The organism is Roseateles violae (assembly GCF_030410485.1).
Taxonomy (GTDB): domain Bacteria; phylum Pseudomonadota; class Gammaproteobacteria; order Burkholderiales; family Burkholderiaceae_C; genus Roseateles_D; species Roseateles_D violae.
In genome coordinates this window covers 1-910218 of sequence record NZ_JAUHHC010000002.1, presented here as the reverse complement: position 1 = coordinate 910218, position 910218 = coordinate 1, and the positions used below count along the sequence as shown (strand labels likewise).

Genomic DNA, 910218 nt, shown 5'->3' with positions numbered 1-910218 from the left:
GCTTCCGCCGCGACGGCATGCTGCACCCCTATCTGGAGCTGCCGCACACCTACCGCAACGCGATGATCGCGCGCATCAAGATCATGTGCGATCTGGACATCTCGGAGCGCCGCAAGCCGCAGGACGGCAAGATCAACTTCGCCCGCTTCTCCACCCAGCACAAGCTGGAGCTGCGCGTCGCGACGATCCCGACCAACAACGGCCTCGAGGACGTGGTGATGCGCATCCTGTCCTCCAGCCGGCCGATCCCGCTGGACCGCCTGGGTCTGTCCGAGGACAACCTCGCCAAGCTGAAGCAGGCGATCTCGCGCCCCTACGGCATGGTCTTGTGCGTGGGGCCGACCGGCTCCGGCAAGACGACCACCCTGCATTCGGCGCTCAGCCATATCAACACGCCCGAGCGCAAGATCTGGACCGCCGAGGACCCGGTCGAGATCACCCAGGCCGGCCTGCGCCAGGTGCAGGTCAACCCGAAGATCGACTGGACCTTCGCCAAGGCGCTGCGCGCCTTCCTGCGTGCCGACCCGGACGTGATCATGGTCGGCGAGATCCGCGACGAGGAGACGGCCGAGATCGCCGTCGAGGCCTCGCTGACCGGCCACCTGGTGCTGTCGACCCTGCACACCAACAGCGCTTCGGAGACGATCACGCGCCTGCTCGACATGGGCATGGACCCCTTCAACTTCGCCGACTCGCTGCTGGCCGTGGTCGCCCAGCGCCTGCTGCGCCGGCTGTGCACGAACTGCCGCGTCGCCGAGCCGCTGTCCGAAGCCGACCAGCAGGAATGGCTGGACGACTATCTGCACGTCTTCCCGGTCGACCAGCGGCCGGTGCGCCAGGCGGTGCTGGCCGAGTGGATCAGCCGTTATGGCGAGAACGGCCGGCTGATGCGCTATCGCTGCCCCGGCTGTGCGCAGTGCGAGCAGACCGGCTTCAAGGGCCGCGCCGGCCTGCACGAGCTGCTGCTGGTGTCCAAGGAACTGCGCCGGATGATCCAGACCGGCGCACGTGCCGAGGAGCTGCTGCACGCGGCGCTGGCCGAGGGCATGCGCTCGCTGCGCCAGGACGGCATCGTCAAGGTGCTGCAGGGCCTGACGACCATCGAGGAAGTCCGCGCCACCAGCAACGTCTGACCCTTCCCCCGGGGTGGCCTCAGGGCAAGCCCTCGATTGCCGAGCGCCGTGCTTGTCGGCGATAGTCGCCCGCAACCAGATCGCCCAGGGGGATGGATTCGATGGCTACTTCGCGGCAAGCGCCGGCGACGGCCGCCGTGCAGCGCCTGCTTGCCGACGCCCGGCACGCCGAGACGATCGCCGGCTCGCACGAACGCAGCGCCGCCTTCGGCCTGCTGCCGCAGACGGCGCCCGATCTGCACCGCCTGGGCCCCGCCCAGTTGCAGGAATTGCGCGAGCGCAATGCGCGGCTGTGCGCGCAGGCGCTGCCGGTGATGGAGATGCTGTACGAGCAGCTGACCCATGCGCAGAGCATGGTGCTGCTGACCGATGCCAGCGGCGTCGTGCTGCATGCGCTGGGCGATGCCGGCTTTCTGCAGCGCGCCCAGCAGGTGGCACTGGCGCCCGGCGCGTTGTGGGCCGAGGCCGACAAGGGCACCAACGCGGTCGGCACCGTGCTGATGACCGAGGCGCCGACCCTGGTCCACGGCCAGGAGCATTACCTGCGCGCGATGCAGTTCCTGACCTGCTCGGCCGCGCCGATCTTCGACCACAAGGGCGCGCTGCTGGGCGTCATCGACGTCTCCGGCGACCGCCGCTCCTATCACCCCCACACGCTGGCGCTGGCCGGCATGGCGGCGCGCCTGATCGAGAACCAGTGGTTCGCCGACCGCTTCCGCGCCGACCTGCGCCTGCACTTCCATTCCAGCGCCGCCGGCCTGGGCACCCTGCACGAGGGCGTGCTGGCGCTGGCCGAGGACGGCCGCGTGCTGGGCGCGAACCGCCGCGCGGCCGAGCTGCTGGCCCGCAGTGCGACCCAGCTCAAGCGCGAGAGCGTGCAAAGCCTGTTCGACCAGGGCCTGGCCCAGCTGATCGACGGCGCGCAGCAGCATCCCGAGCATGGCCTGGCCCTGCGGCATGCGCATGGCGAGTGGCAGGCCAAGCTGAGCCTGGGCTTATCCGGCCGCAGCGGCCGCAGCACGGTGGCGAGCGTACAGGCGCTGCCCGCCACGGAAGCGGACGGCGAGCCGCCGATCGTGCTGCCGCCGGCACCGCTGCGCGTCGACCAGAGTTCGGCGCTGCGCACCTTGCGCGAGGCCGAGTTGCGGGCGATCGAGGCGGCCGTGCGCGCCAGCGCAGGCAATCTGTCGCTGGCCGCGCGCCAACTAGGCATAGGCCGCAGCACGCTGTACCGCAAGCTGCGCGGCAGCGGCATCGGGGACATCGGCGACATCCGCAGCAGCGACGCGCCGGGCTGAGCCCGGCCGCCGGGCGGCGCGCCCGTATCATCGCGGCATGAATGCTCCGACCTGCTCCGCCACCGAACCGCGCCTGTCCTCGCTCTCGCATGGCGGCGGCTGCGGCTGCAAGATCGCCCCGGCCGTGCTGTCCGAGATCCTGCGCGCCAGCGGCGGCGCGGCGGCCGCCCTCCTCCCGCCGCAGCTGCTGGTGGGCATCGAGACGGCCGACGATGCCGCCGTCTACCAGCTCAACGAGGAGCAGGCCCTGGTCGCGACGACCGACTTCTTCATGCCCATTGTCGACGATCCCTACGACTTCGGCCGCATTGCCGCGACCAATGCGATCAGCGATGTCTACGCGATGGGGGGCAAGCCCATCCTCGCGCTGGCCCTGGTCGGCATGCCGGTCAAGGTGCTGAGCGCCGAGACGATAGGCCGCATCCTGGCCGGCGGCCAGGCCGTCTGCGCGGCGGCCGGCATTCCGATCGCCGGCGGACACACGATCGATTCGGTCGAGCCGATCTACGGCCTGGTCGCCCTGGGTTTGGTGCATCCCAAACGGATCAAGCGCAATGCCGATGCGCGGCCCGGCGACCTGCTGGTGCTGGGCAAGCCGCTGGGCGTCGGCATCCTGTCGGCGGCGCTGAAGAAGGAGCGGCTGGACGCCGCCGGCTATGCGCGGATGATCGCCTGCACGACCCAGCTGAACACGCCGGGGCCGGATCTTGCCGCCATCGACGGCGTGCATGCGCTGACCGACGTGACCGGCTTCGGCCTGGCCGGCCACGGCCTGGAACTGGCCCGCGGCGCCGGCGCCCGCGTGCACATCGACTGGGCCGCCGTGCCGCGCCTGGCCGGCGTGCGCGAACTGGCCGCCCAGGGCCTGGTCACCGGCGCCTCGGCGCGCAACTGGGATAGCTATGGCGCGCAAGTGCAGCTGCCGGCCGATTTCGCGCCCGAGGATCGCGCGCTGCTCAGCGATCCGCAGACCAGCGGCGGCCTGCTGGTCTCCTGCACGTCCGAGTCGCTGGATCAGGTGCTGGCCGTCTTCGCCCGCCACGGCTTTGCCGACGCGGCCGTGATCGGCCACATCGAGGCCGGGCCGGCCGAGCTGCTGCTCGCCTGATCAGGCTTTTTTCTTCTTCGCGCCGATCAGGCCCAGGGCCAGCGCCGTGCCGAACAGCACGATCGCGCAGCCCAGCGCCATCTGCGCATTGAAGATCTCGCCCAGGAAGACATAGCCCCACAGCACCGCAAAGACCGGGATCAGAAAGGTCACCGCGATCGTGTTGGTCGCGCCGATGCGCAGCATCAGCCGGAAGTAGAGGATGTAGGCGACCGCCGAGCACAGCAGCGCCAGCAGGGCGACGCCGCCCCAGGCCTGCAGGCTGGGCGGCTGGGCCGGCCACAGCAGCAGGGCCGGCGGCGCCAGCATCAGCGCGGCAAACAGCTGGCTGCCGGTGGCGACCGTCAGCGCGCCGACATGGCTCATGCGGCGCTTGATGTAGTTGGCCGCGATGCCGTAGCACAGCGCGGCGAGCAGGCAGGCGGCCAGCGCCCAGCCGCTGCCACCGGGCTTGAAGCTGGCCTTGTCCCAGGCCAGGAACAGCACGCCGGCAAAGCCCAGCGCCAGGCCCAGCATGCGCAGCGGGCTCAGGCGCTGGCTCAGCCACAGCCAGGCTACGATCGCCGTCCACAGCGGCGTCGTCGCGTTCAGGATGCTGGACAGGCCGGCCGTGATCGACAGTGCGGCGAAGCTGAACAGCACGAAGGGCAAGGCGCTGTTCAGCAGGCCGACGAAGAGCAGCGGCCGCCATTCGCGCCGCAGCTCGGCCAGGCCCTGGCGGGCGGCCAGCAGCGGCAGCAGGGCGAGGCTGGCGCCGGCGACGCGCAAGGCCGCCATCACGACCGGGCCGAACTCGTGCGCACCGAGGCGCATGAACAGAAAGGAGGCGCCCCAGATCGCGGCCAGGGTCAGCAATTCGCCAAGGTCAAACAGCTTCATTCTTGTAGTTCACGCCTTCCAGATTCAGCATCGCCTTCTTGCGCTGCAGGCCGCCGGCATAAGCGGTCAGTTCGCCGCCGGCGCCGAGCACGCGGTGGCAGGGTATCAAGATCGAGATCGGGTTGCGGCCCACCGCCGCGCCCAGCGCCCGCGCGGCCTGCGGCCGACCGAGCTGGCGCGCCAGGCCGCCATAGCTGGCGCTGCCGCCCGGCGCGATCGCCAGCAGGGCGCGCCAGACCTCGCGCTGGAAGGGCGTGCCCTGCGGATCGAGTTCGCGCAGCAAGTCCTGCGGTAGCGCATGGCCGGCGAAATAGCGCTGCAGCGCCCGCTCGAGCGCGGCAAACAGCGGATCGTCGGGCGCGGCCGGCGGCAGCTCCAGCCGGCCCGGATGGTGCTTCTGCCCGTCGAACCACAGGCCCGAGATGCCGCGCCGGCTGCGCGTTGCCGTCAACCAGCCCAGCGGCGTCGCGATCCGGTGCTGGGCGATATGGTGCTGGATCTTCATGCCGGGCTCCGCCAGAGTTGCAGCACCGCATAGCTGCGATAGGGCCGGTAGCGCTCGGCCGCCGCCTGGCAGGCCTGGGCCGACAGCGGCGCCGGCTGGCCCTGGCTCAGGCGCTGCCGCAGCACCACATCGCCGGGCGGGAAGGCATCGGGCCAGCTCCAGCCGCGCATCAGCATGTAGTGCGCGGTCCAGGGGCCGATGCCGGGCAGTTGCTCCAGCTCGGCCAGCGCCTCGGCCGTCGCGCCCTCGCCGCTCGCGTAGCGCAGCGTCGGCCAGGCGCGCGCCAGCGCGATCAGCGCCTCGGCACGGCGACCGATGATGCCCAGCTCGGCGATCGCCGCCGCCGGCGTCGCCGCGATCCGCTCGGGCAAGGGAAACAGACGGTCGACGCGGGGCAGCGCCTGCGCGGCGTCCAGCGGCTCGCCGAAGCGCTCGACAAAGCGCGCGCCCAGCGTGCGGGCCGCCGCGACGGTGATCTGCTGGCCCAGCACGGCGCGCACGGCCAGTTCGAAGCGGTCGGTGCAGCCTGGCAGGCGCAGGCCCGGCGTCGCCGCGGCCAGGCCGCCCAGCTGCTCGTCGACGGCCGCCGGCTCGGCGTCCAGATCGAGCCAGCGCCGCACGATGGGGATCAGGCTGGCCGTCGCGCCCCAGACGGCCGCGCAGGGCGAAAGCAGCACCAGCGACTTCGCGGCGTCGAAACGCGCGACGATGCGGCCGGCATGCCAGCGCCCGCCGTGCCGCACACGCAGGGTCCGGGTGACCGTGCGCTGCAACGGATCGACCTGCTCGATGCCGGGAATCGCGCGCGCGGCCAGGAACTGCAGCAGTGCATCCACCGCATAGGGCGGCCGGTAGGCCAGTCGCAGGGCCGGCTCGCCGCAGGCGGTCGCGATCGCCGGCGCCCCGCGGCGCAGCGACGAGGGCTGCAGCCGGTAATGCTCGGCAAAGGCCGCATTGAAGCGGCGCAGGCTGCCAAAGCCGGCCGCGGCGGCCACCTCGGTCATCGGCAAGGCGCTGTCGGCCAGCAACTGCTTGGCCAGCAGCAGGCGGCGGGTCTGCAGGTATTGCAGCGGCGTCACGCCATGCTCTGCGGCGAAGATGCGGCGCAGATGGCGGTCGGTGATGCCCAGCCGCGCGGCCAGGCCTTCCACCGATTCGATCTCGCCGCCGTCCAGCAGGGCCGCCGCCTGGCGGGCCAGGGTCTGGGATGCGTCCATCACGCTCCAGCGCGTGCCGGCCGCCGGCGCCAGTTCGGGTCGGCATTTCAGGCAGGGCCGGAAGCGAGCCGCCTCGGCCTGGGCCGCCGTCGCGAAGAAGCGGCAGTTGGCGGGCTTGGGCATGCGCACCCGGCAGACCGGCCGGCAGTAGACGCCGGTCGAGGTGACGCCGACGAACCAGCGGCCGTCGAAGCGCGCATCGCGGGCCAGCAGGGCCGGATAGCACTGGGCGACGTCAAGCAGGGGATCGGAGGGATGGGGCATGGACATGGCGGCCATCTTAGGTCGACGGCCGTTGGCGGGCCGGCCGTTTTCGGACATGTCCCAGCGCTTGAGCTCCGCTGGCAAACCCGCAGACCAATTAAGCCAACAGGACTTATATTGGTATTTGATTGGAATTATCGAGGCAGCGAGCGATGGAGCGACGGCAGTTTCTTGCTTGGGGTGCGGGCGGGTCTCTGGCGGCCTTGCTGGCCGGCTGTGGCGGCGGCGGTGGCGGCAGTGAGCCCATTCCGCCCTCGCCCGCTCCGGCCCCGCCGCCGGTGGCCGGCCCCGCGTCCGGCGCCTGGGACGCCCTGGCCGCGCGGCTGCAGGGTCGGCTCTTGCGGCCGGGCGAGGCCGATTTCGACCGCTATGCCCGCGTCGCCAATGCGCGCTACGACGCGGTGACACCGCTGGCCCTGCTGCGCTGCGCCGCCACGGCCGACGTCGTGACGGCCCTGGCCTTCGCGCGCGAGCAAAAGCTGCCCCTGGTGCCGCGCGGCGGCGGCCACGGCTACCTGGGCAACGGCACGATCGCCGGCGGCCTGGTGATCGACTGCGGGCCGCTGGACGGCGTGAGCCTGGACGGCACGATCGCCACCGTCGGTGCCGGCGCCAAGCTGGCCGATGTTTACGAAGCCCTGATCGCGCGCGGCCGCTGCATCGCTTCGGGCAGCTGCGTGACGGTCGGCATCGCCGGCATCACCCAGGGCGGCGGCTTCGGCATCGTCGACCGCGCCTATGGCCTCAGCTGCGACGCGCTGCTGTCGGCCCGGCTGGTGAGCGCCGATGGCCGGGAGCTGCTGTGCGATGCCGAGCACAACGCCGATCTGTTCTGGGCGCTGCGTGGCGGGGGCGGCGGCCAGTTCGGCATCGTCACCGAGTTCCGCTTCGCCACCCATGCAATCACGCCGCTGACGCGCTTTCGCGCGCAGTTCCCGCTCGGTGATCTGCCGGCCGTGCTGGACGCCTGGCAGCGTTGGCCGCAGCAGGGTCTGCCCGATGCGGTGTGGTCGCAGCTGGTCCTGTCGCCGAACGGTGTCTGTACGCTCTGGGGCGTCGCCGCCGGCACGCCGGAGCTGCTGGCGCCGCACTGGCCGCCGCTGCTGGAGCGCATCACCCGCACGCCGCTGACGCCGGCCTCGGTCGAGACCAGCGGCTATCGCGAGCTGATGCTGGGCGACTGCGCCGGGCTGAGCAGCGCCCAATGCCATCTGCCCAGCCAGCACGAGCAGGGGCGGCTGGCCCGGGTCGCGATGGCGGCCAGCTCGGACTTCTTCGACGCGCCGCTGCCGCCGGCCGGCATCGCGGCCCTGCAGGCGGCCGTGCAGGCGCGCGGCGGCCGCGCCGGCGCGGTGATCCTGAACCTGATGGGCGGCGCGATCGCGCGCGTCGCACCGGAGGCGACGGCCTTCCCGCACCGCGGCGCGCTGTTCAGTGCGCAGTACGTCGCCGAATACGCGCCCGGCACGGCGGCGGCGACGCTGGACGAGGCTGCCGTCTGGACGCATGGCCTGCGCGGCCAGATGGCCTCCTGGAGCAGCGGCCGCGCCTATGCGAACTACCTCGACGGCCTGATCGCCAATCCGGGCGAGGCCTACTGGGGCGCCAATCTGGCGCGGCTGCGGCAGATCAAGGCCGCGATCGATCCGGGCGGCCTCTTCAGGCCGGCGCAGGGCCTGTAGACACCCGCGCTCCTACATCGCCTTGAACAGATGGACATAGGCGCGGCTGACCGGCAGCTCGCGCGCATGGCCGCGGATGCGCACGAAGAGCCGGCTCGCCTCGTCGCGGCGCGTGCCGGCCAGATGGGCCAGATTGATCAGGGTCGAGCGGTGCACCTGCCAGAACTGCTCCGGGTCCAGCTGCGGCAGCAGCTCGATGATGGGTGTGCGGATCAGCTGCTCGCCCTCCCGGGTCTGCACCACCGTGTACTTGTCGTCGGCATGGAAGAACAGCACGTCCTCGATGGCGATCTGCTGCATCAGATCGCCCTGGGCCGCGCGCACCCAGCGCAGCCGCGGCGGCCGGGCGGACGCCGGCGTCTCGGCGCCCAGCAGGCGCTGCAGCGCGCCGGCCAGGCGCGCGTCGTCGCCCTGCGCCTGCCCGGCGCGGATCCGCTCGACGGTGCGCGCCAGGCGCTCGGTCTTCAAGGGCTTGAGCAGATAGTCCAGCGCCGCCTGCTCGAAGGCCTGCACCGCGTATTCGTCGTAGGCGGTGACGAAGACGACGCGGGTCGCGCCCTCGATGCCTTGCGCGACCTCCAGGCCGCTCAGGCCCGGCATCTGGATGTCCAGAAAGGCCAGCTCGGGCTGCAGCTCGGCGATGGCGGCGGCCGCCTCGACGCCGTTCCGGGCCATGGCGACGATCTCCAGCTCGGGCCAGAGCTGCGCCAGCTGGTCGCGCAGGTACTGGGCCAGATGGGGTTCGTCGTCGGCAATCAGGGCGCGGGTGCGGGTGCTCATCGTCATGATGCTTGGGCGGTGGCGTAAGGGATTTTCAGCAGCGCACGGGTGCCAGACGGCTGCAGCGCCTCGAGATGCAGGGAGGCCTGCTCCGCATAGCGGGTGGCCAGCCGGGCGCGGATGTTCTCCAGCGCCAGGCCGCTGCCGGGGCGGCGGCCGGCGCGGCGCGGCGCCGCCAGGCCCAGGCCGTCGTCGTCGATGCAGACCTGCAGCCGCCCGGCCTCCACCGTCGCCCTCAGCTGCACCCGGCCGCCCTCCAGCTTGGGCTCCAGCCCATGGTGGATGGCGTTCTCGATCAGCGGCTGTAGCAAGAGCGGCGGCAGCACGGCCGCGCGGGCGGCCGCATCGGCCTCGATGACGAAGCGCAGGCGCTCGCCCATGCGCGTCTGCAGCAGCTGCAGATAGCTTTCGGCCATGGCCAGCTCGGCACCGAGGCTGCTGTCCTCGACGCGCAGCTGGCCCAGGCTGGCGCGCAGATAGTCGGTGAAGGCCTCCAGCATCTGCTTGGCGCGCGGCGTGTCGTAGTCGATCAGGCTCTGCACATTGGCCAGGGTGTTGAACAGGAAATGCGGCTCGATCTGCGCCTGCAGCAGCTTCAATTGCGCCTCGGTCGCGCGCAGCTGCAGGTCCTGCTGGCGCCAGCGCATGCGCCACCACAGCCATTGCAGGCCGCTGACGAGCAGCGAGATCAGCAGGAACTGCAGCACCGCCCGCCCGTCGCCCAGCACCTGGGACCAGGCGTTCATTTGCCAGATGCGGTCGACCAGCAGCAGGCCGGACACCGCACCGGCGCTGACGCAGACCATCGCGATGCCGCCATGCAGCAGCGCCGCGCGCCAGTCGCGCCAGGCGGCCATTTTTTCGACCTGCGCGGCCGGCAGCGCCGCCTCGATCAGCCGGTAGGCCAGATGGAAGCAGACGGCGACGGCCTGGCCCAGCAGGGTGTTGGCCGGCGCCACCGTGTGCAGCCAGACGGCGCTGAACAGATTGTGGTTCTGCAGGCCGGCGCCCAGCGCCAGCGCCAGGCCGACCAGCAGGCCGCTGGCCAGGGTCACCGCTCCCTGCAGTGCCAGCGGCTCGCTGCGCTGCGGATTGAGCCGCCAATGGGCGCGCCAGGCCTTGCGGAATGAATGCCAGATGCTCATGCCGCCAGTGTAGGAAACGGCGCGGCCGCAGGGGCCGCCGGCGCGACCGATCGACAGCCGGGCCGACGGATCGACAGCGGCCGGCGGCCGCAGCCGCGGGGGTGCAAGGCCGATGCCTACAATCCGCGCTGTCCACCAATCGAACAACAGGGTTTTCATGCAAGTCCACGCATCCATTTTCAAGGCCTATGACATCCGCGGCGTCGTCGGCCAGACCTTGAACGAAGAGCTGGCCGAGCACCTGGGCCGCGCCTTCGGCACTGAGGCCAAGGCCCTGGGCGAGAAGGCCGTGGCCGTCGGCCGCGATGGCCGCCTGTCGGGCCCCGGCCTGGTCGCCGCGCTGATCCGCGGCCTGCGCTCGACCGGCCTGGACGTGGTCGACATCGGCGCGGTGACGACGCCCATGCTCTATTACGTCGCCGCCACACGCGGCCAGCACGGCTGCAACTCCGGCATCATGGTCACCGGCAGCCACAACCCCAAGGACTACAACGGCTTCAAGATGGTGCTGCAGGGCGCCGCCGTCTACGGCGAGCAGATCCAGGGCCTGCGTCGCCGCATCGAGGCCGAGGACTATGCCAAGGGCCGTGGCCGCGTCGCCAAGATGGACGTGACGGCCGAGTACACCCAGCGCATCGTCTCCGACTGCAAGCTGGCGCGCCCGATGAAGATCGTCGTCGACAGCGGCAACGGCATCCCAGGCGCCAGCGCCCCGGCCATCCTGCGCGCGCTGGGCTGCGAGGTGATCGACATCTTCTCCAAGGTCGACGGCGACTTCCCCAACCACCATCCGGACCCGAGCCGGCCCGAGAACCTCGAGGACCTGAAGCGCATCGTCCACGCCACCGGCGCCGAGCTGGGCCTGGCCTTCGACGGCGACGGCGACCGCCTGGGTATCGTCACCGCCGACGGCGAGATGATCATGCCGGACCGCCAGATCATGCTGCTGGCCGCCGACATCCTGAAGCGCAACAAGGGCGCCGAGATCATCTTTGACGTCAAGTGCACGCAACGCCTGGCCCCCTGGATCCGCAAGCATGGCGGCAAGCCGCTGATGTGGATGACCGGCCATTCGCTGGCCAAGGCCAAGCTGAAGGAAACCGGCGCGCCGCTGGCCGGCGAGCTCTCGGGCCATATCTTCTTCAGCGAGCGCTGGTACGGCTTCGACGACGCGATGTACACGGCCGGCCGCATGCTGGAGATCCTGTCGCGCGCCAAGGACCCGAGCGCCGTGCTGAAGGCGCTGCCGAACAGCTTCAACACGCCCGAGATCAACGTGCCCTGCGCGGAGGGCGAGCACCACGAGGTCGTCGCCAAGCTGAAGGCGCAGACGACGCTGGCCGACTTCCCCGGCGCCAAGGAGCTGATCACCATTGACGGCCTGCGCATCGAGTACCCCGACGGCTTCGGCCTGATCCGCCCGTCCAACACGACGCCGGTGCTGGTGCTGCGCTTCGAGGGCCACACGCCCGAGGCGCTGGCGCGCATCCAGCACGACGTGCTGGAACAGCTGAAGCGCATCAAGCCCGACGCCACCTTCGCGGCCGGCCATTGAAGCAAGGCCTGGCCCGCCTCGCCTATGGCGCGCTGCTGCGCCTGGCCACGCCGCTGTATCTCTTGCGGCTGTGGCGGCGCGGCGCGGCCGAGCCGCTGTACCGGCGCTTTCTGGGCGAGCGGCTGGGCTTGTACAAGGCGCCGGCGGGCGGCCAGGGCTGGCTCTGGATCCATGCGGTCTCGCTGGGCGAGACGCGCGCCGCCGCGGCGCTGATCGCCGAGCTGCGCCGGCTGCGGCCGGGCCTGCGACTGCTGCTGACGCACAGCACCGCCACCGGCCGCGAAACCGGCCTGGGCCTGCTCGAAGCCGGCGACGCGCAGGCCTGGCTGCCCTATGACACGCCGGGCGCGGTGCGGCGCTTCCTCGCCCATTGGAAGCCGGCGCTGGGCGTGCTGATGGAAACCGAGATCTGGCCGAATCTGCAGCAGGAGACGGCGCGCGCCGGCGTCCCCATGGTGCTGGCCAATGCGCGGCTGTCGGCGCGCAGCCAGCGCCGCGGCGAACGCTTCGCCGCGCTGCTGCGCCCGGCCGCGCAAAGCCTGGCGCTGGCGCTGGCGCAGACCGAGGCCGATGCGGCGCGCCTGCGCGCCAGCGGCGTTGCCGCCGTGCGGGTGGTCGGCAATCTGAAATACGACCTGCAGCCGGACGCGGCGCTGCTGGCGCGCGGCCAGGCCTGGCGCGAGCACCTGGGCCGGCCGGTGCTGCTGGCCGCAGTCACGCGCGAGGGCGAGGAGGCGCTGCTGCTGGAGGCCTGGCAGCAGCGGCCCGGCAGCGAGCGGCCGCTGCTGCTCGTCGTGCCGCGCCATCCACAGCGCTTCGACGAGGTCGCCGCGCTCTTGCAGGCGGCCGGCCTGCGCCTGGCGCGGCGCAGCCGCTGGCAGGATCTGCCCCCGGAGGAGGCGCTGGCGGCGGACGCCTGGCTGGGCGACTCGATGCGCGAGATGGCGCTGTACTACGGGCTGGCAGACGCGGCCCTGCTTGGCGGCAGCTTCGCGCCGCTGGGCGGCCAGAACCTGATCGAGGCGGCCGCCTGCGGCTGCCCGATCGTGATGGGCCCGCACACCTTCAATTTCGCCGAGGCGGCCGAGCTGGCAGAGGCGGCTGGGGCCGCGCTGCGCGTGCCCGATATGAGCGCCGGGCTGGACGAGGCGCTGGCGCTGTGCGCCCAGCCGGAGCGCCGCGCCGCGATCGCCGGCCGGGCGCAAGCCTTCGCCGCCGAGCATCGCGGCGCGGCCGCGCGAATGGCGCAGGCGATCCTGGCCCTCGTCCGCTGAAGGCGCGCCGGGTTTTCCCTTCGCCCGCGAGCCCGCTCGAGCTGGTTTTGCCGCGCTTGCCGGTGTGACAATCGCCGCAGACCGTTTGTTCCCGTGCCCTGCCCCCGCCCATGGATACCGTGCTGCTCGCCCAACTCTCGACCGCCCTGCCCGCGGCCCGCTCGCTCGAACAACTGACGCGCCCGCTGCTTGAAATGCTCAGCAAGGTCACCGGCCTGGAGTCGACCTATCTGACCATGATCGATTTCGAGGCCGATGTGCAGCACATCCTCTTCGCGCGCAACGCCGGCACGATGACGATCCCCGAGGGCCTGAGCGTCCCCTGGTCGGATACCTTGTGCAAGCGCGCGCTGGAAGAAGGCCGGATGGCAACCACCGACGTACCGGCCTGCTGGGGCGATTCGGATGCGGCGCGACAGCTGGGCATCCAGACCTATCTGAGCACGCCGGTGCGCGGCGAGCAGGACGAGCTGCTGGGCACGCTGTGCGCGGCCAGCGGCGAGTCGCGCGGCGTGGGCGGCGAGGCCGAGGCCGTGTTGCGCCTGTTCTCGCAGCTGATCGGCGACTTCATCGAGCGCGAGCGCCTGCTCGAGCGCCTGCGCCAGGCCAATGAGCAGCTGCTCGGCTATGCGCTGCTGGACACGCTGACCGGCCTGCCGAACCGCCGCGCACTGCTCGACGAGCTCAAGCGCCGCTTCAGCCAGGCGCGGCGCGAGGGCCGCAGCGTGCTGGTGGGCCTGATCGATCTGGACGGCTTCAAGAGCATCAACGACCGCTACGGCCATCACTGCGGCGATCTGTTTCTGCAAGAGCAGGCGGGCCGCCTGTCGGCCGTGCTGCGCGGCGGCGATGTGCTGGGGCGGCTGGGCGGCGACGAGTTCGTGCTGGTCAGCGGCGGCCCGGCGCTCGATGCCCAGGGCCTTGCCGGCGAGCTCGCCGGCAAGGCCGCCGCGGCGCTGCAGCGGCGCTGTGCGGAGGCCACGGTCGGCGAATTCCAGCTCGGCGAGCACCGGCTCGACTACGCCGGCGCCAGCATCGGCGTCGTCGCGCTGGCGCCTCGGCAGGTGCCCGATGTCGAGGCCGCGCTGACGCTGGCCGATGCGGCCATGTACGAGGTCAAGCGCCAGCGCCAGGCCCGCCGCTGAGTCCGCCTTATTTATCCGCGGCGCGCCGCGCCACCCAGTAGCAGGCGCCCTCGGCCCCGTAACGCTCGGCATGCGGCTCGCCATGGGCGAGCTCGAAGGCATCGCCGGGGCGCAGATGGCGCGTCCGGCCAGCGACGCTGAGCCACATCTCGCCGCGCACCAGCAGGGCCTGCAGCGCGAAGTCGTGCGTATGCTCATCGAGGACGGTCAGCGGCGGCCATTCGCGCGCCAGCACCTCGTCGAAGCCGGCGGCGCGTTTGGCGGCGGCGAACTGCTCGAAATCGGGAGGGCTCATCGGCGACTCCTGCGCGGGTGGCGACAGCCCAGCTTAGCCTCAGCCGCCCAGCAAGGCCATCAGTCCCGCCTCGTCCAGCACCTCGACGCCCAGCTCGCGCGCCTTGTCGAGCTTGGAGCCGGCCTCCTCGCCGGCGATCACATAGTGGGTCTTCTTCGACACCGAGCCGCTGACCTTGCCGCCGGCGTTCTCGATCAGTTCCTTGGCCGCATCGCGCGACAGGGTCGGCAAGGTGCCGGTCAGCACCAGGGTCTTGCCCAGCAGCGGGCGCGGGCCCTGATCGGCGTTGGCGCCGTCGTGCTCGTCCCAGTGCAGGCCGGCGGCCTTCAGCTGCTCCACCACTTCGACGTTGTGAGGCTGGGCAAAAAAGGTATGGATGCTCTCGGCAACGATGGGGCCGACGTCGCGCACCTCCAGCAACTCGGGCACGCTGGCCCGCATCAGCTTGTCGATGGACCCGAAATGCTTGGCCAGGTCCTTGGCGGTGGACTCGCCGACCTGGCGTATGCCCAGGCCGAACAGGAAACGCGCCAGCGTGGTCCTCTTGCTCTTCTCCAGCGCAGCGACGAGGTTCTGCGCGCTCTTCTCGGCCATGCGTTCCAGCGCGGCCAGCTTGGCCACGCCCAGCTTATAGAGGCCGGGCAGGCTTTGCACGATGCCGCCGTCGACCAACTGATCGACCAGCTTGTCACCCAGGCCCTCGATGTCCAGCGCGCGGCGGCCGGCAAAGTGCAGGATGGCCTGCTTGCGCTGCGCCGGGCAGGAGATGCCGCCGCTGCAACGATGGTCGATGCCGCCCTGCTCGCGCACGACCTCGCTGCCGCAGATCGGGCAGGCCCGGGGCATGCGGAAGTTCGGCACATAGGCGGGACGCGGCGTGTCCACCTTGCCCACGATTTCCGGGATCACGTCGCCGGCGCGGCGCACGATCACCTGGTCGCCGATGCGCACGCCCTTGCGGCGCAGCTCGAACAAGTTGTGCAGGGTCGCGTTCGACACCGTCGTGCCGCCCACGAAGACCGGCTCCAGCTTGGCCACCGGCGTCAGCTTGCCGGTGCGGCCGACCTGGATCTCGATGCCGTTCAGCCGGGTCAGTTGCTCCTGCGCCGGGTATTTGTGGGCGACCGCCCAGCGCGGCTCGCGGGTGACGAAGCCCAGCTGCTGCTGCAAGGCGCGGCTGTTGACCTTGTAGACGATGCCATCGATATCGAAGGGCAGCTCGTCGCGCTTGCTGCCCATCGCCTGGTGGAAGGCCACCAGGCCGGCGGCGCCCTGCACGACGGCACGGTCGGCCGACACCGGCAGGCCCATGGCGAGGAAGGCATCGAGCAGGCCGCTGTGCGTGGCCGGGATGTCCCAGCCCTGCACCTCGCCGAGGCCGTAGGCGAAGAAGCTCAGCGGCCGCTGGCGCACCAGGGCCGGGTCGAGCTGGCGCACCGCACCGGCGGCGGTATTGCGCGGATTGACGAAGGTCTTCTCGTTGGCGGCGCGCTGGCGCTCGTTGAGCGCCTCGAAATCGTCGCGCCGCATATAGACCTCGCCGCGCACCTCCAGCACCGGTGCCGTGACATCGACCAGGCGCAGCGGGACCTGGCCGATGGTGCGGATGTTCTGTGTGACGTCCTCGCCGGTCTCGCCATTACCGCGGGTGGCCGCCCGCACCAGCAGGCCGCGCTCGTAGCGCAGATTGATCGCCAGGCCATCGAACTTCAGCTCGGCCGCGTATTCGACCGGCGGCGCCTCGGCGGCCAGACCCAGTTCGCGGCGCACGCGGGCGTCGAAGTTCTCGGCGCCGCTGGCCTCGGTATCGGTCTCGGTGCGGATCGACAGCATGGGCACCGCATGCCGCACCGGCGTGAAGCCGGCCAGCACCTGGCCGATCACCCGCTGCGTCGGCGAATCGGGCGTCCGCAGCGCCGGCTGCGCCGCCTCGATCGCCTGCAGCTCCTGGAACAGCTTGTCGTACTCGGCATCGGGCAGGGTCGGCGCGTCCAGCACGTAGTACAGATGGGCGTGGTGGTTCAGCGTCGCGCGCAGCTCGGCGGCGCGCGCCGCCATCTCCTTGTTCTCGTCGATCTTTTCGCTCATGGGCCCGATTGTGGCCGAGCAGGGACAATGCCCGCATGTCTTCGTCCCCTGCATCCGCGCACCGCATTCCCTGGCTGGCCTATGCCTGCCTGGCCTCCAGCACCAGCTTGGTGGGCAGCTATGTCGGCCTGTCCAAGCTGCTGGTCGCCGTCTTCCCGGTCTTTCTGCTGGCCTGGCTGCGCTTCGGCATCGCCGCCGTTCTGATGGCCCCCTGGCTGAAACGCGAGGCCGATGAGGCGCCGCTGGACCGGCGCTCGCGCCGCCTGCTGTTCTGGGAATCCTTCCTCGGCAACTTCCTGTTCTCGATCTGCCTGCTTTACGGCCTGCGCCACAGCTCGGCCGTCGTTGCCGGCGTGATCCTGGCCGGCATCCCGGCCGCCGTTGCCCTGCTGAGCTGGCTGCTGCTGCGCGAGCGGATCGCGCCGCGCGTGCTGGCCGGCATCGCGCTGGGCGTTGCCGGCATTGCCCTGGTTGCCTTGGCCAAGGATGCCGGCAGCGCCAGCACCTCGCCGCTGGGCGCGCTGCTGCTGCTCGGCGCCGTGTTCTGCGAGGCCTGCTATGTGGTCATCGGCAAGAAGCTGACCGCCCATGTCGGCCCGAAGCGCATCAGCGCGCTGATCAATCTCTGGGGCCTGCTCCTGGTGACGCCGCTGGGCCTGTGGCAGGCCTTGAGCTATGACTTCACGCGGCCCGGCGTCTCGATCTGGGGCCTCCTGCTGTTCTATGCGGCCGCGGCCAGCATGATCACCGTCTGGCTGTGGATGAGCGGGCTGCGCCGCGTGCCGGCCGCGCGCGCCGGCGTCTTCATGGTCTTTCTGCCGCTGGCCACCGCGCTGATCGGCCTGCTGCTGGGCGAGCGCCCCAGCGCGATGCAGGCCTTGGCCTATGGCCTGGCGCTGGCCGGCGTCGTGCTGGCCACGCTGCCGCAGCGAACAAGCACCAGCCCGACATCGAGCGCCACATAGAGCGCAGGCATAGTGCTCCACCAAAAAGCTATGCCCCCGACCCGAACCCGTTCCCGACCCTGCCCCTAGGATCACGACCATGCTGCCCCCCGCCCTGAAACCCGAACGCCACTTGAGCGATGCCGAGGACCTGGCCCGCTGGCAGGCCTGGGTCGAGCCCTTTGCCGAGTTGCTGGGCGCGCCGGCCAGCGCGGCGCCGGCCCGGCTTGAGCAGGCCGGCGGCAGCTGTCTGATCTTCGCGCCGCATCCGGATGATGAATGCATCGTCGGCGCCCTGCCGCTGCGCCTGCGCCGGGAGGCCGGCTGGCAGATCACCAATGTGGCCGTCACCCTGGGCAGCAATCGGACCCGCCGCGCCGAGCGCTGGCAGGAGCTGGAGGCGGCGTGCGCGCTGCTGGGCTTCGCGAACATCCGCCTGCGCGAGGAGGGCTTCGAGGACCTGAAGCCGGACACGGCGACGCGCGAGCCGGCGCTGTGGCGCTCGCAGCTGGAGACGGTGGTCGAGCTGCTGCGCGAGCGCCGGCCGCAGCTGATCCTGCTGCCGCACAGCCATGACGGCAATGCCACCCATATCGGCGTGCACCGCCTGGTCTGCGAGGCGGTGGCCGCGGCGCGGTTGACGACGGTGCTGGCCGAGACCGAGTTCTGGAGCACCTTGGACACGCCCAACTGGATGGTCGAGACCTCGGTGGCCGACACGGCGCGCCTGGTGCAGGCCTTGTCCCGCCATCTCGGCGAGGTCGAGCGCAATCCTTATCACCTGCGCCTGCCGGCCTTTCTGGCCGACAGCGTGCGCCGCGGCGGCGAGCTGATCGCCGGCGCCGGCACGGCCGCGCCCGACTACGCGTTCGCGACCCTGTACCGCCTCAGCGCGATGCGCGACGGCGCGCTGGCGGCCGACCTGGCGGCCCGCTTGTGCCCGGCCGGCGAGAGCCTGCAAACGGCCTGGCTGGGCCTCTGAAAATTTCCCCCCTTTTGCTAGACGATCAGCATGAGCAACCTTCCCCATCCCCGCCATCTGCGCATCCACCAGTTCGCCGGCCTGCAGCGCGGCCCCAAGCTCTTGGTGACAGCCGCCGTCCATGGCAACGAGACCGCCGGCGTCGGCGGCATCACGCGCGTGATGGCCGAGCTCGACAGCGGCGAACTGCAGTTGCTGCGCGGCTCGGTGACCTTCATCCCGGTCGTCAACCCGCTGGCGCATCGGCTGGGCCGGCGCGAGGGCGAGCGCAATCTGAACCGCAATCTGCGCCCGCCGGTCGTGCCGCAGGACTTCGAGGACCGCATCGCCACCCAGCTCTGCCCGCAGCTGGCCGCCTGCGATGTGCTGCTGGACCTGCACAGCTTCCAGGGCCAGGGCAAGCCCTTCGCGATGCTGGGCCCGCGCAATAACGACGGCGATCTGGAACCGTTCGCATACGAGCTGGCCGAGGGGCGCCTGGCCGCCTGCGTCGGCACCGAGCGCATCGTCGAGGGCTGGCTGTCGACCTATGCGCTGGGCCTGCAGCGCCGTGCCGCCCGTGCCGGCGACGGCTCGCGCCAGGCGATGCTGCAGCAGGACCCGCATTACGGCGTCGGCACGACCGAGTACAAGCGCTCGCAGGGCGGCTACGGCATCACGCTGGAATGCGGCCAGCACCTGGACCCGGACGGCCCCGAGTTCGCCTACAAGGCCATCCTGCGCACGATGGTGCTCTTGGGCATGCTGGAGCCGGGCGTCGTCGAGCCGCGGCCGGCGACGAAGCCGGAACTCCTGCAGCTCTACGAGGTGATCGACCGCGAGCACGAGGGCGACAGCTTCGTGCGCGCCTGGGCCAGCTTCGATCCGGTCAGCAAGGGCCAGCAGATCGGCACCCGCGCCAACGGCGAGCCGGTGCTGGCGCCGGACGACGGCCGCATCGTCTTCCCGGCCTCGAATGCCCAGCCGGGCACCGAGTGGTTCTACCTGGCGCGGGCGAGCAACCGGCAGATCGTTTAAGGTGGCGGGATGAAGATCGATTTCGTCTCCGACGTTTCCTGTCCCTGGTGCATCATCGGCCTCAAGTCGCTGCAGCAGGCCCTCGCCCGGATGCCCGAGCTGCCGGTGAACCTGCACTTCCAGCCCTTCGAGCTGAACCCGCAGATGGAGCCGGAGGGCGAGGAGATCGAGGCGCATCTGACGCGCAAATACGGCTCGACGCTGCAGCAGCGCACGCAGATCCGCGAGGCGATCCGCCAGCGCGGCGAGGCCCTGGGCTTCACGTTCACGACCGGCGCGCGCGACCGCATCTACAACACCTTCGATGCGCACCGGCTCTTGCACTGGGCCGGCGAGCTCGATCCGGCCAAGCAGCTGGCGCTGAAACTGGCCCTGTTCGGCGCCTATTTCACCGAGGGCAAGAACCCGGGCGATCACGCGCTGCTGCTGGAGCGCGCCGTCGCCGTCGGCCTGCCCGAGGACGAGGCGCGTGCGCTGCTGGCCAGCGACCGCTATGCGGCCGAGGTGCGTGAGACCGAGAGCTTCTACCAGCGCGCGGGCATCCACTCGGTGCCGGCGGTCATCATCAACGACCAGCACCTGATCTCCGGCGGCCAGCCGCCCGAGGTCTTCGAGCAGGCGCTGCGCCAGATCGCCGCTGCCGCTGCCTGAGCCCGCTTGCGGCGACATCGTCTGATTTGGGGATAGCGCCCCGGCGGCGCCGGACTACGCTTGACGGCCGCCGCCCCAACCGCTGCGGCAGACAGGAGTCGCCGATGAACCCCGCCTCTTTGCTCGGACGCTGCGCCGCAGCGATCGCCCTGGCCGCGGCCAGCCTGTGCGCCGATGCGGCGACGCCCACCACCGGCACGCTGTTCTCGCTGCGCCAGCAGAACAGCGCCAATTCCGGCAATTTCGCCACCGGCGACATCATGGTCTGGGGCGCGCAGAATGTGCAACCGCCGCTGGACCAGCCGGGCGCCACGGTCTACGGCTACTCGGCCAACTGCCCCAGCGGCGCCGTCTGCGGCTCGCTGGCCAGCGACCCCGACTGGATCAAGCAACGCCTGTTCGAGCGCGACTGGAGCTTCTACCCGCACCAGTACTACGCCTCGCGCCCCTACGACGACAAGATGACCGGGCCCTGGAGCCTGATCCTGTCGACCAGCCCCACGTTCGCACCGGGCACCAACTCGGTGATCCAGACACCCTCCATCGGCGATGTGGCGGCCATGCCCTTCGTGCAGTCGATGACGATCAACGGCGCCGGCCTGACGCCGTCCATCAGCTGGGTCTCGCCGAACGCGCCACCGGCGTCCGTAAGCGAGATGCGGGTGCGCATCGTCGACAACAGCCATCCGGTGACCGTGGTGTCGCGCGTCGCCACCAATCCCGGCAGCTTCCAGCAGGGCGATCTGATCTACATCAGCGAGGCGCTCCCCAGCAACAACTACACGGTGCCGACCGGTCTGCTGCAATACGGCACGCATTACTCGATCGCGATCGAGCTGACCCACACGCGCGCCGATGGCACGCCGGTCTCGCGCTCCAGCTCCTACTTCGATTTCCTGCCCATCGATCCGAACACCCTGCCCGGCGGCGTCGGCAATATCCAGCTGCCGACCTTGACGCCGGTGCCGACGACCAGCGGCCTGCTGGGCGGTCCGCTGTACGGCTTCAATGTGGCCCATGTCTCGGCCAATAGCGTCACCTTCATCGACCCCATCGTCGCCACCGGCTTCAGCTACAAGACCGGCGCCGGCGACCCGAACTTCCGCAGCGTGCAGATCGCGAGCGAGGTCGGCGACGGCCTCTACGAGGTCTATGGCTGGGACGGCGCCAGCTGGATCCTGCTGCAGAGCGGGCTGGCCGCCGGCCAGGCCTTCGACTTCACCGCGCATGGCTATGCCGGCGGCGTCGACCGCTTCGAGGTACGCGGCATCGAGACCTCGGCCGAGCTGAACCCCTTCGAGGTGACCGCCTTTGTCACCGGCCTGACCTTCATGTCGGACGGCAGTTTCACCGGCACGATGCAGGCGATCACCGTCAACGTGCCGGAACCGGGCAGCGCCGCGCTGCTGCTGTGCGGTCTTGCCGCCCTCGCCGGCCGAATCCGCCGCCGCGCCTGAGCGCGGCCGGAATCCAGCCGGCTTTGCGTCACAATCTTTGTTTTTCGCCCGCCGCCGCTCGGCTCGAACGGCGGCGGCGGGCCGCTAGACGAGGATTGCATCGCAGTGTTCAAGAATTTGATGGTGTACCGCGTCGGCGCCGACTGGCAGCCGACGCTCGAACAGATCGAGGAAAGCCTGGCCAAGGCTCCGTTCCAGCCCTGCGGGGCCAGCGAAGCGCTGAGCCTGGGCTGGGTGCCGCCGCGCGGCGAGGAGCATGGGCTGCTGGTCGAGGCGGTCGATGGCCACTACCACCTGAAACTGCAGATCGAGCAGCGCGTGCTGCCCGGCTCGGTGGTCAAGGAGCGGGTCGACGAGATCGCCGCCCAGATCGAGGAACAGACCGGCCGCAAGCCGGGCAAGAAGGCGCTGAAGGACCTGAAGGAGCAGGCGACGCATGAGCTGCTGCCGCTGTGCTTCAAGAAGCGCAGCAGCGTCAAGGTCTGGATCGCGCCCGAGCAGCGCCTGATGATGATCGACGCCTCGAGCCCGGCCCGCGCCGAAGAGGTGGTCAGCCTGTTGATCAAGGCGCTGGACGGCCTTTCGCTGCATCTGGTGCAGAGCGCCGAGACGCCAGCCACCTGCATGGCCGCCTGGCTGATGGACGGTGTGCCGCCCGAGGGCTTCACGATCGACCGCGAATGCGAGCTGAAGAGCGAGGACGGCGAGAAATCGGTGGTCCGCTATGCCCGTCATGCGCTGGACATCGACGAGGTGCGCCAGCACCTGACCAGCGGCAAGCGCCCGACCCGGCTGGCGATGAGCTACAAGGACCGCGTGTCCTTCATGCTGACCGACACCCTGGCGATCAAGAAGGTCGCCTTCCTGGACCAGGTCTTCGAGGGCCATGACAAGCCGCAGAAGGACGAGGCCTTCGACGCCGACGCGGTGATCGCCACCGGCGAGCTGGCCGAGCTGATCCCGGCGCTGATCGAGGGCCTGGGCGGCGAACACGACTTCCTGGCCGCCGGCGCCGCCCTGGCGGCCACGCTGCCGGCGCCGGCCACCCTGGAGCCGAAGGCCTCCGCCGAGCCGGCGGCGCTGGAGACGGCGCCCTGGGACTAAGTCGCTGAGGCCGACGCGGCCGCTGCTGTGGCGGCGGCAGCGGCCTCGCGCAGCTTGTCCTTCTTGCTCTTGCGCCGGCCCTTGATGCCGCCGCTGGCCTGCGCCTCGCTGGCCACCTCGGTCGGCTCGAAGCCGGCAACCTGCTCGCGCGGCACGCGCCGGCCCTGGCGCTTCTCGATCAGGCGGAAATGCGCCTCGCTGTCGGCAGCGACGAAGCTGACGGCGACGCCGCTCGCGCCGGCGCGGCCGGTGCGGCCGATGCGGTGCGTGTACTCGGCCGCCGCGCGCGGCAGGTCGTAGTTGACGACGGCCGGCAGCTCCGGAATATCCAGGCCGCGCGCCGCCACATCGGTGGCGACCAGCACCTTGATCTCGCCGCTTTTCAGCGCCGCCAGTACCCGGGTCCGACCGCCCTGGCTGAGCTCGCCATGCAGGGCGGCCGCCTTGATGCCCTGGGCCCAGAGCTTGTCCGACACATGCTCGGTCGCATATTTGGTCGCGACAAAGACCAGCGCACGCTCCCAGCCCTCGCTTTGCAGCAGATGGCGCAGGAGCGGCGTGCGCCGGGCGCTGTCGACCTGGATCGCGCGCTCGGCGATCGCCTCGACGCGCAGCGGCTCCGGCGCGATCTCGATCCGCTGCGGCTCGCGCAACAGCCCCTCGGCCAGGGCCTGCACCCTGGCCGGGAAGGTCGCCGAGAAGAACAGGTTCTGCCGCTGCGCCGGCAGCAGCGCCAGGATGCGCTGCAGTTCCTCGGCAAAGCCCAGGTCCAGCAGGCGGTCGGCCTCGTCCAGCACCAGCAGCTCCAGCGCATCGAAGCGCAGCGCATTGTGATCGACCAGGTCCAGCAGGCGGCCCGGCGTCGCGACGATGAGGTCGCAGCCGCCGCGCAGGCCCATCAGCTGCGGATTGATGGACACGCCGCCGAAGGCGACGGCAATCTTCAGCCGCTCGGGCAGCGAGCGCGCCAGATCGCGCAGCACCTCGCCGGTCTGCACGGCCAGCTCGCGCGTCGGCGCCAGCACCAGCGCCTGCGGACGGCGCGGCTCGGGCCGCTTGCCGGTGACGAGGCGCTGCAGCAGCGGCAGGGCGAAGGCGGCCGTCTTGCCCGAGCCGGTCTGCGCCAGGCCCAGCACATCGTGGCCGGTCAGCACGGCGGGAATGGCGGCCGCCTGGATGGCGGTGGGGGCGTGATAGCCCTGCTCGCGCACCGCGCGGACCAGGGCGGGCGCGAGGCCCAGGCTTGCAAACGACATCGAAGGCCTCGGAAGTAGGCCGCGATTATCGGCCGTTCAGCCGAACAAGCCGGTCTGCTCGCCGACCGGCTGGCCGGCGGCACGCGCCTCGATGCGCAAGAGCCGCAGCTTGGTCTCGACGCCGCCATGGGCCGAGAAGCCGGTGCCCAGGCCGCCGCTGCCCATCACCCGGTGGCAGGGCACGATGGGCGCGAAGGGGTTGCTGCCCTCGGCCTGGCCGACCGCGCGCGCCGCGCCGGGCTGGCCCAGGCGTGCGGCCAGTTCGCCGTAGCTCAGGGTCTGGCCGACCGGGATGCGGCGGGTCAGCGCATGGACCTGGCGCTTGAATTCGGGCACGCCACTCTCGTCGAGCTCGACCGCCAGCAACTCGCCCGCGTCGGCCGTCTCGCCGGCCAGCAGCCGCCGCACCCCGGCGATCGCGCGCTGCACGGCCGGCGGCAGCTGGTCCGATTCGCGCGCCGTCGGGAAGCGCACCCGCATGCGGTCGCGCGTCGCACCGGCGCTCTCTTCCGGCAGCTGCGAGCCGACGATGGCGCCCTGCCCGCGCCAGGCAATGCCGCAGCAGCCCAGGGCGGTGTCGTAGCAGTGGAAGAAGACGGGCATCGGTTTCATGGTGGCGCGGCGCAGAAGCGCAGTCGCTGCTCGGGCGCGGCGCGCAGATGCGCCTTGAAATAGTAGCTCAGCAGGCCCAGCGTGCGCGGCTTGTCGGCCTCGGCGATCAGGCCATCCAGATCGCTCAGCCAGGCGGCCGCGCAGTCGGCCACCGGCCGATCGCCGGCCGCGCAGGCCAGCAGGCCGTCGAAGGCCCGTCGATAGCGGCGCAGACCGGCGCGGTCGAGCACCGGCCCATGGCCCGGCACCAGGCGCTCGAAGGGCTGTACCTCCAGGCGGCGCAGCGCCGCGCTCCAGGCCTCGGCGCAGGCGGTGTCGAGAAAGGGCACCGGAAGCGTGAGCAGATCGCCGGCGATCAGGGTGCCGCTGGCCTCGTCGAGCACCCAGACATCGCCGCCGCTGACGCCGCTCTCCAGCCCCAGGCGCAGCGCCCGGCCGGCCGGCGCGAGCGCCGACAGCGGCGCCTCGATGCGGCGATCGGGCAGCAGGGCCGCGCCCTGCGCCAGCAGGTCCAGGTCGATCCGCATCTGCGCGCGCGCGGCCTCGGGCGTCTTCCCATCGTCGACCAGGGCCTGCATCTGCCGGCGGGTTTGCGCCAGCCAGCCGGCCAGCGCGCGCTCGACCTCGGCGCTGGCGTAGACGAGCAGCCCCGGCTGCCGCTCGCGCAGCCAGGCATTGCCGCCCAGATGGTCCAGATGCCAGTGCGTGTTGACGACGGCCTTCAGATCGCCGGCCGTGAAGTCCAGCAGCTGCTGCGTATGCGCGCGGTGGCGGCCGCTGTCGATCAGCACCCAGCCCTCGCTGCCGCGCAGCAGCACGCTATTGCCGTCGGGCTGGCGGCCCGGCTCGAAATGGCCGCGCAGCAGGTAGACGCCGTCGGCGATCGCCTCGGGCGCGGCGCGCAGCGGCGGGCTCAGGCACAGCAGCAGGGAAAGCAGCAGCGAACGAAGCAGGTGGCGCATGGCGCCATCATCGTCGTGGCTGGCGACCCGGGCCAACCGCCGTGCGACGAAAGCGGCGGGGCCGGGGCTGAATCAGGCCGCCAGCGGGCGGGGCTCGGCCAGCTGCTCGAGCACCTCGCTGCGCGCGCGCGTGGCGATCGCGGCGACCTCGGCCGGCGCCAGGCCCTTCAGCTTGTGATCGGACCAGACCTGGCGCCAGCGGCGCGAACCGGCCTGGCCGTTCCACAGGCCCAGCGCATGGCGCATCGCCTGCGGCCAGGCCCGACCCTCGGCATGCAGACGGCTCAAATAGTCCAGCCACAGCGCCTCGACCTGCTCGCGGCTGTCCGCCGGGTCCGGCTGCCCAAAGAAGCGACGGTCCCAGTCGACCATCTGCCAGGGCTCGTGATAGGCCTGGCGGCCGACCATCACGCCGTCGACATGGCGCAGCTGTTCCTCGATCTCGTCGTCGTCCTTGACGCCGCCGTTGAGCACGATGATCAGCCGCGGGAACTCGCGCTTGAGCTGGTGCACCAGCTCATAGCGCAGCGGTGGGATCTCGCGGTTCTCCTTCGGCGACAGGCCCTGCAGCCAGGCATTGCGGGCATGGACGATGAAGACCTCGCAGCCGGCCTCGGCGATGCGGCCGACGAAGTCGCGCACGAAGTCATAACTCTCGATGCGGTCGATGCCGATGCGGTGCTTGATCGTGACCGGAATCGAGACCGCATCGCGCATCGCCTTGATGCCGTCCGCGACCAGCTCGGGCTCGGCCATCAGGCAGGCGCCGAAGGCGCCGCGCTGCACCCGCTCGCTGGGGCAGCCGCAGTTCAGATTGACCTCGTCATAGCCCCATTGCTCGGCCAGCTTCGCGCTGGCAGCCAGATCGGCCGGCTCCGAGCCGCCCAGCTGCAGGGCGACCGGATGCTCGTGGCCGCGGTTGAAGTCCAGATGGCGCGGCTTGTCGCCGTGCAAGAGCGCGCCGGTCGTCACCATCTCGGTATAAAGCCGGGTCTGGCGCGTCAGCAGGCGATGGAAGAAACGGCAATGGCGATCGGTCCAGTCGAGCATGGGCGCAACGGACAGCCGCCAGGGGTTATGGGAGGAGATCGCTGTGGGGCTGGGATTCGTCACCGTACGCCGTTTCTGTCATGCTGGGCGCGGATGTCGCGCGAATGGGCGGGCTCGCCCGGCGCCGCCGATGGGCAGCAGCGGAGCGAGCCGATCAGCAATTATCCCAAGAAGGGCCGCCGTCTGCCGGCCCGGGCCGGCTTCCGCCGGCATTGCGCGCTCAGTATTTGACGTCGCGGGCGTCCTTGCGGCCGTCCTGCTTGCTGTCGCGCTTGTCCTGACGGCAGGCGGCATTGCTCTTGTTGTTTTCCTGGCGGCAGTCGATCTTCTCGCTGCGCGAATCCTGGCGCGAGTCCTGCCGCACGTCGCGCGAATCGCGCCGCTCCTTGGCCTGCTCGGTCGCAGACGCGGGCAACGCACCGGCGGCCAGGGCCAGGCCCAGCAGGACGACACGCAAGGCAGAGATTTCGATCGAGATCATGATGCGCTCCTCTGGCGTCTGAAGACCGGGCCGATGGTTCGTGACAATCCTACTCCCGCGCTCGCAGGGCGCAAGGCCTGGCCCTTACCAGAAGCCCAGCAGCTTCCACCAGAGCAGGCCGACGCTGGCAAAGACCAGCAGCTCGAAGATGGCCATTACGAAGCCGACCCGCCACCACAGGCCCAGGGTCACGAAGCCGCTGCCGAAGATGATGGGCGAGGTGCCGGTCGCGTAATGGGTCAGCGTCATCATGATGGCCGAGGAGGCCGCCATCATCAGCAGGAAAGGCACCAGGTAGTCGGCCGGCACCAGATGCGCGCCGACGGTCAGGAAGGCCAGCATCATCGCGCTGATGTGCGCCGTCGTGCTGGCAAACAGGTAGTGCGAGAACAGGAAGACCAGCACCAGCACGGCGGCGGCCGCCGGCCAGCTCATGCCGCTGGCCTCGATGCTGCCGCGCAGGCCGTCCGAGAACCATTTGACGACGCCGGCTTGGTTCAGTTCGCCGGCCAGCATCACCAGCGCGCCGAACCAGATCAGCGTATCCCAGGCGCTTTTCTCGGACAGCACATCGTCCCAGTCGATGGTGCCGGTGATCAGGAGCGTGAACAGGCCCAGCGCGGCGACGACGGTCGGGTCCAGCGCATAGGCCTTGCCGAACAGAAAGGCCGGCAGGTCCGCCCACAGCAGCAAGAGCATCGCGAAGGTGCCCATCATCACCCACTCCTTGGGCTTGAGCGGGCCCATGGCGGCCAGCTCCTTGCGCGCAAAGGCGACGGCATCGGGCGTGTGCGTCACCTGCGGCTTGGCCAGCAGATAGACCAGCAGCGGCATCAGCGCCATGCAGACCAGGCCCGGCAGCAGCATGCACAGGGCCCAGGTGCCCCAGCTGAGCTGGAAGCTCTGGTTGGTGACCTTGGCGACATAGTCGACCACCAGCGGGTTCGGCGCCGTCGCGGTGATGAACATCGCCGAGCTGATCGGGTTGGCGTGGTAGTTGACCAGGGCCAGATAGGTGCCCACCTTGCCCTCGGTCTTCTGCTCGGGGTCGGAGCCGAAGGCATTGGCGATCGATTTCATGATCGGGTGCACGATGCCGCCGCCGCGCGCCGTGTTGCTGGGCGTGAACGGGGCCAGGATCAGCTCGCAGATGGCGAGGCCGTAGCCGATGCCGACCGTGCGCTTGCCCAGCAGCGAGATGAAGTAGAAGCCCAGCCGGCTGCCCAGGCCGGTCTTCTTCAGACCGCGCGAGATCAGCACCGAGATCACGATCAGCCAGATCAGCGGATTGGCGAAGCTGCCCAGCGTGTCGGCGATCGCCGCCTTGGACGAATTGGCCGTCACCTGGGTCAGTGCGGTGATCAGGATGGCCATCAGGGCCATCACGCCGATCGGCATCACCTTGAGGATGATGGCGACGATGGTGGTCAGGAAGATCGCCACCAGGCCCCAGGCCTTGGGCGTCAGGCCCTCGGGCACCGGCATCGCCCAGACGCCGAAGAGCACGGCCGTCGCGATCAGCGCCGGAATGATGCGGAACGGAACGGCGTCGCGGAAATAGCTCGCCATTCGGGTCACGGTCTGCAGCATGGTCTGCCCCCCAGCGGATCGATAAGGCAGTTTAGGCCGCAGCCACGCCGGATTTCCACCGCAGCGCAGCGCGGCCCGCGCAAATCGATGCGCCGAAGCGACGATCCGGCAAGGTCTGGCCCCGTTCGGGGCCGCTCGCTCAGCTCAGCTCAGCGCGCGCAGCGGATGCTGCTCGGGCGACCAGGGGCTGTCGAAGAAGGCCTGCACCATGGCCGGCGTCACGTCCTCGATGCGAGCGGGGTTCCAGCGCGGCGCATGGTCCTTGTCGACGGCCAGCGCGCGGATGCCCTCGACCGTCTCGCTCAGCGGCCCCGGGCGCAGATGGAAGCAGCGGTGGACCAGATCACGCTCCATGCGCAGATCCTCGGCCAGGCTGGCCATCCTGCGCGCGCGGCGCAGCTGTTCCAGCGTAACGGCCAGCATCAGCGGCGAGCGCTTCCGCAGCCCTGCATGGGTCTGGCGCGCCCAATCGTCGTCGGAGGCGGCCAGCGAGGCCATGATGGCCGGCAGATCGGCTTGGCCGAAATGCTGATCGATCTGGCGGCGCAGGCGCTGGTGGTCCGGCGCCGGCGCCAGGTCGACCCGCTCCATCACCGTCGCCACCACATGCTCGGCACTGCTCTGCTCGCCCTCGCGCAGCGCCGTCAGCAGCGCCGGCAGGTGCTCGCTGCGCACGAACACGTCTCCCAGGCCCAGTTCCAGCGCATCACCGGCGGCGATCGCCTGGCCGGTCAGCGCCAGCCATTCGCCGACATGGCCGGGGCACTGGCCGAGGAACCAGCCGCCGCCGACATCGGGGAAGAGGCCGATATTGGTCTCCGGCATCGCCAGCTTCGAATGCTCGGTCAGCACGCGCAGCTTGGCTCCCTGGCTGATGCCCATGCCGCCGCCCATGACGATGCCGTCCATCAGCGCGATATAGGGCTTGGGGTAATGGTGGATCAGGTGGTTGAGCGCGTATTCCTCGGTGAAGAAGGCCTCCAGCGACTCGTCGCCGGCCAGCGCCGCGCGATGGAAGAAGCGGATGTCGCCGCCGGCGCAGAAGGCCGGCGCCTTGCCCGGCCGTGCCGCGGCCAGCACCGCCACCGCCTGGATCTCCGGCATCTCGGCCCAGGCCCGCAGCAGGCTCGTCATGTCGCGGATCATCGCCAGCGACAGCGCGTTCAGCGTCTCCGGACGGTTCAGGGTGATCAGGCCCAGGCAGCCATTCACTTCGGCCTGGATCTGGCCATCGGCTTGCAATGCAGGAATCAGGGGCGGCTTCATGCCTCGCTCCGGGATGTTGATTGGGGGTTTGAAGAAGAGGACGCCGGGGAAACAGCGGCGCGGCCGGGAGCTCGCGGCCGGGTTTCGGCTCGCCAGGCCAGCCATTCATTGCCGGCCAGAGCCGCCAGCACCATAGCACCTCCCAGCAGGGCCGCGGAAGACGGGTCTTCCCCCGCCCCCAGCCAGGCCCAGAGCACGCCCAGCACGACCTCCAGCTGGCCCAGCAGCGCCAGCTCCGGCCCGGCCAGCACGCGCGACAGGCGCACGACCAAGAGGCAGGGCACGGCCAGCTGGAACACGCCCAGGCCGGCCAGCAGGCCAAGATCATGCGGCGAGGCCTGCAACGGCCAGGCCAGCGGCAGGGCCAGACCGGCCGAGATCAAGGCACCGATCAGCACGGCCAGCGGCATGTCGCCCGACTCGTCCTCGCCATGGCCGACATGCTGCAGCACGCACCAGTTGACCGCCGCTGCCAGCGGCACGCCCAGGGCGACCAGCACGCCAAGCAGGCCGCCCCCGGCGCCGAACTCATGGCCGAACATCCAGGCGATGCCGGCACTGGCGACGACGATGGCGATCCAGGTGCGCGCCGGCAGGGCGTGATGCAGGAACAGGCGCGAGAACAGCGCGGTCAGCAAGGGGCCCAGCGCCATCGTCACCAGCACATTGGCGACCTTGGTCATTGTCAGCGCCACCATGAAGGCGGTGAACATCACCGCCCAGCACAGGCCCGAGACCCAGACCAGGCGCGGCGCCCGGCGCAGCTGGCCCAGCAAGGCCGGCCCGCGCATCCAGCCCAGCGCCAGCACCAGGGCCAGCGCATTGAAGGCGCTGCGCCAGAAGGTGATCTCGAAACTGCGCGCCGCCTCCAGATGCCGCGTCACCACCCCCGCCGTGCTCCACAGCAGGGTGACAACAATCATCAGAACAACCGCGCGACGATGAGTCATGAATTCAGAGCGGCCCCAAAAGGGGCCGCGTCGTGAGTCTAGCTGGAGCCTCCCCCACGGAGGGAGGCGGAGCCCGGACTCAAACAGTCCTGAGGACTGTTTGTGCCTGGCGACGGCCAAGGCCTCTGGCCTTGGCTGGAGGGAGCGCGGCTCACTCGCGCAGCGAGCTCAAGCGCGCGACGCTCGCTTGCGTTCGTTCTCGCTCAGATGACGCTTGCGCAGACGCACGCTCTTCGGCGTGATCTCGACCAGCTCGTCGTCCTCGATGAACTCGACGCCGTATTCCAGGGTCAGGTCGATCGGCGGCGTGATCTTGATCGCGTCTTCCTTGCCGCTGACACGGAAGTTGGTTAGCTGCTTGGTGCGGGTCGCGTTGACGACCAGGTCGTTCTCGCGGCTGTGGATGCCGACGATCATGCCTTCATAGACCGGATCGTTGGGCTTGACGAACATGCGGCCGCGGTCGTCCAGCTTGCCCAGCGCATAGGTGAAGATCTCGCCGGCATCCATCGAGATCAAGACGCCGTTCTTGCGGCCGGCGATCTCGCCCTTGTGCGGCTCGTAGCCGTCGAAGATGTTCGAGATCAGGCCCGAACCGCGGGTCAGGTTCAGGAACTCGTTGCTGAAGCCGATCAGGCCGCGCGCCGGGATGCGGTATTCGAGGCGCACGCGGCCACGGCCGTCCGGTTCCATATTGACCAGCTCGCCCTTGCGCTCGCCCAGCGCCTGCATCACGCCGCCCTGGTGGGTTTCCTCCACGTCGGCCGTGACCAGTTCGATCGGCTCGTGCTTCTCGCCGTTGATGGTCTGGAACACCACGCGCGGCTTCGAGACGGCCAGCTCATAGCCCTCGCGGCGCATGTTTTCCAGGAGGATGGTCAGGTGCAGTTCGCCGCGGCCCATTACCTCGAAGATGCCGTCTTCCTCGGTCTCGGAAACGCGCAGCGCGACATTGCTCTGCAATTCCTTCTGCAGGCGGTCCCAGATCTGGCGGCTGGTCACGTACTTGCCTTCGCGGCCGGCCAGCGGCGATGTGTTGACGCAGAAGTTCATCGTCAAGGTCGGCTCGTCGACCTTCAGCATCGGCAGCGGGGCCGGGCTGGCCGGGCTGGTGACGGTGACGCCGATGCCGATCTCGTCCAGGCCGTTGATCAGCACGATGTCGCCCGGCTCGGCTTCCGGCGTCTGCACGCGATCCAGACCCTGGAAGGTCAGCACCTGGTTGACGCGGCCCTTGGTCGTGCGGCCGTCCGGGCCTTCCATCACGACCACGTCCATGCCGGGCTTCAGCGTGCCCTGGTTGATGCGGCCGACGCCGATGCGACCGACGAAGGTCGAGTAGTCCAGCGCCGAGATCTGCAGCTGCAGCGGCGCCGCCGGGTCACCGGCGTGCGAGGGCACATGCTTGAGCACGGTGTCGAACAGGGCCGACATATCGGGGCCCCACTGCTCGCCCGGTGCGCCCTCTTCCAGCGAGGTCCAGCCATTGATGCCCGAGGCGTAGACGACCGGGAAGTCCAGCTGCTCGTCGGTGGCGCCCAGCTTGTCGAACAGGTCGAAGGCGGCGTTGATGACGGCGTCGGGCTTGGCGCCCGGCTTGTCGACCTTGTTGACGACGACGATGGGCTTCAGACCCAGGGCCAGCGCCTTCTTGGTCACGAAGCGGGTCTGCGGCATCGGGCCTTCCTGCGCGTCGATCAGGAGCACGACGCCGTCGACCATCGACAGCGCGCGCTCGACCTCGCCGCCGAAGTCCGCGTGTCCGGGCGTGTCGACGATATTGATGTGGGTGCCTTGCCAGCTGACCGCGCAGTTCTTGGCCAGGATGGTGATGCCGCGCTCGCGCTCGATGGCATTGCTGTCCATCACCGTGTCGACGACCTTCTCGTGCTCGGCGAAGGTGCCGCTCTGACGCAGCAGCTGGTCGACCATCGTGGTCTTGCCATGGTCGACGTGGGCGATGATGGCGATATTGCGGATCTGTCGGTTGCTCATACGACTCTTTCTTTCATGAAACTCAGACGGCGCCCAAGAGGCTGTCGACCTCTTGCGGGCTCAGAAGACGGTCGGCGATCAGTTCGCCGGACTGGATGTGGGCGCTGCCCAGGAAGGCTTTCGGTTGCGGCCCGTAGACGCGGACATTGATCGCGTCCTGCGCCTGGACCCGCCGGCGCAGGCCGGTCAGGAAGCGCGCGGCCTCCTCGCCGTCCAGCGACAGCGAGGGCCAGTCGGCCAGCAGCGAGTCGGGGGGGTGAAGCAAGGCTTCACGCTCCTGTTCGCTCATGGCCGCCAGCGCGTCCAGGCTGATCGCCTGTTCGACCGTCAGCGGTCCCGATTTCGTGCGCCGCAGCGCGGCCAGCGAGGCGCCGCAGCCGAGCGCACGGCCGATATCCTCGGCCAGCGTGCGGATGTAGGTGCCCTTGCTGCAGGCCACGTCCAGCGTCAGCAGGCCATTCTCGAACGCGACGATGTCGGCGCGATGGATCGTCACCCGGCGCGAGGGGCGCTCGATGTGGATGCCGGCACGCGCGTACTCGTACAGCGGCCGGCCCTCGTGCTTCAGTGCCGAGTACATCGGCGGCACCTGCTCGATCTCGCCGATGAAGCGGGCAACGATGACCTCGATCTGCGCCCGCGTCGCGTTCGGTTCGCGGCGCTCCAGCACCTCGCCCTCGGCGTCGCCGGTGGTCGTCGTGATGCCCAGCTGCAGGGTGGCCAGATAGCCCTTGTCGGCATCGAGGCTGACCTGGCTGAACTTGGTGCCGGCGCCGAAGCACAGCGGCAAGAGGCCCGTCGCCAGCGGATCGAGCGTGCCGGTGTGGCCGGCCTTCTCGGCGCGCAGCAGCCATTTGGCCTTCTGCAAGGCATCGTTGCTGGACAGGCCCAGGGGCTTGTCCAGCAGCAGCACGCCGTGCACGGCACGGCGCTGGATGCGTTGACGGGCGGGCGCGTTCATCTCAGTCGTTGGGCTCTTCGTCGTCCAGCGCGCGCGTCGCGTTGGCCTTGGAGATCAGGGCGCTCATCTCGGCCGCGCGCTCGGTCGTGCGGTCGAAATGGAAATGCAGGCTGGGAACCGTGTGGATCTGCAGGCGCTTGAACAGGCCGTTGCGCAGGAAGCCGGCGGCCTCGTTCAGCGCCTCCTCGGTCTCCTGCGGATCGCCGATCAGCACCGAAAAGAAAACCTTGGCATGCGCATAGTCGGGCGTCACCTCGACCGCATTGATCGTCGGCATCCGCACGCGCGGATCCTTCAGCTCGCGGATCAGCTCGGCCAGATCGCGCTGGATCTGGTCGGCAACGCGGAAACCGCGGTTCGGGATGGCTCGTTTATGTCGCATCTTCATCAACTCCTGAAGTGGCGAACCCCGCCCAAGGGCGGGGTTTCCACCTAGCACGGCTTGGCGCTTACAGCGTGCGGGCGACTTCCTTGATCTCGAAGAACTCCAGCTGATCGCCCTCGGCAATGTCGTTGTAGTTCTTCAGCTTGATACCGCACTCGAAGCCTTCCTTGACTTCGCGGACGTCGTCCTTCATGCGGCGGACCGATTCGACCTCGCCGGTGTAGATGACCACGTTCTCGCGCAGCAGGCGGAAGCGCGCACCGCGGCGCACCAGGCCGGAGGTGACCATCGAACCGGCCACCGTGCCGATCTTGGAGGCGACGAACACGGTGCGGATCTCCGCCGTGCCCAGCGCCTCTTCCTTCTGCTCCGGCGCCAGCATGCCACCCATTGCCGCCTTCACCTCATCGACGGCGTCGTAGATGATGTTGTAGTAGCGCAGGTCGACGCCATTGCCCTCGGCCAGCTTGCGCGCACCGGCGTCGGCACGCACATTGAAGCCGATGATGATGGCCTTGGAGGCGATCGCCAGATTGACGTCGCTCTCGCTGATGCCACCGACCGCCGCGTGCACGATCTGCACCTTGACCTCGTCGGTCGACAGCTTGAGCAGTGAGGAAGCCAGCGCCTCCTGCGAGCCCTGCACGTCGGCCTTGATGATCAGCGGCAGGGTCTGCACATCGCCGGCGGCCATGTCGGAGAACATATTCTCCAGCTTGGCGGCCTGCTGCTTGGCCAGCTTGACGTCGCGGTACTTGCCCGAGCGGAAGGTCGCGATCTCGCGCGCCCGGCGCTCGTCGGCCAGCACCATGAACTCGTCGCCGGCCTGCGGCACCTCGGTCAGGCCCTGAATCTCGACCGGAATCGACGGGCCGGCCTCGTTGGTCGGCTTGCCGTCCTCATCCAGCATCGCGCGCACGCGACCATAGGTCGAACCGGCCAGCACGATGTCGCCACGCTTGAGCGTGCCGGTCTGCACCAGGATGGTCGCGACCGGGCCGCGGCCCTTGTCCAGCTTGGCTTCGATCACCAGACCCTTGGCCATCGAATCCTTGGCGGCCTTCAGCTCCAGCACCTCGGCCTGCAGCAGCACCTGCTCCAGCAGTTCGTCGACGCCCTGGCCGGTCTTGGACGAGACGCCGACGAAGGGCGCGTCGCCGCCGAACTCTTCCGGCACGACTTCTTCGGCCACCAGCTCGCTCTTGACGCGCTCGACGTTCGAGTCCGGCTTGTCGATCTTGGTCATGGCGACCACGATGGGCACGCCGGCCGCCTTCGCATGGGCGATCGCTTCCTTGGTCTGCGGCATCACGCCGTCGTCGGCCGCGCAGACCAGGATGACGATGTCGGTCGCCTTGGCGCCGCGGGCACGCATCTGCGTGAAGGCCGCGTGACCCGGGGTGTCCAGGAAGGTGATCATGCCGCGCGGCGTGTCGACGTGGTAGGCGCCGATGTGCTGCGTGATGCCGCCGGCCTCGCCCGCCGCCACACGGGCGCGGCGGATGTAGTCCAGCAGCGAGGTCTTGCCGTGGTCGACGTGACCCATGACGGTGACGACCGGTGCGCGCGGCAGCAGCTCGTGCTGATCGCCGGCGGCGCCCTCTTCCTCGAGGAAGGCGTCCGGATCGTCCAGCTTGGCGGCAAAGGCCTTGTGGCCCATTTCCTCGACGACGATCATCGCCGTCTCCTGGTCCAGCTGCTGGTTGATGGTGACCATCTGGCCCAGCTGCATCAGCTTCTTGATGACCTCGGAGGCCTTGACCGACATTTTGTGCGCGAGGTCGGCCACCGAGATCGTCTCGGGCACATGGACCTCCTGCACCTGCTGCTCGACCGGGGCCACGAAGGACGAGGGCGCGCCATTGCGGTCGTCGCGGCCGCGACGGCCACCGGCGCCACCGCGCGTCGGCGCCCGCCAGCCACCGGCCGACGAACGCGCACCCGGAGCGGCGGTCGCGCCGGGCTTGACGCCGCGCTTCTTCGCATCGTCGGCCCAGCTGGACGACAGCTTCTCGGACTTGACCGATTTCTTGTCGCCCGGCTTGGCCGTGGCGGCGGTCGTGGTGCCGGGCGCGCCCGGGGCACCGACCTTCTTGTGGATCGTGCCCTTGATGCCTTCCTTGGGCGTCTCGGCCGGCTTCGGCTCTTCCTTCTTGGCGACCATCACCGCCTTGGGCTTGTTCATCATCGCCCGGATGGCCGCAGCCTCGGCCTCGGCGGCCTTGCGGCGGCGCTCCAGGTCGACCTGCTTCTGCTTTTCCTCGGCGCCGACATCGACGGCCTTGACGACGCGCAGCGCCGGCTTCGGCGCTTCGGCCGGTGCAGCCGGGGCGGCCGCAGCCTCCACCGGCGCAGGTGCGACGGCGGCGGGCGGCGGCTCGACCGGGGCCGCTGCGGGGGCGGCGCGCTTGGCGGCGGCGGCCTTGTTCAGCGCGGCGGCTTCCTGGGCGGCGGCCTCGGCGGTCTGGCGCGGCTTGCTCGCCTTGGCGGCGGCCGCTTCCTCGGCGGCGCGGACGGCGGCCTCCTCGGCGGCACGCGCCTCGGCGGCCAGCTTCTCCTGGCGACGCTGTTCCTCGGCCTCGCGGGCGGCCCGCTCTGCTTCCTCACGCTCGCGCATGCGTGCGGCGAGCTCTTCTTCCTGACGGCGCAGCGCGTCGGCCTGGGCCTGGGCCTCGGCCTGGCGGCGTTGCAGCTCGGCCTCCTCGGCCGCGGCGGCGCTCGCCTCGTCGGCGGCGCTCGCGCCTTCCATCTTGACGAAGGTGCGCTTCTTGCGGACCTCGACCTGGATCGTGCGCGCCTTGCCGCTGGCATCGGCCTGCTTGATCTCGCTGGTCGACTTGCGGGTCAGCGTGATCTTCTTGCGCTCGGGGCTGCCGGTGCCATGCGCGGTGCGCAGGTAGTCCAGCAGGCGCTCCTTGTCGGCCTCGTTCAGCGCGTCCTCGGTGGACGCCTTCTTGACGCCCGCTGCTTGCAGCTGCTCAAGCAGCGTGCTCGCAGGCCTTTGCAGCTCTGCGGCGAACTGGGCGACGGTGGTCACAGCCATTGTTGAATCCTTAACTTATTTCGATGCTGGGCGGCGTGTCGGTCTCTGCTGGCGATCAGGCGGTGAACCAATGTTCACGGGCCTTCATGATCAGCGCACGGGCCGCGGCCTCGTCCATGCCGGCCAGTTCGACCAGTTCGTCGACGGCCAGATCGGCCAGATCGTCGCGGGTGTGGATGTCGCCGGCGGCCAGCTTGCCGACCAGCTCGGGGGTCATGCCGTCCAGATCGCGCAGGTCTTGCGAGACCTCCTCGACCTTCTCCTCGCGGGCGATCTCCATCGTCAGCAGCGCATCCTTGGCACGGGTGCGCAGCTCGTTGACGGTGTCCTCGTCGAAGGCCTCGATCTCCAGCATTTCCTGCATCGGCACATAGGCAACTTCTTCCAGGCTGGTGAAGCCCTCGGCGATCAGGATGTCGGCAACCTCGCCATCGACGTCGAGCTTCTCGACGAAGAGCTTGCGCACCGATTCCGATTCCTGCTCATGCTTGGCCGCCGATTCCTCGGCCGACATGATGTTGATGCGCCAGCCGGTCAGCTCCGAGGCCAGGCGCACGTTCTGGCCGCCGCGGCCGATCGCGATCGCGAGGTTCTCCTCGTCGACCACCACGTCCATCGCGTGGCGCTCTTCGTCGACGACGATGGACTGCACATTGGCCGGGGCCAGCGCGCCGATGACGAACTGGGCCGGGTCTTCCGACCACAGCACGATGTCCACGCGCTCGCCGGCCAGCTCATTGGTCACGCCGTTGACGCGCGAGCCGCGCACGCCGACGCAGGTGCCGATCGGGTCGACCCGCTTGTCATGGCTCAGCACGGCGATCTTGGCGCGGCTGCCGGCATCGCGGGCGCAGCTCTTGATCTCCAAGAGGCCCTGCTCGATCTCGGGCACTTCCTGGGCGAACAGCTCCTTCATGAACTCGGGCGAGGAGCGCGAGAGCATGATCTGCGGGCCGCGCTGGGTCGGGTCGATGCCCAGGATCACCGCGCGGACGCGATCGCCGGTGCGCAGGTTTTCCTTCGGAATCATCTCGCCGCGCTTCAGGCGGCCCTCGACGCGGCCGGACTCGGCAATGATGTCGCCCTTGTCCAGGCGCTTGACCGTGCCGACGAAGATCTTCTCGCCGCGCGACAGGAAGTCGTTCAGCAGCTGCTCGCGCTCGGCGTCGCGGATCTTCTGCAGGATCACCTGCTTGGCGGCCTGGGCGCCGATGCGGCCGATCGGCACCGACTCGACCGGTTCCTCGATATGGTCGTCGATCTCGATGTCCGCGATCTGCTCCTGCGCCTCGAACAGCAGGATTTCGGCATCGGGGATCTGCAGGCCGGCCTCGTTGGGCACGACATGCCAGCGGCGGAAGGTTTCGTACTCGCCGGAGTCACGATCCACGGAGACGCGGATGTCGGCCTCACCGCCATAAAGCTTCTTGGTGGCCGAGGCCAGCGCCGCTTCGACGGCACCGAACACGACATCGCGCTCCACGCTCTTCTCGCGCGAAATCGCGTCCACCAGCATCAACAGTTCGCGGTTCATTGATCTAGACCTCCGTGTACCTTGTCATCCGTTTTGCGCCCCAGGGCGGCAGCACCCGTTTTCTTCTTCGCTGCGCCACCCGATTTCTTCTTCGCCGGGGCCGGCTTCTTGCCGCTGTTGCGCCCCTTGAACGGGCTCACCGGCACCAGACGCGCCTCGCGAACCTCTTCAAGGGAAAAATCCATCGCCTGTTCGACCTCGCCATCGCCGAACACGATGCGCCAGCCCTGGCCCAGCTCGGCCGGCTGCGCGCTCAGCACGCCCTGGTATTTCTTGCGCCCCTGGAAGGGCTGCTTCAGGGTCAGCGCGACCTCCTGTCCGGCGAAGCGGACATAGTCGGCTTCCTTGCGCAGCGGACGGTCCATGCCCGGCGAGGAAACCTCCAGCCGTTCGTAGGGCACGTTCTCGACCTCCAGCACATACTGCAGCTGGCGCGTCACGCGCTCGCAGTCGTCGACATTGATCAGCTCGCCGGCCGCCGCCGCTTCCGGCAGCTTGTCGATGTACACGCGCAGCAATCCCGCGGCACTGCGTTCGCAGTCCACCAGTTCGTAACCGAGACCGGTCACGGTTGTCTCAACGGAAGCTTGCCAATTCATGCGTCGTGTATCTTTTCGGGTTCCGGCGGTTTCAATGCCTCGGGGCAAAAGTCGTTCAAGCAAAAAAAATGGGCTGGATGAATCCGCCCACCTCACTGACCGCGGCGTGCCGGTCTATGCGACCCGCCGCTGCGGCCTGCCTCCGAGTCCAGCGAGGAGCCCGTCAGCGAAGCAGGGATTGTACTATGCAAGCCTCATGCCGGCAAGCCGCCAGGCTTGTCAAGCGCCAAGCCCATGCCAAAATCCTGCCCTCTTTCAATGACAAGGAGCCAATATGGGTTTTCTCGCCGGCAAGCGACTGCTGATCACGGGTGTGCTGTCCAACCGCTCGATCGCGTATGGCATCGCCAAAGCCTGCCACCGCGAGGGCGCCGAGCTGGCCTTCAGCTACGTTGGTGAGCGCTTCAAGGAGCGCATCACCGAATTCGCCGCCGAATTCGGCTCCAATCTGGTGTTCGACTGCGATGTTGGCGACGATGCCCAGATCGAACGGCTGTTCGCACAACTGGGCGAAAGCTGGCCCGAATTCGATGGCTTCGTCCATTCGATCGGCTTTGCACCGCGCGAAGCGATCGCCGGCGACTTCCTCGACGGTCTCTCGCGCGAGAACTTCCGCATCGCCCACGACATCTCGGCCTACAGCTTCCCGGCCATGGCCAAGGCGGCCGCGCCGCGCCTGCGCGCCGGCGCCTCGCTGCTGACCCTGAGCTATCTGGGCGCCGATCGTTTCGTGCCGAACTACAACACCATGGGCCTGGCCAAGGCCTCGCTGGAAGCCAGCGTGCGCTACCTGGCCTATTCGCTGGGCAGCAAGGGCGTGCGCGTCAACGGCATCTCGGCCGGCCCGATCAAGACCCTGGCCGCCTCCGGCATCAAGGACTTCGGCAAGCTGCTGAGCGCCTTTGCGGCGACGACGCCGATCCGCCGCAATGTGACGATCGACGACGTCGGCAATACCGCCGCCTTCCTGTTCTCGGACCTGGCCGGCGGCATCAGCTCCGAAATCATCTATGTGGATGGCGGCTTCAGCCATGTCGCCCTGGCGGGCGAGGCCTGAGCGCCTGCCGGCACGATGAGAAACGGGGCCCGCGGGCCCCGTTTTTTTTATTGAGCGGGCCGCATTCAGCCTGCCACGCAGTCGACGAAATAGCGCGTGCGGCCGTCCTCGCCGGCCTCGGCCACCAGCCCATGCACATCGGTTGCGAAGCCCGGGAAGCGGACGTTGAACTCGCGCGTGAATTTCAGGTAGTCGACGATCTTCTTGTTGAAACGCTCGCCCGGGATCAGCAGCGGGATGCCCGGCGGGTACGGCGTCAAGAGCGAGGTCGTCACGCGGCCTTCCAGCTGGTCGATCTCGACGCGCTCGGTCTTGCGATGCGCGATGCAGGCATAGGCATCGCTGGGCTTCATCGCCGGCTCGAGATCGGACAGATAGACCTCGGTCGTCAGGCGGGCGATATCTCCCTGGGCATAGGCCTGGTGGATGCTCTGGCACAGATCGCGCAGGCCCATGCGCTCGTAGCGCGGCTGGGCGGCGCAGAACTCCGGCATGATGCGCCACAGCGGCGCGTTCTTGTCGTAGTCGTCCTTGAACTGCTGCAAGGCGGTCAGCAGTGTGTTCCAGCGGCCCTTGGTGATGCCGATGGTGAACATGATGAAAAAGGAATACAGCCCCGTCTTCTCGACGACGACGCCATGCTCGGCCAGGAACTTGGTGACGATGGACGCCGGGATGCCGGTGGCGGCGAACTTGCCGCTCATGTCCAGCCCCGGCGTGATGATGGTCGACTTGATCGGGTCCAGCATATTGAAGCCGGAGGCGATCGAGCCGAAGCCGTGCCACTTCTCGTTGGCCTTGAGCATCCAGTCGGCCGGCTTGCCGACGCCCTCTTCGACCAGCTTGTCCGGCCCCCAGACCTTGAACCACCAGTCCTTCTTGCCGTAGTCCTTCTCGACCTTGCGCATCGCGCGGCGGAAGTCCAGCGCTTCGGAGATGCTCTCCTCGACCAGGGCGGTACCGCCGGGCGGCTCCATCATCGCGGCGGCGACGTCGCAGCTGGCGATGATCGAGTATTGCGGGCTGGTCGAGGTGTGCATCAGGTACGCCTCGTTGAACAGATGCTTGTCCAGCTTGACGTTCTGGGAGTCCTGCACCAGCACCTGCGAGGCCTGGCTCAGGCCCGCCAGCAGCTTGTGCGTCGACTGCGTTGCATAGACCATCGCGGTCTTCGGGCGCGGCCGGTTCTTGCCCATCGCGTGGTAGGAACCGTAGAAGTTGTGGAAGGCCGCATGCGGCAGCCAGGCCTCGTCGAAATGCAAGGTGTCGATCCAGCCGTCGAGCTTGCTCTTGATCGTCTCGGTGTTGTAGAGCACGCCGTCGTAGGTCGACTGCGTCAGGGTCATGATGCGCGGCTTGACCTTCTTCGCGTCCACGCCCTTGAGCAGCGGGTTCTTGGCGATCTTCTTCTTGATCGTCTCGGGCGAGAACTCGCTCTCGGGAATCGGGCCGATGATGCCGTAGTGGTTGCGGGTCGGCGTCATGAACACCGGCACGGCGCCGGTCATGATGATCGAGTGCAGGATGGACTTGTGGCAGTTGCGGTCGACGACCACCACGTCGCCCGGCGCCACCGTGTGGTGCCAGACCATCTTGTTGCTGGTGCTGGTGCCGTTGGTAACGAAGAAGCAGTGGTCGGCATTGAAGATGCGCGCGGCATTCTTCTCCGAGGCGGCGACCGGACCGGTGTGGTCCAGCAGTTGGCCCAGTTCCTCGACGGCGTTGCAGACGTCGGCGCGCAGCATGTTCTCGCCGAAGAACTGGTGGAACATCTGGCCGACCGGGCTCTTCAGGAAGGCGACGCCGCCGGAGTGGCCGGGGCAGTGCCAGGAGTACGAGCCGTCCTGCGCATAGTCCATCAGCGCCTTGAAGAAGGGCGGCGCCAGGCCATCGAGGTAGCTCTTGGCCTCGCGGATGATGTGGCGGGCCACGAACTCCGGCGTGTCCTCGAACATATGGATGAAGCCATGCAGCTCGCGCAGCACGTCGTTGGGCAGGTGCTGCGAGGTGCGCGTCTCTCCATAGACATAGATCGGGATGTCGGCGTTCTTGAAGCGGATCTCTTCGATGAACTTGCGCAGCGACAGCACGGCCTGGTCTTCCTCGGGGCCGGGCGTGAACTCGTTGTCGTCGATCGACAGGATGAAGGCGCTGGCCCGGCTTTGCTGCTGGGCGAACTGGCTCAGATCGCCGTAGCTGGTGACGCCCAGCACCTCGAAGCCCTCTTTCTGGATCGCATCGGCGAGGGCGCGAATGCCCAGACCCGAGGTGTTCTCGGAGCGATAGTCCTCGTCGATGATGACGATGGGAAAGCGAAAACGAAGCATCGGCTAGCCTCCGGGGGCTGGGACATAGAAAAACGAAGGCGCGAAGTGTAGGGCCAAGCACCGCCGCAACAACGCCCGCCGCCCCGCTTTTTCGCACAAACGGCCCACACGGGGCAATAAATGGCGGCGCTACACTCGATTGACACAACTGCGGGGGTGCGATGAACTGGAATCCGGCCACCGCCTGGTGGATCGCCTGCGGCGCGCTGGTCGCCGTCGAGCTGGCCACCGGCAGCTTCTATCTGCTGATGCTGGCGCTGGGCTGCGCCGCGGCCGCCCTGGCCGCCCATCTGGGCGCCGAGGCAAGCGCGCAACTGCTCGCCGCCGCCCTCGTCGGCGGTGCGGCCGTCGTCCTCTGGCACCGCCGGCGCGGACGGCGCGCCGATGTCCTGCCGCCGACCGCCAATCCGGACGTCAATATGGACGTCGGGCAGGCGGTCAATGTCGAGCACTGGGCGCCGGACGGCTCGGCCAGCGTGCGCTACCGCGGCGCCGAATGGCGCGCCCGCTATCTCGGCGGCGACATGCCGCCGGCGGCCGGCCGCTATGTGATCCGCGCGGTCGAAGGCAGCTGCCTGCTGCTCGATCGCTGAGCGATCCCACAACAAACAACAAGGAGGAAATGAGTATGGAATTCGCGCTGGTCCTGCTGGTCATCGCCGTCGTCTTCATCGTGCAGTCGATCAAGGTCGTGCCGCAGCAGCATGCCTGGGTCGTTGAGCGCCTGGGCAAGTACCACGGCACGCTGACGCCGGGCCTGAACTTCCTGGTGCCCTTCGTCGACCGCCTGGCCTACAAGCATTCGCTGAAGGAGATCCCGCTGGACGTGCCCAGCCAGATCTGCATCACCAAGGACAACACCCAGCTGACCGTCGACGGCATCCTCTATTTCCAGGTCACCGACCCGATGCGCGCCAGCTACGGCGCCAGCAACTATGTGGTCGCGATCACCCAGCTGGCGCAGACGACCTTGCGCTCGGTGATCGGCCGAATGGAGCTCGACCGCACCTTCGAGGAGCGCGAGGCGATCAACAGCTCGGTCGTGCAGGCGCTCGACGAGGCGGCGCTCAACTGGGGCGTCAAGGTCCTGCGCTACGAGATCAAGGACCTGACCCCGCCGCCGGCCATCCTGCACAGCATGCAGGCGCAAATCACCGCCGAGCGGGAGAAGCGCGCGCTGATCGCGGCCTCCGAAGGCCGCCGCCAGGAACAGATCAATATCGCCACCGGCGAGCGCGAAGCCGCGATCGCCCGCTCCGAAGGCCAGAAGCAGGCCGAGATCAACAAGGCCCAGGGCGAGGCCGCGGCGATTACCGCCGTCGCCGAGGCCACCGCCGACGCGATCCGCAAGATCGCCGCGGCGATCGAGCAGCCCGGCGGCGGCCAGGCGGTGCAGCTGAAGGTCGCCGAAAAGGCGGTCGACGCCTTTGCCCAGCTGGCACAGAAGAACAACACGATGATCGTGCCGGGCAATATGAGCGAGGTCGCCGGCCTGGTCGGCTCGGCCATGGCCTTGATGAAAAGCAAGGCGGTCCAGCCGGGCTAGCCGCAATCTGCGCTATGATGTAAGGCTCCACGGAGCGGTGGATGAGTGGTTTAAGTCGCACGCCTGGAAAGCGTGTGTGGGTTAATAGCCCACCGCGGGTTCGAATCCCGCCTGCTCCGCCAGAACGAATGAAAACGGGCCCTCGCGGCCCGTTTTTCATTGCGGCGGCGACAGGTAGGACTGCTCCGACGCCAGCACGGGTGAAAGTCGACATTGCGCGCCCTGCCCGGCTTGCCTAAGCTTGTCTCGTCGGATCCCAAGTGGACAGCTTTGATGCAGACTCCGCCGTCCGGAGCCGACAGGGCCCAGTCGCCGCATGGCGCTGGGCCTTTCTACTGGGCGGACGGAAACGATCAAGGGCGGCTGCGGCCGCGCTCGCTCGGCGTACGGATGCTCAGTCCCAGTAAGCGCGCCGCTCGAAGGCCTCGTGCAGGCGCTGTTCGTAGGCGCGGTCGATCACCATCGCCTCCTCGTACTCGGGGCTGGCCTTGACCTGCTCGCGGCTGAGCTTGACGCAGACGCGGCTCTGGCTCCAGTCGATGCTGTCGATCCAGTCGGTGGCGATCAGCACCTTCCTGCCGCCGGGCCACCAGTTGCGGGTGTCGACCAGCAGATAGCTGATCGCCCAGGACTCGTCGTCGAAGATGAAGTCCTTCACATGGCCGATGCTGCCGTCGCTGGCCTCGATGTCGTAGCCGCTGACATGCTCGCTGCTGCGCAGATGGACGTCCTCCGGCGCGACCGCTTCCTCTTCGCGCGGCGGGTGCCGCGGCTCCCCGGGCAGCGCGGCCTCCGGCGGCGGCAGGATGGGGTAGCCGCCCATGGCCCAGAGGTCGACGCCGCCCCAGTAGTCCGGATAGGCGTAATAGCCCGCGTAATCGCGCTCATGGCGGCGCGAGACCGGCTGGTGGGTGTCGATGTCGGGGCTCAGCCGCACCTGCTCGCGCGTCAGCCTGACCTCGATCGGCGCGCCGGCCGCGGCCAGCGGCTGGCGGATCGCATAGGGCGAGATCAGCACCTTGCGCTCGGACAGCCAGCCACCGGTGTCGACGACCAGGTAGCGGATCACCCAGCGCTCGTCGTCGAAGTAGAACTCCTTGACGCTGCCGATGGCGCCGTCGCTGGCCGCGATCGTCGCGCCGTTGATCCGCTCGACCCGGTTCAGCATGGCTTGTTGTCACTTCGCTGCGGCGCCGGTCGCGGCTCAGATGTCGAGCCGGCTGACCTTGGTGCCGTCGATGCTGAGGTTGGCCATCAGCCCGGCGTTGGACAACACATAGCCGACCACCGGCTGCTTGCCGGTCTGCGTGTCGACGCCGGCATCGGCGCCAACCTTGATCAGGGTCACCGAGGCGTCGACGCCGGCCGTCCAGCCCTTGCTGGCGCGGAACTTGTCGAAGGACTCCTGGTTCATGAACAGCACATACATCGCCTTCGAGTCGGCGCCGGCGATCAGGCCGACCGAGGCCGCCGTGGTGCTGTAGTAGCCCTCGCTGCGGCCGGCCACGCGCAGGGCGCCCTGACCGTAAGAGCCGCCGATGCCCAGGCCCGCCGAGACGACGCCGGGGAAGACCAGCACGCCGACCGACCGCGCCACCATCTCGCGCGAGCCCGGCACCTGGTTGTAGAGCTTGCTCAGCGCCGCATCGACCGCGGCATCGATGCTGGCGCGCTTGGAGGCCGGATCGGCCGGCGCATTCGGGCCGGTGGTGGTGCAGCCGCTCACGCCGAGCAGGGCGGCGCAGGCCAGGATCAGCAGATTGCGCTTGTTTCGTTCGATCATCATGCTCGCTCCTCTGTTGCAGACGCGGCCATCATCGACAGGCCGGCAGCGCGGCGGCGTGGGTGCAGCGCGCGCGCCGCTGTAGGACAAGGCCTGTCATCCGCCTTCTTGCAGGAATTCGCTGACAGGGCCATTCGGCATTGGCCGACCCGGGCCCGTGCTGCGGCCGGCGAAGATCGCTCGCGGTGGCTTGCACAACGCCTTGAAACGAGATCACGGAGCCGCTTGCGGAACTGTCAACTCTGCGGTGTCAGGAGAGCTGACGGCAAGCCACCGCCCTCCCTCTTTTGACCGAACACCGCCGTGCTCTCAGGCGCGCGGCTGCGGCGCCGAGCAGTCGGACAGCCACTCGCGCAACTCGGTCGCCAGGATGCGGTGGCCGTCGGCCTCGGCGCGGCGTATCAGCGCGTAGACATTGTCCTTGTTGACATGCTCGTGGCCGAGGCCCTTGCGCAGCTGCTGGTAGACCTCTTCGGTCGAGGGGGTCGGGGTTGTCCTCATCGTGTGCTCCTCGCGGCGGTGCGCCGCGCGGCGCCCCGAGCAATCGGCATTCCCGGCTGCCGGCCGCAGCCAGGCCGCTCAATCGTCCATCAGTTGCAAGGGCTGCGGCAAGCTGCGGTCGGCCAGCTGCCAGTCGGCGATCAGGCGGGCCAACCGTTCCGGATCGGCCGGCTTGACCATATGGGCGCCGAAGCCGGCCTGGCGCGCCTTCAGCCGGTCGGCCGCCTGACCATAGCCGGTCAGCGCGATCAGCAAGGAGTCCGCCGTCGCCGGCAGCGCGCGCAGCCGCCGCGCGACCTCGTAGCCGTCGATCTGCGGCAGGCCGATGTCCAGCACCACCACCTGGGGCGCGAACTCGGCCGCGCAGGCCTGCGCCTGCATGCCGTCCCCGACCGCGCGCACCTGGTGGCCGGTCAGCTCCAGATAGCTGGCGATGGTCTCGGCGATGTCCGGGTTGTCGTCGACCACCAGCACCCGGCAGGCCGCCGCGGCGACCGGCACCGGGGCCGGCGCGGCCGGCGCCTGCGTCGGCGGCAGCGCGGCCGGCCGGGCCTCCACCGTGGCCGGCAGCATCACGCGGAACTCGGCGCCCTGCCCGCTGCCGGCGCTGGCGGCGCTGACCCGGCCCTGGTGCAGCTCGACCAGGCGCTGCACCAGGGTCAGGCCGACGCCGAGGCCGCCCTGGTTGCGGTCCAGCGCGCGCTTGCCCTGCTCGAACAGATCGAACACATGCGGCAGCAGCTCCGCATCTATGCCCAGGCCGTTGTCGCGCACGATCAGCTGCGCCTCGCCGCCGACGACGCTCAGCAGCAGCTCGATGCGGCCGCCCTCCTCGGTGTACTTGGCCGCGTTGTGCAGCAGGTTGGCGACGACCTGCGCCAGGCGCGCGAAATCGCCCTGCAGCCAGACCGGCTGGGCCGGCAGGCTCAGCTGCAGCTCGTGCCGGCGCTTGTCGATCAGGTCGCGCACCGTCTCGACGCCCTGCGCGACGACGGCGCAGAGATCGACCGTCTCGACGCGCAGCGCGATCTTGCCCTGGCTGATGCGGGCGACGTCGAGCAGTTCGTCGACCAGCCGCGACAGCTGGCGCAGCTGCCGCTCGGTCACGTCGGTGGCCCAGGCGACGCGCGCATCGGCCTCCGGGGTCAGCCGGCGTATCACCTCGACCGCATTGCGGATCGGTGCCAGCGGATTGCGCAGCTCGTGCGAGAGCATCGCGAGGAACTCGTCCTTGCGCTGGTTCGCCTCCAGCAGCCGCGCCTGCGCCTGGCGCCGCTCGACGATCTCGATCTGCAGATTGCGGTACAGGCGCGCATTCTCGAAGGCCATCGCCGCCCGGTTGGCCAGCTCTTCCAGCAATGACCAGTCCAGCCCCGGCCGCGGCCGCGCGATCACCAGCGCGCCCAGCGGCAGATTGCCGCTGAGGATGGGCAGCACCGTGTGCGCGCCAACGGTGAAGCGCGCCGACAGCAGCGCCGCGGCCTGCGCATCGCCGCCGGCAAACTGCTCCAGCTCGCCCAGCACCGCCTGCACCAGCTCGGGCAGTTCGGCCATCTCCTGCTCGCCGAACTCGCGCGGCTCGCCCGGCTCGTCCAGCAGCGCCGGCGGCGGCTCGGCCGCCGTGCAGCACAGCAGGCGATCCGGCGGCTGCTCGTCGGCGAACAGGCGCAGGCCCGCCTGGCCGGCCATCTCCGGCACGACCAGCTCCAGCAGACGCCGCATGCCGACGTCGGCCTCTAGCGAGCCGGCCAGCATCCGCGTCGCATGCGAGAGGAAGTTCGAGCGCCGCGTGTTCTCCTCGGCCGCCCGCTGCGCCGCCTCGGCGGCGGCCAGCGCGATGCGCTCCAGCGCCTGCGCGCGCAGCCGGCGCTGGGTGATGTGCAGCTCGACGAAGACCTTGACCTTGCTGCGCAGCACCTCGGGCACGACCGGGGACAGGATGTAGTCGACCGCGCCCAGCGAATAGCCCTGCGCCGTCTGCAGCTCGTCGGCATAGGCGGTGACGAAGATGATGGGCGTGTGCGCCGAGCGCCGGTAGCTGCGGATCAGCCGCGCCGTCTCCAGCCCGTCCATGCCGGGCATATTGACGTCCAGCAGGATCACCGCGAACTCCTGGCGCAGCACCTCGCGCAGCGCGTCGCCGCCCGAGCGGACGACGACCAGGTGCTGCCCCAGCTCCTCCAGAATCGTCTCGATGACCAGCAGCTTCTCGGGCAGGTCGTCGACGATCAGGATGCTGGCCTTTTCATCGGCCGAGCCATCCAGTTCACCGAAGCCGCTGTTCAGCGGCACAGCCAGCCTCGCAGCACGGCCAGCAGGTGGGTCGGATCGACCGGCTTGGCCAGGTAGTCCCAGGCGCCGGCCTCGATGCATTTCTGCCGGTCGCCCTTCATCGCCTTGGCCGTCACCGCCACCATCGGCAGCTCGCGGCCGCGCGGCAGCTTGCGGATCTCGCGCATCGTCGCCATGCCGTCCATCTCCGGCATCATGATGTCCATCAGCACCACGTCGATCGCCGGGTCGCTCTGCACCAGGCGGATCGCTTCACGGCCGTTGTCGGCCGAGACGATCACCATGCCCTGGTCGTCAAGCACGGTCGCCAGGGCGAAGATATTGCGCACATCGTCGTCGACGATCAGCGCCTTGCGCCCCTCCAGCGCACGCTGCGCGCCGTGGGTCGCCTCGACCGCATGGCGCTCGCGCTCGCTCATCGTCGCCGGATTGCGGTGCAGGGCGAAGGCCAGCTGGGCGATCAGGCGGTCCAGCGAGCCGGCATGGCGCAGGGAGAAGCCCTGCGGCGTGCGGGCCCACAAGCCCTCGGTCGCGGCCTTGCCGTTGTGCGGGCCGAACAGCACCACCGGCAGCTGGCAGACGCCGTCGCGCCGCTCCAGCATCTCGCGCACATCCTCGGGGCCGATCAGTGCGGCCTGCTCGTCGACGACCAGCGCGTCGGCCTCGGCCAGCGCGGCGCGGGCGTCCTCGACCCGGTCGACGACCAGCGGCTCGATATCGCCGTCCAGCGCCGCCAGCAGCTCGCCGCGCAGGGGCGTGTCCGCCATGGCGACCAGCAGGCGCTTGGCCGGCTGGTCCAGATAGCGACACAGCTCGCCGATCGCACGGTCGACCGCGTCCTTGGACTGCAGCGGCTTGGCCAGGAAGCCGATCGCGCCGGCCTGCAGCGCCCGCTCGCGCGAATCGTCGGTCGAGACGACCACGACCGGGATATGGCGCGTCGTCAGATCGGTCTTCAGCCGGTCGAGGATGCGCCAGCCCTGCATATCGGGCAGGAAGATGTCCAGGGTCAGCAGCGAGGGGTGGTACTCGCGCGCCATCGTCAGCGCGGCGGCGCCGGTCGTGCTGACCAGACCCTTCAGCCCGGCCTGGCGCGCGACGTCGAGCAGCACGCGGGCAAAGGCCAGATCGTTCTCGACGATCAGCAGCACCCGGTCGCCGGCCGAGATCTCGTCGCGGTCATCCTCGGCCACATTGGCGAAGATGCCGGAGTCGCCGCTGTCGGCGCCATTGGCCTCGCCGGCCAGCGGCGCGGGCTGCGGCAAGGGCGCGCTGGCGCGGCGCGGCGCGGCCGGCGCGACCGTCCGCGCGACGCTGCCCTCGGACTGAGCCTCGGCCACCGGCATCGTCGGCCCCTGGCTGCGCGGATAGCGCGCGCTGCGCAAGGGGTTGTAGCTCTGCGGCAGATAGAGGGTGAAGGTGGAGCCGCTGCCGGGCGCGCTGACCAAGCGGATCTCGCCGCCCAGCAGGCGCGCCAGCTCGCGGCTGATCGCCAGGCCGAGGCCGGTGCCGCCGTACTTGCGCGAGGTCGAGCCATCGGCCTGCTGGAAGGCCTCGAAGATGATCTGCTGCTTGTCCGGCGAGATGCCGATGCCGGTGTCGGCAACGGCGAAGGCGATCACCTGGCTCGCATGGTTCAGCTCCTCGTTGTCGGGCGACCAGCCGCCCTCGGCCTGCGAGATCGAGAACGAAACCTCGCCCTGGTGGGTGAACTTGAAGGCATTGGACAGCAGGTTCTTGATGATCTGTTGCAGGCGCTTGACGTCGGTGACCATGCTCTTGGGCAGAGGCTGGCGCACCTCGACGTTGAAGTCCACATGCTTGGATTCGGCGAAATGGCGGAAGCCCCGCTCGACCGAGCGCTGCACATCGTCCAGGCGCAGCTCGGACACATCGACGGCCACGGTGCCGGATTCGATCTTGGACAGGTCCAGGATGTCGTTGATCAGCATCAGCAGGTCGTTGCCGGAGGCGTGGATGGTCTTGGCGAACTCGACCTGCTTGGGCTGCAGATTGCCCTGCGGGTTCTTGCAGAGTTGATCGGACAGGATCAAGAGCGAATTCAGCGGCGTGCGCAGCTCGTGCGACATATTGGCCAGGAACTCGCTCTTGTACTTCGACGTCAGCGCCAGCTGCTCGGCCTTTTCTTCAAGGGCTTGCCGCGCCTGTTCCACCTCGGTGTTCTTGCGCTCGACCTCCTGGTTCTGGTGCGCCAGCAGGCGCGCCTTTTCCTGCAGCTCCTCATTGGTCTGCTGCAGCTCCTGCTGGCGGTTCTGCAGCTCCTGGGCCAGCGACTGCGACTGCGAGAGCAGGTCCTCGGTGCGCATGCTGGCCTCGATCGTGTTGATCACGATGCCGATCGATTCGGTCAGCTGGTCGAGGAAGGCCTGGTGCGAAGGGCTGAAGCGCTCCAGCGAGGCCAGCTCCAGCACGCCGCGCAGCTGGCCCTCGAACACCACCGGCAGCACCAGCACGTCCAGCGCCGCGTTCTCCGACAGGCCGGAGGCGATGCGGAAGGCCGCGCTGGGCACGTTGGACAGCAGGATCTTTTCCTTGTCCAGCGCGCACTGGCCTACCAGGCCCTGGCCGAGATCGATCTCCTTGCCGTGCATGCCCTGCCCGCCCGAGGCATAGCTGGCGAAGAGCTTGAGCTTCGGGCAATCGCCGGCGACACCGGCGCCGCGCAGCACATAGAACTCCGCCTGCTGCGCGCCGACCACCGGCGCCAGCTCCGACAGGATCAGCTGGCCGACGGTGACCAGGTCCTTCTGGCCCTGCAGCATGCGGCTGAACTTGGCCAAGTTGGTCTTCAGCCAGTCCTGCTCGGTGTTCTTCTGCGTCGTGTCCTTCAGGTTGCGGATCATCTCGTTGATCGTGTCCTTCAAGGACGCGACCTCGCCCTGGGTCTCGACCGTGATCGAGCGGGTCAGGTCGCCCTGGGTCACGGCCGTCGCCACCTCGGCGATCGCGCGCACCTGGGTCGTCAGGTTCGCCGCCAGCTCGTTGACGTTCTCGGTCAGGCCCTTCCAGGTGCCGGAGGCGCCCGGCACCTTGGCCTGGCCGCCCAGCTTGCCCTCGACGCCGACCTCGCGCGCGACGGTCGTCACCTGGTCGGCAAAGATCGCCAAGGTGTCGGTCATCGAGTTGATGGTGTCGGCCAGGGCTGCGATCTCGCCCTTGGCCTCCACCGTCAGCTTCTGCTTCAGGTCGCCATTGGCCACCGCGGTCACCACCTTGGCGATGCCTCGCACCTGGCCGGTCAGATTGCCGGCCATGAAGTTGACGTTGTCGGTCAGGTCCTTCCAGGTGCCGGAGACGCCGCGCACCGTCGCCTGGCCGCCCAGCCGCCCCTCGGTGCCGACCTCGCGCGCGACCCGCGTCACCTCGGCCGCGAAGGAGGACAGCTGGTCCACCATGGTGTTGATGGTTGCCTTCAGCTCGAGGATCTCGCCCTTCACGTCCACCGTGATCTTCTTGCTGAGGTCACCGGCCGCCACCGCCTTGGTGACGTCGGCGATATTGCGCACCTGCGAGGTCAGGTTCGAGGCCATCAGGTTCACGCTGTCGGTCAGATCCTTCCAGGTGCCGGCCACCCCCTGCACATCGGCCTGGCCGCCCAGCTTGCCTTCGGTGCCCACTTCCCGCGCCACGCGGGTCACCTCGGCGGCGAAGCTGCGCAGCTGGTCCACCATCGTGTTGATCGTGTTCTTCAGCTCCGAGATCTCGCCCTTGACGTCGACGGTGATCTTCTTGGACAGGTCGCCGGCCGCGACGGCCGTCGTCACCTCGGCGATATTGCGCACCTGCGAGGTCAGATTGCCGGCCATGAAGTTGACCGACTCGGTCAGGTCCTTCCAGGTGCCGGCCACGCCTTGCACATCGGCCTGGCCACCCAGCTTGCCCTCGGTGCCGACCTCGCGCGCGACCCGGGTCACCTCGGCCGCGAAGGAGGACAGCTGATCGACCATGGTGTTGATCGTCGCCTTCAGCTCGAGGATCTCGCCCTTCACGTCCACCGTGATCTTCTTGCTCAGGTCGCCGGCCGCCACCGCCTTGGTCACGTCGGCGATATTGCGCACCTGCGAGGTCAGGTTGCCGGCCATGAAGTTGACCGACTCGGTCAGATCCTTCCAGGTGCCGGCCACGCCCTGCACATCGGCCTGGCCGCCCAGCTTGCCCTCGGTGCCGACCTCGCGCGCCACGCGGGTCACCTCGGCCGCGAACGAGCGCAGCTGGTCGACCATCGTGTTGATCGTGTTCTTCAGCTCGGAGATCTCGCCCTTGACGTCGACGGTGATCTTCTTGGACAGGTCGCCGGCCGCGACGGCGGTCGTCACCTCGGCGATATTGCGCACCTGCGAGGTCAGATTGCCGGCCATGAAGTTGACCGACTCGGTCAGATCCTTCCAGGTGCCGGCCACGCCCTGCACATCGGCCTGGCCACCCAGCTTGCCCTCGGTGCCGACCTCGCGCGCGACCCGCGTCACCTCGGCCGCAAACGAGCGCAGCTGATCGACCATGGTGTTGATCGTCGCCTTCAGCTCGAGGATCTCGCCCTTGACGTCGACGGTGATCTTCTTCGACAGATCGCCGGCCGCCACCGCCTTCGTGACGTCGGCGATATTGCGGACCTGCGAGGTCAGATTGCCGGCCATCGAGTTGACCGAATCGGTCAGATCCTTCCAGGTGCCGGACACGCCGCGCACCTCGGCCTGGCCGCCCAGCCGCCCCTCGGTGCCGACCTCGCGCGCGACCCGGGTCACCTCGGCCGCGAAGGAGGACAGCTGATCGACCATGGTGTTGATCGTCGCCTTCAGCTCGAGGATCTCGCCCTTGACGTCGACGGTGATCTTCTTCGACAGGTCGCCGGCTGCGACGGCCTTGGTCACATCGGCGATATTGCGCACCTGCGAGGTCAGGTTCGAGGCCATCGAGTTGACCGAGTCGGTCAGGTCCTTCCAGGTGCCGGCCACACCCTGCACCTCGGCCTGGCCGCCGAGCTTGCCCTCGGTACCGACCTCGCGCGCGACGCGGGTCACCTCGGCCGCAAACGAGCGCAGCTGGTCGACCATGGTGTTGATCGTGTTCTTCAGCTCCGAGATCTCGCCCTTGACGTCGACGGTGATCTTCTTCGAGAGGTCGCCGGCCGCCACGGCCGTCGTCACCTCCGCAATGTTCCGCACCTGCGAGGTCAGATTGCCGGCCATGAAGTTGACCGACTCGGTGAGGTCCTTCCAGGTGCCGGCCACGCCCTGCACGTCGGCCTGGCCGCCCAGCTTGCCTTCCGTACCGACTTCACGCGCCACCCGCGTCACCTCGGCGGCGAACGAGCGCAGCTGGTCCACCATGGTGTTGACGGTGTTCTTCAGCTCGAGGATCTCGCCCTTGACGTCGACGGTGATCTTTTTCGACAGGTCGCCGGCCGCGACGGCCTTGGTCACGTCGGCAATGTTCCGGACCTGCGAGGTCAGATTGCCGGCCATCGAGTTGACCGAATCGGTCAGATCCTTCCAGGTGCCGGACACACCCTCCACCCGCGCCTGGCCGCCCAGCGAGCCCTCGGTGCCGACCTCGCGCGCCACCCGCGTCACCTCGGAGGCGAAGCTGCGCAGCTGGTCCACCATCGTGTTGATGGTGTTCTTCAGGGTCAGGAACTCGCCCTTGACGTCGACGTCGATCTTCTTCGACAGGTCGCCCTGGGCGACGGCGGTGGTCACGTCGGCGATATTGCGCACCTGGTCGGTCAGGTTGCCGGCCATCGAGTTGACCGAGTCGGTCAGGTCCTTCCAGGTGCCGGCCACGCCCTTGACCTTGGCCTGGCCACCGAGCTTGCCCTCGGTGCCGACCTCGCGCGCCACCCGCGTCACCTCGGCCGAGAAATTGCCGAGCTGCTCGACCATCTTGTTGATCGTCTTGGCCGTGCGCAGGAACTCGCCCTCCAGCGGCCGGCTCTCGACCTCCAGCGCCATGCTCTTGGTCAGGTCACCCTGGGCCACCGCGCCGATCACCCGCGCGACCTCGGAGGTCGGGTGGACCAGATCGTCGATCAGCGCATTGATGCAGTCGATCGAATCGCCCCAGAAGCCGCGCCGCTCGCTCAGCGAGGCGCGCTGCTTCAGCTTGCCCTCCTTGCCGACGACCTTGCGCAGCCTTGAGAGCTCCTCGGCCATCTCGGCGTTCTGCTCGACCACCTCGTTGAACACATCCGCCACCTTGCCGGCCACGCCGGTCCAGTGCAGCGGCAGCCTGGCGCTGGCATCGCCGCGGCGCAGCGCATTCAGCGCGTTCAACAAGGTGTTCAGCTGCTCGCTGGCAGCGGTCGAGGCAATAGCGTCGTCTAGAACTTTCATGCGGCTCACTCCGGCCTGGGGACCCGGGCATTGTGCTGGCCGACCCCGGGCCCTCCTCTGTAGGACAAAGCCGCGACTTGTAGGACAACGCCGCCTTTACATCGGCGTCTCGTCCGTCAGGAGGCGTGCTCCGACGGCGGCGATTCGCCGGCGCGCGCCAGCGCTGCCTCCAGTCTGACGATGGCCATGGCGGCCTCGCTTTGCAGCTGTTCGAGCGCCTGCAGGCATTCCTGCAGTTCGGTACCGCTCAGGCCTTCGGCAAGCCGGCCGCAGACCGCGTCGAAGAGGAGGTTCCAATCCTCCAGCAAGAAGTCTTGCTGACGCGTCACCATGGCAGGCCTCCTCGGCTGGGGATGGAGGAACCGGCGGGCGCCGCGGCATACTGCGCCGGGGCGTGGCGGCCCGGGCGAAGCAGGAATTGAGGAGATTGGACTTGCATGTGCGGGCAATTTAGCAAGCCCCGGTGCCGGCCAGAATGTCAAAAGACATGGGGATGAAGCAAGCAATGGCGATCCAGATTCCGTGCCGAGAATGTCCGCTGCGGCAGCTGCCGCTGTTCATCACCCACAGCGCCGAAGAGCTGGAACTGTTGCAGGCACTGAAGCAGCGCGAGCTGCGCCTGGCCGCCGGCGAGACGCTGATCCTCGAGGGCCAGACCGACACGCCGCTGTTCACCCTGCTGTCCGGCTGGGCCTTCCGCTTCAAGACACTCAGCGACGGGCGGCGCCAGATCCTCAACTTCCTGCTGGCCGGCGACTTCATCGGCGTGCAGCAGAAGATGGGCGATGCGGCCGCGCACGGCGTGACGACGCTGACCGACTCGCTGTTCTGCGTGTTCCAGCGCGACGCGCTGTGGGAGCTGCACCGGCGCTCGCCGGTGATGGGTTTCAACACGACCTGGCTGATCGCGCACGAAGAGTCCCTGGTCGACGACAGCCTGCTGTCGGTCGGCCGGCGCAGCGCCGAAGAGCGCATCGCCAGCCTGCTGATCCTGCTGTTCAAGCGCGCCGCCGCACTGCAGCTGGACGGCGGCGCCGCCGGCGTGCCCTTTCCTCTGACGCAGCAGCATATGGCCGACGCGCTGGGCCTGTCGCTGGTGCACACCAACAAGACCCTGCGCAAGCTGGAGAAGCGCGGTCTGCACGAGCTCAAGGACGGGCGCCTGTACCTGCGGGACGCCAGGGCGCTGACCCGGCTCGCCGATGTCTGGGGCGACGGCAAGCCGACGCCGCGCCCGCTGGTGTAGGACGGCAGGCCGCCGCCGTCGGGCGCTTGTCCCGCAACAGCGGGCCGGGGCCCGGCCGACACTGGTCGGCATCATGGCAAGCATCACCGTCCGCAAGGGCCAGGCGCCGCCGGAACTGACGCGCGAGCAGTTCGGCGAACGCTTCCGCCAGCGCTTCGACGACCCGGCCTATGACGGCGAGCGCGAATCCATCGCCCGGCTGGAGCAGATCGCCTGGCAGGCGATGAAGGAGGGCCGCAAGGCGCCGCGTACCCGTGCGGCCGGCGCCGGCTTTGCCGACCCCGGCTATGCGCTTTCGCTGGAATGGCTGCATACCCGCGCGCGCCTGCAAGAGGCGCAGCGGCGCTGGCAGGACAGGAGCGCGCCGGCGCGGGTGCTGCTGATCTGCGGCAGCGCGCGCAACGACGGCACCTGTCCCGGCGAGATCTCCAAGAGCTGGCGGCTGGCCCGCCTCTGCAGCGACATCGTCACCGGCCTCGGCGCCGAGGCCGATCTGCTCGACCTGAGCCTGCTGAGCTCCGAGTACGGCCGCAAGATCTATCCCTGCAAGGGCTGCGTCGCCACCGCGATGCCGCTGTGCCACTGGCCCTGCAGCTGCTATCCGAATCATGCGCTGGATCAGGTCGGCGACTGGATGGCCGAGATCTACGAGCGCTGGGTGGCGGCCCATGGCGTCATCATCGTCGCGCCGACCTACTGGTATCAGTCGCCCAGCGCGCTGAAGCTGATGATCGACCGCCTGGTCTGCGCCGACGGCGGCAATCCGGACCCGACCACGACCCATGGCAAGAAGCCCGAGGAGGCCAAGCGGCTGGAACAGCAGGGCTGGGGCTATCCCAAGCACCTGGCCGGCCGCGCCTACGGCCTGGTCGTGCACGGCGACGTCGGCGGCATGGAGTCGCAGCGCCGCAATCTGGCCGACTGGCTGGACTGGATGGGCCTGGTCGATGCCGGCAGCGCCGCTCGCATCGAGCGCAGCATTGGCTATTACGAGCCCTACTACGACAGCCACGCGGCGCTTGATCGCGACCCGGCGCTGCAGGACGAGGTGCGCAATGTCGCCCGCGCCGTTGTTGCCGCCATCGCCGACTTGCGCGCCGGCCTGCAGCCGCCGCGGCCCGAGCCGGTGCGGCAGAAATGAAGGGCCGCCCTGCGGCCGCCGGGCCATGGCGCGCTGTCCTACAAAGGCCCGCGCCATGCGCCGACGCCGCCGCCATCGCAGCCCCGCTAGAGTTGCCGCGCACATCAAGAGGTCCGACCATGCCCATCAGCCAGCCCCTGCGCCCCGACGCACGCCAAGCCTCCCACGCCGAGACCGGGGCGGCGCCGCAGCAGCGGCCACATGCGGTCGAGCGCCTGCTCGATGCGGCCCTGGCCACCGAGGCGGCCTGCCTGCTGCAATACCGCCGCCACCGCTTCGCGGCGGCGATCGAGCGCGCCAGCGGTGACTCCATGCCGGCCCCGCATTGGGCGGCGGCGCTGTAGACGGCGCGGCCCCCTGTAGGAAAACGCCGACAGCAATCCCCGCGCTTTGCGCACAAGCCGCAGCCTTCCGGCCTCAGCAGAATCAAGGCTCACCTGACCCCTGCATCAGATCCCGCTCGGGTCCGGAGGTCACGGCGAGAGCTTGCCGGACATTGCCGATGAATCTGTCCCTCGTCGATCACGCCCCTGCCGATTCCGCGGCACCCACCTGCTTCCTTGTCGAGGACAGCGTCGTCATCCGCGAAAACCTGATCGCCACCCTGGAGGAGATGACCGGCATTAGCGTCGTCGGCAGTGCCGAGGACGAATTCGGCGCGCTGCATTGGCTGAAGAGCAGCGGCCAAGCCTGCGATCTGATGATCATCGACATCTTCCTGAAGTCGGGCACCGGCCTGGAGGTGCTGGCCAGCGCCAAGGCGTTGCGGCCGGAGCTGAAGCTGGTCGTGCTGACCAATTACGCCACCGCCGAGATGCGCCGCCGCTGCCTGCTGCTCGGTGCCGACCGCGTCTTCGACAAGTCGGCCGAGCTCGAGGAGCTGCTGGCCTATTGCGACACCATCCCGGGCGGCAAGGCGCTGAGCACCGGAGATCCACCATGAAGCTGGCGGCGCTGACTGCGCGGCTGCAGCAGAGCGCCTTTGCCTTTCCGCTGGCCATCCTGGTCGCCGGCCTGATGCTGGCGATCAGCGAGACCGCCTACTACGGCGCCGACTCGCAGCTCTCGACCCTGGTCACCATGGGCCAGGCCCGTATGGAGCTGGTGCGGCTGGTCGCCCGCGTCACCGACGCCGAGGCCGGTCAGCGCGGCTATCTGCTGACCGGCCGGCCCGAGTATCTGGAGCCCTACCGCTTCGCCAGCGTCGACACGGTCGAGGGCCTGGAGACCCTGCGCAAGCTCTATGCGCGCCTGGGCCACCACGAGGCCGAGGCGCAGCGCCTGCGCATCGCCGCCTCGATCAACACCAAGCTGAGCGAGCTGGGCGAGGAGCTGCGCCTGTACGACGCCGGCCGCCAGGACTCGGTGCGCGAGCTGCTGCTGACCGATATCGGCCGCAACCATATGGACGCGATACGCGGCGATGCCGAGACGCTGCTGGCCAGCGAGAACCGCCATATCGCCGCCGGCATCGGCAATGTCTTTGACACCCTGCTGCTGAACCGCATCGGCGTCGCCGCGATGACGGCGATCAGCCTGTTGGTCGTCGCGATGTTCCTGCGCCAGGGCCGCCAGCTGGAGCGCGAGCGCAGCCAGCAGCAGCTGCTGCTGCAGGGCGAACGCGACCGGCTCGAGCAGGAGGTGCTGCGCCGCACGGCCGAGCTGACCGAGCTGGCGCGCCATCTGCAGACCGCCCGCGAGGACGAGCGCGCCCGGCTGGCGCGCGATCTGCACGACGAGCTTGGCGCGCTGCTGACCGCGGCCAAGCTGGACGTCGCGCGCATACGGCCGCGCTTGCAGCAGAGCTCGGAGCTGCAGCCGCGCTTGGCGCATCTCACCGAGACGCTGAACGCCGGCATCGCGCTGAAGCGCCGCATCATCGAGGACCTGCGCCCCTCGACCCTGGACCAGCTGGGACTGGCGCCGGCGCTGGAAATCCTCTGCCGCGAGTTTGGCACCCAGGCCGGCCTCACGGTGCGCACCGAGCTGAGCCCGGTGCCGCTGGCGCCCAGCAGCCAGCTGAGCGTGTTCCGCCTGGTGCAGGAGGCGCTGAACAATATCGCCAAGTACGCGCAGGCAAGCGAGGTGCGGGTCGGCCTGTCCAGCGAGGGCAACCGGGTGCGGGTCAGCGTCGCCGACAACGGACGCGGCTTCGATCCCCGCCAGATCGCGATCGCCACCCACGGCCTGCTGGGCATGCGCTTTCGCGTCGAGGCCGAACGCGGCGAGCTGCGCGTCGCCTCGACGCCGGGCAAGGGCACCTTGATCGAAGCCTGCCTGCCCAGCAGCGCGCCGCAGCCCGAGGCTGCAACGGCGACGAGCTAGCCGAGTTCGGCCCAGCCGCGCGGCAGCATCAGCTCGAAGCGCGTGCCGTGCCCCTGGGGCGAGCTGCCGATCAGGGAGCCGCCATGCGCGCGGGCGATGCGCTCGACGCCCTGCAGGCCGGGGCCGACCTGCGGCGCGGCGATGCCCTCGACGGTGCTGCCGGGGCCGAACAGATAGAGCGCCGCCGGCTCGGCCAGCACGCCGTCGAAGCCGATGCGCAGCAGCAGCGAGCGGCGCGTCGTGCCGTCCACCTCGACCCGGATCGGGCGGTCGCCGGCATGGGTGGCCGCCTGCAGCAGCAGGTGGTCGATCGCCTCGGCGACCAGACCGGCATCGAATTCGCCCTCGGTGTCGCCGGCACTGGCCAGGCTGGAAGGCGCCCACATCAGCGCCTCGTTGGCCGAGGCATGCAGGCGCTGCTGCGTCAGCCGGGACAGATCGCCCCGGGCCAGCCGCGGCCTCAGCTCGGTCTCGGGCAGCTGGGCCAGATTGACCAGATGATCGACCTGGCGGCGCAGCATCGTCGTGGCCGCCTTCATGCGCGCGCCGGCCTGCTTGAGGCTGGGCAGCTCGCTGCGCCGGATCAGCATCTCGGCATTCAGCATCAGCACCGTCAGCGGCTCGCGGATATCGTGCGACAGCGCCGCCAGCATCAGCGCATTGGTGCGGGCCAGCCGCTCGTAGGCGGCGATGCGCTCGGCCAGCTGCCGCCGCTGGCGGTAGAGATCGACAAAGACCTCGATCTTGCCGCGCAGCACGCGCGGATCGACCGGCTTGTAGAGGAAGTCCACCGCGCCGGCCTCGTAGCCGCGGAAGCTGCACTGTGGCTGCGGCGCACCCTCGGTCAGGAAGATGATGGGCACCAGGCGGGTACGCTCGGCGCCGCGCATCAGCTCGGCCAGGCGGTAGCCGTCCATTTCCGGCATCTGCACATCGAGCAGGGCCAGCGCCACCTCGTGGACCAGCAGCAGCTCCAGCGCCTGCGGGCCGGAGGCGGCCGTCAGCACCTGCAGCTCGGTGTCGGCCAGCATGTCCTGCATCGCCCGCAGATTCTGTTCATGGCCGTCGACGACCAGAATGCTGAGCTTGTTGTCCACGCGGGCCTTTACGAAAAAGTTGGGAGAAGCGGAGCAGCAAATTGTGCGCATTAGCGCGTCGTTTAGCTGTAGGCCGACGCCTACAGCGCAGCGCGGCCCCGGCCGCTGTCCGCGCCGCGGGGCGGGCCGGAAGATCTCGGGCATCCGAGAACAATACCGAGGAGCAAGCCATGTTCGATATCGCGACGGGCTCGATGCTGCTAATCGCACTGAGCGCCTTGCCCATTGCCGCCTTGAGCGGCTGGGTCTGGCACCAGGTGCTGCGCGCCGGCAGCGATGAGGAGGAGGTCGCGCCGGACGAGCGCCTGCTGAGCGCCATCGTCGGCCACCGGATGGCGGCGCAGCCGCCGCAAGGCCCCTGAACCGCGTGCAAGCGCGCCGCGCCGGGCGATGTCGGACAGCAGCCTCGTCTATGTCAGCGACGACATGCCCGGCATTCGCCGCGTCCGGCGCGGGCCCGGCTTCGCCTACCGCTCCAGCGAGGGGCAATGGCTGCGCGACGCGGCCGAGATCCAGCGCATCCGGCGCCTGGCGATCCCGCCGGCCTATTCAGAGGTCTGGATCTGTCCGCTGCCCAACGGCCATCTGCAGGCGACCGGCCGCGATGCGCGGGGCCGCAAGCAGTACCGCTACCACGCCGACTGGTCGGCCGCCCGGGACGCCGAGAAGTTCGACCGGCTGGCCGAGTTCGGCCGCGCGCTGCCGCACATCCGCGCCCGCGTCGCCCGCGACCTGCGTGCGCTGCGCGGCCGGCCGCTGCTGCCGCGCGAACTGGTGCTGGCGACCATCGTGCGCCTGCTGGACACGACCTTCGTGCGCGTCGGCAACGATGAGTACGCGCGTGGCAACGGCTCCTACGGCCTGACGACCCTGCGCAACCCGCATGCCAAGGTCGAGGCCGGGCGGCTGCGCCTGCGCTTTCGCGGCAAGAGCGGCGTCGAGCACGACGTCTCGGTGCAGGATCCGCGCCTGGCCCAGGTCGTGCGGCGCTGCCAGCATCTGCCCGGGCAGGAATTGTTCCAGTACCAGGACGAGGACGGTGCGGTCCACCGCGTCGGCTCGACCGACGTCAACAGCTATCTGAGCGAGGCAGCCGGCGCCCATTTCACCGCCAAGGACTTCCGCACCTGGCATGCCAGCGTGCTGGCGCTGGAGCTGGGCCGCCAGGCCTGCGCGGGCGGGGTTCAGCCCTTCCCGGCCAAGCAATTGCTGGCCGAGGTGGCCGCCGCGCTGCACAACACGCCGGCCGTCTGCCGCAAGGCCTATATTCATCCGCGCATCCTGGCGCTGTGGCAAGAGCTGGCCGCCGCCGCGCCCGGCGAGGCGCAGGCCCGGCTGTGCCAGGCCTTGCCCGCCGAGCCGCGACCCGGCGCGCGCCGGCCGGCGGCCGAGCAGCGCCTGCTTGCCTTCCTGGCCGGCAAGCGGCGGCGGCGGCGGCGCGACATGTAAATCAGCCCAGCGGCGGTTCGGCCCTTGCGCGCGCGGCGCGCCGATGGGCCATACTGGGCCCGCGCCGCAGGCGTTCGACGGGCGGCGGTCGTTGACATGCACAAGGAGCAATGCAAATGAGGAAGCCCTCTCCGTGGCTATTCGTCTTGCCGGCCCTGCTGGCCGGCACCGCGTTCGCCCAACAGATCGTCTATCCGGCCAAGGGCCAGTCCGCCGATCAGCAGAAGAGCGATGAATCGGCCTGCTACAACTGGGCCGTACAGAACACCGGTATCGACCCGTCCAAGCCGGCCGCGGCCGCCCCGCCGCCTCCGCCGACCACGGCCACCGGCACCCAGCCGGGCGCCGGCGTGCGCGGCGCGGCCCGCGGCGCCGTGGTGGGCGAGATCATTGCCGACGATGCCGGCGCCGGCGCGGCCGTCGGCGCGATCGCCGCGCGCGGCCAGAGCCGCCGCCAGAACGCCGCCGCGCAGCAGCAGGCCCAGCAGCAGACGGCCTCGGTCAACCAGCAGCAGCAGGCCACCTTCGCCAAGGCGCGCGCCGCCTGCCTGGAAGGTCGCGGCTACACCGTCAAGTAAAAGGCCCTAGACCAGCACCTCGACGCAGTGCGGGTGCCCCAGGAAATCCTGCGGGCTCGCGCTGCGCCCATAGGCGCCCGACTGGAAGACCACGGCCAGATCGCCGACCTCGGCCACCGGCAACTCCATCCGGTCGGCCAGCAGATCCAGCGGCGTGCACAGCGGGCCGACGACCGAGGCCGTCTCGCGCGCCACGCTGCCGGCCTTGTTGCCGATGGTGACCGGGTAGTTCTTGCGCAGCACCTGGCCGAAATTGCCCGAGGCCGACAGATGGTGGTTCAGCCCGCCGTCGGTGACCAGGTAGATCTGACCACGCGAGACCTTGCGGTCGACGATGCGGGTGACGTAGACGCCGGCTTCGCCGACCAGGTAGCGGCCCAGCTCGATCACCAGCCGCGCCTGTGGCAACTCGCGCGCGGCACGCTCGACCAGATCCTGCAGATTGGCGGCGATCGGCGCCAGATCCAGGCGCTGCTCGCCAGGGAAATACGGAATGCCGAAGCCGCCGCCGAGATTGAGGAACGCGACCGGTGCCGGCGCATGCTCGGCCAGGCGCAGGGCCAGTTCGTAGGACTTCCGCTGCGCCTCACAGATCGCCTCGGGCTTCAGGTTCTGCGAGCCGGCGAACAGATGGAAGCCCTCGAAGCCCAGGCCCAGGCGTCCGATCTGCTGCAGCAGCTCGGGCAGCTGCTCGGTGTCGACGCCGAACTGCTTGGGGCCGCCGCCCATCTTCATGCCCGAGCCCTTCAGTTCGAAGTCCGGATTGACGCGCACGGCGACGCGCGCCGGCAGGCCCAGGCGCTGCGAGGCCGCGGCCAGCACGGGGAGCTCGCGCGCCGATTCGACATTGACCAGCACGCCGGCGGCCACCGCCTGCGCCAGCTCGATATCGCGCTTGCCCGGACCGGCGAAGCTGATCTCGGCCGGATCGGCGCCGGCATCCAGCGCGATCTGCAACTCGCCGGCCGAGGCCACGTCGATGCCGTCGACCAGGCCGGCCACCAGGCCGACGACGGCCGGCATCGGATTGGCCTTCATCGCGTAGTGCAGCTGGATCTGCGCCGGCAGCGCCGCGCGCAGCGCGGCGACGCGCGCCTTCAGCAGGCCGCGGTCGTAGGCATAGAAGGGCGTGCGGCCGACGCGCTCGGCCAGATGACTCAGCTTCTGGCCGCCGACGACAAGTTCGCCGTCGCGCAGCGCGAACTGGGACATCGGGGCATGGACCGGCGCTTCGCGCTTGGTCGGGGGGCTGGATTCGCTCATCGTGGTAGTTCAGCTCAGCGGGTTGCGTTCGACCCAGGCGGTCGACAGCAGCTTGCGATCGATCTTGCCGTTTGGATTGCGCGGCAGCGGGCCGGCCTGGACCTCGATGCCGGCCGGCACCATATAGGCCGGCATGCGCTGGCGGCAGTCGGCCAGCAGCGCGGCGACGTCGAGCTCGGCGGCACCGGCCGGCGCCGTCGCGATCACCTGGATCGCCTGGCCCAGGGTCGGATGGTCGACGCCGAAGGCCACGCATTCGCCGACCCGCTTGCTCGCGTAGAGGATCTCCTCGACCTCGGTCGGGCTGACCCGGTAGCCCGAGGTCTTCATCATCTCGTCGCGCCGGCCGATGAAGTAGAGAAAGCCCTCCTCGTCCATACGCACCGTGTCGCCGGAGAAGACCGCGTACTCGGGCAGCATCAGGCCGCCTTCGCGCCCCGGTGAACCCGCAGGAAGGAGCTTGTAGCGCTCGGCCGTCTTCTCGGCATCGTTCCAGTAGCCCAGGCCGACCAGGGCGCCGCGGTGCACCAGCTCGCCCGGCTCATTGGGCGCGCAGGGGCTGCCGTCCTCGCGCAGCACCAGGATCTCGGCATTCGGGATCGCGCGGCCGATCGAATCGGGCCGGCGATCGACCTCGGCGGGCGGCAGATAGGTGGAGCGGAAGGCCTCGGTCAGGCCGTACATCAGGAACGGTTTGGCCGCCGGCACGCGCGCGCGCAGCGCGTCCAGCGTCTCGCGCGGCATGCGGCCGCCGGTGTTGGCGAAATAGCGCAGGCGCTCGTTGATGGCCGCCGGCCATGCCAGCTGGGTCAGCTGGATGTACAGCGGCGGCACCGCCGTGAGCCCGGTGACCTGCTCGCGCTCCAAGGCCTTCAGCACGTCGCGCGGCAGCAGGTAGTTCAAGAGCACGACGCGCGCGCCGCAGTGGAAGGCGGTGGTCAGCTGGCTGAAACCGGCGTCGAAGGACAGCGGCAGCGCGGCCAGCAGCGTGTCGTGCTCGTTGTTCTCGAGATAGCTGGCCACGCTCTTGGCGCCGGCCACCATATTGCGGTGCGACAGCACCACGCCCTTGGGCCGGCCGGTTGACCCAGAGGTGTAGAGGATGGCCGCCATATCGGTGTCGATGACGCGATGGCCGGCGCGCCGCGGCGCCTGCAGCAGTTCGCCCCAGCGGTGCAGCGCCAGCGCCGCCGGGGCCACGGCGGCGGCCGGCTCGTCGGTCAGCAGCACATGGCGAAGCGCCTCGCAGCCGCCCAGTTGTTCGGCCAGCAAGGCATAGCGGTCGGGCGAGGTGACCAGCACGCGCACATCGCAGTCGCGCAGGATGAAGCCGACCTGCTCGGGCTTGAGCAGCGGATTCAGCGGCACGAAGACGGCACCGGCCGCCGGCGCGCCGAAGCTGGCGATGACGGTCTCGAAGCGCTTTTCCAGATAGATGGCGACCCGCTCGCCGCGCTGGATGCCCAGCGCCATCAGCCCGCTGGCAAAGGCCTGGACGCCGGCGTCGAGTTCGGCGTAGCTGAGGCTGGCCTGGCCATGGCTCAGCGCCCGCTCGGCCGCACGCCATTCGGCCGCTCTGGAGATCAGTTCGTTCAGCTGGGTCGATTCGGGCATGCTCTTGGGGCCTTGGAGGGAAGCGGGCTGATCGAAAAAAGTATCGCACAGGCCCTGCGCTGCCCCGCTGCGGCGGCAACCCGGAACGAGCGGGGTAAACCATGCAGGAATACACCGATCTGAGGGGGAAGTGGCGGCCGGTCGCCCAGGCCCCTGCGGCTAAGATCGGCCCCTGTTGCGCAGGCCCTGTCGCCCGCGCCCGCAAGACAGCCAAGACACATGGACACCCAACAGCAAGTGCTACGAATCCTGGACGAGGTGCTGAGCCTGAATGGCCGCGCCAATGCGTTCGACCGCTCCACCCATCTGCTGGGCGCCATTCCCGAACTCGACTCGATGGCCGTCGTCAGCCTGATCACCAGCCTGGAAGAACAGCTGGGCCTCACCGTCGACGACGACGAGATTGACGGCGAGACCTTCGCCACCGTCGGCTCGCTGACCGATTTCGTGGCCGCCAAGCTGGCCGCCTGACGTCCCACCCGGCTGGCCGACCTTGACGCCGCGCCCCGAAGCCTTCTTCCTGCCCGTCGGCCCGGACGGTGACCAGCGCTTCTGCCTGTTCCACCGCGCGCATGGCCCGGCCCCGCGCGGCCGCGTCGTCTATGTTCACCCCTTCGCCGAGGAGATGAACAAATCGCGCCGCATGGCCGCGCTGCAATCGCGCGCACTGGCCGCGGCGGGTTTCAGCGTCCTGCAGATCGACCTGCTCGGCTGCGGGGACAGCAGCGGCGATTTCGGCGACGCCAGCTGGGCCGCCTGGGTCGCCGATGTGCGGCTGGCCTCCCGCTGGCTGCGCGAGCGCGATGCCGCCCATGCCGCCGCGCCGCCGTGGCTGTGGGGGCTGCGCGCCGGCTGCCTGCTGGCCGTCGAAGCAACGGATGGCCTCGACGAGCCCGTCAACTTCTGCTTCTGGCAGCCCGCCACGAGCGGCAAGCAGTTGCTGCAGCAGTTCCTGCGCATGCGCGTGGCCGCCGAGATGATGAGCGGTGCGGGCAAAGGTCTGATGGAGGATCTACGCCAGCAGTTGGCGACCGGCACGGCCCTCGAGATCGCCGGCTACCGCCTCGCACCGCGCCTGGCCGAGGGCTTGGAGCGCGCCCAGCTGCTGCCGCCGCCGGCGTCCCCCGACGGCCGCCTGGTCTGGCTGGAGCTGTCGACGCAGGCCGAGCCGCGCTTCAGCCCGGTCGCTGAACAGGCACAGGCCCGCTGGCGCGATGCTGGCTGGCAGCTCGACGCCCGCCTGATCAAGGGCCCAGCCTTCTGGCAGACGACCGAGATCGAGGAGGCGCCGGCCCTGTTGAGCGCGACCACGTCCGCGTTGCAGACGCGGGTGGAGCAGCCGGCATGAGCGGCTATGCCGAACGCGTGCTTTCTTTCGGCTGCGTTGGCCAAGCGCTGCAGGGCATAGTCAGCGAACCGCCAGCCGGCCGCCCGCGTTCCGGGCAAGCCGTGATCATCATCGTCGGCGGGCCGCAGTACCGCGCCGGCAGCCATCGGCAATTCGTGCTGTTGGCCCGTGCGCTGGCCGCGGCAGGCCATGTCGTGCTGCGATTCGACTATCGCGGCATGGGCGACAGCGAAGGACCGCAGCGGGACTTCCAGGCCGTCGATGCCGATGTGGCGGCAGCGATCGACGCGCTGCTGGCCGATGGGCCGGGGCTGCGCGGGCTTGCGCTATGGGGGCTTTGCGACGGAGCCTCGGCTGCCCTGCTCTATCTGCACGCGCGCGCCGACCCTCGCGTCACCGGTCTGTGCCTGCTCAATCCCTGGGTCCGCTCGGAAGCGAGCCTGGCGCGCACGCAGGTCCGCCACTACTACGGCCAGCGTCTGTTGCAGAAGGATTTCTGGCTGAAGTTCCTGCGCGGCGGCGTCGCGACGAAGGCGCTGCGCGAGCTGCTGGGCAATCTGCGCCTCGCCCGTGGCAGCAACACCGGGACGATGGCCGGCAGCAGCTACCAGCAGCGGATGCTCGAGGCCTGGAAGGACTTCGCCGGCCCAGTGCTGCTGCTGCTGAGCGGGGACGACTATGTCGCCAAGGAGTTCGTCGACCATGCGCTCACGCCGGCCTGGAGGCAATGCCTGAGTCGTCCGACACTGCGGCGGCATGAGCTGGCCGGTGTCGATCACACGTTCTCGAATGCGAGCGCCAGGCGACAGGTGGAGGAACTGACCTTGCAGTGGCTGGCGCAGGCTTGCACATGACGCAAGCGGCGGCCATCAGCGCCTACCACCATCCGGACGAGTTGCCGGCGTCGGCACGGGCCTTGTTCGACGAGGCGGAACGGCGCTACATCGAGCATGGCGTCTACTGGTATCGAACGCTGGTCGATGCGGTCTTCTCGGATCGCTCGCAGGTGTTCATCTATGTGCTGCAACGCCAGGGGCAGGTACGGCTGGTGCTGCCGATGCTGCTCAGCCGCCCGAAGAAAGGCTGGCGGGCCAGTTCGCTGAGCAATTACTACACGGCAATCTACGAGCCGCTGGCCAGTGATGCAGCCGGCGAGGCCGATGTCGCGGAACTGCTGGATCTCGTGCGCAAGCGCCACGCGCCGCTCGATTCGCTGCGCTTCTCCCCGATGGACCCGCAATCGCGCGGCTACCGGCTACTGCTCGAAGGGCTGCGCCAGGCCCATTTCTTTGCCTACGAGTATTTCTGCTTCGGCAACTGGTTCCAGCGCGTGGACGCCGACTGGGCCGCCTATCTGGCCACGCGCGAGGGCGCCGTGCGCAGCACAATCAAGCGGATGGGCAAGAAGTTCGCCGCCGCCGGCGGACGGCTGCAGCTGATCTGCGAGGGCCCGGAGCTGGAAACCGGCATCGCCGCCTACGAACAGGTCTACAGGGCCAGCTGGAAGACCGACGAGCCCTACCCGAACTTTGTCCGCGGCCTGATCCGCATGTGTGCCGAGCGGGGCTGGCTGCGATTGGGTGTTGCCTGGCTCGCGGAGCAGCCGATCGCCGCCCAGATCTGGATCGTCTCCAACGGCAAGGCCGACATCTACAAGCTGGCCTATCACGAGGACTTCAAGAGCTATGCGCCCGGCACCCTGCTGACCGCCATGCTGATGGAGCAGGCGATCGACCGCGATGGCATCGCCGAGATCGACTATCTGATCGGCGACGACGACTACAAGCGCGCCTGGATGGCCGAGCGTCGTGAACGCTGGGGCATCGTCGCGTACAACCCGCGTACGCGGCACGGGCTGCTTGGCCTCGGTCGGGAATCCATTGCCCGGCGCGTGAAGTACATGCTCGACAAACTTGGTTTTCGAAAGACCCATTCCCTGGCAAAGCGGGCCGTGCCCGCTCTGCCAACGCAAACGCCGCCATGAGCAGCCCTTTCTACAAATCAATCGGGCTCCCGATGGCGCATCTGACCACGCCGGCTGTTCTGCCCACTACAACGCAGGCCCTCATCAGTTTCTCCGCTTGCGGCCGTCCGCATAGGCTCGCCCGACGGTTTCAAACGCCTCGAATATCGGGCCATTTCTTTCGTCGACTCTGAGCGGATGATCCAGCACGTCATGTCCATGTTCACTACGCGCCCATTGCGTTCGAGTGCAAAGATCGCGCGCTGGAAACTCCAGTTAGCCACAGCCGCACGCTTCTTCACCGTTTTCGCAGTAACTAATTTATTGTCCTACTGTTATCTGCTGATCGCCGGCCGGCGCTTGGCCGCGGCCGAATTCGGCGTCTTCAATGCACTTTTGGGTGTCATCACGATTGGCGGTTTCCTCGCCAGTTCGCTGCAGGTCGCCGCGACGCAGATCGTCCGCCAGCGGCTGGACCGCGACACACTGCGCTACCTGCTGCGGATCGGCCTGCGCATGGCGCTGCTTGGCATGCTCGGCTTCGGCATCGCCGGCCTGCTGATCGGCCGGCATGTCCAAATCGAGCCGCTGCAGATCGGCCTGTGCGCGCTGACGCTGGCGCTGATGGTGTTCGGCAGCGCCAGCACCGGCGCCCTGGTCGGCAGCGGCAATGTGCAGTCGCAGGCCAGCCTGGCCTGCTGGGGAGCGCTGGCCCGCATCGGCCTGGGCTGGCCGCTGATGCTGCTGGGGCTCGGTGTCAGCGCCGCGATCGCCGGCTACGCCGCCAATTACGCGCTGATCTTCGTGCTTGCCTATCTGGGCTGCCGACGGGCCGCTTCGGGCGATGACGAGCGGCCGGTAGGCCACGCTCCGCTGCGCCTGGACCTGCGTTCGATGGCGGTCTTCGTGCTCGGCTTCGCGCCGTTCACGCTCGACCAGTTGCTGATCCAGTACCTGAACCCCGCCGTCGGCGGCGACTATGCCGCCGCCGCAACGATCGCCAAGCTGGTCTTCTTTGCCTCCTATCCAATCACGGCCCTGGCCTACCCGCGCTTTCTAGCCAAGCCGCCGGGCCCGCAACGGACGCGGGCGCTGGCCATGGCGGCGCTGGCCGTGCTCGGCACCGGCGGCCTGCTGACCCTGCTGATCGAAGCTTTCGCCGAGCCCTTGATCGCGCTCTTCTTCGGCGAGCGCTTCGGCGGCATCGCCCCACAACTGCGCCTGCTGGCACCGGCGGCACTGTGCTTCTCGCTGACGGCGCTGGGCCTGCATGCGCAGATCGCCTGGCGCGCCGGGGCCGGCCTCGCCGCCCCGCTGGTCGCGCTGCTGCTGGGCCTGCTGCTCTACCTGCTGCGCTCCTCTTCTCTGGATCTGATCGTCGGCAACCAGATGGCGACGCTGCTGCTGCAACTGCTGCTGGTCTGGACCCTGTTGTGGCTCAGCGTGCTGCGGCCGCAGCGCGCCGCCGGCCGCGATGCCGCGACGCCCTGAATTCGAGACGTTCAACATCAGCCCCGATTCACCATGCAAGCCAACCCGCAAGACGCCGCGATCGCCGTCGTGATTCCGAGCTACAAGGTGCGCGAGCATGTGCTCGGCGTCATCGCCGCCATCGGGCCGGAGGTCTCGGCTATCTACGTCGTCGACGACCGCTGCCCGCAGCAGTCGGGCGACCATGTCGCGGCCAACTGCAGCGATCCCCGCGTGCGCGTCCTCCGCAATGCAGAGAACCTAGGCGTCGGCGGCGCGGTGATGGCCGGCTATATGGCCGCGATCGCCGACGGGGCCGAGATCATCGTCAAGGTCGACGGCGACGGGCAGATGGATCCGACGCTGATTCCCTTGTTCGTCGCGCCGCTGCTGGCCGGCGAGGCCGACTATGCCAAGGGCAACCGCTTCTACGATCTCGAGAAGATCCGCGCGATGCCGCCGATGCGCCTCGTCGGCAATGCGGTGCTGTCGTTGATGGCCAAGCTGTCGACCGGCTACTGGAATCTGTTCGACCCGACCAACGGCTACACGGCCATCCATGCCGAGGTCGCGCGCCTGCTGCCGCTCGGCAAGATCAGCCACCGCTATTTCTTCGAGACCGACATCCTGTTCCGGCTCGGCACCTTGAAGGCCGTCGTCGTCGACGTCCCGATGGACGCACGCTATGCCGACGAGGTGAGCAATCTGAAGATCTCGAAGATCGTCGGCGAATTCCTCTTCAAGCACCTGCGCAACTGCCTGAAGCGAATTTTCTACAACTACTATCTGCGCGACCTATCGCTGGCCTCGCTGGAACTGCCGCTCGGCCTGCTGCTGCTAATGCTGGGTGGCGGCTTCGGCATCTATCACTGGGTGCAATCGGCCCACAGCGGCATCCCGACGCCGGCCGGCACCGTCATGCTGGCCGCATTGCCGGTGCTGATGGGGCTGCAGTTCGTGCTGGCCTTTCTTGGCCACGACATCGCCTCGGTGCCGCGGCGGCCGCGCCAGCTCGGCCGCCGGCTCAGGAACCGGCTGCTGCAGGGGCACACGCCCGCCGCGCAGCTGCCACCGCCGCAGGACTGAGCCGTCCCCGCTATTTCTGCTCGATCACTTCGAGGCCGAAATAGCCGGGAATCCTGACCCGCGGCAGCGGGCAAGCGACAGCAGCCGCGGCCCCAGTGCCGCCGCACAGCCCGGCAGGCGGAACAGCAGGGGATCGAGCAAGCGGAACCACAGCGGCTGCAGCTCGCGCGCAGCTGCCCGAAGCGCCGCCCGCCCATCAGCGACTCGTCGAAGGCGGGCAGATCCAGATACTCGCGCAGATGGGTGGCGTCGAGCACGCACTCACCATCGCGCCGACGGAAGTACCAGGCCCAGCGTTTCTTGTAGACGGTCGTGATGTAGGCCAGGCCGCCGGGCCGCAGCACGCGGGAGATCTCGTCCAGGTAGGCGGCTTCGTCGGGCACATGCTCCATCACCATCGCCGAGACGACGAAGTCCAGCGCGCCGTCGGCTATGCCGGGCACGGCGTCGGCTGGGCCGGCAATCGTCTCCACATGGGGAAGCGCCGTTTGACGCGCGCCAGCCGATCGGGCTGGAGGTCGATTGCGAAGACCCGCCGGGCAACGCCGATATGCCCACGCCGGTCGAGCAGCGCGAACAGCGGACCGTCGCCGCAGTCGAATCGCCATAGGCCAGCGGTCCTGGCGGAATGAAGCGGCCCAGCAGCGCGGGCAAGGTCTGCAGATCGAAATGCCTGGCCGTCTCGTTGTAGCGCTCGTCGGCCAGGCTGTCGCTCATGGTCAGGCGCCGCGCATGCGGCGGAACAGTCCGAGCGAGCGGTAGACGAGGACGATGCCGGCGCTCTTCAGCTTCTTGCGGAGCAGGATGGCCCGACGGCCGGCCGGCAGATGACGGCCGGCGATCGCCATGTCTTCGGCGAACTGCCTGTCGTACTGGGCGCCGCTCTTGCTGGTCTCGTACCAGCGAAAGCTTGCCAGTTGGTCCTCTAGATAGATCGGCGCGCCGCGCTTGGCCAGGCGCAGCCAGAACTCATAGTCGAAGGCCAGCTTCAGCGATTCGTCCAGATAGCCAATCTCCCCGTGGACCCGGCGCCGCCAGAACGTCGTCATCTGGCTGACATAGTTCTCGGTCAGCAGGTTCTCCAGCGAATGGCGCTGCGCTCGCGCATGCTTGTAACGGCTGATCCAGCGCCGGATCGGCCGATCGTCGGCGTCGATGATCTCGCAGCGCCCGTGCAGCCATTCGGCCTCGGGCCGGGCCGCAAAGGCCGCCGCCACCTTGGCCAGCGCACCGGGCGCCAGCACGTCGTCGCTGTTGACCCAGCCGACGATGTCGCCTCTGGCCGCTCGCAGGCCCTTGTTGATCGCATCGACCTGGCCCTTGTCCGGACCGCTGCTCCAGTGCAGCCGCCCCTCGTAGCGCCGCAGGATGTCCAGTGTGCCGTCGGTGCTGCCGCCATCGAGCACGCGGTACTCGAGCTCGAAGTCGCCCTGCTGCTCGAGCACGCTGCGCAGCGTGTTCTCTATAAATGGTGCCTGGTTAAAGGACGGCGTGACGATTGAAATGCGCGGCTTGGACAAAATCTACCTTATGGAAGAAACGATCGGCCACGACCAATTCGTGGCGGACGATTTTCACGAATATGCGGCTAGTTGAGCAGAGATCCGTAGTCTTCAATGACTTGCATCTTCCACGCCGATCGCAGAACATCCTTCGTCAACGCATCGATGTCGATGCACCTCCGGGAGGGCGCATGTCTACCGAGTCGGTCAGCTATACCCGTGAACTTCAACGCAAGGAGGGCATTTGGTGGAAACGCCTCATACCTGTCCAGTTGCCCTACCGCTGGAATCTCCAACGCCTGCGGCTCGGCTTTGTGCTGGATCTGGGCTGCGGCATCGGCAGAAACTTGCGCAATCTCGATGGCAACGGCGTCGGCGTAGATCATAACGACCAATCCGTTCAGACCAGCCGTCTTCGCGGCTATCGGGCCTTCACACCGGCCCAGTTCATGGAATCACCATATGCACGATGCGGAACCTTCGATTCCCTCTTGCTGTCGCATGTTGCTGAGCACATGCATGAGGACGAATGTATCGCCCTTTTGAACGAGTATCTTCCGTTCGTTCGCCCGAGTGGCCAAGTAGTATTAATTTGCCCGCAGGAAGCTGGCTACGCGAGCGACGCAACGCATGTGCAGTTCATGGACTTCGAGGCATTGACACGCAGCTTGGCAGCGCTAGGGATTAGCCCCGAGCGCAGCTACTCCTTTCCACTGCCGCGATCTTTCGGCCGCTTCTTCAAGTACAACGAGTTCGTAGCCGTCGGCAAAGTACCAGCCATGCTTAATAGTTCAGGGGCTAACTCCAAAGGGCGCTATGGATGAACTGCCTTGTAGTATTGCCCCCGCTTGACTTAAAGCGATGCGTCGGTCGCTCAACTCTCACTTCGAGGAGCTACGGCTTATAAAGCCCAGCGAGCAGCCCGAGTTTCTTGCCCGCCGACTCGAGCCTCAGCTTCAGAATGTCGCCGGCGATGTAATACAGCAGTTGCAGTTTGATGATGTGCATCCGCCGCGCGAGGCGCTCCGAGGTCTGCCATCCTCGTGTCCGCGCCTGATCGGCGGTCTCATGCCAGAGCGCGATTTCCTCTGTAAAGATGCGTAGGTTGCGCTCGGCCTCGGCGGTAGCCTGTTCCGAATGGCGGCGATAGCGATAGGCGACCTCGGGTATGCCGACCAGGCGTAAGCCCTGCATCAGGGCGCGCAGATAGAAGTCGACGTCAAGCACCATGCGCCAGCGCGCAGAGAAATCCAACGCCTCGAAGATCCTTCTCTTGTAGCAAAGCGTCGGGCACATGATGAAGTTGCCACGCAGCAGGCTGCTCACGCCGGCCTGCCCTTCCAGCACGAACGGCTCCCGCGCGGCCGGCAGCAGCCAGCGCTTTACATGGTCGCGGAACGAGAACATCGGCCGGCCCTTCGCATCGATGATGGCGGCCGCGCAGAACACGGCCGCCGCATCGGGCCAGCGCCGATGTGCGTCGACCATTTGGCGGGCATAGTGAGGCATCAACTCGTCATCGCCATGCAGCAGCGTGACGAGGGGCGTGCGCGCCAGCTGCACGCAGCGGTTCCAGTTCCCGGCAAGGCCAAGATTGCGTTCGTTACGAAGATACTCGATGCGGCCGTCGGCCAGCGATTCCACCAGCCGGCGGGCCTCGTCCGTCGGGCTGCAGTCGTCGACGACGATGGCGCGCCAGTCGCCGAAGTCCTGCGCGAGCAGGCTGGCCAGCGCGCGATCGAGGAAATCGACCTTGCCATAGAACGGAATCGCAAAAGTGATCTGGGGAGCGCTCACGAGTCTGGGCCTTGAATGAAGGGCAACGATGTGGGGAGCGGCCCGGGCTAGCAGCCCGACCAGAGCCGGCGGGTTAGCAGGCCCATCGCAGGCTTGTGCGCGAGCGCCGGGCGTTCGCAGCCATGCCATGAGGCCGCAGCCAGCATCAGCGCCAAGCTCGCGGACGTGGCAAAGAGCTGCGCGGCCGACAGCCCGGGCAGCAGGGCCAGCAACAGTTGCTGGACCGGAAAGCTGTAGATGTAGAGGCCGTAGGAATAGTCGCCGAGCCGGTTGAACTTGCGGACCCTCCCGCCCGGCACATGAGCGAGGTACAGGATCAGATAGGGCAGCGTCAGCAGATAGGAGAGGAGGAAGACACGCCCCCCGAGCAGGGCGCCCAGCCCGAGCAGGGCCAGGCCGCCGAACAGCAGCCGCGTGCTCAGCACAATACGAGCCCGCAGCAGATAAGCCGCGGCGCCACTGGCGAACATGCCGGCCAGCCAGACGAAGTGATTGCGCCAGACTCCGCCCTGCCCACCGTCCAACAGCGCATGCAACACGGCGGCGATGACGGCCAGCACGGCCGCCGCGGCCAGCCAGCGCTGCCGCCACCTGCGATTCAGCAGGCTCGCGCCCGCCCAGATGAGTGCCAGGCCGAGATACATCTTGATCTCGTAAGGCATCGACCAGAGCGAGCCGTTGACGGCGCCGTGGTAGGGATTGCTCTCGAACAGCCCCGGCAAGCGGAACTCGACGCCGCCGAGCAGCGTCGCGCATTTCAGCAGGTAGCGGTAGGTGCGCGGGTCGGCCAGGTATTGCGCCGCGCTCAGCGTGCTCATGCCGACGCCGAGCACGAAGACACACAGCAGCAGCATCAGCCACAGGCCCGGAAAGATCCGCAGCGCCCGCCCCCAAAAGAAGTCGACCAAGCTGTCGCGGCCGAGCAGACTGGCCGTGACCAGGAAGCCGCTGATGACGAAGAAAACGTCGACGGCGACGGTCCCGATTTCCATGCCCACCAGCCGCCACAGCGGGTCGGACCTGACCGTGCCGCTGCTCAGCACGAAACTGTGGCCCAAGACGACGGCGCCGGCGGCGATCAGGCGGATCAGATTGAAATTGTTGTCGCGCCCAGCCGCCAGTTCCGAAAGTCTCATGAGGCCCCACTCGAGCGATGACGAAGGTCGCCGCACAGACTGCTTCGGACGCCCCGGGCGATGATACGGAGAATTCTTCCCGGCCCTCGATGCGGCAACACCCTAAGCGCGGGGGCGGTGCCCAATTCGAGCGGGCCTTGGGCTATGCTCCGCGGGCCTCGCCCAGGCTGCAGGAGGAGCCGTCGGCAGCCCGATTCGCCCCGCGACGAAGAAGAAGCGATGGGCGACGAGGCTCTGCGGCCTCGTCACGGGACGCCGCGCTCCCGCCCGTCCGCCCGTGAATCGACTAGAGAATCCGACAAGCGCATGTCAAACACCGCGACGACACCGAACCAGCCCTCCCCCCATCTCGCTCAGTTGACCTCGGTCTGGGTCTTCGCAGCCGCCATGCTCTGCCTGGCCTGGACCGGTTTCATCGCCAGCGACGACAGCTACTATGCGCAGGCCGGCGCCGGCTGGGCGACGCACTTCCCATATGTCGGGCCGGACTTCGCGACCTCGCGCTATGTGATCGCGCTGCCGATCGGCCTGATGATCCGCCTGTTCGGCGAATCGGAGTTCAGCATCGTGCTGAGCACCTGTCTGTACCTGCTTTTGACGCTGACGCTGACGCTGCCGATGTTGTCGCGGCTGGTCGGCGCCGGCTTCGCGACGCTTACTTGCTGCTTGATGGCCAGCCTGCCGCTGCTGGCCACGCGGGCGACGATTCCGTCCGCCGATCTGCCCGAGCTGTTCTTCGTCGCCGCGGCGGTCTGGCTGTTCTGGCTGGCCACGCAGCGCGAACAACGCTTCGGCCTGCTGGTCGCGGCGGGGGCCAGCACCGCGCTGGCCTTCGGCGCGCATGAAGTCACCGGCGGCCTGATCATCGGCTTCCTCCTGCTCTTCCTGGCCGGCTACCGGATCCCGCGCGCCCAGTACTGGATCATGGCCATCGGATTCCTGGGCGCCATCGGCTTGGAATGCCTGTACTACTGGGCCGCGGCCGGCAATCCGCTCTACCGCCTGGCCATGCTGGCGCCGATCGCCGCCGGCGGTGCCGGCCTCGCCCCGCTCAACGGCGACCGGGTCAGAGTCGGCGTGTTCGAGCTGGCCCAGGGCGGCACGCTCCATGTGCATCAGGCGCTGGATCCCCTGCTGATGTTTTTGACCCATCACGATTTCAGCCTGCTCGGCTGGTTCAGCCTGCCCGCGCTGTGGTGGTGCTGCGTCACGCACCGCCGGGATATGAGCGCACCGCTGGTGGCCGCCCGCCTGTTCGCCGTGTTCGCCCTCGGCTGGTTCCTGTTCTCGGCCGTGTTGCTGCGCGACCTGGTCCTGTTGACGCGCTACTTCATGGTCGTGGCCTATCTGCTGGCCTTGATTGTCGCCATCTGGGCCCGCTTCGCGCTGTGGCCGGCGCGCAAGCCGCTGTTGCTCATCGCCGCCGCCCTGTTCCTCGCCGTTAATCTGCTGCTGATCAGCCTGGACGACAAGAATCCGCGCTTCGGCGAACGGATGCTCGTGGGCTATCTGGCCCAGTCGACGGGACCGCTGAGCGTTGATCCGGAGACGGCGCGGCGTGCGTACTACTTCTGCCGCTGGTCCGGCCAGGATTGCAGCCGCCTCGTCGTCGGCCCACCGCAAGGCGGCGCCCAGCAGTATTTTCACTACGCCGAGAATACGCGGCGCGGCTTCAACAAGTCGATCAAGAGCGACACCGAAGCGGGACGCTACAGCCCCCAGCCCGACTGGAAGATGCTCTGGAGCCGGCAGGAGGCCGACAAGCCGCTGACTGGCTTGGTGGATGCGCTGGGTCTGCAGCAACGGCTGCCGGCCTCGATCTACCGCAAGCTGGCGGGTCCAGGCCGCAAGGTCGTTGTCTATCAGTTGCCTTGACCCCTTGCGTCCCTGAAGCGCGCAGGGAAAATCAAGTAAGGTCGGCCTCGTCAATCCCACTGGCGCACGGCCTGACGGAAGATGACGATCACGCTCATGGATTGGGAAAGGCCTGCGTGCCCCTGGGCTTGTTCCTGCTCTGACAGGCCGGCAAGACAACGCTCCGAGAGTCGAAAATCAGATCCGCAAACGCTGGGACATTGGCATGGCAAAAAATATGTTCATTCAAATTGATATGCGCCGCCTGCTATCGCATTCGCTACAGGGCATGTTCCTCGGACTGGCGCTGTCGGGGCAACTCGCCCATGCAGCTACGGAAAACAAGGCGCCGGCTCCGCCCGGTTGCGGTCAATATCCAGTTAGTCACTACGGTCCATTCGATTATCGGACCGCGAATCAGGGGCGGCGCGATATTGTCGAGGACCATCATTTCACACCGCAGGTCGAGTCATTGCGCGCTGGCATGACAGGACCACCTGGCGGAGACATAAGCTACACATTGGGCGCCTTTCCCAATCATCCGCGCGCGATCGTCTCGATGATGCGTTTGTCGGAGAAGCTGAAGCAGGATCCGGTTTCGACAGCAGCAATGTCAGTGGAATGCTATTTCCTTCGGGGTATCCGCTTCGTGCCGGATGATCTTGTGTTTCGCATGCAATATGCGAATTTCTTGATCTCTCGAAATCGCACGCAAGAAGCGCTGAAGATTATTGATCAGGTGGTAGAAAAAGCGGAGGACAATGGATTCACCCATTTCAACGCAGGCATGCTGTATTTCGACATGAAGGAATATGGCAAGGCGCTCACCCAGGCGCACAGGGCCATGGAACTAGGTTTCCCGAGCCCGGAATTGCAAAAGCGGCTCAATTCCGTTGGCCGCTGGGTTAAGCCCGCGGTCGACGCCGCCTCGGCACCGGCCCAGCCCGACTCCGCCCCTTCCGACGCCTCCCAGTAACGCATGAGCGCCCTGCATCGCGTCAGCGTCGTCATACCCTGTTTCAACGCTGAGCCCTACATTGCCGCTACGCTGCGCTCCGTGCTGGGGCAGACCGGCGCCGAACTCGAGGTCATCGTCGTGGACGACGGTTCGACCGACGACTCGGTGGCACGCATCGAGCGCGAGTTCCCGCAGGTCAGGCTGATTCGCCGCGCCAACGCCGGTGTGGCCGCCGCCCGCAATGCCGGCATCGCAGCTGCGACCGGCGATTGGGTCGCGTTCTGCGATGCCGATGACATCTGGCTGCCCGGCAAGCTGAGCGCGCAGTTCGAGGCCATTGCAGCCTCTCAGGGATGCCGCATGAGCTACACCGCCTGGTACGTCTGGACCAGCGCCGAGCCGCAACCCGACCCTGCCCTGCTACAACATCTCGCGGCCGAGTCCGGCCAAGCGGCGAAGTGGACCGGTGCGACCGGCTGGCTGTACCCGGAACTGCTGCTGGATTGCGTCGTCTGGACCTCCACCGTGTTGGTGCAGCGCAGCCTGCTAGACGAGACAGGCGTCTTCGACACCGAGCTACGCATCGGCGAAGACTACGACCTATGGCTGCGTACCTCGCGCGTGACCTCCATCGAACGCGTCTCGCGCCCATTGGCGCTGTATCGCCAGCATCCGGCAAGCATCACGCGCAGCATGCCGAGCGACAACTATCGCGGCCGCGTGGTGCAGCGTGCGCTCGACGTCTGGGGCTTGGCCGGACCGGACGGCCGCCAAGCCGACGCAGCAGCGGTGCGCAACGGACTGGCGGGGAGCTGGAGCGAGTTTGCCTACGCCCAGCTGGAAGCCGGCCAGCGCCATGCCGCACGGCGCAGCGCGCGCGAGGCACTGCGCGTGCGGCCCGGCCACTGGCTCGGCTGGAAACTGTTGCTGCGTTCCTGGCTGCCCGACGCGAGGCGCAGCAGTTGAAGATCGGCCTTGTCGTCCGCTGCCTGGACGCGGCTGTGGCGCACAGGCAAATACCGGCCAAGCTTTGTCGGCCACCGCGCCTAGCGCCGTTTGCCAGTGCGCTCGATCACCTCGCGATAAACGGCGAAATGCGCTTCGACACTGCGGCGCCAGGAAAAACGCCGCGCCCAAGCGGCGCCCTCGGCCGCCCGCTCGGCGCGCGCGTGCGCCGGCAAGGCCAGCACCTCGCGCAATGACGCGAGCCAGCCATCGAAATCCTCCACTTCGTTCGTCCACGCCAGCGGGCCGACCAGGTCCACCAGGCTGCTGACCGGGCTGAAGAGCACCGGCGTGCCAGCCGCCTGGGCCTCGACGGCCGGGAAGCCGAAGCCCTCGTAGAGGGTCGGGTAGATCGCGGCCTGCGCGCCGCGATACAGCGAGACGAGCTCGCCGTCCTCCACGAAAGGCGCAAAGTGGACGCGGCTGCGCAGTGATTCGGGAATGCGATCCAGCGGCGCGGTGCCGGCGCCAAAGCCACAAGCCACGAGGTGCAGATCATCCCGGCCGCTGCGAGCGAGCAACTCCAATGCCCAGTCGAAGCGCTTGCGCGCCTGCGCCCCGCCCAGATAAAGCAGATAGGGCGAGTCGCCGAGGGCTTTGCGCAGCACGGCAGGCAAAGGCGCATGCAGATCGCCGAAGAAGTCGTCCGCAATGCCGTGCGGGATGACGGTCAGGCGGTCCGACAGGAAGGGCCAGCGCTGCGCGATATCGCGCCGGGATGACTCGCTGATCGTGATGACATGGGCACAGTGACGCAACGCCAGACGCTGTGTATTGTGCAGGTAACGATGATTCGGCATGCCCTGTCCGGCCTCGGCCCACAACACGGTGTCATGGATGGTGACGACGGACGGCACCGGCTGCCAGACCGGCAGCGTGTTTTCGGCGCCATGCAGCAGCTGGATGCCACCACGACGCAGGCGCAGCGGCAAGCCGAGTTGCTCCCAAAGGTGGAAGCGGTCGCCCCGGAAGTCGAACACCTCGGCCCGCCCCTGCAGACAGGCCGGCACGCGAAAGGGCTGCGACGGGTCGCCACCGAAGGCGGTCCAACGCACGCCGTCGCCAGCGCCGGTGTTCTTCAGCAGTTCCTGGACATAACGGCCCGTGCCGCGCAAATGCGGCGCGTTCAATGTGCGGGCAATAAGACCGATGCTCAGAGTCATGAGTAGGAAGCGGTTCGTGAACGCAGGTGTTCGGCCAGGCGCAGGGCTAGCGCAGCGATGGTGAGGCCGGTGTTGGCGATGCCACTGGCAGGAATCAGCGAGCCGTCGCACACATAAAGATTGGGCAAGCCATGCACGCGGCAATCCGCGTCGCAAACACCGCTTTCGGCTGCCTCCGACATCCGCGCGGTTCCGGAGTGATGGGCCCCGGTTCGCAGTTCATCCAGCCAGCCTGGGAATTCCCGGGAGCGCCGCGTCACCGGCGCGAGCCAGGCCAGCACATCGCGCACCGAATCGCCCAGGTCACGCTGGTAGTCCTGCGACAGTTGCCAGCGGCGCTTGAGAACCCCCTCCTCGCCCCAGATCGACAGCTCGGGGGCGGCAGGCATCTGGGCGCACATCAGCAGCGTGTAATTTCGGGTGGGAAGACGGATGCCAAATTTGAAGGACAGGATGTCCAGCACATCATCCCAATGCCGCAGCAGCTTCAAGTAATGCAGCGGGTTCCACGGGTTGCGTCGCAATTCGTTCAGGACGCTGCCCACTCGTTCGCGGCGGCTCTCGCGGTAATAGCTAGCCGCCGGCCTGAGCTGGAAGGACACATGCATACCGCCGCGCTTGACGACGAAGGGCAGGCGCAGATTTCCGTCGGTGCCGGGCACGCGATAGTTCCAAAGCCGATACAGCGGCACCGTCACCTCCACCTCGCCGACGAAGCCCATCGGATGGTCTTCGTAGTGGCAGCCCGCATGCCGCAGGCCCGGCAACGGCAGCCGCGCCGCAAGTTTCTGCAGCAGCGCCGGCGACCCCAGGCCGCCGGCTGCCAACACGAAGATGTCACCATCGATCTGCTTTTGCTGGCCGTCCTCCACGGCAGCGAGGCTGGCGATCGCGCCGGCGGCATTCGTTTGAAAATCGACGACATCACCCCGCACGATCTTGACCCGCCCCTCCAAGCCAAGCGACTTCCACACGTTGCGCGGCCACTGCGGGTAGTACAAGCCTTGCAGCAGCCCCTCGGGTACGCCCAGTTCGACATAGAGTCGACGCAGCGCTTCGATGGCCTCACGCACCTGCCCGATCTGTATGCCCGACAGCAGCGGGAAGGCTCGCTCGTAGAACGGGTCCAGCGCCGACTTGGGAAGCGGCCACTGCGTGGCGAAGATCTCCTCGTCGATCTCGATCAGCCCGTTGTGCCAGAGCTGCGTGGAGCCTCCGAGGCCGGTGCCGAAATGCGGCTCGGTGACCGCCGGGCGGCCGACGTCGACGACCGGATAACGCGGGTCGACGGGCTCGGTACCACGCTCGATGAGGGTGACATCGTGCGACTCCAGCAGCCCATGAGCCAGCATGCAACCACCCAGGCCGGCACCGACAATCACCACCCGCGGCTTCATCGATTGGGTTGCCCCTGGGACTGAAGCCAAGCGCGACTCAGCTCAAGGCCCTGCTCGAAATCCACACGCGGCGACCAGCCGAGCAGTCGCTTGGCCTTGTCGTTCGTGAAGGCAATCGGGAAGGTCTCGCGCAATACGCGACCCAGCGGCGGCCAGGGCGCTACCGGTGGCTGCCAGCCCCCCAGGCGCTTCAGCTTGCGCAGCAGCCGCGTCGACAGGCCTCCTATCGGCTCGGGCGGATGCTCGACCCAGTAACGCTTGGCTTCGGCCGCAGACATGTCATTGAAGCGCGGCGCCGGTTCCACCAACGCGGCAAAGCGGCGGATGAACTCGCCCCATGAGACGACACGGTCCGCGTTGATGAACATGGCCTGGCCCAAGGCCTCGTCGCGCCACAGCGCCGCGTCGATGGCGTCACAAACGTCATCGACATAGACCACATTGCAGATGCCCTGCCCGCCGTCGAACAGCGTCACCTCGCCCGCGCGCGCCTGCCTGATGACCTCGAGCTCGAAATGCCCACCCAGGCCATAGACGACGGTCGGCCGCAAGATGACGCCAGGCAGATCGCCGCGATCGATGGCCGCCTGGACGATCTCCTCCTGCTCGGCCTTGGCGTCGGAATAGTCGTTGCCATAACGGCCGATACGGGCCGTTTCCTCCCGTGCCGCCTCGGGTCCCGGAGCCGGGCCATGTACCGACATGGTGCTGATGTGGATGAAGCGGCTCAGCTTCTGCGCAATGGCGGCCTCGACAAGGCGACGGGTTGCTTCCGGCCCTCGACCAGCGAGCGCGAGATGGACGACCGCATCGCAGCCCCGCAGCGCCTTGGCAACCTGCCCTGACTGGAGCAGGTCGGCCTCGACGACCTGGTAGCCCCTGGCCCGCAGACCCGCCGCCCCAACCGCCCCGCGGGCCATGGCAACAAAGGACTGTTGCCCCTGCGCGGCCAGGCGCTCGCACAGGCGGCCGCCAATGTAGCCCGTTGCACCAGTAATCAGGCAGCGCGCGGGGCGCACGTTGGGGTTGCTCATTCGGGTTGAGACGAGAGAGTCCAGGGATGAAAGAGGGCCATGAGCCACGCCCCCACCGATGCCTTCGCGCCCCGCCCCCAACCACAGGGCCGACACGCGGACGACGCATCATAGGTGACAGGCAAGCCTGTTCAGGCCTGCTGACCCGCCGGGCTGGGGGGTAGCAACATCGCCAAGGTGCATGCTTGCCCGACATACAATAATTTATCGCCATGCCAGCCCGCGCCGCCATCATTCTCTGCACCTGGAATCGCGTGAGCCCGCTCTTCGAGCCTCGCAAGGGCAGGCGATCCGGTGGACTGACATATCAACATGGTCGACCGCATTCATGCGCGCTAGCCGCAGGGACATCAGAAGCATCAAGTGCAAGTCTTCGCCCTGCGCTGCGGTGACTGCTACGGGTGCTGCTGCCATTGGATCTGGATTCTCGCCAACGGTCGTGCCGACATTTTCAAGCTGACATTCAGGCCATCGAATCCCAAGCGACACCCTAGAGATGCAAGCACAAATCCTACCGCCCGACATGTCCTTCGCCTGCGGCGCGCCCCGTTTCCGCGCACCAGCCAGTAACGCCCTGCTTGCATGGCAGCAAGCCTACGCCGAACGGGGCGCCACCTGCGCCGCCGACGTAGGCGGCGAATTCGCAATCGCGCTCGAATTGCCCAGCGGAGGTAGCTACCTCGCCGTGGATCGTTTCGCTGTGCACAGCCTGTGCTACGCGGTGCACGATGGCCGCCTGCATTTCGCCACCCGGGCCGACGAACTGGCGCGCAGACTCGGCATCCGCGAGCTCGATACGCAGGCGATCTTCGACTACCTGTTCCACCACTGCATCCCGTCGCCGCGCACCATCTACGCGGGCATTCACCGACTGCCGCCTGCGCACTATGCTCTATTCGAGAACGGCCAACTGACCGTCGCGGCCTACTGGACGCCGCGCTTTTGCGAGCAGTCTTCGGCCGACTTCGGCTCGCTACGGGACGAGTTCCTCGGCATCCTGCGCAGCGCCGTGCAGGAACGCTTGAGTGCCGACGGCAAGACGGCCTGCTTCCTGAGCGGCGGCACCGACAGCTCCACCGTCTGCGGCCTGCTGCGCGAGGCGACGGACCGGCCGCCGGCCGGCTATTCCATCGGCTTCGAAGCCGAGGGTTATGACGAGATGGAATACGCGCGCATCGCGGCCAAGGCCTACGGCGCCGACCACCATGAGTACTACGTGACGCCGGCCGATCTCGTCAGGGCCATTCCCGATGTCGCGGCCCATTACGACCAGCCCTTCGGCAACTCCTCGGCCGTGCCGGCCTTCTACTGTGCCTCCAAGGCGCGCGCGGACGGCTACGCGCGCATGCTGGCTGGCGACGGTGGCGACGAACTGTTCGGCGGCAATGTGCGCTATGCCAAGGAGCGTGTCTTCCACGTCTATGGCCAGATCCCATCGTCGCTGCGCGCCGGCGTGCTGAATCCGCTGTTCGTGAACCCTGTGATCGGCAACATCCCGCTGCTGAAGAAGGGCACCAGCTATATCCGTCAGGCTCGCGTGCCCATGCCGGACCGCATGCAGAGCGCCAATCTGCTGGACCGCCTGGGCCCGGCCGAGGTGTTCACGCCCGCCTTTCTGGCCAGCGTAGACACCGCTGCGCCACGGCAGCACCAGCGCGCCACCTGGGCCGCCGGCCCGCGTGAGGCCAGCCTCGTCAACCAGATGCTGGCCTTCGATTGGCGCTACACGCTGGCCGAGAACGATCTGCCCAAGGTCGTTGGCACCGCGGGCTTGGCAGGCATGGAGGTCAGCTTCCCGCTGCTGGACACGAGGCTCTTGGACTTCTCCCTGAAGCTGCCAACCAGCTACAAGCTCAAGGGCCTGAAGCTGCGCTGGTTCTTCAAGGAGGCGTTGCGCGACTTCCTGCCGGACGAGATTCTGGCCAAGAAGAAGCATGGTTTCGGCCTGCCCTTCGGCCCCTGGGCCGTCAAGGACGCGGCACTGAACGCGCTGGCCGCGGAGTCGCTGCGTGGCGTGGCGGCGCGCGGCATCGTGCGGGCCGAATTCGTCGAGAATCTGCTGACCCGGCGCCTCAGGGAGCACGCCGGCTACTACGGCGAGATGGTCTGGATCCTGATGATGCTGGAGCAGTGGCTGCGCCGGCATGCGCCGGACTACCGGCTCGGCTGAACGACGGGCCGCGAGCTCAGGGCGAGCCGATAAGCGCCGCCTCCGGGTGGCCGACAAGGCGCAGCACCGCGGGTGCGATCCTGGCGGCCCCGTGCATGCTCAAATGGTTGTCGTCGAAGTAAAGGCTGTGGTCGCCGTTCAGCACCGCGCAGCGCGGCTGCCCGCAAAGCAGATCTTCGACGATTACTCGCTGCGCTTGCTTGCCATTGGCGAGCCTCCTTACCAGCGCCAGCGACGCGGCCTGCCGGGCCTCGTACTGTGCAGGCGTCTGCCCCTGTCCTTCCAGAGGCTCACCACGACGCCAGCGCAGGGCCAGCGCGGCCGGAATCGGGTAGTGGTAGGTCGGCACCGGATCCAGCAGCAGCACCTGCTTGCCCACCTCGCGCAGGCGCTTCACGCTCTCTGCCATGCCGGCCTCGAAGGCCTGGGCGTCAGGGGCGTTCAGATAGAACTCATAGCGCGCGGCCAGCAGCACGGTATCGACGCTCGCATCCTGGCGCAGGCGGTCGAGAAGCGCGCGGTTGACCGCGGCGCAGCGCGGTCGGCCTGGCGGCACATAGTTTAAAGCCGGGGGGCAACTGGAACCAGTCAGCTGCGCGATGCGGCGGCTGGAGGAGACCTGGTCGCCCAGCGCTCGGGCAATCTCCACGCCATGGCTGTCACCCCAGACGGCCAGCGTCTTCGTTCCAGTCTGGGGACCGAACAGGCAGCGGGCATCGTAGTCCAGCCAGCGGTTGCCGCTGGAATGGCAGCGCTTGCGATCGGCGCTGAAATCCTCGGCGCCGGCGCGCAGCACTGCATCGCGGCCCAGTTGTGCGGCGCGGTGGTCGGCCGCCGCCGTCAGCGCCCAGGCCGCGACCAAGCTGGCCACGACGGTCGACGCGCCGGCCGCCAGCATGACCGGCTGGGCCAGCTTGGACCGGCGCACCGGCGCCTCCACCCAGCGCAAGGAGGCCCAGGCCAGGGCCACGGACAGCGCCACCGCCAACGCCGCCTGCACCGGCGTGGGCTGGTCCAACAGGAGGTGACGCGTCAACACCAGCACCGGCCAGTGCCATAGATAGAGCGAAAAGGAATGCGCGCCTATCCAGCGCAAAGGCGAGATCGACAGCCAGCGCGTGGCGACCGCCCGCTTCGTGGCGCCCACCCAGATCAGCGCCGCCGTCGCCAGGCAGGGCCAGAGCGCCGCGGGGCCCGGGAAGGCGTGGTCCGCGCGCATCAGCAGCAGCGAGGCCAGGAGGGCGGCCAGGGCCGTCCAGCCCACCGCCTGGTCCACCCAGGGCGGACGCGTGACCGATGTTTCATCGCGGTTCATCCACCAGGCCAGGCCCGAGCCGATCATCAGTTCGAAGGTGCGTGCCGACGCGCCGAAGAAGGCCCATTCGGCGTCGTAGGGCATCAGCTTCAGGCACCAGGCCAGCGAAGCCAGGGCCACGGACATCAGCACGATGCCGATGCGTCGCCGCGCAAAGCGCCACAGCAGCGCGAGCAGCAGCGGAAAAACGATGTAGTACTGCTCCTCCACCGCCAGCGACCAGGTGTGCAGCAAGGGCTTCAGCTCGGCCGCGCCTTCGAAATAGCCGGTGGTGCGATAGAGCTCGACATTGGAGACGAACAGGCCCGTCGCACCGAGCAGCCGCGCGAACTCACGCAAGGGCTGCGGCTCCAGCAGCAGCAGGCAGGCCGGCGCGACGATGGCCAGCATCGCGAACAGCGCCGGAAAGATGCGCCGTATGCGCGCCGCATAGAAGGAGCCGATGCTGTAGCTGCCCGCGGCCAGGCGCTGCAGCAGCAGCGTCGTGATCAGATAGCCCGAGATCACGAAGAAGATGTCGACGCCGACGAAGCCGCCGGGCATCAGCGAGGGCCAGGCATGAAAGACCACGACCGGCCCGATGGCCAGGGCCCGAAGCCCCTCGATGTCGGGCCGAAACTTCATCCGCCGCGATCAGGCCAGCGCTTGCGCGAGCGCGGCGACAACTTGGTTCTGCTGCTCCTCGGTGAGGTCGGCACTCATCGGCAGGCTCATGACCCGCTGGGCCGCCGCGATGCTGTGCGGGCAATCCTCGGGCTTGCCGTACCTGGCATAGGCCGGTTGGTGATGCAGGGGCCGCGGGTAGTGCACTGCCGTTGGAACACCTGCGGCCTTGAGCCTTGCCTGCACGGCCTCGCGGTCGTCCACGAAGACGGTGTACTGGGCCCAGACGCAGTCGCGGTCGCTTCTGACCTCCAGCAGTTGCAGGCCCGGAATGCTGGCGCCGAGCTTGCGCTTGTAGGCCTCGCCCAGTTCCAGGCGGCGACGAATTTCCCAGTCGAAGCGGTCCAGCTTGCCCAGCACCACAGCGCATTGCAGCGTGTCCATGCGGCCGCCCACGCCCAGGCGGGTATGCAGGTAGCGCTGGCTCTGGCCGTGAGTACGAATCTCTCGACAGGCTTGGGAGAGCTTGTCGTCGTTCGTGAAGATGGCGCCGCCGTCGCCATAGCAACCCAGCGGCTTGCTGGGGAAGAAACTGGTGCAGCCGAAGGTGGAGAGATTGCAGCTCTTCTTGCCCTGGTACGAAGCACCGAAGCTCTGTGCGGCATCCTCGATGACGGCTAGGCCGTGCCGCTCGGCGATGGCGTTGATGGCGTCCATGTCGGCCACCTGGCCGTACAGGCTCACCGGCATGATCGCCTTGGTCCTGGCTGTGATGGCGGCCTCGACAAGCTTGGCGTCGATATTGGCCGTGCCGGGCTCAATATCCACGAAGACGGGCACGCTGCCGGCCAATACGATCATCTCGGCCGTCGCCGCAAAGGTGAAGGGGCTGGTGATGACCTCGTCACCCGGCTGCAGGTCCAGCGCCATCAGCGCGATGAGCAGCGCCTCGGTACCGCTGGCCACGCTGATGCAGTGCCTCGCGCCGGTGTAGCCGACCAAGGCCTCCTCCATCTCCTTGACTTCGGGGCCCAGAATGTACTGGCCATGGTCCAAGACCTTCTGGATGCGGGCGTTGATGTTGTCGCGCAGTGCCGCGTACTGGCTCTTGAGGTCGATGAAGTCCATCTTCAGGGTTCGATCAGTTGGAGTTGCTGGCCGGCGAGGCGATAGCAGTCACCGGTATGGGGGCAAACGGCTTCGACGGGCTGATCGCTGGCCACAGGCAGTTCGAGACGCTCGCCGAAGCGGCTCATCCAGCCGATCTGCCGGGCGGGCACGCCCACCATCAGCGCGAAGTCGGGCACGTCGCGGTTGATGACGGCGCCGGCGCCGACGAAGGCGAAGCGGCCGATGGTGGCGCCGCAGACGATGGTGGAGTTGGCGCCCAGCGTGGCCCCCCGCTTCACCAGCGTGCGGCGGTACTCGTCCTTGCGCGTGACGGCCGAGCGCGGGTTGTAGACATTGGTGAACACCATGCTGGGGCCGCAGAAGACATCGTCCTCCAGTGTCACGGCGTCATAGACCGAGACGTTGTTCTGGATCTTGACGTTGTCGCCGATGCTCACGTCGTTGCCGACATAGACATTCTGGCCGAAGGAGCACTTGGCACCAATGCGGGCGCCGGCGCTGATATGCACGAAGTGCCAGACGCGGCAGCCGTCGCCGAGCTGTGCACCTTCGTCGACGATTGCCGAGGCGTGGATGGTCGTCGCCATGTCAGTAGCTCAGCGGCAGGTTGACGCGACGGCCGTCGCGGGCGCTCATGTACAGCGCGATCAGCAGTTCCAGCGACTTCAGGCCCTCGCGGCCGTCGGTCTCGGGATGAGCCTCGCCGCGCAGCGTCTTGACGACGTTGTCGTAGTAAAGCGGGTGGCCAAAACCGTAGACCGAGGTGGTCTGGTAGCTGGCGTCCTTGGTGAGAGCGTCCATCTCGTGAGGGGCATCGAACTCCCAGTGCTGGATCTCGTTGACGGCCAGACCGCCGATGCGAACCGAGCCCTTTTCACCGAGGAGGGTGATCGAGCCTTCCATGTTCTTGGGGTAGGTCAGCATGCTGACGTTGACGGTGCCCATGGCGCCGTTGCGCCACTTCAGCGCCGCGACGCCGCTGTCCTCGACCTCGATGTTGCGGGCCAGCGTGCCGGTGTAGGCCATGACGCTTTCGACGGGGCCACAGATCCAGTCCAGCAGATCGACATAGTGGCTGGCCTGGTTCATGAAGGCGCCGCCGTCGAATTCCCAGGTGCCGCGCCATTCGGCGCTGTCGTAGTAGCTCTGGGGGCGGGTCCAGAAGACGTTGACCGCGATGTTGTACAGGCGGCCGAAGCGGCCCTCGGCAACGGCGCGCTTCAAGAGCTGCAGCGTGGGGTTGCGGCGGTTCTGCTTGACGACGAAGAGGCGCACGCCGGCGTCGTCGCAGGCCTTGACCATGGCCAGACCGTCCTGCCAGCGGGTGGCCATGGGCTTCTCGGTCATCACGTCGATACCTGCGCGAGCGACTTCGATAGCCTGGCGAGGATGCAGGCCGCTGGGGCTGGTCAGCACGACGCAGTCGATGCCGAGATCACCCTTGGCGGCCAGCAGCTCCGTCAGCGAGGTGAAGCTGCGGGCGCCGGTCCTGGCGACAGCCGCCGCCAGCGCGGTGGTGTCGGTGTCGCACACGGCCACCAGCTCGGCCCGCTCAGCGTGCCTCTTGATCGCCTCGATGTGGTTCTGGGCGATACGGCCGCAGCCGACGAGGGCGAATCGGACCAGGCGGTCCTGAACAGGCGTGCGCAGCAAGTTCATCACGAAACTCCAATCAACAAAATCAGGATCTGAGCGGACGGGTCACCATCCCCCACAGCCTCAGAAATACCGGGTCCAGCGTCAAGGGATGCCTTACCGCCAGCAGGCCGGAAATCCAGCTCGCAACGCACAGCAGCATGGCCGCGACGAAAACGGCAGCCGGCATCGGTGTGCCGCGGTCGAGTCCGTAATGCCAGGCCATCAGGGCGGGCGCCACGAGGCTGATCGCGGCGGCCGCCGCGCTGCGACCCAGATTGAGGCTCAACGCCCGCCAATTGTTCGGCATGAAGCGAGCCTTCAGCGCGTACAGCAGCGGCACCTGCAGCAACAGCGCCAGCAGCAGCGCGATCGCGCAGGCCAGCATCGACTTGAACCACAGCGCAGCCAGCACGATCATCATGGCGCGCAAGGGCTGCCAGAGGATTTCGACCTTGGTCAGCAGGTCGATGCGGCCGGCCGCCAGAGTCAAGGGGCCAATGAGATTGGCCGTGGCCGCCACCGCGCCGCACAGGCAATACCAGGGCACCAGTACCGTCGCCGCGTCCCATTGGCTGCCGAAGAGCAGGCGCAGGGTTTCCAGCGCATAGATGCTGACGAAGCCATAGAACGGCCAGGCGACCGCAGTGACATGGGTCACGCTCAGCAGATAGCTCGCCTCGAGATCCTCGCCCTCGCGAACCGTCTTCGCGTAGGCCGGAAAGGCGACGTTGCGGATGGCAGCCATCACGTCGCGATGGAAGAGCTGCATCAGGCCCTGGGCCTTGCTGATGATGGCCACTGGCTCGAAGCCCATCAGCTTGCCGACCGCCAGGTCGTTGACATCCATGGAAACCGAGGTGACGACGCCGGTCAGGGAACTCTGCGCCCCAAAGCTCAGCAGATGCCGCCAGACCTTGAGATTGGGCCGCAGTCCGGCACTCGCGGGGTGGGCGATCCTGGCGCCGACACAGTTGGCTGCATTGGTCAACACCGATCCAACGGCTAGGGCCATCACGCCCATACCCGCCCAGGCCATGACGATGCTAACCACGGCGCCCAGCGCAGCGCTGACGAGTCCGATGATGGCGAGCGCGCGGAAGGACATCTCGCGGCGCAGCAGCGCCATCGTCACCGTCGCGAAGGGCAGCAGCAGGAAATTGAGCGAGCAGACCCAGAGCGTGTCACGGACCGCCCGCTCCCGGTAGAAGTCCGCCACCCAGGGCGCCGAGATCGCCACCAGCAGGAACAGCAGGCCGCCGAGCAGTAACGACAGGCCATAAGCGGTGCGCAGCGAGTCTTCCTGCAACTCCTTTTCCTGGATCACGAAGCTCACGACGCCGAAGTCGCGCAACACCTGCGCGACACCGATCACGGCCAGGCTGACGGAGAACACACCCACCTGCGCCGGCGAAAGCAGACGGGCCAGAATCACATTGCTGCCCAGCGCAATGACGATGCCGAGCCAGCGCTCGATGAACGAGAACGCCAGCGCTCGGCGGACGCCCTTGCCGCTTTCGCTCACCGCCGGGTCACCCTATCGAGGATGCCGGCCAACTGCTTCGCCGTCGAGGCCCTCGTGTAGCTCGCCAGCCGCTCCGGACGCTGAGCCGAAAAGCCGGTCAGGCTCCGCCCCGCGCAAAGATCGGCCAGCACGGCCGTCGCCGACTCGACGTCATCCGGCATGATCTGCCGACCGCCGCCCGCATCGCCAATCACTCGCGCCACCTCGCTGTCCGGCAGCGTGGCGGCTAGGATGGGCCGGCCGCTGCCAAGGTACTCGAAGAGCTTGCCCGGCAGCGACGTCAGCGCATAAAAGCCTTGCGACACCGGCAGGAAAACCATGTCGGAGTCGGTCATCAGGCGCAGAGCGGTCGAGTGAGGGACGCGGCCATGCTCGCGTATCAGATCCTGCACGCCGTGCTTCGCAGCGGGACCGGGCTCGAACCCGGCCGTGTCGACCCTGAGTCGCTCGAGCCCGGGCACGCCGGCCTCCTTCAATCGCTGCACGGCAAGGTAGAGCAGATCGGGGCCGTAGCCGGGACGCCAGACACCGGTGTAGCTGACCCGCACCAGGCCGTCCCGCGGCGCCGGCGGCAGGTTGGCAAAGTCCTTGGGCTCGAAGCCATTGGTGATGCACTCGATGTCATCCCGCCCCGTGTCTTTCGTAAGCGCCGTCGCCAGGGTGGGCGTCACGGTGACCACGGCCGCCGCCTGGGCAGCCGCACGCTTCTCCAGGCGCGGGCTGAACCAGCGCTGCAGGCGGCTTTCCGTATCCCAGGCCACGGTCCCGCTCGGCCGCCATTGGTCGCGGTAGTCGAGGACGTACGGCAGACCGGTGCGCTCGGCGACATCGCGGGCCACCAGCAGCGAGGTCCAGGGCGAACCCGTCGCCAGGATCGCGTCGAACGGCGTCTCCCGGTGCGCTCGCAGCGCGGCCGCCACCGCCTCGCCACGCCACGAGGCTGCATCGTCAGGCACGGCCCCCCACATACGCTCCAGCCGCCAGGCCAAACCTTGAGCAACACGCTCGCGGTACTGGGTCGGCACAGGCGCGCTCAGCCGCCTGGCCCAGCGTTCGCTCGCATGGCCAGCTCTCAGCACGCGCGTTCCCGCCCGTACCTCGTCCAGCAAGCGGTCGTCCCTGTCCCTGGGCTTGGGCTCGGTGAGCGTCAGCACCGTGGGCCTCCAGCCATGGTCCGGCAGATGGTTAGCGAACTCGAGCGATCGCCGTGTTCCCGAATTCGCGAACGGCGGGTACATATAGGCGATGAAGAGCAGCGAACGCATCAGCCGAGCGCCGCCGCGATGCGCGCGGAAGCGCGGCCATCGCCATAGGGTTGCGCCTGCGCAGTTTCAGGCCGACCCGCACCGAGAACCGCCGCCTCGATGGACGGCCCGGACAGCCCGGGCACTAGCCGATTCCAGCCGAGGTCGACGGTCTCCACCCATTCCGTTTCTTCCCGCAGCGTGATGCAGGGGACCTGTAGGAAGAAGGCCTCCTTCTGTATGCCGCCTGAGTCGGTAATGACAACATCGGCGTGTTTCTGCAGGGCCAGCATCTCCAGGTAGCCAACCGGCTCCAGCACCTGGACCGCCCGCGTCAATCGCTCTAGCCAGCCCAGCGTGGCCAGCCGCTGGCGTGTGCGCGGGTGGATGGGCATGATCAGGGGCAGGCTGCCGGCAACGCGGCAAAGGCCGTCGACGATCGCCTCGAGATGTGCTTCGTCGTCGGTGTTCTCGGCGCGATGGATGGTGACAAGGCCATAGCGCTGCGGCAGGGCCACCGGCAATTCCACGTCCCCTCGGCTGAAGCGCAGGACGGCGTCGTGCATGACGTCGCCCACCTCGATGACGCACTCACTGGCAATACCCTCGGCTCGCAGATGGCCGCTCGCGATCACCGATGGCGTGAAGAGCCATCGGGAAATCCGGTCCGTCAGGATGCGGTTCACCTCCTCCGGCATCCGCATATTGAAGGAGCGTAGGCCGGCCTCCACGTGGGCGACCGGAATGTGCAGCTTCACCGCGGCCAGCGCACCGGCCAATGTGCTGTTGGTATCGCCATAGACCAGCACCAGGTCCGGCTTTTCTGTCAGCAGGCATTGCTCGATCGCCATCAACTGCCGGCCCGTCATCTCACCGTGCAAGCCGCCGCCAATCCCCAGGCTGTACCTGGGCTTGGGAATGTTCAAGGCCTGGAAGAAGACCTCGGACATGTTGTAGTCGTAGTGTTGCCCAGTATGGACCATCACTTCCTCATGGCCGAAGTCCTGCAGCGCAGCGCTGACGACCGCGGCCTTCACGAACTGCGGACGAGCGCCAAGCACCGAAACGATGCGTTTTGACATATCGAGACTCCCTCAGTAATTTGCTCGCGCCGCGGCACTGCGTGGATCGCCGCGGATCAGATTGTTGGCAAGCCGCATTCCGAACTTCAAACGGCCTCGGTCCCATGGCGTGAAGCGCGGGATCTGGAACGCATCGTCCCCGCGGCGCGCGACGGCCCAGTGCGTGGACACGGCGGCATCGAAGCCAAGCTCGCGAACGAGCCGTGGGTGCACATCCGGCAGGTAGTCCGTCCCAGGCTTGCCATTAGGGTAGGCGAACAGGCCGACTCGCTCGCCCAGCAGCGCCTGCAGCGCATCCCGGCTACGGGCCACCTCGTCGGCGGCGCGGTTAGCATCGAGCTTGGCGAGTATCGGATGGCTGACCGTATGCGCGCCGATCTGCATGCCGGCACGCCGCAGCGCCCTCACCTCCCCGCTGCTCATCATCAGGTCGTTGGGCGGGCTGACCTCGGCGCGCTCTGCAATGGCGTTCACACAGGCCAGACGCGACTCGGGCGGCAGGTATTTCACCCGCTCGATGAGGCGGCTCAGCGCCGTGCGACGGCCGATCATGTCACCCAGCGCATGCTGGCCGAGATCCTCACCAAGGGCGTCCTGCAGGCCGCTCAAATCAAGCTTCAGCTTGCCACTCAGGCGAACGGACTCGATCAGCGTGTCGTTCCACATGCGGCCGCCATCGAGAAAACCGGTGGCGATGAAGAAGGTCGCCGGCAGGCCATGACGCTGCAAGATAGGCAGTGCGACCGAGTAGTTGTCGGCATAGCCGTCGTCGAAGCTGATGCAGGCGGCACGGGCTGGCAGCGTGCCGGCGTTCAGCCGGACGACCGCCTCGTCGAGCGGCAGTACATTGAACCAGTCGGCCAGCCAGCCGCAGAGCGCATCGAAGCGGCGCGCGTCGACTTCGTCCGGGAACAGCGGATCGGGCGCAGGCAGGACGCGATGGAAGATCAGCACCGACAGGCGCGCGCCATCGCCGGCCGGTGACAGGGCCTGGAATAACGACCTCAGCACAAAACTCATTGCGGCCGGACCCTCGATTCCAAGGTCCCGACCTGCTTGCCGACATGTTCCAGCGGGACACTCGCCGCAACAGGCTCTTTGCCGTCCAGGATGCGACAGCCGAGCACGACGAGGATCAGGATGTTGTAGGGCAGGTCGTAGTAGGACAGGCTCAGAAACGCGCCTCCCACCGCGTAGCCCGCCAAGCTCACCTGGCACATCGCCCCGAGCGAGGAAAGCCACTGGGTTTGCGCTTTCTTCGCCCCCTGCACGCGCAGCCGCCCGGCCGAGAACCAGACGAAAGTCCACATCAGCACGAACAAAAACAGCCCGACAAAGCCTTGCTCGCCCAACACCATGAAATAGATGCTGTGGGCCGCGCGGCAGTCGGTCGGGATTGGCGAATAGATCGCACAGACATCGGACGCGGAAACCATGAAGCCGCCGCCGAACAGATTGGCCTTGGCGATATTGAAGGCCATCTTCCACGCATTGAGGCGCTGCATCGCGGAATCGTCCGCTTCATAGGTCTGGATCGTCGCCATCCGGTCCGACCAGGTGTCGGGCATGAAGACGACCAGCACACTGCCCAGCACCAGGAACAGCAGGCCCAACTGGAGCTTGTGGCCACCACGCCACCACATCACCAGCGTCATGGCCATGATCGCCAGCAAGGCTCCACGCGATTGGCTGCCCAGGGCCGCGATGGCACACAGCAGCATCGAGACCACCAGGCCGCGCCGGATCCATTTGGATGTCGTACTGAGTTGCAGGAAGCGCATCAGCGGGATCGTCATCACCAGCGCCAGGGCGATCTCGTTGTTGCCGAAGATATAGCTGCCCTCGGGGCCCCAGACCCGATAGCTGCCGCCGGTGAGCAGGGTGAAGAATCCGCCCTTGACGCCATAGAAACCGAGCGAGCCGACCAGCACCCAGGCCAGCGCCATGATGTGCTTGCGGCTGTGCAGCAGGACCAAGGCCACAAGAATCATGAAATCGATCTTCATGACCCGCTTCCACAGCGACAGGCTTTCGTCAAGGTGGAACGAGAACGGCAGGGTGATGCACATCCACAGCATGAACAGCATCAGCACGATGGTCTCGCGCGTCGTAAAGAACTGCCGCTTGTCTCGGGTCATCAGCAAGCCCAGCAGCGTGGCGATGGCCATGGTCGCGGCCACCGGCATGTCACCGAGCCGCCAGCTAAGCGCATGCGGGTTCATGATGCTGACCCAGGTCCAGCCGAGCACGCCGATCCAGGGGGAGCGAAGGCCCTGAAAGACCAGCCATAGCAGCGCCCCCAGCAGGACCACGTCACGCATAGTCCCTCCCCGCCAGCCGCCCGAACAAGGCCAGTTGTGCCTCGGTCGTGCTTTGCCAGCTGAAGCCCTCGGCATAGGCGCGCACCTGGGCGCGATCGGTGCCGGCCCGCAGCAGATCGACGATGGCGAGCGCAAACGCTTCGCCGCTGCGATCGGACACCAGCCGGCCGGCCATGTCATTGGCAACCACCTCGGGCGTGCCCCAGATGTCGGAGGCGACGACCGGCGTGCCGCAGGCCATCGCCTCCAGCAGCACATTGGCCCAGCCCTCGCGGCTCGAGGCAAGGATCAGCACATCGGCCGCGCTGTACCAGCGCAACAATTCGGTGTTCGGCAGCGCACCGGTCAGGCGCACATGGTCCTGCACGCCGAGCCGGCGCGCCTGTTCCAGCAGATTCGCGCGCTCGATGCCCTCGCCGATGATCAGCAACTGCGCCTGTGGATGTGTCGGCAGCAGCTGCGCCAAGGCGTCGATCGCGACGTGATGACCCTTGCGCTCGATCAGATAGCCGACCGACAACAGCAGCGGCGCACCGACCAGGCCCAGTTCCTCCCGCATCTGCTGCTGCGGCAGGGGCCGGAAGCGTTGCAGATCGACGCCGTTGCGCATCACATGCAGGCGCTCATCGGCCACACCCCAGCCGCGCAATACATCGACCAGGGCCGCGCAGACGCCGATCGAGGCCTGGGCCTTGGCGGCCGCCCACTGCATCATCCGTCGCGGCAAGCTGTATTGCGGGATCAGGTTCAGATCGGTGCCGCGCGCGGTGATCGTCAAGGGCTTTCCGAACCAGCGCGCCAGCAGCGCGGCGGCGACACCGTCCGGATAGTAGTAATGCGCGTCGATGACGTCGAAATCGTAGCCCTCGGCCAGCAGGCCGCGAATGGCCGGCACGCTGGCCAGCGCCATGCTCAGCGGGGCCATCGTCATGCCGACCTTGGGGGGCAATAGATAGCGGGGGTGCAGCACTTCGACGCCATTGCGCGTCTCGCGCCGTGGGGTGGCCGCCATCCGCGCATAGTCGCCCCAGCGCGGATGCGTGGACGGGAACCAGGGCACGGGCGCGACGACGCGGGTCTCGACCTCGCCGCTGGACAGCAGTTCGCGCAAACGCGTCTCGACGAAAATGCCATGCCCCGGACGCACGCTGCTTGGGTAGAGCGAGGAGAACAGCAGGGTCTTCAGCGGCCGCTTGCTCATCGCTGCAGCACCCCGGCGTAGGCCCGACGGTAATGCGCGACGCTGGCCGCCCAATTGCGCTCGGTTTCGACAAAGTGGCGGCCCGCCGCGCGCAGCACGGGCCAGCACTCGCGCTCGCTCAGCAATTTCAGCAGGGTGGACGCCAGCGCCTGCGCGTCACCCGCCTTGAACAGCATGCCGGTTTCGCCATGGCGGATCAGTTCGCGATGGCCGCCGACATCGGAGGCGACCAGCAAGCGCCCCTGCGCCATCGCCTCCAGCGGCTTCAGCGGCGTCACCAACTCGGTCAAGCGCATGGAATGACGCGGATAGGCCAACACATCGATCAGGTCGTAATAGCGGTTGACCTCGGCATGCGGCACCCGACCGGTGAAGACGATCTTGTCGGCCACGCCCAGACGCTGCGCCTGCGCCTTCAGCGCCTCATCCTGGGGCCCTCCCCCGACCAGCAGCACGCGCAGTTCGGGCCGCTCGCGCAGCAGCCGCGGCAGCGCCTCGATCAGCAGGTCCAGGCCTTCATAGGCGTAGAAGGAGCCGACGAAGCCGAGCACGATGGCGCCGTCCAGCCCCAGCCGCGTTTTCAGCACCGGATCAGCCACCCCGCCCGGCTCGAACGATTCGATGTCGACCGCGTTCGGAATCACGGTGACGCGCTGCTGCGGCAGGCCGCGCGCGACGATGTCGCCGCGCAGGCCTTCGCAGATGGTGAACACATGGTCAGCGGCGCGCAGCGCATGGGTCTCCATCCGGCGCGTCAGCCGGTAGCGCAGACTGCCCTCGGTGGTCGAGCCATGGTCGACAGCGGCATCCTCCCAGAACGCACGCACCTCGTAGACGACCGGGATGCCCAGCCGACGGCCGACACGCAAGGCCGGCAGGCCGTTGAGCACCGGCGAATGCGCATGCAGCAGATCGGGCTTCAACTGCTGCGCCACCTGCAGCAGCCGCGCTTCCAGCTGGCGCATCAGGCGCAGTTCGCCCAGGCCGGGAAGAGCGCTGGCGGAGCGTGGCGCCGGCGTCCGGAAGAAATGCCAGCCGTCCACCTCCTGCTCGAGCGCGTCGTCGGCCCGCTCCTTCAGGCCTTCGCCATGCTTGGGGCTGGTGAGGTGATAGGTCTGCCAGCCGAGTTTGCGTTGTTCCCGCAACAGGGACAGGGTCCGAAACGTATAGCCGCTGTGCAGGGGGATCGAGTGATCCAGGACATGGAGCACGCGCACGGTCATCGGAGCACCGCCAGTTCCTTTTCCTTGCCGGCCGCTACCGCTCGCGCATCGCCATCGACATCGCCGACAACACGGCGCAGGAAGGCGTCAAACATCAGCAGACTCCATAGCGGCGCGCTGTAGTCGCGCACGCCCGATTGGTGTGATTGGACCAGCTGCCGCAGATAGTCCGGATCGAAGATGCCGGTCTCGGCCAGCCGCGGGCCAAGAACCGCCTCGCGCACGCGCTCGCGCAGCGGCCCGCGGAACCAGCGCGCCAGCGGGACGGCAAAACCCATCTTGGGCCGGTACATGATGTCGCCCGGCAGGTGCGGCTCCATCGCCTTCTTCAACAGAAACTTGCTTTCGCCGCCGCGGATCTTCAGCGAGGACGGCAGGGTCGCCAGCCATTCGACCATCTCATGGTCCATCAGCGGCTCGCGCACCTCCAGCGAATGCGCCATGCTGGCGCGGTCGACCTTGGTGTTGATGTCGCCGACCAGATAGGTCTTCAGATCGATGTACTGAATCAGCGCCAGCGGGTCCTCGGTATCGGCCAGCGCCGCATGACGGTCGAAAACCTCGATCGCGTTGTAGCCGCCCAGCTGCGCCTTGAACGAGCGGCTGTACAGGCGGCTGCGATCCTCGTCGCGCAACAGCGACATGCTGTGGAAATAGGCCTCGACCGAATTGCGCGCCAGCGCCTGGAAGGTCGTCTTGGCGCGGAATACCCGCGGCGCCCAGTCGGCCTTCGGGTAGACCTGACCCAGCGCGCCAAACACCGGGCGGCGCATGCCCAGCGGCATCGCCGAGCGCATCTTCTCTTCCATCAGGTGCAGCTTGTAGCGGCGATAGCCGCCGAAGCTCTCGTCGCCGCCGTCGCCGGACAAGGCCACCGTCACATGCTTGCGCGCCAGCTGGCAGACGCGGTAGGTCGGGATCGCCGAGCTGTCGGCATAGGGCTCGTCGTAAAGCCGCGCCAAGGTGTCGATCAGCTCGAAATCGTCGCTCTGCACCGTCTCCATGCGGTGGTTGGTGCGGTAGCGGTCGGCGACCTGCTGGGCAAAGGCGGCCTCGTCGTAGGCCGGATCGTCGAAGGCGATCGAGCAGGTGTTGACCGGGCCGGCCGACTGGCCGGCCATCATGGCGACGACGGCGCTCGAGTCGACGCCGCCGGACAGGAAGGCGCCCAGCGGCACCTCGGCGATCATGCGCAGGCGCACCGATTCCTGCAGCCGCGCAATCAGTTCCTCGCCGGCCTGCTGGTCATCGATCTTCGCGTCCAAGGTGAAGCGCACGTCCCAGTAGCTGCGCGGTTCGCCGACCGGCTCGCCGCGGCGGATCAGCAAGGTCGAGGCCGGCGGCAGCTTCTTCGCCTGCCTGAAGATCGTGCGCGGCTCGGCCACGTAACCGAGCGCGAAATACTCCTCGACCGCCAGCGGGTCGATGTCGCGGCGCAGGCCCGGATGCGCCATCAGCGACTTCAGCTCGGAGCCGAACAGCAAGTGGCCGTCGTCCAGCAGCGCGTAGTACATCGGCTTGACGCCGAGCCGGTCGCGCGCCATGAACAGCTGTTGCTTGTTGCGGTCCCACAGCGTGAAGGCGAACATGCCGCGCAGGCGCTTGACGCAATCGGCGCCCCAGGCCTCCCAGGCATGGACGATGACCTCGGTATCGCTCTTGGTGTGAAAGCGGTAGCCCAGCGCCTGCAGCTCCGCCATCAGCGGCTGGTAGTTGTAGATCTCGCCGTTGAAGACGATGACGATGCTGCGGTCTTCGTTGAACAGCGGCTGCTGGCCGGTCGCGATGTCGATGATGGACAGGCGGCGATGGCCGAAGCCCAGGCCCGGTTCCAGGTGCAGGCTGCCCTCGTCGGGGCCGCGGTGCTGTTGCGAGTCGTTCATCCGCTGCAGCACGCCGCGATCGAGTTCGCGGCCACCACGGGTGTCGAAGATGCCGGTGATTCCACACATGATCAGTGCTCGCTCGGAGTGGGGGACAAGGTCCGCGCCGTGGCCGCCGACCGCGGCAACAGCGCATCGTAGACGCCCTGATAGGTCTTCACCATGGCCGCCATGCTGAAGCGCTGCTCGACGCGCGCGCGGCCAGCCTGCCCCAGCGCCGCGGCGGCAGCTGGATCGCGCGCCAGGGCCAGCAGCGCCGTCGCCAGCGCCGCGTGGTCGGCGGCCGGCACCAGCCAGCCGGTGCGGCCCGGTCCCTCGGCTGCCTGCAGCAGATCGGCATTGCCGCCGACTTCGGTGGCGACGACCGGCAGCGCGCAGGCCATCGCTTCCAGGATGGTGTTCGAGATGCCCTCGGCCAGCGAAGGCAGGGCAAAGCAGTGCAGGCCCCGCATCACGGCCGGCACGTCGCTGCGCTCGCCGGGCAGCCAGGCCAGGTCGGCAACGCCGGCTTCGACCAGCAGCTGCTGCGCCTGCGCGCGCAAGGGCCCTTCGCCGACCATCACCAGGCGCACGCGTTCGCCCAGCTCCGGCGCACGGGCCAGCAGCTCGATGAAGGCGCGCGCCAGCAGGGTCTGGTCCTTGACCGGCGCCATGCGGCCGACGGTGCCGATCAGCCAGTGCTGCCGCGGGTCGAAGGGACAGCCCGGAATCGCCGCCGGGCCGCCCGCAGCCGGGGCGAAGCGCTGCGTGTCCACGCCGTTATAGGCCTGGGTGACGCGGGCCGGCGCGATGCCGACCGTCTCGCGCAGATACTGGTCCAGATCGCGCGACAGGGCGATATAGCGCTGCACGAAGGGGCTGTAGAAGCGTCGCACGCGCTGGTAGCGGCGGTTCGAGCCGTCCAGATCGCCGACGTCCCGGCCATGCTCGCCATGGATGCGCACCGGCACCCCGGCCGCCCAGGCCGGCAGCTGCACCTCCAGCGCGGCCAGATTGCGGCTGTGCACGATGGCCGGGCGCAGGCGGCGGAACAGGCGGAACAGCTTCGGCCAGAGCCAGAAGCCCTGTCCGGGCGGCTTCTTCAAGGCGATGAACTCGACGTCGTCGCGCTGGATACGGTGGCGGAAATCGGTCACCTCGGTCAGCGCGACGATCGCATGCCGGTAGGCCTCGGCCGGCATGTGATTGATCAGGTTGACGATGCCGTTCTCGAGCCCGCCCGTGTCGAAGCGGTACATCACATGCACCACCAGCGGACGCGGATCGAAGGGCTTCATGGCAAACAGCGGCAAGGGCTCAGAGACGCCAGAGCTTGTAGCCCGCGCCCTCGATCGCCGCGATGTCGAAGGCCGCCTTGACGTCGATGAAGGCGCCGTTCTTGACCAGCTTGCGGCCGATGTCCTCGACGCCCAGGCCCAGATATTCCTTGTGCGCGACCGCGGCGACGATCGCATCGGCGCGCGGCAGCTCCTCGAAGGGCAGCAGCTTGACGCCGTACTCGTGCATCGCCTCCTCGGCCTCGGCCTGCGGGTCGGTCACGTTGACCTCGACGCCATAGCTCTGCAGCTCGTGGATGATGTCGATCACCTTGGAGTTGCGCAGGTCGCCGCAGTTCTCCTTGAAGGTCAGACCCAGCACATTGACCTTGGCGCCCTTGATATAGCTGCCCGCGGCGATCATGTGCTTGATCGTCTGCTCGGCGATGAACTTGGCCATGCCGTCGTTGATGCGCCGGCCGGCCAGAATCACCTGCGGGTGGTAGCCCAGCATGTCGGCCTTGTGCGTCAGGTAGTAGGGGTCGACGCCGATGCAGTGGCCGCCGACCAGGCCGGGCTTGAACTTCAGGAAGTTCCACTTGGTGCCGGCCGCCTCCAGCACCTCGCTGGTGTCGATGCCGATCTTGTCGAAGATGATGGCCAGCTCGTTCATCAGCGCGATGTTGAGGTCGCGCTGGGTGTTCTCGATCACCTTGGCCGCTTCCGCCGCCTTGATGCTGGAGGCACGGTGCACACCCGGCTCGACGATCAACTCATACAGCTTGGCGACCTTGTCCAGCGTCTCGGGCGTGTCGCCGGAGACGATCTTCAGGATCTTGGTCAGCGTGTGTTCCTTGTCGCCCGGGTTGATGCGCTCGGGGCTGTAGCCGACGAAGAAGTCGGTCTTCCACTTCAGGCCGGACTCCTTCTCCAGCACCGGGATGCAGACCTCCTCGGTCGCGCCGGGGTAGACGGTGGACTCGTAGACGACGGTGGCGCCCTTCTTCAGATGGCGCCCGACGCTGGTGGACGCGCCGATCAGCGGGCGGAAGTCCGGCGCATGCGCGTTGTCGACCGGCGTCGGCACGGCGACGATGATCATGTCGGCCTCGGCGAGCATGGCCGGGTCGTCGGTGTAGACCGCCTGGCTTGCCGCCTGCACCTGCTCGTCCGTCAGCTCGCGCGACGGGTCGGTGCCGCGCTGGCAGGCCTGCACCTTGGCGCTGGAGATGTCGAAGCCTATCGTGCGGACCTGCTTGCCGAACTCGACCACCAAAGGCAGTCCCACATAGCCCAGACCGATCACCGCTACCGTGCTGCTCATTTCGCCATTCCTCTTACGCTTTGTTGATTGTCACCGAGAGCCGGCCCGGCCGGCCTCTCGCGTCTGTTGCAGCCAGCCCTGCAGGCCGGCGCCGTTGTCCTGCAGGAAACGGCGCAGCAGCGCGTCGCCTTCCCCGGCCTGGCCCTTGTCGGCATAGACCACCACGACCGCCGCATCGTCGCCACGGCCCAGCAAACGGCCCAGCACGCCGTACAGCTTGGCCTGCCAGTCGGCGCTGGTCAGCCGGCCGTCCACCCAGTACAGCTGCCAGACGCGCAGGCGCTGGCCATCGATCGCCTCCAGCGAACGGCTGCTGCCAAGCAGTTCGGCCGTGCGCAGCCGGGCCGCCGTTTCACCGACCGTTCCCTCGACCACACCGCCGTCGACCTGTGCCCAGTGCCGATCGTTGGATCGGAGCAGCACATTGTTCGAGCTGACCAGCTTGCTGCGATAGCCCTGCTGGCGGTAGTAGCCGATATAGAGGCCGACCGCGGCGCCGGCGTCGCCGCTGCTGTAGGCCGTCTGCAGTTCGGCGGCCGGGAATTCGAAGGCGGGCCGATAGCGCGCCGGCGGCGCCTCGGCCGCGGGCCAGCCGCGGGCGGCAAAGTCGGGTGCGGCCAGGCTCAACGGCTGGCCCGGCGCCTGCGCATCGAGCGCGCGGCTGGTGGCCAGCGGCGCCGCGATCAGCAGGCCCAGCGCGACCCAGACGGCCGCGCCCCGGCGCGTGATCGCCGCGGCCGGCGGAATCGCCGGCGGCGCCGGCGGCGGCGCATCGGGCTCGGCCCAGCGCGCGCCGATCATGAACAGGGCCAGCATGATGATGCCGAAAAAGACCCAGCCATAGATCAGGTGGTCGGCACCGACGGCCAGCTGGTTGCTGGATAGATGACCCAGCATCACGATCATGTAGGCACGCAGCCAGTTCGCGACCAGGGGCAGCACGGTGGCGATGCCGACGAAGATCCAGCGCCGCTTGGTCGAGCGGTAGTTCAGGTAGGCGAACAGGCAGCCTACCATCACCGAGGCCATCAGATAGCGGATGCCGCTGCAGGCCTCGACCACCGACCAGTTGCCGGAGGGGATGATGAACTGCAGGCCCTCGCGGTAGACCGGGATGCCGCTCAGGCGTAGCGCGGCAACGGTGAAATCGGCCGTCGTCTCCATCAGCAGCGGCATCAGGAATTCGCCGAAGGGCACCGCGAAGAACAGGAAGAGCAGCGGAAAGGCGATGCTGCGCGCGACTGCCCAGCCCAACGCAGCCGGCACCGTCAGCACCAGCATGGCCGTGAAGGCGAACTGCGTCGCCGCATTGACCGCGGCCAGATCGCCGACCAGCCACAGCAGGCCGGCCGCCGCCATCGGCAGCAGGAAGATCGCCTGCGGCCGCGGCGTCAGCTGCGCCAGCACCGCACGCTGGCGCCAGATCAGCCACAGCGAGATCGGCGGCACGACGAAGGCATGGGCGAAGGTTTCCGAGCGGTACCAGATCTCGACCATGGCCAGGCCGGTCTGCCGGTACAGCAGCAGCACGCCCAGCAGCAGCACCAGAAAGCCGGGCAAGGCGCGCCGCCAGGCCGGCGAAAGCGGCGCCGGCCTCATGCGGCCACCTTTGTCGCCAGATCGTCCAGATGCCGGTCCAGGCCGGCCAGATGGGCGTCCCAGCTGTAGCCGGCCAGCACGCGCGAGCGACCGGCGGTCCCGATGCGGGCGGCGCGCCCGGCGTCGTCGAGCAGGCCCCCGAGCTCGCGCACATAGTCCTCGGCCGACTCGGCCGCCAGCAGTTCGGTGCCCGGCTCGGCGCTAATCGCCTGCACGCAGCTGGCGGCGGCGACCACCGGGCGCGCCATCGCCATTGCCTCCAGAATCTTGTTCTGGATGCCGCGCGCCAGGCGCAGCGGCGCGACGACGGCCGCCGCATGCTGCAGATAGGGCCGCACATCGGGCACCGTGCCGCTGACGCTGACGCCGCGCGCCGGGTCGGCTGCCAGCGCCTGCACGGCCGGCGTCGGATTGCGTCCGACGATATGGAACTGCAGCTGCGGATGGCGCTGGCGCAGCGCCGGCAGCACCTGCTCGGCAAACCAGATCACCGCATCGGCATTGGGCCAGTAGTCCATCGCGCCGGTGAAGACCAGCGGCCATTGGCCGGCCGGGAACGGCGAGGCACGGCCCGGCTCGGGCGAGAAGAAGTCGGCATCGACGCCATTGCCCAGCGCCTGCAACTCGGCGCGCAGCGCCGGCGACAGCCGGCGGAACAGCGCGGTCTCGTTCTCGGTGACGAAAAAGGAGCAGCGCGCGCGTGCCGCCACCGCCTGCTCGAAGGCCAGCAGCTCGCGGCCCTCGCGTCGGTACAGCCACGACATCGGCCAGGCATGGGTCTTGGCGTAGTCGGTCCATTTGGCCGAATCGACATCGACGAAGTCAACCAGCATCGGCAGGCCGGGCAGCGTCTGCACATACTGCGCCATCGTCGACGAGAAGACCACCACCGCGTCCAGGCGGTTGGCCGCGGCCGTCTGCTGAACCCAGCGCGTTAGGCCGGCATCGCGGTAGTAAGGCAGGCTCAGCGCCTCGCCGCTGACCAGACCGCGCAGGCTGGCCAGCTTGGCACGCGAGGGGCTCAGCGCCGCCGCATGCACATCGGCGCACAGGCCGCGCAGATGATCGACATGCTGCCAGTCCTCGGCATCGTCGACGAAGGTGCCCAGAAAGACGCGGTGCCGCGCCGCCAGATGCTTGAGCAGATGCCAGGAGCGCAGCTTGTCGCCCTTGTTGGGCGGATACGGCAGGCGATGGACCAGATAGAGGAGATTGGCCATCGCACTCAACCCAGGCTGCGCACGATGAAGGGCCCCAGCCAGTTCGCCACGGCGATCGGCAGGCGGCGCCAGGTCCTGATCATCAGTTGGTACTTTGGATTGTTCGGATTGTTCTGCGGCACCGCCTCGCGCTTGTACAGGCAGTACTCGTAGTGCAGCGGCGTCGGCTCGAAGCCCCAGTTCTTCTTGAAGGAGTAGGAGCCAGTGCCCTGCTTGCTGCGGCCGTAGTCGAAGACCTTGAGCCCGCGCGCACAGGCGCGGCGCATCAGCTCCCAGTACTTGAAGTCGTTGGCCGCCAGCTCACGCGCCGATTCGTCGTCGCCGGCGTAATACGGCAGCACCTCGTCGCGGAAGTAGAAACTCAGCACCGAGCTCAGCGGCCGGCCGTCGGGCGCGCTGACGGTCAGCACCTCGGCGTCGGGGCCGAACTCGGCCAGCAGCGCCTCGAAATAGCGCTTGGGCATGGCCGGCGTGCCGTGGCGATGGACGTTGTCCGCATAGAGCGCGAAGAAGCGGTCGACATTGGCATCGATCTGGCCGACCAGGCCGTTCTTGATGCCCTTGCGCACCATCGCGCGCTGCTTGCGCGGGATGGCCAGCATATTGGCTTCTTCGTCCGGCAGGATCTGCTTGCGGAAGGTCACATAGAGATCCTGGCGTGGCCAGTCCGGATGACGCGGCGCGACATTGCGGAACTCGAGATGCTCGGCGCCGAGCTCTTGCGCAATCCGCTGCGCCTCCGCTTCGAGCGCGTTCGCGGCGGCCTCGTCGACGGCGGCGATGCCGCCATAGACGCCGAAGGGCAGCGACACCAGCGCATGGCCGAAGAGCAGGCTCTTGTTCTGCGCCAGCGGCAACACGCCGACGATCTCCCCGTCGCGCTCCGCATAGAGGAAGAAGCCCTGGTGGCCGAACTGCTGCTCGACCAGCTTCAGCCAGCCGGCGCGGTGGAAGAAGCTGGCCTGCGGACAGGCAAACACAAAGGCATCCCAGCGCCGGGCGGTATCGCCATCCTGCGCCGACAGGCGCTTGATCTGCAGCGGCATCCCCATTCAGGCGCACCGTGCTTCGGCATGAGCGGCCGGCCTGCCGAGGAAGATCTCGTCCATGCGGCCCCAGGCGAAATCCTGCAGCAGCTGCGCGATGCGGTCGTGGGTGCGCGCGATATTGACGTAATGCCGGAAACGCGTCTTCGCGTCGATGCCGGGAATCCGCGGCTGTCCGCCGTCGATTTCCCAGGGATGGAAATAGAACACCGCGGCCTGCTGATCGCGCTCGTTGACCTGACGGATCAGCCAGCGCGACAGCGCGTACGGCAGCAAACGGAAATAGCCGCCGCCGCTGGACGGCAGATTGCGATTGAACATGCGCAGCGTGGTCACCGGCACCTCGAGCAGGCCCTCGCGCACCGGGTAGGCGAAGCGCGGCGAGTCGGGCATGCCGTAATGGTCGTGCGCGATCGGGTAGACGCTGGAGCTGTAGCGGTAGCCCGCCTCCAGCAAGGTATCGAAGGCCCAGAGATTGCCCTCGCCGATGGAGAAGCTCGGGGCCCGGTAGCCGAGCACCGGCTGGCCAGCGATGTCCTCCAGCAGCTTCTTCGCGCGGCCGACGTCCTGCGCGAACTGCTGCGGGCTCAGATCGCTGGCACGTTCATGGCCGTAGCCATGGCTGGCCAGTTCATGACCGCCATCGACGATGGCCCGCACCAGCTGCGGATAGCGCTCGGCCACCCAGCCCAGGGTGAAGAAGGTCGCCTGGGTGTTGCGCTCGGCCAGCAGCGCCAGGATGCGCTCGATATTGCGCTCGACCCGGCACTCGCGCGCGTCCCAGTCGCTGCGAGCGATATAGGGCGCGAAGGCCGAGACCTGGAAGTAGTCTTCCACGTCGATGGTCATCGCGTTGCGCAACAGCGGTTTCTGGGCGGGCATCAGCATCGATTGCTTCCTCAGCCTCGAGCGGGTGCGGCCAGCCATTGCCACAGGTCGGCAGCAATGCGCTCGGCCGCATGGCCGTCCCAGTACTCGGGCACGCGGCCGCGCTTGCCGCGGCCGGAGAGGATCTCGCCCACGCCGGCCAGGATGGCGGCCGGCTCGACGCCGACCATCGTGTTCGTGCCCTGCTCCACCGTGATCGGCCGCTCGGTGTTCTCGCGTAGGGTCAGGCAGGGCACGCCCAGCGCCGTCGTCTCTTCCTGCAGGCCGCCGGAATCGGTCAGCACCAGGGTCGCGCCGGCCATCAGACCCAGCATCTCCAGATAGCCCTGCGGCGGCAGCACCGCAACGCGGGCCGGGTCCAGCAGGCCGGTGAGACCGAAGCGTTCGATATTGCTGCGCGTGCGCGGATGCATCGCGAACACCAGCGGCAGATCGCGCGAGACCTGGGCCAGCACGCCCAGCAGGCGCGTCAGCATCTCGGGCGTGTCGACATTGGACGGCCGGTGCAGGGTGACGACGCCATAGCCCTGCGGTGCACCGACCAGTTCAGCCGACAGGCCATGGGCCTGCAGCGTTTGCGCGGGCGGCTTCGCATGCGGGCGGCTGGCTTCCAGCGAATCGATCATCACATTGCCGGTGAAGCAGATGCGCTCGGCCGCGATGCCCTCGCGCTCCAGATTGCCGGCAGCGCTGCGCTCGGTCGTGTAGAGCTTGTCGGCCACCTGATCGGTCAGGATGCGGTTGATCTCCTCCGGCATGCGACGGTCATAGCTGCGCAGGCCGGCCTCGACGTGGGCGACCGGCACGTCCTTCTTGACCGCGACCAGGGTGCAGGCCAGGGTCGAGTTGACGTCGCCGACCACCAGCACGCAAGACGGTTTGTGCTCATCCAGCACGGGCTCGAAACGACGCATCACCTCGGCCGTCTGCTGCGCGTGCGAGCCGGAACCGACCTCCAGATTGATGTCTGGCTGCGGCAGGCCGAGGTCGACGAAGAGCTTCTTGCTCATGTCGGTGTCGTAGTGTTGGCCGGTATGCAGCAGCAGCGCCGGGATCGGCGGCACATGCTCGGCCAGCGCGCGCAGGATGGGCGCCATCTTCATGAAGTTCGGCCGCGCGCCGACGACGCACATCACCGGTGCCATCGTCGCGATCGGTTCTTGCAACTGCTGCATTTTTTCTTGCGCCATGCTCTCTTGTCTCAATCGGATTTCACTGCATCGACCAACTTCTGCAGCAGTCCGAGCGTCTGCAGATTGATGCGCTCCAGGCGCATCAGGCTGCCCTCCAGGCGCAAAAGGCGGTCAGCGTAATGCCCCTGCCCCAGCGCGCCGACCTCTGAACTGAGCGCCTCGAGTTCCTCCGCGCTGAGATTGATACGGGACAGTTCGACCCGACCCAGTTCCGCGAGCGCGCCTGCACCGGTGTCGGCACCATTGGGCGCCGGCTTGAGCGGCACCTCGGATTCCTGCGCAATATCGCGCAGAACCTCGTTTACATCGGCCAGGCTCAGATGCGTGCGCCCGGCCATGAAGCCCAGCAGCAAGAGCCTATCGCACAAGGAGTTGATGCGCCGCGGGATGCCCTGGCTGGCCTTGAAGATGGACGGAAAGGCCTCGGCCTCGAAGGTCGGCTTGCCGCTGCTGCCGGCGCATTTGAGCCGGTGCTCGATATAGGCGCGCGTCTCATCCTCGTCCAGCGGGCCGATATGGCAGGTCGCCGCGACGCGCTGGCGGAACTGTTCCATCTCCGGCTTCTGCAGGATGCCGCGGAACTCCGGCTGGCCAACCAGAAAGGTCTGCAGCAGCGACTGGTTGCTGAACTGGAAGTTCGACAGCATGCGCAACTCCTCCACCGCGCGCGCGCTCAGGTTCTGCGCCTCGTCGACGATCAGCAGGCAGCGCTTGCCCTGGCTGGTCTGGTTGACGAAGAAGGCTTCCAGCGTCATCAGCAGCTCGGACTTGGGCAGATCCTTGACGCGCACTCCGAAGGCGGCGCCGACCATGCGCAAGGTGTCCTCGGCATCGAGCTGGGTCGTGACCAGATTGCCGATGATGACGTTGCTGCGGTTCAGGCTGTCGAGCAGGCCGCGCAGCAGGGTCGTCTTGCCGGCACCGACCTCGCCGGTGATGACGATGAAGCCGTCATTGCGCAGCACGCCATAGTCCAGATAGGCCTTGGCGCGCCGGTGCTGCTTGCTGCCGAAATAGAAATTCGGATCCGGGCTCAGCTGGAAGGGCTTGCTGCTCAGGCCGTAGAACGCTTCGTACATGGTCAAAACCGCCAGGCCAGATTACCGAAGACAGCATTCTCGGTGTACGACGGGCTGCCTTCGAAATCACTGTGGCGCGCACCCAGCGAGGCGTTGGCGCGTGGGCCGAGTTGAGTCGTCCAGTTGGCAATCAGAGAGCGCAGCATCGTCCGCAACCCGGTATCGTCGCTGCGGCTGCGCTGCGCGCTGAGCGTTAGATTGGCACTGCTAATCGGCGTCAGCCGGTGAGCGATGGTCAGCGAGCCGCCGCGCATGACGATCCGGTTCGACTGCGCCAAGTCGCCACCGGTCGGAATAATTGCACCGAGCCGTTCGGTCGTGGTCTGGCTCAGCAGCCCGGTCATCGTCGTTCGCAAGCCCTCCAGCGACAGCGACAGCTGCTGCGTGCGCGTCATCGTCGGCGCCGAAGCCAGCGACCCACTACTGATCGGCGCATCGGGACTCAGCCCCAGCGCTTGCAGAAAGCTGCGCACCAGCACGTCCCGCTTGACGGGATCTGGCTCTATCGAGCTGAATTGCAGGAACAGCAAGTCGTAATTCGTACCCGCGCCAGCCGAACGGGTCTGATTGCCGGCGTAGACGTTTTTCGTGTCAGCGTAGCGGATCGCCGAGCGGGCCATGCGGTGATCGAAGCTGATCATATGGGTGTTGCCATAGTCGTGATACTGCCAGTCGACCAGCAGATCCGTGCGCGGCGACGGTTTCCAGTTGGCATTCGCGCCGTAGTTCTCACCCTTATGTAAAAAGCCGAGGTAGTCGGTACGCTCGGGTCCAGCATTGACCTTCAGCTGCAGATCGGGATCGGGTAGGTAGCGCAATCCAAAATTGGCCACCGTATTCTCGTTCTCAGCTCCGTCAAAGCCGAACCGCGAGCGCTGCGTCGACAGGCTTGCCCACCAGCCCAGCTTGCGCCCGCCAAGACCGTCCAGCCGCAGCGACCCGCCGCCCGCCTTCGAATCACCGAGCGACGAGTCCTTGGCACTCGTTGCGGTCGCACTGCCGCGCAGCTCGTAGCTAGCCAGATCGCCGATCCGTCCGACCAGATAGGGGGCGATATAGAGCGAGGCAACCTCGGACTGGTTGGGATTGGCCAACGTCCGGTCCGGCGACTGCGGACCGAAGGCGGACACCGCCTGCTGGCCTATCGTCGCACTGACGTCGACAAACAGCCGCTTGTCCACCAGTTCGGCCTGGCCGCGCGCGGTCAGTGACTGCTGGACAGTGTTCTGCTGGTCGGTCTTCAGATAAATGAGTCCGCTGATCGAGTAGTCCAGCGTGCCGATCACTCGACCACCATGGCTGGCAATGCTGATACTGGGCGTCAGCGCCGTGATAAGGGCCGCATCCTTGTTGGTCGAGCTCAACCTGTTGTTGTCGGTTGCCGTCTGGCTGACTGAAAAGCCGGGCACGATTGTTACGCCGGAACCACCTCCCGCCCCCTCCTGCGCCTGAGCACTACCCGCACCAAGACTCAGCGCTACGGCACACGCTATGAGGCTTTGGCTCAGGGCCCGCGGCATGGTCAAGACTTCGGCAATGGCAAGTTCCTCAGCTCTTGGCAGCTTCATGGGCATGCCCATAACCGTAACCATAGCCGTAACCATAGCCGTAACCATAACCGTAGCCGCCCGCACCACCGCCACTGGCTTGATTCAGCAACATCATCTTCAGCGGGCAGGATTCGATCGCAGCCAACGCCTGATGGACGGCACTCTGCGGCGTCTTTTCGGCATGAACAACCACGACGATCTGCCCCATATGAGAGGCCAGCACGCGCGATTCGGTGGTCAGCAGCAGCGGCGGCGAATCGAAGATGATGATGCGGTCGGGATAGCGCCGCGCCATGTCGTCGAGCAGATTGCTCATCGCATCGCTGGCCAGCAATTCGGTCGCCCGCGCATGCGGCGTGCCGCTGGGCAGCAGGGTCAGCTTGTCGACATTGGTGCGCATCAGCACGTCGGACATGTCGACTTGGTCCTCGAGCACGTCCAGCAGGCCCGGCCCCTGGGGCAGCCCCAGCATTCGCAGCACCGAAGGGCGTGCCACGTCGGCGTCGACCAGCATCACCGTGTTGTCCATTTCGGCGGCGATGCTCAGCGCCAGGTTCAGCGAGGTGAAGCTCTTGCCCTCGCCGGCCAGCGCGCTGGTCACCATGATCAGGTTCGCATGGTTCAAGGTCGCGGCGCCCTTGCCCATGGCGTTCTTGATCAGCGGCCGCTTGATCACGCGGTACTGGTCGGCAATATGGGTACGCGGCGAGGCCGGCGTCAGGAAACCCTGGGTGGCCAGCGCTTGCAGATCGAGTTCGACCCGCTTCGATCCACCCGGCACCGTCTCCGGTCTCGCGATCTCCAGCGGCGGCGGCAGATCGGCGGCGGCCGCTTCGGCCGGCACCGCGGCACGCGACTGAAGATGGTGGTTGTCATCGGGCAGGACGACACCCGCCTGGCGAAGCTGTTCGAGGCGCTGCGCCGCTTGTTCAATCAGGCTGCTCATCTCACACCACCTGCCGAGTCAACAAAATCGCCATGACCGTCAGGCCCAGCACATACAGGCCGATCAAGCCGCCCGAGGCCGCCCCGAAGCGGATCAGGTCGACCCGCTGATGGCGGCGATCGGCCTCGGTGACCAGTCGCGAAACGACGCCGAGAATCGGCAGCTCGACGCGGCGGCGCAGCTCGGCACCGTCGTGGAAGACCGGACGCAGCTGACTGGCCGCAAAGGCGGCGAAGATGCCGGCAAAGACCGCCAGCAGCATCGCACCGGCCAGCAAGAGCAGGCGGTTCGGCGCCACGGGCCGCGGCGACACGCGCGGCGGATCGATCAGGCGGAAGTCGGCGACCCCCGCCGTCTGGTCCAGATCGCCGGACATCGAGGCCGACTCGCGCCGTGCGACCAGGTCTTCGTAGTTCTTCTTGTGGATCGCATAGTCGCGATTCAGCTGTGCGGCTTCGGCCTCGAGTTGCGGTGCCGTCTTGACGGCGGCCGCCGCCTGCGCGTAGCGCGCCGAATACTCGTCCACCCGCGCCTTCAGCGAAGCGACCTGCACCTCGGCCGTCGCCAGCAACTTGGTCAGTTCCTGATAAGCCAAATTGCTGGCACTGCCCGGCGCACCAATATTCGGGCTGGCCAAGGCGGACTTGCGCAACTCTGCCTGCTCCTTGCGCTTCTGTTCTTCCAGGTCCTTGATCAGCTTGCGGGCGCTGACGATGTCGGGATGCTGTTCGGTATAGCGCTGCAGCAGGCCGTCCAGATTGCGCCGCTGCGCATCCAGCCTCGCGTCGATCTCGGGCGTGGCGATCGACAGCGCCGATTCCTGCAGCAGGCTCTGCGTGGTGCCACCGCCATTGGCGCCGCGATTGCGCTCGCCTTCGAGCTGCGATCGGGCAGCGTCGCGGGCATTGACGGCCTCGCGATACTCGAGCTTGGCACGCTCCAGTGCCGCGCTGGCCTCACTCAGGCGCGAAGCCGAGTCCTTGCCGTCGCTGGCCATCGCCTGGATATTGCGCAGGCGGAATTCCTTGACCCGCGCCTCGGCTTCTTCGAGCTTGGCTTCGTAGGACTTGATCTGCTCGTTCAGGAAGGTCGTCGCGGTCGCGGTGTCCTTGCGTGTCGCACCGAGGCTGGACTCGACGAAGATCGACACCAGGGACTGCACGACGCGCTTGGCGGTATCCGGCTGCGAATCGCGGAAGGCCAGGGTATAGAGATTGTCCCGCGCGGTGCTTTGGATCGACAGGTTCTTGGTCACTTCCTCGATCGTCGCTTCCTGCTGCGCCTTCGACTGGTTCTTCAGATCCAGATCGGCCATGCGCACCAGTTTCTCCACATTCGGGCGACTGATCAGCGTGCGGCTGAGCATGACGACCTGCTGCTCGACGTTCGGCTGCACCGCCAGGCCGGACATCAACGGCTTCAGGATGGACTGGGTGTCGACATAGATTCGGGCGCTCGCTTCATAGCGATCCGGAATCATGAAGACCAGCACGGCACCGATGATGCCGGCGACCCAAGCCACGGCCACGCCGGGCCAGCGGTACTTCCACATCCGCCGGGCAATGGCAATGATTTGAGCGATCAGCAAATCCATTGGGACAGATTCTCAGGGTTCAATTCGAAGAAAAATGACGTCTGACCGTTGCCGCCAAATTAGCGACGGCCAGGCGATCAGAAATAGCTTTGCGGAATGATCAGGATGTCGCCCGGACGCATATCGACATTGGCCGACACATCGCCACGCTTGATCAAATCCTTCAACCGCACCGAATACTGCTTATTCCCTTCGGAGGACCGCAGAATCGTCGCGTCGTTGCCGGCCGCGAAATCGGTCAGGCCGCCGACGGCAATCATCACGTCCAGCAGGGTCATCTTCTGCTTATAGGGCAGGAACTGCGGTTTGGCCGCCTCGCCGACGACGCGAATCTGCTCGCTGAACGGACCGACAAAACCGGTGACGATGACGGTCACGACCGGGTCGCGGACGTATTTGGACAGCTGCTTCTCCACCTCGCGGGCGATCTCGACCGAGTTCTTGCCCTGCGCCATCATCTCGTCGATCAGCGGGGTCGAAATCTTGCCGTCCGGGCGGACCGGCACCGTCATCGACAGCTCGGGATTGCGCCAGACGATGATATTGATGCTGTCGCCAGCACCGACCACATAGCTGTAATCCTGAGTGGCCGCGCTCACCGGCGCCGGCGGATATTTCCCGGAACTCGCACAGGCGGTCAGCAAACCCAGGGCGGCGGCACACAGAGCAAAGCGGAGGCGGTGCGATATCAAAGCAAATATCGTGTTCAATGCAAGTCCTCTCAAAATCGTATGTATTCGGCCGTCAATCAGGTCGACGGCTCAAGCAAAACCCACAAACCGCCGGGGCTAGCTGCGGCCGGATCATGCCACAGCGAATTCGCCCACCGAGGGCTCGCAAACACCTGCGGCAACTGCGCTTTCGCGCACAGCTTCACGCATTGCCCGAGCATGTGTAACAAATAGCGGCTGTCCATGCGTAGCCACCGATTTCACACTATCGCAGCCCACCGGCAAATCCCGCAAGCGGGGGTTCGGAGCCCTTGCAACGCCCGCCTGTCGGGTCGCCACAACTAACGAGCCTTGTCCTGCCCCTTCAGCATGGGCCGGATCAGGCGCAGCATCAGCCGCTGCAGGGGGTTGGCATTGCCGAACGGCCGCCAGGTGAAGCGCAGCTTCTGCTTGTAGGCATCGAACTGCATCGCCCAGGGCGCGGCGCGCAGCTCGCCCCGGCCAAGCAGCACCTTCAGCACCGAGGTGCCCATCACGCCGGCACAGAGATCGCAGGACATGCCGGTCGAGGGGCCGCGTCGCTCGTCGAAATTGACCGCCTCCGGCGCCGCCAGATAGCCGCGCTGCAGCATTGCCGGCGAGAGGCCGGCAATGAAACGCGCGTACTGCTCCTGCTGAGTGCGACCGTCGACGCCGAAATACTGCTCGAAGCTCATGCCGCCGGGGCGGAAATACAGCAGCGAGACCCCCATGCCCAGCGGCGCGGCCGTCAACGCCGGGATGCTGCGCTCGTAGCTTTTCCTGAACAGCAGGAAGCGCGCCTCGATCGCAAAGAAATCGATGCCGTCGACATAGACGTCGACCTCGCGCAGAAAATCGTCGACATTCTCCGGCGTGACCCCCTCGCCGAACACCCGGACCTCGGCCTCCGGATTGATGTCGCGCGCCATCTCGGCCAGGACCTCGGCCTTCGGTCGATCCAAGGTCGACATGAAGGCACCGGCCTGGCGATTGAAGTTGTGAACCTCGAAGCGATCGAAATCGGCGATATGGAATTTGGCCACCCCCAAGCGCGCCAGTGTCAGCAAATGGGCGCCGCCGACACCGCCAAGCCCGGCGATCGCAACCCGCGCGCCGCGCAGCCGTTGTTGCTCCGCCTCGGTCACCCAGCCGATGTTTCTGGAAAATGCCCGACGGTAGTCAAAAGCGGAGTTATGGTCCAACGGTTCACCCTATGCCAAGGACAATGATCAACGGCGCATGATGCACCAAGCGTCGCGCCCAAGACAATCATCGACAGAGCCGCCTCGCCAAGGAAAGCCCGTTTCATGAGTTCGCAAGACGTCATCGCACAGATTCTCGACAAGGCCCGCTGGGCCCCCAGCGGCGACAACACGCAGCCCTGGCGCTTCGAAGTGCTGGGCGATTTGCAAGTTCGCGTACACGGTTTTGACACGCGCGATCATTGCGTCTACGACCTCGACGGTCACCCGAGCCAGATCTCGATCGGCGCCTTGCTGGAAACGGCCGCGATCGCGGCCAGCCACCATGGGTTGGAGATGAGGAGCACCCGCCGGCCCGATTCGACTGAAGAGCGGCCCGTCTTCGACCTGCAGTTCCTGCCCGATCCGGCCCTGGCTGCGGACCCGCTGTACGCCAGCATCGAGCGGCGCAGCGTACAGCGCCGGCCGCTGAGCATGCAGGCACTGACGGCGGAACAGCGGCAGACGCTGGAGGCCGCCATCGGCCCGGCGTATTCGATCGCCTGGATCGACGATTTCGACGCCCGGTTTCGCATGGCCAAGCTGCTCTTCCACTCGGCCAAACTGAGGCTGGTGATGCCAGAGGCATACCAGGTCCACAAAGACATCATCGAATGGAACGCCCAGTTCAGCACCGAGCGCGTGCCCGATCAGGCGCTCGGCGCCGATCCGCTGACGACCCGGCTGATGCAGTTCGTCATGCACAGCTGGTCCCGGGTCGAGGTGTTCAACCGCTTTTTTGCCGGCACCTGGGCGCCGCGCATCCAGCTCGACTTCATTCCCGGCCTGGCCTGTGCGGCGCATTTCCTGCTGCTGGCACGCCACCCGGCCCAGACGATCGACGACTACGTCGCCGCCGGCCGCGCGGTACAGCGCTTCTGGCTCACGGCCACGCATCTGGCTCTGCAGTTGCAGCCCGAGGTGACACCGCTGGTGTTCAGCCGCTATGCGCGCGGCAATGTGCCGTTCTCGCGCAAGCCAGGCCTCGATGCGCTAGCTCGGCGGATCGACCAGCGCTTCGCCGAACTGGTCGGCACCGATGCCGCCGCCCATGCGGTCTTCATGGGTCGCGTCGGCACCGGCAAGCCGGCGAGCGCGCGCTCGCTGCGGCGCCCGCTTGCCGACCTCATGCTGCCGGCCAAGGGCTAGTTCCTGCGTTATCGTCGTGCGCCGAGCGCGATATTCAAAAGTTTCTCGGGCCCAACCCGATCTCGCGTGGCGACCATGTCATGCGACGATATCCCCTCCTCCACCTGGGTGAATCCATGACCGTCTTCTCCAGACCCCTGCTCGCATCGCTGACCGGCACCCTGATCCTGCTGAGCGCCTGCGGCGAGAAAAGCGCCGAGGAGCAGTTGCGGGAAGCGCGCGCCAGCATCGAGTCCAAGCAGTTGAAGACCGCCCTGGTCCAGCTGAAGGTGACGCTGAAACAGAATCCCGATCTCGCCGATGCCCGCTATCTCTTCGGCAAAGCCTTGCTGGACAATGGCGAGCCCGCACTGGCCGCCATCGAGCTGCGCAAAGCGATCGAGCTCGGTTATTCGAAGGACGAGGCCACGCCGGCCCTGGCCCGCGCGCTGCTGGCCAGCCAACCGCATCAGAAGCTGATAAGCGAGCTCGCCGATGTCGAGCTCAACGATCCCAAAGCAATCGCCGATCTGAAGACCTCGCTGGCCGCGGCCTATGCGCTGGCGGGCGACGGCCAGAGGGCGCAGGCAGCGATTGATGCAGCCACGCGCGCGCTGCCTGACTTTCCGGCCACCTTGATGTTGAAGGCCCGGGTCGCTGCCCAGCGACATGACTACGACAGCACCTTGGCCCTGCTGGACAAGGCCGTTACGGTCGATCCATCGAACGCCGATGCCTGGGTCCAGAAGGGCGAGAGCCTTTACGTGATTCGCCAGGATGCAGCGGCCGCCGGCGAGGCCTTTCGGAAGGCGCTGGAGCTGAATCCGACCCATATGAAGGCGCGCTCCGGGCTGATCACATTGGCAATGGGTCAGAAAGACTGGAAGACGGCGGGCGAGCAGATCGCAGAGCTGCGCAAGACCTACCCTGATCATCCGATGACGGCCTTCTACGAGGCACAGCTGGCCTTCGCCGAGAAGAAGCTGAAGCCGGCGCTCGAGAAGATCGAGCTTGCGCTGAAGAACATGCCTGAGAACCCGCAAGCCTTGCAGTTGGCCGGTGCCATCCAGCTCGCCAACGGCTCACTGATCGAGGCCGAGCGCTCGCTGAGCAAGGCGCTGTCGCTGAATCCCGAACAGCCGTCTGCACGCCGCCAGCTGGCACAGACGCTGCTGCGGCTGGGGCAGCCGGCCAAGGTACTCAGCACGCTGCAGCCCTTGCTCAAGGGGGACGACGACCCGACGACCCACGCGCTCGCCGGCGAGGCCTACCTGGCCGCCGGCAAGGTTGATCAGGCAATCGCCAGCTTCGGCAAGGCCGTCCAGCTCGATCCCGGCAATCCTGCGAACCGAACCCACTTGACGCTGGCAAAGTACCGCAAGTCTGGCGCCAGCGCCGCCGAGGCGACCGCCGCCGAGCTGCAGCAGATCGCGGCCAGCGACCCCGGCACCAGCGCCAATCTGGCCCTGATCGATCTGCTGATGCGCCGACAGCAACTGGACCGCGCGCTGAAGGCCATCGACCTGCTCGAGGCCAAGCAGCCCAACGGTCCGATCGCCCCGAATTTGCGTGGCCGCATCTACGCGCTGAAGAAGGACGACGCCAAGGCCAAGGCCGGCTTCGAGCAGGCCGTTGCCCGCGACCCGGCCTATGTGCCGGCGGTCATCACGCTGGCCCGCTACGACCTTCAGGCCGGCAAACCGGCCGAAGCCCGGAAACGCTTCGAGGCGATCCTCGCCGTCGACCCAAAGAATTTGGAGGCACTGCTGGCCCTGGCAAAGATTCGCACGGCGGAGAAGGCGCCGAAGAATGAGATTGCCAAAATTCTCGAGACCGCGATCAAGCACAACCCGGCAGCGCTGGAGCCCCGCCTTCTGCTGGTGGACCTCTACCTTGACAAGCCCGATCCGAAACAGGCGCTAGGCGTCGCACAGGATACGGTGGCCGCATTCCCGAACTCGGCCGATGCGCTGGACGCGCTCGGGCGCGCGCAGCAAGCGGCCGGCGAGGGCCAACAGGCCCTGCTCTCCTTCAAGAAGCTCGGCAGCATGGAGCCGCAGTCGACCCGCGCCGCCGTCCGCATCGCTGGCGTCCATCTGGCCGACAACAACCCGACGGCAGCGGAGCAAAGCTTGCGACAAGCGCTCGCGATGTACCCCGACTACCTTCCGATCCAGCAGTATCTCTACACGATCGCGATGGCCGACCGGCGCCAGCGCGATGCGATCGTGATAGCACAGACGGTTCAGACGCAGCGGCCGAACGATCTGGTCGGCTATCAGATGGAGGCGTCGGCTCAGGTCTCGCTGCGCAACATGGAAGGCGCCATCACCGCCCTGCGCAAGGGCCTGAAGAAAAATCCCAGGACCGACTTCGCGGTCAAGCTGCATGCCGCCCTCATGAGCGCCAAGCAGGCCGAGGCTGCGGGAAAAATGGCCGACGCATGGCTATCGGAGCGCCCCAAGGACGTGGAATTCCTGGCCTATATTGGCAATGTCACGATGGTTGCCGGCGATTATGAAAAGGCGGAGCAATACTTCCGTGCGCTGCTGGCCCTGCAGCCCAATAACGTAGGCGCGCTCAATAACACCGCCTGGGTGATGGCCAGACTAAAGAAGAAGGGCGCCGCACCCTATGCCGAGAAGGCGTTGAAGCTGCAGCCGGATACCCCGGGGCTTATGGATACGCTGGCACAAGCGCTCGCCGCAGAAGGTCAGATTGACAAAGCTCTGGAAATCCAGAAGAAGGCCGTCAGCCTCGACTCGAAGGACCAGATGCTTCATCTGAATCTGGCCAAGCTGCAACTGCAGGCCGGTGACAAGCAAGGTGCCGCAGCCGAGCTCAAGGCGCTCGAGAAACTGGGCGACAAGTTCCCGGCACAGGGGGAAGTCACACGGATGCTGAAGGCCCTGTAGCCCGAGCCAATAGCGTGGCAAGAGATGTCGATTTTCTTGACACCCGATGCCATTCAAGCCATAGCGAGACAGTTATTTCCTTATCGATCAATGACTTGGAGATCTGGCACACATTCTGCTTTAACTGGGTCAGCGCCAAGGCGATGTCCGCCAATCGCTTCACTAAGGATCTAACCATGACCCACTTTGCAAAGCTGAAAGCAGTGTCTGCACTGTCGGCCGCTTGTGCTGCGTTGTTCGGCGCGGCTCCGGCCCATGCGTATGTTTACTCCCTGTCGCATGTAGAGATTCAGAATGTTTTGCTGACGGCGGCCGCCGGCACCACCATTAACGTCAGCAATTTCACGTTCAACGAAAAGAACGTGGGAGAGCTAAACGCGGTCTCGACGACTCAAACCGACGCCTGCGCAGGCGTTCCGGGCGCTCCGGGCGTGGGGAACAACTGCGGCGGTGTCGCCCGGTCGGGAAATGTCCTTGATGCGCTGGTAGCAAACGCCCCAGGCTCCACCATCAACCGTGCGGAGAACAACTTCGCATTCTTGGGCACTGGTCCTGGCACCTACAGCAACGCCGACAGCGTGTTGTATACAGCTCAGCTTGTCACCGCTAGCCCGACGCACCTCAATCAGATCGCCGAGTCACTGCTTAAAAGCAACGGGGCGGCATCGGCAAGTACGCTGCAGCAATCCAATACCGTGATGTCGATCAGTTTCACCACCACCGGTGGCGGACTCAGCTTCAGTTTCCAAGCCGATCCGGATATGCGAGTCGCAATTAACGAAGGTCTTGCCGGCCTCTTCTCGAGTCAAGCAGACATGACCGCGTCCTTTACGCTGACAAACAGCAGCGGACAGAAGATCAACTGGAATCCTCAAGGAACTGGCACGAATGATTGCTCAGCTGCCTTTGGAGCCTGCACTGAGTCGGCCGACGCTTTTGATCTGAACGATAACATATCGGCCGGATTTGACGGTCAAGACTTCAGCTCCCCCGCCGCAGCCGGATTTGGGAACTTTGGCATCAATCTCTCTGGCTTGGCTGCGGGCAATTACACACTGGCACTGGCGGTGACAACTTCGACGTCAATTACCCGACTGGTGAATACAGTGCCAGAGCCTGGCGCCTTGGCGCTCGCGGGCATCGCACTGGCTGGCTTGGGCTTCACGGCAAAGCGCCGTCAGAACAAGCAAGCTTGACTGAGTTACGGCAGCTCAAAAAGGACCCTTCGGGGTCCTTTTGTTTTGTTGAATTTTCTTGCTCACATACCCATACCGCGACGGTTGGCCGAGCAGCGCGCGATTCAACCGAGTGCACGATCAAGCAGAGACGAAATGACCCGCTCTGGATCGTTACCCTCGAAGTCTTCCTGGATTTTCCGGGCGGCTTGCCGAAAGCCGGTTTGGATTAGGCTTAAAAGCGCCAGACGCGCCCGCGAGAATTTGAATTCACTGGCACGCATCATTAGTCCCGCGCCAGCACGCGTTATCGTGCCCATATTCAGGACCTGATCGAGATTCGAGCAGACGCTCAGAACCGGGGTGCCAGCCATCAGCGCTTGGTGACTGCTGGGACTGCCGCCGTTGCAAATCACAAGGTCCGCCGCCTCAGCAGCAAGATTACCTGGCAGGAAGGAGGCACAGAAGACCTGCGGAGAGTCTGAGCCGAAGGCACCACGGCCTGCGGTTGCGACGAGGCAGACGAAATCCTCTGCAACGCAAGCCTCAATAATGGCAGGCAGCATATCGACGGCACCGGTTGAGCCGAGACTGATATAGACACGCGGCCGCGGATCGGCGAGCGCGGCTCCCCACCAAGCAGGCAACGCCACATCGGGTGACCAGACGACTGGCCCGATGTAGTGATGAGAGGCCGGTCGATCGACCGTCGGTGCCAGTGATTCGGTATCCGCGTACAGCACCGTATCACCATCACAGTAGTAGTGCCGCAGCGACTCGACCTTGCCGAGCCCGTAGCGCTGCCGCACCTTATTGATCGCGCGGCAGTGATACCGGCTGGCCAGCGGCCAGGCGAGCCGAAAGATCTGGTCGAACAGCGGAAAGCCGAGCAGCCTTGCCATTGGGAGATCGGGCGCCATCATCGTCGTCTCGCGGGCGTAAGGGCTCCAATAGGCATTGCACAGCGACATCAGATGAACGCCGCTCAGTCGTGCCGCGATTGACAGCGAGAGTCGGAAGTCCCCGATCACCACGTCCGGCCGAACCGTCTTCAGCATGCGCAGATCGGCCTCGACATACTCGGCCAACTCGCGCTCCGTATAAACCGGATCGCCGACCGCCAGCCGCTGCAAGAAGGTAGCGGCCGAAATGCTGTCGATTGCATAGCGCTCGGCATCGAGACCTTCGGTGCACAGCGCGTACTGTCCATTGCTCGCGAAGACCAGCTCGTAGCGCTCGCGATCGAGCATGCGAGCTAACACGCTGGGCCGCGCGACATGGGCCAGCGAAACCGCTTCCGCGACGAACAGTATCTTTTTTTTCACCCGCGGATCGCGCCAAAGCGCCTCATGGATTCAGCAGCCGTGCCACCGCCTCGACCGGGATCGCGTAGCTGATACCGGAGGGCTGGGCCAGCACCGATTCCTTGGTCCCCTTCAGCAGAACCATATTGACGACGCCGAGGACCTCACCGGTCTCGATATCGAATACCGGGCCGCCGCTATTGCCTGGATAGGCGGTGCCATCGAGCTGCATCAGATTGAAGGCGCCGGCGCGCAGCTGCGAGATATTGCGGGAATTCAAGGTGGCCGCCGTTGGCGCCGGCAGTGCCACGGAGGTCAGCGCCGAGATCGTCGCGCGATGGGTGACATGGGAAAAGCCCAGCGCGCCACCGATCGGGAAGCCCATGAAGGCGACGCCGCTGCCCTCGCGGGGCACCCCACTGCTCAGCTTGAGCGGGTTGACGGGCGGACCCTCGAAGCTCAGGACGGCCAGATCGTGCAGGCGATCGACGGATACCTGCTTGGCAATGCGCTCGCTCCATTGGTTCGGCGCCGTCCACGTCCGCACCATCAGCTGTTTGCCGGCCGCCACGGCGGCACCGGGCTCGGGCAGCACATGCGCGTTGGTGACCGCCAGATTACCCGATCCGACCACAAAACCGGTGCCTCGAAACGTGAAGCGTGGGCTGTCCGTCGCCTCATAAGTGCCGACCAAGACCACCGAGGGTTTCAGGCGGACGACCGTGTCGGCCAGATCGGCGCGCGCCGGCAGGGATGCCAGAAAGCCAGCAAGCAGAAGCAGCGCGGTCGTCAGCGCTTGCAGCGCCCTGGTCCAGGTCTTGGCCGCGACGCGCCATCGGCTCCGATTGCTGTTCACTGAGCTTCCTTCGATATAAGGCCAATCAGAGCTTCGCCAGCATGCTTTTCACCTCGGCCTGGCCGGCAAATTTGTCGCCCAGGGCCGCGAGGCGGTTCAGCTCGCTGCGCGCCTGCTCCTTGTCGCCGGCTTCGACGTACATGCGAGCCAGGCGCAGGCGGTGGTTCGCATTGTCCGGCCCGGCCTCCACGGCGGCCTTCTGGGTCTCCAGCGCCTTGGCTGCTTGGCCGTTGCTGGCATAGATTTCGGCCAGCGTGTCCATGAAGGCCGGCTCCTTCGGTGCCAGCTTGATAGCCTTCTCGGCATAGGCCTGCGCGCCCGGTTGCTTCGCGCGGTTCAGAAGCCAAGCCACATTGTTCAGCGCGGCGGCATTGTCCGGCTGCAACTGCAACACGGCCTGGTAGCGCTTCAGCGCCTGCTCGTAGCTGGCCGCGTTCAGGGCCGCATCGCCGAGGTAGAAGACGAAGCCGACGTCCTGCGCATGCTGCTTCAGCCAGGCCTGTTCGAATTTGGCAGCTTCATCCGGCTTGCCGCTGGCCGTGAAGGCACGGTGCAGCTTGATTGCCAGTTCGGTCGAAGGCTTCTTCTCGAGGCCGGTTCGATAAGCGGCGATCGCGGCGCTCCAGTTCTTCTGGCTGCTTTCTATATCGCCCTCCAGCAGATGGCCCTGCGCCTCATTACCGCGCTGGCCCTGCATCGTGCGCGCGACCGTGATCGCCTCCTTGCTCCTACCGGCCGCCAGCTCGGCCGAGGCCAGGCCGCGTTGCGCGGGCACCAGCTCCGGCTTCAACACCAGCGCCTTGCGGAAGCTCTGCGCCGCATTGGCATAGTCCTTCTTGCCCAGATAGATCTCGCCCAGGCGCAGATGGGCCTGCGGTGAACTGCTCTGCAGCCCGGCCAGATTGTTGTAGGTGCTGATCGCCTGGTTGACGTCGCCGCTGACGTAGAGGATCTGGCCCAGCAGATCGAGCATCTCGGCGTTATCGGGGAAGGCGGCGACGCCCTCCTGCGCCGCCGCCAAGGCCGGCTTCATGTCCTTGGCATCGAAGCGCAGCTTGACCAGGGCCAGCCGCGGCATGACCTCGGTCGGATTGGCCTTGACGGCACGCGTCGCCAGCGCGACCAGCTCGTCCTTGCCCGCACCTTGCTGAGCGCGCAAGGCCAGCAGCGCCATATAGGCACGCATGTTCTTGGCGTCGGCCTCGATCATCTTCTCGAAGCGCTGCTGCGCCAGCTCGGGCTTGCCCTCGCTGATATCGAGCGAGGCCAGGTTGTAACCGGCGGGGAAGGAGTTCGAGTCGATCTTCAGCGCCGCTTCGAAGGCCGCGCGAGCCTGCTCGCGCCGGCCGCGCTGCAATTCGACCTGGCCGCGCAGGATGGAGGCCGTCGCCACGCCGGGCTGCTTGCTCTCCAGCTTGTCGATCGCCTTCAGCGCACGCTCGTAGTCCTTCTTGCGCAGATAGGTGCTGATCAGTGCCAGGTCGGCGGTCGGCCCGGTGTCCACGGCCGAGATTGCCTTCAACTCGTCCAGCCCCTGCTCCGCATGGCCCTTGCTGACCTGGGCCAGCGCCAGCGCGGTGCGGCTGCGCGTGTCCTTGGGATTCAGTTGCGCAGCGGCGGCGAAATGCGCCTCGGCGCGAGCAGGATCACCCTGCATCAGGAAGGCCTGCGCGGTCAGCGCATTGGCTTCGGCCGAAGTCGACTTCGAGCCGGTCATCGGCTGCAGCAGCTTGACGACCTTGGCCGGCTCGCCCATGCGCAGATAGGTTTGGGCCAGCAGCAGCCGTGCGCGGCCCAGTTCCGGCGCCAGCTTCACCGCCTTACTGAAATGCGCCTCGGCCTGCACCAGGCCGCCGCGCTGCAGCTCGGCCGAGCCGGCCAGCTGCAGCACGCGCAGATCGTTGGGCGAGCGCTTCAACAGCTGCTGGGTTTCCTCGATGGCGGCCTTCGCGTCACCGTTTTCCAGCGCCATCACCGCCTTGTAGAGCCGGGTCTGCGGATTGTTCGGCGCCACTTCGCGCATTGCCTTCAGCTGCGCCTCGGCACCGGCCTTGTCCTTGTTGCCGAGCAGCAGGCCGATCAGCGCGCCGTGGGCGGACACATTGGCCTTGTCGCGCTGCAGCGCCTCGCGATAGGCCGCAGTCGCCCCGTCCTGATCCTTCTCGATCAGCAACAGATCGCCTTTCAGCTGCCAGGCCTCGCTGCTTTCCGGTGCAGCCGCCAGCAACTCGGTCAGATAGTCCTTGGCGCCAGCCAGATCATTGCCCGCTGCCAGCAACCGGATGCGCATCAGCCGCGCCTCGACGTTGCCGCCATCGCTGCGCAGCGCGTCCTGAACGGAGGCCATGGCCGCTTCACGCTTGCCCTGGGCCAGTTGGGCCGAGGCGATGACCAGCCTCAATTCCGCCTGCGCCCTGGGCTGTGGCAGCTTGCGATCGGCGAACTTGGACAGCACCTTGTCCGGCTGCCCCGAGATCAGCAGCGCCTTGGCCAGCAGCGGCGCAATCGCGTCGGCGTCATGGCCCTGGTCCAGCGCCTTCTGTAGTTCGACCTCGGCGCCGACACCGTCACCGCCTTCCAGCAGCAGCTTGCCAAGCAGAAAGCGCGCCTCGGCCGATTTCGGATCCTGCTGCAAGACGTTCTTCAGCTGGATCACCGCCGCCTTGCTGTCCTTGGCCTCGATATGCTTCTTCGCCGAGGCCAGCAGCGTCTGCGTGGACTCGCCCGAGCAGGCCGCAAGCAGCAAGCCGGCCGCCGTCGCCAGCATCGCGGCCCGGCCGCCCCGGCGCAGCCATTGCTTCGCCATACGCGCGCCAGGCGATCCCTTGTCCATGCTCTTCTTGTTCATCTTCACTTGATCTGCAATCGGTTCATCAGGTCATAGAGCGTCGGACGGCTGACGCCCAGGATCTCGGCCGCCTTGACGATATTGCCGTCGGCACGGGCCAGCGCGGCCACAACGGTCTGGCGCTCGACCCGCTCGCGGACGGTGCGCAGGTCCAGCGAACTCTCCTCCTCACCCTCGGCCGGCCCTGCCTGCAGGCCCAAATCGGCGGCACTGACGCGCTCGCCATCGGCCATGATGGAGGCGCGCTTGATCAGGTTCTGCAACTCGCGCACATTGCCGGGCCAGCGATGCGCCTCCAGCGCCCGCACCGCATCGTCGCTCAGGCCCAGCACCGGGCGGCGCTGCTCGACCGCATGGCGGCGCAGAAAGGCATGGGCCAGCAGCACCGCATCGCCGGTGCGCTCGCGCAGCGGCGGAATGTCGATGACGATCTCGGCCAGGCGGTAGTACAGATCCTCTCGGAAGCGGCCGTCGGCGATATGGCGACGCAGGTCCTGGTGCGTCGCACCGACGATGCGCACGTCGATCGAGATCTCCTGCCGGCCGCCGACACGCTCGATCTTGCGCTCCTGCAGAAAGCGCAGCAGCTTGGCCTGCAACGGCATCGGCAAATCGCCGATCTCGTCCAGCATCAGCGTGCCGCCATTGGCCGTCTCGATCTTGCCTATCGTCGTCTTGGCGGCGCCGGTGAAGGCCCCCTTCTCGTAGCCGAACAGCTCGCTCTCGAGCAGCGTCTCGGGAATCGCCGCGCAATTGATCGCGACGAAGCGGCCCTTGCGCTTGGACGCGTCGTGCAGGCCCTGGGCCAGCAACTCCTTGCCGGTGCCGCTTTCGCCGAGCAGGAGCACCGTTGCGTCGCTGGGCGCGACCTTCTCGATCATCCGGCAGATCCGCTGCATGCCGGCATCGCGCGTCACCAGGCCGCCCAGCGCATCGGTCTGCTGCGCCGTCTGCAAGCGTCGGTTCTCCTGCTGCAACTCGTACATCCGGTAGGCGCGCTCGACGGTCAGGCTCAGCACATCCGGATCGACCGGCTTGGCCAGGAAGTCGTAGGCCCCCATTCGCACCGCGCGCAGGGCGTTCTCCTGGTCGTTCTGGCCGGTCAGCACGATCACCTTGGCGCTCGGATCGAGCTCCAGCAACCGCTCCAGGCAGCGAAAGCCCTCCGATACCGAATCGCGGTCGGGCGGAAGGCCCAGGTCCATCGTCACCACGGCCGGGCTGTGGCGGCGAAACTGCAGCAGTGCGCTGGCGACATCGTCGGCAACGACCGATTCAAAACGGTCCAGCGACCATTTCAACTGCTTCTGCAGCGCCAGATCGTCCTCGACGATCAGGAGCGGCTGCTGCTGACGTTCGGCGCCGCTCATTTGGCGCCGATCATCGACATATCGGCCACCGTCGTCGCATGGAACAGCGGCAACAGAATGGTGACCGTCGTGCCCCGGTTGAGCTTGCTTTCCACGCTGATCTTGCCTCCCAGCTCTTGCAGATATTGATAACTTTCGTAGGCGCCTATGCCCATGCCATTGGCCTTGGTCGTCTGGAAGGGCTTGAAGAGCCGATTCTGTATGAAATCTTCCGACATGCCGCAGCCGCGGTCGCTGATGCGGACCTGCGCCTGGCTGCCGGCGCTGTCCAGGCGCAAGGACACCGGCGCATCGGCGGCGCTGGCATCGAAGGCGTTCTGCACCACATGGCCGATCACGCGCTCGATGCGTTCCTCATGGCCACGCGTGCTGACCTGCGACAGCAGCTCCAGCTCCAGCACCCGCCCCTTGCCGACGGCCGCCTGCTGCAGGCGCCTGGCGATCGCCTGCAAGTCCACGCCACTGCTGACACCATGCGGCTTGTCGCCCTCGCGCAACTGCAGCATCAGCTGGCGCATCTTCTCGAGCGAATTCTCGACCGTGTCCAGCATGTCCTGCTGGAACTCCGGGTTGTCGCGCAGGCGCTTGGCGTTCTTCATCATCAGCGACAACTGGGTGACGATGTTCTTCAGATCATGGACAACGAAGGCCGACATGCGGTTGAAGGCGTCGAACTTCTTCGATTCAAGCAGGGCCTCGGCCGCCTGCATCTGGGCCAGATAGCTGGAGGCCTGCGAACTGGCCGTCTTCAGCAGATCGCGAACCTCCCAGTTGATCTCCACCGCCGTGCGCGCGTGGCCCAGGCAGACGAAGCCGATCAGTTCGCCGCCCACCAGAAGCGGCACGGCCAGCCAGTAGCGCGCCTCCGCCAGCAGCCAGGCCGGCGCTTCGAGGCCGGCGTAGTCGGCATCGCCGCGGCGCAACTGATCGAGGTCGACGATCCAGCCGCGCTCTGCGAGAAAGCGCGCCAGGCTCGCGTCGACGGCCTCACGCTCGGTGACCGGCGGCACGTTCCAGCGCGCCGCCTGCGCGAACTCGGCATCCGGCCCATGCCGCAGCCACAGTGCGCCGGACGGGCTTTCGACCAGATTGGCCAAGGCTCGCACGACGGTGACGCCCATCTCCTGCGGCGAGGCGCCGGACGAGAGCACGGCGGTGAAGCGCAGCCATTCCTCGCGGTAGTCGTAGCGGTAGTTGAAGAAGTTCTTGCTGATATAGACCTTCAGCCGTGCCCGCATCGAGCCGGAGACTACCAGCACCGCCAATGCGATCAGTGCGACGAAGACCAGCACCAGCTGCAGTGCACGCCCCCATTCGCCACCGGTGTAGCGCACGTAGTAGCCGACCGCCGAGACCAGCAGCAGGTAGGCGCCGACCAGCAGCAGGGTCGCCGAATGAAAGACCGCCGCGCGTGACACATGCAGCTTGTTCAGCCAGTCGGCGTGTCGGCGCGAGGCGAGGAATAGCAGCGGCACGGCGGCGCTGTGCACCGCGGCGCGGATGATCAATGCATCGCTGTCGAACTTGCGGAACAGCGCCGCCTGCGAATAGACGAACAGATCGAAGGCGAAGATCGCTCCCAAGCCTAGGCAGACCGGCTTGGCATTCCAGCGCGTATCGGACGAGACATTGCGCCACAGTTGCTCCAGCAGGATCAGGCCGACGACCGCCAGCATCAGCGCGGCGAATGCGCTCGGCCGCTCGAGCAAGGCCGCCCATTCCGCGCCCGACTCGCGCGCCAACAGCAGGAGTAGCGCAGCACCCACCGACGCACCGGCCAGCAGATTCAAGGCGCGCAGATCGCCGCCGCGCCGGCTGGCCTCCGCGCTCGGCCGCAGCAGCGACAGCACGAACAAGAACCACAGCCCGTAGCGCAGCAGATCGGCAAAGGGCAGGACCAAGGTCTCCAGCCGCCCCGGCCAATGCAAGGAGTCGCTGACCAGTTCCAGCCAGGCCCAAAGCGCGCTGCCCGCCAGCGCGGCGGTGAACAGATAGGAAATGCTGTGGGCCGGTGCCGTCTTGCGCCACAAGCGCAGCGCAAAGTTCAGCGCGAAGGCGGTATAGGCAAGAGCCGCCAGCAGATCGCCGAGCAGGCTCAGATCGGGTGCACCGTTGAACATAAGGTATTCGAACATACCCCGCGGCAGCGGGGAATCGGCGCAAATGCGGATCGGGCGGCGGCGCTGCCCCGGCCGCTCCGGATCAGCGGGCGCCCTTGCCGGTCAGCACCACGGCCACCGTTTCCAGCATGATCAGCAGATCAAGGAACAGCGTGTGGTTCTTGACGTAGTAGAGGTCGTACTGCAGCTTCTCGATCGAATCCTCGACCGTCGAGCCGTACTCGTAGCGCACCTGGGCCCAGCCGGTCACGCCCGGCTTGACGCTGTGACGCACGGCGTAATACGGGATCTTGTTGACCAGATCGTCGACAAAGAACTGGCGCTCCGGACGCGGGCCGACCAGGCTCATCTCGCCGCGCAGCACGTTCAGCAGCTGCGGCAACTCGTCGATGCGAACCTTGCGGATGAAGCGGCCGACCTTGGTCACGCGATCGTCATTGACGGTGGCCCAGCGCGGCTTGCCGTCCTTCTCGGCGTCCGAACGCATGCTGCGGAACTTGATAACCTTGAAGGTCGCGCCGTTCAGACCAACGCGCTCCTGGCGGTAAAGGACGGCCCCGGGCGATTCCAGCTTGATCAGGATCGCCGTCACCAGCATCACGGGCAGCGTCACGACCAGGATCGCCAGCGAGGAGACCAGATCGAAGACCCGCTTGACCGCAGTGCGGACAATGCCCTGGTTGAAACCGTCGCCGAAGATCAGCCAGCCCGCATTGACATGGCTGATCTTGATCTGCGCCAGCGTCTTCTCGAAATAGGTGGCGATGTCGACGACGCGGATGCCATAGAGCTTGCAATCGAGCAACTGGCGCAGCGGCATGCTGCCGCCTCGGCGCTCGGACAGCGCAACGACGATCTCATCCACATCCAGTGCACGCGCCGTTTCGGTCAGCGTGCCCTTGGGCTGGATCAGTTCGCCATGCGGCACCTCGGAGTTTTCTTCGTTCGGGCCGGCGAAATAGCCGACGATCTGTGCATGCGGATCGGCGGCGCGCAAGGTGCCACCGACCGTCTTCGCGACCGCGCCGGAACCGAAGATCAGGATGCGGGTGCGCAGCCGCGACTGCGTGCCGGAGTGCGCGGCATAGACCCGGTGCACCATCACCGCCGCGACGGCGGCCATCGCCACCATCGTGATCGTTTCGCGGTGGACCGTATTGGCCGGCAGGAAGCTGAAGATCGCATAGGCCAGCGGCAGGCCGAACATCAGACCCAGCAGCGCGCGGGCACAGGACTCGGTCACCGAGCGGTTGTGCACATGCTGGTAGAAGCCGGTGGCCGAATTGATGACGAACATGCAGCCGGCCAGCGAGAGGCCATGCGAGGCGGCAAACGGAATCACGGTCTGGGCCGATTCGCCCTGGCTCAGCACGACGGCAACCACCGCAAACAGAATGAGGCCCAGGTCGAAAAACACTTGGAGCAGCGTCTGCCTGTGTAGATAGTGGTTGAATATCCGAATCATGCTTTTCCTCGATCGCACAAACCAGTGCTTGATGCCGGCGGCTTTTCTTGTACAGACTTCGATCTGTTACATCTCTCCCTCGCCGGCCGGCCGGTCTTCATGCTGAGACCGACCTTGATCGCGGGACGATGATGCCTGCACCCTCTGCTCTTGAAAGCCCCCCGTTTAAAGGGGGACGCGCCGCTTGAAACCGCCGGAAAAGAGGCTCTGTCCCTAGTCCGTAGGATGCGCTTGCGACGCCCGTGCCGCAGTAGATCGCAAGCCCTCCTTTCACAGATCAACGCAGCCCGTTACAAACGTGCGTTTTCCACGCAAGCCCGCCGCAAATGCGGCGCCTGTTGCCGAATCCACATCTCCCCCGCGAATCGGGGTTTGTGAAAACTCACAAATCGCGGCGTCGACGGTGCCAAGAAAGTGGGTTTCGCCTCCCAGCAATATTCGATGCCAATATGGCCTGCGAAAATAAAAACGCCCGCTTGCGCGGGCGTTTTGCTTGCGACCGGAAAGCCGCTAGCGCATCAACGCACGACGGCGATCTGCTCGCGGTTGCCGGCCTTGTAGGTGAACAAGGTCAGCGCGCCGTTCTTGATGTCGCCCTTGTTGTCGAACGAGATCGTGCCGGTCACGCCCTTGTAGCCTTCGGTCTTGGCCAGCACCGGCAGGTACTTGGCCGGCTCAGCGGAACCGGCCTTGACCATGGCGGCCACCATCACGTTGACGGCGTCATAGACGTAGGGCGCGTAGATCTGCACGTCGGCCTTGTACTTTTCCTTGAACTTGGCCTTGAAGGCGTCCATTGACTTCTTGGACTCGCCCTCGACACCACCGGCCTCGGCGCAGACCACCTGGCCGTCACCCATCGTGCCGGCCGCCAGCTTGGGCAGTTCGCCCGAGCAGATGCCGTCGCCGCCGACGAACTTGGCGTCGATGCCCAGCTGCTTCATCTGGCGCAGCATCGGGCCGGCCACCGCGTCCATGCCGCCGAAGAAGACCACATCGGGCTTCTTGGCCTTCAGGGAGGTCAGGATGGCGGTGAAGTCCGTGGCCTTGTCGTTGGTGAACTCGCGGCCGACGACCTTGCCGCCGGAGGCCTTGACGCCCTTCTCGAACTCGTCGGCCACGCCCTGGCCGTAGGCGGTGCGATCATCGATGACGGCGATCGACTTGCCCTTCAGCTCCTTGACGGCGTACTTGCCCAGCGTGCCGCCCAGATGCACGTCGTCGGCCACGACGCGGAACGTGGTCTTGTAGCCGTTGCGGGTGAACTTCGGGTTCGTCGCCGAGGGCGAGATCTGCGGGATGCCGGCGTCGCTGTAGACCTTGGAAGCCGGGATCGAGGTGCCCGAGTTCAGGTGACCGATCACGCCGTTGACCTTGGAGTCGGCCAGCTTGGAGGCAGCAGCCGTGCCCTGCTTCGGATCGCCGGCGTCGTCTTCGGCCAGCAGTTCGAACTTGGCCTTTTTGCCGCCGATCATCACGCCCTTGGCGTTCAGATCGTCGATGGCCATGCGGGCACCCAACTCATTGTCCTTGCCCAGGTGGGCGATCGCGCCGCTGGTCGGACCAACGTGACCGATCTTGACGACCAGTTCCTGCGACATCGCGGCGCCGCTCAATAGCGCTGCGGCGGCGGCCACGACAACATTCAATTTGACTTGCATGAATTACCTCCGAGTTGGAAGAAGGGAGCTAGTTTCTGTTGAATTTTTCAACTCTCGAAACATAACCCAAATCGACGCCGTCCTCTATGGGGAAAGCATGGAAAACCGCGAGCCGCTCGGCGGCGTTGTGGTGTGTTGTCGTCACAGGGAAAAACGGCGCTTGTGCAGGCGTCGCAATTAGGCTGGCCGGCCCCCTGTCCCGGCTTCAGGCCTCGCCGGCCGCGGCCGGCCAGCGCCTGGCCAAGGCCTCGCGCACGCGCGCCTCGACGCGCGGGCGCAGCTGCTCGCGCAGCTCGGCGACGCAAGCGTCCAGCGCCTCGGCGATCAACTGCCGCAACGCCTCTTCAGAAATCGCGGGCGGCGCCTCGGCGGCCGTCGGCGCGGGCCGTACCGGCAGCGGCTCCAGCACCTCGGTCAGGGTCGGCACCGCCTGGGTGGCCTTGGGTCTCATGCGCCGCCCACCACATGGTGGCTGACCTCGTGGCCCAGTTCCTTGTACTGCTTGAAGCGCCGCCGCCCGGCCTGCACCTGCTCCGGGTCGTCCGAAACGACCTCCAGCACGCGCTCGAATTGCTCGAAGCCCTCCGGCAGTTCCAGCCCCAGATTCAGCAGCACCTCCCGGTGCGGCAGCTGCGCGCCCTGCTCGACCAGCAGGATGGGCGTCTCGGCCAGGGCCGGCGCCGGCGATCGACCGGGCTGCAGACGCAGATGCGGGACGAACTCGGTCGGCTCGAAACTCCACAGCACCGCGTCCAGCCGGTCCAGCTGGGCCGGGGCGCCGCAGACGCCGATGCGCGCGCCCGACTGCTGCGCCTTGCGCAGCAGCCGGCACAGATAGGCCAGGCGCTCGGGCACGCCCGTGTAGAAGCTGACCTGGCTCATCGTCGAGGCTGCGATCAGCGGCCCTGCACCTGGGACAGCAGGAAATGCGTCAGCAGGCCGACCGGGCGGCCGGTGCCGCCCTTGGCGGCGCCACCCTTCCAGGCGGTGCCGGCGATGTCCAGATGCGCCCAGCGGTACTTGGAGGCGAAGCGCTGCAGGAACTTGGCGGCAGTGATCGAGCCCCCCTCGCGGCCGGCCACATTGGCGACGTCGGCAAAGTTGCTCTTCAGCCCCTCCTCGTACTCCTCGTCCAGCGGCATGCGCCAGCAGGGGTCCAGCGCGGCATCGCCGGCCGCCATCAGCGCGCCGGCCAGCTCGTCATCGCTGGCGTACATGCCGCTGCGCACGCCGCCCAGCGCGATCACGCAGGCGCCGGTCAGGGTCGCGACGTCGACGACGGCGGCCGGCTTGAAGCGCTCGGCATAGGTCAGCGCGTCGCAGAGGATCAGCCGGCCCTCGGCATCGGTGTTCAGGTTCTCGATCGTCTGGCCCGACATCGAGGTGACCACATCGCCCGGCTTGACCGCATGGCCGCTGGGCATGTTCTCGCAGGCGGCGATCAGCATCACCACATTGAGCTTGGGCTTGATCTCGGCGATCGCGCGCATGGTGCCCAGCACGCTGGCCGCGCCGCCCATGTCGAACTTCATCTCGTCCATGCCGGCGCCCGGCTTCAGCGAGATGCCGCCGGAGTCGAAGGTGATGCCCTTGCCGACCAGCACCAGCGGCGCCTGCGTCTTGGCCGCGCCCTGGTACTGGGCGACGATGAAGCGCAGCGGCTCGTCCGAGCCCTGGGCGACCGACAGGAAGCTGCCCATGCCCAGCTTCTCGACCGCCTTCTTGTCCAGCACCTCGACCTTCAGGCCATGGCTCTTGCCCAGGGCCTTGGTCTGCTCGCCGAGGAAGGTCGGCGTCGCGTGGTTGCCCGGGCGGTTCGCGCATTCGCGCGCCAGCTCGATGCCGGCGCCGATCGCCAGGCCCTGGGCCAGGCCGGCCTTGGCCGCCTTGGCGGCGGCCGCGTCGGCCTTGTCGACCAGCAGGCTCAGCTTGGCCAGCTTGCTAGGTGCCGGGGCGCTGGGCTTGGTGTGGCGGTAGACATAGAACGCGTCCTGAGAGGCCAGCACGAACTGCTCGGCCAGGCTCTCGGTCGAGGCCTCGAAGCCCAGCAGCGCGACCGCCGCCTGGGCCACGCCACGGCCTTTCAGCTGGGCCAGCGCGGCCTGCAGCGCGGCGCGGGCGGCCTTCAGCGTCGGCTTGCCGGCGGCGACCAGCACGAGGCGCGGGGCCTTCAAGCCGGCCGGGCGCTGCAGCGTCAGCGTCTTGCCCGCCTTCAGCTCGAAATCGCCCAGCTTGATCGCGTCCTTGGCCAGCGCGGCCACGCCGGCATCCAGGCCGGCCGGCAGGGCCTCACCGGCGATGACGACGACCAGCGCGTCGGCATTGATGGCGGCCAGCGCGTCCAGGGAGGCGGTTTGAATACGGAAGTCCATAATGTCGCGGAATAGATAAAGTGCCCGGATGTTATTCGATTCCACCGTACGCAAAGAGCTGGCGCGCAGCTTCGGCGTGACCCTTGTCGTCATCCTGACCATCGTGCTGACGATGATGCTGATCAGCACGCTGCGCCAGGCCGCGGGCGGCAATGTCTCGCCGCAGGACGTGCTGCTGCTGATGGGTTACGCGACCCTGTCGCAGCTGGCGACCATGCTGGCGCTGTCCCTGTTCATCGCCATCGTCGCCACCCTGGGCCGCATGTACCGCGAGTCTGAGATGACGATCTGGTTTGCGAGCGGCGTACCCCTGGCCCGCTTCGTGCGCCCGGTGCTGCAGATGGCCTGGCCGGTGCTGCTGGTCGTCGTCGTGCTGGAGCTGATCGTCTGGCCCTGGGGCAACCAGAACAGCGCGCAGCTGAAGGAGCGCTACGAGAAGCGCAGCGATCTGTCGCGCGTCGCGCCGGGCCAGTTCCAGAGCTCGCGTGACGGCTCGCGGGTCTTCTTCATCGAGCGCGACAGCGAGGACGGCCGCACCGGGCGCAATGTCTTCATCCTCGCCAAGCAGAAGCAGAGCGAATCGGTGACGACCTCGTCCAAGGGCCATATCGAGCTGAGCGAGACCGACCGCTTCCTGGTGCTGGACAAGGGCCAGCGCAACGAGACCAATCTGGCCACCGGCGAAAAGACCCTGGCCCGCTTCGAGCAGTACAAGGTGCTGGCCGACAGCCAAGTGCTGCGCTCGGCCGACAAGCTGCCGCCCAAGGCGATGGCGACGCTGGATCTCCTGCGCCAGCCGCCGAACCCGCGCAGCCAGGGCGAGCTGGCCTGGCGCTTCGGCATGATCATGGCCTGCGTCAATATGGTGCTGCTGGGCATCGGCCTGTCGGCGACGAATCCGCGCCGCGCCAACAACTGGAACCTGCTGTTCGCGCTCTTGAGCTTCGTCGTCTATTTCAATCTGGTCAATCTGAGCCAGGCCTGGGTCGCCAATTCGCGTCTGAGCATGGGCGCGGCGCTGGGCCTAGTGCACGGCGGCACCTTCGCGCTAGCGCTGGGCCTGATGTGGCTGCGCGACCAGGGCAACCGCCTGCATTTCAGCGGCCGCGGCCGCAGCAAGACCGGAGCCGTCCCCGCATGAACACCGTCCGCCGCCTGCTCTACCGCGACATCGCCGGTTCGGTGCTCTTTGTCGCCCTGGCCTTTCTGTCGCTGTTCTACTTCATCGACTTCGTCGAGGAGATCGACCGCATGAACCGCGCCGGCGCCGGCGCGCTGAAGGCCGCCGCGCTGGCCCTGATGGCCGTGCCGGGCCATTTCTACGAGCTGTTCCCGATCGCCGTGCTGATCGGCAGCATCTTCTCGCTGGCACGCATGGCCCAATCCAGCGAGTTCACGATCCTGCGCACCGGCGGCCTCGGCCCGAGACGGGCACTGGGCCTGCTGGCCAGCATGGCGCTGGTGTTCGCGGTGCTGACCTTCGCGATCGGCGACTTCGCCGGCCCCTGGTTCGAGCGCCAGGGCGACGCGATGCGCGCCCGCTTCGTCGGCGACCAGAGCGCCGGCCGCAAGGGCGCCTGGCTGAAGGACCACCAGCTGGTCGATGGCCAGGAGCGCAGCTTCTCGGTCAATGTCGGCCAGGCCAGTTCCTCGGGCCGCTTGCAGGATGTGCGCATCTTCGAGTTCGACCTCCATGGCGCGCTGATCTCGCGCATCGAGGCCAAGCAGGCCGTGGTCGACGCGCGCGGCACCTGGAAGCTCGAGGAGGTGCTGCGCACCGACTGGCTGCCGCTGCCGCCCGAAAGCGGCCCCAACACGCCCATCGTGCGCGAAGTGAAGCTGCCGCAGCTGGACTGGCAGAGCTCGCTGAACGCCGGCGTGATCGCCGCCGCGGTGCTGCCGGCCAAGTCGATGTCCACGCTGGAGCTCTACCGCTATACCGAGCATCTGTCGGCGCAGGAGCAGTCGGCCCAGGCCCACAACATCCAGTTCTGGCGCAAGGCCTTCTATCCCTTCGCCTGCTTCGTGATGGTGGCGCTGGCCCTGCCCTTTGCCTATCTGCATGGCCGCGCCGGCGGCATCAGCCTGAAGGTCTTCGGCGGCATCATGCTGGGCATCAGCTTCGTGCTGCTGAACAATGTGGCCGGCCATCTGGGCATGCTGCGCGGCTGGACGCCCTGGCTGACCGCCGCGGTGCCCAGCCTGGCCTATCTGGGCCTGTCGATGGCGGCCTTCACCTGGCTGGTGCGCTACCGCTAGCGGCCGATATGGACGGACTCCTTCTCTTCGCCCACGGGGCCCGCGATCCGGCCTGGGCCCAGCCCTTCGAGGACGTGGCCCGCGACATTGCCCTCGCCCGGCCCGGACTGCCGCTGCGCCTGGCCTATCTCGAATTCATGGAACCCGGACTCGAGCAGGCGGCGCGAGCCTTGCTGGCCCAGGGCTGCAGCCGCGTTCACATCGTGCCGATGTTCCTGGGCGCCGGCGGCCATGTGCGCAAGGACGTTCCGGCGCTGGTCGCTCGCCTGCGCGAGGAGTTTCCCGCCGTCGTCTGGACCCAGCACCCGGCCCTGGGCGATCAGCCCCTCGTCAAGCGGGCCATGGCACAGACCAGCCTGAGCTTCATGGAGAACTAGAACAAGATGAATCTGCACCAGTTCCGTTTTGTCCAGGAGGCGGCGCGCCGCAATCTGAACCTGACCGAGACGGCCAAGGCCCTGTTCACCTCGCAGCCGGGCGTGTCCAAGGCCATCCTCGAGCTCGAGGAGGAGCTCGGCGTCGACATCTTCTCGCGCCATGGCAAGCGCCTGCGCCGCATCACCGAGCCGGGCCAGCAGGTGCTGGCCTCGATCGAGATCATCATGCGCGAGGTCGCCAACCTGAAGCGCATCGGCGAGGAATACTCGAAGCAGGACAGCGGCACCCTGTCGATCGCCACCACCCACACCCAGGCCCGCTATGTGCTGCCCGGTCCGGTCGCCCAGCTGCGCCGCCAGCTGCCGCAGGTGCGCATCAGCCTGCACCAGGGCAATCCGGACCAGGTCGTGCGCATGCTGCTGGACGACAGCGCCGACGTCGGCCTGGCGACCGAGTCGCTGGCGCAGATTGACGAGCTGGTCAGCCTGCCCTGCTATGAATGGCAGCATGTGCTGGTCGTGCCGGCCGCGCATCCGCTGGCCCAGGTCGAACACATCAGCCTCGAGCAGCTGGCCGCCGAGCCCATCGTCACCTACCACCCGAGCTTCACCGGCCGCACCCGCATCGACCGCGCCTTTGCCGCTCGCCAGCTGACGCCCAATATCGTGCTCGAGGCGATCGACTCCGATGTGATCAAGACCTATGTGAAGCTGGGCATGGGCCTGGGCATCGTCGCCGAGATGGCCGTGCGCGAGGACGCGCCCGGCGGCGAGCTGGTCTCGCGGCCGCTGGGCCATCTGTTCGGCCAGAACATCGCCCGCATTGCCTTCAAGCGCGGCGCCTATCTGCGCAACTATGTCTACAGCTTCGCCGAACTGCTGTCCGAGCGCCTGAACCGCAATCTGCTGGAGCGCGCGATGAACGGCGACGCCAGCGACTTCGGCCTCTGAAAGCCTCACGCCCCATGCAAGTACAAAGCCGCCTGCCGAACGTCGGCACGACGATCTTCACCACCATGTCCGCACTCGCCCAGCAGCATGGCGCCGTCAATCTGGGCCAGGGCTTCCCGGACTTCGGCTGCGACCCGGCTCTGATAGCCGCGGTCGATGCCGCGATGCGCGCCGGCCACAACCAGTACCCGCCGATGACCGGCGTGCCGGCGCTGCGCGAGGCGGTGGCGGCCAAGATCGCCACGCTCTATGGCCACCGTTACGACGCGGCCAGCGAGATCACCATCACCGCCGGCGCGACCCAGGCGATCTTCACGGCGCTGCTGGCCATCGTGCACCCGGGCGACGAGGTGATCGTGCTGGAACCCTGCTACGACAGCTACGCACCGAACATCGAGCTGGCCGGGGGCCAGGTCGTGCGCGTGCCGCTGACGCCAGGCACCTTCCGCCCCGACTTCTCCGCAATAGCCGCCGCCCTGAGCCCGCGCACCCGCGCCATCATCGTCAACACGCCGCACAACCCCAGCGCCACCGTCTGGACCGAGGCGGAGATGGGCCGACTGGCGGAGCTGCTAGCCGGCACGGGGGTCCTCGTCGTCAGCGACGAGGTCTACGAGCACATGGTGTTCGACGGCGTCGCACACCAGAGCGTGGCCCGCTACCCCGGGCTGGCCAAGCGCAGCTTCATCGTCTCCAGCTTCGGCAAGACCTATCACGTCACCGGCTGGAAGGTCGGTTATGTGGCGGCGCCGGCCGCGCTGACGGCGGAGTTCCGCAAGGTCCACCAGTTCAATGTCTTCACCGTCAATACGCCGATGCAGCAGGGCCTGGCAGCCTATCTGGCCGAGCCGGCGCCCTATCTACAGCTGCCGGCCTTTTATCAAGCCAAGCGCGACCTGTTCCGCACCGGACTGGCCGGCACGCGGCTGAAGCTGCTGCCCAGCGAGGGCAGCTATTTCCAGTGCGTGGACTACGGCGCCGTCAGCGATCTGGACGATGCCGCCTTCTGCGCCTGGCTGACCGCGGAGATCGGCGTCGCGGCGATCCCGGTCTCGGCCTTCTATGCCGGCGGCAGCCCGCAGCGCATCATCCGCTTCTGCTTCGCCAAGCAGGACGAGACCTTGCAGCGGGCGCTGGCCCTGCTGCAAAAGCTCTAGCTAGCGCTCGTAACCCGGCGAGCGGCGATCGAGCCGGCGCAGCAGGCCCGGCCAGGTCAGGTTGGCGCCCAGGCCCTTGGTCACCTGGGTCTGCTGCTGCCTGGCGCCGGCGATGATCTGCGGGTTGACCGGGATCAGCTCGCCGCCGCCGGCCTGGGCGCGGATCTGGATATTGCAGACGGTCTCCATCAGGTACATCTGCAGGAAGGCATCGGCGACCGAGCGGCCGACCGTCAAGAGACCGTGGTTGCGCAGCATCAGGAAGTTGTTCTGGCCGAGGTCGGCGACCAGGCGCGGCTTCTCGTCGTCGCGCAGCGCCACCCCCTCGTAGTCGTGATAGGACAGGCCCGACAGAACGAAGATCGACTGCTGCGAGATCGGCAGCACGCCGCCCTTTTGCGCGCTGACCGCGACGCCGTTCAAGGTGTGCGTGTGCAAGACGCAGCCGGCATCCTCGCGCGCCGCATGGACCGCGCTGTGGATCGTGAAGCCGGCCGGGTTGACCGGGAAGGGCGAGTCGTCGAGCTTGTTGCCGTTCATGTCCACGCGGATCAGGCTCGAGGCGGTGATCTCCTCGAACATCAGGCCGTAGGGATTGATCAGGAACTCGTCATGGCGATCGGGCAGACGCGCGCTAATGTGGGTGAAGACCAGATCGTCCCAGCCGAACAGGGCGACCAGGCGATAGGCCGCCGCGAGCTCGACGCGCAAGGCCCATTCGGCCTCGCTGACCTGGCTTTGGCGCGATGCGATCTCGGGCAGATGGTGGCTGCTGGCCATGGCGATGTCTCCTCGTTTTTGCTTCGTGGACAATAGGCAAACACAGCAACGTCCTGCTGTCACGTCAGCGACAAAACATGAATAGCACGGTTCTTACAATTCCCGAACGCAGCAATATCGAATCGGGGTCGTGGTTTTCCAAGCTGTCTTCGCCGCTGCGCAGCGACATCCTCTCACGCGCCTTTGTACGCCGTCTGAGCGACGGTGCGCTGATGTCCTGCCGCGGCGAGCCGGCCGAGGAATGGGTCGGGGTCGCCAAGGGCGCCGTGCGCATCAGCTCGGTCTCGCTGTCCGGCAAGCAGATCTCGCTGACCTATGTCGAGCCGGGCACCTGGTTCGGCGACATCTCGCTGTTCGACGGCATGCCGCGCACGCACGATGCGACCGCGCATGGCGAGACCACCTTGCTGGTCGTGCGCAAGCCCGATTTCAAGGAACTGCTGGCCCGTCACACCGAACTCTACGAGGCGCTGCTGCGCCTGAACTGCCGGCGCCTGCGCCTGATGTTCGACGTGATCGAGGACCTGAACACCCGCCCGCTCGCCTCGCGCCTGGCCAAGCAGATCCTGCTGCTGGCGCGCTCCTACGGCGTGCCGCAGGGCGAAGAAATCCGCATCAGCCTGCAGCTCGCGCAGGAGGACCTGGCCCAGCTGCTGGGCGCCTCGCGCCAGCGCGTCAACCAGGAGCTGAAGGGCTTCGAGCGCGACGGCGCGGTGCGTGTCGAGCCGACCCGCCTGGTCGTGCTGAGCAAGGAAAAACTGCTGGCGATCGCCGGGCGTTAGGCGGCACCCTGCCCGCCTGCTGCGCGCGCATCGCCGGAACACCGAATCACCATCGAGGAGACCCATGGAAGCATTCACCGGAACGCGCGCACCGACGACGCCCCTGGACAGCGAGGCGCTGAGCCGCTGGCTGGCCGCCCATGTGCCGGGCTTCGCCGGCCCGCTGACGATCGAACAGTTCAAGGGCGGCCAGTCCAACCCGACCTACAAGCTGCGCACGCCCGGCGGCGACTATGTGATGCGCAGCAAGCCCGGCCCGGTCGCCAAGCTCTTGCCCTCGGCCCATGCGATCGAGCGCGAGTTCGCGGTGATGCAGGGCCTGGCCGGCAGCGAGGTGCCGGTGCCGAAGATGCTGGCGCTGTGCGAGGACGAGTCGGTGATCGGCCGCGCCTTCTACGTGATGGAGTGCATGCAGGGCCGCGTGCTCTGGGACCAGTCGCTGCCCGAGATGAGCGTCAGCGAGCGCGGCGCGATCTACGAGGAGATGAACCGCGTGATCGCCGCACTGCACAAGGTCGACTTTGCCGCCGCCGGGCTGAGCAGTTACGGCAAGCCGGGCAATTACTTCGAGCGCCAGATCGGTCGCTGGAGCAAGCAGTACCTGGCCTCGGTGACCGGCCCCAACCCGGCGATGGACAAGCTGATCGACTGGCTGCCGCGCAACATCCCCGCCACGGCGCTCGATCCGGGTGAGGTCGCCATCGTGCATGGCGACTACCGGCTCGACAACCTGATGTTCCACCCCAGCGAACCGCGCGTGATTGCCGTGCTCGACTGGGAGCTGTCCACCCTGGGCCATCCGCTGGCCGACTTCAGCTACCACTGCATGTCCTGGCACATCCGCACCTCGGGCGTTGCCCGCGGCCTGGGCGGCCTCGACCTGGCGGCGCTGGGAATCCCCGACGAGCGCAGCTATGTGCGCCGCTATTGCGAGCGCACCGGTCGCGCCGATGTGGACGCGGTGATGAAGGACTGGAACTTCTACCTCGCCTACAACATGTTCCGCATCGCCGGCATCCTGCAGGGCATTGCCAAGCGGGTCGTCGACGGCACTGCGTCCAGCGAGCGCGCGCGCGAGGCCGGCGCCGGCGCGCTGCCGATGGCCGAGCTCGGCTGGCAGTTCGCCCAGAAGGGCTGAGCAAAAGATGGTGAGCCCTCGGCGCGGCGGCCAGGCCGCCCGCGCTCAGGAACGCGGGGGCAGGTCTTCCTCGGGGCTGGAACTCTGCCAGGCGACCGAGGTCGTCGTCGGCCACAGGCCGGCGTCCGACAGCCGGGAATTGACCCTCTGCGCCTCGCGGCAGGCGGTCTCCAGCAGCTTCAGCAAGGCCTGGATGCGCGGCAGGTCGGGCTCGGCCATGGTCGTGCGCAGATAGGCATTGCCGCGCATGGTCATCAGCACGAAGGGCTGGCCCTCCGGCAGCAGGTCCTGGCTGGCCTGGGCCAGCAGCTCGCTCAGTTCGCCCTCGATCCAGGCGCCGGTCAATTCCTTGTTGATGCCGATCGCGCCATAGCGCTGGCGAACCAGCTTCGAGCTGATCTGCGTGTACTTCGGGAACATCACCAGCCAGCGCATCTCCTCCGGCGTGTCGGTGTCGACGCGGGTCTTCAAGGTGTCGGTATAGGCCTCGAAGACGGTGCCCTCGAGCCGGTCCATCAGCTCGCGGCACAGCACCATCATCTGCAGATCGTTGTGCAGGCGCAGCTCGCAGCGCATGCGCAGCTCGGTGCCGCTCATATAGCTGCGCTGCGGCGCACCCCATTCGATGCGCAGGCTGCCCGGCAGCGCGCGCTGCTGCTCGATCATGAAGCCCAGGCCGTCGCGGCTGAGGCGAAAGCTGGCCTTGCGGCTTTCCGCCCAGTCGTGAATGGCGCGCCAGCGCATCGCGTTGGCGCGGGCCACGAACCAATGTTTGAGCCGTTTCAGAACCATGAACGAACAGTTTGCGGCAAACTCGCATCGTGCGAGCATCGACCGCCACAGAAGATGGGGATCAAGATGATTGAAGTTTATTCATGGCCCACACCGAACGGCCACAAAGTTCACATCATGTTGGAAGAATGCGGTCTGCCCTATCGGGTGATCCCCGTGGACATCGGCAGCGGCGCCCAGTTCGAGCCGGGTTTCCTGACCATCAGCCCCAACAACAAGATCCCCGCCATCGTCGACCCCGAGGGCCCCGACGGCAAGCCGATCTCCCTGTTCGAGTCGGGCGCCATTTTGCTCTATCTGGCCGGCAAGACCGGGCGCCTGCTGCCGGCCGGCACCGCGGCCAAGTACGAGGTGCTGCAGTGGCTGATGTTCCAGATGGGCAGCATCGGCCCGATGCTCGGCCAGGCCCATCACTTCCGCATCTATGCGCCGCAGAAGATCGACTACGCGATCGAGCGCTACAGCAAGGAAGCCGGCCGGCTCTACGGCGTGATGAACAAGCGCCTGGCCGCCTCGACCTATATCGCCGGCAAGGACTACAGCATCGCGGACATCGCGATCTTCCCCTGGCTGCGCTCCTGGAAGAACCAGGGCGTCGAAATGGGCGACTATCCGCATCTGAAGGGCTGGTTCGACGAGATCGCCCGCCGCCCGGCGGTGCAGCGCGGCGTCGAGGTGCTGGCCGGCGCGCGCAAGCCGCTGATCGACGAGAAGGCCCGCGAGGTCCTGTTCGGCGACACGCAGTACAAGCGGCACTGAGGGCTCGCTAAGGCCGCAGCGCCGGCGCGTCCATCGCCATGCCGGCGGCGCGCCGCATCAGGTAGAGCTCCAGCTCGACCAGTTCCGGCGCATCGAGCGCCCAAGGCTCGGCGCGCACGCCGCTGGCGCAGTTGCGCAGCCGCCGCTGCAGCGAGCCGAGCGCCTGCCATTCGAGCCGGTACAGCGGATAGCCGGTCGGATGACCCTGCGGGATCAGGCTGCCGCCGAGCTTCTGGCCGGCGCGCTGCTCATGGCATTGGGCGCAGGACAGATTCAGCTGGCCGATGCGGCGCTCGAACAGCGCGCGGCCGCGCTCGACGAAAGGTGCCAGCCGCGCATCGTCGGGCGGCGCGATCGGCTGGCCGCGCGACTGCAGCGCGACAAAGGCCGTCAGGCTCAGCAGCGCCTCGCTGTCGCTGGCCGGCACCGGCGCACCGTCGCGGCGCCGGCATTGCTGGATGCGCTGGGCCAGGTTCAGCGGCCGGCCCAGCGCCGCGTCGAAGGCCGGATAGCGCGCGGCAACGCCGCGCAGGCTGCGACCGGCCTCGCCGTGGCAGCGCGCGCAATTCCATTGCTGCCACAAGACCTGGCCCTCCTGCACCGACAGCATGGCCGGATTGCTGGCGTCGTCGCGCTGCATCTGCTGCAGCGCCGGGCTCATGGTCTCGTAGCCGCTGCGCCGCGGCTCAGCCGCCACCGCGGCGCCAAGCATCAGGAACAGCAGCCACGTCACGAACCTCATATCACCGTCAGCGTCCGCTCTTCGGTCTGCGCAAAGCCGCGATCGCCCTGCCAGTGAAAGCGCAGCGTCCCGCTGGCCTCGGCGCGCAGCCAGAAGGAGATCAGCGGATTGGCGGCCACCGCGGCGAACAGCTCCGCGCTGAAGACCAGGTGCTCGCCGGCAAAGCATTCGAAGCGCCGGATCAGGTCGCGCGGCAGCAGCTGGCCGTCGTCGGCGCGCCGGTAGCCGGTCTCCATCGGATGGCCGATCAGGCAGCGGATCTCGATCAGCTCGCCGCGCCGCACGGTCGCCGGCATCGTGATCAGGGTGCGCGCCATCGCTTTCGCCTCACTCGACGCAGGCGGCCAGGGTCACGACGACCTCGACCGTCTGCGCATGAAAGCTGCCATCGTTGAAGCGCGCGATGGCCACCAGCTGCTGGCTGGTCGCCAGGCGGATCCGCGTGCCGACCTGCGCCCGGCCCTGCGCCAGGCTCAGCGTGAAGCGCGCGACATCGCGCTGCGGGTTCAGCTGGTTGAACAGCGCGATCGCCTGCACATGCTCGGCCTCGCTCATCGCGCTGTCGACGCTGACCGTCACCGGCACCGCATTGCCGTTCTCGACCAGCGGCGCGATATCGATGTGCACGCGGCCCGGCTGGGGTTCGATGCCGCCGGTGTAGGCGCGGATCGCCGCGGCCAGCTCCTCGCTCGTCGCCCGCGCCGGGCGCAGCAGCACCGTGGCACCCAGGCCGATCAGCATCGCGCGGCGCCGCATCGCCCTCAGTCCTTCAGGCTGAGCAGATAGGCCAGCACGTCCTCGAGCTGCTGGGCCGTGAAGAGGGTCCGGCCTTGCCAGGCGCGGCCGACCTGCTGCAGGCCCTCCTCGCTGTAATAGGCCGGCATGATGCTGTCCGGGTTCAGGCGCCGGCCGTCGGCCAGCTTCAGCCGCAGCTGGCCGGCCGACCAGCGCGCGCCGGCGCCGGCCAGGCTGGGCGCCAGCGTGCCCTGGAAGCGCTCCTCCGGAATCGGCGCGCTGTGGCACAGCAGGCACAGGCCCTGCTGGCGGCTGGCGACGATCGCCCGGCCGCGCAGGGCGTCGCCGGCCAGGCCGTCCAGCGGCTGCGGGATCGCGTCGCCGACGACCTCCACACCCGCCGCGGCCACCGCACCGCTCAGCCAGGGCAGCAGCGCCAGCAAGGCCCGACCCCGCATCCCGATCTCCCGCTAGGCCTTCAGGCTGTGCCGCCGCAGCGGCAGCTCGCGGATGCGCTTGCCGGTGGCGGCGTAGATGGCGTTCAGCACCGCCGGCGCGGCCACCGCGATCGTCGGCTCGCCGACCCCGCCCCAGAAGCCGCCCGAGGGCATGACGAGGGCCTCGACCGCCGGCATATGCTCCATCTTGAGGACCGGGTAGTCGTGGAAATTGCTCTGCTCGATGCGGCCGTTCTTCAGCGTGCATTCGCCGAACAGCGCCGCCGACAGGCCGTAGACGAAGCTGCCCTCGACCTGGGCGGCGATCTGCTGCGGATTGACCGCATGGCCGGGATCGGTGGCGGCGACGATGCGGTGGATCTTCAGCTCGCCCGCCTTGCTGACCGAGACCTCGGCGCAGGCCGCGACATAGCTGCCGAAGCCCATGATCTGCGCCAGGCCGCGATGCCGGCCCTTCGGCGCCGGCTTGCCCCAGCCGGCCTTCTCGGCGACAGCGTTCAGCACCGCCAGATGCTTGGGCGAATGGGCCAGCAGCTCGCGTCGCAGCGCCAGCGGGTCGCGCCGGGTGGCCGCGGCAATCTCGTCGATGAAGCATTCGACATAGATGGCGTTCTGGTTCAGGTTGACGCCGCGCCAGAAGCCCGGCGGCACCGAGGGGTTGCGCATCGCATGGTCGATCAGCAGATTCGGCACCGCATAGCCGAAGGCGCCCTCCGCCCCACCCGCGTTCAGCCCCTGGAACACGGCCGGGTCCAGGCCGTCCTTGATGTTCTGCGGAAACAGCGCGGCGACGATGGACTGGCCCGAGATGCGCATCTGCAGCGCCGTCAGCTTGCCCTGCGCGTCGAGGCCGGCCTGCAGCTTGCACTGGGTGACCGGGTGGTAGCGGCCATGCTGCATGTCCTCCTCGCGGCTCCAGATCAGCTTGACCGGCGTGCCGGGCAGCTCCCTGGCGATCGTGACCGCCTGGCGCACCCAGTCATGCACGGCGCCGCGCCGCCCGAAGCCGCCGCCCAGGTGCAGCTTGTAGACCTCGCATTGCGCTGCGGCCAGGCCCGAGGCCTCGGCGGCGGCGGCCAGCGCGGCCTCGCCGTTTTGCGTCGGGGTCCAGACCTCGCAACGCTCGGGCGTCCAGCGGGCGGTCGCGTTCATCACCTCCATCGTCGCGTGGTTCTGGTGCGGATAGGCATAGACCGCCTCGATCCGCCGCGCCGCCGCCTGCATCGCCGCGGCCACATCGCCCTGCTTGTTGCCGGCCACGGCGTCGGCGGCATCGAGGCCGGCCTTCAGCATCGCGGCGACCTCGGCGCTGCCGGCCTGCGCATTCGGCCCCTCGTCCCAGACGATGGGCAGCGCATCCAGCGCCGTTTTCGCCCGCCACCAGGTGTCGGCGACGACGGCGACCGCGCTGTCGCCGACCTGCAGGACCTTCTTGACGCCGGGTCTCGCGGCGATCGCGGCCGCGTCGAAGCTTTTCACCTTGCCGCCGAAGACCGGGCAATCCTTGATCGCCGCGTTCAGCAGACCCGGCATCTGCAGGTCCATGCCGTAGATCTGCGAGCCGTCGAGCTTGGGCCTGGTGTCCAGGCGCTTCATCGGCTTGCCAGCCACGCGCCATTCGCGCGGATCCTTCAGCGCGATGTCCGTCGGCGGCGTCAGCTGGGCCGCCGCGGCGGCGACCTGGCCATAGCTGGTGCTGCGGCCGCTCGCCTTGTGCGTGATGCGGCCGTTGGCCACCGTGCAGTCGGCGGCCGGCACCTGCCATTGATTGGCCGCCGCCTGCACCAGCATCATGCGCGCGGCGGCGCCGCCCTTGCGCACATAGTCATGCGACTCGCGCACGCCGCGGCTGCCGCCGGTGGAGAAACTGCCCCAGGCACGCTTGCGCGCCAGGTTCTGGCCCGGGGTCGGGTACTCGGTGCGAACGCGGGCCCAGTCGCAGTCGAGTTCCTCGGCCACCAGCTGGGCCAGGCCGGTCAGCGTGCCCTGGCCCATCTCCGAGCGGGCGATACGAATGATGACGGTCTCGTCCGGCTGCACCAGCACCCAGGCATTCAGCTCCGGCAGGGTCGGATCGGCCGCCAGCAGCGGCACATGAAAACCCAGCAGCAGGCCACCACCGGCGGCAGCGCCGGCCTGCAGAAAGCGGCGGCGGCTCGCGTCCAGCGGGGCCTTCATGCGGCACCGCCCTGGCGCAGATCGGCGGCCGTGGCGATCTCGATCGGGATCGCCTTGCGCTGCAGCTGGCCTGCGGCCAGATGGATGGCAGCGCGCACGCGGTTGTAGGTGCCGCAGCGGCAGATATTGCTCATCGCCGCGTCGATGTCGGCATCGCTCGGCTTGGGCTTGGCCTTCAGAAGCGCGACGGCCGCCATGATCATGCCGCTCTGGCAGAAGCCGCATTGCGGCACGTCCAGCTGGTCCCAGGCCTGCTGTACCGGATGCGAGGCATCGCTGGACAGGCCCTCGATCGTGACGATCTTCTCCTTGGCGCTCAGCGAGGACAGCGGCCGCACGCAGGAGCGCGTCGCGACGCCGTCGATGTGCACGGTGCAGGCGCCGCATTGCGCGATGCCGCAGCCGTACTTGGTGCCGGTCAGGCCGAGCTGCTCGCGCAGCACCCACAGCAGCGGCGTGTCGGCCTCGGCCTCGCAGTCGCGCAGGCGGCCGTTGACATTCAGTTGGGCCATGCAAGCTCTCCTGTCGGTCGGTTCAAGAACGCGGGAACAGCAGCGCCGCAGCGTAGCAGGCGAGGTCGCTGTGGCGCCAGTGCCGCAAACACCGGCCCGGGCGAGGCTCGCCCTCCTCAGCAATGAGGAAGCCGCGGCAGCCGGCCATTGCTGCAGCGCGGGACTGCCACTAGGTTCCCAGCAAAAGGGGGTTCGCCATGTCCAACGAATCGAAGTCGGCCGGCAACGGCGGCATGATGGGCAACGGCTGGGTGGCGGCCGTGCTGCTGGCGGCCGGCGCGCTGACACTGCGCGAGGTGCCCCTGCAAGGCACGCGGCCGGCCGCCAACGAGCCGCGCATCGAACAGCGATTCGCGGTGCAGGACATCGACGCCCGGCTGTGGCAGGACCCGTTCGGCGCGGTCGTTCGCGCGCGCGAGGAGCGCGGCCGCAAGCCGCTGACGCCGCAGCAACGCGAGGAGGAGCGCGAGCTCCATGCTGCCGCGGCCCTGGCGCAGGAGATCGGCTGCAAGCTGCACCGGCTGTCGTCGCCCTGCAAGCCGCCGGCCCCGGCGGCCGCCGACCACAGCCACAAGCTGGTGGTGCTGGCCGTGATGGTGTCCGGCGGGCCCTATGCCGAATACGTGGAGAGCCGACGCCGCACGCGCTATGCGGTGCTGGCGGGGCTGAACGCCGCGGACTATGCACCGGTGGACACCGAGCATCTCGGCTATTTCCTGCCCGACGGCAATCTGCGCCCGCCGTTCGCGCTGCCCGAGGCCGTGCCCTATGAATGGTTCGATCCGGCGCCGGGTCGCAACGACCGCGAGAAGGGAGCCTCCCACCCGGTGCTGGTGCTGTGGCTGGACAGCGGCGCCTTCTACGAGCGGCCGCTGGCGCATCTGCGCCGGCTGATGGGCCAGCTCGACGTGCCGACGGCGGCCGGCGCGCGCTCGCCGCTGCTGTGGCGGGTGCTTGGGCCGATCGCCTCCGACGGCCTGCGCGCGATGGTCGACGAGGTCGAGCGCGATGACTACAGCCCGGCGCTGTTCAAGGAGCGCGATCTGCGCTTTTATTCGCTGGCCGCCACCGTCTCCGACAGCAAGCTGCTGGAATCGATCGAGGGCCACCAAGGCCAGTCTTTGAGCCACTTCTTCGGCGACAAGGGCTTCAGCTTCCTGCGCACCATCGGCGACGACAAGCAGCTGGCCGAGAGCCTGACCCGGGAGCTGCAGCGGCGCGGGCTGAAGACCGGCGCCACGGTCAAGCCGACCGGCGGGCCGGACGAGCGCGCCGACGCCTACCGCGCGATGTGCAAGGTGAAGGCGCAGGACGCCAACTCGCCGCACCAGATCGCCATCGTCGCCGAGTGGGACACCCTGTACGGCCGCAGCCTGCGGCGGGAATTCCGCATCCGCGAGGACGACGACGAGGGCTTCTGCGTCAGCCGCTTCCACTATGTGCGCGGGCTCGACGGCCAGCTGCCCGACCGCGGCAGCGCGGCGCCCTCGCAGCCGGAAGGCGCCTCGGCCAAGGAAGCCGGCGCCGCCAAGGACAGCGACCGGCGCAACGACGGCAGCTTCATCGAGCGCGCCGAGGGCCAGAGCCAGTTCGACTATCTGCGCCGCCTGGCCGCGCGGCTGCGCGAGCGCGACGCCGAACTGCGGGCCAGCGGGGTCCATGGCTCCGGCCTGCGCGCGATCGGCGTGCTGGGCAATGATGTGCATGACAAGCTGCTGGTGCTGCAGGCGCTGCGTGCCGATTTTCCGAACGCGCTGTTCTTCACCACCGATCTCGACGCCCGCTTTCTGCATCCGCGCGAGCAGGCCTGGGCGCGCAACCTGATCGTCGCGTCGAACTTCGGCCTGCGCCTGGACGACGGCCTGCAGGCCGGCACGCCGCCCTTCCGCGACAACTACCAGACCTCGGCCTTCTTCTCGACCCGGCTGGCGCTGGAAGACCTCGGCTCGACGCCGAAGTTCACGCCGGAAAAACTGGTCGGCTGGCTCGATCAGCCGCGCCTCTTCGAGATCGGCCGCAGCCAGGCCTTCGACTTCAGCGCGCCGGCCGGCAGCCGCACGCAGGACGGCGCCTGGTCCTGCCGCAGCGGCAAGCTGCTGCAATGCGTGGACATTCATCCGCCCGGCACGCCGCGCTACCCCTATGTACCGCCGCTGGCCCTGGCCTTGTGCATCAGCGCCTTCATGCTGCTGCTGTGGCTGCCGCCGCTGACCCTGAACCGCGGCCTGCAGCGTTCGCTGCGGCGTTACGCCAGCCAGAGACGGGGCGCGGTGCCGCCCTGGCTGCGCCAGCTGAGCCTGCTGGCCGCGCTGGCCCTGCTGCAGATCGGGCTGCCCCTGCTGCTGGCGCGCGCCTGGCCGGCCTTCGCCGACTGGCTGACCCGGGACGGCAAGCCGATCAGCCTCAGCGAGGGGCTGAGCCTGTGGCCGACCGAGGCGATCCATCTGCTGACCCTGCTGCTGTGCCTGTACCTGGTCTTCCGCGGCTGGACCGCGCTCACGCGCAATCTCGACCGCCTGAGCCTGGAGCTGCACCTGGGCACGACGCGCCGCCGCCTGGTGGCCGAGCAGCAACGCCTGGACGTCGATCTGAGTGTCTGGCAGCGGCTGAGCCGCATCTTCCGGCTGCGCCCCACCGAGGCCGAGCTGCGGCCCGCCGCCCCCCCGGCGCTGGAAGGCGATCGCCTGACCGAGGGCAAGCTGGCACGGTGGCGGCACTTCATCGTGCAGAACCGCACCGGCGCGCGCTTCCTGCGCAGCTTCGCCTGCGCGGCGCTGGCCTTGGCGCTGGGGGTCGCGCTGCACCAGAGCCTGGCCGAGGTGTCCGGCGTGCCGCAGCGCGGCGAGATCTCGCGCACCGTCCACACCTGGCTCGCGATCGCGGCGATCCTGCTGATGAACTTCCTGGTCTTCTACGTCGCCGATGCGACCCTGATCTGCCTGCGCTTCATCAGCGATCTGCGGCCCGGGCGGGCCAACTGGCCGCAGCGGGCCATCCATTTCTTCGGCGAGCGCATGGCGGTGCAAAAGGACGAGTTGCTCGACTACTGGATCAATCTGCAGTTCATCGCCAAGCGCACGCGCTGCGTCAGCGGACTGATTTACTACCCCTTCATCGTGCTGTCGCTGCTGCTGCTGTCGCGCAGCCAGGTCTTCGACAACTGGCAGATGCCGGTGGCCGCCATCGCGATGGCGGCGCTCGATGTCGGCGTCGTGCTGATCAGCGCCATCGCGCTGCGCCGTGCCGCCGAGAAGGCGCGCCATCAGGCCTTGCAGGCGATCGACGACTGGCTGCTGCAGGCGCATGCGCCCGACGCGCCCAAGCAGCCGGCGCCGCGGCAGCTGGAGCTGATGCGCAGGCAGATCGCCGAACTCGACGAGGGCGCCTTCGCCCCGTTCTCGCAGCAGCCGCTGGTGAAGGCGGTGCTGCTGCCCTTCGCCACCTTGGGCGGCACCAGCCTGCTGGACTTCTTGTCGATGGCCAATGTCTAGCCGGACAAGAAAAAAGCGCCCGGTCCTGGCGGACGGGGACCGGAGGAGTTCACATCCTGCCCTGCAGGCCGCATGAATGCTTACCAGCGACAGTTTCGATGGCAAATTATTCCCCCGTTCGTTCCCCCGGTATTGTCACGTTAGCCGATATTTGCCGTGGATCGACGTAGGTCATGATGCCCAACGTCTGACATGAGAGGCTCGACCCGGCTTGCCGGGGCGAGTCCTCTCAATGGAAGGGTTGGGCGTCGCTGTTTCCAATAACGCCATCAACTTCTTGACCTCGCCGACCATTGATTCATGCGCATGGCTTCCCTGCGCTGACGAGTCAAAGATGGATTTGACGGAATAGCGCATGGCCCTGAATACGGGCCGCCGTCCGTTGTGTAGCAGTTGCCAAAGAACATCGTGGAGCTGCAAGAGAAACGTTGCTAGCCGCCAGATTTCCTTGACCGTGCCTGCTGCGTACAGCGCACTGACTTCGGAGCGCTCTTGCTTCTCTCGGTGAGCGAGGTACTTATGGCGGACCGGTTTAATAGCCCGCTCGTAGACGGCTCGATGACCGTCTACTTTCTTTCGGATTCGGAGTACGTCGGCCAAGGTTGGGTAGTAAGCCTCGGCAAGATACTCGGCGAGCCAGTCCGGATCTTCTGCCTTGCCATTCCGTTTGCGCTCGGCGAGCGCAGCAGGTTGGAATAGGTGCAGGTTGTCTTCGAGCGTCTTCAGCAGTTCTTCGACGTTGTACCTTGACGTCGTGTCGAACATGCGGCCGAGCGCGATATAGGCGGCTGACTGAAAGGCCGCTCCACACGCGATCCAAAACGTAGGTGTGTCATTCAAGCGATTCAGAAGCTTCTTCGACTTCGAGGCAGCGTGCTGGATAGCCATCTCGGCGTACACGTAGCGCGCAGCGACTCCTGCTTCGTGCCGAAGATTTTCTAGCTGAATGAAAAAGTCTTTGGGGCGGGTCACAGCGACGCCCAACGTATGAATTCAGAGGACCAGCAAGCGTAGCTGGCGCCGGTCCTCTGCAATGATTGGTTAGGTATCGACATACGCTATTTCGTCTCCGCTTTGACTATTGTCGCCATGACGATCAGGTCAGACGTTCCGGGCTGGAGCAGCCAGACATTGCGAGCGACGCCGTTGAATGCCGCGCCGATCACGGGCTCAAGCTCACAGCGCTCCGGGCTGGTTGGCAAACGCTTTACCTGAAGTTGCTGGTTTCGGCCAAGTGCGTAGGTCGCGGCAAACGGAGCTTCTTGCGTCGCGTTAATGAGCACCGCGGTCCCAGAATAGGCCAGCGCTGACGGCGCCTCAAAGGTTACATGAATGGCGTCGCCTTCTAGCGCAACCTTCTTGACCCAGCAGTTCGACGCACCAGCGACGGCGATCGATGGGACCAGAACGGCCACCAGGGCAATAGCAGATATGCGGGCTGGCGCCATCGTTTTTTTGGATACCTAACGTTTGAATTCAGCCGACCAGCCAGCGCAGCTGGCGCAGGGCGGTTGCAATGAGAGGTTAGGTTTACAGCGCGATCATCTCGGCAATCTGGTAGCCACGGTTCGTGAGTTCGAAAAACTCTCCCTTTTTGCCGCGCTCGACAACGAGATCCAATGTGACAAGTTCGCCCAGTGCTTGCTCCCACTTCGCGACCTCGCGCCTCTCGCCAGAAGGGATCACATTCTTTCCGTTCACTTGGATATCGGTGCCGCCTATGTATCGGACGTACAAGATGCTTCCGTGGTCGTCCAAGCTTGCTTCCTTGAGCAAGATTCGCGCCTCAGCAGACATTGCGGGAATCTTGGTCTTCGATTCCTCGACGGGCGTTGCATCGGCCTTACTCAGTTCACTCAAAAAAAGGGGGTGCTCATTCAGCTTCAATTGGAGCTGCCGGTAGAACTTCGTTCTGAAGTTCGCATGGCTGTCATAACCTTCATACAGACCGCGGCTACGGCAGGATTCCTTGAAACCTTTCAGCTTCGCAACCTGATCCAGGTCGACCGTGTCCATAGCAACCGGCTGGCTCGAGAAGTACAGCATGGTCGGCTTTCCGGTTTCGATATGGCGCTCGATCTCCTCCACGGTGCCGCTCGCATAGTCATCTGTTGCAGTGCCAATCCTGGTCCAGAACACACCGACAAGTAGGTCGCATTTATCTAGGACTTGGTTGTTGATGATGGCTTGAGCAGATGCGCCCATCTCTGGCGAGGAATGAGTCTCCCAGCCGATCGGGAGTAGCACAATCTTTCGAGCGTTCGAGTGAACCGCATTCCATTCGTATACGACATCCCGAATGATGGCCCGCTCAGAAGCAACATCTCCCGGCGAGGCGATCATCACGTTGTATGTCTTTGCGACGTAACTCATCGGACTCCCTTAGAAGTAAACCTAACGTTTGACATGAGAGGCGGTGACCGGCTTGCCGGGCGACGTCCTCTCGATGGAAGGGTTAGGCCGCATTTTTTGCACGACTTTGTATTGAGGCATTTGGCAAAAGTGGCCGAGCGAACTGACTCTTGTGCAAAGCGACACGCTACGAGGTCAGCTACTCGTTGCACCCGTCTTTTAGGAACGACAGTTCGATCTTGGGTTGTGCCTTGGCAAGCAGCTCAGTGCGGAACTGCTGCACTTTGGCTTGTGGTGTATTGGTGCAGGTGAGGACGAGAACATTGCTGGCCCTGACTCGAATGACTTCTTCCACTACAGGCGTTGCAAGCTCCGACTTGATTGAGCCTACTTGATAGGACTTTGGCAGGATGCGTACTTCGACGCTCTGGCTGTTGCTACACCCAATGAGTGCAAGTAGAGAAAGTCCAATGAAGTTCTGGATAGTTCGCATATGCAGCCTAACGTATGAATTCAGAGGACCAGCAAGCGTAGCTGGCGCCGGTCCTCTGCAATGATTGGTTAGGTATCGACATACGCTATTTCGTCTCCGCTTTGACTATTGTCGCCATGACGATCAGGTCAGACGTTCCGGGCTGGAGCAGCCAGACATTGCGAGCGACGCCGTTGAATGCCGCGCCGATCACGGGCTCAAGCTCACAGCGCTCCGGGCTGGTTGGCAAACGCTTTACCTGAAGTTGCTGGTTTCGGCCAAGTGCGTAGGTCGCGGCAAACGGAGCTTCTTGCGTCGCGTTAATGAGCACCGCGGTCCCAGAATAGGCCAGCGCTGACGGCGCCTCAAAGGTTACATGAATGGCGTCGCCTTCTAGCGCAACCTTCTTGACCCAGCAGTTCGACGCACCAGCGACGGCGATCGATGGGACCAGAACGGCCACCAGGGCAATAGCAGATATGCGGGCTGGCGCCATCGTTTTTTTGGATACCTAACGTGTTGTAGACCGCAGGCAGGCGCGGCGTATCGCGGCAACCCGCGCAGTAACAGACTGCCTTGAGCGCGGTCCAAGTGCTTGATGGCGCTGACTTTTTATTTCATTTGACTGTTTGTTCATACAGTACTAAATTTTCCGTCAAAAGCCGCGCCAGTTACAAAGCGCCCGGACGGTGTTCGCGGCCTCCGTCCGAGAGAGGCATGCATCATGTTGCCATCCGTTGCCCGCACCACGCCACCACGCGCCCTGCTCCGTCCCGCTCCTATCGTCGATTTACCGCCTCTGAAGGCTTCCAGGTTGCTGGAACAGTTGCGCGAACGCATCCGCATGATGCATTACAGCCTGCGCACCGAGCAGGCGTATTTGCACTGGTGCCGCGCCTTCATCCGTTTCCATGGCTTGAAGCATCCGGCGACGATGGGCGGGCCTGAGGTTGAGGTGTTCTTGACGCACCTGGCGGCGGATCGCGGTTTGGCGCCGTCCAGCCATCGACAGGCCTTGTCGGCCCTGCTATTTCTCTATGGCAAGGTGCTGGGTCAGCAACTGCCGTGGATGCAGGAGATCGGCCGGCCGATACCAAAGCGCCGCCTGCCGGTGGTGTTGAACGTCGATGAGGTAGCGACGGTCCTGGGGCATATGACGGGCGAGCATCAACTGCTGGCCCGGCTGCTGTACGGCACGGGCCTGCGGATTTCCGAGGCGTTGGGACTGCGGGTCAAGGACATTGATTTCGCGCAGCGCGCCATCTACGTACGACAGGGCAAGGGCGGCAAGGACCGGGTGGTGATGCTGCCGGCATCGCTGGTGCCGGGCCTGCGGGCGCAACTGGCGGCAGGCCGGCAGGTTTGGTATCGGGATGTTGAAGACGGCCGCGCCGGTGTCGAAATGCCCTATGCGCTGGAGCGCAAGTACCCGCGTGCAGGCGCCAGTTGGGGCTGGTTCTGGCTGTTCCCTCAAGACCACCACTCGACCGACCCGCGCAGCGGGATCGTTCGGCGCCATCACCTCTACGACGAGACGTTCCAGCGGGCCTTCAAGCGGGCGATTCGCCTGGCCGACATTCACAAGCCTGCCACGCCGCATACGCTGCGCCATTGCTTCGCCACGCATCTGCTGCAAGGCGGCAGCGACATCCGCACCGTACAGGAACTGCTGGGCCATGCGGATGTAGCCACCACGATGATTTACACGCATGTGCTGCGCATGGGTGGCGGGGCTGTGCGCAGTCCCCTTGATGTGTTGCCGGCATAGCGGTGGCGCCTGGACCGATTTCAGTGGGCGTGCCTTGCGGCGGCAGCGCGGAATCCGGGGCAGCGCTGCGGCTTCGTTGCCAGGTCGGCACCCAGTTCGCGCGGCACGCCAGCAACCCAGCGATTTCGACACTGCATCCCATTCGGCCTGAAGTGCAGGCAGTCAGTACAGACAATGCGATCGTCAAGAACGCTATCACCCACAGCCGCACAGCCAGCAGCCTCCTCGGCCCCGGGCCTGAGTGCTTCTAGCAACGCAGGTTTGTGCATCTTGATCGCGGCGCGCATCGCATCGGTCAGCAACTCGCGCGGCGCAACGGTCAGCCTATCGCCTTCGGCCGCCAGGTCCAGGCCAGCGCCGCGCAGGTGCAGCAGCAGTTCATGCGCGCCCATCAAAACACCTCGCAGTCCTGCCCATGTTGCTCAAGGTGCTCAACTTGCTCAACGTTGGAAGGTTGAGCATCTTGAGCAACATGAGCACCTTGCCCCTTCAGGTGCGGCAGTTTCCAGTACCAGACGCCGCCAGCGCCCTTGGTCTTGATGACCTGCAACTGTTCAGACGCTCGCCGCATCGACGCCAACGAAACTCCTGCGCTCTTGGCCTCGTCCTTCACCGTGTTGGACGGCACAAGCCCATCGGCCAGAACTTCCCTAAGGAAATCAGCAGCGGCATCCACCGCGCTCTTGTCATCGGCGTCCTGGTGGGTCGGATCGGTCAGCAGTTCACGCGCCGAGCCGGCCACGGCCTGACCCCAGGCGATGCAGCTGGCCTGAATGCCGGGGATCGGTTCGCATTGGTCGATGTGATATTCAAACCCGCCATCGTCCGGGCCGATGTTGGACTTGCCGCGCGCCAGAATACGTCGGTCCTCGCCGTCCTCGCTATGCACCTTGGCGGCCACCAGCACGACGCGCGCCACCGCCGTGAACGCGATCGAGCCGACGACGCGCGACGCGGGATCGCCGCCCGCACCGCCCTTGCTGAAGTGCGAGATCCCCAGCACCGCGCAGTTCAATGCTGCGCCGAGGTCAACGAGCGGCTGCATGGCGCGGCGGACCTCCGTGTTCTTGTGGCTGTCGCCGGCCACCGCAGAGACAACCGGATCAACAATCAGCAGCCGCACATCGCCGATCTTCTCCGCCTGCGTCAACAACTGGGCCATGTCCCGCGCCGGATCGAACGGCAGGACTTCATTGCCAATACGAGCGCCGGTGATGAAGTGGACTCGTTTAGCGTCCGCGCCCATTGCCAACAGACGGGGCAACAAGGTATCGGCGGGGTCATCCTCACCGCTCCAGATCAGCACGTTGCCGGTTGCGCTGCGCGTACCATCAGGCCAGTACCCGCCGGTCGTGACCGTTGCAGCCAGGGCAAGCGCAATTGTCGTCTTGCCCTGCCCCGGCGCGCCGGCCAGGATGTGCAGCTTGCCTTGTGCGAGCCAGTCGGGCCACAGCCAGGACACCGGCGCGGGCTTCAGGGAAGCTGCGCAAGTGAGAACAACACCGTCAGCCTCGGAGCCTGGCTTGGCTGCCGCCGCCAATGCCTGCTTGGCACGATCCGCGTCCAGCTTGGCCCAATCGGGTTTGGTGATGGCCGTCATTCAGCGAACTCCTGCATCACGTTTTGGATCGTGCGGGACGCCTCGATGAGCCGCGCCCGGGCCGCTGGTTCCTTGATCGCATCGGCCGTAGCCAGCGCCGTGCAGGCAACGAACCACGCTTCGGCCTGAATCTGCGCGAGCGCAGCAGTTGCTGTCAGCGTGGTTTTGCGCCGTGGTTGCTGGGGCTTGCCATCATCCAGCGTTGCGGCCAAGGCTTCGGCAGCTTCCATGAACTCGGCTCCATGGACTTCCATGTAGTAGTTAAGCACGTCTCCCCCCGACTGGCCGCAAGCCATGCAACGGTAGGCGCCGTTCTCCATGGAGATCCTCATAGAGTCGCTGCCGCCGTGGAAGACGCAGCGGGTGGTTTTCCATAGACCCGGCCCTATTAGCGCCAGTCCTTCGTTTCCATAGAAATCCGCCGGATCAGGCAGCACGGAGCGGTCGAATCGCTTGCCCATCAGCAGCCACCTTGGGACTGAATCCAGGTGCGAACGTCGGCCGCCTTCCAGCGGGTGCAACGCTTGCCCAGCCGGACCGGCTCGGGGAACTCGCCAGCCGCTAGTTTGCGATAGATGGTAGCGTCGGACAGGCCTGTTGCCTGCGCCACGGTTTGGATGCGCAGCAGCGCATCGGACAGTTGCACCGCATGCAGCGGTTGTGGGTTGCGGTCATTGCCGCGAGCGGCTTCGAGGGGGTTAGGTTGCATGTGCGTCCTGTTGAGTGAATGTGGACGCACTGTCTCCTTGACCGCTACCTAAGGAATAGCTGGTATGGCCCGCCAATAGGCCAACGAGAATACCCAGACCATTGCGCTAAGCCGCATGGATACTGGGTTTGTATAGGTCGGCCATTAGGCCGCCCGTTTCCTGCGGCCGGCGCTCTTGTCGGGGTTGGCAACCGTCGCGATGCGTTGCACGGCCTCGTCCGAGAAGTCGAAATTGGCGCGCAGGTACTGCATCAGTCGGTTCTTGAACGTGGCTTCAGGGTCGCCATGCCCGTTCGTCACCGCCCGAAATGCGATGTTGGCCGCATGAAGTTCGTCCGGCAGGTCGGCCGGGTCGATCTCGATAGCTTGTGCTGCCTCCGTTCTAGTCAAGTCCCGCTCAGCAGGTGATGAAAAATCGTATGCCGAGTCCATCTTGTTGTTTCTGACCCAGATCTGGATCGCCTTGCGCTTGAACACCTGAGTGTCAAACTTTGCAAATTCCACATGCCGGATCGGCATAAAGTTGTCCTGCGCAGCCGTTATTGGCCGCTTTAGCTCTGCATAGAGAGATTCGCTGATAAGCAGACCTGCGGATAGAAACGCTGGAATGTCAAAGTTCCCCGGCTTGCGCGCCTCGCGCATGCGCCGACAGTTCCTCACGACTTCATCGAAGTCATGCCTCATCCGTTCGTACACCACGGAGAGTCGATGACTAACACCCGCATTGGGTTTCCAAGCATCATCCGGCTCATAGCCAAGGATCAAGGCGGCCGCCTCGCGGGCAGTGAACCTCGCGGCAAAGTTCCAGTGCGAAAGATCAGTCATCAATTCTTGTTGCCTTCAATCCGCAGTCCCGCGGGCGTCCATCAATCCCATACAGCGCCCCGTACGTACGGGCCTTGTACCTACGTACGTATGGGCAACCTGCATTCTCGCTGCCTCCCGCGTACGTACGAGCTCTATCCCTAAGGGGCTTGCCCTAAGGCATCCATAGAGACGTACAGCAGGCGTCGGCCGCTATCCCTTAGGGGCCGTTCGGCCGGCACGCAACACATTGGCAACCACTCCCTAAGGAAGCGCCCAGCAGGCAGGCTCCTTAGGACATGCTGCCTAAGGAATGATCCCTAAGGCAAGAATCAACCCGCTAGCCGCTCAGGCGGCTCTGATGGGATGGACTTTGGCGCCATCACGCAAATGCTCTAGGTAGTCCGCCCAGGTTTGCATCAACCTCTTGCGTTGTTCCATGTATTCGGCGCGGTCGTAAGCCATACCCAGGGGGCCGCTTTTCCCGTGAGCAAGTTGGGCCTCGATCACGTCAATCGACACGCCGGGCAACCGCTCCGCGATGATGGTCCGGGCCATGGAACGGAATCCATGCGCAGTCATGTCATCCTTGCCGTAGCCCATGCGACGAAGCGCCGTATTCACGGTGTTTTCACTCATGGGACGCTCGCCCGTGAGCAGAGACGGGAAGACAAAAGCTCCGTGACCTGTCAATGGCTTCAAGTCGGTCAAGGCGTGAACCGCCTGCCTGGGTAGCGGTACAAGGTGCGGCCGGCCATTGACCTTGCCATGAACAGTCCGCTTCATCTTGGCGGCCGGAATCGTCCACAAAGCCGCTTCAAGATCGAGTTCAGCCCACTCCATCATGCGGATGTTGGCAGGCCGTTGAAACAACAACGCTGACAGCAGGAGCGCAGCCGCTGTAGTTGGCTGACCGGGATAGCCAGCGATGCTGCGCATCAGTTCGCCAGCTTTGGAGGGCTCCAAGACGGCCGCCATATGTTTAACCATGACAGGCATCAAGGCGCCATGCAGATCGGTGGCAGGGTTGCGTTCGCAGCGCCCGGTAGCGATCCCGTACCTGAACACCTGCCCGGCCGTTTGACGCAACGTATGCGCCGTCTCTTTCGCTCCCCTGCCCTCCACCCGGCGTAGGGTATGGAGCAATAGCGGTGCCGTGATGTCAGCCAACGGAAGACTACCGATCCAGGGAAATAGATCCTTCTCCATGCGCTCAATCCAGCGGGCCGAGTACTGGGCGCTGACCGCGCCTACACGGCCACGGTGAAACTCGCGCGAGACAGCCTCGAAAGTGACGGTGCTAGAGACCGCGCTTGCCAGCTTTTCGATCCGGCGCTGCTGAACCGGATCCGTACCCTCTGTGCGCGTCTTGCGCGCTGCGTCACGTCCAGCGCGTGCCGACTTCAGCGATACGTCTGGATAGCTACCGAGAGCAAGCCGCTTCTCTTTACCACCGAATCGGTACTTCGCAAACCAGCGTTTGGACCCGTTCGGCGTCACTTCAAGGTAGAGCCCGCCAGAATCGGGGAAGCGGACGCGGGTCTTGCCCTCGGGACAAGAGGCATTCTTACAAGCCGCATCAGTCAGCATGGGGGAACAAACTCCAGGAAGGGTAGAAAATGACTACCGTTCCCCCGAATGTTCCCCCACCTTGCTTGCGATGTAAAGATCCCTTGTGCGTCAACCTGCCATGAAAACGCCAATGATTACTGGGCCTTCAAGGGCAAACGCGCCTACGTGAGTCGACCAGATTCGCATTATTGGCCTGACCGGAGGGACTCGAACCCCCGACCTGCTGCTTAGAAGGCAGCTGCTCTATCCAGTTGAGCTACGGTCAGTCAGATGTCGATTTTGCCTCAGGCGATCAGCACGTTGAGGATGGCATTGCCGATGCCCATCAGGGCCGCACCGGAGATCAGGCCGGCGCAGATCGGCTCGCAGCCCTCGACCCAGCGCCGGTAGCCGGCGCTCTTGGCGTCCTTGAAACGCTTGCTCATGATCCAGAACAGCAGCGCGCCGATGAACATCGCCAGCGTCGATTCCGGCGGCAGCACGACGCCCAGGCCGATCGACACGCTGGACAGCGGGAAGCGGCCCTTGGTGACGATGCGCAGCACCTCGATCACGATGGCGGCGACGACAGCCACCGCCATCGCGATGATGGCCGACAGCGGCAGGCCCTGCACGCCCTTGGCGATCAACTCGGCCACGCCCTTCCACTGGATTGCGGCCGGGAAGGCGAACTGCTCGGTGACCATATTGGAGGCCGAGACGACGCCGTTTGCATCGGGGCGCATGAACAGCAGGAAGAACAACGGCACGCAGGTCAGCGCGCCCGCCACCAGGCCGATCACATGGCCGATCGCCTGGTGGCGCGGCTTGCCGCCCAGCATATAGCCGGGCTTGATGTCGGACAGCAGATTGGCCGCGTTGGAGGCGATCTCGCTGGTCATGCCGGCCGGCAGCAGATTGCTGGCCGGATTGCTGCGGTCGATCGCGCCCATCGTGAACTGGGTGATCTTGGACAGCGAGCCGGTCGGCGTCCAGGAGGTCAGCGCCATCGAGTTGGTGCAGATCACCGTCAGCAGGAAGATCAGCGGCAGGCTGACGATGGCCAAGTGGAAGGGCACGCCGAAGAAGGCATGGGTGATCCAGGCGCCCAGGACGCTCATCACCGGCACACCGATCCAGGACACCCACAGCGGCACCTCGATGTCGGCCAGCAGATCGGGCCCCTTGGCCTCGCCGCCGCCATCGTTCTTCTTGCGCTTCAGCGACTTGAAGGCGGCGGTGAACAGCTCCGGCTTGGCCGCCAGCGTCACCAGCGAGCCGGCCACCATCATCGCCACGCCCCACCACATCGACCACTGGTTGACGATCTCGGCGCGCGAGATCGGCACGATGGCGCCGCTGGGCGCGACGCGCTGCACGATGTCTCCGGCCTGGATCATGATCGGCGCCAGCACGACGAAGTTGATGAAGGCGCCGAGCAGGCAGCTGGTCGCCACCGCGATGCCCATCAGGCCGCCGACGCCGACCATCGCGAGGTCCAGCGTGAAGCGCAGGCCCAGCGCGCGGATGTCGGTGCCCAGGATCTTGGGCATCCAGGCCTCGGCCTTGACGGCCCAGGCGTAGTAGTACTGGTCGACCCGCTCATGGAAGGTCCAGGGCTCCTTCAGGCCGGCCCACTGGTCCATGCGCAGGATCTTGAACTGGAGCAGCTTCATCCAGCCGTCGCTGACCAGGGCCTGGTAGGCGGCGGCCAGGCCGGCCACCTTGGCCAGCAGCCGGGCCTTGTACATGCCGGCACCGGCCTCGCCGGTGTAGAGCGAATCCAGCACCACGCCGCAGGCGCGGCCCTCCGGGAAGGGCAGTTGGTCCTCGTTGATGAAGCGGCGCTTCATCGGGAAGGCCAGCAGCACGCCGATCAGCGAGATGACGATCATCCAGATGACCAGCTGCCAGCCGGGGATGACCTTGTCGGCCACCATCATGTAGGCCACCATGCTGGAGAACAGCGGCGTCACCACATAGCCGGCCGAGGTGGCGATCGACTGCGTGCAGTTGTTCTCCAGGATGGTGAAGTCCTTGGCCATGCCGGCACCGTGCAGGATGCGGAACAGCGCGAAGGCCAGGATCACCGAGGTCAGGCCGACGCCGATCGCGATGCCGGTCTTGGCGCCGATGTACAGGCCCGTGGCGGACAGGATGCCGCCGAGCAGGAAGCCGGTCAGGCCGGAACGGAGGGTCAGCTGCGGCATGTCGCCGCGGAACACGTTCTTGAACCACCACTCGTCCTTTTGGGCGCGGGTCCAGCTGCGTGTCTGCTCGTCGGTCAGGTGTGGGATGGCCATGGCAAGTCTTGATGCGGCTCGATAAAGCCGAAGCGGCGGATTGTCCTTGCCACCTCGCGCACAAAGAGTCGGGGGATGCCCGAGCCTCTTCTACAAAAAACAAAACCCGCCGGAAGGCGGGTTTCGAGAAAAGGTCTTGGTCGGAGCGGCGGGATTCGAACTCGCGACCCTCTGCTCCCAAAGCAGATGCGCTACCAGGCTGCGCTACGCTCCGACGAAGACCGCCATTCTAGCCTGGATTCGGAGCAGGCCTTTTTGAGGCCCGCGGCCCTCCTCCCTCAGAGCCTGTCGGTGCAGTCGATCAGCCGCCCCTGCGCGGTGATCAGCGCGGCGCGCACCGGCTCGCCCGGCTGCAGCTGCTGGACCGCGCCGCGGTAGCGGCGCAGCTGCGCCAGGTACTCGGCGTTCTGCTCCGGCGCGCCGTGCAGCTTGTAGTCCAGCACCCACCAAGTCGGCGCCGCGCCGGCCTCCTCGGCATGCCGGCAGACCAGGCGGTCCAGGCGCATGTCCTGACCCTCCCAGTTCAGCGCGACCTCGTTGCCGGCCCAGGCGAGCCGGGCCGGATCGAAGAAGGGCGCGCAAGCCTCGCTGCCCAGGATGGCAGCGATGCTGCGCTGCAAGCGCTCGCGCTGCTTGGCGTCCAGCGCATACATCTGCGCGGACGCGGCGGTCAGCCGCTCGACCGGCTGGCCCTGGCGCGGGCCGCTGGCCCATTCGAGCACGCGGTGCATCGCCTCGCCCAGCCGCGCCTGCGCCTCGTCCTCGGCCTCGCGCGAGGCCGGCGCCTCGATGCGGCGCGAGGGCGGCGGCTGCCAGCGCGGCAGTTCCTTCAGCAGCAGCGGCGCCACCGCCGCCGGCGCGACCGGGTCGATAGCCGCCACTTCTTCGGCCGGCTGCAGCGGCCGGGCCAGCGGCTGCGCCAATGCTTGCAGGCGGCTCCACCAGGTCGGCTGCGTCGGCGCGCGGGCGCCGATGGTGCGGCTGAGCACCAGGCGCGAGCGCGCGCGCGTCATCGCCACATAAAGCGCATTGAGCTCCTCGCGCTGGCGCTGCTGCTTCTCCTCATCGAGCAGCGCTTGCAACGCCGGCGGCGCCTTGCTTTCGGAGGCGAGGAAGGCGACGCGGCGCGGGCTGGGCCGGTCGACCGGCCAGTCGATCGCCAGGGTGGCCGTCTCGGCGCGCGCCGGCGCCGCCTCGGCATCGATCATGAAGACGACACGCGCCTCCAGCCCCTTGGCGCCGTGCACGGTCAGCAATTGCACCGCCTGCGGCTCGGCCGGCCAGGCCAGCTTCAGCGCGCGGCTCTTCAGCGCGCGCACGAAGCCGTACAAGGTGGCATAGCGGCCGCCGTCCAGATCGAGCGCCAGCGCCAGCAGCGCATGGACCGCATGCAGGCGGCTGCGGCGTTCGCTGCCGGGCACCGCGCTGGCCAGGCGGGCCAGCAGATCGCCCTCGTCCACGATCGCGTCGATCAGATCATGCGGCGAACGCTCGCGGCCCAGCCGCTCCCAGCGCTCCAGCAGCAGGCGCGCGCGCTGCAGCGCCGGGCTCAGCGCCTCGTCGGTGGTCTGCAGCACCGCCCACCAGGCCAGGCGCTGGCCCGGCTCCTGGGGCTGCGCGTCGAGCCAGTCCGCGCTGCCGGCCAGCCGCGCCAGCTGCAGCAGATCGGCCTCGTCGGCGCCCAGCAGCGGGCTACGCAGCGCATGGGCCAGCGACAGGTTGTGGCCCGGCGAGGCCAGCGCATCGAGCAGGGCCAGCAGATCGCGCACATCGGGCGCGTCCAGCAGCGCCTGCTCCTCCGGCGCCGCATGCGGCACGCCGGCCGCCTTCAAGGCCTGCGCCAGCACGCGCAGCGGCTCGCGCTTGCGCGCCAGCACGAAGATCTCGCCCGGCTGCAGCCCGTCCTCGCGCAGCAGGCGCAGGATCTCGCGCGTCAGCCGCTCGGCCTCGGCCGCGCGGCGCTGCAGCTCGGGCTCGTGGCGCGCCTCGCTGAGGCTGGGGCGCCAGCGATCCGGATCGACGCCGCCCGCCTCCTCGGCCGCCTCCGGCTGCGCCGGCGCGTCGAGATGGAACACGCCGTCCAGCGTCGTCGGCTGCGCGGACTCGGTGGTGTGCGGCCGAAAGCCGCTGTACTGCTGGGCCAGGCTGGCCTGTTCGAACACCGCGTTGACGGCGGCCAGCACCGGCGGCGCATTGCGCCGCGTGTGGTCGCAGGCCAGCACCGCGCCGTCCAGCGCCTCGCGGACGAAATCGCGCGCGGCGGCGAACACGCGCGGCTCGGCGCGGCGGAAGCGGTAGATGCTCTGCTTGGGATCGCCGACGATGAAGACCGACACCGGCACCCGGCCGCTGCTGCCGCCGCCGGCGCCGGCATAGCCGGCCAGCCAGCCGTAGAGCGCGTGCCACTGCAGCGGGCTGGTGTCCTGGAACTCGTCGATCAGCAGATGGCGCACCTGCGCGTCCAGCCGCTGCTGCACCCAGCCGGCCAACTCGGCATCGGCCAGCAGCGCCAGCGCGCCGCGCTCCAGATCGTTCATGTCGACCAGGCCGCGCTCCAGCTTCAGCGCCTCGAACTGCTCGATCAGCGCCAGGCTCAGGCCGACCATGCGCCGGTGCTCCAACCAGGCCTCGTGCTGGGCGCAGGCGCGCGCCAGGCGCTCGAGCCGGTCGCACAGGGCCGCCAGCTCCGGCAGCTCGCCCAGGCCCTTGCGCGGCGTGCCCTTGTCGGTGAACAGCGCCTTGATGACGGCGGCAAAGTCATCGATGCCCTGCTCGATGGCGCACGCCGCCTCCTGCGCCTTGGCACCCTTGGCCTGGCCCAGCAGCCGGGCCAGCGCCAGCAGCTCGGCCCGCAGGCTGCAGAAGTGCTCGAGCGGATGCGCCAGGCCCGCGCATTCGGGCATCACGCTGGCCGCCTCGGGCATGCCGTCCAGCAGCAGGCCCTCGCGCTGCGCCAGGCGCAGCTCCACCCGCTTGTCGAAGCCGGCCTGCAGCCAGTCGCGCACCGTGTTGCGGCCGCGCGCCAGCACCAGCGCCTGGTAGTCCTCGCGCAATTGGGCGTCGGCCAGCACGGCCGCATGGAAGCGGCTCATCAGCTCCGGCATCAGATCGGCCTCGTCCTCGATCAGCTGCAGCTCGGGCGCGATGCCCTGCGCCTGCAGCAGCTCCAGCGGCGCGGCGCGCAAGAGCTGCGAGAACCAGGCGTGGAAGGTGCGGATCTCGACGCCGCGGCCGGCCAGCAGCAATTGCCGGCGCAGGCCGGCCAGCACGGCTTCGGCGGCGCGCGCCTGGTCGGCGCTCATGCCACGCGCGACCAGCTCGCGCTGGCGCTCGTCCGGCGTGGCGGCGGCGAACTGGTCCAGCCACTCGTTCAGGCGCTGGCGCATCTCGCCGGCCGCCTTGCGAGTGAAGGTGATCGCGACGATCTCCTGCGGCCGGGCTCCCGCCAGCAGCGCGCGCAGGATGCGCGAGACCAGCATCCAGGTCTTGCCGGCGCCGGCGCAGGCCTCGACGACGACGCTGCGCGCCGGATCGCAGGCGACGCGGTAGAAGTCCTCGCGCTCGGCCAGACGGCCGTCGACCGTGTAAGCGGCCGCATTCATCGGGTTCATCGCAGTCATCAGGGGGCCGCCTCGGACCAGTCATCGCGCCGGCACAGGCCGCGCATCTTGCAATAGCTGCAGCTGCTGCCCTCGCCCAGCGCCGGCAGCGGCGCACCGCCATGCAGCGCGCGCAGATCGTCGGCGACGCCGGCCAGCAGCCGGGCCACCGTGCGCTCGACCTCCGGATGCTCGACCTCGGCAATGCCCTTGCCGTCGTCCAAGGCCAGATAGCGCGCCTGCAATGCCGCCTCAGCACCGAGCTCCGGCGCCATCAGCGCCGCGTAAAAGGCCAGCTGCGTGTCCTCCAGCGGCCGGGCCACCTTGGCCTTGAGTCCCTGCAGGCTGCCGGTCTTGTAGTCGATCAGCACGCGGTCGGCGCCCTGCTCGTCGACGCGGTCGATGCGGCCGCGCAAGACCAGGCCCTGCAGCGGCGCGTCGGCGAAGGGCTGGACACTGCGCTCCAGTTCGCCGGCGGCGTAATGCTGGCCGGCCGCCTCGGCCTCGGCCAGCCAGGCCAGATAGCGCGGCGCGAAGCGTTCGAAGCTGGCCATGAAGGGCAGAAACTCGGCCGGGGCCAGTCCTTGCTGGGCCTGCTGCTCCAAGGCCAGGCGCTGCAGCCGCGCGCCGTCGTCCTCCGGCGTCTCGGCCGCCAGGCGCTGCTCATGGAATCGATGCAGCACCGCATGCAGCCAAGTGCCGTAGTCGCGCTTGTCGGCGGTCGCCTCCAGCTCCTCCTGCTCCTGCAGGCCCAGAAGCGCGCGGGCGAAGAATTGGTAGGGGCAGTTGCGCAGCGACTCCAGGCCGCTGGCGCTGAGGCTGGCCGGCAGCAGACCGCCGGCGCGCGCGGCGGCGCGCGGCTGCGGCCGCGCGAGCAGGGCCCGCTGCGGCCGCTCGTCGCGCCAGGCGGCCAGCGGCGCATGGCCGCCACGGGCCAGCGCCAGCTGCAGCCGGTCGAGCAAGGGGCTGGCGGCCAGAGGCTCGGCACCGATCGCATGGCAGCGCAGCAGGCTCAGCGCCGGCGCGCGCAGGGTCTGGGCAAAGGCATAGGCCAGCGCCTCGCGCTGCTGCTGCAGATCGGGCAGGCCGATCGCCAGCGCCTGCGCGTCGCTGAGCAGTGCCGGCAGCTTGCCGCCGGCCCCCAGCGTCTGCGCATCGGCGCCCGGCAGCACGACCGCGCCGAAGGGCCGCAGCATCGCACGCGCCAGCGGCGTGATGACCAGCTGAGGCTCGACGCCGGCCGGCGGCACGTATTGCTGCGCCTCCAGGGTCTCGTCGATCCAGGCGACGAAGTCGGCATAGCGCAGCTGCGCCTCGCGCAGCGCCGCCTCATGCGCACTGTCGGGCCAGGGCGAACGCGACAGCCACAGCGCGTCCAGCACCTTCTCGCCCGCCTCGTGCTGCTGCAGCAGCGGCTCGGCACGCAGCAGCTGCAGCGCCTGCTGCAGCGCGGCCAGCCAGTCGGCCAGGCTGCGCCGCGGCGCGCCCTCACGCAGGCCGGCCAGCGCCGCGCCGGCCAGCTCCCACAGCCGCGCGCTGGACGGTGCCAGCAGGTCGGCGCGCAGCGCCTGCGGCATGCGCCAGCCCTTGGCGCGGCAGCGCGCCTCCAGCAGAGGCAGCGCCGCGCCGCCGGCGCGTTCTCGCAGATCGCGCGCCAGATCGCTCTTCAGCCAGGCCAGCCATTCGTCCAGGCCGGCCTGCGGCGCGGCGGCGCGCAGCAGGGCCATCAATTGCGCGGCCGGCGGCGTCGTCGCCAAGGTCCAGCCGGTCTCGTCCAGCATCGGCACTTGCTGGCGCTCGAGCAGTGCGCGCACGCGCCGCACCAGCACGCGATCCTGCGCGACAAGGGCCAGCGGCGCGCGGCCGGCGGCCAGATGCTGCAGCACGCAGGCGGCCGTGCACTGGGCCAGGTCCTCGAAGTCGCTGCACAGCGCCTCTTCGATGCGGCCCAGCGGCGGCGCTTCGGCAAAGACCTCGTCCAGCTCGACGTCGGCCACCAGGCACAGCGCCGGCACGCCCTGCCCGGCCGCCTCGTCCAGCAGCGCGCGCGCCAGCGGGTCCGGCCCGCCGGCCTGGACCTGGATCCAGGCGCTGGGCCGCAGCTCGAACAAGGCATCGGTGGCCGCCTGGCGACCGTCGCTGGCAGCCCATTCCAGCGCCACCGCCGCCAGCGCCCGCTCCAGCCGCCCCGGCCCCGGCACCTCGGCCAGCACCTGGCGCGCCTGCTGCCAGAAGGCCTCGCGCCGCGCCGGCGCGCGCTGGTAGGCTGCGCGCAGCAAGGCATGCGCGGCCTCGACCAGGCGCGTCAGCGCCAGCCGGAACGCGCGCGGATCGCGCCGGCGCAGCTCCTGCGCCCAGCTCTGCCCCTGCAGCAGCTGGGCGGCGCTGAGCGCGTCGATCGCCGGGTCGAAGCTGATCTGCTGGGCCTGGGCCAGGTAGTTGGGACCCAGGGCGGCGGCCAGGCTGTGCGTGGTCTCGATGCGCGGCTGCCACTGCGCCGAACGCTGCACCCAGGCGCGCCGGGCCGGTGCCAGCTGCTGCGCAAAAGGCAGCAGCAGCACCGCATCGCGCACGCTGGCGCCCTGCTCGGCCAGCCAGGCGCCGGCCCGCTCGGCGACGCGCTGCCAGAACACGTCGGCTCTATGCGCGGCATCCAGCGGCAAAACCTGCAATTCCTGCAATTGCAATTCGCTCTCCTCCCACCATCTATGGGCATGGCCCCGGCGCCATCGCGTCGCGGGGCTTTGTGTCAGAATCATTGTGCATCGGTGCCCGACCCACCTGGCGCCGCCCGTCCAAGGACCTTCCATGAGCGATTTGATCAAACATATTTCCGACGCGTCGTTCGACACCGACGTGATCCAGTCCGGCAAGCCGGTGCTGGTCGACTACTGGGCCGAATGGTGCGGCCCCTGCAAGATGATCGCGCCGATCCTGGACGAGGTCGCGGCCGGCTACGGCGACAAGCTGCAGATCGCCAAGATGAATGTCGACGAGAACCGCGAAGTGCCGGCCAAGTTCGGCATCCGCGGCATCCCGACCTTGATGCTGTTCAAGGACGGCCAGCTCGCCGCCACCAAGGTCGGCGCGCTGTCCAAGGCCCAGTTGACGGCCTTCCTGGACGCTAACCTATAATCCCTCCCATCTGCTGAATGCGAATGGCGGCACCCGCCATTCGCGTCCAACAGCAAATTGCCAACACGCCCGGCCCTTCCAAGGGTTTTGGCGCGTGGACTCGGCGCCCAAGCTCCCGCGTTTGTTTCTTGCTTGCAGCGTTGCCGGCCGGCTCGATGATTCAATCATCGACGAGGCCGCGCCGCCGAACGCCGACGGGCTGCCGAAGTGTTTGTCTGCGGTCCTTGGCAGGACCTCCGACCCCCTACCGGGTGTTCACCCATGCATCTTTCCGAACTGAAGGCCTTGCACGTCTCCGCGCTCATCAAGATGGGCGAAGAGCTGGAGATCGACAACGTCGCCCGCCTGCGCAAGCAGGAGCTGATGTTCGCCATCATGAAAAAGCGCGCCAAGGCCGGCGAACAGGTGTTCGGCGACGGCGTGCTCGAGGTCCTGCCCGACGGCTTCGGCTTCCTGCGCTCGATCGAAGCCAGCTATATGGCCTCGACCGACGACATCTACCTCTCCCCCAGCCAGATCCGCCGCTTCAATCTGCACACCGGCGACATGATCGAGGGCGAGGTGCGCGTGCCCAAGGACGGCGAGCGCTACTTTGCTCTGGTCAAGGTCGATCGCGTCAACGGCGCGACGCCCGAGGAGAGCAAGCACAAGATCATGTTCGAGAACCTGACGCCCTTGTTCCCCAAGGAGCAGTTCAAGCTCGAGCGCGAGATCAAGGGCGACGAGAACATCACCGGCCGCATCATCGACCTGATCGCGCCGATCGGCAAAGGCCAGCGCGCACTGATCGTGTCGCAGCCCAAGACCGGCAAGACCGAGATGATGAAGAGCCTGGCCCACGCGCTGGTCGCCAATCATCCGGACTGCCACCTGATCGTGCTGCTGGTCGACGAGCGTCCGGAAGAAGTGACCGAGATGCTGCGCACCGTGCGCGGCGAGGTCATCAGCTCGACCTTCGACGAGCCGGCCGCCCGCCACGTGCAGGTGGCCGAGATGGTGATCGAGCGCGCCAAGCGCCTGGTCGAGATGAAGAAGGATGTGGTCATCCTGCTGGATTCGATCACCCGCCTGGCCCGCGCCTACAACAATGTGCTGCCCTCGTCCGGCAAGGTGCTGACCGGCGGTGTCGACGCCAATGCGCTGCAGCGCCCCAAGCGCTTCTTCGGCGCGGCGCGCAATGTCGAGGAAGGCGGCTCGCTGACCATTATCGGCACGGCCCTGGTCGACACCGGCTCGAAGATGGACGAGGTCATCTACGAAGAATTCAAGGGCACCGGCAACTGCGAAATCCATCTGGATCGCCGCATGGCCGAGAAGCGCGTCTACCCGTCCATCCTGATCAACAAGTCCGGCACCCGCCGCGAGGAGCTGCTGCTGAAGCCGGAGATCCTGCAAAAGAGCTGGATCCTGCGCAAGCTGCTCTACAACATGGACGAGATCGAGGCGATGGAGTTCATCCTCGACAAGATGAAGGCCAGCAAGAACAACCTCGACTTCTTCGACATGATGCGTCGAGGCGGTTGAAGCTCGGTTCAGCGAGCAGGACTTCACGAACGCCGGGCCTAGCCCGGCGTTGTCGTTTGGCGAAATAGGCGAGCCTATTTTTTGGCTATAATCCGCGTTTTCCTGAGCAGGCAAGTACGTCACAAGGGTGTGGCGCGGCTACCGGCAATGCAAGCGAGATCCCCATGAAAGACGGCATTCACCCCAATTACCGCGACGTGGTCTTCGTGGACCAGTCCAACGGCTTCCAGTTCGTGACGCGCTCGACCGTCCAGACCAAGGAAACCATCGACATCGATGGCAAGACCCTGCCGCTGGTGAAGCTGGAAACCACCAGCGAATCGCACCCCTTCTACACCGGCACGCAGAAGTCGATCGACAATCTGGGCGGCCGCGTCGAGAAGTTCCGCAACAAGTTTGCCCAGTTCAAGAAGTAAGCTCCCCGAGCTTGCGCAAAAAGCAGCCTGCGGGCTGCTTTTTTAATGCCCGGCCGTTATGCGGCATGATGCGCTCCGAGACCAAACCAAGAAGAAAATCCGCGCGTGAATCTGCCCACCCCCGCCATCGTCGCCGAGCGCGGCGCCCAGCGTCTGCCGCGGCTGGCGCTGCTGCTGTTCTGCGCCGCCTATGTGCTGCCCGGCCTGTTCGGCCGCGATCCCTGGCGCAATGCCGATCTGACCGCCTACGGCTTCATGGCCAGCATTGCCGAGGGCCATGCGCCCTGGTGGAAGCCGGCGATCGCCGGCATCGCGGCCGAGGGCGGCCCGCTGCCCTACTGGATCGGCGCGCTGGCGATCAAGGTCCTGCCCTTTCTGGACCCGGCATTTGCCGCCCGCCTGCCCTATGCGCTGGCGCTGGCCCTGGTGCTGGTGCTGACCTGGTACAGCAGCTTCCACCTGGCGCGCACCGATGCGGCCCAGCCGGTCGCCTTTGCCTTCGGCGGCGAGGCGCATTCGGTCGACTATGCGCGCGCGCTGGCCGACGGCGCCCTGCTGGCGCTGATCGCGACGCTGGGCCTTCTGCAGCTGGGCCATGAGACCACGCCGGAGCTGCTGCAGCTGCTGGCGATGAGCCTCTATCTCTATGGCTTGGCGGCGGCGCCGTTCCGGGCCGGCAAATCGCGCTGGGCGCTGCTGATCGCATTGCCGGTGATGGGCGCCAGCGGCGCGCCGCTGGTCGCGATGACGCTGGCGCTGCTGGGCGCCGTGCTGTGCCGGCGCTCGCATTACGAGCAGGTGCGCGGCCTGATGTGGTGGCTGCTGGCGGCCGGCGTGTTGGCCGCGCTGAGCGCCTGGGAGTTCCGTGCCTGGGCCTGGCGCATCGCGCCCTACCGCGGTGCCGTCGATCTGGGGCGGCAGGTGCTGAGCCTGTTCGGCTGGTTCTGCTGGCCGGCCTGGCCGCTGGCGCTGTGGACCCTGTGGCGCTGGCGCATACATTGGCAGCGCCGGCACATCCTGGTGCCGCTGGTCGCCGTGCTGGTGCCGATCTTGGCCAGCATCCTGATGGGCGGGGTCGACCGCGCGCTGCTCTTGGCCCTGCCGGCGCTGGCCGTGCTGGCCGCCTTCGCGCTGCCGACGCTCAAGCGCAGCATCGCCGCCTTGATGGACTGGTTCTCGGTCTTTTTCTTTAGCGCCTGCGCGCTGTTCGTCTGGATCTACTACTTGTCGATGCAGCTGGGCTGGCCGGCGCAGCCGCTGGCCAATCTGCGCAAGCTGATGCAGGGCTTCGAGCCGAGCTTCCATCCACTGGCCCTGCTGCTGGCCGCGCTGGCCACCATCGCCTGGCTGGCCCTGGTGCGCTGGCGCACCGCGCGCCACCAGCATGCGCTGTGGAAGAGCCTGGTCTTGCCGGCCGGTGGCGTCGCGCTGGGCTGGCTCTTGATGACGACCCTGATGCTGGCGCCGCTGGACTACGCGCGCAGCAACACGCCCTTGGTCGAGCGCCTGCGCGCGCTGCTGCCGGCGGAGGTCGACTGCATCGCCGCGCCGGGCCAGGCCCTGTCGACCCTGGCGGCCTTGGAGTTCCAGGGCGGCTGGCGCGTCGAGGCGGACAAGCCGCTGAGCCAGAGCCGCTGCAGCCATGCGTTGCAGGCCGGCCTGGCGCCGGTGCCCGAGGGCTGGGCCGCCGCCAACAGCGTGCGCCGCCCGACCGATAGACAGGTCGGCTTCACGCTGCTGCGCCGCCAGCAGTAAGGCCGCCGCGCGGCGTCAGTCGCTGCTGCCGGTCGCCGGCGCCAACGCGGCCTCGGCGCCCAGCGCCGCTTCGCCGGAGGGCCGCGCCCGCGCCGCTGGCAGGACCAGCTTGAAACAGGAGCCCTGGCCGGGCTCGCTCTGGATCTGCAGCTCGCCGCCATGCCGCTGCACCACATGCTTGACGATGGACAGGCCCAGACCCGTGCCGCCGGTCTCGCGCGAGCGGCTGCCGTCGACGCGGTAGAAGCGCTCGCTGAGCCGCGGCAGATGCTCGCGCGCGATGCCCGGGCCGGTGTCGCTGACGCTCAGCTCGCCGCCGCCATCGGGCAGCCAGCGCCAGGCCAGGTCGATCTCGCCACCGTCCGGCGTGTAGCGCACCGCATTGCTCAGCAGATTGGCAACAGCGCTGTGCAGCTCGGCCTCGATGCCAGCCAGTTCGACCTGGGTATCCTCCTGCACCGCGATGCGGTGCCGGCCGGCCGACAAGGCGCGCGCCTCGGCGGCAATGCGGGCGAGCAGCGCGTCCAGCGAGAGCCAGCGGTCCGGCGCCGGCCGCGGGCTGCCCTCCAGCTGCGCCAGGGTCAGCAGATCGCTGACCAGGGTCTGCATGCGCTGCGCCTGCTGGTCCATCAGGCCCAGCACGCGCTCGCGCTCGGCCGGGCTCAGCGGCAGGCTGCTCATGGTCTCGATGAAGCCGGCCAGCACCGTCAGCGGCGTGCGGATCTCGTGCGAGACATTGGCGACGAAGTCGCGCCGCATCGAGTCGGCACGCTCGCGCTCGGTGATGTCCTGCGACAGCACCAGCTTCATGCCCTCGCCATAACGGCGCACGATCACCGCCAGCATGCCGGGGCCGCGCACATTCGGCAGCAGCAGCGGCTCGGCAAACTGGCCGGCCTGCAGATAGCCGACGAAGGCCGGCGCGCGGACCAGATTGGTGATGCGCTGGCGCAGGTCGCGCTGCGGGTCGAGCGCGAAATGGTCGGCCGCGACGCGGTTGCACCAGTGGATATGGTCGCGCCCGTCCAGCATCAGCACGCCGTTCGGCGAGGCCTCGATCGCCGACAGGAACTGCGCCAGTTGCAGGCGTTCGCGCACGATGGTCTTGTCGCGCTCGCGCACCGCCCGCTCGATCCGGTAGGCCAGCTCGCCGAACAGGCCGGTGTCGCGCGGCGCGGCGCTCTCCTGGCTGCCGCGCAGCCACTGCAGCAGGCGGTGGCCGCGCCAGCCATCGATCAGCACCAGGGCCGCCACGCCGCTCAGGGCCGACAGCAGCTCGGCCAGCATCGGCACCGGCAGCAGGCCGCCGATCCAGTGGCCCAGCAGGGTGCCGAGCAGGACGGCCAGCACCGCCAGCACCAGGCGGGGCAAGAGCCAGCTCAGGGGTCCGGCAGCCATTCGCCTCGCGCCGCTCAGCCGGCCGACAGCATATCGAGCTGCTGCGTCAGCCGGTAGCCGGCACCGCGCACCGTCTCGACCATGCGCGCGCACTGCACCTTGTCCAGCGCTTCGCGCAAGCGCTTCACATGGACGTCGACGGTGCGTTCCTCGATGAAGACATGATCGCCCCAGACGCGGTCCAGCAGCTGCGAGCGGCTGTGCACGCGCTCCGGATGCGTCATCAGGAAATGCAGCAGGCGGAACTCCGTGGGCCCGAGCTTGACCTCGGCGCCCTCGCGGCTGACCCGGCGCGTGCCGGGATCGAGGCACAGACCGCCGAGCTCGACCACGCTGTCCAGCGCCTCCGGCGCCTTGCGGCGCAGCACCGCGCGGATGCGTGCCAGCAGTTCCTTGGTCGAGAAGGGCTTGGTCAGGTAGTCGTCGGCGCCGGCATCCAGCCCCGAGACCTTGTCGCCCTCGTCGGCGCGCGCGGTCAGCATGATGATGGGCAGCTCCTTGGTGCGCGCGGCCGAGCGCCACTGCCGCGCCAGCGCCAGGCCCGACTGGCCCGGCAGCATCCAGTCCAAGAGCACCAGCTCGGGCAGCACGCGGTCGATCTCTTGTTGCGCCTGCTCGGCATCGGCCGCGACGACGACCTCGAAGCCGGCGTGGCGCAGATTGATGGAGATCAGCTCGGCGATCGCCGACTCGTCCTCGACCACCAGGATTCGGCTCATCGTCATTTCACCATCGTCTCGACGGCCTCGGGCGTGTTGTGCCGCACGTCCGTGCCCTTGACCACATAGATGATCACCTCGGCGAGGTTCTTCGCATGGTCGCCGACCCGCTCGATCGCCTTGGCGACGAAGACCAGGTCGATCGCCGAGGAGATCGTGCGCGGGTCTTCCATCATGTAGGTGATCAGCTTGCGCATCAGGCCGTCGAATTCCTTGTCGATCAGATCGTCCTGCTTGAGCACCTCCAGCGCGCGCGCGACATCGAGCCGCGCGAAGGCGTCGAGCGCCTTGCGCAGCTGCGCGGTGGCCAGCTCGGCCTCGAACTCGAGATCCGACATCGGCAGGCGCAGCCGGCTGGACACGCCCGAGTTGATCAGGCGCTGCACGGTGCGGGCGATGCGCGCGGCCTCGTCGCCGACGCGCTCCAGATTGGCGATCGTCTTAGACACCGCGATCAAGAGGCGCAGATCGCGCGCGGTCGGCTGGCGCCGCGCGATGATGCTGTGCAGATTGCGGTCGATCTCGATCTCCATCGCATTGACCTTCTCCTCGACCTGCAGCACATGGCTGGCGATCTCGCCGCTAACGGTCGTCAGCGCCTGCACCGCCTGCGCGACCTGGGCCTCGACGATGCCGCCCATCTCCAGCACGCGCGTCGAGATGCTGCTCAGCTCGGCGTCGAATTGGGTCGAAAGATGCTTGTCGCTCATGGCCTTTTCCTCCCGCTCAGCCGAACCGGCCGGTGATGTAGTCCTCGGTATCTTTGCGCTTGGGCTTCATGAATAGCTCGGCCGTCGGCCCGAACTCGATCAGATCGCCCAGATACATATAGGCGGTGTAGTCCGAGCAACGCGCCGCCTGCTGCATGTTGTGGGTGACGATGGCGACCGTGTACTCGCCCTTCAGCTCGTGGATCAGCTCCTCGATTTTGCCGGTCGAGATCGGGTCCAGCGCCGAGCAGGGCTCGTCCAGCAGGAGCACCTCGGGCTTGATCGCGATGCCGCGCGCGATGCACAGGCGCTGCTGCTGGCCGCCCGAGAGGCCCGAGCCGCTCTGGTTCAGCTTGTCCTTGACCTCGGTCCACAGCGCCGCCTTCTTCAGCGCCCATTCGACCCGCTCGTCCATCTCGACCCGCGGCAGCGTCTCAAAGAGGCGCACGCCAAAGGCGATGTTGTCGTAGATCGACATCGGGAAGGGCGTCGGCTTCTGGAACACCATGCCGATCTTGGCGCGGATCAGCGAGACGTCCTCGCGGCTCTTCAGGATGTCTTCGCCGTCGAGCAGGATCTGGCCCTGGGCGCGCTGCTCCGGGTAGAGCTCGAACATCCGGTTCAGCGTGCGCAGCAGGGTCGACTTGCCGCAGCCCGAAGGGCCGATGAAGGCGGTGACCTTGTGCTCCGGGATGTCCAGATTGATGTTCTTCAGCGCGTGGAAGTTGCCGTAGTAGAAATTCAGATCGCGCACCGCCAGCTTGGCGCGCTCGTTCACGGGCAGGTCGATTTTGGCGTCCATGGCGTTTCTTCTCTCAATGCTTGTTCTTGAACAGCACGCGCGCCAGGATGTTCAGCAGCAGCACGCCGATCGTGATGATGAAGACCCCCGCCCAGGCGAGCTTCTGCCAGTTCTCGTAGGGGCTCATCGCGAACTTGAAGATCGTCACCGGCAGGCTGGCCATCGGCTCGGTCAGCGAGCTGGTCCAGAACTGGTTGGACAGCGCGGTGAACAAGAGCGGCGCCGTCTCGCCGGAGATCCGCGCCAGCGCCAGCAGCACGCCGGTGATCACGCCGGCCCTTGCCGCCTTCAAGGTCACCGACAGGATCACCTTCCACTTCGGCGTGCCCAAGGCGTAGGCGGCCTCGCGCAGCGCGTTCGGGATCAGGCTCAGCATGTTCTCGGTCGTGCGGATGACCACCGGAATGACGATCAGCGCCAGCGCCAGGATGCCGGCCAGGCCCGAGAAGCTCTTCATCCGCGCGACCACCAGCGAATAGATGAACAGGCCGATCACGATGCTGGGCGCCGACAAGAGGATGTCGTTGATGAAGCGCACGGCGCCGCCGAGCCGCGTCTTCTGGCCGTATTCGGCCAGGTAGACGCCGGCCAGGATGCCGATCGGCGTGCCGATCGCGGTGGCCAGCAGCACCATCAGCAGCGAGCCGAAGATCGCATTGGCCAGACCGCCCTCCTCGGCCAGCGGCGGCGGCGTCATCTCGGTGAAGGTGGCCAGGCTCAGGCCGTCCAGCCCCAGACGCACGGTCTCGAACAGGATCCAGACCAGCCAGAACACGCCGAAGGCCATCGCGGCCAGCGACAGGCTCAGGGCCAGGGCGTTGATGCGGCGGCGCCTGGCCTGCATGCGCTGGCGGCCGGTGGCCATGGCAGTGGCGTTCTTGCTCACGAGCGCGCTCCCTCGTTCTTCTTCAGGCGGTTCAGCAGCAGCTTGGAGCAGGCCAGCACGACGAAGGTGATGAAGAACAGCACCAGGCCCAGATAGATCAGCGAGGCCTGGTGCAGGCCATCGCCGGCTTCGGCGAACTCGTTGGCCAGCGCCGAGGTGATGCTGTTGGCCGCCTCGAACACCGACAGCGAGTTCAGCTGGTTCATATTGCCGATCACGAAGGTGACGGCCATGGTCTCGCCGAGGGCGCGGCCCAGGCCCAGCATGACGCCGCCGACGACGCCGGTCTTGGTATAGGGCAGCACGATCTTGGAGACGACCTCCCAGGTCGTCGAACCGAGGCCGTAGGCACTCTCCTTGAGCATCGGCGGCGTGACCTCGAACACATCGCGCATCACCGAGGCGATGAAGGGAATGATCATGATGGCCAGGATGATGCCGGCCGACAGGATGCCGATGCCCACCGGCGGCCCCGACACCAGGCTGCCCAGCACCGGTACGCCGCCCAGCAGCGCCTGCAGCGGCTGCTGCACATAGGTGGCCAGCAGCGGGCCGAAGACCAGCAGACCCCACATGCCGTAGACGATGGACGGCACGGCGGCCAGCAGCTCGATCGCTGTGCCCAGCGGGCGCTTCAGCCAGCCCGGCGACAGCTCGGTCAGGAACAGCGCGATGCCGAAGCTGACCGGCACCGCGATCAAGAGCGCGATCAGCGAACTGGCCAGGGTGCCGTAGATCATCACCAGGCCGCCGAACCTGTTCTGCACCGGGTCCCAGTCGCTGGTCCACAGAAAGGCCAGGCCGAACTCGCGGATCGCCGGCGCGGCGCCGACCAGCAGGGTGAGCAGGATGCCCAGCATCAGGGCCAGGGTCAGCCAGGCGGCGCCCTGCGTCAGGGCCGCGAACACGGTATCGGCCCAGGGCGCGACGCGGCGGCGGGTCGGCGGCGGCGTGTGCGGCTGGGCCCGCTCGATGAACTCCTCGCGCTCGGCGATGTCCAGCGGATTGGCGGGGAAGATGGCGGCCAAGGGACCTCCGCGAATGGTGGTAGGCAGCTCCGCAAACAGGCCCGATGTGCACGCCGTCACATCGGGCCGCCGGCGGCAGGCTGGAATTTACTTGTAGGCGATCGCCTTGCCGCCGCTGTCCTTCAGATTGTCCGCCCATTGCTTGCGGATCAGGTCCTTCAGCGCGGCCGGCAGGGCCACATAGTCCAGATCATCGGCCATCTTGTCGCCGTTGGCGCCATAGGCCCAGTCGAAGAACTTCAGGGTGGCGGAGGCGGAGGCGGGCTTCTCCTGCGACTTGTGCATCAGGATGAAGGTGGCGCCGCTGATCGGCCAGCTGTCCTTGCCGGCCTGCTCGGTCAGCACCTGGTAGAAGCTCTTGTTCCACTGGGCGCCGGCGGCGGCGGCCTTGAAGGCATCGTCGCTGGGCGAGACGAAGTTGCCGGCCTGGTTCTTCAGCTGCACATGGGTCATCTTGTTCTGCTTGGCGTAGGCGTACTCGACGTAGCCGATCGCGTTGGGCAGGCGCATCACGAAGGTCGACACGCCCTCGTTGCCCTTGCCGCCGGTGCCGGTCGGCCACTTGACGGCCGTGCCCTCGCCGACTTGGCTCTTCCAGTCGGCATTGACCTTGGACAGGTAGTTGGTGAACAGGAAGCTGGTGCCCGAGCCGTCGGCACGCTGGACCACGGCGATCGCCGCGTCCGGCAGGGCCAGGCCGGGGTTCAGGTCGGCGATCGCGGCGTCGTTCCACTTCTTGATCTTGCCGAGGTAGATGTCGCCCAGCACCTGGCCGGTCAGCTTCAGCTGGCCCGGGGCGATGCCCTTGATGTTGACGACCGGCACGACGCCGCCGATCACGGTCGGGAACTGGATCAGGCCGTCGGCGGCCAGCTCCTCGTCCTTCAGCGGCATGTCGGAGGCGCCGAAATCGACCGTCTTGGCCTTGATCTGCTTGATGCCGGCGCCGGAGCCGACCGACTGGTAGTTGATGCGCGCGCCGGTGGCCTTGTGATAGGCATCGGCCCACTTGGCATAGACCGGGGCCGGGAAGGAGGCGCCGGCGCCGGTGACGTCCTGCGCCTGCGCCAGCGGCAGCAGGGCCAGGCCGGCGGCCAGAAGAAGAGTGCTGCGAATCGAGAAGCTGTATTTCATCTGCGACCTGTCAGGTGGGTGAATGGCAACGCTCGCCATCCTAGGATCCCTGTGTGACAGGCCGGTGACAGCCGGCCGGGCTGTCACATTTCGCGTGACAGCCCTTGGAATGCCTGCCTCAGGCGGCTTTCACCGCCTCGGCCAGGCGCTGCGCGCATTGCTGGGCCAGGGCCGCCTCGCTGGCCTCGACCATCACGCGCAGCAGCGGTTCGGTGCCCGAGGCACGGATCAAGACGCGGCCGCGCTCGCCCAGCTCGGCCGTCACCTCGGCCTGCTCCTGCGCCAGGCGGGCATTGCTCTTCCAATCCTGGCCGGGCTGCAGCCGCACATTGATCAGGGTCTGCGGGAACAGATGGACCGCGGCCAGCTGCTCGGCCAAGCTCTTGCCGGTGCGGCTGATCGCCTGCAGCACCAAGAGCGCGCTGACGATGCCGTCGCCGGTCGTGTGCTTGTCCAGCGCCAGCAGATGGCCCGAACCCTCGCCGCCCAGCTGCCAGCCGCGCGCGGCCAGTTCTTCCAGCACATAGCGGTCGCCGACCTTGGCGCGCACGAATTCGACGTCGCGCGACTTCAGCGCCAGCTCGACCGCCATATTGGTCATCAGCGTGCCGACGGCGCCGGGCACCTGCAAGCCCTGGCCCAGGCGATCGGCGACCATCACATAGAGCAGCTCGTCGCCGTTGTAGAGACGCCCTTCGGCATCGACCAGCTGCAGCCGGTCGGCATCGCCGTCCAGCGCGATACCGTAATGCGCGCCATGCTGCTTGACCGCCGCGACCAGGGCCGCCGGCGCGGTCGCGCCGAAGCCGGCATTGATATTGAAGCCGTCCGGCTTGCAGCCGATCGCGATCACCTCGGCGCCGAGCTCGTGGAAGACATCGGGCGCGACGTTGTAGGCGGCGCCATGGGCGGCGTCGACGACGATCTTCAGGCCGCGCAGACTCAGGTCGGAGCCGAAGCAGTTCTTGCAGAACTCGATATAGCGGCCGCGCGCATCGTCGATGCGGCGCGCCCGGCCCAGGTTGGCCGAATCGATCCAGTGCGGCGGCTCTTCCAGCGCCTGCTCGACGGCCTGCTCCCAGGCATCGGGCAGCTTCTCGCCCTTGGCCGAGAAAAACTTGATGCCGTTGTCGGCAAAGGGGTTGTGCGAGGCGCTGATGACGACGCCCAGGTCCTGGCGCAAGGCGCGGGTCAGGTAGGCGACGCCCGGCGTCGGCAGCGGGCCGGTCAAGAGCACGTCGACGCCGGCCGAGGCAAAGCCTGCCTCCAGCGCCGATTCGATCATGTAGCCGGAGATGCGCGTGTCCTTGCCGATCAGCACGCTGGGGCGGCCACCATTGCTGCTCTTGCGCAGCACCTGGCCGACCGCATGGCCCAGGCGCAGCATGAAGTCCGGCGTGATCGGCGACTGACCGACCGTGCCTCGAATGCCATCGGTTCCGAAATACTTACGGCTCATTGCGAGCGTCCTCCTGGACTTTGTAAAGCGCGATTGTCTCGCATCGCCACGAACTCGCCGCCGGCCGCGAGCCAGACCTTGATCGCATCGACGGTGGCCGCGGCATCGTGCACGCGGACGATGCGCGCTCCGCCGGCAATGGCGGCCAGCGCCGCGGCGATGCTGGCACCCAGGCGCTCGCCGACCGGCCTTCCGGTCAGATCGCCGAGCGTGCGTTTGCGCGACCAGCCGATCAGCAGCGGATGGCCGAGCGCCAGCAACTCATGCTGCCGGCACAAAAGTTCGAGGTTCTGCTCGCTGTTCTTCGCGAAGCCATAGCCGGGATCGAGCACGATGCGCTCCGCCGCGATGCCGGTGGCGCGCAGCGCTGCGGCGCGCCGGCCAAGGAAATCCGCGACCTCGCGGACCACATCGCCGTAATCGGTCAGGCCCTGCATCGTCGCCGGCTCGCCGCGCATATGCATCAGGCAGACACCGGCATCCGGATGCGCGGCCAGCAGCTCGACCGCGCCGGCGTGCTGAAGCGCCTGAACGTCGTTGATGATGTCGGCGCCGGCGGCCAGCGCGCGGCGCATCACCTCGGTCTTGCAGGTGTCGACCGAGACCGGCACGCCCATCTCGACGGCGGCGGCCAGCACCGGCTCGATGCGCTGCCATTCCTCGTCGACACCCAGCTGCCGCGCGCCCGGGCGGGTCGATTCGCCGCCGATGTCGAGGATGTCGGCGCCCTCCTCGACCAGGCGGCGGCAATGTGCGATCGCCGCCTGCGCCGTGTCATGCTGGCCGCCGTCCGAGAACGAGTCGGGCGTCACATTGACGATGGCCATCACCCGCGGGCGGCTCAGGTCGATCTGAAAACGGCGGGTCTGCCACTGCATCGCTGTGCTCGAAACTGGGGCTGGAATGAAAAAGGGCCGGCCTTGCGGACCGACCCTTCTGGGCCTTGCGGCGCTGGCCTCAGACGACGGCGGCTGGGTTGCCGGTGACCGGCGGCACCGAACCGTCGCTCTTGCCACCGCTGGGCGCCGACCAGTCCTTGGGCGGACGCGGCGGGCGGTTGTCCATGATGTCGTCGATCTGGTCGCTGTCGATGGTTTCCCACTCGAGCAGGGCCTTGGCCATCGCATGCATCTTGTCGGTGTTGTCCTCGATCAGCTTGCGCGCGATCGAGTACTGCTCGTCGATGATGCGGCGGATCACCGCGTCGACCTTGCGCATCGTCTCCTCGGACATGCTGGTCGTCTTGGTCACCGAGCGGCCCAGGAAGACCTCGCCCTCGTTCTCGGCATAGACCATCGGGCCCAGTTCGTCGGTCATGCCGTAGCGCGTAACCATGTCGCGGGCGATCTGGGTCGCGCGCTCGAAGTCGTTGGACGCACCGGTGGTCATCTGGTTCATGAACACCTCTTCGGCGATGCGGCCGCCGAACAGCACCGAGATCGTCGACAGCATGCGCTCCTTGTCCATGCTGTAGCGGTCGCCCTCGGGCAGCTGCATCGTCACGCCCAGCGCCCGGCCGCGCGGGATCACCGTCACCTTGTGGACCGGATCGGTCTTGGGCATCAGGCGCGCGACCAGCGCATGGCCAGCCTCGTGGTAGGCGGTGTTCTTGCGCTCTTCCTCGGGCATGACCATGGACTTGCGCTCGGGGCCCATCATGATCTTGTCCTTGGCCTTCTCGAAGTCGACCATCTCGACGACGCGGCCGTTGCGGCGCGCGGCGAACAGGGCCGCCTCGTTGACCAGATTGGCCAGATCGGCGCCTGAGAAGCCCGGGGTGCCGCGCGCCAGGATGTCGGCGCGGATGTCCTGGCCGACCGGCACCTTGCGCATGTGCACGTTCAGGATCTGCTCGCGGCCGCGCACGTCCGGCAGGGTCACATAGACCTGGCGGTCGAAGCGGCCCGGGCGCAGCAGGGCCGGGTCGAGGATGTCCGGACGGTTGGTCGCGGCCATCACGATGACGCCGAGATTGGTCTCGAAACCGTCCATCTCGACCAGCATCTGGTTCAGCGTCTGCTCGCGCTCGTCGTTGCCGCCGCCGAGACCCGCACCGCGATGGCGACCGACCGCGTCGATTTCGTCGACGAAGATGATGCAGGGCGCGCTCTTCTTGGCCTGCTCGAACATGTCACGCACGCGGGCCGCACCGACGCCGACGAACATCTCGACGAAGTCCGAACCGGAGATTGAGAAGAACGGCACCTTGGCCTCGCCGGCGATCGCCTTGGCCAGCAGGGTCTTGCCGGTGCCCGGAGGGCCGACCAGCAGCACGCCGCGCGGGATGCGACCGCCCAGCTTCTGGAACTTCTGCGGGTCCTTCAGGAAGTCGACCAGTTCCTTGACCTCTTCCTTGGCCTCGTCGCAGCCGGCCACGTCGGAGAAGGTCGTCGTGTTATTGGCCTCGTCCAGCATGCGGGCCTTGCTCTTGCCGAAGCTGAAGGCGCCGCCCTTGCCACCACCCTGCATCTGGCGCATGAAATACACCCAGACGCCGATCAAGAGCAGCATCGGCCCCCAGCTGATCAGCATCGACAGCAGGAAGGACTGCTCCTCGCGCGGCTTGACGTCGAACTTGACGCCGTTGTTGCGCAGATCGCCGACCAGGCCGCGGTCCAGATAGGTCGCCGTGACGCGCAGCTTCTTGCCGTCATTGGTCTCGGCCAGGATCTCGGTGCCGGCGCCACCCTCTTGCAGGGTGACGTTCTTGATCCGGCGCGCCTGGACCTCATCCAGGAATTCCGAATAGCCGATCTGGTTGCCCTGGCTGGCTCCGCGGTCGAACTGCTTGAAGACCGTGAACAGCACCAAGGCAATCACTATCCAGACGGCCACCTTCGAGAACCACTGATTGTTCACCGCGACTCCTTAATTCCAATCATGCGGCCCGCCCGACGAGCGGCGCCCTGCATGCGATATGGGGTTGATTCTATTGCAGTCAAGGGGAAACGCCCGGCCGCTTTCCCCTGGACAATGCCGGTGTTTAGGCTTGGCCCGCCGGCTTTTTCACGCCAATGCCGATCAAGAAAGTCTCCGAGGAGCGATCCCGCGAAGCCTTGGGCTTGATCGCCTTGACCTTTTTGAAGCTCGCCTTGAAGGCCTCCACCAGCTGCGAATAGCCGCTGCCGTGAAAGACCTTGGCCACCAGCGCGCCCTCCGGCTTCAGATGCTGCTGGCCGAAATCGATCGCCAGCTCGACCAGGCCGGCGATGCGCGCCGCGTCGGTGCTCTCGATGCCCGATAGATTGGGGGCCATGTCCGAGACGACAAGATCGACCGCGCGGCCGGCCAGCGCCTCTTCGAGCTGACGCAGCACCGCCTCCTCCTGGAAGTCACCCTGGATGAACTGCACGCCCTCGATGGGCTCGAAGTCCAGCAGATCCAGCGCGATGATGGTGCCGTTCAAGGCACCGACCGCGGCGCCGCCGACGCCCGCCTCCTTGGGCGCGAAGCGCCGGCGCAAATACTGGCTCCAGGCACCCGGCGCCGCGCCGAGATCGACGACGACCTGGCCCGGCCGAATCAGCTTCAATTCCTCGTCGATTTCCTTCAGCTTGTAGGCCGCGCGCGCACGAAAGCCCTCCTTCTGGGCCAGCTTCACATAAGGGTCGCTGACATGATTGTTAAGCCACGCCTTGTTAACTTTTTTGCTCTTTGTTTGGATTTTCATCGTGCATCCGCGGGCGCTCGCCCGCATCGGAACTCGTTCGGCTGCGCCGATAAAAGGGTGCGAAACCCCGGTCGGGACATAATACGGGTATGCCCGCAATTCAACTCACTCCTGCCCAGCGCAAGGAAAAACGCGCCGACGCCCATCATCTCGACCCGGTCGTGATGATCGGCGGCGATGGTCTGACCCCCGCCGTCGTCAAGGAATGCGACCAGGCCCTGAAGGCCCATGGCCTGATCAAGGTGCGCGTGTTCTCCGACGACCGCGCCGGCCGCGAGGGCATGCTGCAGATCCTGGCCGACCAGCTCGGCGCCGCGCCCATCCAGCATATCGGCAAGCTGCTGGTGCTGTGGCGGCCGATTCCCGAGAAGGAAGCGGCCGAGCGCGAGGACGGCAAGCCCGGCCCGCGCGTGGTTAAGATCGTCAAGTTCTCCAAGAGCGGCAACCACCGCCCGCAGGTCAAGAAGGTCAATCTGCTGGGCAACCAGCGCGTCGCCCAGGGCGGCGAGATCAAGCGCGCCAAGAAGCGCGTCAGCAGCGTCAAGAAGCAGTCTCAGGCCAACTGAGGCTTGCTGGCGCGCCAGGCCAGGGCCAGGACCAGCAAGGTCTTGAGCCCGTAAAAACCGAACGAGACCGCATGCAGCGTCATGAAAGAGACGCTGCCCTGCCCGGCCCGCGCCGCGGCCATCATCGGCTGCAGCGCGAAATAGCCGGCCACCGTGCAGAACAGCGCGCCGGCCGGCAGCAGGAACCCGGCCGTGAAGCCGCGGCCGCCGGCGTCGCGGGCCAGGCGCCGCTCGATCAGCATCAGCAGCAGCGCCGCCGCCAGGCTGATATTCGCCTCCAGCGCGAACACGCGAGCGACGTAGGCGCCGGCCTGCGCGCGTTCGAGCACCGCAAACGCACTCGGCGCGGCAAGAAAGGCGACACAAAGCAAAAGACCGCCCCAGAGGGCGGCCAGCAGGGCTTGGCTGCGGACGAGCATCAGACGTAGCGGACTTCGACGACCTCGTAGCGCTTGACGCCACCCGGCGCCTGCACCTCGGCGACGTCGCCGGCTTCCTTGCCGATCAAGGCGCGGGCGATCGGCGAGCTGATCGAGATCTTGCCCAGCTTCAGGTCGGCCTCGTCGTCGCCGACGATCTGGTAGGTCACCTCGGCGCCGCTGCTTTCCTCTTCCAGATCGACGGTCGTGCCGAAGACGATGCGGCCGCCGGCATCGACGGCCGCCGGGTCGATGATCTGGGCGGCGGCCAGCTTGCCTTCGATCTCGAGGATGCGGCCTTCGATGAAGCCCTGCTTGTCCTTGGCGGCTTCGTACTCGGCGTTTTCGGACAGATCGCCCTGGGCTCGCGCCTCGGCAATGGCCTGGATGACGGCATGCCGCTCGACCGATTTCAGTCGATGCAGCTCCTCCTTGAGCTTTTCAGCGCCGTACTTGGTCAAAGGGATGGTGGCCATAGTTAAAACCTAGAAAAACATCAGACTCGATGCGATTTCCCAAGAGGAAACAAGGCGCTTCGAGCCACACAAAAAACAGTTCCGCCGCTGCAACCCGGAAAACCGGACCGCGGCGGCGGAATGGGATAGTCCGAGTTTAGTTCAGTTCGGCGTGCAGCTCTTGCAGGGATTGCACCAGCAGACCGTCCTGGTGCTTCATGCCCTCGACCGCGGCCTCGCAACCGGCCATGGTCGTGTAGTAGGTGACGCGGTTGGCCAGCGCCGACTGGCGGATGTGGCGGCTGTCGGCGATCGCCGTGCGGGTCTCGTCGACGGTCGTGAACACCAGCTGGATCTCGCCGCCCTTGATCATGTCGACGATGTGCGGGCGGCCATCCTTGACCTTGTTGACCACGGTCACCGGCACGCCCACCTCGGCAATTGCCGCCGCCGTGCCCTTGGTCGCGACGACGCCGAAGCCCAGCGCATGCAGATCGCGGGCCACCGCGACGGCACGCGGCTTGTCGCTGTTCTTCACCGTGATCAGCACATTGCCCTGGCGCGGCAGGCGCGAGCCGGCGCCGAGCTGGCTCTTCAGCATGGCCTCGCCGAAGGTGCGGGCCGCGCCCATCACCTCGCCGGTCGAGCGCATTTCGGGGCTCAGGATCGGGTCGACGCCGGGGAACTTGTTGAAGGGGAAGACGGCTTCCTTGACGCTGTAGTACGGCGGCACGACCTCGGCCGGCACGCGGCCGAGGCGGTCCTTCTGGTCCTTCAGCTTGACGCCCGCCATGCAGCGCGCGGCGATCTTGGCCAGCTGCTGACCGGTCGCCTTCGAGACGAAGGGCACCGTGCGCGAGGCACGCGGGTTCACTTCCAGCACATAGACGGTGGCCTTGTCGAGGCCGCCGGTCACGTCACCCTGGATCGCGAACTGCACATTCATCAGGCCGACGACCTTCAGCGCCTTGGCCATCGCGGCCGTCTGGCGGCGCAGCTCGTCCTGCAGCTCCTTGGACAGCGTGTAGGGCGGCAGCGAGCAGGCCGAGTCGCCGCTGTGGATGCCGGCCGCCTCGATGTGCTCCATGATGCCGCCGATCATCACCGTCTCGCCGTCGCAGATCGCGTCGGCATCGACCTCGACCGCATCCTCGAGGAAGCGGTCCAAGAGAACCGGCGACTTCTCGGACACGCGCACCGCCTCGCGCATATAGCGCTCGAGGTCCTTGTCGCCGTGGACGATCTCCATCGCCCGGCCGCCCAAGACATAGCTCGGGCGCACGACCAGCGGATAGCCGATCTCGTTGGCCAGCGTCACGGCCTGCTCTTCGGTGCGCGCCGTGCGGTTCGGCGGCTGCTTCAGGCCCAGCTCGTGCAAGAGCTTCTGGAAGCGCTCGCGGTCCTCGGCGATGTCGATCGAGTCGGGCGTCGTGCCGATGATGGGAACGCCGGCGCGCTCGAGGTCCAGGGCCAGCTTCAGCGGCGTCTGGCCGCCGTACTGGACGATCACGCCGGCCGGCTTCTCCAGCGCGACGATCTCCAGCACGTCTTCCAGCGTGACCGGCTCGAAGTAGAGGCGGTCGCTGGTGTCGTAGTCGGTCGAGACGGTCTCCGGATTGCAGTTGACCATGATGGTCTCGTAGCCGTCCTCGCGCATCGCCAGCGCCGCGTGCACGCAGCAGTAGTCGAACTCGATGCCCTGGCCGATCCGGTTCGGGCCACCGCCCAGCACCATGATTTTCTTCTTGCTCGTCGGCGCTGCCTCGCATTCCTCGTCATAGGTCGAGTACATGTACGCCGTCTGCGTCTCGAACTCGGCCGCGCAGGTGTCCACCCGCTTGTAGACCGGGCGCACGCCCTGGGCGTGGCGGGCGGCGCGGACCTCGTGCTGGTTCGTGCCCAGCAGCTTGGCCAGACGCTTGTCCGAGAAGCCCTTCTTCTTCAGGAGGCGCAGTTCATCGGTCGACAGGGACGCCAGGTTGCGACCGGCCAGGCTCTGCTCGATCTTCACCAGCTGCTCGATCTGGGCCAGGAACCAGGGGTCGATCGCCGTTTCCTCGAAGACCTCGTCCATGCTCATGCCGATGCGGAAGGCGTCGGCGACGAAGAGGATGCGCTCGGGGCCGGGCTCGCCGATCTCCTGCACGATTTCCTCGCGGTCAGTCGAGCGCTCGGTGAGGCCGTCGATGCCGGTCTCCAGGCCGCGCAAGGCCTTCTGGAACGATTCCTGGAAGGTCCGGCCCATGGCCATCACCTCGCCGACCGACTTCATCTGCGTCGTCAGGCGCGAATCGGCCATCGGGAACTTCTCGAAGGCGAAGCGCGGGATCTTGGTGACGACGTAGTCGATCGAGGGCTCGAACGAAGCCGGCGTGATGCCGCCGGTGATGTCGTTCTTCAGCTCGTCCAGGGTGTAGCCGACGGCCAGCTTGGCGGCGATCTTGGCGATCGGGAAGCCGGTGGCCTTGGAAGCCAGGGCGGACGAACGCGAGACGCGCGGGTTCATCTCGATGACGACCATGCGGCCGTCCTTCGGGTTGATCGAGAACTGCACGTTCGAGCCGCCGGTGTCGACGCCGATCTCGCGCAGGATGTCGATCGAGGCGTTGCGCAGCAGCTGGTATTCCTTGTCGGTCAAGGTCTGCGCCGGCGCGACGGTGATCGAGTCGCCGGTGTGCACGCCCATCGGGTCGAGGTTCTCGATCGAGCAGACGATGATGCAGTTGTCGGCGCGGTCGCGCACGACTTCCATCTCGTATTCCTTCCAGCCGATCAGCGATTCTTCGATCAAGAGCTCGTTGGTCGGCGAGAGGTCGAGGCCGCGCTTGCAGATTTCCTCGAACTCCTCCGGGTTGTAGGCGATGCCGCCGCCGGTGCCGCCCAGCGTGAAGCTGGGGCGGATCACCATCGGGAAGCCGGTGCCACCGATCTCGTCCTTGATCTTCTTCTGGACGGCCAGCGCCTCTTCCATGGAGTGCGCGATGCCGGACTTCGCGGAGCCCAGGCCGATCTTGGTCATCGCGTCCTTGAACTTTAGCCGGTCCTCGGCCTTCTCGATCGCGTGCTCGTTGGCGCCGATCATCTCCACCTTGTACTTGTCCAGCACGCCGTGGCGATGCAGGTCCAGCGCGCAGTTCAGCGCCGTCTGGCCGCCCATGGTCGGCAGGATGGCGTCCGGGCGCTCCTTGGCGATGATCTTCTCGACCACCTGCCAGGTGATCGGCTCGATGTAGGTGACGTCGGCCGTATCCGGGTCGGTCATGATCGTCGCCGGATTGCTGTTCACCAGGATGACCTTGTAGCCCTCCTCGCGCAGCGCCTTGCAGGCCTGGGCGCCCGAGTAGTCGAACTCGCAGGCCTGGCCGATGATGATCGGGCCGGCGCCGATGATGAGGATGCTTTGGAGATCAGTACGTTTTGGCATATCGGTCGGTCAGAGTGTTGCCGAGGCCAGCTTGGCCCCGAATCCAACGAAGAGCGCCCCCACGCCCGCGTTCGCGGTGCTGGACAGGCGACGACGCGCGCGGAAGGCCGCGGCCAGGCGGGCGCCGGCGAAGATCAGCGTCGAGAGATAGAGAAAGCTGAGCAGCTGGACAATGCTGCCCAGGATCAGGAAGGTCAGCGCCGGATGCGCGTAGGCCGGGTCGACGAACTGGATGAAGAAGGACAGCAGGAAGGCGATCGCCTTCGGGTTCAAGAGGCTGACGACCAGGGCCTTGCGGAAGGGCTGGTTCGCATCTACGACGCGCGGCGCCTCGTCCGTCTTAGCCTCGCCACGCCAGTTGTTGAGCGCGCCGCGCAGCAGCTGCAGCCCGATCCAACCCAGATAGACAGCGCCGACCATCTTCACGACGAAGAAGATCTGCGGGCTGGCCATCAGCAGCGAGGCGCCGCCGGCGGCCGCCGCCGTCATCAGCACCGTGTCGCCGACGAACACGCCGCCCGCCGCCGTGTAGCCGGCGCGCACGCCGCGCTGCGCGGCGACCGACAGCACATAGAGCGAGTTCGGTCCGGGCAGCAGGATGATGAACAGCGCTGCTGCGACGAAGGTGCCGAGGTCGGTGATGCCAAAGAACACTGCCGCGCCCTTCCCGCTCAGGCCTTGGCCATCAGGCCGACGAAGCGGTCGAACAGATAGGCGATGTCGTGCGGGCCGGGGCTCGCCTCCGGGTGGCCCTGGAAGCAGAAGGCCGGCTTGTCGGTGCGCGCCAGGCCTTGCAAGGTGCCGTCGAACAGGCTGATGTGCGTCGGGCGCAGATTGGCCGGCAGAGAGTCGGCATCAACCGCGAAGCCGTGGTTCTGGCTGGTGATCGAGACGCGGCCGTTGTCCAGGTCCTTGACCGGGTGGTTGGCGCCGTGGTGGCCGAACTTCATCTTGAAGGTCTTGGCGCCCGAGGCCAGCGCCATGATCTGATGACCCAGGCAGATGCCGAAGGTCGGGATGCCGGCCTCGATCAGCTCGGCCGTGGCCTTGATCGCGTAATCGCAAGGCTCCGGATCGCCGGGGCCGTTGGACAGGAAGACGCCGTCCGGCTCCAGGTCAAAGACGGCGCTGGCAGGGGTCTGTGCCGGCACGACGGTGATCTTGCAGCCGCGCGAGGCGAGCATGCGCAGGATATTGCTCTTGACGCCGAAGTCGTAGGCGACGACGTGGAACTTGGGCGCTGTCTGCGCGCCATAGCCCTCGCCCAGCGTCCACTCGGTCTCGGTCCAGCTCTCGCTGCCCGTGCGGCTGACGACCTTGGCCAGGTCCAGGCCGGCCATGCTGGCGCCGGCCTTGGCCTTGGCGACCGCGTCGGCGATCAGCGCCTCGGTGATGGGCTCGCCGTCCGCCAGGGACAGGATGCAGCCGTTCTGGGCGCCGGTCGTGCGCAGATGGCGGGTCAGGCGGCGGGTGTCGATGTCGGCGATCGCGACGCAGCCTTCATCACGCAGATACTGGGTCAGCGTGCGGTGCTTGCGGAAGTTGGAGTCCAGGACGGGCGCTTCCTTGATGATCAGGCCGGCGGCATGGATCTTCGACGCCTCGACATCCTCGTCATTGACGCCGTAGTTGCCGATATGCGGATACGTCAGGGTGACGATCTGCCGGCAATAGCTCGGGTCGGTGAGGATTTCCTGGTAGCCGGTGAGCGCGGTGTTGAACACCACCTCGCCGACGGTGTGACCGGCTGCGCCGATCGAGGTGCCTTTGAAGACCGTGCCGTCTGCCAGGGCAAGGATCGCTTTGGGGGATGAGAGCAGATCGGGCAGCACGGGGGACTCCGTTATTGTGCGCGCGCCCAGCTCTGCTCCATCGCGACCTGCGGGTCGGATCTGGGCCTGAGTCCGGTGGTGGAAACGGGTGGAGTTTCGCTGGGGAGGCGGTGGTTGCGGGTAAACCTACTAAGTATAACCGACCAGGGTTATCACGGAGCCATTTGCGCAAACAATTTGCTGCACTTCCGCCGCGCATTTGCCGCCGCTTCCAGCCCAGTAAGCCGGCGGCCCGATGAACAGGGCCATACCGGCTCTCGTTGGCGATCAGCCCAGGGCCGCGATGCCCGCGCGGGCGATCTGCGCATCCTCGCTGGACTTGACGCCGCTGACGCCAACGGCGCCCACGCAGACGCCGTCCACCAGGATGGGCACCCCGCCCTCCAGCAGACCGGAGAGGCCCGGCGCGCTGAGGAAGGAGGTGCGGCCCTGGTTGATCATGTCCTCGTAGACCTTGGACTCACGCCGGCCCAGCGCGGCCGTGTGCGCCTTGGCCGGCGCAATCTGCGCCGAGATTGCGGCCGCGCCGTCCAGGCGCTGCAGCCACAGCAGATGGCCACCGTCGTCGACGATGGCGATGCTGACGGCCCATCCATGGGCCAGGGCCTCCGCCTCGGCGGCGGCGGCGATACGTTTGACCTCGTCGAGGCCCAGATAGGGTTTTTGCTTCATGGCGTTGAAATATCGGGTGGAAGGCCTCACTTTATCGTCAGCCAAGCCGCGATTGCTGTACGGGAAAGCAAAGCTGTCGCGCCGCGTCTGGCACCCTAGAATCGACCACGAGCGCTCCAGGGAGCGCGATGGATTGAACGGAGGAATCGATCAATGAACGAAAGCTTGCAAACCCAATACGGCCAGGTACTCGGCAGCGGCCTCGCCGCCGAGCGCCAGCGCGTGCTGCGCAATACCTACTGGCTGCTGGCCCTGTCGATGCTGCCCACGGTGCTCGGCGCCTGGATCGGCGTATCGACCGGCATCCTGGCGACCATGGGCGTCGGCGCCAGCACCCTGCTGTTCTTCGCCGGCGCCTTCGGGCTGATGTTCGTGATCGAGAAGACCAAGAACAGCAGCACCGGCGTGATCGCCCTGCTGGCCTTCACCTTCTTCATGGGCCTGATGCTGTCGCGCCTCGTGGCCGCGGTGCTGGGCTTCTCGAATGGCAGCCAGCTGATCATGATGGCCTTCGGCGGCACCGGTGCGATCTTCTTCGCGATGGCCAGTCTGGCGACGGTGATCAAGCGCGACCTGTCCAGCATGGGCAAGTTCCTGTTTGTCGGCGCGGTGATCCTGATGGTGGCCGGCATCGCCAACATCTTCCTGCAGTCCTCGGCGCTGATGCTGACCATCATGGTGCTGGCGATGGCCGTGTTCTCGGCCTTCATGCTGTTCGACATCAAGCGCGTGCTCGACGGTGGCGAGACCAACTACATCTCGGCCACGCTGGCGATCTATCTGGACCTGTACAACGTGTTCCAGAGCCTGTTGAGCCTGCTCGGCATCTTCGGCGGCGAGCGCGACTGAAGCTACGCTACTCCACTGAGAACGGGACCCTCGGGTCCCGTTTCTCTTTTAGTTCCAGCATCACATCGCTGCGCGATATGAGCCTGCTCTGAAGCCCCACGGCAAAAACCGCGGGGCTTTCAGCGCTCGAAGACCGCAATGCTCTCCACATGTGCGGTATGCGGGAACATATTGACCGCGCTGGCCGCCGTGCAGCGGTAACCGGCGACGTTGACCAGTAGCCCGGCGTCGCGCGCCAGCGTCGCCGGATTGCAGCTGACGTAGACGATGCGCTTCGGCGGCGTCCAGCCCGGCGCCAGACTCGGATCCTGCGCGATGTCGGCAACCGCCTTGGCCAGTGCGAAGGCGCCCTCTCGTGGCGGGTCGACCAGCCATTTATCGGCGACGCCATCGGCGGCCAGCAGTTCCGGCGTCATCTCGAACAGATTGCGGGCGACGAAGCTGGTCTTGGCGTCCAGGCCATTGCGCCGCGCGTTCTCGCGCGAGCGCTGCACCAGCGTCTCGCTGCCTTCGATGCCCAAGACCTCGTGCGCCTGCGTCGCCAGCGGCAGGGTGAAGTTGCCGAGACCGCAGAACCAGTCGATCACGCGCTCGTGCTTCTGCACCTGCAAGAGGCGCAGCGCGCGGCCGACCAGCACCGTGTTGATATGCGGATTGACCTGAGTGAAGTCGGTCGGCTTGAAGGGCATCAGCACACCGAACTCGGGCAGCGAATAGGCCAGCTCAGGCCCGCCGGCATCGAGCAGGTGGACGGTGTCCGGGCCCTTGGGCTGCAGCCACCATTGCACGCCCGGATGCGCCGCAGCGAACGCACGCAGCCGGGCCTTGTCCCCATCCGGCAGCGGGTTCAGATGGCGCAACACCAGGGCGATCACGGTGTCCGCGCCGCCGTCCTTGTCGATATGGCCCATCGCCAGCTCGATCTGCGGCAGGCGATCGCGCTCGTCCATGCCCATGATCAGCTCGCGCAGCGGCAAGAGCATGTCGCTGACCGCCTGCGGCACCACCTTGCAGACCAGCATATCGGCCACATAGCGGCTCTTGCGCTCGTGGAAGCCGATCAGCACCTGACCCTTCTTGGCCACATAGCGGACCGAGAAGCGCGCGCGGTAGCGATAGCCCCAGGCCGGCCCCTCGATCGGGCGCAGCAGCATCTCGGGCCTGACCTTGCCGAGGTGCCAGAGGTTGTCCTCGACGACGCGCTGCTTGACGGCGACCTGGGCGCCCGGGTGCAGATGCTGCATCTTGCAGCCGCCGCAGGCGCCGGCATGCAGGCCGAAATGCGGACAGGCCGGCCGGGCGACGCGCTGCGAGCTCTCCCGCCGCATCGCCGTCATGACGCCCTGCTCCCAGTTGTTCTTCTTGCGGCCGACGGCCACCTGGACCTCTTCGCCGGGCAAGCCGCCCTCGATGAACACTACCTTGCCGTCGCTGTTGTGGGCAATGCCCTGCGCCTCGAGGTCGATCGATTCGACCTTCAGCCATTCCGAAACTTGAGTCATCGCCCGATTATCCCAGGGCGGCGGGACACCTTTAAAAGATCGAATCCCGGTCGATCCCGTGCCGCATCATGTTGCGCTTGAGCTTGGCCAGCGCCTCGATCTGGATCTGGCGGATGCGCTCGCGGGTCAGGCCCAGGCGGATCGCCAGCACGTCCAGCGTCTCCGGCTCGCGATCGGCCAAGCCGTAGCGGCCGGCCAGCACCTCGCGCTCGCGCTCGTTCAGGGCGGCCAGCCCATGGCCGAGCAGTTCTTCCAGCTCATGGCTCAGGCGCAGGCCCAGCGGGTCGATCGCATGCTCGTCGGCGACCAGGTCCATCATCGACTCGCCGCCCTCGGTATTGCGATCGACCGGCGAATCGAGCGAGCTTGGCAGCTCGGCATAGGCCAGCAGTTCGGCCACCTCGGCCAGCGGCCGGCCCAGCGCGGCGGCGATGTCCTCGGCGCGGACCTGACCCTCGGCGCCGTTCTGGCTCTGCAGCGCCTCCAGCGCGCGGCGCGCCTTCAGCACATGGTTCAGCTCGCGCACGATATGCACCGGCAAACGTACCAGCCGCGCCTGGTGCATCAGCGCTCGCTCGATGCTCTGGCGTATCCACCAACTCGCATAGGTCGAGAAGCGGAAGCCGCGCTCGGGCTCGAACTTGCCGATCGCATGCATCAGGCCGAGATTGCCCTCCTCGATCAGATCGCTCATCGGCAGGCCGCGGCCGAGGTAGTTCTTGGCGATGCTGACCACCAGGCGCAGGTTGTGCTCGATCATCGCCTGGCGCGCCTCGAAGCTGCCGGCGCGTGCGCGCACCGCGGTGTCGAACTCCTGCTGCGGGCTCAGGAGCGGCGTGCGGCGGATGTCGCGCAGATAGGCCTGCAGCGCATTGCCGAGCTCGATCTCGCCGGCATGGTTGCCGCTGCCGTTCGTCGCGGCCGGCAGCTCATCATCGATCTGGGGCGACTCGGCATCCCCGGCGCCGCCCAGCATCAGCTCCTCGGGCGGCTGCTGCAGCAGCGCCACCAGCGGCGGCGCGGGCGATGATGTCGGAGCTTTGGGCGCAGCGCGTTTCATGGCGTGAACTGGCTGAGCCCGATGACGCGCTAGCGAGCCGGCAAGAGCTTGGCCGGGTCAACCGGCTTGCCCTGCTTGCGCACTTCGAAGTGCAGCTTGACCTGGTCTGCGTCGCTGGAGCCCATTTCGGCAATCTTCTGACCCTTGCGCACGACCTGGTCGTCCTTGACCAGCAAGGTCTGGTTGTGCGCATAGGCCGTCAAATAGGTGGCGTTGTGCTTGATGATGACCAGATTGCCATAGCCACGCAAGCCCGAACCGGCATAAACAACGCGGCCATCGGCCGCGGCCAGCACCGGGTCGCCGACCTTGCCGCTGAAGGCCAGGCCCTTGTTGCGCTGCTCGTCGAAACCGGCGGTCACATTGCCGGCGGCCGGCCAGCCCCAGACCGGCTCGTCCTCGGCATCGCGCGGCGCGGTGGCGGCCGGCGTGACGGCGGCGACGCTGGCCGAATTCGCCGCGCTGGCGCCACTGGCCGGGGCGGAGGTGCCGGGCGCCGAGCTGGTCGGTTTGCTGTCCAGCGGCCGGCTCTCGACCTTGGCCGTCGTCACCGGACGGGTCGAGACGGCACCGGCATCGACGCCGGGCTGCACGACTCGCAAGACCTGTCCCTTCTCGATCACGTTGGGGTTCTCGAGATTGTTCCACTTGACCAGATCGCGCCAGTTCTGGCCGTTGTCCAGCGCGATGCGAATCAGCGTGTCACCGGGCTTGACCGTGTAGTAGCCAGGCTTGCCGGCGTTCTCGGCGCCGGGCAGCGGCTTGGCCTCGGCGCCCGGGCTGGAGGCCGCGCCGGCGGCGGCCGTGGCGCTATTGGCCTTGGCGGCGCCCACCGGACGCTCCTCGACCGGCGCGGCACGGTGGGGCGTCGAGCCGCAGCCGGCCAGCAGCGCAGCAAGGGCGATCAGCGGCAGGACTCGGGCAGGTTTGCGAAGGAATTGGATTTGCATGCGTCGCTGTGAAGTCCGTCGTTTGACTCGATGCCAGGCCATTGTGTCGCCGGCACCGGCTTACATGACGCCCGATTTTAGGGGCACGAACAGCACCGCTTCATGTTCGCTGCGCACAAAGCGGCTGGCGCCGCCGGCATCAAGCTGGTGATCGATGACGACCAGCACCTGGCCACGTCCGCCCGCTGCGGCCATCGGCGCGGCCAACCGTCCGCCGGGCGCCAGCTGCGCCAGCCAGGCCGCCGGGATGTCCTCGCCGCCGGCCGCCGCGATGATGCTGTCGAAGGGCGCGGCCGGCGCATGGCCCAGCCGCCCATCGCCATAAATCAGCCGCACATGGTGGTGGCGGCGCTGGGCCAGGTTCTGCCTTGCCTTGTCGTGCAGCGGCTTGAGCCGCTCGATCGATACGACCTGCTTGGCCAGCAGGGCCAGCACCGCCGCCTGGTAGCCGCAGCCGGTGCCGATCTCCAGCACCCGGCCCAGTTGGCCCTGGCGGCTGGCCGTCGCGCCGCCGAACAGCATCGCGATCATGCGGCCGACCACCGAGGGCTTGGAGATGGTCTGCCCATGGCCGATCGGCAGGCTGGTGTCCTCGTAGGCCTGGATCGCCAGCGCGCTGTCGACGAACTCGTGCCGCGGCACCGTCGCCAGCGCCTGCAGCACACGCTCGTCGGCCAGCCCCTCGCGGCGCAGGCGCTGCACCATGCGCTGGCGCACCTGGGCCGAGTCCAGGCCCAGGCCGCTGGGCGCCGCCTGGCGCGCCGCATCGGCGGCGGCCTCGCGCAGATGGCGCTGCGGCATCAGCAGCTCGCGCGTCGCTCCGGCCTTGGCGCCGCCGAGCTTGTCCAGCGGCAGCGGGAAGCGGCGCGGCCGGCCCTGGGCCTCGTCGCTCATGGCGCCAGGCCCAGCCTGCTGCCCCAGCCGGCCAGGCCGGCATGGTCGGTCAGGTCCACTTGCAGCGGCGTGATCGAGACCTGACCCTGGGCGGTGGCATGGAAATCGGTGCCCTCGCCCGCCTCGCGCGCGTCGCCGGCCGGGCCGATCCAGTAGATGGTCTCGCCGCGCGGGCTTTGCTGGCGGATCACCGGCTCGCTGGCATGGCGCCGGCCCAGGCGCGTGATGCGCCGCGGCAGGCTCGCCGCATCGGCGCGGTTGGGGATGTTGACGTTCAGCAGGAAGGCCTGGCCCAGGCCGCCGGCGATCACCTGTTCGACCAGCTGGCGCGCCAGCGCCGCGGCGGCATCGAGCTGGCCCCAGCCCTTCTCCACCTGCGAAAACGCGATCGAGGGGATGCCGAACAGATAGCCCTCGGTGGCGGCAGCCACCGTGCCCGAGTACAGCGTGTCGTCGCCCATATTGGCGCCATTGTTGATGCCCGAGAGCACCAGATCGGGCTTGTAGTCGAGCAGGCCGGTCAGGGCCAGATGGACCGAGTCGGAGGGCGTGCCGTTCACATAGCGGAAGCCGTTGGCCGCCGTGTAGACCGACAGTGGCCGGCCCAGGGTCAGCGAGTTCGAGGTGCCGCTGGCATTCTGCTCCGGCGCGATCACATCGATCTGGCCCAGGCCCTCGCAGGCACGCACCAGCGCGGCCAGGCCCGGCGCCAGATATCCGTCATCATTGGCGATCAATATACGCATGGGGCGATTGTAGGCATCGCGTCACCTCGGCGACCCGTGCCGCCCGCCTCCCTGCCTATCATGCGGCCGACTTTTGAAGGGACTGCTATGAATGCTTGGCTTTGCGAAAACCCGGTGGGCGTCGAGGCCCTGGTCTGGAAGGAGCTGCCGACGCCGGAACCGGCCGCCGGCCAGGTCCGCGTCGCGATCAAGGCGGCCAGCCTGAACTTCCCCGATCTGCTGATCATCCAGAACAAGTACCAAATGAAGCCGCCGCTGCCCTTCGTGCCGGGCACCGAGTTCGCCGGCGTCGTCGAGGCGGTCGGCGAGGGCGTCAAGGGCCTCAAGGCCGGCGATGCGGTGGCCGCCTTCGCCGGCACCGGCGGCTTTGGCAGCCATGCCTGCATCCCGGCCGCGCTGGCGATGCCGCTGCCGCCCGGCTTTGCCTTCGAGGACGCGGCCGCCTTCATCTGCACCTATGCCACCAGCCACCACGCGCTGCTCGACCGCGCGGCGCTGCAGCCGGGCGAGACGGTGCTGATCCTCGGCGCGGCCGGCGGCGTCGGCACGGCGGCGATCCAGATCGCCAAGGCGGCGGGCGCGAAGGTGATCGCCGCCGCCTCCTCGGACGAGAAATGCGCGCGCTGCCGCGAGATCGGCGCCGATGCGACGATCAATTACGCCAGCGGCAATCTGCGCGAGGAGTTGAAGACGCTGACCGAGGGCAAGGGCCCCGACGTGATCTACGACCCGGTCGGCGGCGATCTGGCCGAGCCGGCCTTCCGCTCGATCGCCTGGCGCGGCCGCTATCTGGTCGTCGGTTTCGCCCAGGGTGAGATCCCGGCGCTGCCGCTGAACCTGGCGCTCTTGAAGGGCGCCTCGCTGGTCGGCGTGTTCTGGGGCGAGTTCGCGCGCCGCGAGCCGCGCCGCAATGCGGAGATGCTGGGCCAGTTGGCGCAGTGGTACGGCCAGGGCAAGATCAAGCCGGTGCTGGATCAGGTGCTGCCGCTCGCGCAGCTGCCGCAGGCCTTCGCCCGCATGGCCAGCCGCCAGGTCGTCGGCAAGGTCGTCCTCACAAACCCTTAGTCGGGCTTGGCCGGGCGGCCGCCCGCTGCGGCAGCGCTGCGACAGCGATGACAGGCTGTAACCGGGGCTGCGCAGAAGCGCGCGGATGTGCGCTACGATGCGTTCGAAGCGGGATCCCACACCATGGCCGTCAAAGTACTGATCATCGAAGACAACCCGGTTGCGAGAAGCTTTCTGTGCCGAGTCGTGCGCGAGAGCTTCAGCGATGCCCTGGAGATCACCGAGGTCGGTGACCTCGACGGCGCCCGCCGCCAGGTCGCCAAGCTGGCCGATCTGGGGCCCGATGCCGGCTTCAAGCTGATCCTGGTCGATCTGGAACTGCCCGATGGCAACGGCATGGAGTTCCTGGCCGAACTGGCCGGCTCGACGGCGATGAAAATCGTCACCACCCTCTACTCCGACGACGACCACCTGTTTCCGGCCCTGCAATGCGGGGCCGATGGTTATCTGCTGAAGGAAGATCGCTTCGAGGTGCTGGTCGAGGAGCTGCAGCGCATCGTGCGCGGCCAGCCGCCGCTGTCGCCGGCGATCGCGCGCCGCCTGCTCTCGCATTTCCGCCCCGGCTCGACCGGCGACAGCGGGCCGATGCCGCTGCATTCGGGCTTCGGCGCCTTGTCGACCACCGCCCAATTCGCCACCGGACGCGGCGTGGTGCTCGACCCCCCGCCCGAATGGGAGCGGCTGACGCCGCGCGAGAACGAGGTGCTGACCTATCTCAGCAAGGGTTTCACGATCAAGGAGATCGCGAACCTGATGGGCATCAAGTGGTTCACCGTCAACGACCACATCAAGTCCATCTACAAGAAGCTCAATGTGTCGAGCCGCGCCGAGGCCGCCGTGCTTGCCAGCAAGCAGGGGCTGGTCTGAGCGACCGCCTCCGGTCGCCGCAGCGCCGCGCCCGCTGAGCGCGAGGGCCGCCCCGATGCGCCGCCCCTGCCTTGATCTGATCTTCACCTGGCTCGCCGCACTGCTGCTGGCCGGCTGCGCCAGCCTGCCGCCGCTGGACGGCCGCGCCGAGAGCCATGCGCTGGGCGACACCGGCCAGACGCGGCTGGGCCGCGCGATCGCCCCGGGCATCGCGGCCCATCCGGGCCAGAGCGGCATCCATGCGCTGGCCGAGCCGCACGACGCCTTTGCCGCGCGCGTGCTGCTGGCCGCCAGCGCCGATCGCTCGCTGGACGTGCAGTACTACATCTGGCACCGCGACCAGACCGGCGAGCTGCTGTTCGAGGCGCTGTGGCAGGCGGCCGAGCGCGGCGTGCGCGTGCGCCTGCTGCTCGACGACGCCAACACCGGGGGCATCGATCCGACCATCGCGGCGCTGGACGCGCATCCGAACATCGAGGTGCGGCTCTACAACCCCTTCGCGCAGCGCTCGCTGCGTCTGCTGAACTTCGTCAGCGACTTCTCGCGCGTCAACCGGCGCATGCACAACAAGTCCTTCACCGCCGACAACCAGGCCAGCATCGTCGGCGGCCGCAATATCGGCAACGAGTACTTCGGCGCCGGCCAGCAGACCGAGTTCGCCGACCTCGACGTGCTGGCCGTCGGTGCCGCCGTGCCGGCGATCTCCCGGCAGTTCGACGACTACTGGAACAGCGCCTCGGCCTATCCCGCCGCCAGCCTGCTCGGCTCGCCCGGCGAGGGCGCGGCCGAAGGCCTGCGCGCCGAGTTCGCCGCGGCCCGCGCCGATCCGGAATCGACCCGCTATCTCGAGGCGCTGCGCTCGACCCGGCTGGTGCAGGACCTGCTCGGCGAGCGCCTGCCGCTCGAATGGACACGCGCCCAGCTGGTCTACGACGATCCGGCCAAGACGCTGGCCCAGACGCCGCAGCGCGAGGAGCTGCTGCTGCCGGCGCTGCTGGCGACGATCGGCCATCCGCAGACCGAGCTGGATCTGGTCTCGCCCTACTTCGTGCCGGGCAAGCCGGGCACCGAGAGCCTGGTCGCGCTGGCCGGCCGCGGCGTGCGCCTGCGCATCCTGACCAACTCGCTGGCTGCCTCCGATGTCGGCGCCGTCCACGCCGGCTATGCCAAATGGCGCGAGCCGCTGCTGCGCGCCGGCGTCCAGCTCTACGAGTTCAAGCCGACGCAGCTGAACGGCAAGAAAGGCGACAAGGGCAGCAGCGCGGCCAAGGACAGCCACGGCTCCTCGGCCGCCCTGCATGCCAAGACCTTCGCCGTCGACCGCCAGCGCATCTTCGTCGGCTCCTTCAACTTCGACCCGCGCTCGGCACTGCTGAACACCGAGATGGGCCTGGTGATCGACAGCCCCGGCATGGCGCAGCGCTTGTCCGGCCTGTTCGACCAGGAGTTGCGGCGGATCGCCTACACGGTGCGCCTGGCCGGCGAGGGCGATGCGCTCGTCTGGACCGAGGCCGGGCCCGAGGGCGAGCAGCAGTTCAGCGTCGAGCCCGAAACCGGCTGGCTGCGCCGCGTGGGCATCCAGTTCCTGTCCATCCTGCCGATCGACTGGCTGCTCTGAATCTAGGCTGAAGCCGGCGGCGCGGCACTTGATCCAGAGCAAGGCGCCGCGGCGCCGGCGGCCTCACCATAGGCCATGCTTGCTCCGACACCGAACGGCCGGCCGCCCGGAGCGCCGCCGCTGACGCCCGAACTGCTGCGCCGCTTCGACACGCCCGGCCCGCGCTACACCTCCTACCCGACGGCCGACCGCTTCGCCGCCGGCTTCGGCGCGGCCGAGGCGGGCCAGGCCCTGTCGATGGCCGGCGGCGGCAGCGCGCCGCTGTCGCTGTACCTGCACATCCCCTTTTGCGAATCGGTCTGCTACTACTGTGCCTGCAACAAGATCATCACCAAGCATCACGAGCGCGCCGCCGACTACCTGGCTGCGCTGGAGCGCGAGCTCGAACTGGTGCTGGCGCGGCTCGGCGGCGGCCGGCCGGTCTCGCAGCTGCACTTTGGCGGCGGCTCGCCGACCTTTCTGTCCGACGCCGAGCTGACGCGGCTGATGGGCCGCCTGGCCGCGGCCTTTCGCTTCACCGCCGATTCGGAGGTCTCGATCGAGGTCGATCCGCGCACGGTGACGCCGGCGCGGCTGGCGCACTTCCGCGCGCTGGGCTTCAACCGCCTGAGCTTCGGCGTGCAGGATTTCGATGCCGAGGTGCAGCGCGCGGTCCATCGCGTGCAGTCCTTCGACAGCGTGCGCGAGCTGATGCAGGCGGCGCGGGAGCTCGGCTACCGCTCGATCAACGCCGATCTGATCTACGGCCTGCCCAGGCAGACGGCCGAGAGCTTCGCGCGCACGATCGCGCAGATCGGCCAGCTGCGGCCGGACCGCATCGCGCTCTACGCCTATGCCCATCTGCCCGAGCGCTTCAAGCCGCAGCGCCGCATCGCCGACGCCGACCTGCCCCGCCCGGCCGATCGCATCGCCATGCTCGGCGATGCGATCGGCGGCTTCCTGGCGCGCGGCTACCGCTATATCGGCATGGACCATTTCGCGCTGCCCGAGGACGCGCTGGCGATCGCCAAGCAGGAAGGCCGGCTGCAGCGCAACTTCCAGGGCTACAGCACGCAGCCTGACTGCGATCTGGTGGCGCTGGGCGTGTCGGCGATCGGCCGCATCGGCGCCGCCTACTACCAGAACGCCAAGACCCTGCCCGAGTACTACGCGGCGCTGAACGCCGGCCAGCTGCCGGTCGAGCGCGGCCATGCGCTCGATGACGACGACCGGCTGCGCCGCGAGCTGATCATGGCGCTGATGTGCCAGGGCCGGCTCGAGTTCGCCGCGATCGAGGCGCGGCATGCGCTGCGCTTCCACGACTATTTCGCGCCCGAGCTCGAGCGGCTGCGCGCAATGGCGGCGGCCGGCCTGCTGGAGATCGACGCGGCCGGCGTGCAGCTGACGGCCGCCGGCTGGTTCCTGGTGCGCGCGATCGCGATGGTCTTCGATCGCCATCTGCAGCAGGCGGCCCAGCGGCAGCAGCAAGCGACCCGCTTCTCGCGCGTGCTCTGAACCGGGCCTGACCACCGGGGCCTGCCGCGCTGATCCTGCCCCGGCATAGGCCTGTCCGATGTCAGAATGCGGATGACGCATCAACCGCCCGCCGCGCCCGCCGTGAGTTCGCTTGCCCATATCGCCATCCTCGACGACGAGGTCGACATCACCGCCCTGCTCGCCCACTATCTGCAGGGCCATGGCTACCGCACGACGCAGCTGCACAGCGGCGCGGCGCTGCTGGAGCTGATGGCGCGCGACACGCCGGCGCTGGTGCTGCTCGATCTGGGCCTGCCGGGCGAGGACGGCTTCGGCCTGGCGCGGCAGCTGCGCGAGCATTGGAACTGCGGCCTGGTCATCGTCACCGGCCGCGGCGACGCGATCGACAAGGTGGTCGGCCTGGAGGTCGGCGCGGACGACTACGTGACCAAGCCCTTCGATCTGCGCGAATTGCTGGCGCGCTGCAAGGCGGTGCTGCGCCGCGCCGCGGCCAAGCCGGAGGCAGCGCCGACGCCGCGCGCCGAGGCACCCAGCGCGCGCCTGCGCTTCGAGCAATGGCAGCTGGACACGCAGGCGCGCCGCCTGCTCGGCGCGCAGGGCGAGGTGGCGCTGACCACCGGCGAGTTCGAGCTGTTGCTGACCTTCGCGCGCCACGCGGGCCGGGTGCTGTCGCGCGACTTCCTGCTGGAGCAGACGCGCGGCCGCGAGGCCGGGCCCTACGACCGCACGATCGATGTGCAGGTCGGCCGCCTGCGCAAGAAGATCGAGATCGACGCCGAGCAGCCGCAGCTGATCAAGTCGGTGCGCGGCGCCGGCTATATCTTCGTGCCGCCGGTCAGCACCGGCTGAAGCGGCATGCCGGCCCCCACCCCATCGCCGGCGACGGCCGGCCTGGACGAACAGGCGATCTTCCGCTCGCTGCACGCCGCTTATCCGGACGCGCTGCTGGTCGTCGACGCGGCCGGTGCCATCGTGCTGGCCAACCAGGCGGCCGAGGCCCTGCTCGGCTACACCGGCCTGGAGCTGGTCGGCATGAGCGTCGACCAGCTGCTGCCCGACGCGATCCGCTCGCGCCATGCGGCCTACCGCAAGAGCTATGACGCGGCGCCGCGCGCGCGGCCCATGGGCACGCAGAGCGATCTGGTGGCGCGGCGCAAGGACGGCAGCGAGGTGATGGTCGAGATCGCGCTGAGCCCGCTGCAAGGCCATGGCCTGCCGCTGGTGGTCGCGGCGATCCGCGATATCGGCGCCTATCCGCGCGTGCGCCAGGCCTTGCGCCGCGCCCGCTATGCGGAGCTGTTGGCCTTGGTGGGCCGCGACGCGGTGGACTCGCGCGACCCGCAGGTGCTGCTGCAGCGCGCGCCGGCCATCGCCGTCGAGGCGCTCGAGGCGGCGGCGGCCAGCGTCTGGCTGCTGCGGGACGGCCGCCAGCAGCTGCGCCCGGCCGCCAGCGCCGGCGATCTGCCCGGCATCGACGGCGTGGCCAGCGCCGATCGGGCCGCTGCCTTTGCCGGCCAGGTGCTGGCCGAAGGGCATCCTATCGTCGTCGCCGACCTGGACGAGGCGCAGCGCTTCGACATCCCGGCCGCCTACCGGGCCGCCGGCCTGCGCAGCGGCCTGGGCGTGCCGGTGTTCGACCGCGGCCGGCCGATCGGCGCGATCTGGGCCTTTGCGACGACGCCGGGGCGCTTCGGCGAGGACGAGACGCGCTTTCTGCAATCGCTGTCCAACCTGCTCGCCTCCAGCCTGCAGCGCGCCCAGTCCGAGGAGGCGCTGAACCATTCGCAGCGCCTGGAGAGCGTCGGCCAGCTGACCGGCGGCATCGCGCACGACTTCAACAATCTGCTGACCGTGATCCAGGGCAATCTGCAGGTGCTGGAGGAAACCCCCGGCCATGCCGACCCGCAATCGCAGGCCCTGCTGGCGGCGGCGCTGCGCGCGGCGCGGCGCGGCGCCGAGCTGACCGGCAAGCTGCTGGCCTTCTCGCGTCGGCAGGTGCTGAACCCCTCCGAGGTCGATGCCGGCGCGCTGCTGGAATCGCTGGCCGATCTGCTGCGCCGCACGCTGGACCAGCGCATCGCGATCGAAGTCCACGCCGAGGGCCGTTTCGCGCTGCGCGCCGATGCCGGCCAGCTCGAATCGGCGCTGCTCAACATCGCCATCAATGCACGCGATGCGATGCCCGAGGGCGGCCGCCTGCGCTTCAGCGCCGAGGTCCTGCCCGCATTACCCGAGGCGCTGCGCGGCGAACTGGACCAGGACGCGGCGGCCGAGGTCCCCTTCGTGGCGATCAGCGTCGCGGACAGCGGCACCGGCATGTCCGACGCGGTCAAGGAACGCGCCTTCGAGCCCTTCTTCACCACCAAGGACAGCGGCCGCGGCACCGGCCTGGGCTTGAGCACCGTCTACGGCTTCGCGCGCCAGTCCAAGGGCAGCGTCGCGCTGAGCAGCGCGCCGGGCCAGGGCACGACGGTGACGCTGTACATCCCCAGCGCCCGCGGGGCTGGCGTGGCGGCGACGCCGCGCGAGGAGGCGGCGGCCGCGGCGGCGATCCCGGCCGGCCTGTCGGTGCTGCTGGTCGAAGACGATGCCGAGGTGCGCGCGGTCGTGTGCGCCTATCTGGATGCGCTGCAATGCCGCACCACCGCCTTTCGCAGTGCCGAGGAGGCGCTGCCGGCGCTGGGGCCGGAGGCACGCTTCGACCTGCTGCTCAGCGATATCTCGCTGGGCGCCGGCATGCGCGGCACCGAGTTCGCGGCCATCGTCCAGCAGCGCCTGCCGGCCATTGCCGTGCTCCTGATGTCGGGCTTCTCGGCCGATCTGCTCGATGCCGACCGCGCGGCGCCGCCGTCCTGGGAACTGCTGCCCAAGCCCTATGGCCGCGACGAGCTGCGTGGCGCGATCGCGCGGGCGCTGGCGCTGCGCCCGCAGTAGCCTTGGGCGCAGCCCTTACTGCAGGCTGGCCTGCGGCAGCAGCGAGCGCTGCACGAAGGCGCTCAAGGCCTCGACATCGGGAATCTCGACCTCGCGCCGGCACTTGGCCGCAAAGCCGATCACCCGGGCGCGCGCCAGCTTGGACAGCGCACGGCTGACCGATTCCAGGGTCAGGCCCAGGTAGTTGCCGATCTCGGCGCGGGTCATGCGCAGGGTGATCTGGTCGGTGCGCATGCCGCGCTTGGCCAGCGATTCGGCCCAGTAGCGCAGGAAGTCGGCGACCCGCGCATCGGCCGGCAGCGTGCAGACCGAGAGCAGCGAATCGCGCTCGCCGGCGATGTCGCGGCTCATCGCCTCGTGCAGCGCGTTCAGGAGCTGGCGCTCCTTCAGGCAGGCCTCCAGCAAGGCCTCGTAGGGAATCGCCCAGACCTCGCCGGTGTCCATCGCGATCGCGTCGCTGCCGTAGCGGCCGGCGGCGATGCCGTCCAGGCCGAGCCAGTCGCCGCGGAACTTCAGCGCGACGACCTGCTCGCGGCCGTCCGGCATCAGGCTGACGATCTTGTAGATGCCCGAGTTGACGATGTAGAGGCAGCCGAACTCGCGGCCCGCCTGGTAGATGCGGTCGCCGGTGTGGACGACGCGCCGCTGCACGGCCAGCTTCTCGGCCAGCAGCTTCAGGGTGGCGGCGATGCGGCGGCTGAACTGCTGCGGCGCATCCGGCGCCTGTGCGATGGCAGGCGCTTCGATCCAGCCGCTGCGTGGCGCGGGCGTGGGGGCGATGGTGCTGGCATACATGGTGGCTTCCTCCGGGCTGTCTCGTGTTGGAAGCCATCGTCGGCGCCGGCTGCAAGCGACGATGCAATGCTCGGCGACGTTGCGTAACAGCGGGTGAACCCTCGGTAACACCGAAGTGGCAGGCGCCGCCTTGACGCCGATCAAGTCCCGGACCCGGGCGCTCGCTAAGCTCGCGCCAAGGATTTTTCGACCCTGATGGACATTGCCCTCCAGCCCTTCGGACGCCCGCTCGCCCCGGCCGCCCTGCTGGCCCGCGCCGAGGCGCTGGCCGCACGGCAGCCGGCGCTGGCCGGCGCGTTGAAGGGCAAGAACATCGGCCTGGTCAGCGCCGCCGCCGATTCGCGCGAGGCGCGGCTGTTCAGCGCCGCCGCCGCCGGGCTGGGCGCCAAGGTCGCCCATGTGCGCGCCGCGCTGTCCGAGAGCAGCCCGGCGCCGGCGGTCGCCGAGACCGCCCGCCTGCTGGGCCGGCTCTACGACGCGATCGAATGCCAGGGCATGTCCGAGGCGCTGCTGCAGCTGATCCGCCGCGAGGCCGGCATCCCGGTCTTCGACGGCATCGCCGGCGCGCAGCATTGGTCGGCCGCCCTGACCGCAAGCCTGGACCCGGCCCTGCCCGAGGAGCGGCGGCGCATGCTGCTGATCCAGGCGCAGTTGCTGGAGGCGGCCATCTAAAAGCCCTCAGGGAGCCGCTTCGATCGCCGTCACCGTGACCGCGCCGGCTATGCGCTCGGCGGCGAAGCGGACCCGGTCGCCCTCCTTCAAGCCGTCCAGCAGCTTCGGCTCGGCAAGCCGGAACACCATGGTCATGCCGTCCATATCGAGGTTCTCGATGCGGCCGTGGCGCAGGGTCAGCTTGCCCTGCGCGCGGTCGATCTTGCGGACCTCGCCCTCGGCCATCGGCCGCGTGGCGGACTGAGAGGCAGCGCTCGCACGCGGGGACTGGGCGGCCGCCGTGCCGAGCAGCGTCAGTGCGAGCAGGCCGGCGATACAAGTTCTTGTCATCATGATGGTCAATTCCTTCAGTGGCCGGAGTGGTCCTTGTGGCCGCCCGGCTTGCGCACCTGCAGCGCGGGGCCCTGGACCGCAGCAGCGGCGGCGCGCGGCGGCTCGGGCAGATCGGCCGTGTATTCGGAGGCCAGCGTGCCGGCCGGATGGGCGTACCAGCCCGGGTCGGCATAGTCGCCGGGGCGGATGTCGTCGCGCACCTTGACGACGCTGAACATGCCGCCCATGCCGATCGCGCCGAAGGGCCCCTGGCCGGTCATCATCGGCAAGGTGTTGGCCGGCAGCGGCATTTCCATCTCGGTCATCTCGTGCATGCCGCGCTCGCCCATGGCCATGTAGTCCGGCACCAGATCGGCGATCTTGCGCGCCAGGTCGCGCTGCTCGACGCCTATCATCGTCGGCAGGCCATGGCCCATCGCGTTCATCGTGTGGTGCGATTTGTGACAGTGGATGGCCCAGTCGCCGGCCAGCGCGTCGAACTCGATCGCGCGCATCTGGCCGACGCCGATATCGCTCGTCACCTCGGGCCAGCGCGCGCTCTTGGGCACCCAGCCGCCATCGGTGCCCGTCACCTCGAAATGCGGGCCGTGCATATGGATCGGGTGGTTGGTCATGGTCAGATTGCCGATCCGGATGCGCACCCGCTCGCCGCTGCGCGCGACCAGCGGCGCGATGCCGGGGAAGGCGCGGCTGTTCCAGGTCCAGAGGTTGAAGTCCAGCATGGTGTTGACGCGCGGCGTCGCGCTGCCGGGCTCGATGTCGTAGGCATTCAGGATGAAGCCGTAGTCGCGGTCGACCTTGAACTGCCGGCGGTCCTTCGGATGCACGATGAACAGGCCCATCATGCCCATCGCCATCTGCACCATCTCGTCCGCATGCGGGTGGTACATGAAGGTGCCGGGCCGCTGCAGCTGGAACTCGTACACAAAGGTCTTGCCGACGCCGATCGGCGGCTGGGTCAGGCCGGTGACGCCGTCCATGCCCGAGGGCACGCGCAGGCCGTGCCAGTGCACGCTGGTGACCTCGGGCAGCTTGTTGCTGACGAAGATGCGAATGCGGTCGCCCTCCACCGCCTCGATCGTCGGCCCCGGGCTGCTGCCGTTATAGCCCCACAGCCGCGCCTGCATGCCCGGCGCGATCTCGCGCAACACCGGCTCGGCGACCAAATGGAATTCCTTCACCCCGTTCTTGGTGCGCCAGGGCAAGGACCAGCCGTTCAAGGTCACCAGCGGCTGGAAGGGGCGGCCGTCCGGTGGCGCCGGCGGCGGCAGGGTCTCGGCCGAGCTGCGCAGCGGCGCCTCGGGCAGCAGCGCGGCGCCGGCCCGGCCGACGGCCGCGGCGCCGATCAGGCTGGCGCCGGCGGTCTTGAAAAAGCTTCTGCGATTGCTTGTCGTCATGTTTCCTGCATCCTCAATGCGCGGCCGCGGGGCCGGTGGCGATCGCCGCCGGGGCCGGGCCGGCGCCCGACGCTGCGCGGCCGGCCAGGGTCGCCTGCAACTCGGTCTCGGCGATCCAGAAGTCACGTTGCGCCTCCACGGCCCCGACGACGCCGGCGATCTGCTCGCGCGCATCGGCCAGCAGATCGAAGACGCTGGCCAGCATGCCGTTGTAGCGCAGCAGGTTTTCCTCCGAGATGCGCTTGCGCAGCGGCACGATCTCGTCGCGGTACTGCCGCGCCAGCTCATAGGCGCTGCGGTAGGCCGCATGGGCCTCGCGCGTCTCCGAGCCGGCCCGCGCCGCGACGGCGGCGGTGCGGTGCAGCGACTGCATGTAGACCGCCTCGGCGCGCGCCAGCCGCGCGCTGCCGAAATCGAACAGCGGCAGCTCGAGTTCGACCTGGTAGCCATTGCTGCGGGCGGCCCCGCTCTCGCTCTTGTTCTGGTAGCCCAGCTGCAGCACGTTGATGAAGCGGGTCGCCTTTGTCAGGCCCAGCGCCTGCGCGGTCGCCTCGGTCGAGCGCCGCGCCATCAGCAGGTCCAGGCGCCGGTCCAGCGCCGCCTGCTCGGTCGCCTGCGGTGCGGCCGGCGCCGCCGGCAGCTCGGGCAGGCGCTCGGGCAGCGTGAAGCCGAGCTGCACCTCGCTCAGGCCCAGCGCCCGCACCAGCCGCTCGCGCGCGGCCAGCGCGCGCTGCTGTGCGCGGGCCAGGTTCAGCGTCGCGTCGGCGTGGAAGGCCTGCTCGCGCAGCTGGGCCAGCGCATTGAAATTGCCGGCCGCCTGCATGCGCCGAGCCAGCTCGCTGGAGGCCCCGGCGGCCTGCTGGACCTGGCCGTAGTAGCCGAGCAGCTGCTGCGCGGCCAGCGCCTCGAAAAAGGCCTTGCGCGCCTCGGTGGCGACGCCGACCGTCTCGTAGGCGGCCTGCAGCTGCGCCTGCTGCAGGCGCTGCTGGCCCAGCTCGGTGGCCAGCGGCAGGGTGAACAGGCCCAGCACGTCGAACAGCAGTGCGCGCTCGATCTCGACGCCGCCGGATCCGGTGAGCCGGCCGAAGCTGAGGGTCGGATTGGCCGGCCGCGCGGCGCGCACCAGATCGGCCTCGGCAATGCCCAGCTCCGCATAGGCGGCCTGCAGCTCGCGCTGGTTCAGCAGCGCGATCTCCACCGCGCCGTCGGCGCTCAGCGGGCGGGCCAGCAGCTCGGCCACGCGCGTGCCGGCGGCCACACCTTGCTCGGCCGTGCGCTGGTAAGTGGGCGTGTGGCCGATGCGCTCGCGGCTGAGCCGCTCGACCGCCTCGAAGCCGCCGTCCGGCGAGAAGCTCGCGCAGCCGGCGAGCAGGAAGGTGACCGCGGCGACCGGGGCGGCCGCGCTGATTCTGAATGGATGGATTTTCACGGGTGCAACCACGCTTGCGGAGCGCCCGGGCGGACGCCCGGGCATCGCCTCATGCGCCACGCAGGCGCACGAGTCCCTGTCGGCCTGTGCGAGCAGGCCTGGCGGGGTCAGATCGTTCGGGGTGGGCGTTCCTGCCCGTCGGACAGGAAGCTGGGCGCCTTGGCGAGCGGCTCGGCAAAGCGCGCCGTGCTGGCCAGCAGCGGCGGCGCCAGCTGCAGGCCGGCCGTCGGCATCGACGTCATCGAGCAGAAGGCCGCGCACAGCGGACAGGGCTCGCCCTGGGCGGATGCATCGTCCTGCGCCCGATCGGCGGCCGGCATCTCCTCGCAGTGATGAACGGCCGCCTGCGCCGGCGCCGTCGTCTCGACCGGCAGCGGCTGGCAGGGCATCGCGGCCGCAATCACGCCGCGGATCGGCAGCAGCACGATCAGCAGCAGCAGGAGCAGCAGGCGATGGACTTTGCGGATCATCATCTCGGCGGGCAGCTTAGCAGATGGCCCGGCGCGGGCTCGCTCCGGTCGGGTCTTGCGGCAGCTGCAGAGCACCGTTGTCGCCGCGACCACGGCCGGCTTGACTCTGGAGCCACTCCAGGGTTTCAAATGCCGGCTGATGAACAGAAATGCCCTTCCCCCCATAGCCGGCCAAGCCGCCGCGCCCACCGGCGGCTGCTGCGCGCACGAGCATGAGCACGAGCACGATCCCCACGCCAAGCAGCAGGCGCCGGCCCGGCCCCCCACCCGCGAGGCCGGCGATCCGCTGCCGCTGCTGCTGCACATCCCGGCCATGGACTGCGCGGTCGAGGAAGGCCAGATCCGCCGCGCGCTGGAGCGCTTTGCCAGCGTGCGGCGCCTGCGCTTCGATCTGGCCGGCCGGACCTTGGGCATCGACGCGCCGGTGCAGAGCTGGGACGAGATCGCCGCGGCGATCGCGGCGGCCGGCTTCGAGGCGCAGCGCATCGCCGCGAGGCCGCCGGCCGAGGACCGGGCGCGCGCCCGCCGAGCCGAGCTGTGGCGCCTGCTTGCCGCGCTGGCCGTCGCGCTGGGCGCCGAACTGATCCACTTCCTCGCGCCGCCGCTGCTGGCCTGGCAGCTGCTGGGCATGGCCGTGGCCGCCGGCGCGATCGCGCTGTCGGGCCTGGCGGTGTTCCGCAAGGGCCTGAGCGCGCTGCGGCGCGGGCAGCTGAACATCAATGCGCTGATGAGCGTGGCCGTCAGCGGCGCCTTCCTGATCGGCCAGTGGCCGGAGGCGGCAATGGTGATGGCGCTGTATGCGCTGGCCGAGCTGATCGAGGCGCGCTCGGTCGAGCGGGCGCGCGATGCGATCGCCGGACTGCTGGCGCTGTCGCCGCCGCAGGCCGAGCTGCGCCTGGCCGACGGGTCCTGGGCCTTGCGCGAGGCCGGCACGATTGCCGTCGGCAGCCGGGTGCGCGTCAAGCCGGGCGAACGCTTCGCGCTCGACGGCCGCGTCAGCGCCGGCCGCGGCGCCGTCGACCAGTCGCCGGTCACCGGCGAAAGCCTGCCGGTCGACAAGCAGCCCGGCGACGAGGTCTATGCCGGCAGCATCAACCAGAGCGGCGCGCTCGAGTTCGAGGTCACGCGGCCGGCCTCGGACAGCGTGCTGGCCCGCCTCATCCAGGCGGTCGAGGAGGCGCAGAGCCGGCGCGCGCCGACGCAGCGCTTCGTCGACCGCTTCGCCGCCATCTACACGCCGGCCGTGTTCGTGCTGGCGCTGGGCGTGGCATTGGGCATGCCCTTGCTGGTCGGCTGGGCCTGGTCGCAGGCCGTCTACAAGGCGCTGGTGCTGCTGGTGATCGCCTGCCCCTGCGCGCTGGTGATCTCGACACCGGTGACCATCGTCAGCGGCCTGGCCGCCGCCGCCCGGCGCGGCATCCTGATCAAGGGGGGCGTCCATCTGGAACAGGCGCGCCGGCTGCGGCTGATCGCGCTGGACAAGACCGGCACCCTGACCGAAGGCCGGCCCAAGCTGGTGGCCCAGCAGTTGCTGAGCAGCGCGCAGCCGCCGGACTGGATCCTCGGCCGCGCGCAGAGCCTGGCTTCGCGCTCGGATCACCCGGTCTCGAAGGCGCTGGCGGCCGGGCTGGCCGCGGCGCTGCTGCCGGTCGAGGACTTGGTGGCCGAGCCGGGCCGCGGCCTGCGTGGCCGCATCGCCGGCGGCGAATTCCTGCTCGCCAACCATCGCTGGCTGCAAGAACGCGGCCTGTGCACGCCGACTGTGGCGGCGCTGCTGCAGGCACAGGAGGCGCAGGGCCGGACCGTCTCGGTGCTGGCCGATGCAAGCGGGCCGCTGGCGCTGTTTGCCGTCGCCGACAGCGCGCGCGCCAGCAGCGCCGCCGCGCTGGCCGAGCTGCGCGCGCTGGGCATGGCGACGGCCATGCTCAGCGGCGACAACGAGGCCACCGCCCGCGCGATCGCCGCGCCGCTGGGCATAGCCCGGGTCCATGCCGGCCTGCTGCCGCAGGACAAGCAGGACTTGGTGGCGCGCTGGAGCGCGGCCGGGCCGGTCGGCATGGTCGGCGACGGCGTCAACGACGCGCCCAGCCTGGCCGCCGCGAGCCTGGGCTTCTCGCTGGGCGGCGCCAGCACCGACACCGCCAAGGAAACGGCCGATGTGCTGATCATGGACGACGATCTGCGCAAGCTGCCCGAGACGATCCGGCTGTCCCGGCGCACGCATGCGATCCTGCTGCAGAACATCGCGCTGGCGCTGGGCATCAAGGCGCTGTTCTTCGTGCTGGCCGTGTTCGGCAACGCCTCGATGTGGATGGCCGTCTTTGCCGATATGGGCGCCAGCCTGCTGGTCGTCTTCAACGGCCTGCGCCTGCTGCGCGGCGTGCGCCGCTGAACCGGGCGGCAAGCGGCGCGCAGCAAGAAGCGAGGTCGATGCTTGCGCCGGGAGGCTCAGCGCTGCTTGCGCGGCGGACTTTTGCCGCGATGTGCCTTGGACCAGTCGTAGTCCGACCCGTCCGGCAGCTTGCGGGCCTTGATCTCATCCACGCCGGCCGATCCCACGCTCCCGGCCAGTTCGGTCGAGATGGTGATGTGGCGCAAGCCCTGCCGCCGCTTTAGCTCGGCATGCGCCAAGGCATCGAGCAGTTGCCCGTCCTCGAAGGACTGCATGGCGGCCGTGTCGCCGGCATCGATCCAGAAGACGACGATGCTCATCGCTGCATGACGGATTTGAGATTCGGCATGCCTCGATTGTGACGTCTGTGGACGCCCTCCCGGCAGGGCGCGAACCGCTCAGGCCTTGGTGCTTTCCACGGTCAGCACCCGCATGCCGAGCGAGCGCCCCGCGGGCCGATCGAGCACCTGCACCGTGGTCTGGCGGGGCGTGAAGTCCTCCGGCAGACGCATCGAGCCGCTGATGATCTCGTGGTCTTCGACGGCCAGGTTCACCGGCTCCATCGTCAGGGTGGTCGGCTTGCCGGTGCTGGATGTGCCGGCGACGGCGACCATCATCACGCCGGCGAGCGGCTTGGAGGCCTGGCGGCGCGTGAGCACGATTTCGTAGTCCAGGCTTCCGCGGCGCGCCAGGAAGCGGCCGGCGCGTATTTCGACCGCATTCTGCGCCGCGCGCGGATCCGGGGGCAGCGTCGCCAGCAGCACCGTCAGGTCGGCCCGGGCCTGTCGGGCCGCGTTCTGCGCAGCGCTCAGCGCGGCATCGCGTCGCTGTGTCTCGGCGCTGATCTTCTCGACCTGCCGTTGCAAGCTGTCACGCTCCTGCTGCAGGCGCGTGCGATCTGCGTCAGCTTTGGCGAAGGACTCACGGATGACATGCGATTCGGCGGCGCTCAGCCGCGGTGGCAATAGCTTCTGCTCGACCGCGATGACGGCGGCGATGCCGAGCGCGAAGCCCAGCAGCAAGAGCAGCAGCCAGACGGGCAGCTTGCGCTTGCGGCGCCCGCGGTAAGGGTCGAAGGTGACGGCTTTGCGTGATCCAAACATCGGCCTAGCCTAAACAACTCGCCGGCTGCCGGTGTAACGCCCTGTGAACGCATCACTTGCGCCGGACAGCAGCCTTCTTGCCCGGAGCCCGCGCAGCTCGCTCGATGTCGGTATTGGCATTCACCGGCGTCAGCGCCGCGATCGCATCCATCTGTGCCAGAAACCGATGCAGGTAGTCCGGCGCCAGTGACTGCAGCTGCTGGAGCGCACGGGTGGCGAGCACCTGGCTGTTCAAAGGGCCCAGATGAAGCGGGACCGGGGCACTCAATTCAGCAAGGCGTCGGGCGACGCGCAGCTGCCTCCAAGTGCCTTGATGAAGTCGAAGCTGGCGCAGGCCCTGGCCGGAATCATCGAGCAGGGAGCGCAGCGCGGCGAGCGGGTTCGCGCGAGCGGCGACGCGCTCCACCGGTTTTGCCGCCGTCCTGCTCGCTGCACGCTGCAGCAGCTTGGCAAGCAGCTTGTCGCGCATCGGCCCGGGCGGCTGAGCCGCGGCGCGGCGGGCCAGCGCCAAGAGCATGCGCTGCCGCACCGGGTCGAGCTGCTGGGCGGCCGCCCAGGCAAGGGGATCCTCGATCGTGCTCACGGCGCAGAGGCGGCAAGCGCCCGCTTGGGCCGGGGCGTCGGGGCGATTTCAACGCGCCGATTCAGCGCGCGGCCGGCCGCATCGTCGTTCGACGCGACCGGCTGCTGCGACCCGAATGCGGCGGAGAACACGGCATCGGGCGGCAGACCGTCGGCCAATAATGCGCGCGTCACGTTCAATGCCCGCTGGGCGGAGAGCTGCCAGTTGTCGGCGAACGGCATCCCCGCGACCATGGCTCGGTCGTCGGTGAAGCCGCTGACCATCAAGATCTCGTCGCGCTGGGCGAGATAGGTTTTCAGCGGCGCAGCCAAGGCCTTCAGCAAGGCGCGACCGTCGGCGTGCAACTGGTCGGAGCCGGTGGCGAAGAGCACCGCGCTGTTGATGCCGATGCGGCCCTCCACCAGGGTGATGCGGCCGTCCGCCAGCGGGCCGGCCAGCGCGCGCTCCAAGGCCTCCCGCCGCGCCTGTTCGGCCAGGCGCTGTTGCACCTCCGCCTGCAACTGCGTGGCAAGATCGAGCTGGCCCACCAGGGCGGCCGCCAGCACCAGCACGAAGGCCCCCAGGACGCCGGCCATCAGGTCGCCGAACGCGGCCCACGCCGGTGCCCCGACGCCTTCCTGTTCGATCTCCAGCTGTTCATCCATGCGCCGCGGCTCCCTGCAGCGCATCCAGCACCTGCTTCTGAGAGCCCAGACACAGATCGATCACCTCGCGCGCCTGCGCCACGTAGTAGCCCAGCTGGTCGTCGCTGCGCGCCATGGCGGCGGAGAGACGATCCTCCAGCGCAGCCAAGTGCTGGACCAGCTGCGTGTTGGCGCCCTGGAACTGGTTCACCGCCTCGCTGAAACCCTCGCCTACGCTGGCGATATCGGCAGCGCCGACGGCCAGGTTCGAGGCCGCCTCGGAAAGCGCCTGGCCCGTCGCCTCCGCCTGCGCGGTGAAGCGCTGCCCCAGATCCTCGAGCTGGGTCGCCGAGCGGCCCACCAGCGCGTCAATGGCTGCGCGCTGCTCGCCGGCGGCCTGCTGCAGGGAAGCCAGCAGCGTGGACACCGTCTGCATCAGCTCGGCCCGTTCCGCCAGTGCGGCCCTGTCCTGCGCCTGGCTTTGCGCCAGCTGCTCGCGCAGGGCGGATACCACCTCGACGGCCGCGCGAGGGGCTTCGCCCGCGGCCTGCATCAGGGCACCGGCCTCGGCCAGCGTGCGCTGGGAGTGGCCTTCCGCCTGAGTCACCAGCTCGCGGGTCTTGCTCAGCAGGCTGTCCGCCATCCGACCCTGCTGCTCCAGCTGCGCGGCGCCGGCGGCCTCCAGCACCGCACGCCAGGCCTCGAGTCGCTGGGCATCGCGGGCCTCCTGGCCGGCTTGCAGCTTCGAGAACGCATCGGCGAAGACCGAGACCGCGGCCTGGGACTGCTGGGCAAGCAGGGCCGTCATGTCGGCCAGAGCGGCCTGGGCGCGTTCGCCGCTGCCGATCAGCAGCTGATGTGCCTCCTCACGCTGGGTGGCCAGCACTTGTTCGATCGCCTCGCGCTGCGTGCGCAGCGCATCGGCATCGGCCTGGGCCTCGATGCGCCGCTGTGCCTGCTGTTCGCCCAGCACGGCGAGCTGCCTTGCATGCGCGTCGGAGACGCGGTCCAGCAGGGCCTGGGTCTGTGCCACGAACTGCTCGGCCGTTTGCGCGACGATCTGCTGGGCGGCTTTGCGCTGCTCGGCAAACGCCTCGAGCTGCGCCTGCTGCCTGGCCTCTCTCTCCTGCGCCTCCTGAAGCTGGGCGGCCAGATGGCGTTTGGCCATGGCGTCCAAGGCGGTGAGCAAGGCCTGGGAATCCGCAGACCAGCGCTGGCCCTGGAGTTCGGCGGCGCGTTGCGCGGCAGCACCGCTGTCGCTGAGCCATTGCAGCGCCATCTCCCGCTGCTGATTCAGCCCCGCAGTCTGGGCCACAGCCGCAGCCTCCTGCTGCCGCGCGATCCGTTCTGCGCCGGCCTCGAAGCTGCTGCTCAGCGAACCGAGCTGCGCGGCGACCTGCGAACCCACGCGCTCGTGCAAGGCAGCGGCCTCGCGCGCGATGCCGGCCATGGCCGCCTCGGCGGCCGGCCCGATGGCGGCCCCGGCCGCGCGCGCCGCATCGGCCAGGCTGCCGCGCAGCGTGGCGTCCACGCTGGCCGCCAGGGCGGCATAGGCCTTGCTCGTTTCGCTGTGGAAGGCGGTGTTCTGCGCCGAGATCTGGTCAGCAATCCGTTCGGAGAACTGCTGCAGCTGGCTGAGCAGCTCGAGCTGATGGCTGCGCGCCTGCTCGGCCGCTGCCGTGTGCAGCGCCTGCTGTTCGATCTCGCGCCGATGTGCGGCGCTCAGCGGTCGCAGCTTGCTCAGCAGCGCCGTGTCCAGCGAAGCAAGCGCGGCCGCGCGCTCCCGACGAGCCAGGGCAAGCATCAGACCCAGCATCGCCGAGCCGGCGACGCCGGCGACGCTGGCGCTGAAGGCCAGACCGAGGCCCTGAACCGGCGCACCGAGCGCAGCCCGCAGCGCGGCCAGGTCCGCGGAGGCGCCCAGGGCGCTGGCCGTGCTGCTCAGCGTGATGACCAGGCCGATGAAGGTGCCCAGCATGCCCAGCAGTACCAGCAGGCCTGCAAGAGCCGGCGCGAGAGTCAGGCCCGGCGGCAAGACGCGCAGCCCTTCCAGCCGCTGCTGCACCGCCGCGCGAAGCGCGAGCGGCACGGTGCCGATCCAATCGTCGCCGACATCGCCCTCCACCGCGGCCACCAGTCCGCGGCTGTCGCGCCGGAACGCCGTCAGCTCCCACACGCCGATGGCGAAGAAGCCCGCGATGAGCAGCGTCATGGCCAGCGCCACCGGGTGATGACGGGAGGCGGCCAGGGCCGCACCGGCAATGCCCGCCAGGCCGGCGGCCAGGGCAAGGGGGTAAAGGGCTTTCAGGGTTCGATTCATGGGGATTTGCTCGTGCTCAGGGCCTCGACAAGGCCCAGCACCGGTTGAAGTCTCTGATCCAGATCGGCGCGTAGCAGTCGCTGCAGATCCGACCAGAGCTGCGATCGCCAGCGGCGGGGGTTGCCGATGTAGTGCTGCTTCGCTCGCTTGGCGAGCAGATCTGCAAGACGCGAAAGGGCTGCGCGCTCGGGTTCGGCCATCGCTCGTTCGAAGAACTGGTCCAGCTGGGCGATATGCGCGAGTTCGCCGCCCGCCCGCTCCATGCAGGCGCGAATCTCGTCCCGAAGTGGCGGAATGCGCGAGGCCTGGCTGCGTTGCTGCAGCACGAAATGCTGCAGATAGGGCGCCAGCTTGTCGGCCGGCAGCGACTCCTCGATGAGGGGCTCGGACGAATCGACCGCCAGCTCGGCATGGTCGGATGCGTCCGCCGAGCCGGCCCGCAGCCTGTCCAGCGCCGCCCGGGCCCGTTGGACGGCTTCCTGCCTGGCCGAATCGGACGCGGCGCGGCCCGGAGCAGCGGCCAGCACCTTGGACAGGCCGATCGCATCCGCCCACCCCAGGCAGGATCCCAGGCGCTCGGTCGCCGGCGCCGGCGAAGCCGCTGCCAGGCCCCATTGCGCCAGCAGCAGCGTCAGCGGCTCGGGCGGGTGCGGTAGGGAGGGCTTGGCGACGGATTGCATGCGGAAAGCCGATGCCTGCTGCCGGCGCGGCCAAAAAAGGGGCGATTTTAGTGCGCCGACCGGCGGCCGGGCCGCTACCCGAGCCGACCACATCGGCTGCGGCCTCGCAGCCTGCGCTGCCTCAGGATTGGACGCCGAGTCGCATCGCCGCCTCCTGCAAGCTGGCGGCTACATAGGTCGGTACCGCGGCCGAGGCGTTGGCGGCATCCCCCGGGTTGAGCCAGCAGCTGTCGATGCCGTACTGGTTGGCGCCCAGGATGTCGGCATCGAGCCGATCTCCGACGATGACGGTCTGCGCCTTTTCGAAGCAGCGGAACTTGCTGGCGCAGTAGTCGAAGAAGCGCGAATCGGGCTTCGCGTAGCCACTGGCTTCGGAGGTCGCGATGAACGCCAGGGCACCCGCGAAACCGGAGCTCGCCACCCGCCTGGCCTGCACATGCTCGATGCCGTTGGTGATGATCCCGACCTCACCGACCGCGGCCAGGGCCTCGCAGAACTCGATCGCTCCGTCGACCAGCACGACGGTCTGCGGAAGGCAATCGAGATAGAGCGCGCTGGCTTTCGACGGGTCGACTTCGATGCCATGCAGGGCGAAGGTGCGTCGGAAGCGCTCGACCTTGAGCGCGTCCTTCGTCACCAAGCCCTTTTCGAAATCGGCCCACAGCGACAGGTTCTCTCGCTGATAGTCGATGAATAGGCGTTCCACCTCGGCGCCGATGCCGAAGCTGGACAAGGTGCGGACGAAGGAAAGCTGCTCGGAGGCCCTGAAGTCAAGCAGGGTGTCATCGAGATCGAGCAGGAAGTTCCGATATTTCATCTGAGCTGCTTGTGAGGCCGCGGTCGCGCCACTCAGAAGGAGCCGGACTTGAAGACCCGGCCGTCGGCATCGAGAAGCTGCCAATCCTTGCCGACTCTGTGCAAGGTTCTGCCCGTGTCCGGGTAATGGCAGACGTCCCGTTCCACGCGAGTGCCGACTATGAGGTAGGAGCTGGGCTCGCTGGACTGATTGGAAACGTGATGGGCGCGAGCGACCCCGGCCGGCCAGCATGCGGCGTCACCGGGGCCCAGCACTTCCGCATGCCCCTGTTCGGTGACGGTCACCTCACCCGACAGCACATACAGAAACTCGTCTTCGTTCTCGTGCCAGTGGTTGTTGGATGAACGGGCGCCGGGGTGAAGGGTCTGAACATAGGCCCCGTACTGTGACAGGCCGCCCGCATCCGACAAGCGCAGGGTGTCCGCGACACCGAAGGATTCGCGCTCCACCCGTTCGACGGGCACCTGGCTCTTCTTGATGATCATCGCTGCCTTGCCTTGGTGGAATATGAGCAGCCACCACTGTAATTGCTCGCCTGCCAAGCGCTCGGCCGCAAGAAACAAGCGCGAAGCCGCAATCCTGTCCACCGACAGACGGTGCCGCCGTGAGGCGCTTCAGGAGCAGGCGGCGAGCGGCACCAGGACGAGCTGCTTGCCACAGTGCGCCACGATCGCGGCCGACTTGACGGCGTCTATCGTTCGCTCGCGCAGCGCGACGATCTCGGCGATCGCGGCCTGGTCATAGGCGACGATCGCGCTCTGGTTGACGTCGCTTCGCGAAGCGGCGCCGTAAGCGCTCGCGCTCAGGTGCTGGTCGGCGGACTTCAGTTCGGCAAGCACGGCGGCGCGCTGGCGCTGCAGGGCGGCGCGACGCACGGCGAGGATCTCGGTGTCGCGGGCAATCATCAGCGGCAGCATTTTCGCGGCGTAGGCGTCCCACTGGCCCCGGCAGGCCTTGTCGCAGCCGATGTTGTCCCACTCCGTCGCCGGCTTCGGCACGCCGGCGACCAAGCGGCGGGCGCGGATCCGCTCCACCTCCTTCTCGGCCTCGGCCCAGATCGCCGAGGCCTGCGCCAGGCGCTGCGGCTGCGCCCGGACGTAGGCCTCGCCGGCGCTCGCGGCGGCCCGCATCGCCGGCGCGTCCTCCACCATCGCCTGCGCCTGGTTGACGAAGCGGCGGTCGCTGTTCAGCGGCTGGCTCATCCGCTGCGCGAAGGCCATTTGCTCAGCAGGCGACATGCGGCGGATGCGCTCCTGCACCGACTGCGCGTAGGCCGGGTCGCGCTGCATTCTCTGCATGTCGATGCCCTCGCTGGCGAGGCCCTGGCCGAGCGCCTCGCTCATCACCGCGCCCTGCTGCTGATTTCGCGCGCCGTTGGCGGCGGCGATCCGCGCGACGAAGGCCAGGTGCGAGTCGATCGCCGATTGCAGCTGCTGCATCCCGGGGTGGAGCAGCGTGCCGCGCTTGTCGACCCAGCTCGTCGCCTGCTCGGCGGTGGCCGGTGGCTCGGCCACCGCTTCCAGCAGGCTCAGCACCGAGGCCGGCTGGGCTTGCGCCGCCGGCGCGACGAGGCTGCAGGCAGCGGCTGCGAGCAGCAGGGATAGGAGGCTTTTCATCGGGTTCCTTCGGAGGCGCGTTGCGATGCCGCCATGGTGATAGGAAGCGCCAGCGGCAACATCGCCCGAAAGAGCCATCACCCGCGCGCGGGCGGGCCATCGTGCCCCAACCGAACTGCTGGGCGAGGAAGCCGCTGAGCACGCGGGTAGAAGGAGCTCGGGCAACAAGCCGGTCATGACCGTGACCAGGTTTCAGGGACTATTTGAGGGATATCCGCGGCGCAGGCGTGGATGTACCTTGACCGCCTGTCCGTCGACCCGTGCTGCACGCGCAGCATCGGTTCGGCTGGCAGGCCCCGGCCATGCGCCCAGACCTCACCGGCCCTGGCGGCATGGTTGGAGAGCCTTGATCGTTTCGCATCGCCGGGCCGTGCCGGCTTTCCGCCGATATATGGAGGAGCGCTCGTATGTTCAGACTGGCTCGCTTGACGGCTCTCACTGCTGCCGCATGGCTCTCGCTTGCCGCCCTCCCCGCGGCCGACGCTTCGACGATCGCCAATGGCGGTTTCGAGGCGGGGTTCACATCCTGGGTCCGGGTCGATCAGGTCGGCAGCGATGGCAGCTTCTTGCTGCAGAGCGGGCTTGCCAGCCCGCTGAACGGCGACCCGGTCCCTGCTCCACCGGCTGGAACCACGGCCGCAATGAGCGATGGCTTCGGCCCCGGCGCGCACGTGCTGTACCAGGACTTCCTGGCGACCGCGGGCGCGCAGACCTTGAAGTTCGATCTCTTTGTCGGCAATCGCGCGGATCGCTTCGCCACGCCGGCCAGCCTCGATTTCGCGCTGACCAGCCCCATCGGAGCCCAGACGCTCAACCAGCAGGTGCGTGTGGACCTGCTGCGGGCAGCGGCCGACCCGTTCAGCGTCGCGGCGTCCGACGTCCTGCAGTCGCTGTACGCGTCCCAGGTGGGCGATCCACTGGTCAGTGGCTATCGGTCGTTCGCCTTCGACCTCAGCGGCGTGCTGAGCGCCCACGGCGGGGAATTGCTCAGGCTTCGGTTCGCAGAAACCGACAATCTGGCGCAGCTGCAGCTCGGCATCGATAACGTCGACATCGCCGTCAACAGCATTCCGGAGCCGGCGTCTCACGCGCTGCTCCTGGTCGGGCTGGCCGCCTTGCTGGCGCGGCGTCATCATGCCGGGCGAGGCGGTCGGCGCCCCTGAGCCGCTCGCGCCGGCGAGCCCACGCACCACAGAGGAGACCTCGATGAAGCCGCTTTACGCTCCCCTGGGTCAACTTCGTCACGCCGTCGCCACCATGACAGCGGCCGCCTGCGCAAGCGCATTCTGTGCCTTGTCCTCGCCGGCCCTGGCCGACGTGCCGGCCATGCTCGACCCGAACCTGCAGGTCACGACGCTCATCAACAGCGGCATCACCCAGCCGATCGGCATCGTCTTCCTCGGCACCGTCAATGACTACCTGGTGCTCGAGAAAGCCTCGGGGCAGGTCAAGCGGGTGATCGGTGGCGTGCTGCAAGCCGGGGTCGTGCTCGATCTGCCGGTGAACTCGAACTCGGAGCGGGGACTGCTGAGCATGGCGCTGCACCCGAACTTTCCGGGAACGCCGTACGCCTATATACGCTGGACAGAAAGCTCCACCGGCGCCGACTCGACCGCGGTGTCCGATGTGTCGCTGCTCGGCAATCGCCTGGATCGCTTCATCTGGAACGGCCTCTCCTTCTCTCTGGACCGCAACCTGATCCGCTTGCGCGCACGCCAGACCGACAACGTCGCCGTGCCTGGACACCCCGGAACCAACAACGCGAACGAGGCCGCCAATCACAACGGCGGCGTCGTGCGCTTCGGACCCGACGGCAAGATCTATCTCTTCATGGGAGACCAGGGCCGGCGCGGCTGGATGCAGAACCTTGCAAACGGCCCCTTCCTGACCGCACCGCAGGTCGACGACACCTTTGGAGGACCGGCTCCGGACAACGCCCACCTATCCGGCGTGATCCTGCGGCTCAACGAAGACGGCACGACCCCGGCCGACAACCCCTTCTTTGCCGCCGGTGCCGCCATTGGCGGAGAGGTCGGCGCCAACATCCAGAAGCTGTACTCCTACGGTCATCGCAATGGCTTTGGCATGGCCTTCGATCCGCGCTCCGGCGCCTTGTGGGAAACGGAGAACGCCGACGATGCCTACGCCGAACTCAACCGCGTCGTACCGGGCATGAACGGTGGCTGGATCCAGTTCGCCGGCCCCTCGAGCCGGGTCTCCGACTGGAAGCTGATAGAGAGCACCCAGTTCGCCAGTGCGCTGCAGCAGGTTCGTTATCCACCGACGCGAGCGGCGTATGGATCCGCGGCTGCGCTCTCGCGCTTGTTCATGCTGCCCGGCGCCGTCTACAAGGATCCCGAGTTGAGCTGGCGCTACGAGATCGGGCCTTCGGGGGCGGCCTTCGTTGCCGGCAACGCACTGGGCCCCGAATACGACGGCAGCTTGTGGATCGGCTCTGCCCGCAGCTTCGATCAGGTAGGCGGCAACGGCGGCAGCCTGTACCGCTTGCGGCTGACTGCGGATCGGCTGCATGTCGATGTGAGCGCCGATCCCCGACTGGCCGATCGCGTTGCTGACAATCTCTTCCGGGCGCAGAAGTTCGACGGGACCGAGAGCGAGACCCTGCGCATCGGCACCGGCTTCGGCACCACACCCGACATCCAGCAGGGTCCCGACGGCAATCTCTACGTGGTATCGATCACCCAGAACGCGATCTATCGGATCGGCCGCTAGCCTGCCTCGTCCCTGCCCGCGTGATCCGGACCGTCAGGCAGAGAGGGCCTGCATTTCCTTGTACAGGTCCGCCTTGCCCTCGAAGCCGATGCCGGGCAGCTCGGGCAGCGTGACGTAGCTGTTGTCGACCTTGACGCCGTCGGGGAAGCCGCCGAAGGGCTGGAACAGATCGGGGTAGGACTCGTTCCCCCCCAGGCCCAGGCCGGCCGCGATATTCAGCGACATCTGGTGCCCGCCGTGCGGGATGCAGCGGCTCGGCGACCAGCCGTGCTCCTTGAGCATCTCCAGCGTGCGCAGGTACTCGACCAGGCCGTAGCTCAGCGCACAGTCGAACTGCAGCCAGTCGCGGTCCGGGCGCATGCCGCCATAGCGGATCAGATTGCGCGCGTCCTGCATCGAGAACAGGTCTTCGCCGGTGGCCATCGGGTTCTTGTAGAACTGGCGCAGCGTGGCCTGCAGCTCGAAGTCCAGCGGGTCACCCGGCTCCTCGTACCAGAACAACTCGTACTGCGACAGGGCCTTGGCGTAGGCAATGGCGGTCTCGAGGTCGAAGCGGCCGTTGGCGTCGACGCAGAGCTTCTGGCCGTCCTGCAGCACTTCCATGATGGCGTCGATGCGACGCAGGTCTTCGTCGAGCGAGGCGCCGCCGATCTTCTTCTTGACCACGGTGTAGCCGCGGTCGATATAGCTCCTCATCTCGTCCTGGAGCTTCTTGTAGTCCTGGCCGGGGTAGTAGTAGCCGCCGGCGGCGTAGACGAAGATCTTGCGCTTGGGCTTGCCATCGCCGTAGCGCTCGGCCAGCAACTGAAACAGCGGCTTGCCCTCGATCTTCGCAACGGCGTCCCAGACCGCCATGTCGATCGTGCCGATGGCGACCGAGCGCTCGCCGTGGCCGCCCGGCTTCTCGTTCTTGAACATGGCGTTCCAGATCTTGTGCGGATCCAGGTTACTGCCGCTGGCGTCGATCAGCTCCTCGGGCTTGGTCTCCAGGATGCGCGGGATGAAGCGCTCGCGCATCATATTGCCCTGGCCGTAGCGGCCATTGGAGTTGAAGCCGTAGCCCACCACGGGCTTGCCGTCACGGATCACATCGGTGATGACCGCAACGAGACTGAGGTTCATCTTGCTAAAGTCGATGTAGGCATTGCGGATGGAAGAACTGATGGGGATGGTCTTCTCACGAATCTCGACGATCTTCACGGATGTCTCCTGCGGTTCGGCTGGGGTTGCGATGTCGAAATGATCGTCGGCGACTGCGCGCTTGCCCAATGCTATTTATCTCGTCTTTGATGCCCTGAAAGCACCACCATGTCGATGAACCTGTCCTGGATCGACGACTTCGTGGCGCTGGCGGCCACCGGCAACTTCTCGCGCGCGGCCGAGGAGCGGCACATGACACAGCCGGCCTTCAGCCGGCGCATTCGCGCGCTGGAGGAATGGCTCGGCGCGGACCTGTTCGACCGCAGCTCGCAGCCGGCGCGGGTCACCGAGGTCGGCGAATGGTTCCGAACCGTCGCGCAGGATCTGCAATCCCGCGTCGCCGGCATTCCCGGCGAGGCCCGCGCGATCTCGGAAGCCAGTTCCACGACCTTGCGCTTCGCGGCCACCCATGCGCTGTCCTTCACCTTCATGCCGCGCTGGCTGCATGCCTTGGAAGCGCATGCATCGATGGGCCAACTGCAGCTGATGTCGGACGTGCAGCAGAAGTGCGAAACGCTGCTGGCGCAGAACCAGGTTCACTTCATGCTTGCCCACGGACACCCGGGTGTTCGCGGCCCCTTGGACGAAGCGGACTATCCGAGCATCGTCGTCGGAACGGACCAGCTGATCCCGGTCTCGGCGCCGGATGATGGCGGCCGTCCGCTGCATGGTCTGCCCGCGGCCAGCAAGGGCTCGCAACTGCAGTGGCTCGGCTACAGCGCCGAGTCGGGGCTGGGCCGCATCCTCAAGCAGTTGAGGGGCCCCACCTTGGATCGCATGCATGCGCATCAGGTCCTCACCGCCCACCTGGCCTCCGTGCTGCGGACCATGGCTCTGGACAAGCGCGGCTGTGCCTGGCTCCCCAAGCTGCTGGTCGAGGACGATCTTGCGATCGGGCGCCTGGTCAGCGCAGCCCCGGACGACTGGCGCATCGATCTACAGATCCGCCTGTACCGCCAGCGCGGCGAGTCCGGGAAGGCGGCGGAGACCTTCTGGCAGGCGGCAAGCGCTGCGGCCCAGCCGGTCTGACCCGGAGCCGCAGCGGCAGTGCTTTGAAGGCATCAAAGCCAAGAAATCGGGCATTGGCCTTCAGCGAACCGGCTCACGATCATCGTGCCCATGGCGCCCCTCGAGGCGTTCCCATTGGAGACACATGCATGGACAAGTTGAATCGCTGCCGCCGCTGGGGCCTCGCGACGGCCTATTTCCTCCTCGCCGGCACGGGCGTCGCCCGCGCGGAGTTCCCTGAAAAGCCGATCACGCTCCTCGTCCCATTCGCGGCCGGCGGCCCCAGCGACAAGATCGCCCGCGAGCTGGCCGAATCGCTGCGCAAGCGCCTGGACAAGACGGTGATCGTCGAGAACCTTGGCGGCGCCGGCGGCACACTGGGCGCCGCCAAGGTGGCGACGGCATCGCCGGATGGCTACACGCTGCTGATCCATCACATCGGCTTCGCGACGGCTCCGACGCTCTATCGCAAGCTCCCCTACAAGGGCATCGACGACTTTGCCTATCTCGGCCTGATCAACGAGGCGCCGTCCACGCTGATCGGCCGGAACTCCCTGCCGGCAAAGAACTTCGCCGAGCTGCGCCGGTGGATCGCCGCGGATCCGACCAAGGTCAACCTCGCGCATGCGGGCGTCGGTTCGGCATCGCAGCTGTGCGGCCTGATGATCCAGAGCGCCCTCAAGGCGGAGATGACCTCCGTCCCGTACAAGGGCACCGGTCCTGCGATGACCGACCTCATGGGAGGCACCGTGGATCTGATGTGCGAGCAGGCCACGAACGCCGTCCCGCAGATCGAAGGCGGCAAGGTCCGGGCCTTCGCGGTGACCAGCAAGGACCGCATGAAGCATCCTGTCCTCGCATCCTTGCCGACTCTTGCGGAGTCCGGCCTGCCCGACTTCAGCGTCACGGTATGGCACGGGCTGTACGCCCCGAAGAACACCCCGGGCCCTGTCCTCGCCAAGCTGAACGAGGCGCTGCGCGGTGCGCTGAAAGACCCGGAGCTGATCAAGCGCCAGGAGGCACTGGGCATCACCGTCGTATCCGACGCCCGCGTCGAGCCGGCGGCACACAAGAAGTTCGTCGAAGCCGAGGTCGCCCGATGGGCCAAAGTCATCCAGGCGGCTGGCGCTTACGCCGACTGATGTCAGCAGGACCCGCAACGGCCTACTGACTGTCTGTTGCCATCGCCTGCTTCGATGCCGTTAACGGACAAAGAAACGCCCAGGCGCCTGCGGCCAGATGTGGAGCGTGAAGGCTTGGATCTTCAGGTTCGCATGAGTGACACCCACTCCCGATACCGCGGAAGCCCTGCTTTATTGTTGCATCGTGCAACTTTTCATGAACTGACTTTCGAGGATTGCAACTGTCGCAAATTGCCAAGCGGCTGTCGTGCAGGCCGACCTGGGCCAGCGCCGCGCGGCGGAACAGGCCTTCCGTGCCACCTGCGGCAAAAGAAGCTGCCGCAGGCCTTGGCTGCACTGAAGGCGGCGCATGAGCTGGCACCCAAGGATGCGCGCATCGCCCAGGCCTATGCGCTGACGCTGCGGAGCCTGGGCCGCCCCGAAGAGGCGGCGACGGTGCTGCGGCGAACAGCGCCGTAGCCTGCTCACTCAGAACTGGAGCTGGGCAAAGCAGTGGTCGGGTACGGCGCTTGCTAGCTGTGCTCATGCGCTCATTTCACAGCTTCGGTGACCTGCGTAGCCTGCAACCAGTGGACGCCGGCTTCGGCGGCGGCCGCGGCAAGCCGATCGATCGCCACTACATCGAAAGCTTCCTCGCCCGTCACGCCGACGAAATCCGTGGTCACGTGCTCGAGGTCGGCGGTGACGACTACACCCGCCGCTTCGGCGGGACGCGCGTTGCAAATTCTTCAGTGCTGCAGGCAGCCGTCAGCTACCGGCATGCCGACTTTATCGCCGACCTCGCCAATGGCGAGGGCCTGCCAGACGCGAACTTCGACTGCTTTATCTGCACCCAAACGCTGCAATACGTCTTTGACCTGCAATCCGCCATCACGACAATCCGGCGGATTCTCGCCCCCGGTGGCGTACTGCTGCTGACCGTGCCCGGCATCTCCCAGATCAGCCCGTTCGACCGCGACCGCTGGGGCGAGTTCTGGCGCTTCACGCCGCAGTCCGTGCAGCGCCTGTTGGAGGCGGGATTCGACCACGACCGGGTGGAGGTCGCTGCGGCCGGCAACGTGCTGGCGGCGACCGCCTTCCTGCACGGGCTCGCGTGCGAGGACCTCACTCCGTCGGAGCTGGACACCTTCGATGATCGCTATCCGGTGCTGGTAACGGCGCATGTCGCCCGATGAGCGATCCGCCCGGTCTGCTTCGCGACCCTAAAGGCCCTTCAGAACTCGCGCTTTCGCATCGCCGGCGAAGGACGACGAAGCCGCACCGGTTCGTCGATCCTCATCGGGCGTAAAGCTGGCGAAGGGTGTCGGCCCGCGGCTTCAAGCCCTCGCTATGGAAATAGACCTCGCCGCCGATGCCCTCCCGTCGGTTCTCCTCGACCATCTGGCGCAGCAGTTCCGCCGGGACGACATAGCTGTTGCCCAGGGCCAGCAGCAGGCCGGGAAAGACCTTGGCGCGGTCGGCCGGGCACAGCTGCTCGCGGGCGAGCTTACGCAATTCCGTCTGATATCCCTCGATGTTGTAGCGGTACAGCTGGGGTGAGACGCTGTCCACCCAGCCCTTGCGCAGCCAAGTCGGCCAGTCCTGCAGGTACTCGTCATAGCCCCAGGGATAGGGGCTCGGCGACATGCTGATCTGCAGCTTCGGCTTGGCCGCCTTCACCGCGTCGTGCAGGCGGTGCATGAAGTCGTTCAGCTGCGCGGCGCGCCAGGCCAGCCATTGCGGGTCCTTGGAGTCCAGCGGCGGCGACTTGCCGCCATGGGCCTTCTTGTAGCGGGTCACCGTCTCGGGGTTGTAGCCGCCTTCGCTGGCCATGGCCGGCAGGCGATCGTCGCCCTGGATGCCGTCGACGTCGTAGCGCTGCACGACTTCCATGATCAGGTCGAGCGCGAAGTCCTGCACCTCGCGGTCCAGCGCGTTCATCCAGCGGAAGCCGTTCTTCTCGACCGGGCGGCCGTCCTTGTCCAGCGCCGCCCAATGCGGGCGGGCCTTGATGATCTCGGCGCCGAGGCCACCCTTGAAGTCGCTGACGAAGCCGAACTCGAACCAGGCGTAGACCTTGATGCCCTTGCCGCGCGCCACCTCGACCAGCTCCTGCAGCGGGTCACGGCCGCGCGCCCGCTCGTTGATCGTCACCCCGGTCAACCGGTGCATGACGGCGCTGGGATAGAGGGTGCGGCCCTGATTGAACATCGCCGCGTAGACGGTGTTGATGCCCAGGCGCTGGAACTCTTCGAGTTGGCGCTCCAGCTCGGCCCTGGAATCGAAGAAGCGTGTGTGCTCGGGCGTGGCCACCCAGACGCCGCGTTGCGCGGCGTCGACCCGCAGCGGCAGCGAAGCGGTCGCCTTTGCCGCGCCACCGGGGCAGGCCGGAGTGGCGGGAGTTGCCGCAACAGCCGCAGCGGTGGCCAGCAGGGCCCCGGTCAGCGCGGCCGCCGCCTGGCAAAACAGGCCTGTGGTCGGTTTGCGGTATTTTTTTGGCATAGATATATCTCGCAAATTTGGCCCAATTTTGTACCTATTGGACCGAGTTCCTGGGGCCGCGGCGGCCAACCCGGAGCGCTGGCGCCGCGCGCAGCGATGCTAGCTTCCCCGAGTAAAATAGGCGAGTTCGTTCGACAGAATCGGCAAAAACGCCGCGGCCTCATGGTAAGCCCTGCTTGTGCGATGCGTTGACAGATTGGTACCGTAAGTGGTCTATTTAAAAAGACCTTGGTCTAAATGACTAGGCCGCCGACCCGAGGCCGGGCAAGACAACAAATGGAGAGAGAACGGACATGAAATTCCATCGCACGCACATCGCCAGCGCCGTGTCGCTGAGCCTGCTGGGCCTGATGATCGCCCCGGGCGGCGCCTGGGCCGCCGACACCGCGCCGGCCGCCGGCAGCCAGAAGGCCGAGAGCAGCGAGGCCAAGGGCAGCGAGCAGAAGAACAACACGCTGGAGCAGGTCGTCGTCACCGGCATTCGCGCCTCGCTGGAGAAGTCGATCAAGACCAAGCGCGATGCCGATACCAATATCGAGGTCGTCACCGCCGAGGACATCGGCAAGATGCCCGACAAGAACATCGCCGACTCGCTGTCGCGCCTGTCCGGCGTCAACGTGACGCACGGCGCCGCCTTCGCCTTCGACGAGGCCGAGCGTGTGCAGATCCGCGGCACGCCGCCGAAGCTGAACCTGGTGACGATCAACGGCCACTCGCTGAGCTCGGGCGATTGGTACCTGAGCGACCAGAACGCAACGACCCGCGCGGTCGGCTTTGGCATGCTGCCCTCGCAGCTGATCGGCCAGTCCATCGTCTACAAGAACGGCCGCGCCGACATCACCGAAGGCGGCATCGGTGGCGCCGTCGACGTCATCACGCGCAAGCCGCTGGATCTGCGCCAGCAACTGACCGGCGAGGTCAGCCTGGGCGCCGTCTACAGCACGCTGGCCGACAAGGTCGATCCGCAACTGAGCGCGCTGCTCGGCTGGAAGAACGAGGACAAGACCTTCGGCGTGCTGGTGCAGGCCTTCCGCGAAGACCGCAGCCTGCGCCGCGACGGCGTGGAGAACTTCGGCGTCACGACGCTGCTGAGCCAGGACACGACCAATCCGGCCAAATGCATCACCGTCAACGGCAGCCAGGTCTGCGGCAATGCCGAGCTGAAGGGCAAGCGCCTGCCAGGCAACCTCGCCTCCGCGCTGTTCGAAGGCGAGCGCAAGCGCCATGGCGGCTTCCTCAGCGCCCAGTTCAAGCCCAGCAACGATCTGGACATGAGCTTCAGCGTCTTCCAGTCCTCGCTGGACGCGTCCAACTACAACAGCAACACCTTCACCTTCGCCAACAATATGCTCAACGGTGCCGGCGGCACCACGGCCAACGGCGCCATCCTGAGCAACTACAAGATCGTCGGCGACGTGGTCACCGCGGCCACGATCAACCCGAACCCGGCCCGTCTCTCCGCCAACGGCGGTCTCGGCGACATCGCCGTGCAGTCGGGCCACCAGGTGCGCAGCGGCGCGGGCTCCTCGGCCGGCTTCTACGACTTCGACTTCAAGCTGCGCGCCAACGATCGCCTGGTCTTCAACGGCAAGGTCGGTCACACCGAGGGCACCGGCGAGACCGAGTCCAGCCCGGGCATGCTGTTCCGCGCCTTCAACAAGCCGATCACCTACCAGATCAACGGCGACCAGGGCCTCGACTGGTCGGTCGCCAACGTCAATCTGCGCGACCTGACCCAGGGCGGCTGGCATCTGATCTCCGACATCCAGGCCGTCTTCAAGACCAAGGACCAGGACACCTACCTCTACCTGAACGGCGAGTACGACACCGACGCCGGCATCCTGACCAAGACCAAGTTCGGCATGCGCGCCGGCAAGCACCGCAACGAGAAGGACCAGATCAACGGCGCCTGGAACTTCATGACCACCGGCACCGGCACTCCGACCCAGGCGCAGATGGACGCGCAGTTCCCGGTATCCACCTTCCCGATGAGCAATGCCGGCTACTACCCGGCCGACTACGGCAGCGGCCTGAACGGCAACTTCCCCAAGGACGTGCTGCGCCTGGACCGCGGCACCATGCTCAATGTCAACAGCCTGATCAACTACGACCCGGTGCTGAACAAGAACTGGGCCGGCAGCTACATCGTCAACGAGAAGACCGAGGCCTTCTACCTGATGCAGGAGTTCGAGTCCGGCGCGCTCAGCGGCAATGCCGGCGTACGCCTGGTCGGCACCGAGGTGAACTCGATCTTCTACCAGGCGCTGCCGGCGAACCGCGTCTGCCCGGCGCTGGCCGTCAGCTGCCCGCCGCAGGTGGGCACGCCGGTGCAGAACCCGATCGCCTCTTCGCGCCTGTCGGGCTATATGCAGCAGGAGGTGACGACCCACCACACCGATCTGCTGCCCAGCATGAACCTGCGCTGGGACCTCGATTCGCGGACCATCGCCCGCGCCTCGGCCTCGCGCACGATGGCCCGCCCGGAGTATTCGGAGCTGGCCGGCGCGATCAGCGGCCTCAACAACAACGTGACGCCGAAGAGCGCTTCCGGCGGCAACCCGAACCTGGAGCCGACGACCTCGAACAACCTCGACGCCTCGCTGGCCTGGTTCGCCAACTCGCGCGCCTATGTGCAGGGCAGCGTGTTCACGCAGCACATGCACAACTACGTGAAGCGCGGCACCGCCTTCGTGAACCTGAAGAACCCGGACACGCAGGAGTTCGAGCCCTATCTGGTCAATTCCTTCCAGGGCCGCAAGGCCAAGCTCAAGGGCCTGGAGCTGTCGGGTGAGTCGCCGATCGGTGGCGGCTTCGGCATAGTCGGCAACGTGACCCTGGTGGACGGCGTCGACCAGGACGGCGCGCAGATCATCGGCACCTCGAAGTGGACCTACAACCTGCGCGGCTACTACGAGTCCGGTCCATGGACCGCGACGCTGGCCTGGAACCAGCGCTCCGCCTATCCGGTCAGCTACTTCGGCAACGGCACGATCAGCGACGCCACCGCCACGGCGGCCCGCAACGGCCTGAACTACGCCGATGCGCAGGGCAGCCTGGCGGCCTCGATCAGCTACCGGATCAACGACAATATGAGCGTCGTGCTGGACGGCACCAATCTGCTGAACCCGACCTATTACTACTACTCGATCACGCCCGACATGCCGCTGGGCTGGTACAAGAACGGACGCCAGGTCTTCCTGAACCTGCGCGCCAAGTTCTGACCGCGGCCTAGCGCCACGGCAGCCGGCTCGTTCCTAGGAATGAGCCGGCTTTTTCTTTATCCTGGGAGCACCGCTTGCCAGGTTTCCTTCCATGCGTCGAGCGCTGTCCTGCGTCCTGCTGCTCCTGCTGAGCGCCCCGCTCGCCCTTGCGGCACCGGAGAGGCCATCGCTACGTGTCGCACTCTTCGATGTCGCGCCCTACGCGCTGAGCAATGCTGGCCGGCTGGACGGGATCTATGTGCGCTTGGCTCGCGAGCTGCTGGCCGAGGCCGGGCTGGACGCCCGTATCGAGCTGGTGCCGTTCGCTCGCATCCCGCTGCTGATCGGCCAGGACGGAAGCGATATGACGATCAGTTTCGCTACCGAAGCCCTGGAGGCCGCGGCGGAGCGATTGGGCACGGTGATGTACGTCGAGTCGCTGGTGGTGACCAGCCGGGCTCGTCCGGCGAGTCAGCTCGCGGACCTGAGCGGCGCCCTGATCGGAAGAGCGCGTGGCGGTTGCCAGGACCTGCGCGCGCGCGACGATCTCGGGCTGCGTTGGCTGGACATCAAGGGTTTCGACAATGCGCTGAAGATGCTGGCGCTGGGCCGCTTGGACGGTCTGTGCCTGACCCGCGACGTCCTGAAGCACTACGCTGCGGTGGCCGAGGTCGAGCGGGACAGCCTGGGGACGGAGATCGTCATTGGCCGCCGGCCGGTCCTGGTGTTCGTGCGCAAGGGTCTCGATGCCGGAACGGTCGATCGCCTGCGCAATGTGCTGGCCTCGCGCAAGCCCCGGTCCACCGATTGACGAAGTCCCTTCAGTCGCGCCGCGCGGCCAGCTCTATCCGGTAGCCGGTCTCGAAGCGCTGAGCCGGCGCCAGCCGCAGCAGATCCGGCTTGTGCAAGAGCTCCTGCGGGCTCTGTGCGTGCTCGTCAACGCCCCACCAGGGCTCGATGCAGACATAGGCGGCGCGCGGTCGGGCCCAGAGGCCCAGATGCGGCGCCCCACCGGTGTGGATTCGCAGCCGCTCCCCATGCGCCCGATGATTCAGGCTCAGCCGGCGCGATCGGATGTTCTTGAAGATCAGCGCGTCGCGATCGAAGAGCTGCTCGCCCAGCTGCACGCTGCGCGGCGGCGAAAAGACCAGCGGCTCCGGCATGGCGGCCAGCAGCTCGCCATCGAGCCGGTAAACTTCGGGCGCTTCATCGGTCTCAAACTCGACCGACCAATCTCCCAAGGGCGCGGCGGGCAAGGCGAAGGCCGGGTGGGAGCCGAGACCGAATGCCATCGCTTCTCGGCTTTCATTGACGACGCTGTAGCGCAGCTGCAGGGCGTCAGGCGAAAGCTCGAAGTCGACATCGAGCCGGAAGTCAAAGGGGTAGATCGCGCGCGTCGCCGCATTGGCGCGCAGGCGCAGCCGCAGCGCGTCATCGCGCTGTTCGACCAGCTCGAATTCCTGCGCCGAAGCGAAGCCGTGAATCGGCTGACGGTAGGAGCGCCCCGCATGCGTGTAGCCGCCGCCGCGCAGCCGGCCGACGAAGGGGAACAGGATGGGCGCGGACTGCGGCCAGACGCCGGCCTCGTCCTGCCACAGGTATTCCTCGCTGCCGCGGCGCAGGCTGCGCAGTTGGGCCCCGCGCAGCTCAACGCGCGCGCTCAGATCGCCGCAGCTCAGCTGCATGGCAGGGCGGTGAGCGTCTGCTTGCCCGCTGCAATGCTGCGGCCCTGCTCGTCAAAGGCATAGACCCAGTCGGCCTGCGGCTGCACATGCAGGAGCTGCCCCGGCTGCAGCGGCAGCATCGCGGGCACGGCCACGCACAGGCTCTGGCCGCAGGCGCTCAGATGCGCATAGCTGCTGGCACCGAGCCGCTCGACCAGGCGCAGCTCGGCCGCCAGGCCGGTGTCGGCCAGCTGGCCATGCTCGGGACGCAGGCCCAGGCGCAGCGCCATGCCCGGCTGCAGCGCCGCCCCCGGGCGCGCGGCGAACTGCCAGCGGCTGCCGTCCGGCAGCTGCGCCGTCGCGCGACCGCTCTCGTCGACCTCGATCAGCCGGGCCTCGAGCAGGTTCATGCCCGGCGAGCCGATGAAGCCGGCGACGAACTCGTTGCAGGGATCGGCGTAGAGCGCCATCGGGCTGCCGACCTGCTCGACCCGGCCGGCGCGCAGCACGACGATCTTGTCGGCCAGGGTCATCGCCTCCACCTGGTCGTGGGTGACGTAGATCATCGTCTTGCCGAGCTCCCGGTGCAGGGCGGCGATCTCCAGCCGCATGCGCAGGCGCAGCTCGGCGTCCAGGTTCGACAGCGGCTCGTCGAACAGGAAGATGTCGGGCTCCTGCACCAGAGCGCGGCCGATCGCCACCCGCTGGCACTGGCCGCCCGAGAGCTCGCCGGGCTTGCGCGCCAGATAGGGCTGCAGCTGCAGGATCTCGACCGCGCGCGCCAGCTTGGCGGCGATCGTCGCCTTGGGCACGCCGCGCATGCGCATGCCGAAGCCGAGGTTCTGCTCGACCGTCATATGCGGATACAGCGCGTAGCTCTGGAACACCATCGCCACCGAGCGCTGGCTGGGCGCGGTCTTGGTCAGGTCGCGGCCGCGCACATGGATGCTGCCGCCGCTGGCCTCTTCCAGCCCGGCGATCAGGCGCAAGAGCGTCGACTTGCCGCAGCCCGAGGGGCCGACGAAGACGACGAACTCGCCCTCGTCGACGCTGAGGTCGATGCCGTGCAGGGTCTGCAGCGCGCCGAAGCGCTTGTCCAGTTTCGCGATGTCGAGAAAGGCCATGGATCGGTCGGTTCAGGAAAGTTGGGCCAGCAGGGCCGCGTCCCAGTGCAGCGGAATGCCCTGGGCGCTCAAGCCCGCTTGCAGCGCGGCGAGCCGGTCGGCGTCGGCGCGGATCTGCGCCGGGGTCAGGCCTTGCTCGAGCGCGAAGGCGGCCAGCGCGCCGGCCACCTCGCCGATCAGCCATTCGGCCGGATGGACGCGGGTGCAGGCGTTGACGAGGTGGGTGACGCTGAGGTTCTTGCAGGCCGGCAGCAGGTTGTCGCAGTCCGCCGCGATGAAGCAGCCCAGCGGCAGCTCGAAGGGCCGCACATGGGCGTTCAGGCCCTGGCCGCTGACGCAGGTCGGGTGCATGTCCATCATGTACCAGGCCACGCCGACGGAATCCTCGTGCACGGCCGGCTGCTGCACGCGCTGCTGGGTCAGGCAGTCCAGGCCGACGATGCGGCGCGACTCGCGCACATAGACCTGCTGGGCCAGGCCGTCGGCCGTGCCCAGCACGCCGGCGGCAGGCTGCAGCTCGGGGTAGCCTTGGCCGCCGTCGGCGCGCGGCGCCTCGGTCTGCAGCCAGTGCAGCAGGCACAGCGAAAGCTCGCGCGCGGCGGCCTCGACCTCTTCTTCGGACAGCGGCCCGTCGAGCAGCGGCTGCAGGCCGTAGTCGTTCTGCGCCCAGTTGATCAGCGAGACTTCCTCGCGCGGCGGCTTCCACTGGTGGGCGGCGACGATGCGGCGGTAGCGCCAGAGGTCCAGCGTCGGGTCCTGCGGATCGTCGCTGGCGGCGAACAGCGCAAAGCGCTTCGATTCGCCCTGCGTGCCGCCGGGCAGGAATTCGCTGAACAGTGCATGGCCGTACTGAGGCAGCCGGTGCGCGCGCCAGAAGGCGTAGCTCGGCGGTGCTTCGATCACGGGGCCGGGGCTTGCCTGGCGGCGCAAGGCAATCACATGGGTGATCGGCTGCTGGTCCAGCGGGTTGGCCGTTTCGGGCGCCAGCGACTCGCCGAACTCGGCGCGTGCCTCCTTGCCCAGGCGGTAGGGCAGGCCGGCCAGCTGGATCAGCGCGCCGGTGTCGGTGGCGTCGAGGAAGTAGTCGGCCGCGATCTCACGGCCGTCAAGCAGCGTGACGCTGGCGATGCGGCGGCCGCTGCGGCTGGCCGCAACGGCGCGCTGGCCGCGCAGGATCTGCAGCCGACCGCTGTCCACCAGCGGCGCCAGCAGGCGCTCGAAGTAGTCGGCCGCGACTTCAGGCTCGAAGCAGAGCCGGCTGACCCAGCCGTCACCCGGATTCAGGCCCTCGGTCATCGCCGTGCGGTCGGTGAAGCCCTCGCTGTCGCGGTAATGCGCGCGGATCGCCGCGCGGAAATCCTGGTAGCTGCGGCTGGCGCCGCCCTGCTCGATCAGCCGGTGCTCGTCCGGCGGCACGCCTTGGGCCGTCATCTGGCCGCCGAGCCAGTCGTATTGGGCCACCAGCAGCACTTGGCGGCCGGCGCGCGCGGCGCTCCATGCGGCCAGCACGCCGCCGAGGCTGGCGCCGATCACGGCCACTTCTGTTTTCAACATTGCAACTCCAGGCCAATCTCGAACGTGCGGTCCCAGGGCAGGTAGCAGCGAGCGATGCGGCCGGGCAGGCCGGTCTCGCGCAGCCAGGCGTCGGCGGCCGGCACGAAGTTCGAACGCACCTCGGCGGCCAGTTCATCGGCCGACAGCGCCGGCTCGTCGATGCGCTCGCGCAGGGCCCGGCGCAGCCGCGCCTGGTACAGATAGTCCTCGGCGAGGCGCAGCGCGGTGTTCAGCCGGTTGGCCTCGTCGCCAAGCGCTTCGCGCGCCAGCACCAGCTGCGCCAGCAGGCTGCCCAGGCTGTTGCTGGCCGTGTTCCAGCCGGCATAGCCGACGAGCTTGGGCAGCAGGCCGCGCGCGGCCAGCGCCTCGATCAGCACCGGATCGGCGCCATTGGCATAGGCGAGGTCGACGACGGCAAGCGGCAGCGTGGTGGACGCAAGCTGCTCCACCCAGGCCGTATCCAGCGGCTGCGGCGCGGGCAGCGGCAGGCGCATCGCCCAGTCGCCCTGGGCCGGGCCACTGCTGTGCAGGGCCAGCAGCAGGTCGGCCGGCTCGTTGTTTGCGACCAGCCTTGCGCCGACCGCCTCGAGCTGGCTGGCAAGCGAGTCCAGCACCGGCCGGTCCTCGTAGCGGGCGCGCAGTTGCTGCAGATGATGGGGGTCGCTGCAGCTCAGCGCGATGCGCAGCGGCGCGGCGTCCTCGCGCGCGCGCCCCACCAGATGCGCGGCCAGCGTGTGCATCACCTCGTCGGCGCCGGGGTAGATCAGCACGCGGCTCGCCAGCCCGCGCTCCTGCACCAGCTGCTGCAGCCGGCGACGCTCGGCGATGTTGAAGCCGTACTCGGCCGTGTCGTCCTGCGGAAGGATCAGCCGGGCGATCACGCCTTCGGCCACCAGATCGAGCAGGGCCTCGTTGACGGCGAAGTTGCGTGCGCGGGTGGCTAAGTAGTCGTTGCGGATCTCGGCCGGAATCGCCGCCTCGGCGGCGGCGGCCAGTCGTGCGGCCTCGGCATCGCCGGTCTGTCCATGCCTGTCGCTGTGGAAGGACCAGGCCCAGAGCCGCTCGCCATGCTCGGCCCAGTAGGGCTTCTCTTCCTCGGCCACATTGTTGTTGGAGATGCGCATCGTGGCCGCGAAGGCATAGATGGGCAGCCGCGGCTGGCGCTGCTTGAGGCGACGGAACAGCGCCAGCCGCGGCAGCAGCGCATGAAGCTCGTCGGCGATGAAGCGCGAGGGCACGAGCCCGCCGTAGACCAGCATGTCGATCGAGACGACTACGCCGGCCGCGTCGGCGGCCTCGCGCTCCAGCCAGGCGGCCAGGGCCTCCCGCGGCGCCGGCTCGCGCATATGACCGAGCGCCGCCACCTCGGGCATGCGCATCTCCCAGCCCGCGGCGGCGACCAGGTCCTGCACCTGGCGGCGCACGACCGGCCGGCCGTCGACCGGCAGGCCGACGAGGGTTTTCTTGTTCTTCATAGCGTGTAGCTGGCGATGCCGCAGGGCGGCACGTCGCCCTGGGTTTCGTCGGTGGGATTCCAGACCCGAAGCTCCAGCGCGCCGGCGCGTCGGCGCAGCGCGCTGACCTGCAGCGCCCTGTTGTCGAGCTGGTGCGGCGCGCGCCATTTGTCGCCATGGCCGCGCAGCGCCAGCGGCGGGCGGCGCAGCGCCTGCGCCTCGGTCAGCAGTTCGATATCGCCGCCTTGATCACCAGCCATGCCGAGCAGGCCAAGGCGGAACTCGAAGCGCTGCTCGCCCAGGCATTGCGCCTCGGGCGTGGCGATGTCGGGGCCGGCGCCGACGCCGCGCGTCACCAGGTCGCGGCGCGACAGCCAGCCGACGCTGCGCACCAGCGTCACGGCCAGCGCCTGCTGTTCGCCATCGGCTGCCAGGATCTCGTATTCCTGCATCGCGCGATGCGCCAGTTGCACCGGGCCAGCGGCGATCGCGCTGTAGCTAGGGTTCACCGCCACCGGCATCTCGCGCCGCGACAGTTCGGCCGGGTAGTCGGCCAGCACCAGCGGGCGACGTTGCCAGACGAAGGCGCTGTCGCTCCAGCTCTCGGCGATCTTCTCGTTCAGCGGCAGCACGAGGCGGGTGCGCTGGTCCTGGGCCTGGTTGTCCCAGTCGAGCTGGGCGTCGATGAAGCGGCTGTCGCCGTGCAGGCGCAGGCGCAGCGTGCCGCGGCATTCGACGTCTTGGCCCGAGGGGCCCTGGCGCTGGGCATCCAGCGAGGCCGGCAGGCGGGCGCTGATGGCCAGCAGCATCTCTTGCGTATCGCCGCAGCGCCTGACGCCGATCGGCGTGAAGCGGGTATGGCGGCGGCGCTCGGGCTGCGGCGGCGGCGCGTAGTTGTAGCTGTCGCCGGCATCGAGTTCGCTCGCCAGCCACAGCGGCTGCAGGCGGCCGCCGGCGTGGATTTGCAGCTCGCCCTCGGCGTCGAGCGCGATGCGGTAATGCGCGTTGGCGATTCCCTTCAGGACTTGCTGCTTTACGCCCTCGGCCTTCTCCAAGCGCAGCTTGCGCGCCTGCAGGCCGCCGAGTGGGCACAGCAGGGCCACTTCGTAGTCGTGGCCGATCACCGGATCGGGGAAGTCGTCCAGCGGCGAATGGAACTGCCGCGCCGGCGTGACGCTCAGCAGGCTGGCCGGCAAGGCTTGGCCCTGCTCGTCCAGCACGCGCAGGCCGGTGGCCGCCTCGCCGGCCAGGAAAAGCGTGAGCGTCTGCCAGCCTTCGCGCGGCTGCGGCAGCGGGTTGAACAGCGTGAAGGCCGCATCGTCGGCGAAGGGGCCGGGCTTGCGCGCGACCTCGTCGCTGACCATGCCGGCCGCCAGCAGCGCCTGCTGGCGCAGCGCGTCCAGGCGCTGCTGCAGCTGCTCGAAGCGCGAGACCATCTCGCGGTGCACCGCATCGGCGCTGCAGCCGCAGATCGAATCGTGCGCCTGCTGCTGCAGCAAGCTGCGCCAGCATTGATCGAGCGCACGCTCGGGCAGCGGCACGTCCAGCATCGCGAACAGCGGCTCGATCTCGCCGAGCAGCCGGTCCTCGGCCAGCTGCTGCGCCAGCTTCAGGTAGCGGCGCGTCGACAGCACGTCGGGTAGCACGAAGGCCTGGGCATTGGCGCGCAGCTCGCCCTGCACGCGGGGCCGGCGGCCGGCGGTGGCGGCCAGCACGCGCTCGGCATGCTGCTGCAAGCCCTCCTGCACCAGCTCGTACTCGACCTGCTCGGCATTGAAGGCGACTATGCGTGCGGCGAGCTCGGCATGCGGCAGCAAGTGGTCGCCGCCCTGGGTCAGCAGCAGGTTCTCGCTCAGCGCGCGCGGCGCGATCTGTTCCAGATAGCGATTCAGCGCGCCGCGCCAGTCCTCGACATTGAAGGGGTGCTGGTAATAGCCCTGGGTCAGGAACAGCGTGCCGACCGTCGAGCCGTCCGGCGCCACCCAGTCGAACTCCGAATGCGGCGTGTCGACGCCGCGCCAGAGCACCGAGCTTTCGATGCCGTGGTGGCGAAAGATCTGCGGCATCTGCGCGATATGGCCGAAGCTGTCGGGCAGGTAGCCGACCGTCTGGCAGTTGCCATGCGCCCGGGCGTCGGCCATGCCGATCTCCAGATTGCGCCACAGCGATTCGCCGCTGCACAGGAACTCGTCGGCCATCACATACCAGGGGCCCAGCACGATGCGGCCCTCGCGCACCAGGCGCAGCACGCGTTCGCAAAGATCCGGCTCGCCATGGGCCAGCAAATCCTCCAGCGCGGCGACCTGGCCGTCGAACAGGAACTGCTGTAGATCGCCGCGCTCCAGCTGATCGGCCACCCGCGCCATCACGCGCAGCAGACGTGCGACGAACTGCTCGCGGGTGAAGTACCACTCACGGTCCCAGTGCGTCTGCACCACGACGCCCACGGATTTGCGCCCCTCGCCTGGCGGGTACGCCAGTCGGTCCCCCGAGGGGACAGGGGCCGGCTTGGGAGCGGCCCGGCGCTCGGCCCCTCCCTGGTCAGATGCCGCTTCGCGGCCATTGATGGAGTTGCTCATCATTCTTTTACCGCGCCCTTCAGCGCGCCGTCGATGAAGTAACGCTGGCTGAAGGCGAACACCGCCAGCACCGGGATCAGCGAGAACACCGCGCCGGCCGCCACCAGGCGCCAGTCCAGCGAGAAGGTGCTGGAGAGCCGGTTCACGCCCAGCGGCAAGGTGAACAGCGAGGGCTCGTCGATGATGATCAGCGGCCAGAGGAAATCGCCCCAGACGGCGATGAAGCTGAACACCGCCAGCGTCGCCAGGCTGGGCCGCACCAGCGGCACGAAGACGAACCACCAGACCCGCCAAAGGCTCACGCCCTCCATCACCGCCGCCTCCTCCAGCGCGCGCGGCACGCCCTCGAAGGCCTGCTTCATCAGAAAGATGCCGAAGGCGGTGCAGGCGTGCGGCAGCAAGAGGCCCAGCAGCGAGTTGCGCAGGCCCAAGCTCACCGCCAGCTGGTAGACCGGGATCATCAGCAGCTGGAAGGGCATCATCATCGAGGCCAGCAGCGCCGCGAAGATCAGCGCCTTGCCACGGAAGTCCAGCCGCGCCAGCGCGAAGCCGGCCAGCGAGGAAAACAGCAGATTGCAGCAAACCGCCAGCACGGCCACCAGCGCGCTATTGCGCAGATAGCGCCACAGCGGCTGGCTCTGCAGCACCCGCTCATAGTTGGCCAGCGTCGGCTCGGCCGGCAGCAGCGAGGGCGGGTAGGCGAAGATGTTTTCGCCGCCGCCCTTCAGCGAGGTCGACAAGAGCCACAGGAAAGGCCCGACGGTGACGACGGCCCACAGGCACAGCACCAGGTAGCGCAGAAAAAGACGTTGCACTTTAGTTGTCCATGAGGCAATCGCTTGCGGGCCGAGCGCCGGGCCGCTCCCAAGCCGGCCCACCATGGCGATGTGCTTGCGGCTCAACGCCGCAAGCATCGCCGTCCCCTCGGGGGACCGGCCAAGGTACTCCTTGGACGAGGGGCTTCATTTTTTCAGTGCTTGCGTTTCAACAGCCGCAGATTGATCAGCGAGAGCAGGAGCGTGATGCCGAACAGCACGACGCCGGCGGCCGAGGCCAGGCCCATCTCGAACTCGGCAAAGGCGGTCTCGTAGATGAAGTAGACCAGGGTCTTGCTCGCGTCCATCGGACCGCCCTGGGTCATCACATAGATCTCCTCGAAGACTTTCATCGCCGCGATCGAGGACATCACCGCCACCACCGCCATCGAGGGCCGCAAGAGCGGCAAGGTGATGTGGACGAACTGCTGCCAGCGGCTGACGCCCTCGACCTCGGCCACCTCGTACAGATGGCGCGGGATCGCCTGCAGGCCGGCCAGGTAGATGACCATGTAATAGCCCATGCCGCTCCAGACGGTGACGGCCATCACCGCGAACAGCGCATTGCCCGGATCGGTCAGGAAGGCCACCGGCTCGGCCACCAGGCCGCTGGCCTGCAGCACATAGTTCAAGAGGCCGCGCTCCTCGTAGACCCATTTCCAGATCAGGCCCGAGATCACCAGCGAGGTGACGACCGGCAGGTAGAACAGCGCGCGGAACAGGCGCACGCCGGGCAGCGCGCCGTCGACCAGCACCGCCAGGCCGATCGGCGCGATCACCAGCACCGGCACGACGACGATCAGGTAGAGCAGGCTGTTGCGCAGCGCCGACCAGAAGAAGGGATCGGCCGCCAAGCGCTGGTAGTTCGCCGTCCCGATCCATTCGGCCGGCGTGATCATATTGAAGCTGGTGAAGCTCAGCAGCAGCGCCTGCAGCGCCGGATAGAGCACGAAGCCGCCGATCAGGCTGCAGGCCGGCAGCAGGAACAGATAGGGCAACAGGCCATGGCGTGAGTTCATGTGCCGGCCTCCAGTTGATCGAACAGATGCCGCGCCGCGCCGAACACCCCTGCCCGCTTGCCCAGAGCAGCCGGCAACAGGGTCACGCCTTGCACCGCCGCCTGCAGCTGCGGCCACCAGCGCGATTTCGCGTCCAACATGCCGCCGCCGATCAAGACGCACTCTGGGTCCAGCGTCCAGCGGATGTTGTGGATCTGCGCCGCCAGCTGCTCGACCCAGATCGCCAGCGCAGCTTCAGCGATGGCATCCAGAGGCTCCTGCAGCACGGCGCGCGCACCGGCCTCGGGCGGCAGCTCGCCACCGAGCTCGCGGTAGAGATTGGCCAGGCCGGTGCCGGATACCAGGGACTCGACGCTGCGCCACCGGCCGCCATGCTGCAGCCGTGCGCGACCGAAATGGCCGGCGATATGGCCCTTGCCCGTGTGGACCCGGCCGCCGATGGCTAGTGCACCACCCAGACCGGTGCCCAGCGTCAGCATCACCGCGTTCGCAAGCGGCCGCTCGCGCAGCGCGCCCCAGGCCAGCTCGCCGAGCAGGGCGGCGTGAACGTCGTTCAAGGCATGGACGGCCATGCCGGGGAAGGCGGCGCGCAGATCGGTGCCGGCCCAGCCGGGCATCGCGTCGGTGGCGTCGACGACGCGCGCCGTGTCCGGATCGATCACGCCGGCGGCCGAGATGCCCAGGCCCCGCACGGTTGGCAAACCGGCGGGCAGATCGGCCAAGGCCGCCCGCATCGCATCCAGCACCGCAGCGCCGCCGCGGGCGGCCTCGGTGGGACGCTCGGCCTCTCCCAGCAGCTCGCCGTCGGCGCCGATCGCGGCGGCGAGGATCTTGGTGCCACCGACGTCCAGCGCCAGTGCGCAGTAGTTCGACTTCATCGCTTGCATCCCAGCAACTGGCCCCATTGCCGGCCGATGTCGGCCAGCGCCTCGTCGCGCGGCCGGCGGCCCAGCATCACCGCCTGCAGATTGCGCGCGTAATTGCTGCGCAGCTTGTTGTAGTTGCGCAGCGGCGGCACCTGCACCTCGCCGTCCAGCACATGGCGGGCCGACAGCGCGCGGGCGCGGCCCAGCAGATCGCTGCTGTCGGGGGCGGCGAACAGCGGATCGGCATAGCTGGCCCGCGTCGAGGGCAGGATGGGCACGCGCCGGGCGAACTCCAGCTGCTGCAGCGGCGCGGTGACGAAGCGGGCGAAGCGGAAGGCCAGCTCCTTGTTGGGACTGGCCTCGGGCACGACCAGGTTCATCGCCGCAATGCCCGGCTTGCGGCCCGGCGCGTGCAGCTGCGGCGCGGCCTCGATCTCGCGGTAGACATCGCGATTGGCGTTGCGGATATAGCTGAGGAACTGCATGCCGCTGGAGACGACGGCGACCTGGCCGGACAGGAACATCTCGACCGCCTTGCGATGGCCCTCGCTGACGACATTGCGCGGCGTCAGGCCCTCGGCATAGAGGCGGCGGTAGAAGTCGAACACGCGCTGGCCCTCGACGTTGATGAAGCCGGCTCCGCAGCCGCCCGGGCTCAGCAGCTCGGCCCCCATCGCCACCAGGGTCTCCAGCGGGCTGGATCCGTCCAGCGCCGGGAAGTAGGCAAAAGCGCCGCTGCCGCGCTTGATCACCGGCGCGGCGGCCAGCAGCTGCTGGTGGCTGGCCGGAATGTCCGCGCCACCCAGCAGGCGCTGGTTGACCAGGGTCAGGTTGGTGCTCAGGTACCAGGGCAAGGCGAAGCAGCGGCCGTCCAGGCGGTTGGCATTCCAGGCGGCGGGAAGGTAGTCGGCGCGCTCGTCGGCGCCCAGGTATTGCTCCGGGTCGGCCAGCGCGCCGAACTCGGCCAGCTTGGCCGAGAACTGCGGATTCAGGTTGACCACGTCGGGGCTGCCGCCGGCGGCGATCGCGCTGAGCAGCTTGCGCTCGGTCTCGGCCCAGGGCAGGTCCACCCACTTGACCGTCACGCCCGGATGGCGCGCCTGAAAGCCGGCGATCAGCTCGTTCACATAGGCGTCCAGATGCGGCGACAGCTGCATGGTCCAGAACTCCAGCCGCTGCTCGGCGCGGGCCGCCCACAGCGGCTTCGCGGCGGGCAGCAGGCTGGCGGACAGCGCCTGCAGCAGGCGGCGGCGCGCGGAATCGGGAGAAGGCAAGGTCAACATCCTTTTGGTCTAGCAATGGTACACAACTGAGCTGCCAAATCCAGCGCTTATTGCCCTAAATCGCTGCGCGTCTACCCTAGTTGTCTAGATTTTGTCGTGCCATTAGGCTTCTTGCTGTATATTTTGTAGACCAAAAACGAACCAATGAAGTTCAGGGCCGTGAAGGAATGGTGATGGACAGAGCACAGAAGCGCGAGCAGCTGAAGCAGAACCTGCTGACGCTGATCCAGCAGAACGCCGATGGCGGACGGCTGCCACCGGAACGCGAGCTGAGCGAGCGTTTCGACGTGGCCCGCGAAACGCTGCGCCGCTGCCTGCGCGAGCTGGAGGCCGAGGGCCTGCTTGAACGCAAGCAGGGCGCCGGCACCTTCGTGTCGGGCCAGCCGGTCGTCAAGCGGCCGCAGCTGATCTCCTTCTCCGAGGACATGCGCGCACGCGGCTTCTCGCCGTCCAGCGAGCTGCTGTCGATCAACACCGTCGCCGCCGGGGCCAAGCTGGCGCAGAAGCTCAAGCTGGTGCCCGGCTCGCCCCTGCTGGAGATCCGCCGCCTGCGGATGGCCAACGACGAGCCGATGGCGCTCGAGACCGTCTATCTGGCGCAGGCGCGCCTGCCCGATTTCGACCCGGCCGCGCTGAAGAGCGGCTCGCTGTACGAGTTGCTGGACAAGCAGTACGGCGTACAGATCCGCTCGGCCAGCCAGCAACTGCAGGCCACCGTGCTGAGCGAGGAAGAGGCCGAGATGCTGGAGGTCCCGGCCTTCTCGCCCTCGCTGCTGGTCGAGCGCATCACCCTGTCGACGAAGGGCGAGGTGGTCGAATACGGCAAAAGCCTGTACCGGGCCGATCGCTATCGCTTCGAGCTGAACGTCGTGCGCGACATGCAGGAGCCGAATCTTGACTGAAGGGAGCTTGTGCCGCGCGCCCGGGCGTGAAGCCCGGCTGCGCGAACTGGACCGCATCGTCAAGGGCGGTCTGATCGTCTCCTGCCAGCCGGTCGAGAACGGCCCGCTCGACGACGACGAGGTGGTGCTGCGCCTGGCGCTGGCGGCGCTGAGCGGCGGCGCCTCGGCGGTGCGCATCGAAGGCGCGGCGCGCGTCGCCCGCGTGCGCCAGGGCATCACGGCGCCCATCATCGGCATCGTCAAACGCGACCTGGCCGATTCGCCGGTGCGGATCACGCCGCTGATGGAAGACGTGCAGGCGCTGCTGCGGGCGGGCGCCGACGTGATTGCCGTCGACGCCACCGAACGGGTGCGTCCGGTGCCGGTGCGCGAACTGCTGCAGGCGATCCATGCCGGCGGCGCGGTCGCGATGGCCGACTGCTCCTGCCTGGCCGATGCACGGGCCGCTGCGGCGCTGGGCTTCGACATCGTCGGCACGACCCTGTCGGGCTACACCAGCGACGAAGTGCCGAGCGAGCCCGACTACGAGTTGCTGGCCAGCTTGAGCCGACAGCTGCCGCGCGTGATGGCCGAGGGCCGCTACAACACGCCGGAGCAGGCTGCCCAAGCAATCCAGCTTGGCGCCTGGGCCGTGACGGTCGGCACCGCGATCACGCGGACCGAAGCGGTGGCAGCCTGGTTCAAGACCGCCCTCGAGACGCGCAGCTAGCTAGTCACCGACAGCGTCCCGAGTCGAACCACCTGCCGCCGGCGACGATGGCCGCGGCGCCTGCTCCGCGAGATATCCCGATGCGCACCCTGCCCTACTACCCCCGCCTGCCGGAACCCTGTCGCCGCAGCATGCCGGCCCTGCCACCGGCCGCCGTGCTACCGGCAGCGACGCAACAAGGCGCCCCGGCGCGATCGCCGGCCGTAGCGGGCCTCAAGAAGCAGCGGACCGATGACGCCGCCGCGTGACCCCGCCCTGGATGCGCTGCGCGGCCTCGCCATCCTCGGCATGGTCTTGTCCGGCAGCCTGGCCTTCGGCGATGCGCTGCCGGGCTGGATGTTCCACGCCCAACAGCCTCCGCCGCTGCATCGCTTCGAGCCGACACGGGCCGGCATCAGCTGGGTGGACCTGGTCTTTCCCTTCTTCCTGTTCAGCATGGGCGCGGCTATGCCGCTGGCCATGCGCAAGCTGAAGGGCAATCTCGAGGCCCTCGTCGCGATCGGCCGTCGCTTTGCACTGCTGCTGTTCTTTGCGCTGTTCACCCAGCACATGAAGCCAGCCAACCTGCAGTCGCTGGCGCCCTGGGCCGCGCTGACATTGCCGCTGCTGGCCTTTGGGCTGCTGAGCCTGATGCTGGGACCGGCACGGCCGAAGATCAAGGCCGCCGCATGGTGCGGATCCGCCCTGCTGCTGGCCTTGCTGCCCTTTCAGCGCGGAGCCGGATTCGAGCTGGGCCGTAGCGACATCATCCTGCTGGTGCTGGCCGACATGGCCTTGTTCGGCGGTCTGCTCTATTGGTTCACCCGCGACCGGCCGCTGCTGCGCATCGCGCTTTTGCCGCTGCTGGCCGCCGTCCTGCTGGGGCGCCAGGTGAGCGGCAGCTGGAACGCCGCGCTGGCCGGCTTCACCCCAGCGGCCTGGGCCTACCAGTTCTACTACCTGAAGTACCTCTTCATCCTCGTGCCGGGCATGTTCGCCGGCGAATGGCTGATCGGAACCGCTCGCTGCGAAGCGGCGCCGCGCTGGCCGGCTGCGGTCGCGCTGACGCTGATCGTCACCAATCTGAGCCTGCTCTACGCGAGAGAACCAGGATGGAACCTGCTGGCCAGCCTGGCCTTGACGGGTCTGCTGCTGTGGTGTGCTTCGGCGCTCGATCCGCTGGGCCAGCGCTGCGTGCAGGCCGGCGGCTATCTGCTGCTGCTGGGCTTGGCCCTGGAGGCCTTGGAGGGCGGGATCCGCAAGGACAGCTCGACCTTCAGCTATTACGCCGTCGGCAGCGGACTCGCCTTCTTCGCCCTGTTGGCCTTGCGCGGGCTGCCCGCCGCGCTCACCCGCTGGCTGGCCATCCATGGCCGCAATCCGCTGCTGGCCTATGTGGCCGGTGCCCTGGTCGTGCTGCCGCTGCTGCATCTGTCGGGCCTGCATGCCCCCTGGTCGGCCTTGAACAGCGGCTGGCTGCAGGGGCTGGCCAAGGGCTTGTTGTTCACGGCCGCGGTGTCGGCCCTGACCCTGGCCTTCACGCGCCGCGCCTGGGTCTGGAAGGCCTGATGAACGGCCACGCGAAAGCAGAGAGGATGAAGATGAACAAGCTGATGGCGGCCGGCCTGCTCGGCATGGCTTTGCTCGGCACCGCCGCGGCGGACCGGGTCCCGGCCGACCTGGTGCAGACCAGCGGCCGCATCGTGCCGATCTCCGGCGGCGGCTGGCTCGCCACCTGGCCCGGCGTCAACTGGCGCTTGCGCATTCGCGGCGAATCGCTGGGCCTGCGGCTGGACGATGCGCTCAACTACTGGGTCGTCGAGGTCGACGGCCAGGCGAAGCTGCAGATCGCGCCGGAGCCCGGCGAACGACTGATCTGGCTGCGCGGCCTCGGCGCCGGCGAGCATGATGTGCGGCTGGTCAAGCGCACCGAATCGTCGGCCAAGGCGGCCCGGGTGCTCGGCTTCGAACTGGAGCATGGGGATGCGGCCTTGCCGCCCGCGACCAAGCCGGCGCAGCGCATCGAGTTCATCGGCGACTCGTACACGGCCGCGATGGGAAATATATCGCCCGGCCGCGCCTGCACGGGGCCGGAGATCGGCGCCCGTACCGACATCACGCAGGGCTTTGCGGTGCTGACGGCGCGCGCGCTCGGCGCCGAGTGGCAGATCCATGCCAAGACCGGCGCCGGCCTGGTGCGCAACTGGGCCGGCGGCCTGCCGGACGAGACCCATGGCACGCATTACGCCCGCGCGCTGCAGGATGATCCGTCCAGCCTGCCGGCGCGTGACTGGCTGCCGCAGACCGTCGTCATCGGCCTGGGCACCAACGATTTCTCGACCGCGGTCAAGCCGGGCGAGCCGCGCGATGCCGAGGCGCTGGAGCGCGACTTCCTGCAGGCCTACCGCGCGCTGCTGGCCGATCTGCGGCAGCGCTATGGCGATCCGAGCATCCTGCTGCTGAGCCTGCCGCTGCCGGCCAATGGCGACCGGCTGCGGCCGCTGGTGCAGCGCCTGGTCGACGAGCAGCAGGCCGCCGGTCATCGGCGCATCGGCCTGCTGGACTGGGGCCCGCTCAAGGGCGGCGGCTGCGGCTCGCATCCCGACGCCGACGATCACAGACACATGGCCGAGCTGCTGCTGGCCCGATTGAAAGAGCTGCAATGAACTTCCCTGACTTTCGCGATCCGGCCACGCTGGACGCCCACATCCGCCACACGATGGACTTCTACCGCCCGCGCTGCACCGATGCGAGCGGCGGCTTCTACCACTTCTACCGCGATGACGGCAGCGTCTACGACGCGACGACCCGTCATCTGGTCAGCAGCACCCGTTTTGTCTTCAACTTCGCGATGGCCTCTCGCCGCTTCGGCCGCGACGACGACCGCGCGGCGCTGCGCCACGGCCTGGCCTTTTTGCGCGAGGCACACCGCGATCCGGCCACCGGCGGCTACGCCTGGCAGCTGCGCTGGGCCGAGGGCCGCGCCGAGCTGCTGGACGGCACGAACCACGCCTACGGCCTGGCCTTCGTGATGCTGGCCTACGCGCATGCGCTGATGGCCGGCGTCGCGGAGGCGCGTGCCTGGATGGACGAGACCTGGGCCTTGATGGAGGTGCGTTTCTGGGAGCCGGCGGCGGGGCTTTATGCGGACGAGGCCGGCGCCGACTGGGTGCTACGCCCCTACCGCGGCCAGAACGCGAACATGCATGCCTGCGAGGCGATGCTGGCGGCCTTCGAGGCCAGCGGCGAGCTGCGCTATCTGCACCGCGCCGAGACGCTGGCGCGCAGCATCACGCAGCGCCAGGCCGCGCTGGCCGACGGGTTGATCTGGGAGCATTACCGCGAAGACTGGTCGGTCGACTGGGACTACAACCGCCACGACAAGAGCAATATCTTCCGCCCCTGGGGCTACCAGCCCGGACATCTGACCGAGTGGGCGAAGCTGCTGCTGATCCTCGAGCGGCATGGGGCGCAGCTGCTGCAGGGCGCCGACTGGCTGCTGCCGCGTGCCAAGGAGCTGTTCGACACCGCGATGTCGGTCGCCTGGGACGAGCTCAACGGCGGACTGTGCTATGGCTTCGGCCCGGACCGCAGCATCTGCGACGCCGACAAGTACTTCTGGGTCCAGGCGGAGAGCCTGGCGACCGCGGGTCTGCTCGCCAAGCGCTGCGGCGACGAGCGCTACTGGGCCGACTACGAGCGCCTGTGGCGCTACAGCTGGGCTCACTTCGTCGATCATCGGCATGGCGCCTGGTACCGGATCCTGCGCCCCGACAACAGCAAGTACAGCGACGAGAAGAGCCCGGCCGGCAAGACCGACTATCACACGATGGGTGCTTGCTACGAATTGCTCCATGCCTTCGAGGACAAGGCATGAGCCGGCCTCTGCCCGGCTTCGTCTCCTTCGGCGAGGCATTGACCGACCTGATCCGCGTGGACGGCCATCACTGGCGCGCCTGCGACGGCGGGGCGCCGTGGAACCTGGCCCGTGCGATGCAGGGACTGGGCGTGTCCAGCGCCTTTGCCGGCGCGATCAGCACCGACGTCTTCGGCCGGCAGTTGCGGCAGGCCACGCTAGATGCGGGCCTCGACGAGCGCTATCTGCAGAGCGTCGACAAGTCCCCCTTGCTGGCCGTCGTGCATGAAAGCTCGCCACCACAGTACTTCTTCATCGGCGACGACAGCGCGGACCTGCACTTCGATCCCTCGGCCTTGCCCGAGGGCTGGCGTGAAGCGATCAGCTGGGCGCACTTCGGCGGCATCAGCCTGGCGCGCGAACCGCTGGCACGGCGGCTGCTGGCGCAGGCCGAGTCGCTGAGGGCCGATGGCATCAGGATCAGCTACGACCCGAACTTCCGCGTGCTGATGGACGAGCGTTACGACGCCACGCTGGCGCGCATGTGCAAGCTGGCCGATGTGATCAAGGTGTCCGACGAGGACCTGTGCGGGCTGTTCCGCACGACGGACCCGGCCGTCGGCCTGCGAACGCTGCGCGACTGGAATCCGCAGGCCTGGGTGATGGTGACCCGGGGCGAGCATGGCGCCGAACTGCTGCACGGCACGTCAAGCAGCGCTGCAAGGCCGCCCGCCGTGACCGTCGTCGATACCGTGGGCGCCGGCGACGCTTCGATGGCGGGGCTGATCGTCAGCATGATGACGCGGACCGATGCCCCGCCCGAAGCCCATCTGGCCTGGGCCATGGCCGCCGGAGCGGCGGCTTGCATGCAGGCCGGCGCGGCGACGCTCACGATGGACGCGATCCTGCGGCTGGTCCCGCCCGCTTAGGCGACTCCACCGAGCAGCTTCGAGGCCGCCGCCGGCCCGACATCAGCGCCCCGCCGTTGGCGCACTGTGGCGAGGGTAGTTGCTCGTCGCGCGCGGCGCGTCGGGATCGGCCAGCGAGCGCGTCGGTCGGCTGGCGGCTTCTTCGACGGCCGTCGTGAACACCTGAGGTAGGGCCTCGCCGACGCCGGCCTTCGGCGCCTGCGCGGCCGATGCCGCCGCCACGGTGGCCGGCAGGCTCGACGCCGGCAAGGCCGGGAATGCGACGGACGGCGGCAGGGATTGCCCGCTGACTGCCGGCATCGGTGCCGTCAGCAGATGGATACCGGCGGCCACCGCCGCCAGCATAGCCGCGAGCAGGGTCACGACGATCGATGACCGGCGCAGACTTGCCGGGTCTTGCCTTGTCGTGACGGCCTTAGTCAAAGCGATGCAGCCACAGATCGTTGCCCAGGCCGTTGTCGGTGATGACGCGGTCGAAGTCGGCCTTCGGGTACTTTTGGCCCTTGCCGCTGATCGAGGTGTCGTAGCTGCCGGTCACGAGGCCCCATTTGCCGTAGGGATCGTTGACGATGTAGTTGGCGCCGTCGAAGCCGGTCACCACCATGATGTGACCCGAGCTGGTAAACCAGCCATGGACGATGGTCGGCTTGCCCTGGCTGGCGCGGGCACGCAGCTCCTCGATGGTGCCGGTCGTCGTGCCGCTGTCGCGCACCGCACTGCCCCGTTCGGCGGCCATGGTGTTGAAGATCGCCGCCAGCGCCGGCACCGTCTGGCCCACGCCGAAGCGGTTGATCAGGTAGTCGGGCGTGCGCGCATAGCCGCCGATGGTGGATGGCGTCGTGATGCCGTAGAAGTCGGTCAGCATCGCCACAGAGGTCGTGCTGCAGGTGCCGGACGGGTTGACCGCATTGCTGTTCTGGTTCCAGTAGGGCACGGTGGTCGGCGGCACCGGGCTGCCCTGGTTCAGGTAGTCGGCATAGAGATTGTTGCCGGTGCCGCAGGCGGATTCGACGAAGCTGGAGCGCTCCCAGTTGATGCCGGCCCAGTCGTTCCAGATCGAGGTCGGCGTGCCGCCGCCGGGGATGCGCCAGATGCTGGCATTCGGACCGGCCGCGGCCATGAACAGTTCCAACTGGGCCGAAGTGATCACGTCTTGCTCGGTCGAGACGATGTTCCAGATCGGCTTGTTCGCACCGAGGTTGCGATATTCGCAGTTGGTCGTCTCTATCCATTTCTTCGGGTCGGCCATGTAGGTAGGCCCCCAGACCTCGAGATAGGTCTGCGGCATGTGGAAGGCCACGTACTGGTCGATGATGTCGACGCGCATGCCGTGGTCGGCCGGGTTGCCCCAGGTCGTCGCGCCGAGCGGGAAGCTTGTCGCCGCGCCGGCGATCCAGCCGTCGGTCTTGGCCCGTTCCCGGGCCGCGACGAAGGCCTGGAACAGCGCGCTCAGCTCGGTGCTCTTGCGATCGAACTCGACCTCGACGTCGGAAACGAAACCGACGTAGCCGAACCTGGCCGCCTGGTAAAGGGCGTCGGCCTGGGCGGCACTGTTGTTGGGATAGTTGTAGGCCCAGGCCCAGGGCTCGATGCCGCGAGCCTTGTAGGTGTCGGTCGTTGCCTTCAGGCAGGCGTCGGTATAGACGCTGCAAGCCTGCGTGTTGTCGGCGATCTTGATGAAGATGCGCTTGACGCCCTGCGCCTTCAGCTGGTCGGCGATCTGCACATGGGTCTTGCCGATGCCGTCGGCATACCAGAGCCAGGCGCCGTACTTGTTGTTGAACGTGCCGCCGGAGGGCGGCGAGGCGGCCAGGCGGCTTTGTACGCTGTTGTAGAAGCCGGCCTCCCAGCGGTTGGTATAGCAGGAGCTGCCGCCGCTCAGGCTGATGCAGGCGCTGAGCTCGGCTGCACTGAAGTTGCCGAAGACATTGTTGGTCGTGCCGCTGCGCTGCTCGAAGCAGTTATTGCCATAGCTCGGCGAGAACACCGAGCCGTCGGGGCAGGCCGCCGTGCCACGCAGGCTGGCGGTGAAGGACTTGGACCAGCGCAGCACATTGATCGTGTGGCCGCTGACCAGATAGGGATAGAGCTTGGTGCAGGCCTGACCGCCGCCGGCGGCCTGGCATTTGCCGACCATCTTGTCCGTGAACGGACCGAAGGCGTCGCTGCTGTTGACGCAGGCGCTCAGCGCGGCGTCGTAGATGGCACCGTCCGGACACAGGGCATGGGCCGACAGAGAGGTGAGCCACAGCAGGGCTGCGCTCGCGATGACTCTGAGATTGAGCATGGGGAAGACTCCGATCTGGAAGAAGCTCGGAGGTCGGTGCGCCCTGTACGACGAACGCAGATCGATCCTCGGTGGAGCCGCGGCTGCGGCCGGCCTGACGTCTGGAGGACTGCAGTCAAACGCCTTGCGGCCGGAGTGTCTGCGCGGCCGCGGGGCGCGATCCAATACAAAAAACGTCGCGGCAAGCGCACCAGGGTTATGGCTGCAGTTCCAGGTCGATCTCGAAACTGCGGTCCCACGGGAGATGGCAACGGCTGATGCGACCGGGCAAACCCATTGCGCTCAGCCAGGCATCGGCCGCGGGCACGAACAGCGAGCGCGCCGCCGCAGCGAGCGCATCGGCGGGGAGCCTTGCCTCATCGAGCTGATCGCGCAGCGTCTGCCGCAGCCGCGCCTGGTATAGAAAGTCGTCGGCCAGGCGCAGCGCGGTGTTCAGCCGATTGGCCGGCCGGGCCCAGGCCGAACGTGCCAGCACCAGCTGCGCAAGCAGGCCGCCCAGACTGTTGCTGGCGGTGTTCCAGCCGGCGTAGCCGACCAGGCGAGGCAGCAGTCGCTGCGCGGCCAGCGCCTCGATCAGCACCGGATCCGCGCCGTTCGCATAGGCCAGGTCGGCGACAGCCACGGGCAGGTCCGAACGCGCGAGTGCCGCCGCCCATCCAGCGCTGAAGGCTTGCGGCGCGGGCAAGGGCAGACGCAGCGCCCAGTCGCCCTGCGCCGGGCCGCTGCTGTGCAGGGCAAGCAGCAGATCGGCGGCTTCGTCCGGGCCGACCAGGCAGGCGCCGACCGCCTCGACCTGGCTTGCCAGCGATTCGAGCAGCGGCCGGTCCTCGTACCGGGCGCGCAGCGTGCCGAGGTTTGCGGCGTCGCTACAGCTGACGGTGATGCGCAAGGGCGGACTGCCGCGCAAGCGCCCGACCAGATGCGCGGCCAGGGTGTGCATCGCCTCGTCGGCCCCGGGATAGATCAGCACAAGCTCGCTCAAGCCGCGGGCCTGGATCATCTGCCGCAACTCCCGGCGCTCGGCAGCGTCGAGCCCGTAGTCCGAGGTGTTGTCCTGCGGCAGGACCAAGCGGTCAATCACCCCCTGCTCCACCAGGTCCAGCAGCGCCACATTGACGGCGAAGTTGCGCGCGCGGGTCGCCAGGTAATCGGCGCGGATCGCGGCGGGCAGGCCGTCCTCCGCGCGGCCCGCCAGCGTCGCCGCAGACGGATCGCCGGTCTGCCGGCACCTGTCGCCGTGGAAGGACCAAGCCCACAGCCGCTGGCCGTACTCGGGCCAATAACTCTTTTCTCCATCGGCAAGCCCGCTGTTGGCGATCCGCAGCGCAGCGGCGAAGGCATAGATCGGTCGCCGAGGCGCGCGCCGCTTCAGACGCCGCATCAGCGACAGCCGAGGCAGCAGCGCGTTCAACTCGTCGCCGATGAAGCGCGCCGGGACGCGCCCGCCGTAGACCAGCATGTCGATCGACACGATGACGCCGGCGGCACCGTCGGCTTCGCGCTCCAGCCAGGCGGCAAGCAGGTCGCGCTGCGCCGGCCAAGCCGGCCGCCCGAGTTGCGCCACCTCGGGCATGCGCAGTTCCCAGCCGCCCGCGGCGACGAGCGCCTGCACCTGCTGGCGCACCACCGGACGCCCGTCCACGGGCAAGCCAACAAGAACTTTCTTCATCGACGGAACGGCTCCGAAGCCTTAGATACCGCACACTGGTCTATAAATGGTATGAAATTTTGAAACGGCAGCCAACTATTTCGAATAGCCGATCACGCGTATCTACCCTAGTTGCCCGAGGAGACTACTGCGCTTACGCTGCAAGCTCCGATGTTTGTTTAGACCACAAGCAAACCAATAGGATTCGATACAGCGCCCTCGGTCCAGCCGCAGCTTGCGGTCTTGTCCGTCGCGAGGTGAAGGAGTTGTCGATGTTTTCGATGCTGGAGGGGCTCGTGATCGCCTGGCGCCAGTGCTGCCTGAGCAGCCACGCCGTGCGATCCGGTCTCGAGCCGGGCGCCTAGCAGCGGGCCGGCGCGGAGCGCTTTGCCGCCCCGCGTTTGACTCCGCGTGCAGCCGCCCTCACGCCATTCGTACGCCACGCCCGCTTTCGAACGCGCGGCGCGTGGGCGCGTGCTGCTGCGCGGTGTTTTCTCCGGCGAGCCCGCTGCCGGTCGTCCGGCCGGGCATTTGTACTCCTATCGAAGCATCGACATGAACTTCAAGAAAAGTGCGACGGCAACTGCCGCCGCCCACACCATCGCCTTGCTGACGCTGAACCCCGCGCTGCCGGCCGGCGCACAACAATCCGACGCACCACCGGCGCTCAGCCAGCAAAAGACCGAGGATCAGAAGGCCGAGGAAGGCAACCAGGCGGCCGCGAGCAAGAAGCCCAGCGCCACCCTGGACACGGTGATCGTCACCTCGGACAAGCGTGCCCAGGCGGCCCACAAGATTCCCTACAACGTCTCGGCCTTGACCGAGAGCCAGTTGCGCGAAGAGAACATCACCGACATCAAGAAGCTGATCGCGCACAGCGAAGCGATCAACGCGCCCGGCAACAGCGCCCGCTTCGCCGACTCGGTGACGGTGCGCGGCCTCAACGTGTCGGCGGTGAACGCCAACAATATCGAGCAGTTCGTCCGTTCGACGCTGGCCTATTACCTCGACGACACGATGCTGCCGAACATCGGCTACCGCATCAAGGATGTCGCACGGGTCGAGACCCTGCTGGGTCCGCAGGGCACGCTGTACGGCGCCGGCAGCCTCGGCGGCACGGTGCGCTACATCACCAACAAGCCGCGCCTGGGCAAGACCGAGGCGCAGCTGAACACCAGCTTCTACCAGACCGAGAACGGCGGCCTGTCCAACGACACCGATGCCGTGTTCAACCTGCCGCTGGGCGAGAACTTCGCGCTGCGCGCCTCGCTGGCGCGGCTGGACGAGAAGGGCTATACCGACCGCCTGTCCAATCCGCCATGGCGCACCGGCACCTGGACCTGGACGACACAGCCCGATCCCAACAAGAATCTGTACGAGGACGACGACTGGCAGAAGGTCAACACAGCCCGCGTGTCCCTGCTGTGGCGGCTGACGCCAGACGTGCTGCTCAGCTACTCGCACGCCGAGCAGAGCCAGACGGCGCACGGCACCAGCGGCGTGAGCCTGTATCCGGTGAAGATCGCCAATGCCACGACGCCGGCCCAGGTCGATGCCGCCTGGCGGCTCAATATCTCGCCCTGCCTGCCCGCCAACTGCACCTACACCGACAGCAGCAAGACGCCGCCCGTCGTCAACGACCACACGATTCTTTCGCGCTACCCGGAATTCGCCGACCGCGACTTCAAGCTCGACAGCCTGGACCTGGACTGGGACCTCGGCTTTGCGGTCCTGCACTCCAACACCTCGCGCTTCAGCGACAGCCGCATCGGCCAGGCCGACTACACCAACCAGGGCAACGCGTTCTACAACTGGTTTCCCTCCGGCAATGTGCGCAAGTCCAACAACTCGCTGTACATGACCTTCGACAACAGCTACAGCGGCATCTCCAGCGAAGCCCGGCTGGTATCCAAGGGTGACGGTCCGCTGAACTGGATCACCGGCGTGTTCTTCACCAAGCAGAAGCGCAATCTGCGCTTCAACGAGATCTTCCCCGGCATCGACAAGCTGCCGCCGGAGGGCGACTTCACCGGCATCGACCGTGCCGCCGTCGGCGGTGTGACCGACTCCGGCTACTCGGAGGATCTGGGCAGCGAGTACAAGGAACTGGCGGCCTACGGCGAACTGAACTACGCCGTCACCGATCGCTGGCGCGTGATGGCCGGCGCTCGGGTGTTCCGCTATTCGGACAAGGGCTCGGCGCTGATCGTGGATTACGCCGGCGGCCTGGCCGACACCCGGACGCAGAACGAAGGCAGAGACAAGGGCCAGTCCTATTACAAGCTCAATACCTCCTACCAGCTTTCCGAGGATTTCCTCGGTTATGCGACCTACTCGCAGGGCTTCCGCCGCGGCGGCAACAACTCCTTCCGCGACTACCCGAAGACGAACCAGTTCGTCGCGCCGGACACGCAGAACTACAGCCCGGACACGACCGACAACTACGAGCTGGGCCTGAAGGGCTTTATGCTCGATCGCCAGCTCTATGTGCAGACCGATGTCTACCGCATCGACTGGAAGAACGTGCAGACCTACTACTCGCAGGGCCTGCCCGACCCGTACGGCCTGGGCATCGACTTCCCGCTCAACGGCACGGTGAACGGACCGGATGCCCGTTCGACCGGCTGGGAGTTTTCGGCCCGGCTGCGCCTGAACGAGAACTGGCAACTCAGCTACAACACCGCCACCACCCGCGCCAAATGGGTCAGCACCAAGCAGCGCTGCACCTACACCGAAGGCGGGAACCGCCCCGGCAGCGCGGACGATCCGGACGGCCCGGACTGCCGCGTCTGGTCGGCCGGCGGCCAGCTGAACGGCGCGCCGAAGTGGAAGCACAATTTCGGCCTGCGCTTCAACACCATCATCGGCGACGACTACGACTTCTCGGCTGCCCTGGGGGCCCGCTACGTGGGCAAGATCGGCAACGACCGCACCGATTCGGCCAGCGAGACGCCACCGCTGTACTACCCCTCGTACACGCTCTACGACGGCAACGTCGGGCTCTACAAGGGGGACTGGGGTCTGAGCCTGTGGGTGCAGAACATCGCCAACACGCGGGCCCAGGTGTCGGTGCAGAACCTCGGCGACACCCTGCTCGGCACGCGGATGATCTACACGACACCGCGCACCATCGGCCTGAATTTCTCCTACACCTTCCGCTGATGCCGACGGGGCCGGCCTCCAGGGCCGGCCCCTTTCCATGGAGAAAGCGATGTCCGCTGGACCAAACCTCGGTTGCCACCCCGATGCCCTGCGACGGCGCCTGCTGTCGTTGCCGCTGCTGGCAGCGATGCCGGCCCTGGCCCAAGCCGATGGGCTGCGGGACCTTCTCAATGACCCGGCCAACCCGCTGGCCAGCCTGTCGGTGCTGGTGCAACGCGAGGGCCGCACCGTATACGAGGGCTGCTTCGGCCGCCGCTATATTGCGCCTGCCGCTAGTCGGCGGGACCTGCCTGTCACGGTAAACACCCTGTTCCGGATGGCCTCGGTGTCCAAGCTGGTGGTGGCACTGGCCGCATTGCGCCTGGTCGAAGCTGGCCGCTTCGATCTGGATGCCGATATCGGCGCCACGCTCGGCTTCGCGCTGCGCCATCCGGACCATCCGCAGCAGCCGATCACGGCGCGACTGCTGCTGAGCCACCGGAGCTCCCTGCTCGATGATGGCGACAGCTATGCCGACACCGGCATGACGCTGCAGCGGCATGTGCAGCGCGGCCTCAGATGGGCGGCGGCCGCGCCCGGCCGCCATTTCCAGTACTGCAATTTCAACTACGTCGTGCTCGCCGGTGCCATGGAGCGCGCCAGCGGGCTTCGCTTTGACCGGTTGATGCAGGAACAGGTGCTGGGCCCGCTGGGCATGCAGGGCAGTTTCGACGTGCATCGTCTGAGGCCGGCTCAGCTTGCCGAGCTCGCCACGCTGTACCGCAGGCATCCCGATGGCCGCTGGATCGCCCAGGTGGACGACTACCATGCCGCCGCGCCAAAGCCCCCTCCGCTGCCGGCGGACTACGTGCCGGGCAGCCGCCCCGCCCTGTTCGCACCACAGGGGGGGCTGCGGACCCGCGTGCGCGACCTCGCAGCGGCGATGGCCATGCTGACCAACGGGGGCGTCCACAAGGGCGGGCGCTTCCTGCAGCAGTCCAGTATCGACGCGATGCTCAGCGAGCACTGGCGCCACGACGCGCCGAGCGGGAACGGCGACGACCTGGGCGGCCTGTTCCAGGCCTGGGGCCTGGGGGTGCAGCACTTCATCGACCGCAGCGGACCCTCATGGGGCGATCGGCTGACGTCGGCCGGCGGCCTGCAGGCCTGGGGCCATCTGGGCGAGGCCTATGGCTTGCTGTCCGGCCTGATCTTCGAGCCCAGCCGCCGCATCGGCGTCGTCTACGCCATCGGCGGTATCCGCGCCGGCAGCGATGCACTGCACGGCCGCTACTCCAGCTTCTCGCCGGCCGAGGAACGGTTGCTGGCGCTGCTGTGGAAGAAGCTGCTATGAACCGGCCCCCGCCACGCCGGACCTTCCTGGATGCGTTGCGCGGCCGGGGCGTGCCGGAACTGAAACAGCGGCTTGCACCTTGCCTGCTTGCGCTGCTGCTGGCGGCCTGCGCTGCACCGGAGAAGCGGCACAGCCCGGCCGAACTGCAGGCCTATCGGAGCGCCGACTTCAGCTGGCCGGCCGCCGCGCAGCGGGCCGAGCTGTCGATGCTGGCGCTCGAACGCGAGCGGCTGCCGCAGCGCCTGGCCGATCCCACCCAGCTGCCCGCGGCACTGGCGGCGATCATGCTGTTCAACATCGAGATCGACGCCGGCCGCGCGCCGCTGCTGGCCGCCTTGCCAGCCCTGTCGGCCCAGCCCGCAGAGCGCCAGCGGCTGCTGCTGACAGCAGCCCACACGCTGTACGCCGCCGATGCCGCGCCGCTGCTGTGGCCGCTGCTATCCAAGCTGGCCGGTCCGCGCGAGTTCTCGATCGCGGCCTATACCCTGCTGAAGGCCGACGCTGCAGCGGCGCCGGCGCTGCGCGAGGCGCTGCGGCAGCGTGCCGACTGCTGCGACGAGCCGCGCCTGCAGGCACTGCAAGCGGCGCTCGATCCCGCAGCGGCGAGCGAGCCACCGCTGGCCGAGTTGCTGGCCGTGCCGCTGAAACCGGGCCTGCCTGTGGTCTTCAGCCTGCAGCGTCCTGGCCGTCGGGCGATGGGCCTGGCGCTGCTGCGCGGTGCCGACGGGCGCTTCGTCCGGGATGCCGATGGCCAGCTGCTGCAGATCCCGCAGCTGGCCCTGGCACGCAGCGGGCTGCCCGGCACGATCACCGCCGGCAACACGCCGCGCGGACTCTTCACGGTGCGTGGTGCGGGTACGGCCGGCAACCGCTGGATAGGCCCGACGCCCTATTTGCACAGCATGCTGCCGATCGAGTCCAGCCTGGCCGAGTTCCGGCACGAAGCCGAGCAAGGCCAGCGCTGGAGCGAGGCCGCCTACGACGCGCTGCTGCCAGCCTCCTGGCGCGTGCCGCTGCGCGAGGCCTGGCTTGCCGGCCTGGCCGGCCGCGATGACATCCTGATGCACGGCACGACGATCAACCCGGCCTACTACCGCGGCGAGCCCTACTTCCCCGGCACGCCTTCGGCCGGCTGCCTGGTCGCCGCGGAGCAGTGGTCGGAAACCGACGGCCGCCTGCTCGCCAGCGACCAGTTGCGTCTGGTGCAGGCCTTCAGTGCCGACGGGCATGACAGGGGCTTCCTGATCGTTGCCGAGCTCCCCGGCGTCGGCGCCGTCAGCCTCGACGAACAGCTGGAATCGGCCGTACGGGCCGCCGAGCACCAGATGCTGGAGGCGAGAAAGCCCTCGATGGCGACTCAGGGCTCACCCAGGTGATGAATCATCGGTCGACCGACAGCATCGAAGTTCCAGAACCGCACAGCCCAGGGGCCGCCACTCCGTTCAAAAGTCGGCTGAGAGGCGGAACCTCGGCGGCCGATTCGCCGTTCAGCATGTGAGAACCGTCGTTCGTCGCATTCCGGCTGAGTCCGCACGACAGTGCGTCTAGATTTCCGGTTCCAACCGGAGAAGCAAATGGACCGACGATCTGTCGCTTTAACCTTGGCCCTTGTCCCCTTCGCACTGTGGGGATGCGCAGGCGTGCCCGAACCAGTGGGGGCCTCGGGCCCCGACATGGCCGGAGCGTGGGTCTTCAAGGTAAACACGGGTAAGAATGTCGCGCAGGGCGCGATGACGCTGGTAGCGGATGGCGGGCTATATCGCGGAACTCTTACAACAGATCAAGGCAGCAATGTGCTGAAGATTCGGTCGCTGACACTTGCTGGAACTGAGATGCTGATGATTGTTGACTCCCCCCAGGGCGTTGTCACGTTCAAAGGAGTTTTGAACCCCGACGAACGCTCATTCGATGGTGCCGTCACCTACCACAACGGTCAGACCTTTCCGATGGTGGGCACCAGACGCTAGCTGGCCAGCGGCATTGACCGCGATCGAGCCCTGAAAGTAGTCGAAATTGCCCGTGCCGATGTCGCCTTCGCTGAGGATGGCATTGGTGTTGGCATCGATCACCGTGTAGTGGACACGCGCAAAGTCCGAGCCCGAGTCCACCGTGTTGAGCATAAAAATCTTGCCCTGCGACTCGTAGACGCTACTACTGATGCGCTGGTCGAGTGCATTGATGACTCTCGGATTCGTCGTGCTCGGCTGGCGCGCCGGGCCACCGTAGCTCGACAGAGACGCCCCGAGGTACGCCGGCGCTGTCAGCGTTGAACCGGCGGCCGAGGACGGAGTCAGCCCGTAGATGCCGAACACGACGTTGTCGTTGATAAACAGAGAATTGGCGACCACCTTGCCGCTGGATCCTGCCGCCTGGCTGTTCACGCCCTGCAGCGCATAGCCGCGGTCGGTACCCCCGCCGAGGCAACTGTTGATGCAGGGGGTAAAGAACTGCCTCATGTTCGCGACCGTCAGGGGGCCGGCGTTAAACAGGCTATTGAGTGGAATGACGTTCAATGTCGTGCCGCGGAAGCTGACGCCACCCTGGGTTGCCGGCGCGAAGTCGTTGGTGCCGACGTAGATCGCGCTCTTGTCAAGCGCCAACGTCGGATAGCTGGCGTTCGCACCGAAGCCCAAACCGCCGTAGCCCTGGAACTTGACCGATTGCCAGGTTCCCAGTGCGTTGTCGGTGCGTGAGACCGCGATCTGCAGGTCCATAGAGTTGGCCCCGCTTGATACGGCCACCCATCGGCTGGCAGCGGCGTTGTACATGATGCGCGTTTCGCCGTTCGTGCCGGTCTGGCCGGCTGCGGCCCAGAACGCCAGATCCGAGACCATTGACAGCTTGCTGCCGGTGGTCTTGTCGTACACAGCGTAAGCGCCATTTGTGGTCGAGACATACTGCGTCAAGCCGACCGCGCCCATCGCGTCGGGCGGAATGATGCTGCGCCCGAAGGATGCCCCGTCGTATTGGCTGGGGCCCTCGAAGCCGAGCAAGATCTGGCCCTGCGCGCCCTCCGATGCACACAAAATCACCGCCGCGCCCGCCAAGGCGCCTAGGGATGTGCAACGGCGCGACTGAGGTGTCGTCTTTGCCTTCATGCGATCTCCTCTCACGTCCGACGAAAAATGCAGTGCGGCAGTCCGCACTCGGAGCGCTTGAGCCGCAGCTTTGGGCTCACGATGCCCTGACCGGTACGACAGGAGCCTGGGGGAGGCTTAGCGGCAAGGGATGCGGCCACAGCAACGTCTGGCCGATCCAGCGCGGTTTTGCGGAACTGGAGTACGCCTCTTGCGGAGGAATTCGCGGTCGCTGGTGGCGGCCGGCGTGCGGCAAGCTGCTATGGCGTCAGATCAGAGCAAAGAACCGCAAGCCTGTTCACCCGATGCTCACCAGCGCTGCTGTTCCCAACAACGAACCGCCAGGTAGTGGCACTGACCCGCTGGCTAACTTCCGGTGCGCCCGCATAACCTCGGACGGGCTGGCTTGGCGGATCGGTCGACAGCACATAGGCCATATCCCACATGCCTGACAACGCGACGTCGCCGGGATCGCAACTGACGTCGATTGTGCGGAGGCTAAAGGGCCCGAGAATGAATTGCTCAACACTGCGCTCGTACACCGAGAGCCCTTGCCCAGCGGGTCCCTGGGGGCCACGGGGACCGACGACTCCCTGCATACCCATTGGCCCCGGCGGGCCGATCGCGCCCTGCGGTCCGGCGGGACCTTGGGGACCGGTGGGACCCTGCGGACCCATTGGACCGACGAGGCCGGTCGCGACTGGATCGATGATCTTCATCCCGCCTTTGCATTCAACCAGCGCGGTGACACCGCCGCTGGGATTGGCGCACAGCACCAAGGCATCAGCAGGCGAAGACAGTGCGCTCGCGAGCAGCAGCATGGACCCCATCAACAATCGATTGACCATGAGACCTCCCTACATCCCGGCCGAGGCGGAAACTGCGTAGGCGGCGTTGGCTCGGCGCTGCCCGCGATCACGGCGACCGCAACATCACGCAAATCAAGGCTGCGCCGCAGCGCGGTGGGTGGTCATCATCTCGTTTGATGACGCCGCCTGGGCAGCACAAGTCATCCGGCCATCCACTTCCACGATGGGGCTGCCAAGTTCATGGTCGGCGCCTTTGTTTGCAGGCTCGCATGATGCTGGCCACGGAGCCAGCCCCAAAAGCGGTCCGTGGTGAACTGCGACCGATGGCCCGGACCGCTACTGCCTTTGGCTGCAGCTTGACTCGACGGCGCCCCGCCGATCTCAAGACCGTTCGTGGACTCTCGGACCGTAGGTCGCCAAGGTTCGCACCCCGCGCAGGATTCGGGAGGACAGCAGGCGAGCATGGACTGCGCGCCTGGGAGTTGCCCCGACCAGCGACCCGGCAACCAGCCGCCCATTGACACCCGCTATTGGCCAAGACTGCCAGGTGGCCGTGATCGTCGGTAGCCGCCGGCCGCCCGGCGGCATTCGAACGGCCGGCCTTCTAGGCAGTCAAGTCGACATTCCGAAGCTATCGCTTGGCTTCGCTTTGTCGATCTTGCTGCGGGAGACTGCTCGGTCCACGCATGGCGCCAGATGCCCAGCAAGGCGCCCCACTGAAGCTGGATTGCCGCAGTTCAGGCACGACAGTATCACCGGCAGCGGTGAGGGGTTCTGAAGCGTTATGCTGGCATGTGCCGTCCCGGAACATTCGGTGAGGAACACATGATGCAGCGGCCCAAGTCAAGCTCATGATGCAGTTGCCCGTCTCTGGATTGCGACGCTACTGGGCGAGCCGTGGCCCCTGGGATCTGCGCATCGCAGGCCTGGCGCTCGCCGTGTGCGCATTGATGTGGGCCGCGGCATGGGAGCGTGCGCGTCATGAACATGCCGAGGCCGTCCGCGAAGCGGGCAAGCAGAACTCGAATCTGGCGATCGCCTTGGAGGAACATACCGTCCGTACGCTGAACGAGGTGGAGCAAGGGCTGACCCACCTGACGCGAGCCTATCTGGCCGAGGGTAAGCGGCTGGACCTGCAGACAGCGATGCAGGGGGGCGCCGTTGACGATGGGCTGATCATCGACAGCGGGGTCGTCGACGAGCAGGGGCTGATCGTGCTGAGCAGGTATTCCACCGGCGTGAACATCGCCGGCCGCGAGCAGTTCCGCGCCCATCTGACGCAGCCCGGTCCGGACATGCTAATTCGCACGCCACGCCCCGGCCCGGTTCCCGGCCGCTGGCACATACCGATGTCCAAGCGGATCAGTCGGGCCGACGGCTCGTTCGCCGGCGCCGTGTATGCGGCGGTCAATCCGGAATACTTCACCCGCTTCTATCGCAAGACCGAGCTGGGTGACCAGGGCCTGATCATGCTCTTCGACACCCACAGAGTCGCGCTGGCTCGCCGCGTCGGTGATGTGGAGACTTTCGGCACGGACATCCGCGAGAGCCTGCTCGTGCCCGAGCAGGCACGCCGGCCGATCGGCACCTTCTCGGGTCCGGGCTCGGACGGCGTGGTGCGCGTCTACAGCTATCGCACGCTCAATGCCTACCCGCTGGTGGTGGCCGTCGGCACCTCCCTCGACGAGGTGCTGGCCGTGCCCCGCGAGCGCAGCCGCTACTACTACCTCGCCGCGCTGGCGACCAGCCTCGCCATCGTGCTGTCCGTCGGCGCGGTCATCACGGCGCTGACCCGCCAGCGTCGCGCCGTGGGTGAGCTCGCGTCGCAGCGCACCGTGCTCGCGACGGTGCAACAGAGCCTGCTGGACGCCGTGCTGCTGGTCGACAACAGCCGCAGGATCACATCCAGGAACGACCGCTTTATCGAACTCTGGCGCGTCCCCGAAGAGCTGGCGTCATCGGGAGACGATGTCGCGATGCTGGAGTTCGTGACGGCCCAGCTGCGCGATCCCGCCGCCTTCCTGGCCAAGGTGATGCATCTCTACGAGCACAAGACGCAGACCAGCCAGGACGAACTGCACACGCTGGACGGGCGGACCATAGACCGCTACTCGGCACCCGCGATCGGGTCGGACGGCATCCATTACGGCCGAGTCTGGGTGTTCCGCGAAGTGACGCAGAGCCGCCGCGCCGAGGCGGAGCTGCGTGCAAGCGAGCAGCGCCTTCGTCAGCTTGCCGATTCGATCGGCGAGGTGTTCTGGATCGCCTCGCCCGATCTCGAGCGGGTCATCTATCTGAGTTCCGCCTTCGAGACCGTCACGGGCTTGAGCGTCGAGGCGGTGTACGCCGATCCAGGCCTGTGGCGGGAAGCGGTTCATCCGGATGACAGGGAGCGCACGCAGCGCGCCTTCGATGGGCTGGCGCAAGGCCTGAACTACGATATCGACTACCGCTTTCGCCATGCGGACGGCAGGGAGCGTTGGGCAAGTAGCCGCGGCTACCCGCTGCAGGATGCGACCGGCGCCGTCATCCAGGCGGTCGGCGTCATCGCGGACATCACCGAGCGCAGGCGCGCGACCGAGCGGGAACGACTTGCCGCCAAGGCCTTCGAGAGCATCGGCGATGGTGTGCTGGTGACCGACGCGGCGCGGCGCATCGTATTCCTGAACCGGGCCTACAGCCAGATCAGTGGCTATGAGCCGGAAGAGCTGATCGGCAGGACGCCGCGCGTTTTCCAGTCGGGCCGCCATGACGCCGCGTTCTACGAGGCGATGTGGGAAGAGATCCATCGCACCGGTTACTGGCACGGCGAGATGTGGAGCCGCCGCAGCAACGGCGAGGTGTTCCCGGAACTGCTCAGCATCAGCGCCGTGAAGGATGACGCGGGCGCCACGACGCACTATGTGGGCGTCTGCACCGATATATCCAAGGTCAAGCGCTATGAAGCCGAGCTGGAATACCAAGCGCGCCACGATGCGCTGACCGGCTTGCCCAACCGAGTCCTGTTCCAGGATCGTTGCGGTGTCGCGCTATCGCGGGCGCGGCGCCACGACCAAGCGATGGCCTTGCTGTTCATGGACCTTGACCTGTTCAAGAGCGTGAACGATTCGCTTGGCCATGCGGCGGGCGACACCTTGCTGCAGGAAGTGGCGCGGCGCTTGTCCGAACTGATGCGCAAGAGCGATACGGTGGCGCGCTTCGGCGGTGACGAGTTCGCGGTATTGCTCGAGATGATCGGCATTGCGGACGTCGAGGCGATCTGCAAAAAACTGCTGGGCTCGTTCGCCACGCCGTTCCGGATCGCCGAGCACGATCTCTTCATCTCGGCAAGCATAGGCGTGAGCCTCTACCCCGATGACGGCGGGGACACCGAGACGCTGCTGATGAACGCCGACACGGCGCTCTACCAGGCCAAGGCCGACGGCCGAAACAAGTTCCGCTTCTTCGCGGCCGACATGAACGCTCGCGCGCTGGAGAACCTGACGCTGACCAACGCCCTGCGCCTGGCGCTCGAGCGGGAGGAACTGACGGTCCACTACCAGCCTTGTGTGGAGCTGGCCACGGGACAGGTGCGCAGCGCGGAGGCGCTGCTGCGCTGGAACCACCCGGAGCTGGGCCCGGTGCCGCCCGCGCGTTTCATCCCGCTTGCGGAAGCCAGCGGCCTGATCGAGCCCATCGGCGAGTGGGTGCTCGAGGTCGCCTGCCGGCAGATGCGGCAATGGCTCGACGCAGGCCTGACGATCGAACGCGTGGCCGTCAATCTCTCGACGCGCCAGTTCAGGCTCCCCGACCTGCCCGAGCGCATTCACGCCGTGCTGGCCGCGAGCGGGCTGCCCGGCAAGCACCTCGAGATCGAGGTCACCGAAAGCATGACGATGCAGGATCCGGAGGCCGCGGCCGGCACCCTGCTCAGGCTGAAATCGCTGGGCGTGAGCATCGCCATCGATGATTTCGGGACCGGCTACTCGTCGCTTAGCTATCTGAAGAATCTGCCGATCGACTTCCTCAAGATCGATAAATCCTTCGTCAGCGGCGTGCCGGCGGCGGCCAACGACGCCGCCATCGTCCGGGCCATTGTCGCCATGGCGAAGAGCCTGAGCATCAGGCTGATCGCCGAAGGGGTGGAAACTCATGCGCAGCACATCTTCTTGGCCGAACACGGCTGCGATGAGGCGCAGGGCTGGCTGTTCGGCAAGGCGCTTCCCGACTCCGAAGTCACCGCTTTGCTGGCCGCGGGGCGTGCGCTGGCCACGGCGCTGTAGCGCATGTCACGCCGTCGACGCACTAGTTGTGCGTTTACTGCCCCGAAGCGGGCGGTGGCCAGATTCCGCTCGTGGCCGCCCTCGGGCTTTCCCCTTGCCCCTTACAGCCCCCGCTTGCATCGAACTCGGCGGCTCAAGGCGGTCGTCGATGAAGACCTCCCTTGCGCCTTGGTGTCAGTTCAATGCTGAGCTATCGCCCCTCCTTGGCGGCGACGCCACGCGGCCGGCGGCATGCCATATTCGCGCCGGAAGGCGCGGCTGAAGGCGGTGTCGGTCTGGTAGCCGACCTCCTCGGCGATATGCGACAGCGGCGCATTGCTACGCGCCAGCAGGTTCGAGGCGAGCAGCATCCGCCACTGGGCCAGGTACTGCATCGGCGACTGGCCGACGAACTGCGGAAAGCGCTCGGCCAGCACCGAGCGTGAGGTGCCGGCGGTGCGCGCCAGCTCCTCCAGCGTCCAGGGACGGGCCGGCTCGGCATGCAGCGCGCGCAGCGCTGCGCCGACGATGCGGTCGCCAACGCCGGCCAGCCAGCCGCTGCGTGTTTCGCCCTGCTGCTCGTTCATGTAGATGCGCAGCACCTCGATGAACAGCACCTCGGCCAGCTTGGCGAGCAGGCCCTGGCCGCCGGGCCGGGGCGAGCGCGCCTCAGCCAGCGCATAGCGCACCGAGGCCTCGAGCCACAGGCCGGCATCGGAGCCGCGCACGCTGACCTTGACGATGGGCGGCAGTCCGGCGAGCAGCATCCGCGCCAGCCGCGCGTCGCAGGCCAGATAGCCGCACACTAGCTTGGTCGTCGCGCCGCCGCCGCCATAGGCCAGCAGGCGCGGCCGGCGCGCCAGCACCTCGTGCAGCCGTGCTCCGGTGGCCGGTGGCAGACCGGGCTGTGAGCCCATACGGTGCGGATGGCCCTGCGGGAACACGATCACGTCGCCGGCGATCAGCCGCATCGGCGCCTCGTTGCCGAGCTCGACCCAGCATTCGCCCTCGGTGATCATGTGGAAGATCACGACCCGCTCGGCCGTCGGCTCCAGATAGGGCGCCGCCGAATCGGCATGCGGCGCCTGGTAGCACCAGGGCGCCGTGAACCGGCCGTGCAGGAAGATCGCGCCGACCAGGCGCACGACGCGCAGCGTCTGCGACAGGGCGTCCATCGGGCTCAGGCCGCCACGTCGATATGCAAGGCCACCGGCAAGGGCTGCTCGATCACGCAAGTGACCGGCGAGCAGCCGGCGCCGGCCGCGACCAGCGCGCGCAGACGCTCGGCGGACACGCCGGGCGCGCCGATGCGGACATGCAGTTCGACCTGCAGGGGCTGCGCCGGCACCAGGCGGCCGTCGGCTTCGGCGATGCCCAGCATGCCGCGCGTGTCGGAGCGGCTGGTCACGCGCGCCTCCAGCACCTCCAGCCGCAGGCCCTCGGAGGCTGCGAGCATCGCGATGCGGGTCACGGCGCAGGAAGCCAGGCCGGCCCGCCACAGCCAGCCCGGGCTCATCGCGCTGTCCCCGCCACCGATCTCGGCCGGCATGTCGGTGGCGACCGAGCGCCCGTTGTCGCTGTGCACCTGGGTGCGCAGCCCGCCGCCCCAGCGCGCCGTGGCCGCCGAGTCGTCGTGGACGCCGGCCTGGGGCTTGCGGTGCAAGGCCGCGCTGACCCTGTCGATCGCCGCGGCTATCTGTTCGATGCTCATCGTGCTTCTCCCTGGAAACCGGTGCGGCGATTCTGCAAGCTGCGCGGCCGGATCGCCAGCGGTTGGAACCCGCCCCGGCCGATGGCGGACGCTCGGACAAGAGCTGGCGACGATCGGACAGGACGGCGCGCAGCAGGCACACCGACATTGGGCTGCCGCGCCGCCGCGCCGGTCCTCTTCCATCCCAATACCGGAGATCCGTATGAATGCACCGATCGACTTCGCCGCCCTGAAGACCCGCCAGCAGGCCGCCTGGGGCAGCGGTGACTACGCCGTCATCGGCACCACGCTGCAGATCGTCGGCGAGTCGCTGGCCGAGGCCGCGGATCTGAAGACCGACGAGCGGGTGCTCGACGTCGCCGCCGGCAACGGCAATGCGACGCTGGCCGCCGCCCGCCGGGGCTGCATCGTCACCTCGACCGACTATGTCGGCGCCCTGCTCGAGCGCGGCGCCGAGCGGGCGCGCGCCGAGCGGCTGGAGGTCAGCTTCCAGACCGCCGATGCGGAGGCCCTGCCCTTCGCCGATGCGAGCTTCGATGCCGTCGTCTCGACCTTCGGCGTGATGTTCACGCCCGACCATGCAAGGGCGGCCCGCGAACTGGCCCGCGTGGTCCGGCCGGGCGGCCGAATCGGCCTGGCGAACTGGACGCCGGACAGCCTGGTCGGCCGCGTGTTCAAGCTGCTTGGCCGCTATGTGCCGCCGCCGGCCGGCCTGCAGCCGCCGTCGCTGTGGGGCACCGAGGCTCATTTGCGTGCGCTGTTCGGCGATGCGGCGGCCGCGCTGCAGATCACGCCGCGCGACTTCGTGTTCCGCTACCGCTCGGCGGCACACTGGGTCGAGGCCTTCCGCAGCTGGTATGGGCCGGTCGGCAAGGCCTTCGCGGCGCAGACGCCGGAGAAGGCCGAGGAGCTGGCCGACGAGCTGATCGCGCTGCTCGATAGCCAGAACCGCGCCGGCCCAGGCTCGCTGGTCGTGCCGAGCGGCTACCTCGAGGTCGTCATCACGCGCGCCTGAGCATGAGAGCGATGGATCAGCACCTGCAACGCCGCATTCAGCGCTACGGCTGGGACCGGGCGGCCGAGGCCTATGCGCACCACTGGCACCGCCCGCTGGCCGGCCTGCAGCGCGAGTTGCTTGCGCTGGCCGCGCCGGCCGCCAGTGAGGCGGTGCTCGATGTCGCCTGCGGACCGGGCGCCATGGCTGCCGCCGCCGCGCGCGCCGTCGGGTCGGCCGGCCGCGTGCTCGGCATCGACCTGTCCGAGGCGATGGTGCAGGCAGCCAGCCGCCATGCAGCGGAACTCGGTCTCGACCAGGCCAGCTTCGCGCGAATGGACGCCGAACGGCTGGCACTACCGGATGCCAGCTTTGACCTGGCGCTGTGTTCGCTGGGCCTGATGTACCTGCCCGACCCCGAGGCCGGGCTGCGCGAGCTATGCCGCGTACTGCGTCCCGGCGGCCGCGCGGTGCTGGCCGTCTGGGGCGAGCGCGCGCTGCGGCTGGGCGCCGCTGTTCGGCATCGTCGACGCCGAGGTGCACAGCGAGGTCTGCCCGCTGTTCTTCGGTCTCGGCCAGGGCGATGCGCTGGCGCGCCGCTGCGCCGCGGCGGGCCTTGAGCTCAGGCTTCAGCGGCGGCGCAGCGATTCGCTGGACTATGCCGATGCGGACGCGGCCTGCGCCGCGGCCTTCGCAGGCGGGCCGGTGGCACAGGCCTGGTCGCGCTTCGACGCCGAGGCGCGCGCGCGGACACAGCGGCGCTATCTCGATGCGATCGCGCTGTGGGGCGATGGCCGGGGCGGATACAAGATGCCCGCCGAGTATCTGATCGTTGTCGGGCACCGATCGGCTGAGTAGGTACGCGATCGGTCTCGTTCTAGCCTGCGCAACCGGGAGCCGAGGATAGGCTTCCCTGATGGGCGGCCGGAATGCCGCCGCTCGGCGATGTCGGCTTCTGGCCGAAACGACTAGTTGCCGGACGATCGAGGCAAGCCATAGGCCTAGGAGCCTGGCGACGATCAATCTCAGCTGATGAAGCTATTGAAGCTTCACGCCTAGTCAGTGGCTGCCCTTGCCTGCGCTTGCTTGCGCCACCGCCAGCAGCGAAGTGATTCAACACGAGGGCTACGCTCACCGTCATCCGAGCGCTGCCGCCAGCATCTCGATGCGTGAGTGCAGAGCGCGGGCCAGCGCCGGCTCCAAACGCTCAGCGAGCACCAGATGCAACTCAACATAGATCTCGTCAAGCAGACGCCGTGCAACGACGCCGGGATAGCGCTGGCGCGCGAAGGCCGCCGGCATCACCGTGCAGCCGCGACCGGCGGCAATCTGCGCCACCGCGGTGCTGGCCGGCACATCCAGCTCGCGCGGCGGTTTAAAGCCGGCCGCGTCGTAGAAGCGCTGGTAGTGCAGCCACAGCGCCGGATTGACGCGCTTGTTGAAGCGCAGGAACGGCGGCAGGCTTTCCAGATCGCGCAGGCGCAGCGTCCGCTTGCGCGCCAAGGGGCTGGCAGCCGGGACCAGCGCCACATGGGGCAGGCGGACGACCGGATGATGGACGAGGCCGTGCAGCTCTTGGGGCATCGTCAGCAACGCGGCATCGATCTCGCCGCTCTGCAACTGCCCGAACAGTTCGACGCTATTGGCCAGCACCGGTTCCAGCGGCGGCAGTTCGCCACCGCGGCGCAGAGCTTGCTCGATTCCGCCGAAGCCGCTCATGTCGACCCACCAGGGTAGGCCCAGCCGCAGCCTGGTGCGCTCCGGGCCGGCTGCGCTGACGATGCGCTGCAGCGCCGCATCAAAGGCGACCACGGCGGCCGCGAATTCGCTGCGCGCCAGCTGGCCAGCTGCGGTCAGGCGGGTCGTCGTTGGGCCGCCGCTGCGCTCCAGCAGCGCCTGGCCCAGTGCAGCCTCCAGCGCGGCGATCTGGCGCGACAGCGGCGGCTGGGTGATGTGCAGGCGTTCGGCCGCACGGCGGAAGTTCAGCTCCTCGGCCACGACCAGGAAATAACGCAGTTGCCGGATGTCGATGCTGCGCAGGGCCGGGGCGTTGCTCATACCCGAAAGGTATCACCGAAAAGGCAATTTGCGGCGCCGCGGCCGCGACCCAGAATGCGCCGCAATTCACCGTTATCGGCCACGAAGGGCCGTCCCACACCGGAGTCTGCAAATGTCGAAACCCAATTCAATGCGGCGGCGCGAATGGCTTGGCAGCGCAGCCGCACTGGCCCTGACAGCCTGCGGCGGCGGTGGCAGCGACGGCAGCGAGCCGGCGCCCGCAATCACGAGCTTCGGTGCCGCGGCGGCCAGCCACTGCGTCGGCGAGCGGGCACGGCTGACGGCCGTGTTCGCCGGCGGCCAGGGGCGGATCGAGCCCGACATCGGCCCGGTCAGCAGCGGCGTCCCGGTTGAGACTCCGGCGCTGGACCGCAGCTGCCGCTACACGCTGATCGTCGAGGCGCCGGGTCGGCCGCCGCTGCGCCGCGAGCTCGATCTGCAGGTCGGCTTTCGCGGCCGCTACCAGCCGCTGGCGATGCCCTTCGCGCTGCAATATCACGCGGTGGCGACGGCCGCTGACGGCGCCATCATCGTGCTGGGCGGTTCGCGCGGCGGGCCGGTGATGTCCGATGCGATCGATCGCTTCGATCCGCTGACGCGAACTTTCACCCGCATCGGTAGGCTGCGTTCCGGCCGCAGCGGCCATACGGCGACGCGGCTGGCCGACGGCCAGATCCTGGTCGTCGGCGGACAGCTAGGCCTGAACATCGGGCCCATCACCGATCTGGTCGACGAGCGCAACGGCGCGGTCGTCGACGGCGGGCGGCTGCAGCAGCCGCGCAACCGCCATGCCGCGGTGGCGCTGGCCGATGGCCGGGTGCTGCTGGTCGGGGGCGCCGCGCGCGACACGGTCGAGCTGTGGGATCCGATGACGCGACAGTTCCGCCTGGTCGCGGCGCGGATGCGCCATGTGCGCGAATACCCAAGCGCGACCTTGTTGCAGGACGGCCGCGTGCTGATCGCCGGCGGCCTGCATCCCGATGGCAACCATTGGTTTGCCGAGATCTTCGATCCGCGCAGCGAGAGCTTCGCGCCGGTCGACGGCGTCGTCGCCGACCGCCGCTCGCTGCACCAGGCGCACCGGCTCGCCGACGGCCGGGTGCTGATCCTCGGCGGGGAGGTCATCGACGCGCCGCAGCGCATCGTGCCGCTGGCGACGGTGTTGCAGTTCGATCCGAACAGCGCTCGCATCACGCCGCAGCCCGATCTGGAGCGTCCACGCAGCCTCGTCCAGGGCGTGCTGCTGCCCGACGAGCAGGTGCTGCTGTTTGGCGGCTGGACCAATGACGAGGAGCGCGCGACGCCGAGCGCCGCGGCCTATCGCAGCAACGGCGCAGAGGTCTTGCCGGCGATGCCCCTGGGCCGGGCCTGGCACACGGTGTCGCGCCTGCCCGATGGCCGGCTGCTGATCCTTGGGGGTGACGACGAGAACGGCGCCCCGGTAATGACAGCGTATTTGTACGAGTAGCGCTGCGCTTCGGCGTCTTCCTTCGCAGCCCAATATGTGAAAACCGTCGTTGGTCGCACTCCAGCTGCGGTACACACCGACGGGCGTGAAGCCGACCGACTCATGCAGCGCGACACTTGCCGCATTCGGCAAGGCGATGCCAGCGAAGGCCTGGAAGTAGCCAAGCTCAATCAGCCTGGTCTTGAGCTCGACGTAGAGGCGCTTGCGAACGCCCTGACCGCGAGCGTCTTCTCGCACCTAGGCCGTCGTGTCGACGGCCCATTGATATGCGGGCCGTTCGCGGTGTCGGCTGGCATAGGCGTAGCCATTCACGCGGCCGTGATCGTCCACGCCGACCAGCCAGGGCAGCGTGTGCAAGGTGGTCTCGATCCGTTCGCGCATCTGCTCCACACTCGGCGCTTCGAGCTCGAACGAGATGGCCGTGTTGCTCACGATAGGCCCGTAGATGTCCGCGATGGCTGGAGCATCGCTGGGCATGGCGACACGAATACCCATGGCTAGCCTCGTTCTTGCCGAAGCGGTGACTCGGCTTGCGGCACGGCCGACGCGGGCGTGCCGAGCGCCAGGTGCGCGAGCACCCCGAGTGCAGCGCCAGCGAGTTCGGCGAGGATGAAGCTCGGGGCATTCGCCGGCGCGATGCCCGCGAAACTGTCGCTGAACATCCGGCCGAAGACCGCTGCCGGATTGGCGAACGAGGTCGAGGCCGTGAACCAGTAGGCCGCGCCGATATAGGCAGCCACCATCGCCGCCACCCGGTGCGCTGGCGCCCGCAAGATCACCAACAACAGGCCGAACGTCGCCGCGCCCTCGGCCAGCCATTGCCCTGTGCCTGTACGCAGCTTGGTCGAGACCTCCAACAGCGGCAAGTCGAACATCGCATGAGCCAGCCAAGCACCCAGAAGGCCGCCCAGCATCTGGACGCCGATGTACGGCCCCAGTTCGCTCCAGCGCAACTGCCCGCGCGCCGCCATCACGAGCGACACGGCGGGATTGAAGTGAGCGCCGCTGACAGGTCCGAAGACCTCGATCAGCACATACAGGCCGCCCGCCGTCGCCAGCGTGTTCGCCAGCAGTGCGATGGCGACGTTGCCGCCGGCCAGCTGCTCGCCCATGATGCCGGAGCCGATGACCACGGCCAGCAGCAGCATCGTGCCCAGGCCCTCCGACAACAGCCGGCGCAGAAGGGATCGCTTCACCTCAGTCCTTCGAGATGGCGATCAACGCCGCCTGCAGTTCGGAGGGGCTCATTGCCGCTAGAGGCAGCGCAAGCAGCTGCAGCATCCGGTAGCCGATGGCCTGCCGGGTCAGCTCGAAGGCCTGCAGCTTCTGATCTTCCGCCGCACTTGAAGGGTCGGCGTAGCCCCAATGGACCCGGACGGGGCTGCCCGGCCAGTGCGGGCATTGTTCGGCGGCTGCGCTGTCGCAGACGGTGATGACGATGTGCATCTGCGGCGCATTCGGCCCGGCGAACTCGTCCCAGCTCTTGGAGCGCATGCTGGTGGTGTCGAGGCCGGCGGCGGCCAGCGTGCTCAGCGCGTAGGGATTGATCCGGCCGCTGGGCATGCTGCCAGCGCTGAAGGCACGCACGTCTTTGTTCAACCGGCGGGCCCAGTGGTTCAGCATGCCCTCGGCCAGCGCGCTGCGCGCCGAGTTGTGCGTGCACAGGATCAGGACATTGGTCGTCACAGGGAAGTCTCTCGCCTCAGCAGCACGACGAGGCCGCGTTGACCGGGATCGGGAAGTGCTTGTTGTCCTTGGGCTTGGGGGCATCGCCTGTACAGCAGGCCGATCCCGGCTCGGCGGTAACAGGCAGTCCCTGGCTAAAAACGGGGATGCTGCCGAGCGTGTGGAACTGCTCCCAGGCGATGCCCTGCGGATCGGTCAGCCAGTATTTGTCGCTGTGGGCGTAGCAGCAGGTGGTCTCACCTTCGTCCAGCAGCGCCATGTCGGCCGCCTTGGCGCGGGCCTTCAGATGCACCAGTTCCTCCTCGGTGTCGGTTTGGATGCCGAGGTGATCGACGCCCGGCTTGCCGCCGCGGGTGGAGATGGCGAAGTTGATGCGTGGATCGTCCAGCATCCATTTGGCATAGTCGCCCTCGACGCGAGTGGGCGCGGCGTCGAACAAGGCCGAGTAGAAGGCGATGCTGGCCTTCAGGTCTTCGACATGGGCGTGTACGTGGAAGCGCTTCATGGTGTGTCCCTCAGAGTTGGGCGATCAGCAGCAAGATGTGGCGGCGGGTTGACCTCGCAGCAGGCGCCCTGGCAGCAGTTCTCGGTCAGATAGTTCAGCAGCGCGTCCATCTGTGGGTAGACCGCGCGGTAGATAACGTGGCGCCCCAACTGCTCGGACGTCACCAGACCGGCCTCGCTCAACTCCTTCAGATGGAAGCCGAGCTTGGCGTAGGCAATGTCCAGCATCTCGACCAGAGCACCTGGCGTCAGCCCGGTCTGGCCCGCAACGACGAGAGCGCGGAACGCGTCAAGGCGGATCGGATGCGCCAGGGCGCCGAGGGCGGCGAGAGCCGTAGTCTTGTCCACGGCTCAACATTACAACAATATTTGTAATAATGCAAACATGCACCGCTGCAGTGAGACCCATCCTTCCGGTGGATGCGTCGGACAGCCGCGCCGGACTCGAAGGCGCCGTCGGCATCCCGGTGTACTCAGCTTCGGGCGCATCGCTACCCGCCATCGGCCGGCTGAGGCAGACCAACTGCCGAAACTAGAACCAGACGTCAGATCGAGCTGGCACCAGTCGGCACGGTTTGGTTGCCGGCAAGACACTCGCTCCGGATTGGGACGGACTGTTTGGCTACCGAGCGTCAAGACTCACAGAAACATCCAGGGTTCCCCGGAACGATGGTGGTCCTCGAAGGCCTGGATTTGCGCCGCATACTTCGCGCTCGTGCGATCGATCTGATCGAGACCCGATAGGAGCTGCTCCCGGTACTCGGAATCAAGCACGAATGGCCGCATCGTGCCGTCGGGCGCGGTGATCTGCAATCGCTCGAGGTCGACGCTCACTGTCCTCGACTGAGGATCGGCCGATACCGCTGAGGCTATCTGCGCCACCGCTGCAGCTTCTAGTGCCAAGGGGAGTACGCCGTTTCGCACGCAGTTTTCGAAGAAGATGGCGCCGAAGCTCGGGGCGATGATGACCTTGATGCCCCACTCGGAAAGCGCCCATACGGCGTGCTCCCGGGAGGAACCGCAGCCAAAATTGTGGCCCGCCAGCAGGATCGTCGTGCCCGCCTGGTTTGCGCGATTGAGCACGAACTCCGGGTTGGGTTGGCGACTTGCCACATCCGTGTAGCGCCAGTTCGCGAACAAGCCGTCGGCCAGGCCAGTCTTGCCGACCTGCTTCATTTCTCGGGACGGAATGATGGCGTCGGTGTCGACGTTGTCGCGCTGCAGCACTGCGACCACGCCGGTGTGTGCGGTGAAACGTCGCGTCATCAAAAGCTCCTGGGGTCGGCCAGGCAGCCGCTCAGTGCGGACGCTGCGACCGTGACCGGGCTGGCAAGATGGGTGCGCACCTGCGGGCCCTGGCGGCCTTCGAAGTTGCGGTTGGTCGTGCTCACGACGCGCTCAGCTCGGGCGAAGCTTTCGCCGCCGGCAAAGAAGCACATCGAGCAACCGGCCTCGCGCCATTCGAAGCCGGCGTCGGTGAAGACCCGGTCGAGCCCTTCCGCCTCGGCGGCGCGCTTGACCTGCGTCGAACCGGGCACGCAGATCGCGCGCACCTGAGGCGCCACGCGGCGGCCGCGCAGCAGGCTCGCGGCGGCGCGCAGATCGTCCAGCCGGCCGTTGGTGCAGGAGCCGATGAAGGCGGCCGTGATCGGCAGTCCGGCCAGCCGCTGCCCGGGTGTGAGCTCCATATAGGCAAGCGCACGGCCCGCCGCCTCGGCGCGGCTCGCGCTGCGCTGCGCGCTCGGCTCCGGCACCACCCCGTCGATCGCGGCCGCATGCTCCGGGCTTGTGCCCCAGCTGATCATCGGCGCCAGCCCCGACACGTCCAAGCTCCGCTCCACATCGAAACGCGCATCCGGATCGCTGCGCAGCCAGCGCCAACTCGCCAATGCCCGCTCCCACAGCGCGCCTTGCGGCGCGTAAGGCCGGCCCTTCAGGGCGGCGAAGACCTGCTCGTCGGGTGCGATCAGGGTGCCGAAGGCCGAATATTCGACGGCCATATTGCACAGCGTCTGACGACCGGCGAGATCCAGCGATTGCACGGCCTCGCCCTCGAATTCGATGACGCAGCGCTGCCCGCCATCGGCCCCATCACGGGCGATCAGCGCCAGCGCCATATCCTTGGCGCCGACGCCATGCGGGCGCTGGCCGGTGAAGCGCACCCGCATCGAGCGCGGCTTGCGCACCCGCAGCGCCTGGGTCGCCAGCGCATGCTCGGCCTCCGATGAGCCGATGCCCCAGGCCAGCGCTCCGAACGCGCCTTGAGTGCAGGTGTGGCTGTCCGGACAAACCAGCGTGGCACCGGGCAGCACGATGCCCTGCTCGGGCGAGATCACATGGACGATGCCCTGGCGCTCGTCGTCGAGGTCGAAGAGCTGGATGCCCGCACGCCGGGCCTCCTCGCGGGTGGTCCGGATGAACTCGCTGCCGCTGGGCACCAGCGTCATGTCGCTGCGGCCGGGAAAGGTGTCGACGATATGGTCTAAGGTGGCGAAGACCTGCCGCGGCGAGCGCACCGGCAGGCCGCGCTGCGACAGCGAGCGCAGGGCCACGCCGCCAGTGCGCTCGTGCAGCATGATGCGGTCGATGTAGAGCAGCGCGCTGCTGCCCTCGGCATCGAGGTCGGCGATGCGGTGGCTGGCCCAGATTTTGTCGAACAGCGATTGGCCGGGCATGACTCAGTCCTCCGCGCGCAGCACGCCCTGGTCCAGCAGCGCCCGCAATTCGGCCTCGCACAGCCCGGCGGCCCGCAGCTTCTCCAGGCCGCCCTCGCCGATCGCGGGCAGGTCGCGGCGCAGGCCGAAACGGCGGCTGTCCAGCTCGATCGGCAGGGCCGGCAGCTTGGTCGTCCCGCCACCGGGCAGGCTGAGCGGCACCAGTCCTCCGGCGGCATTCAGCTGCGGGTCGTCGAACAGCTGCTCCGGCCTGGCGACCGGTGCGAAGGGCAGGCCGATCTGCTCCAGCTGCGCCATCAGCTCGGCCTGGCTCAGCGCGCGGAAGCGCTCGGCGATCAGCGGAAGAATGCGCTCGCGCTGGCGCACGCGATCGTTGTTGCGGTCCAGCGTCGGGTCCGCCGCGAGATCGTCCAGCCGGAAGGCCTTGCAGAAGCCGCGCCATTGCGTGTCGCTGACCACCGCGACAAAAACCTTTTCGCCGTCGCCGGTCTGGAACACGTCGTAGACCGCCCATGCCGACTGGCGCTGCGACATCGGCGGCGCCGGCTTGCCGGTGACGGCGTACTGCGCCATATGCTGGCCGACGAGGAAGGCCGTCGTCTCGTACAGCGAGGTGGTGACCCGCTGGCCGCGCCCGCTGCGGTGGCGCTGCTCCAGCGCCGCCAGGATGCCGATGACGCCAAACATCGCGCCGGTGACGTCGATCACCGAGGCGCCGGCGCGCATCGGCTTGTCCGGCAGCCCGGTCATATAGGCCAGGCCGCCCATCATCTGCGCCACCTCGTCGAGCGCCGTCCGGTGCGCGTAGGGGCCCGACAGAAAGCCCTTGCCCGAGCAGTAGATCAGCCGCGGGTTGCGCTCGGCCAGCGCCTCGTAGCCGAAGCCGAGACCGTCCATCGCGCCCTGGCGGAAGTTCTCGATCACGATGTCGGCCGTTTCTATCAGGCGCAGCGCCGCATCGCGGCCGGCCGGCGTCTTCACATCGAGCGCCAGGCTGGCCTTGTTGCGGTTGTACATCGGGAAATAGCCGGCGCCCGAGCCGCCCAGGCGGCGCGTGTTGTCGCCTTCCAGCGGCTCGATCTTCACGACCTCCGCGCCGAGGTCCGCCAGGATCAGGCCGATGCTGGGGCCCATCACCATGTGCGTGAACTCGACGACGGTCAGGCCCGCCAGCGGCAGGGAGGAGCTAGTTTGGGATTGCTGCTTCATGTCTGAACGAAAGTCTTGGGCAGTCCGGCGAGCGGCACCATGCCGTAAAGCGGTTCTGCCGGCAGCGCGGCGGCCAGCACGGCGCGCGCGGCCAGCAGGCCGGCGAAATCGATGCCGGTGTCCAGGCCCATGGCCTCGAGCATGAACACCAGGTCTTCGGTGACGATATTGCCGCTGGCCCCGGGCGCAAAGGGGCAGCCGCCCAGGCCCCCTTGCGAAGCGTCCAGCGTCGTGATGCCCAGGTCCAGCGCGGCCAGCGCGTTCGCCAGGCCCAGGCCGCGGGTGTTGTGCAGATGGATGCCCTTGAGCCGCTCGCGGCCCACGGCCGCCCACACGGCGCGCAGCAGCGAGCGCACCTGCGCCGGGTCGGCATAGCCGGTGGTGTCCGACAGGCCCACTTCGTCGCAACCGGCGGCGATCAGGGCCTCGGCCAGCTCGACAACGCGGCGGGGCGGCACCAGCCCCTCGAGCGTGCAGCCGAATGCCGTCGACAAGCCGCCCTCGAAGTGCGGGCGCTGCGACGGCGGCAGGCTGCCCAGCAGACGGGCGATCGCGCGCACCTCGTCGAGCATCTGCGCATGTGTGCGCCTCACGTTCTTCAGGCTGTGCGTTTCGCTGCAGGACAGCGGAATGGTCACCTTGTGGGCGCCGGCGGTCACGGCCGCCTCGGCGCCGCGCAGATTGGGAACCAGCACGGCCACCGTCAGGCCGGGCAGCGTGCGGGCATGCTCGACCAGCTCGCGCGTGTCGGCCAGCTGCGGCAGCACGGCCGCCGGCACGAAGGAGCCGACCTCGATCTCGCGCAGGCCGGCGTCGTAGAGCGCGCTGATCCAGCGCTTCTTGGCGTCGGTGGGCATCACGCTGGCGATGCTCTGCAGGCCGTCGCGCGGACCGACCTCGCTGACCGTGATGCGCGTCGTCTTCATCGTCATGCCCCCCCGATCGGCTTAGAAGTTGTGCGACACGCCCAGGGTCAGGCCGGTGGCCTTGTCCCGGTTGCCCGCGCCCTGGTAGCCATCGCGCCAGCGGGTGTGGTCGAACTCGGCATAGACCATGGTGCGACGCGAGAGCGGGTAGTCGAGGAAGGCGATGCCGCGCAGGAAGCCATCGTCCTTCTGCGCGCTGCGCTTGCGCTCGACGTCGTAGGCGCTCAGCGTCAGTTCCAGCCCCCCGGGCAGCGGCGCCGTCACGCCCAGCGAGGCGGTGCGGTATTCGGCGGTGGTCGTGGCCGTCAGATCCGCCTTGCTGCCCGCGTAGCTTCCCCTGATCTGTCCCCAGGAGAAGGAGTAGGCCGCGCCGGCGATGTAGGCATCGAGTTCGCGCCGCTGGTTGGCCTGCAGATTCATATAGGCCGCCTGCGCGGAGAAGGCGCCGGAGCGGTAGCCGGCGCCCAGACCCTTGCTGCTGTTGTTGTCGCCGGAGCCTTCGCCAAAGCCGTACATCGCCTTCAGCGACCAGGCACCGAGATCCAGCGCGTATTTCACCGAGTTGTCCAGCCGGTAGGAGCCCGTGGTGGAACCGGTCGAACCGAACTCCAGCCCGTGGCCATGCGCCGACAGCGAGGCGAACTGCACGTTCGGGTTGTAGCCGGCGTAGCGGATGTTCAGCGGGTCTATCGCGCCCAGCGTGTCGGCCATCAGATTGGTCTGCCGGCCCAGGGTCAGGGTGCCCCACGAAGCCTTGGTGCCGACATAGCTGGCGCGGTCCCAGAACTTGACCGCGTCGGCCTGCACGCCGGTGTCCAGGTTCAGGCCATGCTCGAAGTTGAAGATGGCGCTGAGACCGTCGCCGAGGTCCTCGCTGCCGCGGAATCCCAGGCGCGAGGTGCGACTCACGCCGCTGGCCAGGCCGCTGGTGCTGTCCGCGATCGGCCGGTTCCGGCTGTCCAGGCCCTGGCCGTAGCGCGCGCCGGCATCGACGATGCCGTAGACCGTGATGGACGATTGCTGCGCGTTCGCAGCGCCAAAGGAACTGGCCAGGACGGCGGCGATCAAGCCGATTTTGAAACGCATCGATGTCTCCTCAGTGTTTTGATGGATGGGTCGTCGTCGGGAAAGCAGCGCGACACGGGACCTGCCCGCACTGGGGCATGGCGCCGGATAGCGGATTCAGGGGGTCAGCGGATTGCCTCGGCCTCGCGAAGGCCGGCGATCATCGAGGTCTCGAGCAGGTACTCGGTCGCCAGCGCGCGGTCGCCGGCCTTGCGCTGCAGCTCCGCCAGCGAAGCGCGCCGCTTTTCGGGGTCGCGTTCCTGCATGCGCGCCCGGTTGCGACCGGACTGCTGCAGCACATGCTTCATCGCAATGGGGCGGCGCTGTCGCTCGTAGAGCTGCAGCAGCTCCGGCGATTCGCCGGCATAGATGCGCGCCAGCTTGTCGGTCAGGTTGAAGGCGTCGTGGATGCCGCCATTCATGCCCATGCCGCCGCTGGGACTGTTGATGTGGGCGGCGTCGCCGGCCAGCACTACCCGCCCATGCACATAGTTCTTCACGACACGCTGATGGATGCGGTAGGGACGCACCTCCAGCACCTCGTAGGGCTGCTCGCGCGGATAGATCGCCTGCAGCTTGGTCAGCACGGAGGCCTTCGAGGCGGCCTGCTCGTCCGACTCGCCCTCGCTCGCGTAGAGGCTCACGCGCCACAGCTGGGGCAGGCGCAGCAGGCTGAAGGTGCCGCCGTCCGTCCAGCAGTAGTTGATATAGGACAGATTCGGGAGGTGATCGTGGAAGCGGAACGTGGTGGTGGCCAGCACGGTCGTTTCGGGAAAGGTCAGCCCTTCGAACTCAAGGCCGAGCTCCGCGCGCACGACGCTGCGCGCGCCGTCCGCCGCGATCAGATAGTCGCCCTTGAGCACGACCGGCTCGCCGTTGGCATCGACCGCCTGCGCCTCCACCCCGTCCTCGTCCTGCCGCAGTGACAGCAGGCGGTGACCGCGCAGCACCTCGATGCCGGGCAGCTTCTGCTCGATATGTTCCAGCAGAAACTCGGCCAGCTTCCATTGCTCGCACTGCAGCCGGTAGGGATGGGCGCTGTGATCCTTGAGGATGGACACGTCGAACTCCGCGTATTCGCCGCTCTGGTGCATGCGCACCTGCCAGGTCGGCGCCACCAGGCCCGCCGCGATCAGGCGCGGCGTAATGCCGTAGGCGTCCAGCATGTCCAGCGTCGGCGGGTGGAAGGTAGAGGCGCGCAGATCGCGCGGCACCTCGGCGTTCGATTCCAGCACCACGGCCTCGATGCCGAAATGACCGAGCCGCATGGCGGCCGTCAGACCCACCGGTCCGCCCCCGACGATGATGACGCGCCGTTTCCGGGAATATTGCATGCTCATGGATGTAGAGATGATTGGCTGTCCCGACCCTGGGACATGTAAGAGGTCGACGAGACTTCCGCTGGGGCGGATCAGTCTTCGACGGCGGAATGCAGGCGCTGCGCCCAGTGCGTGCCCTTGAGCCAGCCGTCGATCGGGAAGCGCCCGGGCTCGATCAGCTCCACCGCCTTCCAGGCCAGGCACAACATGCAAGAGAGCACCGGCACCTGACCGGGCCGCCGGTTGGCCTGCAGCAGCGGGCCCAGCGTGGGCATGCCGGTGCCTAGCATCACCACCGCGTCGATGCCCTCGAGCGGCGCCAGCCGCTCCAGCAGTTGCCCGGCGGCCTGTGCCCGCAGCGAGTAGATCGGGTGGAACTGCGCATGATCGAGCGCCGAAGAGACCTCGGCAACGACGCTCAGCCCGCGCGACTCCCAGTAGCCGACGCTGGCCTCGGTGAGGGCTTTCGGATAGGGCGTGGCCAGGGCGATGCGCCGCGCGCCCATCCGGGACAGGCAGTCGACGACCGCGCTTGCGGCGGTGAAGGCCGGCACACCGCGCAGGGCCGACAGCCGTGCCAGCAGCCGGTCCTCTTCCTCGGCCCCGGCCAGATAGGAGGCGCCGGTGCAGCCCAGGGCCAGCGCCTGGATCGGCGCATTGGCGAACTGCTCCGTCGTGCGGTCGGCGATGCGCAGATAGTCCAGCAGTCGCTCCTCGATGGTCTTCTGCGCGCTGACCAGTCGGGCGTTGATGTGGGCGTAGCCGGGGGGCATCATGATCGAGAACTCGGGCTCGACCGTGGTGTTGGCCTGCGGGGTCAGCAGTCCGATCAGCCCGCGCGATGCGTATTCAACACTCATATCGCGTCCCCTCGCTCAGTCAAGGCTGATGTTGGCTGTGCGGATCACCGGCGTCCACTTGGCGACTTCCTGGCGCAGGAATTTCTCGAACTCCACCGGCCCCAGCGCGGCGGGCGTCAGCCCGGCCTCGTGCAGCTGCGATCGCAGCTCCGGCGCGCGCAGCACGCGCTCGAGTTCGGCCCGCAGGCGCTCGACGATCGCAGGCGGCGTCTTGGCCGGGACCGACACGCCGAACCAGGCGTCGCCCACCGCGCCGGGCACCACCTCCTGCATGGCCGGCACGTCGGGGAAGTCGCTCAGCCGCTTGGAACTGCTGACGCCCAGTGCCCGCAGCTTGCCCGAGCGGATGTGCGGCGCCGCCACCGCCGGGCTGGTCAGCATCGCGTCGATCGTGCCGCCCAGCAGGTCGTTCATGGCCGGGCCCGTGCCCTTGTAGGGCACATGCACCATCGGCACCTTCGCCAGCTGCTGCAGCAGCTCGCCGGCCAGATAGCCCGCCGAGCCGACGCCGGCCGAGCCCCAGCTGACGCCGTTGCGCTCCTTGCGCGCCCGGGCCAGGAAGTCCTGCAGCGACTTGGCCGGACTCTCCGTCCGCACGACCAGCATGTTCGGGAAGGTGCCGATCAGGAAGACATGGACGAAGTCCTCCAGCGGCTTGTAGGGCATGCGCTGCCCCAAAAGCGGACCAGTCGTGACGGCGGCGCCATTGGTGATGGTGAGGGTGTAGCCATCGGCCGGCGCCTTGGCGCCGGCGTCGGTCCCCGTGATAGAACCCGCGCCCCCGCGGTTTTCGATGATGACCGGCTGGCCCAGCCGTTCGCCGAGCTTGGCCCCGACGACGCGGGCCACCACATCGGCCGTGCCGCCCGCCGCAAACGGCACGATCAGCCGCACCGGTCGCGAGGGGTAGGCCTCCTGGGCGAGAGCGCCCTGAGCTGCCAGCACAGCCGCGCAGCCGAGAACGAAAGCACGCTGCAGGCGAGCGAGCGAACGGGTGAGTTTCATCATGCTCCAATAGTCTTTGGTATCAGGCTTGCCGCACCCCGGCATCGAGCCCTGGTGCGCATCATCAGCGCGCCTGAAAATCTGCGAAACCGTATTTGTACTTATGATAGGACAATAGTACATGTTGACAATCGCGCCATGAAGGAGTTCATGCCACTCCCCAAATACCACCGGGTCTATCTGGTGCTCAAACAGCGGCTTGCCGAAGGCCTGTACGACGCGGCCGTGCCCGGAGAGATCGAGCTGATGGAAGAGTTCGCGGTGTCGCGGGCCACCATTCGCAAGGCGCTGGGCACCCTGTCGGACGAGGGCCTGATCGAGCGTTCGGCCGGGCGCGGGACACGGCGAATCCCGCCTTCGCCGACATCGCAGGCCGCAGGCCAGCCTCACGGCCTGCTCGACAGTCTGGTCGCCCTGCACCACGAGACGACGGTGCAGGTGCTGGAGCATGAACTGATCGCGGCGACCGATCCCGTGGCCAGGGCGCTGCGACTGACCGCGGGCGCCGAGGTGCTGCGCACCGCGCGCGTGCGTAGCACGCGCGACGGGCCTGTCTCGTACATCGTGGCCTGGGTTCCGGCGGCCCATTCGCGCGGCTTGACGCGCCGTCAGCTCGAGCGCAAGCCGCTGTTGTCGCTGCTGGAGGAGAGCGGCCTGACGATCACGCGCGCCAGCCAGACGGTCTCCGCCCGGCAAGCCGACAGCGAGGTTGCCCGCCACCTCGGCGTGCCGGTGGGCTCGGCGCTGCTGGCCGTGAGCCGCGTGCTGTTCGACGGCGACGACAAACCGGTGCAGTGGCTGCAGGGCCTTTATAGACCGGACCGATACGAATACGAAATGCAACTGTCCCGATCCAAGGACGAGAACATGACCCGCGTGTGGATCGGCAAGGAACTGTCGACCCTTATTTGACGAGAAGATGAACCGGATTCCCAACCCCCGCCATAGCGCCCTGCTGATCGTCGATCTGCAGAACGACTTTCTCGCACCGGATGGCGCCTACGCGCGCGGCGGGGCGGTGTCCGCAGCGGCCCTGCAATTGCCGCAGCGCGTCGCGCCCGTGGCGCAGGCTTTCAAGCAGGCCGGCGGACTGGTTGTCTGCAGCCGCTTCACGCTGTGGCCAAACGCGCGCGGGGAGCCGATGGTTTCCAGCCATTTGAAGGCGCTGCGTCCATTTCTGAAGCGTGGCGATTTCTCGCCGGGGAGTTCAGGCCATGCGGTGGTTCCACCACTCGAACCTCATGTCGATGTGTCCGTCGACAAGGTGGCCTATTCGGCGTTCTTCAACACCCAGCTTGAGTGGGTGCTGCGCCGTGCTGGTGTCGAAGCCGTCTTTGTTTGCGGGATCGTCACCAACGGCGGAGTCGCCAGCACCGTGCGGGATGCCCATGCGCGAGATTTCGACACGTACGTGCTCTGCGATGGTTGCGCGGCGTTCAACGATGACGCGCATCGTGCAGCGCTCAAAGACATTGAAACGGTAGCTGCGGTAATACGCTGCACCGATGCGACAGACATGATGCACTGCAGCGGATGAGATCAGCGGCGGCACCGCCTGCATGCGAGAAAGAGGCGCACTCGATAGCCTCGTCGAACGGCCGGTTGTGGCGGCGGTTGTACTTGGCCATCCGGTCCGATCGACACGGCGAGCCAGTCTTGATTTGCGTGGCAGCCGTGCAAGCACTCAAGTCGGCAATCGGGGTTACCGCTTCAGAAACCGCCGATCACGTGCCGCGCCTCGCGTGCTTCCGGCAATGGGCGCAACGGCCACACATGAATCATTCCGGCGGGCTGTCGCGTGGAACTGCACCTAGCCGCCACATGCGACGCGCTACCGCAAACTCAAGGGGCTGCGAGGCTGGAAGCTTCTTTTATGCCAGAGCTATGCCCGAAAACAGAATCAGGCGCCTAGGCGCCTGATTCTTAAGGGGATTTGTTGGGGTGGCTGATGGGACTCGAACCCACGACAACAGGAATCACAATCCTGGACTCTACCAACTGAGCTACAACCACCGCAGAGCCTACGATTATAGACCGCTTTTAGCGGCCTAGAACCAAACAGTTCAAATTTTATTCACGACGCCGTTCGGCCACGCGATCAGGGCGCCGAGGCGGCGGCGGCCGGCGCCTTGATCACCGCCTTGTAATGGGTCTTCAGCGCATCGTAATAGGCGCGTGCCTCGGCATTGCTCCAGGCCTGCGCGTATTGCTGGGCCATGCGCTGCGCGTCGACGACGGCCGGGTCGCGCGGCAGCAGCTTGTCGATGCGGGCGACGACATAGACGCCCTCGCCGCTGTCGATGCCGACGAAGGCCGGCAGCTTGCTCGCGTCGGCCGCGAGGATACCCTCGAGCACCTTGCGCGATAGCTGCTCCGGCTTGGCGCGCGAGATGACGATGGGCGCCGCGAGGCCGGCGCCGTCGCCGCCCTTCTGCAATTGCGCCAGGCGCTCCTGGCCGGCCTTGACGGCCTGCGCGATCGCCAGCTTGCGCACCAGCTGTTCGCGCACCTTGGGCTTCACATCGGCCAGCGGCTGCTGACGCGCCGGGTTGTACTGGACAACATGGGCAGCCGTCATCTGGCTGGGCGCCGTCTCGACCGTCTCGGTATTGCGCTTGTTGCGCAGCGAGTCGTTGCTGAACACGGCTTCGAGCAGCTTGGGCGAGGCCAGCGGGCCGGTCGCGCCGGGGGCCGGCGTGCGCTGCACGGTGGCGGTCTGGATGGTCAGCTTGAGCTTGTCCGCGGCCGGCTGCAGGCTGTCCGCCTGTTCGTAGACGGTGTTGCTGAACTGCTCGGCGACCTCTGAGAAGCGCTTCTGCGCCAGTTGCTTGCGCACCTCGCTCTCGATGTCGGCACGCACCGCCTCGAAGCTCTTCTTGTCACCGCCACGCTGGCCGGTCAGCTGGATGATGTGGTAGCCGAAGTCGGACTCCACCACATTGCTGATCTCGCCCGGCTTCAGCGCATAGGCGGCGTCCTCGAAGGGCTTGACCATCGCGCCACGGCCGAAGAAATCGAGGTCACCGCCATTGACGGCGGAGCCCTCGTCCTGCGAATTCTTCTTGGCCAGCTCGGCGAAACCGGCCGGGTTCTTGCGGGCCTGGGCCAGCAGCTCTTCGGCGCGGGCCTTGGCCTTGGCGCGCTCGGCGGCCGGGGCGTCCTTGTCGGCCTTGATCAGGATGTGGCTGGCACGGCGCTCCTCCGCGACCGCGTAGCGCGAGGCGTTCTCCTGGTAGTACTTGCGCAGATCGTCCTCGTTGACGGCGACGTCCTTCTTCAGCGCATCCAGGTCCAGCACCAGATACTGGATCTGCGCGTTCTCGGGGAGCATGAACTGGGCCGCATTGGCGGCATCCTTGTAGAAGGCCTCGATCTCGGCGTCGCTGGGCTCGATCTTCGTGGCGAAGTCCTTGGCCTCGAAGCGCTGCAACTGCACCTCGCGCTGCTGCAGCAGGGCGTCGAAGGCCACGCCGGCATTGGCCAGCGAGGCCGGCGCGGTGCCGGCGACGCCGGCGACGACCTGGCGCAGGCTCAGGTCCTGGCGCAGGCGCTCGACAAACATCTGCGAGCTCATGCCCTGAGCCGCCAGCAGGCCCTTGTTGACGCTGCCGTCGGGATTGCGCAGGAAGGCGAATTGCGGATCGCGCTGGAACATCGCCTGCAGGCGCTCGTCGCTGATATTGAAGTGCTGCTTGCTGGCCGCCGCCTGCATCACGCGGTCGCGCACAAGCGCGTCGAGTGCCTCGCGCTTGACCTCGGGCGCATCGAACAGCTTCGGATCCAGATTGGGCATCTGGCGGCGCGCGCGCTCGATCTGGTCGCGGTGCGCGGCATCCCATTCGGCCTGCGTGATCTTGCGGCCGTCGACGCTGGCCACGCCCGAGTTGGCGCCATCCATGAAGCTGGTGTAGCCCTGCATGCCGACAAGGGCGAAGGACGGCAGGATCAGGATCAGCAGGATGAACTGAAACAGGCGCGTGTGCTTACGGACGAAATCAAACATCGATCGAAACCTCGAACAGGCATGCATTCATGCAAACACGACAAAGGCGAACCATGGTTCGCCTTTGCGTGGGTTGGCATTGTAGCCAGAGCCCACGACCAGGCCGTCTGGGGCCTGGAATCAGGGCTGGTGGGTGCTAACGGGCTCGAACCGCTGACATGCTGCGTGTAAGGCAGCTGCTCTACCAACTGAGCTAAGCACCCGGGAGATGAAAGAACTGATCAGTTCACCGCGTCCTTGAGCGCCTTGCCGGGACGGAACTTCGGCACCTTGGCCGACTTGATCTTGATCGTGTCGCCGGTGCGCGGGTTGCGACCGGCGCGGGCGGCGCGTTTGGTGACGCTGAACGTGCCGAAGCCTACCAGAGAAACACTGCCATTCTTCTTCAGCGTCGTCTTGACGCCGCCGATCACCGCCTCCAGGGCGCGGCCAGCCGCCGCCTTGGAAATGTCGGCCTGCTTGGCGATGTGCTCGATCAGTTCGGACTTGTTCACTGAGTTTTCCCCTCAAAAGGTTTGCTGGTGCCGGGTGACGCAGCGATCACCGCGGATGAATTCCATGCTCCGCCGGAACAAGCGGGGAAGCGGATTCTATGCGCTTTCGCCAGGGGCCCTGAGACGGGAAAAGTCCTGATACAAAACGCGCCGCCGCGGCCGATTCCGCCCGGGTTTCAGGGCTTGCGCAGCACCCAGAAAACACCCAGCGCGCTGAGGCCCATGCCCAGCCAGACCTGGGCGCCGACGCCCTCGTCGAACAGCGCCCAAGCCAGCAGCGCGGCACAGGGCGGGGTCAGGTACATCAGGCTGGCGACGCGGGTGGCCGCGCCCTGCTGCAGCAGCAGATAGAGCAGCGAGCTGCCGCCCAGCGTCAGCGCGAGCACCGACCAGGCCAGCGCGATGGCCAGCTCCGGGCCCCAGTCCAGCGGCTCCTGTTCCAGCGGCGCCAGGGCCGCGCTGAGCGCGGTCGCGGCCAGCAGTTGGATCAGCATCGCCGTGCGCGCATCGCACGGCCCGACGAAGCGCTTCTGGTGCAGCGAGCCGATGCTGATCGCCAGCAGCGCGGCGATGCCCAGGCTCAGATTCAGCGCGCCGAGTTCGCCCTGCCCCAGCTTGCGGCCGACGACCAGCAGCAGGCCGGCCAGGCCCAGCAGCAAGCCCAGCCATTGCAGGCCGCGCAGGCGCTCGGCGCCGCGGCCGTGCAGCCAGACGGCGGTCAGCAGCGGCTGCAGGCCGGCGATCAGGGCCATCGTGCCAGCACCCATGCCCTGCTTGACGGCGGCCCAGCCGCAGATCAGGTACAGCGCGTGGGTCAGCAGGCCCAGCACGATCAGATGCGCCCATTGGCGCGGCGTGTCCGGCCAGGCCGCGCCCGAGCCCAGCACCCACAGGCCGAAGCAGGCGCTGGACAGCGCGAAACGGATCGCGAGGAAGGTGATCGGCGGCGCATGCGGCATGCCCAGCCGCGCGACGACAAAGCCGGTGCACCAGATCGCGACGAACAGCGCCGGCATCGCCGCGACCCAGCGCGCGGGCATCACTTGGCCTTGGCGCGAATCTCGGGCAGCGCTTTTTGCAGGTAGTAGACCATCGACCAGATCGTCAGCACGACGGCCGCATAGATCAGCCAGGTGCCCCACAAGCGCGTAGAGATCAGGCCGAACAGCAGGCCGTCATAGAGCAGAAAGGGGATCGCCACCATCTGCACCGTGGTCTTCAGCTTGCCGACCATGTGCACGGCGACGCTGCGGGAGGCGCCGATCTGGGCCATCCATTCGCGCAGGGCCGAGATCGTGATCTCGCGCCCGACGATGACCAGGGCGACCAGCGCATTGACGCGCTGCAGTTCCAGCAGCACCAGCAGGGCCGCGCAGACCAGGATCTTGTCTGCCACCGGATCGAGGAAGGCGCCGAAGGCCGAGGTCTGGTTCAGCTTGCGGGCCAGATAGCCATCGAGCCAGTCGGTCAGCGCGACCAGCACGAAGAGCACGGTCGCGAACAGGTTCTGGTGCGCCGCCGTGATGTCGAGGTAATAGACGCCGACGATCAGCGGAATGGCCACGATGCGGGCCCAGGTCAGCAATGTTGGCAGCGTGAAGAACATGGCCGGCATTGTGCCCAACAACGGGGCATCGCCCGGTGGCGGGCGGCCGACGGCGCTGCGAATAGCGGCGAGTTGTCTCTTAAAGGTTGCAGCGAGGGTCGGAATATGCCCTGGCCGCGGGCCTCAATCGAGCGTGCGCGGCTTGAAGCGGCGCTCGTCATCGAACAGGAAGACCTCGCTGAACTTCCAGGGCTTGGGCATGCGGCTGATGTCGCCGAAGGGCGCGGCGCGGTGCACCGCGTCGATCGCCAGCTGCACCGTGTCCTGCGCCTGGCCGGGCTTGCGCAGCACATGGATGTCGCGCACGCTGCCGTCACTGCGCAGCTCGATCTCGAGCACCGGGATCGCCAGCAGCACCGGCGGCGGATCGCTCATATAAGTGCCGTCCGGATTGGCCGCGACCAGGCGCAGCGCCGCCTGCCGGCGCAGCTCATCATGCGTGCGCACCGGCTGCGGAGCGGCCAGCTGCGGCCGCGACGATGCCGGCGCCGTCTGCTGCGGTGCGCGGCGCGACTCGCCGCCGGACGGCGAGGACTCGACCCGCGTCGGTTCGACCGGCGCCGGCGGGGCCGGCCGGGAGGCCGGGCCGTTCGAGCAGCCGGCCAGCAGCGCCAGCAGCCCCAGGCTCAGCGAGACGCCCTTGTAGCGCCGACGCCAGCAATCAATGCACGACACGATAGATTTCCTTTGCCAATTTCCTGCTCCGCAACCCGGTGCTGCAGGCGGTAGATTTTCGCAGCCCGCTCTCGTGTCTCACCTTAGTGCAGCACGCGGTAGATTTCCTCGGCCAGCTCGCGTGAAATCCCCTTCACGCTCGCGATCTCGTCGACGCTGGCAGCCGCCACGCCACGCACGCCGCCGAAACGCTGCAGCAGCTGAGCGCGCTTCTTAGGCCCGATGCCGGCCACATCCTCTAGCCGCGAGCCGCCGGTGCGCACCGAGGCGCGCTTGGCCCGCATGCCGGTGATCGCGAAGCGGTGCGCCTCGTCGCGGATCTGCGCGACCAGCATCAGCGCGGCCGAATCGCGGCCCAGCCACACCTTGGGGCGGCCATCGGCAAACACAAGCTCCTCGAGGCCGACCTTGCGGCCCTCGCCCTTCTCGACGCCGATGATCAGCGACAGATCCAGCCCCAGCTCCTCGAAGACCTCGCGCGCCATCGCCACCTGACCGCGGCCGCCGTCGACCAGCACGATGTCGGGCAGGCGCCCGGTACCCAGTTGCGCCGCCTCGGCCAGCTTGCTGTAGCGCCGGGTCAGCACCTGGCGCATCGCCGCGTAGTCGTCCCCGCCGGTGATGCCCTCGATGTTGTAGCGCCGGTACTGGCTGCTCTGCATCTGGTGGTTCTCGAACACGACGCAGGAGGCCATCGTCGCCTCGCCGGCCGTGTGGCTGATGTCGAAGCATTCGATGCGGAACTGGTCGATCTCCTCGACGCCAAGCTCCAGCGCGTCCAGCAGCGCCCGCGTGCGCGCCTGCTGCGAGCCCTGCTCGGACAGCAGCCGCGCCAGCGCCAGCTCGGCCCCCTTGCAGCACATCTCCAGCCAGATGCGGCGCTGGCCGCGCGGCTGCGCCTGCGTCGTCACCTTGTGGCCGGCCTGCTGGCCCAGCGCCTCGGCCAGGCCCTCGTCAACGTCCTCGCTGACGACGATGAGCCCGGGCACCTGGGCCTCCAGGTAATGCTGGGCCATGAAGGCCTCCAGCACCTGGCGCTCCGGGCTGGCACGGTCGGCGAGCGCCTCGCCCTCCTCCGCATCGTCGAGCGCGACCGCGGTCGCCTCCTCGACATGCTTGGGGAAGTAGGCCCGATCGCCCAGGTGCCGGCCGCCGCGCACCATGGCCAGATTGACGCAGGCGCGCCCGCCCTGCACCTTGACGGCCAGGATGTCGACGTCGCGGTCGCGGCCGGTGGCGCTGTTCTCGTCCACCGCCTGCTGCTGCAGCACGCGCGTCAGCGCGCCGATCTGGTTGCGCACCTCGGCCGCCCGCTCGAACTGCAAGGCATCGGCATAGGCCATCATCTGCGCCTGCAGGCCGTCCATCACCTCCTGCGTCTCGCCCAGCAGGAAGCGCTCGGCATTGCGCACGTCGCGCGCATAGTCGGGCCCCTGCCCCTCGGGCACGCAGGGGCCGGAGCAGCGGCGGATCTGGTACAGCAGGCAGGGCCGGCTGCGGTGGTTGAAGACGGTGTCCTCGCAGCTGCGCAGGCGAAACACCTTCTGGATCAGCTGGATCGATTCCTTGACCGCCCAGGCATTCGGGAACGGGCCGAAATAGCGGTGCCGGCGCTCAACCGCGCCGCGGTAGTAGCTGACGCGCGGATAGGCATGGGCGCTGAGCTTCAGATAGGGATAGCTCTTGTCGTCGCGGAACAGGATGTTGAACTTAGGGTTCAAGGCCTTGATCAGGTTGTTCTCGAGCAGCAGCGCCTCGGCCTCGGTGCGCACGACGGTGGTCTCCAGCCGCGCGATCGCCGCGACCATCAGGCCGATGCGCGTGCCGCCATGGTCCTTCTGGAAATAGCTGCAGACGCGCTTCTTGAGGTTCTTCGCCTTGCCGACATAGAGCACCTGGTCCTGCGCATCGAAATAGCGGTAGACGCCGGGCAGGCTGGGCAGCGCCAGCACCTCGGCGAGCAGGCGATCCCGCGCCGCGGTGGCCGAGACCTGCTGCGCCGCCTCCGCGGGTTCGATATGCGTTTCATTGCTCGACATGGGCCGCGATTGTGCCGCCAGATAATCGCCCCATGCGTTTGCAATGGGATCTGTTCTGCCGCGTGATCGACAACTTCGGCGACGTCGGCGTGGCCTGGCGACTGGCCGCCGACCTGGCCGGCCGCGGCCAGCGGGTGCGGCTGTGGATCGACGACGCCTCGGCGCTGGCCTGGATGGCGCCCGGCGGCGCGCCGGACGGGGTCGAGGTGCTGCGCTGGGAGGCGGCCAGCGAGCCCGGCGTGCAGGTCGGCGACATCGTCATCGAGACCTTCGGCTGCGAATTGCCGGCCGCCTTTGTCGCGCGCATGGCGGAACGCGGCTCGCAGGGCCTGCCGGCGCCGCACTGGCTGAATCTGGAATACCTGAGCGCCGAGCCCTATGTCGAGCGCAGCCACGGCCTGGCCTCGCCGCAGTACAGCGGCCCGGGCCGCGGCCTGGACAAGCATTTCTTCTACCCCGGCTTCAGCGCCCGCACCGGCGGCCTGCTGCGCGAGCCGGGCCTGCTGGCCGAGCGCGAGCGCTTCGACGGTGCGGCCTGGCTGGCTGCGCGCGGGCTGGCGCGCCAGCGCGGCGAGCGCGTGGTCAGCCTGTTTGCCTATGCGAATCCGCAACTGCCGGCACTGCTGGACCTGCTGGCCGCCGATCCGGCCCAGCCCACCCTGTTGCTGGTCTGCCCGGGCAGCGCGCAGCAGCAGCTGGCGCTGCAGGCGCCGCGGCCTCATTTGCGCTGGCAGGCCCTGCCCTATCTGAGCCAGCCCGATTACGACCGGCTGCTCTGGGCCAGCGATCTGAATTTCGTCCGCGGCGAGGATTCCTTCGTGCGCGCGCAATGGGCCGGCCAGCCCTTTGTCTGGCAGATTTATCCGCAGGAGGACGGCGCCCACGCGCCGAAGCTGGGGGCCTTTCTGGATCTGTTTCTGGCCGCTGCCGGGCCGGCGCTGGCGGCGGCGACCCGCGCGCTCTGGCGCGGCTGGAACGGCCTGGCCGACTGGCCGGCGGCGCTGCCGGAGATGGCCGAAAGCCGCGCACAGGCCCTGCTTTGGCGTGCGCATTTGGCGGCCCAGCCCGACTTGGCCAGCCAATTGCTGTCGCGCTTCGGCGTTTCAGGCTAAAATATTGGGCTTTGCCGCGCCACAGGGGACCGTTTTAAGGATTCGGGGCGCGCGCCGGGCCGCAAATGTCAGCCGGAAATGCCGGAGACGGCCCCAAACCCTTCGCCGAAACCTCCCCGTTCAAACTCGGAATCCATATGAAGATCGCTCAAGAAATTCGCGCCGGCAATGTGATCATGCACGGCAAGGACCCCATGGTCGTGCTGAAGACCGAATACAGCCGCGGTGGCCGCAATGCAGCGACCGTGCGCATGAAGCTGAAGAGCCTGCTGAACAACTCCGGCACCGAAGTCGTCTTCAAGGCCGACGACAAGATGGACCAGATCATCCTGGAGAAGAAGGAGTGCACCTACTCCTACTTCGCCGACCCGATGTACGCCTTCATGGACGCGGAGTACAACCAGTTCGAGGTCGAGGCCGAGAACATGGGCGACGCGATCTCCTACCTGGAAGACGCGATGCCGGTGGAAGTGGTGTTCTACGAAGGCAAGGCCATCTCGGTCGAACTGCCGACCTCGCTGGTGCGCGAAGTGACCTGGACCGAGCCGGCCGTCAAGGGCGACACCTCGGGCAAGGTGCTGAAGCCGGCCAAGATCTCGACCGGTTTCGAGATCCCGGTGCCGATCTTTGTTGCCCAGGGCGACAAGATCGAAATCGACACCCGCACGCACGAGTACCGCAAGCGCGTCTGATCGACGGGCTCGACTCGAGCAAGCGCACAAAAGGCACCCCCGGGTGCCTTTTTCCTTTTGGCCTTTGCTTGCCGCTTTGGCCGGTCAGCTGCGCCGGCCGTCGCTCAGTGCGGCTTGGGCGCCGCGTGCCTGGCCTTGGGGCTCTTGGCCTTGCTGCTCTTGGCGGCCGGCTTGGCGCTGGGCTTCTTGCCGGCGGTCTTCTTGCTCTTCTTCGCCGTTGTACCGCTGCTCTTCTTGCCGGCGTGCTTCTTGGCCGTGGCCGCATGCGGCGCGGCGGCGCTGGCGCTGGCCGACGGCGTGGGCGCCTTGGCGAAGGCAGAGCCGGCCAGCAGCAGCGAGGCGGCCAGGGCGAGGATGGCTTTTCTGTTCATCTGAGGGTTCCGAGCTTCGATGCCGGCGGATTCTAGGGCCGCTTCAGACGAAGACGCCCTCGCGCAGCCATTTGGTTGCGACCCATTTCTCGCCCTCGCGCACCGGCGCGCCGCCGTGCAGGGTCAGGGTCATCGGCTGCGGCCGGTCGTAGCTGAAGAAGACCGCATTGCCCTTGACGGGCATCACGTCCAGCCGGATGTCCGGAAAGACCGTCGCGCCGCCCGCGGTCGGCGTGTTCAGGTACATCACCAGCGTCGCCACGCGCTGGCCGCCGCGCTTGAGAATGGCCGCCGAGCTCGCGTGATTGGGGTCGAAGTAATCGTAATGCGGCAGGTATTCGGCGCCAGGCCGGTAGCGCAGCACCTGCAGGCCCTCGCCGTTCTCGACCGGCCAGTCCAGCAGCTTGGCGATACGCGCCTCGACCTTGCGGATCAGCTCGGTCTCGCCGCGCTCGAAGAACATGCCGTCGCTGGTGCGCGCGGCATTGATCTCGCTGCCGTCGGCATGCGTGGCCACCGTTTCCGAGCGCGCCAGGCGCTTGGCGGACAGGGCCATCATCGCCTCGCACTCCTCGTCGCTGAGCAGTCCGCCGAAGACGACGACGCGCGGGTGCTGCAGGCTCAGCAGCACCTTGACCTCGCGGTCGCCGGCCTGCAGCAGCGGCTGGCCACCGCTCAGGTCCGGCCCCGGCAGGCGGCTGGCGACCGGGTCTTCCACCGGTTGCGCATCGGGCCGCAGCAGTTCGTCCAGCGCCTGGCGGGCGACGGCGGCGTCCCAGCCGCTGCTGATCATCGCCGCCAGCACCTGCTCCTGCCCATGGCCGGCGCCAAGCTGCTCGAGCAGCCATTGCCGCAGTTCGGGGGTGATCTGTTGTCGTTGAATCATCGCGGCACCTTGGGCTTCAGCTATCGGGCAGACGGCGGCGAAACAGCAGACGCTCGGGCGTCGACAGCGCGGGCTCGTAAGCGTAGCCCTCCCTGTCGAAGCGCTGCAAGCCGGCCGGCGTGTCGATGCGGTGTTCGATGCAATAGCGTGCCATCAAACCGCGTGCGCGCTTGGCAAAGAAGCTGATGATCTTGTACTGACCGTTCTTCCAGTCCTCGAACTGGCATTCGATCACCCGCGGCCGCAGGATCTTGCGCTCGGCCGCCTTGAAGTATTCCTGCGAGGCCAGGTTGACGATCACCGGCACCGGATCGGCGGCGGCCAGCTGGTTCAGATGCTTGGCCAGGCGATCGCCCCAGAAGCCGTAGAGAGTGGCGCCGGCCGGGTTCTCCAGCCGCGTGCCCATCTCGAGCCGGTAGGGCCGCACCAGGTCCAGCGGCCGCAGGACGCCGTACAGGCCCGACAGGATGGCCAGATGGCGCTGCGCCCATTGCAGATCGTCCACGCCCAGGCTGCCCGCATCCAGCCCGCCATAGACGTCGCCGTCGAAGGCCAGCACGGCCGGCTTGCTGGCGGGCGCCTCGAAGCTGGGGCGCCAGTCCTTGTAGCGGGCGACGTTCAGCTCGGACAGCGCCGGCGACAGGCTCATCAGCTCGCCGATCTCGGCCGCGCTCTTCTTGCGCAGCAGCCTGATCAGCGCGCTGGATTGGGTGGTGAATTGCGGCTGGGTGGCCAGCGCCGCGACCTCGGGCGGCACCGGCGTCTCGTAGTCAAGCGATTTGGCGGGCGAGAGCAGATAGAGCATGCGCGAATTCTCGCTGGAGCGGATCGGGGCGCGCTGCGCCCTCTCAAAGCGAAACCCGCCAGGGGCGGGTTCGGGGATCGACGGGCCGGCCGCGGCCGGCGGAATTTCAGCGCACCAGCAGCTGGTTGACCGTGTTGATCGCGCCGGGATCGAGGATGCCGGCCGCCTGGCGCAGGCGCAGCGCGCCGACCAGCACGTCGTAGCGCACCTTGGCCAGGTCACGCTGCGTCGTGTACAGCAGGGTCTGCGCATTCAGCACGTCCAGATTGACGCGCACGCCGACCTTGTAGCCGAGCTGGGTCGATTCCAGCGCCAGCTTGCTGGAGGCCTCGGCCGCTTCCAGCGCCTTCTCCTGCGCCTGCAGCGATTGCACGCTGTAGAAGATCCGGCGCGTGCCCTCGGTGATGCCGCGGCGCACGAAGTCGAGGTCGTTGCGGGCCTTTTCCTCCAGCGCCAGGGTTTCCTTGACGCGGTTCTGCACCAGGCCGCCGGTGTACAGCGGGTAGTTGATCTGCAGGCCCAGGGTCGCGACCTGGGTCGTGCCCGGCAGCGACTGCGCCGGGCCGCTGCCGACGTGGTAGCGCTGGGCGCCCAGCGTGCCGGTCGCGTCGACGGTGACGCCGCCCTGGGCACGCGCCTTCTCGGTCTCCAGCTGCGCGACCTCCAGACCCAGCCGCGCCTTGTTGATCTGCGGATGGCGCTCGGCATAGGCGACCCAGGTGTCGGCCTCGCTGGCCAGCGGCACCGGCAGCACGACCGGCAGCGCCAGCGGCTTCGGCTCGACGCCGACGCGGCCGACCAGCTGGTCCAGCGCGACGCGCTTGACGCGCAGATCGTTCTCGGCGCCGATGTCCTGGGCGGTCGCCAGGTCGTAGCGGGCCTGCGCCTCGCGGGCGTCGGTGATGGTCGCCGTGCCGACCTCGAAATTGCGCTTGGCCGAGGCCAGCTGCTCGCCGATCGCGGCCTTGCTGGCGCGCAAGGTCGTCAGATTGTCCTGCGCGGCCAGCACATCGAAATAGGCGGTCGCCGTGCGCACAATCAGGTCCTGCTCGGCCGACTGCAGATCGGCCTCGGCGACGCCCAGGCCGCGCCTGGCCTGCTCGATCGTCGCCGTGTTGGCGCGGTTGTAGACCGACATGCGGCCGCTCAGGCCGGCCTGCAGCGTGTCCGAGGTGGTGGGCGCCGGCACGCTGCCGGGCAGATCGGTGCGGTTCAAGGTGCCCGAGGCGCCCAGGCCCACGCTGGGCTTGTTCAGCGCTTCGGCTTGGCCGAGCCGGTACTGGGCCGTCTCGGCCTGCGCGCGCGCAGCCAGATAGGTGGCGTCATAGGCCCGCGCGGCCTCGTACACCTCCTGCAGGCTTTGCGCATGGGCGATGCCGCTGCCCGCCGCAGCGAAGGCCGAGGCCAGCGCGATGCTGATCACTTTCAGGGGACGGCGCGGATGCGAGGGACGTTGGGCGGGCATGGGCTTCCTTGTCTTTTCAACTGGGTTGTCTGACTTATTGCTTGAATCGAATTTCAGCGGATCGTCGTCGTCAATCAATCAATATCTGGGCACCGATGCGTCGACCTCCAGCGACCAGGCGTCGATGCCACCGGCGAGGTTATAGACGGATTCGAAGCCCTGGCGCTGCAGAAATGCGACGACTTGCAGACTTCGCATGCCGTGGTGGCAATAAACGACGACAGGCTGCAGCGGGTCCAGCTCGTCCAGCCGCCCGGCCAGCTCGCCCATGGGCAGCAGCCTGGCGGCGACGCCATCGAGGCGGATCGAGGCCAACTGCGCCTCCCAGGGCTCGCGCACGTCCAGCAGCAGCGGCGCCTGTGCGCCCTCGCAGAGCCGCCGCAGCTCGGCCGCGCCGATCTGCCTCATCAGAAGGCGAAGCGGCTGTGCGCGGCGAAGCCCGACAGGCGCGGCGCAACGGTGTCGAACAGGACGCGGGTCTCGAACTGCTGCTCGCCCTTGCGGGTGATCAGCTGCGCGCGCATCACCGGCTCCTCGCCGACGATGGCCGCCAGCCGGCCGCCGATCTTCAGCTGCTGCAGCAGCGCCTCGGGCACGGCCTCGACCGAGCCGGACAGCAGGATTGCATCGAAGGGCGCCTCGGCCGCCAGGCCCTGGGCGCCGTCCTGCTGACGCACCGTCACATTGGTCAGGCCGGCGCGCTTGAGCTTGTCGGCGGCCTGCGCGGCCAGTTCGGCATCCAGCTCCAGCGTGTCCACATGCTGGGCCTTGTGGCCCAGGAGCGCGGCCATGAAACCCGAGCCGGTGCCGATCTCCAGCACCTTCTCGTGGCGGGCGATGTTCAGCTCCTGCAGCAGGCGCGCCTCGACGCGCGGCGCCAGCATGACCTGACCCGCTGCCACATTGCCCAGCGGCACCTCGGTGTCCATGAAGGCCAGCGCGCGCTGCGCGGCCGGCACGAAATCCTCGCGGCGCACGACGGCCAGCAGCGCCAGCACGCCCGCGTCCAGCACATCCCAGGGGCGGATCTGCTGTTCGATCATATTGAAGCGGGCTTGTTCGATATTCATCTCGATTTCCTAGTCGGCCTGAGCTGCCGGGTCATGCAAAGGCGGAATTCTATTTCCAGTCCAACGGCGTTTGGCCCAGGTCCCTAGATCGTCCAGATAGCAATAGATGACCGGCACGACGACCAGGGTCAGCAGCGAGGAGGTGATCACGCCGCCGATCACCGCCTGGCCCATCGGCGCGCGCTGTTCCGAGCCCTCGGACAGCGCAAAGGCAAGCGGCACCATGCCGAACACCATCGCCAGGGTCGTCATCAGGATGGGCCGCAGCCGCACCTGGGCCGCGTGCAAGAGCGCCGCACGGCGGTCCATAGGCTCGGCATCGACGCCATGGCCATGCTCGCCCTCACGCGAGCGGATCGCGAAGTCGATCAAGAGGATCGCGTTCTTGGTCACCAGGCCCATCAGCATCACGATGCCGATGATGGAGAACATGTTCAGCGTCGAGCGGAACATCAGCAAGGCCAAGACGACGCCGATCAGGGTCAGCGGCAGCGAGCTCATCAGCGCCAGCGGCTGCAGAAAACTCTTGAACTGGCTGGCCAGGATCATGTAGATGAAGACGATGGCCAGCATCAGCGCGCCGACCGCGTACTGGAACGATTCGTTCATGTTCTTGGTCGAGCCGCCGAAGCTGTAGCGGTAGCCGGGCGGGAAGGCGGTCTCGTCGAGCGCCTTCTTGATGTCGCTGGAGACCTCGCCCGAGCTGCGGCCGGATCTCGCATCGGCATTGCCGTCGATCGTGATCTCGCGGCTCATGTCGCGGCGGTTGATCTGGTTGGGCCCGGTGGCGGCGCGCACCTCGGCCACCTGGGACAGGCGCACGACGCGGGCCGAGCCGTCGGCGGCCGGCGCGACATTGATCGGCAGATGCTGCAGATCGTCCAGCGCCGTCCGGTTCTCGCGCGCCAGGCGCACGACCACGTCGTAGTTCTCGCCGTCCGGCGCGCGCCAGTTGCCCACCGTCGTGCCGGCCAAGAGCGTGCGCAGGCTGCCGGCCAGGGCATTGACGTTGAGCCCCGCATCGGCGGCCGCATCGCGCTTGACCTCGACCGACACGGTGGGCTTGTCGGGTTTGAGCGTGCTGTCCAGATCGACCAGGCCGGGGATCCGGCGCAGCCGCGCCATCACGTCCCTGGACAGGCGCTCGAGCTCGGCAAGATCCGGCCCCTGGATCGAGAACTGCAGGCTCTTGCCGCCGCCCAGATCGGTCTGGCCGATATTGGTGACGGTGATGCCCGGGATGCGCGCCAGCTGCTGGCGGATCGGCTCGGCCAGCTGCTCGACGCTGCGCGACCGGTCCTTGCGGTCGAGCAGGCGCACATAGATCGCGCCATAGATCTTGCCGGCGGCAAAGCCGCTGTTGATCGTCGTCACCGTGTAGCGCACCTCGGGCAGCTCGCGCAGCATCTGGTCGATCTGCTTCGCGCGCGCCTCGGTCAGCTCCAGCGCCGAGCCGACCGGCGTGTAGAAATTGATCTGCGTCTCGGACAGGTCGGCCTTGGGCACGAACTCCTTGCCGACCGTGCCCACCATCACGCAGCTCGCCAGAAAGGTCGAGCCGGCGATGGCCAGCGTCGCGCCCTTGTGGTCCAGCGACCAGCCGAGGATCTTCTGATAAGCGGCCGACAGCCATTCGGTGAAGTCGTCGAACAGGCCGGTGACGCGGCCCAGGGTCCTGTCATACAGCGTCAGCGGTGGCCCGCGGTGCACGCCATGCGCCTGCGGGTCGTGCCAGACGCTGGACAGCATCGGGTCGAGCGTGAAGCTGACGAACATCGAGATCAGCACCGCCGCGACGATGGTGATGCCGAACTCGTGGAAGAACTTGCCGACGATGCCGCCCATGAAGCCGATCGGCAGGAAGACGGCAACGATGGAGAAGGTCGTCGCCAGCACCGCCAGGCCGATCTCGGCCGTGCCGTCCAGTGCGGCCGTCTTCGGGTCCGCCCCCATCTGCACATGGCGCACGATGTTCTCCCGCACGACGATCGCGTCGTCGATCAACAGGCCCACGCACAGGCTCAGCGCCATCATCGTGATGTTGTTGATCGTGAAGCCGAAGATGTACATGAACAGAAAGGTGCCGATCAGCGCGATCGGCAGGGTCAGCCCGGTGATGATGGTCGAGCGCCAGCTGTTCAGGAACAGGAAAACGATCAGCACCGTCAGCGCCGCGCCCTCGAACAGGGTGCGCGTCACATTGGCCACCGAGACGCGCACGGCGCGCGAGTTGTCGCGGTTGACCTCGGTCTTGATGCCCGGCGGCGTCACCGCCCTGGCCTCCTTGAGCGCCGCCATCAGGCCGTCGACGACGGCGATGGTGTTCTCGCCCTGGCTCTTCTGCACGCTCAAAAGAACCGTGCGCTGGCCGTTGTAGAGCGCCAGGCTTTCCACCTCCTGCGGCCCGTCGACGACATCGGCCACCTGCCAGAGCTTGACCGGCGTGCCCATCCGTCGCGTGACGACGATGTCGCGGAAGTCCTGCGGGGCCTTGAGGCGCGCATTGATCTGCACGACCCGCTCCTGCTCCAGCGAGCGGATATTGCCCATCGGCAGTTCCTGGTTCTCGCTCTTCACCGCCGCCAGCACCTGGTCGACCGTGATGCCCAGCGCCTCCATCGCCTGTGGCCGCAGCTGGATCTGCACCTGGCGCTGCAGGCCGCCGACGACCGAGACCGAGCCGACGCCGCGCACGTTCTCCAGGCGCTTCTGCAGCACCTGGGTGGCCCAGGTGGTCAGCTCCTGCGTACTCTTCTTTCCGTCTTCCGAGAGCACCGCGACGTTGAAGATCGGCGTGCTCTGCGGGTCGAAGCGCGAGATGCGCGGCTCCTTGACCTCCTCGCGCAGCAGCGGGCGGATCAGCCCGACCTTTTCGCGCACGTCCTCGGCCGCCTTGCGGCCGTCGACGTCGAGATTGAACTCGATGATGACGACCGAGGTCCCCTCATAGGAGCGCGAGGTCAGTGCATTGATGCCAGCGACCGTGTTGACGGCCTCCTCGACCTTCTTGCTGACCTCGCTCTCGACGATCTCGGGCGAGGCGCCCGGATAGTCCATCTGCACGACGACGGTCGGCAGGTCGATATTGGGGAACTGGTCGACCGACAGGCGCTGATAGCTGAACAGGCCCAGCACGACAAAGGCCAGCATGACCATCACGGCCATCACCGGGTTCTGGATCGAGACGCGGGTGAACCACATGGCTTAACGGGCCGTCGCCAGGGTCACGGGCGTGCCGTCGGCGACCTGGCCGGCGGTGCCGGACAGCAGCTTTGCGCCTTCGGCGATGCCGCCGCGGATCTCGACGACCGGCTGGCCGCCGGCCTCGCCGCCCTGCCCCAGCTCGACGCTGACTGCCCGCGCCTTGCCGTCGACGATCTGCAGCACATAGGGCTTGGCCTTCTCGACCCGCACGGCCGTCCGTGGTGCGACCAGGGCCTCGTGCTCGTCGAGTAGCAGGCGGCCGCGCGCAAACATGCCATGGCGCAGGCCGGGCTTGCCATCGACCTTCAGATAGGCCAGGACCGCGCGCGAGCCGGTCTGGGCCGCCGGGTTGATGCGGACGACGACCGCGTCGACCGGCTCGGCGAGCCCCTCGACCTGCAGCCGAGCCTTCGCGCCTATGGTCAGCCGCGCCGCGTACTCGGGCGCGACCGCCGCCTCCAGCTCGAGCCGGGAGATGTCCACGATCTCGACAATGCGGCCGTCCACCGGCACCCGCTCGCCCGGCTGGGCCAGGCGCTGCGAGACCTGGCCCGAGATCGGCGCGATCAGCTTCGCGTCGCGCAGCGATTTGCGCGCCAGCTCGGCCGCGGCCTGGGCGGCCAGCAGATTGGCGCGGGCACCGGCCTCGCTGGCGGCGGCCGTGTCCAGGGCGGTGGCCGAGATAAAGCCCTGGCCGACCAGGGCGCGGTTGTTCTCCAGGGTGCGGCGGGCGATGTCCAGCTGCGCCTGGTTGGCCGCGGCCAGCTGCTCGGCCTGGCGCAGCCGCCAGTCGAGCTCGGTCGTGTCCAGCTGGCCCAGCGACTGGCCGGCACGCACGCTGTCGCCCTCGCGCACCGACAGGCTGGCCAGCTCGGAGGCGACCTTGGCCTTGATGACGGCCGTGTCGACCGCGCGCAGGCTGCCCGAGATGTCCAGGCTGGTCGAGAAGCGCTGGCGGCGCAGGCTCAGCACATCGATATCGGCCAGCGCCAGGCCGGCGACCGGCTCGGCCGCCGCGGCGGCCGCCGTCTGCGCCTGGCGGGCGGCCAGGTTGCGGGCCACGAAAACGCCCAGCACCGCAACGGCGGCCAGGGGCAGGACGATCTTCAACCAGCGTTTCATCGGGGCTCAGCTTTCTTTCTTCTTGGTAGGCACCGGTGCGGCCAGCATGCCGTGCAGCAGCAGATCCAGTTGGGCGGCCAGCACGGCCGGCGCGTCGATCGCCGGCCCGTTGGCCAGGCCGCAGACGCCGAAGGAATGCTCGGCCAGGGTCAGGTGCAGCATCGGGCCGATCAGCACATGGACGGTCTCGGCCACCGGCAACGGCCGGAATTCGCCGCTGGCGATGCCGCGCTCGATCAGGCCGCCCAGCAGGCGGTGCGTCGGCACGATCACCTCGTCCAGATAGAACTCGGCCAGCTCGGGGAAGTTGCGCGCCTCGGCCAGCATGATCTTGGTGATGCCGCCGGCCGGCCCCTGGCCGACCCGGCTCCACCATTCGTTCATCACCCGGCGCAAGAGCTCGGCCGTGCTGCCCTGGTGCTGGGCCACGATGTCGGCGCCCTCGGCGATGTGGACCGAGAGATTGGCCCGCACGACCGCCTTGAACAGCTCTTCCTTGCTCGGGTAGTACAGGTACAGCGTGCCCTTGGAAACGCCGGCGCGCGCGGCCACCTGCTCGGCGCGGGTGGCGGCAAAGCCGTTGGCGACGAACAGTTCCAGGGCGGCGTCCAGCAGTTCCTGCGGACGGGCCTCCTTGCGGCGCTGGCGGGGGGCGGTGCTCAAGTGGAAGACCGGGAAGGCTGTACTGACTAGTCGGTCAGTAATGTAAGCGGCGGCTCGCGCGAGGGTCAAGGCGAGCCCTGGTAAACGCCAGGTAAAGGGCGGCGGCCGGGCGGGCGCCGGGCGGGGGGCCCTCCGGCGGCGCGGGTATCATCGCGCCCGTTCAAAAACCGCAGAGGAGCGCGCGTGGACGCGATGTTGTTGATCAAGGCCGCCATCATGGGCATCGTCGAGGGCCTGACCGAGTTCCTGCCGATCTCCTCGACCGGCCACCTGATCCTGGCCGGCTCCCTGCTCGGCTTCGACGACGACAAGAGCAAGGTCTTCGATATCGCGATCCAGACCGGCGCGATCCTCGCCGTCATCATCGTCTACTGGCAGCGCCTGCGCGAGGTCGCCGCGGGACTCGGCCACAGCGACAAGGCGCGCCGCTTCGTGCTCAATGTGGCGATCGGCTTCCTGCCGGCCGTCGTGCTGGGCCTGCTGTTCGGCAAGGCGATCAAGGCCCATCTGTTCACGCCGACCATCGTCGCGACGACCTTCATCGTCGGCGGCCTGGTGATCCTGTGGGCCGAGCGGCGGCCGGCCAGCGCGGTGCGCATCCATGCGGTCGACGACATGAGCCCGCTGGACGCGCTCAAGGTCGGCCTGGTGCAATGCCTGGCCATGGTGCCGGGCACCAGCCGCTCGGGCGCCACCATCATCGGCGGCATGTTCCTGGGCCTGTCGCGCCAGGCGGCGGTCGATTTCTCCTTCTTCCTGGGCATCCCGACGCTGGTCGGCGCCGGCCTGTACAGCCTCTACAAGGAACGCGCGCTGCTCAGCAGCGCCGACATCCCGCTGTTCGCGGTGGGCCTGCTGTTCTCCTTCCTCAGCGCCTGGATCTGCGTGCGCTGGCTCTTGCGCTACATCTCCAGCCACAGCTTCGTGCCCTTCGCCTGGTACCGGATCGCCTTCGGCCTGGTCGTGCTGGCCACCGCCTGGAGCGGCCTGGTCGTCTGGGCCGAGTGAGGACCGAGCAAGGTCCCTGCGGACCTTGCGACGCCTCACGAGGGCCGAGGTGCATGCTTGCGACCCGGCCGAATGAGGACCGAGTTCAACCCGCAGCTCGCAGCCCCGCCCCCTCCAGCAGCGCCGCGAACTCCGCCGCCTCCAGCGGCCGGTGGAAGAAATCGCCCTGCGCGACGCTGCAGCCCAGGCTGCAGAGCGCCTGCAGCTGGCGTAAATCCTCGACGCCCTCGGCCACCACGGTCAGGCCCAGCGTGCGGGCCAGGCTCAGGATCGCGCTGGCGATCGCCTGGTCGTCGCCATCGTCGGCAATGCCGTGCACGAAGCTGCGATCGATCTTCAACTCGCTGATCGGCATGCGCTTCAGATAGGACAGCGAGGAATAGCCGGTGCCGAAGTCGTCGATGCTGATGCTGAAACCCTGGGCGCTCAGCTCGCCCAGCACCTTCAGACCGGCCGCGCCGCGCTCGATCAGCGAACCCTCGGTCAGCTCGATGATCAGGCAGTCGGGTCCCAGGCCCTGCTGCTGCAGCTGCGCATGCAGCCAGCCGGCGAAACCGCCGCTCAGCAGCTGCCGCGGTGAGACATTGATGGCGATCGGCGGCACCGGCAGCCCGGCCGCGCGCCAGCGCAGCAGGTCGCCGATCACCCGGCCCAGCACCAGCTCGCCGATGCCGGCGATGACGCCGGAGCGCTCGGCCAGCGGGATGAACTCCGCGGGCGCGATCGGCCCCAGCGTCGGATCGTGCCAGCGCACCAGCGCCTCGGCGCCGACCAGGCTGCGGTCGGCGGTGCGGACCTTGGGCTGGTAGGCGACCGTCAGCTGCTGCTGCAGGATCGCCCGGCGCAGCTGGGTCAGCAGCACCAGATCGCGCTGCAGCGCCTGCTTGATGTCCTTGGCGAAATACTGGAACTGGTTGCGGCCCAGCTCCTTGGCGCGGTACATGGCGGCATCGGCGGCGCGCAGCAGGCCGGTCGCATCCTCGCCGTCGCCGGGATACTGGCTGATGCCAATGCTGGCGCTGACGAAGAGCTCATGTCCGCGGCAGTACAGCGGCTCGCTCAGCGCGGCAACGATGCGCTCGCAGACGGCGCTGACCTGCAGCGCATCGATGTTCTCCATCAGCGCGGCGAACTCGTCACCGCCCAGCCGGGCGATCGTGTCGTTGTCGCGCAGGCAGCCGAACAGGCGCAGGCTCACCGCGATCAGCAAGGCGTCGCCGACCTCATGGCCCAGCGTGTCGTTGATCGTCTTGAAGTTGTCCAGGTCGATGAACAGCACCGCCAGCACATGGCGCTCGCGCTGCGCCTGGGCTATCGCCCGCTCCAGCCGCTTCAGCAGCTGGGCGCGGTTCGGCAGGCCGGTCAGGTCGTCGCGATGCGCCATGCGGCGCAGATGCTGTTCGACGCGCATGCGCTGGATCTCGGTGCTGGCGCGCCCGGCCAGCAGCTCCATCAGCTCGCGCGCGAGGCGGCTGTCCGGCAGCCGGCGCTTGCCCAGCATGGCCAGCACGCCGATCGCCTGGCCGCGCAGGTCGAACAGCGGCACGCCCAGATAGCTGTCGGCCGCCAGCCGCCGCAGCAGCGCCGCGCGTGGATGGCGCTGGGCCAGACCCTCGGCGACGACCAGACTCTGGCCGGCCAGCACCTCCGCGCAGGGCATGTCGGCCAGCGCATAGCTGCTTTCCTCCAGCCAGCGGCCGCCGCTGTAGCAGGCCAGCATCCGCGCCTGCTTGGGCGAAGCGGGCTCGACCAGGGCGACGAAGGCATGCTCGCCGCCAAACAGGCGCGCCAGCTGCTCGACCAGCTGGTGGAAATAGGCCTCGCCATAGCTGCCCGCGCCGCCGACGGCCAGCTCGCGCAGCACCTCCTCCAGCCGCCGGCTCTGTTCCAGCTCGCGCGCCAGCCGGGCATTGACCTGCTGCAGCTCGGCCGTGCGTTCCTGGATCAGCGTCTCCAGTGAGGCCTTGCGCCGGTCGACCGCGCGGACGAAGTACAGGGCGCGGAAATCGCTCTCGATCAGGCGCTTCATCTGCCACAGCAGCGCCCGCATCGCCTCCGGGTAGTCGGCCGCCCCGCGGCTCAGCACGCACAGGGTGCCGTAGCTCGACTTGTCCGGCCATTGCAGCGGCACGCCCAGATAGGCGCGCAGCTGCCGGTTCGCCGCCAGGCGCGGCCGCCACTGCGCGTCCTGCTCGGCATCGTGCACGGCCAGCGCGCCCGGGCCGGCCAGCACGCTGGCGCAATAGGCGTCCGCGCCGAGGATGGCATCGGGCTCGGCCGCGAAGGGATTGCCGGACCCGGCGCTGGCGACCTGGACCCGCAGCAGCCGGTCCGGATCGACGCGGTTGATCAGCGCGGCCTCGGCCCCGTAGAGCTCGGCCAGCATGTCGACCAGCTTCTGCCACTTGGCCAGGTAGAGATGGGGAATGTGCCGGATCGCGGGGGCATCGAAGTCCATGGCAGCGGTCGGCCCCGCTCAATGCCGCTGCGAGGACGGCGGCGGCGCCGCCGTTGTTTCCGCGCTCAGCGAGCGGACCCGGGCCTTGAAGTCCTGCAGCCGCTGCTCGTCCCGCGTCTCGCGCTCGCTGCCGCAGATGGCGCGGAAATCCGCCTCGATCAGGTCCTTGAGCCCCAGCAGCAGTTGCAGCGAGGGCGGCCGGAAGTCGCGCGACTTGCGGTCCAGCATGCAGACGGTGCCGAAGATGGTGTCGTCCGGCCAGACCAGGGGCACGCCCAGATAGCTGATCATGTTCAGGCGGATGTCGGGGTTGTGGTCCCAGGCCGGATCGAGCAGCGCATCGGGAACCAGCAGGGCCTCGCGCGTGGCCATCACCGTCTCGCAGTACAGGCCGGTGCCCAGGTCGGCCTTTTCGTGTTCCTCGTAGGGGTTGTCGTCGCCGAGGCTGGAGATCAGCACCTCGATCTGCTCCGGCCAGACGCGCATCACCAGCGCGGCCGGCACCCGCGCGGCCGCCGCCACCAGGTCGGCCGACTGCTGCCAGCGCTCCATATAGCCCTGCGGCACGTCTTTATTCTCGTACATCGGCGGCTCCCGGCGATCCCGGTCCGCGTCCTTCGCAGCCGGCCGCATCGCCCAGTGGCGCAAGCATGCACCCTTCGGGGCGCGACCGCCAGCCCGCTCGCCGCAGCGCCCGGCCGGTCGGCCCGGAGCACCGGCCCGGCCATGGCCCTAAAATCAAGGACATGACGATCACGATCAAAACCGGCGCCGATATCGACGGCATGCGCATCGCCGGGCGCCTGGCCTCCGAAGTGCTGGACATGCTGACCCCGCATGTAAAGCCCGGCATCAGCACCGAGCAGTTGGACAAGCTGGCGCACGATCACATCGTCAACGTTCAGAACGCGATTCCGGCGCCGCTGAACTACACGCCGCCGGGCTACACGCCCTATCCGAAGTCGATCTGCACCTCGATCAACCACCAGGTCTGCCATGGCATCCCGAACGACCGGCCGCTGAAGAACGGCGACATCGTCAATATCGATGTCACCGTCATCAAGGACGGCTGGCATGGCGACACCAGCCGCATGTTCATCGTCGGCGAGGGCTCGATCGCGGCCAAGCGCCTGTGCGCCTTCACCTACGACGCCATGTGGAAGGGCATCGCCAAGGTCAAGCCGGGCGCCCGCCTGGGCGATATCGGCCATGCGATCCAGACCTTTGCCGAGAACGCCGGCTTCTCCATCGTGCGCGAGTTCTGCGGCCACGGCATCGGCCGCGTCTTCCACGAGGAGCCCCAGGTGCTGCACTACGGCCGCCCCGGCACGCTGGAGGAGCTCAAGCCCGGCATGATGTTCACGATCGAGCCGATGATCAACGCCGGCCGGCGCGAGATCCGCGAGACCGGCGACGGCTGGACCATCGTCACCAAGGACCGCTCGCTGTCGGCCCAGTGGGAGCACACGATCCTGGTCACCGAGACCGGCTACGAGGTGATGACCTTGTCGGCCGGCAGCCCGCCGCCGCCCGCCTTCATCACCGCCGCCGCGACCTGAGGTCATGGGCAGCAGCCCGCCACTGGCCGGCGCCGGCCTCAGCGCGCCCCGCGGCATCGCCGCACTGCGCCAGCAGTTCCGCAGCGACAAGCAGGCGCTGATCGACGAATTCCGCGCCGCGCGGCCGACCGTCACCGCCACCACGCGGCTGCTGCACGGCCTGGCCCGCGCGGTCGACGCCTGCCTGCTGGCGCTGTGGGAGCGCGCGGCGATGCCCGAGGGCGCCAGCCTGGTCGCCGTCGGCGGCTATGGCCGGGCCGAGCTCTTCCCCTATTCGGACGTCGATGTGCTGGTGCTGCTGCCGGACGGCGTCGAGGCGTACCGGCCGGGGCCGGTCAAGGCCAGCATCGAGGCCTTCATCACCGCCTGCTGGGACACCGGCCTGGAGATCGGCTCCTCGGTGCGCACCATGGCGGAATGCCTGCAGGAGGCGGCCGGCGACGTGACCGTGCAGACCTCGCTGCTCGAAGCGAGGCTGCTGGCCGGCGCCAAGCCGCTGTACCGCCGGCTGGAGAAGGCGCTGGCCGCGCAGATGGACACCAGCGCCTTCCTGCGCGCCAAGACGCTGGAGATGCGCCAGCGCCACACCAAGTTCGACGACACGCCCTACTCGCTGGAGCCCAACTGCAAGGAAAGCCCGGGCGGCCTGCGCGATCTGCAGGTGCTGATCTGGATCGCCCGCGCGGCCGGCCTGGGCAAGACCTGGAAGGCGCTCGCCGCGCGCGGCCTGATCACCGCCTTCGAGAGCCGGCAGCTGCAGCGCAACGAAGGCCTCTTGAAGCTGATCCGCGCCCGCCTGCATGTGATCGCCGGCCGGCGCGAGGACCGGCTGGTGTTCGATCTGCAGACCGCCGTGGCCGAGAGCTTCGGCTACCAGAGCAGCAAGGCGCAGCGCGCGTCCGAGGTGCTGATGCGGCGCTACTACTGGGCGGCCAAGGCGGTCAGCCAGCTGAACCAGATCCTGCTGCTGAACCTGGAGGAGCAGGTCAACGGCTCGCAGCAGGGGCTGATGCGCCAGATCAACGAGCGCTTCCTCGACCGCGCCGGCATGCTGGAGGTCGCCAGCGACGATCTCTACGAGAAGAACCCGCACGCGATCCTGGAGACCTTCCTGGTCTACCAGCAGACCCCCGGCATCAAGGGCCTGTCGGCACGCACCTTGCGCGCGCTGTACAACGCGCGCGAGCTGATGAACAGCGCCTTCCGCCGCGACCCGGCGAACCGCGCGCTGTTCATGAGCATCCTGCGCCAGCCCGAGGGCCAGACCCACGCCTTCCGGCTGATGAACCAGACCTCGGTGCTGGGCCGCTATCTGTGGGTGTTCCGCCGCATCGTCGGCCAGATGCAGCACGACCTGTTCCACGTCTACACGGTCGACCAGCACATCCTGATGGTGCTGCGCAATGTGCGGCGCTTCTTCATCCCCGAGCATGCGCACGAGTACCCCTTCTGCTCGCAGCTGGCCGCGCAATGGGACAAGCCGGAGCTGCTCTATATCGCGGCGCTGTTCCACGACGTCGCCAAGGGTCGCGGCGGCGACCATTCGGACCTCGGCGCGACCGAGGTCAAGCGTTTCTGCCGCGAACATGGCCTGTCCAAGACCGATACCGAGCTGGTCGTCTTCCTGGTCCAGCATCACCTGACCCTGTCGCGCGTGGCGCAGAAGGAAGACCTGTCCGACCCCGAGGTGATCGAGGCCTTCGTCGCCAAGATGGGCGATGCGCGGCACCTGACGGCGCTCTACCTGCTGACGGTGGCCGACATCCGCGGCACCAGCCCCAAGGTCTGGAATGCCTGGAAGGGCAAGCTGCTGGAAGATCTGTACCGGATCGCGCTGCGCGCCCTGGGTGGCGCCAAGCCGAATCTGCATGCCGACATCGAGGCGCGCAAGCAGGAGGCGCGCGAGAAGCTGGCCCTGCATTCGATGCTGCCCGACACCGAGGCCCCGCTGTGGCAGACCCTGGAGATCAGCTACTTCGCCCGCCACGAGGCCGGCGATCTGGCCTGGCATGCGCGCGCGCTGTGGCGCCATGTGAAGAGCGAGCTGCCGATCGTGCGCGCGCGGCCCTCGCCGGTCGGCGAAGGCCTGCAGGTGCTGGTCTATGCGCCCGACCGGCCCGATCTGTTCGCGCGCATCTGCGGCTATTTCGACGGCGCCGGCTTCAACATCCTCGACGCCAAGGTGCACACGACGCGCCAGGACTATGCGCTGGACACCTTCCAGGTGATCAGCACCGGCCTGGAGCTGCACCACCGCGACCTCGCTTCCCTGGTCGAGACCAAGCTGGCCCAGGCGCTGGCCGCCAGCGGCCCGCTGCCCGAGCCGCGCCGGGGGCGCCTGTCGCGCCGGGTCAAGAGCTTTCCGTTCACGCCGCGCATCGCCCTGCGGCCGGACGAGCGCGCCCAGCACTGGCTCTTGTCGATCAGCACCAGCGACCGCGCCGGCCTGCTCTATGCGATCGCGCTGGTGCTGGCGCGCCACCACATCAATCTGCAGCTGGCCAAGATCTCGACCTTGGGCGAGCGGGTCGAGGACACCTTCCTCGTCGACGGCGCCGCCCTGCAGCAGAACCGCGCGCAGCTGCAGATCGAGAGCGAATTGCTCGACGCAATCGCCTTGCCCGCATGAGCTACACCGTCAAGGCCGAGGACGCGCTGGCCGATCTGGGCGGCTTCGACGCGATCATCGACGTGCGCTCGCCGGCCGAGTTCGCCGAGGACCACCTGCCGGGTGCGCAGAACTGGCCGGTGCTCGACAACGAGGAGCGCCGCATCGTCGGCACCCTGTACGCCACATCGCCCTTCGAGGCGCGCAAGCTGGGCGCGGCCCTGGTCGCGCGCAATATCGCCCGCCATATCGAGACCCATGCCGCCTCGCTGGGCAAGACCTGGCGCCCGCTGGTCTACTGCTGGCGCGGTGGCCAGCGCTCCGGCGCGATGAACTGGTTCCTGGGCCAGATCGGCTTCCGGGCGCGCCAGCTGGAGGGCGGCTACAAGGCCTACCGGGCGGCGGTGCGCGACGCGCTCGCCCGATTGCCGGCCGGCCTGGAGCTGCATGTGCTGTGCGGCCGCACCGGCAGCGGCAAGACCCGGCTGCTGCAGGCGCTGGCCGAGGCCGGCGCGCAGACCCTGGACCTGGAGGCGCTGGCCTGCCACCGCGGCTCGGTGCTGGGCGCCCTGCCCGACGCGCCGCAGCCGAGCCAGAAGCGCTTCGACAGCCTGCTGTGGCAGCAGTTGCGCGCGCTCGACCCGGCGCGGCCGGTCTTCGTCGAGAGCGAGAGCCGCAAGGTCGGCCAGCTGCGCGTGCCGGAGGCCCTGCATGCGGCCATGCGCGCCAGCACGCACTGCGTCTGGATCGAGATGCCGGACGCCGCACGGATCGAGCTGCTGCTGCAGGACTACGGCCATTTCGCCACCGACGTCGAGGGCTTCTGCGGCCAGCTCGAGGGCCTGATCCCGCTGCGCGGCAAGGAGCAGGTGCGCCAATGGCAGGCGCAGGCGCGTGCCGGCCAATGGGCCGAGGTCTTCGGCGCGCTGATGCGCGAGCACTACGACCCCGGCTACGAACGCTCACTGCGCGGCCATTACCCGCATGTCGAGCAGGCGCTGCGCCTGCCGCTGGCCGATGGCGGCGCGGCCAGCCTGGCGGCGGCGGCGCGCGCGCTGGTCTAGCGGTTCAGGCCAGGTCGCCGGCCAGGCAGGCCAGCGTGTCCTCGTCGATGCGGGTGTGCGCCGGGTAGTTCGGATGGTCGCAGCCGAGCTTGACGGCGGCGCCGGCGCGCACGGCCAGGCGCATCGCCGGCGTGAACTCGAAGCGCACGAAATGCACGGCCGAGGTCTTCTCCTCGTTGTCGCGCTCCAGGTCCTCGTCGGCGATCGCGTAGACGCGCGCATGGCCCTCGACCTCGACGAACATGCGGTCCTCGACGCCGATCAGCCGCGAAAGCTCGCGCCGGCGCTCGTTCGGGTCCGGATACTCGATCAGCAGGGTCGCCTTCCAGTTCGTGCCGTCGGGCACCAGCGGCGCATAGGCCTCGATCTCCCCCTGGATGCCCTCCTCCTCGAAGATCTTCTCGATGCGCAGCATCTCCTGGATCTGGTAGCGCACCGTCTGCTCGTCCTCGAACTGCAGGTTGATGTGCTCGCCCAGGCGCACGCTGCGCCGGCGGCGGTGCGCGATGATCTGCGGCTTGCGCTCCTTGCGCTGGCGCGCATAGGCCTCCAGGCTCAGCAGGCTGTCGGGCGTGATGGGGGCGGCCTTGCTCATCTCAGTCTCCCAAGCCATAGGCCTGGCGCAGCAGGCTCAGCGGATGGCGCAGCGCGCGCGCCGGCGTGCCGGCCTCGTCCATGCCCTGGGCGATATGGTGGCCGGCCAGCGCGCAGTCGCTGGCAATCACGTCCGGCTCGTCCCTGGCCATCGCCTTGAAGACCGGCCGGCCTATCTTCATCGCGACCGGGTGGTAGGGCGTCTTCACGCCATAGGTGCCGGCATGCCCCGAGCAGCGCTCGACGGTGTTCAGCTTCAGCTCGACCGTCTGGCCGATCAGCCGGAACATCTCCTCGGTCTTGCGGCCTATCTTCTGCACCCGGCCATGGCAGGGCACGTGGTAGCTGACCTTGCCCAGCGCCGTCTTGAAATCGGTCCTCAGCAGGCCGTCCTTGTGGCGCGCGATCAGGTACTCGAAGGGGTCCCACATCGCCTCCATCACCCGCTGCACCGCCTCGTCGCCGGGGAACATCAGCGGCAGCTCCTGCTTGAACATCAGCGTGCAGCTGGGAATGGCCGACAGGATCGCGTAGCCCTCGCGCGCGTACTTCTCCAGCACCGGGATGTTGGCGTTCTTGTGCCGCTCGACCGCCTCCAGGTCGCCGAGTTCCAGCTTGGGCATGCCGCAGCATTGCTCCTTCTCGACCAGCACGTAAGGGATCTCGTTGTGCGCCAGCACCTTCAGCAGGTCATGGCCGATGCCGGGCTCGTTGTAGTTGATATAGCAGGTCGAGAAGACCGCCACCCGGCCGGGCGTGCGCTCGCCATTGGTCGCCGCCTGCACGGTGCTCTTGGCCGCGCCCCAGCGAAAGCGCCAGCCGGCCAGCTCGGGCATCCAGGCCTTGGGGTGCACACCCAGGGTCCGGTCCAGCGCCTGGCGCGCCAGCGCCGTCTTGTTGACCGCATTGACCAACTGCACGACGACCGGGATGCCGGCGAACTGGCCATGCACATCGGTGGAGGCCAGGAACTTCTCGCCGGCGCCGACCTCGCCCTTCTTGAACTTGATCGCCTTGGCGCGCAGCATCGTGTGAGGGAAATCCAGATTCCACGGGTGCGGCGGCACATAGGGACATTTGGTCATGTAGCAGAGGTCGCACAGATAGCACTGGTCGACGACCTTCCAGAAGTCCTTCTTGTCGACGCCGTCAAGTTCGCCGCTCGCCCCCTCGTCCACCAGATCGAACAGCGTCGGGAAGGACTGGCACAGCGACACGCAGCGGCGGCAGCCATGGCAGATGTCGAAGATGCGCTCCATCTCGTGCAGGCAGGCGGCCTCGTCGTAGAAGGCCGGGTTCTTCCAGTCCAGCGGATGCCGAGTCGGCGCTTCCAGATTCCCTTCGCGATTGCTGACGCTGCTGCTGCTCATCCGCGCTTCTCCCTCTGCGAAGTGAAGGCGGCGTCCGCAGACGCCGCTTGCTTGCCTTGCGACTCGAACGCGGGCCGCGTCAGTCCACCAGCTGCTCGAGCGCCTTGGTGTAGCGATTGGCATGCGAGCGCTCGGCCTTGGCCAGGGTCTCGAACCAGTCGGCGATCTCGTCGTGGCCCTCGTCGCGCGCCGTCTTGGCCATGCCCGGGTACATATCGGTGTACTCGTGCGTCTCGCCGGCAACGGCGGCCTTCAGGTTGTCGCGGGTCGAGCCGATGGGCAGGCCGGTGGCCGGATCGCCGACCGCCTCCAGGAATTCCAGATGGCCATGCGCATGGCCGGTCTCGCCCTCGGCGGTCGAGCGGAACAGCGCCGCCACATCGTTCTGGCCCTCGATATCGGCCTTGTTCGCGAAATACAGATAACGGCGGTTCGCCTGCGACTCGCCGGCAAACGCGTCCTTCAGGTTCTGCTCGGTCTTCGATCCTTTCAATCCCATGATGCTCTCCAGTGATGGTGATGATGGTCGGTAGCGATCGGCGCCAACGCGAGCGCGCCGGCACAGTCAAACGCTATCGCAATGAGCAGCCCGGGGCAAATACAGAGCGTCAATCAGCCGATAGCAGGCCGCTATACCAGCGCAGATCGAGCAGGCGGCGGGTCAGCTGGTGGCTGCGGCCCTGCGGATCGCTCAGATCGTGCAGCACGTCGAAATGGTGGCAGCCCGGCAGCTCCTCGCAGATGGGCACCGCACGCTGCCCCCAGGCGCGCCGGATCAGCCGGTTCTGGCGCAGGAACTCCTCGCTCTCGGCCCCGCCGACCAGCGCGTACAGCGGCGTTTCGGGCGCCGGAAAGTGGATGGGGCTGAGCCGGCGCACCGCCTCGGCGTCCAGGCGCAGATCGCCCTGCAGAAAGGGCGTTTGCCGGATCGGCGCCAGATCGTACAGCCCCGAGATCGCGACCACACCCTTGACCAGCTGGCGCGGCAGCTCCGGCGCGATCGCCTTCCAGTCACAGCCGCTCAGCATGGCCGCCAGGTGGGCGCCGGCCGAATGCCCGACCAGCACGATGCGGTTCGGATCGCCGCCATGTTCGGCCGCATGGCGCCAGACCCAGGCCAGCGCCTGCGTCAGCTGCAGGGCGATCCGCTCGATGCCGACCGTCGGACACAGCGCATAGTTGGGCACGACCACCATCGCGCCCTCCTCGGCGAAGGCCGCGGCGACGAAGGAATGGTCGGCCTTGTCCAGCGCCCGCCACCAGCCACCGTGAATGAAGACCAGCACCGGCGCCTTGGGCAGTTCGCTGGGGAAGAGATCGAGCCGCTCCGACGGCGCCTCGCCATAGGCCAGATCGAGCCGCGCCGGCAGCCGGGCCCGCACCAGCGCCGAGGCCGCGGCCCAGCGCTCGAGAATCGCCGCGCTGTCCGCCACGCGGGCGCGGTTGTTGTACTGGGCATCGAACCAGGCGGGGCTGTGGCGCGGCGTCATGGCGGGCGGACCTGCGAATGCAGAGAAACTGGACAAGGCTGCCAGTGTCCCCAATCGCGCGCCGCGGCCGCTCTAAGGAAACCCCGAGGTGTGCGCGCCAAAAAGCAAAAAGCCCGTTGGCATCAACGGGCTCGTGCTTGGTGGTGGAGAGGAGGAGGATCGAACTCCCGACCTCCGCATTGCGAACGCGGCGCTCTCCCAGCTGAGCTACCCCCCCGACGCCTCGGAAGTATAGCAAGCACGCGGCGGCTTCGCGGGGTGCTGGCGATAGGGACATCACCCGACCTCGTCGGGTCGGCGTCTCCTTGCAGCTCGGCGCTAAGCCACCGCCGCCAAGCGCTCCCCGCCGCCGCCCGGCGCGAAGCCGGCGTGCATCTGCAGGCGCGAGCCGCCGTGTCCCTTGGCGGCATACATGGCCTGGTCGGCGGCGTCGATCAGCGCGGCGGCGGTGGCCGGCCAGTGGACGGGGCCGGCGACGGCGATGCCGATGCTCAGCGCGGTCGGGTCGCCGCCCGCCGCCAGCTGGTCCAGCATGCGCTGCGCCAGTTCGCGGGCGCCGGCGCCACTGGTGCCGGGCAGGAGGATGCAGAACTCGTCGCCGCCGCTGCGGCAGCCGACGTCGTAGCTGCGGCATTGGCTGGAGATCAGCGTGGCCACGCGCTTCAGCACCTCGTCGCCGACCAGATGGCCGTCCCGGTCATTGATCGACTTGAAATCGTCCAGATCGATGTACAGCAGCGCCAGCGGCTCGGCCTTGCGCCTGGCGCGGGCAAACTCGCGCGTCAGCGCCTCGGTGAAGTGGCGCTGGTTGAACAATCCCGTCAAGGGGTCCTTACGCGCCAGTTCCTCGAGCTCGCGGGTGCGCTCGGCGACCTTCTCCTCCAGCTTCAGCGCATGCAGCTCGGCACGGTCGCGCGCCGACTCCAGCTCGGCCAGCAGGCTGCGGATATAGGTGTCGAAGACGAACTCGTTGTCCAGGTAGAGCAGCTTGTCGAGCGCGCGCTTGGTCTCGCCGCAGGCCGCATCCTCGCCCAGGCGCTTGTCGATCACGTCCATCAGCAGGCTCTTCAGCACCCGCATCGCCGACAGGTAGTACTTCGGCGCGACACCGATGCGCTTGTGCACGAGGCCGATGCGCAGCCGGTTGTTGACATAGGCGGCGCCGTACTCGCCCGAGAACAGGTCGCGGACGTACTGCGTCATGGCTTGGCGCAGCCGCGTCAAGGTGTCGACGTCGCCGATGATCAGCGAGATCTCCTCGACACCGGTCTGGTGCGCATAAAAGGTCGCGACCGTTTCGTCGACCTCGTCCTCGATGAAGTCGCGGCAGGCCCGCAGCAGCTGTGCATCGCGCGCCGTGAAGTCCAGCAGCTCCTTGCGGCGCTGGATCTCCAGCTCGTGGAGCTGCATCTGTTCGAGAAGGCTCTTGCGCGTCGGATTCATCGCCACTCCTGCAATCGGTGCTTCGATGCTAGGAGCCTATGGAAAACCCTAGGTATCGCGGCACGACACATCCTTGCCCTTGGGTGACAGGACGGGCGCCGGGGGCGGCCCAAGCGTGAACGAGGTCACGCTGGGCAACCCTCCTCGGGCGGGCGGGCACGCGTCGCGCCGGCCGCCTCGGCGACGCTGTCTACTCGGGCAGGCGGCCCAGCCCGTAGGCCACCTCAAGGATGGGGCTGGGGCGGCCCAGCGAGGCGAACCAGCGGCCGTAGATCTCGCCCAGGGTGCTGCTGCGGTACAGCTGCGACAGGGCCGCGTTGACGGCCTGCTGCATCGCCCAGTCGCCGCGCGGCAGCGCGATCGCATAGGGCTCGAAGGACAGCGCATCGCCCAGCAGCGCCAGGCTGCCCGGCTCCTTCGACTTGGCCGCCAGGCCGATCAGCAACACGCGGTCGCCGGCAAAGGCGTCGATCGCGCCGGCCTCGAGCTGCTGCAGTCCCTCCTCGCGCGACTTCAGCGCCACGACATTGGCCGACACGACCTTGGCCTTCAGCGCCTCGGCCAGCGCCCGCTCGTTGCTGGTGCCGGCGATCACGCCGATCTTCTTGTTGGCCAGGTCGATCAGCGAGTTGCCGGCGGTGGAGCCGCGCACCAGCAGGCCGGTGCCGTCGACAAAGGTCAGCGAGGAAAACGAGACCTCCTTCAGCCGACCCAGGGTCACCGTGCTGGCGCCGCATTCCATATCCGCCTGGCCACTGGCGACGGTGCTGAAGCGGTTCTGCGAGGTGACCGGCACCCACTTGACCTGCAGCGGCGCGACGCCCAGCTGGCGCTCGATCACGCCGACCACGCTGCGGCACAGATCGACCGTGTAGCCGGCCGGCTTCTTGTCGGCGTCCTCGAACGAGAACGGCAGCGCGTCGGTGCGATAGGCGATCGAAATCGTCTTGCTGTCGTGGATCTTCTTCAGACGCCCGTCGAACGGCGCGCTGGCCATCTGGGCCAGGGCCAGCACCGGTGCCAGGCACAGGGTGGTGGTGGTGAGCAAGATCCTGAAACGAGAAGTCATCATGGGTCCCCTCCAAAAACGGGATGTCCGCCGGCTGGCGGTGGGGCATTCTTGGCAAGCTTTGGCACCGCTGGCAAGGCTTCGGAAGGGTGGAATACGCCATCGGCGCCACAGTCCCTATGCTGCCAGTAGCATTTTTTGAAAAATATGCGTTGTCAGGTTGCTCCTACATGGCCAGCTGTGTCTAATGGACTTACGGCCCGGCATCTAGGGGGCCGGATCACCTTGTAGAACACAAAGGAGCGTCCATGAGATCTAGGCCTTGGCTCAAACATGTACCTGCTTTGCTTGGCGGCCTGGTCGGCGTCTCGATCGCTGGCTCTGCGCAGGCGCAGTCGAACGCGCAAGGGCTGCTCGACAACAGCTGGGTCTTCAACCTTGGCGCCTTCGTCGTCGGCTCGGACCTCAGCGCCGGCCTGAACGGCTCGTCGAGGAACAACCCCACGATCGACTTCGACAAGAACTACGGGCGCGCGGACGACGCGACCCGCATCCGCGGCGACGTGCTGTGGCGCATCACGCCGGTGCATCACCTGCGCTTCATGTACTTCAACAACGACACGACCCGCTCGCGCGTGCTGGACAACGACGTCCAGTGGGGCGACTACACCTTCAAGGCCGGCAGCCGCAGTGATCTGCAGTACAAGTTCGAGGTCTCGGAGCTGGCCTACGAGTGGGGCTTCCTGAAGACGCCGACCTATGAACTGGCCGCCAGCTTCGGCCTGCACTACTCGAAGACGACGCTGCAGCTGTCGGGCACGGCCACCGTCACCGATGCCAATGGCCAGACCGGCACGGCCTCGGCCGCCAGCAAGGCCAGTTCGCTGCCGGCGCCGCTGCCGGTGATCGGCCTGCGCGGCGGCTGGCTGCTGGCGCCCAACTGGTACCTGGACGGCCAGGCGCAGTTCTTCAAGGTCAATATCGACGGCTACGATGGCCGCTGGTCCGATCTGCGCCTGGGCGCGACCTGGATGTTCGCCAAGAACTTCGGCGTCGGCCTGGGCTACAACCGCTTCGGCACCCGCGTCGACGTCGACCGCAACAACTTCGGCGGTACCCTCAAGGCCAGTTACTCCGGCCTGCAGGCCTATCTGACCGGCACCTTCTAAGCGCCCTCGCGCTCGAAGCAAGAGGCCTCGCCCGGCTCGGCCGGCGAGGCCTTTTTCTTTGCGCGCTCGGGCACACCCATAACCGGCATTTTGTGCAAGCGGCGGCGCTCGGGTACAACAGGGGATCCCCGCCGAAAAAACCGATCGGAGCCCGTCCATGCCCAAGCCCGCCGCCGCCCTGCTGCATGCCTTCGCCGACTGCGAGGCCGAGTTCACGACCGCCGCCGGCCAGCGCGGCCGCTACTTCTCGCTGCCGGCGCTGGCGCGGCGCTATCCGAAGGTCGCTCGACTGCCGGTCTCGCTGCGCATCGTGCTGGAATCGGTGCTGCGCAACTGCGATGGCAAGAAGGTGACACCCGAGCATGTGGCCGAGCTGGCCGGCTGGGCGCCGAACGCCGAGCGCAACGAGGAGATCCCCTTCGTCGTCGCGCGCGTCGTGCTGCAGGACTTCACCGGCGTGCCGCTGCTGGCCGATCTGGCGGCGATGCGCAATGTCGCCGCCGCTGCCGGCAAGAGCCCGAAGGCGATCGAGCCGCTGGTGCCGGTCGATCTGGTCGTCGACCACTCGGTGATGATCGACCACTTCGGCAGCAAGAAGGCGCTGGACCTGAATATGCGGCTCGAGTTCGAGCGCAACCGGGAACGCTATGAATTCATGAAGTGGGGCATGCAGGCCTTCGACACCTTCAAGGTCGTGCCGCCCGGCTTCGGCATCGTGCACCAGGTCAATCTAGAGTACCTGGCGCGCGGCGTGCATCGCGATCAGTCCAAGGTCTATTACCCGGACAGCCTGGTCGGCACCGACAGCCACACGACCATGATCAACGGCATCGGCGTCGTCGGCTGGGGCGTCGGCGGCATCGAGGCCGAGGCGGGCATGCTGGGCCAGCCGGTCTATTTCCTGACCCCCGATGTGGTCGGCTTCGAGCTGAGCGGCCGCCTGCGCGAGGGCGTCACCGCAACCGATCTGGTGCTGACGGTGACCGAGATCCTGCGCCGCGAGAAGGTGGTCGGCAAATTCGTCGAATTCTTCGGCGAGGGCACCGAAAGCCTGGCCGTGCCGGACCGCGCGACCATCGCGAACATGGCGCCCGAATACGGCGCGACGATGGGCTTCTTCCCGGTCGACGGCAAGACCCTGGACTATTTCCGCGGTACCGGCCGCACGAAGGAAGAGATCGAGGCCTTCGAAGCCTATTTCCGCGCGCAGCAGCTGTTCGGCATCCCGCGCGCCGGCGAGATCGACTACAGCGCGGTCATCCGCCTCGACCTGGGCCAGGTCGTACCCTCGCTGGCGGGCCCCAAGCGCCCGCAGGACCGCATCGAGATCACCGATCTGTCAGCCCGCTTCGCCGCGCTGTACAGCCAGCCGCAGGCGGCCAATGGCTTCAACCAGCCGGCCGAAAAGCTGCGGCTGCGCCATCGCACCGGTTCAGGGCTGGAGATCGGCAATGGCGATGTGCTGATCGCCGCGATCACCTCCTGCACCAACACCTCCAACCCCAGCGTGCTGCTGGCGGCGGGCCTGCTGGCCAAGAAGGCGGTCGAGGCCGGGCTGACGGTGGCGCCGCACATCAAGACCTCGCTGGCGCCGGGCTCGCGCATCGTCACCGGCTATCTGGAAAAGGCCGGCCTGCTGCCCTATCTGGAACGGCTCGGCTTCCATGTCGCCGCCTATGGCTGCACGACCTGCATCGGCAATGCCGGCGATCTGGCGCCCGAGATCAACGAGACCATCGTGGCCGAAGACCTGGTCTGCGCGGCCGTGCTGTCCGGCAACCGCAATTTCGAGGCGCGCATCCATCCGAACCTGAAGGCCAACTTCCTCGCCTCGCCGCCCCTGGTGGTCGCCTATGCGATCGCCGGCAATGTAATGGTCGACCTGATGACGCAGCCGCTGGCTCGCGGCCACGGCGGCCACCCCATCTATCTGGGCGATGTCTGGCCCAGCAGCGAGGAGGTGCATGCGCTGATGCAGCATGCGATGGATGCCAAGGCATTCCGCGACAACTATGCGCAGGTGGCCTCACAGCCCGGGCCGCTGTGGCAGAAGATAGCGGGCACGCAGGGCCAGGTCTACGACTGGCCGAAAAGCAGCTATATCGCCCGGCCGCCCTTCTTCGAAAGCTTCACCCAGCAGCCACACTTCAGCGCGGCCGGCGTCAGCGGCGCGCGCATCATGGCCCTGTTCGGCGACTCGATCACCACCGACCATATCTCGCCGGCCGGCGCGATCAAGGACAGCTCGCCGGCCGGCCAGTACCTGGCGAGCCTGGGCGTGAGCAAGGCCGACTTCAACAGCTATGGCTCGCGGCGCGGCAACCACGAGGTGATGATGCGCGGCACCTTCGCCAATGTGCGCATCAAGAACCTGATGCTGCCGCCGCGCGCGGACGGCGGCCGCGAGGAAGGCGGCCTCACCCTGTACCAGCAGCCGGGGCCCATGCAGGGCGAGAAGCAGTTCATCTACGACGCGGCGATGCACTACATCGCCGCCGGCGTGCCCACCGTCATCTTCGGCGGCGAGGAATACGGCACCGGCTCCAGCCGCGACTGGGCCGCCAAGGGCACGCTGCTGCTGGGCATCAAGGCCGTCATCGCCAGGAGCTTCGAGCGCATCCACCGCTCCAACCTGGTCGGCATGGGCGTGCTGCCGCTGCAGTTCAAGCCCGGCGACAGCTGGGAATCGCTGGGCCTGGTCGGCAACGAGCTGATCGACATCGTCATCGCCGGCGAACTGACGCCGCAGCGCGAGGCGCAGCTCCTGATCCAGCGTGCCGACGGTAGCCGCGCTAGCGTCGCGCTGATCCTGCGCATCGACACCGCGATCGAGGTCGACTACTACCGGCACGGCGGCATCCTGCCCTTTGTGCTGCGGCAGTTGCTGGCGGCTTGAAACACTCCAAGGAGCGAACAATGGAAAAGGTCTGCGGCATCGGCGGCATCTTCTTCAAGGCACGCGACCCCGAGGCCATGCGCGCCTGGTATGCCCGGCACCTGGGACTGGATATCCAGCCCTGGGGCGGCGCAGCCTTCCCCTGGACCGATGCGGCCGGCCAGCCCAGCGGCGGTTCGACGATCTGGAGCGTCAGCGGCCTGGACAATAACTACTTCGGCCCCAGCCAGGCGCCGTTCATGATCAATTACCGGGTCGCCGACCTGGCCCGGCTGCTGGAGCAACTGCGCGCGGCCGGCTGCGAGGTGCTGGACAAGAGTGGCGAGGATTCCGAATACGGCAAGTTCGGCTGGGTCATCGACCCGGAGGGCAACAAGGTCGAGCTCTGGCAGCCGCCCCCCGGCCAGTGATCAGGCCGGCGATCAGGCCCTGGGCTTGATCGGTTCGGCCAGCGCGTCCAGGCTCTGGCCCGAGGCGGCCAGCAGCCTCTCCAGCGCTGGCAGCAGCGGCCCGAGCCGCTCGTCGATCGCCTCGCGCACCGTGTCGACGAAGACCTGGGTCGAGCGCTCGATCTCGATGTTCAGCTCGGCGCCGACCGCCTTGTCGCCGAAGGTCGTCATGCGCAGGGTCTCGGGGATCAGCCAGACCTCGAACCAGCCGGCGCGGCGATCGCATTCGGCGACGGTCAGGCTGGCGCCGTTGATCGCGATATAGCCCTTGCCGAAGATGTAGCGCATCCAGCGCGGCTCGACCGCGATGCGCAGCACATGGTTGTTCTCGGGCCGGCGGATCTCGATCAGCCGCGCCTTGAAATCGATATGGCCGGACAGCGGATGGCCGCCGATCTCGGCGCCGTCGCGCGCCGCGCGCTCGACATTGAGCCGGCTGCCGGCGCGCAGCTCGGCCAGCGTGGTCAGCGCCAGGCTCTGCTGCATCACGTCGAAATCGGCCTGGTCGGCGCCGCGCAGCGCGGTCACCGTCAGGCAGACGCCATCGCAGGACACGCTGGCGCCGATCTCCAGGCCTGCGCAGAAGCCGGCCGGGAAGCGCAGCGTGAAGCTGCGCAGGCCGGGCTTGTCCGCCAGCGTGGCGACCTCGGCGACCGCCTGGACGATGCCGGTGAACATCAGCGAGCCCCCTTGGCGCTGCGCTCGGCAAAGGCAGCGGCCGAGAAGCCGACGCTGAAGCCGCCGTCGGCCCACTCGACCAGCGGGCGCTTGATCACGCTGGCCTGGGCCTGCATCAGCGCTGCGGCGCTGGCGGCATCGACGACCTGCGCCTTCGTCGCATCATCGAGGCGACGCCAGGTGGTGCCGGCGCGGTTCAGGACCTTTTCCCAGCCCAGCTCGGCCATCCAGCGTTGCAGCCGCTCGGCCGGCACGCCGTCCTTCTTGTAATCGTGGAAGCGGTAGTCGAGGCCCTGCTCGGCGAACCAGCCGCGCGCCCGCTTGACCGTGTCGCAGTTCGGAATTCCGTAGACGGTGATCATCATGGGCCGGGAACTTACCACGAACGGCTACGATCGCTGCCCATGATCGACTGGCTGGACGACAGCAATCTGGACTTCCCGCCCAGCAGCCGCGCGCTGGGGCCGGACTCCGACGCGCCGGGCCTGCTGGCCGCCGGCGGCGACCTGTCGCCCGAGCGGCTGCAGGCCGCCTACTCGCGCGGCATCTTCCCCTGGTACGGCCCCGGCCAGCCGCCGCTGTGGTGGACGCCCGATCCGCGCATGGTGCTGCAGACGCGTCAGTTCAAGCTCTCGCGCTCGCTGCGCAAGACGGTGCGCCGCTTCGCCCTCAGCCCCACTTGCGAGATCCGCGTCGACAGCGCCCTGTCGACGGTGCTGGCCGCCTGCGCCGCCGCGCCGCGCGAGGGCCAGAACGGCACCTGGATCGTGCCCGAGATGCAGCGCGCCTATCTGGACTGGGCGCGGCGCAGCGGCGCGGTGCACAGCATCGAGACCTGGATCGACGGCGAACTGGCCGGCGGGCTTTACGGCATCAATCTGGGCCGCATGTTCTTCGGCGAATCGATGTTCGCGCGCCGCAGCGACGCGTCCAAGATCGCGCTGGCCGCGCTGATCTGTCTGTGCCGGCGGCATGGCATCACGTGGATCGACTGCCAGCAGAACACCCGCCACCTGGCCTCGCTCGGTGCGGCGGAAGTCTCGCGCAGCGCCTTCGAGGCGCATCTGCGCCGGGCGCTGGCGCAGCCGGCTCCCGCCGATTGGACCTATCATCCCAGCCTATGGGAGCGGCTCGAAGACGGCCCCTCCCCCGAACCCGATACGCCGCCGCCGTGACCCATCCGAAAGAGCTTCCGCTGGCCCAGCTGCAGTTCTATGCGACTGCCGCCTATCCCTGCAGCTATCTGCCGCAGCGCCAGGCGCGCTCGCAGGTGGCCACGCCCAGCCATCTGATCCACGCCGATGCGTATTCGGGCCTGGTCGCCGCCGGCTTTCGCCGCTCCGGCCTGTTCACCTACCGGCCCTATTGCGACAGCTGCAAGGCCTGCGTGCCGATGCGCATCCCGGTCGAGGACTTCCGCCCCTCGCGCAGCCAGCGCCGCGCACTGCGCCAGCACCAGGCGCTGCAGGCGCGGGTGATGCGGCTGGGCTTCAGCCAGGAGCATTACGAGCTCTATCTGCGCTACCAGGCGGGCCGCCATTCGGGCGGCGGCATGGACCATGACAGCGTCGACCAGTACAGCCAGTTCCTGCTGCAAAGCCGGATCAACTCGCGCCTGGTCGAATTCCGCGATGCCGAGGGCCGGCTGAAGATGGTGTCCATCCTGGACATCCTCAGCGACGGCCTGTCGGCCGTCTACACCTTCTACGAGCCCGAGGCCGGCGCCAGCTACGGCACCTACAACGTGCTCTGGCAGATCGCCCAGACGCGCGAGCTGAAACTGAGCCATCTCTACCTCGGCTACTGGATCGCGGAGAGCCCGAAGATGGCCTACAAGGCCGGCTACCGGCCGCACCAGCTGCTGCGGGACGGCCGCTGGGTCACAGCGGCCTAGATTTCCAGCCGAGCCAGCACCTCGTCGGCAATCGCCAGGCAGCTGGTCAGGCCCGGCGACTCGATGCCCAGCAGATTCACCAGGCCCGGCAGACCATGGCGGGCCTGGCCGTCGATGCGGAAGTCCGGCGCCGGTTCGCCGGGGCCGTGGATCTTCGGCCGCACGCCGCTATAGGCCGGCTGCAGCGCGCCGTCGGGCAGGCCCGGCCAGTAGCGCCGCACATCGGCATAGAAACCCTCGGCGCGCGCCGGGTCGACCCGGTAGTCGAGCCGCGCCGGATCGTCGACGCCGTTCAGCCACTGGCCATCGGGCCCGAAGCGCGCCTGGCCCGCCAGGTCCAGGGTCAGGTGCACGCCCAGCCAGGCATCCTGCGGCAGCGGATAGATCAGACGCTGGAACGGCGAGCGGCCGGTCAGCGAGAAATAGCAGCCCTTGCTGAAATGCGCGGCCGGTCGGTGCTCGGCCGCCAGGCCCTCGGTCGCCGCGGCCAGGGCCGGTGCCCATAGACCGGCCGCGTTGACGACCCGACCGGCGGCCAGCTCCATCGTCTCGCCGCCGCTGGCCACCTCCAGCCGCCAGCCCGCGCCGTCGCGGCGCAGCGCCTGCACCGCCGAGCCCAGCGCGACCGCGCCGCCGGCATGCTCCAGATCGCCCTGCAGCGACAGCATCAGGCCATGGCTGTCGACGATGCCGGTTGAGGGCGAGAGCAGCGCCGCCTCGCAGCGCAGCGCCGGCTCCAGCGCCTGCGCCTCGGCCCGCTCCAGCCAGCGCAGATCGTCGACGCCATTCGCCGCCGCACGCTCGGCCAGCCGGCGCAGGCCTTCCAGCTGCGCCGCGTCGGTGGCGACCACCAGCTTGCCGCAGCGCCGGTGCGCGACCCCGTGGGACTCGCAGTGCGCATACAGCGCCGCCCTGCCCCGCACGCACAGCCGCGCCTTCAGCGAACCCTGCGGGTAGTAGAGCCCGGCATGGATGACCTCGCTATTGCGCGAGCTGATGCCGCTGCCGATCGCGGTCTCGCGTTCCAGCACCAACGTTTCCAGCCCGCGCCGCGCCAGCGCGCGGCCGACCGCCAGACCGACCACCCCGGCCCCGATCACCACCGCATCGACTCGTTCCATGCCTGCCTCCATGCGTCGATTTTGCGGTGCCCGCCCCAGCCGAAGCCGCCCGGCGCGCAGTTTTGCGCGCTTTGCGCCCAAAACCGGGGGAAAACACCGGCCCGCGCCGGCCGCGCCGCCGGCACCATGCCGGCCCAGGGGAGCGCCATACCTTCGAAGGGAAGAAGAGCGCCGTGGAAGAGACAAAAGCAAGAGCCGACGCCGAAACGGCGGACCGCAAGAAGGTGTTGATCGTCGACGACAGCCGCGCGATCCGCGCCATCATTCGCCGCGCGCTGGAATGCGAGGAGCTGGGCGAGCTGCACATCGAGACCGCCTGCGACGGCACCGAGGCGCTAGACCGCATCGACAGCTTCCGGCCCGATCTGGTGCTGGCCGACTGGCATATGCCCGGCGTGTCCGGCATCGAGATGCTGCAGACCCTGCGCCAGAGCGGCCATGCCGACATCGCGGTCGGCTTCGTGACGACCGAGACGGCCAGCGAATGCCTGATGCAGGCGCACAGCAATGGCGCGTTGTTCGTGCTGAACAAGCCCTTCGACGACGGCGCGCTGCGCCGCGCGGTGGCCCAGGGCCTGCAGCGCCGCGCCAGCCCCGCGCCGGCGCTGACGGCGGAAACGCCTGGCGCCCAGGCGATCGAATCGCTGGCCCAGCTGCAGCAGAGCATGTCGGCCCACCTGGGCATGCGCGGCTTCGAGCTCGACCGCCAGGACGGCGGCGGTAGCGCCGAATGGCTGCAGCAGCAGGGGACGCGGCTGATCGCGCTGTACGGCAGCGCCGGCCGCAAGGGCGTCTATGCGGTGGGCCTCCTGGACCTGCCGGCCTGCTGCCTTCTCGGCGGCAGCAGCGGGGGCGAAATCCAGGCGGCGCTGCGCCAGGGCCGGCCGGCCGCGCGCCAGGTGGAACAGGCCTCGCGCTTCATGCGCGCGGTCACCCCGCTGCTGAAGAAGCGCACGCCCAGCGACGCGCCGGCGCTGAGCGCCGCGCGGCTGAGCAGCCAGCCCTTCGACAAGCTGGCCCAGCTGCTGCAGCAGAACCACGGCCGCAGCGACTTCCTGCTGCGCCTGCCCGCCACCGGCGGTCAGGGGCGCTTGAGCTTCATGCTGGCCTGAGCGATGGCCCTCGCTATCGAAAGCATTGCCAGCGTCGGCGTGCTGGTCGCCAACGCGGTCTTCATCATCGTCTCGGTCGCCACCTATCTGCGCATGAACACGCATGAGCAACGGCGCCAGGACTTCATCGTGCGCGCGCTGAACGACACGCGCGAGGCCGGCCGCGACCTTAAGGCGGTCGCGCGCAGCCTGGAGCGCCTGCTCGAACGCGCCGAGCGCATGCGCGCCTGGCAGCGCGTCGAGCCGGGCGAGTCGATGAGCAGCTGGCCCGATTCGCTGCCGCAGGAGGAGGCGGAGCCGGAGCCCGATCTGCAGCGGCTGCGGCCGCTGGAGTCGCTGAACGGCCTCAGCGCCGAGGACTATGCGGAATGGCGGCGCCTGCACCAGGTCGAGCTCGACCGCGTGCTGAACCAGCGCAGGCGCCTGCAGGCCGAGGTCGCCGCGCTGCGCGAACGCGCCGCCCGCGAGCGCCGCCAGCCGGAACGCGCGCGCGGCGAGGCCGGCGAAGAGGCGCTCGATGCCGAGGCCTTGAGCCAGTTGCGCCAGCAGCTGGAGGCGCTGCAGGCGCAGCTGCAGCGCAGCCTGGTCGAGAAGGACTTCATCGAGGAACGGCTCTTGCGCCTGGACGCCAGCGAGCGCCGGCTGCGCGAGGACGCTGAGGAACCGTCCTAGCAGGCTGTTGAAAAACGTAGCGAGGACGGCCCGCGGCTAGGCGCCCGGAGCGCAGGAACCGGAACGTACTTCCTGTACGTGAGGATTCCGAGCACCGCGCAACGACGCTGCGGGGCGCCGCAGTAGTTTCTCAACAGCCTGCTAGGCGTCGAGCGCCGTCAGCTCGCCTGACAGGCGCACCACCGTCTCGCTGCTGCCGCGCAGCATCTGGCGCAGGAGGCCGATCAGCAGGCTGGGCCGCTCGCTGTGCAGCGCGGCGAACTCGGCCGTGCCGAGCCGCCAGCATTCGACCGCCGTGTCGGCGCGCACATCGGCCGAGCGCGCTCCGCCCGAGACCAGCGTCAGCTCGCCGAAGCTCATGCCGGCCGACAGGGTCTGCAGGCGCCGGCTGCCGCCCTGCGGCAGCTCGATGATGACGCTGACCTCGCCCCGGCGCAGCAGATAGAGGCCGTCGGCCGGCTCGCCGCGGCGCACGATCAGCGCGCCCGGCTCGAAGCGCAGCAGCTGCAGCCGCGCGCGCAGATGTTCGATGTCCTCGGCCGCCAGGCCGGCGCACAGGCCCTGCTCGGCCAGCTCCCGCGGGTGCTGCGCGGCCGCAGCACCCGCGCCATCGAGCAGGCCGCGCTCGCACCATTCCAGGCCCAGATCGAGCTGCGGCTGGAAGCTGACCGCCGGCGCGCTGCGCGGATCGAGCTCGGCGCCGAAGCCGGCCAGCAGGCCGCCGCGGCGCACCCGCGTCAGCACCAGATGCCGGCCCTGCGCGGCGAAGTCGTTGACCAGGCCCTCCAGCATGCGCACCGCCGCCGCATCGGCATGGCCGACGCGCTTGAAGTCCAGCACCGCGAAGCGCAGCTCGGCACCGGCGCCGGCAATGTCGCGCAGCACCGGCTCCAGGGTCGCGAAGCGCAGATCGCCCTGCAGCTCGTAGACGATGGCGCGATCGCCCTGCTGCTCGAGCCGGCGCTCCTGCTCGGGCGGGCGCCGACGCTTGGAGCGCACGCCGGCCAGCGTGTAGCGCGCGCGCAGCGCCATCACCGCCGGCCGCGGCGGCTGCAGGAAATGCAGGCCCAGATCGCGCGACAGCGCCTCGCAGACGGCAACGCCGCGCACGCTGTTGCCGCGCTCGTCCAGCGCCGGCGAATAGACGCCGATGCCCAGCTGCCCCGGCAGCACGGCCATGATGCCGCCGCCGACGCCGCTCTTGGCCGGCAGGCCGACGCGGTAGACCCATTCGCCGGAGAAGTCGTACATGCCGCAGGTCGTCATCACGCTGAGGATGGGGCCGATGTGCTCGGCGGCCACCGCGCGCACCCCGGTCTGCGGATGGACGCCGCCATTCGCCAGGGTCGCCGCCATCAGCGCCAGGTCGCGGCAGTCGACGCGCACCGAGCATTGCTTGAAGTACAGCTCCAGCGCCGGCTCCGGATCGTCGCTGACGATGCCGTAGTTGCGCAGCATGTGACCGATCGCGCGGTTGCGGTGGCCGGTCGTGCGCTCCGACTCGAACACCGCCGCATCGATCTCGAGTGGCCGCCCGGCATAGGCGGACAGCGCGTCCAGCAGGCGCGCCAGCCGCGCCTCGCCGTCGTCGCCCTGCAGCAGGGCCGCGGCGGCGATGGCGCCGGCATTGATCATCGGATTGCGCGGCCGGCCGCTGCCCGGCTCCAGGCTGATCGAGTTGAAGGCGTCGCCGGAGGGCTCGACCCCGATCGCCCGGGCGACCCGCTCGGGTCCGCGGTCCTGCAGCGCCGCGCCATAGACCAGCGGCTTGGAGATCGACTGCAGGGTGAAGGGAAGCCGCGCATCGCCGACCTCGTAGAGCTGGCCGTCGACGGTGGCCAGCACGATGGCGAAGCGGCGCGGGTCGGCCTTGGCCAGCTCCGGGATGTAGGTGGCGACGCGGCCGCCGTCCAGGTCGGCGAAGCGGCGCAGCAGGCGCTCCAGATAGGCTTGCAGGGTCGAGCTGGGCGCGTGCATCGTCATGCCGCAGCGTCAGCAAGTATCGTGCGCACTGCCGCGGCTCGCGCGTTCACCACAGGCGTGCGCTACGCACCGGAATCGGCGCCCTAGCGCGCCGCCGCGGTGCGGCGCTCAGCCGGCCGGTTCGCTGAGCCCCGCCGCGGCCGGCGCCTGCTCGCCCTGCACGATCGGATAGGCGATCGCGCAAAGATGGCCGTTGATGCGCTTGAGATCGCTGATCAGGTCCAGGTGCAGCGAGCTGGTCTCGATGCTTTGTGCGCGGTTGTCCTGCAGCCGGGCGATATGGCTGGCCGCATAGTCGCGCACCAGTTCGCGAAAGCGCGTCTTCTCCTCCAGCAGCTTCTCGGCATCGCGCCGATGGCCGTCGAGAAAGACGCTCATCGCCAGGCGCAGATTGGCCTGCAGGCGCTCGTGCAGATGGCAGATCTCGGCCATGCCGGCGGCCGAGAAGCTGCGGCCCTTCCTGATCTTCTTGTCCTCGACGTCCTGCAGGATGCGCTCGATCGTGTCGCCGACCTGCTCCATATTGATGGTGAAGGAGACGATGTCGGTCCAGCGCCGCGCCTCGCGCTCGGACAGCGACTCGCGCGAGATCTGGGTCAGGTAGAACTTGATCGCCGAATAGAGCTCGTCGACGGTGTCGTCGAGCCGGCGCAGCTCCTCGGCCAGCGCCAAGTCGTTGTTGCGGATCACCGGCAGGATGCCGCGCAACATGGTCTCCACCACATCGGCCTGGTGCAGGGCCTCGCGCACCGCGCAGGAGATCGCCAGCGAGGGCGTCTCCAGCGCCATCGGGTCCAGATGGCGCGGCCGGCTGGAGGCCGGCGGCGGCGGCGTGCGCATCAGCAGCTCCAGCCGTCGCGCCAGCGGGCCGGTGAAGGCGATGAAGGCCAGCGCCGTCAGCAGATTGAAGCCCAGGTGGAAGGCGACCACCTGCTGCGCGGGCGCCTCGAAGCCGGCGCGCAGCTCGCGCGCGATCGCCGGCAGCAGCGCGATCGCGATCAGGCAGCCGGCCAGCTTGAACAGCAGATTGCCGACCGGCAAGCGCCGCGCCGATACGCTGGCGCCGGCGGTCGACAGCAGGGCCAGCAGGCCGCTGCCCAGATTGGCGCCCAACACCAGGCCCAGCGCCATCGGCGTCGGCAGCAGGCCGCCGCCGGCCAGGCTGGCGGTCAGCAGCACGACGGCCAGGCTCGAGTAGCTGAGCACGGTCAGCAGCGCGCCGACGACGATGTCCAGCAGCACCTCGTTGGGCAGGGCCAGCAGCAGCGCCCGCATCGCCGGGCTGTCGGTCAGCGGTTCGGTCGCCGCGACGATCAGCTGCAGGGCCAGGGTGATCAGGCCCAGACCGATCGCGATGCGGCCGATGCGCCCGGCCGTGGTCTTCTCGCGCGAGATGAACAGCACGACGCCGCCGAAGATCATCAGCGGCGACAGCCAGGACAGGTCGAAGGAGAACAGCACGGCGATCGCGGCCGTGCCGACATCGGCGCCCAGCATCAGCGCCAGCGCGGCCGCCGTCGGCACCAGGCCCTGGCCGACAAAGGAAGCGACGATCAGGCAGGTCGCCGTGCTGGACTGCACCAGCGCGGTGACGCCGAAGCCGGCCAGCAGCGCCCGCGGCCGCGTGCCGACGCTGGCGGCGATCAGCTGGCGCAGCCGGCCGCCGAAGACGCGCAGCACGCCGGTGCGCACGACATAGGTCCCCCAGACCAGCAAGGCGATCGCGGCCAGCAGATTGAGCAGATGGAGCATGGAAGCATTCTGCGGCAGCCGCGCGCCGCCGTGGAAAGGTCCCGCTGGCACCATCGAAAAGCAAAAAGCCCGGCATAGGCCGGGCTTCGTCTGCGTTTTGGTGGGCGGTGAGGGTTTCGAACCCCCGACCCCGACAGTGTGAATGTCGTGCTCTACCCCTGAGCTAACCGCCCGAATTCTTTGCAATTCGGTTTCGCGTGATGTCTTGATCAGTGCCACCAAGAGCGCCCGTTACTGTTTTAACGGCTGTCTTGGTGGGCGGTGAGGGTTTCGAACCCCCGACCCCCACAGTGTGAATGTGATGCTCTACCCCTGAGCTAACCGCCCTGATCGATCACTTTCGCGAAGCCTGCGATTATGCCATGGCTTTCGGTGTCGACTCAAGCGCCGGGCGCGGATTCGACCCAGATGCGCTTGCCGCCGCTGGCCTTGTCCAGTTCGGCCAGCACTTTTTCATGCGCGCTCAGCTCTTCGGCGCTGGCCATCAGCACCGGTAGCGGGAAGGCGCTCAGATCGACCGCCGCGACGCGGGCCTCGCCGCCGGGGCCTGCACCGGCGTCGCCAGCCTCGTCCATCATCAAGAGCGCGTCCTGGCCGCGCGTCATATTGATGTAGACCTGGGCCAGCAGCTCGGCATCGATATGGGCGCCGTGCAGCTCGCGCTTGGAGTTGTCCACATCCAGCCGCGAGCACAGCGCATCGAGCGTGTTCTTCTTGCCCGGGAACATATCGCGCGCCATCAGCAGGGTGTCGCGCACGCCGCTGACGAGGTCGTTGATCGGCGGGCGCTGCAGCCGGCGCATCTCGGCATTGACGAAGCCGAGGTCGAAGGGTGCGTTGTGGATCACCAGCTCGGCGTCGCGCACAAAGTCGATGAACTGGTCGACGATCTCGGCGAACTTGGGCTTGTCGGCCAGGAAGGCCTCGGTCAGGCCGTGCACGCGCAGCGCGTCCTCGTGGCTGGCGCGCTCCGGGTTGATGTACAGATGCAGGTGGTTGCCGGTCAGCTGGCGGTTGATCATCTCGACGCAGCCGATCTCGAGGATGCGGTCGCCGCCCTCGGCCGACAGGCCGGTCGTTTCGGTATCGAAGAAGATTTGGCGCATGGCGGATCAGTGTTGCTTGCGGGAGGCCCAGGCCCAGATGATGAGGCCGGCGGCGATCATAGGCAGCGACAGCCACTGGCCCTGGCTCAGGCTCAGCGCGCGCAGGCCCAGGAAGTCGTCCGGCTCGCGGAAGAACTCGGCCAGGAAGCGGAAGAAGCCGTAGCCGACCAGGAACAGGCCCGAGACCTGGCCGGTCGCGCGCGGCTTGCGGGCGTACAACCACAGCAGCAGGGCCAGCAGCAAGCCCTCGCCGAGGAACTGGTAGAGCTGCGAGGGGTGGCGCGGCAGGCCGCCATCATGCGCCTGCGGGAACACCATCGCCCAAGGCAGCTCGGGCGAGGCGGCGCGGCCCCACAGCTCGCCGTTGATGAAGTTGCCGATGCGTCCGGCGGCCAGGCCGGTCGGCACGCAGGGCGCGATCAGGTCGGTCACCTCGAAGAAGCTGCGGCCGCGCAGCCGGGCGAACAGCGCCATCGCCACCAGCACGCCCAGCAGGCCGCCGTGGAAGGCCATGCCGCCCTTCCAGACGGCGAAGATCTCGCCCAGGTTGTGCAGGTAGTAGCCGGGCTTGTAGAACAGCACATAGCCCAGGCGCCCGCCCAGCACGACGCCCAGCACGCCGAAGAACAGCATGTCGTCGACGTCGCGGCGGGTCCAGCCGGCGGCCGCCCACTGCGGCTGGCGCACGCGCAGATTGGCCAGCCAGAGGAACAGGCCGAAGGCGGCCAGATAGGTCAGCCCGTACCAGTGCACGGCCAGCGGGCCGAGCTGAATGGCGACGGGATCGAATTGCGGGTGCACCAACATGCGGGCGGTCCTGGCGAATGGGTCGGGCGGTCGGGAGGCGACGAGGCCGGCATCATAGCCAGCGGCCGCGGGGCTCGGTCAGCCGAGTTCGGCCAAGCGCTTGCGCGCATCATCCAGGTACTTGGGCGCGCCGCGCTTGCGGGCGACGAAGCGCTCCAGCGTCACGCGCGCCTGCTCCCGGTCGCCCTTGTCGATCAGCATCAGGCCCAGGCGGTAGTCCAGCGGCAGCCGCGGCGCGCCGATCAGGCCGCGCGCGCGCTCGAACTGGCGTGCCGATTCCTCGTACTGCTGCTGCGCCGCCGCCAGCCGTGCCAGGCCGAAGGCCGCGGTCGCATGGCGCGGATAGGCGCGCTCGAGGTTCTCGAAGATGGCCTTCGCATGGGCGAAGTCACCGTCGAACACGTACTGCATGCCCAGCTCGTACCAGGCCTCGCGCAGCGCCATGTGCAGGGTCGGGTCGTTGCCGGGCTTGACGCCTTGCAGGCCGCGCTCCATCTCGGCGTACTGCTTGTCGTGGTGGGCCAGCAGCGCGGCCAGCAGCTTGGCATGCTCGGGCTGGCGCGCGCGCGCCTGCTGCACCAGATCTTGCGCCTTGTCGGCGCCACCGCCGGCAAAGGACGGCAGCTTAAGGTAGAGCTCCAGCAAGGCCTGGCGCGGCTCGAACAGCAAGGGATCGAGCTCCAGCGCGCGCTGCAGATTGCCGCGTATGGGCCTGGCCAGCGTGATCGCCTTCATCGTGCCGCCGGTGACAATCTCGACGCCCTGCACCGTCGCCATCGCCGCATAGCAGATGGCCTGTTTGGGCTGCTGGTCGATGCAGCGCTGCACGCCGCGGCCGGCCGCCTGCACCCGCTCGACATCGCCATCGGCGATGGCCGCCAGCGCGCGGGCCACCAATGCCTCGGCGTCGTCGGGCTGGCCGCGCAGTCGCGCTTCAGCGGCACGCTCGAGTTCCTCGCTCTTGCCGGCCTCGACCCAGGCCGCCCATTGCGGCGTCTTCAGCATCTGCGCCTGCGCCGCGGCGGCGCCCAGGAGCAGGGCCAGACAGAGGACGGGATTGCGCAGATTCATCGTCGGATCATTCGCTAGAGAGGCGGCGGCCGGCGCCGCGGTCGCTCAGGATATACGGGAATTCCCTGTGTCGCCGGCCGCCTCCCGCAATTGCTGCCGCACATGCTCGACGAAGCGGTGCACGGCCGGCGCCGCGTCGGCCCGCCAGACCAGGCTGGTCTCGCAGACCGGCGCGCCGTCTATCGGCCGGTAGACGACGCCGGACCGCTGCAGCCCCATCACGCTGGCCGGCACCCAGGCGACGCCGATGCCGGCCGAGACGAGGTTGACGATGGTCTGCATCTGAATGGCCTCCTGGGCAATCTGCGGCGTGGCGCCATGGGCGCGGTAGAAGGCCAGCACCGCATCGAACAGCGAGGGCGCGATCTCGCGCGGGAAGATGACCAACGGCAATTGCAATGCCTGGCGCGCCGCCAGCGCGGGCGCCCGGCCGGCATCGGGCAACAGCGCCTCCTCGGCGCTGTGCGCCAGCACCAGCGGCTCGCGGCTGATGCTGAGCGCCTCGAGCCCCGGCGGCAAGGCGCCCGGCGCGTGGATGATGAAGCCGGCATCGATGTCGCTGCTGGCGAAGTCGCGCAGCTGCACGTCCAGCGTCGCCTCGCGCAGGCTCAGCACGATGTCCGGCTGGCGCTCGCGGAAGCGCCGCAGCCAGCGCGGCAGATCGCCATAGCCGACCGTGGAGACGAAGCCCAGCCGCAGCCTTCCGCTCTGGCCGCGCGCCGCCGCCTGCACCAGCGGCGCCAGCTGCTCGGCTTCGGCCAGCAGCGCGCGCGCCGGCGCCAGCAGGGCGGCGCCGGCCACACTGAGCAGGACCGAGCGGCTGCTGCGCTCGAACAGCGGCGCGCCCAGCGCCTGCTCGAGCTTCTGGATCGCCTGCGTCAGCGGCGGCTGGGTCATGTGCAGACGCGCCGCCGCGCGGCCGAAATGCAGTTCCTCGGCGACGGCCACGAACTGGCGCAGGCTTCTGAGCTCGATCATTGATATTCAATACGTATTGATTTATCGAGAATAATATATTTGAAAAGCAGATCGGTGGCGCGCACACTGGGCGGATCAAGGAGACCACTCGATGTCATACAACCGCCGCTCCAAGAACATCACCGAGGGCGTGGCCCGCGCGCCGAACCGCTCGATGTACTACGGCATGGGCTACCAGGAGAGCGACTTCGGCAAGCCGATGATCGGCATCGCCAACGGCCACTCGACGATCACGCCCTGCAACTCGGGCCTGCAGAAGCTGGCCGACGCGGCCGTGATCGGCCTGAAGGCGGCCGGCGCCAATGCGCAGCTGTTCGGCACGCCGACCATCAGCGACGGCATGGCCATGGGAACCGAGGGCATGAAGTACTCGCTGGTCTCGCGCGAGGTGATCTCCGACTGCGTGGAGACCTGCGTCGGCGGCCAGTGGCTGGACGGCGTGATGGTGATCGGCGGCTGCGACAAGAACATGCCCGGCGGCATGATGGGCATGCTGCGCGCCAATGTGCCGGCCATCTACATCTACGGCGGCACGATCAAGCCCGGCCACTACAAGGGCCAGGACCTCAACATCGTCTCGGTCTTCGAGGCCGTCGGCCAGTTCTCGGCCGGCAAGATGAGCGAGGAGGACTTCTGCCAGATCGAGAAACGCGCGATCCCCGGCAGCGGCTCCTGCGGCGGCATGTACACCGCCAACACCATGAGCTCGGCCTTCGAGGCGCTGGGCATGTCCCTGCCCTACTCCTCCTCGATGTCCAATGTCGAGGACGAGGTGGTCGAGAACGTGAAGCTGGCGGCGAACTACCTCGTCGAGGCCGTCAAGGCCGACCTGAAGCCGCGCGACATCGTCACCAAGAAGGCGATCGAGAACGCCGTCGCCGTCATCATGGCCACCGGCGGCTCGACCAACGCGGTGCTGCATTTCCTGGCCATCGCCCATGCGGCCGAGGTCGACTGGACCATCGACGACTTCGAGCGCATGCGCAAGAAGATCCCGGTGCTCTGCGACCTGAAGCCCAGCGGCAAGTACCTGGCCGTCGACCTGCACAAGGCCGGCGGCATCCCGGCCGTGATGAAGGTGCTGCTGAAGGCCGGCCTGCTGCACGGCGACTGCATCACCATCACCGGCAAGACGGTGGCCGAGAACCTGGCCGAGGTGCCGGAGCTGCGCGCCGATCAGGAGGTGATCCGCGCCGTGGCCGACCCGATGTACGAGCAGGGCCATCTGGCCATCCTGAAGGGCAATCTCTCGCCCGAGGGCTGCGTGGCCAAGATCACCGGCCTGAAGAACCCGGTCATCACCGGCCCGGCGCGCGTGTTCGACGACGAGCAGAGCGCGCTGGCCGCCATCATGGCCAAGCAGATCCAGGCCGGCGACGTGATGGTGCTGCGCTATCTGGGTCCCAAGGGCGGCCCGGGCATGCCCGAGATGCTGGCGCCGACCGGCGCGCTGATCGGCCAGGGTCTGGGCGAATCGGTGGGCCTGATCACCGACGGCCGCTTCTCCGGCGGCACCTGGGGCATGGTCGTCGGCCATGTGGCGCCCGAGGCCTATGAGGGCGGCACCATCGCCTTGGTGCAGGAAGGCGACTCCATCACCATCGACGCGCACCGGCTGTTGCTGGAGCTGAACGTCGATGCGGCCGAACTGGCGCGACGCCGCGCGGCCTGGAAGCAGCCGGCACCGCGCTACACCCGCGGCGTGCTGGCCAAGTTCGCCAAGAGCGCCTCCAGCGCCAGCTCAGGCGCGGTGCTGGACAAATTCGATTGAGGCTGCGCAGCAGCCTCAGCCGGGGCCGCCCCGCGGCGCCGGCCTGAAGTCGCGTCCCGCGACTTCAGATCGAATTTGCGCGCAGGCTCCTTGGAGCCTGCGTCACAAGTTCGACCCCACGGAGCTCCGCCCGCTGCTCAACGCTTGTTCCGCTGCTGCTCGCCCTTGCCCAGCGCCTCCAGCGCCCGCTCGCGGCGGGCCGCCTTGCGGGCTTCCATCCGGTCCATCGCCTTCTTGCGCGTATAGCCGCTCTGGTCGGCCCAGGCCCACCATACGACGGCCAGGCCGAAGGGCGCCAGCACCGCGAGCCAGCTCCAGTCGGCCACCGGCGCGACGCCCGCCAGCTTGAGCCCCCCGAGCAGCACGCCGATCAACACGAACCACATTCGCCCAACTCCTTTTTTGAGATGCTCGCGCGTCGGGGCGCGAACACTACAATGCCCCGACGGCTCACCTGCCCGGACTGTAGTGCAGATTGCCTCAACACCCCGCCGACGAATCGAAAGGAAGCCATGAAGTCCTCCCTGATCGCCCTGGCCGCAATGGCCGCCACGCTGGCCGCACCGGCCGCCTTCGCCAACGCCGATCTGGCGCAGAAGAAGAACTGCATGGCCTGCCATGCGCTGGACAAGAAGCTGGTCGGCCCCGCCTACAAGGATGTCGCCGCCAAGTACGCCAAGGACAAGGACGCGGTCGCCAAGCTGTCCGAGAAGATCATCAAGGGCGGTTCCGGCGTCTGGGGCCCGGTGCCGATGCCGGCCAACACGCAGGTGAACGAGGCCGAGGCCAAGCAGTTGGCGCAGTGGGTGTTGTCGGTGAAGTGATCGGCCGGACTGCATGAAGAAGCCCCGCAATGCGGGGCTTTTTGTTGCGCGCGCCGGGTTCTGGTGTTCACCCACATCGCTGCGCGATATGAGTGAACCCCGAACCGGGCCATTCGGCTGCGCCGACCGCGCATCGCGCGGCCTGGAGCAGCTCGGTCAGTAAGCCTGACCGAGCTGCTCGAGGATCGCGGGATTCTGGTGCTCACCCACATCGCTGCGCGATATGAGTGAGCCCCGAACCCGGCCATTTGGCTGCGCCGACCGCGCGCCGCGCGGCCAGGAACAGCTCGGTCAGTAAGCCTGACCGAGCTGCTCGAGGATCGCGGGATTCTGGTGCTCACCCACATCGCTGCGCGATATGAGTGAACCCCGAACCCGGCCATTCGGCTGCGCCGACCGCGCGCCGCGCGGCCTGGAGCAGCTCGGTCAGTAAGCCTGACCGAGCTGCTCCAGGATGGCCGGGTTCTCCAAGGTACTCGTGTCCTGTGTGACTGCTTCGCCCTTGGCCACCGCGCGCAGCAGGCGCCGCATGATCTTGCCGCTGCGGGTCTTGGGCAGGTTGTCGCCGAAGCGGATGTCCTTGGGCTTGGCGATCGGGCCGATTTCCTTGGCCACATGGTCGCGCAGCTGCTTGGCGATCGCCTTGGCCTCCTCACCGCTGGGGCGTGGGCGCTTCAGCACGACGAAGGCGCAGATGGCCTCGCCGGTCGTGTCGTCCGGGCGGCCGACGACGGCGGCCTCGGCGACCAGTTCGGTGCAGCTGACCAGGGCCGATTCGATCTCCATCGTGCCCATGCGATGGCCGGACACGTTCAGCACGTCGTCGATGCGGCCGGTAATGGTGAAGTAGCCCGTTTCGGCGTCGCGGATCGCGCCGTCGCCCGCCAGGTAATAGCCCTTCAGCTCCGGCGGGTAGTAGCTCTTCTTGAAGCGCTCGGAGTCGCCCCAGATCGTGCGGATCATCGAGGGCCAGGGCTTCTTGACGACCAGGATGCCGCCCTGCCCGTTCGGCACATCGTTGCCGGTCTCGTCGACGATGGCGGCGCTGATGCCCGGGAAGGGCAAGGTGCAGGAGCCCGGCACCAGCGGCGTCGCACCCGGCAGCGGCGTGATCATGTGGCCGCCGGTCTCGGTCTGCCAGAAGGTGTCGACGATGGGGCAGCGGCCACCGCCGATGTTCGCGTGGTACCACTCCCAGGCGGCCGGGTTGATCGGCTCGCCGACCGAGCCGAGCAGGCGCAGGCTGCTCAGGTCGTAACGCTTAGGGTGCACGGCCTCGTTGCTCTCGGCCGCCTTGATCAAGGCCCGGATCGCCGTCGGCGCGGTGTAGAAGATCGTCACCTTGTGCTTCTCGATCATCTGCCAGAAGCGGCCGGCGTCCGGATAGGTGGGCACGCCCTCGAACACGATCTCGGTGCCTCCTAGCGCCAGCGGGCCGTAGGCGATATAGGTATGGCCGGTGACCCAGCCGATGTCGGCCGTGCACCAGAACACGTCCTCGGGCTTCAGGTCGAAGGTCCACTTGGTCGTCAGCGCCGCATGCAGCAGATAGCCGCCGGTCGAATGCTGCACACCCTTGGGCTTGCCGGTCGAGCCCGAGGTGTAGAGCAGGAACAGCGGGTGCTCGGCCTCCACCCATTCGGGCTCGCACGTGGTGCTCTGGCCGGCCAGCAGTTCGTGCAGCCACAGGTCGCGGCCGGCCACCCAGGCAATCGCGCCGCCGGTGCGCTTGTAGACGACCACGTCCTTGCAGCTGGGGCAGCTGTTGTCGGCCAGCGCCTCGTCGACGATGGCCTTCAGCGGCAGGGCCTTGCCGCCGCGCTGCTGCTCGTCGGCGGTGATCACCATCACCGCGCCGGCGTCCTGCACGCGGTCGCGCAGCGATTGCGCCGAAAAGCCGCCGAACACCACCGAGTGGGTGGCGCCGATGCGGGCGCAGGCCTGCATCGCGACGACGCCCTCGACCGACATCGGCATGTAGATGACGACGCGGTCGCCCTTCTTGACGCCGCGCGCCTTCAACGCATTGGCCAGCTGCGCGACCTTGGCCAGCAGTTCGCTGTAGCTGACCTGGGTGACTGTGCCGTCGTCGGCCTCGAAGATGATCGCCACCTTGTCGCCCAGGCCGCGCTCGACATTGCGGTCCAGGCAGTTGTAGGAGACGTTCAGCCGGCCGTCCTCGAACCATTTGTAGAACGGCGCATCGCTGTCGTTCAGCGTCTTGGTGAACGGCGTCTGCCAGCTGATCAGCTCGCGCGCCAGCCGCGCCCAGAAGGCCTCGTGATCGGCCTCGGCCTCCGCCACCAGCGCCTGGTAGCCGGCCATGCCCTTGACATGGGCCTGGGCCTGCCAGTCGGGGCTGGGCAGGTATTGCTTGCTCTGGGTCATCGCTCTTGTCTCCTCGGCCTCGCCGTCGATATCGTCATCCATGCGGAACTGGCGCAACTGTGCGTCCCGTCTCTGACGAACCGCTTACTCTAGGGCAACAGGCCCGGCACAGGCACAAGCGCTCTTGTCCTACAGCGGCCGCCGCGCCGCGCCCCTAGAGTCTGAGGCGCCGACTCTGGAGAAGCGCATGGCCGACTCGCATCTCGCCTACCTGCTGTGGCTGGATGCGGAGGACTGGGTGCAGCATTGCGAGCGACGCCTGTTCACCGACCGGCACATCCCCAGCCCGCCGGAGCTGGAGGAACTGGTCGGCCTGCGCTCGCTGGCCGCGCGGAGCCTGGCCGTCTTCGTCGCGGCGGTCGACGAGAATCTGCGGCGCTTTCGCTGCGACCGAAGTCCGTGAACAGGCGGTGCGGCGGCCTGCGGGATAATCCCGAGACCCTCTCACGAAGCCTTCGGACCACCATGAGCACCACGATCCGTTACGCCGACCTCGTCGACAGCGTCGCCGCCGCCCTGCAGTACATCAGCTACTACCACCCGGCCGACTACATCCAGCATCTGGCGCGCGCCTACGAGCGCGAGCAGAGCGCCGCGGCCAAGGACGCGATCGCGCAGATCCTGACCAACTCGCGCATGTGCGCCGAGGGCCGTCGCCCGATCTGCCAGGACACCGGCATCGTCAACGTCTTCCTGAAGATCGGCATGGACGTGCGCTGGGGCGACTTCCCCGGCTCGATCCAGGACGCCGTCAACGAGGGCGTGCGCCGCGCCTACAACCACCCGGACAACAAGCTGCGCGCCTCGGTGCTCAGCGACCCGATCTTCGAGCGCAAGAACACCAAGGACAACACGCCGGCCGTCGTCTTCATGGAAGTCGTGCCCGGCAACACGGTGGACGTGATCGTCGCGGCCAAGGGCGGCGGCAGCGAGAACAAGAGCAAGGTCTATATGCTCAACCCCAGCGACAACATCGTCGACTGGGTGCTGAAGACGGTGCCGACCATGGGCGCGGGCTGGTGCCCGCCGGGCATGCTGGGCATCGGCGTCGGCGGCACGGCCGAGAAGGCAGCGCTCTTGGCCAAGGAAGCGCTGATGGATGACATCGACATGTACGAGCTGCTCGAGCGCGGCCCGCGGAACAAGCTCGAGGAGCTGCGCATCGAGCTGTACGAGAAGGTCAATGCGCTGGGCATCGGCGCCCAGGGTCTGGGCGGCCTGACCACCGTGCTGGACGTCAAGATCAAGACTTACCCGACGCATGCGGCCTCCAAGCCGATCGCGATGATCCCGAACTGCGCGGCCACCCGCCACGCCCACTTCGTGCTCGACGGCTCCGGCCCCAGCTATCTGGAGCCGCCCAGCCTGGATCTGTGGCCCGATGTGCACTGGGCGCCCGACTACAACAAGAGCAAGCGCGTGGACCTGAACGCGCTGACCCCCGCCGAGGTGGCCAGCTGGACGCCCGGCCAGACCCTGCTCTTGAACGGCAAGATGCTGACCGGCCGCGACGCCGCGCACAAGCGCATCCAGGACATGCTGGCCAAGGGCGAAAAGCTGCCGGTCGACTTCACCAACCGCGTCATCTATTACGTCGGCCCGGTCGACCCGGTGCGCGACGAGGTCGTCGGCCCGGCCGGCCCGACCACGGCCACGCGCATGGACAAGTTCACCGACATGATGCTGGCCAAGACCGGCCTGATCGCGATGATCGGCAAGGCCGAGCGCGGCCCGGTCGCCATCGAGTCCATCAAGCAGCACAAGTCGGCCTATCTGATGGCCGTCGGCGGCTCGGCCTATCTGGTCTCCAAGGCGATCAAGGCGGCCAAGGTGGTCGGCTTCGAGGACCTGGGCATGGAAGCGATCTACGAGTTCGACGTCGTCGACATGCCGGTGACGGTGGCCGTCGATGCCGGCGGCACCAGCGCCCACATCACCGGCCCGGCCGAGTGGCAGGAGCGCATCGCCTCGGGCAAGGCGGTCAAGATCCCGGTCACCGCCGGCTGAGCGAGACCGAACCGCCCGGGGCCGCGTTTGTAGGGATGTGCGGCCCGGCCCGAATCGGGATACTCCCGCCGTTCAAAAACGGGAGTCCCGATGAAGCCCTGGATCAAGTACAGCCTCGCCGGCCTGGCGGGCCTCGCCCTGCTGGCCGGTGCCGGCGTCGCCTACGGCCTGATGGCCGCCGATCGCAAGATGGAGCGGCGCGTCGCGCTCAGCGTCGCCGCCGTGCCCTACACCAGCGATGCCGCCGCCATCGAGCGCGGCCGCTATCTGTTCTCCAGCCGCGGCTGCGTCGACTGCCATGGCGCGGACGGCGCCGGCCGCGCCTTCATCGACTCGCCCGAGATGCGGGTCAAGGGCCCCAATATCAGCCCCGGCCCCGGCAATGTGGTCGCCGCCTACCGGCCCGAGGACTGGGTGCGGGCGATCCGCCACGGCGTCAAGCCCGACGGCCGGCCGCTCTTGATCATGCCCAGCGAGGACTACAACCGCTTCACCGATGCGGACCTGGCCGCCCTGGTCGCCTATGTGCGCCAGCTGCCGCCGGCGGCCGGCACGGCGGCCGAGCTGAAGCTGCCGCCGCCGGTGCGGGTGCTCTACGGCCTGGGCCTGATCCCGGACGCCGCCTCGCGCATCGACCATGCCCGGCCGCCGCAGCAGCCGGTGCCCGAAGGCCTGACGCTGGAGCATGGCCGCTACGTGGCGAATATGTGCATCGGCTGCCATGGCGAGCGGCTGTCCGGCGGCAAGATCCCCGGCGGTCCGCCGGACTGGCCGGCCGCCGCCAATCTGACGCCCGGCGAGGGCACGGCGATGACGCGCTATCCCGATGCCAAGAGCTTTGCCGCGCTGATGAGGAGCGGCAAGCGCGCCGATGGCTCGGCGGTCGCGGTGATGCCCTTCGGCTCGCTGGGCCAGATGAGCGACACCGACCTCGGCGCGCTGCATCTGTACCTGCAAAGCCTGGCGCCGCTGAAGGCCGGCGGGCGCTAAAGCGCCTCAGGCCGCGGCCGGCTCTTCCTTCGTCTCGGGCAGCAGCAGGCGGCCGAAGAAGAAGCGGAAGCTCAGCAGCAGCAGGCCGGCGCCGGCCACCAGCAATGCGTGCAAGCCCCAGAACTCGCGGCCCGGCAGGGTCTCCAGCAGGCCCGCCAGCCAGCCGACCAGGGTGTTGCCGACGAACAGGTGCAGGTAGTACATGCCGATCACCAGGCCCTCCAGCCGGCGCGGTGCCGCGCGCGAATACAGGGCCAGGCCGACCGGCATGATGTTGGCAAAGCCCAGGTCGTTGACCAGCGTGTAGCCCAGGGTCCAGGCCAGGCTGATCTTGCCCTGGCCGCTGTCGATCAGGCCGGCGGCGATCACCAGCAGCGCCGGCGCGCCGGCGGCCAGCAGGGTGCCCAGGGCCATCTTCAGCAGCTCGTCCGGCTCGCGCCGCTTGGTCGCCCACCAGCGCCAGAAGGCGATCGAGGCGACCATGGTCGCGGTGCTGACGAAGGCATCGACCGCCTGCAGCCAGGTCACCGGCACTTCCCAGCCGAACAGCAGCAGGTCCATATGCTTTTGCGACCACAGCGGATAGGCGTTGTAGAACTGCTGGTTGCCGACGATGGACAGGGTCAGCACCGGGATCAGCACGATTAGCAGGGCCAGCCGCGCCTTGTCGGCGCTGCTCATACGCGGCCGCGGCTCGCTTGACCTGGCGGCGCGGGCCCGCAGCGGCTCGGGCGGCAGCCAGCGCCGGCCGGCCAGATAGACGACCAGGCCGATCACCATGCCGATGCCGGCGGCGCCAAAGCCCCAGTGCCAGGCCACCTTCTCGCCCAGGGTGCCGCAGACGATGGGCGCGGCGATCACCGCGATCTGCACCGCCAGCATGAAGATCTGGAAGGCGCTGGCCCGGCGCAGGTCACCGGGCCGGTAGAGATCGCCGACCTGGGCGGCGATATTGCCCTTGAAGCAGCCGACGCCGACCAGCAGGCAGGCCAGCGCGGCCAGGAAGCTGGCCTCGAAGGCCATCAGGAAATGGCCCAGCGCCATCAGCGAGGCGCCAATCACGACCGTCTTGGTGCGGCCCAGCAGCCGGTCGGCCAGCAGGCCGCCGAACAGCGGCGTCAGGTAGACCAGGCCCGCATAGAGGCCGAACACCACCGAAGCCAGCTGCTGCGGGGAGCGCGGGCCGGTGGCGCTCTCGATCCAGCGCCGCAGCGCCTCCATGCCGGCCACCTGGCCGATGTTCTCGGGCAGGAACAGATAGTTGCTTAGGTACAGCACCAGCAGCGCCTGCATGCCGTAGTAGGAGAAGCGCTCCCACAGCTCGCAGAAGGACAGCCAGCCGAGGCCCGCCGGATGGCCGAAGAAGGCGCGGTCGGCGCGGTCGGCGTGGCGTTCGGACGGCGCCGTCGCGCCGGCGTCCGCCGTGATCGTCGATGAGGTGGTCATCAGAGGGAAACCGAGAAAAACGACAAGCCGCGACTGTCAGCGAAAGCCGCCCGCCCCGCAAGGCCGGAAAGTCCCAGAGGTGACCGTCGCAAACCCCCGGCGCGCGCAACAATGCGCGATCGACCCCCAAGGAGAAACCGCATGTCCGCCATCCGTGCCTGGGCCGCCCTGCAACAGGGCGGGCCGCTGCAGCGATTCGATTTCGAAGCCGGCCCGCTGGGCGAGGAGGAGGTCGAGATCCGCGTCGAGCATTGCGGCATCTGCCATTCCGATCTGGCGATGATAGACAGCGAGTGGTATCCATCCAGCTATCCGCTGGTGCCCGGCCACGAGGTCGTCGGCGTCGTGACCGCGCTCGGTGCGCAGGCCAAGGGGCGCCGGATCGGCCAGCGCGTGGGCATCGGCTGGCACACGGCCAGCTGCCTGCACTGCAATTTCTGCCTGGGCGGCGAGCAGAACCTCTGCGCCAAGCGCCAGCCGACCATCGTCGGCCGCCACGGCGGCTTCGCCGAGCGCCTGCGCGCGCACTGGAGCTGGGCGGTGCCGATCCCGGACGCGCTGGACCCGGCCGCGGCCGGCCCGCTGATGTGCGGCGGCGGCACCGTCTTCCTGCCTTTCGTCATCCATTCGATCCAGCCGACCGACCGGGTCGGCGTCGTCGGCATCGGCGGCCTCGGCCATCTGGCCGTCAAGTTCGCGCGCGCCTGGGGTTGCGAGGTGACGGCCTTCACCTCGTCGCCGTCCAAGCGCGAGGAGGCGCTGGCGCTGGGCGCGCACCGCACCGTGTCCAGCGTCGATGTGAAGGAATTGAAGGCGGCGGCCGGCAGCCTGGACTTTCTCTTGGTCACCGTCGGCGCCAGCCTCGAGTGGGACGCGCTGATCGGCACCTTGGCGCCCAAGGGTCGGCTGCATCTGGTCGGGGTCGTCACCGACAAGCTGAGCCTGCGCAGCGGCTCGCTCCTGAGCTGGCAGCGCAGCCTGTCGGCCTCGCCGACACCGTCGCCAACCCTGCTGGCCCGGATGCTGGACTTCTCCGCCCGGCACCAGATCCTGCCCCAGGTCGAGCACTTCCCGATGAGCCGGGTCAACGAGGCGATCGAACACCTGCGCTCGGGTCGCGCGCGCTACCGCGTCGTGCTGGATGCGGATTTCGCCGAGCTCGAGGCGAAAAGCTGAGAACTACTGCACAAACGCGACAAATCCCCCTGTAAACGAGGGTGGTGTCCCGATCCGCTTACGGAGAAGATCCGCGCCACTGAACACCCGCCCACGAAGGCGGGGTCGAAGGCGGGATTGAGGGCCGGATCGAAGATCCCGGGATGGAGGAAGAGCGATGTGGATTTCTGAATTCTGGTACGAGAAGCTGCCCTGGGTCTATGCGGGCTGCGGCCTGCTGGCGCTGTGGCTGATCGGACGGCCGGCGGCGCTCAGCGCCACGCTGCTGTTCGGCGCGGCGGTGCTGACCGCCTGGTGGCGCTACAGCCACCGGCGCTGAGCGCAGGCGGCTGAGCCCGCCCCTCAGGCCAGCCGGAACACCTTGACCAGCGCGCTGAGCCGTTCGGCCTGCGCGTTCAGGCTCTGCGCCGCCGCCGTGCTCTCTTCGACCAGGGCGGCGTTCTGCTGCGTCACCTCGTCGAGCTGGCTGACCGAGCGGCTGACCTGCTGGATGCCACCGCTCTGCTCGCTGGTGGCGCTGGAGATCTCGCTGATCAGACCCGAGACGCGCTGCACCTGGGCGACCAGTTCGCCCATGGTCTGGCCGGCCTGCTGCACCTGGCGGGCGCCGCTCTCGACCTTCTCGACGTTCTCGGCGATCAGGCTCTTGATCTCGCGCGCCGCCTGCGCGCTGCGCTGGGCCAGCGAGCGCACCTCGGAGGCGACCACCGCGAAGCCGCGGCCCTGTTCCCCGGCGCGTGCCGCCTCGACGGCGGCGTTCAGCGCGAGGATATTGGTCTGGAAGGCGATGCCGTCGATCACCGCGGTGATGTCGGCGATCTTGTGGCTTTGCGCGCTGATCGCGTCCATGGTCTGCACGACCTGGCCGACCGCCTGACCGCCCTCGGCCGCCACGCCGCTGGCCGTGCTGGCCAGCTGGGTCGCCTGCTGGGCCGACTCGGCGTTGTGGCGCACCGTCGACGAGAGCTGGTCCATCGCCGAGGCGGTCGCCTGCAGATTGCCGGCCTGATGCTCGGTGCGGGTCGACAGGTCCTGGTTGCCGGCGGCGATCTCGCCCGAGGCCAGCGCTATCGAGCCGGCCGCCTCGTTGACATCGGCGACCAGATTGCGCAGCGAATCGCGGGTGCGTTGCAGCGCCGACATCATGCTCTGCGCATCGCCGGCCTGCACCGGCACCTCGACCAGCAGATCGCCGGCCGCGACCTTCTCCAGCACCTCGCGCGCGACGGCCGGATCGCCGCCGAGCTCGCGCCGCATCACGCCGCGCAGATTGAGCACGAAGGCGATGCAGATGCCGGCGCTGAGCAGCACCAAGCCCAGCATCCAGCTGCGCGCCGCGCCCATCGCCGCGCCGGCCGCGCCGCGCGCCGCTTCCTTGTCGGCGGCGCTGAGCTTCTTCAGATCGAGCAACTCGGTCCGCAGTTCGCGCCAGGCCGGCGTCTCCTGCTTGTTCAGGAGCGCCGAGGCCGCGGCGGCATCCTGCGCGACCAGGGTGACGACCTCCTGCTGCACCTGCGCCAGCTTGGTCCGCATGCCGTCCATCGCGCGCAGCTTGGCCTGCTGCTCGGGCTTGGCGGCGGCCAGCGCGGCCTTGCTCGCCTTCTCATAGGCCTTGCTGGCCGCGTCCAGGTTCTCGTAGGCCTTTTTGTTGGCCGGGTCGAGCACGATATTGCGCAAGGCCTGGCCCATCTGCAGGCCCTGGGCATACATCTCGCTGGCCTCGGCGGCCAGCGCGTCCTCCTGGGCGAAGTACTGGCCCAGCTGAGTTTCCATCCGGACCGTGCCGGTCACGACCACCGCCCCGAGCACCAGCAGCAACGCTGCCGGCACCGCCTGGGCCACCATCACTCTTTGAATGAAGCGCATAACTTTTGATTCCCTGTACACCACGCAGCACATGGCTCTGGGATGCTATCGACTCGCTGCGCCGGGTGCACGGCGAAAAGCCGGCGCTTCAGGGCTTATTCCCGCTTGGCGGCTGATACTGCGTCCAGCGTTGCACAAAGGGGATGGTCACGTTCAACTCCTGCAGTTTGCGCAGGATGGCCAGATTGACGTCGGAGCGCACGCCGCCGGTGCCGTTCTCGGGATCGGCGATCCAGAACCAGATCGTCAGCTCCAGGCCCTCGGGCGCGAACTGGCTCAGCTGCACGGCGGGCCCCGGCTCGGCCATCACCCGCGGCTGCTGCAGCGCGACCTCGACCAACTGCGGGATCAGCGCATCGACATCGCTGCCGCCGGCCACCAGCACCGTCGTGCTGATCATCACGCCGGCGCCGCCCAGCGAGGCGTTCTCGACCCGCTGCGTGATCAGCAGCTCGTTCGGCACGATCGCGTGGCGGCCGTTCAGCGCGCGGATGATGGTGTAGCGGGTCTTGATGTCGCTGATGCGCCCCTCGAAGCCGTCGACACGGATCACGTCGCCGATGCGCAAGGCGCGCTCGGCCAGGATGACGAAGCCCGACACATAGTTGGCCGCCAGCCGCTGCAGGCCCAGGCCGATGCCGACGCCGATCGCGCCGCCCAGCACGCCCAGCGCCGTCAGGTCGATGCCGATGCTGGACAGCGCGATCAGCAGACCGATGAACAGCAGCAGCGCCCGCAGGGCATTGGCGGCAATCTTGCGCAGCGACAGATCCATCGTGCCGGCGCGCAAGAGCCGCGCCTCGACGCCCGAGGACAGCCACAGCGCCAGCACCATCACCAGCACGGCCGTCAGCCCGCCCTCGAGCAGATTGCGCAGCGACAGATGGGCCGAGCCGAGCTTGAAGGTGATCTGGTCCAGCTCGTCCAGCAGCATCGGCAGCAGGCCGGTGATCCAGAGGATCGCGCCGCCCCAGGCCAGCCAGGACACGCTGCCCTCGATCAGGCGCACCAGGCGCGACTGCGGCAACGCCGCCGACAGCACCCGCACGGTCAGCCGGATCATGAGCAGCGAGACCAGCAGCGGCAGCGCGACCCTGAACAGCGCCGGCGGCAGGCCCAGCCAGGGCAGCGCTGCCCGCACGCCCCAGGCCAGCACCAGGGCCAGGCCGGGGAACAGCACGCCATCGATGATGCGCTTGCCAAACAGCACCGGCGCCGGCGTGGCCTCGGGCCCGCGCGCGCGCCGCAGCTGCGCAACGATCAGCGCCGCCAGGCCCAGGCAGGCCAGCAGGAGCGCCAACTCGACCAGCGCGGCCGGCCGCATCAGCGCGGCGCCCAGCGCCTCCCAATCCTCGAAGCTCAGCGGCTTCGGCAGCGACTTCTCCACCCCCATGCGGCCGGCCTCAGATCCCGGCCAGCACGCGCAGGTGCGCGCCGACGCTGCGCGCCAGCGCGCCGAGGTGGTAGCCGCCCTCCAGGCAGGAGACGATGCGGCCCTTGGCATGGCGCTCGGCCAGCCCCTTGATGCGCAGGGTGATCCATTCGTAGTCGGCCTCGACCAGGCCCAGCTGGCCCAGGTCGTCGTCGCGATGCGCATCGAAGCCGGCCGAGATGAAGACCATCTCGGGCTTGAAGCGCTCCAGCTCGGGCATCCACATCGCCTCGATCATCTCGCGCACATCCATGCCGCGCGTGTAGGCCGGCAGCGGCACATTGACCATGTTCTGGCCCTTGGGCACGGCGCCGCTGAAGGGATAGAGCTGGTGCTGGAAGATGCTGACCATCAGCACCCGCTCGTCGTTGGCGATGATGTCCTCGGTACCGTTGCCGTGATGGACGTCGAAGTCGACGATGGCCACGCGCTTGAGCCCGCGCACGTCCAGCGCATAGCGCGCGGCGACCGCGACATTGTTGAAGAAGCAGAAGCCCATCGCCTGCTCGCGCGTCGCATGATGGCCGGGCGGGCGCACCGCGCAGAAGGCGTTGTCGGCCTCGCCATCGAGCACCAGGGCCGTCGCCTGCACGGCGGCGCCGGCCGCATGCAGGGCCGCCGACCAGGTGTGCGGCATCGCGATCGTGTCCGGGTCGATCGCCTTCGATTCGCCGCTGGCCGCCAGCTCCTGCAGCAGCGCGCTGATCTCGCCGACATAGCGCCGGGTGTGGGCGCGCTCGACGTCGACCAGATCGACCGGCCGCGCCTCGTGCCGCTGCAGCGCGACGTCGATGCCGCTGGCGATCAGCCAGTCCTCGATCGCGTCCAGGCGCTGCGGGCATTCGGGATGGCCGGGGCCCATATCGTGCCGACGGCAGGCGGGATGGCTCAGATAGGCGGTGGGCATGGATGTGGTCGGGGCGGGCCTGGTTTTGCGCTATGGTCGCCTGCATGACGCACGATCATCCAGAAACCAGCCTGGCGCTGAGTGCGCGCCTGGCGGCGCTGCAACAGCAGATTAGCACGATCATCAAGGGCAAGCCGGCGCAGATCAAGGACTGCATCGCCTGCCTGATCGCCGGCGGCCATCTGCTGATCGAGGACCTGCCCGGCGTCGGCAAGACGACCCTGGCTCATGCGCTGTCGATCTCGCTGGGCCTGAAGTTCTCGCGCCTGCAGTTCACCGCCGACCTGATGCCCTCGGACCTGCTGGGCGTCAGCGTCTACGAGCGCCATCTCGACAGCGGCGCCGGCTTCGTCTTCCATGCCGGACCGGTGTTCGCCCAGGTGCTGCTGGCCGACGAGATCAACCGCGCCGGCCCGAAGACACAGAGCGCCCTGCTCGAGGCCATGGAGGAGAACCAGGTCAGCATCGACGGCGTCAGCCATGCCTTGCCGCAGCCCTTCTTCGTCATCGCCACGCAGAACCCCAGCGAGCAGCTGGGCACCTATCCGCTGCCCGAGTCGCAGCTGGACCGCTTTCTGATGTGCATCTCGCTGGGCTATCCGGACGAGCTGGCCGAACGCGAGCTGCTGTCGGGCCAGGACAGCCGCGAGGCGCTGCGCGCGCTGCGTCCGCTGATGAACCCGGCCGAGCTGCTGGCCGCGCAGCAGGCGGTGCGCGCGATCCACGCCGCGCCGGCCCTGCTCGACTATCTGCAGGCGCTGATCAAGGCGACCCGCTCGGGCCAGTGGTTCGCGGAAGGCTTGAGCCCGCGCGCGGGCCTGGGCGTGCTGCGCGCGGCGCGCGCGCTGGCGCTGCTCAACGGCCGCGACTTCGTCTCGCCCGACGATGTGCAGGCCATCCTGCCGCAGACGATCGCGCACCGGCTGCGCCCGCGCCCCGGCAGCGGCCGCGGCCCGCGCGAGCAGGTGCGGGCGATGATCGAGGCGATTCCGCTGCCGTGAGATGAAGCCCCTCGTCCAAGGAGTACCTTGGCCGCCCCCCCGGGGGGGCGGCGATGCTTGCCGGATTGACCGGCAAGCACATCGCCATGGCGGGCCGGCTTGGGAGCGGCCCGGCGCTCAGCCCGAATGCGCGGAAGACCGCTGCTCGCTGCCGTCCCGGCCCCGCCCGCTGACGGGTGGATCCGGGCGGTCGAGAGCGCAGCAGACCGGCGAGGCGCGCTTGCGCGCTACCAGGACTGACTCGGCGCGCCTGTCCGAGCGGCGCGTAGCGAAGCGAGTTCGCGCCGCGAGCCGGTTTGCGAGCACCGAGAGTAGTCGGCGCAGCCGACCCGATCGGCTGAACCCGGCAGCGGGCGGGGCCGGGACGGCCCACGCGAAACGCCACCGGAAACAACCGTGACTCCCCGAGAACGCTGGCGCGCCTGGTGGGACGCGCGTCATCCGCGCCGGGACACCCATCTGATGGGGCAGAACAATGTCTACATCCTGCCCAGCCGGCCGGGCCTGGCCTTCTGCCTGACATTGGCCCTGCTGCTGCTGGCCTCGATCAACGACCAGCTGAGCCTGGGCTATATGCTGAGCTTTCTGCTCGCCGGCGCGGGCCTGGCCTCGATGCACAGCACGCACGGCAATCTGCGCGCGCTGAGCCTGGACCTGAAGCCGCCGGGCGCCGTGTTCGCCGGCGAGGAGTTGCGCCTGGAGCTGCGCCTGCACAACAGCGGCCGCGCGCGCTTCGGCATCGGCGTGCATGCGCAAGGCAGCCCCGATGCCGAGATCGCCTGGACCGACGTGCCGGCGCGCGGCCATGCGCAATTGCAGCTGCGCCTGCCGGCCGGCGCGCGCGGCCTGCAGACGCTGCCGCCGCTGCAGATCGTCACCCGCTTTCCGCTCGGTCTGTTCCGCGCCTGGAGCATCTGGCGGCCGGCCGCCCAGGTCTGGGTCTATCCGCGGCCCGAGACGCCGGCGCCGCCCTTCCCGCCCCAGCGCGCGGACGAGGACGGCCGCGGCGAGGCGCTCGTCGCGCTGCGCCAGCAGGGGCAGGACTTCGAGGGCGTGCGCGACTACCGGCGCGGCGACTCCATGCGCCTGGTGCTGTGGAAGAAGGCGGCGCTGAGCCTGCAGCAGGGCACGCCGCTGTCGGTGCGCGAGACGCAGGCGCCGGCCGCGCGCACGCTCTGGCTGGACTGGCGCGACAGCGGCCATGGCATCGCCAGCGACGAGGAGGCGCGGCTGTCGCGGCTGAGCGCCTGGGTGCTGGCGGCCGAGAAGCTGCAGGCACCCTATGGCCTGCGCCTGCCGGCCGGCGAATGGCCGCCGGCGCTGGGGCCGGCGCAGCGCCAGCTCTGCCTGGAGCAGCTGGCGCTGCACCCGGGAGCGGCGCGATGAAGCCGCTGAGCCGCGACGCGCGCGACACTGTCTTCCTGCTGGCGACGATCGCCGCCATCGTGCTGCCGCATGCCGGCCATCTGCCGCTCTGGGCCAGCGCGATCACCGCGCTGGTGCTGCTCTGGCGCGGCCTGCTGGCCTGGCGCCAGCAGCCGCTGCCCGGCCGCGCGCTGCTGCTGCTGGTGCTGCTGGTTGCCGGCAGCCTGACCTGGCTGACCCACCGCACCCTGCTGGGCCGCGAGGCCGGCATCACCATGCTGGTGATGCTGCTGGCGCTGAAGACCTTGGAGCTGCGCGCGCGCCGCGATGCCTTCGTCGTCTTCTTCCTCGGCTTCTTCCTGGTGCTGACGCAGTTCCTCTATTCGCAGTCGCTGCTGACGGCGGCCTGGATGCTGGTTGCCGTCTGGGCGCTGCTGTCGGCCGTCGTGCTGGCGCAGATGCCGGTCGGCCAGCCCAGCCTGGCCCTGGCCGCCCGCCATGCGGCGCGCACCACCTTGTACGGCCTGCCGGTGATGCTGCTGCTGTTCCTGCTGTTCCCGCGCATCGCGCCGCTATGGGGCGTGCCGGCCGACGCGGTGGGTCGCACCGGCCTGTCCAACCAGCTCGATTTCGGCGCCATGGCCGAGATCGCCAACGACGATGCGATCGCGCTGCGCCTGCGCTTCGGCGCCGATCTGCGCGGCGCGCCGCCGCCGCCGGACGCGCGCTATTTCCGCGGCCCGGTGCTGAGCCGCTTCGACGGGCGCAGCTGGCGCGTCGAGGGCAGCGTCGGCGCCGACACCCTGCAGCCGCAGGGCCGGCCGCTGGTCTATGAGCTGACGATGGAGCCGCTACGCATCGGCGTGCTGCCGCTGCTGGAGATGAGCCCCGGCGCGCCCGGCAGCGAGCTTGGCCTGGACGGGCTGACGCTCCGGCGCGGGCCCGAGCTGCAATGGCAGAGCCCCCGGCCGATCACCGAGCGGCTGCGGCTGCGCGCCGAGGCCTATGCGCAGTACCAGGCCGGTGCCGAGCAGCGGCCGGCCGCGTTGCGGCCCTGGCTGGAGCTGCCGGCCGGCTTCAATCCGCGCAGCCTGGCCTGGGCGCGCGCGCTGCGCGCCGAGCCACGCTTCGCCGCCCTGGACGAGACGCGGCTGGCGCCGGCGCTGGCCGCGGCGCTGCTGGCGCACATCCGCGCCAACGAATTCCTCTACACGCTGTCGCCGGGCCGCTACGGCCAGACCAGTCCGCATCTGATCGACGAGTTCTGGTTCGACCGGCGGCTGGGCTTTTGCGAGCATTTCTCGGCCGCCTTCGTCGTCATGCTGCGCGCGATGGGCGTGCCGGCGCGCATCGTCACCGGCTTCCAGGGCCTGGACCCCGCAGCGCAGGATGGCTACTGGATCGTGCGCAACAGCAATGCCCACGCCTGGGCCGAATACTGGGTGCCGGGCCGCGGCTGGCAGCGCGCCGACCCGACCGCGGCGATCGCGCCGCAGCGCATCGAGCAAGGCCTGGCCCTGCGGCCGGCGGCCGGCGCGCTGGAGCGCCTGAGCCCGGCGCTGTGGCCGCAGCTGCGCCGCGGCTGGGAGACGCTGAACAACCGCTGGCAGCAACTGGTGCTGAACTACTCGCGCCAGAACCAGTTCGATCTGCTGCAAAGCCTGGGCTTCGAGCGGCCCGACTGGGCGGCGCTGGGCCGGGTCGGCGCGGCGGTGATCGCGCTGCTGGCGCTGGCCGGCGGCGCCTGGACGCTGTGGCAGTCGCGACCGCACGATGCCTGGTCGCGCCAGCGCGAGCGCCTGCTGCGCGAGCTGCACGCCTGGGGCATAGACGCCGCCGCGCACGAGGCGCCGAGCCGCTGGGCCGCCCGCCTGCAGGCGCGTCATGGCGCGGTTGCCGCGCCGGCCGCCGGCCTGCTGCTGGCGCTGGAGCGCGCGCGCTATGCGGCCCCCTCGTCCGCCGCCACCCGCGAAGGCTGGCGCCAGCGCCGGCGCTGGCTGCGCGAGTTCCGCGCAGCAGGCCGTATGCTGCGCAGCAAGCCAAGCGAACCGATACCCTCCTGATGTCCTCCCGTTTCCTGCTTCCCCTGCCCCTGCTGCTGGGCCTGGCCCTGGCCAGCGTCGACCGCCCCGCCAGCGCCGCCCAGACCGTGCCGGTCTCCAGCGGCAAGCACAAGAAGGCCAAGAAGCCGGTCGCGAGCCCGCGCGACAAGGCGCCGCAGCCCTTCGGCGAGCGCGCCGAGCTGATGGCCTTCGCCGACGCGCTGGCCGCCGAACAGGGTTGGGATGCGCAGCTGCTACGCGGCCAGCTGGCGCAGGCGCAATCGATGCCGGTCGTGCAGCGCCTGATCATGCCGCCGCCGGCTGGCACGGCCAAGGATTGGGCCGCCTACCGCGCCCGCTTCGTCGAGCCGCGCCGGCTGCAGGCGGGCCTGGCCTTCTGGGCCGACAACGAGGCGGCGCTGGCACGCGCCGAGCAGCGCTATGGCGTGCCGGCCGAGCTGATCGCTGGCCTGATCGGCGTCGAGACCTTCTACGGCCAGATCACGGGCGGCTTTCGCGTGATCGATGCGCTGGCCACTCTGGCCTTCGATTTCCCAAGCGGCCGCAGCGACCGCAGCGCCTTCTTCCGCACCGAGCTGGCCGAGTTCCTGAAGCTGACGCGGCGCGAGGGCCTGGACCCCTTTGCCGTCAAGGGCTCCTATGCCGGCGCGATCGGCCTGCCGCAGTTCATGCCCGGCAGCTGGAACCGCTATGCGGTCGACTTCGATGGCGACAGCCATGTCGATCTGGCCGGCAGCCCGGCCGACGCGATCGGCAGCGTCGCCCATTACCTGGCCGAACATGGCTGGCAGCGCGGCATGCCGACCCATTACAGCGTCGCCCTGCCGGCCGACACGGCCGCGCGCGCGCGGCTGCTGGCGCCCGACATCAAGCCCACGTTCAGCATCGCCGAGCTGCAGGCGGCCGGCGCGCAGCCCTCCGAGGCGGCGCTGCAGCATGCCGGCCCGCTGGCCGTCGTCGAGCTGCAGATGGGCAAGGCCGCGCCGGTCTACTGGCTGGGCACCGAGAACTTCTACGCGCTGACGCGCTACAACTGGTCCAGCTATTACGCGATGGCCGTCATCGACATGGGCCAGACGCTGGCGGCGCTGCGCCGCGCCAACGCGATCAGCGGAACACGCTGACCGCCTCGACCAGACGCGCGGCCTGCTGCTGCAGGCTCTGCGAGGCGGCCGTGCTCTGCTCGACCAGGGCGGCGTTCTGCTGGGTGATCTGGTCCAGATGGGCGATCGACTGACCGACCTGGCCGATGCCGGCGCTCTGCTCGACCGTGGCCGAGCTGATCTCGCCGATCAGATCCGACACGCGCCGCACCTGGGCGACGATCGCCTCCATCGTGCGGCCCGCATCGTCGACCAGCTTGCCGCCCACCTCGACCCGCTCGACGCTGGCGCCGATCAGGCTCTTGATCTCCTTGGCCGCCTCGGCGCTGCGCTGCGCCAGGCTGCGCACCTCGGCCGCGACGACGGCGAAGCCGCGGCCCTGCTCGCCGGCGCGTGCCGCTTCGACGGCCGCGTTCAGCGCCAGGATATTGGTCTGGAAGGCGATGCCGTCGATGACGCCGATGATGTCGGCGATCTTCTTCGAGCTGGCCGAGATGTCGCGCATCGTGGACACGACCTGCGAGACGGCGTGACCGCCCTGGGCCGCCGCATCGCTGGCCGCGCCGGACAGCTGGTTTGCCTGCTGGGCCGTGTCGGCATTGTTCTTGACCGTCGCCGTCATCTCTTCCATCGACGAGGCCGTCTGCTGCACGCTGGCGGCCGCCTGCTCGGTGCGCGAGCTGAGGTCGTTCGTGCCCTGGGCGATTTCGTTCGAGGCCGTCTCCACCGTCAGCACCTGCTGGCTGACATCGTCGACCAGCCAGCGGAACATCAGACCCAGCTGGTTGATCGTGCGCATCGTGATGCCGATCTCGTCGACCCGGTCCATCTGCAGGGCCTGGCGACTCGCGCCGCTGGCGACCTGCAGCGCCTGCTCGCGCATCTGCTCCAGCGGCCGCGCGATCTGCGTCTCCAGGAAGAAGCAGGACAGGGCCGCGGCCGCCAGCGCCATGCCGGCCAGTTCACCGAGCGCCATGCCGCCCAGGCCCAGCAGCGAGGCGCCGCCGACCAGCGCCAGCGCCGGCAGCAGCAGGGCCCAGCGGATGCGGGCCCGCACCGACATGGTCTTCAGCAGCGAGGTCCAGCCCCAGAGGCCGCCGCGCACGATCAGACCCTTGTGGAAGCGGCGGTTGCCGGCGCGGCCCTCGCGGAAGTCGCGGTACAGGCTCTCGGCCGCGGCGATCTCCTCGCGCGAGGCCTTGGTGCGCACCGACATAAAGCCGCTCGTGCGGCCATTGCGCACGACCGGCGTCGCATTGGCGCGCACCCAGTAGTGGTCGCCATTCTTGCGGCGGTTCTTGACCAGGGCCGTCCAGGGCTCGCCGCCCTTTAGCGTCGCCCACATATCGGCGAAGGCCTCACGCGGCATGTCCGGGTGTCGCACCAGATTGTGCGGCTGACCCTGTACCTCCTCGCGGCTGAAGCCGCTGACCTCGATGAAGGCCGCGTTCGCATAGCTGATATGGCTTTGCGCGTCGGTCGTCGACATCAGCGTCGCGTTATCGGGAAACTCGTACTCGCGCTGGGTGACGGGTTCGTTGACTCTCATGGCTCGCATTCCGTGCTGCTTTGGTCCGATCGACATGACGCGGATACCGATCGGAATTGAAGCAGTCGGGCGCACGGCGGGCACGCCGGCCGCAAGCGCGGCAGTGAGATATCACCGGCCCGACCGCCCCTCGTCGGGGGGGCTTTTCCGGGGGGGCGGGTGAACCCCAGCGTGCACAGTTCACGGTGCCGCATAGCCGGCCTCGGGCCAGGGTCCGGCCTCGCTCATCGCCGCGTTCGCGCCCCCCGGCCGATGCCAGTAGCGCGCGCCGAGCTGGCGCTGGCATTGCGGCTGGCCCTCGCCGCTCGCCCAGCGCAGCGCGCCGCAATCGGGCGAGGTCAACACCGCGATGCCCTGTGCCTGGTAGCGCGCCAGCACCGGCAGCGCCGGATGACCGAAGCGGTTGCGATAGCCAGCCTGCGCCAGCGCCCAGCGCGGCGCCACCGCCGCCAGCAGCGCCTCGCTGGACGAGGTCTTGCTGCCATGGTGCGGCACCAGCAGCCCATCGCTGCGCAGCGCCCCGGCCTCGGCGGCGCGGCGCAGCAGCGCCTGTTCCTGCGCCGCCTCGATATCGCCGGTCAGCAGCGCGGCATGGCCGGCGGCATCGACGACGCGCAGCACGCAGGACAGCGCATTGCTCTTCGGCCCGGCCGCATAGTCCGCCGCCAGCGGATGCAGCAGTTCGAAGCGCACGCCGTCCCAGTCCCAGCGCTGGCCGGCCTCGCAGCGCCGCGCCGGCGGGCCGCCGGCCAGCAGCGGATGGCCGTCCTCCAGCGAACCGAGCAGGGCCGCCGCCGGCAGGCCGGCCAGCAGCGAGGCGGCGCCGCCGACATGGTCGCTGTCGCGATGGCTCAAGAGCAGCAGATCGAGCCGCGCGACGCCGAGCGCACGCAGCAGCGGCAGCAGCACGCGCTGGCCGGCGTCGATGCCGGGCGCGTACTGCGGGCCGGCGTCGTAGAGCAGCGCGTGCCCGGCCGTGCGCAGCAGCACGGCCGTGCCCTGGCCCACATCGGCGGCCAGCAGCTCGAACTCGCCGACGCGCGGCCGCGGCGGTGCCGGCCACAGCAGGGGCAGCAGCAGCGCGAGACCGCACAGGCGCAGCCGCCAGGGCAGCGGCAGCACCAGCAGCGCCCCGCCGGCCAGCCCGGCCGCCTGCGCCCACAGCGGCGCCACCGGCAGGGTCCAGACCGCCCAGCCGGTGCCGGCCAGCGCGCGCAGATAGGCCATCAGGCCGCGCAGGCACAGCTCGGCCAGGTCCCACAGCAGCGGCATCAGCGCGCCGGCCAGCGCCAGCGGCGTGATGACGAAGCTGACCAGCGGGATCGCCAGCAGATTGGCCAGCAGACCCAGCAGCGAGATCTGCTGGAAGAACAAGAGGCTCAGCGGCGCCAGGCCCAGGGTCGCCACCCATTGGCCGCGCAGGCCCTCGCAAAGCACATCGCGCAGGCTCGAACCCGTGCGCCGGCCGCCGCTGGCCATCAAGAGGCCCACCGCGGCAAAGGACAGCCAGAAACCGGCTTGCGCGATCGCCCAGGGATCGATTGCCGTGACCAGGACGGCGGACAGCAGCAGGCACAGCGGCCAGGGCCAGCGCAGGCCCAGCGAGCGCAGCAGGGCCAGGCTGGCCAACATCCAGACGGTGCGCTGCGCCGGCACGCCCCAGCCGGAAAACAGGGCATAGGCCAGCGCCGCCAGCACGCCGGCCCAGAGCGCGACCCGGGGCGCGGGCAGGACCTGGCACCCGCGCGCGCTGCGCCGCCACAGCCAGCCGACCAGGCCCTGGGCCGCCCAGGCGAACATGGTCACATGCAGGCCGCTGACGCTTAAGAGATGCGCGACGCCCGTGTCGCGGAACAGGGCCCAGTCGGCGCGCGCGATCGCCGCCTGGTCGCCCAGGCTCAGCGCCGCCAGCACGCCGGCGTCGGCCGGCTCGGCAATGCGCCGCTGCAGCGCCTCGCGCAGGCGCTGGCGCGCCGCGTCCAGCGACCACCAGGGCGCGGCCTCCAGCCGACGCATCGCCGGCGGCCGCACCACGCCGGTCGCGCGCAGCTCCTGCTCGAACAGCCACAGCTCGTAGTCGAAGCCATGCGGATTCATCAGGCCATGCGGGCGCTTGAGCCGCGCCAGCCATTGCCAGCGCTCGCCGGCGCCCAGCGCGGGCGCTGCCTCGCCCGGCTGGCCGTAGACCGACAGCAGCAGGCGCGGCGGCAACGCCAGGGCCGGGTCTTGCGGCGAGGGGCCGGCCCGCGCCGACTCCAGCTCGAACTCGAAGCGCCAGCCCGGCGCGCCGGCCTGACCGAGGACCGCCGTCGGCAGCGAGGCGATGCGGCCGCGCAGCAGCAGGTCGCGCCCCTCCCAGGCCTCGGGCAGCGCGCGGGCCAGGCGCTGCTCGGCCCGCCAGGCGCCCTGGGTGAAGGCCAGCAGCGCCGCCGCGATCGACAGCCACAGCAGCGCGCGGCCGCGCCGGGCGAGCAACAGGCAGGCAATGAGGCCCAGCAGCAGCGCGGCGAATTCGCGCCCCTGGGGCAGGCGCGCGCATTGCTGCAGCGCGGCCAGGCCCAGCAGCCAGGCCATGGCCGGCAAGGCCCCGTGCAGCGCCCGCGCAGTGCTGGACAAGCTCCGCCTCCCCGAACGCGCCGGTGTACGATGCGCGCCATCCGATCCTAGCGATTTCAAGCACGAGCCCCTACACCATGAGCAGCAGTCCCGTCTACGAACGTCTGAAGAGCCTGGGCATCGAGTTGCCGCCGCTGGCCGTGCCGGCCGCTGCCTATGTGCCCTTCGTCCGCACAGGCAATCTGATCTTCGTCTCCGGTCATATCGCCAAGAAGGACGGCAAGCCATGGGTCGGCCAGCTGGGCCGCGACACCGACACCGCCACCGGCCGCGCCGCCGCGCGCGCGATCGCGATCGACTTGCTGGGCACCCTGCACGCCGCCACCGGCGACCTCGGCAAGATCACGCGCGTGGTCAAGCTGATGAGCCTGGTCAACAGCACGCCCGACTTCACCGAGCAGCATCTGGTGACCAATGGCGCGTCCGAGCTGTTCGGCGAGGTCTTCGGCGCCGACAAGGGCGCCCATGCGCGCAGCGCCTTCGGCGTCGCGCAGATCCCGCTGGGCGCCTGCGTCGAGATCGAGGCGATCGTCGAAGTGCAGGACTGAGCCCCCGATGTCCATCGCCGCCCCCAAGCTGCCGGCCCGCGTGCTGGCCGGCATCGCCATCGCCTGCCTGGCCGCGGTCGGCTTCGCGCTGGCCGCGCAGCATGGCTTCGGCGTCAAGCCCTGCCCCTGGTGCGTGCTGCAGCGTGGCGTGTTCCTGCTGATTGCCGCCGTGGCCGGCCTCGGCTGGCTGCTGAGCGCGAACAAGCCGGCGCGCGGCATCGCCCTGCTGGGCGTGCTGGCGCTGGCGCTGGCCGGCATCGCCGCGGCGGTGTTCCAGCACCAGGTCGCCGCGCAGATGGAAAGCTGCGTGATGACCTTCGCCGACCGGACCTTGACGGCGCTGAACCTGGAGGAGTTGCTGCCCTCGGTCTTCATGGTGACCGCCTCCTGTGCCGAGGCGGCCGCCTACCGGCTGCTGGGCCTGCCCTACGAGATCTGGAGCGGCCTGCTCTATGGCGCGATCGCGCTGGCCAGCCTCGTCGCGCTGAAGCGCGGCTGAGCGCCGCGCGCCTCAGTCGCCCTTGACGATGCCCTCGCGGCGCGGGTCGGCCGCGCCGAACCAGCCGCCGGGCGTGCGCTGGATGGCGTGCAGGCCGCTGACCAGTTCGTACTCGAGCACCTCATGGCCCAGCGCGCGCAGGCCGGCGATCGTCGCCGGGCCGAAGCCGCCCTGCTCCAGCACCGTCGGGCCATTGAAGCTGCCGAAGTTCGGCAGGTCGACCGCCTGCTGCAGATTCATGCCCCAGGCCAGCGAGCCGATCAGGGTCTTGGCGACGTAATGGATGATGGCCGGCCCGCCCGGCGCGCCGACACTCATCGCCAGACGCCCGTCGCGGCGATCGAAGACCAGGGTCGGGCTCATGCTGGAGCGCGGCCGCTTGCCCGGCTCGACCCGGTTCGCGACCGGTTTGCCATCCGCGCCGCTGGGCGCCAGCGAGAAATCGGTCATCTCGTTGTTCAGCAGAAAACCGCCGGCCAGACCCGTGCCGCCGTCGCTCATGATGCGCGAGCCGAAGCCGGCCTCGATGCTGCTGGTCATCGCCACCGCGCGGCCCTCGGCATCGACGATGCTGATGTGGCTGGTGCCGTACTCCGGCTGCGCGGCCTGCGGCGCATGGCTGATCAGCGCCTTGGCCGGCTGGCCGGCGCTGGCCGCCTTCATGCTCTGCGCGCCGATCAGCGCGGCGCGCTGCTTCAGATAGGCGGCGTCGAGCAGGCTCTTCCAGTCGCCGGCCGGCGCGGCGACGAAGTCCGGGTCGGCCACGTATTGCGCGCGGTCGGCGAAGGCCAGCCGCGAGGCCTCGGTGTACAGATGCAGCCAGGCGATGGACGGCTTGCCCTCGACCAGGGGCGCGGCCGGCGCCTGGCCGCGCGCCTCCAGCGTCTTCAGGATCTGCATCAGGGTCAGCTGGCCCGAGGACGGCGGCGGGAAGCCGCAGACGCGCCAGCGCTCCAGCCAGTCGGCACACAGCGGCTCGCGCCGGCGCGGCCGGTAGGCGGCCAGATCGGCCTCGGTCAGCGGCCCCGGCCGCGCATGGCCGCGCACCCGCCGGGCGATGTCGGCAGCGACCGGGCCGGCATAGAAACCGTCGGCGCCGCGCTCGGCGATCGCACGCAGCACCGCCGCCAGCGCCGGGTTCTTCAGCAGATGGCCGACCGGCCGCGGCCGGCCCTGTTCGTCGTAGTACAGCGGCCCGGCCTGCGGATCGCGCTTCAGCGCCTCCTCGCCCGACAGCAGCTGGTGCAGCCGCGGGCTGATCCTGAAGCCCTGCTCGGCCAGCTCGATCGCCGGCTCGAGCAGCCGCGGCCATGGCAGCTTGCCCTGCTCGCGATGGGCGGCCGCCAGCATCGCGACCAGGCCCGGCGTCGCCACCGAGAGCCCGCCGACGACCGCCTGGCCGACCGTCATCGGCTTGCCATCGGGGCGCAGGAACAGCTGCGGCGTCGCCGCCATCGGCGCCGTCTCGCGCCCGTCCCAGGCCTGCACCGCCTTGCCGTCCCACAGCATCAGAAAGGCGCCGCCCCCCAGGCCGCTGGACTGCGGCTCGACCAGGGCCAGCACCATCTGCACCGCGATCGCGGCATCGAGCGCATTGCCGCCGGCCTTGAGGATGCGGTAGCCGGCCTCGACCGCCAGCGGATTGGCGGCGGCGACGGCGAAGTGCCGGGTGGCCCAGCCGGGCTTGGCCTGCTGGCCGGTCGCGGCCTCGGGCATCGCGATGCCGGCCGCGGCTTCTTGCGCCCGCGCCGGGCCGGCCGCGATCAGCAGCTGGGCAAGCGCGGCGGCAAGAACGGCGGGGCGGACAAGGCGGACGAGGCGGACAGGGGCGGCGGTCATGCGCCGGATGATAAGAGCCCCGTCAGCCGAAGAAGCCCAGGTCGCGCGCCTCGTAATTGCCGATCTGCGGCAGCAGCGCCGGCAGCTCGCTGGCCGCCACGCTCATCCAGCCGGCCAGGGTGGCGGCCAGCTGGTCGACCGAGGTCGTCGGCAAGAGCCGACCCTGGCCCACATCGTCGCTGCCGTTGACGCCGACGGCCGGCGCGCGGCCCCAGAAGCGGCCGCCGGCGATGCCGCCGCCGACAATGAAGTGATGGCTGCCCCAGCCATGGTCGCTGCCGTTGCCATTGCTGCTCAAGGTGCGGCCGAAGTCGGAGGCGGTGAAGGCGCAGACGCGATCGGCCACGCCCAGCTCGACCATCGCCGCCTGGAAGGCCGCCAGCGCCTCGGCCAGCAGGCCCAGCAGCCTCGGATGCTGGGTGGACAGGAAGTCGTGCAGATCGAAGCCGGCCAGCGAGACGAAGAAGACCTGGCGGCTGACGCCCAGACCGGCGCGGCCGCCGATCAGCCGCGCCACCATCTGCAGCTGCGCGGCCAGGCTGTTGCCGGCCGGGAACGGCGTGCGCAGCGCCGGCGCGCCGGCCAGCGCGGCCGCCACCGTCGCCTGGGCCGCCACCGAGCGGGCGGTGACGCGGTTCAGCTCGCGCTCCATCCAATGCTCGCGCTCGGCGGTGATCAGGCCGCGCAGCGCCGTGGAGCAGGCCTGCGAGCCGTACAGAGGCCGCGCCAGCCCATTGATGGCCACCGCGCCGCCGCTGGAGACCTGGTACTGCACCGCCTGCTGGCCGGACATGAAGACCGCATTGCCGGCCACATTGATGCAACCGAAGCTGGCCGAGCCGTTGGCGGCGAGGAACTGGTCGCCGATGCGCCCGCCCCAGCCGGAGGTCGCCCCCTCGGGGCTGCTGGCCTGCCAGACGCTTTGCTGGTCGTTGTGCGAGAACAGCTTGGGCGGCAGCGGCACGCTCTTCGCGCGGAACTGTGCCAGCGTGGTCGGCTGCACCAGGGGACCGACATTCAGCAGCACGCCCAGATCGCCGGCCTCGAACAGCGGCTGCAGGCGCGCCAGCGGCGGCGCCAGCGCCAGCTGGCGGCCGTCGTTCAGCGCGGCATTCAGCGGCTGCAGCTGCTCGCGCGGGATGGCCAGCGAGGAGCGCGCCGCCGCATAGGCGCGGTAGCCGGCCTCGTCATAGGGCACGACGCTGTTGTCGTGGTCGTTGCCGCCGTAGAGGAAGACGCAGACCAGGGCCTTGTAGTCGCCGCCCGCGACGCTGCTCGCGGCGGCCGCCTCGCCGATCGCCGCCAGCTGCAGCGCCCAGGGCGCGGCCGCGCCGGCCAGGCCCAGCGCCGAGGCGCGGCGCAGGAATTCGCGCCTTTGCAGCTGCTTCAGACGGCCGATATGCATCGCCCTGCCCGCCCGGTGCTATTTCTGCACCTGGTAGTCGGGACTGGCCATCACCAGCAGCAGCGTCGCATGGACGCGGCTGGCGCGGCCGGCCTCGGTGTCGGCGCGGATCTGCGCCACGGCGGCGGCGATCGTCGAGCGGGTCGCCGGCTGCAGGTCACCGCCGGCCAGCAGCAGCGCGACGCGCTCGACCAGGGCCGTCGCATCGCCGGCCAGCGCCAGCTCGGCCGTGTAATCGGGCCGCAGCTCGGCGAACTCGCCGGCGATCACCGTCTGCATGAAGTTCAGATAGCCGGCCACCGAGCTTTCGTTGCAGAGCTGGAACTCGGGCGCCGTCACGCGGTGTTCGCCCAGGGTCGAGTTCGGCGGCACATAGCCGGGGCGGAAGAAATTGAAGGCCGAGGGGCTGCGCAGCGGGCTCTGGCCCAGGCGCGTGGCCGGGTTGGAGGTGTCGCCGACGCTCCACAGCCCGCTGGCCGAGCTTACGCCGAAGCTGCGCGCCCATTGGATGAAGCGCAGCATGGGCTCGCGCAGGCGCCCGCTCGAGGGCGAGGCAGCCGGCTGGCGCGCCTCCGCGTCGAGCAGGATCGCGCGGATCACCGCACGCAGATCGCCGCGCCGGCCAGCGCCGTTGTTGTCGAACACCGCCGCCACCCGCTGCACATAGGCGGGGCTCGGTTGCGAGCAGACCAGGCGCTGGATCAGCTGGCGGCCGATGAAGGGGCCGACGTTGGGATGCGCGGCCAACGCGTCCAGCGCCAGCCGCAGCGCGGTCGGACCGTCGGCCGAGGCCGGGATGTCCACGTCCAGCGCCTTCTTGGCGCCGGCCGAGAAGCGCCCGCTCAGATGGACCATGGGCCGGCGCACGGCGGCCGGATCGGTGCCGGCCGTGTCGGCCAGCTCCCAGCCGGTGAACACGCGGGCCAGCTCGCTGATCGTCGCCGGCGTGTAGGTCTCGCGCGGCTTGCCGGCCTCGTCCAGCCGCGGGCTGCCGTCCGGGTTCAGCTCGTACAGGCCGATGGTGAACAGCTGCATCACCTCGCGCGCATAGTTCTCGTCCGGCATGCGGCCGGTCTTGGCGTCCTCCTTCTGGTTGCCGCGCATGCTGAGGAAGACGCCCATCGCGTTAGACAGGGTCACCGCGCCCAGCAGTTCGCGGAAGCTGCCGAAGGCATGCTCGGCCAGCAGATCGACATAGGCGGCGACGGTCAACGAGCTCCAGGCGACGGGCACATTGTCGATCGAGACGACGAAGATTTCCGACAGCGCCAGGGTCACCCGCTGGCGCAGCGCATCGGGCGCGGACAGCCAGGATCGCCACAGGGCGTTGTCGATGCCGGACGTGCTGCCGCGGTACTCGGCCGCACCATAGCCCTTGGAAATCATCCAGTCGTAGTTGGAGATGCCCGGCGCGATGGCGAACTGCTCGTCCAGCCAGGCCGCATAGCCCTTGGCCTTGACCGCCGCGATGCCGGCATCGCTGGCGGCAAAGCCGGCCTGGGTCAGCAGGCGGGCGGCGTCGGCATCGCTGAGGGCGGCGGCCGCCGGCGGCGGTGGCGGCGGTGGCGACGCGGGCGGGGGCGGCACGGCCATCTCGGCGCCGCCGCCGCCGCCACAGCCGCTCAGTGCAGCGGCAAGGCTCGGCGGCAGGATGGCACGGGCGGCACCGTCCGCGGGCAGCGGCGGCGCCGGCGGCGGACGGTCGGTCGTGAACGTGGACATGCGGCTCCGGGATACTGCTGGCGGGCGCAATGGCGGCTTCGGGGCGGCGACAACTGTAGGACAGCGCCGGCGCATTGCAAGCGCTGTTTCACAATCGGCCGCGACCGTCCGGAAAAACAAAAAGGGCCGGCAAGAGCCGACCCTTCGATGCTGCGATGCGGCTCGCCTCAGCGCAGCGGCACGCCGGTCTTGGCCTGCACCTGCTCGCGCGTCACGCCCTCGGCCAGCTCGACGAGCTTCAGCCCTTCGGGGGTCACGTCCATCACCGCCAGGTCGGTGATGATGCGGTTGACGACACCGACGCCGGTCAGCGGCAGCGTGCAGCTGGGCAGGATCTTCAGGTCCTCCGTGCCGTCCTTCTTGCGCGCCACATGCTCCATCAGCACGATCACGCGCTTGACGCCGGCCACCAGGTCCATCGCGCCGCCCATGCCCTTCACCATCTTGCCGGGAATCATCCAGTTGGCCAGGTCGCCCTTCTCGCTGACCTGCATCGCGCCGAGGATGGACAGATTGATCTTGCCGCCGCGGATCATCGCGAAGCTGTCGTGGCTGCCGAAGATCGAGCTGCCGGCAATCGTCGTCACCGTCTGCTTGCCGGCATTGATCAGGTCGGCGTCGACCTCGTCCTCGGTCGGGAAGGGGCCGATGCCCAGCATGCCGTTCTCGCTCTGCAGCCAGACTTCCTTGTCCGCCGGCACGAAGTTGGCAACCAGGGTCGGGATGCCGATGCCGAGGTTGACGTAGAAGCCGTCCTCGAGCTCCTGGGCGGCGCGGGCCGCCATTTGGTCTTGGGTCCACGCCATGATCAGGCCCCCTTCTTTTCGGTGATGGTGCGCTTCTCGATGCGCTTCTCGGGATTCGCGTTGACGACGATGCGGTGCACATAGATGCCCGGCAGATGGATGGCGTCCGGATCGATGTCGCCGGTCTCGACCAGCTGCTCGACCTCGACGATGGTCGTCTTGCCGGCCATCGCGCAGGCCGGATTGAAGTTGCGCGCGGTGCGGCGGAACACCAGATTGCCGCTCTTGTCGGCCTTCCAGGCCTTGACCAGGGCCACCTCGGGATTCAGCGCATGTTCCATCACATAGCTGTGGCCGTCGAACTCGCGGATCTCCTTGCCCTCGGCGACCATGGTGCCGACGCCGGTGCGGGTGAAGAAGGCCGGGATGCCGGCGCCGCCGGCGCGCAGCTTCTCGGCCAGCGTGCCCTGCGGCGTGAATTCCAGCTCCAGCTCGCCTGCCAGGTACTGGCGCTCGAACTCCTTGTTCTCGCCCACGTAGCTGGAGATCATCTTCTTGATCTGCCGCGTCTCCAGCAGCTGGCCGAGGCCGAAGCCGTCGACGCCGGCGTTGTTCGAGATCACCGTCAGGTTCTTGACCCCGGTGTCGCGCAGCGCGGCGATCAGCGCCTCCGGAATGCCGCACAGGCCGAAGCCGCCGACGGCCATCAGCTGGCCGTCCGCGACGACGCCTTGGAGCGCGGCGGCCGCGCTCGGGAATATCTTGTTCATCGACTTGTCTCCGTCTGGAAGCGAACGGCCAAGAGCGTACTACCCGCGACCTACGTAGTCGATTACGTAATATCGCCTAACAGGCTGCTAAGGCCTGTTCACCGGCGGGTTGGGATAGCTGACGATCAGCGCCAGCGGCTCCTCGCCGAGCTGCCTGATGCCGACCACCGCGCCCTTGTACAGATAGGCGGCCATGCCCGGCTTCAGCTGCTGGCTGACGCCATCCGAGCTGACCTCGCCCTCGCCGGCCAGCACGTAGTACACCTCGTCGTGGTCGATCGGGTGCGGGCCGATCGCGGCGCCGCGATGCAGGACGCGCTTGCGGAACTCCAGCGCGCGCGGCGCCGGCGCCGCATCGCTGATCCGGTAGGCGGTGGACATGCCGATCGCGCCATGCGGCGGCGGCTCCTCGCGCTTCACCGCGTCCTCGTGGACGATCACCATCGCCGGCGCTGCCGCCATCAACAACACTCCCCAGATCATTCGCTCCCCTCCCCGCGCCGGCCCCGCCGGAGCGCACCGCCATAATGATCGCCGATCGCATCCACCCAGCGGAGAGAGGGAACCAGCATGAGTCTTGGCGCGGCCGAATTGCAGCAATCGATCCCGAGCATCTTCGCACCCTGGATCGCCGCGATGGAGCTCGAGGTCCTGCGCGTCGCCAAGGGCGAGGTCGAACTGCGCATGCCGGTCAAGCGCGACTACGTCCATGTCGGCGGCGTGATGTGCGGCCAGGCGGCAATGGCCGCGGCCGATACCGCAATGGTGCTGGCGATGATGGCCGAGCTGGGCGAGTTCCGGCCGATGACGACGGTGCAGCTGCAGACCAGCTTTCTGCGCCCGATCTCGGCCGATCACTGCATCGTCACGGCCCGCGTGCTGCGCAGCGGCAAGAGCCTGGCCTTCGGCAGCATCGACATCGCCGGGCCCGACGGCCGGCTGGCCGTGCAGGCGACGACGACTTATGCGCTGCTCTGAGCAATGACCCTGGATCACCGCACGGCTTTCGAGATGGCGCCGGTCGGCCTGGTCATCTCGGCCAAGCGCCTGATCGTCGACTGCAACCGCCAGCTGCTGGCCATGTTCGGCGCCGCGCCCGAGCAGCTGATCGGCCAGAGCTTCGAGGTGATGTACCCGAGCCCGGCCGAGTTCGAACGCACCGGCGCGCGCATCGTCGCCAGCCTCGACGCCCAGGGCTATTACGCCGACGACCGGGTGATGAAACGCCTGGGCTCGGGCGAGCTGTTCTGGTGCCATGTGTCGGGCCGCGCGCTCGACCCGGGCGACCCGCATGCGGAGGGCATCTGGAGCTTCGAGGACCTGTCCTCGCGCCGCCAGATCCGTGCCGAGCTGACCGCGCGCGAGCGCGAGATCGCCGCCCTGCTGATCGAGGGCCTGACCAGCAAGCTGATCGGCCGCCGCCTGGGCATCAGCCCGCGCACGGTCGACGTCTACCGCGCGCGGCTGATGAAGAAGTACGCGGCGGCGACCACGCCGGAGCTGGTGCACAAGCTACTGGTCGCCTGAGCACGCCCGCGCTGCCGCTATATTGGCGTGCCGACACCGCCTTTCACCGAGACCCGCCCCGATGATGAAGCAACGACTCGCGAAGAGGTCCCCGCTCGCCGCCCTGCTCGGCGCCGCGCTGCTGGCGCTGGCGCCGCCGGCCCGGGCCGATTTCGAGCTGACCGACGCAAACGGCCGCCAGATCCTCCTGAAGGACGACGGCACTTGGAGCTATGTCGATGCGAAGGCCGGGGCCGCCAAGCTGAAGGCCGAGCAGCGTGCCGAGCTGGTGCTGCAGCGCCGCGTCGAGGCCCCCGGCGGCTGCCGCTTCGAGCTCAATTTGGCCAACAAGCTGCCCTACGAGATCACCAGCCTGGTGCCGGACTTCTCGGTCTACCGCGGCGAGCTCGTCTATTCGACCCAGCTGCTGGGCTTCGGCCCGCTGAAGCCGGGCGACCGGCAGAGCCGCTCGCTGCAGTTCGAGGGCATTGCCTGCGGCGAGATCAGCCGGCTGCAGGTGCTGGGCGCCGACCGCTGCGAGATGGGCGAGCTGAACAAGTTCTCCGACGTCAAGGGCCGCTGCCTGGGCCTGATCCGCGTGCAGCCCAGCGACGAGCTGAAGTTCAATAAATAGGCCGTTCAGCCGCCGTCCCGGGCCAGCCGCGCCCAGTGCAGAAAGCCGTCCATCAGCGGCTCGCCGCTGAGCAGCTGCGGATTGATCGCATGGAACTCCGGGTGCCATTGCACGCCGGCGACGAAGCCGGAGCCGCGCGCGCGGATCGCCTCGACCAGGCCGTCCTCGCTGGAGCGCGCCTCGACCTGTAGATCGCCGCCGAGCCGGTCCACCGCCTGGTGGTGGATGCTGGTCACCAGGCCACCGTCCAGGCCCTCGTAGAGCCGTCCCAGGCGCGAGCCGGGCTCGAAGACGACGCGATGGTGGTGCTGGTCGTAGAGCTCGGCGTCCACATGGTTGTGCGCATCCAGCCGCTGCGTCGCGATGTCCTGGTAGAGGCTGCCGCCATAGGCGACGTTGATCAGCTGGCAGCCGCGGCAGATGCCCAGGACCGGCTTGCCCTGGGCCAGAAAGCCCTCCAGCAGCTCCATCTCGTAATGGTCGCGCTTGATGTCGCCGCCCCATTCGGGGCGCAGCGGCTGCTGGCCGTAGCTGGTCGGGCTGACGTCGGCGCCGCCCTGCATGACCAGGCCGTCCAGCGCGTCGACGTAATGCCGCACCGAGACGCGCCGGCGCTCGACCTCGGCGTCGAAGCCCAGGGTCGGCAGCATCAGCACCATCGCGCCGTGGCCCATGATCCAGTGCGCGATCGCCTGCTCCAGGTACTGCAGCGTCTTGTTGCGAAAGCCCAGTTCCGCCGGCGGATCGTGCATCAGCCGGGCCGACAGGCCGATCTTCAGCGGCGCGACGACGCTTTCGCTCATGGCCCTCCACGCTTGATCGTTCAGATGGGTCGGCCGGCCCAGCGCAGGCATTGCTGGCGCACGACCTCGGGCAGCAGATTCTCGCGCGCTTGCACCTCGCGCAGCCAGCTCGCGTCATTGCCGCTGCCGGCCAGCTCGGCGCGGATGAAGCGCAGCGCCTCCTCGGCACCCAGCTCCATCGCGTGGATCTCCAGCGTCTGCAGGCTGGCCTCGATATCGTCGCGCAGGCGCCGGTGCTCACCGGTCGAGGGGTCGACGAAGTTGCCGTCCAGGCCGAAGCGACAGGCCTGGAAGCGGTTGAAGGTATAGGGCAGGTAATCGTCCTCGGCCGGCTCGAAGGGCCGCTCGATGCGCAGCCAGCGCGCCAGGCACTGGATATAGCCGGCCAGCGCGGCGGCCTTCTCTATCGTCAGCGGCGTGTCCAGCACCCGCACCTCGATCGTGCCGTACTCGGGCTTGGGCCGGATGTCCCAGTAGAAGTCCTTCATGCTCTTGACGACGCCGGTGCGCGCCATCTTGTCGAAATAGACGCCGAAATCGTCCCAGCGCGTGACGAAGGGCGCGCGGCCCGACAGCGGGAAGGCAAACACCGAATTCAGCCGCGCCGAATGGAAGCTGGTGTCGGTGCCCTGCACGAAGGGCGAAGAGGCCGACAGCGCGATCAGATGCGGGATGAAGCGCGACAGCCCGTGCAGCAGCACCAGCGCCTGGTCCGGCCCCGGGCAGCCGATGTGCACATGCTGGCCGAAGATGGTGAACTGCTTGGACAGATAGCCGTACAGCGCCGACACCTCCAGAAAGCGCGGCCGGTCGAAGATGCGGCGCTGGCTCCAGTCCTGGAAGGGATGGGTGCCGCCGCCGCACAGGCCGATATTGAGCTGGTCCGCGCAGCCAACCAGCGCGTCGCGCGTCTCGCGCAGCTGCGCCAGCACCTCGGCGTGGCTGCTGCAGACGCCGGTGCAGATCTCGATCATCGCCTCGGTGATCTCGGGCGTCACCTTGCCCGGCAGCTTGTGGCGCTCGAGCAGGCGCAGCAGGTCCTTGGACGATTCGCTGAGGTCGTAGTCGTGGTGGTTGACGATCTGCAGTTCGAGCTCGACGCCCAGGCTCAGCGAACGCGAATCGGCGAAGGCTTCCAGGCTCATCAGACGGACTCCCCGCCGACCGCCTCGGGGCCGGATCTTGCCTCGCGCCGACCCGCCGCCGGCGCCGGATGGTATTCACGCGCCAGCCGCAGCCCGCCCTGCACCAGCACCGGCCCGAGCAGGGCCATCAGCGCATTGGCCGCCAGCGTCGGCGCGACCAGTTCGGCGGCGATGGCCGGGTGCGAGAGCTGCAGATCGGCCAGCAGCACCAGCGAGGTCACCGAGATCGGCGTCAGGCCCATCGCGAGAGCAAAGCTCTGGCGCTGCGCGATGCCGCTGAAATGCGCGGTCGCGGCCAGCACCAGCACCTTGGTCAGCGCGCGCACGATCAGCACCAGCGCCGCCACCGCGAAGCCAGCCACCAGGCTGGCCGGCGACCAGGCCGCGCCCATGATGACGAACAGCATCAGCACCAGCACGCCGCCGGCGGTGCCGAAATGGCGCGGCCAGATGCAGGGCCGCTCGCTGGCGTTGCGCAGCATCACGCCGGCCAGCAGCGGCACCAGCAGGGTCGACAGCGCCAGCAGGCGCGCGGCCGTCAGGGCCAGCAGCAGCAGACCCAGCAGCAGCAGCACCGAGTTCTCGTCGCGCAGATCGAAGCGGCGCACCACCCAGCCGACGGCCGTCGCCAGCAGCGCCGCGACCAGCACCGAGCCGCCGAAGGTGTAGACCGGCTGCAGCAGGCCCTGGATCCAGTCGCCGCTCCGGTCCAGGTGCAGCCAGCCGATCACCAGCTTGACCAGCAGCACCGCGTACAGTGTGTTGAGCGCGCCCAGCACGATCATGCGTTCGCTGACCTGGCCGGCCGAACGCAGCTCGGTCACGACGCGGCCGATCACCGCCGCCGCGCTGACGCCCAGCAGGGCCGCGCCGGCCAGCGCCAGCGGCGGCGCGAGCTCGAACCAGCGCAGCACCGCGAAGATCGCCCAGAAGCTCAGCAGCGACTCCAGCACGCTGGTCACCAGCAGCGCCGGATTGACGCGCAGCCAGCGCAGCGAGACGCGGCTGCCGAGTTCGAACAGCAGCAGCGCCAGCGCCAGGTCGACGATCAGGCGGTCGGTGCCGAGCAGGCGGCCGTCGCCCAGGCCGCGGCCGAGGGCGGCGACGATCATGCCGGCGGCGCTGTAGCCGACGATGCGCGGCAGGCCCAGCCGGCCCGACACCGCACCGCCCAGCAGCGCGCCGCCGAGCAGGGTCAGCGCGAACCAGAACAGCAGATCGGGCTGCGGGGGCCAGCGATCGAAATGGAAGAAAGCGGCAAGCTGACCCATCGAAACCCGCCGGGCTCAGCGCAGCGCGCGCGAAGGTCGGCGCAGCCACAGGCCGATGCCGGCCAGGCCCGCCAGCATCATCAGCAGCGCCTGCGGCTCCGGCACCAGGCGCACGACGACGCCGTTGATGCCGACCGCATAGAGCCGGCCCTGACCGTCCTCGCCAAAGGCATCGAGCCCGGACAGGCCGGTGCCACCGATGAAGGCGGCCGTGTCCTCGCGGAAGTCACCGGGGCTGCCACCGGCGCCGGGCAGGAAGGAGAAGACGCGGTTGCTGATGAAGTCGCCGAAGAAATAACGCCCGTCGGCACCGGCCAGGCTGGGCCCGCGGTAGACATGGCCGCCGATGACGGTGTCGCCGAGGCCGCCCTGGTCCTGGTGCGCGTAGTCGAACACCGGCTCGGTCGCGCCCGGCGCCGCGCCGCCGACGCCAGGGGTGGCGATCGTGCCCTCGCGCAGGCGCCAGCCGTAGTTGAAGCCGCCGCCGCTGCCGGCTGCTTCAAAGTCGATCTCCTCGCGCGCGCCCTGGCCCACGTCGCCGATCCACAGATTGCCGTTGGCGCGGTCGAAGCTGGCGCGATAGGGGTTGCGCAGGCCCAGATCCCAGATCTCGCCGCGCACGCCGACGCTGCCGACGAAAGGATTGCCGGGGGGCACCGTGTAGCCGGGGCCGCTGCCGCTGACGTCCAGGCGCAGCACCTTGCCCAGCAGGCTTTGCGGGTTCTGCGCATTGTTGTCGGGGTCGTTGTTGCCGCCGCCGTCGCCGGTGGCGATGTACAGATTCTGCGTATCGCCGGGGCGGAAGCTCAGCCAGCCGGCCTTGTGGTTGCTGCGCCCGGCCGGCTGCGCGATCGTGATGATGTTCTGCGCCGAGCCCGGGTCGGCGATATTGGCGCCCGGGCTGGCGACCTGGTAGCGCTCGATGACGGTGTTCAGCGTGGTCTTGTCGATGTAGTTGACGTAGAAGCGGCCGTTCGTCGCATAGCCGGGGTCGAAGGCCAGGCCCAGCAGGCCGCGCTCGCCGACGGTATCGACCTTGGTCGACAGGTCCAGGAAGGGCGTCGCCTGCAGGCCGCCGCCATCGAACAGGCGGATCAGGCCCCCTTTCTCGACGATGAAGAGCCGGCTGTCGCCGACCGGCGCGGTCAGTTGCAGGGGCTGGCTGAGCCCGCTGGCAACGACGACCTGGCCGCCCAGCGCCTGGGCGGCACCGACCGCCAGTGCCAGCAGCATGGTGGCGGCGATGGCAAGCCGCGGCACCCGCCTGTTCTTCTTGGCCATGACACAACTCCTTCAATCAGGGCTAGGGGACCGCAGGCCGGGCAAAAGGCGCGCCGGCGACTCGCCGTCCGCGCCGCCCAGATTAGCTTCCGGATCCGGATGCCGGGCAAGCGAAAGGCGCGAGCGCTTGTAGGAATCGACCGACAGCCGGTGCAACGATTGCTTACGAGTTCGCCGCCCTGCCCCGGGCTTCCGCCGTTTTTTTATCGCTAAGCTCGCCGCCTGATCGATCCGCGACCGACCGGTGAGCCCCCAATGATGGACAGCAAGGACTACCTCGAACTGCTCTTCGCCGAGCGCGTGCTGGCAATGGCGACGAAGTTGCGCAGCGCCGCGGCGCCGGAAGCGCCCGCCGAGCGCAGCGAGTGGCGCAAGCAGCACCCGGTGAGCGAATTCGTGCCGGTCGCGCTGGCGCGCGTGCGCGAGGTCGCCGAGATCATCCGCATCGAATCGCTGCCACCGCGGCTGACCGAGGCGCTGCACGAATCGATCGACCTGCCGGCTCGGCCGGCCAAGCCGGCCCCCACGGCGCCGGCGCGCCGCCGCGCGGCCTGAATTCCCGGTCTGCCGAGTTGCCGGCCTTGACGATGGCGGCGGTCGCCACCGACAGCCGCGCCGAGCCGCGCATCCGCCATGTCCACGAAAAGCGCATCGGCGTGCACGGCAGCCCGGGTCGCCGCCTTGTCGGCCTGCTGCGCGAGCACTGGCGGTTCTTGCTCGGCGCGCTGCTGCTACTGCCGCTGGCCTATTGGTGGAAGCGCCGCGGCAAGCTGCCCACCGACCAAGCCTAGCGCCATAGCGGTCGAGCGCTCGTCGGCCCGCTCAGCGCAGTTGCTGGATGCGGACCATATTGCCGGCCGGATCGCGCACGCCGCAGTCGCGCACGCCATAGGGCTGCTCGGTCGGCTCCTGGACGATCTCGGCATCGGCCGCCTGCAGCCGGGCGAACAGTCCGTCCAGATCGCGGGTGGCGAACAGCACCATCGCAAACGTGCCCTTGGCCATCATCTCGGCGATCGTGCGGCGCTCGTCCTCGGTGAGCCCGGGCGTCGCGGCCGGTGGATAGAGCACGATGGAGGTGCCGGGCTGACCCGTCGGGCCGACGGTGATCCAGCGCATACCGTTGTAGCCGACGTCGTTGCGGACCTCGAAGCCGAGCAGGTCGCGGTAGAAGGCCAGGGCCGCCTCCGGGTCGTTCTGCGGCAGAAAGCTGGAATGAATGCTGATGTCCATGTCGATGGGCTCGCAAAGAGCGTGTTGATGAGTGGACTTCAGTCTAGGTCGGACAGCGTCGCCGGCGCTTCTCGATTCCTGATCGGTCGCGTCACCTGCTTGGCCAGGCAGGCCGGCATGCCGGCCACCTGCGTCTGCGCCGCCTCGCGCCGATAGACGCTGGGCGGCACGCCGACCAGTTCGGCGAAGCGGGTGCTGAAGGTGCCCAGGGAGGAGCAGCCAACCGCGAAACAGACCTCGGTGACGCTCAGATCGCCGCGGCGCAGCAGCGCCATCGCGCGCTCGATGCGCCGCGTCATCAGATAGGCATAAGGCGACTCGCCATAGGCCAGCCGGAACTGCCGGCTCAGATGCCCGGCCGACATGTGCACGCCGCGCGCCAGCGCTTCGACGTCCAGCGGTTGCTCGTACTCCCGATCGATGCGGTCCCGCACCCGCCGCAGCCGCGCCAGGTCGCGCAGCTGCACGGCGCTCGAGGACGAAGAACGATCGACCGACATGGGCGCGATGGTAAGTCGAGAAGAAAGAAAAAGGCCCGGACCATTGCGGGTCCGGGCCTTGGTACTTGCTTGATCGCCTGGCGGCGATCTCCGGCTGTTGTGGTGGAGCCGGGGGGAATTGAACCCCCGTCCGCAAGCCATCACCGGGCAGTTCTACATGCTTAGCCGTCTGATTTGGATCTCGCGTTCAGCTCGTGCAGCGGCACACTAGCTTTCCCGCCAGTCACTTGATCTCGTCCCAAAACGAGTGACCCGCTTTGAGACCAGCCGATGTGAATGACTTCTCAGCTGTCCACCTTGCGGTTTAAGCCCGGCCCATCGGCCTGCCGTTGAGAAGCTCATCTGCAATTAAGCAGCGAGTGCGAACGTAGAGTCGTTTGCAGTTACTTTGTTTCCAGTGGTTTTACGAGCGGACTGGTGCTCGGCATGCCCTACTCCGGATCCGCACCCACGTCGAAACCAGGTCGGCCCCAGAGCCTTGCATTTTAGGGCAGTTGGCGATGCTTCAAGACCGACCCTACAAAGAAAGCGCGGCCGACGTGCCATCCATGCGATGCTGTGCGCCTGGCATCCGGTCGGGGGATGGAGTGGCGCTGCACAAGAACAGGCTCGGTTTCGGACGCGGCAGCGTGGCGCTGCTCTTGCTGGGCGTCCTGCTCGGCGGCTGCGCTGCCGTCGGCCCTACGACGATTGCCCGCGACCGGGTCGACTATCTGCAATCGATCTCCGAATCGTGGAAGCGCCAGGTGCTCTTGAACCTGGTGAAGCTGCGCTACTCGGAGGCACCGGTGTTTCTCGACGTCGCCAGCATCATCAGCTCCTACGAGCTCTACGGCGAGATGTCGGCCCAGGCCCAGGCGGCGCCGCAGAACCGGGCCGGCGACAGCTTCCTAGGCATCGGTGCCGGCGGCCGCTTCACCGACCGGCCGACGATCACCTATTCGCCGCTGCAGGGCGACAAGTTCGCGCGCAGCCTGATGACGCCGCTGCCGGTCTCCGGCATCCTGCTGCTGATCCAGGGCGGCTACCCGGTCGACGTGGTGCTGCAGGTCAGCGTCAACACGATCAACGGCCTGCCGAACGCCACCGGCGGCTTGTTCGAGCGCGCCGGCGCGCCGCAGTTCTTCGAGCTGAGCCGGCTGCTGCGCGAGGCGCAGCGCGATGGCGATCTGGGCTTCGAGACGCGGGCGCTGGCCGGGCGGCAGAACCTGACGATGTCCTTCCGCGCGCCCGATGCCGTCAGCCGCAAGCGCATCGAGCGCATCGCCACGCTGCTGGGTAGCCGCCCCGACGCGCGCGAATTCAGCGTCAGCTACGGCTCCTTCCCCGAAAGCGACCGCGACATCGCGCTGCAGACCCGCTCGATGCTGCAGATGCTCAGCAATCTGGCAGCCACCGTCGAGGTGCCGGCACAGGACGTCGCCGAGGGCCGCGCCTATGCGATCCACCGCGAGGGCGATAGGGGCAGCGAGGCGCCGCGCCGGCTGACGGTGCGCAACGGACCGGAGGCGCCGGCCGACGCCTATGTCGCCGTGCGTTATCGCGATCGCTACTTCTGGATCGACGACCGCGACAGCGGCTCGAAGGCCATGCTGTCCTTCGTGATGCTGATGTTCTCGCTGACCGAGAGCGGCGCCAGTGCGCCGGCCGCGCCGCTGATCACCGTGCCCACGCGCTGAATCGCCCGGCGACTCAGTCCAGTCCCAACTGCCGCAGCAGTTCGTCCGGCGTATCGACGACCCGGCTCGCCCCCCAGTCCTCGATCGCGCGGGCCTGGCCCAGATAGCCCCAGCGCACGGCCACCGTGCGCATACCGGCCGCCTGACCGGCGATCACGTCGCGCTCGTCGTCGCCGACGTACACGCAGTGCTCGGGCGCCACGCCCAGCCGGCGCGCCGCCTCGAGCAGCGGCGCCGGATGCGGCTTGGTGTGCGGCGTGCTGTCGCCGCCGACGAGGGCGCCGGGCCGCAGCTCGAGCGCCTGGCTCAGCGGCAGCGCGAAGCGTTCGGCCTTGTTGGTGACGACGCCCCAGCGCAGCTCGGCCGCGCGCAGCGCCGCCAGCAGCGGCTCGACGGCCGCGAAGACACGCGTCTCGCGCAGCAGGCGCAGCTCGTAGCGATCGAGGAATTCGTTCTTCAGCGCCTCGTAGCCGTCCTCGCCGGGCCGCAGGCCGAAGGCGCTGCCGACCATGCCACGCGCGCCGGAGCCGCACATCGGCCGCAGCGTTTCAAAAGGCAGCGCGGGCAAGCCGCGAGCGAGCAGCATCTCGTTGGCGGCGCCGGTCAGATCGGGCGCGCTGTCGACCAGCGTGCCGTCGAGATCGAACAGGACGGCGGCCACGCCGCCCAGCGTGCTCATGCCGGCTTGCGGCAGGCCAGCAGATAGTTGACGTCGGCGTCGCTGCCGAGGCTGTAGCGCTGCGTCAGCGGATTGAAGCTCATGCCCTTGGCGCCCTGCAATTCCAGGCCAGCATCGCGGCAGAACTGGGCCAGCTCCGAGGGCTTCAGGAAGCGCGCGTATTCATGCGTGCCGGCCGGCAGCATCTTCAGCACGTACTCGGCGCCGACGATGGCCAGCATGAAGGACTTGAAGTTGCGGTTCAGGGTCGAGAGGAAGACCCAGCCACCCGGCTTGACCAGGGTGCCCAGTGCCTGCACGACCGAGGCCGGGTCGGGCACATGCTCGAGCATCTCCATGCAGGTGACCGCGTCGAAGGACTCGGGCCGCTCGGCGGCCAGCGCCTCGACGGCGATCTCGCGGTATTCGATGTTCTCGGTGCCCGCCTCCATCGCATGCAGCTGCGCTACCTTCAAGGGCTTGGTCGACAGGTCGATGCCCAGCACCTTGGCACCGCGGCGCGCCATCGAGTCGCTCAGGATGCCGCCGCCGCAGCCGACGTCGAGCACCGTCTTGCCGGCCAGCGGGCACAGGCTGTTGATCCAGTCCAGGCGCAGCGGATTGATCTGATGCAGCGGCTTGAATTCGCTGTCGGGGTCCCACCAGCGATGGGCCAGTTCGCCGAACTTGGCGAGCTCTTGGGGATCGGCATTGATCGTCATGCTGCGATGGTAGCGGAGGGATAAAAAAAGCCCCGCGAGAGCCTGTGCTCGGCGGGGCCTTCGCAGCGGGCGCCGAAGCGCCCGGCCTGCTGCTTACTTGTTGCGCGTACCGACGACTTCGATTTCCACGCGGCGGTTCTTCGCGCGGCCTTCGGCGGTCTTGTTGTCGGCGACGGGCTGCTTCTCGCCCTTGCCTTCGGTGTAGACGCGGTTCTTCTCGACGCCCTTCGAGACCAGATAGGCCTTGACGGCTTCGGAGCGACGCACCGACAGCGCCTGGTTGTAGGCATCGGTACCGACCGAGTCGGTGTGGCCGACGGCGATGATGACTTCCAGGTTGATGCCACCGGTCTTGGAGACCAGGTCATCCAGCTTGGCCTTGGCTTCGGACTTCAGCACCGACTTGTCGAAGTCGAAGAAGGCGTCGGCGGCGAAGGTGACCTTTTCGCTGACCGGAGCCGGCGGCACCGGAGCGGGGGTCGGAGCCGGAGCCGGGGCCGGAGCCGGCGCGGGCGCCGGAGCCGGGGCCGGGGCGGCAACCGGAGCGGGCTTCAGCGCGCCATCGCACTCGGGAGCGGCGGTGGCCGGCGTCCAGCTGGAATTGCGCCAGCACAGTTCATTGGTACCGTTCTTCCACACGGTGCCATCGGTCGCGCGCCAGTTGTCGATCGTCTTCTGGGGAGCCGCTGCCGTCTGCGCGAGCGCGCCAGAGCTGGCAAAGGCGGCGACTGCGGCGACAGAGACCAGCGACGCCACTCGATTCAATTTCTTCATGATTCTCCTCTCAAGGATTGCCGCAGTTGCCCTGCGAGTGTCCAGCAAAGTACTAGAACAAAACCTCAGGAAAAAACCGTTAGTGCGGGTTTCTCCTAGGGACTCATCGATTGTGCCATAGGGCACCGAGACGTTTGTATTGTGGCGGCCCTAGGCGCCTGTCTATGCAGACTTGTTGCTCCGCTGCTACAGCCACTTGCACCCTTAGAATCCGACCTTCCAGTCCTCAATGACGCAGGCCCGCCGTGACAGGCGCCGGCCGCGCACCGCGCATGACCCAGTTTGCCAAGGAAACATTGCCGATCAGCCTCGAAGAGGAGATGCGGCGTTCTTACCTCGACTACGCGATGAGCGTGATCGTCGGCCGCGCGCTGCCCGATGCGCGCGACGGCCTCAAGCCGGTGCACCGGCGCGTGCTGTTCGCGATGCACGAGCTGAACAACGATTGGAACCGGCCCTACAAGAAGTCGGCCCGTATCGTCGGCGACGTGATCGGTAAATATCACCCGCACGGCGATACCGCCGTCTACGACACCATCGTGCGCATGGCGCAGGATTTCTCGCTGCGCCATATGCTGGTCGACGGCCAGGGCAATTTCGGTTCGGTCGACGGCGATAACGCCGCGGCGATGCGATATACCGAAATCCGCCTGGACAAGATCGCCCACGAGATGCTGGCCGATATCGACAAGGAAACGGTCGATTTCGGGCCGAACTACGACGGCAGCGAAAAGGAGCCGCTGGTTTTGCCGGCACGTCTGCCGCAGCTGCTGATCAATGGCTCCTCGGGTATTGCCGTCGGCATGGCGACGAATATCCCGCCGCACAATCTGAACGAGGTTGTCGACGCCTGCCTGCACGCGCTGAAGAACCCGGACTGCTCGATCGACGAGCTGATGGAGATCGTGCCGGCGCCGGACTTCCCGACCGCCGGCATCATCTACGGCCTGCAGGGCGTGCGCGATGGCTATCGCACCGGCCGCGGCAAGGTCGTGATGCGCGCCAAGGTCCATTTCGAGGACATCGACCGCGGCGCCCGCCAGGCCATCATCGTCGACGAGATTCCCTACCAGGTTAACAAGAAGACCCTGCTCGAGCGCATCGCCGAGCTGGTGCACGAAAAGAAGATCGAGGGCATCAGCCATATCCAGGACGAGTCCGACAAGTCCGGCATGCGCGTCGTGATCGAGCTCAAGCGCGGCGAGGTGCCCGAGGTTGTCTTGAACAACCTCTACAAGCAGACGCAGCTGCAGGACAGCTTCGGCATGAATATGGTGGCGCTGATCGACGGTCAGCCCAAGCTGTGCAATCTGAAGGACCTGGTCACCGTCTTCCTCGAGCACCGCCGCGAGGTCGTCACCCGCCGCACGGTGTTCGAGCTGCGCAAGGCGCGCGAGCGCGGCCATGTGCTGGAGGGCCTGGCCGTCGCACTGGCCAATATCGACGAGTTCATCGAGACGATCAAGCAGTCGCCGACGCCGCCGGTCGCCAAGGCCGCGCTGATGAGCAAGAGCTGGGACAGCTCGCTGGTGCGCGAGATGCTGTCGCGCGCCGAAGGCGGCAGCGCCGCCTACCGCCCCGAGGGTCTGCCGACGATGTACGGCATGCAGGACGACGGCCTGTACCGCCTGTCGGACGACCAGGCCGGCGAGATCCTGCAGATGCGCCTGCAGCGCCTGACCGGCCTGGAGCAGGACAAGATCGTCGGCGAGTACAAGGACGTGATGGCGCAGATCGCCGACCTGCTGGACATCCTGTCCAAGCCGGAGCGCGTCACCGTCATCATCGGCGAGGAGCTGATCCAGGTGCGCCAGGAGTTCGGCCAGACCAAGCTCGGCGCGCGCCGCTCGGTGATCGAGCACAACGCGCAGGAACTCGGCACCGAGGACCTGATCACGCCGACCGATATGGTCGTCACGCTCTCGCACACCGGCTATATCAAGAGCCAGGCGCTCTCCGAGTATCGCGCGCAGAAGCGCGGCGGCCGCGGCAAGCAGGCGACGCAGACCAAGGACGACGACTGGGTCGACCAACTCTTCATCGCCAACACGCACGACTGGATCCTGTGCTTCAGCAACCGCGGTCGCGTCTACTGGCTGAAGGTCTGGGAAGTGCCGCAGGGCTCGCGCAACTCGCGCGGCAAACCCATCGTGAACATGTTCCCGCTGCAGCAGGACGAGAAGATCACCGTCGTGCTGCCGCTGACCGGCGAGTTCCGCGCCTTCCCTGAAGATCACTTCATCTTCATGGCCACCGCGATGGGCACGGTCAAGAAGACCTCGCTGAAGGACTTCAGCAACCCGCGCAAGGCCGGCATCATCGCGGTCGACCTCGACGAGGGCGACCACCTGATCGGCGCCGCGCTGACCGACGGCAAGCACGATGTGATGCTGTTCAGCGATGGCGGCAAGGCGGTGCGCTTCGACGAAGACGATGTGCGCCCGATGGGCCGCCAGGCGCGCGGCGTGCGCGGCATGATGCTGGAACCCGACCAGCGCCTGATCGCGATGCTGGTCGCCGAGGACGAGAACCAGAGCGTGCTGACCGCCACCGAGAACGGCTACGGCAAGCGCACCGCGATCACCGAGTACACCCGCCACGGCCGCGGCACCAAGGGCATGATCGCGATCCAGCAGAGCGAGCGCAACGGCCGTGTCGTCGCCGCGACCCTGGTCCATGCCGAGGACGAGATCATGCTGATCACCGACAAGGGCGTGCTGGTGCGCACCCGCGTGTCGGAGATCCGCGAGCTCGGCCGCGCCACCCAAGGCGTGACCCTGATCGCGCTGGACGACGGCGCCAAGCTGTCGGGCCTGCAGCGCATCGTCGAGAACGATGCCAACGAAGGCGCGGCCGATGCCGATGCCGATGCCCCCACCACCGAAGACGGCGCCAGCGCCGCCGACGACTCCAGCAAGGAATGAGCTTGAACAACAAGTCCCTGAAGGTCCTGGCCGCCGCGGCCCTGCTCTGCGCCGCCCAGTTTGCCGCGGCCCAGAACGTGCCGGTCGCACCGCAACCCTCGTCGCCGGCGAAGAAGGAACTGATCGCCAAGCTGATGGTGCTGCAGCAGCCCGGCGTCGAGCAACTGTCGCGCGTGCTGCTGCAGCAGCCGCTGGGCCCGCTGATGCAGCAGGCCGGCCAGGCGCTGCAGCAGGTGCCGGCCGACAAGCGCGAAGCCACGGCCAAAGCGATGGAAGCCGAGATCAAGAAGTTCGTCGACGACAACGCGCCGATGATGCGCGAGCGCGCGCTGAAGCTGGCGCCGAGCACCGTCGGCACGCTGCTGGAGGAGCGCTTCAGCGAGGACGAGCTGCGCCAGCTGGTTGCCTGGCTGGAATCGCCGGTCAGCAAGAAGTTCGGCCAGATCAATGGCGAGCTGCAGAAGGCGCTGACCGACAAGCTGCTGGCCGACGCCGGCCCCATCCTGCAGCCGCGCTTCCAGACGCTGCAGCAGAACCTGGCCAAGCAGCTGGGCCTGCCGCCGGCGCCGAACGCCTCGTCGACGCCGGCCCCGTCCGCCAAGCCCGCCACCCCGCCCAAGAAGTGACGCCCACGCCCCGATGAAGAAAGCCCGCCCGTTCAACTTTTCCGCCGGCCCGGCCGCCCTGCCCGAAGAAGTCCTGCAGCAGGCCGCCGCCGAGATGTTGGACTGGCAGGGCTCGGGCATGAGCGTGATGGAGATGAGCCATCGCGGCCGCGAGTTCATCTCGATCTACGAGGCCGCCGAGGCGGACCTGCGCGAGTTGCTGGCCGTGCCGCGCGAATTCCGCATCCTGTTCATGCAGGGCGGCGGCCTGGCCGAGAACGCGATCGTGCCGCTGAATCTGTCCGGACTGAAGCCGGGTGGCAAGGTCGACGTCGTCGTGAGCGGCTCCTGGTCGAAGAAGAGCGCCGCCGAGGCGCGCCGCTATGCCGACGTGAGCATCGCGGCCGATGGCGCGGCCTCGCAGTACCGCTCGCTGCCCGGCAACTGGCAGCTGCGCCGCGACGCCGCCTATGTGCATATCTGCAGCAACGAGACCATCGACGGCGTCGAGTTCCACGAGCTGCCCGACCTGAAGGCGCTGGGCAGCGACGCGCCGCTGGTCGTCGACTGCTCCTCGCAGCAGCTCTCGCGGACCATCGACTGGAGCCGCGTCGGTCTGGCCTTCGGCGGCGCGCAGAAGAACATCGGCCCGGCGGGCCTGACCCTGGTCTTCGTGCGTGAAGAGCTGCTGGGCCACGCGCTGCCGATCTGCCCCAGCGCCTTCGACTACAAGACCGTGGCCGAGGCGCAGTCGATGTACAACACGCCGCCGACCTACGGCATCTACATCGCCGGCCTGGTCTTCCAGTGGCTGAAGCGCTTCAGCTATGCCGGCAAGACCGGCGTGGCAGCGATCGAGCAGCGCAATATCGACAAGGCCAAGCTGCTGTACGCGGCGCTGGACGGCTCGGCGCTGTACGAGAACCGCGTCGCGGCCGACTGCCGCTCGCGCATGAACATCCCCTTCTATCTGCGCGAGGAGCGGCTCAACGAGGCCTTCCTGGCCGGCGCCAAGGAGCGCAGCCTCTTGCAGCTGAAGGGTCACAAATCGGTGGGCGGCATGCGCGCCTCGATCTACAACGCGATGCCGCTGGAAGGCGTGCAGGCGCTGGTCGACTATCTGAAGGACTTCGAGGCAAGCCATGGCTGAGGACAGCGTTCCGGCGCCAATCGCCGACCCGGCCCTGCTGGCGCTGCGCGAGCAGATCGATGCGCTCGATGCGCAGCTGCTGAGCCTGCTGAACCAGCGCGCCCATGTGGCCGAGCAGGTCGGCGAGATCAAGCGCCGCGAGGGCACGCCCTTCTTCCGCCCCGACCGCGTCGCCCAGGTGATCGCCAAGATCAAGGCCGCCAACCAAGGGCCGCTGAAGGGCGAGCATGTGGCGGCGATCTGGCGCGAGATCATGAGCGCCTGCCTGGCGCTCGAGTCGCCGCAGCGCGTCGCCGTGCTGGGCCCGGTGGGCACCTTCTGCGAGCAGGCGGCGATCGAGTACTTCGGCGGCGCCGCCGACCTGATCTACTGCAACAGCTTCGACGAGGTCTTCCACGCGACCGCCTCGGGCAGCGCGCAGTACGGCGTCGTCGGCGTCGAGAACATGACCGAGGGCGTCGTCACCCGCTCGCTGGACCTGTTCTTGCACACACCCACCCATGTGGTCGGCGAGGTCAGCCTCTTGATCCGCCACAACCTGATGCGCAAGGAGAATTCCCTGGAAGGCATCGAGGCGGTGCTGGCCCATCCACAGGCGCTGGCGCAATGCCAGAACTGGCTGTCCAAGCACCTGCCCCAGGCCGAGCGCCGCGCCGTCTCCAGCAATGCCGAGGGCGCGCGCCTGGCGGCCGCCAATCCGGCCTATGCGGCGATCGCCAGCGAGCGTGCCGCGACCTTGTTCGGCCTGCACATCACCGCCCACGCGGTCCAGGACGAGGCCTACAACCGCACCCGCTTCGCCGTCATCACCTTGCCGCAGACCATGGCGACGCCGCCGGCTACCGGCCGCGACTGCACCAGCCTGATCGTCTCGGTGCCGAACCGGCCCGGCGCGATGCACGACCTCCTCGTGCCGCTGAAGACGCATGGCGTGTCGATGACCCGGCTGGAATCGCGCCCGGCGCGCACCGGCCAGTGGGAGTACTACTTCTACATCGACCTCGACGGCCATCCCTCGCAGCCCCATGTGGCGGCGGCCCTGGCCGAGCTGCGCGAGCTCTGCGCCTTCTACAAGGTGATCGGGGCCTACCCGATCAAGGCATAAAGCGGACGCGGGCATGTTCAATCAACTGGGCGTGATCGGCTGCGGCCTGATGGGCGGATCGTTCGCGCTGGCGCTCAAGAAGGCCGGCCTGGTCAAGCGCGTCGTCGGCTACAGCAAGTCGCCCTCGACCACCGAGGCGGCGAAGAAGCTGGGCGTCATCGACGTCGTCGCCGAATCGGCGCTGCTGGCGGTGTCGGGCTCCGACATCGTGCTGGTCGCCGTGCCGGTCTCGGCCACCGAGCCGACGCTGAAGGCAATCCGCCATCTGGTCAAGCCGGACGTGCTCTTCATGGACGTCGGCTCGACCAAGAGCGATGTGGTCGAGGCGGCCAGGCGCGCCCTGGGCAAGCAGTTGCCCTCCTTCGTGCCCGCGCATCCGATCGCCGGCAAGGAATCGGGCGGCGTGCAGAACGCCGAGGTGACGCTGTACCAGGGCCGCCAGGTGATCCTGACACCCTTGCCGCAGACCAATGCGGCGCTGGTGCAGAAGGCCACCGACGTCTGGTCGGCGATCGGCGCCCAGGTGCTGAAGATGACCCCGCGCAACCACGACCAGGCCTTTGCCGCCGTCAGCCATCTGCCGCATCTCTTGGCTTTCGCCTTCTTCCAGTCGGTCGCCGCCCAGCCGGCCGGCCGCGACTTCCTCAGCCTGGCCGGCCCCGGCTTTCGCGACTTCACCCGCATCGCGGCCAGCGAGCCGGCCGTCTGGCGCGACATCCTGATGGCCAATGCGGCCGAACTGCTGGTGCAGTCGCAGCGCTTCCGCCAGGCGCTGGACGGCCTCGAGGCCCTGGTCAAGAGCGGCGACGCGGTCGCGCTGGAGGCCCGCATCCGCCAGATCTCCGAGGCGCGCGCCAACTGGCAGCTCGGTGCGCCCTGGCAGCCGAACCGTTGATTTCCTAAGCCCTGCGTCCACGATGTACAAGCTTCCCTTCCTCGACCTGCCGCCGCTGCGCGCCGCCGCCGGCACGGTGCGCCTGCCCGGCTCCAAGAGCATCTCCAACCGCGTGCTGCTGCTGGCCGGCCTGTCGGAGGGCACGACCCTCGTGCACGACCTGCTCGACTCCGACGACACGGCCGTGATGCTGGAGGCCTTGAAGACGCTGGGCTGCCGGCTGGAGACGGGCTCGGATGGCGCGCTGCAGGTGACCGGCATCGGCGGCCGTCCGGCGACGCAGCAGGCCCAGCTCTTCCTCGGCAACGCCGGCACCGCGATGCGGCCGCTGACCGCCGCGCTGGCGCTGCTGGCCGCGACGCAGGGCGGCGAGTTCGAGCTCTCGGGCGTGCCGCGCATGCACGAACGGCCGATCGGCGACCTGGTCGACGCGCTGCGCGGCCTCGGCTGCCGCGTCGACTGCCTGGGTCAGGAAGGCTATCCGCCGCTGCGCCTCGCCGGACCGTCGGCGCTGAAGCTCGACCAGCCGGTCCAGGTGCGCGGCGATGTGTCCAGCCAGTTCCTGACCGCGCTGCTGATGGCGCTGCCGCTGGTGGCGGTGGAGAACGATGTCGTCATCGAGGTCGTCGGCGAGCTGATCTCCAAGCCCTATATCCAGATCACGCTGAGCCTGCTCGAGCGCTTCGGCATTGCCGTGCGTCGCGAGGGCTGGCAGCGCTTCACCATTCCGGCCGGCAGCCGCTACCGCTCGCCTGGCGCGGTCCATGTCGAGGGCGACGCCTCCTCGGCTTCGTATTTCGTCGCGCTGGGTGCGATCGCCGCGGTCGACCACCCGCTGCGCATCGAGGGCGTCGGCAGCGCATCGCTGCAGGGCGATGTGCGCTTCGTCGAGGCGGCGCGCGCGATGGGCGCCGAGGTGCAGGCCGGGCCGAACTGGCTGGCCGTGCGCCGCGGCGCTTGGCCGCTCAAGGGCCTCACGCTGGACTGCAACCACATCCCCGACGCGGCGATGACCCTGGCCGTGATGGCGCTGTATGCCGATGGTCCGACCATGCTGACGAACATCGCCAGCTGGCGGGTAAAGGAAACCGACCGGCTGGCCGCGATGGCCGCCGAGCTGCGCAAGCTGGGCGCCGAGGTCGAGGAAGGCGCCGACTGGCTGCGTATTCATCCGATGACGCAGCCGCTGCGCGACTGGCAGCCGGCCACCATCCACACCTATGACGACCACCGGATCGCGATGTGCTTCTCGCTGGCGGCCTTCAACGGCCTGCTGACCGAGCATGCGCAGCCGGTGCGCATCGAAGACCCGGCCTGCGTCGCCAAGACCTTCCCGGACTATTTCGAGACCCTGTTCGAGCTGGTCTCGGCCAGTGTCAGCGACATCCCGGTGATCACCATCGACGGCCCGACCGCCTCCGGCAAGGGCACGCTGGCCGACGAGGTCGCCCATGCGCTGGGCTATGCGGTGCTCGACTCGGGCGCGCTCTACCGCGCCGCCGGCCTGGCCGCGAGCCGTGTCGGCGTCGATCTGGACGACGGCGAGGCGGTGGCGGCGGTCGCGCGCGGCATGGAGCTGCGCTTCGCCAAGGGCCGGGTGTTCCTGGCGGGCGAAGACATCAGCGACGAGTTGCGGCTGGAGGTCTCGGGCCTGCGCGCCTCCCAGGTGGCCGCCCACCCGCCGGTGCGCCGGGTGCTGAACCAGCTGCAGCTGGATTTCCGCCGCCCGCCGGGCCTGGTCGCCGACGGCCGCGACATGGGTACCGACGTGTTCCCGGATGCCGCTCTGAAGGTTTTTCTGACCGCCAGCGCCGCGACGCGCGCTGAACGTCGCCATAAGCAATTGATTGCTAAGGGAATTTCGGCTAATATCGAGGGCTTGCGCCAGGATTTGGAGGCGCGGGACGCCCGGGACAAGACCCGGTCGGCCTCGCCCCTGCACCCGGCACAGGACGCGCTGATGCTCGACAACTCCGCCCAGACCATCGATGAATCGGTGGCCCAGGTGCTCGAATGGTGGCAAAAGCGCAGGCCGTTCAAGACTTAGCGTTGAGTCGAAAGCGGTCAGGGCCCGCAGCCCTTCCCTCCGAGCGTCAGCTCATCGAGGGCGGCGGATACCAGCAACTTAACCCGCAAGGCAACTTGCACCCACAGCGCGCCGGCAAACGCCTTGTCGGAACGCACAGGAATTGACAATGTCCCAGACTCAAACCGCTTCCGGCATGGACTCCTTCGCAGCAATGTTCGAAGAGTCGCTGCAGAAGTCCGATATGCGCGCCGGTGAGGTGATCTCCGCCGAGGTCGTGCGCATCGAACACAGCTTCGTCGTCGTCAACGCAGGCCTGAAGTCGGAAGCCTACGTGCCTATCGAGGAATTCAAGAACGACCAGGGCGAGCTGGAAGTCCAGGTTGGCGACTACGTCTCGGTGGCCATCGACGCCATCGAGAACGGCTACGGCGACACCATCCTGTCGCGCGACAAGGCCAAGCGCCTGGCTTCGTGGCTGAGCCTGGAAACCGCGCTGGAGTCGGGCGACTTCGTGACCGGCACCGTCTCGGGCAAGGTCAAGGGCGGCCTGACCGTGCTGGTCAACGGCATCCGCGCCTTCCTGCCGGGTTCGCTGCTGGACACCCGTCCGGTCAAGGACATGAGCCCGTTCGAGGGCAAGACCATGGAGTTCAAGGTCATCAAGCTGGACCGCAAGCGCAACAACGTTGTGCTGTCGCGTCGCGCGGTGGTCGAGGCTTCGATGGGCGAAGAGCGCGCCAAGCTGCTGGAAACGCTGTCGGAAGGCGCGATCGTCCAGGGCGTGGTCAAGAACATCACCGAATACGGTGCCTTCGTCGACCTGGGTGGCATCGATGGCCTGCTGCACATCACCGACATGGCCTGGCGCCGTGTCCGTCACCCGAGCGAAGTGGTGACGGTCGGCCAGGAACTGACGGCCAAGGTCCTGAAGTTCGACGCCGAGAAGAACCGCGTCTCGCTGGGCCTGAAGCAGCTGGGCGACGACCCGTGGTTCGGCGTGGCCCGCCGCTACCCGACCGGCACCCGCCTGTTCGGCAAGGTCACCAACATCGCCGACTACGGCGCCTTCGTCGAGATCGAGCCGGGCATCGAAGGCCTGGTGCACGTCTCCGAAATGGACTGGACCAACAAGAACATCGCTCCGTCGAAGATCGTCTCGCTGGGCGACGAGGTCGAGGTCATGGTGCTGGAGATCGACGAAGACAAGCGTCGCATCTCGCTGGGCATGAAGCAGTGCAAGGCCAACCCGTGGGAAGAGTTCGCCGAGAACGTCAAGCGCGGCGACCGCGTCAAGGGCCCGGTCAAGTCGATCACCGACTTCGGCGTGTTCGTGGGCCTGGCCCAGGGCATCGACGGCCTGGTGCACCTGTCCGACCTGTCGTGGAACGAGACCGGCGAAGCTGCCGTGCGCAACTTCAAGAAGGGCCAGGAAGTCGAAGCCATCGTGCTGGCCGTGGACGTCGAGCGCGAGCGCATCTCGCTGGGCATCAAGCAGCTGGACAGTGACCCGTTCACCACCTACACCTCGGTCAATGACCGCGGCATGACGGTGACCGGCAAGGTCAAGACGGTTGACGCGCGTGGCGCCGAGATCGATCTGGGCGAGGACATCGTCGGCTACCTGCGTGCTTCGGAAATCTCGCGCGACCGCGTCGAAGATGCCCGCAACGTGCTGAAGGAAGGCGACGAGGTCACCTCCGTGATCGTCAACATCGACCGCAAGACCCGCAACATCCAGCTGTCGATCAAGGCCAAGGACAGCGCCGACCAGCAGGAAGCGATGCAGCGCCTGTCGGCCACGTCCGAGCGTGAGAACGCCGGCACGACCAGCCTGGGCGCCCTGCTGCGTGCCAAGCTGGACAATCAGGGTAACTAAGCCCTGTGCCAAGGCGCCTGGGCTCTGGTAGCCTAGGCGCCGCGGTGAACTCAGCAGGCTCGCCACTCTTTCGAGGGCGAGCCTGTTTCAATTCCAATCACAAGATTCCTCACGTCATGACCCGATCCGACCTCGTTGCACTGCTGGCCGACCGCTTCGGCCAGCTGACCCAGCGCGACACCGAGTTCGCCGTCAAGACGATCCTGGACGCGATGTCCGATGCGCTGGCCCGCGGCCACCGCATCGAGATCCGCGGTTTCGGCAGTTTCTCGATCAACCGCCGCCCGCCCCGCATGGGCCGCAATCCGCGCAGCGGCGAGCAGGTGCTGATCCCCGAGAAGCTGGTGCCGCATTTCAAGCCCGGCAAGGCCTTGCGCGAGGCGGTCGACGCCCAGGCGCCGGTCAAGGCCGACGACGCCGCGCCGGCCGGCCAGGCTTGAGCGGCCGCCGTCGTTCGCATTGAGCGCTATGCGCCCTGTGGGGCCCTAGAATCCGCTCGATGCGCATCCTCGTCTGGCTCTTCCGGGCCTTCCTCTTCTTCGCCCTGTTCGCCTTCGCGCTGAACAACAGCCACGAAACCGCCGTGCGCTGGTTCTTCGGCTACGAGTGGCGGGCACCGCTGGTCATCGTCGTGCTGCTGGCCTTCGGCCTTGGCTGCGCCTTGGGCGTGCTGGCGATGGTGCCCGCCTGGTGGCGGCACCGCCGCGTTGCCACCCGCGCACCGGTCGTGGCACCCGCCACCCCGGCCGCCGATCCCCTGAACCCTGCCCTGCCCCAAGATGGAATTTGATCCGCGCTGGTTGCTGATCGTGCTGCCGGCCGCGTTCGCGCTGGGCTGGCTCGCCTCCAAGCTGGACACGCGCCAGTGGAAGCGCGAACAGCGCGACGCGCCCAAGGCCTATTTCAAGGGCCTGAACCTGCTGCTGAACGAGCAGCAGGACAAGGCGATCGACGCCTTCATCGAAGCGGTGCAGAACGACCCCGACACCTCGGAGCTGCATTTCGCCCTCGGCAATCTGTTCCGCCGCCGCGGCGAGTACGAGCGCGCGGTGCGCGTGCACCAGCATCTGCTGGCGCGCGGCGACCTGCCGCGCGCCGAGCGCGACCGGGCCCAGCATGCGCTGGCGCAGGACTTCTTCAAGGCCGGCCTGTTCGACCGCGCCGAGGAAGCCTATGCGGCCTTGCGCGGAACCGCCTTCGAGAACGAGGCGCAGCTGGCCCTGCTCTCGCTGTACGAGCGCTCGCGCGACTGGCGCAAGGCGGTCGAGGTGGCCCGCGCCCTGGAACAGGGCGGCACCGGCTCCTTTGCCAGCCGCATCGCGCATTACCTGTGCGAGCTGGCACTGGAGGCGCAGGCCCGCCAGCGCGACGAGGAGGCCCAGCAACTGCTGGCCGAGGCGCGCAAGGTCGCGCCGCAGGCGGCGCGCGCCCATGTGCTGGCCGGCCAGATGCTGGCTCGCAACCAGCAGCCGGAGCAGGCGATGGCCGCCTATTCCGAATTGCTGGCGCTGAATCCCGAGGCCTTCAATCTGATCGCCGGCGACTATGCCGAGGCCGCGCTGGCGACCGCCTCGCCGGAACTGGCCCAGCGCGCGCTGACGACGCTGGCCGCACGCTACCAGCGCGCACCGGCGATGCCGCTGCTGCAGGCGATCGCGCGGCTGCAGCCGGAGCCGGCGCAGCAGCGCCAGCGCCTGGCCCGCCATCTGCGCGAGCATCCAACCTTGTCGGCCGCGCGCGGCCTGCTGCAGATCAGCGGCGCCCGGCTCGGCGAGGACGAAGCGCCGCTGGTGGCCGGCGCGCTGGACCGCGCGGTGCGCCCGCTGCTGCGCTACCGCTGCGCCGCCTGCGGCTTCGAGGCCGCGCATTACTTCTGGCAATGCCCCGGCTGCCTGAACTGGGACACCTATCCCCCGCGTCATGTCGAGGAGCTCTGAGCCCGCAATGCGTCACATCCTCTGCATGAAATGGGGCACGAAGTACGGCCCCGAATACGTCAACCGGCTCTACGCGATGGTGCGCCGGCATCTGCGCGGCGACTTCAAGTTCGTCTGCCTGACCGACCGCACGGACGGCATCCGCCCCGAGGTGCAATGCCTGCCGATCCCGCCGCTGGCGCTGCCGCCGGGCATCCCGGAGCGCGGCTGGACCAAGCTGACCACCTTTGAAGCCGATCTGCATGGCCTCAAGGGCACGGCGCTGTTCCTCGATCTGGACGTCGTCATCGTCGACGACATCACGCCCTTCTTCGAGGTGCCCGGCGAGTTCCTGATCATCCACGACTGGAAGCGCCCCTGGCGCATCACCGGCAACTCCTCGGTCTACCGCTTCGAGTTGGGCGCGCATCCGGACGTGCTGGCCACCTTCCGGCGCGACTTCGAGCAGATCCGCAAGACCTTCCGCAACGAGCAGGCCTATCTGTCGGACTTCCTGCACAAGCAGGGCAAGCTGCAGTACTGGGACAAGCGCTGGTGCGCCAGCTACAAATACCACTGCATCCCGACCTGGCCGACGAACTATCTGCGCGCGCCGCGCGTCCCGGCCGGCGCCAAGATCCTGATCTTCCACGGCGTGATGAACCCGCCGGACGCGCTGGCCGGCCGCAGCAACGGCAACTGGCGGCATGCCAAGCCGGCCGGCTGGATCGCCGAGCACTGGCGCGAATGAGGGCGGAGGCAATGACCCCGGCCACCGCCCTGCCCCTGGTCTTCATCAATCTGGACAGCGACGCCGACCGCCGCGTGCGCATGCAGGCGGAGCTGGCCCGGCTGGGCGTGGCCGGCGAGCGCTTCGAGGCGACGCGCTGGACCGCGCTGCCCGAGGACGAGCAGGCGCGGCTTTATTCCCCGGACTTGAACGAGCGCCAGTTCCACAAGCCGCTGGTCAATGGCGAGAAGGGCTGCTATGCCAGTCATCTGCGCTGCTGGCAGGCGCTGCTGGCCTCGGACCATCCGGCCCTGGTCGTGCTGGAGGACGATGTGGCGCTGGAGCCGGACTTTGCCGCCGTCATCGCCGCGATCGCCGCCTTGCCGCGCGACTGGGACATGATCAAGCTGATCGGCCGCCTCGATACCAGCAAGCGCGAAAAGCTCAGCGAGAGCCGGCCGCTGGTCGGCGCGCATGCGCTGGTCCGCTACCAGCGCGTGCCCAGCCTGACCGCCGCCTATGTGGTCAGCCGCAGCGGGGCCGAGAAGCTCTTGGCCAGCCGCATCCCCTTCGGCCGGCCGATCGACGTCGATCTGCGCCACTGGTGGGAGAACGAGCTGCGCATCCTCGGCGTCGTGCCGGCGGCGATCCGGCTCGACGAAACCAGCTTCCAGAGCTCGATAGGCACGAAAGCTGCCGAGGTGGGTCTGGCGGCGCGCTGGCGGAAGTTCCGGCACAAGGCGGCTTATAGCTGGCTCAATTTCCGTCATCGATAATCCGCAGATCGCACACACCTGAATCCACTGATTGAAGCGACGATGAGCTCTCCCGACTACCTGATCGTTGGCGCCGGCTATGCCGGCTCCGTCTGTGCCCGCGAGCTGGCCGAGGCCGGCAAGACGGTGATGCTGATCGACCGGCGCGACCATATCGGCGGCAATGCTTACGACAAGGTCGACGAGCACGGGATCCTGATCCACCCCTACGGCCCGCACATCTTCCACACCAACAGCAAGCGGGTGTTCGAGTACCTGTCGCGCTTCACGAACTGGCGCTTCTACGAGCACCGCGTGCTGGCCCAGGTCGGCGCGCAGTTGCTGCCGATCCCGATCAATCGCACGACGATCAACAAGCTCTACGGCCTCTCGCTCAGCGGCGCGGAGGTGCAGGCCTATCTGGACCAGGTGCGTCAGCCGCGCGACCCGATCAAGACCAGCGAGGACGTGGTGCTGAATTCGGTCGGCCCGGATCTGTGCGACAAGTTCTTCCGCGGCTACACCAAGAAGCAGTGGGGGCTGGACTTGAGCGAGCTGTCGGCCGGCGTCGCCGCCCGCATCCCGACGCGCGACAACGACGACGACCGCTATTTCGGCGACAGCTTCCAGTTCATGCCGGACCAGGGCTACACGCGCATGTTCGAGCGCATGCTGAACCACCCGAACATCACGGTGCGGGTGAGCTGCGACTACAAGCAGGTGCGCGAGCAGTTCGCCGGCGCGCAGCTGGTCTACACCGGCCCGATCGACGCCTATTTCGACCATTGCTACGGCCCTCTGCCCTACCGCAGCCTGCGCTTCGATCACGAGCATCTGCCGACGCAGGCGCAGTTCCAGCCGGTGGGCACGGTCAACTACCCGAACGACCACGACTACACCCGCATCACCGAGTTCAAGCACCTGACGGGCGAGCAGCATGCCGGCACCTCCATCGTGCGCGAGTACCCGCAGGCCGAGGGCGACCCCTACTACCCGATCCCGCGGCCCGAGAACGAGGCGCTGTTCAAGCGCTACGAGGCACTGGCCGAACAGCAGAGCGGCGTCACCTTCGTCGGCCGCCTGGCCCAGTACCGCTACTACAACATGGACCAGATCGTCGCCACGGCGCTGGCCGCGGCCGAGAAGCTGATCGCGAACCGGCCGGCCGGGGACGCCGCATGAGCGCGCCGAGCGCCCTGCCCGCCCTGCGCCGCCGCAACCTCGTGATCCTGCGCGCCGGCGACGCCTCGCTGCACCGCGGCTGGAGCGCCGAGCCGAATCGCGATTTCGATCTGTTCATCAGCTACTACGGCCAGCAGCCCGAGCTGCACAAGGCCGATGCCGACTACTACGAGATGCGCCGCGGTCCGAAATGGTCCTGCATCGGCGACTTGCTGGCCGAGCATGCCGGGCTGATCGAGCAGTACGACGCCTTCTGGTTCCCCGACGACGACCTGGCCGCGACGACCGAGACCCTGAACCGCATGTTCGGCCTCTTCCACGGCTTCGGCCTGGCCCTGGCCCAGCCGGCGCTGACCCGCGATTCCTATTACAGCTGGGACACCCTGCTGCAGAACCCGCGCTATCTGCTGCGCCATGTGGCCTTCGTCGAGGTGATGGCGCCGCTGTTCGAAAAGAGCGCGCTGAAGGCCTGCCTGAAGACCTTCTCCGAGAGCCGCAGCGGCTGGGGCCTGGACTGGGTCTGGCCGCAGCTGGCCGGCAAGGGCCGCAAGGACTCGATCGCCGTGCTCGACGCGACGCCGGTCAAGCACACGCGGCCGCTGGGCGGCGATCTGTACCGCAACAACCCGGACATGGATCCGCGCCGCGACGAGCAGCGCCTGCTCGAACGCTACGGCCTGCAGGCCAGCCGCTTCAGCAATAAGTACCTGCTGTACGGCGGCATCGCCCGCGTGCCGCCGAGCTGGTGGGAGCGCATCACCCTGGGCCTGCGCAGCATGAACGCGCGCCGGCGCATGCGCCGCATCGAGCGCCGCGCCGCCGCCGCCGGCGCTGCCTCTCAGAGCGAGAGCAGCAGCGCCTCGTAACGGCGCTCCATCAGCGCCAGCCCATGTTCGGCCAGCGCGCGCGCGCGCGCGGCCGCGCCGAGCCGGGCCGCCAGCGCCGGATCGCGCAGCAGGCGCTCCAGCGCATCGGCCAGCGCGGCAGCATCGCCCTCGGGCACCAGCAGGCCGGTCACTTCCGGCTCGAGCAGGCCCTCGACGCCCGGCACGGCCGAGGCCACGCAGGCGCAGCCGGCCGCCATGCCCTCCACCAGGGCCAGCGGCATGCCCTCCCAATGTGTGGCCAACACGCAGATCTGCTGGCTCATCAGCAGTTGCGGGACCTGACCGTAATGGCCCAGGAAGCGCACCTGCCCGTCCAAGCCGAGCTCGCGCACCAGCGCCTCGGCCGCGCGCCGGTAGCCGGCCTTGCCCGCACCGGCCAGCTGCAGCGTCGGCCGCAAGCCGCGCGATTTCAGCAGGCCCAGCGCGCGGATCAGGGTCGGATGGTCCTTCTGCCGCGCGAAGCGGGCCGACATGACAAGACCCGGCTCCCGCTCGGCAAAAGGCCTGGCCCCGGCGTCCGCGAAGCGCTCCAGCGCGATGCCGTTGGGGATCGCCTCGCACAGCGCCTCGGGCATGCCCAGCTGCAGCAGGCGCTGGCGCACGCCCTCGGACACGCCGACCAGGCGGGCGCTGCGACGCGCCAGCCAGCGCGCCTGCCAGAGCCGCCAGCGCGTGTAGCGCTCGCGCGAGTTGTGCTCGACCTGCAGCAGATGCGGCACGCCGGCCCACAGCCCGGCCCAGCGGCCCAGCAGATGCTCGGGAAAGCCGTGCGCCAGCAGCACCGCGGGCCGCAGTTCGCGGCACAGGCGGCGCAGCGCCCAGATCGTCGCCAGGTGCGACCAGCCGGGCACGACGAAGACGGTGAGGCCCTCGTCGCGCAGCGCCTGCACCCGTCGTTCATCGGTATGGCGCTTGCGCCGCAGCACCAGGATGGGCTCGATGCGCTCGCTGCGCAGCGCGGCCCGGCACAGATCGACGGCGACCTGGGTGGCGCCGGAGAAGCCGCCGGTGACCAGATGCAGCACGCGACGCCTGCCGCTGCGGCCTCCCGGTGTTGCGGCGGCGGGGTTCATGGGCGAGCTCATGGGCGGCAGTATAAAAAGCCGCCGCGGACCGGCGCAGCAATGCGGCGACAATCGCTTCCCATGACCGCCGCCACGCCCGCCCCTCCAGCCGCCGACAAGAGCACCGAACTCGGGCCGATCGCGCGCCGCCTGGCCCGCTTCGTCAAGCCCTACCGGGGCGGCCTGGCCCTCACCATCCTCGCCTATCTGGGCGCGGCGGCGACCGAGCCGATGATCCCAACCCTGATCAAGACGGCCTTCGGCGAGGGCTTCAGCAACCAGGCCTTCGCCGTCTGGTGGGTGCCGGCCGTGCTGATCGGCCTGTTCGCGACGCGGGGCCTGTTCTCCTTCCTCGGCCAGTACCTGTTCAACTGGACCCTGTCACGCAGCGTGATGGACTTCCGCGCGGCCCTGCTCGAATCGCTGCTGCGCGCCGATGCCCGCGTCTTCACCAGCCTGCAACCGGGCACGGCCGTCACCAAGGTCGTCAACGACCCGCAGCAGATCATGACCCTGCTCGGCGGCACCGTCATCAGCGTGCTGCGCGACGGCCTGCCGGCGCTCGCGATGCTGGGCTATCTGATCTATCTGAACTGGCAACTGACCCTGCTCTCGCTGATCACCACGCCGCTGATGGTGGTCGTCATGCGCAAGGTCAACGCGCGCGTGCGCAAGATGGGCACGCGCACCTACGACGCGCAGCTGAGCCTGGTCAACAAGGTCGACGACGTGACCCGCGCCTGGCGCGTCGTGCGCAGCTTCGACGCCGCCGAGCACGAGCGCCAGAGCTTCGCGCAGCGCGCCCGCGAGGTGCAGCGCAGCGCGCTGAAGACCTCGGCCGCCGGCGCGCTGGCCCAGCCGCTGTCGCAGCTGATCGCCAGCGTCGGCCTGTCCATCATCATCTGCCTGGCCCTGCTGCAGGCGCGCAAGACGCAGACCGGCGTCGGCGAGTTCGCCGCCTTCGTCACCGCCCTGCTGCTGCTGACCTCGCGCCTGCGCCACCTGAGCGATCTGGCCCAGCCGATCACCAATGCCCTGGTCGTCGCGCGCGGCTGCCTGAGCCTGATGGACACGCCGGTCGAGCCCGACGAGGGCCGGCAGGAGCTGGCCGAATGCCACGGCGAGATCGAGATCGAGAACGTCGAGCTGCGCTATCCGCAGGCCGAACGGCCGGCACTGAACGGCCTGAGCCTCGCCTTCAAGCCCGGCCAGACGACGGCCCTGGTCGGCTCCTCGGGCGCGGGCAAGAGCTCCATCATCCATCTGCTGCTGGGCTTCGGCCGGCCCGACGCCGGCCGCATCCTGCTCGACGGCGTCGACATCCAGCAGCTGAAGAAGGCCAATCTGCGCCGACAGTTCGCCGTCGTCTCGCAGGACATCGTGCTGTTCGACGCCTCGGTGGCCGACAACATCGCCTATGCCCAGCCGCGCGATCCGGCGCGGCTCGAACAGGCCCTGCGCGCCGCCCATCTGTGGGACTTCGTCCAGACCCTGCCGCAAGGCCTGGACACGACGATCGGCGCCAATGGCAGCAAGCTGTCCGGCGGCCAGCGCCAGCGCCTGGCGATCGCCCGCGCGCTGTACAAGGACGCGCCGATCTGGGTCTTCGACGAGGCGACCTCGGCCCTGGACACCGAGAGCGAGCGCGCGGTGCAGCAGGCGCTGGACCTGTGGCAGGGCCGCAAGACCCTGATCGTCATCGCCCACCGGCTGTCGACGATACGCGGCGCCGACGCGATCCATGTGCTGGGCGACGGCCGCCTGATCGAGAGCGGCTCGCATGCCGAACTGCTGGCGCGCGACGGTGCCTACGCGGCCATGGTGCGCGCCCAGCACGGCGAGTAGCCCGCCGAGGGGACCAGCGATGCGGCGCCGCGCCTGCCTGCTGGCCTTGGCCCTGGTCGCGGTCGGCCCCGTCGAGGCCCAGCCGGCGACGCTGGAACTGAACACCGCCAGCCTGGCCCAGCTCGAATCGCTGCCCGGCATCGGCCCGGCCCTGGCCGAGCGCCTGTTGGCGGCGCGTGTGCAGCGGACCTTCGAGGACTGGAACGATCTGCACCGGCGCGTGCGCGGCATCGGGCCCGCGACAGCGGCCAAGCTGTCTGCCCAGGGCCTGCGGGTGAACGGCCGCGCCTACGAAGCGCCGGCCGCGGCCGGACCGGCGTCCGGCGGCTGAGTCGCCAGCAGCCCGCGTATCAGCCGATCCAGTTCCTTGAGGTCGACCGGTTTCACCAGATGCGCGTCGAAACCGGCGGCGGCCGTCGAATCGCGATCGGCCTGCTGACCCCAACCGGTGACGGCGATCAGTGTCAGCGCCTCGCGCGCGTTGCCGGCGCGCAGGCGGCGCGCGACCTCGGTGCCCGGCATGTCCGGCAGCCCGATATCCAGCAGCACGACGCGCGGCCGCGCGCGCTTGTAGTTCGCCAGCGCCTCCCCGCCGCTGTGGGCGACCACGACGCCGTAATGCGCGGCGCCCAGCACCTCGGCCAGCGTGTCGGCGCCATCGACGTTGTCGTCGACCACCATCACGGTGATGCGCTCGTCCGGCCGATGGAGCTCCGATGCTGCTGCCGCCGCCGTCGACTCGGGCCGCGCCGCCGACAGCGGCAGGCGCACGACAAAGCGGCTGCCGCACCCCAGGCCCTCGCTGTGCACGGCGATCGTGCCGCCGTGCAATTCGACCAGTTGCCGGGACACGGCCAGGCCGATGCCCAGGCCGGCCGGCGCGGTGCCGCTGCCGTCGATGCGGCTGAACAGCTCGAAGACCTGCGGCCGCATCTCGGGCGCGATGCCTATGCCCTGGTCGGCAACGCTGACCTCGGCATGCGGGCTCCCCTCGCCGGCATCGAGCGCGACATGGACGGCCACCTCGCCCGGCGCCGGGCTGTACTTGGCGGCGTTGTCGAGCAGATTGCCCAGCACCTGCTGCAGCCGGGTCGGGTCGCCGTCGACCAGCACCGGCTGCGGCGGGAGCGACAGCGACACGCGCTGCTGCTTCTCGCCATAAAGCGGCTCGACCGCCTCCAGCGCATGCCGCACGACGACGCGCAGGTCGATGGTCTGCCGCTGCAGCTCGACCACATTGCGCGTGATGCGGCTCATGTCCAGCAGATCGTCGAGCAGCCGGCTCATATGCGCGGACTGGCGCGCGATGATGCCGACGGCGCGCTCGCGATCGGCCTCGCTGCGGGCCATGCCGAGGATGGCGACCGCGTAGCGTATCGGCGCCAGCGGATTGCGCAGCTCATGGGCCAAGGTCGCCAGGAAGGCATCCTTGCGCTGGCTCTCCCGCCGCAAATCCTCCTGGGCGACCGTCAGCTCGGTCACGTCGACGGTCGCGCCGATCACACGCCGCACCCGGCCATCCTCGCTGCGCATCGGCCGCAGCGAGGTCATCAGCTGATGCTCGCGGCCGCCGCGCGAGACGCGATGGGCCAGATTGGCATTGCGCCCGGAGGCGATCGCCTCGCGCAGCGTCGCGGTGAACTGCGGGTGGGCGATCAGGCTGCCGACCTCGGCGCCGATCAGGCGCTCGCGCGACAGGCCCGGCGGCAGGTTGACGGCCCAGGTGTAGCGCGCCTGGGCATCGCATTCCCAGGCCATCACCTTGCCGATCTCCAGCGCCAGCTGAACGCGCTCCTCGGCCGCCCGGCTGGCCCGCAGGGCCTCCTCGTTGGCCGTCACGTCGACGGCGACGCCGTAGGCGCGCAAGGCATGGCCCCGGGCGTCGAGCTCGACGTCGCCGTCGAAGCGGGCCCAGGACTGCCGACCGTCAGCGGGCGCCCGGATCGCGCAGACCAGGCTGAAGCGGCCGCCGCGCTCGCTGGCCTCGCGGTAGGCGGCCTTGAATCTCGCCGCGTCATCCGGCGCCATGCCCAGCACCATATCGTCGACCGCGGTCCAGGCATGGCCGAAGAGCTCCGCCGCGCCGCCCGCCGTCATCGCGAAACCCTTCTGCGCGTCCCAGTCCCAGGCCACCATGCGGCCGGCGCCCAGGGCCAGGTGCAGGCGCTCGCGGCTGCGGCGCTCGCTGTGCATCAGCTGCCGGGCCCAGGCCGACACGGCGGCGACCAGCGCGCCGACGCCGCAGAAGAGCAGGATCAGCGCGACATCGGCCACCGAGTTGATCGGAAAGAACTGGCCTATCGGCTCGATCCAGAAATAGAGGATGGCCAGGCAGGCGGCGCTCAGCAGGGCCAAGGCCGGCAGCAGCCCGCAGAGCAAGCCCACCAGCACCAGCGCCAGGAAGTAAGGCATCAGCGGCGCCCGCCCTTCCAGCGACTGCTGCAGCGGCAGGTTCAGCCAGGTCGCGGCCACGAAGGCCAGGGTGGCCGTCGACCATCGCAACCAGGCTCTCTCGATCAGCATCACAGGCTCCCCATGGCGATTAGCGGCGGCCGGTCCCTGCCCCGCCCCTTCGTTCATGCTCGGATCCTATCGCTTGCCTGACGGCCGTTCCCCAAGCAAGCCGAGCTCCCAGCGGCCGGCTTTCAGGCCTCCGTCAGCCGTGGCTGTGCTGCGGTCGGCTCGGCCCGCCAGCCGAAGAAGCGAAGCACCTCGGCGCGGCGCGCCAAGGTGTCGGCGATGCCCAGGCGGATCAGCTCGCGCGTGTAGGAGGGCTCGAACAGCAGATAGCTGGCCAGGGCCGAGCCGCTGGCCTGGCGGCCCTCGCCGCTGACGCCGACGCCGCGCAGCAGCGCGCGCACGGGGGTCGGCAGGCTGGCCTGGTGTTCGGCGGCCAGCTCGTCCAGGCGCCGGCTCGGCGCGATCACCAGCACCTCGATCGGCCGCAGCGGCGTCGCGCGGCGCGCCTCGGGCGTCAGCAGCGCCAGCGTCGAGTTGATGCGCTGCAGCCGTTCGATGTCGACGGCCAGCGCGTCCAGAAAGATATTGGACATCGCATGGCCGGCGATCTGCGCCAGGCTTGGCGGGCCGCCGGCCTCCGGGGTCTCGCGCCGGCCCGGCGGCTCGTGCATGCGGCCGGCGCCGATCACCAGCACCCGCTCGGCGCCCAGATGGACGGCCGGCGAGATCGGCGCGCTCTGCCGCATCGAGCCGTCGCCGAACCATTCGGGCCGGCTGCCCAGCTGCAGCGGCACGGCCGGAAAGATGAAGGGAATGGCCGACGAGGCCATCAGGTGCTCGACCGACAGCGGCGCCCGCACGGCCAGGCGCTGCGAGCGCTGCCAGGGGTCCAGCCGGCCGCGCGCCTGGTAGAAGGTGACATGCTGGCCCGAGCTGTAGCTGGAGCCGCTGATCGCCAGCGCCTCCAGATGGCCCTGCTGCAGCATCGCGTCCATGCGCTCGAAGCGCACGCTGCGGCGCAGCAGCTCGGCCAGCGGTGCGTTGTCCAAGAGGCTCTTGGGCCGCGAGCGCCGCCAGCGCGCCAGCGCCCAGCCCAGGCTCATCATGGTCAGCCAGCGTGCGCCGCTGCGGATCACGCCCAGCGCGTCGGCCGTGTAGACCTGCTCGGCGTGCAGATTGCGCCAGATGCGCATTAGCCCGCCGACGGCGGCGCCGAAGTCATCGGCCTCGCAGGCCAGGGTCGCCGCATTGATCGCGCCGGCCGAGGTGCCGGCGATGATGGGAAAGGGATTGCCACCGCTGAGGCCGGCCTCGCGGCGCAGCTGCGCGATCGCCTGCAGCACGCCGACCTGGTAGGCGGCCCGCGCGCCGCCGCCGGTCAGGATCAGGCCGGTGGACGGGGTGCGCGGTGGATGGAGCGGCTGCATGGCGGGACGAGCGTGCCGCCATTCTTGGCCGGCTCGCGGGCCGGCAAAGCCCGCAAACGCGGGGTAAAAACCGGCCGAACTCAGTCGTAGACGATTTGCGCGGTCTGCCCCGTCTGCGCCCCCGCCGCCTTGGCACTGCTCTCGCGGCCCAGCTGGGCGAGCCGCGCCAGCGCCTCGTCGCAGGGCCAGAAGCGGCTGTCCTCGCCCAGCTCGATGCGGAACTCGGCGCCGGCATGCTCGCCGCGCAGGAAATGATGCGTCTGCATCTTCAGGCCCTGGCTGATCTCGCCCTGCTCGGTCTCGAGCCGGCGCGCGGGCCAGGTCTTGACGATCTCCTGCAGCGGCGGCAACTGGTCGCGCACCGGCACATAGAAGTACTTGCCGAAACGCGCGCGCGCGGCGGCCAGGTCCCAGATCGCCTGCACGGTAAGTCGCAGGCCGCCGGAGAAGCGGTCGTTCTGCACCTTGCCGGAGACGATGATCAGCTCGTCCTCGGACAAGAGCTCCTTGTGCGCGTTAATCAGCTCCTCGTTGGCCACCGCCTCGATCGCGTCGCTCTTGTCATCGAGCTTGAAGATGGCGACGCGGCCGCGGTTGCCATTGATGATGCGCAGATCGCCGACGATGCCGGCCAGCATCACCGGCTCGCGGCTGTCCTGCGCATCGGCGATGCGGCGCTTGACCATGCGCCGCACCTCCTCGCCGCTCTGGTCGAACAGATGGCCGCTGAGGTAGTAGCCGATCGCCGTCTTCTCCAGCGACAGCCGCTCCTTGATGCTCCAGGGCGCCGCCTCGACCAGCGGCGGCTCGGCGGTCGAGGAGCCATGGGCGTTGTCGTCGAAATCGAACAGACCGCCCTGGTCGACGTTCTGCGCCAGGTTGTCGGCATAGGCATAGCCCAGGGCGACGCTGGCCAGCACCTTGGCGCGATCGGGCTCCAGGCTGTCGAAGGCGCCGGCCTTGATCAGCGCCTCGACGACGCGCTTGTTGACCGACTTGCGGTCGACGCGGGCGCAGAAGTCGAAGAAGCTCTTGAAGGGCCCGCCCTCCGTGCGTGCGCGCACGATGGCCTCGATCGCGCCGGCGCCGGTGCCCTTGATCGCGCCCAGGCTGTAGTTGATCTTCTTCGGGCTCAGCGGCTCGAAGCGGCCGACGCCCAGGTTCACGTTCGGCGGCTCGAACTCGATGCCGAACAGCTTGGCGTCGTTCAAGAGCACCTTGAGCTTGTCGGTGTTGTCCGATTCGATCGTCATGTTCGCCGCATAGAACTCCGCGGTGAAATGGACCTTCAGCCAGCCGGTGTGATAGGCCAGCAGCGAGTAGGCGGCGGCGTGCGACTTGTTGAAGCCGTAGCCGGCGAACTTCTCCATCAGGTCGAAGACCTCGTCGGCCTTGGCCTGGTCGATGCCCTTCTCGGCCGCCCCCTTGCGGAACAGCTCGCGGTGCATGGCCATTTCCTCGGCCTTCTTCTTGCCCATCGCGCGGCGCAGCATGTCGGCGCCGCCGAGCGAGTAGCCGCCCAGCACCTGGGCCGTCTGCATCACCTGCTCCTGGTAGACCATGATGCCGTAGGTCTCGGCCAGCACCGGCTCGGTCAAGGGGTGCGGGTACTCGACGACCTCCTTGCCATGCTTGCGCGCGACGAAGGTCGGGATCAGGTCCATAGGCCCCGGCCGGTACAGCGCGTTCAGCGCGATCAGGTCCTCCAGCCGCGAGGGCTTGGCGTCGCGCAGCATCTTCTGCATGCCGCTCGATTCAAACTGGAACACGCTCTCGGTCAAGCCATCGGAGAAGAGCTTGTAGGTCTTCTTGTCGTCGAGCGGGATCTTCTCGAAGGCGAAGTCCTTCTGCTCCGGATAGCGGGCGACGATGAATTCCTTGGCCATCTCGAGGATGGTCAGGGTCGCCAGGCCCAGGAAGTCGAACTTCACCAGGCCGATCGCCTCGACGTCGTCCTTGTCGTACTGGCTGACCGCGCTGGTGGAGCCGGGCTGCTGGTACTGCGGGCAGAAGTCGGTGATCTTGCCCGGCGCGATCAGCACGCCGCCGGCATGCATGCCGATCGAGCGCACGGTGCCCTCGACCCGGGCCGCCATCGCGAGCAGGCCGGCAACCTCCTCGTCCTCCTGCTCGCGCTCCCCGATCTCGGGCGACTCGTGGCGGGCATAGACCATCTTGGCCTTGTCCGGATCGAAGCCGGGCGGCAGCTTGGCCAGGGTGACGGTCTTGCCCGGCGGCGCCGGCACCAGCTTGGCGATCGAGTCCACATGGCCGAAGCCCATGCCCAAGACGCGGCCGATGTCGCGCAGCGCGCCCTTGGCCGCCATGGTGCCGAAGGTGGCGATCTGGCTGACGGCCGGCCGGCCGTACTTGTCCTTCACGTACTCGATCACGCGGTCGCGGTTGCCCTGGCAGAAGTCGATGTCGAAGTCGGGCATCGAGACGCGCTCGGGGTTCAGGAAACGCTCGAACAGCAGGTTGTACTGCAGCGGGTCGAGGTCGGTGATCAGCAGCACATAGGCGACCAGGGAGCCGGCGCCCGAACCCCGGCCCGGGCCGACCGGGCAGCCATTTTCCTTCGCCCACTTGATGAAGTCGCCGACGATCAGGAAGTAGCCCGGGAAGCCCATCTTGATGATGGTGTCCAGCTCGAACTCCAGCCGCTCGACATAGCGCGGCCGCTGCGCCTCGCGCTTGGCCGGATCGGGGAACAGCTGCTGCAGGCGGAAGTCCAGGCCCTCGAAGCTCAGCTGGCGGAAGTACTGGTCCATCGGCATGCGCTCGCCGTCGTCCAGGATGGGGGTCGGGAAGTCCGGCAGCTGCGGCTTGCCCAGCACCAGCGACAGGCTGCAGCGGCGCGCGATCTCCACCGTGTTGGCGATCGCGCTGGGGATGTCGGCGAACAGCTTTTCCATCTCGGCCTGCGAGCGGAAATACTGGCCGTCGTTGAAGCGCTTGATCCGTTTCGGATTGGTGAGGGTCTCGCCCTCGGCCACGCAGACGCGCGCCTCGTGCGCCTCGAAGTCCTCCGCGCCGAGGAACTGGATCGGATGGGTCGCGACGACCGGCAGCTGCAGCTCGGCCGCGAAGGGCACGCTGGCCTGCACCAGCGCCTCCTGGCCGGCCAGGCCGGCGCGCTGCAGCTCGATATAGAAGCGCCCCGGGAAGATGCCTGCCAGCCGGCGCGCCCAGTCCTGCGCGCGTGCCCGGTCGCCGAGCAGCAAGGCCTGGCCCAGGCCGCCGAACTGCGCGCCGGACAGGCAGATCAGGCCTTCGCCCAGCTCCTCCAGCCATTCCCATTTGAGGCAGGCCTGGTTGCGGATCACGTTCTGGATCCAGGCCCTGGAGAGCAGCTCCGAGATGTTCAGATAGCCCTGCTTGTTCTGCACCAGCAGCAGCAGCCGGGTCGGGTTCTTGTCCGAGCCCTCCGGCTCCAGCCAGCAGTCGGTGCCCAGCAGCGGCTTGACGCCCTTCTTGCGGCAGGCGTTGTAGAACTTGATGCCGCCGAACAGATTGGCCAGGTCGGTGATCGCCAGCGCCACCTGGCCGTCCTTGGCCGCCGCGTCGGCCGCATCGTCGGTTCTCAGGGTGCCGTCGACGACGGAATACTCGGTATGGGTGCGCAGGTGAACAAAGGCCATCGCCGGATTGTAGAGAGGCGGGAGGTGTCAGCCGTTATGCTGCCGGCCCAGGAGACCGACCGATGCCCAAGAAAACGCCCCTGATTTCCGCTCTGCTTGCGCTGGGCCTGAGCGCAGCGATCGCGGCGCCCGCCAAGAAGCCCGCCGCGCCGGCCAAGCCCAAGAAGACCAGCGCCGAGCTGATCGCCGCCGCGCCGGACGGCGACTGGCGCGCGCTCGATCCCGGGAACACCCTGCTGATGGAGCTGCCGGCCGGTCCCGTGCTGATCGAGCTGGCGCCGCGTTTCGCGCCGCGCCATGTGGCCAATATCCGCGCCCTGGCGCGCGGCGGCTTCTGGGACGGCCTGGCCGTGCTGCGCGTGCAGGACAACTTCGTCGCCCAGTGGGGCGATCCGGATGGCGACGACGCCGCCAAGGCGCGCCCGCTGGGCAAGGCCGAGGCGAAGATCCCGGCCGAGTTCTCGGTGCCGCTGAAGGGCCTGCCGCTGACCCGGCTGCCCGATGTCGACGGCTGGGCGCCGCGCAGCGGCTTCGTCGACGGCTTTCCGGTCGCCGCCGATCCCAAGACCGGCCGCGCCTGGCTCGCGCACTGCTACGGCATGGTCGGCGCCGGCCGCGGCAACGAGGTCGATTCGAGCACCGGCGCCGAGCTCTATGCGGTGATCGGCCATGCGCCGCGCGGGCTGGACCTGAACATCACCGTCGTCGGCCGGGTGATCAAGGGCATCGAGCTGCTGTCCAGCCTGCCGCGCGGCGGCTCGAACATGGGCTTCTACGACAAGCCCGAGCAGCGGCTGGCGATCAAGCAGATCCGCCTGCTGGCCGATATGCCCGAGGCCGAGCGGCCGGCGCTGCAGATCCTGCGCACCGACAGCGCGACCTGGACCCAGCTGCTGGACGCGCGCCGCCATCGCGGCGGCTGGTTCGTCCACAGCCCCGCGCACACCGAGATCTGCAGCGCCGGCGTGCCGAGCCGGCCGGTGCCGGGCAGCGCCGCCAAGCCGCAGTAACAGCAGGACGCAGGAAGGCGGCGCCGTGGATCTGCGAACGCTGTTCATCGCGCAGACCTGCGCGCTGATCGCCATCGCGGCGATGCTGTGGATCGCGCGCGCCCCCGACGACCGCCGCAACGGCCTGCGCACCTGGACCCTGGCCGTCAGCAGCCAGGGCATCGCCTATCTGCTGCTGGCCAATGCCGGGCGCCTGCCGGTGCTGCTGTCGGCGCTGCTGGGCAATGCGGCCGGCGCGCTGAGCGTCGCCTTGTTCTATGTGGCGATCCGCCAGTTTCTCGGCCTGCGCTACCGCTGGCCCTGGCTGCTGGCGATGGTCGCCGCCGTGACGATCGCCGGCGGCATCGCCGGCAGCAACTATGCCGGCGCCACCATCTTCAACGGCTTCGTCTATGGTGCGGTGCAGTTGCTGAACGGCGCGGCGCTGTGGCGCCGTCCGGCCGCCGGCCTGCAGCGCGTGCAGCGCCTGGTCGCGCTGGCCTATCTGGCCATGGGCCTGGTGCTGCCGCTGCGCGCGCTGGCGATGCTGCTGCAGGGCAGCGGCCTGGCCTATCTGGACATGCCGCCCGACTGGCAGCAGCCGATCTATGTGTTCGGCTTCTTGTTCATCATCGTCACCAACCTCGGCTTCATGCAGCTGTGCAAGATGCGCGCCGAGGCCGAGGTGCGGCTGCAGGCGATGACCGACGGCCTGACCGGCTTGGCGAACCGCCGCGCGCTGGACGAGGCGATGCACCGCTCGCTGGCCGGTGCCCAGCGCGATCAGCAGCCCTTTGCGGTGCTGATGCTGGACATCGATCATTTCAAGGCGATCAACGACCGCTTCGGCCACCACCAGGGCGACGCGACGCTGGCCGCCTTCGCCGCGCGCCTGCGCGCCGGCCTGCGCGCGCAGGACCAGTGCTTCCGCTACGGCGGCGAGGAGTTCTGCGTGCTGCTGCCGCAGACCGGCGCCGCCGACGCGGCCCTGCTGGCCGAGCGTCTGCGCGCGCATCTGGTGCTGCCGGCCAGCGGCGAGATGCCGCGCCTGAGCGCCAGCCTGGGCATCGCCGTCTGGCAGGCCGGGGACAGCGCCGATGCGCTGTTCGGCCGCGCCGATCGCGCGCTGTACCGCGCCAAGACCCTGGGCCGGGACCGGGTCGAAATCGATCAGTAGTGCGGCGGTAGCTCTTCCCGCAGGCTGCGCAAGACCGGCTGGCCCTCGGCCGGCTGCTGGCGGCGCAGCTCCAGCAGTTCGCGCAGCAGCAGATCGATCTGGTCCTGCTGGCGCACGATGACCTGGTTCAGCTGCTCGACCAGGTCTTCGGTAAAGCTGGCCTTGATCTCCAGCTCGGTCAGGCGGGCGTCGATGGTGTCCTTGTCCATGCCCCGTATTGGACGCGAAAAAGCGGGGCGATCGGCCGGCTTGCCTACAATCCCGGCCTCCCCATGCAAAACGACGCCCCTGTTCTCAATATCTCCGCCTACAAATTCGTGGGCCTGCCCGACTGCGCGCTGCTGCGCGATGCGCTGCACGCGCGCGCGCTGGCCCTGGGGCTGAAGGGCACGGTGCTGCTGGCCGAGGAAGGCATCAATCTCTTCCTGGCCGGCACGGCCGAGGGGGTGCGCGCCTGGGTTGCCGCCCTGCAGGAGGATGCCCGCTTTGCCGACCTGGCGCCCAAGGAGAGCTGGAGCGACACGGTCCCCTTCAAGAAGCTGCTGGTCAAGGTCAAGCCCGAGATCATCCGCATGAACCATCCGGCGATCCGGCCCGACCAGCAGGCGCGCGCGCCGGCTCTGCCGGCGACGACCCTGGCGCGCTGGCTGGACCAGGGCCATGACGACGAGGGCCGGCCGCTGGTGATGCTGGACACCCGCAATGCCTTCGAGGTCGACTACGGCGCCTTCGACGGCGCGATCGACTGGCGCATCCACAAGTTCAGCGAGTTCCCCGAAGCGGTGCAGCAGCACCGGGCGGAGCTGATGGGCAAGACCGTCGTCAGCTACTGCACCGGCGGCATCCGCTGCGAGAAGGCCGCCATCTATCTGCAGCAGCAAGGGCTGGACGGCCCCGTCTACCAGCTTGAGGGCGGCATCCTCAAGTATTTCGAGGAGACGAATTCGGAAGGCAAGGGCGCGCCGCACTACCACGGCGGCTGCTTTGTCTTCGACCAGCGCGAGGCGCTCGACGCCGGCCTGCACCCGGCCCTGGAGATCGCCCGCCCGCCCAGCGAGGCGCACCGCGCGCGGGACGGCGGATGAAGCAGGCGCGGCTGCTGCTTCGGCGCGACGCCGGGGCCGCAGGGCCGGCGCCGACTGTTACGCTCGCCCCTGTCCAGGAATTTACCGATTCGCTGGCCATCGATGATCTACGAATCAATGAATGAAAAGCCCACCCACCAAGGAGCTGCTATGCAAAGACGTCCTTTGATCGCCCTGTCCGCCCTGCTGATCGCCGCCACCACCAGCCTGGCCGCGCAGGCGCAGGCGCCCGACTGGAAGAAGATCCGCATCGGCGTCGAAGGCGCCTACCCGCCCTTCTCCGAGGTCGGCCCGGACGGCAAGCTCAAGGGCTTCGAGATCGATCTGGCGATGGCCTACTGCGCCGAGATGAAGGCCGAGTGCACGCTGGTGCAGCAGGACTTCGACGGCCTGATCCCGGCGCTGCAGGCGCGCAAGGTCGACGCGATCATCGCCTCGGTCTCGATCACGCCCGAGCGCCAGAAGACCATCGCCTTCTCCAACGCCTACTACAACACGCCGGGCCGCTTCGTCGCCAAGGCCGGCGCCAAGTACGACTTCACGCCGGCCGGCCTGAAGGGCAAGAAGATCGGCGTGCAGAGCGGCACCATCCACGAGAAGTTCGCCGCCGACACCTTCAAGCAGAGCGAGATCGTCCGCTACACGACGCAGGATCAGGCCTTTCTGGACCTGAAGTCGGGCCGCGTCGATCTGTCGCTGGCCGATCTGGTCGCGATCGACCAGGGCTTCCTGTCCAAGCCGGATGGCAAGGGCTTCGCCCTCGTCGGCCCGAACTACGACGACGTCAAGTACTTCGGCACCGGCTCCGGCGTCGGCCTGCGCAAGGCCGACGAAAAGACCCTGGGCAAGAAGTTCAACGACGCGATCGCCGCTATTCAAGCCAACGGTACCTTCAAGAAGCTCAACGACAAGTACTTCCCGTACGACATCGCGCCAAAAAAGTGAGCCCCTCGGCCGCGGGTACGCGGCCGGTCCCCCTAGGGGACGCGGATGATCGCGGGGGTGCCCCGCGATCACATCCGCTCAGGCCACCCTTGGGAGCGGCCCGGCGGGTGGCCTGAGTCAAGACACCACATTCGAATGTTGCACGGTTTTCTCCCCAGCCTGCTCGAAGGCGCTGCGGTCACGCTGAGCGTGGCGCTGGCCTCGCTGGCGATGGCGATGACGCTGGGTCTGCTCGGCGCGTTGGCCAAGCTGTCCCGATGGCGGCTGGCGCGCGGCTTGGCCCAGGTCTACACGACGGTGATCCGCGGCGTGCCGGATCTGGTGCTGATGCTGCTGGTCTTCTACGGCGGCCAGGTGGCCGTCAACACGATCGCGGTGTCGCTGGGCCATGAGGACTACATCGACATCAACCCCTATATCGCCGGCGTGCTGACGATCGGCTTCATCTTCGGCGCCTACCTGACCGAGGCCTTCCGCGGTGCCTTCCTGGCCGTGCCGCCGGGCCAGCGCGAGGCCGGCCTGGCCTATGGCATGACGCCGCGCCAGATCGCCTGGCGCATCACCTTCCCGCAGATGTTCCGCCATGCGCTGCCGGGCCTGTCCAACAACTGGCTGGTGCTGATCAAGAGCACGGCCATCGTCTCGGTGATCGGCCTGTCGGACCTGATGACGCGCGGCCAGCAGGCCGCCGGCACGACGCGCGAACCCTTCGTCTTCTACCTGGCCGTGGCCATGATCTATCTGGTCTTCACCAGCGCCTCCGAACTGGTGTTCGACCAGTTGCAAAAGCGCTTCTCGACCGGCGTGCGGAAGGGAGCGCTCTGATGAATCTGGAAGCGATCCAGGAGAACTTCCATCTCTATCTGAGCGGCGCGCTGACCACGCTGGAGCTGCTGGCGATCTCGCTGGGGCTGGGCCTCTTGTTCGCGATCCCGCTGGGCGTCGTGCGCAGCCTGCCCGGCATCGGCTCGCGCATCGTCTGGCTCTACACCTATGTGTTCCGCGGCACGCCGATGCTGGTGCAGCTGTTCCTGATCTATTACGGCCTGGCCCAGTTCGAGGCGGTGCGCGAGAGCTTCGCCTGGCCTTTCCTGAGCTCGGCCTGGTTCTGCGCCTGCCTGAGCTTTGTCCTGAACACCTGCGCCTACACCACCGAGATCATCGCCGGCGCGATCCGCGCGCTGCCGCACGGCGAGATCGAGGCGGCCAAGTCGCTGGGCATGAGCCGCTGGGTGATGTTCCGCCGCATCGTGCTGCCCTCGGCCCTGCGCCGCGCGCTGCCGGCCTACAGCAACGAGGCGATCTTCATGCTGCAGGGCACCTCGCTGGCCAGCATCGTCACCATCCTCGACCTGACCGGCGCCGCGCGCCAGGTCAACTCGACCTACTACATCCCCTTCGAGGCCTTCATCACCGCGGCCATCGGCTACTTCCTGATGACCCTGGCCCTGGTGGCCCTGTTCCACAAGGCCGAGGCGCGCTGGCTGAAGCCCTTGATGCCGCGCTGAGAGTCCATGCAAGTCCACCACCACGCCCTGCTCTCGCCCGCCCCCGGCACCCAGCGCGAGCTGATCTCGCTGCACTACGGCCGCCCCGGCCAGGGCCCCAAGGTCTATATCCAGGCCTCGCTGCATGCCGACGAACTGCCCGGCATGCTGGTGGCCCATCATCTGCGCAACAAGCTCGACGCGCTGGAGGCGGCCGGCCGCATTGCCGGCGAGATCGTGCTGGTGCCGATGGCCAACCCGATCGGCCTGTCGCAATACATCCTGCACGGCCACCAGGGCCGCTTCGAAACGACCTCGGGCGAGAACTTCAACCGCCACTATCCGGAGCAGATGCTGGCCGCCGCCGCGGCCGCCGAGGGCGAACTGGGCGCCGACGCCGCGCGCAATGTCGCCGTGCTGCGCCGCGCGTTGAAGGCGGCCGTCGAGCAGTCGCCGGTCGAGACCGAACTGCAGTCGCTGCGCCGCACCTTGATGAGCTTGTCCTGCGATGCCGACATCGTGCTGGACCTGCACTGCGACGCGCAGGCGGTCATGCATCTGTACACCGACACGCTCTGCTGGCCCGACTGCGAACCGCTGGCGCGCTATCTGGGCGCCCGCGTCACCCTGTTGGCCCAGGACTCGGGCGACAACCCCTTCGACGAGGCCTGCTCGCAGGTCTGGTGGCAATGGGACCGCCACTTCGGTGGCCGCTTCGCCATCCCGCAGGCCTGCCTGTCGGTGACGGTCGAGCTGCGCGGCGGCGCCGACGTCGAGCATGCGCTGGCCGAGGCCGACGCGCAAAAGCTGCTGGACTTCCTCTGCTACCGCGGCGCCGTGGCCGGAGAGGTGCCGGCCCTGCCCGCCCCGGTCGGCGATGCGCGACCACTGGCCGGCAGCATGCCGATCAAGTCGGCCACCGCCGGCGTGCTGGCCTTTGTGCGCCAGCCCGGCGATATGGTCGCCGCCGGCGAGGTGGTCGCCCACGTGATCGATCCGATCAGCAATGCGCTGACCGAGCTGAGCGCGCCGGTGGACGGCCTGCTCTATGCGCGCGAGTCGGTGCGCTTCGTCACCGCCGGCATGAAGGTCGCCCGCATCGCCGGCACCGAGCCGCTGCGCAGCGGCAAGCTGCTGAGCGCCTGAGAAGAAAGAACGAAAGAAGAAGCCAAGATGTCACACGCAAGCCTTCTGGTCGAGAACCTGCACAAGCGCTATGGCGAGCGCGAGGTGCTGAAGGGCGTCTCGCTGGCCGCCAAGCCGGGCGATGTCATCACCCTGATCGGCTCCAGCGGCTCCGGCAAGAGCACCTTTCTGCGCTGTCTGAACCTGCTCGAGCAGCCGCATGAGGGCCGGCTGCAACTGGGCAGCGAGGAGCTGAAGCTGGCGCGCGACCGCGACGGCAGCCTCAAGGCCAGCGACGCGCAGCAGCTGCGCCAGTGGCGCGCGCGCCTGGCCATGGTGTTCCAGAACTTCAATCTCTGGGGCCACCGCACGGTGCTGGAGAACGTCATCGAGGCGCCGGTCCATGTGCTGGGCGTGGCCAAGGCCGAGGCGGTCGAGAAGGCCGAGGCGCTGCTGGCCCGCGTCGGCGTCGCGCATCGCAAGGACGTCTACCCGGCCCAGCTCTCCGGCGGCGAACAGCAGCGCGTCGCGATCGCGCGGGCGCTGGCGGTCGAGCCCGAGGTGATGCTGTTCGACGAGCCGACCTCGGCACTGGACCCGGAACTGGTCGGCGAGGTGCTGAAGGTGATGAAGGACCTGGCCGCCGAGGGCCGGACCATGATCGTCGTCACCCACGAGATGGGCTTCGCCCGCGAGGTCTCCAACCACACCCTGTTCCTGCACCAGGGCCGGGTCGAGGAGGAAGGCCATCCGCGCGAGATCCTCGTCAAGCCGCAGAGCGCACGCCTGCAGCAGTTCCTCAGCGGCGGGCTCAAGTAGCCCGGCCGGCACGGCAAAAGGGCCGGCCCTTGCGGGACCGGCCCCCCGGCGGCCTTGCGGCCCGCCTTCAGGGCACCGGGCAGGCGGCCGGCTTGAGAATGCCCAGGCCGGGCTGGTCCCAGATGCGCGGGGCCGTCTTGTCGGTGAACTTGCAGCCGAAGGCCGGGTCGGCCACCGCCTGCGGGTCGAGCACCGCGTCGCCCGCCGGCTTGACGCCGGCCTCGACCCACTTGACCAGGTCGACGAAGGTCGTGACCAGCTCGGCCGGCGCGAAGCTGCAATGGCCGACGTCGCGCGTGGCGCGCTGCACCAGGCGTGCCGAGTTGCCCTTCTCCGCCACCCGGCGCGCGTAGACCTGCTCCATATGGAAGGGCACGAACAGATCGCCCAGCGTGTGCAGGCTCAGCATCGGGATGCGCAGATCGCCGGTGGTCGGCGTGACATTGGCCAGGCCGTTGCGGCGCCGCGCCTGCGGGTCGGCCGTGACGCGCTGGACGTTGACGTTGAACGCGTCCTCGGCGGCGGTCAGCGCCGGGTTGGCGTCGAACTGGTAGACCACGTCGACGTTCTGCACCGCCACGCCCGGCTGGCGCGGCAGGGTGCCGTTGCCGACCCCGAGGCCGAACAGGAAGTCGCCCGGCACCAGCCCGTTCCAATACAGCCAGCCCTGCTCGAACAGCGGCCGCACGCCGCCGCTGCGCTGCTGCATCAGCGCCTTGAAGTTCTGCCCCGCCGCATTCAGCGCGAAGGGGAAGGCCGGGCCGAGCGCCGCCTTGGTCGCCGGCACCGTCACGCTCAGATAGTCGTCGCCGTAGGGGTAGCGCTTGTTCTGGCCCGACAGCGTCTGCGCGGCCACGTTGTGGTCGAGGAAGTAGTCGAACAGCTCGTAGTCGCCGAGCACGCCGCAGATCGGCATCGCGCCGTCGTAGGACTGCGGCCACTGCTCGGCGACGATGCCGGTCACATGGCCGCCCATCGAGGCGCCGGTGATGTAGACGCGGCTGGGCCTGCCGAAGCGGCCGTTGAACAGCTGGGTCAGCGCATGCGAGTCCTTGGCGCCCTGGGCCGGGTCATAGGCGTTCCTGCTGTAGCTTGAGGCGGCCCAGGCATAGCCGTTGGCGAGCAGGAAGGCGCGCAGCGGATGGTTGTCGACGGTCAGCTCCAGGCCGGTGCCGCGGTAGCCATGGGCCCAGATAACCAGCTTGCCGTTCCACTGCTGCGGCACCTCGATGCGGTAGCCGGCGCCGTTGTGGACGCCCCACTCGCGCTGCGAGGGCAGATTGGCCAGCTCATTGAAGGGCAGCTTGGCTTCGTCGACGAAGTAGGCCGGCGGCGTGGCGGCCAGCGCGGCATGCGCGCAGAAGCCCAGGGCGACCAGGGCCAGAAGCAGTTTCTTCATGCTTGTCTCCTCGAGTCAGGATGCGCCGCCGACCGCCCGGGAATCGGGTCCGAGGCATGATTCGGCAGCAATCGCAGCGCGGCGCGTGCGAAGGCCCAGCCTACTTGAATGCCGCGGCGCCGTGCTGCGTGCTAGCCCTGCCCCAAGTTTGAAGGCCGGGGCGCCCCCGGGCCGGCTCGTCCAGGACTTAGCCCGCGCCGCCGTGCTTCTGCAGCACCTCCAGCACCTCGGAGCGGAATTCGCGCTGGTAGAGGACGTAGACGACGCCGGTCGTCGCGGCAATCAGGGCCCAGGGCGAGAAGAACCAGGCAACGGCGGCAAAGGCCATGTAGTAGGCGCGCAGCCCGTCGTTGAAGGTCTCGGCGGCCAAGCCGACGACGCGTCCGGCGCGGTCGGCGAAGGCCTCGCGCGACAGCTCGGGATTGATGTCGAACTGCTTGGCCTCGGGCGCGGCCGCAACCAGCAGGGCGCCGAAGGTGTACTGCCGCATGCTCCAGGTGAAGCGGAAGAAGGCGTAGACGAAGATGCCGGCCAGCAGCACCAGCTTCAGCTCGAACACCAGGGTCGAGGTGCGCGCGGCAAAGGGGATCTCGCGCACCAGCCCGCTGGCCTGGTCGCCGGCGCCCAGCAGGGCCAGCAGGCCGCCGATGATGAGGATCGTCGTCGAGGCGAAGAAGGAGGGGCTGGTCGACAGGCTCTGCACGACGACGCCGTCGATCACCCGCACCTCACGGTAGGTGCATTGCAGCATCCAGCGCCGGCGCTCGCGGTTGGTTTCGCCCAGCACCGAGGCCTGCGTCAGGGCGCGCTGCCTGGCGAAGCGCGCGTAGCCGATCCAGCCGGCGAAAAAAAGCCCCAGGGCGAGCCAGTCGACCAGGGGCAGGAATTTCAACAGGGTCAGCAGCTTGTCCATGGGCCGGAGTCTATCCAGCCCCGGACATCGCTAGGCCCTTCAGCGCGGCAGATCGAAGACCAGCACCTCGGCATCGCGGCCACCGGCGATCTGCAGCTGCGCGACATCGCTGATCTGCAGCGCATCGCCGCCGGCCAGCGCCTGGCCGTTGACCGTCAGCGCGCCGCGCACCAGATGCACATAGGCGACGCGGCCCGGCGCCAGCGCCAGCTCGGCCGACTCGTCGCCGTCGAACAGGCCGGCGTAGAGCTTCGCATCGGCATGGATGTGGACGGAGCCCTGCTCGCCGCCCCTGGACGCGATCAGGCGCAGCCGGCCGCGCTTGTCGGCCACCTCGAAGCGCTTCTGCTCGTAGCCGGGCGTCACGCCGCGCTGGTCCGGCATGATCCAGATCTGCAGGAAATGGGTGGTCTGGTTCGGCGCGTTGTTGAACTCGCTGTGCATCACGCCGGTGCCGGCGCTCATGCGCTGCACGTCCCCGGGCTGGATCACGCCGGCATGGGCGCCGCCGGCCTGCCCATTGCCCATGCTGTCCTTGTGGGCCAGCTCGCCGTCCAGCACATAGCTGATGATCTCCATATCGCGGTGGCCATGGGTGCCAAAGCCGGTGCCCGGCGCGATGCGGTCCTCGTTGATCACGCGCAGCGGGCCGAAACCCATGCGCTTGGGATCGTAGTAATCGGCGAAGGAGAAGCTGTGGAACGATTTCAGCCAGCCGTGATCGGCATAGCCGCGGTCCGACGAACGGATCAGTTCGAGCATGATGGGGTCCTCTCTTTGGATGGGGGCCGTTGCCGGCCATGGATCCAATGTAGGTCCAGTCCAGCGCGCGAACAGCCTGCCGGCGCTGAAGCCAGCATTCAGTTGTTCTGAACGGTTGCCGCCTAAGATGAGGCCTCCGCCATGCCATTGGAAGCCATGCCCAGCCCCGACAAACGCCGCGTCCTGACCCCCGAAGCGCTGGCGATGATGGACCAGATCGCCCGCAGCGGCAGCTTTGCCGCCGCCGCCCGCGAGATGGGCAAGGTGCCCTCGGCCCTGACCTACAGCGTGCGCCAGCTGGAGGAGGCGCTGGACGTGCTGCTGTTCGACCGCCGCTCGCGCCAGGCGGTGCTGACGGCCGCCGGCCAGGAGCTGCTGGTCGAGGGCCGGCGCCTCTTGCAGGAGATGGACGCGGTGGCCAACCGCGTGCGCCGCGTCGCCACCGGCTGGGAGAGCGAGCTGACCGTCTGCTTCGACGACGCGATCGCGCGGCGCGCGCTGTTCGACCTGCTGGACGCCTTCTACCGGCTGCCGGCCGGCGAGGGTGGCCAGGACGGGCAGGACGGCCCACCGACGCGGCTGAAGTTCCGCTGCGAGGTGATGTCCGGCACCTGGGAGGCGCTGGTCTCGGGCCAGGCCGATCTGGCCATCGGCACCTCGACCCAGCCGCCGGGCAGCTCGGTCTATTGCGAGCCGATGGGCCCGATGGAAATGATCTTCTGCGTCGCGCCGCACCACCCGCTGGCCAACGCGCCCGAGCCGCTGTCGGCGACGACGATCGCCCAGCACCGCATCATCGCCGTCGCCGACACCGCCCGCACGCTGGCGCCGACCACGGTGGGCGTGATGCCGGGCCAGGACGTGCTGGCCATGCCCTCGATGGCGGCCAAGCTGGAGGCGCTGATGCGCGGCCTCGGCTGCGGCTCGCTGCCGACGCAGATGGTGCGCCGCCATATCGAGGCCGGCCGCCTGGTGCACAAGAAGACCTTCCAGGGCAATCGCGCCTCGCCGATGCACTATGCCTGGCGCAATACCGGCCAGCCGCCCGGCAAGGCCCTGGCCTGGTGGATCTCGCAGCTGCAGAGTCCGGCGACGCGGCGCTCGCTGCTGGAGCAGCACGAGGGCCTGCTGCTCTGATGCGCTACACCGGACCCTATATCGGCCGCTTCGCTCCCTCGCCGACCGGCCCGCTGCATGCGGGCTCGCTGGTCGCCGCCCTGGCCAGCTGGCTCGATGCGCGCGCCCACGGCGGCCGCTGGCTGCTGCGCATCGAGGACGTCGACCTGCCGCGCTGCGCGCCCGGCAATGACGAAATCATCCTCGGCCAGTTGGCGCGCTGCGGCCTGCTGCCCGACGAGCCGCCGGTCTGGCAGTCGCGCCGCGGCGACCTCTATGCCCAGGCGCTGCAGCGCCTGGTGGACGCCGGCCTGGCCTATGGCTGTGCCTGCTCGCGCAAGGACATCGCCGCACTGGCCCCGCCCACCCGCCATGGCGAGCTGGTCTATCCGGGGACCTGCCGCGCCGGCACCGGCGGCCGGCCGGCGCGCGCCTGGCGGCTGCGGACGGCCGGCGCCGGCTGCATCGAGTGGCAGGACCGCCGCCTGGGCCGACAGCGGCAAGACCTGGAACGCGAGGTCGGCGACTTCGTGCTCAAGCGCGCCGACGGACTCTGGGCCTATCAGCTGGCCGTCGTCGTCGACGATGCCGAGCAGGGCATCAGCGACATCGTGCGCGGCGAGGACCTGGCCGACAACACGCCGCGGCAGGTCTTTCTGCAGCGGCTCCTGGGCCTGCCGACGCCGCGCTATCTGCACACGCCGCTGGTGCTGGGCGCCAATGGCGAGAAGCTGTCCAAGCAGAACGGCGCGGCCGCGCTGGCGCTGGAAGACCCGGTAGCGGCGCTGCGCGCGGCGGCGGCGGTGCTGGGCCTGCGCCTCTCGGCCGGCGATCTGCCGGGCCTGCTGGCCGAGGGCGTGGCCGCCTGGCGTGCGATGATGCCGGCCATCGAAGATCCGCAGTCAAAGGAATCCCCATGAACACCAGCCCCAGCGGCCTGCAATACGAAGACACCGTCGTCGGCGACGGCAAGGAGGCCAAGTCCGGCCAGGACGTGTCGGTGCACTACACCGGCTGGCTCTACAAGGACGGGCAGAAAGGCGCCAAGTTCGACTCCAGCAAGGACCGCAACGAAGCCTTCGAGTTCGAGCTCGACGGCGGCATGGTGATCCGCGGCTGGGACGAGGGCGTGCAGGGCATGAAGGTCGGCGGCACCCGGATGCTGGTGATCCCGCCCGAGCTCGGCTATGGCGCGCGCGGCGCCGGCGGCGTGATCCCGCCCAACGCCACCCTGATGTTCGAGGTGCAGCTGCTGGGCGTCGCCGGCGGCGACGAGCCGATCGCGCTGGAGCTGCAGAAGACCGCCTCCGGTCTGCAGTACCAGGACACCGTCGAGGGCAGCGGCGCCGAGGCCAAGGCCGGCCAGCGCGTCACCGTGCACTACACCGGCTGGCTCTACAAGGACGGCCTGCGCGGCAAGAAGTTCGACTCCAGCAAGGACCGCGGCGACCCGTTCCGCTTCGGCCTCGGTGGCGGCCAGGTGATCCGCGGCTGGGACGAGGGCGTGCAGGGCATGAAGGTCGGCGGCACCCGCATGCTGGTGATCCCCGCCGAGCTCGGCTATGGCGCGCGCGGCGCCGGCGGCGTGATCCCGCCCAACGCGACCCTGCTGTTCGAGGTCGAGCTGCTGTCCGTCTGAGCCTGCCGCATCGGCGAGTTCGTCAAGGGGCCTGCGGGCCCTTTCTCTTTGCACGGCGCCACCGCAGAATCGCCCGATGCTCCTGCTCAGGATCGCCCTGCTCGGCATCGGCGCCACCGTCGTGCTGGATCTCTGGCTGCAGCTGCTGAAGCGCCTGGGCGTGCCGACCATGAGCGTCGCCCTGCTCGGCCGCTGGGTCGGCCACCTGCTGCGCGGCCGCTTCGCCCATGCGGCGATCGCCAAGGCGCCGGCGCTGCCGCAGGAAGCGCTGCTCGGCTGGCTGGCCCATTACGCGATCGGCATTGCCTTCGCGGCGCTGCTGATCGCCGTCCAGGGCAGCAGCTGGCTGGCACGGCCGACGCTGCCGCCGGCGCTGGCGCTGGGCATCGCCACCGTCGTGATGCCGCTGTTCGTCATGCAGCCGGCGATGGGGGCCGGCTTTGCCGCCTCCCGGACGCCGACGCCGCTGCTGAACTGCCTGCGCAGCCTGCTCAATCACGCGGTCTTCGGCCTGGGGCTCTATCTGACCGCTCGGGCGCTGGCCTGAAGCCCGGCCGCCCGGCGTAGCATCGGCCCTGCCCCATCGGGCCGGAGGACCGCCATGACGAACACCATGCCCGAGCTGGACCAGCTGCTGCGCTTCTGGGCCGCCGGCCAATGGCAGGCCAATGTGCTGATGTTGATGCACCTGCTCGGCGCGATGCTGCTGGGCCTGATCCTCGGCTACGAGCGCGCCTACCATGGCCGCGCCGCCGGCATGCGTACCTATGCGCTGGTCTGCATGGCCTCCTGCGCGGTGACGGTGCTGGTCGGCTATCCGCAGCAATGGTTCGGCGGCCTCAGCAGCGGCCTGCCGCCGCCCTTCACCGACCCGACCCGGGTGATCCAGGGCGTGCTGACCGGCATCGGCTTCCTCTGCGCCGGCGTCATCATGCGCGAGGGCATGAATATCAGCGGGCTGACCACGGCCGCCTCGCTCTGGGCCGCGGCGGCGCTGGGCGTCGTGGTCGGCATGGGCTTTTATTTCGCCGCGATCGGCCTGACCCTGCTGTGCGCGCTGCTGATGATGTGGGGCGCCAAGCTGGAGGCGCGGCTGCCCTCGCATCCGGCGATCGCGGTGATGCTGCGCGGCGAGCCGGCGCGCCGCTTCGAGCAGGCCGAGCTGGCCGCCTTTGCCGCGACCCTGGGCTACCGCTTCGCGCCCGGCTCGCTGAGCATCGAGAGCCAGGGCGGCCGCGAGGAATGGCGCTTCGTCTGCGTGGCCGAGCGCAACTACCGGGGCCAGACCTTGACCCGCTTCTCCAGCCGCATCGGCGAGTTGCCCGGCGTCGTCGACTACCGGGTCGCGCACGCGCGAAACTAGGCCGGCCCGCCGCGCACCAGCAGCACCGGCATCGCTGCATGCCGCACGATCAGCTCGGCATCGCTGCCCATCAGCGCGCGACCCAGGCCGCGGCGGCCATGGGTGCCCAGCACGATGATCTCGGCACCCCAGTCGGCGGCCGCCCGGACGACCAGATCGCTGACCCGCTCGCCCATCGATTCCAGCAGCACCGCCTCCACCGGCAGCCCGTTCGCCTCGACCTGCGCCTGCGTCTTCGCCAGCAGGTCCTTGCCGCCCCTGCGGACCATCTCGATCAGCTCGGCGCTGAGGCCCATGCCCACGGTCGGGTAGCCGGCCAGCGGCTGCAGATCGATGATGTGCAGCAGGCGGATGCGCCCGCCGCTGAGCCCGGCCAGGCGCAAGGCCTCGGCCAGACCCTTGTCGGCCGTCTCGCTGCCATCGATGGGGACCAGAATCTTCGAATACATCGCACACCTCGCTGCTTGGAAGTCCTTGCCTGCAGCGATTCTGGACCCAGCGGCCTGGTCCTGGCTTGCGCCAGATCAGGATCCGGGGCGCCGATCAGCCATAGACCGACTTCTCCGGCCGGCGCGCCAGCACGGCGATCGGCGGCGCCCAGCGTTCGCCGCGCGGCTTCTTGCTGGTGACCAGGGTGATCTCGCTGGGCTCGAAGACCTCGACGTTGTGCGTGATCGGCGTCGTCAGCAGGTATTGCGCGCGCGTGCTGCGCAGGAAATGGCCGACCAGCTGGATATTGCGCACGTCCAGATGGGCAAACGGTTCGTCGATGAAGACGAAGCCGCCGGGGCTGTCGTCGTCCTTCATCAGGCCCACCAGCAGGATCAGGCTCTTCAAGACCTGCTGGCCGCCCGAGGCCTCGCCGTCGTTCAGGCCCACCTCGCCCTTGCCGTCGAAATTGAAGCGCACCTGCAGGCCGGCCTGGGCCAGCACCATATCGTCGTTGTCCAGATGCGGCAGATCGGCCTGGGCCAGCACACCGGCCAGCTCGCCAAGCTCGGCGACGTTCTTCTTGTAGCGGCGCACGGTCGCGCGCAGCACGTCGATATAGCGCTCGCGCGCATTGAAGGCGGCGATGCGCGCCATCTCGTTGCTGGCGCGGCGGTCATCGAGCTGGCCGCTCTGCTCCAGCACCGACACATGCATGCGCGCATGGCGCTCCTGGACCTGCGGATCGGTTTCCCAGGTACCGTTGGCCAGGCCGTTGTCCAGCTCGGCCTGCACATGGCGGGCGGCGATCTCGGCCTGCTTGGCGTTCTCGAACTCCTCGCGCAGCGCCTGGATGCGCGCCGGCTGCACCCAGCTGGCCGGGAAGGCGGCGCGCGCCTCACGCGAGGCCTTCGCCGCCAGGGCCAGGTCTTGCCGGCGACCCTCGTGCTCGCGCAAGACGCGCAGCACGTTCTCCTCGCTGGCCTTCAGCGAGCCCTGGGCCGCCTCGTAGTCACGCTCGCTGCGGGTCGACTGGGTCAGCGCACGGTCATGCTCGGCGTCGAGCGCGCTCATCCGCGCCGAGGCCTCGATGCGGGCCTGCTTCAGCGCCGGCAGGCGCGCGCGCCCCTCCGCGAACTCGGCCGCGCGCTCGCTGAGCTCCTGCGCCGCCTTGTGGCCCTGGGCGGCGCGCTGCGCGTCCTTCAGCTGGCGCTCGGCCTCGGCCTGCTCCTTGGCAATGCGCGAGAGCTCGAGGTCGTAGCGCGCCAGCTCCTTCTCCAGCGAGGCGCGGCGCGAGTCCAGCGCCGAGGCGCCGAACTGGTAGTCGCGCGGCTCGACCCAGAGGCTGCGGCCGCCGCGGCCGTCGCGGTAATAGGCGTCCTGCGTGATCCACTCGCCGCCCGCCCTGGCGCCGGCCTCGGTGTCCTTGACGCAGCGGATGCTGGCCAGCTGGCGCAAGAGCCAGCCAGGGATCTTCGCGTTGATCTTCAGCGCGGCCAGCAGCGAATCCCTGGGCGCGACGGCCGGCGCGTTCTCGGCATCGGCGACGACATAGTGGCGGTAGCGCTCCTTCGAGGCCAGGCCATAGGCGCGACCCTCGTCGCCGGCATGGGCCAGCACGACCACCCAGCGCGAGGGGCGCAGGAAGCCCTCGGCGGCGGCGCGCCAGGCCTCGTCGGCAATGTCCACGCAATCGGCCAGCACATGGTGGGCGATGCCGGCCTCGTCGAGCGCGCGGCGAAAGCGCGTGACCTCGGCGGGCGGCGGCGGCAGGCGCTGGCCGCTGAGCGCCTCCATGGCCGCCTGCGCCTTGCGCGCCTGGTCGTTGGTCCGCGTGTAGCTCTCGCGCAGGCCATGCTGCTGGGTGCTCAGCGCCTCCAGGCGCTGGGTCAGCTCGGCCGCATCGGTCTCGACGGCGGCCAGGGCCTTCAGTTCCTCCTCGCGCTTGGCCAGCAGCTCCATCGGCCGCTCGGCCTCGCGGTTGGCATCAAACGCGGCGCGCGCCTGCTTGCGCTGCGTCTCCAGCTCGAGCAGCCTGGCCTTGGCCGCCTCGGTGGCCTGGAACAAGGCATGCAGCTCGGCCCGCTTGGCCGCCATCTGGCGCTTGTCGCTGGACGCGAACAGGCGCTGGCGGTGCAGCTCGCGCAGGTTTTGCGCGGTGCGCTGGCGGGCTTCGGCCCATTGCAGCACCGGCAGCACCTCGGTCGCCAGGCGCTCGCGCTCCTTCAGCCGCAGCTGGTACTGCTGGTAGCTGTTGACGCGGTTGGCCAGGTCCGAAAGCTGGGCCTGCGTGTGCGAGAGCTCATGCGTCGCCTGCTCGACCTCCTTGAGCAGCTGCTGCTGGTGGCTGCGGGCCTGATCGTAGCGATCCAGAACCTCCTGGTCGCCGAAGACCTCGAACACCAGGCGCAGCAGCTCCTTGGGGCTCAGCTCGCAGAGCCGGTCGGTCTGGCCCTGCTCCAGCGCCAGCACGCGGCCGATCGCGCGGGTCAGGCCGGCGGCTTCCAGCCGCCGCTTCCAGGCCTCGATGCCCAGCCAGTCCTTGTCGCCGCGGGCGGCCAGTTCCTCGATCGACTGCACGCCGTCGACCATCACATAGCGGCGCTGCCAGTCGCCGCCATGGCGCTCGATGCGGCAGGCCAGGGTCACCTGGTCCGCATAGAGCAGCGAGCTGGCAAAGGGCCGCGAGCTGTTCTGGCGGCCGCGTGGCCGGTTGTCGACCAGCGCACGCAGCCAGGCCGTCTCGGCATTGGCATGGCGCGCATAGGTCTTGTAGGTGCGGCCGCCCGAGCACTCCAGGCCCAGCAAGGTGCGCATCGCATCGAGCAGGGTCGTCTTGCCCGAGCCATTGGGCCCGGCGATCGTGATGATGGCGCCGTCCAGCGGCATGGTCACGCGCTGGCAGTAGTCCCAGTGCAGCAGTTCCAGCGATTGCAGATGAAACATGGTTCAGGCTCAGATCTCTTCGCTGTCTTCGATATGTTCTTGCTCGGGCTCGCGCAGCCGGGCGATCGCCGGGCCGGCCAGCGGATCGGTCGAACGCGCCAGCACATCGCCCAGCGCGCCGTCCAGGATGCGCGGCGCCAGCGTGTCGTAGTCCAGCAGCAGGTCCAGGAGCGGCCCCTCGGCAATGTCCTCGCCGCGGCGCAGGATGAAGCCGTTGCGCTCCAGCAGCTTCAGATTGGTGTCCAGCCGCATCTTCTTGCCCAGCTGGTTGCCGAAGTCGGCCAGCAGGCTGCGGTAGGAGATCGTCGGCGACACGCTGGCCGCCAGCGGCAGCGGCTTGTCGGTGGCGAACATCTCGCCCTGGCCCTCTTCCTTGGCCTCGGCGCGCGCGACCTGGCGCTGGCGCTTGGGCAGCACGATCAGCGACCACAGCACGACCAGCAGCGCGACACCGTCGCGCGGCAGGTCGAGGTTGTTGTTGGCCGCCAGGCCGGTCTCGCCGAACACCGCCACCTCGGCCGGGCGCAGCATGGCCAGGCTGATGTGGTCGGCATAGAGGTTGTCGACGACCCGCAGGCCGACGGCGGCCAGGCGCTCGCCCAGCGCCGACCAGATGTCGTTGTCGATCAGCGCGCGGCGCACCAGCGGATGGTTGCGCGGCAGCCAGCGGCGCGCGAGAAGCTGTGCCGCCAGTTGGGCGGCATCGTCCAGAGCAGCGCTCATTCCTCGGATTCCTTCGTCGTCGTCTTCTGTTCCTGCTCGGCCGTCGCGCGCAGCACGCCGCGGCTCATCCAGGCGATGTACTCGTCGTCGACCTCGCCCTGCTCGGCCGACCAGTGCACGCGCCAGGGCTGGCGCGCCATATCGCCGGTGGCACCGTTCAGATGCTGGGCCTGCGGATCGCCCAGCAGCGGCAGCAGCTGCGCGCGGTAGGAGGCGCGCGCATAGCTGCCGCCCAGCACCGCCGGCGCCAGGTCTTGCTCGATTTCGCCGGCGGCGGTCCAGCGCGCCAGCAGCGCCTGCATCAGGTCCATCTCCGGCGGCAGGCTCATCACCGCCAGCTCGCCCTCGGGGGCGCTGCGGCCCTCGGGCAGCGCCTCGGCCTCCTTGGGCTTCGGCCGGTCGCGCTCGAACTCGGCCTCGGCCGTATCCAGCAGCTCGTGCTGGGCGACCAGCACCGGGTGCACCGGGCGCGACAAGGCGCCGAGCGCCAGGTTCTCGAGGAAGTGCACGCCCTGCAGCCAGCGCCGCACATCGGTGGTCGTGATGCCGGTCGAGCCCAGGGTCACGCGCTGGCGGTCGGCCTGCTGCAGCGCGCGGTTGAACTGGCTGGCCATGGCCAGCAGGCGCGCCTGCGCCAGGCCCAGCTCGCGCGCCAGGCGCTCCAGCCGCGCATTGCCGTCGGCCTGGGCCTGCTCGATGATGGCGCGCAGGGCCTCGCTGGCCTTCTCGACCAGCTTCAGCGCGCGCTCGAAGCGCTGGCGCGCGCGGCGCAGATGGAATTCCGAGCCGCTGGCGATCGCATCGGCGAACTCGTCGTACAGCCGCGAGAGCTGGGCCTGCAGATGGTGCAGCTGCGCCGGGTCCAGGGTGCCCAGCTGGTGGGCGCCGGCCACATTGGCCAGCAGCGCGGCCAGGTCGGCGTCCTGCTCGCCCGCTTGCGTCAAGGGCGACAGCAGGCCCAGCAGGCGCTGCGCCAGCGGCGTCACGCTATAGACCTGGTTCGAGCCGTCCCAGGCCAGCAGCTCGGCCTCGCGCAGGCGCTTGAGCACAAGATCGAGCGCGTCCTCGCGCAGCACATGGAAATGCCGGTTCAGCGTCTCGCGCGCCAGCCTCGAATCGGGCAGCGCCATCAGCTCCATGAACACCCAGCTGCGCAGCCGCACCAGGGCGGCCGGCCCATGGCACAGCGCGCGCAGTGCGTTCAGCAGCGGCTCGTTGCGCTCCAGCTGCCACCACAGCAGGGCCTCGGTCGGCGCGGATCCCTCGCGGAAATAGTCTTCGAAGCGCAGGTCCTCGGCGGCGGCGGCCATGCCCTCGTCGTCCTCGACGAGGCTTGCCGCGCCCCGGGCCGCGCTTGCGGCTTGATCGGTCATGGGGCGCGATTATCCCAGGGTGGCAGGCCGCTTCCGCGCCGGGCGGCGGCGCCGGCGCCCGGCCGGTGACGGAAGACCGGAAACGCGGCCCGAACTGCCTGTATAAAGCAGGCTGAAACCAGCGCCAAGCCCGCCGGCCATGCCGTGCACGCCGGACGGCCGCGGAGCTGTCCCCGTGGGGCTAGCTGCAGCTGATGTTCGCGGTCCAGGACATCGATCCGATCCGAGGCCGGGCTTGAGCCTGCATCTGAACCGAGGAGCAGCGATGTTCGATCACGTGAAATTCGGCGTCAGCGACTTTGCGGCCAGCAAGGCCTTCTATCTGCAGGCGCTCGCACCGCTGGGCGTGGTGCTGGTTGGCGAGGGGCCGCCCAGCTACGGGGTCGAGCTCTGCGCCCAGGGCCAGAACAGCTCGCTCTGCCTGTTCCAGAGCGAGGAGAAACCGGCGCATCTGCACCTGGCCTTCAGCGCCGCGACGCGCCAGCAGGTCGACGCCTTCCATCGCGCGGCGCTGGCCGCGGGCGGCCGTGACAACGGCCCGCCGGGCCTGCGCCCGCATTACCACGCGAACTACTACGCGGCCTTCGTCATCGGCCCGGACGGACACAATATCGAAGCGGTGTGCCATGCGCCCGCGCCGGCGGACAAGGCCTGACCCCAGCGAGAACGACCAACCCTTTGAATCGCCCGGCTTGGCACGCGCCCTGCCGCCCAGAGGCCTAGGCCGGCGTCGCCAGCTCCACCCGGCGCTTGCCGGCGCGCTTGGCGCGCAACATGGCATGGTCGGCCTTGGCCAGCAGCGCCGAGGGCTCATCACCGTCTTCGGGGACGATGGCGACGCCGATGCTGGCGCCGACCCGGGCGCCGATGCCGTCGGCCAGCATGATGGGCGCCTGCACATGGGCGATCAGCCGCTCGAGCACACGGCGCCATTCGTCCTGGCCAGGCTCGAGCATGGTCAGCAGCAGCACGAACTCGTCGCCGCCGACGCGGGCGGCGGTGTCGTCGCGGCGCAGGCTTTGCTGCAGGCGCCGCCCGACCTCGGCCAGCAGCGCATCGCCGGCGTCATGGCCGTGCCGGTCGTTGACCTGCTTGAAGCCGTCCAGATCGAGATAGCAGACGGCCACGCGGGTGCCGGTGCGGGCGGCCAGCGCCACCGCCTGGCGCAGGCGGTCGGCCAGCAGCAGCCGGTTCGGCAGGCCGGTCAGGCCGTCGTGGAAGGCGATGTACTCGGCGCGCGTCTGCGCCTCCTTGACCGCGGTGATGTCGGCCATGGTCCACAGCGACACCTCGTTCGTCAGCTGCACGCCGCAGAGGTCGATCCAGAGGCGCCGGCCGTCCTTGTGCAGCAGCTGCAGATGGGTGCGGTAATGCTCGCCCGCGGCCAGCAGCGCATAGGCCTCGCGGCCGACCCGCTCGAAGGTCTCGTCGTCGGGGTAGAGGATGCGCGCGGTCTCGCCCTCGAGTTCCTCGGCCGCATAGCCGAAGATGCGCGCCAGCGCGCGGTTCTTCCAGACCACGCGGCGCCCATGCAGCTTGGCCATACCGACGATGTCGTTGTCCAGCATCGCCGTCTGCTCGCGCATCAGGCCGGCGATCTGCTGCCGCGCCTCGTACTGGCCGGTGACGTCCTGGGTGACGCTGCGGCTCATCAGGAAGCGGCCATCGGCGTCGCGCAGCGCGGTCACGCTGGCCCGCACGCGCCGCGCCGCGCCATGCCGGGGCTTGAGCACAAACTCGACGCCGTCGAGCCGACCGTCGGCGACCAGGCGCGGGAACTCGCTGGCGTAGGTGGCCCGCCCCTCCTCGTCGAGGAAGTCGATCAGGCGCGTGCGGCCTATCACCTCCTCCGCCGTGCAGCCGAGCCAGGACAGCATGGTCGCGTTGACATGGACGAACACGCCCCTGGCGTCGATCGAGTGGTAGCCGCAGGGCGCCTGGTCGTAGAGGTCGCGGATGCGGGCCGACGATTCCTCGATCGAGGCCAGCAGGCGCTTGCGCTCGCTGATATCGCGCGCCGAGCCGTAGATGAACAGCTCCTGGTCGATCTTGGCGACACTGATCTGCAGCTCCACATCGAGGATGCGGCCGTCGTCGCGCCGGTGCTGCACCTCGACCCGCTGGCGGTCGCCATCCTTGAGCTTGGCCAGCCAGGCGTTGATGCGGCTCTCGTTCTGGTTGACGTCCCAGCTGCTGATGTGGCGGCCGAGCAGGCTTTCGCGCGTCGCGCCCAGCATCTCGGCAAAGGAGTCGCTCATGCCGACCAGGCGGCCGGCGCGGTCGACGATATGGATGCCGTCGGCGGCCACATGCAGCAGCGCCTGCGTGCGGTGGATCTCGGCCGCCAGCGCGCGCAGGCTGCGGAACTCGCGCCGCCCGGCGCGGTGGACCGCAAAGGTCGCGCCGGCGAACAGCAGCCAGGCGACGGCGACCAGCAGCGAGACCTGCAGCACCTGGGCGCGCCAGGGCGCGTAGAAGCGCTCGTTGGACAGGCCGGCGAAGACCAGCATCGGCCAGCCCTCGACCTGGCGGTAGGCATTGGTGCGCTCGATGCCGTCGAAAACCGTCTTGGACACGAAGATGCCGCGCGTCGGATTGCGCGCCAGCTCGATCTTCAGTTCGGGCGAGGCGGCCGTGCTGCCGATCTGCACCTTGGCCGTGCTGGCCGGCGAATAGCGTGCGATCAGCTGCATATCGCGCATGCGCAGCGTCACCGCGTCCGGACCCTCGATGTCGTAGCTGGAGAACAGCTGGCGGAAATAGTCCGTCTGCACGCTGGCATAGAGCACGCCGGCAAAGCGCCCCTGCAGGCGCACCGGCCGCACCAGCGCGATCACCCAGTTGCCGGAAACGCGTGACTGCAGCGGCCCGGCGATCGAGCGGCCCTCGTCGCCGCGCGCCTTGGCCTCGAGAAAATAGGGCCGGTCGGCGACATTGACCGGCGGCCCTGCCGGCAGGGCATTGCCCCAGCGCACCAAGCCGCTCTCGTCGGCCATGCGCAGGCCTTCGGTCGAAGGCAGCAGGCGGCGGTGCGCCTCCAGCACCCGGTTGATGTCGGCATCGCGGGCGGCGCCCTGGCTGCGCAGGCTGCCGATCTCGTCGATCGCCGACCGCATCAGCGAATCGACCCGGGCCAGCTCGGAGCCGACGCTGGCCTGCGCGATCGCGGCCATGTCCTCGGCGTTGTCGCGCGCCTGGCCCTCGAAGGCGCTGTGGCTGGCGCGCAGCACCAGCCAGACCAGCAGCGCCAGCAGCGCCGCCACGGCCAGATTGGTCAGCACCATGGCCAGCGCCAGTTTGCGGCGACGCCTGAGGCCGCCTTCCTTCCATGCCAGCAAGCTTCCCAACGGCATCTCGTCTCAGCTCTTTCTCTGTCTGCCTATCGGCCCGCCCGCCCTGGCGATCGTTGCTTGTTTTCACAATGCTGCCACAGAGGAGCGGCGGCGCCGCCCGGAGAAGGACCGCGATTCGCGGTCAATCCCGGCGAAGCGCGATCCGCGTGGTATGTTCGCCGCACGAAGCGGCATCGGCGCAGGCATCAGGCATCGGCATCCAGGAGGAGCAGGGGATGAACCTGAAGACAAGACCCGTGGCCATCGCGGCAGGAGGCGTCGCGGGGCTGGCCATCGTCGCGCTGGGCTGGCAGATCGCCCGCGGCCCCGGCCCCGGCGCCGGATCGGTCGGCGGCCTGCCGGCTTCCTCGTCCAGCGCCTCGGGTGTTGTCACCGGCGTCAGCGGAGCGACGGCGCCGGCTGGCATCGTGACGATGGCTTCCTCCGGCAAGGTGACGCCGGCCCCCGCCCCCGCAGCAAGCGCCGCGCCGCTCGTCCCCGGCGCCGCCAAGCACCCGGTCCTGCCGGGCAAGGCCCCGGCCATCCTGCCCAACGAGGTCGATGCCGCCCTTGCCCAGGCGCTGGGCGGGCGCAAGCAGCTTGGCAGCTACGTCTATCTGGAGCCGCTGGCGCGGCGCTTCGTCGCCAGCGTCGACGGCCTGGGCAACAAGAACGCGCCCACCACGCTGTGGCTGCTGCGGCCGGCGCCCAAGACCCTGGCGCTGAAGACCGACGCCAGGCAGGCCGAGCAGCACCTGATCGACAGCGCGGCCAACAGCCGGCGCTACGACAAATTCGTCCGCTGGGCGCTGGCGCTGGACACGCATCGCCTGCTCGATCTGTATGCGCGCATGTACCCGCTGCTGCAGCAGAGCTATGTCGAGCTGGGCCATCCGGCCGGCCACTTCAACGACCGGCTGATCGAGGTGATCGACCAGATGCTGGCCACGCCGGTGCAGCGCGCCCCGCTGCGCCTGCGCCCGCTGGCCGAGGCGCCCGCCGCCAGCGGCGCGACGCCGCGCACGCCGCGCTACGAATTCGCGGACGCCGAGCTGGAGGCGCTGAGCACCGGGCAGAAGATGCTGCTGCGCGTCGGGCCCCAGCATGCCGCCCGGCTGAAGATCAAGCTGAAGGCGCTGCGCCAGGGCCTGCTGAAGCTGGGGCGTCCATCCTGAAGCGAACCGTCCTGATCCTGCTGGCCGCCCTGCTGCTGCAGGCCTGCAGCGCGGTCAGGCTGGCCTACAACAACGCGGACAGCCTGCTCTACTGGCGGCTGGATAACTATCTGGACTTCAGCAGCGAGCAGGCGCCGCGGGTGCGCGCCGAGCTGCGCCAGTACCAGCAATGGCACCGGCGCGAGCAATTGCCGCGCTATGCCGAGACCCTGCGGCGGATCGCGCCGCAGCTGCAGGGGCCGCTGGCACCGGAACAGGCCTGCGCGCTGACCGAGCAGATCCGCCAGGGCCTGGAGGCGACGCTGGATCCGGCTCACTGGCCCTTGGCCTGGCTGCCGGCCGAGCTGAGCGAGGGACAGCTGCAGCAGCTGGAGCGCAAGCAGGCGCGAAGCAACGAGGAATGGCGGCACAAATGGATGGACGCCGGCGCCGCGGAGCTGGCGCAGCAACGCTTCGACGCGGCGCTGTCGCGGATCGAGTGGCTGTACGGCGGCTTGAGCAGCGCCCAGCAAGGCGTGCTGCATGCGGCACTGGCCACGGCCAGCGTCTTCGACGCGGCGCGCAGCCTGGCCGAGCGCCAGCGCCGCCAGCAGCAGCTCGTGCTCGCGCTGCGCCAGATCCGCGCCGAGCGGCTGGCGCCCGAGGCGGCGCGAGCGCGGCTGCGCGTCTATATGCAACAGCAATTGCTGGGCTCGCCGGAACCCGCCGAGCAGCGCTACCAGGAGGCCCTGCTTGCCGAGGGCTGCGCCGTGTTCGCGCGCGTGCACAACGCGACGACGCCGGCGCAGCGCGCGAAGGCGCAGCGCAGCCTGCTGGGCTGGGCCGAGGATTTCCGGGCGCTGGCGGCGCAGGCGAACTAGTATTTCAGGGCGAGGCGCTTTTCTCGCCCACCGCGCGCCGCACTTCCTCGCGCAGCCAGCGCTGCGCCGGATCATGTTCGTGGCGCGCATGCCAGAGCTGGCTGATCGCGATGCTGGGCAGGGCAAAGGGCAGCGGGCGTATCGCCAGGTCCTCGGCGAGCCCGGTCGCGGCCACGAAGCCGCTGGGCAGCACGGTCAGCAGATCGGACTGGCGCACCGCCAGCGCGCCGGTGAAGAAGTTGCCGACGATCAGCGCGACCCGGCGCTCGCGGCCCAGCGTGGCCAGCGCATCGTCGACGAAGCCGCGCGCGCGGCCGGCAAAGCTGACGCGCAGATGCTCGGCCGCGCAATAGGCGTCCAGGCCCAGCGGCTCGGGCCCGGCCAGCGCATGGCCGCGCCGCATCACGCAGACGTACTCGCTGTTGTACAGCGGCGCGCGATGGACCGGGCTGCCCGCCTCGTCGTCGCCCAGCGGCAGGCTGCCCAGGTCGGGAAAGAAGCCGATCGCCAGATCGGCGCCGCCCTGTTCCAGCAAGGCACGCGGATCGCGCGTGGTCAGCGGCACCACGCGCAGGCCGACCTTGACGCCCTCGCGCTGGAAGCGCTGCGCCAGCGTCGGCACCAGCAGCGCCGCCGTCGCATCGGCCATCGACAGCGTGAAGCCATGGCCGGGCTCGGCCGGATCGAAGGGCTGCGGCTCGAAGGCCTGCTGCAGCCGCATCAGCGCCTCGCGCACGACGGGCCACAGGGCCAGCGCATGCGGGGTCGGCTGCATGCCGCTGGAGCTGGGGATGAAGAGCTCCTCGTTGGCCGATTCGCGCAGGCGGCGCAGCGCATTGCTGACCGCCGGCTGCGTGATCGCCAGCCGCTGCGCCGCGCGGGTGACATTGCGCTCCTCCATCACCACGTCGAAGACGCGCAGCAGATTGAGGTCGAGATGGCGGAAGTTGACCGGGCGGCTGGACATCGGCGCATGGTAATAAGTCACGCGTCATTCGCGCCGGTGATGAGGCGATTCCGCATCGCAATTGGATCAATCTACGTAGAAACCGCAATATGACGACCGGGGCCGCATTCGCGCCCCAGCAACAAGAGAGGGATCCGCCATGTCCACCAGCGCCACCAGCCTCAAGCTTCCCCTGATGACGATGCCGTCCGACCGGGCGCGTGCCGAGTCCGCACGCGTCGCGGGCCAGCGTGCCCTCGTGGCCGGCGCGGCCCTGTGGCGTGCGCTGGAGGCAATCGGCGCGGCACGCGGACGCCGCGCTCTGCGTGAGCTGGCGCTGGAAGTCGGCAGCGAGCGCCCGCAACTGGCCGCCGCCCTGCTGAGCGCCCAGCGCCAGACCGTACGCGGCTGAAGCCGGGTCGATCCGGCCCCAAGCCGGGGCCCAGCGCGGAGCAGAATCGCGGCCACGATGACCGCGCTGCTCCGTTTTCTTTTTCTTCTCTGCATGGCCGCCCTCGCCGCGGCCGATGGCCGGGCCCAGCCGCAGGCGGCCGCCTATGAGCTGCGCCTGCGGCCCGATTTCGAGACGCAGGGCGTCAGCGGCAGCGAGCGCATCGTCCTGCGCCGCCGCGAGGGCGAGGACTGGGGCCGGCTGCGCTGGCCGCTGAACGGCCTGCGGCTGACGGCGCTGCGCCTGGAGGGCCAGGACTTGCCGCTGCCCGCGGCCGGCGAGGACGCCCTGCTGATCGAGATCCCGCCGGCCTGGCGCGAGCGCCGCGAGCTGATCCTCGCCCTGCGCTACGAGGGCCGGCCGCGCCGCGGCCTGACGTTCGGCGCCCAGCATGTCTACAGCGGCTTCGACAGCTGCCACTGGATGGTCTGCGATCCGGTGCCCGGCACCAAGGCCCGCTTCACGCTCGAGCTGCTGCTGCCCCAGGGCCTGCGCTCGGCCGCCGCCGGCGAGCCGCTGGCCGCCGTGGCGCTGGCCGGCGGCCTGAGTCTGCAGCGCTGGCGGCAGCAAAGGCCCGAGGCCAGCTATCTGTTCGGTTTCGCCGCCGGTCGTTTCCATGAAGCGCTCGAGCCGGCCGGCGACAAGTGGCTGCATTACCTCGGCCTGCAGGACGAGCCGGCGGCGCTGCGCCGCAAATTCCGCGACAGCCCGCGGGTGCTGGCTTTCTTCGCCGACAAGGCCGGCCTGCCGCTGCCCGATGCGCGCTATACGCAGCTGCTGCTGCCCGGCAGCGTGGCGCAGGAGGCGTCCAGCCTGGCCCTGATCGGCAAGCAGCTGCTCGACCCGATCGAGCAGGACGAGAGCGAGGACTGGGTGATCGTCCACGAGCTGGCGCACCAGTGGTGGGGCAATCTCCTGACCTGCAAGGACTGGTCGCACTTCTGGCTCAACGAGGGACTGACCGTCTTCATGACGGCCGCCTGGAAGCAGCAGCGCTGGGGCGAGGCCGCCTACCAGCGCGAGCTGGCGCTGGCGCGGCGGCGCTGGCAGACGGCGATCGACGCCGGCTACGACAAGCCGCTGAGCTGGGCCGGCGACTACCCGAGCCTGGCGATACGCCGCGCGATCCAGTACAGCAAGGGCGCGCTCTTCATCGACGCGCTGCGCCGCGAGCTCGGCGAGCCGCGCTTCTGGGCCGGGCTGCGCCGCTACACCCGCAGCCATGCCGGTGGTTCGGTCGAAAGCCGCGATCTGCAGCGGGCGATGGAGCGCGAGGCCGGCCGCAGCCTGGCCGAGCTGTTCGGGCGCTGGGTCTACTGAGGCCTAGCGACTGGGCCGCGCCAGATAGCGCGCATCGGCGCCGAAGCTGGCCAGCTTGGCGGCGATGCCGGCCGGCAGCGGGCCGGGCTCGGCAAAGCCCTGGCGCCGCCAGAAGGCCAGCGAGTCCTGCACGGCGACCAGGCCGATCTGGTCCAGGGCCAGGTCTTGCGCCGCCTGCAGCACCCGTTCGAACAGGCGCCGGCCCAGCCCCAGCGCGCGGCCGGCCGGCGCGACGGCCAGGTCATGCAGATAGAGCAGGCTGGGCGCCGCGCTGGGGCGGAATTCGGCCGCATTCAGCGCCGGAAAGCTCTGCTCGCAGACCGGCAGGCTGAGCACATAGGCGAGCGCCTGCCTGTCCCGCTCGGCCAGCCAGCAAGTGCCCAGCGTCTCGGTCGCGCGCAGCTTGGCCTCGAAGGCGGCGCCGTCCTCGATCAGGGCGGGCCCGTAGCACTGGGCCTGCAGGCCCAGCACCGCGCCGACGTCGCTGGGCCGCAGCGGCCTCAGCCGAAGAACTGACGCATCCATGCGGGCAGCGGCGTGAAGATCAGCACAAAGAGCAGGCAGTTGGCGGCGACACTGAGCCAGAAGCGGCGCGCGAAGGCCGGCTTGCTCGACTTGTGGCGCAGCAGCTGGCGCGCCAGCAGGGCGCCGGGCCAGCCGCAAGCCAGGGCCAGCAGGTGCAAGCTGTTCTCGGCGACGCGGCGCTGGCCCAGGCGCGCGGCGCGCTTGTCGCCGGCATAGACGATGAAGCTGGCCAGGCTCATCGCCATATAGCCGCCCCAGAGGGCCGGCGGCAGCGGCCAGCGCAGATGGCAGAGCAGATAGAAGGCGGCAAAACCCGGCACCAGCCAGAGCGCGCCACTGCCCCCGCCACTGCCGCGGCCCGCCGGCGCGGCGGCCGGCTCGGCCCGCTGGCCGCGCACCTTCAGCGCGCGGCGCTTGCCCTGCGCATCGAGGCCGGGCTCGTAGCTGAGCCGCTCGCCCGCACGCGGCCGCTGCGCGCGCGACGCGAAGGCCTGGGCATGGACGAACAGGCGCGGCCCGCCGCCGTCGGGCTGGATGAAGCCATAGCCCTTGGCGTCGTCCCACTGCACCAGCTGGCCTTCCTCGCGCATAAAAAATCTCGCTCGCAGAAACGGAAAAAGCCCGCTTGCGCGGGCCTTCAGCCTAGCAACCGGGGCTCAACGACCGAAGCCGCTGCGGCGGGTGCCGGCCGGCGGGCCGTTGCGGCGGGGGCCACGCTCGCCGCCGAAGCTGGGCTTGCCCTCGAAGCGGGGCTTGTCGCCGCCGAAACCGCCGGGCTTGCCCTCGAAGCGCGGCTTCTCGCCATAGGCCGGGCGATCCTGGCGCGGGGCGAACTCGCCGCGCGGCGCGAAGCCCCGCTGCTGCTGCGGCTCCGGCTGGAAGCCGCCGGGCTTGCGGTCGAAGGACGGACGGCCCTCGTAGCCGCCGCGGAAATCGGCGCGCGGACCGCGCGGCGCGAACTCGCCATGCGGAGCGAATTCGCCGCCACGCTGCTGGCCGCCGAACTCCGGACGGCCACCGCCGCCTTCGCGGACGAAGGGCTTGCCGGCGTCGCGGTGGAAGCCCTGCTTGGCATGGCCGCCGCCGAAGCGGCTGTTGCGGTCGCCGCCCCAGCCGGGCTTGCCGCCCCAGCCGCCGCCACCGCCAGGGCGCGGGCCGCGGTCGTCGAAGCTGCCGGCGGGACGCGGCGGGAAGATGCGCGGTTCCTGCGTCTTGGGCTCCAGGCCCTCGATGCGGGCGACCGGGATCTGTTGGGTAGTGAACTGCTGGATGCGGCGGATCATCGACACGTCATCGCGGCAGGCCAGCGTGACGGCCAGGCCTTCGCGGCCGGCGCGACCGGTGCGGCCGATGCGGTGCACATAGTCCTCGGCCTTCATCGGCAGGCCGTAGTTGATCACGTGGGTGATGGTCGGCACGTCGATGCCGCGGGCGGCCACGTCGGTGGCGACCAGCACGCGCACTTCGCGGCGGCGCAGCGCCATCAGCACGCGGTTGCGGCGGCCCTGCGGCATGCCGCCGTGCAGCGGCGCGACGGCATGGCCGATCTCCTGCAGGCGCTCGGCCAGCCAGTCGGCATCGCGCTGGGTCGAGGTGAACACCACGGCCTGGTCCAGGGTCGACTCGGTCAGGATCGCTTCCAGCAGCTGGTCGCGGTGGTTGTTGTTGTCGGCCCAGTGCAGGCGCTGGGTGATGTTCTCGTGCGTGTCGGTGTGGCCGGAGACGTCGACGCGGGTCGGGTTGCGCAGCAGGTCCTGGGCCAGGCGGCCGACATGGCCGGCGAAGGTGGCGCTGAACATCACCGTCTGGCGCTCGGCCGGGATGCGGTCGGCGATGAACTTGATGTCGTCGATGAAGCCCATGTCCAGCATGCGGTCGGCCTCGTCCAGCACCAGGGTCTGGACGTTGTCGAGCACGCACTTGCCCGACTGGATGTGATCCATCAGGCGGCCCGGCGTGGCGATGACGATATCGACCGGACCGGTCAGCTGGCGGATCTGCAGCGGATAGGGCATGCCGCCGAGCACCGTGCAGATGCGCAGGCCGGGCACATTGCGGCCATAGGTCTGCGCGGCCTTGGCGACCTGCTGGGCCAGCTCGCGGGTCGGTGCCAGCACCAGCACGCGCGGGCCGTAGTTCTTGCCACGCGGGCGGGCGGCGTCGGCGGCGCGGTTGTCCAGGATTTTCTGCAGCGCCGGCAGGATGAAGGCGGCGGTCTTGCCCGAACCGGTGCGCGAGGAACCCATCAGGTCCTCGCCCTTCAGCGCAGCGGGGATGGCCTGCGCCTGGATGTCGGTGGCGTTTTCGTAGCCGGCGTCCTTGACGGCCTTCAGCAGACCCTCGTGCAGGCCCAGATTTTCAAAGCTCATATCTTCTTTCAACAGTGCCATGCCCCGCCCCGCCAGAAAGGGGACGAACGCATGCGCCAGCGCTGCGCAGTCGAATGGAATGCAGCGCGGGCCAGTCAGGTCGCCGGGAGAAAGCTCGCGTCGTACACCACGATCAGTTGAGATCGGCCGGTGCGGCGCCGGTGGAACAGTCAAAGCGACGGCATCGCCGCCGACCGAACCACGAGGGTGTTCAGCGCTTCGTTTGCGCCCTCGGCAGCATGCTGCGCTGCGAGGTGAAACGGCCTGAACGAGGTCAGAGGAGACGTACGAATCGGCCGGCATCAAGCCCGACCGAGCCAGCGACTGTAACACACTAGGGTTTACTCTAGCAAGCCCGGCTTCGGCGGCAGCCATCGGCCGGCCGTGAACTTTGCGCGATACCGCGGCCCCGGTCGGCAGTTCACCGCGGCCTTGCCGTGCGATCCCGTCGCGAGCTAGAACCTGCCGAGCTCGGCGGCCACCCAGCCGCGCAGGCTGTTCAGAAAGGCCAGGCCCTCGGCGCGCGCCAGGTCGTCCTTGCTCAAGCGCGCCTCCTGCAGGACGCCCTGCTGCAGCAGTTCCTCGCGGTAGACGCCGGGCAGCAGTCCGGCCTCGCGCCGCGGAGTCAGCCATTGCCCGTCCAGCCGGACGGCGATATTGCCGAACGTGCATTCGGTCAGTTCGCCCTCGCGGTTCCACAGCAGCACGTCGAAGGCCGCGGCCGGCTTGGCGGCGGCGAAGGCCTCGTAGAGCTCGCGCCGTGTCGTCTTGTGCTGCAGGAATTCGGCCGCCGGCCCCTGCGCATCGATCGCCTCGGCCGCCAGCGCCAAGCCGACCCGGGCCGGCGTGTCGGGCAGCGGCTGGCACTGCAGCGCGATCTCGCCGCGCGCGGCGACGCTCAGCCGTACCCGCCAGCGGCCCTGGCCGTGCTCGCGCGCCAGCCGATCCAGGCCCTCGCGCACGGCCGCCAGGCTCAGGCGCAGGCCGAAATGCTGGGCCGTGCGCTGCAGCCGCGCCAGATGGCCGCTCAGCCGCGCATAGCGGCCGTCCTCCAGCCGCATCGTCTCCAGCGCGGCGATCGGCGCCTGCGCCCGCACGAGAAAGCGCGTCTTGGCCCGCCATTCGGCGACCTCGGCGGCGGCATCCGAGTCCAGCGTGATCGCGCTGCCGATGCCGCAGCGCAGCGCGGCATCGGCGCCCGCCTGCTGGACGGTGCGGATCGGCACATTGAAGGTCGCCACCCCGCCCGGCTGCAGCAGGCCCAGCGCGCCGCAGTACCAGCCGCGCAGGCCCGGTTCGAGCTGGCTGATGATCTGCATCGCGCGGATCTTGGGCGCGCCGGTGACCGAACCGCAGGGGAACAGCGCGGCGAAGAGCTCGCTGAGCCGCAGCCGCGGCCGGCTGACGGCGGTCACCGTCGAGGTCATCTGCCAGACGGTGGGCAGCGCATGCAGTTCGAACAGGCGCGGCACCCGCACCGAACCCAGGGTGGCGACCCGGCTCATGTCATTGCGCAGCAGGTCGACGATCATCAGGTTCTCGGCGCGCTCCTTCTCGCTGGTGCGCAGATGGGCCTGCGCCGCCTCGTCCTCGACCTTGTCGCGACCGCGCGCCGCCGTGCCCTTCATCGGCTGGGCCGCCAGCAGCCAGGTGTGCTCGGTATCGGGCAAGGGTCGCCAGTCGAAGAAGAGCTCGGGCGAAACGCTGGCCACGCCCCCCTGCCCGCTGGTATCACGCAGGAACAGCGAGAAGCCGCCCGGCTGGTTCTGGTGCAGGGCGAGGAACAGCGCATCCAGCGGCGCCGCTTCCGGCGCGGCATCGAGCCGCGTGGTCAGATTGACCTGGTAGCAGTCGCCGGCGCGTATCCATTCGCGAATGCGCTCGATCTGCGCCAGCTCGCCGGCCTCGTCCTGCGCATCGTGCCAGTCGCCGCTCAGCCGGCCGGCCGGCGCGGGCTCGGGCCAGGGCGACGGCGCTTGCTCATAGACGGCGAACTCGGCCAGCGGACGGCCACCCGACTGGACGGCCAACGCCGGATCGAAGCCGGCGGCCGCCTCGTAGCGCAGCCCGCCCAGCACCCAGGCACCGGCGCGGCTGGCCCGGTGCGCGGCGTCGATGACCTCGGCCAGTTCGTCCGTGCCCTGCGCGCGCAGCCAGCGCGCCGGCGGGTCGAAAAAAGCGCCGCGGATGCGCTCGCCGTCCTCCCGCGCCAGCGGGTGGCGCGGGAAGTCGAAGGCCGCCCACAACATCGCCGGCTCAGAGCGCGAGGAACTGCTCGCGGTAGTGGATCAGCTCGTCGATGGACTCGTTGATGTCGGCCAGCGCCGTGTGCGCTTGCGCCTTCTTGAAGCCCTCCAGCGCAGACGGCTTCCAGCGCCGCGCCAGCTCCTTCAGGGTCGACACGTCCAGATTGCGGTAGTGGAAGAAGTCTTCCAGCTTGGGCATGTGGTTGGCGAGGAAGCGGCGGTCCTGGCAGATGCTGTTGCCGCACATCGGCGACTTGCCGGCCGGCACGTATTGCTTCAGGAAGGCGATGGTCTGCGCGACCGCCTCGTCCTCGTTGATCGTCGAGGCCTTGACGCGGTCGATCAGGCCGCTCTTGCCATGCGTGCCCTTGTTCCAGGCGTCCATCTTGTCCAGGGTCTCGTCGCTCTGGTGGATCGCGAACACCGGGCCCTCGACGCGGATCGTCAGCAGCGGATCGGTGACGACGACGGCGATCTCGATGATGCGGTCGCTATCGGGGTAGAGGCCCGTCATCTCGAGGTCGATCCAGATCAGGTTCTGGTCGTTCAGGGCCAGCGCGGAGGCTGTAGTCATGGCAGGGCTTCCTTCGGTTTTCAGATCGACACTATTGTCGCAGCCCTACACTTCGCCCATGCCCACCACCCCTCCCTCCCTTTCCCCAACGGCGCTGAGCCTGGCCTTCGCGATCGCCCTGCTGCTGTCGCTGGCCGCCAAGTTCTGGCTCAGCACGCGCCAGGTCCGCCATGTGGTCCGCCACCGCGCGGCGGTGCCGGCCGCCTTTGCCGCCACCGTGCCGCTGGCCGCGCACCAGAAGGCGGCCGACTACACGGTCGCGCGCAGCCGCTTCGGCCTCTTGAGCCTGGCCTTCAGCACCGCCGTGCTGCTGGGCTGGACCCTGCTGGGCGGGCTCGACGCGCTGAACGGCTGGGTGCACGACGCCGTCGCGCCACGCTTCGGTGGCATGGCCTACCAACTGGCCCTGCTGACCGCGTTCACGCTGATCGGCTCGCTGCTGGACCTGCCCTGGGAGCTGTACAACACCTTCCGCATCGAGCAGCAGTTCGGCTTCAACAAGATGAGCTGGAAGCTCTATGCCGTCGATGCGCTGAAGGGCCTGCTGGTCGGTGCCGTGATCGGCCTGCCGATCGCCGCCCTGATCTTGTGGCTGATGGGCGCGGCCGGCAGCACCTGGTGGCTGTGGGCCTGGGGTGCCTGGATGGGCTTCAACCTGCTGATCCTGGTGCTCTATCCGACCGTCATCGCGCCGCTGTTCAACAAGTTCGAGCCGCTGCCGGACGAGGCGCTGAAGGCGCGCGTCGAAGGCCTGATGCAGCGCTGCGGCTTCGCCGCTAAGGGCCTGTTCGTGATGGACGGCAGCCGCCGCTCCGCCCATGGCAATGCCTATTTCACCGGCTTCGGCCCGGCCAAGCGGGTGGTCTTCTTCGACACCTTGCTGGCGCGGCTCAATGGCGCCGAGGTCGAGGCGGTGCTCGCGCACGAGCTCGGTCATTTCAAGCACAAGCATGTGCTCAAGCGCATGCTGACCATGTTCGCCATCAGCCTGGCCGGCTTCGCCCTGCTGGGCTGGCTGTCGCGGCAGACCGGCTTCTACCTCGCCTTTGGCGTGCAGCCGAATATGGCGGCGCCGAACGACGCGCTGGCGCTGCTGCTCTTCCTGCTGGTCGTGCCGGTGTTCGGTTTCTTCTTCACGCCACTGGCCAGCCGGCTGTCGCGCAAGGACGAGTTCCAGGCCGATGCCTATGCCTGCGCCCAGGCCAGCGGTGCCGATCTGGCCGCCGCACTACTGAAGCTGCATGAGGACAATGCCGGCACGCTGACGCCGGATCCGGTCTACGCCCGCTTCTACTACTCGCATCCGCCGGCCAGCGAACGGCTGGCGGCCATTCATGCAAGATAAATGAACCTCCTGACCGCCCAATGCACGCCGCAGCGCGAGCCGCTGCCCTCGCTCGATGACTGGCTGCCTCAGGTGCCCGGCTGGCTGGCCGATGCCGACGGAAAGGTGATCGGCCGGCGCTTTGGCTTCGACAACTTCTACCAGGTGATGGCCTTTGTCGATGCGGTGGCCGAGATCGCCCATGCGCAGGACCACCATCCGGAAATGCTGGTCGGCTATGACGCCTGCACCGTCAGCTACACCACCCATTCGGCCGGCGGCCTGACCGCCAACGACTTCATCTGCGCCGCCCAGGTCTCGGCCCTGCCCGAGGCCACGGGCGAATGAGCAAATTCCATGCGCTGGACCTGGGCCTGGTCGTGCGCGGCCATGGCCGCCATTACATCGTCGAGGACGGCGATGGGCGACGCCTGGTCTGCCACCCGCGCGGCAAGAAGAGCGATTGCGTGGTCGGCGACCAGGTGCGCTTCGCGCCGGCCGGCTCCGACGAGGGCGTGATCGAGGCGGTCGAGCCGCGCCGCAATCTGCTGTTCCGCCAGGACGAGTGGAAGACCAAGAGCTTCGCCGCCAATCTGGACCAGCTCTTGGTGCTGGTCGCCGTCGAGCCGGTGTTCAGCGAAAGCCAGCTGAGCCGCGCACTGATCGCTGCCGAGCAGGCCGGCATTGCGACGACGATCGCCTTGAACAAGACCGATCTGCCCGGCGCGGCCGCCGCGCGCGAACGCCTGGCGCCCTACCGCGCAATGGGCCTGCCGGTGATGGAGCTGGCGCTGAAAGCCGATCCGCTCGCCTCCAGGGCGCAGCTCGCGCCCTGGCTGGAAGGCAAGACCAGCTTCGTGCTGGGTCCCAGCGGCACCGGCAAGAGCACCTTGATCAATCTGCTGGTGCCGGACGCCCAGGCGCAGGTCGGCGACATCTCGCAGGCGCTGAACTCGGGCCGGCACACGACGACGACGACGCAATGGTACTGGGTCGACGCGGCCCGCCAGACGGCGCTGATCGACTCGCCGGGCTTCCAGGAATTCGGCCTGAAGCAGATCGAGCCGGCCGAGCTGCCGCTCTTGATGCCGGACCTGCGCGCCCATGCCGACCATTGCCGCTTCTACAACTGCACGCACCAGCACGAGCCCGGCTGCGGCGTGCGCGAGGCGGTCGCGGCGGGGCAGATCAGCGCCTCGCGCTACCGGATCTACGGCGAAATCCTCGAGCAGCTGACGGCCAAGCGCTGGTAAGCGCCGGCCAGAGGCGTCAGCGGTCCAGGCGTGGCGCCGGGGCCGGCGTGGCTTCGGGCACCTCGCGCGCCTCGACATCAACGACCTCGCCGACCGGCCTGGCGCCCGGTCGCCCCGGGGCGAAGCGGCCACGCGCACGCGCGAAACCCGAGACATCGATCTTGGGCCTGCGGCCGCGGATCAGGCTCCAGGCGATCAGCACCAGCATCGTGAACAGGGCGACGGCCATCAGGCCCAGCACGAGCACGACGGTGGCGGCGGCCAGCACCAGGCGCGTGACGAAGGAAACAAGGGAAGCAATCATCAGGAACATCAACCTCGCCCCACAAAGGGCATCTTGGTGGCCATCACCGTCATGAACTGAACATTGGCCTCCAGCGGCAGCTGGGCCATGTAGAGGATCGCGCTGGCGGCATGGGCGACGTCCATCGTCGGCTCGACCGCCAGCTCGCCATTGGCCTGCGGCACGCCGCGCGTCATCCGCTGCGTCAACTCGGTCAAGGCATTGCCGATATCGAGCTGGCCGCAGGCGATGTCGTGCGCTCGGCCATCCAGGGCCAGCGTCTTTGTCAGCCCGGTGATCGCATGCTTGGTCGCCGTGTAGGCGATCGAGAAAGGCCGCGGCGCATGGGCCGAGATCGAGCCGTTGTTGATGATGCGGCCACCGCGCGGCGACTGCGTCTTCATCAGCTTGAACGCCGCCTGCGCACACAGGAAGCTGGCCGTCAGATTGACATCGACGACGGCCTGCCATTGCTCGTAGCTCAGTTCGTCGATCGGCACCGCCGGCGCGCCGGTACCGGCATTGTTGAACAGCAGATCCAGCCGGCCAAACTCGGCGTGCACCCGTTCGAACAGCGCCGTCACCGCCGCCGGCTTGCTGACGTCGGCCGGCAGCACCAGCGCCCGCGCCGGATCCGCGGCCGCCGTCTCGCGCAGCGCCTGCTCGCGCCGGCCGACCAGGGCGACCCGGTAGCCCGCCCCCATCAGCGCCTGCGCGGCCGCACGACCGATGCCGCTGCCGGCGCCGGTGACCAGGGCAAACTTCTGGAATTCACTCATATGCGCATGATAGACAGCTGAACCGAAGCTTTCGGCTTCCAAAAGCTATCGCAGGCAAAACCGCCTGCCTGATGAGCAGCCGGGCACCGGCAAGAGTGATCTTGATGGCGACGGCGAGCGAGGCCTGCGGCAGATGCCAGTCCCAGCCCGACAAGGCAGCGATCATCTTGGATGCCCCAAGGAAGCCGGAGGTGCTGTCGCGTTAGTCCGCCGCTGTCTAAGGGGTACCGCCGGCCAATACGGTCAAGATCGCTTTACCACGCGCAGCGGCACGCTGTTGGTGGCTCTGCACCTTAAGGCGCGTCGGAAACCTTTACATTGCCCGCGACCACGTACGAATCGCTTGCAAAGAAGTCATAAAAATCAAGCAGTTGCGAATGTGGCACGTGAATTGCGTCACATACCTCGGCAGCTTTTTTTCCTAGAGGAGATTTGTATGACGCCTCGACAGGTTTGGACAAAAACGCTAATCGCTGCAGCGATCGCGTTGCCGACAGTTTCCGCGACGGCTGACGTCGTCAATTTTTTCAATGGCTCGAATCTGTACGCACAGATGACAACGAGCGGCGGCACGAACTTCTCGCTGTCGTTTGTCGGCCAGGGTGTGGCTGCCGGCGGCTTTATCAACGAGTTATTCATGGACGGCCCCACGGGCACGTTCACCAACACGACCAGTGCTGCCGTTACGACGCCGACAGCCACCTACTCGCTGAACGGCTTCAACGGAGGCGGCGGTGGCGGCAGCATCTACGATTGGGAGATCGACTTCCCACAGCCCAACGATGCCACCCGTTTCACCGTTGGCGAAATTGCCACCTGGACCATCACGGTGACCGATCCGAGCGCGTGGCAGCTTGAAAAACTTCACATCAACGCGTTTGATGGCACCAACTCCATCAAGCTCGACGGCTGCCTCCAGGGCACGCGGGGATGCGGTGACGGTAGCCCCAACCCGACTGGCTTCCTGCCCGAGCCAAGCTCGCTGGCACTGGTGGGACTAGCCATGCTGGGCCTTGGCTGGACCGGCCGCCGCAGGGCCTGACACCCTTGGCTTAGACGGCAGAAAAGAAGGCCCACTTCGGTGGGCCTTTGTCATTGGACCTGCTAGGCCTGGCGGCAATGCCGCCAAGTGACGCTCAGCGGCTGACCTGCACCGACGTGGTCGTCTTGTTACCGGCAGCGTCCTGGCCGATGGCGGTCAGCGTGTGAATGCCGGCAGACGCCTTGCGAGAGTTCCAGTTGTACGAAAGGCTGCCACCGCTGCCGCTGGCCACCAGGGCGCCGTCCAGATAGAGGCTTTGCTTCAGGGCGGCGCTGCCAGCGTTGTCCGTGGCCTGGACGCTCACGCTGACGGTACCCGAGACCTGGCTGCCGTTGATCGGGTTGGCGATGGTCACGACCGGCGGTGTGGTGTCGGCCGTCAGCGCGTTGGCCACGGTCAGCGACACCGGCGCCGAGTTGCCGGCATTGCCGGCGGCGTCGTAGGCAACGGCGGTCAGCGTCACCGCGCCGTTGGGCGACTTGCTGCTATCCCAGCTGAATTGATAGGGCGCGCCGGTATCGGTGCCAACGACACTGCCGTTCACGAGCAAGTTCACTTTGCTCACGGCCACGTTGTCGGTGGCGTTGACATTCACGCTGACCAGTCCGCTGACGGTCGAGCCGCTGGTCAGTGCCACGGACGCAACCGGCGCCTGCGTATCGGCGCCCGTGGCCGAGCGGGCGGCACGCACTGCGGCATCGGCGTCGACCCGGCCGTAGCCGAAGTAGATGTCCTTGCCGGCAGCCCCCAGGTCGACGGCCGTCGAGAACAGCAGGCTCTCGATCTGAGCGGCACCGAGGCTCGGGTTGGCCGACATCATCAGTGCCACCACGCCGGCAACAATGGGGCTGGAGAACGAGGTGCCGTTGGCGCTGGTGTAGGCACCGTCGCTGTTTGTGGTCCAAATGCCTGCGCCGGGCGCCGCCACCGACACCATCTGACCGAAGCTGGACCAACTGGTGCGGTTGTCGCTGCCGTCGGTGGCCGATACGGTGATCATCGAGGTGGTGGCTGCGGCGTTCTCGTCGATACCGCCGTTGCCGGCGCTGACGACCAGCAGGCCCCCTTTGCTCTTGAGATAGGCGCCCGCACTCAGGATCGACGCCGTCTTGAACAGGCCGCTGTAGCTGCAGTTGACCACCCGCACCCCGTGGTCGGCGGCATAGGTGATGCCGCTGGCAATGGTGCTGTAGTAGGCGGTACCGGCGGCGTCGGTGATGCGTATGGGCATGATCCTCGCTTGGCCGGCCACGCCGGCGACACCCGCGCCGTTATTGGTCACCGCCGCTGCCGCGCCTGCCACGGCGGTGCCGTGGTAGGTAACAGGGCTCGTGGTGTTGCTGCCGTCGTAGGCGTTCCAGCCCGGCACCAGGTTGGGCGCCAGGTCCGCATGGGTGGCCAACACGCCCGAATCCAGAATCGCGATGGTGACGCTACCGCCCTGCGAAACATCCCAAGCCGACGCGGCCTTGAGGGTGTTCAAATGCCAGGCGCTGCCCAGGTAGGGGTCGTTGGCAGCGAAGTCGGGCTGCACCTTGCGGTCCAACTCGGCGAACTTCAGATGCGGGTTGTGCGCCAGTTGCGCCTGCACAGCGGTCTCAGACGCATTGCCGGGCAGATCGACGATGTGCAGATTGCTCTTGCCGATGCGGCGCGCCTTGCCGCCGTGAACCTTGACAATCTTGTCCAGTTCTTCATCCGACAGGCCGGCGTGCGTCTGCACGATGACCCGGCCCTTGGCATATTCGGCCGGTTGGGCGGCATGCGCGCCCCAAGAGGCCATCGCGGCCACCAGGGCCAGCGCCATGCGCGAACGAGAAAGTGTGAATTGCGCGCCGAAGCCTTGCGCCGAACCGTTACTGAACCCCATACGACACCTACTGAGATTTGGTTCCGGCCACCCAGGGGCAGGCCTGCTCAGACGGCGTCAGGGCGTCGTTACCGACGCCATCGGGGTTGTCTGGCAGTCCAGCCGTCATGGGGTCGAAACCCTTTAGACCGTTGACTTTGCGTCCCGCGCTTTCGCGCGGTTTGCCCTTTGCAGAACAACTAACTCTGCTTGAGCCCGAAGGCTCGAATACTGGAACCTTGACAAAACCGGCAGCCAGAAGCCGCCGGTCTTGCGCGGGATCACGGTCATGGAGCGTTGCTACTGAACCGTGATCGATCGCGTGAAGTCATTATGGATAACCCATATAAGGGCTGTTGCGAGGTTTGTAACAGCCGGTGTGGCATGCACGGATAAGCACCTCACAGCGACGCCGGGGCGTTCGATGACAAGCCCCGACCCTCCGAGCGACACATCCGGATACAGGCCTTCGTTTGACCTTCCATTTCGCGTCGCGCCCGGTTCACGCAGCTCAGGCCGGCAGCAGCCCCCGCCCCCGCAGCATCGGCTCCACCGCCGCATCGCGGCCGCGGAAGGCGCGGAAGGCCTCGCCCGGCTCGCGGCTGTTGCCGGCCGACAGGATGCAGCCGACCAGGCGCTCGGCGGTCGCGCGGTCGAAGGGGCTGCCGGCCTCGACAAAGGCCTCGTAGCCGTCGCAGTCCAGCACCTCGGCCCACATATAGACGTAGTAGCCGGCCGCATAGCTGCTGCCCGAGAACAGGTGCTGGAAATGCGTCAGGCGGTGGTTCATGCCGATCGCGGCCGGCAGGCCGTAGGCGGCCATGGTCCGGGCCTCGAAGTCGACCACCTCCGGGCCCTCAGCCTCGGTCAGCGAATGCGCGGCCATGTCGACCAGGGCGCTGGCCGTGTAGCGCACCGTCTCATAGCCCTGGTTGAACAGCTCGGCCGCCTTCAGCTTGGCCAGCAGGGCGTCCGGAATCGGCTCCCCGGTCTTGTAGTGGCGGGCATGCTTCTTCAGCACCTCGGGCTCGCTCATCCAATGCTCGAAGATCTGCGAGGGCAGCTCGACGAAGTCGCGCAGCACCTGGGTGCCGGACAGGCGCTCGAACTCAACGTTGGACAGCAAGCCATGCAGGCCATGGCCGAACTCGTGGAACAGCGTGCGCGCATCGTCGAAGCTGAGCAGCGTCGGCTCTCCCGGCGCACCCTTGGCGAAGTTGTTGTTGTTCAGGATGACGGGCAGCGCGTCGATGCCATTGCGCGCCTGCCAGCGCAGCGCGTTCATCCAGGCGCCGCTGCGCTTGGTCGGGCGGGCGAAATTGTCATGCAGGAACAGGCCGCGCGGCGAGCCGTCGGCGTTCTGCACCTCGTAGACCTTGACGTCGGCGTGATAGCCGGCGACCTCGGGCCTGGCCACGAAGCGCAGGCCGAACAGGCGGTTCGCGCAGTCGAACAGCGCCTCGACCATCGCGTCCAGCGGGAAGTAAGGCTTGATCTCGGCCTCCTCCAGGTCGTAGCGCGCCTTGCGCAGCTTCTCGGCATAGAAGCGCCAGTCCCAGGCCTCGAGCTCGAACGCATGGCCCAGCGCGCGCATCTGGCCGATCAAGGCCTGGCGCTCGCTCTCGGCCGCCGCCTTGGCCGGCTCCCAGACGCGGTCCAGCAGGCCCATCACCGCTTGGCGGCTGCCGGCCATCGTGTCGGCCAGCGCATAGTCGGCGAAGCAGGCATGGCCGTGCAGCCGCGCCTGCTCGTTGCGCAAGCTCAGGATTTCCTGCGCGATGGCGCGGTTGTCGCTGGTGCCGGCATGCTCGCCACGGCCGACCCAGGCGCGCCAGGCCTGCTCGCGCAGATCGCGGCGCTCGCTGAAGGTCAGGAAGGGCACGATGTGCGAACGCGACAAGGTGATCGCGTGCACGCCGGCCTCCAGGCCGCGGTCCTGCGCCGCCTGGCGCGCGGCGGCACGGACGAAGTCCGGCAGGCCGGCCAGTTCGGCCTCGCTCTTCAAGAGCAGCTGGTAGCCGCTCTCGTCGGCCAGCACATTCTGCGCAAAGGCGGTGTTCAGCTCGGCCAGACGCTCCATCACCTGCGCGTAGCGGGCCTGGGCCGCCGGCGCGAGCTTGGCGCCGGCGCGGACGAAGTCCAGCTGCACCCGCTCCAAGAGGCGCAGTTGTTCCGGGCTGAGGCCCAGCGCCTGACGCTCCTCGTACAGCGCGTCCACCCGCTTGAACAGCTCGGCATGCATATAGACCGCGTTGTTGTGCGCGGCCAGGGGCGCGGCCAGCGCGCGCTGCGCGGCCTGCAGCGCCGGCGAGGTGGCCGAGGCGGTCAGCGTATAGAACAGATGCTCGAGGCGCGCCAGCAGGCGGCCGCTGCGGTCGAAGGCGGCCAGGGTGTTGGCAAAGCTCGGCGGCTCGCTCTGCGCGGCGATCGCGTCCAGCTCGGCGCGGTGCTCGGCCAGCGCGACCTCGAAGGCCGGCTCGAAATGCTCGGCCTCGATGGCGGCAAAGGGCGGCAGGCCGTAGGCGCCGTCCCAGGCTTGCAGCAGCGGGTTGGTGTTGTTCGTCATCGATGTCTCCGGGATCGCCTCGTGGGCGGCTGTCAAAGAACAACGGCGCCAACCTGGTGAGGGTGGCGCCGTCGTGGGCTTCTTGCTGGCGGGGTCGTTCGTCCGCCGCCTGCTTACTTGGCGCCGGCCGCGGCCAGTTCCTTCTTGATCGCGATCTCGTCGGCCTCGTCGTACTTCTTGTTGGCGCAGCTGGCCTTCCAGTCGTCGATGGCGTCCATATGCTTGTCGACGCGACCGGAGATCTCCTCGCGCGCCTTGTTGTGCGCCTCGACGCGGGCGTCGAAGCCCTTGCTGTCGGCCTGGTAGGCCTCCTTGGCCTTGTTGGCGGCGTCGATGCGCGGATCCATCTGCGCGGCGCGGGCCGCGTACTCGTCCTGCATCTTCTTGATCTCGTCCTTGTCGGCCTTGCCTTCCTTGGCCTTGGCCTTGATCTCCTCGCCGAACTTGAGCAAACTCTCGCGGTCTTCCTTGATCTTGCTCACCGAGGCGAGCAGTTCCTGGCTGCGCTTGGTCAGCTCTTCCTTGTCGGCCAGCAGCTTGGCGTGCTCGGTGTTGTAGGCGGTCTCGATCGCCTTGACCTCGCGCGCCTCGGCCTCGTTGTCCTGGTTGCCCTTCATGCAGGCGCGCAGTTCGTCGCGGCTCAAGAGCTTTTCTTTCGGCTTCTCGACCACCGGCTTGCTGACCTTGTTGTTCTTCGGGTCGACCTTGGCATTCGGATTGGCCGTCTGGGCATGGGCCGGCAGCAGCACGGCAGCGGCGGCGAGGGAGATCAGGAGTCGTTTCATGGCTGTGTCTACTCAACAAGCGAAGCGCCCGCGGGCACCGATAGGGGCGTCGCCGGATCGGGGTCCGCGGCCGCCACGAAAACATCTTAAAAGAAAGCGATTGTCCCCCAGTCCGGTTGCCGCCCGATAATCGCCCGCTTCGCCAGCCCGAGCCGCTCCATCCATGGCATTGAAAGCCACCATCCACAAAGCCCAGCTGCAGATCTCCGACATGGACCGCCATGTCTACGGCGAGCACAGCCTGGTGATCGCCCGCCACCCCAGCGAGACCGACGAGCGGATGATGATCCGCGTGCTGGCCTTCGCGCTGCACCTGCCGGCCGACGAGCTGCGCGGCCGGCTCGAATTCAGCAAGGGCCTGTCCGATGTCGACGAGCCCGAACTCTGGCAGCTCGATCTCAGCGGCGACGTCGTCCACTGGATCGATCTGGGTCAGCCCGACGAGCGCCGCATCATGAAGGCCCATGGCCGCGCCGAGCGGGTCACCGTGATCAGCTATGCCTCCAGCACGCCGGTCTGGTGGGGCAATCTGGAAGGCAAGCTGACCCGCGCGCCCAAGCTGGCCGTCTGGCAGATCGCGCCCGAGCAGTCGCAGGCACTGGCCGCGTTGGCCGAGCGCAGCATGCAGCTGCAGATCAGCATCCAGGACGGCAGCGTCTATGTCTCGACCGCGCGCGCCGCGCTGGAGATCACGCCCATCGTGCTGAAGGCGGCCCAATCATGATGCCCTTGCAACGCGTCCTTCCCCTCTTCCTCCTCACCGGCTTGTTCAGCCTGCACGTCATGGCCCAGACCCCGACCGCGCCCGCCGATCCCTATCAATGGCTGGAAGAGGTGCAGGGCGAACGCGCGCTGGCCTGGGTGCGCGAGCGCAATGCGCACAGCGGCAAGATCCTGCAGTCGCGCGCCGACTACGCGCCGCTGCGCGAGCAGCTGCTGGGCGTGCTGAACGCCAAGGACCGCATCCCGCAGGTGCGCCGCCTCGGCCCCTGGCTCTACAACCTCTGGCAGGACGAGCAGCACAAGCGCGGCCTGTGGCGGCGCACCAGCCTCGCCGAATACGCCAAGCCCGAGCCGGCCTGGGAGACGGTGCTGGACCTGGACGCGCTGGGCCAGGCCGAGGGCGAGAGCTGGGTCTTCGGCGGCGCCAGCTGCCTGGGGCCGGACTACCGGCTGTGCCTGCTGCAGCTCTCGCGCGGCGGCTCGGACGCCCATGTGGTGCGCGAGTTCGATCTGCAGACCAAGCGCTTCGTCGAGGGCGGTTTCGTGCTGCCCGAGGCCAAGTCCGAGGTCGAGTGGATCGACGCCGACACGATCTATGTCGGCAGCGACTTCGGCCCCGGCTCGCTGACCGATTCCGGCTATCCGCGCCTCATCAAGCGCTGGCGCCGCGGCACGCCGCTGGCCGAGGCCAGGACGGTGTTCGAGGGCGAGGCCAGGGACGTTGCCGTCGGCGTCGACGTCGACCGCACGCCCGGTTTCGAGCGCACCACCTTCAGCCGTGCGCTGGACTTCTACAACCAGACCAGCTTCCTGCTGAAGCCGGACGGCGGCCTGGCCCGGCTGGACCTGCCCAGCGACATCCAGCAGCAGTTCTGGGGCGCTCGCCTGCTGCTGCATCCGCGCAGCGCCTGGAGCGTCGGCGGCAAGCGCTATCCGGCCGGCTCGCTGTTGATCACCGACGCGGCCGCCTATCTGCGCGGCGAGCGCCGCTTCCAGGTCCTGTTCACGCCGAGCAAGACCCGTTCGCTGGCCGGCTATGCGCTGACCCGCGAGCATGTGCTGCTGAACATCAGCGACAAGGTCGCCAGCCGGCTGGAGGAATGGAGCTTCGCGGCGGTCAAGCCCGAGCACCGCGTCGTCGCCGCCCCCTTCCCCGGCACGCTGAGCCTCGCCAGCCTCTACGACAGCGAACTGGCCAGCGACGAACTCGGCGACCGCTATCTGCTGAACTACGCCGACTTCCTGACGCCGGACACCCTGTACCTGGCGCGCGCCGGCGTCGACGCACGCGAGGCGCTGAAAAGCCGCACGGCGCTGTTCGACGCGCAGGGCATGAAGGTCGAGCAGCATTTCGCCCGGTCCAAGGACGGCACGCAGGTGCCCTATTTCGTCGTCTGGCCGGCCGGCGCCAAGGCCGACGGCAGGAACCCGACCCTGCTCTACGGCTATGGCGGCTTCGAGGTCACGATGGCGCCGAGCTACTCGGGCGGCCGCGGCCGCGCCTGGCTCGCGCGCGGCGGCGTCTTCGTGGTGGCCAATATCCGCGGCGGCGGCGAATTCGGCCCCGGCTGGCACCAGGCGGCGATCAAGGCGCACAAGCAGCGCAGCTACGACGACTTCATCGCCGTGGCCGAGGACCTGATCAAGCGCAGGATCACTGCCCCGCGCCATCTGGGCATCATGGGCGGCAGCAACGGCGGCCTGCTGGTCGGCGCGACCTTCGTGCAGCGACCCGAGCTGTTCAACGCGGTCGTCTGCCAGGTGCCGCTCCTGGACATGCGCCGCTACCACCTGCTGCTGGCCGGCGCCTCCTGGATGGCCGAGTACGGCGACCCGGACAAGGCGGCCGAATGGGCCTGGATCTCCAAGTACAGCCCCTATCAGAACGTCAAGCCGGGCGTGAAATACCCGAAGGTGCTGTTCACCACCTCGACCCGCGACGACCGCGTCCACCCCGGCCATGCGCGCAAGATGGCGGCGCTGATGCAGGCCCAGGGTCATGAGCTGCTGTACTACGAGAACATCGAGGGCGGCCATGGCGGCGCCGCCGACAACGAGCAGCGCGCGACCCTGCAGGCGCTGGAGTACAGCTATCTGTGGCAGCAGCTGGGGCGCCCATGATCGTCGTGCTCATGGTTCAATAAAGCCATGCTGACGATCAGCCATCGCAAGGACCATTTCGAGGCCGAGGTCGAGGGCCGCCGCGTCGAACTCGACTACCTGCGCCATGCCGACCAGCTGGTCTTCCACCACACCGGCACCGACCCGGCCCTGCGCGGCCGTGGCCTGGCCGCCGAGATCGTCGAGCATGCGCTGCAGTGGGCGGCGCCGCAGGGCCTGCAGCTGGTCGCCAGCTGCAGCTATGTGGTCGGCTATCTGCAGCGCCATCCGCGCTGGTTGCGACTGACCGAGGCGAGCGCCGTCCAGCAGGTGCTGAACTTCTGGTTCGGCCCGCTGGGCAGCGAGTCGGACGGCCAGGTCCGCGCCGAATGGTTCCAGAAGAACGCAGCCTTCGACGCCGAGATCGCCGCGCGCTTCGGCCCGCTGATCGAGCGCCTGCTGGCCCAGGGCCTGCAGGACTGGCCCGAGACGCCGCTGGCGCGGGTGGCCGCCATCGTCGTGCTGGACCAGTTCACCCGCAACAGCTTCCGCGGCCAGGCCAAGGCCTTTGCCGGCGACGCGCTGGCGCTGCAGACCTCGCTGGCCCTGCTGCACGGCGGCGCCGAGCTGGGCACGCTGCAGCGCTGGTTCGCGCTGATGCCGCTCGAGCATGCCGAGGATCTGGCGATGCAAGAGCGCTCGGTGCGCGAATTCGAGGCGCTGGCGGCGGCCGATCCGCGCCTGAACAGCGCGCTGGACTATGCGCGCCGCCATCTGGACGTCATTGCGCGCTTCGGCCGCTTTCCGCATCGCAATGCGGCGCTGGGCCGGTCGTCGACGGCCGAGGAGCTCGACTATCTGGCCCGGCCCGGCGCCGGTTTCTGATCAGCCCGCCGCGCTCTCCTTTTCCTGCAGCAGCCGCCACATCACCTTGCCCGAGCCCGATTTGGGCAGGCTGTCGGCGAACTCGACGATCTTGGGCACCTTGTAGGCGGCCATATGCTCCTTGGACCAGGCCATGATGTCCTCGGCCGTGGTCCGGCCCCTGGCCTCGGCGCGCAGCACGACGATGGCCTTGACCGTCTCACCGCGGTAGGCATCCTTGGCGGCGATGATGCAGGCCTCCTGCACGGCCGGGTTCTTGTACAGCAGCATCTCGACCTCGCTGGGCCAGACCTTGTAGCCGCTGGCGTTGATCATCCGCTTGAGCCGGTCGGTGATGAAGAAATAGCCCTCCTCGTCCATGCGGCCGAGGTCGCCGGTGCGGAAGAAGCGCTTGCCCTCGATCTCGATGAAGGCGGCGGCCGTCGCCTCGGGCTGTTGCCAGTAGCCCTTGAACACCATGGGCCCGTGGGTGACGATCTCGCCAACCTCGCCGATAGCCACCTCCTCCAGCGAGACCGGATCGATGATGCGTGAATCGACGCCGAAGATCGGGATGCCCAGGCATTGCAGCTTGGCCCGCTCGGGCGGGTTGCCGTGGCTGGGCGCGGCGGTCTCGGTGAGGCCGTAGCCTTCGGCGAAGGTCAGGCCGAATTCCTGTTGCAGACGCTCGGCCACCGCCTGCGGCATCGCCGCGCCGCCGCCGCTGAGGTACTTGAGGCTGGAAAGATCGAAGCTCTTGTAGTTGGGGCTGCCGAACAGGTCGATGATCATCGTCGGGATGCAGGTCCAGTGCGTGACCTTGTAGCGCGAGATCAGGCGCCCGGCCAGCTCGCGGTCCCAGCGCGGCATGATGACCATCGTCATGCCCATGAACACGGGGCCCAGCACGCCGTAGAGCATGCCGGTGATGTGGAACATCGGCACCACCGCCAGGCCGACCGACTCGGCCGAGGCATAGCCCCATTGGCCGCCGCCGCAGCAGTTGCTCATCAGCGTGCGGTTGGTGTGCATGCAGCCCTTGGGCAGGCCGGTCGTGCCCGAGGTATAGGGCAGCATGGCCAGATCGTCGGGGCGCGCGGTGTGCGGGCCGGCAGCGTGGCCGGCGGCCAATGCGTCCGTCCAGCGGGTCATGCCGGCCGGCACGGCCGGATCGGCGCTCAGCCACTGCAGCATGGCCTCGGGCAGGCTCAGCTCGGCCGGCACGCCGCCGGGCGGCAAGGCATCCGCATAGCGGGCGACCAGCACCGTCTTCGCCTGTTGCGACTCGGGCAAGGCCTTGTTGGCCGCCTCGACGATGCCGGCCAGGTCGGCGCTGCAGATGATGGCCTTGGTGGCCGGATCGCTGATGTAGTGGCCGAATTCCTCGGCCCGGTTCATCGGGTTGACCGGCACGACCACCGCATTCGCCCGGTTGATCGCATAGAAGGCCGCCAGGTACTGCGGGCAGTTCTGCATGTACAGCGCCACCCGGTCGCCGGCCGCCACGCCCTGCGCCTGCAGCCAGCCGGCCAGCGCCTCGACCTCGGCATGCAGTTCGGCATAGCGCTTGGCCTGGCCGCAGAAGATCGTCGCCGCCTTGTCCGGATAGCGCCGCGCCGCGACGTCGAGGTTGAACCACAGCGAGGTCTGCGGAATCGCCAGCTCGCGCGGCAGGCGCTTGGGCCAGTGGCTGTGCTGGGCGATCCGTTGCGGGGAGAGAGAGTCGGTGGCGCTGCTCACAACAAATGTCTCCTGGTTCTTGGACTGTAAAAGCCGGTCTGGGCCGGTTCGCCCCCATTCTGGTCTGCCGGCCGGCGCAACACCTGTCGCTGCCGAGACACGGCCGGCGGGGCAATGCCGCAACAGCGCCGGCCGGGATTGGTCCTAATTTGACAGAAAATGCATCGCTTGCGCCGTCGCCCGGCCCGGGCCGCCCCCCGCTCGCCTACATTTAGCCTGCCATTACCGAAGCCATGTCCACGATTCTTCAGCACATCCCCGCCGGCCAGAAGGTCGGCATCGCCTTCTCCGGCGGTCTCGACACCAGCGCCGCCCTGCACTGGATGCGTTTGAAGGGCGCGATCCCCTACGCCTACACCGCCAATCTGGGCCAGCCCGACGAGCCGGACTACGACGAGATCCCGCGCAAGGCCATGCAGTACGGCGCCGAGAAGGCGCGCCTGGTCGACTGCCGCGCGCAGCTGGTGGCCGAGGGCATCGCCGCGCTGCAGGCCGGCGCCTTCCACATCAGCACCGGCGGCATCACCTACTTCAACACGACGCCGCTGGGCCGCGCGGTCACCGGCACGATGCTGGTTGCCGCGATGAAGGAGGACGAGGTCAATATCTGGGGCGACGGTTCGACCTTCAAGGGCAATGACATCGAGCGCTTCTACCGCTACGGCCTGCTGACCAATCCGGCGCTGAAGATCTACAAGCCCTGGCTGGACCAGCTCTTCATCGACGAGCTGGGCGGCCGCGCCGAGATGAGCGCCTTCATGACCAAGGCCGGCTTCGGCTACAAGATGAGCGCCGAGAAGGCCTATTCGACCGATTCGAACATGCTGGGCGCGACGCACGAGGCCAAGGACCTCGAGCATCTGAACAGCGGCATCAAGATCGTCAACCCGATCATGGGCGTGGCCTTCTGGCGCGAGGACGTCGAGGTCAAGGCCGAGACGGTCAGCGTGCGCTTCGAGGAAGGCGTGCCGGTGGCGCTGAACGGCGTCGAGTACCGCGACCCGGTGGCGCTGATGATGGAGGCCAACCGCATCGGCGGCCGCCATGGCCTGGGCATGAGCGACCAGATCGAGAACCGCATCATCGAGGCCAAGAGCCGCGGCATCTACGAGGCGCCGGGTCTTGCCCTTTTGCACATCGCCTACGAGCGCCTGGTGACCGGCATCCACAACGAGGACACGATCGAGCAGTACCGGATCAACGGCCTCAAGCTCGGCCGCCTGCTCTATCAGGGCCGCTGGTTCGACCCGCAGGCCATCATGCTGCGCGAGACGGCGCAGCGCTGGGTCGCCCGCGCAATCACCGGCGAGGTGACGATCGAGCTGCGCCGCGGCAACGACTACTCGCTGCTGGACACGCAAAGCCCGAACCTGACCTATGCGCCGGAGCGGCTGTCGATGGAGAAGGTCGAGGATGCGCCGTTCAGCCCGGCCGACCGCATCGGCCAGCTGACCATGCGCAATCTGGACATCACCGACACGCGCGCCAAGCTGGGCATCTACACCCAGAGCGGCCTGCTGGCCGCCGGCTCGGCCAGCGCTTTGCCGCAGCTGAAGAACGACTGATGCAGGGCCGGCCCAACGCGCCGCGGTCGCGGCGCCGGATCTGGCTGGCTGCGGCGGCGCTGCTGCTGGCCGCCCTGCCCGGCGCCTGGGCGCTGGAAGCGCCCAGCGGCAAGGTGGTGCTGACGATCAGCGGGCCGCTGCGCTCGCCGAACGACGGCAAGGGCCAGGCCAGCTTCGACATGGCCATGCTGGCGGCGCTGCCGCAGCACAGCTTCACGACCAAGACGCCCTGGTATCAGGGCCCGCGCAAGTTCACCGGCCCGCTGCTGCGCGACGTGCTGGCGGCGGCCGGCGTGGACACCAGCCAGCAGGGCCGCAAGCTGGAGGCGCGGGCCATCAACGACTACAAGGTCACGATCCCGCTGGACGACGCGCAGCGCCACGAGGTGCTGCTGGCGCGCCTGATGGACGACCGGCCGATGGCCGTGCGCGACAAGGGCCCGCTGTTCATCATCTATCCCTTCGACAAGGACGAGCAGCTGCGCAACACGGTCTATTACGGCCGCTCGGCCTGGCAGCTCAAGGCGCTGGCGGTCCAGTGATGAAGACCCCGCCGGCCAGCCGCCGCCGCCGCTCCCTGCGCATGCTCCTGGCCGCGCTGGGCGCCATGCTGGTGCTGGCCTTCGGCGCCGTCGGCCTGCTGCAGGCGCACCAGTTCAAGCTGCTCAATGCGACCACCCGCTACCAGGACGACTACCTGGTCTGGAGCCTGTTCCAGTTCGAGGTCGAGTACCTGAAGCTGCGCCTGGCGCTGGAGCAGGCGGCCGGGCCCAGCGTCGCGATCGACGCCGAGGCGGTCGAGCAGCGCTACGAGATCTTCGTCAGCCGGCTGGGCCTGCTGGAGGACGAGCATGCAGCCAAGATCCTGCAGGAACATCCGGACTACCGCCGTACGCTGGAGCGCAGCCGCCGCTTCGTGCAATGGGCCGACGCGCTGCCGCTGAATGCCGAGACGGTGCGGGCGCGGCCGCAGGCGCTCAACGAGGCGATCGAGCGCATGGACGGCCTGGCCGAGGCGATCCGCGAGCTGTCGCTGACGGCCACCCACCATGTCTCGGCCCAGGTCAGCGAGCGCAACGAGCTGGTGCGCCGGCTGAACCAGCAAAGCATCGCGCTGACGCTGCTGCAGTGCGTGCTGGCGCTGAGCTTTGCCGCCGTCATGATCCGCCAGTTCCGCCGCCTCGCCCGCTACGGACGCGAGCAGAAGGCGCTGGCGCAGCGGCTGCAGGATGCACGCCAGGAGGTCGAGCTCGGCAGCCGCGCCAAGAGCGTGTTCCAGGCCCATATGAGCCACGAGCTGCGCACGCCGATGCACGGGCTGCTGGGCATGCTCTCGCTGCTGAAGGACAGCGGCCTGACGCCGGCCCAGCAAGGCCAGCTGCAGGCGGCCAGCGATTCGGCTCGCCACCTGCTGTCGGTGCTGAACGATCTGCTCGACGTGTCCAAGCTGGAGGCCGGCGGCATCGAGCTGCACCCGCAGCCGCTGCAGCTGGCCGGCCTGCTGCGCGAGCTGGAAGAACTGAGCTGGCCGCAGGCCCTGGTCAAGGGTCTGGACCTGAGGATCGCGATGGACGGCGACGTGCCGGCCTGGGTCAGCGCCGACCCGACCCGGCTGCGCCAGATCCTGCTGAACCTGCTCGGCAATGCGCTGAAGTTCAGCGAGCATGGCCGGGTCGCGCTGCAGCTGAGCCGCCAGAACGACGCGCTGGGCCGCGAGCTGCTGCGCTTCGAGGTCAGCGATACCGGCATCGGCATGGACGCGGCCACCCAGGCGCGGCTGTTCCAGCGCAGGGACGCGGCCGGTGCAAGCGAGGCCGACGCCCGGCAGCCCCCCCGCTTCGGCGGTGGCCTGAGCCTGGAGGTGTCGCGCCGGCTGGCCCGCGCGATGGGCGGCGACCTCCATGTCGCCAGCGAGCCGGGCCAGGGTTCGGTGTTCGCGCTGGAGCTGCGCCTGCCGGCCTGCGAGCCGCCGCCGGCCGCCGCGGCAGCGGCGCAGCAGGCCGCGCGCGCCACGACCCGGCTGAAGATCCTGGTCTCCGAGGACCACGACACCAACCGCACCTTCCTCGCCGCGGTGCTGGAACGGCTGGGCCATCAGGCGGTCTTCTGCGAGAACGGCCTGGAGGCCCTGCAGCGGCTGAAGACCGAGGATTTCGATCTGGTGCTGATGGATCTGCACACGCCGATGATGGACGGCTTCCAGGCGGCGCGGGCAATGCGCGCGCTGCCGGCGCCCAAGTCGGCCGTGCGCATCATCGCGCTGTCGGCCGATGCCAACGAGGCCGCGCGCGAACGCGCGCTGCAGGCCGGCATGGACGATTTCCTGGCCAAGCCGGTCGGTATCGAACAACTGTCGCAAACCATTGCGCGCCATGGCTCGGAGCGCCCGGGCGAGCCGCAGCTCGCCCCGCACCTCGATGAGCGGACCCTGGCCGAGCTGCGCCGCCATCTGCCCGAGGCGCGCGTGCGCCAGCTCTACGCGGGCTTCGTCGCCGGCCTGGCCTCGACCCGCGCCGCGCTGCAGCAGGCACAAAGCCGCCAGGACAGCGCCGCGCTGCGCGCCGCCACGCACAGCATCAAGGGGGCGGCCGCCAATCTGGGCCTGAATCTGGTGGCCGAGCCGGCCCGGGCGTTGGAGGCAGCGCTGGCCGAGGCGGCCGACTGGCTGCAGATCGAGCGCCATATCGGCGCGCTGCTCGAGGCGCTGGGGCGCAGCGAGGCACTGTGCAGCGAGCGCGGCCTGGCCTGATCGGCCGGCTCAGAGCAGCACCGGCTCCGGCTCGAGCCGGATGCCGAAGCGGCCGTAGACGCTTTCCTGGATCGCCCGCGCCAAGGTGACGACCTCGGCGCCACGCGCCTCGCCGCGGTTGACCAGCACCAGCGCCTGCTTCTCGTAGACGGCCGCGCCGCCGACCGCCTTGCCCTTCCAGCCGCAGGCATCGATCATCCAGCCGGCGGCCAGCTTGACCGTGCCGTCGGGCATCGGGTAGTGCACGATGCCGGGGTCGCGACCGATGATGTCGCGGCACTGTTCCTCGCTGACGACCGGGTTCTTGAAGAAGCTGCCGGCATTGCCGATCTGCGCCGGGTCGGGGAGCTTGGCGCGGCGGATCTCGCAGATCCAGTCGAAGATCTGGCGCGCGCTCGGGCTGGCGATGCCGGTCTCGGCGATCTTGCGTTCCAGTTCCAGATAGCCGAGCACCGGCTGCCAGGGCTTCGGGCAGCGCAGGCGCACGCGGGTGATCACGCTCTTGCCCGCCAGGCCGCCGAAACCCTCGTGCTTGAACACGCTGTCGCGGTAGCCGAACTTGCAGACCGAGGCCGGCAGCAGCGCCGCGCGGCCGGTCACCAGATCGACGACCTCGACGCTCTCCAGCCGGTCCTTCAGCTCCAGGCCATAGGCGCCGATGTTCTGCACCGGCGCGGCGCCAACGGTGCCGGGGATCAGCGCCAGGTTCTCGAGCCCGGGATAACCCGCGTCGATCGACCATTGCACCAGCTGATGCCAGGCGACGCCGGCCCCCGCCTCGACAATCCAGGCGTCTTCGCGTTCTTCCAGCAGGCGCAGGCCGGGAATCTCGATCTTCAGCACCACCGCGTCCATGTCCTTGGTCAGCACGATATTGCTGCCGCCGCCGAGCACGAACTTCGCCCGCCGGCCCAGTTGCGGGTGGTCGACGACGCGGCGCACATCGGCGGCCTCGCGGATGCGCACCAGGGTGCCGGCGACGGCGGGCAGCCCGAAGCTGTTGTAGGGCTTCAGATTGACCTCGTGCTCGATGGCGAGCCGCGCGGCGGCCGACCCATTCGGGGGATTCACAGCTTGTTCCTGCATGGCAGAATTTTGCCTCGGCGCGGAGCCTGCCTCGTCGAAAGCCTTCGGCTTTTACCTTTTTCTTTTTTTAAGCAGATATCTGATGCCCAGCTTCGACACCGTCCTCGAACCCGATATGGTCAAGATCAAGAATGGCGTGGACAACAGCGCCAAGGAAATCGGCACCCGCTTCGACTTCAAGGGCACCAGCGCCCAGGTCGAGTTGAAGGACAAGGAAAAGGAAATCCTCGCCACCGGCGACAGCGAGTTCCAGCTCGAGCAGATCGAGGCGGTGCTGTATGGCAAGCTGGTCAAGCAGGACGTGGTGATCAACTTCCTCGACAAGAAGGACAAGATCGACAAGCTGGGCGGCGACAAGGTGCGCCAGGTCTACAAGATCAAGAACGGCATCGAGGCCGAGCTGGCCAAGAAGATCGTCGGCACGATCAAGAACAGCAAGCTGAAGGTGCAGGCCTCGATCCAGGGCGATAGCGTGCGCGTCACCGGCAAGAACCGCGACGATCTGCAGCAGACGATCGCCTTGCTGAAGAAGGAGCTGTCCGACGTGCCGCTGAGCTACAACAACTTCCGCGACTGAGCACCGCCATGCTGCGCCGCCGCGCCCTCGCCCTCGCCGCCCTGCTGGTGGCCGCGTCGGCCTGGGGCCAGCAAGGCGCGGGCAGCGCGCCGACGGTCAGCTTCAACGGCAGCCTGGGGCAGAAGGCGGCGCTGCTGCTGATCGACGGCGAGCCGCGCACGGTGCCGGTCGGCCAGAGCGTGCGCGGGGTGCGGCTGCTGGCGCTGGAGGAAGGTCGCGCCGTGGTCGAGATCGACGGGCGGCGTCAGGCCTTGCTGCTGGGCGCCTCACCGGGCCGCATCGGCGCGGCCGAGATGCCCAACGCCGGCCGGCAGATCGTGCTGAGCTCCGGCGCCGGCGGGCATTTCACCGCCAACGGCACCATCAATGGCCAGCACACGCAGTTCCTCGTCGATACCGGCGCGACCAGCATCGCGATCAGCCAGATCGAGGCCGAGCGCATGAATCTGCGCTTTCGCGATGGCCGCCGCGTGATGACCCAGACGGCCAATGGCGCGGCGCCGGCGCACCAGATCTATCTGAACAGCGTGCGCATCGGCGATGTCGAGGTCCGCAATGTCGAGGCGATCGTCATCCCCGGCGTGATGAGCCATGTGCTGCTGGGCAACAGCTTCCTGACCCGCTTCCAGATGCGCCGGGACAACGACATCCTGACGCTGGATCTGCGTTACTGAAGCCGCGGAAAAAATGCCGTTTCCGGCACCCGGCCGCCGGCTCCGCGGCGCCCGCCGCGCGGCGATTCTGCAAGAATCCGCCGTCCTTGCCCGATGGCGGTCCACCCCGACGCCGAATCCGAGCTCCTTCAGCCATGACCCCATTCCTGCGGCGCCGACTTCTGCCCCTGATGCTGGCGCTGGCCGCCGGCCATGCCCTGGCGCAGTCCGACGGCAAGGCGGCGCGCTTTTACGAAGACGCGCTGAAGCGCTATGAGCGCCGCGATCTGGCCGGCGCGATCATCCAGCTGAAGAATGCGCAGCAGATCGATGCCAGCCTGCTGCCGGTCCATGTGCTGATGGGCAAGGCCCTGCTGGCCCAGGGCGAGGCGGCGAACGCCGCGATCGAGCTCAACGAGGCGCTGCGCCTGGGCGTCAACCGGGCCGAGGTCGTCGTACCGCTGACGCAGGCGATGATCGCCGAGGGCAAGCAGTCACAAATGCTCGCCCATCCGCAGCTGCGCGTGGCCGGCCTGCCGGCCGAGACGCAGCTGCAGTTGCTGCTGCTGCGCGCGGCCGCCTATACCGACCTCGGCGACAGCCGCAGCGCGATGCGCGCGATCGAGGACGCACGATCCATCCATCCCAACTCCGCCGCTACCTGGCTCGGCGAGGTGCCGGTGCGGCTGCGCGCGAATCAGCTGCGCGAGGCGCTGGCGGCGGCCGATCAGGCGCTGGAGCTGGCGCCCGACTCGGCCGAGGCCGTCTATCAAAAGGCCACCGTCCTGCATGTCCAGGGACTGACGCGCGAGGCACTGGCGCAGTACGACCGCGCGCTGAAGATTGACGCCCGCCATCTCGAAGCGCGGATGGCGCGGGCCGCCCTGTTGCTCGATCTGGGCCGCGACAAAGACGCCCAAGCCGATCTGGCCTGGCTGCGCAGCGTGGCGCCCGGCGATCCGCGGCCGAACTATCTGCGCGCGCTGCTGGCCGAGCGCGCTGGCGACGCCACCGCCGCCCGCGCGGCGCTGAGAGCGGTGACCGAGCGACTCGATCCGGTGCCGATCGAGTCGATCCGCTACCGGCCACAGGCGTTGATGCTGAACGGCATGGCGCACTTCGGCCTGAACGAGTTCGAGGAGGCCAAGCCCTATCTGGAGTACGCGCTGCGCCACCAGGCGAACACCCCGCTGGCCAAGCTGCTGGCCCACATCGCGATCGCCGAAGGCGCCTACGGCCGCGCCAACGAGCTGCTGGAAGCCTATCTGCGCGTGCATGGCGGTGATGGCCAGGCACTGCTGATGCTGGCCTCGACGCAGATGGCCCAGGGACGCCATGCAAAGGCGACCGCGCTGATGCAAGAGGCGCTGCGCGCCAAGGACGATCCGCGCTTCCGCACCGCGCTGGGGCTGAGCCTGATGCGCAGCGGCCAGGCTTCGGGTGCGATCGCCGAACTCGAGAAGGCCTTCAAGACCGATCCGCGCCAGCCCTATACGGGGCTGGCCCTGGTCGATGTCTATCTGCGCAGCGGCCAGACGGCCAAGGCCCAGGGCATCGCCGATGCGCTGGTCAAGATCAACCCCGGCAATGCCAGCGTGCTGGTCGTGCAGGGCCTGGCCAAGACCCGTGCGCGCGACTACGCCGGTGCGCGCCTGGCCTACGAGGCGGCGCTAAGGCTCGATCCGCAGCAGCTCGAGGCCCGGCTGGGGCTGGCGCGGGTCGACATCCTGAGCCGCGATTTCGAATCGGCGCGCAAGCGCCTGAACGCTGTCCTGAAGGACAACGACAGCAATATCGACGCGCGCTACGAGATGGCCGTGCTGCACGAGGTCTGGGGCAGCGACGAGGAGGCGCTGAAGTGGCTGGAGGCCGCCGTCGAGGCCAGCGGCGCCAACGAGACCCGCGCCAACTTCGCGCTGGTCGCCTGGCATCTGCGCAAGGGCCAGGCCGCCAAGGCCCTGAACGCCGCCAAGCTGCTGCTGGCCAAGCTGCCCGAGGATGTCAGCGCGCTGCAGGCCTATGCGCGCGCGCAGATCGCCAATGGCAACGCCGCCGGCGCCCGCAGCACCCTGACCATCGCCTCGCGGCGCGCCGCCTTCGACGCGGCGGCGCAGGTCGAGATCGCCGCCGCGCAGATGCAGCTGCGCGATCTGGCAGGGGCCGCCTACAGCCTGGACAAGGCACTGACCGCCTCGCCCGACTACCTGCCGGCGATGGCGCTGATGACCAGCCTGGAGCTGGCGCAGAACGAAGCGGCCAAGGCGGAACGCCGGGCCCGGCAGATCATCGCCCAGCATCCGAAGCTGGCCGTCGGCCATGCCCTGCTGGCCGATGTGGCAGGCGCGCGCGGCCAGCCCGCGGCGGCGATCGAATCCTTGCGCCGCGCCCACGAGATCGAGCCGAACAGCCAGACCCTGCTGCGCCTGTTCGCGGCGCTGGCCCGGCAGGACAACGGCAAGCCAGCCATCGAGCTGGCCGAGCGCTGGATGCGCACGCATGCGAAGGACTTCCCGGTCCAGAAGGCCCTGGCCGACGCCCAGGCCCGCAGCGGCAACTATGCGGCGGCCCGCCGCAGCTACGAGGCGGCGCTGCAGCTGCGACCCAGCGATGCGGAGGCGATGAACAACCTCGCCAATGTGTTGTTGCGCCAGAAGGATCCCGGGGCGCTGAAGGTAGCCGAGAAGGCGCTGGCGCTGGCGCCGTACAACCCGCTGGTGATCGACACGGCCGGCTGGGCCAACCATATCGCCGGCAACATGGACAAGGCCTTGACACTGCTGCGCGACGCGCGTCTGCGTGAACCGAATAATCCGGAGATCCGCTACCACCTGGCGACCGTGCTGGCCAAGGCCGGCCGCAAGAGCGAGGCCCGCGAAGAATTGCAGGCGGCCCTGCGGGCGCCCAATTTCGAAGGCATCCAGGACGCCCGCAGCCTGCTTAGCACCCTCGAGTGAAGGGCTGTTGCACCTGTCAGGAAAACCTACATTCGGACCGGGCAAGCCGGCTGAACAGGTGGCAAGCGCCAGACCTCCATGGCACGATGCACCTGGTTCCAATAATGCCGACCAGTCAGGGATCGCCCAACTACATCCTGTCCACAGGGCAGGAGCGGAGAGCAGTCATGCGCAACACACAGACGCCACGAACGCTAATGGCCGTTCAAGCGCTTATGGCAGGCCTGGGTTTGCTCGGCGCCATGTCGGCCGCCCATGCGACGGACACTTGGACCTTTGGCAGCTCGCCCCCACAGACTTGCGAGGGCCCGGGCGACGCGACCTGCAAGGTGGGCGCCAACGAGGCCCATACGGCGGCCTCCCGCAGCGCCGGCCTGGCCTCTACCGACCTGTTCTCGGCAGTCAACCCGAGCAATCTGGTGACCTATCACCCGGGCGGTCTGGGGGGCGTTTCCGACAGTACGAACGCACCCAACCACGCGCTTGAGAACCAGAACAATGTCGAGATGGTGCTGCTGCGTTTCGACAGCACGGCGACGCTGACGCAAGTGAAACTCGGCTGGGCGCAATACGGCAGCGACATCCCGCTGCTGGCCTACACCGGCGCCAACGGTACGAACCCCGATACCGCGGCGGCACTCACAACAACCGGAAAGTCGCTGGCGACCACGCAAACCACTGCCGGTCTGCGCGCTGCGAACGGGTGGGCACTGGTCGGCAACTATGCCGACGTCAGCACCGCCTCGGCCGCGACGGCCAATGCCGGCAACGTGTCTTCGAGTTGGTGGCTCGTCAGCGCCTACAACTCGACGCTGGCCGGGACCGTCGCGAATAACTGCGATACATCGGCGCCGGCCTCCGGCAACTTGGCGGGCCCGAGCAATGGTTGCGGTTCGCCGACGTCCGACACCGCCACGACCGCGGCCCCGATCACCTATTCGAATTCGGGCTATGACTACGTGAAGGTGTACTCCGTCACCGCCGCCACGCCGCGCAATGGGGCCCCAGAGCCGGGCTCGCTGGCCTTGGCCGGCCTGGCACTGTTCGGCCTGCTCTATACGCGCCGTCAATCCAGCGGCAAGAGCTGAACCACGAGAGCGACCACTCGAAGCAATGACAATGAGCGGCCCATAGCGGCCGCTTCGTTTTTCGCCCGCGTTTCTCCGAGCCGCGCTGCCCCGCCCATCGAGGCCATTCACCCCATCCCAGGCGCGCTGTCCCACCCGGGACATCCTGAAAAAGAACGATCGTGCTAAAACACGGTCAGCAAGTAGGAGACATCTATGGACCTGAACTTCACCGCGGAGGAACTGGCCTTTCGTGCCGATATCCGCCAATGGGTGGCCGAGAATCTGCCCAAGGACATCAGCCACAAGGTGCACAACGCGCTGCGGCTGAACAAGGACGATCTGCAGCGCTGGGCCAAGATCCTGGGCCAGAAAGGCTGGCATGGCTGGGCCTGGCCCAAGCAGTTCGGCGGCCCGGGCTGGAACGCGGTGCAACGCCATCTGTTCGAAGAGGAATGCGCCTTGGCCGGCGCGCCGCGCGTCGTGCCTTTCGGCCCGGTGATGGTGGCGCCGGTGATCATGGCCTTCGGCTCGCCCGAGCAGCAGCAAAAGCACCTGCCCGGCATCATGAGCGGCGAGGTCTGGTGGAGCCAAGGCTATAGCGAGCCGGGCTCCGGTTCGGACCTGGCCTCGGTCAAGACGCGCGCGGAGCGTCAGGGCAATAAGTACATCGTCAACGGCCAGAAGACCTGGACGACGCTGGGCCAGTACGGCGACTGGATCTTCTGCCTGGTGCGCACCGACAGCAGCGTCAAGCCGCAGGCCGGCATCTCCTTCCTGCTGATCGACATGAAGTCGCCCGGCGTCACCGTGCGGCCCATCATCATGCTGGACGGCGAGCACGAGGTGAACGAGGTGTTCTTCGACAACGTCGAGGTGCCCATCGAGAACCTGGTCGGCGAGGAGAACAAGGGCTGGGCCTACGCCAAGTACCTGCTGGCCCATGAGCGCACCAATATCGCCGACGTCAACCGCGGCAAGCGCGAGTTGGAGCGGCTCAAGCGCATCGCCAAGGCCGAGGGTGTCTACGAGGACCAGCGCTTCCGCGACCAGATCGCGCTGCTCGAGGTCGACATCGTCGCGCTCGAGATGATGGTGCTGCGCGTGCTGTCGGCCGAGAAGTCGGGCAAGCAGTCGCTGGACGTGGCCGGCCTCTTGAAGATTCGCGGCAGCGAGATCCAGCAGCGCTACACCGAGCTGATGATGCTGGCCGGCGGCCCCTACAGCCTGCCCTTCATCCAGGAGGCGATGGAGGCCGGCTGGCAGGGCGATTACGTCGGCGCCGCCCATTGCGCGCCGCTCGCCAGCCACTACTTCAACTACCGCAAGACGACGATCTACGGCGGCTCGAACGAAGTGCAACGCAATATCGTCGCGCAGACGGTGCTCGGCTAAGGAGTACAGAGATGGATTTCGATTTCACCGAAGACCAGGAATCGCTGCGCGACGCGGTGCGCCGCTGGGTCGACAAGGACTATGACTTCACCCGCCGCCACGCGATCGTCAAGGCCGGCGGCTTCTCGCAGGAGGCCTGGGATGGCCTTATCGGCCTGGGCCTGATGGGCCTGCAGGTGCCCGAGGAACAGGGCGGCCTCGGCTTTGGCGCCGTCGACGCGATGGTCGTGATGGAGGAACTGGGCCGCGGCATCGTGATGGAGCCCTATGCCCAGGCCGCACTGATCGCGCCGACCGTGCTGCGCCAGGCGCCGGAGGCGGTGCAGGCCCAGTGGCTGCCCCAGATCGCCGGCGGCGAGGCGCTGGTCGTGCTGGCCCATCAGGAACGCGCGGCCCGCTACGCGCTCGACAAGGTCGCCACCCGAGCGGTCGGCGGCAAGCTCAGCGGCGCCAAGAGCCTGGTGCCGGCCGGCGACAAGGCCGATGCCTTCATCGTGCCGGCGCAGGCCGAGGGCTCGAATGGTGGCATCGCGCTCTATCTGGTCGGGCGCGGCGCCGCCGGCCTCGCGACCCGCGCCTACAGCCTGCAGGACGGTTCGCGCGCGGCCGAGCTGACGCTCGCAGACACGCCGGCGACGCTGCTGGTCGGCCCCGAGCAGGGCCTGGCCCTGCTGGAACTGGCCGTCGATGTCGGCATCGCGGCGATGTGCGCCGAAGCGGTCGGCGCAATGGACAAGCTGACGGCGATCACGGCCGAGTACCTGAACACGCGCAAGCAGTTCGGCGTCGTCATCGGCAGCTTCCAGGCGCTGCGCCACCGCATTGCCGACGTGAAGATGCAGCTGGAGCTGGGCCGCTCGATGAGCTATTTCGCCACGCTGAAGCTCGGCGACGAGCCGGCCGCGCGCCGCCGCGCCCTCTCGCAGGCCAAGGTGCAGCTGGGCCATTCGGCCCGCTTCGTCGGCCAGCAATGCACGCAGCTGCACGGCGGCATCGGCGTCACCGACGAGTACGTCTCCAGCCATTACTTCAAGCGCCTGACGGCGATGGAGATGCAGTTCGGCGACACCCTGCACCACCTGGGCGAGGTCAGCGCACGCATGCAGGACCAGGCCGGCGTCTTCGCCTAGGCCACGGCGCTACACTGCAAGGCCCGCCGGCACTGCGCCGGGCGGGCCTTTTCGCTGCCGTCGCCGGAGTCTCACGATGCGTGCCCTGATCTTCGCCTGTGCCGTTCTGATTCCCTTCTGCACCCAGGCCCAGAACATGAAGCCGGGCCTGTGGGAGATCCGCCAGCTGCCGCAGCTGGACCCGCAGCGCCAGGCCCAGCTGGACGAGGCCAAGAAGCGCATGGCCGAGCTGCCGCCCGAGCAACGCAAGATGGTGGAGCAGATGATGGCGCAGCGCGGCGTCAATATCGATCTGGGCGGCGGCGGCATCACGATCAAGGCCTGCATCAGCGAGGAACAGGCGCGGCGCAATACGCCCCCGGTCACCGAGAAGGGCAATTGCCGCCAGGACACCAAGCGCGAAGGCAATGTGATCCAGACGCATTTCAGCTGCACCGATCCGGTCTCCGAGGGCGATAGCGAGGTGACCCTGCATGGCGACGAAGGCTTCAGCAGCAAGACCCGCGTCACGCAGCAGAGCGCGGGCGGCCGCAGCGAGACGATCCAGCTGAGCGGCGACGCGCGCTGGCTCGGCGCCGACTGCGGCGGCCTGAAGCCGATCGGCAGCAAGTGATACGCCGATGAACGGCGGCAGCCTCTGCGATGTGCGCGGCCTCAAGGTCGGCCATCACAGCGACACCCGCCGCCCGACCGGCTGCACGGTCGTGCTATGCGAACAGGGCGCGACCGCCGGCGTCGATGTGCGCGGCGCGGCGCCGGGCACGCGCGAAACCGATCTCTTGGCGCCCGAGAACACCGTCGAGCAGGTGCACGCGCTGCTGCTCAGCGGCGGCAGCGCCTTCGGCCTGGACGCCGCCGGCGGCGTGATGCGCTGGCTGGCCGAGCGTGGCCACGGCCTGCCCGTCGGCGCCGCGCGCGTGCCCATCGTGCCGGCCGCCGTGCTCTTCGACCTCTGGCTCGGCGATCCGGCCATCACTCCGGACGCGGCCGCCGGCTATGCGGCCTGCGAGGCGGCCAGCGAGGCCCCGCCGGCCGAGGGCAGCATCGGCGCCGGCGCTGGCGCCAGCGTCGGCAAGCTGTTCGGTCTGGAATATGCGATGAAGGGCGGCATCGGCACGGCCTCGATCTGCCTGGACGGCATCACCATTGCCGCGCTGGTCGCCGTCAACGCGCTCGGCGACGTGATCGACCCGGCCAGCGGGCGCGTCCTTGCCGGCGCGCGCGGCGCCGACGGCCGCCCGCGCGGTACCGCCCGGGCCCTGCTGGCCGGCGAACGGCCGGCGCGCCTGCTGCGCGGCACGGCGACGACCCTGGGCGTCGTCGCCACCGATGCGCGCCTGACGAAGACGCAGTGCAAGAAGATCGCGCAGATGTCACACGACGGCCTGGCGCGCACGATCAATCCGGTCCACACGCCCAGCGATGGCGACGTGATGTTTGCGCTGGCGACCGGCGCCGCGGGCCGCGAGGCCGATCTCGGCTGGCTCGGCGCGCTCGCGGCCGAAGTGACCGCGCAGGCGGTGCTGCGCGCGGTGCGGGCGGCCAGCGGCCTGCCGGGTCTGCCGGGCCTGGCCAGTGCGGCCGAGCTCTGAAGCGACAATGCCCGCATGAAGATGCGTTTGTCCCAGATCCTTTTTTCGCAGGGCTTCGGCACCCGGCGCCTGTGCTCGGGCCTGATCTACAACGAGCAGGTCAAGGTCGGCGGCGAGCTGGTCGACGACCCCGAGGCCGAGTTCGAGACCACGGGGCTCGAGTTCGAGGTCGGCGGCAAGTCCTGGCCCTTTTACGAGAAGGCGCTGGTGCTGCTGAACAAGCCGGCCGGCTATGAATGCTCGCAAAGGCCCAAGCACCATCCCAGCGTGATGAGCCTGCTGCCGGGCCCCTTGCGCGAGCGCAATGTGCAGCCGATCGGCCGGCTCGACGAGGACACGACCGGCCTGCTGCTGCTGACCGACGATGGCGCGCTGATCCACAAGCTGACCAGCCCCAAGCACCATGTGCCCAAGATCTACGAGGCGCGCTGCAAGCATCCGGTGACCGCGGCGATGATCGAACAGCTGCTGGCCGGCGTGGAGCTGCGCGAGCCCGACCCCAAGCCGCACCACAAGCCCGAGCTGGCCCGCGCCGAGGGCGCCGAGGCCTACGAGACCGAGGCCGGTGCCTACGGCATCCGCCTGACCCTGATCGAGGGCAAGTACCACCAGGTCAAGCGCATGATTGCCGCGGTCGGCAACCGCGTCGAAGGCCTGCACCGCCCGCAGTTCGGCGCACTGAAGCTGCCCGCCGAGCTGCAGCCGGGCGAATGGCGCTGGGTGGCGAGTCCGGCCCTGGTCAGCGCCTGATCGGGATTGCCCGACCCGGGTTTGCCCGTAAAAAACGCGGCTGAGGCGCGACGCGCCAGGGTTGTTCCTAGGCGGGACGCCGGCGCGCCCGGTTAGAAATAGCGCAGCACAAGGGCGCGGCGACAGATCGCGCCGAAACCGGTGGCGAAGGTGCAAGCAGTAGCCAACCGCGTCGTTGGGAACAACTATGACAGCAGCGCACTCCACAGCGCCGAATCGAGGGAACGAGGAGACCAGCCCGGACATCAGCGCCCAGGTGCGCGCCGAGCAGGTCGCATCGCTGTATGAGCTGAGCCTGGTGCCGATGGCCCTGGGCTGGATCTTCTGCCTGGTACCGCTGCTGAGCCTGTGGCCGCATCTGCCGCATGGCCTGCTGGCCGGCTGGTTCGCCGCGCGCAGCGCCATCGTCGCGCTGCGCTGCCTCGATACCTGGCAATTCCGCCGCGCCCGCCCCGGCCCCGCCGAAGCCGCCCGCTGGCTGCGCCGCTACCTGCTGCTGCTCGGCGCCGATGCGCTCAGCTGGGGCCTGATGGGCTGGTTCTTCCACACGCCGACGCTGCCCGATCTGGAAGGCCTGATGCTGGCCTCGGTCGTCGGTCTGGGCGCCAGCGGCGTGCTCTCGCTGTCCAGCATGTGGCGCGCCAATCTGCTGTTCTGCGGCATCAGCTTCGCGCCGCTGTTGGTCCACCACCTGAGCCTGGGCACGCAGGCCGGCCTGTTCGTCACGCTGGGCCTGCTGCTGTTCCTGGCCATCGCCCTGGTCGAGTCGCGCCGCATCGAGGCGCGCACCACCGAGCTGCTGCGCCTGCGCTTCGCCCATGCCTGGCTGGCCGAGCAGCGCCAGCAGGCGCTGCAAAGCGCCGAGGATTCGAGCACCAGCAAGAGCCGCTTCGTCGCGGTGATGAGCCACGAGATCCGCACGCCGCTGAACGGCATCCTGGGCATGACCCAGCTGCTGGAGCGCTCCGAGCTCGATCCGCAGCAGCGCGAGCAGATCGACATCGTGCGCCGCTCCGGCCGCCATCTGCTGGCCCTGGTCAACGACATCCTGGACCTGGCGCGTATCGAATCGGGCAAGCTGGCCGTCGACGCCGGTCCGGTCGCGGTCGCCGAGGTCGTCGACGACGTCTGCCGGCTCCTGCGCCAGACCGCGCGTGACAAGGGCCTGCAGTTCGAGCTGCAGCTGAGCCCGGCGCTGCCCGCCCATGTGCTGGGCGACGGCTCGCGCATCAAGCAGGTGCTGCACAACCTGGTCGGCAATGCGATCAAGTTCACCGAGCGCGGCCGGGTGGCCGTCGATGTCAGCACCGTGCACGATATGCGCGCCGGCGCCCTGCTGCGCTTCGCGGTGCGCGACACCGGCGAGGGCATCGCCGCCGACCAGATGGAGCGCGTGTTCGCCCCCTTCGAGCAGGCGCGCAGCGCCGACCGGCCACGCCGCCAAGACGGCACCGGCCTGGGCCTGACCATCTCGCGCGAGCTGGCGCGGGCGATGGGTGGCGATCTGCGCTGCAGCTCCATCCCCGGCCAGGGCAGCCTGTTCGAGTTCACGCTGCCGCTGCAGCCCTGCAGCGAACTGCCCGAGCGGGCGACAGCACCCGCGGGAGACAGCGGCGCCCCGGCGACGCGGCTCAGCGGCCGCGTGCTGCTGGTCGACGACAGCCCGGTTAATGTGCTGGTCGCCGCCTCGATGCTGGAGCGCTGCGGCCTGGCGGTCGATCAGGCCGAGAACGGCGTGGAAGCGTTGGAGCAGATGAAGGCCAGGGACTACGACCTGGTGCTGATGGACTGCCAGATGCCGCAGCTCGACGGCTTCGAGGCGACGCGGCGCTGGCGCGCGCACGAGCGCCGCATGCTCCTGCCCCATGTGCCCATCGTCGCGCTGACCGCCAGCGCGGTGAACGGCGACCGCGAGCGCTGCATCCAGTGCGGCATGGACGACTACCTGGTCAAGCCCTTCGAGATGGACGATCTGGTCGGGGTGGCCGAGCGGCATCTGCAGGTGCCGCTGCCGGCCTGAGCGAGCGGCCGGGCTGCGGCACCCGCCCGGGGCGCTCAGTGCCCCAAGCCCAGCAAGCCGTGGGCGATCAGGTCGCCGAAGCCATGCAGGAGTTCGCCCGCAATGGCACAGCCCACCACATAGCCGGCGATGCGAAGCCGGCTGCGCTTGAGCTCCTCGATGGCGCGCTCGCGCTGCCGGCCGGCGATCCTGGTCGCCAGCGCGTCGATCGGCCCGATCGCTTCGCCCTGCTCCTGCGCCCCCTGCGTCTCGATCTCGTGCCGCGACTCCTCCAGTCGCATCTCGTGCAGGATCTGCAGCAGGATCGCCGCCGCCGCAAGCGCCGAAATCAGCGCGCCGCCGCGCTGCACCCAGTGGGCGTCGTGCTTCCACCAGGCCAGCAGCAGCGAAGCCAGGAAGACCGCGATCGCGGCCGCCGGCAAGAGCCAGGCCAGGCGCCGCGCCGAACGGAGATCAGGCTTGCTCGCCGTAGACATTGAACAGATCGATATGGGCCGGATAGACGACGCGCTTGTCGTCCGTGCGCCTGACCATTCCGAATGCCCTGCTGAACACCGGATGGAAGCAGTACTCGCCATCGGTCGCCAGGCCGAACGCGCCCTCGATATTGAAGTGGAACTGCCCGTAGCAATACCGGTCGTTCATGTCGACATGGTGGGCATGCGCGCCGGTCTGCGCAATCGAACGCCCCAGCACGCCCATGCGGAACAAGGTATCCCAGACCGAGCCGATATCGTCCTCGATCTTGCGCTGGAAGCGGCCCTGGTTCTTTCTCAGCACCGCAAAGCTGCAGATCGGATCCAGGTCCGGCAGGATGGACCGGCAGGCCGACAGCAGCTTGGGATAGAGCTGCTCATAGGGATGAAGAATCTGCGCCGAAATCAGCCGCTGTGAATCACGCACCCCTTCGCGCACGGCCTCCTGCGATACCCCGGTGAAACTCTTGGCTTGCCGGTAGTGGCTGCTGATGGTCCGGTTGAAGATGTCGATGATGTGACGCGGCAGCAGCTGCGTGTGCCGGATGATGTAGGCCAGGGTGTTTTCCTGCGTTCCCTGGCCATTGGTGATCTCGGCCGGCAGAACGGCATCGAAGAACTGGTGGATATGTTCCCGCTGGGCGAAATCGAACTCGCTGCTCATCGCATACAGGGCCGGATCATGCAGCCGGGCCGACAGCCGCAGGCGGTGCGCCACCACGCGCAGCAGGTCGATGGGCTTCCACTTGATCCGGAACGATGAAGCGAAGTCCTTCATCAGATTGGTCGAGGACGCGGTCATGAAGTCCTCGACCTCCTCGGGCACGCAGAAGGTCACATGAATCCGCGGCGAATCGTCGCTGACCCGGGTCAGGGCCTGGAACAGGCCGGTGAATATCTTCGAGAACGTGGGCTTGCGGACCGGGTAGTTGTCCATCGAATCGAAGAGGAAATACAGATTGACGCCGCGGCTTTCGAGATAGGCCAGCACCGCCCGGCGCGAGGCTTCGAAAGAGCGCCGCGCCTCGTCGCGCGGGTTTCCCTCGAAAGGTCCGGCGGCGTTCACATAGGCATCCACCGGCGCAAGAAGGACCCGGCTGTCCTCGTAATGGGCCAGGTTATAGAAATGCTGGATGATTTCGTCCCACAGCATTTCATACCAGAGCTCGATGAAATGCTCGACCGGAATGATTTCGCCCAGCACCTCATCGACCGAGAACTTCCGCCCTACGCTGAGCACGATCTTGTTGAAGTGCTGCCAGGTGAGCACCGAAATGACGAAGTCCTGGCGTCGCTGATGCCTGCCGCCGCCCAAGCTCGTCTTGCCGTCATTGCGGCGCTGCATCTGCAGCCTCAGGTCCGTGATCAGCGCCGATTTGCCGGCGCCCTTGCGGCCCAGCAGCAGCGTATAGGGCTTCTGATTGACCTCCTTGAACGCCGTCACATCGTCGTCGACCAATTCGTCGACAAACTCGTCGACGATGCGCTCATGGGATATCGGTCCGAGCGGTTCGCTGATGGTCAGCAGGTTGGAGAGATTGCCGCGAGAGTGTTGCATGAGGCCTCCGCTGATGCGCCGGACAGGCATGCGGTCGAGCTGCGGCCAGGCAGGAGCCTCGGCCGGTTTGAGCGGACCATAAGGCCGATTCGGTCCGGGCAACCTCCCCAGTTCTGGGGACTGCCATGCCCCGATAATCGGCGCCCATGCAGGTCTTCCGCGGTTTCCACCATCCAGGCATCGCCGGCGCATGCGCGCTGACGATAGGCAATTTCGACGGCGTCCATCGCGGCCACCAGGCGATGCTGGCGCTGCTGAAGTCCGAGGCCCAGCACCGCGGCCTGCCGTCCTGCGTGATGAGCTTCGAGCCGCATCCGCGCGACTTCTTTGCCCGCAAGATGGGCAAGCCCGAACTGGCGCCAGCGCGCATCGCCTCGCTGCGCGACAAGCTCGGCGAGCTCGAGCGCTGCGGCATCGACCAGGTCGTCGTGCTGCGCTTCGACGAGCAGCTGGCCTCGCTGCCGGCCCAGGACTTCATCGCCGAGGTGCTGGACCGCGGCCTGGGCGCCAAATACGTGCTGGTCGGCGACGATTTCCGTTTCGGTGCCAAGCGCCAGGGCGATTACGCCAGCCTCGATGCGGCCGGCCGCCAGCGCGGCTTTGACGTCGCGCGAATGATGAGCTACGAGGTGCATGGCGAGCGCGTGTCCAGCTCGGCCGTGCGCGCGGCGCTGGCCGCCGGCGATATGGAGGGCGCGGCGGCGCTGCTGGGCCGGCCCTATTCGATCTCGGGCCATGTGGTCCACGGCCAGAAGCTGGGCCGGCGGCTGAACGAATCGTCCGAGGGCGCCGCCGACGGCTTCCGCACGCTGAACCTGCGCTTCCCGCACGACAAGCCGGCCGCGCACGGCATCTTCGCCGTGCGCACCCATGGCCTCGCCGACGATCCGCTGGATGGTGTCGCCTCGCTGGGCGTGCGACCGACCGTCGAGGACGCCGGCCGCGTGCTGCTGGAGGTCCATTGCCTGGACTGGCCGGCCGCCCTGGGCCGCGACGGCGCCTACGGTAAACTCGTGCGCGTGGAACTGCTGCACAAACTGCGTGACGAAGCCCGCTTCGAGGGCCTGCCCGCCCTGACGGCCGCGATCCGTCGGGACGCGGACGCAGCGCGCGCCTATCTGGCCACCCACGCGTCCTTGCGTCGCCAGACCACCCGCGACCGAATTTGACGCCCGGCGGCCCCATCCCGCCGCCCGTCCGCCCTCGCCTCTTCGTCTCTCTCTTCCACCGCGCAAGCGCCCGCTTGCCGAACGCCCGGTTCCGCCATGACTGACTCCGCCAAAGACTACCGCAGCACCCTGAACCTGCCCGACACGCCCTTCCCGATGCGCGGCGACCTGCCCAAGCGCGAGCCGGGCTGGGTCAAGACCTGGGAGGACAAGGGGCTCTACAAGCGCCTGCGTGATGCGCGCTGCGGCGCGCCGAAGTTCGTGCTGCACGACGGCCCGCCCTACGCCAACGGCCAGATCCATATCGGCCATGCGGCGAACAAGATCCTCAAGGACATGATCGTCAAGGCGCGCCAGCTGGACGGCTTCGACGCCGCCTACATCCCCGGCTGGGACTGCCATGGCCTGCCGATCGAGAACCAGATCGAGAAGACCTTCGGCCGCGGCCTGCCGCGCGACGAGGTGCAGGCCAAGAGCCGCGCCTATGCCGGCGAGCAGATCGAGCAGCAGAAGGCCGACTTCAAGCGCCTGGGCGTGCTCGGCGAATGGGACCGCCCCTACAAGACGATGAACTTCGCCAACGAGGCCGGCGAGATCCGCGTGCTGAAGCGCTTGTTCGAGCGCGGCTTCGTCTACCGTGGCCTCAAGCCGGTCTACTGGTGCTTTGACTGCGGCTCCTCGCTGGCCGAGTTCGAGATCGAGTACGCGGACAAGCAGAGTCCGGCCGTCGACGTCGCCTTCCTGGCCGCCGAGCCGGACAAGCTGGCCGCCGCCTTCGGCCTGAGCAAGCTGGACAAGGATGCCTTCACCGTCATCTGGACGACGACGCCCTGGACCATCCCCGCCAACCAGGCCTTGAACCTGAACCCCGAGCTGAGTTATGCCCTGGTCGACACCGACCGTGGCCTCTATATGGTCGCCGAGGCCCTGGTCGAGAAATGCCTGGCGCGCTGGAAGCTCGACGGCAAGGTTCTGGCGACGACCCAGGGCAAGAACCTGGCGATGCTCAAGTTCAAGCATCCGCTGGCCCATGTGGACCCCGGCTATGACCGCGAGAGCCCCGTCTACCTGGCCGACTACGCGACGGCGGAGGACGGCACCGGCATCGTCCATTCGGCCCCGGCCTATGGCCTGGACGACTTCCAGTCCTGCGTCTCGCATGGCCTGGATTTCAAGGACATCCTGAACCCGGTGCAGGGCAATGGCGCCTATGCGGCCGAACTGCCGCTGTTCGGCGGCCAGCACATCTGGAAGGCCAATGCCGTCATCGCGCAGGCACTGGAAGATGCCGGCCGCCTGCCCGCGCACAGCAAGATCACGCACAGCTACCCGCATTGCTGGCGCCACAAGACGCCGGTGATCTACCGCGCGGCCGCGCAGTGGTTCGTCCGCATGGACGAGGGCGAGGGACTGTTCACGCAGGACAAGGCCGAGCAGACGCTGCGTGAGACCGCGCTGGCGGCGATCGAAGCGACCAGCTTCTATCCCGAGAACGGCAAGGCCCGTCTGCACGACATGATCGCCGGCCGGCCCGACTGGTGCATCTCGCGCCAGCGCAGCTGGGGCGTGCCGTTGCCGATCTTCCTGCACAAGGATACGGGCCTGCCGCATCCGCAGACCTTGGACTTCATCGAGCGCGCCGCCCAGCTGGTCGAGGCCGGCGGCGTCGAAGCCTGGGCAAAACTTGACCCTTCCGAGTGGCTGGGTGCCGAGGCCGAGGCCTACAGCAAGGGCAGCGACATCCTCGACGTCTGGTTCGACTCCGGCTCGACCTTCCAGCATGTCCTGAAAGGCAGCCACGCGGGCGCCGCGCACGACAGCGGCCCCGAGGCCGATCTCTACCTGGAGGGCCACGACCAGCACCGCGGCTGGTTCCACAGCTCGCTCTTGATCGCCTGCGCGCTGTACGGCCGCGCGCCCTACAAGGGCCTGCTGACGCATGGCTTCGTCGTCGACGGCCAGGGCCGCAAGATGAGCAAGTCGGTCGGCAATGTCGTCGCGCCGCAGGCGGTCAGCGACAAGATGGGCGCCGAGATCCTGCGCCTGTGGACGGCGGCGACCGACTACTCGGGCGATCTGGGCCTGGACGAGAAGATCCTCGCCCGCGTCGTCGACAGCTACCGCCGCATCCGCAACACCTTGCGCTTCCTGCTCGCCAACACCAGCGACTTCGACGCCAGGCTGGATGCCGTGCCGGCCGAGCAGCTGCTGGAGGTCGACCGCTATGCGCTGGCCCGCGCGGCCGAGCTGCAGACGGAAATCCTGGCCCACTACCAGCGCTACGAGTTCCACCCGGTCGTCGCCAAGCTGCAGGTCTATTGCTCCGAGGACCTCGGCGGCTTCTACCTCGACGTGCTGAAGGACCGGCTCTACACCTCGGCGCCCAAGAGCCTGGCGCGCCGCTCGGCGCAAACGGCACTGTGGCAGATCACGCACGCGATGCTGCGCTGGATGGCGCCCTTCCTCAGCTTTACCGCCGAGGAGGCCTGGGCGATCTTCGACGGCGGCCATGCCGACGATTCGATCTTCACCGAGACTTACTGGAAGTTCACCCACGGCGGCGACGCCGGCCTGATCGCGAAATGGGACCGCATCCACGCGATCCGCGACGCGGTCAACAAGGCAATCGAGGATGTGCGCACGACGGGAGCCGTCGGCTCATCCTTGCAGGCCGAGCTGACGCTGGGTGTCAATGCCGAGGACCTGGCCCTGCTGCAAACGCTGGGCGAGGATCTGAAGTTCATCTTCATCACCTCGGCCGCGACGCTGCTGCCGGCCGAGGCGCTGACGATCACCGTCGCGCCCTCGACGCAGGCCAAGTGCGAGCGCTGCTGGCATTACCGCGCCGACGTCGGCGCGAATGCCGAGCATCCGACGATCTGCGGCCGCTGCGACAGCAATCTCTACGGCGAGGGCGAGACACGCCACATCGCCTGAGCCAGGCCGCAAGAACAAGGGGCGCCGAAGGCGCCCCTTTTAGCTTCTTCCCTCAGGGGAAGGCCGGCACATTGGGCTCAAGGCCCTCGAAATGCCCTTCCGGATGATTCGATTCCAGCAAGGCCTCGATCTCGGTGACGCGGGTGCGCGGCACGTCGACAATCAGCAGGTACTCGCCCTTTTCCAGCGCCGCTTCGAAGCGGCGCAGGCGCCGGCTCGGCGTCGAGCTGCCGATCATGCTGGAGGCCCAGGTGCCCAGCACCGCGCCGATGCCGGCCATCGCGATCGCCACCGCCGCCGGTGCGGCCGTGCTGGCCAGCTCGTAGGCGACGGCCACGCCGGCCGCCGCGCCGATGCCGGCGCCGATCAGCATGCCGGTCTGCGCGGCCTGGACCAGGTCCGAGGTCTGCAGGAAGTTGGCCGCGTGCAGGCCCGTCATGTCGGCGCCCTCGGCAGCAACGAAGTGGATGTGGCGCTCGGTGATGCGGGCCAGCAAGAGCTCGTCCATCGTCCGTTTGGCACTGTCCAGATTCGGTAGCAGCCAGTAGATGCGTTTGCGCATATGTGTGCTCCTATGCCTTTCCTTCTCCGCCTGACGGCCCTGCCCTTTTGCATGACCGCGTCCGGGATGGATCCATTTCTACTCCTGTTCGGCCGGCCCGGCAAGCTCGCGCGCCGGGCGCGGCGCGCGCAGACGCTACATTAACGGCCACGCCGCATGCCGCGGCGCCATCGCTTTTCCCGCATGCCCTCGAAGAACAATTCCTCGCCCCGCCTGCTGCTGTGGCTCGCCATTGCCCTGGTCGTGATCCTGCTCGACCAGTTCACCAAGGTGCTGATCCTGGGCGCCTTCCAGCTTGGCGACAGCCGCCACGTCACCGATTTCTTCAACGTGGTGCGCGTGCACAACACCGGCGCGGCCTTCAGCTTCCTGGCCGGCGCGGCCGGCTGGCAGCGCTGGTTCTTCGTCGGCCTGGGTCTGGCCGCCACCGTCTTCATCGTCTTCATGCTCAAGCGCCATGGCCAGCAGAGCCTGTTCGCGCTGGCGCTGAGCCTGATCCTCGGCGGCGCCCTGGGCAATGTGATCGACCGCCTGCTGCACGGCTATGTGGTCGACTTCATCCAGGTCCACTGGGGCGGCTGGTTCTTCCCCGCCTTCAATATCGCCGACAGCGCGATCACGGTCGGCGCGGTGCTGCTGATCTGGGACGAATTGCGACGCGTGCGCAAGACCTGAGTCCGTAGCGAGCAGAGCGTCACAAACGACGCCGAAAATAAGCATAGCCCCTAGCAGCGATGCCGGCAGGGCAGGCCACAATGTGGCCGCCCCTGCCCGGCCCATTCACCCTCCATGCTCGATTTTTCCAGCTTGACGCATTACGACTGGCTTGACGTGCCGATGTGGGTCTTCGACCCCGAACGGCAACGCAATCTCTGGGCGAATGCGGCCGCGCTGAGCTTCTGGCGCACCGAGACCGCCGAGGAGTTCCTGTCGCGGGAGTTCTCCGACACCAGCCAGGCCGTGCGCGAGCGTCTGGCCGTCACCGCCGCCGATCACACCCAGGGCAAGATCGTGCGCGAGCAATGGACGCTTTACCCCAAGGGCCAGCCAACGACGGTGATGCTGGTCTCGCGCGGCATCCGCACGCCGGATCGACGCCAGGTCATGCTCTTCGCCGCCGATTCGCTGGCCAGCGGCAGCGACAAGTCGATGCTGCGTGGCGTCGAGGCCCTGCAGCACACCTCGGTGCGCATCGCCGTGTTCTCGCTGCGCGACGGCAGCACGCTGATGCGCAACCCGGCCGCGGCGCTGACCTTCGGCAAGCCCGAGGCCTTCATCGGCGGCCGCGAGTTCGATCAGCTGTTTGCCGACCCGGCGGACGCCGAGCGCATCTTCGCCCAGGTGCAGGCCGGCGACAGCTACCGCGCCGATCTGGAACTGCTGACCACGGCCGGCGTGCGCTGGCATGCGGTCGATGCGCGGCCCATGCGCGACCCGGTCACCGGCGACCAGGTGATGCAGCTCAATGCGCGCGACATCGCCGACCTGAAGGCCAGCGAGGCGGCGCTGCAGGCCGCGCGCGAGGCGGCCGAGGCCGCGAGCCAGGCCAAGAGCAGCTTTCTCGCGAATATGAGCCACGAGATCCGCACGCCGATGAACGGCGTGCTGGGCCTCACCGAGCTGGTGCTGCAGACCGAGCTGAACGAGCGCCAGCGCAAGTTCATCGAGCTGGCGCACAACTCGGCCAAGGGTCTGATGGTCATCATCAACGACCTGCTGGACGTCGCCAAGATCGAGGCCGGCCGCGTCGTGATCGAGGAGCAGCCCTTCTCGCTGCACGAGGTGCTGCGCGAGGCGCTGCATCCGCTGCTGGTGCAGGCACACGAGAAAGGCATTGCCCTGCATGCGCGGGTGCAGCCGGGCGTGCAGCAGACCGCGCGCGGCGATGCCCTGCGGCTGCGCCAGGTGCTGGTCAATCTGGTCGGCAATGCGCTCAAGTTCACCGAGCGCGGCGAGGTGCGCGTCGAGGTGCGCCAGGCCGATCCGCAGCCCGGCGATGGCCATGATCAGCTGCGCCTGCGCTTCGCGGTGCACGACACCGGCATCGGCATGACGCGCGAGCAGATCGCGCAGATCTTCGATCCCTTCACCCAGGCGGACGGCAGCATCACGCGCCGCTATGGCGGCACGGGCCTGGGCCTGACCATCGTCCAGCGCCTGGTCGGCCTGATGGGCGGCCAGGTCGTCGTCGAGAGCCAGCCGGGCACCGGCTCCTGCTTCAGCTTCGAGGTTGCGCTGAAGCAGGTGCAGCAGCCCATCGCGCAGGCCGCGACGGCCGCCGCGGCCTGACAGCCCGTCGAGGTCTCAGACCAGCAGCACGCCGGAACCGACCGTCGTGCGCGCCTCCAGGTCGCGGTGTGCCTGCGCGACCTCGGCCAGCGGGTAGCGCCGCTCGACATGGATCTTCACCTGGCCGGCCAGCACGACGGCAAACAGCTCATCGGCCATTTCCTGCGCGCTTTCGCGCGTTGCCAGATGGGTGAACAGCGTCGGTCGGGTCAGGTACAGCGAGCCGCGGGCGGCCAGCGCGCCGGTGTCGAAGGGCGGCACCTTGCCCGAGGCATTGCCGAAGCTGGCCAATAGGCCGAAGGGCGCCAGGCTGTTCAGCGAACCCTCGAAGGTGTCCTTGCCGACCGAGTCGTAGGCCACCTTGACGCCGCGCCCGCCGGTGATCTCGCGCACCCGCGCGGCGAAGTCCTCGCGCCGGTAGTTGATCGCATGCGCGGCGCCGGCATCCAGCGCCAGCTGGCATTTCTCGTCGCTGCCGGCGGTGGCGATCAGCTGCAGGCCCAGCGCCTTCGCCCATTGGCAGGCGATCAGGCCGACGCCGCCGGCGGCGGCATGGAAGAGCACGAAGTCGCCGGCATTCAGGCCGCCCTGTGGCAGCGTGCGGCGCAGCAGGTACTGTACGGTCAGGCCCTTGAGCATCATCGCCGCGCCGGTCTCGAACGTGATCTCGTCCGGCAATCGCACCACCGCGCGCGCCGGCATCACCCGCGCCGTGCAATAGGCGCCGGGCGGCTGGCTCGCATAGGCGGCGCGGTCGCCGACGGCCAGGTGGCCGACGCCCTCGCCCACCGCCTCGATCACGCCGGCGCCCTCCATGCCCAGGGTCAGCGGCATGGGCATCGGATAGACGCCGCTGCGCTGGTAGATGTCGATGTAGTTCAGGCCGCAAGCCATGTGGCGGATGCGAACCTCGCCGGGGCCCGGCTCGCCAAGCTCGACGTCGACCAGGCGCATCAGCTCGGGCCCGCCGTGCTGATCGATACGGATGGCTTTTTCGACACGACTCATCGCTGGCTTCCTCAACGTCAATGAATGAATTCCGCTATCGTGCCAGCCTTTGTCCGGCCTTGCTTGCCGCGGATCCGATCGATGAAGCTGACGCCCCGCCTGACCCTGCTGCTGACCTTGCCGCCCCTGATGTGGGCCGGTAATGCCGTTGTCGGTCGGCTGATGGCTGGCAGCGTGCCGCCGCTGCTGCTCAATGCGATGCGCTGGGCGCTGGTCTTCCTGCTGCTGCTGCCGCTGGCCTGGCGGCTGCCGGGCACGGCCGCCGGGCGCGCCGCGATCGCGCAGCGCTGGCGCCATCTGGCGCTGATCGGCGTGCTGGGCATGGGCAGCTACAACGCGCTGCAGTACCAGGCCCTGCGCAGTTCCAGCGCGCTCAACGTAACCCTGATCGCGGCCAGCATGCCGGTCTGGATGCTGGCCATCGGCGCGCTGTTCTTCGGCCAGAAGCCGCGCCGCGCACAGTTCGCCGGCGCCGCGCTGAGCCTGGCCGGTGTGGCCCTCGTGATGGCGCGCGGGCGGCTCGCGCATCTGGCCGAGGTCCATTTCGTGGCGGGCGATCTGCTGATGCTGCCGGCCCTGCTGTGCTGGGCCTTCTACAGCTGGCTGCTCGCCAAGCCACCGGCGGCCATGCAGGGTGCGCAGCGGCCGGCCTGGAACTGGGCCGAGACGATGATGAGCCAGCTGCTGTTCGGCCTGCCCTTCGCGGCCAGCCTGGCCGTGCTCGAGCAGGGCTACACGACGCAGCCGCTGCTGTGGGGCCCGGCGCTGGCCGCGACGCTGCTGTTCGTCGCCGTCGGCCCTTCGCTGATCGCCTACCGCTGCTGGGGCCAGGGCGTGGCCGAGGCCGGGCCGGCGCCGGCCGCCTTCTTCAGCAATCTGACCCCGGTGTTCGCCGCGCTGATGTCGGCCGCCCTGCTGGGCGAATGGCCGACCTGGTATCACGGCCTGGCCTTTGTGCTGATTGCCGCCGGCATCTGGGTGTCGACGCCGCGGCCCGCGCGTTGACCGCCAGGGCTGCGATATAGGGAGGGTCAGCCCGGGCCGTCTGCCTAAGAATCGGCCGGCCGCCAGGCGCACGAGCCATGCGGCGCCGGACGTCCGCAACGCTCAGGGGGCCCCATATGGGCAAGACCTTTCGCATCCTCGCTGGCAGCCTCGCGCTGCTGAGCCTGACGCTGCCGCCGGCGGCGCTGCGGGCGCAGGAGCTGGGCAAAGGCGGCAGCAAGGCCACCGGCAGCGCCGGGCCCGACGGCGCCCAGAACGCCTCGGCCGAGCTGGAGCGCTGCGACGCGCCCAAGGGCACCATCGCCGTCGTCGAGCCGCAGACCCATGTCGCCCATGCGCTGCAGCGCTACCAGCTCGGCTCGCCGACCAGCGTGATCCGCATGCTGATCCAGCAGTCCAACTGCTTCCAGGTCGTCGAGCGTGGCGTCGCCATGCAGAACATGATGCAGGAACGCGCGCTGGCGCAGTCCGGTCAGCTGCAGGCCGACCAGAACATCGGCAAGGGCCAGATGGTGACGGCCGATTTCATCGTCACGCCGAATGTCGTGTTCACCGACAACAATGCCGGCGGCGTCGGCGGCGGCCTGATGGGCGTGCTGGGCGGCTCGGCCGGGCGGCTGCTCGGCGGGGTCGCCGGCGGGCTGAAATTCAAGCAGGCGCAGACCAGCCTGATGCTGTCCGATTCGCGCTCCGGCATCCAGGTCGCGGCGGCCGAGGGCAGCGCCGAGAAGGCCGATTTCAATCTCGGTGGCGCTCTGTTCGGCGGCGGCGCCGCCGGCGGCATGGGCGGCTACTCCAGCACCAACGAGGGCAAGCTGGTCGCCGCTTCCTTCATCGACAACTGGAACAACATCGTCCGCGCGATCCGCAACAGCCCCTCGCTGGTGCAGGCGCGGGCCGGTGCCGCCGCCCAGCAGAACGCCGCTACCAGCGTGCAGGCCAATGCCGCGGCCGCCGGCGACGTGATGGTGCCCAAGATCGCCGGCGCCAAGGTGCTGAAGCAGCCAAGGGACGGCGCCGGCGAGTTGCAGACCCTGGGCCGGGCCGACGAGGTGCTGTTCCTCGGCGAGGAGCGCGATGGTTTTCTTAAAGTCCAGGCCGCCGCGGGCGAGGGCTGGGTCAAGAAGCTGCTGCTGCGCAAGCAATAAGCCGTTCCCGCGGCCCTTTCCTAGGGCTGCAAGACCAGCCGGTACTGCGCCGCGCCGGGCAAAAACGGTTGCGGCGCGCCGGCCAGCCAGGCGCCGTGATCGGCGCGGTAGAACGGCGACAGCGGGTGGCCCGACTGACCGCCCGGCATGGTCAGGATGCCCTGCGCCTCATGGCCCGGCGCGACGACCATGCGCTCGGACTGGCCATGGACCGAGAGCTGCACGCGCGGCATATGGCGGTCGCCATTCATCGGCGTCGCCGGCAGGTCCAGATATCGGGCCAGCCAGGGCGGCAACGCGGCGCTGAGCGGATGCTGGAAGCTGGACAGGTTCTGCTGGCCCCATTGCACGCCCTCGGGCTTGCCGGCGGCCTTTTTCAGCAGCTCGGCGCGGCTGTCCAGCACCGCCTGCTCGAACAGCGCGCGCCAGCTGCCGTCCAGCACATCGCTGCGCCGCGCGCTGATCAAGGCCCACGCCGGCGTCTCCGGCACCCACTTCAGATCGCGCAGCTTCAGCTGCCGCGCCTCCAGCAGCGCGGCCAGCGGCTTGAACATCTGTTCCAGGCTGCGCTCGCGGAAGGCGCGCACCCAGCTGTAGCCGACATCGTCGACCCTGGCCGCGGCGGCGCCCTGCTCGATCTGCCGCCGGTAGTCGGCGAGCTGATTTCTGGCGACGAAATCCGGCGTCAGCACCTCGTCGAGCAGCAGCTTGCGCCAGCGCTGCAGGAAGATCGCCCGATCGTCCAGCTGCACCGCATGCAGGGCCGCCTCGTCGAGCTTGTCCTTGGCGCGCAGGCCGTCGCGGATCTGCTGGCCGCGCGCGCCGAGGTCGTAGCCGCCATTGCCGATCAGCGCCAGCGCCGCGCCACCGACGATGCGCGCATTGGCGCTCCACAGCCGCGCATCGGCCGGGTTCACCACCTTGGGCCAGGCCGCGTCGCCGGCAGCCAGATAGCCGCTCCAGCGATTGCGGCCCTCGCTCCAGTCCTGCGGCGTGTCCATATCGAGCAGCTGGCGGCGCGGGATCGCGCCGGCGATGCTCCAGCCGATCGCGCCGCTGGCATCGGCGGCGAGGATGTTCTGCGCCGGCATGCCGGCGCCGGCGGCGATCGTCAGCGCCTCGTCGACGCTGGCCGCCTGCTCCAGCGCCAGCGCGCGCAGATTCAGCGCCTCGGCGTCATGCGCCACCCAGCGCAGCGCGTAGCGCTCGAAGGGCTTGGCCATCACCGGACCCCATTCGGTCTCCCGCACCTCGTACTCGACCGCCGGCGCGCCGGCGATCTCGATGCGCTCCCTGTGGATCTGCAGCGGCTTCTCGCCGGCCGGGCTCTGGTAGCGCAGGCCATCGGCGCTGAGCTTCAGCGCGATCACATCGCTCCAGTCGGCCGTGCTGTTGGTGAAGCCCCAGGCGACCCGGCCATTGCTGCCCACGACGATGGCCGGCGTGCCGGGCAGGCTCAGGCCGCTGACCGTCAGCTGGCGGCCGTCCTTGCCGGGCCAGCGCAGCTGCGCCTTGAACCAGGTATTGGGCACGCGGATGCCCAGGTGCATGTCATCGGCCAGGATCGCGCCGCCATGCGGGCTCAGGGCGCCGCCGACGGCGAAGTTGTTGCTGCCGATATCGCGGCTGTCGGTGAGGCCGCAATCGCTGCAGGCCAGCTTGGCCGTCGCGCGCAGCTTCTCGGGCCAGGGTGTGTCCGGCACCGGCAGCGCCTGCACCTGGCTGCCGTCGATCGCGGCCTGCCAGTCGGCGCTGTGCTGGGTCAGGAAGGCAAACCACTCCGCCGGCAGCGCCTCCTTCAGCGCGCCCGTCGCCAGCTCGTCGCGGCCCTGCGCGGCCTGCAGGTCCAGGTACATGCTCAGCACGGCCAGCAGGGAATCCTGCGCCCGCCAGGGCGCCGGCGCCTGGCGCAGCAGGCCGTACTCGAAGGGCCGCACGCTCAGGCCCGCCAGGCCCTCGTTGACGCCGGCCGTGTAGGCCTCCAGCAGCTGGCGATGCTCGGGCGGCAGCGCGGCCAGCGCTCGCTCGGTACGGGCGCGGAAGCGGTGGATGCGCCGGCTCTGGTCCAGCGCCAGGGCCTTGGCGCCGACCAGGGCCGACAGCTCGCCGGCCGCATTGCGGCGCAGCAGGTCCATCTGGAAGAAGCGCTCCTGCGCATGGACGAAACCGAGCGCGCGCGCCGCGTCGATGCGGTTGCCGGCGGTGATGCTCAGATAGCCTTGCGCATCGCGCGCCAGTTCGACCGGCGTCGCGACGCCGGCCTGCCGCTTGCCCTCCAGCTGGGGCAGACTGCCGCGCAGCGCCAGGTACAACGCCCCGGCCAGCAGCGGCACGAGGGCCAGGATGAGAATCAGCAGACGACGAAGCCAGACCATGAACGAAATTCCCAGCAGCGGACAATGCCGGCGATTGTGAACGCCGGCGCCAGCGCTCAGACTCGGCGCCTACCCGCATTGCCAGCGATGGCGCTATCTTGAACAGCATCTTCTCGCTTCTTGCCACCGGCCTGCTCACGCTCGCCTCGATCGCCAGCGCGCAGAGCGCCGGCGGTGCGGCGCTCTTGGCGCGTTACGAGAGTCTGCAGCCGCAGCTGGCGCGCAGCCCCTTCCAGCGGCCGCTGCTCCTGCAGTCGCAGGGCTCGGATGGCGCGCCGCAGGGCGATGTCTATGCGGTGATCGCCCATCCGATGAGCAGCGTCGCGCCGGCGCTGCAGCGGCCGGCGCAATGGTGCGAGGTCCTGCTGCTGCAGCTCAATATCAAGCGCTGCCAGCCGGCCGAAAACAGCTTGAGGCTGGCGATCGGACAGAAGTCGGCGCTGCTGTCGGCCGCCACCCAGCCGCTGGTGTTCGGCTTCGCGCTGGGCTCCGCCACGCCCGACTACCTGGCCGTGCAACTGAGCGCGGCCGAGGGGCCGCTGGGCACGCGCGACTACCGGCTGGGCCTGGAGGCGGTGCCCCTGCCCGATGGCCGCAGCTTCGTCCATATGCGCTATGCCTACAGCAACGGCACGGCGGCGCGGCTGGCGACCAGCGCCTATCTGTCGACGCTGGGCCGCAACAAGGTGGGCTTCAGCATCACCGGCCACGATGCCAGAGGCCAGCCCATCTATGTCGGCGGCGTGCAGGGCGTGGCCGAGCGCAATGCGATGCGCTACTTCCTGGCCATCGAGGTGGTCCTGGACAGCTTGTCGCTGCCGCCGCAGCAGCGGCTGGAACGCCGGCTGCGCGACTGGTTCGCCGCCACCGAGCGCCATGCGCTGCAACTGCACGAGATGGAACTCGACGAATACCTGGCGATGAAGCGCGCCGAGCCGGGCGCGCGCTGAAGCGAAGGCGGCGTCCTCCGCTCAGCCAAGCGGTTTCATCAGCGGCGGATCGGGCTGCGGGAAGAACAGCAGCTCGCGGTCCATCCATTGCTGGCGCAGCAACTCCTGGATCCGGCGCTTCTTGCTGCCATGCGGTTTGGGCTGCTCGGGACGGGGTCTGGTCTTGCTCATGTCGACGCTCCTCTGAACTCGCTCCTTGTTCTCGTCCGCCGTCTGCTCCTTTCGACATCGGCCTGTCCCAACTTTCGGCGCCGGACCGCGCCGCCACGATCGGCGTGCGACGCGAAGCGCTGTAGGACGGCGGCCTTGCGCACGCGGCCGGGGCCCGCGTCGGAAAACGCCGACGCCCGAATGCGTCGCTCGCCCGGCCCGGTCGCGCAAGCCGGCGGGCATCATCGTGCCGTGAAGAGAAATCGGGAGGCCGCAGCATGATCAACGCCAGCGTTTCAGTAGCAGCCAGCATGGCGGCAATGCCCCCGGCGGCGCCGCCGATGCGCTTGTTCGGCCTCGAGCCGCTGCGCGCGGCGCTCGAATACGCCGGCATGCGACGGATGCGCCGCAGCGAGCTGCCGCGCGGCGACGGCCATCCGATCGTGATCTTTCCGGGCCTGGCCAGCGATGCGCGCGCGACCGCGCCCCTGCGCAGCTTCTGCGAGGAACTCGGCTACGCCGCCTACGACTGGGGCCGCGGCCTGAACACCGGGCCCAGCGGCGACGTGGAGACCTGGCTGCAGACGCTGACGGACGATGTGCGCGCCATGCTGGCCGGGCATCTGGACGGCGTCACCCTGCTCGGCTGGAGTCTCGGCGGCATCTATGCGCGCGAGGTCGCCAAGCGTCTGGGCGGCCGCGTGCGTCATGTGATCACCATCGGCACGCCCTTCGCCGGCGAGGCGCGGCACACCCGCGCCGGCCTGCTCTACCGCTTGCTGAACGGCAGGCCGGCGCGGCTTGACCCGGCCTGGATGGCGCGGCTGCGCATGCCGCCACCGGTGCCGACGACCTCGATCTACAGCCGCAGCGACGGCGTCGTCGCCTGGCAGGCCTGCGTGCAGCCGGGCAATGCGCGCCACACTGAGAACATCGAGGTCGACAGCAGCCACTGCGGCATGATCTGGAACCCGGCCGTGCTGGCCGTGCTGGCCGACCGTCTGCGCCAGCCGCTGCGCGGCTGGAAACGCTTCCGCGCCGCATCATGAGGGACGCGGCCATGGCGATCGGCGAGGCGCTCAGCAATAACGAGCGCCTGCGCCGGCTGGTGCTGGACTCCGGCCTGCCCTGGCCGGTCGCGCTGACAATTTTCAACCGCGGCCTGGGCAGCGCGGCGATCTCGGTCAGCCACTGGCGCGGCCTGCTCGACGAGCCCGGCTCCGAGCGCTTTCGAGCGCTCGACGATCGCCTGCTGCAGCACGCGCAGCAGCAGTTCGCCAAGATCGGCGTGCGCATCTAGGCTGTCTGATGCGAAAGCCGTTCTTCTTCTTGATCGCGCTGGGCAGTTGCTGCGCCGGCGCCGACACCGCCATGCCGGACACGGTGCCCCGGGCCGCGATCGACAGCGTCACCCGCATCCGCCTTGCCTGCGGCAGCGGCACCGAGCGCAACGAGGCGACGATCGAGCACCGCAGCAGCGTCGCCGGCAGCGAGGTGCAGACCGAATTGCGCTACCGGCTCCCGAACGTCAACGCGGTGCAGCCCGGCGTGCGCTGGGCGATGGACATCGTGCCGAGCCAGGCCCCACCGATGCTGCGCAGCCTGAAGCCGGGCGCCTCGGCCAGCGAGCAGCCGCTGGTCGCCCTGGCACTGATGCTCAGCGCCGGCGCGCTGCGCCCCGGCGGCAAGGTCAGCGGCCAGACCGAATACCGGCTCGCGGAGTTCCCGCCCGGCGTGTCGGTGGTGATACCGTTCGCCGACGTGGCGGTCGAGGCGAGCGGCTGCGCCTGAGCCATCGACGCCGGGCCAAAAGAAAAAGCCCGCACCGGTTGGCTGGTGCGGGCTTCTCTATTGGAGGAGAGGGGGGGATTCGAACCCCCGAGACGTTTCCGTCCGCCTGATTTCGAGTCAGGTACATTCAACCACTCTGCCACCTCTCCGGAATTCGGTGCTCGCGTGGTTGTCAGCGAGTGAGCCCATAAGTATAGCGCAAGAATTCCCGCCGTGTAAATTTTTCGCAACCGCCACCCCCGAAGCTCAAGTTTCGGCTGTGCTGCCGATAAAGCCTGGAAGCGAGGGTTTCTTCCAGGTCGCGCGGCCACCGGCAACGAACCGGCTTTCCGCGCACCGCTTGCATTAGTGGGGTAGTGGTGATGAATATCAGAAATCTCCCGATCGGCGTCCGCCTCGGCGGCGGCTTCGCGATCGTTCTCTTGTTGCTGAGCGCGATCGCCGGCATGGGCGTGCAAAAGATTGCCGCCACCAACAGACATGTCGAGTTCTTTGCGATCAATATCGTGCCCTCGCTGAAGGTCGTCGACCATATGCGCGGCGTCATGCAGGACCTGCGCCGCGTCGAGAGCCAGCATCTGCTGCTCAGCACCGACGCCGAGATGAAGGAATTCGAAGGCCGCATCGACAAGATGCAGGCCAATGTCGAGGCCGACATCAAGAAGTACGAGGCGCTGCTTGCCGATGATCAGGACAAGCGCAATCTGGACGCGTTCCGCAGCGCCTTCGTCGCCTACCGCGGCGGCTGGGACAAGCTGAAGACGCTGTCGCACCAGTCGCAGGGCGACGCAGCCAAGGCCGACGAGGCCAAGAAGCTGCTGTTCGGCCCTTCGCGCCAGGCCTTCAGCGCGGTCACCAAGTCGCTGGATGACTTGTGGGAGTACAACGACAAGCTGACCGAGGATGGCACCAAGGACGCCGCGGCCGGCTACCAGTCGGCGCTGTGGCTGATGCTCAGCCTGGGCGCGGTGGCGCTGGCCATCGGCGGAGTCGCGGCCTGGTGGATCACCCGCTCGATCACGCAGCCGATGCGCGAGGCGATCGCCGTGGCCGACCGCATCAGCACCGGCGACCTCAGCTCACGCATCGAGGTGCGCAGCAAGGACGAGACCGGCCAGCTGCTGACGGCACTGCAGCAGATGAACGCCAGCCTGGTGCAGATCGTCAGCCAGGTGCGCAACAGCTCCGATTCGATCGCCACCGGCTCGGCGCAGATCGCCACCGGCAATGCCGACCTGAGCCAACGCACCGAGGAGCAGGCCAGCAATCTGCAGCAGACGGCCGCCTCGATGGAGGAGCTGACCGCCACCGTCAAGCAGAACGCCGACACCGCGCGCCAGGCCAATCAGATGGCGACCAGCGCGTCCAGCGTCGCGGCCCAGGGCGGCGAGGTGGTCGGCCAAGTCGTCGCGACGATGGAGCAGATCACCGCCTCCAGCAAGCGCATCGGCGACATCATCGGCGTCATCGACGGCATCGCCTTCCAAACCAACATCCTGGCGCTGAATGCGGCGGTGGAAGCGGCGCGGGCCGGCGAGCAGGGGCGCGGCTTTGCCGTCGTCGCCGGCGAGGTCCGTTCGCTGGCCCAGCGCTCGGCCGAGGCCGCCAAGGAGATCAAGAACCTGATCGGCGTCAGCGTGGAGAAGGTCGAGGCCGGGGCGCGGCTGTGCGACGACGCCGGCCGCACGATGGGGGACATCGTCAGCCAGGTCAAGCGCGTGACCGACCTGATCGGCGAGATCAGCAGCTCCAGCATGGAGCAGAGCACCGGCATCGGCCAGATCGGCGATGCGGTCACCCAGCTCGACCAGGTCACCCAGCAGAACGCCGCCCTGGTCGAGGAGTCGGCCGCCGCCGCCGAAAGCCTCAAGCACCAGGCCGCGACCCTGGCGCAGACGGTGGCGCAGTTCAAGCTGGCTTGATCGGCCAGTCCACAACAAAAAAGGCGGCCCGCGGGCCGCCCTTCTCGTTTATGTCGAACCCGCCGCTCAGGGCTTCAGCACCTCGACGCCGCCCATATAGGGGCGCAGCACCTCCGGCACCGTGATGCTGCCATCGGCGTTCTGGTAGTTCTCCAGCACCGCAACCAGCGTGCGGCCGACGGCCAGACCCGAGCCGTTCAGCGTGTGCACCAGCTCGTTCTTGCCGGCGGCATTCTTGAAGCGCGCCTGCATGCGGCGCGCCTGGAAGGCCTCGCAGTTCGAGCAGGAGCTGATCTCGCGGTAGACCCTCTGCGCCGGCACCCAGACCTCGAGGTCATAGGTCTTGGTCGAGCCGAAGCCCATATCGCCGCTGCACAGCAGCAGCACGCGATAGGGCAGGCCGAGCTTTTGCAAGATGGCCTCGGCATGGCCGGTCATCTCCTCCAGCGCCGCATAGCTCTTCTCCGGGTGGACGATCTGCACCATCTCGACCTTGTCGAACTGGTGCTGGCGGATCAGGCCGCGGGTGTCGCGGCCGGCGCTGCCGGCCTCCGAGCGGAAGCAGGGGCTGTGGGCGGTCAGCTTGATCGGCAGCGCCGCCTCGTCCAGCACCTGCTCGCGCACCGTGTTGGTCAGCGAAATCTCCGAGGTCGAGATCAGGTACTGCTCGGCCGCTTCGTCGTCGCCGCCGCGCAGCACCCAGAACATGTCTTCCTTGAACTTGGGCAGCTGGCCCGTGCCTTCCAGCACCTCGCGGTTGACGATATAGGGCGTGTAGCACTCGGTATAGCCATGCTCGCCGGTCTGCACATCGAGCATGAACTGCGCCAGCGCGCGATGCAGGCGCGCGACCGGGCCCTTCATGAAGGTGAAGCGCGAGCCGCTTAAGCGGGCGCCGGTCTCGAAGTCCAGGCCCAGGGCCGCGCCGAGGTCGACATGGTCCTTCAGCTCGAAGTCGAAGGTTCGCGGGCTGCCCCAGCGGCGCACTTCGACATTGCCGGTCTCGTCGGCGCCGACCGGCACGCTCTCGTGCGGCAGGTTCGGCACGCCCATCAGCATCTGGTTGAGCTCCTGCTGGATCGCGTCCAGGCGCTCGGCACCATTCTTCAGTTCATCGCCGATGCCGCCGACCTCGGCCATCACCGCCGAGGCATCCTCGCCCTTGCCCTTCAACATGCCGATCTGCTTGGACAGACTGTTGCGGCGGCTCTGCAGTTCCTCGGTGCGCACCTGCAGGCCCTTGCGCTCGCGCTCCAGCGCCTGGTAGCGCTCGATGTCGAGAAAGGCTTGCGGGCTCTTGCGGGTCGACAGCCGCGCGACGACAGCGTCCAGGTCCTTGCGCAGCAGGTTGATATCAAGCATTTGGGTTTTCCTTTGGTCTCTCGATTCTATGAAAGCAAAACGGCGTCACCGTCGGACGCCGTCTCGCGGTCTGCGTCCGGGCAGCATCAAGATCGAGAGGAACTCAGCTCGGCCATGGACTTGTCGCCCAGGCCCATGGGCAGCGGGAACTGCACATGCTCTTCGACGCCGGGCAGGCTGCGCACGGCGGTCGCGCCGAGCGCGCGCAGGCGCTCGATGACCGCCTGCACCAGCACATCGGGCGCCGAGGCGCCGGCCGTCAGGCCAACGCGGCTGCGGCCTTCCAGCCACTCGGGCTTCAGGTCCTCGGCCGCATCGACCATATAGCCGGGCGTGCCCAGGCGCTCGGCCAGTTCGCGCAGGCGGTTGCTGTTCGAGCTGGTCGGGCTGCCGACGACGATCACCACATCGACCTGCGGTGCCAGCACCTTGACGGCGTCCTGGCGGTTCTGCGTCGCGTAGCAGATGTCCTGCTTCTTCGGCTCGCGGATCAGCGGGAACTGCTTCTTCACCGCGGCCAGGATCTCGGCCGCATCGTCGACGCTGAGCGTGGTCTGCGTGACGACGGCCAGCTTGGCCGGGTCGCTGACGCGCACATGCTGCACGTCGCCGACCTCCTCGACCAGGTAGATGCCTTCGCTGAGCTGCCCCATCGTGCCCTCGACCTCGGGATGCCCCTTGTGGCCGATCATGATGAACTCGTAGCCCTCGCGCGCCAGCTTGGCGACCTCGACATGGACCTTGGTCACCAGCGGGCAGGTCGCGTCGAAGACCTGGAAGCCGCGCTCGGCCGCCTCCTTGCGCACCGCCTGACTGACGCCGTGGGCGCTGAAGACCAGGGTCGCGCCGGGGGGCACCTCGGCCAGGTCCTCGATGAAGATGGCGCCGCGTGCCTTCAGGTCGTTGACGACATAGGTGTTGTGGACGATCTCGTGGCGCACATAGATCGGCGCGCCGAACTTGATCAGCGCCCGCTCGACGATCTCTATCGCGCGGTCGACCCCGGCGCAGAAACCGCGCGGCTCGGCCAAGAGCACTTCCTTCGCTTCCTGCGCTTGCACTGCCTCGCCAGTCATCACAGCACCCCGATCACTTGCACTTCGAAGCTGACCGGCTGCCCGGCCAGCGGATGGTTGAAATCGAACAGCAGCCAGTCCTCGCCGAGCTCCTGCACGCGGCCGGCATAGCTGCCTGAGCCGTCCGGCGTCGGAAACTGCACGACGTCCCCGACGTGGTACTGCTCGTCCGGGTCGCCCAGCTGGCGCATCAGCGAGAGCTTGACCCGCTGCAACATATCGGGATTGCGCTCGCCGAAGGCCTCGCCCGGCGCTAGCTCGAAACGGGTGCGCGTGCCCTCCTCCAGGCCGATCAGCCGCGCCTCGATCGCCGGCGCCAGCTCGCCGGTGCCCAGCGACAGCGTGGCCGGCTTGTCGGCAAAGGTGTTGATCAGATCGCTGCCATCGGGCCCGGCCAAGCGGTAATGCAGGGTGAGGAAGGATCCGGCTTGGATGAGGTTCATGGAAACATTGTTCGATAGACTCGCCGGATTTTAAGGCCCCCCGGGCCCTTTCCTTTGCCGCCATGCCGCTGACCGACCTGCCCCCCGATGCCCGCCCGCGCGAGAAGCTGCTCGCGCGCGGCCCGCAGGCGCTGGCCGATGCCGAGCTGCTGGCCCTCTTGCTGCGCACCGGCATCCAGGGCCTGCCGGTGCTGCAGCTGGCGCAGTCGCTGCTGGAGCGCTTCGGCGGCTGGCATGGGCTGCTGCACGCCGGCGTCGCCGACCTGGCCGGCGTCAAGGGCCTGGGCCCGGCCAAGCGGGCCGAGATCGCCGCCGTGCTGGAGATCGCCCGCCGCTCGCTGACCCAGGAACTGGCCCAGCGTCCGGTGTTCGACGCGCCCGAGGCGGTCAAGACCTTTCTGCGCCTCAAGCTCGCCGGCCTCGCGCACGAGGTCTTCGCCGTGCTCTTCCTCGACTCGCAGCACCGGCTGATCGCGATGGAGGAGATGTTCCGCGGCACGCTGACCCAGACCTCGGTCTACCCGCGCGAGATCGTCAAGCGCGGGCTGGAGCTGGGCGCGGCGGCCGTGATCCTGGCCCACAACCATCCGTCCGGCGTCGCCGAACCCTCGCGTGCCGACGAGCAACTGACCGAGGCACTGCGCCAGGCGCTGGCCCTGGTCGAGATCCGCGTGCTCGACCATCTGGTCGTCGGTGCCGGCGAGCCGGTCTCGCTGGCCGAGCGGGGGCTGATCTGATGAAGCCGCCGGCCCCGCTGCACAGCCTGCAGGACCTGAAGCAGCTGCAGCGCGAACTGAAGCTGCGCCGCCGGCTCGAGGAAGAACGCCGCGAACGCGAGGCGGCGGCGGCGCGGCTGGCCGATCAGGAGCGGCGTGTCTTCGAGTTGAGCGTCGGCCCGGTCACCCCGCTGAGCGCGCCGCAGCGCGTGCTGCACCGCCGCACGCCGCCGGCCGCCGAGCCGCTGCAGCGCGAGGCCGACGAGCGCCAGGTGCTGCTGCAGGCGCTGTCCGACGATTTCGACGTCGAGTCCTTGCTGGAGACCGACGAGACCCTGTCCTTCCGCCGCGAGGGCATCTCGATCGAGGTGGTGCGCAAGCTGCGCCGCGGCCACTGGAGCCTGCAGGCGCAGATCGATCTGCACGGCCTGCGCCGCGACCAGGCGCGCGAGGCGCTGGGCCTGTTCATCCACGATGCCGCCCGCCGCGGCCTGCGCTGCGTGCGCGTCGTCCACGGCAAGGGCCATGGCTCGCCCGGCCGCGAGCCGGTGCTCAAGGGTCGGGTGCGCCGCTGGCTGGTGCAGAAGGAAGAGGTGCTCGCCTTCGTCCAGGCCCGCGGCAGCGACGGCGGCGCCGGGGCGCTGATGGTCTTGCTGAGCGGTAGCTGAACGGCCGGACTCGGTCCGCAGCAAGGGACGTACCGATGGCGCAACGCCGCGCGGGCGCTCGTTGACTGCCGCAGCAAGACCTCGTTAGGCTGGACCCGCTGTATCCGGTTTCCGTGCTTCCGTATTTCGCTGCCCTCGGGCAAGAAAGGTCGCGCAGGGCCTGTCGGTGAGCGGCCGGACGTAACTTGCCAGGTCGGGTTGGTGCGACAAGGTATCGGCAAACGCTACCGGGCTCGAGCCGAAACGGGAGACAAGTCGGGAGTCGCAACCGTCGCCGGGCACATTGACTCAGCACACAAGCGCCCCCAATGAAAATCGGGCCCGAAGGCCCGATCGCGTGTCAGCAGCGCTCAGCGCTTATTTGAAGGAGTAGCTCGCGCTGACGAAGTACAGGCGGCCCTTCGGGTCGGTGTAGCTGGGGTCGTAGCCGGCCAGGAAGGAGTAGACCTGGTTGGAGACCGGCGGGGCCGTGTCCAGCAGGTTCTTGATGCCGGCGCGGAGCTTGAACGCCTTGTTGACCGCGTAGCTGCCGGTCAGGTCCCACAGCGAGTAGGCCTTGACGGTGCGCGTCGAGCCGTCGGCCAGCGGCTGCTGGTCCTGGTAGCTGCTGTAGTAGGTGTTGGTCAGCGTGGTGCTGAACGGGCCGCTGTCGAAGGTGACACCGGCCGTATGGCGCCAGCGCTGCACGACCTGGTCACCGGCGAACTTGCCCACGCCGCTGACCGGCGCGTCGCCGGCGAAGTCGGCCACGTCGAAGTCGATCACATAGGTACCGTTCAGGAAGGCGCTGAACTGACCCCAGCTCGCGGCAGGAGCGCGGAACTCCAGGCTCAGGTCCAGACCCGAGGTATTGAGCTCGCCGGCATTGCGCAGGCGGCCGTCGATCTCGGTGATGAAGCCGGGGATGCTGGCCGATAGCGGCTTCGGATCGCGGGTGATGTAGCTGGCGTACTTGACCGGGTCGCTGAAGTACAGACCTTCAGGCGACACGATGGTGTTGGTCTTCTCGATGCGCCAGTAGTCCAGCGAACCGTTGAAGTTGCGCGAGAGCTCGAACACCAGACCGGCCGAGAACTGCTTGCTTTCCTCGGGCTTCAGGCTGGCGCTGCCGCCCACCTGCTTGGCCGGCTGCAGACCGCAGTAGTCTGGAATCGAGTTCGGGAACGAAGCCTTGACCTGCGCGCAGTAGGCGTCGTCGTAGATGCCGTTGGTCTGGCCCAGGCGAGCCGGCGCATAGAGGTCGGGCAGCGTCGGTGCGCGGAAGCCGGTGCCGTAGGAGCTGCGCAGCAGCAGCTCCTTCATCGGCGTCCAGCGCAGGCCCAGCTTGGGGTTGGTGGTCGAGCCGGCGTCGCTGTAGTCGTCGTAGCGCAGGGCCAACTGGGCTTCCAGCGTCTTGGCCAGCGGCAGGTTCAGCTCGCCGTAGACGGCGGCCACATGGCGCTTGCCGTCGAAGGCGGCGGCGGCGCCGTCGCCGCGGATCTCGCCGGTCTGCAGCAGCTCGGACGGACGGAACTCCATCTTCTCCTCGCGGTACTCCATGCCCAGCGCGAGGGCGGCCATGCCGCCGCTCATCTCGAACACCTCGCGGCTGGCGCTGAAGTCGAAGGAGGTCGTCGTGCCCTTGCTCTTGCGCGCCTCGTCATTGATCTTCGTGGCCGCCAGCGCCGACAGGCCGGCCGCATCGGTGGGGCCGAAGGGGTTCAGGTTGCCGCTCTTGTACAGCGTGTCGAAGCTGCTGGTCTTCACATAGCCGTCGATATAGGCGTCCGTGACCTTGCTCTCGCTGTGGTTGATGGCGGTGTTGTAGTCCCAGCCGGCCAGCAGGCCCTTGGAACCGATGACCAGGCGCGAGGTGTCGGCATCGATCTCGTTGGTGCGGCCGCCCGCTTCGTTCAGGCGCAGGCCGGTGCGCAGTGCGCCGCTGTAGCCCGGGAACAGATTGGTCGGGTAGTACTTGCCACCGGCCGGGTAGTTCAGGTTGGTGATGGTCAGCGGCGAGATGCGGTACAGCGACTTCGTGTTCGACAGCAGCAGCTCGGCGAACAGCGTGTGGTCGCTGCCGGCGTTCACCTGGGCGCGCGACAGCAGGGAGACCTTGTCGTTCTTCGGGATCAGCAAGGTGTCCTGCATGTAGTCGTACAGGCAGGCGTTCGGGCCGACGAAGCTGCCCGGCGCATAGACGTTGGCCGGCGGGTTGCAGTTCGGGGCGCTGGGGTTGGCACGCGAACCGGTGGCGCCGCCCGAGGGCGTGGTCTTGCGGGCATTGGCCGGGAAGGTGTTGGAGCTGCCGACGTCCAGATTGATGTCGGGCTGGTAGACGGAGCCGATCCAGTCGCGCTGGCTGGAGCGCAGGGCGTCGGTCTTGCTGACGTCCAGCACGGCCATCAGGTTGTAGCCGTCGCTGGCCAGGTCACCGACGCCGCCGGCGGCCGTCAGGGTGGTCTTGCCGCCGCCGCCATCCTGCGTGTCGCTGTAGTAGGCGTACAGATCGACGCCGCGGTAGTCCTGGCGGGTGATGAAGTTGATCACGCCGGCGATCGCGTCGGTACCGTAGATGGCGGAGGCGCCGTCCTTCAGCACTTCGACGCGCTGCAGTGCCGTCGTCGGGATCGAGTTCAGGTCGACGCCGGCCGAGCTGCCCGGCGAGGCGAAGTTGGCGACGCGGCGGCCGTTCAGCAGCACCAGGGTGCTGGAGACGCCGACGCCACGCAGATTGGCGCCGGCGAAGCCGCGCTGGCCCGGGATGTCGCTGAGGCTGGCCGCGTCGCTGACGTTGGCGGCCGAGGCGCTGATCTTGGACAGCAGTTCGGCGGCGTTGGTCACGGCCGCCTTGGCGATGTCCTCGCGGGTCATGACCTGCACCGGCAGGGCGGTCTCGCCCTCGAGCCGCTTGATGCTGGTGCCGGTCACTTCGACGCGCTGCAGCTTGTTGTCCTGAGCCGCGTCCTGGGCCTGGGCCTGCTGGGCCAGCGTGGCGCTCAACAGCATGGCCGCACAGGCGAGCGTCTTCAGTTTGGGATGGCGATGACTGGGCATGGGAGTCTCGAAGAGGTGAGGGAAGGGTGGTTGGGTGAACGAGGTCAATGCCGGCATCGCGGTGGACTGCATGCGGCGGTCCCGGCTTGAAGTCACTCTAGAAGCGCGCTTCGGATCTCGCCTATGGGGTTTTGGCGCGGCGGTCGCTTCGCCGCAAATACGCGTCGCTTGCATGCAAGCCGCTTGACGCCTCCGCCGCAACGCTTGCAGCGATGCGACATGCAATTGCGCTCGCGGTTCACCGGCCCCCGTTTTGCGGGCGACCCCGCTGGTTCAAGCCGGCGCGGGCTGACAAGATAGATTCATGCACCTCGCTTCGACCCCTATCCAAGTTCCCATCGCGCCGCCGCAGCTGCGCGTCGCTCGCCGCTTGATGAAGCTCTGTGCGGCGCTGCTGATGGCCGCCGTCGGCACGCAGGCGCAGGCCGCCGGCGTGGCCATCGTCATCGGCGGGGCGCTGAAAGTCGACAACGACGAGGTCTGGCAGCGCATCGTCGACGAGGCTGGCGGCGCCGGCGCGCGCTTCGTCGTGTTCCCGACGGCGGCGGCCAATCCGGCGCGCAGCGGCGCACAGATTGTCGATGCCTTGCGCCGCCGCGGCGCGCAGGCCGAGTCGATTCCGCTGGCGCCGCGCCTGAAGGGTGCGGATCTGCAGGCGACCCTGCGCGACCCGGCCTGGCTGGAGCGTGTCGCCTCGGCGCAGGGCGTCTACTTCGCCGGTGGAGCGCAGGAGCTGATCGTCGACACCCTGCAACCGGGCGGTCAGCCCACCGAGATGCTGAAGGCGATCTGGGCGGTGCTGCGCCGGGGCGGTGTCGTCGCCGGCAGCAGCGCGGGCGCGGCCATCATGAGCGCGACGATGTTCCGCGACGCGCAGGACACGCTGCAGATCATGAAGGGCGGCATGCGCGAGGGTCGCGAGACCGATCGCGGCCTGGGCTTCGTCGGCCCCGATCTGTTCATCGACCAGCACTTCCTGAAACGTGGCCGCATCGGCCGCATGCTGCCGCTGATGCAGGCCAAGGGCTATCGACTGGGCCTGGGCGTCGACGAGAACAGCGCGGCCTTGGTGCGTGGCGACTCGATCGAGGTCATCGGTGCCAAGGGCGCTCTGCTGGTCGACCTGGGCGAGGCCAGCAGCGACAAGCGCCTGCCGGCCTTCAATATCCGCAATGCGCAGCTGAGCTATCTGGATCGGGGTGACCGCCACGATCTGAAGACCGGCGTCAGCACACCCTCGGCGGTGAAGCTGAAGGAGGCGCGCCTCGATCCGGCCGCAAGCGACTACAAGCCCTACAACAAGAGCGAGCCCTTCTATCTCGACATCCTTGGCGATACCACCATCGTCAACGCGATGGCGCACCTGATCGACAGCCCATTGACCGAAGTGAAGGGGCTGACGTTTACCGGCCATCGGGTGGCCGGCGATGCACAGCCCGACCTGGGCTTCGAGTTCCGCCTCTACAAGGGGGCGGGGAGCGTCGGCTGGTTCACCGGCGCCTTCGGCGGCGAGGACTACACGGTGCTGAAACTGCGCCTGGACGTGCAGCCGGTCACGATCAATCGGCCCTTCTACACGCCGCTGCAGCCGCGCTGAGCGCGCTCCGGAGCCGGCCCCCCGGCAACAAAACCAGAACGACAGAGACAGGAAATCCATGCGAAGCGTGCTTCATGCGCTTGCGCCGGCCGGGCAGGGCACGACCCGCCAGCTGCGCAGCCTCCATTTCGGCCCGGCCACCAGCGGGCGCAAGGTCTACATCCAAGCCTCGCTGCACGCCGACGAGGTGCCGCCGATGCTGGTCGCGCAGCATCTGCGCGAACGGCTCGTCGAACTCGAGAATTCGTGCGCCATCAAGGGGGAGATCGTGCTCGTGCCGATGGCCAACCCGATCGGGCTGTCGCAGGACCTGCAGGGCTCGCTGCTCGGCCGCTTCGACCTGAGCACCGGCATCAATTTCAACCGCGGCTACAAGCACCTGACGAGCGAACTGCTGCCCAGGCTGCAGGGGCGGCTCGGCAGCGACGAGGCGAGCAACACGCAGCTGATCCGGCAAGCCTGCCGCGAAGCCCTTGCAGCCTGGACGGCGCAGACCGAGACCGAGGCGCTGAAGAAGCTCTTGCAGACCTTGGCCATCGATGCCGACATCGTGCTCGATCTGCATTGCGACAACCAGGCCGTGCTGCATCTGTACACCGGCACGCCGCTGGCCGCGCAGCTGGAACCGCTGTCCGCCTATCTCGGCGCCGAGGCGCTGCTGGTGGCCAAGGTCTCGGGCGACGATCCCTTCGACGAGTCGGTGTCGCGCATCTGGTGGGAGCTGGCCGAGCATTTCGGCCCGGCGCTGCCGATCGCCAATGCCTGCGTCGCCGCTACCGTCGAGCTGCGCGGCGAGGTCGAGGTCGACCACGAGCTGGCGCGGCGCGATGCCGCGGCCATCATCGAATTCCTGCGCCACGCCGGTCATATCGAGGGCGACGCGGCAGCGCTGCCGCCGTCCCGCTGCAAGCCCACGCCGCTCGAGGCGGTCGAACCGATCACCGCGCCGCATGGCGGGCTGCTGGTGTTCGCCAAGGCGCCGGGCGAGGCGGTGGCAGCCGGCGAGACCATCGCCGAGCTGATCGACCCGCTGAGCGATGCCGTCACGCCGCTGCGCGCCAGCGTCGCCGGCCCCATGTTCGCGCGCGTCGCGCGCCGTTACGTCACGCGCGGCATGCGCGTGGCCAAGATCGCCGGCACGACGGCATTCCGCAGCGGCAAGCTGCTGTCGATGTGAGCGCCTCCATGACCTCTCCCAAGCTGCGCATTCCCAATACCTTCGTCCTGCTGTTCGGCCTGCTGGCGCTGATCGCGCTGGCCACCTGGTTCGTTCCGGGCGGGCAGTACGACAGCCATCTCGTCAACGGCAAGCCGGTCATCGATCCGGCCTCCTACCGCGAGGTGGCAAGCCGTCCGCAAGGGCCGGTCGCGCTGATGACGGCGCCGATCAAGGGCTTCGTCGAGGCCGGGCTGATCATCGGCTTCGTGCTGATCGTCGGCGGTGCCTTTGCCGTGCTGCAGAAGACCGAGGCGATCGATTCGATGATCAAGTCGGTGGCACGCGCGCACAGCCGGTCGGCCTTCGTGCGCGCCGCCGTGATCCCCTTCTTCGTCACCTGCTTCTCGCTCGGCGGCGCCACCTTCGGCATGGCGGAGGAGGCCATCCCCTTCGTGCTGATCTTCATCCCGCTGGCCTTGGCCTTGCGCTACGACTCCATCGTCGGCGTGGCGATTCCTTTCATCGGCTCCCAGGTCGGCTTTGCCACCGCCTTCCTGAACCCCTTCAATGTCGGCGTGGCGCAGGGCCTGGTCGGCGTGCCCCTGTTCTCCGGCATCGGCTACCGGCTGATTGCCTGGGCCATCGCGACGGCCGTGACCATCGCCTTCCTGATGGCCTACGCGGCCCGCGTGAAGCGCACGCCGACGGCCAGCCCGGTGTTCGCGCTCGACGAGCTGCGCCGCAGCCGCCTGAACCTGGCCGAGTTCGAGCAGTTCAGCGGCGTCAGGACCAGCCACAAGCTGGTGCTGGGCATCTTCGTGGCGACGCTGGCGACGATGATCTTCGGCGTGGTCCGCTACAGCTGGTACATCGAGGAGATCGCGGCGCTGTTCCTGGTCATGGCCATCGTCGTGGGCGCGGTCGGCAGGCTGAAGGCCGAGGAACTGGTCGCCGCCTTTGTCGGCGGCGCCAAGGACCTGGTGGGCACGGCGCTGGTGATTGCGCTGGCCAAGGCCACGGTGGTGATCGCCCGCGATGCCCACATCATCGACTCGATGCTGCACTCGCTGGCGCCCTTCGTGCAGTCGGCCAGCCCCATCGTCGCGGCGCAGAAGATGTTCGTGATCCAGTCGGTGATCAACTTCTTCATCCATTCGGGCACCGGCCAGGCGGCGCTGACCATGCCCATCATGGCACCGCTGGCCGATCTCGTCGGCGTCAGCCGGCAGACCGCCATCCTGGCCTTCCAGTTCGGCGAGCTGACGACGCCGGTGATCCCGACCTCGGGCATCACGGTCGGCGTGCTGGCCCTGGCCGGCATCCCCTGGAGCACCTGGGCGCGCTGGATGCTGTCGCTGCAGGTCGCCTATTTTGTGATGGCCCTGCTGCTGCTGGTGCCGCCGGTGCTGATCGGCTGGCAGTAGCGCCGGCTCAACTCGCTTACAGTCGCGTCGGTGATCGCTTCGCCCCCTCTCGCAAACTCGACGCCGCAGCTTTGCGCGCTCTTGCTGCTGCCCGGCTTCTCGCTGCGCGCGGCGGCCGGCATCATCGAGGTGCTGCAGGCGGCCAACGAGTTGCAGGACGAGGCGAACTACCGCTTCAGCTGCGTATCGCCGCAGGGCGGTCCCGTTCGAGCGGCGGCCGGCGTGTCGTGGGACGCCGAACCGTTCGACGTCCAGCGGCCCTGGAACCTGCTGCTGGTGCTGGCGGGCGAGTGCCCGCCGTGCGAGCCCGCCGTGCTGCAGCAGCTTCGGCTGCTGGACCAGCGGGGCTGCGTGCTGGCCGGCGTCGACGGCGGCAGCGCCTTGCTCGCCGCAGCCGGCTTGCTCGAGGGCCAGCGAGCGACGGCGGACTGGACGCTGATCGAGTCGCTGCAGCAGGCGCATCCGGGGGTCTTGTGGTCGAGCATGGTGTGGGAGATCGCCGGACGGCTCAGCTGCGCCGGCGGGAGTGCCAGCGTCGACCTGATGCTGACCTGGCTGACGCGCCGCCATGGCGAGCGGCTCGGGCAGGAGCTGATGCTGGCGCTGGGCCTGGAGCGGGTTCGCGGCGCGGACGAGCGCCAGCGCCAGCGTGCTGCACTGGCCGAACACATGGGCACCGGCAGCCCCAAGCTCAGCGAGGCCGTGGCGCTGATGGAGGCCAATCTCGGCGAACCGCTGCCCACCGAAGAGATTGCGCGACTGGTCGGCGTATCCCGACGCCAGCTCGAGCGTCTGTTCAAACAGCATCTCGACGCCTTGCCCTCGCGCTACTACCTGGAGCTGCGCCTGGATCGGGCGCGCCGCCTGCTGCAGCAATCGAGCCAGTCGATACTGCAGATCGGCCTGTCCTGTGGCTTCTCCTCGGGCCCCCATTTCTCGAACGCCTACAAGACCCGTTTCGGCCACACGCCCCGCGACGAACGCAGCCAACGCGCCGCCGCCTGGCGCATGCCTGGAGACAGCTGATGAATCCGCTTGACTTCCTCTTGCGCCCCGTGGCGCTGGCTGATCTGCCGGCGCTGGAGCGCATGGCCGCCGCCAGCGCCGATGCGATCAATTCGCTGCCGCACGATCGCGCCAAGCTGCTCACCCGCATCGAGCGCTCGATCGAGGCCTTCGCCAGCCAGGACGCCGCGAGCGGCGAGGAAACCTATCTGTTCGTGCTCGAGGACCTCGCGCGCGGCGAACTGATCGGCTGCAGCGGCATCGCGGCCAGCGCCGGCTTCCACGACCGCTTCTACAGCTACCGCAACGAGTTTGTCGTCCACGCCAGCGCCGCCTTGGGCGTCAGCCAGCGCATGCACACCCTGCATCTGTGCCATGACCTGACCGGCTACACCTTGCTGACGTCCTTTTATATCGACCCGGCCTACGAGCAGGGGCTGGCACCCCAGCTGCTGTCGCGCGCGCGCCTGCTCTTCATCGCCCAGTTCGCCGAGCGCTTCAGCGACCGGCTGGCCGCCGAGAATCCGGGCCTTGCCGACGCGGCGGGGAACAGCCCCTTCTGGGATGCGATCGGCCGCCGTTTTTTCGATATGGACTATCCGCAGGCCGAGTCGCTCGCCGGTGGGCGCCACAAGGCCTTCATCGCCGAGCTGATGCCGCACTCGGCCGTCTACGTGCCTTTGCTGCCGGAGGCGGCGCAATGGGCGATCGGCCAGCTGCACCCGGTGGCCGAGCTGCCCTTCTCCATCCTGCAGGACGAGGGCTTCGATGCGGACACCTATGTGGACATCTTCGACGGCGGGCCCACCGTGGAGGCGAACCTGGCCATGCTGCGCAGCGTGCGCCATGCGAGGCGGCTGACGGTCAATAAGGGGCCGGATAGCGCCGGTGAGCCGGTCTGGCATGTGGTGACGAATGCGCGACGCGAGGGGTTTCGGGCCGTGCTGGCCGAGCTGCCGGCCCGGGCCGCGGACCTGCCCCCCGACGCGCCCCTGGCTGCGCGGCTGCGCGTGCAGGAGGGACAGCAGCTCTGTGCCACGCCGCTGCCGGGCGCCGATCCGGCAGGAGACCGTCCATGAAAGTTGTGCGCACGCAGCTGCCGGCCGACGCGGCGATTCTTGCCGGCTGGATCAACCAGACCGGCGTTCCGGTCAAGGCCGAGCCATGCGCCGGTGATATCGGCTTCGTGCTGAGCGAGAGCGCCGGAGCGCCGCTTGCCTGTTTGCGCCTGCGCCCGAGGCTGGGCATGGAACTGCCGCGCTACAGCTTTCATCTGGGTCGCGTCGTCCATGCGGCGGCCGAGCTGGAATTGTTCCGGGTGCAGCAGGTTCTGCTGCTCGGCAACGACCACACGGGCGAAAGCGAGCTTTGCGATCTGGCCTGTGCGCCCGATCTCGGGGATCCCGAGCGCATTGCGGCGTTGAGCGTGCTGATCGAGGCGGCGCTGGCGCATATCCGCGCGCACCGGGAAGATTTTGGTCGAACGCTGGTTGCCGAACTGGCAGGCCCGAGCGACGCCGCAGGCCGCTCGCCGTTCTGGCGGGGCCTCGGTGGCAAGTTCTACAGCGGTGATCCGCTGCTGGCGCAGTCGCGATTCGGCGATGCCTGGCGCAGCCATCTGGCGGCGCTGCTGCCGCGCCAGGCGCTCTACCTGTCATTCCTCGGCGAGCCGGCTCAGGCTGCGCTGGGCCAGATCGGTGCGCTTGGCCAAGCCGCCGGGCAGGCCTTGCAGGCCTGCGGTCTGCGCTTTGCGCAGCATGTGCGCATCGACGATGGCGGCCCCTTGCTCGAGATGGACCTATGAGCGCCCAACCACATTTCTCCATAGTCTGACTTCATGAATCGTTCCGTTTCCCTGATCGGCGCGCCGACCGACATCGGCGCCGGCGCGCGCGGGGCCAGCATGGGCCCGGAGGCGCTGCGCGTCGCCAATATCGGCCCGACCCTGCAAAGCCATGGCGTCGACGTTGTCGACCGCGGCAACCTTGCCGGCCCGGCCAATCCCTGGCTGCCGCCGCTAGAGGGCTACCGCCACCTGGACGAGGTCGTCGCCTGGAACCAGGTCGTGCACGAGGCCGTCTATGCCGAGCTGCAGGGTGGCCGCATGCCCATTCTGCTGGGCGGTGACCATTGCCTGGGCCTGGGCTCGATCTCGGCCGTCGCGCGCCACTGCCGCGAGGCCGGCAAGAAGCTGCGCGTGCTCTGGCTCGATGCCCATGCCGACTTCAACACCAGCGAGCTGACGCCTAGCGGCAATATCCACGGCATGCCGGTCGCCTGCCTGTGCGGCTTCGGCCCCAAGGAGTTGATCGAGATCGGCGGCAAGGTGCCGGCCATCAACCCCAAGTGGATACGCCAGATCGGCATCCGCAGCGTCGACCCCGGCGAGAAGCGCTTCGTGCACGAGCAGGAGCTCGAGGTCTTCGACATGCGCTATATCGACGAGATGGGCATGCGCCACACGATGGAGTTGGCGCTGGCCACGCTGGACGCGAACACGCATCTGCATGTCAGCTTCGACGTCGACTTCCTCGACCCGGCGATCGCGCCCGGTGTCGGCACGACCATCCCCGGCGGCCCGACCTACCGCGAGGCCCAGCTGTGCATGGAGATGATCGCCGACACCGGCCGCCTGGCCTCGCTGGACGTGATGGAACTGAACCCGGCGCTGGACGTGCGCAACCAGACGGCGCTGCTGGCGGTGGACCTGATCGAGTCTCTATTCGGCAAGAGCACCTTGATGAGCAGGCGGTGACCGGCTGACGGCATTGACGACTGTCGGCTACCCGGGCTTTATGTCTGCGACGTAACCTACGGCGACACAAAGAGGCGCCAAAGTCCACCTAACTGGAGAGTTAGGCGGTGGCCCGCTGCGCCAAGCCCTCGAAGGTTGTCGAAAGCACCCATTCCAGGATCTGCTCGTGCGAGTACTGCCCGGAGTCCTTGAGCAAGGCCACGACCGGGTCGCAGGCGCGTGCAAACAGCGTGTAGAGCACGAGCTCGGGCGGCAGCAGTGCATTCAACTGCCCGCCCGTCTGAGCCTCGGTGATCCAGATCCCCAACCGGTTGCTCAAGGCAAGCAGCCGGTCCATATAAGCCTCGTTCGACTGCAGGGACGCGCTCAGGCTGGAGTTGTGGGCCGGCAGGGAAGGCATCTCGCCTTCCAGCTGCGTGGCCATGGCCCAGCGGGTCACGGCCTTGAGCTGATCCAACGCCCGGACCGGGCGGCCCTCGGCGGCGTCGTTTTGCGCCGCTAGGCGCAGCTCGTCGACGAAGGCCAAGGCCCGGTCCAGCGCCCCCACCATGGCGGCACCGGCCAGCTCCTCCTTCGAAGAGAACAGCTTGTAGAGGCTGGCTTTCGCCAGGCCTGCCTCCGCCGCTACCTCGTCCACCGTCATCGCGTCGTAGCCCTTGCTGGCAAGCAGGCGATTGACGGCGCCGACGATGGCGTCCTGGCGCACGCGCTGCAGCTGGTCTTTGATCGAAGGACGGGCACCCATGAGCGGATTCTAGACCGTCCAGGCCGTTGCAAAAACCCAATAGTGCAATTTAGATACTCATGAGTTATCGTGTGAACTGTGCAGTTCATATTTTGCCCTGCTTAGTTCATATGAGGATGCCATGCGTCGTGTCGCCATCGTCGGGTCGGGAATCGCAGGTCTTGCCGCGGCGCATCGGCTGGCGAGCGCGGCCGATGGCCATCGGGTCACCCTGTTCGAAGCCGGCGATCATTTCGGCGGCCATGCGAACACGGTCGACCTGGAAGTCGACGGGGTCGTGCATGGCGTCGATACCGGCTTCCTGGTCTTCAACAAGCGCACCTATCCGCTGTTGATGCAGCTCTTCGCCGAGCTGGGCATCGCGCCGGCCGAGTCGGACATGTCCTTCTCGGTGCAGCTACCCGCTGCCGACGGCAGCCCCGGCCTGGAGTGGAGCGGCAGTTCGCTGCGCGGCGTGTTCGCCCAGCGCCGCAACCTGCTGCGGCCGCGCTTCTGGCACATGCTGTCGGAGATCCTGCGCTTCAATCGCCTGGCGACGGCGCTGGCGCAGGGCGATGTGGAGCTGATGGGCCAAGCCAGCATTGGCGACTTTCTCGACCAGCAAGGCTTCGAGGCCGGCTTCCGCGAGCATTACCTGCTGCCCATGATCGGCTGCATCTGGTCCTGTCCGACGGATCAGATGCTGCGGTTTCCGCTCAGCACCCTGGTCCGCTTCTGCCACAACCACGGCCTGATCCAGGTCACGGACCGGCCGCAGTGGTACACGGTGCGCGGCGGTTCGCGCGAGTACGTGCGCCGCATGGTGGCGCGCATCGGCGATGCCCGGCTGCGCAGCCCGGTGCTGGGCCTGCAGCGCAGCGGGCAGCAGATCCGTCTGCGAACGGCGCAGGGCACAGAAACCTTCGAGGCCGTCGTGCTGGCCTGCCACAGCGACCAGGCGCTGCGCCTGCTCGGCGAGGGCGCAAGCGCCGAGGAGCGCGCCGTGCTGGGCGCGATCCGCTACCAGCCCAACACGGCGGTCCTCCATGGCGACGTCGCCGTGCTGCCGCGGCGTCGCGCGGCCTGGGCCTCCTGGAACTACGAACGGGCGAGCCAGACAAACGCGGAACAGGCCCAGGTCTGCCTCCACTACCTGATCAACCGGCTGCAGCCACTGCCCTGGCAGCAGCCGGTCATCGTGTCGCTGAATCCGGCCCGGCCTATTGCCGAGCATCTGGTCCACCGCCGCATCGACTACAGCCATCCGGTGTTCGACCTGGCCGCCTTGCAGGCCCAGCGCCGGCTCGGCGAGCTGCAGGGGCGGCAAGGGACCTGGTTCTGCGGCGCCTGGTGCGGCTACGGCTTTCACGAGGACGGCCTGCGCGCCGGCCTGCAGGCGGCCGAGGGCGTGCTGCAGGCGCTGGGCAGCCAGCCCGAGCAGGAGCGAAGCGCCGCATGAACACGCCGGCCGCCCCCTGCATCGGTTTCGGCAGCGTCTGGCATCGCCGCCTGCGGCCCATCGAGCACCAGTTCCGCTACCGCTGCTATTTCCTGCTGCTGCCGATGCGCAGCCTGCGCGAGCGCGCCAGCCCGGCCTTGAAGCGCAACCGCCGCGGCTGGCTCAGCTTCCACGATGCCGACCACGGCGCCGGCGGTGACGACGCCCTCGCCTGGTTCGAGCAGCTGCTCGCGCGCGAGGGCGTCCGTGACGCCGATGGCGAGGTCTGGCTGCAGACCTTTCCGCGCGTGCTGGGCTATGTCTTCAAGCCGGTGAGCTTCTGGTATGCGCAGCGCGCCGACGGATCGCTGGCCGCCGTGCTGGCCGAGGTCAACAACACCTTTGGCGAACGCCATGGCTATCTGCTCGCCGGCCCCGGGTTGAACTGGGGTGCCGAGCGGGCCGCGCGCAAGGTGTTCCATGTCTCGCCCTTCTGCGGCAGCGGCGGCGACTACGGCTTCCGCTTCGAGCGGCTGGCGGCCGCGGATGGCCAGCCGACACAGCTGCTGGCGCGGGTCGATCTGCACGATGACCAGGGGGCGCTGCTGCAGACCTCGGTCGGCGGCGCCATCGCCGAGCTGAGCCCCGCCACGGTGCGCCGCGCCGTCCTCGGCATGCCCTTGATGACGCTCGGCGTGGTCCTGCGCATCCACTGGCAGGCGCTGCGCCTGTGGCTCAAGCGCGTGCCCTTCTTCGCCAAGCCCGATGCGCCCTCGCAGTTCGTGAGCCGATGATATGAACCCACCCACCGCTCTCTCATCCACCGCTTCTTCTTCTTCTGCCCGGCCGCCGAGGGCGGCGCGCCGCCTGCTGCGCCTGCTCGAAGCCTTGCCGATCGGCGAGCTGAGCCTGCAGCTGCCGGACGGCACCCGCATCGGCCTGCCGAGTCGATCGACGCCATCCCCAGGTCCCCGCGCCATGCTGTCGCTCAATAGCTGGGCGGTGTTCGAGCGCACGCTCCGCTCGGGCGACATCGGCTTCGCCGAGAGCTATATCGCCGGCGAATGGGACAGCCCCGATCTGACGCAGCTGCTGCGCCTGTGCATCGCCAACCGCGAGCACATCGAAGACCTGATCTACGGCAGCTGGTGGGGGCGGCTGGCTTACCGGCTGCGCCACCTGCTGCGGCGCAATTCGAGGGCCGGCAGCGCGCGGAACATCCATGCGCATTACGACCTGGGCAACGATTTCTACCGGCTCTGGCTGGACCCCGGCATGAGCTACAGCGCCGCCTGGTTCGAGGGCCGGGACCCGCAGGGCACCGACCTCGTGCAGGCCCAGGACGCCAAGTACCGGCGCGCGCTGCGCGAGGCGCGGGTCGAGCCGGGCCGGCGTGTGCTGGAGATCGGCTGCGGCTGGGGCGGTCTCGCCGAGATCGCGGCGCGCGAATTCGGCGCGGAGGTGACCGGCGTCACGCTGTCCGTCGAGCAGCTGCGCTGGGCGCAGCAGCGCATGGCGCGCGCCAGCCTCGACGGGCAGGCGCGGATGCTGCACCTGGACTACCGCGACCTCGCATCCAAATACGCCGGCCAGCCCTTCGACGCGGTGGTCTCCATCGAGATGTTCGAGGCGGTGGGCCATGAGTACTGGTCGAGCTATTTCCGCACGCTGAACGCCTGCCTGAAGCCCGGCGGCCGCGCCTGCATCCAGACCATCACCATCCGCGACGATCTGTTCGCGCGCTACCTGCGCTCGACCGACTTCATCCAGCAGTACATCTTCCCGGGCGGTCTGCTGCCCAGCCCCTCGGCCTTCGAGGCCGAGGCGCGCCGCGCCGGCTTCGTCGTCGAGAACCGCCTGGCCTTCGGGCGCGACTACGCCGAGACCTTGCGCCGCTGGCGCGATGCCTTCGTGGCCCAGCTCGACGCGGTGCAGCGCCAGGGCTTCGATCGGCGCTTCCAGCGCATCTGGACCTTTTATCTGGCCTACTGCGAGGCCGCCTTCGACATGGGCAACACCGACGTTATGCAGTTCACGCTGCGAAAGCCGGGCCCGTGAAGATCGCCGCTTCGATCCCGCGCCGCGGCCTGTTCCGCATCGCGGCCGCCATCGCTCTCAACTGCTTCATCATGCCGAATGCCACTGCCGACACCCCGCTCCCCACCGAGCTTCGCGAAACGCTGCCCGAGGCAAGGCTGAAGGGCACGGGCGTGCTGCGCTTCTTCGGGCTGCGCGTCTACGAGGCCCGGCTGTGGGCGCCCCCCGGCTTCGACGGCGAGGACTACGCGCGCCATCCGTTCGCGCTCGAACTGATCTACGACCGGCGCCTGGACGGCCAGGCGATCGCCGAGCGCTCGGTGGCCGAGATGCGCCGCATCGGCAGCTTCGACGAGGCCCAGGGCAAGCGCTGGCTGGCCCTGATGACGCGCGCCTTCCCCGATGTCGCCGCCACCGACCGCCTGCTGGGCCTGCACGACGGCCGGGGCGAGGTGCGCTTCTTCCACAACGGGCGCCTGACCGCGCAAACGGCGGACCCCGAATACGCACGGCTTTTCTTCGGCATCTGGCTGGCCCGCCAGACCTCGGCCACGGCGCTGCGCGAGGCCCTGCTGGGCCAGCAGCGCTGAACGGCCGCCTTCTTCCTCATGTCTGCGGCCGCCCTCCCCGCGCAGCAACCCAGCCTCGGCTGGCGCCGCGGCCTGGCCTATGGCGCGCTGGGCCTGCCCCTGGCCTTCGTGTCGCTGCCGCTCTATGTGAACCTGCCCTACCACTACGCCAGCCAGCTGGGCCTGCCCTTGTCCGTCCTCGGGGCGCTGATGCTGGCCGTGCGTGCCTTCGACGCCTTGGTCGATCCCGCCCTCGGCCGCCTCGCCGACGCGCTGTTCCGGCGCGGCACGCGCGTCGCCTGGACCGCCGCGGCACTGGGCTGCGCCGTGCTGGCCCTGGCCTTTGCCGCCCTGTGGCTGCCGCCATCGAAGGAGGCGTCCGTTCTGGTTCCCTGGCTGGCGGCCGCGCTGCTGCTGTGCACGCTGGCCTATAGCGGCGTCAGCATCGTCTACCAGAGCTGGGGCGCCCGCTGGGGCGGCGGGCCGGAACTGCGGGCCCGGGTCACTGGCTGGCGCGAGGCCGGCAGCCTGGCCGGCGTGCTGCTCGCCAGCGTGCTGCCGGTCCTGCTCGGCTGGCCTGCCACCAGCCTGGCGCTCGCCGCTTTGCTGGCGCTGGGGCTGCTCGGGCTGGCCGGCCTGCGACAGGCGCCCTGGCCGACCACCCGCGAGCCGGCTGCCGTCCAGGGCCCTTCACCGTGGCGGCAGGCCGCGTTTCGGCAGCTGCTGGCCGTCTTCATCCTGAACGGCATCGCCAGCGCGATCCCCGCCACGCTGTTCCCCTTCTTCGTCGCCGACCGGCTGCAGCTGGCCCACTGGCAGGCGCCGCTGCTGCTGGCCTATTTCGGCGCGGCGGTGCTGGGCCTGCCCCTGTGGGTGCGCGCGGCCGGACGCTGGGGGCTGGCGCCGGTCTGGCGGGCCGGCATGGTGGCCGGTGTGCTGGCCTTCGCGATCACGCCGGGGCTGGATGCCGGCGAGGGCACGGCTTTTGCGGCGGTCTGCATCGTCAGCGGCCTCGCGCTGGGCGCCGATCTGGCCCTGCCCGGCGCACTGCTGACCGGCGTGATCCACCGCGGCGGTGCCGGCAGCCGGGGCGAAGGCCTCTATTTGGGCTGGTGGACCTGCGCCACCAAGCTGAACCTCGCCCTGGCCGCCGGGCTGGCGCTGCCGCTGCTCGCCGCAGCCGGCTATCGCAGCGGCACGACGGACCCTGCGGCGCTGCAAGCGCTGGCCTGGGCCTATGCCGGCCTGCCCTGCCTGCTGAAGCTGGCCGCTGCCGCGCTGCTGTGGCGAACCGAAGGCCTGAACCCTCACTGGAAGGAGCGCGGATGAACCCCCTCGCACGAACTTCGATGCCGCTGCGCCGCAGGCTGGTGCTGGCCATGGCGGCGCTTGCGCTCGCCGGCTGTGCCGGCCCCCAGGTCCAGGACTATGCCAACGAGACGCCGCGCTTCGATATGCGCGCCTTCCTGAGCGGCGACCTGACGGCCAAGGGCGTCTTCACCGACCGCAGCGGCCGCGTCGTGAAGCGCTTCAGCGTGACGATGAACGGCCGCTGGGACGGCGACGAGGGCGTGCTCGACGAACGCTTCCAGTACAGCGACGGCAGCACGCAGCGGCGCGTGTGGAAGCTCAGGCAGCTGGCGCCGGGTCGCTACACCGGCACGGCGGACGACGTGGTCGGCGAGGCCCTGGGCGAAAGCGCCGGCAATGCGCTGCGCTGGACCTACACGCTGGCGCTGCCGGTGGACGGGCGCATCTGGCATGTCAGCCTCGACGACTGGATGTTCCTGATGGACGAGCGCACGGTGCTCAACCGCTCGGCCATGAGCAAGCTGGGCGTCCATCTGGGCGACGTCACGCTGGTCATCAGCAAGGACCGCTGAGGACATGGCCCTGTTCTCGACCGGCCTCAATCCAGCGCTGCGGGACTGGCGCGGCCGCTGGGTGTGGGTGATCGGCGCCTCGACCGGCATCGGCCGCGCGACCGCGGCCGCCTTGCACGCGCGTGGCGCACGGCTGATCGTCTCGGCGCGCCAGGCCGAGGCGCTGGACGCCTTCGTCGACGAACACCCGGGCAGCCTGGCCTTGCCGCTGGACGTCACCGAGCACGAGCAGATGCGCCAGGCCGCGCAGGCCGCCCATCGCTGCGCCGGGGGCGCACCGGCGCTGGTGCTGTACTGCGCCGGCCATTACCGTGCCCAGCAGGCCGGCAGGTTCGACCGGGCGGAGATGGAGAAGCACCTGGCGGTCAACTACCGCGGGGCCCTCAGCATGCTCGACGCCGTGCTCCCGATGTTCACCACCGCCCGGTCCGGCCACATCAGCCTGGTCGGCAGCGTGGCCGCCTACCGGGGCCTGCCGAAGTCGCTCGCCTACGGCCCCACCAAGGCGGCGCTCAACAGCCTGGCCGAGAGCCTGTACCTCGATCTGCATCCCATAGGCATCGGCGTGTCCATCGTCAACCCGGGCTTCGTCGAGACGCCGCTGACCGCGCAGAACGGCTTCAGGATGCCGGCGCTGATTTCGCCGGAGGAAGCGGCGCAGCACATCCTCGGCGGCTGGGCGCGCGGCCGCTTCGAGATGAACTTTCCACGCCGCTTCACCGCCTGGGTGCGCCTGCTGCGCTGCCTGCCCGATGCCTGGTACTTCGCGGCCGTGCGCCGCGCCACGGGAGCCCGATGAACATGCCGACGCTGTCCGCAGACCTCCGAACTACCCGGCTGATCGAAGCCTATGTCGGCCTGAGGCCCGAGGGCCTCCCCGCGCTGCTGGAGCTCTACGACCCGGCCGCCAGCTTCAAGGATCCCTTCAACGAGGTGCGCGGCCGGGCCGCCATCGAGCGCATCTTCCGCCAGATGTTCGAGGACTTGCGCGAGCCGCGGTTCATCGTCCTGACGGCCGCCTCCGAGGGCGACGACGCCTTCCTCACCTGGGAGCTTCACTTCCGCCGGCAAGGCCGGGGCGAGCCGATGACGATCCGGGGCGCAAGCCACTTGCGCTATGCAGCCACCGGTCTGCTTGCCCTGCACCGCGACTATTGGGACGCGGCCGAGGAACTGTATGCAAAGCTTCCGCTGCTGGGCGCCTTGATGCGGGCCTTGAGGCGAAGGCTGAGCACGCCTCAACAGCAATAGCAGGAGCCGCCGACCGGGGCGGCATGCAGCCCGCCTCCTGCGCTCAGCCGCCGCCGACGCCGGCAACCACCGTCCCGCTGCCGCCGCAGGAAGGGCAGTCGCCGCCGTCCTCCGCCCGCCCGCTGCCGCCGCACTCGGGACAGGGCTTCTCGCCGGTGCCCGGCGTGCCGGGCGGCGCTTCGTCTCCGGGCGTCGTCTCGGCGGCGCTCGCACCGTCCGGATCTGCCGCTATGGGCGCTTGGGGATTCTGGTCTTGCATGGCAGGCTCCATCGACCTTGACTTCGGACCTTCAGCGCCGTTCGCGGCGGCGCCGCCACAGCCACCAGGCGACGCCGCCCACGGCCAGCAAGGCGGCCGCCTTGCGCGCCGCGCCGGCCGGGTTGTGGCGCAGTTCGGCGCGGCCGCCCGTCTCCGCGTAAAGCCTCGGCAGCTCGCCTCGGCGCAAGTCGCCGAGCAGCCCCTCGACCATGTCGACCCGATCCGCCGCCAGCAGCATCAGCCAGTGGCGCAGATCGTTCTCGCTGTACCTGAAGGCGCGTCGCCGGATGACGCCGCTGAGGCCTTTGGGCGGCAGCGGCGAACCGAACAGCGGCGTGATGCCGGGCCGCTCGTTCGAATGCAGGATCTCCACTTCCACCGGCTGCTGGGCCGGCGGTGCGGGCTGGATCTCCAGCCGCGGCGGCGTGCGTTCCATCGGCACGGCCGGTCGGCGCGAGCGTGGCAGGTCGCTGCCCCAGCCCTTGATATGGGCATGGGCGCCGGCGGTTCGACCGCCGCTTGTCGGGGCCTCGTGGTCCTTGATTGCTTCTTCCATGCTGGGTGCTCCTCAGACCGAAACGCCGGGCGGGATCAGCACCGTCTTGATGCAGCCGTCCAGCTTGTTGGAGAACAGGTGATAGGCATCGGCCACTTCCTCGAGCGGTATGCGGTGCGTAATGATGCGGCGCGGCTCGATATGGCCGGCCTCGATATGCTCGATCAGCCGCGGCAGGTGGCGCTTGACGCTGGCCTGGTTCATCCGCAGCGTCAGTCCCTTGTTGACCGCATTGCCGATCGGCACCGCATTGAAGGTCGGGCCGTAGACGCCGACGATCGAGATATTGCCGCCCTTGCGCACCGAGTTGATCGCCCAGTGCAGCGCCGTCGCCGCGCCGGCCTGCAGCTTCATCTTGACCCCGGTCAGACGCTGAAGGAAGCTGCCCGAAGCCTCGCAGCCGACCGCATCGATGCAGACATCGGCGCCGAGGCCGTCGGTCATGCGCTTGATGGTGATCGCCATGTCGTGAACGCCGCGGAAGTTGAGCACCTCGCATTGCGCATAGCGGTGCACGAACTCGAGCCGCTCCTCGATATGGTCGACCACGATCACGCGGCCCGCGCCGAACAGCCAGGCGCATTTGGCGGCGAAGATGCCGATCGGCCCGGCACCGAAGACGACCACCGTGTCGCCTTCGGAGATATCGCCCATCTCGGCGGCCTGGTAGCCGGTCGGCAGCGCATCCGTCAGCAGCACCGCGTCGTCCAGATCCATCTGCGGCGGAATCAGCGTCGGCCCGACGTCGGCGCGCGGCACGCGCACCAACTGGGCCTGCCCGCCGTCATAGCCGCCGGCCGTGTGCGAATAGCCGTAGATGCCGCCGACGGCGGTGGCTTCCGGATTGGTGTCGTGGCAGTTGCCGAACAGCTCGCGCCGGCAGAAGAAGCAGCTGCCGCAGAAGATATTGAACGGCACCAGCACGCGGTCACCCTTCTTCAGCCGCCGGACGCCGGGGCCGATGTCGACGACCTCGCCGACGAACTCGTGGCCGAAGGTCGTGCCGATGCGGGTGTCGGGCACCAGGCCATGGTAGAGATGCAGGTCCGAGCCGCAGATGCAGGAGCGCAGCACACGCACGACCGCGTCGTCGGGGTGCTCGATGCACGGGTCCGGTTTGTGGGCCGCACGCACGCGGTACGGGCCCCTGAAGTTCATTGCAAGCATGGCTGCTCTCCTAATCCGTTTGAGCGCAGCCAAGCAAGTGAGGGACCCGCCATGCGCGTGCCCCTTGCCAAGGTTGGTAGCTCTTCGCGAAATTTGAAGCAGCAAGGAATGCGCGGATCGTGGCAGCTCTTGCAGTAAATGCACGAGCTCTTCGTCTGCAATCGCGCATGCGTCAGGAACGCCAAGCCCGGGCCTCCAACTTGAGGTAATCGCGGCGCTCAGCCTAGGGCCTGCCTGAGCGCTTGGTCGGCTCGGCAGCGCATGCTGGCGAAGCAGCCAGTGCGGCCAGCTTGGCCCAGAGCGGCGCCACCGACCTGTCCACGACCGAGTCACCAAGCGGTCCGCGCTGGACCTCCAGTGCCTGGATTCCGGATTGAAGCTGCAATTGCCCGGACGACAGGGCAGCGGAGCAAATCAACGCTGCCCCGCGCGAGAACTCTCGTTGGTTCGGGGCGAGGCCCATCGAGATTTCCATCGCGAATCCGGTGACTCCGGCGAGATGGCATTCGAGATCATGCAAGCGCCTCAGCCGGTTCGCGCTCGGGCAATTCCCTCTGCAAAGGCGGCAGCTTGGCGGCTGGCATTGCCCTGAACGGCATCGCTTCCCATCGGCGCGCCCGCCACTCTCGCCAGTCGACCGCGGCTACCGCCGCACCGCCGCGGATGAGAAGAAGCTCCGCCTCGAGCCGCATCTTGGGCGCCTGGAAGCGGCTCAGAATCGCGACGATTTCGTCGCCCTCATCGGGCTCGGTGACCTGCAGCCAGAGGTTCAGCTCGGCCCGTCGATGCACATAGCCGCCGCCGGCAATCCCTTGCCAGCCGTAGGAACCGTAGACACGCGGGGTCGCCCCGAGGCGGTGAAACGACGAACACAGCCGAGCCCAGGACGCTCGCGCGTTCGCCGGAAGCAGGCCCGCGATGCGCGCTGCGACAGGAAACTCATCGAAGAACAGGACGTCGCGCTTGGCGACCCGCAAGCGCATCTTGCGCCGGCCCCATCGGATGGGCGCCTCGATGCACATCGCGATATGCGAGGACCGCTCGTTGAAGTCCGGCGGCTGCCCTGTCACGAGCAGCGGCAGCCGGGCCGCTTTCCAATAGGCCAGACACTCGCGCTCGGAGGCGTCCCAGTGCAGCTGTTCCAGCCCTTTCCAGGCGACGGGATTCAGATGGGCCAGCAGATGCGGGTGAAGCGGCACCATCATCGGCCCCTGGTCAGACCGCTTCGGCAACGCGCTGTCCGGCGTGGCCACGCCGAGCAAGCAGCGCTGCATGGCGCGAGCTCGCACGCCAGCAGATTCTCGACGCGCAGCTCATCGAGCGACCGAGGCTTGTTCACGATGCAAGCTCCAGGCTGATGGCCCGGTCTCCGCGGCCTGCCGTCTCGCAAAGGTGCAGCCCCCCGGAGGACCGGTGATCACCTGGTTCAGCGCTACGCAACCAGCCCTTGCGGCCGGCAAGATTCGCTATCGTCGAATGGGAGCAGCGGTGCTTCGCGCCCAGCTCGCGCAGGGACAGGATGCCCGCGCGATAGTCCAGTTCGATTGCGGACCAGTCGAGATCCCGCCGGCCCTTGTCGATGTTCGCCACGACTGCTCCTTTGTCGCGATGCCGTCCCGCGCGGGAATGCTCGGCGGCTCATCGACCGCCGAGTCTGGAATCCCCCTGGCTCCGAGATTGCTGTGCGGTCCTGCGCTGGGGCACCGGACCTCCATGCGTCCGGCGCCTTGGCTTGCTCAGAAGATGTGGCGAACGCCGGATTCGACGCCCCAGGAGTTGCCGCCTGCGGTCAGACCGCTGGCCCCGCCGGGCACGACAAAGGTCGCGACGCCGTCGTTGTTGATGCGCGAGTAGCTCGCGTAGAGGGCCGTGCGCTTGGACAGGTTGTGCACATAGCCCAGACCCAGCTGCGCGCCGTCGTTGTCCGCCACATTGGTGGTGCGGACCCTGCCGCTGAGGTCGGCCTTCTGATAGGAGACCTTGAGCTGGCCGGCGGCACCGACCGGCAGGATCGCGGCCAGCAGGATGTTGGTCTGCTTCGAATCCAGAAAGTCGAAGCGCCGCCATGCGGCGTTCAGCTTGACCACGCCGAAGTCATAGGAGCCGGCGATGATGCCGTCCTTGAAACTCTCGTTGCCGGTGAGCTCGTTCTTGGTCTCGTCATAGGCCCCGCTCACCACCCAGGCCCCGGTCGCATAGCCCAGGCGAAGGCCCAGCAGCTTGTGCTGTCCGTTGGCGGCCGTACCGCCCTCGCCCGCCGCGACCATCAGCCCGCCCTCGATGCCACCCAGGTTGGCGGGCAGCAGGTACTGAACGGCGTTGTTGGACCGGACCAGGGTGTTCGGGTTGCTGGCGAAGGCGCTGCGGATCGGGCCGACCTGGCTGGCCGGCAGCATATTGCCGACGCCCGCCACGCCCACATTGCTGAACGGGTCGAAGCGGACCCAGTTCGTGTAGGTCGGCACATAGTCGCGGCCGAGGCGGAGCTCGCCGAGGCTGTTGCTCGCGAGCGAGACCCAGGCCAAGCGGTCCCAGAAGGTGTTGCCACCGGCAGGGGTGCCGGTGTCGGCGGAAATCCCGTGTTCGAGCTGGAAACGAGCGCTCAGGCCGCCGCCCAGGTCCTCGCTGCCTCGCAGGCCCAGACGGCTGGTGGCGTTGCCGCCGCTGATCAAGGACGTGACCGAGCCGACCCCGTCGTTGGCGACGTAGCGCGCGGCCAGGTCCATGATGCCGTACACCGTCACGGACGATTGGGCCCAGGCCGCCATCGGGGTGGCGATGGTGCCGGCGAGGCTCAGCATGCAAGCGATCTTCTTCATGAATATTGTCTCCTGTTGGATGGCGGTGTTGGATCTCAGTCGGCGGTCAGCTTGGCCTGCTGGACCACGCCCTTCCACTTGGCGAGTTCGTTCTTGACGAGCAGACCGAACTCTTCCGGCGTGCTGGTCTCGACGTCGGCGCCGTGATCTTCGATGCGCTTGCTGATCTCCTTGTCGGCCAGCACCTCGTTGAGCGCCTTGTTCAGCTTGTCGATGATGGGCTTGGGCGTCTTGGCCGGCGCGAAGATGCCGTACCACTGCGTCACGTCCACGCCGTCCACGCCCGCCTCCTTCAGGGTCGGCACATTGGGCATGCTGGCGACGCGCTTGGGACCGGCGATGGCCATGGCCTTCAGCTTGCCGGACTTGATGAAGGGATAGGCGGTGAACAGGCTGGGGAACATGAACTGGGTCTGTCCGCCTATCGTGTCGGATACGGCCGGGGCGGCGCCCTTGTACGGAACGCCCAGCATGACGACGCCGGCATTGAGCTTGAACAGTTCCGCCGCGAAATGCGGCGCCGTGCCATTGCCCGCCGACGCGTAGGTGTAGCGATCGGGCTTGGCCTTCAGCTGGGCGACCAGATCCTTGACGTCCTTGACCGGGACGCTCGGGTTGGCCACCATCAGGGTCGGCGAATAGCCGACCAGGCCCACCGGCTCGAAGTCCTTGACCGGGTCGTAGCGCAGCTTCTGCAGCGCCGGGTTCATGCTGTGGGTGGCGATATAGCCCAGCATCAAGGTGTGGCCATCCGGCGCGGCGCGGGCGACGAACTCGCTGGCGATCGAGCCGTTGGCGCCTGCGCGGTTGTCGATGATGATGGTCTGACCCAGCATGGGCCCGAGCTTTTGCGCGATCGTGCGCGCCATTGCGTCGTTGCCGCCACCGGCCGCGGTGGGAACGACGATGGTGATCGTCTTGGTCGGATAAGTGGTTTGGGCCTGCGCCAGGGCCGGCGCGCTGGCGGCCACGGCCGCCGCAACCATCGGGGCGATGAGTTTCTTCACTTCCTTGTCTCCTTGCTGACGTTTTGAAAATACGTACTCGGGCAGGTGCAGGTCGCCCTGCAGGATCTTGCGGGCGGTGCGCACGAGGGCAGCCCGCTGGATGCGCGCCTCGCCATCGCGGCCTTCCACGCTGATGGCGACATCGATGCGCCCCTGCGGGTGCAACACGCTGATGTTTTGTTCGCCTTCAAAGGCCGGCCGCCCGCTGCTGGCGACGGTGCCGGGCAGCACAAAGGCGCTGGCCACTCCGATGGCGCCGGTGACGGCGTGGGAGGCATGGCAGCGCCTGGGCGTGAAGTAGCGCGAGCTGACGCTCATCGCGTCGTCGCCTTCGCTGACCAGCACCGGCTTCGGAATGACGCTGTTGGACACGTCGCCCAGGCCCATCAGCTCGCCGGCGGCGCGGCGCAGCTGCTCGAGGCGATCGAGCAGGGGCTTGTTCGCATCGAGCTCGGCCGGCGTTTCATTGCCGCGCACGCCGAGGTCGGCCGCGCGCACAATCATCAGCGGCATGGCGGCGTCGATGCAGCTGACTTCCGTGCCGTCGATCAGGTCCACGCGCCGGCCGGTCGGGAAGACGGAGCCCGTCACCGATCCCCAGGCATCGAGGAACTCCAGCTGGATGGCGGCCGCGGTACCGGCCACGCCGTCGATGCGGGTGTCGCCGTCATAGCGGACGCATCGTCCGGGCGTCTGCACCTTGACGTGGATGCGGGAGCGCGTGTTGACGTTGAAGACGCGCACCGTGGTCTGGCCGTCGGCAGCCTCCACCAGGCCCTGTTCGATCGCGAAGGGCCCCACGCCGCTGAGCATGTTCCCGCAGTTGGGACGGGTGTCGACCGATTGCTGGCCGACGCCGACCTGGGCGAACAGATAGTCCACATCGCAGCCCGGCTCCTGCGAGCGGGACACGATGGCGACCTTGCTGTTCAGGCTGCTGCCACCGCCCAGGCCGTCGAGCTGCAACAGATCGGAGGCGCCGATGGCGCCGATCAGCGCCTCGTCGCGAGCGACCTCGTCTTCGGGCAGCCATTCGCGCAGGAAGAACGGGCCGCGCGAGGTGCCGGCGCGCATCAGGACACAGGGGACGATTCGGTTCATGGCTTCATGATGGGCGCTGGAACCATTGCTGTGAATTGCATGTTTCAGAACGACTGATCCACAATGCGCATCAATCGAACAGCATCGCAGAGAGGGCTCCATGGCCATCAACTTCGACCTCAACGACCTGCTGGCCTTTCGCGCGGTGGCGGAGCTGAACAACTTCCGCAAGGCGGCCGAAGCGGTCCACATCTCGCAGCCGGCCTTCAGCCGGCGCATCGACAAGCTGGAGCAGGCGCTGGGGGTGCGGCTGCTGGATCGCTCGACACGACGGGTCAACCTCACGGCCGTCGGCCGCGATTTCGCGCGCAAGGTCGAGCAGTTGCTGGACGACCTGGACAACACGCTGCTGGGCATACGCGGCGTCGCCGCGAGCCGCATGGGCGAGGTGACGATCGCCTGCGTGCCCTCGACCGTCTACTACTTCCTGTCGCAGGTGATCCGGCGCTACCACGAGGTCTACCCGAAGGTGCGGGTCAAGGTCTTCGATGCCAGCGCCAACGAGGTGCTGGCCGCGGTCTCGCGCAGCGAGGCCGACTTCGGCCTGAACTTCATGGGCGCGCAGGAGGCCGACATCGAGTTCCTGCCCCTGCAGGAGGACCGCTTCGTCGCCGCCTGTCGGCGCGACCACCCGCTGGCGCGCAAGCGCCAGGTCACTTGGAGCGAGCTGAAGGACTACGACTTCATCTCAGTGGCCCGGTCCTCGGGCAACCGGCTGCTGCTCGATCAGGCCCTGGCCAATGTGGCGGAGCGGCCGCAGAGCATCTACGAGGCCCAGCATGTCACGACGCAGCTGGGCCTGGTAGAGGCCGGCCTAGGCGTCGCCGCCGTGCCCTCGCTGGCGATGCCGGCGGCCGACCATCCGCTGCTGGTCAGCGTGCCGCTGACCGACCCGGTCGTCACGCGCAGCGTCGGGCTGATCCGGCGCAAGGGCCGCTCGCTGTCGCCGGCGGCCCAGCAGCTCTACGACTTCCTGGCCGAGATGAAGACCGGCAAGAAAAAGCGCGCGGCCAAGCGCTGATTCCGTCAGTGCCGGACATGGGCCGGCGCGGCATGCGTGATGTGAATGGCATCGGCGTGCGGCAGGACCGCATCGTCCTCCAGCGCCTGCTCGGTCTTGGCATAGCCTTGCGAGAGCTCGCTGGCGAGCACCGCCTCGTCGCAGGCCCTCTCCCATTTCGATACGACGATGCAGGCCACCGCGTTGCTGATGGTGCTGGTCAGCGCGCGCGCCTCGGACATGAAGCGGTCGATGCCCACGATCAGGGCGACGCCGGCCACCGGCAGGTCCGGCATCACGACCAGGGTGGCCACCAGGGCGACGAAGCCGCTGCCGGTCACACCGGCTGCGCCCTTGGAGGTCAGCAGCATCAGGCCCAGCATGGCGCCGATCTGTCCCCAGCTCAGGTGGATGTCGCAGGCCTGCGCGATGAACATCGAGGCCAGTGTCAGATAGATCGCGGTGCCGTCGAGATTGAAGGAGTAGCCGGTCGGCAGCACCAGACCGACGACGCCCTTCTTGCAGCCCAGGCGCTCCAGCTTCATCAGCAGCCGCGGCAGCACCGGCTCGCTGGACGAGGTGCCCAGCACGACCAGCAGCTCCTCGCGGATGTAGCGCAGCAGCTGCCAGAGCTTGAAGCCATGGGTGCGCGCCAGCAGACCGAGCACAACCACGACGAAGAAGATGCAGGCGACGTAGAAGGTGGCGATCAGCAGGCCCAGCGAGCCGATCGACTTGATGCCGTACTTGCCGACGGTGAAGGCCATTGCGCCGAACGCGCCCAGCGGCGCCAGGCGCATGATGAAGCCGAAGGCGGCGAACAGCATGTGGGCGAAGCTGTCGATGCCTTCGAGCACCGCCTTGCCGGTGGCGCCGATGCGGGTCAGGCCGAAGCCGCAGAGCACGGCCAGCAGCAGCACCGGCAGCACCTCCCCCTCGGCAAAGGCGCCGAAGAAGGAGTTCGGGATGATGTGGAGCACGAACTCGACGAAACCGCGCGGCTGCGCCTGGCTCGTGTACTTGGCCGCCACCGCCGCGTCCAGATGCGTCGGGTCGATGTGCATGCCCGCGCCCGGCTGCATCAGCGTCACCGCCACCAGGCCGGTCAGCAAGGCGGCGATGGTCAGCGCATAGAACAGGCCCATCGCCTTCAGCAGGGTCTTGCCGATGCCGCCGGCGTCGCCCAGCGAGGTGATGCCGCTGACGATGGTGCAGAAGACGATCGGCGCGATCATCATCTTCACCAGCTTGACGAAGCCGTCGCCCAGCGGCTTCAGCGAGGCGCCGAACTCGGGCCAGTAGTGGCCCACCGTGATGCCCAGCACCAGGCCGATCAGCACCTGGACGTAAAGCAGCTTCAGCAGTTTGTTTGCGGACTTCATTTGCACTGTCTCCAATCGGACCCCCGACTAAGGTGCCGGTCTGCTCGCCGGCTTGATCGGCTCAGCTCAGCGTGGCCAGCACGCGATCGACCATCACGCCGGACTGGCCGAGGTAGTTGGCCGGATCGCACAGCCGCGCCAGCGCGGCCCGGTCGAGATGCTTGTTGATCTCGGGATGCTCGGCCAGCAGGTCCAGCAGGGGCCGCTGCTGCTTCACCGCCTCGCGGCAGATGTCGTAGACCAGGTCGTGTGCGTACTCGCGCCCGATATAGGGGCCGAGACCCATCATCACCGCCTCGCTCATCACGAGGCCATGGGTCATGTCGATATTGCGGCGCATCGCCTCGGCATCGACCTCCAGGCCTTCCAGCACATAGCGCGACTGCTTCAAGGCCCCGGCCATCAGGCAGAAGGCCTCGGGCAGGACGATCCACTCGATCTCCCAGGGGCCGGTCGAGCGCTCGTGATCAGCCACCATCGCGTCCATCAGCGCCGCGGCATGCTGGCGCACCACCGAGATCGCCGCGTGGATGTAGCAGCTGGAGATCGGGTTGCGCTTTTGCGGCATGGTGCTGCTGGAACCCCGACCATGGGCATAGGGCTCGTAGACCTCGCCGACCTCGGTCTGCATCATCAGCTTGATGTCCATGCTGAGCTTGCCCAGGGTCCCGCCGACCAGGCCGAGGAAGGCGCCCACTTCGGCGATGTTGTCGCGTATCGTGTGCCAGGCGATCACGGGCTGCTTCAGGCCCAGCTCGGCGCACAGGCCGGCCTGGGTCTCCATCGCGCCGCGCTCCAGCGAGGCCAGCGTGCCGGCCGCTCCGGCGAACTCGCCGACCAGCACGCGCTCCTTCAGCTGGGTCAGGCGCTCGCGGTGGCGCTCGACGGCGGACAGCAGGCCGGCCATCTTGTAGCCGAAGGTCACCGGAATCGCCTGCTGCAGATTGCTGCGGCCTATCATCGGCGTCAGGCGATGCGCCTTGGCCAGCTTGGCCAGCGCGGCCGAGATCGCCGCCAGCTCCCGCTCGACGATGGCCAGGCCCTCGCGGATCTGCAGCGAGGTGGCGGTGTCGGTGATGTCCTGCGTCGTGGCGCCCCAGTGGCAGTACTCGCCCAGCTTGTCGCGGCACAGCAGGTTCAGCTGCGAGACGACGCCCAGGATCGGATAGCCGATGCGCTCGGTCTGCTGGCGCAGCTTGAGCAGGTCGATCTGCTCCAGCTGGCAGTGGCTGACGATCTCGTCGGCCGCCTCCTGCGGAATCAGGCCCAGCCGCCCCTGCACCCTGGCCAGCGCGGCTTCGATGTCGAGGTACTTCTGCGTGCGGTTCTCGTCGGACCAGACATGACGCATCTCGTCGCTGGAGAAGATGCCCTGGAAGATGACGGAGTCGATGATGGTGGCGGCCATGGGGGTCCCCTGTGAGTGGAAAGGCGGTATCAGGCGGGTGCGCGCTTCAGCAGGCGCTGGGCTTGCAGAACGACCGGTCTATCGATCATCCGGCCGTCGACTTGGGCGGCCCCGGGCGAGGCGGCATCGGCGGCCAGCACGCGCTGCGCCCAGGCGAGTTCGGCCGGGCTGGGCGACAGCACCGCATGCACGGTGGCGATCTGGCGCGGATGGATGCAGAGCTTGGCGCCGAAGCCATGGCGGCGCGACCAGGCCGCATCGGACAGCAGCCGCGCTTCGTCGTCGATCTGCGGGGTGACGCCCGCCACCGGTGATTCAAGGCCCGCCAGCCGGGACGCGATCGCCAAGCGGGAGGCCGCATAGGCCAGCGCCTCGTTGCTGTCGCCGATGTCCAGATCGAGGTCCAGCGCGAAATCCAGTGTCCCGAACACCAGCCGGGTGACAGCCGGACCGGCCGCGACGATCTGGGCCTGCTCGACGCCGCGAGCGGTCTCGACCAAGGCCAGGATGGCGATGCCCTCGACGGTAGCCGCGAGCCGCTTCAAGGGATCTTCCAGCTCGGCCTTGGGCAGCATCGCACCGGCAATGCGGGCCTCCCGAAGCACGCGCAGGTCCTCTTCAAATACGCTGGAGCTTGCGTCGTTGATGCGGACGAAGATCCTTTCCCGCGCTGTATTCGTGGCGGAAGCGGCCCAGCTCGCGATCGCGTCGCGCGCCGCGCCCTTGGCCTCCGGAGCCACCGCATCCTCCAGATCCAGCACGACGGCATCCGCCCCGCTCGCCAGCGCCTTCTCGAATCGTTCCGGTCGATTGCCCGGCACGAAGAGGTAGCTTCTCGGGCTCATCTCAGATCGCCTCGGCGCGCTGCAGCGCCCGCAGGCCCTCGGCATCGACGCCGAGTTCGGCGAGGATGGCATGGGTGTGTTGTCCCAGCGCGGGAACCGGATCCATCCGGGGCCCCTCCCGCGGGTCGGTCGGCCAGGAGCCGGGCGGCAGCAGCGCGGGAATCGTGCCGGCCGGTGTTTCCACCTCACGCCAGCGGCCGCGCGCCTTCAGCTGCGGATGGTCCCAAACCTCCTGCATGGTGTTGACCCGCGCGTTGGCGATCTGTGCCATCTCCAGGCGCTCGACCACCTGCGGGGCCGTCAGCGCGGCGAAGGCGCTCACGATGATGTCGCGCAGTTCGGCCCGGGCCGCCACGCGCTTGGCGTTGCCGGTGAAGCGGGGATCCTGCGCCAGGCCGGGCTGCTGCAGCACCTTCTCGCAGAAGTTGACCCATTCCCGCTCGTTCTGCAGGCCCAGCATCACGCTGCCGCCATCGCCGGTCGGGAAGGGCCCGTAGGGGTAGATGGTGGCGTGGGCGGCGCCGGTGCGCGGCGGGGGCGGCGCCCCCTCGAAGGCGTAGTAGAGGGGATAGCTGGTCCACTCGGTCAGCGACTCCAGCATCGAGATGTCGATGTGGCGGCCCTTGCCGGTCTGCGCGCGCTCCAGCAGGGCGGCCAGGATGTTGGAGTAGGCGTACATGCCGGCGGCGATGTCGGCGATCGAGGGCCCGGCCTTGCAGGGTTCGTCGGCCGTGCCGGTGACGGACACGAAGCCGGCCTCGCTCTGGATCAGCAGGTCATAGGCCTTCTTGTCGCGGTAGGGACCGTCCGCACCGTAGCCGGAGATGTCGCAGACGATCAGGGAGGGCTTGAGCGCCGACAGGCGCTCGTAGCCCAGGCCCAGCCGTGCAGCGGCGCCCGGGGCCAGGTTCTGCACGACCACGTCGGCCTTTTCGAGCACCAGCCGCTCCAGCAGCTGGGCGGCTTCCGGATGCTTGACGTCCAGCGTCAGGCTTTCCTTGGAGCGGTTGGTCCAGACGAAGTGGGAGGCCAGGCCGCGCACGCGGGCGTCGTAGCCGCGCGCGAAGTCGCCGACGCCGGGGCGCTCGATCTTGATCACCCGCGCGCCGAGGTCGGCCAGCTGGCGGGTCGCGAACGGCGCCGCGATCGCATGCTCCAGCGTGACGACGGTGAGTCCTTTGAGGGCTTGCATATTCGTCTCTCTGTTCAGCGCAGCGTTGCCGTCGCATCCATCGTCAGCCAGCCCTCATGGTCCTGGGCCCACAGGCGCACGGTCTTGCCGTCCGCTTGCAAGGCGCCGTTCACCTTGAAGGGGTGCAGGTCGAAGGTCGGCCGGACGGCCTTGAAGCGGAAGCTGGCTACCTCGGCATCCGGAGCATTGCGCCGCAGCAGGTCCATCAGCAGGGTGGCGATCAAGGGCCCGTGGACGATCAGGCCCGGATAGCCCTCGACCTCGGTCACATAGCGCCGGTCGTAGTGAATGCGGTGGCCGTTGAAGGTGAGCGCCGAGTAGCGGAACAGCAGCACGTCGTCGGGCACGATCTCGCGCTGCCAGGCGGCGCCTTGCTCGGCCTTCAGCGGCGGCGGCTCGACATCCCCGGGCTGCTTCGCCTCGCGATAGACGATGTCGTGGAACTCGACCAGGGCCGGATCGGCCGCGCCATTGCAGCGGACCTCATGCCGGACCTTGACGAAGACCAGCTGGCCGGTCCGCCCCTCCTTGCTTGTCACATCGGCGATCGTCGACTTGCGCTCGATGCGGTCGCCCAGCCGAATCGGCGATCGAAACTCGAACTGGCTGCCGGCCCACATGCGCCGCGGCAGCGGCACCGGCGGCAGGAAGCCGCCGCGCTTGGCATGGCCGTCCGCGCCGATCTCCGATTGCCGGTGCGCTGGCAGGAAGTACAGCCAGTGCCACAGAGGCGGCAGCATGAGGCCGGACTCGGCAGCGATGGTCGGGTGATCGAGGGTCGCGTTGAGCGCCACGACGGGCGCCGCCGTGGCGACATCGTGCAGCGTCGTGCTGCGGCCCACCCATTCGGCAAGATTCGGCGTGCTTGTGTCCACCTATGTCTCCTATGAAGCCGCGCCGGAAAAGCGGCCACTGGAACGAAGTTTGGACGACAGCCCTTGACAACGGAATTGCAAGATTCTCATTGATTGATCCGGCGTGCGCATCAATCACTGACGAGGGCCCCAAGCTTCGCTAGCGATGCCAACCGGTCTGTTCAAGTTGCCGGAAAAATCGCTCGCGGCAGATGCCTGCTGGCCGGCACGGAACCTGATGGGCCCGGGAATGATGGCGGCCGTTCAAACCACGGCGGTATGGCTTTGCCGATGGCGGCCGGAACTTGCCATGCTCGTAGACCTCCCTTGCCATGGCCGATCCAGAGCCGGCCGTCCCGGTCGTCCAGACAGGGCCCTGTCCGTGCCTTCCGGGGCCGGGGACCACGTCGGGCAGGACCTGCGACGCCGGCGCGGGAAACGGAGCGGCGAGCGCTGCGCCGGCGCTGACGAAGCAGGCCGCGACGCGTCCACACCCGCCCATCGAATGGCCGGCCGTCGCAGCTGGCTCAGCGCGCGGCCCGCCCGCGCGCCTCGTACAGCGTGGCCAAGGTGATCTTGCGGACCTCCGCCTTGCTCTGCTCGACATGCGTCTTCAGCAGCAGCTGCGCGTGCTCGACCTTGCGTTGGATGACGGCGCGCAGGATCTTGGCGTGCTCGCTGTAGGTGGCCTCGATGCGGTCGACCCGGGTGAAGTCAAGATGGCGCACGATGCGGATGCGCTCGGTCACGTCCCAGTGGACCCGCGCCATCTCGGCATTGCCGGCGGCACGCACGAGGGTGGCATGGAAGGCCTCGTCCAGCCGGCCGACCTCGCGGCCATCGCTCAGGCGTTCGGCCACCGGCACCAGCCAGATGGCCTTCAGCTGCTCCAGCTCCGGCAGAGGCGGGCCGGTGTAGGCGCACAGGCGCGCCACGCTGGCCAGCTCCAGGATGATGCGCAGGTCGTACAGCTCCTCCAGGCGGCCGAAGTCGATCGGCCGCACGCTCCAGCCCGACTTGGCTTCCACCTCGAGATAGCCCTCGTTGCGCAAGCGGAACAGCGCTTCGCGCACCGGCGTGCGGCTGACGCCGAGGCGCTGGCTCAACTCCCCTTCGGAGAAGCGGTCGCCGGGCACCAGGCGAAAGTCATCCATCTCCGCCTTGATAACGGCATAGATGTGCTCGGCGAGATTCGAGCGCTCGGCGGCGGCAGGCGGGGAAACGGCGACGGCGCGCATTCGGCGATCTTAGCGATCCGGCGGCGGCGCCAGCAGGCTCACATGGGCCGCCACCACGCGCCAGCCGGCGGGCAGGCGCACCCAGGTCTGGCTTTGCCGGCCGATGGCCGCGCTGCCCTCGCGCCGGAACTCGGTCATCGCCGTGGCGTGGTCGCGGCCGAAGGTGGTGATGACGGTGTTCGCCAGGCTGCGCGCCAGGCCGACGGGCGAGCGGCCCGCGCGAAAGGCCTGGATCTGCGCGTAGCCGACGAGGTTCTCGGTGGCGCCGTAGCGCACCGTGTGAGGGGAGTCCCAGAACAGCTCGTCCAGCACCTCCACCCGGTTGTTGACCAGCGCGTCCTCGTAGCGCGCGAACACCGCGCTCACCTCGGCCAGCACCTCGGGCAGGTTGATCTCGTCTTCTGTCATTGGTGCACCCTTCGGCCTTCGGCCTGTCCCGCCAAGCGGGAGAGAGCTTGCTTGGGGCGGCCCGGCGCGGCGCTCATGCCAGTTCCGCCACCGGCGCGCTGCTGACGCCGGCCTGTTCCAGCGCGTGGGCGACGCGCAGCGCATGGTCCTCGCGCCAGGGCGCGGCGATGATCTGCACGCCTATCGGCAGGCGCGGCCGGTGCGGCAGGCGCTCGTGCACGCCCCACACCGGCGCGGCGCAGACGGGCAGGCCGATGCAGGAGATCGGCTGGGTCAGCAGGCCCAGGCTGGGCCGCGCGGGCAGTTGCCGGCCATTGAGGTCGATCCATTCGCTGCCGATGACAGGTGCCACCACCGGCGTCGCCGGCGCGATCAGCACGTCCACCTCGCGGAACAACTCGGCCGCGCGCAGCGCGAACCAGCGCCGCACGCGCTGCGCCTGCTGCACCCAGGCGGCCGGCAGCAGGGCACCGGCCAGGAAACGGTCGCGCGACAGCGGCTCGAAGTCTCGCGCACGCGAACGCAGGTCGGGCAGATGAAGAGCGGCCCCCTGGGCGTTGCTGATCAGGAAGGCCGCCGCCCGCGCCCGCTCGGCGCCGGCCAGTTCGACGCCGTTCAAGCCGCCCAGCGCCTCGGCCACGCGCGCCACCGCCGCGCGCGCCTCGGGGCCTGCGTTATCCAGGAAGTAGCCGTCGAGACGGGCGATGCGCAGGCCTTCGCGTCCGCGCGCCAGCGCCGGCATCGTCGGTTCGATGGCGCGCGGCTGGCAGCCGGGATCCGCGGCATCGAAGCCCTGCAGTGCGTCGTAAGTCAGGGCCAGGTCCGGCACCGAGCGGGCAAAGGGGCCGAGATGGTCGAGGCTGGCGACGAAGGGGTAGCTGCCATTGCGTGGCAGGCGGCCGAAGGTCGGCTTCAGGCCGAAGACGCCGCACAGCGAGGCCGGCACGCGGATCGAGCCATTGGTATCCGAGCCCAGGCTGATCGGCACCTGGCCCGCGGCCACCGCCGCGCCGGAGCCGCCCGAGGAGCCGCCGGCCACGCGCGTCGGGTCGCGCGGGTTGCGCGTGGGGCCCTCGTGGCTGTTTTCGGTGGTGAAGCCATAGGCGTACTCGTCCATATTGAGCGCGCCGACCAGCAGCGCGCCCGCCGCATCGAGGCGGCGCAGCAAGGGTCCGTCGCCAGAGGCCGGCGGGCGGCCGCGCTCGATCTTGGAGCCGGCCAGGGTGCTGAGGCCTTCGATGTCGAACAGGTTCTTGACCGCATAGGGCACGCCCGGCAGCGGCAGCGCCCGCGCGGCCGGATCGCCGGCGCGCAGGCGCCGGTCCAGCGCCTGCGCGCCCGCAAGGGCCCGCGCCGCCGTCAGGTCGGTGAAGGCATTGATCAGCCCGTCGCTGCGCGCGATGCGCGCCAGGCTGGCCTCGGCCATCGCTTCGGCGCTGACCCGGCCGGCGCGCACGGCGGCAGCAATCGCGTGCGCGGGCTGCAGCAGCAGCGCGTCGGCTTCGTTCATCGGCGCCCTTCCCGCTCGGCCGGCACTATGGGCACGAAGCACTCCGCCGGCTCGTCCTCCACGCCCAGCGGCAGGCCGTTGACCAAGGCCGCCATCTCGGCGGCCAGCGCGAAATAGCGCAGCACGCCCGGCCGGTGCTCGGGCGCCAGCGGCAAGGCCAACAGCGCGGCGCTGGCGTCCACATAGCGCTCGATCTCGACGGCATTCATCGGCGCACCTCGCGCTGGAAGATCTCCAGGCTCAGTTTCTTGGTGCTGACGAAGCTGGGCTCGGACAGCGTGGCCAGCGTGCGCGGTCGCGGGTCGGCGTAGGGCAGGATCTCGGCTACCTTGGTCGGGCGCTTGCTCAGCAGCAGCACCTCGTCGGCCAGGTAGACGGCTTCCTCGAGATCGTGCGAGACCAGCAGCATGGTCGTGCCGGTCTGCATGAAGACCTCCTGCAGCTTCTCGCGGATGAACAGCGTCATCTCGAAGTCCAGCGCCGAGAAGGGCTCGTCCAGAAAGAGCACCTCGGGTCCCGGCGCCAGCGCGCGCATGATGGAGGCGGTCTGCTGCTGGCCGCCGCTGAGTTCGTAGGGGTAGCGGTTCAGGTCGAACTTGACGTCGAATGACTCGACCAGCTCGGCCATGCGCCGGTCCACCTCCGCCTTGCTGCGGCCCTCGAGCTTGAGCGGGTAGGCGATGTTGTCGATGGTCCGCATCCACGGGAACATGGCCTCGCGGTAGTTCTGGAACACATAGCCGATCTTGGTGTCCTTCAGGCTCTTGCCGTCGAACAGGATCTGGCCCGAGTCGATCGGGATCAGGCCGGCGATCATATTGATCAAGCTGCTCTTGCCGCAGCCATTGGGGCCGAAGACGGAGACGATCTTGTGCTTGGGGATGTCGAGGTCGAAGTTCTCGTAGAGCGGCCAGCCGGCGAAGTACTTCGTCAGGCCGCGGATGGTGATGTGGGTGCCGGCCGGGCCGGGGCGAAAGGCCCGCTGCGGCACGTCGGCGACGAGACCGGTGGGGACATTGAGGACGGCGGACATGGGGCTTACCTCCCGCTCCAGTGGACGATCCTGCGCTCGAGCAGCAGGAACAGGTTGTTCAGCAGATAGCCGAGGATGCCGGCCGCGAGGATGGCGGCGTACATGGTCTTCACGTTGAGCACCTGCTGGGCATCGATGATGCGGTGACCCAGGCCGTTGTCCGAGCCGATGAACATCTCGGCCACGACCACGATCACCAGGGCCATGGACACCGCCGAGCGCAGGCCGACGAAGCTGGGCTGCAGGCTCTCCCAGACCAGCACGTCCTTGAAGATCTGCCAGCGCGAGGCGCCCATCACCTTGGCGGCCATCACGCGCTGCTTGCGCGCGTTGATCACGCCATAGGCGCTGTTGAAGACGACGATCAGCAGCGCGCCGAAGGCGGCGATGGCGACCTTGTTGATGTCGGACACGCCGAAGATCAGCAGGAACAGCGGGATCAGCGCCGAGGACGGCGTCGAGCGGAAGAAGTCGATCAGGAACTCGACGCTGCGATAGGCCCGCTCGTTGCTGCCCAGCAGCACGCCCAGCGGCACCCCGATCACGGCGGCGATCAGAAAGGCCTGCACCGTGCGCCAGACGGTGACGGCAAAGTCGAGCAGCAAGGGCCCGCCTGCCAGGCCACCGATCAGCGTTCCCAGAGTGGCCAAGGGCGGCGGCAGCAGGATGGGCCGGATCAGGCCGAAGCGCACGACCAGATCCCAGATCAGGAAGAGGATCAGCGGCCCGATGAAGGGCAGCATCCGCTTGCCGTCAAAGCCGCGCGCGGCGGCACGCGCTGCCGTCGTGCCGCCCGGCTGCCAGGGCTTGGCGGCGGCGGCCGGTGAGGTACTCAGGGCGTCCATTGCTCAGGCCTTGAAGAGCAGCGACTGCACGTCCAGCTTCTTCTCGAACACGCCCTTCTCGGTGAAGAGGTCGAAGAACTTCTGGAAGGCCGCAACATCCGCGGGCTTGAATTCGCTGTAGAGCATGTAGGAGGCCAGCGGCACCTCGCCGGTCAGCGGGCCGTCGATGGCGGTGTAGCCCTTCAGGTATTTGCGCGCCTCGGCCGGGTCCTTGCGCACCAGCTCGATGCCGCGCGCATAGGCGGCGATGTACTTGCGCGTGAGCTCGGGGTTCTTCTTGATGAACTCGGTGGTCAGCGTGGCGGCGCCGCCGTGCCAGGGCGCCTGCGGATCGCCGAGGATGTACTTGGCGATCACGCCGGCCTCCAAGAGCCGCGTCGTGCCGTTGAGCCGGCCGACCGTGCCGGTCGGCTCCAGCGTGTAGACCGCGTCGACTTGGCCCGCCGCGAGCGCTGCCACATGCTGCCCGATGGGCAGCTCGGTGACGCTGGTGCCACTGGCGCCGGCTCGCTCCAGCACGGTCTGCGCCAAGGTCTTGTTCTGGATGCCCGGGCCGCTGGCCACGCGCTTGCCCTTCAGCTCGGCGATGCTCTTGACCGGGCTGTCCTTGGGCACGAGGAACTGGTCGAGCACATAGGTGGCGTTGCTGGGGTTGGTGGCGATGATCTTGAACAGGCCCGGCGAGGCGATCTCGCCGACGCCGAGGTTGCCGGATCCGGTGCCGTTGGAGCTGCCGTCGCAGCGGCCGGACAGCATGGCCTCCATCACCTGCTGGGCGCCGGCGAACTTGATCGCCTCGACGTCCAGACCCGCGTCCTTGAAGTAACCCTTCTCCACCGCGGCATAGAAAGGCAGGCCGGCGGCCACCGGCCAGTAGCCGATGCGGATCTTGCTGCCGGACTGGGCGCGCACGAAGGCCGGCGCGCCCAGCGTCGCGGCGGCGGCGGCGGCCGCGCCGAGCAAGTGACGGCGGCGCAGCGTATCGCGCTTGGGCTTGGAATCGGTGCTCATGTCCTGTGCTCCTCGGGTTGGATGAAGTTCAGACCTGGCGGGCGGCCATATAGGCACGCCAAGCGCCGAAGTCGGTGATGTCGGTGGCGTCGGCCAGCGCGTGGCCTTCGCAGATGAAGCCGTGCACGCTGCGGCCATCGGCCAGCAGCAGGCTGCCCAGGCCCAGCGGCGCGGGAATCAGGGCTAGCAGCGAGCCGATCTCGGCCAGCGGCACGTCCCAGATCTCGATGGCGATGGCCGCGCCCCCGCCCGCCGCCACACGCTGCAGGCCGGGCTTGGGCGGCACGGTGCCGGCCAGCGCGTGCAGGCGGTAGCAGGGCGCGGTGGTCGTGGCCTCGCGCAAGGTCGCACCGCGGGATGTCAATTGGCCGTTGAGCGGCATGCCAGACAGATGGGCGCCGACCACGGCCAGCGGCAAGGTCGGCGCGCTGGCCGGCCAGCGCAGCGCCGGCTGACTTGCGAGCGGGCGTGCATCGGTGGCGCCCAGCGGCAATGCAACCGCGGCCTGCCAGGCCAGGCCGAAACGGGCCAGCGCGGCATCGGCCTGACCCGGGCCGATGAAGGTGATGCCGAAAGGCAGGCCCTCCGCGGTGAAGCCGGCGGGCAGGGCCAGCGCGCACCAGCCGAGCAGATTGACGAAGTTGGTGTAGCGGCCCAGGCGGGCGTTGACGCCGACCGGGTCGGCATCCAGCGCGGCGAAGCGCGGGTGACCCGGGGTGGTCGGCACCATCAGGAGGTCGACATCCTTCCACAAGGCCGCCAGGTCCCGCTGCGCTTCGCGCAGCGCGTACTGGGCCCGGAAGGTGTCGGTGGCCGTGCGCCCCAACGCGCCCTCGATGACGCGGCGCACGGTCGGGTCGAGCGCCTCGGGCGCGCTCTCCAGCAAGGCTTGCACGACGGCATGGCGCTCGGCGACCCAGGGGCCGTTGTAGAGCAGATCGGCCACCGCGTGCAGCGCTGCGAAGTCCAGCGGGACGATCTCGTGGCCCAGCGAGCGGGCCTGGGCCAGCGCCTGCGGCCAGGCCGCGGCGTACTCGGCGTCGAGCTCTGCGCTCTGCGGCACGCCGATGCACAGCGGCCGCGCCGGCAGGCGTGCCGGGCCCGGCGCGAAGGCGCTGTAGGCGTCTTGCGCATCCGGGCCTTCGATCAGGGCGAGCACGCTGGCGGCATCCTCGACCGTCAGTGCGAACACCGAGACGCAGTCCAGCGTGCGGCAGGCCGGCAGCACGCCGCTCGTACCGACCCGACCGGGCGTGGGCTTGAGGCCGACGACATTGTTGAAGCCGGCGGGCACCCGGCCCGAGCCGGCCGTGTCGGTGCCCAGCGAGAAGGCCACTTCCGCCCGCGCCACGGCCAGTGCGGAGCCCGAACTGGAACCGCCGCTGACCCGCTGCGCATCGAAAGCGCTGCTCGGCCGGCCGTAGGGCGAGCGCGCGCCGACCAAGCCGGTGGCGAACTGGTCGAGATTGGTCTTGCCCAGGCACACCGCGCCGGCATCGAGCAGGCGTTGCACCGCATGCGCACTGGATTGCGGCGTACGCGCAAAAGCCGGGCAGGCCGCCGTGGTGGGCATGCCCGCCACATCGATGTTGTCCTTCACCGCAAAGGGCACGCCGAACAGCGGCAAGGCCGCCAGCAGCGCCGCGCGATCGGCTGCCACGGCCTCGCGCGCTTCGAGCGCCGCGAGCTGGGCCTCCAGTTCCGCCGCACTGGCGCGGTGGATCCAGACCGCATCCACCGCCCGGCCCAGCCGCGCGACGCGGGCTTCCAGCAGCGCGCGCGGGGCAGCGCCGCCGAGGTAGGCCTGCCGCCAGTCACCGAGGGTGTGGAGTGTCTGCTCGTCCATGGTGCACTTTCTTGTATACAAGCTGGGATGTGAGCATCAACCGTGCCAGCTCGGGCGTCACGATGCGCACCAATCCGCCTGCAGCCGGTGATCGAGCCGCACACGACCGCGCCCCTCAGTGGCGGTCCGGTGTCCGGCTGTCGCTGCCGTCGATGGCTTGCTTCTTGCTGTCAGCTTGTCAGCTAACTGGAATACCAGTGGGTGTGCATCAATCTGGGGAACCCACGCCCCAAGTCGATACGGGAAGCCCCTGCAAGGAGTGCATGCCGCCATGTCCACGCGCATCACCGTCGACGCCCTGCCCCAGCCGCTGACGCTGGACCCGGCGCGCACGGCCGTCGTGATCATCGACATGCAGCGCGACTTCATCGAGCCCGGCGGCTTCGGTGAAAGCCTGGGCAACGACGTGTCCCTGCTGCGCGCGGCCATCGCCCCCTGCCAGGCGCTGCTGGCCGGCGCGCGGCAGGCGGGCATGCTGGTGATTCATACCCGCGAAGGCCACCGGCCCGACCTCAGCGATGCGCCGCCCGCTAAGCTCGAACGCGGGGCGCCGAGCCTGCGCATTGGTGCCGCCGGCCCGATGGGACGCATCCTCGTGCGCGGCGAGCCGGGCCATGAACTGATCCCGGAGCTGCGCCCGCTGGACGGCGAGCCGGTGATCGACAAGCCCGGCAAGGGCGCTTTCTATGCCACCGATCTCGGCGCCGTGCTGCAGCACCGCGGCATCGAAACGCTGATCGTCTGCGGCGTGACGACGGAGGTCTGCGTGCACACCACCGTGCGCGAGGCCAATGACCGCGGCTACCGCTGCCTGGTGCCCGGCGATTGCTGCGCCTCCTACTTCCCCGAGTTCCACGAGGCCGGCCTGCGCATGATCGCCGCGCAGGGCGGCATCTTCGGCTGGGTCAGCGATTCGGAGCGCGTGCTCGCCGGCTTGAGCGCAGGGTCGCACTAACTTTTTATGCCTACGCCACCAACCACGCAGGAGCGACCATGACGACGACCACGTCTCCCACCTCGTCCCAGTTGCCCAGGATCTGGGTGCCCGGCGACTGGAACGCCTTCTTCGGCTTCGGCACCAACATCCTCGTCAACCTGCTGGTGCTGACCGGGCTGCTGCGCTTCGTGCTGAAGATGCCGGACGAGCTGGTGTTCGGCCGCATCCTGCCGGCCGCCGGGCTGATGATGTGCCTGTCCACGCTCTACTACGCCTGGCTGGCCTACAAGCTCGCCCGCGACAGCGGTCGCGATGACGTCTGCGCCCTACCCTCGGGCATCAGCGTGCCGCATATGTTCGTCGTGGTCTTCGTCATCATGCTGCCGATCACGCTGAAGACCGGTGATCCGGTCAAGGGCTGGGAGGCGGGCCTGACCTGGGTCTTCGTGCAGAGCTTCGTGCTGATGGCCGGCGGCTTCGTCGCGCCGCTGATCCGCCGCATCACGCCGCGTGCCGCCCTGCTCGGCACGCTGGCCGGCGTGTCCATCGCCTTCATCGCCCTGCGCCCGGCGCTGGAAATGTTCATGACGCCGCTGCTGGGCCTGGTGTGCTTTTCCATCATCCTGGTCAGCTGGTTCGGCGGCGTGCGCTGGTTCCGCGGCATCCCGGCCGGCCTGGTGGCCATTGCCCTGGGCTGCCTCATCGCCTGGGGCTCGGCGGCCCTGGGCTTTTCCATAGGCGGCATGAGCCTGGCCGCGCTGACGGCCTCCTTCACCAACTTCGGCTTCTCCGTGCCGCTGCCGGCCGTCGGCCATGTGTTCTCGGGTTTCGAGTTCCTGTCCGTGATCCTCGTCACCGCCATTCCCTTCGGCATCTACGACCTCGTGGAGGCGATGGACAATGTGGAAAGTGCCGCGGCCGGCGGCGACAGCTTCCCGACCACGCGCGTGCTGAGCGCCGACGGCGTGGTGAGCCTGGTCGGCTGCCTGATGGGCAATCCCTTCATCAACGCCGTCTACATCGGCCATCCGGGCTGGAAGGCCATGGGCGGGCGCATCGGCTATTCGGCCGCCACCGGCATCGTCGTGCTGCTGATGTGCTGGCTGGGCATCATCTCGGCGATGACCTCGCTGATTCCGGTGGTGGCGATCTCGCCCATCCTGCTCTACATCGGCATGCTGATAGGCGCGCAGGCCTTCCAGGAGACGCCGCGCAGCCACGCGCCGGCCGTCATCCTGGCCTTCATGCCGCACCTGGCCGCCTGGGGCAAGCTGCAGATCGACAACGCGCTGGGCGCGGCCGGCACCAGCGCCGCCGCCGTCGGCCTCGACAAGCTCGGGCAGACCGGGGTGCTGTACCACGGGCTCGAGGTGCTGGGCGGCGGCGCCATCCTCGGCGGCCTGGTGCTGGGCGCCATCGCGGTCTGCATCATCGACCGCCAGCTGAGCAAGGCCGCCGCCTTTGCCGCGGCCGGCGCCGTGCTGAGCTTCCTGGGCTTCATGCACGGCGAGCAGATCGGCGTGGGCCAGAGCCCCGCGGTGGCGGCGAGCTATCTGGGCTTTGCCGTCGTGCTGCTGCTGAGCGGCCGTTTCGCCGCGCTGGCACCGCCGCAGCCTGCGCCCCACGAAAATCTGGTCGAGGCGCATCCGGCAGCGGCCTAGGCTTGCGGTGCAAGCCGATGTGCGCGGGCATCGACAAGGCCAGCGGCCGCAGGCAGCGGCCCCGGGCGACGCGGGCTTGCGATTGCAGGCGCTGAGCAAGCGACTATGCTGGCCCTCTCGCAGGCAAGTCGAGCGGACAGACAAGATGTTGATCGCCTTTGAGGACCGCCCCTCGGACTCTCCTTTGGTGGAGCGGGTATGGCGCAGCCGCAGCGAACAGGCGGGGTCCTTTCACTCCATGGCCAGCTGCAACTGGGTCATGGTCGTGTCGCGTGTGAATGGCAGGGTCTTCATGACCGTGCGCGGTCCGGAGACCCGGGCATCGGTGGCCGAGTGCCCGCCCGACGGCGAGTGGATCGGCATTCACTTCAGGCTGGGCAGCTTCATGCCCGAGTTCCCCAACCGAGCGCTGCGCGATCGGAACGACTCGACGCTGCCCGATCTGTCCGGACTATCGTTCTGGCTTGCGGGTTCGGCCTGGGAATATCCATCGTTCGACAACGCAGACGTGTTTGTGGAACGCCTGCGCAGCAAAGGCCTGTTGGCGTCGGATCCCTATGTCCGGTCTGCGCTCGAACGCCGCCCAGGCTCAAGCAGCCGGCGCACCGAGCAGCGGCATTTCCTGCGAGCCTCCGGAATCACCCAGGTCACGGCACGCCAGATCGAACGCGCGCGCCGAGCCGCCTACTGCCTGCAAAACGGCCTGCCCATCCTCCAGGTCGTCCACGATATGGGGTACTTCGACCAAGCCCACCTGAGCCGCTCCATGCAGCACTTCATCGGCCGGACGCCGGCGCAGGTCGCGCGTGGCGAAGGCCAGTTGTCGCTTTTGTACAAGCCAGACGAGCTCCGACTTGATTAAGGTGCATGCATCTTTCTGAGTGAAAGGCACACACCATGTCGGTCGAAACACAAGCCATCGCGCCCAGCATGCTCTGGGCTGGCCGGGTCATCAGCGGCCTGGTCATCGCCTTCCTGCTTCTGGATGCGGGGATGAAGCTGGTCCCGCTGCGGCCCGTCCTCGATGCCATGCAAAGCCTCGGCTTTTCGGGCGGTGATTCGCTGGCGCGCGCAATGGGCCTGCTGCTGCTGGCATGCACGCTCCTGTACGCCCTTCCCGGCACCGCACCGCTCGGCGCACTGCTGTTGACCGGCTACCTCGGCGGAGCCATTGCCGTGCAGCTGCGGGCCGGCAATCCCTGGTTCAGCCACGTGCTGTTCGGGGCCTATGTCGGCATCGCGCTATGGGCAGGGCTACTGCTGCGGAGCTCGCCCCTGCGCGCCCTGCTCTTCCCCTCCATTCCCTAGGTGACGCGCTATGAGCTTCCAGGCCTATATCGACAACATCCGGCTGAAGACGGGCAAAGGCCCGTCGGAATTCAGGCGACTCGCTGCGGACAAGGGGTGGATGGAAGACGGGAAGCTCCGCGCCGAGGTCAAGGCCTCGCTGGTCGTCGCCTGGCTCAAGACCGACTTCTCGCTGGGGCACGGTCATGCCATGGCCATCGTCGCGGTCCTCAAGGGAGCCCATCCGGCCGAGAAGACGTAGGACCGTCAGCGGCCATCGACCGGGGGGCGGGCGCTCAGGCCCAGCCGCCGCCCAGTGCCTTGATCAGGCCGACGGTGGCCAGGTACTGCGCCGCGCGCACCTGCAGGGCCTGGCGGCGCAGGTCCAGCTCGCTGCGGCGCGAGTCCAGCAGCTCCAGCTGGCTGACCAGGCCGTTGCGGTAGCGCGATTCCGACAGCTTGGTCGCCCGCGTGGCCGAGGCCACCGCCGTGGCCTGCACCTCGCCCTGCGCGGCCAGCAGCTGCAGCGCGCTCAGTTGGTCCTCCACGTCCTTGAAGGCCAGCAGCACCTGTTCGCGGTAGCCGGCCGCGGCGGCATCCATCTCGGCGGCGGCATTCTGCACGCCGGCTTCGCGGCGGCCGCCGTCGAACAGCGGCAGGTTCAAGAGCGCATTGATGCCCCACAGCCCGGCCGAGGTCTTGAACAGATCGGACAGGGCCGGCGAGGCGCCGCCGGCCGTGGCCGTCAGCGACAGGGTCGGGAACCAGGCCGTCTGCGCGACGCCCACGCGGGCCTGCGCCGCCTGCAGGCTGGCCTGGGCGGCGGTCACGTCGGGGCGGCGCGCCAGCAGGCTGCTGGGCAGGCCGGCCGGAATCTGCGGCAGGGTGCCGGTCCATTGTGTTTCGGCCACGCTCAGCTCGCTCGGCAGCGTGCCGACCAGCAGGGCCAGCGCATGCTCCAGCGCGGCGCGCCGACGGTCCAGCGCGATCGCCAGCGACTGCGTGGCCGCCACCTCGGTGCGCACCCGCGCCACGTCCAGCTCGGCGATGTCGCCGCCGGCATGGCGCTTCTCGGTCAGGCGCAGGGTGTCCTGGTAGGCGGCCACCGTGTCGCGCATCAGCGCGCGCTCGGCGTCCAGCGCGCGCAAGGCGAAATAGGCCTGCGCCACATCGGCCTGCACCAGCAGCTGCGCCGACTGCAAGAGCGCCTCGCGGGCCTTGGCATCGAGCGCCGCCGCCTCGCTGGCCTTGCTGAGCCGGCCCATCACGTCGACCTCGTAGGACAGGTTCAAGCCCGCCGTGTACAGCGTGCCGGCCGTGGCATTGGCCCGCGCGGCATCGCCGCCGAGGCGGCTGGCGCCGGCATTGGCACTCACTTGCGGCAGCAGCTCGGCCCGCGAAGCGCGCAGCAACGCGCGCGCCTGGGCCAGCCGCGCGCCGGCCAGCTGGATGCTGGTGTTGTGGGCCAGCGCGCGCTCGGTCAGCGCGTCGAGCCGTGGGTCGGCGAAGGCCTTCCACCATTCGGCCTGGGCGCTGGCCGTGGGGCCGGCCGCCTGGCCGCTCTTGTAGGCCGCCGGCGTGTCGGGCAGCGGATGCGGCTCCTGCACCGCCACGTTGGCGCAGCCGGCCAGGACGAGCGCGGCGATCAGAGGAAGCAGAGAGATCGTTCTCATTGTTTTCACCTCATCAATCAATCAATCGTTCATTCATGTTCATGGCGTGCCGCGGCGGGCACCGCCTTGTTCAAGGTGCCACCGGCAAAGGCTTCTTCTAGATGCGGCACCTCGCCGTGCAGCTTCAGGGGCCGGTTGCCGGTCAGCTGGCGCAGGAAGACATAGAACACCGGCGTCAGGAAGAGGCCGAAGGCGGTCACGCCTATCATTCCGGCGAACACGGCCACGCCCATGGCGGCGCGCATCTCGGAGCCGGCGCCGGTCGCCAGCACCAGGGGCAGCACGCCCATCACGAAGGCCATCGAGGTCATCAGGATCGGCCGCAGGCGCAGCCGCGCCGCCTCGATCGCGGCGGCCAAGGGCTTGCGGCCGGCGAACTCCAGCTCGCGGGCGAACTCGACGATCAGGATCGCGTTCTTGGCGCTCAAGCCCACCAGCACCATCAGCCCGATCTGGGTGAAGACGTTGTTGTCGCCCTTGGTCAGCCAGACGCCGGTCATCGCGGCCAGCAGGCCCATCGGCACGATCAAGAGGATGGCCAGCGGCAGGGTCAGGCTCTCGTACTGCGCGGCCAGCACCAGGAAGACCAGCAGGATGGCCAGCGGAAAGACCCAGACCGCCGAGTTGCCGGCCAGGATCTCCTGGTAGGTCAGCTCGGTCCACTCGTAGCTGATGCCGGGCGGCAGCGTCTCGGCGGCGATGCGCTTGATCGCATCCTGCGCCTGGCCCGAGCTGAAGCCCGGCGCCGGGCCGCCGTTGATGTCGGCGGACAGGAAGCCGTTGTAGCGCATCGCCCGCTCCGGGCCCACCGAATGCTCGACCTTCATCAGCGCCGACAGCGGCACCATCTCGCCGCTGTTCGAACGCACCTTCAGCTGGCCTACGTCCTCGGCCCGCGCGCGGTAGGCGGCATCGGCCTGCACCCGCACCGAATAGGTCCGGCCGAACTTGTTGAAGTCGTTGACGTAGAGGCTGCCGAGGTAGATCTGCATCGTGTCGAACACATCGGTCACCGCCACGCCCAGCTGGCGCGCCTTGGTGCGGTCGATGTCGGCATAGAGCTGCGGCACATTGACCTGGTAGCTGGAGAACATGCCGGCCAGCTCGGGCGTCTGGTAGGCCTTGGCCATGAAGGCCTTGACCGCCTGGTCCAGCGCCTCGTAGCCGAGGCCGCCGCGGTCCTCCAGCTGCAGCTTGAAGCCGCCGGTCGTGCCCAGGCCCTGCACCGGCGGCGGCGGGAACATCACGACGAAGGCCTCCTGGATCGCGCCGAACTGGGCGTTCATCGCGCCCGCGATCTCGCCGGCCGACAGGCCCTTGCCACGGCGCTCCTCGAAGGGCTTCAAGGCCACGAAGACGATGCCGGAGTTGGAGCTGTTGGTGAAGCCGTTGATCGACAGGCCGGGGAAGGCGATCGCATGCTCGACGCCGGGCGTCTTCAGGGTGATATCGCTCATGCGGCGGATCACGTCCTCGGTGCGGTCCAGGGTCGCGCCATCGGGCAGCTGGGCGAAGCCGATCAGGTACTGCTTGTCCTGCGCCGGCACGAAACCGCCGGGCACTGCCTTGAACAGGCCCACGGTCAGCAGGGCCAGGCCGGCGTAGAGGATGAGCATCGCCGTCTTGCGACCGATCGCGCGCTGCACGCCGCGGCCATAGGCTGCGGAGCCGCGCCCGAACAGACGGTTGAAGCCGGCGAAGAAGCGGCCGAAGAGCCTGTCCATGCCGCGGGTCAGCGCGTCCTTCGGCGCGTCGTGGCCCTTCAGCAGCAGGGCCGCCAGGGCCGGCGACAGGGTCAGCGAGTTGATCGCCGAGATCACCGTCGAGATCGCGATCGTCAGCGCGAACTGGCGATAGAACTGCCCGGTCAGGCCGCTGATGAAGGCCAGCGGCACGAACACGGCCACCAGCACCAGGGCGATCGCGATGATGGGCCCGCTGACCTCGCGCATCGCGCGATACGTGGCGTCACGCGGAGACAGCCCGGCTTCGATATTGCGTTCGACGTTCTCGACCACCACGATCGCATCGTCGACGACGATGCCGATCGCCAGCACCAGGCCGAACAGGCTCAGCGCATTGATCGAGAAGCCGAACAGATGCATGACCGCAAAGGTGCCGACCACCGACACCGGCACGGCCAAGAGCGGGATGATGGACGCGCGCCAGGTCTGCAGGAACAGGATCACCACCAGCACCACCAGGGCCACCGCCTCCAGCAGCGTGTGCACGACCGACTCGATCGAGGCCCGCACGAACTGCGTCGGGTCGTAGACGATGGAATAGTCGACGCCCTCGGGCATGAAGGGCTTCAGCTCGGCCATGGTCGCGCGCACCTGGTCCGAGATCTGGATTGCGTTGGAGCCCGGCGCGGCGAAGATCGGCACGGCCACCGCGTCCTTGTTGTCCAGCAGCGAGCGCAGCGCATAGCCGGAGGCGCCCAGCTCGATGCGGCCGAGCTCGCGCAGATGCGTGACCGCGCCGTTCTCGGTCTTGACGATGATGTCGCCGAACTCCTGCTCGTTCTGCAGCCGGCCCTGGGCATTGATGGACAGCTGGGTGTCGATGCCGGCCAGGCCCGGCGAGGCGCCGACGACGCCGGCCGCGGCCTGGATGTTCTGGCTGCGGATCGCGTTGACCACGTCACCGGCCGACAGGCCATGCTGGGCCACCTTCTGCGGGTCCAGCCACACGCGCATCGCGTAGTCGCCCGAGCCGAACAGCTGCACGTCGCCGACGCCCTGCAGCCGCGCCAGCCGGTCCTTGACGTTCAAGAGCGCGTAGTTGCGCAGATAGGTCATGTCGTAGCGACCGGTCGGCGACAAGAGGTGCACGACCATGGTCAGGTCGGGCGAGCTCTTGATCGTCGTCACGCCCAGGCGCTTGACCTCCTCGGGCAGCCGCGGCTCGGCCTGCGCGACGCGGTTCTGCACCAGCTGCTGGGCCTTGTCCGGGTCGGTGCCCAGCTTGAAGGTGACGGTCAAGGTCATCAGGCCGTCGGTGGTCGCCTGGCTGCCCATATAAAGCATGCCCTCGACGCCGTTGAGCGCCTCTTCCAGCGGCGTGGCCACCGTCTCGGCGATCACCTTGGGGTTGGCGCCGGGGTAGTTGGCCCGCACGACGACCGAGGGCGGCACGACCTCGGGGTACTCGGAGATGGGCAGGCCGCGCACGGCGATCAGGCCGGCCAGCACCATCAGCACCGAGATGACGCCGGCGAAGATCGGCCGGTCGATGAAGAACTTGGACAGGTTCATGGCTCAGCCCTTCTGTGCCGTGTTGTTCTTAGCCTGGATCTCCGGCTTGGCATCCATCGCGACCGGGGTCGGCGCCAGCAGCGCGCCGGGCCGCACCCGCTGCAGGCCGTTGACGACGATGCGCTCGTCGGCCTTCAGCCCCTCGGTGACGATGCGCAGGCCGCCCGAGGGCGCACCCAGCTTGACCTCGCGGTACTCGGCCTTGTTGTCGGCGCCGACGACGATGACGAAGCGCTTGCTCTGGTCGGTGCCGACCGCGCGCTCGTTGACCAGCAGCGCCTGCTGCTTGCTTGACTGGCCCATGCGCAGGCGGGCGAACTGGCCCGGCATCAGGCTGCCGTCCTTGTTCTCGAACACCGCCCGCACCCGCACCGTGCCGCTCTTCGCATTGATCTGGTTGTCGATCAGCTGCAGCTTTCCTTCCAGCGGCGTGCCGTCCGAGCCCATCGTGCCCATCTGCACCGGGATGCGCTCCAGCCGGTTGCGCTCGCCCAGCGCCTTGGCGATGACCTGCTCGTCGGCGTCGAAGCTGGCGTAGATCGGGCTGACCGACACCAGGGTCGTCAGCAGCGGCGCGGCCGGGCCGGCGGCGACCTGGTTGCCGACGGTGATCTCCAGCCGCCCGACCCGGCCCGCGACCGGGGCGCGCACCTGGGTGTAGCCGAGGTTTAGCTTGGCCGACTGCAGGCCGGCCTGGGCCGAGCGCAGATTCGCGTCCGCCTCGCGCTGGGCATTGCTGCGCTCGTCGAACTCGCGCTGCGCGATCGCCTGCTCGGCCCACAGGCGCTGGGCCCGGGCCACATCGCTGCTGGTGTAGAGGGCCCGGGCCTTGGCAGCGGCCACCTGGGCCTCGGCGCGGTCGACCTCGGCCTGGTAGGGCGCCGGGTCGATGGTGATCAAGAGATCGCCCTGCTTCACCAGCGCGCCCTCGCGGAAGTGCACGGCCTGCACGGTGCCGGGCACGCGGGGGCGCAGCTCGACCCGCTCGACCGCCTCCAGCCGGCCCGAGAACTCGTCCCAGGTGGCGATCTCGCTGGCCTGCACCACGGCCACCGAAACTGGGGTGGCCGGCGGGGCCGGCGGCGGCGCGTCGGCCTCTGCCGAGCTGAGGCCGAAGATCGCGGCCGAGACGGCGGTGATCGCCGTCAGCGCGGTGAAGGCGGTGCCGGCGACCCAGAGGCGGCGGCTTGATCGGGCATCGGATGCTTGCGTGGACATGAAGGAACTCCTGGGCAAGAAGATTTCTGGGCAATGCAGCGGCTTCACCGGGGCCTGGGCGGCCTTCGGCGAGGGCTGAGGAAAAAGGATCTACCGGGCGATCAAGGCGCCGGGCAATGCACGGCGCTTCGGGCGGTCAACAACAAGACCGCGGGGGAGCAAGGCAGGCTGGACATGGCATGATGAGCCTCTATTCGACATTCCGTAATGACCATTACGGTTTATGAGCTGCAATGTAGTCGCCTTGTTTTCGGGCGTCAAGACATTTATTATCGATCGTTATGGAAATCGAAAAAACCGACTCCTGCAAGGCGGCGGCCAAGCCGCGCGGCCGGCCGCTGTCCTTCGACCGCGACCAGGCGCTGGAGCAGGCCATGCATGTGTTCTGGCAGCGGGGCTATGAGGCCGCGTCGATCGCCGAGCTGACCGGCGCGATGGGCATTACCGCGCCCAGCCTCTACACCGCCTTCGGTGACAAGGAGCGGCTGTTCCTGGAAGCGATCGAGCGCTATGCCACCGGCCCCGGCGGCGGCTATCCGCGCGCGCTGGAGGAGGAGCCGACCGCCTATCTGGCCATCAAGCGCTGCCTGGAAGAGGCGGCCGAGGAACTGACCCGGCCCTGCCACCCGCCCGGCTGCATGGTCACGATGGCGGCCACCAACTGCTCGGTCGCCTCGGCCCATATCCAGGCCGCGCTGGCCAAGCGCCGCGCGGCCGCAGACGCGGGCGTGCGCTGCCGCATCGAGCACGGCATCCAAAACGGCGAGTTGCCGGCCGACACCGACGCCGCCGCGCTGGCCAATTTCTACGCCACCGTGTTCCGCGGCATGTCCATCCAGGCCACCGACGGCGCCAGCCGCGAAAGCCTGCTGGCAACGGCGGCGGCTGCCATGCGCGCCTGGCCCGGCGTACCGCAAGCATCCTGAGCAGCGATCGCGACCGCGTACAGCAAGCAAGATCGCTGGCGCGGCGTGAGCAAAGGGTTTGTCTAGAAGACTAGCGGCAGTCCACTAGGAAAGTCGGTGCGATTCGCTATCCCTTCGCGAGGCCCCAGGCCGGCACCGGATCGCGACCTCGCTGGCTTCCGACAACAGGGTGACCAGGGCAACGTGGGCTTGCTGGCTGGCGAGTTCCAAGATGTGGCGCCTGCGCGGGCACGGAACAAGGTTGTCGATCGCATGCCGAAAGAAATCGCGCGCAGCCAGCTTACGACGGGTCTCGGCAATGCAAAACGCCTCGAAGGCGTAGAAGTGATCGAGCATGGCGCACGTCAGATGGTGCGTCTGCAAAGCCCGCGATGTGAATCAGCGTTCCAGGGCACGAAGGAGAAACGCTTACGGGAGATGCATGGAGTCTAGGCGAACTCCATCGAATCGCGCGAAAGCATGCGGCGGTGTCCTACACCAAGGCAGCTGTCAGCAAGCCGTATGGGGCGCTGCTTTGGCCCTGCTTGTACCAGTTCGGCCCTAGCTGAATATTGGCCGTCTGCTTCCCGGCATCGAGATGGCGAGGCGAAGGTCAGTAAATGGTCGGGACCGGAGGACCGCGCAAGAGCGAAGCGGTCAATGACACTGGCCGACCGGCATCGCGAAAGCTCTGCGACCGCGGTACAGCGCACTGCAGCCATTCCGATCAGCGCCCATTGCCCAGGCGCAATGACTGCTCGGTGTCGGACACCGTGAGCAAGCCAGCCGCCGGTCAATGGCAAAGAACACTGCTGAACAGAAGCTGGCCCCGGGCTTTAGAGGCAAGGAGCCAGCCCTTCAAAAGGCCGACCGGCATTTCACTGCCGTCAGTTGCAGCCGTTGGCAGTCAAGAAGTCCGTGCCACGTACGCGCTCGCTCGTGCCATTGCTGCCGCCACCATCCACATTGGTGAACTTGAGCGTGACCTTGGCGCCATTGCTTTGCCGGGTGATGGTCATTGAGAAGGTCGAAGGTACAAGAGCCGAACTGCTCGGATGGCCGACATCAATGCTGTAGCGCATGGCGCCGGAGGCCAATGCGCCGCACTGGGCCATCTTGTGGTCGAGCTGCGCCCAGTTGCCGCGATTGAAGTTGGCGTCCTGCGGCACGATGTTCGCGCGTCCCCCCAACCGCCCAGCTGCGACCCGATCAAATGGCCACCGTCATAGTCATTGCTGGGGTTTTCCGCATCGCCCCATTGGCCAATGCTGGTCTGACAGCTGTCAATTCGAGCGGCGGCCGTGATGGGCGGCAAATCTGCATACGCCTTGTCGGGCCGCCCCGAGCTGTCGATGTAGTAGTACTCGCCGTTGAGGTTGTGCCACTTGACGCGGTCGGCCGTGGGGAAGAACTTCACGCAGTCGGAGATCGCCTCGGGCCTCGCCTCCATGATCTTGGACATTTATGCGCCGGTGTTTTCCTGGGTGCACGGACTCCGCCGCGGGCAGCAATTGGCTCATTTAGACGCGGTTGGCACGCAGCATCGGTGGGCTTGATGCTCCACGACGCGCACGCCGGCCTTGCCTCTCGCATCGAGCGGTCCACCATCGAAGATCTGCACGGCCTTACGGGGCTGCCCGCTGTTCCTATTTCGGATCCACCAGCAACTGCGCCATCAATGTCTGGACTATTGCAAGACCTGGCGGCGCGGTCCGCCGCCTCAGCGTTACAAGCCCGAAGCGGGCCGTTGCAGCAAGCGGCGGCTGCATCGATAACTCGACCAGGTCTGGCGCAGCGGCACTGACCGCCAGCAGCACCGCGTCGCTCCGCCTCGCCACGTCCACGAGACTGGGGATTTCCTCGCAGCGCAGCGTGACGCACTCGTCCGGATGGGCGCGTGGCCCATAGCGCTCGATCAGAATGCGGGCGACCTCGTCCGAGAGCGGCGTCGAGGCGATCGGATAGTGCAGCAACTCATCGAAGCCGACGCCGCCGCGCCGCCTGGCCAGCGGATGAGCACGGCGCACCATGAAGGCCGCCCGCATCTCGTGCACGAACTGCGCGTTCAGGTCCGCCGCGGGACGCAGCGAGCGCGCATCGACAACCAGCGCGTCCAGCGTTCGCTCGCGCAGCGACCGCAACAGCAATTCCGTGCTGGCGCGGGCAATCTCAACGCGTAAACCGGGCCGATCCTGCGCCATCTTCAGCAGCAGTGGTGTCATCAGCATCGCGCCGGGGCCCGAGCCCATGCCAATGCGCAGAACGCCTCGCTGGGCCTCACCGGCAAGGCGGCCGCTGTCGCGCAGATCGTCGGCGGCCAACACGAGTTCGCGGGCCCGCTCGACGGCATCGCGCCCGAAGGGGGTCAGCTCGCTGCGGCGGCCGATGCGATCGAACAGCGGCTGGCCGAGTTCGCTTTCGAGCGCGCGGATGCTGCGGCTCAACGCCGGCTGGGTCAGGAACAGCGCGGCGGCCGACTGGCTGAAGGAGCCCGTCTGGGCCAGCGAGATCAGGTGACGGAGCTGGACGAGGGTCATGGATGGGTCGATCAGCGATCGAACTTAAAACTCATGGTAATTCAAAGAACAATGCATTGGACATTGAATTGGGCGACTTCTACATTGAAGCAGCCAATCCGCTGCGGCCCGCCTGCCGACCGTCCCAGGAGTTCCTCATGTCCAAGTTCAGCGTTCTTCGATCCCTGGCCTTCTCGGCTGTCACCGCCGGCTTGATGCTCGGCCATGGCGTGGCGCTCGCCGAGGTTTACCCAGTCAAGCCAGTCAACCTGATGGTTCCGTATCCGGCCGGCGGCCCGTCGGATGCGATCGCGCGCATCTTCGCGAACCCGCTGGGCAGGGAACTGGGGCAGCAGGTGCTGGTCGAGAACCTGGGCGGCGTCAGCGGCGCGCTGGGCGCGCAGAAGGTGCTGGCGGCGCCCGCCGACGGCTACTACATGTTCCAGGGCTCGCCCAACGAGGTGATCCTCTCGCCGCTGGCCAATGCGGCGGTGAAGCTGAAGACGGAAGACTTCCGCCTCGTGCATCCGGTGTCCGACGCGGTGATGGTCTTTGTGACGCGCAAGGACCTGCCGGTCAACAGCGTCGACGAGCTGATCGCACTGGCCCGCAAGTCGGCGGACAAGCCGCTGACCTATGGCAGCGTCGGCGTCGGCTCGCTCTACCACCTGATCGTCGAGAGCGTCCAGGCGAACACGGGCGTCACGCTGGCGCACGTCCCGTACAAGGGGAACGCGCCGCTGCTGCAGGACATCGGCGGGGGTCAGGTCGATTTCGCGGTGCTGGTCTACAGCGCCGCGATGGGGGCGCTGGCCGAGCAAGGCAGGCTGAAGGTGATCGGCCAGCTCGGCGCACAGCGCTCGGAGCTGCTGAAGAATGTGCCGACAGCGGCTGAGGGCCAAGCGCTGAAGAACTTCTCGTACAAGGTCTGGACCGGCTATATGGTGCCGAAGAGCACGCCCGAGCCCGTCGTGGCCCGCCTGCATGCGGCAATCGGCAAGACGCTGCAGGATCCGTCGGTGCGCGCGCAACTGGCCGTCCAGACCCAGGTCGCCTCGCCGCCGATGAGCCTGGCCGAGTCGGCCAAGTTCTTCGAGACCGAGACCGCGCGCTATCGCGCGATCGCCAAGCAGATCCACCTGCAGCCGCAGTGAGTCCACCGTGACCTACCTGCTGCAAGCCCTGCGGGCTCGAGCCGGCGAGTTCATCACGCTGCGCCGCGACATCCACCGCCACCCGGAGCTGGCCTTTGAGGAGCACCGCACGGCCGCCCTCGTGGCCGACAAGCTGGAGGCCTGGGGCTACACGGTCGAGCGCGGCATCGGCGGCACCGGTGTGGTCGGCACCCTGGTGCGGGGGCAAGGCCGCGCTCGTCTGGGTCTGCGGGCCGATATGGATGCCTTGCCAATCCATGAAGACAGCGGCGCCGCATGGTCGAGCCAGCGGCCCGGCCTGATGCATGCCTGCGGCCATGACGGTCACACGGCCATGCTGCTGGCCGCGGCGCGCCATCTGGCCGAACAGGGCTCGTTCGACGGCACGCTGCACCTGATCTTCCAGCCGGCCGAGGAAGGCGGCGGCGGCGCGCTGCGCATGATGGAAGACGGTCTGTTCGAGCGCTTCCCCTGCGATGCAATCTTCGCCATGCACAATATGCCCGGCATCGAGCAGGGCCGCCTGGTCTTGCGGGAAGGTCCGGCAATGGCGTCCTCGGACTACGCCACCATCACGCTGACCGGCTTCGGCGGCCACGGTGCCCTGCCCCATCGGACGGCCGACCCGATCGTTGCGGCGGCCAGCATCGTCATGGCCCTGCAGACCATCGTGTCGCGCAATATCGATCCGCTGCAGGCCGCGGTGGTCACCGTCGGCGCGCTGCAGGCCGGCAAGGCCAACAACGTCATCCCGGCAACGGCCACCTTGGAGCTTAGCGTGCGTGCGCTCGACCGCGCGGTGCGTGCGGCGATCGAGCGGCGCATCAAGGCGCTGGTCACGGCGCAGGCCGAGAGCTTCGGCATCGCGGCGCAGATTGAATGGAAGCCCGGCTATGCGGTCTTGGTCAACACGCCGGCCGAGACCGCCTTCGCCCGCGAGGTCGCGATGGAACTCGTCGGCGCCGATCAGGTCACGCCGCAGGGCCCGCCCTTGACCGGCAGCGAGGATTTCGCCTTCATGCTCGAGCGGGTGCCCGGTAGCTATCTGCTGATCGGCAACGGCACGGAATCAGGCGCAGGCCAGGGGGGCTGCATGGTCCACAACCCCGGCTACGACTTCAACGATGCCAATATCGGCACCGGCAGCGCCTACTGGGTGCTGCTTGCCGAGCGATTCCTTAGCCCTCAAAGATCGGCCATCGCTGCTTAGATTGCCGCCGGCATCGAAGCCCGTTGCCACGCCGGCGCGAGCGCAGTCAATGGCTACGACGGAGGCAATCGCTGCGAAGCCATGGCCCGCCACCGGGCCGGCGTGCCCGTTCACAATCGCCCTGCCTCGTTGGTACGGCTTGCTGAGATGGCAGCGGCGAGGTCCTGAAAACTGCAGCTATGCACAGACAGCACGGTTGCGCCCTTCGCGCTTGGCACGGTACATGGCCTGATCGGCTGCCTTGAACAGTTCGTCGGGCGTCGTCTGGCCGCTGGGCCGCAGCGCCGCGACGCCGATGCTGGCGGTCACGCAGCCATAGGCGGAGGCTTCGTGCGGCAGTTGCAGCGCCTGCAATGCTTCGCAGACACGTCGCCCCATGTTCAGCGCGCCCTCAACATCGGTGGCGGGCGCGATGAAGACAAATTCCTCCCCGCCGATACGGGCAACGACGTCGCTGTTGCGACTCAGGCAGCTGGCAATCACCTCGGCAACCCGGCGCAAGCAGGTATCGCCGGCCTGGTGCCCATGGCGGTCGTTGTAGAGCTTGAACCAGTCCACATCGATCAGGCCCAGCGCCAGCGGCTGACCGTTGCGCCGGGCGCGCTGCCACTCGCTGGCAAGCGCGGTTTCGAAATGCCGGCGATTTGCCAGCCCGGTCAGCACGTCGGTGCTGCTCAGCGCTTCGAGCTTGCGGTTGGCGGCCTCCAGCTCGGCGGTGCGCTCGGCAACGCGGCTTTCCAACTGCTGCTCGGAGGCCTTCAGCCGCTCGACCAGCTGACGCTCCGCCTCCAGCGCCGCCGCCTGGGCCTGGGCTTTTTCGCGACGCAGCGCGTTGTAGCGCTCGGCCAGCGCGAAGGAAAGCAGCAGCATCTCGATCGCCGAGCCGATTTGCGTGCCGTCGACCGTGAAGACATTGGTCGGCAGCACACCGAGATTGCGCAGATGCGTCAGCATCACGGCCAGCAGGATCGCGGTGAAGGCGGCGACGAAGTAATAAGCGCTGCGCTGTCGCCGTGACGCACAGACCAGGCCGGTCACCAGCAGCAGCAGCGAGGTGGCCGCACTCAGCGCCACAAAAAAGGGCGTGACCTGGCGAAACCACAGCGGCAGCGAGACGAAGGCCAGCAGGTTCAACCCCATGAAGAGGCGCAGCAGCCGGTCCAGCCGCGGTGCTTGATCGGCGGTGTTCAGCACGCGGCGGGCGAAGGCGAGGATCGCGATTGCCGCCAGCGCTGTCGGCACGTTGACACCCATCATCGACCAGGCTGGCAGATCTCCCCAGAGAAACTCCTGGCCGATGCCGGTGAAAGCGGCCAGCGCCAGCGAAACACAGCCAGCAAAACCCACGTAGAGCAGATAGCTGATGTCGCGCAGCGCGAGGAAAAGCATCAGGTTGTAGATTCCGATGGCGATCACGATGCCGAAGTACAGGGCCTGTATGAAGTAGTCGCGGTGCTCATGGGCCTGCAGGGCCGCCGGCTTCCAGAGCTGCGCGGGCACGTTCAGCGAGTTCGGCGACGCCACGCGCAGGTAGAGCTCCTGCGTCGCGCCGGGCTGCAGACGCACGGGCAGCACGAAGAAACGGCTCTTGTGCGGCCGCGCCGCAAAAGGCCGCGCATAGCCCAGGGCCAGGTGTTCGTAGCCGCTGCCGTCGGTGCCGGGGCGGTAGAAGTCGAGTTCGGCCAGCAGGGCATAGGAAATCAGCAACTGGCGCTCGATCGCGTTCTCGCCCGGATTGACCATGCGCAAGCGCAGCCACATGGCCGAGCGGGTGTACGAGTAGCCCAGCGCCTCACCCCGCCCCCGGCCGGCGGTAAAGCGATCGGGTGCGCCGGGGCGGGTCAGCTCGCTCAGCGTCATGGTGCCGGACGGGTCCTCGAGCACCGAGAAGTACTCGGTCAGCGATACCGAGTCCCTGGTGTCCATTCTCGCGTCGAGCACCGGAGCATTGGCGCTGGCGGTGCCGCTGCACAGCGCCAGCGCGCACAGGGTGATACCAAATAGAAAATGTCTGATGGTCTGGTGCATCGAACGGCAAAGGGTCAGAAGGACGCAGCTGGGATGCGCATTGTGCGTGTGATCAAGCCGCGCCTGTCTGAACGGATGGCCCGCCGCAGCAATCCGAGTCGAACGGTCATCGCACACTCGCCGCCCGATGACGAATGCCTCTGTTCCAGCCTGAAGCGGCCCCCATACCGCTAAAAATCTGCTCGCCAGCTTGTACATTCGCAGGCATTGCCCCAGCCCGCACCACTACCTCATGCCCAAAACCCCTCACAAGCCTTTCGTCATCGGTGTCGCAGGGGGCAGCGGCAGCGGCAAATCGACGGTGACGCGCCAGGTGTTGGCCGCCATCGGGCGGGAGAACGTGGCGGTGGTGATGCAGGATGACTACTACCGGGACCAGTCCCACATGCCGCCGGAGGAGCGGCGCAAGCAGAACTACGACCATCCCGATGCCTTTGACTGGCCGCTGATGGCGCAGCACCTGGCCGCGCTGCGCAGGGGTGAGGCGATCGAGATGCCGGTGTATGACTTCTCCGCCGACAACCGCTCCAGCAAAACCATTACGGTGAAGTCCGCACCGGTGATCGTGGTCGAGGGCCTGTTCGCCTTGTACGACGTCAAGCTGCGCAACATGATGTCGCTGAAGATCTATGTGGACACGGCCTCGGACGTGCGGTTCATCCGTCGGCTGCAGCGCGATATTTCGGAGCGTGGCCGCAGCACCGAGTCTGTGGTGAACCAGTACCTGGAAACCGTGCGCCCCATGCACAAGCAGTTCATTGAGCCAACCAAGCGCAACGCCGACGTGATCCTGCCGCACGGTGCCAACGGTCCGGCGGTGGACATCATCACCACCAAGGTGATGAGCTTGTTGCATGATAAGCAGCGCCCAGCGAGCCAAGCTCAATGAGGCAATGACAGCCCCCGGATTGCCCCATCAGTCGGACCCGGAAACGAAAAAGCCCGACAGATCATTGATCTATCGGGCTTTTTGCCTACCGAATTTGGTAGGCGCGATTGGATTCGAACCAGTTCGAAGCCCGAGGAAGACTAGTGCCTCATAGGAGACGCCCTCCCCTCCAGCCCCCTCAATTCCCATGAACTGCCCCATCGGACTGCCCCATTTGAAGCTGGACGTCAGCCAGGTGCCGCAGCTGATTCCCCGACCGTCTTCTCCGCAGCGTGTCCGGTCATTCGGCGGCTGAAGTCGAACTCACGCTGTCGGCCGCCTACCGGTCGTTGACTTGCTCGGCCTCTGGTCCGGCGAGCGTCCGGTGTGAAGGGCGCTGCAGTCATTCGCGGCAGCAAGAGGCGCCGCCAGGACGTCACCCTGGCGGAGGACCGCTGCTGCGGCCGGTGGACTCGCGCGATCAACCCTCAGCGGACCTTCAGTTTGTTCGAATCGCGAGCCGAAAGCTATCGTTCAGCGTGTGAACTAGGCGGCAGACGACGGCAAATGCCGGGCGCTGGCAGGTAAATTCGCGGCGCACGATGAGCCTGCGCCTGGTCGCCGCCCCCTTTCCCCAGCGACGCAGCGATCCACCTAGCTCTCCTGTTGTTCCCCTCGTTACTCTCAGCGCTCCGACTCTCACCGGGGTCATTTCCGTAGGGGTGCCTCCGGACATTGCTTTGGCTCCACAACTGGTTCATTCCCGGGCAGCTGCCGCCCCTTGTTTATGTGCGTTGGCACTTCGAAAACGTAGCCATTAGCGATCATTTCCGCTTGAATCTCTTCTGTTATGAAGAATGGCTGCTCGTCCCGTTCTGGTTCCGTCATGACTCATCCTTCGAAAGGCACATCTTCGCAGCTCCTAAGACCGCAATGGGTTAAGGCTGTGTGAGAACGCTGGACGAGGCCGTACGGCGGACCTTTTGCACACCGGCCATCCGTGGCCGTTCGGGTTGATCAGGGCATGCGTCGCCTCGTTATGCCCGCGACACACGGATGAGCTTGGAATGGGCATGTAAAAGGCTAATGCCCTCGCCAACCTCATCGCTTCTGCCGTACCCAAGAGGCTGACCAGCCCTTTGAGGTTGCATGCCAGCACATGCAGGCTGACCTCTGTTGACACATGCTTTAAGGTTTTCATCAAGAAGACGAGAACCCTCCCTGTGCTAGCTCAAGATGATCCTCGTCACCGTTTCTCAGCGGCGTGCGCTGACGGTGTGAGCCGGATATGGGTGATCGAGTTCATCCATGTTTCGACCGTGCCATAGACGAGCCCTGTGGGCACCATCGCGACGGCAGGTGCGAGGACGTGATAGAACACCGGCTCGGCACGAACCACCCAATTCACGAGCAGCGCAGCTGGCGGCATCCGCTGCTCCAGACCGTGCGACATGCGTTCGAAGGCACGAGACGTGGTGATGCGGTTGGACAGCAGCAGCGGCAGCCCCAAGACACAGGCCACGATGCCCATGCGCAAGACGCCTCGCGCACGCGCGGACAGTGGCGTCCACCCGACCAGTATGGCGCCCAGGTTGACCAAGGCGAACAGCAGGGACATCCCCAAAGCGATGGGCGGAACGATGACGGCCCTGATGGCATCGATGCCCGCTTGGTGATTACGGCCGCCGGGCGCGTAGCTCTCAGACGACAAGCGGACTTTCTCGCTGGCCTCGCGGACCCGCCGTTCTACCGGAGGGCCGAAGATCTGCTTCTTGAAGGCGTTGAAGCTCAACGTCAAGTCGATCGGGCCGGCCGGCAGCTCGAAACCGCTGCCGCCACTGGCGATCTGACGCTTCACGAAGCCCTGCACGTCGGCGTGGGAGCTGAACAGCGCCCAGTCGAGTCCGGGTGCGATGCTGGTTCGGCCGCCCAGAATGGCATCCGCCCTGGCGCGAAACTGCCGCAGCGCACGGCCTTGTGGCAGCGAGTCGACGAACGTCTCCCTGTCGTCCAGACGCCAGTGGTCCGGAACGTCCACGCCACGCTTGCGCAATGCCTCGATGACCCGGCGCCGCTGCATGTCCGTGGCCGTCGCCGGGGTGAAAGGATGTTTGTTGATTTCCTGCAGATAGTCATTCCAGGAGCGATCCGCATCGTCACCTGGCAGTCCCGAGAGGGTGCGCGAAGCGGCGAGATAGTCGCGATTGAACCTGTCGCGGAGCTGGTTGACGCTGTAGACATAGCGCTCGTTGTAGGCGCGCTCGGGCGACCCCGCCTCGGCAAGCACGACGGTGGTGACCAGTTCGGCTGCTTTCGGATTCAGCGAATCGGTGAGGGACCCCGACGCATAGGCGATCGCAGGTAGCACCACGAAGAACGTCTTCCCCTCGGCAGCCGAAGCCGCCTTGCAGTCCAGGTCGAGTTCGGGGATCCCTGCCACGCAATGCTTCATGCCCTTGGCTAGCAGTACAGCCAGCGCGGCGCGGCGCTTTTCCGTTGGGCTGGCGGAATTCGCGAGATAGTCGACGGCAGCCTTTTGGCCGAAGAACACCAGTACGGCGATACAGAGCGCGCCAGCAAGCGCGCCGAGCCGTGGGCGCGTGACGGGTAGCCGCGCAAAGAGCCACGCCAGAAGCCGCAAGGTCAGGAGAGATGCTCCAGTCGCCGAAAGCAGGCGGCCCTGCAACTCGAGATCATCGATCTCGTTGCGACCCGGAAGTCCGCCGGCCACGTCGACCAGCCGGATATTGAATGCCAGCTCGAAGCCGAGATAGACGAGCGTGACGAGGACAATTCCGACCGGAACGAAACCGCGTTCGACCTTCACTTGGCGTCGATCTTGATGCGGGGCGCGGGAGCGGTGGAAGGCACCGCTACGGCAGACAGAGGCCGCACCTCACCTGCACCGGAGCGTGTGGTTGTCGCAGCAGCTGCGCCCGCGGTGACCGCCGCAGGCGCACTATTGGATTCGCGCACGAGATGTGCTTGCGCCGAATTCCACATCACCTCTGAGCGCACTCGCGCTCGGCCTTCCGCTACGACCTTGTCGATCGGACGAGTGCACATCCTTGGTGACGGCAGCGCGGACACGGGCGAGGTGACCTCCAAGGCGAATGAGACGTGCCTCAGATCTCGGATATCGCCGGCACGGCGAGAAAGCGCGCGGGCCTCATCCTCCGGCATTGAAAAGCTCAGCTGCTGTGGCAACGGCTTATCGAGGCGGTAGCAAACCACATTCCAACCGGCTCCATAGGGGCCGACGCGCATGCAGACCGAGCCGGGATCGCAGCCACTGTCGGGGAGGCTCCCCATCACCTTGGATACGACTCGCCGGTCGCGCTCATCCCAGGAGGTCATCGCTTCCACGAAAACGTGCAACTGTCGGCTTTCGATGACGGCGCGACCGAACGTGGAGAACGCCCTGTTCAGGTTCCGGAGGCAGTCTTGCTTGGCGAAGGTCTCGCTCGTATGCGCACATTTCTCCCGCAGACGCTGAAGCTCGATCTTGGCAGGACTGTTGCCATGATTCTCGTTTCGCAGGAAATCATCTATCAGGTTGTCCATCGCGCCATGCACCTTGGTCATGTCGGTGGTGGCGTAGAGCACCGCCATGCCCAACCAACTGTCCGTCCAGTACACGCCGCGGCGCTCCAGTTCCGCGGGGTCAAGCGGCAGGCCGACCGCAATACGGCCACGCTCTGAAGCGGAGACGAGTTCCGGGACGGCGCCCCCCCCTGAACCCGCTGTAGTTGCGGCCGACGAAGTCGTTGCCGCCGCAGCAACTGGTGCTTTGACTGCGACCTGTCCGCTGACGCCCGCGACAGGTGATTCATTTGCTTGCAGATACGCAAATGGAACGACAATCCAGTGTTTGGAGTCGGGGGCATAGCCCGCGTAGGGCAAGCCACCTGCACCCAACGCACCGCCGAACGGCATAACGACGGCCCGACCATGGAACACCAGGTTGAACTGCTGCACGGTGGACTCGCTAATGTCGTAAAGCGAGGCGTACTTGCCGCCCCGATCGTGAACCATCCAGCCATAGGGGAACAAGTTATTTCCCTTCGCGGGCCCCAACGGTGTCGCCGGCAGCGGAAAGCCTCGAGTCCGACCATCCCGCAGGTGAGTTCTCATTACATCTCGCGCCTGCGCAACGATCGCTGAAGCCCATTCGCGCTGCTTCTCGCTCGCCGCCGTATTTGAAGCGCCAGAAGCGGGTGGAAGCGATGCCGATGTGCTCTGCGCGGGCGCCGACGACGCGACCATTAGCGTTCCGATGACGGCTGCCATTCGGAGAATTGTGATTGAGGGGCGTGCAATGGGTGAGCGAGCTACAGCGGCGTTCATGTGCAGGGAACCTCTGGAAGTCAAGAGAGCGCTGAATACTCGGCTCGATTGCTAACGCACAATTCACGCGCGATCGTACGGCTGCCCATCGGCCGCACAGCGCGGAGTTTCCCTTCCCTCGGAAGAGGGGGGCAGTTAGCGAGCCATTTTTTATGAGGTCGTCGAGTGTGCCTGTTTGCTGATTCCCGCGCCTTGGCTCCAGTTGCGCATCGGGTAACCAGCATCAACGCCGGTTGAATGGGGCCTTGAGGTGGGCCAATACTGCCGCGTCTAACCCCCCGTTCGAAGGAAGGGATAGCTCGGGGCAGCACAGTCGGAGTGCAACTCTAAGATTAAAAATTTAGGGAATCTAGCCTAGATGTCGTCGCTCGCTTGACTGTTATCAAGCCGCTATGACCAAGATCAACTTGAACGAACGCATTGGGAGAATGCCTGCAATGTCGATGGAGCCGCCAAAATTCGAGTCGAATCTCAACGGTACGCTATATCAACTGCGCCGATTCGATGGCGTTGTGGCAGAAGCGTCTACGCAGAGTCTTACCCATGTAGGGTCCAGACGAGACGCAGTCACGAACATGACGGAAGTGACCTCGGAAGTCGAGACGGTCAAGAAGATCTGGCTGAAGATGGGGGACGGGAAGGAGAAAGAGTTCGACCTTTCCGAAGCGCCGGATGCGTTCGGCGCGCGTGCTTCGCATCGCCTGAGAATAGTCACGGTGCAGGCAGGAAGTAACACCGCCGTTCTACGGTCCATGGACAACCTGACCAGCGGCGAGCGGTACGAGAATCGGGACTGGGCAAGTCGGCTGGGTCTCGGTTCCGGCTTCATGGATTTCGCACGCTTGTTCGTTCCGATCGTGCTGCTTTTCGTCGTCTACCTGAACGTGGTCGATGGGCATCTGATGTACGCCTACGGATTCAGGCTGAGCGAGTTCGGTGGCACCTTCGCCATTGCGGCATTCGTTACGATCATTCCCACGTTGATCCTCTTTGCCCTCGTCTCCGCGCTGGGCTGGACTCGCGGCGCACGCCACAAGGCGCAAGTCGTGCGGGAGCTCGCTCCGGTGTTAGACAAGCTTGCGAAAGAGTAAGAGGACGCTTCGGTCTGGAAGGTAAAACTTCGATAGCAAAGTCGAACGAATGACAGCAGACACGAGGGAAAGCAAAACGGCAGCGCCCACAGCCGACCCGATGGCGGATGCGCGAGGCTGGATCAAGGAGTATTTGGTTCCGGCCAACACCGCGATCCTCTTTGCGGGGTTCATCGTCGCCGCTCTGGACTTCCTTGCGCCGTCTATGCGGGCCTTTACGCAGAAGCTGATGATCGTCGCGGCCTTGATGGTGGTTTGCCTTCTTGCAATGTCATTGCTGCCGATGCCCGAGCGGCTCAAGAGTCTGTTCGGGACGACCGGTAGGCGTCGAAACATCGCGCTGTGGATTTGCTTCCTTGGCAGCATTCTCGCCGGCTCCGGAATATCGCTGGCCCATGGGGACACCGGCTACCTCAGTTCGAAGGTCGAAAGCATCGGGGCGCTGCAGGGTGCCTTGCTGGGCGTGCAGGCCCAGATTGACCGCGTCGCTGTCGACGTTCGCGCGACAAAGCAGGACACCGCTGTGCTGGTGGCCGCAGCCAAGACGGATGAGATCGCGCGGGAACGGGCGGAAAAGACGTTAGGCCAGGTGCAGCGACAGACCAACGTCGTCCAGGCGCACACAGAAAGGGCTGCGGCCGATACCGAAGTGATCCGCAAGAAGCTGGAGAACCCGGAAAAGGAGGCTGCCGACAAATGCTCGACGATGGACTGCGCGCTCGCCTTCGGAGCAGATCGGTCAGTGTTCGATCGGTTGATGAAGGAAGGAGAAATGCTTTCGTTGAGGTCCCTTGGGGCCGGAATGCGCATGCTTATGCAGCGAAGGGCCCCAAACCGACTTCACATCCTCGATCTCTATCTGTCGACAGGTGTTCTCCCGGACATTAACGCAAACGTGCTTGGCGTTATCTGGAGTGGGGACTTGGCGGACCGGGCGCAGCGAGTGGGCGCACCTGCGTCGCTAGGAACCGCCGCTTGCAACCTTGGACAGCTCCGCCTACTCGAACTGGCGGTGTTGTTGAAGGACACAGAGGCCCAACAATGGCTAATTTCCAAGGGAGCGAACGATCACCTGGATAACAGCTGGTGCCGAACGCATCCATCGGCGCCCGAGCTTTCTAAGTTCAGCGCGGCATCATTGATGCGCTGATGTCGCAGCCTCGTATGCAGCGCGAGCAATAAGTCGCTGCGGGGAATGCACTGCCGCCGTGTGAGAACAACTCGACTTTCAGTCTGGCGGCCAGTCGTAGCAACTAGCGCCGCCCAGTAACAGAACTGAGGCGCGAGTTGCAATTCCTTTGGCGTCCTACGGTTCCTTTGAGGCGCCGACGAGGATGAAGCTACTTTTCTTTGGGACTCCAAGATCCGCGAATTGCTGCGTCAACAAGGTCATCGGTATCTATGACCACACCAGGCGGACAGGTGAGCGGCCTTTCGACTGAGCTGCATCTCGCGCCATGCCGACCGCGCACCCGAGAACTTGCGCGGCTGCTTCTGTAGGTACAGCGGACATCCGGCCACGAATTGTTCAATGACCGGTATCGACCGCAGCGGTCACTGGTTTGCTAGAACTGAACGGCAGCAACCAGCCTAGATCTGCCGTCCAGTCGGTCTGCACACCGTCTGCACACGGTCTGCACACGGTCTGCACACGGTCTGCACACGGTCTGCACACGGTCTGCACACGGTCTAGATCTGCCAATGCCAGAAGGCGCTGAAGGCTAGCCGGTCTGCACACGGTCTGCACACGGTCTGGAGACCGCGTGCGTTCTTGGTTTCGTCGTCTCAGGACGATCCTATGGGCGATCGCGGTGGAGCATTTATCGGCAAACGGTGCAATTCGCTGCCTATTGGGAGGTCGTTTCAGTTCGGGCGGCCGGTGATCCAAATGGCCTGACCGCGACGGTGCGGCGGTGCCGGAATTCGACTCAAAATTTTGTGATTCCAATAGAGAGGCGACTTTCCATCCAGTCTGGATGGGGCCTAGCGGCCGATTTCCTACATATAACTGCATAACGCGATGTGTTGAACCGTTGACGAGGCCATTCGTGATGGATAGAGTGAAGGCTCCTTTTGGCAATGCCGAGGAAGCCTGCGATGCAGGCCCGATGGCGAAGAGGGATGCCTTCTAAGCCGGAGCCGGATACACGCTCCAACCCACTACTTCCAATCACGACCCAGTGATGGGTCCCACGGAAGGTAAACCTGTCGATTCACGGCGCAGCTCATCTGCCCCCGATCGGCATCTCTGGACATCTACTCTGCATGTCCAAAACCCGCAGTCGCAGTCCGAGTCTGTAAAGGAACCGAGCGCCTTTGTGCTTCCTCGGTGCCTCCCTTCAGGGAACTCGTCCGACGGCGTTCCGTGCCCGTGTACGCGTCCTGATGCCCCAATTTTTTCGGCGGCCGAAGGGCTCCTTTGTGAGCGCTTCGAACCTTTGGTTGGTTGGTGGCTCGTCTCGATCCGATGTACAGGCAGTTGCCTTGTCCATCCATGAGATGACGACCAATTGCTGGGTGTTTTCACCGGGCTGCTGTTAGCAGGCAGCCAATCAGGGCGGTGTACTTGTAAGCGTTGAACTTGCCCCGGTGGGCCGTTCTTGGGCTTTCCCCGAAAGGGGACGCCAATGGGCTTCCGCACAGAAATGGCGGTGCCAATTGCTTTTTAGAACTAACGAACCCGCTTTCCCCTGAGCAGAGAAAAGACGAGCTGTAGCAACTCAACCGAGAAGGAGTCGCTGTGGATCCATGTGTTTCATCGATCGCGCCCGACGTGGCCAGGTCTCGGACCGTGAGCGGGCTCGACGCTCGGCAGCACTACCGCGCATTGCTGGCGAGGGCTGGCCTGTCGCCGCACGGTCGCGATCGTGTCCCCACCCTGGGGCTGCTGCTGGAGCGCATCCGCGTCACTGAACTTTTCGTCGCGGAGCTGAAGTGCTTGTATGGGGCGGTGTTGCCGCCCTCGCGGATTGCTGCCGAATTGATGTCGTCAGTGTTGCTTGCCTGGTATGCCAAATGCATATCCGCGCAGGAGATGGCCGAAAGGGTCAGGGTCGCGGCGTGGCTTTTCGATTTGTGCGTACCGGATGACTGGAGTCCGGTGCCTTGTCAACCAGGGGCAGGCTATGAATAGCATTCAGGAGACAACAGCCTGGACGGGCCGAAACCGCTACGGAGCACCGTTCAGCGCCCTCGACTTTAAGCGGCAGATAACCGTAATTCTCGATCGCTTTGGGGAGAGTCACCTCCATCGCGCCAAGGCTGTCGGGGTCATGACGAAGAAGGCTCGCGCCTATGTCACCTACCAGGTGTTTGACGATATCCGCCTGGCCGGCTATGCACTGAAGTCCGTCTTGAATCTCGACCAGCGGCACATTTGCGCTGTCGCAGAAAAGTGGCGCCAGCAGCAACTGAGCGCCAGCACGATCCAGGGCCGCCTGTCCATTCTCAAGTGGTTCAGCATTGCGATAGGCAAGCGCGGCTTGATCCGGGAGCCGGCGTTCTACGGCTTTGAGGCCGACGACGTAGCTCGGACCTACGTTGCCGAGCACGACAAGTCTTGGACCGGCAACAATGTCATTCCCGCCGAGATGATCGTAAAGGCATATGAATTGGACCAGTGGGTGGGATGCCAACTCGAACTCATGAAGGAATTTGGCCTGCGGGTGACCGAAGCCACGCTGCTTCGGCCGCGGGCATCGGATACCGGTGCGGCGCTGGTTGTCGAACTGGGGACAAAGGGCGGGAGGACGCGGATCGTCAAGATCAGAACGGACGCCCAGCGCCAGCTCCTTGAGCGAGCGAAGGTGCTCGCACTGTCAGGGTCACGCGGATCGATGATTCCCGCATCCAAGACCCCTGCCCAGGCGCGTAATCGCCTCTACTACATCTGCCGCAAGCTTGGATTGACGAAGGATCAACTCGCGGTAACGCCACACGGTCTCCGGCATCAGTATGCGAACGACCTGTATGAAGAAGTTTCGGGGGTGCCGTCAGCCGTGCGCGGCGGGTCCGCGATCCTGGACCGTGCTGCTGATCAACTGGCTCGCCAGGAGGTTACCCGGGATCTGGGCCACGCTCGGGAGAGCATCACCGCTGCCTACACCGGCCCACGTAAACCCGGTCGACCGCCGGTATCGGCGCTCAGGACCGATGTGTCGGGCGATGGCAGCAGTGAATGAGCGACGATCGTCTCAGCTAGAGTCCGGTGCAGAGATACCACTCCGCCGGATTCGTCCAAACCGTCTCCTGTCGAAAATCTCCCGGCGCTATCGCAGGTGCGCGAGTGAGGGCGGCACGAACCACCAAGATCTTCAGCCGGTCGGTCGTCGAGTCGTCCACGTAGCCGAAGTAAGTGATGCCACCGGACTGGCGACACACTGCCGTGCCCCGTTTTTTCATCAGGGTCCACTCGCGCTCGACGCGTGCGAGCTGGTCTGCGGCCTCCTGCGCTCGCCTTGCCATCGCAGCGTCCGTTTGACGTTGCTTATGGGCAAGCTCGGCCTGCTGCATCGCGCTTGTCTTGAACCCATACCGCAGCAACTGGGCCCTATAGGCCGAAGAGGCAGATGCCGACGTCGCCTCAAGAACGCTCACCTCGATCTGCGAGCAGTTGTCCTCGAACCCGGTGACCCTTGCCATGAACAGAACGGTATCGTGATCCGAAGGGGCGGAGCAGAAACCTTCCTCATAGATACCACCGCGGCGGCGACAAAGTTCACCATAGGCTTTCTTGGTCCACAGCAACGGGTCGCCCCGCTCGTCCGACCGGCACCACCAGGTCTTCCCGGCACGGTAGCCGTCGAAGTCCGTGTACTTCCCGCGAACCGGGCCGCCCGGCACCTCCGCAAAGTCCAACTGCGAGATATCCGACCCCGTCGTTGCGGCGTACCGGCTCAAATACCGCCCCATGTCGAGAAGGTCGTCCGCCGGTGGCGGCGACTTGTCGAGGGCGCATCCTGCGATGGCAACTGCAGCGACGACGGCAACATGCATCCTGCTCGTCCTCATGAACATACAAGCTCCTTTCAAGTAGTGGTGGCAGAGGTAGAACGGGTTGGCGACCAGCTGGAGGTCCGCGTCATCGAGTTCTTCCCACCGTCGATGCAAAACCAAAGCGTTCTGTTCCGGCAAGACAGACGCAGAGCCGCCCTTCCCCAACCTTTTGACGCGCAAAAAGACTAGTGCCGCGGTGGAGCCGCGCTCAGGAGTCCGCACAAGGCATCACTCCTCCGGTCACCAGAGCGAGTGACCACAGTTTTCTGCGGCAATGAAACGGTTCAGCAAGACCTGGACCTGCACGGCCACCTCGTCTCCGAGTGGATGGCGGCGAAGACGCCAAAGCGCCACGAGCCGCAAAACGAGGTCTGGCTCTTGAATTTCGAACTGCTGCACAAGCCGGATGCGGCCATCTGCTGTCCAGCACGCAAAGCCGTCACGCTCCCGGATCAGGCGCGCCAGGTCGAGTCCCATCGATTCCCGCAGCGCTGCGGCACCCCGAAGTACCACTTCCGGTGGATCGCGTGAACGAACAAAGATCGCAGCTTCGGCTCGGGCGCGAAGTAGCAGATCCTCTAGCGCAGTCCAGGCATCCTCGAGCTCTGGGGGCCAGGTCACTAGCTCCGGGTCGCGCACGCTGAGGTCCGTCGGACCATCGACAAGCGCGACAACCCCATCAACCTCAGCTCTCTCCCCTCCCCTGGAACTCGGAAGCAGAACGCGTCGCTCCGCCAAAGGGCTGACCAATTCAAGACGAGCGAGGTGCGCCGCGTGATCCCCGGTCTCGAAGATCCTTGACGGGCTAGGGGTGGGCTCCGACCAGAGCGGGAGCATCGGCAGCCGGGTTGACGACGTACGCGCATCCGATAAAGCCTCAAGACCTTTCAGCGGAACAGGGCCCGACAGCGGCCCAAGGCGATCGTCACCCATTCAGTGCCGTCCCGATCTGGTCGTTCGCGGGAGATGTCCAGCAGTAGCCGCCGAGCACCCTGATGCACGCGCTCGCGTTCAGGCGTCGCAGTTCATACAGCAGTAGGGCTGCATCGACGGCGGGATCTCCCGCTTGTGCATGCAGCCAGCCCTGACCGGCACCCACTACGGTGCGCCCACCGCGAAGCGGATGAAACCGCACATTCAAGACGATCGGCTCGCGAACAAGCCAGGACAGCAGATCAATGATGTGGCTATCGGCGATGCCTTCGTTCAGGCAGGCAATCTCCATCCGCAGTGGGCCGCCCGTGGCCGTGAGCCCGAGCCGGTTCAAGTAGGCCTCCAGCGCCTGCGCGAAGTTCCGCTCCTGCGCTTCGGCAAGTCCGCGTCGAGTTTGAATCCAAACGGCGAAGCCGTGGAGCGCCTCAACCATGGCGGGGCTCCAAGCCCGGCAGGGCCATCGCATACATGGCGGCGCTGTCGCAGCTGACCCGACGCAGCACGCGGTAAAACGAACCGATCATCCGGACTGTTTTCATGGACCACCTCGATGCTCAAGGCCGCGCGCCAACCGATGACGAGCAGCTCCTCGGCGCTGCATCAAACTACTCGCGCCCATGGGTCATCATCCAGATTTGAGAGTCCGGCTAAGCTCGTTTTCGGGGCGAACGAGCGTCATCGCAATTTTTTTCTCCGCCCGGTAAGTTCGCCGAGCCCAGAGCCGTCTGGCTGAACGACTCCATCGCAGCGATGCGCGCGTCTCGCGGCGCGGTGATGTAGAGAGAAGTCGTGGCCAAGGAACTGTGGCCGAGGTTGGCCCGCACCATTTCGACCGGAATGCCGGCGGCCAGTGTGTGGCTCGCGTGTGTGTGACGGAGCCAATGCGCGCTGGCCCGCAGCAGGTGTTCGGCGTCTTGAACTCGACCTTGCTGATGCAGCTGCGAGGCGAGATCCGCAAAGAATTCCTTGAGGACCTTGTGGACCAGGGAAGCACTGACGTGACGCTTTCGGTTCGCCAGATCTTTCGCGAGCGATGGGGCATGCGCCGGCGTCTTCTTCACGTTTGCCGAAGTCTCCGGCACCAAGGCACCGACCCATGCCGCGTCGGCGATACCCAAACACCAGGGATCACTCCCGAGCCCGCGCGACAGCATGGACCGGCGCAGCTCGGCCAGCAAGGCCTGCGGAACGGGTACTTCGCGGCGGCGTCCGCCCTTTCCAATCACGCTCAGCATGCATGGCGCGGTCTCAAGGTTGGCACCCCGCGCGTGCGAGACGTGGATACTGCTGTCCTGGGAGCCGCAGCCACCAGCATGGTGGTCAAGCCGCCGGAGATCAGACAACTTCAGTCCTGCAAGTTCTGAGAGACGAAGGCCCGTGAGGTACAGCGTGAACAGCACCACCCTCAGGCGGGCCTTCGCCGCCTGTTCCTTCCACGTCGCTGCCATGGGCCGCAGCAACGAAACCTCAATCACCGCCACGGTACCCAAGCCCCGGCTTTCTGAACGGTACTGCAACGCAGTGCCGACCGTGCGATGCGAACGATGGTCATCGGCGACCGGATGATCAGTCTCCTCCGCAACGGCGCGCCACACCAGCGCCCACTGCGCTGCGGAAAGACTCCGCCCAATCTCCAGACAAGGCCGCTGTCCCTGTGGCGCGCCGACACCGGCTAGGGGATTGCCACACAGGTAGCCGACCTCCCGCAGGTACCGGAACAGACTGCTGAGGATGACCTGCACCTGCCGTCGCGCGCCAGCATTCAAAGGTCCTTCGAAGGGACGCCACTCCGGCGTCCAGCGACGATGGCCGCGCGGCGCGCACCAACGAGCTGCAGGCACGGGGTTCTGGATGAAATCCAAGTAGGCCAAGCAGTCCTCATGGGTCGCCGACGACAGCGACAACTGCCGCTCAAGCACGCACCAGAGAAGAAATCGCTCGGCTTCTCGCCGGTAGGCTCGGAGGGTGTGGTCGGTGGTAACGGTTTCATGGCCCCGGCTGCGCGCGCCACTCCGGCCGGAAAAGCGCTGGCGCGCGCACTTGGCGTGCAGCCAGGCCTGGATGGCTTCATAGTCGTTTGCCGCCTCCAACATGCAAGCCACAGCTGGCGCGCGAAACCGACCGTCGCTCCCATCCAGCCCTCCAACTGACCAGGCTTCGATCGGCACCCCTTCAGCAACGATGCCGTCCTGCGCCTCGGAAGGAAACGGGGACATCTGTTCAGAACATCCAGTCTTCGGCCAAGCAGCAACCCAACGTCGCATCTGCATTGGCATCGACATGTTCAAGCCCTGCTCGGCGACATCAAGCAACGCGCCATCCGATCGGCTCTTCATCGTCATGATTGCTTTCCGCCAAGCGCCTGGAACCGCATTCCATCGGATATGGATGGTCACCGGCGCGGGGTCTTGATAGTGGAAGTAATCATGAATGTGCCCAGACCGGCGGCTGGCGTAAGCGCGTATCGGCGCCGACCGATTCAGCGCGGCTTCGCAGGCGGCAGCTCAGGTATTGGCTGACGCGATGCAGCGTCCCACTCGATCAGCGGAAGTTTCATCACTTTCCGCCAATAGTGTCGCTTCAGCCTTTTTTTACGCAGGTAGCGCTTGTTTTTCAGACCCCAGATTTCAATGAGGCAGCGCTGACCGACGTCGAGCAGTTCGACATCAGGCTCATAACGTTCATCTTGCTTACATCTAATCGGTCGCTGGAAATACCGGCCAGAGCGAACCAGATGATTCATGAATCGGACCTCGTGACCGGAGTCCGCCGGAATCCACGTAGCGCTCAACATCATGAGAGCCGCCTTGTGAACGCCGATCATCCCCGAGTCTGATACCCAGAGTTGGGCCACAAAAAGCAGCACCGTCTTTTCGCGCCGCGATCGCGCGCAGAGACTCAGCCATGGTCTCCGAAACGACGTCGAGAGTGATTCGATGATGGCCGGAGATAGCTGAATCGGATCCGAAACGCCAAGAACGTGGATCTTTCCTGTCTGCTTGTCCGATTCGATCTCGTCCACCTGCCCGACCAACAACAGGAGCGGATAGCGCTTTCCTTTTCGACCATCTTGAGCCTGTCGTTTCCGGCTCTCCCAGATTTCCGGGTCATCGTCTTCGACAGAGAAGTGCACTCGCGCGTTCATGCTGTCGCCATTTACTTTGCAGACCTGAGCCAGTTCCCTCAGGCGGCCCATGACAAGGCCGTTGCTTGGTCTCTCGCCCCGGTATGTCGTGAACTCGGCGAGTTCGAGCAACTGCTCGACCAAGCCAACTTGCGTCAGCCGGTTCTGCTGACGTGCACCGAAGTGCCCCCACGGTGGCCTACGCCGGCGGGCCTCGCCGTCAAGGCCATCCGAAACGTCCGCATCGATGGCGGCCTGAAAGTCCGTGCCTGTGTCGGTCTTCTGCCGCGCGGAAGTCCGTCCGAACTGATTGGCATGGGACGAGACGGCAAAGCTGCAATCCGGCGCGTGCCTATGTTGATCGCCAGCTCGGCGCGCCAGGAAGGGCTTTCCGGTCGAGGACAACTTGGAGACAAGTTGCAGCCCTGGCCCATCGGTGCAGTGGCAGATGGCGTGCTCGCCGCGGTCGCGAACACGGAGAGCGTCTCGCGCGAATCGGAGCGCATAGGCCCGTCGATGTGGCTCCAGATCCTCTGGCCGAGCCTTCAGATCCGCAGCAAGAATCTGCAAGTCGCCGAGCGTCACCAATGCGTCACCCATCTGCCCCTCCGACCCAAAGTCGCGATGCCCAAGTCTTGCTTGGCCCGAGTGGGTAGTTGTGCTGGCAATAGGTGCTCCAAACCGCACTTTGGGACTCAAACTGATGCCCATGCATCGGAACGGAGCCGCAGGAGGAGGCTTAACCTCGCCGACCGCAAGCGCCTGGCGTTGCTAACGAACCGATTTGAAGGCGTCAGCGAAGATGAAGTCGTTCAAGGCCGCAACATGTCCTGCGTCGGAAAGCCGTCATAGGCCAACTTCCCGCCAACTTGAAGCAGGCGGACCGTTTCCCTGAAGCTGGAAGGACTCTGCCCTGCTAAGTCTTTCGGGGGAGACCTATTGCGCGAGGTCGATCGCTTTCGGAAGATTGCGAGATCGCCTCATCAATAGTGACTAGGAATAACTCCCTACTTTTTGGGATGTGCAGTCCCTGTCCGCTACCTAGCATTCGGTCGTGAGCTGCCAAGGCAGCCGCGCCGGACGGCGCCGGTCGCGTCGTGCTGACCGGAAGGAGCGCGCCATGCATGCGAATCCAGGGCAGGCAAGCCTTGCCTTTCCCCCATCCTCCGACGAGCAGCGGGGCGCCTCGATCGACCTCGGCCGCAAGCTGCTGCTGGTGGACGATCATGAGTTGGTGCGCTGCGGCGTCAGGACTCTCTGCGCCGAGTTGCAAGGTGTGCCGTTGCAGTGGCTCGAGGCCGATTCGCTCCAGGACGCGCTGCTTGTCTATGCCCGTGAGGAGCCGGTCGACGCGGTTTTACTGGACCTCAACCTGGCCGACTGCAAGGGCCTTCAGGGCTTGCGCCACTTCATCGAGGTCTTTCCCAGCGCCCGCATCGCCGTGTTCAGCGCAACACAGGACGAATTCGTGATCCGCCAGGCGCGAGCGCTCGGCGCGATCGGCTATCTGTCCAAGGGAGCCATGGCTGCCGAGATGTGCGAAATGCTGGCGGCACTGCTATGGCCACCGGCCAAGCAACTGAGCCGGGGCCACTCGGTGAACCACGCCTTGTTTCCTCATTTCTCGCCATCGTCGATGTTCGACCGCGCCGCCGAACTCGGACCACGTCATCTGGAAATTCTCGAACAGGTGCTATCGGGCTGTACCAACCAGGAAATAAGCAACGCGATGCACCTGTCTCTTGGGACGGTGAAGAACTATGTGTCGGGGCTGCTGCTGGCGCTTGACGTGAAATCAAGATCGCATCTGATCAGCCTGTTCCGCTGAAGGTGGCCAGCGGGCGCTCGCGCTTCGTCGCGGTAAAGCCAACCGGCCCGACGCCGGTACCCTGCCCGCAACCCGCCGGATCCGTCGACGGGAAGTCACCGGCCGCGCTTCCGCTCGACCGGATGATCGACGCAGCGGCAAGCGCCAAGCCGATAGCCTGGGCCGGCATCCTCATGCTGCTCGGCTGCGAGTTCACCGTGCTAGGCAGCGATCCTTGGCGCGCCGCCGCCATGCTGGTGGGCATCGGATTGGCGGGAACTTGGTCTCTTGCAGCCTGGCCCCCACATCGGTTCGGGCTGGATAGGGTCCTTCGCCGCCGCCTCGCCACAGGCTCCGCCCTGGCGCTGATCGTCGCGCTGGCGCTACCACCGTGGCTGCCGCCAAGCCCCGGTGACCGGTCGGTGGCGGAGGTCGCGTTGCTGATGATCGCAGCCGCCACCGCATCGTTCGGCCTGAGTGCGACGCTGGCGCCGCTGCGGCTGCCCGCGCTGTGCGCGGCACTGCTGCCGCTGTCGCCAGTGCTGGCGTTCCCAAATCTGGGCGGTGACTTCGCCGTGCTGGCGCTCGCCGCGAGCATGCTGGCTGCACTGGCTGCGCTGCTGGCACTGGCCCAGCAGCGCCTATGGCATCGCCATGCACGGCAGCTCCTCGACCAGGAGGCGCGGCATGCCGCGCTCGAGGCCGCGCGCGACGCCGCCGAGAATGCCGACCAAGAGAAGAGCCGCTTCCTGGCGATCGCCAGCCACGATCTACGCCAGCCCGTGCATGCGCTGGGCTTGTTTGCCGCCACATTGGAGAAGCGCCTGCAGGGCAGTGCCGACGAGCCCGTAGTGCGCAACGTCGTGCAGGCGATCGACGGACTGGATCGCTCGTTCTACGCAATGCTGGACATTTCGCGCCTGGACGCCGGGACCGTGGCCCCAAACTTCCAGCATTTCCCACTGCGCGACCTGTTCCGCCGCCTGCACATGCATTTCGCTGGCCAGGCCGAGATGGCCGGGCTGCACCTTCGCTTCGCGCCAGGCGGCAAATCGGTCACCAGCGATCCGCAGCTACTCGAGCGCATCCTCGGCAACCTGATCCAGAACGCCATCAAGTACACCGAGCACGGCGGCATCGTCGTGGTGGCGCGCAGCACCGCCAGTGATTTCAACGTCGAGGTCTGGGATACGGGCGTCGGCATTGCTGCCACCGAGCTGCCGCGCGTGTTCGACGAGTTCTACCAGTCGGGCCGCGGCCGCGGCCGGCGTCACCAGGGCTTGGGCATGGGGCTGGCGATCGTCAAGCGGCTGGCCTCGTTGCTCGGCCACAGCCTGGCCGTCAGTTCCGAGCCCGGGCGGGGCACGATGTTCCGGATCGGCATCGCGAAGGGAATACTGCCGGATATCCAGGACGTGACCGCCGCAGCAGATACGGTGCCGATGCCTGCGCTGCAAGCGCGGACCGTGCTCGTTGTCGACGATGAGGAGGCCATCTGCCATGGTCTGAGCATGCTGCTGCGCGAATGGGGCTACGAGGTCTTGACGGCCGCCAATGTTGAACAGGCATGCCGCCAGCTGCGGCAGCTGGAGTTCCCGCCCGACCTGATCCTGTCGGACCTACACCTGGGCGAGGGGCCGGACGGTATTGCCGTGATCGACGCGGTACGGCGCGAGTGCGCCTATGAAGTGCCAGCCATCCTCATAACCGGCGACACGACCCACGAGGAGATGCGCCGCGCCGCAGACAGCGGTCACCTGGTGCTATTCAAGCCGGTGCAGCCGCACAAACTGCTGAACGTCATGCGGGGCCTGGTTTCATGAGCCGGGTGTGAAGTGACTTTCGACCACTGTATGCCCGGCGCGATCAGCCTAGAGTGCCGAGCAATCAACGTGACCAGACCGGCTTGCGCATGTCCGACCTCGAACTGGAATCGCTGCTGTCGCCCCTGGACGGTGCCTCCCCCTGCGGCGCCGACCTGGAGTACGACCCTGCGTTCCTGGCGCTGCAAGAGGCCGCCGCCGGCAAGCCCGAGCGCCAGTATGGCGACACGCTCATCCCCGCCGAAGGGCCGGATTGGCCTGCGGTGCGAGAACAGGCCTTGAAGCTGGCGACCCGTACCCGCGATCTGCGGCTGGCCGTCTGGCTGACGCGCAGCGGCGCACGCCTCCAGGGCCTTGCTGGCGCGGTCGAGGGCCTGCAGCTGTTGCAGGGCCTGCTGGAGCGTCACTGGGACCAGGTGCATCCGCAGCTCGACAAAAGCGACGGCAACGACCCCACCGCACGCATGAGCGCCCTGGGGCCGCTGGTGCATCCGAGCGCCGGCCTGGCCGATCTGCGTGCCGCCAGCCTGACCGGTCAGCGCGGTGCGTTGACGATGCGCGATATCGAGCTCGCGCTTGGCCATGCCGAGCCCCAGCTCGGCGAGTCGCCGCCCAGTGCGGACGGTATCGCCCGTGGGCTGGCCGCCGCGCTGCCCCAGCAGCCCACGCTGCCGGCGCTGATGAACAGCGGTGCCGCGGCGGCCCGGGCCATCGCAGCGGTGCTGGAGCGGCAGGTCGCCCCCACGCTCAGCCCTGAACTCGAGCCACTGGTGCGGCTGATGCAGGCGCTGGCGGAGGCGGCGCAACGCCTGCCTGGCGCTGCAGCGCCGGCCGACACCCGCGGCAACATTGCTGTCAGCACAAGCCGCGACACGCCAGTGCCGGCCGGTACCACGATCGCTTCGCGCGAGGACGCGGTCCGCGCGCTGGAGCGCGTCGCCGAATGGCTGGAGCGAAACGAGCCCAGCAATCCTGCGCCGCTGCTGATTCGCCGCTCGCAGCGCCTGATGAGCAAGAGCTTCATCGACATCGTTCGCGATCTCGCCCCAGACGGCCTCAGCCAGATCGAGAAGCTGGCCGGCAGCAGCAATCCCTAGCCCTTCAAGGAGAGCGTCATGGCCACCAGCAGCCAGAAGTTCATCGCCAGGAACCGCGCGCCGCGGGTGCAGATCGAGTACGACGTCGAACTCTACGGCGCTGAGAAGAAGGTACAGCTGCCCTTCGTGATGGGCGTGTTGTCCGACTTGTCGGGCAAGCCCAGCGAGCCCCTGCCGCCAGTCGCCGATCGCAAATTCCTCGACATCGATGTCGACAATTTTGACGCCCGCATGAAGTCGATGAAGCCACGCGTGGCCTTCCCTGTGCCCAACACCCTGAGCGGCGAGGGCAATCTGGCGGTGGACATCACCTTCGAGAGCATGGACGACTTCTCGCCGGCCGCAGTCGCCGCCAAGGTCGAGGGCCTGCGCCAGCTGTTGGAGGCGCGCCAGCAGCTGGCCAATCTGCTCACCTATATGGACGGCAAGACCGGAGCCGAGGAGCTGATCTCCAAGGTGATCAAGGACGAGGCCCTGCTCAAGTCGCTCGCCGAGGCCCGCAAGCCGGCCGCGGACCAGTGAGCCAGTTGGCGCATCAAGGAGATTTCCATGGCTGAAGACACCGTCTCCCACGCCTCGGCATTGCAGGGCATCGAGTACCAGGGCAGCGAATTCGCCCAGCTGCTGAACAAGGAGTTCAAGCCCAAGTCGGACGATGCCAGGTCGGCCGTCGAGCAGGCCGTGCAGACCCTGGCCCAGCAGGCGCTGGCCCAGACCCAGCTGATCGGCAGCGATGTACTCATGTCGATCGAGGCCATGATCGCCGAGATCGACAAGCGCCTGTCGCAGCAGGTCAACTCGATCCTGCACCATGCCGACTTTCAGCAGATCGAAAGTGCCTGGCGGGGGCTGCACTATCTCGTCAACAACACCGAGACCGACGAGATGCTGAAGATCCGCGTGATGAACATCTCCAAGCTCGAGCTGGGCAAGACGCTCAAGCGCTACAAGGGCACGGCGTGGGATCAGAGTCCGCTGTTCAAGAAGGTCTACGAGGAAGAGTTCGGCCAGTTCGGCGGCGAACCGATAGGCTGCATGGTGGGCGACTACTACTTCGACCACAGCCCGCCCGACGTCGAACTGCTGGGCGAGATGAGCAAGGTGGCGGCCTCGGCCCATGCGCCCTTCATCGCGGCCGCCAGCCCGGCGCTGATGCAGATGGGCTCCTGGCAGGAGCTGGCCAATCCGCGCGACCTGACCAAGATCTTCACGACCCCGGAATACGCCGCCTGGCGCTCGCTGCGAGGCTCCGAGGACGCGCGCTACGTGGGTCTGGCGATGCCGCGCTTCCTGGCGCGCCTGCCCTATGGCGCCAAGACCAATCCGGTCGAGGAGTTCAATTTCGAGGAAGAGACCGCTGGCGGCGAGCATGGCGCCTACACCTGGTCGAACTCGGCCTATGCAATGGCGGTCAACATCAACCGCTCGTTCAAGATGTATGGCTGGTGCACGCGAATCCGCGGCGTCGAGTCCGGCGGCGCGGTCGAGGGCCTGCCGACGCACACCTTCCCGACCGACGAGGGCGGCGTGGCGATGAAATGCCCGACCGAGATCGCGATCAGTGACCGGCGTGAGGCCGAGCTGGCCAAGAACGGCTTCATGCCCCTGTTGCACCGCAAGAATTCCGATCTCGCCGCGTTCATCGGCGCGCAGTCACTGCAAAAACCCGAGGAATACGACGACCCCGATGCCACCGCCAATGCCAATCTGGCGGCGCGCCTGCCCTATCTGTTCGCCACCTGTCGCTTCGCCCACTACCTGAAGTGCATCGTGCGCGACAAGATCGGCTCGTTCAAGGAGCGCGACGAGATGTCGCGCTGGCTCAACAAATGGATCATGAACTATGTGGACGGCGACCCGGCCAATTCGTCCGAGGTCACCAAGTCCCAGAAGCCCTTGGCCGCGGCCGAGGTGATCGTCGAGGAAATCGCCGGCAATCCGGGCTACTACAGCTCCAAGTTCTTCTTGCGGCCGCACTACCAGCTCGAAGGACTGACCGTGTCGCTGCGGCTGGTTTCGAAACTTCCGTCCGTGAAGACCGCATGACGGCCTCCTAGTGCCCGATCGCGGCCAAAGCCGTGGGCGGGCTTGTCCACCCATCAGGAGCATTCCATGAGCAGTGATTCGACCATCAAGTTCGACGGCATCGACGGCGAGGCGGTGAAGCCCAAGGGTGAAATCGAGGTGCTGTCCTGGAACTGGGGCGTGAGCCAGCCCGCCAGCGGTCTGGGCGGCGGTACCGGCAAGGGCAAGGCGATTCCCGCGGACTTCCACTTCACCCACCACTACGACAAGGCCTCGCCGGTGCTCGCCAAGCACTGCGTGGCGGGCAAGCACTTTCCGACGATGAAGCTCACCTCGCGCAAGGCCGGCGAGGGTCAGCAGGACTTCCTGGTCGTGACCCTCAAGGAGGTCTTCATCACCAGCGTCACGCCGGGTGGCAGCACCGGTGGCGACATCCTCGAGCAGGTCACCTGCAGCTACAAGGACATCGAGTTCGCCTACAAGCCGCAGGACGACAAGGGTGCGCTGGGCGGCGAGGTCAAGTTCGGCTGGGACCTCGCCAAGACCGAGACCCGCTAGGCGCCGCCGGGCCGCAGCGAAGGAGCAAGCGCCATGGCTTTCGTGACGACGTTTCGCAGCCCGAAGGGCAATGTCAGCAGGGCCTACAACATCGACTTCTCCGTCGGTGCCGCGGCGGACAACCAGCCCGTTGATGTCATGCTGGTACAGGCCCTCATGCGCATCCTTTACTACGAAATAGGCGATCCGTTCTCGCCTCCGCCGGGCGATAGTGGCATCGAGGTCGACGGGCTCTTCGGACCGGTCACGATGCGTCATATCGCGGACCTGCAACGCAAGATCAAGGCAGGCGGTTTTGCGGTTCGCCTGGACGGCGTGCTCGACCCATTCCGCGCCCAGGGTCAGTTGTCAACGCTCGCCAAGGTCCGCTACGTGCTCGAGATTCTCAACGACACCTGCTTCGACCATTGCCGCCGCCGCAATATGCCGGCCTACAAGGAATTGCCCAGCAGGACCGACATCCCCACCGAACTGCGCGGCGCGTTGAACCAGCCCGAGCGCAGCACGGCACGCAAGTACCAGCGGTGATGGTCATGACCGGCGAAGTACAGGGCAATCTCCTCGGCGCCACTGCAGGCGCCGGTGCCGACATTTATCTGAGCATCCGCACCAAGCGCGCAGGCGAGCTCAAGGGGGAGGCCAGTGCCAAGGGGCACCAGAACGCGATCGCCGCCCACGGCTTTCGCTTCGGCGTCTCGGCCGGCTCGGCGCTCGGCTCCGGACAAGCCACGGCCAGACGCCAGTACAAGCAGCTGGTCGTCAGCAAGCGCCTGGACAGCAGCTCGACCTCGCTGATGAGCGTGCTCGCGACCAACGACGAGATCAAGGATCTGCGGCTCGCGCTGCGCAAGCCCGGTGGAGACCAGGACGACTTCTTCACGCTGAGCCTGTCGGGTGCCCGCGTGGTGGGTCTGGACCTGGACTGCAACGAGCACGGCGAGACGCTTGAACAGGTCAGCTTCGCCTTCACCCGAGTGGAAATCGAGTACCGCGTCCAAGGCAGCGACGGCGTTCTGGGCGCCGCGAACAGATTCTCCGACGAACTTCTGCCGGCCTGACGCCTCCACCAACCATGCCCAGCGAAGCCCACCAGCGCCTGCAGCCCGCCCTCCTCGACCGGCTGAGCGACGAGCGACGCATGGATCGCAGCGAGGGCGAGGAGCAGCGAGTGATGTCCAAGGCCGCGCTGCGCCAGGCCGTACTGCGCGACCTCGGCGCGCTGTTCAACGCCGTGCAGGCGCTGGACCGCAGGGATGCCGAAGCCTATCCCGAGCTGGCCGGCTGCGTGCTCAATTTCGGCCTGCCCCCGCTCTCGGGGCAACTCGCCTCCAAACTCGAACTGGCCGATCTGGAGGCCGCGATACGCCGCGCCATTCTGCGCTTCGAGCCACGCATCCTGGCCGAGACGCTGGAAGTGCGGGCCTTGGAACAAGACAGTGTGCTGGACACCCACAATGTGCTGGAGTTCGAAATCAGCGGCCACTTGTGGTCGACACCTGTACCTCTGGAGATGCTGTTGCGCACCCAGCTGGACCTGGAGTCGGGCCAGGTCAAGCTGCGTGACGCGCTTGGCGGTGCCGTGCGCGCAGCCACATCGCCGCCGAGCCCTTGAGCGCTCAAGGAGCTGGCGTGGACCCTCGCCTGCTACGCCTGTACAAAGACGAACTGGCCCATCTGCGCGAGGTCGGCGCCGAGTTCGCCCAGGAGTTTCCCAAGATCGCCGCCCGCCTGGGCATGGAGGGCATGGAGGTCAGCGACCCCTATGTCGAGCGCCTGCTGGAGGGCTTTGCCTTCCTGACCGCGCGCGTGCAGCTGAAACTCGAATCCGAGCAGCCTCGCCTGATCGCCCATCTCCTGGAGGCCAGCTACCCGAACTTCCTGGCACCAGTGCCCTCGATGCTGGTGGCGCGCTGCGCCATCGACCCGGCCGACCCGAACCTGGTGAAGGGCTACAAGCTCCCGCGCGGCAGCGCGCTGCTGTCCGAACTCGCGCGTGGGCAGGACACGCATTGCGAATTTCGCACCGCCCACGAGCTGACCCTGTGGCCGATCGAGCTGCTCGACGTGCGCTACTTCAGCCATGCGCCCGACGCGGCCGTAGCGCGGCTACCGCAGGCCCAGAGCCTGCGCGGCGGTTTGAGCGTCCGGCTGCGCTGCGGCGGCGGACTGCTGTTCAGCCAGTTGGGCCTGGACCGGCTCGCCTTCTACATCAGCGCACCCGACGACCAGGCGATGCGCCTGCACGAGCTGCTAATGGGTGCTCCGCTCGGCACTCTGGTACGCGCTGCCCAGCCCGAGGAGCAGAAGCCTTTGGGTGCCGCAGGATGGCGCGGCCCCGAAAGCTTGAGTCCGCTGGGCTTTGGCGCCGACGAGGCCCTGCTGCCCGAGTCGCTGCGGGCCTTCTCCGGCTACCGTCTGCTGCAGGAGACAGCAGCGCTTCCGCAGCGCCTGCTTTTCTTCGAATGCGGCGCGCTGGCCGAACGCCTGGCGACACTGGCTACCGACGAGGTCGAGCTGCTGCTGCTGCTGGGCCGCGGCGATGCCACGCTCGAGGCCCGGGTCGACGCGCACAGCCTGGCGCTGTTCTGTACGCCGGCCATCAACCTGTTCCGCAAGCGCCTGGACCGCATCCAGCTGGGGCCGGGCGCCTGGGAATACCATGTCGTGCCGGACCGCACCCGGCCGATGGACTACGAGGTTCATAGCGTCGAGACCGTGACCGGCTTCGGCACCGGACTGGTGGCGCAGCAGAAGTTCCTGCCGCTCTATGCCAGCCACCACGAGAGCGGCAGCGCCCATGGCTATTACACCGTGCGCCGCGAGCCGCGCCTGCTGTCGACACGCCAGCAACAACAGGGCACTCGCTCCTCCTATGTCGGCGAGGAGGTTTACCTGTCCCTGCTCGACCCGCACCACGCACCCTACCGAGAGGACGTGCGCCAGCTCTCGCTGAGCGCCTGGGTCAGCAACCGCGACCTGCCCACCCTGCTGCCGCAGGTCGCCGCCATGGCTGACAAGCCGCAGTGGCGTCTGGAGTCGCCCGGGCCGGTGACGCAGGTGGAATTGCTGCGCGGCCCGACCCGACCGACCGGCCGACGCCCCAGCGGCGAGCTCGGCTGGAGTCTGGTCAATCACCTGACGCTGAACCATCTCTCGCTGCTGGACGAGCCACCGCCGCGAGCCGCCGCCAGCCTGCGCAAGATGCTCAGCCTGTACGCGCCGCCAGAAGATGCCGCCTGGCGCCGCCAGATCGAGGGCGTGCGGGGACTGCGCGCCCGCTCGGTGGTGCGACGCCTGCCGCTGCCAGGGCCGCTGAGCTTCGGCACCGGCGTCGAACTGGAGCTGGAACTGGACGAGCTGGCCTTCCAGGGCAGCAGCGCCTTCCTGTTCGCCAGTTTGCTGGAGCGCTTCTTCGCGCGCCATGCCGCGATCAACAGCTTCACGCAGCTGAGCCTGAAAACGCCCCAGCGCGGCGAGCTGATGCGCTGGCCGCCGCGCCTGGGCCTGCAGGACACGGTATGAAGCGCGCCCAGCAAGCCGAGACCAGCGATGCTGCAGACACCACGGATGCCGCGGCGCGCGAGGCCGCGCTCGCCGCGCTGTTCGAAGCCGTGGGCACCGCGCCGCGCGCCCATGATTTCTTCGCCTTGCTTCGCCGGGTCGAGAACCTGCACCCGCGATGGCCACGCTTCGGCAGCGCGCCGCGCCCCTCGCAGGAGGCGCTGCGCCTGGGCCAGGACGCCGAGCTGGATTTCGCGCCCGCCGCGATAGAGAGCTTTGAGCCTCGCCCCGGCGCGCCGCGCCTGGGCGTGCGCTTCCTGGGCCTGCTGGGGCCACAGGGGCCGATGCCCCTGCATCTGACCGAGTACGCGCGCGAGCGCTCGCGTCTGCGCGGCGATCCGACTCTGCTGCGTTTCCTGGACATCTTCCACCACCGCCTGCTGGCCCTGTTCTACCGCGCATGGGCCCAGGCCCAGCCGGCCGTACAGGGCGACCGCCCCGCCGAGGATCGCTTCGCCGCCTGGCTGGGCGCGGGCTTCGGCTTCGACCCGGAGCTGCGCGCCAGCCTGCCGGCCCAAGCCCAGCTGTTCCAAGCTGGCCTGCTGGGCGTGCGCAGCCGCAACGCCGAGGGGCTCTGCAAGCTGCTGGCCCAGTATTTCCGCGTGCCGGTGCGGCTGGAGCCGCATATCGCGCAATGGCTGCTGCTGGACCCGCAGGACCGCAGCCGGCTGGGTTTCGCGCTCGGCCGGCCCGAGCGCAGCGCCCTGCCCGCGGCCCGGCTGGGCCACAACGCCAGTGGCGGGCGCAAGCTGCTGGACCGGCAGTACAAGTTCCGCATCGCCCTCGGGCCGTTGACCTTGGCACAGTACCTCGGCTTCCTGCCCGACGGCCATGCCTGGCCGCTGCTGGGCGACTGGGTGCGGCTGTACGTGGGCTTGCAGTTGCGCTGGGATGTGCAGCTGATCCTGGCCCATGCCGAGCTGCCGGAGCCGCGCCTGGGCCGCCGTGTGCGGCTGGGCTTGAGCGCATGGCTCGGCGGCCGCGGCCGCGAACGCGACCGCGGCGATCTGCGGCTGCGCCCCGACACCTGCGCCTTGCTGCGCCAAGGAGCCCACAATGCTTGAGATCCCGCGCACCGCCCTGTTCGGCAAGCTCAACCCGCTGGCCTACAAGGCCATCGAGGGCGCCACCGTGCTCTGCAAGCTGCGCGGCAACCCCTATGTGGAGTTGCAGCACTGGCTGCTACAGATCCTGAATTCCCAGGACTCCGATCTGCACCGCATCGTCAAGCATTTCGGCCTGGATGCCGCAGCGCTGGCGAGCGACCTGACGGCCGCGCTGGATCGGCTGCCGCGCGGCGCCAGCTCGGTCACCGACCTGTCCAGCTGGGTCGAGAGCGCCGTCGAGCGCGGCTGGGTCTACGGCTCGCTGATGTTCGGCGACGGCCAGGTGCGCACCGGTCATCTGGTGGTCGGCCTGCTGAAGACCGCCTCGTTGCGCAATGCGCTGTTCGCCGTCTCGCGGCAGTTCGAGCGCATCAAACTGGAGGCCCTGTGCGATGACTTCGCGCGCATCCTCGAGGGCTCGCCCGAGCAGGGCCAGCGCGCCAGCGAGAGCGATGCCGCTCCCGGCGATGCCAGCGGCGCCCTGCCGCCGGCGGCGCTGGGCAAACAGGAGGCGCTGAAGCGCTATGCGGTCGACTGGACCGAGCGCGCGCGCCGCGGCGAGATCGATCCAGTGGCCGGGCGCGACGGCGAGATCCGTCAGATCGTCGACATCCTGATGCGGCGCCGCCAGAACAACCCCATCCTTACCGGCGAGGCCGGCGTCGGCAAGACCGCCGTGGTCGAGGGTTTCGCGCTGCGGCTGGCGCAGGGTGACGTGCCGCCGCAGCTGAAGGAGGTGGCCCTGCATGTGCTGGACATCGGCCTGCTGCAGGCGGGCGCCAGCATGAAGGGCGAGTTCGAGAACCGCCTGCGCGCGGTGATCGACGAGGTGCAGGCCTCGCCCAAGCCCATCATCCTGTTCATCGACGAGGCGCACACGCTGATCGGCGCCGGTGGCGCGGCCGGCACCGGCGATGCCGCCAACCTGCTGAAGCCGGCGCTGGCGCGCGGCAAGCTGCGCACGATTGCCGCCACCACCTGGGCCGAGTACAAGAAGCACATCGAGAAGGACCCGGCGCTGACGCGGCGCTTTCAGGTCGTGCAGGTCGAGGAGCCGAGCGAGGAGCAGGCCTTGCTGATGCTGCGCGGCGGCGCCGTGGTGCTGGAGCAGCACCATCGCGTTGCGCTGCTCGATGAAGCGATCGCTGCGGCGGTACGGCTGTCGCACCGCTACATCCCGGCGCGCCAGCTGCCCGACAAGGCGGTCAGCCTGCTGGACACGGCCTGCGCCCGCGTCGCCGTCAGCCAGCATGCGACGCCGCCGGCGCTGGAGGATTGCCTGCGCCGGTTGGAGGCGCTGCGCATCGAACGCGGCATCGTCGAGCGCGAGACCGCGATCGGCATCCCGGCCGCGGAGCGCGCCGAGCGCGTGGACAAGGCGATCGCCGACGAGGAGGCTCGCCTTGCCATGTTGCAGGAACGCCATGTCAAGGAAAAGGCCGCGGTCGACCGGATCCTGGAGATCCGCGGCCGGCTTCGCTCGGCGGCGGCCGATCCGCAGTTGCCGGCTTCAGACGAGCGCGCTGCGCTGCTGCAGGAGCTTGGCCAGTTGCAGGCCGATCTCGCCGCGCTGCAGGGCGAGACCCCGCTGATCCTGCCCACCGTCGACGAGCAGGCGGTGGCCGGTGTCGTGCAGGACTGGACCGGCGTGCCGGTCGGCCGGATGGTGAAGAACGAGGTGGAGGCGGTGCTGCGGCTGGCCGACACGCTGAACCAGCGCGTGATCGGCCAGAAGCACGCGCTGGACCTGATCGCGCGGCGCATCCAGACCTCGCGCGCGCGGCTGGACAACCCATCCAAGCCGATCGGCGTGTTCCTGCTTTGCGGCAGTTCCGGCGTCGGCAAGACCGAGACCGCGCTGGCGCTGGCCGAGGCGCTGTACGGCGGCGAGCAGAACCTGATCACGATCAATATGAGCGAGTTCCAGGAGGCGCACACGGTCTCCACGCTGAAGGGGGCGCCGCCCGGCTATGTCGGCTATGGCGAGGGCGGCGTGCTGACCGAGGCGGTGCGGCGCCGGCCCTATAGCGTGGTCCTGCTCGATGAGGTCGAGAAGGCCCACCCCGACGTGCATGAGCTGTTCTTCCAGGTCTTCGACAAGGGCTGGATGGAGGACGGCGAAGGCCGCGGTATCGACTTCAAGAACACTGTGATCCTGCTGACCAGCAATGTCGGTAGCGAGCTGGTGATGCGCATGTGCCGTGACCCGGCGGCACCGCCGGCGCCCGAGGCCATCGCCAAGGCGCTGCGCGAGCCGCTGCTGCAGCAGTTCCCGGCAGCGCTGCTGGGCCGGTTGTCGGTGGTGCCCTACTACCCGCTGTCCGTCGGGATGCTGGGCCAGATCGTCCGCCTGCAGCTCGATCGGATCGGCCGGCGCATCGCCGCGAACCACGCTATCCCCTTCGAGTACGACGACGAGGTGGTCGCACTGGTGGTTGCGCGCTGCACCGAGGCCGAATCCGGTGGTCGGGTGGTAGACGCCATCCTGACCAACACCGTGCTGCCGCGCATCTCGCTGGAGCTGCTGCAGCGGCTCGGCAGCGCCGCCCCGCTGCAGCGGGTGCGGCTCGCCGTCCAGGATGGCGACTTCGCTTACGGCTTCGACGGATCGGCGTCAGCATGAGACCCGCATCCCTCCCCTCCCTGTCTTCGCGGCCTGGTTTCGCTGCCTTCCGTCGACCCGGCCCGCTGGGGCTTGACGATGCCGCCCGCCTGAGCTGCGATGAACTGCTGCGGAGCCTGCGACCGCTGCTGGTGGACACGAGCGGTGCGCTGGACCAGTTGGCTCGGCGCGCAGACGATCCCTGGCAGCTCGATGAGTTGCGCCTGCTGCTGCATAAGCTCCAAGTCATCGCCAACGCTCAGCCCCCGATGTTCTCCGCCTGGCCCGAGCTACAGATCACCCGGCTGCCGCTGCGCGCCTTTCGCGCCCATGGCGACTTCGACGATGACGAGCGCGGCTCCGGCGCGCCGCTGACCGATCCACTCAGCGGACGGCTGCGCCTTGGCCACGAGCAAGGGGGCTGGCTGAGCGAGCTGGTCGACCGCGATTTGAACGCCGTGCTGTCGAGCTGGGGAAATCCAATGGACATCGTGGACCTGCAGGAGATCCCAGCCGGCGCGGTATTGCTGCTCGGCCGCGCGGCGCCGATGCAGGATCCGAGGGGCTGGGACGGTCGGCGCGACCGGCCGGCCGAACGGCGCTCCGGCGGTGGCCGACAGCTCCTCCATCTGGGGCAATGCTCCGACGGCGGTCCGCTCAGTGCCCGGCCAGCGCCGCGCCGGCTGCTGCACTCGTACACGGCGGGGCCGACTGGCCAGCGGCTGCGCGAGGTCTGAGCCGGTGCAACAGCCGGTGGATTGAATGACTTTCGTCGCTTTACCGCGCATGCACCAGCGCCAACCATCTACCCATGCCTCCGCCGATCGCGATCGCTACGCCCCTGCCCCCCGAGGATCTGCTGTTCGAGTCCATGACCGCCTCGGCCGGCCTGAGCATGCTCGGTGAGATGCAGCTGCGCCTGCTCAGCCCCAAGCCCGACCTCAAGCCAGAGGATCTGCTGGGCAAGCCGGTGACCGTGACTGTTCAGTTGCGCGACGGCGCCAAGCGCCATTTCCATGGCTACGTGACCCGCTTCGGCCTCGGCCCGCACCAGGGCCGCTACTTCGCCTATCACGCCAGCGTCTATCCCTGGCTGTGGTTCCTGACCCGCACCGTGGACTGCCGCATCTTTCAGGAGCAGAGCGTGCCGGACATCGTCAAGAAGGTGTTCGAGGACCACGGCGTCGCCAGCTTCGAGTTCAAGCTGTTCCGCAGCTACCGCAAATGGGTGTACTGCGTGCAATACCGCGAGAGCGACTACAACTTCGTCGCCCGACTGCTGGAGCATGAGGGCATCTACTGGTATTTCGAGCACAGCGACGGCGCGCACAAGCTGGTGCTGGTCGATTCGCAAAGCGCGCATGACGCGGCGCCGGACTGCCCCTCGCTGCCCTATGTCGAACCGGGCGCCGACCGCTCGCCAGACCTCGAATGCGTGTCCGACTGGCGCTTCTCGCGCGAGGTGCGCAGCGGCAAGGTGGTGCTGGCCAGCTACGATTTCGAGCGCCCCTCGACAGATCTGGCGGTCAAGGCCGACAAGAGCCGCGCCTACAGCCTGTCGGACTACGAGGTGTTCGACTTCCAGGGCGACTACGTGCAGGCCGGCGACGGCTCGCAATGGGCCGAGGACCGCATGGACGAGCTGCAGACCCCGTTCCAGCGCCTGCAGGGCGCGTCGAACGCGCAGGGCATCGAGGTCGGCCGCCTCCTTAAGCTGACCCGCCACCCGCGCGCCGACCAGAACGACGAGTACCTGATCACCGCGCTGTCGGCGCGGGCCCAGGTCGATGGCTACGAATCCGGCAATCCGGCGGGCGCCTTCCACTGCGAGTTCTCGGCCACGCCCTCGACCCAGCAGTTTCGCCCGCCGCGGCGCACGCCCAAGCCCTTCGTTCAGGGGCCTCAGACGGCGCTGGTCGTTGGCCCCAGCGGCGAGGAACTCTTCACCGACAAGTACGGCCGCGTGAAGCTGCTGTTCCACTGGGATCGCTACGGCCGCAAGGACAAGAACGAGAAGAGCTCCTGCTGGGTGCGCGTCTCGCATCCCTGGGCCGGCAAGAACTTCGGCATCGTCGACATCCCGCGCATCGGCCAGGAGGTCGTCGTCGACTTCCTCGAGGGCGACCCGGACCAGCCACTGATCACCGGCCGCGTCTACAACGCCGAGCAGATGCCCCCCTGGGAGCTGCCGGCCAATGCCACGCAATCCGGCATCCTCACCCGCTCTAGCAAGGGCGGTGGCTACGGCAACGCCAACGCGATCCGCTTCGAGGACAAGGCGGGCAGCGAGCAGCTGTGGCTCCATGCGGAGAAGAACCAGGACATCGAGGTCGAGAACGACGAGACGCATTGGGTCGGGCATGACCGCAAGAAGACCGTCGACAACGACGAGACGACGCATGTCAAGCATGACCGGACGGAGACGGTGGACAACAACGAGACGATCACCGTGCATGGCAACCGCGCTGAAACGGTCGACAAGAACGAGACCATCACGGTCCACCGGAATCGCACCGAGACGGTGGACCAGAACGAGCAGATCACCATCGGCGTGAACCGTACCGAGAGCGTGGGCGCCGACGAGACGATTAGTATTGGCGCCAACCGCTCGGTCTCGGTAGGCGCCAACGAAACCAAGACTGTCGCGCTGCAGCGCACGCATGCGGTGGGCGTCAACGAGACGATCGCTATCGGCGCCGCCCAGGAAGTGGCGATTGGCGCCATGCAATCGGTAACAATCGGCGCCAACCAGACGGTGAGCGTAGGAGCGTCGCAGAGCACCAGCGTCGGCGCGGCGCAGACCGTCAAGGTCGGCGCCGCACGCTCGCTCGATGTCGGCCAGGCCTTGTCCATCAAGGTGGGTGCTGACGAGTCACGCACGATCGAAGGGGGGCGCAGCGCCAAGGTTGGCAAAGACGATGCGCTGAAGATCGGCAAAAACTTGGTCATCGATGCGGGCGACTCGGTCTCCATCGTCACCGGTGAAGCTGCGATCACGATGAAGAAAGACGGGACCATCACCATCACCGGCAAGGACATCACAGTCACCGGAACGGGCAAGGTCAACGTGAAGGCGTCTAGCAACATCGTGATGAAGGGATCGAAGATTCTTCAAAACTGATGGAGGCCAGCATGGGCGGCAGGAACGGTCTCGGCGAGCAACCTTCGCAAGCGACGATCGAAGCGGCACGGGTGCCAACCGACAGCAAGGACGTGCTCGGCCCGCTGTTGTCCATGCCCTGCGCCCCGCCGGGACAGCACGGGTTGCCGGGGATTGTCGTCGGCGAGTTGGTGGCGATCCTCGACGAGAGTGGTGCGCCGCTCGTTACCTATCCCGGCCAGTCGGACACCAACGCAGTGCGCGCCCGGTCGGTCGTGCCGCTGCGAGGACCGCAAATCGGACGATCGGTGGTGCTGATGTTCGAGTGCGGCGACGCGCGCTCGCCGATCGTGATGGGCTTGATCCAGGAGGCATCGGCCGAGACGTTGACCAACGACGGCGGCCTCGCGGTCGTTGATGTCGATGGCGAACGCCTGACGGTAAGCGCGCAGCGCGAACTGGTCCTGCGCTGCGGGAAGGCCAGCATCACGCTGACGACCTTCGGCAAGGTGCTGATCCAGGGGACCTACGTGCTGAGCCGCTCGACGGGTGTCAACAAGCTGATGGGGGGCTCGGTGCAGCTCAACTGAGCTTGTGCCGGCCGTCGTCCCGCACCGTGGAACTCATCAACGCCACCCGGATGGCCGCCGACTGCACCGTGGGCCTGGAGCCGAGCGGGCGCGAGTTGCTGGTTGTCGTCATAAAAGGCACCTTCGCGCTTCCGCGTGGCAATGAGGAAGTGAAGCTGCACGCCGAGCAGGTGCCGCTCACGATCGCCGACATCTTCTCCGGCAACCCCGGCACGAGCGCGCCGCGCTACGAATCCGACTTCGCATACCGCAAGGCCTCATGCGACGTCCTGTTGATCGGCAGCGCCTACGCCCCCGGCGGCCGCGCTGTCACGCGCGCACGGGTAGGGCTCAGCGTCGGTCCGATGAGCAAGAGCTTCGAGGCGGTCGGCAATCGTGTCTGGCAGGCTGGCGTCACGGGCATCCGCCCATCGTCGCCGCAGCCGTTCACGAGACTGACAATCGGCTACGACGTCGCGTTCGGCGGCACGGACACGCCGGATGAAGAGGGCTTGCCGCCGAGCGTGTATCTGCCGAACCCGGTCGGACGCGGATACTTCAAGCATCTGAAGAATGCGTACCTCGACGGCAAGCCGCTGCCCAACACGGAGCAGACAGGGGTACCGGTGAACTGGCCGGCCGGCAGGTACGAGCCGATGGCGTTCGGTCCGATCGGACGTGGCTGGCCGCAGCGCGTGGCGTTCGCCGGCACCTACGACCAGCATTGGCGCGACGAGGTGTTCCCTTTCCTGCCAGCGGACTTCGACATCCGCTACTTCCAGTTCGCGCCCGCGGATCAGCAGGTGCCGCTGTCGCGCGCCGACATGACAGTCACCCTGACCAACCTTACCGAGGACGGCTTGCGCCGATTCGTGCTGCCGCGTTTCGAGGCACCGGTACACGTGTTCCCCGTTCGCGGTGAGCGCGAGGACCACGTTGGCACGCTCGACACCATCGTCATCGAACCCGACCAGGAACGCTTCACGATGACCTGGCGGATGACACGGCCGCTCAAGCGCAGCCTGTTCGAGATTTCGCAGGTGATGGTCGGCCGCAAGGGACCCGTGTGGTGGCGTGAGCAGGACGGCTTGCCCTTCCCCGTGCCCATTCGCGTGTTGCCGATGCCGGCCGCGGCGCAGGCGTGATGCACCGGGCACCACTAGCTATCGAGGGCTCTGGCATGGTGACCAGTGTCGGCATGAGCGCCGCCGCCACCTGCGCCGCGATTCGCGCCGGCGTGCAGGGGGTCACCGAGACTCAGTTTACCGACGGCAACGGCGAGCTGATACGTGCGGCGCAGGTGCAGCTCGCGCGTCCGTGGCGCGGCGTACCGAAGCTGCTCGCGATGATGGCGAGCGCAGCGCACGAGTGCCTAGTCGGCGCACCGATGACCCGCGGCGTGCCTATCGTCTGTTGCGTAGCCGATCCCGATCAGGGCGGCCCGTTCGCCGATCTCGCGGAACAGGCGGTTTCCGGGCTAAGCGAGCGCCTCGGCATCCGGTTCGACGAGAACCACTCGGCGGTCATCGCCGGCGGCCGCACAGGCCTCGGGCTGGCTCTCGTGCACGCGCACCACATGCTCTACGACGGTGGGGTCGACCGCGTGCTCATCGTCGCCGGCGACAGCCTCGTGACGCGGGACACCTTGTCGTCGCTCGAGGATGCCGACCGCCTGCTGGCGGGCGACAACCTCAACGGATTTATCCCCGGCGAGGCCGCCGCCGCGGTGATGCTGTCGCGCCCAGGCGCGGGTACCGTGCTCGTTTGTAGCGCCATCGCGCAAGCGTCGGAATCGGCAACGATCGTCTCGGACGAGCCGCTGCGCGCGGACGGGCTCGTCGCGGCCATCCGCTCAGCTCTCACGGACGCGACGATCGAGCCGGGCGCCATCGACCTACGCCTGACCGACTTGTCGGGCGAGCACTACTACTTCCGCGAGGCGGCGCTCGCGCTCAGCCGCATTGTCAAGGCGACCAACAAGGAACTGCCGTTGTGGCATCCGGCCGACTGCGTCGGCCAAGTGGGCGCCGCGATCGGGCCGATCGTGCTGGGTGTCGCACTCGCAGCGGTACGCAAGCGCTACGCGCCGGGGCCGAACGTCTTGGTCCATCTCAGCGAAGACGCCGGCAGCCGCGTCGCGCTGGTCCTACAAAGTACCGCGCCGCGCCATGGCTAACAACGTCTTCGCCAACGGACGCGAAATTTCCTGCAAGGCGGCAGACAGTAAGTCGCCCTGCGCCTTTCCCGACGTGTGCCTAACGCCGCCGCCGCCGCCCGCCGGGCCGCTGCCGATTCCCTATCCGAACACCGGTATGGCCTCAAACACGAGCGACGGATCGTCGTCGGTGAAGATCGGCGGACAGGAGGCCATGTTGCGCGACAAGTCGTACTTCAAGGAAAGCATGGGCGACGAGGCCGCCACGAAGGCGCAGGGCATGGGTGTCGTCTCGCACAACATACAGGGCAAGTGTTACTTCGTCAGCTGGTCCATGGACGTGAAGATCGAGGGCGCCAACGTCGTGCGTCACATGGACATGACGACTCACAACCACATGTCGCCGAAACCTGGCAATACGCCGCCATGATGCACTTCGGAAAGCAGAAGACGACACAGCTCAAGTGCAAGGGCGTCGACGTCCAGCTTCAGCTCGTACCGTACAGCCCCGGCTGTCCGGGCACCCAAACACCGCACCACCTCATCCCCGACCGCTGCACCACCGGCATGCCCGGCTACAGCCACGGCAAAGCGCCGTGCATCTGCGTCCAGGGCAAGAACCAGCACACGGGCAGCCACCGCGGCTGCCACCGCATCTTCGACCCAGTGGAGCGGTACCACCAGAAACCGAAGAAGTTCACCTATGCGAAGGCGCGCGACGCCGCGGCAAAATCAGCGGGCGGCGGGCGAACGCCGCCGAAGAAGCTGACGAAAAAGGAGCTCGAGTGCGTGAAGGCGCAGCTCGACGAGTACTACAAGAAGGCCCAGCCCGACGGTCCCGGCCTGAAGGACAACAGCGGGGTCACCGCCTCAGGCGCGCCCGGCAAGGTGAATGAGCTGTGGCCGGCCGTGCAGGCCAGCGCCGGGCAGGTTCCCGTACCTTGACTAGGAGAAAAAGCACGATGGCTTACAGGAAAGCGACAGCGCTGTACTTCACGACGGTCTGCGCCTACCCTGGCGATATGGCCGCATTGGGCGGCCACCTCCAAAGCGAGGACTCAGACCCGATCGGCACACGATTCATGCTGATAAATCAGGGTGCCTGGGGCTTCCTGTTCGATATCCGCGAGGTGATCTACGCAATGGTGCTGCGCACGCCGACCGGTGAGAAGCGCCGGCTGTGCATACTGGGGCGCGACGGCCTGTACCGCGAGTACCCTTCAGGCGGTTCGCCGATCGACATCCCGATCAAGCCAACGGAAGCAGGCTACCTGGAAGACCTAGCCGTCGTCGGTGACGAAGTCTATGCCTGCGGCGCGCAAGGGCAGGTCTACCGACTCAATGGCGGTACATGGAAGGCGATCGATCGCGGTTTGCGCATTCCCTTCGATGGCGACGACGTGAAGCGGTTGCTGCTGTCGATCTCGGGCTTCTCGACCAACGACGTCTACACGTGCGGCTTCGAAGGCGAGATCTGGCACTGGGACGGGAAAAAGTGGCGCGAGCTCGATTCGCCGACCAACTTCCCGCTGAACTGCGTGCTCTGTGCGAGCGACGGGCGGACCTATTTCTGCGGCGCGAACGGTACGCTGCTCGCGCTCGAAGCGGATGGCACGTGGACCGACTTGGCCCGCGGCAAGCTCGGAAAGATCAGCATGTGGGACATGGCGCAGTTCAAGGGCCTCATCCATGTAGCCGCCGGTAGCAGTGTGCTCGCCATCAACGGGGCCGCGGTGCAGAAGCTGCCCACGCCCTCCGAAGGCAAGCTCGATGCGATGGCGCTGGCCGCGTCGGACGACAAGCTGTGGTGCGTCGGCGGCGACGACGTGTTCAGCTTCGACGGGAAGGCGTGGACACGTCACGTCTGCCCGGAGAACTGAGAAGCTGCATGCCGGCCTTCGAGCCCCGCCTGCTGTTCGCCGTGCTCGGTGCGGTGTTCCTGCTGCTGGGCGCCGTCCGGTCCTTGCGTGCCGGCGCGGTGTCGCCACAGGGCCGAACTTGGCTGTTGCTCGGCCTCATCTTCGGCGTGATGGCATCCTGGCTGCACTGGCACGCCAGATGACTTTCTGGCATTGATCCGCGATCCCAACGTCAAAAGGCGCGCTTCGCGCTGCCAACCATCCATGGTGCCGCGCGGACGGGTATCGCAGCCGCCTACGCAACGTCGCGCGCTGCTACATCGATCAATTTCATTCTCATGATGCCCAACCTCACGGTGACTTTCGTTCATTGATCGCAGCGTCCGGCAGGCTGAGCATTGCGACGTGAACTGTCGAGGCCTCCACCACCATGCCAGAAGCCCAAGGCCATCCGAAGCACAGCGATGAAGCAGCAAGCCTTGCTGCCACGACCGGTGCGGGCAGCCCGCCAGCTGATGCGCTGGACGGGGACGCAACGCGCGTGATTTCGTCATCAGAGGCAGCCACGCAGCTGCTCACCGCACGCAGTGCCTCCACACCCTTGCCACGGCAAGCAGACATGACGGGTCGAGACCCCGTCACCGAGACCTTGCCCGGCCACGTCTCCCCCGACGCCCCCGAATCCCGCCAGGTCGGCCGCTACCTGATCCAGGAGCGCCTCGGCCGCGGCGGCATGGCGACCGTGTTCAAGGCGCACGACCCCGGCATCGGCCGCGACGTCGCGATCAAGTTCCTGCATGCCTCGCTGTGCGAGGACGAGGAGTACCGCAGCCGCTTCCTGCGCGAGGCGCGCGCAGCCGGCTCGCTGTCGCATCCGAATATCGTCACCGTCCACGATGTCGGCGAGATCGAGGGCCGGCCGTATATGGCGATGGAGCTGCTGCAGGGCGAGCCGCTGGCCGATCTGATGGACGGCAAGGGCCGCAATGCCGCGCTGCCGCTGCGCGAGGTGCTCGTGATGGGCATGCAGCTGGCGCAGGCGCTGGACTACGCGCACCGCCACGGCATCGTGCACCGCGACATCAAGCCGGGCAATATCGCGCGGCTCAAGGGCGGCGACACGATCAAGGTGATGGACTTCGGCATCGCCCACATGGACCCGGCGCCGGGCAGCGGCGCCGAGCAACGCACCCGCGTCGGCGACGTGCTCGGCACGCCCCAGTACATGTCGCCCGAGCAGACCCAGGGCCGGCTGCTCGACGGCCGCTCCGACCTGTTCTCGACCGGCATCCTGCTCTACCAGATGCTGACCGGCCAGCGGCCGTTCGAGGGCGACAGCGTGGTGGCGGTGGCGATGAAGATCGTGCAGGAGGAGCCGCCACCGATCGAGCAGCGCCGCCCTGACGTGCCGCCGGCGCTGCGCCGCATCGTCGAACGCTGCCTGGCCAAGGACCCGGCACGGCGCTTTTCCACCGGCCAGGCCCTGGCACAGGCGCTGGCCGGCGTGCTGGCCGAGATCGACGAGGCCGCGCGCGACAAGGATCGCCAGCGCATCGTGCCGCTGCGCGTGCGCTGGGCTGCGCTGATGGCGCTGATTGTGGCGATCGTGATGGCGGTGGCGGCCGGCGTGATCACGCAGCGCCAGCAGGCGGCACTGATGCGGCAGATCAGCGACAACGGCGCCGCGCTGGCGCGCTTCATCGCGGCGCAGAACGCCGTGGCGGCGTTGGAGGAGGAATGGCCGTCAGTCGAGGCGGCAGTGGCCGAGATCATGAAGACCGGCGACTTCCACAGCATCGTTGTGAGCGATCGGGCCGGCATGGTACGCGCCGCGGCCGATCCGGCGCAGCTGGGCCAACCGTACAAGCCGCCGCAGGCCGAGGGCCTCGCCGGCCGCGAGGACGGGGTGCGCATGTCGCGCTACAGCGAGCGTGACGAGGCGCTGCTGGGCTTCGACGCACCGATCACCTTCCAGGGCAAGAACGTGGGCCATGTGGCGCTGGCGCTGCCCGAGCGGCCGCTGCAGCAAGTGGCGCGGCTTTCGCGGGGCCTGATGGCGGCGCTGGTGCTGGTGACGGTGCTGGCGGTCGCGCTGGCGATGTACCTGCTGGCCGGTCATTTCGCCCGCCCGATCAGGAAGATCGGCGACGCGCTGGACCAGATCGCCCGCGGCAATCTGGATCACCGCATCGCCGAGCCACGCAAGGATGAGTTCGGCCTGCTGTTCGCGGCCTTCGACCGCATGGCGCAGGCGCTGCAGCAGACTCAAGGCGCGGCCCAGGCAGCGCCGGCACCTGCTCCGCCGAACATTGCGCTGAACATCCCGACGGCGGAGCCGTCGGACCGCGCTGACTGAGGCCCGCGCAATGGATGGGCCGGCCAAGCCGACCTCTGCAGTGCGGCAGCTCCGGCCAGGCTTGACGGCGCTGTTCGGCGCGCTGCTGCTGCTCGCCGCCTGCAGCACACCGCCGGGGCCGGCGCCTGTGCCGCCCGCGCCGCCTTCTACAGCACCCGCGCCGCGCAGCGGCGAACTGCTCGGGCAGAGCGAACGCTTCGTCGTTTATCTGCCGGGCCCCGAAGACAGCCTGCGCGGTCTTGCCGAGCGCTTTCTCGGCAGCGCCGAGCGCGAGTGGGAGATCGGCGACTTCAATGCCATCTCCCGCGCGCAAGCCGGCCAGCCCCTGGCCATCCCGCTGCAGCCGCTGAACCGCCTGGGCGTACACGCCGACCATTACCAGACCGTGCCCATCCTCTGCTACCACCGCTTCGGCGGCACCGGCGGCAAGATGAGCGTCACGCCGGCGAACTTCGCCGCCCAGCTCGACTGGCTGGCGCGCAACGGCTACCACGTGATCCGCCTGTCCCAGCTGGTCGATTTCCTCGCCGGCCGACAGGCGCTGCCGCGTCGCTCGGTCGTCATCACGATCGACGACGGCTACGAGTCGGTGCACCGTTATGCGCTGCCGCTGCTGCGCAAGCATGGTTTCCCGGCCACGCTGTTCGTCTACACCGACTTCATCGGCGCCGGCGATGCGCTCAGCTGGGCCCAGTTGCAGGAGCTGGCCGAGTCGGGCCTGGTGGATGTGCAGGCCCACTCGAAGACCCACCGCAATCTGATCGAGCGCGATGCCGAGGCCAGCGAGCCCCGCTACCGCCAGGAGCTCGAATCCGAAGTACGCGTTCCACGCGAGCTGCTGCAGCGCCATCTGCCGGTGCGTGTGCGGCATTTCGCCTATCCGTTCGGCGACGCCAACGAGCTGGTGCTGGAACTGCTGGAACGCCAGCAGTACGAGCTGGCGGTAACCGTCCACCCCGGCGGCAACGCGTTCTTCGCCCAGCCCCTGATGCTGCGTCGGACCATGATCTTCGGCGACCACGATCTCGACGCCTTCAAGGCCAAGCTGCAGATCGGACGCAGCCACGGACAACCATGAAAGGCCATGAACCGTGGCTCGCGCCGCAGCCGGCATCGCGACTGGCGCTCTGTCTCGCGCTGTTGACCGGCTGCGCCGGCCAGCGGCCACCGTCGTTTGAACCGTCGCCGGCGCCGATGCAAAAGGCCGGTCCGCCGGCCGCCGCGCTGGCCTATGAACAGCGGCTGCGCGCGCGTGCGACCGAGCAGCAGGCCCAGGGGCAGCTCGCCGAAGCCGCCATCAGCTGGGAAATCCTTACGGTGCTGCGCAGTGACCGGCCCGAGTATGCAGAGCGCCTCGCAGAGCTCCGGCAGCAGATCGATGGCGCGCTGAGTCAGTCGCTGCAACGCGCCACCCAGCTGCAGCGGCGCGGCGAACTCGAGGCCGCTGCCGGCCAGTATCTGCAGGTGCTAGCGCTGCAGCCCGATCATGCGCAGGCCGCTGCCGCGCTGCGCGCGATTGAGCGCGAGCGCAACCGACGCGGGCTGCTGGGCCGCCCGGCGCGATTGACGCTGACCCGCAGCGCAAGCTCGGCCGCTGAGATGAGCCTGCCGCGTAACGCCGTTCCGCCGGATCGCAACGAGCTCGAGCATGCCGCGGTGCTGGCGGCCCAGGGAGAACTCGACGATGCGATCGCCTTGCTCGAACGCCGCTTTGCGCGCGATCGTCGCGACACCGCCGCCTGTCAACAGCTGGCGGATCTGCACCTGCAGCGTGCCGAGGTGCTACTGCCCAAGAACCAAGCGGCAGCCGTCGCAGCGCTGGACCGCAGTTTGGTGCTCGATGGCGGAAACCTCGTCGCCCAGGCCAGGCTTTTACAGATCAAGGGCAAAAGCAGGACGCTACTCGCCGGACCGGGCATCTGTCCGCGATCGCGCTAGCGCAGCCACCAGCGATCAGAGCTTCTTGACCTTTTCCTTCAGGTTCAACGCGCGCTGACGCTCTGACCTGGCAGTGTCGTTGGCAGGGTCCAGTTCCAGGACCTGCTCCCACGCGCGGATCGCGCCGTCCAGATCCTGCTTGGCAAAGGCGGTGCGCGCGTTCAGCGACAAGCGCTGCACCATCTGACGACGCAGTTCCTCAGCCTTGGCCTCCGCACCGGCTTGACCGAGACTCGCCGCCTTGCGGTATTCCGTATAGGCCTGCTGCGGCTTGCCGGCACGCTCCGCCGCCTCGGCGGCGCGCATTGCACGCTCGCCAGCACCAGAATCCGGAGCGGTCGCGGACGTAGTGGCTGGCGCTGCAGGAGCCGCTGCCACAGGCGCAGGAGCGGCCGGCGACGCAGGCGGAGGTGCCTTGCCAGGAATGCGAATCACCTGGCCACCAGCCAATTGGCGCGGCACGCTGATGTTGTTGTAGCGTGCCAGGATGTAGAAGGCGTAGATATCTCCGAGGAAGCGACCGGCAATGGAGGACATCGTGTCGTTGGGTCGCACCGTATAGCTGAATGACTCGCGGCCCAGCGCGGCAACTGGATCGACGGTGATCTGACGCATCAGGCTTTGCGCCAGCTTGTTGGCAGGATCGGCGGACAAGGCCCGTTGCAGTTCTGCCTTGGCCTGCTCCATTTGCCCCGATTCCAGCAGTCCGACCGCAGTCATTGCAATCTTGCCGGCCTGCTGCTGCGAGGCCGGGCTGGCCGGCGCGGGTGCGGGGGGGGGACTCGGAGGAGGCTCTGGGATCTCGGTAACAGCCGCTGGCACCGACGGCGGTGCGGGCGGTGGCCGTGTTGGGGCTTGGGCGCAAGCGGCGAGCAACAGCGCCAAGCCATAGCAGGACCGCGGCCGCTGCCCGGGCGGCACGGTAGGCATTTCTGGATGAGTCATCGCAGGCATGCGTGAATGCGCCTCGCACAAGATCGATGTCGGAAAGTGTCCCTCAGACGCAGGACTAAGGTGCGTGACTTTCGTTTATTGCCGGGGCCAGTCGGTGCCGGGCATCGTCACAGACGATGAAGCCGCCCTTTGAACGCCCGCCAATACCCGTTGTCGTCCATCAACATGCGGAGGAAAGCGCCATGCTCCGGCATATCCGCTCGGTGCTGGCGCGCGCACCGCATGTGCGCTTGCGCCACCTGGCACGGCTGGACGAGCGCATCGCCGCACACCTGGACGGCCTGGCAGTGGCCGGCAGCTACGGAACGCGGCTTTGCACCGAAGCCTTGGAGCGCCCGGGCGCCGGCGAGGTGTTTGCGCTGGCGGTGCGTCTGATCGATGAGCGCGACGAAACGGCGCTGCAGCGACTGATTGCCATCGCCGCGGCGCTGCCTGACGCCCGGCGCGGCTTGCTGTCGGCCTTGGGCTGGGTCAGCGCGCCATCGCTGAGAGGCCTGGTGCGCACCTTGCTCGGAGGCGATGCGGTGCGACGAGAGCTGGCCATCGGGGCTTGCCGGCTGCATGCCGTCGACCCGGGCCCGCCCTTGCTCGCAGCGCTTGGCGAAGACATGCCCGCGCTGCGCGTCGCGGCGCTGCGTGCGGCCGGCGCGCTGGGCCGACGGGATCTGCTGCAATATGCAGGCGCGATCCTGGCTGAAGCACACGAAGATCCCGCGCTCGCCTTCAGGGCCGCCGAATGTGCCTGTCTGCTGGGCGGCCGCGGGGCGGCCGAGGCCACGCTCGAGTCGCTGGCGATTGGTGAAGGCCCCGAGCAAGCCCCGGCGGAACGCCTGCTGCTGCTGACGATCGATTTCGCACGCGGTAGGGAATTTGTTCGGCGCATCGCGCACGCGCAGGAACCGCACGCCGTGCTGCGGCGGCGCGTGATCGGCGCTACCGCGCTGCTGGGAGACGCCACCGCGGTGCCCTGGCTGATCGAGCAGATGGCCGACGAGGTGCTTGCCCGCAAGGCGGGCGAGGCCTTCACGCTGATCACCGGCGCCGATCTCGCCGACCTGGACCTGGAGCGCAAACCGCCTGCCGATCTGCAGTCGGGGCCCAACGATGATCCCGACGACGCGAACGTCGCGCTTGATGATGACGAAAGCCTGCCCTGGCCCGACCCGGAGCGCGTTCGGCGCTGGTGGCAAACGCACTCGGCCGGCCTCCCAACGGGAATTCGCTGCTTCATGGGTGCAACCGCCACCATGGCCCACTGCCAACACGTGCTGCGAGAGGGCACACAGCGCCAGCGCAGCGTCGCCGCGCAACTGATCTGCCTGCTCGAGCCGGGACGCTCGCTCTTTCCCATCGCCGCGCCAGCCTGGCGCCAGCAACGGCTCTTGAAGCCGCAGTGACTTTCGTTCATTGCCGAATCTTCAAGCCCCAGCGAATATGCCTGCGCCACCCATCCCGATACAGACCAACGCGCCCATGGCCCTGACCCTGCGTGCCGTCTCCCTCAACGACCGGCCGTTGACGCAGCCGATCACCGCACGCTTCGATCAGCAAGGCGGGACCATCGGCCGCGCCGATCACAACACGCTGGCCTTGCCGGACCCCGAACGGCATATCTCACGCCAGCAGGCAGAGATCAAGGTCGGCCGCAGCGGCTACGTGATTCGCAACATCGGCAGCGCCAACCCCATCCTCGTGCGCAATCACGCGCTGGCACAGGGAGAGTCCGCGCCGCTGATGCACAGCGACCAGGTGCGCATCGGCGGCTACCTGCTGGAAGTGGTCGACGACGCTCTCGCTGCTGCGGACACGACCGCCACGGTCCATGACCTGCCCTCGCTCCCCGCTCGGGGCGCCAATTCCGGAGGTGGCACGGTCCCAGTGCCGCTGGGAGATCTCGGAACACCGCTGTCCCGCAGCAACCCTTTCGCCGAGTTGCTCAGCCCATCCGCAGCAACAAGCGCCTATGAGGACGAGGGAACGTCGCGCCTGCCTGACGACTACGACCCTTTCGCAGCCGCAGCACCGGCTGCACCGTCAAAAACGCCAGCACGAGCCGACTTACCATTGCCCGGTTCAGAGACGCCCGTCTCGATCGATGCCTTGTTCGATCTCCGGTCGAGCGGCGGCAGAGACCGTTTGGCCGATTTTCTCGGCGATGGGGCGATGGCCAAGGCTGCGCCGCCCTTGCCCACCGATCCGCTCGCGCTTTTCGGGGGCGCAGCGCCGAGCACCGCGCCCGCCGAACTGCCGCCCGACGATGTGCCGGAATTGCACGCGGCCTTCAGCCCACCAAAGCCTCTGACGATGACGGCTCCCGGGCCGGCATCGGGCCCGGATCCGGAGGCCGCGACGCCGGAGCCCACGCCATCGTTCGACGCGGGCAATGCAGCAGAGCTCTGGGAGGCCTTCTGCGCCGGCACCGGCGTGCGGCTGCCTGCGGAGCAGCTATCGCCGGCCCTGATGCACTCTGTCGGGCAGCTTCTTCGCGCGGCCACCGCCGGCACTTTGCAGCTGATGGCGGTTCGCGCCAGCACGCGGTCGGAGCTGCATGCACAGGTGACAATGATCCAGGCCCAGAACAACAACCCGCTGAAGTTCGCGCCGGACGCAGAGTCCGCGCTGGAACAACTGTTGCAGCCACCGAGGCGCGGCTTCATGGCCGGCGCCCAGGCGATGGACGATGCGATGCACGATCTGCTGGGTCACTCGATCGGCACGATGGCCGGCATGCGTGCCGCCCTGGAGGGCGTCCTTGGCCGTTTCGCCCCGACCGAACTGGAGGCCAAGCTGACCGGCAAGTCGGTGCTGGACAGCCTGCTGCCGATGAACCGCCGGGCAAGACTGTGGGAGCTCTATCTCCAGCACTACTTGGCGATCCGCGACGACGCGCAAGAGGATTTCCACACCTTGTTCGGCAAGGCCTTCCTGGCGGCTTACCAGCAGCAACTCGAGCGCCTGCGACCCCGCGCCGAAACACCGCGCTGACGGGGCCACGATGCTCAACATCTCGGCCACGGGGCGCAGCGAGCTCGGCAGCCGCGAGCACAACGAGGATCGCATCTGCCTGAGCCGTGAAGGCCCGACCTGGGCCCTGGTGCTGGCCGATGGCGCCGGCGGACATCGCGGGGGCGCGACGGCGGCCCTCTATGCGGTCGATGAGATCGAGCAGGCGCTGCTCGCGCAGGGTCGCGAATTCGGCGCCGCCGCATTGACGCACGCGGTGCTTGCCGCCCACGCGCGGCTACACCATGAGCAGGAACGCGACGTCGCATTGTGCGAGATGCACACGACGGTGGTCGTACTGTGGATTGACGCGAGCCGTGACCTTGCGTTGTGGTCGCATGTCGGAGACTCGCGCCTGTACCGGGTGCGCCAGGGGCTGCTGCGAAGGCTGACCAACGATGACAGCGTGGTGCAGGGCTTGCTGGATGCGGGTCTGCTCACACCGCAGCAGGCGGATGCCCACCCCCACCGCAACCATCTGTTGGCCGCATTAGGCAAGTCCGGCGATGTCGTTCCGCACACATTGGCTCAGCCAACACAACTGCAGGACGAAGACGTCTATCTGCTGTGCAGCGACGGGTGGTGGGGTTCACTCGACGACGCCGGGATAGTTGAAACGCTCGGAGAGGCCGCATCTCCGGAGGAGTGGCTCGACGCGATGCAGCAACGAATTGAGCATGTCGGCGCGGCACAGCAAGACAACTTCAGCGCCATCGCCGTCTGGGTCGGTGACCGCGGTGACGTCACCCGGCCGCAACGCGACTAGGCTTGGGCGCCCAGCAGCGCCGCAAAGCATGCGCCGTCCGGCAGCCCCTGCACGATGTCGAATAGCACTGCTGCACGATCACCGCCGGTCCGCCACCATAGAGAGTGGCCGCTCAAGCGGGCGGCCAGTTCGCCGGCGGCAACGCCCGGCAACCATCGGGCAAGCCCAGCATCCGATGCGATTGCGTTTCGACCCATCACCGGCATGGCGGGCCACGGCGGAGCCTCTTCCAAGGCCAGCTCCAACGCCGCGACAGAGCCATCGTCGTGGAGCGTCTGCAGGGCCGCCTGACTCAGCTGCGCAAACCAAGCGTCCAGATGTTCGAGTCCGGCAGCGTCGGCCGGTGGGGCCGGACGCGGCTGCGCGATCAGGAGCGGGTAGTAGCGTCCGACCCGGTCGCAGCTGCACATCAACACGCCGAACCACCATTGGCCATCGACGATACCCGGGGCCCAAGCGAAGCGCAGTATCGGAGCGCTGAGATAGACCTCCAACCAGCGTTCGCCCAGCCGAGCGCCGGCAACGCGCAGCGCCCCGGACAGCCAGGCGTCGCAGGCATTGATCCAGTGGGGCGGCAGGCGCCGGCTCGCGAAATCTCCCAGCGCAAGCAGCTTGCCGTACCAGCCTGGCGCCTCCATGCCCGTTGCCTCACAGCCCCGCGGGGCAGGTGAATTCGCTCAGCTCGCGCAGTCGGAATGGATTGCGAACGCTGCTCGCGACGACCTCGAAGACGGCCTTCCGGCCGTCAACATCGAAGGTGGCGCGGAAGCGCTCGGGCGAACCGCCGGCTTCGATCTGCACGCGGTCGAACAGCCGGAACAGCGCCCACGGGCCGTCGTAAACCATGCCGGAGGCGCCAGAGCCCAGCGGCGGGCTCAGTTGCACGCGCACCTGCGAGCTGCCGCGCGGGCCCGGCCACTGCACCGTTGCGGGGATTTGCGGTCCGTGGTCGTAGCGCACGATCTGGCCGTCCACGTCGAGGATGAACTGCTTCAGCGAGGCATCCATCTCGACCGGCTTGAACTGCAGCCGCAGGGACGGCACGTTGCCGGCGGGGAACAGCGTCTCGCGGATCGCCTGTGCGCGCTGAAACTGCGGCAGCGTGCCCCCGTCGACACCCAGCGGACCCCCTTCGACCGCGCGGAAGCGCCAGGGCCGCGTGGTGGTGTCGACATAGGTCGCCAGCTTCTGCTGAAACAGCTGGTCGATCTTGCCGCCGGGCCCAAACAGCAGCGCGAAGTCGGCCTGGGTGACGTCGCGCGCCGAATTGCGATCCAGCGGATAGCGACCTGCAACCGCCTGCTGACAAAACTCGCCGACCTGCGAGCGCACCTCCATGCCCAGATTCTGGCGAACCATAATCTGCGAGACCTGCGCGCTGCTATTCGACAGGCTGTCCAACATCGCGCGCAGCGGCTCGGGCAAGCGTGCCGCCTCGGCCTTGAGCTTCAGCGGCACCGGCGATGGCGGCGGCGCCGAGCCACCCCTGACAGCAGTGTCCACGGCGTTGAGCATCATGTGCGCCTCGCCAATCAGCGCCAGCGTGTCGTCCATCGGCGCCTTGCCGCCCTCGGGTCCGCTCACCATGCGTCGCAAGCCGATGAAGCGGTCGTCCACCAGGCTCTCTATGCGCGGCCCCTTGGACTCGGTCTTCTTCGCCGTCACTGCTTCGGCGACCGCTTCGCGAGAGCGCCGCAGCATGTCGGTGGCGCGATCGGTAGTCTTCTCGACCAGGTTCTTGCCATCCGACGCCAGCAGGGTGGTTTCGCGGACCATCGCCCGCATCAAGGGCGGCAGCGGACTGTCGGGGGCGGACAGCAGCCGCGCCATCTGAATCGACTGCGCCAAGCTGGTCATTGGCTGCAGGCGCACATCCGCGACGAAGTCCTCCCAGGTCGTTGCGTATTCGTTCAGGTAGAGCCGGCGCACGTCGTCGAGTAGCGGTTCGTCGCCACGGAGTTCGACAGCCATGCCCTTCTGGTTCTCGGCGATGCCCAGCACCCAGGGCTGCTCCTTGGCCAGTTGCTGGGCCACCCGCGGTACCTCCTTCTGAAAGCCGCGGTGGTAGCCATCGTAGGAGAACAGGCCCGGCACGCCCTTGCCGTTCAACGGCGCACCGCTGGCGCGCACGAAAACGAGCGCCGCGTTGCTGCCGGCCGCGCGCGCAACGGTGAAGTCCGGAAACTCGTTGCCCAGGCCCTGGTGGCGCAGCCGGCGGTAGATGCGCTGCGGCAGACTCAGCGCGGCCAGGCGGTTGCGGTGGAACTCCACCAGCGCGCGGTCCGGCGCCAGGGGGGAGACCGCCGCGCCCTGCGTGAGCAGCGCATCCAGATGCTCGCTGAGCTGGGCCCGCCGCGGGCCGTCCAGGGAGCGGCCCAATTGCGCGTCCCAGTCGGCCTCGACATAGGCTTTCAGCGCCGCCGGCTCGAAGTGCTCGGCATCGTGCAGCATCAGATAGGCCTTCAAGGCCTCGTAGTCGCCGTCCGGCGCACTGCCGGCCTGGCGAAGCAGTTCTTCGACGCGCAGGCCCAGGCGCGGCAATACGGCGTCGACCAGCATGCGCTGGTAGGCAGCCCGCGCGGCGCTGTCGAGCTTGGGCCCTTGGTTCAGACCGAAGCCGAGCCGCCACGATTCGCCTTCGGTGCCGCCTGCCAGGCCCCGCGTGGCGGCCAAAGACGGCACCAGCGGCAGCAGGTCGGGCGAGGCGCGGTTGGGCGTCGTGCGCACCAGTTCGCGCACGCGTTCTACGTCCTGCGCGACCGCATCGACATAGCTGCGGTTGTGCAGGTAGCTGAGCGTCCAGGCCCCAAGCGTGCAAGCACCTAGTAGAACCAGTGCCGCAAAGCCGCCAGACACCAAGAGGCGCCGGCGCCGCTCCCACTGCAGGTTCGTGCCGGCCAGCCCACTCTCCGCCAGCACCACCTCGGTAACCAGCCGCGTAAGGAAGTAGCTGCGGCCGCTGGTCTGGTTCGGCGCGATCACGGCGCGCTCCAGTCGGTAACTGCGCGCGATGTTGCCAAGCACGCGGTCGATCGGCGTTCCCTCCTGGGTACCGCTGATGAAGTAGACGCCTCTGAGCAGCGGCTCCGCCTCGTAGGGCGATGGCGCGAACACCGACTCGAGGAATTCCTGCAGCAGTCCGCGAACGCCGGCAAATTGCCCTGGGAACCCATAGATGCGTGCGCGCCGCAGCAAGTCCGGCTCGGCCTGAAGGCGCTCGACCAAGCCGTCGACCAGACGCCGCTGCAGCGCATCGAACTCGAGGCCGAAACGCTGCTGACGCAGCGAACCCGCGTCCTCCACACCAAAGGTCATGCCCCAGGGCGCCGCCCGCTGCTCCTTGTCCAGCGTGGCGAAGTAGTCCATGAAACCGGCCAGCAAATCGGTCTTGGTGACGAGCAGATAGACCGGGAAGCGGATCGACAAGCCCTCATGCAGTTCCTGCAGGCGCTGCCGTACGGCCGCTGCGTAGAGGCGCCGTCCTTCGACGTCTCGCGCCAGCAGATCGGGCACCGACACCGTCACCAGCACACCGTTGAGCGCCTGGCGCGGTCGCGAGCGCCTGAGCAGCGCCAGGAAGCCGGCCCAGGTGCCGCTGTCGTTGTCGCGATCGCTATCCTGTGTGGTAAAGCGCCCGGCGGTGTCGATCAGCACCGCGCGGTCGGTGAACCACCAGTCGCAGTTGCGCGTGCCGCCCACGCCACGCACCGCCTGCGCATCGGCATTCGGCGAAAGCGGAAACTTCAACCCGCAGTTCTGCAGAGCCGTGGTCTTGCCGGAACCAGGGGCGCCAATGATCAGGTACCAAGGCAACTCGTAAAGATAGCGCCCCTGGAAGCGTGCCGACCAGCCCGCCAGCAAGCCGCCTGTACCGAAACGGGCGCGGCGCAGCGTTTGCAGCGCCTGATCGAAGCGCTGGCGCACCGCCTGCAGGTCCGCACTCTCCTGCGGTGCCGTCGGCCCGGTTGGTGCCGCCAGCAACTGCTGTACCACGGCCGCGTTGCCGCGACGCGCTCGCCATTGCCGCCAGGCAATGACAACGATCATCAACAGTGCCAGCGCGCCGATCGTGTTCCAACGGGCCGCCTCGGTCTCGAGCGGGCGGCGGTCTGCAACCGCGACGAGCGGTCCGATGATCCAAATCGACAGCGCCAGCGCCAGCAGCAGCGCGGCGGCCAGTACCCAGCGGTTGAACACCAGTCCCAGCAGCTTCTTCACCATCATGAGCCCGCCGGCTGACTGGCCGGCGCCTCGCTCCCGCGCCCGGCCACGAACAGCGTGATCTCCACGCGCCGGTTCTGCGCCCGGCCGGCGGCGCTGTCATTGCCCGCCACCGGCTCGGCATCGGCGCGCCCCTCCACGCGCAGCCGGTCGGCGCTCACCAGGCGCGCCACCAGCAGCTCACCAACGGTGCGGGCGCGTGCTTCCGAGAGGTGCCAGTTCGAGGGGAAACGCGCCGAGCGTGCGATCGGCTGGCTGTCGGTATGCCCTGTCACCAGCACACGCCCGCCGAGTTGGGCAAGAGCGTCGGCGATCCGGCCCATCAGCTCTTCCCGTTCGGAAAGCAGCGCAGCGCTGCCCGGCGCGAAAGCGCCATCGCCGCGGATCGTCACGACGCTGCGATCGACCTCGTCGCGCACCGAAACCAGCCCCGCCTTGATGTCGGACTGCAGGAACTGCGCGAGCCGTGGCTTCGGTGCCGCCTGCGGCGCTGCAACCAGCGGCGGGGTCAGCCGCAAGGCCTGGATCTGGGCGTAGACGGGGTCCGAGCGTGCACTCAACGAGAACGCCAGAGCCAGGTACGTCCCCATCAGCAGCAAGGCCATCAGCGCCGCGGCACCGGCCAGCGGCAGCCAGCTCGCCAAGCCTCGCGGAGGCGCCGGCTGGCCCTGCCAATGTTGAGCCAGCGCCGCCGCGTGGTCGCCGCGCTGGCGGCGGATGATCTGGGCCAGCTTGTCACGCACCGCCTCAAGTTGAGCACGGCCGTTCGGGATGACACGGTAGCGGCCCTCGAATCCAAGCACCAGCGCGCCGTAGATCAGTTCCAGCAGGTCAAGATTCTGCTCGGGATGCTCCGCCAGGTGTGCCATCAGCTGGAACACCTTCTCGCCGCCCTCGGTCTCGTTATGGAAGGCGGCCAGCAGGCTGTGCTGTCCCCACAGGCCCGAGCCGCCCCAGGGCGTATCGGCTGCAGCCTCGTCGAGCATCGTGCACAGCACATAGCGCGCAGCCATCACCCGCTCCGCGCTGATGCCCTGAGCTGCTGCACGCGCGGCGAAGTCGCGGATGCCTTGCGCCAGCGCATTGCGTAGCGCCGCCGGGTCGTCGACATGGCGGGTCGCGCGCAACTGTGGCGCCGCCATCAGCAGCCGGTTGGCCAGCGCGACCAGTGGATTCAGGCCCTCGTCCGGCGCAGCCTGCTCGGTAGGGCTGCCTTCGCCGCTGACAGCCGGCTCGGCCGAACGCGCAGCCGGATTGCGTCCGCCAGGGCTGGGCCGGATGAAGGTGCGCTGCTGGTCGTCCAGGTCAGCGAACGGGTCGTTGAGGGCGGAGGGGTCCATCTTCCGGTCCTCGCTCGATCATTGCCGGATCGCCCAGAGTTCGAGTTCGAGGCCGGGAAAGTCGGCCCCCACATGCAATGCGAGGCTTCCGCTGCGCTCGAGCTGCTTCCACAGTTCGCCACCCCGGTCGAGTTCGAAGTAATGGAAGCCGGCATGGAAGGGCAGCTGGCGCGGCGCGGTCGGCAGGGAGCGCAGGGCAACGCCGGGCAAGTGCAGGTTGACGAGATCACGCAGCCGCTCCGCCGGCCCCAGCTTCGACTGGGCAGGGAAGCGCGTACGCAGTTGCTCGGCCGGCATCTGCGCGTTGACCGCCAGCACGAAGCTGGCATGGCGGGCCAGTTCGGCGTCTGGGAACACCGCCATGCGAACCCCGTGGCTGCGATCGATCAATTCGATCTGTACCGCGTTGCGCTCCAGCACGGTGGAAAGCATGCGGCGCAGGTCGGCGACCACCGGCGCGAAGCAACTCCGCGGATCCTCGTGGTGGTACAGCGGGTACTCGGGTGGGTAGCGGTTATCGCTGGAAAATGTCGCCAGGTCACCGGCGAGTTGCAGACAGGCCAGGTAGAGCGTCAGCGGATGCGCGCTGGGGGCCTGCGCATACTGGCGGAACACCGGCTCCGCGCGGTTCAAAGCCTGCAGCATCAAGAAGTCAGCCATTTCGGACACACCATGGCTGAGTTGTCCCATGCGTCCAGCAAGGGCGTTGGCGCGCTGATGGATGAGCCCCTGTAGCAGGGTCGCCTGAGCGGACAGTTGCTGGCTCGCATCAATGCGGGTCTGCGGGGGAATGTAGTCGCGGTCCAACTCGAGCTGGCGGTCGCTGCGACGCTGGATCACGCGCGCCACCCCTAACAGTGCCTGACCAGGCCCGGTTTCCTTGGCACGCAGAAGGCGCAGCTCCAACGCGCCAGTCTGCACCGCTTCGGGCTCATCGGCGGCATTGGTGTGGTCGCGCAATTCTTCGTTGACGGCGCGCCAGCGCAGGGCCTCGCGCGCCGCCTCGTCGCCGAAGCAGACCTGTGTCACCCCTTCGCGCGCCAGCGCTACGGCCAAGTAGACCATTTCGTCCTTCAGGTCCACCGGTATCTCCAGCGGCGCCGGCTTGGCATCATGCTGCGGAATCGAGAACGGCGTGCCGTCCGGCAAGATCCCGCTGGCACGGCTCAGCCCCAGCTTGCCGGTTGACAACAGTCCCTCGTCCAGCGCCAGCTCAAAAAATCCCCAGCTATGCGGGCCGCCAGCGCGCAGCCGCATATCGACGAGCGACTCGAAATGCCTTGCCTCCTGCTGGAAATGATGGGGTAGCAGGAACATGCCCTGCGACCACAGTACCCTGCCCGCTGAGCTCATGGGTCAGCGGCTCACCGCCGCCTCGACGGACAGTTCGCTCGCTTGGATCGAGACACGCTGCTTCTGCCCCGGCTGTATCGCCACCGCCGTGCGCCATTTCGCATGCTCCAGGTCGCGGAAGGCCGCTACCACGCCGAGGAATCGCGTCTCCGCCGCCAGCGTCTTGACATAAGCCTTCTGTTCGCCGGGCGCTAGCACGAACTCGTCGCGCCCCAGCATGTCGGCAGCCAGCTCCGCCTGGTCGCGCTGATACAGCGACATGAAGTCACTGCTATTAAAAGCCGCCACCGACTTCAGCTCGTAGATGCGAACCAGCAACGGAGAAGGTCGCTTACTAGCGCTTGGATTGACCTGCGTCGAGGCTTGAATGGTCCCGACAACCTGGGCCGGCGCAGGCGGTTGACCAGCGCATCCAGCCAACGTAATCGCGGCAGCCAAGGCAACTTTCCAGCACAGGACCGACACTTGCAACTCTCCCGGTGAACGCGAAAAGGATACTGGCGAGCCCCTTGACCGTACCGTGACTTAGGTCATCGGCTCGGCGGAGAGGCGACGCACGAGCGGTCGCTCGCGACCGTCTGCAACGAGCCGAGTTCTGCCGCAGAGCCGCCGACTCGATCGGTAGTCGATTACGGTCTCGTATTTGCCTGCAGGAAGCGCAGGGCCCTATCGGTGGCCAGCTCGCGCACAACCTTGTTCACCGTCTGGCTGAGCAGCGGCTTGGGCCGCGTGCCCGGGAAGACGATGTACGTCACGCCCTCGACAATGCCGATCCCGCTGCCACCCTTGAGTCCCTTGCACGGATGTTCGCCGGGGATGCGGCATTGCGGGTTGCCCATCTCCTCGTGCGCGCGCAAGGAAAGCTCACCCAGGCGGAACCACGGTCCGGCGTCACCGAGCACGCCGAACGTGCAGCGTCCACCGCTGACTACGACTGCCAGATCGCCCTTGCCCACGCGCATATCTTTCATCAATGACAGGCCGGCAGCCTTGGTCGGCAGCGGCAAAACGATGAACGGCACTTCCTCTGCGTTGACAAAGGTGTCCTTCGATCCTTTGTCATAGGTGAGCCAGGTTTGAACGTCGTTCGGCCAGCCGCTGCCGCCGACCACCGGCGACCCATCGGCGTCGACCGAGGCCTTGGCTTGAAATACCACGGTGCCATCGGCATAGCGTGAGATGAAGGCCACGCGGTTGGGATCTGTGGAGCAACGCAACGGCTTCCCCGCGTGCGTGGGCAGTGCTTGGCCAGCAAAACGGTCCGACCGATCACATTCGTCGAAAAGAGACTTCCAGCTCTTGTTGCCACTGCCGGAGGCCAGCAGTTCAGCGCCGCCGGTCAAGCGCGCAAGTCCGGCGACAATAGGGGCGCAAAGATCTCCCGGACTTCCCGGCGTGGCTTCAGATGCGGGCACGGCTGACGAAGCGGCAACCGGTGCGTCTGATGCTTGCGAGGCGGGCGGCTGCTCAGAAACGGTGCCGGTTAACGCCGCCTGCAAACGCTCCAGCGCCGATGCGAAGTCGGCCAGCACGAAGTTCTGCGGGTCGTCATGCGCATCGACCAGGCCCTCATCGATCGACGCATGCATAGCGGGAACCAGCCATGCACCGGCGCGCGCGCTGGCGGCCGCATAAAGCAGCGCCAGCCGCTCGTACTGCACAGGCGTGAAGCCCGGAATCGGTGCCATCGCGTCGTTCTTGGGGCCACCTGCTGGGTCGCGGCGCCGCGGCTGCAGCAGCTCGACGTGCAGGAAAAGACCACTGGCGGGTGGACCTATCACCGTCGATTCAAGCTTAGTGGCGCGCCATGGCTCGCTGAAGTCGTGCCCAAGCAAGGTCTGACCAGTGCGGCTAACGAAGACATGCGCTACCGCATCAGGCTTCCTGTAGGTCGCCAAATTGTTCAATGCCGGCGTGTCGTCGGCAGGAAAGCTCGTGTCGCCAAGCCAGGGTGAACTCGTGTCGTGGATGACGAAGTAGCGAGCGGAAACATGCGCGCTCAGCTTGCCACCGACAGCCGATTCATCGAGACCGGAGGCAGCCAGTAGCGTTCTAAGCTGCTCAAGCCCAAAGCCCACCGGCTTGCCGATCAGCGCCTCGAGCGCTGGGGGCAGTACGGCCGGAGCAGCTGCAACCTTCCCCCATCGCTTCACCGAACGAAGCAGGCATTGCGCTTGCTGCAGGTCAGTCCCCTGAAATCGTCGTAAAGACACGTCGAAGCGGCACGCTCCCGCAATCTGACCAGCGGCCGGCACCGACGCCGCAAGCAGAAGGCAGACGATCGTCAACTCCAGCATCACACTTCGTGGCATCGGGACCATCCTCCAGCCCGTCAGGCCTCACATTGCGCCTAAGAAGTTTGCCGCCGGCCTGTGAGCGCTCGGCAACCCTGTTTCAGCCTACCGTTGTAGACCTTACTTAGGCCTATGTTCATCCTCCAACCCATGGAAGACGAGCCTCCACGCACGCATCCGACGGGATGGTGAGGTGCGCAACCAGCGGCGCTGCCAACATGCCCATGATGCCCGCAAGGCCGTCCGCGCGGCCATTCGCACCGGCTCAGTCCTAAGCGGACGTTTGCGACGATGCTCTTTACCGGGGGTGCAGGTTGGATAGAAGGGTAAGCGGCGCTGGCTTGGAGCGGCGCGGTGCGGGGCTAGGACCGCCTCCCCTCGCATAGCCGCCCGTCCAAAGCGTCCAGAGCCCAGTTGTGGCGACGCCGTGAGGCGTCAAAGGCGGTCAATTCCACCGCATTGCAAGACTTTTTTCCAACCCGACGCCGGCTAGTATGGGGCCGACCTGTATCAGATTCAGTGCTTCAGTTCACCGAAACGCCGAGCGATACGCGACATCAAGGTCCCACTATCTGATGAGCACCGAAGAGGCACCCAGTCATGAATGCTCGACCTGTCAGATTTATCTTGCTGCAGAAGTTCGCCGAGCTCACTGGTTACACCGAAAAGGCGTTGCGACGAAAGATCGAGGAGCACGTCTGGCGCGAAGGCCGCGAGTACCGACGTTCTCCCGATGGGAGGATCCACATAGACGTTGAGTGGTATGAATCATGGGTGACTTGCCGCGCGGAATAGAAGTTCGTGGGAACAGCATTCGGGTGACGTTTCACTACCAGCTGAAACGGTGTCGCGAATCGCTGGGGCTCTCCCCCACGCTCAAGAACATCGAGATCGCCAACGTGCTGCTTCGCCGCATCGAGAGGGAGATCAAGCGAGGAATCTTCGACTACGAGAAGACATTCCCCAACTCTTCCCGAGCCAGAAAAGCGGGCACGAAGGCTCGAACGTTCGCTGAAGCGTGCGCCGACTACCTCGACTCCATCGGGAAACTGACCGCAGCGACACGGTCTCAGTACACCAATGCGGTCACCCATGTCTGGAAACCGTTGCTGGGACCAGAAACCGCGATTGCCGACCTGACGCATGCCAAGTTGGCAGCAAAGATTGGCAAGCACCCATGGGCAAGCAGCAAGCTGATGAACAACTGCCTCATCCCTTTGAGAGGCATCTTCGAGCTCGAGTACCCCGGTCCGTTGAAGTTTCAAAACCCAATGATCGGCATTGCCAACGGAGCGACCACCAGGACCTTGCCTGATCCACTTTCCCCCACCGAGCGGGACCGGGTCTTGCGCGATTTTGCAGAGAACTACGACATTCGGGTCTGGGCCTACTTCGACTGGGCGTTCCATACTGGTATGCGTCCCGAAGAAATCATCGCCCTTCGATGGAGCGACATCGACTTCGAAACAGGCACTGCGCGCGTCCAACGGGTAAGAACGTTCAAGGGATCGGAGCGTGACGGGTCGAAAACGCATGTGGTCAGGGATGTCGATATCCCGGACGCCGCCATGGCCGCCCTCGCAGTCATGATGCAGTTCACTTTCAAGCCCGGAACGGATGCGGAGATCTTCGAACACCCGGAACTCGGCAAGCCGTGGCATGACGAGCGCGCACAGCGGGACACCTACTGGAAGCCAACCCTGGCCCGCCTCGGGATTCGCTATCGCCGCGCCTATGCCACTCGCCATACCTTCTGCACGGCGGCCTTGATCGCCGGCGTCACGCCGGCCTACATCGCCGCGCAGGTCGGCCACAACGTGAAGGTGCTGATCGACAAGTACGCGAAATGGATCCCGGGTGCCGACGGCGGCACCCAGCGAGCCAAGCTCAACGAGGCAATGACTGCCCCACGGACTGCCCCATCAGTCGGACCCGGAAACGAAAAAGCCCGACAGATCACTGATCTATCGGGCTTTTTGCCTACCGAATTTGGTAGGCGCGATTGGATTCGAACCAACGACCCCCACCATGTCAAGGTGGTGCTCTAACCAACTGAGCTACGCGCCTGAAGAGCTTCGCAGTATAGCACGGAATTTTCAGACGTCCAAGATTTCCGAATCGGCGATCAATTATTTTCGGCGGGCGGACTGAACACCGCTCTGCTGCGCGATGTTGCGCAGCACATGGGCGAGCCGCCCCGAGTCCGCGACCTCGACGGTGAAGTGCATGCGCGCGATGTCGTCCTTGCCACCGCCCTTGCTGAGGCCGCTGCGCACCGTCGGCATATGGACGGCCGCGACGTTCATCTTCTCCTTGGCGAAAACCTCCAGCACATCGCGCAGCAGGCCCTGCCGATCGATCGCCTCGACGACGACATCGACCGGATAGACCGCCGCGTGCTTGCCGCCCGCCGCATCTGCCCCAACCTCGCCGCCCCAGGCGACGGCGATCACCCGCTCGGGCGCGCGCTGCGCCATCTGGCGGAAGTTCGTGCAATCGGCGCGATGGATGGCCACGCCCTTGCCGCGCGTCACATAACCGCCGATCAGATCGGGTGGCGCCGGCCGGCAGCAGCGCGCCAGATTGGTCAGCAGCGAATCGACGCCGACCACCAGCACGCCGCCCTGCCCCTGGCGCGGCGCGCTGCTGGGCTTGCTGCGGCGCTGCGCGAGCAACTCGTCCTCGTCCGGCTCGGGCGCCGGCGGGCGCAGCAGCAGCTCGATATTGCGCAGCGAGTACTCGTCCTTGCCGACCACCTCGAACAGCGCGTCCGCATTCTTGAAGCCCAGCCGCGCCGCCAGGTCCTCGAGCTTGACCGCCGTCTTGCCCTCGCGCTGCAAGAGCTTTTCGACCAGTTCGCGGCCCTTGGCGATCGTCTGCTTCTCGGCCAGCGCATTGAACCAGGCGCGCACCTTGGCGCGCGAACGCGGGCTCTGCAGATAGCCGAGTTCCGGGTTCAGCCAGTCCAGCGAAGGGCCGCCCTCCTTGGCCGCCGTCACCTCCACCGTCTGCCCGCTCTGCAGGCGCTTGTTCAGCGGCACCATCTGCCCGTCGACCTTGGCGCCGCGGCAGCGGTGGCCCAGATCGGTATGCACCGCGTAGGCGAAGTCGATCGGCGTCGCGCCGGCGCTCAGCTCGACGATGGAAGCCTGCGGCGTGAACACATAGATGCGGTCGTCGAAGACCGGCTGCGAGGCGGCGCCGGCACCCTCGCCTTCGTCTTCCATGCCTTCGGCAAAGTCGCGTTCCCAAGCCAGCAGCTGGCGCAGCACCGCCTTGCGCGCGGCCGCCACCTGCTCCTCGAAATCGCCGGCCGCGACCACGCCGGCATAGCCGCGCGCGCCGGCCTCCTTGTAGGCCCAGTGCGCGGCCACCCCATGCTCGGCATGCTCGTGCATCGCGCGCGTGCGGATCTGCACCTCCATCGGCCGGCCGTCCGCCCCGAGCACGACCGTGTGCAGCGACTGGTAGCCGTTGGCCTTGGGCTTGGCAATGTAGTCGTCGAACTCGCCGGCCACCGGCGTGTACAGCTCGTGCAGGCGGCTCAGCGCCGCATAGCAATCGGTGACCTCGGGCACGACCACGCGCAAGGCGCGCAGATCGAAGACCCGCTCGAGCTCCAGGCCCTTGCCCTGCATCTTCTTGTGGATGCTGAACAGATGCTTGGGCCGGCCCTGCACCTGCGCATCGATGCCATGCGCGAGCAGATCGGCCTGCAGCGCCACGCGCGCGGCCTCGATGCGGCGCTCGCGCTCGACCCGCGTCTCGTCCAGCGCGCGCGCCAGTTCGCGATAGCGCTCGGGCTGCAGGAAGCGGAAGGACAGGTCCTCCAGCTCCCACTTGATCTGCCAGATGCCCAGCCGGTTCGCCAGCGGCGCGAACACCTGCTGCGACTCGGCCGCCAGCGCCTGCGGACAGGGCTTTTTGCTGGCGGCGAAATAGCGCAGCGTCTGCAGGCGCGAAGCCAGGCGCAGCAGCACGACGCGCAGATCGCGCGAGAAGGCCAGCAGCATCTTGCGCACCCGCTCGGTCTGCTCGGCGCGCTGCTCGCGGCCCAGCGCATCCAGCTGCGCCTCGCGCGCGGCGCGCTGGATCTGCACCAGGCGCCGCGTGTGCGTCACCAGGCTGGCATAGGACTCGCCGAAGGCCTTGCTGACGATCTCCTCGGGCTTGTTCAGATAGTCGCCGGCATAGACCAGATAGCTGGCCGCCTGCATGGCCGGCGCCGCGCCGATGCCGGCCAGGATGGTCGCAACGCCGTCGGCATGGGCCAGCGCCTCCTCGCCGGTGTCCAGCGGCCGGCCAGTCAGCAGCGGCTCGGCGAAGGCGCGCGCGCGCAGCACGGGCGCGCTGGAGTCCGCCGCGGCCGGCTCGGCGTCCAGCAAGGCGACGATGGGCGCGGCGCGCTGGGCGTCCGCATGGACCGAGGTCTTCATGGCGAGGCGGTCAGGAACTCCCGCACCAGCGCGATCTGATCCGGCTGCACCAGCGTGGGCGCATGGCCGACGCCGGCCAGCTCGTGCAGCGTCGCGCGCGGGCCGCGCTGCGTCATCGCCTGCGCCGTCTCGCGCGACAGCAGATCCGAGTCGGCGCCGCGCAGCAGCAACGTCGGGCAGCGCAGGCCGTCATAGGCCTGCCACAGCGCCGCCTCGCCGGCCGCCGCCAGCTCCGGCGTCACAGCGGCAAAGGGCAGCGCGATGCGCGGGTCGTAATGCAGCTTCAGCCGCGGCCCGCCGTCCAGCGGCACCAGCATCGGCCGCGACAGCGCCACCCATTGCTCGGCGGTGTGTGGGCCGAAGCCGGCCGAGATCGAGCGCAGGTAGTCGGCGCCCTGCTCCGCCGAATCGAAGCTGATCGGCTGGCCCAGATAGCTGCCGATGCGCTGCAAGGCCTCGTAGCGGATCGCCGGGCCGACGTCGTTCAGCACCAGGCGGCGCACCGGGCTGTCCGGCAGGGCCGCCAGGCCCAGGCCGATCAGTCCGCCCATCGAGGTGCCGACCCAGTCGACCTGCTCGACGTCGAGCCGCGCCAGCAAGGTCACCATATCGGCCACATAGGCCGGGATCTGGTAGCCGGCCGGCTGGCGCAGCCAGTCCGAGCGGCCACGGCCCACCACATCGGGGCAGACCACGCGATAGCGATCGCTGAGCGCGCGCGCCAGCGTGTCGAAATCGCGCCCCTGCCGCGCCAGGCCATGGACGCAGACCAGCACCGGCGGCTTCGCCAGCCCGCCCTGGTGCGCCCATTCCCAGTAAGCCATGCGGTGCAGGCCGGCGGCACCGAGGCACTGCACATAATTCAGCTGCGGTTCAGCCATTGTTCATATCCTTCCATAATCAATCGTATCAACCACGAGAGGACGTCGCAGATGTTGAAAGGCAAAACAGCGCTGGTCACCGGCTCCACCAGCGGCATCGGTCTGGGCATCGCGCTGAGCCTGGCCCGCCAGGGCGCGAACATCGTTCTGAACGGCTTCGGCGATGCCGAAGGCCCCAAGTCCGAGGTCGCGGCCGCCGGTGCGGCGCAGGGCATCCGGGTCGGCTACCACGGCGCGGACATGAGCAAGCCGGCCGAGATCGAGGCCATGATGGCCCATGTGGCGGCCGAGTTCGGCGCCTGCGACATCCTCGTCAACAACGCCGGCATCCAGCATGTGGCGCCGGTGGAGAACTTTCCGGTCGAGCGCTGGGACGCCATCATCGCGATCAATCTGACTTCGGCCTTCCACACGACGCGCCTGGCGCTGCCGGCGATGAAGGCGCGCGGCTGGGGTCGCATCCTCAATATCGCCTCGGTGCATGGCCTGGTGGCCTCGGCCGAGAAATCGGCCTATGTCGCGGCCAAGCACGGCATCGTCGGCTTCACCAAGGCGGTGGCGCTGGAGGCGGCGACCAGCGGCGTCACCGTCAACGCGATCTGCCCCGGCTGGGTGCTGACACCGCTGGTGCAGAAGCAGGTCGATGCGCGCGCCGCCGCGGCCGGCATCAGCAACGAGGACGCCAAGAAGCAACTGCTGGCCGAGAAGCAGCCCTCGCTGCAGTTCACGACGCCCGAGCAGCTCGGCGAGTTGAGCGTCTTCCTGTGCTCGGACGCGGCCGCCAATGTGCGCGGCCAGGCCTGGAGCCTGGACGGCGGCTGGACCGCCCAGTAAGCGCGCGCGGTCGCCTGCCTATTTCTTCAGCAGCTGCACTGAGCCGGCAACCGTCACGCTGACCGTCGCCTTGCCGGCCTCGACCGGCAGCGCCTCGCCGGCATCGGCCGACATGGCCTTGGCGCGCAGCATGGGCATGGGCCGGACCGGACCGCTGTCGGCGGCATTGATGCTGACCTCGCCGATCTGATAGCCGCCATAACCGAACTGGCCCGCGTAATCAGCGGCGCGCGCGCGGAAGCGGGCGATCGCCTGCGCGGTCAGCTCGGCCTCGGCCTTCTCGCGCTGCTCCTTGGACAGGCCGTAGCCGACCCGGGCGATGCTCATGCTGGCGATGCGGCCGCTCAGCTGGGCGATCGCCGCGGCGTCCTTGCCCTCGACCAGCAGTTCGGCCGTGCCCTGCCAGCCGCTGATCGTCGGCGCCGCGCCGCTGCGCGGGGCGGTGTAGCGCGGCTGCAGCGAGAAATTGCCGGCCTGCAGCTCGACCGCGCCGGGCTTGGCGATCTTGCGCGCCTCCGCCAGCGCCGCATCGAGCGCCTGCTTCAGCGCCGTCTGCACGGCGGCGGCGTCGCCGCCCTCCTTGGTCGTCGAGAAAGTGATGCCCAACAGGTCGCGGGTCACCTCGGCGCTGGCGCTGGCCGACAGGTTCAGCCGGTCGCGCGGCGCCTCGGCGCTCTGCGCCTGGGCGCCCAGCGCGGGCAGCAGCAGCGCCAGCGAGGCAAGCGTCGACAGGGTCTTGTTCTTCATCCGGTTTCTCCGCGGCAGGGGGCTGACAGCTTAGCGTTGCGCCCGCCGTGCCGGTTGACCAGACTCTTTGTAAACGAGCTGTAACGATCGCGGGCCGGCGCTTGAAAAGCCGAAAAACACGCTCACAATGCCGCTGTTACAAATTCAGGACCGCCCACAGGACCGCCATGAACAGCAGCACCGGCACCCCGAACGCCCGACCGAACCGCATCCTGGTCGTCGACGACGACGCCCGCATCCGCGACCTGCTGCGCCGCTATCTGACGCAGGAGGGCTTCGACGTGCTGCTGGCCGAGGACGGCAAGGCGCTGAACAAGCAGCTGACCCGCGAGACGGTCGACCTGATCGTGCTCGACCTGATGCTGCCCGGCGAGGACGGGCTGACCATCTGCCGGCGCCTGCGCGCCGGCAACGACAACACGCCCATCATCATGCTGACGGCCAAGGTCGAGGAGGTCGACCGCATCGTCGGCCTGGAGGTCGGCGCCGACGACTACCTGTCCAAGCCCTTCAACCCGCGCGAACTGCTGGCCCGCATCAATGCGGTGCTGCGCCGCCGCCCGGCGATGGAAGCGCCCGGCGCGCCGTCCAAGGAGCCCATGACGGTCGCCTTCGGCCCCTTCGAGTTCGACCTGGCGCTGCGCCGCCTGTCCAAGAACGGCGAGCCGCTGCCGCTGACCACCGGCGAGTTCTCGATGCTGAAGGCCCTGGTGCGCCACCCGCGCCAGCCGCTCTCCCGCGACAAGCTGGCCCAGCTGGCGCGCGGCCGCGAGTTCGAGCCCTTCGACCGCAGCCTGGACGTGCAGATCTCGCGCCTGCGCAAGCTGCTCGAGACCGATCCGGCCCAGCCGCGCTATATCCAGACGGTCTGGGGCGTCGGCTACGTGTTCGTGCCCGACGAGACAGCCTGAGCCGGATCAAACGTTCGGTGAGCCGCCCCCAGCTCGCGCTGAATCTCTTCTGGCGCACCTTTGCCCTGCTGGCCCTGCTGCTGACCGGCGGCGTGCTGGCCTGGCAGCAGACCTTCAAGGCGCTGGAGGCCGAGCCGCGCGCGCTGGAGGCGGCGCAGCAACTGGCCGGCCTGGTCAATCTGAGCCGCGCCGCGCTGGCCAATACCGACGCGATCAACCGCGTCGCCGTGATCAGCTCGATCGCGCGCAGCGAGATGGTCAAGGTGCGCGTCGCCGAGGGCCATGACCGCTGGCAGCCCTACGACATGAACCCCTTCGCCAAGGAGCTGGCGGCCGAGTTGCGCGGCCGGCTGGGGCCCGACACCGTCGTCGCGAGCAGCGTCAACGGCGAAACCGGGCTGTGGGTGCGCTTCGCGGTCGACCAGGACGCCTACTGGCTGCAGACCAGCGCCTCGCCGCTGACCGTCACCTCCTTCAACAACTGGTGGTGGATCGCGATCTCGCTGGCCGCGACGGCGCTGGGTTCGGCCCTGATCGCGCGCCTGATCAACCAGCCGCTGCGCGAGCTCTCGATCGCCGCCGGCCGCATCCGCGAGGGCGAGTACGACTCGCGCCTGGACGAGCGCACGCTAACCAGCGAGATCCGCGAGGTCAATATGGGCTTCAACCGCATGGCACGCGAACTGGCCAAGATGGAGGAGGACCGCACGGTGATGCTGGCCGGCATCTCGCACGATCTGCGCACGCCGCTGGCCCGCCTGCGGCTGGAGGTCGAGATGAGCGTCAGCGACGAGCAGGCGCGCCAGTTCATGGTGCAGGACATCGACCAGCTCGACGCCATCATCAACAAGTTCATGGACTATGCGCGGCCCAGCGAGCTGCAGTTGCAGCCGGTGCCGCTGGCCGAGCTGGTCGAGCGCGAGGCGCAGGGCTTCCGCGACCCGACGCAGATCCGCATCCAGATCCGCCTGCCCTCGGAGCTGAAGGTCTGGGCCGACGAGACCGAGCTGGGCCGTGTGCTGCTCAATCTGTTCGAGAACGCACGCCGCTACGGCCATGGGCCCGGCGAGCCGGCCCTGGTCGAGGTCGGCCACACGCAGAACGGGCCCTGGGTGCTCTTGCAGGTCCGCGACCATGGCCCCGGCGTGCCGCCGGACAAGCTGGCGCGGCTGACCACGCCCTTCTTCCGCGGCGATGCGGCGCGCACCGCCGCCACCGGCGCCGGCCTGGGCCTGGCCATCGTCGAGAAGTCGGTGCAGCGCCTGGGCGGCCAGCTGGAGCTGGGCAATGCCGAGGGCGGCGGGCTCTTGACGGTGATCCGGCTGCAGCGGGCCGCCTAGAAACGACTCTTCGTCCCGCCCTTCGGGCCGAGCGCCGGGCCGCTCCCAAGCCGGCCCAGCTGGCGATGCAGGCGGCTCAATGCCGCGAGCATTGCCGCCCCCGCGGGGGGCCGACCGGCGTACTCGCCGGTCGAGGGGCCTCATTCTCGCCGCGCACGCAATCGAAGAAGCCCAGCACCCGGCGCAGGGCCGGCTGCCGCTGCGCATCGGCCTCGATAAAGATCGAGTGCAGCGCCCCGGGCAGGCGACGCCCGACGCAGTAGCCGGTGCCCGAACCGCTGTTCAGCTGCGCGCAAAAGCTCTGCTGCGCCTCGGGCTTGACGACCCGGTCCAGCCCGCCCTGCAGCAGCAGCACGGGCACGCGAATGCCGGCAGCGGCCGGGCCGCGCGCCTGCTCGGAGCCGACGCAGGCCTGGTTGAACCAGCGCAGCGACGGGCCGCCGATCTTGGCATCGGGCCAGCCGCAGTCCTCGCCCGTGCAGCGCGCCTCATCGCGGGCCTGCCAATGGCGGGCGAAACGCCGCGCGCTGTGCGTCAGCGCATTGGGGGCGTCGGCGGCTGCCTCGCGTACTTTGGCGTATTCGCTGTCGAAGTCGCTGCCCTCCGCATATTGCTCGGACAGCCGGCCCAGCGGGCCGACGTCGACACTGAAGCGGGCGCAATAGCCGCCGGCCAGCCGCGCGGCCAGGCCGGCGTCGGCCTCGCCGTCGGCCCAGGGTTCCATCATCGGCGTCACCAGTGCGGCGGCGGCGACGCCGCTATTCGCCGCCTGCTGTTCAAGATAGAGCGCCGACACGGCGCCGCCCATCGAATGCGCCAGCAGGAACAGCGGCCGGCGGCTGCGCGCCGCCTTGGACGGGCCATCGATAAAGGCGGCCAGGTCGTCGACGTAGTGCTGGAACTGGTCGACATGGCCGAGGCTGGGCTTCTCGGGCAGCAGGCGCTGCGAGAAGCCCTGGCCGCGGTGATCCTGGATATGGACCGAATAGCCATTGCGCAGCAGGTCGAGGATCAGCTCCTGGTACATCACCAGGCCCTCGGTGCGGCCGGCCACCAGCACGACGGTGCCGCGCGTCTCGGCACGGTGGCGGTAGAGCCGGTAATGGATCTTCAGGCCGGCCGCGCCGCTGAAGGCGCCGCGCGTCAGCGTCGCCAGGCGCAGGCTGCGCGCCTCGAGATCGGACCAGCCGGCATAGGCGGCCAGCTCGCTCTCGGTACCCAGCGGGTAGCGCAGCTCGGCCGTGCTGGAGCGCTCCAGCGGCGGGAAGGGATCCGGGTCCGCGGCGCCGGCCTGGGCGGCCGCAGCGAGCAGGCAAAGGGCCAGCAGTCGCCGCACCATGGCGCCTAGCCCGCCGTCAGCAGGCAGACGGCGCGCGCCTCGATCGCGCGCCCCTCGCCGACCGGGCCCATCTTCTCGGCCGTCTTGGCCTTCACATTGATCTGGCTCGCGGCGATGCCCAGCACCTCGGCTAGGCGCGCGCGCATGGCCGCGATATGCGGCGCCATCTTGGGCGCCTGCGCGACGATGGTCGTGTCGATATTGACGATCTGCCAGCCGGCCTCGCGCACCTTGCGATAGGCCTCGGCCAGCAGCACCATCGAATCGGCGCCCTTGAACTCGGCCGCCGTGTCCGGGAACAGCTTGCCGATATCGCCCAGCGCCGCCGCGCCGAGCAGCGCGTCGGTGATCGCATGCGCGAGCGCGTCGGCGTCCGAATGGCCCAGCAGGCCATGCGTGTGCGGAATCTCGACGCCGCCGAGGATCAGCGGGCGGCCGGTGACCAGCTGGTGCGTGTCCCAGCCCTCTCCGATGCGGATGTTCATGTGCAGTCTCTTCTCAGTAATCCATTCGCCCGCAAGGTCTGAACCCAGCGGGCCGAGCGCCGGGCCGCTCCCAAGCCGGCCCGTCCTGGCGATGTGCTTGCCAGTCGAGCCGGCAAGCATCGCCCTCCCCACGGGGGACCGGCCAAGGTACTCCTTGGACGAGGGGCTTCATTTCAGTGACGGGTCACGACGATCGGTGCGCCGCGGGTGACGATCAAGGTGTGCTCGAACTGGGCCGAGAGATTACCCTTGGCGCCGGACAGGGTCCAGCCGTCGGCCTCCTCCTCGACCCGCGTGCTCTTGGTCGACAGGAACGGTTCGATCGTGATCACCATGCCTTCGCTCAGATAGCGGGGATCGGCATCGTCGTAGTAGCCGGGGATGTACTCGGGCTCCTCGTGCAGCGAGCGGCCGACGCCATGGCTGCACAGGTTCTCGATCACCTTGAAACGGTGCGCGCGGGCGACGCGCGAGATCGCATGACCGATGCGGTTCAGGCGCGCGCCGTGGCGCACCTCTTTCAAGGCCTGTTCCAGCGCGTACTGGGCGGCGAAGACCAACTGGGTCTTGGTCGGCGTCGTCGGCGGCACGATGCGGGTGCCGCCGGTGTCGGCGAAATAGCCGCCCAGCTCGGCCGAGACGTCGACATTGACGACATCGCCCTTGACGATCTTGCGCGAGCCCGGGATGCCGTGGGCCGCCTGCTCGTTGATGCTGATGCAGGTGGCGCCGGGGAAGTTGTAGCTGGTCGCCGGCGCCGACTTGGCGCCCATCTCGGCCAGCCAGGCCGCGCCCATCTGGTCCAGCTCCAATGTCGTCATGCCGGGCTTGATCGCATCGAGCATGCGCTTCAGCACCGTCGAGACCACCTGCCCGGCGGCCCGCAGGCCGGCGATATCCTGATCCGATTCGACCGTCATGCGCGACTCCTCAGCAAACGTTCGGCCAGCGCGAAATCGGCCGGCCAGGTGACCTTGAAATTCTCCAGCGAGGCCTCGACCAGCAGCGGCTGGTGGCCCAGCGCCTCGATGGCGCTGGCCTCGTCGGTGACCGCCTCCGTGGCCTGGCGCAGGGCCGGCTGCAGCAGGCCCAGGCGGAACATCTGCGGCGTCTGCGCCGCCCATTTGGCGCTGCGGTCGATGGTGGCCATCACCCGGCCGTGGCTGGCCTGCTTGAGCGTGTCGGCCAACGGCAGGGCCAGCAGGCCGCCGACCTCGTCGTCGGCGCAGGCGGCGATCAGGCGCGCGACCCATTCGGGCCGGATCAGGCAGCGCGCCGCGTCGTGCACCAGCACCCAGTCATGCGGCTGGGCGCCGCGCGCCAGCAACTCTTCCAGGCCGTTGGCCACCGTCTCCGCCCGCGTCGCGCCGCCGCGGCGGACGACCCACTGCGCATCGAAGCCGGGCACGACCGCCTCGAAGCGATCATCGTCCGGCGACAGCATCACCAGGGTGCCGGCCAGCTCCGGCACGGCGGCCAGGGCGGCCAGCGTGTGGGCCATCATCGCCCGACCGGCCAGCGGCACATATTGCTTGGGGCCGTCGGCCCCGGAGCGCGCCCCGACGCCGGCGGCCGGGACCAGGGCAAAGCAGCGCGGCTGCACGCCCACTGTGTAGTTCGTCATCCCGCCATTGTAGGGAGGCCCCTTAAAATCGCCGCCTTCCACCATCATGCATATCGACACCCTCCGCCAGCGCCTGCGCGCGCTCGGTGCCCTGCCCAAGCACGAGCAGCGCGTGCTGCGCGACTGGGTGCAGGCCCTGCCCCACGACCGCGGCCGCCGCCGGCCCGAACATTTCCTGCCGCTCGCCCTGCGCGAGGCGCTGCCGGCGCTCGATGCCGAGTTGCAGGGCCTCGCGCGGCTGATCTCCGAACACCCGGGCGAGGACGGTTCGGCGCGGCTCTTGGTCGGCCTGGCCGACGGCCAGACGGTCGAGAGCGTGCTCTTGCCGCGCGAGGGGCTGTGCGTGTCCAGCCAGGTCGGCTGCGCGGTCGGCTGCCAGTTCTGCATGACCGGTCGCGAGGGCCTGATCCGCCAGCTCAGCAGCGGCGAGATCGTCGCCCAGCTGGCGCTGGCGCGCCGGCTGCGGCCGGTGAAGAAGGTCGTCTTCATGGGCATGGGCGAGCCGGCCCACAACCTCGACAACGTGCTCGAGGCAATCGAGCTGATGGGCACGGTGGGCAATATCGGCCACAAGAACCTGGTGTTCTCCACCGTCGGCGATCCGCGCGTGTTCGAGCGCCTGCACGCGCTCGGACCCGACGAGGTGAAGCCGGCGCTGGCGCTGTCCTTGCACACGAGCAAGGCGGCGCTGCGGGAACAGTTGCTGCCGCGCGCGCCGCGGATCGCGCCCGACGAGCTGGTCGAGGCCGGCGAGGCTTATGCGCGCGCCAGCGGCTATCCGATCCAGTACCAGTGGACCTTGCTGGACGGCGTCAACGACGGCGAGGACGAGCTGGACGGCATCGTGCGGCTCTTGAAGGGCCGCTACGCGATCCTCAATATGATCCCCTACAACACCATCCCGGACCTGGCCTTCAGGCGGCCCAGCTGGGACAAGGCGCGCGAGATCGCCCGCCGCCTGCACCAGCGCGGCGTGCTGACCAAGCTGCGCGACTCGGCCGGCCAGGATGTGGACGGCGGCTGCGGGCAGCTGCGGGCGCGCGAAGCAAAGGGACGCAGCATCCCAATCCGGGCCGCCTAACGACCATAGGCGGCCTGCACCAGCGTGCCGTTGGCCGCCCGCCAGTCGTAGTCCATCTGCCGGGCCGTGCGCCGCGCCAGCTCCGGCGAGGCCAGCTCGGCGACTAGGTGCAGGCTGAGGTCGATGCCGGCCGAGATGCCGGCCGAGCTGAACAGGCGACAGACACCGCCCTGGTGTACGGCCGGCTTGGCCTCGACCCAGCGCTGGTTGGCCAGCACGCGCAGCAGCGAGCCCGAGGCATGCGAGGCGGCGCGCAGCGCGTCGATGTCCTCCCAATGCGTGATCGCCTCGCGCTCGTTCAGCAGGCCGGCCTTTTCCAGCAGAAAGGCGCCGGTGCAGACCGAGGCCAAGACCTTGAGCTTGCAGCTCTGCACCAGCAGCCAGTCGGCCAGGCCCTCGCGCTGCAGCTCGGCATCGACGACGCCACCGGGCACCATCAGGAGGTCCAGCGCCGGATGCTCGGCGATCGCGTGCTGGGGCGTCACCATCAGGCCGGCCCGCGCGCGCACCGGCGCAAGACTTGGCCCCAGGGTGCGCACCTCGAAGGGCTCGGGCTGCTCCTCGCGCCGTGCCAGCCGCGCGGCGGTCGAGAACACCTCGAAGGGGCCGGCGAAGTCCAGCACCTCGACCTCGTCGAACAGATAGATGCCCACCTGCATTGTCATGACTGCAACCTCCAACGGCCCCTAGCATGCCATGGCTGCCTACAATGAGGCTGACGCCCCTTTCCGGGGCTGAACTTATTTGTAGTGCCTACTCGCGATGCAGTTGCCCGCCCTCCTCCCCGGCAAGAAGTTCAACCAGCCCCGGCCGCCCGGTTCGGCCGACGCGCTGCTGCTGGCGCGCTACTGCGTGCAGCAGCTGGCGGCCGGGCGGATCACCGCCGTCATCAGCGCCGAGCCGGGCGATACGCAGCGGCTGGAGGAGGAGCTGAAGTTCTTCGCGCCGCAGCTGCGCGTGGCCGTCTTCCCGGACTGGGAGACCCTGCCCTACGACACCTTCTCGCCGCACCAGGACCTGATCTCGGAGCGCCTGGCGACCTTGTGGGGCCTCTTGCAGGGCCAGGGCAAGCCGGCCGATCAGCGTGGCGTCGACGTGGTGCTGCTGCCGGCGACGACGGCGCTGACCCGGCTGGCGCCGACCTCCTTCCTGGCCGCGACGACCTTCAATTTCCGCCAGAAGCAGCGCCTGGACGAGGCCAGCCTCAAGCAACAGCTGACCCTGGGCGGCTACAGCCATGTGTCCCAGGTCGTCTCGCCGGGCGAGTACGCGGTGCGCGGCGGCCTGATCGATCTGTTCCCGATGGGCTCGCTGGTGCCCTACCGGGTCGACCTGTTCGGCGACGAGGTCGACTCGATCCGCACCTTCGACCCGGACAGCCAGCGCAGCCTCTACCCGGTGCCCGAGGTGCGGCTGCTGCCGGGCCGCGAGTTCCCGATGGACGAGGCCTCGCGCAAGGCCTTCCGCGCGCGTTGGCGCGAGAAGATGGAGGGCGACCCGACCAAGGCGCGGCTCTACAAGGACATCGATCAGGGCATCGCCACCGGCGGCATCGAGTACTACCTGCCGATCTTCTTCGAGCAGACGGCGACGATCTTCGACTTCCTGGGCGCCGAGGCAGCGCTAGCCCTGCATGGCGAAGTCGACGAGGCGCTGAACCGCTTCTGGACCGACACGCGCGAGCGGCACCGCTTCCTGCAGCACGACCCCGAGCGGCCCATCCTGCCGCCGGAGGAGATCTTCCTGAAGAGCGAGGAGTTCTTCACCCTGACCCACGCGCACCCGGTGCTGGCCGTGCGCGGCAGCGAGCCGGTCGACTATGCGCGACCGCTGCCCGATGTCAGCGTCGAGCGCGGCGCGCAGGAGCCGCTGGCGCGGCTGGCCGCGCATCTGAGGAGCACGCCGCACCGCGTGCTGATCGTCGCCGAGAGCGAAGGCCGGCGCGAGAGCCTCTTGGAGCTCTTGCGCGACAACAGGATCGACCCACCCTCGGTCGGGACGCTGGCCGAGTTCGAGGCAAGCGAGGAGAAGTTCGCGATCACCGCCGCCCCGCTGGCCAGCGGCTTCTTCTGGCGCGAGGACGGGCGCGAGATTCAGCTCTTCACCGAGACCGAGCTGTTCGCAACGACGCCCACGACCCGGCGCCGCCGCAAGCAGGAGCAGGTCAGCGACGTCAATGCGCTGATCAAGGATCTGTCCGAGCTGAAGACCGGCGACCCGGTCGTGCACGTCAACCATGGCATCGGCCGCTACCAGGGCCTGATCAATATCGATCTGGGCGACGGCGCCAGCGAGTTCCTGCATCTCGAATACGCGGACAAGGCGACGCTCTACGTGCCGGTCGCGCAGCTGCACCTGATCAGCCGCTACACCGGCGTCTCGCCCGAGGAGGCGCCGCTGCACAAGCTCGGCTCCGGCCAGTGGGAGAAGGCCAAGCGCAAGGCCGCCGAGCAGGTGCGCGACACCGCCGCCGAACTGCTTAATCTCTATGCCCGCCGCGCCGCGCGCGAGGGCCACGCCTTCCGCTACTCGGGCCAGGACTACGAGGCCTTTGCCGCTTCGTTCGGCTTCGAGGAGACGCCCGACCAGCGCGCGGCGATCCATGCGGTGATCCAGGACATGATCAGCCCCAAGCCGATGGACCGCCTGGTCTGCGGCGACGTCGGCTTCGGCAAGACCGAGGTCGCGCTGCGCGCCGCCTTCGTCGCCGTGATGGGCGGCAAGCAGGTGGCGCTCTTGGCGCCGACGACGCTCTTGGCCGAGCAGCACTACCAGAACATCTCGGACCGCTTCGGCAAGTGGCCGGTCAAGGTCGCCGAGATGAGCCGCTTCCGCTCGGCCAAGGAGATCAAGGCCGCGATGGCGGGCCTGGCCGACGGCTCGATCGACATCGTCATCGGCACGCACAAGCTCTTGTCCTCGGACGTCAAGTTCGCCCGCCTGGGCCTCTTGGTCATCGACGAGGAGCATCGCTTCGGCGTGCGCCACAAGGAGGCGATGAAGGCGATGCGCGCCGAGGTCGACGTGCTGACCCTGACCGCGACGCCGATCCCGCGCACCCTGGGCATGGCGCTGGAGGGCCTGCGCGACCTCAGCGTCATCGCCACCGCGCCGCAGCGGCGCCTCGCGATCAAGACCTTCGTGCGCTCCGAGGCCAGCGGCACGATACGCGAGGCGGTGCTGCGCGAACTGAAGCGCGGCGGCCAGGTCTACTTCCTGCACAACGAGGTCGAGACCATCGAGAACCGCAAGCAGAAGCTCGAGCAGCTCTTGCCGGAGGCGCGCATCGTCGTCGCCCATGGCCAGATGCCCGAGCGAGAGCTCGAGCGGGTGATGCGCGAGTTCGTCGGCGGCAAGCACAATGTGCTCTTGTGCTCGACCATCATCGAGACCGGCATCGATGTGCCGACGGCCAACACCATCGTCATCTCGCGCGCCGACAAGTTCGGCCTGGCGCAGCTGCACCAGCTGCGCGGCCGCGTCGGCCGCTCCCACCACCAGGCCTACGCCTATCTGCTGGTGCCCGATATCGAGGGCCTGACCAAGCAGGCGGCGCAGCGGCTGGAGGCGATCCAGCAGATGGAGGAGCTCGGCTCGGGCTTCTACCTGGCCATGCACGATCTGGAGATCCGCGGCGCCGGCGAGGTGCTGGGCGAGAGCCAGAGCGGCAACATGATGGAGGTCGGATTCCAGCTCTACAACGAGATGCTGTCGGAGGCGGTGCGCTCGCTGAAGGCCGGCAAGGAGCCGGACCTGCTGTCGCCGCTGTCGGCCACGACCGAAATCAATCTGCATGCGCCGGCGCTCTTGCCCGATGCCTATTGCGGCGATGTGCACCAGCGCCTGTCGCTGTACAAGCGCCTGGCCAGCGCCGAGAAGAACGAGCAGATCGACGCGATGCTGGAGGAGGTCACCGACCGCTTCGGCAAGCTGCCGGCCCAGGGTCAGACCTTGTTCGACACCCACCGCCTGCGTGTGCTGGCCCGGCCTTATGGCGTGCAGAAGATCGACGCGACGCCGATGGTGATGAACATCAACTTCCGCCCGAATCCGCCGATCGACGCGATGCGCGTGATCGAGCTGGTGCAGAAGAACCGCAATATCAAGCTGGTCGGCAACGACAAGCTGCGCATCGACAAGGCGCTGAAGGACCCCAAGGACCGCGCCCAGGCGATCCGCGAGGTGCTGCGCCTGCTGGGCCAGCCGCTCAAACAAGACTGATGACGAATATGAACGATCTCGTGATTCAAGGCTTCACGCCGCCGCTGCTTCTCACCGATTTCCGTCTCGCCGCCTTCGACATGGACTCGACCCTGATCAATATCGAGTGCATCGACGAGATCGCCGCCGCGGCCGGCAAGAAGGCCGAGGTCGCCGCCATCACCGAGGCCGCGATGCGCGGCGAGATCGCCGACTTCAAGGACAGCCTGCGCCGCCGCCTGGCGCTGCTGAAGGGCGTGCCGGTGTCGGCGCTGGAGCAGGTGCTGGCGACCAAGCTGCAGTTCAACCCCGGCGCGCGCGAGCTGTGTGCGGCGCTGAAGGCGGCCGGGCTCAAGCTGGTGCTGGTTTCGGGCGGCTTCACCTTCTTCACCCGCTACGTCGCCGCCGAGCTGGGCATGGACTTCGTGCGCAGCAACGAGCTGGAGATCGTCGACGGCGCGCTGAGCGGCGGCCTGGTGATGCAGGCCTGGGGCGAGATCTGCGACGGCGAGGAGAAGCGCCGGATGCTGCTGCAATGCGCCGAGCAGATCGGCGCCCGGCCCGCGCAATGCATCGCCGTCGGCGACGGCGCCAACGACCTCTTGATGATGGGCGCGGCCGGGCTCTCGGTCGCCTACCATGCCAAGCCCAAGGTGCGCGAGCAGGCGATGGTCGCGATCAACCAGGGCGGGCTGGACCGGCTGCTGACGCTGTTCGGCTGAGCGAAAGAAAAAGGCGGCCACACGGGCCGCCCTGCCGTTCTCCAACAGCGCTCAGTCGGTGCGGCGCCGCCGCGCGATCGTGCCGACGACGCCCAGGCCGGCCAGCAGCAAGGCATAGCTGGACGGCTCGGGCACGGCCGTCACCGGGGCCGCGGCCAGCACATCCGACACGATGGGCGTCGTGTTGGAGGCGGCCACCGTCGTCCAGTTGCCATTGACGGCCAGCGCGCTCTTCAGCTCGGCCAAGGAGGCATAGGGCGTGTCGCTGCTCGTCACCTGTTTGGTGAACTGCGTGTAGCGGGTCGCCGTCGCCGCGTCGATCCGGTAGTCGCGCAGCTGGATGCCGCTGAGGCCGGCGCCGGCCGGGTTGTCCGAGCTCGCGAAGGGCGTCGTCCGGTTCGAGATCGCGCCGAGGAAGGTGATTGCCGAGGGCTGGTAGTTGGCGGCGTAGCTCGCCGCCTGGTAGGCATAGAGCACATCGCCGCCGCTCGAGATGTTCGAGGCGCCCCCGTTCAGATTCGTCACCGTGCCATTGGCCGTGCCACCGGCCGCACCGGACCTGGCCGCGTACTGACCGTTGACGCCGGTGCCCAGCAGGGCCACCGAGGTGCCCGCCGCGACGTCGCGGGCGGCGGTCCAGGACCAGAAGGTCTCGGCCGTGGTCGAGAACACGCCCGATGAGGTGGGCGTCTGCAGCACATTGGTGTCGGTGAAATAGATCGTCGTGCCGGCCGTGATGTCGACAAAGGCGACGAAAGACCAGCCGCCCACGGTCGTATTGCCGTTGACGCCGGTAAAGGCGAAATCGCCGTTGTGCAGGCTGGTCGCCGCCTGGGCGGCGCCGGCGGCGGCCAGCAGGGCCAGGGCGATCAGGCGCTTGCTCATCTTCTGCTTCATGTCTTGTCTCCGTTCGGATGGGTTCGAGAATGGACCAATGAGGAAAAGAAACGGCAGCGGGCCGCGCTCATCGGCGCAGGCGGCGCCGCAGGACGGCGCCCAGGATCGGCAAGCCGGCCAGCATCAGCAGCGGCGAAGCCGGCTCCGGCACGGCCGTGACGGCGCCGGCAATTCGCAGCTGGTCGATCGCGACGCCGTAGAAGGGGTCGGCGTTGTAGAGCGAGAAGCCGGCGATGTCGGCCACGCCGCCCTCGCGCGCGAAGGCATAGAAGCCGTTCTGCAGCGGACCCAGCGCGATGCTCTGGATCAGCGAGCCGTCGGCGCGGTACAGCGCCAGCCAGCCATTGCCCCCATCGGCATCGCGGAGCTGGAAGCCCAGCGCCGACTGGCCGGCGGCGAAGCGCGCCGAGATCGCGCCGAGGCCGAAGGCATCGCCGCCCTCGCCGCCCAGCGGGCCGATGCCGGCCAGCGCCTTGCCGTCGGCGTCTCCATAGTCGTAGACGCCCAGATTGGCGCCGGCCGCGCCGGCCAGCAGGCTCAGGCCGGCCGTCGGCGCGCCGTAGCCGAGATGGTCGAACCAGTCCTGCGCGATCTCCCCGGCCCGCGGCGCCTTGCTCACGCTGAGCTCCTGGCCGGCGAAGCGCTCGCCGAACTGCACATTGCCGATGCCGACGACGCCCTCGAGCAGGCCCTCGGCCAGGCCCTCGAAGCCGATCTGGCCGGCGCCGGACAGGCTCGCGTAGGGAACGGTGTGGACCGAGGCCGCGCTCGCGCCGGCCGCGGCCAGCAGGCTCAGCGCGGCGGCGGCCAGCGCCTTCTTCAGATGCGTTTGCTTTTTCATTGCCGAATCTCCTGGGGCGCTCATTGCCCGCCGACGATGCTCAGTTGGTCGAAGTCCGCCGTCGCCAGCGCGGTGTTGCTGCCCGAGGACACGGCCAGGCCGACGTACAGCGTCGCCGCCGTGACGTTGGTGCTGCTGCGCTCGGACCAGCTGATGCCGTCGGTCGAGGCGGCCGAATAGATCGCATTGCCGCGCCGCTGGATGCGCACCCACACCGGCAGGGTCGAGGTGCTGAAGCCGGCCACGCTGGACTTGTTGTTGCCGTTGACCGCCGCGCGGATGTCGCCGCTGCCGGCATAACGCGCGGTCCAGGCGTACAGCGGCGTGCCGCTCAGCCCCTCGCTGGCGACGATGCCGGCACGCCCGGAGGAGCCGCTGCCGCCCTGAACCAGGATGCGGGCGGTGAACGTGAAGTCGCCGCTGAGCGTCGTGTACTTGAAGTTGAAGTTGTAGGGGTTGCCGGTGTCGATGGCGCCGGCGCCGCTGACGCTGTAGCGGCCGGTGTCGGCGGCATAGCCGGCGGCCGGCACGGCGACGGCGAGCGCCGGGTTCATCGCCTGCTCGCCGCCGCCGCTGCCGCAGGGCAGCTGCACGGTGCAGCCGGTGCCCGGATCGGGCGCCGGGCCCGGGGGCGGGGCCGGCGGCGGTGGCGGCGGGGGTGGGGTGGGCGTGGGACTTGGTGCCGGCGAGGGCGCCGGCGCGCTGGGCAGCGGCGGCGGCGTCGGGCCGCTGACGGCAAACAGGCCCAGGCGGCCGGCGCCGGCGCTGGCGCGCACGGCGGTGCGCAGGCTGTCGGTCGGGCGCAGCGTGTAGGCATAGGGCGGCACCCACATCTGCGCCACCGGCAGGCCCTCGCAGCCCTGCAACTGCACGTCGATGACGGCCGTCATCGGCTTGCCCAGATCGTCCTTGTCGCTGATGAAGCGGTGGCCCGAGCTGCGGAAGCTGACGGCGTCCTTGCCGCCGGCCAGCTTGCCGCAGACCTCCTTGGGCTTGAGGCCGGTGAACTCGTAGAAATTGCTCTCCGAGATCACGTCGGACTTGTAGCGCACGTCCAGGCCCGACATGAACTTCAGGTCGGCATCGCTGGTGGTCGTGCTGCCGGTGACCAGGTTGTTGTAGTGGTGCAGCTGGCCGAAGCGCACCAGCGGCATGCGGCTGCCGATGCTGTCCCACCAGTTGCCGGTCATGGTCACGTGCAGGCGGCCGGCATCGCTCCAGGCGCGGCCCGAGTCGCCGTTGCCGACCAGGGTCAGCTTGTGATGCTTGGAGAAATAGCTGTTCGAGACGGTCACGTAGTCGGAGCCGCGCACGATGTCCAGCGCGCCGTCGTGGCGGGTGTCGCTGGCCAGCGAGTCGGGCGTGTCGCCATCGGTGATGGACACATGGTCGATCCAGATGTACTGGCCGCGCGTGATCGCCAGGCCGTCCGCATAGGCGTTGTCGCTGTCCTCCGGGTTGACGTCCCAGGGCGTGTCGATCGCCAGATTGCGGATGATGATGTTGCGGGTCCAGGTCGGGTAGAGCTCCGGGTCCTTGCCCTCGGCCACCCATTTCTTGAAATCGGCCTCCGGGTCGCCGGCGGGCGTCAGCGCGGCCTCCTTGCCGATCAGGATCTGCGTGCCGGTCAGGCGCGCGGGCCGGCCGTTGGCGTCGTTGATGCCGACCAGGGTGGTGTTCGAGGGGATGGCCAGCGAGCCGCCGTTCTTCTGGTCCAGGTAGCTGGTGTACTCCTGGAACACCGTGTTGCCCTGGCTCCAGCGGAAGTCGATATGGCCGACGATGCGGATGATCTTGGGCTCGTTCCTGGCCTCGCGGATCGCGGCCAGCAGCTGTTCCTTGTTGAACACCGTGTAGACGCGGTTGGCCGCCGCGGCCGAGCCGCCGGTGACCAGCAGCCGGCCCTTGCGCGACCAGTTGTGCCAGCCGATGTCGGGCGCGGTCTCGCGTTCGAAGGTGAGCACGCCATTGGTCGGATCGCTGGTGGCGAACTGCCAGCCCGGCAGGCGCGGCGCGGCGCGGTAGTTGCTCGGCGAATGCAGGCCGCCGACCAGCACAGGCGCCGAGTAGTTGCGCTCGCCCATGTCCAGGAGCAGCGGCGCCGTGATGTCGGTGGTGCTGACAGCGTCGATCACCGGCGCCGGCGCCGGCGTGATCGGTCGCGGCTCGCGCGTGGCCAGGGCCTTGGCGGCGGCGCCTTCGGCGCTGCTTGTCCCGTCCGCTGCCAGCGGCCGGGCGGCCGTCGCATCGGCGTCCTGCGTGCCGGACAGGGTCGGCTGGGCCGGTTCGCCGCCGCCGCAGGCCAGCAGGCCCAGCGAGATCGAGGACGCCAGCAGCGTCCGCCTGTGTTTCAGCGCAATCACTCTCATCGGTTTTGTCTCCTTGCGAAGCACGCCCGCGAGCCACGCGGGGCGCCCCTGGTTCTGCACATGACACGGCGCCGCCCACACCGGCGGCCCGGCTGTGGTCAGCCGGTCGGCAAACATCGGCGGCAGGCCGACGGGGAGAGAGGCGCGGACGAAGCGGCAGGCGTCGACGGCGCGTGCGGCCGCGGGAGACTGCGGGCGGCCGCTTCGGCTCAAGAAGCGGGCGCCGGCGCTGCAGCGCGACGGCACCTCTGTCGACCGGTCGGCCGGCCGACGCGGAGGTTCGGGGCGGGCCGACGGTCTGGCCGGGCCCGCACAGGCGGGCCGACCGGACAGCTCTTGAATTGGAACAGTGTTTTATTTTTCAGCGATGGCGTCCATGCAGGCAATCCCTGAATCATTCGCCGACACCCCCTCGCCTCGGGGGGATGGCGCGCGCAGAATGCAGACCTCGTCACCGCGCCCCGCCCGCCATGCCCGCCACGCCCGATGCACAGCTTCTCTGCGATGCGCTGGACAGCGCCGATCTCGGCCTGATCTGGGTCGACGAGGCCGGCCATGTCCGCCATGCCAGCCGCAACTTCATGCGCTGGGCCGGCGCCGCCGCCGACGGCGTCGCCACTCCCGATCTGCAGCATTTCTTCGAAGGCCTGAGCCCCTTGCTGTGGCGCGAGCAGCTGCAGGCCGAGCAGGAAGCCGGCCGCAGCGTGCGGCTGGCGCTGCGCCAGCCCTACAGCCAACCGCCGATGCCGCTGCTGGCGCGGCCGCTGCGGCCGCTGCTGGCGCCGCCGGCCGGCGCGATCACGGCCCTGCTGCTGGCGCCGCTGGACGAGCGCAGCGAGCAGGACGCGGTGGCCGGCCTGCAGCGCGAGGTGCTGGAGGCGGTCGCGCTGGGCCGGCCGCTGCAGGTGGTGATGGACCTGCTGTGCCGGCGCGTCGAGGCGCTGGCGCCGGACGTGATCTGCACGGTGCTGGCCGTCGACGAGAGCGGCCAGGTGCAGCCGCTGGCCGCGCCCAGCCTGCCGGCCAGCTTCAGCGCCGCGATCAAGGGCGCGCCGATCGGCCCGAGGGCGGGCTCCTGCGGCACCGCCGCCTGGCGGCGCGCGCCGGTCGAGGTCAGCGATATCGGCCGCGACCCGCTGTGGGACGACTACCGCGAGCTGGCCCAGAGCTATGAGCTGGCGGCCTGCTGGTCGAACCCGATCTTCACCGCGGCCGATCAGGTCGGCGCGACCTTCGCGCTCTACTACCGCGAGCCGCGGCCGGTGGCGCCCTTCCACCGCCGCATGGTCGAGGCCTGCGTGCAGCTGTGCCAGGTGGCGCTGCGCCACGAGGAGCACCAGCGCCAGATCGAGCGCCTGGCCTATTACGACGGCATCACCGGCCTGCCCAACCGCAGCCTGTTCGCCGACCGCGCCCAGCAGGCGCTGCAGCTGGCGCTGCGCAAGGACACGCCGGGCGCCCTGCTGCTGCTGGACTTCGACCGCTTCAAGACCATCAACGACTCGCTGGGCCATGCCAGCGGCGACCAGGTGCTGAAGGAGCTGTCGCAGCGCCTGCTGGCCCAGGTGCGCGACACCGACACCCTGGCCCGCGTCGGCGGCGACGAGTTCGCCGCCGTGCTGCCGGGCTGCAGCGCGGTCGACGCGATGCATGTGGCCGACAAGCTGCATGCGGCCCTGCATGAGCCGCTGCGCGTGCAGGGGGTCGAGCTGAAGCTGTCGGCCAGCATCGGCATCGCCACCTTCCCGGCCGACGGCCAGGAGCTCGAGTCGCTGCTGAAGAACGCCGACATCGCGATGTACGAGGCCAAGCGCTCGGGCCGCAACTGCAGCCGCTACTTCCTGCAGGCGATGAACCGCGCGCTCGATGAGCGCCTGCGCATCGAGAGCGCGCTGCGCCGCGCGCTCTCGGCCGGCGAGCTCAGCCTGCACTTCCAGCCCAAGCTGAGCCTGGCCGACGGCGCGCTGGTCGGCGTGGAGGCGCTGCTGCGCTGGACCGATGCCGAGCTCGGCGCGCTGAGCCCCGACACCTTCATCCCGGTGGCCGAGGAATGCGGCCTGGTCAATGCGCTGGACGCCTGGGTGCTCGAGGCCGCCTGCGCCCAGCTGAGCAACTGGCTGGCGCGCGCGCTGCCGGTGCCCAATATCGCCGTCAATGTCTCGGCGCTGCGTTTCTACCAGGACGATGTGGCCGCCCATGTCGGCCAGCTGCTGGTGCGGCACCGGCTGGAGCCGCGCCACCTGACCCTGGAGGTCACCGAGCGGCTGATGCTGGACGACAACGAGCAGGCGCGCCAGCAGCTGCGCGCGCTCGACGCGATGGGCGTGCGCCTGTCGGTCGACGACTTCGGTACCGGCTATTCGAGCCTGTCCTATCTGAAGCGCCTGCCGGTGCGCGAGCTGAAGCTGGACAAGAGCTTTGTGCGCGATCTGGAGCGCGACGCCGACGACCGCGCGCTGGCCAGCGCCGTCATCGGCATCGGTCGCGCGCTGGGCCTGTCGGTCGTCGCCGAGGGCGTCGAGGCCGAGGGCCAGCAGCAGGCGCTGCGCGCGGCCGGCTGCGAGACCGCCCAGGGCTATCTGTATGCGCGGCCGCAGACGGCGGCCGAGTTCGAGGGCTGGCTGCGCCAGCGCTCGCGAGCCTAGGCGCCCGCCCGCACGGCGATCCGCACGCCGTCCAGGCCGACCTGCTGGCCGGCGCGGATCTTGGCCGTCTTGCGCGACTCCGGCTGACCGTCGACCCGGACCAGACCCTCGCTGATCATCACGCGCGCGCGGCCGCCGCTCTCGGCCAGGCCGGTGGCCTTCAGCAGCTTGTCCAGCTCGATGTACTCGCCGCGCAGTTCGAAGTCGATGGTTTGCATGGGCCTATTGTCCCAGACGCTGGCGCGCGGCCGCGCGGATCTGCGTCAGCGTCGCGCGGCTGGTCGAGACATCGGCCGACAGGCGCAGATGCAGCAGGCTGGGTCCCTCGGCCGCCAGCGCGCGCCGCAGCGCCGGCTCGAAGTCCTCGCTGCGCTCGACCCGCTCGGCGGCCCAGCGATGCGCCTGGGCCAGCAAGACGAAGTCCGGATTGAACAGATCGCTGCCCGAGACGCGGCCCGGGTATTCGCGCTCCTGGTGCATGCGTATGGTGCCGTAGGTCCCGTTGTCGACGACGATGGCGATCAGCTTCTTCGCGCCATAGCCGGTGGCGGTGGCCAGCTCCTGGCCGCTCATCAGGAAATCGCCGTCGCCGGCGATGTTGACAACCCAGCGCTCCTTCTGAAGAAGGGCCGCCGCCACGGCCGCCGGCACGCCATAGCCCATCGCGCCCGAGGTCGGCGCCAGCTGCGTGCGGCCATGCTGGTGCAGCGCCGTGTAGCGGTGGAAGCGGTGCAGCCAGCCGCTGTAGTTGCCGGCGCCGTTGGTGTAGATCGTGCCCTCCGGCAGCAGCCGGCCCAGGGTCTGGACGACCTCGGCCATGTCCAGCGGCGCGACCGGCTGGGGCAGCAGATTGGCCTGGTAGTCGGCCTGGGCCTGCGCGCTCCAGTCGGCCCAGGCGCAGGCGGCCGGCGGCGCCAGCGTCGCCAGCGCCGGCGCGGCGCAGCCCATGCTGGCGTTGATCAGCAGATCGGCCGCATAGACGCGGCCCAGCTCCTCGGCCCCGGCATGGATGTGCACCAGCTGCTGCGCCGGCCGCGGTGCCTGCAGCAAGGTATAGCCGCCGGTCGTCATCTCGCCCAGGCGCGCGCCGAGCGCGACGATCAGGTCGGCGTCCTTGACCCGCTGCGCCAGCTTCGGATTGATGCCGATGCCGACATCGCCGGCATAGAGCGGATGGCGGTTGTCGAACAGGTCCTGGAAGCGGAAGGCGCAGCCGACCGGCAGGCTCCAGGCCTCGGCGAAGCGCTGCAGCGCCGCGCAGGCATCGGCGCTCCAGCCGCCGCCGCCGGCAATCAGCAGCGGCCGCCGGGCCGCCAGCAGGCGCTCGCGCAGCTCCGCCAGCGCCTGCGGCGTCGGCCAGGCCTCGGCGGCCACCACGCGCGGCAGCACCGGCGCGGCGCTTTGCCGCGTCAGCATGTCCTCGGGCAGCACCAGCACCACCGGGCCGGGCCGGCCCTGCAGCGCGGTATGGAAGGCGCGCGCGATGTACTCGGGCAGGCGATCGGCGTCCTGCACCTCGCCGACCCATTTGGCAAAACCCAGCGTGCCGGGGCCGAACATCTGCCGGTAGTCGAGTTCCTGGAAGGCCTCGCGGTCGCGCTGCCCGCTGGCGACCTGACCGATGAACAGAACCATCGGCGTCGAATCCTGGAAGGCCGTGTGCAGGCCGATGGACGCATTGGTCGCGCCGGGCCCGCGGGTGACGAAGCAGATGCCGGGGCGCCCCGTCAGCTTGCCTTGCGCCTCGGCCATGAAGGCCGCCCCGCCCTCCTGCCGGCAGGCGATGAAGCGGATGCGGTCGCGGTGCTCGTGGAAGCCGTCCAGCACGGCCAGATAGCTTTCGCCGGGCACGCCGAAGACGGTGTCGATGCCCTGCGCGATCAGCGCCTCGACGAGTGCATGGCCGGCGAGACGCGCGCCGGCTTCGGGGGGGGGCTTGCCGCTGTTCATGCCTGCCGACTGTAGCGCGGCCGCCGCGCGCCGGCGGCAGGGTCAGGTCATGCGCCGCCCCGCCGGCCGAAACGTAAAGGCAACACCGGACCCTTGCCCGACCGGTCGCCTCCGTAGTAAGGTCCGCAGCATGAAAGCCCTCGCATCGCAACGGCTGCTTCGCATGTGTACGCTGGCCCTGCTGCCGGCCGTGGTCATCGCGCAGAGCCGGCCGGCGATGGCGCAGAGCGCGGCCCCGTCGCCGGCCCCGGCCTCCAGCACCGCCTCGACCGCCAGCTTCAGCGCCGAGCAGTACGAACAGCTGGTCGCGCCGATCGCCCTCTATCCCGATTCGCTGCTGTCGCAGGTGCTGATGGCGGCCACCTACCCGGCCGACGTCGCCGAGGCGGCCAAGTGGTCGAAGGCGAACAAGGACGAAAAGGGCAACGCCGCGGTGCAGAAGGTGCAGGACCAGGCCTGGGATCCGGCGGTGAAGGCGCTGGCCGCCTTTCCGCAGGTGCTGCAGGCGATGGGCGACAAGCCGGACTGGGTGCAGAACCTCGGCGACGCCTTCCTCGCCTCCTCCAAGGAAATGCTGGACGCCGTGCAGCGGCTGCGCGCGAAGGCGCAGGCGCAGGGCAACCTGAAGTCCAACGAGCAGCAGCTCGTGTCGACCAAGACCGAGGCCAACAACCAGCAGGTCATCATCATCGAGCCGGCCAAGACCGATGTCGTCTATGTGCCGGCCTATGACCCCAATGTGGTCTACGGGCCCTGGCCCTATCCCTACTACCCGCCCTACTACTGGCCGCCCTATTCCTACTACTATCCCGGCTACTACCCCGGCGCCTTTGCGGCCGGCGTGTTCTGGGGCGTGGCGATCGGCTCCATCCTCTGGGGCAATTGCAACTGGGGCGGCGGCGACATCAATATCGACGTCGATCGCTTCAACAACATCAACCGCGTCGAGCCGCGCGACCGCGGCAACAACAAGTTCCAGCACAACGCGGCCAACCGCAAGGGCGTGCCCTACCGCGACCAGGCCAGCCGCGACAAGTACGGTCAGGGCCGCGGCAATGCCGAGGCGCGCAACAACTTCCGCGGCCGCGATCCGGTGACCGAATCGCGCCGCCAGCAGGCGCAGTCGGTGCTGCAAAGCCGCGGCATCGATCCGGCGCAGGCGCGCGAGCAACTGCGCAATGACCCGGCCGCGCGGCAGCGCGCGCAGCAGGCGGTCGATCGCTCCGGCCGCGATTTCGGCGGTGGTGCCGGCGGCCGCGACTTCGGCGGTGGCGGTGCTCGCGATCTGGGCGGCGCCGGCGGCCGTGACTTCGGAGCCGGCGGCGGCAGCAGCAATATCGCCGCCTCGCGCGAGCGCGCGCAGGCGCTGGGCGGCAATGATCACGCGCTGCGCGGCGCCAGCAATCCGGGCCAGTCGCGCCAGCAGTTCGACCGCGGCAACAGCAGCCGGCAATCGATGGGTTCGCGCGGCGCCGGCGGCGGCGCCCGGGCCGGCGGTCGGCGCCGTTGACGATGGCTATGGAGAACATGATGCAAGCCCCCCGGATCGCCGGACTCGCCGCCCGATTGCTGCTGTCGGCCACATTGATCGCCGCGCCGCTGGCCGCGCTGGCGCAGAAGAGCTATGCGACGCCCGAAGCGGCGTCCGAGGCCCTGGTCAAGGCGATCCGCGACAAGGACGCCAAGAGCCTGGAGACGGTGCTGGGCAAGGACTGGAAGCGCTTCATCCCGACCGACGATCTGAGCCATGAGGACGTCCAGGCCTTTCTGGCCGCCTGGGACAAGCAGCATGGCATCCAGCAGGAGAGCGAGGGCACGGCCCTGCTGACCGTCGGCGAGCAGCCGGGCTTCACCCTGCCCATTCCCATCGTCAAGAACAAGTCCGCGCAATGGCGCTTCGACCCGGTCGCCGGCAAGGACCGGCTGCGCACTGCCCGCATCGGCCGCAACGAGCTGGCGGCGATCCAGGCGGTGCAGGCCTACTACGACGCGCAGCTCGAGTATGCAAGCCAGGACCGCAGCGGCGAGGGCGTGCGCGAGTACGCGCGCAAGCTGGTCAGCTCGGACGGCGCACGCGACGGCCTTTACTGGCCGAGCCCGCTGGACATCGACCGCAGCCCGCTGGGACCGCTGCTGGCCCAGCAACCGCCCAAGGGTCCGGGCTACTGGGGCTATCAGTACAAGATCCTCACCGCCCAGGGTAAGAACGCGCGCGGCGGCGCCTATGACTACATCATCGGCGGGCGCATGCGTGCCGGCTTCGCCCTGGTCGCCTGGCCGGTGCGCTACGGTGACACCGGCGTGATGAGCTTCATGATCAATCACGAGGGCGTCGTCTACGAGAAGGACCTCGGCCCCGACACCGATGCGCTCGCGCGCGCGATGACGCGCTTCGATCCCGATCCGAGCTGGCGCAAGACGGCGCCTTGAGCGCCGCCGCATCGGCCGCGCGCTGGACGCACGGCCCCGAGGAGGAGCCCATGAAACTATCCCTGCCCACCGCCGTATTGGCGCCCCTGTTGCTTGCCGCGACGCTGGCCGCCGGCCCCGCCCGGGCGGAGGAGGACTGGCGCTACTCGCTGGGACTGCACGATTTCGCCGTCCGCGACGTCGACTCGCATACCCATGGGCTCAACGGCAGCGTCTCGGTCGACCAGCGCAGCGCGAGCGGCCGCCATCTGTACGGCTCCTTCGAGCTCTTCCTCGACCGCGACAAAGACCATCTGGACAGCGACCACATCCCGCTCTGGTGGCAGCTGCACCTGGGCAGCGACGGCGAGCTGTGGCGCTCGCAGCAGCTGCGGCTGGGCTGGACGGCCGATCTGCAGACGCGGATGAACACGGTCAGCGGCATCGAGCGGCAGATCACCGCGCTGCCGGCCCTGGTCTTCGGCTATCAGGGCCAGGTCTTGCAGGCCTCGGTGGAGACCGGTGCCGGCTGGTTCTTCATGGAGCTCGACGACGATGCGCCCAAGGAGGTCGGTTACGACCGCAGCACCCTGCGCAACAGCGTCTTCGCCTATGCCGTCACCGGCCGGCTCGGGCTGAAGCTCGGCGAATCGGTCTCGCTGAGCGGCATGGCGCGCGGCTGGCAAGACGGCAGCCAGTCGCTGCTGAGCCAGTACCAGGCGGCGATGCGCATCGACGCCAGCGCGCTGATGGGCGGCGGCACGCTCAAGCAGCCGGCCATCGTCCTCAGTGCCGACTACCACCGGTACAACCTGGATCCCTACAACCGCCCCGGCCTGCCGCCGGCGCTGCGCTGGAACGACGACCTGCTGATCCGCCTGGCGTTCGAGACGAGGTGGTGATCGGCCGGCAGAGCCGAGCGAAGGTGCGGCGACGATAATCGCCCGGTGATCCTCCCTTCTTCGCCGGCCCGGCCGCCAGGCCGGCTTCTTCGCCCCCACCTCCTCGCGCTGCTACTGGCCTGCAGCGCCTGGCTGCCGGCTCAGGCGCAAGCGCGCGACCGATGGGGCTTCGAGCCCGCCGACTGGACCCAGTTGCGGATCACCGACTTCCTGCAGAAGCAGTTCGACTACCGGGCACGCAGCAAGGAACTGGTCGATGCGGCCCGCGCCGACGATGCAAAGGCCATGCTGCTGGTCGTCGTCGGCGTCATGCACGGCAAGATGGCAGCGGTGCCGGGTCTGGACATGTCCAAGTTCCTGTCGCGCGCCTCGGCCCAGGGCCTGGCTTTTGCCGACTATGTGTCCGCCTTCTATGCGCTGCACCCGGAGGGCAGACGGCCAAGCCTTTATATGCGCCATCTGCGCAAGGCGGCCGATGCCGGCCATCTTGCCGCCAAACAAAGGCTGGCCACCGAATACCTGAGCGGCGACTACGTCCCCAAGGACATCGCGATGGCGCGCTCGCTGCTTCAACCGCAGGTGCCCGCGCTGCGGCAGGCGGCCAAGTACTACGAGGCGATGATCCTGCTGGTCCACGAGCGCCCCGAGAACCGCAATCGCCTGAAGGCTTCGGACATGCTGTTCGAGCTGATCAACGACGAAGAGCACCAGGCTTCCAAACTCACCTGGCAGATCGTGCTCGACTCGTACGCGGCGACGGCGCCGCTGAAAAATTACGAGATCGTCCAGTACAACCTGCAGGACACCCAGGTCCGGATCGTCAAGGACGACACCAATGTCTGCGATCCGCTGATCGTCGACGCCAAGGGCAGGCAGTATTCCTGGGACTGGGCCGAGATGAGTTACGAGACGCTGCCCAATGGCGGGCTGAGGCTGGGCGACGCCTCGCAGATCTTCGTGCTGCGCCCGGTCGCCGCGGTGGACCCGGCGCAGCTGAAGGAGGCTTTGGACAAGGCGCGCAAGCTGAAGGAGGTCTGCAGCAAGTTCACGCTCTTCATGGACGAGGACCGCTTCGCGCCCTGATCGCCGCTGCGCCTGCCGCGTGCAGGAAGCGTCCGACAACGCGATGCGCCCGGCGCCGCTGCCGGCGCCGCCCGAGCCGGGTTAGCGTCCATCGCCAGACGCGATCGCGCATTAGGATCCCGGCAAAAACGCGACGGAGGGCAGATGAGCAGCGCAGCAGCAGCGAGCGGGGACGGCCCGTTCGACTTCATCGATGGGGATAGCCAGTTGGCCACCGCCATCCGGCAGGTGGACTGGCCTGGCACCGCCGTCGGCCCGGTGCAGGACTGGCCCCAAAGCCTGCGCTCGGCGCTGAGCATCTGCCTGGGCAGCAGCTTCCCGATTGCGATCTACTGGGGGCCGCAGCTGGCCCTGCTCTACAACGACGACTGGAGCCCCATCCTCGGCTCCAAGCATCCCTGGGCGCTGGGGCGCGCCGCCGCCGAGGTCTGGCCCGAGATCTGGGACACCATCGGCCCGCTGTTCGACAGCGTCGTGCGGACCGGCCGCGCCACCCGCTCCACCGACCAGCTGCTGGCGATGCGCCGCCACGGCTTTGTCGAGGAATGCTATTTCGACTACACCTTCAGCCCGATACGCGGGGAGAACGGCCGGGTCGAGGGCATCTTCAACGCGGTGCTCGAAACCACCTACCGGGTGATCGGCGAGCGCCGCACCCGGCTGCTGCGCGATTTCAACGAGAGCCTGGCGCTGGCGGGCTCGCTGGACGAGATCTGGACGCGCGCAGCCGAGCTGCTGGCCAGCGATCCGCACGACATTCCGTTCGCGACGCTGTACCGGCTCGACCCGGCCACGCAGACGCTGAGCGCCGCGCTGCGGCTGCCGGCCGCGGCCCCCGAGCTGGACGAGCGACTGCCGCTCGCGCAGGTGCTGGCGGACGGTGCGCCGCTGCTGGTCGAGGACCTGTCGGCGCGGTTGGCTCATGCGCTGACCGTCGCGCCCTGGCCCGAGGCCTGCGAGCAGGCGCTGCTGCTGCCGCTCGCTGGCCTAGCGCCGGAGCGGCCCGAGGGCGTGCTGCTGATCGGCATCAGCCCGCGGCTGCGGCTGGACCCGGAGTACCAGGCCTTTCTGGAGCGCGTCGCCCTGGCCCTGTCCGGCGCGGCGATCCGGGTCGAAACGGTCGAGCGCGAGCGCCGGCGCGCCGAGCAGCTGGCCGAACTCGATCGCGCCAAGACGGTGTTCTTCTCCAATATCAGCCATGAGCTGCGCACGCCGCTGACCCTGATGATGGGCCCGCTGGCCGACAGCCTGCACGACGAACGCCTGCCGCCGCCGCTGCAGCCGCCCTTGCGCATGGCCGAGCGCAATGCGCAGCGCCTGGCCAAGCTGGTCAACGCGCTGCTGGAGTTCTCGCGCATCGAGGCCGGCCGCCACAAGGCCAGCTACCGCCTGGTCGATCTGTGCCGGCTCAGCGAGGAGATCGCCAGCAGCTTCCGCTCGGCGATGGAGCGGGCCGGCCTGCGCTACACGGTGCGCTGCCATGCGACGCCGATACCGGCCTATGTGGACCGCGATATGTGGGAGCGCGTGCTGCTGAACCTGCTGTCCAACGCGCTGAAGTACACCTTGCAGGGCAGCGTCGAGGTGCGCATCGGCGCCGAGGAGCGGCACGCCATCCTGGAGGTCGCCGACAGCGGCGTGGGCATCGCGCAGGAGCAGCTGCCGCGCCTGTTCGAGCGCTTCCACCGCATCGAGGGCGCGATCGGGCGCACCCAGGAGGGCAGCGGCATCGGCCTGGCCCTGGTCTCCGAGCTGGTCAAGCTGCATGGCGGCGAAGTCGGCGTCGAGAGCCGTCCGGGCGCGGGCAGCACCTTCCGGGTGCGCCTGCCGCTCGGCAAGAGCCATCTGCCACCGGAACAGCTGCTGCCGGCCCAGGACGAGCCGGCCTCCACCCAGCACATCGCCTATGTGCAGGAAGCGCTGCGCTGGGTCGAGCCGGACGATGACGCGCCGGCCGACGGCGCCGCCGCGCCGGCCGCGCCGCTGGGCGAGCGCTACAAGGGCATCCAGGGCGCCCGCGTGATCATCGCGGACGACAACGCCGATATGCGGCAGTACATCCGCCGCCTGCTCGAGCCGCTGTACGAGGTGGAGACGGTCGGCGACGGCATCGAGGCGCTGGCCGCGATCCGGCGCCAGCGGCCGGCCCTGGTGGTGTCCGACGTGATGATGCCCCGCCTGGACGGATTCGGCCTGCTGAAGCGGCTGCGCGAGGACGAGCAGCTGCGCACGATCCCGCTGGTGCTGGTGTCGGCGCGCGCCGGCGAGGAGGCGCGCATCGAGGGGCTGGACGCCGGCGCCGACGACTATCTGGTCAAGCCCTTCAGCGCGCGCGAGCTGCTGGCGCGGGTCGGCGCGATGCTGGCGCTGGACCGGATGCGGCGCGTCGCCGAGGAGCAGCTGCGCCTGGGCCTGGCCCAGGCCCGGCTCTTCACCTGGGCGGTCGACCTGGCCAGCCGCCGCGTTAGCCTGTCCGAGAACGCGCGCCAGCTGCTCGACGCGCTGCCGCTGACCGTCGACGAGGCCGATGCGCTGATCCATCCGGACGATGCCGGCCGCCACCGGGCGCTGCTCGAGCGTGCGATCGCCGAGGGCGGACCCTTGCAGGACGAGCTGCGCGTGCTGCGCCGCGACGGTTCGCTGCGCTGGCTGGAACTGCGCGGCACGGTGCTCAGCGACGAGCGCGGTGAGGCGGTCGCGCTGTCGGGCGTCTCCTTCGACATCACGGCGCGCAAGCAGATGGAGGAATCGCTGCGCCTGGCCGATCGGCGCAAGGACGAGTTCCTGGCCATGCTGGCGCATGAGCTGCGCAATCCGCTGGCGCCGATCCGCAGCGCCAGCGAGCTGCTGCGCCGCTTCGGCCATCCGGACGCCAGCGCGGCGCGCGTGATCGAGATCATCAACCGGCAGGCGCTGCAGCTCTCGCGCCTGGTCGACGACCTGCTCGACGTCTCCCGCATCAACCGCGGCCGGGTCGAGCTGCAGCGCGAAGCGCTGGACCTCTCCTCGATCGTCGCGCCGACGCTGGAGGCGACCGAGTCGCTGCTGAAGGCGCGCCAGCACCGCGTGACCGTCCTGCCCAGCCTCGACCCGCTGCCGGTCAGCGCGGACCCGATCCGGCTGCAGCAGAGCGTGGTGAACCTGCTGAGCAATGCGGCCAAGTACACCGAGCCGGGCGGGCAGATCGAGATCGCGGTGCGGCGCGAGGGCGCGGAAGGCGTGCTGTCGGTGACCGACAACGGGCCCGGCATCGCGCCCGAGCTGCTGCCGGACATCTTCGATCTGTTCGTGCAGAGCGACCGCACGCTGGACCGTTCCCAGGGCGGCCTGGGCATCGGCCTGTCGGTGGTCAAGGGCCTGGTCGAACTGCACGGCGGCCGCGTCAGCGCCAGCAGCCCGGGCCTGGGCCAGGGGGCGCGCTTCGAGATCCGCCTGCCGCTGGTGCAGGCCGCCGCGGCGCAGGTGGCGGCGCCGGAGCGGCCGCCGCAGCGGCCGTTCAGGATCCTGGTGGTCGACGACAACCAGGACGCGGCCGAATCGCTGGAGCTGCTGCTGCAGGCCGATCAGCATGAGCTGCGCACCGCCTTCAGCGCCGACGACGCGCTGCGCGTCGCGGCCGACTGGCGCCCCGAGGTGATCTTCCTGGACATCGGCCTGCCGCAGATGGACGGCTACGAGGTCGCGCGCCGGCTGCGCGCCGCGGCCGAGACCGCCGAGGTCCGGCTGGTGGCGCTGACCGGCTACGGCCAGCCGGAGGACCGGCGCAGCGCGCTGAACGCCGGCTTCGACGAGCACCTGGTCAAGCCGGCCACGCTGGAGAACCTGCGCGGCGCGCTGGCCGCCTTCGACAAATAGCCGGGCCGCGTCAGGCCATGGTGACGAACATCAGCACCGCCGCCAGGCCCATCACGCCGGTGGCGACCCAGCCTGCCCATTCGGTCGCGCGCGGCACCGTGTAGCGGCCCATCAGCGACTTCGAGCGGCCGATCAGCAGCAGGATGGCCATCACCGGCACCGCAATGACGCCGTTGATGACCGCGCTCCAGACCAGGGCCGCGATCGCATCGACCTGGAACAGGCTCAGGCCGGTGCCGAACAGGGTCGCGGTCAGGATGATGGAATAGAAGCCGCGCGCGTCCTGGAAGCGCCTGGACAGCCCGGCGCGCCAGCCGAAGACCTCGCTGACCGCATAGGCCGCCGAGCCGGCCAGCACCGGGATCGCCAGCAGGCCGGTGCCGATGATGCCCAGGCTGAAGATCGCCAGCGCCATGCGCCCCGCCACCGGCTCCAGCGCCGCGGCGGCGTCGGCCGAGGAGTGGATATTCGTATGTCCGTTCAGGTTCAGCGCCACCGCCGCCGACAAGACGATGCAGAAGGCGATGCCGTTGGACAAGAGCATGCCGATCAAGGTGTCCTGCCGCATGGAGCGCAGATGCGCCTTCATCCGTTGCGGCTGATGGCGCTGCGCCTCGGACAGCGGGCGGCACTTCTGGTCCTCGACCTCCTGCGTCGCCTGCCAGAAGAACAGATAGGGCGAGATCGTCGTGCCCAGCATCGCCACCACCATGGCCGCATAGTCCTTCAGCGAGCCCTGCTGCAGATGCGCCCAGGGGCGGATCGATTCCGACCAGGCCTGCGCCCAGGGCACCCTGAGCACCAGCACCAGGGCGACGTAGGCGAACAGCACCAGGGTCAGGTACTTGAGCACGCGCACGGTCCGCTCGTAGCTGATATAGACCTGGGCCAGCGCCGACAGCACGCCATAGGCGAGCACATAAAGCCATTGCGGGCCCTGCAGCAGCAGCCGCGTGGCCTCGGCCATCGCCGACACGTCGGCGGCGATATTGATGGTGTTCGCGACCACCAGCGCCGCCACCACGGCCACCGTCACCCAGCGCGGGCAGAGCCGGTTCATATTGGCCGCCAGGCCGCGGCTGGTGACGTAGCCGATGCGGGCCGAGACCAGTTGCACCGCGATCATCAACGGCGTGGTCAGCAGCAGGGTCCAGACCAGGCCGAAGCGGAACTGCGCGCCGGCCTGGCTGTAGGTGGCGATGCCGCTGGGGTCGTCGTCGGCCGCACCGGTGATCAGGCCCGGGCCCAGCCGCTGCAGCACATTGCCCTCGTCCTCGGCGAGCGCCTTGGCCGCCGCCGCGGAGCCGGCCTTGCGCGCATTGGCGGCGGCCATGACTTCCGGCGCTCAGTGCGCCATCAGCTGCTGCTTGCGCTCGGCCATCAGCCGGCCCAGCTCGACCAGGTCCAGCCGGGACTTGCGCGCCTTGGGAAACATCTCGTTCTGCTCCTCCTTCACATGGTGCTTGACGAACTCGCCCATCACCTTGAGCTTGGCGTCGAAGTCCTCGCCATCGGGCTCCCGGCCCTCGACCTGCTCGATCAGGCTCTTCACCGAGGCATGTTCGACGCGTGCCTCGGGCACCAGTTCCTTGTCCTTCAGGGCGGCCTTGAAGGCCGGATAGAAGACCTCCTCCTCGATCGCGGTGTGGACCTTCAGCTCGTGGCAGATCGTCTCGACCAGCCGCCGCTTGACGCTGGCGGACCGTGCATGTTCGTACTGCTCGAACAGCGCGGCGACCTTTTTGTGATCCTCGCGCAGTATCGCGATCGCATCCGGCTGGCGCGCGGGGCGGGCGGCGCTCCTGGCAGCGGGACGGGCTGGGGACGGGCTGGCTTTGGCGGGTGTCGGCATGATGGACCTCCGAATGGAAAGCTGGGTGCCCGCATCGTGAGACTTCCCCCTCCTCGCCGCGGTAGGCCCGCGCTTGCTTTCGCTGTAGGTTGGCGCCGACAGTCGCCCGCCCGGCGCGGCGGGCATGGCCATTGCCGAGGCCGGCAAGCGTCCCCCACCCCGCTTTTTCTCATCACTCATCCATCTTGCCGAACACCGCCTCTTTCGACTGCCTGATCGTCGGCGCCGGGCCGGCCGGCCTCACCGCGGCGATCTATCTGCGGCGCTTCCATCGCCGAGTGTTGCTGGTCGATGCCGGCGGCAGCCGCCTGCTCAAGGTCAGTCGCTCGCACAACTGCCCCGGCTACCCGGACGGCATTGCCGGCGCGGAGTTGATACGCCGCCTGCAGCGGCAGCTGGGCCGCTTCGGCGGCGCGGTGATCCACGGCGAGATCGGCAGCGCGCAGCGTCGCGAGGACGGGCTGTTCGAGCTGCGTTTCGCCGCCGAGACGCTGCCGCTGCGGACGCGAACCCTGCTGCTGTGCACCGGCGTCGAGGACCGGCTGCCGGCGCTGCCCGGCACCGCGCAGCTCTGCGAGGCCGACCTGCTGCGCCAATGCCCGATCTGCGATGGCCACGAGCACAGCGGCCGGCATATCGGCGTGCTTGGCGACACCGCGCATGCCGAGCACGAGGCCGACTTCCTGCGCGACTATGCGGCCAGCGTGCGCGTGATCGCGCTGAGCGGCCCGCCCGACACGCCGGTGGCCGAAGCGCTCGAACTCGACGCGGGCGGGGCGCGGGTGCGGATGAGCGACGCGACGCAGCCGCGCTTCGACGTGCTCTACGCGGCGCTGGGCGTGCGCCCGCGCAACTCGCTGGCGGCGCAGCTGGGCGCGCGGCTGGACGAGCGCGGGGCGGTCGTCGTCGATGCCCATTGCCGCAGCAGCGTCGACGGTCTCTATGCGGCCGGTGATCTGGTCAGCGCGCTGGACCAGATCGCGGTCGCCTTCGGCCATGGCGCCATCGCCGCGACCGCGCTGCACAACGCGCTGCGGGAGCGCGACGCGCAGTAGACCCCAGCTCAGGCAGCCGGCGGGTCGGCGAGCCGCGCCAGCGCAGCGGCGATCTCGCGCACACCGGCGGGCCGCACGACGCGCGCGACCTCGCGCCCGTCGCGCAGCATCACCAGCGTCGGCCACAGCTTGATGCCGAAGGAGCGCCCGAGCGGCCGCCCGCGGCCGTCCTCGATCTTCAGATGGCGCAGCGGTCCCTGCGCCGCCAGCGCCTCGCCGATCTGCCGCTGCGCGGCCTGGCAGATGCCGCACCAGTTGGCGCCGAACTCGAGCACGGTGCAGCCCGCCATCGCCTCGACCTCGGCGCGGCTCGGCTCCTGGCTGGAATAAGGCGGGGCGGGATTCATCGTCAGCTCCTGGCAGGCATCCTGTGCAGCGGCGCGGCAATCGTGGTGCCCGGGGCAATCGCGCGTCCCCGCACCACGATCAGCGCTCCTTGTCGCGCCCGCGGATTGGCAATCTTATTTGCCGCGAGCCGGCTACCTGCCGAGGCCTTTTATGATCCGGCCGAGTTCAAGCCGAGGGGATGAGGCCTTGCGATCGCGAAAACCTTGCTGGCTGCTGGCGGGCACTGCCGCGCTCCTGTGCATGAGCGCACAGGCGCAGCAGCACCCTGCCCAGGAGGCCGTCCGGCCCGAGGCGCAGCAACGCTGGCGCCTGCGCCTGTTCCAGCCCTCACGGCCCGGCGAGCTTTCGCTGTGCGAGCATGCGCATCGAAGACAGGACTTCCAGCGCCTGGCCTTCCCCGAAACCGCCGAGCCGCTGCAGGCGCGCTGGCTGGACGAGGCGGCCAGCCTCCGGTGGCAGGGAGGCCGCGTCTCGCAGCCGGGCGCCGGCGCCGAGCCGGCCGGCGGCCGACGGCTGCGCGATGGCTGCTTCACCCTGTTCGTCGACGGCGCCGCCCTGGTCTCGGGCGCCGTCGTGCAGAGCTATTCGGCACGGCGCTTCGACCATCCCGCCCTGGTCGTCGAGCACAAGGCGGCCGAGACGCCGCTCGAGCTGACCCTGGCGCCCAGCTTCCCGGTCCAGCCCCATCCGCCGCCGCCCATCTCCTGGGGCGCGCCGCTGACGGCCCTGGTAGACGGCCCTTAGGCCACCGCGCTCTTCAAGCGGCCCGCCGCGACCCGCAGGCCGACCAGGCCGGCCGAACCGATGCCCAGCAGCAGCGCCAGTGCCGCGCCGACGAAGACGCTGGACGGCTGGTCATGGTCCAGCAGCGCGCCGAAGACGGGCGCGGCCAGCGCGAAGCCGACATCCAGGCCCGAGTAGACGGTGCCGTAGACGCGGCCCGTGGCGCCCGGCGGGGCGGCGCGCTTGATCAGCATGTCGCGCGAGGGCCCGGCCAGGCCGGTGCCGAAGCCGGCCAAGGCGGCGACGGCCGCGGCCGCATAGGGCGGCAGCCAGCCGCTGGCGGTCAGCAGCAGCAACGCGGCGGCCAGCAGCATGGCCAGCGCGATCGTGCGCTCCAGCCGCTCGACCTTGGCGACCAGAAAGCCGCCGATCACCATGCCCACCGCGCCGCACAGCATGTAGCCGGTGACCACATAGGCGGTCACCGACAGTGGCAGGCCGTACATCTTGCCCAGGGCCGGGCTGGCGAAGCTCTGTACGGCCGACAGCGCCGCCGTGGTCCAGAAGAAGAAGGAGAAGCACAGCCAGACCGAGGGCAGCTTGAGGAAGGCCATCGGATGTTCTTCCTTGGCGCCGGCGGCTGGCTTGGCATGGCCCCAGCTGCCCTGGCGGTCGTCGACCAGATCGCGCCGCCACAGCAGCACGGCGATCACCGCCAGCGCGACCAGGGCCGTGCCCAGATAGGCCCAGCGCCAGTTGCCGGTGGCGGTGGCGATGCCGATCGAGAACACCGGCGCCAGCGCCCAGCCCAGATTGCCGGTGATGCCGTGCACCGAGAAGGCATGACCCAGCCGCGCCTGCGAGACGCGCTTGTTCAGGATGGTGAAGTCGACCGGGTGGAAGGGCGAGTTGCCCAGGCCCGCCAGCGCCGCCGCCAGCATCAGGCCGCCGAAGCCATTCGCCAGGCCGGCGGCGATGGAGGCCAGCACGAAGCAGCTCAGCGCCGCGAACAGCACCGGCCGCGCGCCGCGGCGGTCGACCAGGAAGCCGGCCATCGCCTGCCCAATGCCGGAGATGACGAAGAAGGTCGTCACCAGCAGGCCCAGCTCCGAATAGCTGAGGCCGAAGTCGCGGATGAAGGCCGGGAACAGCGGCGGCAGCAGCATGTGGAAGAAATGCGAGCTGCCATGGGCAAGGCCGATCAGGCTGATCGTGCCGTAGTCGCGACGGGCCTGGTCGCGCGGATCCAGAGCGAGGGTGGCGGTATTCATGCCCGCACTGTAGGCGGGGCCGCGCCGTCCGGGTTACGATAGTTCGACAAGCTTCATCGAATTTGAGTCACAACCTGCTCCCCCAATGAGCACCGCCCGCAAGCTGCTGCCGCCGCTGGACCCGAACGCCTATGCGCCGAGCCCCGAGCGACCGCTGCGCGGCAAGGCGCGGCTGATGGAACACCAAATGGACATCCAGCCGCATCTGCACGACTGGGGCCAGCTGGTGTTCTCGGTCACCGGCGCGGTGCGGGTCAGCGCACAACAGAGTACCTATATCGTCCCGCCCTCGCGGGCGGTCTGGATCCCACCGGGCGTGGTCCACGCGGTCAGCGCGATCGAGCAGGCCGATCTGCGCACGCTCTACCTGCTGCCGGGGCTGCTGGACGGCCCCGCCTGGCAGGCCTGCCGGGTGCTGGAGGTCTCGCCGCTGCTGCGCGAGCTGGTGCTGGCGCTGCCGACCGATCCCAAGGCGGCGCCCGACCCGGCACGCGAGCCGCTGATGAATGCGCTGATCGTCGACGAACTTGGCCGCGCCCGCACGCTGCGCCTGGGCGTCGAGCTGCCGCAGGACAAGCGCCTGCGGCGGCTGTGCGAGGCGATGCTGAACGCGCCGGGGCGCCACGCCAGCCTGGACGACTGGGCGGCCGAGGTCGGCGCCAGTCCACGCACCGTCTCCCGCCTGTTCCGCAACGAGCTGGGCACCAGCTATGCGCAATGGCGCTCGCAGGTGCTCTTGGCCCATGCGCTGTCGATGGCGGCGCGGCGCCGGCCGATGAGCCATATCGCCGCCGAGCTGGGCTATGCCAGCGCCAGCGCCTTCACCGCGATGGTGACGCGCACGGTGGGCATGCCGCCGAGCCGCTTCTTCGCCAAGGCCTAGCAGGCTGTTGAAAAACGTCGCGAGGACGGCCCGCGGCTAGGCGCCCGGAGCGCAGGAACCGCAACGTACTGGAGGTACGTGAGGATTCCGAGCACCGCGCAACGACGCAGCGGGTCGCCGCAGCAGTTTTTCAACAGCCTGCTAGAGGCTGTTCTCCAGCTCGAAGACCAGCCGCATCAGTTGCGGCCCGTCGGGATGGGCATGGGCCGTGGCGCCCAGGCCCTGCATCAGCACCTGCATGCGCCGGTTACCGTGCAGCACATCGCCGAACAGCCGGCGCAGGCCATCGCGCCGCGCGCGCGCCGCCAGCCGCGCCATCAGCGCCCGGCCCAGGCCCAGGCTCTGCCAGTCGTCGGCGACGGCGATCGCGAACTCGGCCGCGTCCGGCTGGGCCGGATCGCGCACATAGCGGGCGTCGGCGACCAGTACCCCACTGCCGTCGAGCACCTCGGCGACCAGGGCCACATGGTCGCGCTGGTCGACCTCGATCATCTGGCGCAGCAGTCCCGGGCTCAGCCGCTGCAGCCCGATATGGAAGCGCTTGTGCCGCGAATCAAGCGACAGATGGGCGACGAAATCTTGCTCGGCCTCGGCATCGGCCGCCGTGATAGTGCGCAGCAACACCGCGCGACCGCCCGGCAGGGCCAGGCGTTCGGGCGCGGTGAGCGCGGGGGCCGGCTCGGCCGGCGGCAGCGGCCGGCGCAGCGCGGCCAGCAGGGTGGCGACGGCGTCCATGCTCAGGCCGCCGCCAGCGCCGCCATCCGCGGCTGCAGATCGAGCACGGCCGGCCCGCCGAGCGCGCAGACCAGCACATCCTCGGCGCTGTCGACATCGAAGCCCTGGCCGGGCTCCAGCACGATGTCGCGCCGGTCATGGTCGATCGTGATCCAGAGCGTGCCCGCGGCGCTCGCCAGATGGGCATGGGCGGCGCCGCTGAGGCGCGAGGTCTGGCCGCGTTGCAGCAGCAGGCGGGCGCTGGGGGTGTCGATCAGCATGGCGGACTCCTGGTGAGGAAGGTCTTTTCTCGCATGCGCCGTACGCATGCCCGACGAGCATCGGCGGGGGCTTGCACAAAAGCCGGGCTCGGACGAATATTCGTCGAGCGCGCGATCGTTCACAAACGATCAATCGGAACTCTTCGCATTCCTTGGACGCATGCAACCAAGAGCCAATAACAACAGGCCGCTGGACCGCCTCCCGCCGCTGGACCTGCTCGCCTCCTTCGAGGCGGCGGCGCGGCATCTGAGCTTCACCAAGGCGGCCGCCGAGCGTTTCGTCACCCAGTCGGCGATGAGCCGGCAGATGCGCGCGCTGGAGGACGAGATCGGCGCAGCGCTGTTCACCCGCCGGCACCGCGCGCTGGCGCTGACCGGCGAGGGCCAGCGCCTGCTGGCTGCCTGCACGGTGGCCCTGGCGACCCTGCGCGGCGCCATGCGCGAGATCCGCGCGCCGCAGCAGCGCGAGGTGCTGGCGCTGACGACAACGCCGGGCTTTGCCGCGCTGTGGCTGATCCCGCGCCTGCCCGGCTTCACCCGCGCCCATCCGGGCATCGACGTGCGGCTGGACGCGACCCTGGACAATCGCAATCTGGCCGCCGAGGGCTTCGACCTGGCGGTGCGATACGGCAAAGTCGGCGCCGTGCCCGGCGGCCTGCAGCTGTTCGAGGAGGAGATGCAGCCGGTCTGCAGCCCGGGCCTGGTCGGCGAGCTGGCGCTGCCGCTGCGCGAGCCGGCCGATCTGGTCCACCACACCCTGCTGCACCTGGCGATGGACAGCGACGCCGGCAGCGGCATGCCGGCCGAATGGGAGCCCTGGTTGCGCGCCTGGGGCCTGGCCGATCTGCGCCCGGCCTCGCGCCTGAGCTTCACCAGCTATGCCGAGGCGATCGCCGCCGCGGTGGCCGGCCAGGGCGTCGCCCTGGGCCGCCGGCCCCTGGTCGACGCGCTGCTGGCGAGCGGCCAGCTGGTGACCCCCTTCGAGGCGCATATCGCCTCGGCACGCGCCTACCAGCTGATCGTCGACCCGGCCGCCCGCACCCGGCCGGCGGTGCGCGCCTTCGAGCAGTGGCTGCTGGCCGAGGCGGCGGCGTCTTCGACGACGGTCTAGCGCCAGGCGCCGATGACCGCACCCATCACCGTGTACGCGACGACCTGGTAACCGGCATTGATCAGCCAGAGCTTCAGCGAGCGCTGCTCGAACAGGTAGATGACGGCCAGGCTCATCGCCACCCAGCCCAGGCCGGTGGCGAAGCCGGCGAAGAGGCCAAAGCCCAGGCTGGCCTTGGCGCCGATGAAGGCGGCCAGATTGAAGGCCATCACCAGCGAGGCCAGGGCCGAGAGGCCGAACACCAGGCCCAGCCGCGCCTGGCGGGCGCGCTGCTCGTCGATGCCGGCCTCGGCCATCCAGGCTCGCGCAAACAGGATCGGCGAATACCAGGCGCCGCCGATCACGAAGCTCAAAAGCGCCGCCACAATGACGGCCGGGTAGTTGAATTGCACGCTGTCCATCGGGGTCTCCCTGGTGGTCGTCGAGGCGGCCATGCTGGACCCGCCGCCGCCAGAACCCTAGCCGCCGGAAACCGAAACCGCAGATGAGCGTTCCGAAAGCCGAGACCGTTCAACCGAAGCCGCCGCCGGTCAGTTTCGACGACCGGCCACTGATGGCCTGCGGCTCGCTGGCCTTCGGCCTGACGATTCCGTGGATCAGCAATCTCTATGGCCCGCTGACGGCGCGGGAGCCGGTGTTCTGGCTGGGCCTCATCGGCTTCGTCGCGCTGGCCGGCGCGATCTGGTGGGGCAATCGCTGGCTGCTGTTCAAGCAGCGCGAACACCTGAACTGGTTCGCGCATCCGCTGCGCAAGCTGATGATGCTGGTCAGCGCCAATGTGCTGTACACGGCGCCGCTGACGGTGGCGGCCCTGCTGGCCTGGTTCTGGATCGCCGGCCTGGCCGTCGACGTCGAGGCGCTGAAGCTGGTCGTCGCGACCAATGTGATCTGCGTGCTCTTCGTCACCCATGCCTACGAGACCATGTTCCTGATCCGCGAGCGCGAGTCGGACATGCTGCGCGTCGAGCGCCTCGAGCGCGCCCGCGCGCAGGCGGAGCTGGCCGCGCTGAAGGCCCAGCTCGATCCGCATTTCCTCTTCAACAGCCTGAACACCCTGGGCCATCTGATCGCCAGCAAGCCGGCGCTGGCGCGCGAGTTCAGCGACACCCTGGCGGAGATCTACCGCTATGTGCTGGACAGCCGCCAGCGCGATCTGGTGCCGCTGGACGAGGAGCTCGCCTTTCTGCGCCACTACCACCGGCTGCTGGCGCTGCGCTTCGGCGCGGCCGTGCCGCTGCAGCTGGACCCGGCCCTGCAGACCGCGCGCTGGCAATTGCCGCCGCTGGCGCTGCAGACCCTGATGGAGAACGCGATCAAGCACAACGAGGCCAGCCTGGCGCAGCCGCTGCGGCTGGACTTCAGCCTTGCCGGCGACGCGGTGCAGGTGCGCAATGCCTTGCGCCCGCGCCGCAGCGCCCTGCCCTCGCCGGGCCTGGGCCTGGCCAATCTGGACGAGCGCTGCCGCCTGCTCAGCGGCCGCGCGCTGGAGCGGCGGCGCGAGGACGGCGTCTTCGAGGTCCGCATCCCCCTGGTGCCGCTGCGGCCGCTGGAGTCCGCCGCATGAAGACCGTCTTCATCGCCGAGGACGAGGCGCCGGCGCGCGAGCGCCTGATCGCGACCCTGGCCCGCGTGGCGCCCGAGGTCCAGCTGCTCGGCCACAGCGACACGGTGCGGGGCACGCTGGACTGGCTGACCGCCCACGCGGGCGCGGCCGCGCCGGAGCTGCTGCTGCTCGACATCCAGCTCGCCGACGGCCTGTCGCTGGAGCTGTTCCGCGAGCGGCAGCTGGCGATTCCGGTGATCTTCACCACCGCCTACGATCGCTTCGCCTTGCAGGCCTTCCAGGCGCTGGCGGTCGACTACCTGCTGAAGCCGGTCTCCGATGCCGCCCTGGCCCAGGCACTGTCCAAGGCGCGGCTGTTCCGCGCCGAGCCGCGCGATGCGCGCCTGGATAGGCTGGAGCAGTTGCTGCAGGCGCTCGGCGGCGGCCCGGCAGCGCAGGAGCAGCAGCAACGCATCGTCGGCCGCAAGGGCGGCCAGTTCCATGCACTGGAGATCGCGTCCATCGCCTGCTTCGTCTCGCTGGACAAGCTCAGCTTCGCGGTCGACCGCGCCGGCCAGCGCTTTCTGGTCGAGCCGACCCTGGGCGAGCTGGAGCAGCGGCTCGATCCGCGCCGCTTCTTCCGCGCCAACCGGCAGCTGCTGGTCGCCGCCGACGCGGTGCGCCGCTTCGCCGCGGCCGGCAAGGGGCGCCTGCGGCTGGAGCTGACGCCGGCCCTGGACGGCGAGCTGCTGATCAGCCAGGAGCGGGCCGGGGCCTTCCGGGCCTGGCTCGAGCGCTGAATCCGGGCTCGGCGACAATCGCTGCATGAGCGAGCAAGTTCTTTTCGATTACACCCGCCAGGACGCCGAAGGTGCCAGCTGCACCGCCCATGCCTGGGCCAAGGTGCCAGCGCCGTTGAACCCGGCCCAGCGCCGGGATCTGAAGGCCAGGGCCGCGGCGCTGCTAAAGGCGCGCAATGCGGTACTGGTCGCGCATTACTACGTGGACGGCGATCTGCAAGACCTGGCGCTGGAGACCGGCGGCATCGTGTCCGATTCGCTGGAGATGGCCCGCTTCGGCCGCGACCATGCGGCCCAGACCCTGGTCGTGGCCGGCGTGCGCTTCATGGGCGAGAGCGCCAAGATCCTCTCGCCCGAGAAGCGCGTACTGATGCCGGATCTGGACGCAACCTGCTCGCTGGATCTGGGCTGTCCGGCCGACGAGTTCGCGCGCTTCTGCGACGCCCATCCGGACCGCCAGGTCGTCGTCTACGCCAACACCAGCGCGGCGGTGAAGGCGCGCGCCGACTGGATGGTGACCAGCTCCTGCGCGCTGGAGATCGTCGCGCACCTGAAGGCGCAGGGCCAGAAGATCCTCTGGGCGCCGGACCGGCACCTGGGCCGCTACATCCAGGAGCAGACCGGCGCCGACATGCTGATGTGGAACGGCGCCTGCATCGTGCACGACGAATTCAAGGGCCTGGAGCTGGATCTGCTGCGCGAGCAGCATCCGGGCGCGATGGTGCTGGTGCACCCCGAGTCGCCGAAGAGCGTGGTCGACAAGGCCGACGTGGTCGGCTCGACCTCGGCCCTGATCAAGGCCGTCGTCGAGGGAGCGGCGCAGGAGTACATCGTCGCCACCGACAACGGCATCCTGCACCGGATGCGCCAGCTGGCCCCGGGCAAGACCCTGATCGAGGCGCCGACCGCCGGCAACAGCGCCACCTGCAAGAGCTGCGCGCATTGCCCCTGGATGGCGATGAACGGGCTGCAGGGCGTGATCGACTGCCTGGAAAAAGGCAGCGGCGAGATCCGGGTCGAGGAGCCTATCCGCGCGCAGGCGCTGGCCTGCATCGAGAGGATGCTGGACTTCACCGCCGCGCTGAAAGCGGGGAAAAAGCCCGGTCAAGCCGGCTTCGTTCCGGGCATAGGCGCCGCCTGAGGCGCTATAAATTGCCCTTGTCATCTTTCCCAGACAGGCTCGCACCATGGCCCAGGACTTCAGCTCGCTCTACAACCATCACGAACGCGAGGTCTTCGCCAAGGTGATGGAAGTGGCCCCGCAATACGGCCATCTGGAGCTCAGCGGCGACATGCTGTGCGACATCGCCTGCGTGGCGCTGAACCGCCTGCCGCCGCGCTACATCCGCCATGAGGTCGACTTCGCCTTCTACCTGACCGAGCACGAGCGCGCCGAGATCGACAGCGCGATCGCCGAGGCGGTCAGCTATGCCTTCAACTTCGTGGAGGCGCGCACGGCGCTGCGCTCGCGGGCCGGTTGAGCCCCCTCAAATCGTCCGCCGGGCCGCCCCAAGGACGATTTGATCGCTCGCCGGACGGCTCAGGCCGGCCGACAAGGGAGTCCCTCGGGGACCGTCCGCGCACCCGCGGACGAGGGGCTCACGATCTCTAGCGCTGGCCGCGCTCGGTGATCAGCACCGTCGGGAAGCTGACCGGCAAGGTGCGCGGATAGTCGCGGCTGTAGTGCAGGCCGCGGCTCTCGTGCCGCAAGAGCGCCGAGCGCACGATCAGCTCCGCGCATTCGACCAGATTGCGCAGTTCCAGCAGGTCGCGGCTGACGCGGAAGTTGGCGTAGTAGTCGTCGATCTCGCTGCGCAAGAGCGCGATCCGGTGCAGCGCGCGCTCCAGGCGCTTGGTCGTGCGCACGATGCCGACGTAGTTCCACATCAAGAGGCGCAGTTCGTCCCAGTTGTGGGCGATGACGACCTGCTCGTCGGCGTTCTCGACCTGGCTCTCGTCCCAGGCCGGCAGGGCCGGCGGCGAGGCCTGCGGCAGCGCCAGGATGTCGTCGGCGCAGGTCTGGCCCAGCACCACGCATTCCAGCAGCGAGTTGCTGGCCAGGCGGTTCGCGCCATGCAGGCCGGTGTAGGTGGTCTCGCCGACCGCATAAAGCCCCGGCAGATCGCAGCGGCCGTTCAGGTCGGTGACGACGCCGCCGCAGGTGAAGTGCACGGCCGGCACGACCGGAATCGGCTCGCGCGCAATGTCGATGCCCAGGGCCAGGCAGCGCGCGTGGATGGTCGGGAAATGCGACTTCAGGAAGTCTTCGCCCAGATGCGTCGCGTCCAGCCACACATGGTCGACGCCATGCTTCTTCATCTCGAAGTCGATCGCGCGGGCGACGATGTCGCGCGGCGCCAGCTCCATGCGCTCGTCGTGCGCGGCCATGAAGCGCGCGCCGCCCACATGCTCGGGCAGCTTCAGGTGCGCGCCTTCGCCGCGCAAGGCCTCGGTGATCAGGAAGCTGCGCTCCTGCGGGTGGTAGAGGCAGGTCGGGTGGAACTGGATGAATTCCATGTTCGCCACCCGGCAGCCGGCCCGCCAGGCCATCGCGATGCCGTCGCCGGTCGAGGTGTCGGGGTTGGTGGTGTAGCGGTAGACCTTGCCGGCCCCGCCGGTGGCCAGCACCACCGCGCGCGCCGGCAGCGTCTCGACCTTCTGCGTGTCGATGTCCAGCGCGTAGATGCCGTAGCAATGCGGGACTTCGTCGCGGTGCAGATGGCGCGAGGTGATCAGGTCCAGCGCCATCCAGCGCTCGCGCAGCGTGATGTTCGGATGCCGGCGCGCCGCGTCGAGCAGCTGGTCGTGGATGGCCTTGCCGGTCGCGTCGGCCGCATGGGCGATGCGCCGCACCGCATGGCCGCCCTCGCGGGTCAGGTGCAGGCCCAGCGGGCCGTCGTCGTCGGGTGTGAAGGGCACGCCCTGCCCGACCAGCCATTCGACCGCCGCCGCACTGCGCTCGGCGATGAAGCGCGCGGTCGCCTCGTCGACCAGGCCGGCGCCGGCGTCCTGGGTGTCGCGCACATGGCTGTCGATGCTGTCGTCCTCGCCCAGCACCCCGACGATGCCGCCCTGCGCCCAGGCGGTGGCCGCCTCGCTGAGCTCGCGCTTGGCCAGCACGACGACCGGCAGGCGGTCGGCCAGATGCAGGGCCACGGTCAGGCCGGCCAGGCCGGCGCCCACGATCACCACGGGAGATTGAGTCGTCATTGAGGCGGCCGCTGGTGGCGCGGCCTGGTCGATTAGCGGAGGCTCGATTCTAAAGAGCCTCGCCCCCGTATATCGGGGGCCGGGTGAACCCGGACGGCCCCGGGACCGAGCCCGCGAATAGGGGCCATCCCTTCCCGCGCTCCGGGGGGAGCGGCGATCTGAGCCCAGGCCTACATTCCGTCACACGTCGAAGGCCAGCACCTGCTTCGGAACCCCGTCACCACGTCCAAAGGATTGAAGACCCATGGCTACCAACACCACGTCGCTTTCCAAAACGCCGCAGGCTGGCGATGACAACTACTACTACACGCAGAACGAACTGCTGGCGTCCCAGCTCTACAACGCGGCCAGCCGGATCGTCACGCTGGATGTGATGTCGAACGACCTCGGCGGCAACGCGAAGAAGCTGTTCTCCATCGATGAAGGCAACGCCGGCTTCCTCAACGATCTGCTGACCAACAACGTCAACACCGGCTGGGAAACGCTGCCCAGCGGCAACCGGATCCAGATCGTCAACGGCAAGATCCAGCTCGACATCAGCCATTCGCTGGGCGGCAAGAGCGTGGAATCGCTGGCCGCCGGCGAGACGATCACCGAGACCTTCGTCTACACGATCCAGCTCGGCAACGGCACCCTGAGCTGGGCCAAGGTCTCCTTCACCGTCATCGGCGCGAACGACGCGACAACCGGTTCGGCGACCGCTCATCTGGCAAACGGCACCGAGGACACCGCCTACACGATTCATGCAAGCGATCTGCTGCAGGGCTTCAGCGATGTCGACGGCGACACGCTGTCGGTCACCGGCCTGACTGCCAGCCATGGCAGCTTGCAGGACAACCACGACGGCACTTGGACCTTCACGCCCGACGCCAACTACAACGGCCAGGTCAATCTCAGCTACAACGTGATTGACGGCCAAGGAAGCAGCATTGCAGCCAGCCAGAGCTTCAGCCTGGCCGCCGTCAACGATGCGCCCACCGGCACCGCCACGGCCGCACTGGCCGCCGGCACCGAGGACAGCGGTTACACCGTCAGCGCCGCCGAGCTGCTGGCCGGCTTCTCCGACGTCGACGGCGACACGCTGTCCGTGTCGGCGCTGACCGCCAGCAACGGCACGGCGGCCCAGAACCCCGATGGTTCCTGGACCATCACGCCCACGGCCAACTACAACGGCCCGGTCACGCTGAGCTACAGCGTCGTCGACGGCCACGGCGGCAGCGTCGCAGCCAGCCAGAGCTACAGCCTGACCGCCGTCGACGACGCGGCCACCGGCTCGCTGGCCGTGACCGGCACGGCCGCCGAAGGCGGCAGCCTGACGGCCGCCCTGACCGCGGTGAGCGACGCAGACGGTGCCACCACCACCGCCTACCAGTGGCAGTCCTTCGACGGCGCGAACTGGAACAATCTCGGCGGCCAGACCGACGCGCAGCTGAACATCGCCTCCGACCAGTCGATGGTCGGCATGACGGTGCGCGTGGTGGCCACGACCACCGACGTGCTGGGCGGCACCACCGATTTCATCGGCGACGCCCAGACCATCGCCAATGTCGATGACCAAGCCAGCGGCTCGCTGGCGGTGACCGGCACGGCCGCCGAAGGCGCCAGCCTGACGGCCGCCCTGACCGCGGTCAGCGACGCAGACGGTGCCACCACCACCGCCTACCAGTGGCAGTCCTTCGACGGCGCGAACTGGAACAACCTCAGCGGCCAGACCGACGCGCAGCTGAACATCGCCTCCGACCAGTCGATGGTCGGCATGACGGTGCGCGTGGTGGCCACGACCACCGACGTGCTGGGCGGCACCACCGATTTCATCGGCGACGCCCAGACCATCGCCAATGTCGATGACCAAGCCAGCTGCTCGCTGGCCGTGACCGGCACGGCCGCGGAAGGCGGCAGCCTGACGGCCGCCCTGACGGCGGTCAGCGACGCAGACGGTGCCACCACCACCGCCTACCAGTGGCAGTCCTTCGACGGCGCGAACTGGAACAACCTCAGCGGCCAGACCGACGCGCAGCTGAACATCGCCTCCGACCAGTCGATGGTCGGCATGACGGTGCGCGTGGTGGCCACGACCACCGACGTGCTGGGCGGCACCACCGATTTCATCGGCGACGCCCAGACCATCGCCAATGTCGATGACCAAGCCAGCGGCTCGCTGGCCGTGACCGGCACGGCCGCGGAAGGCGGCAGCCTGACGGCCGCCCTGACGGCGGTCAGCGACGCAGACGGTGCCACCACCACCGCCTACCAGTGGCAGTCCTTCGACGGCGCGAACTGGAACAATCTCAGCGGCCAGACCGACGCGCAGCTGAACATCGCCTCCGACCAGTCGATGGTCGGCATGACGGTGCGCGTGGTGGCCACCACCACCGATCCGTTCGGCGGCAGCACCGATTTCACCGGCGCCGCCCAGACCATCGCCAACGTCAACGACGCCCCCACAGGCACCGTGACCATCTCCGGCATCGCCGCCGAAGACCAGACGCTGAGCGCCAGCAACACCCTGGCCGACGAAGACGGCCTGGGTCCGATCAGCTACAGCTGGTTCGCCGACGGCAACCAGGTCGGCACCGGCGAAAGCTACACGCTGGGCCAAACCGATGTGGGCAAGACCTTCACCGTCCAGGCCAGCTACACCGATGCCTTCGGCGCCCACGAGAGCGTCAGCAGCGCAGCCACCGCCGCGGTGGCCAATGTCAACGACGCGCCGACAGGCGGCGTGACGATCAGCGGCACGGCCGCCGAAGACCAGACGCTGACCGCCAGCAACACCCTGGCCGACGAAGACGGCCTGGGTCCGATCAGCTACAGCTGGTTCGCCGACGGCAACCAGGTCGGCACCGGCGAAAGCTACACGCTGGGCCAAGCCGATGTGGGCAAGACCTTCACCGTCCAGGCCAGCTACACCGATGCCTTCGGCGCCCACGAGAGCGTCAGCAGCGCAGCCACCGCCGCGGTGGCCAATGTCAACGACGCGCCGACCGGCGGCGTGACGATCAGCGGCATCGCCGCCGAAGACCAGACGCTCACCGCCAGCAACACCTTGGCCGACGAAGACGGCCTGGGTGCGATCACCTACAGCTGGTTCGCCGACGGCGTGGACACCGGCGTCACCGGCGCCACCTACACGCTGGGTCAGGCCGATGTGGGCAAGACCTTTACCGTCCAGGCCAGCTACATCGATGCCTACGGCACCCACGAGAGCGTCACCAGCGCGGCCACCGCCGCCGTGGCCAACGTCGAGGACGAGGCCACCGGCTCGCTGGCCGTGACCGGCACGGCCGCTGAAGGCGGCAGCCTGACGGCCGCCCTGACGGCGGTGAGCGACGAAGACGGCGCCACCTCCATCGCCTACCAGTGGCAGTCCTTCGACGGCTCGAGCTGGAACAACCTCGGCGGCCAGAGCAACGCGCAACTGGACATCGCCTCCGACCAGTCGATGGTCGGCATGACGGTGCGCGTGGTGGCCACCACCACCGATCCGTTCGGCGGCAGCACCGATTTCACCAGCGCCGCCCAGACCATCGCCAACGTCAACGACGCCCCCACCGGCGCCGCCAGCGCTGTGCTCGGCGCCGGCACCGAGGACCAGGCCTACACCGTCAGCGCAGCGACGCTGCTGCAGGGTTTCAGCGATGTCGATGGCGACACGCTGTCCGTCTCCGGTCTCAGCAGCAACCACGGCACGGTCGTCAACAACGGCAACGGCACCTTCACGATCACACCGACCGCCAACTACAACGGCCCGGTCTCGTTGAGCTACAGCGTCATCGACGGCAACGGTGGCAGCATCGCCGCCAGCCAGAGCTTCACGCTGGCAGCCGTCAATGACGCGCCGACAGGCTCGGCCACGGCCGTGCTGTCCGCCGGCACCGAGGACCAGGCCTACACCGTCAGCGAAGCGACGCTGCTGCAAGGCTTCAGCGATGTCGATGGCGACACGCTGTCCGTCTCCGGTCTCAGCAGCAACCACGGCACGGTCGTCAACAACGGCAACGGCACGTTCACGATCACGCCGTCGGCCAACTACAACGGCCCGGTCTCGCTGAGCTACAGCGTCATCGACGGCAACGGCGGCAGCATCGCCGCCAGCCAGAGCTTCACGCTGGCCGCCGTCAACGATGCGCCGACCGGTGCCGCCTCCGCGGCCCTCGCTGCCGGCACCGAGGACCAGTCCTACATCGTCAGCGCAGCGACGCTGCTGCAAGGCTTCAGCGATGTCGATGGCGACACGCTGTCCGTCTCCGGTCTCAGCAGCAACCACGGCACCGTCGTCAACAACGGCAACGGCACGTTCACCATCACGCCGACCGCCAACTACAACGGCCCGGTCTCGCTGAGCTACAACGTCATCGACGGCAACGGGGGCAGCGTCGCCGCCAGCCAGAGCTTCACGCTGGCCGCCGTCAACGATGCCCCGGTCTTCACCTCCGGCACGACCGTCGGCACGATCCGCGAGCATCTGATCAATGCCGCGGCCAATGGCTTCGACTCGACGGCCGTCGGCACCGTCTCGGCCAGCGATATCGAGGGCAGCACGCTGAGCTATTCCATCGTGTCGGACAGTTCCGGCGGCGCCTTCAAGATCAATGCCGGCAGCGGCGCCATCAGTGTGCGCGATGTCTCGCTGCTCGACTACGAGGCCGCCTCGGGCCTGTCGACCGATGGCAACGGCAAGTATTACTCGCTCACCGTCGGCGCCAGCGACGGCTCGACCACCACCACCCAGAGCGTCAAGATCTACCTGACCGATGTAAGCAGCACGGCCACGACCGGCGCGGACAACTACATCGACGGCGGCGTCGGTAATGACAGCTTCAGCATGAACAACGGCAACGACGTGGCCTTCGGCGACGGAGGAATCGACACCCTCAACGGGCAGGGCGACAACGACTTGATCTTTGGCGGGCTGGGCAATGATGCGCTCAATGGCAACAACGGCAACGACACCCTCTATGGTGGCGCGGGGGCGGACACCCTGATGGGTGGCAACGGCGCCGACACCTTCGTCTTCGGTGACGGCTCGCTCGCGGGAACCTTCGATTCGATAGGGGACTTCAGTGTCGGCGACGGTGACAAGATCCACCTGGTCAACGACTATGCGGGGTTGTTCACCGCGCTTGCCAATGGCTCGCTCGCCGCCAACGCCTTCGCCTCCGGTGCCAACCTGACGACGGCCGCCAACGCCAATGTCCGCATCATCTACGACACCGTCACCGGCAATCTCTATTACGACGCCGATGGCAACGGCGGTGGCGCGGCGACCCAATTCGCCACCGTCACCAGCAACGGCAGCAATCATCCAGCCCTGAGTGCAGGTGACTTCCTGGTCGGCGCGGCGCCCGGGCCCTGAAGTGCGCGACCGGGCCGCCCCCGAGTCGCGGGGGCGGCCCGGCGCCATGGCAACCGTTCGTGAACTACGACCATCGGCGCCCGCCCAGCGGGCGCTAGGCTCGGCCTCACCCAAGAGGTGCCGATGAAAACCTTGCTGCCCCTGCTGCGACGGCCGCTGCTCCATGTGGCCGGTCTGTCCTTCTTCGTCAACCTGCTGCTGCTGATCCCGGCGCTGTTCATGCTGCAGGTCTTCGACCGCGTGCTGGCCAGCCAGAGCGGCGAGACCCTGCTGGTGCTGATGCTGGGCACCGGCATCGCGCTGGCACTGCTGCTCGCCTTCGACTACCTGCGTGCGCGCCTGCAGGGCGTGGCCGGCAATATCGTGGCCGAGGCGCTGTCGCCGGCGGTCGCCAAGATCCTCGTCGCGCAGGGCGCGCGGCGTAGCGGCCGCAGCAGCCCCGAGGGTCTGCGCGATGTCGGCGCGCTGCGCGCGCTGTTCTCGGCACAGGGCCTGCTGGCCCTGTTCGATGCGCCCTGGGTGCTGGTCTATGTCGCTGCCATCTGGCTCGCCCATCCCGCCCTGGGTTGGGCGGCCGCCGCCGCGGCCCTGCTGATGCTGGGCCTGGCCCTGCTGAACGACTTCGTCACCCGGCGCGAGATCGAGGCGCTGCAGAAGATCGCCGCCGGCGCGACGCGTTACCTCGAGACCTCGCTGCAGAACGCCGAGATCGCCCAGACCCTGGGCATGACCGACGCTCTGCTGGCCCGCTGGGGCGAGAGGAACGCCGAGGTCGCGGCCCTGCAGCGGCCGGTCGCCAGCAAGACGGTGGCGATGGCCGCGCTGACGCGCACGGTGCGCCAGGCCGTGCAGGTGCTGATGCTGGCGCTGGGCGCCTATCTGGTCATCAGCGGCGAGGCGAGCGCCGGCCTGATGATCGCCACCACCACCCTGCTCGGCCGCGCACTGGCGCCGGTCGAGCAGATCGTCGGCAGCTGGCGCATCCTGGCCGAGGGCCGCGCGGCCTACCGGCGTCTGCAGACGCTGTTCGAGGCGGCCGAGGCCGAGCTCCCGCGCATGGCCCTGCCCGCGCCGAGCGGCAGCCTGCAGGTGAGCAACGTCGTCTACCGCGCGCCGCAGGCCGAGCGCCTGCTGCTGGCCGGTGTGTCGCTGCAGCTGGCGGCCGGCGAATCGCTGGCCATCATCGGGCCCAGCGGTGCCGGCAAGTCGACGCTGCTGCGTCTGCTGACCGGGATCTGGGCGCCCAGCGCCGGCAGCGTGCGACTCGATCGGGCCGATCTGTCGCAATGGCCGCGCGAAGAGCTGGGGCCCTGGCTCGGCTATGTGCCGCAGGACGTGGAGCTGTTTCCCGGCACGGTGGCCGAGAACATCGCCCGGCTCGGCGCCGTCGATGCCGAGCAGGTCGTGCGTGCCGCCCAGCGCGCCCATGTGCATGAGCTGATCCTGTCGCTGCCGGCCGGCTATGACACCGTCATCGATCCGCAAAGCGCCATCGTCTCGCCCGGCCAGCGCCAGCGCATCGCGCTGGCTCGCGCGCTCTACGGCGATCCGCGGCTGGTGCTGCTCGACGAGCCGAACGCCAATCTGGACGGGGCCGGCGAGCTGGCACTGGCCGAAGCGCTGAAGGGCCTGCGCGGCCAGGTCAGCGTCGTCGTCGTCACCCACCGCAGCACCCTGGTCCAGCATGTGGACCAGATCCTGGTGCTGGAGGCCGGCAAGGCCCTGCACTACGGCCCCAGCGCCGAGGTCATGAAGGCCATGCAGGGCAAGGCCGCCAAGCCGCAGGGCCAGGAGCCGGTGAACGGATCGACGAAGTCGCGTGAGACGCCCGCCAAACGCGCCGAGGTGCTGCAATGAAGCTGGCAAGGAATTCCGTGGGCGCGGCGCCGCCGCCGCTGGCCCTGCATCTGGAAGAGGCACAGCGGCTGGCGCGCCGGGCAGCGTTCGTGCTGGCCCTGGGCCTGCTGCCGCTGCTGGCCTGGTCGGCCTTCGCGCCGCTGTCCTCGGCCGTCGTGGCCGGCGGCTTCGTCAAGGTCGATCTGGACCGCCGCGTCGTCCAGCATGCGGAAGGCGGTACCGTGCGCGAGGTCAGGGTGCGCGACGGTCAGCATGTCGCCCAGGGCGAGACGCTGCTGGTGCTCGGTGATGTCTCGGTCGATGCCGATCTGAATCGGCTGAACTACCGCGTCGCGGTCGAACGCGCCGGCCTGGCGCGGCTGGAAGCGGAACAGCTGCTGGCGAGCAGCTTGCAGTTCCCGGCCGAGCTGCTGGCCGCCGCCCGGGACGATGCGCGCCTGGCCGAGCAGCTGGGCAAGGAGCGGGCTCTCTTCAACGCGCGCCGCGAGGCGCTGACCGGGCAATCGCAGCTGCTGCGCGCGCAGCAGGCCAAGGTGGCGCAGGAAGTCGTGGCGCTGAAGGCGCAGATCGCACAGGCCGGCAAGGCCCTGCAGCACCAGACGAGCGAGCTCGAGAGCAACCGCCAGCTGGTCAAGGACGGCTTCATCTCGGCCACCCGCATCACCCAGCTCGAGGCCGGCATCGCCGACTACGGCGTCAAGCTCGAGGAGCGCAGGTCGGAGCTGGCCCGCGCCGAGCAGCGCCTGGTCGACGCCGATCTGCGCATCAAGGCGCTGGAGAGCGACTACCGTCAGCAGGCCAGCGATCAGCTGAAGATCGGCAACGCGCGCCTGGCCGAGATCCAGCAGGAGCAGCGCAAGAGCACGGACGCGTCGACGCGCCAGGTCATCGTCGCCCCGGTCGCCGGCGAGGTGATCAATCTGAAGTTCGCCAGTCCCGGCAGCGTCGTCTCGCCGCGCGAGCCGATCGCCGACATCGTGCCCAGCAACCCGCGCCTGGTGGTCGAGGCGCGCATCCGCACCGAGGACATCAGCCGCATCCAGCAGGGCCAGGCCACCGACATCCGCTTCACCGCCTTCAAGTACCGGACGACGCAGCTGATCGAAGGCAAGCTCATCTACATCGCTTCCGACCGGGCCGTGGACCGCGTCAGCAACCAGGCCTATTACGTGGCGCTGATCGAGGCCGACGCGGCCGCGCTGGCCCAGCACGGCGAGATGAAGCTGCAGGCCGGCATGCCCGCCGAGGTCTATATCAAGGGGGAGGCGCGCACGCCGCTGCAGTACCTGCTCGAGCCGGTCACGCAGGTGATGCGCCGCGCCGGACGCGAGCGCTGAGCCCCCGCCCCCGCGGGCCGTCGATCAGGGCCGCCGGCGCGAGGGCCGCAGCTCCGCGGGCGGCACGAAGCGGTCCGTCTCGTCGAGCCCGGTCGGCAATCCCAGGCGCGCGGCCAGATGCGCGGCGTCATAGGGCGCGTGGACCTTCACGTCGTTGTCGAAATAGCAGAACACATCGCGGCTCGCGCGCTTGCGCGGCGGCCTGTCCGGCGCGGCCAGCCTCGCATCGGCGGGCTGCCCGCCGTGCCGCCAGCTCGCTATGCGCGCGGCCCAATGCTCGAGCGCCGCGTCGCCGTAGCCGCTGGCATAGAGCTCCTGGTCGCCATGCAGGCGCAGATAGACGAAGTCCGCCGTCAGGTCCTCCAGCAGCGGCCAGCGGCCCGCCGTGTCGGCCGTCACCAGCGCGATCCGGTGCCGGCGCAGCAGTGCGATGAACTCGGGCGTCGCAAAGCTCGGATGGCGGATCTCGACCGCGTGGCGCAGCCGCCGCAGGCCGCGCGCCTCCAGCCAGACCCGCGTGCGGTCCAGGCTGTGCTCGCGGGCCAGCGTCAGCGCCTCGGCCGGCTCGTGCGGCAGCAGCGCGAAAAAGGCCTCGAAGCGCTCGGCATCGAAACGCATCGCGGGCGGGAACTGCCACAGCATGGGCCCCAGCTTGTCGCCCAGGGCCAGGGGCCCGGAGGCCAGGAAGTTGGCCAGCGGCCGCCGCACCTCACGCAGCCGGATGCGGTGGGTGATCAGCCGCGGCCCCTTCAGCGCGAAGACGAAATCGTCCGGCGTCTGCGCCGCCCAGTGGCGGTAGAAGGCCGGCGCCTGCAGGCTGTAGAAGGAGCCGTTGATCTCTATCGTCGGCAGCATGCGCGAGGCGAAGTCCAGCTCCAGCCGCTGCGGCCATCTGGGCGGGTAGAACACGCCGCGCCAGGGCGCGTAGCGCCAGCCCGAGATGCCGATGCGAACCACGCCCGCCGCTGCCATGCCCGGCAGCGGCAAGCGCTGTTCCCGTCATGCTCAGTGCACGACGCGGCTGAACGAGAACTCGCCGTCGACGACGTCGACCGGGATCACGTCCTTGGGGCCGAAGCGGCCTTCGAGGATCAGCTTGGACAGCGGGTTCTCGACGCGCTGCTGGATCGCCCGCTTCAGCGGCCGCGCGCCAAAGGCCGGATCGAAGCCGACCTTGGCCAGCTCGGCCAGTGCCTCGTCGCTGACGAGCAGCTTCATGTCCAGCTTCTCCAGCCGCTGCTCCAGGCCCCGCAGCTGGATGCGCGCGATCGCGGCGATGTTCTTGTCGTCCAGCGCGTGGAAGACCACCGTCTCGTCGATGCGGTTCAGGAACTCGGGCCGGAAATGCGTCTTCACCTCGCCCCAGACCGCCTCGCGGATCAGCTCGTCCGGCTGGCCGGCCAGCGCCATGATGTGCTGCGAGCCGAGATTGCTGGTCATCACGATCACGGTGTTCTTGAAGTCGACCGTGCGGCCCTGGCCGTCGGTCAGGCGGCCGTCGTCGAGCACCTGCAGCAGCACATTGAACACGTCCGGATGCGCCTTCTCGACCTCGTCGAGCAGCAGCACCGAATAGGGCTTGCGCCGCACTGCCTCGGTCAGCGCCCCGCCCTCCTCGTAGCCGACATAGCCGGGCGGCGCGCCGATCAGGCGCGAGACCGAGTGCTTCTCCATGAACTCGCTCATGTCGATGCGCACCATATGGTCCTCGCTGTCGAACAGGAAGCCGGCCAGCGCCTTGCACAGCTCGGTCTTGCCGACGCCGGTCGGGCCCAGGAACAGGAAGGAACCGGTCGGCCGGTTCGGGTCCGACAGGCCTGCGCGTGAACGGCGGATCGCATCGGCCACGGCCGTGATCGCCTCGTCCTGGCCGACGACGCGCTCGTGCAGCTTGGCTTCCATCTGCAAGAGCTTGTCGCGCTCGCCCTGCATCAGCTTGGCGACCGGGATGCCGGTGGCGCGCGCGACGACCTCGGCGATCTCCTCGGCGCCGACCAGGGTGCGCAAGAGCTGCGGGCGATCGGTGCCGGCCTTGCCGGCCTCCTTGGCCTGCGCCTCCTGCAGCTTCTTCTCCAGCTTGGGCAGGCGGTCGTACTGCAGCTCGGCCAGCTTGTTGAAGTCGCCCTTGCGCTTCAGGTCCTCGATCTGCTGCTTGATGCGGTCGATCTCTTCCTTGACGTGGGCCGAGCCCTGGGCCTGCGCCTTCTCGGCGGTCCAGATCTCTTCCAGATCGTCGTACTCGCGCTGCAGCTTCAAGAGCTCTTCCTCGATCAGCGCCAGGCGCTTCAGCGAGCCCTCGTCCTTCTCCTTCTTGACCGCCTCGCGCTCGATCTTCAGCTGGATCATGCGGCGATCCAGCCGGTCCATCACCTCGGGCTTGGAGTCGATCTCGATCTTGATCTTGGCGGCGGCCTCGTCGATCAGGTCGATCGCCTTGTCGGGCAGGAAACGGTCGGTGATGTAGCGGTGGCTGAGCTCGGCCGCGGCGATGATGGCCGGGTCGGTGATCTCGACGCCGTGGTGGACCTCGTACTTCTCCTGCAGGCCGCGCAGGATGGCGATCGTCGCCTCGACCGAGGGCTCGTCGACCATCACCTTCTGGAAGCGCCGCTCCAGCGCCGCGTCCTTCTCCACGTACTTGCGGTACTCGTCGAGCGTGGTCGCGCCGATGCAGTGCAGCTCGCCGCGCGCCAGCGCGGGCTTCAGCATATTGCCGGCATCGATCGCGCCCTCGGCCTTGCCGGCGCCGACCATGGTATGGATCTCGTCGATGAAGACGATGGTCTGGCCCTCGTCCTGGGCGACTTCCTTCAGCACGCTCTTCAGGCGCTCCTCGAACTCGCCGCGGAACTTGGCGCCGGCCAGCAGCAGGGCCATGTCCAGCACCAGCACGCGCTTGTTCTTCAGCGAATCGGGCACCTCGCCGTTGACGATGCGTTGGGCCAGGCCCTCGACGATCGCCGTCTTGCCGACGCCGGGCTCGCCGATCAAGACCGGGTTGTTCTTCGAGCGGCGCTGCAGCACCTGGATCGCGCGGCGGATCTCGTCGTCGCGGCCGATCACCGGATCGAGCTTGCCCAGGCGGGCGCGCTCGGTCAGGTCCAGCGTGTATTTCTTCAGCGCCTCGCGATTACCCTCGGACTCGGCGCTGTCCACCTTCTGGCCGCCGCGCACCGCTTCGATCGCGGCCTCCAGCGCCTTGCGCGTCAGGCCGTGGCCGCGCGCGATACCGGCCAGATCGGTCTTCGCATCGGACAGCGCCAGCAGGAACATCTCGCTGGCGATGAACTGGTCGCCGCGCTTGCTGGCCTCCTTCTCGGCCGCCTGCAGCAGGCTCACCAGATCGCGCCCGGCCGTCACCTGCTGGCCCTCGCCGTGCACCTGGGGCAGGCCGGCGACGACGGTGTCGACCGCGGTCTTCAGCGCCGGCAGCTTGACGCCGGCGCGCTCCAGCAAGGCCTTCGGGCCCTCGTCCTGAACCAGCATCGCGAGCAGCAGATGGGCCGGCTCGATATACGGGTTGTCGCGGGTGACGGCCAGGCTCTGGGCCTCGGCCAGCGCCTCTTGGAAGCGGGTGGTGAACTTATCGGGACGCATGGATGGGAACCTCCGTTGCCAATCCAGATAGGAGCTGCGCCCGCAAATTCAAGTGGCGGCCAGCAGCCCCTGCATCAGCCTCAGCCCGAGGTAAGCGCTCAGCAGCGCCCCCAGCACATGGGCCAGCGTATGGGTCAGCGCCCAGCCCAGCGCGCCGCGCTGCAGCAGGCTCAGCGACTCGCCCGAGAAGGCCGAGAAGGTTGTCAGCCCGCCCAGGAAGCCGGTCACCAGCAGCAGCTTCAGCAGTTCGTTGGGCTGGCGGCCGAACCATTCCAGCGCCATGCCGATCAGCAGGCCGCCGACCAGATTGACCAGCAGGGTGCCCAGCGGAAAACCGGCCCAGCGGGCGTTGAACAGCAGGCCGGCGCCCCAGCGCGCCAGCGCGCCGACGCTGGCGCCGGCCGAGACCGCCGCGGCTTGCACGAGCCAGCCACTCATGAGGCGTTGCTGCCGTCGATGCCCCAGCGTGCCAGCGCCGCATCGTCGGCGCTGCGCGCGTCCACCCATTGGGCGGCGCCGTCGCTCAGCTGTTCCTTCTTCCAGAACGGCGCCTGCGTCTTCAGGTAGTCCATCAGGAACTCGCAGGCCTGGAAGGCCTGGCCGCGATGCGCGGAAGCGACCAGCACCAGCACGATCTGATCGCGCGCCTGCAAGTAGCCGACGCGGTGGATGACCCGCGCGGCGCGGATGTCGAAGCGCTCGAAGGCCGCATCGATCATCGCTTCGATCGCCGCCTCGGTCATGCCCGGGTAATGCTCGAGCTCCATGCCGGACAGCGCCTGGCCCTGGCTGATCTCGCGCACGGTGCCGACGAAGCCGACCACGGCGCCGATGCCGCCATCGTCGCGGCGCAGCGCGAGGCTTTCGGCGCCGAGGTCGAAGTCGTCGGTCTGGATGCTGACTCGCGGATTCATGGCCGCATTGTGGCAGGCGCTGGCGCCCGATTGTCAGCAGCGCCGCAGGCTTGTCGCCAGTTGTAAGAAGCGCCCAAATGGGCCCCGCGCGGCCCCTACACTGCGCGGTTTTTTTTCGACGCCCATTTCCATGCAGACCACCGTCCAGCGCCTGATCGCCACCACCCTGATCGTTTCCTGCTCGCTGCTGCCGCTGCAGGCCAGCCACGCGGCGATCGTGCCGACCGAGGCTGCGCTTGCCTCCGCCGCCGCGGCCGATGCCGATGCGGGCCGCGCGACCGTCAAGGCCTTTCTGGCACGCGAGGACGTGCGCGCGGCGCTGCTGCAGCAAGGCGTCGATGGTGAGGCCGCCCAGGCCCGCGTCGATGCGCTGAGCGATGCCGAGATCGCCGAGCTGGTCGGCCGCGTCGAGCAGGCGCCCGCCGGCGGAGAGGTGCTGGGCCTGCTGTTCACCGTCTTCATCGTGCTGCTGGTGACCGACATCCTCGGCCTGACCAAGGTTTTCCCTTTCACCCGCTCGCTGCGGTGAAAGCGTCCGGCGCCGCGCTGACGCTGGCGGCCGCGCTGCTGGCCGGCTGCGCGAGCGCGCCGCCGCAGCTGCAGCGGCTGAACGCCGACTGGCCGGCCGCGCTGCCGCCGCGGGTCGAGCTGACCGAGGCGCCCTTCTTCGCCCAGGACGAGCATCAATGCGGGCCGGCCGCGCTGGCCATGCTCTTGCAGGCCGCCGGCGTGGCAGTGACGCCCGCGCAGCTGCTGCCCGCCGTGTATCTGCCGGGCCGCCAGGGGTCCCTGCAGCAGGAGCTGCTGGCCGCCACACGCCGGCACGGCCTGCCGGCCTACCGGCTGGCGCCGCAGCTCGATGCGCTGCTGCGCGAGCTGGCCGCCGGCCATCCGGTGCTGGTGTTCCAGAACCTGTCGCTGCCGGTCTACCCGGTCTGGCATTACGCGCTCGCGATCGGCTACGACCGCGCGCGCGGCAGCCTGATCCTGCACAGCGGCCGCGAGGCGCGCAGCGAGATCTCGCTCGCCGCCTTCGAGCGGACCTGGGCGCGCGCCGGCCATTGGGCCCTGCTCGCGCTGCCGCCCGAGCAGCTGCCGGCGACGGCCGGGCCGGCGGCGGCGACCGAGTCGCTGGCCGCGCTGGAGCGGCTCGATGCGGCCGCCGCGCGGCGCGGCTATGCGGCGGCGCTGGGGCGCTGGCCCGCGGAGCCGCTGCTGCTGCTGGGCGCCGGCAACAGCGCCCATGCCGGTGGCGATCTGGAGGCCGCGGAGGCCGCCTACCGCGCTGCGGTCCAGGCCCGGCCCGGCCTGGCCGATGGCTGGAACAATCTGGCCCAGGTCCTGATCGAGCTGGGCCGGCCGGACGAGGCGCGTGCGGCGATCGAGCACGCGCTGGCGCTGGGCGGACCGCGGCAGGCCGCCTATCGCGAACTGGCGCGCCGGCTTCCCCGGCCCGCGGGATAGCGACCGCGCCCGCAACGCCCGTCCTGTGTCACAGTCGGCAGCATGACGCGCCGCCCTCGCCCGCTCGCCCTGCTGCTGCTGGGCCTGGCGTTTTCGGCGGCCGAGGCCGCCGCGCCGACCATCGAGGTGATCGCCGACGGCCATCCGCAGCGCCATGCGCTGCTGGAGCGCGCGGCCCGGCCCTGGCGCATCTGCGCGCTGCTGCCGCAGGGGCGCGACAAGTTCTGGTGGGGCGTGTCCTGGGGCCTGGCGGACCAGGCGCAGCGCCTGGGCGTCGAGCTGGGCATCTATATCGCCGAGACCTATACCGATCTGGCCGGCCAGAAACGCCACTGGGCCGAATGCCGCGCACGCGGCGCCGAGGCCTATTTGGTCGCCGCCGTCAGCCCCGGCGGGCTCAACGAGGAGATTGCCTCGGCCATGGCCGAGGGCCGGCCGGTGATCGATCTGATCAACGGCCTCGGCGCCGCGGTGAGCAGCCGTTCGATCAGCGACTCGCGCGCGCTGGGCGCGATGGCGGCCGACTATCTGCTGCGCGATGCCGGGCCGCGCAAGGTCAGCGCCGCCTGGTTCGCCGGCCCGCCCGATGCCGAATGGGCCAACGAGGCCGAGCGCGGCTTTCTGGAGCGCCTGCGCGGCCGGCCGGTCGAGGTGCGCCTGGGCGGGCGTGGCTCCACCGATCTGCAGAACCAGTCGACCCTGGTGCGCGCGCATCTGGCGCAGGCCGGCGCGCCCGACTATCTGGTCGGCAATGCGGTGGCGGTCGAGTTTGCCGCGCGGCTGGTCGCACGTCGGCCACCGCCGCGCCCGCGCCTGATCGCCTATTACGCGACCGAGGAGATGCTGGCCCGCATCGCCAGTGGCGAGGTGCTGGCCGCGCCGACGAATCAGCCGGTCGTGCAGGCCCGCATCGGCCTGGACCTGGCCGTGCGCGCGCTGCAGGGGCTGCCGGTGCCGCAGAAGATCAGCGTCGCCGCGCTGATGATAGACCGCAGCAATCTGGCCCAGCTGGACCGCTCGGTGCTGATGGCGCCGGCCGGCGAGCGCCTGCTGCACCGGCCCTTGCCCGCCGCTTCGGCCGCGGCGGCCGCCCCGCTCAGCCCCCGGTGACCGGCGGAAAGAAGGCCAGCTCGTCGCCGGCCGCGAGCTGCGCGTCCTCGCCGCACATCTGCTTGTTGAGCGCGCAGCGCAGCGCGCGGCCGCGCGCCAGGCGCTCGGCATGGGCGCCGCCGCGTGCGATCAGCCGCTCGCGCAGCGCGCCGACGCTCAGGCCCTCCTCGACCTCCAGGCTTTCGCCGGGCCCCAAAGCCTCGCGCAGCGAGGCGAAATAGCGCAAGGTGATGCGGATCACGACAGCAGCTCGTTGAACGGCAGGAAGGCGACGCTGTCGCCGGCGGCAATCGCCTGGCCGGCCGGGTTGTCGACCAGGCCGTCACCCCAGACCGCCGAGCTCAGGACGCCCGAGCTCTGGCTGGGAAACAGCGCCAGTCCGCCGGTCTCGTTCAGCCGCGCGCGCAGGAATTCGCGCCGCCGGTCGGGTTTCGGCCAGGCGAAGTCCGCGCGCAGCGTGTAGGTGCGCGGCGCCAGGCGTGTGGCGCCCTGCAGGCGCAGGATCACCGGCCGCACCAGCAGCAGGAAGGTTACGAAGCTGGACACCGGGTTGCCGGGCAGGCCGATGAAATGCGCATCGGCGACGCGGCCATAGGCCAGGGGCTTGCCGGGTTTCAGCGCGATTTGCCAGAGGTCCAGCCGGCCCTCGGCCTGCACGGCCGGACGCAGATGGTCCTCCTCGCCGACCGAGACGCCGCCGGAGCTGATGATCAGGTCCGCTTGCGAAGCCGCCTCGCGCAGCGCGGCGCGGGTCGCGTCCAGCTTGTCGGGCACGATGCCCAGGTCGACCACCTCGCAGCCCAGGCCCTCGAGCAGGCCGCGCAGCATGAAGCGGTTGCTGTTGTAGATCGCGCCCGGCTTCAGCGGCTCGCCGGGCATCACCAGCTCGTCACCGGTCGAGAACAGCGCGACCCGCGGCCGCGCCGCCACGCTCAGCTGCGCCGCGCCGACCGAGGCGGCCAGGCCCAGCGCCGCGGCGTCGAGCTTGTGGCCGGCGCTCAGCACCGTGCTGCCCTTTTGCACATCCTCCCCGCGGCGGCGGATGTGCTGGCCCGGCCGCAGATCGGCCGGCACGCGCACCCGGCCCTCGCCGGCCTCGCACTGCTCCTGCATCACGACGCAGTCGGCACCCGGCGGGATGGGCGCGCCGGTGAAGACGCGCGCCGCCGTGCCCGGCGCCAGTTGCGCCGGCACCGTGCCGGCAGGAACGCGCTGGCTGATGGGCAGCCAGCCCAGCGCCTCATCGGCGGCGCGCAAGGCATAGCCGTCCATCGCCGTGTTGTCGGCCGGCGGCACATCCAGCTGCGAGACGACATCGGCGGCCAGCACCCGGCCCAGCGCCTCGGCGGTCGGCAGCGACTGCTGGCGGCCCAGCGGGGCGACGGCGCCAAGCAGGCGCTGCAAGGCCTCGTCCAGGCTTTGCAGCGGCGGACGGACGGGCTCAGACATGGGCGGCAATGAAGGCCTTGATGGCGGCCGTGTCGACAGGCATCTGCGTCACCCGCTTGGGCAGGGCCTCGATGTGTTCGAGGCCGGCCGGCCGCGGCGGCTCGATGTCCAGCGCCTCGCGGATGGTCGCGGCGAACTTGGCCGGCAGCGCGGTCTCCAGCACCAGCATCGTCACGCCCGGCTCGCGCCATTGCAGCGCCACCTTCAGGCCATCGGCCGTGTGCGTATCGATCAGCTGGCCGTATTGCCGGTAGCAGGCCCGAATCGTCGCCAGCCGGTCCGCATGCGTGCTGGAGCCGGAGACGAAGCCAAAGCCGGCGATGCGCGCCTTCTCGTCGGCGTCGAGCGCGAAGCCGCCGGCCTGGCCGAACAGCGCCTTGACGCGCGCGCCGTCGCGGCCCAGCAGATCGAAGACGAAGCGCTCGAAATTGCTGGCCTTGGAGATGTCCATCGAGGGGCTGGAGGTCTCGTGCGTGTCGGCCGTGCCGCGCGGGCGGTAGACGCCGCTGCGGAAGAACTCGTCAAGCACGTCGTTCTCGTTCGTCGCGACGACCAGCTTCTCGATCGGCAGACCCATCATGCGCGCGACATGGCCGGCGCAGACATTGCCGAAATTGCCCGAGGGCACGGTGAAGCTGACCTTCTCCGCATTGCCCTTGGTCGCATAGAGATAGCCGGCGAAGTAGTACACGACCTGGGCCAGCAGTCGCGCCCAGTTGATCGAGTTGACGGTGCCGATCTTGTACTTGCGCTTGAAATCCAGATCGTTGGACACCGCCTTGACGATGTCCTGGCAGTCGTCGAACACGCCCTCGACGGCGATGTTGTGGATGTTGGCGTCCTGCAGGCTGAACATCTGCGCCTGCTGGAAGGGGCTCATGCGGCCCTGCGGGCTCAGCATGAAGACATGGACGCCCTGCTTGCCGCGCATCGCGTACTCGGCCGCGCTGCCGGTGTCGCCCGAGGTCGCGCCAAGAATATTCAGTTGTTCGCCACGCCGGCCCAGCTCGTACTCGAACAGTTGGCCCAGCAGCTGCATCGCCATGTCCTTGAAGGCCAGGGTCGGGCCGTTGGACAGCGCCTGCAGGGCCAGGCCCGGCTCCAGCGGCTTCAGGGGCGTGATCTCGGGCGTGCCGAAGACCTCGGCCGTGTAGGTGCGCTGAACGATGGAGCGCAGGTCCTTGGCCGGGATGTCGTCGATGAACAGCGACAGGATCTCGAAGGCCAGCTCGGCATAGGACAGGCCGCGCCACCGGCTCAGGGTCGCGTCGTCGACCTGCGGATAGGCGACCGGCAGATAAAGCCCGCCATCGGGCGCCAGGCCTTCGAGCAGGATCTCGCAGAAACGGCGCTCGGTCCGGTCGCCGCGGGTGCTGATATACCTCACGCCAGTTCTTCCTTGCGCAGGCGCACGATGGGCGCCAGCACCGTCGGCAGCGCCTGCATCTGGGCCAGCGCCTTGTTCATCCGGCCCTCGGCCGTCTCGTGCGTCAGGATGATCAGATCGGTCTGGTTCTCGCCCTCGGCCGCCTCGCGCTGCAGCACCGCGTCGATCGAGATGTCGTGCTCGGCCAGGATGGTGGTCACCCGCGACAGCACGCCGGCCTGGTCGGCCACGCGCAGGCGCAGGTAGAAGCTGGTCTGCACCTCGGCCATCGGCAGGATGGGCGTGTCGTTCATCGCATCCGGCTGGAAGGCCAGATGCGGCACGCGGTGGTCGGGGTCGGCGGTGGCCAGGCGGGTGATATCGACCAGGTCGGCGACGACGGCCGAGGCGGTCGGCTCGGCGCCGGCCCCCTTGCCGTAGTAGAGCGTGGTGCCGACCGCATCGGCCTGGACGACGACCGCGTTCATCGCGCCCTCGACATTGGCAATCAGGCGCTGGGCCGGGATCAGGGTCGGGTGCACGCGCAGTTCGACCCCCTGCTCGCGGCGGCGGGCAATGCCCAAGAGCTTGATGCGGTAGCCCAGCTGCTCGGCGTACTTGATGTCGGCGGCCTGCAGCGCGGTGATGCCCTCGACATGGGCCTTCTCGAATTGCACCGGGATGCCGAAGGCGATGGCGCTCATGATGGTCGCCTTGTGGGCGGCGTCGATGCCCTCGATGTCGAAGCTCGGGTCGGCCTCGGCATAGCCCAGGCGCTGCGCCTCCTTCAGCACGGTGCCGAAGTCCAGGCCCTTGCTGCGCATCTCCGACAGGATGAAGTTGGTCGTGCCGTTGATGATGCCGGCGATCCACTCGATGCGGTTGGCGGTCAGCCCCTCGCGCAGCGCCTTGATGATGGGGATGCCGCCGGCCACGGCCGCCTCGAAGGCAACGATGACGCCCTTGGCATGGGCCGCGGCGAAGATCTCGGTGCCATGCACGGCCAGCAGCGCCTTGTTGGCGGTGACGACATGCTTGCCGGCGGCAATCGCTTCCAGCACCAGGGACTTGGCCACGCCATAGCCGCCGATCAGCTCGACCACGATGTCGATCTCGGGATTGGCGATCACCTTGCGGGCATCGTCGACGACCTCGCAGGCATCGCCGACGATGCTCTTGGCGCGGGCGGTGTCCAGATCGGCCACCATCGCGATCTCGATGCCGCGGCCGGCGCGGCCGCGAATCTCTGCCTGGTTGCGGCTCAGCACATGGAAGGTGCCGCTGCCGACGGTGCCGATGCCCAGAAGGCCGACTTTGATCGCTTTCATTGGATTCTCAATTCTGGATAAGGTTCAACGCCCATGACGCTTGCGGTAATGCGCCAGGAAGCGGTCGATGCGCCCCACCGCTTCCCGAAGGTCCTCGGAGTTGGGCAGGAAGACGAGACGGAAGTGATCGGGGGCTATCCAGTTGAAACCCGTCCCCTGCACGATCAGCACCTTTTCCTCGGCCAGCAGCTCGTAGGCAAACTGCTGGTCATCCTCGATCGGGTAGATCTTGGGGTCCAGGCGGGGGAACATATAAAGCGCCGCTTTCGGCTTGACGACGCTGACGCCGGGAATCTGCGTCAGCAATTCATAGGCGAGATCGCGCTGGCGGCACAGGCGGCCGGCGGGCGCGACCAGGTCCTTGATGCTCTGGTAGCCGCCCAGGGCGGTCTGGATCGCCAGCTGGCCCGGCGTGTTGGCGCACAGGCGCATCGAGGCCAGCATGTTCAGGCCCTCAATATAGTCCTTGGCATGGCGCTTGTCGCCGGAGACGATCATCCAGCCGGCGCGGTAGCCGCAAGAGCGGTAGTTCTTGGAGAGGCCGTTGAAGGTGACGACCAGCACGTCCTCGGCCAGCGAGGCGATGCTGGTGTGCACATTGCCGTCGTAAAGCGTCTTGTCGTAGATCTCGTCGGCAAAGATGATCAGCTGGTGCTGGCGCGCCAGCTCGACGATCTCCAGCAGCACGCTGTCCGGATACAGCGCGCCGGTCGGGTTGTTCGGGTTGATGACGACGATGCCCTTGGTATTGGGCGTGATCTTGCTGCGGATGTCGGCCACATCGGGCATCCAGTCGGCCTGCTCGTCGCAGACATAGTGGATTGGCGAGCCGCCGGCCAGGGCCACCGAGGCGGTCCACAGCGGATAGTCGGGCGCCGGCACCAGAATCTCGTCCCCGCTGTTGAGCAGCGCGTTCATGCTCAGGGTGATCAGTTCGGAGGCGCCGTTGCCGAGGTAGACATCGTCGATCGTGACGCCGGCGATCTTCTTTTCCTGGCTGTAGTGGACGACCGATTTGCGCGGCGCGAACAGGCCTTTTGAATCGGTGTAACCGGCCGCCGCGGGCAGGTTGCGTATCATGTCCTGGACGATTTCGTCGGGCGGCTCGATGCCGAAGGCGGCGATATTGCCGATATTCAGCTTGATGATCTTCTGCCCCTCCTCCTCCATCGCGCGCGCCTTGTCGAGCACGGGTCCGCGGATGTCGTAACAGACATTGGCCAGCTTGCTGGACTTGGCGATGGGCTTCAAGAAGGGCTCCTGTGACGCAGCGATCGTTGAGGGGGCGGGAAGCGGAATTTAAACACAGGGTTTGCGCCAATCCTCCCGGGAGCGTGGCGCCAGCCTTCTCAATTGACGACGATGAAGTTTCAACTGGACGAGCCGCAGGGCGGCAACAGCATTTCCCGCCATGACGGCCAGTGCGTCTGGGTCAACGGCCAGCCGCACCGGCAAAGCCTGCTCGTGCCCTGGCGCGGCGAGGTGCAGACCTGGAACGTGAAGCGCTTCGAGGAACTCGGCGAAGCGCATTTCCAGCAGATCCTGACGCTGAAGCCGGAACTGGTCGTGTTCGGCAGCGGCGCCAAGCTGCGCTTTGCCAATCCGCGGCTTTACCGCGGCCTGATCGAGGCGCGCATCGGCATCGAGACCATGGATCTGGCGGCCGCCTGCCGTACCTACAACGTGCTGGCCAGCGAGGGGCGCGCGGTGCTGGCCGCCCTGCTGATCGACGATTCGGCCCCGGCCGCGTAAGGTCTTCCCCCCTAAGTGGCGGATCGGTCTATTGCTGTTCGACGTATAATCGCTGGCTATTGCCCCCTCGGGGCACATCATCTCCAGAACGACACATGACGCCAGCGCTCAACAAACCTCTCCCGGAAATTGAAGCTCTTGCCACCGGCGGTGTGAAGTTCACACCGCACACCTTCCTCGGCCAAGCCGTGGTGCTGTACTTCTACCCCAAGGACAACACGCCCGGTTGCACGACCGAGGCGATGCAGTTCCGTGACCGTCACAAGGACTTCGTCAAGGCCGGCGCCGTCGTGCTGGGCGTGTCCCGCGACAATATGGCCTCGCACGAGAAGTTCAAGCAGAACCTCGAGTTGCCCTTCGAGCTGATCGCCGACACCGAAGAAAAGCTCTGCCATATGTTCGGCGTGGTCAAGAACAAGATCATGTACGGCAAGAAGGTCAAGGGCATCGAGCGCTCGACCTTCCTGATCGACGCCCAGGGCGTGCTGCGGGCCGAATGGCGCGGCATCAAGGTCGCCGGCCATGTGGACGAGGTGCTGAAGGCGGTCAAGTCGCTGAAGGCCGCGGCCTGATCGGCTGAACGCCCGGCTCGGGGCCCCTGCCCGAGCGTTCCAGTATCACCGCAAAGCCGGTCCGGATTTCGTCCCGACCGGCTTTGTTGCGTTCGCACCGCGCGGGACTTCGCTCACGATGCCGCCGGCCGCTTTATGCATAATGGGCCCATGCCCGAGAGTCTGGAAGTTCACCCAATCGAAGCAAGCCGCACAGCCGTCTGTGCGGCTTTTTGCTTTTTTGGGGCTCGCGGGCTAGTTTGTGACTTCAGCCCGCAGCACCCCACACATGCCACTGCCCAAAGCCCCGACCAAACGCGCCAGCCGCCTCGAGTCCTCTGCCTTTGAAACGACGCTGGCGGTCAGCAAACCGAACCCCGCCCGCAAACCCTCCGCTGCGAAATCCCCGGCGCCGCCGCCCAGCCATGGCGCGCCGATGCTGAAACTGGCCAGCAGCGCCCCGCTGCCCCAGGCCTCCGCGGCCGCGCCGGCGCTGTATGCCCCGGCCAGCCGGCCGGCCGTCACCGCCCTGCCGCCGGCGCCGAAGCTGGAAAAGGCGACACGCGCGAAGACGCCCAGACGCGCGGCCACCGAGACGCCCAAGCTCTTCGTGCTCGACACCAATGTGCTAATGCACGACCCGATGTCGCTGTTCCGCTTCGAGGAGCACGACATCTACCTGCCGATGATCACGCTGGAGGAGCTGGACGGCCACAAAAAAGGCATGACCGAGGTCGCCCGCAATGTGCGCCAGGTCAGCCGCGAGCTCGACGCGCTGGCCGCCGGCCTGAAGAGCAGCAGCATCGAGGAGATGGCCAAGGGCCTGCCGCTGGAAGGCACCGGCCACCGCGAGGCGCTGGGCAAGCTCTTCTTCCAGACCCAGCTGGTCGACATGCCCTTGCCCCAGGGCCTGCCCCAGGGCAAGGCCGACAACCAGATTCTCGGCGTGGTGCAGGCGCTGAAGGCGCAGCAGCCGGAGCGCGAGGTCGTGCTGGTGTCCAAGGACATCAATATGCGGATCAAGTGCCGGGCCCTGGGCCTGGCCGCCGAGGACTACCGCAACGACAAGACGCTGGAAGACTCGGACCTGCTCTACACCGGCGTCCAGCAGCTGCCGGCCGACTTCTGGGAGCGCCATGGCAAGACCATGGAGAGCTGGCAGCAGGGCGGCGTCACCTTCTATCGGATCAACGGTCCGCTGGTGCCGACGCTGCTGATCAACGAACTGGTCTACCTCGAGGCGCCCGGCGCGACACCGCTCTACGCCAAGGTGCTGGAGATCACCGGCAAGACGGCCGTGCTGCGCACCTTGAAGGACTACGGCAACCAGAAGCATTCGGTCTGGGGCATCACCGCGCGCAACCGCGAGCAGAACTTCGCACTGAACCTGCTGATGGATCCGGACTGCGACTTCGTCACCCTGACCGGCACGGCCGGCACCGGCAAGACGCTGATGACGCTGGCCGCCGGCCTGTCCCAGGTGATGGATGACCGCCGCTACAGCGAGATCATCGTCACCCGCGTGACCGTGCCGGTCGGCGAGGACATCGGCTTCCTGCCCGGCACCGAGGAAGAGAAGATGAGCCCCTGGATGGGGGCGCTGGACGACAACCTCGAGGTGCTGGCCCGCGGCGGCACTGGCACCGCCGGCGAATGGGGCCGCGCGGCGACCAACGACCTGGTGCGCAGCAAGATCAAGATCAAGAGCCTGAACTTCATGCGCGGCCGCACCTTTTTGAACAAGTTCGTCATCATCGACGAGGCGCAGAACCTGACGCCCAAGCAGATGAAGACCTTGATCACCCGCGCCGGCCCCGGCACCAAGATCGTCTGCCTGGGCAATCTGGCCCAGATCGACACGCCCTATCTGACCGAGGGCAGCTCGGGCCTGACCTACGCGGTCGACAAGTTCAAGGGCTGGGCCCATAGCGGCCACATCACCTTGGCGCGCGGCGAGCGCTCGCGCCTGGCGGACTTCGCTTCCGAGGTGCTCTAAGCTCTCTGAACGTTTCCGCCGTACCGACACCCCGGGCCGCGGCCCGGGGTTTTTCATTCAGCCATGACGCTTTACGTTTCCGATCTCGACGGCACCCTGCTCGATCCGCAGGCCCAGCTGTCCGCAAGGACCCGCGCGGGCCTCGCCCGCCTGCTTGACGAAGGCCTGGTCTTCACCGTGGCCAGCGCCCGCCATGTGGTCTCGATCGCCAAGATCCTCGAAGGCCTGCCGCTGCGGCTGCCGGTGATCTCGTCCAACGGCGCCTATATCAGCGATATGCGCAGCGGCCGGCACGAGCTGGTCAATGCGATGGAGCCGGCGCTGGCCCAGGGCATCTACGCGCTGATGCGCCGCCTGGGCCATCGGCCCTTCGCCGCCACCCATGGCCCGCTGGGCGACCGGCTCTTCTACCAGGATGCCGAGAACGAGGGCCAGCAGGCCTTCGTCGAGCAGCGCCTGCGCAACGCCGACCCGCGGCTGCGGCGCAGCGAAGACATCGCCCGCGAGCTGGCCGATCCGGTCGTCACCTTCGTCGTCATCGACCGCGTCGAGCCGCTACAAGCCCTGCAGGCCGAGATCGCGGCGCTGTGCGGCGATGCGGTCGAGACCCATCTGGCCGAGGACCTCTACCTGCCCGGCTGGCCCTGGCTCAGCGTGCACGACCGCCGCGCCAGCAAGGACCAGGCGATCAAGACCCTGGCCCAGCGCTACGGCCTGGCCGAGCGCGAGATCGTCGTCTTCGGCGACCATGTCAATGACCGCACGATGCTGCGCGCCGCGCACCGCGGCATCGCCGTCGGCAATGCCATCGAGGAGCTGAAGCAGCTCGCCCACGCGGTGATCGGCCCGCACCACGAGGACAGCGTCTTGCGCTTCATCGAGGGCGACTGGCGGCGCTGAAACGCGCCGCCTCCAGTGGGTTCAGCGCCCCAGCAGTTGACCCAGCAGCCCGCCCAGGTCGTCCTCATGCGGCAGCTGCCCCTGCGGCGACAGCCGGTCGACGACCTCGGGCAGCAGGCGGCTCAGCTGATGGCTGGCCTCGGCCTGCGAGACGCCGGCCTGCTGGGCCAGATCGCCGATCACGTCCATGCCCAGCGCGGCGCTCAGCTGATCGCCGCTGACCGGCTGGTTGGCGCCGGTCGAGACCCAGGACTGCACCTGCTCGCCGAGGCCGCCGGCCTGCAGCTGCTGCAGCAGGCCGCCCAGCCCGCCGAGGCCGGCCGCGGCACCGAGACCGCCCTGCGCGCCAAGGCTGCCCAGCCCGCCCTGGCCGAAGCCGCTGGCCGCGCCGCCGCGGCTGTTCACCAGCAGCGTCATGATCAGGCCGGCCCAGTCGACCCCGCCGCCTTGCCCCTGGGGCATTCCCTGCTGGGCCGTCTGGCCGCCCATCGCCTGCTGGGCCGCGCCCAGCAAGGAATCCAACAGACCCATCGCAACTCCTTGTTCGATCTGCGCGGAAAACCCCGCCGGGCGATTGTGAACTGCGCGCTTGAAATCTCCGCCGCGGTGACCCCGCCGCCAGTGCGCCCTCTGCCGCCCTACTCCTCGCCGAAGGTGCTTGCCTGCGCCTTGCTGCTGCCTTCGTGGCGACGCAGCTGCGCGAAGATGAACGAGGCCAGGGCCGCCATCGCGCCAACGGACAGATAGGTGGCATGAAAGGCCGGCAGCAAGACCGCGGCCGGCGCCGCGTCATGCAAGCTGGTCCCGGAAAACAGCAGCAGGAAGAGGCTGGAGCTGGCCACACCCAGGCTCATCGACAGCTGCATGACGACCGACAGCAGGCTGTTGCCGCTGCTGGCCGTGTGCTCGTCCAGATCGCCCAGGGTCAGCGCGTTCATCGCGGTGAACTGCAGGCTGTTGATCATGCCGAACAGGCCCAGGTGCAGGGCCAGCGACCAGGGCGTGGTCGTCGCGTCGATCAGCGCGAAGCTGGCGATCATCAGACCCAAGAGCAGGGTGTTGGCGATCAGCACGCGGCGGTAGCCGGCGCGCTGGATCAGCCGGGTCGCCAGGGTCTTGGTCAGCATCGCGCCGAGCACCGTCGGGATCATGGCCAGGCCCGCCTGGCTGGGCGCATAGCCCAGGCCCAGCTGCAGAAACATCGGCGTCAGGAAGGGTGTCGCGCCCGAGCCCAGGCGGGCGAAGATATTCCCGATGATGCCGATGCGGTAGCTGGGGATGCGAAACAGCGCCATCTCGAACAGCGGCCGGCTGCTGCGCGCCGCATGCAGCCAGTAGGCCGCCATCGCCGCGCTGCCGGCGATCAGGAGCAGGATGGACAGGGCCGTGCCGACGACATGCTCGCCCAGGCCCTGCAGCGCCAGCGAAAGCAGCATCAGGCCGAGGCTGAAGAGCAGATAGCCGATCCAGTCGAAGGCGGCCGGCACCGCGCGCCTGAGCTGCGGCATGAAGCGCCAGCTGGCCCAGACGCCGATCGCGCCGACCGGCAGATTGATCAGAAAGATCCAGTGCCAGCTGACGTACTCGACCAGCACGCCGCCCAGGGTCGGGCCCAGCAGCGGGCCGATCAGGCCGGGAATGGCAATGAAGCTCATCACCGGCAGGAACTCCTCGCGCGGAAAGACGCGCAGCACGGCCAGCCGCCCGACCGGCACCAGCAGCGCGCCGCCGACGCCCTGCACGACGCGGGCAGCGACCAGCAGGTTCAGCGAAGGACTCAGCGCGCAGGCCAGCGAGCCCAGGCTGAACAGCGCGATCGCCCACAGGAACAGCGTGCGCGTGCCGAAACGGTCGGCCAGCCAGCCCGAGGCCGGGATCAAGAGCGCGACGGTCAGCATGTAGGCGATCACGGCTGACTGCATGCGCAAGGGGTTCTCGCCCAGATCCCGCGCCATGCCCGGCAGCGCCGTGTTGAGGATCGTCGTGTCCAGCGTCTGCATGAAGAAGGACAGCGCCACGACCCAGGGCAGGAAGCGACGGGTGGACGGGTCGAGCTCGGCGGTCATCGGCCGAGTATCGCGGCTGCGGCCGGGCCCGAGAATCCTGCGAGCGGCCGCCGCCACGGCGACCGCTTCGCAGCGCCTACTTCATGACCCGGGCTTTCACTGCGCCGCCGCCGGGCGGGCAACGAAGACCACCGCCGTGCGGGCCGGCAGATTGAAGCTGCCACTGGCACGGTCGAACTGCGCCTGCCGCGCGCGCTGGTCCGCAGCGCCCATGGCCTGGTGCACCGGGTGCAGCTCCAGCGCATGGCCGGCCAGCACCGGCAGCGTCAGCTGCTTGGGCGCCTTGTCGACATTGACCAGATAAACCAGCTCGTCGAATTGGGCACCGGCATAGCCGACCCCGTTCACGCGACCGACCAGCACCGTCGCCTCCTGCGCCGAGCCGGTGTTCAGGAACGTCAGCCGAGCCTTGATGTCCTCCGCCGTGCGCAGGCGCAGCAGGGTCGTGCTCTTGCGGATCTTCAGCAGATCGCGGAAGGCGTCGCGGGTCCAGGCGATGTCGGCCGGCGTCGGCTTGATCAGCGGATTGGCCAGCAGCGGGCGGGCGAGCGCCCAGTTGTCGGCGTTGTCGCGCGCCGGCGGCAGGCCGACGCCGAAGTTGTTGTCCTGGTAGCTCCAGTCCAGCTTGTTGAACCAGTCCCCGCTGTCGTAGCTGTTGCGGTCCAGGCTCTTGCTGCGCAGGGTGTCGACGCCGGCGTGGAAGTAGGCGACGCCCTGGCTGAAGGCATTGATCGCGCTGGCCAGGATCTGCACGCGGGCGCGGTCCTCGCGAGAGGTCGCCACGGGCAGGCGGAAGGCATTGTTGTCGAACAGGCTCAGGTTGTCGTGGTTCTCCACATAGTTGACCACCTCGCCCGGCTCCAGCACCCAGCCGGCGGGGATGCCGCCCACATCGATCTGTTCCAGGCGCAGGTTCGCGTCCCAGCTGGTCTGCATCTGGAAGCTGCGGATCGAGCCGGCCAGCGAGGCCTTGATGCGATCGGCCTGCCACATCAGCTCGCCGCGGCTCTGGTTGCCGTTGCTGCCGTTGGAGTCGTAGAAAAAGCCGTTCACATAGCCCTGGTTGGCGACGAGGGCGTTGCCGCTGTCGCAGCAGCCGCCGCCGCGCACCGCGTCGCGGATCAGCGGGTTGAAGCTGCCGATGCCGGAGCCGTTCAGCGACAGCATCTCCGCCTGCACGAAGCGCGCGCCATTGGCCACCTCGCCGAAGTTCCAGCCCTCGCCGAGGATCTGCACCTTGCGGCCGGCCGCCGCCTCGACGCGGGCCTTCAACGCCTCCATCACCGAGCGGGGATGGTGACCCATGATGTCGAAGCGCAGCGAGCTGATGCGGTAGTCGCGCGTCCAGGTGACGGCCGAGTCCAGCATCAGCTTGGCCATCATCAGGTTTTCGGCGGCCGTGTTCTCGCAGCAGGTCGAGCGCTCGATGCCGCCGACGGCGTTGAGGCGGTAGTAATAGCCGGGCACGATCTTGTCGAGCACCGAGGCCGTGTTCTGGCCCGAGGCGCTGGTGTGGTTGTAGACCATGTCCATGCCCACGCGCAGGCCGGCCGCGTTGAGCGCCTGCACCATGCGGCGGAACTCGACGATGCGCGCCAGCGGCTCGTTGGCATTGCTCGAATAGCTGCCCTCGGGCGTCGTGAAATGCCAGGGGTCGTAGCCCCAGTTGAAGCAGTCGCTGCCGGCGGTGGCGGCCACCGTGGCCTGCTGCGATTCGCTGTCCGGTGCGCCGCTGGGCGAAGGCGTCACGCAGCTCTTCTCGTTGACGCTGGCGATGTCGAAGACCGGCAGCAGATGCACATCGGTCAGGCCGGCCGCGGCCAGCGCGGCCAGGTGCTTCATGCCGTTCGAGCCGCTCTCGGTGAAGGCCAGGTACTTGCCGCGTTTGGCGGCGGGCACCGTCGCGTCGTTGATCGAGAAGTCGCGCACATGCAGCTCGTAGATGCTCATGTCCGAAGGCGCGGCCACCGTCGCGGGCGGCGCATCCTGGTCCCAGCCTTGCGGCTTGGTCTGCTGTGAGTTCAGATCGACGACCACGCTCTGCTGGCTGCCCAGGCCCAGGCCCAGCGAATAGGGATCGGTGACCAGGTTCTTCACCAGGCCCACGCCCTTGACGAAGACCTGCACCTGATAGCGGTAGCTGGCGCCTTGCAGATGTCCGTTCTTCGTCAGGCTCCAGACGCCGGTGGCGGCGTCGCGGATCATCGGTTCGATGGAGCTGCGGGCGACCGGCGCATTGCCGTTGATCGGCATCGTCAGCAGCAGGGACACGGACTGCGCCGTCGGCGCCCAGAGCTTGAAGCTGGTGCTGCCCGGCGTGGCGACCGCGCCCAGGTCGGGCACGCTGTTGGCGGCGGCGTAGAGATCGTCGAGCGCGCCGGCGACCTGGGCCGTCGTCGCGTTCTGCACCTTGCCATTGGCGTCCTCCTGCACCAGCACCAGTTGCTGCTGGTGCAGCGCCGGCAGGCGGGCGATGTCGGCCACCCGCACGCTGAAGACGGTGCCGCTGCCGACGTACTTGAAGCGCTGCGCATCGGCGGCCGGTACCGTGCCGCCAAAGGCATCGAGCGTGATATAGCCATCGGCGCCCTGCACCGGCGCATCGAGCGCGACGCTGATCTGGCCGGTGGCCGAGTGGTAGAGGCGCACGGAGCCGGCGGTCGCGATGCGCGGCCACTTGAGCAGCGACCTGTTCAGCCAGACCGCGCGCGCATCGGTGCTGGAGACCTGGCGCAGATCGGGCGGCGCGGTGTAGACGGTGGCGTCGCGCTCGAGCAGCCAGATATGGCCGATCTGGTTCTGCACCGTCAGCGCGCCGTATTCGACGCGGATATTGTTGTCGCGGCCATCCTTGTCGTTCTCGTTGGGCGGCATGCCGTGGATGATGAACTCGAGGCCCTTGCGGTTGACGTCACCCTGCGGGTTCAGCACCGGGATGTCGAACACGAGCTCGCCGTCGCCGCTGGCATAGCCAGGCATGGCGGCCAGCGCGACGGGCTGGTTCCAGCGGTCGATCTGCAGGCCGGCCGGCAGGCGCGAGACGTCCAGGCCGCTGCCGTTCCACAGATGCAGGCCCCAGGCGCTGTAGGCGCCGTCGAAGCGCTTGTAGTGCACCCGCACGGTCTTGATATCGGGCACCGGCAGCAGCAGCGGGTTGCTGGCGTAGTTGGTGCCGTCGCCCTGCAGACGCCAGATCTCGTTGGCGCCGGACTGCAGCACATAGCTCTGATCCGCGCCGCCGTTGTCCTTGTCATCGCCCTTGTGGAAGAGGAAGCCGACCGTGCCGCTGCCCGACGCCAGCGGCACGTCGTAGTACGCGCCAAAGTCGTCGCTGCCCGAGGCGTTCCAGCCGCCGTTCCAGTTCGGGCTCTGGGCGGCATTCCAGGTGTGGATCTGCCAGCCGCCGTAGTCGCCGCTATTACGACGGTAGTGGATGCGCAGCGAGGTGGCCGGTGCGCCGGGCGTGGCGGCGGCGGCGATCCTGGCGCGCGGCTGCTCCTGCGGCGCCGGCACGCCGGCCAGCAACTCGACGCCGCCGTCGCCGGCCGAGTCGGCGGGCCCGATGCGGCCTGCCTGCTGCAGCGCGTCGGCTCCGCCGCCGCAGCCCGTCATCAACAGCCCGCTGACGCCCAGCGCCGCCAAAGCCATCACCCGTCGCGCCCGGCGCGCGAAACCGTCTGCCCATGCCTGCATGTCAGCACTCCTTCAAAGGTGTGCGCATGCTATTGAAGCAAAACTACAAGCGAAAGCTGGTGGAATCCCTGTGACTTTCTACCGGCCACAGCAGTCATAGCCCTGCCTTACTGGCATTTGCTGGTCTTGGCATCCCTGGAATGTAGTTTTACTAACAACACCAAGAGGCTAGACTCAATCCACCGTCGCGCCGCTGTCCTTAACGATCTTGGCCCACTTCGGCAGCTCATCCTTGACCAGGGCGGCGAACTGCTCGCTGGTGGCGAGGAAGGGCTCGCAGCCGACGGCGGCAAGCTTCTCCCGGGTCTCGGGCATGGCCAGCACCTTGGCCACCGCCTCATGCAGCTGCGCGACGATGGCCTTGGGCGTGCCGGCCGGCGCGAACAGGCCGTACCAGGGGGTGGAGCCGAAGCCCTTGATGGTCTCGCCTATGGTCGGCGTGTCGGGCAGCGCCGACACGCGCTTCTCGTTGACCACGCCCAGCACCTTCAGCTTGCCGCTCTTGATGAAGGAGATCGACGAGGGCAGGCTTTGCACGCTCAGCTGCACTTGGCCGCCGACCAGATCGGTCACCGCGGCCGAGGCGCCCTTGTAGGGCACATGGGTCAGCTCGATGCCGGCCGCCTTGCCCAGCATCTCGCCGATCAGGTGGTTCAGGGTGCCGTTGCCGGCCGAGGCGATCGTGTACTTGCCCGGCGCCGCCTTGGCCGCCGCGACGAACTCGCTGACGTTCTTCGGCGCAAAGCTGTTGGTCGCGACCAGCACATAGCCGGCCGTCGCCACCGGCGTGATCGGCTCGAAGTCCTTGATCGGGTCGAAGCCGACGCTCTTGTACAGCGTTGGATTGATCACATGCGCGCTGTTGACGGTCAGCATCAGCGTGTAGCCGTCATTTTTACCCTTGGCCGCCGCGGCCGTGCCGATATTGCCGCCGGCACCCGGCTTGTTGTCGACGATGAACTGCTGGCCCAGCGCCTCGCCGAGCTTTTGGGTAACGATGCGCGCGATCGTGTCGTTGGCCCCGCCCGGCGCCTGCGGCACGATCACCGTGACCGGCTTGCTCGGGTATCTGTCCTGGGCTCGCGCCGGGCCGGCGGGGACGAGCAAGGCGGCCAGCAGGTAGGCGGCGGCAGCGGCATGGCGACGGATAGCGGTCATCGGACGTCTCCTGGTGTCGGTTGGCAAAGCGGGGGCTCGCGGGCCGATTGTTCGGACATCGCCCGCTGCTGGGAATGACCAAGTTCGGAGAACAGCTTTCGCCGACGGTGAAAGCGCACGCACCCCCGGCACGAAGCAAAACGCCGGTCGATGACCGGCGTTTTGCTGCGCTGGAGCGGGTGGCCCAGCGGATGGCGGCTTGCTTACTGCTTGCGCAGATCCTCGAAGAAGGCCTTGGAGTTCCAGTCGCGGCCGAGGAAGTCCGTCACCAGTTCCGGCGCCGGACGCTGGCTGCCCTGGCCGAGCACCTTGTTGCGGTAGTCGAGGCCGATGCCGGGGCTCAGCTTGTCGTCCTTGAAGGCGGTGCGCAGGTCCATCGCCAGCACCAGGCTCCACAGATAGCCGTAGTAGCCGGCGCCGTACTGCGCGGTCAGGTGCGCGAAACCGGCCGGGAACTTGCTGCCCTTCTCGTGGCCCAGCGGCGTCTCGCCCTCCATCTTGGCCCACAGGGCCAGCGGATCGGGCACGACCGGGCCGTGCAGGGCCAGGTCATAGCTGGCGTACAGATGCTGGCGGCCGTAGCGCGTGCCCTTGGCGAAGTTCTTCGCCTTGACCGCCTGGTCGACCATGGCGTCGGGCACCGGCTTGCAGCTCGCGCAGACCTCGCTCATCAACTTCAGGACCTTCTTGTCGAAGACCCAGTCCTCCAGCATCTGCGACGGTGCCTCGACGAAGTCCTGCATCACCGAGGTGCCGGCCTGGGCCGCATAACGGGTATTGGACAGATTGTTGTGCACCGCATGGCCCAACTCGTGCAGCAGGGTCTCGACCTCGTCGATGGTCAGGCCCTTGCGGTCGAAGTTGACGACCAGGGCCGCCACCGGCGTGCGGCCGAGCTTGCTGCTGCTGCCGCGCAGCGACCAGACCGCCGCGTGGTTGTACTTACCCTCGCGCGGGTAGAGGTCGACATACATCTGCGCGATCGGCTTGCCGCTGGCCGCATCGCTGACCACATAGGCCTGCGTCTCAGGATGCCAGAGCTCGGCGGCCACCTTGGTATAGCGCACGCCCATCAGCTTCTCGATCACGCGCATGGCGAAGGCCAGCGTCTGCTCCGGCGGGAAGTAGGGGCGGAAGGCTTCCTGGTCGACGCTGTAGCGCTCGCGGCGCAGGCGCTCGGAGTAGTAGCTGGCGTCCCAGCGCTTGATCTCGGTCGATGCCAGCGGCGTGCCCAGGTGCTTGGCCTTGGCCGCGCGCAGCTCGACCAGATCGGCGCGCTCGCCCTCGATCACGGTGCTCTTGACCTCGTCGAGGAACTTCCAGGCGGTGCTGCCGTCTTTGGCCATCTTGCGGCGCAGATTGAAGTCCACATAGTTGGCAAAGCCGAACAGCGCCGCGTACTCATGGCGCAGGCTCGCGATCTCGTGCAGGAGCTTGAGGTTGGCGTCGCCGCCCTCGTTGACCTTGGCCCACCACATCTTCTCGCGCGTGCTGCCCAGCTCGGCCGACTGCAGCACCGGCACATAGCTCGGATAGTCGACACCCAGCACATAGCGGCCTTGTTCGTCGCGCTTGGCGTTCTTCCAGACGTTCTCGGGCACGCCTTTCAGCTCGGCCTCGCTGAAGGCCACCTTGACGCCGGCCTCGCGGATGTTCTTGTTGAACTGCTGGTCGATCTCGGTGATGCGGTCGAGGATCTTCTTTGCGCGCTCGCGTTTGGCGGCCGGCAGCGCGACGCCGCCGTCCTCGAAGTCGCCGATCGCCACGCGCAGCAGCTCGCGCTCGATCGCATCGGCGGCCGGTGCGGCCTTCATCGCCTGGTAGAGCTTCTCGTTCTGCTTCAGGCTGGAATTGAAGTCGGCCCAGCGCAGCGAGCAGGCCTGGGCCGCATCGCGCAGCGCCTTGTCCGGGTGCACGTATTGCAGGAAGTCGATCGAGTTCTGCGCGTCCTCCGCGGCCGCGTAGAAGGCATCGTAGGCGGCGATCCAGCCGGCGTCGACCGCGCGGCCTTCCAGCGCGGCCAGCTGCTTGCTCGTCGCCGCCAGGCCTTCGTCGCAGCGCGCTTTGATCTCGTCGGCCGACTTGAACTTGGGGAACGCCGGCGCCGGCATGGTCTGCGCGATCGCACCGGCGGCCAGCACGGCCAGGCAGGCGGCCGACAACAGGGTCTTGGTCTTCATCCGTCTCACTCCGTTTCTTGCGGTCTTGTCCTTGCCGCGGCCGGATGCCGCGGGCATGCGCGCGGATTGTGCCGCGGGAATGCGGCGGCAGGCCGCGCTTGCGACGGACTGCCGATCGCGAGGGATCAAGCGCGCTCAGCCGGCCAGCAGTTCGCGGATCTGCTGCAGCGCCGCGGGATCCTCGATCGTCGTCAGATCGCCCGGATCGCGGCCCTCGGCCACCGCCTGGATCGCGCGGCGCAGCAGCTTGCCCGAACGGGTCTTGGGCAGCACGCCGACGAAGCGCACCCGCGCCGGCCGCGCCAGCGCGCCGAGTTGCTGGTCGACGACCTTCATGATCTCGCCCTCCTGGCGCAGGGCCAGCTCGGGCGTGGCCGCCTGGGACGGATCCTTCAGCACCGCGAAGGCCAGCGCGACCTGGCCCTTCAGCGCATCGGCGACGCCGACGACGGCGACCTCGGCCACGTTCGGATGGCCGGCGATGCTTTCCTCGATCTCCCGAGTGCCGAGCCGATGGCCGGCCACATTGATCACGTCGTCGGTGCGTCCGAGGATGAAGTAATAACCGTCGGCATCGCGCAGGCCCCAGTCGAAAGTCGAATAGACCTGGCGACCGGGGATGCTGGACCAGTAGGTGGAGACGAAGCGCGCATCGTCGCGCCAGACGGTCTGCAGGCAGCCCGGCGGCAGCGGGCCCTCGATCGCCAGCACGCCCTTGCGGTTGGGCTCGGCGAGCTCCTCGCCGCTGTTCTCGTCCAGCAGCTTGACCTGGTAGCCGTACATGGCCATGCCGGGCGAGCCGAACTTGCTGGCGCGCGGCGCAACGCCGGGCAGATGGTTGGCCAGCGAGAGGATGGGCCAGCCGGTTTCGGTCTGCCAGTAGTTGTCGACGATGGGCACGCCCAAGGCGTCGGCGATCCAGCGCGCGGTCGGCTCGTCCAGCGGCTCGCCGGCCAGGAACAGCGCGCGCAAGGAACTCAGGTCGTACTTGCTCAGGTAGGCCGGATCCTGCTTCTTCAGCACCCGCACGGCGGTCGGCGCGCTAAACATCAGACTGACCTTGAAGCGCTCGACCAGCTGCCACCAGATGCCGGCATCGGGTCGCGTCGGCAGGCCCTCGTACATGATGGTCGCCATGCCTGCGATCAGCGGCCCGTAGACGATATAGCTGTGGCCGACGACCCAGCCGATGTCGCTGGTCGAGAAGAAGGTCTCGCCGGCGCGGCCGCCGAAGATGTGCTGCATGCTGGCCGCCAGCGCGACGGCATAGCCGCCGGTATCGCGCTGCACGCCCTTGGGTTTGCCGGTCGTGCCGCTGGTGTAGAGCGTGTAGCTGGGCGCCGTCGCGTCGAGCCAGACGCAGGGCAGGCGCGCACCGGCATGGCGGCGGCGCAGCTCGGCGTAGTCGAGATCCCGTTCGGCCACCTTGTCCATCGCCGCCAGACCGCGGTCGACCAGCAGCACGCGCCGCGGCTGGTGGCGGGACAGCCGCAAGGCCTCGTCCAGCAGCGGCTTGTACGGAATCACCTTGCCGCCGCGGCTGCCGGCATCGGCGCTGACGATCAGCACCGGCTCGGCATCATCGATGCGGCTGGCCAGGCTGCCGCTGGCGAAGCCGCCAAACACGACCGAGTGGATGGCGCCGATGCGCGCACAGGCCAGCATCGCAAAGGCCGCCTCCGGGATCATGGGCATATAGATCAGCACCCGGTCGCCCTGCGTCACGCCCTGTTCCCGCAGCATCGCGGCCATGCACTCGACCTCGGCCTGCAGCTGGGCGAAGCTGTAGATTCGCTCCTCGCCGACCTCGGTCGAGACCCAGATCAGCGCGTTCTCGCCCGGCCGCTCGCGCGCATGGCGGTCCACCGCGTTGTGACAGAGATTGGTCTGGCCGCCGACGAACCAGCGGGCGAAGGGCGGATTGCTGTAGTCGCAGATCTGCTGCGGCGCGCGCTGCCATTCGATGCCCTTGGCCTGCTCGGCCCAGAAGGCATCGCGCTCGGCAATCGAGCGCTGGTGGAATTGGGCGTAGTCGGTGGCCATGCGGCGGGCTCCAATGCGCGAGGAGAGAATGCCCGCGCATTTCATGGTCGGGGACTGACGAGAGGCTGACCGGCCCAGCGCGGCACTCGACATCACCCGGCGTGAAATGCTGCCGCCGGGCGAGCCACTCGGCGGCCGCCACACACGATCGGAAACATTCGGCGGCACCCGGCTGTGGTCCAATTCGGTATTAACCCTTGATCAAATCCGTAAGGCGGGTGCCCGGATGTAAATACGCCCAGGGCTTACCCGCAGATCACCGCCGCTTTGCTTGACGCTCCGAACAGCGGGCCCCTAAGCTGCGCGCCGAACGCCATGTCCGACGCCTGCCGCCGCTCCGCCCCCCTCTCCCATCCCCGCCTGCCCAGACTCTCGACGAGCCTCTGCGCCGTCGGCTTGGTGCTGGGCGCTGCGTTCGGGACGGCGCGGGCGCAACAGCAACAGCCCGCACAGCCGCCGGCCGGCATCATGATGGGCGCCTACGGGCAGAGCCTGCAGCAACAGCAGGTGCCGCTGCAAACAGCGCCCACGCCCCTGCCCGCCGCGACGGCCACCGATCCGGTCAGCCGCTTTCTGCAGGAACGCGGCGTGCTGGCGCAGGCCCAGGGTGAATCGAGCAAGCTGCTGGACCAGATGCGCGACACCGCCTCGGGCCTGGTGCTGTCGGCGATGAACTTCCTCGGCGTGCGCTACACGCGCGGCGGCAACACGGTCGAAAGCGGTTTCGACTGCAGCGGCTTCACCCGCCACATCTTCGAGCGCAGCGTCGGCCTGGTGCTGCCGCGGCGCGCCGACGAGCAGGCCAAGCTCTCCAGCCTGGTGCCTATCAAGAAGGAAGAACTGAAGCCCGGCGATCTGGTCTTCTTCAACACGATGCGCCGCACCTTCTCCCATGTGGGCATCTACGTCGGCGAGGGCAAGTTCATCCATGCGCCGCGCACCGGCAGCGCCGTGCGCGTCGAGGACATGCGCGAGGCCTACTGGGCGAAGCGCTTCACCGGCGCGCGCCGCGCCGATCTGGCCGGCAAGGCGGACGACTTCGGCCTGACGCGCTGAGCGATCGATTGCCCGCTCAGTCGCTGGCCGCGGCCGCGCCGGCTGTGGGCAGATTGAGTTCCCCGGCCGATTTGAAGTGGACGCTGCTGAAGGCGCTGCCGGCCAGCTTGCCGTTCATCTCGTAGACGATCCTGCCGCGGCGCTCGCTGCTGCTGCTGCTGTTGATGAAGCCCATCACCTGCCCGGCCATGCGCAGCGCCGACACGCTGACCGGCACCGCGATCACCGTCTCGCCGAAGCGCGGCACGGTGCCGCCCGCATCGCTGACGCCGGTGGCGAAGCCGCGGCCCTGCACCGTCATCTCGACCGACACGCCGTTGTAGTCGATCGGCTGGTCGTTCGGGTTCTGCACGCGCAGGCGCACCAGCATGCGCAGCTCCAGGCCCTCGCCCGGCAGCGATTCCACGCCGACCACCGTGACCGTCAGTGGATCGCGCGGCTGCAGTGCTGCGCAGCCGCCGGCCAGCAGCGTCGCCAGGGCCAGCATCAGCATCAAGAAAGGCCGGATCATCCTCGCCATGACAAGCTCCGTCGCGATGGGAATGCGGCTATCTTGCCTGATCGCAGCCGCGCCCGGCGGGAAGTTCGCGGCTATGCTTCTTGCATGACGACGCACCTCTTGCTGCCGCTGCGCCTGCGGCCCGGTGACGAACTGCGGCCGGCGATCGAGGCGGCCGTGTATGCGAGCGGCCACGGAGCGGCTTTCGTCGTCTCGGGCATCGGCAGCCTGGACCGCCTGCGTCTGCGCCTGGCCGGCGCCGAGACCCTGCTGAACCGCGACGCCGACTTCGAGATGCTGAGCCTGGCCGGCAGCATCGCCGCCAATGGCTCGCATCTGCACATCAGCGTCTCCGACGCCGCGGGCCAGGTCCTGGGCGGCCATGTGGCACCCGGCTGCCGCGTGCGCACGACGGCCGAGATCCTGCTGGCCTTGCTGCCGGGCCACCAACTCAGCCGCGAGCCGGATCCGGCGACCGGCTATGCCGAGCTGATGATCAGGCCAGCTTGAACACCGACATCAGCTCGTTCAGCCGCGCCGCCTGAATCTTGAGGCTCTCGGCCGCGGCGGCGCTTTGCTCGACCAGGGCAGCGTTCTGCTGCGTCACCGTGTCGAGCTGGGTCACCGCATCGCCGACCTGGGCGATGCCCTGGCTCTGCTCGACGCTGGCGGTGCTGATCTCGCCCATCAGGTCGTTGACGCGGGCCACCTGGGTGACGATCTCGGTCATCGCCGCGCCGGCGCTGCCGACCTGCTTGGCGCCGCTCTCGACGGTGGCGACATTGCGGCCGATCAGGTCCTTGATCTCCTTGGCGGCCTGGGCGCTGCGCTGGGCCAGGGTGCGCACCTCGCCGGCCACGACGGCGAAGCCGCGGCCCTGCTCGCCCGCGCGTGCCGCCTCGACGGCCGCGTTGAGCGCCAGGATGTTGGTCTGAAACGCGATGCCGTCGATCACGCCGATGATGTCGTTGATCTTGCGCGAGGCTTCGCTGATCTGCTCCATCGTCGCCACCACCTGGCCGACGACGATGCCGCCCTCGGCGGCGGCCGTGCGGGCGCTGGCGGCGATCTGGGCGGCCGAGCGGGCGGTGTCGGCGTTCTGCCGGACGGTGGCCGTCAGCTCGTCCATCGAGGCGGCCGTCTGCTGCAGATTGCTGGCCTGCTCCTCGGTGCGCTGCGACAGGTCGGTGTTGCCGATCGCGATCTGCGAGGAGCCGGTCGCGATCGACTCGGCGCTGGCCCGCACCTGGCGCACCAGCTCGGCCTGGGCCGAGACGAAGCGGTTGAAGGCCTCGCCGAGGCGGCCGACCTCGTCGCCGGTCTCGACCGCCATGCGGCGGGTCAGGTCGCCCTCGCCGTCGGCGATGTCGGCCAGCAGATCGGCGGCGCGGCGGATCGGCGCCGAGATCGCGCGGCTGATGACGAGGATCACCAGCAGCGCCACGCCACCGCCGACCAAGATCGCGACCAGGGTGGCGATCTGCAGGGCGCGGTTGACCGGGCCCAGCAGCTCCTGCGCCGGCACCTGGGCGATCACATAGGCGTTCAGCTCCGGGATCAGGGCCGAGGCGATGAAGCGCTCGCCGTCCTCGGCCTTGTAGCTGGCATGGGCGAAGGCCTTGCCTGCCAGCAGCTGGGCGGCCAGCTCGGCGTTCATGCCGGGCTGGTCCTTCAAGCCATGCTTGCCGTCGATCAGGGCCGGATCGCGGTGCATCAGGATCGTGCCGTTGGCGCGCACCAGAAAGGCGGAGCCGGTCTTGGCGATGCGGTAGTCGGCGATCGCCTTGCCCATGGCGTCGATCGAGAGCCCGACGCCGGCAATGGCCAGCTTGCTCCCGGGGGCCTCGGCCCGCGTGTTGATGAACAGCATATAGCTGCCCTGCGAGACGTCGCGGTCGATGTCCAGCGTGTAGGGCTTGCCGCTGTCGAGGAAGCCGTAGAACCACTGGTCCTTGTCGCTGATCTGGCGCTGCAGGCCATTCTCGCCCAGGTATTTGCCCGTGCTCTTGGAGATCCAGAACACCGTCGCGGCCTTCTGCTGCGCCTTCACCGCGCTGGCATAGGCCTTCCAGGCATCGAGCCCGGCGTCGGGCAGGCCGGCGGCCTCCCATTGCTGGACATAGCCGTTGGCGGCCAGCCCCAAGGCCGCCGTCAGCGGCTCGCTGAGTCGGCGCTGCACATCGGCGCGGATCGAGCCGACGGCGCTGGGCAACTCGTCGGCGACGACACGCTCGCGCACCGCATCGCCGATCAGCCAGACGCTGACGCCACCGGAGATGGCCGCGAACAGCAAGAGGCACAGGGCCAGGCTGGCGATCAGCTTGGGCTGGATCGAGAGATTGCGCAGTTTTTCTTTGATCGACATGGGCCTGATCCGGATGCCACAGGGGCGGATCAGGCTCTATCGGCAGATTGCTGTGAGAACTTTAGGGCGTCACCGCGCAGGCGGTCACCGTCTCCCGCTCAGGCCGCCGTTTGCGCGGCCTGCTTCGCCACCAGGGTCAGGATGTCGTAGCTGGCCACCAGCTCGCCGCGCTGGTTCATCACCTGCACGTCCCAGGCGACGACGCCCTGTGGCGGCTGGTCGGGGCGGTTGCCGCGGTCGATGCGGCGCTTGCAGGTCAGGCGCGCCTGAATCGTGTCGCCGATCGCGACCGGGTTGACGAAGCGCAGCGTGTCCAGGCCGTAGTTGGCCAGCACCGGCCCCGGCGCCGGCGAGACGAACAGGCCGGCCGCGGCGCTGAGCACGAAGTAGCCATGCGCGATGCGCTGGCCGAACTGCGTGTCCTTGGCGGCGATCTCGTCGAAGTGCATATAGAAGTAGTCGCCCGAGATGCCGCCGAAGTTGACGATGTCGGCCTCGGAGACGGTGCGGCGGTGCGTCAACAGCGAGTCGCCGATCTGGATCTCTTCAAAATGCTTGCGGAAGGGGTGGACCGCATCCTCCTGCACCTTCGCGCCGCGCTGGTACTCGCCGGTGATGGCGGTGACCATCGTCGGCGAGCCCTGCACCGCGCAGCGCTGCAGGTAATGCTTGACCGCGCGGATGCCGCCCAGCTCCTCGCCGCCGCCGGCCCGGCCCGGGCCGCCATGTTTGAGCGCCGGCATCGGCGAGCCGTGGCCGGTCGACTCCTTGGCCGCCTCGCGGTCCAGCACATGGATGCGGCCGTGGAAGGCGCCCGCATGCATGACGGCCTCGGCCGCCAGCGCCGGGGTCTTGGTGATCACCGAGCCGACCAGGCTGCCGCGGCCCTTGGCGGCCAGGGCCAGGGCCTGATCGAAGTCCTCGTAAGGCATCAGCGTCGACACCGGGCCGAAGGCCTCCAGCTCGTGGACCGCCTCGTTGGCGAAGGCGTCGCGGCACAGCAGCAGGGTCGGCGCGAAGAAGGCGCCGTTGGCGACGCCCTCGCCCAGCGGCGCGAAGCCGTCGCGCTCGCCGAAGACGATTTCATTGCCCTGGGCCAGCAGCGCGACGCGCTCGGCCACATCGGCCTGCTGCGCCTTGGAGGCCAGCGCGCCCATCTTGACGCCCTCGACGCTGGGGTCGCCGGCCTTGATCTTGGCCAGGCGCTCGCGCAGCTTGGCGGCGACCGCATCGAGATGCTGACGCGGCACGATCGCGCGGCGGATCGCCGTGCACTTCTGGCCGGTCTTGGCGCTCATCTCGCGGAAGACCTCGCGCACGAAGAGGTCGAACTCCGGATCGTCCGGCGTCACGTCCGGCGCCAGGATCGCGCAGTTGAGGCTGTCGGCCTCGGCATTGAAGGGAATGCCGCGGCGGATGAGGTTCTTGTTGACCTTCAGCATCGCGGCCGTGTCGGCCGAGCCGGTAAAGGTGACGACATCGGTCTCCTCCAGCCGGTCGAGCAGATCGCCGCTGCCGCCGATCACCAGCTGCAGGCTGCCGGCCGGCAGCAGGCCCGAGTCCTGGATCAGGCGCACGCAGGCCTCGGCCACATAGCTGGTGGCGGTGGCCGGCTTGACGATGCAGGGCATGCCGGCCAGGAAGCTCGGCGCGAACTTCTCCAGCATGCCCCACATCGGGAAATTGAAGGCATTGATGTGCACGGCAACGCCGCGCTTGGGCACCAGCACATGCGAGCCGATGAAGCTGCCCTCGCGGCCCAACGACACGGCCGGGCCCTCGTGGACGATATTGCTGGATGGCAGCTCGCGCCGGCCGGTGCTCGCGTAGGCGAACAAGGTGCCGATGCCGCCCTCGATATCGATCCAGTTGTCGGCGCGGGTGCCGCCGGTATGGGCCGAGATCGCGTACAGCTGTTCTTTGCGCTCCATCAGATAGGCGGCCAGCGCCTTCAGCGTCGCGGCGCGCTGCTGGAAGTCGAGCTTGAGCAGGGCCGGCAAGGCTTGGCCCCGCGCAAAGGACAGGCTCTCGCCGAAGTCGATCTCCTCGGCATGGGTCAGGGCCACCTCGCGGCCATTGACGGCGCTCAGCAGCGCGCGGGCGGCGGTGCCGCCGACCCAGCGGTCGGCGATCAGGCTTTGGAGGATGGGGGTGCTGCTGCTCATCGCAAGGCTCACTAAATGGTCTTGACTAGGGAATCTGGCGGGCAAGGGGCGTCGCGAGCGGGCCGAGGCTGGGTGCGAGGCGCGCAGCCGTACTCTCGTACGGCGAGCACCACGCGCCCAGGATCGGCTCGCGCAGTAGCCCAGTGCCCGTCAGATTAGGGTTGGTATTTCCAAGTGCCGTTCTCGATCTTGACCATCACGCGGGCGCGCTGGTCCAGGCCGAGGTGGTCGTTGGCCGACATATTGAACACGCCGTGCGCACCCGGCATTTCCTTGACCGCTTCCAGCGCATCGCGCAGCGCGGCGCGGAAGGCCGGCGTGCCCGGCTGCGCCTTCTTCAGCGCGGCCGGCACGGCCGCCTGCAGCAGCAGGCCGGCATCCCAGGCATGGCCGCCAAAGGTGCTGACCGAGCCCTTGCCATGCGCAGCCTCGTACTTGGCGATGTAGTCGTTGGCGCTCTTCTTAACCGGGTGGTCGGCCGGCAGTTGGGCGGCGACCAGCACCGGGCCCGAGGGCAGGAAGGTGCCCTCGACGTCCTTGCCGCCGACGCGCAGGAAGTCGTTGTTGGCGACGCCATGGGTCTGGTAGTACTTGCCGGTGTAGCCGCGCTCCTTCAAGGTCTTCTGCGGCAGCACGGCCGGCGTGCCGGAGCCGCCGACCAGCACCGCATCGGGCTTGGCCGCCATCAGCTTGAGCACCTGGCCGGTCACCGAGGTGTCGTTGCGCGCATAGCGCTCGTTGGCGACGATCTGGATGCCCTTGACAGCGGCGATCTTGGCGAACTCCTGGTACCAGCCCTCGCCATAGGCGTCGGCGAAGCCGATGTAGCCGGCCGTCTTGACGCCCTGCGAGGCCATGTGGGTGACTATGGCCAGGGCCATCATGATGTCGTTCTGCGGCGTCTTGAAGACCCACTTCTTCTTCGCGTCGACCGGCTCGACGATGCGCGCCGAGGCGGCCATCGAGATCATCGGCGTGCTGGCCTCGGCCACCGCGTCGATCATCGCCAGCGAGTTCGGCGTGACGGTGGAGCCGATCACGACGTCGACCTTGTGCTCGCTGATCAGCTTGCGGGTGTTGGCGACGGCCGAGGTCGTGTCCGAGGCGTCGTCGAGCACGATGTAGTTGATCTTCTGGCCGGCGATCGTCGTCGGCATCAGGCCGAAGGTGTTCTTCTCCGGAATGCCCAGCGAGGCGGCCGGGCCGGTGGCCGAGACGGTCACGCCGACATTGATATCGGCCTGCGCCGGCAGCGCCAGCGCGGCGGCGGCCAGGACGGCCAGGACGGCCAGTTTCTTGATCTGCTTGTTCATTCTCTTTGTCTCCAACAGTTGTCGTTCGTCAGTCAGTCAATCGATCAATCAAGCGGTCGAGCGCTCACCCACTCATTCGACCGGCACGGCCGGGGCCTGCACCGCGCCCAATCCACCAAAGAACAGATCGGCCACCATCGGCGCGACGTCCTCGTAGCTCAGCTCGCCGTCGGGCCTGAGCCAGGTGAAGGTCCAGTTGATCATGCCAAACAAGAGCATGGTCAGCGGCTTGTGCAGGCGCACGCCCTGCAGCTCCGGGCGCACCGCGGCCACCGCGTCGGCAAATGCCGACACCACCTTGCGCTCGACCTGCAGCAGCCGCGCGCGGTCGGCCTGATCCAGGAACTTCACGTCCTCGGTCAGCACGCGGTGCTGATTCTGCGCCTCGCCATACTCCTGCACGAAGCGCGCGATCAAGGCGCGCAGATGCGGCTCGGGGGCCAGGCCTTGCGCCCGCACCTCGTCGACCAGCTGCGCCAGGCGCTGCACATGGCTCTCGCAGATCTGCATCAGCAGCTCGTGCTTGTCGCGCACATAGTGATAGAGCGTGGGCTTGCTCACCTCGCAGGCCTCGGCCACCTCGTTCATCGAGGTGCCCGGGTAGCCCTTGTTGGCAAACAGCCGGGCCGCCGCGGCGAGGATCTCCTCGCGGGTGGCTTCGAATCCTGGGGCGCGTCCTCTGGCCATCGTGTTCTTGTTTCAGCGTTCGTCGAAGGAGATCACCACGCGCGGGGTCAGCGCATGGGCCTGGCAGCTGAGGATAAAGCCGGCGGCGACCTCGTTCTTGTCCAGCGCGAAATTCTTGTCCATGCGAACCTCGCCTTCCAGCACCTTGCAGCGGCAGGTCGAGCAGACGCCGCTCTTGCAGGAGAAGGGCACGTCCATGCCGGCGCGGGCGGCCGCGTCGAGGATGCTCGGGTCGGTCTTGGCGAACTCGATCTCGCGGCTGATGCCGTCGCGGATCACCAGGATCCTGGCGCTCTCGGCGTCCTCGGGGCGGATCTCGTGCGGCGCTGGCTTGCCGGTCTGCATCTCGGGCGTGCCGAAGCGCTCGACGTGGACGCGGTTCTCGGGCACGCCGGCCTCGAGCAGCGCGGCTTCCGCCTGTTCGTTCATCTCGTAGGGACCGCAGATGAAGGCCTGGTCGATGCCCGAGGCCGGCACCAGGGTGCGCAGGAACTCGGCCAGCTTGGCCTTGTCCAGGCGCCCCGCCAGCAGCGGCGCATCGACCGCCTCGCGCGAGAACACATGGTGCAGCGAGAGCCGCGTCAGGTAGCGGTTCTTCAGATCCTCGATCTCTTCCTTGAACATCGTCGAGGCCTGGCGCCGGTTGGCGTAGATCAGGGTGAAGCGGCTGGCCGGCTCGTGGGCCAGCACCGTCTTCATGATGGACAGGATGGGCGTGATGCCGGAGCCACCGGCGATGCCGACGTAGTGGCGGCTGCGTTCACGCGTCGGCGGCACATGAAAGCGCCCCTGCGGCGGATAGACCTGGATCACATCGCCGGCGCGCAGCTCGCTATTGAGCCAGCTGGAGAAGCGGCCGCCCTCGACCCGGCGCACGCCGACCTGCAGATGGCCGTCGTCGATGCCGGCGCAGATCGAGTAGGAGCGGCGCAGGTCCTCGCCGTTGACCTCGTTGCGCAGGGTCAGGTATTGCCCCGGCTTGAACGCAAAGGTCTCGGCCAGCTCGGGCGGCACCTCGAAGCTGACCAGCACGGCCTCCTCGGTGTCGGGCCGGACTTCGCGGACCCTCAAGGGATGGAAATGCAGGCTCATAGCGGTTTGAAATATTCAAAGGGTTCGCGGCAGGCCATGCAGCGATAAAGCGCCTTGCAGGCGGTCGAGCCGAAGGCGGACAGCTTCTCGGTGTTATCGGAGCCGCAGCGCGGGCAGGCGAGCTTGCTCAGGGACGCGCGGTGGACCAGGCGGATCGGCTGGCCAGCGCCCGATGCCACCGGCCCGGGCGGCGCGATGCCGTAGTCCTTCAGCTTGCGCCGGCCCTCGTCGCTGATCCAGTCGGTGGTCCAGGCCGGCGCACGCTGCAAGGTGATCTCGACCTCGCCGAAGGCGGCCAGGGCCTTGCGCACATCGTCCTGGATCAGCTCGGTGGCCGGGCAGCCGGAATAGGTCGGCGTCAGCACGACCTCCAGCCCGCCGGCGGTCTCGCGCAGATCGCGCACGATGCCCAGCTCGGCCAGCGTGATCACCGGCACCTCGGGGTCGGGGATCTGGCGCAGCACCTCCCAGGCGGCTTCCAGCCGCCCGCAGGTGTTGGCCATCGGCAGGCTGCTGCTCACCAGCGGCCTCCCGGATAGGCGCGCTGCAGATACTGCAGCGTCGCCAGCATATGGCCCATATGCTCGCTGTGGATGCCCTTGCGGCCATGCGTCTGGAAGGCGCTGTCCTTGGGGCATTCCAGACCCGCCTCGCGCAGCACCTCGGCGAAGGCGGCACGCCAGTCGTCCTTCAGCTCCACCCAGGCCGGGCCCAGGCCCCGTTCGGCGGCCGCCGCATCGACGGCATCGACCTCGAACAGCTCGTTGAAATAGGGCCACAGCGTCGCCAGCGCCGCCTTCATGCGCGTGGCCGATTCCTCGCTGCCGTCGCCCAGGCGCACGACCCAGTCGGCCGCGTGCTGCTGGTGGTAAGCCGCTTCCTTGACCGCCTTGCCGGCGATCGCCGCGACTTCGGCGTCGGAGGACTGCTCGAGCCGGCGCCACAGCAGCAAGAGCCAGCTCGCGACCGCGAAATTGCGCAGCTGCGTGAAGGCGAAGTCGCCGCGCGGCAGCTCCATCACGACCGGGTTCAGGTACTGGCGCTCGTCACGCAGAAAGGCGAGCTGGTCCTCGTCATGGCCCTGGCCGTCAAGCTTGGCCGCATGCGTCAGCAGCGCGCGGGCCTGGCCGAGCAGGTCCAGCGCCATATTCGACAGCGCCAGATCCTCCTCGAGGATGGGTCCGTGACCGCACCATTCGGAGATACGCTGCGCCAGCACCAGGCAGCTGTCGCCGACGCGCAGCAGGTACTGGACTTCGGGGCTGGCGCCCACCTTGATTGATTGGATGCTCATCGCCGGGACCGATTACATGTGGTTGAGCGCGTCGGGCAGCTCGTAGAAGGTCGGGTGGCGGTAGACCTTGTCCTCCATCGGATCGAAGTACATGCCCTTCTCGCCCGGGTCACTGGCGACGATCTGGGTGCTGGGCACGACCCAGATGCTGACGCCTTCCTGGCGGCGCGTGTAGACATCGCGCGCCAGCTGGATCGCCATCTTCGCGTCGGCCGCGTGCAGGCTGCCGCAATGCTTGTGGTCCAGGCCCGCCTTGTTGCGGACGAAGACCTCCCACAGCGGCCATTCGTTCTGAGTCGTCGTGCTGCTCATGCTGCTTGTTCCTTCGTTGCTTGCTTGCGCGCGTGGGCCAGCGCGGCCTCGCGCACCCAGGCGCCGTCTTCCCAGGCCTTGACGCGCGCGCCCAGGCGCTCGCGGTTCATCGGGCCGTCGCCGTTGACGACGCGCCAGAACTCGGCCCAGTCGATCGCGCCGAAGTCGTGCTCGCCGCGCTCGGCGTTCCATTTCAAATCGGGGTCGGGCAAGCTGACGCCGAGAATTTCGGCCTGCGGCACGGTCGCGTCGACGAACTTCTGGCGCAGCTGGTCGTTGGTGACGCGCTTGATGCCCCAGCGGATCGACTGCTCGGAGTTTGGCGAATCCTTGTCGGCCGGGCCGAACATCATCAGCGAGGGCCACCACCAGCGGTTGACCGCGTCCTGCACCATGGCCTTCTGCTCCGGCGTGCCCTCGCGCATCATCACCAGCAGGCTCTCGTAGCCCTGGCGCTGGTGGAAGCTCTCCTCGCGGCAGACGCGGATCATCGCCCGCGCATAGGGCGCATAGGAGCAGCGGCACAGCGGCACCTGGTTCATGATGGCCGCGCCGTCGACCAGCCAGCCAATCACGCCGATATCGGCCCAGGTCAGGGTCGGGTAGTTGAAGATCGAGCTGTACTTGGCCTTGCCGCTGTGCAAGGCGTCCAGCATCTGGTCGCGGCTGGTGCCCAGGGTCTCGGCGGCCGAGTACAGGTAGAGGCCATGGCCGGCCTCGTCCTGCACCTTGGCCAAGAGGATGGCCTTGCGCTTCAGGGTCGGCGCGCGGGTGATCCAGTTGCCCTCGGGCAGCATGCCGACGATCTCCGAATGCGCATGCTGCGAGATCTGGCGCACGAGCGTCTTGCGGTAATGCTCGGGCATCCAGTCCTTGGCTTCGATGAAATCGCCCGCATCGATGCGGGCCTCGAAGGCCTGCTCCTGCTGCAGCTCTTCCGCCGTCTTGATCTTCTTGCTCGGCGCGTCCTGCGGACCGACCGACATGGCCTGGGTATACATCGTTGAATCTCCTCAGCGAGGACGTTGATCGACGACGCGGCGGGCCTTGCCGACCAGCGTGCGTTCGATGGAATCGGGGGCGCCGATGACGACCTTGGTCGAGACGCCGATCAGGGTCTTGATCCGGTGCTGCAGCGACTTGGCGATCGCGCTCACATCGGCGCCGGCATGGGCCGCCTGCAGCTCGCAGCGCACCTCGACGGCATCGAGCAGGCCCTCGCGGCTGACGACCAGCTGGTACTGGCCGCTGAGCTGCGCCTCCTGCAGCACCAGTTCCTCGATCTGGGTCGGGAACAGATTGACGCCGCGGATGATCAGCATGTCGTCGCTGCGGCCGACGATCTTGCCCATCCGGCGCATGCTGCGCGAGGTCGGCGGCAAGAGGCGGGTCAGGTCGCGCGTGCGGTAGCGGATGATGGGCAGCGCCTCCTTGGTGAGGGAGGTAAAGACCAGTTCGCCCTCCTCGCCATCGGCGACCGGCTCGCCGGTCTCCGGGTTGATGATCTCGGGATAGAAATGGTCTTCCCAGATCACCGGGCCGTCCTTCGATTCGATGCACTCGTTGGCAACACCCGGCCCCATCACCTCCGAGAGGCCGTAGATGTCGACCGCGTCGATGCCGGCCTTCTGCTCGATCTCGCGGCGCATCGCCTCGGTCCAGGGTTCGGCGCCGAAGATGCCCACCTGCACCGACATCTCACGTGGGTCCAGACCCTGGCGCGCGAACTCCTCGATGATCACCTGCATATAGCTGGGCGTGACCATGATGATGTCGGGCCGGAAGTCCTGGATCAATTGCACCTGCTTCTCGGTCTGGCCGCCCGACATCGGGATCACCGTGCAGCCGGCGCGCTCGGCGCCGTAATGCGCGCCCAGGCCGCCGGTGAACAGGCCGTAGCCATAGGCAATATGGACGATGTCGCCGGGCCGGCCGCCGGAGGCGCGGATCGAGCGCGCGACCAGATTCGCCCAGGTGTCGATGTCGCGCGCCGTGTAGCCGACGACGGTCGGCTTCCCCGTCGTGCCCGAGCTCGCGTGGATGCGCGAGACCTTCTCGCGCGGCACGGCGAACAGGCCGAAGGGGTAGTTGTCGCGCAGATCCTTCTTGGTCGTGAAGGGGAACTTGGCGATATCGGCCAGCGTCTTCAGGTCGTCCGGATGCACGCCCTTGGCGTCGAAGGCGGCCTTGTAGTGCGGCACGTTGTCGTAGGCATGCTTCAGCGACCATTTCAGGCGCTCGAACTGCAGCGCCTGCAGCTCGTCGCGGCTGGCTTTCTCGATCGGCTCCAGATCGCCGGGGGCGGGCATCTTCACGGGCATGGGTTCAACTCCTGGGACTCAGTCGGTCAAGCCGGTGACGATCGGCTTGCCCTTGATGCGGTAGGACTTGCCGCGGAACACGGCAACCAGTTCGTCGCGCTGATTGCGTACGCTGATGTCGTAGACGCCGGTGCGGCCCGACAGCGAAACCTCTTGGGCCCGCGCCGTCAGCCGGTCGCCGGCCCTGCCCGGCGCGACGATGTCGACATTAAAGCCCGAGGCCACGGTCAGCTCGTTGTGCGAGTTGCAGGCAAAGGCAAAGGCCGAGTCGGCCAGGGTCGTGATCAGTCCGCCATGGCAGATGTCGAAGCCGTTGAGCATGTCCTCGCGCACCGTCATGGCGATCGTCGCCGTGCCGGGGCCGACGGCGAGGATCTCCATGCCGAGGCTGCGGGTCGCACGGTCATTGGCCAGCATCGCATCGCGTACCGCCTCGGCCAGCTGTTGCGGGTTCATCATCGCCATCATCGGTCGCTGAAGCTCGGCGTGCGCTTTTGCAGGAAGGCGGCCGCGCCCTCCAGGTAGTCGGCGCCAAAACCCAGCTGGCTCTGCGTCACCGATTCGGCCTGCAGTGCCTGCTCGTGGTTCATCAGCAGCGCATCGTCCATGGCCTTGCGCGTGGCGGCCAGCGCGCGCACCGGCATCGCCGCCAGCCTGGCGGCCAGCGCCTGGGCGGTGGCGGCCAGTTCCGCATCGGGCACGCAGCGGTAGATGAGGCCGATCTGCTGCGCCTCGGCGGCCGGCAGCTTCTCGCCCAGCAGGGCCAGCTGCAAGGCGCGGGCGCGGCCGACCAGGCGCGGCAACAGCCAGGTGCCGCCGCAGTCGGGGATCAGGCCGATCTTCGAGAAGGCCTGGATGAAGCTGGCCGAGCTGCCCGCCACGACCAGATCGCAGCTCAGCGCCAGGCTGGCGCCGGCGCCGGCAGCGACGCCATTGACGGCCGCAAGGACCGGAATCGGCAGCTGGCGCAGCAGCTTGGCCATTGGGATGTAGTAGTTGTCCAGCAGGTGGCCGATGTCCTTGGGCTTGTCGCCGGGCTCGAAGCCGGGCTTGATCAGCGGATCGGACAGGTCCTGGCCAGCGCAAAAGCCGCGGCCGGCGCCGGTGATCACCAGGCAGCGCACCGTCGCATCGGCGGCCGCTGCCTCCAGCGCCTCGCGCAGCTGCACCAGCATCGGCGCGGTGAAGGCATTCAGCGCCGCGGGCCGGCTCAAGGTCACGGTGCGGACCGCACCGTCCTGGCTGATCTCGATATTCGGTTCTGACATGGGCGGGTCCTTGCTAAGCGCGATCGAAACACTCTTGACCGACCGGTCGGTAGATCGTAAGGTAAGCTTTGATTTGGCGCAAGCCTTGGAGAACAAAACATGCCCTGCTATTCGATCGACGGGGTCATCCCGGTCGTCCACCCGAGCGCCCATGTGCACCCGACGGCCGTGCTGATCGGCGATGTCGTCGTCGGCCCCGGCTGCTATATCGGCCCGGCCGCCTCGCTGCGCGGCGATTTCGGCCGCATCGTCATCCACGAGGGCGCCAATGTGCAGGACACCTGCGTGATCCACGGCTTCCCGGCCTCGGAGACCGTCGTTGAGGCGAACGGTCATATCGGCCACGGCGCCGTGCTGCATGGCTGCGTGGTGCGGCATGACGCGCTGGTCGGCATGAACGCGGTCGTGATGGACGAGGCCGAGGTCGGCGCCTATTCCATCGTCGCCGCCTGCGCCTTCGTGCGCGCCGGGCTGAAGCTGCCGGAGAAGTCGCTGATCGTCGGCGCGCCGGCCAAGGTCTTGCGCGAGCTGAGCGAGGACGAGATCCGCTGGAAGCGCGCAGGCACCGAGACCTACCAGCGCCTCGCCCAGCGCTGCCACGAATCGCTGCGCGAGGTGGCGCCGCTGAGCCAGGAGGAACCCGACCGCCCTCGCCTGCCGGTCTCGGACTACGGGACCAAGCCGGCCACCGCGCTCAAGTCCTGATCGGCCTGATGCGCCGCGCCGGCGTCGGGCCGGCTTCCAGCATGGCCGCGCCGCGCGCTGCGGCCGCTTGCGCCAGCGGATCGATCAGCGCCGCCTCGGGCAGGTTCTTCCAGTAGCGGCGCGGCATCTCCTTCTTCATCATCGCCAGCTTGAGCCGCGCTGGGTTGAAGATGTGCTCGTAATAGGTCAGCCACAGGGCGGCGCCCGCGTCGATCGGAGGCAGGCTCCGCCGATCGACGCCCGGCCCGCCGCGGAGAACCTGGCCGTCCCATTCGATCGAGCGCTGAGGCGTGAAGATGGCCCAGCGCATCTGCGCGAAGCGGCGCACAAAGAAGGGCGCATTGGCCTCGACGATATGGTGCTCGGGCTCGAACCAGGCGATGTGGCGCAGCGCCTCGCCCTCACCCTGCGGGAAGAAACGCAGGAAGGCGCGCATCTTGTGGATCTCGCGCTGGACCTCGCGCGCCAGCCGCGCGGCCGCGCGACGGTCGGCGTCGAGTTCGTCGCGGCGCAGGATATTGTCGCGCTCGCAGACGAGCCGCCAGAGCAAGCGGTAGAGCAGATGAAAGCGGCCCGGGTCGCGGTGCAGCAAGGCGGACTCGCAGAGCGGCACCACCCAGGCCGGCACGCCGAAGGGCTCGACCGGCTGTTCGGCGGTGGAATAGCCCTCGTCCGTCCACAGGCCGGGCTGCGCCTCTTCGGTCTGCCAGACCACCTCGTCAGGCTCGATATGCCGCTTCAGCAGCAGGCGGGCCCTGCGCTTGAAGCCTTCGATGTCGGTCGGGCCATCGAGGCTGGCGATCATGGGAACAGCTCCTGCTGCTGCTGCTGCTGCTGCGCCGGCGGCTGCGGCGCTGCGCCCGGTTTGTGGCCGTCCGCGCAGACATAGCGCAGCACCTTGGCCGGCGACACCCGCAGCGCCGTCAGATCCTCGGCGCGCAGCCGCCGCAGGCGGCGTGCCAGCAGCAGCCTGTCGACCGAAGCGACGCCCAGCCCCGGCACGCGCAGGAGCAGCTCGCGGGGCGCCGCATTGAGATCGACCGGGAAATGTTCCGGATGGGCCAGCGCCCAGGCCTCCTTCGGATCGACATCCAGCCGCAGTAGGCCACCCTCGGTGACGATCTCCTCGGGCGCGAAGCCGTAGAAACGCATCAGCCAATCGGCCTGGTAGAGCCGGTGCTCGCGCGCCAGCGGCGGCGCCACCAAGGGCAGTGCCCGCGAGGCGTCCGGGATCGGGCTGAAGGCCGAGTAGTAGACGCGCCGCATCCGGTGGCGCCGGTACAGCGCCGCGCTGCTCGCCAGGATCGCGCGGTCATCGCTGGCATCGGCGCCGACGATCATCTGCGTGCTCTGCCCGGCCGGCGCGAAGCGCGGCGCGGCGGCGGGCCGCGCCGCGGCGCCGGGCAGCGCCCGCGGGGCGACCGGGCGGGCGGCGGCGCGCGCCTCGTCGATATGCAGACGCAGCCGCGCCATCGAGCGCTCGATGGCCGGTGCGTCCTTCTCGGGCGCCAGCGCCTTCAGCCCGGCGGCGCTGGGCAGTTCGATATTGATGCTGAGCCGGTCGGCATAGCGGCCGGCGCGCGCCAGCAGTTCCGGGCTCGCGTCGGGAATCGTCTTCAGATGGATGTAGCCGCGGAAGTCGTGGTCCTCGCGCAGGCTGCGCGCGACCTCGACGATCTGCTCCATCGTGTAGTCCGGCGATTTGACGATGCCGCTGGACAGGAACAGACCCTCGATGCAGTTGCGGCGGTAGAAGTCCAGCGTCAGCCCCACGACCTCCTCGGTGCGAAAACGCGCGCGCGGCACATTGCTGCTGGCCCGGTTGACGCAGTACAGGCAGTCGTACTGGCAATGGTTGGTGAGCAGCAGTTTCAGCAGCGACACGCAGCGGCCATCCGGCGTGAAGCTGTGGCAGATGCCCATGCCCTCGGTCGAGCCGATGCCTCGACCGTCCAGCGAATCGCGGCTCTCGCTGCCGCTGGACGCGCAGGAGGCGTCGTATTTGGCGGCATCGGCCAGGATGGCGAGCTTGCGTTGAAGATCCATGGCGACAACTGATTGCTGTACAAATATACAGTATTGCATCGGCAGCATGGCGATCGCCGACGGCACAATGCGGGCTTTTCGCCGCCGCGCGGCACGCCAGCACCCACGATGACCGACACGCTTCTGAACCGGCCCGCCGCCGAACTGCCCGCCTGCTGCGAATTCCTGGTCATCGGCGCCGGTCCGGCCGGCAGCGCCTGCGCGCGCTGGCTGGCGCAGGCCGGCCGCGAGGTGGTGCTGATCGATGCGCAAAGCTTCCCGCGCGAGAAAACCTGCGGCGACGGTCTGGTGCCCGATTCGCTGGCCGCGCTGAAGCGCCTGGGGCTTTACGAGGCGGTGATGGCGAAGGCGCAGGCGGTCACGCATGCGCACTGCGTCGGCCCGGCCGGTGGCGCGGTCGACGTGCCGGGCGAGATGGCCGTGCTGCCGCGCAAGGAGCTGGACGAGCTGCTGTGCCGCGCCGCCGTCGAGGCCGGCGCGCGCATGTTCGCCCCACTGAAATTCCAGCAGTTGCTGATCGACGAGCAGACCGGTCGCGTCATCGGCGCGCGGCTGCAGGCCGGCGAAGCGACGCGGGAGATCCAGGCCCGCTGGGTCGTGCTCGCCACCGGGGCCGCGGCCGGCCCGCTGCAGGCGGCCGGCGTCTGCCAGCGCCGCACGCCCAGCAGCATCGCGCTGCGCGGCTATGTGAAGCTGGCCGGCCTCGAGCGCGAGTTGGCCGACCTGAACTTCGTCTGGCATCCGCGCATCGCGCAAGGCTATGGCTGGATCTTCCCGGCCGGCGACGACGTCTACAACATTGGCGTGGCCATCCTCGATTCGCACAATGTCGAAGATGGCGAGGGCAAGCGCAGCATGAAGAACCTGAACCTGCGTCAGCTCTACGCCGAGTTCTGCGCGGTCTACCCGCTGGCCGGCCGCCTGCAGGCGGAAGGACAATGGCTCACCGAGCTCAAGGGCGCGCCGCTGCGCTGCAATCTGGACGGCGCCGCCTTCAGCCGCCCGGGCCTCCTGGTCGCCGGCGAGGCGGCCGGCACCACCTACGCCTTCACCGGCGAAGGCATCGGCAAGGCGATGGAAACCGGCATTGCCGCCGCCGAAGCCCTGCTGCGGGCCGGCGCCGCCGATGCGGCAATCGAAGAGGCCTACGCGACGCAGCTGGAGACGCTGCGCCCGCGCTTCCAGATGTACCGCAAGGCCACCAGCTTCAATCGCTGGCCCTGGCTGGTCGATCTGGTCATCTGGCGCTCGCGCCGTAGCCCGCGCCTGATCGCCGCGATGTCGGGCATCCTCAACGAGACCCGCATGCCCGGCAGCCTGCTCAGCTGGCGCGGGCTCAAGCGCCTGGTGCTGGGCTGATCAAGGCGTCCAGCCGCTCAACCAGGGCGCGCGGCGCCGACCCGGCGCCGGCGACCGTGCAGGCCGCCGTGCCGGCGGCGACCGCCCAGGCCAGATGCCGCGCCGGCGCCGCTTCGCGCTGGCGCATCAGGCTGTAGAGCAGGCCGGCGACGGCCGCGTCGCCGGCGCCGACCGTGTCGAGCACCTGCACCGGCGGTGCCGCGGCCGTCCAGTGCCGGGTGCCGCGGTACAGGGTCGCGCCGGCCGCGCCATGCGTTGCCAGCAGCCAGGCCTGCGGATTCCAGGCGCTGATCTGCGCCAGGCCCAGGCGCGGATCGGGGCTGCGGAACAGGCCGCACAGGTCCTCGTCCGAGACCTTGATCAGATCGGCCAGCCGGCACATCCGCTCCAGCGTCGCGTCGTAGCGCGTGTCCATGGCGTCGCGGTAGTTCGGGTCGTAGCTGATGCTGCGGCCCTGCGCCTTCAGCGCCTGGGCCAGTGCAAGAAGCCGGCCGGCCAGCGGCTCGCGGGCAAGGCTCAGGCCACCGAAATGCGCCCAGGCCAGCGCCTGCTGCCAGCCCTGCGGCAGCGCCTCGGGACGGAAATGCAGATCGGCGCTGTCCTCGCCGATGAAGAAATAGCGCGGCGGCTCGAGCTGGTGGACGATGGCCAGCAGCGGCGGCTTGGCGAACTGCTGGATGAAGCGCAGATCCAGGCTGGCGTCGGCGCTGGCCTGCCAGATCGCCTGGCCGAACACATCCTGAGAAATGCCGCCGGCAAAGGCGCTCATCACGCCCAGGCCCGACATCGCCATCGCCACATTCCAGGGCGCGCCGCCACAGCGGCTGCGCCAGCTGTTCGGCCCGCTGCGCAGCAGATCGGTCAGCGCCTCGCCGAAGGAGACGAAATGCGGCAGATCGGCATGCAGCAGCGGCGGCGCCATGTCCCGATTCGAACCGGCGCCCGCCGCGCTGGCAAGCCCGGCCCGGCGAGGCCGCGGCGCTCAGGGCACAATCGTCGGCATGGCAGCTTCCAAAGTCATTCCGCTGGCCGACCAGCGGCAGCTGGCGAGCCTCGCGGCCCTGCCCGCGCGCGCCATGCAGCCGACCGGTCTGCTCGGCGACGCGCTGGGCCGGCCGCTGCACGATCTGCGCATCTCGGTGACCGACCGCTGCAACTTCCGCTGCAGCTACTGCATGCCCAAGGAGGTGTTCGACAAACACCACCCGTTCCTGCCACATGCCGAGCTGCTCAGCTTCGAGGAGATCGCGCGGCTGGCCCGGGTCTTCGTTGCCCATGGCGTCGAGAAGATCCGCCTGACCGGCGGCGAACCGCTGTTGCGCCGCAATCTGGAAGCGCTGATCGAAATGCTGGCCGCGCTGCGCACGCCCGCCGGCAAGCCGCTGGACCTGACCTTGACGACCAATGGCTCGCTGCTGGCGCGCAAGGCGCGCGCGCTCAAGGCGGCCGGCCTGCAGCGGGTCACCGTCAGCCTCGACGCGCTGGATGACGCGGTGTTCCAGCGCATGAACGACGTCGGCTTCCCGGTTGCCGAGGTGCTGGCCGGCATCGACGCCGCGCGCGCGGCGGGCCTGGGGCCGATCAAGGTCAATATGGTCGTCAAGCGCGGCACGAACGAGCAGCAGATCCTGCCGATGGCCCGGCACTTCAGGGGCAGCGGCATCGTGCTGCGCTTCATCGAGTACATGGACGTCGGCGCGACCAATGGCTGGCGCATGGACGAGGTGCTGCCCTCCAGCGCGGTGCTGGAGCTGTTGCGCCGCGAATTCGAGCTGCGGCCGCTCGAGGCCAGCGCGCCGGGCGAGACGGCCGAGCGCTGGGCCTATGCAGATGGCGGCGGCGAGATCGGCCTGATCTCCAGCGTCAGCCAGGCCTTCTGCGGCGACTGCAACCGCGCCCGGTTGTCCACCGAAGGCAAGCTTTACACCTGCCTGTTCGCGCACCGCGGCCATGATCTGCGCGCGCTGCTGCGCGCCGGCGCCGACGACGCGCGGCTGGCCGGCGCGATCGCCCAGATCTGGGAGCCGCGCGCCGACCGCTATTCGCAATTGCGCGCCAGCGGCGGCGACAGCAGCGGCAGCAAGGACAGCGGCGAACGCCGCGTCGAGATGCACTACATCGGCGGCTGATGGACGAGACCTCGACCCGCGAGCGTGGCGCAGACTGCGTGATCGAGCCGCTGGGCGAGGCCGGTCTGCCGGCCTACAAGGCTTTGCGCGATCGCATGCTCGCCGGCCACCCCGAGGCCTTCACCTCGGACGCGGAGACCGAGCGCCTGCGCGCGGCCGACAGCTACCGGGGCCGGCTCGGCGGCGATGGCGCGGCGCTGTTCAGCCTGGGCGCCTGGCTGGGTTCGCAGCTGGTCGGCGCGATCACGGTCGAGCGCGAGCCGCGCGTGAAGGTGAGGCATATCGCCCATATCGTCGGCATGATGGTCGACGACGCGGTCCAGGGCCGGGGCATCGGTGCACGCCTGCTCGACGCGGCGCTGGAGCGCCTGCGCCGCGAGGAGCCCGAGCTGGAGATGGTCGTGCTCAGCGTCACCCGCGGCAACGGGGCGGCGCTGCGCCTGTATGCCAGCCGCGGCTTCGAGCGCTACGGCCGCCTGCCGGGCGCGATCAAGCTGCCCGATGGCAGCCGGCTCGACAAGGATCTGATGAACCTGCGCCTGCGGCCCTGACGGTCACCGCCGGCAGGGCGCACCCGCAAGCATCGCAGGCGCCGATCGTCACCTGCCTCGCCGGCTACCAGCCCGGGCCGGTCTGAAGCCGCAGATCGAACTCGACCGTCAGCGCATCCTGCACCGCCAGCAGGCCGGCGCCGACCGAGAACGGCGCAATGCCGAACTCGCTTTGCAGCAGCGCCAGCGCGCCGCGCACGGCAAGGCCGGCCTCCGAGCGCTCGGCCTGCAAGGCCAGCCACTGGCAGCGCCGCTGGCCATGCAGCTCGATCTCGATCTGCGCGGCCAGCTTCGGCAGCTCGCCGACGACCTGCAGCGAGCGCAGGCGCAGCAACGGAAAAGCGCCGGCCTGCAGATTGCCGTCGCCCAGCATATTGGCGCGGGTCGCCGCGACCATCTCGGGCGAGATCGCCGAGGCCCAGCCGGGGCCCAGCGCGGCGCGCAGCTCGGGCGGGTCGAGCGCCAGCTCGGCCAGCCGCAATTCAAGCTCGAAGCGCGCGCCGGCCAGGCCGGTCGCGGGCAGCCAGGCCAGGCCCTCCAGCCGCGGCGCGGCCAGCACATGGTTGTGGCCCAGCTGGGCGGCGCGGCCGGCGCGGAATACATGGATGCGAACGGCCGACTGCGCGGCGTCGAGGCGGTAGAGCCGCCCGCCCTGCTCCCGCTGCAGGCGGGCATAGCGCTGGCTCAGCGGCTCGTCGGCGGCGGCGTCCGGTGCGGGGGCCGGCAATGGTGCCGCCGCGCAGCCGGCCAGCAGCAGCACAGACAGCAGCAGCAGCAGCAGGCGCGGCCTAGGGAAAGCAGGGAGTCGGATAATTGCCATTCAGGCGTCTGGTCCGCAAGTGCTGGACTAGCATAGCGCCAATAGAGATGGAGACAGCCATGGCCGCCAGCCCCTTCCGCCCCGCGCTCGAACTGATGGTGCAGTACGCGCGCTACCACCGCGATCGCCGCAATATCGCCACCCATTTCGTCGGCATTCCGCTGATCGTGTTCGCGATCGGCGTGCTGCTGGCGCGTGCGCAGTTCGGCCTCGGCAGCCTGCAGACCAACGGTGCCTGGCTGCTCTGGGCGCTGAGCACGATCTGGTACCTGACGCGCCGCAATCTGATGCTGGGCCTGGCGACCAGTCTGGTCAATGCGGTGCTGATGGCGCTGGCCGAGCCGCTGGCCGCCGGCAGCGTCGGCAGCTGGCTGGCCTGGGGCATCGGCAGCTTCGTGCTCGGCTGGATCATCCAGTTCGTCGGCCACTACTACGAGGGCAAGAAGCCGGCCTTTGTCGACGACCTGGTCGGCCTGCTGGTCGGCCCGATGTTTGTTGTCGGCGAGGCGCTGTTCGCGCTCGGCTGGGGCGCGGGCCTGCTGGCCGAGATCGAGCGTCGCGCCGGCCCGACCCATCTGCGCGACCTGGCCCATCCGGCCGCCTGAGCCGCCGCGCGCAGCAATATCCGGGCGCTGCCGCTGCCGAAGCGGCAGCGCCTTTTTTTCTCCTGCGAGATCTCGACCCGATGCAGCAAACGATTCTGATCATGGGTGCCGGCTCGGTCGGCTGTTATCTGGGCGGGGTGCTGGCCGCGGCCGGCGCCCAGGTGCATTTCGTCGGCCGCCCGCGCGTGTTGCAGGCGCTGCGCGAACAGGGCCTGCGGATCAGCGATCTGGACGGCCGCGATCAGCGCCTGCCGGCCGCGACGCTGCAGCTGCATGAGGCATTGCCGGGCGGCTTGCTGCCGAGCTTGACCCTCTTGTGCGTGAAGAGCGGCGCCACCGTCGAGGCGGCCCGGCAGCTGAGCCAGGCGCTGCCGGCCGGCGCCATCGTCGTCTCGATGCAGAACGGCATCGGCAATGCCGAGCGCGCCCACGAGGCGGCGCCGGCGCTGGACTGGCGCGCCGGCATGGTGCCCTTCAATATCGCCGAGCTGGGGCCGGGCCATTTCCATCGCGGCACCGGCGGTGCGCTGGCGGTGCAATCAGCGCCCGACGATGCGGCGCTGAGCGCGCTGCAGGAGGGCTTTGCCGGCCAGGGCCTGAAGCTGCGCCTGCAGCCCGATCTTCAGGCGGTGCAATGGGGCAAGCTGCTGATCAATCTGAACAACCCGGTCAATGCGCTGTCGGGCCGGCCGCTGCGCGCCGAGCTGCTGGAGCGCGGCTACCGGCGCTGCTTCGCCGCGCTGCAGGCCGAGGCGCTGGAACTGCTGGAGGCGGCCGGCATCACGGCGGCCCAGGTGACGCCGCTGCCGCCACGCAAGCTGATCCAGCTGCTGCGCCTGCCGACGCCCTTGTTCCGCCTGCTCGCCGCCAAGATGCTGAAGATCGACGCGAAGGCGCGCTCCAGCATGGCCGACGATCTGGCGCTGGGGCGCAAAACCGAGATCGATGCGCTCAGCGGCGAGGTCGTGCGCCTGGCCCAGCGCCTGGGCCGTCAGGCGCCGCTGAACGCGCGCATGCTGGCCCTCGTTCAGGCCTGGCCGCAGCGGCCGCAGCCCTATGCGCCCCGCGAACTCGAAGAGGCTTTGGGCATCGCCTGAGCAGAATCGTCGCGGCGCGGGTAAGCTGGGTCCGTTCCCCGCTTCCCATCACTCAGGAGAACGATATGGCCCAGAAGATCCAGATCGCTGTCATCGTCGGCAGCCTTCGCCGCGATTCCTTCAACCAGAAGCTGGCCACGGCGCTGGCCCGGCTGGCGCCACCCGAGTTCGAGCTCAAGCGGCTCGAGATCGGTGATCTGCCGCTGTACAACCAGGACGACGATGCGAATCAGGCCGAGCCGGTCAAGCGCCTGAAGGCCGAGATCGCCGCCTCGCAGGGCCTGATCTTCGTCACGCCCGAATACAACCGCTCGATGCCCGGCGTGCTGAAGAACGCCATCGACCATGCCTCGCGCCCCTATGGGCAGAGCGCCTGGGCCGGCAAGCCGGCCGGGGTCATCGGCGTGTCGGTCGGCGCGATCGGCACCGCGCTGGCCCAGCAGCATCTGCGCAATGTGCTGGCCTATCTGGACGTGCCGACCTTGGGCCAGCCCGAGGCCTTCATCCAGGCCAAGGACGGGCTCTTCGATGCCGATGGCGGCATCGGCGCCGACAGCCGCAAATTCGTCCAGGGCTGGATGGACCGCTACGTCGCCTTCGTCGGTCAGCACCAGGGCTGATCGTCTTCCTAAGCCGGCCAGCGCTGCAAGGCCTGCTCGACCCCGCCCTTGCGCGAGGGGCCGGCCGGGCGGCGCGCCGGCGTGCCCAGCGCGATCCAGCCGAGCAGGGTCTCGCCGGGCGCGCAGAAGGCGGCGGCGATCTCGGGGTCGCGCACCTTGGCGCCGCTGAGCATCTTGCCGCCGAAGCCCAGCAGATGCGCGGCATTGAGGAAGTTCGCGATCGCGCCGCCGACGCAGGCCCATTGCTCGTGCGCCGGCACCTGCGGGTGGCCCAGGTCGATGCGCGCGACGACGGCCACCGTCAGCGGTGGGCGCAGCGCACGCTCGGCGTCGATGGCGGCGCCGGCCTCGTCCTTGCCGGCGCGGCGCGCGGCCGCGGCAAACAGCGCGGCCATGCGCAGCCTCGCCTCGCCGGACACCGCCTTGAAGCGCCAGGGCAGCAGCTCGCCGTGATCGGGGCCGCGCAGCGCCGCCTCGACCATCAGGCGCAGCTGCGCCTCGTCGGGGCCGGGCTCGACCAGATGCTTGGGCCCGACCGAGTAGCGGCCCAGCAGCGCCTGCAAGGCTTCGTCGGCGCTCATACCGTGATTTCGCGCGCGCTGATCGTGTAACGGAAGCTGTCCGGCGCCAGTTCGTCGAAGCGGCCGCTGGCGTTCTCGCCCTGCGGGTACATCAGGAAGGGGATGGAGGCCTTGCCGGCGCCGCCCGGCAGCATCACGTCATGGCCGCTGTTGTAGGCGACCCAGTTGCCTTCCCAGCTACCGAACAGCGCCTTCCTGACCGGCGCGACCAGCGGATGGGCTGGGTCCTTGATCCACTCGGGCGTCTCCTGGCGCATCACCTTCAGCACATCGGCCGGGTCCATCGCGACCCAGCCGTACTGCTGCAGAAAGACCTCGGCGCGGCAATGCTGGGCGCCCTTCAGATTGGCCGGATTGCCGCCGAGCTCCTTGTAGCCGAAGGCCGAGGGCACCAGGCGCAGGCCGTAAAGATCGCGCGCCGGCACGCCGACCGAGCGGCAGAGGCCGACGAAGATCGCATTCAGGTCCGCGCACTTGCCGCCGAGGTTGCCGCTCTCCAGCATCGTGCGCACATCGCCGGTGCCGCAGCCACGCACCTTGGGCTCGCGGTGCGCATTGACGAGCAGCCAGTCGTAGATCGCGCGCACCTTCTCGACGTCGGTCCGGGCGCCGGCCGTCGCCTGCAGCGCGGTCTTGCGCACCAGGCCGTCGACCGGGATCAGCTCGGTCGCGCGCAGATTCGCCTGCAGCAGGGCCGGATCTTCGGCAACGCGGCCGGGCTTCGTCCAGTCGACCACGCGGTTGCGCGTCTGGAAGCGGCTGAGCAGTTGCAGCGCCGGCTGCTTCACCGTCGCCGGGAACTCGGCGTAAAGCATGCGCACGCCGCTGGCCGGGTCGGCGACGACACGCAGCTCGGCCGCATTGCTGCTGCTCCAGCTCTGGCCCAAGCTGCGCTGGAAGTCCGTCTCCACATCGGGCATCGGCAGCCAGAGCCGGGTCGCGCCCTGGGCGTCGGCCACCGCAACGCTCATCGTGGTCTCGAAGCTGCGCCAAGCACCCGGCTGGGGCTCGAAGCGGTAAGGCGCTTGCGCTTGTGCAAAAGCGGGCAGCGGCAGCGCCGCGCAGGCGCCGATCAGCAGCTCGCGGCGCGAGAGTCGGGAGGTCCTCATATCGTCTTGTCCTGGCTATTCGATGATTTGGTTGAAAGTGCTTGCTCGATCCACTGCCGCGGCTCGGCCGCGTTCCAGTCGAGCTCGCCGATGATGGAGAACAGCGCGCGGCCGTCGCGAGCGATGAGCACGCTGGTCGGGAACATGCGGGCGCCGAAAGCGCGCGAGGCGGCGCCGTCGGCATCGCGCACGATGGGCAGTTCGACCGGCATCGCCTGCAGAAAGCGCCGGATCGCCGCATCGGTCTCGCGGTGGTTGACGGCGACGACGAGCAGGCCCTCGCGTTCATAGCGCTGCGCCAGCAGCTCCAGCGCCGGCATCTCGCTGCGGCAGGGCTCGCACCAGCTGGCCCAGAAGTTCAGGAGCACCAGCTTGCCGCGCGCCTCGGCGAGCTTGAAGCCGGGCCCGTCGAAGCCGGGCAGGTCCAGCGCCGGCGTCGGCTGGTTCCTGGGCCAGGACCGGCGCAGCCAGCCGCCATCGGCGGCACGCAGCGGCGCGGCCAGGCCGGCGGCGATCAGGGTCAGGACGTTGCGGCGGGAACGGAACATCCCGCCATCGTAGTGGCTGCGCCGGCAGGGCTCAGATCGCGCCGACGCGAAAGCCCATCTGGCGCAAGGCCTCGCGCGTGGTCTCGGCTTCAAGCAGGCGGCGGAAGGCCTGCAGCGGCGCACGCTGCAGCCGCGCCTTCGGCACGACAAAGTCGTAGCGTTCCTCCTGCACCGGGATGAAGCCCAGGCCGTACTGCCGCGCCACCGTGTCGATCGCCAGGCCCCAGTCGGCGCGCTGCTGCGCCACCGCGACGGCCACCGCGTTGTGCGACCGGGTCTGCAGCGCATGGCCCGGCGGGCGCGCGCCGCTGAGCAGGCGGTCGATCAGTACGCGGGTGCCGCTGCCGGCATTGCGGTTGACCATCACGCAGTCCTCGCCGGCCTGCAGGGCGGCGGCCAGCGCCTCGTCCAGGCCGCGGCCCTCGAAGCGAGGATCGCCGCGCCGGTAGACCAGGCCCTGCATGCGGCCGTAGCCGGGCAGCAGTTCCAGCGCCTCGTTCAGCAGCGGGCGGTTGTACTCGCCGCTGGCTGGGTCCATCAAATGCATGCCGGCGAGATCGCATTCGCCGCGCTTGGCCGCCATCAGGCCGCCGCTGCTGCCGACATTGAGCGTCTTGACGCGCCAGCCCTGCGCCATCATCCGGCCGACCAGCCAGTCCAGGCCCGCGCAATGGCTGCCAATCACGACCAGATCGGCCGGCTCCAGGCCCTGGCCCAGCAGCTGCACCTGCACCGGCGCGCCGGCATCCAGCATTTCGGTGTGCTGCGGGATGGTGATGAAGCCGTCGGCCGTGCTGAAGGTGGTCACCGAGCCCGAGCCCTTGCCCATCGGATAGGCGGCCAGGCCCTGCTCGGTCTGCACCAGGCCGACCAGCAGGTACTCGGTACGGCCGCGTTCGGAATTGACGCGCATCGGCAGCGTGGCCGCCACCGTTTCCTGGCGACTGGCCGCCTGGCCGGCAAAGGCGCGCAGCACCGGCGCCAGGAACTCGTGGAAGGTGAAGATCGCCGAGGTCGGGAAGCCAGGCAGGATGACGACCGGCTTGCCCTGGCTGACGGCCAGGCAGACCGGCTTGCCCGGTTTCAGCGCGACGCCATGCGCGACGATGCCGGGACTGCCGAGCCGGCCGACGACGCGGTAGGAGAGATCGCCCTCGCCCTTGGACGTGCCGCCGGAGAAGACCACCGCGTCGTGCTGCAGCCCGCGCGCCAGCGCCGCCGCCAGTGCCTCTTCGTCGTCCGGGATCACGCCCAGATGAACGGGCTCGCCGCCAAGCTCCTCGACCGCCGCGCCGATGATGGCCGCATTGGAATCGTAGACGGCGCCCGGGCGCAGCGGCTGGCCGGGCGCGACGATCTCGTTGCCGGTCGAGAAGATCGCGACCCGCGGCGCGCGGTAGACCGGAACGGCCGCCAGGCCCAGCGCGGCCAGCACGCCGATCTCGCGCGAACTCAGGCGCTGGCCGGCGCGCAGCACCGTCTCGCCGCGCGCGATATCGGTGCCGGCATGGCTGATGTTCTCGCCCGCCGTCAGCGCGCGACGGACCTCCAGGCGCCGGCCGTCCTCCAGCAGCTCGCTGTGCTCGACCATCAGCACCGCATCGGCCCCGCGCGGCAGCATGCCGCCGGTGGCGATCGTTGTGGCAAGACCCGCCACCACGGTCTGCCGCGGCGCCACGCCCGGCGACAGCAGCTCGCCGCTGAGCGCGACCGTGCGCACCTGCTCCTCCTGCGCGCCGACCGTGTCGGCGGCCTGCAGCGCGAAGCCGTCGACATTCGAGCGATCGAAGCCCGGCACGTCGATGCCCGCCACCACATCCTCGGCCAGCACCCGGTGCAGCGCGGCGCCCAGCTCGACGATCTCCCGACCCAGCGGCGCGAGCGTCAGGTGTTGCTGAAAGCGGCGCGTCGCCTCGTCGCGCGTGATGACGTCGAGGAATTGCGATTGGGAGCTGGGCTTCATGGTCAGTCGTACAGATGAACGGTCACTTCGCTGCCCGGCGCGTAGCCTTCGCTTTCGGTCGGCACGACGACGAAGCCGTCGGCCCGCGTCGTCGAGGACAGCACCGAGGCGCCGGACAGGGCCAGTGGCTCGAGCCCGTCGCCATCGAGCTTGACGCGCACATAGTCGACCCGGCCGACGGCCGAGACGATCTTGCGCGCGACCGTGGCGCGGCGCGGCCGGTAAGGCCAGTCGGCCGGCAGACCGCCCAAGCGGCGGATCGCGCGGCCGGCGAAGAAGTCGTAGGCGCAGAGGCAGGAGACCGGATTGCCGGGCAGCAGAAAGACCAGGGTCTGGCCGATCCGCCCCATGCCGGCCGGGCTGGACGGCCGCATGGCGATGCCATGGAGGGCCAGCTCGCCGAGCCGCGCCAGCAACTGCGGCGCATGGTCCTCACTGCCGACGCTGGAGCCGCCGGAGATCAGGATCACATCGGCGCCCGGGGCGCTCATCGCCGCGGCGATGCTTTGCGCCTCGTCGCCGATGCGCTGATGGCTCTCCAGCTCGGCGCCGTCGCGCGCGATCAGGCCGCGCAGGGTCACCGAGTTGGCGTCGTAGATCTCCCAGGGGCCCTTGGGCGCGCCCGGCGCGACCACCTCGTTGCCGGTGACCAGCAGGCGCACGCGCGGCCGCCGCAGGACCTGGACCTGCGCAAAGCCCAGCGAGGCGATCAGGCCGCCATCCTGCGGCCGCAGCCGCCGCCCGGCGGCGAGCACGGTCGCACCGGCCGCGATGTCCTCGCCGACGCGGCCGACATGCTGCCAGGGCGCCACCGGCCGTGTGACGGCGATGCGGCCCTGCTCCTCGCTGGCGTATTCGGCCGGGATCACCGCGTCCAGCCCGTCCGGCAGCGGCGCGCCGGTCATGATGCGCACGGCCGTGCCGATGGGCACCGCGCCCTCGAACGGTCGACCGGGCAAGGCCTGACCCTGGACCGCGAATTCGATCGCGTTGTAGTCGCCGGCGCCGGCGGTGTCGGCACCGCGCAAGGCGAAGCCGTCCATCGCCGCGCGCTGAAAACCGGGCACGGCAATGGGCGCCAGCAGCTCGGCGGCGAGCACGCGGCCGGCGCTGGCCTCCACCTCGACCGCCTCGGGCGGCAGCGGCCGCGCCGCAGCATCGACCCAGGCCAGCGCCGCGCCGACCTCGCTGCGTTGGGCGAAGCCGTGCATGCGCACATCGGCCGGGGCGGCGGTTTGATCGGGCCTCATGTCCAGGGCAACTCTCCTCGCAGAAACTGCGCCGCCTCGGGCGGCAAATCGTCGGTGAAGAAAAACGCGTCGACCGGCCGCTCGACGACCAGGCGCCCGCCCTCCAGATAGGCGACGCGGCTGGCCAGGCGCTTGGCCTGACCGAGATTGTGCGTGCTCATCACGACGGTAACGCCGGCGGCGGCAATCTGCTCGATCAGGGTTTCGACCTCGCGCTTGGCGCTCGGATCGAGACTGGCCGTCGGCTCGTCCAGCAGCAAGAGATCGGGCTGCATCGCCCAGGCGCGGGCGAGCGCCAGCCGCTGCTGCTGGCCGCCGGACAGCGCACGCGCCGGCCGCTGGGCCTCGCCGGCCAGGCCCACGCAGGCCAGCGCCTGCCGGCAGCGCTCGTCCCGCTCGCCGCGGGGCAGGCCGCGCAGCCACAGCCCCAGCCAGATATTGCGGAACACCGACAGCCGCAGCAGGAACGGTTGCTGGAACAGCATGGCGGCGCGCGGCGGCCGCCCTTCCGGCTGCAGCAGGGCCCGCTCGACCTGGCCACTGTGCGGCAGCAGGCCGTGCAGCAGGCGCAGCAAGCTGGTCTTGCCCGAGCCGTTGGCGCCGACCAGGGCCAGGCGCTCGCCGCGCCGCAGGGTCAGCGAGATCTCGCGCAGCGCGATGCGCTCGCCGAAGCCGACACCGGCCCCTTGCAGGCGGATCAGCGGCCGCGGCTCGCCCGTGGCGATGATGGTCTCCATCGCCGGCGTCGGTGCTGCCTCGGTGGCCACCACCGTCGCCGGCCGCAAGCGGGCGCCCCACCATTGCAGCAGCATGATCGCGCCATTGACGACGCCCACGATGCCCAGCAGCACCAGGCCCAGACCCAGCGCCAGCGCCAGGTCGCCCTTGCTGGTCTCCAGCGCGATGGCCGTCGTCATCACGCGGGTGACGCCGGCGATATTGCCGCCGACCATCATCACCGCGCCGACCTCGGCCACCGCGCGGCCAAAGGCGGTCAGAAGCACGGTCGCCACGGCCAGCCGTTCGTGCAAGAGCATCAAGAGCGCGCAGGCCAGCGGGCCGGCGCCCAGCGAGCGCAGTTGGTCGCCGCCCTCGTCCAGCGCCGCCTGCACCAGGCGCCGCGACAGTGCGGCGATCAGCGGCGTGACCAGCAGGCTTTGCGCGACCACCATCGCCGTCGGGGTGAACAAGAGGCCCAACGGGCCCAGCGGCCCGGCGCGCGACAGCAGCAGGTAGACCAGCAGGCCGACCACGACGGCCGGCAGGGCCAGCAAGGTGTTGAGCAGCCAGACAACGAGGCCATGGCCGGGAAAGCGCGCCACCGCCAGCCAGGCACCCAGCAGCAGGCCCAGCACCGCGCCGACCAGGACCGCCGTGCCGCTGACCTGCAGCGACAGGCCGGCGATGCGCCAGAGCTCGGCGTCGCCGCCGACGATCAGCTGCCAGGCGAGCTGCAGGCTGTCCGAAAAGGTATTCAATCAGCTGGCGTTCGGAAAGAACAGGGGCTGGCCCTCGATCTGGAAGGCGGCAATCGCCGCCTGCCCTTCCCGGGAGACCAGCCAGTCGACGAAGCGCTGGCCCGGCTCCTTCTTCACCTGCGGATGCCTGGCCGGATTGACCAGCATCACGCCGTACTGGTTGAACAGCTTTTTGTCGCCCTCGACCAGGATGGCCAGATCGCCGCGGTTCTTGAAGGCCAGCCAGGTGCCGCGGTCGCTCAGCAGATAGCCGTTGACCGAGGAGGCGATATTCAACGCCGGGCCCATGCCGCAGCCGCACTCGCGGTAGCCGGCCGGCTTGGCGGCGGCCGGGTCGATGCCAGCCTGTTTCCACAGCCGCAGCTCGGCGCTGTGCGTGCCGCTGCGGTCGCCGCGCGAGACGAAGGGTGGGCCGGCGGCGGCCACCTTGCCCATCGCGGCGACGATGTCGCCGCCGCGGGCCTTGGCCGGATCGGACTTGGGGCCGACCAGGACGAAGTCGTTGTACATGACCGGATGTCGCTTCTCGCTCCAGCCCTCGGCGACGAATTTCTCCTCGGCGGCGGTGTCGTGCACGAAGACGACGTCCGCATCGCCGCGCCGGCCGATATCCAGCGCCTGGCCGGTGCCGACGGCGACGACGCGCACCTCGATGCCGCTGTCACGGCTGAAGGCCGGCAGCAGATGCTTGAACAGGCCGGACTGCTCGGTCGAGGTCGTCGAGGCGACGACGATGAACTTGTCCTGCGCCTGTGCCGCGGGTGCGAACAGCGCCCCGGCGAGAACGAACACCGCGGCGAGGGAACGGCGACTTGGCTTCATGGATCGGACGTCGGGGTGAAGATGGAAGGCGAGCGTAGCCCTGCACGGTCAGGCATCCACTGCGCCGCCGCACGCCAATCGCACGCGGCTGCACCGAACGGTCGCTCGGCAGCGGATGATCGCCGGAATCGGCCGGACCGGGATTGGCGTCGACCCGATTGCATCCCGTGAAGTGAAGTGCTTGAATGCAAAAAGGCGTATGCAGCTGGTGCGTCGGCTTCCCCAGGTGATACCCAGGAGGTTTCGAGATGAGCGAATCGAAGCAGCAACAAGTGTCGCGCCGGCGCTTGTTTGCAGGAGCGGGCGCAGCAGGTGCCCTTGCCGGCGCGGCCGTCCTGATCCCGCGCGGCGAACCGGCCGCGCCGGTGGCCGAAGCGCCCAAACCCGCCCCCGAGGCCGGCGGCGGCTATCAGCTGACCGAACATGTGATGCGCTACTACCAGACCGCCAAGGTCTGAGGCGCACGGCCCTTGTGGGAAACGCCGCGCGCAAGACGCGGCCTTGAAAAGATTGCGGAGACCTCATGTTGCTGACCCGCCGCTCCACCCAAGCCGGCCCGAACAGCTCGGGCCTTGTCAACAGTCTCGCTCGCGGCATCGCCCGCGCCGTGCCCACCATGGACCGCCGCGCCTTTCTGCGCCGCTCCGGCATGGGCGTCGGTGCCGGCATCGCCGCCTCGCAGCTGACCCTGGTCAAGAAGGTCCAGGCGGCCGATCCCAAGGCGGCCGACGGCGCCAAGAAGATCGAGGTCAAGCGCACCGTCTGCGGCCACTGCTCGGTCGGCTGCGCGATCGACGCGGTGGTCGAGAACGGCGTCTGGGTGCGCCAGGAGCCGGTGTTCGACAGCCCGATCAACCTCGGCGCGCATTGCGCCAAGGGCGCCGCGGTGCGCGAGCATGGCCATGGCGAATACCGGCTGAAGTCGCCGATGAAGCTGGTCGACGGCAAGTACAAGAAGATCAGCTGGGACGAGGCGCTCAATGAGATCAGCCAGAAGATGCTGGCGCTGCGCAAGGAAAGCGGCGTCGACAGCATCTATGTCGTCGGCTCGTCCAAGCACAACAACGAGCAGGCCTATTTGCTGCGCAAGTGGATGACCTTGTGGGGCAGCAACAACTGCGACCACCAGGCCCGCATCTGCCACTCGACCACCGTCGCCGGCGTCGCCAACACCTGGGGCTATGGCGCGATGACCAATTCCTACAACGATATGCAGAACGCCAAGGCGGCGATGTATATCGGCTCGAACGCGGCCGAGGCGCATCCGGTCTCGATGCTGCACATGCTGCATGCCAAGGAGAAGGGCTGCAAGATGATCGTGGTCGACCCGCGCTTCTCGCGCACGGCGGCCAAGGCCCATCAATACGTGCGCCTGCGCTCCGGCAGCGACATCGCCTTCCTGTTCGGCGTGATGCACCATGTGTTCAAGAACGGCTGGGAGGACAAGCAGTACATCGAGGACCGCGTCTACGGCATGGACAAGGTGCGCGAGGAGGCGCTGACCAAGTGGACGCCGGACAAGGTGCAGGAGGTCACCGGCGTCGACGAGGCGACCTGCTACCAGGTTGCCAAGACCATGGCCGAGAACCGCCCGAGCACCATCGTCTGGTGCATGGGCCAGACCCAGCACACGGTCGGCAATGCGATGGTGCGCGCGTCCTGCCTGCTGCAGCTGGCGCTGGGCAATATCGGCAAGAGCGGCGGCGGCGCCAATATCTTCCGCGGCCATGACAATGTGCAGGGCGCCACCGACGTCGGCCCGAATCCCGACTCGCTGCCCGGCTACTACGGCCTGGCCGAGGGTTCGTTCAAGCATTTCGCCCGCGCCTGGAATGTCGACTTCGAGTGGATCAAGAAGCAGTACGCGCCGGGCATGATGGCCAAGTCCGGCATCACCGTATCGCGCTGGATCGACGGCGTGATGGAGAAGAACGAGCTGATCGACCAGGACAGCAATATCCGCGCGATGTTCTTCTGGGGCCATGCGCCGAACTCGCAGACGCGCGGGCTGGAGATGAAGAAGGCGATGGACATGCTCGACCTGCTGGTCGTCGTCGATCCCTTCCCCAGCGCGACGGCGGCGATGGCGGCGATGCCGGGCAAGGAACCGGCCAACAAGAACCGCGCCGTCTACCTGCTGCCGGCGACGACGCAGTTCGAGACCAGCGGCTCCTGCACCGCATCCAACCGCAGCATCCAGTGGCGCGAGCAGGTGATCGAGCCGCTGTGGGACAGCCGCACCGATCACATGATCATGTACCAGCTGGCCCAGAAGCTCGGCTTCGACAAGGAACTGGTCAAGAACTACAAGATGGTCAAGGGCAAGGGCGGCCTGGAGGAACCCGAGCCCGAATCGATCCTGCGCGAGATCAATAAATGCGTCTGGACCATCGGCTACACCGGGCAGAGCCCGGAGCGGCTGAAGGCCCATATGCGCAATATGCACGTCTTCGACGTGACGACCCTGCGCGCCAAGGGCGGCATCGACAAGGAGACCGGCTACCAGCTCGACGGCGACTACTTCGGCCTGCCCTGGCCCTGCTACGGCACGCCGGAGCTCAAGCACCCGGGCTCGCCGAATCTCTACGACACCTCCAAGCATGTGATGGAGGGCGGCGGCAACTTCCGCGCCAACTTCGGCGTCGAGCGCGAGGGCGTCTCGCTCTTGGCCGGCGACGGTTCGCATTCGCTGGGCGCCGATCTGACCATGGGCTATCCGGAGTTCGACCACCTGCTCTTGAAGAAGCTGGGCTGGTGGGACGAATTGAGCGAGGACGAAAAGAAGGCGGCCGAGGGCAAGAACTGGAAGACCGACCCGTCGGGCGCCATCATCAAGGTGGCGATGAAGAACCATGGCTGCCACCCCTTCGGCAATGCCAAGGCGCGCGCGGTGGTCTGGAACTTCCCCGACCCGGTGCCGCAGCACCGCGAGCCGCTGTACAGCAACCGGCCGGAGCTGGTCGACAAGTACCCGACCCACGAGGACAAGAAGGCCTTCTGGCGCCTGCCGACGCTGTACAAGACGGTGCAGGAGAAGAACAAGAACATCGGCAAAGACTACCCGCTGCTGATGACCTCCGGCCGCCTGGTCGAGTACGAGGGCGGCGGCGAGGAGACCCGCTCCAATCCCTGGCTGGCCGAGTTGCAGCAGGAGATGTTCGTCGAGCTGAACCCGCGCGCCGCCAATGACCGCGGCATCCGCAACGGCGACTACGTCTGGGTGAAGACGCCGCCGATGGCGGCGGTGCCCGAGTTCAAGGGCCTGCGCGTCAAGGCCCTGGTGACCGAGCGCGTCGGCCCCGACACGGTCTTCCTGCCCTTCCACTTCTCGGGGCGCTGGGGCGGCATCGACCTCGCGCCCTACTACCCCGAGGGCGCGATGCCGGTCGTGCGCGGCGAGTCGGTCAATACCGCCACCACCTATGGCTACGACAGCGTCACGATGATGCAGGAAACCAAGACCACCGTCTGCCAGATCGAGAAGGCCACGGCCTAAGAGGAGACCCATATGGCCCGCATGAAGTTCATCTGCGACAGCGAACGCTGCATCGAATGCAACGGTTGCGTCACCGCCTGCAAGGCCGAGCACGACGTGCCCTGGGGCGTCAACCGCCGCCGCGTGGTCACGCTCAACGACGGCATGCCGGGCGAGAAAAGCATCTCGGTCGCCTGCATGCACTGCTCGGACGCGCCCTGCATGGCGGTCTGCCCGGTCGACTGCTTCTACCGCACCGACGAGGGCGTGGTGCTGCACGACAAGGACGTCTGCATCGGCTGCGGCTACTGCAGCTATGCCTGCCCCTTCGGCGCGCCGCAGTTCCCCAGCAACGGGACCTTCGGACTGCGCGGCAAGATGGACAAGTGCACCTTCTGCGCCGGCGGCCCGGAGGCCAATGGCAGCCAGGCCGAATTCGAGAAATACGGCCGCAACCGCCTGGCCGAAGGCAAGCTGCCGGCCTGTGCCGAGATGTGCAGCACCAAGGCCCTGCTGGGCGGCGACGGCGATGTGGTGGCCGATATCTTCCGCACCCGCGTGCTGACCCGCAACTCGGGCAGCGAGGTCTGGGGCTGGGGCACTGCCTACGGCAAGCCGAGCCAGGGCGGCGCCACGCCCGCCCCCGCCAAGCCGGAGGGCAGCAAGCCATGATGCGTGCGACGCTGTTGCTGACCGCGCTGATTGTGCTGAGCGCCTGCGGCGAAAAGCCGCAGACCGCCGCCTCCGGCCGCAAGACCGATGACAAACCCTGGGGCGAGACCAGCAGCGGCTATGCCGCCGCCGGCTTCAAGTCGGGTGACCAGGCCGCCTGGGAACAGCAGATACGCGCGCGCAACCAGGCCCAGAACGAATACAACCGCACGGGCTCGCACTGAGCGCGGGCTGGAAGGAGCTTCCATGCGACACGGCTGCATGCGCGATCTGATGCTGGGGCTGCTGCTGGCGACCTCGGCCGCCGCCTGGGCGCAGCAGCCGCCGCCAGCGCCGCCGGAAACGCCATCGACAGCGGCCTCCGCCTCAGCGGCCGCGGCCGCCACGGCGGCACCCGAACCGCGGCCCGAGGACACGAATGCCCAGCGTGCCAAGAGCCAGCCGGGCAATAACGCGCCCTTCTGGCGCGCGGTGCGCGACTCCGGCGTCAACGAGGGCTACACCAGCCTGCCCGGCGCCGAGAAGGGCACGCTGATCCAGCGCTTCGTCCAGTATCCGGGCTCGCGCCTGACCAATGCCGGCGAGGCCTGGCGCCAGGTGCGCAACCAGTGGATCATTCCCTACGGCGGCTCGCTGCTGCTGATCATGCTGCTGGCACTGGCCATCTTCCACAAGACCAAGGGGCCGCTGGGCGACGAGCCCGGCAACAAGGCCCGCAGGATCGAACGCTTCACCCCCTTCGAGCGCGCCGCGCACTGGGTCAACGCCGGCGCCTTTGTCGCGCTGGCCGTCTCCGGCATCGTGATGGCCTTCGGCAAGTTCTTCCTGCTGCCCCTCATCGGCGGCACCCTGTTCGGCTGGCTCGGCTATCTGCTGAAGAACCTGCACAACTTCGTCGGCCCCTTGTTCGCCGTCTCGCTGATCATCGTGATCCTGACCTTCATCAAGGACAACGTGCCGCGGGCCAGCGACATCACCTGGCTGAAGCGCGGCGGCGGCGTGCTCGGCCGCGACCACAGCCCGGCGCCGGCGCACCGCTTCAATGCCGGCGAGAAGATCGTGTTCTGGCTGGGCATCTGCCTGGCCGGCCTGTTCGTCGTCGGCTCGGGCCTGGTGCTGGACAAGGTGCTACCGGGCCTGGCCTATTTGCGCGGCGATATGCAGATCGCCCACATGATCCACGCGGTGGCCGCGCTGCTGATGATGGTGCTGCTGCTCGTCCACATCTATCTGGGCACGATAGGTTTCCGCGGTGCGCTGGGTGCGATGACCACCGGCTGGGTGGACGAGGCCTGGGCCCGGGAACACCACGATCTCTGGTACGACGACATCAAGGCCGGCAAGATCCCGGCCGTGCGCTCCGGCCAGCCGCCGTCGACCGCGACCGGCACGCCGGCCGCCGAAACCTGATGTTCCGACGCGAGGGACGACGAATGAAGCACAGCATCCTGATCCTGTCCGCCTTGGCCCTGGCCTCGGGCGCCGCGCTGGCCAAGCTGCCCGCACTCAGCGACGAGGCCAAGGCCAAGGCCGCCGAGACCGCGGCCAAGACCGCCTGGAGCAACAAGGTGGCCGACTTCCAGCTCTGCAAGAGCATGGACAAGGTGGCGGCCGCCTACCGGGACACGACGAAAAAGGCTGGCAAGGATGTGCCCAAGCCGGTCGAGACGCCCGCCTGTGCCGACCCCGGCGCCTTCGTCTACGCTCCGGCCGACGCCAAGCCGCCGCTCGAGCAGTCGGGTGCGCATTCGCCGGCCAAGACCGCGGCCGCCCCACCCAGCACCAACGCGCCGCAGTCCGCGGCGCCGCAGAAGAAGTAGCGAGCCGCTGCGCTCGAACCCCCAGGCATGCTGTTCCATTCCGAACCCGAGCTTTCTCCCCCGACGGTGAGCACGGCTCTGCCCCGGCTCTCCAGCGCGCGGGTCGATCCGCTGCGCGAGATCGAAATCCTCGACGAGTACGGCGCGCGCCGCCGCATCCTGATCCCGCTCGAGCGTCCGCTGACCATCTATGTGGACAAGCGCGAGCTGGTCACCCTGATGACGCTGGGCGCGCAGCCCGAGCTGCTGGTGCTGGGCTATCTGCTGAACCAGCGCCTGATCGAGTCGCCGGCGCAGATCGAGGCCATCCAGGTCGACTGGGAGGTCGGCGCCGCGGCGGTGAAGACGCGCGCCGGCCTGGCCGAGATCGAGGCGCGCACCGCCCAGCGCGTCGTCACCACCGGCTGCGGCCAGGGCACCGTGTTCGGCGATGTGCTCTCCCATATCGAGGCGGTGCGCCTGCCCGACGCGCGCAGCGCCCGCATCAGCCAGGGCGGGCTGCAGGCGATCCTGGAGGTCGTGCGCCAGCAGGACAGCCTGCACCGCCGCGCCGGCTCGGTCCATGGCTGCGCGCTATTCGAGGGCGCGACGATGCTGCTCTTCGTCGAGGACGTCGGCCGCCACAACGCGATCGACACGATCGCCGGCTGGATGGCGCTGCAGCGCATCGCCGGCGCCGACAAGGTCTTCTACACGACCGGCCGGCTGACCAGCGAGATGGTGATGAAGTCGGCCCAGATGGGCGTGCCCATCGTCGTCTCGCGCAACGGCGTCACGCAGATGGGCCATGAGCTGGCCACCCGGCTGGGCATGACCTTGTTCGGCCGCGCCGCCAACCGCCGATTCCTCTGCTACACCGGCTTCGAGCGCTTCGACGCCGAGCCGCTGCCGCCGCCGGCGCCGACCGCCGTGCAACTGGTGGTCGGCGGCGCGCCGGAGCTGGCGCGATCCCGATGAACGAGACCCGACCCGGCCTGGCGGTGGCGGTGCTGTTCGAGCGCGAACATCAGCCCAACCGCTGGGAAGACTGGCGCCATCGCATTGCCGAGGTGCTGATCGATGCCGGCCAGTTCGGCAGCGCTCCGGCCGATGCGGAAGCGCCGCGCGTCCTGCGCGACGACGGCAGGCAGGCGCAGTTCCTCCATCGCGGCCTCGCCGTCACGCTCTACGCCGACGAGGGCGAGGGCTATTACCTCAATCTGTCCAGCGGCGCGCCGGTCTGGTTCGTCATGTGGCGCACGGACGAGTCCGAGCCCTCGCGAGCCTGGCCCGAGGCGGTCTCCCTGTCCTACAACGAGGCGGGGCGCTGGCTCGATGCGCAGGAGCGCGTCGACAATGTGCCCTTGCCGGCCGAAGTGCGCGACTGGCTGCAGGCCTATACCGACGCCAACTACCGGCCCGAGGTCAAGCAGCGCAAGCGCCCGGCCTCGTTCCAGCGGCCGGAGCAGCGATGAGATTCAAGCGATGAGCGACGACGACGCCTTCCTCTCGCGCTGGTCGCGCCGCAAGGCCCAGGCACGCCAGGGCGAGCCGCTGCCCGAACCGCGGCCCGAACCGCTACTCAAGCCGCTAGCGCCGGCGAGCGCGGCGGCAGAGTCGGTCGTGCCGCCCTCCCCGGCCTTTGAGAACGCGCAGGCCGTGCCCCCGCCGCCGACGCTGGACGAGGTGGAACGCCTGCCGGCCGACGCCAGCGATTTCTCCCGCTTCGTCGCCCGCGGCGTGCAGCCGGAGGTGAAGAATGCCGCCCTGAAGAAGCTGTTCAGCGACCCGCATTTCAATGTGATGGACGGGCTGGACATCTATATCGACGATTACTCCAAGCCCGACCCGCTGCCCGCCGCGATGCTCAAGCAGATGGTCCAGGGCCGCTTCCTCGGTCTCTTCGACGACGAGCCGCCGCAGCCGCCGGCCGCAAGCAGCACGGCGCCCGAGGCAGCGCCGGCCTCCAGCGGTCCCCTGGCCGACATTTCCACCGCCCCCCATAGCCTCGAGCCTGTTATCCATGAAGACGCTGATCTGCGACTGCAACAAGACCTTGCCGCTGGATTCGACGGCGCTGCAGCAGGCGCTGAGCCAGGTCCGCGGCGCCAGCGCTGAGGGCCTGGAGACTGTCCACACGGGCCTGTGCCGGCGCGAGGCGGCCGCCTTCCAGCGTGCGGCGCGCGGCGCGGCAGCCGGCGAGGAGCTGCTGGTCGGCTGCACGCAGGAGCAGCGCCTCTTCGTCGAGCTGAACGAGCAGACCGAGGGCGCCCGGCCGGTGGCCGAGCAGCCGATCCGTTTCGTCAATCTGCGTGAGACGGCCGGCTGGTCGCGCGAGGGCCGGCAGGCAAGCCCCAAGATCGCCGCGCTGATCGCCGCCGCGCAGCTGCCGCCGGCCGAGCCGGTCGCCACGGTGGCCTACCGCTCGGCCGGCCGCTGCCTGGTGATCGGCCCGGCGGCGGCCGCGGCCGAGGCGGCCGAGCGCCTGGCCGACAAGCTGGAGATCAGCATCCTGCTCGATGGCCCCGGCAGCGCCTTGCCACAGCGGCGCGAGCAGGCGGTGCACAGCGGTCGCCTGACGCGGCTCACCGGCTGGCTGGGCGCCTTCGACATCGCCTGGGAAAGCACGAATGCTATCGACCTGGACCTGTGCACCCGCTGCAATGCCTGCCTGCAGGCCTGCCCGGAGGGCGCGATCGGGCTCGATTACCAGATCGACCTGGCCGCCTGCAAGAGCCACCGCGACTGCGTGCGCGTCTGCGATGCGGCCGGCGCGATCGACTTCGACCGCGCGCCGCAGCTGAGCGAGGAACGCTTCGATCTGGTGCTGGATCTGCGCGACACCCCGGCCTTCGACCAGCCGCAGCCGCCGCAGGGCTATTTCCACGCGCCGGCAGGCGCCGGGCACGAGCGCCGCCTGTTCCAGGCGCTGCTCGCGCTGCGCGAGCTGGTCGGGGAGTTCGACAAGCCGAAGTTCTTCAACTACCGCGCCAAGCTTTGCGCGCACAGCCGCAACCAGCAGATCGGCTGCACGGCCTGCATCGACGTCTGCTCGACCCGCGCCATCCGCAGCGATGCCGGGCTCAAGGGCAAGGCGCCCGGCCGGGTCGCCGGCGGGCACAGCGGCGGCGTGATCGTCGAGCCGCATCTGTGCGTCGGCTGCGGTGCCTGCAGCACCGTCTGTCCCAGCGGTGCAATGGGCTTCGCCTACCCAGGCCCGGTCGATCAGGGCCGGCGCCTGCAGACCTTGCTGTCGGCCTATGCCGCCGCCGGCGGCCGCGATGCCGCCCTGCTGCTGCACAGCGAGGGTGCCGGCACGCGCCTGGTCGAGGCGCTGGGCCGCGCGGCGCGGCTCGACCCGACCATCGAGGGCCTGCCGGCCCGCGTAATCCCGCTGCCGCTGTGGCACACGGCCAGCGTCGGGCTGGACCTGTGGCTGATGGCGATTGCCCAGGGCGCCTCGCAGATCCTCGTGCTGCTGACCGAGGAGGAAGCGCCCGAGTACCGCCGGGCGCTGGCCGAGCAGATGGCGCAGGGTCAGGCCTTGCTGGCCGGCCTCGGCTACGGCGAGGGGCATTTCCGGCTGATCGAGGCGCGCGAAGCCGAAGCGCTGGACGCCGCGCTGCGCTGCACGCCGGCGCAGGGCGTGCGCCGGCCGACCGCGATGGCGGCCCAGGCCGACAAGCGCACCACGCTGGAGATGGCGCTGGACCATCTGCGCGAGCAGCGCCCGGCCGCCCTGCCGGAGGCGATCGCGCTGCCGGCCGCCGGCGCGCCGTTCGGCAATGTGCGGGTCGACGCGGACCGCTGCACGCTGTGCCTGTCCTGCGTCGGCGCCTGCCCGGCCGGCGCCCTGGTCGACAACCCGGAGCGCCCGCAACTGCGCTTCTTCGAGAAGAACTGCGTGCAATGCGGCTTGTGCGAGAGCACCTGCCCGGAGCAGGCGATCACGCTGGAGCCGCGCTTGTGGCTGGCCGACGAGGGCCGCGCGCGCAAGGCCGCGCGGGTGCTGCACGAGCAGCCGCCCTATGGCTGCATCAAGTGCGGCAAGCCCTTCGGCACGCTGAAGGCGGTCGAGAACATCGTTGCCAAGCTGAGCGGCCACGCGGCCTTCCAGGGCGCGGCGCTGGAGCGATTGAAAATGTGCAACGACTGCCGCGTGGCGGACATGTACAGCAACCCCAATGAAATGAAGATCACCGATCTATGAGCAGCGATGCCGCGACCCGCGCGCTGGGCTTTGCCAGCATCGACGACGGCGAGGAACTGGCCCGCGCCGAGCTTTACGGACTGCTGGCGCGGCTGTGGCTGGCGCCGCCGGATGCGGAACTGCTCGAGCAGTTCCAGGTCGCCGTCACCGAGGCGCCCGAACCGGGCGGCTATCTGGAAGCGCCCTGGCAGAACCTGGTGGCGGCGATGCGCGCCACCACGCCCGAGGCGGCGGCCGAGGAATACGAGGCCCTGTTCGGCGGTGTCGGCAAGCCGGAGATCTTTCTCTACGGCTCCTTCTACCTGAGCGGCTTCCTGAACGAGAAGCCGCTGGCCGCGCTGCGCGCCGACCTGGCGCGGCTGGGTCTGGGCCGCGATATCCAGCGCAGCGAGACCGAGGATCACATCGCCTTCATCTGCGAGGTGATGCGCTGGCTGATCGCCGGCGACGATGCCGCCGTGTCGAATCTCGAGCAGCAGCGCCGCTTCTTCCGCGCCCATGTCCAGCCCTGGACCGAGGCCTTGTGCGAGGCCGTATCCACGCACCCGGGCGCGCGGCTGACGCGCGAGCTGGCGGGTCTGACCCGCGCCTTCGTGGAGGTCGAGGCACAGGCCTTCGACATGATCGAATGACAAGAACCATCCCGCGCGAGCACATCAGCGGCCTGGTGCTGGCCGGCGGCCGCGGCAGCCGCATGGGCGGCGTCGACAAGGGCTTGCAGAACTACCAGGGCATGCCGCTGGCACTCAATGCCCTGCTGCGCCTGGCGCCGCAGGTGGGTGCCATGATGATCAATGCCAACCGCAACCTGGGCGCCTACGAGGCGATGGGCGCGCCGGTCTGGCCCGATCCGCTGCCCGACTATCCGGGGCCGCTGGCCGGCTTCCTGGCCGGGCTGGAGCAGTGCGAGACGCCCTATCTGGTCACCGTGCCCTGCGACTCGCCGCGCTTTCCGGCCGACCTGGTCGAGCGCCTCGCCCAGGCCCTGATGGCGGCCGACGCCGAGATCGCGATGGTCGCCACCCGCGAGGACGATGGCCGCCAGCAGGTGCAGCCGGTGTTCTGCCTGATGAAGAGCGCGCTGGCCGAAAGCCTGCTGCGCTTCGTCCACGACGGCCAGCGCAAGATCGACCGCTGGACCGGCCAGCACCGCTGCGTCGAGGTGCTGTTCGACGACGCCGATGCCTTCTTCAACGCCAACACCCTGGCCGAGCTGCAGCAGGCGCAGCAGCGCGGCTGATCTCAGCTGTTCTTCGAGATCGAGATCGTCGGGAACTTGGCCGAGTAGTCCTTGGACTGGCCGGCGATCTTGACGGCGACGCGACGCGCCAGCGCCTTGTACAGCCCGGCGATCTCGCCTTCCGGCTCGGCGACCACCGTCGGCACGCCGGCATCGGCCTGCTGGCGGATGCTCATCGCCAGCGGCAGGCCGCCGAGGTAGTCGACGCCGTACTGCTGGGCCATCTTGCGGCCGCCGTCGGCGCCGAAGATGTGCTCGGCATGGCCGCAGTTCGAACAGACATGGACGGCCATGTTCTCGACGATGCCCAGGATGGGCACGCCGACCTTCTCGAACATCTTCAGGCCCTTCTTGGCGTCGATCAGCGCGATGTCCTGCGGCGTCGTCACAATCACCGCGCCGGTCACCGGCACGCGCTGCGACAGGGTCAGCTGGATGTCGCCGGTGCCGGGCGGCATGTCGACGATCAGGTAGTCGAGGTCCTGCCAGCGGGTCTGGCGCAAGAGCTGCTCGAGCGCCTGCGTCGCCATCGGGCCGCGCCAGATCATGGCCTGGTCCTCGTCGACCAGGAAGCCGATCGACATGATCTGCAGGCCATGGGCCTCCAGCGGCTCCATCAGCTTGCCGTCCTCGCTCTCCGGCCGGCCGGTGGCGCCCAGCATCGTCGGCTGGCTGGGGCCGTAGACGTCGGCGTCCAGCATGCCGACGCGCGCGCCCTCGGCGGCCAGCGCCAGCGCCAGATTGGCGGCGGTCGTGCTTTTTCCCACGCCACCCTTGCCCGAGGCGACGGCGATGATGTTCTTGACACCGGGCAGCAGCTGCACGCCGCGCTGCACCGCATGGGGAATGATCTTGCTCGACAGGTGCACGCTGACGTTGCCGACGCCGGGCACGCCGCGCGCCGCCGCGACCAGGCTCTTGCGCAGCGCGTCGAACTGGCTGGCGCCCGGATAGCCGAGTTCGACCTCGAAGGCGACGTCGTCGCCGGCGATGCGCAGATTCTTCAGCTGCTTGCTGGTGACGAAATCGTGGCCGGTGTTCGGATCGACGACGGTTTGCAGGGCCTGCAGCAGCGCGGATTCTTGGATTGCGGACATGGTGGGTTCAGTGATGCGGTCGGCGGCAGTCTAGCCGCGAATGCAAAGGCACAAAGCAAAGCGGGACCAGTCTTTCGACTGGTCCCGCTTGTTCTGGTGGGCCCTGAAGGATTCGAACCTTCGACCAACGGATTAAGAGTCCGCTGCTCTACCAACTGAGCTAAGGACCCAGTTCCCTGTTCGGGAAATCTGGTGCATCAAACCATCTTCAATGTCTTTGTGGTGGGCCCTGAAGGATTCGAACCTTCGACCAACGGATTAAGAGTCCGCTGCTCTACCAACTGAGCTAAGGACCCACGACAAAAACATCGTGGCTGGATGCCGGTACTGCGCTTGCTGCTTTGGTGGGTTGTACAGGATTCGAACCTGTGACCATCGGATTAAAAGTCCGGTGCTCTACCAACTGAGCTAACAACCCATCTTGCAGTTGTTCTGCCCTTCAGCAGAGCCATAAATTATAGACCAGCGCAAACCTTACACACAAGGATTTTGCAAAAAATCTTTGATCAGCTGCGCAGCCGCGGCCATGCCGAAGCCGGCCGTCACCGCGACGCTGGAGCCATAGCCGGCGCAGTTGAGGCTGCCGTCGATGGCCGCAGCGCCCTCGCCGAGCTCACAGCTGGCGCCATCGGCCGCGGGCCTGTACACCGGCTCGCGCGAAAACACGCAGGCGACGCCCAGTTTGCCGCTGCGCGGCGCCGCGTATTGCTTGCGCAGGCGCTGGCGCAGCGAGGCCAGCAGCGGATCATGCGTGGTGTCGGCCAGATCCTCGACGGCCATCCGATGCGGCTCGCGCTTGCCACCGGCCGCGCCGACGGTCACGAAGGGCAGCCGGCCCGCCCGCGCCCAGGCCGCCAGCGCCGCCTTCGCCCGCACCTGATCGCAGGCGTCGACCAGGCCGTCGATCGCCGCATCGGCCGGCAGCAGGCCCGGCCAGTTCTGCTCGTCGACGAAGTCCTCGACGAAGCGCACCTCGCAGCCCGGATGGATGTCAGCGATGCGCCGGCGCAGCGCCTCGCCCTTGGCCATGCCGACGGTCGAGCCCAGGGCCTGGATCTGGCGGTTGATATTCGACTCGGCGACCTGATCGAAGTCGATCAGGGTCAGGCCGGCAACGCCCGATCGGGCCAGCGCCTCGACCACCCAGGAGCCGACGCCGCCGAGGCCGACGACGGCAAAGCGGGCCGCGCGCAGGCGGCGGTAATCGGCCTCGCCATAGAGCCGGCGCAGGCCGCCGAAGCGGCGTTCCAGATCGGCGTCCTCGCCGATGGCGGGAACGGCGCTCATCAGAGGCTGCGCTCCAAGCGCCAGACCTGGAAGCGCAGCGCCGCGACCGCGCCGGCGATGATGGCCGCCAGCGCGATGAAGCTGCCGATGGAGAGCGTCGACACGCCCGAGATGCCCTGGCCTATCGTGCAGCCCAGCGCGACCACGCCACCGATGCCCATCAGCACCGCGCCCAGCAGATGATTGGTGACGTCCTCGACACCGCGAAAGGCCTCCCAGCGGAAGCTGCGCGTCGCCAGCGCATAGACGCCCGAGCCGAGGGCGACGCCGACGGTGGCGACGATGGCGATCGTCAGCACCTTGCTCTTGTCGCTGAAGAACATCAGCCAGTCCAGCGTATAGGCCATCGGCGAGACGAAGCTCAGACCCTCCATGCGCGCGGCCGAGGTCGAGCCGACGAAGGCCTCCTGCAGGGTGTTCGGATCCTCGGCCACATAGCCCAGGCGGCCGCTCACCCACCAGATGCCGGTGATGACGGCGCCGCTGCCGATGCCGCCCAGCAGCACGTCGGCGCTGCGCCCTTCCGTGCGCACGAGCGCCCAGCCGACCAGCGCCAGGCCCAGCACGCCACCCAGCCACAGGGCCAGGTCTTGCTTGGCCAGGCCCAGACCCGGCGCCAGCAGCGAGGGCAGGTCCTGGCCGCCGCCCAGATTGACGGCCACCGCGTCGACGGTGGCAACACGCAGCACGGCTGTGATGCCCTTCAGCGTCGCGAAGGCCGCGATGCCCATCACCACGAAGACCACCAGCGACTTCAGATTGCCGGCGCCGATGCGCACCAGGGTCTTGCTGCCGCAGCCCGAGGCCAGCACCATGCCGAAGCCGAACATCAGGCCGCCGACCAGATTGGACAGCCACAGCAGGCGCGGCGCCGCGTAGATCGACTTGCCGGCGTCGAGCCAGCCCAGGCCCACCATCGCATTGAAGCCCAGCATCGCCACGCCGATGGCCAGCACCCACATGCGCATGCGCGCCCAGTCGCCCATATTGACGATGTCGGCGACGGCGCCCATCGTGCAGAAATGCGTGCGCTGCGCGATCGCGCCGAAGACAAAGGCCAGGCCGAAGGCGGCCCACAACACCTGGTGGCCGAGGGCGGCCAGATCGATTTCTTGCATGGCGGAATTCTAGGGGGCAATAGAAAAGGCCTCGCATGCGAGGCCTTAGCGCGGGACGCGTAGCGCGCTTACTTCAGCGAGGCCAGGCGCTCCTTGCCGGCCTGCGCCGCCTCGGTGCCCGGATAGGCCTTGACCAGATCCTCGAGGCTGCGGCGCGCCGACTTGTTGTCCTTCAGCTCGATCTGGCAATTCGCCAGCGCAAGCTGCGCCTCGGCCGCACGCGGATGCGCGGGGTTGGCGGCGATGAAGGACTTGAAGGTCGCGATCGCATCCTTGTAGTCGCGCTTGCCGTACTGCGCATTGCCGAGCCAGAAGCGCGCGGAGTCGGTGTAGCCGCTGCTCGGATAGCGCTTGAGAAAGCCGGCAAAGGCATTGGCCGCCTCGCCGAACTCGCCGCGGCGCAGCTGGCCCATCGCGGCGTCGTACTGCGCGCGCTCGTCCGGCGCGACCTGGAACTCGCGCCCGTCCAGCGAGACCTTCTGCGGCTCCAGCGGCTTCAGCCGCGTGTCCAGCGAGGCGGCCTGGTCGCTGAGCTTGCGCTGCGTCTCCGACAGATCGCGCGCCAGCTGCTCGTTCTGGCCGCGCAGCTTGGCGATCTCGTTGCGCAGCGACTCGATCTGGGCGTTCAGGTCCAGCATGCTGCCGGAGACCGGCCGCAGCTGGGTCTGGATCTCCTGCTTCAGCTGATCGAAGCGCTGCTGCTGCAGCTCCTCGCTCTGCTTGAGCTTGGCGCGCAGATTGAGGATCTCCTTGCGCGCCTCGTCATCCTCGAACAGCGCGGCGCGCGCCGGCAGACCGATCAGCAGGCTGCCGGCCAGCAGGGCCGGCAGCGCCAGACGCCAGGAGCGCGAGGGCGCGAGCCTCAGCATCTCACTTGTCCTTCAGTTCGACACGGCGGTTCTTGGCCCAGGCTTCCTCGTTGCTGCCCTGCGCGGCCGGGCGCTCTTCGCCGAAGCTGACCGGCTCGACCTGGTTGGTCTGCACGCCCATCAGGGTCAGCGACTTGGCGACCGCCTCGGCACGCTTCTGGCCCAGTGCCAGGTTGTACTCGCGGCCGCCGCGCTCGTCGGTATGGCCTTCCAGGCTCAGCGCGACCTTGCGGTCGTTGTTCAGGCGCTTGGCATGGGCGTCGATCAGGCCGCGGTACTCTTCCTTGACGGTGAAGCTGTCGAAGTCGAAGTAGACGACGCGCTGGTTGGCGACGGCGGCGGTCAGCTCGGCGCCCAGGTCGACGGTGGCCACCTTGTTCTGCGACACCGGCGCGGTGTTGGCGTTGTTGGCCGGCGCGGTGGTCGTCACCGGGCGGGCTTCGACCGGCGCCGGCTCATCCAGCTTGACCGAGGAAGCGCAGCCAGCCAGGGCAGCGGCGGCCAGCAGGGAAAGGGCGTAGCGGGTCATTTTCATTTTGGTCACTCCAGTAACGGTCGCAATGAGGTCTTGCGGTAAGGCCGTCGGCGGTCCGCAGGCCGCCGACGGCAGAAAAAGCAGGCCGATTGTCCAACAAGTCGATGCGGGCTCGGCCCCGTCGCGGCGCAGAGCGCCCGCGACGGATTTAACGGTGATCAGCGGTTGAAGGGCCCCCAGGTCGGCTCGCGCACATCGGCCAGGGTCGAAATCAGCTTGGCCTTGATCTTGCCGTCCAGGGTACTGGTCATCAGCACGTCCTTGCTGCCGACGCGGGTCGCATAGACCAGCAGGCGGCCGTTCGGCGCGAAGCTGGGGCTCTCGTCGTCGCTGGTGTCGCTGATCTGCTGGACCGCGCCGCTGGCCAGGTCCATCACGCTGACGCGGAAGGTGCCGCCGTTGACGCGGGTGATATAGGCCAGCGTGCGGCCGTCCGGGCTGATCGCCGGGCTGATGTTGTAGGCGCCGCTGAAGGTGACGCGCTCGGGAGCGCCACCGGCCACCGGCATCTTGTAGATCTGCGGGCTGCCGCCGCGGTCGCTGACGAAGAAGATCGTGCGGCCGTCGGGCGCGAACACCGGCTCGGTGTCGATCGCCGTGCTCTGCGTCAGCCGGCGCACATTGCCGCCGTCGCGGCCCATGATGAAAAGCTGCGAGCCGCCCTCGCGCGACAGCGTCAGCGCCAGCTGCGAACCGTCCGGCGAGAAGGCCGGCGCGCTGTTGGAGCCGCGGAAATTGGCCAGCTGGCGGCGCCTGCCGGTCGACAGGTCCTGCGACCAGACGACGGCCTTGCGCGTCTCGAAGGACACATAGGCCAGTTCGCGCCCGTCCGGCGACCAGGCCGGCGAGATGATGGGTTCCGGGCTGGCCAGGGCGACCTGGCCGCCCTCACCGTCGGCGTCGGTGATGCGCAGGCTGTAGCGGCCGCCGACCTTGGTCACATAGGCCATGCGGGTGGCGAAGACGCCGCGCTCGTTGGTCAGCTTCTGGTAGATGAAGTCGGCGATCCGGTGCGCGGCCAGGCGCACATCGTCCGGCGCCACCGCCTGCGCCTCGCCGCCCAGCTCCTGGCCCTTGACCACGTCCCAGAGCTTGAAGCGCAGGTCGACGCGACCGTCGGCCAGGCGCGCGGCCGAACCGGCGGCCAGCGCATCGGCATTGCGGCCGCGCCACTCGTTGAAGGCCGGCGCGCTGGTCTCGCTGATGCCGGCCATGCCCGCCGGCGCGTCGATGATGCGGAATTGGCCGCTGCGCTCGAGATCGGCGCGGATGATGGCCGCCACCGCCTGGCCGCTGCGCGATTCGTCGCGGAATTCGGGCAGGGCGATCGGGATCTGGGTCGCGCCGACGCCGGAGATCTCGACGCGGAACTGGGCCCAGCTCGGCAAGGCCAGACCGGCCGACACGCCACCGAAGGCACCGGCGATCAAGCCGCGGCGGGCCTTCTGGAACTGAGAGAAGGAGGACGTTTCGGAATCGAGCATCGCGTTATTTTGCCCCAGGGTTTTCGCAACGTTTTGTAAGACGACGCCGTGACTATCATCGCAGCAGCATCGAGCAAGGGATCAAGGACTGCGATGAACTCAACGCACGAACCCGCGAAAAAGGCGACAGCGACAGAAGCCAGGCCGCTCTGCCGCTATCCGGTGCCGGAGCTGGCCGAGCTGCCCGAGGACGTCCGCCAGCGCATGCTGGAGGTGCAGGTCAAGGCCGGCTTCGTGCCGAACGTCTTTCTCGCGCTGGCACGCCGTCCGGAGGAGTTCCGCGCCTTCCTCGCCTACCACGACGCCCTGCTGCTGCGCGAATCGCCGCGACTCTCCAAGGGCGAGCGCGAGATGATCATCGTCGCCACCAGCGCGGCCAACCAATGCCTGTACTGCGTCGTCGCCCATGGCGCGATCCTGCGCATCTATGAGAAGGCGCCGCTGCTGGCCGACGAGCTGGCCGCCAACTACCGCAAGGCCGACATCATGCCGCGCCAGCGCGCGATGCTGGACTTTGCGCTGAAGGTCTGCCTGCGCTCGGCCGAGATCGGCGAGGACGACTACGCCACTCTGCATGCGCATGGCTTCGACGACGAGGACATCTGGGACATCGCCGCCATCACCGCCCTGTTCGGCCTGTCGAACCGGCTGGCCAATGCGATCTCCCTGCGCCCGAACGAGGAATTCCATCTGCTGGGCCGGCTGCCCCGAGCCCCCAAGCCCTGATCTCCCCGTCCACGAAACCACCCCGGAAAGGAAGCCCCATGCGTCGATCGATGATTGCTGCCGCCCTGCTGCTGAGCGCCTCGCTGGCCCAGGCCCAGGTGCCGCCCACCCTGGACAAGATCAAGGCCAACGGCAGCATCGCCGTCGCCTACCGCGAGTCCTCGATCCCGTTTTCCTATCTGGGCGCCGACGCCCAGCCGGTCGGCTTCGGCTGGGAGATCTGCGGCAAGGTCGTCGAGCAGGTGAAGAAGACCCTGGGCCGGCCGGATCTGAAGGTGACGACCCAGGCCGTCACCTCGCAGAACCGCATCCCGCTCTTGCAGAACGGCACGATCGATATCGAGTGCGGCTCGACGACCAACAACAGCGAGCGCGGCAAGCAGGTCGCCTTCGCGATCAACTACTTCTACACCGGCACCCGCTTCCTGATCCGCGCCGAGTCGCCGATCAAGGGCCTCGCCGACCTGAAGGGCAAGAAGGTGGTCTCGACCACCGGCACGACCAATTACCAGGTGCTGCGCAAGCTCAATGCCGAGCAGAACCTCGGCTTCGAGCTGCTCTCGGCCAAGGACCATGCCGAGTCGGCCCTGCTGGTGCAGCAGCAGCGCGCCGACGCCTTTGGCATGGACGACATCCTGCTCTATGGCCTGCGCGCCAGCGCGGCCAACCCGGCCGAGCTGGCCGTCGTCGGCGAGGCGATCCAGGTCGAGCCCTACGCGATCATGCTGCGCCGCGACGACCCGGCCTTCAAGAAGCTGGTCGACGAAACTTTGACGGCGCTCATCAAGAGCGGCGAGTTCGAGGCGCTGTACAAGAAATGGTTCCAGTCGCCGATCCCGCCCAAGGGCATCAACCTCGGCGCGCCGATGAGCAAGGAGCTGCAGGACAACCTGAAGGCGTTGTCGGACAAGCCGGCGATGTGAGCGCTGTCGGCCGACCCGCCCTTGCGCCGCCCACCAACCCGGCAGGAGCCGGGTTGGTGGGCGGCCTCTTTCTGGCATGCACAAGCGTATCCGTCGGCACATGAGCTCTGGGCCGGCGGCATTCGCGAATGCTAGTCGGCTCTGCAGCGGGTGCTGCAGTTCCTTCGTCGAGTTCAGGCGATCGCTATCCCATCGATACAGGTCCTTGCTGAGTGACAGCCTAGAGCGGGGGCCGCTACCGGGCTCGCTCGTCGACCAGATCGGGCAATTTGAACGTCCGCAGCGCCAGCAGCACGAGCCGTATCAGGCGAGACATGGCCGAACCTCCCTTGCAGGGACGATTGAGGAGCCGAGCACGCTGGCCTTCAATCGGCGGCGCGCGATCCCATCGGGCTAACCACGAAGAAATGGCCGGTTAGGAATGTCAAACTGGCGCCGTTGCTTGATCGGCGGAACGGAGCAACGCATGTCCTGCGAACCGCTTATTCAGTTGAGGAGTACATACAGGCCTTCGAAAAAACCGGTGACCCGCAGTCCTAGTAGCTGTGACATAGGTCCTGGCACTCGAGCGGACCGCCTTCGGCGTCCGCTCACTTTCACCTTGGACAATATGAACGATCGATCTGCCGCCCGCATAGGTGCTTCCGCCGTACTGCCCGCTTTGCTCGCTTTGGCGGGGCTTTTGATCGCTGCAAGGGCAGTTGAGGCGGTACCTATGAACAAGTGCGTCACCAACGGCGCCGTTAGCTACCAGCAAACTCCCTGTCCTTCGAAACAGCCTCGAAGGGATCCAACGCTCGAAGAACTGAATGCCGCAGAGAAGAGGCGCCGTGCCGAAGCCGCCTCCGCTGCTGTGGGAGGCGCCAGAGAGGTCACTGCGGCGCCAGCTGCCGTGTCCGGCGGCTTCGGTTGCGATGGCCGGCAGTATTGCTCCCAGATGAGGTCGTGCGCAGAGGCAAAGTACTTTCTCGCGAACTGCCCCGGAGCGAAGATGGATGGCGACAGGAATGGAATCCCTTGTGAGAAGCAATGGTGCGCTCGCTAGAGGAGCTCCCAGCTGCGGCGCGCATCGCAGGCTGGGCGTTCTATCGGGCTCACTTGAACAGAGCTGCCAGTGACTTCAATGAAACTGAAAATTTCCGCATGCCTCTTCCTTATCTCCGCGTCCGCTGTCGCGCAGCAAGGTCCGTGCCCAATGGCCGCGAAGCTGGATCAGTTCTGCTCCTCGGTTGGCGGAATGGAGCCAGACGATGAAGTCGCGGCAGGGCCGAAGTTCAGGTACTACTACCAGCGGCAGGTTTTTGAGGCTTCGTGCACAAACCCAAGCGAATCGGTCGAGATTCGAAACGGGAAGATCAGGGAGATGTGGAAGCGCTTCGAGAACAAGGAACTGGTCTGCAACAACCTGCAGTTCGATGTCGTGAACGGCAGCGTCATCAAGTACGCGGTGGCCAAGCTCATCGATCCCTTCATCCGGGACGTGATCCGGTGGGAGGTCGATCTCAACAGGGTGGACCAGACCGACCAGCGTACGGTGCTGGACTATGTTCAGCAGCGCGCCGACCGTGCCAAGGGCATGGCAACAGAGAAACCATTGCGCCACTACTACGACATCCTGCGCCAGGCCGGTGCTAGGCACAGTCACGAGCTCTAAGCGGCGCCCAGCAGACTATTGCAGGTCGATGGTTCCGGCGCGGCTGAACGCGCCCGTTGAAATCAAGCATTCATCGAACAGCCATCGCAGTAGCTGCCAATGACGGCCGCCCACGGCCCCTTACAGCAGCACGATGTCGTAATGCTCGGTCTGGTTGGTCGGCTCGGCGGTCAGCGAGATCGGCTTGCCGATGAAGTCGGACAGGCCGGCCAGGTGCTGGCTCTCCTCGTCGAGCAGCATCTCGACCACATTGGCTGCCGCCACAACGCGGAATTCCTTGGGGCTGAACTGGCGGGCCTCGCGCAGGATCTCGCGCATGATGTCGTAGCAGACGCTGCGCGCGGTCTTGATCTGGCCGCGGCCCTCGCAGGTCGGGCAGGGTTCGCACAGCATGCGCGCCAGCGACTCGCGCGTGCGCTTGCGCGTCATCTCGACCAGGCCCAACTGGGTGAAGCCGCCGACGGTGACCTTGGTGCGGTCCTTGGCCAGTTGCTTCTTGAACTCGCCGAGCACCGCGCTCTTGTGCTCCTCGCGCGTCATGTCAATGAAGTCGACGATGATGATGCCGCCCAGATTGCGCAGGCGCAGCTGGCGCGCGATCGCGCCGGCCGCCTCCAGATTGGTCTTGAAGATCGTGTCGTCGAAATTGCGGGCGCCGACGAAGCCACCGGTGTTGACGTCGATCGTCGTCATCGCCTCGGTCTGGTCAATGATCAGATAGCCGCCCGATTTCAGGTCGACGCGGCGCGCCAGCGCGCGGTCCAGCTCGGCGTCGATATTGTGCAGATCGAAGATCGGCCGCTCGCCGCGGTAATGCTCCAGCTTGGTCGTCGCCGCCGGCATGAAAACCTCGCCGAAGGCATGCAGCACCTCAAACTGCATCTTCGAGTCGATGCGGATCGAGCCGGTGCGCTCGCTGCTGAGGTCGCGCAGCACCCGCTCGACCAGGCTCAGGTCCTGGTGCAGCAGGCTGCCCGGCGGCGAGCGGTGCGCGCGCTCGCGTATCGTCGCCCAGGTCTTGCGCAGATAGGCGATGTCGGCCGCCAGCTCCTCGTCCGAGGCGTCCTCGGCATTGGTGCGCAGGATGAAGCCGCCCCCGCCACCGTCCTCGGGCTTGCCGACCAAGGCCTGCATGCGCGCGCGCAACTGCTCGCGCGCCTCGGGCGAGCCGATCTTCTGCGAGATGCCGATGTGCTCGTCCTGCGGCAGGAAGACCAGCATGCGGCCGGCGATCGAGATCTGCGTGGACAGCCGGGCGCCCTTGCTGCCGATCGGGTCCTTGATCACCTGCACGGTCAAGGCCTGGCCCTCGAACACCAGGCGCTCGATCGGTGTCGCCACATGGCCCTCGGCATGCTGGTTGCGCGGCGTCGCGCCATTGACATGCAGATCGGCGACGTGCAAAAAGGCCGCGCGCTCCAGGCCGATGTCGATGAAGGCCGACTGCATGCCCGGCAGGACGCGCGCGACCTTGCCCGAATAGACATTGCCGACCAGTCCCCGCTCCAGGGTGCGCTCGATATGCAGTTCCTGCACCGCGCCGTTCTCGACGATGGCCACCCGCGTCTCCTGCGGCGACCAGTTGATCAGGATGTCTTCCATGGGCCTCTTTGGGCTTGCGCCTCGAATGCTGTCGCATGCCTCGCTGGGCATGCGACAGGACTCAGAAGGCGACGTTCCAGCGCCGCAGCAACTCGGCCGTCTCGTACAACGGCAGCCCCATGATGCCTGAATAGCTGCCGGCGATGCGCGAAATCCAAGCCGCCGCCTGACTTTGTATCGCATAAGAGCCGGCCTTGCCGAAGGGCTCGCCGCTGGCCACATAACGGCGCAGCTGCTCGGCCGGCACGGCGGCGAATTCGACCTCGGACACGTTCAGCGCCGCCTCGCGCCGCTCGCCCAGGCCCAGCGCGACGGCGGTGATCACGCGGTGGCTGCGGCCGGCCAGCAGGCTCAGCGTCGCGAAGGCATCGTCGGCATCGCGCGGCTTGCCGAGAATGGTCGACTCGACCGCCACCGTCGTGTCCGAACAGAGGATGGGCGCCGGCGCCAGGCCGCGGCGCGCCAGCCGCGCCAGCGCTGCCTCCAGCTTGGCCTGAGTGACGCGCTCCACATAGGCTTCGGGCTCCTCGCCGGGCCGCTCGGCTTCCAGCGCCTCGGCATCTTCGTCCGGCCCGGCCAAGAGCATCTCGTGGCGCACGCCCAGTTGCTCCAGCAGCTGGCGGCGGCGCGGGCTCTGCGAGGCGAGGTAGATGAAGTCGTGGGCCATCGTCATCATTCGCGGTGGTAGGGATGGCCCGTCATCACGGTCCAGGCGCGGTACAGCCCCTCGGCGAGCAGCACGCGCGCAAACGCGTGCGGCAGGGTCAGGTCCGACAGGCGCAGGGTCTCGTCGGCCGTCGCCTTCAGCTTGGGGTCGAGACCGTCCGGACCGCCGATGATCAGCGCCGCATCCCGGCCCTCGCCCATCCAGAGCTTCAGGCGCTCGGCCAGCTGCATGCTGCTGCGGCGCTCGCCACGCTCGTCGAGGATGATGCGACGCGCGCCCTTGGGCAAGGCCGCCTCGATGCGCTGCGCCTCGGCGGCCATCAGCTGCTCGGCGGTCTTGCCGCCGCTGCGCGGCTCGGCCTTGACCGCCTTCAGCTCCAGCCGCAGCTCGGGCGGAAAACGCTTGGCGAAATCCTCGTAGGCGCTGTCGGCCCAGGCCGGCTGGCGCTGGCCGACGGCGACCAGGACGAGCCGCATCAGCTGCTCTTGCGAGCAGGCTTCTTGGCGGCCGGCTTGGCGACAGGCTTGGCGCCCGCGGTCGTCTTCTTCGCGGCCGGCTTCTTGGCCGCGGCCGTGCTCTTCTTGGCGGCCGGCTTGGCCGCGCCGACCTTGATCGTCTTGGCAGCCGGTGCGGTGATCGCCTTCTTGACGCCGACGGTGCGCGTCACACCCTTCTTGGCCGGCGTCGCGCTCTTCTTGGCGGCGACCTTCTTGGCCGGTGCGGCGGCCGCCTTCTTCGCGGCCGGCTTCTTCTTCGCCACCGGCTCCTCGTCCTCGTCGATCGGCTCGGAGGCCTTCACCAGCCGGGTCTCGCCGTCGCCGAGCTTGAGCTTGACCGGCTTGCCGCCCCAGATCTCTTCCAGGTGGTAGTAGTCGCGGATCGCCGGCTGCATCACATGGACGACGGCGGCGCCGCAGTCGACGATGATCCATTCGCCATTGTCCTCGCCCTCCATCCGCATCACCTGCATGCCGCGCTCCTTGACCGTCTCGCGCACGCTATTGGCGAGCGACTTGGTCTGACGGTTGCTGGTCCCCGAGGCGATGACGACCCGCTCGAACAGCGGTGACAGATGCTCGGTGTTGAAGACCACGATGTTCTGGGCCTTCACGTCCTCCAGCCCATCGACGATGGCGCGTTGCAGCTTACGAATGTCCATTCAATATCCTTACTCGCTGTAAAGACGGTGCCGGGCAATATACCCCGCGACCGCGTCGCCCACCAAGGGGCGGATGTCCTCGCCACGCGCCGCCTTGGCGCGCACGTCGGTTGATGAAAAAGGCAGTTCCGGCATCGCCAGAACCTGCAGAGGATGCGGCACGGCCGCCACCTCGGCCGAGGCCTGCACCGCCATGCCATGCCGTGCGGCGACGGCCAGGGTCACCAGACCCAGCAGCGCCGGCCAGTCGTGCCAGGTCTGCAGGCGCTCGTACTGGTCCTGGCCGATGACCAGGAAGATCTGCGCGCCCGGCACGGCCGCGAGGTGCTGGCGCACCGTGTCTATCGTGTAGCTGGCGCCCTCGCGCGCCAGCTCGCTGTCGTCGACGGCAAAGCGCGGCTCGCCGGCAATCATCAGCTCGACCATCGCCCGCCGGTGCTCGGGCGCGGCCAGGTTCTGGCCGCTCTTCTGCCAGGGCCGGCCGGCCGGCAGCCACAAGAGCCGGTCCAGGCTCAGCTGCGCCAGCGCGCAATGCGCGAGGCTCAGATGGGCCCGGTGAACCGGATCGAAACTTCCGCCGAACAGCCCGATGCGCTGGTTACCCGGCACGGCGTTCACAGCCATAGATGGGTGGCCTGCTCATGCGCCCAGTCGCGCGGGCGCAGGAAATCGCTGTAGAGCTTGGCCTCCTGCGTGCCCTCCTCGGGCTTCCAGTCGTAGCGCCACTTCACCAGCGGCGGCATCGACATCAGGATCGATTCGGTGCGGCCGCCCGATTGCAGGCCGAACAGCGTGCCGCGGTCGAAGACCAGATTGAACTCGACATAGCGGCCGCGCCGGTAAGCCTGGAAATCGCGCTCGCGCTCGCCATAGGGCAAGACCTGGCGCCGCTCCAAGATCGGCAGATAGGCGCCCAGGAAGGCATCGCCGACCGAGCGCATCATGGCGAAGCTGGCGTCGAAACCGCCCTCGCCGTCCGGCAGCGAGAAGTCGTCGAAGAAGATGCCGCCGATGCCGCGCGGCTCGTTGCGGTGCTTCAGGAAGAAGTACTCGTCGCACCAGCTCTTGAAGCGCGGGTACAGGTCCTCGCCATGGGCTTGCAGCGCCGCCTCACAGCTGCGGTGGAAATGCTGGGCATCGCGCTCGAAGCCGTAGTAGGGCGTCAGGTCCATGCCGCCGCCGAACCAGACGACGGCCGTCGCATCGGCCGGCAGCGCGGCGAACATGCGCACATTCATGTGCACGGTCGGCACGAAGGGGTTGTGCGGGTGCAGCACCAGCGACACGCCCATGGCCTCGAAGGGCGCGCCGGCCAGTTCGGGCCGGTGCTGGGTGGCCGAGGGTGGCAAGACGCGGCCCCGCACATGGGAGAAGTTGACGCCGCCACGCTCGAACACGGCGCCGCCCTCGATCAGCCGCGACAGGCCGTCGCCCTCCAGGCGCCCGCCGGGCTCGCGCTCCCAGCCGTCGGACAGGAAGGGCTGGCCGTCCGCGTCCTGCAGGGCGGCGACGATGCGCTGCTGCAGATCGAGCAGATAGCGGCGGACCGCGGGGGTGTCGGGAGTCGTCGTCATGGGCGTAGTCGGATCGGGCTGGCCAGCTCGGGCCGCTTGCCCTGGCGGCCGGCCAGCTGCTCGGCCATCAGCGCGAAATCGGCATCGATCTCACCGCCGAGCTGGACGAAGCTGTGCAGGCCCACCGTGCGGGTCTTGAAGTCGAAATAGGCCAGGCCCACCGGCACCTGCGCCTGCAGGGCCACCTGGTAGGCGCCGGAGCGCCAGCCGCCGGTCAAGGAGCGCGAGCCTTCGGGCGCGGCCGCCAGCCAGAAGATCTCGCCGCGCTCGCGCGCCTGCTGCATCTGGCGGGCCGTGTCGGCGACCAGGCCGCGGCTGCTCGAGCGGTCGACGGCCACACCACCGAGCCAGCGCACCCAGGCGCCGAACAGCGGCACGCGGAACAGGCTGTCCTTGGCCCAGAAACGCAGGCGCAGGCCCAGGGCCCATTTGGCCAGCAGGCCGACGACGAAGTCCCAGTTGGAGGTGTGCGGATAGACGAAGATCACGCCCTGCGCGGCCGGCAGGCCGTCGAACTGCAGGCGCCAGCCGAACAGGCGCAGCAGTGCGCGCGCCAGGCCGCTGCCGGCCGGGCGCACGGGCCGCGGCCCGTCGATCAGACGCGGACGGGCCTGCAGATCGCGTGCGCTCACCGCTTCGCCACCGCGCGGTGGCCGATGTCCTGGCGGTACTGCTTGCCCTCGAACTGGATGCCGACCAGGGTGTCGTAGGCCAGTTGCTGGGCCTTCTTGACCGATTCGCCCAGCGCCGTCACGCACAGCACGCGGCCGCCCGAGGTGACGAGCTTGCCATCGAGCTCGGCCGTGCCGGCGTGGAAGACCATCGCCTCTTCGCTGTCGGGAGGCAGACCACTGATCGGGTCGCCCTTGCGCGGATGGAGCGGATAGCCTTCGGCCGCCATCACGACGCCCAGCGCGACGCGGCGGTCCCATTGCAGCTCGACCTTGTCCAGGGTGCCGTCGGTCGCGTGCAAGAGCACCTCGAGCAGATCGCTCTTGAGCCGCATCATGATGGGCTGCGTCTCGGGGTCGCCCATGCGGGTGTTGAACTCGACCGTGCGCGGCTGGCCCTGGGCGTCGATCATCAGGCCGGCGTAGAGGAAGCCGGTGAAGGGCACGCCGTCCTTGGCCATGCCGGCGATCGTCGGCAGGATGATCTCGTGCATCGCCTTCGCATGGACGTTGGGCGTCACCACCGGGGCCGGCGAATAGGCGCCCATGCCGCCGGTGTTCGGGCCCTGGTCGCCGTCCTTCAGGCGCTTGTGGTCCTGGCTGGTCGCCAGCGAGACCACATGCTTGCCGTCGCAGAGCACGATGAAGCTGGCCTCCTCGCCCTCGAGGAACTGCTCGATGACGACGCGCGCGCCGCCCTCGTTGTGGGCGACGCCCAGCTTGTTGTCTTCCAGGATCCAGTCGATCGCCTGGTGCGCCTCATCGAGCGTCATCGCGACGACGACGCCCTTGCCCGCCGCCAGGCCGTCGGCCTTGATGACGATGGGGGCGCCCTGCTTGTCAACGTAAGCGTGGGCGGCGGCAAGGTCGGAGAAGGTCTCATAGGCGGCCGTCGGGATCGCATGGCGCTTCATGAAGTCCTTAGCGAAGGCCTTGGACGACTCCAGCTGCGCGGCCGCCTTGGTCGGGCCGAAGATGCGCAGGCCGCGGGCACGGAACTCGTCGACGACGCCGGCCGCCAGCAAGGCCTCGGGGCCGACGACGGTCAGGGAGATCTTCTCCTTCTCGGCGAAGTCGGCCAGCGCCTTGACGTCGGTGATGGGCACATTCTTCAGCAGCGGATCGCGCGCCGTGCCGCCGTTGCCGGGGGCGACGAAGACCTGGCTGACGCGCTGGCCCTGGGCCAGCTTCCAGGCGAGCGCGTGTTCGCGGCCGCCGCTACCAAGGACGAGGACTTTCATGCCGACCTCCGCAGGGCCGTCCCAAGAAGGGCGGGCACCCCCGCGGGGGGCAGCGAGTGACTACGAGCGTGGGGGCGCATCATTCGGCGATGCTCGCGTTGTGATAGACCGCCTGCACGTCGTCCAGGTCCTCGATCACATCCAGCAGCTTCTGCATCTTTGCGCCCTCCTCGCCGGCCAGTTCGATCTCGTTCTCGGGCCGCATCGTCACCTCGGCCATCTCGGCCTTCAGACCGGCGGCCTCCAGCGCGTCGCGCACCTTCTCGAAGTCCGCCGGTGCCGTCAGCACCTCGATCGCGCCGTCGTCATCGCTGATCACGTCCTCGGCGCCGGCCTCCAGCGCCACCTCCATGATCTTGTCTTCGGAAGCACCGGGCGCGAACAGCAGCTGGCCGCAATGCTTGAACTGGAAGGCGACGGCGCCCTCGGTGCCCATATTGCCGCCATACTTGCTGAAGGCGTGTCGCACCTCCGCCACGGTGCGCACGCGGTTGTCGGTCATCGTGTCGACGATGATGGCCGCGCCGCCGATGCCATAGCCCTCGTAGCGGATTTCCTCGTAGCTGACGCCTTCCAGGTTGCCGCTGGCCTTGTCGACGTTGTACTTGATGCGGTCGGCCGGCATGTTCGCCGCCTTGGCCTTGTCCACGGCCAGGCGCAGTCGCGGGTTGGCCGACATATCGGCGCCGCCCTGGCGGGCCGCGACGGTGATCTCACGGATGATGCGCGTCCAGATCTTGCCGCGCTTCTCGTCCTGGCGACCCTTGCGATGCTGAATATTGGCCCATTTGGAATGACCAGCCATTGGCTCTAGCTCCTGGTCGGGCGCCCGATCTGCGACCCGTTTCTAGTTGGATAGACTGCAATTTTAATCTGCCGCCCTGGAGCCCCCATGCCCGACCCGATTCTGCTGGCCCGTCGCGATGGGACCGAATGCCTGCTCCTGCCCGCCCTGGCCAACCGCCACGGCCTGATCACCGGCGCGACCGGCACCGGCAAGACGATCAGCCTGCAGACCCTGGCGGAGAGTTTCTCCAAGCTGGGCGTGCCGGTCTTCCTGGCCGATGTGAAGGGCGATCTGACCGGCATCTCGCAGCCCGGCAAGCCCAGCGACAAGCTGCTGGCGACGCTGAAGGAGCGCGGCCTCGACGCGCCAGCACCGATCGCCTGCCCGACCACCTTGTGGGACGTGTTCGGCCAGCAGGGTCATCCGGTGCGCGCCACCGTCTCCGATATGGGGCCGCTGCTGCTGGCGCGCATGCTGGCCCTGAACGAGACCCAGCAGGGCGTGCTGCAGCTGGTGTTCAAGATCGCCGACGATGCCGGCCTCTTGCTGATCGACCTGAAGGACCTGCGCGCAATGCTGCAGCATGTCGGCGACAACGCGGCCCAGTTCACCACGCAGTACGGCAATGTCTCGGCCGCCTCCATCGGCGCGATCCAGCGCGGCTTGCTGCAGATCGAGGCCCAGGGCGGCGACAAGTTCTTCGGCGAACCGATGCTGAACATCGCCGACTTCATGCAAACCGAGGGCGGACTGGGCGTCGTCAACATCCTGGCCGCCGACCAGCTGATGAACGCGCCGCGGCTCTATGCGAGCTTCCTCCTGTGGATGCTGTCCGAGCTGTTCGAGACCCTGCCCGAGGTCGGCGACCTGGACAAGCCCAAGCTGGTGTTCTTCTTCGACGAGGCGCATCTCTTGTTCAAGGAGGCGCCCGAGGCCCTGGTCGAGCGCATCGAACTGGTCGTGCGCCTGGTGCGCAGCAAGGGCGTCGGCGTCTATTTCGTGACGCAGAACCCGCTGGACATCCCCGACACCGTGCTGGGCCAGCTCGGCAATCGCGTCCAGCACGCCTTGCGCGCCTTCACCCCGCGCGACCAGAAGGCGGTCAAGGCGGCGGCCGAGACCATGCGGGCCAAGCCAGGGCTGGACATCGCCGCGGCGATCACCGAGCTGGGCGTGGGCGAGGCGCTGGTCAGCCTGCTGGACGAGAAGGGCCGGCCCAGCATCACCGAGCGCGTCTACGTGCTGCCGCCGGGCAGCCAGATCGGGCCGATCACGGCCGAGCAGCGCCAGGCCCTGATCGCCAATTCGCTGGTCGCCGGCGTCTATGAAAAAGCGGTCGACCGCGAATCGGCCTACGAGAAGCTGCGCCAGCCCGCCGCAGCCGGCGGTGGCGTGCAGACCGCACCGGGCGGCGGCGCCCCGGCCGAGGGCAGCAGCAGTGGCGGCGGCCTGCTCGACGGCCTGAAGGACGTGCTGTTCGGCAGCACCGGCCCGCGCGGCGGCCACCGCGAGGGTCTGGCCGAGGCGGCGGCCAAGTCGGCCATCCGCACCATGGGCTCGACTGTGGGCCGCGAGATCATCCGCGGCGTGCTGGGCAGCATCCTGGGCGGCGCGGCCAGCAGCGGCCGCGCTCGCAAGCGCTGAGCAAGCAGCCGCCGCTGGCGACCGATGGCAGCCGCTGGCGCCGGCCGGCGGCGCTTCGTCGCAGCGCGCTGGGCCAGCGCCCGGCCGGCCGGCACGATGGCGCCACCTCGTCACACCGGAGCCCGCCATGCCGATCAGCACCATCCTCGCTCATATCCCCGTCTGGGTCTGGGCCATCCTCGCCTTCATCCTCGTGATGGGCCTGATCCAGAGCCGTGACCGGCTGATGAGCCGCCCTCGCCTGCTGCTGCTGCCGCTGGCCTGGGCCGCCTTCGGTCTGTGGGGCATCGATTCGGCCTTTGGTGCGCGGGCGCTGCCGCTGCTGGCCTGGGCCGCCGGCCTGGCCGCCAGCCTGGCCTTGCTGAAGGGCGCCGGCTGGCCGCAGGGCGTGCGCTACCAGCCTGAGACCGGGCACTTCTTCGTGCCCGGCAGCTGGCTGCCGCTGACGCTGATGCTGGCGATCTTCGCCGCCAAGTTTGCGCTGGGCATGGCGCTGGCGCTGCGGCCCGAGCTGGCCGGCCTGGCCCCGGTGGCCGCCGGCTTCAGCCTGCTGTTCGGCGCGATCAGCGGCGCCTTCCTGGCCCGCTCGCGCGCCATCCTGGCCCAGGCGGATCGGCCGGCGGCTGCGACACAATCGGCCCGATGAATGCACAGAGCCCGATCTTGATCGCCCGCAAGAGCCCGGCCGAGATCGGACATTGGCTGATGCGCCAGCTGCTGATCATCATCGTCATCGCGCTGGGCGTCGCGCTGGGCCTGATCCTGCTGTTCGGCCAGCGGCCCGGGCCGACCCTGATCTACTGCTTCACGATCACCGCCTGCTGCGCCGTCTTCGTGCAGGCGCTGCGACTTTCCGCCGCGCGGCTGATGCTGCGCTGGCGCCCCGGCGACGAAAGCCTGCACGAGGGCTGGCCCGGCTGGCCGCTGATGCTGATCAGCCTCTTGATCGGCACCATCGCCGGCTACAGCGCCGGCGTCGAGCTGGGCAACTGGATCACCGGCTTCAAGGAGTCCGGCGTGCTGAACAGCGGCCTGCGCCGCGGTCTGTCCATCATGCTGATCTCGCTGGTCCCGGGCCTGGGCCTGACCTTCTACTTCGTCCACCGCGGCCGCCTGAGCGCCGCCGAGGCCCGGGCGCAGACGGCGCAGCGCCAGGCGGCCGAGCACCAGCTGCGCCTGCTCGAATCGCAGCTCGAGCCGCATATGCTGTTCAACACCCTGGCCAATCTGCGCGTCCTGATCGGCATGGACCCGCCGCGCGCGCAGCAGATGCTGGACCAGCTGATCGGCTTTCTGCGCGCGACCTTGACCGCCTCGCGCAGCGGTATGAACCATTCGCTGCGCGAGGAATTCACCCGCATCGCCGACTATCTGGCGCTGCTGCAGCTGCGCATGGGCGCCCGGCTGCGGCCGGTGCTCGAGTTGCCGGCCGAGCTGGCCGAGCTGCCGGTGCCGCCGCTGCTGCTGCAGCCGCTGGTCGAGAACGCGATCAAGCATGGGCTGGAGCCCAGCATCGCCGGCGGCGAGCTGCGCGTCAGCGCGCGGCTGGCCGGCGAGCGGCTCGTGCTGGAGGTGCGCGACGGCGGCGTCGGCCTGCAGGCGCCGGCTGGCGATGGCACCCGATTCGGGCTGCACCAGGTGCGCGAGCGCCTGGCCACCCGCTACGGCAGCGCCGCCGCGCTGAGCCTCGCGCCCGCCGAGCCGGCCGGCACCGTCGCCACCATCACCCTGCCCCTGCCATGAGCGCCATGACCCCCACCGCCCTGATTGCTGAAGACGAGGCCCTCTTGGCCGAGAACCTGCGCCAGGAGCTGGCGCGCTGCTGGCCCGAGCTGCAGATCGTCGCGATGGCCGCCCACGGCCGTGAGGCGGTCGATATGGCGCTGGCCCGGCGGCCGGCCATCCTGTTCCTGGACATCCGCATGCCGGGCCTGAGCGGGCTGGAGGCGGCCGCCGAGCTGGCCGAGGACTGGCCCGACGATGGCACGCCCTTCCCGCTGCTGGTCTACGTCACCGCCTATGACCAGTACGCGCTGCGCGCCTTCGAGCAGGCGGCGATCGACTATGTGCTGAAGCCGGTGCAGCCCGAGCGCCTTGCGCAAACCTGCCAGCGCCTGAAGACGGCGCTGGCGCAGCGCGCGGCGGCCGCCTCCACGGCGTCCCCCCCCTCGGCGCTGGAGTCGGCCGTCGAGCAGCTGCGCGCCCTGCTGGGCCAGGGCGCGCCGGCGGCCCCGGCGGCACCGCTGCGCCTGCTGCAGGTCGGCGTCGGCAACCAGATCCTGATGGTGCCCATCGACGAGGTGCTGTACTTCGAGGCGGCCGACAAATACGTGCGGGTGCTGACCGCCGACAGGGAGCATCTGCTGCGGATCTCGCTGCGCGAGCTGCTGCCGCAGCTGGACGGCCAGCGCTTCTGGCAGGTGCATCGCAGCCTGATCGTGCGCGCGGACGCGATCGAGCGCGCGGTGCGCGACGAGGGCGGCCGCATCAGCCTGCATCTGCGCGGCCGCCCCGAGAAGCTGGCGGTCAGCCGCCTGCACGCGCACCAGTTCAAGGGGCTCTAAGCCGCGTTCGCGCCGTTCGCGCCGTTCGCGCCGTTCGCGCCATGGGGCCGCCGTTGGCGAAGCCGCGGCGCCATTGGTCGCAAAGCCGTCGCCGTGGCAGCCGCCGCTGCCCAGAATCACTCCCATCGACGACCCACCGACAGGAGAACGCCCGATGAACACCACCGCCCCGCTCGATCTGGAAGAACGCCAGCTGCGCCGCACGGCCGCCCGCCGCGTCGGCATCAAGACCGGTTTCGCCATCCATGCGCTGGTCTTCCTGCTGGTCAACACCGGCCTGTACCTGCTCAACAGCCGCTATGGCGGCGGCCTGCGCTGGCACCAGTTCCCGCTGATGGGCTGGGGCCTGGGCCTGGCCATCCACGGCATCGTCACCTTTGTCTCGCTGCAGGGCATGGGCCTGCGCGAGCAGATGCTGGAACGCGAAATCGAGGCGCTGCGCCGCCGTCGGCAGCAAGTCGGTCGATAATTCGGCCGATCCAGCACCCTGGCGGTCGCTCCTGCGGCCGCCCAAGCCCATGTCCCATCCGAACAGCGACGACCTGCAGGTCAAGCCCAGCAACTTCCTGCGCGCCATCATCGAGCGCGATCTCGAGGCCGGCACCAACGCCGGCCGCCATTTCGCCGGCACGCCCGGCGACGCCGCCCACCAGGCGGCCGGCCCGATCGATCCGGCCAAGATCCGCACCCGCTTCCCGCCCGAGCCGAACGGCTATCTGCATGTCGGCCATGCCAAGAGCATCTGCCTGAACTTCGGCCTGGCGCGCGACTATGGCGGCGTCTGCCATCTGCGCTTCGACGACACCAACCCGGAGAAGGAGGAGCAGGAATACGTCGACGCGATCAAGGAAATGGTCGCCTGGCTGGGCTGGAGCTGGGACGCGAACGACACCTCGCACCTGTTCTACGCCAGCAACTACTTCGATTTCATGTACCGCGCCGCCGAGTACCTGATCTCGGCCGGCCTGGCCTATGTGGACGAGCAGACGCCCGAGGAGATGCGCGCGAACCGCGGCGACTTCACGACGCCGGGCACCGACAGCCCCTTCCGTGCCCGCACGCCGGAGGAGAACCTGCTGCGCTTCCGCGAGATGCGCGACGGCCAGCATGCGGACGGCTCCATGGTCTTGCGGGCCAAGATCGACATGGCATCGCCGAACATCAATCTGCGCGACCCGGCCCTGTACCGGATCCGCCGCGCCACCCACCACAACACCGGCGACCGGTGGTGCATCTACCCGATGTACACCTATGCCCACCCGATCGAGGACGCGCTGGAGCAGATCACCCACAGCATCTGCACGCTGGAATTCGAGGACCAGCGCCCCTTCTACGACTGGCTGCTGGAGTCGCTGGCCGACGGCGGCCTGCTGGCCCGGCCGCTGCCCAAGCAGTACGAGTTCGGCCGCCTCAACCTCAGCTATGTGGTCACCAGCAAGCGCAAGCTGCGCCAGCTGGTCGACGAGGGCCATGTGAACGGCTGGGACGACCCCCGCATGCCGACCCTGGTGGGCATGCGCCGGCGCGGCTACACGCCGGAGAGCATCGTCGCGATGGTCGACAGCTCGGGCACGACCAAGGCCAATGCCTGGCTGGACTACTCGGTGCTGGACGGCTATCTACGCGCCGATCTGGAAGGCAAGGCGGCGCGCGCCAGCGCGGTGCTGGAGCCGCTGAAGCTGAAGCTGACGAACTGGGCCGAGCTCTTCGGCAGCGACGGGCACCGCGAGCCCTGCAGCGCGCCGGCCCATCCGCATCTGCCGGAGCTGGGCACGCGCCAGTTCAGCCTCGGCCCCGAGGTCTGGATCGAGCGCGAGGACTTCATGGAAGTGCCGGTGAAGGGCTACCACCGCCTCTATCCGGGCAACAAGGCGCGGCTGAAGTACGGCTATGTGATCGAGTGCACGGGCTGTCAGAAGGATGCCGAGGGCCAGATCACCGCCGTGCTGGCCACCGTCGTGCCCGACACCAAGAGCGGCACGCCGGGCGCCGATGCGGTCAAGGTCAAGGGCGTGATCACCTGGGTCGGCGCGCACGAGGCCGTCGCGGCCGAGGTGCGGCTCTACGACCGTCTGTTCACCGAGGCCCAGCCCGATGCCGGTGGCCGCGATTTCCTGGAGGTGCTGAACCCGGCCAGCCTGAAGGTGGTCAGCGCCTATCTGGAACCCTCGCTGGCCGAGGTTGCCGCCGACACCCGGCTGCAGTTCGAGCGCCACGGCTATTTCGTCGCCGACCGCGTCGATCACCGGCCGGGCAAGCCGGTGTTCAACAAGATCACCGGGCTGCGCGACAGCTTCGGCAAATAAACGGACGGGGGCCTGCGGGCCCCTTGTTCATCGGGAGGCCGCTCAGGCCTCGCAGCGCTGCACGACCGGGGTCGCGTACTCGTGGCCGATGACGGCGCGGGCGAACAGGTAGTTCTCCAGCGCGCGCTCGCTGAGCGCGTCCATGCTGACATCGCCCTGCGCATTGCAGGGAAAGGTCAGCGCCCGGCCCGCATGGAACAGCGACTGAAATCGCAGCAGGAACTGCGGTTCGCTGGCACAGGACGATTCGAGGTACTTCATGTCTGCTCCAACGTCCGAGTGGTGACGGGCGTTGACGCAAGCGTAGGGGCTGTGGCCGCCGGGCATCCGTGCAAACGTCGCGTGAAACACCGGCTGTTACGCCGATCGCCAGCCGGCGGCGCACAAGTTCACGCCGCGGCCAGCTCGGCCAGCCGCCGCACCCTGACCTTGCGGCCCTTCAGCTTGCCCTCGGACAGGCGCTTGACCGCCTCGCGGGCGATGCCGCGCTCCACCGCCACATAGCTGTGGAAGTCGGTCACATTGATCTTGCCGATCTGCGTCGCCTCGAAGCCGGCCTCGCCGGTCAGCGCGCCCAGGATGTCGCCGGGACGGATTTTTTCCTTGCGGCCGCCCAGGATCTGCAGCGTGTCCATGGCCGGCAGCAACGGGCCGCCCGGCGCCGGCGTCAGGCTGTCCAGCGGCTCCCAGACCGATTCGCGGCCCAGCATCTGCTCGATGCGGCCGATGCGGCCCATCTCGTCCAGGCTGGCCAGGGTCAGCGCCAGCCCTTCGGCGCCGGCGCGGCCGGTGCGGCCGATGCGGTGCACATGGACCTCGGCGTCGGGCGTCGTGTCCACATTGATCACGCATTCCAGCTGGGCGATGTCCAGGCCGCGCGCCGCGACGTCGGTGGCAACCAGCACCGAGCAGCTGCGGTTGGCGAACTGGATCAGCACCTGGTCGCGCTCGCGCTGCTCCAGATCGCCATGCAGGGCCAGCGCGACGAAGCCCTGCCCCGTCAGCACGTCGACCAGGTCGCGGCACTGCTGCTTGGTGTTGCAGAAGGCGATCGTGCTGGCCGGTCGGAAATGATTCAGCAGCAGCGAGACCGCATGCAGGCGCTCGGTCTCCGCCACCTCGTAGGCCAGCTGGCGGATCCGCGCCGGCGTCTGGGTCCTCGCCTGGTCGAGCTTGATCTCCTTCGGCTCGCGCATGAACTGGCCGGCGAGCTTGGCAATGCCCTCCGGATAGGTGGCCGAGAACAGCAAGGTCTGACGCTGCTTGGGCGCGCGGCGGGCGACGGCGGCGATATCGTCGAAGAAGCCCATGTCCAGCATGCGGTCGGCCTCGTCCAGCACCAGGGTGTTGAGCCGGCCCAGGTCCAGGCTCTCGCGCTCCAGATGGTCGAGGATGCGGCCGGGCGTGCCGACGGCGATATGGGCGCCGAAGGCCAGGCTCTCCATCTGCGGCCGCATCGGCGAGCCGCCGGTCAGCGTCAGCACCTTGATATTGTCGGCCGCCCGTGCCAGCCGGCGGATCTCCTGCGTCACCTGCTCGGCCAGCTCGCGCGTCGGGCACAGCACCAGCGCCTGCAGCTCCATGCGCGCGGCGTCGAGCCGGTGCAAAAGGGCCAGGGCGAAGGCGGCCGTCTTGCCGCTACCGGTCTGCGCCTGTGCGATCAGGTCATGGCCGGCCAGTGCCAGCGGCAGGCTGGCCGCCTGGATCGCGGTCATCTCGACATAGCCATGCTGGGCCAGATTGGCCTGCATGGCCGCGGACAGCGGCAGGCGGGCGAAGGAGCGGGAGGGGTCGGCCGAGGCGGCGGGGGTGGCGGTCATCTCGGTATTGTCCCTGATGACCGCCGGCGCGCGCCGGCCCCTGGAAAGCGGCTCAGCGCCGCGCCAGCAGCTCCTCCATCCAGGCCCGCTCGACGGCCGGTAGCTCATGGACCGAGATCCAGCTCGACTGCTCGGGGCGGAACACATAGCCGGGCGCGGCGCCCTGCTCGATGCGCCGGCGCAGCGGCGTCAGCGCCAGGCGCGCCTCGTCCGCGCGACCCAGCGCGCGCAGCGCGGCGGCCTGGACGATCAGGGCCAGATCGCACCAGGGCCCCTTGGCCAGCGCCGCCTCGGCCTGGCGCAGCGCGGCGGCCGCATCGCCCGCCGCCAGCAGCGACCAGGCCCCCTCCAGCGCCAGCAGGTTCGGGTCGCCGGCGTCCAGCAGGCGCGCCGCCTGCAGCTGCTCGCGGGCGGGCTCGAAGCGGCCGGCACGCAGCAGATCGCGCGCCTGATCGGTGCGCAGGGCGAGCAGGCCGGTGCGCAGCCGGGTCACCCGCTCGTAGAGCGCGAAGGCCTCGTCCCAGCGCCGCAGCAGCGCCAGGCTGGCGGCGCGGCCCCACAGCGCCTCCGGGCTGTCGGCCTGGTAGGCCAGCGCCGCCTCATAGGCAGCCAGCGCGCGCTCGCCCTCGCCCAGCTTGCGCCAGGCATCGGCCAGGGCCAGCTCGACGCGGAAGCGATCCTCGCCGGCCAGGCCCTCGCGGGCGGCCGCCAGCTCGGCGGCCAGCTCGGCCAGCGGCCGGCCGCTGTGCCACAGCGCATCGCTGGCGCTCACCCGCAGCTCGCCGCTGCGCGGATGCAGGGCCAGCGCCTCGGCCGCCAGCGCGCGCACGCCGCTGCCGTCGCCCTGCAACGCCCGCCCGTAGAGATTGGCGCCCAGCACGCGCTCGTCGCTGGCCGCGACCTGGCGTGCGCGCTCGAAGAAGTCCAGCGCCGGCGCCAACTGCCCGTCCTCCAGCCGCTGGTAGCCGGCATTGACGAAGGCGATCGGCAGGCTGGCCGAAACCTCGCGCAGCGCGAACATCTGCTGCACCAGGCCCAGCAGTGCCGGATCGAGCTCGGCGAGGCGCTCGCGCACGATCTCGCGGTGGTCGAAGCGGTCGCGCCGCGGCGATTCGAGCGCATTGGCGCCCTCGGCGAAATACTCCCAGACCGAGCCGCCGGCATAGCGCGACAGGAAGGCCTGGCGCGTCTTGGCGTCGCGCTCCTTGGCCTGGCGGTAGAGCTCCTGGATCGCGCGCGACTGCTCGGCGGTCAGCACGCCATGGACCTGGTGCGTCAGCTCATGCAGCACCGTGTTGTAGCGCTCGAAGATGCTGCGCTCGACATCCTCGATGCCGGTCACCGTGTGATAGCCGCCGGCGCCGCGCACATCGTCCCAGAGCCGCGAGTCGTACTCGATGCGCTGGTCCTTCAGCGCGCGGCCGCCCGGCGTGTCCGACAGCTTCATGTCCAGCGGCTTGATGTAATGCGTGGCCCCGCCCTCGACCAGCAGCGGGATGAAGGCCTTCCAGGGCGCCACCGACAGCGCGACCCGCTTCTGGTGCCGCGGCGACAGCTCGGCCCAGTTCAGCACATAGCGCTCGATGGCGGGCACCTCGGGCATGGGCAGGGCGGCGAAGCGCCGCTCGTAGTCGGCGCGGTGCACGTCGATCGCGAAGCGCTGTGACTCCAGCGCCTTGGCCAGCAGTGCATGGGCGCGGCCGAAGCCGGGGCAGCGCCGCAGTGCCCCGAAGCCCAAATCCCGGGCGGCCGCGAAGTCGCCGCGCACAAAGGCCGCGGCGCCCTGGTGGACGAGCGCCGTCGCCGCCTTCAGCGCGACCGGATCGCGCTGCTCCAGCTGCGTATAGCTGAGCCGCGTGTAGCCATTGCCCAGCAGGTAATGCGCCTGCTCGTGAAAGCGGTTCAGCGCCAGCGCCTGCTCGGCGGCGGCGATCGCCTCCTCGGTGCGGCCGAGCCGGATCAAGGTGTCGGCCAGCGCGACCAGGCCGTCGGCCGTGCGCTGCTCGGCCAGGCCCTGCTGCAGCCGCGCCAGCGAGGCGTCGAAATCGCGCTGCTGGTAGGCGATCTGGCCCAGGCCCTTCAGGGCCGCGGCGCGCTCGGCCGGCCGCGTCGCGCGCGCCAGCGCCGCCTCGAACTGCTGCCGCGCCGGCTCGAAATCGCGCCGCTCCAGCGCCAGGCGGCCGCGCGCCTGCCGGTCGACGGCCGCCTCGCCCAGCGCCGCGCGCCGCTCGACCTCGGCCAGGTCGTCGCGGGCGAACAGCCAGACATAGATCGCCGCGCGCTCGGCCTCGCTGCTGGTTCGCCGGGCCAGCAGCGGCCGCAGCAGCGGCTCGGCCGCGCGGTAGTCCTGCTGCTCCAGCAGCACGGTCAACCGCGCCGTCGTCGGGGCCGGCGCCGGCGTCGACGAGGCGGCAGCGGCCGCAGCGGTGCCGGCGATGCACAGACCGGCCAGCAGGCCGCGGAAGAAATGAACGGCCATGCGGGGCGCTCCAAGCTCTCGGGCTGCTCAATGTAAATGAAGCGCGCGGCCGGCCAGCTTTACGCGGCTTTGCAATGGCCGCGGCGCCGCGCGGTCAACTCGGCGCTAGTGGCTCCGTTGAAAGCACAGGCAGCGCTGGTGCTGCACCTCTTTAGGAAACACCACATCATGAAGACCAAGCTGAAACAACTGGCGCTGCGGCTGACAGCCGCGGCGCTCGTCGGTTCGATGCTGGGTGGCTGTTGCGTGCTGCCCTACGGCCCGCGCGGCCATTACCGCTATGACGGCCACGTGGACGGCGGACGGCACGGCGGCGGCCGCTACTGAAGCAGCGCTCAGCGCTTGAGCGCCGCCAGCAGCCGGCCCAGGAACTCGTTCAGCGCCGGCCCGTTGTCGATCCAGCGCAGGACGACGACGAGGTCGTTGTCGCGGTCGATGTAGACCACGTTCTGGCCGTTGCCGAGGAAGGCCACCGCCGACTCCGGTGCGGCCGGATAGAGCTTGCGACCGGTGTTCAGGAACCAGTTCGCATAACCGTAGCCGGGGTTGGCCGTGCCTGGCGTGCGCGCCTGCCGGATCCAGTCGGGCGAGACGATCTGCTGGCCCGCCCAGCGGCCGTCGCGCAGGAACAGGTAGCCGAAGCGCGCCAGGTCCCAGGCGTCGATGAACATGCCGCCGCCCCAGTGGCCGCCGCCGGAGACCGACTGCATGCGCTGGCCGTCCAGCTCGACCCAGGAGTTGTCGTAGCCGACCCAGCGCCAGCGGCTGGAGGCGCCGATCGGGTCCATCACCCGCTCGCGCAGCACCTCGGGCAGCGGCCGGCGCCAGACCTGCAACGCGGCCAGCGCCAGCGCGTTGATGCGCACATCGTTGTACTTGTAGCGCGTGCCCGGCTCATACAGCTTGCGGTTCGCCCATTCGTCCGGCCGCCCCTCGGGCCGGTCGGCCCAGTCGGGCTTGCCCCAGAGCGTGCCCTGCCAGTCGCTGGTCTGGCGCAGCAGATGATCCCAGGTGATCGCCTGGTTGTGCGGCGCGCTGAACAGATCGACGCCGGCCGGCATATAGGCGCCGGCGCGGTCGTGCACGTCGCGGATCAGGCCCTGCTGCCAGGCCAGGCCGACGACGGTGCTCAGAAAGGTCTTGGCCACGCTGTGCGTCATGTCGACGCTGTGCGTGTCGCCCCATTCGGCCAGCACATAGCCGCGGTGCACGACCAGACCGTTGATCGCCGCGCGCGGCTTGGTCGGCCCGATCAGGCCGCCGAAATGCGGCTCCTTGGCGCCGAAGCTCTGCGCCAGCGCCAGCGCCTGGTCGCGCGGCGCGGGGTTATCCTGGCCGGCGATGAAGCGCAGCGCCTCAGCCAGCTTCACCTCGTCGACGCCCAGCTGCTGCGGCGTGCGGCGCTGCCAGTCGTGGCGGGGCGGGAAATAGTCGGCGGACTCGGCGGCGCGCGCCGGCAGGGCCAGCGGCAGGGTCAGGCCGAGGGACAGGGCGAGCAGCAGGCTGTGGCGGCGCTTCATCGATAGGCGGGTTGGAGAAAACGCTGGCGATGCTAGCCGAGATGAACCTTTTGCCTTCCAATCGGCATACACGCCACGCGGAGGCCGGGTGATGTTCGGATGGGGCACAAGCAAGAGCAAGGCGGTTGCCGACGGCGCGCTCGCGCCGCCGCGCTCCGCACGCGCCGATTCGGCCGAGCATGCCGAGCTGCAGCTGCTGCAGGGCATCGTGCGCGGCCGGCGCGACGATTTCGAGGCGCTCTACCGCATCTACTACCCGCGGCTGTACCGCTTTCTGGAGCGGCTGACCCACCGGCCCGAGCTCAGCGAGGAACTGCTCGACGACACCCTGCTGCTGGTCTGGCAGCGCGGCCAGGACTTCAACGGCCGCAGCAAGCTCTCGACCTGGATCTTCGGCATCGCCTACCGCAAGGCGCTGAAGGCGCTCAGCCGGCAAGACCTGCCCCCCGATGACGACGGCGCCGCCGAGGCGGTCGCCGATGCGGAGGCCGACCCCGAGCGGCGCCTGGGCCACAGCCAGCTGCAGCGCCGGCTCGCGCAGGCGCTGGGCGGGCTGTCGGCCGAGCAGCGCGCGGTCGTCGAGCTCTGCTACTTCCATGGCTTCGACTACCGCGAGATTGCGCAGATCGTCGACTGTCCGGCCGAGACGGTGAAGACGCGGATGTTCCATGCGCGGCGCCGGCTGCGCCCGCTGCTGGCCGACTTCGGCCCGGCCCTGCCCGGAGAACCGGGATGAGCGAGCACAAGGTCGTTCCGATCGAGCGCGATCCGCACCATGCGGTGCAGGCGCTGCTGCCCTGGTATCTGCGCGGCCGGCTGGAGGCCGAGGAGCAGCTGGAGCTGCAGCGCCATCTGCTCGCCTGCCCGCAGTGCCGGGCCGAGTGCGAGGCCGAGCGCCGCCTGCTGGCCGAGCTGTCGCCCCGCGCCGAGCGCAGCGCCGAGCCCGGCGATGTCGAGGCCGGTCTGCGGCGGCTGCGCGCGCGGCTGCCGGCGCGCGCCGAAGCGCGTGCGGCACGCCCCAGCCTGCCGCGCTGGCTGGGCTGGGCGCTGGGACTGCAGGGCACGGCGCTGGCCGGCCTGCTGGCGATGCTGCTGTTCCTGCCGCGACCGCAGCCGGCCGATTACCACGGCCTGTCGGCCGCGGCGCCCGCTATCGCCGCCGACGCGCTGGTGATGTTCGACCCGGCCGCCACCGAGGCGCAGATCCGCCAGGCGCTGCGCGCCAGCGGCGCCCGTCTGGTCGGCGGTCCGACCGGCGGCAATGCCTGGCTGCTACAGCTCGGCGGCGACGCCGCCGCGCGCCGCCATGCGCTGGAGCGCCTGCGGGCCGAGCGCATCGTCAGCCTGGCCGAGCCGCTGCAGGCCGAGGGCGGGCGATGAAGCGCCGCTGGCTGTGCGTGCTGGGCTTGCTGGCCGCATGGGCCTGCAATGCCTCGTCGCAGCCGCCCCCCGGGGATGAGCTCGAGAACGGAATCGCAACAGCCGCGCAACGCCAGCTGCTGGTGATGCTGGAGCGGCCCCGGCCGCATTACCGGCCCGACGGCAGCTACGCCGGCGGCTATGGCAGCGCCCAGGGCCGGCTCGCGCGCCAAGGCCTGGCCGAGAGTCTGGCGCGCGAGCATGGGCTGGAACTGGACGGCGAATGGCCGATGCCGCTGGTCGGCGTCGACTGCGTGGTGATGCGTCTGCCGCCCGGCCGCGCGGCCGAGGAAGCGCTGCAGCGCCTGGGCCGCGACGGCCGCGTCGCCTGGGCGCAGCCGATGCAGCTCTACCGCACGCAGGCAGGCGCCATCGGTCACCGCGATCCGCTCTACCCGGCCCAGCCGGCCGCCCAGCAATGGCGGCTGGCCGAGCTGCACCGGCTGGCGACCGGGCGCGGCGTGCGCATCGCCGTCATCGACAGCGGCGTCGAGGCCGGCCATCCGGATTTGCAAGGCCAGCTGGAGGCCAGCGAGAACTTCGTCGACGGCCGCGCGCCGGCCGGCGAGCGCCATGGCACGGCCGTCGCCGGCATCATCGCCGCGCGCGCCGACAACGGCCTGGGCATTGCCGGCGTCGCGCCTGAGGCGCGGCTGCTGGCCCTGCGCGCCTGCTGGCAGGCCGCGGCGACCAGCGACACCCTGTGCACGAGTTTGAGTCTGGCCAAGGCCCTGCACCGGGCGATCGACCAGGGCGTGCAGATCATCAATATGAGCCTCGCCGGCCCCGAGGACCGGCTGCTGGCGCGCCTGCTCGACGAGGCGCTGGCACGGCGCATCGCCGTGGTCGCCGCGGCCAGCGCCGAGACCGGCGGTCCTCAGCGCTTCCCGGCCTCGCATGCCGGCGTGCTGGCGATCAGCGACGCCGCAGCACGACCCGGCGTGCTGCTGGCGCCGGGCCGCGATGTGCCCAGCGCCGCCGCCGGCGGCGGCTGGGCCCTGTTCAGCGGCGCCTCATTCGCGGCGCCGCATGTGGCCGGCCTGCTGGCCCTGCTGCAGGAGCTGGGGCACGGCGTCGAACGGGTCTCCGCCGGCAGCGCCGGCTCGCCCTGGCGCAGCGCCCTGGTCACCGATGCCGGCGGCCGCATCGACGCCTGCGCCAGCGTGCAGCGACGCAGCCCGCCGGGTCAGCCGCGGCTCAGCTGCGCCACAGCCGCCGACCTGGCGCCCGCCGAGTGATGGCGGGCCGCATCCGCCGGGCTGTCCTGATCGCGCTGAGCCTGGCGTCCGCCGTGGCCGCGGCGCAAGAAAAAACCGCCGCCGGCCAATGGGGCGGCAGCGTCTCGCTGCAGTCGGACCAGCGCTACCGCGGCATCTCGCTCAGCGACGAGAGGCCGCAGGCCCAGGCCAGCCTCGGCTACGACGGCGTCAGCGGCTGGTATGGCGGCGCCCTGCTCGGCCGTGCCCGCTTCGATGCCTACCGGCAGAGCACGATGCTGCTCGGCTATCTGGGCCGGGTCGGCCCGCTCGCCACCGATCTCGACGCCGAGGCTGGCCTGCTGCTGAGCCACTTTGCTTCTGAGAACGCTTATGACTACGGCGAGCTCTACGCCGGCCTGATCGCGCCGCGCTGGCGCCTGCGCCTGCATCTGTCGCCCGACTACTTCGGCCGCGATATGCGCAGCCTCTATGCCGATCTGGAGCTGAACCGGCCGCTGGACGCGGCCTGGCAGCTGTTCGCCCATCTGGGTGTCTTGCAAGGCCTGGGCGGCAGCGCCGTCCATGCCCATGACACCCAGGCCGATCTGCGCCTCGGCGCGGCCTGGCGGCACGGCGCCTACGAACTGCAGCTGTCCTGGGTCGGCGTTCAGCGCGGCGGGCCTTATGCGGCCGCCTATGAGCAGCAGCGCAGCACCGCCGTGCTCGGTCTGCTGATCTCGTTCTAAATCCATTCCCTTTTATCGCACGGCGACATGAACCGTCGCCGGCGGCGCCGGCATCCACCGTCATGACGCGCCGGTTTGCGCGCGTGCTTGGAGACGGAGATGGACGACAAGCATCAATCAACAAGCGATATCTCGCGACGCTGCTTCTGCGGGCGCAGCGGCACGGCCCTGCTGCTGGCCGCCACGGGCTTGCCGCTGGCTTCCTTGAGCGGCTGCGGCGGGGGTGGCAGCTATGGCGGCGACATGACGCCGGCGCCGGGCAGCACCGGCACGAGCAATGCCTATGCGCTCAGTGTGCTCGTCACCGACACCCCGCAATCGGCCTACAGCATGAGCGGCAGCTACAGCGATGCGAAGCTGGTCAACTGCTGGGGCATCGCCTTCAATCCGCAGGGCTTCGTCTGGGTGGCCAACGAGGCGACGGCTACGTCGACGCTGTACGATGGCATGGGCGTACCGCAAAGCCTGGTCGTGACGACGCCGCCCAAGCCGATCGGCATCGTCTTCAACGGCAGCACGAGCGACTTCCGGCTCGGCAGCGGCGGGACCAGCGGCCCCAGCCCCTTCCTGTTCGCGACCGAGGACGGCCTGCTGGCCGCCTGGGCGCCGTCGGTCAATGCGACGGTGGCACTGCCGGTCTACGACGGCAGCGCGGCCGGCAAGTCCTATACGGGCCTGGCCCTGGCCAGCGCCGGCGGCGCGGCCCTGCTTTACGCGGCCGACTTCGCCCATGGCGCGATCGATGCCTTCGACGCCGGCTTCAACCCTCTGGCCGGCAGCCGCTTCGTCGATCCAGGACTACCGGCCGGCTACGCACCGTTCAATGTGCAGACGCTGGGCGATCGCGTCTATGTCGCCTATGCCAAGCGCGATGCCGGCGGCGATGAAGTCAAGGGCGCGGGACTGGGTCGGGTCAATGTCTTCGACAGCGCCGGCACGCTGATCCGCCAGTTGGTCGCCGGCGGCGCGTTGAACGCGCCCTGGGGCCTGGCGCTGGCGCCGGCCGGCTTCGGCGCCTTCGCCAATGCGCTCTTGGTCGGCAATTTCGGCGACGGCAAGATCAATGCCTTCGATGCGAGCACCGGCGCGATGCTGGGCGCGCTGGCCAAGAGCGATGGCTCGGCGATCGCGATCGACGGGCTCTGGGGTCTAGCCTTCGGCAACGGCATCAACAGCCAGCCGGCGACGACGCTGTTCTTCACCGCCGGCCCGGCCGACGAGACGCATGGCGTCTATGGCCGCATCGATGCGCGCTGAAACAAGGAGGCCCGGCATGGCAGTGAGATCTGGTCTGGGTGCGATCGCGGCGAGCCTGCTGCTGCTGGCCCTGCCGGCACCGCTCGCTTGGGCCGACGGCGGCGGCGGCGGTGGTGGAGGCGGCGGTGGCGGCCGCGGCGGTGTCGCCCAGCCGGCCGACCCAGACATGGCGGCCGGCGTCGAGGCCTGGAAGCGCAAGGACTGGTCGACGGTGATCGCGCGCATGGACCAGGTGATCGCGCGCCAGCCGGGCCTGGCGGATGCCTGGAACTACCGCGCCCATGCCTACCGCCAACTCGGCGAGATGGACAAATCGTTCAAGGACTACGAGCAGGCGCTGAAGCTCGACCCCAAGCACCGCGGCGCGCACGAATACCTGGGCGAGGCCTATCTGCAGATCGGCAATCTGGCCAAGGCCGAGGAGCAGCTGAAGATCCTTGACAAGCTCTGCTGGCTGCCCTGCGAGGAGTACAGCGATCTGAAGGAGAAGATCGCCGAGTACAAGAGCAAGCGGCCCTGATCGATAAGACGCGAGTTGGCCTCAGCCGCCGGCGCGCTTGACCTGGTGGCCCTGCTTGAGCAGGGTCTGCATCAGCTTCTCGACATGGTCGCCCTGGATCTCGATCACCCAGTCCTTGAGCGTGCCGCCGCTGCCGCAGGCGGCCTTCAGCTGCTTGGCAAGCGCCGCCAGCTGCTCGTCCGGCAAGACCAGGCCCTTGACCAGGCTGACCACCTTGCCGGCACGCTTCTCGCGGCTGACGCGCACGATGCCGTCGCCGGCCGGCGGTGCCTTCTTGCCGCATTGGCATTGGGCCAGCGCCTGCCGGCAGTTCGGGCAGGTGCGGCCGAGATCGGTCGAGTAGACGAGGCTCATGGCGAGGGTTCCGGATTGGGAGCGGCGGGCGGTGGCGGCGGCGATTGCTCGCGCAGCACCAGGCTGGGCGCATTGCGCAGCGGCAGGCCGGCGGCGTGCAGGTCCTGCAGGATGCGGAACAGCAGCGCACTGCGCACCGCATAGGACTGGCGCGGCGAGCCGACCGAACCGGTCGCGTTGAAGACCAGATTGCCGGCCTCGATGCCGTCCAGCTGCACCTTGGCCGGCGGCTGCGCCATGATTTCCTCATGCTCGACGAAGGCGCGCAGCAGGATCTCGCTGACCCGGCCGGTGTCGGTGTCCAGCGGCATCGGCAGCTTGATCTGCACCAGGCCCGCGGGGCTCTCGTGCGTCACATTGCGAACGACCTTGGTGATGAATTCGGAGTTGGGCACGATCAGGGTCGAGCGGTCGGCCATCTGGATCTCGGTCGCACGCACATTGATGCGGCGGATATCGCCCTCGACCCCGCCCAGCGCCACCCAGTCGCCGACCTTGACCGGCCGCTCGGCCAGCAGGATCAGGCCGGAGACGAAGTTGGACACCACCGCCTGCAGGCCGAAGCCGATGCCCACCGACAGCGCGCTGGCGATCCAGGCCACCTTGTCCAGCGCCAGGCCCAGCGCCGACAGGCCCATGCCGATCGCCAGCACCAGGCCCATGAAGCCGAACAGCGTCGTCACCGAGTTGCGCATGCCGGCGTCCAGCGTGGTCGTCGGCAGGAAGCGCTCGTCCAGCCAGTCGCGCAGCAGGCGCAGCCCGGTCTTGGCCAGGAGGAAGACGATCAGCGCCTGCAGCACGATGGTCGGCCGCAGCTGCAGCTCGCCGATCGAGAGGCCGACGCGCAGCTGATCGGTGCGGTTCAGCAGATCGCCGGGGCTCTCGCCGAAGGGCGCGACGATCAGCACCAGGGTCAGCAGCCAGACGGTCAGGCGCAGCACGCCGGAGCCCAGCTCGGCCAGCTGGTTGCGCAGCAGCGACTTGCGCGAGGGCGGGCCGCCCTCGCCTTCGGCGGCGCTCTTGCGCGCCCGCGCCGCGCCACCGAGCCAGGCGGCGATCGCGTCGTCGATCAGCAGGTTCAGCAGATAGGCGGTCAGCAGCAGCACGGCGACCCAGCAGGCCTGGTGCACGATGAAGCTGCCCAGCGCCACATAGCCGACCAGGATGCTCAGCAGCACGGCGGCCAAGATCGCCCAGCTGCCGAACAGGATCAGCGACAACCAGGGCGGCCGCGGCGCCTCGCCGGCCTCGGCAGCCGCCTGGCGGCGCAGCCGCTCGCCGCGATGGGCGATATGAACCAGCAGCGCGCTCAGCAGCAGCGCGTCGGCGGCGATGATGATCACCTCCAGCGCCAAATTCAGCGGCGCCGCGGCGGCCAGGCGCAAGAGGAACCAGCCGGCAAAGGTGACCGTGCCCAGCAGCGCCGGATACCAGCGCAGGCCGCTGGCGACCGAATCGGGGATAGGCAGCAGGCGCCAGGACGGCCGCTTTGGCGACAGCACCGCGCGGCCGCAGCCGGTGATATAGGCCGAGAAGCAGACGGCGCCGATGATGCTTTGCGCCAGCTCCTGCATCGGGTCGCCCGCGCTCAGGCCGCCGCTGATGCCCTGCATCAGCGCATAGGCGGCAACGCCCGGCACCAGCATGGCCAGCAGCGCCCGCGCCACCGCCAGCAGCGAGCGCCGCACCCGCCCCGGCGGCGCCCGTTCGGCGCTGAGCACCGCCACGCGCTGCTTCAGCCACAGGCGCAGGACGATGGCGGCCGCCGGCAGCAGCGCCAGCGCCAGCCAGCGCTGCGGCGGCGTGGTCGCGGCGGCCGAGCGCACGCGCGCCTCGAAGGCCTCGAGCCGGTGACCGTCGCGGCCGGCGCCGCTGCGCAGTTCGTCCCAGAAGGCGGTCGACAGCAGCGAGTCGCTGCGCTCGAACAGCTCGGCGCGAAAGCGCGCGCGGCGCTGGCCGCCGATCTCCTCGGCCAGCTGCTCGCTCTCCAGCGCCAGCAGCCGCGCCAGCTTCAGCTGCGCGCCGAGCTGCTCGCTGCTCTTCTTCAGCACGCGGCGCTGCTCGGCCACGTCGGCGCTTTCCTTGACGCCCGTCGGCTCGGGGCCCAGCTCGGACAGCCGCGCCTGCGCGCTGTCGAAGGCCGGCTGCTGCTGCTGGGCGATCTGCTGCGCCTGCTGCTGCAGGCCCAGCAATTTCTGCCGGTACTCGATCAGCTCGGCATTGCCGGGCTGATCCTCCTGCAGCCGCTTCTTCAAGCGCTCGACCTGCTGGCGCGCCGCGTCCAGGCTGGCGTCGATCTCGGCGGGATCCTGGGCGCGCGCCGCGCCGGCCAGCAGGCCCAGCGACAGCAGCAGCAGGCAGAAGGACTTGAAGATGCTCATGCAGCCTCTTGGAGGGCGGGCGGGCCGAACAGCGCCAGCACCAGTTGATCGGGAGCATTGATCGTGCGCACGCGCTGGTAGGCCTCCTCGGCCTCCGGATAGCGGCGGCGCAGATAGTGCAGCCACTGCTTGAGCCGGCCGGCCTGGTGGCGCGTCGCCACATGAGCGCGCACCAGCGCGAAGAAGTCCTGCATCAGCGGCAAGAGCTGGCCCCAGACCAGCGGCGGCGCGCCGGGCGAGCGGATCGCCAGCGCCAGGCCCGGATCGGCCACCATGCCGCGGCCCAGCATCAGGTCCGCACAGCCGGACTGCACGCGACAGGCGGCCGCGTCGGCCACGCTCCAGATCTCGCCATTGGCGACGATGGGCACGGCGACGGCCGCGCGCACCGCGGCGATGCGATCCCAGTAGGCCGGCGGCTTGTAGCCATCGGCCTTGGTGCGCGCATGGATCACCAGCTCGCCGGCACCGCCGTCGACCAGGGCCTGCGCGCATTCCAGCGTGCGCGAGTCGTCCAGATAGCCCAGCCGCATCTTGGCCGAGACCGGGATGCCGGCCGGCACCGCGCGGCGCACCGCGGCGGTGATCTCGCGCAGCAGCTCGGGCTCGTCCAGCAGCACCGCGCCACCGCGATGGCGGTTCACGCATTTGGCCGGGCAGCCGAAGTTCAGGTCGATGCCCTCGGGACCGAGCGCGGCCAGCTTGGCCGCGTTCTCGGCCATGCAGACCGGGTCGGAGCCCAGCAGCTGCGCGCGCACCGGCACGCCGGCCGGCGTGCGCCCGCCGTTCAAAAGCTCCGGCACGATGCGGGTGAACACCCGATTGGGCATCAGCTGGTCGGTGATGCGGATGAATTCGGACACGCAGCGGTCGATGCCGCCGACGCGGGTCAGCACATCGCGCAGCATATGGTCGAGCAGGCCCTCCATCGGCGCCAGCAGGATCATGATGCGGGCGGCTCCGGCTGCTCCCGGTGCGTCAGCCACAGCCGGGTGTCGAACTCCAGCTGCGCGTAGTTCGGCTCCATGTGGTGGCACAGCGCATAGAAGGCCTTGTCGTGCTCGAGCTCCTTCAGATGCGCGAGCTCGTGCACGACGATCATGCGCAGGAACTCCGCCGGCGCCTCGCGGAACAGCGAGGCGATGCGGATCTCGCGCCGCATCTTGGTCTTGGCGCCCTGCTGCTGCGGTGCGCGCGTGTGCGTGCCCAGCGCATGCTGGATGATCTTCAGCTTGGCATCAAAGCGGACCAGGTTCAGCGGCGCTGCGTTGCGCATGAAGCGGGACTTCAGCTCCTGCGTGTAGTCGAACAGCGCCTTGTCGCTCTTGATCCCGTGCGGCTCCGGATAGCGCCGCGCCAGCCAGGGGCCGAGCTCGCCTTGCGCCATCATCTCGCCGACCTGCTGCAACAAGGCCGGCGGATAGCCTTGCAGGTACTTCATCGCTGGGGTCATTCGATCCGGGCCGCTGCAGGGGCCGAACGGGCTGGGTGAGGACTCACGGGCCTGCGATTGTATCGAGCGGGCATGATGGGCGGATGGACGACGCCGCAAGCCGCTACCGCATCGTGATCGAACCGCAGGCCTGGGCCTTCGACTGCGAAGAGCCCCAGACCGTGCTGCTGGCGGCGCTGGCCGCCGGCTTGGTGCTGCCGCATTCCTGCCGCAACGGCACTTGCCGCGCCTGCATCGCACAGCTGCTGGAGGGCCGCATCGCCTACCGGATCGAATGGCCGGGACTGTCGCGCGAGGAAAAGGACGAGGGCTGGATCCTGCCCTGCGTGGCCTGCCCGCGCAGCGATCTGCGCATCGCGGCGCCGGCGACGCAGCGGCCCGACCCGGGCTGAAGGCCTCAGACGGCGTCGGGTCGGTCGCGCGCCGGCAGCGCGTCGCGAAACTCGGCAAAGCCCTTCCAGGCCGGCACCGGCGGCTCGTAGTCCGGGCGCGGTGCATGGACCGAATGCTCGAACAGCTGCATCTTGTGCAGATAGCGCGGGCAGTTGGGGAAGATCAGCTCCGCGCTGACACGCACGATGAAGACCGCGCCCGGGCATTGCGCCAGCAGCTCGTCGTCCGCGCGGATGCTGGCGACGCCGTTGACGCGCAGGCGCTGCTGGCGCTCGAAATCCGGGAACAGCAGGCCGACCCGCGGATTGACCAGCAGATTGCCCCAGCTGCGGTACATGCCATTGCCGTCATAGTCCGGAATGGCCAGCGTGCTTTCGTCGAGCACCCGCACGAAGCCGGGCAGGCCGCCCTTGTAGGAACAGTCCGGGCCGCCCTGCGCGTCGGCCGTCGCGACGAAAAGCATCGCCGCACGCGCGATGAAGGCGCGGTCCTCCTCGCTGAAGCGGCGGCGCAGCGTCACCTGCGCCAGCCGGTCGGCCAGCCGCCGCGTGTCGCGGGCGTCCTGCAGTTGCCGCATCCCGGCGTGATACATCGTGGGCTCCGCCATGCTGCCTCCTCGGGCCTGGGGCCGGAGGGGCCGGCCGCCCATCGCGATCCTAGTCCCGGCGCCGCCGACGATCCACAGCGCTTGTGGACAAGTCCGTGCACAGCCTGCGCATGCCGCCGCCAAGTGATTGATTTCACAGCCCGGAAGTCGGACTGCCTCATAAAGCGGCAGCCGCAGGCGACAATCGGAGGCTTTGTCCCCGCGCAGTACCGACCATGCACCGCACGATCTTCACCACGCCCCTCGTCAACAGCACGCTGCGCGCGCTCTCGCTGGCTTGGCTGCGCCTGCGCGGCTGGAAGCTGGACGGCGCGCTGCCGGCCGCCCAGCCCAAGTGCGTACTGATCGCCGCGCCGCACACCAGCAACTGGGACCTGCCCTACACCTTGATGGTGGCCTTCGCGCTGCGGCTGAACATCTACTGGATGGGCAAGGCCTCGATCTTCTCCTGGCCCTTCGGCGGCCTGATGCGCTGGCTGGGCGGCATCGCCGTCGACCGCTCGCAGTCGAACAATCTGGTGGCGGCCTCGGCCGCCGCGCTGCGCGCCGCCGACGGCCCGGTGCAGCTGATCGTGCCGCCCGAGGGCACGCGCAGCAAGACGCGCTTCTGGAAGACCGGCTTCTACTGGATCGCCCACGAGGCCGGCGTGCCCATCGTGCTGGCCTATATGGACTATCCGCGCCGCTTGAGCGGCCTCGGGCCGGTGTTCCAGCCCAGCGGCGATGTCGAGGCCGACATGGCCAAGATCAAGCAGTACTACGCGCAGTTCAAGGGCAAGAACTGGCAGCAGTTCGACCACCAATGAACGGCGACAAGGATCCGCTGCACGGCCTCAGCCTGGAGGCCATCGTCACCGAGCTGGCCCGGTATTTCGGCTGGGACGAGTTGGGCCGGCGCATCGCCATCCGCTGCTTCCAGAGCGAGCCCAGCGTCGCCTCGAGCCTGAAGTTCCTGCGCAAGACGCCCTGGGCACGGGCCAAGGTCGAGAGCCTCTATCTGTTCATGCGCCGCGAGCAGGCGCGACAGCGGCCGCGAAGCTAGGGGTAAGGCCCCCGAATACGGCGACAGCGCGCCGCCGGCCGCGTCGCGGCTGCCTATTGTCAAAGCCAGATCCCTTCACTCGCCTGGAGGACCCGGCATGACTTCGACCCCCTTCCTTCGCCACGCGCTGCGTGGCCTGCTCCCCTTGTGCCTGGCCGTCGTCGCCGCGCAGGCGCCGGCGCTGCAACTGGGCATACAGCTGAACCCGGATCGCGTGCGGCCCGGCGAAGCGATCATCGCGCTGATCACCGTCACCAACGACAGCGCGGCCCCGCTGGCCAATCTGAGCCTGCAGGCCCGCATGCCGGCCGCCGGCGTCAACACCATCAACCAGGCCTATCTGAGCGGCGGCGCCAACTGCGGCGGCAACTGCAGTCCCAACGAGCTGGTGAACTGGACTATCGGCCTGCTGGCGCCGGGCGCCGGCGTGACCGTGTCGATGCCGATGACGGTCAGCGCCGGCACCGCCGACGGCACGGTGATCACCGTGCCGGCCGCCGCCTATGTCAATGCGGTGCAACAGGCGACCGTGCAGCAGTCGGTCAGCGTCGATGCCGACAACGCGCTGATGCTGGGCCTGGACGCCGACAAGGACGGCGCGGCGCCCGGCGAGCAGCTCGTCTACACCCTCAGCTATGGCAACCGCAGCACCGCCGCGGTCAGCGGCACGAGCCTCAGCCTGCCGCTGCCGGCCGGCAGCAGCTTCGTCTCCGCCAGCGGCGGCGGCGTGCATGCGGCCGGCGTGGTGAGCTGGAACCTCGGCACCCTGCAGGCCGGGCAGTCGGGCCGCCAGCAGGTGCTGGTGAACGTCGGTGCCGGGCTGGGCTCGGGCGCCCTGCTGGCGATCGACCAGGCGCTGCTGGCGGGCAGCAGCGCGGTGACCGGCGCCGAGCAGGCGCGCGCCAGCCTGCTGACGAGGGTGCAGAGCAACCCGGTGCTGGGCCTGGCCTATGCGGTGCAGGCCGACCCGGTACGCCCCGGCGAGGCGCTGCGCGCGACGCTGACGGCCAGCAACCGCAGCAACGCCACCATCTTCGGCGCCGTGCTGCGCGCGCGCATGCCCACCGAGGGCGTCAATGTGATCAACCAGGTCTATCTGAGCGGCGGCGCCAACTGCGGCGGCAACTGCAGCCCCTACGACCTGGTCGGCTGGAACCTCGGCAGCCTGGCGCCAGGCGCCTCGGTGACGGTGAGCCTGCCGGCCACCGTCACGGCCGGCTTCGCCTCCGGCCGATTGATCGGCCTGCAGGCCGAGCTGCGCGCTGACGGCGTGCCGATGGCGGTAGCCCGCCACACGGTGGCCAACGATGCCGACGGCCTGCTGGCGCTGGCGCTGGACGGCGACAAGGACAGCGTGATGCCCGGCGAGCCGCTGCGCTACACGCTCAGCTACGGCAACCGCGGCACATCCTCGTCGACCGGCACCAGCCTGCGCCTGCCGCTGCCACCGGGCACCAGCTTCGTCTCCGCCAGCGACGGCGGCACCCATGTGGCCGGCGTGGTCACATGGAATCTCGGCACCCTCCCGGCCGGCCAGTCGGGGCGCCGCCAGGTCGCGGTCAACGTCGGCGCCGGCCTGGCCTCGGGCACGCTGCTACGCGTCAATGCCGCGGCGCTCTCGGGCAGCAGCGCGGTGACCGGGTCCGAGCAGTCGCGCGCCGGCCTGGTGACCCGGGTCGAGGCGAATCCGGTGCTGGACCTCAGCTACGCCAGCAATCCCGATCCGGCGCGCCCCGGCGAGGCGCTGCGCACGACCCTGACCGTCGCCAACCGCAGCGACCAGACCGTCTTCGGCACCGCGCTGCGCGCGCGCATGCCCACCGAGGGCGTCAATGTGATCAACCAGGTCTATCTGAGCGGCGGCGCCAACTGCGGCGGCAACTGCAGCCCCTACGACCTGGTCGGCTGGACGATCGGCACGCTGGCGCCCGGCGCCGCCGTCACGGTCAGCCTGCCGGCCCCGGTCAGCGCGGGCCTGGCCTCCGGCCGCCTGATCGCCCAGGAGGCCGAGGTGCGCGCCGACGGCGTGCCGATGATGACGGCGCGGCACACGGTGGCCGTCGATCCCGACGGCGCGCTGGCGCTGGCCGTCAATGCCGACAAGGACGCCGCCGCGCCGGGCGAACGGGTGCTGTACTCGATCCTCTATGGCAACCGCGGCAGCAGCGCGCTGACCGGCGCCACGCTGAGCTTCCCCCTGCCGGAAGGCGCGCTGCTGTCCAGCGCGGGCGGTGGCACGCTCAGCGGCAACCGCGTCAGCTGGCAGCTCGGCACCCTGCTCGCCGGCAGCGGCGGCAAGCGCGTGCTGAGCGTCAACATCCCGGCCAGCGCGCCGCCGCATCGACGCCTGCTGGTCGACGCGGCCGAGCTGAGCGCAACGAGCGCGGTGACCGGGCTGGAGCAGGCGCGCGCCAGCCATGTGACGCGCATCGTGCCGCTCAATCCGCTCAAGCTCACGCTGGCCCTGCAGCGCAATCCGGTGGCCGCCGGCCAGCCATTGACGGCCATCCTGCGCGTGCGCAACGTCGGCGCCGTGCCGCTGCTCAATGTGACGGTGCAGTCGCGCATGCCGCCCGAGGGCGCCAATGTGGTCAACCAGGCCCTCATGAGCCCGCCGGCCAATTGCGGCGGCAACTGCAGCCCCTACGACCTGGTGACCTGGAGCCTGGGCACCCTGCAGCCAGGCGGCAGCATGACGCTGACAATGCCGCTGACGGTGCCGGCCGGCTTCAGCAACGGCCGCCTGATCGCCTTCGAGGCGCGCGCGGTCGACGATGCGGCCGATCTGGCGCTGGCCGGCGCGACGGCCCTGGTCGGCAGCGGCTATGCGGACAGCGATGGTGACGGCATCGCCGATGCGCTGGACAACTGCAGCGCGGTCAGCAACCCGGGCCAGGAAGATGCCGACGGAGATGGCTACGGCAATCTCTGCGATGCCGACGTCGACAACAACGGCATCGTCAACGCGCTCGATCTGGCGCGCTTCCGCGCCGCCTTCGGCACCAGCAATCCGGAGTTCGATCTGGACGGCAACGGCATCGTCAACGCGCTCGATCTGGCCCGCTTCAGGGCGCTGTTCGGGGCGCCGCCGGGGCCCTCGGGCGTGCGGCCCTGAGCGCAGCGGCGCGGCCTGGCCTCAGACCAGGGCCGCGCCGCGCTCGCTCAAGAGCGCGCGCAGCACCGAACGGTGGCAGCGCGCCTCGTCCTCGCAATAGCAGCCCAGCGCCAGCGGCGTGCCCTGCGAGAGCGCGGCCAGCAGATCCAGCAGGCGCGCCGCATCGGGCTCGTTCATCTCGGCACGGAACTTCCTGACGAAGGCCGACCAGTCCTTGTCGCTGGCCGAGTCCTGCGCCTGCTGGCCCAGCTTCAACAGTTCGGCCGAGGGCGAGAGCTGCGGCAGCCAGCTGTCGTAGTAATCGCGGCTGGCGAACTCGCTCTTGGGCACGCCGCGCGGCGGCCGCCGCACCGTGCCCAGGCGCAGGCCCTCGCCCGTGGCGCGCGGGCTGCCCAGACGGACGATGCGGATCGCCATAACTTAAAGACTCAGCGCCGCCCGTCGCGCGCTTCGGGCAGCTCGATCTTGACCTCGAGCACTTCCAGATCGTCCTGGCGCTCCATATGCACCTTGATGTCGTCCGGATTGATCGAGACGTATTTGGAGATCACCGCGACCAGCTCGCGCTGCAGCTGCGGCAGGTAGTCGGGGCTGGCGCTGCGGCCGTTGCGCTCATGCGCCAGGATCAGCTGCAGCCGCTCCTTGGCGACGCTGGCCGAGTTCTTTTTCTCGCCGAGGAAGAAGGACAGGAATCCCATCTGGCTGCCCCTCTCAACGGCCGAACAGGCGCTTGAAGAAACCCGGCTTGACCGCCTCGATGAAGCGCATCGGCCGGTCCTCGCCGAGGAAGCGGTCGACCACGTCGGCATAGGCCTCGGCCACGTCCGAGCCCTTCATATGGATGGCCGGCTGGCCCTGGTTGGAGGCCTGCAACACGATCTCGCTCTCGGGGATCACGCCGATCAGCGGCGTGCGCAGGATCTCGTGGATGTCCTCCAGCGACAGCATATGTCCGCCCTCGACCCGGTTCGGGTTGTAGCGGGTGATCAGCAGATGCTCCTTGATCGGCTCCTTGCCCTCGATCGCACGGCGGGTCTTGCTGTTGAGCATGCCCAGGATGCGGTCGGAGTCGCGCACCGAGGAGACCTCGGGGTTGGTGACGACCAGGGCCTCGTCGGCGAAGTGCATGGCCATCAGCGCGCCGGTCTCGATGCCGGCCGGCGAGTCGCAGACGATGTAGTCGAACTCCATCGTCTTCAGCTCCTCGAGCACGCGCTCGACGCCCTCCTGCGTCAGCGCGTCCTTGTCGCGGGTCTGCGAGGCGGCGAGGATGTAGAGCTTGTCCAGCTGCTTGTCCTTGATCAAGGCCTGGCTCAGCTTGATCTCGTCGTTGATCACATTGATCAGGTCGTAGACCACGCGGCGCTCGACGCCCATGATCAGGTCCAGATTGCGCAGGCCGACGTCGAAGTCGATCACGCAGGTCTTGTGGCCGCGCATCGCGAGGCCGGTGGCAAAGCTAGCGCTGGTGGTCGTCTTGCCGACGCCCCCCTTGCCCGAGGTCACCACGACGATCTTGGTCATCGAATCAAATCCTTCCGTTGAAATTTCGAACTCAGAGCTTCAGCGCTTCCATCACCAGCTTCTCGCCGTCCAGCCGCACCTGCGCCGGCTTGCCGAGCACGGTCTCCGGCAGCGGGTTCTCGGTCGTACGGTAGATGCCGGCGATCGCGATCAGTTCCGCCTCCAGGCTGGCGGCGAAGATGCGCGCCTCGCTATTGCCTCGCGCGCCGGCAATCGCCTTGCCGCGCAGCGGTGCGTAAACATGGATATTGCCGTCGGCGATCACCTCGGCGCCATGGTTGACCAAGGCCAGCACGACCAGATCGGCGCCCTTGGCATAGACCTGCTGGCCCGAGCGCAGCGGCTTGTCGATGATCAGGGTGCGCGCCGGCGCGGACGCCTCGGCGGCTGCGGGCGTCGCTGCGGTAGCGGGCGCTTCGGCCACCGGAGCCGGCTCGGTGCGCGGCGCGGCGCCCGGTTCGTCCTCCGGCGCCTCGGCCAGGCCCAGCGCCTGCGCCTGTTCGAGCTCGGCGGCGGTCGCGCCCTGCACGGCCACCGGCTGCATGCGATGGCGGCGCAACAGCGCGACGACGGCGGCCAGATCGAGCGGCTGCGGTACCGCCTCGTCCAGGCCCAGCGGCACCTGCGCGCCCTCGGCGGGCGCCGAGGCGGCGGCCGGGCGCTGCAGCTGGCTCAGGTCGATCAGCAGCGGGTCGTGGTTGAAGACCTCGGGCGTGTCGCCGAGCCGCGCCTGCAGCTCGGCCGCCAGCACGGCCGGATCGGCGCTCTTCAACACCAGCGACAGCAGGCTCAGCGAAGCGCTCTTCAACTCGAATACCTCGGCCGATCGCGCCGCCGCCCTCCCTGCTTGTGCCTGAGCCATCTGCTGCTGTTTGCTGTTGTAGCGAAAAGCGCGATTTTAGCCATCGCACCGCAGCAAGCCTCTAGGCGTTGGCCCGAGGCGGGCCGGCGGGCCTGCCTATTTTTCGGGCAAGCCAGCAAAGTTCGAGGGCTATCAAGCACTTAGCGGCGCTGGGCCCAAGCGGCCCACATGGATGTCCACAAGCGCTGTGGAAAGCGGCGTCGGGCGGCCCGCCGCACTGTCATCCATTTGCGCTACATCGCAGTAAGCCGCCTTGACTTATCCCCATTTTTGGCAAAGGTCAAGCAAGCTTGTCTCATGCATTCCCGGCCCTTACACGTTTCCCCCAATCGGCGCTAAGTTATTGATTCATATAGAACCATGGCGATTGCCTAGAAATTAAGCAGACTAAGCCCAAGGGGCTTGGCACAAGGGTTTAGCGTTGCCGGCACCCCGTTCTCCACAAAGTTATCCACATATAAAGTGGATAGCCTTAACGACCCTTACGAATCAGCAACTTAGCTGTCATCCTTCAATCCAAGCGGAGCTTTACGCGCTAACTGCGCTCGTTCACGCCCGGCTGCGCAAGCATCCGTCAAGCAGTTACAGTGGGCCATCGCCGCGTGAGCGGGTTCAGCAGGAGTACTCCTTGGCAACACCGAATTATTCGTACGAAAAACGCCAGCGAGAACTGGCCAAAAAGCGCAAGAACGAAGAGAAACGCCAGCGCAAGCTGCAGAACAAGTCCGAGGGCGGCCAGGCCGAGCAGCCCGACGAGGCCGGCGAGGGTGCCGAAGGCGCCGAGCCCGGCAGCGACAGCGGCGAGACGCCGACGGCCGCCGGCTGATCCCCGCCCCGCCCGACGAAGAGCGCGCGGCGCAGGCTCTAAAATGCGCCCCCTGCCCGGCTCCTGCGCCGGGTCCGCCGCCCGGCCCCCAGGAACACCATGACCCGCAAGCTCTTCGTCACCACCGCCCTGCCCTACGCGAACGCCAATTTCCACATCGGCCACATCATGGAGTACACCCAGGCCGATATCTGGGTGCGCTTCCAGCGCATGCGGGGCCAGCAGGTGCACTTCGTCTGCGCCGACGATGCGCATGGCGCGCCGATCATGATCGCGGCCGAGAAGGCCGGCATCACGCCGCAGGCCTTCGTGGCCAATATCGCCGCCGGCCGCAAGGCCTATCTGGACGGTTTCCACATCGGCTTCGACAACTGGCATTCGACCGACGGCGCGGAGAACCACGAGCTGTCCAAGGACGTCTATCGCGCCCTGCGCAAGAGCGAACTGATCGAGGTCAAGACCATCGAGCAGTTCTTCGACCCGCAGAAGGCGATGTTCCTGCCGGACCGCTTCATCAAGGGCGAATGCCCCAAGTGCGGCGCCAAGGACCAGTACGGTGACTCCTGCGAGGTCTGCGGCGCCGTCTACACGCCGACCGAGCTGAAGAATCCCTTCTCGGTGCTGACCGGCGCGACGCCGGTGATGAAGAGCTCCGAGCACTACTTCTTCAAACTCAGCGATCCGCGCTGCGTCGCCTTCCTCGAGGAATGGACGCAGACGCCGGGCCGGCTGCAGGGCGAGGTGCTGAACAAGATCAAGGAATGGTTCAGCAAGGACGAGGACGGCAAGGGCGGCCTCGGCGACTGGGATATCAGCCGCGACGCGCCCTATTTCGGCATCGAGATCCCGGACGCGCCGGGCAAGTATTTCTATGTCTGGCTGGACGCGCCGATCGGCTATCTGGCCTCGCTGAAGAACTACTTCGGCAAGATCGGCGTCGACTACGAGGCCTTCATGGCCGATCCCGCGGTCGAGCAGATCCACTTCATCGGCAAGGACATCACCTACTTCCACACGCTGTTCTGGCCGGCCATGCTGCATTTCAGCGGCCGCAAGACGCCCAACCATGTGTTCGTGCACGGCTTCCTGACCGTCAACGGCGGCGAGAAGATGAGCAAGAGCCGCGGCACCGGCCTCGACCCGCTCAAGTACCTTCAGCTGGGCATGAACGCCGAATGGCTGCGCTACTACCTGGCCGCCAAGCTGAACAGCAAGGTCGAGGACGTCGACTTCAACCCGGATGACTTCGTCGCCCGCGTCAACAGCGATCTGGTCGGCAAGTACATCAATATCGCCTCGCGCGCGGCCGGCTTCCTGGCCAAGCGCTTCGGCGGCCAGCTCTCGGCCGACGTCGGCGTCGAGGGCCAGGCCTTGCTGGACGCCTTGCGCGGCCAGGCGGACGCGATCGCCGAGCTCTACGAGGAGCGCGAATTCGGCAAGGCCTTGCGCGAGATCATGCTCCTGGCCGACAAGGTGAACGAGTACGTCGACCAGAACAAGCCCTGGGAGCTGGCCAAGAAGGAAGGCGCCGACCAGGTGCTGCAGGACGTCTGCACGACCTGCATCGAGGCCTTCCGCCTGCTGACCATCTATCTGAAGCCGGTGCTGCCGGCGCTGGCCGCCCGGGTCGAGGCCTTCCTGCAGGTCGCGCCGATGAACTTCGCCGACGCGCAGACCGCGCTGGGCGCGCACAAGATCGGTGCCTACGAGCATCTGATGCAGCGCGTCGACCCCAAGCTGCTGGAGGCGCTGTTCGAGCCGCCCAAGCCGGCCGAAGCGCCCAAGCCGGTACCCGGCGGCGAGGAGCTGGCGCCCGAGATCAAGATCGACGACTTCACGAAGGTCGATTTGCGCATCGCAAGAATAGTCAAGGCCGAGCATGTCGAGGGCTCGGACAAGCTCTTGCGCCTGACGCTGGACGTCGGCGAAGGCCGCCTGCGCAATGTCTTCTCCGGCATCAAGGGCAGCTACCAGCCCGAGCAGCTGGAAGGCAAGCTGACCGTGATGGTCGCCAACCTCGCACCGCGCAAAATGAAGTTCGGCATCAGCGAAGGCATGGTGCTGGCCGCCAGCCATGCCGACGAGAAGGCCCACCCGGGCGTCTTCGTGCTCGAGCCCTTCCCCGGCGCCCAGCCGGGCATGCGGGTGCGCTGACCGGATGAGCTCGAGGGGCGGTCCGGCATGAGTTCCTCCGCAGCCCCCGACGGCCGCATCCTCCAGCTCAGCCGCCGCCGCCGCTTCATCGCGCGGCTGCACCACTGCGGGCCGCCGGGCCCCGCTCTCCTCCAGCAATGTCCGATCGATTCGAACAGGAGAGCCCATGGCCCCGCTGCCCCCGCTGCACCGTTTCCGCCCCCGCCTTCTTGACAGCCTGCGCGGCTATACGCGCGCGCGCTTGCTCGCCGACCTCGGCGCCGGCCTGACCGTCGGCATCGTCGCGCTGCCGCTGGCCCTGGCCTTCGCGATCGGCTCCGGACTCAAGCCCGAGCAGGGCCTGGCCACCGCCATCGTCGCCGGCCTGCTGATCTCGCTGCTGGGCGGCTCCAGCGTTCAGATCGGCGGCCCGGCCGGCGCCTTCGTCGTCATCGTCTACGGCATCGTCCAGCACCACGGCCTGGCCAATCTGCTGATCTCGACGATGCTGGCCGGCCTGCTGCTGCTGGCCATGGGCGCGCTGCGGCTCGGCGTGCTCGTGCGCTACATCCCGGTGGCCATCGTCATCGGCTTCAGCAACGGCATCGCCGTGCTGATCGGCTTCGGCCAGCTGAAGGACCTGCTGGGCCTGCCGATCGCCGCGATGCCGGCCGATTTCTTCGGCCAGCTGACCGCGCTGTCGCGCTATGCCGCCGCCTTCAATCCGGCGGCGCTGGCCCTCGGCCTCGGCACGATGGCCCTGGTGCTGCTCTGGCCAAAAGGCTATCTGCCCGGCCAGCCGCGCTGGCGCCGCGCGATCGCCCGCCTGCCCGGCACCCTGGTGGCGCTGATCGCGGCGTCCGTGGCCGCCCAGATGCTGGCGCTGCCGGTCGAGACGATAGGCAGCCGCTTCGGCGCGATCCCGCGCGCGCTGCCGGCACCGGCCTGGCCGGCGCTGAGCTGGGCCGGCGCCCAGGGCCTGGTGATCCCGACACTGACGATCGCGCTGCTGGGCGCCGTCGAGTCGCTGCTGTGTGCCCGCATCGCCGACGGCGCCGGCGCCCAGCCGCGCCACGACCCGAACCAGGAGCTGATGGCCCAGGGCCTGGCCAATATCGCCGCGCCACTGTTCGGCGGCCTGCCGGCCACCGGCACGATCGCCCGCACGATGACCAATCTGCGCGCCGGCGCGACCAGCCCGGTGGCCGGCATCGTGCATGCGCTGACGCTGCTGGCCGTCGTGCTGCTGGCCGCGCCGCTGGCCGCCGACATCCCGCTGGCGGCGCTGGCCGGCATCCTGCTGGTCGTCGCCTGGAATATGGGCGACTGGCACGAGTTCACCCGGCTGCGCCGCTTCAACCTGCCCTACCGGACGCTGCTGCTGGGCACGTTCGGGCTGACGATCGTGTTCGACCTCACCGTGGCCGTCGAGGTCGGCCTGGTGCTGGCCTGCCTGCTGTTCATCTACCGGATGGGCCGGCTGTTCCGCGTCGAGCCGCTGCCCGATGCGCCGCCGGGCATCCGGCTGCTGCGGCTGCATGGCGCGCTGTTCTTCGGCGCCGTCGGCCGCATCGATGCGCTGGCCGAACAACTGCCGGACGACTGCAGCGAACTGGTGCTCGACGGCAGCCGGCTGTTCGCGATCGACAGCTCGGGCCTGGACGCGCTGATCCAGCTGCAGCGCGCGCTGCAGCGCCGGCAGCAGAGCCTGGTGCTGTGCGGGCTCGACGAGCAGCCGGCCGGCCTGGTGCGGCGTGGTGGCCTGGCTGATCTGCTCGGGCCCGAGGGCCTGCATGCCGATCTGGCCGCCTGGCGGCGAGCGCGGGGCCTGTAAAATCGCCGCCCATCCGCCCTTCTTTCCCCCTTCTTCACCCGACGCTCACCATGCCGCTGTTCTGGAAGCACTACAAGTCCGACGTCACCAACTTCATCGACGAGCTGAAGGCCAAGAAGCCGACGCTGGAGGCCGAGCAGCGCGCCGGTCGCGCGCTGCTGTGGGACAAGGCCGTCGATCGCGCCGCCCAGGCCGACTACCGCGCGGCCAGGATCGCCCAGCAGCCCTACGTCTACCAGACCGAGGCCAAGTAAGCGCCCCGGGTCCGCACGCCCGCCCGTGAGCGATCTCGGCGACATGGTCAAGGAGGAGCAGGCGCCGCCGCTGGCGGCCGGCCTGCCCGAGGTCGTCGACACGGTCGCCGTCGCCAGACTCTATGGCGAGCCGCTGTTCCAGCTGCCGCTGGACCTGTACATCCCGCCCGACGCGCTGGAGGTCTTTCTGGAGGCCTTCCAGGGCCCGCTGGACCTGCTGCTCTACCTGATCCGGCGGCAGAACTTCAACATCCTCGACATCCCGCTGGCCGACGTGACGCGCCAGTACCTCAGCTATGTCGAGCAGATCCGCAAGCAGAACCTCGAACTGGCCAGCGAATACCTGTTGATGGCCGCGATGCTGATCGAGATCAAGTCGCGCATGCTGCTGCCGCCGAAGAAGACGGAGGACGGCAGCGAGCCCGAGGATCCGCGCGCCGAGCTGGTGCGCCGCCTGCTTGAGTACGAACAGATCAAGCTGGCCGCCGCCCGGCTCGACCAGCTGCCGGTGCTGGGCCGCGACTTCCTGCGCGCGCAGATCCATATCGAGCAGTCGCTGCAGCCGCGCTTTCCGGACGTCGACGCCAACGATCTGCGCGAGGCCTGGCTGGAGATCCTGCGCCGCGCCAAGCTCAACCAGCACCACAAGATCAGCCGCGAGCAGCTGTCGGTGCGCGAGCATATGAGCATCGTGCTGCGCCGCCTGCAGGGCGAGCGCTTCGTCGTATTCGAGCAGCTGTTCGACGTCACGCGCGGCCAGCAGGTGATCGTCGTCACCTTCATCGCGATGCTGGAGCTGGCGCGCGAGCGCCTGCTCGAGATCACGCAGGCCGAGGCCTTCGCGCCGATCTATGTGCGGCTGGCCTATGCGCCGGCCGCGGTGTAGGGCCGGTTAAGGCAGCGGCCAGCGTGCCGCATATGCGGCAGGCATGTTTGCTTCGCCGATTTCCTTCGTTCTCGCTGAAGACCGCTGTTCCTAGAGTGGCGGTCATGCCACCTGACATGACAGGTGCGCAGCAGCAGAAATGACCGCACCCCTAGCAACCTCAACGCCCCCGCTGACCCTGCACGGCCGCATCCGCGAAGACCTGCGCGAGCGCATCGTCCGCGGCGTGCTGCGACCGAACGACCGCGTGCCGTCGGAGAGCGAGCTGATGCTGCAGTACGGCGTCAGCCGCATCACCGTGCGCCAGGCCCTGGGCGACCTGCAGCACGCCCGGATGATCTTCAAGGTGGCCGGCAAAGGATCTTTCGTCGCCGCGCCCAAGCCCTTTCAGGACCTGGACCGGCTGCAGGGCTTTGCGGAGGCCATGAACGCCAGCGGCCATCGGACCTTCAACCGCCTGCTGCAGCTGCGCGCCGAGCCGGCCAGCGCTGCCGTCGCCCGGGCGCTGGCACTGCCCCGGGGGACGCTGGTCACTGCCCTCCAGCGCGTGCGCTACCTGGATGACCGGCCCGTCTCGGTGGATTTCAGCTGGCTGCCGCTGTCGCTGGGATCGCGGCTCCGGCGCGAGGACCTGAGCAACCGCGACATCTTCGCGATGCTGGAGACCGAGCTCGCGACGCCGCTGGGCCATGCCGAGCTGGCCATCGACGCCGTTCCGGCCCCGGCCGACATCGCCGCTCGGCTGGACCTCGCGACCGGGATGCCGGTGCTGCACATCGAGCGCCTCACCCACGACCGCGACGGACGCCCCGTCGACCACGAGCATCTGTACTGCCGGTCGGACCACTTCCAGTACCGCCTGCGCCTGCACAGGGCCTAGCGCCGCAACACATGAACACTCTACACACCGAAGTCGACGTCCTCGTCATCGGCGGCGGCACCGCCGGCCCGATGGCGGCCGTCAAGGCCAAGCAGGCCAATCCGAAGCTGCGCGTGCTGCTGCTCGAGAAGGCCAACGTCAAGCGCAGCGGCGCGATCAGCATGGGCATGGACGGCCTCAACAACGCCGTGCTGCCCGGCCACGCCACGCCCGAGCAGTACGTGCGCGAGATCACCATCGCCAACGACGGCATCGTCAACCAGAAGGCGGTGATGGCCTACGCGGCCAACAGCCACGCGATGGTGGAGGAGCTGGACCGCTGGGGCGTCAAGTTCGAGAAGGACGAGACCGGCGACTACGCCGTCAAGAAGGTTCACCACATGGGCAGCTATGTGCTGCCCATGCCCGAGGGCCACGACATCAAGAAGGTGCTCTACCGCCAGCTCAAGCGCACACGGGTGGAGATCAGCAACCGCCTCATCGCCACCCGTCTTCTGACCCATGAAGGACGGATTGCCGGCGCGATGGCCTTCGACTGCCGCACCGCCGATTTCCACGTCATCCGCGCCAAGAGCGTGGTGCTGTCCTGCGGCGCCGCCGGCCGCCTGGGCCTGCCGGCCAGCGGCTATCTGTTCGGCACCTACGAGAACCCCACCAACGCGGGCGACGGCTACTCGATGGCTTATCACGCCGGGGCCGAGCTGTCGGGCATCGAGTGCTTCCAGATCAACCCGCTGATCAAGGACTACAACGGCCCCGCCTGCGCCTATGTGACCGGCCCCTTCGGCGGCTACACGACCAACGCGCAGGGCCAGCGCTTCATCGAGTGCGACTACTGGTCGGGCCAGATGATGTGGGAGTTCTACCGCGAGCTGCAGGGCGGCAACGGCCCGGTGTTCCTGAAGCTGGACCACCTGGCCGAGGAAACGATTCAAGAGATCGAGACCATCCTGCACACCAACGAGCGCCCCAGCCGCGGCCGCTTCCACGCCGGCCGCGGCACCGACTACCGCGAGCGCATGGTGGAGATGCACATCTCCGAGATCGGCCTGTGCAGCGGCCACTCGGCCTCGGGCGTCTGGGTCAACGAACGGGCGCAGACCACGGTGGCCGGCCTGCACGCCGCCGGCGACATGGCCAGCGTGCCGCACAACTACATGCTCGGCGCCTTCGTCTACGGCAAGCTGGCCGGCGAGAGCAGTGCGGCCTTCTGCGCGGAGCACGATTTCGCGCCCGTCGATGCGGCGCAGGTGGAAACCGAGCGCGCCCGCGTGCACGCGCCGCTGCTGCGCGAGAAAGGCCTGCCGCCCAACCAGGTCGAGTTCAAGCTGCGCCGCATGGTCAACGACTACCTGCAGCCACCCAAGGTCACGAAGAAGATGGAGATCGGCCTCGAGCGCTTCGAGGCCATCCGCGAGGACCTGGACCAGCTGCAGGCCCGCGATCCGCACGAGCTGATGCGGGCGCTGGAGGTGCATGCCATCCGCGACTGCGCCGAGATGGCCGCGCGCGCCTCGCTCTACCGCACCGAGAGCCGCTGGGGCCTGTACCACGCCCGGGTGGACTATCCCGAGCGCAACGACGCCGACTGGCGCGTGCATGTGCAGCTGCACAAGGACGCGCAAGGCCGCATGGCCTGTTTCAAGCGCGCCATCGAGCCCTACATCGTGCCGATCGCCGAGACCGAGAGTTCCGCCTATGGGCGACTGCGCATCGCCGAGCCCGTCGCGGCCTGAAGGAAGCACCCATGACCACCATGAGCACCCCCATCCGCCCGCCGGCCCTGACACCCAGCCAGGTGCCCGTCACCGTCGATGCCGACAAGTGCATCGCCCACAAGGGCTGCACCGTCTGCGTGGACGTCTGCCCGCTGGACGTACTGGCCATCGACCTCAGCAGGGGCACGGCCTATATGAAATTCGACGAGTGCTGGTACTGCATGCCCTGCGAGAAGGACTGCCCCACCGGCGCCGTGCAAGTCGACATTCCCTACCTGCTGCGCTGAGCAGCGCCCCGCCATCCATGCCTGAAGACACGCTTTCAATGCCCGCGCTGAGTCTGGATTTCCAGCGCCTGCGCCGGGCCTATGCGCATCAGGGCCTGCGTCCGCAGGCGCTGGTGGCCGAACTCTACCGGCGCATCGCTCAGCGCGGCGACGACCATGTCTGGCTGCACCTGCTGCCGCTGGAAGAGGCGCTGAAGCGTGCCCGCGAAGTCGAGGCGCGGTTCGATCGCGGCGAGTCGCTGCCGCTGTATGGCCTGCCCTACGGCATCAAGGACAATATCGACGCTGCGGGCCTGCCCACCACGGCGGGCTGCGCGGCCTTCTCCTATGTGCCGCCCGAGAGCGCCGCCGTCGTGCAACTGCTCGATGCGGCCGGCGCCCTGCTGCTGGGCAAGCACAATCTCGACCAGTTCGCCACCGGCCTGGTGGGCATCCGCAATCCGGCCGGCTTCTGCCGCAACAGCTTCAGCGACGAGCACATCCCCGGCGGCTCCAGCAGCGGCTCGGCGGTGGCGGTGGCGGCTGGCCTGCTGTCCTTCTCGATCGGGTCGGACACGGGCGGATCGGGCCGCGTGCCAGCCGCCTGCAACAACATCGTCGGGCTCAAGCCCACGCCCGGCGTGATCAGCACGCGCGGCTTCGTCTACGGCAACCGCAGCTTCGATGTCGCGCCCGTGTTCGCGCTGACGGTGGACGACGCCTACGACGTGCTGCAGGTGCTGGCGCAGCACGACCCGCGCGATACCCAGTCCTCGCCGGAGCCCCTGCTTGCGGCGCCGCCGGTCCGGCCGGCCGCGTTCAGCTTCGGCCTGCCGCCGCCCTCGCAGCGCGAGTTCTTCGGCGATCTGCAGGCCGCCCGCCAGTTCGAACGCGCCGTGGGCCAGCTGATCGCCCTGGGTGGCACGGCGAGCGAGATCGACCTGACACCGTTCCTGGAAGCCGGCAGCCTGGTGTTCGACAGCGCGCTGGTGGCCGAACGCTGGGTCAGCTATGGCGCCGTCGCCTCGCGCCGCCCCGAGGCTGTGGATCCGGCGGTGCTCGCTTCGCTGCGCCGGGCGCTCGACTACACGGCGGCGGACGCCTTCGCCGCGCAATACCGGCTGGCCGAGCTGCGGCAGCTCACACACGACGTGCTGCGGGGCGTGGACCTGCTGCTGCTGCCCACCTGCGCCACGCTGCCGCGCTGGGCCGAGGTGCAGGCCGACCCGCAGCGCTTGAACACGCGCATGGGCCGCTACACCTATTTCGCCAACCCGCTGCACCTCAGCGCGATCAGCGTGCCGGCCGGCCTGCGCGATGACGGCCTGCCCTTTGGCGTCAGCCTGATCGGCCTGCCGCGCGCCGAGCTGCGGCTGCGGGCGCTGGCCCGCGCGCTGCACGAACGCAGCGCGCAGCGCCTGGGCGCCACGCCCCACGCGCTGCGGCCCACCGCTTCCTGAACCACTTAAGGACTTGCCATGAGCATCACCGCCGCCCCCGACCTCAGCCAGCGCAGCGCGCTCGAACTTGCGGCGCTTTACCGCAGCCGCGAGACTTCGCCGGTAGAGGCGACCCAGGCCATCCTGGCGCATATCGAAGCCCATGAACCGGTGGTCAACGCCTTTGCGCTGCTGGATGCCGAATCCGCGTTGGCCGCGGCCCGTGCCTCGGAGCAGCGCTGGCTGGAAGGCCGCCCGCTCAGCCCGATCGACGGCGTGCCCGCCGCCATCAAGGACCTGCTGCTGGCCAAGGGCTGGCCCACGCTGCGCGGCAGCCGCGCCGTGAACCCCGACCAGCCCTGGGATGAGGACTCCCCCGCCACCGCCCGGCTGCGCGAACAGGGCGCGGTGCTGCTGGGCAAGACCACCACCGCCGAATTCGGCTGGAAGGCCTTGGCCGACAGCCCGCTGACCGGAATCACCCGCAATCCCTGGAACCGGCTGCACACGCCGGGCGGCAGCAGTGGCGGCTCCGCGGCGGCGGCGGCGCTGGGCTTCGGCCCCTTGCAGGTCGCCACCGACGGCGGCGGCTCGACCCGGCTGCCGGCGGCGCACTCGGGCGCGTTCGGCTTCAAGCCCTCGTTCGGGCGGGTGCCGGGCTACCCCGCCGCGCACACCGGCACGCTGTTCCACATCACCGCGCTGACCCGCACGGTGCGCGACGCTGCCCTGCTGCTCAACGCCACCGCCCAGCCCGATCTGCGCGATTTCCATGCGCTGCCGCCCAGCGGCCGCGACTGGCTGGACGGCATCGACGACGGCATCAAGGGCCTGCGCATCGCCTTCAGCCCCGATCTGGGCTACGCCACGGTCGACCCCGAGGTCGCGGCCCTGGTGGCGCGGGCGGTGCAGTCCTTCGCCGAGCTGGGCGCCGTCGTCGACCTGGCCAATCCCGGCATTGCCGCTGACCCGCTGCCCATCCATCGCACGCTGGCCAATGCCGGCGTCGCCCGCCTGTTCGAGACCTGGCCGGTCGAGCGCCGGCTGCTGGCCGAGCCGGGCCTGCAGGCGGTGGCCGAACGCGGCCGCAGCATCACCGGGGCCGACTTCGTGGCCGCCGTGCAGGCGCGCGAGGCGCTCGCCCGCCAGCTCTGGGCCTTCCACACCCGCTGGGACCTGCTGCTCACGCCCACCACGACCACGGCCGCGCCGCTGGCCGAGGGCCATGTGGGCGATGCGGCGCAAAGCGCGCAGATCTCGCCCTTCGCCTACCCGTTCAACCTGTCGCAGCAACCGGCCGCCTCGGTACCGATCGGCTTCACCAGAGCCGGCCTGCCGGTGGGGCTGCAGATCGTCGGCCCGCGCCACCGCGAAGACCTGGTGCTGCGCGCGGCCCGCGCCTTCGAGCAGCGCCACCCGTTCGCTTTCACCGACACCGTGCGCTGAAAGCGCTGCCGCCTCCTTCATCAGCCAGCCTCTACACAGACCATGACTCCACTCATCTTCCGCAAACTCCAGCAGTTCGGCACCCGCATCCTGCTGGCCGCCGGGGCCGCGGCGGCCACCGCCTCGGCAGCCGCCCAGCCCGTCGTCATCGGAGAGGGCCTGTCGGTCGGCTGGTCGCAGTTCTTCGTGGCCGACGCCGAGAAGCTCTGGGAACAGCAGGGCCTGCAGGCCCAGGCAATCACCTTCCCCAGCGGGCGGCTGGTGCTGGACGCCGTCATCGGCGGGCGCGTGCTGCTCGGCACGGCGGCCGAAACACCGGTGGTGTTCGCCGCGCTCAACGGCCTGCCGGTGCGCATCATCGCCACCACCAACAACGGCGGCGGCAAGCCCTACGAGCCCTTCACCCTCGTCGCCTCGACCGACATCAAGACCGTGGCCGACATCAAGGGCCGGCGCATCGGCTACTCGCAAGGCACCAACGCGCACCTCTACCTGTCGCGCCTGTTGGACAGCCTGGGCCTGAAGTTCTCGGACATCACCGCCATCAGCCTGACGCCCTCGGACTTCGTCAACGGCGCCGTCAGCGGCACGCTGGACGGCTTCATCTGGACCGAGCCCTTCGTGTCCCAGGCGCTGGCCCAGGGCAAGGGCAAGCTGCACTCGCTGCCCTCGCCGGGCCTGTACCAGGGCACCTCGAGCGTCATCACGCTGCAGTCCACCATCGACAAGGAGCCCGAGCTGCTGCGCAAGGCGCTGCGCGCGCTGGCCGCCGCCGACGCCTCCATCAAGCGGGATCCGCAGAAGGCCATCCAGGCCGTGTCCACCCGCGTGAACTTCGAGCTGCCGCTGGCCCAGCAGTACTGGCCCGCGCTCAACCTCGGGCTCGGTCTGGACAAGAAGGCGCTGGTGGCCGAGCTGCGCGCCCAGGCGCAATGGGCGATCGACAACAAGCTGGTGCGACCCGACGCGAAGATCCCCGACTTCAGCACCATCGTGGTGGGCGACTTCCTGCCCGCGGCGGCGCGCTGATCATGCTCGACGCCGCCTTGCTGCACAGGACGGTGGCGCCCCCGCCCGCCGCCTTGCAGGCTCCCGCCCTGATCGAGTGCCAGGGCCTGCGCCACACCTATGCGGCCCGCTCGGGGCCCGATGTGGTGGCCATCGAGCAGGTGGACCTGAGTATCGCGGCAGGCGAGTTGGTCTGCCTGCTGGGCCCGAGCGGCTGCGGCAAGACCACGCTGCTCAATATGGTGGCGGGCTTTCTGCCGCCCACCGCGGGCCGGCTGCGCGTCGGCGGGCAGGACGTGCGCGGCCCCTCGCCCGACCGCGGCGTCGTGTTCCAGGACTACTCGCTGTTCCCCTGGCTGACCGTGCAGGGCAATGTGGAGTTCGGCCTGCGCATGGCCGGCGTCCCTGCCGGTGCGCGCGCCGCCACCGCCCAGCATCACCTGACCCTGGTGGGGCTGGAGGCCGCCGCCTCGCGCTACCCCTTCGAGCTGTCCGGCGGCATGAAGCAGCGCGTGGCGATTGCCCGCGCGCTGGCCACCGATCCTTCGGTGTTGCTGATGGACGAGCCCTTCGCCGCGCTGGACGCAATGACCCGCGCCAGCCTGCAGGCGCAGTTGCTGGACATCCAGGCGCGCACGCGCAAGACGGTGCTGTTCGTGACCCACAACATCGGCGAGGCCATCGTGCTGGGCTCGCGCATCCTGGTGCTGTCCGCGCGGCCGGGGCGCATCGTCGAGGACATCCGGCTCGACGGCCTGGCCCGGCCGCGCCGGCGCTCCTCGCCCGAGTTCAATCGCCTCTACGAGCGGCTGGCGGCGGCCATCGGCGCGGAGGCAGGCGAATGACGCGCCATGCCCTCTGGCTCGGTGCGCTGGGCCTGCTGCTGTTCTTCGGCGGCTGGGAGCTGCTCAGCCGCAGCGGCCAGGTCAACACCGTGATGCTGCCTGCGCCGTCCACCATCGCCGTCTCGACCTGGGCGCTGCTCGAGTCCGGGGAGTTGCGCCGGCATGTGCAGAGCAGCCTGCTGCGCGCCCTGGTCGGTTTCCTGATCGGCGCGCTGCTGGCCCTGCTGCTGGGCATCGCCATGGCGCGCGTGCCGCGGCTGCACAGCCTGCTCAATCCGCTGGTGCAGATGTTCCGCGCCATTCCCGCGCTGGCCTTCGTGCCCCTGGCCATCTTCTGGTTCGGCATCGGCGAGGCGTCCAAAATTTTCCTGATCGCCTGGGGCGTGTTCTTCCCGATCTGGGTCAACACCTACCTGGGCACGCGCGACACCAACCCGCTGCTTGCCCGCGCGGCCGCCAGCCTCGGCGCCCGCGGCTGGCGCATGCTGGTGTTCGTGACGATCCCGGCCGCGCTGCCTTTCATCATCGCCGGCGTGCGCGTCAGCCTCTCGGTGGCGCTGGTGCTGCTGGTGGCGGCCGAGCTGACCGGCGCGATGTTCGGCATCGGCTACCTGATCCAGATGTCGCAACAGGTCTTCCGCGTCGACCAGATGTTCGTGGGCCTGCTGTTCCTCGGCCTGCTCGGCTTTGCGGCCGATCATCTGTTCGACCGCGGTTTGCGCCGCCTGCTGCCCTGGTACGGCGCCGAAGGCGCGCCGCGCCGCAACAACTGACTCTGCTTCCAACCAAGCCACATGCCATGACACCGATCACCCGACCCTTGCTTGCCGTCGCCCTGAGCCTGAGCGCTCTGGCGTCCGCCAACGCCGAAACCATCCGCGTCGCCATCGGCACGCAGGACACGACGATCAACTGCGCCACCGGCGGCCTCTTGATCCGCGAACTCAGGCTGCTGGAGAAGTACCTGCCCCGCGAGGGCAGGTACAAGGACGCCAGCTACGACATCCAGTGGAAGAACTTCACCTCCGGCGCACCGCTGACCAACGAGATGGTGGCCGACAAGCTGGACATCGGCTCGATGGCCGACTTCCCCGGCGCCAACAACGGCACGGCCTTTCTGAAGGCCGGCAAGCAGAGCTTCTTCATCACGGTGCTGTCCGGCAGCACGCTGGGCAGCGGCAACGGCGTCGTCGTGCCGAAGGCGTCCAGCATCACCTCGCTGTCCGAGCTGAAGGGCCGCACCATCTCCGTGCCGTTCGCCTCCACCGCCCACGGCATGCTGCTGCGCGCCATCGCCGCCCAGGGCCTGGACCCGCAGAAGGACGTCAACATCATCACCCAGGCGCCCGAGGTCGCCGGCCCGGCGCTGCAGGCCAACAAGATCGAGGCGCATGCCGACTTCGTGCCCTTCTCCGAGTTGTTCGAGCACCGCGGCATCGCCCGCAAGATCTACGACGGCGCCCAGGCCAGCACGCCGACCTATCACGGCACGCTGGTGGCCGGCGACTTCGCGAAGAAGCATCCCGAGATCGTCGTCGCCTTCCTGCGCGCCGCCCTGGAGGCCGACCGTCTGATCGCCGCCGAGCCGGAGAAATACAGCGAGCTGATCGAGAAGGTCACCGGCATCGAGGCCGCGGTGAACTACCTCTACCACGGGCCGCTGGGCCTGCAGACGCGCGACAACAGCTGGAAGCCCGAGTACCGCAAGGCGCTCGCCACCTCGATCGAGACGCTGAAGCTGATGGGCCGCGAATCGCCGCTGAAGGCCGAGAGCTTCATCGACGACAGCTACATCCGCGCCGCCTTCAAGGCCGCCGGCCTCGACTACGAAGCCCGGCTGAAGAGCTACGACAAGCTGCCGCTGAAGGCCCATGACGCCGTCACCGGCAAGCCGATCACCGACTTCCAGCGCGTGGCCGGCATCTGGCTGCTGGGCGAGCCCAAGGTGCGCCACTACGCCAGCATCGAAGGCGCGTTCGCCGACCTGCGCAAGCTGGAGGCCGAGGGCGGGAAGGCCCGCGGCATCTATGTGCACGACCTGCTGCACCGCATCAAGCTGCTCGCGCCCAATGCCTGGTTCGTGGCCGACGCCAAGGGCCAGCTGAGCGCCTTCCTGCAGAAGGACGCCGCCAATGCCTACGCCGCCGCGGTGAAGGGCAAGGCGCTGGACTTCGCCGCGGCCCAGGCCGCCGCCAAGGCGCTGTGACGCGAGCACCGGGCCTGTCATGAGTGCCGTCCTCCCCGCCACCGCGCCGCCGCGCCGCAGCCCGGCCCGGCGGCGGCCGCCGCCGAGCCGCCTGACGCTGCAGGGCCTGTCGCTGCTGGCCTGCCTGCTGCTGTGGCAGCTGGCCTGCGCCTACCGCCTCCACCTCGGCTTCCTCAGCTTTGCCAACACGCCACGGCCGGCCGAGGTCCTGCAGGCGGCCTGGCTGCTGGCGCAATCGCCCAAGCTGGGGGCGCACCTGGCGAGCAGCCTGCTGCGCGTCGGTGCCGGCTTCGGCATCGCGGCCCTGCTGGGCGTGGCGCTGGGCCTGCTGATCGGCCGCCTGCCGCTGGCCAAGCTGCTGCTGCTGCCGCCGCTGGAAGTGCTGCGTCCCATCCCCGCGGTCGCCTGGATCCCGCTGTCCATCCTGATGTTCCCCTCGTCCGAGGGCAGCATGATCTTCATCACCTTCGTCGGCGCCCTCTTCCCCATCGTGCTGAGCACCATCCACGGCGTGCAGCATGTGGATGCACGCCTGATCGCCTCGGCACGCGGCCTGGGCACGCGGGGCTGGCGGCTGTTCACCGAGGTGATCGCGCCCGGCGCCGCGCCCAGCATCGTCACCGGCCTGGCCATCGGCATGGGCACCTGCTGGTTCTGCCTCGTCACCGCGGAGATGATCGCCGGCCAGTACGGCATCGGCTACTACACCTGGGAGAGCTACACCCTCCAGGCCTATCCCAATATCGTCGTCGGCATGCTCGTCATCGGCGCCCTGGGCATGGGCAGCAGCGCCCTCATCACCTGGCTGGGCGCCTGGCTGATGCCCTGGCAGGGAGGCCGGCGATGAGCAAGCCCAGCCATGAAGGCGGCCGCCTCGAGGTCGGGCAGCTGGCCATCGAGCTCGGCGAGGGCACCTCCCGCTTCGAGGTGCTGCGCGAGCTGTCGGTCAGCATCGAGCCCGGCGAGTTCGTCTGCCTGCTGGGGCCCTCGGGCTGCGGCAAGTCGACGCTGCTGGGCGCGCTGGCCGGCCACCTTGCGCCCGCGCGGGGCAGGCTTGCGCTCGACGGCGAGCCGATCACCGGCCCCGACCCCGACCGCGGCCTCGTCTTCCAGCAGCACACGCTGTTTCCGTGGAAGACCGTGCTCGACAACGTCGGCTACGGTCTGAAGATGAAGGGGGTGCCGCGCGCCGAGCGAGAGCAGCGAGCTGGCGCGCTGCTGCAGATGGTGGGCCTGGCCGGCTTCGAGCAGCGCTATCCGCGCGAACTCTCCGGCGGCATGCAGCAGCGGGTCGAAATCGCCCGCGTGCTGATCAACCAGCCGCGCGTGCTGCTGATGGACGAGCCCTTCGGCGCGCTCGACGCCCTCACCCGCAGCCGCATGCAGGAGCTGCTGCTGGAGCTGTGGGCCCGCATGCGCACGACCGTCGTGTTCGTCACGCACGACATCGACGAAGCCCTCTTCCTGGCCGACCGCGTCCTCGTCATCGGCCCGCGCCCGGGTCGCATCATCGAGGAGCTCAGGCTCGACTTCGCCCGCCCGCGCAGCAGCGCGCTGCTGACCGAGCCCGCCTTCGTGCAGCGCAAGCGCCGCTGCCTGGCCCTGCTGCGCGAAGACGCCGCCGCGCAGCCGCTTGAACGCCTCACCCCTCTCGGCACGCCAAGCTGGCGATTCGCGACATGACCGAACTCCTTGACCCCGAACTGCAGGACCTGCTGAAACGCCTGGCCGACGCCGACCCCGGCGTGCGCCGTGTGGCCGTGCTGGACTTTGCCGACCTGGAAGACGCCGCCCTGCTGCCGGCGCTGGCCGGCCTGCTGCTCGAAGACCCCGAGCCCACGCTGCGCGCCGAGGCCGCCCGCGCCCTTGCCGGCTGGGACGAGCCCGCCGTCGTCGACGCGCTCGCCGCCGCGCTCGGCGACACGGCCGAGGTCTCGAGCGCCGCCGCCCAGGCCCTCACGGAGCTGAAGGATCCGCGCTCCGGCGAACGCCTGCTGGCCCACGCCGCCTCGCCCGAGGCCTTCATCAGCGCCGCCGCGCTGCGCGCCCTGCGCGAGCTGCGCATGCCGGCCGCCGCCACGCCGGCTCTGGCCGCGCTGCAGCACGCCGACGCCGCCGTCCGCCGCGAGGCCGTCGGCGTGCTGGGCTGGCTGCGGCATGCGCCGGCGCTGCCGCTGCTGACCCGCGTCGTCGTCGACGACCCCGACCCCGAAGTCCGCCGCGCCGCCGCCGGCGCGCTGGGCCTGGCGGCACCGGAGCAGGTCGCCGGCGTGCAGGACGCGCTCTGCGCATCGCTGCGCGACACCGCCTGGACCGTCCGCGAGGAAGCCGCCTCCACGCTCGGCAAGCTGCGCGCCAGCGCCGCAAGCGCCGCGCTGCGCGATGCGATGCAAGACGACTACTGGCAGGTCCGCCTGCGCGCCGCCCGCGCCCTCGGCCGCATCGGCGACAGGCAAGCCCTGCCGGTGCTAGGCGCCGCCCTGATCCACCCCGCCGGCAATCTGCGCAAGGAATCGGCCATCGCGCTGGGCGATATCGGCGACGACGCCGCCGTGCCGGTCCTGCAGCTGGCCGCCGCGGATCCCGACCCCGAAGTCCGCAAAGCCGTGCGCCTGGCCCTGCAGCGCCTCGGCGCCAGCGCCGGAGCCGAGCGATGAACGCAACCGTCCCGCTCGCCGTCGATCTCTCACCGCGGCGCCTGCGCCTGCAGTGGCCCGAGGGCAGCGCCGAGCTGCCCGCCACCGCCTTGCGCGCCGCCTGCCGCTGCGGCCCCTGCCGTGCCCGGGCGCTGCGTGGCGAGCCGGCAGCCGACGACGCCGTCGAGCTGATCCATGCCGAGCCCGTCGGCCGCTACGCCTTGCAACTGATCTTCAGCGACGGCCATGACCGCGGCATCTATCCGTGGACGCTGCTGCAGGCGCTGTCGGTCTAGCGGAAGGTCGAGAAGGCCGCATTCGGCTGGCGCTGCACCATCTGGCCGACGGCCAGCACCGCCTGGGTGCGCGAGGACACGCCCAGCGCCTTCAGCACCGCGGCGACATGGTCCTTGATCGTCTCGACCGAGACGCCCAGCTCGCGGGCGATGATCTTGTTCGGCTTGCCCTGCAGCAAGAGGGCCAGCACATCGGTCTGGCGCGGCGTCAGCGACAGGCCTTCCAGGCCCGTCGTCGTCTGGAAGTTCGAGGCCAGCGCCTGCTCCTGGATCTGCTGCAGCTTGCTCTGCTGCGGCGTCGCGGCCGACGGCGCCTGCTCCGGCTCGCTGCTGCCCAGCGCCATCGGCGGCACATAGATGCCGCCCGACATCACCAGCTTCAGCGCCTGGGCCAGCACCTCGGTGCTGCTGCGCTTGGGCACGAAGCCCATCGCGCCCTGGTCGATGGCGCGGATCACGTCGCTGGTGCGGTCCGAGGCCGAGATGACGACCACCGGCAGCGCCGGATAGGCGGCGCGGAATTCCTCCAGCACGTCGAAGCCGCTGGCATCGCCGAGCTGCAGGTCCAGCAGCACCAGGTCGAAATCCTCGTGCTGGCGCAGGGTCTCGCGCGCGGCCGCGGCACTGTCCGCGCCGATCACGCGGACATCCTCGCCCAGGCCTTCGATGACCGTCTGCAGGGCCGACAGGATCAGCGGGTGATCGTCGATCAGCAGTACCTTCATGCCCGGCCCTTTTCGCTAGCAAAATTCCCCATGAGGGGAACGATGATAGGCCGCCGGCCCTCGCTTGGGCACACCCCCGATGGGGGTGATGGCCAGGGCGACGGGTTCGCTACACGTACTGGCGGGTCAGCGATTCGGCCACGCAGACCGGCTTGTCCGAGCCCTCGCGCTCGACGGTCACCTCGACGCTGAACTGCGCGCCGCCGGCGATCGCCTCGAAGCTGAGCAGCTTGAAGCGCGCCCGCAGCCGGCTGTCGACCGGCACCGGCGCCGGGAAGCGCACCTTGTTCAGGCCGTAGTTGATGCCCATGCGCGTCTCGGCCACCTTGTAGCTCTCGGCAAAGAACTTGGGCAGCAGGCTCAGGGTCAGGAAGCCATGGGCGATGGTCGTGCCGAAGGGCCCGGCCGCCGCGCGCACGGGGTCGGTGTGTATCCATTGCTGGTCGTCGGTCGCGTCGGCAAAGCGCTGGATGCGCAGCTGGTCGATCAGCACCCAGTCGCTGACCGCAATCTCCTGGCCCGTGAGCGCGGCCAGATCGGCCAGCTTGTCGAAAACACGCATGATGCTCGTCGTCACTCATCCAGCCAGGCGGTCAGCGGCTGCCACTGGGCCAGGTCGCGCTCGACCCGGCTCGGCGCCACGTCCCACAAGCTCAGGCCGCGCGCCGCCAATTGCACATAGTTCTGGGTGTCGCGCAGCTGGCCCAGCACCGGCACGGCCAGCTCCTGCAGGAAATGCTGCAGCTGCTCGACCGACAGGGTGCCCTCCTTGGCGCGCATGCCCACGATGGCCAGAGCCGGTTTGTGCCCGGTCTGCCTGCGCAGATCATGCAAGGTCTGGACGAAGTCGTATGTCGCCTGGATGTCAAACAGGCTGGGCTGCAGCGGCAGCAGGATCTTGTCGGCGATGCGGTACAGCGCCTCCAGCCGCTTGCCGTGCAGGCCGGCCGGCGTGTCGATCAGCACATGGCTGACGCCCTTGGGCGGCCTGACGCTGGCCTTGCCGTCGAACTCCCAGCCGGCGATCCTGGGCAGCTGCGGCGGGCGCAGCGCCAGCCAGCGCGCGGCCGACTGCTGGCGGTCGGCGTCGCCGAGCATCACCTGCGCGCCCTGGCGCGCCAGATAGCCGGCGATATTGCTGGCAATGGTGCTCTTGCCGACCCCGCCCTTGGGGTTGGCGATCAGGATCACGGGCATGGCGGCTCCTCGCTCCAGGATTTGCGGGCGATATTAGCCGCGCCCCCCGGCCGGCGGCAATGCAGGCAAGGCCGGAGCGGCGCCGCCGGGCCGGGTTACGCTTGCGGGATGGCCGACATCCTGATCATTGCCGCGCACCCGGACCTGGCGCAGTCGCGCGTCACCCAGGCGCTGCTTGCCGCCGCGCAAAAGCTGGCCCCGCAGCGGCTTGCCCTGCGCGACCTCTACCGCCTCTATCCCGACTACGCGATCGACGTCGCCGCCGAGCAGGCGGCGCTGACGCCGGCCCGCCTGCTGGTGCTGGTCCATCCGCTGCAGTGGTACAGCATGCCGGGCCTGCTCAAGATCTGGCTGGACGAAGTGCTGCGCTTCGGCTGGGCCTACGGCCCCGGGGGTCAGGCCTTGCAGGGCAAGGACCTGTGGCTGGCCACCTCGACCGGCGGCAGCGCCGAGTCCTATGCCGAGACCGGCCACAACCGCCATACGCTCGACACCTTCCTGCTGCCCTATGCGCAGAGCGCGCGCCTGTGCGGGCTGCGCTTCCTGCCGCCCTGGGTGCTGCATGGCGCGCACCGCGTCTCCGATGCCGAGATCGAGCAGCATGCGCGCGGCTTCGCCGAGCGCCTGCTGAGCTACCCGGGCTGGTGCGCGGGCCTGCCCGGCGAGCCGCCGCCGGAGATCCCGCTCGATGCGCGGCCGGCGCTGTTCAGCCCCATCGGGGGGACATCCTGATGGAGGCGGCGACCGCGCATCACGGCGCCTGGCTGCATCTGCCGCTGGTCTTCCTGGCCGCCGCCGTGCTGGCGGTGCCGCTGGCGCGCGCGCTGCGCCTGGGCTCCATCCTCGGCTATCTGCTGGCCGGCGTCATCATCGGCCCCAGCGTGCTGGGCCTGATCGCCGCGCCGGCGACGATTCTGGAGGTGGCCGAGTTCGGCGTCGTGCTGATGATGTTCCTGGTCGGCCTGGAGCTGGAGCCCGAGCGCCTGTGGGCGCTGCGCCGGCCCATCTTCGGCTGGGGCTCGCTGCAGCTGTTCGGCTCGGCCGCCCTGCTGCTGGGCCTGGCGCTGCTGCTGGGCCTGCCCTGGCGCCTGGCCCTGGTGGTCAGCCTGGGCCTGGCAATGTCCTCGACGGCGGTCGCGCTGGCGGTGCTGGCCGAACGCAATCTGGGCCGCACGACGGCCGGCACAAGCGTGCTCAGCGTCGCGCTGCTGCAGGACATCGCCGCCATCCCCATCCTGGCCCTGGTGCCCATCGTCGCGCTGCAGCAGGACGGTGGCGCGGGCGGCGGCGGCTGGCAGGCGCTGAAGGCGCTGGCCGTGATGGCCGCCATCATCCTCGGCGGGCGCCTGGCGCTGCGGCCGGCCCTGCGCTGGATCGCGCGCAGCCGCACGCCGGAGATCTTCACCGCCGCCGCCCTGCTGCTGGTGATCGGCACCGCGGCGCTGATGCTCAGCGTCGGCCTGTCGATGGCCCTGGGCGCCTTCCTGGCCGGCGTGCTGCTGGCCGAGAGCGAGTACCGGCGCGAGCTGGAGACCGATCTGGAGCCCTTCAAGGGCCTGCTGCTGGGCCTGTTCTTCATCGCCGTCGGCATGGGCGTCGATCTGGCGGTGCTGGTCCAGCAGCCGCTGCTGGTGCTGAGCCTGCTGCTGGCGCTGCTGGTCTGCAAGAGCGCGCTGCTGACGGCAATGGCCCGGTGGATGCAGATCCCGGTGCTGGAACGGCCGGTGTTCGTGATCCTCTTGGCCCAGGGCGGCGAGTTCGGCTTCGTCGTCTTCCAGCTGGCGCGCCAGTCGGGCCTGATCGACGCGCAGCAGAATTCGGCCCTGGTCGCGGCGGTGGCGCTGTCGCTGGCCTGCACGCCGGCGCTGCTGCTGGTCACCGACCGCCTGCTGACGCCGCGGCTGGCGCGCCAGCGCGTGCCGCAGGCGGCCACGCTGGACGAGCCGCAGAGCGCGCCCATCATCATCGCCGGCTTCGGCCGCTACGGTCAGATCATCGGCCGCATGCTCTACGCCAACGGCATCGAGGCGACCGTGCTGGACCACGACGCCGAGGCGATCGAATCGCTGCGCCGCTTCGGCTGGCGCGTCTTCTTCGGCGATGCGACCCGGCTCGACCTACTGCGTACGGCCGGCGCCGAAACGGCGCGCGTGCTGGTCATTGCCGTCGACGAGATGGAGCACAGCGTCGAGATCGCCGCCCTGGCCCGCCAGCATTTCCCGCGCCTGCAGATCGTTGCGCGCGCGCGCAACGTCACCCATTTCTACAAGCTGCGCGAACTCGGCGTCACCTTGATCGAACGCGAGACGCTGGACTCGGCGCTGATGAGCGCGCGCAGCGTGCTCGAGCAGCTGGGCTGGGAGCCGCATGCGGCGCGCAAGCTGGCCTGGCGCTTCCGCCAGCACAATGTCGAACAGCTGGAGCGCACGGTGCCGCTGCACAAGGACGAGGCGGCGCTGATCGCCGCGGCCAAGCAGGGCCGGCGCCAGTTCGAGGAGCTGGTCGCCCAGGAACGCGAGCAGGCGCGCGCGCGCCGGCCGCAGCAGCATCACTGGGGTCAATCGTCATCGGACGGCGACGAACGGGGCTAGCGGCGACAATTGCGCCCATGTTCGCCCCGTCCCAACTCGAAGTCCGCCGTTTCTTCTGCCAGACCTATCGCAAGCTGCGCGAGGGCGCGCCGCTGATCCCGATGGAGGCGCTGGCCGCCGACTGGATCCAGCAGCACCCCGAGTACCACGCCGAGCTGGCCGACGAGGAGACCGCGCTGGCGGCCGTCTACAGCGTGGAGGAGGGCCGCACGAATCCCTTCCTGCACCTGTCCATGCACCTGACGATCACCGAGCAGCATGCGATCGACCAGCCCAGCGGCATCCGCCAGGCGATCGACCTGATGGCCGCCAAGCGCAACTCGCTGCACGAGGCCCATCATGTGGCCATGGATGCGCTGGGCGAAATGATCTGGGCCTCGCAGCGCAGCGGCCTGCCGCCGGACGGGCATGCCTATCTGGACTCGATACGCCGAAAGGCCACCGCCTAGCAGCGTTCATCCCGGGCGACACCACCGCGACGGGCGCAAAAAAGCCACCCTCGGGTGGCTTTCGCTTTCTTGCCGGCGGCGCCTGCCGCACGCCCTCGGGCCGGGCTCAGGCCTGGATCGCGCCGCCCAGGCTGGACTTGCGCTCGCTCTTGCCCAGGGCCGAGTAGAGCCCGCTGCTTTCGCTGGGCATCAGCACGTCGATCGCGCGATCCAGCGCGGCGGTGGCGCGGGCCAGCGATTCGCGCTGGGCGGCGACGCGGCCGCCGGCCTGGACCAGGCGGTTGCGCAGGCTGGCCGGCACATTGCCGCTGCGGGCGGCCTCGCTGAAGCTGGCGATCGCCTGGGCCAGGGCCTGGTGCAGCTGGGCCGAATGCTGTTCGATCGCCGGCGTGTCGCGGCGCAGCAGCGCCTCGCCGAGCAGATTCAGGCAGCTCTCGACCTCCAGCAGCGGCTTTTCGAGCTGCTGGCTGACCGGGTTGCTTGGCTCTGTCGTCGTCGAAGGCGAAAGGTGCATGGTTGTCCCCGCCCTCTGGGCGTCGAGATTCATTCTTGGTTTTGTCGGAAGACCGGCCGGGCGCCGGCCCGTTCGCTCAGTGCTTGGGCTGCGTGCGGGCCAGCAGTTCCTGCGCGTTGGCGATCAGCTTGTCGGCGATCGCGTCGGCATTGACGCTGAACTTGCCCTCGGCGATTGCCTGCGAGATGCGCTGGACCTTCTCGGCATCGAAGCTGCCCTCGTCCGCACCGACGCCGGACAGCAGGCTGCTGGCGGTGCTGGACAGATTCAGCTGGGTGCTGGCCTCGGGCGCCTTCTTGGCGCCGGCGACGGTCGCGGCGGCAGCGGGCTGCTGCGAACGCGTGCCGGCGGCGGCCTTGTCGGCCCCGACGGGGCTGGCAGCGGCTTCTGGGCTGTTACCGATTTTCATGCTGTTCTCCAAAGGTCCCGGCCGGTCACAGACCTGACCCGGTTTTTCGGTGTATCGACGCGTCCGAGCGGCACTTTAGGACTTTCGTCAAAAAAATGTGCAAGCCGGCCGGAATGCCCGCTCACAGCAGCAACTCCACCAGACGCTCGCCGGTCGCCCGGCCGCTGACCGTGCGGCCGTTGTCGAAACGGATCTTCACGTCCTGCCCGTCCAGCCCGGCCGTCAGCGCCTGGCCTTCGCCGGCGATCGCATAACCGGGACCGGCGACCCGCACCATCACCGTCTCGCCGGCGGCAAACCACTGGCGCCGGTTCAGGCTGCTGCTGCGCAGCGCGTCGCCGGCGGCCAGCGGGCGGGTCAGCGTACGGCCGACCAGGGCGGCGGCATCCGTGAAACCAGCTGCCGGCTCCGCCGCGATATCGATTTCGGCCACCGACAGATGTTCTTGAGTCAGCACCGTGCCGGCCGGCAGCGGGCCCGAGGCGACCAGCGCCCGGCCATAGACCTTGACCGTCACCGGCAGGCTGACGTTCCAGCGCGCCAGGCCGGCGGCGGCACCCTGCCCGCCATGCTGGCCATCCAGGCAGCGCAGGCCGATGCGGGTGCGGCCCCACATCGACAGGCCGGTCGGCAGATAGGGCTGCACCTGGCGGCAGGGGGCCAGCTTCAGGCGCGGATCGAGCCGGCCCAGCTGCACCTCAACGCGCGCCTGCGCCGGCATGCCGTTCAGCGCGCCGGCCTCGGCCAGCTGCTGCACCTGGCTGGCCAGGCCGGCGTCCAGCGCCTGGGCGCGAGCGGGCAGCGCGAGGCCCAGGCCCGTCGCCACGACCAGGCCCACGCCGACTGCGGCCAACAGGCGCAGCACGGCGAACAGCAGGGAGGACGGGCGAATCTGATGCATGGCGGCAACTTTAGACCCGGGGCCGGCGCCGCTGAGCCCGGAAATGCGCAGCAAAGCCCTCTTTATTCCCGCTAATGTTTTGCCGGTCGGCCACCAACAATCCGTTCACATCGCCAAATCCCGCAAGCCTGCGTGGAGCGGCGGCCCCAGCAAAGGGCACCTCACATGATGAACCGACTGACCGACCCGCTGAACTTCCAGACCCAGGCGCTTGCGCTGCGGTCCGAACGCCAGCGCCTGCTCGCCAGCAATATCGCCAATGCCGACACGCCGGGCTACCAGGCCCGCGACATCGACTTTGCCCGCGCGCTGCGCGAGGCCACCGGCGGCGCGGCCGTGCCCGGCGCCATGACGACGACGCGCGCCGGCCATATCGCCCCGCCGGCCGGCGCCCGCAGCGATGCCGAAAAGCTGTATTCCACCGCCGCCCAGACCAATCTGGACAGCAATAGCGTGGATATGGACCGCGAGCGCGCCAACTTCGCCGACAACTCGGTCAAGTACGAGGCGACGCTGCGCTTCATCAATGCCTCGGTGCGCACTACGTTGGACTCGATGAAGCCGCATAACGCCGGCTGATAAAGGATTAGCCCGTCATGTCGATGTTCCAGATCTTCAATATCTCCGGCAGCGCGGTCAGCTCGCAGAGCCAACGCCTGAACGTGGTGGCCAGCAACCTGGCCAATGCCGACACGGTGGCCGGCCCGGACGGCCAAGCCTACAAGGCGCGCCAGGTGGTGTTCCAGACCGCCCTGGTCGGCGCGGGCAACGACCTGGCCTCGGCCGGCGTGCGCGTCAGCACGATCAGCGAGGACCAGACGCCCGGCCGCAAGGTGCTGGACCCCAAGCATCCGCAGGCCGATGCCGAGGGCTATGTGACCTACAGCAATGTCAACACGGTCGAGGAGATGGTCAACATGATTTCCGCCTCGCGTTCGTATCAAAACAATATCGAGGTGATGAGCACGGCCAAAAACCTGCTGCTCAAGACCTTGCAGCTGGGCCAGTCCTGAGGAGCGCCTGAGAGATGGATGTCACCGCACTGAACACCACCCCGAGCACCAGCGCCACCGCGGCCAAGACGGCGCAGGACACGCAGGACCGCTTCCTGAAGCTGCTGGTCGCGCAGATGCAGAACCAGGATCCGATGAACCCGATGGACAACGCCCAGGTGACCAGCCAGATGGCGCAGATCCAGACGGTGTCGGGCATCAGCACGCTGGACAGCTCGGTCAAGTCGCTGGCCTCGCAGTTCGGCCAGATGCAGATGCTGCAGAGCGTGTCCCTGGTCGGTCGCGAGGTCAGCGTCGCCGGCAACCGGCTCGACATGTCCTCCGGCGCCGGCCAGGGCAGCTACGAGCTGGCCTCGCCGGCCGATGCGGTCAAGCTGGAGATCCTGAGCCCGGCCGGCAGCGTGATCGACACCGTGCAGCTGGGCGCCCAGGGCGCCGGCCGCCAGGACTTCACATGGCCAAGCACCGCCTACGGCATCGACTCGGATCTGAAGTACCGCATCACCGCCACCAAAGGCGCCGCCCCGGTCAGCAGCACCACCTTCACCCGCGACACCGTGACCTCGGTCAACGCCAGCGGCGGCAGCCTGAAGCTGGAGCTGAAGAACCTGGGCCTGGTCGACTACGCCAGCGTCACCTCCTTCGACTGAACCGCCTGCCCCCCGCCAAGGACACCCCATGAGCTTTCAACAAGGTCTTTCCGGTCTGAACGCCTCCAGCAAGAGCCTGGACGTGATCGGCAACAACATCGCCAACGCCAGCACCTACGGCGCCAAGAGCGCACGAGCCGAGTTCGCCGATGTCTATGCCGGCGCGCTCAACGGTGCCGGTGCCAGCCAGGTCGGTATCGGCGTCAGCCTCCAGACGGTGGCCCAGCAGTTCACCCAGGGCAATATCACGACGACCGAGAGCCCGATGGATCTGGCCATCAACGGCGGCGGCTTCTTCCAGGTCAGCGACGGCAAGAACCCGGCGATGTACACCCGCAACGGCCAGTTCAAGCTGGACCGCGAGGGCTTCATCGTCAACAACGACCAACTGAAGCTGCTCGGCTACCCGGCCGACGGCAGCGGCGTGATCCAGCCGGGCCTAGCGAGGCCCCTGCAGCTGCCGACCGCGGGTATCGCGCCGAGAGCGACGAGCCGCGTCGACACTGAGTTCAATCTGGACTCCCGCTCGGCTGTTACCGCGTCCGACACACGCCCTGGTATGTTGCTGAGCGACCCGACGACGTACAACAACGCGACCTCGATGACCGTATATGACGCCAAGGGGCAGGACATCGCCGTGACTTTCTACTTCCAGAAGACCACGCCCGATGTCGATGGCAACACGACCTGGAACATCTTCGCAACGGCCAATGGCCAGCCCTTCACCGAGAACTCGGACGGCACGCCGATCAGCGTCGATGCCGACGGCAATCCGCTCGAGCCATACACCACGCTCACCTTCCCAGCTACCGGCGGTAATCCGATTGTCCCGACCGACAAGATCATGATGAATGTGCCGGCCGGCATGAACGCGATGGGCGCGACGACACTGCCAGTACCGGCCATCGATCTCTATCTGACCGACGCCACTGAAAACGGCTCCAGCTTCGCCGTCACCGACCTGACCCAGGATGGCTACGCGCCGGGCCAGCTCGCCGGCATCCTGATCGAGAACAGCGGTATCGTGATGGCGCGCTACTCGAACGGCCAGAGCAAGCCGGCCGGCCAGATCGAGCTCGCCTCCTTCCGCAATCCGCAGGGCCTGCAGCCGATGGGCGGCAATCTCTGGGCGCGCACCTATGGTTCCGGCGACGCGGTCGTCGGCGTGCCGGGCGACGGCAATATGGGCGCGCTGAAGTCCGGCGCGCTGGAGGAATCGAACGTCGACCTGACCGCCGAGCTGGTGAATATGGTCACCGCCCAGCGCATCTACCAGGCCAATGCGCAGACGATCAAGACGCAGGACCAGGTCATGCAGACCATCGTCAACCTGCGTTAATCGCTGAGACGAGGAGGAGCGCGCGATGGACCGCATGATCTATCTGTCGATGGCCGGCGCCAAGGCCTCGATGCAGCGCCAGGACGTGCTGGCCAACAACCTGGCCAATGTCTCGACCAACGGCTTCCGCGCCGAGCTGCAGGCCTTCCGCGCCGTGCCGGTGCGCGGCGACGGCGCCAGCACCCGCGCCTACGCGCTGGAGACCACCATCGGCTACAAGCCCGACGCGGGCGTCGTGCAGACCACCGGCCGCAATCTGGACGTCGCGATGCAGGGCAATGCCTGGCTGGCCGTGCAGGGCCTGGACGGCACCGAGGCCTACACGCGAGCCGGCTCGCTGGACGTCGACGCCACCGGCCAGCTGGTGATGCGCAACGGCCTGCCGGTGCTCGGCGAGGGCGGCGCGATCAATGTGCCGCCGGACAGCCGGGTGGACATCGGTGCCGACGGCACCATCACCGCCAAGGGCGCCAACGACACGCGGCCGGTCAATATCGGCCGGCTCAAGCTGGTCACGCCGGAGGCGCCGCTGCAGCGCGGTGCCGATGGCCTGTTCCGCAGCGCCGACGGCGCCGATCTGCCGGCCGACCAGAACGCCCGCCTGCAGGACGGCGCGCTGGAAGGCAGCAACGTCAGCCCGGTCGAGACCATGGTCAGCATGATCGCCGCCGGCCGCCAGTTCGAGCAGCAGATGAAGCTGCTGCAGATCGCGCAGACCCAGGGCCAGCAATCGGCCAAGCTGCTCGGCAGCTCTTAAACAAGGAAGACCCCGATGATCCGCTCGCTCTGGATTGCCAAGACCGGCATGGAGGCCCAGCAGACCCAGCTGGACACGATCTCGCACAACCTGGCCAACGTCGCCACCAATGGCTACAAGCGCTCGCATGCGATCTTCGAGGACCTGATCTACCAGAACATGCGCCAGAGCGGCGCCAACACGACCGAGCAGACGCAGCTACCCACCGGCCTGCAGCTGGGCCTGGGCGTGCGCCCGGTCGCCACCTCGCGCATCTACAGCCAGGGCAATCTGCAGCAGACCACCAACAACCTCGATCTGGCGATCAAGGGCAATGGCTTCTTCCAGATCCAGCAGCCCGACGGCACCACCGCCTACACCCGCGACGGTTCCTTCCAGCTCGACGCCAACGGCCAGATCGTCACCAACAACGGCTATACGCTGCTGCCCGGCATCACCGTGCCGGCCAATGCGCAAAGCATCACGATCGGCAACGACGGCACCGTCTCGGTGACCGTGCCGGGCTCGGCCCAGCCGCAGAACCTGGGCCAGATCCAGCTGGCCAGCTTCGTCAACCCGGCCGGCCTGGACCCGCTGGGCCAGAACCTCTTCGTCGAGACCGCCTCCTCCGGCACGCCCAACGCCGGCGCGCCGAACGCCAACGGCCTGGGCGCGCTGCAGCAGGGCTATGTCGAGACCTCCAACGTCAACGTCGTCGAGGAGCTGGTCGCGATGATCCAGACCCAGCGCGCCTACGAGCTGAACTCCAAGGCGGTGCAGACCTCGGACCAGATGCTGCAGAAGCTCGCCCAGATCTGAGGACCATGATGAAGCGCCTGAGCACCCTCGCCCTTGCCCTGATGAGCCTGAGCCTGGCCGCCTGCGGCACGCTCTATCCCGAGCCGCGCGTCGAGCTGCAGCACACGCCGGTCGTGCAGCTGCCGCTGCAGCCGCAGCAGCAGGCCAGCAATGGCTCGATCTATCAGGCGGTCAGCTACCGGCCGCTGTTCGAGGACCGGCGCGCCCGCCTGGTCGGCGACACGGTGACCGTGGTCATCGTCGAGCGCATCAGCGCCAGCCAGAGCTCCACCAGCGAGATCGACAAGAGCGGCTCGCTGGCCGCCGCGGTCACCGCCCTGCCCGGCATCTCGCCCAGCTCCTTCAACCGCGCCGCCGCCAACGCCAGCTCGGCGACCAAGTCGGCCGGCAAGGGCTCGAACGAGAACACTAACGACTTCTCCGGCAGCATCACCGCCGTCGTCACCGCGGTGCTGCCCAACGGCCACCTCTTGATCAGCGGCGAGAAGCAGATCGGCGTCAACCACAATGTCGACGTCTTGCGCTTCTCCGGCCAGGTCGACCCGCAGGCCATCGTGCAGGGCAATACCGTGCCCTCGGCCCAGGTCGCCAATGTGCGCATCGAGCAGCGCGGCCGCGGCGCCGTCTCCGATGCGCATGGAATAGGCTGGTTGTCGCGGTTCTTTTTGAACCTTTCGCCCACTTAAGAATGCGCAGAATCGGTTGTAGCAGTCTCCGCTACGACCGTCATGCCAAGCATCACCGCCCGATTCCTCAGCGCCCTCCTCGTCCTGGCCACCGTGCTGGCGGGTCCGGCGCACGCCGCCCGCATCAAGGAAGTGGCCGCCGTCCAAGGCGTGCGCGCCAATGCGCTGACCGGCTACGGCCTGGTCGTGGGCCTCGACGGCACCGGCGACCAGACCACCCAAACCCCCTACACCGCGCAAAGCCTGTCGGCGATGCTGCAGCAGTTCGGCATCATGCTGCCGCCCGGCGTCACCATGCAGCCGCGCAATGTCGCGGCCGTGATGGTGACGGCCCAGCTGCCCGCCTTCGCCCAGCCGGGCCAGCAGATCGACATCAATGTCTCCTCGATGGGCAATGCCAAGAGCCTGCGCGGCGGCACCCTGATCGCCACGCCGCTGCGCGGCGCCGATGGCCAGGTCTACGCGATCGGCCAGGGCAATCTGGTCGTCGGCGGCGCCGGCGCCTCGGCCGGCGGCTCCAAGGTGCAGATCAATCATCTGAGCGCCGGCCGCATCCCCGCCGGCGCCCTGGTCGAGCGCAGCGTGCCGACCGCGCTGCAGGCCAGCGACTATGTGCAGCTGGACCTCAACGCCAGCGACTTCGCTACCGCCCGCGCGGTCGCCAAGGCGATCAACCGCGCCAAGGGCGAGGGCACGGCCCAGGCGCTGGACGGCCGCTCGGTGCGCGTGCGCGCTCCCAATGGCAGCGATGCCCGCGTGACCTTTCTGGCCGATCTGGAAAACCTGCCACTGGACCTGGTCGAGCCGGCCGCCCGCGTCGTCATCAATGCGCGCACCGGCTCGGTGGTGATGAACCAGTCGGTCACCCTGGCCGCCTGCGCGGTCGCGCATGGCAATCTGTCGGTGACGATCAGCTCGACGCCGGTGATCAGCCAGCCCAACGCGCTGTCCGGCGGCCAGACCGTGGTCGCCCAGAAGACCGACATCTCGCTGAAGCAGGAGCCCGGCACGCTGATCCAGATGCCGGCCGGTGCCAAACTGGCCGATGTCGTCAAGGCGCTGAATTCGCTGGGCGCGACCCCGCAAGACCTGCTGGCCATCCTGCAGGCGATGAAGAGCGCCGGCGCGCTGAACGCCGAGCTGGAGGTGATCTGAGATGGCACTCTCCTCCACCCCCTTCAACGCCGGCAACAGCCTGACGAGCGACACGCGTTCGATCGACGCGCTGCGCGCCGCCGCCGCGCGCGACCCCAAGTCGAGCATCAAGGAGGCGGCCAAGCAGTTCGAGTCGCTGTTCATGCAGGAAGTGATGAAGAGCATGCGCGCCTCGACCCTGTCGACCGGCATGCTGGAGAACTCGGCCACCCAGATGGGCACCGAGATGCTGGACACGCAGTTCGCCGGCAAGCTGACCGGCCTGCCCGGCGGCCTGTCGGATGCGATCCAGCGCCAGCTGCAGCGCCAGATGGGCCTCAAGGACGATGCGGCCAAGAACGCCGTGCAGCCGCTGCCGGTGCTGGCCACCAAGGGCATCGCCCCGCATGTGCAGACCTTCATTCAGAAGCACGACGGCGCGGCCAAGGCGGCCGAGGCCGCCACCGGCATCCCGGCCAGCTTCATGATCGCCCAGGCCGCCCATGAATCGGGCTGGGGCCGGCGCGAGATCACCGGCAGGGACGGCAGCCCCAGCTTCAATGTCTTCGGCATCAAGGCCACGTCGAACTGGACCGGCAAGGTCGCCGAGGTGCAGACGACCGAGTACATCGACGGCAAGCCGCAGAAGGTGACGGCCAAGTTCCGCGCCTACGCCAGCTACGAGGAAGCCTTCAAGGACTATGCGCGCCTGATCGGCAGCAACGAACGCTACGCCAATGTGGTCGCCCAGGCCCAGAGCGGCGGCGCCGAGGGCTTTGCCCGCGGCCTGCAGAAGGCCGGCTACGCGACCGATCCGGAATACGCCAGCAAGCTGGCCAAGGTCATCAACACGACCGTGCGCGTGCAGCGCGCGATGGCTTGAGGACGGCTGAATGAGCTCGTTGCTGTCATTGGGAATGCGGGCGATGTTCGCCAACCAGGCGGCATTGCAGACCATAGGCCAGAACATCGCCAACGCCAACACGCCCGGCTATTCGCGTCAGTCGGTGGTGCTGGCGACTGCGGACGGCCAGTACAGCGGCGCCGGCTTCTTCGGCCGCGGCGTCAATGTCGAGACGGTGATGCGCTCGCACAACGAATTCCTGACTAAGGAGGCGGCCAGCAGTAAGTCGGTCGCCTATATGGATCAGACTCGCTCTGAGCAGTTGTCGCAGTTGGAGAAGATCTTCCCGACCGGCGAGGCAGGCATTGGTTATGCGACGAGCCAGTTTCTCAACGCGATGGTCGATGTGATCAGCCGCCCGTCCGACCTCTCTGCGCGTCAGGTCGTGCTGGGTCGGGCCGAGGAATTGGCCGCGCGCTTCTCGAGCGCGGGGCAGCAGTTGACCAGCCTGCAGGCCGGCGTGGTCAGCGATCTGAAGGCCAATGTGGGCGTCGTCAACCAGCTCAGCAAACAGATAGCTGCCGCCAACAGCCAAATTGCCCGCGCCAACGGCAGCGGCCATACGCCCAATGATCTGCTCGACAAACGCGACGAGCTGATCTCGCAGTTGGGCCAATACATCCAGGTCAGCACACTGAAGGCCGACGATGGCACGGTAGGGGTGTTCATCGGTGGGGGTCAGCGCCTCGTGTTGGGCGCCCAGGCTCAGGAACTGGCGGTGACGCAGGATCCATATGACGGCAGCCGCGCGACGTTGAGCATCACCGAAGCCAGCGGCAACCGCACGCTCGATCCCAGCGTGCTGACCGGCGGCTCGATCACCGCCCTGCTGCAATACCAGAACGATGATCTGCAGAACGCGCGCAATCAGCTCGGCCAGATGGCGACAGCGCTGGCCAGCCGGGTCAACGAACAGCAGGCCCTGGGTCTGGACCTGTCCGATCCGCCGGGCAAGGGCGCGCCGATGTTCGCGTTTGGCGCACCGCGTTCGCTGCCGGCCAGCACCAACGAGCGGGACGCCAGCGGCAATTTCCTCAGCAGGGTGCAGGTCACCATCAATGACGCCAGCCAGTTGCAGGCCAGTGCCTACAAGCTGCAATCCGACCCGTCCGGGACGCCCGGCGTCTACCAGCTGACACGCCTTTCCGACGGCCTGACCCGCACTGTGTATGACGGCGACTCGGTCGACGGCTTCAAGGTGGACTTCATCGGCGCCGCCCCCGGCGTTTCAGATTCCTTCATCATCGAGCCGGTTGCGCAGGGCGCCCTCGAGATGAAGCGCGTGCTCGATCAGCCCAGCGGCATTGCGGCCGCCTCGCCGCTGACCGGCAGTACCGCCGTGAGCAACACCGGTACCGCGACGATCGATTCGCTGCGTGCGGCCAACGGCCGCCTCGATACCAGCCTGGCGCCGATGACGGTCGCCTTTGGCGACCCTGACCCGGCCGATCCAGCCCAGCTGCAATACACGGTCACGCTGGCCGACGGCACGGTGCTGGACGGCATCTGGAAGGCCGGCCAGGCAATCGGCAACCAACCGAATGCCAGCCCGGCCATCGATCTCGGCTTTGAACTCACGCTTAATGGCACACCCCGCAAGGGTGACACCGTCACGCTTGAAGCCACCAAGTTCAGCGCCACCAACAACGGCAATGCCAAGGCATTCCTGAGTATCCAAGACGAAACCATCATCGGCCGCCGGCTGTTGGCAGACGGCAGTATCACCGGAGGCGCCACCGTCACCGGCGCCTATGCGACCGCAATGAGCGAGATCGGTGCCCGCGTCCAGGGCGCCAACTATCTGGCCGAAGTCTCGACAACCGTCGCCTCCGATGCCGAGGCGACGCGTGCGGGTCAGGCCGGCGTCAATATCGACGAGGAAGCGGCGCGACTGATGCAGTTCCAGCAGGGGTATCAAGCCGCCGCCAAGGTCCTGCAGGTCGCCCAGAGCCTGTTCGACGAACTGCTGAAACTCGCCGCCTGAGATTGAAAGCGACCATGCGCCTGTCCACTGCCAATCTTTTCGACGCCAGCATCACCAATCTCCAGCATCGCCAGCAGCAGATGCAGGAGACCCAGACCCAGCTAACTTCCGGCAAGCGGGTCGGCAAGGCCAGCGACGATCCGACCGCTGCGGCTCGGGCCGAGCGCGCCCTGATGGCAATCAACCGGGCCAACGCCAACCAGCGCGCGCTCGAGGCCAGCCGCAACAGCATGGCGCTGGGCGAATCGGCCCTGGGCGATGCCAACGAGCTGCTTCAGCAGGTGCGGGAAGCAATGGTGGCCGCCGGCAATGCCAGCTACAGCGACGCGGAGCGCCAAAGCCTGGCACAGAAAGTGACCGGTCTGCGCGGTCAGCTGTTCGCGCTTGCGAATCGCTCCGACGGCACCGGCGGCTTCCTTTTCGCCGGCCAGGGTTCCGGCGGAGCCCCCTTCATTGACACTCCCACCGGCGTGCAGTTCGCCGGCACCGCCGGCACGGCCCAGGGCGGGGGCGCGATCGAAAGCTATCCGCTCAGCGTCGATGGCCGCTCCGCCTGGACCCAGGCAGTCCGCGGCAATGGGGTGTTCGAGACCGGCGTGCTGCCGAATCTGTTTGACCCCGGCGCGGCGCAGCAAAGCTGGATCGATTCCGGCCGCGTCACCGATCCCTCGCTGCTGACCGGCGCAAGCTATGAACTGCAAGTCGTCGGCAGTGGCGCCGGCGCCCGTTATACGGTGATCGACAGCCTGGGCAACACGGTGGCAGGCGGTCCTTTTGCCTCCGGTAAAGCGATCGAATTCGAAGGAATTTCGATCACGCTGACGGGCTCCGCCCTCGATGGCGATCGTTTCGAGATCAAGCCATCGACCAAGGATCTGGGCGTGTTCGATGTGCTGGATCGTCTGGTCAGCGAATTGAAGAGCCCGCAGCGCAGCGACACGCAGTTGGCGCAGGCCAACGCGCTAGGTTTGCGCGACCTCGATGCAGTGCTGGGCAATCTGCAGAACGCGCGCGCCGCCGTTGGCGAAAGCCTGAACAATCTTGACGGCAGCGAGTCGCGCCTCGGCGCCCTTAAGCTCTACAACGAAAGCGAACGCTCGGCGGCCGAAGACCTGGACATGATCTCGGGCATCGCCGACTTCCAGAACCAGCAGAGCGGCTACGATGCCGCCCTGAAGACCTATGCCTCGGTACAGAAAATGTCTCTGTTCCAGTACATCAATCTCTGAGTTAGCCCCGACTAGATGAACCATCCCATCCTGGGCGCCGTCGCGCTCGGCTACGCCCCGCTGATCGATCCGCAACGCACGGTCGCGGCCACCCGGCTCACCGTCGTCCCGCTGCGCCCCGATGCCAGGCTGGAAGCGGCCGAGCTGCTGGCCGCCGTGGCCGAGGTCTGGCCGGCCGGTGGCGGCCAGGTCGTGCTGAACGTGCTCAGCGAGTCGCTGCTGGAAGGCCTGCTGCGCAGCGCGCCCAGCCCCAATCTGATGATCGAGCTGCCCGCCTTCATGGCCGGCGATGCGGTCCATGGCGAGTTGCTGCTGGCGCTGAAGAAACATGGCAACCAGCTGCTGCTGAAGGGCCGCCCGACCGCGCCGCTGGCGGCCGAGCTGCTGCCCTGCTTCAAGTACGCGGTGCTGGACCTGGACGATGAAAGCCGCGGCGGCACCGAGACGGCGCTGCCCCGGCTGCTGTGCGGCCTGCGCAGCGCCGAGGACATCGACGCCGCCTTCCGGCGCGGCGCCCAGGGCGTGCTGGGCTGGCCCATGCAGGGCGCCTACGAGGCTCCGGCCGGCGCCGTGCGCAGCGAGATCCAGGCCGATCTGCAGGTGATCGTCGAGCTGATGTCGCGCCTGGACCAGGGCGAGGACATCGAGCGCCTGGAGCAGACGCTGCAGCGCGACCCGAGCCTGGCCTTCAAGCTCTTGCGCTATATGAATTCGGCCGCCTTCGGCCTGACGGTCGAGGTCAGCAGCTTCCGCCACGCGATCATGCTCTTGGGCTATGCGCGGCTGAAGCGCTGGCTGGCCCTGCTGCTGACCACGGCCAGCAAGGACCATGCGATGCGGCCGGTGATGTTCGCCGCGCTGCGCCGCGGCATCCTGATGGAGGAGCTGGCCGCCAGCATGGACGATCGCGAGATGCGCGACGAGATGTTCGTCTGCGGCCTGTTCTCGCTGCTCGACCATATGCTGAAGCAGCCCTTCGCCAAGCTGCTGCAGGCCATCCCCGTGCCCGAGCGGGTGCGTCAGGCCCTGGTCGAGGAGACCGGCCCCTACCAGCCCTATCTGGAGCTGGTGCGCGCGGTCGAGCACGAGTCGGTCTACGACTACCGCGCCGCCGCCGAGCAGCTGATGCTGGGCGCCGACGAGATCAACCAGTGCGTGCTGCGCGCGCTGGCCAAGTCCGCGCAGCTGGAATGAGTGACGAAGGCTTCCAGGCTCGACACTAAACTGCGGGCCATGGCCGCCCCGCCCTCCTTCCCCACCGATGCCGCAATGCCGGCGCCGAGCGCGGCCGCCGGCGACTGGGCCGAGGAGCTGGTCAGGATCTTCTGGGCCTCGCCCTTCCCGGCCCTGGTGGTCGACGGCGCGCAGCGCCTGATCGCCGCCAACCAGGTCTTTGCCGCGCTGTGCGGTCGCGAACCCGCGCAATTGCAGGGTCTGGACGCCGCCGCGCTGCTGCAGCCGGTGGCGCCGAACGAATTCCGCCTGCTCGACGGCAGCGGCCGCGAGCGCCGGCTGCGCGCGATGCAGCATGCGCTGGCCGCTGCCGGCAAGCCGCCGCTGACCTTGCTGGCGCTGCAGGACTGCAGCGCCGAGCTGGCCGCGCGCGAACAGGCCGAGCGGGCGCAGAGCGAGATTGCCCAGTGGTTCGAGCTGAGCCCGCTGGCCCTGGTGCTGTATGACGAGCACGGCTTGCTGCTGAAAAGCAATGGCGCCTTCAGCGCGCTGAGCCTGCAGGCGCCGGCCACCCTGCACCAGGCCGAGCCGGCGCTGCAGCAGTTGCTGGCCTGGGACCGCCCGCTGGGCCGCGTCGCCGACGCGCTGCTGGCCGGCACCGGGATGCTGCGCACCCAGGCCAGCCTGGTCGACCCGCTGGGGCGCACGCGCTGGCTGCAGGGACGGCTGCAGCCGCTGCAGACCGCCGGCACGGCGGCGCGGCGCTTCATGGCCGTGCTGGAAGACCGCAGCTCCGAACAGGAGCGCGATCTGGCGCACCAGCAGCTGGACGCCCTGATGGACACCGCCGGCGTGGGCCTGGCCACCTTCCAGCAGGACACCGGCTGGCTGCGGCCACGGCCGTCCTCGCTGGAGGGTGGCAGCCTGGGCGGCCAGCGCGCCGGACTGGCCGGCCTGCAGGGCATAGGCCGCGACGTGGTCGAGCCGGCCTCGCTGCCCGAGTTCGAGCGCCTGCAGCAGGCGCTCAAGAAGGGCGAGCGCACCGAGGTCCGCTATGCGGTGCGCCATCCGGAACTGGGCCGGCGCTGGCTGCTGACCCGGGTCGAGCCGGGACGGCTGGCCTCGGGCAAGCGCACCACCTCGGTCGTGACCCTGGACGTGACGGCGCAGCAGCAGGCCGAGACGCGAAGCGAGCAGCTGAAGGCGCAGCAGGCCGAGCTGGAGGCGGCCGAGCGCGACCGCGAGCTGATGTTCAGCCTGTCCGATGTCGGCATCGCGATCGTCCGCCAGGGCCGCATCACCCGCGCCAACGACGCGCTGGCGGCGCTGACCGGCTACCGCATCCACGAGCTCGCCGGGCTCGACCACCAGCAGCTGTTCGACAACGCCGACGAATACCGCCAGCAACTGGCCCTGGTCCAGCAGGCGGTCGCGGCCGAGGGCCTGTGGCGCGGCGAGCGCCGCGTGCGCCGTCAGGATGGCACGGCGCTGTGGATGCAGATCAGCGTGCGCCCGATGCGGCCCGGCGCTCCGCAGGAAGGCTTCATCGCCACCTATGTCAATGTCGACGATCGCCGGCGCGCCCAGCAGTCGCTGCTGCTGCAGACCGAGCGCGAGCGCACGGTGCTCGATTCGGTCCTGATCGGCATCGTCACCGTCGGCCGCGGCGGCATCGAATGGATGAACCGCTCGGCACGGCGCATGTTCGGCGGCGATCTGGCCCAGTTCCTCGGCCAGGACATGAGCACGGTGGCCACGCCGGAGCCCGAGCACCCGTTCCGCCGCCGCTATCTCGACGAGTTCGACGAGGGCCAGACCGACAGCTTCGAATGCCGGCTGCAGGCGCGCGACGGGCGCGAGTTCTGGGTCGTCGGCAATGCCGTCGTCACCGGCACGCCGCACAGCGGTCGCCAGCTGACCTATGCGCTGCTCGATATCGAGCGGCGCCGGCAGGCCGAGGCGCTGACGCAGCGCGCCCAGGCCTCGCTGTCGCGCATCATCGAGGCGGCGCCGCTGGCGATCAGCCTGCACGATGCCCAGACGCTGGCGATTGTGCAGATCAACCAGGCCGCGCTCGCGCTGGCCGGGCGCAGCGAGCAGCAGCTGCTGGGCGCCGGGCCCGAGCAGCTGTTCGGCGCCGAGCAGGCCGAGCCAATCCGCCGCGATATGCGGGAGGCGCTGCTGTCGGGCGCCCCGATGCAGCGCGAATACCGGCTTGGCGCCGGCGAGCGCCAGCGCATCTGGGACGCGCGCTTTCTGCAGCTGGCCGGCAGCGCCGAGGGCGGCGGCGCGGACGGCGCGCCGGAACAGCTGCTGGTCGTCGCCAGCGACGTCACCGAGCAGCGCGCCGCCGAGGAAGCGCGGCTGCAGGCGGCGATCGCGCAGCGCGAGCTGCTGGTGCGCGAGGTGCACCACCGCATCAAGAACAATCTGCAGGGCGTCGCCGGCCTGCTGCAGCAGATCGCCGCGCGCCGGCCTGAGGTCGCCGGCGTCATCAACGAGGCGGTCGGCCAGGTCAATGCGATCGCCCAGGTCTACGGCCTGCAGGTCGGCAGCAGCGGGCCGCTGGGCCTGCGGCGCGTCGTCGAGGCCATCGTGGGCTCGGTGCAGCGCAGCTCCGGCCAGGGCATCGCCGTGCAGATCGAGGGCGAGACGGCCGAGCGCTGGATGCTGCCCGAGGCCGAGTCGATCCCGATCGCGCTGAGCCTCAACGAGCTGCTCAGCAATGCGGTCAAGCATGGGCCGGACGATGCCGTCAGCTGCCGGCTCAGCTGCGGCAGCAGCAGCGTCGCCATCGAGATCAGCAATACCGGCCAATTGCCCGAGGGCTTCAATGTCGCGCTGCTGCCCGGCGGCGTGCTGGGCCTGGGCCTGGTGCGCGCGCTGCTGCCGCGGCGCAGCGCGGTGCTGAGCATCGAGCAGGACGGCCCGCGCGTGGTCAGTCGGGTCGAACTGTTACGCCCCAGCGTCAAGCTGCTCGACAGCCCTTAGCCCCGCGCCGGCGGATTCGGTCACAATGCGGCCATGATCCGGGCCTTAGCCTGGGCATTCGCGCCGGCCCTGATCCGGCACCGGGGGACTCGTGAGCGGCAGCAAGGGCAAGATACTGGTAGTCGACGATGACCGGCTGGTGCTGGCGACGCTCAGCTATGGCCTGTCCCAGGCCGGCTTCGAGGTGATCGACGCCGACAACGGCGACGACGCGATCCTCCTGGCGCGCGAGCACCGGCCCGAGCTGGCCCTGCTGGACATCCGCATGGAGGGCATGAGCGGCTTCGACGTCGCCGCCTATCTGCGCGAATACCTGCAGATCCCCTTCATGTTCCTGTCCGCCTTTGCCGACGAGCAGACGGTGGCCAAGGTCAAGGAGTTGGGCGCGGTCGCCTACCTGGTCAAGCCGCTGGACATCCAACAGATCGTGCCGGCCGTCGAGGCGGCGTTCGCGAACCGGCGCGCCCCGCCGCCTCCGCTGCCGGCGCGCGAGGCGATCGGCGCCGGCGCCACCGTGCTGCAGCAGCTGGTGCCCATGGCGGTCGGCGTGCTGATGCACCGCTATTCGCTGTCGCGCAGCGAGGCGCTGCAGCGGCTGCAGCAATCGGCCGAGGACGAGGGCCGGTCGCTGGCCGAGCAGGCGCAGCGCCTGGTCGAGGCGGTCGAGCTGCTGGCCCAGCCCGGGCGGCTTTGAGCGCCGGCCTCAGCCGGCCAGGGTGAAGTAGAAGCGCGCGCCCTGGCCGGGCTCGGACTCGGCCCAGATTTCGCCGCCATGGCGGCGCACGATGCGGCGCACCGAGGCCAGGCCGACGCCGGTGCCCTGGAAATCGCTGGCGCTGTGCAGGCGCTGGAAGACGCCGAACAGGCGGTCGGCAAAGCGCATGTCGAAGCCGGCGCCGTTGTCGGCGATGACGAAGGCGCGCTGGCCGTCCTGCAGCTGCAGCAGCTCGAAGCGGATCTGCGAGCGCTCGCATTTGCCGCTGTACTTCCAGGCATTGCCGAGCAGGTTCTCCAGCAGCATGCGCAGCAAGGTCGGGTCGCCCTGCACGAGCAGCTGCGGCTGGATCTGCACCTCGACCGCACGCTCCGGCGCATGGCGGCGCAGCTCCTCGATGACGAAGCCGGCCAGCTGCGACAGATTGACCGGCTGCTGCTGCAGCGGCTGCGTCGACAGCTGGGCCAGCGACAGCAGCGCGTCGATCATGCTGTTCATGCGCGCGGCCGCGCCCATCACGCGGTCCAGATGGTCGTTGCCGATGCGGTCCAGCAGGCGGCCGTAGTCCTCCTTGAGGATGCGTGCAAAGCCCTCGACCACGCGCAGCGGCGCGCGCAGATCGTGCGAGACCGTGTAGCTGAACGATTCGCGCTCGCTGAGCTCCAGCGCCGCATCGGCGGCCGCTGCCGTCTGCAGGCAGGCCAGGCGCCGGCCATCGAGCGGCTCGCCCAGGGCCCAGCGCTGCTGCGCCGCCGGCAGCTGCGTCAGACAGGCCCGCCAGTCGGCGCCGAGGGCCAGGCCGCCACCGAGTGCCGCGGCAGCGCCGTTCAGTGCCAGCACGGTTGCGCCCTCGGCGCCGCCCAGCAGGCATGCCGGCATCGGCAGGGTCTCGATCCAGCCGCCCGGGTTGACGTTCGCTTCGACCACCAGCGCGCGCGCCGTGCCCTGGTAGCCGGCAAAGCGGCCCTGGCCATCCCAGCTGGCCAGGCCGCGCAGCAGCCAGCGCCCGCCGCTGCCATCGCCCTTGCGCACACGCAGGCCGGCAAAGTTCGCCTGCGCCTGTAGCCGCGCGCGCAGATCGCCGTGACCCTCGTCCGCCGGCTCGTCCAGTTCGAAGCGCTCCCACAGCGCCTGCGTCGCGGCGGCGCCGACCCAGCTGGAGGCCACCGCGCCCTGCGGCGCCTGCCAGCGCACCAGATGGTGTTCGGCGTCGGTGGCCCACAGCCAGTCGGGCTGCAGCTGCGTCAGCGCCTGGGTCTGCAGCCGCGCCTCGCGCAAGGCCTCGCCCAGGCGCTGGCGGGTCAGGCGCACGCCGACATGCCAGCCCAGCGCGGCAACGACCAGCAGCAGCAGCGCCGTGCACAGCGCGACCGTCGCCAGCGCCGGCAGGCCCAGCGAGCCCCCGTCGCCGAGTTCCAGCAGCAGGCTCAACAGGCCCAGCAGCAGGCCCGACAATGCCAGGCCCAGCAGCAGGGCCGCGCCCCGGCGGGGCAGTCGACGCGTGCGGGCTGCGGCATCACCGAGACTGTTCATGCAAGGCATTGTAAGGAGCATGGCGCGGGGCCCCGCCGAGCGGCGAAGATGCGCGCCTTGCCTCAAGTCGGCGCCGCCGCGGCCGATATCGCTTCGATACGGCGCGTGGCCACCCGCCCCGACCGATCCCTGCCCTTTCGATGAAGCCGTCTTCCCTGTCTTCCCTGTCATGAGCATCACCGACGATCCGGCCGCGGCCCGGGCAGCCGGCCGCATCAGCGCTAGCCTGGTCGGCGATGCACTGCCGCTGGGCATCGCGCTGCTGGACCTGGGCAGCGGGCAGCTGCTGCACCTGAACCGCGAGGCGGAGCGCCTGCTGGCCTTGCCGGCCGCCGCCGCGCCGCTGCCGCAACCGCTGCAGCAGGCGCTGCCGCCCGAGTTGCTGCGCGCCTGCGCCGCCGAGCGCTGGCAGGCGCTGGCCGGCCAGCGCGCCCCGGCGCGCCAGATGCTGGCCCTGGCCGGCCGCCATGGCCAGCGCTGGCTGCAGCTGCAGCTGAGCCTGCTGCCGAACCGCATCGGCCTGCTGTGCCTGCAGGACGCCGGTGCCGAGCAGCAGTTGCAGCGGGCGCTGCAGGAAAGCGATACGCGCTTTCGCGAGGTGACCGAGGCGGTGCGCGAATGCCTGTTCGTGACCACGCCGCAATGGGACCGACTGCATTTCAGCTCGCCGCTGCTGCTGGACATGCTGGGCCTGAGCCCGGTCGATCTGCGCCAGGGCCTGCAGCAATTGCGCGAGCGCATCCATCCGGCCGACCGCGTGCTGTACGACCGGCGCCTGCTGATGCAGGCCGATGGCGGCGGCGCCGATCTGGTGCTGCGCATCGAGCATCCGGCCAAGGGCCTGCGCTGGCTGCGCCTGCGCACGCGGCTGCGCCAGCAGGCCGGCCAGGCCCTGGTCTATGCGATCCTGGCCGATGTCAGCGACGAGCAGCGCCAGCGCGAGGAGTTGCAGCAGGCGCGCGACCGCGCCGAGGCGGCCAGCCGCGCCAAGAGCGCCTTCATGGCCAATATGAGCCATGAGTTCCGCACGCCGATGAACGGCATCCTGGGCATGACCGAGCTGCTGCTGAAGACCGGCTTGAGCGCCGAGCAGCGCCACCAGGCCGAGGTCGCGCAGCGCTGTGCCGAGGACCTGCTGCGCCTGATGGACGGCCTGCTCGCCTATGCCCAGGGCGGCGAGGCGCCGGCCGCGACGGCGGCAGCGGCCGCCGAGCACTTCGACCCGCGCGCGCTGGCCGAGGCGGCGCTGGCGCCGCTGGCCGCGCGCGCCGCCGCTCAGGGCCTGACACTGGACCTGGACGCCGCGCCGCTGCTGCCGGCCCGGCTGATCGGCGACGCGCCGCGCATCGCCCAGGTGCTGGACGGCCTGCTCGACAACGCGCTGAAGTTCACCCCACGCGGCGGCGTGCGGCTGGCCGTCGCCAGCCGGCCGGCCGCCGCGGGCGGCCTGCTGCTCGAATTCGAGGTCAGCGACAGTGGCATCGGCTTCGACCCGGCCGAGCTGCCGCGGCTGAGCAAGCCCTTCACCCAGGCCGAGGCCGGCCTCGCGCGCCGCCATGCCGGCGCCGGCCTGGGCCTGGCCCTGGTCCAGCAGCGGGTGCAGCGCATGGGCGGCAGCCTGTCGGCGCGCCGCCCGGCCGACGGCGGCTCCGTGTTCTGCTTCAGCGTGCCGGTGCGGCAGGCCCCCGAGCCGGCGGCCGAAGCCGCCGCGGCGGCGCCGCGCTGGCCGGGCCGTTACATTCTGGTCGTGGAAGACAATCAGGTGAACCAGGAGGTCATCTTCCAGATGCTGGCCCATCTGGGCTGCGCGGTGCGGCTGGCCGACAGCGCCCACGCCGGCCTGCAGGCGCTGCAGGACGAGCGCTTCGACCTGGTGCTGATGGACATCCACATGCCCGGCATGGACGGCATCGAGGCCCTGCAGCGCCTGCGCCGCCAGAGCGCCGGACAGACGCCGCCGGCCGTGCCGGTCGTCGCGGTGACCGCCAATGCGCTCAGCGGCGACGAAAAACGCCTGCTGAGCCATGGTTTCGACGACTACCTGCCCAAACCTTTCCGCCAAAGCCAATTGCTTGCCATGCTGAGCCGCCATCTGGATGACAACCTGCACGATTCAACGGAATCTCACGACTCGTCGCCGCAGGCGGCCAAGGATGGCACGGCGCTGGTGCATGATGGCGCCACGATGAGTGGAACCCCGAACTCCGACACCTGCGTGCTGGATGCCCAGGCGCTTGCGCGCCTGCGCGAACTCGACCCCGACGGCAGCAGCCAGCTGCTGCCGCGCATCATCAACGCCTATCTGAAGTCGCTGGAACGGCTGCTGCCCGAACTGGCGCAGGCGCGTGGCGAAACACTGGATCTGGCGGTCGTCCGCCATGTCAGCCACACCCTAAAATCGTCGTCGGCGAGCCTGGGCGCGCTGGCACTGTCGCAGCGCTGCGCCGAGATCGAGACGATGGCCCGGCTTGGCCACGCCCAAGGTCTGGACCCGCTGCTGGATGCCATGCTGGTCGAGATCGCCGAAGTCCGCCTGGCCCTGACGGCCCTTCAGAACACGCCATGAACGCAGTCGCTCCCGTGCCCGACGATGACCTGCCCGAGCAGCCCAAGGTGCTGCTGGTCGATGACGACGAGGTCAATCTGCTGCTGACGGCGATCGCGCTGCGCGAACGCGGCTTCGAGATCATCGAGGCGCGCAGCGGCGCCGAGGGCCTGGAGCTGATGGCCGAGAGCATGCCCGACATCATCGTGCTGGACGCGATGATGCCGGAGCTGGACGGCTTCGAGACCTGCACCCGGCTGCGCGCGATGCCCGGCTTCGAATCGACGCCGGTGCTGATGCTGACCGGCCTGGACGACGAGGCCTCGATCACCCGCGCCTACCAGGTCGGCGCCACCGATTTCTTCGTCAAGTCCCCGCAGTGGAGCCTGCTGGCCGGGCGCCTGCGCTATCTGCTGCGCAGCTCGCGCACCCGCATCGAGCTGGAGCGCAGCAAGGCCAAGCTGGCGCGCGCGCAGGACCTGGCCCGCATGGGCAGCTTCGAATGGCATCGCGGCGGCATCGGCGGCGGCAGCTTCTCGCTGGCCGCCGAGGCACTGCGCGTGTTCGGCCGCGGCCCGCTGGAGGGGCTGGACTTCATCGGCGTGATGCGCATGGTGCCGCGCGAGGAGCGCACGCTGTTCCTGCGCCTGCTGCGCGACGTGATGGCCCACCATTCGGTGCTGGTCACCGACCTGGCCGTGACCCTGCCGGACGGCCGCTCGCGCGTCGTCCATATCGAGGCCGAGCCCGAGTTCAACGAGCATGGCAATGCCAGCGGCTATACCGGCGTGATGCAGGACGTCACCGACCGCCGCCAGGCCGAGGACCGCATCAAGCAGCTGGCGCATTTCGACGCGCTGACCGGCCTGCCCAACCGCCGCCAGCTGATCTGGCGCGTCGAGCGCGCGATCGAGCAGGCGCGCCGCGGCAACCACGAGGTCGGCCTGCTGCTGATCGACCTGGACCGCTTCAAGATCATCAACGACACCCTGGGCCATGCCGCAGGCGACGAGTTGCTGATCGAGGTCGGACGGCGCTTGCGCGGCTGCGTGCGCCACTCGGACCAGGTGATGGAAGGCACGCTGGAAGCGGTGGCCGGGCGCTCGCACCGCAGCCTGGAGGCGGTCGGCCGCCTCGGCGGCGACGAGTTCGTTGCGCTGCTGCCCGAGGTCGCCGACGAGCGCGATGCCGAGCGCGTGGCCGACCGGGTGCTGGAGGCCTTGCGCGAGCCGATCTTCATCGCCGGCCAGGAATGCTTCGTCACCGCCAGCGTCGGCATCGCGCTCTATCCGCGCGACGGCCAGACCATGGCCGATCTGCTGCGCAACTCCGACGTCGCCATGTACGCGGTCAAGTCGCAGGGCCGCAATGCGGCGGCCCTGTACACCCCGATGCTGGCCGGCCAGGGGCGCGAGAAGCTGGAGCTGGAAAGCGCGCTGCACAAGGCGCTGGAGCGCAACGAGATCGTGCTGCACTACCAGCCCAAGGTCGATGTGCGTGCGGCCCGCATGGTCGGCGCCGAGGCGCTGATGCGCTGGAAGCGCGGCGACAAGCTGGTGCCGCCGGCCGAGTTCATCCCGCTGGCCGAGGAGACCGGCCTGATCGTGCCGCTCTCGGAATGGGCGCTGCGCGAGGCGGCGCGCCAGGCCAAGGTCTGGCAGCTGAACTTCGGCTTCTCCGACTCGATCGCCGTCAACCTGCCCAGCCGCCTGTTCGAGCGCACCGATCTGGTCGAGCACATCCATCAATGCGTGAGCGCCTATGGCGTGCCGCACCGGGCGATCCAGCTGGAGATCACCGAGAACAACCTGATGAAGGATCTGCAGAACGTCATCCCGGCGCTGCACCGGCTCAACGAGGTCGGCGTCGAGATCTCGATCGACGACTTCGGCACCGGCTATTCCTCGCTGGCCTATCTGACCACCTTGCCGATCTCCGAGGTCAAGATCGACCGCACCTTCGTGCGCGATCTGGGCATCACGCCGCAGAGCTCGGCCGTCGTCACCGCCATCATCGCCCTGGCCCGCGCGCTGGGCCTGCGCGTGATCGCCGAGGGCGTCGAGACGCTGCGCCAGATGGACGTGCTGCACCGCCTGGGTTGCTCGCTGATGCAGGGCTTCCTGTTCAGCAAGCCGCTGCCGCCCGAGGAACTCGAGCAATGGCTGGCGCAAACGGTGCTGCCGCGCAAGGCGCCCTGGATCGCCCAGGCCGGCGCCGAGGCCGGCGGCACGCTGGGCGGCAGCGACCTGCTGCGCCCGGCCGGCCAGCGCTGAGCGCGATGAACGAGCCGCGCCGCCCCGCGCAGCCGCCGGCCCAGATCGCCAAGGCCGCGCTGCTGCGGCTGGCCCAGGCGCAGCTGGAGCCGACGCCGGAAAACTATGCGCGCGCCTACGCGATCGAATCGGGCGTCGAGGCTGCGGCCCCTGCCCTGCCCGAGCGCGCGCAGGCGCTGCTGACCAGGCTGCTGGCGCTGGGCCTGCCGGCCGGTGCCGCGCGCCAGCAATTGCAGCAATGCATCGAGCAGGCGCGCTGGGACGAGGCGCTGCGCCGGCTCGAGCAGCTGCAGCAGGGCGCGGACAGCCCGGCCGCCCAGGCTCAGGCCTTGTCGCAGCTGATCGAGGGCCTGGTGCGCGGGCTCGAGCGCGGCGGCCGCGGCTGGACCGTCGCGCGCAAGAAGGACGGCCTGCAGCGCGTGCTGGAGGCCAATCGCGCCGATGCGCAGCGGCTGACCCAGCGCCTGCAGCACTTGCTGGCCAGCTGGGGTGCCGACGCGGCCGATGCCGACATCGATATGCAGCAGGCCGAGAGCGCCGAGCCGACGGCGCCAAGCGAGACCGAGGCCGATTCACGCCTGCCCGCGCATTGGCCGGCGATCGAGGGCAGCCTGCATGCCACCGTCCAGCATGCGCTGCACAACCCGCTGGGCCATGGCGAGGAGCTGATCGCCGAACTCGACGCGGCCCAGACGGCGCTCTTGCGCGAGGGCGCGACGCCGGCCCGGGTCGAACAGATCGAGGCGCTGTGCCAGCGCGCGCGCCATATGCTGGACCATCGTCAGCATCTGTTTGCCGAGCTGGGCCAGCTCTGCCGCGAGCTCAGCGCCAGCCTGGTCGAGCTGGCCGAGGACGACTCCTGGGCGCGCGGCCAGGCCGAGGCGATGAACGACACGCTGACCCAGGGCCTCTCCGGCCGCGGCGTGCGCTCGGTCTCCGAGATGCTGCTGGGCACGCGCAGCCGCCAGCGCGCGCTGCGCGACGAGCGTGGCCGCGCCCGCGACGCGCTGAAATCGCTGATCCAGCAGATGCTGGCCGAGCTGGCCGTGCTGGGCCAGCACACCGACCGCTTCCAGGACAATGTCGGCCGCTATGCCGAGGCGATCGAGCGGGCCGATTCGCTGGAAAGCCTGGCCGGCACCGTGCGCGAGATGGTCGAGGAAAGCCGCAGCGTGCAGGCGCTGGTGCAACAGACCCAGCAGCGCCTGAGCATGGAACACCAGCGCGCCAGCGAGCTCAGCGACAAGGTGCAGTCGCTGGAGGACGAGTTGCGGCGGCTGTCGGCCGAGGTGCAGACCGACCAGCTGACCCAGATCGCCAACCGCCGCGGCCTGATCGCCGCCTTCGCGACCGAGCAGGCCAAGGCCGAGCGCGAGGCGGTGCCGATCTCGCTGGCGCTGCTGGACATCGACAACTTCAAGAAGCTGAACGACTCGCTGGGCCATGCGGCCGGCGATATGGCGCTGAAGTCGCTGGCCGAGCGCGTCTCGCAGCTGCTGCGCCCGGGCGATCTGGTCGCCCGCTACGGCGGCGAGGAATTCGTGCTGATGCTGCCGGCTACGCCGATCGACGAGGCGCAGGCGGTGCTGGCGCGGCTGCAGCGCTCGCTGTCCGCGAGCCTCTTCATGCACGAGGGCAAGGACGTCTTCGTCACCTTCTCGGCCGGCGTGACGCTGTACCGCGGCGGCGAGACCCTGGAGGCGGCGCTGGACCGCGCCGATGTGGCCCTCTACGAGGCCAAGCACACCGGGAAAAACCGCGCCTGCGTCGCGCCCTGAGCGCGGGGCCCGGCCCGCCGATCAGCCGCCCGGCGGCGTGCCGCCCGGGCGGGTCGTCTTGCGGAACTCGTCCTGCATGCGGCGGCGCTCTTCGTCGCTGCCCGCTTCCTTGCGGCATTCCTTGACCGGGATCGCCACGCCGACCTTGTAGACCTTCTCGCAGACCTCCTGCGCGCCGGCCTGGGTGCCGGCAGGAGCCGGGCTCGGCTCGGCCGGCGGCGCGGCGCAGGCCACCAGGGCCAGCGCGGCCGGAACAATCATCAGGATTTGGCGTGCATTCGTCATTGGGCGGCCCAGGCTGCGGCAGGAATGGCCGGCGGCGCCGGCGCTCGCAAAATGCTAACAGCGCAGGCCAGCGGCAGCACCGGCCGCGTACGCAGATCGCCCGCTCAGAAGCCGAAAGCCAGGCGCAGGCCGCCCCAGTGGCGGCCACGCACGACGATGGGCGCGGCGGCCTCCTTCAGCAGCACGAAGCGGCCGCCACCCATATCGCGGCGGTAGGTCTGCAAGAGGAAGGGCCGCTGGTTGCGCGCCGAGGCCAGGCCGGTGCGGTCGTTGAAGATGCGGCGGTAGCGGCTGTTGGCCGTGTTCCAGGCCAGTTCGCCCGGGCGCTGCGGATGGCAGTAGCTCTTGTTGTGCGTCGCCACATAACCATTGCGGTCGACGGCGATGCAGAACACGACCTTGTTGCTCAGGCTCAGCAGGCGCTCCTGCACCGGCGGGAACAGGCGGTCCGCCAGCTGGGTGAAGGCGGTCAGATGCTGGGCCGGGTCGGTGTCGACGATCGGCCGGTACTGCTCGTCGAAGAGCTGGGCCTCGCCGATCGCGCCGCTGGCCAGCGCCTGCTCCAGCAGGGCGGCGATCTCGGCGGCGGCCTGCTGGGCGCCGCGGATATAGGGCGTGTCCTCGACCTCCAGGCCGGTCTCAGCGATCTGCTCGATCAACTCCTCCGACAGGCGCAGGAAGCGGTCGCTGCAGGCAAAGGCGGTCTTCAGCCCGCTCATCGCATGCTGGACCTCCTGCTCCAGCGTCGCCGCGCGCTCGTTCAGCGTCAGCATGGTCTGGCCGCTCTGCCGGGCCGAGGCGGCGATGCGGGCGACATCGCCCTCGACATCGGCAAAAGCCTGGTGGATCGCACTCTTCTCGCCGCCGCCGGCCTCGCTGCGCAGTTCGCGGCTGAAGCGCTCGATGCGTTCGTCCAAGGTCGCGATCGCGCCGACGATGGCCTTGGAACTGCTCTCGACCTGGCCGGCCAGCGCCTTCACCGCATCGGCCACCACGCCGAAGCCGCGGCCGGCCTCGCCGGCGCGCTTGGCCTCGACCGAGGCATTGAAGGCGACCAGCCGCGTCTGCAATGCGATCTTGGTGATGTCGCCGGCCGCATCGGAGACCTGGCGCAGGGTGCTGACGATGCCGCCGACCTCGTCGCCGACACCGCCCAGCGCGCCACGCGCACGCTCGACCGCCTCGCCGCTCTGCCGCGTCGCCTGGCTGATCGCGTCCTGGGTCTGGCGCACCTGCTGCAGCTGGGCGCCCAAAGCGCTCATCGCCTCGGCCTGGGCCAGCACGACGCGCTGCGTGTCCTCCAGCGCGCCGCGCACCTCGGCGGCATCCTTGCCGACCGAGGACATCGCGCGCGACAGGCGCCGGATCACCTCGACGGCGGCCTCGCTGCCGAGGCCCGGCTCGGCAATGGCAAGGGGCGCCGTCTCGGCGGCGGCGCCCTTCTTGAAAGCTCCGAACATGGGGCAGACCTCCGATGGTGGCGGGAGCCCGAAGCAGCGCCCGCGTCTTACCAATCCCTCAGTTTGACGCGCAACCTTGCAATCGACTGACTGTGCAGCTGGCAGACGCGCGACTCCGTGACCTTCAGCACGGCCGCGATCTCCTTGAGATTCATGTCGTGCTCGTAGTACATGCTCATCACGAACTGCTCGCGCTCGGGCAGGTTCTTGATCGCGGCAACCAGGGCCTCGCGCATGCGCTGGTCCTGCAGCATGGCCATCGGGTTGTTGCTGTCGTCGGCCACATGGCGGTCGAGGAAGTCCTCGTCGCCCTCGTCGCCGGACATGTCTTCCAGATAGACCAGCTGGGTGCCGCGCACCTTGCCGAGCAGCTCCTGGTATTCGCCCAGGCTGATGCCCATTTCCTTGGCGATCTCGCTCTCCACCGGCGCGCGGCCGACCTGCTGCTCGAGCTTGCGCACGGCGGCCTCGATCTCGCGCTGCTGGCGGCGCGTGCCGCGGCTCATCCAGTCGCCGCCGCGCAGCTCGTCCAGCATGGCGCCGCGGATGCGCTGGGTCGCGAAGGTCTCGAACTGCACGCCCTGGGCGATGTCGAAGCGCGACAGCGCATCGGTCAGGCCGATCAGGCCGACCTGGATCAGGTCGTCGATCTCGACATTGGCCGGCAGCTTGGCGATCATCTGATGCGCCAGGCGCCGCACCAGCGGGCTGTACTGCTTGATCATCGAGGAGTTATCGAGGCGACCTTTGGCGGTGTACATCATCAGCTCCAGCAGCTTCTTGTCTTAAACGAGGGCGGCGGTTTGCGGGCGGGCGACGCGCTGCGCCGGGCGCAGCGGGGTCGCATTGACGGAGGCGGCTTCCAGCGCGGCGCCGGGAGGCGCGGCCAGCAGCAGCTCGCGCGCCAGATGGCGCATCTCGGGGGCGATCGGGGCGCTCGGCGGGGTCTTGGGATCGAGGCAGGCCCAGTCGCGCAGCACCGCACCGAGGAAGCCATCGGCGCAGGAACTGATCTGCTGGGCGATGCGCTCCGACAGGCGCAGCTGCGGGTTGCAGGCCATCAGCAGGCTGTAGACCATCAGGCCGGCGCGCTGCGCCAGCCACTTCATGCCGGCGTAGGCATGGGTGACGCTTTGCGGATCGGTATCGGCCAGCAGCACCGGGCGCACCTCGCGCAGCGCGACCACGCGCGCCAGCTCGGCGGCGCTGGCGTGCAGCAGCACGACCTCGGCCTGCGGCGCGGCATCGCTGACCACCTCGAGGAAATGGGCGGCCGAGCCATTGGCATTGATATGGCGCATCGGCAGGCCGCGGGCGGCCAGGTAGGACACGTTCTTGGACAGGCGCTCGACGCAGGCGGCCAGGTCGACCTGGGCCAGCTCGGCCGGCGCGGGCGACAGCTCGCCGGCATCGACGACCAGCGTATGCAGGCCCAGCTCGGCAAAGGCGGCGCACAGACCTTCCAGCAGCGCGCCGGCACCGACCACATGCGGGTTCGAGACGACCGGGATGAAGCGCACGCGCGAGCCGGCGAACAGGCGGCGCAGGCCGTCGGCCTGATCTTGCGGCAGCTTGGAGCGGAAGGCGTCGTGCATGGTCGCGGCCGCCATGCTCAGAAGGCGCCCATCGCGGCAGCGCTGCTCAGCGCGGGGCCACCGGCGAAGATCAGGTTCACGTCGGCGCTGTCCATGCGCCAGGCACCGGCGGCCTGGCTGCGCAGCGCGCGCTGCACCAGGGCCTGGCTGGACAGGCGATGCCAGTCCTCCGGCACGCGCTGGCCATTGGCCACGCCCAGCACCTTCAGCTTGTGGCGGATCAGGGTGTCCAGCGCCGGGGCCAGCTTGACGGCCTCGTCGATCTTGGACAGCACGACGCCATGGCACTCGCTGGCGCGCCAGGCGCCGACCACGTCCTCGATCGTCTCGCCCTGCTGGGCGGCGTTGACGACCAGCACCTTGCGGATGCGCGGATGGGCCAGCATGTCCAGCAGTTCCTTGGTGCGGCTGTCGCGCTGGGCCATGCCGGCCGTGTCGATCAGCACCATCTTCTTGGCCGACAGCAGTTCCAGCAGGTCTTCCAGCGAGGTGCGGTCATGCGCGGTGTGGACCGGCACGCCGAGGATGCGGCCATAGGCGCGCAGCTGCTCGTGCGCGCCGACGCGGTAGGCGTCCAGGGTGATCAGGCCCAGATTCGCGGCGCCGAAGCGGGTGGCGAAATGGGCGGCCAGCTTGGCCGTCGTGGTGGTCTTGCCGACGCCGGTGGAGCCGATCAGGGCGAACACGCCGCCCTGCTCTTCCAGGGCCGGCGCGGCCTCGTCGGTCTGCAGATTGCGGGCCAGCACATGGGCGGCCCAGCTCGTTTCGTCCGGCACGCCGGGCTTGGAGAAGTCGGTCGGGCAACCCTCGACCAGCTTGCGCACCAGGGCCGGCGAGAAACCGATCTCGAGCAGCTTCTGGGTCAGGCGGGCCTGCACCGGCTGGCGCTGCAGCTTCTCCATGAAGGCCAGGGCGCCGAAGCGCTCCTCGATCATGCCCTTCATCGAGCGCAGCTCGTTCATCATGTCCAGCTGCTCGCGGCGCTCGCGGCTGGGCAGCTCGGACAGGCTCGGGCCATCGTTCAGCGGCTGGGCGATGCGGATCTCGTCGCGCAGCACCGGCGGATTGCGGCGGGCCGGGGCAGCCTGAGCCTGGGCCTGGGCCTGGGCCTGGGCGGCAGCCTGCGCCTCGGCGACGCGGCGCGGCTGCATCGCCTGCAGCGCCGCCTGGGCGCGCTGCTGGCGGGCGGCGGCCAGCGAGCCGACGCCGGCGGCTTCGATGGCCGGCTCGGCGGCGGGCGGCAGCAGCGGATCGGCCAGGCCATCGATCTCGGCCTGGCGCCGCTTGAGCACGCGCTCGCGCACATAGTCCTGGAAGGACAGGGTACTCATTGCCAGCGTCTGCACATCGTCGCCGACCTCGGCGGCCGGACCGAAGGCCGGCTCCTGGCGCTGGCCGGCGACGCGCTCGGCGAAGCTGGCGGCCGCCGGACGGGCCTGCACGCGGCTGGGCGCCGGGGCAGCGCTGACACGCGGCGCGGTGGCGGCGACTCTTTCGATCTGGTCCATGCCTTCCGGCGCCATCGCCAGCACCTCGACGCCCTCGGGGCAGCGCTTGTTCGACAGCACGACGGCGTCCTCGCCAAAGGCCTGGCGCACCAGGGCCAGGGCTTCGCGGGACGTACGGGCGGTAAAGCGCTTGGCGTTCATGCAGTGCCTCCGATGATCGAGCCGATCCGGATGGAATGGGTTTCAGGAATCTCGCTATGACCCAGCACCTTCAGGCGCGGCGCCGCGCGACGCAGCAAGCGGGCCATCGGGGCGCGGATCAGGTCGGGCACCAGCAGACAGGCCGGGATGCCGCGGTCTTCCTGCTGCTGCGAGGTTTCGGCGGCGCTGCGCGCCAGCGTGTCGGCCACGCCCGGATCGAGCGAGGCGCCATGCGGGGAGTTCAGGGCCTGGGTGACCAGGCGCTCCAGCTCGGGCTCCAGCGCGATCACGTCCAGCTCCTTCACCGGGCCATAGATCTGCTGCACGATCGCCGGGGCGATATGGGTGCGGATGCGGCGGGCCAGCTCGGCCGGGTCGGTGACGGTGGCGGCGTTCTCGGCGATCGACTCGACGATGGAACGCATGTCGCGGATGTGCACGCCCTCCTCCAGCAGCAGCTGGAGCACTCGTTGCACGGTAGCGATGCCGACCATCTTGGGTATCACGTCTTCGATCAGTTGCGGAGCTTGCTTGGTGAGGTGTTCCACCAGGGCCTGGGTCTCCACGCGACCCAACAACTTGGCCGCGTGAACTTGCATCAAGTGTGAAAGATGGGTGGCCACCACGGTCGAACAATCAACGACGGTAAATCCGGCCATTTGCGCCATTTCACGTTGGCGGTCCTCGATCCACACCGCCGGCAGGCCGAAGGCGGGATCGGTGGTCTGGGTGCCGATCAGCTTCTGCGTCGCATGACCGGGGTTGATCGCCAGCCACATGCCCGGGAAGGCCTCGGCCTCGCCGATGACGGCGCCGCGCAGCGAGATCCGGTACTGGCTGGGGCGCAGCTCCAGGTTGTCGCGGATGTGCACGGCCGGCGGCAGGAAGCCGACTTCCTGCGCGAACTTGCGGCGAACGCCCTTGATCCGGCTGAGCAGATCGCCCTCGCGGCTCTTGTCGACCAGGGTGATCAGGCGGTAGCCGACCTCCAGGCCCAGGGTGTCGACCGGGATCAGGTCGTCCCAGCTGGCCTCGGCATTCGGCTCCGGCGCGGCCGGGGTGCTCGGCGCCGCCGCCGCGGCCGCCTTGGCCGCCTGCTCCTTGGTCCGCAGCCACCAGGCCAGCCAGCCCAAGCCCCCGGCGATCAGCAGGAAGACGATGTGCGGCATGCCCGGGACCAGGCCCAGCGCGCCGATCACGCCGGCGGTGATCGCCAGCGATTTGCTGGAGCCGAAGACCTGCTTGCCGATCTGGCTGCCGATGTCCTTGTCGGAGCCGACGCGCGACACGACCATCGCCGCGGCGACCGAGATCAAGAGCGCCGGGATCTGCGCGACCAGCGCATCGCCGACCGCCAGCAGGATGTAGCTGTCGGCCGCCTGGCCGGCCGAGAGGCCGTGCTGGGCCACGCCGATGATGAAGCCGCCGACGATATTGATGGCCAGGATCAGCATGCCGGCGATCGCGTCGCCACGCACGAACTTGCTGGCACCGTCCATGGAGCCGAAGAAGTCGGCCTCGTCGCCCAGTTCGGCACGGCGGCGCTTGGCCTCGGCCTCGTTGATCAGGCCGGCGTTCAGGTCGGCATCGACCGCCATCTGCTTGCCGGGCATCGCATCCAGGGTGAAGCGGGCGCCGACCTCGGCGATGCGCTCGGCACCCTTGGTGACCACGATGAAGTTGATGACGACCAGGATCGCGAACACGATCAGGCCGACCGCGAAATTGCCGCCGATCAGGAAATGGCCAAACGATTCGATCACCTTGCCGGCCGCGCCGGCGCCGGTATGGCCGTGCAGCAGCACGACCCGGGTGGAGGCGACGTTCAGCGACAGGCGCATCAGGGTCGTCAGCAGCAGCACGGTCGGGAAGGCGGCGAAGTCCAGCGGCTTGACCATGTGCGCGGCGACCATCATCACCATCACCGCCATCGCGATATTGAAGGTGAACAGCAGGTCCAGCGCGAAGGCCGGCAGCGGCAGCACCATCATCGACAGCACCAGGATCACCGCGATCGGCGCGCCCAGGGCGCCGATGACGCCGGCACGCGGGCCGAGCAGGGTCTGCAGTCGAGCAATCAGCGCATTCATTCTTGGTCATCCCCGGCCGCGGCTTGCCCTTCGGCATGGCCCGGCTTGTTGTGCGGATCGAGTTCGGGCGGCACCACCGGATCGGGCTGCGAGGGCATCGCGCCACGGCCGGCCATCGCCGCCTTCAGCTGGTAGACATAGGCCAGCACCTGCGCCACGGCGGCAAACAGCACGGCCGGGATTTCGCGGTCCAGCTCGGCATGCGCATAAAGCGCACGCGCCAGCACCGGCGACTGCAGCACCGGCACCTTGGAGTCCTTGGCGAGGTCGCGGATCTTCATTGCCAAGAGGTCGGCACCCTTGGCGACCACCTTGGGGGCGGCCATGCCGCCCTCTTCGTACTTCAGCGCGACCGCATAGTGGGTCGGGTTCATCACCACCAGGTCGGCGCTGGGCACGGCGGCCAGCATGCGGCGCTTGGCCATCTCGCGCATCTTGGCGCGCATCTTGGCCTTGACCTCGATATTGCCCTCGACCTCCTTCATCTCCTGCTTGGCCTCTTCGCGCGTCATCTTCAGACGGCGCAGCCAGAGCTGGCGCTGCAGCGGCACGTCAATGGCGGCGAACAGGGCCAGCGCGATGGCCAGCAGCATCAGGCCGCCCATCAGCTGCTGGCCGGCATAGGCCAGCGCGGCCGGCAGCGGCACCGACATGATGCCGACGAAGCTGGCGATGCGGTTCTTCAGCACCATGGCGCCGACGGCGCCCAGCACCAGGGCCAGCGCGACCGCCTTCAGCGCGGTGCCCAGGCCCTGGCCGCTGAACAGGCGGCCGAAGCCGGTGAGCGGATTCAGGTGCGAGAACTTGGGCGCCAGCGGCTTCATCGTCCAGTTCCAGCCGCCCGAGGCCAGATGGCTGGCCAGAGCGACGGCCACCAGCACGGCGCTGATCGGCCCCATCACCATCAGGAAGCGCAGGGTCAGCTCGGCCAGGCGCTCGCCCATGAAGCCGCTCTGCGCCAGCTGCTGCGCGTCGAAGCGCAGGCCGGCGCTGAGCATCTGCTGCAGCGAGTCGACGATCTCCGGGCCGCCGACGCTCAGGATCGCGCCGCCGGCCACCATCATCGCGAAATGCGGCAGATCGCGGGAACGCGGCAGCTGGCCCTCGGCCCGAGATCTCTCGATCTTCTTGGCTGAGGCCGGTAAGTTGCGATCCTGTGCGTCTTGGTCGGCCATGGCAATGCGTGCGCGGGCGGATGCCCGTGGCGGCATTGTTGGCCGGAGGGGCCGCGGACTTAAGCCGGATAAGCGGGCTTAAACAGGCCGTTTCTCGGCCCTGGCGCGGCCAGAAAAAAACCCGCCGGCGGCGGGTTGTTCAGCGGGCGGGCCGGGCTCAGAAGCCCAGGCTGGCCAGCAGATCGTCGACCTCGCCCTGGTTGGCGACGACGTCGGTGCGGCCTTCCGGGTTGACGACCGGGCCCTGCAGGATGTTGGGGTCGACCTTCTCGCGCTGCTCGGGCGGCACGACCGAGACCAGCAGCTTGACCAGGCTGTCCTCCAGATCGTTGGCCAGGGTCACGACCTTGGCGACGACCTGACCGGTCAGGTCATGGAAGTCCTGCGACATCATGATGTCGGTCAGGTGGCCGTCGATGCGCGCGGTACGCGTCTCGATTTCCTTGACGAAGTTCATCACCGCGCCGCTGGCGACCGCGCGCACCGGGTCGGCCACGATGGCGGCGGCCATCGCATTGGTCGCATTCGTGATCTGCGCGTGGTCGGCCTTGGCCTGGTCGACCGAGTTCAGCACCTTGTTGGCGGCCTCGGCGGTCTTGTTGGCGATGTAGCTGAGGCGGCTGCGCGCATCGGGCAGGCCGTCGGTCGCCAGCTGCAGCTTGGGCATCACGCCCAGTTGCTGCATGGTGTCGTGCAGCACGCGGGTGATCGTGCCGATCTGCTGGAACACCTCGGGCGAGACGATCAGCGGCTCCGAGCTCGCGCTCAGCCTGGCCAGTTCTTCCATCTTCATGCTGGCCTCCGATCAGGCCGCAGCGGCCAGCTTCTGCATGATCTTCTGAACCTTCTCCTCCAGCGTCGCCTTGGTGAAGGGCTTGACGATATAGCCGGCGGCGCCACTCTGGGCGGCCAGCACGATATCTTCCTTGCGCGCTTCGGCGGTCACCATCAGCACCGGCAGGTGCTTGAGGTTTGCGTCCTCCTTGATCGCCTTCAGCAGCTCGAAGCCGGTCATGTTCGGCATATTGATGTCGCTGACGACGAAGTCGTACTTGGACTGCTTGAGCATGTTCAGCGCCTCGACGCCGTCTTCCGCTTCCTCGCAGTTGTTGTAGCCGATCTCTTTCAGCAGGCCGCGGACGATGCGGCGCATGGTCGAGAAGTCGTCGACAACCAAGAATTTCATTTCAGTGCTCATTGCATTCCTCGCAGGGGGCTAGAGGGTCTTATCGGAGATTCGGGGCAGAACTTGATGAAGAAATTTTCGTGGCCTCTGCCGGCCCCGGCTCGGACGAGTCCTGCTCGTCCGTGAAATTCTTCAGCACTGCGTCCTCCGCGTCGCGGTTCATCACGATGATGCTGATGCGCCGATTGACGGGACTCTCGGGTTGCTGGGCTTCCAGCAGCTTGGAGGCGGCCAGACCCTGCACGCGCAGCATGCGCGCATCGGGCAGGCCGCCGGCGATCAGTTCGCGCCGCGAGGCATTGGCGCGATCGGCCGACAGCTCCCAGTTGCTGTAGCCGCGCTCGCCGCCCGGGAAGGCCTGGGCGTCGGTGTGGCCCTCCAGGGTCAGCCGGTTCGGCACCTCGGCCAGCACGGCGCCGAGCTCGCGCAAGAGCTCGCGCATATAGGGCTTCACGACGGCGCTGCCGCTGTCGAACATCGGCCGGTTGTTCTCGTCGACGATCTGGATGCGCAGACCTTCCTTGGTCATGTCCAGGCGGATCTGGCCGCCCAGCGAGGCCAGGCGCGGGTTGTTGGCCAGCACCTCCTCGACCTTCTTCTTCAGCTCCTGCAGCCGGGTGCGCTCGGCGCGGCGCTGTTCTTCCTTCAGCGCGCGCAGATTGATGGCGGCGCGGCGCGACTCGATCTCGCCGGCCTTGACCTGGCCGGTCTGGCGCGTCAGGTCCAGGCCACCGCCCCTGACCACATGCGAGGAGTCGCCCGAGCCCGAACCGCCCGACAGCGCCACCTTCAGCGGCGAGGCGAAGAAGTCGGCAATGCCCTTCTTGTCGCCCTCGGTGGTCGAGCCGAGCAGCCACATCAAGAGGAAGAAGGCCATCATCGCCGTCACGAAGTCGGCATAGGCAATCTTCCAGGCGCCGCCATGGGCGGCATGGCCGCCCTTCTTGACGCGCTTGATGATGATCGGTTGCAGTTTCTTGGAATCGCCGGCCATGACTTACTTCTTCTTCACGTGGCCTTCGAGCTCGCTGAACGAGGGGCGATCACCGGAATAGAGAACTTTGCGGCCGAACTCGATCGCGACCTGCGGCGCATAGCCCTGCATGCTGGCCAGCAAGGTCGTCTTGATGCATTGCAGTTCCTTGCCGGCGTCCTCGACCTTCTGCTCGAGCAGGCCGGCCAGCGGCTCGGCGAAGCCGTAGGCCAGGAGAATGCCGAGGAAGGTGCCGACCAGGGCCGAGCCGATCATGCCGCCCAGCACCGCCGGCGGCTGGCCGACCGAGCCCATGGTGTTGACGACGCCCAGCACCGCCGCGACGATGCCGAAGGCCGGCAGGCCGCCGGCCAGGCGCTGCAGCGCGGCCACGGCCGCATGCTCTTCCTGGTGGTGGGTCTCGATCTCGCTGTCCATCAGCGATTCGATCTCGTGCGCGTTCAGATTGCCCGACACCATCATGCGCAGGTAGTCGGTGATGAATTCGGTCACATGGTGGTCGGTGCCGACCGTCGGGTATTTCTGGAACAGCGCCGAGCTGTGCGGATCGTCGACATCCTTCTCGATCGACATCAGGCCTTCCTTGCGCGCCTTCTGCAGGATGTCGTAGAGCAGGGCCAGCAGCTCCATATAGCGGGCCTTGCTGAACTTGCCGCCCTTGAAGCAGCGGCCCAGGCCGCCCATGGTCGCCTTCACCACCTTCATCTGGTTGTTGACCAGGAAGGCGCCACCGGCCGCGCCGAAGATCGTGATCAGCTCGAACGGCAGGGCGTGCAGGATCACGCCGATATTGCCGCCGTGCGCCACGAACACGCCGAAGATGCAGACCATCAAGATGGCCCAGCCGATGATGACAAACATGGTGTTTCTTGAAAGGGGTACTCAGCCCATATCGGCCGAGAATCGACGGTCTTGAGTGTGCCGTCGCTCGCGCGGGCTCGATCGCTGCATCTGCACCGTCTTCGCCGCCTTGTAGTAAATCCACAGGCGATGGCCGCCGCCCAGTTCCAGCGCATGCAGCGGCTGCAGCGCCGGCACCGCGAAGTCCAGGCTGACCAACCAGGCGCCCGGCCGCAGCTGGGCCTCGGCCTTGACCCAGATGCGCGCCATCGTTTCGGGGCGCTGGAAGACATAGACCAGATCGAAACGCGACCAGTGCTGTGCCCACAGATCGCCGCGCGCGATATGCGCCCAGCGGCAGCGAAGCCGCGCCAGCAGCGCCAGCAGGCCGCTCCATTCGATGCCTTCGATGCGCGCCGCCGGATAGGCGCGGCGCAATTCGCGCAGGCCATGGCCCAAGCCACAGCCGGCGTCGAGCACGGTGGCGCCGGCCGGCAGCGGCGCCAGCTCGGCCAGCCGCGCCAGCGCACCGGCGGGACTGGGGAATAGCGGGGCGTCGCCCCAGCTGCGGCGCGGGTAGACCAGGGCCAGCAGGGCCAGCGGCAGCAGCCAGGTCCAGGCCGGCATGGCGCTGCCGGTACCATTGATCAAGACGGAAAGAGGGAATCCCAGCGCGACGATCAGCCGGCGCCAGCGCTGCGCCTGCAGCAGGGCCAGGCCCGCGCCGAGCAGGGCCGCGGCGGTCAGCGCCCAGCCGGCTTCGACATCGACGGCGCGCAAGGCGCTGAACAGCAGCCAGGCGGCGGCCCAGCCGAGCAAGGCGGGCAGCGGCCAGCGCGTCGGCAAGAACATCGCGCGCTCCCGCTGCTTATTGATCAGTGCATCTGGATGGCGCCGGCGGCGCGGCCCTTGCCGGCACGCGCCGGCGGGTTGCACAGGCCGCACACATAGTGGCGCGCGATCTCGTGCGGATGCGTGACGAAATGCCCACCGCACTTGCTGCACTTGGTCATCGTCAGCATGCCGTTGTCCACGAACTTCACCAGGCGCCAGGCCCGCGTGACGCTCAGCAGATCCTCCAGGCCCTGCGCCTTGGTCTGCTCCTGGTACAGCTGGTAGGCCTTGATCACCGTGTCGATCTCGTCCATCTCGGCCACCTTGTTCAGGTACTCGTGCACGTTCAGGAACAGCGAGGCATGGATGTTCGGCTGCCAGGTCATGAACCAGTCGGTCGAGAACGGCAGCTGGCCCTTGCTGGGGCTTTTGCCCGAGACCTCCTTATAGAGGCGCAGCAGACGCTCGTAGCTGAGGTCCGTCTCCGACTCCAGCACCTGCAGCCGCGCACCCAGATTGATCAGGGTCACCGCACGTTCGATCTGCTTGGCTTCGGTCAGGATGCTCTTGTTGCGCATGGTGGAGTGTCTCGGTCGGTATTCGGTGTTTGCGGGGCCAGCGCCGGGCCGCTCCCAAGCGGCCCCGCCTTTGCGAGTCCAGGGACTCGCGCCCCTCGGGGGCGGGTCATGCGTACCCGCATGACCGGGGGTCAACAGTTCAGGCGGCTTCGGCGTGGCGGCCGGCCATCAGGATGGAAGCATGAAGACGCGACACGCTGTCGTTGGCCGCGGTCTTGCCGTGGCTGGTCAGCAGGCCCCAGACCAGGTCGTCGTCCATGCGGAAGCGGCACAGCAAGGTGTTGCCCGAGGCGATCTTCATCATCTGGGCCGGGCTCAGCGTGCCGATCAGCGTCGCCGTGTCCTCCGAGATGCCCAGGCGGTACAGCGCCTGCTCGCGGTCGCTGCGGATCAGGCTTTGCGCCAGCATCAGGTACGACAGATTGGCTTCACGGATTTCGGCAAGGATCTGGTCTGCGTTCATGGGGCGGCTCCTGATTCGTTCGCTCGTTGCGTCTCAACGTGGAACGAATTGTGAAGAGCCGAATTGATCCCCAACATCGGGCCAATTCCGTCGCTTCAGTCCCCCTTCTTCCGTCGGCCTTGTCAGGCAACTTCCTACAAAGCCGCTGTTGAACCGCCGCAGCGCCCCAATTCCGGCGATGGAGGAGGGGGCGCCGGTCTGTCAGGCTGGCCGCGGATGGGCGGCGCGCAGCGCGCTCGCCTCGGCCTCCCGGCCGGTGGCGTCCAGCAGCAGGGCCAGGTTGCGCGCGGCCAGATGGCTGCCGCGGCCGGCAACGGCGCCGGCCTGCTCGGGGCGCTCGCCCAGGTCCAGGCAGGCGCGCCAGGCCTGCTCGATCAGCGGCAGCAGCGCCTCGCCGCGCGCCGGTTCGTCGGCGGCGAAATCGAGCAGCAGATCGCCCAGCGCAAAGAAGAAATCGGGCGATTCGGCGCAGCGCAGCATCTGCGGCTCGGCAAAGGCGATCGCCGCCTCGTGCCGCTTCAGGCGTTTCAGGCCGAAGATGCGGCGCACGACCAGATCGGTCCACCAGGGCGCATCGTCCGGCGCCAGCTCGGCCGCGCGGGCAAAGGCCGCCTCGGCCGGCTCATGCTCCTCATAGACCGCGCAATCCTTGCCCAGCTGGTAGTGCAGATAGGCATCGCCGGGCGCGGCCTGCAGCGCCTGCAGCAGCAGCGCGCGATTGCGGCCCTGCTTGGCGGCCAGGCGCTCGGGTTGATAGCCGTCGTGGCCGATCAGCAGCTCGAGCTGGCGCAGCGCCAGGCGGTGCTGCGGCTGTTCGTGCACCCGGCCGGCATAGCGGACGGCGCCGGGCAGCAGGCGGCTGAGCCATTGCGAGACCTCGCGGCGCTGGCCCTCGTCGTGAAATTCGTCACGCAGGGACAGGCAGCCGACGAAATCGGGTGGCAGCTCGCGCAAGGCCTGCAGCGTCTCGCCGCCGGCGATCAACCATTCCTCGGCATCGAGCACCAGATGCCAGTCGGCCGCGGCCAGTTCCAGCGCGCGGTTGCGCGCGGCCGAGAAGTCCTCGCACCAGCGGAAATGCTCGACCCGGGCGCCATGGGCGGCGGCGATCTGCGGCGTCGCGTCGACCGAGCCGGTGTCCAGCACCAGCATCTCGTCGACCCAGGGTCGCAGGCTATCGAGCAGGCGCGCGATGCGCGGCGCCTCGTCGCGCGCGATCACGACGAGGCAGAGACGGAAGGGCGGCACGCGGCGCCCGCTCAGTGCATCTGGATGGCGCCGGCGGCGCGGCCCTTGCCGGCACGCGCCGGCGGGTTGCACAGGCCGCACACATAGTGGCGCGCGATCTCGTGCGGATGCGTGACGAAATGCCCACCGCACTTGCTGCACTTGGTCATCGTCAGCATGCCGTTGTCCACGAACTTCACCAGGCGCCAGGCCCGCGTGACGCTCAGCAGATCCTCCAGGCCCTGCGCCTTGGTCTGCTCCTGGTACAGCTGGTAGGCCTTGATCACCGTGTCGATCTCGTCCATCTCGGCCACCTTGTTCAGGTACTCGTGCACGTTCAGGAACAGCGAGGCATGGATGTTCGGCTGCCAGGTCATGAACCAGTCGGTCGAGAACGGCAGCTGGCCCTTGCTGGGGCTTTTGCCCGAGACCTCCTTATAGAGGCGCAGCAGACGCTCGTAGCTGAGGTCCGTCTCCGACTCCAGCACCTGCAGCCGCGCACCCAGATTGATCAGGGTCACCGCACGTTCGATCTGCTTGGCTTCGGTCAGGATGCTCTTGTTGCGCATGGTGGAGTGTCTCGGTCGGTATTCGGTGTTTGCGGGGCCAGCGCCGGGCCGCTCCCAAGCGGCCCCGCCTTTGCGAGTCCAGGGACTCGCGCCCCTCGGGGGCGGGTCATGCGTACCCGCATGACCGGGGGTCAACAGTTCAGGCGGCTTCGGCGTGGCGGCCGGCCATCAGGATGGAAGCATGAAGACGCGACACGCTGTCGTTGGCCGCGGTCTTGCCGTGGCTGGTCAGCAGGCCCCAGACCAGGTCGTCGTCCATGCGGAAGCGGCACAGCAAGGTGTTGCCCGAGGCGATCTTCATCATCTGGGCCGGGCTCAGCGTGCCGATCAGCGTCGCCGTGTCCTCCGAGATGCCCAGGCGGTACAGCGCCTGCTCGCGGTCGCTGCGGATCAGGCTTTGCGCCAGCATCAGGTACGACAGATTGGCTTCACGGATTTCGGCAAGGATCTGGTCTGCGTTCATGGGGCGGCTCCTGATTCGTTCGCTCGTTGCGTCTCAACGTGGAACGAATTGTGAAGAGCCGAATTGATCCGAAATATCAGGCCATTTCGGTCAGCCCGGTCTGGCATCTTCCCTGCCCCGCGTCAGACGAATTCCTACAAGGGCGTCCTGGCCTCCGGTGGTTTTGCAAAACAGGCCTAAAGTTCACGCCCCCTAGATCGATAAACCACCCAGCGGAATCGAAACATCGGCTCCGTGGTCCGGATCAGCCGGCCGACAGTCGTAGAGCGTTCTTCACGGAGGCACTCCACGTCATTTCGGACTCTGCTGCCGCCGGGCGCAGTTAACGGTGCTTCGCCGCATCGGAAACACGGCTCCGGGGTGCCGCAAGCGCCTCAAGCCGAGGCAAGAGCCGGCGTCTGCCGGGAGCAACTGTCAATTTTGGAGCATCGATCATGACAATGTCTGTCAACACCAACTCGGTTTCGCTGAACGCCCAGCGCAATCTGTCTTCTTCACAGAACTCGCTGGCCACCTCGATGCAGCGCCTGTCTTCGGGTCTGCGCGTCAACAGCGCCAAGGACGACGCTGCCGGCCTGGCGATCGCCGAGCGCATGAGCGCCCAGACTCGCGGCCTGAACGTCGCCGCACGCAACGCCAACGACGGCATCTCGCTGGCCCAGACGGCCGAAGGCGCGCTGGGCAAGGTCGGCGACATGCTGCAGCGGATGCGAGAACTGTCTGTCCAGTCGGGCAACGCCACCAACAGCAACGACGACCGCAAGGCGCTGCAGGCCGAAGTCTCGCAGCTGCGCGATGAAATCGATCGCGTCGCCAAGACCACGTCGTTCAACGGCCGCAAGCTGCTGGACGGCTCCTTCGCTGCCGCCAACTTCCAGGTCGGTTCGGACTCGGGCCAGAACATCTCGGTCGGTTCGTTGACGAATACCTCGACCGCCGGCCTGTCCAAGATCACCTATTCGGAAGGCAGCAGCGCAGACCTGGACGTTACCGACACCGGCGACATCAGCGACCTCGCCGAGATCGCCGACGGAACGCTGCAGATCACGGTCGACTCGGGCGGCACGAACGAACAGGTCGTCGAACTCGGCAAGATCGATGCAGCCTCCTCGGGTAAGGAGCGCCTGGGCCAGGTCGTGGAAGCAATCAACCGCAAGACGGCCGACACTGGCGTCTCGGCCTTCCTGGTGGCCAATGACGACGGGACCTACAAGGTCGACGTCAAGGCCGGAAAACTGGACGCGGACGGCGCCGCTCTGTCGGTCGAGTTCACCGGCTTCTCGACCGCCCAGACCGGTCTCGACGAGAGCGAGGCCCCCACGGCCGTGACCGACAAGGTCGGTATCGACGAACTCAGCATCGAGACAGAGTCGGACGTCTGGGTCGCCATCAAGATGATCGACAGTTCGCTTGATCAGGTGAATAGCGCCCGTGCCAAGCTCGGCGCCGTGCAGAGCCGCTTCGAGAACGCGGTGGCCAACATCCAGATCCAGGCCGAAAACACCTCGGCAGCCCGGGGCCGCGTGATGGATGCCGACTTCGCAACCGAAACGTCGAACCTGTCGCGTACTCAGATCCTGCAACAGGCCGGCACAGCGATGGTGGCTCAGGCCAACCAGTTGCCGCAGCAAGTGCTGTCGCTGCTGCGCTGACAAGAATGGCGCCGACCGGCGCCTTCTGTTGAAGCTCAAGACCTCCGGCTTTCAGGCCCGGAGGTCTTTTCGTTTTTCGGAACGGATAAAGCCGGCGAACACCCTGCTTATCGAGATTTCTGTCCTACCGGTTGTGCCGAAGAATTCACTTACCGCGTAGGAACGCCGGCTCGACGCCGGAATCATCGATTTCAGCAGGAGAGCTTCAATGCCCCAAACCATCAACACCAACATCGTTTCGCTCAATGCGCAGCGCAATCTGAACAGCAGCCAGAGCTCGCTGGCTACCTCGATGCAGCGCCTGTCCTCGGGTCTGCGGGTCAACAGCGCCAAGGACGACGCAGCGGGCCTGGCGATCGCGGAGCGCATGAACACCCAGGTGCGTGGCCTCAATGTGGCGGCGCGCAACGCGAACGACGGCATCTCGCTGGCTCAGACCGGCGAAGGCGCGCTCGGCAAGGTCGGCGATATGCTGCAACGGATGCGCGAACTGGCGGTGCAGTCGGCCAACGCGACCAACAGCGCCGACGATCGCAAGGCTCTGCACGCTGAAGTCGTGCAGCTGCGCGACGAAATCGACCGCGTTTCCAAGCAGACCTCCTTCAACGGCAAGCGCCTGCTGGACGGTAGCTTCACCGCCGCCACTTTCCAGATCGGCGCCAATTCCGGCGACGGCATCACGATCGGCAGCCTGGCCAACACGACCACCGCCGCCATCTCGTCGATCACCTATGCCGAAGGTTCGACGCCCGATCTGACCCTGGGCGACCCGCCGGCCACGATCACCACCCTGGCCGAGATCCCGGCCCCCTCGCCGTTGGAAATCACGGTTGGCACCGGCAACCCGGTCAATCTAGGGCCGATTCCTGCGGCCAGCTCGGAGAAAGAGCGCCTGGGCCAGGTCGTCGAAGCGATCAATCGCAAGACCACCGACACCGGCGTCAGTGCCTATCTGGTCGAGAACGATGACGGCACCTTCAAGGTCAGTATGCTGTCCGACCGGATCGACCCGGCAACCGATGCCCCCGAGGCAATCACCTTCGCTGGCTTCACCACCGACACCACCGGCATCGATGCAGCCGATGGCGGTAGCATCATCCCCTCGTCGGTGAGCCCTGAGGTTGGCATCGATGATCTGAGCGTCCTCGACGAAGTCGGCGTGTGGAAGGCGATCAAGAAGATCGACAGCGCGCTGACGCAGGTGAATAACGCGCGCGCCCAACTAGGCGCGGTGCAGAGCCGCTTCGAAACGGCTGTCGCCAATATCCAGATTCAGAGCGAAAACGTGTCCGCCGCTCGCGGCCGCATCATGGACGCCGATTTCGCCACCGAAACGGCCAATCTGTCACGCGCCCAGATCCTGCAGCAGGCCGGCACGGCCATGGTGGCCCAGGCCAACCAGTTGCCCCAACAGGTGTTGTCGCTGCTGAAGGGCTGAGGCGGATTTCGCCTCCCGTTACGAAGAGGGCCCGCCGCCTGTGCCGCGGGCCTTCAGTCTTTCTGTCGACAACCGATAGACAAGAAGCAAAGCAAAGTTACGAGCCATGGGCATCTCATCGATAGGCATTGGCAGCGGCCTGGACGCCAACAGCATCATCTCCAAGCTGGTCGAGCTGGAGAAGAAGCCACTGACCACGCTGCAAACCTCGGCCACCTTCATCCAGACGCAAATTTCCAGCTACGGCAAGGTCCAGAGCCTGCTGTCGGGCGTCACCACGGCCGCCACCGCGCTATCGAAGGCCACGTTGTGGACGCAATCCACGGTGGGGTCTACCAATACGGCGATCACGGGTTCGGCAAGTGCCGGTGCCACACCGGGCAGCTACAGTGTACAAGTCACGCAATTGGCCACCGCCCAAAGCCTCGCCACCAACGCATTCAACGGTGGAAGCACGAGCGAACTGGGCGCCGGCAAGCTGAAAATCGAGTTCGGCAGTTGGAGTGCTGGTGCGACCTCGTCCGATCCGTTGAGCTTTAGCGAAAAGAGCGGCGGTACGCCGCTCGAACTGACGTTCGACAAGGACACGACGACGCTGAAGGACGTGCGCGATGCAATCAACAACGCAAAGGCCGGTGTCACCGCCAGCATCGTCACGGACGCATCCGGCGCCCGGCTGACCATTCGCAGCGACAAGACCGGCGAAGAAAATGCGCTGCGCATTAGCAGCACCGATCTCGACGGCAATGCGCTCACCGACGGTCTGGCCGCACTGAATTACCAGCCCGACATCGACGCCGCCGCGGGAATGAAGCAGACCATTGCCGCGGCGAATGCGAAGGCGCAGGTCAATGGCCTCGACGTCGTCTCGACCACCAATACCTTTACCGGTGCCATAGAGAACGTCAGCTTTACCGTTTCGGCCACCACCGCGAGCCCGGGTACGCTCAATGTGGCCAATGACAGCAGCAGCCAGCGCAAGGCGGTGCAGGATTTCGCCACTGCCTACAACGCTCTGAACAGCTACCTGGTCGATCAGACCAAGTACGACGAGACGAACAAGATCGGTGGCACCTTGCAAGGCGACAGCACCGTGTTGACGCTGCGCAGCCAGTTGCGCAATGTGTTGCGCGACACCGGTGCCGGCAACTTCAGCTTCTTGAGCCTGACCAGCAAGAGTGCCGACGCGCCGCGCGACGGCAGCCTGACGCTGGACACCAGTGCACTCGACAAGGCCTTGGCCGATCCCGCGAAGATGGCGCGGCTGTTTTCCGGCGATAGCAGCCTCAGCGGCACCAAGGGCATGGCCAAGAAGCTGGCTGACTTCACGGCGGCACTGACCGGCGCCGGGGGTTCGCTGAGCAGCCGCACCGAGGGACTCAACAACAAGCTAAAGCTGAACCAGAAGGAGCAGGACAAGGTGACGGACCGCGTAGCACGCACACAGGAACGACTGGAGAAGCAGTACCAGGCACTCGATGCGCGCATGGCGAGCCTGAATGCACTGTCGACTTATGTCAGCCAGCAAGTCACCCAGTGGAACAACTCGGGCAGCAACTGAGCCCTCGTTCTCCAAGGCCCGCCTCTGGCGGGCCTTTTTGCTTCTGGGCCAGCTCGTTTGAACGACTCGTCCGATTTAGTCTAAAAAAAATTCAAGTCCGGCGGACGGTGGTCGATAAGCAATCTATCGCAGCACAGAACCACAGGCCCAGAGACCATGAACGCCCTCGCAACTGCCTTCGAACCGGCCCGCTCGCGCAATGCCTTCGCCAGCAAGTTCTATCACCAGACCAGCGTGCAAACCGGCCTGGAGGCCGCTTCGCCGCACCAACTGGTCGTGATGCTGTTTGACGGCCTGGTCGACGCGATTGCCCAAGCCCGCGGCGCAATCGCGGCGGACAATGTCGAACTGAAGTGCCGCGCGATCGGTCGCGCGCTGCGCATCGTCGACGAAGGCCTGAAGGGTGCGCTCGATATGAAGGCCGGCGGCGACCTGGCCGCCGATCTGTCGGCTCTCTACAGCTTCGTGATCCAACGCCTGACCGACGCCAATCTGCATTCCGACGAAGCGGCGCTGGAAGAGTGCAAGCGCGTCATCACGCCGATTCGCGAAGCCTGGCTCGCGATCGCGCCCCAAGCCAAGGCAGCCTGAATCATCCGCCCATGCCCGATCGTTTCTGCACCCAGAAGGTCACCGCCATGAACACCCAGCTGCTCAGCTACTACGAAGCCATCGAACAAGCCAGCGCCGACATGCTCAGCGCCGCCCGCTCGGGCAACTGGGACGAGGTCGTCAAGCTGGAGGGTGCCTGCGTGCTGCTGATCTCGCAGCTCAAGCATGCCGCCTCGCAGCAGCAGCTGCAACCCGCCGAGGCGCAGCTGAAGACGCGCATCATGCAGCGCATCCTGCTGAACGATGCCGAGATCCGCCATCTGGCCGAGCCCTGGCTGGAGGATCTGGACCAGGTGCTGACCGGCAAGAGCAAGACCGTCCACTGACGAGCGAGATTCCGGCCGGCAGGGCCGAGCCCTGCCCCGACCCGCATCCATGGCCAGCGAGACCGTGCCGACCACCCCGCCCAGCCCGAGCGACAGCGCCGGCCTGGGCGCTTTTCGTCTGAACGCGCCCAGCGAGGTGCAGGCGCTGCTGCAGCGCCTGCGCGACGAGCGCGTCACCATCCTGCTGGACCGCAGCGGCCATGCCGACAACGGCGCCGGGCTCAGCGCCAAGCTGGACGCCTTCGACGCCGCGGCGCTGCGCCTGCAGCTGGACGCCCGCGCCGGCGATCCGCGCCTGGCCCTGCTGCTGGACGGCCCGGCGATCAACGCCGCCGCCTATCTGGACCGCATCCGCCTGCAGTTCGAGCTGCGCGCGCCGCGTCTGCTGGGCGACGGCTGCAGCCTCGGCGCCGCCCTGCCCGCCGAGCTCTACCGCATCCAGCGCCGCGACGCCTTCCGCGTGCGCCCGCACTCGCGCACGCCGCAGGTGCGGCTGCGCGACGCCGCGCCGCACGAGCCGATCGCGCTGCGCGTGCTGGACCTCAGCATCGGCGGCATGGCGCTGCAGCTGCCGCCCGAGATGCGGCTGGACTGGCCGCTGGGCGCGAGCCGCGAGGTGCAGGTCGAGCTCGATCGCGACTGCCTGTTCGCCGCCCGCCTGCGCCTGCAGCACCAGCGGCCGCTGGGCGAGGCCGGCAGCCAGCTCGGCTGCGCCTTTGCCGGCCTGGAGCCGGCCGCGCTGCGCCAGCTGCAATACTTCATCGACCAGACGCAGAAGCTCGACCGGCTGCTGCGCAGCCCGGGGCGCGCCGAATGAGGACGCGAGGCGGCGCCGGCTTCACGCTGCTGGAACTGGCCGCGGTGCTGGCCATCCTGGCCATCGTGCTGGCGGCGGCGGTGCCCAGCTATGCGCAGTTCCTGCAGCGCCAGCAGCTGCGCGGCGCCGCCGACGCGCTGCTGCTCGATCTGCGCCATGCGCGTCAGCTGAGCGTGCAGACGCGCAAGCCGGTCTTCGTCAGCTTCAACCCCGGCAAGAACTGGTGCTGGGGCGTCAGCAGCGGCCAGCCCTGCGACTGCAATGGCGGCGGCGCGCTGCCCGCCTGCAATATCGGCGGCGGCCGGCAGGCCGATTACAAGAGCGTGCAGATGGACAGCGCGGCCGATACCGAATTCACGCCGATGCTGGGCCAGGCGCCGCGCCATGGCGGCATCGCCTTCAGCACCGCCAAGGGCCAGCGCCTGCAGGTGCTCGTCAACGGGATGGGGCGGGCCCAGCAATGCGGGCCGGATGCGGTCGGCGCGCCGAGCTGCTGACACGCAGCGCCCGGGGCCGTCGCAGCGTCAAACCTGCATATTCATGATCTCGGAGTAGGCCGAGACCAGGCGGTTGCGCACCTGCAAGGTGGCCTGGAAGCCGATCTGCGCCTTCTGCATCGCCACCATGGTCTCTTCGAGGCTGACGGTTGGATTGTCGAGCTGGACCTCGCGCTGCAGCCGGGTCGCCTCGTTCTGCGCGGCGCTGACGCTCTTCATCGCCTGCGTCATCGCGTCGCCGAAGCTGGTGGCGCCCACGCTCTTGGCCTTGGCCAGGGGCTGGCCATTGACGCCCAAGCCCGCGCGTGCGGCGGCCTGGGCGAAATCAAAGGCTTTGAGCTTCATGTCCATGATGGAACGAAGCATAGGGCCGCCGCCCCCGTGCTGAAGAAGGGAACTGCGCTCGGTTCATCGGCCTGTTTCCGGCTTTCTTGAGGGTCTGTTTGCGAATAATTCGGTCCATCGGTTCACCTGCGGGTGGACCCGTGCACAAGTTCACGAATTCGACGCCACATGGACACAGCCCTCGCCACCACCGCCAACGCCCTGCCCGTCGCCGCTTCCGGCACCGACGCCGCCGGCATGCCGGGCTTCGCGGCCCGCCTGGCGGCATTGCCGGCGCGCAACAAGCTGATGATGGGCGCCGGCCTGGCCGTGCTGGCCGCCGCCGTGCTGGCGATCACGCTGTGGTCCGGCCAGGGCGACTACCGGCCGCTGTTCAGCGGCCTGTCCGACAAGGACGGCGGCGCGGTGATCGCGCAGCTGACCACGCTGAACGTGCCCTACAAGAACGAGCCGGGCGGCACCATCTCGGTCCCGGCCGCCCAGGTCTACGATCTGCGCATGAAGCTGGCAGCGGCCGGCCTGCCCAAGGGCGGACCGGGCAATAGCGTCGGCTTCGAGCTGATGGACAAGAGCTCGATCGGCCAGACCCAGTTCAATGAGCGCCTGAACTTCCAGCGCGGGCTGGAGGGCGAGCTGACCCGCACGATCACCGCGCTGGCCGATGTGGCCGACGCCCGCGTGCACCTGGCGATGCCGCAGCAGAACGGCTTCTTCCGCGAGCAGCAGAAGCCCAGCGCCTCGGTGATGCTGACCCTGCGCCCCGGCCGCACGCTGGACCGCGCGCAGATCGCCGGCATCGTCCACCTGGTCTCGAGCAGCGTGCCCGAGCTGGCGCCCAAGGCCGTCAGCGTGCTGGACCAGACCGGCGCCCTGCTGTCGCAGAACAATGCCGACAGCGGCAACGGCCTGGACAGCCAGCAGCTGCAGTACAAGCAGCAGATCGAGACGCATCTGAACAAGCGCATCTACGATCTGCTGGAGCCGGTGGTCGGCCGCGACAATCTGCGCACGACGGTCACCGCCGATGTGGACTTCTCGCAGGTCGAATCGACCGCCGAGGAGTTCAAGCCCAACCAGGGCGCGAACCTGCCGGCCGCCGTGCGCAGCGCGCAGACCAATGAATCGGTCAACGCCAACCCGCAGCTGCCGACCGGCGTGCCGGGCGCGGCCACCAACCAGCCGCCGGTGCCGGCGACGGCGCCGATCAACGGCGCCTCGGCGCCGCTGCAGGCCAACCAGTCCGGCGCCGGCGGCGTCAACAGCTCGCGCCGCGAAGCGACCACCAATTACGAACTCGACAAGACGGTGCGCGTGACCCGCAACGCCACCGGCACCGTGCGCCGCCTGAACGCCGCCGTCATCGTCAACCAGCGCACCAGCGTCGACGCCAAGGGCAAGACGGTCAGCGCGCCGATGCCGCAGGACGAGATCGACAAGCTGACGGCCCTGGTCAAGGAGGCGATGGGCTACAGCCAGGAGCGCGGCGACTCGCTGAAGATCGTCAGCGCCCCCTTCATGCCCGAGAAGAACGACGGCGCCGACCTGCCGCTGTGGAAGCAGCCGCTGCTGCTGGACATGGTGCGCGCCGCCGCCGTGCCGCTGGCCGCCGTGCTGGTCGCGCTGATCGCCGTGTTCGGCTTGGTCAAGCCGGCGCTGCGCGCCGCCAAGCCGGAGCCGGTCGAGACCGCCGACGAGGTGCACGAGCTGAACGCCGTCGTCGACGACGAGAACCAGCTGCCGGCGCTGGAGGCGCCGCTGTCCAACGACAAGCTCGAACGGGCCCGCGCGCTGGCGCGCGACAACCCGGTCGCCGTCGCCAACATCATGCGCGACTGGATCCACGGCCAGGCCGCCTGAAGCTCAAAACCGACAAGACACGATCATGGATGACCAAGGTGTGGAAGACGCGGCGATCCTGCTGATGTCGCTCGGCGAGGAGGAAGCGTCCGAGGTGTTCAAGCATCTGCAGCCCAAGGAGGTGCAGCGCCTGGGCGAGACCATCGCCAAGCTGAAGGTGGTGCCGCGCAGCAAGGTCGAGGGCGTGCTGGTGCGCTTCGACACGGTGGCCGAGACGCAGAGCTCCCTGGTCAACGACACCGACGAATACGTGCGCTCGGTGCTGCGCAAGGCACTGGGCGAGGACAAGGCCAATCTGCTGATCGACCGCATCCTGCAGGGCTCGGACGTGTCCTCGATCGAGAGTCTGAAGTGGATGGACGCGACCTCGGTCGCCGAACTGCTGCGCAACGAGCATCCGCAGATCATCGCCGCCATCCTCTCCCACCTCGACTACGACCAGACCAGTTCCGTGCTGCGCGTGTTCACCGAGCGCCAGCGCAACGAGGTGCTGGTGCGCATCGCCACGCTGGACGGCATCCAGCCGATGGCGCTGAAGGATCTGAACGAGGTGATGAGCCAGGTGCTGGCCGGCGGCGAGCGCATGCGCAAGAGCAGCCTGGGCGGCGTCAAGACCGCGGCCGAGATCATCAATATGCTGGGCTCCAGCGTCGAGGCCTCTGTGCTGGACTACATCCGCGAGGCCGATGCCGAGCTGGCCCAGAAGATCATGGACAATATGTTCACCTTCGACGATCTGGACAAGATCGACGACAAGGGCATCCAGGCGGTGCTGAAGGAAGTGCAGAGCGAGTCGCTGATCGTCGCTCTGAAGGGCGCCAGCGCCGAGCTGCGCGAGAAGATCTTCCGCAATATGTCGACCCGCGCCGCCGAGGCCCTGCGCGAGGACCTCGATTCACGCGGCCCGGTGCGGCTGTCCGAGGTCGAGAGCGAGCAGAAGGAAATGCTCAAGATCGTCCGCCGCCTGGTGGACGAAGGTCAGATCGTGCTCGCCGGCGGCGGCGACGACCAGTTCATCTGAGCATGGGCATCTTCCTGCTGCGCCCGCCGATCTCGGCCCTGCGCTGCTCGCCGTACGAGAGTACGGCTGCGCTGCTCGAACCAATCTCGGCGCGCTCGCGACGGAATCTGCCCACGCTCAGCGGCGTGTCTTGCGAGGCTTCTCCTAAATGACTCCGAAACCACCGCGGCAGGTACCCGCGCCCGAGCGCCGCGCCGGCGAGGAACGCCGCCAGAGCAGCTACAGCCGTTTCATCCCGCGCGAGGAGCTCGGCGGCTTTGCCGCCTGGAGCCCCGATGCGCTCAGCGGCGCACCGGCCGCCGCGCGGCCGCCGATCAGCGCGCCGCCGCCCAAGCCCAGCGTCGAACCGCCGCCGCCCCCTGCCCCACCGGCCCCGAATCTCGAGGAGCTGCAGCATGCGGCGCGCCAGAGCGGCTACCAGGATGGCTACCGCGACGGCCTGGCCGCGCTGGAGGCCTTCAAGCAGAGCTTCGCCCAGCAGATGACGGCGCAGATCGGCGCGCTGGTGAGCAGCTTCGACGCCGACCTGCTGGCGCTGGAAGAGGACATGGCGCAGGCGCTGGCGCGCAGCGCGATCGAGCTGGCGCGCCAGGTCGTGCGCAGCGAGATCAGCCTGCGGCCCGAGCACATCGCCAATGTCGTGCACGACGCGGTCGAGGCGCTGCAGCTCTCGGCCCGCCATGTACGGGTGCGCGTCAATCCGGCCGATTTCCCGCTGGTCGTCCAGGGCGCCGGCGAGGCGCTGAAGGCGCGCGAGGCGCAGCTGCTGCCCGACCCCGAGGTGCCGCGTGGCGGCTGCAAGGTCGATTCCGATATCGGCAGCGTCGACGCCACCCTGGCCGCGCGCTGGCAGCAGGCCGCCGCCGCCATGGGCCAGGCCTCGCTATGGGTCGAGCGCCGCGCCGCCAACGAGGGCCAGGACTGATGCAACAAGGGCAGCAAGCGCAGCGCCGCGAGCGCTGGGGCCAGTACCTCAGCGATCTGCAGGCCTTCGCCGGCAACCAGCAGCCGCTGGAGGCGCAGGGCAAGCTGGTGCGCGTCGCCGGCCTGGTGCTGGAGGCGACCGGGGTCAAGGTGCCGGTCGGCTCGGTCTGCGAGATCCACATGCCCAGCTCCGGCGCCAATCCGCGCCGCGGGCTGAAGCCCGTGCATGCCGAGGTCGTCGGTTTCTCCGGCGACCGCGCCTATCTGATGCCCACCGACGAGGTGCAGGGCCTGGCCAGCGGCGCCACCGTCGTGCCGCGGCCGCTGCCGCTGATCGCGCCGCAGCTGGGCAAGCCCCGCCATCCCTGGCGCCGCGACGAGGACCGCGGCCTGCATCTGCCCATGGGCGACGGCCTGCTGGGCCGCGTCGTCGACTCGCATGGCCAGCCGCTGGACCGGCGCGGGCCGATCGAGCAGGTGCACAGCGAGCCGATGGTGCGCCGGCCCATCAACGCGATGGACCGCGACCCGGTGCGCACGCCGCTGGACACCGGCGTGCGCGCGATCAACACCATGCTGACCGTCGGCCGCGGCCAGCGTCTGGGCCTGTTTGCCGGCACCGGCGTCGGCAAGTCGGTGCTCCTGGGCATGATGGCCCGCTACACGCAGGCAGACGTGATCGTCGTGGGCCTGATCGGCGAGCGCGGCCGCGAGGTGAAGGAATTCATCGAGGACATCCTCGGCGAGCAAGGCCTGCAGCGCTCGGTTGTCGTGGCCGCGCCGGCCGATGCGCCGCCGCTGGTGCGCATGCAGGGCGCGCATTACGCGACCGCCATCGCCGAGCATTTCCGCGACCGCGGCCAGCATGTGCTCCTGCTGATGGACTCGCTGACCCGCTACGCGATGGCGCAGCGCGAGATCGCGCTGGCGATCGGCGAGCCGCCGGCCACCAAAGGCTATCCGCCCAGCTGCTTCGCCAAGCTGCCGCAGCTGGTCGAGCGCAGCGGCAACGGCCTGCCGGGCGAGGGCTCGATCACCGCCTTCTACACGGTGCTGTCCGAGGGCGACGACCAGCAGGACCCGATCGCCGACGCGGCGCGCGGCATCCTGGACGGCCATATCGTGCTGAGCCGCGAGCTGGCCGAGGCCGGCCACTACCCGGCGATCGATGTCGAGCGCTCGATCTCGCGGGTGATGACGAATGTAGCGCCGCAAAACCATGTCGATTCCGCGCGTCGCTTCCGCCAGCTTTTGGCCAAATACAACAAGGCGCGCGATCTGATCCAGCTGGGGGCCTACAGCCCCGGCCACGACGCCGAGCTGGATCTGGCCGTGCGCCTGCAACCGGACATGCTGCGCCTGCTGCAACAGGACATGCACAGCCCCGCCCCGCTGGCCGCCGCCGTCAAGCAGCTGGCCGCGGTGGTCAACAAGGAGGCCTGATCCGACAGGCCGGCCAGCGAGACACAAGAGAGCGGTACAACGATGAGCGCAGCAGCATCCAGCAATCTGCAAACCCTGGGCGTCCTGCTCGAGCGGGCCGAGGCCCAGCGCGACGAGGCGCAGCGCCAGTTGCTGGACGTGCAGCAGCGCGCGGCCGCCGCGCGCAACCAGCACGCGCAGCTGAACCAGTACCGCGGCGACTACCAGCAGCGCTGGAGCCAGCAGTTCGCCCGCCAGGCCACGATGGACATCGTCGGCTGCTACAAGAGTTTCGGCGACCGCCTGGACCAGGCGATCGACAGCCAGGGCCATGTGGCCCAGCATGCCGAGCAGCGCGTCGAGCGCGCGCGCGAGAACCTGCGCGAGCTGGAGATGCGCGTCGCGGCGATCCGCAAGCTGATCGAGCGCCGCAGCCTCGAGGCGCAGCGCAAGGCCCAGCGCCAGGAGCAGAAGGCCGTCGACGAACAGGCCGCGCGCGCCGCGCTGGCCGGCTTCGGCAACAACCCCTTCGTCCGCCTGTCGGCCTGATCGAATTCGCAATGAGCCAGCTTCCCCTTTCCGCCCATCTGATAGCCGCCGGCAAGCCGGCGCTGCGCGGCGAGGCCGCCGCACGCGGCAACCGGCCGGCCGACAGCAGCCTGCCCGGCGAGGCGCTGAGCAGCTTCTCTCAGATGCTGCGCAGTGCCGAACGGCCGCCAGAATCCCCGCCGCCGCCGGCCGCCGCAGCGAAGCCGGCCGCCGCCGAGGCCGAGGCCGCCGCACCGGCGCCCGCCCCGCGCAGCGCCGAGGGCGGCAAGACCGAGACCCAGCGCCAGGAGGCCCGCCAGGCCGCCCGGCGCGCCGGCCATGGCGAGGGCATGCGCCCGCAGACGCCCACGACCCGGCCCGCCGAGGCCAAGCCGGCCGCCCGCTCGAACGAAGCGCCGGCCGAGGCCAAGACCGAACAGCCGGCCGAGGCCGACGAGGCCCGGCAGGCCGAGCATCCGGCCACGCTGGCCGAGTCGGTGCTGGCGCTGCTGCAGGGCCGCGAGCGGCCCGAGCCGCAGGCGCGCGACGCTGCCGACGCCTCGGGCGGCGACGAGCCGCTGGCCCTGGCCGGCAAGCCGCCGGGCCGCGGCCGCGCCGAGCCGGCGGGGCTCGCGGCCGCCCGCGCCCAGGCCGGCGACGATCGCCTGGCCCGGCTCGGCGACGATGCCGCCGCCTCGGCCCAGGAACCGCAGGATTTCGCCGCCGCGCTGAAGAGTGCCGGCGCCCCGGCCGCGCTGGCGGCCGCCACGCCCGCTGCGGCAGCGGAAAGCTTGTTGGCCGCACAGGCCGCGCCGTCTGCCGCCGAAGCGGCACCGGCCGCGGCCGAGGCCCGGCCCGAACTGGTGCTGGCCCAGCCGCTGTACGAGGCCGGCTTCGCGCCCGAGCTGGCGGCGCGCGTCAGCCTGCTGGCGGCCGATGGCGTGCAGGAGGCGCAGCTGCATCTGAACCCGGCCGAGATGGGCCCGGTGGCGGTGCAGATCGTCGTCGAGGGCCAGCAGGCCCAGGTGTCCTTCCACGCGGCCCAGGCCGAGACGCGCGCGGTGCTCGAGCAGAGCCTGCCCGATCTGGCGGCGGCGCTGCGCGACTCGGGCCTGACCCTGGCCGGCGGCGGCGTGTTCCAGCAGGCCCAGCAGGGCCAGCAAGGCCAGGCGGCCGCTGGCGGCCAGCATGGCGGCCGGCGCGCCGGACGCGAGGCGGAGGACGGCTTGCCGGCCGTCGCCCGCAGCACGGCCGCACCGCGGATCAGCCGCGGCGTCGTCGATCTCTACGCCTGAACGGCCCGAATAGGCGAGGCTCCTGCCCGCTTTTCCCCGTTTGCCGCGCGGCGGCGCCAGAAATAATCGTTGCCAGTATGAGCACTGGGCTCGGCGGTCCGCGCCGGCCCGGGGCTATCGATCACGCAAGGAGTTTTCATGGCAACAGCAGCCGCTGGCGGCGCTGCCTCGACGGGCGGCGGCAAGAAAAAGCTCATCATCATCCTGGCCGCGGTGCTGGTGCTGATGCTGTGCGGCGGCGGCGGCCTGCTGCTGATGAAGAAGAAGTCGCATGGCGACGACGAGGACGCTGCCTCGGGCAGCGCGCCCAGCCATGCCACGGCCAAGCCGGGCACGCCGCCGGTCTTCGTGCCGCTGGACCCCTTCACCGTCAATCTGGCCGACAAGGAGGTCGATCGCTTCGCGCAGATCGGCATCACGCTGGAGATGGCCGATGCGCAGACGGCCGACATGATCAAGGCCTATCTGCCGGCGATCCGCAGCAATGTGCTGATGGTGCTGGCGCACAAGTCCTCGGCCGAGCTGCTGAGCCTGGAAGGCAAGCAGAAGCTGGCGCGCGAGATCATGCGCGAGGCGGTGCGGCCGATGGGCATCGAGCTCGACAACGAGGACGAGGACGAGGCGGCCGCCAGCGAGTCGCCGAAGAAGAAAAAGAAGAAGAGCAAGCGCCGCCAGGTCGAAAGCCCGGTCAGCCAGGTGCTGTTCTCCACCTTCATCGTCCAGTAGCCATGAACCAGCAGATCCTTTCGCAAGACGAAGTCGACGCCCTGCTGCAAGGCATCACCGGTGAGAGCCAGAAGCTCGAGGCCGAGGAGGAGCAGGTCGGCGGCATACGCGACTACAACCTGGCCAGCCAGGAGCGCATCGTCCGTGGGCGCATGCCCACGATGGAGATCATCAACGAGCGCTTCGCCCGCAATATCCGCATCGGCCTGTTCAACTTCATCCGCAAGAGCCCCGAGATCGCGATCGGCGGCATCAAGGTGCAGAAGTACAGCGCCTTCCTGCGCGAGATCGTCGTCCCGACCAATTTCAACATCGTCTCGGTCAAGCCGCTGCGCGGCTCGGGCCTGATCGTCTGCGACCCGACCCTGGTGTTCGCCGTCATCGACTCGCTGTTCGGCGGCATCGGCAAGTTCCATGCGCGCATCGAGGGCCGCGACTTCTCGGCCACCGAGCAGCGCGTGATCCTGCGTCTGGTCGAGGTGATCTGCGCCGAGTACAAGAAGGCCTGGACCGGCATCTACCCGCTGGAGCTCGAATACCAGCGTTCGGAGATGCAGCCGCAGTTCGCCAATATCGCCACGCCCAGCGAGATCGTCGTCTCCACCTCCTTCACCCTGGAGATCGGCGAGACCAGCGGCACCGTCTACTTCTGCGTGCCCTATGCGACGCTGGAGCCGATCCGCGACGTGCTCTATTCGACCACCGTCGGCGACTCGACCGAGCCGGACCGCCGCTGGGTCAATCTGCTCAAGCACCAGATCCAGGCCGCCGAGGTCGAACTGGTCGCCGAGCTGGGCCATGCGCCGGCCACCGTCGAGCAGCTGCTGGCCTTCAAGCCCGGCGACTTCATCGAGCTCGACCTCGAAGCGATGATCAAGGCCAAGATCGACGGCGTGCCGGTCTACGACTGCCACTACGGCACGTCCAACGGCAAGTACGCGATCAAGATAGACCAAATGCTGACCAGCCCCGACCAGGGCTGGCTGGGAGCCCGCAATGTCACCTGATACCCCATCGACCGACGAACAGGACGCGATGGCGGCCGAATGGGCCGCCGCGCTGGCCGAAGCCAAGCAGCCGGATTTCCCCGAGGAGATGGCACCGGTCGTCGAGCAGGTGGCGCCGGCCGCCTTCACGAACTTCGCGCCGACGACCGCGGCGATGCCCAGCGGCGACATCAACATGATCCTGGACATCCCGGTCCAGCTGACCGTGGAGCTGGGCCGCACGCGCATCCCGATCAAGAACATCCTGCAGCTGGCCCAGGGCTCGGTGGTCGAGCTCGATGCGCTGGCCGGCGAGCCGATGGACGTGCTGGTCAACGGCTATCTGATCGCCCAGGGCGAGGTCGTCGTCGTCAACGACAAGTTCGGCATCCGCCTGACCGATATCGTCACGCCGTCCGAGCGCATGCGGCGGCTCTCGAAGGCCTGATTGGCCCGACAATCCGGAGCGATGAATACCTCCACCTCCTTGCTGCCCCTGCTCTGGTTCCTGGCCATCCTGGCCCTGATCCCGCTGGCGCTGTGGCTGCTCAAGCGCACGCCGCTCGGTGGCGCGAGCACCGGCGGCCAGATGCGCCTGATCGCCCAGCTGCCGATCGCGCCGAACCAGCGCCTCGTCACCGTCGAGGTCGGCCAGGGCGATGACCGCCGCTGGCTGGTGCTGGGCGTGACCGGCTCGCAGATCAACACCCTGCATGTGATGCCGCCGCAGCCGGAGAGCGCCGGCGGCGTCGGCCAGCAGAGCTTTGCCCAGATGCTGGGCGCGCGCCTGCGCGGAGACCAGCGTGCGCCCTGAGTTTTTTTTGCAGCGCGCGGGCGGCCTGAAAAAGCTTCTCGCCCTGTCGGTCTTATCGGCGCTTTCTGCAGCCGCTGTAGCGCAGGCCAACACGCCGCCGGCCACGGTGCCGCTCCTGATCGGCCAGGGCGCCGGCGGCGGCAGCTATTCGGTGCCGATCCAGACCCTGCTGTTCTTCACCGCCCTCGGCTTCCTGCCGGCGGTGCTGCTGATGATGACGGGCTTCACCCGCATCGTCATCGTGCTGTCGCTGATGCGCCAGGCGCTGGGCACGCAGGCGGCGCCGCCGAACCAGGTGATCGTCGGCCTCTCGCTGTTCCTGACCTTCTTCGTGATGAGCCCGACCCTGGACAAGGTCTACGCGGACGCCTGGCAGCCCTATAGCGCCGGCCAGATCGGCTTCGAGCAGGCGCTCGCGCGCGCCGAAGTGCCGATGCGCGGCTTCATGCTCAAGCAGACGCGCCAGGCCGATGTCGCCCTGTTCTCGCGCCTGGCCAAGGTCGACCCGGCCGTCAAGCCGGAGGACGTGCCCTTCAAGGTGCTGGTGCCGGCCTTCGTCACCAGCGAGCTGAAGAGCGCCTTCCAGATCGCCTTCCTGATCTTCATCCCCTTCCTGGTGATCGACATGATCGTCAGCTCGGTGCTGATGAGCCTGGGCATGATGATGCTGTCGCCGGTGCTGGTGGCCCTGCCCTTCAAGCTGATGCTGTTCGTCTTGGCCGACGGCTGGAACCTCTTGCTCGGCTCGCTGGCCGCGAGCTTCGTCACCTGATATGGACGCCCAACAAGTCTTCACCTTCGGCCAGCAGGGCCTGTACATGCTGATGCTGGTCGCCGCGCCGGTGCTGCTGACGGTGCTGGCCGTCGGTGTGCTGGTCAGCGTGTTCCAGGCGGCCACGCAGATCAACGAGGCGACCCTGTCCTTCGTGCCCAAGGTCATCGCCGCCGTCGCCGTGCTGGCGATCACCGGCCCCTGGATGGTCACCACCCTGGTCGAGTACATCCAGCGCACCTTGCAAACCATTCCCTCGGTCGTCGGCTGATGATGGTGACGATGATCGGCGGGCCGAGCGCCGGGCCGCTCCCAAGCCGGCCCGCATCCCCCCGGGGGATCGACCGGCGTACCCGCCGGGCGAGGGGCTGACATGTTCTCGGTCACGGAAGCCCAGCTGCTCGCGTGGCTGAACCCGCTCTTGTGGCCCTTCATCCGCACGCTGGCGCTGTTCGCCGGCATGCCGGTCTTCAGCCAGCGCAATGTGCCGATGCGGGTGCGCGTCGGCCTGGCCTTCTTCGTCTCGCTGTGCGCGCAGACCAGCCTGCCGCCGATGCCGGCGACACCGCTCGACTCGCTGCCCCTGCTCTTGCTGCTGCTGGCCCAGCAGCTGCTGATCGGCCTGGCGATGGGCTTCGCCGTGCGTCTGGTGTTCGCCGCGCTGGAGTTCGCCGGCGAGCTGATCGGCCTGCAGATGGGGCTGAACTTCGCCGGCTTCTTCGACCCGGCCACCGGCAGCCAGGGCACGGCCAGCGCGCGCTTCTTCGGCGCGATGGTGGCCTTTCTCTTCATCGCGATCAACGGCCATCTGCTCTTGATCAACGCGCTGGTGCAGAGCTTTGCCGCCTTCCCGGTCGGCGAAGAGCCCTTCCATTTCCTGCGCGTCGCGCAGCCCCAGACCTGGGGCGCCGAGATCTTCCGCATCGGCCTGTGGATCGCGCTGCCGCTGATCACCATGCTGATGTTCGTCAACCTGGTGCTGGGCGTGATCTCGCGCGTGGCGCCGCAGATCGGCGTGTTCTCGGTCGGCTTCCCGCTGACCGTCAGCATCGGCCTGGTCGGCATGGTGGCGACCCTGCCGCTGATGCAGCAGCCCTTTCTGGTCGCGCTGGAGCGGCTGCTGGCCGCCTTCAGCTGATCAGCTTTCTACCAGCCCATTTCTGATCGCATAGACGGTCAGCTCGGAGTTGTTCGCCAGGCCCAGCTTTTCCAGCACCCGCGCGCGGTAGACGCTGACCGTCTTCGGGCTCAGCATCAGCTCCTCGGCGATGTCCGACAGGCGCTTGCCCGAGGCGATCATCACCAGCGTCTGCAGCTCGCGGTCCGACAGCTTCTGGTGCGCCTGCTCGGTGACCGGCGCGGTCAGGCTCTCGACCAGCATCTGGGCGATCTCGGGCGTCACGTATTTGCGGCCCTGGGCCACCGTGCGCACCGCCTGCACCAGCACCTGCGGGTCGCCGCCCTTGTTCACATAGCCGAAGGCGCCGGCGCGCAGCGCGCGGATCGCGTACTGGTCCTCCGGGTACATGGAGACGATCAGGGTGCGGATCGCCGCGCCCTCGTCCTTCAGCACATGCAGCACGTCCAGGCCGCTGCGGCCCGGCATATTGATGTCCAGCACCAGCACGTCGCAGGGGGCCTGTGACTGGCCAGCGCCCTGCCCCAGCTTGTGCAGCAGCGCGCGCAGCTCGCCGTAGTCGCCGGCCTCGCCGACGACCTCGATATCGGGCGCGTCGGACAGGGTGTCGCGCACGCCGCGGCGGATCAGCGCATGGTCGTCGCAGAGGATGACCTTGATCATAGAAGCCCCCAGGCCGAAGGGTCGTGCTCGGCTGCCGAGTCCTCCTGCTCGCCCAAGCCGTCCAGGCCCTCGGCCTGCAGTGGCACCGACAGAATCAGGCTCGTGCCTTTGCTATTGCTGCTCAAGTCCACCCATCCTCCTACCGTTGCCGCGCGCTCGTGCAGACCGCGGATGCCGAAGCTGCGCGCCTTGGCAAGGTCGCCCGGCGCAATGCCCTGGCCATTGTCCCTGAGCTCCAGGGTCAGCACGCCGGAGTCGATGCTCAATTCGATGTCGACGCGGGTCGCGTTCGCGTGTTTGGAGACATTGGTCAGTGCCTCCTGCGCCGTCCGGTAGGCCACCAGCGGCACGCCGGCTGGCAGCTGCATCTGCTCGTGGCTGGTGCGCATCGAGACGACGATGCCGGTGCGGCGCTCGAAGCGGGCCGCCATCCACTGCACGGCGGCCACCAGGCCCTGCTCCAGGATGGCGGGGCGCAGATTGTGCATGATGCGCTGGCTGGCCTCGATCGCGTGGGTCACCGTCTCCAGCGCCGAAGCGACGCGCTGGCGCACCTCCGGGTTGTGGGCGTGGCGATCGATCCAGGCCAGGTCGAACTTCAGCGCCGTCAGCGAGCCGCCGACATCGTCGTGGATCTCGCGCGCGATCGCCGCCCGCTCCATCTCGACGCTGGTCTGCAGATGGCCGGCCAGCTCGTGCAGGCGCTGCTTGCTCTTGCGCAACTCCTGGTCGGCGGCGACGCGGGCGCGGCGCGACTCATTGGCCTCGATCGCGTGCAGCAGCGCCGGCGCCAGCCGGGCCAGATGGTTCTTCAGCAGGTAGTCGGAGGCGCCGGTGCGCATCGCCGCCACGGCGGTGTCCTCACCGATCTCGCCGGAGACCAGGATGAAGGGGATCAGCCGCCCGCTCTCCTTGAGCAGGTCCAGCACGACCAGGCCCGAATAGCCGGGCAGGTTGTAGTCCGAAATGATGGCGTCCCAGGGCTGGTTCAGCGCCTCGGCGATCTCGCCCAGCGTATCGACGCGCTGCACCTCCAGGTCCAGGCCGGCGCGGCGCAGCTGGGCCATGATCAGCTGGTGGTCCAGCTCGGAATCTTCGACATGCAAGACGCGCAGACGGCGCTCGGAAACTGGACTCGACATGGGGGCGGAGTATGCCGCCATTGCCGGCGGCCGGCGGGGCCCGGATAGCGCTGCTAGTTCACGCCGGGCCGCTGCGGCCGGCAAATCCAAGGGTTTACCCCAGTATCACCGGCGGGCCGGATGCCGATCCCCAGAAATAGACCGGACAAGCGTGAATAGTCGAGCGACACCGCCTGGGCAAATGCCGAAGAATGACAGATGTAACCAGGCGTCGAAGCGCACACCGCGCCGGTAGCCGTCGCCGCAGTCCCCGGACCGCCGCGACAAGGAAGATGAGCGTGGAGCCAAGATGCTGATGAATGAAGAAATGCCGGACGATGCCGGAGAGGGGATGATGCCCCTGCTGGCCGCGGCTGAGCTCCAGGATCACCTGATGACGGTCGGCAACGACCTGGAGCGCCTGCAGCGCCTGCTCGACGACGCCGGCGAGGCGCTGTCCACCCATTTCTACAGCGCCTCCGGCCAGATCGGCCGCCTGCTGGGCGATGCCGATGCGCTGCCGCCGGCCGCCGCCGCCGCGCTGCGCCAGGTGATGGACGACGTCGCCGGCGCGATCACCGCGCTGCAGTTCCAGGACATGGCGACCCAGCTGATCGCCCACACCAGCCAGCGCCTGCGCAACTGCGCCGACCAGCTGGCCCGCGACACCTTCGGCGACGACGACGAGGATGGCGCCGCCGTCATCGAGACGGCGCCGCTGCGTCCGAACCCGGTCACCCAGGACGAGATGGACGCCGGCTCGATCGAATTGTTCTAAAGCTTTTGAGAATTCAACCGAATACCGCTTGATACCCGGAGAAATAACGATGCATTCAATCCTTGCTGTGGACGATTCGGCCTCGATGCGCCAGATGGTCTCCTTCACCCTGAAAAACGCTGGGTTCAACGTGGTGGAAGCGGTGGACGGGCAAGACGCCTGGGAAAAGTCGAGCAGCCGTGACTTCGATCTGGTCCTCACCGACCAGAACATGCCGCGCATGGACGGCATCAGCCTGACCAAGAAGCTGCGCGACAACCCGAAGTTCAAGACGACGCCCATCCTGATCCTGACCACCGAGTCCAGCGATCAGATGAAGCAGGCCGGTCGCGCCGCCGGCGCCACCGGCTGGCTGGTCAAGCCCTTCGACCCGGCCAAGCTGATCGAAGTGATCGGCAAGGTCATTCGCTGAGACGCCCGAGGAGTACAGCATGGGTGAAATGACCTCCGAAGGTGCCAGCCTCAGCGCCGGTATCGACCTCAGCCAGTTCTACCAGGTCTTCTTCGAGGAAGCCGGCGAGAACCTGGACAGCATGGAGCAGCTGCTGCTGAACCTGAATGTCGAGGAGGCCGACGACGAAGAGCTGAACGCGATCTTCCGCTGCGCGCACTCGATCAAGGGCGGCGCGGCAACCTTCGGCTTCGGCGACGTGGCCGAGCTGACCCACATCATGGAGACGCTGCTGGACAAGCTGCGCCGCCACGAGCTGTCGCCGACCTCGGCGATGGTCGACGTGCTGCTGCAGTCCGGCGACGCGCTGCGCGCGCAGCTGGCCCGACACCAGGGCGCCGGCGGCGATGTCGTCGACACCGCCGAGCTGCTGGTCAATATCCGCGCGATGTGCGAGGGCGGCGCGCCGGTCGCGGCCGCGCCCAGGCCCGCGGCGCCCGCACCGGCCCCGGTCGCGGCACCGGCACCGGCCGCCGAGCCGGCCCCGGCCCGCACGACCAGCGCGCGCCTGCTGGAGCTGCAGGTCGGCCCGCTGACCGATCTGAGCCTGGCCGACAATCTGGTCGAGCTGTTCAAGGAAATCACCGACCTCGGCACCATCGAGCCGCTGGACGCCGGCATCTCGGCCGACGGCATGCGCCGCTTCAAGGTGCTGACCAGCAGCAGCGACAACGATCTGCTGGACCTGTTCACCTTCCACGTCGCGCGCGAGCAGGTCAAGCTGATGCCGCTGACCGATGGCTTCGGCTTCCACGAGGGCGCGCCCGGCGCGCCGCCGGTCGAGCCGCCGAGCAGCGACCCCGGCTACGGTTTCTTCGACGACGCCCCCGGCCTGCCGGCCGGCACGCCCGGCACCGAGCTGAAGGCCGCCGATGAGGCCACGCCGGTCGCCGTTGCGGCCCCCAGCGCGGCCAAGCCGGTCGCGCGCGCCGAGACCAAGCCGGCGGCGATGGACCAGTCCACGCTGCGCGTCTCGATCGAGAAGGTCGACCAGCTGATCAATCTGGTCGGCGAGCTGGTGATCACCCAGGCGATGCTGGCGCAGAACAGCCGCAACGTCGACCCGGGCCTGTACCAGCAGCTGACCTCGGGCCTGGCCGATCTGGAGCGCAATACCCGCGATCTGCAGGAATCGGTGATGTCGATCCGCATGATCCCGATGTCGACCGTGTTCAACCGCTTCCCGCGCATGCTGCGCGACCTGGCCGCCAAGCTGGGCAAGAAGGTCGAGCTGGTCACGCAGGGCGAGGCGACCGAGCTGGACAAGAGCCTGGTCGAGAAGATCACCGACCCGCTGACCCATCTGGTGCGCAACAGCTGCGACCATGGCATCGAGACGCCGGCCGACCGCCTGGCCCGGGGCAAGCCCGAGCACGGCACGATCACCCTGGTCGCCAGCCACCAGGGCGGCTCCATCGTCATCGAGGTGCGCGACGATGGCCGCGGCCTGAACCGCGAGAAGCTGATCAAGAAGGCGCGCGAGAAAGGCATCGACGCGCCCGACACGATGAGCGACCAGGAGGTCTGGGGCCTGATCTTCGCGCCGGGCTTCTCGACCGCCGACCAGGTCACCGATGTGTCCGGCCGCGGCGTCGGCATGGACGTGGTCAAGAAGAACATCACCGCGCTGGGCGGCACGGTAGAGATCGACTCGGCCGAGGGCTACGGCATGAAGGTCTCGGTGCGCCTGCCGCTGACGCTGGCCATCATGGACGGCATGAGCGTCGGCGTCGGCGAGGAGTGCTACATCCTGCCGCTGAGCTCGGTCGTCGAGTCCTTCCAGGTGCAGGCCGATACGATCAAGACGGTGGCCGGCTCCGGCCGCGTCGTCGAGGTCCGCGACGAGTACATGCCGGTGATCGAGCTGGAGCGCGTGTTCAACGTGCCGCGCTTCGACTTCGAGCATGTGTCCTCCATCATGGTCGTCGTCGAGGCCGAGGGTGGCCGCGTCGCCCTGCTGGTCGACGAGCTGCTGGGCCAGCAGCAGGTGGTGGTGAAGAACCTCGAAGCGAACTACCGCAAGGTCACCGACGTCTCGGGCGCCACCATCATGGGCGACGGCCGCGTGGCGCTGATCCTGGACGTCGGCAGCCTGGTGCGCCGTTCGCGCCACTGAAGCCGGCGCGAACGAGCACAAGCCAAGAAGTCTGGAGTGGTACCCATGAGCGCCCTGATCCGTCGTTTCAGCATCCGCCTGCGCATGATCGGCGCCATCGCGATGGTGCTGGTCTTGCTGCTGATCGTCGGCAGCGTCGGCCTGCTCGGCATGAACTCGCTGCGCAGCCAGAGCCAGGCCTTCACCGAATCGTCGATCGCCAAATCGAACCAGCTGAGCCTTCTCGTCGTCGCGATCGGAGATCTGCGGCGCTTCGAGAAGGACATGATCATCAACTACGAGAAGCCGGAGGCGGTCAAGGCCGCACGGCAGAAGTGGGAAGCAGCGCGCCAGGCGATAGGCGCGGCCGCCAAGCAGATGCTGGCCGGCGACGAGGACGAGGACAACGCCATCGTGCGCAAGATGCTGCCGCTGCTCGATGCCTACGCCGAGAAGGCGCAGCCGGTGCTGCGTCAGCTGGAGGGCGGCGGCTATGACAATGCCGCGGTGGCCGACAAGCTGCTCGGCCAGGCCAAGGAATCGGCCCACCAGGCCGAGGCGCTGATCAAGGACCTGCGCAGCGCGCTCGAGCAGGAATCGGCGCAGATGCAGCAGGCCGCGCAAGGCACGCAGTCGCGCGTGCTGACCATCTTCATCATCGTGCTGGCCGTCAGCGCGCTGGTGGTCGTGCCGCTGACGCTCTTGAACATGAAGAGCATCTGCGAGCCCCTGACCGAGGCCGAGGCGCTGGCCGCGGCGATCGCCGAGGGCGATCTGACCCGCCCGCTGGCCGCCGTCGATGGCAGCGACGAGACCGCCCAGCTGCTGCGCTCGCTGCACCGGATGCAGCAGGCGCTGCAGGGCCTGGTCGGCCAGCTGCGCTCCTCGGCGGACAGCATCCGCTTGGCCTCGGCCGAGATCGCGACCGGCAACCAGGACCTGTCCGGCCGCACCGAACAGACCGCCAGCAATCTGCAGCAGGCGGCCTCGTCGATGGTGCAGCTGACCGGCACCGTCAAGCAGACGGCCGACTCGGCCCGCACGGCCAACCAGCTCGCCTCCTCCGCCTCCAGCGCCGCCGCACGCGGCGGCGACGTCGTCGGCCAGGTGGTGGCGACGATGGAAGACATCAACAGCAGCTCGAAGAAGATCGCCGACATCATCGGCGTCATCGACGGCATCGCCTTCCAGACCAATATCCTGGCGCTGAATGCCGCCGTCGAGGCCGCGCGCGCCGGCGAGCAGGGCCGCGGCTTTGCCGTCGTGGCCGGCGAGGTGCGCAGCCTGGCCCAGCGCTCGGCCCAGGCGGCCCGCGAGATCAAGGGCCTGATCGGCGCCAGCGTCGAGCGGGTGGAGGCCGGCTCGCGCCTGGTCCAGGATGCCGGCAGCACGATGGGCGAGATCGTCGGCGGCGTGCAGCGCGTCTCCGACATCATCGGCGAGATCTCGGCCGCCGCCAGCGAGCAGAGCGACGGCATCGGCCAGGTCAACCAGTCGGTCGTGCAGCTCGACCAGATGACGCAGCAGAACGCCGCGCTGGTCGAGCAGAGCACCGCCGCGGCGGAGAGCCTGCGTGACCAGGCCGAACGCCTGTCGCAGGCGGTCGACCGCTTCCGCATCGCAGGCCCTGCAACGGCCCCGGCGGCCGCGCCGCGCCCGGCTCCGGCGGCGCCCGTGCACGCCGCCCACAAGCCCAGCCCGAAGGCGAGCATCAAACCGGCCGTCCAAGCGGCCGCCAAGCCCCCCGTTTCCGCCCCGAAGGCCAGACCCACGCCGCCAGCGCCCGCCCAGACGGTCGGCGCCGATGGCGACTGGGAAACCTTCTGATCCCCGAATCAACCGCCCCTATCAAACCCACGACGAGGTCCAGCATGTCCAGTCAAGAAATTTCCACCGCCGTCACCCGCAGCGATGCCGGTAACCTGGTCGTCCAAGGCAAGTCCCATGTGGCCAGCAATGGCGAGTACCTGACCTTCCGCCTCGGCGCCGAGGAGTACGGCATCGACATCCTGAAGGTGCAGGAGATCCGCTCCTACGAGCCGCCGACCCGCATCGCCAATGCGCCCGAGTTCATCAAGGGCGTCGTCAATCTGCGCGGCGTGATCGTGCCCATCGTCGACCTGCGCCTGAAGCTCGGCTGCCCGACGGCCGAGTACAACAGCTTCACCGTCGTGATCGTGCTGAACGTGCGCAACCGCGTCGTCGGCGCCGTCGTCGACTCGGTCTCCGACGTGCTGGAACTGGCCCGCGACGCGATCCGTCCGGCGCCGGAGCTGAGCGCCGCCTCGGTCGACACCAGCTTCATCACCGGCATCGGCGCCGTCAACGATCGCATGCTGATCCTGATGGACATCGAAGGCCTGATGAGCAGCGCCGACATGGGCCTGATGGACGCGATCGCGGCCTGATCCGGCGCCCGCTCCTGTCCCTTCCGCTTTGCCCGGGCTCACCGGCACCCTGCCGGTGTCGGTGAGCTTTTATCTGGAGTACCGGTCATGGCTGCCTCCTCGATCGCACGCCGCGTCTCGCTGACCGGCGTCGCAGCCCTCGCGGCCGTCCTTCTGGCCGTCACCGGCATCGTCAGCGTGATGCTGACCCGTGCCGCCCACGAACGCGTCAATACCTGGGTCGCCGACAAGACCCAATCGATGGTCGACGCAATGAACGCGATGGACGACACCTCGCGCATCCTGGTCGAACGCAATTTCGGCTCCTTCCGCCAGGAGTTCGGCCCCAGCTTCCAGCTCGATGAAGCCACCGGCGAGCTGCGCGACTGGGGCCCGAAGCTGAACGGCAACTTCACCCAGGTGGACAAGTTCGCCGCCACGACCGGCGGCGTGGCCACCGTCTTCGCCGCCAAGGACGGCGACTTCGAGCGCATCACCACCTCGGTCAAGAAGGCCGACGGCACGCGCGCGCTGGGCACCAAGCTCGGCAGCTCGCACCCGGCCTTCGCCACGCTGATGGCCGGCAAGCCCTATGCGGGCCGCGCGGTGCTGTTCGGCCGCGCCTATATGAGCTATTACGAGCCGATCAAGAACGAGGCCGGCAAGCTGATCGGCCTGCTCTACGTCGGCTTCGACCTCGACGCCTTCGAGAAGGCCATGGACAAGATGGCCGCCGACGCCAGGTTCTTCGAGACCGGCGGCACCTACATCATCGGCGCGGCCAAGGATCCGGAGAAGGCCTTCTTCGCCGCCCACCCGACGGCCAAGGGCAAGCTGCTGAAGGAAGCGGCGCCGGCCCTGCTGGCCGCGCTGGCCGAGGCCGATGCGCAGGGTCATGTCGCCCATGTGCCCGATGTGCTGGGCAGCCAGCGCGACGACGCCTTCGCCATCGTGCGCCGCAACGAGCAGAACGGCTACTGGGTCGTCGCCCAGGTCTCCAACAGCGAGGCGATGGCCTCGCACTGGGGCACCATGCTGCCCTTCTGGGCCATGCTGGCGCTGACCAGCGTGGGCCTGGGCTTCGGCCTGTTCTGGATGATGCGGCGCTGGGTCGCCCGGCCGCTGGGGGATCTGACCAAGGCGATCGGCTCCATCGCCGACGGCGACCTGACCCATGCGGTCGACAGCGCCAGCCAGGACGAGATCGGCACCCTGATCCGCCAGACCGAGGCCATGCGCCGGCGCCTGGCCGACACCATCGGCACCGTGCGCCACTCGGTCGATTCGATCGGCACCGCCAGCACCGAGATCGCCACCGGCAACCAGGACCTGAGCCAGCGCACCGAGCAGACCGCCTCGAACCTGCAGAACGCCGCCTCCTCGATGACGCAGCTGACCGGCACCGTGCGGCAGACGGCCGACTCGGCGCGCACCGCCAACCAGCTGGTCGCCTCGGCCTCCGGCGCGGCGGCCAGGGGCGGCGAGGTCGTCGGCCAGGTCGTCTCCACCATGGACGAGATCGCGACCAGCTCGAAGAAGATCAACGACATCATCGGCGTCATCGACGGCATCGCCTTCCAGACCAATATCCTCGCGCTGAATGCCGCCGTCGAGGCGGCCCGCGCCGGCGAGCAGGGCCGCGGCTTCGCGGTCGTCGCCGGCGAGGTGCGCTCGCTGGCGCAGCGCAGCGCCGAGGCGGCCAAGGAGATCAAGAGCCTGATCGGCGCCAGCGTCGAGCGCGTCGAGACCGGCGCGCGCCTGGTGCAGGAGGCCGGCAGCTCGATGAGCGAGATCGTCGCCAGCGTCGGCCGCGTCACCGACATCATCGGCGAGATCACCGCCGCCTCCGGCGAGCAGAGCCAGGGCATCGTCGCCATCAACGGCACCGTCGTGCAGCTCGATCAGATGACGCAGCAGAACGCGGCCCTGGTCGAGGAATCGGCCGCCGCTGCCGAAAGCCTGAAGGACCAGGCGCACCGGCTGACCGAGGTCGTCTCGGTGTTCAAGCTGAACGAGGGCGAGCCGGCGGCGCAGCTCAAGCCGCTCGCCAAGCCGAGCCTGCCCAAGGTGGCGCCCAAGGTCACGCCCAAGCTGACGCCGGCGGCCGCGCCGCGGCCGAACGCGCCGGCCAGCGCCGGCGAGGACTGGCAGTCCTTCTGAGCGCCCGCTATTCGCTGGTCGCCTCGCGCAGCGTCTGCACCACCGGCCGCTGCAACACGCCGCGCAGGCTCCACCAGCCGGCCAGCTGCGCCAGCAGCGCGCCGGCGGCGGCGCTGATCAGCGGCGCCCAGGGCTTGAGCTGCCAGCTGAAGTCGAACACATAGCGGGCCAGCAGCCCGCCCAGCACCAGGGCCACCGCCCCGGCCAGAAAGCCGGCCAGCGCGCCGACGCCCAACAGCTCCGCGCGCTGCACCTGGGCCAGCAGCTGCGAGCCGGCGCCCAGCGCGCGCATCAGCGCGAACTCGCGGGTGCGCGCCTCGCGCGTGCTGGCCACCGAGGCCAGCAGCACGACCAGGCCGGTGGCCAGCGTGAAGGCAAACAGGAACTGCACCGCCTGGATCACCTGGTCGACCACCGCCTGCACCTGGTTCAGCTGCGCGGACACGTCGATGACGGTCAGATTGGGGAACTCGTGGCTCAGCGCGCGGTCCAGCGCCGCGCGCTGAGCCTCGCCGACCGGCGCCTTGAAGGCCGAGATATAGGTGGCCGGCAGCTCCGGCATCTCGGCGCGCGGGAACAGCACGAAGAAGTTGACCCGCATCGAGGCCCAGTCGACCTTGCGCAGGCTGGTGATGCGCGCCTCCACGGCGCTGCCGGCCACGTCGAAGCGCAGGCGGTCACCCAGCTTCAGTCCCAGGGTCTCCGCCAGGCCCTCCTCGACGCTCAGCCCTTGCGCATCGTCGGCGGTCCAGGCGCCGCCGGCCAGCTTGTTGTGCGCCGGCAGCGCGGCGCTGTGGCTCAGATTGAACTCCCGCTCGACCAGGCGCTGCGCGCGCTCGTCGGTGAACTGCGCCGGCAGGATGGCGCGATCGTTGATCGCCATCAGGCGGCCGCGGATCATCGGATACCAGTCATAGCCCTTCACGCCGGCCGCCTGCAGCCGCGCGCGGAAGGCCTCGCCCTGATCGGGCTGGATATTGATGACGAAGCGGTCCGGCGCATGGGCCGGCGTCGCCTGGCGCCAGCCGGCGATCAGGTCGGTGCGCAGCAGCACCAGCAGCGCCAGCGCCAGCAGACCGATCGCCAGCGAGGCGACCTGCACCACCGCGAAGCCCGGCCGCGAGGCGAGCTGGCGCGTCGCCAGCAGGAGCCAGCGCGGCGCCCCTGCCTGCGGCACCAGCCGGCGCAGCAGCAGCACCGCCGCCCAGGCCAGCAGCGCGAACAGCGCCAGCGCGACGGCAAAGCCGCCGGCGGCGATCAGGCCCAGCCGCGCATCGCCGGACAGCACCAGCAGGATCGCGCCGAAGCCCAGCACGCCGGCCGCCAGCACGGCGATCGAGCCGGCCTTGAACCCGCCCAGATCGCGCCGCATCACCCGCAGCGCCGGCACGGCGGCCAGCTGCAGCACCGGCGGCAGGCCGAAGCCCAGCAGCAGGCTGGCGCCCAGGCCCAGGCCCAAGAGCGCCGGCCGGATCGTCGGCGGCGGCAGGCTGACCTCGATCAGGCCCGCCAGCAGGCCGACGAAGACCCAGTGCAGGGCCAGGCCCAGCAGCACGCCGGCCAGGCTGGCGACGAGGCCGGCGGCGCCGAACTCGAGCCCATAGGCCCAGGCGATGCGCCACTGCGGCTGGCCCAGGACGCGCAGCATCGCGCAATCGTCCAGATGGCGGGCGGCAAAGTCGCGCGCCGCCAGCACGACGGCCACCGCCGCCAGCAGCGCCGACAGCATTGCCACCAGCTTGAGGAACTTGGCCGCGCGATCCAGGGTCTGGCGCATCTCGGGGCGGCCGGTCTCCAGCGACTCCAGCCGCACGCCGCGCTCGCCGGATTTCTCCAGATGCGCCTTGGCGCGCGCGACGAACTGCTCGATCGCCTGTGCCCGGCCCGGCGGCGCGGCCAGCGCCAGCCGGTAGGTGACGCGGCTGGCCGGCTGCACCAGGCCGGTGGCCGGCAGATCGTCCTCGGCCAGCATCACCCGCGGCGCGAAGTTCATGAAGCCGGCGCCGCGATCCGGCTCGTTGGCGATCGCGCCGGCGATGCGCAGGCGGCTGTCGCCCAGCAGCAGCGGATCGCCTATCTTCAGCCCCAGGCCGTCCAGAACGGCCGCGTCCACCCAGACCTCGCCGCGCGCCGGCGCGCCGCCGCTGCGTCCGCCGGCCAGGGTCAGCTTGCCGCGCAGCGGATAGCCGGCGCTGACCGCCTTGACGGCCACCAGGCGGCTGGCACCGCCCTGCGCCTCGCCGGCCCGCGCCATGCTCGGAAAGGTGACGCTGCGCATCTGCTGCAGGCCCAGCTCGCCGGCCAGCTGGACCAGGGCCGGCGGAGTCGGCTGGTCGCTGGCGACCAGGGCCTCGCCGCCCAGCAGCTGCGCCGCATCGCGGCGCAGGCCCTGGTCCAGCCGGTCGGACAGAAAGGCGACCGCGCACAGCGCCGCGACCGCCAGGCCGACGGCAATCATCAGCAGGCGCAGCTCGCCGGCGCGCCAGTCGCGCCAGAGCTGGCGCCAGGCGATGTGAACCACGCTCGGGGCGCGGGGCGGCCGCAGCGGCTGGACGGGCAAGGACGGGGCGTCGGGAAGGCTGCTCATGGACGCACTGTAGCGAACAAGCCGACCTCGGCGATTCGTGCGGTTTCGCACGGAAAGCTGGGGGCTGTACACAAGCCGACAGCAACTGGCGCGCAGGGATAAGCCCTTGTCGCCAAATTGGGCGCGAAGCCCGCCTCCGACATCGACACTGACGGCCAAGGGCCCGAGCGCTCACAGGGAGAGAACCACCGGATTTCCAAGGCCATACCGCGCATGAGTTTCCTGCCTTCGACCTACAACCCGGCGATCGTCGCGCTCTCGCTGTTCATTGCCGTGTTCGCCTCCTATGTGGCGCTGGACCTGGCCAAGCGCGTGCGGCTACCCGACCGCCGGGCCGCCCGCCATTGGTGGCTGGGCGGCTCGGTGGCCATGGGCACCGGCATCTGGGCCATGCACTTCATCGGCATGTTCGCGTTCTCGCTGCCGATCGCCCTCGGCTACCGCGGTCTGCAGACCCTGCTGTCCTGGCTGGCCGCGGTGATCGTCTCGGCGATCGCGCTGCACGTGGCCAATAGCGGCCGCCTGCGCCCCGGCCGACTGGTCGGCGGCGCCATCCTGATGGGCGCCGGCATCTGCGCGATGCACTACACCGGCATGGCGGCGCTGGACATGGCGCCGCCCATCGTCTGGGACCTCGGCCTGGTGGCCGCCTCGGCCGCGATCGCGATCGCCGCCTCGCTGGCCGCGCTGCTGATCTTCTTTTGGCTGCGCCGCGTCAGCGGCGCGCGCGGGCAGATCTACCAGCTGCTGGCCGCGCTGGTGATGGGCCTGGCGATCGCCGGCATGCACTACACCGGCATGGCGGCCGCTCATTTCCCCGTCGGCGCGGTCTGCCGCAGCGCCGACCAGCTGGCCGGCCAAGACCTGGGCGTCGTGGTCACGCTGGCCACCGTCGCCCTGCTGGGCCTGACGCTGTTCACCTCGACGCTGGACACCCGCATGCAAAGCCGCACGGCCCGACTGGCCGACTCGCTGCGGATCAGCAACCGGCAGCTGCAGACGGCCAATGAGGAACTGCAGCGGCGCGCCTTCGTCGATCCCTTGACCGGCTTGCCGAACCGGCTGCTGTTCGAGGATCGCCTGCAGCACGCGCTGGTCCGCATCGAGCGCAGCCTTGCGCAGCCGGCGGAACCGGCGGAACCGGACCGCAGCGGCGTGCCGGAACGCTTGGCCGTGCTCTTCGTCGACCTGGACGGCTTCAAGCCAATCAACGATTCCTTCGGCCACGCGATGGGCGATGCCGTGCTTCAGGAAGTGGGCCGCCGGCTGCTGCAGGCGGCGCGCGATGCGGACACGGTAGCGCGGGTGGGCGGCGACGAGTTCGTGCTGCTGCTGGAAGGCCTGGCCGATGCCGAGGACGGCATGGGCGCTGCCCGTCGCATCGTCGAGCAGTTCGCCACGCCGCTCGAGGTGGACGGACAGAACCTGCACCTGGGCGCCTCGGTGGGCGTGGTGCTGTTCCCCGACCATGGTCCCGGCGACAAGCTGATGGCCCGGGCCGACGCCGCCATGTATGCCGCCAAGCGCAGGGGCGGCCATGGCTGCGCGCTGTTCGAGCCGAATATGGACCTCGACGCGCGCGTCAGCCTGAGCCTGCAGTCCGATCTGCGCCAGGCCATCGCCCGGGGCCAGCTGCGCCTGCATTACCAGCCCAAGGTGGACGCCCGGCGGCTGCAGCTCAGCGGCGTCGAGGCCCTGCTGCGCTGGGAGCATCCGCAGCATGGCAGCGTGCCGCCCGCCGTCTTCATCCCGCTGGCCGAACGCCATGGCCTGATCGACGAGCTCGGCGACTGGGTCATCGACCAGGCCTGCCGCCAGATGGCGCTGTGGCGGATCCAGGGACTGCGGCTGCGGGTGGCCATCAATCTCTCGGTCCACCAGCTGCGCCAGAGCGATCTGGTCGAGCGCGTCGGGGCCGCGCTGCGCCGCCACCGCGTCGACGCCGACCAGCTGCTGTGCGAGATCACCGAGTCGATGGCGATGGATGATGTGAGGGCCGCGCAGCAGAGCTTCGAGGGCCTGGCGCGCATCGGCGTCTCGCTGTCCATCGACGACTTCGGCGCCGGCTACTCCAGCCTCAGCCATCTGCGCCGCCTGCCGGCCCGTCAGCTGAAGATCGACGCCAGCTTCGTCCAGGACCTGGCCAGCAGCGCCGACGCCCGCGCCATCGTCGACGGCATCATCCGCCTGGCCCATGCGCTGGACCTGGAGGTGGTGGCCGAGGGCGTGGAGACCGAGGCGCAGCGCGATGTGCTGATCGGGCTGGATTGCGACAAGCTGCAGGGCTATCTGTTCGCCCGGCCGATGCCGGCCGCGGCCCTGCTGGACTGGGCGCTGGCGCGACGCGCCGGCGGCGCGGAGGGCGGCGGGCGCGCCGCGACCGTAGCAAGCGATTGAATGCTGCATGCAAGGGCGCAGCACCGCCGAGCCCGGCGCGCGCGCTCCAATGGCAGCATCATGAACAGCTTCCCTCCCCTCTTCCTCTCGCATGGCTCGCCGATGACGGCGCTGGAGCCGCGCGAGGCCGGTGCCTTCATGCAGCGGCTGGGCCGCGCGCTGGACGCCGAGTTCGGCCGGCCGCGCGCGCTGCTGGTCGTCTCGGCCCACAGCCTGGCGCGCCAGCCGGTGCTGCTGGCCGGCGCGCGGCATGAGGCGGTCTACGACTTCGGCGGCTTCGATCCGAAGCTCAACCGCCTGCGCTACGACGCCGCCGGCGCGCCGGCCCTGGCCGACGAGGTCCAGGCGCTGGCGGCCCGGGCCGGGGTCGCGATCGCCCGCGCGGACCAGGGCGGGCTCGACCATGGCGCCTGGACACCGCTGCGCTATGTCTACCCCGAGGCCGAGGTGCCGGTGCTGCCGCTGGCCTTCGTGCCGAGCCAGAGCCCGGCCCAGCAGTTCGCGCTGGGCCAGGCGCTGGCGCCTCTCGCCGAGGACGGCGTGCTGATCATCGGCAGCGGCAGCATCACCCACAATCTGCGCCTGGTCTTCGGCGGCGGCCGCCCGCCCGCCATCGACGCGCCGGAGATCGAGGCCTCGCGCGCCTTCCGCGACTGGTTCGTGGCGCGCAGCGCCGCGCGCGACTGGGACGCGCTGCTCGACTACCGCCAGCAGGCGCCGCACGCGGTCGACATGCATCCGAGCGACGAGCATCTGCTGCCCTGGTTCGTGGCGGCCGGCGCCGGCGGGCGCGCGGCGGCGCCGCGGCGCCTGCATGCCAGCCTGACCTTCGGCTCGCTGGGCATGGATGCCTATGGCTTCGGGCCCCTGGCCGCGCGATTGGCGGACTCGACGAAGGGCTGAGCGCCGCCGCGGCGGCCGCAGGCTCGCCGGCGCGGGCTTGCTTCGCTTAAAGTGCCCGGATGTTGTTTCTGACGCCCCGCTACGCACCCGAATTGGTGGCGGCTTCGCTGCTGATCGCGACCTTCGCGTCCTATGTCAGCCTGGATCTGGCCAAGCGCGTGCGCACGCCCGATCTGGCCGTCGCGCGCAGCTGGTGGGCCGGCGGCTCGCTGGCCATGGGCACCGGCATCTGGGCCATGCATTTCGTCGGCATGTTCGCCTACTCGCTGCCGATCGAGCTGGGCTACCGCAGCCTGCAGACCCTGCTGTCCTGGATCGCCGCCATCGGCGTCTCGGCGGTGGCGCTGGCCCTGGCCAGCCGCGGCCGCCTGAGCCTGGCGCGCCTGGCCGGCGGCGCCCTGCTGATGGGCCTGGGCATCTGCGCGATGCACTACATCGGCATGGCGGCGCTGGACATGGCGCCCGGCATCGTCTGGGACCCGCGGCTGGTGGCGGCCTCGGCGCTGATCGCGGTGCTGGCCTCGGCCGCCGCCCTGCTGATCTTCTTCTGGCTGCGCGAATTCGGCGGCAGCCGTTATCGCCCGCTCTACCAGCTGGCGGCCGCGCTGGCGATGGGGCTGGCGATCAGCGGCATGCACTACACCGGCATGGCCGCGGCCGGCTTCCCCTTCGACAGCGTCTGCCTGAGCGCCGACCAGCTCAGCGGCCGCCTGCTCGGCGGCCTGGTGATGCTGGCCTCGCTGGGCCTGCTGTCGATGACCTTGCTGAGCTCGACCCTGGATGCGCGGCTGCAGAGCAAGGCGCTGCGGCTCTCCAGCTCGCTGCAGACGGCCAATACGCAGCTGCAGTCGGCCAATGAGGAGCTGCGCCGGCGCGCCTTCCTGGACCCGCTGACCGAGCTGCCGAACCGCCTGCTGTTCGAGGACCGGCTGCAGCATGCGCTGGCACGCAGCGGCCGCGACGACCCGCGCCGCGACGCCGGCGAGCGGCGCAGCGAGCGCATCGCCGTGCTGTGCATCGACCTGGACGGCTTCAAGCCGGTCAACGATTCGCTGGGCCATGCGGCCGGCGACCAGGTGCTTCGCGAGGTCGCGCGGCGCCTGCAGGCGACCGCGCGCGACAGCGACACGGTGGCGCGCATTGGCGGCGACGAGTTCGTGCTGCTGATGGAGGACGTGCCCGAGATCGCGGACTGCATCAGCCTGGCGCGCCGCCTGCTCGAGGCGCTGGCCACGCCGCTGGGCCTGGCCGACCAGCCGCTGCTGCCGATCTCGGCCTCGATCGGCATTGCCGTCCATCCGGACCATGGCCCCGGCGACAAGCTGATGGCGCATGCCGACGCGGCCATGTATGCGGCCAAGCGCGCCGGCGGCAACAGCTGCGCGCTGTTCGAGCAGCATATGGATGCGCGCGCGCTGGAGCAGCTGAGCCTGCACACCGAGCTGCGCCAGGCGATCGCGCAGGGCCAGCTGGAGTTGCATTACCAGCCCAAGCTGGACAGCCGGCGCGGCCAGATCCGCGGCGTCGAGGCGCTGCTGCGCTGGCGCCATCCGCAGCGCGGCCTGATCGCGCCCGATGTCTTCATCCCCATCGCCGAGCGCTTCGGCCTGATCAGCGAGATCGGCAACTGGGTCATCGACGAGGCCTGCCGGCAGATGCAGCTGTGGCAGCAGGCCGGCCTGCGCATGCGGGTGGCGATCAATCTGTCGGTCCACCAGCTGCGCCAGAGCGATCTGGTCGAGCGCATCGCCACCGCGCTGCGGCGCCACGAGATCGAGGCGGCGCAGCTCTTGTGCGAGATCACCGAATCGGTGGCGATGGAGGACGTCAAGACCACGCTGCGCGCCTTCGGCGGCCTCGGCGAGCTGGGCGTCTATCTGGCGATCGACGATTTCGGCACCGGCTACTCCAGCCTCAGCTATCTGCGCCGGCTGCCGGCGCGGCAGCTGAAGATCGACCGCAGCTTCATCAATGACCTGGACCTCAGCAGTGATGCGCGCGCCGTCGTCGATGCGGTGATCAAGCTGGCCCACGCGCTGGGCCTGAGCGTGGTGGCCGAGGGCGTCGAGACGCCGGCGCAGCGCGACATCCTGGTGGCGCTGGACTGCGATGAACTGCAGGGTTATCTGTTCGCCCGCCCGATGCCGGCCCAGGCCCTGCTCGACTGGGCCGCCGGCCGCGACCGGCCCGAGGGCGCGGCCGATTTCTCGCCCTCGGTGTTCGCCGGCCTGTCCTGAGCCCGCCGCTGCGGCGAACGGCCGCCGATGTAGTCCAATGGCGGCACCTCGGCTTTGTGGAAGGTGGGATCGCCATGGCATCCTGGTCGCTCGTTTCTCCGCTCGGCGCCGCGGCGCTGCTGGGCGCCGCCCTGCTGCTGCCCGGCAGCGCCTGGCTGAGCCTGCTGTGCGCGGTGGCGCTGATTGCCGCCGTGCTGGCCGCCGTCCATCATGCCGAGGTGATCGCGCACCGGCTCGGCGAACCCTTCGGCACCCTGGTGCTGGCGCTGGCGGTGACGGTGATCGAGGTCGCGCTGATCCTGTCGATGATGCTGGCCGGCGGCCCCGACAAGGCGACCTTGACGCGCGACACCATCTTCTCGACCCTGATGATCATCTGCAACGGCGTCGTCGGCCTGTGCCTCCTGGTCGGCGGCATCCGGCACCGCGAGCAGCTCTTTCGCGTCGAGGGCGCCAGCACCAGCCTGACGACGCTGATCGCGATGGCCACGCTGACCCTGGTGCTGCCACGCTTCACCACCAGCACGCCCGAGGCCAGCTATTCGCCGCCGCAGCTGGCCTTTGCCGCCGCCATGTCGCTGCTGCTGTGGCTGATCTTCATCTTCGTGCAGACGGTGCGCCATCGCGACTACTTCCTGCCCCAGGTGGACGCCGATCACGACGACGCCCATGCGGCGCCGCCGAGCAATGGCCAGGCCTGGGCCAGCGCGGCCCTGCTGCTGATCGCGCTGGTGGCCGTCGTCGGCCTGGCCAAGGTGCTGTCGCCGCAGATCGAGGCGGCGCTGGAAGCAGCCGGCGCGCCGCCGGCCGTGCTGGGCATCGCGATCGCGATGCTGGTGCTCTCGCCGGAGACGGTGGCCGCCGTGCGCGCCGCGCGCGCCAACCGTCTGCAGACCAGCCTGAACCTGGCCTACGGCTCGGCGCTGGCCAGCATCGGCCTGACCATCCCCGCCGTCGCGGTCGCCTCGCTGGCCTTCGAGCTGCCGCTGCTGCTGGGCGCCGATGCCAAGGAGCTGGTGCTGCTGCTGCTGAGCTTCCTGATCTCCTCGCTGACCCTGGCGCTGGGCCGCACCCATGCGATGCAGGGGGCCGTCCACCTGGTCATCTTCGCGGCCTTCCTCTTCCTGGCCCTGGTGCCCTGAGCGCGGCGCGCGCAAGCAATAAAAAACGCGGCCCGTGGGCCGCGTTTTTCGTCGTCATCGTGGAGCGGGTGATGGGAATCGAACCCACGTAGTCAGCTTGGGAAGCTGCGTCACGAGCTGTGGTCGCGTCCTGCGAGCACATGACGCGATCCGCGCCCGTAACGCAGCCAAGCAATCGAACGTCTCAACGTCGATGGGGCGACTTCTCTTCAGATCGCCGGTAACGATCTGCGACGACGATCAGGGATGTGGAGCGGGTGAAGGGAATCGAACCCTCGTATGCAGCTTGGGAAGCTGCCGTTCTGCCATTGAACTACACCCGCGTTAATGCGAGTCTATCATCCTGAGCGATCGATTCAGCTGAGGGGCCGGCCCAGCCGCCAGAGGCGATCAGATTTGCTCCAAGTTGAAGATTCCCCTTAGCCTTCCATCATACTGTACTCTTTTTTTGTTTTCTACTGGGCGCGCGGACTTCAGTTATCTCAATATTTGTTGACCTGGATTGTCAAACTCTGAACTTTTTGGAATAAAAATGAAGCAAAGTATCGAAGCAGCAATCAATCAAATCCAAAAAGCATTTGAACCCCTCCAATGCGTTGCGAAAAGCGATGACTATGGAGCGCGAATAAATTTCACAGTCTTTGATAAAGATGAGCCATACAGCCGCAGCTTCTCCAAAGCTCAATATTCGGACGCCGCTCGGCTTAATCTGTTGCTCGATAGCGCTCGGCGAGAGGTGTTTAAGTAGCGGAGCGTTTGATTATGTCCATTCATAACACACGGATTCGCTGCACTTCATGTGAATTTCAGGGACTTCTGATACATCGGCCTGTGACGCTTGTCTATCAACTTCCCAACGGGCGAGAGATGAGAGCCGGGCGACAATACGGCTGGTGCGAGCACTGCAACGGTATCAGAGACATCGAGCCCGATTTTTCCACGTATTTCGATAAAGATCAGCGAATTGCCGAGCTTGTCAAACAGGTCACTTCTATCCGATTCAGCATAAAGAAAATGTTTCGATCGCTTTCGAATAGTGGGCTCTCGTCCGCGGAAAGTGAGCTGTTAGAAATTGAATTCGGGCAAAAAATTGCGCGCAGCCGAAACAGTTCTCCGCGCTGCCTGACATGCGGCATCGGAGATGCGGGCATCGTGGTTCCCATTGGTGATTATGTGCACGCGTGTGGTGGGAAGTTGGTGCAGGCAGGCCCCGACGACGAGTTTCGAGCTCAGTGGATCGAGGATGTCATATACCTCGACTACGAAGGATGCAGAGTAGAAAAATTTGACGGAGCATATGGTTACCGGAATCTGGCCAACCATATCAGCATAGACGGCGTTGTCGGAAACGGGCGCTACGAAGGTGTTCTGTTAACGACGGCGTTTGATGTGGAAGACCTGTCTCCAATGCTCGAAGATAAGCTTCTATTCAGAGAGTTCGCCTTAGCAGTCGAATCTCGTATTGAGGCTGGAAAATTTGATGACCCTCTCGCCGGATTCACTGAAGGGCCAACACGCAGTCAGCTGCAATCGCTTTCGGAGTCCGTAAGGATCTTGATATGCCGCGATAAAAAACCGGTCAGCAAATGGTTGAAGTCACAAATTTCCGGTTAGCATCGAAGCTGCTTATATGTCAAAAATCGCAATCCGCGTGAACTGCCCCCAATTTTTATTTATGGATATTCTGAGATTGGTACTACGGCGCATGAGTTACTTGGAAAATGGCTTGAAACGAATGGGCGTATTACTTGTGCTCGTTGCTGCTGGAACTCTCGGTGGTGTTAACGCGAAGGCTGACGAGTTTGATTCGAGAGTCAATCCGAAAGTGATTGAATCCAATGGCTCCATTCGAATTCTATTTAATGGTGAAATAAAGAATGGGGATGCGGAATCTATTGTCACGCTCCATGACCGGGCAGTCGCGGATATTGAAAAGAAGAATGGTGTTGGACCCCAAGAGCCGCCTAAACTAACCATTACATCGCCAGGAGGAAATGTCGCCGAAGCGATGGCAATTGGACGTTGGATACGAAAAATGAAGGGGACTGTTTATGTTCCCTTCGATTCACCATGTTTTAGCTCATGTGTCTACGTTGTCGCAGCCGGATATCAGCGATATATCTTCGGTGATATTGGCATTCATCGGCCATTTTTGAACAAACTGGACAATGAGAGTCCCGGTAAAATATTGCAGGCAATTTTGGTGCAATCGCGAGCTTATTTTTTTGAGATGGGCGTTCCGGAGAGACTTGCTGATGACATGTTCTCTGTGGAGCCTGAGCAGAATAAAATTCTGTCCAAGGAGCAGCTCTCCGCGTATCGGCTCAATCAACCGGACTCAGGCTACAAAGAGGAAATCGCCATTGCTGAGGCGAAACGCCTTGGAATTTCGAGAATTGAATACAATAAGAGGCGTGCTGGATTCTTGAAGGACCTTGAGGTTTGTGAGCTTCTTCGCCCTGAATCAGTGATGTCGAAGTGTGCCAGCGATAGCGCAAAAAGACGCGGAATAGATTAAACCAGGGAAAACCTAAAATCGGCCCAGCTTAATCCATGGGTTCGATTCCCTTCACCCGCTCCACATCCCTGATCGTCGTCGCAGATCGTTACCGGCGATCTGAAGAGAAGTCGCCCCATCGACGTTGAGACGTTCGATTGCTTGGCTGCGTTACGGGCGCGGATCGCGTCATGTGCTCGCAGGACGCGACCACAGCTCGTGACGCAGCTTCCCAAGCTGATTACGTGGGTTCGATACGCATCGCCCGCTTGGCATCCTTGCCCAACTTCGCAGGCCGTCATCGACGGTCTGATGGAGACTCAGGCCGTCGACGTTCAAACGTCCGCTCGCCTCGATGGTGGCACGGGTGCGGATCGCATTGCGCTCGCTTCCGCCTCGCGTGCCTCAACGCTCAATCAACGCCGCACGATGCGCCCCGGCTCGATCTGCTCGACCGCGGCCGGGTTCTCGCTCAGCAGCTCGGCCAGCGCGTCCAGATCGATGCCGATGCTGGCGCGGTCGCGGCCCTGGCGCAGCACGCCGGCGCCGTCGCCGCCCTCGGCCATGAAGTTGTTGACGACCAGGCGGTAGTCGCGCGCCGGCTCGAGCGGCCGGCCGTCGATCTTGACCTCGCCCAGGCGCGCCTGGCCGTCGGCGCCCATGCTCCATTGATAGCGCAGGCTGCCCGAGACCTGCAGCAGGCGGGGCTGGGCGTCGCCCTTGGGCAGCTGGCGCTGCAGCAGCTCCTGCAGCTGCGCGCCGCTGACCGTCATCACGACCAGCTCGTTGGCGAAGGGCTGGATCGCGAACAGATCGCTCATCGTCACCGGCCGGCCCGGCTCGACGACCAGGTCGGCACGGATGCCGCCCGGGTTCATCAGGGCCAGATCGGCCGGGCCGCGCTTCTTCGCGTAGGCCAGCTGCGAATCCGCGATCAGATTGCCCAGCGGCCCGTCGCCATAGGGCGCCGTGACCGCGCGCGACGCGCCGCGGCTGAGCGTGGCGACCGGCTTGTTGCGGGCGGCGGCGGTCAGCTCGGCGGCGCGCTGCACCAGCGCGACGAAGGCTGGGTTCGGCGCATAGGCCGATTGCAGCACCGGATGGTTGACCGCCTGCGCATCGAGTACCCGGCCCTGGGCGTCCAGCTTCAGCCGGCTCTCGGTGATCCAGCCCCCATAACTGCCTGCCTGCACGAAGAGGCGGCCGTCGATCTTGCAGGTGTAGGCATTGTGCGTGTGGCCGCCGATGACGATGGCATAGGCCGGATCGAGCCGCCTGGCCACGTCGATGCCGCGGCCCTGCAGGCCGGGGCAGGCATAGCTGGGATCGTTGGCGCCCTCGCGGTACAGCGCGCCCTCGTGCATCACCGCCACCAGCAGCTGCGCCCCTTCGGCGCGCAGCTGCGGCACCAGCGCATTGAGGCTGTCGGCCTCGTCGACAAAGCGCAGGCCGCGGATCGCGCTGGGGATGACGACCGAGGGCGTGTCGCGCGTGATCGCGCCGACGATGGCGACCTTGAAGCCGGCCACCTCCTTGATGACATGGGTCGGCAGCGGCGGCTTGCCGGTCTCGGCATCGAGCAGATTGGCGGCCAGATAGGGAAAGCCGGGGCCCCTGAAGCCGGGCCAGACGCAGCCGCCGGCCGGGCATTCGCCGCGCGCCTTGCGCAGGAATTCCTGCAGGCCGGCGTCGAGCTCGTGGTTGCCCAGCGCCGTGGCGGCCAGACCCAACTCGGCCATCGCGGCCAGGGTCGGCTCGTCCTTCAGCAGCGAGGACAGCTGCGGCGAGGCGCCGATCAGGTCACCACCGGCGACCAGCAGCGAATCGGGCCGCTCGGCACGCAGCTTGGCCAGCGCGGTCGCCAGATGGGCGATGCCGCCGGCCGGCTGGGGCTTCAGTTCGCCGGTGGTCGGGTCGGGCAGGCGCGGCATCAGCGGCGTCGGCGACTTGGGCTGGATATTCCCGTGGAAGTCGTTGATCGAGAAGATCGTCAGCTCGCGCGGCGGCGCCTCGGTGCTGGCGCAGCCGGCCAGCAAGGCCAGGGCGATGGCGCACAGACCGGCGATCGATGAGCGGGTATGAGGACGGTGGGGCAGCGAGGACAAGACGGTTCTCCAATCGGCGGGTCGCCGGCGCCGGGCGCCGGAGGCGGCGCATCTTAAGCCCCGCTCAGGACAGCGGTTTGTTGTCGGGGCGCGACAGACGAGCGCGATTCGCACGCTGTCACGGCGGCGGCACATTCGCTCGCCAGACTGCCCGCATCGAGGGCCGACGCCAGGAAAAGCGGCGCCTGGCCGTCGATCCGGCCGGCCGCGGAGGAGCCTGGCACTAGAGTCCCACCCCGCGTTTTCGGGCGTTCGCCGCGTGCACAGGGGCACGACAATTGCTAGTTATCGGCCGAGGCCGGCAGACCATCCAGCCCTGGCGGGCATGGACGGCGGTGGTGAGGGAGTGAGCGTTGGGGGCTTGCCTGGGAAATATTTACGTCCCAGACACAAAGCCTTTGTTTTTTCAAGCCGTGCTTTCTTCCGTGTCGCAAAAGGAACATGAAAACGTTTGCGACCACCCCGACTGCTACATTTTTTATTAGTGGGTACTTACGCGTTCATCTTTCGAGGAGTGACAGGAATGAGCAGCAGGCAGATGGGTTTCGGGGCGTTTTCCAGGACGGCCTTGAGCGTGGCGGTCGCCATCGTGGCGGCCGCACCGGCCATGGCGCAGAACACGACGGCGGCGATCAATGGTCGCGTTGCCGGTCCGGATGGCAAGCCGGTTGCCGGCGCGACGGTCAGCATCGTCCACCGCGAGTCGGGTTCGGTCAGCAATCTGGTGACCGACGCGGACGGCCGCTATTCGGTGCGCGGTCTGCGCGTCGGTGGCCCGTACACCGTCACCGTTAGCAAGGGCGCCGACAAGGAAGTCCGCGAGGACGTCTATCTGCAGCTGGCCGAGAGCCGCGCTATCGACCTGACCCTGGGCGCCAATGTGCTGGCCACCGTGCAGATCACCGGCTCGGCCAACAGCAAGTTCAATCCGACGACCATGGGCGCCGGCACCGCGCTGGGCCGCCAGGAACTCGACGCCTACGCCTCGCTGAACCGCAATCTGCAGGACTATGCCCGCATGGATCCGCGTCTGTCGCAGACCGACAAGGATCGCGGCGAGATCTCGGCCGCCGGCCAGAACTCGCGCTACAACTCGATCACCGTCGACGGCGTGCGCATCAACGACACCTTCGGCCTGGAGGCCAACGGCCTGCCGACGATCAAGCAGCCGATCTCGATCGACGCCATCCAGGCGGTGCAGATCAACGTCTCGAACTACGACGTGACCCAGCAGGGCTATACCGGCGCCAACATCAACGCGGTCACCAAGTCGGGCACCAACGATCTGCACGGCAGCCTGTACTACGTCTACCGTGACGACAATATGGCCGGCAAGCGCTACAACCGCACGACCGACACCTACACGAATCCGCCGCCGTTCAAGGAAGACGTCAAGGGTCTGACGCTGGGCGGCCCGATCATCAAGGACAAGCTGTTCTTCTTCGCCAGCTATGAAGAGCTGAGCAGCAACCGCGACGTGCCGCAGTTCGGCCCGGTCGGCAGCAGCCTGGTCAATGTCGGCATCACGCCGGACCAGATCAAGGCCGCGCAGGACGTGGCCAAGAACTTCTATGGCATCGACATCGGCGGCATCCCGGCGGCCGATACCCTGCTGGTCAAGGACTCGCTGCTGAAGCTGGACTGGAACATCAGCGACAACCACCGCGCCAATATCCGCTACACCAAGACCGACCAGTCGCAGCCGATCGCCCCGGGCTTCTCGGCGACGACGCTGTCGCTGGATTCGCGTTGGTACACCACGGCCAAGACGATCGAGTCGGTCGTTGGCCAGTGGTTCGCCGACTGGACCGACACCTTCTCCACCGAGCTGAAGCTGTCCAAGCGCGACTACTCGAGCGTGCCGCTGAACAAGTCCGACATGCCGGAAGTGCAGCTGGTCTGGACGACGACCGCGCCTCCGGGGACGGCTACCGGCAACCGCACGCTGCGCTTCGGCACCGAGGAAACGCGCCACTTCAACAATCTTCAAACCGAGACGACGAACGCCTACTTCGCCGGCAACCTGCTGCTGAACGACCACGAGATCAAGGCCGGCGCGGATTTCGAGTCCAACCAGATCTACAACGCCTTCGTCCGTCGCGCCAAGGGCCAGTACACCTTCCAGGGCACCGACCCGGTCGCGCTGTGGGCCGCCGGCAATGCCAGCGCCTACCGCATTCAGCAGCCGCAGACCGGCCGCACGCTGGACGACGCCGCGGCGAACATGACCTTCGACAATCTGGGCCTGTTCGTGCAGGACACCTGGACCGTCAACAAGCAGCTGTCGCTGATGGCCGGCCTGCGCATCGACTCGCTCAGCACCGATGACCGCCCGATCTACAACCCGACGGCCAGCACCGCCTTCGGCTACGACAACTCGCACACGGTCGACGGCGAAAAGCTGATCCAGCCGCGCTTCGGCTTCAACTATGCCTTCGACATCGACAAGCGCAAGCAGCAGGTGCGCGGCGGCGTCGGCCTGTTCCAGGGCGCGGCAGCCACCGTCTGGTACGCCAACCCCTACCAGAACACCGGCATGGTCGTGAACGACTACGAGTGCACGCTGAACAACTGCACGGGCGCCAACGCGGTCAAGTACAACCCGGATCCGAACAAGCAGCCGATCCTGGGCTCGTCGGCCCGCCAGAACGTCGACTTCCTGGCCCCGGGCGTCAGCCAGCCCTCGGTCTGGAAGATGAACCTGGCCTATGACGCGGAGCTGCCCTGGTACGGCCTGAGCGCCGGCGCCGAGTGGCTGCACACGCAGGTCAAGCAGGGTCTGGCCTACAAGCACCTGAACCTGGGCGCGCCGAGCGCCACCGCGCCGGACGGCCGCCAGGTGTTCTGGAATGCCGCCGGCCAGAACCCGAACTGCTGGGCCGCGGGTGGCGCCACCCCGGCCAACAACACCACGCCGGGCGCGCTGTGCTCGGGTGCGACCGTTCGCACCAACCGCAACAACACCTTCAACGACGTGACCCTGGTCGAGGCCACCGACAAGGGCAAGGGCGACACCCTGACCCTCTCGCTGACCAGCCCGACCAAGGCCGGTTTCGGCTGGGGCGTCGCCTACACCCGCACGAACGCCACCGAAGTCAGCCCGCTGACCTCGTCGACCGCGTTCTCGCAGTGGGCGAACCGTCCGGTCTACAACCCGAACGAAGTTGTCGCGGCCAACTCGGTCTACACGATCCGCAACCGCTTCAGCGCGAACGTGAACTGGTCCAAGGCCCTGATCAGCAAGTACAAGACCAGCTTCGGCGTGTTCTACGAAGGTCGTGACGGCAAGCCCTACAGCTGGACCTTCAACAACGACATGAACGGCGACGGCGTGTCGGGCAACGACCTGCTGTACGTGCCGAAGGGCGCCGGTTCGGGCGAAGTGCTGTACAAGCTGCCGGGTCAGACGGTCGCCGCCTCCGGTGCCGCCGCCGAGGCCAAGTTCTGGTCCATCGTCGACAGCGAGCCCTCGCTGCGCGATGCCAAGGGCAGCGTGGTCGGCCGCAACACGGCGCGTTCGAAGTTCGCCAACAGCTTCGATGCCCGCCTCAGCCAGGAAGTCCCGGGCCTGTGGAACAACCACAAGGGCGTGCTGTCGCTGGACATCTTCAACGTCGGCAACCTGATCAACCAGCGCTGGGGCCATATCGACGAGATCGGCTTCTCCGACGGCAGCGGCGGCCAGGTCCGCAAGTTCGTCAACTACGCCGGTATCGAGAACGGCAAGATGGTCTACTCGGTCAACGACCCGTTCAGCTACACGACCAAGCAGAACAAGGGCGAGTCGCAGTGGGCGATCCAGGTCACCGCTCGCTACGAGTTCTGATCGAAGGCTGTGCCAAACAAAAGGCCCCTCACGGGGCCTTTTTTCATGGCGGCTGGCAACGCGCTGTCTATTTGTTGATGTCGCCCAGGCACAGGTACTTGATCTCCACATAGTCCTCGATGCCCTGGCGTGCGCCCTCGCGGCCCAGGCCGCTTTGCTTGATGCCGCCGAAGGGCACCTCGGCCACCGAGATCAGGCCCGTGTTGACGCCGACCATGCCGTATTCCAGCGCCTCGCCGACGCGGAAGATGCGGCCGATGTCGCGGCTGTAGAAATAGCTGGCCAGTCCGAACTCCGTGGCATTGGCCAGGGCCACGACCTCGTCCTCGGTCTTGAACTTGAAGATCGGTGCGACGGGGCCGAAGGTCTCCTCGCGCGAGCAGAGCATCTGCGGCGTCGCGTCGGCCAGCAGCGTGGGCTCGAAGAACTGCGTGCCGCCCAGGCCCTCGGCGCGCTTGCCGCCGGCGACCAGGCGCGCGCCCAGCGCCAGCGCATCGGCGACATGGGTCTCGACCTTGGCGACGGCCGCTTCCTCGATCAGCGGGCCGACGTTGACGCCCGCCTCGAAGCCGTTGCCGACCTTCAGTTGCCCGACCTTGGCGGCCAGCTTTTCGACGAAGGCCTCGTAGACGCCGGCCTGCACATAGATGCGGTTGGCGCAGACGCAGGTCTGGCCGGCATTGCGGTACTTGCTGGCCATCGCGCCCTCGACGGCCGAATCGAGATCGGCATCGTCGAAGACGATGAAGGGCGCATTGCCGCCCAGCTCCAGGCTCAGCTTCTTGATCGTCGGCGCGCACTGCTTCATCAGGATGCGGCCAACCTCGGTGGAGCCGGTGAAGGACAGGTGGCGCACCACGTCGCTGGCGCACAGGACCTTGCCGATCGCGATCGACTGCGCCGAGTCGGCCGTCAGCACGTTCAGCACGCCGGCCGGCATGCCGGCGCGCTGCGCCAGTTCGGCCACGGCCAGGGCCGACAGCGGCGTCGCCTCGGCCGGCTTGATGACGACGCTGCAGCCGGCGGCCAGCGCCGGCGCCACCTTGCGGGTGATCATCGCGATGGGGAAATTCCAGGGCGTGATCGCCGCGCAGACGCCGATCGGCTGCTTGATCGCCAGATAGCGCTTGCTGGTGTCGGTGGTCGGGATGGTCTCGCCATAGACGCGCCGGCCCTCCTCGGCAAACCAGTCGATGAAGCTGGCGCCGTAGATCACCTCGCCGCGCGCTTCCGCCAGCGGCTTGCCCTGCTCGGCCGTCATGATGCGGGCCAGGTCGTCGGCATGCTTGACCAGCAGTTGCTGCCAGCGCAAGAGGATGGCGGCGCGCTCCTTGGCCGTCTTGGCGCGCCAGACCAGCCAGGCATTGTTGGCGGCGGCAATCGCCGCCTCGGTCTCGGCCTCGCCCAGATTGGCCACATCGGCCAAATGGGCGCCGGTGGCCGGGTCGTGCACGGCGAAAGTGCTCTTGCCGCCGACCCATTCGCCATTGATCAGCGCCTGCGTCTTCAAGAGGCTGGCATCGGCAAGCGTTGCCAGCACCGGGGTCTTGCTGCTGTCCATATCGATTTGCTCCAGATTTGCGAGGTCTTCAAACCCCACTCTACCCGCTCGCGCCAGGCCTCGCCGCTGCCCTCGCCTCTATAATCAAAAGCTCCAAAAAATCAAGCATTTAGGTCCGGAATGAAAGCAGCAGAGATCCGTCAGACGTTCCTGAAGTTCTTCGAGTCCAAGGGGCATCAGATCGTCGCCTCGAGCCCGGTCGTGCCCGGCGACGACCCGACGCTGCTGTTCACCAACGCCGGCATGAACCAGTTCAAGGACGTGTTCCTGGGCTTCGACAAGCGCCCCTACTCGCGCGCGACCACCAGCCAGAAATGCATCCGTGCCGGCGGCAAGCACAACGACCTCGACAACGTCGGCTACACCGCGCGGCACCACACCTTCTTCGAGATGCTGGGCAACTTCTCGTTCGGCGACTACTTCAAGCACGACGCGATTTCCTTCGCCTGGGAACTGCTGACGACGAAGTTCATGCTGCCGGCCGAGAAGCTGTGGGTGACCGTCTATGCGGAGGACGACGAGGCCTACGAGATCTGGAACAAGGTGGTGGGCGTGCCCGCCGAGCGCATCGTGCGCATCGGCGACAACAAGGGCGGCCGCTATATGTCCGACAACTTCTGGATGATGGGCGACACCGGCCCCTGCGGCCCCTGCACCGAGATCTTCTACGACCACGGCCCCGAGGTCGCCGGCGGCCCGCCGGGGTCGCCGGACGAGGATGGCGACCGCTATATCGAGATCTGGAACAACGTCTTCATGCAGTTCAACCGCACCGAAGACGGCGTGATGCACAAGCTGCCCAAGCCCAGCGTCGACACCGGCATGGGCCTGGAGCGCCTGGCCGCCGTGCTGCAGCATGTGCATTCGAACTACGAGATCGACACCTTTGTCGGCCTGATCGCCGCGGCCAAGAAGGCCGTCGACGGCGCGGCCGCCGCCGGCAACGATGCGGACAAGGACTCGCCCTCGCTGAAGGTGATCGCCGACCATATCCGCGCCTGCTCCTTCACCATCGTCGACGGCGTGATCCCCGGCAACGAGGGCCGCGGCTATGTGCTGCGCCGCATCGCCCGCCGTGCGATCCGCCATGGCTACAAGCTCGGCGCGCGCAAGCCCTTCTTCCATCAGATCGTCGCCGAGCTGGTCGTGCAAATGGGCGAGGCCTATCCCGAGTTGCGCCAGGCGCAGGCCCGCGTCACCGAGGTGCTGAAGCAGGAAGAGGAGCGCTTCTTCCAGACCATCGCCAACGGCATGGAGATCCTGGAAACGGCTCTTGCCAAGGGCGACCAGCAGATCGACGGCGAGACCGCCTTCAAGCTGCACGACACCTATGGCTTCCCGGTCGACCTGACCGCCGATGTCTGCCGCGAGCGCGGCGTCACCGTCGACCAGGCCGGCTTCGAGGCGGCGATGAACCGCCAGCGTGAGCAGGCGCGCGCGGCTGGCAAGTTCAAGATGGCGCAAGGCCTTGAATACAAGGGCGCAGCCACGGCCTTCCACGGCTACGAGCACCTGGTCTGCGAGACGAGCAAGGTCACGGCCGTCTACGTCGACGGTTCGCCGGTCGCCGAAGCCCGGGCCGGCGACGATGCCGTCGTCGTGCTGGACCACACGCCCTTCTATGCCGAGAGCGGCGGCCAGGTCGGCGATGCCGGCGAGCTGCGCAACAACACGAGCCGCTTTGCCGTCGAGGACACGCTGAAGATCCAGGCCGATGTGTTCGGCCACCATGGCCGCGTGCTGGAAGGCACGATCAAGCTCGGCGATACCTTCACCGCCAAGGTTAATGCCGAGGCCCGCGCCAAGACCGTGCGCAACCACAGCGCCACCCACCTGATGCACAAGGCCCTGCGCGAGGTGCTGGGTGCCCATGTGCAGCAGAAGGGCTCGCTGGTCAATGCCGAGCGCACGCGCTTCGACTTCGCCCACAACGCGCCGATGACGGCCGAGCAGATCGCCAAGGTCGAGGCCATCGTCAACGCCGAGATCCTGGCCAATGCGTCGGCCCAGGCCCAGGTGATGGCGCTGGACGATGCGCAGAAGTCGGGCGCGATGATGCTGTTCGGCGAGAAGTACGGCGAGACGGTGCGCGTGCTGTCGATCGGCTCGTCCAAGGAACTGTGCGGCGGCACCCACGTCAAGGCGACCGGCGACATCGGCCTGTTCAAGATCGTCGCCGAGGGCGGCGTCGCGGCCGGCGTGCGCCGTGTCGAGGCCGTCACCGGCGACAACGCGCTGGCCTATCTGCAGCAGCTCGAGAACACCGTGCAGGCGGTGGCCGGCACGCTGAAGGCGGCGCCGACGGAGCTCGAGCAGCGCGTGCACGCGGTGCTGGACCAGGTGAAGGCGCTGGAGAAGGAACTGGCCGCCGCCAAGAGCAAGCTGGCCTCCGCCCAGGGCGACGAGCTGGTCGCCAGCGCGATCGACGTCAAGGGCATCAAGGTGCTGGCCGCGACCCTGGTCGGCGCCGATGCCAAGACCCTGCGCGAGACCATGGACAAGCTGAAGGACAAGCTGAAGACGGCGGCCATCGTGCTGGCCGCCGTCGATGGCGACAAGGTCCAGCTCGCCGCCGGCGTGACGCCCGACAGCATCGCCAAGGTCAAGGCCGGCGAGTTGGTCAATTTCGTCGCCCAGCAGGTCGGCGGCAAGGGCGGCGGCAAGCCGGACCTGGCCATGGCCGGCGGCACCCAGCCGGCGGCCCTGCCGGCCGCGCTGGCCAGCGTGCAGGCCTGGGTCGCCGAACGCGCCTGATTGCACTAGGATCCCCCAGCAAGGGGCCCTGGGCAGACCCGGGCCCCTTGTCCATTTCAGCAAGGACGACAAGAACATGAGCGACGAGCACGACATCGACCACGACAACGCCGAGCGCCTGGCCGCCCTGCTGCAGATTCTGGTTCCCGGCACGCCGCAGGACGAGCACCCGGTGCCGATCGACACGCTGGACGGCTATATGACGGCACTGATCTGCGGCCCGCAGGACGGCGTCGCCGCCTCGCCGCTGCAGGCGATGGACGCGCTGTACGGCGAGGACTGGGCAAGCGCGCTGGACGAGCAGGACGCGACCGAGGAGTTCATGGAGGTGCTGCACAAGCGCTGGAACGAGATCAGCGAGGCGCTCGATCCGGCCGCGCTGGTGGCCGACCAGGAACTGATGCGGCTGACGCCGCTGATCACCGAATTCGACGAGGCGACCAAGGCCGAGCTGCTGTCGCAGGGCGTGTTGAAGGCCGAGCAACTGGACCATCTGCCGGCCAGCGGCCATATGTGGGTCGAGGGCTTTATGCAGGCGGTCGAGGATCACCAGGGCGCCTGGTATGTCAACGACCACGACAGCGAGCAGGGCCAGATGCTGGACGCCATGCTGATGGCGATCGCCGCCGTAGCGATGCCGCCCGGCGAGCAGCGCGATGCCTATATCGCAGAAAGCTACGAGCCTGAGGACGAGGTCAACCAGGACGTGCTGCTGGACGACGCGCTGTTCTCGGCCCAGGATCTGCGCCTGTTCTGGCTGCAGCCGCCCGGCGGCAAGCTGCAGAGCTGAGCCGCTGCTGTCGCGGCAATGCGGCAAGCCGGCTTGACCAGCGTCGCGGCCGGCCCGGATACTGGGCCCATGACCGAGAGCTTCGCCACCGCCCTTGCAGCGACGCCGCATGCCGTCGTCGCGGTGGCGCTAGCTTGGCCACTGCATTTTTCGATGCAGCGCATCGGGCGATGTCTCTAGCGGCCGACGTTTGCCCCTCGACGAGACACTCTTTCCTCGAAGCCCGCTGAACCAGCGGGCTTTTTTCTTGTGCCTCCACCTACCGACCGGAGAACCCCCATGAGTACCGACGAGCGCTTGCAGCAGCCGCCCCTGAACATCCGCCGCATCGAACCGAGCGACGCGGCGGCGATGGCCCGCCTGGTGCGCGATCCGGAGGTGTTTCCCGGCCTGCTGCAGGTGCCCTATGCCTCGGAGGCGATGTGGAAGCAGCGCCTGCAGGACTGCGGCGCGCCGGGCAGGAACGATCTGCAGCTGGTGGCCGAGCGCGGTGGCGAGCTGGTCGGCAACGCCGGCCTGCAGCCGGTCGGAGAGGCGCTGCGGCGGCGCCACGTGATGGGCCTGGGCATCATGGTCGCCGCCCATGCGCAGCGCCAGGGCATCGGCCATGCCTTGATGACGGCTTTGCTGGACTTTGCGGACAACTGGGCGCAGGTGCTGCGGATCGAGCTGAGCGTCTATGTGGACAACGAACACGCGATCGCGCTGTACCAGCGCCATGGCTTCGAGGTCGAGGGCCGCATGCGCGCCTATGCGCTGCGCGCCGGCCGCTATGTCGACACCCTGGCGATGGCGCGCCTGCATCCGCACCCGCCCCGCCTGCTGGGCTGAGCGAACGCGGCCGCCTGGGACGGGTGTTTTCTAGAGCGCCCGCAGGCTCGGGCGGCGATGCAGGGCCACTTGCACCGCCTGCGCCTGGGTGGCGGCGCTCTGCCCTTCGATCAGCACCGGCGGCAGGCGCTGCGGCGGCGGCTTGTTGTCCTGCGGCGGCGGCTCGGCGCTCAGGCGCTTGCCGGTGATCACCAGCCGGGCCAGCTTGACGACCTCGCTGGCCTCGGCCGGAGCGGCGGGCAGCAGCAGCGCAAGCAGCATCATCGCCGCGGCCAGCGCGGCCGAGGCGGGGCGACGAAGCGGCGCGCGCTGAGCAGACGCTTGCGGGGTCTGACTCGGGGTGGGCCTGGGGCGCTTGTCCATGGAAACAGTATCTGCAAGGCCGATCCAAGGCTCCAGCGCAAAGCGACGAACTGCGATCTGGCGCGACGGGTTGGCGCCAGTGCCGCATGAAAACCGCCCCACTCGCAAGCGCGCCGCCGGCCTCCCGATAATGAGGCTCCGAACATCACCAACTTCCAGGCACCGTAGCGCATGAACGAAAACCCGCTGCTCCCCCGCATCGATCGCCCCGAATTCGCGCAGCTGACGCCCGGCGTCAGCGAGGCGCTGCAAGCGCTGGGCAGGGCCATCGCCGGCTCGGGCCTGGCCAAGGACCTGCTGGAGCTGATCAAGCTGCGCGCCTCGCAGCTGAACGGCTGTGCCTACTGCCTGCAGTTCCATTTGAACGTGGCACGAGGCCTGAGCGTGCCGGCCGCGAAGCTGGATCTGCTGGCCGCCTGGCGGGAGGCACCGGTCTACAGCCCGCGCGAACGGCTGGCGCTGGCCTGGACCGAGGCGCTGACCGGCGCGCAAGGCGCCGACGACGCGCTGTACGCGCAGTTGCTGGCCGAATTCGGCCCGGCAGAACTGGCCTTTCTGACCGCGGCAATCGCCAATATCAACGCCTGGAATCGAATCGCGATGGGTCTGCGTTTCGCGCCGCCGCTGCCGGCCGGCGCCGCCTGAGCCTTCCGTTCCCTCAGTCGACGCGCACCCAGCGCAGATCGAGCACCGAGTTGGGCCATTGCACGGCCTGGATGTTGCGGCGCAGGACCCAGATCTGCGAGACACGGTACAGCGGCAGGATGGGCAGTTCGGCATTCAGCAGGCGCAGGCTGTCGCCGACCAGCTGACGGCGGCGCTGCAGATCCGGCTCGGCGCGGATCGCGTCGATCAGCGCATCGAGCTTCTCGCTGCTGTAGCGGCCCGCATTGAAGACGCCGGCCGTCGCGCCGTCGTGGCTGTGCACGACCGACTGCAGCATGTTCCAGGGGTCGGCGCCCGGCGACCAGCCAAATTCGGCCAGGCTGATCGTCGCCTGCGTCAGCTTGGGAAAGAACAAGGCCGCCGGCGTCGTCTGCAATTTCGCACGGATGCCGACCTTGTCCAGCATCGCCGCGACGGCCTGGCAAACCGCCTGGCGAAACGAGATATTGACGCAGTCGAAGCTGCTGCTGAAGCCGTTCGGATAGCCGGCCTCTTTCAGCAACGCCCGCGCCGCTGCGGGGTCGTAGGGCAGACGCCGGTCGAGCTCGGGGACGTAACCGTCGAGCAGCTTGGACAGGAAGGAGCCGGTCGCCTGCGCCTGGCCCCGCAGCACCTGCCGCACGATCAAGTCCATATCGATGGCCTGATAGACGGCGCGCCGCACGCGCAAGTCCTTGAAGGGGTTGGCGCCCCTAATCTCGCTGCCCTGCAACTCGCCGCGCTGCTGGTCGAAGGCCAGGTACTGCGTGCCGATATCGGGCATCTCAAGCAACTTCAGGCCGGCGTCCTGGCGCAGTCGCGTCACGTCTTGGAACGGCGGATCGAGCACCACATCGACCTGGCCCGAGCCCAGCGCCGCCAGCCGGGTCGCGTCGGACTGGATCACCAGGAACTGCGCCTCGTGGACATTGCCGGCATGGCTCGCCCGGCCCCACCATTGCGGGTAGGCCAGCAAGGTCGTGCGCACATCGGCCTCGTAGCGCTGCAACCGGTAGGCACCGGTGCCCATCGCATTGCGCACTGCATAGGTTTCCTGCTTGCCGTTGTAGTCCTGCGGCTTGCTGACCTGGTGCTGTTCGCACCAGGCCTTGCTCATCATCCCCACCTGCCAGAGCTTGCCCGGCAGCACCGCATCGGGCGCCTGCAGCAACACGTCGATCGTCAGCCCATCGACCTTGCGGGCGCCGAGCACGCCGCTCATCTGAACGGCACGCTGCGAACTGGGCTGCAGCGCGCGTTCGATCGAGAACACCGCATCGTCGGCGGTGAACGGGCTGCCGTCGTGGAATTTGACGCCGGGGCGCAGCTTGAAGCGCCAAGTGAGGGCATCGATATTGGCCCAGGACAAGGCCAGCCAGGGCTGCAGGCGGAATTGCTCGTCGCGATTGACCAAGCCTTCGTATATCTGCTGTATCACGCGCGTGTGGTACAGCAGCGCCAGCGCATGCGGATCCATGGTCTGCGGATCGTTGGCAGTGGCAATGCGCAAGGGTTTCGCGCCGGCAACGCCCAGCACGATGCACAGCAGCAAGCCTAGCCCGGTGCGCTTCATCGAAGCTTCCTCGTCTCGTTGACACCCGTCAGAGCGGGCGGACGAAGTATGCCGGCGAGCGCCAGCGGAGGGACCCCATATTGTCCCGGAGGCCCAAAAGCAAAACCCCTCGCACCGGTGAGATGCGAGGGGTTAGCTGGAGATAATAGCCTGACGATGACCTACTTTCACACGGGAATCCGCACTATCATCGGCGCTGAGTCATTTCACTGTCCTGTTCGGGATGGGAAGGAGTGGGACCAACTCGCTATGGTCATCAGGCTT

804 protein-coding genes, 14 tRNA genes, 1 rRNA gene, 1 other RNA gene, 7 pseudogenes and 1 riboswitch (1 of these 828 only partly in view) are annotated in these 910218 nt (G+C 68.4%); of the genes and pseudogenes, 394 read left to right on the top strand and 433 right to left on the bottom strand.

The window, feature by feature from the left end:
• From QWJ38_RS09635 to selD, 3 genes are all read left to right on the top strand, one after another.
• On the top strand, positions 1-1133 hold the 3' portion of the coding sequence (locus QWJ38_RS09635) for a GspE/PulE family protein (protein ID WP_434063962.1). The gene continues 754 nt to the left of window position 1, outside the view; only the last 1133 of its 1887 coding nucleotides appear in the window; the start codon falls outside the window, past its left edge; its stop codon occupies positions 1131-1133.
• A gap of 101 nt (positions 1134-1234) precedes the next feature.
• Positions 1235-2431, top strand: coding sequence for a sigma-54-dependent Fis family transcriptional regulator (locus QWJ38_RS09630; protein WP_290358829.1), 1197 nt, complete (start codon positions 1235-1237; stop codon positions 2429-2431).
• 37 nt (positions 2432-2468) lie between these two features.
• Positions 2469-3539 carry a selenide, water dikinase SelD gene (selD, locus tag QWJ38_RS09625; RefSeq protein ID WP_290358828.1) on the top strand — a complete coding sequence of 357 codons (1071 nt, stop codon included), beginning with the start codon at positions 2469-2471 and terminating at the stop codon, positions 3537-3539.
• Here the strand turns inward: selD and QWJ38_RS09620 are convergent, their stop codons facing one another.
• The 3 genes from QWJ38_RS09620 to QWJ38_RS09610 are packed head-to-tail and all read right to left on the bottom strand — an operon-like array spanning position 3540 to position 6410.
• Positions 3540-4418 (bottom strand): DMT family transporter, encoded by an 879-nt coding sequence (locus tag QWJ38_RS09620; RefSeq protein ID WP_290358827.1) that lies wholly within the window; start codon positions 4416-4418, stop codon positions 3540-3542.
• On the bottom strand, positions 4405-4923 hold the full coding sequence (locus QWJ38_RS09615; protein WP_290358826.1) for a methylated-DNA--[protein]-cysteine S-methyltransferase: 519 nt from the start codon (positions 4921-4923) through the stop codon (positions 4405-4407). The genes QWJ38_RS09620 and QWJ38_RS09615 overlap by 14 nt, the downstream gene beginning before the upstream one ends.
• Positions 4920-6410 carry a DNA-3-methyladenine glycosylase 2 family protein gene (locus tag QWJ38_RS09610; protein ID WP_290358825.1) on the bottom strand — a complete coding sequence of 497 codons (1491 nt, stop codon included), beginning with the start codon at positions 6408-6410 and terminating at the stop codon, positions 4920-4922. The genes QWJ38_RS09615 and QWJ38_RS09610 overlap by 4 nt, the downstream gene beginning before the upstream one ends.
• A 272-nt stretch (positions 6411-6682) precedes the next feature.
• Between QWJ38_RS09610 and QWJ38_RS09605 the strand changes: the two genes are divergently transcribed.
• Positions 6683-8086 carry an FAD-binding oxidoreductase gene (locus tag QWJ38_RS09605; protein WP_290358824.1) on the top strand — a complete coding sequence of 468 codons (1404 nt, stop codon included), beginning with the start codon at positions 6683-6685 and terminating at the stop codon, positions 8084-8086.
• 12 nt (positions 8087-8098) lie between these two features.
• Here QWJ38_RS09605 and QWJ38_RS09600 read toward each other — a convergent pair whose 3' ends face one another.
• Positions 8099-8872: a LytR/AlgR family response regulator transcription factor gene (locus QWJ38_RS09600; RefSeq protein ID WP_290358823.1), complete on the bottom strand. Its 774-nt coding sequence runs from the start codon at positions 8870-8872 to the stop codon at positions 8099-8101.
• Positions 8869-10011 carry a sensor histidine kinase gene (locus QWJ38_RS09595; protein WP_290358822.1) on the bottom strand — a complete coding sequence of 381 codons (1143 nt, stop codon included), beginning with the start codon at positions 10009-10011 and terminating at the stop codon, positions 8869-8871. The genes QWJ38_RS09600 and QWJ38_RS09595 overlap by 4 nt, the downstream gene beginning before the upstream one ends.
• Positions 10012-10168: 157 nt before the next feature.
• Between QWJ38_RS09595 and QWJ38_RS09590 the strand changes: the two genes are divergently transcribed.
• The 3 genes from QWJ38_RS09590 (at position 10169) to QWJ38_RS09580 (ending at position 13985) form a co-directional block, all read left to right on the top strand.
• The gene (locus QWJ38_RS09590; RefSeq protein WP_290358821.1) at positions 10169-11566 is read left to right on the top strand and encodes a phosphomannomutase/phosphoglucomutase; all 1398 of its coding nucleotides are present in this window, start codon (positions 10169-10171) and stop codon (positions 11564-11566) included.
• Positions 11563-12840 carry a 3-deoxy-D-manno-octulosonic acid transferase gene (locus QWJ38_RS09585; protein ID WP_290358820.1) on the top strand — a complete coding sequence of 426 codons (1278 nt, stop codon included), beginning with the start codon at positions 11563-11565 and terminating at the stop codon, positions 12838-12840. The genes QWJ38_RS09590 and QWJ38_RS09585 overlap by 4 nt, the downstream gene beginning before the upstream one ends.
• 110 nt (positions 12841-12950) lie before the next feature.
• Positions 12951-13985, top strand: coding sequence for a GGDEF domain-containing protein (locus QWJ38_RS09580; RefSeq protein ID WP_290358819.1), 1035 nt, complete (start codon positions 12951-12953; stop codon positions 13983-13985).
• Positions 13986-13992: 7 nt separating this feature from the next.
• Here QWJ38_RS09580 and QWJ38_RS09575 read toward each other — a convergent pair whose 3' ends face one another.
• On the bottom strand, positions 13993-14280 hold the full coding sequence (locus QWJ38_RS09575) for a cupin domain-containing protein (RefSeq protein ID WP_290358818.1): 288 nt from the start codon (positions 14278-14280) through the stop codon (positions 13993-13995).
• Positions 14281-14319: 39 nt separating this feature from the next.
• A pseudogene (ligA, locus tag QWJ38_RS09570) lies at positions 14320-16323 on the bottom strand (NAD-dependent DNA ligase LigA); the annotation flags it as partial.
• Positions 16324-16403: 80 nt separating this feature from the next.
• Here ligA and QWJ38_RS09565 point away from each other — a divergent pair.
• From QWJ38_RS09565 to QWJ38_RS09540, 6 genes are all read left to right on the top strand, one after another.
• Positions 16404-17333 carry a DMT family transporter gene (locus QWJ38_RS09565; protein ID WP_290358816.1) on the top strand — a complete coding sequence of 310 codons (930 nt, stop codon included), beginning with the start codon at positions 16404-16406 and terminating at the stop codon, positions 17331-17333.
• 79 nt (positions 17334-17412) lie between these two features.
• The gene (locus QWJ38_RS09560; protein WP_290358815.1) at positions 17413-18294 is read left to right on the top strand and encodes a PIG-L deacetylase family protein; all 882 of its coding nucleotides are present in this window, start codon (positions 17413-17415) and stop codon (positions 18292-18294) included.
• A gap of 30 nt (positions 18295-18324) precedes the next feature.
• Positions 18325-19311: a M14 family metallopeptidase gene (locus QWJ38_RS09555; protein ID WP_290358814.1), complete on the top strand. Its 987-nt coding sequence runs from the start codon at positions 18325-18327 to the stop codon at positions 19309-19311.
• A 9-nt stretch (positions 19312-19320) separates the two neighbouring features.
• The gene (locus QWJ38_RS09550) at positions 19321-19962 is read left to right on the top strand and encodes a DsbA family oxidoreductase (RefSeq protein WP_290358813.1); all 642 of its coding nucleotides are present in this window, start codon (positions 19321-19323) and stop codon (positions 19960-19962) included.
• A 104-nt stretch (positions 19963-20066) separates the two neighbouring features.
• Positions 20067-21419, top strand: coding sequence for a PEP-CTERM sorting domain-containing protein (locus tag QWJ38_RS09545; RefSeq protein ID WP_290358812.1), 1353 nt, complete (start codon positions 20067-20069; stop codon positions 21417-21419).
• A 105-nt stretch (positions 21420-21524) separates the two neighbouring features.
• On the top strand, positions 21525-22523 hold the full coding sequence (locus QWJ38_RS09540; RefSeq protein WP_290358811.1) for a recombination-associated protein RdgC: 999 nt from the start codon (positions 21525-21527) through the stop codon (positions 22521-22523).
• Here QWJ38_RS09540 and QWJ38_RS09535 read toward each other — a convergent pair.
• The 14 genes and pseudogenes from QWJ38_RS09535 to rimP all read right to left on the bottom strand — a co-directional run.
• Positions 22520-23779: a DEAD/DEAH box helicase gene (locus tag QWJ38_RS09535; RefSeq protein ID WP_290358810.1), complete on the bottom strand. Its 1260-nt coding sequence runs from the start codon at positions 23777-23779 to the stop codon at positions 22520-22522. The two genes, QWJ38_RS09540 and QWJ38_RS09535, sit on opposite strands and share 4 nt — an antisense overlap.
• 36 nt (positions 23780-23815) lie before the next feature.
• Positions 23816-24382, bottom strand: a complete 567-nt coding sequence (locus QWJ38_RS09530; RefSeq protein ID WP_290358809.1) for a methylated-DNA--[protein]-cysteine S-methyltransferase — start codon at positions 24380-24382, stop codon at positions 23816-23818.
• A 5-nt stretch (positions 24383-24387) separates the two neighbouring features.
• Positions 24388-25353, bottom strand: a complete 966-nt coding sequence (locus QWJ38_RS09525) for an MBL fold metallo-hydrolase (RefSeq protein WP_290358808.1) — start codon at positions 25351-25353, stop codon at positions 24388-24390.
• 72 nt (positions 25354-25425) lie between these two features.
• Complete coding sequence (gene dusA, locus QWJ38_RS09520; protein ID WP_434063958.1) at positions 25426-26403, bottom strand: tRNA dihydrouridine(20/20a) synthase DusA; 978 nt, start codon at positions 26401-26403, stop codon at positions 25426-25428.
• Between the two features lie 220 nt (positions 26404-26623).
• Positions 26624-26884 carry a hypothetical protein gene (locus tag QWJ38_RS09515; RefSeq protein ID WP_290358807.1) on the bottom strand — a complete coding sequence of 87 codons (261 nt, stop codon included), beginning with the start codon at positions 26882-26884 and terminating at the stop codon, positions 26624-26626.
• Between the two features lie 84 nt (positions 26885-26968).
• On the bottom strand, positions 26969-28474 hold the full coding sequence (locus QWJ38_RS09510; protein WP_290358806.1) for a DASS family sodium-coupled anion symporter: 1506 nt from the start codon (positions 28472-28474) through the stop codon (positions 26969-26971).
• A 144-nt stretch (positions 28475-28618) separates the two neighbouring features.
• Positions 28619-29740, bottom strand: a complete 1122-nt coding sequence (locus QWJ38_RS09505; RefSeq protein WP_290358805.1) for an enoyl-CoA hydratase/isomerase family protein — start codon at positions 29738-29740, stop codon at positions 28619-28621.
• Positions 29737-30690, bottom strand: a complete 954-nt coding sequence (locus QWJ38_RS09500) for a DMT family transporter (protein ID WP_290358804.1) — start codon at positions 30688-30690, stop codon at positions 29737-29739. The genes QWJ38_RS09505 and QWJ38_RS09500 overlap by 4 nt, the downstream gene beginning before the upstream one ends.
• A gap of 168 nt (positions 30691-30858) precedes the next feature.
• Positions 30859-32685, bottom strand: a complete 1827-nt coding sequence (gene typA / locus QWJ38_RS09495; protein ID WP_290358803.1) for a translational GTPase TypA — start codon at positions 32683-32685, stop codon at positions 30859-30861.
• Between the two features lie 22 nt (positions 32686-32707).
• A complete protein-coding gene (gene truB / locus QWJ38_RS09490) occupies positions 32708-33646 on the bottom strand; it encodes a tRNA pseudouridine(55) synthase TruB (RefSeq protein ID WP_290358802.1) in 939 nt (312 codons plus the stop codon).
• Between the two features lies 1 nt (position 33647).
• Positions 33648-34028: a 30S ribosome-binding factor RbfA gene (gene rbfA, locus QWJ38_RS09485; RefSeq protein WP_290358801.1), complete on the bottom strand. Its 381-nt coding sequence runs from the start codon at positions 34026-34028 to the stop codon at positions 33648-33650.
• Positions 34029-34095: 67 nt separating this feature from the next.
• The gene (gene infB / locus QWJ38_RS09480) at positions 34096-37074 is read right to left on the bottom strand and encodes a translation initiation factor IF-2 (protein WP_290358800.1); all 2979 of its coding nucleotides are present in this window, start codon (positions 37072-37074) and stop codon (positions 34096-34098) included.
• A 55-nt stretch (positions 37075-37129) separates the two neighbouring features.
• Entirely contained in the window at positions 37130-38608 is a 1479-nt protein-coding gene (gene nusA, locus QWJ38_RS09475) for a transcription termination factor NusA (protein ID WP_290358799.1), read from the bottom strand.
• A 119-nt stretch (positions 38609-38727) separates the two neighbouring features.
• A pseudogene (gene rimP, locus QWJ38_RS09470) lies at positions 38728-39207 on the bottom strand (ribosome maturation factor RimP); the annotation flags it as partial.
• Positions 39208-39481: 274 nt separating this feature from the next.
• Between rimP and fabI the strand changes: the two are divergent.
• The gene (gene fabI, locus QWJ38_RS09465; protein ID WP_290358797.1) at positions 39482-40264 is read left to right on the top strand and encodes an enoyl-ACP reductase FabI; all 783 of its coding nucleotides are present in this window, start codon (positions 39482-39484) and stop codon (positions 40262-40264) included.
• Positions 40265-40329: 65 nt separating this feature from the next.
• Here the strand turns inward: fabI and QWJ38_RS09460 are convergent, their stop codons facing one another.
• The gene (locus QWJ38_RS09460) at positions 40330-42591 is read right to left on the bottom strand and encodes an arginine/lysine/ornithine decarboxylase (RefSeq protein WP_290358796.1); all 2262 of its coding nucleotides are present in this window, start codon (positions 42589-42591) and stop codon (positions 40330-40332) included.
• 161 nt (positions 42592-42752) lie between these two features.
• On the opposite strand from QWJ38_RS09460, the gene QWJ38_RS09455 reads away from it, so the two are divergent.
• The 3 genes from QWJ38_RS09455 to QWJ38_RS09445 all read left to right on the top strand — a co-directional run bounded on the left by QWJ38_RS09455 (position 42753) and on the right by QWJ38_RS09445 (position 44259).
• On the top strand, positions 42753-43184 hold the full coding sequence (locus tag QWJ38_RS09455; RefSeq protein WP_290358795.1) for an NfeD family protein: 432 nt from the start codon (positions 42753-42755) through the stop codon (positions 43182-43184).
• A 35-nt stretch (positions 43185-43219) separates the two neighbouring features.
• Positions 43220-44137: an SPFH domain-containing protein gene (locus QWJ38_RS09450; protein ID WP_290358988.1), complete on the top strand. Its 918-nt coding sequence runs from the start codon at positions 43220-43222 to the stop codon at positions 44135-44137.
• A gap of 31 nt (positions 44138-44168) precedes the next feature.
• Positions 44169-44259: transfer RNA gene (locus QWJ38_RS09445), tRNA-Ser, on the top strand.
• A 272-nt stretch (positions 44260-44531) separates the two neighbouring features.
• On the opposite strand, the gene QWJ38_RS09440 is transcribed toward QWJ38_RS09445, so the two are convergent.
• From QWJ38_RS09440 to QWJ38_RS09415, 6 genes are all read right to left on the bottom strand, one after another.
• Complete coding sequence (locus QWJ38_RS09440; protein WP_290358794.1) at positions 44532-45305, bottom strand: PRC-barrel domain-containing protein; 774 nt, start codon at positions 45303-45305, stop codon at positions 44532-44534.
• Positions 45306-45341: 36 nt separating this feature from the next.
• Positions 45342-45923 (bottom strand): BPSL1445 family SYLF domain-containing lipoprotein, encoded by a 582-nt coding sequence (locus QWJ38_RS09435; RefSeq protein ID WP_290358793.1) that lies wholly within the window; start codon positions 45921-45923, stop codon positions 45342-45344.
• Positions 45924-46229: 306 nt separating this feature from the next.
• The gene (locus QWJ38_RS09430; RefSeq protein WP_290358792.1) at positions 46230-46421 is read right to left on the bottom strand and encodes a hypothetical protein; all 192 of its coding nucleotides are present in this window, start codon (positions 46419-46421) and stop codon (positions 46230-46232) included.
• A 78-nt stretch (positions 46422-46499) separates the two neighbouring features.
• Positions 46500-48713 carry a response regulator gene (locus QWJ38_RS09425; protein WP_290358791.1) on the bottom strand — a complete coding sequence of 738 codons (2214 nt, stop codon included), beginning with the start codon at positions 48711-48713 and terminating at the stop codon, positions 46500-46502.
• Positions 48704-55063: a HAMP domain-containing protein gene (locus QWJ38_RS09420; protein WP_341850491.1), complete on the bottom strand. Its 6360-nt coding sequence runs from the start codon at positions 55061-55063 to the stop codon at positions 48704-48706. Before QWJ38_RS09420 ends, QWJ38_RS09425 begins: the two co-directional genes overlap by 10 nt.
• A gap of 116 nt (positions 55064-55179) precedes the next feature.
• Positions 55180-55395 carry a hypothetical protein gene (locus tag QWJ38_RS09415; RefSeq protein WP_290358790.1) on the bottom strand — a complete coding sequence of 72 codons (216 nt, stop codon included), beginning with the start codon at positions 55393-55395 and terminating at the stop codon, positions 55180-55182.
• A 155-nt stretch (positions 55396-55550) separates the two neighbouring features.
• On the opposite strand from QWJ38_RS09415, the gene QWJ38_RS09410 reads away from it, so the two are divergent.
• From QWJ38_RS09410 to QWJ38_RS09390, 5 genes are all read left to right on the top strand, one after another.
• The gene (locus tag QWJ38_RS09410; protein WP_290358789.1) at positions 55551-56309 is read left to right on the top strand and encodes a Crp/Fnr family transcriptional regulator; all 759 of its coding nucleotides are present in this window, start codon (positions 55551-55553) and stop codon (positions 56307-56309) included.
• A gap of 73 nt (positions 56310-56382) precedes the next feature.
• Positions 56383-57450, top strand: coding sequence for a flavodoxin family protein (locus QWJ38_RS09405; protein ID WP_290358788.1), 1068 nt, complete (start codon positions 56383-56385; stop codon positions 57448-57450).
• A 119-nt stretch (positions 57451-57569) separates the two neighbouring features.
• Positions 57570-57794: a hypothetical protein gene (locus QWJ38_RS09400; RefSeq protein ID WP_290358787.1), complete on the top strand. Its 225-nt coding sequence runs from the start codon at positions 57570-57572 to the stop codon at positions 57792-57794.
• A gap of 158 nt (positions 57795-57952) precedes the next feature.
• Positions 57953-58393: a response regulator transcription factor gene (locus tag QWJ38_RS09395; RefSeq protein WP_290358786.1), complete on the top strand. Its 441-nt coding sequence runs from the start codon at positions 57953-57955 to the stop codon at positions 58391-58393.
• Positions 58390-59775, top strand: coding sequence for a CHASE3 domain-containing protein (locus QWJ38_RS09390; protein WP_290358785.1), 1386 nt, complete (start codon positions 58390-58392; stop codon positions 59773-59775). The genes QWJ38_RS09395 and QWJ38_RS09390 overlap by 4 nt, the downstream gene beginning before the upstream one ends.
• Here QWJ38_RS09390 and QWJ38_RS09385 read toward each other — a convergent pair.
• Positions 59772-60872 (bottom strand): hybrid sensor histidine kinase/response regulator, encoded by a 1101-nt coding sequence (locus tag QWJ38_RS09385; RefSeq protein WP_290358784.1) that lies wholly within the window; start codon positions 60870-60872, stop codon positions 59772-59774. The two genes, QWJ38_RS09390 and QWJ38_RS09385, sit on opposite strands and share 4 nt — an antisense overlap.
• Positions 60873-61042: 170 nt before the next feature.
• Between QWJ38_RS09385 and QWJ38_RS09380 the strand changes: the two genes are divergently transcribed.
• The 3 genes from QWJ38_RS09380 (at position 61043) to QWJ38_RS09370 (ending at position 62899) form a co-directional block, all read left to right on the top strand.
• Positions 61043-61234, top strand: coding sequence for a hypothetical protein (locus QWJ38_RS09380; protein WP_290358783.1), 192 nt, complete (start codon positions 61043-61045; stop codon positions 61232-61234).
• A gap of 28 nt (positions 61235-61262) precedes the next feature.
• Positions 61263-62321, top strand: a complete 1059-nt coding sequence (locus tag QWJ38_RS09375; RefSeq protein ID WP_290358782.1) for a DNA topoisomerase IB — start codon at positions 61263-61265, stop codon at positions 62319-62321.
• A gap of 116 nt (positions 62322-62437) precedes the next feature.
• Entirely contained in the window at positions 62438-62899 is a 462-nt protein-coding gene (locus tag QWJ38_RS09370; RefSeq protein WP_290358781.1) for a glycine zipper family protein, read from the top strand.
• 6 nt (positions 62900-62905) lie between these two features.
• Here the strand turns inward: QWJ38_RS09370 and QWJ38_RS09365 are convergent, their stop codons facing one another.
• Positions 62906-64162: a pyridoxal-dependent decarboxylase, exosortase A system-associated gene (locus tag QWJ38_RS09365; RefSeq protein WP_290358780.1), complete on the bottom strand. Its 1257-nt coding sequence runs from the start codon at positions 64160-64162 to the stop codon at positions 62906-62908.
• A gap of 9 nt (positions 64163-64171) precedes the next feature.
• Positions 64172-65776 (bottom strand): acyl-CoA ligase (AMP-forming), exosortase A system-associated, encoded by a 1605-nt coding sequence (locus QWJ38_RS09360; RefSeq protein ID WP_290358779.1) that lies wholly within the window; start codon positions 65774-65776, stop codon positions 64172-64174.
• 219 nt (positions 65777-65995) lie between these two features.
• Between QWJ38_RS09360 and QWJ38_RS09355 the strand changes: the two genes are divergently transcribed.
• The 6 genes from QWJ38_RS09355 to QWJ38_RS09330 all read left to right on the top strand — a co-directional run bounded on the left by QWJ38_RS09355 (position 65996) and on the right by QWJ38_RS09330 (position 71643).
• Positions 65996-66247: an acyl carrier protein gene (locus QWJ38_RS09355; RefSeq protein WP_290358778.1), complete on the top strand. Its 252-nt coding sequence runs from the start codon at positions 65996-65998 to the stop codon at positions 66245-66247.
• Between the two features lie 22 nt (positions 66248-66269).
• On the top strand, positions 66270-67124 hold the full coding sequence (locus QWJ38_RS09350; protein ID WP_290358777.1) for a hydrolase 2, exosortase A system-associated: 855 nt from the start codon (positions 66270-66272) through the stop codon (positions 67122-67124).
• Entirely contained in the window at positions 67121-67978 is an 858-nt protein-coding gene (locus QWJ38_RS09345) for a hydrolase 1, exosortase A system-associated (protein ID WP_290358776.1), read from the top strand. The genes QWJ38_RS09350 and QWJ38_RS09345 overlap by 4 nt, the downstream gene beginning before the upstream one ends.
• Before the next feature lie 62 nt (positions 67979-68040).
• Positions 68041-69108 (top strand): GNAT family N-acetyltransferase, encoded by a 1068-nt coding sequence (locus tag QWJ38_RS09340; protein ID WP_290358775.1) that lies wholly within the window; start codon positions 68041-68043, stop codon positions 69106-69108.
• A 303-nt stretch (positions 69109-69411) separates the two neighbouring features.
• Positions 69412-70578, top strand: a complete 1167-nt coding sequence (locus tag QWJ38_RS09335; protein WP_290358774.1) for a lipopolysaccharide biosynthesis protein — start codon at positions 69412-69414, stop codon at positions 70576-70578.
• 33 nt (positions 70579-70611) lie between these two features.
• Complete coding sequence (locus QWJ38_RS09330) at positions 70612-71643, top strand: glycosyltransferase family 2 protein (RefSeq protein ID WP_290358773.1); 1032 nt, start codon at positions 70612-70614, stop codon at positions 71641-71643.
• A gap of 239 nt (positions 71644-71882) precedes the next feature.
• On the opposite strand, the pseudogene QWJ38_RS24020 reads toward QWJ38_RS09330, so the two are convergent.
• Both QWJ38_RS24020 and QWJ38_RS09325 read right to left on the bottom strand, forming a co-directional pair.
• Positions 71883-72251 (bottom strand): annotated as a pseudogene (locus tag QWJ38_RS24020) (methyltransferase domain-containing protein); the annotation flags it as partial.
• A 111-nt stretch (positions 72252-72362) separates the two neighbouring features.
• The gene (locus QWJ38_RS09325; RefSeq protein WP_290358772.1) at positions 72363-73163 is read right to left on the bottom strand and encodes a glycosyltransferase family 2 protein; all 801 of its coding nucleotides are present in this window, start codon (positions 73161-73163) and stop codon (positions 72363-72365) included.
• 173 nt (positions 73164-73336) lie between these two features.
• On the opposite strand from QWJ38_RS09325, the gene QWJ38_RS09320 reads away from it, so the two are divergent.
• On the top strand, positions 73337-73969 hold the full coding sequence (locus tag QWJ38_RS09320) for a class I SAM-dependent methyltransferase (protein ID WP_290358771.1): 633 nt from the start codon (positions 73337-73339) through the stop codon (positions 73967-73969).
• A gap of 70 nt (positions 73970-74039) precedes the next feature.
• On the opposite strand, the gene QWJ38_RS09315 is transcribed toward QWJ38_RS09320, so the two are convergent.
• Complete coding sequence (locus QWJ38_RS09315; protein WP_290358770.1) at positions 74040-74942, bottom strand: glycosyltransferase family 2 protein; 903 nt, start codon at positions 74940-74942, stop codon at positions 74040-74042.
• 47 nt (positions 74943-74989) lie between these two features.
• Complete coding sequence (locus QWJ38_RS09310) at positions 74990-76114, bottom strand: acyltransferase family protein (RefSeq protein ID WP_290358769.1); 1125 nt, start codon at positions 76112-76114, stop codon at positions 74990-74992.
• A gap of 183 nt (positions 76115-76297) precedes the next feature.
• Here QWJ38_RS09310 and QWJ38_RS09305 point away from each other — a divergent pair, with 183 nt between their 5' ends.
• The 3 genes from QWJ38_RS09305 (at position 76298) to QWJ38_RS09295 (ending at position 79856) form a co-directional block, all read left to right on the top strand.
• On the top strand, positions 76298-77953 hold the full coding sequence (locus tag QWJ38_RS09305) for an ArnT family glycosyltransferase (RefSeq protein WP_290358768.1): 1656 nt from the start codon (positions 76298-76300) through the stop codon (positions 77951-77953).
• Between the two features lie 205 nt (positions 77954-78158).
• Entirely contained in the window at positions 78159-78908 is a 750-nt protein-coding gene (locus QWJ38_RS09300) for an ABC transporter permease (RefSeq protein ID WP_290358767.1), read from the top strand.
• Between the two features lie 3 nt (positions 78909-78911).
• Positions 78912-79856, top strand: coding sequence for a glycosyltransferase family 2 protein (locus QWJ38_RS09295; protein ID WP_290358766.1), 945 nt, complete (start codon positions 78912-78914; stop codon positions 79854-79856).
• Between the two features lie 80 nt (positions 79857-79936).
• On the opposite strand, the gene QWJ38_RS09290 is transcribed toward QWJ38_RS09295, so the two are convergent.
• Genes QWJ38_RS09290 through QWJ38_RS09280 form a run of 3 tightly spaced genes read right to left on the bottom strand, consistent with a single transcriptional unit; the run spans position 79937 to position 83489 of the window.
• Positions 79937-81058, bottom strand: a complete 1122-nt coding sequence (locus tag QWJ38_RS09290) for a glycosyltransferase family 4 protein (protein ID WP_290358765.1) — start codon at positions 81056-81058, stop codon at positions 79937-79939.
• Positions 81055-82455 (bottom strand): GMC oxidoreductase, encoded by a 1401-nt coding sequence (locus QWJ38_RS09285; protein ID WP_290358764.1) that lies wholly within the window; start codon positions 82453-82455, stop codon positions 81055-81057. The genes QWJ38_RS09290 and QWJ38_RS09285 overlap by 4 nt, the downstream gene beginning before the upstream one ends.
• The gene (locus tag QWJ38_RS09280; RefSeq protein ID WP_290358763.1) at positions 82452-83489 is read right to left on the bottom strand and encodes an NAD-dependent epimerase/dehydratase family protein; all 1038 of its coding nucleotides are present in this window, start codon (positions 83487-83489) and stop codon (positions 82452-82454) included. Before QWJ38_RS09280 ends, QWJ38_RS09285 begins: the two co-directional genes overlap by 4 nt.
• Before the next feature lie 496 nt (positions 83490-83985).
• Here QWJ38_RS09280 and QWJ38_RS09275 point away from each other — a divergent pair, with 496 nt between their 5' ends.
• Positions 83986-85659 (top strand): asparagine synthetase B family protein, encoded by a 1674-nt coding sequence (locus QWJ38_RS09275; protein WP_491572020.1) that lies wholly within the window; start codon positions 83986-83988, stop codon positions 85657-85659.
• Between the two features lie 16 nt (positions 85660-85675).
• On the opposite strand, the gene QWJ38_RS09270 is transcribed toward QWJ38_RS09275, so the two are convergent.
• The 25 genes from QWJ38_RS09270 to QWJ38_RS09150 form a co-directional block, all read right to left on the bottom strand.
• Positions 85676-87598, bottom strand: coding sequence for an acyltransferase family protein (locus tag QWJ38_RS09270; protein WP_290358761.1), 1923 nt, complete (start codon positions 87596-87598; stop codon positions 85676-85678).
• A 9-nt stretch (positions 87599-87607) separates the two neighbouring features.
• Positions 87608-88705 carry a DegT/DnrJ/EryC1/StrS family aminotransferase gene (locus QWJ38_RS09265; RefSeq protein ID WP_290358760.1) on the bottom strand — a complete coding sequence of 366 codons (1098 nt, stop codon included), beginning with the start codon at positions 88703-88705 and terminating at the stop codon, positions 87608-87610.
• 2 nt (positions 88706-88707) lie between these two features.
• On the bottom strand, positions 88708-89295 hold the full coding sequence (locus tag QWJ38_RS09260) for an acyltransferase (RefSeq protein WP_290358759.1): 588 nt from the start codon (positions 89293-89295) through the stop codon (positions 88708-88710).
• Between the two features lies 1 nt (position 89296).
• Entirely contained in the window at positions 89297-90367 is a 1071-nt protein-coding gene (locus tag QWJ38_RS09255; RefSeq protein WP_434063956.1) for a Gfo/Idh/MocA family protein, read from the bottom strand.
• A gap of 22 nt (positions 90368-90389) precedes the next feature.
• On the bottom strand, positions 90390-91868 hold the full coding sequence (locus QWJ38_RS09250; protein ID WP_290358758.1) for a lipopolysaccharide biosynthesis protein: 1479 nt from the start codon (positions 91866-91868) through the stop codon (positions 90390-90392).
• On the bottom strand, positions 91865-93133 hold the full coding sequence (locus tag QWJ38_RS09245; protein ID WP_290358757.1) for a glycosyltransferase: 1269 nt from the start codon (positions 93131-93133) through the stop codon (positions 91865-91867). The genes QWJ38_RS09250 and QWJ38_RS09245 overlap by 4 nt, the downstream gene beginning before the upstream one ends.
• A complete protein-coding gene (gene wecB, locus QWJ38_RS09240) occupies positions 93133-94194 on the bottom strand; it encodes a non-hydrolyzing UDP-N-acetylglucosamine 2-epimerase (protein ID WP_290358756.1) in 1062 nt (353 codons plus the stop codon). The genes QWJ38_RS09245 and wecB (QWJ38_RS09240) overlap by 1 nt, the downstream gene beginning before the upstream one ends.
• Positions 94195-94206: 12 nt before the next feature.
• A complete protein-coding gene (locus tag QWJ38_RS09235) occupies positions 94207-95214 on the bottom strand; it encodes a polysaccharide deacetylase family protein (protein ID WP_290358755.1) in 1008 nt (335 codons plus the stop codon).
• Positions 95211-96515 (bottom strand): putative O-glycosylation ligase, exosortase A system-associated, encoded by a 1305-nt coding sequence (locus tag QWJ38_RS09230; protein WP_290358754.1) that lies wholly within the window; start codon positions 96513-96515, stop codon positions 95211-95213. Before QWJ38_RS09230 ends, QWJ38_RS09235 begins: the two co-directional genes overlap by 4 nt.
• Positions 96508-97716 (bottom strand): glycosyltransferase family 4 protein, encoded by a 1209-nt coding sequence (locus QWJ38_RS09225; protein WP_290358753.1) that lies wholly within the window; start codon positions 97714-97716, stop codon positions 96508-96510. The genes QWJ38_RS09230 and QWJ38_RS09225 overlap by 8 nt, the downstream gene beginning before the upstream one ends.
• Positions 97713-98933: a TIGR04063 family PEP-CTERM/XrtA system glycosyltransferase gene (locus QWJ38_RS09220; RefSeq protein WP_290358752.1), complete on the bottom strand. Its 1221-nt coding sequence runs from the start codon at positions 98931-98933 to the stop codon at positions 97713-97715. Before QWJ38_RS09220 ends, QWJ38_RS09225 begins: the two co-directional genes overlap by 4 nt.
• A gap of 2 nt (positions 98934-98935) precedes the next feature.
• Positions 98936-100891, bottom strand: a complete 1956-nt coding sequence (locus QWJ38_RS09215; RefSeq protein ID WP_290358751.1) for an XrtA/PEP-CTERM system amidotransferase — start codon at positions 100889-100891, stop codon at positions 98936-98938.
• 2 nt (positions 100892-100893) lie between these two features.
• Complete coding sequence (locus tag QWJ38_RS09210) at positions 100894-102099, bottom strand: TIGR03088 family PEP-CTERM/XrtA system glycosyltransferase (protein WP_290358750.1); 1206 nt, start codon at positions 102097-102099, stop codon at positions 100894-100896.
• Positions 102100-102118: 19 nt separating this feature from the next.
• Positions 102119-103402 (bottom strand): nucleotide sugar dehydrogenase, encoded by a 1284-nt coding sequence (locus tag QWJ38_RS09205; RefSeq protein WP_290358749.1) that lies wholly within the window; start codon positions 103400-103402, stop codon positions 102119-102121.
• 30 nt (positions 103403-103432) lie between these two features.
• Positions 103433-105001, bottom strand: a complete 1569-nt coding sequence (gene xrtA, locus QWJ38_RS09200) for an exosortase A (RefSeq protein ID WP_290358748.1) — start codon at positions 104999-105001, stop codon at positions 103433-103435.
• A complete protein-coding gene (locus QWJ38_RS09195; protein WP_290358747.1) occupies positions 104998-106221 on the bottom strand; it encodes a TIGR03087 family PEP-CTERM/XrtA system glycosyltransferase in 1224 nt (407 codons plus the stop codon). Before QWJ38_RS09195 ends, xrtA begins: the two co-directional genes overlap by 4 nt.
• A gap of 5 nt (positions 106222-106226) precedes the next feature.
• Positions 106227-107267 carry a FemAB family XrtA/PEP-CTERM system-associated protein gene (locus QWJ38_RS09190; RefSeq protein WP_290358985.1) on the bottom strand — a complete coding sequence of 347 codons (1041 nt, stop codon included), beginning with the start codon at positions 107265-107267 and terminating at the stop codon, positions 106227-106229.
• Between the two features lie 6 nt (positions 107268-107273).
• Positions 107274-108149: an XrtA system polysaccharide deacetylase gene (locus QWJ38_RS09185; RefSeq protein WP_434063961.1), complete on the bottom strand. Its 876-nt coding sequence runs from the start codon at positions 108147-108149 to the stop codon at positions 107274-107276.
• Between the two features lie 17 nt (positions 108150-108166).
• Entirely contained in the window at positions 108167-109345 is a 1179-nt protein-coding gene (gene wecB / locus QWJ38_RS09180; protein WP_290358745.1) for a non-hydrolyzing UDP-N-acetylglucosamine 2-epimerase, read from the bottom strand.
• Positions 109346-109356: 11 nt separating this feature from the next.
• Positions 109357-110427, bottom strand: a complete 1071-nt coding sequence (locus tag QWJ38_RS09175; protein WP_290358744.1) for an XrtA/PEP-CTERM system-associated ATPase — start codon at positions 110425-110427, stop codon at positions 109357-109359.
• A gap of 2 nt (positions 110428-110429) precedes the next feature.
• Positions 110430-112001, bottom strand: a complete 1572-nt coding sequence (locus QWJ38_RS09170; RefSeq protein ID WP_290358743.1) for a TIGR03016 family PEP-CTERM system-associated outer membrane protein — start codon at positions 111999-112001, stop codon at positions 110430-110432.
• Positions 111976-112923: an XrtA-associated tyrosine autokinase gene (locus QWJ38_RS09165; protein WP_290358742.1), complete on the bottom strand. Its 948-nt coding sequence runs from the start codon at positions 112921-112923 to the stop codon at positions 111976-111978. The genes QWJ38_RS09170 and QWJ38_RS09165 overlap by 26 nt, the downstream gene beginning before the upstream one ends.
• A gap of 1 nt (position 112924) precedes the next feature.
• Entirely contained in the window at positions 112925-114517 is a 1593-nt protein-coding gene (locus tag QWJ38_RS09160; RefSeq protein WP_290358741.1) for an XrtA system polysaccharide chain length determinant, read from the bottom strand.
• 77 nt (positions 114518-114594) lie between these two features.
• A complete protein-coding gene (locus QWJ38_RS09155) occupies positions 114595-115161 on the bottom strand; it encodes an XrtA/PEP-CTERM system exopolysaccharide export protein (protein ID WP_290358984.1) in 567 nt (188 codons plus the stop codon).
• Between the two features lie 368 nt (positions 115162-115529).
• The gene (locus QWJ38_RS09150; RefSeq protein ID WP_290358740.1) at positions 115530-116411 is read right to left on the bottom strand and encodes a ThiF family adenylyltransferase; all 882 of its coding nucleotides are present in this window, start codon (positions 116409-116411) and stop codon (positions 115530-115532) included.
• 105 nt (positions 116412-116516) lie between these two features.
• Here QWJ38_RS09150 and QWJ38_RS09145 point away from each other — a divergent pair, with 105 nt between their 5' ends.
• The 3 genes from QWJ38_RS09145 to QWJ38_RS09135 all read left to right on the top strand — a co-directional run bounded on the left by QWJ38_RS09145 (position 116517) and on the right by QWJ38_RS09135 (position 121689).
• Complete coding sequence (locus QWJ38_RS09145; protein WP_290358739.1) at positions 116517-117599, top strand: nitroreductase family protein; 1083 nt, start codon at positions 116517-116519, stop codon at positions 117597-117599.
• A 116-nt stretch (positions 117600-117715) separates the two neighbouring features.
• The gene (gene prsT, locus QWJ38_RS09140; RefSeq protein ID WP_290358738.1) at positions 117716-120493 is read left to right on the top strand and encodes an XrtA/PEP-CTERM system TPR-repeat protein PrsT; all 2778 of its coding nucleotides are present in this window, start codon (positions 117716-117718) and stop codon (positions 120491-120493) included.
• Positions 120494-120588: 95 nt separating this feature from the next.
• Positions 120589-121689, top strand: a complete 1101-nt coding sequence (locus QWJ38_RS09135) for an EDSAP-1 family PEP-CTERM protein (RefSeq protein WP_290358737.1) — start codon at positions 120589-120591, stop codon at positions 121687-121689.
• A 104-nt stretch (positions 121690-121793) separates the two neighbouring features.
• Here QWJ38_RS09135 and QWJ38_RS09130 read toward each other — a convergent pair whose 3' ends face one another.
• The 10 genes from QWJ38_RS09130 to QWJ38_RS09085 form a co-directional block, all read right to left on the bottom strand.
• Positions 121794-122993, bottom strand: coding sequence for a glycosyltransferase (locus tag QWJ38_RS09130; RefSeq protein WP_290358736.1), 1200 nt, complete (start codon positions 122991-122993; stop codon positions 121794-121796).
• Between the two features lie 22 nt (positions 122994-123015).
• Positions 123016-123828: a S1 family peptidase gene (locus tag QWJ38_RS09125; protein ID WP_290358735.1), complete on the bottom strand. Its 813-nt coding sequence runs from the start codon at positions 123826-123828 to the stop codon at positions 123016-123018.
• A 25-nt stretch (positions 123829-123853) separates the two neighbouring features.
• Positions 123854-126676, bottom strand: a complete 2823-nt coding sequence (gene prsT, locus QWJ38_RS09120) for an XrtA/PEP-CTERM system TPR-repeat protein PrsT (RefSeq protein ID WP_290358734.1) — start codon at positions 126674-126676, stop codon at positions 123854-123856.
• 2 nt (positions 126677-126678) lie between these two features.
• Positions 126679-128046, bottom strand: a complete 1368-nt coding sequence (prsR, locus tag QWJ38_RS09115) for a PEP-CTERM-box response regulator transcription factor (protein ID WP_290358733.1) — start codon at positions 128044-128046, stop codon at positions 126679-126681.
• A complete protein-coding gene (gene prsK / locus QWJ38_RS09110) occupies positions 128043-130181 on the bottom strand; it encodes an XrtA/PEP-CTERM system histidine kinase PrsK (RefSeq protein WP_290358732.1) in 2139 nt (712 codons plus the stop codon). The genes prsR and prsK overlap by 4 nt, the downstream gene beginning before the upstream one ends.
• Positions 130182-130248: 67 nt before the next feature.
• Positions 130249-131583: a TIGR03013 family XrtA/PEP-CTERM system glycosyltransferase gene (locus QWJ38_RS09105; protein ID WP_341850490.1), complete on the bottom strand. Its 1335-nt coding sequence runs from the start codon at positions 131581-131583 to the stop codon at positions 130249-130251.
• A gap of 566 nt (positions 131584-132149) precedes the next feature.
• Positions 132150-133292, bottom strand: coding sequence for a branched-chain amino acid ABC transporter substrate-binding protein (locus QWJ38_RS09100; protein WP_290358730.1), 1143 nt, complete (start codon positions 133290-133292; stop codon positions 132150-132152).
• Positions 133293-133497: 205 nt separating this feature from the next.
• Positions 133498-133743 carry a hypothetical protein gene (locus tag QWJ38_RS09095; protein WP_290358729.1) on the bottom strand — a complete coding sequence of 82 codons (246 nt, stop codon included), beginning with the start codon at positions 133741-133743 and terminating at the stop codon, positions 133498-133500.
• Complete coding sequence (locus QWJ38_RS09090) at positions 133740-134174, bottom strand: DNA polymerase III subunit chi (protein WP_290358728.1); 435 nt, start codon at positions 134172-134174, stop codon at positions 133740-133742. The genes QWJ38_RS09095 and QWJ38_RS09090 overlap by 4 nt, the downstream gene beginning before the upstream one ends.
• A 14-nt stretch (positions 134175-134188) precedes the next feature.
• On the bottom strand, positions 134189-135664 hold the full coding sequence (locus QWJ38_RS09085; RefSeq protein ID WP_290358727.1) for a leucyl aminopeptidase: 1476 nt from the start codon (positions 135662-135664) through the stop codon (positions 134189-134191).
• Between the two features lie 28 nt (positions 135665-135692).
• On the opposite strand from QWJ38_RS09085, the gene lptF reads away from it, so the two are divergent.
• From lptF to QWJ38_RS09060, 5 genes are read left to right on the top strand one after another with little or no spacing between them, the layout of a single operon-like run.
• Entirely contained in the window at positions 135693-136805 is a 1113-nt protein-coding gene (gene lptF, locus QWJ38_RS09080; RefSeq protein ID WP_290358726.1) for an LPS export ABC transporter permease LptF, read from the top strand.
• A complete protein-coding gene (gene lptG, locus QWJ38_RS09075; protein WP_290358725.1) occupies positions 136802-137923 on the top strand; it encodes an LPS export ABC transporter permease LptG in 1122 nt (373 codons plus the stop codon). The genes lptF and lptG overlap by 4 nt, the downstream gene beginning before the upstream one ends.
• An 8-nt stretch (positions 137924-137931) precedes the next feature.
• Positions 137932-138300 carry a sirohydrochlorin chelatase gene (locus QWJ38_RS09070; protein WP_290358724.1) on the top strand — a complete coding sequence of 123 codons (369 nt, stop codon included), beginning with the start codon at positions 137932-137934 and terminating at the stop codon, positions 138298-138300.
• Between the two features lie 6 nt (positions 138301-138306).
• The gene (locus QWJ38_RS09065; protein ID WP_290358723.1) at positions 138307-139251 is read left to right on the top strand and encodes a CysB family HTH-type transcriptional regulator; all 945 of its coding nucleotides are present in this window, start codon (positions 138307-138309) and stop codon (positions 139249-139251) included.
• 14 nt (positions 139252-139265) lie between these two features.
• The gene (locus QWJ38_RS09060) at positions 139266-140408 is read left to right on the top strand and encodes a pyridoxal phosphate-dependent aminotransferase (RefSeq protein ID WP_290358722.1); all 1143 of its coding nucleotides are present in this window, start codon (positions 139266-139268) and stop codon (positions 140406-140408) included.
• Here QWJ38_RS09060 and QWJ38_RS09055 read toward each other — a convergent pair whose 3' ends face one another.
• Positions 140409-141188 carry a class II aldolase/adducin family protein gene (locus tag QWJ38_RS09055; protein WP_290358721.1) on the bottom strand — a complete coding sequence of 260 codons (780 nt, stop codon included), beginning with the start codon at positions 141186-141188 and terminating at the stop codon, positions 140409-140411.
• Positions 141189-141265: 77 nt separating this feature from the next.
• Between QWJ38_RS09055 and QWJ38_RS09050 the strand changes: the two genes are divergently transcribed.
• Together QWJ38_RS09050 and QWJ38_RS09045 are read left to right on the top strand one after the other, a co-directional pair.
• Positions 141266-141970, top strand: a complete 705-nt coding sequence (locus tag QWJ38_RS09050; RefSeq protein WP_290358720.1) for a Crp/Fnr family transcriptional regulator — start codon at positions 141266-141268, stop codon at positions 141968-141970.
• Positions 141971-142034: 64 nt separating this feature from the next.
• Entirely contained in the window at positions 142035-143108 is a 1074-nt protein-coding gene (locus tag QWJ38_RS09045) for a phosphotransferase (protein ID WP_290358719.1), read from the top strand.
• Between the two features lie 45 nt (positions 143109-143153).
• Here QWJ38_RS09045 and QWJ38_RS09040 read toward each other — a convergent pair whose 3' ends face one another.
• The gene (locus QWJ38_RS09040) at positions 143154-143900 is read right to left on the bottom strand and encodes a hypothetical protein (protein WP_290358718.1); all 747 of its coding nucleotides are present in this window, start codon (positions 143898-143900) and stop codon (positions 143154-143156) included.
• A gap of 66 nt (positions 143901-143966) precedes the next feature.
• On the opposite strand from QWJ38_RS09040, the gene QWJ38_RS09035 reads away from it, so the two are divergent.
• Positions 143967-144659 (top strand): glutathione binding-like protein, encoded by a 693-nt coding sequence (locus tag QWJ38_RS09035; RefSeq protein WP_290358717.1) that lies wholly within the window; start codon positions 143967-143969, stop codon positions 144657-144659.
• A 7-nt stretch (positions 144660-144666) separates the two neighbouring features.
• Here QWJ38_RS09035 and soxA read toward each other — a convergent pair whose 3' ends face one another.
• From soxA to QWJ38_RS09005, 6 genes are read right to left on the bottom strand one after another with little or no spacing between them, the layout of a single operon-like run.
• Positions 144667-145401 (bottom strand): sulfur oxidation c-type cytochrome SoxA, encoded by a 735-nt coding sequence (soxA, locus tag QWJ38_RS09030; RefSeq protein WP_290358716.1) that lies wholly within the window; start codon positions 145399-145401, stop codon positions 144667-144669.
• Positions 145398-145718 (bottom strand): thiosulfate oxidation carrier complex protein SoxZ, encoded by a 321-nt coding sequence (locus QWJ38_RS09025; protein WP_290358715.1) that lies wholly within the window; start codon positions 145716-145718, stop codon positions 145398-145400. Before QWJ38_RS09025 ends, soxA begins: the two co-directional genes overlap by 4 nt.
• 10 nt (positions 145719-145728) lie before the next feature.
• On the bottom strand, positions 145729-146157 hold the full coding sequence (locus QWJ38_RS09020) for a SoxY-related AACIE arm protein (RefSeq protein ID WP_290358714.1): 429 nt from the start codon (positions 146155-146157) through the stop codon (positions 145729-145731).
• A 5-nt stretch (positions 146158-146162) separates the two neighbouring features.
• Positions 146163-146594, bottom strand: a complete 432-nt coding sequence (gene soxX / locus QWJ38_RS09015) for a sulfur oxidation c-type cytochrome SoxX (protein ID WP_290358713.1) — start codon at positions 146592-146594, stop codon at positions 146163-146165.
• Positions 146595-146606: 12 nt separating this feature from the next.
• Complete coding sequence (locus QWJ38_RS09010; RefSeq protein ID WP_290358712.1) at positions 146607-148772, bottom strand: xanthine dehydrogenase family protein molybdopterin-binding subunit; 2166 nt, start codon at positions 148770-148772, stop codon at positions 146607-146609.
• Entirely contained in the window at positions 148769-149284 is a 516-nt protein-coding gene (locus tag QWJ38_RS09005) for a (2Fe-2S)-binding protein (RefSeq protein ID WP_290358711.1), read from the bottom strand. Before QWJ38_RS09005 ends, QWJ38_RS09010 begins: the two co-directional genes overlap by 4 nt.
• 197 nt (positions 149285-149481) lie before the next feature.
• Between QWJ38_RS09005 and QWJ38_RS09000 the strand changes: the two genes are divergently transcribed.
• On the top strand, positions 149482-152775 hold the full coding sequence (locus QWJ38_RS09000; RefSeq protein WP_290358710.1) for a hypothetical protein: 3294 nt from the start codon (positions 149482-149484) through the stop codon (positions 152773-152775).
• 171 nt (positions 152776-152946) lie between these two features.
• Here the strand turns inward: QWJ38_RS09000 and QWJ38_RS08995 are convergent, their stop codons facing one another.
• From QWJ38_RS08995 to QWJ38_RS08975, 5 genes are all read right to left on the bottom strand, one after another.
• Positions 152947-153759, bottom strand: a complete 813-nt coding sequence (locus tag QWJ38_RS08995) for an AbiU2 domain-containing protein (RefSeq protein ID WP_290358709.1) — start codon at positions 153757-153759, stop codon at positions 152947-152949.
• Between the two features lie 74 nt (positions 153760-153833).
• Positions 153834-154223, bottom strand: a complete 390-nt coding sequence (locus QWJ38_RS08990; protein WP_290358706.1) for a hypothetical protein — start codon at positions 154221-154223, stop codon at positions 153834-153836.
• A gap of 82 nt (positions 154224-154305) precedes the next feature.
• Positions 154306-155148 (bottom strand): DUF4062 domain-containing protein, encoded by an 843-nt coding sequence (locus QWJ38_RS08985; protein ID WP_290358708.1) that lies wholly within the window; start codon positions 155146-155148, stop codon positions 154306-154308.
• Between the two features lie 178 nt (positions 155149-155326).
• Entirely contained in the window at positions 155327-155620 is a 294-nt protein-coding gene (locus QWJ38_RS08980) for a hypothetical protein (RefSeq protein ID WP_290358707.1), read from the bottom strand.
• Between the two features lie 85 nt (positions 155621-155705).
• On the bottom strand, positions 155706-156095 hold the full coding sequence (locus QWJ38_RS08975; RefSeq protein ID WP_290358706.1) for a hypothetical protein: 390 nt from the start codon (positions 156093-156095) through the stop codon (positions 155706-155708).
• Positions 156096-156323: 228 nt separating this feature from the next.
• On the opposite strand from QWJ38_RS08975, the gene QWJ38_RS08970 reads away from it, so the two are divergent.
• The gene (locus QWJ38_RS08970; protein ID WP_290358705.1) at positions 156324-157367 is read left to right on the top strand and encodes an integron integrase; all 1044 of its coding nucleotides are present in this window, start codon (positions 156324-156326) and stop codon (positions 157365-157367) included.
• Between the two features lie 20 nt (positions 157368-157387).
• Here the strand turns inward: QWJ38_RS08970 and QWJ38_RS08965 are convergent, their stop codons facing one another.
• The 11 genes from QWJ38_RS08965 to QWJ38_RS08915 form a co-directional block, all read right to left on the bottom strand.
• Complete coding sequence (locus QWJ38_RS08965) at positions 157388-157759, bottom strand: TubC N-terminal docking domain-related protein (protein WP_290358704.1); 372 nt, start codon at positions 157757-157759, stop codon at positions 157388-157390.
• The gene (locus QWJ38_RS08960; RefSeq protein WP_290358703.1) at positions 157759-158967 is read right to left on the bottom strand and encodes an AAA family ATPase; all 1209 of its coding nucleotides are present in this window, start codon (positions 158965-158967) and stop codon (positions 157759-157761) included. Before QWJ38_RS08960 ends, QWJ38_RS08965 begins: the two co-directional genes overlap by 1 nt.
• Complete coding sequence (locus tag QWJ38_RS08955; RefSeq protein WP_290358702.1) at positions 158964-159428, bottom strand: CHC2 zinc finger domain-containing protein; 465 nt, start codon at positions 159426-159428, stop codon at positions 158964-158966. The genes QWJ38_RS08960 and QWJ38_RS08955 overlap by 4 nt, the downstream gene beginning before the upstream one ends.
• Positions 159428-159676: a helix-turn-helix transcriptional regulator gene (locus QWJ38_RS08950; protein WP_290358701.1), complete on the bottom strand. Its 249-nt coding sequence runs from the start codon at positions 159674-159676 to the stop codon at positions 159428-159430. The genes QWJ38_RS08955 and QWJ38_RS08950 overlap by 1 nt, the downstream gene beginning before the upstream one ends.
• Positions 159677-159820: 144 nt before the next feature.
• The gene (locus tag QWJ38_RS08945) at positions 159821-160501 is read right to left on the bottom strand and encodes a hypothetical protein (RefSeq protein ID WP_290358700.1); all 681 of its coding nucleotides are present in this window, start codon (positions 160499-160501) and stop codon (positions 159821-159823) included.
• Between the two features lie 327 nt (positions 160502-160828).
• Positions 160829-162070: a tyrosine-type recombinase/integrase gene (locus tag QWJ38_RS08940; RefSeq protein WP_290358699.1), complete on the bottom strand. Its 1242-nt coding sequence runs from the start codon at positions 162068-162070 to the stop codon at positions 160829-160831.
• Positions 162071-162241: 171 nt separating this feature from the next.
• Positions 162242-162318: transfer RNA gene (locus QWJ38_RS08935), tRNA-Arg, on the bottom strand.
• Between the two features lie 18 nt (positions 162319-162336).
• Positions 162337-164334, bottom strand: coding sequence for an OPT family oligopeptide transporter (locus QWJ38_RS08930; protein WP_290358698.1), 1998 nt, complete (start codon positions 164332-164334; stop codon positions 162337-162339).
• 137 nt (positions 164335-164471) lie between these two features.
• Positions 164472-164548, bottom strand: a tRNA-Pro gene (locus tag QWJ38_RS08925).
• 64 nt (positions 164549-164612) lie between these two features.
• On the bottom strand, positions 164613-167954 hold the full coding sequence (locus tag QWJ38_RS08920) for a UvrD-helicase domain-containing protein (protein WP_290358697.1): 3342 nt from the start codon (positions 167952-167954) through the stop codon (positions 164613-164615).
• Complete coding sequence (locus QWJ38_RS08915; RefSeq protein WP_290358696.1) at positions 167954-170620, bottom strand: PD-(D/E)XK nuclease family protein; 2667 nt, start codon at positions 170618-170620, stop codon at positions 167954-167956. Before QWJ38_RS08915 ends, QWJ38_RS08920 begins: the two co-directional genes overlap by 1 nt.
• A 121-nt stretch (positions 170621-170741) precedes the next feature.
• On the opposite strand from QWJ38_RS08915, the gene trxA reads away from it, so the two are divergent.
• From trxA to QWJ38_RS08895, 4 genes are all read left to right on the top strand, one after another.
• Complete coding sequence (gene trxA, locus QWJ38_RS08910; protein ID WP_290358695.1) at positions 170742-171068, top strand: thioredoxin TrxA; 327 nt, start codon at positions 170742-170744, stop codon at positions 171066-171068.
• Between the two features lie 261 nt (positions 171069-171329).
• The gene (gene rho / locus QWJ38_RS08905; RefSeq protein ID WP_290358694.1) at positions 171330-172592 is read left to right on the top strand and encodes a transcription termination factor Rho; all 1263 of its coding nucleotides are present in this window, start codon (positions 171330-171332) and stop codon (positions 172590-172592) included.
• Between the two features lie 164 nt (positions 172593-172756).
• On the top strand, positions 172757-173008 hold the full coding sequence (locus tag QWJ38_RS08900) for a type B 50S ribosomal protein L31 (RefSeq protein WP_290358693.1): 252 nt from the start codon (positions 172757-172759) through the stop codon (positions 173006-173008).
• Positions 173009-173113: 105 nt separating this feature from the next.
• The gene (locus QWJ38_RS08895; protein ID WP_290358692.1) at positions 173114-174763 is read left to right on the top strand and encodes a hypothetical protein; all 1650 of its coding nucleotides are present in this window, start codon (positions 173114-173116) and stop codon (positions 174761-174763) included.
• 15 nt (positions 174764-174778) lie between these two features.
• On the opposite strand, the gene phoR is transcribed toward QWJ38_RS08895, so the two are convergent.
• The 11 genes from phoR to QWJ38_RS08840 all read right to left on the bottom strand — a co-directional run bounded on the left by phoR (position 174779) and on the right by QWJ38_RS08840 (position 186569).
• The gene (gene phoR / locus QWJ38_RS08890; RefSeq protein ID WP_290358691.1) at positions 174779-176161 is read right to left on the bottom strand and encodes a phosphate regulon sensor histidine kinase PhoR; all 1383 of its coding nucleotides are present in this window, start codon (positions 176159-176161) and stop codon (positions 174779-174781) included.
• A gap of 14 nt (positions 176162-176175) precedes the next feature.
• Positions 176176-176880: a phosphate regulon transcriptional regulator PhoB gene (phoB, locus tag QWJ38_RS08885; protein WP_290358983.1), complete on the bottom strand. Its 705-nt coding sequence runs from the start codon at positions 176878-176880 to the stop codon at positions 176176-176178.
• A gap of 2 nt (positions 176881-176882) precedes the next feature.
• Positions 176883-177590, bottom strand: a complete 708-nt coding sequence (phoU, locus tag QWJ38_RS08880; protein ID WP_290358690.1) for a phosphate signaling complex protein PhoU — start codon at positions 177588-177590, stop codon at positions 176883-176885.
• Positions 177591-177606: 16 nt separating this feature from the next.
• Entirely contained in the window at positions 177607-178392 is a 786-nt protein-coding gene (gene pstB, locus QWJ38_RS08875) for a phosphate ABC transporter ATP-binding protein PstB (protein WP_290358689.1), read from the bottom strand.
• A gap of 13 nt (positions 178393-178405) precedes the next feature.
• Positions 178406-179278, bottom strand: a complete 873-nt coding sequence (gene pstA / locus QWJ38_RS08870; protein WP_290358688.1) for a phosphate ABC transporter permease PstA — start codon at positions 179276-179278, stop codon at positions 178406-178408.
• Positions 179275-180252, bottom strand: coding sequence for a phosphate ABC transporter permease PstC (pstC, locus tag QWJ38_RS08865; protein ID WP_290358982.1), 978 nt, complete (start codon positions 180250-180252; stop codon positions 179275-179277). The genes pstA and pstC overlap by 4 nt, the downstream gene beginning before the upstream one ends.
• 141 nt (positions 180253-180393) lie before the next feature.
• Positions 180394-181440 (bottom strand): phosphate ABC transporter substrate-binding protein PstS, encoded by a 1047-nt coding sequence (pstS, locus tag QWJ38_RS08860; protein ID WP_290358687.1) that lies wholly within the window; start codon positions 181438-181440, stop codon positions 180394-180396.
• A gap of 118 nt (positions 181441-181558) precedes the next feature.
• Complete coding sequence (glmM, locus tag QWJ38_RS08855; RefSeq protein ID WP_290358686.1) at positions 181559-182899, bottom strand: phosphoglucosamine mutase; 1341 nt, start codon at positions 182897-182899, stop codon at positions 181559-181561.
• Positions 182896-183777, bottom strand: a complete 882-nt coding sequence (gene folP / locus QWJ38_RS08850; protein WP_290358685.1) for a dihydropteroate synthase — start codon at positions 183775-183777, stop codon at positions 182896-182898. Before folP ends, glmM begins: the two co-directional genes overlap by 4 nt.
• 79 nt (positions 183778-183856) lie before the next feature.
• Positions 183857-185758 carry an ATP-dependent zinc metalloprotease FtsH gene (ftsH, locus tag QWJ38_RS08845; RefSeq protein WP_290358684.1) on the bottom strand — a complete coding sequence of 634 codons (1902 nt, stop codon included), beginning with the start codon at positions 185756-185758 and terminating at the stop codon, positions 183857-183859.
• A 124-nt stretch (positions 185759-185882) separates the two neighbouring features.
• Positions 185883-186569 carry an RlmE family RNA methyltransferase gene (locus tag QWJ38_RS08840; protein WP_290358981.1) on the bottom strand — a complete coding sequence of 229 codons (687 nt, stop codon included), beginning with the start codon at positions 186567-186569 and terminating at the stop codon, positions 185883-185885.
• A gap of 89 nt (positions 186570-186658) precedes the next feature.
• Between QWJ38_RS08840 and QWJ38_RS08835 the strand changes: the two genes are divergently transcribed.
• Positions 186659-187135: a YhbY family RNA-binding protein gene (locus QWJ38_RS08835; protein WP_290358683.1), complete on the top strand. Its 477-nt coding sequence runs from the start codon at positions 186659-186661 to the stop codon at positions 187133-187135.
• Here the strand turns inward: QWJ38_RS08835 and QWJ38_RS08830 are convergent.
• From QWJ38_RS08830 to QWJ38_RS08805, 6 genes are all read right to left on the bottom strand, one after another.
• Positions 187123-187554 carry a DUF4149 domain-containing protein gene (locus QWJ38_RS08830; RefSeq protein WP_290358682.1) on the bottom strand — a complete coding sequence of 144 codons (432 nt, stop codon included), beginning with the start codon at positions 187552-187554 and terminating at the stop codon, positions 187123-187125. The two genes, QWJ38_RS08835 and QWJ38_RS08830, sit on opposite strands and share 13 nt — an antisense overlap.
• Positions 187554-188030: a transcription elongation factor GreA gene (gene greA, locus QWJ38_RS08825; protein ID WP_290358681.1), complete on the bottom strand. Its 477-nt coding sequence runs from the start codon at positions 188028-188030 to the stop codon at positions 187554-187556. The genes QWJ38_RS08830 and greA overlap by 1 nt, the downstream gene beginning before the upstream one ends.
• A gap of 136 nt (positions 188031-188166) precedes the next feature.
• Positions 188167-191433, bottom strand: a complete 3267-nt coding sequence (carB, locus tag QWJ38_RS08820) for a carbamoyl-phosphate synthase large subunit (RefSeq protein ID WP_290358680.1) — start codon at positions 191431-191433, stop codon at positions 188167-188169.
• A gap of 9 nt (positions 191434-191442) precedes the next feature.
• Positions 191443-192087 carry a leucine efflux protein LeuE gene (gene leuE / locus QWJ38_RS08815; RefSeq protein WP_290358679.1) on the bottom strand — a complete coding sequence of 215 codons (645 nt, stop codon included), beginning with the start codon at positions 192085-192087 and terminating at the stop codon, positions 191443-191445.
• A 17-nt stretch (positions 192088-192104) separates the two neighbouring features.
• On the bottom strand, positions 192105-193265 hold the full coding sequence (gene carA, locus QWJ38_RS08810) for a glutamine-hydrolyzing carbamoyl-phosphate synthase small subunit (protein ID WP_290358678.1): 1161 nt from the start codon (positions 193263-193265) through the stop codon (positions 192105-192107).
• A gap of 267 nt (positions 193266-193532) precedes the next feature.
• Positions 193533-193937 carry a GlcG/HbpS family heme-binding protein gene (locus QWJ38_RS08805; RefSeq protein WP_290358677.1) on the bottom strand — a complete coding sequence of 135 codons (405 nt, stop codon included), beginning with the start codon at positions 193935-193937 and terminating at the stop codon, positions 193533-193535.
• A gap of 153 nt (positions 193938-194090) precedes the next feature.
• On the opposite strand from QWJ38_RS08805, the gene QWJ38_RS08800 reads away from it, so the two are divergent.
• Positions 194091-194786: a Bax inhibitor-1/YccA family protein gene (locus QWJ38_RS08800; RefSeq protein WP_290358676.1), complete on the top strand. Its 696-nt coding sequence runs from the start codon at positions 194091-194093 to the stop codon at positions 194784-194786.
• Positions 194787-194905: 119 nt separating this feature from the next.
• On the opposite strand, the gene rlmD is transcribed toward QWJ38_RS08800, so the two are convergent.
• The 5 genes from rlmD to surE are packed head-to-tail and all read right to left on the bottom strand — an operon-like array spanning position 194906 to position 199938.
• Positions 194906-196288 carry a 23S rRNA (uracil(1939)-C(5))-methyltransferase RlmD gene (gene rlmD, locus QWJ38_RS08795; protein ID WP_290358675.1) on the bottom strand — a complete coding sequence of 461 codons (1383 nt, stop codon included), beginning with the start codon at positions 196286-196288 and terminating at the stop codon, positions 194906-194908.
• Positions 196289-196319: 31 nt separating this feature from the next.
• Positions 196320-197348, bottom strand: a complete 1029-nt coding sequence (gene rpoS / locus QWJ38_RS08790; protein ID WP_290358674.1) for an RNA polymerase sigma factor RpoS — start codon at positions 197346-197348, stop codon at positions 196320-196322.
• Between the two features lie 29 nt (positions 197349-197377).
• Positions 197378-198298: a peptidoglycan DD-metalloendopeptidase family protein gene (locus QWJ38_RS08785; RefSeq protein ID WP_290358673.1), complete on the bottom strand. Its 921-nt coding sequence runs from the start codon at positions 198296-198298 to the stop codon at positions 197378-197380.
• A gap of 60 nt (positions 198299-198358) precedes the next feature.
• Complete coding sequence (locus QWJ38_RS08780; protein WP_290358672.1) at positions 198359-199192, bottom strand: protein-L-isoaspartate(D-aspartate) O-methyltransferase; 834 nt, start codon at positions 199190-199192, stop codon at positions 198359-198361.
• Positions 199189-199938, bottom strand: a complete 750-nt coding sequence (gene surE, locus QWJ38_RS08775) for a 5'/3'-nucleotidase SurE (RefSeq protein WP_290358671.1) — start codon at positions 199936-199938, stop codon at positions 199189-199191. The genes QWJ38_RS08780 and surE overlap by 4 nt, the downstream gene beginning before the upstream one ends.
• 87 nt (positions 199939-200025) lie before the next feature.
• Between surE and QWJ38_RS08770 the strand changes: the two genes are divergently transcribed.
• From QWJ38_RS08770 to QWJ38_RS08745, 6 genes are all read left to right on the top strand, one after another.
• Positions 200026-201003 (top strand): NADPH:quinone oxidoreductase family protein, encoded by a 978-nt coding sequence (locus QWJ38_RS08770; protein ID WP_290358670.1) that lies wholly within the window; start codon positions 200026-200028, stop codon positions 201001-201003.
• Positions 201004-201126: 123 nt separating this feature from the next.
• Positions 201127-201870 (top strand): LuxR C-terminal-related transcriptional regulator, encoded by a 744-nt coding sequence (locus QWJ38_RS08765; RefSeq protein WP_290358669.1) that lies wholly within the window; start codon positions 201127-201129, stop codon positions 201868-201870.
• Positions 201871-201925: 55 nt separating this feature from the next.
• Positions 201926-203488 (top strand): phospholipase D family protein, encoded by a 1563-nt coding sequence (locus QWJ38_RS08760; protein ID WP_290358668.1) that lies wholly within the window; start codon positions 201926-201928, stop codon positions 203486-203488.
• Positions 203489-203563: 75 nt separating this feature from the next.
• On the top strand, positions 203564-204982 hold the full coding sequence (hemN, locus tag QWJ38_RS08755) for an oxygen-independent coproporphyrinogen III oxidase (protein ID WP_290358667.1): 1419 nt from the start codon (positions 203564-203566) through the stop codon (positions 204980-204982).
• Positions 204983-205054: 72 nt separating this feature from the next.
• Positions 205055-205813, top strand: coding sequence for a winged helix-turn-helix domain-containing protein (locus QWJ38_RS08750; RefSeq protein ID WP_290358666.1), 759 nt, complete (start codon positions 205055-205057; stop codon positions 205811-205813).
• Positions 205814-205819: 6 nt separating this feature from the next.
• A complete protein-coding gene (locus tag QWJ38_RS08745; RefSeq protein WP_290358665.1) occupies positions 205820-207898 on the top strand; it encodes a PAS domain S-box protein in 2079 nt (692 codons plus the stop codon).
• 15 nt (positions 207899-207913) lie between these two features.
• Here QWJ38_RS08745 and QWJ38_RS08740 read toward each other — a convergent pair whose 3' ends face one another.
• Positions 207914-208693 (bottom strand): Crp/Fnr family transcriptional regulator, encoded by a 780-nt coding sequence (locus tag QWJ38_RS08740; RefSeq protein WP_290358664.1) that lies wholly within the window; start codon positions 208691-208693, stop codon positions 207914-207916.
• Between the two features lie 195 nt (positions 208694-208888).
• Here QWJ38_RS08740 and QWJ38_RS08735 point away from each other — a divergent pair, with 195 nt between their 5' ends.
• The gene (locus tag QWJ38_RS08735) at positions 208889-209365 is read left to right on the top strand and encodes a Rossmann-fold NAD(P)-binding domain-containing protein (RefSeq protein ID WP_290358663.1); all 477 of its coding nucleotides are present in this window, start codon (positions 208889-208891) and stop codon (positions 209363-209365) included.
• Between the two features lie 6 nt (positions 209366-209371).
• Here QWJ38_RS08735 and QWJ38_RS08730 read toward each other — a convergent pair whose 3' ends face one another.
• From QWJ38_RS08730 to QWJ38_RS08715, 4 genes are all read right to left on the bottom strand, one after another.
• Positions 209372-209698: a copper-binding protein gene (locus QWJ38_RS08730; RefSeq protein WP_290358662.1), complete on the bottom strand. Its 327-nt coding sequence runs from the start codon at positions 209696-209698 to the stop codon at positions 209372-209374.
• 14 nt (positions 209699-209712) lie between these two features.
• On the bottom strand, positions 209713-211095 hold the full coding sequence (locus tag QWJ38_RS08725; RefSeq protein ID WP_290358661.1) for a multicopper oxidase family protein: 1383 nt from the start codon (positions 211093-211095) through the stop codon (positions 209713-209715).
• Between the two features lie 13 nt (positions 211096-211108).
• A complete protein-coding gene (locus QWJ38_RS08720) occupies positions 211109-212524 on the bottom strand; it encodes a TolC family protein (protein WP_290358660.1) in 1416 nt (471 codons plus the stop codon).
• A gap of 107 nt (positions 212525-212631) precedes the next feature.
• Positions 212632-212997: a hypothetical protein gene (locus tag QWJ38_RS08715; RefSeq protein WP_290358659.1), complete on the bottom strand. Its 366-nt coding sequence runs from the start codon at positions 212995-212997 to the stop codon at positions 212632-212634.
• A 136-nt stretch (positions 212998-213133) separates the two neighbouring features.
• Between QWJ38_RS08715 and QWJ38_RS08710 the strand changes: the two genes are divergently transcribed.
• Positions 213134-215386 carry a heavy metal translocating P-type ATPase gene (locus tag QWJ38_RS08710; protein WP_434063955.1) on the top strand — a complete coding sequence of 751 codons (2253 nt, stop codon included), beginning with the start codon at positions 213134-213136 and terminating at the stop codon, positions 215384-215386.
• Positions 215387-215442: 56 nt separating this feature from the next.
• On the opposite strand, the gene QWJ38_RS08705 is transcribed toward QWJ38_RS08710, so the two are convergent.
• The 9 genes from QWJ38_RS08705 to QWJ38_RS08665 all read right to left on the bottom strand — a co-directional run bounded on the left by QWJ38_RS08705 (position 215443) and on the right by QWJ38_RS08665 (position 223047).
• Positions 215443-215706, bottom strand: coding sequence for a hypothetical protein (locus QWJ38_RS08705; protein WP_290358658.1), 264 nt, complete (start codon positions 215704-215706; stop codon positions 215443-215445).
• Between the two features lie 78 nt (positions 215707-215784).
• Positions 215785-216489 carry a hypothetical protein gene (locus tag QWJ38_RS08700; protein WP_290358657.1) on the bottom strand — a complete coding sequence of 235 codons (705 nt, stop codon included), beginning with the start codon at positions 216487-216489 and terminating at the stop codon, positions 215785-215787.
• A gap of 52 nt (positions 216490-216541) precedes the next feature.
• Complete coding sequence (locus tag QWJ38_RS08695; RefSeq protein WP_290358656.1) at positions 216542-217072, bottom strand: DUF2894 domain-containing protein; 531 nt, start codon at positions 217070-217072, stop codon at positions 216542-216544.
• Positions 217069-217716, bottom strand: a complete 648-nt coding sequence (locus QWJ38_RS08690; RefSeq protein ID WP_290358655.1) for an OmpA family protein — start codon at positions 217714-217716, stop codon at positions 217069-217071. The genes QWJ38_RS08695 and QWJ38_RS08690 overlap by 4 nt, the downstream gene beginning before the upstream one ends.
• Complete coding sequence (locus QWJ38_RS08685) at positions 217709-220015, bottom strand: coiled-coil domain-containing protein (RefSeq protein ID WP_290358654.1); 2307 nt, start codon at positions 220013-220015, stop codon at positions 217709-217711. The genes QWJ38_RS08690 and QWJ38_RS08685 overlap by 8 nt, the downstream gene beginning before the upstream one ends.
• Complete coding sequence (locus tag QWJ38_RS08680; RefSeq protein ID WP_290358653.1) at positions 220012-220695, bottom strand: DUF3348 family protein; 684 nt, start codon at positions 220693-220695, stop codon at positions 220012-220014. The genes QWJ38_RS08685 and QWJ38_RS08680 overlap by 4 nt, the downstream gene beginning before the upstream one ends.
• A 121-nt stretch (positions 220696-220816) precedes the next feature.
• Complete coding sequence (locus QWJ38_RS08675) at positions 220817-221512, bottom strand: YjjG family noncanonical pyrimidine nucleotidase (protein WP_290358652.1); 696 nt, start codon at positions 221510-221512, stop codon at positions 220817-220819.
• A gap of 32 nt (positions 221513-221544) precedes the next feature.
• The gene (locus QWJ38_RS08670; protein WP_290358651.1) at positions 221545-222099 is read right to left on the bottom strand and encodes a cupin domain-containing protein; all 555 of its coding nucleotides are present in this window, start codon (positions 222097-222099) and stop codon (positions 221545-221547) included.
• Between the two features lie 27 nt (positions 222100-222126).
• Complete coding sequence (locus QWJ38_RS08665) at positions 222127-223047, bottom strand: hypothetical protein (protein WP_290358650.1); 921 nt, start codon at positions 223045-223047, stop codon at positions 222127-222129.
• Between the two features lie 488 nt (positions 223048-223535).
• Between QWJ38_RS08665 and QWJ38_RS08660 the strand changes: the two genes are divergently transcribed.
• Together QWJ38_RS08660 and QWJ38_RS08655 are read left to right on the top strand one after the other, a co-directional pair.
• On the top strand, positions 223536-224291 hold the full coding sequence (locus QWJ38_RS08660) for a PEP-CTERM sorting domain-containing protein (protein ID WP_290358649.1): 756 nt from the start codon (positions 223536-223538) through the stop codon (positions 224289-224291).
• A gap of 43 nt (positions 224292-224334) precedes the next feature.
• Positions 224335-225861 (top strand): PQQ-dependent sugar dehydrogenase, encoded by a 1527-nt coding sequence (locus QWJ38_RS08655; protein ID WP_290358648.1) that lies wholly within the window; start codon positions 224335-224337, stop codon positions 225859-225861.
• Between the two features lie 33 nt (positions 225862-225894).
• On the opposite strand, the gene QWJ38_RS08650 is transcribed toward QWJ38_RS08655, so the two are convergent.
• Positions 225895-227061, bottom strand: coding sequence for a mandelate racemase/muconate lactonizing enzyme family protein (locus QWJ38_RS08650; RefSeq protein WP_290358647.1), 1167 nt, complete (start codon positions 227059-227061; stop codon positions 225895-225897).
• A gap of 108 nt (positions 227062-227169) precedes the next feature.
• On the opposite strand from QWJ38_RS08650, the gene QWJ38_RS08645 reads away from it, so the two are divergent.
• The 4 genes from QWJ38_RS08645 to QWJ38_RS08630 all read left to right on the top strand — a co-directional run bounded on the left by QWJ38_RS08645 (position 227170) and on the right by QWJ38_RS08630 (position 230386).
• Entirely contained in the window at positions 227170-228090 is a 921-nt protein-coding gene (locus QWJ38_RS08645; RefSeq protein ID WP_341850487.1) for a LysR family transcriptional regulator, read from the top strand.
• 128 nt (positions 228091-228218) lie between these two features.
• Positions 228219-229211 (top strand): tripartite tricarboxylate transporter substrate-binding protein, encoded by a 993-nt coding sequence (locus QWJ38_RS08640; protein ID WP_290358645.1) that lies wholly within the window; start codon positions 228219-228221, stop codon positions 229209-229211.
• Positions 229212-229265: 54 nt separating this feature from the next.
• A complete protein-coding gene (locus tag QWJ38_RS08635) occupies positions 229266-229670 on the top strand; it encodes a tetratricopeptide repeat protein (protein ID WP_341850486.1) in 405 nt (134 codons plus the stop codon).
• 65 nt (positions 229671-229735) lie between these two features.
• Positions 229736-230386, top strand: coding sequence for a methyltransferase domain-containing protein (locus tag QWJ38_RS08630; protein WP_290358643.1), 651 nt, complete (start codon positions 229736-229738; stop codon positions 230384-230386).
• A gap of 100 nt (positions 230387-230486) precedes the next feature.
• On the opposite strand, the gene QWJ38_RS08625 is transcribed toward QWJ38_RS08630, so the two are convergent.
• Complete coding sequence (locus QWJ38_RS08625) at positions 230487-231692, bottom strand: glycoside hydrolase family 10-like protein (RefSeq protein ID WP_290358642.1); 1206 nt, start codon at positions 231690-231692, stop codon at positions 230487-230489.
• Between the two features lie 293 nt (positions 231693-231985).
• On the opposite strand from QWJ38_RS08625, the gene QWJ38_RS08620 reads away from it, so the two are divergent.
• Together QWJ38_RS08620 and QWJ38_RS08615 are read left to right on the top strand one after the other, a co-directional pair.
• Positions 231986-234913 (top strand): TonB-dependent receptor, encoded by a 2928-nt coding sequence (locus QWJ38_RS08620; protein ID WP_290358641.1) that lies wholly within the window; start codon positions 231986-231988, stop codon positions 234911-234913.
• Between the two features lie 91 nt (positions 234914-235004).
• Positions 235005-235703, top strand: a complete 699-nt coding sequence (locus QWJ38_RS08615; protein WP_290358640.1) for a substrate-binding periplasmic protein — start codon at positions 235005-235007, stop codon at positions 235701-235703.
• A 10-nt stretch (positions 235704-235713) separates the two neighbouring features.
• Here QWJ38_RS08615 and QWJ38_RS08610 read toward each other — a convergent pair whose 3' ends face one another.
• From QWJ38_RS08610 to QWJ38_RS08570, 9 genes are all read right to left on the bottom strand, one after another.
• A complete protein-coding gene (locus tag QWJ38_RS08610) occupies positions 235714-236577 on the bottom strand; it encodes an aldose 1-epimerase family protein (RefSeq protein ID WP_290358639.1) in 864 nt (287 codons plus the stop codon).
• A complete protein-coding gene (locus tag QWJ38_RS08605) occupies positions 236568-237680 on the bottom strand; it encodes an ABC transporter ATP-binding protein (protein ID WP_290358638.1) in 1113 nt (370 codons plus the stop codon). Before QWJ38_RS08605 ends, QWJ38_RS08610 begins: the two co-directional genes overlap by 10 nt.
• A gap of 12 nt (positions 237681-237692) precedes the next feature.
• Positions 237693-239234, bottom strand: coding sequence for an FAD-dependent oxidoreductase (locus QWJ38_RS08600; RefSeq protein WP_290358637.1), 1542 nt, complete (start codon positions 239232-239234; stop codon positions 237693-237695).
• Entirely contained in the window at positions 239228-240709 is a 1482-nt protein-coding gene (locus tag QWJ38_RS08595; RefSeq protein ID WP_290358636.1) for a DUF4127 family protein, read from the bottom strand. The genes QWJ38_RS08600 and QWJ38_RS08595 overlap by 7 nt, the downstream gene beginning before the upstream one ends.
• Entirely contained in the window at positions 240706-243135 is a 2430-nt protein-coding gene (locus QWJ38_RS08590) for a glycoside hydrolase family 38 N-terminal domain-containing protein (RefSeq protein WP_290358635.1), read from the bottom strand. Before QWJ38_RS08590 ends, QWJ38_RS08595 begins: the two co-directional genes overlap by 4 nt.
• Before the next feature lie 131 nt (positions 243136-243266).
• Complete coding sequence (locus tag QWJ38_RS08585; protein ID WP_290358634.1) at positions 243267-244082, bottom strand: carbohydrate ABC transporter permease; 816 nt, start codon at positions 244080-244082, stop codon at positions 243267-243269.
• A 155-nt stretch (positions 244083-244237) separates the two neighbouring features.
• The gene (locus QWJ38_RS08580; protein WP_290358633.1) at positions 244238-245101 is read right to left on the bottom strand and encodes a carbohydrate ABC transporter permease; all 864 of its coding nucleotides are present in this window, start codon (positions 245099-245101) and stop codon (positions 244238-244240) included.
• Positions 245098-245979 carry an ROK family protein gene (locus QWJ38_RS08575; protein ID WP_290358632.1) on the bottom strand — a complete coding sequence of 294 codons (882 nt, stop codon included), beginning with the start codon at positions 245977-245979 and terminating at the stop codon, positions 245098-245100. Before QWJ38_RS08575 ends, QWJ38_RS08580 begins: the two co-directional genes overlap by 4 nt.
• Positions 245976-247241 (bottom strand): ABC transporter substrate-binding protein, encoded by a 1266-nt coding sequence (locus QWJ38_RS08570; protein ID WP_290358631.1) that lies wholly within the window; start codon positions 247239-247241, stop codon positions 245976-245978. The genes QWJ38_RS08575 and QWJ38_RS08570 overlap by 4 nt, the downstream gene beginning before the upstream one ends.
• A 182-nt stretch (positions 247242-247423) precedes the next feature.
• Here QWJ38_RS08570 and QWJ38_RS08565 point away from each other — a divergent pair, with 182 nt between their 5' ends.
• The 6 genes from QWJ38_RS08565 to QWJ38_RS08540 all read left to right on the top strand — a co-directional run bounded on the left by QWJ38_RS08565 (position 247424) and on the right by QWJ38_RS08540 (position 253625).
• The gene (locus QWJ38_RS08565) at positions 247424-248152 is read left to right on the top strand and encodes a GntR family transcriptional regulator (protein ID WP_290358630.1); all 729 of its coding nucleotides are present in this window, start codon (positions 247424-247426) and stop codon (positions 248150-248152) included.
• Positions 248145-248861 carry an N-acetylmannosamine-6-phosphate 2-epimerase gene (locus QWJ38_RS08560; RefSeq protein ID WP_290358629.1) on the top strand — a complete coding sequence of 239 codons (717 nt, stop codon included), beginning with the start codon at positions 248145-248147 and terminating at the stop codon, positions 248859-248861. Before QWJ38_RS08565 ends, QWJ38_RS08560 begins: the two co-directional genes overlap by 8 nt.
• Before the next feature lie 231 nt (positions 248862-249092).
• Positions 249093-250409 (top strand): DUF5009 domain-containing protein, encoded by a 1317-nt coding sequence (locus QWJ38_RS08555; protein WP_290358628.1) that lies wholly within the window; start codon positions 249093-249095, stop codon positions 250407-250409.
• Between the two features lie 26 nt (positions 250410-250435).
• Positions 250436-251506, top strand: a complete 1071-nt coding sequence (locus QWJ38_RS08550; RefSeq protein WP_290358627.1) for an SGNH/GDSL hydrolase family protein — start codon at positions 250436-250438, stop codon at positions 251504-251506.
• Positions 251503-252717: an AGE family epimerase/isomerase gene (locus QWJ38_RS08545; RefSeq protein ID WP_290358626.1), complete on the top strand. Its 1215-nt coding sequence runs from the start codon at positions 251503-251505 to the stop codon at positions 252715-252717. Before QWJ38_RS08550 ends, QWJ38_RS08545 begins: the two co-directional genes overlap by 4 nt.
• Entirely contained in the window at positions 252714-253625 is a 912-nt protein-coding gene (locus QWJ38_RS08540; RefSeq protein ID WP_290358625.1) for a carbohydrate kinase family protein, read from the top strand. Before QWJ38_RS08545 ends, QWJ38_RS08540 begins: the two co-directional genes overlap by 4 nt.
• A 42-nt stretch (positions 253626-253667) precedes the next feature.
• On the opposite strand, the gene QWJ38_RS08535 is transcribed toward QWJ38_RS08540, so the two are convergent.
• The 3 genes from QWJ38_RS08535 to QWJ38_RS08525 all read right to left on the bottom strand — a co-directional run bounded on the left by QWJ38_RS08535 (position 253668) and on the right by QWJ38_RS08525 (position 257581).
• Positions 253668-253988, bottom strand: a complete 321-nt coding sequence (locus QWJ38_RS08535; RefSeq protein WP_290358624.1) for a hypothetical protein — start codon at positions 253986-253988, stop codon at positions 253668-253670.
• Between the two features lie 52 nt (positions 253989-254040).
• Positions 254041-255912, bottom strand: a complete 1872-nt coding sequence (locus tag QWJ38_RS08530) for a C39 family peptidase (protein ID WP_290358623.1) — start codon at positions 255910-255912, stop codon at positions 254041-254043.
• Between the two features lie 196 nt (positions 255913-256108).
• Positions 256109-257581 carry a DUF4127 family protein gene (locus tag QWJ38_RS08525; protein WP_290358622.1) on the bottom strand — a complete coding sequence of 491 codons (1473 nt, stop codon included), beginning with the start codon at positions 257579-257581 and terminating at the stop codon, positions 256109-256111.
• A gap of 534 nt (positions 257582-258115) precedes the next feature.
• On the opposite strand from QWJ38_RS08525, the gene QWJ38_RS08520 reads away from it, so the two are divergent.
• Genes QWJ38_RS08520 through QWJ38_RS08510 form a run of 3 tightly spaced genes read left to right on the top strand, consistent with a single transcriptional unit; the run spans position 258116 to position 263431 of the window.
• Positions 258116-260722, top strand: a complete 2607-nt coding sequence (locus QWJ38_RS08520; RefSeq protein ID WP_290358621.1) for a TonB-dependent receptor — start codon at positions 258116-258118, stop codon at positions 260720-260722.
• A gap of 37 nt (positions 260723-260759) precedes the next feature.
• The gene (locus tag QWJ38_RS08515; RefSeq protein WP_290358620.1) at positions 260760-262055 is read left to right on the top strand and encodes a serine hydrolase domain-containing protein; all 1296 of its coding nucleotides are present in this window, start codon (positions 260760-260762) and stop codon (positions 262053-262055) included.
• Positions 262052-263431, top strand: coding sequence for a hypothetical protein (locus tag QWJ38_RS08510; protein ID WP_290358619.1), 1380 nt, complete (start codon positions 262052-262054; stop codon positions 263429-263431). Before QWJ38_RS08515 ends, QWJ38_RS08510 begins: the two co-directional genes overlap by 4 nt.
• Positions 263432-263956: 525 nt before the next feature.
• On the opposite strand, the gene QWJ38_RS08505 is transcribed toward QWJ38_RS08510, so the two are convergent.
• Positions 263957-265153, bottom strand: a complete 1197-nt coding sequence (locus QWJ38_RS08505) for a hypothetical protein (RefSeq protein ID WP_290358618.1) — start codon at positions 265151-265153, stop codon at positions 263957-263959.
• A 239-nt stretch (positions 265154-265392) separates the two neighbouring features.
• A complete protein-coding gene (locus QWJ38_RS08500; RefSeq protein ID WP_290358617.1) occupies positions 265393-265980 on the bottom strand; it encodes a hypothetical protein in 588 nt (195 codons plus the stop codon).
• 812 nt (positions 265981-266792) lie between these two features.
• Between QWJ38_RS08500 and QWJ38_RS08495 the strand changes: the two genes are divergently transcribed.
• A complete protein-coding gene (locus tag QWJ38_RS08495) occupies positions 266793-270203 on the top strand; it encodes a bifunctional diguanylate cyclase/phosphodiesterase (RefSeq protein WP_290358616.1) in 3411 nt (1136 codons plus the stop codon).
• A gap of 179 nt (positions 270204-270382) precedes the next feature.
• Here QWJ38_RS08495 and QWJ38_RS08490 read toward each other — a convergent pair whose 3' ends face one another.
• Positions 270383-271357, bottom strand: coding sequence for an AraC family transcriptional regulator (locus QWJ38_RS08490; RefSeq protein ID WP_290358615.1), 975 nt, complete (start codon positions 271355-271357; stop codon positions 270383-270385).
• A gap of 5 nt (positions 271358-271362) precedes the next feature.
• Positions 271363-271893, bottom strand: a complete 531-nt coding sequence (locus QWJ38_RS08485) for an OsmC family protein (RefSeq protein ID WP_290358614.1) — start codon at positions 271891-271893, stop codon at positions 271363-271365.
• A 202-nt stretch (positions 271894-272095) separates the two neighbouring features.
• On the opposite strand from QWJ38_RS08485, the gene QWJ38_RS08480 reads away from it, so the two are divergent.
• From QWJ38_RS08480 to QWJ38_RS08470, 3 genes are read left to right on the top strand one after another with little or no spacing between them, the layout of a single operon-like run.
• Entirely contained in the window at positions 272096-272908 is an 813-nt protein-coding gene (locus QWJ38_RS08480; protein ID WP_290358613.1) for a class I SAM-dependent methyltransferase, read from the top strand.
• A gap of 11 nt (positions 272909-272919) precedes the next feature.
• Complete coding sequence (locus QWJ38_RS08475) at positions 272920-273507, top strand: class I SAM-dependent methyltransferase (RefSeq protein WP_290358612.1); 588 nt, start codon at positions 272920-272922, stop codon at positions 273505-273507.
• Entirely contained in the window at positions 273425-273745 is a 321-nt protein-coding gene (locus tag QWJ38_RS08470; RefSeq protein WP_290358611.1) for a hypothetical protein, read from the top strand. Before QWJ38_RS08475 ends, QWJ38_RS08470 begins: the two co-directional genes overlap by 83 nt.
• A gap of 279 nt (positions 273746-274024) precedes the next feature.
• Here the strand turns inward: QWJ38_RS08470 and QWJ38_RS08465 are convergent, their stop codons facing one another.
• Positions 274025-274945 carry a LysR family transcriptional regulator gene (locus tag QWJ38_RS08465; RefSeq protein WP_290358610.1) on the bottom strand — a complete coding sequence of 307 codons (921 nt, stop codon included), beginning with the start codon at positions 274943-274945 and terminating at the stop codon, positions 274025-274027.
• A 112-nt stretch (positions 274946-275057) separates the two neighbouring features.
• Between QWJ38_RS08465 and QWJ38_RS08460 the strand changes: the two genes are divergently transcribed.
• Complete coding sequence (locus QWJ38_RS08460; protein WP_290358609.1) at positions 275058-276413, top strand: Kelch repeat-containing protein; 1356 nt, start codon at positions 275058-275060, stop codon at positions 276411-276413.
• Between the two features lie 237 nt (positions 276414-276650).
• On the opposite strand, the gene QWJ38_RS08455 is transcribed toward QWJ38_RS08460, so the two are convergent.
• From QWJ38_RS08455 to QWJ38_RS08395, 13 genes are all read right to left on the bottom strand, one after another.
• Positions 276651-276908: a GNAT family N-acetyltransferase gene (locus QWJ38_RS08455; RefSeq protein ID WP_290358608.1), complete on the bottom strand. Its 258-nt coding sequence runs from the start codon at positions 276906-276908 to the stop codon at positions 276651-276653.
• Between the two features lie 2 nt (positions 276909-276910).
• The gene (locus tag QWJ38_RS08450) at positions 276911-277609 is read right to left on the bottom strand and encodes an aquaporin (protein ID WP_434063954.1); all 699 of its coding nucleotides are present in this window, start codon (positions 277607-277609) and stop codon (positions 276911-276913) included.
• A gap of 1 nt (position 277610) precedes the next feature.
• The gene (locus tag QWJ38_RS08445; RefSeq protein WP_290358607.1) at positions 277611-278099 is read right to left on the bottom strand and encodes an arsenate reductase ArsC; all 489 of its coding nucleotides are present in this window, start codon (positions 278097-278099) and stop codon (positions 277611-277613) included.
• A 16-nt stretch (positions 278100-278115) separates the two neighbouring features.
• Positions 278116-278604: an ArsI/CadI family heavy metal resistance metalloenzyme gene (locus QWJ38_RS08440; protein WP_290358606.1), complete on the bottom strand. Its 489-nt coding sequence runs from the start codon at positions 278602-278604 to the stop codon at positions 278116-278118.
• Complete coding sequence (locus tag QWJ38_RS08435) at positions 278601-278951, bottom strand: ArsR/SmtB family transcription factor (protein WP_290358605.1); 351 nt, start codon at positions 278949-278951, stop codon at positions 278601-278603. Before QWJ38_RS08435 ends, QWJ38_RS08440 begins: the two co-directional genes overlap by 4 nt.
• Positions 278952-279242: 291 nt before the next feature.
• Complete coding sequence (gene leuD, locus QWJ38_RS08430) at positions 279243-279869, bottom strand: 3-isopropylmalate dehydratase small subunit (RefSeq protein ID WP_290358604.1); 627 nt, start codon at positions 279867-279869, stop codon at positions 279243-279245.
• A complete protein-coding gene (locus QWJ38_RS08425) occupies positions 279869-281278 on the bottom strand; it encodes a 3-isopropylmalate dehydratase large subunit (protein ID WP_290358603.1) in 1410 nt (469 codons plus the stop codon). Before QWJ38_RS08425 ends, leuD begins: the two co-directional genes overlap by 1 nt.
• Before the next feature lie 3 nt (positions 281279-281281).
• Entirely contained in the window at positions 281282-282487 is a 1206-nt protein-coding gene (locus QWJ38_RS08420; RefSeq protein ID WP_290358602.1) for a CaiB/BaiF CoA transferase family protein, read from the bottom strand.
• The gene (locus QWJ38_RS08415) at positions 282484-283419 is read right to left on the bottom strand and encodes a hydroxymethylglutaryl-CoA lyase (RefSeq protein ID WP_434063953.1); all 936 of its coding nucleotides are present in this window, start codon (positions 283417-283419) and stop codon (positions 282484-282486) included. Before QWJ38_RS08415 ends, QWJ38_RS08420 begins: the two co-directional genes overlap by 4 nt.
• A 15-nt stretch (positions 283420-283434) precedes the next feature.
• Complete coding sequence (locus QWJ38_RS08410) at positions 283435-284499, bottom strand: porin (RefSeq protein ID WP_290358601.1); 1065 nt, start codon at positions 284497-284499, stop codon at positions 283435-283437.
• A gap of 104 nt (positions 284500-284603) precedes the next feature.
• Positions 284604-285818 (bottom strand): FAD-dependent oxidoreductase, encoded by a 1215-nt coding sequence (locus tag QWJ38_RS08405; RefSeq protein ID WP_290358600.1) that lies wholly within the window; start codon positions 285816-285818, stop codon positions 284604-284606.
• 71 nt (positions 285819-285889) lie between these two features.
• On the bottom strand, positions 285890-286657 hold the full coding sequence (locus QWJ38_RS08400) for a maleate cis-trans isomerase family protein (protein WP_290358599.1): 768 nt from the start codon (positions 286655-286657) through the stop codon (positions 285890-285892).
• Between the two features lie 15 nt (positions 286658-286672).
• Positions 286673-287665 (bottom strand): Bug family tripartite tricarboxylate transporter substrate binding protein, encoded by a 993-nt coding sequence (locus QWJ38_RS08395; RefSeq protein WP_290358598.1) that lies wholly within the window; start codon positions 287663-287665, stop codon positions 286673-286675.
• Positions 287666-287800: 135 nt separating this feature from the next.
• On the opposite strand from QWJ38_RS08395, the gene QWJ38_RS08390 reads away from it, so the two are divergent.
• Both QWJ38_RS08390 and QWJ38_RS08385 read left to right on the top strand, forming a co-directional pair.
• The gene (locus QWJ38_RS08390) at positions 287801-288574 is read left to right on the top strand and encodes a GntR family transcriptional regulator (RefSeq protein ID WP_290358597.1); all 774 of its coding nucleotides are present in this window, start codon (positions 287801-287803) and stop codon (positions 288572-288574) included.
• A 7-nt stretch (positions 288575-288581) separates the two neighbouring features.
• A complete protein-coding gene (locus QWJ38_RS08385; protein ID WP_290358596.1) occupies positions 288582-289199 on the top strand; it encodes a cysteine hydrolase family protein in 618 nt (205 codons plus the stop codon).
• On the opposite strand, the gene QWJ38_RS24065 is transcribed toward QWJ38_RS08385, so the two are convergent.
• From QWJ38_RS24065 to uvrC, 9 genes are all read right to left on the bottom strand, one after another.
• A complete protein-coding gene (locus tag QWJ38_RS24065) occupies positions 289126-289359 on the bottom strand; it encodes a hypothetical protein (RefSeq protein ID WP_434063960.1) in 234 nt (77 codons plus the stop codon). The two genes, QWJ38_RS08385 and QWJ38_RS24065, sit on opposite strands and share 74 nt — an antisense overlap.
• 240 nt (positions 289360-289599) lie before the next feature.
• Positions 289600-289675 (bottom strand) — tRNA-His (locus QWJ38_RS08375).
• 85 nt (positions 289676-289760) lie between these two features.
• Positions 289761-291665 (bottom strand): SurA N-terminal domain-containing protein, encoded by a 1905-nt coding sequence (locus tag QWJ38_RS08370; protein ID WP_290358595.1) that lies wholly within the window; start codon positions 291663-291665, stop codon positions 289761-289763.
• A 127-nt stretch (positions 291666-291792) separates the two neighbouring features.
• Positions 291793-291868: transfer RNA gene (locus QWJ38_RS08365), tRNA-Val, on the bottom strand.
• An 18-nt stretch (positions 291869-291886) separates the two neighbouring features.
• Positions 291887-292159, bottom strand: a complete 273-nt coding sequence (locus QWJ38_RS08360) for an HU family DNA-binding protein (RefSeq protein ID WP_290358594.1) — start codon at positions 292157-292159, stop codon at positions 291887-291889.
• Positions 292160-292335: 176 nt separating this feature from the next.
• Entirely contained in the window at positions 292336-293199 is an 864-nt protein-coding gene (locus QWJ38_RS08355; protein ID WP_290358593.1) for a DMT family transporter, read from the bottom strand.
• Positions 293199-293765 carry a CDP-diacylglycerol--glycerol-3-phosphate 3-phosphatidyltransferase gene (pgsA, locus tag QWJ38_RS08350; RefSeq protein ID WP_290358592.1) on the bottom strand — a complete coding sequence of 189 codons (567 nt, stop codon included), beginning with the start codon at positions 293763-293765 and terminating at the stop codon, positions 293199-293201. Before pgsA ends, QWJ38_RS08355 begins: the two co-directional genes overlap by 1 nt.
• Positions 293766-293888: 123 nt before the next feature.
• Entirely contained in the window at positions 293889-294440 is a 552-nt protein-coding gene (locus QWJ38_RS08345; protein ID WP_290358591.1) for a hypothetical protein, read from the bottom strand.
• A gap of 83 nt (positions 294441-294523) precedes the next feature.
• Positions 294524-296479, bottom strand: coding sequence for an excinuclease ABC subunit UvrC (gene uvrC, locus QWJ38_RS08340; RefSeq protein WP_290358590.1), 1956 nt, complete (start codon positions 296477-296479; stop codon positions 294524-294526).
• Between the two features lie 32 nt (positions 296480-296511).
• Between uvrC and earP the strand changes: the two genes are divergently transcribed.
• Positions 296512-297591 (top strand): elongation factor P maturation arginine rhamnosyltransferase EarP, encoded by a 1080-nt coding sequence (gene earP, locus QWJ38_RS08335; RefSeq protein WP_290358589.1) that lies wholly within the window; start codon positions 296512-296514, stop codon positions 297589-297591.
• 137 nt (positions 297592-297728) lie between these two features.
• Positions 297729-298283, top strand: coding sequence for an elongation factor P (gene efp / locus QWJ38_RS08330; protein WP_290358588.1), 555 nt, complete (start codon positions 297729-297731; stop codon positions 298281-298283).
• A 104-nt stretch (positions 298284-298387) separates the two neighbouring features.
• Here the strand turns inward: efp and QWJ38_RS08325 are convergent, their stop codons facing one another.
• The 9 genes from QWJ38_RS08325 to QWJ38_RS08285 form a co-directional block, all read right to left on the bottom strand.
• Positions 298388-298654, bottom strand: coding sequence for a hypothetical protein (locus tag QWJ38_RS08325; protein WP_290358587.1), 267 nt, complete (start codon positions 298652-298654; stop codon positions 298388-298390).
• 43 nt (positions 298655-298697) lie between these two features.
• Positions 298698-299540 (bottom strand): 2OG-Fe(II) oxygenase, encoded by an 843-nt coding sequence (locus QWJ38_RS08320; RefSeq protein ID WP_290358586.1) that lies wholly within the window; start codon positions 299538-299540, stop codon positions 298698-298700.
• A gap of 16 nt (positions 299541-299556) precedes the next feature.
• Positions 299557-300345 (bottom strand): peroxide stress protein YaaA, encoded by a 789-nt coding sequence (yaaA, locus tag QWJ38_RS08315; protein ID WP_290358585.1) that lies wholly within the window; start codon positions 300343-300345, stop codon positions 299557-299559.
• Positions 300346-300451: 106 nt separating this feature from the next.
• Positions 300452-301810, bottom strand: coding sequence for a TolC family outer membrane protein (locus QWJ38_RS08310; RefSeq protein WP_290358584.1), 1359 nt, complete (start codon positions 301808-301810; stop codon positions 300452-300454).
• 78 nt (positions 301811-301888) lie between these two features.
• A complete protein-coding gene (locus tag QWJ38_RS08305) occupies positions 301889-302218 on the bottom strand; it encodes a rhodanese-like domain-containing protein (RefSeq protein ID WP_290358583.1) in 330 nt (109 codons plus the stop codon).
• Entirely contained in the window at positions 302218-302880 is a 663-nt protein-coding gene (locus QWJ38_RS08300; protein ID WP_290358582.1) for a protein-L-isoaspartate O-methyltransferase family protein, read from the bottom strand. Before QWJ38_RS08300 ends, QWJ38_RS08305 begins: the two co-directional genes overlap by 1 nt.
• 9 nt (positions 302881-302889) lie before the next feature.
• Positions 302890-306081, bottom strand: coding sequence for an efflux RND transporter permease subunit (locus QWJ38_RS08295; protein ID WP_290358581.1), 3192 nt, complete (start codon positions 306079-306081; stop codon positions 302890-302892).
• A 3-nt stretch (positions 306082-306084) separates the two neighbouring features.
• Entirely contained in the window at positions 306085-307206 is a 1122-nt protein-coding gene (locus QWJ38_RS08290) for an efflux RND transporter periplasmic adaptor subunit (protein ID WP_290358580.1), read from the bottom strand.
• 6 nt (positions 307207-307212) lie between these two features.
• Positions 307213-307869, bottom strand: coding sequence for a TetR/AcrR family transcriptional regulator (locus QWJ38_RS08285; protein WP_290358579.1), 657 nt, complete (start codon positions 307867-307869; stop codon positions 307213-307215).
• A 183-nt stretch (positions 307870-308052) separates the two neighbouring features.
• Between QWJ38_RS08285 and QWJ38_RS08280 the strand changes: the two genes are divergently transcribed.
• Entirely contained in the window at positions 308053-308877 is an 825-nt protein-coding gene (locus QWJ38_RS08280; RefSeq protein WP_290358578.1) for an undecaprenyl-diphosphate phosphatase, read from the top strand.
• 85 nt (positions 308878-308962) lie between these two features.
• Here the strand turns inward: QWJ38_RS08280 and QWJ38_RS08275 are convergent, their stop codons facing one another.
• Both QWJ38_RS08275 and QWJ38_RS08270 read right to left on the bottom strand, forming a co-directional pair.
• Entirely contained in the window at positions 308963-311335 is a 2373-nt protein-coding gene (locus QWJ38_RS08275) for a bifunctional diguanylate cyclase/phosphodiesterase (RefSeq protein ID WP_290358577.1), read from the bottom strand.
• Between the two features lie 18 nt (positions 311336-311353).
• Positions 311354-311920, bottom strand: coding sequence for a GAF domain-containing protein (locus tag QWJ38_RS08270; protein ID WP_290358576.1), 567 nt, complete (start codon positions 311918-311920; stop codon positions 311354-311356).
• 161 nt (positions 311921-312081) lie between these two features.
• Between QWJ38_RS08270 and map (QWJ38_RS08265) the strand changes: the two genes are divergently transcribed.
• From map (QWJ38_RS08265) to mnmH, 3 genes are read left to right on the top strand one after another with little or no spacing between them, the layout of a single operon-like run.
• A complete protein-coding gene (map, locus tag QWJ38_RS08265; protein WP_290358575.1) occupies positions 312082-312894 on the top strand; it encodes a type I methionyl aminopeptidase in 813 nt (270 codons plus the stop codon).
• Positions 312895-312898: 4 nt separating this feature from the next.
• Positions 312899-315523: a [protein-PII] uridylyltransferase gene (locus QWJ38_RS08260; protein ID WP_290358574.1), complete on the top strand. Its 2625-nt coding sequence runs from the start codon at positions 312899-312901 to the stop codon at positions 315521-315523.
• On the top strand, positions 315520-316566 hold the full coding sequence (mnmH, locus tag QWJ38_RS08255; RefSeq protein ID WP_290358573.1) for a tRNA 2-selenouridine(34) synthase MnmH: 1047 nt from the start codon (positions 315520-315522) through the stop codon (positions 316564-316566). The genes QWJ38_RS08260 and mnmH overlap by 4 nt, the downstream gene beginning before the upstream one ends.
• 4 nt (positions 316567-316570) lie before the next feature.
• Here the strand turns inward: mnmH and QWJ38_RS08250 are convergent, their stop codons facing one another.
• The 7 genes from QWJ38_RS08250 to QWJ38_RS08220 form a co-directional block, all read right to left on the bottom strand.
• On the bottom strand, positions 316571-317161 hold the full coding sequence (locus QWJ38_RS08250) for a DUF3501 family protein (RefSeq protein WP_290358572.1): 591 nt from the start codon (positions 317159-317161) through the stop codon (positions 316571-316573).
• 1 nt (position 317162) lies between these two features.
• Positions 317163-318530 (bottom strand): (Fe-S)-binding protein, encoded by a 1368-nt coding sequence (locus QWJ38_RS08245; RefSeq protein ID WP_290358571.1) that lies wholly within the window; start codon positions 318528-318530, stop codon positions 317163-317165.
• A 79-nt stretch (positions 318531-318609) separates the two neighbouring features.
• Complete coding sequence (locus QWJ38_RS08240) at positions 318610-319032, bottom strand: rubrerythrin family protein (protein ID WP_290358977.1); 423 nt, start codon at positions 319030-319032, stop codon at positions 318610-318612.
• A gap of 106 nt (positions 319033-319138) precedes the next feature.
• Complete coding sequence (locus QWJ38_RS08235) at positions 319139-320020, bottom strand: alpha/beta hydrolase (protein WP_290358570.1); 882 nt, start codon at positions 320018-320020, stop codon at positions 319139-319141.
• 141 nt (positions 320021-320161) lie between these two features.
• Positions 320162-320237 (bottom strand) — tRNA-Ala (locus tag QWJ38_RS08230).
• 101 nt (positions 320238-320338) lie between these two features.
• Entirely contained in the window at positions 320339-321463 is a 1125-nt protein-coding gene (locus QWJ38_RS08225; RefSeq protein ID WP_290358569.1) for a GGDEF domain-containing protein, read from the bottom strand.
• A gap of 190 nt (positions 321464-321653) precedes the next feature.
• Complete coding sequence (locus QWJ38_RS08220; RefSeq protein ID WP_290358568.1) at positions 321654-322535, bottom strand: amino acid ABC transporter substrate-binding protein; 882 nt, start codon at positions 322533-322535, stop codon at positions 321654-321656.
• 245 nt (positions 322536-322780) lie between these two features.
• Between QWJ38_RS08220 and QWJ38_RS08215 the strand changes: the two genes are divergently transcribed.
• From QWJ38_RS08215 to QWJ38_RS08205, 3 genes are all read left to right on the top strand, one after another.
• Positions 322781-323641 (top strand): hypothetical protein, encoded by an 861-nt coding sequence (locus tag QWJ38_RS08215; RefSeq protein ID WP_290358567.1) that lies wholly within the window; start codon positions 322781-322783, stop codon positions 323639-323641.
• A 157-nt stretch (positions 323642-323798) separates the two neighbouring features.
• Positions 323799-326537: an aconitate hydratase AcnA gene (acnA, locus tag QWJ38_RS08210; RefSeq protein WP_290358566.1), complete on the top strand. Its 2739-nt coding sequence runs from the start codon at positions 323799-323801 to the stop codon at positions 326535-326537.
• Positions 326538-326557: 20 nt separating this feature from the next.
• Positions 326558-326947 carry a VOC family protein gene (locus tag QWJ38_RS08205; RefSeq protein WP_290358565.1) on the top strand — a complete coding sequence of 130 codons (390 nt, stop codon included), beginning with the start codon at positions 326558-326560 and terminating at the stop codon, positions 326945-326947.
• Positions 326948-326959: 12 nt separating this feature from the next.
• Here the strand turns inward: QWJ38_RS08205 and QWJ38_RS08200 are convergent, their stop codons facing one another.
• Both QWJ38_RS08200 and QWJ38_RS08195 read right to left on the bottom strand, forming a co-directional pair.
• Positions 326960-327664 (bottom strand): riboflavin synthase subunit alpha, encoded by a 705-nt coding sequence (locus QWJ38_RS08200; RefSeq protein ID WP_290358564.1) that lies wholly within the window; start codon positions 327662-327664, stop codon positions 326960-326962.
• Positions 327664-328029 (bottom strand): ArsC family reductase, encoded by a 366-nt coding sequence (locus tag QWJ38_RS08195; RefSeq protein ID WP_290358563.1) that lies wholly within the window; start codon positions 328027-328029, stop codon positions 327664-327666. Before QWJ38_RS08195 ends, QWJ38_RS08200 begins: the two co-directional genes overlap by 1 nt.
• 39 nt (positions 328030-328068) lie before the next feature.
• Here QWJ38_RS08195 and aat point away from each other — a divergent pair, with 39 nt between their 5' ends.
• Positions 328069-328839, top strand: a complete 771-nt coding sequence (gene aat, locus QWJ38_RS08190; protein ID WP_290358562.1) for a leucyl/phenylalanyl-tRNA--protein transferase — start codon at positions 328069-328071, stop codon at positions 328837-328839.
• Entirely contained in the window at positions 328836-329558 is a 723-nt protein-coding gene (locus QWJ38_RS08185; protein ID WP_290358561.1) for an arginyltransferase, read from the top strand. The genes aat and QWJ38_RS08185 overlap by 4 nt, the downstream gene beginning before the upstream one ends.
• On the opposite strand, the gene QWJ38_RS08180 is transcribed toward QWJ38_RS08185, so the two are convergent.
• Positions 329555-330679 (bottom strand): NAD(P)/FAD-dependent oxidoreductase, encoded by a 1125-nt coding sequence (locus tag QWJ38_RS08180; protein ID WP_290358560.1) that lies wholly within the window; start codon positions 330677-330679, stop codon positions 329555-329557. The genes QWJ38_RS08185 and QWJ38_RS08180 overlap by 4 nt on opposite strands.
• A gap of 173 nt (positions 330680-330852) precedes the next feature.
• Here QWJ38_RS08180 and QWJ38_RS08175 point away from each other — a divergent pair, with 173 nt between their 5' ends.
• On the top strand, positions 330853-331791 hold the full coding sequence (locus QWJ38_RS08175) for a response regulator (RefSeq protein ID WP_290358559.1): 939 nt from the start codon (positions 330853-330855) through the stop codon (positions 331789-331791).
• Positions 331792-331794: 3 nt separating this feature from the next.
• Positions 331795-332463, top strand: coding sequence for a hypothetical protein (locus QWJ38_RS08170; RefSeq protein ID WP_290358558.1), 669 nt, complete (start codon positions 331795-331797; stop codon positions 332461-332463).
• Between the two features lie 141 nt (positions 332464-332604).
• On the opposite strand, the gene glsA is transcribed toward QWJ38_RS08170, so the two are convergent.
• From glsA to QWJ38_RS08130, 8 genes are all read right to left on the bottom strand, one after another.
• Positions 332605-334446: a glutaminase A gene (glsA, locus tag QWJ38_RS08165; RefSeq protein WP_290358557.1), complete on the bottom strand. Its 1842-nt coding sequence runs from the start codon at positions 334444-334446 to the stop codon at positions 332605-332607.
• 108 nt (positions 334447-334554) lie between these two features.
• Positions 334555-336198 (bottom strand): Na/Pi cotransporter family protein, encoded by a 1644-nt coding sequence (locus tag QWJ38_RS08160; protein WP_290358556.1) that lies wholly within the window; start codon positions 336196-336198, stop codon positions 334555-334557.
• Positions 336199-336296: 98 nt separating this feature from the next.
• Positions 336297-336371 (bottom strand) — tRNA-Val (locus QWJ38_RS08155).
• A gap of 79 nt (positions 336372-336450) precedes the next feature.
• Positions 336451-336525: transfer RNA gene (locus tag QWJ38_RS08150), tRNA-Val, on the bottom strand.
• Positions 336526-336578: 53 nt separating this feature from the next.
• A complete protein-coding gene (gene dnaQ, locus QWJ38_RS08145; protein WP_290358555.1) occupies positions 336579-337304 on the bottom strand; it encodes a DNA polymerase III subunit epsilon in 726 nt (241 codons plus the stop codon).
• Positions 337305-337310: 6 nt separating this feature from the next.
• Positions 337311-338111, bottom strand: coding sequence for a prolipoprotein diacylglyceryl transferase (gene lgt / locus QWJ38_RS08140; RefSeq protein ID WP_290358554.1), 801 nt, complete (start codon positions 338109-338111; stop codon positions 337311-337313).
• A gap of 78 nt (positions 338112-338189) precedes the next feature.
• A complete protein-coding gene (locus QWJ38_RS08135; protein ID WP_290358553.1) occupies positions 338190-339182 on the bottom strand; it encodes a tetratricopeptide repeat protein in 993 nt (330 codons plus the stop codon).
• A gap of 45 nt (positions 339183-339227) precedes the next feature.
• Positions 339228-340160, bottom strand: a complete 933-nt coding sequence (locus QWJ38_RS08130; RefSeq protein WP_290358552.1) for a LysR family transcriptional regulator — start codon at positions 340158-340160, stop codon at positions 339228-339230.
• A 91-nt stretch (positions 340161-340251) separates the two neighbouring features.
• Between QWJ38_RS08130 and ilvD the strand changes: the two genes are divergently transcribed.
• Complete coding sequence (gene ilvD / locus QWJ38_RS08125) at positions 340252-341931, top strand: dihydroxy-acid dehydratase (protein ID WP_290358551.1); 1680 nt, start codon at positions 340252-340254, stop codon at positions 341929-341931.
• Between the two features lie 137 nt (positions 341932-342068).
• On the opposite strand, the gene QWJ38_RS08120 is transcribed toward ilvD, so the two are convergent.
• Positions 342069-342317, bottom strand: a complete 249-nt coding sequence (locus QWJ38_RS08120) for a TIGR04438 family Trp-rich protein (RefSeq protein WP_290358550.1) — start codon at positions 342315-342317, stop codon at positions 342069-342071.
• A 126-nt stretch (positions 342318-342443) separates the two neighbouring features.
• On the opposite strand from QWJ38_RS08120, the gene QWJ38_RS08115 reads away from it, so the two are divergent.
• Positions 342444-342755, top strand: a complete 312-nt coding sequence (locus QWJ38_RS08115; RefSeq protein WP_290358549.1) for a c-type cytochrome — start codon at positions 342444-342446, stop codon at positions 342753-342755.
• Between the two features lie 426 nt (positions 342756-343181).
• Here QWJ38_RS08115 and acs read toward each other — a convergent pair whose 3' ends face one another.
• Positions 343182-345143, bottom strand: a complete 1962-nt coding sequence (acs, locus tag QWJ38_RS08110) for an acetate--CoA ligase (protein ID WP_290358976.1) — start codon at positions 345141-345143, stop codon at positions 343182-343184.
• Between the two features lie 187 nt (positions 345144-345330).
• Between acs and QWJ38_RS08105 the strand changes: the two genes are divergently transcribed.
• The 3 genes from QWJ38_RS08105 (at position 345331) to QWJ38_RS08095 (ending at position 348140) form a co-directional block, all read left to right on the top strand.
• Positions 345331-345546, top strand: a complete 216-nt coding sequence (locus tag QWJ38_RS08105) for a hypothetical protein (RefSeq protein ID WP_290358548.1) — start codon at positions 345331-345333, stop codon at positions 345544-345546.
• A 62-nt stretch (positions 345547-345608) separates the two neighbouring features.
• Positions 345609-347150 (top strand): fumarate hydratase, encoded by a 1542-nt coding sequence (locus QWJ38_RS08100; RefSeq protein ID WP_290358547.1) that lies wholly within the window; start codon positions 345609-345611, stop codon positions 347148-347150.
• A gap of 90 nt (positions 347151-347240) precedes the next feature.
• Positions 347241-348140 carry a c-type cytochrome gene (locus tag QWJ38_RS08095; RefSeq protein WP_290358546.1) on the top strand — a complete coding sequence of 300 codons (900 nt, stop codon included), beginning with the start codon at positions 347241-347243 and terminating at the stop codon, positions 348138-348140.
• A 6-nt stretch (positions 348141-348146) separates the two neighbouring features.
• On the opposite strand, the gene QWJ38_RS08090 is transcribed toward QWJ38_RS08095, so the two are convergent.
• Entirely contained in the window at positions 348147-349586 is a 1440-nt protein-coding gene (locus tag QWJ38_RS08090; protein ID WP_290358545.1) for a peptide MFS transporter, read from the bottom strand.
• A gap of 141 nt (positions 349587-349727) precedes the next feature.
• Between QWJ38_RS08090 and ahr the strand changes: the two genes are divergently transcribed.
• Positions 349728-350762, top strand: a complete 1035-nt coding sequence (gene ahr, locus QWJ38_RS08085) for an NADPH-dependent aldehyde reductase Ahr (RefSeq protein WP_290358544.1) — start codon at positions 349728-349730, stop codon at positions 350760-350762.
• Positions 350763-350919: 157 nt separating this feature from the next.
• A complete protein-coding gene (locus QWJ38_RS08080) occupies positions 350920-351081 on the top strand; it encodes a hypothetical protein (protein ID WP_290358543.1) in 162 nt (53 codons plus the stop codon).
• Positions 351082-351104: 23 nt separating this feature from the next.
• On the opposite strand, the gene QWJ38_RS08075 is transcribed toward QWJ38_RS08080, so the two are convergent.
• From QWJ38_RS08075 to QWJ38_RS08065, 3 genes are all read right to left on the bottom strand, one after another.
• Positions 351105-352628, bottom strand: a complete 1524-nt coding sequence (locus QWJ38_RS08075) for a methyl-accepting chemotaxis protein (RefSeq protein ID WP_290358542.1) — start codon at positions 352626-352628, stop codon at positions 351105-351107.
• Positions 352629-352716: 88 nt separating this feature from the next.
• Positions 352717-354021 carry a mechanosensitive ion channel family protein gene (locus QWJ38_RS08070; protein ID WP_290358541.1) on the bottom strand — a complete coding sequence of 435 codons (1305 nt, stop codon included), beginning with the start codon at positions 354019-354021 and terminating at the stop codon, positions 352717-352719.
• 10 nt (positions 354022-354031) lie between these two features.
• A complete protein-coding gene (locus tag QWJ38_RS08065; protein WP_290358540.1) occupies positions 354032-354967 on the bottom strand; it encodes a histone deacetylase family protein in 936 nt (311 codons plus the stop codon).
• A 44-nt stretch (positions 354968-355011) separates the two neighbouring features.
• Here QWJ38_RS08065 and QWJ38_RS08060 point away from each other — a divergent pair, with 44 nt between their 5' ends.
• The 4 genes from QWJ38_RS08060 to mltB all read left to right on the top strand — a co-directional run bounded on the left by QWJ38_RS08060 (position 355012) and on the right by mltB (position 360520).
• A complete protein-coding gene (locus tag QWJ38_RS08060) occupies positions 355012-355968 on the top strand; it encodes an AAA family ATPase (protein WP_290358539.1) in 957 nt (318 codons plus the stop codon).
• A 396-nt stretch (positions 355969-356364) separates the two neighbouring features.
• On the top strand, positions 356365-357354 hold the full coding sequence (locus QWJ38_RS08055; RefSeq protein ID WP_290358538.1) for a DUF58 domain-containing protein: 990 nt from the start codon (positions 356365-356367) through the stop codon (positions 357352-357354).
• Positions 357351-359396, top strand: coding sequence for a transglutaminase TgpA family protein (locus tag QWJ38_RS08050; protein ID WP_290358537.1), 2046 nt, complete (start codon positions 357351-357353; stop codon positions 359394-359396). The genes QWJ38_RS08055 and QWJ38_RS08050 overlap by 4 nt, the downstream gene beginning before the upstream one ends.
• Entirely contained in the window at positions 359396-360520 is a 1125-nt protein-coding gene (mltB, locus tag QWJ38_RS08045; RefSeq protein WP_290358536.1) for a lytic murein transglycosylase B, read from the top strand. The genes QWJ38_RS08050 and mltB overlap by 1 nt, the downstream gene beginning before the upstream one ends.
• On the opposite strand, the gene QWJ38_RS08040 is transcribed toward mltB, so the two are convergent.
• Positions 360504-362048: a methyl-accepting chemotaxis protein gene (locus QWJ38_RS08040; RefSeq protein ID WP_290358535.1), complete on the bottom strand. Its 1545-nt coding sequence runs from the start codon at positions 362046-362048 to the stop codon at positions 360504-360506. The genes mltB and QWJ38_RS08040 overlap by 17 nt on opposite strands.
• A gap of 180 nt (positions 362049-362228) precedes the next feature.
• Positions 362229-364664, bottom strand: coding sequence for a DNA internalization-related competence protein ComEC/Rec2 (locus tag QWJ38_RS08035; RefSeq protein ID WP_290358534.1), 2436 nt, complete (start codon positions 364662-364664; stop codon positions 362229-362231).
• 77 nt (positions 364665-364741) lie between these two features.
• Between QWJ38_RS08035 and QWJ38_RS08030 the strand changes: the two genes are divergently transcribed.
• Positions 364742-365212 carry a RidA family protein gene (locus QWJ38_RS08030; protein WP_290358533.1) on the top strand — a complete coding sequence of 157 codons (471 nt, stop codon included), beginning with the start codon at positions 364742-364744 and terminating at the stop codon, positions 365210-365212.
• Between the two features lie 7 nt (positions 365213-365219).
• Positions 365220-365711, top strand: coding sequence for a disulfide bond formation protein B (locus tag QWJ38_RS08025; protein ID WP_290358532.1), 492 nt, complete (start codon positions 365220-365222; stop codon positions 365709-365711).
• A 12-nt stretch (positions 365712-365723) separates the two neighbouring features.
• Here the strand turns inward: QWJ38_RS08025 and ggt are convergent, their stop codons facing one another.
• The 6 genes from ggt to QWJ38_RS07995 form a co-directional block, all read right to left on the bottom strand.
• A complete protein-coding gene (ggt, locus tag QWJ38_RS08020; RefSeq protein ID WP_290358531.1) occupies positions 365724-367550 on the bottom strand; it encodes a gamma-glutamyltransferase in 1827 nt (608 codons plus the stop codon).
• Positions 367551-367572: 22 nt separating this feature from the next.
• Entirely contained in the window at positions 367573-368955 is a 1383-nt protein-coding gene (locus tag QWJ38_RS08015; protein WP_290358530.1) for a DUF1501 domain-containing protein, read from the bottom strand.
• 18 nt (positions 368956-368973) lie between these two features.
• Positions 368974-370677 carry a DUF1800 domain-containing protein gene (locus QWJ38_RS08010; protein ID WP_290358529.1) on the bottom strand — a complete coding sequence of 568 codons (1704 nt, stop codon included), beginning with the start codon at positions 370675-370677 and terminating at the stop codon, positions 368974-368976.
• Positions 370678-370844: 167 nt separating this feature from the next.
• Entirely contained in the window at positions 370845-371483 is a 639-nt protein-coding gene (locus tag QWJ38_RS08005) for a CoA transferase subunit B (RefSeq protein ID WP_290358528.1), read from the bottom strand.
• A gap of 2 nt (positions 371484-371485) precedes the next feature.
• The gene (locus QWJ38_RS08000) at positions 371486-372193 is read right to left on the bottom strand and encodes a CoA transferase subunit A (protein WP_290358527.1); all 708 of its coding nucleotides are present in this window, start codon (positions 372191-372193) and stop codon (positions 371486-371488) included.
• Positions 372194-372280: 87 nt separating this feature from the next.
• Positions 372281-372676, bottom strand: a complete 396-nt coding sequence (locus tag QWJ38_RS07995) for a cupin domain-containing protein (RefSeq protein ID WP_290358526.1) — start codon at positions 372674-372676, stop codon at positions 372281-372283.
• A gap of 87 nt (positions 372677-372763) precedes the next feature.
• On the opposite strand from QWJ38_RS07995, the gene QWJ38_RS07990 reads away from it, so the two are divergent.
• From QWJ38_RS07990 to QWJ38_RS07980, 3 genes are all read left to right on the top strand, one after another.
• Positions 372764-373171 (top strand): PaaI family thioesterase, encoded by a 408-nt coding sequence (locus QWJ38_RS07990; protein ID WP_290358525.1) that lies wholly within the window; start codon positions 372764-372766, stop codon positions 373169-373171.
• Positions 373172-373174: 3 nt separating this feature from the next.
• Positions 373175-373720: a PAS and helix-turn-helix domain-containing protein gene (locus tag QWJ38_RS07985; protein WP_290358524.1), complete on the top strand. Its 546-nt coding sequence runs from the start codon at positions 373175-373177 to the stop codon at positions 373718-373720.
• A gap of 61 nt (positions 373721-373781) precedes the next feature.
• Entirely contained in the window at positions 373782-374333 is a 552-nt protein-coding gene (locus QWJ38_RS07980) for a hypothetical protein (RefSeq protein WP_290358523.1), read from the top strand.
• Positions 374334-374338: 5 nt separating this feature from the next.
• On the opposite strand, the gene QWJ38_RS07975 is transcribed toward QWJ38_RS07980, so the two are convergent.
• Genes QWJ38_RS07975 through QWJ38_RS07960 form a run of 4 tightly spaced genes read right to left on the bottom strand, consistent with a single transcriptional unit; the run spans position 374339 to position 378833 of the window.
• Positions 374339-375136, bottom strand: a complete 798-nt coding sequence (locus tag QWJ38_RS07975) for a gamma-glutamyl-gamma-aminobutyrate hydrolase family protein (RefSeq protein ID WP_290358522.1) — start codon at positions 375134-375136, stop codon at positions 374339-374341.
• A gap of 20 nt (positions 375137-375156) precedes the next feature.
• Positions 375157-376281, bottom strand: coding sequence for a YbdK family carboxylate-amine ligase (locus QWJ38_RS07970; RefSeq protein WP_290358521.1), 1125 nt, complete (start codon positions 376279-376281; stop codon positions 375157-375159).
• Positions 376281-377552, bottom strand: a complete 1272-nt coding sequence (locus tag QWJ38_RS07965; protein ID WP_290358520.1) for a cation:proton antiporter — start codon at positions 377550-377552, stop codon at positions 376281-376283. The genes QWJ38_RS07970 and QWJ38_RS07965 overlap by 1 nt, the downstream gene beginning before the upstream one ends.
• 15 nt (positions 377553-377567) lie before the next feature.
• Positions 377568-378833 (bottom strand): PQQ-dependent sugar dehydrogenase, encoded by a 1266-nt coding sequence (locus QWJ38_RS07960; RefSeq protein ID WP_290358519.1) that lies wholly within the window; start codon positions 378831-378833, stop codon positions 377568-377570.
• A 255-nt stretch (positions 378834-379088) separates the two neighbouring features.
• Here QWJ38_RS07960 and QWJ38_RS07955 point away from each other — a divergent pair, with 255 nt between their 5' ends.
• Together QWJ38_RS07955 and QWJ38_RS07950 are read left to right on the top strand one after the other, a co-directional pair.
• The gene (locus QWJ38_RS07955) at positions 379089-379388 is read left to right on the top strand and encodes a hypothetical protein (RefSeq protein ID WP_290358518.1); all 300 of its coding nucleotides are present in this window, start codon (positions 379089-379091) and stop codon (positions 379386-379388) included.
• 26 nt (positions 379389-379414) lie between these two features.
• Entirely contained in the window at positions 379415-379624 is a 210-nt protein-coding gene (locus tag QWJ38_RS07950; RefSeq protein WP_290358517.1) for a hypothetical protein, read from the top strand.
• A 31-nt stretch (positions 379625-379655) separates the two neighbouring features.
• Here the strand turns inward: QWJ38_RS07950 and QWJ38_RS07945 are convergent, their stop codons facing one another.
• The 3 genes from QWJ38_RS07945 to ssrA all read right to left on the bottom strand — a co-directional run bounded on the left by QWJ38_RS07945 (position 379656) and on the right by ssrA (position 381038).
• The gene (locus tag QWJ38_RS07945) at positions 379656-380066 is read right to left on the bottom strand and encodes a VOC family protein (RefSeq protein ID WP_290358516.1); all 411 of its coding nucleotides are present in this window, start codon (positions 380064-380066) and stop codon (positions 379656-379658) included.
• A gap of 38 nt (positions 380067-380104) precedes the next feature.
• Positions 380105-380566 (bottom strand): helix-turn-helix transcriptional regulator, encoded by a 462-nt coding sequence (locus QWJ38_RS07940; RefSeq protein WP_290358515.1) that lies wholly within the window; start codon positions 380564-380566, stop codon positions 380105-380107.
• Positions 380567-380666: 100 nt separating this feature from the next.
• Positions 380667-381038, bottom strand: a transfer-messenger RNA (tmRNA) gene (gene ssrA, locus QWJ38_RS07935).
• Positions 381039-381153: 115 nt separating this feature from the next.
• Here ssrA and QWJ38_RS07930 point away from each other — a divergent pair.
• Complete coding sequence (locus tag QWJ38_RS07930; RefSeq protein ID WP_290358514.1) at positions 381154-382245, top strand: hypothetical protein; 1092 nt, start codon at positions 381154-381156, stop codon at positions 382243-382245.
• A gap of 13 nt (positions 382246-382258) precedes the next feature.
• Here the strand turns inward: QWJ38_RS07930 and gph are convergent, their stop codons facing one another.
• The 3 genes from gph to ompA form a co-directional block, all read right to left on the bottom strand.
• The gene (gene gph / locus QWJ38_RS07925) at positions 382259-382924 is read right to left on the bottom strand and encodes a phosphoglycolate phosphatase (protein ID WP_290358513.1); all 666 of its coding nucleotides are present in this window, start codon (positions 382922-382924) and stop codon (positions 382259-382261) included.
• Positions 382921-383625, bottom strand: coding sequence for a bifunctional 2-polyprenyl-6-hydroxyphenol methylase/3-demethylubiquinol 3-O-methyltransferase UbiG (gene ubiG / locus QWJ38_RS07920; RefSeq protein WP_290358512.1), 705 nt, complete (start codon positions 383623-383625; stop codon positions 382921-382923). Before ubiG ends, gph begins: the two co-directional genes overlap by 4 nt.
• Positions 383626-383718: 93 nt before the next feature.
• On the bottom strand, positions 383719-384399 hold the full coding sequence (gene ompA / locus QWJ38_RS07915; protein WP_290358511.1) for an outer membrane protein OmpA: 681 nt from the start codon (positions 384397-384399) through the stop codon (positions 383719-383721).
• Between the two features lie 272 nt (positions 384400-384671).
• Between ompA and gyrA the strand changes: the two genes are divergently transcribed.
• From gyrA to QWJ38_RS07845, 14 genes and pseudogenes are all read left to right on the top strand, one after another.
• Entirely contained in the window at positions 384672-387323 is a 2652-nt protein-coding gene (gene gyrA, locus QWJ38_RS07910; RefSeq protein ID WP_290358510.1) for a DNA gyrase subunit A, read from the top strand.
• Between the two features lie 2 nt (positions 387324-387325).
• Positions 387326-387949 (top strand): DUF2059 domain-containing protein, encoded by a 624-nt coding sequence (locus QWJ38_RS07905; protein ID WP_290358509.1) that lies wholly within the window; start codon positions 387326-387328, stop codon positions 387947-387949.
• A gap of 13 nt (positions 387950-387962) precedes the next feature.
• Complete coding sequence (serC, locus tag QWJ38_RS07900; protein ID WP_290358508.1) at positions 387963-389078, top strand: 3-phosphoserine/phosphohydroxythreonine transaminase; 1116 nt, start codon at positions 387963-387965, stop codon at positions 389076-389078.
• The gene (pheA, locus tag QWJ38_RS07895; protein ID WP_290358507.1) at positions 389071-390183 is read left to right on the top strand and encodes a prephenate dehydratase; all 1113 of its coding nucleotides are present in this window, start codon (positions 389071-389073) and stop codon (positions 390181-390183) included. The genes serC and pheA overlap by 8 nt, the downstream gene beginning before the upstream one ends.
• Positions 390184-390196: 13 nt before the next feature.
• A complete protein-coding gene (locus QWJ38_RS07890; protein ID WP_290358506.1) occupies positions 390197-391078 on the top strand; it encodes a prephenate dehydrogenase in 882 nt (293 codons plus the stop codon).
• A 22-nt stretch (positions 391079-391100) separates the two neighbouring features.
• Positions 391101-393125, top strand: coding sequence for a bifunctional 3-phosphoshikimate 1-carboxyvinyltransferase/cytidylate kinase (locus QWJ38_RS07885; protein WP_290358505.1), 2025 nt, complete (start codon positions 391101-391103; stop codon positions 393123-393125).
• Positions 393126-393255: 130 nt separating this feature from the next.
• A pseudogene (rpsA, locus tag QWJ38_RS07880) lies at positions 393256-394983 on the top strand (30S ribosomal protein S1); the annotation flags it as partial.
• 116 nt (positions 394984-395099) lie between these two features.
• Positions 395100-395423, top strand: a complete 324-nt coding sequence (locus tag QWJ38_RS07875) for an integration host factor subunit beta (protein ID WP_290358504.1) — start codon at positions 395100-395102, stop codon at positions 395421-395423.
• A 59-nt stretch (positions 395424-395482) separates the two neighbouring features.
• Positions 395483-395773, top strand: coding sequence for a lipopolysaccharide assembly protein LapA domain-containing protein (locus QWJ38_RS07870; RefSeq protein WP_290358503.1), 291 nt, complete (start codon positions 395483-395485; stop codon positions 395771-395773).
• Positions 395763-396920, top strand: coding sequence for a lipopolysaccharide assembly protein LapB (gene lapB, locus QWJ38_RS07865; RefSeq protein WP_290358502.1), 1158 nt, complete (start codon positions 395763-395765; stop codon positions 396918-396920). Before QWJ38_RS07870 ends, lapB begins: the two co-directional genes overlap by 11 nt.
• A complete protein-coding gene (locus QWJ38_RS07860; protein ID WP_290358501.1) occupies positions 396904-397650 on the top strand; it encodes a glycosyltransferase in 747 nt (248 codons plus the stop codon). Before lapB ends, QWJ38_RS07860 begins: the two co-directional genes overlap by 17 nt.
• 11 nt (positions 397651-397661) lie before the next feature.
• A complete protein-coding gene (locus QWJ38_RS07855) occupies positions 397662-398405 on the top strand; it encodes a glycosyltransferase family 25 protein (protein ID WP_290358500.1) in 744 nt (247 codons plus the stop codon).
• A gap of 42 nt (positions 398406-398447) precedes the next feature.
• Positions 398448-399566, top strand: coding sequence for a UDP-galactopyranose mutase (gene glf / locus QWJ38_RS07850; protein WP_290358499.1), 1119 nt, complete (start codon positions 398448-398450; stop codon positions 399564-399566).
• A complete protein-coding gene (locus tag QWJ38_RS07845) occupies positions 399563-400432 on the top strand; it encodes a DUF707 domain-containing protein (RefSeq protein ID WP_290358498.1) in 870 nt (289 codons plus the stop codon). Before glf ends, QWJ38_RS07845 begins: the two co-directional genes overlap by 4 nt.
• Here the strand turns inward: QWJ38_RS07845 and QWJ38_RS07840 are convergent.
• The gene (locus QWJ38_RS07840; RefSeq protein WP_290358497.1) at positions 400405-401538 is read right to left on the bottom strand and encodes a glycosyltransferase; all 1134 of its coding nucleotides are present in this window, start codon (positions 401536-401538) and stop codon (positions 400405-400407) included. The two genes, QWJ38_RS07845 and QWJ38_RS07840, sit on opposite strands and share 28 nt — an antisense overlap.
• Positions 401539-401598: 60 nt before the next feature.
• On the opposite strand from QWJ38_RS07840, the gene msbA reads away from it, so the two are divergent.
• Entirely contained in the window at positions 401599-403362 is a 1764-nt protein-coding gene (msbA, locus tag QWJ38_RS07835) for a lipid A export permease/ATP-binding protein MsbA (RefSeq protein ID WP_290358496.1), read from the top strand.
• A gap of 19 nt (positions 403363-403381) precedes the next feature.
• Positions 403382-403693, top strand: a complete 312-nt coding sequence (locus QWJ38_RS07830) for a ComEA family DNA-binding protein (protein WP_290358495.1) — start codon at positions 403382-403384, stop codon at positions 403691-403693.
• On the opposite strand, the gene QWJ38_RS07825 is transcribed toward QWJ38_RS07830, so the two are convergent.
• From QWJ38_RS07825 to dnaE, 3 genes are all read right to left on the bottom strand, one after another.
• A complete protein-coding gene (locus QWJ38_RS07825) occupies positions 403651-405885 on the bottom strand; it encodes a hybrid sensor histidine kinase/response regulator (RefSeq protein WP_290358494.1) in 2235 nt (744 codons plus the stop codon). The two genes, QWJ38_RS07830 and QWJ38_RS07825, sit on opposite strands and share 43 nt — an antisense overlap.
• 122 nt (positions 405886-406007) lie before the next feature.
• The gene (locus tag QWJ38_RS07820) at positions 406008-407249 is read right to left on the bottom strand and encodes a patatin-like phospholipase family protein (RefSeq protein WP_290358493.1); all 1242 of its coding nucleotides are present in this window, start codon (positions 407247-407249) and stop codon (positions 406008-406010) included.
• A gap of 80 nt (positions 407250-407329) precedes the next feature.
• Positions 407330-410890, bottom strand: coding sequence for a DNA polymerase III subunit alpha (dnaE, locus tag QWJ38_RS07815; RefSeq protein WP_290358492.1), 3561 nt, complete (start codon positions 410888-410890; stop codon positions 407330-407332).
• Between the two features lie 62 nt (positions 410891-410952).
• Here dnaE and QWJ38_RS07810 point away from each other — a divergent pair, with 62 nt between their 5' ends.
• Positions 410953-411900, top strand: coding sequence for a peptidylprolyl isomerase (locus QWJ38_RS07810; protein ID WP_290358491.1), 948 nt, complete (start codon positions 410953-410955; stop codon positions 411898-411900).
• 25 nt (positions 411901-411925) lie between these two features.
• Positions 411926-413056, top strand: coding sequence for a GGDEF domain-containing protein (locus QWJ38_RS07805; RefSeq protein ID WP_290358490.1), 1131 nt, complete (start codon positions 411926-411928; stop codon positions 413054-413056).
• Here the strand turns inward: QWJ38_RS07805 and QWJ38_RS07800 are convergent.
• Positions 413050-413265, bottom strand: coding sequence for a SlyX family protein (locus QWJ38_RS07800; protein WP_290358489.1), 216 nt, complete (start codon positions 413263-413265; stop codon positions 413050-413052). The genes QWJ38_RS07805 and QWJ38_RS07800 overlap by 7 nt on opposite strands.
• A gap of 63 nt (positions 413266-413328) precedes the next feature.
• Between QWJ38_RS07800 and QWJ38_RS07795 the strand changes: the two genes are divergently transcribed.
• The 6 genes from QWJ38_RS07795 to QWJ38_RS07770 all read left to right on the top strand — a co-directional run bounded on the left by QWJ38_RS07795 (position 413329) and on the right by QWJ38_RS07770 (position 418517).
• Positions 413329-414141, top strand: coding sequence for a sulfurtransferase (locus tag QWJ38_RS07795; RefSeq protein ID WP_290358488.1), 813 nt, complete (start codon positions 413329-413331; stop codon positions 414139-414141).
• Positions 414142-414291: 150 nt separating this feature from the next.
• Complete coding sequence (locus tag QWJ38_RS07790; protein ID WP_290358487.1) at positions 414292-415086, top strand: ABC transporter substrate-binding protein; 795 nt, start codon at positions 414292-414294, stop codon at positions 415084-415086.
• A gap of 135 nt (positions 415087-415221) precedes the next feature.
• Positions 415222-415911 (top strand): ABC transporter permease, encoded by a 690-nt coding sequence (locus QWJ38_RS07785; protein ID WP_290358486.1) that lies wholly within the window; start codon positions 415222-415224, stop codon positions 415909-415911.
• On the top strand, positions 415911-416594 hold the full coding sequence (locus QWJ38_RS07780; protein ID WP_290358485.1) for an ABC transporter permease: 684 nt from the start codon (positions 415911-415913) through the stop codon (positions 416592-416594). The genes QWJ38_RS07785 and QWJ38_RS07780 overlap by 1 nt, the downstream gene beginning before the upstream one ends.
• Positions 416595-416600: 6 nt before the next feature.
• A complete protein-coding gene (locus QWJ38_RS07775; RefSeq protein ID WP_290358484.1) occupies positions 416601-417719 on the top strand; it encodes a succinylglutamate desuccinylase/aspartoacylase family protein in 1119 nt (372 codons plus the stop codon).
• A 27-nt stretch (positions 417720-417746) separates the two neighbouring features.
• Positions 417747-418517 carry an ABC transporter ATP-binding protein gene (locus QWJ38_RS07770; protein ID WP_290358483.1) on the top strand — a complete coding sequence of 257 codons (771 nt, stop codon included), beginning with the start codon at positions 417747-417749 and terminating at the stop codon, positions 418515-418517.
• Positions 418518-418584: 67 nt separating this feature from the next.
• Here QWJ38_RS07770 and QWJ38_RS07765 read toward each other — a convergent pair whose 3' ends face one another.
• The 3 genes from QWJ38_RS07765 to QWJ38_RS07755 all read right to left on the bottom strand — a co-directional run bounded on the left by QWJ38_RS07765 (position 418585) and on the right by QWJ38_RS07755 (position 421591).
• Entirely contained in the window at positions 418585-419916 is a 1332-nt protein-coding gene (locus QWJ38_RS07765) for a prolyl oligopeptidase family serine peptidase (RefSeq protein WP_290358482.1), read from the bottom strand.
• A gap of 187 nt (positions 419917-420103) precedes the next feature.
• Positions 420104-420829: a DUF599 domain-containing protein gene (locus QWJ38_RS07760; RefSeq protein ID WP_290358481.1), complete on the bottom strand. Its 726-nt coding sequence runs from the start codon at positions 420827-420829 to the stop codon at positions 420104-420106.
• Positions 420830-420868: 39 nt separating this feature from the next.
• Entirely contained in the window at positions 420869-421591 is a 723-nt protein-coding gene (locus QWJ38_RS07755; protein ID WP_290358480.1) for a pirin family protein, read from the bottom strand.
• A gap of 141 nt (positions 421592-421732) precedes the next feature.
• Here QWJ38_RS07755 and QWJ38_RS07750 point away from each other — a divergent pair, with 141 nt between their 5' ends.
• The 6 genes and pseudogenes from QWJ38_RS07750 to QWJ38_RS07725 all read left to right on the top strand — a co-directional run bounded on the left by QWJ38_RS07750 (position 421733) and on the right by QWJ38_RS07725 (position 425709).
• Positions 421733-422728 (top strand): LysR family transcriptional regulator, encoded by a 996-nt coding sequence (locus tag QWJ38_RS07750; RefSeq protein WP_290358479.1) that lies wholly within the window; start codon positions 421733-421735, stop codon positions 422726-422728.
• Positions 422728-423627, top strand: coding sequence for a tRNA glutamyl-Q(34) synthetase GluQRS (gene gluQRS / locus QWJ38_RS07745; RefSeq protein WP_290358478.1), 900 nt, complete (start codon positions 422728-422730; stop codon positions 423625-423627). The genes QWJ38_RS07750 and gluQRS overlap by 1 nt, the downstream gene beginning before the upstream one ends.
• Positions 423624-423968: pseudogene (locus QWJ38_RS07740) on the top strand (FKBP-type peptidyl-prolyl cis-trans isomerase); the annotation flags it as partial. The gene gluQRS and the pseudogene QWJ38_RS07740, both read left to right, overlap by 4 nt.
• A 30-nt stretch (positions 423969-423998) precedes the next feature.
• On the top strand, positions 423999-424346 hold the full coding sequence (locus QWJ38_RS07735) for an FKBP-type peptidyl-prolyl cis-trans isomerase (RefSeq protein ID WP_290358975.1): 348 nt from the start codon (positions 423999-424001) through the stop codon (positions 424344-424346).
• A 76-nt stretch (positions 424347-424422) separates the two neighbouring features.
• Positions 424423-424893 carry a DUF2938 domain-containing protein gene (locus QWJ38_RS07730; protein ID WP_290358477.1) on the top strand — a complete coding sequence of 157 codons (471 nt, stop codon included), beginning with the start codon at positions 424423-424425 and terminating at the stop codon, positions 424891-424893.
• A gap of 54 nt (positions 424894-424947) precedes the next feature.
• Complete coding sequence (locus QWJ38_RS07725) at positions 424948-425709, top strand: MgtC/SapB family protein (RefSeq protein WP_290358476.1); 762 nt, start codon at positions 424948-424950, stop codon at positions 425707-425709.
• Here QWJ38_RS07725 and QWJ38_RS07720 read toward each other — a convergent pair.
• From QWJ38_RS07720 to QWJ38_RS07705, 4 genes are all read right to left on the bottom strand, one after another.
• A complete protein-coding gene (locus QWJ38_RS07720; protein WP_290358475.1) occupies positions 425706-426158 on the bottom strand; it encodes a universal stress protein in 453 nt (150 codons plus the stop codon). The genes QWJ38_RS07725 and QWJ38_RS07720 overlap by 4 nt on opposite strands.
• A 94-nt stretch (positions 426159-426252) precedes the next feature.
• Positions 426253-429084 (bottom strand): ATP-binding protein, encoded by a 2832-nt coding sequence (locus QWJ38_RS07715; RefSeq protein WP_290358474.1) that lies wholly within the window; start codon positions 429082-429084, stop codon positions 426253-426255.
• A gap of 9 nt (positions 429085-429093) precedes the next feature.
• Positions 429094-429807 carry a hypothetical protein gene (locus QWJ38_RS07710; RefSeq protein ID WP_290358473.1) on the bottom strand — a complete coding sequence of 238 codons (714 nt, stop codon included), beginning with the start codon at positions 429805-429807 and terminating at the stop codon, positions 429094-429096.
• Positions 429804-431180, bottom strand: a complete 1377-nt coding sequence (locus tag QWJ38_RS07705) for a hypothetical protein (RefSeq protein WP_341850485.1) — start codon at positions 431178-431180, stop codon at positions 429804-429806. Before QWJ38_RS07705 ends, QWJ38_RS07710 begins: the two co-directional genes overlap by 4 nt.
• A gap of 265 nt (positions 431181-431445) precedes the next feature.
• Between QWJ38_RS07705 and QWJ38_RS07700 the strand changes: the two genes are divergently transcribed.
• On the top strand, positions 431446-431835 hold the full coding sequence (locus QWJ38_RS07700) for a VOC family protein (RefSeq protein WP_290358472.1): 390 nt from the start codon (positions 431446-431448) through the stop codon (positions 431833-431835).
• 64 nt (positions 431836-431899) lie between these two features.
• Here QWJ38_RS07700 and QWJ38_RS07695 read toward each other — a convergent pair whose 3' ends face one another.
• Positions 431900-434533 (bottom strand): sensor domain-containing diguanylate cyclase, encoded by a 2634-nt coding sequence (locus QWJ38_RS07695; protein WP_290358471.1) that lies wholly within the window; start codon positions 434531-434533, stop codon positions 431900-431902.
• A 215-nt stretch (positions 434534-434748) separates the two neighbouring features.
• Here QWJ38_RS07695 and QWJ38_RS07690 point away from each other — a divergent pair, with 215 nt between their 5' ends.
• Positions 434749-435687, top strand: coding sequence for a DUF3014 domain-containing protein (locus QWJ38_RS07690; RefSeq protein WP_290358470.1), 939 nt, complete (start codon positions 434749-434751; stop codon positions 435685-435687).
• Positions 435681-436547, top strand: a complete 867-nt coding sequence (locus QWJ38_RS07685; protein ID WP_290358973.1) for a DUF6279 family lipoprotein — start codon at positions 435681-435683, stop codon at positions 436545-436547. Before QWJ38_RS07690 ends, QWJ38_RS07685 begins: the two co-directional genes overlap by 7 nt.
• A 4-nt stretch (positions 436548-436551) precedes the next feature.
• Here the strand turns inward: QWJ38_RS07685 and QWJ38_RS07680 are convergent, their stop codons facing one another.
• Positions 436552-437514 carry a LysR family transcriptional regulator gene (locus QWJ38_RS07680; protein ID WP_290358469.1) on the bottom strand — a complete coding sequence of 321 codons (963 nt, stop codon included), beginning with the start codon at positions 437512-437514 and terminating at the stop codon, positions 436552-436554.
• Positions 437515-437689: 175 nt separating this feature from the next.
• Here QWJ38_RS07680 and QWJ38_RS07675 point away from each other — a divergent pair, with 175 nt between their 5' ends.
• Both QWJ38_RS07675 and QWJ38_RS07670 read left to right on the top strand, forming a co-directional pair.
• Entirely contained in the window at positions 437690-437905 is a 216-nt protein-coding gene (locus QWJ38_RS07675; RefSeq protein ID WP_290358468.1) for a hypothetical protein, read from the top strand.
• Positions 437906-437998: 93 nt separating this feature from the next.
• On the top strand, positions 437999-439264 hold the full coding sequence (locus tag QWJ38_RS07670) for a M1 family aminopeptidase (RefSeq protein ID WP_290358467.1): 1266 nt from the start codon (positions 437999-438001) through the stop codon (positions 439262-439264).
• Between the two features lie 3 nt (positions 439265-439267).
• Here QWJ38_RS07670 and QWJ38_RS07665 read toward each other — a convergent pair whose 3' ends face one another.
• From QWJ38_RS07665 to orn, 5 genes are all read right to left on the bottom strand, one after another.
• Positions 439268-439789 (bottom strand): GNAT family N-acetyltransferase, encoded by a 522-nt coding sequence (locus QWJ38_RS07665; protein ID WP_290358466.1) that lies wholly within the window; start codon positions 439787-439789, stop codon positions 439268-439270.
• Positions 439765-440379, bottom strand: a complete 615-nt coding sequence (locus tag QWJ38_RS07660; RefSeq protein ID WP_290358465.1) for a DUF1294 domain-containing protein — start codon at positions 440377-440379, stop codon at positions 439765-439767. The genes QWJ38_RS07665 and QWJ38_RS07660 overlap by 25 nt, the downstream gene beginning before the upstream one ends.
• 66 nt (positions 440380-440445) lie before the next feature.
• Positions 440446-442158, bottom strand: a complete 1713-nt coding sequence (locus tag QWJ38_RS07655; RefSeq protein ID WP_290358464.1) for a DEAD/DEAH box helicase — start codon at positions 442156-442158, stop codon at positions 440446-440448.
• A 455-nt stretch (positions 442159-442613) separates the two neighbouring features.
• Positions 442614-444407 (bottom strand): chorismate-binding protein, encoded by a 1794-nt coding sequence (locus QWJ38_RS07650; protein ID WP_290358463.1) that lies wholly within the window; start codon positions 444405-444407, stop codon positions 442614-442616.
• 7 nt (positions 444408-444414) lie between these two features.
• A complete protein-coding gene (gene orn / locus QWJ38_RS07645) occupies positions 444415-444978 on the bottom strand; it encodes an oligoribonuclease (protein ID WP_290358462.1) in 564 nt (187 codons plus the stop codon).
• Positions 444979-445036: 58 nt separating this feature from the next.
• Here orn and QWJ38_RS07640 point away from each other — a divergent pair, with 58 nt between their 5' ends.
• The 3 genes from QWJ38_RS07640 to rsgA are packed head-to-tail and all read left to right on the top strand — an operon-like array spanning position 445037 to position 447555.
• Complete coding sequence (locus QWJ38_RS07640; RefSeq protein WP_290358461.1) at positions 445037-446323, top strand: M48 family metallopeptidase; 1287 nt, start codon at positions 445037-445039, stop codon at positions 446321-446323.
• Complete coding sequence (locus QWJ38_RS07635; protein ID WP_290358460.1) at positions 446324-446650, top strand: 4a-hydroxytetrahydrobiopterin dehydratase; 327 nt, start codon at positions 446324-446326, stop codon at positions 446648-446650.
• Positions 446605-447555 (top strand): ribosome small subunit-dependent GTPase A, encoded by a 951-nt coding sequence (gene rsgA, locus QWJ38_RS07630; RefSeq protein ID WP_290358972.1) that lies wholly within the window; start codon positions 446605-446607, stop codon positions 447553-447555. The genes QWJ38_RS07635 and rsgA overlap by 46 nt, the downstream gene beginning before the upstream one ends.
• Before the next feature lie 16 nt (positions 447556-447571).
• Here rsgA and QWJ38_RS07625 read toward each other — a convergent pair whose 3' ends face one another.
• On the bottom strand, positions 447572-447859 hold the full coding sequence (locus QWJ38_RS07625; RefSeq protein ID WP_290358459.1) for a hypothetical protein: 288 nt from the start codon (positions 447857-447859) through the stop codon (positions 447572-447574).
• A gap of 8 nt (positions 447860-447867) precedes the next feature.
• The gene (locus QWJ38_RS07620; RefSeq protein ID WP_290358458.1) at positions 447868-448617 is read right to left on the bottom strand and encodes an SDR family oxidoreductase; all 750 of its coding nucleotides are present in this window, start codon (positions 448615-448617) and stop codon (positions 447868-447870) included.
• Between the two features lie 436 nt (positions 448618-449053).
• Here QWJ38_RS07620 and QWJ38_RS07615 point away from each other — a divergent pair, with 436 nt between their 5' ends.
• A complete protein-coding gene (locus tag QWJ38_RS07615; RefSeq protein ID WP_290358457.1) occupies positions 449054-449659 on the top strand; it encodes a PEP-CTERM sorting domain-containing protein in 606 nt (201 codons plus the stop codon).
• Between the two features lie 94 nt (positions 449660-449753).
• Here the strand turns inward: QWJ38_RS07615 and QWJ38_RS07610 are convergent, their stop codons facing one another.
• The 3 genes from QWJ38_RS07610 to QWJ38_RS07600 form a co-directional block, all read right to left on the bottom strand.
• Complete coding sequence (locus tag QWJ38_RS07610) at positions 449754-451529, bottom strand: S8 family serine peptidase (protein ID WP_290358456.1); 1776 nt, start codon at positions 451527-451529, stop codon at positions 449754-449756.
• An 89-nt stretch (positions 451530-451618) separates the two neighbouring features.
• A riboswitch (cyclic di-GMP riboswitch) is annotated at positions 451619-451705 on the bottom strand.
• 314 nt (positions 451706-452019) lie between these two features.
• The gene (locus tag QWJ38_RS07605) at positions 452020-454074 is read right to left on the bottom strand and encodes a M3 family metallopeptidase (protein ID WP_290358455.1); all 2055 of its coding nucleotides are present in this window, start codon (positions 454072-454074) and stop codon (positions 452020-452022) included.
• A 113-nt stretch (positions 454075-454187) separates the two neighbouring features.
• Positions 454188-454859, bottom strand: coding sequence for a hypothetical protein (locus QWJ38_RS07600; protein WP_290358454.1), 672 nt, complete (start codon positions 454857-454859; stop codon positions 454188-454190).
• 163 nt (positions 454860-455022) lie between these two features.
• On the opposite strand from QWJ38_RS07600, the gene QWJ38_RS07595 reads away from it, so the two are divergent.
• The 3 genes from QWJ38_RS07595 to QWJ38_RS07585 are packed head-to-tail and all read left to right on the top strand — an operon-like array spanning position 455023 to position 458567.
• Positions 455023-455583 carry a YaeQ family protein gene (locus tag QWJ38_RS07595; RefSeq protein WP_290358453.1) on the top strand — a complete coding sequence of 187 codons (561 nt, stop codon included), beginning with the start codon at positions 455023-455025 and terminating at the stop codon, positions 455581-455583.
• 59 nt (positions 455584-455642) lie between these two features.
• Positions 455643-457703 (top strand): prolyl oligopeptidase family serine peptidase, encoded by a 2061-nt coding sequence (locus QWJ38_RS07590; protein WP_290358452.1) that lies wholly within the window; start codon positions 455643-455645, stop codon positions 457701-457703.
• Between the two features lie 27 nt (positions 457704-457730).
• Positions 457731-458567 carry a DUF924 family protein gene (locus tag QWJ38_RS07585; RefSeq protein ID WP_290358451.1) on the top strand — a complete coding sequence of 279 codons (837 nt, stop codon included), beginning with the start codon at positions 457731-457733 and terminating at the stop codon, positions 458565-458567.
• On the opposite strand, the gene QWJ38_RS07580 is transcribed toward QWJ38_RS07585, so the two are convergent.
• The gene (locus QWJ38_RS07580) at positions 458568-460286 is read right to left on the bottom strand and encodes a long-chain fatty acid--CoA ligase (RefSeq protein WP_290358450.1); all 1719 of its coding nucleotides are present in this window, start codon (positions 460284-460286) and stop codon (positions 458568-458570) included. It abuts the gene before it with no gap.
• Positions 460287-460519: 233 nt separating this feature from the next.
• On the opposite strand from QWJ38_RS07580, the gene argG reads away from it, so the two are divergent.
• The 3 genes from argG to QWJ38_RS07565 are packed head-to-tail and all read left to right on the top strand — an operon-like array spanning position 460520 to position 464600.
• Positions 460520-461851 carry an argininosuccinate synthase gene (gene argG, locus QWJ38_RS07575; protein ID WP_290358449.1) on the top strand — a complete coding sequence of 444 codons (1332 nt, stop codon included), beginning with the start codon at positions 460520-460522 and terminating at the stop codon, positions 461849-461851.
• Complete coding sequence (locus tag QWJ38_RS07570; RefSeq protein WP_290358448.1) at positions 461851-462393, top strand: putative pterin-binding protein; 543 nt, start codon at positions 461851-461853, stop codon at positions 462391-462393. Before argG ends, QWJ38_RS07570 begins: the two co-directional genes overlap by 1 nt.
• Complete coding sequence (locus QWJ38_RS07565; RefSeq protein WP_290358447.1) at positions 462393-464600, top strand: response regulator; 2208 nt, start codon at positions 462393-462395, stop codon at positions 464598-464600. Before QWJ38_RS07570 ends, QWJ38_RS07565 begins: the two co-directional genes overlap by 1 nt.
• Before the next feature lie 9 nt (positions 464601-464609).
• Here QWJ38_RS07565 and murB read toward each other — a convergent pair whose 3' ends face one another.
• A complete protein-coding gene (gene murB / locus QWJ38_RS07560) occupies positions 464610-465671 on the bottom strand; it encodes a UDP-N-acetylmuramate dehydrogenase (RefSeq protein WP_290358446.1) in 1062 nt (353 codons plus the stop codon).
• A gap of 97 nt (positions 465672-465768) precedes the next feature.
• On the opposite strand from murB, the gene QWJ38_RS07555 reads away from it, so the two are divergent.
• The 10 genes from QWJ38_RS07555 to QWJ38_RS07510 all read left to right on the top strand — a co-directional run bounded on the left by QWJ38_RS07555 (position 465769) and on the right by QWJ38_RS07510 (position 477824).
• A complete protein-coding gene (locus tag QWJ38_RS07555) occupies positions 465769-466263 on the top strand; it encodes a YajQ family cyclic di-GMP-binding protein (protein WP_290358445.1) in 495 nt (164 codons plus the stop codon).
• 8 nt (positions 466264-466271) lie between these two features.
• Positions 466272-466937 carry a retropepsin-like aspartic protease family protein gene (locus tag QWJ38_RS07550; protein WP_290358444.1) on the top strand — a complete coding sequence of 222 codons (666 nt, stop codon included), beginning with the start codon at positions 466272-466274 and terminating at the stop codon, positions 466935-466937.
• Between the two features lie 134 nt (positions 466938-467071).
• Entirely contained in the window at positions 467072-469870 is a 2799-nt protein-coding gene (prsT, locus tag QWJ38_RS07545) for an XrtA/PEP-CTERM system TPR-repeat protein PrsT (protein ID WP_290358443.1), read from the top strand.
• 167 nt (positions 469871-470037) lie between these two features.
• The gene (locus QWJ38_RS07540; protein ID WP_290358442.1) at positions 470038-470958 is read left to right on the top strand and encodes a PEP-CTERM sorting domain-containing protein; all 921 of its coding nucleotides are present in this window, start codon (positions 470038-470040) and stop codon (positions 470956-470958) included.
• Between the two features lie 195 nt (positions 470959-471153).
• Positions 471154-472332, top strand: coding sequence for an acyl-CoA dehydrogenase family protein (locus QWJ38_RS07535; RefSeq protein WP_290358441.1), 1179 nt, complete (start codon positions 471154-471156; stop codon positions 472330-472332).
• An 11-nt stretch (positions 472333-472343) separates the two neighbouring features.
• Positions 472344-473462 carry an acyl-CoA dehydrogenase family protein gene (locus tag QWJ38_RS07530; protein WP_290358440.1) on the top strand — a complete coding sequence of 373 codons (1119 nt, stop codon included), beginning with the start codon at positions 472344-472346 and terminating at the stop codon, positions 473460-473462.
• Positions 473463-473538: 76 nt separating this feature from the next.
• Positions 473539-474075: a DUF3617 domain-containing protein gene (locus tag QWJ38_RS07525; RefSeq protein ID WP_290358439.1), complete on the top strand. Its 537-nt coding sequence runs from the start codon at positions 473539-473541 to the stop codon at positions 474073-474075.
• Positions 474076-474082: 7 nt separating this feature from the next.
• On the top strand, positions 474083-475054 hold the full coding sequence (locus QWJ38_RS07520; protein ID WP_290358438.1) for a P1 family peptidase: 972 nt from the start codon (positions 474083-474085) through the stop codon (positions 475052-475054).
• 21 nt (positions 475055-475075) lie between these two features.
• Positions 475076-475804, top strand: a complete 729-nt coding sequence (locus tag QWJ38_RS07515) for a pseudouridine synthase (protein WP_290358971.1) — start codon at positions 475076-475078, stop codon at positions 475802-475804.
• Positions 475805-475991: 187 nt separating this feature from the next.
• Positions 475992-477824 carry a response regulator gene (locus QWJ38_RS07510; protein WP_290358437.1) on the top strand — a complete coding sequence of 611 codons (1833 nt, stop codon included), beginning with the start codon at positions 475992-475994 and terminating at the stop codon, positions 477822-477824.
• Positions 477825-477859: 35 nt separating this feature from the next.
• Here the strand turns inward: QWJ38_RS07510 and QWJ38_RS07505 are convergent, their stop codons facing one another.
• Entirely contained in the window at positions 477860-478300 is a 441-nt protein-coding gene (locus QWJ38_RS07505; RefSeq protein WP_290358436.1) for a hypothetical protein, read from the bottom strand.
• Positions 478278-480050 (bottom strand): P-loop ATPase, Sll1717 family, encoded by a 1773-nt coding sequence (locus QWJ38_RS07500; RefSeq protein ID WP_290358435.1) that lies wholly within the window; start codon positions 480048-480050, stop codon positions 478278-478280. Before QWJ38_RS07500 ends, QWJ38_RS07505 begins: the two co-directional genes overlap by 23 nt.
• Here QWJ38_RS07500 and QWJ38_RS07495 point away from each other — a divergent pair.
• Both QWJ38_RS07495 and ileS read left to right on the top strand, forming a co-directional pair.
• Positions 480005-481027 (top strand): bifunctional riboflavin kinase/FAD synthetase, encoded by a 1023-nt coding sequence (locus QWJ38_RS07495; RefSeq protein ID WP_290358434.1) that lies wholly within the window; start codon positions 480005-480007, stop codon positions 481025-481027. The two genes, QWJ38_RS07500 and QWJ38_RS07495, sit on opposite strands and share 46 nt — an antisense overlap.
• Before the next feature lie 96 nt (positions 481028-481123).
• Complete coding sequence (gene ileS, locus QWJ38_RS07490; protein WP_290358433.1) at positions 481124-483964, top strand: isoleucine--tRNA ligase; 2841 nt, start codon at positions 481124-481126, stop codon at positions 483962-483964.
• Positions 483965-484016: 52 nt separating this feature from the next.
• On the opposite strand, the gene QWJ38_RS07485 is transcribed toward ileS, so the two are convergent.
• On the bottom strand, positions 484017-484526 hold the full coding sequence (locus tag QWJ38_RS07485; protein WP_290358432.1) for a DUF1269 domain-containing protein: 510 nt from the start codon (positions 484524-484526) through the stop codon (positions 484017-484019).
• A gap of 183 nt (positions 484527-484709) precedes the next feature.
• Between QWJ38_RS07485 and lspA the strand changes: the two genes are divergently transcribed.
• Both lspA and QWJ38_RS07475 read left to right on the top strand, forming a co-directional pair.
• The gene (lspA, locus tag QWJ38_RS07480) at positions 484710-485201 is read left to right on the top strand and encodes a signal peptidase II (protein ID WP_290358431.1); all 492 of its coding nucleotides are present in this window, start codon (positions 484710-484712) and stop codon (positions 485199-485201) included.
• A 114-nt stretch (positions 485202-485315) separates the two neighbouring features.
• Positions 485316-486815, top strand: a complete 1500-nt coding sequence (locus QWJ38_RS07475; RefSeq protein WP_290358430.1) for a hybrid sensor histidine kinase/response regulator — start codon at positions 485316-485318, stop codon at positions 486813-486815.
• A 15-nt stretch (positions 486816-486830) separates the two neighbouring features.
• On the opposite strand, the gene QWJ38_RS07470 is transcribed toward QWJ38_RS07475, so the two are convergent.
• Positions 486831-487823: a quinone oxidoreductase family protein gene (locus tag QWJ38_RS07470; protein WP_290358429.1), complete on the bottom strand. Its 993-nt coding sequence runs from the start codon at positions 487821-487823 to the stop codon at positions 486831-486833.
• An 81-nt stretch (positions 487824-487904) separates the two neighbouring features.
• On the opposite strand from QWJ38_RS07470, the gene QWJ38_RS07465 reads away from it, so the two are divergent.
• On the top strand, positions 487905-488828 hold the full coding sequence (locus QWJ38_RS07465) for a DMT family transporter (protein ID WP_290358428.1): 924 nt from the start codon (positions 487905-487907) through the stop codon (positions 488826-488828).
• 116 nt (positions 488829-488944) lie between these two features.
• A complete protein-coding gene (locus QWJ38_RS07460) occupies positions 488945-489976 on the top strand; it encodes a CsgG/HfaB family protein (RefSeq protein ID WP_290358427.1) in 1032 nt (343 codons plus the stop codon).
• A gap of 20 nt (positions 489977-489996) precedes the next feature.
• Here the strand turns inward: QWJ38_RS07460 and QWJ38_RS07455 are convergent, their stop codons facing one another.
• Positions 489997-492351 (bottom strand): penicillin acylase family protein, encoded by a 2355-nt coding sequence (locus QWJ38_RS07455; RefSeq protein ID WP_290358426.1) that lies wholly within the window; start codon positions 492349-492351, stop codon positions 489997-489999.
• Positions 492352-492449: 98 nt separating this feature from the next.
• Between QWJ38_RS07455 and QWJ38_RS07450 the strand changes: the two genes are divergently transcribed.
• A complete protein-coding gene (locus QWJ38_RS07450; protein ID WP_290358425.1) occupies positions 492450-493301 on the top strand; it encodes a hypothetical protein in 852 nt (283 codons plus the stop codon).
• 21 nt (positions 493302-493322) lie between these two features.
• Here the strand turns inward: QWJ38_RS07450 and QWJ38_RS07445 are convergent, their stop codons facing one another.
• Positions 493323-493472: a hypothetical protein gene (locus QWJ38_RS07445; RefSeq protein ID WP_290358424.1), complete on the bottom strand. Its 150-nt coding sequence runs from the start codon at positions 493470-493472 to the stop codon at positions 493323-493325.
• A gap of 290 nt (positions 493473-493762) precedes the next feature.
• On the opposite strand from QWJ38_RS07445, the gene QWJ38_RS07440 reads away from it, so the two are divergent.
• From QWJ38_RS07440 to QWJ38_RS07430, 3 genes are read left to right on the top strand one after another with little or no spacing between them, the layout of a single operon-like run.
• Positions 493763-494500: an esterase/lipase family protein gene (locus tag QWJ38_RS07440; protein ID WP_290358423.1), complete on the top strand. Its 738-nt coding sequence runs from the start codon at positions 493763-493765 to the stop codon at positions 494498-494500.
• A complete protein-coding gene (locus QWJ38_RS07435) occupies positions 494497-494751 on the top strand; it encodes a hypothetical protein (RefSeq protein WP_290358422.1) in 255 nt (84 codons plus the stop codon). The genes QWJ38_RS07440 and QWJ38_RS07435 overlap by 4 nt, the downstream gene beginning before the upstream one ends.
• An 8-nt stretch (positions 494752-494759) precedes the next feature.
• Positions 494760-495242: a hypothetical protein gene (locus QWJ38_RS07430; protein ID WP_290358421.1), complete on the top strand. Its 483-nt coding sequence runs from the start codon at positions 494760-494762 to the stop codon at positions 495240-495242.
• Positions 495243-495303: 61 nt separating this feature from the next.
• Here QWJ38_RS07430 and QWJ38_RS07425 read toward each other — a convergent pair.
• Positions 495304-495391, bottom strand: a tRNA-Ser gene (locus QWJ38_RS07425).
• A 213-nt stretch (positions 495392-495604) separates the two neighbouring features.
• On the opposite strand from QWJ38_RS07425, the gene QWJ38_RS07420 reads away from it, so the two are divergent.
• Positions 495605-497164, top strand: a complete 1560-nt coding sequence (locus tag QWJ38_RS07420; protein WP_290358420.1) for a methyl-accepting chemotaxis protein — start codon at positions 495605-495607, stop codon at positions 497162-497164.
• A gap of 66 nt (positions 497165-497230) precedes the next feature.
• Here QWJ38_RS07420 and serS read toward each other — a convergent pair whose 3' ends face one another.
• The 3 genes from serS to QWJ38_RS07405 form a co-directional block, all read right to left on the bottom strand.
• The gene (serS, locus tag QWJ38_RS07415; protein ID WP_290358419.1) at positions 497231-498526 is read right to left on the bottom strand and encodes a serine--tRNA ligase; all 1296 of its coding nucleotides are present in this window, start codon (positions 498524-498526) and stop codon (positions 497231-497233) included.
• 86 nt (positions 498527-498612) lie between these two features.
• Positions 498613-499602, bottom strand: coding sequence for a 4-hydroxy-3-methylbut-2-enyl diphosphate reductase (gene ispH, locus QWJ38_RS07410; protein ID WP_290358418.1), 990 nt, complete (start codon positions 499600-499602; stop codon positions 498613-498615).
• On the bottom strand, positions 499602-500045 hold the full coding sequence (locus QWJ38_RS07405) for an FKBP-type peptidyl-prolyl cis-trans isomerase (protein WP_290358417.1): 444 nt from the start codon (positions 500043-500045) through the stop codon (positions 499602-499604). Before QWJ38_RS07405 ends, ispH begins: the two co-directional genes overlap by 1 nt.
• 62 nt (positions 500046-500107) lie before the next feature.
• On the opposite strand from QWJ38_RS07405, the gene radC reads away from it, so the two are divergent.
• Positions 500108-500782, top strand: coding sequence for a RadC family protein (gene radC / locus QWJ38_RS07400; protein ID WP_290358416.1), 675 nt, complete (start codon positions 500108-500110; stop codon positions 500780-500782).
• A complete protein-coding gene (locus QWJ38_RS07395; protein ID WP_290358415.1) occupies positions 500782-501429 on the top strand; it encodes a Smr/MutS family protein in 648 nt (215 codons plus the stop codon). The genes radC and QWJ38_RS07395 overlap by 1 nt, the downstream gene beginning before the upstream one ends.
• A gap of 357 nt (positions 501430-501786) precedes the next feature.
• On the opposite strand, the gene QWJ38_RS07390 is transcribed toward QWJ38_RS07395, so the two are convergent.
• Positions 501787-504465, bottom strand: coding sequence for a TonB-dependent receptor (locus tag QWJ38_RS07390; protein ID WP_290358414.1), 2679 nt, complete (start codon positions 504463-504465; stop codon positions 501787-501789).
• Positions 504466-504769: 304 nt separating this feature from the next.
• On the opposite strand from QWJ38_RS07390, the gene QWJ38_RS07385 reads away from it, so the two are divergent.
• From QWJ38_RS07385 to rocF, 7 genes are read left to right on the top strand one after another with little or no spacing between them, the layout of a single operon-like run.
• The gene (locus QWJ38_RS07385; protein ID WP_290358413.1) at positions 504770-506062 is read left to right on the top strand and encodes a cyanophycinase; all 1293 of its coding nucleotides are present in this window, start codon (positions 504770-504772) and stop codon (positions 506060-506062) included.
• A gap of 58 nt (positions 506063-506120) precedes the next feature.
• On the top strand, positions 506121-507239 hold the full coding sequence (locus tag QWJ38_RS07380; RefSeq protein ID WP_290358412.1) for a succinylglutamate desuccinylase/aspartoacylase family protein: 1119 nt from the start codon (positions 506121-506123) through the stop codon (positions 507237-507239).
• A gap of 8 nt (positions 507240-507247) precedes the next feature.
• On the top strand, positions 507248-508645 hold the full coding sequence (locus tag QWJ38_RS07375; protein ID WP_290358411.1) for a YfcC family protein: 1398 nt from the start codon (positions 507248-507250) through the stop codon (positions 508643-508645).
• 30 nt (positions 508646-508675) lie between these two features.
• Positions 508676-509671 carry a GlxA family transcriptional regulator gene (locus tag QWJ38_RS07370; RefSeq protein WP_290358410.1) on the top strand — a complete coding sequence of 332 codons (996 nt, stop codon included), beginning with the start codon at positions 508676-508678 and terminating at the stop codon, positions 509669-509671.
• On the top strand, positions 509671-510729 hold the full coding sequence (locus QWJ38_RS07365; RefSeq protein ID WP_290358409.1) for an arginine N-succinyltransferase: 1059 nt from the start codon (positions 509671-509673) through the stop codon (positions 510727-510729). Before QWJ38_RS07370 ends, QWJ38_RS07365 begins: the two co-directional genes overlap by 1 nt.
• Positions 510726-511454 carry an arginine N-succinyltransferase gene (locus QWJ38_RS07360; RefSeq protein WP_290358408.1) on the top strand — a complete coding sequence of 243 codons (729 nt, stop codon included), beginning with the start codon at positions 510726-510728 and terminating at the stop codon, positions 511452-511454. Before QWJ38_RS07365 ends, QWJ38_RS07360 begins: the two co-directional genes overlap by 4 nt.
• A 33-nt stretch (positions 511455-511487) precedes the next feature.
• Complete coding sequence (gene rocF, locus QWJ38_RS07355; protein WP_290358407.1) at positions 511488-512405, top strand: arginase; 918 nt, start codon at positions 511488-511490, stop codon at positions 512403-512405.
• Positions 512406-512505: 100 nt separating this feature from the next.
• Here rocF and QWJ38_RS07350 read toward each other — a convergent pair whose 3' ends face one another.
• The gene (locus QWJ38_RS07350) at positions 512506-513150 is read right to left on the bottom strand and encodes a TetR/AcrR family transcriptional regulator (protein WP_290358406.1); all 645 of its coding nucleotides are present in this window, start codon (positions 513148-513150) and stop codon (positions 512506-512508) included.
• A 121-nt stretch (positions 513151-513271) separates the two neighbouring features.
• On the opposite strand from QWJ38_RS07350, the gene QWJ38_RS07345 reads away from it, so the two are divergent.
• From QWJ38_RS07345 to QWJ38_RS07310, 8 genes are all read left to right on the top strand, one after another.
• Positions 513272-514588, top strand: coding sequence for an NAD(P)/FAD-dependent oxidoreductase (locus QWJ38_RS07345; protein WP_290358405.1), 1317 nt, complete (start codon positions 513272-513274; stop codon positions 514586-514588).
• Positions 514585-515361, top strand: coding sequence for a DUF1365 domain-containing protein (locus tag QWJ38_RS07340; RefSeq protein ID WP_290358404.1), 777 nt, complete (start codon positions 514585-514587; stop codon positions 515359-515361). Before QWJ38_RS07345 ends, QWJ38_RS07340 begins: the two co-directional genes overlap by 4 nt.
• Position 515362: 1 nt before the next feature.
• Positions 515363-516625, top strand: a complete 1263-nt coding sequence (locus QWJ38_RS07335) for an SAM-dependent methyltransferase (protein WP_290358403.1) — start codon at positions 515363-515365, stop codon at positions 516623-516625.
• 71 nt (positions 516626-516696) lie between these two features.
• Entirely contained in the window at positions 516697-517194 is a 498-nt protein-coding gene (locus QWJ38_RS07330; protein WP_290358970.1) for a chalcone isomerase family protein, read from the top strand.
• An 18-nt stretch (positions 517195-517212) separates the two neighbouring features.
• Positions 517213-518502 carry an MFS transporter gene (locus QWJ38_RS07325; RefSeq protein WP_290358402.1) on the top strand — a complete coding sequence of 430 codons (1290 nt, stop codon included), beginning with the start codon at positions 517213-517215 and terminating at the stop codon, positions 518500-518502.
• Positions 518499-519056: a DUF3833 domain-containing protein gene (locus tag QWJ38_RS07320; protein WP_290358401.1), complete on the top strand. Its 558-nt coding sequence runs from the start codon at positions 518499-518501 to the stop codon at positions 519054-519056. The genes QWJ38_RS07325 and QWJ38_RS07320 overlap by 4 nt, the downstream gene beginning before the upstream one ends.
• Before the next feature lie 4 nt (positions 519057-519060).
• Entirely contained in the window at positions 519061-519855 is a 795-nt protein-coding gene (locus QWJ38_RS07315) for an SDR family NAD(P)-dependent oxidoreductase (protein ID WP_290358400.1), read from the top strand.
• Positions 519852-520307, top strand: coding sequence for a nuclear transport factor 2 family protein (locus tag QWJ38_RS07310; protein WP_341850484.1), 456 nt, complete (start codon positions 519852-519854; stop codon positions 520305-520307). The genes QWJ38_RS07315 and QWJ38_RS07310 overlap by 4 nt, the downstream gene beginning before the upstream one ends.
• Positions 520308-520350: 43 nt before the next feature.
• Here QWJ38_RS07310 and QWJ38_RS07305 read toward each other — a convergent pair whose 3' ends face one another.
• The 8 genes from QWJ38_RS07305 to QWJ38_RS23985 all read right to left on the bottom strand — a co-directional run bounded on the left by QWJ38_RS07305 (position 520351) and on the right by QWJ38_RS23985 (position 527216).
• Positions 520351-520566, bottom strand: a complete 216-nt coding sequence (locus QWJ38_RS07305) for a hypothetical protein (protein WP_290358399.1) — start codon at positions 520564-520566, stop codon at positions 520351-520353.
• Positions 520567-520597: 31 nt separating this feature from the next.
• The gene (locus QWJ38_RS07300; RefSeq protein WP_290358398.1) at positions 520598-521122 is read right to left on the bottom strand and encodes a hypothetical protein; all 525 of its coding nucleotides are present in this window, start codon (positions 521120-521122) and stop codon (positions 520598-520600) included.
• 12 nt (positions 521123-521134) lie between these two features.
• Positions 521135-522289 (bottom strand): zinc-dependent alcohol dehydrogenase, encoded by a 1155-nt coding sequence (locus QWJ38_RS07295; protein WP_290358397.1) that lies wholly within the window; start codon positions 522287-522289, stop codon positions 521135-521137.
• 223 nt (positions 522290-522512) lie between these two features.
• Positions 522513-522809, bottom strand: coding sequence for a hypothetical protein (locus QWJ38_RS07290; protein ID WP_290358396.1), 297 nt, complete (start codon positions 522807-522809; stop codon positions 522513-522515).
• Entirely contained in the window at positions 522802-523542 is a 741-nt protein-coding gene (locus QWJ38_RS07285) for a phosphoribosyl-dephospho-CoA transferase MdcG domain-containing protein (RefSeq protein ID WP_290358968.1), read from the bottom strand. The genes QWJ38_RS07290 and QWJ38_RS07285 overlap by 8 nt, the downstream gene beginning before the upstream one ends.
• Positions 523543-523624: 82 nt before the next feature.
• The gene (locus tag QWJ38_RS07280) at positions 523625-523879 is read right to left on the bottom strand and encodes a hypothetical protein (RefSeq protein ID WP_290358395.1); all 255 of its coding nucleotides are present in this window, start codon (positions 523877-523879) and stop codon (positions 523625-523627) included.
• 146 nt (positions 523880-524025) lie between these two features.
• Complete coding sequence (locus QWJ38_RS07275) at positions 524026-525108, bottom strand: porin (protein WP_290358394.1); 1083 nt, start codon at positions 525106-525108, stop codon at positions 524026-524028.
• Positions 525109-525143: 35 nt separating this feature from the next.
• Positions 525144-527216, bottom strand: coding sequence for a 4-oxalomesaconate tautomerase (locus QWJ38_RS23985; RefSeq protein ID WP_341850483.1), 2073 nt, complete (start codon positions 527214-527216; stop codon positions 525144-525146).
• 100 nt (positions 527217-527316) lie between these two features.
• Between QWJ38_RS23985 and QWJ38_RS07260 the strand changes: the two genes are divergently transcribed.
• The gene (locus QWJ38_RS07260) at positions 527317-528237 is read left to right on the top strand and encodes a LysR family transcriptional regulator (protein ID WP_290358393.1); all 921 of its coding nucleotides are present in this window, start codon (positions 527317-527319) and stop codon (positions 528235-528237) included.
• A gap of 5 nt (positions 528238-528242) precedes the next feature.
• Here QWJ38_RS07260 and dctA read toward each other — a convergent pair whose 3' ends face one another.
• From dctA to atzF, 13 genes are all read right to left on the bottom strand, one after another.
• Positions 528243-529598 carry a C4-dicarboxylate transporter DctA gene (dctA, locus tag QWJ38_RS07255; RefSeq protein ID WP_290358392.1) on the bottom strand — a complete coding sequence of 452 codons (1356 nt, stop codon included), beginning with the start codon at positions 529596-529598 and terminating at the stop codon, positions 528243-528245.
• Positions 529599-529659: 61 nt separating this feature from the next.
• A complete protein-coding gene (locus tag QWJ38_RS07250) occupies positions 529660-531006 on the bottom strand; it encodes a class-II fumarase/aspartase family protein (RefSeq protein ID WP_290358391.1) in 1347 nt (448 codons plus the stop codon).
• A gap of 29 nt (positions 531007-531035) precedes the next feature.
• Positions 531036-531851, bottom strand: a complete 816-nt coding sequence (locus QWJ38_RS07245; RefSeq protein WP_290358390.1) for an HpcH/HpaI aldolase/citrate lyase family protein — start codon at positions 531849-531851, stop codon at positions 531036-531038.
• Between the two features lies 1 nt (position 531852).
• On the bottom strand, positions 531853-533043 hold the full coding sequence (locus tag QWJ38_RS07240) for a CaiB/BaiF CoA transferase family protein (protein ID WP_290358389.1): 1191 nt from the start codon (positions 533041-533043) through the stop codon (positions 531853-531855).
• A 14-nt stretch (positions 533044-533057) separates the two neighbouring features.
• Complete coding sequence (locus QWJ38_RS07235; RefSeq protein WP_290358388.1) at positions 533058-533918, bottom strand: HTD2 family dehydratase; 861 nt, start codon at positions 533916-533918, stop codon at positions 533058-533060.
• A gap of 506 nt (positions 533919-534424) precedes the next feature.
• A complete protein-coding gene (locus QWJ38_RS07230) occupies positions 534425-535135 on the bottom strand; it encodes a GntR family transcriptional regulator (RefSeq protein WP_290358387.1) in 711 nt (236 codons plus the stop codon).
• 9 nt (positions 535136-535144) lie between these two features.
• Positions 535145-535543, bottom strand: a complete 399-nt coding sequence (hpxZ, locus tag QWJ38_RS07225) for an oxalurate catabolism protein HpxZ (protein WP_290358386.1) — start codon at positions 535541-535543, stop codon at positions 535145-535147.
• 73 nt (positions 535544-535616) lie between these two features.
• The gene (locus QWJ38_RS07220) at positions 535617-537053 is read right to left on the bottom strand and encodes an AtzE family amidohydrolase (RefSeq protein ID WP_290358385.1); all 1437 of its coding nucleotides are present in this window, start codon (positions 537051-537053) and stop codon (positions 535617-535619) included.
• Positions 537050-537262: a DUF4089 domain-containing protein gene (locus QWJ38_RS07215; protein WP_290358384.1), complete on the bottom strand. Its 213-nt coding sequence runs from the start codon at positions 537260-537262 to the stop codon at positions 537050-537052. The genes QWJ38_RS07220 and QWJ38_RS07215 overlap by 4 nt, the downstream gene beginning before the upstream one ends.
• Positions 537259-538086, bottom strand: coding sequence for an ABC transporter ATP-binding protein (locus QWJ38_RS07210; protein WP_290358383.1), 828 nt, complete (start codon positions 538084-538086; stop codon positions 537259-537261). The genes QWJ38_RS07215 and QWJ38_RS07210 overlap by 4 nt, the downstream gene beginning before the upstream one ends.
• 5 nt (positions 538087-538091) lie before the next feature.
• Entirely contained in the window at positions 538092-538931 is an 840-nt protein-coding gene (locus tag QWJ38_RS07205) for an ABC transporter permease (protein ID WP_434063952.1), read from the bottom strand.
• 3 nt (positions 538932-538934) lie between these two features.
• Positions 538935-539942, bottom strand: coding sequence for an ABC transporter substrate-binding protein (locus QWJ38_RS07200; RefSeq protein WP_290358382.1), 1008 nt, complete (start codon positions 539940-539942; stop codon positions 538935-538937).
• Positions 539943-539970: 28 nt separating this feature from the next.
• Positions 539971-541788 carry an allophanate hydrolase gene (gene atzF / locus QWJ38_RS07195; RefSeq protein WP_290358381.1) on the bottom strand — a complete coding sequence of 606 codons (1818 nt, stop codon included), beginning with the start codon at positions 541786-541788 and terminating at the stop codon, positions 539971-539973.
• Between the two features lie 271 nt (positions 541789-542059).
• Here atzF and QWJ38_RS07190 point away from each other — a divergent pair, with 271 nt between their 5' ends.
• The 5 genes from QWJ38_RS07190 (at position 542060) to QWJ38_RS07170 (ending at position 545935) form a co-directional block, all read left to right on the top strand.
• On the top strand, positions 542060-542743 hold the full coding sequence (locus QWJ38_RS07190; RefSeq protein ID WP_290358380.1) for a cysteine hydrolase family protein: 684 nt from the start codon (positions 542060-542062) through the stop codon (positions 542741-542743).
• Between the two features lie 38 nt (positions 542744-542781).
• Positions 542782-544386: a hypothetical protein gene (locus QWJ38_RS07185; RefSeq protein WP_290358379.1), complete on the top strand. Its 1605-nt coding sequence runs from the start codon at positions 542782-542784 to the stop codon at positions 544384-544386.
• Between the two features lie 145 nt (positions 544387-544531).
• On the top strand, positions 544532-545248 hold the full coding sequence (locus tag QWJ38_RS07180) for a helix-turn-helix domain-containing protein (RefSeq protein WP_290358378.1): 717 nt from the start codon (positions 544532-544534) through the stop codon (positions 545246-545248).
• Between the two features lie 35 nt (positions 545249-545283).
• Positions 545284-545694, top strand: a complete 411-nt coding sequence (locus QWJ38_RS07175) for a DoxX family protein (RefSeq protein WP_290358377.1) — start codon at positions 545284-545286, stop codon at positions 545692-545694.
• A gap of 10 nt (positions 545695-545704) precedes the next feature.
• On the top strand, positions 545705-545935 hold the full coding sequence (locus tag QWJ38_RS07170) for a DUF4287 domain-containing protein (protein WP_290358376.1): 231 nt from the start codon (positions 545705-545707) through the stop codon (positions 545933-545935).
• A gap of 34 nt (positions 545936-545969) precedes the next feature.
• Here QWJ38_RS07170 and QWJ38_RS07165 read toward each other — a convergent pair whose 3' ends face one another.
• Genes QWJ38_RS07165 through QWJ38_RS07155 form a run of 3 tightly spaced genes read right to left on the bottom strand, consistent with a single transcriptional unit; the run spans position 545970 to position 551821 of the window.
• Entirely contained in the window at positions 545970-547346 is a 1377-nt protein-coding gene (locus tag QWJ38_RS07165) for an efflux transporter outer membrane subunit (RefSeq protein WP_290358375.1), read from the bottom strand.
• Between the two features lie 29 nt (positions 547347-547375).
• A complete protein-coding gene (locus tag QWJ38_RS07160) occupies positions 547376-550603 on the bottom strand; it encodes an efflux RND transporter permease subunit (RefSeq protein ID WP_290358374.1) in 3228 nt (1075 codons plus the stop codon).
• Positions 550604-550606: 3 nt separating this feature from the next.
• Positions 550607-551821 carry an efflux RND transporter periplasmic adaptor subunit gene (locus QWJ38_RS07155; protein WP_290358373.1) on the bottom strand — a complete coding sequence of 405 codons (1215 nt, stop codon included), beginning with the start codon at positions 551819-551821 and terminating at the stop codon, positions 550607-550609.
• Between the two features lie 281 nt (positions 551822-552102).
• Between QWJ38_RS07155 and QWJ38_RS07150 the strand changes: the two genes are divergently transcribed.
• Entirely contained in the window at positions 552103-552747 is a 645-nt protein-coding gene (locus QWJ38_RS07150; protein ID WP_290358372.1) for a TetR/AcrR family transcriptional regulator, read from the top strand.
• A gap of 84 nt (positions 552748-552831) precedes the next feature.
• On the opposite strand, the gene QWJ38_RS07145 is transcribed toward QWJ38_RS07150, so the two are convergent.
• From QWJ38_RS07145 to QWJ38_RS07135, 3 genes and pseudogenes are all read right to left on the bottom strand, one after another.
• Positions 552832-553083, bottom strand: coding sequence for a hypothetical protein (locus QWJ38_RS07145; RefSeq protein WP_290358371.1), 252 nt, complete (start codon positions 553081-553083; stop codon positions 552832-552834).
• Positions 553084-553613: 530 nt separating this feature from the next.
• Positions 553614-554176: pseudogene (locus QWJ38_RS07140) on the bottom strand (DNA/RNA non-specific endonuclease).
• Positions 554177-554372: 196 nt separating this feature from the next.
• Positions 554373-555263 carry a LysR family transcriptional regulator gene (locus QWJ38_RS07135; RefSeq protein WP_290358370.1) on the bottom strand — a complete coding sequence of 297 codons (891 nt, stop codon included), beginning with the start codon at positions 555261-555263 and terminating at the stop codon, positions 554373-554375.
• A 137-nt stretch (positions 555264-555400) separates the two neighbouring features.
• Between QWJ38_RS07135 and QWJ38_RS07130 the strand changes: the two genes are divergently transcribed.
• On the top strand, positions 555401-556396 hold the full coding sequence (locus QWJ38_RS07130; RefSeq protein WP_290358369.1) for a tripartite tricarboxylate transporter substrate binding protein: 996 nt from the start codon (positions 555401-555403) through the stop codon (positions 556394-556396).
• A 7-nt stretch (positions 556397-556403) separates the two neighbouring features.
• The gene (locus tag QWJ38_RS07125) at positions 556404-557606 is read left to right on the top strand and encodes a M20 aminoacylase family protein (RefSeq protein WP_290358368.1); all 1203 of its coding nucleotides are present in this window, start codon (positions 556404-556406) and stop codon (positions 557604-557606) included.
• 177 nt (positions 557607-557783) lie between these two features.
• Here QWJ38_RS07125 and QWJ38_RS07120 read toward each other — a convergent pair whose 3' ends face one another.
• Positions 557784-559832 (bottom strand): sensor domain-containing diguanylate cyclase, encoded by a 2049-nt coding sequence (locus QWJ38_RS07120; protein ID WP_290358367.1) that lies wholly within the window; start codon positions 559830-559832, stop codon positions 557784-557786.
• Positions 559833-559866: 34 nt separating this feature from the next.
• Between QWJ38_RS07120 and udk the strand changes: the two genes are divergently transcribed.
• Positions 559867-560523, top strand: coding sequence for a uridine kinase (gene udk, locus QWJ38_RS07115; protein ID WP_290358366.1), 657 nt, complete (start codon positions 559867-559869; stop codon positions 560521-560523).
• A 1225-nt stretch (positions 560524-561748) separates the two neighbouring features.
• On the opposite strand, the gene QWJ38_RS07110 is transcribed toward udk, so the two are convergent.
• The gene (locus QWJ38_RS07110) at positions 561749-563329 is read right to left on the bottom strand and encodes a hypothetical protein (protein WP_290358365.1); all 1581 of its coding nucleotides are present in this window, start codon (positions 563327-563329) and stop codon (positions 561749-561751) included.
• Entirely contained in the window at positions 563326-564792 is a 1467-nt protein-coding gene (locus QWJ38_RS07105) for a hypothetical protein (protein ID WP_290358364.1), read from the bottom strand. Before QWJ38_RS07105 ends, QWJ38_RS07110 begins: the two co-directional genes overlap by 4 nt.
• A 449-nt stretch (positions 564793-565241) precedes the next feature.
• Here QWJ38_RS07105 and QWJ38_RS07100 point away from each other — a divergent pair, with 449 nt between their 5' ends.
• The 4 genes from QWJ38_RS07100 (at position 565242) to QWJ38_RS07085 (ending at position 570121) form a co-directional block, all read left to right on the top strand.
• Positions 565242-565940 carry a hypothetical protein gene (locus tag QWJ38_RS07100; RefSeq protein WP_290358363.1) on the top strand — a complete coding sequence of 233 codons (699 nt, stop codon included), beginning with the start codon at positions 565242-565244 and terminating at the stop codon, positions 565938-565940.
• A 49-nt stretch (positions 565941-565989) separates the two neighbouring features.
• Positions 565990-567090 (top strand): hypothetical protein, encoded by a 1101-nt coding sequence (locus QWJ38_RS07095; RefSeq protein WP_290358362.1) that lies wholly within the window; start codon positions 565990-565992, stop codon positions 567088-567090.
• A 1641-nt stretch (positions 567091-568731) separates the two neighbouring features.
• Positions 568732-569073, top strand: a complete 342-nt coding sequence (locus QWJ38_RS07090) for a hypothetical protein (protein WP_290358361.1) — start codon at positions 568732-568734, stop codon at positions 569071-569073.
• The gene (locus tag QWJ38_RS07085) at positions 569066-570121 is read left to right on the top strand and encodes a tyrosine-type recombinase/integrase (protein WP_290358360.1); all 1056 of its coding nucleotides are present in this window, start codon (positions 569066-569068) and stop codon (positions 570119-570121) included. The genes QWJ38_RS07090 and QWJ38_RS07085 overlap by 8 nt, the downstream gene beginning before the upstream one ends.
• 16 nt (positions 570122-570137) lie before the next feature.
• Here the strand turns inward: QWJ38_RS07085 and QWJ38_RS07080 are convergent, their stop codons facing one another.
• Positions 570138-570950, bottom strand: coding sequence for a hypothetical protein (locus QWJ38_RS07080; protein ID WP_290358359.1), 813 nt, complete (start codon positions 570948-570950; stop codon positions 570138-570140).
• Between the two features lie 237 nt (positions 570951-571187).
• On the opposite strand from QWJ38_RS07080, the gene QWJ38_RS07075 reads away from it, so the two are divergent.
• A complete protein-coding gene (locus tag QWJ38_RS07075; RefSeq protein ID WP_290358358.1) occupies positions 571188-571466 on the top strand; it encodes a hypothetical protein in 279 nt (92 codons plus the stop codon).
• 394 nt (positions 571467-571860) lie between these two features.
• Here QWJ38_RS07075 and QWJ38_RS07070 read toward each other — a convergent pair whose 3' ends face one another.
• The 3 genes from QWJ38_RS07070 to QWJ38_RS07060 all read right to left on the bottom strand — a co-directional run bounded on the left by QWJ38_RS07070 (position 571861) and on the right by QWJ38_RS07060 (position 575592).
• Positions 571861-572301, bottom strand: coding sequence for a hypothetical protein (locus tag QWJ38_RS07070; protein WP_290358357.1), 441 nt, complete (start codon positions 572299-572301; stop codon positions 571861-571863).
• A 214-nt stretch (positions 572302-572515) separates the two neighbouring features.
• Positions 572516-574210, bottom strand: coding sequence for a tyrosine-type recombinase/integrase (locus tag QWJ38_RS07065; RefSeq protein WP_290358356.1), 1695 nt, complete (start codon positions 574208-574210; stop codon positions 572516-572518).
• Between the two features lie 137 nt (positions 574211-574347).
• Positions 574348-575592 carry a DUF1173 family protein gene (locus QWJ38_RS07060; protein WP_290358355.1) on the bottom strand — a complete coding sequence of 415 codons (1245 nt, stop codon included), beginning with the start codon at positions 575590-575592 and terminating at the stop codon, positions 574348-574350.
• A 520-nt stretch (positions 575593-576112) separates the two neighbouring features.
• Here QWJ38_RS07060 and QWJ38_RS07055 point away from each other — a divergent pair.
• The 24 genes from QWJ38_RS07055 to QWJ38_RS06940 all read left to right on the top strand — a co-directional run bounded on the left by QWJ38_RS07055 (position 576113) and on the right by QWJ38_RS06940 (position 601548).
• Positions 576113-576820, top strand: a complete 708-nt coding sequence (locus tag QWJ38_RS07055; protein ID WP_290358354.1) for a response regulator transcription factor — start codon at positions 576113-576115, stop codon at positions 576818-576820.
• Positions 576821-576942: 122 nt separating this feature from the next.
• Positions 576943-578622 carry an ATP-binding response regulator gene (locus QWJ38_RS07050; protein WP_290358353.1) on the top strand — a complete coding sequence of 560 codons (1680 nt, stop codon included), beginning with the start codon at positions 576943-576945 and terminating at the stop codon, positions 578620-578622.
• Positions 578623-578711: 89 nt separating this feature from the next.
• A complete protein-coding gene (gene tssA / locus QWJ38_RS07045; protein WP_290358352.1) occupies positions 578712-579719 on the top strand; it encodes a type VI secretion system protein TssA in 1008 nt (335 codons plus the stop codon).
• An 18-nt stretch (positions 579720-579737) separates the two neighbouring features.
• Positions 579738-580241 carry a type VI secretion system contractile sheath small subunit gene (tssB, locus tag QWJ38_RS07040; protein WP_290358351.1) on the top strand — a complete coding sequence of 168 codons (504 nt, stop codon included), beginning with the start codon at positions 579738-579740 and terminating at the stop codon, positions 580239-580241.
• Positions 580242-580268: 27 nt separating this feature from the next.
• Positions 580269-581765, top strand: coding sequence for a type VI secretion system contractile sheath large subunit (tssC, locus tag QWJ38_RS07035; protein WP_290358350.1), 1497 nt, complete (start codon positions 580269-580271; stop codon positions 581763-581765).
• 66 nt (positions 581766-581831) lie between these two features.
• On the top strand, positions 581832-582302 hold the full coding sequence (locus QWJ38_RS07030) for an Hcp family type VI secretion system effector (protein WP_290358349.1): 471 nt from the start codon (positions 581832-581834) through the stop codon (positions 582300-582302).
• Between the two features lie 33 nt (positions 582303-582335).
• A complete protein-coding gene (locus QWJ38_RS07025) occupies positions 582336-582830 on the top strand; it encodes a peptidoglycan-binding protein (RefSeq protein WP_290358348.1) in 495 nt (164 codons plus the stop codon).
• Positions 582831-582835: 5 nt separating this feature from the next.
• On the top strand, positions 582836-583360 hold the full coding sequence (locus QWJ38_RS07020; protein ID WP_290358347.1) for an Hcp family type VI secretion system effector: 525 nt from the start codon (positions 582836-582838) through the stop codon (positions 583358-583360).
• 14 nt (positions 583361-583374) lie between these two features.
• Complete coding sequence (tssE, locus tag QWJ38_RS07015; protein ID WP_290358346.1) at positions 583375-583914, top strand: type VI secretion system baseplate subunit TssE; 540 nt, start codon at positions 583375-583377, stop codon at positions 583912-583914.
• A 17-nt stretch (positions 583915-583931) separates the two neighbouring features.
• Entirely contained in the window at positions 583932-585824 is a 1893-nt protein-coding gene (gene tssF, locus QWJ38_RS07010; RefSeq protein ID WP_290358345.1) for a type VI secretion system baseplate subunit TssF, read from the top strand.
• Positions 585821-586927, top strand: a complete 1107-nt coding sequence (gene tssG, locus QWJ38_RS07005) for a type VI secretion system baseplate subunit TssG (RefSeq protein ID WP_290358344.1) — start codon at positions 585821-585823, stop codon at positions 586925-586927. The genes tssF and tssG overlap by 4 nt, the downstream gene beginning before the upstream one ends.
• Positions 586920-589592 carry a type VI secretion system ATPase TssH gene (gene tssH, locus QWJ38_RS07000; RefSeq protein WP_290358343.1) on the top strand — a complete coding sequence of 891 codons (2673 nt, stop codon included), beginning with the start codon at positions 586920-586922 and terminating at the stop codon, positions 589590-589592. The genes tssG and tssH overlap by 8 nt, the downstream gene beginning before the upstream one ends.
• On the top strand, positions 589589-590308 hold the full coding sequence (locus QWJ38_RS06995) for a hypothetical protein (RefSeq protein WP_290358342.1): 720 nt from the start codon (positions 589589-589591) through the stop codon (positions 590306-590308). The genes tssH and QWJ38_RS06995 overlap by 4 nt, the downstream gene beginning before the upstream one ends.
• Before the next feature lie 74 nt (positions 590309-590382).
• Positions 590383-592692: a type VI secretion system Vgr family protein gene (locus QWJ38_RS06990; RefSeq protein WP_290358341.1), complete on the top strand. Its 2310-nt coding sequence runs from the start codon at positions 590383-590385 to the stop codon at positions 592690-592692.
• The gene (locus QWJ38_RS06985) at positions 592692-593261 is read left to right on the top strand and encodes a DUF6484 domain-containing protein (RefSeq protein ID WP_290358340.1); all 570 of its coding nucleotides are present in this window, start codon (positions 592692-592694) and stop codon (positions 593259-593261) included. The genes QWJ38_RS06990 and QWJ38_RS06985 overlap by 1 nt, the downstream gene beginning before the upstream one ends.
• A gap of 26 nt (positions 593262-593287) precedes the next feature.
• The gene (locus QWJ38_RS06980; RefSeq protein ID WP_290358339.1) at positions 593288-594385 is read left to right on the top strand and encodes a DUF2169 family type VI secretion system accessory protein; all 1098 of its coding nucleotides are present in this window, start codon (positions 593288-593290) and stop codon (positions 594383-594385) included.
• Positions 594385-595416, top strand: coding sequence for a hypothetical protein (locus QWJ38_RS06975; RefSeq protein WP_290358338.1), 1032 nt, complete (start codon positions 594385-594387; stop codon positions 595414-595416). Before QWJ38_RS06980 ends, QWJ38_RS06975 begins: the two co-directional genes overlap by 1 nt.
• Entirely contained in the window at positions 595409-595825 is a 417-nt protein-coding gene (locus QWJ38_RS06970; RefSeq protein WP_290358337.1) for a DUF4150 domain-containing protein, read from the top strand. The genes QWJ38_RS06975 and QWJ38_RS06970 overlap by 8 nt, the downstream gene beginning before the upstream one ends.
• A complete protein-coding gene (locus QWJ38_RS06965; protein ID WP_290358336.1) occupies positions 595822-596340 on the top strand; it encodes an HNH/endonuclease VII fold toxin-2 domain-containing protein in 519 nt (172 codons plus the stop codon). Before QWJ38_RS06970 ends, QWJ38_RS06965 begins: the two co-directional genes overlap by 4 nt.
• Before the next feature lie 17 nt (positions 596341-596357).
• Positions 596358-597275 (top strand): beta propeller repeat protein, encoded by a 918-nt coding sequence (locus tag QWJ38_RS06960; RefSeq protein ID WP_290358335.1) that lies wholly within the window; start codon positions 596358-596360, stop codon positions 597273-597275.
• A gap of 8 nt (positions 597276-597283) precedes the next feature.
• Entirely contained in the window at positions 597284-597457 is a 174-nt protein-coding gene (locus tag QWJ38_RS06955) for a hypothetical protein (RefSeq protein ID WP_290358334.1), read from the top strand.
• A 416-nt stretch (positions 597458-597873) separates the two neighbouring features.
• Positions 597874-599610: a protein kinase domain-containing protein gene (locus tag QWJ38_RS06950; protein WP_290358333.1), complete on the top strand. Its 1737-nt coding sequence runs from the start codon at positions 597874-597876 to the stop codon at positions 599608-599610.
• 61 nt (positions 599611-599671) lie between these two features.
• Positions 599672-600688, top strand: coding sequence for a polysaccharide deacetylase family protein (locus QWJ38_RS06945; RefSeq protein ID WP_290358332.1), 1017 nt, complete (start codon positions 599672-599674; stop codon positions 600686-600688).
• Complete coding sequence (locus QWJ38_RS06940; protein WP_290358331.1) at positions 600685-601548, top strand: tetratricopeptide repeat protein; 864 nt, start codon at positions 600685-600687, stop codon at positions 601546-601548. Before QWJ38_RS06945 ends, QWJ38_RS06940 begins: the two co-directional genes overlap by 4 nt.
• 15 nt (positions 601549-601563) lie before the next feature.
• Here QWJ38_RS06940 and QWJ38_RS06935 read toward each other — a convergent pair whose 3' ends face one another.
• Entirely contained in the window at positions 601564-602235 is a 672-nt protein-coding gene (locus QWJ38_RS06935; RefSeq protein ID WP_290358330.1) for a LysM peptidoglycan-binding domain-containing protein, read from the bottom strand.
• A 383-nt stretch (positions 602236-602618) separates the two neighbouring features.
• Here QWJ38_RS06935 and QWJ38_RS06930 point away from each other — a divergent pair, with 383 nt between their 5' ends.
• From QWJ38_RS06930 to QWJ38_RS06920, 3 genes are all read left to right on the top strand, one after another.
• Positions 602619-603899, top strand: coding sequence for a TIGR02270 family protein (locus QWJ38_RS06930; protein ID WP_290358329.1), 1281 nt, complete (start codon positions 602619-602621; stop codon positions 603897-603899).
• A 76-nt stretch (positions 603900-603975) separates the two neighbouring features.
• Complete coding sequence (gene tagH / locus QWJ38_RS06925) at positions 603976-605487, top strand: type VI secretion system-associated FHA domain protein TagH (RefSeq protein WP_290358328.1); 1512 nt, start codon at positions 603976-603978, stop codon at positions 605485-605487.
• Positions 605488-605497: 10 nt separating this feature from the next.
• On the top strand, positions 605498-606271 hold the full coding sequence (locus QWJ38_RS06920; RefSeq protein WP_290358327.1) for a PP2C family protein-serine/threonine phosphatase: 774 nt from the start codon (positions 605498-605500) through the stop codon (positions 606269-606271).
• Here the strand turns inward: QWJ38_RS06920 and tagF are convergent.
• The 6 genes from tagF to QWJ38_RS06890 form a co-directional block, all read right to left on the bottom strand.
• Positions 606268-606909: a type VI secretion system-associated protein TagF gene (gene tagF, locus QWJ38_RS06915; RefSeq protein ID WP_290358326.1), complete on the bottom strand. Its 642-nt coding sequence runs from the start codon at positions 606907-606909 to the stop codon at positions 606268-606270. The genes QWJ38_RS06920 and tagF overlap by 4 nt on opposite strands.
• Before the next feature lie 10 nt (positions 606910-606919).
• A complete protein-coding gene (gene tssM, locus QWJ38_RS06910) occupies positions 606920-610495 on the bottom strand; it encodes a type VI secretion system membrane subunit TssM (RefSeq protein WP_290358325.1) in 3576 nt (1191 codons plus the stop codon).
• Positions 610492-611832, bottom strand: a complete 1341-nt coding sequence (locus QWJ38_RS06905; RefSeq protein ID WP_290358324.1) for a DotU family type VI secretion system protein — start codon at positions 611830-611832, stop codon at positions 610492-610494. The genes tssM and QWJ38_RS06905 overlap by 4 nt, the downstream gene beginning before the upstream one ends.
• A gap of 18 nt (positions 611833-611850) precedes the next feature.
• Positions 611851-613185 carry a type VI secretion system baseplate subunit TssK gene (tssK, locus tag QWJ38_RS06900; RefSeq protein ID WP_290358323.1) on the bottom strand — a complete coding sequence of 445 codons (1335 nt, stop codon included), beginning with the start codon at positions 613183-613185 and terminating at the stop codon, positions 611851-611853.
• Positions 613186-613188: 3 nt separating this feature from the next.
• Entirely contained in the window at positions 613189-613650 is a 462-nt protein-coding gene (gene tssJ, locus QWJ38_RS06895) for a type VI secretion system lipoprotein TssJ (RefSeq protein ID WP_290358322.1), read from the bottom strand.
• Between the two features lie 164 nt (positions 613651-613814).
• Complete coding sequence (locus tag QWJ38_RS06890) at positions 613815-615482, bottom strand: glycoside hydrolase family 75 protein (protein WP_290358321.1); 1668 nt, start codon at positions 615480-615482, stop codon at positions 613815-613817.
• A gap of 597 nt (positions 615483-616079) precedes the next feature.
• On the opposite strand from QWJ38_RS06890, the gene xisR reads away from it, so the two are divergent.
• Positions 616080-616274 carry an excisionase family protein gene (xisR, locus tag QWJ38_RS24080; protein ID WP_290358320.1) on the top strand — a complete coding sequence of 65 codons (195 nt, stop codon included), beginning with the start codon at positions 616080-616082 and terminating at the stop codon, positions 616272-616274.
• Positions 616250-617263: pseudogene (locus QWJ38_RS24015) on the top strand (Arm DNA-binding domain-containing protein); the annotation flags it as partial. The gene xisR and the pseudogene QWJ38_RS24015, both read left to right, overlap by 25 nt.
• A gap of 206 nt (positions 617264-617469) precedes the next feature.
• On the opposite strand, the gene QWJ38_RS06880 reads toward QWJ38_RS24015, so the two are convergent.
• From QWJ38_RS06880 to QWJ38_RS06870, 3 genes are all read right to left on the bottom strand, one after another.
• A tRNA-Val gene (locus QWJ38_RS06880) sits at positions 617470-617546 on the bottom strand.
• A gap of 62 nt (positions 617547-617608) precedes the next feature.
• Positions 617609-619915 carry a RelA/SpoT family protein gene (locus QWJ38_RS06875; protein WP_290358319.1) on the bottom strand — a complete coding sequence of 769 codons (2307 nt, stop codon included), beginning with the start codon at positions 619913-619915 and terminating at the stop codon, positions 617609-617611.
• A complete protein-coding gene (locus QWJ38_RS06870) occupies positions 619912-620796 on the bottom strand; it encodes an alpha/beta fold hydrolase (RefSeq protein WP_290358318.1) in 885 nt (294 codons plus the stop codon). The genes QWJ38_RS06875 and QWJ38_RS06870 overlap by 4 nt, the downstream gene beginning before the upstream one ends.
• A gap of 51 nt (positions 620797-620847) precedes the next feature.
• Here QWJ38_RS06870 and QWJ38_RS06865 point away from each other — a divergent pair, with 51 nt between their 5' ends.
• Positions 620848-621630 carry a 3-hydroxybutyrate dehydrogenase gene (locus QWJ38_RS06865; protein WP_290358317.1) on the top strand — a complete coding sequence of 261 codons (783 nt, stop codon included), beginning with the start codon at positions 620848-620850 and terminating at the stop codon, positions 621628-621630.
• A gap of 18 nt (positions 621631-621648) precedes the next feature.
• Here the strand turns inward: QWJ38_RS06865 and QWJ38_RS06860 are convergent, their stop codons facing one another.
• A complete protein-coding gene (locus QWJ38_RS06860; RefSeq protein ID WP_290358316.1) occupies positions 621649-622377 on the bottom strand; it encodes an SIMPL domain-containing protein in 729 nt (242 codons plus the stop codon).
• A gap of 167 nt (positions 622378-622544) precedes the next feature.
• On the opposite strand from QWJ38_RS06860, the gene ompR reads away from it, so the two are divergent.
• Positions 622545-623288 (top strand): osmolarity response regulator transcription factor OmpR, encoded by a 744-nt coding sequence (gene ompR, locus QWJ38_RS06855; protein WP_290358315.1) that lies wholly within the window; start codon positions 622545-622547, stop codon positions 623286-623288.
• A 17-nt stretch (positions 623289-623305) separates the two neighbouring features.
• Positions 623306-624628, top strand: coding sequence for an ATP-binding protein (locus QWJ38_RS06850; protein WP_290358314.1), 1323 nt, complete (start codon positions 623306-623308; stop codon positions 624626-624628).
• Between the two features lie 76 nt (positions 624629-624704).
• Here QWJ38_RS06850 and QWJ38_RS06845 read toward each other — a convergent pair whose 3' ends face one another.
• The 4 genes from QWJ38_RS06845 to ispD form a co-directional block, all read right to left on the bottom strand.
• Positions 624705-625967, bottom strand: a complete 1263-nt coding sequence (locus QWJ38_RS06845) for an alpha/beta fold hydrolase (protein WP_290358313.1) — start codon at positions 625965-625967, stop codon at positions 624705-624707.
• Between the two features lie 5 nt (positions 625968-625972).
• Positions 625973-626452: a 2-C-methyl-D-erythritol 2,4-cyclodiphosphate synthase gene (gene ispF / locus QWJ38_RS06840; RefSeq protein ID WP_290358312.1), complete on the bottom strand. Its 480-nt coding sequence runs from the start codon at positions 626450-626452 to the stop codon at positions 625973-625975.
• Between the two features lie 173 nt (positions 626453-626625).
• Complete coding sequence (gene map / locus QWJ38_RS06835) at positions 626626-627372, bottom strand: type I methionyl aminopeptidase (RefSeq protein WP_290358311.1); 747 nt, start codon at positions 627370-627372, stop codon at positions 626626-626628.
• Positions 627369-628076: a 2-C-methyl-D-erythritol 4-phosphate cytidylyltransferase gene (gene ispD / locus QWJ38_RS06830; RefSeq protein ID WP_290358310.1), complete on the bottom strand. Its 708-nt coding sequence runs from the start codon at positions 628074-628076 to the stop codon at positions 627369-627371. The genes map (QWJ38_RS06835) and ispD overlap by 4 nt, the downstream gene beginning before the upstream one ends.
• A gap of 46 nt (positions 628077-628122) precedes the next feature.
• On the opposite strand from ispD, the gene QWJ38_RS06825 reads away from it, so the two are divergent.
• Positions 628123-629157, top strand: coding sequence for an RNA methyltransferase (locus QWJ38_RS06825; protein ID WP_290358309.1), 1035 nt, complete (start codon positions 628123-628125; stop codon positions 629155-629157).
• On the opposite strand, the gene QWJ38_RS06820 is transcribed toward QWJ38_RS06825, so the two are convergent.
• Positions 629154-629822 carry a DJ-1/PfpI family protein gene (locus QWJ38_RS06820; RefSeq protein WP_290358308.1) on the bottom strand — a complete coding sequence of 223 codons (669 nt, stop codon included), beginning with the start codon at positions 629820-629822 and terminating at the stop codon, positions 629154-629156. The genes QWJ38_RS06825 and QWJ38_RS06820 overlap by 4 nt on opposite strands.
• A gap of 97 nt (positions 629823-629919) precedes the next feature.
• On the opposite strand from QWJ38_RS06820, the gene mfd reads away from it, so the two are divergent.
• A complete protein-coding gene (gene mfd / locus QWJ38_RS06815) occupies positions 629920-633378 on the top strand; it encodes a transcription-repair coupling factor (protein WP_290358307.1) in 3459 nt (1152 codons plus the stop codon).
• The gene (gene serB, locus QWJ38_RS06810) at positions 633378-634079 is read left to right on the top strand and encodes a phosphoserine phosphatase SerB (protein WP_290358306.1); all 702 of its coding nucleotides are present in this window, start codon (positions 633378-633380) and stop codon (positions 634077-634079) included. The genes mfd and serB overlap by 1 nt, the downstream gene beginning before the upstream one ends.
• Positions 634080-634130: 51 nt before the next feature.
• On the opposite strand, the gene QWJ38_RS06805 is transcribed toward serB, so the two are convergent.
• From QWJ38_RS06805 to QWJ38_RS06795, 3 genes are all read right to left on the bottom strand, one after another.
• Positions 634131-634976, bottom strand: coding sequence for a PEP-CTERM sorting domain-containing protein (locus QWJ38_RS06805; protein WP_290358305.1), 846 nt, complete (start codon positions 634974-634976; stop codon positions 634131-634133).
• A gap of 67 nt (positions 634977-635043) precedes the next feature.
• Entirely contained in the window at positions 635044-635817 is a 774-nt protein-coding gene (locus QWJ38_RS06800; RefSeq protein ID WP_290358304.1) for a PEP-CTERM sorting domain-containing protein, read from the bottom strand.
• Between the two features lie 20 nt (positions 635818-635837).
• Positions 635838-638186 carry a polysaccharide lyase family 1 protein gene (locus tag QWJ38_RS06795; RefSeq protein ID WP_290358303.1) on the bottom strand — a complete coding sequence of 783 codons (2349 nt, stop codon included), beginning with the start codon at positions 638184-638186 and terminating at the stop codon, positions 635838-635840.
• A gap of 470 nt (positions 638187-638656) precedes the next feature.
• Here QWJ38_RS06795 and QWJ38_RS06790 point away from each other — a divergent pair, with 470 nt between their 5' ends.
• Positions 638657-640831 (top strand): putative bifunctional diguanylate cyclase/phosphodiesterase, encoded by a 2175-nt coding sequence (locus QWJ38_RS06790; RefSeq protein ID WP_290358302.1) that lies wholly within the window; start codon positions 638657-638659, stop codon positions 640829-640831.
• Here QWJ38_RS06790 and QWJ38_RS06785 read toward each other — a convergent pair.
• Both QWJ38_RS06785 and QWJ38_RS06780 read right to left on the bottom strand, forming a co-directional pair.
• Complete coding sequence (locus tag QWJ38_RS06785; protein WP_290358301.1) at positions 640828-641049, bottom strand: RNA-binding S4 domain-containing protein; 222 nt, start codon at positions 641047-641049, stop codon at positions 640828-640830. The genes QWJ38_RS06790 and QWJ38_RS06785 overlap by 4 nt on opposite strands.
• A gap of 4 nt (positions 641050-641053) precedes the next feature.
• Positions 641054-642781, bottom strand: coding sequence for a thiamine pyrophosphate-binding protein (locus QWJ38_RS06780; protein ID WP_290358300.1), 1728 nt, complete (start codon positions 642779-642781; stop codon positions 641054-641056).
• A gap of 163 nt (positions 642782-642944) precedes the next feature.
• Here QWJ38_RS06780 and QWJ38_RS06775 point away from each other — a divergent pair, with 163 nt between their 5' ends.
• The 5 genes from QWJ38_RS06775 (at position 642945) to QWJ38_RS06755 (ending at position 651030) form a co-directional block, all read left to right on the top strand.
• The gene (locus QWJ38_RS06775; protein WP_290358299.1) at positions 642945-644291 is read left to right on the top strand and encodes a DUF3300 domain-containing protein; all 1347 of its coding nucleotides are present in this window, start codon (positions 642945-642947) and stop codon (positions 644289-644291) included.
• Positions 644292-644311: 20 nt separating this feature from the next.
• Positions 644312-645211: a DUF2950 domain-containing protein gene (locus QWJ38_RS06770; protein WP_290358298.1), complete on the top strand. Its 900-nt coding sequence runs from the start codon at positions 644312-644314 to the stop codon at positions 645209-645211.
• 50 nt (positions 645212-645261) lie between these two features.
• Positions 645262-646092, top strand: a complete 831-nt coding sequence (locus QWJ38_RS06765; protein ID WP_290358297.1) for a hypothetical protein — start codon at positions 645262-645264, stop codon at positions 646090-646092.
• 45 nt (positions 646093-646137) lie between these two features.
• Entirely contained in the window at positions 646138-647175 is a 1038-nt protein-coding gene (locus QWJ38_RS06760; RefSeq protein ID WP_290358296.1) for an SEL1-like repeat protein, read from the top strand.
• 144 nt (positions 647176-647319) lie between these two features.
• Complete coding sequence (locus tag QWJ38_RS06755; protein ID WP_290358295.1) at positions 647320-651030, top strand: ATP-binding protein; 3711 nt, start codon at positions 647320-647322, stop codon at positions 651028-651030.
• A 10-nt stretch (positions 651031-651040) separates the two neighbouring features.
• Here QWJ38_RS06755 and QWJ38_RS06750 read toward each other — a convergent pair whose 3' ends face one another.
• A complete protein-coding gene (locus QWJ38_RS06750; RefSeq protein ID WP_290358294.1) occupies positions 651041-652363 on the bottom strand; it encodes an NRAMP family divalent metal transporter in 1323 nt (440 codons plus the stop codon).
• A 12-nt stretch (positions 652364-652375) separates the two neighbouring features.
• Positions 652376-652882: a hemerythrin domain-containing protein gene (locus QWJ38_RS06745; protein WP_290358293.1), complete on the bottom strand. Its 507-nt coding sequence runs from the start codon at positions 652880-652882 to the stop codon at positions 652376-652378.
• A 185-nt stretch (positions 652883-653067) separates the two neighbouring features.
• On the opposite strand from QWJ38_RS06745, the gene QWJ38_RS06740 reads away from it, so the two are divergent.
• Entirely contained in the window at positions 653068-653937 is an 870-nt protein-coding gene (locus QWJ38_RS06740; RefSeq protein ID WP_290358292.1) for an NAD(P)/FAD-dependent oxidoreductase, read from the top strand.
• A gap of 8 nt (positions 653938-653945) precedes the next feature.
• Here QWJ38_RS06740 and QWJ38_RS06735 read toward each other — a convergent pair whose 3' ends face one another.
• On the bottom strand, positions 653946-654284 hold the full coding sequence (locus QWJ38_RS06735) for a thioredoxin family protein (protein ID WP_290358291.1): 339 nt from the start codon (positions 654282-654284) through the stop codon (positions 653946-653948).
• Positions 654285-654525: 241 nt separating this feature from the next.
• On the opposite strand from QWJ38_RS06735, the gene QWJ38_RS06730 reads away from it, so the two are divergent.
• On the top strand, positions 654526-655029 hold the full coding sequence (locus tag QWJ38_RS06730) for a hypothetical protein (protein WP_290358290.1): 504 nt from the start codon (positions 654526-654528) through the stop codon (positions 655027-655029).
• Here QWJ38_RS06730 and QWJ38_RS06725 read toward each other — a convergent pair.
• Entirely contained in the window at positions 655026-656279 is a 1254-nt protein-coding gene (locus QWJ38_RS06725) for an MFS transporter (protein WP_290358289.1), read from the bottom strand. The genes QWJ38_RS06730 and QWJ38_RS06725 overlap by 4 nt on opposite strands.
• Positions 656280-656364: 85 nt before the next feature.
• Between QWJ38_RS06725 and QWJ38_RS06720 the strand changes: the two genes are divergently transcribed.
• Positions 656365-657162, top strand: coding sequence for an AraC family transcriptional regulator (locus tag QWJ38_RS06720; RefSeq protein ID WP_290358288.1), 798 nt, complete (start codon positions 656365-656367; stop codon positions 657160-657162).
• A gap of 141 nt (positions 657163-657303) precedes the next feature.
• Here the strand turns inward: QWJ38_RS06720 and QWJ38_RS06715 are convergent, their stop codons facing one another.
• Together QWJ38_RS06715 and QWJ38_RS06710 are read right to left on the bottom strand one after the other, a co-directional pair.
• A complete protein-coding gene (locus QWJ38_RS06715) occupies positions 657304-657897 on the bottom strand; it encodes a GNAT family N-acetyltransferase (RefSeq protein ID WP_290358287.1) in 594 nt (197 codons plus the stop codon).
• A gap of 2 nt (positions 657898-657899) precedes the next feature.
• Entirely contained in the window at positions 657900-658157 is a 258-nt protein-coding gene (locus QWJ38_RS06710) for a DUF2917 domain-containing protein (RefSeq protein ID WP_290358286.1), read from the bottom strand.
• 160 nt (positions 658158-658317) lie between these two features.
• On the opposite strand from QWJ38_RS06710, the gene gcvA reads away from it, so the two are divergent.
• The gene (gene gcvA / locus QWJ38_RS06705; RefSeq protein ID WP_290358285.1) at positions 658318-659268 is read left to right on the top strand and encodes a transcriptional regulator GcvA; all 951 of its coding nucleotides are present in this window, start codon (positions 658318-658320) and stop codon (positions 659266-659268) included.
• Here gcvA and QWJ38_RS06700 read toward each other — a convergent pair.
• On the bottom strand, positions 659265-659669 hold the full coding sequence (locus QWJ38_RS06700) for a DUF1761 domain-containing protein (protein WP_290358284.1): 405 nt from the start codon (positions 659667-659669) through the stop codon (positions 659265-659267). The genes gcvA and QWJ38_RS06700 overlap by 4 nt on opposite strands.
• 83 nt (positions 659670-659752) lie before the next feature.
• Between QWJ38_RS06700 and QWJ38_RS06695 the strand changes: the two genes are divergently transcribed.
• The 4 genes from QWJ38_RS06695 to QWJ38_RS06680 are packed head-to-tail and all read left to right on the top strand — an operon-like array spanning position 659753 to position 663092.
• Positions 659753-660832: a sensor histidine kinase gene (locus tag QWJ38_RS06695; RefSeq protein ID WP_290358283.1), complete on the top strand. Its 1080-nt coding sequence runs from the start codon at positions 659753-659755 to the stop codon at positions 660830-660832.
• Positions 660829-661611 carry a LytR/AlgR family response regulator transcription factor gene (locus QWJ38_RS06690; protein ID WP_290358282.1) on the top strand — a complete coding sequence of 261 codons (783 nt, stop codon included), beginning with the start codon at positions 660829-660831 and terminating at the stop codon, positions 661609-661611. Before QWJ38_RS06695 ends, QWJ38_RS06690 begins: the two co-directional genes overlap by 4 nt.
• A gap of 25 nt (positions 661612-661636) precedes the next feature.
• Positions 661637-662752, top strand: coding sequence for a quinolinate synthase NadA (nadA, locus tag QWJ38_RS06685; protein WP_290358281.1), 1116 nt, complete (start codon positions 661637-661639; stop codon positions 662750-662752).
• 46 nt (positions 662753-662798) lie between these two features.
• Positions 662799-663092 (top strand): late competence development ComFB family protein, encoded by a 294-nt coding sequence (locus QWJ38_RS06680; RefSeq protein WP_290358280.1) that lies wholly within the window; start codon positions 662799-662801, stop codon positions 663090-663092.
• Positions 663093-663219: 127 nt separating this feature from the next.
• On the opposite strand, the gene nadB is transcribed toward QWJ38_RS06680, so the two are convergent.
• Positions 663220-664821, bottom strand: a complete 1602-nt coding sequence (gene nadB, locus QWJ38_RS06675; RefSeq protein ID WP_290358279.1) for an L-aspartate oxidase — start codon at positions 664819-664821, stop codon at positions 663220-663222.
• Between the two features lie 244 nt (positions 664822-665065).
• Between nadB and QWJ38_RS06670 the strand changes: the two genes are divergently transcribed.
• From QWJ38_RS06670 to QWJ38_RS06660, 3 genes are all read left to right on the top strand, one after another.
• Positions 665066-670177, top strand: a complete 5112-nt coding sequence (locus tag QWJ38_RS06670) for a beta strand repeat-containing protein (protein ID WP_290358278.1) — start codon at positions 665066-665068, stop codon at positions 670175-670177.
• A gap of 123 nt (positions 670178-670300) precedes the next feature.
• On the top strand, positions 670301-672034 hold the full coding sequence (locus QWJ38_RS06665) for a type I secretion system permease/ATPase (RefSeq protein WP_290358277.1): 1734 nt from the start codon (positions 670301-670303) through the stop codon (positions 672032-672034).
• On the top strand, positions 672031-673371 hold the full coding sequence (locus QWJ38_RS06660) for an HlyD family type I secretion periplasmic adaptor subunit (RefSeq protein ID WP_290358276.1): 1341 nt from the start codon (positions 672031-672033) through the stop codon (positions 673369-673371). Before QWJ38_RS06665 ends, QWJ38_RS06660 begins: the two co-directional genes overlap by 4 nt.
• 24 nt (positions 673372-673395) lie before the next feature.
• On the opposite strand, the gene QWJ38_RS06655 is transcribed toward QWJ38_RS06660, so the two are convergent.
• Genes QWJ38_RS06655 through QWJ38_RS06640 form a run of 4 tightly spaced genes read right to left on the bottom strand, consistent with a single transcriptional unit; the run spans position 673396 to position 677882 of the window.
• Positions 673396-674343 carry a DUF72 domain-containing protein gene (locus QWJ38_RS06655; protein WP_290358275.1) on the bottom strand — a complete coding sequence of 316 codons (948 nt, stop codon included), beginning with the start codon at positions 674341-674343 and terminating at the stop codon, positions 673396-673398.
• 33 nt (positions 674344-674376) lie between these two features.
• Positions 674377-676968 (bottom strand): ATP-dependent chaperone ClpB, encoded by a 2592-nt coding sequence (gene clpB, locus QWJ38_RS06650; protein ID WP_290358274.1) that lies wholly within the window; start codon positions 676966-676968, stop codon positions 674377-674379.
• 48 nt (positions 676969-677016) lie between these two features.
• Entirely contained in the window at positions 677017-677406 is a 390-nt protein-coding gene (crcB, locus tag QWJ38_RS06645) for a fluoride efflux transporter CrcB (protein WP_290358273.1), read from the bottom strand.
• Positions 677403-677882, bottom strand: a complete 480-nt coding sequence (locus QWJ38_RS06640; RefSeq protein ID WP_290358272.1) for a molybdenum cofactor biosynthesis protein MoaE — start codon at positions 677880-677882, stop codon at positions 677403-677405. Before QWJ38_RS06640 ends, crcB begins: the two co-directional genes overlap by 4 nt.
• A 130-nt stretch (positions 677883-678012) precedes the next feature.
• Here QWJ38_RS06640 and QWJ38_RS06635 point away from each other — a divergent pair, with 130 nt between their 5' ends.
• From QWJ38_RS06635 to torT, 3 genes are read left to right on the top strand one after another with little or no spacing between them, the layout of a single operon-like run.
• On the top strand, positions 678013-678411 hold the full coding sequence (locus tag QWJ38_RS06635; protein WP_290358271.1) for a PA2779 family protein: 399 nt from the start codon (positions 678013-678015) through the stop codon (positions 678409-678411).
• Positions 678408-679346, top strand: coding sequence for a PA2778 family cysteine peptidase (locus QWJ38_RS06630; RefSeq protein WP_290358270.1), 939 nt, complete (start codon positions 678408-678410; stop codon positions 679344-679346). Before QWJ38_RS06635 ends, QWJ38_RS06630 begins: the two co-directional genes overlap by 4 nt.
• A 42-nt stretch (positions 679347-679388) precedes the next feature.
• Complete coding sequence (gene torT, locus QWJ38_RS06625; protein ID WP_290358269.1) at positions 679389-680456, top strand: TMAO reductase system periplasmic protein TorT; 1068 nt, start codon at positions 679389-679391, stop codon at positions 680454-680456.
• Here the strand turns inward: torT and QWJ38_RS06620 are convergent.
• From QWJ38_RS06620 to QWJ38_RS06600, 5 genes are read right to left on the bottom strand one after another with little or no spacing between them, the layout of a single operon-like run.
• The gene (locus tag QWJ38_RS06620; protein ID WP_290358965.1) at positions 680443-680694 is read right to left on the bottom strand and encodes a MoaD/ThiS family protein; all 252 of its coding nucleotides are present in this window, start codon (positions 680692-680694) and stop codon (positions 680443-680445) included. The two genes, torT and QWJ38_RS06620, sit on opposite strands and share 14 nt — an antisense overlap.
• The gene (locus tag QWJ38_RS06615) at positions 680694-681905 is read right to left on the bottom strand and encodes a molybdopterin molybdotransferase MoeA (protein WP_290358268.1); all 1212 of its coding nucleotides are present in this window, start codon (positions 681903-681905) and stop codon (positions 680694-680696) included. Before QWJ38_RS06615 ends, QWJ38_RS06620 begins: the two co-directional genes overlap by 1 nt.
• A complete protein-coding gene (gene thrC, locus QWJ38_RS06610; RefSeq protein WP_290358267.1) occupies positions 681898-683292 on the bottom strand; it encodes a threonine synthase in 1395 nt (464 codons plus the stop codon). Before thrC ends, QWJ38_RS06615 begins: the two co-directional genes overlap by 8 nt.
• Positions 683289-684599 carry a homoserine dehydrogenase gene (locus tag QWJ38_RS06605; RefSeq protein WP_290358266.1) on the bottom strand — a complete coding sequence of 437 codons (1311 nt, stop codon included), beginning with the start codon at positions 684597-684599 and terminating at the stop codon, positions 683289-683291. The genes thrC and QWJ38_RS06605 overlap by 4 nt, the downstream gene beginning before the upstream one ends.
• Before the next feature lie 24 nt (positions 684600-684623).
• Positions 684624-685850, bottom strand: coding sequence for a pyridoxal phosphate-dependent aminotransferase (locus tag QWJ38_RS06600; protein WP_290358265.1), 1227 nt, complete (start codon positions 685848-685850; stop codon positions 684624-684626).
• A 111-nt stretch (positions 685851-685961) separates the two neighbouring features.
• Between QWJ38_RS06600 and QWJ38_RS06595 the strand changes: the two genes are divergently transcribed.
• The 4 genes from QWJ38_RS06595 to QWJ38_RS06580 all read left to right on the top strand — a co-directional run bounded on the left by QWJ38_RS06595 (position 685962) and on the right by QWJ38_RS06580 (position 689798).
• Entirely contained in the window at positions 685962-686351 is a 390-nt protein-coding gene (locus QWJ38_RS06595; protein WP_290358264.1) for an Mth938-like domain-containing protein, read from the top strand.
• Between the two features lie 95 nt (positions 686352-686446).
• On the top strand, positions 686447-686923 hold the full coding sequence (locus tag QWJ38_RS06590) for a peroxiredoxin (RefSeq protein WP_290358263.1): 477 nt from the start codon (positions 686447-686449) through the stop codon (positions 686921-686923).
• A gap of 268 nt (positions 686924-687191) precedes the next feature.
• Positions 687192-688898 (top strand): PhoH family protein, encoded by a 1707-nt coding sequence (locus tag QWJ38_RS06585; protein WP_290358262.1) that lies wholly within the window; start codon positions 687192-687194, stop codon positions 688896-688898.
• 63 nt (positions 688899-688961) lie between these two features.
• On the top strand, positions 688962-689798 hold the full coding sequence (locus QWJ38_RS06580; protein ID WP_290358261.1) for an HAD family hydrolase: 837 nt from the start codon (positions 688962-688964) through the stop codon (positions 689796-689798).
• Positions 689799-689819: 21 nt separating this feature from the next.
• On the opposite strand, the gene QWJ38_RS06575 is transcribed toward QWJ38_RS06580, so the two are convergent.
• From QWJ38_RS06575 to QWJ38_RS06550, 6 genes are all read right to left on the bottom strand, one after another.
• The gene (locus tag QWJ38_RS06575; protein ID WP_290358260.1) at positions 689820-690329 is read right to left on the bottom strand and encodes a YidB family protein; all 510 of its coding nucleotides are present in this window, start codon (positions 690327-690329) and stop codon (positions 689820-689822) included.
• Positions 690330-690436: 107 nt separating this feature from the next.
• On the bottom strand, positions 690437-691864 hold the full coding sequence (mdtD, locus tag QWJ38_RS06570; protein WP_290358259.1) for a multidrug transporter subunit MdtD: 1428 nt from the start codon (positions 691862-691864) through the stop codon (positions 690437-690439).
• 96 nt (positions 691865-691960) lie between these two features.
• Positions 691961-695557, bottom strand: coding sequence for an alpha-1,6-glucosidase domain-containing protein (locus QWJ38_RS06565; RefSeq protein WP_290358258.1), 3597 nt, complete (start codon positions 695555-695557; stop codon positions 691961-691963).
• A gap of 174 nt (positions 695558-695731) precedes the next feature.
• Positions 695732-696715 (bottom strand): Bug family tripartite tricarboxylate transporter substrate binding protein, encoded by a 984-nt coding sequence (locus QWJ38_RS06560; protein WP_290358257.1) that lies wholly within the window; start codon positions 696713-696715, stop codon positions 695732-695734.
• Positions 696716-696918: 203 nt separating this feature from the next.
• Positions 696919-698895, bottom strand: coding sequence for a M3 family metallopeptidase (locus QWJ38_RS06555; RefSeq protein ID WP_290358256.1), 1977 nt, complete (start codon positions 698893-698895; stop codon positions 696919-696921).
• A 135-nt stretch (positions 698896-699030) separates the two neighbouring features.
• A complete protein-coding gene (locus QWJ38_RS06550; protein ID WP_290358255.1) occupies positions 699031-700938 on the bottom strand; it encodes a propionate--CoA ligase in 1908 nt (635 codons plus the stop codon).
• Between the two features lie 471 nt (positions 700939-701409).
• On the opposite strand from QWJ38_RS06550, the gene QWJ38_RS06545 reads away from it, so the two are divergent.
• Complete coding sequence (locus QWJ38_RS06545) at positions 701410-701994, top strand: C40 family peptidase (RefSeq protein ID WP_434063959.1); 585 nt, start codon at positions 701410-701412, stop codon at positions 701992-701994.
• A gap of 16 nt (positions 701995-702010) precedes the next feature.
• Here the strand turns inward: QWJ38_RS06545 and QWJ38_RS06540 are convergent, their stop codons facing one another.
• A complete protein-coding gene (locus tag QWJ38_RS06540; protein WP_290358253.1) occupies positions 702011-702514 on the bottom strand; it encodes an LEA/WHy family protein in 504 nt (167 codons plus the stop codon).
• Between the two features lie 84 nt (positions 702515-702598).
• Between QWJ38_RS06540 and QWJ38_RS06535 the strand changes: the two genes are divergently transcribed.
• Positions 702599-703003 (top strand): PPC domain-containing DNA-binding protein, encoded by a 405-nt coding sequence (locus tag QWJ38_RS06535; protein WP_290358252.1) that lies wholly within the window; start codon positions 702599-702601, stop codon positions 703001-703003.
• On the opposite strand, the gene QWJ38_RS06530 is transcribed toward QWJ38_RS06535, so the two are convergent.
• The 12 genes from QWJ38_RS06530 to QWJ38_RS06475 all read right to left on the bottom strand — a co-directional run bounded on the left by QWJ38_RS06530 (position 702990) and on the right by QWJ38_RS06475 (position 715310).
• On the bottom strand, positions 702990-704858 hold the full coding sequence (locus QWJ38_RS06530; protein ID WP_290358251.1) for a methyl-accepting chemotaxis protein: 1869 nt from the start codon (positions 704856-704858) through the stop codon (positions 702990-702992). The genes QWJ38_RS06535 and QWJ38_RS06530 overlap by 14 nt on opposite strands.
• A 98-nt stretch (positions 704859-704956) precedes the next feature.
• The gene (gene paaZ, locus QWJ38_RS06525; protein WP_290358250.1) at positions 704957-707023 is read right to left on the bottom strand and encodes a phenylacetic acid degradation bifunctional protein PaaZ; all 2067 of its coding nucleotides are present in this window, start codon (positions 707021-707023) and stop codon (positions 704957-704959) included.
• Between the two features lie 155 nt (positions 707024-707178).
• Complete coding sequence (locus QWJ38_RS06520; protein WP_290358249.1) at positions 707179-708336, bottom strand: ABC transporter substrate-binding protein; 1158 nt, start codon at positions 708334-708336, stop codon at positions 707179-707181.
• Positions 708337-708408: 72 nt separating this feature from the next.
• On the bottom strand, positions 708409-709023 hold the full coding sequence (locus QWJ38_RS06515; RefSeq protein WP_290358248.1) for a TetR/AcrR family transcriptional regulator: 615 nt from the start codon (positions 709021-709023) through the stop codon (positions 708409-708411).
• 12 nt (positions 709024-709035) lie between these two features.
• The gene (gene paaE / locus QWJ38_RS06510) at positions 709036-710115 is read right to left on the bottom strand and encodes a 1,2-phenylacetyl-CoA epoxidase subunit PaaE (protein WP_290358247.1); all 1080 of its coding nucleotides are present in this window, start codon (positions 710113-710115) and stop codon (positions 709036-709038) included.
• Positions 710112-710618 (bottom strand): 1,2-phenylacetyl-CoA epoxidase subunit PaaD, encoded by a 507-nt coding sequence (gene paaD, locus QWJ38_RS06505; protein ID WP_290358964.1) that lies wholly within the window; start codon positions 710616-710618, stop codon positions 710112-710114. The genes paaE and paaD overlap by 4 nt, the downstream gene beginning before the upstream one ends.
• A gap of 14 nt (positions 710619-710632) precedes the next feature.
• Positions 710633-711409 (bottom strand): 1,2-phenylacetyl-CoA epoxidase subunit PaaC, encoded by a 777-nt coding sequence (gene paaC / locus QWJ38_RS06500; protein WP_290358246.1) that lies wholly within the window; start codon positions 711407-711409, stop codon positions 710633-710635.
• Positions 711410-711421: 12 nt separating this feature from the next.
• Complete coding sequence (paaB, locus tag QWJ38_RS06495; protein ID WP_290358245.1) at positions 711422-711721, bottom strand: 1,2-phenylacetyl-CoA epoxidase subunit PaaB; 300 nt, start codon at positions 711719-711721, stop codon at positions 711422-711424.
• Positions 711718-712722 (bottom strand): 1,2-phenylacetyl-CoA epoxidase subunit PaaA, encoded by a 1005-nt coding sequence (paaA, locus tag QWJ38_RS06490; protein WP_290358244.1) that lies wholly within the window; start codon positions 712720-712722, stop codon positions 711718-711720. Before paaA ends, paaB begins: the two co-directional genes overlap by 4 nt.
• 12 nt (positions 712723-712734) lie before the next feature.
• Positions 712735-714042: a phenylacetate--CoA ligase PaaK gene (paaK, locus tag QWJ38_RS06485; protein WP_290358243.1), complete on the bottom strand. Its 1308-nt coding sequence runs from the start codon at positions 714040-714042 to the stop codon at positions 712735-712737.
• Positions 714043-714060: 18 nt separating this feature from the next.
• Positions 714061-714498 carry a hydroxyphenylacetyl-CoA thioesterase PaaI gene (gene paaI, locus QWJ38_RS06480; protein WP_290358242.1) on the bottom strand — a complete coding sequence of 146 codons (438 nt, stop codon included), beginning with the start codon at positions 714496-714498 and terminating at the stop codon, positions 714061-714063.
• Positions 714499-714506: 8 nt separating this feature from the next.
• The gene (locus tag QWJ38_RS06475) at positions 714507-715310 is read right to left on the bottom strand and encodes an enoyl-CoA hydratase-related protein (RefSeq protein WP_290358241.1); all 804 of its coding nucleotides are present in this window, start codon (positions 715308-715310) and stop codon (positions 714507-714509) included.
• Between the two features lie 99 nt (positions 715311-715409).
• On the opposite strand from QWJ38_RS06475, the gene QWJ38_RS06470 reads away from it, so the two are divergent.
• Positions 715410-716015: a phenylacetic acid degradation protein PaaY gene (locus tag QWJ38_RS06470; protein ID WP_290358240.1), complete on the top strand. Its 606-nt coding sequence runs from the start codon at positions 715410-715412 to the stop codon at positions 716013-716015.
• On the opposite strand, the gene QWJ38_RS06465 is transcribed toward QWJ38_RS06470, so the two are convergent.
• Positions 716005-716820 carry a TIGR03915 family putative DNA repair protein gene (locus QWJ38_RS06465; protein WP_290358239.1) on the bottom strand — a complete coding sequence of 272 codons (816 nt, stop codon included), beginning with the start codon at positions 716818-716820 and terminating at the stop codon, positions 716005-716007. The genes QWJ38_RS06470 and QWJ38_RS06465 overlap by 11 nt on opposite strands.
• Complete coding sequence (locus tag QWJ38_RS06460) at positions 716817-718061, bottom strand: putative DNA modification/repair radical SAM protein (protein WP_290358238.1); 1245 nt, start codon at positions 718059-718061, stop codon at positions 716817-716819. Before QWJ38_RS06460 ends, QWJ38_RS06465 begins: the two co-directional genes overlap by 4 nt.
• Before the next feature lie 108 nt (positions 718062-718169).
• Here QWJ38_RS06460 and QWJ38_RS06455 point away from each other — a divergent pair, with 108 nt between their 5' ends.
• Complete coding sequence (locus QWJ38_RS06455; RefSeq protein WP_290358237.1) at positions 718170-719420, top strand: NAD(P)/FAD-dependent oxidoreductase; 1251 nt, start codon at positions 718170-718172, stop codon at positions 719418-719420.
• Here QWJ38_RS06455 and QWJ38_RS06450 read toward each other — a convergent pair.
• On the bottom strand, positions 719398-720342 hold the full coding sequence (locus QWJ38_RS06450; protein WP_290358236.1) for a carbohydrate kinase family protein: 945 nt from the start codon (positions 720340-720342) through the stop codon (positions 719398-719400). The two genes, QWJ38_RS06455 and QWJ38_RS06450, sit on opposite strands and share 23 nt — an antisense overlap.
• A 79-nt stretch (positions 720343-720421) precedes the next feature.
• Between QWJ38_RS06450 and moaA the strand changes: the two genes are divergently transcribed.
• Together moaA and QWJ38_RS06440 are read left to right on the top strand one after the other, a co-directional pair.
• Complete coding sequence (moaA, locus tag QWJ38_RS06445; RefSeq protein WP_290358235.1) at positions 720422-721549, top strand: GTP 3',8-cyclase MoaA; 1128 nt, start codon at positions 720422-720424, stop codon at positions 721547-721549.
• Positions 721549-722100 carry a GNAT family N-acetyltransferase gene (locus tag QWJ38_RS06440; RefSeq protein ID WP_290358234.1) on the top strand — a complete coding sequence of 184 codons (552 nt, stop codon included), beginning with the start codon at positions 721549-721551 and terminating at the stop codon, positions 722098-722100. The genes moaA and QWJ38_RS06440 overlap by 1 nt, the downstream gene beginning before the upstream one ends.
• Positions 722101-722164: 64 nt before the next feature.
• Here QWJ38_RS06440 and QWJ38_RS06435 read toward each other — a convergent pair whose 3' ends face one another.
• Positions 722165-722920 carry a hypothetical protein gene (locus QWJ38_RS06435; protein WP_290358233.1) on the bottom strand — a complete coding sequence of 252 codons (756 nt, stop codon included), beginning with the start codon at positions 722918-722920 and terminating at the stop codon, positions 722165-722167.
• Positions 722921-722979: 59 nt separating this feature from the next.
• Here QWJ38_RS06435 and QWJ38_RS06430 point away from each other — a divergent pair, with 59 nt between their 5' ends.
• The 3 genes from QWJ38_RS06430 (at position 722980) to QWJ38_RS06420 (ending at position 725242) form a co-directional block, all read left to right on the top strand.
• Positions 722980-723525 carry an Mpo1 family 2-hydroxy fatty acid dioxygenase gene (locus QWJ38_RS06430; protein WP_290358232.1) on the top strand — a complete coding sequence of 182 codons (546 nt, stop codon included), beginning with the start codon at positions 722980-722982 and terminating at the stop codon, positions 723523-723525.
• Positions 723526-723605: 80 nt separating this feature from the next.
• Entirely contained in the window at positions 723606-724622 is a 1017-nt protein-coding gene (locus QWJ38_RS06425; RefSeq protein ID WP_290358231.1) for a 2-dehydropantoate 2-reductase, read from the top strand.
• A gap of 65 nt (positions 724623-724687) precedes the next feature.
• Entirely contained in the window at positions 724688-725242 is a 555-nt protein-coding gene (locus QWJ38_RS06420) for an NADPH-dependent FMN reductase (protein WP_290358230.1), read from the top strand.
• Between the two features lie 8 nt (positions 725243-725250).
• On the opposite strand, the gene QWJ38_RS06415 is transcribed toward QWJ38_RS06420, so the two are convergent.
• Genes QWJ38_RS06415 through QWJ38_RS06380 form a run of 7 tightly spaced genes read right to left on the bottom strand, consistent with a single transcriptional unit; the run spans position 725251 to position 732993 of the window.
• The gene (locus QWJ38_RS06415; protein ID WP_290358229.1) at positions 725251-725823 is read right to left on the bottom strand and encodes a nitroreductase family protein; all 573 of its coding nucleotides are present in this window, start codon (positions 725821-725823) and stop codon (positions 725251-725253) included.
• Positions 725820-726932: a transglutaminase-like domain-containing protein gene (locus tag QWJ38_RS06410; RefSeq protein ID WP_290358228.1), complete on the bottom strand. Its 1113-nt coding sequence runs from the start codon at positions 726930-726932 to the stop codon at positions 725820-725822. Before QWJ38_RS06410 ends, QWJ38_RS06415 begins: the two co-directional genes overlap by 4 nt.
• The gene (locus tag QWJ38_RS06405; RefSeq protein WP_290358227.1) at positions 726929-727480 is read right to left on the bottom strand and encodes a TlpA family protein disulfide reductase; all 552 of its coding nucleotides are present in this window, start codon (positions 727478-727480) and stop codon (positions 726929-726931) included. Before QWJ38_RS06405 ends, QWJ38_RS06410 begins: the two co-directional genes overlap by 4 nt.
• 31 nt (positions 727481-727511) lie before the next feature.
• Positions 727512-729443, bottom strand: a complete 1932-nt coding sequence (locus QWJ38_RS06400) for a molybdopterin biosynthesis protein (RefSeq protein WP_290358226.1) — start codon at positions 729441-729443, stop codon at positions 727512-727514.
• Between the two features lie 2 nt (positions 729444-729445).
• The gene (locus QWJ38_RS06395; RefSeq protein WP_290358225.1) at positions 729446-730693 is read right to left on the bottom strand and encodes a molybdopterin molybdotransferase MoeA; all 1248 of its coding nucleotides are present in this window, start codon (positions 730691-730693) and stop codon (positions 729446-729448) included.
• Complete coding sequence (locus QWJ38_RS23975; RefSeq protein WP_341850481.1) at positions 730690-732171, bottom strand: ABC transporter permease; 1482 nt, start codon at positions 732169-732171, stop codon at positions 730690-730692. The genes QWJ38_RS06395 and QWJ38_RS23975 overlap by 4 nt, the downstream gene beginning before the upstream one ends.
• Complete coding sequence (locus tag QWJ38_RS06380; protein ID WP_290358224.1) at positions 732172-732993, bottom strand: ABC transporter substrate-binding protein; 822 nt, start codon at positions 732991-732993, stop codon at positions 732172-732174.
• A 248-nt stretch (positions 732994-733241) separates the two neighbouring features.
• On the opposite strand from QWJ38_RS06380, the gene QWJ38_RS06375 reads away from it, so the two are divergent.
• The 12 genes from QWJ38_RS06375 (at position 733242) to mobA (ending at position 744389) form a co-directional block, all read left to right on the top strand.
• Positions 733242-733451 (top strand): formate dehydrogenase, encoded by a 210-nt coding sequence (locus tag QWJ38_RS06375; protein WP_290358223.1) that lies wholly within the window; start codon positions 733242-733244, stop codon positions 733449-733451.
• Positions 733452-733516: 65 nt separating this feature from the next.
• Positions 733517-736489, top strand: a complete 2973-nt coding sequence (locus tag QWJ38_RS06370; RefSeq protein ID WP_290358222.1) for a formate dehydrogenase subunit alpha — start codon at positions 733517-733519, stop codon at positions 736487-736489.
• 12 nt (positions 736490-736501) lie between these two features.
• The gene (gene fdh3B, locus QWJ38_RS06365; protein ID WP_290358221.1) at positions 736502-737140 is read left to right on the top strand and encodes a formate dehydrogenase FDH3 subunit beta; all 639 of its coding nucleotides are present in this window, start codon (positions 736502-736504) and stop codon (positions 737138-737140) included.
• Positions 737140-737364: a hypothetical protein gene (locus QWJ38_RS06360; RefSeq protein WP_341850480.1), complete on the top strand. Its 225-nt coding sequence runs from the start codon at positions 737140-737142 to the stop codon at positions 737362-737364. Before fdh3B ends, QWJ38_RS06360 begins: the two co-directional genes overlap by 1 nt.
• Before the next feature lie 22 nt (positions 737365-737386).
• Positions 737387-738550, top strand: coding sequence for a formate dehydrogenase subunit gamma (locus tag QWJ38_RS06355; protein ID WP_290358219.1), 1164 nt, complete (start codon positions 737387-737389; stop codon positions 738548-738550).
• Positions 738551-738573: 23 nt separating this feature from the next.
• Complete coding sequence (locus QWJ38_RS06350; RefSeq protein WP_290358218.1) at positions 738574-738960, top strand: hypothetical protein; 387 nt, start codon at positions 738574-738576, stop codon at positions 738958-738960.
• A gap of 27 nt (positions 738961-738987) precedes the next feature.
• Positions 738988-739917: a formate dehydrogenase accessory sulfurtransferase FdhD gene (locus tag QWJ38_RS06345; RefSeq protein ID WP_434063951.1), complete on the top strand. Its 930-nt coding sequence runs from the start codon at positions 738988-738990 to the stop codon at positions 739915-739917.
• On the top strand, positions 739914-740414 hold the full coding sequence (locus QWJ38_RS06340) for a DUF3305 domain-containing protein (RefSeq protein ID WP_290358216.1): 501 nt from the start codon (positions 739914-739916) through the stop codon (positions 740412-740414). The genes QWJ38_RS06345 and QWJ38_RS06340 overlap by 4 nt, the downstream gene beginning before the upstream one ends.
• A gap of 10 nt (positions 740415-740424) precedes the next feature.
• Entirely contained in the window at positions 740425-741057 is a 633-nt protein-coding gene (locus tag QWJ38_RS06335; RefSeq protein WP_290358215.1) for a DUF3306 domain-containing protein, read from the top strand.
• The gene (locus QWJ38_RS06330) at positions 740963-743149 is read left to right on the top strand and encodes a 4Fe-4S dicluster domain-containing protein (protein WP_290358214.1); all 2187 of its coding nucleotides are present in this window, start codon (positions 740963-740965) and stop codon (positions 743147-743149) included. Before QWJ38_RS06335 ends, QWJ38_RS06330 begins: the two co-directional genes overlap by 95 nt.
• Positions 743146-743781 carry a TorD/DmsD family molecular chaperone gene (locus QWJ38_RS06325; RefSeq protein WP_290358213.1) on the top strand — a complete coding sequence of 212 codons (636 nt, stop codon included), beginning with the start codon at positions 743146-743148 and terminating at the stop codon, positions 743779-743781. Before QWJ38_RS06330 ends, QWJ38_RS06325 begins: the two co-directional genes overlap by 4 nt.
• A complete protein-coding gene (mobA, locus tag QWJ38_RS06320) occupies positions 743778-744389 on the top strand; it encodes a molybdenum cofactor guanylyltransferase MobA (RefSeq protein ID WP_290358212.1) in 612 nt (203 codons plus the stop codon). The genes QWJ38_RS06325 and mobA overlap by 4 nt, the downstream gene beginning before the upstream one ends.
• Before the next feature lie 2 nt (positions 744390-744391).
• Here mobA and apbC read toward each other — a convergent pair whose 3' ends face one another.
• The 9 genes from apbC to tolB form a co-directional block, all read right to left on the bottom strand.
• Entirely contained in the window at positions 744392-745486 is a 1095-nt protein-coding gene (gene apbC / locus QWJ38_RS06315) for an iron-sulfur cluster carrier protein ApbC (RefSeq protein ID WP_290358211.1), read from the bottom strand.
• A gap of 94 nt (positions 745487-745580) precedes the next feature.
• Positions 745581-745656: transfer RNA gene (locus QWJ38_RS06310), tRNA-Lys, on the bottom strand.
• Between the two features lie 50 nt (positions 745657-745706).
• Positions 745707-745782 (bottom strand) — tRNA-Lys (locus tag QWJ38_RS06305).
• Between the two features lie 46 nt (positions 745783-745828).
• Positions 745829-745904: transfer RNA gene (locus QWJ38_RS06300), tRNA-Lys, on the bottom strand.
• 56 nt (positions 745905-745960) lie between these two features.
• Positions 745961-746773 carry a tRNA threonylcarbamoyladenosine dehydratase gene (locus tag QWJ38_RS06295; RefSeq protein ID WP_290358210.1) on the bottom strand — a complete coding sequence of 271 codons (813 nt, stop codon included), beginning with the start codon at positions 746771-746773 and terminating at the stop codon, positions 745961-745963.
• Entirely contained in the window at positions 746773-747891 is a 1119-nt protein-coding gene (locus QWJ38_RS06290) for a YeeE/YedE family protein (RefSeq protein WP_290358209.1), read from the bottom strand. The genes QWJ38_RS06295 and QWJ38_RS06290 overlap by 1 nt, the downstream gene beginning before the upstream one ends.
• Before the next feature lie 68 nt (positions 747892-747959).
• A complete protein-coding gene (gene ybgF / locus QWJ38_RS06285) occupies positions 747960-748760 on the bottom strand; it encodes a tol-pal system protein YbgF (protein ID WP_290358208.1) in 801 nt (266 codons plus the stop codon).
• A 1-nt stretch (position 748761) separates the two neighbouring features.
• Entirely contained in the window at positions 748762-749295 is a 534-nt protein-coding gene (gene pal, locus QWJ38_RS06280; RefSeq protein ID WP_341850478.1) for a peptidoglycan-associated lipoprotein Pal, read from the bottom strand.
• Positions 749296-749453: 158 nt separating this feature from the next.
• The gene (gene tolB / locus QWJ38_RS06275) at positions 749454-750779 is read right to left on the bottom strand and encodes a Tol-Pal system beta propeller repeat protein TolB (RefSeq protein ID WP_290358207.1); all 1326 of its coding nucleotides are present in this window, start codon (positions 750777-750779) and stop codon (positions 749454-749456) included.
• A gap of 93 nt (positions 750780-750872) precedes the next feature.
• On the opposite strand from tolB, the gene QWJ38_RS06270 reads away from it, so the two are divergent.
• From QWJ38_RS06270 to QWJ38_RS06255, 4 genes are all read left to right on the top strand, one after another.
• Positions 750873-751505, top strand: a complete 633-nt coding sequence (locus QWJ38_RS06270) for a peroxidase-related enzyme (protein ID WP_290358206.1) — start codon at positions 750873-750875, stop codon at positions 751503-751505.
• 38 nt (positions 751506-751543) lie between these two features.
• On the top strand, positions 751544-752428 hold the full coding sequence (locus QWJ38_RS06265) for an amino acid ABC transporter substrate-binding protein (protein WP_290358205.1): 885 nt from the start codon (positions 751544-751546) through the stop codon (positions 752426-752428).
• 421 nt (positions 752429-752849) lie between these two features.
• A complete protein-coding gene (locus QWJ38_RS23970) occupies positions 752850-753473 on the top strand; it encodes an excalibur calcium-binding domain-containing protein (RefSeq protein WP_341850477.1) in 624 nt (207 codons plus the stop codon).
• Positions 753474-753623: 150 nt separating this feature from the next.
• A complete protein-coding gene (locus QWJ38_RS06255) occupies positions 753624-754082 on the top strand; it encodes a hypothetical protein (protein ID WP_290358204.1) in 459 nt (152 codons plus the stop codon).
• A 120-nt stretch (positions 754083-754202) separates the two neighbouring features.
• Here QWJ38_RS06255 and rng read toward each other — a convergent pair whose 3' ends face one another.
• The 9 genes from rng to QWJ38_RS06210 all read right to left on the bottom strand — a co-directional run bounded on the left by rng (position 754203) and on the right by QWJ38_RS06210 (position 761801).
• Positions 754203-755684, bottom strand: a complete 1482-nt coding sequence (gene rng / locus QWJ38_RS06250; RefSeq protein ID WP_290358203.1) for a ribonuclease G — start codon at positions 755682-755684, stop codon at positions 754203-754205.
• Positions 755685-755745: 61 nt separating this feature from the next.
• Entirely contained in the window at positions 755746-756351 is a 606-nt protein-coding gene (locus tag QWJ38_RS06245; protein ID WP_290358960.1) for a Maf family protein, read from the bottom strand.
• A gap of 5 nt (positions 756352-756356) precedes the next feature.
• On the bottom strand, positions 756357-756827 hold the full coding sequence (gene rlmH / locus QWJ38_RS06240) for a 23S rRNA (pseudouridine(1915)-N(3))-methyltransferase RlmH (protein WP_290358202.1): 471 nt from the start codon (positions 756825-756827) through the stop codon (positions 756357-756359).
• Complete coding sequence (gene rsfS / locus QWJ38_RS06235) at positions 756827-757510, bottom strand: ribosome silencing factor (protein WP_290358201.1); 684 nt, start codon at positions 757508-757510, stop codon at positions 756827-756829. The genes rlmH and rsfS overlap by 1 nt, the downstream gene beginning before the upstream one ends.
• A 9-nt stretch (positions 757511-757519) precedes the next feature.
• Complete coding sequence (nadD, locus tag QWJ38_RS06230) at positions 757520-758134, bottom strand: nicotinate-nucleotide adenylyltransferase (RefSeq protein WP_290358200.1); 615 nt, start codon at positions 758132-758134, stop codon at positions 757520-757522.
• Positions 758125-759084 carry an oxygen-dependent coproporphyrinogen oxidase gene (gene hemF / locus QWJ38_RS06225; RefSeq protein WP_290358199.1) on the bottom strand — a complete coding sequence of 320 codons (960 nt, stop codon included), beginning with the start codon at positions 759082-759084 and terminating at the stop codon, positions 758125-758127. The genes nadD and hemF overlap by 10 nt, the downstream gene beginning before the upstream one ends.
• Entirely contained in the window at positions 759081-759716 is a 636-nt protein-coding gene (locus tag QWJ38_RS06220; protein WP_290358198.1) for a 1-acyl-sn-glycerol-3-phosphate acyltransferase, read from the bottom strand. The genes hemF and QWJ38_RS06220 overlap by 4 nt, the downstream gene beginning before the upstream one ends.
• A complete protein-coding gene (purD, locus tag QWJ38_RS06215) occupies positions 759713-760996 on the bottom strand; it encodes a phosphoribosylamine--glycine ligase (RefSeq protein WP_290358197.1) in 1284 nt (427 codons plus the stop codon). Before purD ends, QWJ38_RS06220 begins: the two co-directional genes overlap by 4 nt.
• 79 nt (positions 760997-761075) lie before the next feature.
• Positions 761076-761801 carry a YebC/PmpR family DNA-binding transcriptional regulator gene (locus tag QWJ38_RS06210; protein ID WP_290358196.1) on the bottom strand — a complete coding sequence of 242 codons (726 nt, stop codon included), beginning with the start codon at positions 761799-761801 and terminating at the stop codon, positions 761076-761078.
• A gap of 87 nt (positions 761802-761888) precedes the next feature.
• Here QWJ38_RS06210 and QWJ38_RS06205 point away from each other — a divergent pair, with 87 nt between their 5' ends.
• The 6 genes from QWJ38_RS06205 (at position 761889) to QWJ38_RS06180 (ending at position 768297) form a co-directional block, all read left to right on the top strand.
• Entirely contained in the window at positions 761889-763427 is a 1539-nt protein-coding gene (locus QWJ38_RS06205) for a helicase HerA-like C-terminal domain-containing protein (RefSeq protein ID WP_290358195.1), read from the top strand.
• Positions 763345-764073: a DUF6622 family protein gene (locus QWJ38_RS06200; protein WP_341850494.1), complete on the top strand. Its 729-nt coding sequence runs from the start codon at positions 763345-763347 to the stop codon at positions 764071-764073. Before QWJ38_RS06205 ends, QWJ38_RS06200 begins: the two co-directional genes overlap by 83 nt.
• Positions 764070-765170, top strand: a complete 1101-nt coding sequence (locus tag QWJ38_RS06195) for a sensor histidine kinase (RefSeq protein WP_290358193.1) — start codon at positions 764070-764072, stop codon at positions 765168-765170. Before QWJ38_RS06200 ends, QWJ38_RS06195 begins: the two co-directional genes overlap by 4 nt.
• Positions 765171-765175: 5 nt before the next feature.
• Entirely contained in the window at positions 765176-765991 is an 816-nt protein-coding gene (locus QWJ38_RS06190; protein WP_290358959.1) for a LytR/AlgR family response regulator transcription factor, read from the top strand.
• 154 nt (positions 765992-766145) lie between these two features.
• Positions 766146-766460, top strand: a complete 315-nt coding sequence (locus tag QWJ38_RS06185) for a 2TM domain-containing protein (RefSeq protein WP_290358192.1) — start codon at positions 766146-766148, stop codon at positions 766458-766460.
• A 49-nt stretch (positions 766461-766509) separates the two neighbouring features.
• Positions 766510-768297 carry a glutamine--tRNA ligase/YqeY domain fusion protein gene (locus QWJ38_RS06180; protein WP_290358191.1) on the top strand — a complete coding sequence of 596 codons (1788 nt, stop codon included), beginning with the start codon at positions 766510-766512 and terminating at the stop codon, positions 768295-768297.
• A gap of 42 nt (positions 768298-768339) precedes the next feature.
• On the opposite strand, the gene QWJ38_RS06175 is transcribed toward QWJ38_RS06180, so the two are convergent.
• The 3 genes from QWJ38_RS06175 to QWJ38_RS06165 form a co-directional block, all read right to left on the bottom strand.
• Positions 768340-768558: a hypothetical protein gene (locus QWJ38_RS06175; RefSeq protein WP_290358190.1), complete on the bottom strand. Its 219-nt coding sequence runs from the start codon at positions 768556-768558 to the stop codon at positions 768340-768342.
• A 128-nt stretch (positions 768559-768686) separates the two neighbouring features.
• The gene (gene dbpA / locus QWJ38_RS06170) at positions 768687-770117 is read right to left on the bottom strand and encodes an ATP-dependent RNA helicase DbpA (RefSeq protein WP_290358189.1); all 1431 of its coding nucleotides are present in this window, start codon (positions 770115-770117) and stop codon (positions 768687-768689) included.
• 52 nt (positions 770118-770169) lie between these two features.
• A complete protein-coding gene (locus QWJ38_RS06165; RefSeq protein ID WP_290358188.1) occupies positions 770170-772596 on the bottom strand; it encodes a tetratricopeptide repeat protein in 2427 nt (808 codons plus the stop codon).
• A 36-nt stretch (positions 772597-772632) separates the two neighbouring features.
• Here QWJ38_RS06165 and QWJ38_RS06160 point away from each other — a divergent pair, with 36 nt between their 5' ends.
• On the top strand, positions 772633-772923 hold the full coding sequence (locus tag QWJ38_RS06160; RefSeq protein ID WP_290358187.1) for a hypothetical protein: 291 nt from the start codon (positions 772633-772635) through the stop codon (positions 772921-772923).
• Positions 772924-772931: 8 nt separating this feature from the next.
• Here the strand turns inward: QWJ38_RS06160 and QWJ38_RS06155 are convergent, their stop codons facing one another.
• The gene (locus QWJ38_RS06155; RefSeq protein WP_290358186.1) at positions 772932-774116 is read right to left on the bottom strand and encodes a serine hydrolase domain-containing protein; all 1185 of its coding nucleotides are present in this window, start codon (positions 774114-774116) and stop codon (positions 772932-772934) included.
• A 91-nt stretch (positions 774117-774207) separates the two neighbouring features.
• Here QWJ38_RS06155 and QWJ38_RS06150 point away from each other — a divergent pair, with 91 nt between their 5' ends.
• The 6 genes from QWJ38_RS06150 (at position 774208) to QWJ38_RS06125 (ending at position 779257) form a co-directional block, all read left to right on the top strand.
• Positions 774208-774852: an RNA polymerase sigma factor gene (locus QWJ38_RS06150; RefSeq protein ID WP_290358185.1), complete on the top strand. Its 645-nt coding sequence runs from the start codon at positions 774208-774210 to the stop codon at positions 774850-774852.
• Positions 774849-775496, top strand: a complete 648-nt coding sequence (locus QWJ38_RS06145) for a zf-HC2 domain-containing protein (RefSeq protein WP_290358184.1) — start codon at positions 774849-774851, stop codon at positions 775494-775496. Before QWJ38_RS06150 ends, QWJ38_RS06145 begins: the two co-directional genes overlap by 4 nt.
• Positions 775493-776773, top strand: coding sequence for a S8 family peptidase (locus QWJ38_RS06140; RefSeq protein ID WP_290358183.1), 1281 nt, complete (start codon positions 775493-775495; stop codon positions 776771-776773). The genes QWJ38_RS06145 and QWJ38_RS06140 overlap by 4 nt, the downstream gene beginning before the upstream one ends.
• Positions 776773-777480, top strand: a complete 708-nt coding sequence (locus QWJ38_RS06135) for a TorF family putative porin (protein WP_290358182.1) — start codon at positions 776773-776775, stop codon at positions 777478-777480. Before QWJ38_RS06140 ends, QWJ38_RS06135 begins: the two co-directional genes overlap by 1 nt.
• 99 nt (positions 777481-777579) lie before the next feature.
• Complete coding sequence (locus QWJ38_RS06130; protein ID WP_290358181.1) at positions 777580-778737, top strand: TIGR03118 family protein; 1158 nt, start codon at positions 777580-777582, stop codon at positions 778735-778737.
• 16 nt (positions 778738-778753) lie between these two features.
• A complete protein-coding gene (locus QWJ38_RS06125; RefSeq protein WP_290358180.1) occupies positions 778754-779257 on the top strand; it encodes a tetratricopeptide repeat protein in 504 nt (167 codons plus the stop codon).
• 21 nt (positions 779258-779278) lie between these two features.
• Here QWJ38_RS06125 and QWJ38_RS06120 read toward each other — a convergent pair whose 3' ends face one another.
• Genes QWJ38_RS06120 through QWJ38_RS06105 form a run of 4 tightly spaced genes read right to left on the bottom strand, consistent with a single transcriptional unit; the run spans position 779279 to position 783433 of the window.
• Positions 779279-779611, bottom strand: coding sequence for a translation initiation factor Sui1 (locus tag QWJ38_RS06120; protein ID WP_290358179.1), 333 nt, complete (start codon positions 779609-779611; stop codon positions 779279-779281).
• Complete coding sequence (locus QWJ38_RS06115) at positions 779608-781992, bottom strand: DUF3772 domain-containing protein (protein WP_290358178.1); 2385 nt, start codon at positions 781990-781992, stop codon at positions 779608-779610. Before QWJ38_RS06115 ends, QWJ38_RS06120 begins: the two co-directional genes overlap by 4 nt.
• Positions 781989-782939, bottom strand: coding sequence for a tRNA dihydrouridine synthase (locus QWJ38_RS06110; RefSeq protein ID WP_290358177.1), 951 nt, complete (start codon positions 782937-782939; stop codon positions 781989-781991). Before QWJ38_RS06110 ends, QWJ38_RS06115 begins: the two co-directional genes overlap by 4 nt.
• Positions 782936-783433: a M48 metallopeptidase family protein gene (locus QWJ38_RS06105; RefSeq protein ID WP_290358176.1), complete on the bottom strand. Its 498-nt coding sequence runs from the start codon at positions 783431-783433 to the stop codon at positions 782936-782938. Before QWJ38_RS06105 ends, QWJ38_RS06110 begins: the two co-directional genes overlap by 4 nt.
• Before the next feature lie 95 nt (positions 783434-783528).
• Between QWJ38_RS06105 and QWJ38_RS06100 the strand changes: the two genes are divergently transcribed.
• On the top strand, positions 783529-783837 hold the full coding sequence (locus QWJ38_RS06100; protein ID WP_290358175.1) for a 2Fe-2S iron-sulfur cluster-binding protein: 309 nt from the start codon (positions 783529-783531) through the stop codon (positions 783835-783837).
• A gap of 5 nt (positions 783838-783842) precedes the next feature.
• Here QWJ38_RS06100 and QWJ38_RS06095 read toward each other — a convergent pair whose 3' ends face one another.
• The gene (locus QWJ38_RS06095) at positions 783843-784445 is read right to left on the bottom strand and encodes a pyridoxamine 5'-phosphate oxidase family protein (protein WP_434063950.1); all 603 of its coding nucleotides are present in this window, start codon (positions 784443-784445) and stop codon (positions 783843-783845) included.
• A gap of 215 nt (positions 784446-784660) precedes the next feature.
• Between QWJ38_RS06095 and QWJ38_RS06090 the strand changes: the two genes are divergently transcribed.
• The 3 genes from QWJ38_RS06090 to QWJ38_RS24060 all read left to right on the top strand — a co-directional run bounded on the left by QWJ38_RS06090 (position 784661) and on the right by QWJ38_RS24060 (position 788602).
• Positions 784661-785251, top strand: a complete 591-nt coding sequence (locus QWJ38_RS06090; RefSeq protein WP_290358174.1) for a lysophospholipid acyltransferase family protein — start codon at positions 784661-784663, stop codon at positions 785249-785251.
• Positions 785248-785487, top strand: a complete 240-nt coding sequence (locus QWJ38_RS06085; RefSeq protein WP_290358173.1) for a VF530 family protein — start codon at positions 785248-785250, stop codon at positions 785485-785487. Before QWJ38_RS06090 ends, QWJ38_RS06085 begins: the two co-directional genes overlap by 4 nt.
• Before the next feature lie 97 nt (positions 785488-785584).
• Positions 785585-788602: a thrombospondin type 3 repeat-containing protein gene (locus QWJ38_RS24060; RefSeq protein WP_434063949.1), complete on the top strand. Its 3018-nt coding sequence runs from the start codon at positions 785585-785587 to the stop codon at positions 788600-788602.
• Between the two features lie 21 nt (positions 788603-788623).
• Here the strand turns inward: QWJ38_RS24060 and QWJ38_RS06070 are convergent, their stop codons facing one another.
• The 4 genes from QWJ38_RS06070 to minC are packed head-to-tail and all read right to left on the bottom strand — an operon-like array spanning position 788624 to position 790988.
• On the bottom strand, positions 788624-789019 hold the full coding sequence (locus tag QWJ38_RS06070; RefSeq protein WP_290358172.1) for a DUF488 domain-containing protein: 396 nt from the start codon (positions 789017-789019) through the stop codon (positions 788624-788626).
• An 11-nt stretch (positions 789020-789030) separates the two neighbouring features.
• On the bottom strand, positions 789031-789300 hold the full coding sequence (minE, locus tag QWJ38_RS06065; RefSeq protein WP_290358171.1) for a cell division topological specificity factor MinE: 270 nt from the start codon (positions 789298-789300) through the stop codon (positions 789031-789033).
• Positions 789301-789313: 13 nt separating this feature from the next.
• Positions 789314-790126, bottom strand: a complete 813-nt coding sequence (minD, locus tag QWJ38_RS06060; RefSeq protein ID WP_290358170.1) for a septum site-determining protein MinD — start codon at positions 790124-790126, stop codon at positions 789314-789316.
• 31 nt (positions 790127-790157) lie between these two features.
• Positions 790158-790988: a septum site-determining protein MinC gene (gene minC / locus QWJ38_RS06055; RefSeq protein WP_290358169.1), complete on the bottom strand. Its 831-nt coding sequence runs from the start codon at positions 790986-790988 to the stop codon at positions 790158-790160.
• Between the two features lie 628 nt (positions 790989-791616).
• On the opposite strand from minC, the gene QWJ38_RS06050 reads away from it, so the two are divergent.
• The 18 genes from QWJ38_RS06050 (at position 791617) to QWJ38_RS05965 (ending at position 809661) form a co-directional block, all read left to right on the top strand.
• Entirely contained in the window at positions 791617-791814 is a 198-nt protein-coding gene (locus tag QWJ38_RS06050; RefSeq protein ID WP_290358168.1) for a hypothetical protein, read from the top strand.
• Between the two features lie 99 nt (positions 791815-791913).
• Entirely contained in the window at positions 791914-793968 is a 2055-nt protein-coding gene (gene metG, locus QWJ38_RS06045) for a methionine--tRNA ligase (RefSeq protein WP_290358167.1), read from the top strand.
• 166 nt (positions 793969-794134) lie between these two features.
• Positions 794135-795781, top strand: coding sequence for a SulP family inorganic anion transporter (locus tag QWJ38_RS06040; protein ID WP_290358166.1), 1647 nt, complete (start codon positions 794135-794137; stop codon positions 795779-795781).
• A gap of 50 nt (positions 795782-795831) precedes the next feature.
• Complete coding sequence (locus tag QWJ38_RS06035; RefSeq protein ID WP_290358165.1) at positions 795832-796035, top strand: DUF3460 family protein; 204 nt, start codon at positions 795832-795834, stop codon at positions 796033-796035.
• 43 nt (positions 796036-796078) lie between these two features.
• Entirely contained in the window at positions 796079-796921 is an 843-nt protein-coding gene (locus tag QWJ38_RS06030) for a segregation and condensation protein A (RefSeq protein WP_290358958.1), read from the top strand.
• A gap of 139 nt (positions 796922-797060) precedes the next feature.
• A complete protein-coding gene (locus QWJ38_RS06025) occupies positions 797061-797801 on the top strand; it encodes a GntR family transcriptional regulator (RefSeq protein ID WP_290358164.1) in 741 nt (246 codons plus the stop codon).
• Between the two features lie 11 nt (positions 797802-797812).
• Positions 797813-799537: a fumarate reductase/succinate dehydrogenase flavoprotein subunit gene (locus QWJ38_RS06020; RefSeq protein ID WP_290358163.1), complete on the top strand. Its 1725-nt coding sequence runs from the start codon at positions 797813-797815 to the stop codon at positions 799535-799537.
• An 11-nt stretch (positions 799538-799548) separates the two neighbouring features.
• Positions 799549-799806 carry a 4Fe-4S dicluster domain-containing protein gene (locus QWJ38_RS06015; protein WP_290358162.1) on the top strand — a complete coding sequence of 86 codons (258 nt, stop codon included), beginning with the start codon at positions 799549-799551 and terminating at the stop codon, positions 799804-799806.
• A gap of 38 nt (positions 799807-799844) precedes the next feature.
• Complete coding sequence (locus QWJ38_RS06010) at positions 799845-801245, top strand: allophanate hydrolase (protein ID WP_290358161.1); 1401 nt, start codon at positions 799845-799847, stop codon at positions 801243-801245.
• Positions 801246-801263: 18 nt separating this feature from the next.
• Positions 801264-802670: an amidase gene (locus tag QWJ38_RS06005; protein ID WP_290358160.1), complete on the top strand. Its 1407-nt coding sequence runs from the start codon at positions 801264-801266 to the stop codon at positions 802668-802670.
• Positions 802671-802712: 42 nt separating this feature from the next.
• The gene (locus QWJ38_RS06000; RefSeq protein WP_290358159.1) at positions 802713-803699 is read left to right on the top strand and encodes an ABC transporter substrate-binding protein; all 987 of its coding nucleotides are present in this window, start codon (positions 802713-802715) and stop codon (positions 803697-803699) included.
• Between the two features lie 2 nt (positions 803700-803701).
• Complete coding sequence (locus tag QWJ38_RS05995) at positions 803702-804523, top strand: ABC transporter ATP-binding protein (protein WP_290358158.1); 822 nt, start codon at positions 803702-803704, stop codon at positions 804521-804523.
• Complete coding sequence (locus tag QWJ38_RS05990; RefSeq protein ID WP_290358157.1) at positions 804520-805296, top strand: ABC transporter permease; 777 nt, start codon at positions 804520-804522, stop codon at positions 805294-805296. Before QWJ38_RS05995 ends, QWJ38_RS05990 begins: the two co-directional genes overlap by 4 nt.
• 26 nt (positions 805297-805322) lie before the next feature.
• Entirely contained in the window at positions 805323-806729 is a 1407-nt protein-coding gene (locus QWJ38_RS05985; RefSeq protein ID WP_290358156.1) for an ABC transporter substrate-binding protein, read from the top strand.
• A 19-nt stretch (positions 806730-806748) separates the two neighbouring features.
• Positions 806749-807576, top strand: coding sequence for an ABC transporter permease (locus tag QWJ38_RS05980; protein WP_290358155.1), 828 nt, complete (start codon positions 806749-806751; stop codon positions 807574-807576).
• Complete coding sequence (locus tag QWJ38_RS05975; RefSeq protein WP_290358154.1) at positions 807573-808412, top strand: ABC transporter ATP-binding protein; 840 nt, start codon at positions 807573-807575, stop codon at positions 808410-808412. The genes QWJ38_RS05980 and QWJ38_RS05975 overlap by 4 nt, the downstream gene beginning before the upstream one ends.
• Positions 808409-809386 carry a HEAT repeat domain-containing protein gene (locus QWJ38_RS05970; protein WP_290358153.1) on the top strand — a complete coding sequence of 326 codons (978 nt, stop codon included), beginning with the start codon at positions 808409-808411 and terminating at the stop codon, positions 809384-809386. The genes QWJ38_RS05975 and QWJ38_RS05970 overlap by 4 nt, the downstream gene beginning before the upstream one ends.
• Positions 809383-809661 carry a DUF971 domain-containing protein gene (locus tag QWJ38_RS05965; RefSeq protein ID WP_290358152.1) on the top strand — a complete coding sequence of 93 codons (279 nt, stop codon included), beginning with the start codon at positions 809383-809385 and terminating at the stop codon, positions 809659-809661. Before QWJ38_RS05970 ends, QWJ38_RS05965 begins: the two co-directional genes overlap by 4 nt.
• Here QWJ38_RS05965 and QWJ38_RS05960 read toward each other — a convergent pair.
• The 3 genes from QWJ38_RS05960 to QWJ38_RS05950 all read right to left on the bottom strand — a co-directional run bounded on the left by QWJ38_RS05960 (position 809658) and on the right by QWJ38_RS05950 (position 811583).
• Entirely contained in the window at positions 809658-810386 is a 729-nt protein-coding gene (locus QWJ38_RS05960; protein ID WP_290358151.1) for a response regulator, read from the bottom strand. The genes QWJ38_RS05965 and QWJ38_RS05960 overlap by 4 nt on opposite strands.
• 109 nt (positions 810387-810495) lie before the next feature.
• A complete protein-coding gene (locus QWJ38_RS05955; protein WP_290358150.1) occupies positions 810496-810948 on the bottom strand; it encodes a MaoC family dehydratase in 453 nt (150 codons plus the stop codon).
• An 11-nt stretch (positions 810949-810959) separates the two neighbouring features.
• The gene (locus tag QWJ38_RS05950) at positions 810960-811583 is read right to left on the bottom strand and encodes a ParA family protein (protein ID WP_290358149.1); all 624 of its coding nucleotides are present in this window, start codon (positions 811581-811583) and stop codon (positions 810960-810962) included.
• Between the two features lie 108 nt (positions 811584-811691).
• Between QWJ38_RS05950 and kefF the strand changes: the two genes are divergently transcribed.
• From kefF to QWJ38_RS05935, 3 genes are read left to right on the top strand one after another with little or no spacing between them, the layout of a single operon-like run.
• Positions 811692-812315, top strand: coding sequence for a glutathione-regulated potassium-efflux system oxidoreductase KefF (kefF, locus tag QWJ38_RS05945; protein ID WP_290358148.1), 624 nt, complete (start codon positions 811692-811694; stop codon positions 812313-812315).
• Positions 812315-814174 (top strand): glutathione-regulated potassium-efflux system protein KefC, encoded by a 1860-nt coding sequence (gene kefC, locus QWJ38_RS05940; protein ID WP_290358147.1) that lies wholly within the window; start codon positions 812315-812317, stop codon positions 814172-814174. Before kefF ends, kefC begins: the two co-directional genes overlap by 1 nt.
• Positions 814175-814191: 17 nt before the next feature.
• Positions 814192-814623, top strand: a complete 432-nt coding sequence (locus QWJ38_RS05935; RefSeq protein WP_290358146.1) for a DUF1841 family protein — start codon at positions 814192-814194, stop codon at positions 814621-814623.
• A gap of 106 nt (positions 814624-814729) precedes the next feature.
• On the opposite strand, the gene QWJ38_RS05930 is transcribed toward QWJ38_RS05935, so the two are convergent.
• The 3 genes from QWJ38_RS05930 to flgA all read right to left on the bottom strand — a co-directional run bounded on the left by QWJ38_RS05930 (position 814730) and on the right by flgA (position 816447).
• The gene (locus tag QWJ38_RS05930) at positions 814730-815137 is read right to left on the bottom strand and encodes a hypothetical protein (RefSeq protein ID WP_290358145.1); all 408 of its coding nucleotides are present in this window, start codon (positions 815135-815137) and stop codon (positions 814730-814732) included.
• A 76-nt stretch (positions 815138-815213) separates the two neighbouring features.
• Positions 815214-815546, bottom strand: a complete 333-nt coding sequence (gene flgM, locus QWJ38_RS05925) for a flagellar biosynthesis anti-sigma factor FlgM (protein WP_290358144.1) — start codon at positions 815544-815546, stop codon at positions 815214-815216.
• A gap of 121 nt (positions 815547-815667) precedes the next feature.
• Positions 815668-816447: a flagellar basal body P-ring formation chaperone FlgA gene (gene flgA, locus QWJ38_RS05920; protein ID WP_290358143.1), complete on the bottom strand. Its 780-nt coding sequence runs from the start codon at positions 816445-816447 to the stop codon at positions 815668-815670.
• Between the two features lie 165 nt (positions 816448-816612).
• Here flgA and flgB point away from each other — a divergent pair, with 165 nt between their 5' ends.
• The 14 genes from flgB to QWJ38_RS05850 all read left to right on the top strand — a co-directional run bounded on the left by flgB (position 816613) and on the right by QWJ38_RS05850 (position 831799).
• The gene (flgB, locus tag QWJ38_RS05915; protein WP_290358142.1) at positions 816613-817026 is read left to right on the top strand and encodes a flagellar basal body rod protein FlgB; all 414 of its coding nucleotides are present in this window, start codon (positions 816613-816615) and stop codon (positions 817024-817026) included.
• A gap of 17 nt (positions 817027-817043) precedes the next feature.
• Positions 817044-817460, top strand: a complete 417-nt coding sequence (flgC, locus tag QWJ38_RS05910; protein WP_290358141.1) for a flagellar basal body rod protein FlgC — start codon at positions 817044-817046, stop codon at positions 817458-817460.
• Between the two features lie 14 nt (positions 817461-817474).
• Positions 817475-818110, top strand: a complete 636-nt coding sequence (locus tag QWJ38_RS05905; protein WP_290358140.1) for a flagellar hook assembly protein FlgD — start codon at positions 817475-817477, stop codon at positions 818108-818110.
• Positions 818111-818138: 28 nt separating this feature from the next.
• Positions 818139-819449 (top strand): flagellar hook protein FlgE, encoded by a 1311-nt coding sequence (gene flgE / locus QWJ38_RS05900; protein ID WP_290358139.1) that lies wholly within the window; start codon positions 818139-818141, stop codon positions 819447-819449.
• A 25-nt stretch (positions 819450-819474) separates the two neighbouring features.
• Positions 819475-820206, top strand: a complete 732-nt coding sequence (gene flgF / locus QWJ38_RS05895; protein ID WP_290358138.1) for a flagellar basal-body rod protein FlgF — start codon at positions 819475-819477, stop codon at positions 820204-820206.
• Between the two features lie 15 nt (positions 820207-820221).
• Complete coding sequence (gene flgG, locus QWJ38_RS05890) at positions 820222-821004, top strand: flagellar basal-body rod protein FlgG (RefSeq protein WP_290358137.1); 783 nt, start codon at positions 820222-820224, stop codon at positions 821002-821004.
• 5 nt (positions 821005-821009) lie between these two features.
• Positions 821010-821690, top strand: coding sequence for a flagellar basal body L-ring protein FlgH (locus QWJ38_RS05885; RefSeq protein ID WP_290358136.1), 681 nt, complete (start codon positions 821010-821012; stop codon positions 821688-821690).
• Positions 821691-821732: 42 nt separating this feature from the next.
• Entirely contained in the window at positions 821733-822845 is a 1113-nt protein-coding gene (locus QWJ38_RS05880; RefSeq protein WP_290358135.1) for a flagellar basal body P-ring protein FlgI, read from the top strand.
• A gap of 1 nt (position 822846) precedes the next feature.
• A complete protein-coding gene (gene flgJ / locus QWJ38_RS05875) occupies positions 822847-823707 on the top strand; it encodes a flagellar assembly peptidoglycan hydrolase FlgJ (protein ID WP_290358134.1) in 861 nt (286 codons plus the stop codon).
• Between the two features lie 10 nt (positions 823708-823717).
• Complete coding sequence (gene flgK, locus QWJ38_RS05870) at positions 823718-825712, top strand: flagellar hook-associated protein FlgK (protein WP_290358133.1); 1995 nt, start codon at positions 823718-823720, stop codon at positions 825710-825712.
• A 14-nt stretch (positions 825713-825726) separates the two neighbouring features.
• Positions 825727-826941, top strand: coding sequence for a flagellar hook-associated protein FlgL (flgL, locus tag QWJ38_RS05865; protein ID WP_290358132.1), 1215 nt, complete (start codon positions 825727-825729; stop codon positions 826939-826941).
• Between the two features lie 15 nt (positions 826942-826956).
• Positions 826957-828135, top strand: a complete 1179-nt coding sequence (locus QWJ38_RS05860) for an EAL and HDOD domain-containing protein (protein ID WP_290358131.1) — start codon at positions 826957-826959, stop codon at positions 828133-828135.
• 39 nt (positions 828136-828174) lie between these two features.
• Positions 828175-831105, top strand: a complete 2931-nt coding sequence (locus tag QWJ38_RS05855; protein WP_290358130.1) for a PAS domain S-box protein — start codon at positions 828175-828177, stop codon at positions 831103-831105.
• 91 nt (positions 831106-831196) lie between these two features.
• Complete coding sequence (locus QWJ38_RS05850; RefSeq protein WP_290358129.1) at positions 831197-831799, top strand: response regulator; 603 nt, start codon at positions 831197-831199, stop codon at positions 831797-831799.
• A 9-nt stretch (positions 831800-831808) separates the two neighbouring features.
• On the opposite strand, the gene QWJ38_RS05845 is transcribed toward QWJ38_RS05850, so the two are convergent.
• Positions 831809-833353: a sensor histidine kinase gene (locus QWJ38_RS05845; protein WP_290358128.1), complete on the bottom strand. Its 1545-nt coding sequence runs from the start codon at positions 833351-833353 to the stop codon at positions 831809-831811.
• 169 nt (positions 833354-833522) lie between these two features.
• Here QWJ38_RS05845 and QWJ38_RS05840 point away from each other — a divergent pair, with 169 nt between their 5' ends.
• Genes QWJ38_RS05840 through QWJ38_RS05830 form a run of 3 tightly spaced genes read left to right on the top strand, consistent with a single transcriptional unit; the run spans position 833523 to position 839949 of the window.
• Positions 833523-835919, top strand: coding sequence for a hybrid sensor histidine kinase/response regulator (locus tag QWJ38_RS05840; protein ID WP_290358127.1), 2397 nt, complete (start codon positions 833523-833525; stop codon positions 835917-835919).
• Positions 835916-838171, top strand: a complete 2256-nt coding sequence (locus QWJ38_RS05835) for a putative bifunctional diguanylate cyclase/phosphodiesterase (RefSeq protein ID WP_290358126.1) — start codon at positions 835916-835918, stop codon at positions 838169-838171. Before QWJ38_RS05840 ends, QWJ38_RS05835 begins: the two co-directional genes overlap by 4 nt.
• 5 nt (positions 838172-838176) lie before the next feature.
• Complete coding sequence (locus QWJ38_RS05830) at positions 838177-839949, top strand: GGDEF domain-containing protein (RefSeq protein WP_290358125.1); 1773 nt, start codon at positions 838177-838179, stop codon at positions 839947-839949.
• Between the two features lie 21 nt (positions 839950-839970).
• Here the strand turns inward: QWJ38_RS05830 and QWJ38_RS05825 are convergent, their stop codons facing one another.
• From QWJ38_RS05825 to flhD (QWJ38_RS05745), 17 genes are all read right to left on the bottom strand, one after another.
• Complete coding sequence (locus QWJ38_RS05825) at positions 839971-840210, bottom strand: hypothetical protein (protein ID WP_290358124.1); 240 nt, start codon at positions 840208-840210, stop codon at positions 839971-839973.
• A 128-nt stretch (positions 840211-840338) separates the two neighbouring features.
• The gene (locus tag QWJ38_RS05820) at positions 840339-841694 is read right to left on the bottom strand and encodes a methyl-accepting chemotaxis protein (protein WP_290358123.1); all 1356 of its coding nucleotides are present in this window, start codon (positions 841692-841694) and stop codon (positions 840339-840341) included.
• 47 nt (positions 841695-841741) lie between these two features.
• A complete protein-coding gene (locus QWJ38_RS05815; protein ID WP_290358122.1) occupies positions 841742-842455 on the bottom strand; it encodes an RNA polymerase sigma factor FliA in 714 nt (237 codons plus the stop codon).
• Between the two features lie 24 nt (positions 842456-842479).
• Positions 842480-843304, bottom strand: coding sequence for a MinD/ParA family ATP-binding protein (locus QWJ38_RS05810; RefSeq protein WP_290358121.1), 825 nt, complete (start codon positions 843302-843304; stop codon positions 842480-842482).
• A gap of 2 nt (positions 843305-843306) precedes the next feature.
• Positions 843307-844938: a flagellar biosynthesis GTPase FlhF gene (flhF, locus tag QWJ38_RS05805; RefSeq protein ID WP_290358120.1), complete on the bottom strand. Its 1632-nt coding sequence runs from the start codon at positions 844936-844938 to the stop codon at positions 843307-843309.
• A complete protein-coding gene (gene flhA / locus QWJ38_RS05800; RefSeq protein WP_290358119.1) occupies positions 844935-847028 on the bottom strand; it encodes a flagellar biosynthesis protein FlhA in 2094 nt (697 codons plus the stop codon). Before flhA ends, flhF begins: the two co-directional genes overlap by 4 nt.
• The gene (flhB, locus tag QWJ38_RS05795) at positions 847025-848203 is read right to left on the bottom strand and encodes a flagellar biosynthesis protein FlhB (protein WP_290358118.1); all 1179 of its coding nucleotides are present in this window, start codon (positions 848201-848203) and stop codon (positions 847025-847027) included. Before flhB ends, flhA begins: the two co-directional genes overlap by 4 nt.
• Before the next feature lie 157 nt (positions 848204-848360).
• Complete coding sequence (locus tag QWJ38_RS05790; RefSeq protein ID WP_290358117.1) at positions 848361-848996, bottom strand: protein phosphatase CheZ; 636 nt, start codon at positions 848994-848996, stop codon at positions 848361-848363.
• Between the two features lie 12 nt (positions 848997-849008).
• The gene (gene cheY, locus QWJ38_RS05785) at positions 849009-849401 is read right to left on the bottom strand and encodes a chemotaxis response regulator CheY (protein ID WP_290358116.1); all 393 of its coding nucleotides are present in this window, start codon (positions 849399-849401) and stop codon (positions 849009-849011) included.
• Between the two features lie 28 nt (positions 849402-849429).
• Positions 849430-850383: a flagellar motor protein MotB gene (gene motB, locus QWJ38_RS05780; RefSeq protein ID WP_290358115.1), complete on the bottom strand. Its 954-nt coding sequence runs from the start codon at positions 850381-850383 to the stop codon at positions 849430-849432.
• Positions 850384-850386: 3 nt separating this feature from the next.
• Positions 850387-851244, bottom strand: a complete 858-nt coding sequence (motA, locus tag QWJ38_RS05775; protein ID WP_290358114.1) for a flagellar motor stator protein MotA — start codon at positions 851242-851244, stop codon at positions 850387-850389.
• Between the two features lie 21 nt (positions 851245-851265).
• Positions 851266-852075, bottom strand: coding sequence for a class I SAM-dependent methyltransferase (locus QWJ38_RS05770; protein WP_290358113.1), 810 nt, complete (start codon positions 852073-852075; stop codon positions 851266-851268).
• Between the two features lie 23 nt (positions 852076-852098).
• Positions 852099-852635: a flagellar transcriptional regulator FlhC gene (gene flhC / locus QWJ38_RS05765; protein ID WP_290358111.1), complete on the bottom strand. Its 537-nt coding sequence runs from the start codon at positions 852633-852635 to the stop codon at positions 852099-852101.
• Positions 852636-852774: 139 nt separating this feature from the next.
• On the bottom strand, positions 852775-853098 hold the full coding sequence (gene flhD, locus QWJ38_RS05760; protein ID WP_290358110.1) for a flagellar transcriptional regulator FlhD: 324 nt from the start codon (positions 853096-853098) through the stop codon (positions 852775-852777).
• A gap of 201 nt (positions 853099-853299) precedes the next feature.
• Positions 853300-854346, bottom strand: coding sequence for a glycosyltransferase (locus tag QWJ38_RS05755; RefSeq protein WP_290358112.1), 1047 nt, complete (start codon positions 854344-854346; stop codon positions 853300-853302).
• Positions 854347-854357: 11 nt separating this feature from the next.
• On the bottom strand, positions 854358-854894 hold the full coding sequence (gene flhC, locus QWJ38_RS05750) for a flagellar transcriptional regulator FlhC (RefSeq protein WP_290358111.1): 537 nt from the start codon (positions 854892-854894) through the stop codon (positions 854358-854360).
• Positions 854895-855033: 139 nt separating this feature from the next.
• Positions 855034-855357, bottom strand: a complete 324-nt coding sequence (gene flhD / locus QWJ38_RS05745; protein ID WP_290358110.1) for a flagellar transcriptional regulator FlhD — start codon at positions 855355-855357, stop codon at positions 855034-855036.
• 434 nt (positions 855358-855791) lie between these two features.
• Between flhD (QWJ38_RS05745) and QWJ38_RS05740 the strand changes: the two genes are divergently transcribed.
• A complete protein-coding gene (locus QWJ38_RS05740) occupies positions 855792-857009 on the top strand; it encodes a flagellin (RefSeq protein ID WP_290358109.1) in 1218 nt (405 codons plus the stop codon).
• Between the two features lie 51 nt (positions 857010-857060).
• Here QWJ38_RS05740 and QWJ38_RS05735 read toward each other — a convergent pair whose 3' ends face one another.
• Positions 857061-857243 carry a hypothetical protein gene (locus tag QWJ38_RS05735; RefSeq protein WP_290358997.1) on the bottom strand — a complete coding sequence of 61 codons (183 nt, stop codon included), beginning with the start codon at positions 857241-857243 and terminating at the stop codon, positions 857061-857063.
• On the opposite strand from QWJ38_RS05735, the gene QWJ38_RS05730 reads away from it, so the two are divergent.
• From QWJ38_RS05730 to QWJ38_RS05705, 6 genes are all read left to right on the top strand, one after another.
• Entirely contained in the window at positions 857218-858447 is a 1230-nt protein-coding gene (locus tag QWJ38_RS05730) for a flagellin (RefSeq protein WP_290358108.1), read from the top strand. The two genes, QWJ38_RS05735 and QWJ38_RS05730, sit on opposite strands and share 26 nt — an antisense overlap.
• A gap of 106 nt (positions 858448-858553) precedes the next feature.
• Positions 858554-860008, top strand: a complete 1455-nt coding sequence (gene fliD / locus QWJ38_RS05725; RefSeq protein ID WP_290358107.1) for a flagellar filament capping protein FliD — start codon at positions 858554-858556, stop codon at positions 860006-860008.
• 156 nt (positions 860009-860164) lie between these two features.
• Positions 860165-860599 carry a flagellar export chaperone FliS gene (fliS, locus tag QWJ38_RS05720; RefSeq protein ID WP_290358106.1) on the top strand — a complete coding sequence of 145 codons (435 nt, stop codon included), beginning with the start codon at positions 860165-860167 and terminating at the stop codon, positions 860597-860599.
• A 47-nt stretch (positions 860600-860646) separates the two neighbouring features.
• On the top strand, positions 860647-860946 hold the full coding sequence (locus QWJ38_RS05715; protein ID WP_290358957.1) for a flagellar protein FliT: 300 nt from the start codon (positions 860647-860649) through the stop codon (positions 860944-860946).
• Positions 860947-860995: 49 nt separating this feature from the next.
• The gene (locus tag QWJ38_RS05710; protein ID WP_290358105.1) at positions 860996-861763 is read left to right on the top strand and encodes a flagellar brake protein; all 768 of its coding nucleotides are present in this window, start codon (positions 860996-860998) and stop codon (positions 861761-861763) included.
• The gene (locus QWJ38_RS05705; protein ID WP_290358104.1) at positions 861760-862260 is read left to right on the top strand and encodes a GspH/FimT family protein; all 501 of its coding nucleotides are present in this window, start codon (positions 861760-861762) and stop codon (positions 862258-862260) included. The genes QWJ38_RS05710 and QWJ38_RS05705 overlap by 4 nt, the downstream gene beginning before the upstream one ends.
• A 27-nt stretch (positions 862261-862287) precedes the next feature.
• Here the strand turns inward: QWJ38_RS05705 and fliE are convergent, their stop codons facing one another.
• Positions 862288-862611 (bottom strand): flagellar hook-basal body complex protein FliE, encoded by a 324-nt coding sequence (gene fliE, locus QWJ38_RS05700; RefSeq protein WP_290358103.1) that lies wholly within the window; start codon positions 862609-862611, stop codon positions 862288-862290.
• 162 nt (positions 862612-862773) lie between these two features.
• On the opposite strand from fliE, the gene fliF reads away from it, so the two are divergent.
• The 13 genes from fliF to fliR all read left to right on the top strand — a co-directional run bounded on the left by fliF (position 862774) and on the right by fliR (position 874088).
• On the top strand, positions 862774-864462 hold the full coding sequence (fliF, locus tag QWJ38_RS05695) for a flagellar basal-body MS-ring/collar protein FliF (RefSeq protein ID WP_290358102.1): 1689 nt from the start codon (positions 862774-862776) through the stop codon (positions 864460-864462).
• A gap of 25 nt (positions 864463-864487) precedes the next feature.
• Positions 864488-865483 carry a flagellar motor switch protein FliG gene (gene fliG / locus QWJ38_RS05690; RefSeq protein ID WP_290358101.1) on the top strand — a complete coding sequence of 332 codons (996 nt, stop codon included), beginning with the start codon at positions 864488-864490 and terminating at the stop codon, positions 865481-865483.
• A 148-nt stretch (positions 865484-865631) separates the two neighbouring features.
• Positions 865632-866408, top strand: a complete 777-nt coding sequence (locus QWJ38_RS05685) for a FliH/SctL family protein (RefSeq protein WP_290358100.1) — start codon at positions 865632-865634, stop codon at positions 866406-866408.
• Positions 866408-867850 carry a flagellar protein export ATPase FliI gene (gene fliI, locus QWJ38_RS05680; RefSeq protein ID WP_290358099.1) on the top strand — a complete coding sequence of 481 codons (1443 nt, stop codon included), beginning with the start codon at positions 866408-866410 and terminating at the stop codon, positions 867848-867850. Before QWJ38_RS05685 ends, fliI begins: the two co-directional genes overlap by 1 nt.
• A gap of 42 nt (positions 867851-867892) precedes the next feature.
• Positions 867893-868378, top strand: a complete 486-nt coding sequence (gene fliJ, locus QWJ38_RS05675; protein ID WP_290358098.1) for a flagellar export protein FliJ — start codon at positions 867893-867895, stop codon at positions 868376-868378.
• A gap of 11 nt (positions 868379-868389) precedes the next feature.
• Positions 868390-869652 carry a flagellar hook-length control protein FliK gene (locus QWJ38_RS05670; RefSeq protein WP_290358097.1) on the top strand — a complete coding sequence of 421 codons (1263 nt, stop codon included), beginning with the start codon at positions 868390-868392 and terminating at the stop codon, positions 869650-869652.
• Between the two features lie 138 nt (positions 869653-869790).
• Positions 869791-870378, top strand: a complete 588-nt coding sequence (locus tag QWJ38_RS05665) for a flagellar basal body-associated FliL family protein (protein WP_290358096.1) — start codon at positions 869791-869793, stop codon at positions 870376-870378.
• A gap of 2 nt (positions 870379-870380) precedes the next feature.
• Complete coding sequence (gene fliM, locus QWJ38_RS05660; protein ID WP_290358095.1) at positions 870381-871385, top strand: flagellar motor switch protein FliM; 1005 nt, start codon at positions 870381-870383, stop codon at positions 871383-871385.
• On the top strand, positions 871375-871812 hold the full coding sequence (gene fliN, locus QWJ38_RS05655) for a flagellar motor switch protein FliN (protein WP_290358094.1): 438 nt from the start codon (positions 871375-871377) through the stop codon (positions 871810-871812). The genes fliM and fliN overlap by 11 nt, the downstream gene beginning before the upstream one ends.
• 21 nt (positions 871813-871833) lie before the next feature.
• Positions 871834-872178: a flagellar biosynthetic protein FliO gene (gene fliO, locus QWJ38_RS05650; protein WP_290358093.1), complete on the top strand. Its 345-nt coding sequence runs from the start codon at positions 871834-871836 to the stop codon at positions 872176-872178.
• Between the two features lie 43 nt (positions 872179-872221).
• Positions 872222-872950 carry a flagellar type III secretion system pore protein FliP gene (gene fliP, locus QWJ38_RS05645; protein WP_290358956.1) on the top strand — a complete coding sequence of 243 codons (729 nt, stop codon included), beginning with the start codon at positions 872222-872224 and terminating at the stop codon, positions 872948-872950.
• Between the two features lies 1 nt (position 872951).
• Positions 872952-873221: a flagellar biosynthesis protein FliQ gene (gene fliQ, locus QWJ38_RS05640; RefSeq protein ID WP_290358092.1), complete on the top strand. Its 270-nt coding sequence runs from the start codon at positions 872952-872954 to the stop codon at positions 873219-873221.
• Positions 873222-873323: 102 nt separating this feature from the next.
• The gene (fliR, locus tag QWJ38_RS05635; protein ID WP_290358091.1) at positions 873324-874088 is read left to right on the top strand and encodes a flagellar biosynthetic protein FliR; all 765 of its coding nucleotides are present in this window, start codon (positions 873324-873326) and stop codon (positions 874086-874088) included.
• Here the strand turns inward: fliR and QWJ38_RS05630 are convergent, their stop codons facing one another.
• Complete coding sequence (locus tag QWJ38_RS05630) at positions 874089-874751, bottom strand: response regulator (RefSeq protein ID WP_290358090.1); 663 nt, start codon at positions 874749-874751, stop codon at positions 874089-874091.
• Positions 874748-875893, bottom strand: a complete 1146-nt coding sequence (locus QWJ38_RS05625) for a hybrid sensor histidine kinase/response regulator (RefSeq protein ID WP_290358089.1) — start codon at positions 875891-875893, stop codon at positions 874748-874750. Before QWJ38_RS05625 ends, QWJ38_RS05630 begins: the two co-directional genes overlap by 4 nt.
• Positions 875894-876182: 289 nt before the next feature.
• Here QWJ38_RS05625 and QWJ38_RS05620 point away from each other — a divergent pair, with 289 nt between their 5' ends.
• From QWJ38_RS05620 to QWJ38_RS05595, 6 genes are all read left to right on the top strand, one after another.
• The gene (locus QWJ38_RS05620) at positions 876183-876650 is read left to right on the top strand and encodes a hypothetical protein (RefSeq protein WP_290358088.1); all 468 of its coding nucleotides are present in this window, start codon (positions 876183-876185) and stop codon (positions 876648-876650) included.
• A gap of 49 nt (positions 876651-876699) precedes the next feature.
• Positions 876700-877062 carry a response regulator gene (locus tag QWJ38_RS05615; RefSeq protein ID WP_077038091.1) on the top strand — a complete coding sequence of 121 codons (363 nt, stop codon included), beginning with the start codon at positions 876700-876702 and terminating at the stop codon, positions 877060-877062.
• A 19-nt stretch (positions 877063-877081) separates the two neighbouring features.
• Complete coding sequence (locus tag QWJ38_RS05610) at positions 877082-879217, top strand: chemotaxis protein CheA (protein WP_290358087.1); 2136 nt, start codon at positions 877082-877084, stop codon at positions 879215-879217.
• A gap of 45 nt (positions 879218-879262) precedes the next feature.
• A complete protein-coding gene (locus QWJ38_RS05605; RefSeq protein WP_290358086.1) occupies positions 879263-881023 on the top strand; it encodes a methyl-accepting chemotaxis protein in 1761 nt (586 codons plus the stop codon).
• A 44-nt stretch (positions 881024-881067) separates the two neighbouring features.
• Positions 881068-881604: a chemotaxis protein CheW gene (locus QWJ38_RS05600; protein ID WP_290358085.1), complete on the top strand. Its 537-nt coding sequence runs from the start codon at positions 881068-881070 to the stop codon at positions 881602-881604.
• Between the two features lie 87 nt (positions 881605-881691).
• Complete coding sequence (locus QWJ38_RS05595; protein ID WP_290358084.1) at positions 881692-883743, top strand: methyl-accepting chemotaxis protein; 2052 nt, start codon at positions 881692-881694, stop codon at positions 883741-883743.
• Between the two features lie 7 nt (positions 883744-883750).
• Here QWJ38_RS05595 and QWJ38_RS05590 read toward each other — a convergent pair whose 3' ends face one another.
• Positions 883751-886330, bottom strand: a complete 2580-nt coding sequence (locus tag QWJ38_RS05590) for an ABC transporter permease (RefSeq protein ID WP_290358083.1) — start codon at positions 886328-886330, stop codon at positions 883751-883753.
• Between the two features lie 213 nt (positions 886331-886543).
• Here QWJ38_RS05590 and QWJ38_RS05585 point away from each other — a divergent pair, with 213 nt between their 5' ends.
• The 4 genes from QWJ38_RS05585 to QWJ38_RS05570 all read left to right on the top strand — a co-directional run bounded on the left by QWJ38_RS05585 (position 886544) and on the right by QWJ38_RS05570 (position 893009).
• The gene (locus tag QWJ38_RS05585) at positions 886544-888727 is read left to right on the top strand and encodes a bifunctional diguanylate cyclase/phosphodiesterase (protein ID WP_290358082.1); all 2184 of its coding nucleotides are present in this window, start codon (positions 886544-886546) and stop codon (positions 888725-888727) included.
• A gap of 60 nt (positions 888728-888787) precedes the next feature.
• Positions 888788-889630, top strand: coding sequence for a dioxygenase family protein (locus tag QWJ38_RS05580; RefSeq protein ID WP_290358081.1), 843 nt, complete (start codon positions 888788-888790; stop codon positions 889628-889630).
• A gap of 59 nt (positions 889631-889689) precedes the next feature.
• A complete protein-coding gene (locus QWJ38_RS05575) occupies positions 889690-891867 on the top strand; it encodes a putative bifunctional diguanylate cyclase/phosphodiesterase (protein ID WP_290358080.1) in 2178 nt (725 codons plus the stop codon).
• Positions 891868-891941: 74 nt separating this feature from the next.
• The gene (locus tag QWJ38_RS05570) at positions 891942-893009 is read left to right on the top strand and encodes a calcium:cation antiporter (RefSeq protein ID WP_290358079.1); all 1068 of its coding nucleotides are present in this window, start codon (positions 891942-891944) and stop codon (positions 893007-893009) included.
• Positions 893010-893258: 249 nt separating this feature from the next.
• Here the strand turns inward: QWJ38_RS05570 and QWJ38_RS05565 are convergent.
• Positions 893259-893332: transfer RNA gene (locus tag QWJ38_RS05565), tRNA-Gly, on the bottom strand.
• 209 nt (positions 893333-893541) lie between these two features.
• Here QWJ38_RS05565 and QWJ38_RS05560 point away from each other — a divergent pair.
• The 3 genes from QWJ38_RS05560 to QWJ38_RS05550 all read left to right on the top strand — a co-directional run bounded on the left by QWJ38_RS05560 (position 893542) and on the right by QWJ38_RS05550 (position 895527).
• The gene (locus tag QWJ38_RS05560; RefSeq protein WP_290358078.1) at positions 893542-893757 is read left to right on the top strand and encodes a hypothetical protein; all 216 of its coding nucleotides are present in this window, start codon (positions 893542-893544) and stop codon (positions 893755-893757) included.
• Between the two features lie 83 nt (positions 893758-893840).
• Positions 893841-894623, top strand: coding sequence for a hypothetical protein (locus QWJ38_RS05555; RefSeq protein WP_290358077.1), 783 nt, complete (start codon positions 893841-893843; stop codon positions 894621-894623).
• Between the two features lie 91 nt (positions 894624-894714).
• Positions 894715-895527: a COG3904 family protein gene (locus QWJ38_RS05550; protein ID WP_290358076.1), complete on the top strand. Its 813-nt coding sequence runs from the start codon at positions 894715-894717 to the stop codon at positions 895525-895527.
• A gap of 395 nt (positions 895528-895922) precedes the next feature.
• On the opposite strand, the gene QWJ38_RS05545 is transcribed toward QWJ38_RS05550, so the two are convergent.
• Complete coding sequence (locus QWJ38_RS05545; RefSeq protein ID WP_290358075.1) at positions 895923-897611, bottom strand: bifunctional metallophosphatase/5'-nucleotidase; 1689 nt, start codon at positions 897609-897611, stop codon at positions 895923-895925.
• A gap of 523 nt (positions 897612-898134) precedes the next feature.
• Here QWJ38_RS05545 and QWJ38_RS05540 point away from each other — a divergent pair.
• Positions 898135-901437: a TonB-dependent receptor gene (locus tag QWJ38_RS05540; protein ID WP_290358074.1), complete on the top strand. Its 3303-nt coding sequence runs from the start codon at positions 898135-898137 to the stop codon at positions 901435-901437.
• A 67-nt stretch (positions 901438-901504) separates the two neighbouring features.
• On the opposite strand, the gene QWJ38_RS05535 is transcribed toward QWJ38_RS05540, so the two are convergent.
• The gene (locus QWJ38_RS05535; RefSeq protein ID WP_290358073.1) at positions 901505-902998 is read right to left on the bottom strand and encodes an NAD-dependent succinate-semialdehyde dehydrogenase; all 1494 of its coding nucleotides are present in this window, start codon (positions 902996-902998) and stop codon (positions 901505-901507) included.
• Between the two features lie 120 nt (positions 902999-903118).
• Here QWJ38_RS05535 and alaS point away from each other — a divergent pair, with 120 nt between their 5' ends.
• The 3 genes from alaS to QWJ38_RS05520 all read left to right on the top strand — a co-directional run bounded on the left by alaS (position 903119) and on the right by QWJ38_RS05520 (position 907373).
• Positions 903119-905752, top strand: coding sequence for an alanine--tRNA ligase (alaS, locus tag QWJ38_RS05530; protein ID WP_290358072.1), 2634 nt, complete (start codon positions 903119-903121; stop codon positions 905750-905752).
• Between the two features lie 76 nt (positions 905753-905828).
• On the top strand, positions 905829-906542 hold the full coding sequence (locus tag QWJ38_RS05525; protein ID WP_290358071.1) for a UPF0149 family protein: 714 nt from the start codon (positions 905829-905831) through the stop codon (positions 906540-906542).
• Between the two features lie 279 nt (positions 906543-906821).
• Positions 906822-907373, top strand: coding sequence for a GNAT family N-acetyltransferase (locus QWJ38_RS05520; RefSeq protein WP_290358070.1), 552 nt, complete (start codon positions 906822-906824; stop codon positions 907371-907373).
• Between the two features lie 30 nt (positions 907374-907403).
• Here QWJ38_RS05520 and QWJ38_RS05515 read toward each other — a convergent pair whose 3' ends face one another.
• The gene (locus tag QWJ38_RS05515; protein WP_290358069.1) at positions 907404-907736 is read right to left on the bottom strand and encodes a hypothetical protein; all 333 of its coding nucleotides are present in this window, start codon (positions 907734-907736) and stop codon (positions 907404-907406) included.
• A 171-nt stretch (positions 907737-907907) separates the two neighbouring features.
• On the opposite strand from QWJ38_RS05515, the gene QWJ38_RS05510 reads away from it, so the two are divergent.
• Positions 907908-908381 carry a carboxymuconolactone decarboxylase family protein gene (locus tag QWJ38_RS05510; RefSeq protein ID WP_290358068.1) on the top strand — a complete coding sequence of 158 codons (474 nt, stop codon included), beginning with the start codon at positions 907908-907910 and terminating at the stop codon, positions 908379-908381.
• 13 nt (positions 908382-908394) lie between these two features.
• Here the strand turns inward: QWJ38_RS05510 and QWJ38_RS05505 are convergent, their stop codons facing one another.
• Both QWJ38_RS05505 and rrf read right to left on the bottom strand, forming a co-directional pair.
• Complete coding sequence (locus QWJ38_RS05505) at positions 908395-909954, bottom strand: ABC transporter substrate-binding protein (RefSeq protein WP_290358067.1); 1560 nt, start codon at positions 909952-909954, stop codon at positions 908395-908397.
• Between the two features lie 148 nt (positions 909955-910102).
• Positions 910103-910215: ribosomal RNA gene (rrf, locus tag QWJ38_RS05500) — 5S ribosomal RNA — on the bottom strand.
• Between the last annotated feature and the right edge of the window lie 3 nt (positions 910216-910218).

Excerpts from the sequence above, each read along its gene's own strand:
- QWJ38_RS05845 (WP_290358128.1), bottom strand. The coding sequence starts at position 833,353 with ATGAACAGTCTCGGTGATGCCGCAGCCCGCACGCGTCGACTGCCCCGC.
- QWJ38_RS06785 (WP_290358301.1), bottom strand. The coding sequence starts at position 641,049 with ATGCAAACCATCGACTTCGAACTGCGCGGCGAGTACATCGAGCTGGAC.
- flhD (WP_290358110.1), bottom strand. The coding sequence starts at position 855,357 with ATGAACGCAGACCAGATCCTTGCCGAAATCCGTGAAGCCAATCTGTCG.
- QWJ38_RS06395 (WP_290358225.1), bottom strand. The coding sequence starts at position 730,693 with ATGAGGCCCGATCAAACCGCCGCCCCGGCCGATGTGCGCATGCACGGC.
- paaB (WP_290358245.1), bottom strand. The coding sequence starts at position 711,721 with ATGAGCAGCACGACGACTCAGAACGAATGGCCGCTGTGGGAGGTCTTC.
- rocF (WP_290358407.1), top strand. The coding sequence starts at position 511,488 with ATGAATCGTTCCGTTTCCCTGATCGGCGCGCCGACCGACATCGGCGCC.
- QWJ38_RS07060 (WP_290358355.1), bottom strand. The coding sequence starts at position 575,592 with ATGGGTGACGCATTGGTGACGCTCGGCGACTTGCAGATTCTTGCTGCG.
- ahr (WP_290358544.1), top strand. The coding sequence starts at position 349,728 with ATGTCCGCCATCCGTGCCTGGGCCGCCCTGCAACAGGGCGGGCCGCTG.
- minC (WP_290358169.1), bottom strand. The coding sequence starts at position 790,988 with ATGGCTCAGGCACAAGCAGGGAGGGCGGCGGCGCGATCGGCCGAGGTA.
- QWJ38_RS09550 (WP_290358813.1), top strand. The coding sequence starts at position 19,321 with ATGAAGATCGATTTCGTCTCCGACGTTTCCTGTCCCTGGTGCATCATC.
- QWJ38_RS06870 (WP_290358318.1), bottom strand. The coding sequence starts at position 620,796 with ATGGCTGAACCGCAGCTGAATTATGTGCAGTGCCTCGGTGCCGCCGGC.
- phoU (WP_290358690.1), bottom strand. The coding sequence starts at position 177,590 with ATGAGCGACAAGCATCTTTCGACCCAATTCGACGCCGAGCTGAGCAGC.
- QWJ38_RS09020 (WP_290358714.1), bottom strand. The coding sequence starts at position 146,157 with ATGCGGCGCCGCGCGATGCTGATCGGCCTGGGTGCCACGGTGCTGCTG.
- QWJ38_RS06335 (WP_290358215.1), top strand. The coding sequence starts at position 740,425 with ATGAGCGACGACGACGCCTTCCTCTCGCGCTGGTCGCGCCGCAAGGCC.
- fliI (WP_290358099.1), top strand. The coding sequence starts at position 866,408 with ATGCAACAAGGGCAGCAAGCGCAGCGCCGCGAGCGCTGGGGCCAGTAC.
- QWJ38_RS08635 (WP_341850486.1), top strand. The coding sequence starts at position 229,266 with ATGCCGTTAACGGACAAAGAAACGCCCAGGCGCCTGCGGCCAGATGTG.
- QWJ38_RS08965 (WP_290358704.1), bottom strand. The coding sequence starts at position 157,759 with ATGGGCGCGCATGAACTGCTGCTGCACCTGCGCGGCGCTGGCCTGGAC.
- QWJ38_RS06440 (WP_290358234.1), top strand. The coding sequence starts at position 721,549 with ATGGACGAGACCTCGACCCGCGAGCGTGGCGCAGACTGCGTGATCGAG.
- QWJ38_RS07260 (WP_290358393.1), top strand. The coding sequence starts at position 527,317 with ATGGCCATCAACTTCGACCTCAACGACCTGCTGGCCTTTCGCGCGGTG.
- QWJ38_RS05715 (WP_290358957.1), top strand. The coding sequence starts at position 860,647 with ATGAACACCCAGCTGCTCAGCTACTACGAAGCCATCGAACAAGCCAGC.
- aat (WP_290358562.1), top strand. The coding sequence starts at position 328,069 with ATGATCGACTGGCTGGACGACAGCAATCTGGACTTCCCGCCCAGCAGC.
- pgsA (WP_290358592.1), bottom strand. The coding sequence starts at position 293,765 with ATGTTCTTCACGCTGCCAACATTGCTGACCTGGGCCCGCATCGTGGCC.
- QWJ38_RS08080 (WP_290358543.1), top strand. The coding sequence starts at position 350,920 with ATGTGGATTTCTGAATTCTGGTACGAGAAGCTGCCCTGGGTCTATGCG.
- dnaQ (WP_290358555.1), bottom strand. The coding sequence starts at position 337,304 with ATGCGCCAAATCTTCTTCGATACCGAAACGACCGGCCTGTCGGCCGAG.
- QWJ38_RS06805 (WP_290358305.1), bottom strand. The coding sequence starts at position 634,976 with ATGAAGCAGAAGATGAGCAAGCGCCTGATCGCCCTGGCCCTGCTGGCC.
- QWJ38_RS07995 (WP_290358526.1), bottom strand. The coding sequence starts at position 372,676 with ATGATCTGGGGAGTGTTGTTGATGGCGGCAGCGCCGGCGATGGTGATC.
- QWJ38_RS08000 (WP_290358527.1), bottom strand. The coding sequence starts at position 372,193 with ATGAACAAGATATTCCCGAGCGCGGCCGCCGCGCTCCAAGGCGTCGTC.
- QWJ38_RS06665 (WP_290358277.1), top strand. The coding sequence starts at position 670,301 with ATGAAAACCTTGCTGCCCCTGCTGCGACGGCCGCTGCTCCATGTGGCC.
- QWJ38_RS06020 (WP_290358163.1), top strand. The coding sequence starts at position 797,813 with ATGAACACTCTACACACCGAAGTCGACGTCCTCGTCATCGGCGGCGGC.
- flhB (WP_290358118.1), bottom strand. The coding sequence starts at position 848,203 with ATGGCCGACCAAGACGCACAGGATCGCAACTTACCGGCCTCAGCCAAG.
- QWJ38_RS09390 (WP_290358785.1), top strand. The coding sequence starts at position 58,390 with ATGAAGCTGGCGGCGCTGACTGCGCGGCTGCAGCAGAGCGCCTTTGCC.
- QWJ38_RS07120 (WP_290358367.1), bottom strand. The coding sequence starts at position 559,832 with ATGTACAAGCTGGCGAGCAGATTTTTAGCGGTATGGGGGCCGCTTCAG.
- fliR (WP_290358091.1), top strand. The coding sequence starts at position 873,324 with ATGTTCTCGGTCACGGAAGCCCAGCTGCTCGCGTGGCTGAACCCGCTC.
- QWJ38_RS07320 (WP_290358401.1), top strand. The coding sequence starts at position 518,499 with ATGAACCCCCTCGCACGAACTTCGATGCCGCTGCGCCGCAGGCTGGTG.
- QWJ38_RS07360 (WP_290358408.1), top strand. The coding sequence starts at position 510,726 with ATGAAAGTTGTGCGCACGCAGCTGCCGGCCGACGCGGCGATTCTTGCC.
- rbfA (WP_290358801.1), bottom strand. The coding sequence starts at position 34,028 with ATGCGACATAAACGAGCCATCCCGAACCGCGGTTTCCGCGTTGCCGAC.
- mobA (WP_290358212.1), top strand. The coding sequence starts at position 743,778 with ATGACAAGAACCATCCCGCGCGAGCACATCAGCGGCCTGGTGCTGGCC.
- fliQ (WP_290358092.1), top strand. The coding sequence starts at position 872,952 with ATGGACGCCCAACAAGTCTTCACCTTCGGCCAGCAGGGCCTGTACATG.
- QWJ38_RS06350 (WP_290358218.1), top strand. The coding sequence starts at position 738,574 with ATGAAGCACAGCATCCTGATCCTGTCCGCCTTGGCCCTGGCCTCGGGC.
- QWJ38_RS23985 (WP_341850483.1), bottom strand. The coding sequence starts at position 527,216 with ATGAACCGAATCGTCCCCTGTGTCCTGATGCGCGCCGGCACCTCGCGC.
- QWJ38_RS06950 (WP_290358333.1), top strand. The coding sequence starts at position 597,874 with ATGACGGGTCGAGACCCCGTCACCGAGACCTTGCCCGGCCACGTCTCC.
- QWJ38_RS08990 (WP_290358706.1), bottom strand. The coding sequence starts at position 154,223 with ATGGCGCCAGCCCGCATATCTGCTATTGCCCTGGTGGCCGTTCTGGTC.
- QWJ38_RS08980 (WP_290358707.1), bottom strand. The coding sequence starts at position 155,620 with ATGCGAACTATCCAGAACTTCATTGGACTTTCTCTACTTGCACTCATT.
- QWJ38_RS09600 (WP_290358823.1), bottom strand. The coding sequence starts at position 8,872 with ATGACGATGAGCACCCGCACCCGCGCCCTGATTGCCGACGACGAACCC.
- QWJ38_RS07890 (WP_290358506.1), top strand. The coding sequence starts at position 390,197 with ATGTTCAATCAACTGGGCGTGATCGGCTGCGGCCTGATGGGCGGATCG.
- QWJ38_RS08295 (WP_290358581.1), bottom strand. The coding sequence starts at position 306,081 with ATGTGGTTCACCCGCGTCTCGATCCAGAACCCGGTGATGGCCGTGATG.
- pstB (WP_290358689.1), bottom strand. The coding sequence starts at position 178,392 with ATGGACGCCAAAATCGACCTGCCCGTGAACGAGCGCGCCAAGCTGGCG.
- QWJ38_RS08780 (WP_290358672.1), bottom strand. The coding sequence starts at position 199,192 with ATGAGCGACGAGGCCCAGGGCCGGCCGCGCCGCTTCCCGCTGCCGCTG.
- QWJ38_RS09515 (WP_290358807.1), bottom strand. The coding sequence starts at position 26,884 with ATGATCTCGATCGAAATCTCTGCCTTGCGTGTCGTCCTGCTGGGCCTG.
- pstS (WP_290358687.1), bottom strand. The coding sequence starts at position 181,440 with ATGAAATACAGCTTCTCGATTCGCAGCACTCTTCTTCTGGCCGCCGGC.
- QWJ38_RS06000 (WP_290358159.1), top strand. The coding sequence starts at position 802,713 with ATGACTCCACTCATCTTCCGCAAACTCCAGCAGTTCGGCACCCGCATC.
- QWJ38_RS06820 (WP_290358308.1), bottom strand. The coding sequence starts at position 629,822 with ATGACAATGCAGGTGGGCATCTATCTGTTCGACGAGGTCGAGGTGCTG.
- QWJ38_RS06095 (WP_434063950.1), bottom strand. The coding sequence starts at position 784,445 with ATGGCGGAGCCCACGATGTATCACGCCGGGATGCGGCAACTGCAGGAC.
- QWJ38_RS08675 (WP_290358652.1), bottom strand. The coding sequence starts at position 221,512 with ATGAAATATCGGAACTTCCTGCTCGATCTCGATGACACCCTGCTTGAC.
- QWJ38_RS08070 (WP_290358541.1), bottom strand. The coding sequence starts at position 354,021 with ATGGGGGTGGAGAAGTCGCTGCCGAAGCCGCTGAGCTTCGAGGATTGG.
- QWJ38_RS06935 (WP_290358330.1), bottom strand. The coding sequence starts at position 602,235 with ATGGAGCAGGCCAAGGCAGAACTGCAACGGGCCTTGTCCGCCGATCCT.
- QWJ38_RS06725 (WP_290358289.1), bottom strand. The coding sequence starts at position 656,279 with ATGAATACCGCCACCCTCGCTCTGGATCCGCGCGACCAGGCCCGTCGC.
- QWJ38_RS05630 (WP_290358090.1), bottom strand. The coding sequence starts at position 874,751 with ATGATCAAGGTCATCCTCTGCGACGACCATGCGCTGATCCGCCGCGGC.
- QWJ38_RS05880 (WP_290358135.1), top strand. The coding sequence starts at position 821,733 with ATGCCAAGCATCACCGCCCGATTCCTCAGCGCCCTCCTCGTCCTGGCC.
- QWJ38_RS08530 (WP_290358623.1), bottom strand. The coding sequence starts at position 255,912 with ATGCTCAATCTCAGAGTCATCGCGAGCGCAGCCCTGCTGTGGCTCACC.
- QWJ38_RS07680 (WP_290358469.1), bottom strand. The coding sequence starts at position 437,514 with ATGTCCAGCCGCCCGGTCAACTTCCGCCATCTCGACCTCAATCTGCTG.
- QWJ38_RS07820 (WP_290358493.1), bottom strand. The coding sequence starts at position 407,249 with ATGCAGCCGCTCCATCCACCGCGCACCCCGTCCACCGGCCTGATCCTG.
- QWJ38_RS08540 (WP_290358625.1), top strand. The coding sequence starts at position 252,714 with ATGAGCCGGCCTCTGCCCGGCTTCGTCTCCTTCGGCGAGGCATTGACC.
- QWJ38_RS08740 (WP_290358664.1), bottom strand. The coding sequence starts at position 208,693 with ATGTATGCCAGCACCATCGCCCCCACGCCCGCGCCACGCAGCGGCTGG.
- QWJ38_RS06530 (WP_290358251.1), bottom strand. The coding sequence starts at position 704,858 with ATGTCGATCAAAGAAAAACTGCGCAATCTCTCGATCCAGCCCAAGCTG.
- QWJ38_RS07305 (WP_290358399.1), bottom strand. The coding sequence starts at position 520,566 with ATGCAAGACCAGAATCCCCAAGCGCCCATAGCGGCAGATCCGGACGGT.
- dusA (WP_434063958.1), bottom strand. The coding sequence starts at position 26,403 with ATGCTCGACTGGACCGATCGCCATTGCCGTTTCTTCCATCGCCTGCTG.
- ubiG (WP_290358512.1), bottom strand. The coding sequence starts at position 383,625 with ATGACGATCAATGCCGATCCCCAAGAGCTCGCCAAGTTCGGCGAACTG.
- QWJ38_RS07205 (WP_434063952.1), bottom strand. The coding sequence starts at position 538,931 with ATGGACGCCCTGAGTACCTCACCGGCCGCCGCCGCCAAGCCCTGGCAG.
- QWJ38_RS09415 (WP_290358790.1), bottom strand. The coding sequence starts at position 55,395 with ATGGTGACGCGTCAGCAAGACTTCTTGCTGGAGGATTGGAACCTCCTC.
- QWJ38_RS07525 (WP_290358439.1), top strand. The coding sequence starts at position 473,539 with ATGCGTGCCCTGATCTTCGCCTGTGCCGTTCTGATTCCCTTCTGCACC.
- minD (WP_290358170.1), bottom strand. The coding sequence starts at position 790,126 with ATGACCAAGATCGTCGTGGTGACCTCGGGCAAGGGGGGCGTCGGCAAG.
- map (WP_290358311.1), bottom strand. The coding sequence starts at position 627,372 with ATGACGGTCGAATCGGATCAGGATATCGCCGGCCTGCGGGCCGCCGGG.
- msbA (WP_290358496.1), top strand. The coding sequence starts at position 401,599 with ATGACCGCCGCCACGCCCGCCCCTCCAGCCGCCGACAAGAGCACCGAA.
- QWJ38_RS07460 (WP_290358427.1), top strand. The coding sequence starts at position 488,945 with ATGGGCAAGACCTTTCGCATCCTCGCTGGCAGCCTCGCGCTGCTGAGC.
- QWJ38_RS09170 (WP_290358743.1), bottom strand. The coding sequence starts at position 112,001 with ATGCCCATGAAGCTGCCAAGAGCTGAGGAACTTGCCATTGCCGAAGTC.
- tagH (WP_290358328.1), top strand. The coding sequence starts at position 603,976 with ATGGCCCTGACCCTGCGTGCCGTCTCCCTCAACGACCGGCCGTTGACG.
- QWJ38_RS07535 (WP_290358441.1), top strand. The coding sequence starts at position 471,154 with ATGGACCTGAACTTCACCGCGGAGGAACTGGCCTTTCGTGCCGATATC.
- QWJ38_RS06460 (WP_290358238.1), bottom strand. The coding sequence starts at position 718,061 with ATGGATCTTCAACGCAAGCTCGCCATCCTGGCCGATGCCGCCAAATAC.
- hemN (WP_290358667.1), top strand. The coding sequence starts at position 203,564 with ATGCTTGCTCCGACACCGAACGGCCGGCCGCCCGGAGCGCCGCCGCTG.
- QWJ38_RS06140 (WP_290358183.1), top strand. The coding sequence starts at position 775,493 with ATGAAGCGCCGCTGGCTGTGCGTGCTGGGCTTGCTGGCCGCATGGGCC.
- tssC (WP_290358350.1), top strand. The coding sequence starts at position 580,269 with ATGGCTGAAGACACCGTCTCCCACGCCTCGGCATTGCAGGGCATCGAG.
- QWJ38_RS08405 (WP_290358600.1), bottom strand. The coding sequence starts at position 285,818 with ATGAGCATGCAATATTCCCGGAAACGGCGCGTCATCATCGTCGGGGGC.
- QWJ38_RS07675 (WP_290358468.1), top strand. The coding sequence starts at position 437,690 with ATGACGATGCCGTCCGACCGGGCGCGTGCCGAGTCCGCACGCGTCGCG.
- QWJ38_RS08075 (WP_290358542.1), bottom strand. The coding sequence starts at position 352,628 with ATGCGCTTCATTCAAAGAGTGATGGTGGCCCAGGCGGTGCCGGCAGCG.
- QWJ38_RS07430 (WP_290358421.1), top strand. The coding sequence starts at position 494,760 with ATGCGAAAGCCGTTCTTCTTCTTGATCGCGCTGGGCAGTTGCTGCGCC.
- QWJ38_RS06535 (WP_290358252.1), top strand. The coding sequence starts at position 702,599 with ATGACGACGCACCTCTTGCTGCCGCTGCGCCTGCGGCCCGGTGACGAA.
- QWJ38_RS07180 (WP_290358378.1), top strand. The coding sequence starts at position 544,532 with ATGTTGATCGCCTTTGAGGACCGCCCCTCGGACTCTCCTTTGGTGGAG.
- QWJ38_RS08305 (WP_290358583.1), bottom strand. The coding sequence starts at position 302,218 with ATGAGGCAGATCGGCGCGGCCGAGCTGCGGCGGCTCTGCGAGGGCGCA.
- QWJ38_RS05505 (WP_290358067.1), bottom strand. The coding sequence starts at position 909,954 with ATGAAGCGCACCGGGCTAGGCTTGCTGCTGTGCATCGTGCTGGGCGTT.
- rlmD (WP_290358675.1), bottom strand. The coding sequence starts at position 196,288 with ATGACTCAAGTTTCGGAATGGCTGAAGGTCGAATCGATCGACCTCGAG.
- QWJ38_RS06415 (WP_290358229.1), bottom strand. The coding sequence starts at position 725,823 with ATGAGCGCCGACGAAGCCTTGCAGGCGCTGCTGGGCCGCTACTCGGTC.
- QWJ38_RS09225 (WP_290358753.1), bottom strand. The coding sequence starts at position 97,716 with ATGAGCAAGCGGCCGCTGAAGACCCTGCTGTTCTCCTCGCTCTACCCA.
- QWJ38_RS05930 (WP_290358145.1), bottom strand. The coding sequence starts at position 815,137 with ATGCACCTTTCGCCTTCGACGACGACAGAGCCAAGCAACCCGGTCAGC.
- QWJ38_RS07105 (WP_290358364.1), bottom strand. The coding sequence starts at position 564,792 with ATGGCAGCCGTCATCGGAACGCTAATGGTCGCGTCGTCGGCGCCCGCG.
- QWJ38_RS06695 (WP_290358283.1), top strand. The coding sequence starts at position 659,753 with ATGAGCGTTCCGAAAGCCGAGACCGTTCAACCGAAGCCGCCGCCGGTC.
- QWJ38_RS09060 (WP_290358722.1), top strand. The coding sequence starts at position 139,266 with ATGCAAGTACAAAGCCGCCTGCCGAACGTCGGCACGACGATCTTCACC.
- QWJ38_RS05935 (WP_290358146.1), top strand. The coding sequence starts at position 814,192 with ATGTTCGCCCCGTCCCAACTCGAAGTCCGCCGTTTCTTCTGCCAGACC.
- QWJ38_RS08180 (WP_290358560.1), bottom strand. The coding sequence starts at position 330,679 with ATGGAACGAGTCGATGCGGTGGTGATCGGGGCCGGGGTGGTCGGTCTG.
- ispF (WP_290358312.1), bottom strand. The coding sequence starts at position 626,452 with ATGAACATCCGCATCGGAGAGGGCTGGGACACGCACCAGCTGGTCACC.
- carB (WP_290358680.1), bottom strand. The coding sequence starts at position 191,433 with ATGCCAAAACGTACTGATCTCCAAAGCATCCTCATCATCGGCGCCGGC.
- QWJ38_RS06590 (WP_290358263.1), top strand. The coding sequence starts at position 686,447 with ATGACGCCAGCGCTCAACAAACCTCTCCCGGAAATTGAAGCTCTTGCC.
- QWJ38_RS05625 (WP_290358089.1), bottom strand. The coding sequence starts at position 875,893 with ATGTCGAGTCCAGTTTCCGAGCGCCGTCTGCGCGTCTTGCATGTCGAA.
- QWJ38_RS07785 (WP_290358486.1), top strand. The coding sequence starts at position 415,222 with ATGTTGCACGGTTTTCTCCCCAGCCTGCTCGAAGGCGCTGCGGTCACG.
- xisR (WP_290358320.1), top strand. The coding sequence starts at position 616,080 with ATGAATGCTCGACCTGTCAGATTTATCTTGCTGCAGAAGTTCGCCGAG.
- QWJ38_RS05855 (WP_290358130.1), top strand. The coding sequence starts at position 828,175 with ATGGCCGCCCCGCCCTCCTTCCCCACCGATGCCGCAATGCCGGCGCCG.
- QWJ38_RS08170 (WP_290358558.1), top strand. The coding sequence starts at position 331,795 with ATGGCCCTCGCTATCGAAAGCATTGCCAGCGTCGGCGTGCTGGTCGCC.
- QWJ38_RS06940 (WP_290358331.1), top strand. The coding sequence starts at position 600,685 with ATGAAAGGCCATGAACCGTGGCTCGCGCCGCAGCCGGCATCGCGACTG.
- lgt (WP_290358554.1), bottom strand. The coding sequence starts at position 338,111 with ATGTTGGTGCACCCGCAATTCGATCCCGTCGCCATTCAGCTCGGCCCG.
- mfd (WP_290358307.1), top strand. The coding sequence starts at position 629,920 with ATGCAGTTGCCCGCCCTCCTCCCCGGCAAGAAGTTCAACCAGCCCCGG.
- QWJ38_RS08060 (WP_290358539.1), top strand. The coding sequence starts at position 355,012 with ATGACGCACGATCATCCAGAAACCAGCCTGGCGCTGAGTGCGCGCCTG.
- QWJ38_RS05540 (WP_290358074.1), top strand. The coding sequence starts at position 898,135 with ATGAGCAGCAGGCAGATGGGTTTCGGGGCGTTTTCCAGGACGGCCTTG.
- QWJ38_RS05955 (WP_290358150.1), bottom strand. The coding sequence starts at position 810,948 with ATGCGTGTTTTCGACAAGCTGGCCGATCTGGCCGCGCTCACGGGCCAG.
- QWJ38_RS08325 (WP_290358587.1), bottom strand. The coding sequence starts at position 298,654 with ATGAACAGAAAAGCCATCCTCGCCCTGGCCGCCTCGCTGCTGCTGGCC.
- QWJ38_RS08900 (WP_290358693.1), top strand. The coding sequence starts at position 172,757 with ATGAAAGACGGCATTCACCCCAATTACCGCGACGTGGTCTTCGTGGAC.
- wecB (WP_290358745.1), bottom strand. The coding sequence starts at position 109,345 with ATGGCGCAAGAAAAAATGCAGCAGTTGCAAGAACCGATCGCGACGATG.
- QWJ38_RS07160 (WP_290358374.1), bottom strand. The coding sequence starts at position 550,603 with ATGAACCTGTCCAAGTTCTTCATCGACCGGCCGATCTTCGCCGGCGTC.
- ompA (WP_290358511.1), bottom strand. The coding sequence starts at position 384,399 with ATGAAGAAATTGAATCGAGTGGCGTCGCTGGTCTCTGTCGCCGCAGTC.
- QWJ38_RS07565 (WP_290358447.1), top strand. The coding sequence starts at position 462,393 with ATGAAGACCCCGCCGGCCAGCCGCCGCCGCCGCTCCCTGCGCATGCTC.
- phoB (WP_290358983.1), bottom strand. The coding sequence starts at position 176,880 with ATGAGCCGAATCCTGGTGGTCGAGGACGAGTCGGCGATCGCCGAGCTG.
- QWJ38_RS09040 (WP_290358718.1), bottom strand. The coding sequence starts at position 143,900 with ATGGTTCTGAAACGGCTCAAACATTGGTTCGTGGCCCGCGCCAACGCG.
- QWJ38_RS07175 (WP_290358377.1), top strand. The coding sequence starts at position 545,284 with ATGTCGGTCGAAACACAAGCCATCGCGCCCAGCATGCTCTGGGCTGGC.
- QWJ38_RS08355 (WP_290358593.1), bottom strand. The coding sequence starts at position 293,199 with ATGCCCGCGCGCTGGGTCGCGGCGATGCCGGCGCTGTTCGTCGCGATC.
- QWJ38_RS09435 (WP_290358793.1), bottom strand. The coding sequence starts at position 45,923 with ATGATGATCGAACGAAACAAGCGCAATCTGCTGATCCTGGCCTGCGCC.
- QWJ38_RS09405 (WP_290358788.1), top strand. The coding sequence starts at position 56,383 with ATGGCAAGCATCACCGTCCGCAAGGGCCAGGCGCCGCCGGAACTGACG.
- QWJ38_RS07640 (WP_290358461.1), top strand. The coding sequence starts at position 445,037 with ATGCCCACCACCCCTCCCTCCCTTTCCCCAACGGCGCTGAGCCTGGCC.
- QWJ38_RS09230 (WP_290358754.1), bottom strand. The coding sequence starts at position 96,515 with ATGCGTGACGTGGTCCTGCTGGGGGCGCTGCTATGGCTGGTCTTTCAG.
- QWJ38_RS07505 (WP_290358436.1), bottom strand. The coding sequence starts at position 478,300 with ATGTCTACGGCGAGCAAGCCTGATCTCCGTTCGGCGCGGCGCCTGGCC.
- QWJ38_RS08490 (WP_290358615.1), bottom strand. The coding sequence starts at position 271,357 with ATGGACGCCCTGTCGCAGACGCTGCGCGTCGTGCGCCTGGTCGGCGCG.
- QWJ38_RS05515 (WP_290358069.1), bottom strand. The coding sequence starts at position 907,736 with ATGGACAAGCGCCCCAGGCCCACCCCGAGTCAGACCCCGCAAGCGTCT.
- QWJ38_RS08130 (WP_290358552.1), bottom strand. The coding sequence starts at position 340,160 with ATGATCGAGCTCAGAAGCCTGCGCCAGTTCGTGGCCGTCGCCGAGGAA.
- QWJ38_RS06715 (WP_290358287.1), bottom strand. The coding sequence starts at position 657,897 with ATGGACGCCGTCGCCACCCTGCTGGCCGCGCTGCGCCGGCCGCTGCCG.
- QWJ38_RS06125 (WP_290358180.1), top strand. The coding sequence starts at position 778,754 with ATGGCAGTGAGATCTGGTCTGGGTGCGATCGCGGCGAGCCTGCTGCTG.
- QWJ38_RS07050 (WP_290358353.1), top strand. The coding sequence starts at position 576,943 with ATGATCGACGCAGCGGCAAGCGCCAAGCCGATAGCCTGGGCCGGCATC.
- QWJ38_RS06470 (WP_290358240.1), top strand. The coding sequence starts at position 715,410 with ATGCCCTGCTATTCGATCGACGGGGTCATCCCGGTCGTCCACCCGAGC.
- prsT (WP_290358734.1), bottom strand. The coding sequence starts at position 126,676 with ATGAACAAGAAGAGCATGGACAAGGGATCGCCTGGCGCGCGTATGGCG.
- QWJ38_RS23970 (WP_341850477.1), top strand. The coding sequence starts at position 752,850 with ATGTCAAACTGGCGCCGTTGCTTGATCGGCGGAACGGAGCAACGCATG.
- QWJ38_RS08655 (WP_290358648.1), top strand. The coding sequence starts at position 224,335 with ATGAAGCCGCTTTACGCTCCCCTGGGTCAACTTCGTCACGCCGTCGCC.
- QWJ38_RS07405 (WP_290358417.1), bottom strand. The coding sequence starts at position 500,045 with ATGAACCTCATCCAAGCCGGATCCTTCCTCACCCTGCATTACCGCTTG.
- kefF (WP_290358148.1), top strand. The coding sequence starts at position 811,692 with ATGGCCGACATCCTGATCATTGCCGCGCACCCGGACCTGGCGCAGTCG.
- QWJ38_RS06890 (WP_290358321.1), bottom strand. The coding sequence starts at position 615,482 with ATGCTGGAGTTGACGATCGTCTGCCTTCTGCTTGCGGCGTCGGTGCCG.
- QWJ38_RS07625 (WP_290358459.1), bottom strand. The coding sequence starts at position 447,859 with ATGATTGCTTCCCTTGTTTCCTTCGTCACGCGCCTGGTGCTGGCCGCC.
- QWJ38_RS09630 (WP_290358829.1), top strand. The coding sequence starts at position 1,235 with ATGGCTACTTCGCGGCAAGCGCCGGCGACGGCCGCCGTGCAGCGCCTG.
- QWJ38_RS07095 (WP_290358362.1), top strand. The coding sequence starts at position 565,990 with ATGACAGCAGACACGAGGGAAAGCAAAACGGCAGCGCCCACAGCCGAC.
- motB (WP_290358115.1), bottom strand. The coding sequence starts at position 850,383 with ATGGCCGGCGATTCCAAGAAACTGCAACCGATCATCATCAAGCGCGTC.
- QWJ38_RS06865 (WP_290358317.1), top strand. The coding sequence starts at position 620,848 with ATGTTGAAAGGCAAAACAGCGCTGGTCACCGGCTCCACCAGCGGCATC.
- motA (WP_290358114.1), bottom strand. The coding sequence starts at position 851,244 with ATGTTTGTCATCATCGGCTGGGCCATCTTGATGGTCTGCATCTTCGGC.
- QWJ38_RS08275 (WP_290358577.1), bottom strand. The coding sequence starts at position 311,335 with ATGGACTTCGATGCCCCCGCGATCCGGCACATTCCCCATCTCTACCTG.
- kefC (WP_290358147.1), top strand. The coding sequence starts at position 812,315 with ATGGAGGCGGCGACCGCGCATCACGGCGCCTGGCTGCATCTGCCGCTG.
- QWJ38_RS07940 (WP_290358515.1), bottom strand. The coding sequence starts at position 380,566 with ATGTCGGTCGATCGTTCTTCGTCCTCGAGCGCCGTGCAGCTGCGCGAC.
- QWJ38_RS09025 (WP_290358715.1), bottom strand. The coding sequence starts at position 145,718 with ATGGCGCGCACCCTGATCACGATGCCGGCGACCGTGCGGCGCGGCGAG.
- QWJ38_RS08480 (WP_290358613.1), top strand. The coding sequence starts at position 272,096 with ATGAATGCACCGATCGACTTCGCCGCCCTGAAGACCCGCCAGCAGGCC.
- QWJ38_RS08030 (WP_290358533.1), top strand. The coding sequence starts at position 364,742 with ATGAGCAGCAGTCCCGTCTACGAACGTCTGAAGAGCCTGGGCATCGAG.
- QWJ38_RS06195 (WP_290358193.1), top strand. The coding sequence starts at position 764,070 with ATGAATGCACAGAGCCCGATCTTGATCGCCCGCAAGAGCCCGGCCGAG.
- QWJ38_RS06420 (WP_290358230.1), top strand. The coding sequence starts at position 724,688 with ATGGCCCAGAAGATCCAGATCGCTGTCATCGTCGGCAGCCTTCGCCGC.
- QWJ38_RS07445 (WP_290358424.1), bottom strand. The coding sequence starts at position 493,472 with ATGAGCAAGACCAGACCCCGTCCCGAGCAGCCCAAACCGCATGGCAGC.
- QWJ38_RS07840 (WP_290358497.1), bottom strand. The coding sequence starts at position 401,538 with ATGAGCTCGCCCATGAACCCCGCCGCCGCAACACCGGGAGGCCGCAGC.
- QWJ38_RS08725 (WP_290358661.1), bottom strand. The coding sequence starts at position 211,095 with ATGACGACAAGCAATCGCAGAAGCTTTTTCAAGACCGCCGGCGCCAGC.
- QWJ38_RS06325 (WP_290358213.1), top strand. The coding sequence starts at position 743,146 with ATGAGCAGCGATGCCGCGACCCGCGCGCTGGGCTTTGCCAGCATCGAC.
- QWJ38_RS06775 (WP_290358299.1), top strand. The coding sequence starts at position 642,945 with ATGTGTACGCTGGCCCTGCTGCCGGCCGTGGTCATCGCGCAGAGCCGG.
- QWJ38_RS06180 (WP_290358191.1), top strand. The coding sequence starts at position 766,510 with ATGTCCCATCCGAACAGCGACGACCTGCAGGTCAAGCCCAGCAACTTC.
- QWJ38_RS08320 (WP_290358586.1), bottom strand. The coding sequence starts at position 299,540 with ATGATTCAACGACAACAGATCACCCCCGAACTGCGGCAATGGCTGCTC.
- QWJ38_RS08620 (WP_290358641.1), top strand. The coding sequence starts at position 231,986 with ATGAAATTCCATCGCACGCACATCGCCAGCGCCGTGTCGCTGAGCCTG.
- QWJ38_RS09500 (WP_290358804.1), bottom strand. The coding sequence starts at position 30,690 with ATGACTCATCGTCGCGCGGTTGTTCTGATGATTGTTGTCACCCTGCTG.
- paaZ (WP_290358250.1), bottom strand. The coding sequence starts at position 707,023 with ATGAGCAGCAGCACCCCCATCCTCCAAAGCCTGATCGCCGACCGCTGG.
- nadA (WP_290358281.1), top strand. The coding sequence starts at position 661,637 with ATGAGCGAGCAAGTTCTTTTCGATTACACCCGCCAGGACGCCGAAGGT.
- QWJ38_RS07830 (WP_290358495.1), top strand. The coding sequence starts at position 403,382 with ATGCGGCGCCGCGCCTGCCTGCTGGCCTTGGCCCTGGTCGCGGTCGGC.
- QWJ38_RS09320 (WP_290358771.1), top strand. The coding sequence starts at position 73,337 with ATGTCTACCGAGTCGGTCAGCTATACCCGTGAACTTCAACGCAAGGAG.
- QWJ38_RS08260 (WP_290358574.1), top strand. The coding sequence starts at position 312,899 with ATGGGCAGCAGCCCGCCACTGGCCGGCGCCGGCCTCAGCGCGCCCCGC.
- QWJ38_RS06070 (WP_290358172.1), bottom strand. The coding sequence starts at position 789,019 with ATGGCGATCCGCATCGTCCGTCTGGGCAGCCCGCGCGCCACGGGCGAG.
- QWJ38_RS06245 (WP_290358960.1), bottom strand. The coding sequence starts at position 756,351 with ATGGCCCACGACTTCATCTACCTCGCCTCGCAGAGCCCGCGCCGCCGC.
- QWJ38_RS09535 (WP_290358810.1), bottom strand. The coding sequence starts at position 23,779 with ATGTCGTTTGCAAGCCTGGGCCTCGCGCCCGCCCTGGTCCGCGCGGTG.
- QWJ38_RS07855 (WP_290358500.1), top strand. The coding sequence starts at position 397,662 with ATGACCCCGGCCACCGCCCTGCCCCTGGTCTTCATCAATCTGGACAGC.
- QWJ38_RS08455 (WP_290358608.1), bottom strand. The coding sequence starts at position 276,908 with ATGGGTATTCGTGTCGCCATGCCCAGCGATGCTCCAGCCATCGCGGAC.
- QWJ38_RS07275 (WP_290358394.1), bottom strand. The coding sequence starts at position 525,108 with ATGAAGAAGATCGCTTGCATGCTGAGCCTCGCCGGCACCATCGCCACC.
- ilvD (WP_290358551.1), top strand. The coding sequence starts at position 340,252 with ATGTCATACAACCGCCGCTCCAAGAACATCACCGAGGGCGTGGCCCGC.
- QWJ38_RS07955 (WP_290358518.1), top strand. The coding sequence starts at position 379,089 with ATGATGGACAGCAAGGACTACCTCGAACTGCTCTTCGCCGAGCGCGTG.
- QWJ38_RS08520 (WP_290358621.1), top strand. The coding sequence starts at position 258,116 with ATGAACTTCAAGAAAAGTGCGACGGCAACTGCCGCCGCCCACACCATC.
- QWJ38_RS09620 (WP_290358827.1), bottom strand. The coding sequence starts at position 4,418 with ATGAAGCTGTTTGACCTTGGCGAATTGCTGACCCTGGCCGCGATCTGG.
- purD (WP_290358197.1), bottom strand. The coding sequence starts at position 760,996 with ATGAAAGTCCTCGTCCTTGGTAGCGGCGGCCGCGAACACGCGCTCGCC.
- serS (WP_290358419.1), bottom strand. The coding sequence starts at position 498,526 with ATGCTTGATATCAACCTGCTGCGCAAGGACCTGGACGCTGTCGTCGCG.
- tssM (WP_290358325.1), bottom strand. The coding sequence starts at position 610,495 with ATGATGGTGAAGAAGCTGCTGGGACTGGTGTTCAACCGCTGGGTACTG.
- QWJ38_RS06130 (WP_290358181.1), top strand. The coding sequence starts at position 777,580 with ATGGACGACAAGCATCAATCAACAAGCGATATCTCGCGACGCTGCTTC.
- QWJ38_RS09100 (WP_290358730.1), bottom strand. The coding sequence starts at position 133,292 with ATGCAAGTCAAATTGAATGTTGTCGTGGCCGCCGCCGCAGCGCTATTG.
- flgM (WP_290358144.1), bottom strand. The coding sequence starts at position 815,546 with ATGAAAATCGGTAACAGCCCAGAAGCCGCTGCCAGCCCCGTCGGGGCC.
- QWJ38_RS09045 (WP_290358719.1), top strand. The coding sequence starts at position 142,035 with ATGGAAGCATTCACCGGAACGCGCGCACCGACGACGCCCCTGGACAGC.
- QWJ38_RS07620 (WP_290358458.1), bottom strand. The coding sequence starts at position 448,617 with ATGAGTGAATTCCAGAAGTTTGCCCTGGTCACCGGCGCCGGCAGCGGC.
- QWJ38_RS09265 (WP_290358760.1), bottom strand. The coding sequence starts at position 88,705 with ATGGACTTCATCGACCTCAAGAGCCAGTACGCGGCACTGCGCGACAAC.
- QWJ38_RS08950 (WP_290358701.1), bottom strand. The coding sequence starts at position 159,676 with ATGCAACCTAACCCCCTCGAAGCCGCTCGCGGCAATGACCGCAACCCA.
- QWJ38_RS07540 (WP_290358442.1), top strand. The coding sequence starts at position 470,038 with ATGCGCAACACACAGACGCCACGAACGCTAATGGCCGTTCAAGCGCTT.
- lapB (WP_290358502.1), top strand. The coding sequence starts at position 395,763 with ATGGAATTTGATCCGCGCTGGTTGCTGATCGTGCTGCCGGCCGCGTTC.
- rlmH (WP_290358202.1), bottom strand. The coding sequence starts at position 756,827 with ATGCGGCTCGTCCTGGTCGCCGTCGGCCAGCGCCAGCCGGCCTGGGCC.
- folP (WP_290358685.1), bottom strand. The coding sequence starts at position 183,777 with ATGCAGTGGCAGACCCGCCGTTTTCAGATCGACCTGAGCCGCCCGCGG.
- QWJ38_RS09575 (WP_290358818.1), bottom strand. The coding sequence starts at position 14,280 with ATGAGCCCTCCCGATTTCGAGCAGTTCGCCGCCGCCAAACGCGCCGCC.
- QWJ38_RS07315 (WP_290358400.1), top strand. The coding sequence starts at position 519,061 with ATGGCCCTGTTCTCGACCGGCCTCAATCCAGCGCTGCGGGACTGGCGC.
- QWJ38_RS08040 (WP_290358535.1), bottom strand. The coding sequence starts at position 362,048 with ATGAGAGTCAACGAACCCGTCACCCAGCGCGAGTACGAGTTTCCCGAT.
- QWJ38_RS05985 (WP_290358156.1), top strand. The coding sequence starts at position 805,323 with ATGACACCGATCACCCGACCCTTGCTTGCCGTCGCCCTGAGCCTGAGC.
- ispH (WP_290358418.1), bottom strand. The coding sequence starts at position 499,602 with ATGACTGGCGAGGCAGTGCAAGCGCAGGAAGCGAAGGAAGTGCTCTTG.
- QWJ38_RS05525 (WP_290358071.1), top strand. The coding sequence starts at position 905,829 with ATGAGCGACGAGCACGACATCGACCACGACAACGCCGAGCGCCTGGCC.
- QWJ38_RS09440 (WP_290358794.1), bottom strand. The coding sequence starts at position 45,305 with ATGCTGAACCGGGTCGAGCGGATCAACGGCGCGACGATCGCGGCCAGC.
- flgE (WP_290358139.1), top strand. The coding sequence starts at position 818,139 with ATGAGCTTTCAACAAGGTCTTTCCGGTCTGAACGCCTCCAGCAAGAGC.
- QWJ38_RS06330 (WP_290358214.1), top strand. The coding sequence starts at position 740,963 with ATGAAGACGCTGATCTGCGACTGCAACAAGACCTTGCCGCTGGATTCG.
- tssB (WP_290358351.1), top strand. The coding sequence starts at position 579,738 with ATGGCCACCAGCAGCCAGAAGTTCATCGCCAGGAACCGCGCGCCGCGG.
- QWJ38_RS24060 (WP_434063949.1), top strand. The coding sequence starts at position 785,585 with ATGACTTCGACCCCCTTCCTTCGCCACGCGCTGCGTGGCCTGCTCCCC.
- QWJ38_RS05810 (WP_290358121.1), bottom strand. The coding sequence starts at position 843,304 with ATGGCGGCCGCGACCATGCACGACGCCTTCCGCTCCAAGCTGCCGCAA.
- flhC (WP_290358111.1), bottom strand. The coding sequence starts at position 852,635 with ATGCGCAACAAGAGCATCCTGACCGAAGCCAAGCAGATCGAACGTGCG.
- QWJ38_RS08660 (WP_290358649.1), top strand. The coding sequence starts at position 223,536 with ATGTTCAGACTGGCTCGCTTGACGGCTCTCACTGCTGCCGCATGGCTC.
- QWJ38_RS07390 (WP_290358414.1), bottom strand. The coding sequence starts at position 504,465 with ATGCCCAGTCATCGCCATCCCAAACTGAAGACGCTCGCCTGTGCGGCC.
- QWJ38_RS06580 (WP_290358261.1), top strand. The coding sequence starts at position 688,962 with ATGACGCTTTACGTTTCCGATCTCGACGGCACCCTGCTCGATCCGCAG.
- QWJ38_RS06135 (WP_290358182.1), top strand. The coding sequence starts at position 776,773 with ATGGCGGGCCGCATCCGCCGGGCTGTCCTGATCGCGCTGAGCCTGGCG.
- QWJ38_RS08785 (WP_290358673.1), bottom strand. The coding sequence starts at position 198,298 with ATGCAAATCCAATTCCTTCGCAAACCTGCCCGAGTCCTGCCGCTGATC.
- ispD (WP_290358310.1), bottom strand. The coding sequence starts at position 628,076 with ATGACGAACTACACAGTGGGCGTGCAGCCGCGCTGCTTTGCCCTGGTC.
- QWJ38_RS08625 (WP_290358642.1), bottom strand. The coding sequence starts at position 231,692 with ATGCCAAAAAAATACCGCAAACCGACCACAGGCCTGTTTTGCCAGGCG.
- QWJ38_RS06905 (WP_290358324.1), bottom strand. The coding sequence starts at position 611,832 with ATGGACCCCTCCGCCCTCAACGACCCGTTCGCTGACCTGGACGACCAG.
- QWJ38_RS08800 (WP_290358676.1), top strand. The coding sequence starts at position 194,091 with ATGAACGAAAGCTTGCAAACCCAATACGGCCAGGTACTCGGCAGCGGC.
- QWJ38_RS06770 (WP_290358298.1), top strand. The coding sequence starts at position 644,312 with ATGCAAGCCCCCCGGATCGCCGGACTCGCCGCCCGATTGCTGCTGTCG.
- paaC (WP_290358246.1), bottom strand. The coding sequence starts at position 711,409 with ATGAGCATCCAATCAATCAAGGTGGGCGCCAGCCCCGAAGTCCAGTAC.
- QWJ38_RS06345 (WP_434063951.1), top strand. The coding sequence starts at position 738,988 with ATGCTGTTCCATTCCGAACCCGAGCTTTCTCCCCCGACGGTGAGCACG.
- QWJ38_RS08705 (WP_290358658.1), bottom strand. The coding sequence starts at position 215,706 with ATGAGCATCGTCGTCTTCTGGATCGATGCCGGCGACACGGCCGCCATG.
- QWJ38_RS08975 (WP_290358706.1), bottom strand. The coding sequence starts at position 156,095 with ATGGCGCCAGCCCGCATATCTGCTATTGCCCTGGTGGCCGTTCTGGTC.
- QWJ38_RS07790 (WP_290358487.1), top strand. The coding sequence starts at position 414,292 with ATGCAAAGACGTCCTTTGATCGCCCTGTCCGCCCTGCTGATCGCCGCC.
- QWJ38_RS05815 (WP_290358122.1), bottom strand. The coding sequence starts at position 842,455 with ATGTACACCGCCAAAGGTCGCCTCGATAACTCCTCGATGATCAAGCAG.
- QWJ38_RS07550 (WP_290358444.1), top strand. The coding sequence starts at position 466,272 with ATGCTGCGCCGCCGCGCCCTCGCCCTCGCCGCCCTGCTGGTGGCCGCG.
- QWJ38_RS06720 (WP_290358288.1), top strand. The coding sequence starts at position 656,365 with ATGAGCACCGCCCGCAAGCTGCTGCCGCCGCTGGACCCGAACGCCTAT.
- QWJ38_RS09355 (WP_290358778.1), top strand. The coding sequence starts at position 65,996 with ATGGACACCCAACAGCAAGTGCTACGAATCCTGGACGAGGTGCTGAGC.
- QWJ38_RS07590 (WP_290358452.1), top strand. The coding sequence starts at position 455,643 with ATGGCCCAGACCCCGACCGCGCCCGCCGATCCCTATCAATGGCTGGAA.
- QWJ38_RS06930 (WP_290358329.1), top strand. The coding sequence starts at position 602,619 with ATGAAGCCGCCCTTTGAACGCCCGCCAATACCCGTTGTCGTCCATCAA.
- QWJ38_RS06990 (WP_290358341.1), top strand. The coding sequence starts at position 590,383 with ATGCCTCCGCCGATCGCGATCGCTACGCCCCTGCCCCCCGAGGATCTG.
- QWJ38_RS06040 (WP_290358166.1), top strand. The coding sequence starts at position 794,135 with ATGGCCCCGCTGCCCCCGCTGCACCGTTTCCGCCCCCGCCTTCTTGAC.
- QWJ38_RS07760 (WP_290358481.1), bottom strand. The coding sequence starts at position 420,829 with ATGGACAAGCTGCTGACCCTGTTGAAATTCCTGCCCCTGGTCGACTGG.
- QWJ38_RS08510 (WP_290358619.1), top strand. The coding sequence starts at position 262,052 with ATGAACCGGCCCCCGCCACGCCGGACCTTCCTGGATGCGTTGCGCGGC.
- QWJ38_RS08550 (WP_290358627.1), top strand. The coding sequence starts at position 250,436 with ATGAAGATGAACAAGCTGATGGCGGCCGGCCTGCTCGGCATGGCTTTG.
- QWJ38_RS05960 (WP_290358151.1), bottom strand. The coding sequence starts at position 810,386 with ATGAAGGTACTGCTGATCGACGATCACCCGCTGATCCTGTCGGCCCTG.
- QWJ38_RS06575 (WP_290358260.1), bottom strand. The coding sequence starts at position 690,329 with ATGGGTCTGTTGGATTCCTTGCTGGGCGCGGCCCAGCAGGCGATGGGC.
- QWJ38_RS06615 (WP_290358268.1), bottom strand. The coding sequence starts at position 681,905 with ATGTCTGAGCCCGTCCGTCCGCCGCTGCAAAGCCTGGACGAGGCCTTG.
- QWJ38_RS06730 (WP_290358290.1), top strand. The coding sequence starts at position 654,526 with ATGAGCGCACAGGCGCAGCAGCACCCTGCCCAGGAGGCCGTCCGGCCC.
- QWJ38_RS07080 (WP_290358359.1), bottom strand. The coding sequence starts at position 570,950 with ATGAGGACGAGCAGGATGCATGTTGCCGTCGTCGCTGCAGTTGCCATC.
- QWJ38_RS07420 (WP_290358420.1), top strand. The coding sequence starts at position 495,605 with ATGAATATCAGAAATCTCCCGATCGGCGTCCGCCTCGGCGGCGGCTTC.
- QWJ38_RS07455 (WP_290358426.1), bottom strand. The coding sequence starts at position 492,351 with ATGGTCTGGCTTCGTCGTCTGCTGATTCTCATCCTGGCCCTCGTGCCG.
- flhC (WP_290358111.1), bottom strand. The coding sequence starts at position 854,894 with ATGCGCAACAAGAGCATCCTGACCGAAGCCAAGCAGATCGAACGTGCG.
- QWJ38_RS06145 (WP_290358184.1), top strand. The coding sequence starts at position 774,849 with ATGAGCGAGCACAAGGTCGTTCCGATCGAGCGCGATCCGCACCATGCG.
- QWJ38_RS08250 (WP_290358572.1), bottom strand. The coding sequence starts at position 317,161 with ATGAGCAAGGCCGCCCCCATCACGCCCGACAGCCTGCTGAGCCTGGAG.
- tagF (WP_290358326.1), bottom strand. The coding sequence starts at position 606,909 with ATGGAGGCGCCAGGCTGGTACGGCAAGCTGCTTGCGCTGGGAGATTTC.
- QWJ38_RS09235 (WP_290358755.1), bottom strand. The coding sequence starts at position 95,214 with ATGAGTTTTGTGCTGAGGTCGTTATTCCAGGCCCTGTCACCGGCCGGC.
- QWJ38_RS07665 (WP_290358466.1), bottom strand. The coding sequence starts at position 439,789 with ATGGATGCGTCAGTTCTTCGGCTGAGGCCGCTGCGGCCCAGCGACGTC.
- prsT (WP_290358443.1), top strand. The coding sequence starts at position 467,072 with ATGACCCCATTCCTGCGGCGCCGACTTCTGCCCCTGATGCTGGCGCTG.
- QWJ38_RS09395 (WP_290358786.1), top strand. The coding sequence starts at position 57,953 with ATGAATCTGTCCCTCGTCGATCACGCCCCTGCCGATTCCGCGGCACCC.
- rho (WP_290358694.1), top strand. The coding sequence starts at position 171,330 with ATGCATCTTTCCGAACTGAAGGCCTTGCACGTCTCCGCGCTCATCAAG.
- QWJ38_RS06655 (WP_290358275.1), bottom strand. The coding sequence starts at position 674,343 with ATGGCAGCGGCGGGCGTGGTTCGCATCGGCATCTCGGGCTGGCGCTAC.
- QWJ38_RS07800 (WP_290358489.1), bottom strand. The coding sequence starts at position 413,265 with ATGGACAAGGACACCATCGACGCCCGCCTGACCGAGCTGGAGATCAAG.
- QWJ38_RS08050 (WP_290358537.1), top strand. The coding sequence starts at position 357,351 with ATGAAGCCGCTGAGCCGCGACGCGCGCGACACTGTCTTCCTGCTGGCG.
- QWJ38_RS09255 (WP_434063956.1), bottom strand. The coding sequence starts at position 90,367 with ATGAACTTGCTGCGCACGCCTGTTCAGGACCGCCTGGTCCGATTCGCC.
- QWJ38_RS06520 (WP_290358249.1), bottom strand. The coding sequence starts at position 708,336 with ATGAACAAGCAGATCAAGAAACTGGCCGTCCTGGCCGTCCTGGCCGCC.
- paaK (WP_290358243.1), bottom strand. The coding sequence starts at position 714,042 with ATGCCCGTGAAGATGCCCGCCCCCGGCGATCTGGAGCCGATCGAGAAA.
- QWJ38_RS07615 (WP_290358457.1), top strand. The coding sequence starts at position 449,054 with ATGACGCCTCGACAGGTTTGGACAAAAACGCTAATCGCTGCAGCGATC.
- QWJ38_RS08765 (WP_290358669.1), top strand. The coding sequence starts at position 201,127 with ATGGCCGTCAAAGTACTGATCATCGAAGACAACCCGGTTGCGAGAAGC.
- QWJ38_RS05550 (WP_290358076.1), top strand. The coding sequence starts at position 894,715 with ATGAGTTACTTGGAAAATGGCTTGAAACGAATGGGCGTATTACTTGTG.
- QWJ38_RS06540 (WP_290358253.1), bottom strand. The coding sequence starts at position 702,514 with ATGGCGAGGATGATCCGGCCTTTCTTGATGCTGATGCTGGCCCTGGCG.
- tssH (WP_290358343.1), top strand. The coding sequence starts at position 586,920 with ATGCTTGAGATCCCGCGCACCGCCCTGTTCGGCAAGCTCAACCCGCTG.
- QWJ38_RS09165 (WP_290358742.1), bottom strand. The coding sequence starts at position 112,923 with ATGAGCAGCCTGATTGAACAAGCGGCGCAGCGCCTCGAACAGCTTCGC.
- lptF (WP_290358726.1), top strand. The coding sequence starts at position 135,693 with ATGTTATTCGATTCCACCGTACGCAAAGAGCTGGCGCGCAGCTTCGGC.
- greA (WP_290358681.1), bottom strand. The coding sequence starts at position 188,030 with ATGGCCACCATCCCTTTGACCAAGTACGGCGCTGAAAAGCTCAAGGAG.
- QWJ38_RS09175 (WP_290358744.1), bottom strand. The coding sequence starts at position 110,427 with ATGTACGAAGCGTTCTACGGCCTGAGCAGCAAGCCCTTCCAGCTGAGC.
- QWJ38_RS05730 (WP_290358108.1), top strand. The coding sequence starts at position 857,218 with ATGCCCCAAACCATCAACACCAACATCGTTTCGCTCAATGCGCAGCGC.
- QWJ38_RS05610 (WP_290358087.1), top strand. The coding sequence starts at position 877,082 with ATGGGTGAAATGACCTCCGAAGGTGCCAGCCTCAGCGCCGGTATCGAC.
- surE (WP_290358671.1), bottom strand. The coding sequence starts at position 199,938 with ATGCGTATATTGATCGCCAATGATGACGGATATCTGGCGCCGGGCCTG.
- QWJ38_RS08830 (WP_290358682.1), bottom strand. The coding sequence starts at position 187,554 with ATGCTCGTCCGCAGCCAAGCCCTGCTGGCCGCCCTCTGGGGCGGTCTT.
- QWJ38_RS08420 (WP_290358602.1), bottom strand. The coding sequence starts at position 282,487 with ATGAAGCAGCAATCCCAAACTAGCTCCTCCCTGCCGCTGGCGGGCCTG.
- QWJ38_RS07240 (WP_290358389.1), bottom strand. The coding sequence starts at position 533,043 with ATGCAAGCCCTCAAAGGACTCACCGTCGTCACGCTGGAGCATGCGATC.
- wecB (WP_290358756.1), bottom strand. The coding sequence starts at position 94,194 with ATGTCAAAACGCATCGTTTCGGTGCTTGGCGCTCGTCCGCAGTTCGTG.
- paaD (WP_290358964.1), bottom strand. The coding sequence starts at position 710,618 with ATGGCCAACACCTGCGGGCGGCTGGAAGCCGCCTGGGAGGTGCTGCGC.
- QWJ38_RS06110 (WP_290358177.1), bottom strand. The coding sequence starts at position 782,939 with ATGATCCTGCTGGCGCCGATGGAGGGCCTGCTCGACCATATGCTGCGC.
- QWJ38_RS07710 (WP_290358473.1), bottom strand. The coding sequence starts at position 429,807 with ATGAGCGCTGCTCTGGACGATGCCGCCCAACTGGCGGCACAGCTTCTC.
- QWJ38_RS08545 (WP_290358626.1), top strand. The coding sequence starts at position 251,503 with ATGAACTTCCCTGACTTTCGCGATCCGGCCACGCTGGACGCCCACATC.
- QWJ38_RS08730 (WP_290358662.1), bottom strand. The coding sequence starts at position 209,698 with ATGATGACAAGAACTTGTATCGCCGGCCTGCTCGCACTGACGCTGCTC.
- QWJ38_RS08630 (WP_290358643.1), top strand. The coding sequence starts at position 229,736 with ATGCGCTCATTTCACAGCTTCGGTGACCTGCGTAGCCTGCAACCAGTG.
- QWJ38_RS05995 (WP_290358158.1), top strand. The coding sequence starts at position 803,702 with ATGCTCGACGCCGCCTTGCTGCACAGGACGGTGGCGCCCCCGCCCGCC.
- QWJ38_RS07795 (WP_290358488.1), top strand. The coding sequence starts at position 413,329 with ATGCAAAACGACGCCCCTGTTCTCAATATCTCCGCCTACAAATTCGTG.
- QWJ38_RS09555 (WP_290358814.1), top strand. The coding sequence starts at position 18,325 with ATGAGCAACCTTCCCCATCCCCGCCATCTGCGCATCCACCAGTTCGCC.
- tssG (WP_290358344.1), top strand. The coding sequence starts at position 585,821 with ATGAAGCGCGCCCAGCAAGCCGAGACCAGCGATGCTGCAGACACCACG.
- QWJ38_RS08200 (WP_290358564.1), bottom strand. The coding sequence starts at position 327,664 with ATGTTCACCGGCATCGTCCAGGCGGTCGCCGAGGTCGCCACGCTGGCG.
- QWJ38_RS07700 (WP_290358472.1), top strand. The coding sequence starts at position 431,446 with ATGTTCGATCACGTGAAATTCGGCGTCAGCGACTTTGCGGCCAGCAAG.
- metG (WP_290358167.1), top strand. The coding sequence starts at position 791,914 with ATGACCCGCAAGCTCTTCGTCACCACCGCCCTGCCCTACGCGAACGCC.
- QWJ38_RS05770 (WP_290358113.1), bottom strand. The coding sequence starts at position 852,075 with ATGTTCTTGCCGACGCGCTGGCCGCTGCCCGCCTTGCTCGGCTGGGCC.
- pal (WP_341850478.1), bottom strand. The coding sequence starts at position 749,295 with ATGAAAATGACCCGCTACGCCCTTTCCCTGCTGGCCGCCGCTGCCCTG.
- prsR (WP_290358733.1), bottom strand. The coding sequence starts at position 128,046 with ATGAGCGGCGCCGAACGTCAGCAGCAGCCGCTCCTGATCGTCGAGGAC.
- QWJ38_RS07530 (WP_290358440.1), top strand. The coding sequence starts at position 472,344 with ATGGATTTCGATTTCACCGAAGACCAGGAATCGCTGCGCGACGCGGTG.
- QWJ38_RS08395 (WP_290358598.1), bottom strand. The coding sequence starts at position 287,665 with ATGATGAAACTCACCCGTTCGCTCGCTCGCCTGCAGCGTGCTTTCGTT.
- QWJ38_RS07165 (WP_290358375.1), bottom strand. The coding sequence starts at position 547,346 with ATGAGAACGATCTCTCTGCTTCCTCTGATCGCCGCGCTCGTCCTGGCC.
- QWJ38_RS07210 (WP_290358383.1), bottom strand. The coding sequence starts at position 538,086 with ATGTCCGCCGTCCTCAATGTCCCCACCGGTCTCGTCGCCGACGTGCCG.
- QWJ38_RS06565 (WP_290358258.1), bottom strand. The coding sequence starts at position 695,557 with ATGCAGGCATGGGCAGACGGTTTCGCGCGCCGGGCGCGACGGGTGATG.
- QWJ38_RS09560 (WP_290358815.1), top strand. The coding sequence starts at position 17,413 with ATGCTGCCCCCCGCCCTGAAACCCGAACGCCACTTGAGCGATGCCGAG.
- QWJ38_RS06700 (WP_290358284.1), bottom strand. The coding sequence starts at position 659,669 with ATGGACAGCGTGCAATTCAACTACCCGGCCGTCATTGTGGCGGCGCTT.
- flgL (WP_290358132.1), top strand. The coding sequence starts at position 825,727 with ATGCGCCTGTCCACTGCCAATCTTTTCGACGCCAGCATCACCAATCTC.
- earP (WP_290358589.1), top strand. The coding sequence starts at position 296,512 with ATGCGTTTGCAATGGGATCTGTTCTGCCGCGTGATCGACAACTTCGGC.
- QWJ38_RS06150 (WP_290358185.1), top strand. The coding sequence starts at position 774,208 with ATGTTCGGATGGGGCACAAGCAAGAGCAAGGCGGTTGCCGACGGCGCG.
- QWJ38_RS09260 (WP_290358759.1), bottom strand. The coding sequence starts at position 89,295 with ATGGCGACGACCATCCACGCCTCGGCAATCGTCGACGAAGGTGCACAG.
- QWJ38_RS07385 (WP_290358413.1), top strand. The coding sequence starts at position 504,770 with ATGCACCTCGCTTCGACCCCTATCCAAGTTCCCATCGCGCCGCCGCAG.
- QWJ38_RS09525 (WP_290358808.1), bottom strand. The coding sequence starts at position 25,353 with ATGCGCCACCTGCTTCGTTCGCTGCTGCTTTCCCTGCTGCTGTGCCTG.
- QWJ38_RS06920 (WP_290358327.1), top strand. The coding sequence starts at position 605,498 with ATGCTCAACATCTCGGCCACGGGGCGCAGCGAGCTCGGCAGCCGCGAG.
- QWJ38_RS05975 (WP_290358154.1), top strand. The coding sequence starts at position 807,573 with ATGAGCAAGCCCAGCCATGAAGGCGGCCGCCTCGAGGTCGGGCAGCTG.
- QWJ38_RS06160 (WP_290358187.1), top strand. The coding sequence starts at position 772,633 with ATGAAGCGCGCGGCCGGCCAGCTTTACGCGGCTTTGCAATGGCCGCGG.
- QWJ38_RS08745 (WP_290358665.1), top strand. The coding sequence starts at position 205,820 with ATGCCGGCCCCCACCCCATCGCCGGCGACGGCCGGCCTGGACGAACAG.
- QWJ38_RS06975 (WP_290358338.1), top strand. The coding sequence starts at position 594,385 with ATGCACCGGGCACCACTAGCTATCGAGGGCTCTGGCATGGTGACCAGT.
- torT (WP_290358269.1), top strand. The coding sequence starts at position 679,389 with ATGACGCGCCGCCCTCGCCCGCTCGCCCTGCTGCTGCTGGGCCTGGCG.
- QWJ38_RS07870 (WP_290358503.1), top strand. The coding sequence starts at position 395,483 with ATGCGCATCCTCGTCTGGCTCTTCCGGGCCTTCCTCTTCTTCGCCCTG.
- QWJ38_RS06005 (WP_290358160.1), top strand. The coding sequence starts at position 801,264 with ATGAGCATCACCGCCGCCCCCGACCTCAGCCAGCGCAGCGCGCTCGAA.
- QWJ38_RS07310 (WP_341850484.1), top strand. The coding sequence starts at position 519,852 with ATGAACATGCCGACGCTGTCCGCAGACCTCCGAACTACCCGGCTGATC.
- QWJ38_RS08760 (WP_290358668.1), top strand. The coding sequence starts at position 201,926 with ATGCGCCGCCCCTGCCTTGATCTGATCTTCACCTGGCTCGCCGCACTG.
- QWJ38_RS06985 (WP_290358340.1), top strand. The coding sequence starts at position 592,692 with ATGGAGGCCAGCATGGGCGGCAGGAACGGTCTCGGCGAGCAACCTTCG.
- QWJ38_RS06165 (WP_290358188.1), bottom strand. The coding sequence starts at position 772,596 with ATGGCCGTTCATTTCTTCCGCGGCCTGCTGGCCGGTCTGTGCATCGCC.
- QWJ38_RS06765 (WP_290358297.1), top strand. The coding sequence starts at position 645,262 with ATGAAACTATCCCTGCCCACCGCCGTATTGGCGCCCCTGTTGCTTGCC.
- QWJ38_RS06400 (WP_290358226.1), bottom strand. The coding sequence starts at position 729,443 with ATGAAGCCCAGCTCCCAATCGCAATTCCTCGACGTCATCACGCGCGAC.
- QWJ38_RS07380 (WP_290358412.1), top strand. The coding sequence starts at position 506,121 with ATGCGAAGCGTGCTTCATGCGCTTGCGCCGGCCGGGCAGGGCACGACC.
- QWJ38_RS07810 (WP_290358491.1), top strand. The coding sequence starts at position 410,953 with ATGCCCAAGAAAACGCCCCTGATTTCCGCTCTGCTTGCGCTGGGCCTG.
- QWJ38_RS09145 (WP_290358739.1), top strand. The coding sequence starts at position 116,517 with ATGAGTTCGCAAGACGTCATCGCACAGATTCTCGACAAGGCCCGCTGG.
- nadD (WP_290358200.1), bottom strand. The coding sequence starts at position 758,134 with ATGGCTGTGAACGCCGTGCCGGGTAACCAGCGCATCGGGCTGTTCGGC.
- QWJ38_RS08580 (WP_290358633.1), bottom strand. The coding sequence starts at position 245,101 with ATGAACTCACGCCATGGCCTGTTGCCCTATCTGTTCCTGCTGCCGGCC.
- rsfS (WP_290358201.1), bottom strand. The coding sequence starts at position 757,510 with ATGGACATTCGTAAGCTGCAACGCGCCATCGTCGATGGGCTGGAGGAC.
- QWJ38_RS07875 (WP_290358504.1), top strand. The coding sequence starts at position 395,100 with ATGACCCGATCCGACCTCGTTGCACTGCTGGCCGACCGCTTCGGCCAG.
- QWJ38_RS08465 (WP_290358610.1), bottom strand. The coding sequence starts at position 274,945 with ATGAGCAACGCCCCGGCCCTGCGCAGCATCGACATCCGGCAACTGCGT.
- QWJ38_RS07660 (WP_290358465.1), bottom strand. The coding sequence starts at position 440,379 with ATGCGCGAGGAAGGCCAGCTGGTGCAGTGGGACGACGCCAAGGGCTAT.
- QWJ38_RS07170 (WP_290358376.1), top strand. The coding sequence starts at position 545,705 with ATGAGCTTCCAGGCCTATATCGACAACATCCGGCTGAAGACGGGCAAA.
- QWJ38_RS08955 (WP_290358702.1), bottom strand. The coding sequence starts at position 159,428 with ATGGGCAAGCGATTCGACCGCTCCGTGCTGCCTGATCCGGCGGATTTC.
- clpB (WP_290358274.1), bottom strand. The coding sequence starts at position 676,968 with ATGCGTCCCGATAAGTTCACCACCCGCTTCCAAGAGGCGCTGGCCGAG.
- ybgF (WP_290358208.1), bottom strand. The coding sequence starts at position 748,760 with ATGCTGAGGCTCGCGCCCTCGCGCTCCTGGCGTCTGGCGCTGCCGGCC.
- QWJ38_RS09505 (WP_290358805.1), bottom strand. The coding sequence starts at position 29,740 with ATGAAGCCGCCCCTGATTCCTGCATTGCAAGCCGATGGCCAGATCCAG.
- efp (WP_290358588.1), top strand. The coding sequence starts at position 297,729 with ATGAAGATCGCTCAAGAAATTCGCGCCGGCAATGTGATCATGCACGGC.
- fliG (WP_290358101.1), top strand. The coding sequence starts at position 864,488 with ATGGATGACCAAGGTGTGGAAGACGCGGCGATCCTGCTGATGTCGCTC.
- QWJ38_RS06790 (WP_290358302.1), top strand. The coding sequence starts at position 638,657 with ATGCCCGCCACGCCCGATGCACAGCTTCTCTGCGATGCGCTGGACAGC.
- QWJ38_RS05570 (WP_290358079.1), top strand. The coding sequence starts at position 891,942 with ATGGCATCCTGGTCGCTCGTTTCTCCGCTCGGCGCCGCGGCGCTGCTG.
- selD (WP_290358828.1), top strand. The coding sequence starts at position 2,469 with ATGAATGCTCCGACCTGCTCCGCCACCGAACCGCGCCTGTCCTCGCTC.
- QWJ38_RS05825 (WP_290358124.1), bottom strand. The coding sequence starts at position 840,210 with ATGATTGTTCCGGCCGCGCTGGCCCTGGTGGCCTGCGCCGCGCCGCCG.
- nusA (WP_290358799.1), bottom strand. The coding sequence starts at position 38,608 with ATGAACCGCGAACTGTTGATGCTGGTGGACGCGATTTCGCGCGAGAAG.
- QWJ38_RS08205 (WP_290358565.1), top strand. The coding sequence starts at position 326,558 with ATGGAAAAGGTCTGCGGCATCGGCGGCATCTTCTTCAAGGCACGCGAC.
- QWJ38_RS09055 (WP_290358721.1), bottom strand. The coding sequence starts at position 141,188 with ATGGCCAGCAGCCACCATCTGCCCGAGATCGCATCGCGCCAAAGCCAG.
- QWJ38_RS07215 (WP_290358384.1), bottom strand. The coding sequence starts at position 537,262 with ATGAATGCCGTCGAGATCGAGCGCTATGTGGACGCCAGCGCCGCGCTG.
- QWJ38_RS07885 (WP_290358505.1), top strand. The coding sequence starts at position 391,101 with ATGTACAAGCTTCCCTTCCTCGACCTGCCGCCGCTGCGCGCCGCCGCC.
- QWJ38_RS08575 (WP_290358632.1), bottom strand. The coding sequence starts at position 245,979 with ATGAAGTCGAACTACTGCGCACTGGCGCTGGACGTCGGTGGCACCAAG.
- yaaA (WP_290358585.1), bottom strand. The coding sequence starts at position 300,345 with ATGCTCTATCTGCTCTCGCCCGCCAAATCGCTTGACTACGAGACGCCG.
- flgF (WP_290358138.1), top strand. The coding sequence starts at position 819,475 with ATGGACCGCATGATCTATCTGTCGATGGCCGGCGCCAAGGCCTCGATG.
- QWJ38_RS07780 (WP_290358485.1), top strand. The coding sequence starts at position 415,911 with ATGAATCTGGAAGCGATCCAGGAGAACTTCCATCTCTATCTGAGCGGC.
- QWJ38_RS07770 (WP_290358483.1), top strand. The coding sequence starts at position 417,747 with ATGTCACACGCAAGCCTTCTGGTCGAGAACCTGCACAAGCGCTATGGC.
- fabI (WP_290358797.1), top strand. The coding sequence starts at position 39,482 with ATGGGTTTTCTCGCCGGCAAGCGACTGCTGATCACGGGTGTGCTGTCC.
- QWJ38_RS06410 (WP_290358228.1), bottom strand. The coding sequence starts at position 726,932 with ATGAGGACCTCCCGACTCTCGCGCCGCGAGCTGCTGATCGGCGCCTGC.
- QWJ38_RS05620 (WP_290358088.1), top strand. The coding sequence starts at position 876,183 with ATGCTGATGAATGAAGAAATGCCGGACGATGCCGGAGAGGGGATGATG.
- QWJ38_RS06030 (WP_290358958.1), top strand. The coding sequence starts at position 796,079 with ATGGTCAAGGAGGAGCAGGCGCCGCCGCTGGCGGCCGGCCTGCCCGAG.
- QWJ38_RS05790 (WP_290358117.1), bottom strand. The coding sequence starts at position 848,996 with ATGAAGATGGAAGAACTGGCCAGGCTGAGCGCGAGCTCGGAGCCGCTG.
- QWJ38_RS09430 (WP_290358792.1), bottom strand. The coding sequence starts at position 46,421 with ATGAGGACAACCCCGACCCCCTCGACCGAAGAGGTCTACCAGCAGCTG.
- QWJ38_RS06370 (WP_290358222.1), top strand. The coding sequence starts at position 733,517 with ATGTTGCTGACCCGCCGCTCCACCCAAGCCGGCCCGAACAGCTCGGGC.
- QWJ38_RS08475 (WP_290358612.1), top strand. The coding sequence starts at position 272,920 with ATGGATCAGCACCTGCAACGCCGCATTCAGCGCTACGGCTGGGACCGG.
- flgK (WP_290358133.1), top strand. The coding sequence starts at position 823,718 with ATGAGCTCGTTGCTGTCATTGGGAATGCGGGCGATGTTCGCCAACCAG.
- QWJ38_RS05520 (WP_290358070.1), top strand. The coding sequence starts at position 906,822 with ATGAGTACCGACGAGCGCTTGCAGCAGCCGCCCCTGAACATCCGCCGC.
- QWJ38_RS07670 (WP_290358467.1), top strand. The coding sequence starts at position 437,999 with ATGGCCGCCCTCGCCGCGGCCGATGGCCGGGCCCAGCCGCAGGCGGCC.
- QWJ38_RS08300 (WP_290358582.1), bottom strand. The coding sequence starts at position 302,880 with ATGAATATCGAACAAGCCCGCTTCAATATGATCGAACAGCAGATCCGC.
- QWJ38_RS06710 (WP_290358286.1), bottom strand. The coding sequence starts at position 658,157 with ATGCTGATCGACACCCCCAGCGCCCGCCTGCTGCTGCAACGCGGCCAG.
- glsA (WP_290358557.1), bottom strand. The coding sequence starts at position 334,446 with ATGACGATGCACGCGCCCAGCTCGACCCTGCAAGCCTATCTGGAGCGC.
- QWJ38_RS09065 (WP_290358723.1), top strand. The coding sequence starts at position 138,307 with ATGAATCTGCACCAGTTCCGTTTTGTCCAGGAGGCGGCGCGCCGCAAT.
- QWJ38_RS06035 (WP_290358165.1), top strand. The coding sequence starts at position 795,832 with ATGCCGCTGTTCTGGAAGCACTACAAGTCCGACGTCACCAACTTCATC.
- soxA (WP_290358716.1), bottom strand. The coding sequence starts at position 145,401 with ATGAGGTTCGTGACGTGGCTGCTGTTCCTGATGCTTGGCGCCGCGGTG.
- QWJ38_RS05740 (WP_290358109.1), top strand. The coding sequence starts at position 855,792 with ATGACAATGTCTGTCAACACCAACTCGGTTTCGCTGAACGCCCAGCGC.
- QWJ38_RS06860 (WP_290358316.1), bottom strand. The coding sequence starts at position 622,377 with ATGAAGAACAAGACCCTGTCGACGCTTGCCTCGCTGGCGCTGCTGCTG.
- QWJ38_RS07295 (WP_290358397.1), bottom strand. The coding sequence starts at position 522,289 with ATGCTTGCAATGAACTTCAGGGGCCCGTACCGCGTGCGTGCGGCCCAC.
- ompR (WP_290358315.1), top strand. The coding sequence starts at position 622,545 with ATGAACAGCAGCACCGGCACCCCGAACGCCCGACCGAACCGCATCCTG.
- QWJ38_RS09070 (WP_290358724.1), top strand. The coding sequence starts at position 137,932 with ATGGACGGACTCCTTCTCTTCGCCCACGGGGCCCGCGATCCGGCCTGG.
- flgA (WP_290358143.1), bottom strand. The coding sequence starts at position 816,447 with ATGCATCAGATTCGCCCGTCCTCCCTGCTGTTCGCCGTGCTGCGCCTG.
- QWJ38_RS07730 (WP_290358477.1), top strand. The coding sequence starts at position 424,423 with ATGCTCCTGCTCAGGATCGCCCTGCTCGGCATCGGCGCCACCGTCGTG.
- QWJ38_RS07395 (WP_290358415.1), top strand. The coding sequence starts at position 500,782 with ATGAAGCCGCCGGCCCCGCTGCACAGCCTGCAGGACCTGAAGCAGCTG.
- alaS (WP_290358072.1), top strand. The coding sequence starts at position 903,119 with ATGAAAGCAGCAGAGATCCGTCAGACGTTCCTGAAGTTCTTCGAGTCC.
- QWJ38_RS07610 (WP_290358456.1), bottom strand. The coding sequence starts at position 451,529 with ATGGGGTTCAGTAACGGTTCGGCGCAAGGCTTCGGCGCGCAATTCACA.
- QWJ38_RS07500 (WP_290358435.1), bottom strand. The coding sequence starts at position 480,050 with ATGCGCCGGCGATGCCTGGATGGTGGAAACCGCGGAAGACCTGCATGG.
- QWJ38_RS06340 (WP_290358216.1), top strand. The coding sequence starts at position 739,914 with ATGAACGAGACCCGACCCGGCCTGGCGGTGGCGGTGCTGTTCGAGCGC.
- QWJ38_RS09450 (WP_290358988.1), top strand. The coding sequence starts at position 43,220 with ATGGAATTCGCGCTGGTCCTGCTGGTCATCGCCGTCGTCTTCATCGTG.
- QWJ38_RS08525 (WP_290358622.1), bottom strand. The coding sequence starts at position 257,581 with ATGAAGAAAGTTCTTGTTGGCTTGCCCGTGGACGGGCGTCCGGTGGTG.
- QWJ38_RS05605 (WP_290358086.1), top strand. The coding sequence starts at position 879,263 with ATGAGCGCCCTGATCCGTCGTTTCAGCATCCGCCTGCGCATGATCGGC.
- QWJ38_RS08095 (WP_290358546.1), top strand. The coding sequence starts at position 347,241 with ATGAAGCCCTGGATCAAGTACAGCCTCGCCGGCCTGGCGGGCCTCGCC.
- QWJ38_RS08440 (WP_290358606.1), bottom strand. The coding sequence starts at position 278,604 with ATGAAGCGCTTCCACGTACACGCCCATGTCGAAGACCTGAAGGCCAGC.
- QWJ38_RS08840 (WP_290358981.1), bottom strand. The coding sequence starts at position 186,569 with ATGAAAATCCAAACAAAGAGCAAAAAAGTTAACAAGGCGTGGCTTAAC.
- QWJ38_RS07070 (WP_290358357.1), bottom strand. The coding sequence starts at position 572,301 with ATGGTTGAGGCGCTCCACGGCTTCGCCGTTTGGATTCAAACTCGACGC.
- QWJ38_RS07705 (WP_341850485.1), bottom strand. The coding sequence starts at position 431,180 with ATGACCGATCAAGCCGCAAGCGCGGCCCGGGGCGCGGCAAGCCTCGTC.
- QWJ38_RS06515 (WP_290358248.1), bottom strand. The coding sequence starts at position 709,023 with ATGGCCAGAGGACGCGCCCCAGGATTCGAAGCCACCCGCGAGGAGATC.
- flhD (WP_290358110.1), bottom strand. The coding sequence starts at position 853,098 with ATGAACGCAGACCAGATCCTTGCCGAAATCCGTGAAGCCAATCTGTCG.
- QWJ38_RS06635 (WP_290358271.1), top strand. The coding sequence starts at position 678,013 with ATGCAGACCACCGTCCAGCGCCTGATCGCCACCACCCTGATCGTTTCC.
- QWJ38_RS07465 (WP_290358428.1), top strand. The coding sequence starts at position 487,905 with ATGAAGCTGACGCCCCGCCTGACCCTGCTGCTGACCTTGCCGCCCCTG.
- orn (WP_290358462.1), bottom strand. The coding sequence starts at position 444,978 with ATGACTACAGCCTCCGCGCTGGCCCTGAACGACCAGAACCTGATCTGG.
- QWJ38_RS08310 (WP_290358584.1), bottom strand. The coding sequence starts at position 301,810 with ATGCCCGCCCAACGTCCCTCGCATCCGCGCCGTCCCCTGAAAGTGATC.
- QWJ38_RS06660 (WP_290358276.1), top strand. The coding sequence starts at position 672,031 with ATGAAGCTGGCAAGGAATTCCGTGGGCGCGGCGCCGCCGCCGCTGGCC.
- QWJ38_RS05595 (WP_290358084.1), top strand. The coding sequence starts at position 881,692 with ATGGCTGCCTCCTCGATCGCACGCCGCGTCTCGCTGACCGGCGTCGCA.
- QWJ38_RS07135 (WP_290358370.1), bottom strand. The coding sequence starts at position 555,263 with ATGACCCTCGTCCAGCTCCGTCACCTGATCTCGCTGGCCCAGACGGGC.
- QWJ38_RS08710 (WP_434063955.1), top strand. The coding sequence starts at position 213,134 with ATGAACAGAAATGCCCTTCCCCCCATAGCCGGCCAAGCCGCCGCGCCC.
- atzF (WP_290358381.1), bottom strand. The coding sequence starts at position 541,788 with ATGGACGAGCAGACACTCCACACCCTCGGTGACTGGCGGCAGGCCTAC.
- QWJ38_RS05685 (WP_290358100.1), top strand. The coding sequence starts at position 865,632 with ATGACTCCGAAACCACCGCGGCAGGTACCCGCGCCCGAGCGCCGCGCC.
- QWJ38_RS06455 (WP_290358237.1), top strand. The coding sequence starts at position 718,170 with ATGACCGACACGCTTCTGAACCGGCCCGCCGCCGAACTGCCCGCCTGC.
- QWJ38_RS07985 (WP_290358524.1), top strand. The coding sequence starts at position 373,175 with ATGACCCTGGATCACCGCACGGCTTTCGAGATGGCGCCGGTCGGCCTG.
- apbC (WP_290358211.1), bottom strand. The coding sequence starts at position 745,486 with ATGTCCGCAATCCAAGAATCCGCGCTGCTGCAGGCCCTGCAAACCGTC.
- QWJ38_RS05590 (WP_290358083.1), bottom strand. The coding sequence starts at position 886,330 with ATGAGCAGCCTTCCCGACGCCCCGTCCTTGCCCGTCCAGCCGCTGCGG.
- acnA (WP_290358566.1), top strand. The coding sequence starts at position 323,799 with ATGCCCAAGCCCGCCGCCGCCCTGCTGCATGCCTTCGCCGACTGCGAG.
- QWJ38_RS07190 (WP_290358380.1), top strand. The coding sequence starts at position 542,060 with ATGTCCACGCGCATCACCGTCGACGCCCTGCCCCAGCCGCTGACGCTG.
- QWJ38_RS08985 (WP_290358708.1), bottom strand. The coding sequence starts at position 155,148 with ATGAGTTACGTCGCAAAGACATACAACGTGATGATCGCCTCGCCGGGA.
- QWJ38_RS09215 (WP_290358751.1), bottom strand. The coding sequence starts at position 100,891 with ATGTGTGGAATCACCGGCATCTTCGACACCCGTGGTGGCCGCGAACTC.
- QWJ38_RS08215 (WP_290358567.1), top strand. The coding sequence starts at position 322,781 with ATGAGATCTAGGCCTTGGCTCAAACATGTACCTGCTTTGCTTGGCGGC.
- tolB (WP_290358207.1), bottom strand. The coding sequence starts at position 750,779 with ATGCTCGATTCCGAAACGTCCTCCTTCTCTCAGTTCCAGAAGGCCCGC.
- hemF (WP_290358199.1), bottom strand. The coding sequence starts at position 759,084 with ATGACGACGACTCCCGACACCCCCGCGGTCCGCCGCTATCTGCTCGAT.
- QWJ38_RS07825 (WP_290358494.1), bottom strand. The coding sequence starts at position 405,885 with ATGCTGATCGAGAGAGCCTGGTTGCGATGGTCGACGGCCACCCTGGCC.
- udk (WP_290358366.1), top strand. The coding sequence starts at position 559,867 with ATGCCCAAAACCCCTCACAAGCCTTTCGTCATCGGTGTCGCAGGGGGC.
- QWJ38_RS08565 (WP_290358630.1), top strand. The coding sequence starts at position 247,424 with ATGGACAGAGCACAGAAGCGCGAGCAGCTGAAGCAGAACCTGCTGACG.
- QWJ38_RS08225 (WP_290358569.1), bottom strand. The coding sequence starts at position 321,463 with ATGAATCCGACGCGCAAGAGCCTTCTCGAACAGATGCAGCTCCACGAG.
- QWJ38_RS05510 (WP_290358068.1), top strand. The coding sequence starts at position 907,908 with ATGAACGAAAACCCGCTGCTCCCCCGCATCGATCGCCCCGAATTCGCG.
- QWJ38_RS07375 (WP_290358411.1), top strand. The coding sequence starts at position 507,248 with ATGACCTCTCCCAAGCTGCGCATTCCCAATACCTTCGTCCTGCTGTTC.
- gph (WP_290358513.1), bottom strand. The coding sequence starts at position 382,924 with ATGAGCACGCTGGGCGGCGTGGCCGCCGTCCTGTTCGATCTCGACGGC.
- QWJ38_RS06360 (WP_341850480.1), top strand. The coding sequence starts at position 737,140 with ATGCGTGCGACGCTGTTGCTGACCGCGCTGATTGTGCTGAGCGCCTGC.
- QWJ38_RS06640 (WP_290358272.1), bottom strand. The coding sequence starts at position 677,882 with ATGAATCCGCGAGTCAGCATCCAGACCGACGACTTCGACCTCGGCGCC.
- QWJ38_RS07605 (WP_290358455.1), bottom strand. The coding sequence starts at position 454,074 with ATGACGAACAACACCAACCCGCTGCTGCAAGCCTGGGACGGCGCCTAC.
- QWJ38_RS07945 (WP_290358516.1), bottom strand. The coding sequence starts at position 380,066 with ATGGACATCAGCATTCATTCCAGCTTTCTGCCGCAGAACGACCCGGAG.
- dctA (WP_290358392.1), bottom strand. The coding sequence starts at position 529,598 with ATGAAGTCCGCAAACAAACTGCTGAAGCTGCTTTACGTCCAGGTGCTG.
- QWJ38_RS09410 (WP_290358789.1), top strand. The coding sequence starts at position 55,551 with ATGGGGATGAAGCAAGCAATGGCGATCCAGATTCCGTGCCGAGAATGT.
- QWJ38_RS07720 (WP_290358475.1), bottom strand. The coding sequence starts at position 426,158 with ATGTATTCGAAGATTCTGGTCCCCATCGATGGCAGCGAGACGGCCGAC.
- argG (WP_290358449.1), top strand. The coding sequence starts at position 460,520 with ATGTCCACGATTCTTCAGCACATCCCCGCCGGCCAGAAGGTCGGCATC.
- QWJ38_RS06210 (WP_290358196.1), bottom strand. The coding sequence starts at position 761,801 with ATGGCTGGTCATTCCAAATGGGCCAATATTCAGCATCGCAAGGGTCGC.
- QWJ38_RS06995 (WP_290358342.1), top strand. The coding sequence starts at position 589,589 with ATGAGACCCGCATCCCTCCCCTCCCTGTCTTCGCGGCCTGGTTTCGCT.
- fdh3B (WP_290358221.1), top strand. The coding sequence starts at position 736,502 with ATGGCCCGCATGAAGTTCATCTGCGACAGCGAACGCTGCATCGAATGC.
- QWJ38_RS08700 (WP_290358657.1), bottom strand. The coding sequence starts at position 216,489 with ATGTTTGGATCACGCAAAGCCGTCACCTTCGACCCTTACCGCGGGCGC.
- QWJ38_RS06105 (WP_290358176.1), bottom strand. The coding sequence starts at position 783,433 with ATGAAGTACCTGCAAGGCTATCCGCCGGCCTTGTTGCAGCAGGTCGGC.
- QWJ38_RS07975 (WP_290358522.1), bottom strand. The coding sequence starts at position 375,136 with ATGAGCGAAAGCGTCGTCGCGCCGCTGAAGATCGGCCTGTCGGCCCGG.
- typA (WP_290358803.1), bottom strand. The coding sequence starts at position 32,685 with ATGAGCAACCGACAGATCCGCAATATCGCCATCATCGCCCACGTCGAC.
- QWJ38_RS08400 (WP_290358599.1), bottom strand. The coding sequence starts at position 286,657 with ATGAGTGTTGAATACGCATCGCGCGGGCTGATCGGACTGCTGACCCCG.
- QWJ38_RS05950 (WP_290358149.1), bottom strand. The coding sequence starts at position 811,583 with ATGCCCGTGATCCTGATCGCCAACCCCAAGGGCGGGGTCGGCAAGAGC.
- QWJ38_RS09285 (WP_290358764.1), bottom strand. The coding sequence starts at position 82,455 with ATGAAGCCGCGGGTGGTGATTGTCGGTGCCGGCCTGGGTGGTTGCATG.
- QWJ38_RS09000 (WP_290358710.1), top strand. The coding sequence starts at position 149,482 with ATGTCCAACGAATCGAAGTCGGCCGGCAACGGCGGCATGATGGGCAAC.
- QWJ38_RS06970 (WP_290358337.1), top strand. The coding sequence starts at position 595,409 with ATGGCTAACAACGTCTTCGCCAACGGACGCGAAATTTCCTGCAAGGCG.
- QWJ38_RS05585 (WP_290358082.1), top strand. The coding sequence starts at position 886,544 with ATGAGTTTCCTGCCTTCGACCTACAACCCGGCGATCGTCGCGCTCTCG.
- QWJ38_RS09090 (WP_290358728.1), bottom strand. The coding sequence starts at position 134,174 with ATGAGCCAGGTCAGCTTCTACACGGGCGTGCCCGAGCGCCTGGCCTAT.
- QWJ38_RS06605 (WP_290358266.1), bottom strand. The coding sequence starts at position 684,599 with ATGAAAGCGATCAAAGTCGGCCTTCTGGGCATCGGCACCGTCGGCAGC.
- QWJ38_RS05830 (WP_290358125.1), top strand. The coding sequence starts at position 838,177 with ATGAACGAGCCGCGCCGCCCCGCGCAGCCGCCGGCCCAGATCGCCAAG.
- QWJ38_RS08505 (WP_290358618.1), bottom strand. The coding sequence starts at position 265,153 with ATGAAGGCAAAGACGACACCTCAGTCGCGCCGTTGCACATCCCTAGGC.
- QWJ38_RS07650 (WP_290358463.1), bottom strand. The coding sequence starts at position 444,407 with ATGTTGTGGGCGGCCTTCGACTTCCCGCGCCACCCGCTGGCGCGGGAG.
- QWJ38_RS09345 (WP_290358776.1), top strand. The coding sequence starts at position 67,121 with ATGAGCGGCTATGCCGAACGCGTGCTTTCTTTCGGCTGCGTTGGCCAA.
- QWJ38_RS07635 (WP_290358460.1), top strand. The coding sequence starts at position 446,324 with ATGAACCTCCTGACCGCCCAATGCACGCCGCAGCGCGAGCCGCTGCCC.
- QWJ38_RS06375 (WP_290358223.1), top strand. The coding sequence starts at position 733,242 with ATGAGCGAATCGAAGCAGCAACAAGTGTCGCGCCGGCGCTTGTTTGCA.
- QWJ38_RS06205 (WP_290358195.1), top strand. The coding sequence starts at position 761,889 with ATGCCCGACCCGATTCTGCTGGCCCGTCGCGATGGGACCGAATGCCTG.
- QWJ38_RS09190 (WP_290358985.1), bottom strand. The coding sequence starts at position 107,267 with ATGCCGCTGCAGATCAAGCGCCTGTCGGCGCAGGATGGCGATACCGCC.
- QWJ38_RS08515 (WP_290358620.1), top strand. The coding sequence starts at position 260,760 with ATGGAGAAAGCGATGTCCGCTGGACCAAACCTCGGTTGCCACCCCGAT.
- QWJ38_RS07715 (WP_290358474.1), bottom strand. The coding sequence starts at position 429,084 with ATGTTTCATCTGCAATCGCTGGAACTGCTGCACTGGGACTACTGCCAG.
- QWJ38_RS08100 (WP_290358547.1), top strand. The coding sequence starts at position 345,609 with ATGAGCACCACGATCCGTTACGCCGACCTCGTCGACAGCGTCGCCGCC.
- QWJ38_RS06155 (WP_290358186.1), bottom strand. The coding sequence starts at position 774,116 with ATGAAGCGCCGCCACAGCCTGCTGCTCGCCCTGTCCCTCGGCCTGACC.
- QWJ38_RS07775 (WP_290358484.1), top strand. The coding sequence starts at position 416,601 with ATGCAAGTCCACCACCACGCCCTGCTCTCGCCCGCCCCCGGCACCCAG.
- QWJ38_RS07030 (WP_290358349.1), top strand. The coding sequence starts at position 581,832 with ATGAGCAGTGATTCGACCATCAAGTTCGACGGCATCGACGGCGAGGCG.
- fliD (WP_290358107.1), top strand. The coding sequence starts at position 858,554 with ATGGGCATCTCATCGATAGGCATTGGCAGCGGCCTGGACGCCAACAGC.
- QWJ38_RS07570 (WP_290358448.1), top strand. The coding sequence starts at position 461,851 with ATGCAGGGCCGGCCCAACGCGCCGCGGTCGCGGCGCCGGATCTGGCTG.
- QWJ38_RS09580 (WP_290358819.1), top strand. The coding sequence starts at position 12,951 with ATGGATACCGTGCTGCTCGCCCAACTCTCGACCGCCCTGCCCGCGGCC.
- QWJ38_RS08735 (WP_290358663.1), top strand. The coding sequence starts at position 208,889 with ATGGACATTGCCCTCCAGCCCTTCGGACGCCCGCTCGCCCCGGCCGCC.
- QWJ38_RS06190 (WP_290358959.1), top strand. The coding sequence starts at position 765,176 with ATGACCCCCACCGCCCTGATTGCTGAAGACGAGGCCCTCTTGGCCGAG.
- QWJ38_RS07515 (WP_290358971.1), top strand. The coding sequence starts at position 475,076 with ATGCGTTTGTCCCAGATCCTTTTTTCGCAGGGCTTCGGCACCCGGCGC.
- QWJ38_RS06735 (WP_290358291.1), bottom strand. The coding sequence starts at position 654,284 with ATGAATCCCGCCCCGCCTTATTCCAGCCAGGAGCCGAGCCGCGCCGAG.
- paaE (WP_290358247.1), bottom strand. The coding sequence starts at position 710,115 with ATGAGCCTGCATTTCCATCCCTTGAGGGTCCGCGAAGTCCGGCCCGAC.
- paaA (WP_290358244.1), bottom strand. The coding sequence starts at position 712,722 with ATGTATACCCAGGCCATGTCGGTCGGTCCGCAGGACGCGCCGAGCAAG.
- flgG (WP_290358137.1), top strand. The coding sequence starts at position 820,222 with ATGATCCGCTCGCTCTGGATTGCCAAGACCGGCATGGAGGCCCAGCAG.
- QWJ38_RS09290 (WP_290358765.1), bottom strand. The coding sequence starts at position 81,058 with ATGACTCTGAGCATCGGTCTTATTGCCCGCACATTGAACGCGCCGCAT.
- QWJ38_RS09245 (WP_290358757.1), bottom strand. The coding sequence starts at position 93,133 with ATGCGTTCGCTGCTCTTCATCGCCTATATGTACCCGCCGTTCGCGAAT.
- glmM (WP_290358686.1), bottom strand. The coding sequence starts at position 182,899 with ATGAGCCGTAAGTATTTCGGAACCGATGGCATTCGAGGCACGGTCGGT.
- QWJ38_RS06290 (WP_290358209.1), bottom strand. The coding sequence starts at position 747,891 with ATGCAAGAAATCGATCTGGCCGCCCTCGGCCACCAGGTGTTGTGGGCC.
- QWJ38_RS06255 (WP_290358204.1), top strand. The coding sequence starts at position 753,624 with ATGGCCGCGAAGCTGGATCAGTTCTGCTCCTCGGTTGGCGGAATGGAG.
- QWJ38_RS08195 (WP_290358563.1), bottom strand. The coding sequence starts at position 328,029 with ATGATGATCACCGTCTACGGAATTCCGAACTGCGACACGGTCAAGCGG.
- QWJ38_RS07220 (WP_290358385.1), bottom strand. The coding sequence starts at position 537,053 with ATGAACGAAGCCGACGCGCTGCTGCTGCAGCCCGCGCACGCGATTGCT.
- QWJ38_RS05905 (WP_290358140.1), top strand. The coding sequence starts at position 817,475 with ATGGATGTCACCGCACTGAACACCACCCCGAGCACCAGCGCCACCGCG.
- QWJ38_RS08500 (WP_290358617.1), bottom strand. The coding sequence starts at position 265,980 with ATGGTCAATCGATTGTTGATGGGGTCCATGCTGCTGCTCGCGAGCGCA.
- uvrC (WP_290358590.1), bottom strand. The coding sequence starts at position 296,479 with ATGTCGAGCAATGAAACGCATATCGAACCCGCGGAGGCGGCGCAGCAG.
- cheY (WP_290358116.1), bottom strand. The coding sequence starts at position 849,401 with ATGAGCACTGAAATGAAATTCTTGGTTGTCGACGACTTCTCGACCATG.
- QWJ38_RS06475 (WP_290358241.1), bottom strand. The coding sequence starts at position 715,310 with ATGTCAGAACCGAATATCGAGATCAGCCAGGACGGTGCGGTCCGCACC.
- prsT (WP_290358738.1), top strand. The coding sequence starts at position 117,716 with ATGACCGTCTTCTCCAGACCCCTGCTCGCATCGCTGACCGGCACCCTG.
- QWJ38_RS05990 (WP_290358157.1), top strand. The coding sequence starts at position 804,520 with ATGACGCGCCATGCCCTCTGGCTCGGTGCGCTGGGCCTGCTGCTGTTC.
- QWJ38_RS07440 (WP_290358423.1), top strand. The coding sequence starts at position 493,763 with ATGGCGGCAATGCCCCCGGCGGCGCCGCCGATGCGCTTGTTCGGCCTC.
- QWJ38_RS06680 (WP_290358280.1), top strand. The coding sequence starts at position 662,799 with ATGGCCCAGGACTTCAGCTCGCTCTACAACCATCACGAACGCGAGGTC.
- QWJ38_RS08160 (WP_290358556.1), bottom strand. The coding sequence starts at position 336,198 with ATGCTCCATCTGCTCAATCTGCTGGCCGCGATCGCCTTGCTGGTCTGG.
- crcB (WP_290358273.1), bottom strand. The coding sequence starts at position 677,406 with ATGAGTGGCTGGCTCGTGCAAGCCGCGGCGGTCTCGGCCGGCGCCAGC.
- QWJ38_RS06755 (WP_290358295.1), top strand. The coding sequence starts at position 647,320 with ATGAGCAGCGCAGCAGCAGCGAGCGGGGACGGCCCGTTCGACTTCATC.
- QWJ38_RS06545 (WP_434063959.1), top strand. The coding sequence starts at position 701,410 with ATGGGCGCCTACGGGCAGAGCCTGCAGCAACAGCAGGTGCCGCTGCAA.
- QWJ38_RS05970 (WP_290358153.1), top strand. The coding sequence starts at position 808,409 with ATGACCGAACTCCTTGACCCCGAACTGCAGGACCTGCTGAAACGCCTG.
- QWJ38_RS07245 (WP_290358390.1), bottom strand. The coding sequence starts at position 531,851 with ATGAGCCCGAGAAGCTACCTCTTCGTGCCGGGCAATCGACCGGAACGA.
- moaA (WP_290358235.1), top strand. The coding sequence starts at position 720,422 with ATGGCAGCTTCCAAAGTCATTCCGCTGGCCGACCAGCGGCAGCTGGCG.
- QWJ38_RS07020 (WP_290358347.1), top strand. The coding sequence starts at position 582,836 with ATGACCGGCGAAGTACAGGGCAATCTCCTCGGCGCCACTGCAGGCGCC.
- serB (WP_290358306.1), top strand. The coding sequence starts at position 633,378 with ATGACGAATATGAACGATCTCGTGATTCAAGGCTTCACGCCGCCGCTG.
- QWJ38_RS08115 (WP_290358549.1), top strand. The coding sequence starts at position 342,444 with ATGAAGTCCTCCCTGATCGCCCTGGCCGCAATGGCCGCCACGCTGGCC.
- QWJ38_RS08025 (WP_290358532.1), top strand. The coding sequence starts at position 365,220 with ATGTCCATCGCCGCCCCCAAGCTGCCGGCCCGCGTGCTGGCCGGCATC.
- mltB (WP_290358536.1), top strand. The coding sequence starts at position 359,396 with ATGTCCTCCCGTTTCCTGCTTCCCCTGCCCCTGCTGCTGGGCCTGGCC.
- QWJ38_RS07365 (WP_290358409.1), top strand. The coding sequence starts at position 509,671 with ATGAATCCGCTTGACTTCCTCTTGCGCCCCGTGGCGCTGGCTGATCTG.
- QWJ38_RS06270 (WP_290358206.1), top strand. The coding sequence starts at position 750,873 with ATGAACTCAACGCACGAACCCGCGAAAAAGGCGACAGCGACAGAAGCC.
- QWJ38_RS09545 (WP_290358812.1), top strand. The coding sequence starts at position 20,067 with ATGAACCCCGCCTCTTTGCTCGGACGCTGCGCCGCAGCGATCGCCCTG.
- QWJ38_RS08970 (WP_290358705.1), top strand. The coding sequence starts at position 156,324 with ATGTTGCCATCCGTTGCCCGCACCACGCCACCACGCGCCCTGCTCCGT.
- tssA (WP_290358352.1), top strand. The coding sequence starts at position 578,712 with ATGTCCGACCTCGAACTGGAATCGCTGCTGTCGCCCCTGGACGGTGCC.
- QWJ38_RS08495 (WP_290358616.1), top strand. The coding sequence starts at position 266,793 with ATGATGCAGTTGCCCGTCTCTGGATTGCGACGCTACTGGGCGAGCCGT.
- QWJ38_RS09205 (WP_290358749.1), bottom strand. The coding sequence starts at position 103,402 with ATGAGCAGCACGGTAGCGGTGATCGGTCTGGGCTATGTGGGACTGCCT.
- QWJ38_RS08640 (WP_290358645.1), top strand. The coding sequence starts at position 228,219 with ATGGACAAGTTGAATCGCTGCCGCCGCTGGGGCCTCGCGACGGCCTAT.
- QWJ38_RS08415 (WP_434063953.1), bottom strand. The coding sequence starts at position 283,419 with ATGACGATGAAGACGACGCGCATCACGGTCAGCGAGGTCGGTCCGCGC.
- QWJ38_RS06825 (WP_290358309.1), top strand. The coding sequence starts at position 628,123 with ATGCATATCGACACCCTCCGCCAGCGCCTGCGCGCGCTCGGTGCCCTG.
- QWJ38_RS05840 (WP_290358127.1), top strand. The coding sequence starts at position 833,523 with ATGAGCATCACCGACGATCCGGCCGCGGCCCGGGCAGCCGGCCGCATC.
- QWJ38_RS08015 (WP_290358530.1), bottom strand. The coding sequence starts at position 368,955 with ATGCATATCGGCCGTCTGAAGCAGCTGCAAAGGCGCGAATTCCTGCGC.
- QWJ38_RS07755 (WP_290358480.1), bottom strand. The coding sequence starts at position 421,591 with ATGCTCGAACTGATCCGTTCGTCGGACCGCGGCTATGCCGATCACGGC.
- QWJ38_RS07510 (WP_290358437.1), top strand. The coding sequence starts at position 475,992 with ATGACAGCAGCGCACTCCACAGCGCCGAATCGAGGGAACGAGGAGACC.
- QWJ38_RS05670 (WP_290358097.1), top strand. The coding sequence starts at position 868,390 with ATGAGCCAGCTTCCCCTTTCCGCCCATCTGATAGCCGCCGGCAAGCCG.
- hpxZ (WP_290358386.1), bottom strand. The coding sequence starts at position 535,543 with ATGACAGAAGACGAGATCAACCTGCCCGAGGTGCTGGCCGAGGTGAGC.
- QWJ38_RS05835 (WP_290358126.1), top strand. The coding sequence starts at position 835,916 with ATGAACGCAGTCGCTCCCGTGCCCGACGATGACCTGCCCGAGCAGCCC.
- QWJ38_RS05860 (WP_290358131.1), top strand. The coding sequence starts at position 826,957 with ATGAACCATCCCATCCTGGGCGCCGTCGCGCTCGGCTACGCCCCGCTG.
- QWJ38_RS05705 (WP_290358104.1), top strand. The coding sequence starts at position 861,760 with ATGAGGACGCGAGGCGGCGCCGGCTTCACGCTGCTGGAACTGGCCGCG.
- QWJ38_RS05980 (WP_290358155.1), top strand. The coding sequence starts at position 806,749 with ATGAGTGCCGTCCTCCCCGCCACCGCGCCGCCGCGCCGCAGCCCGGCC.
- phoR (WP_290358691.1), bottom strand. The coding sequence starts at position 176,161 with ATGGCTGCCGGACCCCTGAGCTGGCTCTTGCCCCGCCTGGTGCTGGCG.
- QWJ38_RS06090 (WP_290358174.1), top strand. The coding sequence starts at position 784,661 with ATGCACCGCACGATCTTCACCACGCCCCTCGTCAACAGCACGCTGCGC.
- ggt (WP_290358531.1), bottom strand. The coding sequence starts at position 367,550 with ATGACCGCCGCCCCTGTCCGCCTCGTCCGCCTTGTCCGCCCCGCCGTT.
- QWJ38_RS09330 (WP_290358773.1), top strand. The coding sequence starts at position 70,612 with ATGCAAGCCAACCCGCAAGACGCCGCGATCGCCGTCGTGATTCCGAGC.
- QWJ38_RS07145 (WP_290358371.1), bottom strand. The coding sequence starts at position 553,083 with ATGCTCGATCACTTCTACGCCTTCGAGGCGTTTTGCATTGCCGAGACC.
- QWJ38_RS08105 (WP_290358548.1), top strand. The coding sequence starts at position 345,331 with ATGGCCGACTCGCATCTCGCCTACCTGCTGTGGCTGGATGCGGAGGAC.
- QWJ38_RS07130 (WP_290358369.1), top strand. The coding sequence starts at position 555,401 with ATGTCCAAGTTCAGCGTTCTTCGATCCCTGGCCTTCTCGGCTGTCACC.
- mdtD (WP_290358259.1), bottom strand. The coding sequence starts at position 691,864 with ATGACCGCCGAGCTCGACCCGTCCACCCGTCGCTTCCTGCCCTGGGTC.
- QWJ38_RS06115 (WP_290358178.1), bottom strand. The coding sequence starts at position 781,992 with ATGAGCATCTTCAAGTCCTTCTGCCTGCTGCTGCTGTCGCTGGGCCTG.
- QWJ38_RS07655 (WP_290358464.1), bottom strand. The coding sequence starts at position 442,158 with ATGAGCTTTGAAAATCTGGGCCTGCACGAGGGTCTGCTGAAGGCCGTC.
- QWJ38_RS09210 (WP_290358750.1), bottom strand. The coding sequence starts at position 102,099 with ATGAAGCCCTTCGATCCGCGTCCGCTGGTGGTGCATGTGATGTACCGC.
- QWJ38_RS05575 (WP_290358080.1), top strand. The coding sequence starts at position 889,690 with ATGTTGTTTCTGACGCCCCGCTACGCACCCGAATTGGTGGCGGCTTCG.
- QWJ38_RS08960 (WP_290358703.1), bottom strand. The coding sequence starts at position 158,967 with ATGACGGCCATCACCAAACCCGATTGGGCCAAGCTGGACGCGGATCGT.
- QWJ38_RS07340 (WP_290358404.1), top strand. The coding sequence starts at position 514,585 with ATGAACACGCCGGCCGCCCCCTGCATCGGTTTCGGCAGCGTCTGGCAT.
- QWJ38_RS08235 (WP_290358570.1), bottom strand. The coding sequence starts at position 320,020 with ATGACGCCGCGCCACAGCCCCGCCTGGTTCGATGCCCAGTACAACAAC.
- fliO (WP_290358093.1), top strand. The coding sequence starts at position 871,834 with ATGAATACCTCCACCTCCTTGCTGCCCCTGCTCTGGTTCCTGGCCATC.
- QWJ38_RS05710 (WP_290358105.1), top strand. The coding sequence starts at position 860,996 with ATGGCCAGCGAGACCGTGCCGACCACCCCGCCCAGCCCGAGCGACAGC.
- QWJ38_RS08485 (WP_290358614.1), bottom strand. The coding sequence starts at position 271,893 with ATGAGCATCGAACAGATAGCCGCGGCGATCGACAGGGTCAGCGCGGCC.
- QWJ38_RS07585 (WP_290358451.1), top strand. The coding sequence starts at position 457,731 with ATGCTGACGATCAGCCATCGCAAGGACCATTTCGAGGCCGAGGTCGAG.
- QWJ38_RS06380 (WP_290358224.1), bottom strand. The coding sequence starts at position 732,993 with ATGAAGCCAAGTCGCCGTTCCCTCGCCGCGGTGTTCGTTCTCGCCGGG.
- QWJ38_RS07230 (WP_290358387.1), bottom strand. The coding sequence starts at position 535,135 with ATGCGCGCCGTCGCCGTTTCCCCGCCTGCCGCCGCCGAGCGCTCGAAT.
- QWJ38_RS07845 (WP_290358498.1), top strand. The coding sequence starts at position 399,563 with ATGAGCGCGCCGAGCGCCCTGCCCGCCCTGCGCCGCCGCAACCTCGTG.
- QWJ38_RS08750 (WP_290358666.1), top strand. The coding sequence starts at position 205,055 with ATGACGCATCAACCGCCCGCCGCGCCCGCCGTGAGTTCGCTTGCCCAT.
- QWJ38_RS07495 (WP_290358434.1), top strand. The coding sequence starts at position 480,005 with ATGCAGGTCTTCCGCGGTTTCCACCATCCAGGCATCGCCGGCGCATGC.
- QWJ38_RS09295 (WP_290358766.1), top strand. The coding sequence starts at position 78,912 with ATGAGCGCCCTGCATCGCGTCAGCGTCGTCATACCCTGTTTCAACGCT.
- map (WP_290358575.1), top strand. The coding sequence starts at position 312,082 with ATGACGATCACGATCAAAACCGGCGCCGATATCGACGGCATGCGCATC.
- QWJ38_RS06690 (WP_290358282.1), top strand. The coding sequence starts at position 660,829 with ATGAAGACCGTCTTCATCGCCGAGGACGAGGCGCCGGCGCGCGAGCGC.
- QWJ38_RS09615 (WP_290358826.1), bottom strand. The coding sequence starts at position 4,923 with ATGAAGATCCAGCACCATATCGCCCAGCACCGGATCGCGACGCCGCTG.
- rpoS (WP_290358674.1), bottom strand. The coding sequence starts at position 197,348 with ATGAAACGCGCTGCGCCCAAAGCTCCGACATCATCGCCCGCGCCGCCG.
- QWJ38_RS06425 (WP_290358231.1), top strand. The coding sequence starts at position 723,606 with ATGCAGCAAACGATTCTGATCATGGGTGCCGGCTCGGTCGGCTGTTAT.
- QWJ38_RS08220 (WP_290358568.1), bottom strand. The coding sequence starts at position 322,535 with ATGATGACTTCTCGTTTCAGGATCTTGCTCACCACCACCACCCTGTGC.
- QWJ38_RS07595 (WP_290358453.1), top strand. The coding sequence starts at position 455,023 with ATGGCATTGAAAGCCACCATCCACAAAGCCCAGCTGCAGATCTCCGAC.
- QWJ38_RS06555 (WP_290358256.1), bottom strand. The coding sequence starts at position 698,895 with ATGAAGACCAAGACCCTGTTGTCGGCCGCCTGCCTGGCCGTGCTGGCC.
- QWJ38_RS09085 (WP_290358727.1), bottom strand. The coding sequence starts at position 135,664 with ATGGACTTCCGTATTCAAACCGCCTCCCTGGACGCGCTGGCCGCCATC.
- infB (WP_290358800.1), bottom strand. The coding sequence starts at position 37,074 with ATGGCTGTGACCACCGTCGCCCAGTTCGCCGCAGAGCTGCAAAGGCCT.
- flhF (WP_290358120.1), bottom strand. The coding sequence starts at position 844,938 with ATGAACGCCAAGCGCTTTACCGCCCGTACGTCCCGCGAAGCCCTGGCC.
- QWJ38_RS06595 (WP_290358264.1), top strand. The coding sequence starts at position 685,962 with ATGAAGTTTCAACTGGACGAGCCGCAGGGCGGCAACAGCATTTCCCGC.
- QWJ38_RS08945 (WP_290358700.1), bottom strand. The coding sequence starts at position 160,501 with ATGACTGATCTTTCGCACTGGAACTTTGCCGCGAGGTTCACTGCCCGC.
- QWJ38_RS08645 (WP_341850487.1), top strand. The coding sequence starts at position 227,170 with ATGTCGATGAACCTGTCCTGGATCGACGACTTCGTGGCGCTGGCGGCC.
- fliM (WP_290358095.1), top strand. The coding sequence starts at position 870,381 with ATGAACCAGCAGATCCTTTCGCAAGACGAAGTCGACGCCCTGCTGCAA.
- QWJ38_RS09185 (WP_434063961.1), bottom strand. The coding sequence starts at position 108,149 with ATGCCCGCCCAGAAACCGCTGTTGCGCAACGCGATGACCATCGACGTG.
- flhA (WP_290358119.1), bottom strand. The coding sequence starts at position 847,028 with ATGAATGCGCTGATTGCTCGACTGCAGACCCTGCTCGGCCCGCGTGCC.
- QWJ38_RS08135 (WP_290358553.1), bottom strand. The coding sequence starts at position 339,182 with ATGAATCTGCGCAATCCCGTCCTCTGTCTGGCCCTGCTCCTGGGCGCC.
- QWJ38_RS07065 (WP_290358356.1), bottom strand. The coding sequence starts at position 574,210 with ATGACGATGAAGAGCCGATCGGATGGCGCGTTGCTTGATGTCGCCGAG.
- QWJ38_RS06405 (WP_290358227.1), bottom strand. The coding sequence starts at position 727,480 with ATGTTCCGTTCCCGCCGCAACGTCCTGACCCTGATCGCCGCCGGCCTG.
- QWJ38_RS09095 (WP_290358729.1), bottom strand. The coding sequence starts at position 133,743 with ATGAGACCCAAGGCCACCCAGGCGGTGCCGACCCTGACCGAGGTGCTG.
- fliF (WP_290358102.1), top strand. The coding sequence starts at position 862,774 with ATGGACACAGCCCTCGCCACCACCGCCAACGCCCTGCCCGTCGCCGCT.
- QWJ38_RS06295 (WP_290358210.1), bottom strand. The coding sequence starts at position 746,773 with ATGAGCGCCGTTCCCGCCATCGGCGAGGACGCCGATCTGGAACGCCGC.
- QWJ38_RS09360 (WP_290358779.1), bottom strand. The coding sequence starts at position 65,776 with ATGCCCGAATCGACCCAGCTGAACGAACTGATCTCCAGAGCGGCCGAA.
- dbpA (WP_290358189.1), bottom strand. The coding sequence starts at position 770,117 with ATGACCGCCACCCCCGCCGCCTCGGCCGACCCCTCCCGCTCCTTCGCC.
- QWJ38_RS06955 (WP_290358334.1), top strand. The coding sequence starts at position 597,284 with ATGCCGGCCTTCGAGCCCCGCCTGCTGTTCGCCGTGCTCGGTGCGGTG.
- rng (WP_290358203.1), bottom strand. The coding sequence starts at position 755,684 with ATGGAAGACATCCTGATCAACTGGTCGCCGCAGGAGACGCGGGTGGCC.
- QWJ38_RS06780 (WP_290358300.1), bottom strand. The coding sequence starts at position 642,781 with ATGAACAGCGGCAAGCCCCCCCCCGAAGCCGGCGCGCGTCTCGCCGGC.
- QWJ38_RS07765 (WP_290358482.1), bottom strand. The coding sequence starts at position 419,916 with ATGAAGAAACTGCTTCTGGCCCTGGTCGCCCTGGGCTTCTGCGCGCAT.
- QWJ38_RS06745 (WP_290358293.1), bottom strand. The coding sequence starts at position 652,882 with ATGCCGACACCCGCCAAAGCCAGCCCGTCCCCAGCCCGTCCCGCTGCC.
- flgC (WP_290358141.1), top strand. The coding sequence starts at position 817,044 with ATGTCGATGTTCCAGATCTTCAATATCTCCGGCAGCGCGGTCAGCTCG.
- truB (WP_290358802.1), bottom strand. The coding sequence starts at position 33,646 with ATGAACGCGCCCGCCCGTCAACGCATCCAGCGCCGTGCCGTGCACGGC.
- QWJ38_RS08410 (WP_290358601.1), bottom strand. The coding sequence starts at position 284,499 with ATGCGTTTCAAAATCGGCTTGATCGCCGCCGTCCTGGCCAGTTCCTTT.
- QWJ38_RS05885 (WP_290358136.1), top strand. The coding sequence starts at position 821,010 with ATGATGAAGCGCCTGAGCACCCTCGCCCTTGCCCTGATGAGCCTGAGC.
- serC (WP_290358508.1), top strand. The coding sequence starts at position 387,963 with ATGAAGAAAGCCCGCCCGTTCAACTTTTCCGCCGGCCCGGCCGCCCTG.
- QWJ38_RS05535 (WP_290358073.1), bottom strand. The coding sequence starts at position 902,998 with ATGGACAGCAGCAAGACCCCGGTGCTGGCAACGCTTGCCGATGCCAGC.
- QWJ38_RS07325 (WP_290358402.1), top strand. The coding sequence starts at position 517,213 with ATGTCTGCGGCCGCCCTCCCCGCGCAGCAACCCAGCCTCGGCTGGCGC.
- QWJ38_RS08010 (WP_290358529.1), bottom strand. The coding sequence starts at position 370,677 with ATGTCCACGTTCACGACCGACCGTCCGCCGCCGGCGCCGCCGCTGCCC.
- QWJ38_RS09270 (WP_290358761.1), bottom strand. The coding sequence starts at position 87,598 with ATGAAGTTTCGGCCCGACATCGAGGGGCTTCGGGCCCTGGCCATCGGG.
- QWJ38_RS07990 (WP_290358525.1), top strand. The coding sequence starts at position 372,764 with ATGAGTCTTGGCGCGGCCGAATTGCAGCAATCGATCCCGAGCATCTTC.
- gyrA (WP_290358510.1), top strand. The coding sequence starts at position 384,672 with ATGACCCAGTTTGCCAAGGAAACATTGCCGATCAGCCTCGAAGAGGAG.
- flgJ (WP_290358134.1), top strand. The coding sequence starts at position 822,847 with ATGGCACTCTCCTCCACCCCCTTCAACGCCGGCAACAGCCTGACGAGC.
- fliE (WP_290358103.1), bottom strand. The coding sequence starts at position 862,611 with ATGGACATGAAGCTCAAAGCCTTTGATTTCGCCCAGGCCGCCGCACGC.
- QWJ38_RS06025 (WP_290358164.1), top strand. The coding sequence starts at position 797,061 with ATGACCGCACCCCTAGCAACCTCAACGCCCCCGCTGACCCTGCACGGC.
- QWJ38_RS09380 (WP_290358783.1), top strand. The coding sequence starts at position 61,043 with ATGTTCGATATCGCGACGGGCTCGATGCTGCTAATCGCACTGAGCGCC.
- leuD (WP_290358604.1), bottom strand. The coding sequence starts at position 279,869 with ATGACGCGACGTTTCACCGCACACACCGGCGTGGTCGCAGTGCTGCAG.
- QWJ38_RS05820 (WP_290358123.1), bottom strand. The coding sequence starts at position 841,694 with ATGTTCGGAGCTTTCAAGAAGGGCGCCGCCGCCGAGACGGCGCCCCTT.
- QWJ38_RS06560 (WP_290358257.1), bottom strand. The coding sequence starts at position 696,715 with ATGACCGCTATCCGTCGCCATGCCGCTGCCGCCGCCTACCTGCTGGCC.
- QWJ38_RS07690 (WP_290358470.1), top strand. The coding sequence starts at position 434,749 with ATGAACCTGAAGACAAGACCCGTGGCCATCGCGGCAGGAGGCGTCGCG.
- QWJ38_RS08460 (WP_290358609.1), top strand. The coding sequence starts at position 275,058 with ATGTCGAAACCCAATTCAATGCGGCGGCGCGAATGGCTTGGCAGCGCA.
- QWJ38_RS08680 (WP_290358653.1), bottom strand. The coding sequence starts at position 220,695 with ATGCAATCCGTCGCCAAGCCCTCCCTACCGCACCCGCCCGAGCCGCTG.
- pheA (WP_290358507.1), top strand. The coding sequence starts at position 389,071 with ATGGCTGAGGACAGCGTTCCGGCGCCAATCGCCGACCCGGCCCTGCTG.
- QWJ38_RS08920 (WP_290358697.1), bottom strand. The coding sequence starts at position 167,954 with ATGACTGCGATGAACCCGATGAATGCGGCCGCTTACACGGTCGACGGC.
- QWJ38_RS09610 (WP_290358825.1), bottom strand. The coding sequence starts at position 6,410 with ATGTCCATGCCCCATCCCTCCGATCCCCTGCTTGACGTCGCCCAGTGC.
- fliS (WP_290358106.1), top strand. The coding sequence starts at position 860,165 with ATGAACGCCCTCGCAACTGCCTTCGAACCGGCCCGCTCGCGCAATGCC.
- QWJ38_RS07185 (WP_290358379.1), top strand. The coding sequence starts at position 542,782 with ATGACGACGACCACGTCTCCCACCTCGTCCCAGTTGCCCAGGATCTGG.
- QWJ38_RS07435 (WP_290358422.1), top strand. The coding sequence starts at position 494,497 with ATGAGGGACGCGGCCATGGCGATCGGCGAGGCGCTCAGCAATAACGAG.
- QWJ38_RS07475 (WP_290358430.1), top strand. The coding sequence starts at position 485,316 with ATGCTCGATTTTTCCAGCTTGACGCATTACGACTGGCTTGACGTGCCG.
- QWJ38_RS08940 (WP_290358699.1), bottom strand. The coding sequence starts at position 162,070 with ATGCTGACTGATGCGGCTTGTAAGAATGCCTCTTGTCCCGAGGGCAAG.
- QWJ38_RS09510 (WP_290358806.1), bottom strand. The coding sequence starts at position 28,474 with ATGCTGCAGACCGTGACCCGAATGGCGAGCTATTTCCGCGACGCCGTT.
- QWJ38_RS06750 (WP_290358294.1), bottom strand. The coding sequence starts at position 652,363 with ATGGCCGCCGCCAATGCGCGCAAGGCCGGCTCCGCGGCGGCGGCCAAG.
- QWJ38_RS09530 (WP_290358809.1), bottom strand. The coding sequence starts at position 24,382 with ATGCCCGTCTTCTTCCACTGCTACGACACCGCCCTGGGCTGCTGCGGC.
- QWJ38_RS06550 (WP_290358255.1), bottom strand. The coding sequence starts at position 700,938 with ATGGCCACCGACTACGCCCAATTCCACCAGCGCTCGATTGCCGAGCGC.
- tssK (WP_290358323.1), bottom strand. The coding sequence starts at position 613,185 with ATGAGCTCAGCGGGCAGGGTACTGTGGTCGCAGGGCATGTTCCTGCTA.
- ileS (WP_290358433.1), top strand. The coding sequence starts at position 481,124 with ATGACTGACTCCGCCAAAGACTACCGCAGCACCCTGAACCTGCCCGAC.
- QWJ38_RS06465 (WP_290358239.1), bottom strand. The coding sequence starts at position 716,820 with ATGATCGCCAGCCTCGATGGCCCGACCGACATCGAAGGCTTCAAGCGC.
- QWJ38_RS06015 (WP_290358162.1), top strand. The coding sequence starts at position 799,549 with ATGACCACCATGAGCACCCCCATCCGCCCGCCGGCCCTGACACCCAGC.
- QWJ38_RS06175 (WP_290358190.1), bottom strand. The coding sequence starts at position 768,558 with ATGAAGTACCTCGAATCGTCCTGTGCCAGCGAACCGCAGTTCCTGCTG.
- QWJ38_RS06960 (WP_290358335.1), top strand. The coding sequence starts at position 596,358 with ATGGCTTACAGGAAAGCGACAGCGCTGTACTTCACGACGGTCTGCGCC.
- QWJ38_RS07155 (WP_290358373.1), bottom strand. The coding sequence starts at position 551,821 with ATGTCCACGCAAGCATCCGATGCCCGATCAAGCCGCCGCCTCTGGGTC.
- QWJ38_RS06265 (WP_290358205.1), top strand. The coding sequence starts at position 751,544 with ATGCGTCGATCGATGATTGCTGCCGCCCTGCTGCTGAGCGCCTCGCTG.
- paaI (WP_290358242.1), bottom strand. The coding sequence starts at position 714,498 with ATGAACCCGCAACAGCTGGCCGAGGCGGTACGCGATGCGATGCTGGCC.
- QWJ38_RS09195 (WP_290358747.1), bottom strand. The coding sequence starts at position 106,221 with ATGGCCAATCTCCTCTATCTGGTCCATCGCCTGCCGTATCCGCCCAAC.
- QWJ38_RS07345 (WP_290358405.1), top strand. The coding sequence starts at position 513,272 with ATGCGTCGTGTCGCCATCGTCGGGTCGGGAATCGCAGGTCTTGCCGCG.
- QWJ38_RS06795 (WP_290358303.1), bottom strand. The coding sequence starts at position 638,186 with ATGAGAGTGATTGCGCTGAAACACAGGCGGACGCTGCTGGCGTCCTCG.
- QWJ38_RS09565 (WP_290358816.1), top strand. The coding sequence starts at position 16,404 with ATGTCTTCGTCCCCTGCATCCGCGCACCGCATTCCCTGGCTGGCCTAT.
- QWJ38_RS07335 (WP_290358403.1), top strand. The coding sequence starts at position 515,363 with ATGAACCCACCCACCGCTCTCTCATCCACCGCTTCTTCTTCTTCTGCC.
- QWJ38_RS06085 (WP_290358173.1), top strand. The coding sequence starts at position 785,248 with ATGAACGGCGACAAGGATCCGCTGCACGGCCTCAGCCTGGAGGCCATC.
- QWJ38_RS08370 (WP_290358595.1), bottom strand. The coding sequence starts at position 291,665 with ATGTTTGATTTCGTCCGTAAGCACACGCGCCTGTTTCAGTTCATCCTG.
- QWJ38_RS07055 (WP_290358354.1), top strand. The coding sequence starts at position 576,113 with ATGCATGCGAATCCAGGGCAGGCAAGCCTTGCCTTTCCCCCATCCTCC.
- QWJ38_RS06845 (WP_290358313.1), bottom strand. The coding sequence starts at position 625,967 with ATGGTGCGGCGACTGCTGGCCCTTTGCCTGCTCGCTGCGGCCGCCCAG.
- QWJ38_RS07300 (WP_290358398.1), bottom strand. The coding sequence starts at position 521,122 with ATGGAAGAAGCAATCAAGGACCACGAGGCCCCGACAAGCGGCGGTCGA.
- QWJ38_RS05965 (WP_290358152.1), top strand. The coding sequence starts at position 809,383 with ATGAACGCAACCGTCCCGCTCGCCGTCGATCTCTCACCGCGGCGCCTG.
- QWJ38_RS08685 (WP_290358654.1), bottom strand. The coding sequence starts at position 220,015 with ATGAATCGAACCCTGAAAGCCCTTTACCCCCTTGCCCTGGCCGCCGGC.
- QWJ38_RS09010 (WP_290358712.1), bottom strand. The coding sequence starts at position 148,772 with ATGAAGGCCCCGCTGGACGCGAGCCGCCGCCGCTTTCTGCAGGCCGGC.
- QWJ38_RS05665 (WP_290358096.1), top strand. The coding sequence starts at position 869,791 with ATGGCAACAGCAGCCGCTGGCGGCGCTGCCTCGACGGGCGGCGGCAAG.
- lspA (WP_290358431.1), top strand. The coding sequence starts at position 484,710 with ATGCCCTCGAAGAACAATTCCTCGCCCCGCCTGCTGCTGTGGCTCGCC.
- QWJ38_RS05600 (WP_290358085.1), top strand. The coding sequence starts at position 881,068 with ATGTCCAGTCAAGAAATTTCCACCGCCGTCACCCGCAGCGATGCCGGT.
- gluQRS (WP_290358478.1), top strand. The coding sequence starts at position 422,728 with ATGCGCTACACCGGACCCTATATCGGCCGCTTCGCTCCCTCGCCGACC.
- QWJ38_RS06010 (WP_290358161.1), top strand. The coding sequence starts at position 799,845 with ATGCCCGCGCTGAGTCTGGATTTCCAGCGCCTGCGCCGGGCCTATGCG.
- QWJ38_RS08090 (WP_290358545.1), bottom strand. The coding sequence starts at position 349,586 with ATGACCACCTCATCGACGATCACGGCGGACGCCGGCGCGACGGCGCCG.
- QWJ38_RS08390 (WP_290358597.1), top strand. The coding sequence starts at position 287,801 with ATGAAGGAGTTCATGCCACTCCCCAAATACCACCGGGTCTATCTGGTG.
- QWJ38_RS08770 (WP_290358670.1), top strand. The coding sequence starts at position 200,026 with ATGAATGCTTGGCTTTGCGAAAACCCGGTGGGCGTCGAGGCCCTGGTC.
- QWJ38_RS08715 (WP_290358659.1), bottom strand. The coding sequence starts at position 212,997 with ATGATGATCCGCAAAGTCCATCGCCTGCTGCTCCTGCTGCTGCTGATC.
- QWJ38_RS08930 (WP_290358698.1), bottom strand. The coding sequence starts at position 164,334 with ATGGCCATCCCACACCTGACCGACGAGCAGACACGCAGCTGGACCCGC.
- dnaE (WP_290358492.1), bottom strand. The coding sequence starts at position 410,890 with ATGGCCTTTGTTCACCTGCGCACCCATACCGAGTATTCCGTCGTCGAC.
- trxA (WP_290358695.1), top strand. The coding sequence starts at position 170,742 with ATGAGCGATTTGATCAAACATATTTCCGACGCGTCGTTCGACACCGAC.
- soxX (WP_290358713.1), bottom strand. The coding sequence starts at position 146,594 with ATGCGGGGTCGGGCCTTGCTGGCGCTGCTGCCCTGGCTGAGCGGTGCG.
- QWJ38_RS06965 (WP_290358336.1), top strand. The coding sequence starts at position 595,822 with ATGATGCACTTCGGAAAGCAGAAGACGACACAGCTCAAGTGCAAGGGC.
- QWJ38_RS09420 (WP_341850491.1), bottom strand. The coding sequence starts at position 55,063 with ATGAAAGTTCTAGACGACGCTATTGCCTCGACCGCTGCCAGCGAGCAG.
- QWJ38_RS07100 (WP_290358363.1), top strand. The coding sequence starts at position 565,242 with ATGACCAAGATCAACTTGAACGAACGCATTGGGAGAATGCCTGCAATG.
- QWJ38_RS08290 (WP_290358580.1), bottom strand. The coding sequence starts at position 307,206 with ATGAAACGCTGGTTGAAGATCGTCCTGCCCCTGGCCGCCGTTGCGGTG.
- QWJ38_RS08595 (WP_290358636.1), bottom strand. The coding sequence starts at position 240,709 with ATGAAGAACAAGAAAACCCTCGTCGGCCTGCCGGTCGACGGCCGGCCG.
- QWJ38_RS07250 (WP_290358391.1), bottom strand. The coding sequence starts at position 531,006 with ATGGCCGCCACCATCATCGACTCCGTCATCTTCCAGGGCATCTTCTCC.
- QWJ38_RS09050 (WP_290358720.1), top strand. The coding sequence starts at position 141,266 with ATGAATAGCACGGTTCTTACAATTCCCGAACGCAGCAATATCGAATCG.
- QWJ38_RS07695 (WP_290358471.1), bottom strand. The coding sequence starts at position 434,533 with ATGCCGTTGGGAAGCTTGCTGGCATGGAAGGAAGGCGGCCTCAGGCGT.
- QWJ38_RS09005 (WP_290358711.1), bottom strand. The coding sequence starts at position 149,284 with ATGGCCCAACTGAATGTCAACGGCCGCCTGCGCGACTGCGAGGCCGAG.
- mnmH (WP_290358573.1), top strand. The coding sequence starts at position 315,520 with ATGAGCTACACCGTCAAGGCCGAGGACGCGCTGGCCGATCTGGGCGGC.
- QWJ38_RS08270 (WP_290358576.1), bottom strand. The coding sequence starts at position 311,920 with ATGTACGAGAATAAAGACGTGCCGCAGGGCTATATGGAGCGCTGGCAG.
- gcvA (WP_290358285.1), top strand. The coding sequence starts at position 658,318 with ATGCAACCAAGAGCCAATAACAACAGGCCGCTGGACCGCCTCCCGCCG.
- QWJ38_RS09365 (WP_290358780.1), bottom strand. The coding sequence starts at position 64,162 with ATGAGCGAATCCAGCCCCCCGACCAAGCGCGAAGCGCCGGTCCATGCC.
- QWJ38_RS09400 (WP_290358787.1), top strand. The coding sequence starts at position 57,570 with ATGCCCATCAGCCAGCCCCTGCGCCCCGACGCACGCCAAGCCTCCCAC.
- QWJ38_RS07960 (WP_290358519.1), bottom strand. The coding sequence starts at position 378,833 with ATGGCCAAGAAGAACAGGCGGGTGCCGCGGCTTGCCATCGCCGCCACC.
- acs (WP_290358976.1), bottom strand. The coding sequence starts at position 345,143 with ATGACCCAGAGCAAGCAATACCTGCCCAGCCCCGACTGGCAGGCCCAG.
- QWJ38_RS09455 (WP_290358795.1), top strand. The coding sequence starts at position 42,753 with ATGAACTGGAATCCGGCCACCGCCTGGTGGATCGCCTGCGGCGCGCTG.
- QWJ38_RS09375 (WP_290358782.1), top strand. The coding sequence starts at position 61,263 with ATGTCGGACAGCAGCCTCGTCTATGTCAGCGACGACATGCCCGGCATT.
- QWJ38_RS07330 (WP_290358970.1), top strand. The coding sequence starts at position 516,697 with ATGCCGAATGCCACTGCCGACACCCCGCTCCCCACCGAGCTTCGCGAA.
- QWJ38_RS07350 (WP_290358406.1), bottom strand. The coding sequence starts at position 513,150 with ATGGGTGCCCGTCCTTCGATCAAAGACCAGCTGCAGCGCGTGCGCCAG.
- QWJ38_RS08385 (WP_290358596.1), top strand. The coding sequence starts at position 288,582 with ATGAACCGGATTCCCAACCCCCGCCATAGCGCCCTGCTGATCGTCGAT.
- QWJ38_RS06430 (WP_290358232.1), top strand. The coding sequence starts at position 722,980 with ATGGCCGCCAGCCCCTTCCGCCCCGCGCTCGAACTGATGGTGCAGTAC.
- QWJ38_RS09590 (WP_290358821.1), top strand. The coding sequence starts at position 10,169 with ATGCAAGTCCACGCATCCATTTTCAAGGCCTATGACATCCGCGGCGTC.
- QWJ38_RS05615 (WP_077038091.1), top strand. The coding sequence starts at position 876,700 with ATGCATTCAATCCTTGCTGTGGACGATTCGGCCTCGATGCGCCAGATG.
- QWJ38_RS09035 (WP_290358717.1), top strand. The coding sequence starts at position 143,967 with ATGATTGAAGTTTATTCATGGCCCACACCGAACGGCCACAAAGTTCAC.
- QWJ38_RS07750 (WP_290358479.1), top strand. The coding sequence starts at position 421,733 with ATGCCATTGGAAGCCATGCCCAGCCCCGACAAACGCCGCGTCCTGACC.
- QWJ38_RS08120 (WP_290358550.1), bottom strand. The coding sequence starts at position 342,317 with ATGTGGTTCGTGTTGATCGGCGTGCTGCTCGGGGGGCTCAAGCTGGCG.
- QWJ38_RS08245 (WP_290358571.1), bottom strand. The coding sequence starts at position 318,530 with ATGAGCAGCAGCAGCGTCAGCAATCGCGAAGGGAATCTGGAAGCGCCG.
- QWJ38_RS05735 (WP_290358997.1), bottom strand. The coding sequence starts at position 857,243 with ATGTTGGTGTTGATGGTTTGGGGCATTGAAGCTCTCCTGCTGAAATCG.
- QWJ38_RS07025 (WP_290358348.1), top strand. The coding sequence starts at position 582,336 with ATGGCTTTCGTGACGACGTTTCGCAGCCCGAAGGGCAATGTCAGCAGG.
- QWJ38_RS07965 (WP_290358520.1), bottom strand. The coding sequence starts at position 377,552 with ATGGGTCAGCTTGCCGCTTTCTTCCATTTCGATCGCTGGCCCCCGCAG.
- QWJ38_RS06450 (WP_290358236.1), bottom strand. The coding sequence starts at position 720,342 with ATGGCGCCGCCGCTGCTGCATGCCGATCTGCCGCATTTCGTCTCCTTC.
- QWJ38_RS08555 (WP_290358628.1), top strand. The coding sequence starts at position 249,093 with ATGACGCCGCCGCGTGACCCCGCCCTGGATGCGCTGCGCGGCCTCGCC.
- QWJ38_RS08610 (WP_290358639.1), bottom strand. The coding sequence starts at position 236,577 with ATGCAGCTGAGCTGCGGCGATCTGAGCGCGCGCGTTGAGCTGCGCGGG.
- QWJ38_RS07555 (WP_290358445.1), top strand. The coding sequence starts at position 465,769 with ATGCCCAGCTTCGACACCGTCCTCGAACCCGATATGGTCAAGATCAAG.
- QWJ38_RS06435 (WP_290358233.1), bottom strand. The coding sequence starts at position 722,920 with ATGGCAATTATCCGACTCCCTGCTTTCCCTAGGCCGCGCCTGCTGCTG.
- QWJ38_RS07725 (WP_290358476.1), top strand. The coding sequence starts at position 424,948 with ATGACGAACACCATGCCCGAGCTGGACCAGCTGCTGCGCTTCTGGGCC.
- QWJ38_RS06185 (WP_290358192.1), top strand. The coding sequence starts at position 766,146 with ATGAACACCACCGCCCCGCTCGATCTGGAAGAACGCCAGCTGCGCCGC.
- QWJ38_RS09275 (WP_491572020.1), top strand. The coding sequence starts at position 83,986 with ATGCAAGCACAAATCCTACCGCCCGACATGTCCTTCGCCTGCGGCGCG.
- QWJ38_RS05580 (WP_290358081.1), top strand. The coding sequence starts at position 888,788 with ATGAACAGCTTCCCTCCCCTCTTCCTCTCGCATGGCTCGCCGATGACG.
- xrtA (WP_290358748.1), bottom strand. The coding sequence starts at position 105,001 with ATGAGGCCGGCGCCGCTTTCGCCGGCCTGGCGGCGCGCCTTGCCCGGC.
- QWJ38_RS08690 (WP_290358655.1), bottom strand. The coding sequence starts at position 217,716 with ATGGATGAACAGCTGGAGATCGAACAGGAAGGCGTCGGGGCACCGGCG.
- minE (WP_290358171.1), bottom strand. The coding sequence starts at position 789,300 with ATGGGATTCCTGTCCTTCTTCCTCGGCGAGAAAAAGAACTCGGCCAGC.
- nadB (WP_290358279.1), bottom strand. The coding sequence starts at position 664,821 with ATGACGACTCAATCTCCCGTGGTGATCGTGGGCGCCGGCCTGGCCGGC.
- QWJ38_RS05560 (WP_290358078.1), top strand. The coding sequence starts at position 893,542 with ATGAAGCAAAGTATCGAAGCAGCAATCAATCAAATCCAAAAAGCATTT.
- fliJ (WP_290358098.1), top strand. The coding sequence starts at position 867,893 with ATGAGCGCAGCAGCATCCAGCAATCTGCAAACCCTGGGCGTCCTGCTC.
- QWJ38_RS07150 (WP_290358372.1), top strand. The coding sequence starts at position 552,103 with ATGGAAATCGAAAAAACCGACTCCTGCAAGGCGGCGGCCAAGCCGCGC.
- QWJ38_RS08065 (WP_290358540.1), bottom strand. The coding sequence starts at position 354,967 with ATGCCCACCGCCTATCTGAGCCATCCCGCCTGCCGTCGGCACGATATG.
- glf (WP_290358499.1), top strand. The coding sequence starts at position 398,448 with ATGAGCTCTCCCGACTACCTGATCGTTGGCGCCGGCTATGCCGGCTCC.
- QWJ38_RS07600 (WP_290358454.1), bottom strand. The coding sequence starts at position 454,859 with ATGAAACGACTCCTGATCTCCCTCGCCGCCGCTGCCGTGCTGCTGCCG.
- QWJ38_RS06100 (WP_290358175.1), top strand. The coding sequence starts at position 783,529 with ATGGACGACGCCGCAAGCCGCTACCGCATCGTGATCGAACCGCAGGCC.
- prsK (WP_290358732.1), bottom strand. The coding sequence starts at position 130,181 with ATGTTCGAATACCTTATGTTCAACGGTGCACCCGATCTGAGCCTGCTC.
- QWJ38_RS09595 (WP_290358822.1), bottom strand. The coding sequence starts at position 10,011 with ATGAGCATCTGGCATTCATTCCGCAAGGCCTGGCGCGCCCATTGGCGG.
- QWJ38_RS07085 (WP_290358360.1), top strand. The coding sequence starts at position 569,066 with ATGAATAGCATTCAGGAGACAACAGCCTGGACGGGCCGAAACCGCTAC.
- tssE (WP_290358346.1), top strand. The coding sequence starts at position 583,375 with ATGCCCAGCGAAGCCCACCAGCGCCTGCAGCCCGCCCTCCTCGACCGG.
- QWJ38_RS06120 (WP_290358179.1), bottom strand. The coding sequence starts at position 779,611 with ATGAGCCTCGTCTACTCGACCGATCTCGGCCGCACCTGCCCGAACTGC.
- QWJ38_RS07970 (WP_290358521.1), bottom strand. The coding sequence starts at position 376,281 with ATGAGCCTGGAAGCCTTCGCCGATTCGCGTTCGCTGAGCCTGGGCGTC.
- QWJ38_RS06670 (WP_290358278.1), top strand. The coding sequence starts at position 665,066 with ATGGCTACCAACACCACGTCGCTTTCCAAAACGCCGCAGGCTGGCGAT.
- QWJ38_RS08605 (WP_290358638.1), bottom strand. The coding sequence starts at position 237,680 with ATGGCCTTTCTCGACATCGCGAAACTGGACAAGCGCTTCGGCGCGCTG.
- QWJ38_RS06875 (WP_290358319.1), bottom strand. The coding sequence starts at position 619,915 with ATGAAGACCTCGGTCCATGCGGACGCCCAGCGCGCCGCGCCCATCGTC.
- radC (WP_290358416.1), top strand. The coding sequence starts at position 500,108 with ATGCCGCTGACCGACCTGCCCCCCGATGCCCGCCCGCGCGAGAAGCTG.
- flgB (WP_290358142.1), top strand. The coding sequence starts at position 816,613 with ATGATGAACCGACTGACCGACCCGCTGAACTTCCAGACCCAGGCGCTT.
- QWJ38_RS08615 (WP_290358640.1), top strand. The coding sequence starts at position 235,005 with ATGCGTCGAGCGCTGTCCTGCGTCCTGCTGCTCCTGCTGAGCGCCCCG.
- QWJ38_RS09300 (WP_290358767.1), top strand. The coding sequence starts at position 78,159 with ATGGCAAAAAATATGTTCATTCAAATTGATATGCGCCGCCTGCTATCG.
- QWJ38_RS09280 (WP_290358763.1), bottom strand. The coding sequence starts at position 83,489 with ATGAGCAACCCCAACGTGCGCCCCGCGCGCTGCCTGATTACTGGTGCA.
- QWJ38_RS07980 (WP_290358523.1), top strand. The coding sequence starts at position 373,782 with ATGATGAAGCAACGACTCGCGAAGAGGTCCCCGCTCGCCGCCCTGCTC.
- QWJ38_RS07520 (WP_290358438.1), top strand. The coding sequence starts at position 474,083 with ATGAACGGCGGCAGCCTCTGCGATGTGCGCGGCCTCAAGGTCGGCCAT.
- QWJ38_RS07470 (WP_290358429.1), bottom strand. The coding sequence starts at position 487,823 with ATGAGTCGTGTCGAAAAAGCCATCCGTATCGATCAGCACGGCGGGCCC.
- QWJ38_RS09460 (WP_290358796.1), bottom strand. The coding sequence starts at position 42,591 with ATGCTTCGTTTTCGCTTTCCCATCGTCATCATCGACGAGGACTATCGC.
- QWJ38_RS08425 (WP_290358603.1), bottom strand. The coding sequence starts at position 281,278 with ATGCCCGGCCAATCGCTGTTCGACAAAATCTGGGCCAGCCACCGCATC.
- QWJ38_RS07485 (WP_290358432.1), bottom strand. The coding sequence starts at position 484,526 with ATGCGCAAACGCATCTACTGGCTGCTACCGAATCTGGACAGTGCCAAA.
- QWJ38_RS07860 (WP_290358501.1), top strand. The coding sequence starts at position 396,904 with ATGTCGAGGAGCTCTGAGCCCGCAATGCGTCACATCCTCTGCATGAAA.
- QWJ38_RS09160 (WP_290358741.1), bottom strand. The coding sequence starts at position 114,517 with ATGGATTTGCTGATCGCTCAAATCATTGCCATTGCCCGGCGGATGTGG.
- QWJ38_RS06355 (WP_290358219.1), top strand. The coding sequence starts at position 737,387 with ATGCGACACGGCTGCATGCGCGATCTGATGCTGGGGCTGCTGCTGGCG.
- QWJ38_RS08005 (WP_290358528.1), bottom strand. The coding sequence starts at position 371,483 with ATGGCGTGGACCCAAGACCAAATGGCGGCCCGCGCCGCCCAGGAGCTC.
- QWJ38_RS08600 (WP_290358637.1), bottom strand. The coding sequence starts at position 239,234 with ATGTTGAAAACAGAAGTGGCCGTGATCGGCGCCAGCCTCGGCGGCGTG.
- QWJ38_RS09305 (WP_290358768.1), top strand. The coding sequence starts at position 76,298 with ATGGGCGACGAGGCTCTGCGGCCTCGTCACGGGACGCCGCGCTCCCGC.
- QWJ38_RS06585 (WP_290358262.1), top strand. The coding sequence starts at position 687,192 with ATGCCACTGCCCAAAGCCCCGACCAAACGCGCCAGCCGCCTCGAGTCC.
- QWJ38_RS06800 (WP_290358304.1), bottom strand. The coding sequence starts at position 635,817 with ATGAAAAAGCAAACGCATCTGAAGAAGGCGCTGGCCGCCGCCGCGCTG.
- QWJ38_RS08805 (WP_290358677.1), bottom strand. The coding sequence starts at position 193,937 with ATGAAGCAAAAACCCTATCTGGGCCTCGACGAGGTCAAACGTATCGCC.
- QWJ38_RS07200 (WP_290358382.1), bottom strand. The coding sequence starts at position 539,942 with ATGAGCACCGATTCCAAGCCCAAGCGCGATACGCTGCGCCGCCGTCAC.
- lptG (WP_290358725.1), top strand. The coding sequence starts at position 136,802 with ATGAACACCGTCCGCCGCCTGCTCTACCGCGACATCGCCGGTTCGGTG.
- QWJ38_RS08835 (WP_290358683.1), top strand. The coding sequence starts at position 186,659 with ATGCCCGCAATTCAACTCACTCCTGCCCAGCGCAAGGAAAAACGCGCC.
- fliN (WP_290358094.1), top strand. The coding sequence starts at position 871,375 with ATGTCACCTGATACCCCATCGACCGACGAACAGGACGCGATGGCGGCC.
- QWJ38_RS09370 (WP_290358781.1), top strand. The coding sequence starts at position 62,438 with ATGAGGAAGCCCTCTCCGTGGCTATTCGTCTTGCCGGCCCTGCTGGCC.